Source organism: Nonomuraea gerenzanensis (assembly GCF_020215645.1).
In the GTDB taxonomy this organism is placed as follows: Bacteria; Actinomycetota; Actinomycetes; order Streptosporangiales; family Streptosporangiaceae; genus Nonomuraea; species Nonomuraea gerenzanensis.
The window spans coordinates 834,928-1,738,382 of sequence record NZ_CP084058.1; the positions used below are offsets into that span (position 1 = coordinate 834,928).

The 903,455-nt window shown below is 71.0% G+C and carries 836 protein-coding genes, 2 tRNA genes, 1 other RNA gene, 6 pseudogenes and 1 riboswitch (2 of these 846 only partly in view); of the genes and pseudogenes, 472 read left to right on the top strand and 373 right to left on the bottom strand.

The genetic code is table 11. From position 1 onward, the window contains the following. From LCN96_RS04295 to LCN96_RS04305, 3 genes and pseudogenes are all read right to left on the bottom strand, one after another. Positions 1-632: the 5' portion of a peroxidase family protein gene (locus LCN96_RS04295; protein ID WP_225275919.1), read on the bottom strand. The gene continues 712 nt to the left of window position 1, outside the view; the window shows 632 of its 1,344 coding nt (coding positions 1-632); its start codon is at positions 630-632; its stop codon lies beyond the left edge, outside the window. A 126-nt stretch (positions 633-758) separates the two neighbouring features. Continuing rightward, a pseudogene (locus tag LCN96_RS57335) lies at positions 759-851 on the bottom strand (twin-arginine translocation signal domain-containing protein); the annotation flags it as partial. 229 nt (positions 852-1,080) lie between these two features. Next, positions 1,081-2,187: a citrate synthase 2 gene (locus LCN96_RS04305; RefSeq protein ID WP_225271283.1), complete on the bottom strand. Its 1,107-nt coding sequence runs from the start codon at positions 2,185-2,187 to the stop codon at positions 1,081-1,083. Between the two features lie 182 nt (positions 2,188-2,369). Here LCN96_RS04305 and pdxH point away from each other — a divergent pair, with 182 nt between their 5' ends. Both pdxH and LCN96_RS04315 read left to right on the top strand, forming a co-directional pair. Further along, a complete protein-coding gene (gene pdxH / locus LCN96_RS04310; protein ID WP_225271284.1) occupies positions 2,370-3,023 on the top strand; it encodes a pyridoxamine 5'-phosphate oxidase in 654 nt (217 codons plus the stop codon). 10 nt (positions 3,024-3,033) lie between these two features. After that, a complete protein-coding gene (locus LCN96_RS04315; protein WP_225271285.1) occupies positions 3,034-4,308 on the top strand; it encodes an MFS transporter in 1,275 nt (424 codons plus the stop codon). Between the two features lie 75 nt (positions 4,309-4,383). On the opposite strand, the gene LCN96_RS04320 is transcribed toward LCN96_RS04315, so the two are convergent. Continuing rightward, complete coding sequence (locus LCN96_RS04320; protein WP_225271286.1) at positions 4,384-5,001, bottom strand: UdgX family uracil-DNA binding protein; 618 nt, start codon at positions 4,999-5,001, stop codon at positions 4,384-4,386. Positions 5,002-5,098: 97 nt separating this feature from the next. Here LCN96_RS04320 and LCN96_RS04325 point away from each other — a divergent pair, with 97 nt between their 5' ends. The 3 genes from LCN96_RS04325 (at position 5,099) to LCN96_RS04335 (ending at position 8,925) form a co-directional block, all read left to right on the top strand. After that, positions 5,099-5,803, top strand: coding sequence for a metal-dependent transcriptional regulator (locus LCN96_RS04325; RefSeq protein ID WP_225271287.1), 705 nt, complete (start codon positions 5,099-5,101; stop codon positions 5,801-5,803). A gap of 123 nt (positions 5,804-5,926) precedes the next feature. Beyond that, positions 5,927-8,149 (top strand): ATP-binding SpoIIE family protein phosphatase, encoded by a 2,223-nt coding sequence (locus LCN96_RS04330; RefSeq protein ID WP_225271288.1) that lies wholly within the window; start codon positions 5,927-5,929, stop codon positions 8,147-8,149. Beyond that, positions 8,146-8,925, top strand: a complete 780-nt coding sequence (locus tag LCN96_RS04335; protein WP_225271289.1) for an alpha/beta fold hydrolase — start codon at positions 8,146-8,148, stop codon at positions 8,923-8,925. The genes LCN96_RS04330 and LCN96_RS04335 overlap by 4 nt, the downstream gene beginning before the upstream one ends. 9 nt (positions 8,926-8,934) lie before the next feature. Here LCN96_RS04335 and LCN96_RS04340 read toward each other — a convergent pair whose 3' ends face one another. Beyond that, complete coding sequence (locus LCN96_RS04340; protein WP_225271290.1) at positions 8,935-9,819, bottom strand: NAD(P)-dependent oxidoreductase; 885 nt, start codon at positions 9,817-9,819, stop codon at positions 8,935-8,937. 49 nt (positions 9,820-9,868) lie between these two features. Between LCN96_RS04340 and LCN96_RS04345 the strand changes: the two genes are divergently transcribed. Further along, positions 9,869-10,285, top strand: a complete 417-nt coding sequence (locus LCN96_RS04345) for a MerR family transcriptional regulator (RefSeq protein ID WP_225271291.1) — start codon at positions 9,869-9,871, stop codon at positions 10,283-10,285. Here LCN96_RS04345 and LCN96_RS04350 read toward each other — a convergent pair. Next, a complete protein-coding gene (locus tag LCN96_RS04350) occupies positions 10,282-10,824 on the bottom strand; it encodes a GNAT family N-acetyltransferase (protein WP_225271292.1) in 543 nt (180 codons plus the stop codon). The genes LCN96_RS04345 and LCN96_RS04350 overlap by 4 nt on opposite strands. A gap of 53 nt (positions 10,825-10,877) precedes the next feature. Here LCN96_RS04350 and LCN96_RS04355 point away from each other — a divergent pair, with 53 nt between their 5' ends. Next, positions 10,878-11,507: an HAD family hydrolase gene (locus LCN96_RS04355; RefSeq protein WP_225271293.1), complete on the top strand. Its 630-nt coding sequence runs from the start codon at positions 10,878-10,880 to the stop codon at positions 11,505-11,507. A 70-nt stretch (positions 11,508-11,577) separates the two neighbouring features. After that, positions 11,578-12,759, top strand: coding sequence for a helix-turn-helix domain-containing protein (locus tag LCN96_RS04360; protein ID WP_225271294.1), 1,182 nt, complete (start codon positions 11,578-11,580; stop codon positions 12,757-12,759). A 628-nt stretch (positions 12,760-13,387) separates the two neighbouring features. On the opposite strand, the gene LCN96_RS04365 is transcribed toward LCN96_RS04360, so the two are convergent. Further along, entirely contained in the window at positions 13,388-13,678 is a 291-nt protein-coding gene (locus LCN96_RS04365; protein WP_225271295.1) for a hypothetical protein, read from the bottom strand. Between the two features lie 264 nt (positions 13,679-13,942). Between LCN96_RS04365 and LCN96_RS04370 the strand changes: the two genes are divergently transcribed. Continuing rightward, on the top strand, positions 13,943-14,491 hold the full coding sequence (locus LCN96_RS04370; protein ID WP_225271296.1) for an NUDIX hydrolase: 549 nt from the start codon (positions 13,943-13,945) through the stop codon (positions 14,489-14,491). A gap of 249 nt (positions 14,492-14,740) precedes the next feature. On the opposite strand, the gene LCN96_RS04375 is transcribed toward LCN96_RS04370, so the two are convergent. After that, complete coding sequence (locus LCN96_RS04375; protein ID WP_187415020.1) at positions 14,741-14,902, bottom strand: hypothetical protein; 162 nt, start codon at positions 14,900-14,902, stop codon at positions 14,741-14,743. 42 nt (positions 14,903-14,944) lie between these two features. Next, complete coding sequence (locus LCN96_RS04380) at positions 14,945-16,090, bottom strand: acyl-CoA dehydrogenase family protein (protein WP_225271297.1); 1,146 nt, start codon at positions 16,088-16,090, stop codon at positions 14,945-14,947. A 384-nt stretch (positions 16,091-16,474) separates the two neighbouring features. Between LCN96_RS04380 and LCN96_RS04385 the strand changes: the two genes are divergently transcribed. The 6 genes from LCN96_RS04385 (at position 16,475) to LCN96_RS04410 (ending at position 22,642) form a co-directional block, all read left to right on the top strand. Further along, the gene (locus LCN96_RS04385; RefSeq protein ID WP_225271298.1) at positions 16,475-17,641 is read left to right on the top strand and encodes a hypothetical protein; all 1,167 of its coding nucleotides are present in this window, start codon (positions 16,475-16,477) and stop codon (positions 17,639-17,641) included. Continuing rightward, positions 17,641-18,444 (top strand): class F sortase, encoded by an 804-nt coding sequence (locus LCN96_RS04390; protein ID WP_225271299.1) that lies wholly within the window; start codon positions 17,641-17,643, stop codon positions 18,442-18,444. The genes LCN96_RS04385 and LCN96_RS04390 overlap by 1 nt, the downstream gene beginning before the upstream one ends. Before the next feature lie 539 nt (positions 18,445-18,983). Further along, positions 18,984-19,916 carry a hypothetical protein gene (locus LCN96_RS04395; protein WP_225271300.1) on the top strand — a complete coding sequence of 311 codons (933 nt, stop codon included), beginning with the start codon at positions 18,984-18,986 and terminating at the stop codon, positions 19,914-19,916. A 6-nt stretch (positions 19,917-19,922) separates the two neighbouring features. Continuing rightward, complete coding sequence (locus tag LCN96_RS04400; protein ID WP_225271301.1) at positions 19,923-20,684, top strand: class F sortase; 762 nt, start codon at positions 19,923-19,925, stop codon at positions 20,682-20,684. A gap of 23 nt (positions 20,685-20,707) precedes the next feature. Beyond that, positions 20,708-21,439 carry a hypothetical protein gene (locus LCN96_RS04405; RefSeq protein WP_225271302.1) on the top strand — a complete coding sequence of 244 codons (732 nt, stop codon included), beginning with the start codon at positions 20,708-20,710 and terminating at the stop codon, positions 21,437-21,439. A gap of 57 nt (positions 21,440-21,496) precedes the next feature. Further along, positions 21,497-22,642 (top strand): acetyl-CoA C-acetyltransferase, encoded by a 1,146-nt coding sequence (locus LCN96_RS04410; protein WP_225271303.1) that lies wholly within the window; start codon positions 21,497-21,499, stop codon positions 22,640-22,642. Positions 22,643-22,950: 308 nt separating this feature from the next. Here LCN96_RS04410 and LCN96_RS04415 read toward each other — a convergent pair whose 3' ends face one another. Beyond that, a complete protein-coding gene (locus tag LCN96_RS04415; RefSeq protein WP_225271304.1) occupies positions 22,951-23,733 on the bottom strand; it encodes a S1 RNA-binding domain-containing protein in 783 nt (260 codons plus the stop codon). Next, positions 23,730-24,011, bottom strand: coding sequence for a hypothetical protein (locus LCN96_RS04420; RefSeq protein WP_225271305.1), 282 nt, complete (start codon positions 24,009-24,011; stop codon positions 23,730-23,732). The genes LCN96_RS04415 and LCN96_RS04420 overlap by 4 nt, the downstream gene beginning before the upstream one ends. Positions 24,012-24,161: 150 nt before the next feature. On the opposite strand from LCN96_RS04420, the gene LCN96_RS04425 reads away from it, so the two are divergent. Beyond that, positions 24,162-24,740, top strand: coding sequence for an RICIN domain-containing protein (locus LCN96_RS04425; protein ID WP_225271306.1), 579 nt, complete (start codon positions 24,162-24,164; stop codon positions 24,738-24,740). 97 nt (positions 24,741-24,837) lie between these two features. Here the strand turns inward: LCN96_RS04425 and LCN96_RS04430 are convergent, their stop codons facing one another. The 3 genes from LCN96_RS04430 to LCN96_RS04440 all read right to left on the bottom strand — a co-directional run bounded on the left by LCN96_RS04430 (position 24,838) and on the right by LCN96_RS04440 (position 25,849). Next, positions 24,838-25,122, bottom strand: a complete 285-nt coding sequence (locus LCN96_RS04430) for a hypothetical protein (protein WP_225271307.1) — start codon at positions 25,120-25,122, stop codon at positions 24,838-24,840. Between the two features lie 21 nt (positions 25,123-25,143). Further along, the gene (locus tag LCN96_RS04435) at positions 25,144-25,548 is read right to left on the bottom strand and encodes a hypothetical protein (protein ID WP_225271308.1); all 405 of its coding nucleotides are present in this window, start codon (positions 25,546-25,548) and stop codon (positions 25,144-25,146) included. An 85-nt stretch (positions 25,549-25,633) separates the two neighbouring features. Then, positions 25,634-25,849 carry a DUF397 domain-containing protein gene (locus tag LCN96_RS04440; RefSeq protein WP_225271309.1) on the bottom strand — a complete coding sequence of 72 codons (216 nt, stop codon included), beginning with the start codon at positions 25,847-25,849 and terminating at the stop codon, positions 25,634-25,636. A gap of 170 nt (positions 25,850-26,019) precedes the next feature. On the opposite strand from LCN96_RS04440, the gene LCN96_RS04445 reads away from it, so the two are divergent. Then, a complete protein-coding gene (locus tag LCN96_RS04445; protein WP_225275920.1) occupies positions 26,020-26,292 on the top strand; it encodes a winged helix-turn-helix domain-containing protein in 273 nt (90 codons plus the stop codon). Positions 26,293-26,311: 19 nt separating this feature from the next. Here the strand turns inward: LCN96_RS04445 and LCN96_RS04450 are convergent, their stop codons facing one another. Further along, entirely contained in the window at positions 26,312-26,596 is a 285-nt protein-coding gene (locus LCN96_RS04450) for a hypothetical protein (protein ID WP_225271310.1), read from the bottom strand. Between the two features lie 194 nt (positions 26,597-26,790). Between LCN96_RS04450 and LCN96_RS04455 the strand changes: the two genes are divergently transcribed. The 3 genes from LCN96_RS04455 to LCN96_RS04465 all read left to right on the top strand — a co-directional run bounded on the left by LCN96_RS04455 (position 26,791) and on the right by LCN96_RS04465 (position 28,062). Beyond that, positions 26,791-27,063, top strand: a complete 273-nt coding sequence (locus tag LCN96_RS04455) for a GntR family transcriptional regulator (protein ID WP_225271311.1) — start codon at positions 26,791-26,793, stop codon at positions 27,061-27,063. A gap of 240 nt (positions 27,064-27,303) precedes the next feature. Continuing rightward, a complete protein-coding gene (locus tag LCN96_RS57070) occupies positions 27,304-27,408 on the top strand; it encodes a hypothetical protein (protein WP_318528346.1) in 105 nt (34 codons plus the stop codon). A gap of 108 nt (positions 27,409-27,516) precedes the next feature. Beyond that, a complete protein-coding gene (locus tag LCN96_RS04465; protein WP_225271312.1) occupies positions 27,517-28,062 on the top strand; it encodes a GntR family transcriptional regulator in 546 nt (181 codons plus the stop codon). An 8-nt stretch (positions 28,063-28,070) separates the two neighbouring features. Here LCN96_RS04465 and LCN96_RS04470 read toward each other — a convergent pair whose 3' ends face one another. Next, positions 28,071-28,424, bottom strand: a complete 354-nt coding sequence (locus tag LCN96_RS04470) for a MerR family transcriptional regulator (protein WP_225271313.1) — start codon at positions 28,422-28,424, stop codon at positions 28,071-28,073. Positions 28,425-28,485: 61 nt separating this feature from the next. Here LCN96_RS04470 and LCN96_RS04475 point away from each other — a divergent pair, with 61 nt between their 5' ends. Beyond that, positions 28,486-29,676: an MFS transporter gene (locus LCN96_RS04475; RefSeq protein WP_225271314.1), complete on the top strand. Its 1,191-nt coding sequence runs from the start codon at positions 28,486-28,488 to the stop codon at positions 29,674-29,676. A 58-nt stretch (positions 29,677-29,734) separates the two neighbouring features. Here the strand turns inward: LCN96_RS04475 and LCN96_RS04480 are convergent, their stop codons facing one another. The 6 genes from LCN96_RS04480 to LCN96_RS04505 all read right to left on the bottom strand — a co-directional run bounded on the left by LCN96_RS04480 (position 29,735) and on the right by LCN96_RS04505 (position 33,846). Further along, on the bottom strand, positions 29,735-30,295 hold the full coding sequence (locus tag LCN96_RS04480) for a S1 domain-containing protein (RefSeq protein ID WP_225271315.1): 561 nt from the start codon (positions 30,293-30,295) through the stop codon (positions 29,735-29,737). Then, positions 30,292-30,843 carry an RNA polymerase sigma factor gene (locus LCN96_RS04485; protein WP_225271316.1) on the bottom strand — a complete coding sequence of 184 codons (552 nt, stop codon included), beginning with the start codon at positions 30,841-30,843 and terminating at the stop codon, positions 30,292-30,294. Before LCN96_RS04485 ends, LCN96_RS04480 begins: the two co-directional genes overlap by 4 nt. A gap of 68 nt (positions 30,844-30,911) precedes the next feature. Next, positions 30,912-31,490, bottom strand: a complete 579-nt coding sequence (locus LCN96_RS04490) for a TetR/AcrR family transcriptional regulator (RefSeq protein ID WP_225271317.1) — start codon at positions 31,488-31,490, stop codon at positions 30,912-30,914. Further along, positions 31,487-31,906, bottom strand: coding sequence for a hypothetical protein (locus LCN96_RS04495; RefSeq protein WP_225271318.1), 420 nt, complete (start codon positions 31,904-31,906; stop codon positions 31,487-31,489). Before LCN96_RS04495 ends, LCN96_RS04490 begins: the two co-directional genes overlap by 4 nt. Next, on the bottom strand, positions 31,848-33,314 hold the full coding sequence (locus LCN96_RS04500) for a serine hydrolase domain-containing protein (protein WP_225271319.1): 1,467 nt from the start codon (positions 33,312-33,314) through the stop codon (positions 31,848-31,850). The genes LCN96_RS04495 and LCN96_RS04500 overlap by 59 nt, the downstream gene beginning before the upstream one ends. A gap of 70 nt (positions 33,315-33,384) precedes the next feature. Beyond that, positions 33,385-33,846 carry an Lrp/AsnC family transcriptional regulator gene (locus LCN96_RS04505; RefSeq protein WP_225271320.1) on the bottom strand — a complete coding sequence of 154 codons (462 nt, stop codon included), beginning with the start codon at positions 33,844-33,846 and terminating at the stop codon, positions 33,385-33,387. A gap of 93 nt (positions 33,847-33,939) precedes the next feature. Here LCN96_RS04505 and LCN96_RS04510 point away from each other — a divergent pair, with 93 nt between their 5' ends. From LCN96_RS04510 to LCN96_RS04530, 5 genes are all read left to right on the top strand, one after another. Beyond that, positions 33,940-35,151: an APC family permease gene (locus LCN96_RS04510; protein ID WP_225271321.1), complete on the top strand. Its 1,212-nt coding sequence runs from the start codon at positions 33,940-33,942 to the stop codon at positions 35,149-35,151. A 67-nt stretch (positions 35,152-35,218) separates the two neighbouring features. Further along, a complete protein-coding gene (locus LCN96_RS04515) occupies positions 35,219-37,090 on the top strand; it encodes an acyl-CoA dehydrogenase family protein (protein WP_225271322.1) in 1,872 nt (623 codons plus the stop codon). 205 nt (positions 37,091-37,295) lie between these two features. Beyond that, on the top strand, positions 37,296-38,567 hold the full coding sequence (locus LCN96_RS04520) for an extracellular solute-binding protein (protein WP_225271323.1): 1,272 nt from the start codon (positions 37,296-37,298) through the stop codon (positions 38,565-38,567). Positions 38,568-38,631: 64 nt separating this feature from the next. Then, positions 38,632-39,552, top strand: a complete 921-nt coding sequence (locus tag LCN96_RS04525) for a carbohydrate ABC transporter permease (protein ID WP_225271324.1) — start codon at positions 38,632-38,634, stop codon at positions 39,550-39,552. Next, positions 39,552-40,445 (top strand): carbohydrate ABC transporter permease, encoded by an 894-nt coding sequence (locus LCN96_RS04530; RefSeq protein WP_225271325.1) that lies wholly within the window; start codon positions 39,552-39,554, stop codon positions 40,443-40,445. The genes LCN96_RS04525 and LCN96_RS04530 overlap by 1 nt, the downstream gene beginning before the upstream one ends. 45 nt (positions 40,446-40,490) lie before the next feature. Here the strand turns inward: LCN96_RS04530 and LCN96_RS04535 are convergent, their stop codons facing one another. After that, complete coding sequence (locus LCN96_RS04535; protein WP_225271326.1) at positions 40,491-41,231, bottom strand: class I SAM-dependent methyltransferase; 741 nt, start codon at positions 41,229-41,231, stop codon at positions 40,491-40,493. 124 nt (positions 41,232-41,355) lie between these two features. Here LCN96_RS04535 and LCN96_RS04540 point away from each other — a divergent pair, with 124 nt between their 5' ends. After that, positions 41,356-41,895: an RNA polymerase sigma factor gene (locus LCN96_RS04540; RefSeq protein ID WP_225271327.1), complete on the top strand. Its 540-nt coding sequence runs from the start codon at positions 41,356-41,358 to the stop codon at positions 41,893-41,895. Between the two features lie 40 nt (positions 41,896-41,935). Next, a complete protein-coding gene (locus LCN96_RS04545; RefSeq protein WP_225271328.1) occupies positions 41,936-42,979 on the top strand; it encodes a hypothetical protein in 1,044 nt (347 codons plus the stop codon). Here the strand turns inward: LCN96_RS04545 and LCN96_RS04550 are convergent. Further along, positions 42,965-43,990: an adenosine deaminase gene (locus LCN96_RS04550; protein ID WP_225271329.1), complete on the bottom strand. Its 1,026-nt coding sequence runs from the start codon at positions 43,988-43,990 to the stop codon at positions 42,965-42,967. The genes LCN96_RS04545 and LCN96_RS04550 overlap by 15 nt on opposite strands. Before the next feature lie 83 nt (positions 43,991-44,073). Here LCN96_RS04550 and LCN96_RS04555 point away from each other — a divergent pair, with 83 nt between their 5' ends. Both LCN96_RS04555 and LCN96_RS04560 read left to right on the top strand, forming a co-directional pair. Beyond that, a complete protein-coding gene (locus tag LCN96_RS04555) occupies positions 44,074-44,745 on the top strand; it encodes a hypothetical protein (protein WP_225271330.1) in 672 nt (223 codons plus the stop codon). Between the two features lie 39 nt (positions 44,746-44,784). Next, positions 44,785-45,294 carry a hypothetical protein gene (locus LCN96_RS04560; protein WP_225271331.1) on the top strand — a complete coding sequence of 170 codons (510 nt, stop codon included), beginning with the start codon at positions 44,785-44,787 and terminating at the stop codon, positions 45,292-45,294. Here LCN96_RS04560 and LCN96_RS04565 read toward each other — a convergent pair. Further along, positions 45,291-46,499: a pyridoxal phosphate-dependent aminotransferase gene (locus LCN96_RS04565; protein ID WP_225271332.1), complete on the bottom strand. Its 1,209-nt coding sequence runs from the start codon at positions 46,497-46,499 to the stop codon at positions 45,291-45,293. The two genes, LCN96_RS04560 and LCN96_RS04565, sit on opposite strands and share 4 nt — an antisense overlap. A gap of 168 nt (positions 46,500-46,667) precedes the next feature. Between LCN96_RS04565 and LCN96_RS04570 the strand changes: the two genes are divergently transcribed. The 11 genes from LCN96_RS04570 (at position 46,668) to LCN96_RS04620 (ending at position 54,402) form a co-directional block, all read left to right on the top strand. Continuing rightward, positions 46,668-46,740: transfer RNA gene (locus LCN96_RS04570), tRNA-Trp, on the top strand. Between the two features lie 77 nt (positions 46,741-46,817). Beyond that, positions 46,818-47,063, top strand: coding sequence for a preprotein translocase subunit SecE (gene secE / locus LCN96_RS04575; RefSeq protein WP_187415017.1), 246 nt, complete (start codon positions 46,818-46,820; stop codon positions 47,061-47,063). A 68-nt stretch (positions 47,064-47,131) separates the two neighbouring features. Next, positions 47,132-47,896 carry a transcription termination/antitermination protein NusG gene (gene nusG, locus LCN96_RS04580; RefSeq protein ID WP_225271333.1) on the top strand — a complete coding sequence of 255 codons (765 nt, stop codon included), beginning with the start codon at positions 47,132-47,134 and terminating at the stop codon, positions 47,894-47,896. 120 nt (positions 47,897-48,016) lie between these two features. Next, positions 48,017-48,448 (top strand): 50S ribosomal protein L11, encoded by a 432-nt coding sequence (gene rplK / locus LCN96_RS04585; protein WP_148442008.1) that lies wholly within the window; start codon positions 48,017-48,019, stop codon positions 48,446-48,448. Positions 48,449-48,514: 66 nt separating this feature from the next. Continuing rightward, positions 48,515-49,234, top strand: coding sequence for a 50S ribosomal protein L1 (rplA, locus tag LCN96_RS04590; protein ID WP_225271334.1), 720 nt, complete (start codon positions 48,515-48,517; stop codon positions 49,232-49,234). Positions 49,235-49,446: 212 nt separating this feature from the next. Beyond that, positions 49,447-49,650: a hypothetical protein gene (locus LCN96_RS04595; protein ID WP_225271335.1), complete on the top strand. Its 204-nt coding sequence runs from the start codon at positions 49,447-49,449 to the stop codon at positions 49,648-49,650. Positions 49,651-49,805: 155 nt separating this feature from the next. Further along, entirely contained in the window at positions 49,806-50,606 is an 801-nt protein-coding gene (locus LCN96_RS04600; protein WP_225271336.1) for a LolA-like protein, read from the top strand. Positions 50,607-50,841: 235 nt separating this feature from the next. Further along, on the top strand, positions 50,842-51,366 hold the full coding sequence (gene rplJ, locus LCN96_RS04605; protein ID WP_225271337.1) for a 50S ribosomal protein L10: 525 nt from the start codon (positions 50,842-50,844) through the stop codon (positions 51,364-51,366). Positions 51,367-51,436: 70 nt separating this feature from the next. Further along, positions 51,437-51,832 carry a 50S ribosomal protein L7/L12 gene (gene rplL, locus LCN96_RS04610; RefSeq protein WP_225271338.1) on the top strand — a complete coding sequence of 132 codons (396 nt, stop codon included), beginning with the start codon at positions 51,437-51,439 and terminating at the stop codon, positions 51,830-51,832. 150 nt (positions 51,833-51,982) lie between these two features. Further along, positions 51,983-53,953, top strand: a complete 1,971-nt coding sequence (locus LCN96_RS56425; protein WP_263657437.1) for a glycosyltransferase family 39 protein — start codon at positions 51,983-51,985, stop codon at positions 53,951-53,953. A 20-nt stretch (positions 53,954-53,973) separates the two neighbouring features. Continuing rightward, positions 53,974-54,402 carry an RDD family protein gene (locus tag LCN96_RS04620; protein ID WP_225271339.1) on the top strand — a complete coding sequence of 143 codons (429 nt, stop codon included), beginning with the start codon at positions 53,974-53,976 and terminating at the stop codon, positions 54,400-54,402. Here LCN96_RS04620 and LCN96_RS04625 read toward each other — a convergent pair whose 3' ends face one another. Then, positions 54,403-54,792 (bottom strand): nuclear transport factor 2 family protein, encoded by a 390-nt coding sequence (locus LCN96_RS04625; RefSeq protein ID WP_225271340.1) that lies wholly within the window; start codon positions 54,790-54,792, stop codon positions 54,403-54,405. It lies immediately after the preceding gene. An 84-nt stretch (positions 54,793-54,876) separates the two neighbouring features. On the opposite strand from LCN96_RS04625, the gene LCN96_RS04630 reads away from it, so the two are divergent. From LCN96_RS04630 to LCN96_RS04655, 6 genes are all read left to right on the top strand, one after another. Further along, positions 54,877-55,434, top strand: a complete 558-nt coding sequence (locus LCN96_RS04630) for a TetR/AcrR family transcriptional regulator (protein WP_225271341.1) — start codon at positions 54,877-54,879, stop codon at positions 55,432-55,434. 98 nt (positions 55,435-55,532) lie between these two features. Further along, positions 55,533-56,534, top strand: coding sequence for an ABC transporter ATP-binding protein (locus tag LCN96_RS04635; RefSeq protein ID WP_225275921.1), 1,002 nt, complete (start codon positions 55,533-55,535; stop codon positions 56,532-56,534). Positions 56,535-56,785: 251 nt separating this feature from the next. After that, positions 56,786-57,283, top strand: coding sequence for a hypothetical protein (locus LCN96_RS04640; RefSeq protein WP_225271342.1), 498 nt, complete (start codon positions 56,786-56,788; stop codon positions 57,281-57,283). Then, positions 57,283-57,780: a hypothetical protein gene (locus tag LCN96_RS04645; RefSeq protein ID WP_225271343.1), complete on the top strand. Its 498-nt coding sequence runs from the start codon at positions 57,283-57,285 to the stop codon at positions 57,778-57,780. Before LCN96_RS04640 ends, LCN96_RS04645 begins: the two co-directional genes overlap by 1 nt. Positions 57,781-58,226: 446 nt before the next feature. Beyond that, positions 58,227-61,697 carry a DNA-directed RNA polymerase subunit beta gene (rpoB, locus tag LCN96_RS04650; protein WP_225271344.1) on the top strand — a complete coding sequence of 1,157 codons (3,471 nt, stop codon included), beginning with the start codon at positions 58,227-58,229 and terminating at the stop codon, positions 61,695-61,697. A gap of 17 nt (positions 61,698-61,714) precedes the next feature. Further along, on the top strand, positions 61,715-65,590 hold the full coding sequence (locus tag LCN96_RS04655) for a DNA-directed RNA polymerase subunit beta' (RefSeq protein ID WP_225271345.1): 3,876 nt from the start codon (positions 61,715-61,717) through the stop codon (positions 65,588-65,590). Between the two features lie 189 nt (positions 65,591-65,779). Here the strand turns inward: LCN96_RS04655 and LCN96_RS04660 are convergent, their stop codons facing one another. Beyond that, the gene (locus LCN96_RS04660) at positions 65,780-66,139 is read right to left on the bottom strand and encodes a hypothetical protein (RefSeq protein ID WP_225271346.1); all 360 of its coding nucleotides are present in this window, start codon (positions 66,137-66,139) and stop codon (positions 65,780-65,782) included. Beyond that, positions 66,136-68,031, bottom strand: coding sequence for an FHA domain-containing protein (locus LCN96_RS04665; RefSeq protein ID WP_225271347.1), 1,896 nt, complete (start codon positions 68,029-68,031; stop codon positions 66,136-66,138). Before LCN96_RS04665 ends, LCN96_RS04660 begins: the two co-directional genes overlap by 4 nt. Positions 68,032-68,552: 521 nt before the next feature. Here LCN96_RS04665 and rpsL point away from each other — a divergent pair. The 38 genes from rpsL (at position 68,553) to truA (ending at position 92,022) form a co-directional block, all read left to right on the top strand. Beyond that, entirely contained in the window at positions 68,553-68,927 is a 375-nt protein-coding gene (rpsL, locus tag LCN96_RS04670) for a 30S ribosomal protein S12 (RefSeq protein ID WP_043623420.1), read from the top strand. A gap of 2 nt (positions 68,928-68,929) precedes the next feature. Continuing rightward, complete coding sequence (rpsG, locus tag LCN96_RS04675) at positions 68,930-69,400, top strand: 30S ribosomal protein S7 (protein WP_043623423.1); 471 nt, start codon at positions 68,930-68,932, stop codon at positions 69,398-69,400. An 84-nt stretch (positions 69,401-69,484) separates the two neighbouring features. After that, the gene (gene fusA / locus LCN96_RS04680; protein ID WP_311132212.1) at positions 69,485-71,533 is read left to right on the top strand and encodes an elongation factor G; all 2,049 of its coding nucleotides are present in this window, start codon (positions 69,485-69,487) and stop codon (positions 71,531-71,533) included. Positions 71,534-71,683: 150 nt separating this feature from the next. Next, the gene (gene tuf, locus LCN96_RS04685) at positions 71,684-72,877 is read left to right on the top strand and encodes an elongation factor Tu (RefSeq protein ID WP_043623429.1); all 1,194 of its coding nucleotides are present in this window, start codon (positions 71,684-71,686) and stop codon (positions 72,875-72,877) included. A 266-nt stretch (positions 72,878-73,143) separates the two neighbouring features. Next, positions 73,144-73,452, top strand: coding sequence for a 30S ribosomal protein S10 (gene rpsJ / locus LCN96_RS04690; RefSeq protein ID WP_012887830.1), 309 nt, complete (start codon positions 73,144-73,146; stop codon positions 73,450-73,452). A 14-nt stretch (positions 73,453-73,466) separates the two neighbouring features. After that, positions 73,467-74,120, top strand: coding sequence for a 50S ribosomal protein L3 (gene rplC / locus LCN96_RS04695; protein WP_225271349.1), 654 nt, complete (start codon positions 73,467-73,469; stop codon positions 74,118-74,120). Continuing rightward, entirely contained in the window at positions 74,117-74,764 is a 648-nt protein-coding gene (gene rplD / locus LCN96_RS04700) for a 50S ribosomal protein L4 (RefSeq protein WP_185110308.1), read from the top strand. Before rplC ends, rplD begins: the two co-directional genes overlap by 4 nt. Further along, on the top strand, positions 74,764-75,066 hold the full coding sequence (rplW, locus tag LCN96_RS04705; RefSeq protein WP_080043238.1) for a 50S ribosomal protein L23: 303 nt from the start codon (positions 74,764-74,766) through the stop codon (positions 75,064-75,066). Before rplD ends, rplW begins: the two co-directional genes overlap by 1 nt. A 104-nt stretch (positions 75,067-75,170) precedes the next feature. Further along, positions 75,171-76,007, top strand: a complete 837-nt coding sequence (gene rplB, locus LCN96_RS04710; RefSeq protein WP_043623439.1) for a 50S ribosomal protein L2 — start codon at positions 75,171-75,173, stop codon at positions 76,005-76,007. A gap of 11 nt (positions 76,008-76,018) precedes the next feature. Continuing rightward, complete coding sequence (gene rpsS / locus LCN96_RS04715) at positions 76,019-76,297, top strand: 30S ribosomal protein S19 (RefSeq protein ID WP_030451498.1); 279 nt, start codon at positions 76,019-76,021, stop codon at positions 76,295-76,297. A 24-nt stretch (positions 76,298-76,321) separates the two neighbouring features. After that, on the top strand, positions 76,322-76,675 hold the full coding sequence (gene rplV / locus LCN96_RS04720) for a 50S ribosomal protein L22 (RefSeq protein WP_148439696.1): 354 nt from the start codon (positions 76,322-76,324) through the stop codon (positions 76,673-76,675). Then, on the top strand, positions 76,675-77,520 hold the full coding sequence (rpsC, locus tag LCN96_RS04725; protein WP_225271350.1) for a 30S ribosomal protein S3: 846 nt from the start codon (positions 76,675-76,677) through the stop codon (positions 77,518-77,520). The genes rplV and rpsC overlap by 1 nt, the downstream gene beginning before the upstream one ends. A 2-nt stretch (positions 77,521-77,522) precedes the next feature. Further along, positions 77,523-77,942, top strand: coding sequence for a 50S ribosomal protein L16 (gene rplP / locus LCN96_RS04730; protein WP_080043233.1), 420 nt, complete (start codon positions 77,523-77,525; stop codon positions 77,940-77,942). Beyond that, positions 77,942-78,178: a 50S ribosomal protein L29 gene (rpmC, locus tag LCN96_RS04735; protein ID WP_080047279.1), complete on the top strand. Its 237-nt coding sequence runs from the start codon at positions 77,942-77,944 to the stop codon at positions 78,176-78,178. The genes rplP and rpmC overlap by 1 nt, the downstream gene beginning before the upstream one ends. After that, positions 78,171-78,467: a 30S ribosomal protein S17 gene (gene rpsQ, locus LCN96_RS04740; RefSeq protein WP_148439694.1), complete on the top strand. Its 297-nt coding sequence runs from the start codon at positions 78,171-78,173 to the stop codon at positions 78,465-78,467. The genes rpmC and rpsQ overlap by 8 nt, the downstream gene beginning before the upstream one ends. Before the next feature lie 191 nt (positions 78,468-78,658). Next, positions 78,659-79,030 (top strand): 50S ribosomal protein L14, encoded by a 372-nt coding sequence (rplN, locus tag LCN96_RS04745; RefSeq protein WP_043623452.1) that lies wholly within the window; start codon positions 78,659-78,661, stop codon positions 79,028-79,030. After that, a complete protein-coding gene (gene rplX, locus LCN96_RS04750) occupies positions 79,031-79,336 on the top strand; it encodes a 50S ribosomal protein L24 (RefSeq protein WP_311132214.1) in 306 nt (101 codons plus the stop codon). Further along, on the top strand, positions 79,336-79,923 hold the full coding sequence (gene rplE / locus LCN96_RS04755; protein ID WP_225271351.1) for a 50S ribosomal protein L5: 588 nt from the start codon (positions 79,336-79,338) through the stop codon (positions 79,921-79,923). The genes rplX and rplE overlap by 1 nt, the downstream gene beginning before the upstream one ends. A 4-nt stretch (positions 79,924-79,927) precedes the next feature. Beyond that, the gene (locus LCN96_RS04760; RefSeq protein WP_020542298.1) at positions 79,928-80,113 is read left to right on the top strand and encodes a type Z 30S ribosomal protein S14; all 186 of its coding nucleotides are present in this window, start codon (positions 79,928-79,930) and stop codon (positions 80,111-80,113) included. Between the two features lie 145 nt (positions 80,114-80,258). Then, positions 80,259-80,657 carry a 30S ribosomal protein S8 gene (gene rpsH, locus LCN96_RS04765; protein ID WP_020542297.1) on the top strand — a complete coding sequence of 133 codons (399 nt, stop codon included), beginning with the start codon at positions 80,259-80,261 and terminating at the stop codon, positions 80,655-80,657. 16 nt (positions 80,658-80,673) lie between these two features. Beyond that, positions 80,674-81,216 (top strand): 50S ribosomal protein L6, encoded by a 543-nt coding sequence (gene rplF, locus LCN96_RS04770; RefSeq protein ID WP_225271352.1) that lies wholly within the window; start codon positions 80,674-80,676, stop codon positions 81,214-81,216. A gap of 2 nt (positions 81,217-81,218) precedes the next feature. Beyond that, positions 81,219-81,602: a 50S ribosomal protein L18 gene (gene rplR / locus LCN96_RS04775; protein ID WP_225271353.1), complete on the top strand. Its 384-nt coding sequence runs from the start codon at positions 81,219-81,221 to the stop codon at positions 81,600-81,602. Between the two features lie 28 nt (positions 81,603-81,630). After that, positions 81,631-82,260: a 30S ribosomal protein S5 gene (rpsE, locus tag LCN96_RS04780; protein ID WP_043623468.1), complete on the top strand. Its 630-nt coding sequence runs from the start codon at positions 81,631-81,633 to the stop codon at positions 82,258-82,260. A 2-nt stretch (positions 82,261-82,262) separates the two neighbouring features. Next, a complete protein-coding gene (rpmD, locus tag LCN96_RS04785) occupies positions 82,263-82,445 on the top strand; it encodes a 50S ribosomal protein L30 (RefSeq protein ID WP_080043226.1) in 183 nt (60 codons plus the stop codon). 2 nt (positions 82,446-82,447) lie between these two features. Then, the gene (rplO, locus tag LCN96_RS04790; RefSeq protein WP_225271354.1) at positions 82,448-82,903 is read left to right on the top strand and encodes a 50S ribosomal protein L15; all 456 of its coding nucleotides are present in this window, start codon (positions 82,448-82,450) and stop codon (positions 82,901-82,903) included. A gap of 171 nt (positions 82,904-83,074) precedes the next feature. Beyond that, positions 83,075-84,379 carry a preprotein translocase subunit SecY gene (gene secY / locus LCN96_RS04795; protein ID WP_225271355.1) on the top strand — a complete coding sequence of 435 codons (1,305 nt, stop codon included), beginning with the start codon at positions 83,075-83,077 and terminating at the stop codon, positions 84,377-84,379. Further along, positions 84,379-85,029 (top strand): adenylate kinase, encoded by a 651-nt coding sequence (locus LCN96_RS04800; RefSeq protein ID WP_080043223.1) that lies wholly within the window; start codon positions 84,379-84,381, stop codon positions 85,027-85,029. The genes secY and LCN96_RS04800 overlap by 1 nt, the downstream gene beginning before the upstream one ends. A 110-nt stretch (positions 85,030-85,139) precedes the next feature. Then, positions 85,140-85,949 carry a type I methionyl aminopeptidase gene (gene map / locus LCN96_RS04805; protein WP_225271356.1) on the top strand — a complete coding sequence of 270 codons (810 nt, stop codon included), beginning with the start codon at positions 85,140-85,142 and terminating at the stop codon, positions 85,947-85,949. Positions 85,950-85,964: 15 nt separating this feature from the next. Next, positions 85,965-86,399 carry a DUF1707 SHOCT-like domain-containing protein gene (locus tag LCN96_RS04810; protein WP_225271357.1) on the top strand — a complete coding sequence of 145 codons (435 nt, stop codon included), beginning with the start codon at positions 85,965-85,967 and terminating at the stop codon, positions 86,397-86,399. A gap of 101 nt (positions 86,400-86,500) precedes the next feature. Beyond that, positions 86,501-86,920, top strand: coding sequence for a hypothetical protein (locus LCN96_RS04815; RefSeq protein WP_225271358.1), 420 nt, complete (start codon positions 86,501-86,503; stop codon positions 86,918-86,920). 278 nt (positions 86,921-87,198) lie between these two features. Continuing rightward, a complete protein-coding gene (infA, locus tag LCN96_RS04820) occupies positions 87,199-87,420 on the top strand; it encodes a translation initiation factor IF-1 (RefSeq protein ID WP_012887858.1) in 222 nt (73 codons plus the stop codon). Between the two features lie 24 nt (positions 87,421-87,444). Continuing rightward, a complete protein-coding gene (gene rpmJ, locus LCN96_RS04825; RefSeq protein ID WP_003956441.1) occupies positions 87,445-87,558 on the top strand; it encodes a 50S ribosomal protein L36 in 114 nt (37 codons plus the stop codon). A 213-nt stretch (positions 87,559-87,771) separates the two neighbouring features. Continuing rightward, entirely contained in the window at positions 87,772-88,152 is a 381-nt protein-coding gene (gene rpsM / locus LCN96_RS04830) for a 30S ribosomal protein S13 (RefSeq protein ID WP_043623489.1), read from the top strand. 43 nt (positions 88,153-88,195) lie between these two features. Then, entirely contained in the window at positions 88,196-88,600 is a 405-nt protein-coding gene (gene rpsK, locus LCN96_RS04835; protein WP_020542285.1) for a 30S ribosomal protein S11, read from the top strand. A gap of 23 nt (positions 88,601-88,623) precedes the next feature. Further along, positions 88,624-89,250: a 30S ribosomal protein S4 gene (gene rpsD, locus LCN96_RS04840; protein ID WP_148439685.1), complete on the top strand. Its 627-nt coding sequence runs from the start codon at positions 88,624-88,626 to the stop codon at positions 89,248-89,250. Positions 89,251-89,356: 106 nt separating this feature from the next. After that, positions 89,357-90,373, top strand: a complete 1,017-nt coding sequence (locus LCN96_RS04845; RefSeq protein ID WP_043623495.1) for a DNA-directed RNA polymerase subunit alpha — start codon at positions 89,357-89,359, stop codon at positions 90,371-90,373. Positions 90,374-90,469: 96 nt separating this feature from the next. After that, positions 90,470-91,048 carry a 50S ribosomal protein L17 gene (gene rplQ / locus LCN96_RS04850; RefSeq protein WP_225271359.1) on the top strand — a complete coding sequence of 193 codons (579 nt, stop codon included), beginning with the start codon at positions 90,470-90,472 and terminating at the stop codon, positions 91,046-91,048. A gap of 92 nt (positions 91,049-91,140) precedes the next feature. Further along, positions 91,141-92,022, top strand: coding sequence for a tRNA pseudouridine(38-40) synthase TruA (gene truA, locus LCN96_RS04855; protein ID WP_225271360.1), 882 nt, complete (start codon positions 91,141-91,143; stop codon positions 92,020-92,022). On the opposite strand, the gene LCN96_RS04860 is transcribed toward truA, so the two are convergent. The 3 genes from LCN96_RS04860 to LCN96_RS04870 form a co-directional block, all read right to left on the bottom strand. Next, positions 91,987-94,431: a hypothetical protein gene (locus tag LCN96_RS04860; RefSeq protein WP_225271361.1), complete on the bottom strand. Its 2,445-nt coding sequence runs from the start codon at positions 94,429-94,431 to the stop codon at positions 91,987-91,989. The two genes, truA and LCN96_RS04860, sit on opposite strands and share 36 nt — an antisense overlap. A gap of 100 nt (positions 94,432-94,531) precedes the next feature. Beyond that, positions 94,532-96,526 (bottom strand): hypothetical protein, encoded by a 1,995-nt coding sequence (locus LCN96_RS04865; protein WP_225276302.1) that lies wholly within the window; start codon positions 96,524-96,526, stop codon positions 94,532-94,534. Positions 96,527-96,550: 24 nt separating this feature from the next. Next, on the bottom strand, positions 96,551-97,228 hold the full coding sequence (locus tag LCN96_RS04870; RefSeq protein ID WP_225271362.1) for a CAP domain-containing protein: 678 nt from the start codon (positions 97,226-97,228) through the stop codon (positions 96,551-96,553). A 391-nt stretch (positions 97,229-97,619) separates the two neighbouring features. Here LCN96_RS04870 and rplM point away from each other — a divergent pair, with 391 nt between their 5' ends. Genes rplM through glmM form a run of 3 tightly spaced genes read left to right on the top strand, consistent with a single transcriptional unit; the run spans position 97,620 to position 99,962 of the window. After that, on the top strand, positions 97,620-98,063 hold the full coding sequence (gene rplM, locus LCN96_RS04875) for a 50S ribosomal protein L13 (RefSeq protein ID WP_106236123.1): 444 nt from the start codon (positions 97,620-97,622) through the stop codon (positions 98,061-98,063). 26 nt (positions 98,064-98,089) lie between these two features. Further along, positions 98,090-98,614, top strand: coding sequence for a 30S ribosomal protein S9 (rpsI, locus tag LCN96_RS04880; RefSeq protein WP_080043211.1), 525 nt, complete (start codon positions 98,090-98,092; stop codon positions 98,612-98,614). Between the two features lies 1 nt (position 98,615). Continuing rightward, the gene (gene glmM / locus LCN96_RS04885) at positions 98,616-99,962 is read left to right on the top strand and encodes a phosphoglucosamine mutase (protein WP_225271363.1); all 1,347 of its coding nucleotides are present in this window, start codon (positions 98,616-98,618) and stop codon (positions 99,960-99,962) included. Between the two features lie 49 nt (positions 99,963-100,011). Here glmM and LCN96_RS04890 read toward each other — a convergent pair whose 3' ends face one another. Then, positions 100,012-101,100 (bottom strand): DUF1648 domain-containing protein, encoded by a 1,089-nt coding sequence (locus tag LCN96_RS04890; RefSeq protein WP_225271364.1) that lies wholly within the window; start codon positions 101,098-101,100, stop codon positions 100,012-100,014. After that, the gene (locus tag LCN96_RS04895) at positions 101,097-101,621 is read right to left on the bottom strand and encodes a GntR family transcriptional regulator (RefSeq protein WP_225271365.1); all 525 of its coding nucleotides are present in this window, start codon (positions 101,619-101,621) and stop codon (positions 101,097-101,099) included. Before LCN96_RS04895 ends, LCN96_RS04890 begins: the two co-directional genes overlap by 4 nt. Positions 101,622-101,699: 78 nt before the next feature. On the opposite strand from LCN96_RS04895, the gene LCN96_RS04900 reads away from it, so the two are divergent. Then, the gene (locus tag LCN96_RS04900; RefSeq protein ID WP_225271366.1) at positions 101,700-102,578 is read left to right on the top strand and encodes an ABC transporter ATP-binding protein; all 879 of its coding nucleotides are present in this window, start codon (positions 101,700-101,702) and stop codon (positions 102,576-102,578) included. After that, a complete protein-coding gene (locus LCN96_RS04905) occupies positions 102,575-103,429 on the top strand; it encodes an ABC transporter permease (protein ID WP_225271367.1) in 855 nt (284 codons plus the stop codon). The genes LCN96_RS04900 and LCN96_RS04905 overlap by 4 nt, the downstream gene beginning before the upstream one ends. A gap of 16 nt (positions 103,430-103,445) precedes the next feature. Here the strand turns inward: LCN96_RS04905 and LCN96_RS04910 are convergent, their stop codons facing one another. The 6 genes from LCN96_RS04910 to coaA form a co-directional block, all read right to left on the bottom strand. After that, entirely contained in the window at positions 103,446-104,162 is a 717-nt protein-coding gene (locus tag LCN96_RS04910; RefSeq protein ID WP_225271368.1) for an ABC transporter permease, read from the bottom strand. Next, the gene (locus LCN96_RS04915) at positions 104,163-105,077 is read right to left on the bottom strand and encodes an ABC transporter ATP-binding protein (protein WP_225271369.1); all 915 of its coding nucleotides are present in this window, start codon (positions 105,075-105,077) and stop codon (positions 104,163-104,165) included. It abuts the gene before it with no gap. Further along, positions 105,074-105,934 carry an ABC transporter permease gene (locus LCN96_RS04920; RefSeq protein WP_225271370.1) on the bottom strand — a complete coding sequence of 287 codons (861 nt, stop codon included), beginning with the start codon at positions 105,932-105,934 and terminating at the stop codon, positions 105,074-105,076. The genes LCN96_RS04915 and LCN96_RS04920 overlap by 4 nt, the downstream gene beginning before the upstream one ends. Continuing rightward, positions 105,927-106,835: an ABC transporter ATP-binding protein gene (locus LCN96_RS04925; RefSeq protein ID WP_225271371.1), complete on the bottom strand. Its 909-nt coding sequence runs from the start codon at positions 106,833-106,835 to the stop codon at positions 105,927-105,929. The genes LCN96_RS04920 and LCN96_RS04925 overlap by 8 nt, the downstream gene beginning before the upstream one ends. 40 nt (positions 106,836-106,875) lie before the next feature. Further along, positions 106,876-107,802 (bottom strand): DUF389 domain-containing protein, encoded by a 927-nt coding sequence (locus tag LCN96_RS04930; protein ID WP_225271372.1) that lies wholly within the window; start codon positions 107,800-107,802, stop codon positions 106,876-106,878. 169 nt (positions 107,803-107,971) lie between these two features. Further along, the gene (coaA, locus tag LCN96_RS04935; protein ID WP_225275923.1) at positions 107,972-108,874 is read right to left on the bottom strand and encodes a type I pantothenate kinase; all 903 of its coding nucleotides are present in this window, start codon (positions 108,872-108,874) and stop codon (positions 107,972-107,974) included. Positions 108,875-109,068: 194 nt separating this feature from the next. Here coaA and LCN96_RS04940 point away from each other — a divergent pair, with 194 nt between their 5' ends. The 12 genes from LCN96_RS04940 (at position 109,069) to tsaD (ending at position 119,568) form a co-directional block, all read left to right on the top strand. Beyond that, entirely contained in the window at positions 109,069-110,475 is a 1,407-nt protein-coding gene (locus LCN96_RS04940) for an alkaline phosphatase PhoX (RefSeq protein ID WP_225271373.1), read from the top strand. Between the two features lie 12 nt (positions 110,476-110,487). After that, the gene (locus LCN96_RS04945) at positions 110,488-110,838 is read left to right on the top strand and encodes a holo-ACP synthase (protein ID WP_225271374.1); all 351 of its coding nucleotides are present in this window, start codon (positions 110,488-110,490) and stop codon (positions 110,836-110,838) included. Between the two features lie 9 nt (positions 110,839-110,847). Next, positions 110,848-112,299 (top strand): NAD(P)H-hydrate dehydratase, encoded by a 1,452-nt coding sequence (locus LCN96_RS04950; protein WP_225271375.1) that lies wholly within the window; start codon positions 110,848-110,850, stop codon positions 112,297-112,299. A 56-nt stretch (positions 112,300-112,355) separates the two neighbouring features. After that, complete coding sequence (gene alr / locus LCN96_RS04955; protein WP_225271376.1) at positions 112,356-113,516, top strand: alanine racemase; 1,161 nt, start codon at positions 112,356-112,358, stop codon at positions 113,514-113,516. A gap of 19 nt (positions 113,517-113,535) precedes the next feature. Next, positions 113,536-114,588: an alpha/beta fold hydrolase gene (locus LCN96_RS04960; RefSeq protein WP_225271377.1), complete on the top strand. Its 1,053-nt coding sequence runs from the start codon at positions 113,536-113,538 to the stop codon at positions 114,586-114,588. After that, positions 114,588-115,046 carry a tRNA (adenosine(37)-N6)-threonylcarbamoyltransferase complex ATPase subunit type 1 TsaE gene (tsaE, locus tag LCN96_RS04965; protein WP_397351853.1) on the top strand — a complete coding sequence of 153 codons (459 nt, stop codon included), beginning with the start codon at positions 114,588-114,590 and terminating at the stop codon, positions 115,044-115,046. Before LCN96_RS04960 ends, tsaE begins: the two co-directional genes overlap by 1 nt. Positions 115,047-115,214: 168 nt before the next feature. Beyond that, the gene (locus LCN96_RS04970; RefSeq protein WP_225271378.1) at positions 115,215-115,928 is read left to right on the top strand and encodes a hypothetical protein; all 714 of its coding nucleotides are present in this window, start codon (positions 115,215-115,217) and stop codon (positions 115,926-115,928) included. A 4-nt stretch (positions 115,929-115,932) separates the two neighbouring features. Next, positions 115,933-116,475: a class F sortase gene (locus tag LCN96_RS04975; RefSeq protein ID WP_225271379.1), complete on the top strand. Its 543-nt coding sequence runs from the start codon at positions 115,933-115,935 to the stop codon at positions 116,473-116,475. Between the two features lie 6 nt (positions 116,476-116,481). After that, on the top strand, positions 116,482-117,411 hold the full coding sequence (locus tag LCN96_RS04980) for an aminoglycoside phosphotransferase family protein (RefSeq protein ID WP_225271380.1): 930 nt from the start codon (positions 116,482-116,484) through the stop codon (positions 117,409-117,411). A gap of 42 nt (positions 117,412-117,453) precedes the next feature. Next, positions 117,454-118,101 (top strand): tRNA (adenosine(37)-N6)-threonylcarbamoyltransferase complex dimerization subunit type 1 TsaB, encoded by a 648-nt coding sequence (gene tsaB / locus LCN96_RS04985; protein WP_225271381.1) that lies wholly within the window; start codon positions 117,454-117,456, stop codon positions 118,099-118,101. 11 nt (positions 118,102-118,112) lie between these two features. Then, positions 118,113-118,544 (top strand): ribosomal protein S18-alanine N-acetyltransferase, encoded by a 432-nt coding sequence (gene rimI / locus LCN96_RS04990; RefSeq protein ID WP_225275925.1) that lies wholly within the window; start codon positions 118,113-118,115, stop codon positions 118,542-118,544. After that, positions 118,537-119,568, top strand: a complete 1,032-nt coding sequence (gene tsaD / locus LCN96_RS04995) for a tRNA (adenosine(37)-N6)-threonylcarbamoyltransferase complex transferase subunit TsaD (protein WP_225271382.1) — start codon at positions 118,537-118,539, stop codon at positions 119,566-119,568. Before rimI ends, tsaD begins: the two co-directional genes overlap by 8 nt. A gap of 39 nt (positions 119,569-119,607) precedes the next feature. On the opposite strand, the gene LCN96_RS05000 is transcribed toward tsaD, so the two are convergent. Continuing rightward, entirely contained in the window at positions 119,608-121,491 is a 1,884-nt protein-coding gene (locus tag LCN96_RS05000) for an apolipoprotein A1/A4/E domain-containing protein (protein ID WP_225271383.1), read from the bottom strand. Between the two features lie 195 nt (positions 121,492-121,686). Further along, positions 121,687-122,862, bottom strand: coding sequence for a class I SAM-dependent methyltransferase (locus tag LCN96_RS05005; RefSeq protein WP_225271384.1), 1,176 nt, complete (start codon positions 122,860-122,862; stop codon positions 121,687-121,689). Positions 122,863-123,142: 280 nt separating this feature from the next. Here LCN96_RS05005 and groES point away from each other — a divergent pair, with 280 nt between their 5' ends. The 5 genes from groES (at position 123,143) to LCN96_RS05030 (ending at position 126,892) form a co-directional block, all read left to right on the top strand. Next, positions 123,143-123,454 (top strand): co-chaperone GroES, encoded by a 312-nt coding sequence (gene groES / locus LCN96_RS05010; RefSeq protein WP_043623565.1) that lies wholly within the window; start codon positions 123,143-123,145, stop codon positions 123,452-123,454. A 72-nt stretch (positions 123,455-123,526) separates the two neighbouring features. After that, positions 123,527-125,146 (top strand): chaperonin GroEL, encoded by a 1,620-nt coding sequence (gene groL / locus LCN96_RS05015; protein ID WP_225271385.1) that lies wholly within the window; start codon positions 123,527-123,529, stop codon positions 125,144-125,146. Between the two features lie 93 nt (positions 125,147-125,239). Further along, positions 125,240-125,836 carry a DUF7711 family protein gene (locus LCN96_RS05020; RefSeq protein WP_225271386.1) on the top strand — a complete coding sequence of 199 codons (597 nt, stop codon included), beginning with the start codon at positions 125,240-125,242 and terminating at the stop codon, positions 125,834-125,836. A 271-nt stretch (positions 125,837-126,107) separates the two neighbouring features. Then, complete coding sequence (locus LCN96_RS05025; protein WP_090930520.1) at positions 126,108-126,743, top strand: sigma-70 family RNA polymerase sigma factor; 636 nt, start codon at positions 126,108-126,110, stop codon at positions 126,741-126,743. Further along, positions 126,740-126,892 (top strand): hypothetical protein, encoded by a 153-nt coding sequence (locus tag LCN96_RS05030; protein ID WP_225271387.1) that lies wholly within the window; start codon positions 126,740-126,742, stop codon positions 126,890-126,892. The genes LCN96_RS05025 and LCN96_RS05030 overlap by 4 nt, the downstream gene beginning before the upstream one ends. Here the strand turns inward: LCN96_RS05030 and LCN96_RS05035 are convergent. Next, on the bottom strand, positions 126,853-127,230 hold the full coding sequence (locus tag LCN96_RS05035; RefSeq protein ID WP_080043188.1) for a DUF5319 domain-containing protein: 378 nt from the start codon (positions 127,228-127,230) through the stop codon (positions 126,853-126,855). The two genes, LCN96_RS05030 and LCN96_RS05035, sit on opposite strands and share 40 nt — an antisense overlap. Before the next feature lie 39 nt (positions 127,231-127,269). After that, positions 127,270-128,265 carry a helix-turn-helix transcriptional regulator gene (locus LCN96_RS05040; RefSeq protein WP_225271388.1) on the bottom strand — a complete coding sequence of 332 codons (996 nt, stop codon included), beginning with the start codon at positions 128,263-128,265 and terminating at the stop codon, positions 127,270-127,272. Between the two features lie 445 nt (positions 128,266-128,710). Here LCN96_RS05040 and guaB point away from each other — a divergent pair, with 445 nt between their 5' ends. From guaB to LCN96_RS05070, 6 genes are read left to right on the top strand one after another with little or no spacing between them, the layout of a single operon-like run. Next, the gene (guaB, locus tag LCN96_RS05045; RefSeq protein ID WP_225271389.1) at positions 128,711-130,192 is read left to right on the top strand and encodes an IMP dehydrogenase; all 1,482 of its coding nucleotides are present in this window, start codon (positions 128,711-128,713) and stop codon (positions 130,190-130,192) included. 4 nt (positions 130,193-130,196) lie between these two features. Further along, positions 130,197-131,318, top strand: coding sequence for a GuaB3 family IMP dehydrogenase-related protein (locus tag LCN96_RS05050; protein ID WP_225271390.1), 1,122 nt, complete (start codon positions 130,197-130,199; stop codon positions 131,316-131,318). A 54-nt stretch (positions 131,319-131,372) separates the two neighbouring features. Further along, positions 131,373-131,618 (top strand): hypothetical protein, encoded by a 246-nt coding sequence (locus LCN96_RS05055; RefSeq protein ID WP_225271391.1) that lies wholly within the window; start codon positions 131,373-131,375, stop codon positions 131,616-131,618. Continuing rightward, a complete protein-coding gene (locus LCN96_RS05060) occupies positions 131,618-132,391 on the top strand; it encodes an SDR family NAD(P)-dependent oxidoreductase (protein ID WP_225271392.1) in 774 nt (257 codons plus the stop codon). Before LCN96_RS05055 ends, LCN96_RS05060 begins: the two co-directional genes overlap by 1 nt. A gap of 27 nt (positions 132,392-132,418) precedes the next feature. Then, positions 132,419-133,195, top strand: coding sequence for a phosphotransferase family protein (locus LCN96_RS05065; RefSeq protein WP_225271393.1), 777 nt, complete (start codon positions 132,419-132,421; stop codon positions 133,193-133,195). After that, positions 133,192-133,626: a GNAT family N-acetyltransferase gene (locus LCN96_RS05070; protein WP_225271394.1), complete on the top strand. Its 435-nt coding sequence runs from the start codon at positions 133,192-133,194 to the stop codon at positions 133,624-133,626. Before LCN96_RS05065 ends, LCN96_RS05070 begins: the two co-directional genes overlap by 4 nt. On the opposite strand, the gene LCN96_RS05075 is transcribed toward LCN96_RS05070, so the two are convergent. From LCN96_RS05075 to LCN96_RS05090, 4 genes are read right to left on the bottom strand one after another with little or no spacing between them, the layout of a single operon-like run. Then, a complete protein-coding gene (locus tag LCN96_RS05075) occupies positions 133,616-134,440 on the bottom strand; it encodes a class II fructose-bisphosphate aldolase (protein ID WP_225271395.1) in 825 nt (274 codons plus the stop codon). The two genes, LCN96_RS05070 and LCN96_RS05075, sit on opposite strands and share 11 nt — an antisense overlap. Before the next feature lie 11 nt (positions 134,441-134,451). Continuing rightward, a complete protein-coding gene (locus LCN96_RS05080; protein WP_225271396.1) occupies positions 134,452-135,510 on the bottom strand; it encodes a 1-phosphofructokinase family hexose kinase in 1,059 nt (352 codons plus the stop codon). Continuing rightward, positions 135,510-136,643: an N-acetylglucosamine-6-phosphate deacetylase gene (gene nagA, locus LCN96_RS05085; protein ID WP_225271397.1), complete on the bottom strand. Its 1,134-nt coding sequence runs from the start codon at positions 136,641-136,643 to the stop codon at positions 135,510-135,512. The genes LCN96_RS05080 and nagA overlap by 1 nt, the downstream gene beginning before the upstream one ends. After that, positions 136,640-137,515, bottom strand: coding sequence for an SIS domain-containing protein (locus LCN96_RS05090; protein WP_225271398.1), 876 nt, complete (start codon positions 137,513-137,515; stop codon positions 136,640-136,642). Before LCN96_RS05090 ends, nagA begins: the two co-directional genes overlap by 4 nt. A 127-nt stretch (positions 137,516-137,642) precedes the next feature. Here LCN96_RS05090 and LCN96_RS05095 point away from each other — a divergent pair, with 127 nt between their 5' ends. Both LCN96_RS05095 and LCN96_RS05100 read left to right on the top strand, forming a co-directional pair. Beyond that, complete coding sequence (locus tag LCN96_RS05095) at positions 137,643-138,413, top strand: DeoR/GlpR family DNA-binding transcription regulator (RefSeq protein ID WP_225271399.1); 771 nt, start codon at positions 137,643-137,645, stop codon at positions 138,411-138,413. Between the two features lie 69 nt (positions 138,414-138,482). Next, on the top strand, positions 138,483-140,219 hold the full coding sequence (locus LCN96_RS05100) for a glycerol-3-phosphate dehydrogenase/oxidase (RefSeq protein WP_225271400.1): 1,737 nt from the start codon (positions 138,483-138,485) through the stop codon (positions 140,217-140,219). 67 nt (positions 140,220-140,286) lie between these two features. On the opposite strand, the gene LCN96_RS05105 is transcribed toward LCN96_RS05100, so the two are convergent. The 3 genes from LCN96_RS05105 to LCN96_RS05120 all read right to left on the bottom strand — a co-directional run bounded on the left by LCN96_RS05105 (position 140,287) and on the right by LCN96_RS05120 (position 145,998). Continuing rightward, complete coding sequence (locus LCN96_RS05105; RefSeq protein WP_311132217.1) at positions 140,287-141,543, bottom strand: S8 family serine peptidase; 1,257 nt, start codon at positions 141,541-141,543, stop codon at positions 140,287-140,289. A 155-nt stretch (positions 141,544-141,698) separates the two neighbouring features. Beyond that, on the bottom strand, positions 141,699-143,705 hold the full coding sequence (locus LCN96_RS05115; RefSeq protein WP_225271401.1) for a beta-propeller domain-containing protein: 2,007 nt from the start codon (positions 143,703-143,705) through the stop codon (positions 141,699-141,701). A gap of 31 nt (positions 143,706-143,736) precedes the next feature. After that, the gene (locus tag LCN96_RS05120; RefSeq protein ID WP_225271402.1) at positions 143,737-145,998 is read right to left on the bottom strand and encodes a serine/threonine-protein kinase; all 2,262 of its coding nucleotides are present in this window, start codon (positions 145,996-145,998) and stop codon (positions 143,737-143,739) included. A gap of 73 nt (positions 145,999-146,071) precedes the next feature. On the opposite strand from LCN96_RS05120, the gene LCN96_RS05125 reads away from it, so the two are divergent. After that, the gene (locus LCN96_RS05125; RefSeq protein WP_225271403.1) at positions 146,072-147,577 is read left to right on the top strand and encodes a succinic semialdehyde dehydrogenase; all 1,506 of its coding nucleotides are present in this window, start codon (positions 146,072-146,074) and stop codon (positions 147,575-147,577) included. A gap of 19 nt (positions 147,578-147,596) precedes the next feature. On the opposite strand, the gene LCN96_RS05130 is transcribed toward LCN96_RS05125, so the two are convergent. Further along, positions 147,597-148,340, bottom strand: a complete 744-nt coding sequence (locus LCN96_RS05130) for an N-acetyltransferase (protein ID WP_225271404.1) — start codon at positions 148,338-148,340, stop codon at positions 147,597-147,599. A gap of 88 nt (positions 148,341-148,428) precedes the next feature. Here LCN96_RS05130 and LCN96_RS05135 point away from each other — a divergent pair, with 88 nt between their 5' ends. Beyond that, entirely contained in the window at positions 148,429-149,922 is a 1,494-nt protein-coding gene (locus LCN96_RS05135; RefSeq protein ID WP_225271405.1) for a DUF885 family protein, read from the top strand. A gap of 75 nt (positions 149,923-149,997) precedes the next feature. Further along, entirely contained in the window at positions 149,998-150,819 is an 822-nt protein-coding gene (locus tag LCN96_RS05140; RefSeq protein ID WP_225271406.1) for an SDR family NAD(P)-dependent oxidoreductase, read from the top strand. On the opposite strand, the gene LCN96_RS05145 is transcribed toward LCN96_RS05140, so the two are convergent. Then, a complete protein-coding gene (locus tag LCN96_RS05145; RefSeq protein ID WP_225271407.1) occupies positions 150,810-151,715 on the bottom strand; it encodes a DUF2207 domain-containing protein in 906 nt (301 codons plus the stop codon). The genes LCN96_RS05140 and LCN96_RS05145 overlap by 10 nt on opposite strands. A gap of 96 nt (positions 151,716-151,811) precedes the next feature. Here LCN96_RS05145 and guaA point away from each other — a divergent pair, with 96 nt between their 5' ends. After that, complete coding sequence (guaA, locus tag LCN96_RS05150; RefSeq protein WP_225271408.1) at positions 151,812-153,359, top strand: glutamine-hydrolyzing GMP synthase; 1,548 nt, start codon at positions 151,812-151,814, stop codon at positions 153,357-153,359. Positions 153,360-153,590: 231 nt separating this feature from the next. Here the strand turns inward: guaA and LCN96_RS05155 are convergent, their stop codons facing one another. Further along, positions 153,591-154,001 (bottom strand): nuclear transport factor 2 family protein, encoded by a 411-nt coding sequence (locus LCN96_RS05155; protein ID WP_225271409.1) that lies wholly within the window; start codon positions 153,999-154,001, stop codon positions 153,591-153,593. Positions 154,002-154,076: 75 nt separating this feature from the next. Here LCN96_RS05155 and LCN96_RS05160 point away from each other — a divergent pair, with 75 nt between their 5' ends. The 5 genes from LCN96_RS05160 to LCN96_RS05180 all read left to right on the top strand — a co-directional run bounded on the left by LCN96_RS05160 (position 154,077) and on the right by LCN96_RS05180 (position 160,664). Further along, positions 154,077-154,670, top strand: a complete 594-nt coding sequence (locus LCN96_RS05160) for a TetR/AcrR family transcriptional regulator (RefSeq protein WP_225271410.1) — start codon at positions 154,077-154,079, stop codon at positions 154,668-154,670. 74 nt (positions 154,671-154,744) lie between these two features. Beyond that, entirely contained in the window at positions 154,745-156,637 is a 1,893-nt protein-coding gene (locus LCN96_RS05165; protein WP_225271411.1) for a hypothetical protein, read from the top strand. A 768-nt stretch (positions 156,638-157,405) separates the two neighbouring features. Then, positions 157,406-158,584, top strand: coding sequence for a PP2C family protein-serine/threonine phosphatase (locus LCN96_RS05170; protein WP_225271412.1), 1,179 nt, complete (start codon positions 157,406-157,408; stop codon positions 158,582-158,584). Then, positions 158,581-160,200, top strand: coding sequence for a sensor histidine kinase (locus tag LCN96_RS05175; protein WP_225271413.1), 1,620 nt, complete (start codon positions 158,581-158,583; stop codon positions 160,198-160,200). The genes LCN96_RS05170 and LCN96_RS05175 overlap by 4 nt, the downstream gene beginning before the upstream one ends. Beyond that, positions 160,197-160,664: a response regulator gene (locus tag LCN96_RS05180; RefSeq protein ID WP_225271414.1), complete on the top strand. Its 468-nt coding sequence runs from the start codon at positions 160,197-160,199 to the stop codon at positions 160,662-160,664. The genes LCN96_RS05175 and LCN96_RS05180 overlap by 4 nt, the downstream gene beginning before the upstream one ends. Here the strand turns inward: LCN96_RS05180 and LCN96_RS05185 are convergent. From LCN96_RS05185 to LCN96_RS05230, 10 genes are all read right to left on the bottom strand, one after another. Beyond that, positions 160,661-162,205 (bottom strand): hypothetical protein, encoded by a 1,545-nt coding sequence (locus LCN96_RS05185; RefSeq protein ID WP_225271415.1) that lies wholly within the window; start codon positions 162,203-162,205, stop codon positions 160,661-160,663. The genes LCN96_RS05180 and LCN96_RS05185 overlap by 4 nt on opposite strands. Before the next feature lie 31 nt (positions 162,206-162,236). Next, a complete protein-coding gene (locus LCN96_RS05190; protein ID WP_225271416.1) occupies positions 162,237-162,908 on the bottom strand; it encodes a polysaccharide deacetylase family protein in 672 nt (223 codons plus the stop codon). 64 nt (positions 162,909-162,972) lie between these two features. Next, positions 162,973-163,674 (bottom strand): class I SAM-dependent methyltransferase, encoded by a 702-nt coding sequence (locus LCN96_RS05195; protein ID WP_225271417.1) that lies wholly within the window; start codon positions 163,672-163,674, stop codon positions 162,973-162,975. Between the two features lie 3 nt (positions 163,675-163,677). Next, positions 163,678-164,823 carry a glycosyltransferase gene (locus tag LCN96_RS05200; RefSeq protein WP_225271418.1) on the bottom strand — a complete coding sequence of 382 codons (1,146 nt, stop codon included), beginning with the start codon at positions 164,821-164,823 and terminating at the stop codon, positions 163,678-163,680. Positions 164,824-164,931: 108 nt separating this feature from the next. Beyond that, complete coding sequence (locus LCN96_RS05205; RefSeq protein ID WP_225271419.1) at positions 164,932-167,214, bottom strand: hypothetical protein; 2,283 nt, start codon at positions 167,212-167,214, stop codon at positions 164,932-164,934. 347 nt (positions 167,215-167,561) lie between these two features. Further along, a complete protein-coding gene (locus LCN96_RS05210; protein ID WP_225271420.1) occupies positions 167,562-168,785 on the bottom strand; it encodes an acyl-CoA reductase in 1,224 nt (407 codons plus the stop codon). Between the two features lie 158 nt (positions 168,786-168,943). Next, a complete protein-coding gene (locus LCN96_RS05215) occupies positions 168,944-169,981 on the bottom strand; it encodes a LuxE/PaaK family acyltransferase (RefSeq protein ID WP_225271421.1) in 1,038 nt (345 codons plus the stop codon). Continuing rightward, complete coding sequence (locus LCN96_RS05220) at positions 169,978-171,285, bottom strand: AMP-binding protein (protein ID WP_225271423.1); 1,308 nt, start codon at positions 171,283-171,285, stop codon at positions 169,978-169,980. The genes LCN96_RS05215 and LCN96_RS05220 overlap by 4 nt, the downstream gene beginning before the upstream one ends. Then, positions 171,285-172,091: an SDR family NAD(P)-dependent oxidoreductase gene (locus LCN96_RS05225; RefSeq protein WP_225271424.1), complete on the bottom strand. Its 807-nt coding sequence runs from the start codon at positions 172,089-172,091 to the stop codon at positions 171,285-171,287. Before LCN96_RS05225 ends, LCN96_RS05220 begins: the two co-directional genes overlap by 1 nt. Continuing rightward, the gene (locus LCN96_RS05230) at positions 172,066-172,314 is read right to left on the bottom strand and encodes an acyl carrier protein (protein ID WP_225271425.1); all 249 of its coding nucleotides are present in this window, start codon (positions 172,312-172,314) and stop codon (positions 172,066-172,068) included. Before LCN96_RS05230 ends, LCN96_RS05225 begins: the two co-directional genes overlap by 26 nt. A gap of 161 nt (positions 172,315-172,475) precedes the next feature. Between LCN96_RS05230 and LCN96_RS05235 the strand changes: the two genes are divergently transcribed. The 3 genes from LCN96_RS05235 to LCN96_RS05245 are packed head-to-tail and all read left to right on the top strand — an operon-like array spanning position 172,476 to position 176,859. Next, positions 172,476-173,312, top strand: a complete 837-nt coding sequence (locus LCN96_RS05235) for a hypothetical protein (protein WP_225271426.1) — start codon at positions 172,476-172,478, stop codon at positions 173,310-173,312. Further along, positions 173,309-174,934 carry a methyltransferase domain-containing protein gene (locus tag LCN96_RS05240; RefSeq protein WP_225271427.1) on the top strand — a complete coding sequence of 542 codons (1,626 nt, stop codon included), beginning with the start codon at positions 173,309-173,311 and terminating at the stop codon, positions 174,932-174,934. Before LCN96_RS05235 ends, LCN96_RS05240 begins: the two co-directional genes overlap by 4 nt. 38 nt (positions 174,935-174,972) lie before the next feature. After that, complete coding sequence (locus LCN96_RS05245) at positions 174,973-176,859, top strand: glycosyltransferase family 2 protein (protein ID WP_225271428.1); 1,887 nt, start codon at positions 174,973-174,975, stop codon at positions 176,857-176,859. Positions 176,860-176,875: 16 nt separating this feature from the next. On the opposite strand, the gene LCN96_RS05250 is transcribed toward LCN96_RS05245, so the two are convergent. Beyond that, positions 176,876-178,000, bottom strand: coding sequence for a DegT/DnrJ/EryC1/StrS family aminotransferase (locus tag LCN96_RS05250; RefSeq protein ID WP_225271429.1), 1,125 nt, complete (start codon positions 177,998-178,000; stop codon positions 176,876-176,878). Continuing rightward, positions 178,000-178,977, bottom strand: a complete 978-nt coding sequence (pseB, locus tag LCN96_RS05255) for a UDP-N-acetylglucosamine 4,6-dehydratase (inverting) (RefSeq protein ID WP_225271430.1) — start codon at positions 178,975-178,977, stop codon at positions 178,000-178,002. The genes LCN96_RS05250 and pseB overlap by 1 nt, the downstream gene beginning before the upstream one ends. A 104-nt stretch (positions 178,978-179,081) precedes the next feature. Here pseB and LCN96_RS05260 point away from each other — a divergent pair, with 104 nt between their 5' ends. Both LCN96_RS05260 and LCN96_RS05265 read left to right on the top strand, forming a co-directional pair. Further along, positions 179,082-179,810: a cytidylyltransferase domain-containing protein gene (locus tag LCN96_RS05260; protein WP_225271431.1), complete on the top strand. Its 729-nt coding sequence runs from the start codon at positions 179,082-179,084 to the stop codon at positions 179,808-179,810. A gap of 47 nt (positions 179,811-179,857) precedes the next feature. Further along, positions 179,858-180,784, top strand: coding sequence for a PseG/SpsG family protein (locus tag LCN96_RS05265; protein ID WP_225271432.1), 927 nt, complete (start codon positions 179,858-179,860; stop codon positions 180,782-180,784). A 116-nt stretch (positions 180,785-180,900) separates the two neighbouring features. Here LCN96_RS05265 and pseI read toward each other — a convergent pair whose 3' ends face one another. After that, on the bottom strand, positions 180,901-181,944 hold the full coding sequence (gene pseI, locus LCN96_RS05270) for a pseudaminic acid synthase (RefSeq protein ID WP_225271433.1): 1,044 nt from the start codon (positions 181,942-181,944) through the stop codon (positions 180,901-180,903). Continuing rightward, complete coding sequence (locus LCN96_RS05275) at positions 181,941-182,432, bottom strand: GNAT family N-acetyltransferase (RefSeq protein ID WP_225271434.1); 492 nt, start codon at positions 182,430-182,432, stop codon at positions 181,941-181,943. Before LCN96_RS05275 ends, pseI begins: the two co-directional genes overlap by 4 nt. A 147-nt stretch (positions 182,433-182,579) precedes the next feature. Between LCN96_RS05275 and LCN96_RS05280 the strand changes: the two genes are divergently transcribed. The 3 genes from LCN96_RS05280 to LCN96_RS05290 are packed head-to-tail and all read left to right on the top strand — an operon-like array spanning position 182,580 to position 186,057. Then, entirely contained in the window at positions 182,580-184,022 is a 1,443-nt protein-coding gene (locus tag LCN96_RS05280) for a glycosyltransferase family 2 protein (protein WP_225271435.1), read from the top strand. A gap of 48 nt (positions 184,023-184,070) precedes the next feature. Continuing rightward, the gene (locus tag LCN96_RS05285; RefSeq protein ID WP_225271436.1) at positions 184,071-184,997 is read left to right on the top strand and encodes a CDP-alcohol phosphatidyltransferase family protein; all 927 of its coding nucleotides are present in this window, start codon (positions 184,071-184,073) and stop codon (positions 184,995-184,997) included. A gap of 22 nt (positions 184,998-185,019) precedes the next feature. After that, positions 185,020-186,057 carry a sulfotransferase family protein gene (locus LCN96_RS05290; protein ID WP_225271437.1) on the top strand — a complete coding sequence of 346 codons (1,038 nt, stop codon included), beginning with the start codon at positions 185,020-185,022 and terminating at the stop codon, positions 186,055-186,057. A gap of 20 nt (positions 186,058-186,077) precedes the next feature. Here LCN96_RS05290 and LCN96_RS05295 read toward each other — a convergent pair whose 3' ends face one another. The 8 genes from LCN96_RS05295 to LCN96_RS05330 all read right to left on the bottom strand — a co-directional run bounded on the left by LCN96_RS05295 (position 186,078) and on the right by LCN96_RS05330 (position 196,269). Then, complete coding sequence (locus tag LCN96_RS05295; protein ID WP_225271438.1) at positions 186,078-187,136, bottom strand: glycosyltransferase; 1,059 nt, start codon at positions 187,134-187,136, stop codon at positions 186,078-186,080. Then, positions 187,133-189,766, bottom strand: coding sequence for a bifunctional glycosyltransferase/CDP-glycerol:glycerophosphate glycerophosphotransferase (locus tag LCN96_RS05300; protein WP_225271439.1), 2,634 nt, complete (start codon positions 189,764-189,766; stop codon positions 187,133-187,135). The genes LCN96_RS05295 and LCN96_RS05300 overlap by 4 nt, the downstream gene beginning before the upstream one ends. 90 nt (positions 189,767-189,856) lie before the next feature. Continuing rightward, positions 189,857-190,546, bottom strand: coding sequence for an SRPBCC family protein (locus LCN96_RS05305; RefSeq protein WP_225271440.1), 690 nt, complete (start codon positions 190,544-190,546; stop codon positions 189,857-189,859). Positions 190,547-190,622: 76 nt separating this feature from the next. Beyond that, positions 190,623-191,477 (bottom strand): FAD binding domain-containing protein, encoded by an 855-nt coding sequence (locus LCN96_RS05310; protein WP_225271441.1) that lies wholly within the window; start codon positions 191,475-191,477, stop codon positions 190,623-190,625. Next, positions 191,474-193,807 (bottom strand): xanthine dehydrogenase family protein molybdopterin-binding subunit, encoded by a 2,334-nt coding sequence (locus LCN96_RS05315; protein ID WP_225271442.1) that lies wholly within the window; start codon positions 193,805-193,807, stop codon positions 191,474-191,476. The genes LCN96_RS05310 and LCN96_RS05315 overlap by 4 nt, the downstream gene beginning before the upstream one ends. Further along, complete coding sequence (locus tag LCN96_RS05320) at positions 193,804-194,286, bottom strand: (2Fe-2S)-binding protein (RefSeq protein WP_225271443.1); 483 nt, start codon at positions 194,284-194,286, stop codon at positions 193,804-193,806. Before LCN96_RS05320 ends, LCN96_RS05315 begins: the two co-directional genes overlap by 4 nt. A gap of 71 nt (positions 194,287-194,357) precedes the next feature. Beyond that, on the bottom strand, positions 194,358-194,561 hold the full coding sequence (locus LCN96_RS05325) for a hypothetical protein (protein WP_225271444.1): 204 nt from the start codon (positions 194,559-194,561) through the stop codon (positions 194,358-194,360). After that, the gene (locus LCN96_RS05330; protein ID WP_311132218.1) at positions 194,551-196,269 is read right to left on the bottom strand and encodes a PspC domain-containing protein; all 1,719 of its coding nucleotides are present in this window, start codon (positions 196,267-196,269) and stop codon (positions 194,551-194,553) included. The genes LCN96_RS05325 and LCN96_RS05330 overlap by 11 nt, the downstream gene beginning before the upstream one ends. A 3-nt stretch (positions 196,270-196,272) precedes the next feature. Between LCN96_RS05330 and LCN96_RS05335 the strand changes: the two genes are divergently transcribed. Together LCN96_RS05335 and LCN96_RS05340 are read left to right on the top strand one after the other, a co-directional pair. Then, a complete protein-coding gene (locus LCN96_RS05335; protein WP_225271446.1) occupies positions 196,273-197,481 on the top strand; it encodes an ATP-binding protein in 1,209 nt (402 codons plus the stop codon). Further along, positions 197,478-198,110 carry a response regulator gene (locus LCN96_RS05340; protein ID WP_148443373.1) on the top strand — a complete coding sequence of 211 codons (633 nt, stop codon included), beginning with the start codon at positions 197,478-197,480 and terminating at the stop codon, positions 198,108-198,110. The genes LCN96_RS05335 and LCN96_RS05340 overlap by 4 nt, the downstream gene beginning before the upstream one ends. Positions 198,111-198,356: 246 nt before the next feature. Here the strand turns inward: LCN96_RS05340 and LCN96_RS57340 are convergent. Beyond that, positions 198,357-198,824: pseudogene (locus tag LCN96_RS57340) on the bottom strand (TIGR04222 domain-containing membrane protein); the annotation flags it as partial. 156 nt (positions 198,825-198,980) lie between these two features. On the opposite strand from LCN96_RS57340, the gene LCN96_RS05350 reads away from it, so the two are divergent. Beyond that, the gene (locus LCN96_RS05350) at positions 198,981-199,988 is read left to right on the top strand and encodes a L,D-transpeptidase (protein WP_225271447.1); all 1,008 of its coding nucleotides are present in this window, start codon (positions 198,981-198,983) and stop codon (positions 199,986-199,988) included. A gap of 108 nt (positions 199,989-200,096) precedes the next feature. Here the strand turns inward: LCN96_RS05350 and pcrA are convergent, their stop codons facing one another. After that, positions 200,097-202,328 carry a DNA helicase PcrA gene (gene pcrA, locus LCN96_RS05355; protein WP_225275927.1) on the bottom strand — a complete coding sequence of 744 codons (2,232 nt, stop codon included), beginning with the start codon at positions 202,326-202,328 and terminating at the stop codon, positions 200,097-200,099. A 124-nt stretch (positions 202,329-202,452) separates the two neighbouring features. Here pcrA and LCN96_RS05360 point away from each other — a divergent pair, with 124 nt between their 5' ends. Then, positions 202,453-203,172 (top strand): PIG-L deacetylase family protein, encoded by a 720-nt coding sequence (locus tag LCN96_RS05360; RefSeq protein WP_225271448.1) that lies wholly within the window; start codon positions 202,453-202,455, stop codon positions 203,170-203,172. A gap of 206 nt (positions 203,173-203,378) precedes the next feature. On the opposite strand, the gene LCN96_RS05365 is transcribed toward LCN96_RS05360, so the two are convergent. The 6 genes from LCN96_RS05365 to LCN96_RS05390 all read right to left on the bottom strand — a co-directional run bounded on the left by LCN96_RS05365 (position 203,379) and on the right by LCN96_RS05390 (position 208,308). Continuing rightward, positions 203,379-203,807, bottom strand: coding sequence for a PIN domain-containing protein (locus LCN96_RS05365; protein ID WP_225271449.1), 429 nt, complete (start codon positions 203,805-203,807; stop codon positions 203,379-203,381). Continuing rightward, positions 203,789-204,013 carry a type II toxin-antitoxin system VapB family antitoxin gene (locus LCN96_RS05370; RefSeq protein ID WP_225271450.1) on the bottom strand — a complete coding sequence of 75 codons (225 nt, stop codon included), beginning with the start codon at positions 204,011-204,013 and terminating at the stop codon, positions 203,789-203,791. Before LCN96_RS05370 ends, LCN96_RS05365 begins: the two co-directional genes overlap by 19 nt. 494 nt (positions 204,014-204,507) lie before the next feature. Beyond that, the gene (locus LCN96_RS05375; RefSeq protein ID WP_225271451.1) at positions 204,508-205,356 is read right to left on the bottom strand and encodes a CPBP family intramembrane glutamic endopeptidase; all 849 of its coding nucleotides are present in this window, start codon (positions 205,354-205,356) and stop codon (positions 204,508-204,510) included. A 430-nt stretch (positions 205,357-205,786) separates the two neighbouring features. Next, on the bottom strand, positions 205,787-206,044 hold the full coding sequence (locus tag LCN96_RS05380; RefSeq protein ID WP_225271452.1) for a WhiB family transcriptional regulator: 258 nt from the start codon (positions 206,042-206,044) through the stop codon (positions 205,787-205,789). A gap of 129 nt (positions 206,045-206,173) precedes the next feature. Then, positions 206,174-206,842, bottom strand: coding sequence for a neutral zinc metallopeptidase (locus tag LCN96_RS05385; protein WP_225271453.1), 669 nt, complete (start codon positions 206,840-206,842; stop codon positions 206,174-206,176). Next, entirely contained in the window at positions 206,839-208,308 is a 1,470-nt protein-coding gene (locus LCN96_RS05390; protein ID WP_225271454.1) for a glutamate--cysteine ligase, read from the bottom strand. Before LCN96_RS05390 ends, LCN96_RS05385 begins: the two co-directional genes overlap by 4 nt. A gap of 296 nt (positions 208,309-208,604) precedes the next feature. Between LCN96_RS05390 and galE (LCN96_RS05395) the strand changes: the two genes are divergently transcribed. Beyond that, a complete protein-coding gene (galE, locus tag LCN96_RS05395; protein ID WP_225271455.1) occupies positions 208,605-209,600 on the top strand; it encodes a UDP-glucose 4-epimerase GalE in 996 nt (331 codons plus the stop codon). 108 nt (positions 209,601-209,708) lie between these two features. Here the strand turns inward: galE (LCN96_RS05395) and LCN96_RS05400 are convergent, their stop codons facing one another. From LCN96_RS05400 to LCN96_RS05410, 3 genes are all read right to left on the bottom strand, one after another. Then, entirely contained in the window at positions 209,709-210,482 is a 774-nt protein-coding gene (locus LCN96_RS05400) for a hypothetical protein (RefSeq protein ID WP_225271456.1), read from the bottom strand. Positions 210,483-210,583: 101 nt separating this feature from the next. Then, positions 210,584-211,465: a hypothetical protein gene (locus LCN96_RS05405; RefSeq protein WP_225271457.1), complete on the bottom strand. Its 882-nt coding sequence runs from the start codon at positions 211,463-211,465 to the stop codon at positions 210,584-210,586. 70 nt (positions 211,466-211,535) lie between these two features. Then, on the bottom strand, positions 211,536-212,333 hold the full coding sequence (locus LCN96_RS05410; protein WP_225271458.1) for a hypothetical protein: 798 nt from the start codon (positions 212,331-212,333) through the stop codon (positions 211,536-211,538). A gap of 281 nt (positions 212,334-212,614) precedes the next feature. Between LCN96_RS05410 and sucC the strand changes: the two genes are divergently transcribed. The 3 genes from sucC (at position 212,615) to LCN96_RS05425 (ending at position 216,613) form a co-directional block, all read left to right on the top strand. After that, positions 212,615-213,796 carry an ADP-forming succinate--CoA ligase subunit beta gene (gene sucC, locus LCN96_RS05415; RefSeq protein WP_225271459.1) on the top strand — a complete coding sequence of 394 codons (1,182 nt, stop codon included), beginning with the start codon at positions 212,615-212,617 and terminating at the stop codon, positions 213,794-213,796. 3 nt (positions 213,797-213,799) lie between these two features. Further along, positions 213,800-214,675 carry a succinate--CoA ligase subunit alpha gene (gene sucD, locus LCN96_RS05420; RefSeq protein ID WP_225271460.1) on the top strand — a complete coding sequence of 292 codons (876 nt, stop codon included), beginning with the start codon at positions 213,800-213,802 and terminating at the stop codon, positions 214,673-214,675. 312 nt (positions 214,676-214,987) lie between these two features. Beyond that, the gene (locus LCN96_RS05425; RefSeq protein WP_225271461.1) at positions 214,988-216,613 is read left to right on the top strand and encodes a cell division protein PerM; all 1,626 of its coding nucleotides are present in this window, start codon (positions 214,988-214,990) and stop codon (positions 216,611-216,613) included. A gap of 165 nt (positions 216,614-216,778) precedes the next feature. Here LCN96_RS05425 and LCN96_RS05430 read toward each other — a convergent pair whose 3' ends face one another. Continuing rightward, entirely contained in the window at positions 216,779-217,198 is a 420-nt protein-coding gene (locus LCN96_RS05430; RefSeq protein WP_225271462.1) for a hypothetical protein, read from the bottom strand. A gap of 74 nt (positions 217,199-217,272) precedes the next feature. Here LCN96_RS05430 and purN point away from each other — a divergent pair, with 74 nt between their 5' ends. The 3 genes from purN to LCN96_RS05445 all read left to right on the top strand — a co-directional run bounded on the left by purN (position 217,273) and on the right by LCN96_RS05445 (position 219,753). After that, positions 217,273-217,902: a phosphoribosylglycinamide formyltransferase gene (gene purN, locus LCN96_RS05435; RefSeq protein ID WP_225271463.1), complete on the top strand. Its 630-nt coding sequence runs from the start codon at positions 217,273-217,275 to the stop codon at positions 217,900-217,902. Further along, positions 217,899-219,452 (top strand): bifunctional phosphoribosylaminoimidazolecarboxamide formyltransferase/IMP cyclohydrolase, encoded by a 1,554-nt coding sequence (purH, locus tag LCN96_RS05440; protein ID WP_225271464.1) that lies wholly within the window; start codon positions 217,899-217,901, stop codon positions 219,450-219,452. Before purN ends, purH begins: the two co-directional genes overlap by 4 nt. A gap of 118 nt (positions 219,453-219,570) precedes the next feature. After that, on the top strand, positions 219,571-219,753 hold the full coding sequence (locus LCN96_RS05445; protein WP_225271465.1) for a hypothetical protein: 183 nt from the start codon (positions 219,571-219,573) through the stop codon (positions 219,751-219,753). A 518-nt stretch (positions 219,754-220,271) separates the two neighbouring features. On the opposite strand, the gene LCN96_RS05450 is transcribed toward LCN96_RS05445, so the two are convergent. Continuing rightward, positions 220,272-221,255, bottom strand: coding sequence for an ROK family protein (locus LCN96_RS05450; RefSeq protein ID WP_225271466.1), 984 nt, complete (start codon positions 221,253-221,255; stop codon positions 220,272-220,274). Further along, the gene (locus tag LCN96_RS05455) at positions 221,255-222,139 is read right to left on the bottom strand and encodes a peptidylprolyl isomerase (RefSeq protein WP_225271467.1); all 885 of its coding nucleotides are present in this window, start codon (positions 222,137-222,139) and stop codon (positions 221,255-221,257) included. The genes LCN96_RS05450 and LCN96_RS05455 overlap by 1 nt, the downstream gene beginning before the upstream one ends. Positions 222,140-222,351: 212 nt before the next feature. On the opposite strand from LCN96_RS05455, the gene LCN96_RS05460 reads away from it, so the two are divergent. After that, positions 222,352-223,203 carry a bifunctional methylenetetrahydrofolate dehydrogenase/methenyltetrahydrofolate cyclohydrolase gene (locus LCN96_RS05460; RefSeq protein WP_225271468.1) on the top strand — a complete coding sequence of 284 codons (852 nt, stop codon included), beginning with the start codon at positions 222,352-222,354 and terminating at the stop codon, positions 223,201-223,203. Positions 223,204-223,302: 99 nt separating this feature from the next. On the opposite strand, the gene LCN96_RS05465 is transcribed toward LCN96_RS05460, so the two are convergent. Then, the gene (locus LCN96_RS05465; RefSeq protein WP_225271469.1) at positions 223,303-224,874 is read right to left on the bottom strand and encodes a thiamine pyrophosphate-dependent enzyme; all 1,572 of its coding nucleotides are present in this window, start codon (positions 224,872-224,874) and stop codon (positions 223,303-223,305) included. Beyond that, entirely contained in the window at positions 224,861-225,019 is a 159-nt protein-coding gene (locus tag LCN96_RS05470) for a hypothetical protein (RefSeq protein WP_225271470.1), read from the bottom strand. Before LCN96_RS05470 ends, LCN96_RS05465 begins: the two co-directional genes overlap by 14 nt. Positions 225,020-225,198: 179 nt before the next feature. On the opposite strand from LCN96_RS05470, the gene LCN96_RS05475 reads away from it, so the two are divergent. Then, positions 225,199-225,966: an IclR family transcriptional regulator domain-containing protein gene (locus tag LCN96_RS05475; protein ID WP_225271471.1), complete on the top strand. Its 768-nt coding sequence runs from the start codon at positions 225,199-225,201 to the stop codon at positions 225,964-225,966. A 55-nt stretch (positions 225,967-226,021) separates the two neighbouring features. Here LCN96_RS05475 and LCN96_RS05480 read toward each other — a convergent pair whose 3' ends face one another. After that, a complete protein-coding gene (locus LCN96_RS05480; RefSeq protein WP_225271472.1) occupies positions 226,022-226,885 on the bottom strand; it encodes a MurR/RpiR family transcriptional regulator in 864 nt (287 codons plus the stop codon). Continuing rightward, positions 226,882-228,312: a glycoside hydrolase family 3 protein gene (locus LCN96_RS05485; protein ID WP_225271473.1), complete on the bottom strand. Its 1,431-nt coding sequence runs from the start codon at positions 228,310-228,312 to the stop codon at positions 226,882-226,884. The genes LCN96_RS05480 and LCN96_RS05485 overlap by 4 nt, the downstream gene beginning before the upstream one ends. Before the next feature lie 87 nt (positions 228,313-228,399). Here LCN96_RS05485 and LCN96_RS05490 point away from each other — a divergent pair, with 87 nt between their 5' ends. Further along, positions 228,400-229,929, top strand: a complete 1,530-nt coding sequence (locus LCN96_RS05490; protein WP_225271474.1) for a glycoside hydrolase family 10 protein — start codon at positions 228,400-228,402, stop codon at positions 229,927-229,929. Positions 229,930-230,146: 217 nt separating this feature from the next. On the opposite strand, the gene LCN96_RS05495 is transcribed toward LCN96_RS05490, so the two are convergent. Next, positions 230,147-230,794, bottom strand: coding sequence for an FHA domain-containing protein (locus LCN96_RS05495; RefSeq protein ID WP_148438653.1), 648 nt, complete (start codon positions 230,792-230,794; stop codon positions 230,147-230,149). Between the two features lie 181 nt (positions 230,795-230,975). Here LCN96_RS05495 and LCN96_RS05500 point away from each other — a divergent pair, with 181 nt between their 5' ends. From LCN96_RS05500 to LCN96_RS05520, 5 genes are all read left to right on the top strand, one after another. After that, positions 230,976-232,097 carry a citrate/2-methylcitrate synthase gene (locus LCN96_RS05500; RefSeq protein WP_225271475.1) on the top strand — a complete coding sequence of 374 codons (1,122 nt, stop codon included), beginning with the start codon at positions 230,976-230,978 and terminating at the stop codon, positions 232,095-232,097. Next, positions 232,094-232,399, top strand: a complete 306-nt coding sequence (locus LCN96_RS05505) for a DUF3017 domain-containing protein (protein WP_225271476.1) — start codon at positions 232,094-232,096, stop codon at positions 232,397-232,399. The genes LCN96_RS05500 and LCN96_RS05505 overlap by 4 nt, the downstream gene beginning before the upstream one ends. A 53-nt stretch (positions 232,400-232,452) precedes the next feature. Next, complete coding sequence (locus tag LCN96_RS05510; RefSeq protein WP_225271477.1) at positions 232,453-233,670, top strand: NADP-dependent isocitrate dehydrogenase; 1,218 nt, start codon at positions 232,453-232,455, stop codon at positions 233,668-233,670. Positions 233,671-233,915: 245 nt separating this feature from the next. After that, positions 233,916-239,375, top strand: a complete 5,460-nt coding sequence (locus LCN96_RS05515; RefSeq protein WP_225271478.1) for an ATP-binding protein — start codon at positions 233,916-233,918, stop codon at positions 239,373-239,375. A 130-nt stretch (positions 239,376-239,505) separates the two neighbouring features. Continuing rightward, entirely contained in the window at positions 239,506-240,534 is a 1,029-nt protein-coding gene (locus LCN96_RS05520) for a polysaccharide deacetylase family protein (protein ID WP_225271479.1), read from the top strand. Here the strand turns inward: LCN96_RS05520 and LCN96_RS05525 are convergent. Continuing rightward, positions 240,528-241,658: a saccharopine dehydrogenase family protein gene (locus tag LCN96_RS05525; RefSeq protein WP_225271480.1), complete on the bottom strand. Its 1,131-nt coding sequence runs from the start codon at positions 241,656-241,658 to the stop codon at positions 240,528-240,530. The two genes, LCN96_RS05520 and LCN96_RS05525, sit on opposite strands and share 7 nt — an antisense overlap. Before the next feature lie 152 nt (positions 241,659-241,810). Here LCN96_RS05525 and LCN96_RS05530 point away from each other — a divergent pair, with 152 nt between their 5' ends. Both LCN96_RS05530 and LCN96_RS05535 read left to right on the top strand, forming a co-directional pair. Next, positions 241,811-243,919, top strand: coding sequence for a serine/threonine-protein kinase (locus LCN96_RS05530; protein WP_225271481.1), 2,109 nt, complete (start codon positions 241,811-241,813; stop codon positions 243,917-243,919). A gap of 58 nt (positions 243,920-243,977) precedes the next feature. Then, positions 243,978-244,964 (top strand): malate dehydrogenase, encoded by a 987-nt coding sequence (locus tag LCN96_RS05535; RefSeq protein WP_225271482.1) that lies wholly within the window; start codon positions 243,978-243,980, stop codon positions 244,962-244,964. Between the two features lie 268 nt (positions 244,965-245,232). On the opposite strand, the gene galE (LCN96_RS05540) is transcribed toward LCN96_RS05535, so the two are convergent. Continuing rightward, positions 245,233-246,180 (bottom strand): UDP-glucose 4-epimerase GalE, encoded by a 948-nt coding sequence (gene galE, locus LCN96_RS05540; RefSeq protein ID WP_225271483.1) that lies wholly within the window; start codon positions 246,178-246,180, stop codon positions 245,233-245,235. Between the two features lie 86 nt (positions 246,181-246,266). On the opposite strand from galE (LCN96_RS05540), the gene LCN96_RS05545 reads away from it, so the two are divergent. The 5 genes from LCN96_RS05545 (at position 246,267) to LCN96_RS05565 (ending at position 252,590) form a co-directional block, all read left to right on the top strand. Beyond that, positions 246,267-247,580, top strand: a complete 1,314-nt coding sequence (locus tag LCN96_RS05545) for a hemolysin family protein (protein ID WP_225271484.1) — start codon at positions 246,267-246,269, stop codon at positions 247,578-247,580. A 14-nt stretch (positions 247,581-247,594) separates the two neighbouring features. Next, a complete protein-coding gene (trpS, locus tag LCN96_RS05550) occupies positions 247,595-248,599 on the top strand; it encodes a tryptophan--tRNA ligase (protein WP_225271485.1) in 1,005 nt (334 codons plus the stop codon). A 140-nt stretch (positions 248,600-248,739) separates the two neighbouring features. Beyond that, positions 248,740-250,203: an MFS transporter gene (locus LCN96_RS05555; protein ID WP_225271486.1), complete on the top strand. Its 1,464-nt coding sequence runs from the start codon at positions 248,740-248,742 to the stop codon at positions 250,201-250,203. Between the two features lie 12 nt (positions 250,204-250,215). Beyond that, positions 250,216-251,658, top strand: coding sequence for a serine hydrolase domain-containing protein (locus tag LCN96_RS05560; protein ID WP_225271487.1), 1,443 nt, complete (start codon positions 250,216-250,218; stop codon positions 251,656-251,658). Between the two features lie 113 nt (positions 251,659-251,771). Then, positions 251,772-252,590, top strand: a complete 819-nt coding sequence (locus LCN96_RS05565) for an alpha/beta fold hydrolase (RefSeq protein WP_225271488.1) — start codon at positions 251,772-251,774, stop codon at positions 252,588-252,590. Between the two features lie 37 nt (positions 252,591-252,627). Here the strand turns inward: LCN96_RS05565 and LCN96_RS05570 are convergent, their stop codons facing one another. Beyond that, positions 252,628-252,792: a hypothetical protein gene (locus LCN96_RS05570; protein ID WP_225271489.1), complete on the bottom strand. Its 165-nt coding sequence runs from the start codon at positions 252,790-252,792 to the stop codon at positions 252,628-252,630. Positions 252,793-252,908: 116 nt separating this feature from the next. Further along, positions 252,909-254,099, bottom strand: coding sequence for a helix-turn-helix domain-containing protein (locus tag LCN96_RS05575; RefSeq protein ID WP_225271490.1), 1,191 nt, complete (start codon positions 254,097-254,099; stop codon positions 252,909-252,911). A gap of 217 nt (positions 254,100-254,316) precedes the next feature. Here LCN96_RS05575 and LCN96_RS05580 point away from each other — a divergent pair, with 217 nt between their 5' ends. Further along, on the top strand, positions 254,317-255,174 hold the full coding sequence (locus LCN96_RS05580) for a haloalkane dehalogenase (protein ID WP_225271491.1): 858 nt from the start codon (positions 254,317-254,319) through the stop codon (positions 255,172-255,174). Positions 255,175-255,316: 142 nt separating this feature from the next. After that, positions 255,317-256,300 (top strand): YihY/virulence factor BrkB family protein, encoded by a 984-nt coding sequence (locus LCN96_RS05585; RefSeq protein WP_225271492.1) that lies wholly within the window; start codon positions 255,317-255,319, stop codon positions 256,298-256,300. On the opposite strand, the gene LCN96_RS05590 is transcribed toward LCN96_RS05585, so the two are convergent. Then, positions 256,289-257,431 (bottom strand): D-alanyl-D-alanine carboxypeptidase family protein, encoded by a 1,143-nt coding sequence (locus LCN96_RS05590; RefSeq protein ID WP_225271493.1) that lies wholly within the window; start codon positions 257,429-257,431, stop codon positions 256,289-256,291. The genes LCN96_RS05585 and LCN96_RS05590 overlap by 12 nt on opposite strands. Positions 257,432-257,514: 83 nt before the next feature. Between LCN96_RS05590 and LCN96_RS05595 the strand changes: the two genes are divergently transcribed. Beyond that, complete coding sequence (locus tag LCN96_RS05595) at positions 257,515-257,718, top strand: SCO4848 family membrane protein (protein WP_225271494.1); 204 nt, start codon at positions 257,515-257,517, stop codon at positions 257,716-257,718. A 66-nt stretch (positions 257,719-257,784) separates the two neighbouring features. Here the strand turns inward: LCN96_RS05595 and LCN96_RS05600 are convergent, their stop codons facing one another. Beyond that, positions 257,785-259,137, bottom strand: a complete 1,353-nt coding sequence (locus tag LCN96_RS05600; RefSeq protein WP_225271495.1) for a peptide ligase PGM1-related protein — start codon at positions 259,135-259,137, stop codon at positions 257,785-257,787. A 534-nt stretch (positions 259,138-259,671) separates the two neighbouring features. Here LCN96_RS05600 and LCN96_RS05605 point away from each other — a divergent pair. After that, on the top strand, positions 259,672-260,895 hold the full coding sequence (locus LCN96_RS05605; RefSeq protein ID WP_225271496.1) for a M20 family metallopeptidase: 1,224 nt from the start codon (positions 259,672-259,674) through the stop codon (positions 260,893-260,895). A 73-nt stretch (positions 260,896-260,968) separates the two neighbouring features. Here LCN96_RS05605 and LCN96_RS05610 read toward each other — a convergent pair whose 3' ends face one another. Beyond that, a complete protein-coding gene (locus LCN96_RS05610; protein WP_225271497.1) occupies positions 260,969-262,852 on the bottom strand; it encodes a Xaa-Pro dipeptidyl-peptidase in 1,884 nt (627 codons plus the stop codon). Positions 262,853-263,141: 289 nt separating this feature from the next. Here LCN96_RS05610 and LCN96_RS05615 point away from each other — a divergent pair, with 289 nt between their 5' ends. The 6 genes from LCN96_RS05615 to LCN96_RS05640 all read left to right on the top strand — a co-directional run bounded on the left by LCN96_RS05615 (position 263,142) and on the right by LCN96_RS05640 (position 269,908). Further along, entirely contained in the window at positions 263,142-264,209 is a 1,068-nt protein-coding gene (locus LCN96_RS05615; protein WP_225271498.1) for a BMP family lipoprotein, read from the top strand. Between the two features lie 81 nt (positions 264,210-264,290). After that, the gene (locus tag LCN96_RS05620) at positions 264,291-265,835 is read left to right on the top strand and encodes an ABC transporter ATP-binding protein (RefSeq protein ID WP_225271499.1); all 1,545 of its coding nucleotides are present in this window, start codon (positions 264,291-264,293) and stop codon (positions 265,833-265,835) included. Further along, positions 265,835-266,974 (top strand): ABC transporter permease, encoded by a 1,140-nt coding sequence (locus LCN96_RS05625; protein WP_225271500.1) that lies wholly within the window; start codon positions 265,835-265,837, stop codon positions 266,972-266,974. Before LCN96_RS05620 ends, LCN96_RS05625 begins: the two co-directional genes overlap by 1 nt. Further along, the gene (locus LCN96_RS05630; RefSeq protein WP_225271501.1) at positions 266,971-268,236 is read left to right on the top strand and encodes an ABC transporter permease; all 1,266 of its coding nucleotides are present in this window, start codon (positions 266,971-266,973) and stop codon (positions 268,234-268,236) included. Before LCN96_RS05625 ends, LCN96_RS05630 begins: the two co-directional genes overlap by 4 nt. After that, positions 268,233-268,628, top strand: coding sequence for a cytidine deaminase (locus LCN96_RS05635; RefSeq protein WP_225271502.1), 396 nt, complete (start codon positions 268,233-268,235; stop codon positions 268,626-268,628). Before LCN96_RS05630 ends, LCN96_RS05635 begins: the two co-directional genes overlap by 4 nt. Continuing rightward, entirely contained in the window at positions 268,628-269,908 is a 1,281-nt protein-coding gene (locus LCN96_RS05640) for a thymidine phosphorylase (RefSeq protein ID WP_225271503.1), read from the top strand. The genes LCN96_RS05635 and LCN96_RS05640 overlap by 1 nt, the downstream gene beginning before the upstream one ends. 57 nt (positions 269,909-269,965) lie before the next feature. On the opposite strand, the gene LCN96_RS05645 is transcribed toward LCN96_RS05640, so the two are convergent. Further along, entirely contained in the window at positions 269,966-270,355 is a 390-nt protein-coding gene (locus LCN96_RS05645; RefSeq protein WP_225271504.1) for a MarR family winged helix-turn-helix transcriptional regulator, read from the bottom strand. 87 nt (positions 270,356-270,442) lie between these two features. Here LCN96_RS05645 and LCN96_RS05650 point away from each other — a divergent pair, with 87 nt between their 5' ends. Further along, positions 270,443-271,855: an MFS transporter gene (locus LCN96_RS05650; protein ID WP_225271505.1), complete on the top strand. Its 1,413-nt coding sequence runs from the start codon at positions 270,443-270,445 to the stop codon at positions 271,853-271,855. A 45-nt stretch (positions 271,856-271,900) separates the two neighbouring features. Here the strand turns inward: LCN96_RS05650 and LCN96_RS05655 are convergent, their stop codons facing one another. Continuing rightward, positions 271,901-273,571 carry a SigE family RNA polymerase sigma factor gene (locus LCN96_RS05655; protein WP_225271506.1) on the bottom strand — a complete coding sequence of 557 codons (1,671 nt, stop codon included), beginning with the start codon at positions 273,569-273,571 and terminating at the stop codon, positions 271,901-271,903. A 124-nt stretch (positions 273,572-273,695) separates the two neighbouring features. Here LCN96_RS05655 and LCN96_RS57635 point away from each other — a divergent pair, with 124 nt between their 5' ends. The 4 genes from LCN96_RS57635 (at position 273,696) to LCN96_RS05675 (ending at position 276,466) form a co-directional block, all read left to right on the top strand. Then, positions 273,696-274,316, top strand: coding sequence for an AMIN-like domain-containing (lipo)protein (locus tag LCN96_RS57635; RefSeq protein ID WP_449867084.1), 621 nt, complete (start codon positions 273,696-273,698; stop codon positions 274,314-274,316). Between the two features lie 5 nt (positions 274,317-274,321). After that, entirely contained in the window at positions 274,322-274,675 is a 354-nt protein-coding gene (locus LCN96_RS05665) for a cupin domain-containing protein (RefSeq protein ID WP_225271508.1), read from the top strand. Between the two features lie 109 nt (positions 274,676-274,784). After that, entirely contained in the window at positions 274,785-275,858 is a 1,074-nt protein-coding gene (locus LCN96_RS05670) for an adenosine deaminase (RefSeq protein WP_225271509.1), read from the top strand. Further along, complete coding sequence (locus LCN96_RS05675) at positions 275,855-276,466, top strand: PH domain-containing protein (RefSeq protein ID WP_225271510.1); 612 nt, start codon at positions 275,855-275,857, stop codon at positions 276,464-276,466. The genes LCN96_RS05670 and LCN96_RS05675 overlap by 4 nt, the downstream gene beginning before the upstream one ends. A 24-nt stretch (positions 276,467-276,490) precedes the next feature. On the opposite strand, the gene LCN96_RS05680 is transcribed toward LCN96_RS05675, so the two are convergent. The 3 genes from LCN96_RS05680 to LCN96_RS05690 are packed head-to-tail and all read right to left on the bottom strand — an operon-like array spanning position 276,491 to position 279,430. Then, positions 276,491-277,231, bottom strand: coding sequence for an enoyl-CoA hydratase/isomerase family protein (locus LCN96_RS05680; protein ID WP_225271511.1), 741 nt, complete (start codon positions 277,229-277,231; stop codon positions 276,491-276,493). Further along, positions 277,228-278,769, bottom strand: a complete 1,542-nt coding sequence (locus tag LCN96_RS05685; protein ID WP_225271512.1) for an AMP-binding protein — start codon at positions 278,767-278,769, stop codon at positions 277,228-277,230. Before LCN96_RS05685 ends, LCN96_RS05680 begins: the two co-directional genes overlap by 4 nt. Continuing rightward, complete coding sequence (locus LCN96_RS05690; RefSeq protein WP_225271513.1) at positions 278,729-279,430, bottom strand: TetR/AcrR family transcriptional regulator; 702 nt, start codon at positions 279,428-279,430, stop codon at positions 278,729-278,731. The genes LCN96_RS05685 and LCN96_RS05690 overlap by 41 nt, the downstream gene beginning before the upstream one ends. A 110-nt stretch (positions 279,431-279,540) precedes the next feature. Between LCN96_RS05690 and LCN96_RS05695 the strand changes: the two genes are divergently transcribed. Genes LCN96_RS05695 through LCN96_RS05705 form a run of 3 tightly spaced genes read left to right on the top strand, consistent with a single transcriptional unit; the run spans position 279,541 to position 281,775 of the window. Further along, positions 279,541-280,356, top strand: coding sequence for a MerR family transcriptional regulator (locus LCN96_RS05695; RefSeq protein ID WP_225271514.1), 816 nt, complete (start codon positions 279,541-279,543; stop codon positions 280,354-280,356). Further along, the gene (locus tag LCN96_RS05700) at positions 280,350-281,279 is read left to right on the top strand and encodes a sigma-70 family RNA polymerase sigma factor (RefSeq protein WP_263657438.1); all 930 of its coding nucleotides are present in this window, start codon (positions 280,350-280,352) and stop codon (positions 281,277-281,279) included. The genes LCN96_RS05695 and LCN96_RS05700 overlap by 7 nt, the downstream gene beginning before the upstream one ends. A 10-nt stretch (positions 281,280-281,289) precedes the next feature. Continuing rightward, the gene (locus LCN96_RS05705) at positions 281,290-281,775 is read left to right on the top strand and encodes a GyrI-like domain-containing protein (protein ID WP_225271516.1); all 486 of its coding nucleotides are present in this window, start codon (positions 281,290-281,292) and stop codon (positions 281,773-281,775) included. A gap of 299 nt (positions 281,776-282,074) precedes the next feature. Here the strand turns inward: LCN96_RS05705 and LCN96_RS05710 are convergent, their stop codons facing one another. Genes LCN96_RS05710 through LCN96_RS05725 form a run of 4 tightly spaced genes read right to left on the bottom strand, consistent with a single transcriptional unit; the run spans position 282,075 to position 286,880 of the window. Beyond that, entirely contained in the window at positions 282,075-283,733 is a 1,659-nt protein-coding gene (locus tag LCN96_RS05710) for a phospho-sugar mutase (protein ID WP_225271517.1), read from the bottom strand. Beyond that, on the bottom strand, positions 283,730-284,533 hold the full coding sequence (locus tag LCN96_RS05715) for a purine-nucleoside phosphorylase (RefSeq protein ID WP_225271518.1): 804 nt from the start codon (positions 284,531-284,533) through the stop codon (positions 283,730-283,732). The genes LCN96_RS05710 and LCN96_RS05715 overlap by 4 nt, the downstream gene beginning before the upstream one ends. 2 nt (positions 284,534-284,535) lie before the next feature. Then, the gene (locus LCN96_RS05720) at positions 284,536-285,888 is read right to left on the bottom strand and encodes a M20/M25/M40 family metallo-hydrolase (RefSeq protein WP_225271519.1); all 1,353 of its coding nucleotides are present in this window, start codon (positions 285,886-285,888) and stop codon (positions 284,536-284,538) included. Then, a complete protein-coding gene (locus LCN96_RS05725) occupies positions 285,885-286,880 on the bottom strand; it encodes an Lrp/AsnC family transcriptional regulator (RefSeq protein WP_225271520.1) in 996 nt (331 codons plus the stop codon). Before LCN96_RS05725 ends, LCN96_RS05720 begins: the two co-directional genes overlap by 4 nt. A gap of 95 nt (positions 286,881-286,975) precedes the next feature. Here LCN96_RS05725 and LCN96_RS05730 point away from each other — a divergent pair, with 95 nt between their 5' ends. After that, positions 286,976-288,280 carry an MFS transporter gene (locus LCN96_RS05730; RefSeq protein ID WP_225271521.1) on the top strand — a complete coding sequence of 435 codons (1,305 nt, stop codon included), beginning with the start codon at positions 286,976-286,978 and terminating at the stop codon, positions 288,278-288,280. Between the two features lie 6 nt (positions 288,281-288,286). On the opposite strand, the gene LCN96_RS05735 is transcribed toward LCN96_RS05730, so the two are convergent. Further along, positions 288,287-288,811 carry a gamma-glutamylcyclotransferase gene (locus tag LCN96_RS05735; protein ID WP_263657439.1) on the bottom strand — a complete coding sequence of 175 codons (525 nt, stop codon included), beginning with the start codon at positions 288,809-288,811 and terminating at the stop codon, positions 288,287-288,289. Between the two features lie 381 nt (positions 288,812-289,192). Here LCN96_RS05735 and LCN96_RS05740 point away from each other — a divergent pair, with 381 nt between their 5' ends. Next, on the top strand, positions 289,193-290,581 hold the full coding sequence (locus LCN96_RS05740) for an NAD(P)H-quinone dehydrogenase (RefSeq protein ID WP_225271522.1): 1,389 nt from the start codon (positions 289,193-289,195) through the stop codon (positions 290,579-290,581). On the opposite strand, the gene LCN96_RS05745 is transcribed toward LCN96_RS05740, so the two are convergent. Further along, positions 290,578-291,171 carry a TIGR03086 family metal-binding protein gene (locus LCN96_RS05745; RefSeq protein ID WP_225271523.1) on the bottom strand — a complete coding sequence of 198 codons (594 nt, stop codon included), beginning with the start codon at positions 291,169-291,171 and terminating at the stop codon, positions 290,578-290,580. The genes LCN96_RS05740 and LCN96_RS05745 overlap by 4 nt on opposite strands. A 114-nt stretch (positions 291,172-291,285) precedes the next feature. On the opposite strand from LCN96_RS05745, the gene LCN96_RS05750 reads away from it, so the two are divergent. From LCN96_RS05750 to LCN96_RS05780, 7 genes are all read left to right on the top strand, one after another. Then, the gene (locus LCN96_RS05750) at positions 291,286-293,583 is read left to right on the top strand and encodes a TIM-barrel domain-containing protein (protein WP_225271524.1); all 2,298 of its coding nucleotides are present in this window, start codon (positions 291,286-291,288) and stop codon (positions 293,581-293,583) included. A gap of 17 nt (positions 293,584-293,600) precedes the next feature. Beyond that, positions 293,601-294,908: an ABC transporter substrate-binding protein gene (locus LCN96_RS05755; RefSeq protein WP_225271525.1), complete on the top strand. Its 1,308-nt coding sequence runs from the start codon at positions 293,601-293,603 to the stop codon at positions 294,906-294,908. Beyond that, on the top strand, positions 294,909-295,781 hold the full coding sequence (locus LCN96_RS05760; protein WP_225271526.1) for a carbohydrate ABC transporter permease: 873 nt from the start codon (positions 294,909-294,911) through the stop codon (positions 295,779-295,781). It begins immediately after the preceding gene. Next, the gene (locus tag LCN96_RS05765; RefSeq protein ID WP_225271527.1) at positions 295,778-296,599 is read left to right on the top strand and encodes a carbohydrate ABC transporter permease; all 822 of its coding nucleotides are present in this window, start codon (positions 295,778-295,780) and stop codon (positions 296,597-296,599) included. Before LCN96_RS05760 ends, LCN96_RS05765 begins: the two co-directional genes overlap by 4 nt. A gap of 10 nt (positions 296,600-296,609) precedes the next feature. Further along, positions 296,610-299,492, top strand: a complete 2,883-nt coding sequence (locus LCN96_RS05770; protein WP_225271528.1) for a glycoside hydrolase family 3 C-terminal domain-containing protein — start codon at positions 296,610-296,612, stop codon at positions 299,490-299,492. 49 nt (positions 299,493-299,541) lie between these two features. Further along, a complete protein-coding gene (locus LCN96_RS05775) occupies positions 299,542-300,297 on the top strand; it encodes a hypothetical protein (protein WP_225271529.1) in 756 nt (251 codons plus the stop codon). A gap of 63 nt (positions 300,298-300,360) precedes the next feature. Further along, a complete protein-coding gene (locus tag LCN96_RS05780; protein ID WP_225271530.1) occupies positions 300,361-300,882 on the top strand; it encodes a DoxX family protein in 522 nt (173 codons plus the stop codon). On the opposite strand, the gene LCN96_RS05785 is transcribed toward LCN96_RS05780, so the two are convergent. Then, positions 300,817-301,587 (bottom strand): SDR family NAD(P)-dependent oxidoreductase, encoded by a 771-nt coding sequence (locus LCN96_RS05785; RefSeq protein ID WP_225271531.1) that lies wholly within the window; start codon positions 301,585-301,587, stop codon positions 300,817-300,819. The two genes, LCN96_RS05780 and LCN96_RS05785, sit on opposite strands and share 66 nt — an antisense overlap. A gap of 186 nt (positions 301,588-301,773) precedes the next feature. Here LCN96_RS05785 and LCN96_RS05790 point away from each other — a divergent pair, with 186 nt between their 5' ends. Further along, positions 301,774-304,446, top strand: a complete 2,673-nt coding sequence (locus LCN96_RS05790; protein ID WP_225271532.1) for a cellulose binding domain-containing protein — start codon at positions 301,774-301,776, stop codon at positions 304,444-304,446. Positions 304,447-304,516: 70 nt separating this feature from the next. On the opposite strand, the gene LCN96_RS05795 is transcribed toward LCN96_RS05790, so the two are convergent. Next, on the bottom strand, positions 304,517-304,927 hold the full coding sequence (locus tag LCN96_RS05795; RefSeq protein ID WP_225271533.1) for a hypothetical protein: 411 nt from the start codon (positions 304,925-304,927) through the stop codon (positions 304,517-304,519). Positions 304,928-305,076: 149 nt separating this feature from the next. Between LCN96_RS05795 and LCN96_RS05800 the strand changes: the two genes are divergently transcribed. Continuing rightward, a complete protein-coding gene (locus LCN96_RS05800; RefSeq protein ID WP_225271534.1) occupies positions 305,077-305,547 on the top strand; it encodes a hypothetical protein in 471 nt (156 codons plus the stop codon). Between the two features lie 58 nt (positions 305,548-305,605). Next, positions 305,606-306,715, top strand: a complete 1,110-nt coding sequence (locus LCN96_RS05805; protein ID WP_225271535.1) for an acetamidase/formamidase family protein — start codon at positions 305,606-305,608, stop codon at positions 306,713-306,715. Positions 306,716-306,723: 8 nt separating this feature from the next. Here LCN96_RS05805 and LCN96_RS05810 read toward each other — a convergent pair whose 3' ends face one another. Then, positions 306,724-307,305, bottom strand: coding sequence for a TetR/AcrR family transcriptional regulator (locus LCN96_RS05810; RefSeq protein ID WP_225271536.1), 582 nt, complete (start codon positions 307,303-307,305; stop codon positions 306,724-306,726). A gap of 99 nt (positions 307,306-307,404) precedes the next feature. On the opposite strand from LCN96_RS05810, the gene LCN96_RS05815 reads away from it, so the two are divergent. Continuing rightward, entirely contained in the window at positions 307,405-308,265 is an 861-nt protein-coding gene (locus tag LCN96_RS05815; RefSeq protein WP_225271537.1) for an NAD(P)-dependent oxidoreductase, read from the top strand. A gap of 93 nt (positions 308,266-308,358) precedes the next feature. Here LCN96_RS05815 and LCN96_RS05820 read toward each other — a convergent pair whose 3' ends face one another. Continuing rightward, the gene (locus LCN96_RS05820; RefSeq protein WP_225271538.1) at positions 308,359-309,459 is read right to left on the bottom strand and encodes an alcohol dehydrogenase catalytic domain-containing protein; all 1,101 of its coding nucleotides are present in this window, start codon (positions 309,457-309,459) and stop codon (positions 308,359-308,361) included. Positions 309,460-309,551: 92 nt separating this feature from the next. Here LCN96_RS05820 and LCN96_RS05825 point away from each other — a divergent pair, with 92 nt between their 5' ends. Then, positions 309,552-310,034, top strand: a complete 483-nt coding sequence (locus tag LCN96_RS05825) for an Lrp/AsnC family transcriptional regulator (RefSeq protein WP_225271539.1) — start codon at positions 309,552-309,554, stop codon at positions 310,032-310,034. A gap of 116 nt (positions 310,035-310,150) precedes the next feature. Here the strand turns inward: LCN96_RS05825 and LCN96_RS05830 are convergent, their stop codons facing one another. Both LCN96_RS05830 and LCN96_RS05835 read right to left on the bottom strand, forming a co-directional pair. Further along, positions 310,151-311,095, bottom strand: coding sequence for an inositol monophosphatase family protein (locus LCN96_RS05830; protein ID WP_225271540.1), 945 nt, complete (start codon positions 311,093-311,095; stop codon positions 310,151-310,153). 17 nt (positions 311,096-311,112) lie between these two features. Next, positions 311,113-312,243: a hypothetical protein gene (locus tag LCN96_RS05835; RefSeq protein WP_225271541.1), complete on the bottom strand. Its 1,131-nt coding sequence runs from the start codon at positions 312,241-312,243 to the stop codon at positions 311,113-311,115. Positions 312,244-312,467: 224 nt separating this feature from the next. On the opposite strand from LCN96_RS05835, the gene tgmA reads away from it, so the two are divergent. Genes tgmA through tgmC form a run of 3 tightly spaced genes read left to right on the top strand, consistent with a single transcriptional unit; the run spans position 312,468 to position 314,911 of the window. After that, the gene (gene tgmA / locus LCN96_RS05840; RefSeq protein WP_225271542.1) at positions 312,468-312,797 is read left to right on the top strand and encodes a putative ATP-grasp-modified RiPP; all 330 of its coding nucleotides are present in this window, start codon (positions 312,468-312,470) and stop codon (positions 312,795-312,797) included. Between the two features lie 6 nt (positions 312,798-312,803). Then, a complete protein-coding gene (gene tgmB / locus LCN96_RS05845) occupies positions 312,804-313,766 on the top strand; it encodes an ATP-grasp ribosomal peptide maturase (RefSeq protein ID WP_225271543.1) in 963 nt (320 codons plus the stop codon). Continuing rightward, positions 313,763-314,911: an ATP-grasp peptide maturase system methyltransferase gene (gene tgmC, locus LCN96_RS05850; RefSeq protein ID WP_225271544.1), complete on the top strand. Its 1,149-nt coding sequence runs from the start codon at positions 313,763-313,765 to the stop codon at positions 314,909-314,911. The genes tgmB and tgmC overlap by 4 nt, the downstream gene beginning before the upstream one ends. A gap of 219 nt (positions 314,912-315,130) precedes the next feature. Here the strand turns inward: tgmC and LCN96_RS05855 are convergent, their stop codons facing one another. The 3 genes from LCN96_RS05855 to LCN96_RS05865 are packed head-to-tail and all read right to left on the bottom strand — an operon-like array spanning position 315,131 to position 318,729. Next, on the bottom strand, positions 315,131-316,051 hold the full coding sequence (locus LCN96_RS05855; protein ID WP_225271545.1) for a carbohydrate ABC transporter permease: 921 nt from the start codon (positions 316,049-316,051) through the stop codon (positions 315,131-315,133). Then, positions 316,048-317,037: an ABC transporter permease gene (locus tag LCN96_RS05860; protein WP_225271546.1), complete on the bottom strand. Its 990-nt coding sequence runs from the start codon at positions 317,035-317,037 to the stop codon at positions 316,048-316,050. Before LCN96_RS05860 ends, LCN96_RS05855 begins: the two co-directional genes overlap by 4 nt. Positions 317,038-317,094: 57 nt before the next feature. Further along, positions 317,095-318,729 (bottom strand): extracellular solute-binding protein, encoded by a 1,635-nt coding sequence (locus tag LCN96_RS05865; RefSeq protein WP_225271547.1) that lies wholly within the window; start codon positions 318,727-318,729, stop codon positions 317,095-317,097. A 180-nt stretch (positions 318,730-318,909) separates the two neighbouring features. Here LCN96_RS05865 and LCN96_RS05870 point away from each other — a divergent pair, with 180 nt between their 5' ends. From LCN96_RS05870 to LCN96_RS05920, 11 genes are all read left to right on the top strand, one after another. Beyond that, complete coding sequence (locus LCN96_RS05870; protein WP_225271548.1) at positions 318,910-320,121, top strand: ROK family transcriptional regulator; 1,212 nt, start codon at positions 318,910-318,912, stop codon at positions 320,119-320,121. A 98-nt stretch (positions 320,122-320,219) separates the two neighbouring features. Further along, positions 320,220-322,991, top strand: a complete 2,772-nt coding sequence (locus tag LCN96_RS05875) for a glycoside hydrolase family 3 protein (RefSeq protein ID WP_225271549.1) — start codon at positions 320,220-320,222, stop codon at positions 322,989-322,991. Beyond that, positions 322,988-323,992 carry a LacI family DNA-binding transcriptional regulator gene (locus LCN96_RS05880; protein ID WP_225271550.1) on the top strand — a complete coding sequence of 335 codons (1,005 nt, stop codon included), beginning with the start codon at positions 322,988-322,990 and terminating at the stop codon, positions 323,990-323,992. The genes LCN96_RS05875 and LCN96_RS05880 overlap by 4 nt, the downstream gene beginning before the upstream one ends. Positions 323,993-324,134: 142 nt before the next feature. Beyond that, positions 324,135-324,605, top strand: coding sequence for a gas vesicle protein GvpJ (gvpJ, locus tag LCN96_RS05885; protein ID WP_225271551.1), 471 nt, complete (start codon positions 324,135-324,137; stop codon positions 324,603-324,605). A 5-nt stretch (positions 324,606-324,610) separates the two neighbouring features. After that, positions 324,611-325,414, top strand: a complete 804-nt coding sequence (locus LCN96_RS05890; RefSeq protein WP_225271552.1) for a GvpL/GvpF family gas vesicle protein — start codon at positions 324,611-324,613, stop codon at positions 325,412-325,414. A gap of 14 nt (positions 325,415-325,428) precedes the next feature. Then, positions 325,429-325,653 (top strand): gas vesicle protein GvpG, encoded by a 225-nt coding sequence (locus tag LCN96_RS05895; RefSeq protein WP_397351855.1) that lies wholly within the window; start codon positions 325,429-325,431, stop codon positions 325,651-325,653. Positions 325,654-325,655: 2 nt separating this feature from the next. Further along, complete coding sequence (gene gvpO, locus LCN96_RS05900) at positions 325,656-325,952, top strand: gas vesicle protein GvpO (protein ID WP_225271554.1); 297 nt, start codon at positions 325,656-325,658, stop codon at positions 325,950-325,952. 1 nt (position 325,953) lies between these two features. Then, a complete protein-coding gene (locus LCN96_RS05905) occupies positions 325,954-326,298 on the top strand; it encodes a gas vesicle protein (protein ID WP_225271555.1) in 345 nt (114 codons plus the stop codon). Next, positions 326,291-327,082: a GvpL/GvpF family gas vesicle protein gene (locus LCN96_RS05910; protein WP_225271556.1), complete on the top strand. Its 792-nt coding sequence runs from the start codon at positions 326,291-326,293 to the stop codon at positions 327,080-327,082. Before LCN96_RS05905 ends, LCN96_RS05910 begins: the two co-directional genes overlap by 8 nt. Beyond that, entirely contained in the window at positions 327,079-327,273 is a 195-nt protein-coding gene (locus tag LCN96_RS05915; RefSeq protein ID WP_225271557.1) for a gas vesicle protein, read from the top strand. The genes LCN96_RS05910 and LCN96_RS05915 overlap by 4 nt, the downstream gene beginning before the upstream one ends. Further along, positions 327,274-327,603, top strand: a complete 330-nt coding sequence (locus LCN96_RS05920) for a gas vesicle protein K (RefSeq protein ID WP_225271558.1) — start codon at positions 327,274-327,276, stop codon at positions 327,601-327,603. Here the strand turns inward: LCN96_RS05920 and LCN96_RS05925 are convergent. The 3 genes from LCN96_RS05925 to LCN96_RS05940 all read right to left on the bottom strand — a co-directional run bounded on the left by LCN96_RS05925 (position 327,557) and on the right by LCN96_RS05940 (position 329,566). Beyond that, positions 327,557-328,156, bottom strand: coding sequence for a DUF6506 family protein (locus LCN96_RS05925; RefSeq protein ID WP_225271559.1), 600 nt, complete (start codon positions 328,154-328,156; stop codon positions 327,557-327,559). The two genes, LCN96_RS05920 and LCN96_RS05925, sit on opposite strands and share 47 nt — an antisense overlap. Before the next feature lie 394 nt (positions 328,157-328,550). Beyond that, positions 328,551-329,060 (bottom strand): NUDIX hydrolase, encoded by a 510-nt coding sequence (locus tag LCN96_RS05935; protein ID WP_225271560.1) that lies wholly within the window; start codon positions 329,058-329,060, stop codon positions 328,551-328,553. Continuing rightward, entirely contained in the window at positions 329,057-329,566 is a 510-nt protein-coding gene (locus tag LCN96_RS05940) for a GNAT family N-acetyltransferase (RefSeq protein ID WP_263657440.1), read from the bottom strand. The genes LCN96_RS05935 and LCN96_RS05940 overlap by 4 nt, the downstream gene beginning before the upstream one ends. Positions 329,567-329,675: 109 nt before the next feature. Here LCN96_RS05940 and LCN96_RS05945 point away from each other — a divergent pair, with 109 nt between their 5' ends. Next, positions 329,676-330,269 carry an AAA family ATPase gene (locus tag LCN96_RS05945; protein ID WP_225271562.1) on the top strand — a complete coding sequence of 198 codons (594 nt, stop codon included), beginning with the start codon at positions 329,676-329,678 and terminating at the stop codon, positions 330,267-330,269. Positions 330,270-330,327: 58 nt separating this feature from the next. On the opposite strand, the gene LCN96_RS05950 is transcribed toward LCN96_RS05945, so the two are convergent. Continuing rightward, the gene (locus tag LCN96_RS05950) at positions 330,328-330,642 is read right to left on the bottom strand and encodes a hypothetical protein (protein WP_225271563.1); all 315 of its coding nucleotides are present in this window, start codon (positions 330,640-330,642) and stop codon (positions 330,328-330,330) included. A 168-nt stretch (positions 330,643-330,810) separates the two neighbouring features. On the opposite strand from LCN96_RS05950, the gene LCN96_RS05955 reads away from it, so the two are divergent. Continuing rightward, the gene (locus LCN96_RS05955) at positions 330,811-331,170 is read left to right on the top strand and encodes a hypothetical protein (protein WP_225271564.1); all 360 of its coding nucleotides are present in this window, start codon (positions 330,811-330,813) and stop codon (positions 331,168-331,170) included. Between the two features lie 58 nt (positions 331,171-331,228). On the opposite strand, the gene LCN96_RS05960 is transcribed toward LCN96_RS05955, so the two are convergent. Together LCN96_RS05960 and LCN96_RS05965 are read right to left on the bottom strand one after the other, a co-directional pair. Next, positions 331,229-331,663, bottom strand: a complete 435-nt coding sequence (locus LCN96_RS05960) for a RidA family protein (RefSeq protein WP_225271565.1) — start codon at positions 331,661-331,663, stop codon at positions 331,229-331,231. Continuing rightward, positions 331,663-332,274: a TIGR03086 family metal-binding protein gene (locus LCN96_RS05965; protein WP_225271566.1), complete on the bottom strand. Its 612-nt coding sequence runs from the start codon at positions 332,272-332,274 to the stop codon at positions 331,663-331,665. Before LCN96_RS05965 ends, LCN96_RS05960 begins: the two co-directional genes overlap by 1 nt. Positions 332,275-332,354: 80 nt before the next feature. Between LCN96_RS05965 and LCN96_RS05970 the strand changes: the two genes are divergently transcribed. Then, on the top strand, positions 332,355-332,798 hold the full coding sequence (locus LCN96_RS05970) for a MarR family winged helix-turn-helix transcriptional regulator (protein ID WP_225271567.1): 444 nt from the start codon (positions 332,355-332,357) through the stop codon (positions 332,796-332,798). Between the two features lie 87 nt (positions 332,799-332,885). Here the strand turns inward: LCN96_RS05970 and LCN96_RS05975 are convergent, their stop codons facing one another. The 4 genes and pseudogenes from LCN96_RS05975 to LCN96_RS57345 all read right to left on the bottom strand — a co-directional run. Next, entirely contained in the window at positions 332,886-333,041 is a 156-nt protein-coding gene (locus LCN96_RS05975; RefSeq protein WP_225271568.1) for a hypothetical protein, read from the bottom strand. Between the two features lie 247 nt (positions 333,042-333,288). Beyond that, positions 333,289-333,825, bottom strand: coding sequence for a hypothetical protein (locus LCN96_RS05980; RefSeq protein WP_225271569.1), 537 nt, complete (start codon positions 333,823-333,825; stop codon positions 333,289-333,291). Positions 333,826-333,954: 129 nt separating this feature from the next. Continuing rightward, on the bottom strand, positions 333,955-335,163 hold the full coding sequence (locus LCN96_RS05985) for an MFS transporter (RefSeq protein ID WP_263657441.1): 1,209 nt from the start codon (positions 335,161-335,163) through the stop codon (positions 333,955-333,957). A 55-nt stretch (positions 335,164-335,218) separates the two neighbouring features. After that, positions 335,219-335,386 (bottom strand): annotated as a pseudogene (locus tag LCN96_RS57345) (MFS transporter); the annotation flags it as partial. An 88-nt stretch (positions 335,387-335,474) separates the two neighbouring features. Here LCN96_RS57345 and LCN96_RS05990 point away from each other — a divergent pair. Further along, complete coding sequence (locus tag LCN96_RS05990; protein ID WP_225271570.1) at positions 335,475-336,044, top strand: TetR/AcrR family transcriptional regulator; 570 nt, start codon at positions 335,475-335,477, stop codon at positions 336,042-336,044. A 157-nt stretch (positions 336,045-336,201) separates the two neighbouring features. On the opposite strand, the gene LCN96_RS05995 is transcribed toward LCN96_RS05990, so the two are convergent. The 4 genes from LCN96_RS05995 to LCN96_RS06010 all read right to left on the bottom strand — a co-directional run bounded on the left by LCN96_RS05995 (position 336,202) and on the right by LCN96_RS06010 (position 341,278). Continuing rightward, the gene (locus LCN96_RS05995; protein ID WP_225271571.1) at positions 336,202-336,993 is read right to left on the bottom strand and encodes an ArsR/SmtB family transcription factor; all 792 of its coding nucleotides are present in this window, start codon (positions 336,991-336,993) and stop codon (positions 336,202-336,204) included. A gap of 252 nt (positions 336,994-337,245) precedes the next feature. Continuing rightward, positions 337,246-338,622, bottom strand: coding sequence for a hypothetical protein (locus LCN96_RS06000; protein WP_225271572.1), 1,377 nt, complete (start codon positions 338,620-338,622; stop codon positions 337,246-337,248). Between the two features lie 169 nt (positions 338,623-338,791). Then, entirely contained in the window at positions 338,792-340,537 is a 1,746-nt protein-coding gene (locus LCN96_RS06005) for an acetyl/propionyl/methylcrotonyl-CoA carboxylase subunit alpha (protein ID WP_225271573.1), read from the bottom strand. Positions 340,538-340,558: 21 nt separating this feature from the next. Beyond that, positions 340,559-341,278, bottom strand: a complete 720-nt coding sequence (locus LCN96_RS06010; protein WP_225271574.1) for an SDR family NAD(P)-dependent oxidoreductase — start codon at positions 341,276-341,278, stop codon at positions 340,559-340,561. Positions 341,279-341,398: 120 nt separating this feature from the next. Here LCN96_RS06010 and LCN96_RS06015 point away from each other — a divergent pair, with 120 nt between their 5' ends. The 3 genes from LCN96_RS06015 (at position 341,399) to LCN96_RS06025 (ending at position 345,446) form a co-directional block, all read left to right on the top strand. Next, complete coding sequence (locus tag LCN96_RS06015) at positions 341,399-341,671, top strand: WXG100 family type VII secretion target (RefSeq protein ID WP_225271575.1); 273 nt, start codon at positions 341,399-341,401, stop codon at positions 341,669-341,671. 119 nt (positions 341,672-341,790) lie between these two features. Beyond that, positions 341,791-342,933 (top strand): S8 family serine peptidase, encoded by a 1,143-nt coding sequence (locus LCN96_RS06020; RefSeq protein ID WP_225271576.1) that lies wholly within the window; start codon positions 341,791-341,793, stop codon positions 342,931-342,933. 119 nt (positions 342,934-343,052) lie between these two features. Then, positions 343,053-345,446 carry a serine/threonine protein kinase gene (locus tag LCN96_RS06025; RefSeq protein WP_225271577.1) on the top strand — a complete coding sequence of 798 codons (2,394 nt, stop codon included), beginning with the start codon at positions 343,053-343,055 and terminating at the stop codon, positions 345,444-345,446. 54 nt (positions 345,447-345,500) lie between these two features. Here the strand turns inward: LCN96_RS06025 and LCN96_RS06030 are convergent, their stop codons facing one another. Genes LCN96_RS06030 through eccCa form a run of 3 tightly spaced genes read right to left on the bottom strand, consistent with a single transcriptional unit; the run spans position 345,501 to position 350,855 of the window. After that, on the bottom strand, positions 345,501-346,583 hold the full coding sequence (locus LCN96_RS06030) for a WXG100 family type VII secretion target (RefSeq protein ID WP_225271578.1): 1,083 nt from the start codon (positions 346,581-346,583) through the stop codon (positions 345,501-345,503). Beyond that, complete coding sequence (locus LCN96_RS06035) at positions 346,580-346,864, bottom strand: hypothetical protein (RefSeq protein WP_225271579.1); 285 nt, start codon at positions 346,862-346,864, stop codon at positions 346,580-346,582. Before LCN96_RS06035 ends, LCN96_RS06030 begins: the two co-directional genes overlap by 4 nt. Before the next feature lie 7 nt (positions 346,865-346,871). Further along, positions 346,872-350,855, bottom strand: a complete 3,984-nt coding sequence (gene eccCa, locus LCN96_RS06040; RefSeq protein WP_225271580.1) for a type VII secretion protein EccCa — start codon at positions 350,853-350,855, stop codon at positions 346,872-346,874. A gap of 102 nt (positions 350,856-350,957) precedes the next feature. Here eccCa and eccD point away from each other — a divergent pair, with 102 nt between their 5' ends. Beyond that, on the top strand, positions 350,958-352,391 hold the full coding sequence (gene eccD, locus LCN96_RS06045; protein WP_225271581.1) for a type VII secretion integral membrane protein EccD: 1,434 nt from the start codon (positions 350,958-350,960) through the stop codon (positions 352,389-352,391). A 9-nt stretch (positions 352,392-352,400) separates the two neighbouring features. Here the strand turns inward: eccD and LCN96_RS06050 are convergent, their stop codons facing one another. Continuing rightward, complete coding sequence (locus tag LCN96_RS06050; protein WP_225271582.1) at positions 352,401-352,832, bottom strand: YbaB/EbfC family nucleoid-associated protein; 432 nt, start codon at positions 352,830-352,832, stop codon at positions 352,401-352,403. 124 nt (positions 352,833-352,956) lie between these two features. Between LCN96_RS06050 and LCN96_RS06055 the strand changes: the two genes are divergently transcribed. The 9 genes from LCN96_RS06055 (at position 352,957) to LCN96_RS06095 (ending at position 359,073) form a co-directional block, all read left to right on the top strand. Further along, positions 352,957-353,271: a hypothetical protein gene (locus tag LCN96_RS06055; protein ID WP_225271583.1), complete on the top strand. Its 315-nt coding sequence runs from the start codon at positions 352,957-352,959 to the stop codon at positions 353,269-353,271. Then, positions 353,268-354,116, top strand: coding sequence for a WXG100 family type VII secretion target (locus tag LCN96_RS06060; RefSeq protein ID WP_225271584.1), 849 nt, complete (start codon positions 353,268-353,270; stop codon positions 354,114-354,116). Before LCN96_RS06055 ends, LCN96_RS06060 begins: the two co-directional genes overlap by 4 nt. 28 nt (positions 354,117-354,144) lie before the next feature. Continuing rightward, the gene (locus LCN96_RS06065) at positions 354,145-354,588 is read left to right on the top strand and encodes a YbaB/EbfC family nucleoid-associated protein (protein WP_225271585.1); all 444 of its coding nucleotides are present in this window, start codon (positions 354,145-354,147) and stop codon (positions 354,586-354,588) included. Between the two features lie 127 nt (positions 354,589-354,715). Then, positions 354,716-355,039: a WXG100 family type VII secretion target gene (locus LCN96_RS06070; RefSeq protein ID WP_225271586.1), complete on the top strand. Its 324-nt coding sequence runs from the start codon at positions 354,716-354,718 to the stop codon at positions 355,037-355,039. A gap of 12 nt (positions 355,040-355,051) precedes the next feature. Beyond that, on the top strand, positions 355,052-355,366 hold the full coding sequence (locus LCN96_RS06075; RefSeq protein WP_225271587.1) for a WXG100 family type VII secretion target: 315 nt from the start codon (positions 355,052-355,054) through the stop codon (positions 355,364-355,366). 68 nt (positions 355,367-355,434) lie between these two features. Further along, positions 355,435-355,845: a hypothetical protein gene (locus tag LCN96_RS06080; RefSeq protein WP_225271588.1), complete on the top strand. Its 411-nt coding sequence runs from the start codon at positions 355,435-355,437 to the stop codon at positions 355,843-355,845. A 12-nt stretch (positions 355,846-355,857) separates the two neighbouring features. Continuing rightward, positions 355,858-357,279, top strand: coding sequence for a hypothetical protein (locus LCN96_RS06085; protein ID WP_225271589.1), 1,422 nt, complete (start codon positions 355,858-355,860; stop codon positions 357,277-357,279). Between the two features lie 10 nt (positions 357,280-357,289). Continuing rightward, complete coding sequence (locus tag LCN96_RS06090) at positions 357,290-357,754, top strand: hypothetical protein (protein WP_225271590.1); 465 nt, start codon at positions 357,290-357,292, stop codon at positions 357,752-357,754. 17 nt (positions 357,755-357,771) lie between these two features. Then, positions 357,772-359,073 carry a hypothetical protein gene (locus tag LCN96_RS06095; protein ID WP_225271591.1) on the top strand — a complete coding sequence of 434 codons (1,302 nt, stop codon included), beginning with the start codon at positions 357,772-357,774 and terminating at the stop codon, positions 359,071-359,073. 2 nt (positions 359,074-359,075) lie between these two features. Here LCN96_RS06095 and LCN96_RS06100 read toward each other — a convergent pair whose 3' ends face one another. After that, the gene (locus LCN96_RS06100) at positions 359,076-359,993 is read right to left on the bottom strand and encodes a M23 family metallopeptidase (RefSeq protein ID WP_225271592.1); all 918 of its coding nucleotides are present in this window, start codon (positions 359,991-359,993) and stop codon (positions 359,076-359,078) included. 131 nt (positions 359,994-360,124) lie between these two features. Here LCN96_RS06100 and LCN96_RS06105 point away from each other — a divergent pair, with 131 nt between their 5' ends. Next, positions 360,125-361,189: a hypothetical protein gene (locus tag LCN96_RS06105; protein WP_225271593.1), complete on the top strand. Its 1,065-nt coding sequence runs from the start codon at positions 360,125-360,127 to the stop codon at positions 361,187-361,189. 10 nt (positions 361,190-361,199) lie between these two features. Continuing rightward, the gene (locus LCN96_RS06110; RefSeq protein WP_225271594.1) at positions 361,200-361,979 is read left to right on the top strand and encodes a WXG100 family type VII secretion target; all 780 of its coding nucleotides are present in this window, start codon (positions 361,200-361,202) and stop codon (positions 361,977-361,979) included. 43 nt (positions 361,980-362,022) lie between these two features. Here LCN96_RS06110 and eccB read toward each other — a convergent pair whose 3' ends face one another. Continuing rightward, positions 362,023-363,432, bottom strand: coding sequence for a type VII secretion protein EccB (gene eccB, locus LCN96_RS06115; RefSeq protein WP_225271595.1), 1,410 nt, complete (start codon positions 363,430-363,432; stop codon positions 362,023-362,025). A gap of 73 nt (positions 363,433-363,505) precedes the next feature. Continuing rightward, positions 363,506-368,272, bottom strand: coding sequence for an FtsK/SpoIIIE domain-containing protein (locus LCN96_RS56435; protein WP_263657443.1), 4,767 nt, complete (start codon positions 368,270-368,272; stop codon positions 363,506-363,508). A 303-nt stretch (positions 368,273-368,575) separates the two neighbouring features. Here LCN96_RS56435 and LCN96_RS06125 point away from each other — a divergent pair, with 303 nt between their 5' ends. The 12 genes from LCN96_RS06125 (at position 368,576) to LCN96_RS06180 (ending at position 379,368) form a co-directional block, all read left to right on the top strand. Then, complete coding sequence (locus LCN96_RS06125) at positions 368,576-369,247, top strand: hypothetical protein (protein WP_225271596.1); 672 nt, start codon at positions 368,576-368,578, stop codon at positions 369,245-369,247. Between the two features lies 1 nt (position 369,248). Beyond that, positions 369,249-369,965: a hypothetical protein gene (locus LCN96_RS06130; RefSeq protein WP_225271597.1), complete on the top strand. Its 717-nt coding sequence runs from the start codon at positions 369,249-369,251 to the stop codon at positions 369,963-369,965. Further along, positions 369,962-371,257, top strand: a complete 1,296-nt coding sequence (locus tag LCN96_RS06135) for a CpaF family protein (RefSeq protein ID WP_225271598.1) — start codon at positions 369,962-369,964, stop codon at positions 371,255-371,257. The genes LCN96_RS06130 and LCN96_RS06135 overlap by 4 nt, the downstream gene beginning before the upstream one ends. A gap of 3 nt (positions 371,258-371,260) precedes the next feature. Further along, positions 371,261-372,109: a type II secretion system F family protein gene (locus LCN96_RS06140; RefSeq protein ID WP_225271599.1), complete on the top strand. Its 849-nt coding sequence runs from the start codon at positions 371,261-371,263 to the stop codon at positions 372,107-372,109. Beyond that, positions 372,102-373,025 carry a type II secretion system F family protein gene (locus tag LCN96_RS06145; RefSeq protein ID WP_225271600.1) on the top strand — a complete coding sequence of 308 codons (924 nt, stop codon included), beginning with the start codon at positions 372,102-372,104 and terminating at the stop codon, positions 373,023-373,025. Before LCN96_RS06140 ends, LCN96_RS06145 begins: the two co-directional genes overlap by 8 nt. Then, positions 373,022-373,258, top strand: a complete 237-nt coding sequence (locus LCN96_RS06150; protein ID WP_225271601.1) for a hypothetical protein — start codon at positions 373,022-373,024, stop codon at positions 373,256-373,258. Before LCN96_RS06145 ends, LCN96_RS06150 begins: the two co-directional genes overlap by 4 nt. Beyond that, entirely contained in the window at positions 373,255-373,686 is a 432-nt protein-coding gene (locus tag LCN96_RS06155; RefSeq protein ID WP_225271602.1) for a TadE/TadG family type IV pilus assembly protein, read from the top strand. The genes LCN96_RS06150 and LCN96_RS06155 overlap by 4 nt, the downstream gene beginning before the upstream one ends. After that, positions 373,683-374,069, top strand: a complete 387-nt coding sequence (locus tag LCN96_RS06160; protein ID WP_225271603.1) for a TadE/TadG family type IV pilus assembly protein — start codon at positions 373,683-373,685, stop codon at positions 374,067-374,069. Before LCN96_RS06155 ends, LCN96_RS06160 begins: the two co-directional genes overlap by 4 nt. Then, positions 374,066-374,482 (top strand): TadE/TadG family type IV pilus assembly protein, encoded by a 417-nt coding sequence (locus LCN96_RS06165; RefSeq protein WP_225271604.1) that lies wholly within the window; start codon positions 374,066-374,068, stop codon positions 374,480-374,482. Before LCN96_RS06160 ends, LCN96_RS06165 begins: the two co-directional genes overlap by 4 nt. Before the next feature lie 112 nt (positions 374,483-374,594). After that, positions 374,595-377,822 carry a BTAD domain-containing putative transcriptional regulator gene (locus LCN96_RS06170; RefSeq protein WP_225271605.1) on the top strand — a complete coding sequence of 1,076 codons (3,228 nt, stop codon included), beginning with the start codon at positions 374,595-374,597 and terminating at the stop codon, positions 377,820-377,822. Further along, positions 377,819-378,421, top strand: a complete 603-nt coding sequence (locus tag LCN96_RS06175; RefSeq protein ID WP_225271606.1) for a hypothetical protein — start codon at positions 377,819-377,821, stop codon at positions 378,419-378,421. Before LCN96_RS06170 ends, LCN96_RS06175 begins: the two co-directional genes overlap by 4 nt. Next, positions 378,418-379,368 carry a hypothetical protein gene (locus LCN96_RS06180; protein ID WP_225271607.1) on the top strand — a complete coding sequence of 317 codons (951 nt, stop codon included), beginning with the start codon at positions 378,418-378,420 and terminating at the stop codon, positions 379,366-379,368. Before LCN96_RS06175 ends, LCN96_RS06180 begins: the two co-directional genes overlap by 4 nt. Here LCN96_RS06180 and LCN96_RS06185 read toward each other — a convergent pair. Further along, positions 379,348-379,779 carry a MarR family winged helix-turn-helix transcriptional regulator gene (locus LCN96_RS06185; protein ID WP_225271608.1) on the bottom strand — a complete coding sequence of 144 codons (432 nt, stop codon included), beginning with the start codon at positions 379,777-379,779 and terminating at the stop codon, positions 379,348-379,350. The genes LCN96_RS06180 and LCN96_RS06185 overlap by 21 nt on opposite strands. 92 nt (positions 379,780-379,871) lie before the next feature. Between LCN96_RS06185 and LCN96_RS06190 the strand changes: the two genes are divergently transcribed. After that, positions 379,872-381,026, top strand: a complete 1,155-nt coding sequence (locus tag LCN96_RS06190) for an MFS transporter (protein ID WP_225271609.1) — start codon at positions 379,872-379,874, stop codon at positions 381,024-381,026. 52 nt (positions 381,027-381,078) lie between these two features. Here the strand turns inward: LCN96_RS06190 and LCN96_RS06195 are convergent, their stop codons facing one another. Genes LCN96_RS06195 through LCN96_RS06210 form a run of 4 tightly spaced genes read right to left on the bottom strand, consistent with a single transcriptional unit; the run spans position 381,079 to position 385,177 of the window. After that, positions 381,079-381,930 (bottom strand): hypothetical protein, encoded by an 852-nt coding sequence (locus tag LCN96_RS06195; protein ID WP_225271610.1) that lies wholly within the window; start codon positions 381,928-381,930, stop codon positions 381,079-381,081. A 58-nt stretch (positions 381,931-381,988) separates the two neighbouring features. Next, positions 381,989-382,501 (bottom strand): methylated-DNA--[protein]-cysteine S-methyltransferase, encoded by a 513-nt coding sequence (locus LCN96_RS06200; protein WP_225271611.1) that lies wholly within the window; start codon positions 382,499-382,501, stop codon positions 381,989-381,991. Next, positions 382,498-383,895, bottom strand: a complete 1,398-nt coding sequence (locus tag LCN96_RS06205) for a DNA-3-methyladenine glycosylase 2 family protein (protein ID WP_225271612.1) — start codon at positions 383,893-383,895, stop codon at positions 382,498-382,500. The genes LCN96_RS06200 and LCN96_RS06205 overlap by 4 nt, the downstream gene beginning before the upstream one ends. A 58-nt stretch (positions 383,896-383,953) precedes the next feature. Then, complete coding sequence (locus LCN96_RS06210; RefSeq protein ID WP_225271613.1) at positions 383,954-385,177, bottom strand: MFS transporter; 1,224 nt, start codon at positions 385,175-385,177, stop codon at positions 383,954-383,956. A gap of 60 nt (positions 385,178-385,237) precedes the next feature. On the opposite strand from LCN96_RS06210, the gene LCN96_RS06215 reads away from it, so the two are divergent. After that, the gene (locus LCN96_RS06215) at positions 385,238-386,224 is read left to right on the top strand and encodes a DUF5937 family protein (RefSeq protein WP_225271614.1); all 987 of its coding nucleotides are present in this window, start codon (positions 385,238-385,240) and stop codon (positions 386,222-386,224) included. A gap of 19 nt (positions 386,225-386,243) precedes the next feature. On the opposite strand, the gene LCN96_RS06220 is transcribed toward LCN96_RS06215, so the two are convergent. From LCN96_RS06220 to LCN96_RS06230, 3 genes are all read right to left on the bottom strand, one after another. Beyond that, entirely contained in the window at positions 386,244-387,185 is a 942-nt protein-coding gene (locus tag LCN96_RS06220; RefSeq protein ID WP_125632505.1) for an NYN domain-containing protein, read from the bottom strand. 107 nt (positions 387,186-387,292) lie between these two features. Next, positions 387,293-387,499 carry an acyl-CoA carboxylase subunit epsilon gene (locus LCN96_RS06225; RefSeq protein ID WP_225271615.1) on the bottom strand — a complete coding sequence of 69 codons (207 nt, stop codon included), beginning with the start codon at positions 387,497-387,499 and terminating at the stop codon, positions 387,293-387,295. After that, positions 387,496-389,082 carry an acyl-CoA carboxylase subunit beta gene (locus LCN96_RS06230; protein WP_225271616.1) on the bottom strand — a complete coding sequence of 529 codons (1,587 nt, stop codon included), beginning with the start codon at positions 389,080-389,082 and terminating at the stop codon, positions 387,496-387,498. Before LCN96_RS06230 ends, LCN96_RS06225 begins: the two co-directional genes overlap by 4 nt. A 35-nt stretch (positions 389,083-389,117) precedes the next feature. Between LCN96_RS06230 and LCN96_RS06235 the strand changes: the two genes are divergently transcribed. From LCN96_RS06235 to LCN96_RS06245, 3 genes are all read left to right on the top strand, one after another. Then, complete coding sequence (locus LCN96_RS06235; RefSeq protein WP_225271617.1) at positions 389,118-389,924, top strand: ABC transporter ATP-binding protein; 807 nt, start codon at positions 389,118-389,120, stop codon at positions 389,922-389,924. Beyond that, a complete protein-coding gene (locus LCN96_RS06240) occupies positions 389,921-391,480 on the top strand; it encodes a hypothetical protein (RefSeq protein ID WP_225271618.1) in 1,560 nt (519 codons plus the stop codon). The genes LCN96_RS06235 and LCN96_RS06240 overlap by 4 nt, the downstream gene beginning before the upstream one ends. Positions 391,481-391,548: 68 nt before the next feature. Continuing rightward, positions 391,549-394,170 carry a phosphoenolpyruvate carboxylase gene (locus LCN96_RS06245; protein WP_225271619.1) on the top strand — a complete coding sequence of 874 codons (2,622 nt, stop codon included), beginning with the start codon at positions 391,549-391,551 and terminating at the stop codon, positions 394,168-394,170. Between the two features lie 46 nt (positions 394,171-394,216). On the opposite strand, the gene LCN96_RS06250 is transcribed toward LCN96_RS06245, so the two are convergent. Together LCN96_RS06250 and fdhD are read right to left on the bottom strand one after the other, a co-directional pair. Next, a complete protein-coding gene (locus tag LCN96_RS06250) occupies positions 394,217-395,299 on the bottom strand; it encodes an epoxide hydrolase family protein (protein WP_225271620.1) in 1,083 nt (360 codons plus the stop codon). Positions 395,300-395,373: 74 nt separating this feature from the next. Continuing rightward, entirely contained in the window at positions 395,374-396,213 is an 840-nt protein-coding gene (gene fdhD / locus LCN96_RS06255) for a formate dehydrogenase accessory sulfurtransferase FdhD (protein ID WP_225271621.1), read from the bottom strand. A 55-nt stretch (positions 396,214-396,268) separates the two neighbouring features. Between fdhD and LCN96_RS06260 the strand changes: the two genes are divergently transcribed. The 9 genes from LCN96_RS06260 to LCN96_RS06300 all read left to right on the top strand — a co-directional run bounded on the left by LCN96_RS06260 (position 396,269) and on the right by LCN96_RS06300 (position 403,396). Next, positions 396,269-397,090: a biotin--[acetyl-CoA-carboxylase] ligase gene (locus LCN96_RS06260; protein ID WP_225271622.1), complete on the top strand. Its 822-nt coding sequence runs from the start codon at positions 396,269-396,271 to the stop codon at positions 397,088-397,090. A 58-nt stretch (positions 397,091-397,148) separates the two neighbouring features. Beyond that, entirely contained in the window at positions 397,149-397,658 is a 510-nt protein-coding gene (locus tag LCN96_RS06265) for a PH domain-containing protein (RefSeq protein ID WP_225271623.1), read from the top strand. Positions 397,659-397,672: 14 nt separating this feature from the next. Then, positions 397,673-398,644, top strand: coding sequence for an adenylate/guanylate cyclase domain-containing protein (locus LCN96_RS06270; RefSeq protein WP_225271624.1), 972 nt, complete (start codon positions 397,673-397,675; stop codon positions 398,642-398,644). Between the two features lie 15 nt (positions 398,645-398,659). After that, positions 398,660-399,745, top strand: a complete 1,086-nt coding sequence (locus LCN96_RS06275; RefSeq protein WP_225271625.1) for an S-(hydroxymethyl)mycothiol dehydrogenase — start codon at positions 398,660-398,662, stop codon at positions 399,743-399,745. Continuing rightward, positions 399,745-400,365, top strand: coding sequence for an MBL fold metallo-hydrolase (locus tag LCN96_RS06280; protein ID WP_225271626.1), 621 nt, complete (start codon positions 399,745-399,747; stop codon positions 400,363-400,365). Before LCN96_RS06275 ends, LCN96_RS06280 begins: the two co-directional genes overlap by 1 nt. A gap of 116 nt (positions 400,366-400,481) precedes the next feature. Next, positions 400,482-400,658, top strand: coding sequence for a (2Fe-2S)-binding protein (locus LCN96_RS06285; protein WP_185110035.1), 177 nt, complete (start codon positions 400,482-400,484; stop codon positions 400,656-400,658). 25 nt (positions 400,659-400,683) lie between these two features. Further along, on the top strand, positions 400,684-401,169 hold the full coding sequence (gene bfr / locus LCN96_RS06290; RefSeq protein ID WP_225271627.1) for a bacterioferritin: 486 nt from the start codon (positions 400,684-400,686) through the stop codon (positions 401,167-401,169). 277 nt (positions 401,170-401,446) lie between these two features. Further along, on the top strand, positions 401,447-402,115 hold the full coding sequence (locus tag LCN96_RS06295; protein WP_043620820.1) for a response regulator transcription factor: 669 nt from the start codon (positions 401,447-401,449) through the stop codon (positions 402,113-402,115). Positions 402,116-402,118: 3 nt separating this feature from the next. Next, the gene (locus LCN96_RS06300) at positions 402,119-403,396 is read left to right on the top strand and encodes an ATP-binding protein (protein ID WP_225271628.1); all 1,278 of its coding nucleotides are present in this window, start codon (positions 402,119-402,121) and stop codon (positions 403,394-403,396) included. Here LCN96_RS06300 and LCN96_RS06305 read toward each other — a convergent pair. Then, entirely contained in the window at positions 403,380-403,856 is a 477-nt protein-coding gene (locus tag LCN96_RS06305; RefSeq protein ID WP_225271629.1) for a GtrA family protein, read from the bottom strand. The two genes, LCN96_RS06300 and LCN96_RS06305, sit on opposite strands and share 17 nt — an antisense overlap. 313 nt (positions 403,857-404,169) lie before the next feature. On the opposite strand from LCN96_RS06305, the gene LCN96_RS06310 reads away from it, so the two are divergent. The 3 genes from LCN96_RS06310 (at position 404,170) to LCN96_RS06320 (ending at position 406,811) form a co-directional block, all read left to right on the top strand. Beyond that, positions 404,170-405,318 carry a 5-(carboxyamino)imidazole ribonucleotide synthase gene (locus tag LCN96_RS06310; RefSeq protein ID WP_225271630.1) on the top strand — a complete coding sequence of 383 codons (1,149 nt, stop codon included), beginning with the start codon at positions 404,170-404,172 and terminating at the stop codon, positions 405,316-405,318. Between the two features lie 76 nt (positions 405,319-405,394). Continuing rightward, positions 405,395-405,871, top strand: coding sequence for a 5-(carboxyamino)imidazole ribonucleotide mutase (gene purE, locus LCN96_RS06315; RefSeq protein WP_225275930.1), 477 nt, complete (start codon positions 405,395-405,397; stop codon positions 405,869-405,871). A gap of 46 nt (positions 405,872-405,917) precedes the next feature. Next, the gene (locus tag LCN96_RS06320) at positions 405,918-406,811 is read left to right on the top strand and encodes a GNAT family N-acetyltransferase (RefSeq protein WP_225271631.1); all 894 of its coding nucleotides are present in this window, start codon (positions 405,918-405,920) and stop codon (positions 406,809-406,811) included. A gap of 94 nt (positions 406,812-406,905) precedes the next feature. On the opposite strand, the gene LCN96_RS06325 is transcribed toward LCN96_RS06320, so the two are convergent. Continuing rightward, positions 406,906-408,219, bottom strand: a complete 1,314-nt coding sequence (locus LCN96_RS06325) for a UDP-glucose dehydrogenase family protein (protein ID WP_225271632.1) — start codon at positions 408,217-408,219, stop codon at positions 406,906-406,908. A 125-nt stretch (positions 408,220-408,344) separates the two neighbouring features. On the opposite strand from LCN96_RS06325, the gene LCN96_RS06330 reads away from it, so the two are divergent. After that, positions 408,345-409,508 carry an acyl-CoA dehydrogenase family protein gene (locus LCN96_RS06330; RefSeq protein ID WP_225271633.1) on the top strand — a complete coding sequence of 388 codons (1,164 nt, stop codon included), beginning with the start codon at positions 408,345-408,347 and terminating at the stop codon, positions 409,506-409,508. A gap of 271 nt (positions 409,509-409,779) precedes the next feature. On the opposite strand, the gene LCN96_RS06335 is transcribed toward LCN96_RS06330, so the two are convergent. Continuing rightward, positions 409,780-410,163: a hypothetical protein gene (locus LCN96_RS06335; protein ID WP_225271634.1), complete on the bottom strand. Its 384-nt coding sequence runs from the start codon at positions 410,161-410,163 to the stop codon at positions 409,780-409,782. Positions 410,164-410,926: 763 nt separating this feature from the next. Here LCN96_RS06335 and LCN96_RS06340 point away from each other — a divergent pair. Both LCN96_RS06340 and LCN96_RS06345 read left to right on the top strand, forming a co-directional pair. Further along, positions 410,927-413,686: an HD domain-containing protein gene (locus tag LCN96_RS06340; protein ID WP_225271635.1), complete on the top strand. Its 2,760-nt coding sequence runs from the start codon at positions 410,927-410,929 to the stop codon at positions 413,684-413,686. Then, a complete protein-coding gene (locus LCN96_RS06345) occupies positions 413,683-414,180 on the top strand; it encodes a hypothetical protein (RefSeq protein WP_225271636.1) in 498 nt (165 codons plus the stop codon). The genes LCN96_RS06340 and LCN96_RS06345 overlap by 4 nt, the downstream gene beginning before the upstream one ends. A 372-nt stretch (positions 414,181-414,552) precedes the next feature. Here LCN96_RS06345 and LCN96_RS06350 read toward each other — a convergent pair whose 3' ends face one another. Further along, the gene (locus LCN96_RS06350; protein WP_225271637.1) at positions 414,553-415,344 is read right to left on the bottom strand and encodes an HNH endonuclease; all 792 of its coding nucleotides are present in this window, start codon (positions 415,342-415,344) and stop codon (positions 414,553-414,555) included. A 541-nt stretch (positions 415,345-415,885) separates the two neighbouring features. On the opposite strand from LCN96_RS06350, the gene LCN96_RS06355 reads away from it, so the two are divergent. Both LCN96_RS06355 and LCN96_RS06360 read left to right on the top strand, forming a co-directional pair. Further along, positions 415,886-416,164 (top strand): DUF7662 domain-containing protein, encoded by a 279-nt coding sequence (locus LCN96_RS06355; RefSeq protein WP_225271638.1) that lies wholly within the window; start codon positions 415,886-415,888, stop codon positions 416,162-416,164. A 121-nt stretch (positions 416,165-416,285) separates the two neighbouring features. After that, positions 416,286-416,885: a cadmium resistance transporter gene (locus LCN96_RS06360; protein ID WP_225271639.1), complete on the top strand. Its 600-nt coding sequence runs from the start codon at positions 416,286-416,288 to the stop codon at positions 416,883-416,885. A gap of 146 nt (positions 416,886-417,031) precedes the next feature. Here the strand turns inward: LCN96_RS06360 and LCN96_RS06365 are convergent, their stop codons facing one another. Next, positions 417,032-417,490 carry a hypothetical protein gene (locus LCN96_RS06365; protein ID WP_225271640.1) on the bottom strand — a complete coding sequence of 153 codons (459 nt, stop codon included), beginning with the start codon at positions 417,488-417,490 and terminating at the stop codon, positions 417,032-417,034. A 340-nt stretch (positions 417,491-417,830) separates the two neighbouring features. Between LCN96_RS06365 and LCN96_RS06370 the strand changes: the two genes are divergently transcribed. Together LCN96_RS06370 and LCN96_RS06375 are read left to right on the top strand one after the other, a co-directional pair. Then, positions 417,831-418,622, top strand: a complete 792-nt coding sequence (locus tag LCN96_RS06370; protein ID WP_225271641.1) for a hypothetical protein — start codon at positions 417,831-417,833, stop codon at positions 418,620-418,622. 220 nt (positions 418,623-418,842) lie between these two features. Continuing rightward, on the top strand, positions 418,843-419,625 hold the full coding sequence (locus LCN96_RS06375) for a trypsin-like peptidase domain-containing protein (protein WP_225271642.1): 783 nt from the start codon (positions 418,843-418,845) through the stop codon (positions 419,623-419,625). A 97-nt stretch (positions 419,626-419,722) separates the two neighbouring features. Here LCN96_RS06375 and LCN96_RS06380 read toward each other — a convergent pair whose 3' ends face one another. The 3 genes from LCN96_RS06380 to LCN96_RS06390 are packed head-to-tail and all read right to left on the bottom strand — an operon-like array spanning position 419,723 to position 421,724. Next, entirely contained in the window at positions 419,723-420,736 is a 1,014-nt protein-coding gene (locus LCN96_RS06380; protein ID WP_225271643.1) for a HEAT repeat domain-containing protein, read from the bottom strand. 44 nt (positions 420,737-420,780) lie between these two features. Then, positions 420,781-421,533 (bottom strand): cysteine hydrolase family protein, encoded by a 753-nt coding sequence (locus LCN96_RS06385; protein ID WP_225271644.1) that lies wholly within the window; start codon positions 421,531-421,533, stop codon positions 420,781-420,783. A gap of 26 nt (positions 421,534-421,559) precedes the next feature. Beyond that, the gene (locus tag LCN96_RS06390; RefSeq protein ID WP_225271645.1) at positions 421,560-421,724 is read right to left on the bottom strand and encodes a hypothetical protein; all 165 of its coding nucleotides are present in this window, start codon (positions 421,722-421,724) and stop codon (positions 421,560-421,562) included. A gap of 99 nt (positions 421,725-421,823) precedes the next feature. Here LCN96_RS06390 and LCN96_RS06395 point away from each other — a divergent pair, with 99 nt between their 5' ends. Then, entirely contained in the window at positions 421,824-422,924 is a 1,101-nt protein-coding gene (locus tag LCN96_RS06395) for a questin oxidase family protein (RefSeq protein WP_225271646.1), read from the top strand. 19 nt (positions 422,925-422,943) lie between these two features. Here the strand turns inward: LCN96_RS06395 and LCN96_RS06400 are convergent, their stop codons facing one another. After that, a complete protein-coding gene (locus LCN96_RS06400; protein WP_225271647.1) occupies positions 422,944-423,342 on the bottom strand; it encodes a hypothetical protein in 399 nt (132 codons plus the stop codon). Positions 423,343-423,401: 59 nt separating this feature from the next. Beyond that, positions 423,402-424,580 carry a DUF418 domain-containing protein gene (locus LCN96_RS06405; protein ID WP_225271648.1) on the bottom strand — a complete coding sequence of 393 codons (1,179 nt, stop codon included), beginning with the start codon at positions 424,578-424,580 and terminating at the stop codon, positions 423,402-423,404. 160 nt (positions 424,581-424,740) lie between these two features. On the opposite strand from LCN96_RS06405, the gene LCN96_RS06410 reads away from it, so the two are divergent. Genes LCN96_RS06410 through LCN96_RS06420 form a run of 3 tightly spaced genes read left to right on the top strand, consistent with a single transcriptional unit; the run spans position 424,741 to position 426,743 of the window. Next, positions 424,741-425,469 carry a GbsR/MarR family transcriptional regulator gene (locus tag LCN96_RS06410; protein ID WP_225271649.1) on the top strand — a complete coding sequence of 243 codons (729 nt, stop codon included), beginning with the start codon at positions 424,741-424,743 and terminating at the stop codon, positions 425,467-425,469. A gap of 7 nt (positions 425,470-425,476) precedes the next feature. Further along, positions 425,477-426,322, top strand: coding sequence for a DUF4240 domain-containing protein (locus tag LCN96_RS06415; protein WP_225271650.1), 846 nt, complete (start codon positions 425,477-425,479; stop codon positions 426,320-426,322). Positions 426,323-426,332: 10 nt separating this feature from the next. Further along, on the top strand, positions 426,333-426,743 hold the full coding sequence (locus tag LCN96_RS06420; protein ID WP_225271651.1) for a VOC family protein: 411 nt from the start codon (positions 426,333-426,335) through the stop codon (positions 426,741-426,743). Between the two features lie 10 nt (positions 426,744-426,753). On the opposite strand, the gene LCN96_RS06425 is transcribed toward LCN96_RS06420, so the two are convergent. Both LCN96_RS06425 and LCN96_RS06430 read right to left on the bottom strand, forming a co-directional pair. Next, positions 426,754-427,416: an ankyrin repeat domain-containing protein gene (locus LCN96_RS06425; RefSeq protein ID WP_225271652.1), complete on the bottom strand. Its 663-nt coding sequence runs from the start codon at positions 427,414-427,416 to the stop codon at positions 426,754-426,756. A gap of 169 nt (positions 427,417-427,585) precedes the next feature. Next, a complete protein-coding gene (locus LCN96_RS06430) occupies positions 427,586-427,987 on the bottom strand; it encodes a GlcG/HbpS family heme-binding protein (protein WP_225271653.1) in 402 nt (133 codons plus the stop codon). A 380-nt stretch (positions 427,988-428,367) separates the two neighbouring features. On the opposite strand from LCN96_RS06430, the gene LCN96_RS06435 reads away from it, so the two are divergent. Then, positions 428,368-429,528, top strand: a complete 1,161-nt coding sequence (locus tag LCN96_RS06435) for a sensor histidine kinase (protein ID WP_225271654.1) — start codon at positions 428,368-428,370, stop codon at positions 429,526-429,528. Continuing rightward, positions 429,525-430,148: a response regulator gene (locus LCN96_RS06440; RefSeq protein WP_225271655.1), complete on the top strand. Its 624-nt coding sequence runs from the start codon at positions 429,525-429,527 to the stop codon at positions 430,146-430,148. The genes LCN96_RS06435 and LCN96_RS06440 overlap by 4 nt, the downstream gene beginning before the upstream one ends. Positions 430,149-430,152: 4 nt before the next feature. Here the strand turns inward: LCN96_RS06440 and LCN96_RS06445 are convergent, their stop codons facing one another. Both LCN96_RS06445 and LCN96_RS06450 read right to left on the bottom strand, forming a co-directional pair. Continuing rightward, entirely contained in the window at positions 430,153-430,377 is a 225-nt protein-coding gene (locus LCN96_RS06445) for a zinc-binding dehydrogenase (RefSeq protein WP_225271656.1), read from the bottom strand. Between the two features lie 2 nt (positions 430,378-430,379). Then, positions 430,380-430,532, bottom strand: coding sequence for a hypothetical protein (locus LCN96_RS06450; RefSeq protein ID WP_225271657.1), 153 nt, complete (start codon positions 430,530-430,532; stop codon positions 430,380-430,382). A gap of 203 nt (positions 430,533-430,735) precedes the next feature. On the opposite strand from LCN96_RS06450, the gene LCN96_RS06455 reads away from it, so the two are divergent. The 4 genes from LCN96_RS06455 to LCN96_RS06470 all read left to right on the top strand — a co-directional run bounded on the left by LCN96_RS06455 (position 430,736) and on the right by LCN96_RS06470 (position 437,834). Next, on the top strand, positions 430,736-432,259 hold the full coding sequence (locus tag LCN96_RS06455; protein WP_225271658.1) for a hypothetical protein: 1,524 nt from the start codon (positions 430,736-430,738) through the stop codon (positions 432,257-432,259). Between the two features lie 4 nt (positions 432,260-432,263). Then, entirely contained in the window at positions 432,264-435,665 is a 3,402-nt protein-coding gene (locus LCN96_RS06460; protein ID WP_225271659.1) for a hypothetical protein, read from the top strand. 114 nt (positions 435,666-435,779) lie between these two features. After that, the gene (locus LCN96_RS06465; protein WP_225271660.1) at positions 435,780-436,916 is read left to right on the top strand and encodes a hypothetical protein; all 1,137 of its coding nucleotides are present in this window, start codon (positions 435,780-435,782) and stop codon (positions 436,914-436,916) included. Between the two features lie 102 nt (positions 436,917-437,018). After that, a complete protein-coding gene (locus tag LCN96_RS06470) occupies positions 437,019-437,834 on the top strand; it encodes a hypothetical protein (protein ID WP_225271661.1) in 816 nt (271 codons plus the stop codon). Positions 437,835-438,028: 194 nt separating this feature from the next. Here LCN96_RS06470 and LCN96_RS06475 read toward each other — a convergent pair whose 3' ends face one another. From LCN96_RS06475 to LCN96_RS06495, 5 genes are all read right to left on the bottom strand, one after another. Beyond that, the gene (locus tag LCN96_RS06475) at positions 438,029-438,754 is read right to left on the bottom strand and encodes a DUF4097 family beta strand repeat-containing protein (protein WP_225271662.1); all 726 of its coding nucleotides are present in this window, start codon (positions 438,752-438,754) and stop codon (positions 438,029-438,031) included. Between the two features lie 101 nt (positions 438,755-438,855). Further along, the gene (locus LCN96_RS06480) at positions 438,856-439,695 is read right to left on the bottom strand and encodes an LLM class flavin-dependent oxidoreductase (RefSeq protein ID WP_225271663.1); all 840 of its coding nucleotides are present in this window, start codon (positions 439,693-439,695) and stop codon (positions 438,856-438,858) included. Beyond that, positions 439,692-440,522 carry a GNAT family N-acetyltransferase gene (locus LCN96_RS06485; RefSeq protein WP_225271664.1) on the bottom strand — a complete coding sequence of 277 codons (831 nt, stop codon included), beginning with the start codon at positions 440,520-440,522 and terminating at the stop codon, positions 439,692-439,694. The genes LCN96_RS06480 and LCN96_RS06485 overlap by 4 nt, the downstream gene beginning before the upstream one ends. 119 nt (positions 440,523-440,641) lie before the next feature. After that, a complete protein-coding gene (locus LCN96_RS06490) occupies positions 440,642-440,989 on the bottom strand; it encodes an STAS domain-containing protein (protein ID WP_225271665.1) in 348 nt (115 codons plus the stop codon). A 34-nt stretch (positions 440,990-441,023) separates the two neighbouring features. After that, positions 441,024-442,475 carry an LCP family protein gene (locus tag LCN96_RS06495; protein WP_225271666.1) on the bottom strand — a complete coding sequence of 484 codons (1,452 nt, stop codon included), beginning with the start codon at positions 442,473-442,475 and terminating at the stop codon, positions 441,024-441,026. Positions 442,476-442,555: 80 nt separating this feature from the next. On the opposite strand from LCN96_RS06495, the gene LCN96_RS06500 reads away from it, so the two are divergent. Further along, positions 442,556-443,572: a glycosyltransferase family 2 protein gene (locus LCN96_RS06500; protein WP_225271667.1), complete on the top strand. Its 1,017-nt coding sequence runs from the start codon at positions 442,556-442,558 to the stop codon at positions 443,570-443,572. A gap of 51 nt (positions 443,573-443,623) precedes the next feature. On the opposite strand, the gene LCN96_RS06505 is transcribed toward LCN96_RS06500, so the two are convergent. Both LCN96_RS06505 and LCN96_RS06510 read right to left on the bottom strand, forming a co-directional pair. Further along, entirely contained in the window at positions 443,624-445,360 is a 1,737-nt protein-coding gene (locus LCN96_RS06505; protein ID WP_225271668.1) for a CDP-glycerol glycerophosphotransferase family protein, read from the bottom strand. A 26-nt stretch (positions 445,361-445,386) separates the two neighbouring features. Further along, a complete protein-coding gene (locus LCN96_RS06510; protein WP_225271669.1) occupies positions 445,387-446,736 on the bottom strand; it encodes a bifunctional cytidylyltransferase/SDR family oxidoreductase in 1,350 nt (449 codons plus the stop codon). A gap of 112 nt (positions 446,737-446,848) precedes the next feature. Between LCN96_RS06510 and LCN96_RS56440 the strand changes: the two genes are divergently transcribed. From LCN96_RS56440 to LCN96_RS06535, 6 genes are all read left to right on the top strand, one after another. Continuing rightward, the gene (locus LCN96_RS56440) at positions 446,849-448,267 is read left to right on the top strand and encodes a CDP-alcohol phosphatidyltransferase family protein (protein ID WP_263657444.1); all 1,419 of its coding nucleotides are present in this window, start codon (positions 446,849-446,851) and stop codon (positions 448,265-448,267) included. Positions 448,268-448,278: 11 nt separating this feature from the next. Beyond that, entirely contained in the window at positions 448,279-448,887 is a 609-nt protein-coding gene (locus LCN96_RS56445) for a DUF5941 domain-containing protein (protein ID WP_263657445.1), read from the top strand. A gap of 77 nt (positions 448,888-448,964) precedes the next feature. After that, entirely contained in the window at positions 448,965-449,699 is a 735-nt protein-coding gene (locus LCN96_RS06520; protein ID WP_225271670.1) for a phosphocholine cytidylyltransferase family protein, read from the top strand. Positions 449,700-449,727: 28 nt separating this feature from the next. Continuing rightward, positions 449,728-450,768, top strand: coding sequence for an iron-containing alcohol dehydrogenase family protein (locus tag LCN96_RS06525; RefSeq protein WP_225275931.1), 1,041 nt, complete (start codon positions 449,728-449,730; stop codon positions 450,766-450,768). After that, a complete protein-coding gene (locus tag LCN96_RS06530) occupies positions 450,746-451,513 on the top strand; it encodes a CDP-alcohol phosphatidyltransferase family protein (protein ID WP_225271671.1) in 768 nt (255 codons plus the stop codon). Before LCN96_RS06525 ends, LCN96_RS06530 begins: the two co-directional genes overlap by 23 nt. Positions 451,514-451,699: 186 nt before the next feature. Then, positions 451,700-452,584, top strand: coding sequence for a glycosyltransferase family 2 protein (locus LCN96_RS06535; protein ID WP_225271672.1), 885 nt, complete (start codon positions 451,700-451,702; stop codon positions 452,582-452,584). Positions 452,585-452,612: 28 nt separating this feature from the next. On the opposite strand, the gene LCN96_RS06540 is transcribed toward LCN96_RS06535, so the two are convergent. After that, complete coding sequence (locus LCN96_RS06540) at positions 452,613-453,326, bottom strand: acetoacetate decarboxylase family protein (protein WP_225271673.1); 714 nt, start codon at positions 453,324-453,326, stop codon at positions 452,613-452,615. Positions 453,327-453,432: 106 nt separating this feature from the next. On the opposite strand from LCN96_RS06540, the gene LCN96_RS06545 reads away from it, so the two are divergent. Both LCN96_RS06545 and LCN96_RS06550 read left to right on the top strand, forming a co-directional pair. Further along, positions 453,433-453,879 (top strand): RNA polymerase sigma factor, encoded by a 447-nt coding sequence (locus LCN96_RS06545; RefSeq protein WP_225271674.1) that lies wholly within the window; start codon positions 453,433-453,435, stop codon positions 453,877-453,879. Then, on the top strand, positions 453,872-454,774 hold the full coding sequence (locus LCN96_RS06550; RefSeq protein WP_225271675.1) for a hypothetical protein: 903 nt from the start codon (positions 453,872-453,874) through the stop codon (positions 454,772-454,774). The genes LCN96_RS06545 and LCN96_RS06550 overlap by 8 nt, the downstream gene beginning before the upstream one ends. Here LCN96_RS06550 and LCN96_RS06555 read toward each other — a convergent pair. From LCN96_RS06555 to LCN96_RS06570, 4 genes are all read right to left on the bottom strand, one after another. Beyond that, positions 454,771-455,733, bottom strand: a complete 963-nt coding sequence (locus LCN96_RS06555; protein ID WP_225271676.1) for a glycosyltransferase — start codon at positions 455,731-455,733, stop codon at positions 454,771-454,773. The genes LCN96_RS06550 and LCN96_RS06555 overlap by 4 nt on opposite strands. Before the next feature lie 56 nt (positions 455,734-455,789). After that, complete coding sequence (locus LCN96_RS06560; RefSeq protein WP_225271677.1) at positions 455,790-457,022, bottom strand: acyltransferase family protein; 1,233 nt, start codon at positions 457,020-457,022, stop codon at positions 455,790-455,792. A gap of 175 nt (positions 457,023-457,197) precedes the next feature. Continuing rightward, positions 457,198-458,856: an LCP family protein gene (locus LCN96_RS06565; RefSeq protein WP_225271678.1), complete on the bottom strand. Its 1,659-nt coding sequence runs from the start codon at positions 458,854-458,856 to the stop codon at positions 457,198-457,200. Positions 458,857-458,994: 138 nt separating this feature from the next. After that, positions 458,995-460,527 (bottom strand): hypothetical protein, encoded by a 1,533-nt coding sequence (locus LCN96_RS06570; RefSeq protein ID WP_225271679.1) that lies wholly within the window; start codon positions 460,525-460,527, stop codon positions 458,995-458,997. 106 nt (positions 460,528-460,633) lie between these two features. Here LCN96_RS06570 and LCN96_RS06575 point away from each other — a divergent pair, with 106 nt between their 5' ends. The 3 genes from LCN96_RS06575 (at position 460,634) to LCN96_RS06585 (ending at position 464,823) form a co-directional block, all read left to right on the top strand. Beyond that, positions 460,634-462,706: a glycosyltransferase family 39 protein gene (locus LCN96_RS06575; protein WP_225271680.1), complete on the top strand. Its 2,073-nt coding sequence runs from the start codon at positions 460,634-460,636 to the stop codon at positions 462,704-462,706. Positions 462,707-462,826: 120 nt separating this feature from the next. Next, positions 462,827-463,756 carry a glycosyltransferase family 2 protein gene (locus LCN96_RS06580; RefSeq protein WP_225271681.1) on the top strand — a complete coding sequence of 310 codons (930 nt, stop codon included), beginning with the start codon at positions 462,827-462,829 and terminating at the stop codon, positions 463,754-463,756. Between the two features lie 2 nt (positions 463,757-463,758). Continuing rightward, on the top strand, positions 463,759-464,823 hold the full coding sequence (locus tag LCN96_RS06585) for a glycosyltransferase family 4 protein (RefSeq protein ID WP_225271682.1): 1,065 nt from the start codon (positions 463,759-463,761) through the stop codon (positions 464,821-464,823). Here LCN96_RS06585 and LCN96_RS06590 read toward each other — a convergent pair. Continuing rightward, entirely contained in the window at positions 464,724-465,683 is a 960-nt protein-coding gene (locus LCN96_RS06590; RefSeq protein ID WP_225271683.1) for a lysylphosphatidylglycerol synthase transmembrane domain-containing protein, read from the bottom strand. The two genes, LCN96_RS06585 and LCN96_RS06590, sit on opposite strands and share 100 nt — an antisense overlap. A gap of 95 nt (positions 465,684-465,778) precedes the next feature. Here LCN96_RS06590 and LCN96_RS06595 point away from each other — a divergent pair, with 95 nt between their 5' ends. From LCN96_RS06595 to LCN96_RS06625, 7 genes are all read left to right on the top strand, one after another. Further along, positions 465,779-466,606: a class I SAM-dependent methyltransferase gene (locus LCN96_RS06595; RefSeq protein ID WP_225271684.1), complete on the top strand. Its 828-nt coding sequence runs from the start codon at positions 465,779-465,781 to the stop codon at positions 466,604-466,606. Between the two features lie 17 nt (positions 466,607-466,623). Then, positions 466,624-467,499 (top strand): lysylphosphatidylglycerol synthase domain-containing protein, encoded by an 876-nt coding sequence (locus LCN96_RS06600; RefSeq protein WP_225271685.1) that lies wholly within the window; start codon positions 466,624-466,626, stop codon positions 467,497-467,499. A 94-nt stretch (positions 467,500-467,593) separates the two neighbouring features. Continuing rightward, positions 467,594-468,709, top strand: a complete 1,116-nt coding sequence (locus tag LCN96_RS06605; protein WP_225271686.1) for a glycosyltransferase family 4 protein — start codon at positions 467,594-467,596, stop codon at positions 468,707-468,709. Between the two features lie 32 nt (positions 468,710-468,741). Continuing rightward, the gene (locus LCN96_RS06610; RefSeq protein ID WP_225271687.1) at positions 468,742-469,821 is read left to right on the top strand and encodes a mannose-1-phosphate guanylyltransferase; all 1,080 of its coding nucleotides are present in this window, start codon (positions 468,742-468,744) and stop codon (positions 469,819-469,821) included. A 34-nt stretch (positions 469,822-469,855) separates the two neighbouring features. After that, positions 469,856-470,749, top strand: coding sequence for a DNA-3-methyladenine glycosylase family protein (locus tag LCN96_RS06615; RefSeq protein WP_225275932.1), 894 nt, complete (start codon positions 469,856-469,858; stop codon positions 470,747-470,749). Between the two features lie 49 nt (positions 470,750-470,798). Beyond that, entirely contained in the window at positions 470,799-473,345 is a 2,547-nt protein-coding gene (locus tag LCN96_RS06620; RefSeq protein WP_225271688.1) for a bifunctional FO biosynthesis protein CofGH, read from the top strand. Between the two features lie 82 nt (positions 473,346-473,427). Next, positions 473,428-475,176 (top strand): substrate-binding domain-containing protein, encoded by a 1,749-nt coding sequence (locus tag LCN96_RS06625; protein ID WP_225271689.1) that lies wholly within the window; start codon positions 473,428-473,430, stop codon positions 475,174-475,176. Between the two features lie 54 nt (positions 475,177-475,230). On the opposite strand, the gene LCN96_RS06630 is transcribed toward LCN96_RS06625, so the two are convergent. The 4 genes from LCN96_RS06630 to cofD form a co-directional block, all read right to left on the bottom strand. After that, entirely contained in the window at positions 475,231-475,704 is a 474-nt protein-coding gene (locus tag LCN96_RS06630) for a TspO/MBR family protein (protein WP_225271690.1), read from the bottom strand. 40 nt (positions 475,705-475,744) lie between these two features. Then, on the bottom strand, positions 475,745-476,482 hold the full coding sequence (locus LCN96_RS06635; protein ID WP_225271691.1) for a lytic polysaccharide monooxygenase: 738 nt from the start codon (positions 476,480-476,482) through the stop codon (positions 475,745-475,747). A gap of 78 nt (positions 476,483-476,560) precedes the next feature. Further along, positions 476,561-477,835 carry a coenzyme F420-0:L-glutamate ligase gene (locus tag LCN96_RS06640; protein ID WP_397351857.1) on the bottom strand — a complete coding sequence of 425 codons (1,275 nt, stop codon included), beginning with the start codon at positions 477,833-477,835 and terminating at the stop codon, positions 476,561-476,563. Further along, positions 477,832-478,770 carry a 2-phospho-L-lactate transferase gene (gene cofD / locus LCN96_RS06645; protein WP_225271692.1) on the bottom strand — a complete coding sequence of 313 codons (939 nt, stop codon included), beginning with the start codon at positions 478,768-478,770 and terminating at the stop codon, positions 477,832-477,834. Before cofD ends, LCN96_RS06640 begins: the two co-directional genes overlap by 4 nt. Before the next feature lie 181 nt (positions 478,771-478,951). Between cofD and LCN96_RS56450 the strand changes: the two genes are divergently transcribed. From LCN96_RS56450 to LCN96_RS06670, 5 genes are all read left to right on the top strand, one after another. Beyond that, entirely contained in the window at positions 478,952-481,090 is a 2,139-nt protein-coding gene (locus LCN96_RS56450) for a hypothetical protein (RefSeq protein ID WP_263657446.1), read from the top strand. A gap of 316 nt (positions 481,091-481,406) precedes the next feature. Beyond that, positions 481,407-481,667 (top strand): WhiB family transcriptional regulator, encoded by a 261-nt coding sequence (locus LCN96_RS06655; RefSeq protein ID WP_020546325.1) that lies wholly within the window; start codon positions 481,407-481,409, stop codon positions 481,665-481,667. Between the two features lie 115 nt (positions 481,668-481,782). Next, positions 481,783-484,938: a glycosyltransferase family 2 protein gene (locus LCN96_RS06660; protein ID WP_225271693.1), complete on the top strand. Its 3,156-nt coding sequence runs from the start codon at positions 481,783-481,785 to the stop codon at positions 484,936-484,938. Beyond that, positions 484,938-486,245 carry a DUF5719 family protein gene (locus LCN96_RS06665; RefSeq protein WP_225271694.1) on the top strand — a complete coding sequence of 436 codons (1,308 nt, stop codon included), beginning with the start codon at positions 484,938-484,940 and terminating at the stop codon, positions 486,243-486,245. Before LCN96_RS06660 ends, LCN96_RS06665 begins: the two co-directional genes overlap by 1 nt. 259 nt (positions 486,246-486,504) lie before the next feature. Then, positions 486,505-486,972, top strand: coding sequence for a hypothetical protein (locus LCN96_RS06670; RefSeq protein ID WP_225271695.1), 468 nt, complete (start codon positions 486,505-486,507; stop codon positions 486,970-486,972). Between the two features lie 408 nt (positions 486,973-487,380). Here LCN96_RS06670 and LCN96_RS06675 read toward each other — a convergent pair whose 3' ends face one another. Further along, the gene (locus LCN96_RS06675) at positions 487,381-487,998 is read right to left on the bottom strand and encodes a TetR/AcrR family transcriptional regulator (RefSeq protein WP_225271696.1); all 618 of its coding nucleotides are present in this window, start codon (positions 487,996-487,998) and stop codon (positions 487,381-487,383) included. Positions 487,999-488,024: 26 nt separating this feature from the next. Beyond that, entirely contained in the window at positions 488,025-488,855 is an 831-nt protein-coding gene (locus LCN96_RS06680) for a class I SAM-dependent methyltransferase (RefSeq protein ID WP_225271697.1), read from the bottom strand. 227 nt (positions 488,856-489,082) lie between these two features. On the opposite strand from LCN96_RS06680, the gene LCN96_RS06685 reads away from it, so the two are divergent. Then, the gene (locus LCN96_RS06685; RefSeq protein ID WP_225271698.1) at positions 489,083-489,325 is read left to right on the top strand and encodes a hypothetical protein; all 243 of its coding nucleotides are present in this window, start codon (positions 489,083-489,085) and stop codon (positions 489,323-489,325) included. Positions 489,326-489,346: 21 nt separating this feature from the next. Here LCN96_RS06685 and LCN96_RS06690 read toward each other — a convergent pair whose 3' ends face one another. The 3 genes from LCN96_RS06690 to LCN96_RS06700 all read right to left on the bottom strand — a co-directional run bounded on the left by LCN96_RS06690 (position 489,347) and on the right by LCN96_RS06700 (position 490,465). Continuing rightward, positions 489,347-489,529, bottom strand: a complete 183-nt coding sequence (locus LCN96_RS06690; protein ID WP_225271699.1) for a hypothetical protein — start codon at positions 489,527-489,529, stop codon at positions 489,347-489,349. A 98-nt stretch (positions 489,530-489,627) separates the two neighbouring features. Further along, positions 489,628-490,014 carry a VOC family protein gene (locus LCN96_RS06695; protein ID WP_225271700.1) on the bottom strand — a complete coding sequence of 129 codons (387 nt, stop codon included), beginning with the start codon at positions 490,012-490,014 and terminating at the stop codon, positions 489,628-489,630. A gap of 91 nt (positions 490,015-490,105) precedes the next feature. After that, complete coding sequence (locus tag LCN96_RS06700) at positions 490,106-490,465, bottom strand: metallopeptidase family protein (RefSeq protein WP_311132227.1); 360 nt, start codon at positions 490,463-490,465, stop codon at positions 490,106-490,108. Positions 490,466-490,788: 323 nt separating this feature from the next. Here LCN96_RS06700 and LCN96_RS06705 point away from each other — a divergent pair, with 323 nt between their 5' ends. The 5 genes from LCN96_RS06705 to LCN96_RS06725 all read left to right on the top strand — a co-directional run bounded on the left by LCN96_RS06705 (position 490,789) and on the right by LCN96_RS06725 (position 494,800). Continuing rightward, positions 490,789-491,157 (top strand): DUF3499 domain-containing protein, encoded by a 369-nt coding sequence (locus LCN96_RS06705; protein ID WP_225271702.1) that lies wholly within the window; start codon positions 490,789-490,791, stop codon positions 491,155-491,157. A gap of 44 nt (positions 491,158-491,201) precedes the next feature. Next, positions 491,202-492,551 (top strand): phosphomannomutase/phosphoglucomutase, encoded by a 1,350-nt coding sequence (locus LCN96_RS06710; protein WP_225271703.1) that lies wholly within the window; start codon positions 491,202-491,204, stop codon positions 492,549-492,551. Further along, a complete protein-coding gene (locus LCN96_RS06715; RefSeq protein ID WP_080042874.1) occupies positions 492,548-492,715 on the top strand; it encodes a Trm112 family protein in 168 nt (55 codons plus the stop codon). Before LCN96_RS06710 ends, LCN96_RS06715 begins: the two co-directional genes overlap by 4 nt. Beyond that, positions 492,712-493,818: an SIS domain-containing protein gene (locus tag LCN96_RS06720; RefSeq protein WP_225271704.1), complete on the top strand. Its 1,107-nt coding sequence runs from the start codon at positions 492,712-492,714 to the stop codon at positions 493,816-493,818. The genes LCN96_RS06715 and LCN96_RS06720 overlap by 4 nt, the downstream gene beginning before the upstream one ends. Positions 493,819-493,906: 88 nt before the next feature. Beyond that, complete coding sequence (locus tag LCN96_RS06725) at positions 493,907-494,800, top strand: cation diffusion facilitator family transporter (protein ID WP_225271705.1); 894 nt, start codon at positions 493,907-493,909, stop codon at positions 494,798-494,800. 95 nt (positions 494,801-494,895) lie between these two features. Here LCN96_RS06725 and LCN96_RS06730 read toward each other — a convergent pair whose 3' ends face one another. Continuing rightward, positions 494,896-495,240: a MerR family transcriptional regulator gene (locus LCN96_RS06730; protein WP_225271706.1), complete on the bottom strand. Its 345-nt coding sequence runs from the start codon at positions 495,238-495,240 to the stop codon at positions 494,896-494,898. 103 nt (positions 495,241-495,343) lie between these two features. On the opposite strand from LCN96_RS06730, the gene ahcY reads away from it, so the two are divergent. Together ahcY and LCN96_RS06740 are read left to right on the top strand one after the other, a co-directional pair. After that, complete coding sequence (ahcY, locus tag LCN96_RS06735; RefSeq protein WP_225271707.1) at positions 495,344-496,771, top strand: adenosylhomocysteinase; 1,428 nt, start codon at positions 495,344-495,346, stop codon at positions 496,769-496,771. A gap of 186 nt (positions 496,772-496,957) precedes the next feature. Next, complete coding sequence (locus tag LCN96_RS06740) at positions 496,958-498,193, top strand: adenosylhomocysteinase (protein WP_225271708.1); 1,236 nt, start codon at positions 496,958-496,960, stop codon at positions 498,191-498,193. A gap of 3 nt (positions 498,194-498,196) precedes the next feature. Here LCN96_RS06740 and LCN96_RS06745 read toward each other — a convergent pair whose 3' ends face one another. Continuing rightward, positions 498,197-499,165: a helix-turn-helix transcriptional regulator gene (locus LCN96_RS06745; RefSeq protein ID WP_225271709.1), complete on the bottom strand. Its 969-nt coding sequence runs from the start codon at positions 499,163-499,165 to the stop codon at positions 498,197-498,199. A gap of 52 nt (positions 499,166-499,217) precedes the next feature. On the opposite strand from LCN96_RS06745, the gene LCN96_RS06750 reads away from it, so the two are divergent. After that, on the top strand, positions 499,218-500,363 hold the full coding sequence (locus LCN96_RS06750) for an epoxide hydrolase family protein (protein ID WP_225271710.1): 1,146 nt from the start codon (positions 499,218-499,220) through the stop codon (positions 500,361-500,363). Positions 500,364-500,481: 118 nt separating this feature from the next. On the opposite strand, the gene LCN96_RS06755 is transcribed toward LCN96_RS06750, so the two are convergent. Continuing rightward, positions 500,482-501,117 carry a DUF305 domain-containing protein gene (locus tag LCN96_RS06755; RefSeq protein ID WP_225271711.1) on the bottom strand — a complete coding sequence of 212 codons (636 nt, stop codon included), beginning with the start codon at positions 501,115-501,117 and terminating at the stop codon, positions 500,482-500,484. A gap of 163 nt (positions 501,118-501,280) precedes the next feature. Here LCN96_RS06755 and LCN96_RS06760 point away from each other — a divergent pair, with 163 nt between their 5' ends. Together LCN96_RS06760 and LCN96_RS06765 are read left to right on the top strand one after the other, a co-directional pair. After that, positions 501,281-502,678 carry an LVIVD repeat-containing protein gene (locus LCN96_RS06760; RefSeq protein ID WP_225271712.1) on the top strand — a complete coding sequence of 466 codons (1,398 nt, stop codon included), beginning with the start codon at positions 501,281-501,283 and terminating at the stop codon, positions 502,676-502,678. A 119-nt stretch (positions 502,679-502,797) separates the two neighbouring features. Further along, positions 502,798-504,153: an LVIVD repeat-containing protein gene (locus tag LCN96_RS06765; protein ID WP_311132418.1), complete on the top strand. Its 1,356-nt coding sequence runs from the start codon at positions 502,798-502,800 to the stop codon at positions 504,151-504,153. Between the two features lie 15 nt (positions 504,154-504,168). On the opposite strand, the gene LCN96_RS06770 is transcribed toward LCN96_RS06765, so the two are convergent. Then, positions 504,169-505,173 (bottom strand): RDD family protein, encoded by a 1,005-nt coding sequence (locus LCN96_RS06770; RefSeq protein WP_225271714.1) that lies wholly within the window; start codon positions 505,171-505,173, stop codon positions 504,169-504,171. Positions 505,174-505,224: 51 nt separating this feature from the next. Between LCN96_RS06770 and LCN96_RS06775 the strand changes: the two genes are divergently transcribed. Next, complete coding sequence (locus LCN96_RS06775) at positions 505,225-506,217, top strand: stage II sporulation protein M (RefSeq protein WP_225271715.1); 993 nt, start codon at positions 505,225-505,227, stop codon at positions 506,215-506,217. 17 nt (positions 506,218-506,234) lie between these two features. Here LCN96_RS06775 and LCN96_RS06780 read toward each other — a convergent pair whose 3' ends face one another. The 5 genes from LCN96_RS06780 to LCN96_RS06800 are packed head-to-tail and all read right to left on the bottom strand — an operon-like array spanning position 506,235 to position 511,448. After that, entirely contained in the window at positions 506,235-507,608 is a 1,374-nt protein-coding gene (locus LCN96_RS06780; protein WP_225271716.1) for a DUF58 domain-containing protein, read from the bottom strand. Positions 507,609-507,636: 28 nt separating this feature from the next. Next, on the bottom strand, positions 507,637-508,620 hold the full coding sequence (locus LCN96_RS06785) for an AAA family ATPase (RefSeq protein WP_225271717.1): 984 nt from the start codon (positions 508,618-508,620) through the stop codon (positions 507,637-507,639). Further along, positions 508,610-509,788 (bottom strand): DUF4350 domain-containing protein, encoded by a 1,179-nt coding sequence (locus LCN96_RS06790; RefSeq protein ID WP_225271718.1) that lies wholly within the window; start codon positions 509,786-509,788, stop codon positions 508,610-508,612. Before LCN96_RS06790 ends, LCN96_RS06785 begins: the two co-directional genes overlap by 11 nt. Beyond that, positions 509,785-510,417 carry a DUF4129 domain-containing protein gene (locus LCN96_RS06795; protein WP_225271719.1) on the bottom strand — a complete coding sequence of 211 codons (633 nt, stop codon included), beginning with the start codon at positions 510,415-510,417 and terminating at the stop codon, positions 509,785-509,787. The genes LCN96_RS06790 and LCN96_RS06795 overlap by 4 nt, the downstream gene beginning before the upstream one ends. Beyond that, positions 510,414-511,448, bottom strand: a complete 1,035-nt coding sequence (locus LCN96_RS06800; protein WP_225271720.1) for a glycerophosphoryl diester phosphodiesterase membrane domain-containing protein — start codon at positions 511,446-511,448, stop codon at positions 510,414-510,416. The genes LCN96_RS06795 and LCN96_RS06800 overlap by 4 nt, the downstream gene beginning before the upstream one ends. 527 nt (positions 511,449-511,975) lie before the next feature. Here LCN96_RS06800 and mtrA point away from each other — a divergent pair. The 6 genes from mtrA (at position 511,976) to LCN96_RS06830 (ending at position 519,090) form a co-directional block, all read left to right on the top strand. Then, positions 511,976-512,653 carry an MtrAB system response regulator MtrA gene (gene mtrA / locus LCN96_RS06805; protein WP_043620615.1) on the top strand — a complete coding sequence of 226 codons (678 nt, stop codon included), beginning with the start codon at positions 511,976-511,978 and terminating at the stop codon, positions 512,651-512,653. Positions 512,654-512,671: 18 nt separating this feature from the next. Beyond that, on the top strand, positions 512,672-514,420 hold the full coding sequence (mtrB, locus tag LCN96_RS06810) for an MtrAB system histidine kinase MtrB (RefSeq protein ID WP_225271721.1): 1,749 nt from the start codon (positions 512,672-512,674) through the stop codon (positions 514,418-514,420). Next, a complete protein-coding gene (locus tag LCN96_RS06815) occupies positions 514,407-516,137 on the top strand; it encodes an LpqB family beta-propeller domain-containing protein (protein WP_225271722.1) in 1,731 nt (576 codons plus the stop codon). The genes mtrB and LCN96_RS06815 overlap by 14 nt, the downstream gene beginning before the upstream one ends. A 60-nt stretch (positions 516,138-516,197) precedes the next feature. Next, on the top strand, positions 516,198-516,878 hold the full coding sequence (locus LCN96_RS06820; RefSeq protein ID WP_225271723.1) for a ComF family protein: 681 nt from the start codon (positions 516,198-516,200) through the stop codon (positions 516,876-516,878). Between the two features lie 627 nt (positions 516,879-517,505). Beyond that, positions 517,506-518,174, top strand: a complete 669-nt coding sequence (gene hpf, locus LCN96_RS06825; protein WP_225271724.1) for a ribosome hibernation-promoting factor, HPF/YfiA family — start codon at positions 517,506-517,508, stop codon at positions 518,172-518,174. A gap of 217 nt (positions 518,175-518,391) precedes the next feature. Beyond that, positions 518,392-519,090 (top strand): response regulator, encoded by a 699-nt coding sequence (locus LCN96_RS06830; RefSeq protein ID WP_225271725.1) that lies wholly within the window; start codon positions 518,392-518,394, stop codon positions 519,088-519,090. 217 nt (positions 519,091-519,307) lie between these two features. Here LCN96_RS06830 and LCN96_RS06835 read toward each other — a convergent pair whose 3' ends face one another. After that, on the bottom strand, positions 519,308-520,534 hold the full coding sequence (locus LCN96_RS06835) for a winged helix-turn-helix domain-containing protein (RefSeq protein WP_225271726.1): 1,227 nt from the start codon (positions 520,532-520,534) through the stop codon (positions 519,308-519,310). Between the two features lie 203 nt (positions 520,535-520,737). Continuing rightward, positions 520,738-520,998 (bottom strand): HGxxPAAW family protein, encoded by a 261-nt coding sequence (locus LCN96_RS06840; RefSeq protein WP_225271727.1) that lies wholly within the window; start codon positions 520,996-520,998, stop codon positions 520,738-520,740. Positions 520,999-521,222: 224 nt separating this feature from the next. Between LCN96_RS06840 and secA the strand changes: the two genes are divergently transcribed. Next, positions 521,223-524,012 carry a preprotein translocase subunit SecA gene (secA, locus tag LCN96_RS06845; RefSeq protein WP_225271728.1) on the top strand — a complete coding sequence of 930 codons (2,790 nt, stop codon included), beginning with the start codon at positions 521,223-521,225 and terminating at the stop codon, positions 524,010-524,012. Positions 524,013-524,131: 119 nt separating this feature from the next. Here the strand turns inward: secA and LCN96_RS06850 are convergent, their stop codons facing one another. From LCN96_RS06850 to LCN96_RS06865, 4 genes are all read right to left on the bottom strand, one after another. After that, entirely contained in the window at positions 524,132-524,500 is a 369-nt protein-coding gene (locus tag LCN96_RS06850) for an Rv3235 family protein (protein ID WP_225271729.1), read from the bottom strand. Between the two features lie 166 nt (positions 524,501-524,666). Next, entirely contained in the window at positions 524,667-525,950 is a 1,284-nt protein-coding gene (locus LCN96_RS06855; protein WP_225271730.1) for a PTS transporter subunit EIIC, read from the bottom strand. An 80-nt stretch (positions 525,951-526,030) separates the two neighbouring features. Then, entirely contained in the window at positions 526,031-527,350 is a 1,320-nt protein-coding gene (locus LCN96_RS06860) for a PTS transporter subunit EIIC (protein WP_397351947.1), read from the bottom strand. A gap of 152 nt (positions 527,351-527,502) precedes the next feature. Beyond that, a complete protein-coding gene (locus tag LCN96_RS06865) occupies positions 527,503-528,243 on the bottom strand; it encodes a GntR family transcriptional regulator (protein WP_225271731.1) in 741 nt (246 codons plus the stop codon). A 124-nt stretch (positions 528,244-528,367) separates the two neighbouring features. Here LCN96_RS06865 and LCN96_RS06870 point away from each other — a divergent pair, with 124 nt between their 5' ends. From LCN96_RS06870 to nagZ, 6 genes are all read left to right on the top strand, one after another. Then, the gene (locus LCN96_RS06870) at positions 528,368-529,402 is read left to right on the top strand and encodes an SIS domain-containing protein (protein WP_225271732.1); all 1,035 of its coding nucleotides are present in this window, start codon (positions 528,368-528,370) and stop codon (positions 529,400-529,402) included. Between the two features lie 38 nt (positions 529,403-529,440). Then, complete coding sequence (locus LCN96_RS06875; protein WP_225271733.1) at positions 529,441-529,677, top strand: glucose PTS transporter subunit EIIB; 237 nt, start codon at positions 529,441-529,443, stop codon at positions 529,675-529,677. A 10-nt stretch (positions 529,678-529,687) separates the two neighbouring features. Next, on the top strand, positions 529,688-530,134 hold the full coding sequence (locus LCN96_RS06880; protein WP_225271734.1) for a PTS sugar transporter subunit IIA: 447 nt from the start codon (positions 529,688-529,690) through the stop codon (positions 530,132-530,134). Positions 530,135-530,251: 117 nt separating this feature from the next. Beyond that, positions 530,252-530,512, top strand: a complete 261-nt coding sequence (locus tag LCN96_RS06885; RefSeq protein ID WP_225271735.1) for an HPr family phosphocarrier protein — start codon at positions 530,252-530,254, stop codon at positions 530,510-530,512. Next, entirely contained in the window at positions 530,509-532,170 is a 1,662-nt protein-coding gene (gene ptsP, locus LCN96_RS06890) for a phosphoenolpyruvate--protein phosphotransferase (RefSeq protein WP_225271736.1), read from the top strand. The genes LCN96_RS06885 and ptsP overlap by 4 nt, the downstream gene beginning before the upstream one ends. A gap of 51 nt (positions 532,171-532,221) precedes the next feature. Beyond that, the gene (gene nagZ, locus LCN96_RS06895; RefSeq protein ID WP_225271737.1) at positions 532,222-533,502 is read left to right on the top strand and encodes a beta-N-acetylhexosaminidase; all 1,281 of its coding nucleotides are present in this window, start codon (positions 532,222-532,224) and stop codon (positions 533,500-533,502) included. A 7-nt stretch (positions 533,503-533,509) separates the two neighbouring features. Here nagZ and atpB read toward each other — a convergent pair whose 3' ends face one another. Continuing rightward, positions 533,510-534,304 (bottom strand): F0F1 ATP synthase subunit A, encoded by a 795-nt coding sequence (gene atpB, locus LCN96_RS06900; RefSeq protein WP_225271738.1) that lies wholly within the window; start codon positions 534,302-534,304, stop codon positions 533,510-533,512. Between the two features lie 142 nt (positions 534,305-534,446). Between atpB and LCN96_RS06905 the strand changes: the two genes are divergently transcribed. The 5 genes from LCN96_RS06905 to LCN96_RS06925 all read left to right on the top strand — a co-directional run bounded on the left by LCN96_RS06905 (position 534,447) and on the right by LCN96_RS06925 (position 537,741). After that, positions 534,447-535,091 (top strand): HAD family hydrolase, encoded by a 645-nt coding sequence (locus LCN96_RS06905; protein WP_225271739.1) that lies wholly within the window; start codon positions 534,447-534,449, stop codon positions 535,089-535,091. 93 nt (positions 535,092-535,184) lie between these two features. Further along, positions 535,185-535,694: a DUF6912 family protein gene (locus LCN96_RS06910; protein WP_225271740.1), complete on the top strand. Its 510-nt coding sequence runs from the start codon at positions 535,185-535,187 to the stop codon at positions 535,692-535,694. Between the two features lie 104 nt (positions 535,695-535,798). Next, positions 535,799-536,242, top strand: a complete 444-nt coding sequence (locus tag LCN96_RS06915; protein WP_225271741.1) for a DUF2690 domain-containing protein — start codon at positions 535,799-535,801, stop codon at positions 536,240-536,242. Between the two features lie 82 nt (positions 536,243-536,324). Beyond that, a complete protein-coding gene (locus tag LCN96_RS06920) occupies positions 536,325-536,951 on the top strand; it encodes an HAD family hydrolase (protein ID WP_225271742.1) in 627 nt (208 codons plus the stop codon). An 82-nt stretch (positions 536,952-537,033) separates the two neighbouring features. Then, the gene (locus LCN96_RS06925; protein ID WP_225271743.1) at positions 537,034-537,741 is read left to right on the top strand and encodes an HAD family hydrolase; all 708 of its coding nucleotides are present in this window, start codon (positions 537,034-537,036) and stop codon (positions 537,739-537,741) included. 36 nt (positions 537,742-537,777) lie between these two features. Here the strand turns inward: LCN96_RS06925 and LCN96_RS06930 are convergent, their stop codons facing one another. Continuing rightward, a complete protein-coding gene (locus LCN96_RS06930; protein ID WP_225271744.1) occupies positions 537,778-539,286 on the bottom strand; it encodes a penicillin-binding transpeptidase domain-containing protein in 1,509 nt (502 codons plus the stop codon). Positions 539,287-539,433: 147 nt separating this feature from the next. Here LCN96_RS06930 and LCN96_RS06935 point away from each other — a divergent pair, with 147 nt between their 5' ends. From LCN96_RS06935 to LCN96_RS06945, 3 genes are read left to right on the top strand one after another with little or no spacing between them, the layout of a single operon-like run. Next, positions 539,434-540,354: a LysR family transcriptional regulator gene (locus LCN96_RS06935; protein ID WP_225271745.1), complete on the top strand. Its 921-nt coding sequence runs from the start codon at positions 539,434-539,436 to the stop codon at positions 540,352-540,354. Beyond that, on the top strand, positions 540,351-541,208 hold the full coding sequence (locus LCN96_RS06940) for a serine hydrolase (RefSeq protein ID WP_225271746.1): 858 nt from the start codon (positions 540,351-540,353) through the stop codon (positions 541,206-541,208). Before LCN96_RS06935 ends, LCN96_RS06940 begins: the two co-directional genes overlap by 4 nt. 58 nt (positions 541,209-541,266) lie before the next feature. Then, positions 541,267-543,225, top strand: coding sequence for an acetoacetate--CoA ligase (locus LCN96_RS06945; protein WP_225271747.1), 1,959 nt, complete (start codon positions 541,267-541,269; stop codon positions 543,223-543,225). Here LCN96_RS06945 and LCN96_RS06950 read toward each other — a convergent pair. Beyond that, complete coding sequence (locus LCN96_RS06950) at positions 543,215-545,041, bottom strand: alcohol dehydrogenase catalytic domain-containing protein (protein ID WP_225271748.1); 1,827 nt, start codon at positions 545,039-545,041, stop codon at positions 543,215-543,217. The genes LCN96_RS06945 and LCN96_RS06950 overlap by 11 nt on opposite strands. 109 nt (positions 545,042-545,150) lie before the next feature. On the opposite strand from LCN96_RS06950, the gene LCN96_RS06955 reads away from it, so the two are divergent. Further along, entirely contained in the window at positions 545,151-546,113 is a 963-nt protein-coding gene (locus tag LCN96_RS06955) for an AraC family transcriptional regulator (protein WP_225271749.1), read from the top strand. A gap of 103 nt (positions 546,114-546,216) precedes the next feature. Further along, positions 546,217-546,936 carry a L,D-transpeptidase family protein gene (locus LCN96_RS06960; RefSeq protein ID WP_225271750.1) on the top strand — a complete coding sequence of 240 codons (720 nt, stop codon included), beginning with the start codon at positions 546,217-546,219 and terminating at the stop codon, positions 546,934-546,936. 1 nt (position 546,937) lies between these two features. Here LCN96_RS06960 and LCN96_RS06965 read toward each other — a convergent pair whose 3' ends face one another. From LCN96_RS06965 to LCN96_RS06985, 5 genes are all read right to left on the bottom strand, one after another. Then, a complete protein-coding gene (locus tag LCN96_RS06965; RefSeq protein ID WP_225271751.1) occupies positions 546,938-547,711 on the bottom strand; it encodes an FAD-dependent oxidoreductase in 774 nt (257 codons plus the stop codon). A 78-nt stretch (positions 547,712-547,789) separates the two neighbouring features. After that, on the bottom strand, positions 547,790-549,364 hold the full coding sequence (locus tag LCN96_RS06970) for an NADH-quinone oxidoreductase subunit NuoF family protein (RefSeq protein WP_225275935.1): 1,575 nt from the start codon (positions 549,362-549,364) through the stop codon (positions 547,790-547,792). A 79-nt stretch (positions 549,365-549,443) separates the two neighbouring features. Next, the gene (locus LCN96_RS06975) at positions 549,444-550,319 is read right to left on the bottom strand and encodes a hypothetical protein (RefSeq protein WP_225271752.1); all 876 of its coding nucleotides are present in this window, start codon (positions 550,317-550,319) and stop codon (positions 549,444-549,446) included. Positions 550,320-550,390: 71 nt separating this feature from the next. Then, complete coding sequence (locus LCN96_RS06980; RefSeq protein WP_225271753.1) at positions 550,391-551,917, bottom strand: DUF1996 domain-containing protein; 1,527 nt, start codon at positions 551,915-551,917, stop codon at positions 550,391-550,393. After that, positions 551,914-552,561: a DUF4142 domain-containing protein gene (locus LCN96_RS06985; RefSeq protein ID WP_225271754.1), complete on the bottom strand. Its 648-nt coding sequence runs from the start codon at positions 552,559-552,561 to the stop codon at positions 551,914-551,916. Before LCN96_RS06985 ends, LCN96_RS06980 begins: the two co-directional genes overlap by 4 nt. A gap of 108 nt (positions 552,562-552,669) precedes the next feature. Between LCN96_RS06985 and LCN96_RS06990 the strand changes: the two genes are divergently transcribed. The 4 genes from LCN96_RS06990 to LCN96_RS07005 all read left to right on the top strand — a co-directional run bounded on the left by LCN96_RS06990 (position 552,670) and on the right by LCN96_RS07005 (position 559,225). Beyond that, positions 552,670-553,224 carry a sigma-70 family RNA polymerase sigma factor gene (locus tag LCN96_RS06990; protein ID WP_206067967.1) on the top strand — a complete coding sequence of 185 codons (555 nt, stop codon included), beginning with the start codon at positions 552,670-552,672 and terminating at the stop codon, positions 553,222-553,224. After that, positions 553,224-553,424 carry a zf-HC2 domain-containing protein gene (locus LCN96_RS06995; protein ID WP_225271755.1) on the top strand — a complete coding sequence of 67 codons (201 nt, stop codon included), beginning with the start codon at positions 553,224-553,226 and terminating at the stop codon, positions 553,422-553,424. The genes LCN96_RS06990 and LCN96_RS06995 overlap by 1 nt, the downstream gene beginning before the upstream one ends. Before the next feature lie 85 nt (positions 553,425-553,509). Then, on the top strand, positions 553,510-554,313 hold the full coding sequence (locus LCN96_RS07000) for a tryptophan 2,3-dioxygenase (RefSeq protein ID WP_225271756.1): 804 nt from the start codon (positions 553,510-553,512) through the stop codon (positions 554,311-554,313). Positions 554,314-554,350: 37 nt separating this feature from the next. Beyond that, positions 554,351-559,225 (top strand): NAD-glutamate dehydrogenase, encoded by a 4,875-nt coding sequence (locus LCN96_RS07005; protein WP_225271757.1) that lies wholly within the window; start codon positions 554,351-554,353, stop codon positions 559,223-559,225. Positions 559,226-559,285: 60 nt separating this feature from the next. On the opposite strand, the gene LCN96_RS07010 is transcribed toward LCN96_RS07005, so the two are convergent. From LCN96_RS07010 to LCN96_RS07020, 3 genes are read right to left on the bottom strand one after another with little or no spacing between them, the layout of a single operon-like run. Beyond that, the gene (locus tag LCN96_RS07010) at positions 559,286-559,768 is read right to left on the bottom strand and encodes a Clp protease N-terminal domain-containing protein (protein WP_225271758.1); all 483 of its coding nucleotides are present in this window, start codon (positions 559,766-559,768) and stop codon (positions 559,286-559,288) included. Further along, positions 559,765-559,992, bottom strand: coding sequence for a hypothetical protein (locus LCN96_RS07015; protein WP_225271759.1), 228 nt, complete (start codon positions 559,990-559,992; stop codon positions 559,765-559,767). The genes LCN96_RS07010 and LCN96_RS07015 overlap by 4 nt, the downstream gene beginning before the upstream one ends. 44 nt (positions 559,993-560,036) lie before the next feature. Further along, positions 560,037-561,059 carry a hypothetical protein gene (locus tag LCN96_RS07020; RefSeq protein ID WP_225271760.1) on the bottom strand — a complete coding sequence of 341 codons (1,023 nt, stop codon included), beginning with the start codon at positions 561,057-561,059 and terminating at the stop codon, positions 560,037-560,039. Between the two features lie 47 nt (positions 561,060-561,106). Between LCN96_RS07020 and prfB the strand changes: the two genes are divergently transcribed. Next, on the top strand, positions 561,107-562,222 hold the full coding sequence (gene prfB / locus LCN96_RS07025; RefSeq protein ID WP_225271761.1) for a peptide chain release factor 2: 1,116 nt from the start codon (positions 561,107-561,109) through the stop codon (positions 562,220-562,222). A gap of 25 nt (positions 562,223-562,247) precedes the next feature. Here prfB and LCN96_RS07030 read toward each other — a convergent pair whose 3' ends face one another. Next, positions 562,248-562,397 (bottom strand): hypothetical protein, encoded by a 150-nt coding sequence (locus LCN96_RS07030; protein WP_225271762.1) that lies wholly within the window; start codon positions 562,395-562,397, stop codon positions 562,248-562,250. A gap of 244 nt (positions 562,398-562,641) precedes the next feature. On the opposite strand from LCN96_RS07030, the gene ftsE reads away from it, so the two are divergent. The 11 genes from ftsE (at position 562,642) to LCN96_RS07085 (ending at position 571,886) form a co-directional block, all read left to right on the top strand. Further along, a complete protein-coding gene (ftsE, locus tag LCN96_RS07035; protein WP_043620538.1) occupies positions 562,642-563,331 on the top strand; it encodes a cell division ATP-binding protein FtsE in 690 nt (229 codons plus the stop codon). A 20-nt stretch (positions 563,332-563,351) separates the two neighbouring features. Then, positions 563,352-564,251, top strand: coding sequence for a permease-like cell division protein FtsX (ftsX, locus tag LCN96_RS07040; RefSeq protein WP_225271763.1), 900 nt, complete (start codon positions 563,352-563,354; stop codon positions 564,249-564,251). Positions 564,252-564,298: 47 nt separating this feature from the next. Then, positions 564,299-564,766 (top strand): SsrA-binding protein SmpB, encoded by a 468-nt coding sequence (gene smpB / locus LCN96_RS07045; RefSeq protein ID WP_225271764.1) that lies wholly within the window; start codon positions 564,299-564,301, stop codon positions 564,764-564,766. Between the two features lie 19 nt (positions 564,767-564,785). Further along, on the top strand, positions 564,786-566,642 hold the full coding sequence (locus LCN96_RS07050) for a penicillin-binding transpeptidase domain-containing protein (RefSeq protein WP_225271765.1): 1,857 nt from the start codon (positions 564,786-564,788) through the stop codon (positions 566,640-566,642). Between the two features lie 313 nt (positions 566,643-566,955). Next, positions 566,956-567,339, top strand: a transfer-messenger RNA (tmRNA) gene (ssrA, locus tag LCN96_RS07055). A gap of 172 nt (positions 567,340-567,511) precedes the next feature. Next, entirely contained in the window at positions 567,512-567,916 is a 405-nt protein-coding gene (locus tag LCN96_RS07060; protein ID WP_225271766.1) for a YbaB/EbfC family nucleoid-associated protein, read from the top strand. Continuing rightward, a complete protein-coding gene (locus LCN96_RS07065) occupies positions 567,913-568,257 on the top strand; it encodes a hypothetical protein (protein WP_225271767.1) in 345 nt (114 codons plus the stop codon). The genes LCN96_RS07060 and LCN96_RS07065 overlap by 4 nt, the downstream gene beginning before the upstream one ends. Next, positions 568,254-569,357 carry a hypothetical protein gene (locus LCN96_RS07070; RefSeq protein ID WP_225271768.1) on the top strand — a complete coding sequence of 368 codons (1,104 nt, stop codon included), beginning with the start codon at positions 568,254-568,256 and terminating at the stop codon, positions 569,355-569,357. The genes LCN96_RS07065 and LCN96_RS07070 overlap by 4 nt, the downstream gene beginning before the upstream one ends. A 111-nt stretch (positions 569,358-569,468) precedes the next feature. Further along, positions 569,469-570,386 (top strand): hypothetical protein, encoded by a 918-nt coding sequence (locus tag LCN96_RS07075; RefSeq protein WP_225271769.1) that lies wholly within the window; start codon positions 569,469-569,471, stop codon positions 570,384-570,386. After that, on the top strand, positions 570,383-570,973 hold the full coding sequence (locus LCN96_RS07080) for a hypothetical protein (protein ID WP_225271770.1): 591 nt from the start codon (positions 570,383-570,385) through the stop codon (positions 570,971-570,973). Before LCN96_RS07075 ends, LCN96_RS07080 begins: the two co-directional genes overlap by 4 nt. Before the next feature lie 79 nt (positions 570,974-571,052). Further along, positions 571,053-571,886, top strand: a complete 834-nt coding sequence (locus tag LCN96_RS07085) for a phosphatidylinositol-specific phospholipase C/glycerophosphodiester phosphodiesterase family protein (RefSeq protein WP_225271771.1) — start codon at positions 571,053-571,055, stop codon at positions 571,884-571,886. Between the two features lie 222 nt (positions 571,887-572,108). On the opposite strand, the gene LCN96_RS07090 is transcribed toward LCN96_RS07085, so the two are convergent. After that, a complete protein-coding gene (locus tag LCN96_RS07090) occupies positions 572,109-572,519 on the bottom strand; it encodes a hypothetical protein (RefSeq protein WP_225271772.1) in 411 nt (136 codons plus the stop codon). Positions 572,520-572,618: 99 nt separating this feature from the next. On the opposite strand from LCN96_RS07090, the gene LCN96_RS07095 reads away from it, so the two are divergent. From LCN96_RS07095 to LCN96_RS07115, 5 genes are read left to right on the top strand one after another with little or no spacing between them, the layout of a single operon-like run. Continuing rightward, a complete protein-coding gene (locus tag LCN96_RS07095) occupies positions 572,619-573,581 on the top strand; it encodes a GlxA family transcriptional regulator (protein ID WP_225271773.1) in 963 nt (320 codons plus the stop codon). A 26-nt stretch (positions 573,582-573,607) separates the two neighbouring features. Continuing rightward, positions 573,608-575,113 carry a serine/threonine-protein kinase gene (locus tag LCN96_RS07100; protein WP_225271774.1) on the top strand — a complete coding sequence of 502 codons (1,506 nt, stop codon included), beginning with the start codon at positions 573,608-573,610 and terminating at the stop codon, positions 575,111-575,113. 13 nt (positions 575,114-575,126) lie between these two features. Further along, positions 575,127-578,246 carry an AfsR/SARP family transcriptional regulator gene (locus tag LCN96_RS07105; RefSeq protein ID WP_225271775.1) on the top strand — a complete coding sequence of 1,040 codons (3,120 nt, stop codon included), beginning with the start codon at positions 575,127-575,129 and terminating at the stop codon, positions 578,244-578,246. Between the two features lie 35 nt (positions 578,247-578,281). Further along, the gene (locus LCN96_RS07110; protein ID WP_225271776.1) at positions 578,282-578,914 is read left to right on the top strand and encodes a hypothetical protein; all 633 of its coding nucleotides are present in this window, start codon (positions 578,282-578,284) and stop codon (positions 578,912-578,914) included. After that, positions 578,898-579,440 (top strand): OmpA family protein, encoded by a 543-nt coding sequence (locus tag LCN96_RS07115; protein WP_225271777.1) that lies wholly within the window; start codon positions 578,898-578,900, stop codon positions 579,438-579,440. The genes LCN96_RS07110 and LCN96_RS07115 overlap by 17 nt, the downstream gene beginning before the upstream one ends. A 13-nt stretch (positions 579,441-579,453) precedes the next feature. On the opposite strand, the gene LCN96_RS07120 is transcribed toward LCN96_RS07115, so the two are convergent. Continuing rightward, on the bottom strand, positions 579,454-580,545 hold the full coding sequence (locus LCN96_RS07120; protein WP_225271778.1) for a S1C family serine protease: 1,092 nt from the start codon (positions 580,543-580,545) through the stop codon (positions 579,454-579,456). A gap of 18 nt (positions 580,546-580,563) precedes the next feature. Next, positions 580,564-581,994: an AMP-binding protein gene (locus LCN96_RS07125; RefSeq protein ID WP_225271779.1), complete on the bottom strand. Its 1,431-nt coding sequence runs from the start codon at positions 581,992-581,994 to the stop codon at positions 580,564-580,566. A gap of 80 nt (positions 581,995-582,074) precedes the next feature. On the opposite strand from LCN96_RS07125, the gene LCN96_RS07130 reads away from it, so the two are divergent. Continuing rightward, entirely contained in the window at positions 582,075-583,664 is a 1,590-nt protein-coding gene (locus tag LCN96_RS07130) for a hypothetical protein (RefSeq protein WP_225271780.1), read from the top strand. 111 nt (positions 583,665-583,775) lie between these two features. Next, on the top strand, positions 583,776-585,953 hold the full coding sequence (locus LCN96_RS07135; RefSeq protein ID WP_225271781.1) for an acyl-CoA dehydrogenase: 2,178 nt from the start codon (positions 583,776-583,778) through the stop codon (positions 585,951-585,953). Between the two features lie 20 nt (positions 585,954-585,973). Here the strand turns inward: LCN96_RS07135 and LCN96_RS07140 are convergent, their stop codons facing one another. Beyond that, the gene (locus LCN96_RS07140) at positions 585,974-587,788 is read right to left on the bottom strand and encodes a hypothetical protein (protein ID WP_225271782.1); all 1,815 of its coding nucleotides are present in this window, start codon (positions 587,786-587,788) and stop codon (positions 585,974-585,976) included. Positions 587,789-587,889: 101 nt separating this feature from the next. On the opposite strand from LCN96_RS07140, the gene LCN96_RS07145 reads away from it, so the two are divergent. The 5 genes from LCN96_RS07145 to LCN96_RS07160 all read left to right on the top strand — a co-directional run bounded on the left by LCN96_RS07145 (position 587,890) and on the right by LCN96_RS07160 (position 595,684). Further along, positions 587,890-589,431 (top strand): hypothetical protein, encoded by a 1,542-nt coding sequence (locus LCN96_RS07145; protein WP_225271783.1) that lies wholly within the window; start codon positions 587,890-587,892, stop codon positions 589,429-589,431. Between the two features lie 110 nt (positions 589,432-589,541). After that, positions 589,542-589,676 carry a hypothetical protein gene (locus tag LCN96_RS56455; protein WP_262380496.1) on the top strand — a complete coding sequence of 45 codons (135 nt, stop codon included), beginning with the start codon at positions 589,542-589,544 and terminating at the stop codon, positions 589,674-589,676. 13 nt (positions 589,677-589,689) lie between these two features. Next, entirely contained in the window at positions 589,690-590,496 is an 807-nt protein-coding gene (locus LCN96_RS07150; protein ID WP_225271784.1) for a glycosyltransferase, read from the top strand. Next, entirely contained in the window at positions 590,493-591,587 is a 1,095-nt protein-coding gene (locus tag LCN96_RS07155; RefSeq protein WP_225271785.1) for a glycosyltransferase family 4 protein, read from the top strand. The genes LCN96_RS07150 and LCN96_RS07155 overlap by 4 nt, the downstream gene beginning before the upstream one ends. Then, the gene (locus LCN96_RS07160; RefSeq protein ID WP_225271786.1) at positions 591,584-595,684 is read left to right on the top strand and encodes an alpha-(1->3)-arabinofuranosyltransferase domain-containing protein; all 4,101 of its coding nucleotides are present in this window, start codon (positions 591,584-591,586) and stop codon (positions 595,682-595,684) included. Before LCN96_RS07155 ends, LCN96_RS07160 begins: the two co-directional genes overlap by 4 nt. Here LCN96_RS07160 and LCN96_RS07165 read toward each other — a convergent pair. Continuing rightward, the gene (locus LCN96_RS07165) at positions 595,611-596,756 is read right to left on the bottom strand and encodes an acyltransferase family protein (RefSeq protein ID WP_225271787.1); all 1,146 of its coding nucleotides are present in this window, start codon (positions 596,754-596,756) and stop codon (positions 595,611-595,613) included. The genes LCN96_RS07160 and LCN96_RS07165 overlap by 74 nt on opposite strands. A 193-nt stretch (positions 596,757-596,949) precedes the next feature. Here LCN96_RS07165 and LCN96_RS07170 point away from each other — a divergent pair, with 193 nt between their 5' ends. Next, complete coding sequence (locus LCN96_RS07170; protein ID WP_225271788.1) at positions 596,950-597,873, top strand: DUF3068 domain-containing protein; 924 nt, start codon at positions 596,950-596,952, stop codon at positions 597,871-597,873. Between the two features lie 162 nt (positions 597,874-598,035). Continuing rightward, positions 598,036-599,142 carry an NAD(P)H-dependent flavin oxidoreductase gene (locus tag LCN96_RS07175; RefSeq protein WP_225271789.1) on the top strand — a complete coding sequence of 369 codons (1,107 nt, stop codon included), beginning with the start codon at positions 598,036-598,038 and terminating at the stop codon, positions 599,140-599,142. A gap of 78 nt (positions 599,143-599,220) precedes the next feature. On the opposite strand, the gene LCN96_RS07180 is transcribed toward LCN96_RS07175, so the two are convergent. After that, positions 599,221-600,030 carry a crotonase/enoyl-CoA hydratase family protein gene (locus LCN96_RS07180; RefSeq protein WP_225271790.1) on the bottom strand — a complete coding sequence of 270 codons (810 nt, stop codon included), beginning with the start codon at positions 600,028-600,030 and terminating at the stop codon, positions 599,221-599,223. A gap of 113 nt (positions 600,031-600,143) precedes the next feature. Between LCN96_RS07180 and LCN96_RS07185 the strand changes: the two genes are divergently transcribed. The 6 genes from LCN96_RS07185 to LCN96_RS07210 are packed head-to-tail and all read left to right on the top strand — an operon-like array spanning position 600,144 to position 607,232. Next, complete coding sequence (locus LCN96_RS07185) at positions 600,144-601,691, top strand: acyl-CoA synthetase (RefSeq protein ID WP_225271791.1); 1,548 nt, start codon at positions 600,144-600,146, stop codon at positions 601,689-601,691. Continuing rightward, a complete protein-coding gene (locus LCN96_RS07190; protein WP_225271792.1) occupies positions 601,681-602,580 on the top strand; it encodes a Zn-ribbon domain-containing OB-fold protein in 900 nt (299 codons plus the stop codon). The genes LCN96_RS07185 and LCN96_RS07190 overlap by 11 nt, the downstream gene beginning before the upstream one ends. Next, complete coding sequence (locus LCN96_RS07195) at positions 602,577-603,596, top strand: thiolase domain-containing protein (protein ID WP_225271793.1); 1,020 nt, start codon at positions 602,577-602,579, stop codon at positions 603,594-603,596. The genes LCN96_RS07190 and LCN96_RS07195 overlap by 4 nt, the downstream gene beginning before the upstream one ends. A gap of 2 nt (positions 603,597-603,598) precedes the next feature. Then, a complete protein-coding gene (locus LCN96_RS07200) occupies positions 603,599-604,747 on the top strand; it encodes a thiolase domain-containing protein (RefSeq protein ID WP_225271794.1) in 1,149 nt (382 codons plus the stop codon). Continuing rightward, on the top strand, positions 604,747-606,333 hold the full coding sequence (locus tag LCN96_RS07205) for an acyl-CoA synthetase (RefSeq protein WP_225271795.1): 1,587 nt from the start codon (positions 604,747-604,749) through the stop codon (positions 606,331-606,333). Before LCN96_RS07200 ends, LCN96_RS07205 begins: the two co-directional genes overlap by 1 nt. Positions 606,334-606,371: 38 nt before the next feature. Further along, positions 606,372-607,232: an alpha/beta fold hydrolase gene (locus tag LCN96_RS07210; RefSeq protein WP_225271796.1), complete on the top strand. Its 861-nt coding sequence runs from the start codon at positions 606,372-606,374 to the stop codon at positions 607,230-607,232. Between the two features lie 12 nt (positions 607,233-607,244). On the opposite strand, the gene LCN96_RS07215 is transcribed toward LCN96_RS07210, so the two are convergent. From LCN96_RS07215 to LCN96_RS07225, 3 genes are all read right to left on the bottom strand, one after another. After that, entirely contained in the window at positions 607,245-613,706 is a 6,462-nt protein-coding gene (locus tag LCN96_RS07215; RefSeq protein WP_225271797.1) for a hypothetical protein, read from the bottom strand. Positions 613,707-613,805: 99 nt separating this feature from the next. Next, complete coding sequence (locus LCN96_RS07220; protein ID WP_225271798.1) at positions 613,806-614,432, bottom strand: LysE family translocator; 627 nt, start codon at positions 614,430-614,432, stop codon at positions 613,806-613,808. Positions 614,433-614,565: 133 nt separating this feature from the next. Next, the gene (locus tag LCN96_RS07225; protein WP_225271799.1) at positions 614,566-615,426 is read right to left on the bottom strand and encodes a LysR family transcriptional regulator; all 861 of its coding nucleotides are present in this window, start codon (positions 615,424-615,426) and stop codon (positions 614,566-614,568) included. Between the two features lie 110 nt (positions 615,427-615,536). Here LCN96_RS07225 and LCN96_RS07230 point away from each other — a divergent pair, with 110 nt between their 5' ends. From LCN96_RS07230 to LCN96_RS07255, 6 genes are all read left to right on the top strand, one after another. Then, on the top strand, positions 615,537-616,070 hold the full coding sequence (locus tag LCN96_RS07230) for a cysteine dioxygenase family protein (protein ID WP_225271800.1): 534 nt from the start codon (positions 615,537-615,539) through the stop codon (positions 616,068-616,070). A gap of 54 nt (positions 616,071-616,124) precedes the next feature. Further along, entirely contained in the window at positions 616,125-616,631 is a 507-nt protein-coding gene (locus LCN96_RS07235) for a pyridoxamine 5'-phosphate oxidase family protein (RefSeq protein ID WP_225271801.1), read from the top strand. Between the two features lie 37 nt (positions 616,632-616,668). Further along, complete coding sequence (locus tag LCN96_RS07240; RefSeq protein ID WP_225271802.1) at positions 616,669-617,259, top strand: winged helix-turn-helix domain-containing protein; 591 nt, start codon at positions 616,669-616,671, stop codon at positions 617,257-617,259. Between the two features lie 24 nt (positions 617,260-617,283). Then, positions 617,284-617,475, top strand: a complete 192-nt coding sequence (locus LCN96_RS07245; RefSeq protein ID WP_225271803.1) for a hypothetical protein — start codon at positions 617,284-617,286, stop codon at positions 617,473-617,475. Positions 617,476-617,622: 147 nt separating this feature from the next. After that, positions 617,623-618,405: a polyprenol monophosphomannose synthase gene (locus LCN96_RS07250; protein ID WP_225271804.1), complete on the top strand. Its 783-nt coding sequence runs from the start codon at positions 617,623-617,625 to the stop codon at positions 618,403-618,405. A 43-nt stretch (positions 618,406-618,448) separates the two neighbouring features. Further along, positions 618,449-619,321, top strand: coding sequence for a class I SAM-dependent methyltransferase (locus LCN96_RS07255; RefSeq protein ID WP_263657447.1), 873 nt, complete (start codon positions 618,449-618,451; stop codon positions 619,319-619,321). Here LCN96_RS07255 and LCN96_RS07260 read toward each other — a convergent pair whose 3' ends face one another. From LCN96_RS07260 to LCN96_RS07275, 3 genes are all read right to left on the bottom strand, one after another. Continuing rightward, positions 619,322-620,353, bottom strand: a complete 1,032-nt coding sequence (locus tag LCN96_RS07260; RefSeq protein WP_225271805.1) for an MFS transporter — start codon at positions 620,351-620,353, stop codon at positions 619,322-619,324. A 309-nt stretch (positions 620,354-620,662) separates the two neighbouring features. Beyond that, positions 620,663-621,763 (bottom strand): MerR family transcriptional regulator, encoded by a 1,101-nt coding sequence (locus LCN96_RS07265; protein WP_225271806.1) that lies wholly within the window; start codon positions 621,761-621,763, stop codon positions 620,663-620,665. 228 nt (positions 621,764-621,991) lie between these two features. Further along, positions 621,992-622,873, bottom strand: a complete 882-nt coding sequence (locus tag LCN96_RS07275; RefSeq protein WP_263657533.1) for an RNA polymerase sigma-70 factor — start codon at positions 622,871-622,873, stop codon at positions 621,992-621,994. Between the two features lie 307 nt (positions 622,874-623,180). Between LCN96_RS07275 and LCN96_RS07280 the strand changes: the two genes are divergently transcribed. The 3 genes from LCN96_RS07280 (at position 623,181) to LCN96_RS07290 (ending at position 625,621) form a co-directional block, all read left to right on the top strand. Beyond that, the gene (locus LCN96_RS07280) at positions 623,181-623,666 is read left to right on the top strand and encodes a carboxymuconolactone decarboxylase family protein (protein WP_225271808.1); all 486 of its coding nucleotides are present in this window, start codon (positions 623,181-623,183) and stop codon (positions 623,664-623,666) included. Positions 623,667-623,905: 239 nt separating this feature from the next. Continuing rightward, positions 623,906-625,153: an AAA family ATPase gene (locus LCN96_RS07285; RefSeq protein ID WP_225271809.1), complete on the top strand. Its 1,248-nt coding sequence runs from the start codon at positions 623,906-623,908 to the stop codon at positions 625,151-625,153. A gap of 33 nt (positions 625,154-625,186) precedes the next feature. Next, positions 625,187-625,621 (top strand): RloB family protein, encoded by a 435-nt coding sequence (locus tag LCN96_RS07290; protein WP_225275936.1) that lies wholly within the window; start codon positions 625,187-625,189, stop codon positions 625,619-625,621. Positions 625,622-625,834: 213 nt separating this feature from the next. On the opposite strand, the gene LCN96_RS07295 is transcribed toward LCN96_RS07290, so the two are convergent. Next, entirely contained in the window at positions 625,835-627,190 is a 1,356-nt protein-coding gene (locus LCN96_RS07295; protein WP_225271810.1) for a dipeptidase, read from the bottom strand. A 252-nt stretch (positions 627,191-627,442) separates the two neighbouring features. On the opposite strand from LCN96_RS07295, the gene LCN96_RS07300 reads away from it, so the two are divergent. Genes LCN96_RS07300 through LCN96_RS07310 form a run of 3 tightly spaced genes read left to right on the top strand, consistent with a single transcriptional unit; the run spans position 627,443 to position 630,409 of the window. Beyond that, positions 627,443-628,825 (top strand): aspartate aminotransferase family protein, encoded by a 1,383-nt coding sequence (locus LCN96_RS07300; RefSeq protein WP_225271811.1) that lies wholly within the window; start codon positions 627,443-627,445, stop codon positions 628,823-628,825. Between the two features lie 52 nt (positions 628,826-628,877). Then, on the top strand, positions 628,878-629,987 hold the full coding sequence (gene ald / locus LCN96_RS07305) for an alanine dehydrogenase (RefSeq protein WP_225271812.1): 1,110 nt from the start codon (positions 628,878-628,880) through the stop codon (positions 629,985-629,987). Positions 629,988-630,040: 53 nt separating this feature from the next. Beyond that, positions 630,041-630,409 (top strand): VOC family protein, encoded by a 369-nt coding sequence (locus LCN96_RS07310; RefSeq protein WP_225271813.1) that lies wholly within the window; start codon positions 630,041-630,043, stop codon positions 630,407-630,409. A gap of 4 nt (positions 630,410-630,413) precedes the next feature. Here LCN96_RS07310 and LCN96_RS07315 read toward each other — a convergent pair whose 3' ends face one another. The 8 genes from LCN96_RS07315 to LCN96_RS07350 form a co-directional block, all read right to left on the bottom strand. Next, complete coding sequence (locus tag LCN96_RS07315; protein ID WP_225271814.1) at positions 630,414-631,799, bottom strand: tetratricopeptide repeat protein; 1,386 nt, start codon at positions 631,797-631,799, stop codon at positions 630,414-630,416. Between the two features lie 53 nt (positions 631,800-631,852). Then, positions 631,853-632,734 (bottom strand): urease accessory protein UreH domain-containing protein, encoded by an 882-nt coding sequence (locus LCN96_RS07320; RefSeq protein WP_225271815.1) that lies wholly within the window; start codon positions 632,732-632,734, stop codon positions 631,853-631,855. A 3-nt stretch (positions 632,735-632,737) separates the two neighbouring features. Continuing rightward, a complete protein-coding gene (locus LCN96_RS07325) occupies positions 632,738-632,938 on the bottom strand; it encodes a hypothetical protein (RefSeq protein ID WP_225271816.1) in 201 nt (66 codons plus the stop codon). A gap of 93 nt (positions 632,939-633,031) precedes the next feature. Further along, positions 633,032-633,316, bottom strand: a complete 285-nt coding sequence (locus LCN96_RS07330; protein ID WP_225271817.1) for an SHOCT domain-containing protein — start codon at positions 633,314-633,316, stop codon at positions 633,032-633,034. 189 nt (positions 633,317-633,505) lie between these two features. Continuing rightward, complete coding sequence (locus tag LCN96_RS07335; protein WP_225271818.1) at positions 633,506-633,883, bottom strand: VOC family protein; 378 nt, start codon at positions 633,881-633,883, stop codon at positions 633,506-633,508. Continuing rightward, on the bottom strand, positions 633,867-634,631 hold the full coding sequence (locus LCN96_RS07340; protein WP_225271819.1) for a class I SAM-dependent methyltransferase: 765 nt from the start codon (positions 634,629-634,631) through the stop codon (positions 633,867-633,869). The genes LCN96_RS07335 and LCN96_RS07340 overlap by 17 nt, the downstream gene beginning before the upstream one ends. A 45-nt stretch (positions 634,632-634,676) precedes the next feature. Further along, on the bottom strand, positions 634,677-635,132 hold the full coding sequence (locus LCN96_RS07345) for a Clp protease N-terminal domain-containing protein (protein ID WP_225271820.1): 456 nt from the start codon (positions 635,130-635,132) through the stop codon (positions 634,677-634,679). A gap of 11 nt (positions 635,133-635,143) precedes the next feature. After that, positions 635,144-635,347, bottom strand: a complete 204-nt coding sequence (locus tag LCN96_RS07350; protein ID WP_080042755.1) for a helix-turn-helix domain-containing protein — start codon at positions 635,345-635,347, stop codon at positions 635,144-635,146. A gap of 51 nt (positions 635,348-635,398) precedes the next feature. On the opposite strand from LCN96_RS07350, the gene LCN96_RS07355 reads away from it, so the two are divergent. Then, complete coding sequence (locus tag LCN96_RS07355; protein ID WP_225271821.1) at positions 635,399-636,064, top strand: aromatic-ring hydroxylase C-terminal domain-containing protein; 666 nt, start codon at positions 635,399-635,401, stop codon at positions 636,062-636,064. Here LCN96_RS07355 and LCN96_RS07360 read toward each other — a convergent pair. After that, positions 636,045-636,692, bottom strand: coding sequence for a response regulator transcription factor (locus LCN96_RS07360; protein ID WP_225271822.1), 648 nt, complete (start codon positions 636,690-636,692; stop codon positions 636,045-636,047). The genes LCN96_RS07355 and LCN96_RS07360 overlap by 20 nt on opposite strands. Beyond that, a complete protein-coding gene (locus tag LCN96_RS07365) occupies positions 636,689-637,795 on the bottom strand; it encodes a sensor histidine kinase (protein WP_225271823.1) in 1,107 nt (368 codons plus the stop codon). The genes LCN96_RS07360 and LCN96_RS07365 overlap by 4 nt, the downstream gene beginning before the upstream one ends. Before the next feature lie 95 nt (positions 637,796-637,890). Here LCN96_RS07365 and LCN96_RS07370 point away from each other — a divergent pair, with 95 nt between their 5' ends. Further along, positions 637,891-639,618, top strand: coding sequence for a gamma-glutamyltransferase family protein (locus LCN96_RS07370; RefSeq protein WP_225271824.1), 1,728 nt, complete (start codon positions 637,891-637,893; stop codon positions 639,616-639,618). On the opposite strand, the gene LCN96_RS07375 is transcribed toward LCN96_RS07370, so the two are convergent. Continuing rightward, positions 639,608-641,059 (bottom strand): flavin-containing monooxygenase, encoded by a 1,452-nt coding sequence (locus tag LCN96_RS07375; RefSeq protein WP_225271825.1) that lies wholly within the window; start codon positions 641,057-641,059, stop codon positions 639,608-639,610. The two genes, LCN96_RS07370 and LCN96_RS07375, sit on opposite strands and share 11 nt — an antisense overlap. A gap of 102 nt (positions 641,060-641,161) precedes the next feature. Then, positions 641,162-641,335, bottom strand: a complete 174-nt coding sequence (locus LCN96_RS07380) for a hypothetical protein (protein ID WP_225271826.1) — start codon at positions 641,333-641,335, stop codon at positions 641,162-641,164. A 105-nt stretch (positions 641,336-641,440) separates the two neighbouring features. Here LCN96_RS07380 and LCN96_RS07385 point away from each other — a divergent pair, with 105 nt between their 5' ends. Together LCN96_RS07385 and LCN96_RS07390 are read left to right on the top strand one after the other, a co-directional pair. Continuing rightward, positions 641,441-642,226, top strand: a complete 786-nt coding sequence (locus LCN96_RS07385; RefSeq protein ID WP_225271827.1) for an SURF1 family protein — start codon at positions 641,441-641,443, stop codon at positions 642,224-642,226. A gap of 2 nt (positions 642,227-642,228) precedes the next feature. Next, entirely contained in the window at positions 642,229-642,540 is a 312-nt protein-coding gene (locus tag LCN96_RS07390; protein WP_225271828.1) for a DUF3817 domain-containing protein, read from the top strand. Between the two features lie 22 nt (positions 642,541-642,562). On the opposite strand, the gene LCN96_RS07395 is transcribed toward LCN96_RS07390, so the two are convergent. The 3 genes from LCN96_RS07395 to LCN96_RS07405 form a co-directional block, all read right to left on the bottom strand. Further along, a complete protein-coding gene (locus tag LCN96_RS07395) occupies positions 642,563-642,754 on the bottom strand; it encodes a hypothetical protein (RefSeq protein WP_225271829.1) in 192 nt (63 codons plus the stop codon). A 104-nt stretch (positions 642,755-642,858) separates the two neighbouring features. Further along, positions 642,859-643,935 (bottom strand): protein kinase domain-containing protein, encoded by a 1,077-nt coding sequence (locus LCN96_RS07400; protein ID WP_225271830.1) that lies wholly within the window; start codon positions 643,933-643,935, stop codon positions 642,859-642,861. A gap of 18 nt (positions 643,936-643,953) precedes the next feature. Continuing rightward, positions 643,954-644,808, bottom strand: coding sequence for an arylamine N-acetyltransferase family protein (locus LCN96_RS07405; RefSeq protein WP_225271831.1), 855 nt, complete (start codon positions 644,806-644,808; stop codon positions 643,954-643,956). 72 nt (positions 644,809-644,880) lie between these two features. On the opposite strand from LCN96_RS07405, the gene LCN96_RS07410 reads away from it, so the two are divergent. Genes LCN96_RS07410 through LCN96_RS07435 form a run of 6 tightly spaced genes read left to right on the top strand, consistent with a single transcriptional unit; the run spans position 644,881 to position 653,201 of the window. After that, positions 644,881-645,564 carry a response regulator transcription factor gene (locus LCN96_RS07410; RefSeq protein ID WP_168008205.1) on the top strand — a complete coding sequence of 228 codons (684 nt, stop codon included), beginning with the start codon at positions 644,881-644,883 and terminating at the stop codon, positions 645,562-645,564. Continuing rightward, a complete protein-coding gene (locus LCN96_RS07415; RefSeq protein WP_225271832.1) occupies positions 645,561-648,962 on the top strand; it encodes a DUF4153 domain-containing protein in 3,402 nt (1,133 codons plus the stop codon). The genes LCN96_RS07410 and LCN96_RS07415 overlap by 4 nt, the downstream gene beginning before the upstream one ends. An 8-nt stretch (positions 648,963-648,970) precedes the next feature. Beyond that, the gene (locus LCN96_RS07420) at positions 648,971-650,500 is read left to right on the top strand and encodes an N-acyl-D-amino-acid deacylase family protein (RefSeq protein WP_225271833.1); all 1,530 of its coding nucleotides are present in this window, start codon (positions 648,971-648,973) and stop codon (positions 650,498-650,500) included. Positions 650,501-650,535: 35 nt separating this feature from the next. Next, a complete protein-coding gene (locus tag LCN96_RS07425) occupies positions 650,536-651,612 on the top strand; it encodes an alanine racemase (RefSeq protein ID WP_225271834.1) in 1,077 nt (358 codons plus the stop codon). An 8-nt stretch (positions 651,613-651,620) separates the two neighbouring features. Then, a complete protein-coding gene (locus LCN96_RS07430) occupies positions 651,621-652,001 on the top strand; it encodes a RidA family protein (protein WP_225271835.1) in 381 nt (126 codons plus the stop codon). Between the two features lie 9 nt (positions 652,002-652,010). Further along, on the top strand, positions 652,011-653,201 hold the full coding sequence (locus LCN96_RS07435) for a hypothetical protein (RefSeq protein WP_225271836.1): 1,191 nt from the start codon (positions 652,011-652,013) through the stop codon (positions 653,199-653,201). A 64-nt stretch (positions 653,202-653,265) separates the two neighbouring features. On the opposite strand, the gene LCN96_RS07440 is transcribed toward LCN96_RS07435, so the two are convergent. From LCN96_RS07440 to LCN96_RS07450, 3 genes are read right to left on the bottom strand one after another with little or no spacing between them, the layout of a single operon-like run. Beyond that, positions 653,266-653,460 carry a hypothetical protein gene (locus LCN96_RS07440; protein ID WP_225271837.1) on the bottom strand — a complete coding sequence of 65 codons (195 nt, stop codon included), beginning with the start codon at positions 653,458-653,460 and terminating at the stop codon, positions 653,266-653,268. 15 nt (positions 653,461-653,475) lie between these two features. Beyond that, positions 653,476-654,015 carry a TetR/AcrR family transcriptional regulator gene (locus LCN96_RS07445; RefSeq protein WP_225271838.1) on the bottom strand — a complete coding sequence of 180 codons (540 nt, stop codon included), beginning with the start codon at positions 654,013-654,015 and terminating at the stop codon, positions 653,476-653,478. 5 nt (positions 654,016-654,020) lie between these two features. Further along, the gene (locus LCN96_RS07450; RefSeq protein ID WP_225271839.1) at positions 654,021-654,635 is read right to left on the bottom strand and encodes a LysE family translocator; all 615 of its coding nucleotides are present in this window, start codon (positions 654,633-654,635) and stop codon (positions 654,021-654,023) included. Between the two features lie 103 nt (positions 654,636-654,738). On the opposite strand from LCN96_RS07450, the gene LCN96_RS57075 reads away from it, so the two are divergent. After that, entirely contained in the window at positions 654,739-657,492 is a 2,754-nt protein-coding gene (locus tag LCN96_RS57075; RefSeq protein ID WP_311132230.1) for a helix-turn-helix transcriptional regulator, read from the top strand. Between the two features lie 6 nt (positions 657,493-657,498). Here the strand turns inward: LCN96_RS57075 and LCN96_RS07465 are convergent, their stop codons facing one another. The 5 genes from LCN96_RS07465 to LCN96_RS07485 form a co-directional block, all read right to left on the bottom strand. After that, complete coding sequence (locus LCN96_RS07465) at positions 657,499-658,470, bottom strand: ABC transporter substrate-binding protein (protein WP_225271840.1); 972 nt, start codon at positions 658,468-658,470, stop codon at positions 657,499-657,501. A gap of 74 nt (positions 658,471-658,544) precedes the next feature. Continuing rightward, positions 658,545-659,327 carry an ABC transporter permease gene (locus tag LCN96_RS07470; protein ID WP_225271841.1) on the bottom strand — a complete coding sequence of 261 codons (783 nt, stop codon included), beginning with the start codon at positions 659,325-659,327 and terminating at the stop codon, positions 658,545-658,547. Further along, positions 659,324-660,055, bottom strand: a complete 732-nt coding sequence (locus LCN96_RS07475; RefSeq protein ID WP_225271842.1) for an ABC transporter permease — start codon at positions 660,053-660,055, stop codon at positions 659,324-659,326. The genes LCN96_RS07470 and LCN96_RS07475 overlap by 4 nt, the downstream gene beginning before the upstream one ends. Positions 660,056-660,248: 193 nt before the next feature. After that, entirely contained in the window at positions 660,249-661,481 is a 1,233-nt protein-coding gene (otnK, locus tag LCN96_RS07480) for a 3-oxo-tetronate kinase (RefSeq protein WP_225271843.1), read from the bottom strand. A 105-nt stretch (positions 661,482-661,586) separates the two neighbouring features. Continuing rightward, a complete protein-coding gene (locus LCN96_RS07485; protein ID WP_225271844.1) occupies positions 661,587-662,255 on the bottom strand; it encodes a hypothetical protein in 669 nt (222 codons plus the stop codon). A 495-nt stretch (positions 662,256-662,750) separates the two neighbouring features. On the opposite strand from LCN96_RS07485, the gene LCN96_RS07490 reads away from it, so the two are divergent. After that, positions 662,751-663,899, top strand: a complete 1,149-nt coding sequence (locus tag LCN96_RS07490) for a DUF418 domain-containing protein (RefSeq protein ID WP_225271845.1) — start codon at positions 662,751-662,753, stop codon at positions 663,897-663,899. Positions 663,900-663,934: 35 nt separating this feature from the next. On the opposite strand, the gene LCN96_RS07495 is transcribed toward LCN96_RS07490, so the two are convergent. Beyond that, complete coding sequence (locus LCN96_RS07495; RefSeq protein ID WP_225271846.1) at positions 663,935-664,858, bottom strand: AraC family transcriptional regulator; 924 nt, start codon at positions 664,856-664,858, stop codon at positions 663,935-663,937. A gap of 119 nt (positions 664,859-664,977) precedes the next feature. On the opposite strand from LCN96_RS07495, the gene LCN96_RS07500 reads away from it, so the two are divergent. The 3 genes from LCN96_RS07500 to LCN96_RS07510 all read left to right on the top strand — a co-directional run bounded on the left by LCN96_RS07500 (position 664,978) and on the right by LCN96_RS07510 (position 668,118). Continuing rightward, on the top strand, positions 664,978-665,529 hold the full coding sequence (locus tag LCN96_RS07500; protein WP_225271847.1) for an NADPH-dependent FMN reductase: 552 nt from the start codon (positions 664,978-664,980) through the stop codon (positions 665,527-665,529). Between the two features lie 72 nt (positions 665,530-665,601). Further along, entirely contained in the window at positions 665,602-667,785 is a 2,184-nt protein-coding gene (locus tag LCN96_RS07505; RefSeq protein WP_225271848.1) for a hypothetical protein, read from the top strand. Positions 667,786-667,797: 12 nt separating this feature from the next. Next, positions 667,798-668,118 (top strand): hypothetical protein, encoded by a 321-nt coding sequence (locus LCN96_RS07510; protein WP_225271849.1) that lies wholly within the window; start codon positions 667,798-667,800, stop codon positions 668,116-668,118. Positions 668,119-668,196: 78 nt separating this feature from the next. Here LCN96_RS07510 and LCN96_RS07515 read toward each other — a convergent pair whose 3' ends face one another. The 4 genes and pseudogenes from LCN96_RS07515 to LCN96_RS57350 all read right to left on the bottom strand — a co-directional run bounded on the left by LCN96_RS07515 (position 668,197) and on the right by LCN96_RS57350 (position 670,996). Continuing rightward, positions 668,197-669,285, bottom strand: coding sequence for a serine hydrolase domain-containing protein (locus LCN96_RS07515; RefSeq protein WP_225271850.1), 1,089 nt, complete (start codon positions 669,283-669,285; stop codon positions 668,197-668,199). An 8-nt stretch (positions 669,286-669,293) separates the two neighbouring features. Next, positions 669,294-670,241: pseudogene (locus LCN96_RS07520) on the bottom strand (alpha/beta fold hydrolase); the annotation flags it as partial. A gap of 18 nt (positions 670,242-670,259) precedes the next feature. Continuing rightward, on the bottom strand, positions 670,260-670,385 hold the full coding sequence (locus tag LCN96_RS56460; protein WP_263657448.1) for a hypothetical protein: 126 nt from the start codon (positions 670,383-670,385) through the stop codon (positions 670,260-670,262). Positions 670,386-670,399: 14 nt separating this feature from the next. Beyond that, complete coding sequence (locus LCN96_RS57350; protein WP_397351858.1) at positions 670,400-670,996, bottom strand: SAM-dependent methyltransferase; 597 nt, start codon at positions 670,994-670,996, stop codon at positions 670,400-670,402. On the opposite strand from LCN96_RS57350, the gene LCN96_RS07530 reads away from it, so the two are divergent. Continuing rightward, entirely contained in the window at positions 670,927-671,877 is a 951-nt protein-coding gene (locus LCN96_RS07530) for an alpha/beta fold hydrolase (RefSeq protein ID WP_225271853.1), read from the top strand. The genes LCN96_RS57350 and LCN96_RS07530 overlap by 70 nt on opposite strands. Positions 671,878-671,961: 84 nt before the next feature. On the opposite strand, the gene LCN96_RS07535 is transcribed toward LCN96_RS07530, so the two are convergent. Then, positions 671,962-672,468, bottom strand: a complete 507-nt coding sequence (locus tag LCN96_RS07535) for a MarR family winged helix-turn-helix transcriptional regulator (protein WP_225271854.1) — start codon at positions 672,466-672,468, stop codon at positions 671,962-671,964. A 106-nt stretch (positions 672,469-672,574) separates the two neighbouring features. Between LCN96_RS07535 and LCN96_RS07540 the strand changes: the two genes are divergently transcribed. Together LCN96_RS07540 and LCN96_RS07545 are read left to right on the top strand one after the other, a co-directional pair. Continuing rightward, complete coding sequence (locus LCN96_RS07540) at positions 672,575-673,015, top strand: MarR family winged helix-turn-helix transcriptional regulator (protein ID WP_225271855.1); 441 nt, start codon at positions 672,575-672,577, stop codon at positions 673,013-673,015. A gap of 27 nt (positions 673,016-673,042) precedes the next feature. Further along, a complete protein-coding gene (locus tag LCN96_RS07545) occupies positions 673,043-673,456 on the top strand; it encodes a nuclear transport factor 2 family protein (RefSeq protein WP_225271856.1) in 414 nt (137 codons plus the stop codon). A gap of 27 nt (positions 673,457-673,483) precedes the next feature. On the opposite strand, the gene LCN96_RS07550 is transcribed toward LCN96_RS07545, so the two are convergent. From LCN96_RS07550 to LCN96_RS56465, 4 genes are all read right to left on the bottom strand, one after another. Further along, a complete protein-coding gene (locus LCN96_RS07550) occupies positions 673,484-674,563 on the bottom strand; it encodes an ABC transporter permease subunit (protein ID WP_225271857.1) in 1,080 nt (359 codons plus the stop codon). After that, a complete protein-coding gene (locus tag LCN96_RS07555; protein ID WP_225271858.1) occupies positions 674,560-675,450 on the bottom strand; it encodes an ABC transporter ATP-binding protein in 891 nt (296 codons plus the stop codon). Before LCN96_RS07555 ends, LCN96_RS07550 begins: the two co-directional genes overlap by 4 nt. Next, positions 675,447-675,839: a GntR family transcriptional regulator gene (locus LCN96_RS07560; RefSeq protein WP_225271859.1), complete on the bottom strand. Its 393-nt coding sequence runs from the start codon at positions 675,837-675,839 to the stop codon at positions 675,447-675,449. The genes LCN96_RS07555 and LCN96_RS07560 overlap by 4 nt, the downstream gene beginning before the upstream one ends. Before the next feature lie 71 nt (positions 675,840-675,910). Continuing rightward, positions 675,911-678,286: a LuxR C-terminal-related transcriptional regulator gene (locus LCN96_RS56465; protein WP_263657450.1), complete on the bottom strand. Its 2,376-nt coding sequence runs from the start codon at positions 678,284-678,286 to the stop codon at positions 675,911-675,913. Positions 678,287-678,364: 78 nt separating this feature from the next. On the opposite strand from LCN96_RS56465, the gene LCN96_RS07570 reads away from it, so the two are divergent. Beyond that, on the top strand, positions 678,365-679,342 hold the full coding sequence (locus LCN96_RS07570) for an NAD(P)-dependent alcohol dehydrogenase (protein ID WP_225271860.1): 978 nt from the start codon (positions 678,365-678,367) through the stop codon (positions 679,340-679,342). A 4-nt stretch (positions 679,343-679,346) separates the two neighbouring features. Here LCN96_RS07570 and LCN96_RS07575 read toward each other — a convergent pair. Then, positions 679,347-679,475 (bottom strand): annotated as a pseudogene (locus LCN96_RS07575) (SDR family oxidoreductase); the annotation flags it as partial. Between the two features lie 23 nt (positions 679,476-679,498). Here LCN96_RS07575 and LCN96_RS07580 point away from each other — a divergent pair. Then, the gene (locus LCN96_RS07580) at positions 679,499-679,759 is read left to right on the top strand and encodes an LmrA/YxaF family transcription factor (protein WP_225271861.1); all 261 of its coding nucleotides are present in this window, start codon (positions 679,499-679,501) and stop codon (positions 679,757-679,759) included. Here the strand turns inward: LCN96_RS07580 and LCN96_RS07585 are convergent. Continuing rightward, complete coding sequence (locus LCN96_RS07585) at positions 679,719-680,174, bottom strand: MarR family winged helix-turn-helix transcriptional regulator (RefSeq protein ID WP_225271862.1); 456 nt, start codon at positions 680,172-680,174, stop codon at positions 679,719-679,721. The two genes, LCN96_RS07580 and LCN96_RS07585, sit on opposite strands and share 41 nt — an antisense overlap. A 95-nt stretch (positions 680,175-680,269) precedes the next feature. On the opposite strand from LCN96_RS07585, the gene LCN96_RS07590 reads away from it, so the two are divergent. After that, complete coding sequence (locus tag LCN96_RS07590; RefSeq protein WP_225271863.1) at positions 680,270-680,815, top strand: YceI family protein; 546 nt, start codon at positions 680,270-680,272, stop codon at positions 680,813-680,815. Positions 680,816-680,849: 34 nt separating this feature from the next. Here the strand turns inward: LCN96_RS07590 and LCN96_RS07595 are convergent, their stop codons facing one another. Beyond that, positions 680,850-682,172, bottom strand: coding sequence for a DUF6351 family protein (locus LCN96_RS07595; RefSeq protein ID WP_225271864.1), 1,323 nt, complete (start codon positions 682,170-682,172; stop codon positions 680,850-680,852). A 263-nt stretch (positions 682,173-682,435) separates the two neighbouring features. Between LCN96_RS07595 and LCN96_RS07600 the strand changes: the two genes are divergently transcribed. Continuing rightward, positions 682,436-682,861: a hypothetical protein gene (locus tag LCN96_RS07600; protein WP_225271865.1), complete on the top strand. Its 426-nt coding sequence runs from the start codon at positions 682,436-682,438 to the stop codon at positions 682,859-682,861. A 293-nt stretch (positions 682,862-683,154) separates the two neighbouring features. Continuing rightward, complete coding sequence (locus LCN96_RS07605; RefSeq protein ID WP_225271866.1) at positions 683,155-684,633, top strand: PQQ-dependent sugar dehydrogenase; 1,479 nt, start codon at positions 683,155-683,157, stop codon at positions 684,631-684,633. An 85-nt stretch (positions 684,634-684,718) separates the two neighbouring features. Here LCN96_RS07605 and LCN96_RS07610 read toward each other — a convergent pair whose 3' ends face one another. Next, positions 684,719-685,282: an ArsR/SmtB family transcription factor gene (locus LCN96_RS07610; RefSeq protein WP_225271867.1), complete on the bottom strand. Its 564-nt coding sequence runs from the start codon at positions 685,280-685,282 to the stop codon at positions 684,719-684,721. 94 nt (positions 685,283-685,376) lie between these two features. Between LCN96_RS07610 and LCN96_RS07615 the strand changes: the two genes are divergently transcribed. Continuing rightward, positions 685,377-686,771 carry an alpha/beta hydrolase family protein gene (locus tag LCN96_RS07615; RefSeq protein ID WP_225271868.1) on the top strand — a complete coding sequence of 465 codons (1,395 nt, stop codon included), beginning with the start codon at positions 685,377-685,379 and terminating at the stop codon, positions 686,769-686,771. Here LCN96_RS07615 and LCN96_RS07620 read toward each other — a convergent pair. Then, the gene (locus LCN96_RS07620) at positions 686,768-687,727 is read right to left on the bottom strand and encodes a helix-turn-helix domain-containing protein (RefSeq protein ID WP_225271869.1); all 960 of its coding nucleotides are present in this window, start codon (positions 687,725-687,727) and stop codon (positions 686,768-686,770) included. The two genes, LCN96_RS07615 and LCN96_RS07620, sit on opposite strands and share 4 nt — an antisense overlap. Positions 687,728-687,826: 99 nt before the next feature. Here LCN96_RS07620 and LCN96_RS07625 point away from each other — a divergent pair, with 99 nt between their 5' ends. Then, positions 687,827-688,855 (top strand): saccharopine dehydrogenase family protein, encoded by a 1,029-nt coding sequence (locus LCN96_RS07625; protein WP_225271870.1) that lies wholly within the window; start codon positions 687,827-687,829, stop codon positions 688,853-688,855. Here the strand turns inward: LCN96_RS07625 and LCN96_RS07630 are convergent. The 6 genes from LCN96_RS07630 to LCN96_RS07655 all read right to left on the bottom strand — a co-directional run bounded on the left by LCN96_RS07630 (position 688,852) and on the right by LCN96_RS07655 (position 693,726). Then, positions 688,852-689,436 carry an NUDIX hydrolase gene (locus LCN96_RS07630; protein ID WP_225271871.1) on the bottom strand — a complete coding sequence of 195 codons (585 nt, stop codon included), beginning with the start codon at positions 689,434-689,436 and terminating at the stop codon, positions 688,852-688,854. The two genes, LCN96_RS07625 and LCN96_RS07630, sit on opposite strands and share 4 nt — an antisense overlap. After that, entirely contained in the window at positions 689,426-690,136 is a 711-nt protein-coding gene (locus LCN96_RS07635) for a class I SAM-dependent methyltransferase (protein ID WP_225271872.1), read from the bottom strand. The genes LCN96_RS07630 and LCN96_RS07635 overlap by 11 nt, the downstream gene beginning before the upstream one ends. A gap of 37 nt (positions 690,137-690,173) precedes the next feature. Next, positions 690,174-691,391, bottom strand: coding sequence for a hypothetical protein (locus LCN96_RS07640; protein ID WP_225271873.1), 1,218 nt, complete (start codon positions 691,389-691,391; stop codon positions 690,174-690,176). A gap of 38 nt (positions 691,392-691,429) precedes the next feature. After that, the gene (locus LCN96_RS07645) at positions 691,430-692,440 is read right to left on the bottom strand and encodes a hypothetical protein (protein ID WP_225271874.1); all 1,011 of its coding nucleotides are present in this window, start codon (positions 692,438-692,440) and stop codon (positions 691,430-691,432) included. A 120-nt stretch (positions 692,441-692,560) separates the two neighbouring features. Further along, entirely contained in the window at positions 692,561-693,502 is a 942-nt protein-coding gene (locus tag LCN96_RS07650; protein WP_225271875.1) for a GlxA family transcriptional regulator, read from the bottom strand. Beyond that, on the bottom strand, positions 693,466-693,726 hold the full coding sequence (locus LCN96_RS07655; RefSeq protein ID WP_311132420.1) for a LuxR C-terminal-related transcriptional regulator: 261 nt from the start codon (positions 693,724-693,726) through the stop codon (positions 693,466-693,468). The genes LCN96_RS07650 and LCN96_RS07655 overlap by 37 nt, the downstream gene beginning before the upstream one ends. Before the next feature lie 94 nt (positions 693,727-693,820). Here LCN96_RS07655 and LCN96_RS07660 point away from each other — a divergent pair, with 94 nt between their 5' ends. Then, a complete protein-coding gene (locus LCN96_RS07660) occupies positions 693,821-694,228 on the top strand; it encodes a hypothetical protein (protein ID WP_225271876.1) in 408 nt (135 codons plus the stop codon). Between the two features lie 28 nt (positions 694,229-694,256). On the opposite strand, the gene LCN96_RS07665 is transcribed toward LCN96_RS07660, so the two are convergent. From LCN96_RS07665 to LCN96_RS07690, 6 genes are all read right to left on the bottom strand, one after another. After that, entirely contained in the window at positions 694,257-695,114 is an 858-nt protein-coding gene (locus LCN96_RS07665) for an oxidoreductase (RefSeq protein WP_225271877.1), read from the bottom strand. A gap of 15 nt (positions 695,115-695,129) precedes the next feature. Then, a complete protein-coding gene (locus LCN96_RS07670) occupies positions 695,130-695,972 on the bottom strand; it encodes an oxidoreductase (protein WP_225271878.1) in 843 nt (280 codons plus the stop codon). A gap of 89 nt (positions 695,973-696,061) precedes the next feature. Continuing rightward, positions 696,062-697,489 carry a dihydrolipoyl dehydrogenase family protein gene (locus LCN96_RS07675; RefSeq protein ID WP_225271879.1) on the bottom strand — a complete coding sequence of 476 codons (1,428 nt, stop codon included), beginning with the start codon at positions 697,487-697,489 and terminating at the stop codon, positions 696,062-696,064. Positions 697,490-697,520: 31 nt separating this feature from the next. Then, the gene (locus LCN96_RS07680) at positions 697,521-697,961 is read right to left on the bottom strand and encodes a VOC family protein (RefSeq protein ID WP_225271880.1); all 441 of its coding nucleotides are present in this window, start codon (positions 697,959-697,961) and stop codon (positions 697,521-697,523) included. A gap of 27 nt (positions 697,962-697,988) precedes the next feature. Continuing rightward, entirely contained in the window at positions 697,989-698,807 is an 819-nt protein-coding gene (locus tag LCN96_RS07685) for an alpha/beta fold hydrolase (RefSeq protein ID WP_225271881.1), read from the bottom strand. Between the two features lie 297 nt (positions 698,808-699,104). Next, positions 699,105-700,157, bottom strand: a complete 1,053-nt coding sequence (locus tag LCN96_RS07690) for an alpha/beta fold hydrolase (RefSeq protein ID WP_225271882.1) — start codon at positions 700,155-700,157, stop codon at positions 699,105-699,107. Between the two features lie 243 nt (positions 700,158-700,400). On the opposite strand from LCN96_RS07690, the gene LCN96_RS07695 reads away from it, so the two are divergent. The 3 genes from LCN96_RS07695 to LCN96_RS07705 all read left to right on the top strand — a co-directional run bounded on the left by LCN96_RS07695 (position 700,401) and on the right by LCN96_RS07705 (position 701,660). Then, positions 700,401-700,952, top strand: coding sequence for a TetR/AcrR family transcriptional regulator (locus LCN96_RS07695; RefSeq protein ID WP_225271883.1), 552 nt, complete (start codon positions 700,401-700,403; stop codon positions 700,950-700,952). 113 nt (positions 700,953-701,065) lie between these two features. Beyond that, complete coding sequence (locus LCN96_RS07700) at positions 701,066-701,491, top strand: organic hydroperoxide resistance protein (protein WP_225271884.1); 426 nt, start codon at positions 701,066-701,068, stop codon at positions 701,489-701,491. 1 nt (position 701,492) lies between these two features. Further along, positions 701,493-701,660, top strand: coding sequence for a hypothetical protein (locus LCN96_RS07705; protein ID WP_225271885.1), 168 nt, complete (start codon positions 701,493-701,495; stop codon positions 701,658-701,660). A gap of 94 nt (positions 701,661-701,754) precedes the next feature. Here LCN96_RS07705 and LCN96_RS07710 read toward each other — a convergent pair whose 3' ends face one another. Both LCN96_RS07710 and LCN96_RS07715 read right to left on the bottom strand, forming a co-directional pair. After that, positions 701,755-702,735, bottom strand: a complete 981-nt coding sequence (locus LCN96_RS07710; RefSeq protein WP_225271886.1) for a serine hydrolase domain-containing protein — start codon at positions 702,733-702,735, stop codon at positions 701,755-701,757. Between the two features lie 48 nt (positions 702,736-702,783). Further along, positions 702,784-705,882, bottom strand: a complete 3,099-nt coding sequence (locus LCN96_RS07715) for an ATP-binding protein (RefSeq protein WP_225271887.1) — start codon at positions 705,880-705,882, stop codon at positions 702,784-702,786. Positions 705,883-705,955: 73 nt separating this feature from the next. On the opposite strand from LCN96_RS07715, the gene LCN96_RS07720 reads away from it, so the two are divergent. Next, positions 705,956-706,384, top strand: coding sequence for an HIT family protein (locus LCN96_RS07720; protein WP_225271888.1), 429 nt, complete (start codon positions 705,956-705,958; stop codon positions 706,382-706,384). Positions 706,385-706,394: 10 nt separating this feature from the next. Here LCN96_RS07720 and LCN96_RS07725 read toward each other — a convergent pair whose 3' ends face one another. After that, positions 706,395-707,165 carry an enoyl-CoA hydratase-related protein gene (locus LCN96_RS07725; protein ID WP_225271889.1) on the bottom strand — a complete coding sequence of 257 codons (771 nt, stop codon included), beginning with the start codon at positions 707,163-707,165 and terminating at the stop codon, positions 706,395-706,397. Between the two features lie 158 nt (positions 707,166-707,323). Here LCN96_RS07725 and LCN96_RS07730 point away from each other — a divergent pair, with 158 nt between their 5' ends. Next, entirely contained in the window at positions 707,324-707,668 is a 345-nt protein-coding gene (locus LCN96_RS07730) for a winged helix-turn-helix transcriptional regulator (RefSeq protein WP_225271890.1), read from the top strand. 61 nt (positions 707,669-707,729) lie between these two features. Beyond that, positions 707,730-708,545, top strand: coding sequence for a MerR family transcriptional regulator (locus tag LCN96_RS07735; protein WP_225275939.1), 816 nt, complete (start codon positions 707,730-707,732; stop codon positions 708,543-708,545). On the opposite strand, the gene LCN96_RS07740 is transcribed toward LCN96_RS07735, so the two are convergent. The 3 genes from LCN96_RS07740 to LCN96_RS07750 form a co-directional block, all read right to left on the bottom strand. Next, a complete protein-coding gene (locus LCN96_RS07740) occupies positions 708,542-712,027 on the bottom strand; it encodes a WD40 repeat domain-containing serine/threonine protein kinase (protein WP_225271891.1) in 3,486 nt (1,161 codons plus the stop codon). The two genes, LCN96_RS07735 and LCN96_RS07740, sit on opposite strands and share 4 nt — an antisense overlap. Before the next feature lie 205 nt (positions 712,028-712,232). Beyond that, on the bottom strand, positions 712,233-713,093 hold the full coding sequence (locus tag LCN96_RS07745; RefSeq protein ID WP_225271892.1) for an alpha/beta fold hydrolase: 861 nt from the start codon (positions 713,091-713,093) through the stop codon (positions 712,233-712,235). 114 nt (positions 713,094-713,207) lie between these two features. Beyond that, positions 713,208-713,585: a TetR/AcrR family transcriptional regulator gene (locus LCN96_RS07750; RefSeq protein WP_225275940.1), complete on the bottom strand. Its 378-nt coding sequence runs from the start codon at positions 713,583-713,585 to the stop codon at positions 713,208-713,210. On the opposite strand from LCN96_RS07750, the gene LCN96_RS07755 reads away from it, so the two are divergent. Further along, the gene (locus LCN96_RS07755) at positions 713,532-713,669 is read left to right on the top strand and encodes a hypothetical protein (protein ID WP_225271893.1); all 138 of its coding nucleotides are present in this window, start codon (positions 713,532-713,534) and stop codon (positions 713,667-713,669) included. The two genes, LCN96_RS07750 and LCN96_RS07755, sit on opposite strands and share 54 nt — an antisense overlap. Positions 713,670-713,682: 13 nt before the next feature. Here the strand turns inward: LCN96_RS07755 and LCN96_RS07760 are convergent, their stop codons facing one another. From LCN96_RS07760 to LCN96_RS07775, 4 genes are all read right to left on the bottom strand, one after another. Next, positions 713,683-714,513: a helix-turn-helix transcriptional regulator gene (locus tag LCN96_RS07760; RefSeq protein ID WP_225271894.1), complete on the bottom strand. Its 831-nt coding sequence runs from the start codon at positions 714,511-714,513 to the stop codon at positions 713,683-713,685. Between the two features lie 43 nt (positions 714,514-714,556). Continuing rightward, on the bottom strand, positions 714,557-714,967 hold the full coding sequence (locus LCN96_RS07765; protein ID WP_225271895.1) for an ATP-binding protein: 411 nt from the start codon (positions 714,965-714,967) through the stop codon (positions 714,557-714,559). Between the two features lie 143 nt (positions 714,968-715,110). Beyond that, positions 715,111-716,067, bottom strand: a complete 957-nt coding sequence (gene mltG, locus LCN96_RS07770) for an endolytic transglycosylase MltG (RefSeq protein WP_225271896.1) — start codon at positions 716,065-716,067, stop codon at positions 715,111-715,113. Then, positions 716,064-716,576, bottom strand: a complete 513-nt coding sequence (locus tag LCN96_RS07775) for a SigE family RNA polymerase sigma factor (protein WP_225271897.1) — start codon at positions 716,574-716,576, stop codon at positions 716,064-716,066. The genes mltG and LCN96_RS07775 overlap by 4 nt, the downstream gene beginning before the upstream one ends. 153 nt (positions 716,577-716,729) lie before the next feature. Here LCN96_RS07775 and pafA point away from each other — a divergent pair, with 153 nt between their 5' ends. After that, the gene (pafA, locus tag LCN96_RS07780) at positions 716,730-718,088 is read left to right on the top strand and encodes a Pup--protein ligase (protein WP_225271898.1); all 1,359 of its coding nucleotides are present in this window, start codon (positions 716,730-716,732) and stop codon (positions 718,086-718,088) included. Positions 718,089-718,127: 39 nt separating this feature from the next. On the opposite strand, the gene LCN96_RS07785 is transcribed toward pafA, so the two are convergent. The 4 genes from LCN96_RS07785 to LCN96_RS07800 all read right to left on the bottom strand — a co-directional run bounded on the left by LCN96_RS07785 (position 718,128) and on the right by LCN96_RS07800 (position 724,151). Continuing rightward, the gene (locus LCN96_RS07785) at positions 718,128-719,354 is read right to left on the bottom strand and encodes an alpha-hydroxy acid oxidase (protein WP_225271899.1); all 1,227 of its coding nucleotides are present in this window, start codon (positions 719,352-719,354) and stop codon (positions 718,128-718,130) included. Then, positions 719,347-720,417, bottom strand: coding sequence for a 4-hydroxyphenylpyruvate dioxygenase (gene hppD / locus LCN96_RS07790; RefSeq protein WP_225271900.1), 1,071 nt, complete (start codon positions 720,415-720,417; stop codon positions 719,347-719,349). Before hppD ends, LCN96_RS07785 begins: the two co-directional genes overlap by 8 nt. Before the next feature lie 228 nt (positions 720,418-720,645). Beyond that, positions 720,646-723,249 (bottom strand): helix-turn-helix transcriptional regulator, encoded by a 2,604-nt coding sequence (locus LCN96_RS07795; protein ID WP_225271901.1) that lies wholly within the window; start codon positions 723,247-723,249, stop codon positions 720,646-720,648. A 104-nt stretch (positions 723,250-723,353) separates the two neighbouring features. Next, a complete protein-coding gene (locus LCN96_RS07800; protein WP_449867087.1) occupies positions 723,354-724,151 on the bottom strand; it encodes a streptomycin biosynthesis protein in 798 nt (265 codons plus the stop codon). Positions 724,152-725,270: 1,119 nt separating this feature from the next. Between LCN96_RS07800 and LCN96_RS07805 the strand changes: the two genes are divergently transcribed. The 3 genes from LCN96_RS07805 to vanY-N all read left to right on the top strand — a co-directional run bounded on the left by LCN96_RS07805 (position 725,271) and on the right by vanY-N (position 727,747). Continuing rightward, positions 725,271-726,380 (top strand): prephenate dehydrogenase, encoded by a 1,110-nt coding sequence (locus LCN96_RS07805; RefSeq protein WP_225271903.1) that lies wholly within the window; start codon positions 725,271-725,273, stop codon positions 726,378-726,380. Between the two features lie 27 nt (positions 726,381-726,407). Then, on the top strand, positions 726,408-727,061 hold the full coding sequence (locus LCN96_RS07810) for a response regulator transcription factor (RefSeq protein ID WP_225271904.1): 654 nt from the start codon (positions 726,408-726,410) through the stop codon (positions 727,059-727,061). Positions 727,062-727,156: 95 nt separating this feature from the next. Beyond that, entirely contained in the window at positions 727,157-727,747 is a 591-nt protein-coding gene (gene vanY-N / locus LCN96_RS07815) for a D,D-peptidase/D,D-carboxypeptidase VanY-N (protein WP_063856825.1), read from the top strand. A gap of 48 nt (positions 727,748-727,795) precedes the next feature. Here vanY-N and LCN96_RS07820 read toward each other — a convergent pair whose 3' ends face one another. From LCN96_RS07820 to LCN96_RS07895, 16 genes are all read right to left on the bottom strand, one after another. Beyond that, a complete protein-coding gene (locus LCN96_RS07820; protein ID WP_225271905.1) occupies positions 727,796-728,755 on the bottom strand; it encodes an acyltransferase domain-containing protein in 960 nt (319 codons plus the stop codon). 2 nt (positions 728,756-728,757) lie between these two features. Then, a complete protein-coding gene (locus tag LCN96_RS07825) occupies positions 728,758-729,984 on the bottom strand; it encodes a glycosyltransferase (RefSeq protein WP_225271906.1) in 1,227 nt (408 codons plus the stop codon). A 53-nt stretch (positions 729,985-730,037) separates the two neighbouring features. Then, entirely contained in the window at positions 730,038-731,507 is a 1,470-nt protein-coding gene (locus tag LCN96_RS07830) for a tryptophan 7-halogenase (RefSeq protein ID WP_225271907.1), read from the bottom strand. Between the two features lie 59 nt (positions 731,508-731,566). Further along, complete coding sequence (locus LCN96_RS07835) at positions 731,567-732,829, bottom strand: cytochrome P450 (RefSeq protein WP_225271908.1); 1,263 nt, start codon at positions 732,827-732,829, stop codon at positions 731,567-731,569. 81 nt (positions 732,830-732,910) lie between these two features. After that, the gene (locus tag LCN96_RS07840) at positions 732,911-734,107 is read right to left on the bottom strand and encodes a cytochrome P450 (RefSeq protein ID WP_225271909.1); all 1,197 of its coding nucleotides are present in this window, start codon (positions 734,105-734,107) and stop codon (positions 732,911-732,913) included. Continuing rightward, on the bottom strand, positions 734,097-735,251 hold the full coding sequence (locus LCN96_RS07845; RefSeq protein WP_225271910.1) for a cytochrome P450: 1,155 nt from the start codon (positions 735,249-735,251) through the stop codon (positions 734,097-734,099). The genes LCN96_RS07840 and LCN96_RS07845 overlap by 11 nt, the downstream gene beginning before the upstream one ends. Before the next feature lie 21 nt (positions 735,252-735,272). After that, positions 735,273-736,454, bottom strand: a complete 1,182-nt coding sequence (locus LCN96_RS07850) for a cytochrome P450 (protein WP_225271911.1) — start codon at positions 736,452-736,454, stop codon at positions 735,273-735,275. Positions 736,455-736,549: 95 nt separating this feature from the next. Then, complete coding sequence (locus LCN96_RS07855; protein WP_225271912.1) at positions 736,550-736,759, bottom strand: MbtH family protein; 210 nt, start codon at positions 736,757-736,759, stop codon at positions 736,550-736,552. Further along, entirely contained in the window at positions 736,756-742,347 is a 5,592-nt protein-coding gene (locus LCN96_RS07860; protein ID WP_225271913.1) for a non-ribosomal peptide synthetase, read from the bottom strand. Before LCN96_RS07860 ends, LCN96_RS07855 begins: the two co-directional genes overlap by 4 nt. A gap of 18 nt (positions 742,348-742,365) precedes the next feature. Then, on the bottom strand, positions 742,366-754,617 hold the full coding sequence (locus LCN96_RS07865) for a non-ribosomal peptide synthetase (protein WP_225271914.1): 12,252 nt from the start codon (positions 754,615-754,617) through the stop codon (positions 742,366-742,368). A gap of 230 nt (positions 754,618-754,847) precedes the next feature. Beyond that, a complete protein-coding gene (locus tag LCN96_RS07870) occupies positions 754,848-757,241 on the bottom strand; it encodes an ABC transporter permease (protein WP_225271915.1) in 2,394 nt (797 codons plus the stop codon). After that, entirely contained in the window at positions 757,241-757,939 is a 699-nt protein-coding gene (locus LCN96_RS07875) for an ABC transporter ATP-binding protein (RefSeq protein ID WP_225271916.1), read from the bottom strand. The genes LCN96_RS07870 and LCN96_RS07875 overlap by 1 nt, the downstream gene beginning before the upstream one ends. A 273-nt stretch (positions 757,940-758,212) precedes the next feature. Continuing rightward, positions 758,213-759,820: an ArnT family glycosyltransferase gene (locus tag LCN96_RS07880; RefSeq protein ID WP_225271917.1), complete on the bottom strand. Its 1,608-nt coding sequence runs from the start codon at positions 759,818-759,820 to the stop codon at positions 758,213-758,215. A 39-nt stretch (positions 759,821-759,859) separates the two neighbouring features. Further along, positions 759,860-760,672 carry a PIG-L deacetylase family protein gene (locus tag LCN96_RS07885; protein WP_225271918.1) on the bottom strand — a complete coding sequence of 271 codons (813 nt, stop codon included), beginning with the start codon at positions 760,670-760,672 and terminating at the stop codon, positions 759,860-759,862. Between the two features lie 283 nt (positions 760,673-760,955). Continuing rightward, positions 760,956-762,218: a sensor histidine kinase gene (locus LCN96_RS07890; protein WP_225271919.1), complete on the bottom strand. Its 1,263-nt coding sequence runs from the start codon at positions 762,216-762,218 to the stop codon at positions 760,956-760,958. 95 nt (positions 762,219-762,313) lie between these two features. Beyond that, positions 762,314-764,470: an acyltransferase family protein gene (locus tag LCN96_RS07895; RefSeq protein ID WP_311132235.1), complete on the bottom strand. Its 2,157-nt coding sequence runs from the start codon at positions 764,468-764,470 to the stop codon at positions 762,314-762,316. Positions 764,471-764,812: 342 nt separating this feature from the next. Between LCN96_RS07895 and LCN96_RS07900 the strand changes: the two genes are divergently transcribed. The 6 genes from LCN96_RS07900 to LCN96_RS56470 all read left to right on the top strand — a co-directional run bounded on the left by LCN96_RS07900 (position 764,813) and on the right by LCN96_RS56470 (position 778,933). Further along, on the top strand, positions 764,813-766,666 hold the full coding sequence (locus LCN96_RS07900) for an ABC transporter ATP-binding protein (RefSeq protein ID WP_225271921.1): 1,854 nt from the start codon (positions 764,813-764,815) through the stop codon (positions 766,664-766,666). Further along, positions 766,663-772,956, top strand: a complete 6,294-nt coding sequence (locus tag LCN96_RS07905; RefSeq protein WP_225271922.1) for a non-ribosomal peptide synthetase — start codon at positions 766,663-766,665, stop codon at positions 772,954-772,956. Before LCN96_RS07900 ends, LCN96_RS07905 begins: the two co-directional genes overlap by 4 nt. Next, positions 772,953-776,144 (top strand): non-ribosomal peptide synthetase, encoded by a 3,192-nt coding sequence (locus LCN96_RS07910; RefSeq protein WP_225271923.1) that lies wholly within the window; start codon positions 772,953-772,955, stop codon positions 776,142-776,144. The genes LCN96_RS07905 and LCN96_RS07910 overlap by 4 nt, the downstream gene beginning before the upstream one ends. A 95-nt stretch (positions 776,145-776,239) precedes the next feature. Beyond that, the gene (mpaM, locus tag LCN96_RS07915) at positions 776,240-777,073 is read left to right on the top strand and encodes a daptide-type RiPP biosynthesis methyltransferase (protein ID WP_225271924.1); all 834 of its coding nucleotides are present in this window, start codon (positions 776,240-776,242) and stop codon (positions 777,071-777,073) included. Positions 777,074-777,133: 60 nt separating this feature from the next. Then, positions 777,134-778,729 carry an MBL fold metallo-hydrolase gene (locus tag LCN96_RS07920; RefSeq protein ID WP_225271925.1) on the top strand — a complete coding sequence of 532 codons (1,596 nt, stop codon included), beginning with the start codon at positions 777,134-777,136 and terminating at the stop codon, positions 778,727-778,729. Positions 778,730-778,798: 69 nt separating this feature from the next. Then, positions 778,799-778,933, top strand: a complete 135-nt coding sequence (locus tag LCN96_RS56470; RefSeq protein WP_263657453.1) for a hypothetical protein — start codon at positions 778,799-778,801, stop codon at positions 778,931-778,933. A 28-nt stretch (positions 778,934-778,961) separates the two neighbouring features. On the opposite strand, the gene LCN96_RS07925 is transcribed toward LCN96_RS56470, so the two are convergent. After that, positions 778,962-780,572, bottom strand: a complete 1,611-nt coding sequence (locus tag LCN96_RS07925; protein ID WP_225271926.1) for an FAD-binding oxidoreductase — start codon at positions 780,570-780,572, stop codon at positions 778,962-778,964. A gap of 441 nt (positions 780,573-781,013) precedes the next feature. Here LCN96_RS07925 and LCN96_RS07935 point away from each other — a divergent pair, with 441 nt between their 5' ends. The 6 genes from LCN96_RS07935 to LCN96_RS07960 all read left to right on the top strand — a co-directional run bounded on the left by LCN96_RS07935 (position 781,014) and on the right by LCN96_RS07960 (position 786,706). After that, positions 781,014-781,400, top strand: a complete 387-nt coding sequence (locus LCN96_RS07935; RefSeq protein WP_263657455.1) for an acyl-CoA thioesterase — start codon at positions 781,014-781,016, stop codon at positions 781,398-781,400. 174 nt (positions 781,401-781,574) lie between these two features. Beyond that, a complete protein-coding gene (gene dpgA / locus LCN96_RS07940) occupies positions 781,575-782,675 on the top strand; it encodes a 3,5-dihydroxyphenylacetyl-CoA synthase DpgA (RefSeq protein ID WP_225271928.1) in 1,101 nt (366 codons plus the stop codon). 11 nt (positions 782,676-782,686) lie between these two features. Next, positions 782,687-783,328, top strand: a complete 642-nt coding sequence (gene dpgB, locus LCN96_RS07945) for an enoyl-CoA-hydratase DpgB (protein WP_225271929.1) — start codon at positions 782,687-782,689, stop codon at positions 783,326-783,328. Continuing rightward, complete coding sequence (gene dpgC, locus LCN96_RS07950; RefSeq protein ID WP_225271930.1) at positions 783,325-784,629, top strand: (3,5-dihydroxyphenyl)acetyl-CoA 1,2-dioxygenase DpgC; 1,305 nt, start codon at positions 783,325-783,327, stop codon at positions 784,627-784,629. The genes dpgB and dpgC overlap by 4 nt, the downstream gene beginning before the upstream one ends. Continuing rightward, on the top strand, positions 784,626-785,423 hold the full coding sequence (gene dpgD / locus LCN96_RS07955; RefSeq protein ID WP_225271931.1) for an enoyl-CoA-hydratase DpgD: 798 nt from the start codon (positions 784,626-784,628) through the stop codon (positions 785,421-785,423). Before dpgC ends, dpgD begins: the two co-directional genes overlap by 4 nt. Beyond that, positions 785,420-786,706, top strand: a complete 1,287-nt coding sequence (locus LCN96_RS07960) for a cation:proton antiporter (protein ID WP_225271932.1) — start codon at positions 785,420-785,422, stop codon at positions 786,704-786,706. The genes dpgD and LCN96_RS07960 overlap by 4 nt, the downstream gene beginning before the upstream one ends. Positions 786,707-786,772: 66 nt before the next feature. Here the strand turns inward: LCN96_RS07960 and LCN96_RS07965 are convergent, their stop codons facing one another. Further along, complete coding sequence (locus LCN96_RS07965; protein ID WP_225271933.1) at positions 786,773-787,528, bottom strand: thioesterase II family protein; 756 nt, start codon at positions 787,526-787,528, stop codon at positions 786,773-786,775. 167 nt (positions 787,529-787,695) lie between these two features. Here LCN96_RS07965 and LCN96_RS07970 point away from each other — a divergent pair, with 167 nt between their 5' ends. Continuing rightward, entirely contained in the window at positions 787,696-788,982 is a 1,287-nt protein-coding gene (locus LCN96_RS07970; protein WP_225271934.1) for an aminotransferase-like domain-containing protein, read from the top strand. A gap of 173 nt (positions 788,983-789,155) precedes the next feature. On the opposite strand, the gene LCN96_RS07975 is transcribed toward LCN96_RS07970, so the two are convergent. Next, positions 789,156-789,227: transfer RNA gene (locus LCN96_RS07975), tRNA-Arg, on the bottom strand. Between the two features lie 114 nt (positions 789,228-789,341). Here LCN96_RS07975 and LCN96_RS07980 point away from each other — a divergent pair. The 3 genes from LCN96_RS07980 (at position 789,342) to LCN96_RS07990 (ending at position 791,041) form a co-directional block, all read left to right on the top strand. Next, a complete protein-coding gene (locus LCN96_RS07980) occupies positions 789,342-789,728 on the top strand; it encodes a response regulator transcription factor (RefSeq protein WP_225271935.1) in 387 nt (128 codons plus the stop codon). Between the two features lie 147 nt (positions 789,729-789,875). Beyond that, complete coding sequence (locus tag LCN96_RS07985) at positions 789,876-790,544, top strand: AIM24 family protein (protein WP_225271936.1); 669 nt, start codon at positions 789,876-789,878, stop codon at positions 790,542-790,544. Next, the gene (locus LCN96_RS07990) at positions 790,541-791,041 is read left to right on the top strand and encodes a YbaK/prolyl-tRNA synthetase associated domain-containing protein (protein WP_225271937.1); all 501 of its coding nucleotides are present in this window, start codon (positions 790,541-790,543) and stop codon (positions 791,039-791,041) included. Before LCN96_RS07985 ends, LCN96_RS07990 begins: the two co-directional genes overlap by 4 nt. Here the strand turns inward: LCN96_RS07990 and LCN96_RS07995 are convergent. From LCN96_RS07995 to LCN96_RS08005, 3 genes are all read right to left on the bottom strand, one after another. Then, a complete protein-coding gene (locus LCN96_RS07995; protein WP_225271938.1) occupies positions 791,028-792,074 on the bottom strand; it encodes a cellulose binding domain-containing protein in 1,047 nt (348 codons plus the stop codon). The genes LCN96_RS07990 and LCN96_RS07995 overlap by 14 nt on opposite strands. Before the next feature lie 144 nt (positions 792,075-792,218). Beyond that, on the bottom strand, positions 792,219-793,064 hold the full coding sequence (locus LCN96_RS08000; RefSeq protein WP_225271939.1) for a universal stress protein: 846 nt from the start codon (positions 793,062-793,064) through the stop codon (positions 792,219-792,221). Beyond that, on the bottom strand, positions 793,046-793,396 hold the full coding sequence (locus tag LCN96_RS08005) for a hypothetical protein (protein WP_225271940.1): 351 nt from the start codon (positions 793,394-793,396) through the stop codon (positions 793,046-793,048). Before LCN96_RS08005 ends, LCN96_RS08000 begins: the two co-directional genes overlap by 19 nt. Before the next feature lie 90 nt (positions 793,397-793,486). After that, positions 793,487-793,599, top strand: a riboswitch (TPP riboswitch). On the opposite strand from LCN96_RS08005, the gene thiC reads away from it, so the two are divergent. Next, entirely contained in the window at positions 793,592-795,136 is a 1,545-nt protein-coding gene (gene thiC, locus LCN96_RS08010) for a phosphomethylpyrimidine synthase ThiC (protein WP_225271941.1), read from the top strand. Its footprint overlaps the riboswitch before it by 8 nt. Before the next feature lie 137 nt (positions 795,137-795,273). After that, on the top strand, positions 795,274-795,585 hold the full coding sequence (locus LCN96_RS08015; protein WP_225271942.1) for a hypothetical protein: 312 nt from the start codon (positions 795,274-795,276) through the stop codon (positions 795,583-795,585). Here the strand turns inward: LCN96_RS08015 and LCN96_RS08020 are convergent. Genes LCN96_RS08020 through LCN96_RS08040 form a run of 5 tightly spaced genes read right to left on the bottom strand, consistent with a single transcriptional unit; the run spans position 795,582 to position 800,015 of the window. Next, entirely contained in the window at positions 795,582-796,433 is an 852-nt protein-coding gene (locus LCN96_RS08020; protein WP_225271943.1) for an SDR family oxidoreductase, read from the bottom strand. The two genes, LCN96_RS08015 and LCN96_RS08020, sit on opposite strands and share 4 nt — an antisense overlap. A 40-nt stretch (positions 796,434-796,473) precedes the next feature. Continuing rightward, entirely contained in the window at positions 796,474-797,424 is a 951-nt protein-coding gene (locus LCN96_RS08025) for a glycine betaine ABC transporter substrate-binding protein (RefSeq protein WP_225271944.1), read from the bottom strand. Continuing rightward, the gene (locus LCN96_RS08030) at positions 797,421-798,197 is read right to left on the bottom strand and encodes an ABC transporter permease (RefSeq protein ID WP_225271945.1); all 777 of its coding nucleotides are present in this window, start codon (positions 798,195-798,197) and stop codon (positions 797,421-797,423) included. Before LCN96_RS08030 ends, LCN96_RS08025 begins: the two co-directional genes overlap by 4 nt. Continuing rightward, positions 798,194-799,369 carry an ABC transporter ATP-binding protein gene (locus tag LCN96_RS08035; protein ID WP_225271946.1) on the bottom strand — a complete coding sequence of 392 codons (1,176 nt, stop codon included), beginning with the start codon at positions 799,367-799,369 and terminating at the stop codon, positions 798,194-798,196. Before LCN96_RS08035 ends, LCN96_RS08030 begins: the two co-directional genes overlap by 4 nt. Next, positions 799,362-800,015, bottom strand: coding sequence for an ABC transporter permease (locus LCN96_RS08040; protein ID WP_225271947.1), 654 nt, complete (start codon positions 800,013-800,015; stop codon positions 799,362-799,364). Before LCN96_RS08040 ends, LCN96_RS08035 begins: the two co-directional genes overlap by 8 nt. A 337-nt stretch (positions 800,016-800,352) precedes the next feature. Between LCN96_RS08040 and LCN96_RS08045 the strand changes: the two genes are divergently transcribed. Further along, positions 800,353-801,717, top strand: a complete 1,365-nt coding sequence (locus LCN96_RS08045) for a pentapeptide repeat-containing protein (RefSeq protein ID WP_225271948.1) — start codon at positions 800,353-800,355, stop codon at positions 801,715-801,717. 33 nt (positions 801,718-801,750) lie between these two features. Here the strand turns inward: LCN96_RS08045 and LCN96_RS08050 are convergent, their stop codons facing one another. Next, complete coding sequence (locus tag LCN96_RS08050) at positions 801,751-803,412, bottom strand: nSTAND1 domain-containing NTPase (RefSeq protein ID WP_397351949.1); 1,662 nt, start codon at positions 803,410-803,412, stop codon at positions 801,751-801,753. A 117-nt stretch (positions 803,413-803,529) separates the two neighbouring features. After that, a complete protein-coding gene (locus tag LCN96_RS08055; protein ID WP_225271950.1) occupies positions 803,530-803,727 on the bottom strand; it encodes a hypothetical protein in 198 nt (65 codons plus the stop codon). 133 nt (positions 803,728-803,860) lie between these two features. On the opposite strand from LCN96_RS08055, the gene fxsT reads away from it, so the two are divergent. Next, positions 803,861-806,365, top strand: coding sequence for an FxSxx-COOH system tetratricopeptide repeat protein (fxsT, locus tag LCN96_RS08060; RefSeq protein WP_225271951.1), 2,505 nt, complete (start codon positions 803,861-803,863; stop codon positions 806,363-806,365). On the opposite strand, the gene LCN96_RS08065 is transcribed toward fxsT, so the two are convergent. Together LCN96_RS08065 and LCN96_RS08070 are read right to left on the bottom strand one after the other, a co-directional pair. Next, positions 806,362-807,654: an HEXXH motif domain-containing protein gene (locus tag LCN96_RS08065; RefSeq protein WP_225271952.1), complete on the bottom strand. Its 1,293-nt coding sequence runs from the start codon at positions 807,652-807,654 to the stop codon at positions 806,362-806,364. The genes fxsT and LCN96_RS08065 overlap by 4 nt on opposite strands. A 614-nt stretch (positions 807,655-808,268) precedes the next feature. Further along, positions 808,269-809,051 carry an SDR family oxidoreductase gene (locus LCN96_RS08070; RefSeq protein WP_225271953.1) on the bottom strand — a complete coding sequence of 261 codons (783 nt, stop codon included), beginning with the start codon at positions 809,049-809,051 and terminating at the stop codon, positions 808,269-808,271. Between the two features lie 146 nt (positions 809,052-809,197). Between LCN96_RS08070 and LCN96_RS08075 the strand changes: the two genes are divergently transcribed. The 6 genes from LCN96_RS08075 to LCN96_RS08100 all read left to right on the top strand — a co-directional run bounded on the left by LCN96_RS08075 (position 809,198) and on the right by LCN96_RS08100 (position 816,533). Then, a complete protein-coding gene (locus LCN96_RS08075; protein ID WP_225271954.1) occupies positions 809,198-809,593 on the top strand; it encodes a hypothetical protein in 396 nt (131 codons plus the stop codon). A gap of 12 nt (positions 809,594-809,605) precedes the next feature. Then, complete coding sequence (locus tag LCN96_RS08080) at positions 809,606-811,015, top strand: sensor histidine kinase (protein ID WP_225271955.1); 1,410 nt, start codon at positions 809,606-809,608, stop codon at positions 811,013-811,015. Beyond that, complete coding sequence (locus LCN96_RS08085; RefSeq protein WP_225271956.1) at positions 811,012-811,674, top strand: response regulator transcription factor; 663 nt, start codon at positions 811,012-811,014, stop codon at positions 811,672-811,674. The genes LCN96_RS08080 and LCN96_RS08085 overlap by 4 nt, the downstream gene beginning before the upstream one ends. A gap of 88 nt (positions 811,675-811,762) precedes the next feature. Then, on the top strand, positions 811,763-812,302 hold the full coding sequence (locus LCN96_RS08090; RefSeq protein ID WP_225275941.1) for a DUF4956 domain-containing protein: 540 nt from the start codon (positions 811,763-811,765) through the stop codon (positions 812,300-812,302). A 114-nt stretch (positions 812,303-812,416) separates the two neighbouring features. Then, entirely contained in the window at positions 812,417-813,253 is an 837-nt protein-coding gene (locus LCN96_RS08095) for a polyphosphate polymerase domain-containing protein (RefSeq protein ID WP_225271957.1), read from the top strand. Positions 813,254-814,394: 1,141 nt separating this feature from the next. Beyond that, positions 814,395-816,533 carry a transglycosylase domain-containing protein gene (locus LCN96_RS08100; RefSeq protein ID WP_225271958.1) on the top strand — a complete coding sequence of 713 codons (2,139 nt, stop codon included), beginning with the start codon at positions 814,395-814,397 and terminating at the stop codon, positions 816,531-816,533. Positions 816,534-816,669: 136 nt separating this feature from the next. On the opposite strand, the pseudogene LCN96_RS08105 reads toward LCN96_RS08100, so the two are convergent. Then, a pseudogene (locus tag LCN96_RS08105) lies at positions 816,670-817,194 on the bottom strand (MFS transporter); the annotation flags it as partial. Positions 817,195-817,289: 95 nt separating this feature from the next. Further along, complete coding sequence (locus tag LCN96_RS08110; RefSeq protein WP_404823960.1) at positions 817,290-817,583, bottom strand: FAD-dependent oxidoreductase; 294 nt, start codon at positions 817,581-817,583, stop codon at positions 817,290-817,292. Between the two features lie 110 nt (positions 817,584-817,693). Here LCN96_RS08110 and LCN96_RS08115 point away from each other — a divergent pair, with 110 nt between their 5' ends. Further along, positions 817,694-818,293, top strand: a complete 600-nt coding sequence (locus tag LCN96_RS08115) for a helix-turn-helix domain-containing protein (protein WP_225271959.1) — start codon at positions 817,694-817,696, stop codon at positions 818,291-818,293. 109 nt (positions 818,294-818,402) lie between these two features. Continuing rightward, positions 818,403-818,969: a DUF6879 family protein gene (locus LCN96_RS08120; RefSeq protein ID WP_225271960.1), complete on the top strand. Its 567-nt coding sequence runs from the start codon at positions 818,403-818,405 to the stop codon at positions 818,967-818,969. A 101-nt stretch (positions 818,970-819,070) separates the two neighbouring features. On the opposite strand, the gene LCN96_RS57080 is transcribed toward LCN96_RS08120, so the two are convergent. The 6 genes from LCN96_RS57080 to LCN96_RS08145 are packed head-to-tail and all read right to left on the bottom strand — an operon-like array spanning position 819,071 to position 825,902. Further along, positions 819,071-819,220 carry an NAD-dependent epimerase/dehydratase family protein gene (locus tag LCN96_RS57080; protein WP_311132241.1) on the bottom strand — a complete coding sequence of 50 codons (150 nt, stop codon included), beginning with the start codon at positions 819,218-819,220 and terminating at the stop codon, positions 819,071-819,073. A 24-nt stretch (positions 819,221-819,244) separates the two neighbouring features. Next, complete coding sequence (locus LCN96_RS08125) at positions 819,245-820,468, bottom strand: acyl-CoA dehydrogenase family protein (protein WP_225271961.1); 1,224 nt, start codon at positions 820,466-820,468, stop codon at positions 819,245-819,247. A 9-nt stretch (positions 820,469-820,477) separates the two neighbouring features. Further along, positions 820,478-821,455, bottom strand: coding sequence for an ABC transporter ATP-binding protein (locus tag LCN96_RS08130; RefSeq protein ID WP_225271962.1), 978 nt, complete (start codon positions 821,453-821,455; stop codon positions 820,478-820,480). Next, complete coding sequence (locus tag LCN96_RS08135) at positions 821,445-823,349, bottom strand: dipeptide/oligopeptide/nickel ABC transporter permease/ATP-binding protein (RefSeq protein WP_225271963.1); 1,905 nt, start codon at positions 823,347-823,349, stop codon at positions 821,445-821,447. The genes LCN96_RS08130 and LCN96_RS08135 overlap by 11 nt, the downstream gene beginning before the upstream one ends. After that, on the bottom strand, positions 823,342-824,280 hold the full coding sequence (locus tag LCN96_RS08140) for an ABC transporter permease (RefSeq protein WP_225271964.1): 939 nt from the start codon (positions 824,278-824,280) through the stop codon (positions 823,342-823,344). Before LCN96_RS08140 ends, LCN96_RS08135 begins: the two co-directional genes overlap by 8 nt. Beyond that, a complete protein-coding gene (locus tag LCN96_RS08145) occupies positions 824,277-825,902 on the bottom strand; it encodes an ABC transporter substrate-binding protein (protein WP_225271965.1) in 1,626 nt (541 codons plus the stop codon). The genes LCN96_RS08140 and LCN96_RS08145 overlap by 4 nt, the downstream gene beginning before the upstream one ends. A gap of 108 nt (positions 825,903-826,010) precedes the next feature. Here LCN96_RS08145 and LCN96_RS08150 point away from each other — a divergent pair, with 108 nt between their 5' ends. After that, positions 826,011-826,673, top strand: coding sequence for a TetR family transcriptional regulator (locus tag LCN96_RS08150; RefSeq protein ID WP_225271966.1), 663 nt, complete (start codon positions 826,011-826,013; stop codon positions 826,671-826,673). Between the two features lie 7 nt (positions 826,674-826,680). On the opposite strand, the gene LCN96_RS08155 is transcribed toward LCN96_RS08150, so the two are convergent. The 4 genes from LCN96_RS08155 to LCN96_RS08170 are packed head-to-tail and all read right to left on the bottom strand — an operon-like array spanning position 826,681 to position 831,438. After that, positions 826,681-828,627, bottom strand: a complete 1,947-nt coding sequence (locus LCN96_RS08155) for a DUF6807 family protein (RefSeq protein ID WP_225271967.1) — start codon at positions 828,625-828,627, stop codon at positions 826,681-826,683. After that, complete coding sequence (locus LCN96_RS08160; RefSeq protein ID WP_225271968.1) at positions 828,627-829,679, bottom strand: mandelate racemase/muconate lactonizing enzyme family protein; 1,053 nt, start codon at positions 829,677-829,679, stop codon at positions 828,627-828,629. The genes LCN96_RS08155 and LCN96_RS08160 overlap by 1 nt, the downstream gene beginning before the upstream one ends. Further along, on the bottom strand, positions 829,676-830,548 hold the full coding sequence (locus LCN96_RS08165; protein WP_225271969.1) for a 5-dehydro-4-deoxyglucarate dehydratase: 873 nt from the start codon (positions 830,546-830,548) through the stop codon (positions 829,676-829,678). Before LCN96_RS08165 ends, LCN96_RS08160 begins: the two co-directional genes overlap by 4 nt. Then, entirely contained in the window at positions 830,545-831,438 is an 894-nt protein-coding gene (locus LCN96_RS08170; protein WP_225271970.1) for an NAD-dependent epimerase/dehydratase family protein, read from the bottom strand. The genes LCN96_RS08165 and LCN96_RS08170 overlap by 4 nt, the downstream gene beginning before the upstream one ends. Positions 831,439-831,630: 192 nt before the next feature. Here LCN96_RS08170 and LCN96_RS08175 point away from each other — a divergent pair, with 192 nt between their 5' ends. The 6 genes from LCN96_RS08175 (at position 831,631) to LCN96_RS08200 (ending at position 838,304) form a co-directional block, all read left to right on the top strand. Beyond that, a complete protein-coding gene (locus tag LCN96_RS08175; RefSeq protein WP_225271971.1) occupies positions 831,631-832,584 on the top strand; it encodes a LacI family DNA-binding transcriptional regulator in 954 nt (317 codons plus the stop codon). 205 nt (positions 832,585-832,789) lie between these two features. Further along, positions 832,790-833,752 carry a carbohydrate ABC transporter permease gene (locus LCN96_RS08180; RefSeq protein WP_225271972.1) on the top strand — a complete coding sequence of 321 codons (963 nt, stop codon included), beginning with the start codon at positions 832,790-832,792 and terminating at the stop codon, positions 833,750-833,752. Beyond that, on the top strand, positions 833,736-834,602 hold the full coding sequence (locus tag LCN96_RS08185) for a carbohydrate ABC transporter permease (protein WP_225271973.1): 867 nt from the start codon (positions 833,736-833,738) through the stop codon (positions 834,600-834,602). Before LCN96_RS08180 ends, LCN96_RS08185 begins: the two co-directional genes overlap by 17 nt. A gap of 43 nt (positions 834,603-834,645) precedes the next feature. After that, positions 834,646-835,932 (top strand): extracellular solute-binding protein, encoded by a 1,287-nt coding sequence (locus LCN96_RS08190; RefSeq protein WP_225271974.1) that lies wholly within the window; start codon positions 834,646-834,648, stop codon positions 835,930-835,932. Positions 835,933-835,954: 22 nt separating this feature from the next. Then, positions 835,955-837,235, top strand: coding sequence for a Gfo/Idh/MocA family protein (locus tag LCN96_RS08195; RefSeq protein WP_225271975.1), 1,281 nt, complete (start codon positions 835,955-835,957; stop codon positions 837,233-837,235). Further along, entirely contained in the window at positions 837,225-838,304 is a 1,080-nt protein-coding gene (locus LCN96_RS08200; RefSeq protein ID WP_225271976.1) for an alpha/beta hydrolase family protein, read from the top strand. The genes LCN96_RS08195 and LCN96_RS08200 overlap by 11 nt, the downstream gene beginning before the upstream one ends. Here LCN96_RS08200 and LCN96_RS08205 read toward each other — a convergent pair. The 7 genes from LCN96_RS08205 to LCN96_RS08235 all read right to left on the bottom strand — a co-directional run bounded on the left by LCN96_RS08205 (position 838,301) and on the right by LCN96_RS08235 (position 845,262). Continuing rightward, positions 838,301-840,085, bottom strand: coding sequence for an ABC transporter substrate-binding protein (locus LCN96_RS08205; protein ID WP_225271977.1), 1,785 nt, complete (start codon positions 840,083-840,085; stop codon positions 838,301-838,303). The two genes, LCN96_RS08200 and LCN96_RS08205, sit on opposite strands and share 4 nt — an antisense overlap. 19 nt (positions 840,086-840,104) lie before the next feature. Continuing rightward, complete coding sequence (locus LCN96_RS08210; RefSeq protein ID WP_225271978.1) at positions 840,105-840,380, bottom strand: DUF2160 domain-containing protein; 276 nt, start codon at positions 840,378-840,380, stop codon at positions 840,105-840,107. A gap of 2 nt (positions 840,381-840,382) precedes the next feature. Beyond that, positions 840,383-841,147: a carbohydrate ABC transporter permease gene (locus tag LCN96_RS08215; RefSeq protein WP_225271979.1), complete on the bottom strand. Its 765-nt coding sequence runs from the start codon at positions 841,145-841,147 to the stop codon at positions 840,383-840,385. A gap of 50 nt (positions 841,148-841,197) precedes the next feature. After that, complete coding sequence (locus LCN96_RS08220; RefSeq protein WP_225271980.1) at positions 841,198-842,139, bottom strand: carbohydrate ABC transporter permease; 942 nt, start codon at positions 842,137-842,139, stop codon at positions 841,198-841,200. Beyond that, on the bottom strand, positions 842,136-843,230 hold the full coding sequence (locus LCN96_RS08225; RefSeq protein WP_225271981.1) for an ABC transporter ATP-binding protein: 1,095 nt from the start codon (positions 843,228-843,230) through the stop codon (positions 842,136-842,138). The genes LCN96_RS08220 and LCN96_RS08225 overlap by 4 nt, the downstream gene beginning before the upstream one ends. After that, positions 843,223-844,314 (bottom strand): ABC transporter ATP-binding protein, encoded by a 1,092-nt coding sequence (locus tag LCN96_RS08230; protein ID WP_225271982.1) that lies wholly within the window; start codon positions 844,312-844,314, stop codon positions 843,223-843,225. Before LCN96_RS08230 ends, LCN96_RS08225 begins: the two co-directional genes overlap by 8 nt. 123 nt (positions 844,315-844,437) lie before the next feature. After that, positions 844,438-845,262 (bottom strand): SDR family NAD(P)-dependent oxidoreductase, encoded by an 825-nt coding sequence (locus LCN96_RS08235; RefSeq protein WP_225271983.1) that lies wholly within the window; start codon positions 845,260-845,262, stop codon positions 844,438-844,440. A gap of 69 nt (positions 845,263-845,331) precedes the next feature. Between LCN96_RS08235 and LCN96_RS08240 the strand changes: the two genes are divergently transcribed. From LCN96_RS08240 to LCN96_RS08250, 3 genes are all read left to right on the top strand, one after another. Further along, positions 845,332-846,903, top strand: coding sequence for a hypothetical protein (locus LCN96_RS08240; protein WP_225271984.1), 1,572 nt, complete (start codon positions 845,332-845,334; stop codon positions 846,901-846,903). An 87-nt stretch (positions 846,904-846,990) separates the two neighbouring features. After that, a complete protein-coding gene (locus LCN96_RS08245; RefSeq protein ID WP_225271985.1) occupies positions 846,991-847,287 on the top strand; it encodes a hypothetical protein in 297 nt (98 codons plus the stop codon). After that, a complete protein-coding gene (locus tag LCN96_RS08250; RefSeq protein WP_225271986.1) occupies positions 847,287-848,423 on the top strand; it encodes a DUF6745 domain-containing protein in 1,137 nt (378 codons plus the stop codon). Before LCN96_RS08245 ends, LCN96_RS08250 begins: the two co-directional genes overlap by 1 nt. 10 nt (positions 848,424-848,433) lie before the next feature. On the opposite strand, the gene LCN96_RS08255 is transcribed toward LCN96_RS08250, so the two are convergent. From LCN96_RS08255 to LCN96_RS08300, 10 genes are all read right to left on the bottom strand, one after another. Beyond that, positions 848,434-849,261 (bottom strand): STM4011 family radical SAM protein, encoded by an 828-nt coding sequence (locus LCN96_RS08255; protein ID WP_225271987.1) that lies wholly within the window; start codon positions 849,259-849,261, stop codon positions 848,434-848,436. After that, a complete protein-coding gene (locus LCN96_RS08260; protein ID WP_225271988.1) occupies positions 849,255-850,523 on the bottom strand; it encodes an STM4012 family radical SAM protein in 1,269 nt (422 codons plus the stop codon). The genes LCN96_RS08255 and LCN96_RS08260 overlap by 7 nt, the downstream gene beginning before the upstream one ends. Beyond that, complete coding sequence (locus LCN96_RS08265; protein WP_225275942.1) at positions 850,510-851,334, bottom strand: STM4013/SEN3800 family hydrolase; 825 nt, start codon at positions 851,332-851,334, stop codon at positions 850,510-850,512. The genes LCN96_RS08260 and LCN96_RS08265 overlap by 14 nt, the downstream gene beginning before the upstream one ends. A gap of 29 nt (positions 851,335-851,363) precedes the next feature. Next, the gene (locus LCN96_RS08270; protein WP_311132242.1) at positions 851,364-852,449 is read right to left on the bottom strand and encodes an STM4014 family protein; all 1,086 of its coding nucleotides are present in this window, start codon (positions 852,447-852,449) and stop codon (positions 851,364-851,366) included. Continuing rightward, the gene (locus tag LCN96_RS08275; protein ID WP_225271989.1) at positions 852,446-853,531 is read right to left on the bottom strand and encodes an STM4015 family protein; all 1,086 of its coding nucleotides are present in this window, start codon (positions 853,529-853,531) and stop codon (positions 852,446-852,448) included. The genes LCN96_RS08270 and LCN96_RS08275 overlap by 4 nt, the downstream gene beginning before the upstream one ends. A 1-nt stretch (position 853,532) precedes the next feature. Then, positions 853,533-854,483: an STM4015 family protein gene (locus tag LCN96_RS08280; RefSeq protein ID WP_225271990.1), complete on the bottom strand. Its 951-nt coding sequence runs from the start codon at positions 854,481-854,483 to the stop codon at positions 853,533-853,535. 147 nt (positions 854,484-854,630) lie between these two features. Further along, positions 854,631-855,998: a glycoside hydrolase family 5 protein gene (locus LCN96_RS08285; protein WP_225271991.1), complete on the bottom strand. Its 1,368-nt coding sequence runs from the start codon at positions 855,996-855,998 to the stop codon at positions 854,631-854,633. A 4-nt stretch (positions 855,999-856,002) separates the two neighbouring features. Further along, positions 856,003-856,845: a carbohydrate ABC transporter permease gene (locus LCN96_RS08290; RefSeq protein WP_225271992.1), complete on the bottom strand. Its 843-nt coding sequence runs from the start codon at positions 856,843-856,845 to the stop codon at positions 856,003-856,005. Further along, positions 856,842-857,723, bottom strand: a complete 882-nt coding sequence (locus tag LCN96_RS08295) for a carbohydrate ABC transporter permease (RefSeq protein WP_225271993.1) — start codon at positions 857,721-857,723, stop codon at positions 856,842-856,844. Before LCN96_RS08295 ends, LCN96_RS08290 begins: the two co-directional genes overlap by 4 nt. Positions 857,724-857,797: 74 nt before the next feature. Beyond that, positions 857,798-859,087 (bottom strand): extracellular solute-binding protein, encoded by a 1,290-nt coding sequence (locus LCN96_RS08300; protein WP_225271994.1) that lies wholly within the window; start codon positions 859,085-859,087, stop codon positions 857,798-857,800. A gap of 145 nt (positions 859,088-859,232) precedes the next feature. On the opposite strand from LCN96_RS08300, the gene LCN96_RS08305 reads away from it, so the two are divergent. Beyond that, positions 859,233-860,240, top strand: a complete 1,008-nt coding sequence (locus LCN96_RS08305) for a LacI family DNA-binding transcriptional regulator (protein ID WP_225271995.1) — start codon at positions 859,233-859,235, stop codon at positions 860,238-860,240. 45 nt (positions 860,241-860,285) lie between these two features. On the opposite strand, the gene LCN96_RS08310 is transcribed toward LCN96_RS08305, so the two are convergent. Beyond that, the gene (locus LCN96_RS08310; RefSeq protein WP_225271996.1) at positions 860,286-861,158 is read right to left on the bottom strand and encodes an aldo/keto reductase family oxidoreductase; all 873 of its coding nucleotides are present in this window, start codon (positions 861,156-861,158) and stop codon (positions 860,286-860,288) included. Positions 861,159-861,278: 120 nt separating this feature from the next. Between LCN96_RS08310 and LCN96_RS08315 the strand changes: the two genes are divergently transcribed. After that, positions 861,279-861,725 carry a winged helix-turn-helix transcriptional regulator gene (locus LCN96_RS08315; protein ID WP_225271997.1) on the top strand — a complete coding sequence of 149 codons (447 nt, stop codon included), beginning with the start codon at positions 861,279-861,281 and terminating at the stop codon, positions 861,723-861,725. 261 nt (positions 861,726-861,986) lie between these two features. On the opposite strand, the gene LCN96_RS08320 is transcribed toward LCN96_RS08315, so the two are convergent. The 3 genes from LCN96_RS08320 to LCN96_RS08330 are packed head-to-tail and all read right to left on the bottom strand — an operon-like array spanning position 861,987 to position 864,882. Beyond that, positions 861,987-863,501: a serine/threonine-protein kinase gene (locus LCN96_RS08320; RefSeq protein WP_225271998.1), complete on the bottom strand. Its 1,515-nt coding sequence runs from the start codon at positions 863,499-863,501 to the stop codon at positions 861,987-861,989. Between the two features lie 24 nt (positions 863,502-863,525). Beyond that, entirely contained in the window at positions 863,526-864,395 is an 870-nt protein-coding gene (locus LCN96_RS08325; RefSeq protein ID WP_225271999.1) for an alpha/beta fold hydrolase, read from the bottom strand. A 46-nt stretch (positions 864,396-864,441) separates the two neighbouring features. Then, on the bottom strand, positions 864,442-864,882 hold the full coding sequence (locus LCN96_RS08330; protein WP_225272000.1) for a MarR family winged helix-turn-helix transcriptional regulator: 441 nt from the start codon (positions 864,880-864,882) through the stop codon (positions 864,442-864,444). A gap of 41 nt (positions 864,883-864,923) precedes the next feature. Between LCN96_RS08330 and LCN96_RS08335 the strand changes: the two genes are divergently transcribed. Together LCN96_RS08335 and LCN96_RS08340 are read left to right on the top strand one after the other, a co-directional pair. After that, the gene (locus LCN96_RS08335) at positions 864,924-865,274 is read left to right on the top strand and encodes a nucleotide pyrophosphohydrolase (RefSeq protein WP_225272001.1); all 351 of its coding nucleotides are present in this window, start codon (positions 864,924-864,926) and stop codon (positions 865,272-865,274) included. Between the two features lie 98 nt (positions 865,275-865,372). Then, positions 865,373-868,567 (top strand): BTAD domain-containing putative transcriptional regulator, encoded by a 3,195-nt coding sequence (locus LCN96_RS08340; RefSeq protein WP_225272002.1) that lies wholly within the window; start codon positions 865,373-865,375, stop codon positions 868,565-868,567. Between the two features lie 47 nt (positions 868,568-868,614). Here LCN96_RS08340 and LCN96_RS08345 read toward each other — a convergent pair whose 3' ends face one another. Then, a complete protein-coding gene (locus LCN96_RS08345) occupies positions 868,615-869,058 on the bottom strand; it encodes an SRPBCC family protein (protein ID WP_225272003.1) in 444 nt (147 codons plus the stop codon). 94 nt (positions 869,059-869,152) lie between these two features. On the opposite strand from LCN96_RS08345, the gene LCN96_RS08350 reads away from it, so the two are divergent. Next, positions 869,153-870,367, top strand: coding sequence for an amidohydrolase family protein (locus LCN96_RS08350; RefSeq protein WP_225272004.1), 1,215 nt, complete (start codon positions 869,153-869,155; stop codon positions 870,365-870,367). A gap of 21 nt (positions 870,368-870,388) precedes the next feature. Continuing rightward, on the top strand, positions 870,389-871,414 hold the full coding sequence (locus tag LCN96_RS08355; RefSeq protein WP_225272005.1) for an alpha/beta hydrolase: 1,026 nt from the start codon (positions 870,389-870,391) through the stop codon (positions 871,412-871,414). On the opposite strand, the gene LCN96_RS08360 is transcribed toward LCN96_RS08355, so the two are convergent. Next, on the bottom strand, positions 871,407-871,808 hold the full coding sequence (locus LCN96_RS08360; protein ID WP_225272006.1) for an HIT family protein: 402 nt from the start codon (positions 871,806-871,808) through the stop codon (positions 871,407-871,409). The two genes, LCN96_RS08355 and LCN96_RS08360, sit on opposite strands and share 8 nt — an antisense overlap. A gap of 43 nt (positions 871,809-871,851) precedes the next feature. Beyond that, positions 871,852-872,580 carry an AAA family ATPase gene (locus LCN96_RS08365; protein ID WP_225272007.1) on the bottom strand — a complete coding sequence of 243 codons (729 nt, stop codon included), beginning with the start codon at positions 872,578-872,580 and terminating at the stop codon, positions 871,852-871,854. Positions 872,581-872,739: 159 nt separating this feature from the next. On the opposite strand from LCN96_RS08365, the gene LCN96_RS08370 reads away from it, so the two are divergent. After that, positions 872,740-873,438, top strand: coding sequence for a helix-turn-helix domain-containing protein (locus LCN96_RS08370; protein ID WP_225272008.1), 699 nt, complete (start codon positions 872,740-872,742; stop codon positions 873,436-873,438). Here LCN96_RS08370 and LCN96_RS08375 read toward each other — a convergent pair. The 4 genes from LCN96_RS08375 to LCN96_RS08390 all read right to left on the bottom strand — a co-directional run bounded on the left by LCN96_RS08375 (position 873,422) and on the right by LCN96_RS08390 (position 875,984). Further along, positions 873,422-874,045: an alpha-ketoglutarate-dependent dioxygenase AlkB family protein gene (locus tag LCN96_RS08375; RefSeq protein ID WP_225272009.1), complete on the bottom strand. Its 624-nt coding sequence runs from the start codon at positions 874,043-874,045 to the stop codon at positions 873,422-873,424. The two genes, LCN96_RS08370 and LCN96_RS08375, sit on opposite strands and share 17 nt — an antisense overlap. Positions 874,046-874,056: 11 nt before the next feature. Next, the gene (locus LCN96_RS08380; RefSeq protein WP_225272010.1) at positions 874,057-874,512 is read right to left on the bottom strand and encodes a type 1 periplasmic-binding domain-containing protein; all 456 of its coding nucleotides are present in this window, start codon (positions 874,510-874,512) and stop codon (positions 874,057-874,059) included. 123 nt (positions 874,513-874,635) lie between these two features. Further along, the gene (locus tag LCN96_RS08385; protein WP_225272011.1) at positions 874,636-875,490 is read right to left on the bottom strand and encodes a 2OG-Fe(II) oxygenase; all 855 of its coding nucleotides are present in this window, start codon (positions 875,488-875,490) and stop codon (positions 874,636-874,638) included. Beyond that, on the bottom strand, positions 875,487-875,984 hold the full coding sequence (locus tag LCN96_RS08390; protein ID WP_225272012.1) for a methylated-DNA--[protein]-cysteine S-methyltransferase: 498 nt from the start codon (positions 875,982-875,984) through the stop codon (positions 875,487-875,489). Before LCN96_RS08390 ends, LCN96_RS08385 begins: the two co-directional genes overlap by 4 nt. A gap of 106 nt (positions 875,985-876,090) precedes the next feature. Here LCN96_RS08390 and LCN96_RS08395 point away from each other — a divergent pair, with 106 nt between their 5' ends. Then, positions 876,091-876,903 (top strand): alpha/beta hydrolase, encoded by an 813-nt coding sequence (locus tag LCN96_RS08395; RefSeq protein ID WP_225272013.1) that lies wholly within the window; start codon positions 876,091-876,093, stop codon positions 876,901-876,903. A 135-nt stretch (positions 876,904-877,038) separates the two neighbouring features. Here the strand turns inward: LCN96_RS08395 and LCN96_RS08400 are convergent, their stop codons facing one another. After that, complete coding sequence (locus LCN96_RS08400) at positions 877,039-877,665, bottom strand: hypothetical protein (RefSeq protein ID WP_225272014.1); 627 nt, start codon at positions 877,663-877,665, stop codon at positions 877,039-877,041. Positions 877,666-877,760: 95 nt separating this feature from the next. After that, complete coding sequence (locus LCN96_RS08405; RefSeq protein ID WP_225272015.1) at positions 877,761-879,389, bottom strand: CocE/NonD family hydrolase; 1,629 nt, start codon at positions 879,387-879,389, stop codon at positions 877,761-877,763. 103 nt (positions 879,390-879,492) lie between these two features. Here LCN96_RS08405 and LCN96_RS08410 point away from each other — a divergent pair, with 103 nt between their 5' ends. Continuing rightward, complete coding sequence (locus tag LCN96_RS08410; RefSeq protein ID WP_225272016.1) at positions 879,493-880,356, top strand: DinB family protein; 864 nt, start codon at positions 879,493-879,495, stop codon at positions 880,354-880,356. A gap of 348 nt (positions 880,357-880,704) precedes the next feature. On the opposite strand, the gene recQ is transcribed toward LCN96_RS08410, so the two are convergent. Next, positions 880,705-882,552 carry a DNA helicase RecQ gene (gene recQ, locus LCN96_RS08415; protein WP_225272017.1) on the bottom strand — a complete coding sequence of 616 codons (1,848 nt, stop codon included), beginning with the start codon at positions 882,550-882,552 and terminating at the stop codon, positions 880,705-880,707. Between the two features lie 156 nt (positions 882,553-882,708). After that, positions 882,709-883,866, bottom strand: a complete 1,158-nt coding sequence (locus LCN96_RS08420; RefSeq protein ID WP_225272018.1) for an MFS transporter — start codon at positions 883,864-883,866, stop codon at positions 882,709-882,711. A gap of 139 nt (positions 883,867-884,005) precedes the next feature. Between LCN96_RS08420 and LCN96_RS08425 the strand changes: the two genes are divergently transcribed. The 3 genes from LCN96_RS08425 to LCN96_RS08435 are packed head-to-tail and all read left to right on the top strand — an operon-like array spanning position 884,006 to position 885,495. Then, positions 884,006-884,746: an SDR family NAD(P)-dependent oxidoreductase gene (locus LCN96_RS08425; RefSeq protein ID WP_225272019.1), complete on the top strand. Its 741-nt coding sequence runs from the start codon at positions 884,006-884,008 to the stop codon at positions 884,744-884,746. Positions 884,747-884,774: 28 nt separating this feature from the next. Beyond that, positions 884,775-885,023, top strand: a complete 249-nt coding sequence (locus tag LCN96_RS08430) for a type B 50S ribosomal protein L31 (protein WP_225275944.1) — start codon at positions 884,775-884,777, stop codon at positions 885,021-885,023. 31 nt (positions 885,024-885,054) lie between these two features. Continuing rightward, a complete protein-coding gene (locus LCN96_RS08435) occupies positions 885,055-885,495 on the top strand; it encodes a DUF1152 domain-containing protein (RefSeq protein WP_225272020.1) in 441 nt (146 codons plus the stop codon). Here the strand turns inward: LCN96_RS08435 and LCN96_RS08440 are convergent. Continuing rightward, positions 885,448-885,978: a TetR/AcrR family transcriptional regulator gene (locus tag LCN96_RS08440; RefSeq protein WP_225272021.1), complete on the bottom strand. Its 531-nt coding sequence runs from the start codon at positions 885,976-885,978 to the stop codon at positions 885,448-885,450. The genes LCN96_RS08435 and LCN96_RS08440 overlap by 48 nt on opposite strands. Before the next feature lie 128 nt (positions 885,979-886,106). Between LCN96_RS08440 and LCN96_RS08445 the strand changes: the two genes are divergently transcribed. Next, positions 886,107-886,349, top strand: a complete 243-nt coding sequence (locus LCN96_RS08445; RefSeq protein WP_225272022.1) for a DUF3040 domain-containing protein — start codon at positions 886,107-886,109, stop codon at positions 886,347-886,349. On the opposite strand, the gene LCN96_RS08450 is transcribed toward LCN96_RS08445, so the two are convergent. The 4 genes from LCN96_RS08450 to LCN96_RS08465 form a co-directional block, all read right to left on the bottom strand. Then, positions 886,320-886,577, bottom strand: coding sequence for a DUF6343 family protein (locus LCN96_RS08450; RefSeq protein ID WP_225272023.1), 258 nt, complete (start codon positions 886,575-886,577; stop codon positions 886,320-886,322). The two genes, LCN96_RS08445 and LCN96_RS08450, sit on opposite strands and share 30 nt — an antisense overlap. Before the next feature lie 10 nt (positions 886,578-886,587). Further along, complete coding sequence (locus LCN96_RS08455; protein ID WP_225272024.1) at positions 886,588-887,292, bottom strand: maleylpyruvate isomerase family mycothiol-dependent enzyme; 705 nt, start codon at positions 887,290-887,292, stop codon at positions 886,588-886,590. Positions 887,293-887,308: 16 nt separating this feature from the next. Then, the gene (locus LCN96_RS08460) at positions 887,309-888,004 is read right to left on the bottom strand and encodes a DUF4344 domain-containing metallopeptidase (protein WP_225272025.1); all 696 of its coding nucleotides are present in this window, start codon (positions 888,002-888,004) and stop codon (positions 887,309-887,311) included. Positions 888,005-888,150: 146 nt separating this feature from the next. Further along, a complete protein-coding gene (locus tag LCN96_RS08465) occupies positions 888,151-888,837 on the bottom strand; it encodes a hypothetical protein (RefSeq protein ID WP_225272026.1) in 687 nt (228 codons plus the stop codon). 240 nt (positions 888,838-889,077) lie between these two features. Between LCN96_RS08465 and LCN96_RS08470 the strand changes: the two genes are divergently transcribed. Further along, a complete protein-coding gene (locus LCN96_RS08470; RefSeq protein ID WP_225272027.1) occupies positions 889,078-889,953 on the top strand; it encodes a PfkB family carbohydrate kinase in 876 nt (291 codons plus the stop codon). Here the strand turns inward: LCN96_RS08470 and LCN96_RS08475 are convergent. Beyond that, positions 889,950-893,234 (bottom strand): discoidin domain-containing protein, encoded by a 3,285-nt coding sequence (locus LCN96_RS08475; RefSeq protein ID WP_225272028.1) that lies wholly within the window; start codon positions 893,232-893,234, stop codon positions 889,950-889,952. The genes LCN96_RS08470 and LCN96_RS08475 overlap by 4 nt on opposite strands. Before the next feature lie 238 nt (positions 893,235-893,472). On the opposite strand from LCN96_RS08475, the gene LCN96_RS08480 reads away from it, so the two are divergent. The 7 genes from LCN96_RS08480 to LCN96_RS08510 all read left to right on the top strand — a co-directional run. Beyond that, on the top strand, positions 893,473-894,462 hold the full coding sequence (locus tag LCN96_RS08480; protein ID WP_311132243.1) for a LacI family DNA-binding transcriptional regulator: 990 nt from the start codon (positions 893,473-893,475) through the stop codon (positions 894,460-894,462). Positions 894,463-894,809: 347 nt separating this feature from the next. Further along, on the top strand, positions 894,810-896,162 hold the full coding sequence (locus tag LCN96_RS08485; protein WP_225272030.1) for an ABC transporter substrate-binding protein: 1,353 nt from the start codon (positions 894,810-894,812) through the stop codon (positions 896,160-896,162). Between the two features lie 4 nt (positions 896,163-896,166). After that, positions 896,167-897,033 carry a carbohydrate ABC transporter permease gene (locus tag LCN96_RS08490; protein WP_225272031.1) on the top strand — a complete coding sequence of 289 codons (867 nt, stop codon included), beginning with the start codon at positions 896,167-896,169 and terminating at the stop codon, positions 897,031-897,033. Next, complete coding sequence (locus tag LCN96_RS08495; protein ID WP_225272032.1) at positions 897,030-897,962, top strand: carbohydrate ABC transporter permease; 933 nt, start codon at positions 897,030-897,032, stop codon at positions 897,960-897,962. The genes LCN96_RS08490 and LCN96_RS08495 overlap by 4 nt, the downstream gene beginning before the upstream one ends. A 4-nt stretch (positions 897,963-897,966) precedes the next feature. Further along, positions 897,967-899,484, top strand: coding sequence for a glycoside hydrolase family 13 protein (locus LCN96_RS08500; protein WP_225272033.1), 1,518 nt, complete (start codon positions 897,967-897,969; stop codon positions 899,482-899,484). A gap of 33 nt (positions 899,485-899,517) precedes the next feature. Further along, positions 899,518-902,805: a tetratricopeptide repeat protein gene (locus LCN96_RS08505; protein ID WP_225272034.1), complete on the top strand. Its 3,288-nt coding sequence runs from the start codon at positions 899,518-899,520 to the stop codon at positions 902,803-902,805. Between the two features lie 2 nt (positions 902,806-902,807). Then, a protein-coding gene (locus LCN96_RS08510; protein WP_225272035.1) for a carboxymuconolactone decarboxylase family protein crosses the window boundary here: on the top strand, positions 902,808-903,455 show its 5' portion. 258 nt of this gene lie beyond the right edge of the window; only the first 648 of its 906 coding nucleotides appear in the window; its start codon is at positions 902,808-902,810; its stop codon lies beyond the right edge, outside the window.

A 903,455-nucleotide genomic window follows, 5' to 3' on the forward strand; every position in this document is an offset into this window, starting at 1 on the left:
TGCTGCCCGGCCACCGGCCGGTAGAAGCGCCGCCCGTTCGTGAGGATGTCGCTGACGACGTTCTGGCCGATGATCTGCGGCAGGAACTCCCGCAGCACCAGCCACTGATAGTGCCACCTGACCTGCTGCCTGGCGGCCTCGAACACGTTGCCCTGCTGGCCCGCGGCCCGCAGGTGGTCCACGACCCGGTTGTGGAAGCGCAGGAACGCGGCGTGCAGGCCGCTGATGATGAGGTTCTCGTCGTTGCGTGGATCGGGGATGATCGCCGTACGGTTCGGCCTGCGCGGCACGTCCTCGAACCGGCCGCCGCTCTCCACGCGGAGCTTGGCGCCGTCCGCCGGGTCGTAGAACTGCGGGTCGGAGGCGGGGCCGCGGGCGTAGACGGTGTCGAGGTCGAAGCCGGGCGTCCTGAGGTTGGGCGACTGCTCGGGCGCGGTCGGCACGCCCAGGGGGGAGTCCTGGTCGAAGGTCATGTCGTGGTCGATGAACTGACCGAAGAACGTCGTGCCGGCCGTGTGGGTGGTGTTGTCGAGGTTGTTCGGGCTGAGCTCGGGGTTGGTGATCAGCCGGATGGGTCCTTCCTGCAGCGGGTCCCTGGCGTCGACCAGGCCGCCGGCGCGGCCCATCTCCATCAGCGCCGTCCTCAGGCTGGGGACGTTGAGGTCGGCGAACGGGGCCAGGTTGAAGACCCGCCCGAACCGGTCGGGGGAGGTGGCCAGGCCGCCCGCGCGGGCGGTGACGACCTTCGCGAGGGCCTCTGCGGGGGTGAGCGTCAGGGCGGCGGCTCCGGCTCCTACGCCGGTGAGGAAGCCGCGCCTGGTTAAACCTGATGTGGGCTCGTCCGTGGCCATGACGTGCCTCCTTACTGACCTCGCACCGGAGGAGGGCAGGCGTGCGCAGCCGTCATACACCTGCTCGTGGGAGGCCTGGGGGGGTATCTGCCGTAAGGCTGAGCCCTTGACTGGAACGGGTCAAGGAACCACTTTCCCCTAGGGTCTTTCGTCCCCGGGAACGCGAAACGGCTACCGCCACGGCCCTTCCGGATCGGAGTCGGCGCCGCGCGGTAGCCGCAACACGGGATCAGTACTTGCCGACGACCTCGTCGGCGCCGTCCAGCTCGCTGAGTGGGCGCGAGGTGGGGCCGGTGTAGATGGCGCTCGGGCGGACCAGCCTGCCCGTGCGCTTCTGCTCCAGGATGTGCGCGGCCCAGCCGGCCGTGCGGGCGCAGGTGAACATCGAGGTGAACATGTGGGAGGGCACCTCGGCGAAGTCCAGCACCACGGCGGCCCAGTACTCCACGTTCGTGGCCAGCACGCGGTCCGGCTTGCGGGCGTGCAGCTCCTCCAGCGCGGCCTTCTCCAGCGCCGCCGCGACCTCGTAACGGGGCGCGTCGAGCTCCTTGGCCGTGCGGCGCAGCACGCGGGCGCGCGGGTCCTCGGCGCGGTAGACGCGGTGGCCGAAGCCCATGAGCCGGTTGCCCTTGTCGAGCTCGCTCTGGACGTACTTCTTGGCGTCGCCGAGCTGCTCGACGCCCTCGATCATGTGCAGGACGCGCGCGGGCGCGCCGCCGTGCAGCGGGCCGGACATGGCGCCGACGGCACCGGAGAGCGCGGCGGCCACGTCGGCGCCGGTGGAGGCGATGACGCGGGCGGTGAACGTCGAGGCGTTCATGCCGTGCTCGGCGGCGGAGGTCCAGTAGGCGTCGATGGCCTTGACGTGCTTGGGATCAGGCTCACCGCGCCAGCGGATCATGAAGCGTTCGACGATGGTCTTGGCCTCGTCGACCTTGCTCTGCGGCACCATCGGCAGGCCGAGGCCGCGCGCGGACTGCGCCACGAACGACAGGGCCATGACGGAGGCGCGGGCGAGCTGGTCGCGGGCCTCCTCGTCGCTGATGTCGAGCAGGGGCTTGAAGCCGTAGGCAGGGGCCAGCATCGCCAGCGCGCTCTGCACGTCTACACGGATGTCACCGGAGTGGACAGGAATGGGGTACGGCTCCGCCGGGGGCAGGCCCGGCTGGAACTGATTGTCGACCAGCAGGCCCCAAACGTGCCCGAAAGGGACACGGCCGACCAGCTCTTCGATGTCGACGCCCCGGTATCGAAGGGCGCCCCCTTCTTTGTCCGGTTCCGCGATCTCGGTCTCGAAAGCTACGACGCCTTCGAGCCCGGGTTTGAAGTCGGACATGCTCGGCCGCCTCCCTTTCTTGCCATGTTTCGGCAACGCGATGCCTTGATGTCGAGATACCGGCGGGTCAATTTAACCCCCTTCCAGCTCATGCTCGGTCTTGGGACCCGCCGTAAGGCCAAACCCGCTGGTGGAGAGGGGTGCATGGGATCCGCCACGCAAGCGCGCAAGAATATCGTCTCGTGGATGCCACCCCGCGCCCGCCCACGCTGGCGGGGCTTCGCCGTACGTACGAGGGCGAGCCGTTGCTCGAATCAGACCTCGCGTCCGACCCCATCGCGCAGTTCACCACCTGGTTCCAGGACGCGCTCGACGCCGGCCTCCCGGAACCCAACGCCATGGTCCTGGCCACCGCGTCGGCCGGCGGCCGGCCCAGCGCCAGAACGGTCCTGCTCAAGGGCTACGACGAACGCGGATTCGTCTTCTACACCAACTACGAGTCGCGCAAGGGCCGCGACCTGGGCGAGAACCCGCGTGCCTCGCTGCTGTTCCCCTGGCACCCGATGCGCCGTCAGGTGCGCGTCGAGGGCACTGTGACGAGGATCTCCCACGCGGAGACGGCCGAGTACTTCGACTCGCGCCCGTACGGCTCGCGCGTCGGCGCCTGGGCGTCGCGTCAGTCGGCGGTCGTGCGTTCCAGGGAGGAGCTGGACGCCAGATATGAGGAGATAGCAGCCCGATGGCCGGAAGATCCGCCTGTGCCGGAGTTCTGGGGCGGGTTCCGGGTCCATCCGGTCGAGGTGGAGTTCTGGCAGGGCCAGCTCGATCGGATGCACGACCGGCTGCGTTACAGGCGGACGCGACCCGGGTGGGTTCTGGAGAGACTTGCCCCTTAATGTTCGTTAAGTGGCATTCGGGGTTCTGGTCAAGCGTCATCTCGTAGACACCCGGCCGCTGGGCGTTCCCGCGTACCGGCGGATCTGGCTGGGCCAGGCCGTGTCGCACATCGGCGTCGGCGTGACCGTCGTGGCGGTCGGGCAGCAGGTCTTCGAGATCACGCAGTCGTCCTTCTACGTGGGCCTGATCGGCATCGCCAACCTGATCCCGCTGATCGTCTTCGGCCTGTGGGGCGGCGCCGTCGCCGACGCCGTGGACCGGCGCAAGCTGCTCATCGTCGGCTGCCTGATCGCCTGGGCCGCCACGCTGTTCATCCTGATCCAGGCGCTGCTCGGGCTGAACAACGTCTACCTGATCTTCCTCGCGGTCGCGCTGAACTCCACCGGCTTCGCCATCACCGGGCCGACCAGGGGCGCGATCATCCCCCGGATCCTCGACGCGGAGCTGGTGCCGGCGGCGAACGCGCTCAACTCGCTCGTCTACAGCATGGGCGCGGTCCTCGGGCCGATGATCGGCGGGGTGGCGATGTCGACCGGCGGCTACGCGTGGGCGTACGCGGTGGACGCCGTCCTGTTCACCGCGAACCTCTACGCGGCGCTCAGGCTGCCCTCACTGCCTCCGCTGGGCGAGGTGCAACGTCCGGGGGCCAGGGCCGTCCTGGACGGGCTCAGCTTCATCGTGAGGACCCCGGTGCTGCTGATGTCGTTCGTCGTGGACATCATCGCGATGGTGTTCGCCATGCCGCGGGCGCTCTTCCCCGAGCTGACCGCCGAGCGCTTCGGCGGTGACCTGATCGCGCTGGGCTGGATGAACTCGGCCATGGCCATCGGCTCCGTGACCGGCGCGCTGTTCTCCGGCTGGGTGGGGCGGGTCAAGCGGCAGGGGGTGGCGCTGTCGATCGTCATCGCCGTGTGGGGGCTGGCCGTGGCCGCCGCCGGGCTCGTCCACGACCTGCGGCTGCTGGTGCTGTTCATGGCCGTCGGCGGGGTGGCCGACGTGATCTCCTCGGTGTGGCGGCAGTCGATCCTGCAGCTCTACGCGCCCGACGAGATGCGGGGGCGGCTGCAGGGGGCGTTCATGGTGGTCGTGGCGGGCGGGCCGCGCCTGGGCGACCTGCGGGCCGGCGCCACCGCCACGGCCTTCGGGCTGACCGGGGCGTGGGTGGGCGGCGGTCTGGCGTGCGCCGTCACCGTGCTGGTCGTCGGGCTGTCGGTGGCGGGCTTCCGTAACTACCGGGCCGGCGCGACCGCCGAGCTGCCGTCCAAGGGCAAGCCGCCCGGCTGACGCTCAGACGACCCGCGCCGCCGCCTGGAGACCTGACGCTCAGGCGACCCGCGCCGCCGCCTGGAGACCTGACGCTCAGGCGACCCGCGCAGCCGCCTGGAGGTCGGCCAGGAAGCCCGCGTACGCCGCGTCCCTGTCGGGCGCCCGCAGCACCGCGGAGGGATGGATGGTCGCCACCGCCAGCGCCTCGCCGAGCGGCACCGCCTCACCGCGGTGCTGCGTCACCTTGAACGCGCGCCCCAGCAGCGACCGCGCCGCCGTCGCGCCGAGCACCACGACCACCTCGGGCCGCACCACGGCCAGCTCCGCGTTCAGCCACGGCTGGCAGGCGCCGATCTCCGCGGCCGTGGGTTTCTGATGAATCCGTCTTTTACCCCGTGGCGTGAAAGAGAAGTGCTTGACGGCGTTGGTGAGGTAGACGTCCTCACGCTCGATCCCCGCCTCTTGCAACCCTCTGTCCAGAATGCGCCCCGCAGGGCCGACGAACGGATGCCCCTGCCGATCCTCCTGATCGCCCGGCTGCTCGCCGACGAGCATGAACCTGGCCTGCCGCGGCCCCTCGCCGAACACCGTCTGCGTGGCGTTCCTGTACAGGTCACAGCCCTCGCAGCCGGCCGCGGCACGCCGCAGCGCGTCAAGATCGAGACGGTCGGGAAGGAACTCGGCCGCCCCATTGTTGCCGTCCTTAACCATGGTCGGTCGTTCTCCCAATAGGGTTCCCTGTGACTCAAGTGCCCGCAGCGGACGGGCTCAGTCCCACGACCGGCGTACCATTCACTTGGGAGGAGCCTTGACCGCACACGGCTTGATCGACACCACGGAGATGTATCTCCGTACCATCTATGAGCTTGAAGAAGAGGGCATCGTCCCGCTGCGCGCCCGCATCGCCGAGCGCCTTCAGCAGAGCGGCCCCACTGTCAGCCAGACCGTGGCCCGCATGGAGCGCGACGGGCTGGTCCGGGTCGAGGGTGACCGCCACCTGTCGATGACGGAGCTGGGCCGCACGCTCGCCACGCGGGTGATGCGCAAGCACCGCCTCGCCGAATGCCTGCTCACGCAGGTCATCGGGCTTCCGTGGGAAGAGGTGCACATCGAGGCGTGCCGCTGGGAGCACGTGATGTCGGAGTCCGTGGAGTCACGGCTGGTGACGTTGCTGGACAACCCGACGGTGTGCCCGCACGGCAATCCCATCCCTGGGCTGGCCGAGCTGGGCGCCAGAGAGCCGGTCGAGAGCGACGACGACGTGCTGACGACGATGTGCGACCTGGCCGGCACACGCGACACACCCGTAGTCGTGCGTCGAATTAGCGAACAAGTGCAAAGCGATCCCGCTGTGATGCTTAAACTCAAGCAAGTTGGGATACAACCCGGACGCGAGGTGACGCTCGCGGCGAGCGACGACGGTGTACGGGTGACAGGTGACGGTGACGCGAAGGATACTCCCGCGGAGCTTCCGCGCGATGTCGCCGCGCACGTTTTTGTCTCCAAGCGCTGACGCGCGCGCAGCTACTTGGTTGAATCCCTCCTGGGAGGCCCTCCACTCTCCCCTGGCCAAGACTGTTGCAGGAGCGCTCGTGGTCCGCTTTGCATACACGCCACCCCGAGGAGTGGTCTCCGGATGAAGCGATGGGGGGATCTGTCACAAGAAGCGGCTGATCACCTTGCTGCCGGGTCCGTGCTCGACCACGCCGAAATGGCCGTGGTCGTCACCGACCGTTTCAGCAATCTCCTCTATTGGAATCCATTCGCCGAGAAACTGTTCGGCCGGCAGGGTAAGTCGCCTTCGCGTGACACGTCCGTCCTGTCCCTCGGGATCATGGAGAAGGACCACCCGATGGCGATCGAGCTCGCCAAGCACGTGCTCAAGGGCGGCGTGTGGGAAGGCACGTTCGACGTCAGGCGCGGCGACGGCACGATCGTCTACGTCCGCGCGCAGGCCGTGCCGTTGCGCCCCGCGTCGGGCGCGGTGACGGGGATCGTCATCATGGCGCGCGAGGCGCTGCGCAGCAACGAGCGCGAGAAGGACCGCTTCGGGCTGCTGGAGCGCATCGGCGAGCGGCTGGCGGGCTCCCTGTACGTCGAGGAGACGCTCAAGCGCGTCGCGGAGATGCTCGTCCCCCAGTTCGCCGACCACTGCTTCATCGAGCTGATGGAGGGCGACAGGCTCGTCCGCAGGGTCTCTCAGCACGTACAGGGGTGGACGCCCCCGTCGGGAACATGGAAGCCGGTGGGCGCGGAGATCCGCTACCCCGCCGGCCACTACGCCGACACCGCGCTGCGCCGCCAGGAGACCATCCTGGTCGAGGACTTCGCCACCAACCGCAGCCCCGCCCCCCACGAGAACAGCGCGCGCCTGTGCGGTGAGATCGGCATGACCTCCGCCATCGTGGCGCCGCTGCTGGTGCGGGGGGAGACGCTCGGCCTGATGTACCTCGGGCTGTCCAACCTCACCGACCGCCGCAGCCCGCACTATGACGCCTTCGACCGCGACTTCGTCGGCGCCATCGCCACCCGGGTCGCGCTGGCGATCGACAACGCGCTGCTGTTCGAGGAGGAGCGCCACACGGCGGAGTCGTTCCAGAAGTACCTGCTGCCCCGGGCGCTGCCGCAGCTCGACGGCCTGCAGATCGCCGTGCGCTACTACCCGGCCGCCCCGCTCGCCTCCCACGGGCAGGGCATCCAGACCCAGGTCGGCGGCGACTGGTACGACGTCATCCCGCTGTCCGCCGGCCGTGTCGGCATCGTGATCGGCGACGTCGAGGGCAGGGGCGCCAAGGCCGCCGCCATCATGGGCCAGCTCAGGGCGGCGCTGCGGGCCTTCGCCCAGGACGACAAGTCCCCGGCCGACATCCTGGCCAGGCTCGACGAGTGGACCCGCATCATCGCCACCCCCGAGCAGGACGACAACGGCACCGACGTCAGCGTCCCGCCCATCGTGACCTGCCAGTACCTCGTCTACGACGCCTGGTCGCGGCAGCTCTCCTTCGCCAACGCCGGCCACGCCGCGCCGCTGCTGCTGGTCGACGGGCAGTGCGTCGAGCTCGACATCGAGGAGGTCGGCCAGCCGCTCGGGGTGCGCGCCAAGGGCCTGCACGCCGACCTGGTCTACAAGGAGGAGACCCGCACGCTGCCGCCGGGCGCGGCGCTGCTCCTCTACACCGACGGCCTGGTCGACCGGCGTCCCGGCCGCGACGGCCGGATGCCGAGCGAGGCCGAGACGCTGGGCGTGCTCTGCGAGAAGCTCGCCAAGATGTCCGACGCCGAGGTCGAGCGCATCGCCGACGCCGCCACCGTCGCGGTGCCCGGCGAGATCGACGACGACATGGCCATCCTCGTGGTCCGCTCCAGCGACGTGGACCTCGACGTGGAGTCCCGCACGTTCCCCGCCCAGCCCATCATGGTCGGCGAGGCGCGCCGGATGGCCGCCGAGGCGTTCGCGAGCTGGAACGTGCCCGAGGAGCGCGCCGAGCTGGCCTGCCTGCTGGTCTCCGAGGTCGTGACCAACGTGGTGCTGCACGCCGCCACCGCCGGGGTGCCGCGCAGGGAGCTGGTCGTGGAGGGCCCGCCGCTGCCGTTCGAGGAGTCCTGGGACATGCCGGGCTTCGAGGACGAAGTGGTCGGCGACAAGGAGTTCACGCTGCGGCTGCGCAGGGGCGAGGAGGCGGTCTGGGTCGAGGTCTTCGACCAGGACCTGCGCCTGCCCCGCATCCGCAGCGCCGGCGAGAACGACGAGGGCGGGCGCGGCCTCTACCTGGTCGACCAGCTCGCCAGGCGCTGGGGCTCGCGGCCCACCAGGGAAGGCAAAGCCGTCTGGTTCGAGATTCCCACCCGTGGCAGGTGAGTGATTCACTGGCGGCCATGGAGCTGGCCTTCGAGCGCCGGGGCACCGGCACGCCGCTGATCCTCGTCCACGGCATCGGCCACCACTGGCAGGGCTGGCTGCCGGTCCTCGACCGGCTCGCCGCCCGGCACACGGTGATCGCGGTGGATCTGCCCGGCTTCGGGGTCTCGCCCGAGCTGCCGCCGGGCATCCCGTACACCGCCGAGTCGCTGGCCGACGCGGTCGAGTCGTTCTGCGCCCGGCTCGGCATCCGCGAGCCCGCCGTGGCGGGCAACTCCCTGGGTGGTTACATCGCGCTGGAGCTGGCCTCGCGCGGCGTCGTCCGCTCGGCGGTCGCGCTCTCTCCTGTCGCCTTCTGGTCCCGCGCCGAGCTGCTCTACTGCCAGGCGATGCTGCGCGTCATGCGCGCCACCGCCCGCTCCATGCCCTTGGAACGGCTGGAGAACCGCTACCTGCGTACGGCGGCGGCCGGGCTCCTCGTCGCCCACCCCGCCAGGCTCGACCCGACCGCCCTGATGGCCGCCACCCAGGCGCTGGGCAGCGCGCCCGGCTTCGAGGAGACACTGGAGTCGTTCGGCGGGCTGATGCCGCCCGCGCCGGCCAAGGTGCCCTTCACGATCGCGTGGGGCGAGCACGACCGGCTGCTGCCGCGCCGCCAGGCCGTGCGCGCGGCGCGGTGGTCGGGGCAGCGGGTCAAGCTGATGAAGGGCTGCGGGCACGTACCGATGAGCGATGACCCCGAGCTGGTGGCCCGGGTCATCCTGGAATCGGCGTGAGGTCGCGGGTCAGCCGTTGCGCGGGGTGCGGAACTCCTCGATCAGGACCGGGTACTGCTCCCCACCGTGCCCCGCCGCGATCGCCCGGTCGGCCATCGCCTTGATCAGCTTCGGCCACTCGGCGTTCACCCCGGCCGCCTCGCTCTCCTCGACCAGGTGCGCCATCGCCCGCACGTCCGTCTCCAGAGCGGACACCTCGGCGGGGAAGGAGCCGCTGTCCACCTGCTCGGCGTACCCGGGCAGCCACCCCGCCACCCCGGTGGCGATCTCCTGCGCGAACGGCGCGAACGTCGCCGCGTCGACCCCGGCCGCCCCGAGCATCGCGGTGCCCTGGAGCCAGGCGTTCAGGATGCTCCACATCATGGTCAGCCCTGCCGCGTCGTACAGGGACGCCAGCCCCACGTCCGCGCCGAGGTGGTTGACGGTGCCCAGCACGCCCAGCGCCCGCTCGTGCGCCTCGAAGTCCGCGCGCGGCCCGCTGTGCAGGATCACCGCCTCGGCGGTCCCGATGGTCTGCGGGATGGCCATGATCGCCCCGTCCAGGTAACGGGCCCCGCGCCGGCCGGCCCACTCAGCGGCCTCCCTGGCCTGCGCCGAGGTGCCCGAGGTCAGGTTGACCAGCGTGATGCCCGCCAGCGTGCCGTCGCTCCCGTTCAGCAGCTCGCGCACGGCCTCGTAGTCGGTGACACAGATGATCGTCAAAGGGCTCGCCCGCAGCGCCTCGCCGGCCGTCGCCGCCAGCCGCGCGCCCCCGGCCACCAACGGGTCGGCCTTGGCCGCCGTACGGTTCCAGACGGTCGTGGGGTGCCCGGCCTTGAGGAAGGCGCCGGCGAGTGCCTGGCCCATCAGCCCGAGCCCGATGACCGTCACAGGTGTGGTGCTTCTGTCGTTCATGGCAGCATCGTCAACGTTGAGATCGGTCTGAAGGTCAAGTGGAGTTGCGATGCGAATCGGGGAGCTGAGCCGTCGGACGGGTGTCCACGCTCACCAGTTGCGTTACTACGAGGCCCAGGGGCTGCTGCAGGCGGAGCGCGGCGCGAACGGCTACCGCGACTACGACGAGAGCGCGGTGCTGCGGGTCAAGCAGATCCGGCACCTGCTCGGGGCCGGGCTGTCGTCGGAGGACATCGCGTACCTGCTGCCCTGCGCCGTCGGCGAGGCCCCTGAGCTGCTCGGCTGCCCCGAGCTGCTGACGGCGATGCGGTCACGGCTGCAGCGGCTCGACGACCAGCTGGCCCGGCTCGCCCGCTCCCGGGGCGCGCTGGCCGACTACATCGAGGCGGCCGAACGTACGGGCCGCGAGACCTACCCGCCCTTCGACCACCCCGGCCTGGACCCCGCCTGCGGCAGCGCGGCCTAGCTCGTGGAATTCGGCTCGTAGTCCTGGACGAGGAGCCCGAGCAGCACCTCGTCCAGGAACTCGCCCATCACCCACGCCGAGGAACGCAGCACCCCCTCGCGCACGAACCCGTTCCGCTCGGCGGAGCGCAACATCGCGACGTTGTCCGCCAACGTCTCGATCTGCAACCGGTGCAGGCCGCGCACGACGAACCCGTAGTGGCACAGCACCGCCACCACGTCGGTGCCGTAACCCTTCCCACGAGCGGACGGCCGCAGCCCAAGCCCGATGTGCGCCATCCGGTTGTGCGGGTCGATGCCCCACAACGTCGCCGTACCGGCCAGCGCGCCGCCGTCCAGCTCCACCACGGAGAACGCGGCGTACCCCTGCGCCTTGTCGTCCACCGTGACCAGCGACTCCTGGGAGCCGGGGGTGATCGGACGCCAGGGGCCGGCCTGGGCCCGCGAGTGGGTGACCACGTCGTCGTAGAGCTCGGCCTGCAGGATCGGGATGTCGTCCTCGTGCCGGGCCCTGAGCCCGACCTTACTGCCCTTCAGCATGCGAGATTCCTAGCCGACGGGGCCGACCGGCGGCAAACCCATACCCTCGATGGGTGATCTATGTCTTCGACGTCGGAGAGACGATCCTGCGCGATGACCGCTACTGGGCGTCGTGGGCCGACTGGCTCGGCCTGCCCCGCCACACCCTCTCGGCCCTCGTCGGCGCCGTCGTCGCCCAGGGGCGGGACAACGCCGACGCGGTCCGGCTGCTGCGTCCTGGCATCGACTTGGACGCTGAGTACGCCGCTCGCGAGGCGGCCGGGCGTGGTGAGCGGGTCGAGGAGGAAGATCTCTACCCCGACGTCCGACAGGCGTTCACCGCGCTGAGAGCGGCCGGTCACCAGGTGTTGATCGCCGGAAACCAGACGGCTCGCGTCGCAGAGCTGCTGGACGCGCTCGATCTGCCGGTGGATGGGATCGCCACCTCGGGTCAGTGGGGTGTGGCCAAGCCGGATCCGGCGTTCTTCGCCCGCTTGGTGGAGTTCGCCGGCGCTCCGCCGGGTCAGATCGTGTACGTGGGCGATCATCCGTTCAACGACGTCACCCCGGCCAAGGCTGCAGGTCTGCGGGCCGCGCACGTACGCAGGGGACCGTGGGGTCATCTGTGGGCCGATGGGCCGGAAGCCGCGGCGGCTGACTGGCGTATCAGTAGTTTGATCGAGCTAGCCGGTATCGCCGGTTGAGCCGACCCTGGAAAGGCTGTAATCAAGCGACTACAGTACGTGTGGGAACGTCTCGTACAGGAGTCGCCACATGCCCTCGTCTCCCCACGACAGGCTTGGCAGGCGTGTCGCCTACCACCGGAGCGTCGCCCGACTGACACAGCAGCAACTGGCCGACGCAGCCGACATCCATGTCGGCACGTTGCGGAAGATCGAGCAGGGCAGACGACGCGCCGGTGACGCGATCGTGGAGTCGATTGCGGTTGCCCTCCAAGTGGACCCCGCGCTACTGACGACTGACCGCGAACGAGCGGGTTCTCGAATCAAGGCGGCGATCCCGGCTCTGTCGGCGGCGATCGCCAGCTACGACGTCCCGAATGATGGGCCTGTACGCCCCCTGCCCCTGCTGCGTGGTGCTGTCGCCGAAGCGGTGACCTGGCGGCTCGCCGCCCAGTACGTCCGGATCACCCAGCAGCTGCCCGAGCTACTGGGCGAGCTGTTCCGCGCGCTCCAGACGGCGCAGGGGCAGCACCGGCCGGATGTGGCGAGACTCGTGGCGTCCGCGTGCCGGTCGGCGGACGCGGTCGCCTACAAGTTCGGCGCCTACGACCTGAGCGCCCGGTTCATCGAGGTGATGCGTTGGGCCGCGCCGCAAGCCGAGGACGACATCCTCGACGCGACCATCGCCTATGTCCGTGCTGAGACGTTCTTCGCCGCCCGTGCTCACGAGAGCGGGCTGCGCGCGCTGGAAACGGCGATCGACGCGTCGGCTGTCCCCGACGGCCCGCCGGCCATCGCGGCACGGGGAGCCCTCCACATGCGGGCCGCAGTCATCGCAGGCAGGGCCCAGGACGCGGATGCGGCCAACACTCATCTGGCAGCGGCTCGCCAACTGGCTGACCAGGTGCCCGAGGCCAGCTACTCGGGAACGGCGTTCGGGCCGTCCTCCGTCCGCGTTCATGAGGTGTCCGTCGCGGTCAGTTCAGGAAAGGTGCAGGTGCAACGCGCGCTAGAGGTCGCCCGCGGGTGGACGCCGCCGCCGGAACTGCCTGCCGAGCGGCGCAGCGGCTTCTACATTGAACTCGCCCGGGCACAACTCTGGTCCGGCCTGCCCGACGACGCGTTCGAGTCGCTCCAGGTGGCGCGGCGGATCGCGCCGCAGCATACGCGCGATCATGCATGGGTCCGCGAGGACGCTGCGACGCTGCGCAGGCTCAAGCGCGGTGACGCCGGGAGCCTCACCAGCTTCGCCGAGTGGTGTCACGCCACCTGAAGCTCAGTGACCCTCGCTGGGTCACTCATGACCCCGCATGCGCGCGACCATCCTCCTGACGGCTCGACGACAGAGAGGACCCGCGCATGACGAGGCCAACGGTGGTGCCGCACTCCGGGAACTCGGTGGATGGCCGCGGCCGAGTGCCGTACATGGTGACGTCGCTCGATGCCGCAGAGCAGTTGCAGCGGGAGCTGGAGCACCTCGGCATTGCCAGCGATGTCCATGACGGGTACGGGCTCGCGCTGGTGTCCGTGTGCGTCGGCCTCGTCGTGTGGTGCGACTGCGAGAGGTTCTGGTGGCGTACGGGCTGGGACGTCATTCGGAAACGGGCCCTCTACGCCTGGCATCCCGCTCTGGAGCCCGCAAGAGCCGCGAGTCGGCTGGCCCACTGTTACGCGGACGTGCACGCACCCCGCCCGGTTCCGACTCTGATCGCGGGGCCACGAGCGTGACCGTGACGCAGGTGATCAAGGCGTTTCCCGGGTGGCAGATCTACGACCTGGCAGGTGGCTGGGCGGCCGTCCGTACGCACTTGGTGCCCAGGACCAGCGAACTGTCCAACGTACGCTGTGGCGAAACCTTGGAAGAGCTCGTCAGGAACCTCGAAGCCGAGACCCGGGCATAGCTAGCCGCGCCGGGCACCCTCGGGCCAGATCACCCGTACGGATACCGCCCGCCGTCGTGCCTCGGCCACCACGTCAGCGGTCCCGCCGTACCCCCGGGCGGGCTGCCCGTCCCAGACCGTGCACAACACCTCGGCGCGGTCGAGCATGCGCACGTTGGCCGCCATGGGCGACTCGGCGGTGGATGCGACGAACTCCAGCCGATACGTCCGTGCGGCACGCCCCAGCAGCTCGTCGTACGCGACCCGGCACTCGCCTGGCAGGCCGGCGCGGTACTCCTCGGCGGGGATCACGGCCTCCAGCGTTCCGTCAGGAGGGCGGTCTCCTCCGGCAGACCCGGGTGACCGGAGATCGCGATGCACACCATGATCCCCCTGAGCAGAACGTTCGTCGAAGGATCGCAATCAGGCGCTCCTACCCCTGACGAGCGCCACCGTGACCCTGCCATCGTCCCCCGGCATGAGCCACTTCACCACCACCCCCGGACATGTGGGAAGTTCCCCCCGAAGTCCGGCAGTCGATTGCGGCGACCCGGCCCACCCACTTCCATGGGTCGCATGACCGTCACTCGCGAGGAGATCACCGCTGTTCTCGGCCGCTATCTCGCCGCTCACCCTGACCGCGCCGCCGACGTCGAACTGCTGGAACAGGCCCTGGCAAGGGGCGGGCAGGACCTCGCCTCCCGCAAGACCCTGCCCCTGCACGTCACCGCGAGTGCCGCGGCCATCGACGACACCGACCACGTCCTGATGATCCATCACCGCGCGCTCAACCGCTGGCTGCTGCCGGGCGGGCACGTCGAGCCCGAGGACCACAGCCTGTACGGCGCGGCGCTGCGCGAACTGGAGGAGGAGACCGGGCTGCCGTGGCGACACGCCGTCTCCCCGCCGGCGCCCGACTTGATCCCCGTGGACATCGACGTGCACTACATCCCCGCCAACCCGTCCAAGGGGGAGTCCGCCCACCTGCACGCCGATTTCCGGTTCGGGTTCCGGGTGCAGCCGTCCGCCATCACGATCCAGGCCGAGGAGGTGACGGCGTTCGCATGGAGGCCGCCGACGGATCTGCCGACGCCGCGCCTGGCCGCGAGCGTCGCCGCAGTCTGATGACGTCGTCAAGCACGGCCGCCGGCACAAGAGTTCTTCGGTCAAGCGCCGCTACCGGCGGCGGCGGGTTGCCAGCCGTACGACGAGGAACACCAGTGCGCCGATCACGAGCAGCTGGATGAGCTCCGGGACGCCTAGATTCATGCTTCTCCTTGTGCCAGAGGCGACACACAGGAAACGTACGAGGCACAAGCGAGGTTCCTGCCGCCCACGATGAGGCTGGCAGGTGCGAGCACCAACCCCACGGTGCTAGATCTTGGTCTGGCCCCACAGCAACAGCATGACCAGCACGAACACGATCACCACACCGGCATAACCTATCGGCCCCAGCCGGATCGCCCGGCGCACGCGGTTGAGCAGCCAGGCGAACAGCAACGCCAGAAAAATCAGGAGGATCAGGCCGCTGTCCATATCGTCCAGTATGCGGCCCGATCCGGCCCGGCGGGTGGGTAGTCAGAAACCGAACGATCTGCCGATGATCTCCTTCATGATCTCGGTGGTGCCGCCGTAGATCGTCTGGACGCGGCTGTCGAGCCACGCCTTGGCCACGGGGTACTCGGTCATGTAGCCGTACCCGCCGTGCAGTTGCAGGCAACGGTCGATCACCTTGGTCTGCAGCTCGGTCGTCCACCACTTGGCCTTGGCCGCGTCCACGGCCGTGAGCTGCCCGGCGTTGAGCGCGAGGATGCACTTGTCCACGTAGTGGCGGGCGATCTCCGTCTCGGTGGCCAGCTCCGCGAGCACGAACCGGGTGTTCTGGAACGAGCCGATGGTGCGGCCGAACGCCTGGCGGGTCTTGCAGTACTCGATCGTCTGCTCCAGCACCGCCTCCGCCGCCGCCACGGCGCCCACGGCGATCGACAGGCGTTCCTGCGGGAGGTTGTGCATGAGCTGGTAGAAGCCCTCGCCGTCCTTGGGGCCGAGGCGGTTGGCGGCGGGGACGCGTACGTTGTCGAAGAACAGCTCGGCGGTGTCCTGCGCCTTCAGCCCCACCTTGTCCAGGTTCCGCCCGCGTACGAAGCCGTCCATGCCGCGCTCCACCACGATCAGCGTGGTGCCCCGCGCGCCCGCCTCCGGGTCGGTCTTGGCCACGACGACCACCAGGTCGGCGTTGATGCCGTTCGTGATGAACGTCTTCTGGCCGTTGACGACGTAGTGGTCGCCCTCGCGGATCGCGGTGGTCCTGATCCCCTGCAGGTCGCTCCCGGCGCCGGGCTCGCTCATGGCGATCGCCGTGATCAGCTCGCCGGACACGAAGCCGGGCAGCCAGCGCTGCTTCTGCTCGTCGTCGGTGAGATCCACGACGTACGGGGCCATGACGTCGTTGTGCAGCGAGAAGCCCAGCCCGGTGGCACCGATCCGGGTGATCTCCTCGACGATCACGGCGTTGTAGCGGAAGTCCTTGACGCCCGCGCCGCCGTACTCCTCCGGCACCGCGAAACCGAACATGCCCAGCTCGCCGGCCTGCTTCCAGACCTCGCGCGGGACGATGCCGTCCTTCTCCCACTGGGGGTGGTGCGGGGCGACCTCGCGGGCCAGGAAGTCGCGCACGGTCTCCTGGAAGAGGAGGTGCTCGTCGTCGAAGAGGTCACGCTGCATCGGTCGCCTCCGCCTTGCAGAATAGGATTCTGTTACCGGAAGGTATACCCGGCGCGGGGGGCTGGGGACACGGGTTCATCACAAGTGCTGGAAGTCGCGATTTTCGGCATGTGTTGCGGGTGTTTCGACTCTAAGATCTACCCTCGGTCTGGTATGTGGGGGATCGGAGTCTCCGTGAGTCGGTGGCACAAGGCGTTATTCGCCGCATCCTTGGGCATGGCGGCATCTGCTGGGTTGGTCGTGACCTCCTCGATTCCCAGCCAGGCAGAGACGTCGCTCGTGATCAAATACCGATGCACGGGGGGCATCGCAGGCTCCGGCGTGGATCTGGAAGCGCGCATGACGCCGCAGGTCACGGCCGGACGAATGGATGTCCGCTGGGACATGTCGTACAAGAGTGTGCAGCGGTTCGGCTCGCCGGGCTTCTTCCCTGCGGGCTCCATCCTGAGCCTCGAGGGCGTGGTGAAGGCCAGCGGTGCCTGGAACGGTCAGCTCGAGCCTCGCGGGGACAAGTCCCAGGGGCAGCTCGTTCCGGGAAGCTACCTGGACCTGCCCGAGGGGCTGACAGACGGCGCGGCGCTCGACCGTTCGGGCACCATCCGCTTCGAGCCCGCCGGGTTGCACCTCAAGTTCACGCCCGCCGAGGGCGACGTGAAGGTCAACAGCGACGACTCCACGGACATCCAGTACACCGGGTCGTGGCAGTGGGAGTACACCGCGGCGACCTACGACGACTACCAGAAGGACATCCGCTGGACGGAAGGGCTGGACGCCACCGCCAAGCTGGACTTCCTCGGCACCAAGGTGTCCTACATCGGCCGGCGTGAACAGGACCTCAGCAAGATCAGGGTGAAGATCGACGGCCAGGAAGTCACCTCGGGCCTGGTCGAGCCAGGCAAGGACGGCAGCGGCGCGCCCATGACGGGCACCAAGAGCCAGGAAGTGCTCTGGACCTCGCCGCAGCTCGAGTACGGGCCGCACACCATCGAGATCACCAACACCGAGAGCAAGCGCGCCTACCTGGACGCCTTCCAGGTGTTCATCGGTGACGTGCCCGGGCCGCCGGAGTACGACAAGGCGGCCTGCGCCATGCTGAACGACCCGGGCGCCATCGACGTGACCATCCCGGGCAGCACGCCCACGGACACCAGCTCGCCGAGTCCCACGGACAGCAACACCGACGACCCGGATGACCCCGACGATCCGGACGACCCCGACGACCCGAACGACCCGGACCCCGACCCGGACGACAACGGATCCGACCACGACGGCACCATCGGCGGCGACCAGGTCAGAGTCGTCACCCCGACGACCACCAGCACCACCACGGCAACGGTCACCCCGACGAACACCGGCCCCACGGCGACCAAGTACTACCGCGCTCAGGTGGCCAACACCCCCAGCGGCGGCGTGGAGACCGGTGTGGCACCGGACGAGGAGCAACCCCCGTACGGGCTCATGGCCGGCGGCATGGCGCTGGTGATGGGAACCGCCGGCGGCGGGCTGCTGCTGCGACGGCGTAAGGCCGAGCACGCGGGAGGAGCGCACTGATGGAGGAGCAGCAGCAGGAGAGGACGCCGATGCAGCGGGCGCTGCCCGGGCTGCTCATCGCCGGCTCGCTCGGCGGCATCGGCCTGGTCATGGTGAGCCTGCTCTCGCTGGCGCCGCCCCCGGTGGACGACGGCTCAGGCGCGGGCGAGCCGCTCGCCGCACCCCAGGGTGCGCCGTCCACGCTGGAGATGTCGAACGCGGGCGCGTTCATCCTCCCGCCGACGGTCGGCCCGGGGGGCAAGGACGTCCCCCTGACCCCGGCCCGCCTGGACGCGCCGCCCCCGCTGGCGGCAGCACCGGTGGTGCCGGCGATCCCGAAGGCCACGACCAAGGCGGGCAAGGCGGCGCCCAAGCCGATCCGGATCAAGATCCCCAAGATCAAGGTGAACGCGCCGATCGGCTCGGTCACGGTGAACAAGAAGGGCGTGCTGGGCACGCCCCCGCTGAGCAAGCCCAACCGGACCGGCTGGTACAAGGGCTCGCCGGTGCCGGGGGAGACCGGGCCGGCGATCATCAACGGTCACGTGAGCACGCGGTCGGGTCCCGCTGTCTTCGATCGGCTGCGGGAGCTGGCTAAGGGTGACCAGATCTACGTGTATCGGTCGGACGGTAAGGTCACCCGGTTCACGGTGAGCGGGATCGAGCAGGCCAGCAAGAACTCGTTCCCGACGAAGCGAGTGTACGGCAACACCAGCAACTCTCAGCTCAGGCTCATCACTTGCGGTGGGGTCTATAACAAGACGACTCACCACTACACAGACAACATTGTTGTGTACGCAACGTTGTCTAAGAAGAAGGGGTGATGGGGAAAGTTGGGGTGGATTTGGCGGTTTACGGGAAGTTGACAGGGACAGTTCGTAGGATCTCAACCTAACCGTGACCAACGGCTGGAATTCTGGCACGACTGTTGAGCTGGCTTTGAAACGGAGAAGGACCCGTGCTTATGTCCCCGGTGGGGCGCCGCCTAGCCCATACGACCGCGTTGGGGCTTGCTAGTACGCTGGTCCTCTTTGTTTGCTCGGTCCTGACTCTGTCATCCCCAGCTAATGCTGCAGCGGACAAGACGATGGAGGTCACCTATACCTGTGCTGCGGGTGGTGCCTTCGCGGCAGGCGACGTCAAGGTCACAATCACAGCACCTGACACTGTGGCGCCCAGTGGGACGGCGTCCATCAAGTGGACTTTGCCGACATTCCAAGCAACGCAGGCGTTCACGGCGAGCACGCAGGTCCTGATCGAGGGGAACCTCGTGGTCGGTGGCGGTGGCACACCCGCTGCCCTGCAGAAGACACACACTGGCACAGTCTCAAGCGGTAACTCCTACACTCCGTCGCCTACCACCATGGAGGCCACGGTGACCGCGCCGAGCACTGCCGGCACGATGACGATCACTGCGGGCACGGCGACCAGTACTCCCAAAGGCCTGAAGCTGACTGCAACGCCAACGGGTGGCACGGCAAGCGTCACTGAGTGCACGTTCAAGTCTGTTACGCCTACAACGGGCATCTCGATCACCGTCCAAACGGGCGGCGGCGGTGGTGGCACCAACGACGACGTCGTCGCCTACGTCTGCGACGTCCCCACCGGCACCACCGACACGAACTACCCCACCGAGGCAGACGTCGACATCAAGGTCGTCATGACGCCGCCCACCACCGCCTCAGCCAACGCCGACGCCTCCATCACCTGGACCGGCACCATCCAATCCACAGGCGACGCACTGGTAGCCCCCGCAGCCTGGCCCGCGACAGGCGCCAAGCTCTTCGCCACCATCAAGGCGAGCGGCGCCGGAGCCCCTGCCACCGCAACCGGCGAAGGCTCCTTCACGACCACCATCACGCCGGGCTCGGACATCACCACCCTGCCCAGCGTCACCATCAAGGTGAAGCCCACCTCCACAGGCACTGTGTCCCTGACCGCAGGCGACCTCGCCTTCGGCACCAGCGCCACCAGCCCCGTGCTCAAGTGCACCGCCCCGACCACCGGTCTCAAGGCGTACACCTTCACGGTCGGCAACGGATCGACCAGCCCGAGCCCGAGCCCCACCCCCACGACCACCACCCCCCGCCCCACCACCACCCGCACCTCCACGGTGACGATCACCCCCACCACCAGCACCACCAAGAAGTCCCAGACCCCCAAAGCAGGCGCGGACACCGGTGCAGGCGGCACGATGGGCCCAGACGGTCGGCTGTTCATCCTCACAGGCACAGCCCTGGTAGGCGCAGCCGCGGTGGGCGGGCTGATGATGCGACGCCGTTCGATCAAGGGCTGACGGATCGTGTCGGGCTACTATCCGTACGGCGGCCAAACCAACACACCCCCGCCCTCCCAGGACAAGGGCAGCACCGCACTCAGAGCGGTCCTGATCACGGCCGCGATAGCGGGCGTGGTGACGGTCGTGGCGGGCCTGCTGATCGTCCTCAAGTCCCCCGAGGAGTACGGCCTGCAGAGCAGCAGGGACACCCTGAACCTGCAGGCCCAGCCGAAGCAGTTCGCCCAGCCGGAGCAGGCGTGGTTCCAGGCGCCGGCGAACGTGCCGCCGCCGCTGCCGCAGATCACCCCGGCGCCGCCGATGCTGCCGTCCACCCCGATCAGGCTCGTGATCAAGCGTCTGGGCATCAACGCCCCCGTCCAGTCCGTCGGGCTGAAGAGGGACGGCACCATCCAGGTCCCCCCGTCGGAGAACCACAACCTGGTCGGCTGGTACCGGAACATGTCCACCCCCGGCGAGGTGGGCCCCGCGGTGCTGCTCGGGCACAAGGACACCCGGACGCGCCCCGCCGTCTTCGCCCGCTTGCCGGAGCTCAAGAACGGCGACACCATCGAGGTCAAGCGCCAGGACAAGACGACCGCGGTGTTCACCGTCGGCGGGGTGGAGCAGGCGGACAAGAAGACCTTCCCGACCCAGCGCGTGTACGGGGAGCAGCAGAACGCCCAACTGCATCTCATCACCTGCGGTGGCGCCTACGATCGGACCACCGGGCACTACACGGACAACGTCATCGTGTACGCCACGATGACGAGCTCTTACAGAAGCTGAGCGCGGAGGCGGGCATGGGCTGGATGGCGAAGCGGAGACTGCGTACTGGCCCCACGGCGGCACTGCCCGCCAAACCGGACACCGGCGAGCTGTTGCGCCTCGTCCAGCTCGCGGACCCGAACGCCAGGCTCGACGGCGACGACATCGTGGCGGTGGACGTGCGCGTGCACGCCCCGGTCGAGGCAGACAAGGACCTGACCGGCGGCGAGCTGGAGCAGGCGTGGGCCGTCCGGGTGGCCGCCGAGGGGCCGCTGCCACTGGACTTCTTCGACCGCTACCTGGCCGAGGGGCTGGCCTTCCGGCTGGGCGGGCTGGCGGTGTGCCGGGGCGAGGTGAGCGATCCGGCCGACGACAGTGTGCAGAGCGGTCCTGCGGTGATTCTGCCGGTACGTCCCACCGCCGAGGAGCTGGCCCCCCTGTTGCAGCAGGACGAGGACGACGAGTTCACCTTCACGGCCGGCGACATCCGGGCGGGGCTGGTGCCGCAGAAGGGGCAGCCGCCGGCCGTACAGGAGCTGCTGCCCTTCGCGACCGAGCTGACGGCGATCGAGCTGCGCGGCGACGACCAGGTGAAGCTGGGCGCGCTCGCCCTGGAGCTGTCGGAGGCGCTGAACGGCATCCCCGTGGACCGCTGGCGCTTCCGGATCGACGCGCCGGAGGACCTCGTGGCACCGGTCTCAGAAGACGCGGCGGAAGACGCGCGGGAGGACGCACCGGAGGACGTCGTAGCCCCGACGGAACCTGCGCCCGAATGACGTTCTGTTGTACGCTGCCCCTAGTAACCGAATAATGCTCGGTTTCCAGGAGGCACTGTGGCAGAGGCGTACATCGTCGGGGCGGTCCGCACCCCGGTCGGAAAGAAGAAGGGCGGTCTTTCCACCGTCCACCCCACTGACCTGGCCGCTCACACGCTGAAGGCGCTGATCGACCGCACCGGCGTCGACCCGGAGGCGGTCGAGGACGTCATCATGGGGTGCGTCATGCAGTTCGGCCCCCAGAGCATGGACATCGCGAGAAATGCCTGGCTGTCGGCCGGTCTGCCCGAGACCACCGCCGGTGTCACCATCGACCGGCAGTGCGGCTCCTCGCAGCAGTCGATCCACTTCGCCGCGCAGGGCGTCATGTCCGGTACCCAGGACCTGGTGGTGGCCGGCGGCGTCGAGTCGATGAGCATCGTGCCCATGGGCTCGTCGATCACGGCCGCCCTGGAGAAGGGCATGCCGTTCCCGTTCGGCGAGAAGTGGGTGGAGCGGTACGGCAAGCAGGAGATCTCGCAGTTCCGCGGCGCGGAGCTGATGTGCGAGAAGTGGGGCTACACGCGGGAGGTGCTGGAGCAGTTCGCGTTCGAGTCCCACCAGCGCGCCGCCAAGGCCATCGCCAACGGCTACTTCAAGGACCAGATCGAGCCGATCAACGGCGTCGAGGACGACGAGGGCCCCCGGGCCGACACGACGCTGGAGAAGATGGCCGGCCTGAAGACCCTCAAGGAGGGCGGCCAGATCACCGCCGCCACCTCCTCGCAGATCTCGGACGGCTCGGGCGCCGTGCTCATCGCCTCCGAGCAGGCCGTACGCGACCACGGGCTGACCCCGCGCGCCCGCGTCCACCAGCTCGCGCTCATGGGCGACGACCCCGTCTACATGCTGACCGCGCCGATCCCCGCCACCCAGCGGGCGCTGAAGAAGGCCGGCATGTCGATCGACGAGATCGACGTGGTGGAGATCAACGAGGCGTTCGCGCCGGTGCCGCTGGCCTGGATGCACGAGCTGGGCGCCGACCCGGCCAAGGTCAACCCGAACGGCGGCGCCATCGCCCTGGGCCACCCGCTGGGCGGCACGGGCGCGATCCTGATGACCAAGCTGCTGCACGAGCTCGAGCGCACCGGCGGCCGGTACGGCCTGCAGACGATGTGCGAGGGCGGCGGCCAGGCCAACGTCACCATCATCGAGAGACTCTGAGGCAAAGCGCGAGCGCCGCCCCGGGCGTAACAGGGGGGCGGCGCTCGCCTAACTACCATCCCGGTAGTTGCTCTATCTGCCCTTCGGCGGGATGCGGCGCGGCGGCGCGATGGGCCGCTGCGGCATCTTGGGCATCGATCGCACCACGGGTAGCGTGGGGCGGCCTTTTTGCTTGTTCGAGCGTGCACGCATACGAAGCTCCTCTACCTGGTCCGGAAGTCGGCGGATGACGATTGCTTGCTTGCGAATCACTGGTAAAGGCGCATGTCCATGAGGCTACGAGGACGCCTGAGGCACCCGCAACCGAATTATCGGACGCGCGTCAGGAGCAGTCGGCGCCGGTCACGGTCCAGGTCGACGATGGAGACCTGGACGGAGTCGCCCGGCTGGACGTCCTCGGTGGGGACGAGCCCCTCGACGCCGTCTGCGATCCTGACGAACACCCCGAACGGGACAACCTTGGTGACGACGCCCGGGAACTGCTGTCCTACTTTGGCCTCGTCGGCGAACACCTGGAACGGGTCCGGTCGCAGCGCGCGCAGGGAGAGCCTGGCCTCGCCGTTGTAGGTGTCGAAGGCGAGCACCTCCCCGCGGACGCGCTGCCCGACGCCGACGACCTCGCTCACCTGCTCGAAGTGTTTCCAGGACAGCTCGGGGATCGTCACGAACCCGACGCCGGGATAGGTGGGGTGCGGTGGGCCTTCGTCCAGGGCGATGAACACCCCGAAGTTCTGGATGTCGGCGACGCGGCCGGTGAGCACGTCCCCCGCGCGCAGGCCCTTCAGGAACGTCCAGAGGTGTGGATGCTCGGTCGCCGCCAGGGACAGCCAGATCCGGCCCTCGTCGACGGAGACGACTTCGGCGGTGACGCGCTGCCCGACCTCCGCCGCGTCGGCGCGGGTGCCGTGCCAGGGATAGTCCCTGATGTGCGCGGGTGTCGAGGCGAGGTCTCCGTCGAGCCGGATCCGTGGCCCGAACGGCCGCTCGTCCGCCACGACCGTCCCCGACACGAGGTCGCCCACGGCGTCGTGGTCAGGTCGGCCGGGCAGGTCCGCGTCGCACACCGCGCAGTGGAAGTGATCGTCCTTCACGATGTTGAGCTGACCGCACTGCGGGCAGCGGCGGAAGACGATCGGTGCGGTGAAGGTTCCGGGGTGATCGAGGCCGGCGCCGAAGTGTCCGGGTCTTCGCTGAGGTGCTCCAAGGACGCGGATTCGCGGCGGAGCTGGTCGAGGTCGGCCAGGAAGTCCATCGGGTCCTCGAACCAGGCGTTCGCGCCATCGAAGGGTGGCCAGGCTTTCGCGGCCAGGAGGTCGAGCAGCAGCTCGGGCAGGGGCAGGCCCCGGACATGAACCTGCGAAGGGCGCATGTCGCACAGACTCCCACGATCGGGCTTCTGCCGGGAGTCGGCCGGTGTCCCGGGATGGGACGGGCGCGTCCCAGATCAGGAACAGGGATGGAACGCCTTACGGACGGACACGCGCTCCGCGTGTCACAAGGACTGCTCGAAGGAGCGAATGTGCGCCGACTACTCCTGTCCGTCTTCGCGGGGCTGGCGTCCCTGCTGTCCCTGGTGGCGGCACCGGCGGCGGCCTCCCAGGCCGTGGACTTCCCGTTCACCACGATCGCCAGCAACGCGGTCGGCACTCCCAGGTGCTTCGGCCCGCTCAACCTGGGCAACGCCGACGGCACCCCGATCGTGTTGATGGACTGCAACCAGTTCTGGCGCGGCTTCGCGCACGTCAGCACGCCGGACAACTCGATCCGTCACTTCGGCGGCAAGTGCCTCAGCATGGCCACCACCAGTGCTCCCGTGCCGCTGAACACGCCGTTGGTACTGCGGGACTGCAGCCGGGTGGCACTGGGTGACCAGCAGTGGATCTTCTGGGCGGTGCAGCCGGGCGGACTGGACGGTCGCTGGGTCCTGCGCAACCCGGGGTCTTTCAGATGTGCGGGGCTGCTGAACAACGGCACGGGCATCGGCACGCGGCTGGTTGTGCAGCAGTGCGACTTCAGGTTGGGGCAGCAGTGGCTGTTGCCGCCGGGGGAGCGGCCGTCGAAGTACGGCTTCGGCTTCGATGACGGGACCACGGTCTGAGCCGCTTCGATGGAACGTCTTGCGCCGCGATGCCGCCCGAAGGCGTCGCGGCGCTAGGCGTGCCGAGGGCCCTGGCGAGCGGCCGTCGGTGGGGCAGCTACCGTGCGTTGCCTTCGAGCAGGTCGGCCCACAGTCTCTTCGCCCTTGTGTCGCGCAGCCACGGGCTTTCGCTGATTGAATCACCGGTGGCCTTTCGCTCGGTCCGGCGGATGTAGCCCAGGCCGCCCGCGGCGCACAGCTCGTACGTGGTTCGCCGGCAGTCGCAGGTGTGGGCCCGGACGCGGGTGGAGGCGGACCGGCCCACCGACTCCAACCAGTCGATCCGGGCGTGCCCCTCCTTAAGGGGCTTGGGGTGCGGGCCGTGATAGTCCTCGATGCTCATACCGATCTCCCAACGCGGTCGTCAGGTGGCGGGGCGGCGGATCGGGCAGGGATGGGAGACGTGCCGGTTGGGGCAGCAGATCACGCCGATCGTGACGAACCGGCCACCCTGCAGCCATTCGCCCCACTGCACGTCCACTCCTCTGGACAGCAGATCGACGGCGGTCTCCAGCCGTTCCTCCAGCGGCACCCGCTCGGGCAGCAGCAGCAGGTCGCGCGCCTTGGCGTACTCGGCGGCCATCCACCCGGCCGCGCGGCGGGGCTCGTCGAAGGTACGGGTGATGCGCGCCGCCGGCTTGGCCAGCCAGTCACCGGTCCGCATCGGCGGCACCAGCGAGGAGGGGAAGTCCGGCGAGGCCGGACGGCGCTCGGCCTCGTTGCCCCGGTCGACTCCGGGGCCGGTCCACTGGTAGGCGTGCCAATGCATGGTCGGGCGCTCCCGTAGAGTGCGAGGGGATGGCGGGCCCTGCTTGCTTGGATCAGGCAGGGCCCGCCGTCCTTCGGGGTGACGCTCAGATGGTGGCGAGTCCGGCGGCGCGAAGCTCGTCACCGGTGAAGCGGAGGGTCCCGGCGTCCGGGTTCTTCGAGTCACGCAGGGCGTAGGCGTCCTTCATGCCGGGGATCGGGGCGATCAGGACACAGCTTTCCCCGTCCTCGTTCTGTTGATTGCCGCCGCACAGCCTGGTGAACGGCACCTCGTCGAGGGTGCTGCCGTACAGATCCGTCATCTTGCCTCTTCCTTCGAGTTCGCTTCGGCGGTGTACACCGAGAGCAAGCTGGCGATTACACAAGGCAGCGTAGAGCAACCTAGGCCGACCTGTACATACCTAGGTTGGTCTCGTCATGTACCGTTCGGTCTATGTATGGAGGTTGGTGACGGTTTAACGTGCGCCCCGTGATGTTGCCTGACAAGCCCTGGTCGGCCGACGACTGGAATCCAGAGTTCTACCGGTATGAGCAGATCGCCGACTGGATCGGAGCACGCATCGAAGCCGGCGAATATCGACCCCGTACGGTGCTGGCTGAGATACAGCTTCAGACGTACTTCGGGGTCGGCCGGGCGACCATCCGTAAAGCGTTCGCGATCCTTCGTGAACGTGGGCTGATCATCACCAAGCCGGGGAGAGGATCCGTCGTTCTTCAACGTGAGGACGACGGTAAGTCCACATGACCCGAAGTCGTGCCGGTGGCTACCTGGCGCGTCCATCCAAAAGGCCGTTCCACAGCCGCTGCGCCTTCGACGTGTGCATCCATGGGCTCTCCCGGACCCGGTCGCCGGCAGAGGTCCGCTGCGTCCGGCGAATGTGGCTCAGACCGCCCGTCGCGCACAGTTCGTACGTGGTGAGCTCCTGATTGCAGGTGTGCGCCTGCACGCGGATGGAAACGGCTCTGTCCGTGGGCTTGCACCAGTCGATCCGGATGTAGCCCTCCTTTGGCGGGTTCGGGTGCAGGCCATGGAAATCCTCCAGGCTCATACGGGCCTCCAGGCAGTACCTCGACGGGTGGGGCCCGGATCAACGGACGGGCACCACCTCGGGACGGCGGAAACAGCGTGACGTCACGTCGCTTAGTGTGGCATGCATGGGTGTCTTAAACCATCCCTACGTACGTTAGGGTGCATCAGGGTGTCCCTATGCCTCCTGTAATGCACCATAAGATGCTTGGCCGCATGCATCCGAGTCGGTCGAAGTGGCGGCAGGCGTACGCCGCCATCGTGGAGAGAATCCGCACAGGCAAGCTTCAGCCCGGCGATCGGGTGCCGACGGTGCACGAGTTGATGGTCGAGTGGGGGATGTCCAACACGGTCGCGCAGAAGGTCCACCGGGCGTTGCGTGAAGCGGGCCTGGTGGAGACGGAACCAGGCACCGGCTCATATGTGCTTGAGGGCGCTGCCGAGAAGCTCCAGGCCAAGGAATCCGACGAGGCGCCGCCATCCAGCTAGATCGAAGGCTCTCGCTGCTGCTGCCGATGCCTTCTCGAAGGGGAGAGGAGGTAGCTGTGGACTTCGGCCCTGATGGCCAGACTGATCACGAAGGTCCCGTCACGCCGTACCGACAGCTTGCCTCGATCCTCAAAGTGCGGATCGAACGCGGCGACTGGCAGCCGAACCGGCCGATCCCGTCCGAGGCGAGGCTCGCAGGCGTACGGACTGGCGCGCACCACCGTCCGCCGGGCCATCGCGATGCTCGTTGAGGAAGGGGTGTTCTTCGTGGTGCCTCGGCGCGGTACTTTCGTCGTCCCATCGCCTGAGCACGGGGAGACGTGGGCCGCGACATCCATGCAGTGAGCGGTACATCAGCGAGGTCCGTCGTCACCCTCCTTGAGTTTCGTGAGCCTGCTCGTGTCCGTGCTGCCATATTGGATGTGCAGGCAGGCCAAGGCGGAGGGAGGGGACATGCGGCCCTCAGGTTGGAGCAACACCTCGGCCCCCTACATCCGCCCTCGCCCCGACGGGGAGCCTGACGCGTGGACCGAGGAAGCCGCTCAGCGAGGCCATGTCGGTACGAACGAGCTGCGCGAAGTCGGTGAGATCCCAGCCCCTGCGGACATCGCCCGCGACCTGAACATCGAGGGACAGCCGCAGCAGGTCGTGGTCCGGCGTCGCATCGTGCTCCTCGACGGGGTGCCGATCGAGCTCGCCGACTCCTACTACCCGGCCTCGATCGCCCGTGGCACACCACTCGCGCAGCCCGGCAAGATCCGTGGCGGTGCTGTGCGGTTGCTCGCCGAGCTGGGGCACCGGGCGCGCAAGGTGGAGGAGACGGTGAGCGCCCGGCCGGCCACGGCGATCGAGCGGGACCTGTTGGGGCTCGATGCGGCCGAGTGGGTGCTGGTGCTTCGCCGCGTCACCCGTGACGACGCCGGAACTCCGTACGAGAGCACCGTGATGACCATGGTCGCCGGCGGTCGTGAGCTGCGTTACGAGCACGAAGAAGGCTGATCCCCGGTTCACACCTGGGCGGCCGAGATGACCAGGTCCAGCGCCTGACGGGACTCGCTCAGATCCCGCATCGCCTGATCGATCCGCTCACGTTCCTGCCGAAGCCGCCCCACCACGTCCGGGCAAGTCGGCGCCAACCGCTCCCCCCGAGCCTCCACACACGGCAGCACAGCGGCGATGGTCGAGGTGCTGAGCCCGGCGGAGAGCAGGCAGCGGATGCGGCGCACCGTCTCCACGTGCGCCTCCGTGTACTCGCGGTACCCGCTGGGCAGCCGCGACGGACTCAGCAACCCCTGCTCCTCGTAGTAGCGCAGCAGCCGCTCACTCACCCCGGTACGCCGGACGAGCTCACCGATCCGCATCCCCACCTCCACCCCCACACGACTTGACTCTGACATACATGTGAGACTTTAGCGTTCCCGCATGAAGAAGAGTCTGCTCGTGCCGATCGTGCTCATGGTGAGCGTGTTCGTGGTCGGCACGTCCGAGTATCTGATCGCCGGGTTGCTGCCTCAGGTGGCAGCCGACCTGGACGTCTCCGTGTCCACGGCCGGGCAGGCCGTGACGGCGTACGCGCTGGGGGTGGTCGTCGGCGGGCCGCTGGTGACGATCTTGACGGTGCGGTTGCCGCGCAAAGGGCTGGCGCTGGGGCTGCTGCTGCTGTTCGCCGCCGGGAACGCGGTGTGTGCGGCGGCCGGGTCGTACGAGGTGCTGATCGTCGGCAGGGTGGTCGCGTCGTTGAGTCATGCGGCCTTTCTGACGCTGGCGCTGATGGTGACGACGCGGGTCGTGGAGCCGCAGCGGGTCGGGACGGCGATCGCGGCCGTGGGGTCTGGGTTCTCCGTGGCGACCCTGCTCGGGGTGCCGCTCGGGGTGCTGATGGGGGAGAGCGCCGGGTGGCGGACGCCGTTCGCCGTGCTGGCGGGGCTGGCGCTGGCCGTGACCGCGTTGCTGGCCGTCGTGCTGCCGAGGCAGGAGGCGGCCGTCACCAGCGTGCGGGAGGAGGTCGCCACCGTGCTGGGGCGGCGGGTCCTGGTGGTGATCGCCACGACGGCGGTCGGGCTGGCGGCGACCTCGACCGTGTTCACCTACCTGGCGCCGACGCTCACCGAGATCACCGGGTTCGGGGCGGCGGCGGTGTCCACGTTGCTGCTCGTGTACGGGGTCGGGAGCCTGATCGGGGGGTTGGTGGCGGGACGGCTGGCCGATCGGTCGCTGGCCGCCACCGTGCGGGGCACGTTCGTCGGGCTGGCCGTGGTGCTGGCCGTCTTTCCGTTCGCGGTGCCGTGGGCCGGGTCCGCTGTGGTGGCCGTGCTGGTGTTCGGGTTGCTGACCTCGGCCACCACGCCGGTGTTGCAGAGCCTGGTGCTGCGGCATGCCGGGCGGGCGCCGACGCTGGCGGTGTCGGTGAACGTGTGCGCGTTCAACATCGGCATCGCGGGCGGGTCGGCGCTCGGTGGTGGGCTGGTGGCGGTGGATGGGCTGCGGTGGCTCGGGCTGGCCGCCGCCGTGCTGAGTCTGGCCGCTCTGGCGATCAGCTACGCCGCCGTCCCACGCAGGGAAAGCCGGGAGAGCCCGGAGAGCCCGGAGAGCCTGACGGGTTCCCCGGCCTGAAGCGCGAAGGCCGGGGAATCCGGGTCAGCCGACCTGCGCAGGGGCTGAGGAGTCCGGGTCAGCCCAGCTGCGTCGGGTCCTGCTCAGGGACGCACGGCGCGACAGCGCCCTGGATCACCTCGGCCTTGAGCTGCGACTTGACCGGCCCCTTCGGGTTCTCGGTGAACTCCAGCACCACCGTCTGCCCCTCCGCGACCTGCCGGGGATCGATGTCGAACCCCTTAGCCCCCGGCCTGGCCACCTTGTAGTGCACGGACTTGCGCCACTCCTCCGGAGTGTCGTACCCGCCGCCGACGAGCGCGCCCCGATCGTTCCGGCACTTGGTGTAGGGCTTGAGGTAGGTGACGTCGGCCGTCACGCCGAACTCCTTGAGGTCCTGCTCCAACTGCTCGGCGTCCCTGAACTCCTTGATCTCCACCGTGACGGTGCCGTTGGCGTTCTCGCTCACCGCGTACGCCGGCTCGGGCCCGGTCAGCAGCGGCACCGCCACCGCCGCCACGGCCGCCAGCCCGGCCACCGCCGCCCCCGCGAACAGGCGGCGGCCGACGCGGCGGCTGCGTTCGTTACGGGCGGCCAGCTCGGTCTTGAGGTCCATCAGCAACTGCTCCTCGAATCTCATCGTGGGTTTCCTTCCATGACGAAGGGCAGGTCGCGAAGGGCCTTGCGGGCGCGGTGCAGCCGCACCATGGCGGTCCCCGGCCGGATTCCCAGTGCCATCGCCGCCTCCGACGGCGTGAGCTGCTCCAGGACCACCAGCTCCAGGACGGCGCGTTCCCCGTCCGGTAATCCGGCCATGGCCTCGAAGGCCGCCCTGGCGGGCTGTTCCGCGTCTATCTGCTCCTCCAGCCGGGACACGTCGTCGCCGTCGAGCGGACGCCGCCCGCTCACGCGGTACGTGAGCTGGGACTCCCGCAGCGCCCGCCGCCGCTCGGACGACAGCGTGTTGCGCGCGACGCCGTACAGCCACGCGATCTCGCTGCCCTTGCCCGGGCGGTAGGTGTGCGCCGAGTCGAGCACCGCGAGGAACACATCGGCCACCAGGTCGGCGACCGTGTGCGGGTCGTCGACCCGGCGCGACAGGAACCGCGTGACAGCGTCGATGTGCCGCCGGTAGAAGGCTTCGAACGCCACGGGGTCGGTGGCGAGCTTCCCCCGCTTGAGACGCACCGGCCTTGCTCCCTTCGTCGATCTACACCCGTACTTGGTGAGAACCGACGCGAGGCTTACAAGCCACGTCACACCAGTTGCTTCTCGAACCCCGTCACCATGGCGATCAGCCCGGAGTCGAACCACTGGTCGTAGAAGGCGCGGGCCGCCGGATCCACCGCCTCCCCGGTGCCGACCTGGGCCAGAGCGTGACCCAGCACGTACACGCCGACGGACTGGACCGCCGTGATCGCGTCCTGCGCCCCGATGCCGGCCGCCTCGAAGCGGGACAGCAGCCCCGTGAGCAGTTCGAGCCCCAGCTCCACATCGACCGGGTGGGTGGCGAGCAGCGGGACGGCACGTGGGTGGGCCAGCAACATCCGCCGGTAGGCCACCCCGAACCCGGTCAGCGCCTCGGGCCAGGCAGGCTCCGGCGCGTGGTCGGCCACCGCCTCGGCGAACAGCCGGTGGACCACCCCCGACAGCAGCGCGTCCCGGTTCGGGAAGTGGCGGTAGAGGGACATCGCCGCGACGCCCAGCTCGGTGCCGAGGCGGCGCATGGTCAGCGCCTCCAGCCCCTCGTCGTCCAGCACCTCGACGGCCGCCGCGACGATGCGTTCTGTGGTGAGCACGGCAGGCCGCCCCGCCCGCCTGCGGTCCGGAGTCATGCGTTCAGCGTAGTGACGAGCATGATCAGGGACAGCGCCCCCACCACCATGTGCTGGACGTCCGGGACCACGCCGTGCCCCTCGGCGGGCAGGATCTTCAGCGTGCGGGCGTACTCCCGCTGGTAGAGCTCACGCTGCGCGGCCGAGGCCCGCCAGAGGTAGGGCAGCCACCAGTGGTAGAGGTGCCCGGCGAGGATCAGCACGCAGATCCCGGTGGCGGCGGCCAGCGACCAGGGCCGCCCGTGGGCGACCCCGGCCGCGACGAGTAACGGGAACGGATAGTTGATCGCCCCCGCGAGGGCCCGGCCGCGCACGTTGGCCCCGGTCAGGTCGTTGAGCGGGAACATCGGCACCCAGTCAGTGACGACCAGCCAGGCGAGCCAGACGAGCGGGACGACGATCGCGACGGTGTGCATGACTGCCTCCGGACTTATTTGTGTACCTTGTAAGCTTACACAGTACACAAATCCGGGCGACTGTCATGGCCAAGCCGGCCAGGGCCGCGACCAGCACGGCGACCGACAGGGGCGCGGGAAAGTAGGTGAGCTGGGCCCACGTGACCGTCCGCCCGTTCACCAGCACGGACACCAGATCCGGATACCCCGCCAGCACCGCGACCGGGACGAGCGCGGGCAGCAGCCGCAGCCCGATCCGCCACCACGGCCGCCCCGACCGCCGCGCGGCCCAGCGCCGCGCCCGCGCCACCCCCAGGATGCCCAGCCCGGCCGCGACCAGCGCGAACGCCCCCAGCACCGCCTCGAAGAGCTGCCGCTCGCTGCCCGGCCCCTCCGGCGTCCTGCCCTCGCTCATCGCCGTGAGCCCGAGCATGATGTCGTACGTCGGGTCGTACAGCGTCGCGTTGTTGGTCATCACCGCGAACCCGTAGCCCGTCTTGGGCGAGACGGCCTCGACCGCGTTGTAGGTGAACAGGTTCCCGGAGTGCACGAGCTGCCCGCCGTCCTCGATGCCCCACCCCATCCCGTACGGGCGCAGCTTCGACGGCTGGTGCATGGCCGCCAGGCTCTCCCGCTTGACCAGCGGGCTGCCGTCACCCGCCTGCGTGACCAGCCACTTGCCCATGTCGGCGGCGGTGGTGATGACCCCGCCCGCCCCGCTGTCGTCATGGAACCCGGCCAGCTCGGGCCGGGGCAGCCAGGCGCCGAAGAGCGAGTTGTAGCCGTCCGCGACCGGGACGACCTTGTCGGAGATCGCGCTGGACTTCATGCCCAGCGGGCCGAACACCCGGTCGCGCAGATAGTCGCCGAACCGCCGCCCGCTCGCCACCTCCACCAGCCGCCCGGCCAGGTCGTAGTTGACGTTGCAGTACTCGTAGCGGGTGCCGGGCTCGGCGGCGAGCCGGGAGCCGGCCAGGCGGGCGGTGTAGTCGGCGAGCGAGGTGGCCTCCTCCGTGGAGGCGATGTCCACCGTGCGGTCCGACAGGCCGGAGGTCTGGTTCAGCAGGTGCCGTACGGTGATCCGCGCCGCCCGCGGGTCGGCCATCTCGAACTCGGGCAGTTGCGCGGCGACCGGCTCGTCGAGCTTGATCTTGCCTTGGTCCACGAGCGTCATGACCGCCATGGCGGTGAACGACTTGCTCACCGAGGCCACCCGCATCGGGGTGTCGGCGGTCATCGGCCGCCCTTGCGAGTCGTGCCCGTAGCCGGCCGCGTGCACGACCTTGCCGCCGTGCGTGACGACCACGGACAGGCCCGGCACCCCGGTGGACTCCATCGCCTGCTCCAGGTAGGCGTCGATGGCGGCGGGGGTCAGCTCGGGAGCGGGGGCCGGGCTCAGGGTGAGGGCGAGGGCGAGAAGGAGTTTCACGAGGAAGAACCTAGAAAGGCGAGGCCCCCGCCCGGATCCGCCGACCGTCCATGACCGACCCTGACGAAAGTCAGGTGTCTTCGAGCCGCGTCGGCACCGCCTTCTGCACCTGCTGGAACACCACCGACGTCCGGAACCCCACGATCTCCTTGCGCTTGCTCAGCCGGTCCAGCAGGAACCCGTGCAGGTGATCGAGATCCCGCACCCCCACGTGCAGCAGGAAGTCGTCGCCACCGGCCAGCACGAACACGCTCAGCACCTCCGGCATCGCCGCCGCCGACTCCTTGAACGTGTTGATCACCGCCCGGCTCAGCGGCCGGACCTGCACCGAGACCATCGCCTGCACGCCCCGGTTGAGCGCCGCCGGGTCGATGTCGGCGTGGTAGCCGCGGATCACGCCGCGTCTGGTCAGCGCCCTGACCCGTTCCAGGCAGGTCGAGGGCGCGATGCCGAGCTGCCGGGCCAGCTCGCGGTTGGACTGCCGAGCATCCGTTTGGAGCAGCCGTATGATCGCCGAATCAAGTTCATCCATAGGGCCAGGTTCGCACGCCATTCCGGCCATGCGTTCGGCAGGCACCTCATCGCACCGAACGGACGGGCTACGTTCGGCGTCATGAGTGGACATATGGGGGCATGGCATGGCACGGCGCTGCTCGTCGGAGCCGTGCTGGGGCCGGGCATGCTGGTGCTGCCGCACCTGGCCGCCGCCGCGGCGGGGCCCGCGTCGGTGCTGGCCTGGGCGGGGATGCTGGCGCTGAGCGTGCCGGTCGCGCTGACGTTCGCCGCGCTCGGCGCGCGCTACCCCGGCGGCGGGGGCGTGGCCGCCGTCGTCGGGCTCGCCTTCGGCCGCCGCGCCGCCGCCGTGGCCGGCTGGTGGTTCTACGGCGCCGTGCCCATCGGCACGGTGGCGGGCGCGCTGGTCGGCGGCCAGTACGTCGAGGCGTGCCTGGGCGTGGACGCGACCCTGGCCGCGTGCCTCATCCTGGCCGCCGCGTTCGCCGCCAACGCCGCCGGCCTGCGCACGTCGGGGCGGCTGCAGATCGGCTTCGTCGCGCTCCTCGTCGCGCTGCTGGCCACGGCCGTGCTCGTCGCGGCGCCGCACGCCGATCCGGCGAACTTCACCCCCTTCGCCCCGTACGGCCTGGCGGGCGTGGCCGGTGCGGCCGGGGTGCTCATGTTCGCCTTCGTGGGCTGGGAGGCGGCCAGCCACCTGTCGGGCGAGTTCGCCACCAGGAACGGCCTGGTGCGGGCCACCGCGGTCACGCTCGTGGTGATCGGGCTGCTGTACGCGGGAGTCTCCGTCACCTCCGTCGGCGTGCTGGGCGCGGACATGTCCGCCGTGCCGCTCACCGGGATGCTGGAGCTGGGCCTCGGCCCCGTGGCCCGCCCTGTCACCGGGGTGGTGGCGGTGCTGCTGACGTTCGGCGCGGTCAACACCTACATCGCCGGGGCGGCCAGGCTCGGGGCGTCGCTGGCGGCGGACGGGGCGCTGCCGCGCTGGTTCGCCAGGGGCGGGGGGCCGGGGCGGACGCCGTACCGCAGTCTCGGGCTGGTGCTGGCGCTCAGCGTGCCGGTGCTGGTCTGGGCGACCGACCTGGATCTGCTGATGCGCGCGACGTCGGCCTGCCTGGCGGCGGTCACCTCGGCGGGGGTGGCGGCGGCGGTGCGGATGTTGCCGCGTGGCCGGCACCGGACCACGGCCGTCGTGGGGACCGGGATGTCGCTGGTGGGCCTGGCGTTCTGCGGGGCGTACCTGCTGGTGCCCGCCGTGCTGGGCCTGGTGGCACTCGCCGCGATCAGCATCAACCCTCGCCGTTCCTACAAAATCGGGCTATAAACGGCGACAGGGCGCCGTCAGGCGGGCAGTACTCATGAGCACAGACGGCGCAACGTCGGGAGGTGCCATGACCCAGCACGCCAAGTACGCGGAGTCCAGGCAGGTCGGCGAGCAGGCCCGGGAGAAGGAGTGGACGCACCCGAGCTTCGCCAAGCAGCTCTTCCTCGGGGACTTCCGGCTGGACCTGGTGTATCCGGCACCCGGGCTGCCCGACGCGGCGGCCAAGAAGGGGGAGGAGTTCGTCAGGGCGGTGCGCCGCTTCCTGGACGCGCACGTCGATCCGGCGCTCATCGAGCGGACCGCGCAGGTGCCCGACGACGTGGTGAAGGGGCTGGCGCAGCTCGGCGCGTTCGGCATCACGATCAAGGAGGAGTACGGCGGGCTCGGCCTGCCGTACCTGTACTACTGCCGCGCGCTCACCCTGGTCGGCTCGTACTGCCCGGCGCTGGCCACGCTGCTGTCGGCGCACCAGTCGATCGGCGTGCCGCAGCCGCTCAAGCTGTTCGGCACCGAGGAGCAGAAGCGGGAGTTCCTGCCCAGGTGCGCGGCGGGGGAGATCTCCGCGTTCCTGCTGACCGAGCCGGACGTCGGCTCCGACCCCGCGCGGCTGGCCACCACCGCCGTGCGCGACGGCGACGACTACGTGCTCGACGGCGTCAAGCTCTGGACCACCAACGGCGTCATCGCCGACCTGCTGGTGGTCATGGCCAGGACCGGCAAGAAGATCAGCGCGTTCGTGGTCGAGGCCGACTCGCCGGGCATCACGGTCAAGCGGCGCAACACGTTCATGGGGCTGCGCGGCATCGAGAACGGCGTCACCGAGTTCTCCCAGGTCAGGGTGCCCGCCAAGAATCTCATCGGCAAGGAGGGCGAGGGGCTGCGCATCGCGCTCACCACGCTCAACACCGGGCGCCTGTCGCTACCCGCCACCTGCGCCGGGAACGCCAAGTGGGCCGTCAAGATCGCCCGCGAGTGGGGAAACGAGCGCGTGCAGTGGGGCCGCAAGGTCGGCCTGCACGAGGCCGTGGCCACCAAGGTCGCCTTCATCGTGGCCACCGCGTACGCCGTCGAGGCCGTGTGCGAGCTGACCGCCCGCCTGGCCGACGACCGGCGCAACGACATCAGGATCGAGGCGGCGCTGGCCAAGCTGTTCGCCTCCGAGCTGTCGTACCGGGTGCTCGACGAGCTGGTCCAGGTCCGCGGCGGGCGCGGCTACGAGACCGCCGAGTCGCTGGTCGCCAGGGGTGAGCGCGGGGTGCCCGCCGAGCAGATGCTGCGCGACTCCCGGATCAACCGCATCTTCGAGGGCTCCTCCGAGATCATGCGCCTGGCGATCACCCGGGAGGCGGTGGACGCGCACCTGTCGGCCGCCGGCGAGCTGATCAACCCCGAGGCCAGCCGCCAGGAGCGTGCCCAGGCCCTGCGCCGGGCCGGCCGCTTCTACGCCAAGTGGCTGCCCACGCTGGTGGCCGGCACCGGCAACCTGCCCACCGCGTACGCCGACTTCGGCCCGCTGGCCGGCCACCTGCGCTTCGCGGAGCGGACCAGCAGGAAGCTGGCCAGGTCCACCTTCTACGGCATGTCCCGCTGGCAGGGCAGGCTGGAGCACAAGCAGTCGTTCCTGGCCAGGATCGTGGACATCGGCGCCGAGCTGTACGCGATGACCGCCGTCTGCCTCAAGGCCGAGGAGGACTCCAAGGACCTGGGGCGCCGGCCGTACGAGCTGGCCGACACCTTCTGCCGCCAGTCCAGGCACCGCGTGGACGCGCTGTTCGACCGGCTGTGGGACAACAGCGACAACCACGACGTCCGGGTGGCCGGTTACGTGCTGGACGGCCGCTACACCTTCGTCGAGGAAGGCATCCTCGACCCGTCCGTCGAGGGCCCCTGGATCGGGGCGCCCGAGGGCGGGGAGAACGTCCGCCGTAAGATTCTCTGACATCCGGTCTAGACCGGTTGTGCGCCCTTCGCCGCCCGAGTGTTGCCAAACCGAGACAGGCCGGTATAGACCGGCTGCTGAACTCCGGCTTACGCTTGCGCAAACGCGGCCACGCGCGCTGGCCCGCGTGCTCATCCCCCTGGGCAGGGCTCGGCTGGCTGGTACGGACCAGCGGGGCCCGTCCGACGAGAAGGCGGTATCTCCAGTGAACATCAAGCTTGTGGGCGGCGCCGCTCTCGGCCTTGCCACGATGCTGGTCCTGTCCAGTTGCGGTTCCGGTGGCTCCGGTGGCGGAGGCGACACCCAGGCGGCCGGTGACGGCCAGGTCACGCTGAAGATGGTCGCCGCCGACTACGGCGACGGCCCCGGCAAGCCGAACTCCGGCGAGACGTTCTGGAAGGGCGTCACCGACGAGTTCACCAAGGCGAACCCGAACATCAAGGTCGAGGTCCAGGTCATCAACTGGAACGACATCGACAAGCAAGTCGCCACCATGGTGCAGAACGGCCAGGTCCCGGACATCCTGCAGACCGGCGACTACTCCGGCTTCGTCGAGGACGGCCTGCTCCACAAGGTGGACGAGGTCCTGTCCCCGAACGTCTCCGGCGACATGCTGCAGAAGTTCGCCGAGTTCGGCAAGGTGAACGGCACCGCGTACGGCATCCCGTTCGTCTCCTCCGCCCGCGCCCTGTTCTACAACAAGGACCTGTTCGAGCAGGCCGGCATCGCCGAGCCGCCGAAGACCTGGGACGAGCTCAAGGCCGCCGCCGAGAAGCTGAAGGCCAAGGGCGTCACCCAGCCGTTCGGCCTGCCGCTCGGCCAGGAGGAGGCCCAGGCCGAGTCGTTCCTGTGGATGCTCGGCAACGGCGGTGGCTACAAGGACGCCTCCGGCAAGTGGGCGATCGACTCGCCGCAGAACGTCGAGACCTTCACCTACATGAAGGGCCTGGTCGACGCCGGCCTGACCACCCCCAACCCGGGCACCAAGGACCGCAAGACGGTCTGGGAGGACTTCGGCGCCGGCAAGGTCGGCATGGTCAACGGCGGCCCCATGTCCATCCCGATCTTCGACGCGGCCGGGCTGAAGAACTACGGCGTCGCGCCCATCCCGGGCAAGAGCGGCCCGCTCGACACCACGCTCGGCGTCATGGACTGGATCATGGCGTTCAACAAGAACGGCCACGCCGCCGAGATCAAGAAGTTCTTCGACTTCTTCTACACCGGCAGCGCCGCGGAGAAGATCTCCGACACCTACAAGCTGCTGCCCGTCACCAACGGCGGCATCCAGAAGCTGTCGGGCGACGAGAAGCTCAAGCCGTTCCTCGACGCCCTGCCCAACGCCAGCTTCTACCCCTTCCAGGACCCCAAGTGGGCGACCCTGAACCCGGCGATCAAGCAGACGATCGGCGGGGCCGTCAAGGACGACCCGGCCAAGGTCCTCGGTGAGCTGCAGAAGACCGCGGAAGCGGCCGGCTGATCCAGCGGGACCACGGTACGGCCGGCGCCACGCCGGCCGTACCGTCCTTGCGAAAGGTGCTTGAGTGACAACGCTGGACGTGAAGAAGCCGCGCCCGAGATCGCGGGGCCTGCGCGCCCTCGAACCCCTCGCCTGGGTCGGGCCCGCCATCGTGCTGATCGCCCTGGTCGTGCTCTGGCCGGTGGTCGAGATGATCAGGTCCTCGTTCCTGGAGATCAGCCGGCTGGGCGTGGTGCGCGGCTCGGCCGGGTTCGCGAACTACGAGAAGCTCTTCGCCGAGAAGGACTTCGCCGACGTCATGCTCCGCAGCGTGATCTGGGTGGTCGCGGTCGTCGCGCTCACCGTGCTGGTCTCGCTGGCCCTGGCCCAGCTCTTCAACCAGCGCTTCCCGCTGCGCAAGCTGGCCCGCTGGGCGCTCATCGCGCCGTGGGCCGCCTCGGTGCTGATGACGGCCATCATCTTCAAGTGGATGCTCGACCCCGAGGTCGGCGTGATCAACCAGATCCGGGTCAAGCTCGGGCTCATCGACGCGATGGGCGGAGCCGCCGCCGACCAGCTCGGCGACGCCTCCACGGCCATGCCGTGGCTGGTGTTCGTGGCCGTCTTCGTCTCGGTGCCGTTCACCACGTACGCGCTGCTGGCCGGGCTCGCCACGATCCCCGCCGACGTCTACGAGGCCGCCAGGATGGACGGCGCGGGACGCCTGCGGACGTACTGGTCGATCACGCTGCCGCTGCTGCGCCCCGCGCTCACCGTGGCGGCGCTGATCAACGTCATGAACGTCTTCAACAGCTTCCCGATCATCTGGGCCATGACCCACGGGCAGCCCGGCTACTCGACCGCCACCTCGACCATCCTCATGTACATCCTCAAGGGCTCCGACATCGGCGAATCGGCCGCCATGTCCGTCGTCAACTTCGGCATGGTGATCGTCCTGACGGTGATCTTCCTGAAGGTGTCGCGGTGGAACAAGGAGGTGGCCTGATGGCCGTCAAGACCATGCCGGCGCAGGCCAAGCCGCACCACCACCACGCGCGCACGGGCCGCGGCGCGGCCCGCCGGGCGATGCCGAAGCTCAAGACCGTGCTCATCGCCGCCACCGCCTACGTCGTGGCGTTGCTGTTCCTGTTCCCGTACGTGGTCATGCTGCTGACCTCGTTGCGCTCGCAGGAGTCGCTGCGCGACGTGACCTTCTGGCCCGACGAGTGGGTGTGGTCGAACCTCACCGACTTCTGGGGCAGCGGCCTGGCAGGCAACCTGTGGGTGACGATCAAGGTGGCGGCCGGCTCGACGCTGCTCGTACTGCTGGTCGCGCTGCCCGCCGCGTACTACTCGGCCCGGCACAACTTCCGGGGCCGCACCGCGTTCCTGATCCTCGTGCTGATCACCCAGATGTTCCAGCCCACCGCCATGGTGGTCGGCATCTACCGCGAGTTCTTCCAGTTCGGGCTGGTGGACTCGATCTGGGCGCTGATCCTCGTCAACGGCGGCTTCAACCTGGCCTTCGCCGTGTGGATCCTGAACGCGTACTTCTCCTCCATCCCGCGCGAGCTGGAGGAGGCCGCCTTCATCGACGGGAACGGGCGCTTCGGCGCGCTGTTCAGGATCACGCTGCCGCTGGCCATGCCCGGCGTCATCACCGCGCTGATCTTCACGTTCATCGCCGCGTGGAACGAGTTCGTGGTCGCGCTCACCCTCACCACCACGACCGAGAACCAGCCGCTCCCCGTGGCGCTCAACTCGTTCATCGGGCAGTACCAGGTGGACTGGCAGAACCTGTTCGCCGGCTCGGTGATCGCCACCATCCCGGTGATCATCCTGTTCGCCCTGATCGAGCGGAAGGTGGTCGGCGGTCTGACCGCCGGCTCCATCAAGTAGCCCGTCCGGCCGCGCCCGCGAGATCCCCGGGTGCGGCCGGGCGTGTTACCGCGGCTGCGGCACGCGGGCCACGCAGAACACGGTCTGGCCGAACGGCGGCGTGACGAACCGCTCGATGAGCCTGGTCATCGGCACCACCGTGCGGTCGTAGATCTTGACCAGGCGCGGGTCGGGGTAGCCCACGCCGCCCCGGCGCACGGCCGCCCACCAGGCGATGCCGCCCAGGAAGTTGATCGGCTTGAGCACCTCGATGTCGAGCCCAGCCCTGGCGACCGTCCTGCTCAGCGTCTTGGGCGTGTAGCGCTGGACGTGGCCCACCTTGCGGTCGAAGTCGCCGTACAGCTGCATGTAGCCCGGCACCCAGATGATGATCCGCCCGCCGGGCAGCGTCACGCGCGCCAGCGAGCGCAGCGCCTCCGCGTCGTCCTCGATGTGCTCCAGCACGTTCATCATGACGACCGTGTCGACCTTGTCCTCCAGCGGGATGTCCGTCGGCAGGCCGAACTGCAGGACGCTGATGTCGTCGCGGTCGGCGAAGCGCTTGTCCAGCTGCTCCACGCAGTAGGGGTCGAAGTCGCTCACCACGAGCCGGTCGAGGCGCGGCAGGAACTGCTCGGCGAAGTGGCCCAGCCCCGAGCCGATCTCCAGCATCGAGCGGCCGACATGCGGTGCGACCATGTCGAACTCGTACTGCCGATAGTTCTTGGCCTCGTCCCCACCCAGGTGGTTCTCCAGGGCCTCGTCACCGGCCGCCGGTTGTACTACACGGTCATACCCAGAAGACATAATCCCGTTCCTTCGAGGGGCTCATGGATTGCCCGAGTCTAGTGCCCTGGACAGTCACCAGGATGACACGATCTGCGGATCGCCCTTCCGCGCGCGACCCGTTTGCGGTGGAATCTGACTCGCCATGGACGACGACGAGGCGATCGCCCGCTCGCTCGACGGTGATCTGGCGGCCTACGAGGTGCTGGTCGCCCGCTACAGCGCGCTCGCTCACCGTACCGCCTTCATGCTCGGCGCCGGTGACGAGGCGGAGGACGTCGTGCAGGAGGCGTTCGTCAAGGCGTTCCGCCACCTGCAGAGCTTCCGCAAGGACGCGCCCTTCCGGCCGTGGCTGCTGCGCATCGTCGCCAACGAGACCCACAACCTGACCCGCTCGCGTGGGCGCCGCACCTCCCTCGAACTCCGGCTCGGCGGCACCGCCGACACCCGCGTCCCCGACGACCCCGAGGGCGCCGCCGTCGCCACCGACCGGCGGTCGCGGCTGCTGGCCGCCGTGCGGGGGTTGCCTGCGCGGGAACGTCAGGCCGTGGTGTGCCGGTATTTCTTACAGCTGAGCGAGGCGGAGACGGCGGAGGTGCTCGACTGGCCTGTGGGGACTGTGAAGTCCAGTACGCATCGGGGGTTGGCGCGGTTGCGGGAGGAGGTGGGGGATGAGTTCGCATGAGCCGTTTGATGAGCCTTCGGATGAATTCGAGGCCGAGCTGATGGCGCTTGGCTCCTTCCTCGACGTTCCCGCCCCGCCGCCGGCGTCCGACGTGGCTGCGGGGGTCCGCGCCCGCCTCGAATCCGCCACCCGGGACGCCGGCGCCACCGGCACCGGCGGCACGCCCGCCACGGGCACGCGCGACGCCTCCGCGCCTGGCGGCCGTGAGCCCGACGCCGCTGCGCCGCCCGACGCCATGCCGCCCGTCGCGCCCGACGCCGTGCGGCCAGCCGTGCCCGAGGCCGCCGCGCCCGATGCCCAGGCGCCTGCCGCGCCCGATGCCCAGGCGCCTGCCGCGCCCGATGCCCAGGCGCCTGCCGCGTCCGGTGCGCCCGACGCCGGAGCGCCGGTGCCGGATCCGGCGCACGGGCCGGTCGTCGGCCGTGTGCGGCCGCACACCCGCAGGGACTCCCGGGCGCCGGGTCGGCGGGACGGTGGTCGGTGGGGGCCGGCGCGGCGTGGCCGGCGGACGAGGTGGGCGATCGTGGCGGCAGTGGTGATCGCCGTGATCACGGTGACGGCCGCCACCCCGCAGGGCCGAGCCGCAGTGACCCAGATCCTGCGCTTCGCCGGCATCGAGATAGAGCTGAGCGAGACGACACCCCCACCCGTCACCACCACGGCCGACCTCCCAGGCGAGCACCAGGTCTCACCATCCACCCTCCCCGGCGAGGCGAGATTCCCGACGAGAACCCCATCGGCACTGGGCGAGCCGCAGCGAGTCACGGTGGCCGACGACGGCAGGGTGGTGTCGATGTTCTGGCCGGGTGGCATCAGGCTGGACCAGTTCGACGGCACCGTGTCCCCGTTCTTCTTCAAGAAGCTAGGCCCGCCCGCCCCCCAGTACACCCAGGTGAACGGCCGGGAAGCCTGGTGGATCCCCGGCGAGCACCCCCTCGGCTACATCCCGCGCCAGGACGGCACCCAGGTCCCCCTCCGCCAGGCCGCCGCCACGCTCATCTGGCAGCAGGACGGCCTCAACTACCGCCTGGAGGGAGCGGGCACCATGGCGGAGGCCGTCCGCATCGCGTCATCCATCCAGTGACCGCGTGAGCCAGTCGTCCACACCCTTCAGCAGCTCCTTGCGCACCGACTCCGGCGCCGCCGACGACCGTACGGACTGCCGCGCCAGCTCCGCCACCTCCGCGTCGCTGAACCCGTACACCTCCCTGGCCAGCTCGTACTGCCGCAACAGCCGCGTCCCGAACAGCAGCGGGTCATCGGCCCCCAGCGCGATCGGCACCCCCGCGTCGAACAGCCGCCGCACCGGCACGTCCGCCGCCCGCTCGGCCACCCCCAGCCCCACGTTCGAGGTCGGGCAGACCTCGCAGCAGATCTGCCGGTCGGCCAGCCGCTGCATCAGCCGCTCGTCCTCGGCCGCCCGCACCCCGTGCCCGACCCGGTCGGCGCCGAGGTCGTCCACGCACTGGGCCACGCTGCGCGGGCCGAGCAGCTCGCCGCCGTGCGGCACCGCGAGCAGGCCGCCGCGCTTGGCGATCCGGAAGGCCCGCTCGAAGTCCCTGGCCGCGGCGCGCCGCTCGTCGTTGGACAGGCCGAAGCCGATCACGCCCTTGCCGGCGTACTGGGTGGCCAGGCGGGCCAGGGTGTTGGCGTCGAGGGGGTGGCGGGTGCGGTTGGCGGCGACGATCACCGCGATGCCGACGCCCGCGTACCGGGAGGCCTGCTCCACCGCGTCCAGCATCAGCTCCAGCGTGGCCGTCAGCCCGCCGAAGCGCTGTGCGAACCCGGACGGGTCCACCTGGATCTCCAGCCACCGCGATCCGGCCGCCACCTCGTCCTCCGCGGTCTCCCGCATCAGCCGGTAGACGTATTCCGGGCGGGTCAGCACGGACCTGGCGATGTCGTACAGCCGCTGGAACCTGAACCAGCCCCGCTCGTCCGTCGCCCGCAGCTTGGGCGGCCAGTCCTGCTCCAGCGCGTCGGGGAGGGTGAGCCCCTGCTCCCTGGCCAGCTCGATCAGGGTCGAGTGCCGCATCGAGCCGGTGAAGTGCAGATGAAGATGAGCCTTGGGGAGCGTATGCAGGGGCCGGAGCATCTGCATATCTTGCCACTCAACCTCAGAGCGGGTTCGCGCGTTGGGGACGGTACGGACCGGACCCGGTGGGGGATCAACGAGGCATGATCCCCGACGGGCACCGCATCGGCCAGGGATGGCGCGCGGTGCTGGCGGCGCTGGCGTTCGGAGTCACGTCCCTGATCATCTACGGCCTGTTCTCCTCGGGCTTCGGACGCCTGCCGCACACCGCCCTGCCCACCCCAGCCCCCGTGCCACCCGGGCCCGTGCCACCCGAGCCCGGCCAGCCCGCCCCCGTGCCACCAGGATCCGGCCAGGCCGCGCCGGCGCCCAGCCGGAGCGCCGACCGCCCGGCCGCCGCCTCGGCCGGGCAGCCGAGCCTGGTCCGTGCCGCCTCGAAACCGGCGCTCTGGGTAGTCTCCGACGGCTTCTGGTTCACGTACCTGCCCCGAGGGCTCGAACGCCGCGGCGGCCGGGTCACGGGCCCGAGCGCCGCGGCCACGTTCCGCTCGCCGGGCGGATTCGTCGAGGTGCAGGTGGAGCGCGGTACGGTAGCCGCCGACTGGGACGGCTACCGCGAGCGGGTCACCGTGCTGGACGCCCGCGCGACCACCGTCCGCGGCAGGCCCGCCATGGCGGGCAGGCATCCGGACGGCGGACGCGTGATCGCCTGGCTCGAACGCCCGGGAACGGGTGCGTGGATCCGCGTCAGCGACTCCCTCGGCGGGGAACTCGTCGCTATTGCCGCCTCGGTCAAGGCTCCTGTAGGAGACTAGGAGCCTTTTCCCTGGTTCCACTCATGTCATGGGGGGTCGATGCGGCGGTTGGCGGCGGTTCTCCTCATGCTCACGCTGACGGCGTGCGGTGCCGGCGGGGGCGGTGAGGGGCAGGAGCCCAGGACCACCCCGCCGCGGCCCGAGCCTGTCACCACCTCAGGCAGCAGCGGCAGCACGATCGCGCTGTCCTGCGACGGCACCGACGTGCGGGTGCCGGCCGCGCCCTCGGGGCTCACCCCGGCCGGCACGTTCGCCCGCCTCGACTCGCTCGCCCGGCCGCACAAGGTCGAGGGCCGCATCTGGAGCGACAACGACGAGCGCATGTACGTCGGCGTGGTGTGCGGGGTGCGCACGGCCGAGCAGTTCGCCACGCTGGTCGCCAGGTCCACGCTCACGGCGTACGGGGGCAAGCCCGCCCTGCGCTGGACCACCCGGACAGGCGTGCGCAACTTCATGTGGCTGGAGCGGCCGGGCACCGCCGTCTACATCGGGGCGACGCCCGGCCTCGCCGACGACATCAGACCGATCGCCGCCGACATCAGCGCCTAGTGCGCCTCGGCGAGCAGCTTGCCCATCCGGCTGACGCCCTCGGCCAGATCGTCGTCACCGAGCGCGTAGGACAGCCTGAAGTAACCCGGGGTCCCGAAAGCCTCGCCCGGCACGACGGCGACCTCGGCCTCCTCCAGGATCAGCTCCGCCAGCTCGGCGGACGAGCGCGGCGTCCTGCCGCGCAGCTCCTTGCCGATCAGCGCCTTGACCGACGGGTACGCGTAGAACGCCCCCTTCGGCTCAGGGCAGAAGACGCCGGGGATCTCGTTCAGCATCCGCACCATCGCCTGCCTGCGCCGGTCGAAGGCGGCCCGCATCTCCGCGACCGCCGACAGGTCGCCCGACACCGCCGCCAGCGCCGCCATCTGGGCGACGTTGGAGACGTTGGAGGTGGCGTGCGACTGCAGGTTGGTGGCGGCCTTGACCACGTCGGACGGGCCGATCAGCCAGCCCACGCGCCAGCCCGTCATCGCGTACGTCTTGGCCACGCCGTTGAGGATCACGACCCGGTCGCCCAGCTCGGGGACGGCCGTGGCGATGCTGGTGAACTCGGCGCCGCCGTACACGAGGTGCTCGTAGATCTCGTCCGTGACGACCCAGAGGCCGTGCTCGGCCGCCCACCGGCCGATCGCCACCGTCTCCTCGCGCGAATGGACGGCGCCCGTCGGGTTGGACGGCGAGACGAACAGCAGCACCTTCGTCCGCTCGGTGCGCGCCGCCTCCAGCTGGTCCACGCTCACGAGGTAGCCGGTGGACTCGTCGGTCACGACGTCCACCTGCACGCCGCCCGCCAGCTTGATCGCCTCGGGGTAGGTCGTCCAGTAGGGGGCGACGACCAGCACCTCGTCGCCGGGGTCGAGGAGCGTCGCGAACGCCTCGTACACCGCCTGCTTGCCGCCGTTGGTGACCAGCACCTGCGAGGCCTCGGCTGCGTAGCCGGAGTCACGCAGCGTCTTGGCGGCGATCGCCTGCTTCAGCTCGGGCAGGCCGCCGGCGGGGGTGTACTTGTGGAAGCGCGGCTCGCGGGCCGCCTCGATCGCCGCCTCGACGATGTACGCGGGCGTCGGGAAGTCCGGCTCACCCGCGCCGAAGCCGATGACGGGGCGCCCTGCCGCCTTCATCGCCTTCGCCTTGGCGTCGACGGCGAGCGTGGCGGACTCGGAAATCGCGGAAATTCTCGCGGAGATGCGGGATCGGGTGGACATGCCTCCATGCTCCCACGCGGCCCTGAGATGCGCGTGACCTGGGCGATCAGGTTTTGGTTCGACGTGACGGGCAATCACCCGTATGCTTTCGCCTGGTCCTTCCGCCGCATGTCGGCGAGCGGTTCGGTCCAGGCAGTGAGTCGATCAGGGTAGTCTGGTTGACGACATAGGGCACTGGCGCAATTGGTAGCGCACCGGTCTCCAAAACCGGCGGTTGGGGGTTCGAGTCCCTCGTGCCCTGCGAGTGCGGTCCGCGCAACAATAGGCGTGTAAGCGCGCCGCAAGACTGCGTTGGATACGACGGATCAGGTGAGGACTGTGGCGATCGACACGCGCGGCGAGACCGCAGACAAGCCTAGTGGCGAGAAGAAGACGCGCACTTCTCCTGCCCTCTTCTACCGGCAGGTCGTCAACGAGCTTCGTAAGGTCATTTGGCCGACACGCAAGGATCTCATCACCTACACCACGGTCGTTCTGATATTCGTTCTGATCATGGTTGCGATCGTGTACGGGCTCGACAGCGCCCTGGGATGGGCGGTCCTCCGCGTCTTCGGCGGATCCTGACCGAGACGCCGCCGGGTGGGTCGCCTGACGGAGTCGCCATTCGAAACCACGAAAGAGGAAGAGTCACCGTGTCCGAGTCTTCATTTCCGGCGGACGAGTCCCGCGACGAGTGGGGCGACGAGCTGGAAGAGGCCACTGAGGAGTCCGCCGAGGCGGCTCTGGAGGAGGCCGAGGTCGAGGAGAGCGACGAGGCCGCCGACGACGAGGTGGCCACCGTCGAGGACGATGCGGTGCTTCCTGACGTCGACCCCGTCGAGGAGTTCAAGAGCTCGCTGCGGGGTCTGCCGGGTGAGTGGTACGTCATCCACTCCTACGCCGGCTACGAGAACCGGGTGAAGTCCAACATCGAGAGCCGCAACGTCTCGCTCAACATGGAGGACTACATCTACCAGGTCGAGGTGCCGACGCACACCGTCCAGGAGTTCAAGAGCGGCAAGAAGGTCCCGGTCAAGGAGCGCGTGCTGCCCGGCTACGTGCTGGTGCGCATGGAGCTGACCGACGAGTCCTGGGCCGCCGTGCGCAACACGCCCGGCGTGACCGGCTTCGTGGGCCTGTCCAACAAGCCGAGCCCGCTCAGCCTCGACGAGGTCGCCAAGCTGCTGGCGCCGGAGCCGACCGAGGAAGCCAAGAAGACCACGACCAAGGCCGCCAGCGGCCCCACGGTCGAGTTCGAGATCGGCGAGTCGGTCACGGTCATGGACGGCCCGTTCGCCACCCTGCCCGCCTCGGTGAGCGAGATCAGCCCCGAGTCGCAGAAGCTCAAGGTGCTCGTGTCGATCTTCGGTCGCGAGACCCCGGTGGAGCTCTCGTTCAACCAGGTCTCGAAGATCTAAGACGATCACATACACTTAGACGTTCGGCTGGCCGCCTCATCGCGAGGGCGGCCTCCGACATGTCCGGGCCCGCAATCCTACGGGCCGGGCGCAACGCAATCAGGACCCGGAGAAGGACAAATGCCTCCGAAGAAGAAAATCGCCGCACTCGTCAAGGTGCAGCTCCCGGCCGGCCAGGCCACGCCGGCTCCGCCGGTGGGTACCGCCCTCGGTCCCCACGGCGTCAACATCATGGACTTCGTCAAGCAGTACAACGCTGCGACGGAGGCCCAGCGGGGCAACATCATCCCCGTTGAGATCACCATTTTCGAGGACCGCAGCTTCACCTTCGTCACGAAGACGCCCCCGGCGCCTGAGCTGATCAAGAAGGCGCTGGGCCTCGACAAGGGCAGCGCGGTCCCGCACCGCGACAAGGTGGGCAAGCTCAGCCGCGAGCAGCTGCGCAGCATCGCCGAGACGAAGATGCCCGACCTCAACGCCAACGACATCGAGGCGGCCGAGAAGATCATCGCCGGCACCGCCCGGTCCATGGGCATCACCGTCGCCGAGTAAGACCTTTCCCAGCAGTTCGTGGGAGGGCCGCCGCGCGGTGGCCCGGACACCACTAGGAGTCAAGAAATGCAGCGCAGCAAGGCGCACAAAGACGCGGCCGCCAAGGTCGACCGCGACAAGCTCTACTCGCCCGTAGAGGCCGCGAAGCTGGCCAAGGAGACGTCGACCACCAAGTTCGACGCCACCGTGGAGGTCGCGCTCCGGCTGGGCGTCGACCCTCGCAAGGCCGACCAGATCGTGCGCGGCACGGTCAACCTCCCGCACGGCACCGGCAAGACCGCCCGGGTCCTGGTCTTCGCGACCGGTGACCGTGCCGAGGCTGCCCGCGAGGCGGGCGCCGACATCGTCGGCGCCGACGAGCTGATCGACGAGATCGCCAAGGGCAACCGGCTCAACGAGTTCGACGCCGTCGTGGCCACGCCCGACCTGATGGGCAAGGTCGGCCGCCTGGGCCGCGTGCTCGGTCCGCGTGGTCTCATGCCCAACCCGAAGACCGGCACCGTGACGCCCGACGTCGCCAAGGCCGTGACGGAGATCAAGGGCGGCAAGATCGAGTTCCGTACGGACCGGCAGGCCAACCTGCACTTCATCATCGGCAAGACGTCGTTCGGCGAGCGCCAGCTCATCGAGAACTACGCCGCCGCCCTCGACGAGGTGCTGCGTCTCAAGCCGTCGGCGGCCAAGGGCCGTTACCTGAAGAAGGTCACCTTCTCCACGACGATGGGGCCGGGCGTTCCGGTCGACCCCAACATCACGCGTGGGCTGACGGCTGAGCTGGAGGCCTGAGCCTGCCCGGCTGAGCAAGTCTTCGCGCCCCCATCCGGATTCGTCCGGGTGGGGGCGTTTTCGTTTGCGCACGGGGCCCGAAGCTGACCCGAGCCGATCCGAAGCGGTGCGCGCTGGCGTGGTCCTCCGACATCGGGATCCGCGCGGGTGAAAACGGCGGATACCGGTGGGCTGAGGGGGCGCGCGGCGCGGGCGCTGAGGGGGCGTTGCTGTTGGCCGAGCTGGGCTTCGTCGCCGAGCGGCGCAGGGACGTCGGTACGGCGGCCGAGTTGCACGAGCGCGGCCTGGACGTGGCGCGAGCGGACGGAGAGGTGCGTGAGCGGGCGGGCGCGCCGCTGCCCCCGGCGGAACGCTTCCACGTGGACCGGAGCAGTGCGGCGATCGCCGGCGAGATCCGGCGGTGGGGTCGGCGGTGAGTTCGCTGGTGGAGCCGGGCCCGGCGGGTAGATGTGCAGGGATGGTGCAGAGGACGTGAGGGAGAACCCTTAGTTTTCCCCGATTTGTGCGGGGAAGGCGCCATGACCCGGAAACTTAAACGTAAGGTCAAGGCATGCTGAAGCGCACGATAAGTATGACCGCGGCCGGAGCCGCGCTGGTGGTGGCGGCGGTCGCCGGTTGTGGATCGAACGCCCAGCCCATCCAGGTCAACCTCGCAGCCTCCGAAGTGCTCGCGCAGGCCGCGCAGAAGACCGCCGAGGTCACCAGTTACACGGTCGACGCCGTGGTGAACGTCGCCCACCCGCAGGAGGGCAACGGCAAGGTGCAGGGCCGCATGCTCTACCAGAGCAAGCCGCAGCTCGCCGCGGACCTGACGCTGGACACCGTCGACATGGGCGGCCAGAGCGTCCCCGGAGGGGTGCGGGCGGTGCTGCAGGGCGACACCGTCTACGTGAAGGTCCAGGCGCTCAACGATCTCCTGGGCAGCACCAAGCCGTGGATCAAGGTCTCGTTGAACGAGACGGGCCACGCCGGTGAGGTGAACCAGTACCTCGGCCAGATCCAGCAGTTCGACCTGGGCAACATGACGAAGCTCGTCACGGCGTCGCAGGACGTGAAGTCGGTCGGGACCGAGAGCGTCAACGGCGAGGACACCACGCACTACAGCGGCACCTTCCCGGTGGAGGTGGCCGTCCAGCAGCTGCCCGCCGAGCAGCGGGACCAGGCCAGGCAGAACCTGGCCGAGCTGAAGGACGTGAAGTTCGACATGTGGGTGGCGGCCGACGGGCTGCCCCGCAAGATCGCGCTGAACGGCTCCAAGGAGGGCGCCACGCTCGACGCGACCCTGTTCTTCAAGGGGTTCAACGAGGCCGTCAACATCCAGACCCCGCCCGCCGACCAGGTGGGTGAGCTGCCCAAGGGCACGACCAACTGAGAGCGATTTGGAAACTCGGCGGCCAGCACGTACTCTGGTCGTTGCCGAAGACCGCCGGTCGTCGTCGGGTGCTCTGAGCCTGACGACCGAAGGATCCACGTCATGTGGGCGACCTGCGCAGGTGTGATGCGAGTTTCCCACATGGTTGCCCCATGTGCGTGAGCCCCGTGCGCCCTGCGCCGGGGCTGTTCTCATTTCTCGGGCCTTCTCCGGCGGCACATCTGGAAGGAGGCCCATGGCGAGGGCGGATAAGGCGACAGCGGTTGCCGAGCTCAAGAGTGAGTTCGAAGGCAGCCAGGCCGCCGTTCTGACCGAGTACCGCGGTCTCACCGTCGCGCAGCTCAAGGAGCTGCGTGTCTCTCTCGGTGGGAATGCGAAGTTCGCCGTGGCGAAGAACACCCTGACCAAGATCGCGGCCAGCGAGGCCGGTCTGACGGGCCTCGAAGGCCTGCTCAGCGGTCCGACCGCGATCGCCTTCGTCAACGGTGACGTTGTCGAGGCGGCCAAGGGTCTGCGTGACTTCGCCAAGGCCAATCCCCTTCTGGTGATCAAGGGCGGCGTCCTCGACGGTAAGACGCTCGACGCTTCCGAGATCACCAAGCTCGCCGACCTCGAGTCTCGCGAGGTTCTCCTCGCCAAGCTTGCCGGTGCCATGAAGGCCAAGCAGAGCGCCGCCGCCGCGACGCTCGCCGCTCTGCCCACGCAGATGGTTCGGCTGGCCGAGGCCCTGCGCGCCAAGCGCGACGAGGCTGGCGAGTAGCACGGGGGTTGCCGCACGTACCGCGGTCCCGTTCCTAGTTTTCAGCAAGACCTAACGTAAGGAAACGATCATGGCGAAGCTCAGCACCGACGAGCTGCTCGACGCGTTCAAGGAGATGACCCTCCTCGAGCTGTCCGAGTTCGTGAAGCTGTTCGAGGAGACCTTCGACGTCAAGGCCGCCGCCCCGGCCGCCGTCGTCGCCGCTCCGGCCGGTGGCGCCGGTGGTGGCGAGGCCGCCGCTGTCGAGGAGCAGGACGAGTTCGACGTCATCCTCGAGGCTGCCGGCGACAAGAAGATCCAGGTCATCAAGGAGATCCGCGCCCTGACGTCCCTGGGCCTCAAGGAGGCCAAGGACCTGGTCGACGGCGCTCCGAAGCCGGTCTTCGACGGCAAGGTCAACAAGGAGCAGGCGGAGAAGGCCAAGGCTGCCCTCGAGGGCGCCGGCGCCACCGTGACCGTGAAGTAACTTCCCCTTCACTTCACGCAAGAGCTCTTCGGAAAGAGGCGGATACACCCTGGTGCCGGGTGTGCCCGCCTCTTTTCGCGTTTCCGGGGCTCAGCAGATTCTCATGTACGTCTCATCGCCCGGCCAACCGGCCTGCCTAGCGTTCCCGGTGTGGTTACCGAAGCGAAGTCTCGTTGGGCGGCGGCCGTGTTGCTCGCCGGCACCGCCGTGCTCTACCTCTGGGGTCTGGGGGCCTCCGGGTGGGCCAACTCCTTCTACTCGGCGGCGGTCCAGGCCGGCAGCCAGAGCTGGAAGGCGTTCTTCTTCGGGGCCTCCGACGCCGCCGGCGCGATCACCGTGGACAAGACGCCGGCCTCCTTGTGGCCGATGGTGCTCAGCGTGCGCCTGTTCGGGCTGAACGCGTGGGCGATCCTCGTGCCGCAGGCGCTGATGGGCGTGGCCACCGTGGCGATGGTGTGCGCCTCGGTGCGCCGGCTCTTGTCCACCTGGGCGGGGCTGCTGGCCGGGGCCGCGATGGCGCTCACGCCGGTGGCCGTGCTGATGTTCCGGTTCAACAACCCCGACGCGTTGCTGGTCCTGCTGCTGACCGTGGCGGCGTACTGCGTGATCAGGGCGCAGGAGCGCGGCGCCACGCGGTGGCTGGTGCTGGCGGGGGCGGCGATCGGGTTCGCGTTCCTGGCGAAGATGTTGCAGGCGTTCCTGGTGCTGCCGGGGTTCGCGCTGGTGTATCTGCTGACGGCGCCGGTGGGCTTCTGGCGGCGGGTGCGGCAGCTGCTGCTGGCCGGCGCGGCCATGGTGGGCTGCGCCGGGTGGTGGCTGGTGGCCGTGGCGCTCGTTCCGGCCTCGCAGCGGCCCTACATCGGTGGCTCCCAGAACGACAGCGTGCTGGAGCTGGCACTCGGCTACAACGGCATCGGCCGGCTCAACGGCGCCGACTACGGCGGGCTGGGCAACCTCAACCAGCAGGCCGGCTGGTTGCGCCTGTTCGACACCGAGGCGGGCGGCCAGATCTCCTGGCTGCTGCCGGCCGCGCTGGCGCTGCTGGTCGCGGCCACGTGGCTGACGCGGCGGGCGCCGCGGACCGATCCGGTACGGGCGGCGCTGTGGGTCTGGGGCGGCTGGCTGGTGGTGACCGCGCTGATCTTCAGCCTGATGCAGGGCATCTTCCACGCCTACTACACCGTGGCCCTGGCGCCCGCTGTCGCCGCGCTGGCCGGTATGGGGGCGGCGGTGCTCTGGGAACATGGCGCGCACCGGGTCCTGGCGCTGGTCGCTGCGGGGACGGCCGGGTGGGCGTACGTGCTGCTGTCGCGCAGCTCCGAGTGGAATCCGTGGCTGGGCGTGGTCGTGCTGGTGGCGGGGCTCGGGGCGGCGCTGGCGATGTTGTTCGGCCGCCGGGCGCGGGTCGTGGTCGTGGTGGCGCTGGTCGCGTGCCTGGCGGGGCCGGCGGCGTACGCGGTGGACACGGCCGCTTCGCCGCATACCGGGGCCATCCCGACTGCCGGGCCGTCCACCGGCGGGGGGTTCGGGAGGCAGTCGGGTGGCGGCTTCCAGCGCCCGGGTGGCGGGCAACGTCAGTGGCAGGGCGGGCAGCCGCCCGGCCAGGGGTTCGCCCAGCCGCCGCGGCAGGGCGGTGGCGATGGCGGCGCGCAGGGCGGTCGTGACGGCGGCGCGCAGGGCGGTGGCGATGGCGGCGCGCAGAGCGACGGGCGTGGCGGTTCGGGCCGCACCGGTGGCATGGGGGGCGGCATGGGCGGGTTGCTCAACGCCGGCACCCCGAGCGCCGAGCTGACCGCGCTGCTGGAGTCCGGCGCCTCCGGCTACATCTGGGTGGCGGCGACGGTCGGGTCCAACAACGCGGCCGGCTACCAGCTCGCCACGGAGCTGCCGGTGATGGCGGTGGGCGGGTTCAACGGCACGGACCCGGCGCCGACGCTGGAGCAGTTCCGGCGCTACGTCGCCGAGAAGAAGATCCACTACTTCGTGGGCACCGGGATGGCCGGCGCCGGGCGCAGCTCGGGCGGCAGCGACGACGCGGCGCGGATCGCGGCCTGGGTGCAGGAGACGTTCACCCCGGCCACGGTCGGCGGCACGACGGTGTTCGACCTCACACAACCCTGAGATATCGGCAAAATGGTGGAGTGACCGACACCGCCCCCCATGTCGATCACCGGGTGATCGCGCCCCGGTTCACCCGGTTCGGCGCCTGGCTCCTCGACATCCTGGTGTGCGCGATGCTCGTATCAGGCGCCCAGTGGGTGTCCCCCTTCTTCTGGGACGAACCGGCGAATATGGTCCTCGCTTTCGTCTACCTCTGGGCGGCGCACGCCTGCTTCAGGCGGACACTGGGCAAGTGGGTGGTCGGCATCAAGGTGGTCGGGCGGGGAACGGGCCGGCCGCCGTCGCCGTGGGCCGCGGCCGTCCGTTCCCTCTGGGTGTTCCTGCCGCTGATCCCGGTGGTCGGCCAGTTCCTCGCCGTGGCGGACTGGCTGTGGGCGTTCTTCGACGGTGAGAAGCGGTGCCTGCACGATCGCCTCGCGGGCACGGTCGTCGTCAACGCCAAGGACTGATCAGCCGGCCGCCCGTACCCGGGCGACGGCACTGGTGTCCATGTAGTCCCTGGCATGCACGATGCGGCCGTCCCTGACCCGGAGCACGACCAGGCTGGGCACGGTGATCCGGTGGCCGTTCACCGTGCCCTGCACGGTCTGCTCCACGACCACGACCTCCGGGTCCTGCGTGCGGTGCAGCGCGAGCCGGCGTACCTTCTCGACCTGGAACGGCGTGGAGCCCCACGTGGTGCGGTAGTTCTCGCGCACCGCCTCCCTGCCCTCGTACGGCGCCAGCCCGCCGAACGGGAACTCGTGCAGCCCGTCCTCGGCGTACAGGTCGGCCAGCTCGTCGGCGGACTTGTGCAGCATGGCCGCGTGGAAGCCGGTGACGATCTCTTCGATGGACATGACGCTCCCCTTCGCTCAACACGTGTTGACTCAACGAGCGTAGAGCGAAAGTGAACGGTCGGTCAACGCATGTAGAGTCAGGGAATGGTCGTTCCGAGAGCCGAGAGGCGGCGCAGGACCGAGGGCAGGATCCTCGACGCGGCCAGGTCGCTGTTCGCCGAGCTGGGCTACGAGCGCGCCACGATCAGGGGCGTCGCCAAGCGTGCCGAGGTCGACCCGGCCCTGGTGATGCAGTACTTCGGCAGCAAGCAGGAGCTGTTCCAGCAGTCCGTGCGCATGGCGCCGCCCGCGGGCGGCGAGCTGGGCCCGGAAGGGGCCGTCGAGCACGTGCTCGGCTCGCTGACCATGAAGCTGGGCGAGCTGCCGCAGAGTTCGCTGGCCATGATGCGCTCGATGCTCACCCACCCCGAGGCCGCCGCGTCGGCGCGGCAGGTGCTCGGCAAGCAGATCGACCGCCTGGCCGAGGCGCTGCCGGGCGAGGACGCGCGGCTGCGGGCGGCGCTGATGACGCTCGTCATGCTGGGCATCACGGTGGGGCACCAGCTCCTGGAGATCGATGAGCTGCGCGGAGTGCCGCAGGAGGAGCTGGCCCGCCTGTTGCGGCCGAGCCTGCGTGCGCTTACTGGACAAGAAGTCTCATAACTGCCCGGTAACAAGGCGGGAGATCGGGTTCCCATCCGCCCGGACGCCGTTACGGTGTTGACATCCGCGAGTGCACAAGCGTGATCGGGCAGGTGACCGTGGGCGTGGAAGTCGTGGTCGACGGGTTGACCAAGTCGTTCGGCAGGCAGGTCATCTGGGAGGACGTCTCGCTCACGCTGCCCGCAGGCGAGATCTCGGTGCTGCTGGGCCCCTCGGGCACCGGCAAGTCGGTCTTCCTCAAGACCCTGGTGGGCCTGCTGCGGCCCGACCGGGGGCACATCTGGATCGACGGCTCCGACCTGGCCGACTGCCCCGAGAGCAAGCTGTACGAGCTGCGCCGCCTGTTCGGCGTGCTGTTCCAGGACGGGGCCCTGTTCGGCTCGCTCAACCTCTACGACAACATCGCCTTCCCGCTGCGCGAGCACACCAGGAAGAGCGAGGCCGAGGTCCGCCGGATCGTCATGGAGAAGGTGGAGCTGGTCGGCCTGGTGGGCGCCGAGACCAAGCTGCCCGGTGAGATCTCCGGCGGCATGCGCAAGCGCGCGGGGCTGGCCAGGGCGCTGGTGCTGGACCCGGAGATCATCCTGTTCGACGAGCCCGACTCGGGGCTCGACCCGGTCCGCACCGCGATACTCAACCAGCTCATCGTGGACATCAACGCCGAGATCGAGGCGACGTTCCTGATCGTGACGCACGACATCAACACCGCCCGCACGGTGCCCGACAACATCGGGCTGATGTTCCGGCGGGAGCTGGTGATGTTCGGCTCGCGGGAGATGCTGCTGTCCAGCGACGAGCCGGTGGTGCGGCAGTTCCTGAACGCCAGGAAGCACGGCCCCATCGGCATGTCCGAGGAGAAGGACCTGTCGGAGCTGGAGGCCGAGGCGCAACTCGGGCACGACCCGGGGCCGCTGCCGCCGATCCCGCCGCAGCTCATGCCGTCGGGCAGGAAGCTGCGCCGCACCCAGCGCCCGCCCGGCACGTGGCTGGCCGCCAACGGGGTGATCCCGCCGCAGGGCTCGTTCGTGGACGAACGCGGGCGCAACTGGCTGGAGGAGTATCCCCGGTTGGTCAACGCGCACCTCCACGGCATCGCCTAGGCCGGATGGGCGCCTTTCCCCGTTCAGGGCAAGGAGAACGCCGTGCTGGGCGCTCAGCGGCCGTCTGAGGGCCATCCAGGGGCATTTGGGGCGGATGTTTCGGCTCTGTCTGATTCCCCGGCGTCGGCGGGTCTGTCTGATGCCCCCGCGTCGGCGGGTCTGTCTGATTCCCTCTGCGTCGGATGGCAGGCTCCGGCGGCGGATGTCGCGTTATGATCCGGCAGCGACGAGCCGGGAAGGGGTGAGCAGACGTGGCGGGACTCGGCGTTCGCCCCGCCCGCATCCTCATCGCGGCGCTCAGCGGGGTGCTGGCGGTGCTCGTCGGCACCGGCGTGTGGATCGCGGCCCAGGCGCGCGACGAGCAGGGCAGGGCAGGCGACAAGCAGGCAGCGCTCCTGGCCGCGGGCACCCACGCCAAGAACCTCATGTCCCTCGACCACAGGAGCGCCGACGCCGACGTGCGCCGCATCATCGACAGCTCGACCGGCTCGGCCAGGGCTCAGTACGAGGCCAATGCCGGCAAGCTGAGGACCACCACGATCGAGAACAAGGTCGTCCAGCACGGCGTGCTGCGCGCCACCGGCCTGGTCTCGATGACCGCCACCACGGCCAGGGTGCTGGTCGTGGGCGACGTGGAGATCCGCTGGGAGGGCTCCGACAGCCCGCGGCAGGAGCGCTTCTACCGGTGGCAGATGGACCTGTCCAAGGTCGGCGGCGTCTGGCTGGCGTCGAAGGTGGTGCAGGTCTAGTGCGGGTCTTCATGATCGTGCTGCTCGGCGTCCTCGTGGCCGTGGGCGGGGTGCTGGTGCCGACCATGTGGTTCGACCTGCGGGACCTGCGTGACAGCGACGCGGCGGGCGCGGCGGCCGTGGCGGCGGCCAGGAAGGTCGCGCCGGACCTGCTGTCCTACGACTACCGGACGGTGGAGGAGGATCTCGCCCGCGCCGGCACGTTCACCACGGGCGAGCTGACCGGTCACTACAAGGAGCTGACCAAGACCCTGGTCGCCAAGGCCAAGGAGGAGAAGATCGTGCAGACGGTGGCCGTGGCGGGCGCCGGGGTGGAGCGGGCCGAACCCGACCGGGTAGAGGTTCTGCTCTTCGTGAACACTGGTACGGTCAAGGAGATCCCTGGTAAAGAGGGGGTCCAGCAAGAGTTCACCCAGAACCGCGCCAGGTTCGTCATGGTGCGGCAAGACTCTCGCTGGCTGGTGGCCGGCCTGTCGACCCTCCTGGGGACGGCCTGAGGCTCCAGGTGATCGCGGGCGCGTCGCTTCCTTCAATTGTTACCAAAAATCAGGTTTAGTGCAGCCTTTGATAGGGGTACCCCAGTCACTGCAACACCGGTTGTCGGCATGGGTTCGCCCCCCGGTGTGACGGAGCGTTAACCGCCCCCGTTCGCGGGTATCGTCTTGGGCCTGGCGGTAGGCGATCAGTCACACAGGGGAGAAAACCCAGCGTCGGGGCCCTGAGTCGGCTAAAAGTCGGGCTCATGGGCTTGACGTTTCCGCCTGAACGGGCGATGCTGCGACCAACGTGGAGCATGCAGCGAGGGTGAAGTGGACAGGCGTGTGCCGTTCGGCTACACTGCCCCTTTGCGCTGCCCTTTGACGACCCGTGATGCTTGCTCACGTTGCGAGGTTGTCTGGCGTGCGTGTAGTCAGTCCGCCGCGAGCCCTCGGAAGGACATCTGTTGGCAGCCTCGCGCAACGCCTCCGCCGTACCCGCTGGTCCCCGTCGCGTCTCTTTCGCGCGTATCCAGGAGCCTCTCGAAGTTCCTGACCTTCTTGCTCTGCAGACCGAGTCTTTCGACTGGCTGCTCGGAAACGAGAAGTGGAAGGCCCGGGTAGAGGCGGCTCGTCAGGCCGGGCGCAGGGACGTCCCGACCCAGTCGGGCCTCGAAGAGATCTTCGAAGAGATCAGTCCGATCGAGGACTTCTCGGGGACCATGTCCCTGTCGTTCCGCGACCACCGGTTCGAGCCGCCGAAGTACTCCGTAGATGAGTGCAAAGAGAAGGACATGACCTTCTCCGCCCCGATGTTCGTGACGGCGGAGTTCATCAATAACACCACCGGCGAGATCAAGAGCCAGACGGTGTTCATGGGCGACTTCCCGCTCATGACGCCGAAGGGCACCTTCATCATCAACGGCACCGAGCGTGTCGTGGTCTCCCAGCTGGTCCGTTCGCCCGGCGTCTACTTCGAACGCAATGTCGACAAGACGTCCGACAAGGATCTGTACGGCTGCAAGGTCATCCCGTCGAGGGGTGCCTGGCTGGAGTTCGAGATCGACAAGCGCGACAGCGTCGGTGTGCGCATCGACCGCAAGCGCAAGCAGGCCGTCACCGTGCTTCTCAAGGCACTGGGGTGGACCAGCGACCAGATCCTCGAGCGCTTCGGCCAGTACGAGTCGATGCGGGCCACCCTGGAGAAGGACCACACCGCCGGCCAGGACGACGCCCTGCTCGACATCTACCGCAAGCTGCGGCCGGGCGAGCCGCCGACCAAGGAGTCGGCGCAGACCCTGCTGGAGAACCTCTACTTCAACCCCAAGCGGTACGACCTCGCCAAGGTGGGTCGCTACAAGATCAACAAGAAGCTGGGCGTCGACTCCGAGATCACCCAGGGCACGCTGACCGAAGAGGACATCGTCGCCACCATCGAGTACATCGTCCGCCTGCACGCGGGCGAGGAGTCGATGCCGGGCGCCAACGACCGTGAGGTCATCGTCGAGGTCGACGACATCGACCACTTCGGCAACCGCCGCCTGCGCAGCGTCGGCGAGCTCATCCAGAACCAGGTCCGCCTGGGCCTGGCCCGTATGGAGCGCGTCGTGCGTGAGCGCATGACCACGCAGGACGTCGAGGCCATCACGCCGCAGACCCTGATCAACATCCGCCCGGTCGTGGCGTCGATCAAGGAGTTCTTCGGCACCTCGCAGCTGTCGCAGTTCATGGACCAGACCAACCCGCTGGCCGGCCTGACGCACAAGCGGCGTCTGTCCGCGCTGGGCCCCGGTGGTCTGTCCCGTGAGCGGGCGGGCTTCGAGGTTCGAGACGTGCACCCGTCCCACTATGGCCGGATGTGCCCGATCGAGACGCCTGAAGGCCCCAACATCGGTCTGATCGGCTCGCTGGCCTCCTACGGCCGGATCAACGCCTTCGGCTTCGTCGAGACGCCGTACCGCAAGGTCGTCGACGGCAAGGTGACCGACCAGATCGACTACCTGACCGCCGACGAGGAAGACCGCTACGTCAAGGCACAGGCCAACACGGTGCTCAACGCCGACGGCTCCTTCGCCGAGGCTCGCGTCCTGGTCCGCACCAAGGGCGGCGAGACCGAGCTCATGCGGGCCGAGGAGGTCGACTACATCGACGTGTCGCCGCGCCAGATGGTGTCGGTGGCCACCGCGATGATCCCGTTCCTCGAGCACGACGACGCCAACCGCGCGCTCATGGGCTCCAACATGCAGAGGCAGTCGGTGCCGCTGCTGAAGAGCGAGGCGCCGCTGGTCGGCACCGGCATGGAGTACCGTGCCGCGACCGACGCCGGCGACGTCATCAGCGCCGAGAAGGCCGGCGTGGTGGAGGAGGTCTCCGCCGACTACGTCACGGTCATGAACGACGACGGCACCCGCACCACCTACCGGGTGGCCAAGTTCAAGCGCTCCAACCAGGGCACCAGCTTCAACCAGAAGCCGATCGTGGCCGAGGGTGACCGGGTGGAGGTCAACCAGGTCATCGCCGACGGTCCCTGCACGGACCAGGGCGAGATGGCGCTGGGCAAGAACCTGCTCGTGGCGTTCATGCCGTGGGAGGGTCACAACTACGAAGACGCGATCATCCTGTCCCAGCGGCTGGTCCAGGACGACGTCCTGTCCTCGATCCACATCGAGGAGCACGAGGTCGACGCCCGTGACACCAAGCTGGGCCCCGAGGAGATCACCCGGGACATCCCGAACGTCTCCGAGGAGGTCCTGGCCGACCTCGACGAGCGCGGCATCATCCGGATCGGCGCCGAGGTCGTGCCCGGCGACATCCTGGTCGGCAAGGTCACGCCCAAGGGTGAGACCGAGCTGACCCCGGAGGAGCGGCTGCTGCGCGCCATCTTCGGGGAGAAGGCCCGTGAGGTCCGTGACACCTCGCTGAAGGTGCCGCACGGTGAGCAGGGCAAGGTCATCGCCGTCCGCGTGTTCAGCCGCGAGGAGGGCGACGAGCTTCCCCCCGGCGTGAACGAGCTGGTCCGCGTGTACGTGGCCCAGAAGCGTAAGATCACCGACGGTGACAAGCTGGCCGGCCGGCACGGCAACAAGGGCGTCATCTCCAAGATCCTGCCGGTCGAGGACATGCCGTTCCTGGAGGACGGCACCCCGGTCGACATCATCCTCAACCCCCTCGGTGTGCCCGGCCGGATGAACGTCGGCCAGGTGCTGGAGACCCATCTCGGATGGATCGCCGCGCGTGGGTGGGACATCTCGGGCATCCAGGAGGCGTGGGCCGAGCGGCTGCGTGACAAGGGCTTCGAGCAGGTCGCCCCGCGCACCAACATGGCCACCCCGGTCTTCGACGGTGCCCACGAGGAGGAGATCGTCGGTCTGCTCGGCAACACCATCGCCAACCGTGACGGTGACCGGATGGTGCAGCCGACCGGTAAGGCCCGGCTGTTCGACGGCCGCTCCGGCGAGCCGTTCCCGTACCCGATCGCGGTCGGCTACATCTACATCCTCAAGCTGCTGCACCTGGTCGACGACAAGATCCACGCCCGGTCGACCGGCCCGTACTCCATGATCACCCAGCAGCCGCTCGGCGGTAAGGCCCAGTTCGGTGGCCAGCGCTTCGGTGAGATGGAGGTGTGGGCGCTGGAGGCGTACGGCGCCGCCTACGCCCTGCAGGAGCTGCTGACCATCAAGTCCGACGACGTTCTCGGCCGGGTGAAGGTCTACGAGGCCATCGTCAAGGGCGAGAACATTCCCGAGCCGGGCATCCCCGAGTCCTTCAAGGTGCTCATCAAGGAGATGCAGTCGCTGTGCCTCAACGTCGAGGTGCTCTCCAGCGACGGCATGTCCATCGAGATGCGCGACACCGACGAGGACGTCTTCCGCGCCGCGGAGGAGCTCGGTATCGACCTGTCCCGGCGTGAGCCGAGCAGCGTGGAAGAAGTCTGAGGGGGAGATCGCACAAAATGCTAGACGTCAACTTCTTCGACGAGCTCAGGATCGGTCTTGCGACGGCTGACGACATCCGTCAGTGGTCGCACGGCGAGGTCAAGAAGCCCGAGACGATCAACTACCGAACCCTCAAGCCGGAAAAGGACGGGCTCTTCTGCGAGAAGATCTTCGGTCCGACCCGCGACTGGGAGTGCTACTGCGGTAAGTACAAGCGCGTCCGGTTCAAGGGCATCATCTGTGAGCGCTGTGGCGTCGAGGTGACGCGCGCCAAGGTGCGTCGTGAGCGGATGGGCCACATCGAGCTGGCCGCGCCGGTCACGCACATCTGGTACTTCAAGGGCGTTCCCTCGCGCCTGGGCTACCTGCTCGACCTGGCCCCGAAGGACCTGGAGAAGGTCATCTACTTCGCGGCGTACATGATCACGCATGTCGACACCGAGATGCGTGAGCGTGACCTGCCCTCGCTGGAGGCGAAGATCTCCGTCGAGCGGCAGCACATCGAGCAGCGCCGCGACGCCGACGTCGAGGCCCGGCAGAAGAAGCTCGAGGCCGACCTGGCCGAGCTGGAGGCCGCCGGCGCCAAGGGCGACCAGCGCCGCAAGGTCCGCGAGGGCGCCGAGCGCGAGATGCGTCAGCTGCGCGACCGCGCCCAGCGTGAGCTGGACCGGCTCGACGAGGTCTGGAGCCGCTTCAAGAACCTCAAGGTCCAGGACCTCGAGGGCGACGAGCTGCTCTACCGCGAGATGCGCGACCGCTTCGGCCGCTACTTCAAGGGCGGCATGGGCGCGCAGGCGATCCAGGACCGCCTGATCAGCTTCGACCTCGACGCCGAGGCCGAGAACCTGCGCGAGACGATCCGCAGCGGCAAGGGCCAGAAGAAGGCCCGCGCTCTCAAGCGGCTCAAGGTCGTCTCGGCGTTCCTGAACACCACCAACTCGCCGCGCGGCATGGTGCTCGACTGCATCCCGGTCATCCCGCCGGACCTGCGGCCGATGGTGCAGCTCGACGGTGGCCGGTTCGCCACGTCCGACCTCAACGACCTGTACCGCCGGGTCATCAACCGCAACAACCGCCTCAAGCGGCTGCTCGACCTCGGCGCGCCCGAGATCATCGTGAACAACGAGAAGCGGATGCTGCAGGAGGCCGTGGACGCGCTGTTCGACAACGGCCGCCGCGGTCGCCCGGTCACCGGTCCCGGCAACCGGCCGCTGAAGTCCCTCAGCGACATGCTGAAGGGTAAGCAGGGCCGGTTCCGCCAGAACCTGCTGGGCAAGCGAGTCGACTACTCCGGCCGTTCGGTCATCGTCGTCGGCCCGCAGCTCAAGCTGCACCAGTGCGGTCTGCCCAAGCAGATGGCGCTGGAGCTGTTCAAGCCGTTCGTGATGAAGCGGCTCGTGGACCTCAACCACGCGCAGAACATCAAGTCGGCCAAGCGGATGGTCGAGCGCGCCCGCCCCGTGGTGTGGGACGTGCTCGAAGAGGTCATCACCGAGCACCCGGTGCTGCTCAACCGCGCTCCGACGCTTCACCGTCTGGGCATCCAGGCGTTCGAGCCGCAGCTGGTCGAGGGCAAGGCCATCCAGATCCACCCGCTCGTCTGCACCGCGTTCAACGCGGACTTCGACGGCGACCAGATGGCCGTGCACCTGCCGCTGTCGGCTGAGGCCCAGGCCGAGGCGCGCATCCTGATGCTCTCGACCAACAACATCCTCAAGCCGGCCGACGGCAAGCCCGTCACCATGCCCACCCAGGACATGGTGATCGGCCTCTACTGGCTGACCACCCAGAAGGACGGCGCGCTGGGCGAGGGCCGCGTGTTCGGCTCGATCGCCGAGGCGCAGATGGCCTTCGACCGCCGTGAGCTGGAGATCCAGGCGAAGATCCAGATCCGGCTCAAGGACGTCCTGCCGCCGCGCGAGTGGGTGGCCCCCGAGGGCTGGGAGCAGGGCGACCCGATCCGCCTGGAGACCACGTTCGGGCGGTGCCTGTTCAACCAGACGCTGCCGGACAGCTACCCCTTCGTCGACTTCCAGGTCGGCAAGAAGCAGCTGTCGACGATCGTGAACGAGCTGGCCGAGACCTACCCCAAGATCGAGGTCGCCAACTCGCTCGACGCGCTCAAGGACGCCGGCTTCCGCTGGGCGACCCGCTCCGGTGTCACGATCTCGATCGAGGACGTCGTCGCGCCGCCCAACAAGCAGGACATCATGGAGAACTACGAGCGCCGGGCCGACAAGGTCCAGCGCGAGTACGAGCGCGGCCTGATCACCGACGAGGAGCGCCGTCAGGAGCTCATCGAGATCTGGACGCACGCGACGGCCGACGTCGAGACCGACATGGTCAACGCCTTCCCGGCGACCAACCCGGTCTGGATGATGGTCAACTCCGGTGCCCGTGGTAACAAGATGCAGGTCAGGCAGATCGCCGGCATCCGTGGCCTGGTGTCCAACACCAAGGGTGAGACGATCCCGCGGCCGATCAAGGCCTCGTTCCGCGAGGGCCTGTCGGTGCTGGAGTACTTCATCTCCACCCACGGTCAGCGGAAGGGTCTGGCCGACACCGCTCTGCGTACCGCCGACTCGGGTTACCTGACCCGTCGTCTGGTGGACGTGGCGCAGGACGTCATCGTCCGCGAGATCGACTGCGGCACCGACCGCGCGGTCCCGCTGCACGTGGCCGACCGCGACGCGTCGGGCAACCTGGTCAAGGCGGAGAACGCCGAGTCCAACGTGCACGGCCGCATCCTGGCCGAGGACGTCGAGGTCGACGGCAAGATCATCGTCCCGGCGGGGGTCGACATCAACGACCTCCACGTGACGAAGCTGGTCGAGGCCGGCGTCGAGACCGTCCGCACCCGCAGCGCGCTCGTCTGCGAGGCCAAGATCGGGGTCTGCGCGACCTGCTACGGTCGCTCGCTGGCCACCGGCAAGCTCGTGGACGTCGGCGAGGCGGTCGGCATCATCGCCGCCCAGTCGATCGGTGAGCCCGGCACGCAGCTGACGATGCGTACCTTCCACACCGGTGGTGTGGCCGGTGCCGACATCACCCACGGTCTGCCCCGTGTCACGGAGCTCTTCGAGGCGCGCATCCCCAAGGGTGTCGCCCCGATCTCCGAGGCCGAGGGCCGGGTCCGCATCGACGAGACCGACAAGACCAGGAAGATCGTCATCACCCCGGACGACGGCTCCGAGGAGATCGCCTACCCGGTCTCGATGCGCTCGCGCCTGCTCGTGCAGGAGGGGCAGCGCGTCTCGGTCGGTCAGCAGCTCGTCGCCGGTGCCGTCAACCCGAACGAGGTGCTGCGCATCCTCGGCCCGCGGGCCGTGCAGCTGCACCTGGTGGCGGAGGTCCAGCAGGTCTACCGCTCGCAGGGTGTGTCGATCCACGACAAGCACATCGAGATCATCGTGCGGCAGATGCTCAAGCGCGTGAACGTGCTGGAGTCCGGTGACACCGACCTGCTGCCCGGCGAGCTGGTGGAGCGTCCGCGCTTCGAGCAGATGAACCGCGAGACCGTGGCCGAGGGTGGCTCGCCCGCCGCCGGCCGTCCGGTGCTCATGGGCATCACGAAGGCGTCGCTGGCCACCGAGTCGTGGCTGTCGGCGGCCTCCTTCCAGGAGACGACCAGGGTGCTGACGGACGCGGCGATCCACGCCAAGTCCGACTCGCTGCTGGGCCTGAAGGAGAACGTCATCATCGGTAAGCTCATCCCGGCCGGTACCGGCATGCCGCAGTACCGCAACATCCGGGTCGAGCCGACCGAGGAGGCCAAGGCCGCCATGTACACCGTCGGCGGGTACGACGGCTCGGCCGCCGACTACACCTTCGGCACGGGCAGCGGCGAGGCCGTCCCGCTGGAGGAGTACGACTTCGGCCAGTACAACCGTTAATCGCTCCAGGTGCCGCGCCCGGGTCTCTCGTCAGAGAGGCCCGGGCGCGTCGCGTTGCGGACCTCGTGGTCTTACGGCAGGCCATCCCCACCCCACCCGCCGCACGTGGCTGAGGGCCCTCCAGGGAGACGCCTCTGAGCCCTTCAGCGGCTGGCCGCCGTCACGGCGCACCGCGGGCAGGTGGCGTGGTCAGAGCATGCCCGTGAGCAGTTCCCTGACCTTGGTGGCCGCTTCGCTGATCGCCGTCACCCCGCCGGCGGAGGCCGTCAGCATGGCGAGGAAGCCCATGAGGCGGTTCGGGCGCTGTTCGCCCGCCGTCTCCTCCCGCAGCAGCTCGACCGCGGTGCCCGCGCCCTGGGGGTCGGCCAGCTCGTTCTGGTGGCGGGCGACGACGGACAGCAGCTGGTCGATGAGCCGGCGCAGCTCCTCCTGCTGGGCGCCGGTGCCGACGACGCCGTGGAAGTGGGAGCCGGGGGCGTGGCCGAAGTTGGAGCCTGGGGCGTTGCCGTAGTTGGTGCCGCCGTAGTTGACGCCTTCGTGCTGGGTCATGGTTTCTCGCCTTTCTGGGCGGGGCCGGTGCTGCCTCGGAAGCTGGAGCCGGGCGCGTTGCCGAAGTTGGAGCCTGGGGCGTTGCCGAAGTTCGAGCCGCGGGCGTCGATCTTGTTGTGGGTGATCTGGGTGATGCGCTCGGTCACCTCGCCGGTGTCGATGCCGTGGTCGGACAGGAACCGGCTGACGGCCTTGAACACCGCCTCGTGCACGACCTGGTCGAACATCTCCACGTCCCGTTCGATGAAGAAGCGGCGCAGGTCGTCGCCCATCGCCAGCTCCCGCACGCTGATGAGCGCGCCGTAGTCGTACAGGCCCCGGTTCTGGATGACCGTGCGGTCGTCGCGTTCCTGGCGGCGCAGGGCCGCGCCCCTGGCCCAGCGCCCGGCGAGGCGGAAGGGGGCGGTGAGCAGCAGGGGGATCGTCCTTGCCGCGCCCTCGCCGATTGCGACGGCCAGGCCCGTCAGCGGGTCGGAGGAGACGCGGTCCACCTCGGAGTACTCGCGCGCCAGCGGGAAGAGCATGTAGGTGCTGCCCTCCATGAACAGGGAGCCGCGCAGCCTGATCGCCCTGATGAAGATGGTGACGATCAGCTGGCCGCCCCAGCCGAGCACCTCCACGCAGAGGTAGACACGGGCCGAGGACTCGGGGGTGCGCGAGACGGCGCGCAGCAGCTCGGCGTCCGTCGTGACCAGCGGCGGGGCCAGGGGGTCCGGTAACAGGTCGGGGGCGTGGTTGATGTCGACGCCGTTGATGAACAGGCGCTCGGTGAGCCGGAGGTTCGGCAGGCCGGTGGCGGCCACCTCCCGCGCGAGGTGGGCGTGCACGTCGTCGGAGTGGAAGGGGCGGGGCGGCCGGTCCTTGTGCGCGGGCTTGGTGATGTCGATGGCGAACGACCAGCCGTGGTACTCCACGCCGCTGCCGACGAAGGGCCGGTAGCCGGAGAAGACCATGACGTTGCCGTGCTGGGCCTGGACCAGGCGGCGGACCTGGCGCCTGGCGCGCGGGCCGTACGCGCCGGGGGCGGCGCCTGCGGTGAACCGGCCGCTGGACAGGCGCCTGCCCAGGACGACGACCCTGGTGTGGAAGAGGTGCGCGGCCACCACCAGCCAGGCCAGGCTCAAGGGCAGCAGGGCCAGGACGCCGAGGCCGGGCAGGTCCTCCGGGCCGCTCAGGTCGTCCAGGTCGTCCAGGGCTTCGAGGGCGTCCAGCTCCGGCAGCACGCCGGTCAGGGCGGCCACCACGGTGCCCACAGCGGCTGCGGCGATGAGCAGGAGGAGCACGTCGCGGAGCGTGCGGTGGCGCTCGGCGGCCAGCGCGTGCCGGGCCACCGCCGGCAGCTCCACCCCGTAGGAGGGGGCGATGGCGCGGTAGGGGTGGCCGAGGGTGTGGCTGATCACCTCGCGGGCGAAGGACTCGTCGAGGTAGCAGGCCGCGCACAGGTAGCGGGTGGTGTTCGTGGGGCGCTGCAGGGGAGCGGAGGTGGTGTGGTGCTCGTCCGGCACGCCGCCGCCGTGGATCTGCAGCACGGCCTCCACGCCGCCCATGCGCACGCGCTGGCCCACCGCCAGGCGTACGGGCTGGTGGATGCGGGCGCCGTCGATCCAGGTGCCGTTGGTGGAGTCGCAGTCGGCGATCCAGGCCGACCCGCCCGCCAGCCAGACCCTGGCGTGCCGGCGGCTGATCTCCACCGAGTCGATGCGCAGGGGTGAGGTGCGGCCGATCTCGGTGGGTGACTCCGAGACGGGCAGTCGCAGGCCCCGCAGCTCGCGAGGCTTGACCAGGACGAGTTCGAAGGGGGAGGTGTGGGAGCCGGGCCAGGGCCCGCCGGCCGCCTCAGCCAACGCGGCCTCCGTCCGGGTGCCGAGCGAGCCCCTGATGCGGCTGGTCAAGGAGCTGTGACATGTCCGTCGTCCCCTCTCGCTGATTCGCCACGCGACGTTATCCGTACGGTGAGGAGCACGCTTCAGGGAGTGACCTAGGGATTACCCTAGGGACGGTCTTGCGGACTTCACCTTTCCGATGCCCGGGCTTCGGCGAAGCGCTCGCAAGATGGTCGCGAAGCCCGATATCATGGACGGCGGAGCTGTAGATGGGCTGGATGAAAGGGCCCCCGGCGATCCGGAGTGGCAAGGCTTACGGGCTTGTCGCGCCGTTTTGACGTGTCGCCAGGGCCTGGGTAGTCTTGAGCATCGTGCCCGTCTTCTAGCGGGCTCTCGACCGTGCGCTCATTACGGGCGCGGGACGGCTTCCTGGCTCGTAATCCTCGCGGACGTGTCTGTGTGAACAGCGCGACACGCCCGAGCGCGGGGGCGCCGAGACAAGAACAATCAGCAGGTCATGACACCGGCAGTACCTGCGAAATGCAAGACCTCATGACGTAACACCGGCCAAGGCACGAAACGGAGTGGCAGTGCCCACTATTCAGCAGTTGGTCCGCAAGGGCCGGCAGGACAAGGTCGCCAAGACCAAGACTCCTGCCCTCAAGGGGAGTCCGCAGCGGCGCGGCGTGTGCCAGCGCGTTTACACCACGACCCCGAAGAAGCCCAACTCGGCACTGCGCAAGGTGGCCCGCGTTCGGCTCACGAACGGCATCGAGGTCACGGCCTACATCCCCGGTGTGGGTCACAACCTGCAGGAGCACTCCATCGTGCTCGTGCGTGGCGGTCGTGTGAAGGACCTGCCTGGTGTTCGCTACAAGATCATCCGCGGTTCGCTCGACACCCAGGGTGTCCGCAACCGCAAGCAGGCCCGTAGCCGCTACGGCGCGAAGAAGGAGAAGAGCTAACAATGCCTCGTAAGGGTTCTCCTGGCCGTCGTCAGCTCATGTCTGACCCGGTTTACAGCTCGCCGCTGGTGACCGCCCTGATCAACAAGGTGCTTCTGGACGGCAAGCGCTCCATCGCGCAGTCGATCGTCTACGGCGCCCTCGAGGGCTGCAGGGAGAAGACGGGTAACGACCCGGTCGTCACCCTCAAGCGCGCGCTTGACAACGTCAAGCCGACCCTCGAGGTCCGCAGCCGCCGCGTCGGTGGCGCGACCTACCAGGTGCCGGTCGAGGTGCGCGCCGCGCGCAGCACCACCCTGGCCCTGCGCTGGCTGGTGCAGTACTCCCGCGCCCGCCGCGAGAAGACCATGACCGAGCGCCTCATGAACGAGCTCCTCGACGCCAGCAACGGCCTCGGGGCGAGCGTGAAGAAGCGCGAGGACACCCACAAGATGGCCGAGTCCAACAAGGCCTTCGCTCACTACCGCTGGTAGTGGGTTCGACGAGACGACGAGGACGCGAGAGAAGTGGCCACCCAGACCGCTCTTGACCTGGCCAAGGTCCGAAACATCGGGATCATGGCCCATATCGACGCGGGCAAGACCACCACGACCGAGCGCATCCTGTTCTACACCGGGATCAACTACAAGATCGGTGAAGTCCACGAGGGCGCTGCCACGATGGACTGGATGGAGCAGGAGCAGGAGCGCGGCATCACGATCACGTCGGCCGCGACCACCTGTGAGTGGGCCGGTCACACGATCAACATCATCGACACGCCGGGTCACGTCGACTTCACCATCGAGGTTGAGCGCTCGCTGCGCGTCCTCGACGGTGCCGTCGCCGTGTTCGACGGTGTGGCCGGTGTCGAGCCGCAGTCGGAGACGGTGTGGCGTCAGGCTGACCGCTACGACGTCCCCCGGATCTGCTTCGTCAACAAGATGGACCGTGTCGGCGCGGAGTTCCACCGCTGCGTCGACATGATGATCGGCCGCCTGGGCGCGACCCCGGCCGTCATCCAGCTTCCGTGGGGTGTTGAGGCCGACTTCAAGGGCGTCATCGACCTCATCAAGATGAAGGGGCTCATCTGGAGCGCCGAGGCTGCCAAGGGCGAGATGTACGACACCGTCGACATCCCGGCCGACCACGCCGAGGCCGCCCGTGAGTGGCGTGACAAGCTGGTCGAGACCGTCGCCGAGAACGACGACGAGCTGATGGAGCTCTTCCTGGAGGGCACCGAGCCCACCGAGGAGCAGCTGGTCGCGGCCATCCGCCGCGCGACGCTGTCCAGCGCCATCAACCCGGTCCTGTGCGGTACCGCGTTCAAGAACAAGGGCGTGCAGCCCCTGCTCGACGCGATCGTCGCCTACCTCCCCGCGCCGACCGACATCCCGGCCTTCAAGGGCCACGCGGTCGGTAACGAGGAGAAGGTCATCGAGCGTCACGCGGACCCGACCGAGCCGTTCTCCGCGCTGGCCTTCAAGATCGCCAGCGACCCGCACCTGGGCAAGATCACCTACATCCGCATCTACTCGGGCACGCTCGAGGCCGGTTCACAGGTCATCAACTCTGTGAAGGGCAAGAAGGAGCGGATCGGCAAGATCTACCAGATGCACGCCAACAAGCGCGAGGAGCGCCCGTCGGCGATCGCCGGTCAGATCGTGGCCGTCATGGGTCTGAAGGACACCACGACCGGTGACACCCTCTCCGACCCGTCGAACCAGGTCGTGCTCGAGTCGATGACGTTCCCGGCTCCGGTCATCAACGTCGCCATCGAGCCCAAGACCAAGGGCGACCAGGAGAAGCTGTCCACCGCCATCCAGCGGCTGGCCGAGGAGGACCCGTCCTTCCAGGTCCGCCGTGACGAGGAGACCGGTCAGACGGTCATCTGGGGCATGGGCGAGCTTCACCTCGAGATCCTCGTCGACCGCATGCGGCGCGAGTTCAAGGTCGAGGCGAACGTGGGCCGCCCGCAGGTGGCCTACCGCGAGACCATCCGCCGCAAGGTGGAGAAGATCGACTACACCCACAAGAAGCAGACCGGTGGTTCCGGTCAGTTCGCGCGGGTGATCATCAACCTCGAGCCGCTGGGCGAAGGCAACGACGGCTACGAGTTCGAGAACAAGGTCACCGGTGGCCGCGTCCCGAGGGAGTACATCCCGTCGGTCGACGCCGGCGCCCAGGAGGCCGCCGAGTTCGGCGTGCTGGCCGGTTACCCGATGGTGGGCGTGAAGGTTACGCTGACCGACGGTGCGGCCCACGACGTGGACTCCTCGGAAATGGCGTTCAAGATCGCCGGTTCGATGGCCTTCAAGGAGGCCGCGCGCAAGGCGGACGCCGTGCTCCTCGAGCCGATGATGGCCGTCGAGGTGACCACGCCCGAGGACTACATGGGTGACGTCATCGGTGACCTCAACGGTCGCCGCGGGCAGATCCAGGCGATGGACGACCGGGCCGGTGCCAAGGTCGTCCAGGCGCTCGTGCCGCTGTCTGAGATGTTCGGCTACGTGGGTGACCTGCGTAGCAAGACGCAGGGGCGCGCGAGCTACAGCATGCAGTTCGACTCCTACGCGGAGGTGCCTCCGGGCATCGCCAAGGAGATCGTCGCGAAGGCCCGGGGCGAGTAGTTTCCAGTCCGATCCCGCGAGGGATCGGACCGGGACTTCTGTCCTGGTCCCTGGTGGGGTGGTGAGAGCCACCCCGCCGCCAAGGGGTTCGGGAGTTCCCGGGCCCGAGTGTGTAGACGAAAGTCAGTCAGATTCTCAAGGAGAGAACCAGTGGCTAAGGCCAAGTTCGAGCGGACCAAGCCGCACATGAACATCGGCACCATTGGGCACATCGACCACGGCAAGACCACGCTGACCGCGGCGATCACCAAGGTGCTCCACGACCGTTACCCCGAGCTGAACAAGGCGACCCCGTTCGACAAGATCGACAAGGCGCCCGAGGAGAAGGCTCGTGGTATCACGATCTCCATCGCGCACGTCGAGTACCAGACGGAGAAGCGTCACTACGCGCACGTTGACTGCCCGGGTCACGCCGACTACGTCAAGAACATGATCACCGGTGCCGCCCAGATGGACGGCGCCATCCTCGTGGTCGCCGCCACCGACGGCCCGATGCCGCAGACGAAGGAGCACGTCCTCCTGGCCCGCCAGGTCGGCGTTCCCTACATCGTCGTGGCTCTGAACAAGTCCGACATGGTGGACGACGAGGAGATCCTGGAGCTCGTCGAGCTCGAGGTCCGCGAGCTCCTGTCCGCTCAGGAGTTCCCCGGCGACGACCTGCCGGTCGTCCGCGTCTCCGCGCTCAAGGCTCTCGAGGGCGACGAGAAGTGGGCCGACAGCATCATCGAGCTGATGAACGCCGTCGACGAGAACGTCCCCGAGCCCCCGCGTGAGACGGAGAAGCCGTTCCTCATGCCGGTCGAGGACGTCTTCTCGATCACCGGTCGCGGCACCGTCGTCACCGGCCGTATCGAGCGCGGCATCGTCAAGGTCAACGAGCAGGTCGACATCATCGGCATCAAGCCGGAGAAGACCACGACCACCGTCACCAGCATCGAGATGTTCAACAAGATGCTCGACGAGGGTCACGCGGGCGACAACGCCGCCCTGCTGCTCCGCGGCATCAAGCGCGACGACGTCGAGCGCGGCCAGTGCATCATCAAGCCGGGCACGACGACCCCGCACACCGAGTTCACCGGCCAGGTCTACATCCTGTCCAAGGACGAGGGCGGCCGCCACACGCCGTTCTTCAACAACTACCGTCCTCAGTTCTACTTCCGTACGACTGACGTGACCGGCGTTGTGAACCTCCCCGAGGGCACCGAGATGGTCATGCCGGGCGACAACACCGAGATGCGCGTTGAGCTGATCCAGCCCATCGCCATGGAGGAAGGCCTCAAGTTCGCGATCCGTGAGGGTGGCCGCACCGTCGGCGCCGGTCGGGTCACGAAGATCATCAAGTAGCTGGACCGTCGGGGCGGCGGTCGGCCCCGAACCTTCGGGCCGGCCGCCGCACCGCGTAGGGCCCCATGCAAGGCGCCGTGATCCAGCAGTCGCTTCGGCCAACGAGCGAAGGCGAGTGACCGAAGTCACTGCCGGATCACGGAAGAAAAGGCAGATCGACTACGTCTGCCTCGTGGGGTTAATGCGGGGTTGCACCTGCATGAACACACAGCGGCACAGGCCGCACGATACTTTTTCAGACGACAGCGAAGGACACCGAGGCCACTATGGCGGGACAGAAGATCCGCATTCGGCTCAAGGCCTATGACCACGAGGTCATCGACAGCTCGGCCAAGAAGATCGTCGAGACGGTGACGCGGACTGGCGCGAAGGTCGCGGGCCCGGTGCCGCTGCCGACCGAGAAGAACGTGTACTGCGTCATCCGCTCGCCGCACAAGTACAAGGACAGCCGCGAGCACTTCGAGATGCGCACGCACAAGCGGCTGATTGACATCATCGACCCGACCCCCAAGACGGTTGACTCGCTCATGCGGCTCGACCTCCCCGCGGGTGTCGACATTTCGATCAAGCTCTGAGGGAACGCACTGACATGGCTAAGACGATCAAGGGCGTCCTGGGCAAGAAGCTCGGCATGACCCAGGTCTTCGACGCGGACAACCGGCTCGTTCCGGTCACCGTGGTCGAGGCCGGTCCGTGCGTGGTGACCCGCGTCCGCACTGCTGACAAGGACGGCTACTCCGCCATCCAGCTCGGCTTCGGGCAGGTCGACCCCCGGAAGGTCAACAAGCCGCTCGGCGACTACCTGCGTAAGCACGACATCACCCCGCGCCGTTACTTCGCGGAGATCCGCACCGACGACGCGAGCGACTACACCCTGGGCCAGGAGCTGCTGGCCGACACCTTCGAGGCCGGCCAGTTCGTCGACGTGACGGGCAAGAGCAAGGGCAAGGGCTTCGCCGGTGTCATGAAGCGGCACGGCTTCGGTGGTCTGGGCGCGTCGCACGGTACGCAGCGCAAGCACCGTTCGCCGGGTTCCATCGGTGGCTGCGCCACCCCGGGCCGCGTTTTCAAGGGTCTGCGCATGGCTGGCCGGATGGGTAACGTCCGCACCACTGTGCAGAGCCTCAAGGTTCACGCCGTGGACGCCGAGAAGGGCCTCATCCTGATCAAGGGTGCGATCCCCGGCGCCAACGGCAGCCTGGTCCTCGTCCGTACCGCTGCCAAGAAGGGGGCTGCCAAGTGAGCACCACTATTGACGTCCTCGACGCCAGCGGCGCGAAGGCCGGCACGGTTGACCTGCCCGAAGACATCTTCGGCGCCAAGGTCAACGTTCCGCTGATCCACCAGGTGGTCGTGGCCCAGCTCGCCGCTCGCCGGCAGGGCACCCACAAGGCCAAGACCCGTGGTGAGGTCTCCGGCGGTGGCAAGAAGCCGTACCGCCAGAAGGGCACCGGCCGCGCCCGCCAGGGTTCGACCCGTGCGCCGCAGTTCACCGGCGGTGGCACCGTCCACGGCCCCGTGCCGCGCGACTACTCGCAGCGCACGCCCAAGAAGATGAAGGCCGCCGCCCTGCGTGGCGCCCTGTCGGACCGGGCGAGCGGCAACCGCGTGCACGTGGTGAGCTCGCTGGTCTCGGGCGAGACGCCCAAGACCAAGGCCGCGCTCGAGGCCCTGCGCAAGGTCACCCAGTCCGCCCGCGTCCTGGTCGTGGTCGACAGCGACGACGAGCTGACCTGGCTGAGCCTGCGCAACGCTCCCGAGGTCCACCTGCTGGACGCCGGGCAGCTCAACACCTACGACGTGCTCGTGCACGACGACGTGGTCTTCACCCAGGAGGCGTACGACCAGGTCGTGGCGCGGCTGAGTGGCGGGAAGGAAGACGCCTGATGGAGAAGATCGCCGACCCGCGCGACATCATCATCAAGCCGGTCGTCTCTGAGAAGAGCTACGGCCTGATCGACGAGAACAACAAGTACACGTTCCTGGTGAAGAAGACCGCGAACAAGACCCAGGTCAAGATCGCCGTTGAGCAGATCTTCGGGGTCAAGGTCACCAGCGTGAACACGATCAACCGGCAGGGCAAGCGCAAGCGCACCCGTACCGGTTACGGCAAGCGTCCCGACACCAAGCGCGCGATCGTGAGCCTGGTCGAGGGCGATCGGATCGACATCTTCGGTCAGATCGGCTAGCAGCCATAGAAGTGAGTGGGCTCCCCGAGGGCCCGCGGGGTGAGACCGTCGCATTTCGGTGCGGCGGGCTCACCCATGTAACCGACGAAGGATGAACGAAAAAGATGGGCATCCGTAAATACAAGCCGACGACTCCGGGTCGCCGCGGATCGAGTGTCTCGGACTTCTCCGAGATCACCCGCAGCACCCCCGAGAAGTCGCTGCTTGCGCCCCTTCACAGCAAGGGCGGCCGCAACGTACACGGCCGGGTCACCGCTCGCCACCAGGGCGGCGGTCACAAGCGCGCCTACCGGATCATCGACTTCCGCAGGCACGACAAGGACGGCATCCCGGCCAAGGTCGCTCACATCGAGTACGACCCCAACCGCACCGCCAACATCGCCCTGCTCCACTACGCCGACGGCGAGAAGCGCTACATCATCGCGCCGACCGGCCTCAAGCAGGGCGACAGGATCGAGAACGGTCCCGCCGCCGACATCAAGCCGGGCAACTGCCTGCCGCTGCGCAACATCCCGACCGGTACCTTCATCCACGCGGTGGAGCTCCGTCCGGGCGGGGGCGCCAAGCTCGGCCGCTCCGCGGGCGCTCAGATCCAGCTGCTCGCCAAGGAGGGCACCTACGCCACGCTGCGTATGCCGTCCGGTGAGATGCGCATGGTGGACGTGCGGTGCCGCGCCACGGTGGGTCAGGTCGGCAACGCCGAGCAGGCCAACATCAACTGGGGCAAGGCCGGCCGTATGCGGTGGAAGGGCAAGCGCCCGACCGTCCGCGGTGTCGCGATGAACCCCGTCGACCACCCGCACGGTGGTGGTGAGGGTAAGACCTCCGGTGGTCGTCACCCGGTGAACCCCAAGGGCAAGCCCGAGGGCCGTACCCGTCAGGCGAACAAGGCCAGCGACAGGCTGATCATCCGCCGTCGGTCCAAGAGGAAGAAGCGGTAGGAGCAGCCGAAATGCCACGTAGCCTTAAGAAGGGCCCCTTCGTGGACGACCACCTGCAGAAGAAGGTGGACGCCCAGAACGAGAAGGGCACCAAGAACGTCATCAAGACGTGGTCGCGTCGCTCCATGATCGTTCCCGACATGCTCGGGCACACGATCGCTGTGCACGACGGCCGCAAGCACGTCCCGGTGTTCGTCACCGAGTCGATGATCGGTCACAAGCTCGGAGAGTTCGCCCCGACGCGTACGTTCCGCAGCCACGTCAAGGAAGACCGCCGCAGCCGGCGGTAAGCGTCCCGGAAGTAGGAGAAAGCGATGGAAGCCAGGGCTCAGGCGCGGTTCGTCCGTGTCACGCCCCTCAAGGCCCGCCGCGTGGTGGACCTTATTCGCGGGCTGCCCGCTTCGGAGGCGCAGGCCGTGCTGCAGTTCGCTCCCCAGTCGGCGAGCGAGCCGATCTACAAGGTGCTCAGCTCCGCCATGGCGAACGCCGAGCACAACTTCGATCTCGACCCCAACACGCTCTTCGTGAGCCGTGCGTGGGTCGACGAGGGCCCGACGCTGAAGCGGTTCCGCCCGCGTGCACAGGGTCGCGCCTATCGGATCAACAAGCGGACGAGCCACATCACCGTGATCGTGGAGTCCCGCGAGCCGAAGGGAAGGACCCGATAGTGGGCCAGAAGGTTAACCCGCACGGGTTCCGCCTCGGCATCACGACCGACTTCAAGAGCCGGTGGTACGCCGACAAGCTGTACAAGTCGTACGTCGCCGAGGACGTGGCGATCCGCCGCATGCTGCAGAAGGGCATGGAGCGGGCCGGCATCTCCAAGGTCGAGATCGAGCGCACGACGGACCGCGTGCAGGTGGACATCCACACCGCGCGTCCCGGCATCGTGATCGGCCGTCGCGGCGCCGAGGCCGACCGCATCCGCGGCGACCTGGAGAAGCTGACCAAGAAGCAGGTCCAGCTCAACATCCTCGAGGTCAAGAACCCCGAGATCGACGCTCAGCTCGTCGCGCAGGGCGTGGCCGAGCAGCTGTCGAGCCGCGTCTCGTTCCGCCGCGCCATGCGCAAGGCGATGCAGTCGGCCATGAAGTCCGGCGCCAAGGGCATCCGTGTCCAGTGCTCCGGTCGTCTGGGCGGCGCCGAGATGTCGCGGTCGGAGTTCTACCGCGAGGGCCGGGTGCCGCTGCACACGCTGCGCGCGGACATCGACTACGGCTTCTACGAGGCCCGCACGACCTTCGGCCGCATCGGCGTGAAGGTCTGGATCTACAAGGGCGAGGCTCCGACGAGCCGCGCCGAGCGTGAGGCGGCTGCCGCCGGCGCTCGTGCCGGCCAGCGTCGCGAGCGCGACGACCGTCGTGGTGGCGGCGGCGACCGTCCGCGTCGTGGTGGCGGCGACCGCCCCCGTCGTGGCGGCGGCCGTGGCGACCGCGCCCCCCGCAACGAGGCGGCCGCGCAGGCCGCCCCCGAGACCGGCCCGGCTGCGCAGCCGGGTGCTGAAGGGAGCTGACCATGCTGATCCCGCGCAGGGTCAAGCACCGCAAGCAGCACCGGCCTGACCGCAGCGGAGCCGCCAAGGGCGGCACCAGGGTCGTGTTCGGCGAGTTCGGCATTCAGGCTGTTGAGCACTCCTACGTGACCAACCGCCAGATCGAGTCCGCTCGTATCGCCATGACCCGTCACATCCGCCGTGGCGGCAAGGTGTGGATCAACATCTACCCCGACCGTCCGCTCACGAAGAAGCCGGCCGAGACCCGCATGGGTTCCGGTAAGGGCTCGCCGGAGTGGTGGATCGCCAACGTCAAGCCCGGACGCGTGATGTTCGAGCTGTCCGGCGTGGCGGAGCCGATCGCTCGCGAGGCGCTTCAGCGTGCGATCCACAAGCTCCCGATGAAGTGCAAGATCGTTAAGCGTGAAGTGGGTGAGGCGTGATGGCTAAGGGCCTGACCGCCGGCGAGCTGCGAGTGGAGGACCAGGACACCCTGGTGCAGAAGCTCAAGGAGGCCAAGGAGGAGCTGTTCAACCTCCGCTTCCAGGCGGCGACCGGTCAGTTGGAGAGCCACGGGCGGCTGCGCGCCGTCCGCCGCGAGATCGCCCGTATCTACACCGTGATGCGCGAGCGCGAGCTGGGCATCGTCACGGTCGAGAAGGAGACGAGCGATGGCTGAGACCACCGAGACCACCGAGACCGCCGAGAACGGCGAGTCCCGGAACTTCCGCAAGGTCCGCGAGGGCCTCGTCGTCAGCGACAAGATGGACAAGACCGTCGTCGTCGCCGTCGAGGACCGCGTGAAGCACCGGCTGTACGGCAAGGTCATCCGCCGTACGACCAAGTACAAGGCGCACGACGAGGCCAACGCCTGCGGCGTCGGCGACCGCGTGCTGCTGATGGAGACCCGTCCGCTCTCCGCCACCAAGCGGTGGAGGGTCGTGGAGATCCTCGAGAAGGCCAAGTAAGGCCCTCTCCGATATACCGCGCCTCGTGGGGGCTCCCAGAGCCCCCATGACGGCGTCCAAGGACGCGGGGCCCACAGCCCCGCGTCGCCTGCGGTGCGGCGCCCTCCGGGGCGCTGTGGCCGTGGGAACAAGACAATGCCAGGTTCCGCCAGGCTCAGAGATGAGAACCGGCGCGACTATCAGGAGTAGACGTGATCCAGCAGGAGTCGCGGCTCAAGGTCGCCGACAACACGGGCGCGAAGGAGATCCTTTGCATCCGTGTTCTCGGTGGCTCGGGCCGACGCTACGCCGGTATCGGCGACGTCATCGTCGCCACTGTCAAGGACGCGCTGCCGGGCAGCACGGGCGTCAAGAAGGGTGACGTGGTCAAGGCCGTCGTCGTCCGTACGGTCAAGGAGCGCCGCCGGCCCGACGGCTCCTACATCCGCTTCGACGAGAACGCCGCCGTCATCATCAAGGACAGCGGTGACCCTCGTGGCACTCGTATCTTCGGCCCGGTCGGCCGCGAGCTGCGCGACAAGAAGTTCATGCGCATCATCTCGCTCGCCCCGGAGGTGTTGTAAATGCCGAAGTCGCTGCACGTGAAGAAGGGTGACCTGGTCCAGGTCATCGCCGGCAAGGACAAGGGTGCCAAGGGCCGTGTGATCGCCACGCTGCCGCGCGAGGACCGCGTGGTGGTCGAGGGCATCAACATGATCAAGAAGCACGCCAAGGAGACCCACCAGGGCCCGCGCGGTGCCAAGACCGGCGGCGTGCAGACCATGGAGGGCCCGATTCACGTCTCGAACGTGAAGAAGCTCAAGGACGACAAGCCCGCCGAGAAGAAGGCCGACGAGAAGAAGGCCGACGAGACGGGTGAGGACAGCTGATGACTGCCACGACCACTGAGAACGAGACCGCGACCGAGCGCCCGACGCCGCGACTCAAGACGAAGTACCGCGAGGAGATCGCGGCCCAGCTTCGCGAGCAGTTCGGCATCGAGAACGTCATGCAGATCCCGGCCCTGACCAAGATCAAGGTCAACATGGGTGTCGGCGAGGCGGCTCGCGACTCGAAGCTCATCGAGGGCGCTGTCCGCGACCTCACCGCGATCACCGGTCAGAAGCCGGCCGTCGTCCGGGCGCGCAAGTCCATCGCGCAGTTCAAGCTGCGCGAGGGCATGCCGATCGGCGCGCACGTCACGCTGCGCGGCGACCGCATGTGGGAGTTCCTCGACCGGCTGCTGGCGCTGGCCCTGCCCCGAATCAGGGACTTCCGCGGTCTGTCGCCCAAGCAGTTCGACGGCAACGGGAACTACACCTTCGGTCTGACCGAGCAGGTCATGTTCCACGAGGTCGACCAGGACAAGGTCGACCGGGCGCGGGGCATGGACATCACGATCGTGACCACCGCGAAGAACGACGACCAGGGCCGGGCGCTGCTGAAGCTCCTCGGCTTCCCGTTCAAGGAGGCCTGATCCAATGGCGAAGAAGTCGCTGATCGCCAAGGCGGGGCGCAAGCAGAAGTTCGAGGTCCGGGCCTACACGCGTTGCTCGCGTTGCGGTCGCCCGCGCGCGGTCTACAGGAAGTTCGGCCTGTGCCGCGTGTGCTTCCGCGAGATGGCGCACCGGGGCGAGCTGCCCGGCATCACCAAGTCGAGCTGGTAGATACCCTGAAGGGCGGCTCTCTCGCAGGGCCGCCCCTCATGTTCGTAGAAGACAGGGCGCACAACGCGCCCACGACCACGCCAAAGGTCCACCGGCAGAGCGCTGCTTCGCCGACTGGAAACCGTGGTGAGGAAGGCCACTGGCCATGACGATGACCGACCCGATCGCAGACATGCTCACACGTCTGCGCAACGCGAATTCGGCGTACCACGACAGCGTGTCGATGCCGTACTCGAAGATCAAGGCGCACATCGCCGAGATCCTCCAGCAGGAGGGTTACATCCAGGCTTGGACCGTCGAGGACGCCAAGGTCGGGAAGAACCTCGTGGTGGAGCTCAAGTTCGGGCCCACCCGTGAGCGGTCGCTCGCGGGCCTGCGCCGGGTTTCCAAGCCCGGTCTGCGGGTTTATGCGAAGAAGGACAACCTGCCTCGAGTCCTGGGCGGACTGGGCGTCGCGATCATCTCGACGTCCCACGGCCTCATGACCGACAAGCAGGCCGGCAAGCGTGGCGTGGGCGGCGAAGTCCTCGCCTACGTCTGGTAGAGGGGAGGAACACAGCATGTCGCGAATCGGACGGCTGCCCATCCCTGTGCCGAGTGGCGTCGACATCACGATCGACGGCCAGGATGTCCAGGTCAAGGGCCCGAAGGGCACGCTCACTCACACGGTCGCCGAGCCCATCAAGGTCGCTCGGGACGACGACGGCGCCATCGCCGTCACCCGGCCCAACGACGAGAACAAGGTCCGTGCGCTGCACGGCCTGTCCAGGACGCTGATCGCCAACATGGTGCAGGGCGTCACTCAGGGCTACTCCAAGAGCCTTGAGATCGTCGGCGTCGGTTACCGCGTCCAGGCCAAGGGCCCGACGCAGCTGGAGTTCTCTCTGGGCTTCAGTCACCCGGTCATCGTCGACGCCCCCGATGGCGTCAGCTTCCGCGTCGAGAAGCCGACCCTGTTCCACGTGGACGGCATCGACAAGCAGAAGGTCGGCGAGGTCGCGGCCAACATCCGCAAGTTGCGCAAGCCTGACCCGTACAAGGGCAAGGGCGTGCGTTACCAGGGCGAACAGATCCGCCGCAAGGTCGGAAAGGCTGGTAAGTAGGCATGGCTCCGAAGACTGCGTTCAGCAAGCACACGGCTGCCCGCACCGTCTCGCGGGCCCGCCGTCACCGCCGCGTCCGCAAGAACGTCGTCGGTACGGCCGCGCGTCCGCGTCTGGTCGTCAACCGCTCGACCCGTCACATGTTCGTCCAGATCGTGGACGACTCCGTCGGCCACACGCTGGTGAGCGCGTCCACCATGGACCCCTCGCTGCGGTCGCTGGAGGCGGACAAGACCGAGAAGGCGAAGAAGGTCGGCGAGCTCCTCGCTCAGCGGGCCAAGGAAGCCGGGATCACGGCGGTCGTCTTCGACCGCGGTGGCAACCGCTACGCCGGGCGCATCGCCGCTCTGGCGGACAGCGCCCGCGAAGGCGGGCTCGAATTCTGATGACCGCAATGGAGAAGAGGAACCACTGATGGCTGCAGCTCCGCGTCGCGGTGGCGGCACCGGTGGCGAGCGGCGGGACCGTCGTGACGATCGCCGCGGCGGCGCCGCCGACAAGGGCGTCTCGTACATCGAGCGCGTAGTGAAGATCAACCGAGTGGCCAAGGTCGTGAAGGGTGGTCGTCGCTTCAGCTTCACCGCCCTCGTCGTCGTCGGTGACGGCAACGGCCTGGTCGGCGTCGGCTATGGCAAGGCCAAGGAAGTCCCCGCGGCCATCGCCAAGGGTGTCGAAGAGGCGAAGAAGCACTTCTTCAAGGTCCCCCGGATCCAGGGCACGATCCCGCACACCGTGCAGGGCGAGGAGGCGGCCGGCGTCGTCTTCCTGCGTCCGGCCTCGGCCGGTACCGGCGTCATCGCCGGTGGCCCGGTGCGCGCGGTCCTGGAGTGCGCGGGCATCCACGACGTGCTGTCCAAGTCGCTCGGCTCGGACAACCCGATCAACATCGTGCACGCCACCGTGGCGGCGCTGAAGGGCCTTTCGCGCCCCGAGGAGATCGCCGCCCGCCGTGGCCTGCCGATCGAGGACGTGGCCCCGCCTGCCATGCTCAAGGCCCAGCGTGAGGGTCTGGCGGAGGCGGCGGCCGCGAAGGCGGTGAGCTAGTCATGGCACGCCTGAAGATCACTCAGGTTCGCTCGAAGATCGGTGGCAAGCAGAACCAGCGTGACTCGCTGCGTTCGCTTGGCCTGAAGCGAATCGGCGACGTCGTCGTCAAGGAGGACCGGCCCGAGATTCGCGGCATGGTCTCCGTGGTGACGCACCTCGTCGAGGTGGAAGAGGTCGACTAGTCATGACTGACAAGGCTCCGCTGAAGATTCACGACCTGCGTCCGGCCCCCGGCGCCAACAAGCCGAAGGTCCGCAAGGGCCGCGGCGAGGCGTCCAAGGGCAAGACCGCCGGTCGCGGCACCAAGGGCTCGCACGCCCGTACCACGGTGCCCCTCGGTTTCGAGGGTGGCCAGGTGCCGCTGCAGAGGCGTCTGCCGAAGCTCAAGGGCTTCTCCAACGCCCTGTTCAAGACGACCTACCAGGTCGTCAACCTCGACAGGATCGGCGAGCTGTTCCCCGAGGGTGGCGAGGTCACCGTCGAGGCTCTGGTCGCCAAGGGTGCTGTTCGCAAGAACCAGCTCGTGAAGGTGCTCGGCACCGGCGAGATCTCGGTCGCGGTGAACGTGACGGCTCACGCCTTCTCGTCCTCCGCGAAGGAGAAGATCGCCGCCGCCGGTGGTTCCGTTACCGAGCTGTAGTAACGCTATGACGAGGCGTGGGGGCTCTGACAATGGGCCCCCACGCCCGTAGTGCGTTAGAGTTCGCGAGACGGCAGGCTTCTGTCCGGCTCGTTTGACAATGAGACTTCAGATGGCAGATCCCCGCACCATCGCTTACTCACACCGCCGTAAAGGCGCGCAGGAGGGACCGTGCTGACCGCGTTTACCCGGGCGTTCCGGACACCGGACCTGCGCAAGAAGTTGCTCTTCACCCTGGGCATCATCGCGCTTTTCCGTCTCGGCTCGGTTCTTCCGACCCCGGGAGTCCACGTCCAGAACCTCGCCGCCTGTTTCGACCAGGCTCGGAGTGGCGACACCGGCAACATCTACGGGATGGTCCAGCTCTTCAGCGGCGGTGCGCTGCTGAAGCTTTCCGTGTTCGCGCTGGGCATCATGCCGTACATCACCGCGAGCATCATTCTCCAGCTGCTCGTCGTGGTCATTCCGCGACTCGAAGCGCTGAAGAAGGAAGGCCAATCCGGCCAGACCAAGATCACGCAGTATACGCGTTATCTGACCATCGGGCTCGCGGTCCTGCAGTCCACCGCCTTCATCGCGCTGGCCCGTACCGGTCAGCTCTTCCCGAACTGCCAGCAGGACGTCCTGCTCGACCCCGACAACATCTTCATGATCGTCACCATGGTGATCATCATGACGGCCGGTACGTCGGTGATCATGTGGCTCGGTGAGCTCATCACCGACCGCGGTGTCGGCAACGGCATGTCCATCCTGATCTTCACGCAGGTCGTCGCGGTCTTCCCCTCCGAGCTGGCGAACATCTTCCAGGCGAACAAGTTCACCTTCGCGGTCGTCATGGTGGTCGGCATCTTCATGATCGCCGCGGTGGTCTTCGTCGAGCAGGCCCAGCGCCGCATCCCGGTGCAGTACGCCAAGCGCATGGTGGGCCGCCGGATGTACGGCGGCACGTCCACCTACATCCCGCTGAAGGTCAACCAGGCCGGCATCATCCCGGTCATCTTCGCCTCCTCGCTGCTCTACCTGCCGCAGCTCATCACGTCGCTCTTCCAGACGAGCGACAACGTGGTGATCACCTGGATCTCGCAGAACCTGGCCACGGGCGACACCCCGATCTACATGGCCACGTTCTTCCTGCTGATCATCTTCTTCACCTACTTCTACGTGTCGATTACGTTCAACCCCACTGAAGTCGCCGACAACATGAAGAAGTACGGTGGATTCATTCCGGGCATCCGCCCCGGCCGTCCGACGGCTGAATACCTGAACTTCGTGCTCACCCGTCTGACCGCGCCCGGCGCGCTCTATCTGGGTCTGATCTCCATGGTCCCGATCGTCGCGCTGGCGGTGGCCGGTGCGAGCCAGAACTTCCCGTTCGGAGGGACGAGCATTCTGATCATGGTAGGCGTCGGCCTGGACACGGTGAAGCAGATCGAGAGCCAGCTGCAGCAGCGTAACTACGAAGGTTTCCTGCGGTAGTGCGTCTCGTTCTGGTTGGGCCCCCTGGAGCGGGTAAGGGGACACAGGCCCAGTACATCGCATCGAACCTGTCCATCCCGAAAATTTCGACAGGTGACATCTTCCGTGCCAACGTCTCCGGCGGCACGGATCTTGGCAAGCTGGCCAAGACGTACATGGACCGTGGTGACCTGGTGCCCGACGAGGTCACCATCGCCATGGTCCGTGACCGTCTGTCCGAGGACGACGCGCAGGACGGGTTCCTGCTCGACGGCTTCCCGAGGAACGTCGCGCAGGCGGAGATCCTGCGGGACATGCTCAAGGACTGGGGCCAGGCGCTCGACCTCGTACTCGAGCTTGTGGTGGACGACGACGAGGTGGTCAGGCGGCTCGCCGGCCGGCGCACCTGCAGCCAGTGCGGGCGCATCTGGCACGTCGAGTTCGACGACAAGAAGGACGACAAGTGTGACGCGTGCGGGGGCGCGCTCTTCCAGCGTGACGACGACAAGGAAGAGACCGTCAGGCATCGCCTGGAGGTCTACCAGGAGCAGACGGCTCCGCTGGTCTCCTACTACGCCGACGAGGGCATCCTCGTGGGCGTCGACGCGACTGGGCCGGTCGAGGAGGTCACTCAGCGGGCCATGGACGCGATCCGGCCGTTCCTGGGTTAGCCCGGTAACGACCGATTTGCGGAGGTGGCACGGGTTTCCGTGCCACCTCGCGGCTATTGTGGGGGAATTGGGCCCCCACTGAGGCCCGTTGAGACCCAGGGGGGCAGAAGATGTTCAAACGCAACAGGCACGGCATCCAGATCAAGTCGCCGGAGCAGCTCGAGAAGATGCGGGCCGCCGGCCTCGTGGTCGGGCGCACGCTCGACCTGCTCAAGCGCTCGGTGGAGCCCGGCATGACGCCGCTCGACCTCGACGTCATCGCCGAGAAGGCGATCAGGGGCGAGGGCGCGATCCCCTCGTTCAAGGGCTACCAGGGCTTCCCCGCCACGATCTGCGCCTCGGTGAACGACGAGGTGGTGCACGGCATCCCGACCAACGCCCGCAAGCTGCGCGAGGGTGACATCATCTCGATCGACTGCGGCGCGATCCTGGAGGGCTGGCACGGCGACTCCGCCGTCACGGTCCCGGTCGGCGAGGTCGACCCGAAGCTGACCGAGCTGATGCGGGTCACGGAGGAGGCCATGTGGCGCGGTATCGCCGCGCTGCGGCCCGGCCGGCACCTGTCCGACATCGGGTACGAAGTCGAGCGTTACGTGAAGTCTCAGGGCCGCTACGGCATCCCTCCGGAGTACGGCGGCCACGGCATCGGCACCGAGATGCACATGGACCCGTGGATCGCCAACCACGGCAAGCCGGGCCGCGGCCCGGCGCTCGAGGAGGGCATGTGCCTGGCCATCGAGCCCATGGTCAACCTCGGCACCGAGCGCACCCGCGTGCTGGCCGACGACTGGACCGTGGTCACGATCGACGGTAAGCACTCCGCACACTTCGAACACAGCGTCGCCGTGACACATAATGGTCCTTGGGTGCTGACCGCCCTAGACGGGGGCGAATCGCGCCTGGCTCAACTTCAGCCCTAGCCGGGAGTGGGTGGGATGGCGAACAGCCCCGAGATGCGTGCCTCCGACGCCGACCGAGACCGGGTCGCCGCCATCCTCCGCGAGCACACCGCGCAGGGTCGCATCACGATGGACGAGTTCAACGAGCGGCTCGAGAACCTCTACCAGAGCAAGACCTACGGCGAGCTGGCCAAGCTGACGTCCGACCTGCCGGACGTGGACCTGCGTCACCTGCCGGTCAAGGCCACCGCGGCGCCCACGCCGCAGCACCAGAACATGCACCCCGGCATGAAGGCCGCGTGGAGCGCCTGGGCGGTGGCCAGCGGCATCAACTGGGTGATCTGGCTGATCGTGAGCATCACGGCCGGCGACCTGATCTATCCGTGGCCGCTGTGGGTGATGGGGCCGTGGGGCGTGATCCTGCTGGTGAGCACGATCTTCGGGAACAACAACGAGCCGAAGAGCACGTAGGGACTTTGTGCAGTAGTGCACTGTGTGAATTCATGCGCAGTGCGGATACGCCCGGCTTCCTAACGTGAGCTGTGTCGACCACGACTCACGGAGGAAAGCACATGCGCAAGGTCCTTGCAGCCACCGCTCTCGCCGGCTCGATGGCGTTCGCCGGTCTGACCCTCGCCCCCGCCGCCCAGGCCGCCACCACCGCGGCGCCCGTCAGCGCCACGCAGGCGACCGGCTCGCTGGGGAGCTGGGGCAAGTTCTACTCCAGCAACAAGAAGGCCTACACCTACGGCAAGACCTACAAGTCCGGTCAGAAGGTCTACACCCACTGGTACGGCAAGGAGTACACCCCCAAGTACGGCTACGTCTGGTTCAAGTACTACTCCGGCGGCAAGTGGTACACCTTCTACAAGAAGTGGAACGGCTCGCACCACGGCGTGTGGTCCGGCAAGGGGATCAAGAAGGTCTACACCTGGACCTGCTGGGGCGGGAAGCACACGTACTGCGGCTCGCGGCACCGCATCTACGGATAGCGGTCATGGCCTTGGGCCCCCCGGGGAGTCTCCGGCGGGCCCTTCGCTGTGTGTGTCAGGCACCCTAGGCGTGGGGTAGACTCTGCCATGGTTGTGTCAGGACACCTGGCACGCGTTTCGCGTTTTAGGCTCAGGTGTCGTACACTCCTTAGTCGGCTCACTATGACTTTCCACGCGTCGGCGATCCTTGCCGATCGTCGCTCTCTTCGAAGCGTGAAGGTCGCGGCTGCGTAGTGAACCGGAGCCTCAGACGACCGATCAGTGAAACGCGAGGAATTTTGGCCAAGAAAGACGGCGCCATCGAGATCGAGGGCACTGTGGTCGAATCGCTCCCGAACGCCATGTTCCGGGTGCAGCTCGACAACGGCCACAAAGTCCTGGCCCACATCAGCGGACGAATGCGGATGCACTACATCCGAATTCTTCCTGACGACCGGGTTGTCGTTGAGCTGAGCCCCTACGACCTGAGTCGTGGGCGGATCGTCTACCGATACAAGTAAAGACGTCTGAGGACACGAAGGACAATGAAGGTAAAGCCGAGCGTCAAGAAGATCTGCGACAAGTGCAAGGTGATCCGCCGGCACGGTCGCGTCATGGTGATCTGCGACAACCTGCGCCACAAGCAGCGCCAGGGTTAGTCGCCGCAAGGCTTCTCCGAGTCCGCCCCGCCAGGGTGCGGGCTCGATGCATGAGGAGCCTGCAACAAGTAGTCGCGTCCCACACCTGAGCAGGCGGTGTCTCACTGAACCGCTCAGGAGACCCCCGGTCGGAGGCCGGGGCCCTCACCCCGGGCATTGGGGAGGGGTAGTGCGGCGCAAGACCTCCGCCACAAAGAAGGAGAATGCCCGACCATGGCTCGCCTGGTTGGCGTCGACCTCCCCCGCGACAAGCGGCTGGAGATCGCTCTCACCTACATCTACGGAATCGGCCGCACCCGCGCCCAGGAGATCCTCCAGGCCACCGGCGTGAGCGGCGACCTGCGCGTGCACCAGCTCTCCGACACCGAGCTCGTCCCGATGCGTGACTACATCGAGGCGAACTTCAAGATCGAGGGTGACCTGCGCCGCGAGGTCCAGGCCGACATCCGCCGCAAGATCGAGATCGGTTGCTACCAGGGCATTCGGCACCGCAAGGGCCTGCCCGTGCACGGTCAGCGCACGCAGACCAACGCGCGCACCCGTAAGGGCAAGAAGAAGACCGTCGCCGGCAAGAAGAAGCCCGGTAAGAAGTAGTCCCGCAGCCGCGGACCGAAGACCTCAGGAGTGAAGGCAAAGAATGCCTCCTAAGAGCCGCCAGGGCGCGCCGAAGAAGGTGCGCCGCAAGGAGAAGAAGAACGTCGCTCACGGGCACGCCCACATCAAGAGCACGTTCAACAACACGATCGTCTCGATCACCGACCCCAACGGGAACGTGATCTCCTGGGCCAGCGCCGGCCACGTGGGTTTCAAGGGCTCCCGCAAGTCCACCCCGTTCGCCGCCCAGATGGCCGCCGAGAACGCCGCCCGCCGCGCCATGGAGCACGGCATGCGCAAGGTCGACGTCTTCGTCAAGGGTCCCGGCTCCGGCCGTGAGACCGCGATCCGCTCGCTGCAGGCCACCGGCCTGGAGGTGGGTTCGATCCAGGACGTCACCCCGGTTCCGCACAACGGTTGCCGGCCGCCGAAGCGCCGCCGCGTCTGAATTAGCCCAGGAGATACAGAGAAATGGCTCGTTACACGGGCGCGGACTGCAAGCTCTGCCGTCGCGAGAAGACCAAGCTCTTCCTCAAGGGCAGCAAGTGCGAGTCCGCCAAGTGCCCCATCGAGATCCGTCCTTACCCCCCGGGTGAGCACGGCCGCGGACGCCCCAAGGAGTCCGAGTACCAGCTTCAGCTTCGCGAGAAGCAGAAGACCCGCCGCATCTACGGCGTCCTCGAGAAGCAGTTCCACAACTACTACGAGGAGGCCGCGGGCAAGACCGGCAAGTCGGGTGAGGTGCTGCTCCAGATCCTGGAGAGCCGGCTCGACAACGTCGTCTACCGCGCCGGGTTCGCGCAGTCGCGTGACGCCGCCCGCCAGCAGGTCCGTCACGGGCACTTCCTGGTGAACGGCAAGAAGGTCGACATCCCGTCGTACCGCGTTCGCGAGCACGACATCATCGAGGTCCGCGAGACCAAGCGCAACCTGATGCCGTACGAGGTGGCCCGCGCCACCGCCGGCGAGCGCACGGTTCCCGCGTGGCTCGGCGTCGTGCCCGAGAAGCTCCGCGTCCTGGTTCACCAGCTGCCGGTCCGCCAGCAGATCGACACCCAGGTCCAGGAGCAGCTCATCGTCGAGTACTACTCGAAGTAAGTAGTATCTCGTCCGGTCGGGGCGCGGCATGCCGTGTCCCGACTAGGCTGTTTATCGGAGTGGCGTCATATAGCGGTCGCCACACGAAAAAAGGGGAGACCCGCACATGCTGATCGCTCAGCGTCCGACTCTGCTCGAAGAGTCGATCGACGAGACCCGGTCCCGGTTCGTCATCGAGCCGCTGGAGCCGGGCTTCGGTTACACCATCGGCAACTCTCTGCGCCGTACGCTGCTGTCGTCCATCCCGGGCGCGGCCGTGACGAGCATCCGCATCGAGGGCGTGCTGCACGAGTTCTCGACCGTTCCTGGGGTCAAGGAAGACGTCACCGACATCATCCTCAACCTCAAGGAGCTGGTCGTCTCCTCCGAGCACGACGAGCCGGTCGTGATGTACCTGCGCAAGCAGGGCCCGGGTGAGGTCACCGCCGCCGACATCGCGCCGCCGGCCGGTGTCGAGGTGCACAACCCCGAGCTGCGCATCGCCACGCTCAACGGCAAGGCGAAGCTGGAGATGGAGCTGACCGTCGAGCGCGGTCGCGGCTACGTCTCCGCGGCGCAGAACAAGCAGCCGGGCCAGGAGATCGGCCGGATCCCGATCGACTCCATCTACTCCCCGGTGCTCAAGGTCACCTACAAGGTCGAGGCCACCCGAGTCGAGCAGCGTACCGACTTCGACCGCCTCATCCTGGACGTCGAGACCAAGCCGGCCATGAAGCCCCGCGACGCGGTGGCCTCCGCCGGTAAGACCCTCGTCGAGCTCTTCGGCCTGGCCCGCGAGCTCAACGTCGAGGCCGAGGGCATCGACATCGGCCCGTCGCCGACCGACGCCGCTCTCGCGGCCGACCTGGCGCTGCCGATCGAGGAGCTCAACCTCACCGTCCGCTCCTACAACTGCCTCAAGCGCGAGGGCATCCACACCGTGGGTGAGCTCGTCGCCCGCAGTGAGCAGGACCTGCTCGACATCCGCAACTTCGGCGCCAAGTCGATCGAAGAGGTCAAGCAGAAGCTGCACGAGATGTCGCTGGCGCTCAAGGACTCCCCGCCCGGGTTCGACCCGAGCGCGGTGGCCGGCGGCGGCTACGACGACGACGACAGCGCGTACGTCGAGACCGAGCAGTACTGATTCTCAAGATAGCGCGGGCCCCCGCCGTGGGGGCCTGGCGGCTCGACCCCGGTACCTGGTACGGCCGGGGCGGGTGACACTCCAAGGAGATATGACATGCCCAAGCCCACCAAGGGTGCACGTCTTGGCGGCAGCCCGGCGCACGAGCGGCTGATCCTGGCCAACCTGGCCACGGACCTGTTCCGCCACGGCAAGATCCGCACGACGGTCGCCAAGGCCAAGCGCCTGCGCCCGCTGGCGGAGCGCCTGATCACCAAGGCGAAGAAGGGCGACATCCACAACCGGCGTCAGGTCCTGACCGTCGTTCGGGACAAGGGCGTCGTGCACCACCTCTTCACCGAGCTGGCGACGACGTTCGCCGAGCGTCCCGGTGGCTACACCCGGATCACCAAGATCGGTGCGCGTAAGGGCGACAACGCCCCGATGGCGGTCATCGAGCTGGTGACCGAGCCGCTGAACGGCGTCACCACCCGCCGCACCGAGGCTCCGGCTGCCGCCGCTGCCCCGGCTGCCGCTCCGGCTGAGGAGGAGACCAAGGCCGAGGCTGACGAGGCTCCGGCCGCCGAGACGGCCGAGGACTCCGCCGACAAGGCTGCCGACAAGGCTGAGGCCCCCGCCGAGGAGGCTGCCGCCGAGGAGGCGCCCGCCGCCGAGGCGAAGAAGGACGAGGCCTGATCTTTCAGGCTGGTTGAGACGGGCCCGGATCCCCTCGCGGGGGTCCGGGCCCGTTTCTGTTTCTGCACCTGCACCTGAGGGAGAACCACATCGTGCTACGGCTTCGCCTCGATCTCGCCTACGACGGGACGGACTTCTCCGGGTGGGCCAGGCAGCCGGGGCTGCGGACGGTCCAGGGGGAGATCGAGCAGGCGCTGGGCCGGATCCTGCGGCTCGACGGGCCCGTCATGCTGACCGTGGCCGGGCGTACCGACGCGGGGGTGCACGCGCGGGGGCAGGTGGCCCACGTGGACGTGCCTGAGGCGGCGCTGGGGGAGCTCGACGGGAACCGGGGGCCCCTGGACGTCCATGAGCGGCTCGCTGCGCTCGTGCGACGGCTGGGCGGGGTCCTGGAGCCCGATGTACGGATTTATCGGGTCTCCGTGGCTCCTGAGGGCTTTGACGCGCGATTCTCCGCGATGTTCCGGCGGTACGCGTACCGGGTGAGTGACGCTCCCGGGGGTGTGGACCCGCTGCGGCGGCGCGAGATCGTCTGGCACAACCGGCCGGTGGACCTCGGCGCCATGAACGCGGCCGCCTCGCGGCTGATCGGCGAGCACGACTTCGCGGCGTTCTGCAAGAAGCGCGAGGGGGCCACCACGATCAGGGAGCTGCAGCGGCTGGAGTGGGCCCGGCGGCCGGACGGCGTGCTGGAGGCGACGGTGGTGGCCGACGCGTTCTGCCACTCGATGGTGCGGGCGCTGGTCGGCTCGCTGCTGGCGGCCGGTGACGGGCGGCGGCCGGTGGAGTGGCCGGGTCAGGTGCTGGCGCGGGCCGTACGGGACTCGGGGGTGCATGTCGCGCCCGCGCACGGGCTGTGCCTGGAAGAGGTCGGGTACCCGCCGGAGGCCGAACTCGCCGCGCGGGCGCGCGCCACGCGGCGAGTACGGACGGCGGGCTCAGCCCTTGGTGATGCGGCGCTCCAGCACGAGTGAGGTCTGGTCCCGGAACTCCCCGCTGACCTTGGGCAACGTCTTGTCCTTGGCCTCCGGCGTGTGGCCGTCGGCATGGGTGGCGTAGCTGAAGACGATGTAGCGGCCCCAGACCAGGCCCGCCGCGTAACCGCCCGCGATGTGCACCCGCTCGCCCCCCGAGGACCTCGGGCCGGGCAGCGGGCGGAACCAGATGTTGCGACCCAGGTCCTTGGTCTGGTCGGCGGTCGTGGCGGCGTTCTTGTCAGGCAGGACGGCGATGCCGGTGGTGACGGCGTAGCGGCGCTTGCTGTCGACGTAGGTGGCCCTCAGCACGCGGCTGCACTTGTGCTCCTTCAGCGCGTCGGCGAACGCGCCCGTGGCCGCCTTGTCGCAGGTCGTCTCCATGTCGGCCTTGACCCTGGTGAACGTGGTGCCGGCCGCGTCGACCTTCTTCTTCGGGAACGCCTCCGACAGCGACAGCTTCTGCGGGTCGGTCTGCTCCGAGTTCAGGATCGAGGTGCCCGCGGCCTCCGGCGGGGCGGACTGCGCGACCGTGGGCGGTGGCACGCTGGCGCGGGTCGCGGCCGTCGTGGGCGGGGCGTTGCTGACGGCCTGGAAGGCGAAGAAGCCGCCCGTCGCCACGCCTGCGAGCGCGAGCGCGCCCAGCGTCACCAGCAGGGCTCGCTTGCTCCTGGCCGGTGGCGGGGGTGGTGGCGGGGTCTGGAACGGGGGCTGCTTGAACGCGCCCGGCGGGAAGACCGGGGCGCCTGCCTGGGGTCTGGGCAGGTCCAGGGACGTGGACGGGCGCTGGCCCCAGGTGTCTCTGGAGAAGGGGAGCTCGGGCAGTTTGTCACCGGTGGGGGGTGTGGGCGGCCAGACGGGGACGTCGCCTGGCTCGGCTGGGCGGTTGGACGGGTTCGAGGTGGCTTCTGGGTGGTCTTCCGTCGCCACGGGGGCTGACAGGGGCAGGGGGAGGCCCAGGCGGGTGTCCTCGGGCTGGAGGTCTTCGTCCTGGTGCGGGGTGACGGTGGTGGAGTCGTCGGGTCTGTCGTGGTGCGGGGGGAAGCCGTGGGGCGGTGTGGTGGCGTCCTCCGGTGGCGGGGCCGGGAGGTGGGTGGGGCGGGGGCCGGCGGGGTTGGTGGCGTCCTGCTCCGAGGGGGCGGGAGTGCCCTGAACGGCGTCCCGTTTGGCGGCTTCTGGGTCGAAGTAGTGGGCTGGGCGGGGGATGCCGTCGGGGTTGGTGGCGTTCGGGTCGAAGGCCGTGGGGTGGGGGATGTTCGGGTCGAAGGTGGCGTTCGGGTCGAACGGCGGGGGGAGGTTCGGCTCGTCGGGCTCGGCCTCCAGCTCCCCTGTGGCGGCCGGCCACGGGGGGATCGCGTGCGGGTCCGAGACCGGGGCGGGCCAGGTGGGCATGCCCGCGGCGGCGGCGGTGAACGCTGGGGGCGGCTCCCACGGCGGTGCGCCCGGCACCACCGGGTCCACCGGCCATCGGCCCGTTTCGTGCTGCGGCTGGTCCCAGGGGCGGATGTCCTGCATGCGGCCTGGGCGAGTCCGGTCGTCATCCGGCTGCCACTGCTGGTCGGGGGTGCCGAACGGGGTGAAACCGGCTGGGGGCGCGCCGAAGGGCTGCTGGTAGGCGGGCGGGATGAAGCCCTGGTCGGCGGGCGCCTGGTGGCCGGGTTGCGGGTCGAACGGTGGGTTGCCTGTGGCTGCTTCTTGGCCCGGCTGGGAGGCGAACGGCGGATGACCGGCGGTCGGCTCGTGGCCGCCGGGCTGGGCGCTGAACGGCGGGTGGGCTGTGGCCGGTTCCTGGCCGGGCTGGGCGCTGAACGGTGGATGACCGGCGGTCGGCTCGTGGCCGGGCTGGGCGGCGAACGGCGGGTGGGCCGCCGATGGCTCCTGGTCGGGCTGCTGCGGCGCGAACGCGTGCTGGTCGCGCGCGTGGTCGGTGGGGGGCTCCCAGCTGGGGTGGTGCGCCGCGAAGGCGTGCTCGCCCCGCATGGGCCGGCCGCCTGAGGGCTGGTCGCCCTGCCCCGGGCCGCCCTGCGCCTCGGGCTGGCCGCCGAAGGGCGGGTGGCCCGCTGACGGGTCGTAGTCGGGCTGGGGTGGTGCGAAGGGGTGCTGGCCCGGCTCTGGTGTGAGGCCGTGGTCGGGGTGGGTGGGGTCGGAGAACCAGTCGTATGGGGCGGCGTCGTCGCCCGGCACCTCCCATGGCTGGGCGCCGGGCGACGGCTCGTCATCGGACGGCGGCCCCTGCAGGACGGGTGGGACGGGACGCGCGTCGGCGTCCGCCGCCTCGTCGGATGGAGTGAACGCCGCTGGAACGTCTCGCCCGTCGGTCTGGCCGAAGCTCGGCGGTGGCGTCGCGGGGGCGGCCGAGCGGTCGGCCTCCCTGCGATCGTGCTCAGACCCGGGTTCCTGGCCACGCATAGCTGGAGCCTAGCGAGAGTAGCGAGATCGTTATGTCGGTATGGGCGTTCCCACAGGCATCACGAGTTCCCTACATGCGCATATGCCCCACAAAGACCCGTCAGCTCAGTGCGCTGCCGGAGAGCGCCCGATGCTCCAGGGCCTGGAACACGGTGGCCTGGGTGATGTCGTTGATGGCCTCGGAGATCCGCTTCTGTCCCTTCGAGTCGGGCTTCGTGCCGTCCTTGTTCTGGAACCAGACCAAGAGCGCGTAGTGCCCGAACGTGGACACCTTCGCGCCGCCGGCACCCGAGCCGAGGAGCTTCGTGACGCTGTCCTTGCCCGCCAGCGGCTTGACGTAGTTCTGGTCGTTGCCGCTCTTGGCGACCTTGGTCGCGTTCTTGCTCGTGCTGAGGTTCGCCACGCCGACGGTGCCGATCACCTTGCCCGCCTTGTCGCGGAAGCTGGCCCGCAGGAACTGGGTGCACTTGGCGGCCTTGAGCGCCTTCTTCAGGTCATCGCCCAGGGCGCCGTCGTCGCACTTCTTGTCCTTGCTGGTGACCGTCATCTCGTAGCCGCGGCCCGAGACCGTGAACTTCTTCTTCGAGCCGAAGACCTCCTTGACCGAGATCGCGTCCGGGTCGGTCTTGCGGTCGGCCGCGAACCCGTACTTGCCGGGCGGGGCCGACGGCAGGGGTGCCGAGGTCTGCCTGGGGGAGGCGGTCTGGGCCGAGGTGGAGGTGTCGGCGTTCCACATCAGGTAGAGGCCGCCGCCGAGCAGGCCGAGCACGACCACGCCGCCGATCGTGGCCAGCAGCGGGCCGCGCGAGCGGCCGCCCTCGTCGTACGGGCTCCAGCCGACCTTGCTCTGCGGGGTGCGGGTGGTGTCGTCGGGCTTGTCCGTCTGGTCGGCCTCGTCGGACGCCTTGCGGTCCTTACGGGAACGGCGGCCCTTGCCGATCGCCGGTCCGTCGTCGTCCAGGGGGTCGGCGAAGGGGTCTCTGCCGCGGCTGCCCTTCTCGTTGCCGTCGGGGTCGGCGGCGCGCTTGCCACGGCGACCCGGGCCACGACCTTCCGCACCGCCGTCAGGGCCGGGACCGCCCGGGCCGGAGCCCGGTCCGCCCGGGCCGGAGCCCGGCCCACCGGGGCCTTGCCCACCGGGGCCGGCTTGCCCACCGAGGCCGCCTGGGCCTCCGGGACCGCCTGGGCCTCCCGGACCGCCTGGGCCTCCCGGACCTTGTCCGCCGGGGCCCTGCGGGCCGGGGCCGCTCAGCCCACTGCCGAAGGGGCCGCCGGAGAAGGGGTCGCCACCGAACGGATCGGCGCCGAAGGGGTTGCCGGGCTGCGGGCCGCTCTGGGGGCCGCTCTGGGGGCCGCCGGAGGGTCGGCCTGGGCCACCGCCCGGACCGCCACCAGGACCCGCGCCGGGGCCGCCGAAAACGCCGCCTGGGCCACCGCCCGGGCCCTCACCCGGGCCGCCGCCTGGGCCGTTGCGAGGGCCGTTGCCGGGGCCCTCACCGGGGCCGCCGCTGGTGAAGAAGCTGCCGGAGTCGCCGGCTGCGTGGCCGCCCAGGCGTCCGCCACCGCCGGGCCCGCCGCCTTGCCTGCTGTCAGGCCCGCCGCCCGCAGGCCCGCCGCCGGGACCGCCGCCGGGGCCGCCCGGGCCGTTGCTGGTGAAGAAGCTGCCGGAGGGGCCGCCGAAGCCGCCCGGCCCGCTGTCGAAGGGGTCGCGGGGGCCGTTCTCGAACGGGTCGCGGGACGCGCTGTCGAACGGGTCGCGGGGCCGGTTGCCGAAGGGGTCGGTGGCGCCGTTGCCCGAGGGCCGGTCGGCGCCGTTGCCCGAGGGGCCGCCGGAGAAGAAGCCGCCTGAGGATCCGTTGCCGGAGGGGTCGCCGTTCGCCGGGTTGCGGCTGGTGAAGAAGCCGCCGGAAGGTCCGTTGCCGGAGGGGCCGCCGTTCATGAAGGAACCGCCGTCACCGGGGCCGCCACCGAAGAGGGCATCGTCGTCGGGGGCGCCGCCCCTGGGGGCGCCACCCTGGCCCTTCTGGCCGCCCCCCATCCCGTAGGGGGCGCTGCCCGTGCCGTTCTCACGTTCCCCACTGCCGTTGGAAACCATGCGGCGACATTACCGTGATGTTCGTCATTGGGTTCCGAAGTCCTGAGTCCACCATGGTCCTCCGGGCCCGGACGCGACGCCGACGCCGATGGCCTTCAGGCCGCAGTCCAGGATGTTCTTGCGGTGGTCGGGGCTGCCCATCCAGCCGTTCACCGCCTCCCGGGCGGTGCCGTACCCGGCGCCGATGTTCTCGGCGGCGCCCCAGCGGTAGCCGGCGCGCTCCATCCGGTCCCAGGGCGAGGCCCCGTCGGGGGAGTTGTGCGACAGCCGCCCCGTACGGGCCATCTCCAGGGAGTGCGCGCGGGCGGAGCGGGTGAGCGCGGCGTCCACCCGCAGCGGCTCGCAGCCGCGCCGCGCCCGGGCGGAGTTGGTCAGGGTGACGACCTCGGACGCCCACCCCGCGATCACCCGCACCCCGTCGTCCTGGGGGTCGGCGACCACCGCGGGGTCGTCCTGGGTGTTGAAGCCGTCGATCTGGTCCTTGGGAGACCTGGTCGGCGTGGGGGTGACCGTGTCGCGGGGCGACTTCTTGGTGGTGATGCCGCGGGGGATGCGCTCGGCCTGCGGCTGCGCTTTCCTGGCCGCCGTGGGCGCGGGGTTGGCGGTGGCGGCGGCCGGCGGGGCGGTCTCGTTCAGGTAGACGTGCGGGGTGGGCTCGGGGCCGTTGGTCAGGCGGCCGATGAGCACGCCCGTGAAGAGCACGGCCAAGAGGCAGGTCAGCAGACCCAGTCGGCTCCGGCGCCGAAGGCCGCGCTGGGTTTGCCGGGTGTGAGAGATCCGCCACATACCGCCGCTAACGATAGAGATGTCTGGTCCTGGGAAAGAAGGGGTCCAAGGGAAACGAAATCGAACCGTTCTGCGGTCGGGTAGACTCGCCTCGGGTTACCGGTCACTTTGACCTGCACGCCTTTGGGCGGGTAGCTTAGGTTCGTTGTGTGCATAGGTCCAGCGTGACCAATGCGCGGCGCGTCCGGCGTCATCTCCCGTGTTGAGGAGACGGAAGGTCCGGGCCGTCGTGTGCCCGCACCGACCGACCAATGTAGCTGTCGCATCCGACAGCGCCGAAGACGCGAGCATAAAGAAGGCTACGACCGTGCGCACGTACTCACCGAAGCCCGCCGACGTCCAGCGTCAGTGGTACGTCATCGACGCGACCGATGTCGTGCTGGGCCGGCTGGCCAGCCACGTCGCGACCCTGCTCCGCGGCAAGCACAAGCCGATCTTCGCGAACCACGTCGACACCGGTGACTTCGTCATCGTCATCAACGCCGACAAGATCGCGCTGAGCGGTAACAAGCGTGAGCAGAAGAAGGCGTACCGCCACTCGGGCTACCCGGGCGGTCTGCGTTCCGTCAGCTATGGCGAGCTCATGGACAAGCGCCCCGACAAGGCCGTCGAGAAGGCCGTGAAGGGCATGCTGCCGAAGAACTCCCTCGGTCGGAAGATGGCCAAGAAGCTGAAGGTCTACGCGGGTTCCGAGCACCCGCACCAGGCCCAGCAGCCGGTGCCGTTCGAGATCACCCAGATCGCCCAGTAGTAGTTCGAAAGAGTTAGAGGAGAACCGTGGCTGAGCCCACCGGTGTCGAGACGGCCGTAGAGACGGCCGAGCTGGAGGACTACTCCGGCGAGGACTTCCCGTCCGAGTACACCACCGAGTCCGCCGCCAGCGCTGACGCTCCCGTGCGCAAGCCCGTCACCACGGGCAACTCGTACGGCACCGGCCGCCGCAAGGAGGCGATCGCCCGCGTGCGCATCGTCCCCGGCACCGGCAAGTGGACGATCAACGGTCGTTCGCTGGACGTCTACTTCCCCAACAAGGTCCACCAGCAGATCGTCAACGAGCCCTTCGTGGTGCTCGGCGCCGAGGAGGCGTTCGACGTCATCGCGCGCATCGATGGCGGCGGCGTCACCGGCCAGGCCGGCGCGCTGCGCATGGGTCTGTCCCGCGCCCTGGCGATCCTGGACGTCGAGGTCAACCGCCCGCCGCTGAAGAAGGCCGGCTTCCTCACCCGTGACGCCCGCGCCACGGAGCGGAAGAAGTACGGCCTCAAGAAGGCCCGTAAGGCTCCGCAGTACAGCAAGCGCTAAGTTGGCGCGCCTTTTCGGCACCGACGGGGTACGTGGGGTCGCTGGTCGCGACCTCACGGCGGAGCTCGCCATGGACTTGTCCGTGGCGGCGGCGCACGTCCTCGGCGATGCAGGCGCGTTCGCCGCTACCGGACGTCGTCCGGTGGCGGTCGTGGGCCGGGACCCGCGTGCCTCGGGAGAGTTTCTCGAGGCCGCCGTGGTCGCCGGCCTCGCGGCGTCTGGAGTGGACGTGCTGCGCCTCGGCGTGCTGCCCACCCCGGCCGTCGCCCACCTCACCGCCGCGCTCGGCGCCGACCTCGGCGTCATGTTGTCGGCCTCGCACAACCCGGCGCCCGACAACGGCATCAAGTTCCTGGCGCGCGGCGGCTTCAAGCTGTCCGACGCGGTCGAGGACGAGATCGAGCGGCGCCTCGGTGAGGAGTGGAGCTTCCCCGTCGGCTCCGGCGTGGGCCGCGTGCGCGACGCGTACGGGGAGGCCGACCGCTACATCTCGCACGTGCTGACCACGATGGGCGCGCCGCTCGACGGGCTGAGCGTGGTGGTCGACTGCGCCCACGGGGCCGCCCACATGGTGGCGCCCGAGGCGCTGGTGCGTGCGGGGGCCAGGGTCGAGGCCATCGGCGCCAGGCCCGACGGCCTGAACATCAACGCCGGCCACGGCTCGACCCACCTCGACAAGCTCCAGCAGATCGTCATCTCGCGCGGAGCCGACCTGGGCGTGGCCTACGACGGCGACGCCGACCGCTGCCTGGCGGTCGACCACACGGGCGCGGTCATCGACGGCGACCACATCATGGCCATCCTGGCCGCCGCCATGCACCGCGAGGGTCTGCTGGCCAAGGACACCGTGGTCGCGACCGTGATGTCCAACCTGGGCTTCAAGCTGGCGATGCGCGACGCGGGCATCACCGTGGTGGAGACCGCGGTGGGCGACCGCTACGTGCTGGAGCGGATGAAGTCCGACGGCTTCAACCTCGGCGGCGAGCAGTCGGGGCACGTCATCATGCTCGACCACGCCACCACCGGCGACGGACTGCTCACCTCGCTGCACCTGCTGGGCGTGGTGGCCAAGTCGGGCGTGCCGCTGAAGGAGCTGGCCGCGGTGATGACGCCGCTGCCCCAGATCCTGATCAACGTCAAGGACGTCGACAAGGGCAAGGCCTCGGTGCCCGAGCTCGTCGCCGCCGTCGCCGAGGCGGAGGCGGAGCTGGGGGAGACCGGCCGGGTGCTGATCCGGCCGAGCGGGACCGAGCCCATGATCCGGGTCATGGTGGAGGCCGCCTCCGAGGAGCACGCCACCCAGGTGGCGGGACGGCTGGCCGACGTCGTGCGTACGGCCTGCGTCTGACGATCGATCGTTCACCGGGTGCGAAGCCGTGCCCGGTGAACGTTTCTCATCACAGCCCCTGCCGTTCGGGCAGGTCGATGACCCCGGTGAGGGCCAGCAGCACCAGCGCGGCCAGTGCGGCGACGACCGCCCACGTCACGGGATGCCCGAGGTTCAGCGTCCAGCTCTGGCCGAAGCGGGCGTGCAGGACGACGGCCGGGTCCTGGCGGTTGGCGTAGACGGTGCCGGCGAGGAACCAGTGCCGGTCGTCGTCACGCTGGACGAGCCCGGAGTCCTCCTTCTCCTCGCCCGGCAGGGCGGGCAGGCGGTGCCCTCCCTGCCCGGCGCGCCACTCCCAGGCGAGCGGGCCCAGCACGAGAGCGGCGAGCGGGAGCGCGGCGGCCGCGGTGCCGACGGCGGCGACCTCCCAGAGCCGCAGCGCCGCGATGAACAGCGAGAAGTTCACGCAGGCGGCGCCGAGCAGGGAGAGCCGCGCCATGCCGCGCAGGTAGACGCGGTACCTGCGGGCCGATCCCGCCGGGCGGGCGGCGTCGAGGTCGGGTCGGGCGCGCAGCAGGACCACGGTCAGCGCCGGTAGAGCCAGGGTGACCGCCACCTGGAACAGCACCGGCTCGAAGGCGGCGAGCGCGGTGGTGGGCGCGCGCCGGGCGGGGTCGACGCCGACCCCGTGGAAGTGCGCCAGCGTGGCCGGCAGGGCGTCGTAGCGCCACCAGCCGAGCGCGGCGGTGGCCAGGGTGATCGCGACCGCGGGCAGGATCCAGCGCCAGGGCATTCGGACGGGGTCCGAGCGGAACGAGGTGTCGACGGTGACGCCCTGGCGCCTGCCGACGAGCCAGCGGCCTGCCTGCTTGGCGGCGCGTATCCGGCGGTGGGCCCGGTGGTACAGCGCCAGGCACGTCATGCCGAACGCGGCGAGCCAGAGCCGGCCGAAGGCGGCGGCGAGCGGGGCGGACAGGACCATGGCCAGGAGCACCAGCCGCACGTAGGCGCGCCGCTGGGCGATCACGGCCGGGTCGGCCGCGCGGTCGCCGGGAACGCGCACGCCGAACGGCAGCGTGGGTTGGGCGAGCGCGGGCGTGATCAGCGCGACGCAGCCGATCAGCACGACGGTGGCCAGGGTCGCGACGACCGGCGTCACGTGACCGCCCTCTCCGGCACGAGCGGCGCGGGGCCCTGGCCCGCGCCCGCCCTGCCCTGCGCATGCTCTTGGCGCGGCCCGGCTTTCCCCTGCGCATGCTCTTGGCCCGGCCCGGCCTTCCCCTGCGTGGGGACGCCCGCCTGCCCGAACCCCGCCAGCAGCTCCGCGCACTGACGCAGGACCTCCTCGTGCGTGAGGCCGTGCACGCTGGCCTCCGCGAGCAGCACGCGCATGCGCTCGCGCCACTGCTCGCCGAAGCCGGGATCCGGCGCTCCCGAGCGCGGGTCGCGCCTGATGACCGCGCCGCTCTTGCGGTTGACGCGGATGACGCCCTCCTGCTTGAGCAGGTCGTACGCCTTGTTCACGGTGTGGAAGTTGATCCCGAAGTCGGTGGCGAGCCGGCGGGTGGAGGGCAGCGGATCGCCCTCCCTGGCCTCACCACGCGCGACGGCCTCCACGACCCGGTCCCTGATCTGCTGGTAGATCGGGACGTCGCTGTCGAGATCGAGGGTCAGGTTCACGCGCCCATTCTATCTGCTATAGATGTAATAGAACAGATGGAGATGGGAGGTCGGCATGACTGAAGTGGAGATCCGGACATGATCGAGGTGCGCGGCCTGAGCAAGTCGTTCGGCCCGGTGCGGGCGGTCAGCGAGTTGAGCTTCGAGGTCGCGCCGGGCACCGTGACGGCGTTCCTCGGCCCGAACGGCGCGGGCAAGACCACCACGATGCGCATGCTGCTGGGCCTGGTCAGGCCCAGCGCGGGCAGCGCCACCATCGGCGGGCGCCGCTACGCCGACCTGCCCAGCCCGTCGTCGCAGGTCGGCGCGGTGCTCGACACCTCGGGCTGCCACCCCGCGCACTCCGTCCACGACCACCTGCGGGTCTATGCCCGCATGGGCGGGCACCCCCGCTCGCGGGTGGCCGAGGTCATGGAGCTGACCGGGGCGGTGGCCTTCGCCGGGCGCAGGACGCGCACGCTGTCCACCGGGATGCGGCGCCGGGTGCAACTGGCCACCGCGCTGCTCGGCGATCCGGCGGTGCTGGTGCTGGACGAGCCGGCCAACGGCCTGGACCCCGAGGGCATCGCCTGGCTGCGCGGCTTCCTGCGCGACCTCGCCGGGCAGGGGCGCGCGATCCTGGTCTCCAGCCACGTCCTGAGCGAGGTGGAGCAGGTGGCCGGGCAGGTCGTGATGATCCGGCAGGGCCGGCTGGTCACGGCGGGCCCGGTGCGCGACCTGTACGGGGCGGCGGCCGTACACGTGCGCTCGCCGCAGGCGGAACGGCTGCGGGCCGCCCTGCGCGGTGGGGGCGTCACCGTGGAGGCGCGGCAGCCCGGCGTCCTGCGCGTGCGGGGACTGACCGCTCCCGAGATCGCCGCCGCCGCGGCGCGGCACGGCATCGCGCTGCACGAGCTCACCCAGGAAAGGCCCACGCTCGAACAGGCTTTCCTCGACCTCACGGGAGGCACCTCATGACCTGGCACCTCATGACCCCCCACCTCATGACCCCCCACCTCATGACCTGGCACCGCGCGTCCGCGCTCCTCGCAGCGGAGCGGTACCGCCTGACGGCCTCCCGGCTGCCCCTGTGGGGGGCGGTCGGGGCGCTCTGCAGCGGCGGCTTCATCGGGCTGCTCGCCCTCGTCGGGCCGGAGAACTTCCAGCCGCCGCTGCCCGGCCTGGCCACGGAGCAGGGCACCCGCATGCTGCTGGGGATGCTGGGCATCCTGGCGTTCGTGCCCGCGCTGATCGGCACCACCGCGGTCGCCGCGGAGCACCGCCACCAGACGATCACGACCACCGCCCTCTTCGTCCCCAGGCGGTGGCAGACGCTGCTCGCCAAGCTGGCCGTCCACGCGGTCGCGGGGCTGGCCTACGGGCTGCTCAGCGCGGCCGTGGCCGGTGCCGCGCTCTTCGCGGTGGCCGGGGCCAAGGGGATCACGCCGGGTCTGCCCGCCGCCGCCGTGCTGGCGCTGCTGGTCAGGATCGCGCTGGCGATGGCCGCGTACCTGCTGGTCGGGGTGGCGGTCGGGGCGCTGCTGCCCAACCAGGTCGCCGCGCTGGCCGTGCTCGGCGGCTACTTCTACCTCGTCGAGACCGCGCTGCTGGTGGTCCCCGGCGCCAACCTGCTCTACCCGTACCTGCCGGGCGGGGCAGCGGCGGCGCTGACCGGGTTCACGTACCTGGCCGACGCCGTCGCGGCGCAGACCGGCGGGGCCGCCGTCGGTCTGCTGCCCGCCTGGCTGGGGGCCGCGGTGCTGCTCGCGTACGCGCTGCTGGCCGCGCTCGTCGCGATCGCGGCCCCGCTGCGCAGGGACATCACGTGAGCGGGCCGGCCCGCGGCTACTCGTCGCCTGTGAGGGAGAAGACCCGCAGGCGCTGCCCGGCCCAGAAGACCGCGCCGAGAGTGACCACGATCAGCGCCGGGACGGCGAAGCCGAGTGTGACGTCGGCCTTGAGGAAGGGCGAGTCGCTGAGCTGGTCGGCGATCGACTGGCCCCAATACTGGATGGAGAACCTGCGGGCGCCCGGGATGAGGTTGCCCACCAGGCTCTCCCAGACCAGGGCGTAGATGATGCCGATCGTGACCGCGTGCCGGGTGATGACGCCGAGCAGCAGGAAGACGGCGGCGTAGGCGATGCCGGCGACGAGGGTGCCGACGGCGAAGCCGGTGGCGATGCCGTCCTCGGCGCCGATCAGCAGCCAGGCCGCGACATAGGTGGGCACGGCTCCGAAGACCGCCAGCAGCGAGGCGGCGACCAGGAACTTCGTCCGGATGATGACCGGGCGCGAGATCGGCTTGGACATCAGGTGGATGATGGTGCCGTCGTCGATCTCCGGGGCGATGACGCCGGTGCCGGCGATCAGGCCGAGCAGCGGCAGCATGGTGCTGATGGCGAAGCTCTGCATCAGCAGCACGGCCGAGCGCTGGTCGCCGCTGCCCACGAGGCGGAACAGCACGGCCAGGGCGATCAGGGCGAGCGGGAGCAGCAGGAGCAGGATGATGCGTCGGCGGCCCAGCAGGGCGCGGTAGGTGATGCCCGCAACCACGGTGTTCATTCAGGAGCTCCTGTTGATCAGGTAGGAGAAGACGCTCTCCAGGTCCTCGTCCGCCGGGGAGACCTCGTGCAGGCGTACGCCCTCGTCGCGGGCGACCCGGGGCAGCAGGCGGGCGAAGCGGCGGAACTCGGTGGCCTGGACCTCCAGGCCGTCGGGGCGCAGCGTGATGCCGCCGGTCGAGGCGTCGCGGACGAGGGCGGCGGCGAGCTTCCTGTCGTCGCTGGAGCGGATCATGAACAGGTGCGGCCGGTCCGTCATCAGCCGCCTGATCTCGCGGAAGTTGCCCGACGCCGCGTGCCGGCCGGCGACCAGCACCTCGATGTGCTGGGCGACCCGCTCGACCTCCTCCAGGATGTGGGAGCTGAACAGGATCGTCTTGCCCGCCGTGCCCATCGAGCGGATCAGGTCCATGAGGTGCAGGCGCTGGCGCGGGTCCATGCCGTTGAACGGCTCGTCCAGGAGCAGGACGGGCGGGTCGTGGACGAGGGCGGCGGCGACCTTGACGCGCTGGCGCATGCCCTTCGAGTACGTCTCGACCCGCCGGTCCTTGGGCTCCTCCATCTCCACGGTGGCCAGCGCCTTGCGGGCGGCCTCCACGGGGTCGGGCAGGCTGTGCAGGCGGGCGGCGGAGAGCACGAACTGCCAGCCGGTCAGGAAGCCGTAAACGCCCTCCTTTTCCGGCACTAGGCCGATATTTCGGTAAATGTGGTGGTTCTTCCATACGGAAGTGCCGTCCAGGGTGACCGTGCCGCCCGAGGGGGACAGGAAACCGGCCATCATGTGCAGGAGCGTCGACTTGCCCGCGCCGTTCGGTCCGAGCAGGCCCGTGACACCGGGCCCGATCGTCATCGTGACGTCGTTGACCGCCACCACGTTGCCGTACCAGCGCGACACCTGCGAGAGCTCGATCTTCATCGCGCGGCCGCCTTCCTGTAACGCAGTGCGAGAGCGGCCAGGCCGGCGGCGATCAGCAGCACCAGGACCACGGCCGAGGCGAGGCCGCTGGGGTAGGCGGCGTCCTCGATGGAGTGCCGCGGGGTGCCGAACAGCCAGTGCTGCACGGAGTCGACCAGCCAGAACGGGTTGGCCAGCCACGCCCACGCGGCCGCGGACTCGTTGCCCGTCGAGTACAACGAGCCGTAGACGATCGGGACCGAGGCCGACGACAGCAGGTAGACCGTGATGACGGAGGCCACGCCGAGCCCGCGCCGCGGCGTGAACGAGGCCAGCGCCAGCCCGAAGGCCGACAGCAGCACCGCCAGCAGCAGGGTCATGAGCATGGCGCCGAGGTACTCGCCCGTGGCGGGCGGCCCCGGCATGTCCACCACCAGCTCGCCCAGGTAGATCAGCGTGAGCGGCACCGCGATCAGCGCGAACACCGCCACGGTCATCGCCGCCACCTTGGCGCCGACGTACTCGGTGATCGTGACCGGCCGCGAGAGGTAGAGCGGCAGCACGCGGTAGCGCAGGTCGGGCGCGACCACCGTGGGCGCCTGCGCGGCCAGGAAGATGGCCACCACGGCCTGCATGATGACGGCGAACCCGCTGTAGGCGATGCCGCGCTGCTTCAGCAGGGCCATCAGGGCGATGCTGACGACGGCGGGCATGAGCATGATGGCGGCCAGCGCGAACGGCACGATCTTGCTGCGCGCCGGGCGGCCGAGACCGAAGACGCCGCGCAGGCTGTGCACGGCCAGCGCCCTGGTGGAGTAGCCGCGGCCGAGCCGGGGGCCGTCGTAGTGGCGGTAGCCGATGTCGTAGATCTCAGACATGGGCGACCTCCTCCCTGAAGACGTCCTCGATGCGGTGGCGTCCCTGTTCGAGGCGGATGAGTGCCAGGTCCAGCTCGGCCGTGGCGTCGCGGATGCTGTCGAACGTCTCGGGGCCGAGCACCTTGACCACCAGCAGGCGCCCCTGCCGCGAGACGGTCTGCCCGCCGGCTGAGAGGCGGGCGGCCAGCTCGTCGAGCCCCTCGTCCACCTCGACCGTCACGGTCTGCGTGGCCTGCGTGAACTCGCCGATCGCCGACGAGCGCAGCAGCCGCCCCGCGTCGATGACGACGACGTGGTCGCAGATGCGCTCCAGCTCGCCGAGCAGGTGGGAGGTGACCAGCACGCTGATGCCGAACTCGGTGCCGATGCGCCGGATCAGCGTCAGCATCTCGTCGCGGCCGCGCGGGTCGAGGCCGTTGGTGGGCTCGTCCAGGAAGACCAGCTTGGGGTCGTGGACGAGCGCCTGGGCCAGCTTGACCCGCTGCTTCATGCCGGTCGAGTAACCCCCGACCGGCCGGTAGCGCTCTTCGGCCAGGCCGACGTGGCGCAGCACGTCGGCGGCGCGCTCGCGGGCGGCGGTGCGCGGCAGGCCGGACATCCGGGCGAGGTGGACGACCAGCTCGGTGGCGGAGACGTCGGGGGGCAGGCATTCGTGCTCGGGCATGTAGCCGACGAGGCGGCGGATCTCGGCGCCCTGCGCGGTGACGTCCAGGTCCAGCACGCGCGCGCTGCCGCCGGACGGCGGCAGCAGGCCGAGCAGGATCTTGATCAGCGTCGACTTGCCCGCGCCGTTCGCGCCGACCAGCCCGGTCACGCCGGGCCCCACGGTGACCGTGAGCTGGTCGACCGCGGTGACGGTGGGGAAACGTTTGGTCAGCCCCTCGGTGGCGAGGATGTGCATGTGCCGGACCCTACTAGCCGGGTCGGCGGTGTGGCCTCGGTCATACGGATGAACGACGTCCTACTTGAGGCCAGAATTTCCGCTGGACCGTGAGGGTGACGGTGCCCGAGATGACCATCCCCAGGATGTTGATGCCGAGCTGGGAGACCGAGGGCGGCACCTCCTTCCAGTCCGAGACCGCCATCGCCACGGCCACGTAGCCGGCGGCGGGCACCGTGGTGACCGAGATGAAGACGCCGACCAGGGCCGACGACTTGCCCGCCGTGATCGACAGCACCCCCGCCGCGCCCGCGAGCAGCGCCACGATGAACGACCAGCGGTCGGGCTTGACGATGAACTGCACCTCCTTGTTCGAGGTGAGGTTGCCGATGTCGATCCAGCCCAGCCAGTACGAGACGAGCGCGCACGCGTACGTGATCGCGATCGCCAGCAGGAACCCGATCACCAGCGTCCGCAGCGCGGTCACCACCAGGTGCCACCTGCGCTGGAGAAGGCCGAAACAGATGGCCGTGACCGCGCCGAACTCGGGCCCGAGCACCATCGCCCCGACGATCAGGATGGGGGAGTTCTGCAGCACGCCGATGCCCGCGAGCTGGGTGGCGATGGCGAGGAAGGCGAGGTAGGCCCAGGTCACGCGGGATTCGGACTGCACCTTCTGGCCCAGGTCCTCCCAGACCACCGCGTCGTCGGGATCGCCCGGGGCCTCCTCGATCGCCGCCTCGGCCACCTTCGACAGTGACAGATCGACCTGCTCGACGGCGATCGAGCCCTCCTCCTCCAGCCACTTGAGCTTGCCCAGCACCTCGTTGGCCGACTCTCTGGCCGCGTCGCAGAGGATCACGTCGCCCACCGGCTCGCGGGCCGCGCCGGACAGCACCACGAGGTTGGTGACGCCGGGGCAGCCCTCGAGCACCTCGACCGCCTCCGCGGTGCGGGCGGACGGAACGATCAGTCGCAGATGAAGCACGGGGACATTGTCGTCCAACGAACCTTGACGATGTGTTGACAGCCGTACGCGAGGCTCCCTCACATGATCTGGTACTGGTGTCACGACCACGGTGAGGAGTGCTGGTTCGCCGGCCTCGACGACCAGGAGTGCGCGGGCAGGTTCGCGCGTTACCTGTTCGAGGAGGTGTTCAGGTCTGGCGGAGCCGGACCCGCCGTACGGAGTGGTCGGCGCCCTTCTTGAGGACGAGGTCGGCGCGGCCCCTGGTGGGGGCGATGTTCTCGATGAGGTTGCGCTCGTTGATGTCGCGCCACACGTTGCGCGCGAAGTCCGTGGCCTCGTCGTAGGACAGCTCCGCGATGTGCCGGAAGTACGACTTCGGGTCCTCGAAGGCGGTACGGCGCAGCTTGTGGAACCGTTCGACGTACCAGGTGCGGATGTCCTCCACCTTGGCGTCCACGTAGATGGAGAAGTCGAAGTAGTCGTTGACGGCGAGGGACGTGGGCGGGGCCGGCTGGAGGACGTTCAGCCCCTCGATGATCAGAATGTCGGGGCTTTTCACGGTCTGGGCGGCGCCGGGGACGATGTCGTACTCGAGGTGGCTGTAGATGGGCGCCTTGACCTCAGCGGCGCCCGCCTTCACCTCCGCCACGAACCTGACCAGCGCCCGCCGGTCGTAACTCTCGGGGAAACCCTTGCGATGCATGATCTTCTTGGCCTCCAGCACCGCGTTGGGGTAGAGGAAGCTGTCGGTGGTGATCAGCTCCACGTGCGGGTGCTCGGGCCAGCGGGCCAGGAGGGTGTGCAGCAGACGCGCCGTGGTCGACTTGCCGACCGCGACGCTGCCCGCGATGCCCAGGATGTACGGCACGCGCCGCTCTGATGTGCCGAGGAACGCGCTCAGCACGCTGCTGCGCTGCTTGGACCCGGTGAAGTGCAGGTTGAGCAACCGGGTCAGGGGGAGGTAGATGTCGGTGACCTCCGCGAGGTCGATCGGGTCATCGACGCCGCGTAGCTCTTCCAGCTCGTCTGCGGTGAGAGTCAAGGGCGTGTTCTTGCGGAGCTCGCTCCACTGCTCCCTGCTCAGTTCCACGTAGCCGTTATTCACCTAGGCAGCGTAGCGATGTGCCACAAACCGGAACCCGGGCGGGGCCGTCCCCGTGGATCCACACCCTGTGGATAAAAACGTGGGATTACCGAGAGCCTGTTCGGGGAAGGAAAATGGGTCTTGGTGAATCGCGCGTGCAACGGCTGACCGGCGGCTACTGTCCCGACGGGAGGTATTCCGTGGACCGTCGTCGCTTCATCTCCAACGTCGTCGCCGGGATCGCCGGGCCCTTCGCCGGGGTCGCGTGCGCCGGCGCGAAGGGCCGGGCCGATCCCGTGCGCGGGTACGGCGCGCTGCGCCCCGTACGCGACCTGCGCGACGGGAAGGTGCGGCTGCACCTGCCCGACGGGTTCCGCTACCGCTCGTTCAGCGTGGCGGGCGAGAAGTACAGCGACGGCTCCACCGTGCCCGGCAAGCACGATGGCATGGCCGCCTTCTCCGGGCCCAGGGGCAGCGCCGTCCTCATCCGCAACCACGAGGTCAACGGGCCGGTGGGCGCGTTCGGCGACAAGGACAGGGCCTACGACCCGATGGCCGGCGGCGGCACCTCGACGATCCAGGTCACCCGCTACGGCGAGGTGATCAGGAGCGCGCCCTCGCTGAACGGCACCATGATGAACTGCTCCGGCGGCCCCATGGCCTGGCGGGCCTGGGTGAGCTGCGAGGAGACGGTCAACGGCCCCGACGTGGGCGACGACCGCTCCGGCGAGGACAACTCCAAGCTGACCCGCAAGCACGGCTACCTGTTCGAGGTGCCGGTCGCCCGCCCCGCCACGGCCAGGCCGATCCGCTCGGCCGGGCGCTTCCCGCACGAGTCGGCGGCCTTCGACCCCTCCTCCGGCGCCCTCTACCTGACGGAGGACAACTACTCCCATCCGTCCGGCTTCTACCGTTACCTCCCGCCCAAGCACCCGATCCTGGCCGGGCGGCTGCTCGACGGCGGCCGGTTGCAGATGCTCGCCGTGGACGGCACCGCCCGCGCCGACCTGTCCAAGGGACAGGAGCCCGGCACCACGTACGGGACCACCTGGGTGGACATCGACGACCCCGACCCCGACTTCACCGGCAGGCCCGCCTACGACGAGGCCGTGCAGGCCGTGGGCAGGCAGGGCAGGAAGAAGGGCGCGGCGCTCTTCGCCCGGCTGGAGGGCGCGGTGCACCACCACGGCACCGTGTACTTCGTCTCCACCCAGGGCGGGGCCACCGCGCCGGGCGAGCGGGCGCCCGACGGGTTCGGCGACGGGCGGGGGCAGGTGTGGGCGTACGAGACGTGGAGCGGCCGGCTCAAGCTCGTCTACGAGTCGCCGCGCTCGTCGGTGCTCGACCTGCCCGACAACGTGACCGTCAGCCGGCGCGGCACGCTCGTGCTGTGCGAGGACGGCGAGCAGGACAACTGGCTGCGCGGGCTGACGAGGAGCGGGCAGATCTTCGACTTCTGCCGGCTGCAGCCGATCGCGGGTGACGACGGGGCGGAGTTCGCCGGCTCCACGTTCGGGCCCGGCGGCCACACGCTCTACGTCAACCTGCAGGCCAAGCAGGGCATGTCGATCGCGATCTGGGGGCCGTGGGAGCGCGGGCCCTTCTAATACGCTGGGACGATGATCCTGGGTATCGGCGTGGACGTGGTGGACATCGCTCGCTTCGAGGCCGCGCTGGAGCGTACGCCGCTGCTGCGGGAGAGGCTCTTCACCGAGGTCGAGCGGCCGTTGCCGGTGCACTCACTGGCCGCCAGGTTCGCCGCCAAGGAGGCCGTGGCCAAGGCGCTCGGCGCGCCCAAGGGCCTGGGGCACCTGGAGGCCGAGGTGCACTGCGACGAGCTGGGCAAGCCCGAGCTGCGGGTCTCGGGCAAGGTGGCCGAGGTCGCGTACGGGCTCGGGGTCAAGCGCTGGCACCTCTCGCTCAGCCACGACGCGGGCGTGGCCGTGGCCTATGTGATCGCGGAGGGATAGCTTCGGATCATGCGTACCGCCTACACCGCCGACCAGATCAGGGGCGCCGAGCACGCGCTCATGGCGTGCCTGCCCGAGGGCACCCTCATGCAGCGGGCCGCCGCGGGGCTCGCCGCCGTCTGCGCCGACCTGCTGGGCCGCGTCTACGGCCGGCGGGTGGTCCTGCTCGTCGGCTCCGGCGACAACGGCGGCGACGCCCTGTACGCGGGCGAGCGGCTGGCCAGGCGCGGAGCCAGGGTGGAGGCCGTGCTCGCCGGCTCCAGGACGCACGAGGCCGGGCTGCGCGCGCTGCTCGACGCCGGTGGGCGGGTCGCGCAGGCCGCCGCGATCGCGGAGGCCGACCTGATCATCGACGGGCTGGTGGGCATCGGGGCGTCGGGGGCGCTCAGGGAGCCGTACGCGCGGCTCGCCCAGGAGGCCGGCGTCGCGCGGGGCACGGTCGTGGCCGTGGACGTGCCCAGCGGGGTGGACGCGAGCACCGGGCGGGTCGAGGGGGCCGCCGTCCGGGCCGGGGTGACCGTGACCATGGGGGCGTACAAGACGGGGCTGCTGGTCGATCCGGGCGCCGCGCTCGCCGGCGACGTCCGTCTCGTCGACATCGGGCTGGAGGCGTACCTGCCCGATCCCGACGTGGCCGCGCTCGCCGGCGGCGACGTGGCCGGGCTGCTCCCGCGCCCCGGCGAGGAGTCCGACAAGTACCGCAGGGGAGTGCTGGGCGTCGCGGCGGGCAGCGACCTGTTCACCGGCGCGGCTGTGCTGGCCGTGGGCGGCGCGCTGCGGGGCGGCGCGGGCATGGTCAGGTACGCCGGCCGCGAGGCGCCGGTCGCCCAGGTGCGCGCGCACTGGCCGGAGGCCGTGGTCACGCTGCTCGACGAGCCCTCGATCGAGCACGTGGGCCGGGTGCAGGCATGGGTGCTCGGGCCGGGGCTCGGCACCGACGCCTGGGCGCACGAGCTGGCGGCCAGGGTGCTCGCCACCGACGTGCCCGTGCTGATCGACGCCGACGGCCTGACCCTCGTGGCCAGGGACAGAGGGCTGCTGCGGCGCGCCGCGCCCGTCCTGATCACGCCGCACGCGGGCGAGCTGGCCAGGCTGACCGGGGCCGACCGCGCCGACATCGAGGCGGCCAGGCTGGCGCACGCCCGCCGGGCGGCGGCTGAGCTGGGCGTGACCGTGTTGCTCAAGGGCTCGACCACGGTGGTGGCCGAGGAGGGCAGACCAGTACGGGCGAACGTCACCGGCACGCCCTGGCTGGCCACCGGCGGCACCGGCGACGTGCTGTCGGGGCTGGCGGGCGCGCTGCTGGCTCAGGGGCTGAGCTGTTACGACGCCGCCTCCTGCGGCGCCTACCTGCACGGGGTGGCGGGACACCTGGCGGCCGACGGCGCCCCGCTGGCCGCCGCCGACGTGGCGAGCGCCGTCCCCGCGGCCATCCGCGCCGTGACCAGCGCGGGCTCGTGACGCGTCACGGATGAAAACTGGACCCGGCCACGATCCGGAGCTGCCACACTAGAAGGATGTACTCCCCAGTGGCCACGCCCGCCGAGGCACGGGTCGATCTGGCCGCCATCAGGCACAATGTCGCCCTGCTGAAGGAGCGGGCGGGCGGCGTGGAGGTCATGGGCGCGGTCAAGGCCGACGCCTACGGGCACGGGCTGGTGCCCACGTCCGAGGCGGTGCTGGAGGGCGGGGCGAGCCGGCTCGGCACGGCGTTCGTCAGGGAGGCGCTGGAGCTGCGCGCGGGGGGCGTCTCCGCGCCGATCCTGTCCTGGCTGATCACCCCGGGTGAGCCGCTCGACGAGGCGCTGGCCGCCGGCATCGAGCTGTCCGCCGCCGACGCGCGGCTGCTCGACGAGATCGCCGCCGCCGCCAGGCGCACGGGCCGCACCGCGCGGCTGCACCTGGAGGCCGACACCGGGATGAGCAGGGGCGGCTCGCCGCTCGCCGCCTGGCCCGGCCTGCTGGAGCGGGCACTGGCGCTGCGCGCCGAGGGCGTGCTCGAGATCGTCGGGCTGTGGTCCCACTTCGCCTGCGCCGACCTCCCCGGGCATCCGTCGATCGAGCGGCAGCTGGAGGCGTACGAAACGGCGCTGAAGCTGGCCGAGCAGGTCGGCGCGGCGGGCTCCGGCGTGATCAGGCACCTGGCCAACTCCGCCGCCGCGGTGACCCTGCCCGCCGCGCGCTTCGACCTGGTCAGGCCCGGCATCGCGATGTACGGCCTGAGCCCCATCCCCGAGCTGGGCGACTTCGGCCTCAGGCCGGCCATGACGCTGACGGCCCGGGTGGGTCTGGTCAAGCGCGTCACCGAGGGCTCAGGGGTCTCCTACGGGCACCTCTACACCACAGAGCGCGAGACCACGCTTGGTCTGGTTCCTCTCGGGTACGCGGACGGCGTACTGCGGCACGCGACGGGGCGGGCCGAGGTTCTGGCGGGCGGCCGTCGCCGGCTGATCGCCGGCCGGGTGTGCATGGACCAGTTCATGATCGACATGGGTGACGACCCGCTGTCGGCAGGCGACGAGGTCGTGCTGTTCGGGCCGGGTGACGGGGGCGAGCCGACCGCTCAGGAATGGGCGGATACCCTCGGCACGATCACGCATGAGATCGTGACGAGGATCGGTGCGCGCGTGCCGCGAGTCCACGTAAACGTGACCAAGGGCACTTCGCGGCGGGCATGAGCGGAGAAGGATCGGGGACATGACGACGACGACAACACGGCGCAGGGTCGGGATCGCCGGCGCGCTCGTCGGTGCGGCTTCCGCCGGTGTCGCGGCGGCGGCACTGGCCAAGCGCTACGCGGTCGGCCGGATCAGGCTGCGCCCCGACACCGAGGCGAGCGAGCCGTTCGGCGAGCTGCGGGGCAGGGAGCGCACGCTCGTCACCTCCGACGGCTACGCGCTGCACGTCGAGATCGACGGCCCCGAGGACGCGCCGCTGACCGTCGTGCTCTGCCACGGCTACTGCCTCAACCTGGAGTCGTGGCACTACCAGCGCAAGGACCTGCGGGAGAACTACCGGCTCGTGCTGTGGGATCAGCGCTCCCACGGCCGCTCCCAGCGGGCCGAGGCCGACGACTGCACGATCGACCGGCTGGGCGCCGACCTGGCCCAGGTGATCGAGGAGTTCGTGCCGGGCCCGTGCGTGCTGGTCGGCCACTCCATGGGCGGCATGACCATGATGGCGCTGGCCGACCGCCACCCCGAGCTGTTCGGCGACAAGATCCGCGCGGTGGCGCTCATCTCCACCTCGGCGGGCAAGCTGGCCGAGCTGACACTGGGCCTGCCGGCGATGTTCTCCAAGGTCGTGCACAAGGTGGCGCCCGGCACGGTGTCGATGCTGGGCAAGCGCGGCACCTGGGTCGACCGCACCCGCCACGCGGGCAGCGACATCGCCTTCCTGATCACCCGCCTCATCGGCTTCGGCGACTCCCGGAACGTCAGCCCCACCGTGGTCGACTTCGCCGAGTCGATGATCAGAGCGACCCCGACCGAGGTGGTCGCCAACTTCTACCCGGCTCTGATGAACCACGACAAGCTCTCCGCCCTCCACGTGCTCGACCCGGTGCCCACCGCGATCCTCGTCGGCGACCGCGACTGGCTGACGCCGCCCGACCACAGCAAGGCCATCGCCGCCGCGCTGCCGCAGGCGCAGCTGACCGAGGTGCCGGAGACCTCGCACCTGATCCAGCTGGAGCGGCCGGGGATCGTCAACGACACGCTGCGCGACCTGCTGAAGAGGGTGGAGATCTAGTGCGGCTCGCCACTCCCGACGACATGCGGGCCTACGGCGCCCGCCTGGCCGCCCACCTGCGCCCCGGCGACCTGCTGGTGCTGTCGGGCCCGCTCGGGGCCGGCAAGACCACGCTGGTGCAGGGCATCGCCGAAGGGCTCAAGGTACGCGGCCCGATCACCTCGCCGACGTTCGTGATCGCCAGGGTGCACCCCTCGCTGCGCCAGGGGCCGCCGCTCGTGCACGTGGACGCGTACCGGCTCGGCGGCGACCTGGAGGTCGACGACCTCGATCTCGACGCCTCGCTGGAGGAGTCGGTCACCGTCGTCGAGTGGGGCGAGGGGCTGGTCGAGGGGCTGGCCGACGACCGGCTGGAGATCCACATCGACCGCGAGGCAGGCGACGAGGCCAGGCTCGTGACGCTGCGCGGGGTGGGCTCCAGGTGGGCCGACACGCCGTCTGATCCGCTACAAGACTGAAACCTCCGTCAAAGGCCGGTAAAGCTGGCACCCTTGACGTACCAGGCCACCGACATAAAACATGATCGTTGGTGAGGGTTCGCCCAGATTTTCTGGGTATCAGGAGGGGCGACATCCACAGTTTTGGTGGATGCTTGGGTGTAAGACGGCGGAGTGGGGTGCGGGCCGGTGCTCAGGGTCAGTCGTGTCGCGTACGCGGGAGCCATCGTCATGGTCGGTCTGACCGGCTGCTCGGCCTCGGCCGAGACCCCACCGACAACACCCACCCCCACACTCACCGGCACCGGCTCCCCGACGAGCACCGTCACCACGACCGCGACGACGACCGCGACCACCACCACGACCAGCAGCCCGCGGCCCACCACGACCACGACGAGACAGACGATCTCGGTCCAGCTCAACCCCGACCGCGTCACCGCCGGTGAGACCTCCAGGGTCTGGATCCTGGCCAACTGCCCCGTCCCGACCGGCGGCCCGGCGCACACCGGCACCGCCACGTCCAGGGCGTTCATCAACGGCGTCACGCTCAACCCGGTGCCCGCGGCCTCGATCAGCCCGTCCCCGACCACCGGCTCGCCGTGGGTGCGCGGCGAGGCGCAGGTCTCGGGAACGATCCGGCGCGGCAGCTACCGCGTGGACGTCAAGTGCGACGGCACCAACGACCTGGGCAGGGCCACGCTGCGCGTGGTCGCCGCCCCGACCGAGGAGCCCAGCCCCACCACCACCGTGCCCACCAGCGCGCCCAGGGCGGGCGGCGGCGGCACCTACGCGCAGGAAGCCGCCGAGGAGTCCTCGATCCCGTACGGCCCCGCCGGCGTGCTGATCGCGCTGGCCCTGGCCGGCGGCGTCGGCCTCGCGGTCAAGCGGCGCAACCGGGCATAGCGCCGTGGCCCGCCCAGGACGGGTGGTGCTCGCCGGGGCCATCACCGGGCTGGTGCTGGTCGCGTTCGGCAGAGGCATGCAGACCGGCACCACCACGACGCCCGCCGCCGACGTCGTGCCCAAGAGCATCGACATCCCCTCGATCGACGTCGAGGCACCGCTGATGAAGCTCGACCTGCAGAAGAACGGCGAGGTCGAGCTGCCGCCGTACGAGAAGCCCAAGGTGGCCGGCTGGTACACCGGCAGTGCCGTGCCCGGCGAGAAGGGCGCCTCGGTGATCATCGGCCACGTCGACACCAAGACCGCGCCCGCCGTGTTCTACAAGCTCAGGCAGTTACGCAAGGGCGAGACCGTCAAGGTGGAGCGCAGCGACGGCAAGGTCGTGGAGTTCAAGGTCGACTCGATCGAGCAGGTGCACAAGGACAGCTTCCCCGCCCAGCGCGTCTACGTGGAGGACGGGCTCAAGCTGGTGACGTGCGGCGGCAAGTTCGACTACGCCAAGGGCGAGTACCTTGACAACGTCATCGTGTACGCCTCCCAGGTCTGAGAGCAGATGAGCGACACCGCGAGCCCACCGGCCGCCGGCAGCCGGGTGCCCTGGCACGAGGTCCATCCGAAGGTGCGCGCCGCGGTCGAGGAGTTCCTCGGCGACCCCGTGGCCGAGGCCGTCACCCAGGACGGCGGCTTCTCTCCGGCCGCCGCCGTGCGCCTGCGCACGCGCAGCGGCAGGCGCGCCTTCGTCAAGGCGGTCGGCCCCGAGCCGAACCGCGAGAGCGTGCGCATCTACCGGTCCGAGCTGAGGATCGCCGCCGCGCTGCCCGAGTCCGTGCCCGCCCCCAGGCTGCTGACCGGCTTCGAGCTGGACGGCTGGGTGGCGCTGGTCTTCGAGGACGTCGAGGGCCGGCATCCGGCGATGCCCTGGCGGCGCGACGAGCTCGACCGGGTGCTCGCGGCGGTGGCGGAGCTGTCGGCGGCGCTCACCCCCGCCCCCGTCGACGCGCCGGCCATCGAGGAGGTGTTCGGCGACTCGTTCCAGGGCTGGCGCAGGCTGATCGAGGAGGACACCGGCGGGCTCGACCCGTGGATCCTGCGCCACCTCGCGGAGCTGGCAGAGCTGGAGTCGGGCTGGGCAGCGGCGGCGGCGGGCGACAGCCTGGTCCACGCCGACCTGCGGGCCGACAACATCCTGCTGACCGACGAGCGCGTCTACGTCGTCGACTGGCCATGGGCGTGCAAGGGGGCGGTCTGGTTCGACCGGGTCGGCCTGCTGCCGTCCGTCGGGATGCAGGGCGGGCCCGCGCCGCACGAGCTGTTCACCGACGACGATCCCGGCGTGACGGCGGTGGTCGCGGCCATGACCGGCTACTTCGTCCGGCAGTCCCGCCGGCCGGCGCCGCCGGGGCTGCCCACGCTCAGGGCGTTCCAGGGGGCGCAGGGCGTGGTGGCGCTCGACTGGCTGAAGCGGCGTACCGGCTGGGCCTGAAGCGGCCGGGTGAGACCCGCGCGGCGGGTAGGCTAAACAGTCGTGCTGGTCCTGGCCTTTGATACCGCGACGCCCGCCGTCACCGCCGCGCTCCACGACGGGGAGCGCGTGCTCGCCGAGTCGACCACGATCGACGCCCGGCGCCACGGTGAGCTGCTCGTGCCCACCGTCGAGGTCGTGCTGCGCGAGGCCGGCGTGCCGCTGCGCGCGGTGACGGCCATCGTGGCGGGCAGCGGCCCCGGCCCCTACACGGGGTTGCGCGTCGGGCTGATGACCGCGCAGGGGCTGTCCACGACGCTGGGCGTGCCGGCGTACGGCATCTGCACGCTCGACGCCGTCGCCTACGCCGCCGGGCTGTCCGAGCCCTTCGTCGCGGCCACCGACGCGCGCCGCAAGGAGGTCTTCTGGGCGCGGTACACCGATCACCGCACCCGCGCCGACGGGCCCTTCGTGGACCGCCCCGCCGACGTGCCCGTGGCGGGGCTGCCGGTCGTGGGCGCGGGCGCGCAGCTCTACTCCGACCTTCTGGGCGGCGGCCGCGACCTGCCGCTCTACCCGTACGCGGGCGCGCTGGCCGCGCTGGCGGCCGAGCGGCTCGCCGCAGGCGTCCAGCTCGACCCGCCCCGCCCGATCTACCTGCGCAGGCCCGACGCGGTGGTGCCGGGCGCGCCCAAGAGGGTGACGGCGTGAAGCTGCGCCCGATGACCGAGGCCGATCTGCCCGCGGTCATGGCGATCGAGCGGGCCACGTTCCCGCTCGACGCGTGGAGCGAGGGCATGATGCGCGGCGAGCTGGCCGAGATGCCGCGCACCCGCCACTACGTGGTCGTCCTGGTCGACGACGAGATCGTGGCCTACGCCGGGCTGGCCGCCGCGGGCGACCAGGCCGACGTGCAGACCATCGCGGTGCTCGACAAGCACCAGGGCACCGGGCTCGGCGGCGCGATGCTGACCGAGCTGCTGGCCGAGGCGGCCCGCAGGGGCGCGCGGGAGATCTTCCTGGAGGTGCGCGCCGACAACCCGCGCGCGCAGGCGGTCTACCGGCATTTCGGGTTCGAGGAGATCGGCACCCGCCGCCGCTACTACGACGACGGCACCGACGCGATCATGATGAGAAGGAAGCTAGGTGACTGACGCACCCCTGGTCCTGGGCATCGAGACGTCCTGTGACGAGACCGGCATCGGCATCGTCAGGGGCCACACGCTGCTGGCCAACACGATCGCCTCGAGCATGGACGAGCACGCCAGGTTCGGCGGCGTGGTGCCCGAGGTCGCCTCGCGCGCCCACCTGGAGGCCATGACGCCGACCGTGGAGGCCGCGCTGGCCGCGGCCGGGCTGAGGTTCTCCGACATCGACGCCATCGCCGTGACGGCGGGCCCCGGGCTGGCGGGGGCGCTGCTGGTGGGGGTGGCGGCGGCCAAGTCGTACGCGCTCGGCCTGGGCGTCCCCCTCTACGGGGTCAACCACCTGGCGGCGCACGTCGCCGTCGACCAGCTGGAACACGGGCCGCTGCCCAAGCCGTGCATCGCCCTGCTGGTCTCCGGCGGCCACTCCTCGCTGCTGCTCGTGCCCGACGTGGCCGAGGACGTGATCTCGCTGGGCTCCACCGTCGACGACGCGGCGGGGGAGGCCTTCGACAAGGTGGCCCGGGTGCTGGGCCTGCCGTTCCCCGGCGGCCCCTACATCGACAGGGCCGCCCGCGAGGGATCGGGATCGGCGATCGCCTTCCCGCGCGGCAAGCTCGACGACGGCACGCTCGACTTCTCCTTCTCCGGGCTCAAGACAGCCGTCGCGCGCTGGGTCGAGGCCCGCGAGACGGCCGGTGAGTCCGTCCACGTGCCCGACGTGGCCGCCTCCTTCCAGGAGGCCGTGGTGGACGTGCTGACGCGCAAGGCGCTGCAGGCCTGCCGCAAGTACGACGTGCACGACCTGCTGATCGGCGGTGGCGTGGCGGCCAACTCCCGGCTGCGGGCGCTGGCCCAGGAGCGGTGCGAGGCGGCCGGGGTGCGGCTGCGGGTGCCGAGGCCGGGGTTGTGCACCGACAACGGGGCCATGGTGGCCGCGCTCGGCTCCGATCTGGTGGCCGCCGGGGTGACGCCCTCGACGCTGGAGATCCCCGCCGACTCGTCGATGCCGATCACGACCGTGCACGTGTGAGGACGCGCTCGCGGGTGCGGCACCCGCGAGCGCGCCGGCTCAGTCCTTGCCCCTGGTGGGCCGCAGGAGGGCCTCGGCCAGGGCCAGCATGGTCTCCTCCAGCGCGTCCAGCCGCTTGGTCAGGTCGGCGGCGGCCGGCTGCACGATGCCGGACACCGTGCCGGCCAGCTCGTCGCCGTCGGGCCGGGCCCTGACCAGCTCGGTGAGCGCGTCGGTGGCGGCGGTCAGGCGCTCGGCCTGCTCGCCCACGTGCGACTGGAGCAGCTCGCCGACCCGCTCGGGGATGGCCAGCTCGTCGGGCAGCCGGCTGACGAAGGCGTTGACGGCCTCGATGCGCTCGTCCACCGACTCCAGGTGCTCGCCCGCCTGCTCGGCGCGGGCGGTCAGCCCGTTGAGGTGGGTGTCGAGGCCGTGGAAGCGGTTGTCGAGGCCGCCGAAGTGGCCGTCGATGGTGTCGAAGCGGGTGCTCATGTGCTCCTCGGCCTCGACCAGGCGCTCGTCGATGGCGTCGATCTGGTTGTCGAGCTTGTTGAAGCGGCCCTCGTTGCGGGTGGCGATCTCGGCCGTGTGCTGGTCGGCGGCGGACACGCGCTCGTCGAGCGAGGAGAAGCGGGCGTCGATGCGCACGTCGAGGGCGTCGAAGCGGTCGTCGTGGCGGCCCAGGTGGCCGTCGAGGGTGCTCAGCCGCTTGTCCACCCCGCCGAGCTGGCCGTCCATGGAGACGAGCCGCTTGTCCACGCCGCTCATGCGGCCGTCGAGGCCGTCGATCCTGGTGTCGATGTCGGCCAGGCACTCGTCGGCCGACTCCAGCCGGCTGTCGAACCCGGTGAGCCGGGAGTCGAGGGCGGTGAGCTTGCCCTCGGCCCTGTCGAGGCGGGCGTCCACGCCGCTGAGCCGGGCGGTCAGGCGCTGCTCGCTCTCGCCGAGCTGCACGGCCAGGTGCTGGTCGGCCTCGTCGAGACGGGTGGTGAGGCGCTGCTCGACGCCGGCCAGGCGGGTGGAGAGCGCGTCGTCGGCCTCCTTGAGCCGGCTGACGAGGCGCTCGTCGGCCTCCAGGAGTGCCGTGGCGAGCCGCTGGTCGGTCTCGTCGAGCCGGGTGCCGAGGCGCCTGTCGGTGTCGTCCAGGCGGGCGCTCAGCCGCTCGTCGGTGTCGTCGAGGCGGGTCGTGAGGCGCTGGTCGGTCTCGTCGAGGCGGGCGGTGAGGCGCTGGTCGGTCTCGTCGAGCCGGGCGGTGGTGCGCTGCTCGGCGGCCTCCACCTTGGCGGTGAGCTGCTCGGCCGTGCCCGCCAGGCGCTCGGTGACGCTCTCGGCCAGGTCGTTGACGACGTCCTCGACGCGGTCGGTGCGGGTGGCCAGCTCGGCCATCGACTTGTCGAGCCGGGTGAAGCGGCTGGCCGCGGCCTCCATGCTGGTGTTGAGCCCGGCCAGCTGGGTCGCGAAGTCGGACATGCCCTTGGTGATGCCGTGGGTGGTGTCGAGCACCGTCTGCAGGCGCTTGAGCGCCTCGTCCACGCTCTCGCCCACCGTGCCGAGGTCCGCCCACAGGCTCGGCAGCTCCGCCACGGGAGTCACCCGGGCGTCCACCTGGCCCACCTTCTCGCCCACGGCGTCCACGTGGTCGCGCACGGCCTCCACGTGCTGCGCCAGGCCCTCCGCCCACATCGGAGGCTTGGCGGAGATCTCGTCGAGCCGCCCGCTGACCGTCTCCAGCGTGCCGCTGAGACCTCCAAGCTCGCGTTCGCGCACCTCGCGCAGCAGCCACTCCATGCCTTCGAGCCGCTGGCGGATCTCGTCGAGCACGGCCCCCTGGGTGCGTTGCTCGTAGACATGGTCCTGAGCGGCACGGGCGAGCAGGTCTCGCATCCTCTTGGGGACGGCGTCGTAGCCGTTAGGAAGAAGGGCGGCGTGGTTGGAATGGTCCACCGAAAGCTCCTTCGCTCGCCGACGGTCTGCCGCGCAGCGGTGGGATAGGTCCGGTTTATCGTTGAAGGGTGAGAGCGCGGTCAACCGCAATAGGGCGGAGAACTCCTCGCCCGCCCACCTTAGCCTTTCGATCAAGGTCCGTCAGGGCTGAATTGAAAGATCGCGGTTAACGTACGGATGCCCGGGTTCGGTGATTCAGGCAGGTGAGGGGGCCTTGCAGAGGATTACCGAGGGTTTGTCGGCAATTCTGGTCAGCATGATGACCATGGATTTGTCGCCTTTGAGGCGCAAGTCGGCGCGCAGCCGTTCGATGTCCACGGCTGAGCCGCGCTTTTTGATGGTGACGTTTCCGATCTGTCGCTCGCGAAGGGCGGCGCGCAGTTTCTTCAGCGAAAAGGGAAGGACGTCGTCCACCTCGTACACCGACGCCCAAGGGGTGTCCACCCGCTCGTCGGCGGTGATGTAGGCGATCATCGGGTCGAGCAGCCTGCCGCCGACCAGCTCGGCCACCTCGCCGACCAGGTGCGCGCGCACGGCCGCGCCGTCCGGCTCGTAGACGAACCGGCCCGGCGGGCCGGTCGGGGCCCGCACGCCGGTGGCGGTCAGCGTGTGGCCGCCGGGCAGCAGGGTGGCCCGCCTGCCGCCCCCTGGGCCGGTCCACAGCGTGGCCTCCTTGACCTCGCCCTTGTACGACACCCACTCGGCCTCCGCGCCCTCGGGGATGAACTCGTACGGGATGCCCGGGGCGACCTTGAGGCAGGCCAGGCGCGCCCGGGAGAGCAGGCCGAGCACCACGGGCCAGGGCGGCGAGTAGGCCATGGGGTCGAACGTCCGGCCCCGGCCCGTCCGCCTGGCCGGGTCGGCGAACAGCACGTCGTAGTCCTCAGGCCTGACCTGCGCCGCGTCGGCCACGGTCACCGTCACCCGGTCGGCCAGCCCGAACGCCTGCGCGTTGGCCCTGGCCACGGCGACGGTCAGCGGGTCGGTGTCCACGGCCGTCACCGTGCAGCCGGCGCGGGCCAGCGCGAGCAGGTCACCCCCGACGCCGCAGCAGGCGTCGGCGACCCGGGGCGCGCCCGCGCCGTGCAGGGCGAGCAGGCGGCGGGCGCGGTGCTCGGCCACCTCCGCCCGCGTGGACTGCTCCAGCCCGTGCGGGGTGAAGAACATCCGCCCGGCGTCGGCGCCGAACTTGGCCCTGGCCCGCTCCCTGAGCCCGGCCTGGGTGAGCGCCGCCGAGGTGAGCGCCGCGTCGTACGTCCTGCGCAGGGTGGTGGCGGCGGCGACAGGGTCGGCGCCCGCCAGCTCCTCGGCCTCGGCCAGCGCGCGCCTGCCGCGCGGGGTCAGCAACTCGGTGAAGGCGTCGAGGTCCACGTCATCCGACGTTAGCGGCACCCGGAAGCGGCGGTGTCCGCCGGGCGGCGCGGCGGCGGCCGGGAGGTTCACGCACGTGGAAGACTGGACCATGCCAGGGGTCTGATCGCTCTCAGCAGACGCGTTCATGTTGACTGTCAAGCCCCTCTTGCATATGTTTCCTGTTGGCACTCTCCCCTTGAGAGTGCCAACGTGCGACGAGGCAGGTCTGACACCCGCGACGGCAGGCCCCGCTGGTCGCCTCTTCTAGATCATTCAAATCTGAAGGGGAGGTCCGATCGTGACGACCGCCACCAAGGTTCCCGTTAAGCCGCTCGGCGACCGCATTGTGGTCCAGCCGCTTGAGGCCGAGCAGACCACCGCTTCCGGCCTGGTCATCCCTGACACCGCCAAGGAGAAGCCGCAGGAGGGCAAGGTCCTCGCGGTGGGCCCGGGCAACTGGGACGAGGACGGCGACAAGCGGATTCCGCTCGACGTCTCGGAGGGCGACATCGTCCTCTACAGCAAGTACGGCGGCACCGAGGTCAAGTACGGCGGCGAGGAGTACCTCGTGCTCTCCGCCCGCGACGTTCTCGCGATCATCGAGAAGTAAGCCGGTTGTGTCGAGCCCCGGGCGCTCTTGAGGGCACCCGGGGCTTTCGACGCCAGGAGAGGACTTTCAGCAATGGCGAAGATCCTGGAGTTCGACGAGAACGCCCGCCGCGCTCTCGAGCGTGGCGTGAACGCCCTCGCGGACGCCGTGAAGGTAACCCTCGGCCCGCGTGGCCGCAACGTCGTCATCGACAAGAAGTTCGGTGCTCCGACGATCACGAACGACGGTGTGACCATCGCTCGTGAGATCGAGCTGGAGGAGCGCTACGAGAACCTCGGCGCCCAGCTCGCCAAGGAAGTTGCCACCAAGACCAACGACATCGCGGGTGACGGCACCACCACCGCGACCGTCCTGGCCCAGGCCATGGTCCGCGAGGGCCTGCGCAACGTGGCCGCCGGCGCCTCGCCGCTGTCGCTCAAGCGCGGCATCGACAAGGCCGCCAAGGCCGTCAGCGACAAGCTGCTGGCCAGCGCCCGCGAGGTCGGCGACAAGAAGGAGATCGCCAACGTCGCCACGATCTCCGCGCAGGACGCCCAGATCGGCGGCCTGATCGCCGAGGCGTTCGACAAGGTGGGCAAGGACGGTGTCCTCACCGTCGAAGAGTCCAACGCCATGGGCATGGAGCTCGAGTTCACCGAGGGCATGCAGTTCGACAAGGGCTACCTGTCGGCCTACATGGTGACCGACCCCGAGCGGATGGAGTCCGTCCTCGAGGACGCCTACATCCTGCTCACCCAGGGCAAGATCTCCTCCATCGCGGACTTCCTGCCGCTGCTGGAGAAGATCGCCCAGACGAAGAAGCCGCTCCTCGTGGTCGCCGAGGACGTCGAGGGCGAGGCCCTGGCCGTCCTGGTCACCAACAAGATCCGCGGCACCTTCACCTCCGTGGCCGTCAAGGCCCCGGGCTTCGGCGACCGCCGCAAGGCGATGCTGCAGGACATGGCCATCCTCACCGGCGGCCAGGTCGTCAGCGAGGAGGTCGGCCTCAAGCTGGAGCACGTCGGTCTCGAGGTGCTCGGCACGGCCCGCCGCGTCGTCGTCACCAAGGACGCCACGACCATCGTCGACGGCGCCGGTGACGCGCAGGCCATCGAGGACCGCGTCAAGGAGATCAAGATTGCCATCGAGCAGTCCGACTCCGACTGGGACCGCGAGAAGCTGCAGGAGCGCCTGGCCAAGCTCGCCGGCGGTGTGTGCGTGCTGCGCGTCGGCGCCGCCACCGAGGTGGAGCTGAAGGAGAAGAAGCACCGCCTCGAGGACGCGATCTCCGCGACGCGCGCCGCCATCGAGGAGGGCATCGTCTCCGGCGGTGGCTCCGCGCTGATCCACATCGGCAAGGACCTCGACGACCTCGGCCTCACGGGCGACGAGGCCACCGGTGTCGGCATCGTGCGCCGCGCGCTGGTCGAGCCGGCCCGCTGGATCGCCGAGAACGCCGGTCTCGAGGGCTACGTGGTGACGCACAAGGTGGCCGAGCTGGAGGCCGGTCACGGTCTCAACGCCGCCACCGGCGAGTACGTGAACCTGCTCGACCAGGGCGTCATCGACCCGGTCAAGGTCACGCGCTCGGCCGTGCAGAACGCCGCTTCGATCGCGGGCATGCTGCTCACCACCGAGGCGCTCGTGGTGGACAAGCCCGAGGAGGAGGCCCCGGCCGCCGGCCAGGGTCACGGTCACGGCCACGGCCACTGACCGCGCCTTCCGTTCCGTTACGGCCCGCACCCGGAGGGGTGCGGGCCGTACGGCGTTTCATGGCCCTGAGCGGCCGGGTCCTACGCTGGGGACATGAGGTACGCGCGGGCGGTGGAGCGGCTGGGGATGCTGGCCGAGGCGTGCGAGCAGACCAGGCGGCTGCCGGCGCTGGAGCCGTTCCTGCGCGAGGCGCACGTGTTCGGCGCGCTGACGCAGGGCGCCGAATCGCTCGACGAGCTGGAGGTCGCCTTCGTGCTCAACCTGCCGCCCGAGGAGGTCGCCTGGGGCACGCACCCGCCGAGCACGGCCTGGCTGGTGGACTTCCTGCGGCTGGACGAGGGTGGCATCGCCTACTGGTGGCGCTCGCACCGCGAGCCGGTGGCCAACCACCACATCACGGAGCCGGTGCGGTTCTGGTCGCTGGACGGGGTGGAGCGGGACGTGCTGGAGGCGCTGAGGGAGCGGCGACTCGGGGCGCTGCACGGCGCTGTGCGCCCCGGGAGCGGCGATCGGGTGGCCCCGGTCGCGGAGGAGCTGGCGGCGGCCCTGGAGCACCTCAGGGCGGTGCACGGGGCGTACTGGGACCGGCAGTGGCGGCGGGAGCACCGGAGCCTGCGGCGCTATCCGGAGCACCACCTGTGGGAGGCCGTGCGGGGATATCTGGAGCTGCTCGACTTGCGGGACGAGTGAAGCGTCGGGTGATCTGAGGGCTGCCGATGGCATGTCCGGTGTGGGCGGGATGGGGGGAAGTGGGGGAAAAGGTGGCTTATTGGAGTAAACCGAGAGTGTGCGTTAAGCGTCTGCGGTCTGACAAATGTCGCGCATTCCGGCTTATCGCCTGAAACATTATGTCAGTATAAAGGCTTAGTGTGGTCGTTTGATTACTAACGGTTATCGTCGCTTCAATGTGACCAATCCGTAGCCGTTCGCTATGACGACAGGCCGGATCAGTGCGGGCATCATGCCTATCGTGAGCGAGGGAAGCGTCGCCGACGCCAAAATTGGGGTAAGGCTCGCGTCGAGACTTCCGGCACGGACGGATGACTCCGACCTTAGGGAACTGACGAGCCTCGCCGTGCAGGGAGATCGCAGTGCGATCGAATCCCTGCTCGGTGAGTTGCGTCCGATGGTGGTGCGGTATTGCCGCGCCAGGCTGGGCAGGGTTTCAGGGCAATATCACATTGCCGATGACGTAGCCCAGGAGGTGTGCATCGCGGTGTTGTCCGCGCTGCCGCGATACCGCGACATGGGGCGGCCTTTCGCGTCCTTCGTGTTCGGGATCGCCTCGCACAAGGTGGCCGACGCGCTGCGGAGCTCGGTGCGCTCCGCCGTGCCGACCCAGGATCTGCCCGACGGGCCCGACGACGGCCCTGGGCCCGAGGAGACGGTGGTCCGCTACATCGAGGTGGAGCACGCCAGGCGGCTGCTGGCCAGGCTGCCCGACAACCAGCGGGAGTTGCTGCTGTTGCGGGTGGTGTCGGGGCTGTCCGCCGAGGAGACCGGTAATGTACTCGGTATGTCACCGGGTGCGGTCCGTGTCGCCCAGCATCGGGCGCTGGCGAGATTGAGGCAGATGGCCGAGCTGGAGTCGGCTTGACGCCTGAGGAGGAGACCGATGCGCTGCTCGACGCGCTCGGTCGTGGAGAGATGCCCGATTCAGGCGATCCAGCGGCGCGGTTGCTCGCCGCGCTGCTCGATGACGTCGATCAGCGGCGCTCCTCGGTGTCGATGACGCCGTCGACGTAGCCGCGGGCGTAGTCCCAGCTGACGTAGTCGGCGGGGTCGGGGTGGAAGGCCGGCTCGTGCACCTGCGGCTGGCCTTTCTCGATCATCTGTTTGAGGTTGCCGCGCAGCAGCTCCCAGTCGAAGAAGTGCTGCTCGCCGCATTCCGGGCAGTCGAGCACGAGCCCCAGCACCCCCTGCGGTTCGAGCAGGGAGCGGAAGACCTCGACGTCGGCGAGGTCGGTGATGGCCTCGTCGCGCTCGGCCGCGGTGAGTGGCTCGGCGTCGTCGAGCGCACCCATCGCCGAGGACGGGTCGTTCGGGTCGTCCGCGAACGGATCGCGGGGGACGTCTTCCAGCACCTTCCCACCATATGACCGAAGCGGCCCGCGCGGTGGGCTTTACCTCAGCCATCCGCGTCTGGCGGCCTCCACGCCCGCGTGAAAGCGGGATTGAGCTCCCAACTCGGTCATGGCGTCGGCGAATCTCGCGCGTACCGTGCGGACCGACACGCCGAGCTGGCGGGCGATCGAGTCGTCGCACATGCCCTGCGCCGCCAGGCGCAGCACCGGGATCATGCCGTCGCTCCTGCGCCCCCAGGGCAGGGGCACGGCGCGGGCCCACAGCTCCTGGAAGAGCGAGGTGAGCACGCCCACCACCACGGAGGTGCGCACCAGATAGAAGTTGTAGGCGTGGTCGGGCAGGCTGCCGCCCCAGTGGGCGGGCAGGCCGGCCATCTCGTGGCCGGCGGTCATGAACCAGCTCGGCACCCGGTCCATGGTGCGCACCTCGCCGCCGGCGTCGAGGAGGTGGGTGAGCTGGTCGCGGACGCCGGGCAGCACCAGCGTGGAAACCGGAATGATCGCTTGAACGGTAAGCAATTTCCGTTTTTGCGCATCAACCCAAGGATCCGCAAATTTCCGGGCAAAGTCAGTCATGGTCCGCTCGTCCGGAACTGCGGTGAGTAAAGGCATTGGTGGGGTTTGACATTGTACGGCGATGCCCAGCACGCTCTCGTACAGGATGTCCGCCCCGCTCGCCATCTCCACCGTGAAAGGGCCGCTGCGATAGTCGCGGCCGGCGTCGTAGTCGCGGATCAGCCCCCGGATCGAGCCGAGCGCCGAGTCGATCCTGCGGCTCTCCTCCGCCAGCCGGTCGAGCCGGTCCGCGATCAGCCGCCCGAGCGCCGCGGCGGGGTGTCTGGCCAGGTACTGGCCCGATTGTTCGTCGATCACCCCAAGCTTGACGAGATCGTCGAGCTGGCGGCCCACCTTCTCGATCGGACCGTCCATGGCCTGTGCCAGGTCCGAACGGGTCGCTTTGTGCAGGCGCAACACCGTCGAGTAGAGCGCGGTCTGGGCCGGATCAAGGCCCAGTGTCTCGAGCGGATCGGACATGATTCGCGACTCGTTACGCATTATGGGCGGCTCCGTCGGGGGGACACGGGCGTGCCGCGAGGATAACCCCCCATTCCCTGCCTGTCCGCGTGTTGCGCCGACTGCTTCTTCGCGGCGTGCAACTTCGTGCAATTGCACGTTTTCACATTGCCATGTTCCGGTGAGTAACGCAGGCTTTACCTAGCGTCGGCATCCAGACAAGGGCGCGGTCGCGCCGGCCATCAGGACGCGGAGGGGGGTTCGGTGGCGTGAGGCGCGGCCGTCGCCCGGATGCCGGTGGCCGGGGGATGGGACGGATCACCGACCGTCCCATCCCCCGGCACTTTTTCTGCTGAGGCCGGGAAGGCGAGGACCGTGGGGGTCTTCGTACTCCCGGCCTCAGTGCGTTTTGGACACAGGGCCTAGACTTGGTGCACATCAAAGCTAGGCAGGAGGGGGCCGCGGCATGTCCAAGTTCACCGAGATGGGTCTGACCTTCGATGACGTGCTGCTGGTGCCCGGATATTCGGACCTGCAGCCAGGGGAGGCCGACACCCGATCTCGCCTGTCCAAGGGCATCACGCTGTCCATCCCGCTGATCTCCGCGGCCATGGACACCGTCACCGAGGCCCGCATGGCGGTCGCCATGGCCAGGCAGGGCGGCATCGGCATCCTGCACCGCAACCTGTCGGTCGAGGAGCAGGCCCAGCAGGTCGACCTGGTCAAGCGGTCCGAGGCCGGCATGGTCACCAACCCGGTGACGTGCAGCCCCGACGACACGCTGGCCGACGTCGAGCGCCTGTGCGCCACGTACCGGATCTCCGGGGTGCCCGTGACCGACGTGTCGGGCACGCTGGTCGGCATCGTGACCAACCGCGACATGCGCTTCGAGACCGACCAGAGCAGGCCGGTCCGCGAGGTCATGACCAAGATGCCGCTCGTCACCGCGCCGGTGGGGGTCTCGCGTGACGACGCGTTCGCCCTGCTCCGGCAGAACAAGATCGAGAAGCTGCCGCTCGTCGACTCCGACGGCAGGCTGCGCGGCCTGATCACGGTCAAGGACTTCACCAAGAGCGAGCAGTATCCGCTGTCCACCAAGGACGCCGACGGTCGGCTCATCGTCGGGGCGGCCGTGGGGGTCGGCGGCGACGCCGAGCTGCGCGCCAAGGCCCTCATCGAGGCCGGGGTGGACGTCGTGGTCGTGGACGTGGCGCACGGCCACTCCAAGGGGCTGGCCGACATGATCGCCAAGGTCAAGGCCAACAGCAAGGTCGAGGTCATCGGCGGCAACATCGCGACCAGGGCCGGCGCGCAGATGCTGGTCGACGCGGGCGCCGACGCCGTCAAGGTCGGCGTGGGCCCGGGCTCCATCTGCACCACCCGCGTGGTCGCCGGGGTCGGCGCGCCGCAGGTGACGGCCATCTACGAGGCGTCGAAGGCGTGCGCGCCCGCCGGGGTGCCGGTGATCGGCGACGGCGGCCTGCAGTACTCCGGCGACATCGTCAAGGCGATCGCCGCCGGAGCCGACACGGTCATGCTGGGCTCGCTGCTCGCCGGGTGCGAGGAGTCGCCGGGTGAGCTGATCTTCATCAACGGCAAGCAGTTCAAGTCGTACCGGGGCATGGGCTCGCTGGGCGCCGTACGCAACCGCGAGCGCGGCGGCACCTCCTTCAGCAAGGACCGCTACGCCCAGGCCGACGTCGGCGGCGAGGACAAGTACATCCCCGAGGGCATCGAGGGCCAGGTCCCCTACCGCGGCCCGGTCGCGGCCGTCGCCCACCAGCTCGTCGGCGGGCTGCGTCAGGGTATGTGGTACGCGGGCTGCCGCACGATCGAGCAGATGCACAGCGACTGCGAGCTCATGCCGATCACGGCGGCCGGCCTCAAGGAGAGCCATCCCCACGACATCCAGATGACCGTGGAAGCTCCGAACTATCACAGAAGGTAAGTTCATGACTCAGCAGGTGGAGATCGGCCGGGGTAAGACCGGGCGGCGGGCGTACGCGCTTGACGAGATCGGCCTGGTGCCCTCGCGGCGCACCCGTGACCCGGAGGAGGTCTCGATCTCCTGGCAGATCGACGCCTACCGGTTCGAGTTGCCCTTGGTCGTCGCTCCCATGGACAGCGTGGTCTCGCCGGCCACCGCCATCGAGATCGGGCGGCTCGGCGGCCTGGCACCGCTCGACCTCGAAGGGCTGTGGACGCGCTACGAGGACCCGCTGCCGCTGCTGGAGGAGTGCGCCGCCCTCGACCAGGAGGCGGCCACCAGGCGGCTGCAGGAGATCTACGCGGCGCCGATCAAGGAAGAGCTGATCGGCCGCAGGATCGAGGAGATCCGCGCCTCCGGGGTGACCACCGCCGTGCGGCTCTCGCCGCAGCGCACGGTCCAGTACCACAAGACCGTGATCGACGCGGGCGTGGACATCTTCGTCATCCGCGGCACGACGGTCTCGGCCGAGCACGTCTCGGGGCGGGCGGAGCCGCTCAACCTCAAGCAGTTCATCTACGAGCTGGACGTGCCGGTCATCGTCGGCGGCTGCGCCACCTACACCGCCGCGCTGCACCTGATGCGCACCGGCGCGGCCGGCGTGCTGGTGGGCTTCGGCGGCGGCGCCTCGCACACCACCCGCAACGTGCTGGGCGTGGCCGTGCCGATGGCCACCGCCATCTCCGACGTGGCGGCGGCGCGGCGCGACTACCTCGACGAGTCCGGCGGCCGCTACGTGCACGTGATCGCCGACGGTGGCATGGGCACCTCCGGCGACATCGCCAAGGCCATCGCCTGCGGCGCCGACGCCGTGATGGTCGGCTCGCCGCTGGCGCGCGCGGTGGAGGCGCCCGGGCACGGGTTCCACTGGGGCTCCGAGGCGCACCACCCCGACCTGCCGCGCGGGCGGCGGGTCGCGTTCGGCACGGTCGGGACACTGGAGCAGATCCTGCACGGGCCGTCCAGCGTGGCCGACGGTTCGATGAACCTGATGGGCGCGCTGAAGCGGACCATGGCCTCGACCGGCTACTCCGACATCAAGGAGTTCCAGCGGGTCGAGGTCGTCGTGGCGCCGATCCAGCGCTGAGCCCTCGATGCCAGGCCGCCGCCCGCGCGGTGGCGGCCGACTAGGGTCGAGGCCATGGAAGAATCCGTTGAGGACAGGGTCGCCCGGCTGGAGCAGCAGGTGGCGGCCCTGCAGCGTCATCTCGGCGTCGATCTCTCACGGGCGGAGGGGCGCCGGTTCCCGCCGGAGTTCTACGAGGCGCTGCGGCACGGCAAGACGATCAAGGCCATCGCGATCTACCGCAAGGAGACCGGGGCCTCGCTGAGAGACGCCAAGAAGGCCGTTGAGGACATGCGGCGCGGGGCGGGCTCCGGGTTCTGATGAGCGGTCGGATCTGCGTGGTCACGGGGGCCAACAGGGGGATCGGGCGTGAGGTGGCCAGGCAGCTCGCACTGGCCGGCGATCTGGTGGTGCTGACCGCCAGGGACCTGCGCAAGGCGGAGCGGGCGGCCGGCGAGCTGCGCGAGGCGCTCAAGGCGTCCGGTGGCGCGGTGCGGGCTTCTGGCGGTGCGGTGCGGGCTTCCGGCGGTGCGGTGTCGGCTTCCGGCGGGGCGGTGGAGGCGTGGCGGCTCGACGTTTCCGAGCCCGGCTCCGTCGAGCGGTTCGCCCGTGAGGTCGGCGACGCCCACGGGCGGGTGGACGTGCTCGTCAACAACGCGGCCATCCACTACGACACCTGGCAGCGCGCCGCCGACGCGGACCTCACGGTGGTGCGGGAGGCGCTGGAGACGAACCTGCTGGGCGCCTGGCAGGTCACCCAGGCGCTGCTCCCGCTGCTGCGGGCCTCCGCGCACGGCCGGGTGGCGAACGTCTCCAGCGAGGCGGGCTCCCTGGCCTCGATGGGCTCGGGGACCCCGGCGTACGCGGTGTCCAAGGCCGGCCTGAACGCGCTGACCAGGATGCTGGCGGCCGATCTGCGGCGGGACGGCATCCTGGTCAACGCGGTCTGCCCGGGATGGGTGGCGACGGACATGGGCGGCCCCGGCGGGCGTCCCGTGGCGGAGGGGGCCGCGAGCGTGCTGTGGGCGGTGGACCTGCCCGACGGCGGGCCCACCGGAGGGTTCTACCGTGACGGGCGGCCGGTGCCCTGGTGAGCAGGGCCGTTGCCCTAACATGCGGAGATGGCTGATCTTCAGCACACGCACGAGCTGACGTACGAGGGCGACCGCGTCGTCAAGCGCTACCAGGAGAGCAAGCCGGGCGCGGCCGAGCGCGAATGGCGGGCGCTGAGCCTGCTGGCCGAGCACGCGCCGGGGCTCGCGCCCGAGCCGATCGCGTTCGAGGGCGGCGCCGTGACGATGTCGAGGATCCCCGGGGTGCCGCTGCGCGGGCTGTTCGCGCGGGCCAAGCACGTGGCGGCCCTGGCGGAGGCGCTCGCGGAGCTGCACGCCGCCGTGCCCGCAGGCGTGCTGCGCGCCGTCCCGGTGCGTCCCTGGCAGCAGGAGGCGATCGCCGACTGGCTCAGGAAGCGGTGCGCGGCCTGGGAGCCCAGGGAGCCGCTGGCGGACCGGGCCGTCAAAGAGGGGCTGCGCTGGCTGGAGAGCTGGTCGCCCGGCGGGGCGGGGCTGCGGGAGGCGTTCGGGGCGGGCGACGGGAACCTGGCCAACTTCCTGTGGGACGGCTCCCGCGTACGCATCGTGGACTTCGAGGACTCCGGGCGCAGCGACGTGGCGTTCGAGGTGGCGGAGCTGGCCGAGCACGTGTCGATGTGGGTGGACGGCGAGGTGGAGATCGCCCGCCGGTTCGACCTGAGCCCGCAGGAGGAGCGGCGCACGCGGGAGTGCCGCAAGGCGCACGCGCTCGTCTGGCTCTTCCTGCTCTCGCACGAGCACCCGCGCAATCCGCCGGGGACCTTCCAGCGACAGGTCGAGCGGGTGCTGACTACCTTGGGCGCATGAGGATCGCGAACGAGGACGACAGGGAGGCCGTCGAGCGGCTCGTCCAGGACGCCTACACGCCGTGGATCGAGATCGTCGGCATGCGGCCGCTACCGCTGGAGTCCGACTACGGGGCGCTCATCGCCGCCGGCCGGGTGCACGTCACCGACGGGCTCGAAGGGCTCATCGTGCTGGTGCCCGAGGACGGCGTGCTGCTGGTGGACAACGTGGCCGTCCGTCCCGAGCTGCACGGCAAGGGCATCGGGCGGGCGCTGATGGCGTACGCCGAGCAGGAGGCGCGCAGGCTGGGGCTGCCCGCGCTGCGCCTCTACACCAACGTCAGGATGACCGCCAACATCGCCCTGTACGAGTCGCTCGGCTACCGCGAGACCGGCCGCCAGGGCATCGAGGGCCGCTCGGCCGTCCTCATGCGCAAGCAGCTCAGCCCGTGAGGACGCCGAGCAGGTGGGAGACCTCCCTGGCCACCGCGTCGCGGCCGGCCTTGAGGTACTTGCGCGAGTCCACCACCCGCTCGTCGTGGACCAGGTAGTCGCGTACGGCGCCGGTGAACGCCTTGTTCAGGTGGGTCGCGATGTTGATCTTCTTCATGCCCTGCCGTACGGCCTCGCGCAGCACGTCGTCCGGCACGCCCGAGGAGCCGTGCAGCACCAGCGGCACCGGCACGGCCGCGCGCAGCTCGGCGATGAGGTCCAGGTCCAGCACCGCGTCCTTGGTCGTCATGGCGTGCGAGGTGCCCACGGCCACCGCCAGCGCGTCCACGCCGGTCCGCGCCACGTAGTCGACCGCCTCGTGCGGCTTGGTACGGGCGCCGGGCGCGTGCACGCCGTCCTTGCCGCCGACCTCGCCCAGCTCGGCCTCCACCCACACGCCGCGCTCGTGGCACCAGGCGGCCACCTCGGCCGTGCTGACGACGTTCGCCTCGTCGGGCAGGGCCGAGGCGTCGTACATGACCGAGCCCAGGCCCAGCCTCACCGCCTCCTCGACGAGTGCCCGGTCGGTGGCGTGGTCGAGGTGCACGGCGACCGGCACGTCCGCCTTCCTGGCGACCGCGAGCGAGGCCAGCGCGATCGGCTCCAGGGCGCCGTGGTAGCGCACGCAGTTCTCGCTGATCTGCAGCACGACCGGCAGGCCGAGCGCCTCGGCGCCCGCCACGATGGCGGTGGCGTGCTCCAGCTGGATCACGTTGAACGCGCCCACCCCTGCGGGTGACCGACTGACGATGTCGCCGATGGGGGCGAGGGGCATGGGCGGGCTCCTTACGTGATGATGATCTGAGGGTGGATGTCGGCGTACACGTCGGGGTCGATCTCCCCGGCCACCGGCGTGGCCACGGCCGCCGCGCCGAGCGCGGCGGCGCGCTTGAGCATGTCGGGCCACGCGCCGGGCTCCACCAGGCCCAGCGCCAGCCCCGCGACCAGCGAGTCGCCGGCGCCGGTCGGGTTGCCCCGCACGGTGTACGGCATCCGCGCCGCGAACGTGCCCTCCCCGGTGACGGCCAGCAGCCCGTCGGCGCCCAGGGACACCACCACGGCGCCGGCGCCCTGGCCGCGCAGCGCCTGCGCGCCCTCGGCCGGGGTGCCGCCGCCCGGCACGGCTCTGGCCAGCTCGTCGGCGTTGGGCTTGAGGATCGAGGGGCGGCCCTGGGGGGCGTGGCGCAGGGGGGCGCCGTCGGCGTCCACGATGGACGGCACACCGTGGTCGGCCGCGATGGCCGCCAGGGTGGCGTAGGTGTCGGCGGGGACGCCGCGCGGCAGGCTGCCGGACAACACGACGGCGCCGACGCCGCCGGTGGTCAGGAGGGTCGTGTAGTGCCGGACGAAGCCGGCCAGCTCGGCGGCCGTGACCTCGGGGCCCGGCTCGTTGAACAACGCCGTCCGCCGCGCCCCGGCCGCCGCCTGCGCGGGCGCGCCGGGCGGGGGCACGTCGGGCGGGGGCACGTCGCGTGGGGGTGCCGCCTGCGCGGGCGTGCCGGGCGGGGCTGCTGCGGGCGCGGATGCCGTGTGAGCGGGTGTGCCTCGGGTGGGTGGGAGGTCGGAGACGGCGAGGGTGGTGCGGGAGTCGCCGGCGATGGCGTAGAGGGCGCTGGGCAGGCCGGCCGCGCGCAGGTCGGCCTCGATCGCCTGCCCGGTCGGCCCGCCGGCCAGGCCCGTGACGAGCACGTCCCGGCCGAGCGCGGCCAGCACCCTGGCCACGTTGACGCCCTTCCCGCCCGCGCGCCGATGCACCGCGCTGACCCGGTTGACCCCGTCCCAGTCCACGGCGGGCACCTGGTAGGTCACGTCGAGAGCGAGGTTGAGCGTCACCGTGATGATCATTAAGGCTCCGTGATCCAGACGCCGTCCTTCAGCACGCCGTCCACCTCCAGCGAATCGGAGAGCACCACCAGGTCGGCCGCCTTGCCGACGGCGATCGAGCCGATCCGGTCGGCCAGGCCCAGCAGCCGCGCGGGCGTCAGCGAGGCCACCTGGACGGCGTCGGGCAGCGACATGCCCAGCTCCTGGACGCCGCGCCGGAACGCCACGTCCATCGTCAGCGTGGAGCCCGCGATCGAGCCGCCCTCGACCAGCCGCGCCACGCCGTCCGACACCCGCACCGCCATCGAGCCGAGCACGTAGTCGCCGTCGCCCAGGCCGGTGGCGGACATGGCGTCGGTGATCAGCGCCGTGCGGCCGGGCCCGGCCACCTCGTACGCCAGCCGCAGCATGGCCGGATGCACGTGCACCCCGTCGTTGACCAGCTCGACCGTCACCCGCTCGTCGTCCAGCAGCGCGGCCACGGGCCCCGGCGCGCGGTGGCCGAGCGGCGGCATCGCGTTGTAGAGGTGCGTGGCCACGGTCGCGCCCGCCTCGATGCCCTCGATGGCCTGCTCGTAGCCGGCGTCGCTGTGCCCGATGGCGGCCAGCACGCCCTCGGCGACGGCCATCCTGATCGTGTCGAGCGCGCCTGGCAGCTCGGGCGCGATGGTGAGCATGCGCACGTGCCCGCGCCCCGCCTTCACCAGCCCCGCGAACTCCTGCGGCGAGGGCTCGCGCAGCCGGGTCGGGTCGTGCGCGCCGCAGCGGGACCTGGCGATGTACGGGCCCTCGAAGTGGATGCCGGCCAGCAGCCCCTCCTCGCACAGCTCGGCCAGCGCCGACGCCGCCCTGGTCAGGCCCTCGACCGTGTCGGTGACCAGGCTGGCCATCGTGGTCGTGGTGCCGTGGCGGCGGTGCAGCGCCACGGCGTCACGGGCCCGGTCGAGGTCGCCGGTGGGGAAGGAGCCGCCGGCGCCGCCGTGGTTGTGCACGTCCACGAAACCCGGCACGACGTGCCGCCCGCCCACACTGAGGCCGGGACCAGGGGCGGATCCGTGGCCGACGTGCGTGATGCGGCCGTCTTCGATGGTCAGCCACCCCTCGTGCACGCCCTCGGGCGTCACGATCCTGGCGTCGGCAAGAGTAAGGCTCATGAAGAAAGGATCACAGATCGCGTGAGGTGCATGGGCTCGTCGGGGCTCAGCCCCTGGGCGAAGGCCCGCGCCACCGCGACCCGCTGCGCGCGGATCAGCTCGGCCATGGGGTCGAGCCCGGTCTCGAAGAACGTGCCGCCGGTCTGCTCGACCTGCGCGCGCAGCCCCTCCGGGGCGCTGCCCAGCATCCACGTGACCCGGCCCGGGGCGGCGATGCTGATCGGGCCGTGCCGGTACTCCATCGCCGGGTAGGCCTCAGTCCAGGAGCGGGACGCCTCGCGCATCTTCAGCGCGGCCTCCTGCGCCAGGCCGACCGCCCAGCCGGTGCCGAGGAAGCTGAACTGCTCGGCCTGGACCAGCGTGTCGGGCAGCGGCGCGGCCACGGCCTCCTCGGCGTCGGCGATCGCCTGGGTGAGGTCCTCGCCGAGGGAGGCGCGCAGCATGGCGAGCTGCGTGGTGGCGAACCTGGTCTGCACGACCGACTTCTCGTCGGCGTAGTCGAGCACGACGACCTCGTCGGCGGCCGTCATGATCGGTGTGCCGGGGTCGGCGGTGATGGCGACGCTCGGGTCGGTCGTCCTCGCCAGCAGGTCGAGGACCTCGGTCGTGGTGCCCGAGCGCGTCAGCGCCAGCACGCGGTCGTAGCGGCGCCCGTGCGGGAACTCGGAGGCGGCGAACGCGTCGGTCTCGCCGTGCCCGGCCCGCTCGCGCAGCACCGCGTACGCCATCGCGATGAACCACGACGTACCGCAGCCGACGACGGCGACCCGCTCGCCCCGGCGCGGCAGCGCGTCGGCGGGAACGGCCGCCACGGCGCGGCGCCAGCAGGACGGCTGGGACGCGATCTCGGCCTCGGTGTGGGTGGTCACCATTGCCTCCCCATGATTGATTGTTTCTGCTGCGTTTATATCAAAAAAGTGCATGAATGAACACCGGTAGCCCTGGCGTTCCAGGTTGTGCCACGCTTGCTCCTGATCCCCATCCCCTAGGGAGGCCTCCGTGTCCCGCTACGACCGCTGGAACGCCATCCTGGAGCTGCTGGCGCAGGAAGGCAGGCTGTCGGTGGAGGAGGCGGCCGGGGCGCTCGACGTCTCCACCGCGACGATCAGACGGGACTTCGACCAGCTCGCTCAGCAGCAGATGCTGATGCGCACGCGCGGTGGCGCGGTGGCGCAGAGCGTCAGCTACGACCTGCCGCTGCGCTACAAGACGGCCAGGCACGCCGACGAGAAGCACCGCATCGCGCAGGCCGCGGCCGAGCTGGTGACGCCGGGGGCCGTGATCGGGATGAACGGCGGGACGACCACCTCCGAGCTGGCCCGCACCCTCGCCACGCAGGCGACGCTGGAGAGCGGCTTCACGATCGTCACCAACGCGCTCAACATCGCGGCCGAGCTGACCGTCCGGCAGCACGTCAAGATCGTGGTGACCGGCGGGGTGGCCAGGCAGCAGTCGTACGAGCTGATCGGGCCGCTGGCCGGCGGGGTGCTGGAGCAGGTGACGCTGGACGTGGCCTTCCTCGGCGTCGACGGGCTGGACGTCGAGCTGGGCGCCTCGGCGCACCACGAGGGCGAGGCCAGCGTGAACCACCTGCTGATCAGCAGGGCCGCGCAGGTCGTGGTGGTGGCCGACTCCTCCAAGATCGGCAAGCGGGCGTTCTCCCGGATCTGCCCGATCGGCCAGATCGACACGCTCGTCACCGACGCGCAGCTCCCCGACACGCTGGCCGGCCAGCTCACGGACGCGGGCGTGAAGGTCGTCCGCGCCTGAGGGCGTTACAGGGCGAGGTATGGGCGGGTAGGTACTGGAACGCAGACCACAGGCGTTCCAGGGGGAAATATGACGTCGGGAAGGAACGCGGCCCGGCTCGGGCCCGCGGAGCGCGCAGAGGCGCTGGAGAGCATGGCCTCGCAGGAGCTCGACGTGGTCGTGGTCGGCGGCGGGGTCGTGGGGGCGGGCATCGCGCTCGACGCCGCGACCCGCGGCCTCGACGTGGCCCTCGTCGAGGCGCGCGACTTCGCCTCGGGCACGTCCTCGCGCTCGTCCAAGCTGATCCACGGTGGCCTGCGCTACCTGGAGCAGCTCAACTTCGAGCTGGTGCGCGAGGCGCTGCAGGAGCGGGCGCTGCTGTTGCAGCGCATCGCGCCGCACCTGGTGCGGCCCGTGCCGTTCCTGTTCCCGATGACCCACTACGGGTGGGAGCGCCCGTACGTGGGCGCGGGCGTCGCGCTCTACGACACGCTCGGCTTCGCCACCGGCCTGACCAGGGGCGTGCCAGGCCACCGGCACCTGTCCAGGTCGCGGGCGCTGCGGCTGGCGCCCGCGCTGAAGAGGACCGCCTTCACCGGCGCCGTCCAGTATTGGGACGCGCAAGTCGACGACGCCCGCTACGTGATGATGATGTTGCGCACCGCCGCCACGTACGGCGCGCACGTCGCGCCCAGGGCGCAGGTGGTGGGGTTCCTGCGGGAGGGCGAGCGGGTCACCGGCGTACGGGTGCGCGACCTGGAGCTCGGCGAGGACTTCGAGGTGCGCGCCCGGCAGGTGGTCAACGCCACCGGCGTCTGGACCGACGACATCCAGGAATTGGTGGGCGGGCGCGGCCAGATCCACGTGCGCGCCTCCAAGGGCATCCACCTCGTCGTCCCGCGCGACCGCATCCACTCGGTGACCGGCATCATCCTGCGTACGGAGAAGTCCGTGCTGTTCGTGATCCCGTGGGGCCGCCACTGGATCATCGGCACCACCGACACGGAGTGGACGCTCGACAAGGGCCACCCCGCCGCCTCCAGGGCCGACATCGACTACCTGCTCGACCACGTCAACGCGGTCCTGTCGGTGCCGCTGACGCGCGACGACGTCGAGGGCGTCTACGCGGGGCTGCGGCCGCTGCTGTCGGGCGAGTCCGACGAGACGTCCAAGCTGTCCAGGGAGCACGTGGTGGCGCATCCCGTGCCGGGGCTGGTGATGATCGCCGGCGGGAAGTACACGACGTACCGGGTCATGGCCAAGGACGCGGTGGACGCCGTGGCGCACGGGCTGGACCAGCGGGTGCCGCGCTCGTGCACCGACCGCATCCCGCTCGCGGGCGCGGAGGGCTACCAGGCGCTGTGGAACTCCCGGCACCGGCTCGCCCACGAGTCCGGGCTGCACGTGGCCAGGATCGAGCACCTGCTGCAACGCTACGGCACGCTGATCGACGAGGTGCTGGAGCTGATCGAGCACGACCCGTCGCTGGCGCGCCCGCTGTCGGGGGCCGACGACTACCTGCGGGCCGAGATCGTCTACGCCGCCACGCACGAGGGCGCCCGCCACCTGAACGACGTGCTGACCCGGCGCACCCGCATCTCCATCGAGACCTTCCACCGGGGGGTGGCGGTGGCGCAGGAGGCCGCCGAGCTGCTGGCCGGGCCGCTCGACTGGGACGGCGAGCAGGTGAAGCGGGAGGTGGAGTACTACACCAAGCGGGTGGAGGCCGAGCGCCGCTCGCAGGAGCAGGACTCCGACCACGAGGCCGACGCTATCAGGCTCGGCGCGCCGGAGATCGTCCCGGTCGTGGTGCCGGAGCACACCTGAGGCCGGCCGGGGAGGGGCGGCCCGCGGCGCTGCGGGGTCCGCGGACCGCCCGTTCCAGGATGGTTCTCTACGCCGGCGGCGGATAGCGCGTGGCGTCGTGCACGTCGAGCAGCGGCTCCTTGACGCCGTCGCCCGAGTCGTCGGTCCAGTTGAGGTTGCCGGTCGAGACCAGCGTGCTACGGACGGCCAGCGAGCCCGCCCGGTTCGTCGGCTTGCGGGTGCCGGAGGTGAGCACCGCGGCCGCGCCCGCCACGTGCGGGCTGGCCATCGAGGTACCGCTGATCGTGGCGTAACCACCGGCGCGGTACGTCGAGTAGATGCAGGTGCCCGGCGCCGTGATCTCCACCGTGGAGCCGAAGTTGGAGTAGAACGCCGAGGTGTCGTCCTGGTCGGTCTCGCTGCGGCACGACAGCGTGCTGCCCCCGGCGCCGCCGGCCAAACCGTCGTTGTCGGTCAGCGCGGAGACGGTGACCACGTCGGGGTGGTTGGCGGGGAAGAAGGAGGAGGTGTTCGCGCGGCTGTTGCCCGCGGCCACCACGACCACGATGCCGGCGTTGACCGCGTTCGAGATCGCCGTGCTGATCGCGCTGCTGGAGCAGCCGTTGCAGCCGAGGCTCAGGTTGATCACCTCGATGGTGGAGGCGCGCGCCACCACCCAGTTGATGCCGGCGGCGATGCCGGCCAGGGAGCCGGAGCCGGCCGCGTTGAGCACCTTGACGCCGTGGATGCGGGCGCCGGGCGCGACGCCCACCGGGCCGATGGTGTTGTCGAGGGCGCCGACGGTGCCCGCGACGTGCGAGCCGTGGCCGTTGTCGTCGGTGCCCGAGTTGTTGAGGCAGACGCCGGTCAGGCAGTTGGCCCGGGCGACCACGTTCAGGTCGGGGTGGGTGTTGTCCACACCGCTGTCGATCACGGCCACGTCCGCGTCGATGCGCACGTCGTCGGTGCCGTCGATGTCGAGGTTCGGGTTGCTCGGGCCGAAGATGCGCCTGACACCCGTGGGCACGGTCTGGACGAAGGCGTGCACCTCGGCGTCAGGCTCCACGCTGATGACGTTCGGGTTGCGCTTGAGCTGCTCGGCGGCGGTCGCGCTCAGGCGGGCGGTGTAGCCCTTGAAGGCGTGCTCGTACACGCCGACCAGCTGGCCGTCCAGCTCGGCCACCTGGTCCTGGGCGGCGCCGCGCGGCGCGCGCATGGCGGGGTTGAGCTGGACGATGTAGGTGCCCTCAGGGGCGGCTGCGGCTGTCGCGGACACGGGCAGGGGCGCGGCGCATAACGCCAGCATGCCGGCGAGCGCTGCGAGCAGGGGGGTGCGTGGTCGCATGGCAGCGTGGGCCCTTTCTGGATCCGGGACCGGTCGCCCGATGTGACACGAACCCACCGGTCCGACTCTAGGCTGTAAGCAAAGTTTTCACCATTTGTCGGGATAAGTCCATAAAAAAGGCGCCGGTTCGTCACGAACCGGCGCCCTCTGGTTGCTTAACGGAGTGGGATCCAGGCTTGTGAGGCCAGCGTGGTGAGGTCGTTGACCTGGACGCCCTCGTAGGAGATCGTCCACAACGACTCGCCGATCACCATCGAGCGCTCGATGCCCGGCTGGTAGCTGTAGCCGCCCTCCTGCTGCTGCGTCGGATGCTTGATCATGCCCAGCTCCTTGACCTCCGTGTCGGTGATCCGCAGCACGAGCGCGCCCGACTCGTTCACCTTGTTCAGCGGGATCACCGACAGGCCGCTCTTCGGCCAGTACAGGAACGCGTGCGGGTTCCACTCCGCCCCGGAGCCCGAGTCCTTCTGGAACAGCTGCGAGAGCCGGCGCGGCGCGGCCGGGTCGCTGACGTCGAACAGCGAGACCTGCGTGCCCAGCGTCCTGCCCTGCTCGCTGGCCTCCTGGCCGATGCCGATCAACCGGCCCTCGCTGCCGGGATGCAGGTACGCCGAGTAGCCCGTGATCTTCAGCTCGCCCGTCACCCTGGGCGCCGCCGGATCGCGCAGGTCCAGCGTGTAGAGCGGGTCCACCTGCCGGAACGTGACGCAGTAGCCGATCGGCCCGATGAACCTGACCGAGTAGATGCGCTCGCCCTTGCCGAGGCCGCCGACCTCGCCGACCTGGGCCAGGGTGTCGGCCCTGAGCACGTGGACGGCGCTGGAGCTGGTCTTCTCGTCGCCGGAGTTCAGGGTGGTGGCGACGCGGAGGTGGCCCTCGTGCTCCGACAGGGAGTACTGGTTCAGCAGCCGGCCCGGCACCTTGCCCGACGCGACGTACGAAGGCGCGCCCGGCTTGCCGATGTCGAACCGGTGCACCTGCGTCTCCTCCGGCGGCGCCGTGGGCGTCGGCTGCGGGGTCGGCTCATCGGGAGCGGAGGCGGTGGGGGACACCGCGGGGTCGTCGGGGGTGGGCTCCACCGCCGGGGCCACCGCGTCCGCCGGGGCCGCGTCCGCCGGGGCCTCGTCCACCGGCAGCGGGCGCACCACGGGGGACCACCAGTGCGGGTTGCTGGCGATGTACAGGCTCTGACCGGTGCCGTACACGATGTCGCCGTCGGCCGCCAGGCTGATCGGGTCGGTGCCCGCCGCGCTGACGCCCTGCGCCAGGTCGATGGTGTGCACGGTCAGCATCGAGGTGCCGGTGTAGTCGGCGGGGTGGCTGACCCGCTCGCACGCGACCGTGTCCTTCTTGACACCGCCCGCCGCGTCCGTGATCTCGATCTTGGGCAGCCAGGCGTCCACGGGCGCGCGTCGCACGGCGTCCTGGTTCGCCTTGAGCAGGTCGGCCTCGGTGGCGTTCTGCCCCGGCTCGGGGAAGGCGACGTCGGGCTGGCTGCGGGTGACCAAACGGACGGTGGAGCCGATCATCCTGGCGTCCACGTACGAGCCCTGCGGCCGGATCGTGCTCAGCACCTTCGGCTGGCCCGCCAGGTCCACCACGACGTAACGGGTGTCGCCCGGCGGCATGAACGAGCGCGCCTTGTACATGATGTCGCCGCCGCGCATGAGCACCAGCGCACGATCGCCCGAGACCAGCAGGTCGGCGGGGATGCCGGGGCCGCCCTCGCCCTCGGTCAGCTTGAGCGACGCGGTGACCTTCCTGGTCGCCGTGTCGATGATCCGCAGGGTGCCGTCCGCGACCGTGATGACCCGGTTGCCGTCGGTCTTGACCAGGTCGGGCTCGTCCACGCCGGCCTCGTGCACGTTCGTGGTGGAGTGCTCGGGCGTCGCCGCCACCCTGGCCTTGGACTGGGCCGCGGAGTCCTCCGCGATGGCGAACGGCGTGACGCCGCCGAAGCCGTACGCGGTGACGTTCGCGACGGCCCGCTCCCGCAGGCCGGCCAGGGCGTCGTCGCAACTGGTGTAGGCGACCAGACGGACGGCGCCGAGCGTCGTCGCCTTCGGGGGCGGGTCCGGCGTGCCTCCCGTCGAAGAGGTGCAGGCGGCCGTGACCGTCGCGAGCGCGGCGGCGGTCACGGCCGTGCGGATCAACGTCTTCATGTCCTCATCACGGCTGCGCGAGCCGGATGGTTCAGGAGCCCTTGGCCGGGTTGATGGTGAAGACCGGGCTGAAGTTCAGCTCGTCGGGCACTTCGAGCAGCTTGCGCAGCAGCTTGCCGGTGAAGTCGAGCACCTGGATCTCGTCGTTGTCGCCGTTGTCCTGCTCCCAGCAGTAGAGGTGGTTCTCGTCGTAGAAGCCGAGCACCTTGTCGCAGTCGGAGGAGAACTTCTTGATCTGCTCGCCGGTCGCGGTGTCCCAGACGCAGTGGTCGCCGTCGCCGCCGTTCGGGCAGTTCGTCACGAAGGTCTTGCCCGACGGCGAGAAGATGTCCTGCGTGCCGGCGGAGAGCGTGCCGATGCCCGTCAGCGAGCGGGTGGCCTCGCCCTCGGTGTCGAAGAAGCGCAGGTTGCGGTTGGTCTCGCTGCCGTAGACGTTGACGACGCCGTCCTCCTCGCCGTCGAAGCCGAAGGCGGTCTCGCGGATCGTGGCGTCGTCCACGTTGACCACGTCGGCCGTCTTGGCGGTCACGTCCACGACGACGAAGCCGAGGTAGAGCCACTTGCTGCCGCTCTTCTTCTCGATGTTCAGCAGGATCTTCCTGCCGTCCCGCGACCAGGACCTGATGCTGCTGATCAGCGGCTCCTTGACGGTCTTGATCGTCGTACGCTCGCCGGAGGTGCGGTCGGTGATCTCGATGAAGTCGAAGTCGTCGGAGCTGTAGCTCCGGCCCCTGGTGGCCAGGAGCTTTCCGTCGGCGGAGACCATCGACTCCCAGTTCTGCTGGAACTTCGTGAACGTGCCGCGCAGTGAGCCCCTGGCGTAGTCGATCCAGTCGTCCTTCGGCTTGTCGTAGACCTCGTAGGAGGTCAGCACGATGGCGTCGGCCGGGTTCTCGTACAGGGAGATCTTGCCGCCGGGGAGCGTGCGCTTGGTGCCGGTCGCCGGCACGGCCGGCGGTGACGGGCTGGCGCTCTTGGACGTGCGCGACCGACCGGGCTCCGGCGTGCTGGTGTTGATCGCCACCGTCGTCGACGCCTTGTCGAGCTGGATGATCACGATCACGCCGGCGAGCAGCAGCAGCGCGACCGCCACCGTGACGCCGGCGATCAGCGGGCCCCTGCCGCTCTTGCGCGGCGGCGCGTGGGTGTACATGCCCTGCTGCCCGTACGGGGGGACCGTCGGCTGCTGCCACCCCGGCTGCTGGGGGTGCGGATACTGGGCGCCGGTCGCGTACGGGACGTTGCCGGACATCGGCCCCGAGTGGGCGCCGGAGGGGGAGGCGAACGGCTGGCCGAAGGGCGGGCCGGAAGGCGGCCCGGCCGGGGAGCCGAAGGGCGGGCCGGAGGGCGGCCCGAAGGGTGGACCGGAGGGCGGGCCTGTCGGGGAGGCGAACTGCTGGTTGGAGTGCGGCCCGGAGGGCGAGTGGGGCGGCGCGGGGGCGGCCTCGGCGGCGCCCTGGGCCAGCATGCCGGGGTTCGGCGCCGGCTGCTGCAGCAGCCGCATGATCACCTGCTCGGCCGTCGGCCGCTGTGCCGGGTCCTTGGCCAGGCACGCCACCACCACGTCGCGCAGCGGCCCCTCGCCGAGCGCGCCCAGGTCGGGCTGCTGGTTGAGCACGCGGTTGATCACCGCGGGCATCGTGTCGCTGCCGAACGGCGCCCGCCCGGAGGCGGCGAACACCATGGCGCTGGCCCACGAGAACATGTCGGCGGCCGGCCCGACGGTGTGCCCCATGATCTGCTCGGGCGGCATGTACGACGGCGTGCCCACGACCATGCTGCTGATCGTGGAGGTCGCGTTGAGCGCGCGGGCGATGCCGAAGTCGATCACCCGCGGCCCGTCGGCGCCGATGATGACGTTGGCCGGCTTGAAGTCGCGGTGCACGATGCCGGCCTGGTGGATGGCGGCCAGCGCCGTGGCGGTGCCGATGGCCAGCCGGTGCAGGACGGAGCCCGTGCGCGGCCCCTCCTCCTGCACGACCCGCTGTAACGAGGGGCCCTCGATGAACTCGCTGACGATGTACGGCCTGTCCTGCTCGACCCCGGTGCCCAGGACGGCGGCGGTGCAGAAGGGCGCGACCTGCTGGGCCACCTGGACCTCGCGCAGGAACCGCTCCACGCTCACCTGGTCGCCCGACAGGTCGGGCCGCAGCCATTTGACGGCCACGCTCTGACCCGCGTGGTCCTTGGCCAGGTAAACGACGCCTTGACCGCCCTCGCCGAGCCGGCCGTGGAGCTCGAAGCCCCCCAGCCGCTGTGGGTCTCCGGGTCGGAGCGGAGCGAAGGATGCCATGAGGGGATTCTGGCCCTATGCCGCGCATCCGCAAAAACTACCCGCCGGTAAGGAGGCGGAATATGCTTCTGAGATGCAGGTCACGTCCAGTGGTAGGACACAGTGCGTCATCGCTCCGTTCACCGGAGAAACCCTCGCTGAGCTGCCCATCTCCGACGCCGGCGACATTCGCGCGGCGTACGCGGGAGCCAGGGCGGCCCACGCCGAATGGGCGGGCAGAACGCCCGCGGAAAGAGCCAGGCCCTTCCTGCTCCTGCACGACGCCATCCTCGACCGCAGGGACGAGATCCTCGACATCGTCCAGAACGAGACGGGCAAGGCCCGCAAGCACGCCTTCGAGGAGGTGCTGGACGTCGCGGGCTGCAGCCTCTACTACGCCCGCCGCGCGCCGCGCCTGCTAGCCCCGCGCGCCCGCAAGGGCATCTTCCCCGTCGCGACCCGCGTGGCGGAGCTGCGCCGGCCCAAGGGCGTGGTCGCGCTGATCAGCCCGTGGAACTATCCCCTCGCGCTGGGCGTCACCGACGCGGTGCCCGCGCTGCTGGCAGGCAACGCGATCGTGCACAAGCCCGACACCCAGACCGCCCTGTCCACGCTGTGGACCATCGACCTGCTGGTTGAGCTCGGCATGCCGCGCGAGCTCTGGCAGGTCGTGCTCGGCGAGCCTGCCGATATCGGCGACGCGCTGCTCGACCACGCCGACTACGTCGTGTTCACCGGCTCCACCCGGGGCGGCAGGAAGGTGGCCGAGGAGGCGGCCAAGCGGCTCATCGGCTGCTCGCTGGAGCTGGGCGGCAAGAACCCGATGATCGTGCTCGACGACGCCGACCTCGACGTGGCCGTGCAGGGCGCCATCCGGGCCTGCTTCACCAACGCCGGCCAGCTCTGCCTGTCGATCGAGCGCCTGTACGTGCACGCGTCCGTCTTCGACGCCTTCACCGAGCGCTTCGTCCGCGAGGCGGCGGCGCTCAAGCTCGGCGCCGGGCACGACTGGTCGGTGCAGATGGGCTCGCTCACCTCCCGCCGCCAGCTCGACGCCGTCAGCGCGCACGTGGACGACGCCGTCGCCAAGGGCGCCAAGGTGCTGACCGGCGGCAGGGCCAGGCCCGACCTCGGCCCGCTGTTCTACGAGCCGACCGTGCTCACCGGGGTCCGCGAGGGCATGCGGCTGTGCCGCGAGGAGACGTTCGGGCCCGTGGTGGCGCTCTACCCGTTCGCCACCGAGGACGAGGCGGTCGAGCTGGCCAACGACACCGTCTACGGCCTCAACGCCTCCATCTGGACGGCCAGCCCGCACCGCGCCCGCCGCCTGGCCGCCAGGGTCCGCGCGGGGACGGTCAACATCAACGAGGGGTACGCCTCGGCGTACGCGTCCTACGACGCGCCCATGGGCGGGGTGAAGGCGTCCGGGCTGGGCCGCCGGCACGGGGTCGAGGGGCTGCTGCGCTACACCGAGGCCAAGACGGTGGCCGCGCAGGCCGGGTGGCTGGGGTTCGAGCCGCCGGCCGGGATGCCGTACGAGCGGTGGGCGGGGCTGCTGGTCACGACGCTCAAGGCGATGCGGCGGGCGCGGCTCAAGTAGCCGCCGGTGGCGGGCGCGCTCAACCCAGGGGGTGGCTGACCCAGACGTTCGGCTCCACGTAGACGGCGTGGTCGTGGCGCACGTCGCAGTGCACCGGGCTGAGCGCGCCCGGCACCTCCACCGGCCCCGAGCGGTCGAAGGGCAGCCCCGTCCACGTGCGCCACTCCGCCAGCGTGCCCGCCACCACCATCGATCGCGGCGCCACCTTGACGATCTTCCCGCCCGCCCGCACGTGCACCCGGAGCCAGGCGTCGTGGGGCAGGCCGTCGGCCCGCGTCCGGTACGCGTACTCGCTCATCGGGGTGTGCGGTTCGAGGTGCTTGAGGTTCGGGCGAACAGGGGCGACCAGCTCGTGGTGGCCGAGCCGGGCGGCCTGGTCGCGCAGCGCGGCCAGCATCACCGCCGACAGCCCCGTGCCCAGCAGGTCGCGGCGCACGGTGATCTCCAGGGCGGAGACGGCGTCGGTCGGCCGGCCGGCCGTCCTGGCCAGCCAGCCGGACTGGATCACCCCGTCCCAGCCGTTGTCGGGCAGCTCGGCCCCGTTCGAGACGAACGGCGTCATGTACCCCCGCGCCACCAGCCGCCCCGGCTCCGCGTCGTCGTCGGCCACCAGCACGTGGTCCGGGTAGGCGGTCTTGACCAGCGCGTAGTACTGGTCGGCGACCGGGTCCTGGAGCATGAAGGTCTGCCAGGTGTGGTCCATGTCCCAGAGCGTCGCGGCGAATTGCGGGCGTTCGGCGAGCGTGGAGATGCGGATGACCATGGCGGACATCCTGCCCGGGGATGCGCCCGCTCCGCGCCTTGATTATTGGTACTTAAGATCCCAAAGGCGGTGCGCTAGCGTCGGCGGCATGACAGAACTTGACGCCAGGCTACGAGCCATCACGGACCTGATGGTGGCCGAGGCGCGCGAGGGCGGCGGCAGGCACGAGTACGACGGCCGGATCCAGGACCTGTCGCTGGAAGGCGTACGGGCCGGGCTGGCACGACTCGGCCAGGGGCCCGCGCCCGAGGACGCGCACGACGCCAGGCACCTACAGGTGTTCGAGGAGAGTCTGCGCAACCAGCTCGGCGAGCTGGAGCTGCACCGCAAGAACCCGCTGCTCCACCTCTCCAACCTCGACCTGGCCTGCTACGACCGCGACTACGGCCCGGAGGAGGAGCGCGCCGCGGCCAAGGCGGCCCACCTCGCGCTCTGGCCCGAGGCCGTGGACCAGGCCGTCACCGCGCTCGACCAGGTGCCGGCGCCGGTGGCCAAGTCGCTGCTCGGGGCCGCCAAGGGGCTGGCGGCGGGCCTCACGGACGAGGCCGCGCTGCGGGCGCACGGCAGGCTCGTCGCGCACCTCGAACGCATCGCGGCCGAGGGCGACCCCGACGCGTCGCTCGGCGGCGAGGCGCTGGCGAAGCTGATGGGCACCGCCGAGGGGCTGCCCGTCGATCTGGGCAAGCTGGCCGAGCGGGCCGACGCCGAGCGCGACCGGCTGATGGCGCTGCTCGCCGAGTCCTGCGCCAAGCTGGGGGAGAAGGACCGGGCGCCGCTCGACGTCGTACGCGAGCTGGTCAAGGACCACCCCGACCCCGAGGGCGTGATCGAGGCCGCGCGGGTCGGCACGGAGAAGGCCATCGCGTTCACCCGCGAGAAGGACCTCGTGCCCTACCACGACGGCGAGTGCCTGGTGGGCCTGGCGCCCGAGTCGCGGCGCTGGGCGATGGCCATGATGGCGTGGAACTCGCCGGGCGAGCCCGAGGGCCCGTCGTGGTACCACATCACGCCGCCCGACACCTCCTGGCCTGCCCAGGACCAGGAGGAGTGGCTGGAGGTCTTCAGCGGCACGACCCTGCCCGCGATCAACGTGCACGAGGTCGCGCCCGGGCACTTCTCGCACGCCAGGGCCCTGCGGCGGGCGCCGTCCGAGGTGCGCAGGGTGCTGCAGTCGGTGGCGTTCATCGAGGGCTGGGCGCACTACGCCGAGGAGCTGTGCGTCGAGGAGGGCTTCGAGGCCGGCGACCCGCGCTTCGAGATCGGCGTGTGGGTGGAGGCGCTGATCCGCGTCACCCGGCTGGCCTGCGCGATCGGCGTGCACACCGGCCAGCTGACGGTCGAGGAGGGCGCCAGGCGGTTCGAGTCCGACACGCACCTGGCGGGCCCCGCGGCGCTGTCGGAGGCGCAGCGGGCCTCCTTCGACCCCACCTACGGCCGCTACACCTGGGGCAAGCTGCTCATCATGGACCTGCGCGAGCGGGCCAGGGCCCAGTGGGGCGCCGGCTTCACCGTGCAGCGCTTCCACAAGGAGCTGCTCCACCTGGGCGCGCCGCCGCTGGGTCTGATCGACGCCGTCCTCTGACACTCGATTCGGAGGGCGTCCGCGGGGATGATCGGGGGGACGTCTGTAGCGTCGGATCGCTAGGGAGGTTTGTCCGTGCGCGAGCTCTCCGGCAAGGTCGCGGTGGTGACAGGTGCGGCAAGCGGCATCGGGCGGGCGCTGGCCCTCCGGTTCGCGGCCGAGGGGATGACGCTGATGCTCGCCGACGTCGACTACGGCGGGCTCGCGCAGACGGCCGCGCTGGCCGGGGATGCCAAGGTGCTCACGCAGATCACCGACGTGTCCGACGCCTGGGCCGTGCGTCACCTGGCCAACCGCTGCTTCGGCGAGCTCGGCGCCGTCCACGTGCTGTGCAACAACGCGGGCGTCTACCAGGGCGGCCACATGTGGACCCGCGACGAGGAGGACTTCTCCTGGCTGCTCGGCGTGAACCTGTGGGGCGTGCTGCACGGCGTCCACGAGTTCGTGCCGCGCATGATCGAGCAGGACACCGAGGGCCACATCGTCAACACCGTCTCCGTCGCGGGCCTGTTCGCCGCGCCGGGGTCGGGCGGGTACTCGGTGACCAAGTACGCCGCGCTGGCCGCCTCGCTGGCGCTCGCCCAGGACCTGGCCGCCACGGGGTCCAAACTGCGGGTGAGCGCGCTGTGCCCGGGGGCGGTCAGGACCCGCATCGGCGACTCCGACCGCACCCGGCCGCCCGGCCTGGCCACCACCCCCACCCCGGACGAGGTGGAGTCGCGGGAGACGGTCACCAGGGCGGCCGAGCACGGCCTGGAGCCGTCGCAGGTGGCCGACCTGGTCGTGACGGGCATCCACGAGGAGCGGTTCCTGCTGCTGACCGACCCCGCGTACGCCGCCAGGCTGCGCAAGCAGACCGAGGCCCTGCTCACCGGGGGCCTGCCGCTCTACCAGTGACGGTCGTGCGCCAGCACCCGGACGACGGTGCCGCTGCGCGGCCTGACCAGCACCCGCACGCAGTCGCCAGGAAGCACGTCCTGGTAGAGCCCCTGCTCCACCTCGAACGCGGTGGCCTTGCGCGAGCTGCCGTCGTGCAGGGCGATGTAGTAGTGCTCGGTGTCCGTCCACCGCTTGACGACGTGCCCGGTGATCTCCTGACGCTGCGGGAGCGGCCTGGCGGGCTCGATCTCGCCGCTGAGCCACCCGCTGCCCGTGAAGATCCACTCCTGCGCGGGCCCGGCGGGGCCGGCCGCGGCCACCTCACGGCCGCGCTCCGTCAGCAGGAAGCCCCGGCCGCCCATGAGCAGCCCGATCCCGGCGACGAACGACACCGCCGTGGCGATGATCCCCGGCCAGGACACCCCGGCCGCCACGACCGTGGCGTACCAGGGGACGACGAGCCCGGCCGCCAGCAGCACCGGCACCAGCACGCTCGGCCAGCGCCGCCGCGCCAGGCCCAGCTCGATGGCGTGCGCGCGGACGAGGGGGACGAACGCGCGGTCGAGCTCGGACGCCGGCGGCATCAGGTCGGTCACCGCGGCCTCGGGGGCGTCGCCCATGCGGTGGCGCACCCGCTCCACCACCCACCGCTCGTACGCCGGCAGCGGCTCCTCGCGCGGGGCGCCGAGCGACAGGTGGTCGCCCTCGACGCTCACCCACCCGCGCCCGGCCAGCTCGAACAGCGCGGTATGGAAGACCTCCTGGGCCCGCATGCCGCGTAAGAGGTCGGCCACGGGGGCGGGCGCGGGCCGCTCGGGGCCCCGCCCGGGGTGGTGCCGGCTGGACACCTTGAAGGCGGCTGCGAGCAGGGCGACCCACAGGGCCCACGCCGCCGCCGGCCAGACAAGATCCATTGTTCTGTGTTAGCACGTCGGCCCGTGCCAGGCCAGGTGTAAGAGCCAAGGCCGATACACTGGGGTCACCGCATTCGCCTTTGGGGGGTTCTCACGGTGTCTGAATTCGACACAGTGCTGGTGGTCGACTTCGGCGCACAGTACGCGCAGCTCATCGCCAGGCGGGTGCGCGAGTGCCACGTCTACTCCGAGATCGTGCCCTCGACCATGCCGGTCGAGGAGATGATGGCGAAGAACCCGAAGGCGATCATCCTGTCCGGTGGCCCGTCCTCGGTCTACGCCGAGGGTGCTCCGCCGGTCCCGCACGGCCTGTTCTCCACGGGCGTGCCCACGTTCGGCATCTGCTACGGCTTCCAGGCCATGGCGCAGGCGCTGGGCGGCGAGGTGGCCCGCACCGGCGTCGCCGAGTACGGCGGCACGGCGCTGGAGGTGCTCGACGAGGGCGTCATCTTCGCCGGCCTGCCCGCCAGCCAGACCGTGTGGATGTCCCACGGCGACAGCGTGGCGGCGGCCCCCGAGGGCTTCAGGGTGACCGCCTCGACCCACGAGACGCCGGTCGCCGCGTTCGAGAGCGTCGAGCGCGGCCTGTACGGCGTGCAGTTCCACCCTGAGGTGCTGCACAGCGAGCACGGCCAGGCGGTGCTCAAGCACTTCCTGGAGGCGGCCGGCTGCCGCCCCTCCTGGACCATGCTCAACATCGTCGAAGACTCCGTGGAGGCCGTGCGCCGCCAGGTCGGCGACGGCCGCGCCATCTGCGCGCTGTCCGGCGGGGTCGACTCCGCGGTGGCCGCCGCGATCGTCCAGCGCGCCATCGGCGACCGGCTGACCTGCGTCTTCGTCGATCACGGCCTGCTGCGCAAGGGCGAGGCCGAGCAGGTCGAGCGCGACTTCGTGGCCGTCACGGGCGTCAAGCTGCGCGTGGTCGACGCCGCCGACCGGTTCCTGAAGGCGCTGGAGGGCGTCACGGACCCGGAGGAGAAGCGCAAGATCATCGGCCGCGAGTTCATCCGCGTCTTCGAGGACGAGCAGCGCGCCATCATGGCCGACGGCCCGGTGGAGTTCCTGGTCCAGGGCACGCTCTACCCCGACGTGGTCGAGTCGGGCGGCGGCACCGGCACCGCCAACATCAAGTCCCACCACAATGTCGGCGGCCTGCCGGAAGACCTGCAGTTCAAGCTGGTGGAGCCGCTGCGGGCGCTGTTCAAGGACGAGGTGCGCAGGGCCGGCGAGGAGCTCGGCCTGCCGCCCGCCATGGTCTGGCGCCAGCCGTTCCCCGGCCCCGGCCTCGGCATCCGCATCGTCGGCGAGGTCACCCGCGACCGGCTGGCCATCCTGCGCGAGGCCGACGCCATCGCCCGCGAGGAGCTGTCGAGGGCCGGGCTCGACCGGCAGATCTGGCAGTGCCCGGTGGTGCTGCTGGCCGACGTGCGCTCGGTGGGCGTGCAGGGCGACGGCCGTACGTACGGGCACCCGGTGGTGCTGCGGCCGGTGACCTCCGAGGATGCGATGACGGCCGACTGGGCGCGGGTGCCCTACGACGTGCTGTCGCGCATCTCGACGCGCATCACCAACGAGGTGCGTGAGATCAACCGGGTGGTGGTCGACGTGACGAGCAAGCCCCCGGGCACCATCGAGTGGGAGTGAACTACCAACCACTTGCGCGAGCATGCCACATGAGCCGCTGTGCGACTTCGGTCGATCTTCGGCGAGCCCTGGAGGCTGGGCAGGCGTCAGGCCGACGAGACCGGCACTGATCTCAGTCGGCGCGTGCCACGAAGGATCTCGACCTGGCGCTCCGCGATGGCTCATGCGATGGGGAAGGTCTGCGTGAAGAACTGATCGAGACTCCGGCGCTCCCGAACTCGTGAGCTCGGCCTACGAGCGTCCGGGCGTCTCCTGCTGAGCGGGAAGGGTGCGGGTGAGCAAGTGTGCCCGGCGCATGCGCCCGTCCGGGGCGAACTGCCCGAAGAAGTGCACGTTGATGGAGAGGTCCTTGCCGCGCTGCCGTACGTGCAGGGTGTAGCGCGCGGCCAGCCGGTCCCCGTTCACCAGGGCCTCGTGCACCTCCATGCGGCTCTCCGGCCGGTTCTTGCGCACGGGCCGGGTGTGTGCGATGAGCTTGTCCCGGTCGATCGCGTGCCCGTCGGCGATCTGCACGATGTCCGGGGTGTGGTACCGGTCGACGATCGTGGCCGCATCCTCGTCGCTGCTCAGCAGGTCCTCCGTGAAGGAGGTCAGGAAGCCGGCGATGAACTGCTTCGGGTCGGTGTCGTGCAGGGTTCTCACGGTGCTCCCATCGCGCCATAACTCTTACGGGCTGTAAGATATACATCTCTCCCTCATATGGACAAGGTGTAAGAGATGAGTTCGTCTCCGGCCCGTAACCGCCGCGCCGACGCCCGCCGTAGCAGGGCCGCCATCCTTGACGCCGCCGTGCGGCTGCTCGGCGCCCAGCCCAACGCCGGCATGGACGCCATCGCCACCGCCGCCGGCGTGACCCGGCAGACCGTCTACGCCCACTTCCCCTCGCGCGACCGGCTGCTGACCGCCGTCCTCGACCACCTCACCGACGAGACGGTGGCCGCGATGCAGGCAGCCGGCCCCGATGACGGCCCGGCCGCTGAGGCGCTGCTGCGGCTGCTCGACGCCGCCGACCGCGCGGCCGGGCGCCACCCCGCCCTGCTGCGGACGCTGGGCTCGCTGCCCGTGACCCCGCAGGCCGACCACGACCGCCACACGACGATCGCCGGGCTGCTGGAGCGGGTGATCAGGCGCGGTCAGGAGGCCGGCGAGTTCGACGCCGGGGCGAGCGCGCAGTGGCTCGTCACGGTCACGATCAGGCTCGCGCACGCGGCCGGCGAGGAGACCACTTCCGGCCGGATGCCCGCCCCGGAGTCGAGGAAGGCGCTGCACAGCACGCTGCTGCGCGCCCTCGGGCACATTTCTCCGCCGTGATCTGTATCAGAAGCGGATGCGCCGTCTCCTGAGTCTCGGGGGCCGTTCGGTCTAGCCGGAGGGGATCGCACAACGTGGGCGCGACACGAGAGATGCACCGGATTCCGCGCAGCAACATCACCTTCGCCATCCTGGCGGGCGAACGCGCCCTGTCCGTGGACGGCGACCTGCGGGCTGCCCGCTACTGGTTCGACGCCGCCTACCAGGACGCCGAGCTGAACGGCGAGCCGGAACAGCTGGCCCGCGCCGCCCTGGGGCTGAGCGGCGTGTGGGTGCACGAGCACCGGACCTGCGCCGACTGGGAGCGGGTACGCACCCGCCAGTGCCACGCCCTGCGGCTGCTGGACCCCCGCTCCACGCTGTCCCTGCGGCTGCGGGCCCGCCAGGCGGCCGAGGAGGACTACCGGGCCGGTACGCACGACGCCATCCTCCGGCTCCTGGCCAGGGCGCGCGACGCCGGTGACCCCGTGGCGCTGGCGGAGACGCTGAGCCTGGCGCACAACTGCCTGCTGGGGCCCGAGCACGGGGAGCGCCGCATCGGGCTGTCGCAGGAGCTGATCGGGCAGGCCGTGCTCACAGGCCGCCGGGGCGACGCGCTGATGGGGCTGCTGCTGCGTACCGTCGATCTGTTCCTGGAGGCCTCGCCGAAGGCGGAGCGCAGCCTGGAGGAGCTGCAGGGCATGCTGGCCGCCAAGGAGCACCGGGCCATCGGGTTCGTGGTCAGCGCGATCAAGGTGATGCTGAGCATCCGCGCCGGCCGGTTCGAGGAGGCGGAGACGCTGGCGGCGGTCTGCGCGGAGCTGGGCGACGCGACCGGCGACGTCGACGCCACCGGCTGGTACGGCTGGCAGCTCGTCGCCATCCGCTGGCTCCAGGGCCGCGGCGCCGAGCTGGTGCCCGCGCTGTCGGAGATGGTGCACTCGCCCACCCTCAGCGCCCTGGACAACTCCTACCTGGCGAGCCTGGCCGCGGCGGCGGCCGACGCGGGCGACCGCCGCGCGGCCGAGGGGCTGCTGGCCCGGCTGCGCGGAGTCGACCTGCCGAGGTCGAGCACCTGGCTGACGTCCATGTACTTCATGAGCGAGGCCGCGCACCTGCTGCGGGACGCCGAGACAGCCGCCCACGTCCACGCGGAGCTGACCCCGTTCGCCGAGCTGCCGGTGATCGCCGGTCACGGCGTGACCTGCCTCGGCTCCGCGCACCACCCCCTCGGCGTGGCCGCGCTCACGCTCGGCGACGTGGACGGGGCCGTGGAGCACCTGCGCGCCGCCGTCCGTCACAACCTGGCGCTGCACCACTGGCCGGCCACCGTGTTGTCCCGGCACCGGCTGGGGCAGGCGCTGGCGCTCAAGGGCGGCTCGGGCGACGACGGGCCGAGCGTGGCGCGGGAGGCGGCGGAGCTGGGCATGGTGCTGCCGAAGGCGGCCACCCGGCAGGACGAGAGCAGGGGGGTGTGCCGCTGCCGGCGGCGCGGCCTGCACTGGCTGCTGGAGCTGGACGGGCGCAGCGCGCTGGTCGGCCACAGCGTGGGCATGGGCTACCTGGCCATGCTGATGGCCAACCCCGGCAAGGAGATCCCCGCCATCGACCTGGCCGCCGGGGCGGAGAGCGTCAAAAGCGTGGCGAGCTCGGACCAGCCGGTGCTCGACGAGGTGGCCAGGCGCACGTACAAGGAACGGCTGGCGCGGCTGGACGACGAGATCGACGAGCTGGAGTCGATGAACGACCTCGAACGCGCCGCCACGCTGCGCCTGGAGCGGGAGTGGCTGCTGGCCGAGCTGGCCGCCGCCACCGGCATCGGCGGGCGGGTGCGGCCGTTCGCGGGCAGCGAGGAGCGGGCCAGGATCGCCGTCGGCAAGGCCATCTGGCGGGCCGTGGACCGGGTCGCGGCGGTCGATCCGTCGATCGGCGAGGAGCTGCGCGCCACCGTGCGTACGGGGGCGCGCTGCTGTTACCAGCCCCGCTGAGTGCTGGTGGTGGATCCGAGTGGGCCGAGGCTGCTGCTGTGCCGGGGCCGGGCACAGCAGGGCACGCTGGTCTTGCCGGGCGTTCCACCGCACCTAGCGCGGTGGCGGCGACGCCGGCGGCGATGCCCAGCAGGCCGGTGAACTTCGTGAACATGATTAATTCGGTTCCTTCTCCCAGAGCGATGACTCGGTGACGGGCGATGTTGCCCGCTGGCCGAAGCCTTGGAGCTGGCCACCGGGCGGCGGAAGGGGTTGCCCGTTCCCCGCGCGCCCAGAAACGCGGAAACGGCTCATGAGCTGCGAAGGGACCACTGGTACGTGCCGCCTCCCAGCACGGCCGGCTCGCCTCAGCGCCTGGCCGCCCTCGTCCGCACCGGTGACCGCGCTCACCTACGATGCCGCCCTCCTCTTCGGCCCCGGCGGCGACCGCCTCGCCATCATGGGGGAACTGGCAACCGCCCGCTGGTGGACCCTGTCTCAGCCGTGGGCGTTGAACCACGCCCGCCGAGCCCACTCGACACCCGAAATCCAGGAGTGGAACCGCCTGCTCCCGGACGTGGAACGGACCGAGATCGTGCGACTCGTCCTGGAGGCGTTCCAGCCCGCGACCACCACTGGAACGGCCTGTGCCTCCGCCGTGCCACTGCCCCAGGTATGCGTGCATACACTCGATGATTGTGGGAAGGGAGGCTTCTCCTGGGCCAACGCGGACCGCGGTTGGCGAGGGGATGCCCGTGACCCGCGGTTCGGAAGGAGTGGCAAGCCTGCATGTCCCATGCGAGCGAATTCGGCAGGCAGCCGCTGGTGTTGCTCGTCGAGGACGATCCGCAGGACGCGCTGATCGTCGAGGAGCTGCTGGAGGACAGCGGTCTGTCCGTACGCCTGGAGTGGGCGCGATCCGTGGACGAGGCCCGGCGGGCCCTGGTCCGGTTGCGGCCCCAGTGTGTGCTGGTCGACCTCGGCCTGCCCGACGCGCACGAGTTCTCGGCCCTGTCCGCGGTGATCGAGGAGGCGGGCGACGCGGCCGTCGTGGTGCTCACCGGCCTGGCCGAGGAGCAGGCGGGCCTGGCGGCGGTGACAGCGGGCGCCCAGGACTACCTGGTCAAGGGCCGGGTGGAGGCCGAGTGGCTGGGCCGTACCCTGCGGTATGCGATGCAGCGCAAGCAGGCCGAGCAGGCCGCCGTGGCGCTGCACGCCGAGCGCATGCGCGCCAAGGAGAACGAGCGCCTCGAACGCGGCCTGCTGCCCACCCCGCTGCTGCAGAGCATGCCCATCGAGGTGGCCTCGCGCTACCGCCCCAGCAGGGGCTCGGCCACGCTCGGCGGTGACTTCTTCGACGTCGTCGAGTCCGACGACAAGGGCGTGCACGCCGTCATCGGCGACGTCTGCGGGCACGGCCCCGACGAGGCCGCCCTCGGTGTCTGCCTGCGCATCGCCTGGCGGGCGCTGGTGCTCAGCGGCGTGACCGGCACGACCCTGCTGCGCAGGCTCGAACGCATCCTGGAGGCCGAACGGCCCGGGGCCGACATCTTCGTCACCATGTCCACCCTCGTCCTGGAGTCCGACCAGCACACGGTGCGGATCTGGCGGGCCGGTCACCCCGGCATGCTGCTGCACGACGGCGACACGGTGAGCCTGGCCGAGCCGCAGCCCAGCCTCGCGCTGGGCCTGCCGGTGGAGGCCGACTGGCAGGAGGACGTGCTGGAGCTGCCCGCCGGTGGCGGCCTCACGCTCTACACCGACGGGCTGTTCGAGCGCCGCCTGCCCGGCGCGCCACCGCGCTGGCTCGGCGAGGAGGGGCTGCTGGAGCTGGCCCAGCGGCACGCCCATCGCGACGGTGAGGGCTTCCTCGACGCGCTGATCGCCGACGTCGAGGAGATCACCGCGCCCGACGCGCCCGCCGACGACCTCGCCGTGGTGCACCTGCGGTGGAGAGAGCGCACATGACGGCTCCTGTCCGGAAGGGGCGCCTGCTGACCGACGCGTCCCGGCTGCGGCGGCTGACCGTGCACGGCTGGTTCCTGGTGATGATCGCGGCTCTCACCGTCCTGACCGCGGTGTGCGCGGTGACGGGCGCCGTGATGATCGACCGTACGAGCAGCCTGTCCGACCAGCTCACCACGCGCATCTCGCCCGCCGCGATCGAGGCGTCCCAGATGCAGAAGGCCCTGATCGACCAGGAGACCGGGGTCAGGGGCTTCCTGCTGACCGGCAGGGAGGAGTTCCTGCAGCCGTACGCCGAGGGCCTGGCCGCCGAGCGGCGCAGCCGCGCGCAGGTGGCCGCCGACATCGCCGACCGGCCCGGCCTGCTCCGCGAGCTGAACACCATCAGCGCCAAGGCCGCCGCCTGGCGCAGCGAGTACGCCGAGCCCATGACGGCGGAGCGGCGCGACGGCGGCACCGTCCCCGCCGCGGCGGTGGAGGCGGGCAAACGGGCGTTCGACGAGATCAGGGTGCTGCTCGAACGGCAGAACAGCCGCCTGGCGCAGCTCCGCGTCACCTCGCGGGACGAGCTGTCGCAGGCCGAGCGGGTGCGCAACTGGGCCTTCCTGGCCATGCTCGTGCTCTTCCCGCTGGCCATGGTGGGCATGGCCGTGCTGCTGCGCCGCGCGATCGGCCGGCCGCTCGACCAGCTCCGCATCGCCTCCCGCGAGATCGCGGCCGGCGACTTCGAGCGCGTCATCCCTGCCAGGGGCCCCGCGGACATCCGCGAGGTGGCCGAGGACGTGGACCTGATGCGCGTACGGATCGTGCAGGCGCTCGGCGACTCCCACCGGCAGCAGGTGCAACTGCGCGAGCAGGCCGCCGACCTCGACGCGCAGGCCGTGGAGCTGCGGCGCTCCAACGCCGAGCTGGAGCAGTTCGCGTACGTGGCCTCGCACGACCTCCAGGAGCCGCTGCGCAAGGTCGCCACCTTCTGCCAGCTCCTGGAGAAGCGATACGGGGAGGTGCTGGACGAGCGCGGCAAGCAGTACATCCGCTTCGCGGTCGACGGGGCCACCCGGATGCAGGTCCTCATCAACGACCTGCTGAGGTTCTCCAGAGTGGGCAGGGTGTACGACGACCGCGAGCCCGTCGACCTGGGGGAGAGCCTGGAGAAGGTGATCGACGACCTGTCGGCTCCGATCGAGGAGTCCGGCGCGAGCTTCGAGCGCCCCGACAAGCTGCCCACCATCGTCGGCGACCCCACGATGCTGCGCCTGCTCTGGCAGAACCTCATCAGCAACGCCATCAAGTTCCACGATCCGGCCCGCGCGCCGCTGATCCGCATCGGGTGCGAGCCCGACGAGGACGGCTGGAAGTTCTCCGTGTCGGACAACGGGATCGGTGTGGAGCCCGAGTTCGCCGATAAGATCTTCGTCATCTTCCAGCGCCTGCACAGCCGCGAGCAGTACAGCGGCACCGGCATCGGCCTGGCGATGTGCAAGAAGATCGTCGAGAACCACGGCGGCAGGATCTGGCTGGACACCGGCTACACCGGCGGCGCCCGGCTGTGCTTCACCCTGCCTGCCTCCACCGTGCCCGCCCGCTCCGGCACCGAACACGAAGGAAGCAGCTCATGACGACCGGGCAACCCATCGAAGTCCTCCTCGTCGAGGACGACCCCGGTGACGAGCTCATCACGCGCGAGGCGTTCGAGGACAACAAGATCCGCAACAACCTCCACGTCGTCAGGGACGGCCTGGAGGCGCTCGACTTCGTCTACCGGCGCGGCGAGTACGGCACCGCGCCCCGCCCCGACCTGATCCTGCTCGATCTCAACCTGCCCAAGTACGACGGCCGGCAGGTGCTGGAACGTATCAAGGGCGACCCCGAGCTGCGCTCCATCCCCGTCGTGGTGCTCACCACCTCCTCGGCCGAGGAGGACATCCTGCGCAGCTACGAGCTGTTCGCCAACGCCTACGTGAGCAAGCCCGTCGATCTCGACCGGTTCATGGCGGTCATCCGGCAGATCGACGAGTTCTTCGTCACGGTGGTGCGGCTGCCGGGGCGGGCGCGGGCGTACGGCGGGGACGAGAGCGTCTAGTTCCGTTCGTCCCCGTCCTGTCCCGGCTCAGGGGCCGGTTCGGCTCGTGACGCCACGATCGGCTCCGGCTCCTGGTCCACAGGCGCGGGCTCGGGGTCGCGATCGGGCCGGCGGCGGCGCAGCCGTCGGCCGAGCCGCTGCCCGGCCTCCGCCGACAGCCGCACCAGGCTCCCCAGCAGCAGCGGCACCAGCAGCGCCCCCACGAGGATCGGCGTGGCCAGATATCGGAAGTCCTGCGCCGAGATGTTGGCCAGCACGGCGAGCTGCTGCCCGGCCACCACCGCCGCCACCCCCAGCACGTACCGGTTGCGCAGCGCCCACGCCGCCAGCCCTGCCGCCACGTACGACAGGTACGCCCACGCGGCCCCCCGCCACAGCACCCAGTCCCACTCGGGCATCAGCGCCCCGGTCAGCCACGGGTCGGCGACCTGGTTGAGCTCCATCGACAACGGCCGCAGCGAGAACACCCACCGCCCGGGGAAATCCGCCACCTTGTACGGCCCCACGTACGTGTCGGCGTTGGGCCGCCGCGAGAACCGGTAGGTCATCCCCCCGGTCGCCTGGTCGTCCTGCACCGGCCGCCACGCGATCGAGCCCCTGCACAGCCGCGCGTCCACCACCAGCCGCGGCTCGGTGACCAGCAGCCGCTGCCACAGCGCGAGCAGCTCGGTGGCGTGCAGGTCGGCCTGCTGCCAGCTGAAGTCCTTGCGCCAGATCAGCGGGTTGATCGTGTAGCAGGTGCCGCCCTCCCACCACCGCTTGATCGGCGCCACCGCCCCCATGAGGCTGATGTCCTGCGGGGTGAACAGCTCGGGCCGCTGCCGGTAGGCGACCGCGATGTCCCCGTACGCGGTGTGGTAGACGTACGTCTTCGACGGGGCCACGATGCCGAACTGCGGGAAGACCACGTTCGAGAGCACGAGCGGCAGGGCGGCGGCGAGCGTGCCGGTGAGCAGCAGCCGCAACCGCACAGCCGGGACGATCGCCACCAGCGCCAGCACGGCCACGCCCGCGATGAGGAAGCCGTTCGCGCGGAACAGCCCGAGCGCCACGAACAGCAGCGCCAGCCCGAGCAGCGCGGGCAGCCCGACGGCGCGCCGGGCGGCGATCCGCGCGCACAGGCCGGCGATGGCCACGGCGCAGATCGTGAACGGCACGTCCTTCCACAGCGTCACCGCGAACGCGCCCACGGGCGGCGCCAGCGGCATCAGCACGGCCACCACGGTCGTCAGCAGCCGCGGCGCGCCCAGCGCCCTGAGCGACTGCGCCAGGTAGGTCAGCGCCCCGGCCATGGCCGTGGTCTGCGCGAACGTGACGGCGCCCAGGTCACCGGTCTTGGTGAAGCTCAGCCACAGCAGCGCGTCGTAGATCACCGAGTGATCGCTCACCCAGGGCCCGACCACGGTGTGGCTGAGGTAGAGCACGGAGTCGCGGCTGAACAGGCCGGGGTAGAAGGCCGCCCACCAGCAGCCGAGCACGGCCTGGATGATCAGGAAGGTCGTCAGCGCGACCCAGGGCCTGCGCCTGGTGTCTCTCCCCATGGTTCCATTCCCGAACTGAGGGGGGCACTCGTCAGAAGTAGCTCTCCCCTGGTGTCGGTCCCTTGCCGCGCAGCAGGGTGGGCACCGTGACGAGGTGGTAGCCGCGCTTCTTGAGCTCCTTGAGGATCTCCGGCATGACCTGCACCGTCTCCGGGACCACGTCGTGCATGAGGATCACGCCGTCGCGCCTGGCCTGCTTGAGCACGGTCGCCTTGATCTTCTTGGTGTCGCGCAGGCTCCAGTCGAGGGTGGTGTGCGTCCACAGGATCTGCGCCAGCTCGGTCTGGCCTGCCAGCGCGAGCACGCGCTCGTCCGTGTGCCCGTACGGCGGGCGGAACATCGTCGGGCGCCGCCCCGTGACGTCTGCGATCACGTCCTGCGTGACCTTGAGCTCGTCGAGGATCTCGTGGTCGAGGTGGGCGGGCAGCGAGGCGTGCGAGTAGGTGTGGTTGCCGATCGCGTGCCCGCGCGCGACGAGCTGCCTGGCCACCTCGGGCCGCTCCTCCACCCGCTTGCCCACGAGGAAGAACGTGGCCTTGGCGCCCGCCTTGGACAGCGACTTGAGCAGCGCGGGGGTGTACTTGCCCGGCCCGTCGTCGAAGGTCAGCGCCAGGCATTTGACCCGGGCGCAGTCGACGGCGGCGGCCTGGGCGGGCAGGGCAGTGAAGGCTAGCGAGGCCGCGAGAAGGGCATGAATCACCACACAGCAAAGCCTAGAGGCAACCCCGCCCGCCCATGCGGGTGGTGATGTCTCGGTCTGGGCACCTTCACCTGTTGAGCCTGGCCCGCAGGAACAGCGTCACACCCTTGAGCGACTTGACCGGCAGGTACCGCTCGGCGCAGACCACCGCCGACAGCCCCGCGTTCATCAGGAACGGGGTCTTGCGCAGGTCGCTGCCACCGCCGGAGCGGCGCCGGTGGCGGGCCACGAGGGGGCGCAGGAGCACGTTCCAGCTCCAGATGCGGTCGATGGTCAGCCCGGCCTTCTCGACGACGACCGTGAGCGAGTCGCGGCCGTAGCGGCGGACGTGGCCGACGGCGTCGTCGTGCGGCGACCACAGCGACATGTCGCACGGCACCGCGATCAGCGCGTGCCCGCCGGGCGCCAGCACCCGGGCGATCTCCTCGGTGACCAGGTGGTCCTCGCGGATGTGCTCCAGGACGTCGAACGCGGTCACCAGGTTCACGCTGGACGTCTCGAACGGCAGCGCCCGCGCGTCCGCCCTGACCGCCTTGAGCCCGCGCCGCCTGGCCGTCTCCACCGCGGCCTCGCACTGGTCGGCCGCGGTCGCGTCCCAGCCCGCCTCGATCAGCACCTTGGTGTTGCCGCCGCCCGCCGCGCCGACGTCCAGCGCCCGCCCGGGACGGCCCAGCGCGCGCAGCTCCCTGCGCAGGATGGCGCGGCGCTCGCGGTACCACCAGTGGGTCTCCTCGAGCGCGATCAGGCGGCGGATCTCAGTGGTTTCCATTGATCAGTTCCTTGTCCGGGTGAAGACCCAGCGGAGCAGGGCGAGCAGGCAGTACGTGGCCGCGACGGCGCCCGACTCGGGCGCGGCGCCCGCGGGCACGCTGAGCACGGCCGCGGTGGTGAGGGCGTAGAGGACCGCGAAACGGAGCGCGGTGCGGACGGCCGACCGGCGACGAGCCGTGACATTGACGAGCCCGGCCAGGAGCAGCGCGCCGAGATTCGTCATCACCGGTGACCACATATCCCGTAACGGCAGATATGCCAGCGCATGCAGAAGTCCGGGAATGATCCCGATAAACACGGAAATATCGAATATTGGACGGGTAAGTACCGCGTCCGGATGCAGCGGCGCCGGCTCCGCCCTGCGCACCTGGACCCGTGCCCGGCCCGCCGCCATCGCCCGGGCGACCCGCGCCAGCCCTTTGAGGTCGTCGAGGGCCGTCCTGACCACGCGCACCCGCGAGTCGCCGTCCTCGATCCAGTCGACCGGCACCTCGTGCACGCGCAGCCCGTTGTGCTCGGCCAGCAGCAGCAACTCGGTGTCGAAGAACCAGGAGTCGTCCCTGATCTTGCGTACCAGCGGCCTGACGGCGTCCGTCCTGGCTGCCTTGAAGCCGCACTGCGCGTCGCTGAACCTGACCCCGAAACCATGCCTGAGCAGCGCGTTGTAGCCCCGCGACACCACCTCGCGGCGCAGCGAGCGGCGCGTGCGCGCGCCGGCCGCCAGCCGCGTGCCGACGGCGATCTCACTGTGCCCGCCGGCCACCGCCGCCACCAGCGGGAACAGGGCGTTCAGGTCGGTGGACAGATCGACGTCCATGTACGCCACGACGTCGGCCGGGCTGTCCAGCCAGGCCGCCCGCAGCGCGGCGCCGCGCCCCCTGATGTCGAGCCGGCGGGCGTGCACCTGCTCCAGCTCGGCGGCCAGCGCGGTGGCGACCGGCCAGGTGGCGTCGGTGCTGCCGTTGTCGACGATCGTGATGCGCCACGGCAGCGGGAAGCCCGCGTCGAGGAAGCGGGTCAGCGTGCGAACGCATCCGGGCAGCGCGCGCTCCTCGTTGAGCACGGGGATGACGATGTCCACGCTCGCCGGCCGGACCGCGGGATCGAGGACGCGGGGGCTCGGCTCCATGGCGGCACGCGTGTCCATTGGCTCCCCTGATCTGCTCGTGGCCGTGGGTCCACGGAAATGGTGCTGGGGGAGTCCAGCGGGGCGCGTGCGGCTTTTTCTGAGCCATTCCGAGAAGCGGTGAGATCTTTACCTTACGGGAGCCCGGTAAACGGCAATGCCTCCCTTCTGAAACCGCAACTCAGCATATTTCCCCAGCTCCGGATTTATCCTAGTAAAGAGCCATTCAACCCCATATTCCCGCGCAAGCGCCCGCACGCTGTCCGCCGTCGGCGCCCGGAACACCCCGTCGTTCGCCGCCAGCCGGGCCCGGTCCGCGAACGGCACCGCCAGATACGACCGCTCGAAGAGCCTGGCCCGTGACAGCGTGCTCTCCGCGTACGCCCAGCCCTCCACCAGCACCCGGCGCTCGCTGAACCCCGACACCCAGAAGTGCCGGCTGTCGCACACCTGCCACCAGTCGTAACGGCAGTGCAGATCGGTGGCCACCACGTCGTCGGGCGACGAGTGATCTCGCAACCACCGCCCCGCCTCCAGCGCCCCCTTCGGGATCAGCCGCTCCCGCCGCTCCTCCTGCGGCAGCACGTGCGCCACCACGTCACGCACCGACCCGGGCACCGCGTACCCGGCCAGCACCGCCACCACCGCCACCACACCCCCGCGCCGCCCCACGAACAACGCCGCCACCCCGAGCACCAGATACGGCACCACCACCCGCACCAACGCCCCGCCTCCACCTCCCGCCACTCCGGCCACTCCCGTCACCGCCGACGCCCCCCCAGCTCCCGTCACAGCCGACGCCTCCCCAGCTCCCGCCACAGCCAACGCTCCTCCAGCCCCCGCCACAGCCACCACACCCAGTCGCCCCCACAACCGCCACCCACCTCCCCGCATGGCCCACCAGCCAAGCCGCGACCGCAACTCCCGCCGGCCTCCCCGCTCGGCCCGCCCACGCAGTCGCGCCCACCACCGTCCGCCACCTCCCGTCCCTCCGCCACCGGCGGTCACCTCCCTCACCAGGCGCACGCGCGCCGCCGTAAGCACCCCGCACACGGCAGCCACCGACAGGTACGGCCGAGCAGCCTCCAGGAAGTACAACTGCGACTCGGCCGGATGCCCGAACACCACGGTCGCCCCGACCCCCGCCGCCCCGATCCCGAGCAACAGCGACACACCCGGCTCCAGCACCCGCCCACCCAGCCCCACCACCCCACCCCACACACAAGCCAGGCAGAACAGATGCACCCCCGTCAGCACCACCAACGGCACCGCGGACACCGACGCCAGCTCCGGCATCCCCACCCCCGCCACCGCCCCCCACACCACCCGCATGGTCGCGAACGGCGAGAGAGTCATCCCCTGCGCCCCCTGCCCGAACAGCACGACCTGCGCGAACCCCAAGCACCCCACCACCAGCCCCGCCACCCCGACCCACGCCCCCGGCACCCGCCACTCCACCACCCATCGCACCACGATCACCACCACCACGCCGGCCAGCAACAGCGGCAGGTAAGTAGCCTTCGCCCCACTGATCACCACCGACAACACACCCAGCACCACCCACCCCGCCCACCTCCCTTCGCCCACCGCCGCCCGCCGGGACCAGCCGTCGCCCACCGCCGCCCGCCGGAACCAGCCACGGCTCAGCGCACCCCGCCACGACCAGCCACCCCCCAAGGCCGCCCGTCCCGACCGCCCCTCACCGACCAGCAACAACACCACAGGCACGAACAACAGCGCCCCGAACGTCTGCGTCGGACTGGTCGACACCGTGAACATCGACCGCGAACTGAACACCACCCCCTCCACCAACGCAGGGCTGAACAGGAAGTACGTCACCCCGACCGCCCCCACCCCAGCCCCCCAGCCGCCACCCACCCGCCGCCCCAGCACCGCCACCAACACCACCATCGCCGCCGCCATGGGCAGCATGGACAGCCGATAGACCAGCGTCACCGGCTCGATCCCAGTCACCCAGCTCGTCGCGGCCATCTCGGCGTACACGAACCAGTGGTAGGACAACGGCTCACCCAGCACCGACGGCAGCGTGGGCGGAAAGTGATGCTTCACCTCGCCCACCAACGCCAGGTGATACGGCAGGTCCACATATCCGGCCTCGACCGGCACCCGGTACTGGTGAACCGTGCTCCACACCACCAGGAACGCCACAACCCCACCGAGCACCCAGGCACACCACCCCGGCACCCGTTCCCCACCCCTGCCCGCAGGCCCCCGCCAATGCCGCCTCAGCCCCGGCACACAGGCGAACACCCCCACGATCACCACAGGAGGCACCAGCACCAGCAACGGCACCCCCACGGCCCGCGCCGGAAGATAGGCGAGCACCTCGACCGCGTACCCGAGCGCCAGCCCAGCCCCGAGCTCCCCACCCAGCGACAGCTCACCACCCAAGCGCCGCTCGCTCGGGCCACGCCCGCTTTGCCCACCTCCCGCGATCCCACCACGGGCCAACGTGCTTCCCGCCATCGCTCGCCACAACAACGTCCCCGGCAGCGCCACCGCGCCCCCCACGTACACGGCGAACACACCCAGATCCCGAACGGAGACCCCACACCCCAAGAAGGCGACCACGGCCCCCACGCACACGAGCCCAGCCGGCACCCAAGCCCCCGGCCTCCAAACCGCCCGCCGCCGAGCACCCCGCCCCGAAACACCGTGCTCCCGGCCACCCCAAGACCGGCCACCCCATGACCGACCACTCCATGACCGGCTACCCACCCCGCGCACCACCGCCGGCATCACCGAACAACAGTCACCAGGCGCGTGAACTCGGCCGGCAGATCCACCCCGTCCCACACCCGATGAAAGCTCAACGCACTCCCGACCGGCACCATCCGATCCACCCCCCGCCCAGCCAACCCCCTGGCCAACTCCTCCAGCTCCCCCCGCCCGAACCCGAAGTGCGTCATCGTCTGATCCCGCCGCTCCACCAGCGCCACCAGCTCACCCAGCGCACCCAGCCGGGCATGCGCGAACGTCCCCGCCCCCAGCCACCGCCGCGGCGCCGCGGCGGCGGCCGACAACTGCACGACGGCCAGCGCGTTGCCGTGGAACTCGATGCTCTCCGCCAGCCCGTCGGCGGCCAGCCCGTACGTCGAGACCCGCTTCTCCACGGCCATCGCCGCGTCCACCCCCCACCCCCGCACGGTCACCACCCGCGCGACGTGCTCGGTGAAGTCGGCCCGCGCGGCGTCGCAATCACCTTCGGACCCCACCCAGAACACGGTCCGGGGCGAGGAGCAGGCCGCCTGGTCGAACCAGTAGGTGTCGTTGACGAACCCCTCCGCCACCGTGACGCGGGCGGCCCGCGGCGCGCACAACCACGCCGCGGCCCGTACGACCGCGAACGAGGATCGATCGGGAAAGGTCAGGTCGCGGGCGTGCGGGGCGAGCGCCTGCCGCCGGATCTCCCGTACGGCGCCGTCGCCGCCCCACACCACCCGCAGGTCGCAGGCGGCCGACAGCGCGGCCGTGACGACCTCCGACCGGTCGTAGGAGATGACGCGCTGGGTGGCGGCGATGGCGGGATCGGCGTCGGCCAGCGCCTCGTGCAGCGTCTCCAGGATGGTCTCGGCGACCGTGCCGGAGCGGTGCGACAGGCGGACGATGTTGCGGTTGCCCATCAGGGCCGAAAGGGCCCAGGAGTAGACGAAGACGGTGTCCACGTTCGCGGGCGGGACGTGGAAGACCAGGCCGCGCGGGACGCGTACGTGCTCGCCGGCGAGCCCCTGCACCGTGCGGGCCAGCTCGCTGGGGCGCAGGAAGAAGCCGAGCGAGCCCAGCTCGGGATGCCTGCGGGCCAGCGCGGGCCGCAGCAGCCGCCGCCCGAATGCCGCCAGGAACTCCCTGACCCGCTCGTCACCCACCTGGAGCTCACCCTGGAGCGCGCCGCCCACCTGGTCGAGCAGCGCCTCGACCCCCACGGTGCCCCCGGCGGGGAACCGGATGTCAACGGCGGACACGCCGCCTGCCTCGCCGCGCGTATCGCGTGCCGCACCGGGCGCGCGGCCCGACGCCGTGGGCGTGGCGTCCGCTGCTGCGGATGCGCCGGCCAAGACGGCGGGCGTGCCGTCCGGGACAGCGGCCGTGTCAGGCGTGACGGTCGTGCGGTCGTCCGGCATCAGCCCTGCCCCATGGTGTCACTGCACCCACGCGCCTCGGCCCGCGGCAACCTGCCCAGCACCTCGAACCGCTTGCCCGGCCAGCTCCCGTCGTCCACCCCCCGCACCACCCCCAGATCCTCGGTGAGCAGCACATGCCCCGGATACGACGTCGGCAGCGTGCTCACCACCTCGATCAGCCCGGGCGCGCCGGTGGGCGCCTCCTGCCAGGTGTCGGGGTCGCGGATCACGACGTCGGCGAAGTCGGGGCAGTAGAAGCCGTCACCGTCGGGCCCCTCCAGGAACACGGTGCCGATCTGCTCGACCATGCCGTAGAAGTTGTGCACCCGGGTCAGCCCGCACTCGGCGGCCAGCCGCCGCCGGAACTCGGCGTTGTCGACGGCCTGCTCGGCCAGCCGCTTCCAGCCGCCGGAGTGGATCAGCACCGCCTGTGACAGGTCGGCGCCGAGGCCGCGCAGGTGCAGCCAGACCATGAACGTGAAGCCGAAGACCAGGAAGCGCTCGCCGCCGTGCCGCGACAGGAAGCCCTTGACCGCCTCCGCGTCGACGCGCCCCTGCTCGTCGAGGACGAAGGTGTGGTCTCTGCCGAAGTTCATCATGCCGAGCACCCCGGCGCCGCGGGCGCTCAGCGTCGGGTCGCGGACGACCGAGCGGGTGTCGGCCACGAGCATCGGCAGCCGCCGCTCGCCGAGCACGGCCCTGAGCGTGGCGGCCAGCATGCGGGTCTGCGTCGCCGCGGCCTCGCGGTCGAGGTGGATGCGGCTCGGCCGCTGCCCGGTGGTGCCGCTGGAGGTCAGCACCCGGAACACCTGATCCTCCGGGACGCTGCGCAGCTCGTGCGTCTTGAACAGCCGCACGGGCAGCCACGGCAGGTCGGCGAGCCGCTCGTAGGGCGGTGCCGCGCCGATGGCGTCGAGGATCCTGCGGTACGGCGGGCAGGCCTCGCGGTGCCGGGCCGTCAGCGCCGCCAGCTCGGGCACCAGCGCGGCCTCCCGCTCCGGCTCGCTCAGCGTGAACACCCCGGCCCCGGCACTCACGTGAGTGACTCCAGCGTGCGATAGTCGATCTTGCCGGTCGGCAGCAGCGGCAGGTGGTCGATGTGCCGCATGTCGAACCCGCTCCAGTGCAGCCGCAGCTCGGCCCCCAGCCGCCGGGCCATGCGGACCTGGGCGGCCGGGTCGAGCGTCTCGGTCCACACCGTCACCCGGTCGTCGCCGCTGGTGACCGCCACGGGGCCGAGGTCGCGCAGCATGCGCTCCACGTCGTCGAGGTTGACCCGGGTGCCGAAGACCTTGGCGATGCGCTTGAGCCGCCCGGTGACCTGGAGGAAGCCTTCGGGGTCGAGCGTGCCGAGGTCGCCCGTGCGCAGCACGCCGCCCAGGTCGTCGCCCCTGGCGAGATCCGCGGCGTTCTCCGCGTAGCCCATCATGACGTTGGGCCCGCGGTAGACGATCTCGCCGCCGTCGATCTCCAGCGACCCGCCGGGCAGGGCGACGCCGACCGTGCCGAGCTTGTCGGCCAGCCGGTCGGGTGGCAGCACGGCCATGCGGGCCGTGGCCTCCGTCTGGCCGTACATCACGTAGAAGCGGTCCACCTGGGCGGCGAACTCCTCGGCCAGCTCCGGCGCGAGCCGCCCGCCCGCCTGCGTGAGCGTGGTGAGCTTCGGGTACTTGGAGCGGTCGAAGTGGATGCGGCGCATCATCGAGTACTGGTACGGCACGGCGGCCAGCGACGTGCAGTCGTAGGCCAGCAGATCCGCCCAGAACGAGCGCTCCAGCAGCCCCGCCTCGGTCAGCACCACCGCGCCGCCCGCGATGAGATGGCTGTTGAGCACCGACAGGCCGTAGCTGTAGTGCAGCGGCAGGCTGGTGATCGCGATCTCGCCCGGCCCGATCGACAGGGCGGTGGCGATGGCCTGGGCGTTGGACAGCACGGCCTGGCGCGACAGGCGCACGAGCTTGGGGCTGCCCGTCGAGCCGGAGGTGGCCAGCAGCAGGCCGAGGTCGGGATGGGGGTCGGGCACGTCGGTGCGGGGCGGCGGCGGGTCGTCGAGCGGGTTGGTGAACCCGAGCAGCGCGGCCGGCCTGAACCGCTCCGCCAGGTCGGCCAGCGTGCCGGCCGGCAGGTCGGGGTCGAGCAGCGCGATCGGCCGCCCGGCGTGCCAGGCGCCGAGGTAGCAGAACACGGAGGCCAGCGTGTTGCGCATGGCGCAGAACAGCGGGCCGGGCCGCAGCCCGTCGAGATTCTCCGCGGCGCGCTTGACGTAGTGGGCCAGCTTGTCGCCGCCGATGCCCTCCTCGGCGCCCGAGGGGATCAGCTGGGCCTGCGGGTGCGGGAACATCACGGCACCAGCCCGCCGTCCACGCCGAGCACCTGCCCGGTCACGAACCCGGCCTGCGGCGACAGCAGGAACGCCACGGCCGCCGCCACGTCGCCAGGCTCGCCGAGCCGGCGCAGCGGGGTCGCCGCGACCACGCCCGCGCGGGCGTCGTCGCCGAGCGTGCCGAGCAGGTCGGTGCGGATGTAGCCGGGGGCCACGGCGTTGACCCTGACCCCGGACGGCCCGAGCTCCTTGGCCGCGGCCATGGTGAGCCCGATGATCGCGGCCTTGGTCGCCGAGTAGACCGCCTGCCCCGGGCCGCCCGCGCGGCCCATGACCGAGGCCACCAGCACCACGGCCGGGGCCGAGCCCCTGCGCAGCAGCCGCAGCGCGGCCTGCAGGGTGTGGGTGGCGCCGACGGCGTTGACCTGGAAGAGGCGCTCGATGGTGGCCTGGCCCGTCATGCCGAGCAGGCCCGCCTCGTGCACGCCCGCGTTGACGACGAGCCCGTCGAGCCGCCCGTGCCGCTCGTAGATCCGCCGCATCATGGCCGACACCTGCGCCAGCTCGCCCACCTCGCCGGCGACGGAGTCGACCGCGCCGCCGGTCTCGGCCGCGACCTCGGCCGCCGCCTTCGCCGCCCGCTCCTCCTCGCGCCCGTGCACCACGACCGTGTGCCCGCGGACCGCCAGCGTGGTGGCCACGGCCCGGCCGATGCCCCTGGTCGAGCCCGTCACCAGCGCGACGCGGGCCAGGCGCGCGGCGTCGTCGGCCCGTGGCCCCGCGCCCCCGGCGGGCGCGTCAGAGGGCGGCCGCGCCGATGCCATGCTTCTCCAGCAGCCCGGCCGCCTCGGCGAACGAGCTCATGTCGATCATCTCGTCGGTGTCGATCATGATGGAGAACTCGTCCTCCATCGCCGCGATCAGTGCCATGTGCGCGAGGGAGTCCCACTGCGGGATGGCGCGGTAGGCGAGGCCGTCGACGTCGGCGTCGGGCGGAAGGTTGAGCGCCATGCGGAAGACGGCCCGCAGGCGATCGAGATGACTCATGATCACTCACTCTCTGTCCTCAAGCCACGACGAAGTGTAGCGGTAATCGCCCGCCAGGAAAAACCAAGCCCCCGACCTGAGTAATGGAACCGTATAACGAGGCGTGACCCCGTAGGAGGGCTGGGAATGTCGGATGGGACCACGGCAACCGTACGGGGGGAATGATGGACGAATCCAATCACTGGTACGGGCACTCCCGCATACTCGGCAACTACTGTGGCCTTCCTGACGAGGCGCCGAAGCGCATCCAAGGGTTCCTTCAGCACGGATGGAACTATCTCCACGGATTTCCGCCGAACGACCACTGGTGCAGCCCCGGATATCCCCGTTTCGTCTGGTCGGACGTGCTGCGGCGCAGGGGCTGGTCGATGGGCCGCCGGGGCCACTACCTGATCGGCGCCCCCTGGATCTACTTGCTTCACCTAGAGCCCGAGCTGGGTGTCCGGCCCGATCGCAAGGGTACGATCTGGTATCCCTTTCATGGCTGGGAAAAGCATTCCGTCAGCGGCGACCATGCCCGCCTTGCCGACGAAATCCGAAATGTCGAGACTGGTCCGGTAACGGTGTGCCTTTATTGGCTTGAATACGCAAATCCGGACATTCGGCGTTCGTATGAATCGAGGGGTTTCCGGGTCATCTGCCATGGCGAGCGCGGATCCCGCTGGGAGGGGAAGGGCCGCGACTTCCTGCGCAAGCAGCTCATCGAGCTGCGGCGCCACCGCAGGGTGGCCTCCAACCGGCTCGGCAGCGCGCTGTTCTACGGCGCCTCGGTCGGCTGCGACGTCGCCGTGTACGGCGATCCGATGCAGTTCGACGACGAACGTCCCGAGTACGGCGGCACGGCCCGCCGCAAGCGGCTCTGGCCCGAACTGCACGGCACGCAGGTCGATCCCGGGCTGGCGGCGGAGGTGGCGCGGCGCGAGCTGGGATTCGAGTATCAGGCGACACCGGAGGAGCTACGGCGAATGTTCGGATGGAAGCGGGGGCGCGCCGCATGAAGGGCCCCACGAACGACGAGGCGCCCGCGAACGTCCGGTTGATCGGCGGGGAGATGCTGCTGTGGTCCGACATGTCGGCCATCGGCGGCGTCACCGAGTGGCGCGGCGCGGCGCTGGAGCTGATCAGGCGGGCGATCCCGGAGGACGGGCGGGTGCTGCTCGTCGGGCCGCACCCGCGGACGCTGGTGGACGACGTGGTGGCGCGGGCGGCGTCGGCCGCGGTGCTGCTGCGCTCCTACCCTGACGCGTGCGCGCTGGGGGCCCGGCATCCGGGGCTGGCGGTGTTCTGCGGCCGGCTGGAGGTGCTGGACGCCGACGAGCCGTACGACGTGGTGCTGGCGATGGACGGGCTGCTGCGCACCCACTCGGCCGAGGCGCCGGCGGCGGCCTGGAGCGAGTCGCTGGGCGCGCTGGCCGAGCTGGTCGCGCCCGGCGGCACGCTGGTCCTCGGCGTACGCAACGACCTGGGCGTGGACCGCTTCATCGAGGCCAGACCGGCCGACAGGGAGTGCGCCGACGACCAGTGGGCGCCGCACGGCTTCGACCCGAGTTACCCCAGCGGCCCCGAGGCGCTCGACCTGGGGCTGGAGTCGGCGGGGCTGAGCATGCAGCGCTGCTACGCGGCCTACCCGGACCGGCGGGCGCCGCGGTCGCTGCTGTCGAGGGAGGCGCTGGCGTTCGAGCTGCCGGAGGCGCTCACGTTCCCGCTGAGCGCCAGGGACGGCGACCGGATGCTGGTGGCCGACCCGCTGCGGCTGACCCGGCTGGTGTTCAGGCACGGCCTGGGGGAGGAGCTGGCCCCGCTGTGGCTGGCCGTGGCGAGCAGGACGCCGCGCCCCGGCGACCGGCCGCGGGCGGTGGAGCTGCCGCTGGGCCTCATCGAGGAGGGCCCGGCCCTGTACGAGCTGACCCCGGGCGGCACCAGGCGCCTGCCGGGCGGCCAGGAGCGGCCGATCCCGGCGGGCCGGGTGGTCGAGGAGATCCTCGTCGAGGCGTGCGCCCGCGAGGACGTCGCGACGGTGCGCATGCTGCTCGCCGACCTGGCCGGCTGGCTGGAGGCGGGCGGCGACGTGTCGGCGGCGACCGACAGCCTGGTCTTCGACGGCGAGCGGTTCGCCGCGGTCAACCCGCCGGTGGGCCTGGCCGTCCCGCCGGGGCCGAAGGTCGTGCTGTGCCGGATCCTGTGGCGGTTCGCGGTCAGGCTGCTGGCGGCGGGGCACCACCATCCGTGGCCGTGGCCGCTGGAGGCCGACCAGCTCACGCTCACCCTGTGCGGGATGGCCGGGCGGCCGTGCGACGCCGGCGACCTCGACCGGGCCCGCAAGCTCGACGCCGAGCTGGGCCAGCCCGCCGAGCTGACCGAGCACGCCCCGACGTACCGTGACCTGCTGGCCGCCCGCGACCGCCTGGCCGACCAGCTCACCGCGGCCCTGGCCAGGATCTCCCGCCTGGAGACCAAGCTCTCCTACCGCGAGCGCGAGCTGGTGCGGGCCAAGGCCAAGCTGCGCAGGACCCAGCGCAAGGCCACCGCCTACCGCAGAACGCTCGGCTACCGGCTCTCCCGCCGTCTGGCCCGCCCCCGCAAGGTCGCCCGCCGCGTCATCCGCCTGCTGTCCGGGTGAGGCGACGAGCTGAGTAGACGAAACGATGAGGAGTGCGTGTGCCGGTTCTGTCGGTGATCGTCCCGTTCCACAACGTCGAGAAGTACATCGGACCCTGCCTTGACTCCATCGTGGCCCAGACTCTGGAGGAGCTGGAGGTGATCTGCGTGGACGACGGCAGCGCCGACCAGGGCCCGGCCGTCGTCACGTCCAAGATCGAGGACGACCCGCGGATCAGCCTCATCAGGCAGGACAACCACGGGGTGGGCCACGCCCGCAACGTCGGGGTGCGGCACGCGAGCGGCGCCTACCTCGCCTTCGTGGACGGCGACGACACCGTCCCGCGCGAGGCGTTCAAGCGCCTGGTCTCCTCCCTGGAGGACACCGGATCCGACCTGGCCTGCGGCAACGTCATGCGGCTCTACCGCAACCTGCTGGTCCCGTCGTGGGCGCACCGCGAGGCGTTCGCCAGGCCCGCCAAGCGCACCCACATCACCCGCCACCCGCTGCTGATCCGCGACCGCATGTTGTGGAACAAGGTCTACCGCCGCTCCTTCTGGGACGCCCTGGGCCTGCGGTTCCCCGAGCGCATGTACGAGGACCAGCCTGTGGCCATGGCCGCGCACATCGGCGCCCGCTCCGTGGACGTGCTGGCCAAGGTCGTCTATCACTGGCGGCACCGTGACGAGCCCGACGCCTCGATCACCCAGCGCCGCCTGGAGCCGGGAAACCTGCGCGACCGCCTCCTGTCCGTGCTGCAGACCGCCGACCTGCTGGCCGGCGGCGCGCCCAAGCTCAAGCCGGACTTCGACCGCGACACCCTGGACATCGACATGGCCGTGGCCGTGGAGGCGCTGGCCGCGATGGGCGGCTCGGCCGAGCCCGGCCTGGTGGACCTGGCCGTCCGCTACCTCGACGGCGTGTCGCGGGAGGCCTGGCAGAGCCTGCCGTTCGAGCAGCGGCTCCTGGTCCATCTGCTGCACGAGCGCCGCCTGGACGAGCTGGCCGGCGTGTACGCCCAGGCGGGCGACGGGCGGCTGCGGCCCAGGATCGGCTCGACCGGGCTGCTGCGCAAGCGCTGGTACGGCCGCCACCCGTCGATGCCCGGCCACCTGTCGGAGGTCTCCGGCGAGCTGGCGCTGCAGACCAGGCTGGTGAGCGTCGACTGGAGCGACGGCGTGCTGCACGGCTCGGGGCGGGTGGCCGTGGGCCGGTTCGACGTGGGGGAGCTGCGCCGGGTGCGGGTGCGGACCTGGATGCAGGAGCGGGCGACCGGCGACGTCCTGCCGCTGTCGGACGAGGAGAGCGTGCCCGTCTGGGAGAGCGTCGAGCAGGAGGACGGCGGGCGGCTGCCGGAGCACGCGTTCCCGTTCCGGTTCGCGTTCGACCCGGGTGCCCTGTCGAAGGCGCAGCTCGCCCGGCACGGGCACTGGGACCTGAAGGTGCAGCTCAGGGGGCACGGCCTGCGGCTCGACGGCCGGGTGGCGGGGCCGCGCTGGCTGCCGCCGCTGATGCCGGTGCCGCGGCGCAGGTCGGGGGTGTGGCTGGTGCCCGCGCGCAACGCCAAGGGCGCCTGGGGCGTACGGGTGCGTACGGCCGACGCGGTCATCGGCGAGTACCGCGTGGACGGCGGCGAGCTGCTGTTCTCCGGGGAGATGAGCGACATCGGCGACGGCGAGCCCGTGCTGCGGCTGCAGCGCAGGAGCGACGGCGAGGAGATGTACTTCCCCGTGGCGCTGGCCGGGCAGGACTTCCACGCGCGGGTGCCGCTGGCCGACATCGACGAGCGGGTGGGCCACGAGTCGTGGTGGGAGGTGGTGATCGACCAGGGCACCGCCATCCGGCCCCTGGTGCGGACCAGGCAGCGGGCGGTCGCGACGGTGGCCGAGCGGCGCTTCCTGATCGACCGCGGCGAGGACGGCTGCCTGCTCCTGGCCGAACGGTGAAGGAGCCGGGGGACTGCTAGCGCAGGATGCCCGCCAGCGTCTCCACGACGTGCTCCTGCTGGGCGTCGGTCAGGCCGGGGAACAGCGGGAGCGACAGCTCCTGCGCGTAGTACGCCTCGGCCACCGGGCAGAGCCCGCGCCGGTAGCCGAGGTCCTCGAACGCCGGGTGCCAGTAGGCGGGCACGTAGTTGACCTGCACCCCGATCCCGGCGGCCCGCATGCGCTCGTACACCTCGCGCCGCCGCCCGTCACCGATCCTGACGGGGTAGAGGTGCCAGCTCGGCCGCACGTACGCCCGCTGGGCGGGCAGCGTCAGCCCGGGAACGTCGCGCAACATCGCGTCGTACCGCTCGACCAGCGCGGCCCGCCGCTCCCTGAACTGTGCCAGCCGCCGCAGCTGGCTGACGCCGAGCGCGCAGAGCACGTCGGGCAACCGGTAGTTGAGCCCGAACTCGTGCACCTCCTGGTGCCAGCCGCCCTCGCCGGGCGCGCGCTGCTCGGCCGGCTCCCTGACCAGGCCGTGGTTCCTGAACCGGGCGGCCCGCCGCAGCCGCGCGGGGTCGGCCGCCGCCACGGCGCCGCCCTCCGCCGTGGTCACGGTCTTGGTGGGGAAGAACGAGAACGTGGTCAGGTCGGCCAGCGAGCCCACCGGCCGGTCCTTGTAGACCGACCCGATGGAGTGCGCGGCGTCGGCCACCAGCACCGCCCCGGCGCGGGCGGCGACCTCGCGCAGCTCGTCGTAGTCGGCCGGATGGCCGGCGTAGTCGACCGCCGTGACCACCCGTGTCTTGGCGGTGACCAGCGCGGCGGCGGCGTCGGGGTCGAGGTTGCCGGTGTCGGGCTGCACGTCGGCGAAGCGCACCCGGGCGCCCAGCAGGGCGGCCGTGGCGGCCGTGGCCACGAACGTCAGCGGCGAGGTGACCACCTCGTCGCCCGCTCCGACCCCGGCCGCCACGTAGGCGACGTGCAGCGCCGCGGTGCCCGACGTGACCGACACGCATGGCACGCCGCCCGTCCAGCGGGCCAGCTCCGCCTCGAAGCGGCCGACCGCGGGCCCGGTCGTCAGCCAGTCGCCGCGCAGCACCTCGGCGACGGCCTCGACGTCGGACTCCGCGATCGACTGCCGGCCGTAAGGCAGCATCAGCCGGCCACCATGGCGCGCAGGTCGTCGACCGACAACCACTGCTCGTTGCTGTCGGAGCGGTAGGAGAAGCCCTCGGGCAGCAGCTCCCCGGTGCGCGGCGGCACGTAACCCCAGGTCGCGATCGTGGGCTGGACGACGTAGCGGTCTTCCAGCCGCAGGGTCCTGCGGCCGTCGTCGGGGCCGATCATCTCCTCGTGCAGCTTCTCGCCGGGCCGCACGCCGATCTCGTAGATCGAGCTGCTGGGCGCCAGCGCCTCGGCCAGGTCGGTGATGCGCATGCTGGGGATGCGCGGCACGTACAGCTCGCCGCCCTGCATGAGGTCGAAGGAGTCGACCACGAACCTGACCGCCTGCTCCAGCGTGATCCAGAACCTGGTCATGCGCTTGTCGGTGATCGGCAGGCTGCTGCCCTGCTGCGCCAGCCGCTGGAACAGCGGGATGACCGAGCCCCTGCTGCCCACCACGTTGCCGTAGCGGACGACCGAGAACCGGGTCTCGTGCGCGGCGGCGTAGTGGTTGGCGGAGACGAAGAGCTTGTCGGCGACCAGCTTCGTGGCCCCGTAGAGGTTGATCGGGCTGGACGCCTTGTCGGTGGAGAGCGCGACGACCTTGCGTACGCCGCAGTCGATGGCGGCCTCCACCACGTTCTGCGAGCCGGCCACGTTGGTGCGGACGTACTCGAACGGGTTGTACTCGGCGGTGTCGACCTGCTTGAGCGCGGCGGCGTGGACGACGTAGTCGATGCCGTGCATGGCCCGGGTGAGCCGGTCGCGGTCACGGATGTCGCCGATGAACCAGCGCAGCCGCTCGTCGTCGCCGAAGAGCTGCCTGGTCTCGTACTGCTTGAGCTCGTCGCGGGAGAAGACGACCAGGCGCCGGACGGCGAGCGAGTCGAGCGCGTGGCGGATGAACGCCTTGCCGAAGGACCCCGTTCCTCCGGTGATCAGAATCGACGATCCACTGAGAATGCTCACGTGGCCCCCTGGAATCGCGCTTTGGGCGCGGTAGTCGTCGTGGCAGGGGGTAGCATAGCGCGATCGGATAATCACGCGCTGTCACACGGGGGAATGGGGCTTCGGTGCGTATTGTCGGAATTGTTCAGGCCCGTATGGGCTCAACACGACTACCCGGAAAGGTGCTGCGAGAGCTGGGTGACCGCTCTGTACTGGGCTGGGTGGTCCGCGCCGCGCGTGAGGCGGGAGCACTGGACGACCTCGTCGTGGCCACCACCACCGAGCCGGCCGACGACGCGGTCGTCGCCGAATGCCACCGGCTGGGCGTCGCCTGCCACCGAGGGCCGGTCGACGACGTGCTGACCAGGTTCGCGCAGGTGCTGGCGGGGCGGCGGTGGGACGCCGTCATGCGGTTCACCGCCGACTGCCCGCTGCTGGACCCTGAGGTGGTCAGGGAGGCGGCGCTGGTCTTCCGCGCCGTGCCCGGGCTCGACTACCTGAGCACGAGCCTGGCGCGTACGCTGCCGCGCGGCCTCGACGTGGAGCTGGCGGGGCGGGCCGCGTTCGAGCGCGCGCACGCCGAGGCCGCGGGCTACCACCGCACCCACGTCACCTCCTACCTCTACGAGGAGCCGGGGCAGACGCGGCTGCTCGGCCTGGCCTACCGGCCCGCCGCCGACGACCTCCGGGTCACGCTCGACACCGAGGACGACTGGCGGCTGATCTCGGCGGTGGTGGCCGAGCTGGGCGATCGCTGCGTGCCGGTCCGGACACTGGTGAGCTGGCTGCGCGAGCGGCCGGAGGTGTGCGGGCTCAACGCGCACGTGCGGCAGAAGGCCCTGCAGGACGCGTGATCGGCATGGCGCACCCCGCACGGGTGGGCTTGCGCTGCGATGCGGGGATGAAGATCGGGGTCGGGCATCTGGTGCGGTGCGTGGCGCTGGCGGAGGAGCTGAGCGCGCGGGGCGTCGGGGTGGTCTTCCTCGGCAAGGTGTGCGGCTCGGCGTGGGCCAGGGCGCAGCTGCGCGAGCGCGGCTTCCCGCTGGTGCCCGCGCCGGCCGAGCCCGCCAGGCTGGCCGCGCTGGCCTGCGAGCTGCGCCTGGACGCCATGGTGCTCGACTCCTACGAGCTGCCCGCGGAGACCGGCGCGGTGCTGCGCGACGCCCGTTTCGCGGTGCTGGCCCTGATGGACGGCGACCCGCTGGGCCAGGAGGCCGACCTCTACCTCGACCAGAACCTCGGCGCCGAGCGGCGGCCCTTCCCGCTGCAGGCCCGGCGGCTGGCCGGAGCCCGCTACGCGCTGCTGCGTGACAGCGTGCGCCGGCACGCGCGGGCGCCCGCCGGCGACGCGGTGCCCGAGGTGCTCTGCTTCTTCGGCGGCACCGACAGCGGCGGCGTCGCGCCGGCGTGGGCGCGGGCGCTCAACGCGACCGGGCACCCCTTTCGCGGCACGGTCGTGAGCCCGGCCCCGTTCTCGGCGGGCGGGCCCATCACCGTGATCCCGCCGACGGACCGGCTGCCCGCGCTGATGGCCGGCGCCGACCTGGTGGTGACGGCGGCCGGGTCGGCGATCTGGGAGCTGCTCTACCTCGGGGTGCCCACGGCGCTGACCTGGGTGGCCGACAACCAGCGCATCGGCTACGAGGAGCTGGTGGGCCTGGGCGCGGCGGCCGGGCTGGGGCGGGCGGCGGACGCGGAGGCGACCGGCGTGCTGGCGCGGCTGCTCGCCGACCCCGTCGCCCGCGAGGAGCACGGGCGGCGGGGCGCCGGGCTGGTGGACGGCAGGGGCCGCGAGCGCGTCGCCGACGCGCTGCTGGCCATCTGCTGACGCACCCGCCTGGACGTGGCCCGGCTGGGCGGATCAGTCCCGGGTGAGCCGGGCCGTCAGGTCAGGTCCCAGGTGGGCGGGGCCGGTCAGATCAGGTCCCAGGTGAGCCGGGCCGGTCAGATCAGGTCCCAGGTGAGCGGGGTGCCGAAGGGCGCGTCCCGGGTGAAGCGCCGCCCCATGACCGCCGTGGCCGCGTCGGGTGGCAGGCCGCCCGCCGGCCGGATGGAGCGCACGTTCTCCGGGGTCACGGGCTCACCCGCGCTCACGTCCCGCACCACGTACAACGAGCGGCGGAAGCGCAGCCCCTCCCGCTCCGAGGGCCGGGGCCCGAGCACCGGCTCGCCCAGCGACTGCCACGCCCGCTCGCTCTCCGCCACCAGCGCCGCCAGCTCGGCCGGCTCCAGCGAGAAGGCCGAGTCGACGCCGCCGTCCGCCCGCGACAGCGTGACGTGCTTCTCGATCAGGCACGCCCCCAGCGCCACCGCCGCCAGCGCGGCGCCGATGCCGGGCGTGTGGTCGGACAGCCCCACGACCTCGCCCGTGATCGCCGCCAGCAGCGGCAGCGCGCGCAGGTTGCTCTCCGAGGGCGCGGCGGGATAGCTCGCCGTGCACGACAGCACGGCGAGCTGCGTGCACCCGGCCGCGCGGGCCGCCGACACCGCGGCCTCGATCTCGGCGACGGAGGCCATCCCCGTGGAGATGATCAGCGGCTTGCCGGTGCCGGCGGCCAGCCGGATCAGCGGCAGGTCCACGATCTCCGATGAAGCGATCTTGTACGCCGGCGCGTCCAGCTTCTCCAGCAGCTCCACCGCCGTGGGATCGAACGGCGCCGAGAACGGCACCAGCCCCCGCTCCCGCGCCCGCTCGAAGATCGGCTCGTGCCACGCCCACGGCGTGTGCGCCCGCTCGAAGAGCTGGTAGAGGCTCTCCCCGCCCCACAGCTCGTGCCCGTCGCCCACCCGGAACGAAGGCGCGTCGCAGTCGATGGTGAGCGTGTCGGGCGTGTACGTCTGCAGCTTCAGCGCGTGCGCCCCCGCCTCGGCCACCGCGTCCACGATCGCCAGCGCCCGCTCCAGGCTGCCGTTGTGGTTGCCGGACAGCTCGGCCACGACGAACGGCGGCTGACCGGGCCCGATCACCCGTCCTCCGATGGAGATCATCGGCCTTCCTTCCTGATCTCGAAGGTCACGGCGTCGCGCGGCACCCCGTCCACGAGCTGCCGGCGCCTGCTCACCTCGGCGAACCCGAACCGCCTGTGCAGCCGCATCACCGGCTCGTTGCCGTCGAGCACCTCGCCGCGCAGCGTGCTCAGCCCGAGCGGGCCGAAGGCGTGCCCGACGGCCGCCCGCTCCAGCCCGATCCAGGCGGGCAGCAGGTCGCCCCGCCGCTCCAGCGTGTCGAGGTCGAGGTAGAAACCCCAGGTGGCGCTCTCCGCCGTCAGGTCGGAGTAGGTCACCACTCCGGCGGCGAGGCCGTGGTGGTCGTACATCAGCACGCGCCTGCCCGGATCGGCGCTGACCGCCGCCCACCAGCGCAGATGCTCGGCCTCCGAGATCTCGTGCGTGGTGAAGCTGGCGGCGCGCACCCGCGGATGGTTGCGCCAGCGGCGCATGTCCGCCAGCTCGTCGTCCTGGACATCCCTCAGCACCGTCTCCCCCTTACGCTCGGTGCTCGTCCTTCAGCACAACGTAGCGGAACCCGCCTCAGGTAAAGAGCTCATCAGGGACAGTCATTCCGGTCGGCGCTCAAGGCATGGTGGCCTCGACCAGGTACCGAGCCAAGGAGTGAATCCGGCATGATCCCCCTGCTCAGCGTCATCGTCCCGATCTACAACGTGGAGCCGTACCTCGCCGAGTGCCTCAAGTCGCTGGCCGCGCAGACGCTGGAGGACCTGGAGGTGGTCCTGGTGGACGACGGCTCCGTGGACGGCAGCCGGCGCGTCGCCGAGGACTTCGCGGCCAGTGACGACCGCTTCGTGCTGATCGGCCAGCGCAACCTGGGGCCGGGCCCGGCCCGCAACCAGGGGATCCGGCAGGCGCGGGGCGCGTACCTGGCCTTCGCCGACGGTGACGACGTGGTGCCGCCGGAGGCGTACGAGCGGCTCGTCGGCAAGCTCACCGAGACCGGCTCCGACCTGGCGTGCGGGGCGGTGCGGCGGCTGGTGGACGGCGAGCTGCAGGAGTCGGTCCTGCACGAGAAGGTGTTCAGGCGCCCGCAGCTGTGCACGCACATCACCGACAAACAGGTGCTGGTCAGGGACCGCACCGTGTGGAACAAGGTCTACCGGCGCGGCTTCTGGGAACGCGCGGGCCTGGAGTTCCCCTCGGGCATCTACGAGGACGTGCCGGTCGCCATGCAGGCCCACGTGCTGGCGACCAGCGTGGACATGGTGGGCCAGGTCGTCTACCACTGGCGCAAGCGCGAGGAGGGGGAGACCTCGATCACGCAGCGCCGCTCCGAGCTGCCCAACCTGGCCGAGCGGCTGGCGGCCATCCGCGCGGTGCGCGCCTTCCTCGACGATCGCGCGCCCGAGCTGCTCGACGGCTTCGACGCGCTGGTGCTGGAGAAGGACACGATCTTCCTGTTCCAGGCGCTGGAGCACTGCGAGGAGGATCCGGGGCCGCTGCTGGAGCTGGGGCACTCCTGGATGGCCGCGCTGGGCCCGCACGTGCTGGACTCGGCGCCGTCGCTGCGCCGCCTGGAGCTGCACCTGCTCAGGCGCGGCCTGGTGGCGGAGCTGCGTACGGTGCGGGAGTTCCGGCGCGGGCGCGAGGACGTCACCCGCGTGGTGCCGCGCGGGCTGCGCAGCACGAACTGGTACGGCGACTACCCCTTCTTCCGCGACCGCCGGCTGCGCATCCCCGACGAGGTGTTCGACGCCCGCGAGGAGCTGAAGCTGATCGCCAGGGTCGAGTCGTGCGAGTGGACGGGCGCCGAGTACCGCCTGCGCGCCCACGTCGGCATCCACCGCGTCGATCGCAAGGTCCCCAAGGTGAACCTGTGGCTCAGCGACGGCGACCGCCGGGTGCCCCTGGAGACCAGGCGGCGTGGCCGCTACGGCGTCGTGGCCGCCTTCGACCCGCACCGGCTCGAAGGCGGCGGCCCCTGGCGGCTCCAGGTGCGGGCCGAAATGCGCGGTCTGGTGCTGAAGAACTGGGCCAGGGACGGTGAATCCGGTCCGGTGTGGCGGTTCTCCGTGCCGGGTTGGTCAAGAAGCGGCATGGACATCCCCCAGTAGTTCCAGACAGTAATCGTTCCGGCGCGTCGCGTGGTCATGCTGGGAGGCATGAGGACCTATTCGCTGGATGACGTCTACGAGACACGCAAGCGGAGAGACTCCTGGTGGACCGTGTATTTCGTGGACCCGGTCGCCTGCCGGGTCGCACTACCGGTCGCCAATCGCACCCGGATGACACCCAACGGACTCACGGTGCTCTCGCTGGTCCTCGGCATGGTGTCGGCCGCCTGTTTCGCATCGAACCAGCTCATAGCGGGCGCAGGCTTCTTCTATCTGAGCTTCATGATCGACTGCGTGGACGGCAAAATCGCCCGCCTCAAGGGCACGGGGACACCGTTCGGTCTCTGGCTCGACTACGTGGGCGACCGGATCCGGGTCGTCCTGTGCGCCGGCGGCCTGGCCTACGGGCAGTACGCGCTGACGGGCGACGTCCGCTACGTGGTGCTCGGCGCCGCGGTGGCGGTCCTGGACCTGTTCAGGTACGTCAACGCGCCGCAGATGAAGCGGGTACGCGAGGCCGTCAGGGAGGAGCGGCAGGAGCCGGACCCCCTGGGCGGGCCTGACCCCCTCGACGGAGCCGACCCGCTGGACGGGCCTGACCCGCTGGACGGGCCTGACCCGCTGGACGGGCCTGACCCGCTGGATGGGCCGGACCCCCTCGACGGGCCGGAGCCCGGGCAGGTGGCGCTGGGGCGGGGGCCCCGGCCCCGCGGTTTCTTCCGGTTCTTCAGGCGGCTCAACAGGTTCCTGGCCCGCCATCGCGTGCGATCGCACTTGGTGAGCGGCATCGAGTTCCACGCGGCGGTGTTCGTGATCGCGCCCCTTGCGGGGGCATGGGCGCTGATCCCGCTCGCCGCGCTGTCGGGGCTCCTGCTGCTCGCCAACGAGGTCTTCCTTGTCTATCGGATGTGGCTCTTCACGCGCAGGCACGGCGCGGGCTCGCCTCAGGAGAGCCGAGAGCACGTTCTCGTCTAAGTTTTTCGGGGGTTACAACGACATGTCCGACCGACCAGTCTTCGTCATCGGATGTCCGCGGTCCGGCACCACGATGCTCCAGCTCATGCTCCACTCGCACCCGCGCATGGCGGTGCCGCCGGAGACGCGCTTCCTCGTTCCCGCCTACTACCGCCGCCGCACGTGGGGCGACCTGCGCGTGGCCCAGCGCCGCCGCGCGCTGGCGGAGTGGATCGCCACCGACCGCAGCACGAAGTTCCGCGAGCTGAAGATCGACAAGAACGAGTTCGTCCGGCAGTCCGTCGAGGGCCCCGGCTCGCTCGGCTCCGTGATCGGCACGGCCTTCCGCATGTACGCCGACCGCTTCGACAAGGCCCGCTGGGGCGACAAGCGGCCCAGCTACGTCAAGCAGGTGGACCTGCTGCTGCGGCTCTTCCCCGACGCCCAGTTCATCCACCTCATCAGGGACGGCCGCGACTGCGTGGCCTCGCTGAAGGAGATGCCCTGGTACACCCTGGACTCCTTCCACGCGGTCTCCACCTGGGCCGAGGCCATCGACGCGGGCGGCAGGCTGAAGCGCACGCTGGCCTCCGACACCTACTACGAGCTGCGCTACGAGGACCTCACCGACGACCCGATGACCGAGCTGAAGAAGCTCTGCCACTTCCTGGACGAGGACTTCTCGCCGTCCATGATCTCGCCGCGCGAGGCGGCCAGCGTGGCGGTGCCGCAGCACAAGGTCTGGCACAGCAACACCCACCGCGAGGTCACCCGCAGCCGCGTCGGGAGCTGGGCGAACCGGCTCGACGACTGGGAGATCGCGCTGTGCGAGCACATGCTGGGCGACCGGCTGGAGTCCATGGGCTACGAGCTGAGCGGCGCGCCCAAGCCGGCCAAGGAGCACGTGGTCGCCTGCCAGAAGACGATGCAGAAGCGTAAGGCGTCCCGCATGCGCAAGGGCATGCGCGACCGCTTCAACCGGCTGCGCGAGCCCAGCCCGGTCGCGGCGCTGCTCACCACCCGCCAGCGGTCGTTGGCCGGGGTCCCGCAGCAGCGCAAGGAGCTCACCGAACCGGTCTGACCGGGGGCCGGCGCTGGGAGTCAGCGTTCGAGGTGGGCGAACAGCGACTCCCAGCGGTCCAGCACGTGCTCCAGGCGGTAGGCCTCGGCCCTGGCGCGGGCGTCGGCGCCCAGCCGGCGCCGCTCCTCCTCGTCGTCCACCAGCCGCCCCAGCTCCACCGCGAACGCGTCCACGTCCCCCGGCGGCACCAGCACGGACCCGACCGACCGCACGCCCCCCGACACGCCGAAGGCCACGGCGGGCACCCCGTGCGCCGCCGACTCCAGCAGCACCACGGGCAGGCCCTCGTACTCGCTGGTCAGCCCCAGCACGGAGGCACGGAGGTACTCGGCGGGCATGGCGGCGGCCGGCACCACCCCGCGGAACACCACCCGGTCCGCCACCCCCTCCCGCCGCGCGTGCTCACGCAGCCCGTCGAGCTCCCCGCCGTCGCCGACGAGGTGCAGCTCCCACGGCTCGGGCGCGCCCGAGCGGGCGAAGGCGCTGATGAGCCGGTCGAAGCGCTTGACCCCCTCCAGCCGCCCCACCCCCAGCACCCGCGGCGACTCCAGCACCGACATCTCCTCGGGCCAGTCGGCCAGCGGGTTCGGCAGCACGCCCGCGTTGGGCAGCAGCGCGTGCTCGGAGAACAGCCGGGCGTCCTCCTCGCTGAGGAAGACCGCCTGGTCCAGCTCCGGGTAGTGGCGCCTGATCGAGGCCAGGTGCCAGCAGTCGCGGGCGTGGTCGTAGGAGCCGTGGTACTGCCCGATCGGCCGCAGCGAGCCGGGCAGCAGCGGGGCCGCCCTGGCCACCACGGACGGCGAGGTCATCACCGCGTAGCCGGGCCCGATCTCGCCGAGCAGCGACCTGAGCCGCCGGTCGGCCCGCCTGCGCGCCAGGCCCCCGGTCGCCGGGCGGCCGCTGATCACATGGTGGTGGTAGAGCGGCCGGTCCACGTACCGGAACGGCGCGGCGGCCCGCTGCAGCCCGATCACGTGCACCTCGTGGCCGCGCCGCGCCAGGCCTTGGGCGAGGGTGTGGGTGACCTGCTGGACGCCGCCGAGCGTGTCGGCGTCCAGGCAGGTGAACACGACGGTCATCGCCCGGCCTCCGCGAAGAAGTCGGCCACGATCCTGGCCGCCGCGTCGCCGTGCTCGTCGGCGCACCACAGGTCGCGGAAGGCCGCGTACCGCTGCGCGTACGCCTCGTGCACGGCGGGCAGCGCGCGCAGCACCGCCACCAGGTCCTCGGTCGTGGTCAGGCACGGGCCCGGCGCGATGGCCGGCAGGTCGTGGTAGACGCCGCGTTCGGAGAGCCGGTAGTCGTCCCAGTCGTCGATGAAGAACACCATCGGCTTGCCCGTCAGCGCGTAGTCGCACATGACGGAGGAGTAGTCGGTCAGCAGCGCGTCCGAGGCGAGCATCAGGTCGTTGATCTCCGGGTAGGCCCCGGCGTCGCGGACGAAGTGCCGCAGGTGCTCGGGCGGCCGGTAACGCTCGACCGGATGCGTACGCAGCACGACCACCCACTCGTCGGCCAGCTCCTCGGCCAGCAGCTCCAGGTCGACCCGGACGGACCGGCCGCTGTGCTTGGCCCGGTCCCGATAGGTGGGCGCGTAGAGCAGGACCTGCCGCCCCGGCGGCACCTCCAGCCGCCGCCGCACGTCGTCGGACTGCCGGGCCCGCACGAGCGCGTCGCACCGGGGCGTCCCGCACCGGTACACCTTGCCCGAGTAGCCGTTCGACGGCAGGAACACCCGCGAGAACTCCGCGCTCGGCGACACCAGCGCGTCCCACCGCGCCACGGCCGCCCGCCACCGGGCGCGCGGCCCGTCGAAGTCGCCGCGCAGGTCGGGCGCGTCGAAACCGATCGACTTGATGCCCTGCCCGTGCCAGGTCTGCAGATAGCGGGTGCCGCGCGGCTTGGGGTAGTCGAGCGGGAAGCCGTGGCTGTCGACCCAGATCCCGGCCCTGGCCATGGTCCAGACGTAGCGCCAGCTGCCCCGGCGCACCAGCCGCGCGTCGGCGGGGAAGTTGCGCCGGCCCCTGGCCACCGACCAGACGGCCTCGATGGGCAGGCCACGCCGCCGGATCTCCTCGTAGATGGCCCGGGGGCTGCCGTTGTACCCCTTGCCGACGTCCGACTCGAACAGCGCCAGGTTCCGGCGCGGCGGCAGCACCCTGATCAGCACCTTGTACGCGCGCAGCTTGTTCGCCGGCGTGCTGAGCCGCCGGAGCAGCCGCCGCCTGACCCGCCGCCACACCGACCGGGGCGCCGGATCGGGCCGCACGGTCAGGTAACCGGCGTACCCCTCGACCTTCAGCGTGCAGCCGGGCAGCTCGATCGGCTCGGTGTGCGGGTCGGCGAGGATCCGGTCGGTCGTGGTGTGCCCGTCGGAGGTCCTGGTGAAGCCGATGCGCGGGTCGCACCTGCCCCTGGGCGTGAAGGTGACCTGGCTGACGTAGCCGCCCTCGCCCGACGGCTCCGGCGAGATCGGCACGCGTTCCCCGCCGAGCTGCAGGAACGCCGTCCAGTCCACCGGCAGCGCGCCGAACGGGTCGTACGTGCGCACGGTCATCCGCACCCGCTCGCCGTCGCAGGACAGCGCGGCGACCTCGTGCCGCAGCCTGGAGGCGCTGAAGGGCAGCTCGGCCAGCCGCAGCGCGGTGATGTCCAGGCCGGGGGAGACCGACGTGCCCCAGTACGTGCGCCCGTCGAGCTGCACGGCCGCCCTCGGCGCGGCGCGCGGCCCGGTCAGGGAGCCCGCCGCCGTCCGCAGGTCCTCGGTCCTGTCGTCCAGGATGAGCTGGGCGCAGACCCGGTCGAGCGGATCGACGCGCTCGTACACCTCCTCGGGGATCTCCTCCAGGTACGGCCGTACGATCGCGGCGAACTCCTTGACCCACACCGCGTCGCGCAGCGGCAGCGGGTTCAGGTAGACCCGCAGGTCCTGGCGCAGGAACCGGTACTGCCTGTGCGGCACCAGGTCGGCGGCGCCGTGCTCGCGCAGGAGGTCGTCGCTCAGGCGGGCCGCGATCACCCGCTGCCGCACGTTGGCCAGGTCGTCGATGCTCAGCGAGATCGAGTCGTTGGTGGGGGCCCGGTGCCAGTGGTAGACCGTCCACGGCACGACCGCGAACCTGCGTGCCACCGCGTACAGCTCGGCGGCGAAGACGTGGTCCTCGTAGTGGATGTCCTCGGGGAAGCGCAGCGCGCGGTCGCGCAGGAAGGCCACGCTGTAGAGCTTGTTGGTGCTGAAGGAGTCGAGGAACAGCTCGGGCTCCTGCCTGATGCCCTCGACCACCCGCCGCCGCGCGAACAGCGACGGATAGTACGGCCGCAGCCGCCCGCTCGGCTCGAACAGCCGCGAGATCTGCCCCGACACGAAGTCGGCCCCGGTGTGCTCGATCTCGGTGAGCAGGCTCTTGCACGCGTGCCTGGGCAGCTCGTCGTCGCTGTCGAGGAACATCACGTACGGCGCCGCCGCCGCGTCGATCCCGTCGTTGCGCGGCGCCCCGCAGCCGCCGCTGTTGACCGGCCTGCGCAGGTAGCGCACGCGCGCGTCGGCCCGCGCGAGCCGCCGCGCCACCTCCGGCGTGCCGTCCGTGCTGGCGTCGTCGGAGATGATCACCTCCAGGTCGCGCAGCGACTGCCGGAGCACGGAGCGCACCGCTCTGGGCAGGCGTTCGGCGTCGTTGTAGGTGATGACGACCACGGTGACGTCCGGCATCCCCAAGTCCTCCCCCTAGTTCCCCAGCGGGAGAGACACTTCCCCCAGCACGAGGGAAGCGTCCGGACTTTAGGGAGTATTTGCCGAAAATCAGCGCATAAGGCGACGTATAACCCAAATAACGACAATTAGTGCCGCGATGCCGCCCACGATGGGCGCCAGCCGCTTCAGCAGCGGCTGCCCGGCGATCTCCAGTAGGTCGAGCGCCTCCTCGTCGGGCGAACGCGAGGTCCGCAGCGTGCCCGCCGGGTGGAAGTCCTGCTCCGGCACCGCGCTGAGGTGCCGCTCCTCCTCCTGCCGCTCCTGAGTGGGGGCCACCTGCTCCACCGCGGGCTCCGAGAGCAGCTCCGCCAGGTTCGCGGCGAACTTCTCGATCAGCCTGCCGCCGACCTCGGCCATCACGCCCCGGCCGAACTGGGCGGGCCGCCCCGTGACGTTGAACGAGGTCTCCACGGTCACCAGCGTGGCCTCCTCGCGCGGCTCCATGCGCGCCCTGACCGTGGCGGAGGCCGTGCCTGAGCCCCTGGCCTCCTTGCCCGACGCCTGGATGGTGAGCGAGTAGGAGTCCTTGTCCACGTCCTCGAATCTGGCCGTGCCGCGATAGGTGACCGTGATCGGGCCGACCTTGACCTTCATCCTGCCGGTGAACTCGTCACCCTCGAAGATGTCCAGTGTCGCCCCGGGCAGGCACGGCGCGACCCGCTCGACGTCGAGCAACACGGCCCAGGCCTGCTCGACCGGTACAGGAACAGTGAACTCGTGCTCGAACCGCATCGCCATCGATCCGCTCCTTCTCCGATGCCAGTGACCCTACGACGGGGCGGGGGCGCCCCGGAAGAGGCACCCCCGCCACAGATCAGGGCGCGCCGGCCGCCGCTCGTACCGCGCGGTCGGTCAGCACCTTGGCCAGATGCCGGCGATAGTCCGGCTGGGCGTGCAGATCCGCCGGCGGCGCGGTGTCGGCCGCCGCCTCCGCACACGCCTGGCGCACCTGGTCGCCCAGCTCCACGCCCTGCAACGCGGTCTCGACGGCGTGCGCGCGCAGCGGCGTCGGGCCCATGTTCGTCAGCCCGATCCTGGCCTCGGCGATCGAGCCGTTCGAGCGCCTGACCGCCGCCGCCACGCCGACGATCGCCCACGCCTGCGCCGTCCGGTGGAACTTCTCGTAGTGGAAGCCCCAGCCCTCGCCCAGCTTCGGCACGCGCACCCCGGCCAGGATCTCGCCCTGCCGCAGCGACGACTCCAGGTAGTCGACGAAGAACTCGGCCGCCGGGATCTCCCGCTCCCCGCCCGCCGAGGCCGCCACGAACACCGCGTCCAGCGCCAGCGCCACGGCCGGCAGGTCACCCGCCGGGTCCGCGTGCGCCAGCGAGCCGCCGAACGTGCCCCGGTGCCGGATCGCCGGGTCGGCCACCTGCGCCGCCGCCAGCGCCAGCAGCGGGCAGCCCGCCGTCACGACGGGAGAGCGCATGACCTCGTCGTGCGTGGCCATCGCGCCGATGTAGACGTGGTCGCCGCGGTCGTGCACCCCCTTCAGGTCGGCCAGCCGGCCGAGGTCCACCAGCTTCGACGGGTACGCCAGCCGCAGCCGCAGGAACGGCAGCAGCGACTGCCCGCCCGCCAGCACCTTGGCGTCCTCGTCCGAGCCGAGCTCCTGGCACGCCTCGGCGATCGAGCCCGGCCGGACGTAGTCGAACTGCGCGGGAATCATCGCCGTGCTCCTTCCAGGGCTCTCCAGACACGTTCCGGCGTGCAGGGCATCTGGACGTCGACGACGCCGCGCGGCCGCAGGGCGTCCACGATCGCGTTCACCACGGCCGGGGTCGAGGCGATCGTGCCCGCCTCGCCGACGCCCTTGACGCCCAGCGGGTTGCTGGTCGCCGGGGACTCGGTCCTGTCCAGGGCGAAGTCCGGCAGGTCGGCGGCCGACGGGAGCAGGTAGTCGGCCATCGTGGCGGTCAGCAGGTTGCCGTCGGCGTCGTACACGGCCTCCTCGAACAGGGCCTGCGCGATGCCCTGGGCGATACCGCCGTGCAGCTGGCCGTCCACGATCAGCGGGTTGACGACCTTGCCGACGTCGTCCACCGCCACGTACGAGCGGATCTTGACCATGCCCGTGTCGGTGTCGACCTCCACGGCGCACAGGTGGGTGCCGTGCGGGAAGGAGAAGTTCTCCGGGTCGAACGTGACGTCGGAGTCGAGCCGCGCCTCCACCCCCTCCGGCAGGTCGTGCGCCGCGAACGCGGCCAGCGCCAGCTCCTGGATGCTCTTCTGCGAGCCGGTGCCCCGCACCGTGAACGCGCCCGCCTCGAACTCCAGGTCGTCCGGCGAGCATTCGAGCACGTGCGCGGCCAGCTTGCGGGCCTTGTCCCTGACCTTGTCGCACGCCTTGAGCACCGCGATGCCGCCGATGGTCAGGGAGCGCGAGCCGTAGGTGTCCAGCCCCTTGGGCGAGATCGCCGTGTCGCCGTGCAGCACCGTGACGTCCTCGAACGGCACGCCCAGCGCGTCGGCGACGATCTGGCTCCACGCCGTCACGTGCCCCTGGCCGTGCGGCGAGCTGCCCGTCACGACCTCCACCTTGCCCGTGGGCAGCACCCGCACCGAGCCGTGCTCCCAGCCGCCCGCGCCGGCGTTGTTGTCGCCGAACCACCGCGACGGGCCCAGCCCGCACATCTCCGTGTACGTGCTCACGCCGATCCCGAGCTGCACGGGGTCGCCCCTGTCACGCCGGTCGTTCTGCTCGGCCCGCAGCTTGTCGTAGCCGAACAGGGCCATCGCCCGCTCCGTCGCCGCCTCGTAGTTGCCCGAGTCGTAGGTCAGGCCGGAGATCGTGGTGAAGGGGAACTCCTCGTGCCTGATCCAGTTGCGCCGCCGCACCTCCAGCGGGTCCATCCGCAGCTCGGCCGCCAGCTCGTCCATCATCCGCTCGATGCCGAACGTGGCCTCGGGCCGCCCCGCGCCCCGGTAGGCGTCCGTCGGCATCTTCGTGGTGAACACGCCCGTGCAGGCGAACTCGTAGGCGTCCATCTTGTAGATGGCGTTGAACATCTGCGCCCCGAGCAGCGGGACCGCCGGCGTCAGCAGCACCAGGTAGGCGCCCATGTCGGCCAGCAGCTCCACCTGCAGCCCGCGGATGCGGCCGTCGGCGTCGGCAGCCAGCCGCAGGTGCTGGATCTGGTCACGGCCGTGGTGCACCGTCAGGTTGCCCTCCGAGCGCGACTCCGCCCACTTCACCGGCTTGCCCAGCTTGCGCGCCAGCAGCAGGCACAGCACCTCCTCCGCCGTGACCTGCAGCTTCGAGCCGAAGCCGCCGCCCACGTCGGGGGCCACCACGCGGAGCTTGTGCTCGGCGACGCCGGTGACCAGCGCCAGCATGGTGCGCAGGATGTGCGGGATCTGGGTGGACGTCCACATCGTGAACGAGTCGCCGTCGGTGTCGCACAGCACCGCCCGCGGCTCCATCGCGCTCGGGATCAGCCGCTGCTGCACGAACGTGCGGTCGATCACCACGGGCGCGTCCCTGAACGCCGCGTCCAGGTCGCCCGAGGTCGTCCGGTACGTGAAGGCCCGGTTGCCCGACTCGTGCACCCGGGCGCTGGAGTCGCCGAGTGCCTCGTTCATGTCCAGCACCGCGGGCAACTGCTCGTAGTCGACCTCGATCGCCTCCAGGGCGTCCGCCGCGCGGTACCGGTCGGTGGCCACCACGCACGCCACCGCCTCGCCGACGTAACGCACCTCGGAGACCGCCATCGGCGGGTGGTCGGGCACGACCGTGTCGCCGCTGCGCGGCCACGCGCACGGCAGGCTGCCCTGCTCGGCCTCGAAGTCCTGGCCGCTGAAGGCCGCCACCACCCCCGGCAGGCCGCGCGCCCCCGACACGTCCACCCTGGTGATCCTCGCGTGCGCCATCGGGCTGCGCAGGAACATCACGTGCAGCGTGCCCGGCCGCGAGAGGTTGTCGGTCCACTGCGTGCGCCCCGTCAGCAGCCTGGCGTCCTCTTTCCGCCTGCGGGGCCTGCCTACTTCCTGCGTGGTCATGGCGTTCTCACCGCCTGGCCCATCTCCTGCGCGCCCCTGCGTACCGCGCGCACGATGTTGCAGTATCCGGTGCAGCGGCAGAGGTTGCCCTCCAGGCCCTGCCTGATCGTCTCCTCCGATGGGTCCGGATCGTCCCTGAGCAGGTCGATCGCGGCCATGACCATGCCCGGCGTGCAGTAGCCGCACTGCAGCGCGTGCTCTTCGTGGAAGGCCTGCTGCATCGGATGCAGGGAGCCGTTGGCGCCCAGGCCCTCGATCGTGACGACGTCGCAGCCGTCGGCCTGGACGGCGAGCACCGAGCAGCTCTTGGCGCTCTTGCCGTCGATCATGACCGTGCAGGCACCGCAGTTGCTGGTGTCGCAACCGATGGGGGTGCCGGTCTTGCCCAGGCGTTCTCGTAGTAGATGGACGAGCAGGAGCCGCGGCTCGACGTCCTCCTCGTACTGGATACCGTCGACAGTGACGGTGATGCGGGGCATACGTCCTCCCTCAGGAGCAGGGGGAAAGGCGGACACTCCGAACCTACGCCGGTGTTTTTCCCGGTCAAGGGTTACTTACCGCGGACCACCCGCGCGACGATCGCCACCAACCCCGCGCAGGCCAGTCCCAGCACCAGCACCCCGATCAGGACCAGCGGATCCGTGATCGCGCGAGTCACCACCAAGATGCCCAGCACGACGAAGAGCAGGCCGCTCAGCAGGGCCATCCAGTCCGTCCGGTGCAGGCGACGCGGCCGCTCGACCTCACGCGGCACGCCGCACCTCCATGTCGCCGAAGCCGCCCTTCAGGTCGAGCTTGATGGTGGCGGGCCTGCCCTGCGGCTTCACCTCGGGCTCCAGCACCTTGCTCGTGCGAACGTCCACGCCGCCCCTGAGCGACTGGTCGATCACGATGTCACCGATCTTGTTGCTGGCCGTCACCTCGACCCGGGCCGTCGGTGGCACGATCACCACCAGCTCGCCGGCCGAGATCGTGGCCTTGACCGTCACGTTCGACCCCGGTGGCAGCTGCAGCTCCGACAGGTCCAGCTGGCCGTCGCCCACCCCCACGTCGAAGAGCGTGCTCGCCTCAGCGATCGTGGTCGGCGTCCATTCCGCCGGGCCGATGTTGCGCGGCACGCCGCCGAGCATCAGCCCCATGCCCACCATCAGCGTCACCGCCGTGCCCGCCGCCACCAGGCCCGCGCCGCGGCCCCACCAGGCGGCCACCAGCAGCCCGGCGCCGATCGTGATGAGCATGGCGCCGCCGACGATGGTCGGGCTCACTCCCGCCGCTGACCTGGATTGCACGGCCACGACGATCCCTCCGATGATCACTGCCAGCAGGATGGTGATGAGGCCGATGTACGACTTCGGGCGCCGTCGTTTCGGCACGGGGCGGGCGTACAGGCTGGGGTCGTACGGTGAATAGCCGGGTCGCCTGGCGGGATCCAGGGGCTGGTAGGGGCCGTTCGGGGCGAACGGCTCGCCGAGGCTGCCGTAGGGGATGGAGTGCTGGGCGGTGATCGCGTACGGGGACACGGGCTCGTCGTCGGGCCGGGCTCGCCGCTCCGACTCGGGCGCTCGTGCGGTCGGCTGCGGGGCGGCCTCGCTCGCGTGCGCCGCTTCCAGTGCGTCTGCGCGTGCCTGTGCCGCCTCCGGCGTGTCCGTGTGTGCCTGAGCCGCTTCGGGGGTGTCCTTGTGTGTATGGGCCGGTTCGGGCGTGGCTGCGTGTGCTTGGGCCACTCCCGGCACGTCCCGGTGTGCTCGGGTGGCGGTTGTCTCCGGCGCCGCCGCCTCTTCGGGCACGCCCGCCACCGTCTCCTGCCGGGCCGGCGAGCCCTGGGGAGCGGCGGGAGCGCGGACGGGGGCGGGCGGCGCGGCGCTCTCGTACGAGGCGGCGGGCCGCTCCGCACCCGGCCGGCGGCTCAGCCGCTCCGGCATCGACCGGGCCAGAGCCCGCAGATCGACCCCGCTGGCGTGCGCGGCCAGCAGCGACACGGCCAGGAACACCCCCACCACCAGCGTCCCCGTGTCGAGCCACACCGTCGCCAGGTTGATCGCCAGCCCGAAGCCCAGCACCGCCGTCAGCAGCGCCATCACGGCCTCGGCGTCGAAGTCGCGCCGCGTCCACTGCTCGATGATCCCCGGCCGCCCGTTCGGCTCCTTCATGAGCAGGAACGCCGCCAGGTAGAGGAACAGCCCGATGCCGGAACCGAGCAGGAGCACCGCGAAGCCCACGCGGAACACCACGGGGTCGATGCCGGTGTGCCGCCCCAGGCCCGCGCACACTCCCATGAGAATGCGTCCCTCGCTGCTGCGTCGCAGCTCCCGGGGGGGAGAGGCCGGCTGCCTGGGCGGAGCTTCTGTCATGCCTACCATCGTGGACCTACGCGTGCGCTGCTCGCATCCGGGACACCCCTGACCCGACCCGGGGGTTGTTCCCTGATGCCCGTATGGCCCTCGACGTGTGACCATGGCCATGTTATGGCAGACCAGAAGACACTCGCCGAGCAGAGCGGCGACAGGCCCTACCGCCGGATGATGCGCCCCATGGACGGGCGCCTGCTCGGCGGTGTCGCCCAGGGGCTGGCAGCGCAGCTCAAGCTTGATCCGGTGGTGATCAGGCTGATGTTCGTGCTGCTCACCGTCGTCCAGGGGGCGGGCGCGGTGGCGTACGCCGTGATGTGGATGGTCACGCCGCGCGAGCCGCACGAGGGGCAGGCGCCGCAGCGCGACTGGAGCCAGCTCGCCGCGTTCAGCGCGATCGGGGCGGCGCTGTTCTCCTTCGGCTGGCTGACCGGGGCCAACCAGGGCGGCATCGGCCTGCTGCCGTTCGCGGTGGGCGGGATCGGCGCGCTGATCCTCTGGCAGCAGGCCGATCCGGAACGCCGCAGCAGCTGGGTGAGCGGCGCCTCGCGCAGCATGAGCAAGAACCGGGTGCGCACGCTCGTCGGCATCACCCTGGTCGTGGTCGGCGCGACCGGCTTCCTGGCCGCGGAGGGCGAGCTGCCCCAGGTCAGAGACAGCCTGCTGTTCACCGTCGTGGTCGTCGGCGGCCTGCTCGTCATCGCCGCGCCCTGGCTGGCCGGGCTGTGGAAAGAGCTGCAGCTGGAGCGGCGCGAGCGCATCAGGCAGGAGGAGCGGGCCGAGGTGGCCGCCATGGTGCACGACTCGGTGCTGCACACGCTCACCCTCATCCAGCGCGTCGCCCACGACCCCCGTGAGGTCTCCCGCCTGGCCCGCTCCCAGGAGCGCGAGCTGCGCAACTGGCTCTACCAGCCGAAACAGGACGCCGACGCCACGGTGGCGGCGGCCGTGCGCAGGATCGCCGCCGAGGAGGAGGACGCGCACGGCGTGCCCATCGAGGTCGTCTGCGTCGGCGACATCGCCCTCGACCCGACCGGCAAGCTGGCCGCGATGCTGAAGGCGTCCCGGCAGGCGATGGTCAACGCGGCCAAATACTCTGAGAGCCCGTCCATCTCCGTCTACGCGGAAGTAGAGGGTGAAGAGGTCACGATTTTCGTGAAGGATCGGGGCAAGGGGTTCGACCTCGAGGCGGTGCCGCTCGACAGGATGGGGATCAGGGAGTCCATCATCGGGAGAATGGAACGTCACGGAGGCACGGCCAGGGTGCGTACCGAGCCCGGTGAGGGCACGGAAGTGATGTTGACGATGAAGGTGGAGAAGGCATGACGCGCGTACTGATCGTCGATGACCACCGGTTGTTCCGATCGGGCGTGCGCGCCGAGCTGGGCGACTCGATCGAGGTCGTCGGCGAGGCCGAGGACGTCGAGACGGCGGTCCAGGCGATCGCCGCGCACCAGCCTGACGTGGTCCTGCTCGACGTGCACATGCCCGGCGGCGGTGGCCAGGAGGTGCTGCGCCGGGTGCTGGGCTCCGGCTCCCAGGTGCGGTTCCTGGCGCTTTCCGTCTCGGACGCGGCCGAGGACGTCATCGGCGTGATCAGGGGCGGCGCCCGCGGCTACGTCACCAAGAACATCAGCGGCAAGGAGCTGACCGACGCCATCAACCGGGTGGCCGACGGCGACGCGGTGTTCTCGCCGCGGCTGGCGGGCTTCGTGCTCGACGCGTTCGCCTCGTCGGAGGCGCCGTCCATCGATCCCGAGCTCGACTCGCTGACGCAGCGGGAGCGGGAGGTGCTGCGGCTGATCGCGCGGGGGTACGCGTACAAGGAGATCGCCAAGGAGCTGTTCATCTCGGTCAAGACCGTGGAGACGCACGTGTCGTCCGTGCTGCGCAAGCTGCAGCTCTCCAACCGTCACGAGCTCTCCCGCTGGGCCACCGCCCGGCGGCTCGTCTGATCTCTCCGGCGTCAGCCTGGAGCGCCACGGCGATCGGCTCCGCCGCGCGGTGCCCGGTTCGTGCCTGTTCGAGGGCTTCCCTGGCCGAGGCTGGCGGGTGACGCGGAACCTGAGCCAGTGACGTTCTTCCCGCACCTTCGCGCCCCCGTAGGTGGCGATCGAGATGATCAACGCGGGCGCCGGCCACAGGGTCAGCTCGTTCAGCATCATGACGGCGCACGCCGCCACGCCACCGGCGACCGCGGCCCACTGTGACCACTCCAGGCGCAGCGTCAGGGCGTCCGCCCGGGTGAAGGTGCGCGGCCCGGGCACCAGCCCCAGGCCGGCGAGGCGGTCCCGCAGCGCGTCCATCGCGGGGGTGAAGCGCAGCTCCGCGCCGAGGCGGCGCAGGCGCAGGCCGGGGTTGGCGTGGGCGATGCCGAGCGCGGTGTCCTCCAGAGGATCGTCGCGGTCGTCGGCCGGGCGCGTCCGGTGGAGGCTGCCGCCACGGGAGACCCGCAGGTCACCGGATGCCGCCAGCACGGTGACCACTGTCTGCGCGACGCGCTCCGGGCCGTCCGCCAGATAGGCCGGCTCGTACGGGGTCAGGCCGCGCGGCGGCGGGACACTGCCGGCGGCGCGGACGGCGGCGTGCTCCCTGTCGAGTGACCAGGCGGTGTGCAGCGCGAGCGCGGCCAGGACGACCACGAAGGACAGCAGGGCGCCGACGGTCATCCGCACCTCCGAGCGGCCCAGCCGGGTGCCTGGTTTTAACCAAGATAACCCGAATTTGGACCGTTACAGGATAGTTATCGTGCTTTCGCGCACGAATCAGTGCTCTCAGTTGTCACACAAGGAGGTAGTCGAAGCACGAAGTCCAGGAGTAACCCCTTGAAGCGCGTCACCCGGATGCTTCCGGCACTGGTCGCACTGGTCGCCGCGACGGCGTGCGCGGCGGAGAGCGCCCCCGTCCCCCAGGCCACGGCCCAGGCCCAGGTCACGAGTCAGGCCACCACCGTCCCCGCTGCTGCTGCGGCGGCGGCCCCGACCCCGGCCCCCACGCCGACCCCTTCCGTCCCCGCGGGGAAGAAGATCAAGGTCGGCATCGCGGACATCACTCCCATGGGGGAGAAGACCGAGAAGGTGGGCGTCGGCTTTCCGATCATCGTCACGTTCGACCGTGACGTGAAGGACAAGGCGGCCGTCGAGGCGGTGCTGGACGTCGAGTCGGAAGAGGCGCACGAGGGCGCGTGGCGCTGGGTGTCCGCCCGCAAGGTCATCTATCGGACGAAGACGTACTGGAAGCCGTACCAGAAGGTGCTCTTCACCGCGCGACTGTCGGAGCTGCCCGGCAACACCGGCGCCAAGAACGTCTCCCGCCGGTTCGCCGTCGGCGCGAAGAACATCTCCGTGGTCGACACCCGCAAGCACACGATGAAGGTGTACCGCAACGGCAAGCTGGCCAAGAAGATCCCGATCAGCGCCGGCAAGGGCGGGCTGATCAGGAACGGCGTGGACGTCTACCTGACCACCAGCGGCGTGCACCTGACCATGGGCAAGAAGGCCGTGGAGACCATGACCTCCTCCTGGATGGGCGTGACGGATCCGAAGGACCCGCGCTACTACAAGGAGGAGATCCCGTGGGCGGTGCGCATCTCCGACAGCGGTGAGTACGTCCACCAGAGCGCCGGCTACTACCAGTACCTCGGCAACTCCAACCAGAGCCACGGCTGCGTCCGCGCCACCCCGGCCGGTGCCAAGTGGTTCTACACGATCGCGCAGCGCGGCGACGTCGTGAAGATCACCGGCACCAAGCGCAAGCTCCAGTGGAACAACGGCTGGAGCTACTGGCAGCTCAACTGGACCCAGTGGAAGAAGGGCAGCGCGCTGAAGAGCTGAGCCGCCCCCTCCCGAGGGCCGGGAGCCGACGGCCGACCTCCTGGACGGAGGCCGGCCCCCGAAGACCGAGGGCCGCTTCCCCGCAGGGAAGCGGCCCTCTGCCAGCTCTCAGAGCTTCTCCAGCGGCGCGTACGCCAGCAGCAACGTCTTCTCCCCGCCACTCCCGAAGTCGATCTTCACCTTGGTCTTCTCCGCGACTCCGTCCACGGACACCACCGTGCCCAGCCCGAACGCGTCGTGCGAGACCCGGTCACCGGGCGCCAGCGAGGGCACCTTGCGCCCGCCGCCGGACGCGCTCTTGGCCGGGGCGGCCTGGCGGGCCGGCTCGCGCCGCGTGGCCGCGCTCCACGCCGACTTCTCGGGGTCGGTGCGCCACTCCATGAGCTGGTCGGGCACCTCGTTGACGAAGCGGGAGGCGGGATTGAACGACGGCGCGCCCCACGAGCTGCGTACGGCCGCCCGCGTGATGTAGAGCCGCTGCTGCGCCCGCGTGATGCCGACGTAGGCCAGCCGCCGCTCCTCCTCCAGCTCCTTGGGCTCACCCAGCGAGCGGACGTGCGGGAACACGCCGTCCTCCATGGCCGTCAGGAACACGACGGGGAACTCCAGGCCCTTGGCGGTGTGCAGGGTCATCAGCGTGACCACGCCCTGCCCGCCGTCGGTGTCGGGGATCTGGTCGGCGTCGGCCACCAGCGACACCTGCTCCAGGAACTCCACCAGCGTGCCCTCGGGGTTGGCCTCCTCGAACTCGGAGGCCACGGAGATGAGCTCGTTGAGGTTCTCCAGGCGGGACTCGTCCTGTGGGTCCTCGGAGGCCTCCAGCTCGGCGCGGTAGCCGGTGGCCACCAGCACCTCCTCGGCCAGCGCCGACGGCGGCATGCCCGCGCCCTTGGCGATCAGCTCCTCGATCAGCGCGACGAACTCCTTGACCGCGTTGAGCGAGCGCGTGGCCATGCCGTACGCCTCGTCGGCCCGGCGCAGCGCGTCCCAGAACGTGATGTTCTCGCGGGACGACAGCACCTCGATCGCGGCCTCGGCCCGGTCGCCGATGCCGCGCTTGGGCACGTTCAGGATGCGCCGCAGCGACACCACGTCGGCCGGGTTGGCCAGCACGCGCAGGTAGGCCAGCAGGTCCTTGACCTCCTTGCGCTCGTAGAAGCGCACGCCCCCGACCACCTTGTACGGCAGGCCGGTGCGGATGAAGATCTCCTCGAACACGCGGGAGGCGGCGTTGGTGCGGTAGAAGACCGCGACCTCGCCCGGCTTGACGCCCTCCTCGTCGCTGAGCCGGTCGACCTCCTGGGCCACGAACATGGCCTCGTCGTGCTCGTTGTCGGCCACGTACCCGACGATCTTGGGACCGTCGCCCTGGTCGGACCAGAGGTTCTTCGGCTTGCGCGACTCGTTGCGCGCGATCACGGCGTTGGCGGCGGCCAGGATGTTCTGGGTGGAGCGGTAGTTCTGCTCCAGCAGGATCGTGCGGGCGTCGGGGTAGTCGCGCTCGAACTCCAGGATGTTGCGGATCGTCGCGCCACGGAAGGCGTAGATGGACTGGTCGGCGTCACCCACCACGCACAGCTGCGACATGTCGGCGCCCGAGCGCACCAGCTCGCCGTCGTCGGTGCGCAACTCGGGATGCCCCACCAGCTCCCTGATCAGGATGTACTGGGCGTGGTTGGTGTCCTGGTACTCGTCGACCAGCACGTGCCTGAACCGCATCCGGTAGTGCTCGGCCACGTCGGGGAAGAGCTGGAACAACGTCACCGTGTTCATGATGATGTCGTCGAAGTCCATCGCGCCGGCCTCGGTCAGCTTGAGCTGGTAGGCCTTGTACGCCTGCGCGAGCGTCTTCTCCAGGTGCGAGCCCGCCTTGTCGAGCGCGGTCTCATAGTCGATCAGCTCGTTCTTGAAGTTGCTGACCTGCGCCGAGAACGAGCGCGGCGGGTAACGCTTCGGGTCGAGCTCCATCTCCCTGCACACCATGGCCATGAGCCGCTGCGAGTCGGCCTGGTCGTAGATCGAGAAACTGGACGGGAACCCCAGCCGCTTGGCCTCGCGCCGCAGGATGCGCATGCAGGCGCTGTGGAACGTCATCACCCACATCGCCTTGGAGCGCGGCCCGACGAGCTTGTCGATGCGCTCCTTCATCTCCCTGGCGGCCTTGTTGGTGAAGGTGATCGCCAGGATCTCGCCCGGATGCACCTCCCGCTCGGCCAGCAGGTACGCGATGCGGTGCGTGAGCACCCGCGTCTTGCCCGACCCCGCTCCGGCCACGATGAGCAGTGGACTGCCATGATGGATCACGGCCTCGCGCTGCTGCGGGTTGAGGCCATCGAGCAAGGGGTGGTCAACAGAGACTTGGGTCGGCACCCACCTAGGTTAAGACGCTCCACCGACAATCGGCGCCCGGAATGCCGCCGACGGGGTTCCGGTTGTCCTCCACGAAAGGTCCGAAAGGGGAGTCATGCTGCCGGAGAGCGAGATCAACCGCGTACTCGTCGTGACCGCCCACCCCGACGACGCCGACTTCGGTGCCGCCGGAAGCGTGGCGTTGTTCGTGGACAGGGGCGTGGAGGTCACGTACCTGCTGGTCACCGACGGTGACGCGGGCGGGAACGAGCGTAACTTGGACAACTCCGGCATGGCGGAGCTACGCAGGACCGAGCAGCTGGCCGCCGCCAAGGCCGTCGGCGTGACGGACGTGCGCTTCCTCGGCTACCCGGACGGCCAGGTGGTGCCCTCGCTGGAGCTCAGGCGGGCCATCGCCAGGGTGATCCGGCAGGTCAGGCCCGACCTCGTCATCACCCACCACCCCGACCGAAACTACCAGTTCATCGCCCCCAGCCACCCTGACCACCGCGCCGTGGGCGGCGCGACCCTGGACGCGGTCTACCCGGACGCGCGCAATCCGTACGCGTTCCCGGAGCTGATCAAGGAGGAGGGACTGGAGGCGTGGACCGTACGTGAGGTGTGGCTGAACGGCGGCTCCACGCCGAACCATTGGGTGGACATCACCGAGTCCATGGACCGCAAGCTCGCGGCCTTGCAGTCACATGTGAGTCAGGTTTCACACGTGGAAGGCTTCATCGACTTCGTCAGGAGCCGCTTCGCCGCCTGGGCCGAGCAGGCCGGGCTCGGCGAGGGCCGCTACGCGGAGGGCTTCCAGGTGGTCCCGACGGCCTGAGCCGTTGTGACGACCCGGGCCTTCGCGACGGCCCTTCGTGACGGCCCTTCGTGATGACCGCCTTCGTGGCGGCCTTCGTGACAGCCTGGGCCGTTGTGACAGCCTTTGTTAGGACCTGAGCCTTCGTGAGACGACCTGAACCTTCGTGAGACAACCTGAACCTTCGTGAGACGACCTGAGCCTTCGTGAGGCTCCCGGCCGCCCCGCTATGGCACCGAGCCGGGCGGCACCACCCACAACGACGGTTGCCCGGTCACCTCCGAGATGATGTCGAAGGAGTGCCCGTAGTGCAGGATCGTCGCCCCGTGCACCTCGGCACAGGCGGCGATCAGCAACTCGGTCGGCCCGATCCCGCGATGCTGGGAGATCTCGACGAGCTGCCGCTGCACCGCCATCGCCCGCGCCTGCACCTCCTGGTCCACCGGCAGCAGGATGCACTGCCGCTGGGCATGCAGGATGCGCTGGTAGTGGGCGTAGTCGCGGGCGCTGTAGAGCACCTCCAGGTCGACGACGCTGCACGTCGCCACGGTCCGCGCCGCGAACAGCGGCTGCAGCGCCTTGGCGATCACGTCGCTGACCCGGATGCGCGACAGGGCGCTCTTGTCGAGGAGATACATCAGTCCTGTCGTTGCCACGCAGGCTTCATGATCTCCGGATCCAGCAGATCCGGGCTCCCCTCCGTGCGCCAGAACTCGAACGCTCTGATCGCACATACTCTTTCCGCGTCCCTGTCGACGACCGCCCGCAGCGCGGCGTGGACCGTTTCTCTCATGGTCGGCGTGCCCAGCGTCTGCTGGGCCGCCTCCATGAGCTCCTTGTCGATGTCGATTACCGTACGCATGCAGCAGCACCTCCGTACCTCCGGCTTTTTCGTGATGTTGGGGAGGCGCGCAGTCCCAGGGGGCGCGACCTTGAAAACAGGCGCCTCGGAGACGTTAAGGCCTACGGCGGCCCAGGCCACAGGCTCGTTCGGAGGCGGGGGAGAAAATGATGCCGCAGGGCGAAAACCTTCATCCCGCGCTAGTTGAATGATTCACCCGGAGGGTGGGCTGTGCTCACGTTGTGTGGTGGCAAATGGGGGGTGGGTGGGGCGGATCGTTTTATTCTGGGTGGGGTGTGTGAAGGCAGGGCTCGAACCTGAGCTCGTGCTGGGGGTTGTGCCCACACCGCCGCCGCGCCCGCGCCCGCGCCCGCGCCCGCGCTCGCGTCGTGCCCACGCCGACCCGTGCCCCGCCGCGCCGCGCCGTCGTGGCCGTGCTGCGCCCGAGTCCGAGCTTCAGACTGTGCTGGCGCCTGCGCGAAAGCCCGCGCTTGAGCCCGCTCCTTAGCCGAGCTTCAGCCGGAGCCCGAGCCCGAACCGGAGCCCGAGCCGGAGCCCGAGCCGGAGCCCGGGCCGGAGCCGGAGCCCGAACCGGAGCCCGAGCCGGAGCCCGGGCCGGAGCCGGAGCCCGAACCGGAACCGGAACGGAGGGCGGGACCGGCGTTGGGGTTTGGGTCGGTGCCGGGCAGTTTGGCTGCGATCCGGGCGAAGGCATAACCAAGAGAGTTGGTGGCCAGATGCAGCATGACGGGGGTCAGAAGGCCGCGATGGCGCCGCAGCTCGCAGAACAGCACCCCAGCCGCCGCCGTGGACACCACACTCCCCGCCACGACCCGCGCGGTGTCCAGATGCGCAGGGGATTCACCCGCAGTCAGGGCACCCAGAGCGGGATTGGCGCGGGCCATGTCGATGGCCGGCAGGATGTGCCAAAGCCCGAACAGAGCCGACGAAACCGCCGTGGCCGTGGCCGTGCCGTGCCGACGCCGCAACATGCCGTACAACGCGCCCCGGAACCCCACCTCCTCCAGCAGCACCGTGCCCAACGGGACCTGCAGCAACGCCTCCTCCAGAACGCGGGCGCGCGAGAGCGACAGGGCGCGGTCGTCATGGAAGAGCGGCCTGGTACGGGGCATGGCGACGCCCGCCGTGTAGACCCCGGCCACCGCCAGCACCAAGGCACCACCGGCGACGGCCCCACGCCGGCCGTGCTCGAAACCGAGATCCTCCCATGACACCCCGGACCTGCGGGCCATCGCGACCAGCGCGGCCGTGGCGACGGTGGAGGTGAGCGGGCCCAGGCGTGGGGCGATCTTGTTGTTGAGGATGTTGGCAGCGGTGAGGACGGCGATCGAGCGCAACAGCACCCTTGCAGGCTACGTCCCATCCCGATCGCCCGCCCCACACCCAGCACCCGGCCCCTCGTCCCGCACCCGAGGACCCGGCAGCCGAAAGCCGACATCCGACCACCGGCTTGGTACGCGACCGCCCCGCACCCGACCGCCCAGGTAGGCGACCGTCCGGTCTGCCGCCTGAGCGTCCGTGCCTGAGCGTCCGTGCCTGAGCGTCCGCCCCCAAGCACCTGCGCCTGAGCGTCCGCGCCCGGGCGCCCGCCCCCAAGGACCCGGGCCCGAGCGCCCGCTCTCGCCGCGAGCGTCCGCTCTCGGCACCTGAGCGATGGGCCTCGGAACGCAAGCAACCCCTGCCCGCGCAGTCAGGCCTGGCATCGCTGAGCCCCAGCATCGCTCAGCCCCGGACCTACCACCCAGCAGCCGGCCTTGGCAAGGTTGCCGGGTGTCAGGAGGCGGCCGGGCGGCGCCAGCCTTCCGGGAAGCGGGTGCGGCGACGTTCCTCCGGGGTCAGGCCGCCCCAGATGCCCTCAGCCTCGCCGGCGCGTAAGGCGTAGGAGCGGCACTCCTCCACCACCTGGCAGGTCGCGCACACCGCCTTGGCGCGGGCCTCCTGCAGTGGGGTGGGGGCGAGGGGGAAGAAGAGGTCGGGGTCGCTGGATCTGCATGCGCCCCTGCGCAGCCAGCTGATCTCCTCCGGTGCCATGGGTTAAAGGTAGGGCGTGGCCATGATCGATGACATCATCCTGGGGGTTGACCTGTAGATACGACCCCAGGGTTGATCGGGCTCGTAGTCGTACGTCCTCAGCGGGTTCCGCCGGGTGTTCGCGGGCCCTCAGCAGGCACCCACCCCGTCCCGGTAGCCGCGCACGAACGAGATCTGCCGCTGCTCCGCCGTCCCGTGAGCCGCCGGGTTGAGCCAGTCGTCCGTCGGGTCGCCCGCCGCCGCGAGGCTCGCGAACAGTTCGTTCTCGTCGCCTTCGTCCGTCGTCAGCACGCCCGAGCTGACCAGCGCGGACAGGGCGCCTCCCGCGTAACAGTCCGCCTGGAGCTCCATCTGGACGTTCAGGGTGAAGTCGGTACGGAGCTGCGCCTGGATGGCGTGGCCGAGCTCGTGCGGGATGATGACATAGACGGCCCCGTCGCCCATGTCGTTCCAGAGCCCCTGCATCCAGTCCTGGTCGAAGGCGATGAAGTGGCCGAGCGGGCAGTAGAAGGCGTTGTTCGGGACGGCGGGCTCGCCGCCGCAGCTCGGGCCGGCGCTGCCCGAGTACGGGATGAAGTCGCTGATGGGCCGATAGGTGCGGCCGAGTTGCTGGAACTGGCCGTTCCAGAACTCCTCCGTCAGCGTGCGCGCGGTGACGATGTCGTCCTCGAACGAGTCGGCACCCCTCGTGTCCATGGACGGCGGCCGGGCGAGGCCGCAGGCGGCTGCCAGGGTGATGACGGCCAGACCGGCGAACAGCCTGGTGAGCTTGGGCAGGGCACGGGTCACGGGCTTCACACGTCCCAAGTGTGTACGGGTTCGTTGGTGTGCATGCGCTCGATGTACTCCAGTGTCATGCCCCGCAACGCCTCGTGCCGATCACCGGAGCCGGCCTGCGCGCGTACCCGATCCACCTGCCAGTTCGCGCCCGTGCGGCCGGCCAGGCAGCGGCCCTCGATGATGGACAGCAGCCGGTCGGCGACCGGCCCGTGCACGCCCCACCTGGCCAGCCCGTCGTGGGCCATGGGCAGCAGCCGGCGCAGGATCAGCTCGGAGGCCGGCACCTCGCCCAGCCCCGGCCAGTACAGCCGCGCGTCCAGCCCGTGCCGCGCCGCCGCCGCGAGATTGTCCTCGGCCGCCCTGAACGACATCTGGCTCCAGACCGGCCGCTCGTCGTACGGCAGCACGCGCATCAACCCGTAGTAGAACGCCGCGTTGGCCGCGATGTCGGCCACGGAGGGCCCGGCGGGCAGCACCCGGTTCTCCACGCGCAGGTGCGGCACGCCGTTCACCACCGCGTATACCGGGCGGTTCCAGCGGTAGACGGTGCCGTTGTGCAGGGTCAGCTCGTGGAGGTGGGGGACGCGGCCGCGTTCGAGCTCGGCGCGCGGGTCCTCCTCGTCGCAGAGGGGCAGCAGAGCCGGGTAGTAGCTGACGTTCTCCTCGAACAGGTCGAAAACGCTCGTGATCCACCGCTCCCCGAACCACACCCTGGGCCGCACCCCCTGCGCCTTCAGCTCCGCCGGGCGGGTGTCCGTGGCCTGCTCGAACAGCGTGATCCTGGTCTCCCTGTGCAACTCCTTGCCGAACAGGTACGGCGAGTTCGCGGCCACCGCCACCTGGGCACCCGCGATGGCCTGGGCGGCGTTCCAGTGCGCGGCGAACGTCTCGGGGCTCACCTGCAGGTGGAGCTGGACGCTCGTGCACGCGGCCTCGGGGGCGACGCTGTCGGCGTGGGTGTCGAGGCGTTCGACGCCCTCGATGGCCAGGTGGAGGTCCTCGCCCCTGGCTGCGAAGATCTGCTCGTTGAGCAGGCGGTAGCGGGGGTTCGCGGAGAGCGTGCCCTCGCCGATGTCCTGCTCGCGCAGTGTGGGCAGGATGCCGATCAGGGCCAGGTGGCCGCCTTCGGAGCGGGCGCGTTCCTCGGCGTGGTTGAGCCGGGCCCTGACGTCGTTCTCCAGGCGCAGCGCCCCGTCGCCTGTCAGGGTCTGGGGCTCGATGTTGATCTCGATGTTGAACTGGCCCAGCTCCGTCGCCCAGTCCGGTTGCGCGATCGCGGCGAGCACCTCGGCGTTGCGCATGGCGGCCTCGCCGTGCTGGTCGACGATGTTGAGCTCGATCTCCAGGCCTGCGAGGGGGTGTTCGAACTCGAAGCGTGATTCGCGCAGCATCTGGGCGAAGACGTCGAGGCATCGGTGGACCTTTTCCCGATATTTGCGGCGGTCTTCTCGGCTGAACACGACCACTGGCACGTCCCTGCCCATAGGTGGAAATGTCGCACGTGGAGGGCGGCTAGGCCAGAGTGTGAATGGCATTGGGTGGTTTGGGGTGGGCGGGGAGGGATGCAGGGGCAGGTCCGGTCCGGCGCGGGGTTGGCTGGGCTGTGCCGCGGCGGATGCCTTGGCGCCGTTGTGCGGGTGGTGCGCTGGGTGGCGGGTGGGCGGTCATGGGGCGGTGTGCGAGCCCGGCTGGGTGTGTGGGAGCCCCGCGCTGATCGGACCCTTGCGGAGTTATCCACAGGCTGCACTCACCTACGGTCCCGGATGGCTAGGGTTCAGGAATGCGCGTTTTGATTACCGGCGGGGCGGGTTATATCGGCAGCACGATCGCGTCGGCGTGTCTGGATGCGGGGATCGATCCCGTCATTCTGGACAGCCTCGTGACAGGACGGCGGGAGTTCGCCGAAGGCCGGCTGTTCTATGAGGGCGATATCAGCGACGGCACGCTGATTGACAAGGTATTCGCGGAGAATCCCGATATCGAGGCAGTCATCCACTGCGCGGCTCTCATCGTGGTCCCCGACTCCGTGGCCGACCCCATCGGCTACTACCGCGCGAACGTCACCAAGAGCCTGGAGTTCGTCGACCACCTGCTCCGTAACGGCTGCACTCGGATGATCTTCAGCTCCTCGGCGTCGATCTACCGCGCCGGTGCCGACCACACGGTGACCGAGGAGTCCCCGCTCGACCCCCAGAGCCCGTACGCGCGTACGAAGGCGGTCTGTGAAGGCATGTTCGCCGACATCGCCGCCAGCCGTCCCCTTCGGATCCTGTCCCTGCGCTACTTCAACCCGATCGGTGCCGATCCGCAGCTGCGCACGGGGTTGCAGCTGCGCCGGCCCAGTCACGCCCTGGGCAAGATGATCGAGGCGTACGAGGACCGCGTGCCGTTCCAGATCACCGGCACCGAGTGGCCCACGAGCGACGGCACCGGCATCCGCGACTACATCCACGTGTGGGATCTGGCCACCGCGCACGTGGCGGCGCTGCGGCGCTTCGACGAGCTGGAGGTCGGGGTGATCAACCTGGGCACCGGTGCGGGCACCACCGTGCGTGAGCTGGTCGACACCTTCAACCGCGTGGTCGACCGGCCCATCGAGGTGGTCGAGGCGCCGGCTCGTCCGGGTGATGTGGCCGGCGCCTACACCCGTAGTGATCGGGCCGGGCGGCTGCTGGGGTGGCAGGCCCACTACTCGATCGAGGAGGGGATCAGGCACTCGTTGCAGTGGGCGGGCGTCCGGGATTCCAGGCTGGGGTCGGACGCCGGGGCTGCGTGAGGAGGTATCGAGGGCGGGGCGCCCCTGAGCAGGGGTGCCCCGACAGGGCGGCGAGGGCATCGTCGTACGGCGACGCCCTCGCGCGCAGCGGTGTTCCTGGGCAGCGACCTACCGACGAAGGGCGGCCACCGCATCATCGGTGACCTCCAGCCGCTCCTGGAGGGTCTCCGCGTACAGGGATTCCAAGACCTTGTCGAAGTCCTCCACCTCATCCTCCGGCGGATGCGTGATCGTGACCGCCTGCCCCCACCCGCTGTACCTGCTCTCGGTGTACACCGAAGAGCCACGCGCCCCGGGCTTGTCCTCGGTGCGGAAGCGGACGGGCAGCCCGGTGGAGTCGGTGCTCAACCGGAAGCCGTAGTCGGCAAGGGTCCGGCCGCGCACGAGCTTGTTCGCCTGCTCGCGCGTCACCGCGCCGCGATGGACCCCGTCGCGTACGGACGTGACGTGCGACAGCAGCCCCTTGAGCTGCGGCAGCCGCAGGACATCGACAGGCTGGAGCTCGGTGCGGATCTCCTCCGCGCTGCCCGACATGCGCACCCACGACTTGCCCTGGGGCAGAGTCTCGCTCCGCACATACAGGTCCTGCCCCACGGTGCGGTAGTGCAGGGTCGTCGGCTTCTTCTCGGACAGGTTCTCCCAGTAGGTCACCTCGGAGGCGACGACGCCCGACCGGCCGAACGCGTACGTGCCGGTGACCCGGATGTACGTCGTCTTCTTCTTGTCCTTGTCCTCCAGGACGAGCGCCTCGGAGAACTTCACCCCGTGCCCCGGCACGAACTGCTGCCTCACGGCCCGTACCGGATCGGGGGCCGCCGCATGGGCGGGCGCCGCGCCGGCCACGATCGCGGCGGCCACCGCCGCCGCCAGCGCCTTCTTCATGCACGTCCTTACGAATGCCGCACGCTGTCAAGAAGCCGCACGTCGTCAAGAAAAGAGCGAGTCCTCTCCCGCGGGCAGCGGAAGAGGACTCGATCGTCGAATCAGCCGGCGATGCTGCCCAGCGGCAGTTCGAGGGTCTCGGAGATGTCGTCCTCGCCGTCCTTGAACTTGGTGGCGACCTCGTCCGCAGGCGGAGCCTTGATCGACACCGCGGAGCCCCAGCCGGTGTAGCTGGTGTCCACGCTGACGGTCCCCTTGCCGCCGGCGCCGAGCACCGACATCGGGAACGTGGCGACCACCCGGGTGGGCAGGCCGGCCTTGTTCACGGTGATCCGCCAGCTGATCGCGCTCTTCTGCGCCTTGGCGGAGGGCTTGTCGACCCAGGAGGCGCGCAGCCAGGGCGACGCCTTCCACAGGTCGCGGACCAGCGTCTTGCCCGCGTAACCGCTGCCCGTGGTCTTGGCGCCCTTGAGCAGGGTCTTGACCGTGGCGGGCTCGGCGAGGTTCAGCGGCTGGCCGAAGGAGCCGAGCAGGCCGCCGGTGGGGCCGTTCGGCGCCTTGAACCAGGTCTTGCCCTCGGGCATCATCGTCGCCCAGATGTTGCCCGAGATGTAGGCCGTGGTGCCGATCCTGATCGTGCGCTCCGGCTGGGCCATCGCCTTGAGCATGGCGGCGAGCTCGGCGTTCTCAGGGTCCTCGTCGAGGCCCTCGAGGTCGCTTGCCTTGATGTTCAGCTTGGCGGTGATGTCGGAGGCCGCGATGCCCGACTTCTTGAACTGGAACGTGCCCGAACGGCGCACGAACACCTCGCGCACGTCGCCGTCGCTCACGATCGTGCGCTCGGTGAACTTCACGCCCTTGCCGGCGACGAGCTGCTTCTTGACGGCCACCACCGGGTCCTTGGGCGCTGCGGCCAGCGCGGGTGTGGCGGTCACCAACGCGGCGGTCGTGGCTAACGCCACGCCCGTCAGGATTCGCTTCATGCGGATTGTCCTTAGTGATGTCGAGGGGGAACGGGGGCCGGCGGGCCGGCCCCGTCGTACGGCCCGGCGGCTAGTCGATCCGGCCGAGCTGGTTCAGCGAACCGTTCGGGATCTCCTGAGGCACTTCCGCCTCGTTCCCGAGCTCGCTGATGTCGACCACCTCGTCGGATGGCGGGGCCTTGACCGTGATCTTGGCGCCCCAGCCCGTGAACCGGGTGTTCACGGTGGCGGTCGTGCTCCCGAGGATGCCGAAGTCCATCGTGTACTCGCTGCGGAGCCCGGTGACCAGGCCCTTGGAGTTCAGCGTGAGGGCGTAGCCGATCTTGACCTTGCCCAGCCTCTTGTCGATCTTCTCGCCGTAGAACCTGCTGACGTCGGCGAACGTGAGCGAGCCCCGGTACGTGCCGCCCTTGGCGCTCTTGGCCTTGGAGACGAGCGCCTTGAGCACCTTGGTGTCGAAGACGTCGAGCGGCTGGCTGGTGTACGCGACGGAGACGTCCGCGTAACGAACCCACTTCTTGCCCTCGGGCAAACCCTGGCTGTATATCCCGCCCTGGACGAAAGTGTGCTTGCCCACGGTGATGCTCCGGGTCGGCGAGAGCCCGGCGAGATCACCCTTCTCGCGGAAACGCAGATCCGCGGCGAGGACTCCCGTCTTACCGAATCCCACGGCGCCCGTCGTCGTGCGCACCGTCCCCGTCTTGCCGTTCATGGCCGACCGATACGTCTCCGAGACCCGCACCCCGTGCCCGGCCTTGAACTGCTTCTGCAGGGCCTTCACCGGGTTCACGGGCGCGGCCTGAGCCGGCGCGGCGGCCATCAGCGCGGCCGACGAGGCCAGCGTCAGACCCGCGAGAATTCGCTTCATTGGGGTTTCCTTCAGCATTACCAAGAGGGAGCGGGGGGCAAGCCTGCCATTGGAAGATCACGACCATATATCGAGCGTGGGGTCATGCGGCGACTAATTCATGCAATTTCCGTGCAGAGGCCATCCTGAGGAAGTGAGATCACCGTCACATAGCGGAAGAACCACGACCCGGTGACCTGGGCAGGTCAAGCTTCGGGCTAGGCTTCACTGGCGGAAACGCCCGGCACGCACGGGTTGCCCGGGGCGTCGAACATCAGTCGGATAAGCAAGGACGGACCCTCGTGGACCTGTTCGAACATCAGGCGAAGGAGCTCTTCGCTGACTACGGCATCCCTGTGCCGCGCGGCATCGTCGCCCACACTGTGGAGGAGGTCCGGTCGGCCGCTGAGGAGCTGACCGGCCGCGTTGTCGTCAAGGCCCAGGTCAAGACCGGTGGCCGCGGTAAGGCCGGCGGCGTGAAGGTGGCCGACGACGCCGCCGACGCCGTGACCAAGGCCGAGGCCATCCTCGGCATGGACATCAAGGGCCACACGGTCCACAAGGTCCTCGTCGAGGAGGCCAGCGCGATCGCGGAGGAGTACTACTTCTCCTTCCTGCTCGACCGCGCCAACCGCACGTTCCTCGCGATCTGCTCCGCCTCCGGCGGCATGGACATCGAAGAGGTCGCCCACACCTCGCCGGAGAAGGTCGCCAAGGTGCCGGTCTCGGCCCTGACCGGCATCGACCGCGCCAAGGCCCGCGAGATCGCGGTGGCCGGCGGCCTGCCGGAGAAGGCGCTCGACGGCGCCGCCGAGCTGATCGAGAAGCTCTGGTGCTGCTTCGTCGACGAGGACGCCACGCTGGTCGAGGTCAACCCGATGATCCTGTCGGCCGACGGCCAGGTGAAGGCCCTCGACGGCAAGGTCACCCTCGACGAGAACGCCGGCTTCCGCCAGGCCGACCACGAGGCGCTGGCCGACAAGGCCGCCGAGGACCCGCTCGAGGCCAAGGCCAAGGAGAAGGACCTCAACTACGTCAAGCTCGACGGCAACGTCGGCATCATCGGCAACGGCGCCGGCCTGGTCATGTCCACCCTCGACGTGGTCGCCTACGCCGGCGAGGCGTTCCCCGGCAAGCCGTCCCCCGCCAACTTCCTCGACATCGGCGGCGGCGCCTCGGCCGAGGTGATGGCCGCGGGCCTGGAGATCATCCTCTCCGACCCGAGCGTCAAGTCGATCTTCGTGAACGTCTTCGGCGGCATCACCGCCTGCGACGCCGTCGCCAACGGCATCGTCTCGGCGTTCAAGCTGCTGGAGAGCCGCGGCGAGGCCGTGACCCACCCGCTGGTGGTCCGCCTCGACGGCAACAACGCCCTGCTCGGGCGGCAGATCCTGGCCGACGCCGCGCTCCCGCGCGTCGAGCTGGTAGACACGATGGACGAAGCGGCCAAGCGTGCCGCCGAGCTCGCTGCGGTAGGTGCGTGACCCATGGCCATCTGGTTGACTGAGAACAGCAAGATCATCGTCCAGGGCATGACCGGCGGTGAGGGCACCAAGCACACCCGCCGCATGCTCGCCTCCGGCGCCAGGGTCGTCGGCGGCGTGAACGCCCGCAAGGCCGGCACCACGCACGAGGGCCTGCCCGTGTTCGGCACGGTCGCGGAGGCCATGGAGGCCACCGGCGCCGACGTGTCGGTCGTGTTCGTGCCGCCGAAGTTCACCAAGGACGCGGTCAAGGAGGCCATCGACGCCGAGATCCCGCTCTGCGTCGTGATCACCGAGGGCGTGCCCGTGCACGACTCCACCGAGTTCTGGGCGTACGCGGTCGAGAAGGGCAACAAGACCCGCATCATCGGCCCGAACTGCCCCGGCATCGCCTCGCCCGGCGCCTCCAACGCCGGCATCATCCCCGCCGACATCACCACCGCCGGCCGCATCGGCCTGGTCTCCAAGTCCGGCACGCTCACCTACCAGCTCATGTACGAGCTGCGTGACTTCGGCTTCTCCACGGCCGTCGGCATCGGCGGCGACCCCGTGATCGGCACCACGCACATCGACGCGCTGCAGGCGTTCCAGGAGGACCCCGGCACCGACGCGATCGTCATGATCGGCGAGATCGGCGGCGACGCCGAGGAGCGGGCCGCGGCCTACATCGAGCAGCACGTCACCAAGCCGGTCGTGGCCTACGTGGCCGGCTTCACCGCGCCCGAGGGCAAGACGATGGGGCACGCGGGCGCCATCGTGTCCGGCTCGGCCGGCACCGCGCAGGCCAAGAAGGAGGCCCTGGAGAAGGTCGGCGTCCGCGTCGGCAAGACCCCCTCCGAGACGGCCCGCCTGATGCGCGAGATCATGCAGGCGCGCTGACGTTCTCTGGTGCTCTGGTGAAGACCCCGCCCGGTTCCGGCCGCGCGGGGTCTTCGCGTTCTCGCGGGGTCAGGGGCTTCTGTGTGATGCGGGCGTTTTTGCCTGTTACGGCTTCGCAGGCTTACCCCACCCGCCGTCGCTGGCCGGCCTCTGTCCAGGGAGACGCTTGCTGATCCGGTCAGTGGCGCGCCGCCGTTACGACGCACAGTGGGCCGGGTTCCGTGGCACGCCACGCCGTCCGCAGGATCAGAAGTGGCCGGATCCCGGCGCGTCAACCAAGCTTTGGTTGGGAAAGATTGAGAAAATCGCCGTGTGACGGCGATCCTCGACCAGCTCCGTGCAGGCCCCCGGTCGATGCTTGGCAAGCTCGCGGGCGACGACGACGAGACCAGGCGGCCGTTGCCGGTCTCGGGGATGCTGGCCGCCGTGTTCACGCTGGGCGTCGGCCTGGCCGCGCTCACCACGCTCACCCTGGTCGGGTGGATCGCCGCGCCGCGCGGCACGCTGGGCGCCGGGCTGCCGGGGGTGTTCCGTACGGCGGCGCAGTTGTGGCTGGCCGCGCACCACGCCGGGTTCGCCATCCCGGGCGGGCGGGTCGGGCTGTTGCCGCTCGGGCTGATGATCCTGCCCGCCGTGCTGCTCTACCGCGCGGGCCGGTGGATGGCCCGCGACGCCGACCTGCGGCTGCGCCTGCCCGCGCGGCTGCCGAAGAACAGCCCCAAGGAGCAGGCGGGTGCCCGGCGCCGGGCCCAGCTCGTGCTCGTGGTGCAGGCCGGGGTGTCGCTGGCGGCCCCGTACGCGCTGCTGGCCGGCCTGATCGCGCTCGTGGCGAGCAACGAGATCACGCAGCCCTTCATCGGGGAGGCGCTGCTCAGCCACTTCGTGCTGGCGTTCCTGGCGGGGGCGCTGGCCACGGCGCGGATGATCGGGCCGTGGCGGGTGATGCTGCGGCTGCTGCCCGAGCGCGTGCGCGCCCTGACGGTCGGCACGGCGGTCGCCACGGCGCTGCTGCTCGTGGCCGGGCTCGCGCTGGTCCTGATCGCCTTCGTGGTCAACTTCGACCAGGTCGAGGAGCTGTCGGGGGTGTTGTCGCCCGGGTTCGTGGGCGGCGTGCTGCTGGCGTTGCTGCAACTGCTCTACCTGCTGAACGCCGTCGTCTGGGCCTTCTCCTACATCGCCGGGCCCGGGTTCGCCATCGGCGCCGACACCCTGGTCGCGCCCACGGGCGTGCAACTCGGCACCGTGCCCAGCCTGCCGTTGCTGGGGGCGCTGCCGGAGAGCGGGCCCGTGCCGGCGTGGATGATGGCGGTGGTCGCGGTGCCGTTCGCGGCGGGGGCCGTGGCGGGGGTGATGGTGGCCAGGATCTCGCCGTCGCCGTCGTACGAGGCGGCGCCGCTGTGGGGGTTCCTCACCGGGGTGACGACGGGGCTCGTGGCGGGGGTGCTGGCGGCGCTGTCCGGCGGGCCCATCGGTGGCGGGCGACTGGCCGCGGTCGGGCCGTCGCCGTGGGAGGTGGCGCTGTCGGTGGCGCTGGAGGTCGGGGTGGCCGCGGGCATCTCGGCAGGGGTGACGAACCTGCTGCTGCTCAACAAGCGTGCCAGGGCGCCGCTCGACAAGGCGGCGGCTCCCGTGCGCAAGGCGGGCGCGGCGCTGGCGAAGGCGGCCAGCCGGGTGGGGCTGGCCGAGTCGGACCCACGACCGCTGCCCGGTCACTGGATGGACGCGACCGAGGCCGACACCCAGGAGATCCCGGTCATCAGGGACGACTGGCAGGACGAGCACGCCTCGGCCGAGGCGGAGACCCAGGCCCAGGCCCGGCCCCGCCCGCCCGAGCCGGCTCCGGCCGCCCGGTCGCCGCGCAAGGACATCGTGGACGAGTCGGACGACCGGGGCGGGCACGTCATCTACGTCGATCCGTACGCCTGGGACCGCGACTGAGCCCGTCCCGCACGTCGGGAGTCCGCGCGACTGAGCCCGTCCCGCACGTCGGGAGTCCGCACGCCCGAGCCCGTCCCGCACGTCGGGAGTCCGCGCGCCCGAGCAGCACATGCGGCGGGCCGACTTCAGCACCGGCGGGCGCCGACTCCAGTACGTGCGCCGTCGTTACGGCTGCATGGCTCCGAGGACTTCGAGCACGTCCGGCGGCAGCTTGCGCTGTGCGGCGTCCCTGAACTGCGAGAAGCACTCGCCCTGCGACGCGACCGTCCCGGCGCCCTTCATGCACTCCTGGTAGGCGGAGTACTCGTCCATCAGGTACAGCTGCATCGCCGTGGCCCCGGCCGACAGGGCCAGCGCCAGCGAGGAGACGGTGATGCCGCCCACCGCCATGCTCGTGGGCTTGCCCGCACCCTTCAGCAGGGGCAGTGCCCGGATCCCGGCCATCAGCGCGAACAACGCCATGACCAGACCTGCGAGCGGCAACATGAACGTCATGGCCAGCGCTGCGATGGACAACCAGATCGCTCGGCGGCCCGCTGACTCCGCGGGCTGCTGGCCTGCCGGTGCCTTCACCGGTGTCGACACCTGACCTCCTCTGCGTCGCCGGGCGATGAACAGATACCCTGTGACCCCCACCCTGTTTCCTCATTGGAGTGTGTGTGTCTAAGGCTGGGCGGCTCGTCGTCCTCGTCTCCGGCTCTGGAACCAACCTACAGGCCCTGCTGGACGCTTCCGCCGACCCGTCGTACGGGGCTCGCGTGGTCGCGGTCGGGGCCGACAGGGAGGGAATCGAGGGGCTGGACAGGGCTACCAGGGCAAATGTCCCGACTTTTGTCGAGAAACTGGGCGATTATGCGACTCGGGCGGAATGGGATGCGGCCATCGCCGCCAAGATCGCAGCTTACGAGCCCGACCTGGTCGTGTCCGCGGGCTTCATGAAAATTTTGGGTACGCCGACGCTCGACGCGTTCCCCGTGCTGAACACGCATCCGGCGCTGCTGCCGTCGTTCCCCGGCGCGCACGGCGTGCGTGACGCGCTGGCCCACGGGGTCAAGGTGACCGGCTGCACCGTCATGCTGGCCGACGAGGGGGTCGACACGGGCCCGATCGTGGCGCAGGCGGCGGTGCCGGTGCTGGCAGACGACGACGAGGCGGTCCTGCACGAGCGCATCAAGGTGGTCGAACGCCGCCTGCTCGTCGAGACCGTCGGCCGGATGGCTCGCGAGGGCTGGACGGTCAGCGGACGTACCGTCCGAATCGGCAACCACACAGGAGGGGAATCCACGTGACTCGCATCGCCATCCGGCGCGCGCTCATCGCTGTTTACGACAAGTCCGGGCTCGAAGAGCTGGCCAGAGCCCTCGACGGCGCCGGAGTGGAGATCGTCTCGACCGGTGGCACGGCCGCCGCGATCTCCTCCTACGGCATCCCGGTGACGAAGGTGGAGCAGCTCACCGGGTTCCCCGAGTGCCTCGACGGGCGGGTCAAGACGCTGCACCCGCGCGTGCACGCCGGGCTGCTGGCCGACGTCACCAAGCCGCACCACGTGGCGCAGCTCGACGAGCTGGAGATCGACCCGTTCCAGCTCGTCGTGGTGAACCTGTATCCGTTCCAGGAGACGGTGGCCTCGGGGGCGTCCGACGCCGAGTGCGTCGAGCAGATCGACATCGGCGGCCCCGCCATGATCCGCGGCGCCGCCAAGAACCACAACACCTGCGCGGTCGTGGTGAACCCGAGCTTCTACGGCGACGTGCGGGACGCCCTGTCCGAGGGCGGCTTCACGCTGACCGAGCGCAAGCGGCTGGCGGGCATCGCGTACGCGCACACCGCCGCTTACGACGTGGCCGTGGCGAACTGGTTCGCGGGCACGTACGTGGGCGAGGGCGAGGAGTTCCCCGAGTTCACGGGGGCGGCGTACGAGCGCAAGGCCACGCTCCGCTACGGCGAGAACCCGCACCAGCGCGCGGCGCTCTACGCGGGCGGCACGGCCGGCACCGGCGGCCTGGCGGGTGCCGAGCAGCTGCACGGCAAGGAGATGTCCTACAACAACTACCTCGACGCCGACGCCGCCTGGCGCGCCGCCTGGGACTTCACCGAGCCCGCCGTGGCCATCATCAAGCACCAGAACCCGTGCGGCATCGCCATCGGCACCGACGTCGCCGACGCGCACCGCAAGGCGCACGCCTGCGACCCCGTCTCGGCGTACGGTGGCGTGATCGCCGTGAACCGGCCCGTCACGGCCGAGCTGGCCCGGCAGATCGCCGAGGTGTTCACCGAGGTCGTCATCGCCCCCGGCTACGACGAGGAGGCGCTGGAGGTGCTGCGGGCCAAGAAGAGCCTGCGCATGCTGGCCTGCCCGGAGGGCCCCTCGTCGCCGACCGAGTTCCGCAGGATCGACGGCGGCCTGCTCGTGCAGAGCGTGGACCGCGTGGACGCCCCCGGCGACTCGGCGGCGCAGTGGGAGCTCAAGACCGGCGAGCCGGTCTCGCCCGAGGTGCTGGCGGACCTGGAGTTCGCCTGGCGCGCCTGCCGTTCGGTCAAGTCGAACGCCATCCTCCTGGCCAGCGGCGGCGCCACCGTGGGCGTCGGCATGGGCCAGGTGAACCGGGTCGACTCCTGCCGCCTGGCCGTCACCCGGGCGGGGGAGCGCGTGGCCGGCTCGGTGGCGGCCTCCGACGCGTTCTTCCCGTTCCCCGACGGGCTGGAGGTGCTGCTGGAGGCCGGCGTGCGCGCGATCGTGGAGCCGGGCGGCTCCATCAGGGACGAGCTGGTCATCGAGGCGGCGAAGAAGGCCGGCGCGAGCCTGTACTTCACCGGCACCCGCCACTTCTTCCACTAGAGGCAATTAAGGGGTGACATGATCAATATGTCACCCCTTATCCGTTTTTGCGGCGAGCACTCCTGACTCCGGGCTACCCTGAACTCCTCCTCGCCCCTCTTTTACCCGGAGATGACCTATGGCGCTCGACGCGATCCTGCAGGCGTTCGTCACCCTGAACGGCGTGGCCACCAGCCCCTTCGTGCTCCTGGTCCTTGCCTTCATCGGTGCTTACCTGGGCATCCGCGCCGTAGAGGTCATTCCGTACACCCGCCGGATCATCGAGCGCCGCGAGGCTCAGGCGGCTGCGGAGCGCGAGTAACCACGGGCGCCTCCTCCGGCAGGAAGTGCCCAGCCTGAACGGGCTCGCCACGCACGTCGTCGGCCCACGTCCGCCAGACGTCGAGCGGCCGGTACCACTGCCCGACCGCGCCCGAGGCGCTCCACGACACCGACGCCGGACACTCGATCCGCCGGCGACCACGATCGGCCCGATCGCCCGCGATCGCCCGCATCCGGCACGGGGCATGGCCAGGCGCGCTGGGCGGCCTACCACTCGCGCCGTAGCCCCGCAGTGGCCACCACGCTGAACCGCTCGGCCAGCCCCCGGCGTGACGCGATGCCCCATCAGGTGCGTCCCGGGGATGCCGCGCAGCAGCGGCACCGGCGGCCCTGACCCGCCACGGACGCCGTGGATCGTCGTCTGCGAGGCACTCGTGCTTGCGCGGGAGGCGCTCGTGCCCGTCACCGGCTGCGCAGGCGTTCGTGCCCGCACAGCCGATCACCGTAGCCACCCGCACGCCGGGCCCCGCGAAGGACCGGCAGCCGTACCGGCCTGGCTCAGGGCGCCGTGATGGACGGATGCGGCCGCCAGGCCAGTTGCGCCGCTCCCGCCAAGCTGGCCCGCACGCCCAGCGAGCTCTGCCTGACCTCCACCGCCCGTACGAACGGCAGCCCGGTCACATCGTCCAGCGCATGGCGCAGCGGCTCGAAGAGCACCTCCCCGGCGGCCGACACCCCGCCACCGATGACCACCGCCGTGAGCTCGACGGCCGCAGCGGTGGAGGCGATCATGCCGGCGAGGGCCCGGGCACCGCGCTGGAAGGCCGCCACCGCGATGGGGTCTCCCGCGCGGGCGTCCTGGGCCAGCATCCGCGCGTCAGCCGGCGCCTTGCCCTCCTCACCTCGCACGTCACCGTCCTGGCCCTGGACGGCGGAGCCGACGGCGCCCGAGGAGGCGCCCGGTGACCAGCCGTTCTCCAGCGCCCACCGGGCCATGTTCGGGCCGCTGGAGTACCGTTCGACGCAACCGCGGCCGCCGCATTCGCAACGCTCGCCGTAGGGATCGATGCTCATGTGCCCGACGTGCCCAGCATTGCCGGTCGGCCCGAGGAGCGGGACACCGTCGAGCACCAGGCCACCGCCGATGCCGGTCGACACGACGATGCCCAGCAACGACGTGCAGCCGCGCCCGGCTCCCAGCCAGTGCTCGCCGAGGGCGAAGCACTGTGCGTCGCCGGCCAGCACGGTGGGCAGCGTGGTGAGCTTCCGCACCTCCTCGCGCAGCGGGAAGCCGCGCCAGCTCGGCATGTTCACCGGGCTCACGGTGCCGGCGGCGAGGTCCACGGGGCCCGCGCAGCCGATGCCGACGGCCTGGGGTGGCGGGCCGCCGTCCATGACCTCCGTGACGAGGGCCTTAAGGGCGGACATGACCTCCTCACGGGGCGTCGGACGGGTGGCGGAACGCAGGATGGAACCGGCCTCGTCCACCAGCGCGGCGGCGAGCTTGGTTCCTCCGATGTCAATGGCGAGTACGCAGGTCATCAGTGTTCGTGGTGGTTGTCGGGCTGGCGGGGGCCGCCAGGGTGTTCCAGTCCGGGCATGAGTCTTACTCTCTTGGCGCGCAGGTCGTCGAGCCACCGGGCGAAGGCTTCTTGCCGGGCGGCCCGCAGGAGTCCGGGTTCTTGACCGTCCGGCTCTCGGTCCGGCCGGGGTGCGGGGACGGCGATCGCGACGTGCCAGCCGAGGGAATCCTCGACCGGGCCGACGAGCGTGCCGTACGGGTGGCGCTGGAGGGCCTCGGCGATCGCGCTCGGCAGGGAGCCGAGCGTGATCGCGCCGAGGGGCTCCAGGACGGCTGGGGTCGCTTCCCCCGCCTGGGCGGGGTCGGGGAGAGGCGATGCCGTAGGAGGTGGCGCGGCTCGGGCTCGGGCAGCGGCCGGGCACGCCAGGGCGAGGGGATCGTGACCGTGGCCGTGACGTGCTCGAACACCGTACGCACCCAAGGGCTCGCGGGGTGGGCGGCGGCGTTGATCGAGCCCAGGCGGCTGATCCGCCGGAACCTCCATCTGGAACGCCACATCGACCGCCTCCTCCGCAGCCACGACGAAGCCCCGGATGACCTCGGGCAACATCGTCCACGACCCCCGCGGCGAGGCGACCTGCGCCGCACCGCGGATCTCGTCCGAGGTGCTGTTGCGGACGAGGGTGAGCAGGCACGGCACGGTGCTGCCCGGGGCCGCCGCGACGATCAGCGGGACCTCCAGGGTCGCCGCGGCGGCGGGCACGGTGATCTCGCCCGCCAGGCGCACGCCCGCGCCGCGCCGCTCCAGCGCCGACGCGTGCGCGCCCTGGGCGGCGGTGACGGGCAGCACCTGGTGCGGCTCGTCGGGCGTGCCCACGAACAGGTCGGTCGACTCTGCGGACAACAGACGGGAAGGCAAGGGGGACCTCCGTGCACGTGATGCTGGCGCCCGTAACACTAAGCCCTTCCAAGATCAATGACAACGATGTCAGTGCGCGGCTGTGGATAACTCAGCCCGGCTGCCTGGCGCCTGTGGATAACCGCGTACGGATGGGTGCGGCCGGGCACGCGTGGTCCGGTGCGGAGGAACAAGGCGGGCATGGAAGGATTGCGGGCATGAGCGCAGTGAAACTCGATGGCAAGGCGACCGCCGCCAAGATCAAGGCAGACCTCACGACCCGGGTGGCAGCGCTCAAGGAACGCGGCGTCACCCCCGGCCTGGGCACCGTGCTCGTGGGCGACGACCCGGGCAGCCAGATCTACGTCGCGGGCAAGCACCGCGACTGCGCGGAGGTCGGCATCGCCTCCATCCGCGTGGACCTGCCGGCCACGGCCACCCAGGCCGACGTCGAGGCGGCCATCGACGAGCTCAACTCCTCCCCGGCGTGCACCGGCTACATCGTCCAGCTCCCGCTGCCCAGGCACCTCGACACGATGGCGCTGCTGGAGCGCATCGACCCGGCCAAGGACGCCGACGGCCTGCACCCGGTCAACCTCGGGCGGCTCGTGCACATGGTCGACGCCCCGCTCCCGTGCACCCCGCACGGCATCGTGCTGCTGCTGCAGGAGTACGGCGTGCCGATCAAGGGGGCCGAGGTCGCCGTGGTGGGGCGCGGCATCACGGTCGGGCGCTCGCTCGGCCTGCTGCTGACCCGCCGCAGCGAGAACGCCACCGTGACCCTCTGCCACACCGGCACCCAGGATCTGGCCGCGCACGTGCGGCGGGCCGACATCGTGGTGGCGGCGGCCGGGGTGCCTGAGCTGATCAAGAAGGACATGGTCAAGCCGGGCGCCGCCGTGCTCGACGTCGGCGTCTCCCGGGTGAACGGCAAGATCGCGGGCGACGTGGCGCCGGACGTGGAGGAGGTCGCCGGCTTCCTGACGCCCAACCCGGGCGGGGTCGGGCCGATGACCCGGGCCCTGCTCCTGTCCAACGTGGTGGAGGCCGCCGAGCGCCGCCTCGGGTGACCGGAAAGCACTCTACGGAGGACGCCGAGCGCCGCCTCGGGTGACCGAAAGGACCCTACGGAAGGTCGCCGAAACGCCCGGCGGGTGAGCGAGGTGACGCTACGGGGTCACGACCACGTCCAGCAACAGGGGAGTCTCGCGGGTGGCGAGCGTGGGCAGCACCTCGTCCAGCGCCCCGGTCAGGTCGTCGTAGGTCTCGATCCGCTGCGCGGGGCAGCCGAGTGACCTGGCCAGGGCGCCCATGTCCACCTCGGTGAAGGCCGGCCACGGCCCCTTCCCGCCGCCGTGCCGGTCGGCCAACCCGTCCATGACCGCGTAGCGGCCGTTGGCGAGCACCACGAACAAAGCGCCCACCCGGTAGTGGGCGGCGCTCCACAGGGCCTGCACGCCGTACAGCGCGGAGCCGTCACCCACCACGGCGACGACGGGCCGTTCGGGCAGCGCCATCCGCAGGCCCACCGCGGCGGGCAGGCCGAACCCGAGCCCGCCGTTGGCCGCGGAGAGGAAGCCGAGCGAGGTCCTGGCGGGCACGAGCGCGTGCAGGTCCGGACGCGCGGAAGGCGCCTCCTCGATGAAGGCGACGTCGTGCGGCAGCCGTGCGGCCAGCTCCCGCAGCACGTCCGTGTGCCGCAGCGGCCCACCCGCGTACGGCTCGTGGCCGGACACGCGTGACCAGGCCCCACCACGCGCGGCAGCCGGCAGGAGCTCGGCGAGGCGGGCGCAGACGGCCTCGGGGGAGGCCAGGTAGGCCAGGTCGGCGGGGCTGCGATGGGCCACCTCGGGGTCGTCCGTCACCAGCGCGATCGTCGTGCCGGGCGCGGCCAGCGCGCCGGGCTCGTAGAGGTACTGCCGGAACACCGGCGCCCCCACCGCCAGCACCACGTCGTGGGGCCGCAGCCGTTCGCGCAGCGCCGACCGGACGCCGGGCAGCACCCCCGCGTACTGCGGATGGTCCTGCGGGAACCCGGCCCGCCCGCCGAACGACTCCTGGTACACCGCGCAGCCCAGCCGCTCGGCCAGCGCCACGAGCGCGAACCAGCCCGCCCCCACGCCCGCGCCCGCCACGATCGCCGGCCTGCGCGCCCCGGCCAGCAGCTCCACCAGCGGCCCCAGATCGGCGTCCGCCACGGCGGCCGGGCGCAGCAGCCGCACGGGCGCCGCCACGGTCTCGCCGTCGAAGGGCGCCTGCCAGTCGTCCATCGGCACCACGACCAGCGCGGGCCCCCTGGACGTGGCCGCCTCGTGGAAGGCCCGCACCACGGCGCCCGGCACGTCCTGCGGGCGCACCGGCTGGTCGGCGCGCACCGGGTAGTCGCCGGCCAGCCCCGACAGCCGTCCGGCCAGGAACGGCTCCAGCGCCAGGTGCCGCCGGTCCTGCTGGCCGACGAGGATCACCAGCGGCACCCGGTTCTCCCTGGCGGTGGCGATGGCGCTGACGGCGGTGCCCAGCCCGGCCACGCTGTGCAGGAGGGCCAGCGCGGGAGCGTCGCGGCCGATCGCCCACCCGGTCGCCATGCCGACCACCGACCCCTCGTGCAGGGCCAGCACGAACCGCAGGTCGTCCGGCAGCCCGGCGAGCAGCGGCACCTCGGTCGAGCCGGGGTTGGCGAAGACGGTGGTCAGCCCGTAGCGCCGCAGGATGTCGAAGACGGCGTCCCTAACGGTGGTCATGGTGCCCCCTGGCTCGCTGGATCTGCCGGTAGACGTGCCCGCGCTGCTCCAGGAAGCGGGGCAGCGAGCGCGTGGTGAGCTGGTCGCGCCCGGCGGGCAGGTCGATCTTCAGGTCCTCCGCGCGGGCGATCGCCGTCGCGTTCACCGCGATTCCCCACCAGCCCGGCCGGCACGATCAGCGGTCACGAGTGAGACGGCGAGGATCACGAGAGCGCGACGCACGGCTTGCTCCTAGTTGTTCGCGATGCGCACCGGTATTCTCTGATCGAACAACCCCGTATCGCGGAAGCTACGCCATTGCCGGCTCCTGTCAAGGGGATCACCATGGCCGATCACGTCCAGTCGCTGGCTCGCGGGCTCGCGGTGATCCGGGCGTTCAGCGCCGCCGAGCCGGAGCTGACGCTCAGCCAGGTGGCCCGCGCCACCGGGCTCAGCAGGGCGGCGGCCAGGCGGTTCCTGATCACGCTGCACGACCTCGGGTACGTGCGCAACGACGGCCGGCTGTTCTCGCTGGCGCCGCGGGTGCTGGAGCTGGGCTACGCCTACCTGTCCAGCCTGTCGCTGCCGGAGGTGGCCGACCCGCATCTCGAACGGCTGGCGGCCGAGGTGCGCGAGTCGGCGTCGGTGGCGGTGCTCGACGGGGAGGACGTGGTGTACGTGGCGCGGGTGGCCACGGCGCGGATCATGCGGGTGAGCATCAGCATCGGCACCCGGTTCCCCGCGTACTGCACGTCGATGGGGCGGGTGCTGCTGGCCGGGCTGTCCCCGGAGGCGCTGGAGTCGTACCTGTCGCGGGCCGGCCTGCGGCCGCTCACCGACCGCACGATCGTGCTGCCGGCCGACCTGCGGGCGGAGCTGGACGAGGTGCGGGCGCGCGGGTGGGCGATGGTGGACCAGGAGCTGGAGGAGGGGCTGCGCTCGATCGCCGCCCCGATCCGGGACCGGACGGGGCGGACGGTGGCGGCGGTCAACGTCTCCACGCACGCCACCCGGACGAGCCTTCGGCAGGCCGAGCGCGACCTCCTGCCGCCGCTGCTGGCCACGGCGGGCAGGATCGAGGCCGACCTCGCCTCCCTGTCACCCGCCCGCTAGCCGCGGTTGCGGTGGTGGTCGGTGATCAGGCGGGTGGCGCGGACGACCACGTCCGCTAGCCGCGGTTGCGGTAGCGGTCCGTGGCCAGGCGGGTGGCGCGGATGGCCGCGTCCGCCGTGTCGTAGCGCCGCTGCGCCAGCCCGACGAAGATGCAGTCCACGATCAGTAGCTGGCTGATCCGGCTGGCCAGCGCGCCCGGCCGGAACGCGGTCTCGCGCCCCGCCGACACCAGCGTGTGATCCGCCAGTTCGGCCAGCGACGAGCGCGGGTTGTTCGTGATCCCCACGACCAGCGCCCCCGCCTCGGCCGCCGTCCGCGCGGGCACCAGCACGTCGGGCGTCTCGCCCGTGCAGCTGATCGCCACCGCCACGTCCCCGGTCTTCAGCAGTGCCGCGCTGGTCAGCGCGAGATGGGCGTCGCTGAACGGGTGGCTCGACAGGCCGATCCGCAGCAGCTTCTGCGACATGTCGGCCGCCACCAGCCCCGAGGCCGCCACGCCGTACACGTCCACCCGCCGCGCCTCCGAGATCGCGGTCACGACCTCACCGAGCTGGTCGGGGTCGAGCTGGGCGGCGGTGTCTGCCAGCGCGTCCGCCTCGGCCCGCGCCACCTTGGCGATCACGTCGGTGAGCGGGTCGTCGGGGCCGAGGTCGCCGGGCACCAGCCGCTCGGGCTCCTTGGCCACGGCCGCCGCCAGCGCGAAGCGGAGCTGGGAGTACCCGGAGAAGCCGAGCGCCCGCGCCGTCCGCACGACCGTCGCCTCGCTCGTCCCCGACACCGCGCTGAACTCGGTGATCGTGCTGCGCACGACCAGCCCGGGGTCGTCCAGGATGAGGCGTGCGATCGACTGCGCCGCCGGGGTCAGCGAGGGCAGCACGGCGCGTACGGTCGCCACGGGGTTGGCCGGCTCGGCGCTCACGTGAGCAGCCATTCGGCGGCGGCCAGCGCGGAGACCCGGGAGATGCCGTGGGTGGCGACGTGGGTGGCGCCCGGCGGCGGGGCGGGGATGCCGGTGTCCACGATGATCGCGTCGGGCCGGACGGCCAGCGCCTTGGCCACGGTGTCGCGGACCCAGGGGTGGCGGGCGGCGTCGTGCACCACCAGCACGACCGGCCGCTCGTCGAAGGCCGGCAGCTCGCCGTCGGGGCCCAGCCGCACGCTGTCGGTGTTCGGCAGCAGGGCGGCCAGCGCGGCGGTGACGCCGGTCTGCGTGGCGGGGTCCACGGCCTGGTTGAGCCGGGTGTTGATCTCGACGACCAGCGGCCCGCGGTCGAGCGCGGCGGTCCCGGTCGTGGTCAGCGCGGCGCGGGCGGCCCGCAGGCCCACGCCCTCGTCCACGTCGTCGTGCGCCTGGGCCCGCGCCTGGGCCTGCTCGGCGTACCAGCCGGACAGCGCGCGCACCCGGGCGGCGGCCTCCGCCAGCCGCTCCTCCGGCAGCCGGCCGTCGCGGACGGCGCCGACGATCGCGTCGCGCAGCTCGCGCAGCCCGTCCTCGGTGGTCAGGCCGACGCAGATGGCGTCCACCCCGGCGGCGAGCGCGTGCACCGCGATCTCGCCGGGGGTGAACCTGGCGGCCACCGCCCGCATCTCGATCGCGTCGGTGACGAGCATCCCGTCGAACCCGAGCTCGCCCCTGAGGAGCTCGGTCAGGACGGTACGGCTGAGCGTCGCCGGCATCGACGGATCGAGTGCGGGCACGAGCAGGTGGCCGGACATGATCGAGCGCACCCCGGCGCCGATCGCGGCCCTGAACGGCGGCAGGTCGCGCTCGACGAGCAGCTCGCGCGAGGCGTTCACGGTGGGCAGCGCCAGGTGGGAGTCGGTGACGGTGTCGCCGTGGCCGGGGAAGTGCTTGGCGCAGGCCGCCACGCCCGCGCCCTGCACGCCGCGCACGTAGGCGACGGTGTGGCGGGCCACCAGCTCCGGGTCCGGACCGAACGAGCGCACGCCGATGACCGGGTTGGCGGGGTTGGCGTTCACGTCGGCGGAGGGCGCGTAGTCGAGGGTGATGTCGAGGTCGGCGAGCATCCTGCCGATCTGGCGGCCCACCTGCTCGGTGAGCGCCACGTCGTCCACCACGCCCAGCGCCCGGTTACCGGGGAAGGAGCTGCCGGCCCTGACCTCCAGCCGGGTGACCGTGCCGCCCTCCTCGTCGATGGCGACCACGGTGCCGGGATGCTCCGCGCGCAGTTGCCGGACGAGCCGCGCGTTGACGGCGTTGCGGGCGAACAGCACCACGCCGCCGAGACCCTCGCCCAGCGCGCGGCGCAGCCAGTCGGGGGCGGAGGTCCCCTCGAACCCCGGATGCAGCACCGTCATCGCCAGTCTGTACAGGTCACCGCTCATCGGCATTTTCCTTCACAGTTGTTGATCTGAAGGTAATTTTCTGTCATCGTCGGCCTCGACACAACCACTTCCGAGAGGCCACCCCCCATGCCCAGCAGAAGGACTCTCCTGAAGGGTCTCGCCCTCGCCGCCGCCGCTTCCGCCGTCCCGCTGCCCGCCTTCGCAGAAGCCGGCTACGTGCCGCCGTTACGGCAGATGCGGGGCATGTGGATCGCTTCCGTGGTCAACATCAACTGGCCGTCCAAGCCGGGCCTGAGCGCCGACGAGCAGAAGGCCGAGTACCTCGCCTGGCTGGACGTGGCCGTCCAGAGGAAGCTCAACTCGGTGTTCGTGCAGATCAGGCCGACGGCCGACGCGTTCTGGCCGTCGCCGTACGAGCCGTGGTCGCAGTACCTGACCGGCACGCAGGGGCAGGACCCCGGCTACGACCCCCTCGGGTTCGCCGTGGCGGAGACGCACAAGCGCGGCCTGGCCTTCCACGCCTGGTTCAACCCCTACCGCGTTTCGATGCAGGCCGACCCGGCCAAGCTGCACCCCGATCACCCCGGTCGGCAGCACCCCGACTGGATCGTGCCGTTCGGTGGCAAGCTCTACTACAACCCGGGCATGCCGGAGGTCCGCAAGTTCTGCCAGGACGCGATGATGGACGCGGTCACCCGCTACGACATCGACGGCCTGCACTTCGACGACTACTTCTACCCGACCAACACCACGGCCTTCGACGACGCCGAGGAGTTCGCCAAGTACGGCGCCGGCTTCCCCGACCTGGCCGCCTGGCGGCGCAACAACGTCGACCTCATGGTGCAGGAGATGCAGCAGCGGGTGCTGGCCGAGAAGCCGGAGATCGCCTGGGGCATCAGCCCGTCCGGCATCTGGCGCAACAAGGCCAGCGACCCGCTCGGCTCCGAGACCAACGGCGGCCAGTCCTACGACAACCTGCACGCCGACACCCGCGGCTGGGTCAAGAAGGGCTGGCTGGACTACATCGCGCCGCAGCTCTACTGGTACATCGGGCAGCCGCCGGCCGACTACTCCAAGCTCGTGCCCTGGTGGTCGGACGTGGCGAGCGGCACGAACACGCTGCTGTGGATCGGGCAGGCCGCGTACAAGGCGGGCGACCCCGCGCAGGCGCCCGAGTGGCAGGTGCCGGGCGAGCTGTCGAGGCATCTGACGCTCAACCGCGAGCACCCCGAGATCGGCGGCGACATCTGGTACAACGCCAACGACGTCAGGGTGGACCGGATCGGCTCCATCTCCACCGCCGTCAACGACCACTACCAGCGGCCCGCGCTCGCGCCCGTGCTGCCGAGGCTGGCGGACGGGCAGCCGCCCAGGCGGCCGGTGCTGGCCTACGCCAAGCGCCGCGCCGGCGGGGTCGAGGTGCGGGCGGTGGCCACCGGCAGGGACGAGCCGTTCCTGTTCGCCATCTTCCGCTTCGACCGGCACGCCGGCTCCGGCGCGTTCGCCGACGCGCGCAACCTCGTCGCGGTGGTGCCCGGTGACCGGCAGGTCACCTGGACCGACCCCGACGGCGGGCGCGGCGACCACTACTACGTGGTGGCGGTGGACCGGGCCAACAGGACGAGCAGGCCGAGCAACGGGTTCCGGGCGATCTGAGGGATGCTGCCCGGGGTGATCTCTTTGGTCTGAGGGCGTGCTGCGCCTGCGCGCGTCGCCGGCCGTTTTCCTGACCGGCGACGAGCCCCGGCGCACGCCCTTTCCTGGACGGTCACCGCTGCTCGATTCCGTGCCGTGCCCGGCATGGTGGGGGCTCAGGGTCCGCAGCTGCCGGAACCCCTCGCCGTAGCCCCGGTCGCGAACTCAGAATCCCTGTCTAGGACGCCCTGCGCCCGGCCGCCGATGGCTGCTCGGCCGAGTTGCCCGACGCGCGCTGTGGCGGGACCACAGGGGTCGGGCGCACCAGACCGAGCGCCACGACCTCGTTGGCCAGCCGGGTGCGCCGGTTGGTGCCCTCGGGGATCCTGAACTTCTGGTAGAGCCGCAGCAGGTGCTGCTTGACCGCGGCCTCCGTCACGACCAGGTCGTCGGCGATCTCGCGAGCGGTCGCCGGAGCGACGAACGCCTCGTCCGACAGCGCCGGCCTGCAGAGCGAGGTCAGCACATCGACCTCGCGCCTGGTCAGCTCGGGCGCGGCCGCTCTGCGCAGCTCGACCTCGGGGGTGAAGTCCTCTCGGGGGACTCCACCGATGCGACCCCGTGCCGCGCCGAACGAGACGACGTCGCCGTCGTCAAGGACCCTCCGGGCGATCGGCCTGCCGTTCACCCGGGTGCCGTTCCTGGACAAGCCCAGGTCCACGACATACAGGTAGGGTCCTCGTCTGACGAACTCGGCATGGAGTCGAGACACGCTGGGGTCGGTGAGCCGGATGTCAACACCCCGGCCCCTTCCGACCGTCGTGATCTCGGGGCGCAACGGGACCACCTCGCCAGTGTCCTCGATGCGTATGAACGGCCCCTCCACGGCAGTTCCTCCCCAGGTAGCCCGCCGTAACTATTACTACAGCTCCGGCTTACCCAACCGAGGGGATGCGGAATCTCCTTTGCCGAAAGGAGAATCCGACGTGAAATTGGTCTGGACCTTTGCGGTCGGTTTTGCCTGCTCACGGGTAGACTTCGGACGAAGATAAGCGGAGGAAACACTCATGGCGGACAAGCCCACGAAAGGTCTGGCCGATGTCGTCGCGGCGTCCACAGCGCTGAGTGACATCGACGGAAAGGCCGGTCGCCTGTTCTACCGTGGATACGACATCCACGACCTGGCCGGCCGCGCAACGTTCGAGGAGACCGCACACCTGCTCCAGCGTGGCAAGCTGCCCACCCGCTCCGAGCTCGACGAGTACGGCGCCGAGCTGGCGCGAGGCCGGGAGCTGGGCGCCCTGGTGTCCGCGAACATCGCCGAGATCGCCGAGAAGCAGAAACCCATGGAGGCGCTGCGCTCGCTGGTCTCCCTGTCGGGCGCCGACGACCCCGACAAGGACTCCATCGCGCCCGACGCCAACCTGCGCAAGGCGGCCAGGCTGGTCGCCCAGCAGCCGCTGCTCGTCGCCCGCTACCACGCCGCCCGCACCGGCTCCGAGGTCCCCGAGCCGGACCCCTCGCTGAGCATCGCCGCGAACTTCCTGCTCCAGGTCACCGGCCGCACGCCCGGCCCGCGCGAGGTCGAGATCTTCGACGAGTGCCTGGTGCTGCACGCCGACCACACGATGAACGCCTCCACCTTCGCCGCCCGCGTGTGCGCCGCGACCCTGTCGGACATGCACTCCGCCATCGTCGCCGCCATCGGCACCCTCAAGGGCCCGCTGCACGGCGGGGCGAACGAGCAGGTCATGAAGACCCTGGAGTCGCTGTCGCCGGGTGGAGTGGCCCAGGCCGTGCGCGACAAGCTCGCCGCCGGCGAGAAGATCATGGGCTTCGGGCACCGCGTCTACAAGACGGAGGACCCGCGGGCCACGCATTTGCGTAGGATGTCGGCCGAGCTGGGTGAGTCCAGCGGCGACGACACGTACTACCGGATGTCCAAGGAGATGGAGGAAGTCGTCTTCGAGACCAAGGGTCTCTACCCCAACGTCGACTTCTACGCCGCCTCGGTCTACCACTACCTGGGCATCCCGACCGACCTGTTCACGCCGGTCTTCTCCATCAGCCGCATGTCCGGCTGGACGGCTCACGTGATCGAGCAGCACGCCGACAACCGGCTGATCCGCCCCGACAGTGAGTACATCGGTGAGACCGACCAGAAGTGGAAGCCACTAGAAGAGCGTTGAGCCACAACGGGACTGAACAGCGCGAGAGCTGGGGGCCGTACCCGCTGATCCTGGCGGGTGCGGCCGTCGGCATGCTCGTGGCCTTCATCGCCGACCCGCGCTGGGGCGGGTTCGTGCTGGGCGCCGTCATCATGGTCGCCGCCGCGCTGCGCTTCGCCGGGTACGGCGGGCAGCTCGCGCTGAGGAGCAAGAAGATCGACGTCATCACGCTGTCCGTCTTCGGATTCGTGCTGGTCCTGACCTCGCTCCTGCTCGACAACAACGAGCTGAAGGCGCTCATCCTGTCCCTTTTCGCACCGTGACCTGGCGGTCCGATAGCCTCAACGCATCCATTCATTGAAGGGGAACCATTCGCATGCCCAAGATCAAGGTGGAGGGCCCCGTCGTCGAGCTTGACGGCGACGAGATGACCCGGATCATCTGGCAGTTCATCAAGGACCAGCTGATCCTTCCCTACCTCGACGTCGACCTGAAGTACTACGACCTCGGCATCGAGCACCGAGACGCCACGGACGACCAGGTCACCATCGACGCCGCGAACGCCATCAAGAAGTACGGCGTCGGTGTGAAGTGCGCCACCATCACCCCGGACGAGGCGCGCGTCGAGGAGTTCGGACTCAAGAAGATGTGGAAGTCCCCCAACGGGACCATCCGCAACATCCTCGGCGGCGTCATCTTCCGCGAGCCGATCATCATGTCGAACGTCCCGCGGCTCGTCCCCGGCTGGACCAAGCCGATCGTCGTCGGCCGTCACGCCTTCGGCGACCAGTACCGCGCGACCGACCTGAAGATCCCCGGTGAGGGCACGCTGACCCTGACGTACACCCCCAAGGACGGCTCCGAGCCGATCGAGCTCGACGTGTACGACTTCCCCGGCAGCGGCATCGCGATGGCGATGTACAACCTGGACGAGTCGATCCGCGACTTCGCCCGCGCCTCGATGCGTTACGGCCTCAACCGCGGCTACCCGGTCTACCTCTCCACGAAGAACACCATCCTCAAGGCGTACGACGGCCGCTTCAAGGACATCTTCGCCGAGGTCTTCGAGACCGAGTTCAAGGAGGAGTTCGACAAGGCCGGTCTGACCTACGAGCACCGCCTCATCGACGACATGGTCGCCGCGGCGCTGAAGTGGGAGGGCGGCTACGTCTGGGCCGCCAAGAACTACGACGGCGACGTCCAGTCCGACACGGTCGCCCAGGGCTTCGGCTCGCTCGGCCTGATGACCTCGGTCCTGATGACCCCCGACGGCCAGACCGTCGAGGCCGAGGCCGCGCACGGCACCGTCACCCGCCACTACCGCCAGCACCAGCAGGGCAACCCCACCTCCACCAACCCGATCGCCTCGATCTTCGCGTGGACGCGTGGCCTGGCCCACCGCGGCAAGCTCGACAACACCCCCGCGGTGACGGACTTCGCCAACACGCTGGAGCAGGTCTGCGTCGAGACCGTCGAGGGCGGTCAGATGACCAAGGACCTCGCGCTCCTCGTCGGCGGCGACGCCAAGTGGCTCACCACTCAGGACTTCCTGGCGGCTCTCGACGAGAACCTCAAGAAGAAGATGTCGGCCTAAGAGCCGCAGAAAACGGCCTCTACCTGCGGTTCCACCGCGTGGTAGAGGTCGTTTCGGTGTCTGCCGCCTGCTCGTACGCGGTCGGCTTTTTGGGGGTTTCCCACAAAACGAGCCCCGCAGCGTGCGCTGTGTACGACATGGGCGTCAGCGGCCGGCAGACGCAAGAGTTGATACTGCACGGGGCTGTCGTGCCGCAGGGCGCGCATCTTGGTCTACAGGGTTGGTCTACAGGAGGGCTCGGTCGGGTGTTCACACGTGTCGCCATCGTCAATCGCGGTGAGGCCGCCATGCGCCTCATCCACGCCGTACGGGACCTCGCCGCCGAGACCGGGACGCGGATGGAGACCGTCGCCCTGTACACCGACGTCGACCGCACGGCCACCTTCGTCCGCGAGGCGGACCTGACCTACGACCTCGGCCCCGCCTCGGCGCGCCCCTACCTCGACCTGAAGGTGCTCGAACGCGCCCTGGTGGAGTCGGGGGCCGACGCCGCGTGGGTCGGGTGGGGCTTCGTCGCCGAGGACCCGGCGTTCGCGGAGCTGTGCGAGCGGATCGGGGTCACCTTCATCGGGCCGGACCCGGAGGCCATGCGCAAGCTCGGCGACAAGATCGGCGCGAAGCTGATCGCCGAGGAGGTCGGCGTGCCGGTCGCGCCGTGGAGCCGCGGCGCGGTCGAGAGCCTCGACGCCGCGCGGGCGGCGGCGGCGCGGATCGGTTACCCGCTGATGCTCAAGGCCACCGCGGGCGGCGGCGGGCGCGGCATCCGCGTGATCAGCGACGAGGCCGAGCTGGACGACGCCTACGAGCGCACCAGCCAGGAGGCCGAGAGGGCGTTCGGCAGCGGTGTGGTGTTCCTGGAGCGGCTGGTCACCGGCGCCAGGCACGTCGAGGTGCAGGTGATCGCCGACGGCCAGGGCACCGCGTGGGCGCTCGGCGTCCGCGACTGCTCGGTGCAGCGGCGCAACCAGAAGGTCATCGAGGAGTCGTCCTCGCCGGTGCTCGCCCCCGAGCAGGCGGCGGAGCTGAAGGCGTCGGCCGAGCGGCTGGCCGTCGCGGTCGGCTACCGCGGCGCCGCCACCGTCGAGTTCCTCTACCACCCGGGCGAGCGCATGTTCGCCTTCCTGGAGGTCAACACCCGCCTGCAGGTCGAGCATCCGATCACCGAGGCCACCACCGGGTTCGACCTGGTCAAGGCGCAGCTGCACGTGGCCTCCGGCGGCCGGTTGGAAGGCCGGCCGCCGGCGGAGCGCGGGCACGCCATCGAAGCCCGGCTGAACGCCGAGGACCCCGACCGCGACTTCGCGCCGTCCCCCGGCCGCATCGCCCGGCTGGACCTGCCCGCCGGGCCGGGCATCCGGGTCGACACCGGCGTCAGCGAGGGCGACACCATCCCGGCCGACTTCGACTCCATGATCGCGAAGATCATCGCGTACGGCCGCGACCGCGAGGAGGCGCTCGGCAGGCTGCGCCGGGCGATGGCCCGCACCTCGGTGATCATCGAGGGCGGCGCCACCAACAAGAGCTTCGTGCTCGACCTGCTCGACCAGCCCGAGGTGATCGACGCCAGCGCCGACACCGGCTGGATCGACCGCGTCCGCGGCGAGGGCAGGCTCGTCTCCCACCGCCACTCCGGCGTCGCGCTGGCCGCCGCCGCGATCGAGGCGTACGAGGAGGAGGAGCGCGCCGAGCGGCAGCGGCTGCTGGCCACGGCGTTCGGCGGGCGCCCGCAGGTGCAGCACAAGAGCAGCCGGCCGCTGGACCTCAAGCTGCGCGGCGCCGGCTACCGCGTGCGCGTGGCGCGGGTCGGCGCGCACCGGTTCCGCGTCGCCGTCGAGGCGGGCGGCGACCTGCGCACCGCCGACGTCGAGCTCGACCGCTTCGACCGCTACACCGGCCAGATCGTCGTGAACGGCAGCCGCCACCGCCTGCTGATCGGCACGCACGGGGCCACCCACCTGATCGAGGTGGACGGCGTGGCGCATCGCGTCAGCCGCGACGAGGGCGGCGTCGTCCGCTCGCCCGCGCCCGCGCTGGTCGTCGCCACGCCGCTGCAGGTCGGCGCCGAGGTCGAGGCCGGCGCTCCGGTCCTGGTGCTGGAGTCCATGAAGATGGAGACGGTGCTGCGGGCGCCGTTCAAGGCCCGGCTGAAGGAGATCGCCGTCTCCGTGGGCAGCCAGGTGGAGACCGGGGCGCCGCTGCTGCGGCTGGAGCCGCTGGCCGACGACGCCGCCTCGGTCGAGGAGGCGGTCGGCTCCGTCGAGCTGGACCTGCCCCCGGCGCCCGGCGAGGTCCCGGCGCGAGAGCGCACCAGGCGGGGCCAGGAGGGCCTGCGCAGCCTGCTGCTGGGCTACGACCTCGACCCGCACGACGAGCGCCGGGTGCTCGACGACTACCTCGCCGCGCGCCGTACGGTCATCGAGGCGGGGCACCGGCCGCTGGCCGAGGAGCTGGAGCTGTTCGAGGTCTTCGCCGACCTGGCGGAGCTGAGCCGCAACCGGCCCGCCGGCGAGGACGGCGGCGACGAGCACGTGCACAGCCCGCGCGAGTTCTTCCACGCCTACCTGCAGAGTCTCGACGTCGAGCGGGCCGGGCTGCCGCAGTCGTTCCAGGCCAAGCTGGCCAAGGCGCTGCGGCACTACGGCGTCACCGAGCTGGAGCGCACCGGCGAGCTGGAAGGCGCCGTGTTCCGGATCTTCCTGGCCCAGCAGCGCGCCTCCGCCGACGCCGCCGTCCTGGCGACGCTGCTGCGCTCCTGGCTGCGGGAGCCGCCGCCGGACGAGGCGCTGCGCGAGCCCGCCGGGCTCGTGCTGGAGCGGCTGCTGGCCGCGACGCAGGTCCGCTTCCCGGTGATCTCCGACCTCGCACGGGGCGTGGTGTTCGCCTGGTTCGGCCAGCCGCTGCTGCGCCGCAACCGCGCCCGCGTCTACGCGGAGGTCCGCAAGCACCTGCGCCACCTCGACGCGCACCCCGGCTCGCCGGACCGCGCCGAGCGCATCGCCGAGATGGTCCGCAGCACCGAGCCGCTCGTGCGCCTGCTCGGCCAGCGCCTGGCCCGCGCCAACCTGGACAACGCGGTCATGCTGGAGGTGCTGACCCGGCGGTACTACGGCAACAAGCCGCTCGTCGCCGTCCGCACCAGCGAGGTCGCGGGCTGCACGTTCGTGGTCGCCGAGCGCGCGGGCTCGTGCGTGGTCTCCGCCGCGGTGAGCTTCGAGGCGCTGGGCGGCGCGCTGCGCGGCCTGGCCCAGCTCGCCGGCGCCCGCCAGGACGTCGTGGACGCCGACATCTACCTCGCCTGGGAAGGCCAGCCCGAGGACTCCGACGCCGCGGCGGCCGCGCTGCACGAGGTGATCGCCGCGCACCCGCTGCCCGACCAGGTACGCAGGATCACCGCCACCGTCGCCGGGCGCGGCGGGGCGGTCATGCACCACCACTTCACCTTCCGGCCGTCGGCCACCGGCATGGCGGAGGAGCGGCTGATCCGCGGCCTGCACCCGTACATCGCCGAGCGCATGCAGCTGCAGCGGCTCAGCAAGTTCGACCTCACCCGGCTCCCGTCCTCGGACGAGGAGGTCTACCTCTTCCAGTGCGTGGCGCGGGAGAACCCGTCCGACGACAGGCTCATCGCCTTCGCGCAGGTCCGCGACCTGACCGAGCTGCGCGAGCACGACGGCAGGCTCGTCGCGCTGCCCACGGCCGAGGACGTCATCGCCGCCTGCGTCGACGCGATCCGCCGCGCCCAGGCCCGCCGGCCGTCGAAGAAGCGGCTCAACACCAACCGGATCGTGATCTACGTCTGGCCGCCCAGCAACCTGACCCGCGCCGAGATCGAGATGCTCGCCCGGCGCGTGCTGCCGACCACGGCGGGGGCCGGGCTGGAGGAGACGCTGTTCATCGCGCGGCAGCGCGACCCGGAGACCGGCGCGCTGACCAAGGTCGCGGTGCGCATCTCCCTCGACGCCACCGGCACGCCCAAGCTGACCATCACCCAGCCGTCCGACGAGCCGATCGAGCCGCTGGACGACTACCGGCAGAAGGTGCTGCGGGCGAGCAGCCGCAACACGGTCTACCCGTACGAGCTGACCGGGGTGCTCGGCGACTTCGTCGAGCACGACCTCGACGACGACCACGTGCTCGTGCCCGTCGACCGGCCCAAGGGCCGCAACTCCGCGGCGCTCGTGGCGGGCGTGGTCAGCACGCGGACCAGGCGCCACCCCGAGGGCATCACCAGGGTCGTGCTGCTCGGCGACCCGACCAAGTCGCTCGGCGCGCTGTCGGAGCCTGAGTGCCGCCGCGTGATCGCCGCGCTGGACCTGGCCGAGCGGATGCGGGTGCCGCTGGAGTGGTACGCGCTGTCGGCCGGCGCCCGGATCTCCATGGAGTCGGGCACCGAGAACATGGACTGGGTGGCCGCGGCGCTCAAGCGCATCGTGGAGTTCACCCAGGACGGCGGCGAGATCAACATCGTCGTCGCGGGCATCAACGTCGGCGCGCAGCCGTACTGGAACGCCGAGGCGACGATGCTCATGCACACCAAGGGCATCCTGGTGATGACGCCCGACTCGGCGATGGTGCTCACCGGCAAGCAGTCGCTGGACTTCTCCGGCGGCGTGTCGGCCGAGGACAACTTCGGCATCGGCGGCTACGACCGCGTGATGGGCCCGAACGGGCAGGCCCAGTACTGGGCGCCGAACCTGGCCGCCGCCCGCGACGTGCTGATGTCGCACTACGACCACACCTACGTCGCCCCCGGCGAGCAGGGGCCGAGACGGGCCAGGACCACCGACCCGGTCGATCGCGACATCTCCGATTTCCCGCACGTCGTGGAGGGCAGCGAGTTCACCACGGTCGGCGAGATCTTCTCCAGCACGGCCAACCCCGACCGCAAGAAGCCGTTCGACATCCGCACGGTGATGCGGGCGCTGTCCGACCAGGACCACCCGGTGCTGGAGCGCTGGGCGGGCATGGCCGACGCGGAGACCGCGGTCGTGCAGGACGTGCATCTCGGCGGCATGCCGGTGTGCCTGCTCGGCATCGAGTCCCGCTCGGTGCCGCGGCGCGGCTTCCCGCCCACCGACGGCCCCGACACCTACACGGCCGGCACGCTGTTCCCCCGGTCGTCGAAGAAGGCCGCGCGGGCGATCAACGCGGCCAGCGGCAACCGGCCGCTGGTGGTGCTGGCGAACCTGTCCGGCTTCGACGGCTCGCCCGAGTCGATGCGCAAGCTGCAGCTGGAGTACGGCGCCGAGATCGGCCGGGCGATCGTGAACTTCCGCGGGCCCATCGTGTTCTGCGTGATCTCGCGGTACCACGGTGGCGCGTTCGTGGTGTTCTCCAAGGCGCTGAACCCGAACATGACCGTGCTGGCGCTGGAGGGCTCGTTCGCCTCGGTGCTCGGTGGCGCCCCGGCCGCCGCGGTCGTGTTCTCCGGCGAGGTCAACGCCAGGACCGCGGCCGATCCGCGCGTACAGGAGCTGGAGGCGCGCGTCGCGGCCGCCGCCGGCGCCGACCGCGCCGCGCTGACCGCCGAGCTGGACGAGCTGCGCGCCTCGGTACGGGCGGAGAAGCTCGGCGAGGTGGCGGCGGAGTTCGACCGGGTGCACAACATCCGGCGCGCGGTCGAGGTCGGCTCCGTGGACGCCGTCATCCGCGCGGCGGAGCTGCGTCCCCGCGTCATCGAGGCCATCGAGGCCCGCCTGAAGTAACACCCCCGCAGGACGAGGGCCGCCTCCGCGCGGCCCTTTTCCATGTCTTGACGCGTACGGCGGCGTGGCGCTGTTGATCACGTGGGTATGAGGCAGCTCAAGACAGTCGTACGCGTTTCGGGGGGTTCGGATGCGACTGAGAATTCTGAGTGGGCTGGGGGCGCTCACCGCCGCCGCGATCCTGTCCGGCTGCGACTCTCAGCCGGACACCGCCAAGCTGGCCGACACCAAGGTGGACGCCGCCGCGAAGCTCAAAGCGAGCAAGGCCGCCAAGGTCAAGAACGCCGCCAAGGTGAAGGCGAACGAGCTGGGGCAGATCCCGGTCCTGATGTTCCACCGGATCGTGCCGAAGCCGCAGACGACGGACGACAGGTCGCCCCAGCAGTTCAGGGCCGACCTGGAACGGCTCGTCCGGGAGGACTACGTGCCGATCACGGCCGCCGAGATGGTGGCCGGCAAGATCGACATCCCGGCGGGCAAGCACCCCGTGGTGCTGACCTTCGACGACTCCTCGCCCTCTCAGCTCACGCTGAACCAGATGGGCGAGCCGCAGAAGGACACCGCGGTCGCGATCATGAAGGAGGTCGCCGCGGCGCACCCGGGCTGGAAGCCCAAGGCCACCTTCTACGTGACGCGCGACATGTTCGGCAAGACCGCGCGCGAGGAGCAGGCGCAGATGCTGCTCTGGCTCAAGGACAACGGCTTCGAGATCGGCAACCACACCAGCGACCACCTCAACCTGCGTGGCCGCTCGCATAAGGAGGTCGAGGAGCAGATCGGCAAGATCGCCGCCCAGATCAACTCCTTGTCCTACACCAAGCCCACCACGATCGCCCTGCCGTACGGCAACCAGCCGAACAAGAAGGACTGGGCGATGCGCGGCAAGCTCTACAACCACCAGGGCGCCTTCCTGGCCGGGTACACGCCGGCGCCGGCGCCCTTCAGCAAGTCCTACGACCCGGCGGGGATCCCGCGGATCAAGGCCATGGAGAAGAAGGGCGACTGCGCGCAGTTCTGCTCGCACGCCTGGCTGGACTGGCTGAAGAAGAACCCGGACATGCGCTACACCTCGGACGGGGACGTGAGCACGGTGGCCTATCCCAAGTACAAGGCCCCGTACCTGCGCAAGTCCTTCAACAGCTGGAGCCTGCCCTATTGATCGAGAACCCTGAAGGAGATCCCCGCGCGGTGCAGGCGGTCGATGAGGGGCTGTCCCATCGCTGAGGCGGTGGTGAGCTGGCCCGCGCGGTCGGGGACGTCGTCGAAGGCCAGGCACAGGGCCGACTCGGCGAGCATCTTGGCGGTCTCGTCGTAGCCCGGGTCGCCGCCCGAGACCTCCGTGACCACGCGCTCGCCGCCGCCCTCGCCCAGGAAGGTGACCTTGAACCAGCTCCTGGCCCGCCGCGCGGGTGACGGGCCTTCGCCGGGCCGGACCCGCCTGCGCATCCAGCGGCGCGCCGGCGGGAGCTGGGCCAGGGCCGCGAAGGCGCCGGCGCCCGCCACCGTGGCCAGGGCCCGGGGCAGGGTGCGGACGGCGTAGTGCTGGCGGTAGGTGAAGTCGGGGCCGTAGCGGTCGAGCAGGCGGGCGGAGTAGCCGACGATGTGCGGGTCGATGCTGGGCATCGGCAGGGCCCAGCCGCCCACGTAACGCAGCCCGCCCGGCAGCGAGCTGACCCTGCGGCCCTTGGGGCTGGGCTCGGCGGAGCGGCGCTGGGTGCCCTGGGCGACGGCCTGGCGGGCGCGGCCCATGATGGTCAGCACGCTGGCCGCCGTGCCGCCTGACGGGCGGCCGTTGACCCGCAGGAAGGCGCTGATCTTGAGCGGCTCGCCCTCGGGGAGCTGGTCGACCGTGTAGAGGACGCCGAGATCGTACGGGATGGAGTCGAAGCCGCAGGCGTGCACCAGCTTGGCGCCGCTCCTGGCGGCGCGCTCGTGGTAGTGCACGTAGACGCGGTCCACGAACTCCTGCTCGCCCGTGAGGTCGAGGTAGTGGGTGCCGGCGTCGGCGCAGGCGGCGACGAGGGGCTCGCCGTGCAGGACGTACGGGCCGACCGTGGTGGCCAGCACGCGCGTCTGGCGGGCGAGCGCCGCGACGGAGGCCGCGTCGGTGGCGTCGGCGGTCAGGACCGGTACGTCGAGCCCGAGGCGCTGCAGCTTGGCCCGGTCGCGGCCGGCCAGGGCCCAGCGGGTGCCGGGGCCGGCGGCCATGGCGAGGTAGGCGGCCGTCAGCGCGCCGGTGAACCCGCTCGCGCCGAACAGCACGATGTCATAGGGGCGATCCATGATCCTGAGGCTTCCCCGAACCGCGTGCGGACGCAAGACGCGGCACGAAAGACACGAAGCCGTGATGTAGCCAAACCGGAACCGATCCCTGCGAAGTTGCTGAGCGTCGTAAAGTTTGCGTCGATGGGGTTCTGTACACGTGGGGATGACGAATGCCGCAAATCTCGCCGCTGGTCGCCGGCGATCCCACCGAGCTGGGGTCCTTCCGGCTGTCCGGGCGGATCGGCGAAGGCGGCCAGGGCATCGTCTACCTGGGCGTCAACGACGAGGGTGAGCGTGCCGCGATCAAGCTGCTGCACGTCAAGTTCAGCGGCGACACCATCGCCAGATCGCGCTTCGCCAGGGAGCTGAAGGCGGCGCAGCGGGTGGCGTCGTTCTGCACCGCCCGGGTGATCGAGGCCGACCTCGACGGCAACACGCCGTACATCGCCAGCGAGTACATCGACGGCCGGCCGCTGCGGGAGGTCGTGGAGAGCGACGGGCCGCTGACCGGCACGGTGCTCGACCGGCTGGCCATCGGCACCGCCACCGCGCTCACCGCGATCCACCACGCCTCGATCGTGCACCGCGACTTCAAGCCCGACAACGTGCTGATCGCCGCCGACGGGCCGCGCGTGGTCGACTTCGGCATCGCCCGCATCATCGACTCCACCGGTACGATCACCAGCCGCGCCATCGGCACCCCCGCCTACATGGCGCCGGAGCAGATCGCCGGCGACGACATCGGGCCCTTCACGGACGTCTTCTCGTGGGGCGCGACCATCGCCTTCGCGGCGACGGGGCAGGTGGCCTTCGAGGGCAAGTCCATCGCGACGGTGCTCAACCGCATCCTCAACCACGAGGTCGACGTCGCCATGCTGCACGAGCCGCTGCGCGGCGTGGTGCGCGAGGCGCTGGCCAAGTCACCGGCCGAGCGGCCGTCGGCCGACCAGATCCTGCTGCGGCTGCTGGGGCAGTCGTCCACGGCGGGGGCCTCGACGGCGGTGCTCGCCAAGGGCGTCGAGGTGGCCAGCGACGACACCATGCCGTTCATCAGGGTGTCGGCGGGGTCGATCACCGACCAGCCGGGCCACAAGGGCTCCGTGGTGCCCCCGTCGAGGACGGGCACGGGTGCCTCCCCGGTGCAGACTCCCAAGACGCCGCTGCAGGCTCCGCACACCGGTGCCTCCCCGGTGCCGTCCGCGCCGACCGGCGCCTCCCCGGTGCGGTCGGCGCCGACCTCCGCCTCCGGGATGGGGCCGCAGGACCCTCAGCACCCCCAGGGGCACTCGGGTGCCATGACAGCGCAGTCGGGGGGTCATGGGCCGACGGTGCCGCCGGAGGGTGGCCACGGGGCCCCGTACCCGATGCCCGAGCAGCACGTCACACCGGTGCGGAGCAGGCGGGCCAAGCTGTGGGTGGCGCTGGCGACCGCGGTCGTGCTGGTCGCCGCCGCGGCGATCGCGCTGGGGCTGAACGGCGGCCTGATGAACCTGACGTTCCTGCCGGGCGCGGACCCGGGAGAGGAGAGGTCGGGCCAGAACCCGTCCACCGCCTTCGCCACGGTGGCCGACAAGGTCGCGCAGACCGGGAAGATCGTGATCGGCGTCAAGGGCGACCTGCCGGGCGTCGCGCTGCAGAACGGCGACACGTTCCAGGGCTTCGACATCGAGATCGCCCAGCGGATCGCGACGGAGCTGGGGGCCGAGCAGACCACGTTCGTCCGGGTCGGCAGGGACGACCGCGCCAGCGCCCTGGCGGAGGGCCGGGTGGACCTGGTGGTGGCCACCTACTCGATCGACAGGAGCGAGACGCAGTTCGCCGGGCCGTACTACCTGGCGCACCAGGACATCCTGGTCCGCGCGGGCGACGACATCGACGAGCTGGGCGACCTGAAGGGCAAGCGGATCTGCGCGCCCAACAGCCCGTCGGTCGGCGCGGTGCAGGACCGGGTGAAGGTCGAGCCGGTCACGACCAGCGACTACGCCGCCTGCATGGACCTGCTCAGGAGCGGCAAGGTCGACGGGGTGCCCGGCGACGACCTGATCCTGGCGGGGTTCGCGGCCAGGGAGAACATGCGCTACAAGATCCTCGGCGCCAAGCTGACCAACGAGCGTTACGGCGTCGGCATCAGGAACGGCGACGTGCGCACCTGCCAGGCGGTGCAGGCCGTGATCGCCGACTTCTACGCCAAGGGTTACGTCGCCCAGCTCCTGACCAGGTACTTCGGCAAGGTGGACTTCGAAGCGGAGCTGAAGGTGCCCGCGATGGAAACCTGCTGATGACGAGCGGGTAACATCCCAGGCGTCAACGAATCTCACTGCGAGTTAGGGGAAGGCCATGGCGTCGTCAGCCACTGTGCCCGTCAAGGTGACCGTCACCGGAGCCGCCGGCCAGATCGGCTACGCATTGCTGTTCCGCATCGCGTCGGGGCAGCTGCTCGGCGCCGACGTGCCGGTCAAGCTCAGCCTGCTGGAGATCCCGCAGGCCGTGAAGGCGGCCGAGGGCACCGCGATGGAGCTGGACGACTGCGCGTTCCCGCTGCTGTCGGGCATCGAGATCACCGACAACCCCGACGTCGCCTTCAACGGCGCCAACGTCGCGCTGCTGGTCGGCGCCATGCCGCGGAAGGCGGGCATGGAGCGCGGCGACCTGCTCGGCGCCAACGGCGGCATCTTCGGCCCGCAGGGCAAGGCCATCAACGACCACGCCGCCGACGACATCAGGGTCCTGGTCGTGGGCAACCCGGCCAACACCAACGCGCTCATCGCCCAGCAGAACGCGCCCGACGTGCCGGCCGACCGCTTCACCGCGATGACCAGGCTCGACCACAACCGCGCGCTGTCCCAGCTGGCCGCCAAGCTCCAGGTCCCGGTCACCGAGATCAGGAACATGACGATCTGGGGCAATCACTCCGCCACGCAGTACCCGGACCTGTTCCACGCCGAGGTGGGCGGCAAGGTCGCGGCCGAGCAGGTCGAGTCCGAGTGGCTGAAGGACACCTTCATCCCGACGGTGGCCAAGCGCGGCGCAGCCATCATCGAGGCCCGCGGCGCCTCCTCGGCCGCCTCCGCCGCCAACGCGGCGATCGACCACGTCTACGACTGGGTCAACGGCACCGACTGGACCTCGGCGGCCGTGGTCTCCGACGGCTCCTACGGCGTGCCCGAGGGCCTCATCTCCTCGTTCCCGGTACGTGCGGCGGGCGGCACGTTCGAGATCATCCAGGGCCTCGAGATCGACGCCTTCTCCCGCGAGCGCATCGACGCCAGCGTGGCGGAGCTGGAGGAGGAGCGCCAGGCCGTCAAGGAGCTGGGCCTCATCTGAGCCGAGCAGACGACGCGCGCCTCCTGGTGGGGGCGCGCGTCTGGCTTTTGCTGACGCGCGTCCGGCTTTTCCTGACGCCTACGGGGGCACCACCTCGGGGCAGGAGGTCGGCTGGGTGGCCGGGGCGGGCTGCGGGGTGGCGAAGATCACGCCCGCCGCCGCCAGAGCGCTGCACACCGCGATGAGGGCACCGAAGATCAGCTTCGTGACCCTTGGTGAAAAGCTCCTCACATTTCGGTATCACAGCACACATTCCCGCTCCGTAGGGTCATTTCCCAGAAAGCGCTCCCCAGGCGTCGGAGACGATGTCGCGCAGCGCCGCCCGCTCGGGCTTCCAGCCCAGCTCGCGCTGGATCCTGGCGGACGAGGCGACCAGCACCGCCGGGTCGCCGGGCCGCCGCTCGCCCACCACGGCGGGGATCTCGTGCCCGGTCACCTCGCGGCAGACCGAGATCACCTCCTGCACGGAGAAGCCGGTGCCGCTGCCCAGGTTGTAGACGCGGTGCTCGCCGGGCGTGATCGCGTCCAGCGCCAGCAGATGGGCCCTGGCCAGGTCGGCGACGTGGATGTAGTCGCGCACGCAGGTGCCGTCGGCCGTGGGGTAGTCGGTGCCGAACACGCTGACCGACTCGCGCTCGCCGGTCGCCACCTTCAGCACGTTCGGGATGAGGTGGGTCTCGACCGCGTGCCGCTCGCGGAAGCGGCCGTAGGCGCCCGCCACGTTGAAGTACCGCAGGCTCACCGCGCCCAGCCCGCGCTGGCTCGCGTACGCGCTCAGCGCGGTGTCCACGGCCAGCTTCGAGGCGCCGTACGGGTTCGTCGGCCGGGTCGGGTCGCCCTCCTCGATCGGCGAGCGCTCCGGCTCCCCGTAGGTGGCCGCCGTCGAGGAGAACACGATCCGGCCCACACCCTTGTCACGCATGGCGTCGAGCAGCCCCAGCGTGCCACCCAGGTTGTTGGCCCAGTACAGGCCCGGCTGCTGCACCGACTCGCCCACCAGTGACTTGGCCGCGAAGTGCAGCACCGCGTCGACGCCGTCGAGGGCCTGCCCGGCCTCGGTGATGTCGGCCCGGACGAAACGCGCGCCGTCCGGCACCGCGTCCTCATGCCCGGTCGACAGGTCGTCGAGTACGGTCACCTCGTGCCCCGCCTCGATGAGCTGCGCAGCCACGACACTGCCGACGTACCCGGCGCCTCCGGTGACCAGTAGCCGCATGTGTACTCCTGTTCGTATATGTTTGATTTTGTCAGGCTTGCCGTTCAGCATACGCGGGAAAGCCGACGAGTACGCTGCCAACCACCATGTTTGACACCGTCGCGGCCAACATCGCCCTGGTCCTGCTGTTCATCTTGATCGGGGGCTTCTTCGCCGCCGCAGAAATCGCCATGGTCTCCCTGCGCGACAGCCAGGTCCGCAAACTCTCCCAGCGGGGCCGGCGCGGTGAGCGCGTGGCCAAGCTGGCCCGAGACCCGAACAGATTCCTGTCCGCCGTCCAGATCGGCGTGACCGTGGCCACCATGCTGTCGGCCGCGTTCGGCGCCGACCGGCTCGCGGCGCAGCTCGTGCCCGTGCTGGAGGGCTGGGGGGTGCCCGCCGCCGTGTCGCCCGTGCTGGCCCTGGTGCTGGTCACGCTGGCCATCTCGTACGTGTCGCTGGTGCTCGGGGAGCTGGCACCCAAGCGGCTGGCGCTGCAGCGGGCCGAGGGGCTGTCGCTGTACGTGGCGCCGTTCCTGGACCGCATCGCCGCCCTGTCGCGCCCGATCATCTGGATGTTGTCCAAGTCCACCGACGGCGTGGTGCGGCTGCTCGGCGGCAACCCCCAGGCCGACAGGGAGGAGGTCACCACCGAGGAGCTGCGCGACATGGTCGTGGGGCACACCGATCTGACGGCCGACGAGCGCAAGCTCATCGCCGAGGTGTTCGCCGCGGGCAAGCGGCAGCTCAGGGAGGTGATGCTGCCGCGCACCGAGGTCGAGTTCATGGAGGCCGACACGCCGCTGACCGAGGCCGCCCGGCTGGCCGCCACGCTCCCGCACTCGCGTTTCCCCGTCTACCGCGACACCTACGACGAGGTCATCGGCTTCGTGCACGTGCGCGACCTGCTGGACCCTGAGCTGATTGGCCGCACCGAGCCGATCAGCGCCGTCGTGCCGATCAGGGCCGCCAAGTTCGTGCCCGCCTCCAAGCGCCTGCTCACGACGCTGAACGAGATGCGCGACGAGGGCCAGCACCTGGCCATCGTGGTGGACGAGTACGGCGGCACGGCCGGCATCGTCACCATGGAGGACCTGGTCGAGGAGCTGATCGGGGACATCAGGGACGAGTACGACGTCGAGGAGGACGTCGTGATCCTGCCCGCCGGCGAGATCGAGATCGACGGCCTGACGAACCTCAACGACTTCGCCACCGAGACCGGCATCCGCCTGCCGGACGGCCCGTACGAGACGCTGGCCGGCTTCGTCATGGCGATGCTGGGGCACGTGCCGGACGCGGGGGAGCGGGTGGAGTTCTCCGGTTTCGAGCTGACGGTCACCGAGCTGGACGGCCGGCGGATCGCCCGGGTGAGAGTGAAACGCCGAGCGGTCGTCGAGTCGCCCCCCGAGCAGGATTCCTGACACAATGGCCTGCTATGGCCAGACCTCGTGTACTCTCCGGCATCCAGCCCACCGCGGACTCCTTCCACCTGGGCAATTACCTGGGTGCGGTCCGCCAGTGGGTCACCATGCAGGAGACCCACGACGCGTTCTACTGCGTGGTCGATCTGCACGCGATCACCGTGCCGACCGAGGCCGACGCGCTGCGCCGGCGCAGCCGCGTGGCCGCGGCCCAGCTCTTCGCCGCCGGGCTCGACCCGGAGCGTTCCACCGTCTTCGTGCAGTCGCACGTGCGCGAGCACACCGAGCTGGCCTGGGTGCTGATCTGCCTCACCGGCATGGGCGAGGCGGGGCGGATGACCCAGTTCAAGGACAAGTCGGCCAAGTTCGGGGAGAGCGCGGCCAGCGTGGGCCTGTTCACCTACCCGATCCTGCAGGCCGCCGACATCCTGCTCTACCAGGCCAACCTGGTGCCGGTCGGGGCCGACCAGAAGCAGCACCTGGAGCTGACCCGCGACCTGGGCCAGCGCTTCAACCACCGCTTCGGTGACACCTTCACGCTGCCCGACCCGTACATCCTCAAGGAGGTCGAGAAGATCACCGACCTCCAGGACCCGACGGCGAAGATGTCGAAGTCGTCCTCCAGTCCCGCGGGCATCCTCGACGTGCTGGAGCAGCCGGGGCCGCTGCGCAAGAAGGTCATGCGGGCGGTCACCGACACCGGCTCCGAGGTGCTGTTCGACGAGGCCAACAAGCCGGGCATCTCCAACCTGCTGCGCATCCAGTCGGCGCTGACCGGCACGCCCATCCCCGAGCTGGTCGCCCGCTACGAGGGGCAGGGCTACGGCACGTTCAAGAAGGACGTGGCGGAGGCGGTGGCCGAGACGTTCGCGCCGATCAGGGAGCGCACGGAGAAGCTGCTGGCCGACGAGAAGGAGCTCGACCGCATGCTGGCGATCGGCGCCGAGCGGGCCTCGGCGGTGGCCAGGGAGACGATGGCGCAGGTCCGCGACAGGGTGGGCTTCCTGCCCAAGCTGTAGATCCGCCAAGGGGGCCGGGCTGTACAGCCCGGCCTTTTTCGTGCCCTTCGAGGAACGTCGTTCGCAATGTTGCGTACGCCTGACAATCATGCGTACAGTGGTCGCATACGGAAACGACGTGCGCGAGAGGGTTGGAGATCATGTCTCATCCGCGACGGTGGTGGATCCTGGTGGTGCTGTGCCTGAGCACGGCCGTGCTGGTCATCGACAACATGGTGCTCAACGTGGCGATCCCGCCGCTGGCCGGGGAGATGAAGGCGAGCGCCCAGGACATCCAGTGGATCATGGAGTCCTACATGCTGGTGTTCGCCGGCCTGCTGCTCACCGCCGGCAGCCTGTCGGACCGGTTCGGGCGGCGCCGGGTCCTGATCATCGGGCTGGCGCTGTTCGGGCTCGCCTCGCTGGTGGCCACCTTCGCGGAGGGCCCCGGGCAGCTGATCGCGGCCCGCGCGGTGATGGGCGTCGGCGGCGCGCTGATCATGCCGAGCACCCTGTCGATCCTGATCACGGTGTTCGACGGGCAGGAGCGGCGCAAGGCCATGGCCGCCTGGAGCGCGGTCGCGATGACCGGGCTGATCGGCGGGCCGGTGCTGGGCGGCGTGCTCATCGCCTGGTTCTGGTGGGGCGCGGTCTTCCTGATCAACGTGCCGATCGCGATCGGCGCCATCGTCGCGGCGCTGCTGCTGATGCCCGAGTCCAAGGGCCCCGCCGTCAGGTTCGACCCGGTGGGCATGATCCTGTCGATGACCGGCATGACCGCGCTGGTCTGGACGATCATCGAGCTGCCCGCGCACGGCCCGCTGCAGGTGAGCGCGCTCGTGGCGGTGGCCGCGCTGGTGGCCTTCGTGGTCTGGGAGCTGCGCACGCCGTTCCCGATGGTCCCGCTGGGCCTGTTCGGGAACCCCGACTTCAGCGGCGGCAGCCTCTCGCTCACCCTGGTCCAGATCGGCAACGGCGGCCTGCTCATCGTGCTGACCCAGTACCTGCAGCTCGTGCTCGGCTACTCGCCCACCCAGGCGGGGCTGGCCTTCCTGCCCATGGCGGTGGCCTCGCTGGCCTGCAACGCGCTCGGCGCCACGCTCGGCGCGCAGGTGGGCAACCGCGTGCTGGCCTCGGGCGGGATGGTGGTGGTCGCCGGGGCGTTCGCGCTGCTGGCCACCGTGTCGGCGGGTGACGGCTTCTGGGTGACCGGCACGGCGCTGTTCCTGCTCGGCGCCGGCGGCGGCCTGGCCTCGCCGGCCGCCGTCACCGCGCTGATGGGCGCCGTCCCGCAGGAGCAGGCCGGGGTCGGCTCGGCGCTGAACGACACGATCCAGCAGCTCGGCGCCGCGCTCGGGGTGGCCGTCCTGGGCAGCGTCGTGGCCGCCGGCTTCACCGGCGCGATGCCCGCCTCCGCCCCCGAGCAGGCCCGCCGGTCCCTGCCCGACGCCCTCGCCGTCGCCGACCCCGGCCTGGCCCAGGTCGCCCGCGACGCCTTCACCGGCGCCATGTCCACCGGGTTCCTCATCAGCGCCGCTGGGGTGCTGGTGGCCGCCGTGCTCGCGTACGTGGTCATGCGGCCCCGTACCGAGCAGCGGCTCGTCCCCGTCCTCACCACGAACTGAAGGAAGATCATCATGACGAACGTGAACTACGACGAGCAGGGCGCCTGGCAGGCCGAGGGCGACTGGGGCGCGGCCGACTCCCGGGGGCGCAGGCTGGACCTCGCCCGCTGGCAGGCCCGCCTGGACGAGCTGCGTGACGAGTACCACGTGCCCGGCGCCCAGCTCGCCATCCTGGCCGGCGGCACCGTGCACGAGCTGGCGAGCGGGGTGCTGCACCGGGGCACGGGCCACGAGGTGACGACCGACTCGGTGTTCCTGAGTGGCTCGATCGCCAAGGTCTACACCGCCGCCCTGGTGATGAGCCTGGTCGACGAGGGCCTGCTGGCGCTGGACACGAGGGTTGCGGACGTGCTGCCCGAGTTCGGCACCCCCGACCCCGAGGCCACCGCGACGATCACCGTCAGGCAGCTCCTGTCCCACACCGGCGGCGTGACCAACGACTTCAACCACGACACGGGCCGCGGCGACGACTGCCTGGCCAGGTACGTCGAGGCCGCCAGGACCGTGGCCCTCGACTGCCCGCCCGGCACCGCGGTCTCCTATGGCGGCCTCGGCTACGTCGTCCTGGGCCGGCTCGTCGAGGTGCTGACCGGCCAGACGTGGGACCAGGCGCTGAAGGAGCGCATCTTCGCCCCGCTCGGCCTCGGCCACTCGATGACGCTGCCGGAGGAGGCGCTGCGCTTCCGCGTGGCCATGAGCCACCTGGGCGAGCCGGGCGCCTACCCCGACCCCGCGCCGGTCTGGGACCTGATGCCGCGCTCCGCCGGACCGGCCGGCCGCATCATCAGCTCCGCGGGCGACATGGCGCGCTTCGCCCGGATGCACCTGGCGGGCGGCACCGCGCCCGACGGCACCAGGGTGCTGTCCGCCGCGTCCGTCGCGGCCATGCAGCACAGGGAGACCGACGTGCCGGACAAGTGGACGGTCAGCGCCGACGGCTGGGGCCTCGGCTGGACCCTGTACGACTGGGACGGCGTCGCCGGCTACGGCCACGACGGCGCCGCCATCGGCCAGTACGGCTACCTGCGCGTCGTCCCCGAGGCCGGCGTGGCCCTGGTCCTGCTCACCAACGGCGGCGCCGCCCGCCGCCTGTACGCCGGCCTGTTCGCGGAGCTGCTCGCCGAGCTGGCGGGGGTCAGGATGCCGGAGCCCTTCGCCCCGGCCGCCGAGCCGCCCGCCGTGGACTGGGCGACGCTGAGCGGCGGCTACCGGCGCGAGGGCGTGGCGATCACCGTGACCGAGGGCCGCATGCGCTACGAGTTCGTGGACGGCATGAAGGACCTGTCGCCGCCCCTGGACATGGAGCTGGAGCCGGTCACGGCGACGGTGTTCGCCGCCTCCGGCGCGGGCCCGTCCTTCAGCGAGGATTACATGCCGGTCGTCTTCTCCACGCTCTCCGACGGCACCCGGTGCGTCTACGTCGGCATGCGGGCCGCGCCCAAGGTCACCGCCTGACGATCGGGCGTCACCTGGCCGGCCTCGTAGGCGGCGATCTCGGTGCTCGTCCGCCCGCGCGGCTCGCCCTTAGCGGCGCTAAATTGGACTTAGCGATGCTAAGGAGAAGGCTCATGATCATCACGGCGAAGTGCGCCGACGGCACCGAGGCGCGGGCCGTCGCGGAAGGGAACGGCCCCGTCGTCCTGGTCCTGCCTCCCGGCCTGGACGACGGGGCCTCCTGGGCGGCGGTGGCCGCACGGCTGGCCCCGCACCACCGGGTCGTCCGCCTCCACCGCCGCCGCTACCGGCTGGACCTCGACCAGCGGCAGCCGTGCACGGTCGCGCAGGAGGTGGCGCACGTCCTGGCGATGGTGGAGGCGGTCGGCGGCGGGCCGGTGCTGCTCGCGGGGCACTCGTCAGGCGCCGTGGTCGCGCTGGAGGCCATGGTGGCGGCCCCGGCCGCGTTCGCGGGCGCGGTGCTCTACGAGCCTCCGATCGTCATCGGCCCGCCCCTGGGAGGGCCGGACGGCGAGGTGCACCGCCGCGCCCGCGCGGCCATCGCGGCGGGGCGGCCGGGCCGCGCCATGCGGATCTTCGTACGGGACACCGTGGGGCTGCCCGGCTGGGCGGCGCTGCTGGTCGGCTGCTTCGTGGCCGTGGTGCCGAGGATGCGCGCCCTGGCCCCGCGCCAGGTCGAGGACAACGTGGCCATGGACGCGCTCGGAATCCGCCTGGAGGCGTACGCGGGCATCTCGGCGCCGGTGGTGCTGCTGGGCGGCGACCGCAGCCCGGCGCACCTGGGGGAGCGCCTGGACGCGCTGGAGCGCACGCTGCCGGACGCGCGGCGGGTCCTGCTCGCCGGGCAGGGCCATTCGGCGCACGCCAAGGCCCCTGACCGGGTCGCCGCCGTCGTCGCCGCTCTCGCCGCCGAGGTGTCCGAGCCGGGCTGAGCCACCGGGGCCCGGCCCGGCTCGATCGCTGTCACCGTCATCCCCTGCGTGCCGCCCGGTGCACGCGCAGAAGGGCGCGCAGGGCGGCCAGGCTGGACCTGGTGAGGCGGGTCTCGTCATGGACGGCGGTCCACCCGGAGTGATCTCTCTCGAACGACCATCCGGGGAACTCCCGCGTAGCCTCCTGGAGCAGTCGTTCCATGACGAAATCGGCACTCGGCGCACTGGTCATGGACGCAGAGTCGCAGCAGGACACCGGTGCGTGACGAACTCAGGCGAAGGATCTCCCCGTTCGCCTTCACCGAACTCGGAGTTCGCTCAGATGGGGATGTCGTGCCGCTCGGCCAGGTACCGCACCTCCGGCGCCCACGACGGCCTGGCCCGCCGCGCCAGCGAGCGGACCATCTCGCGCAGCAGCAGCTTGTGGTCCAGCTCCTCCGGGCACTCGCGCTCGATCCGCAGCAGGTGCAGCAGGCTCGCGGCGTCGTCGCCGAGGTCCTCGCAGGCGCGGGCGACATGGCCGAGATGGGTGGTGCGGCGCTCGATGGACGGCGTGCGGCGCAGGTCGATGTCGTCGGCCAGGTGCAGCACCGCCTCGGGGCGGCCGGTGTCGTTCTCGATGCTGGCCATGTGGATGGCGACGTTCGTGGGGCCGAAGAAGGCCAGGTCGTAGGCGCTGGAGGAGTCGTCGACCCGATCGGCCAGCCGCGCCGCCTCGCCGCGTACCCGCTCCCTGGCCGCGTCGTCGGCCCCCATGCGGGCCTCCCCGATGGCGGCGAGCAGGTGCAGCGCGCCGAGCGCCTTGATGTGCCGCTCGTCGCCGTCGCCGACGTGCGGCTCCAGCTGCTCGATGCCGCGCCGCGCCACGTCGTAGGCGATCTGGTGCATGTCGTCGGACAACATCGACTGCCCGAGGTTCCAGTACGCCCACGCGATCATCAGCGGATCGCCCGACTCCTCGGCGAACCGCATGGCCCGGTCGGCGGCCAGATGTGCGAGATCCACCCGCCGCAGGTGCTTGAGCACCCCTCTGGCCAGCAGGTACGCGTCCGTCGCCACGCTGTACGACCGCTGCGTGCGCTCCAGCGCGAGGCTCTCGGCGTCGGTGACCAGGGACGGCAGCGCGGCCATGAGGATCGAGTAGCGGCGCGTCGAGGTGAACCAGGCGTTACGTGCCGCCGCCACACGCTCGGAGAGCTGCGCGGCGTCGGGCGGCTCGATGTCGGGCCCCAGCGACCTGCTGGTGAACAGGGCCCGCTCGATGTCGCTGATCTGCGGCCTGCTGGGCTCGTGGGAGTCGCGCGGGGTCTCGCCCAGGAGCACGGCGGTGCGTACGCCGAGCACCTTCGCGATCTCCCGCAGCAGGGGGAGCGAAGGCGTGCGCTTGCCGTGCTCGATCAGCTCGATGTGCCTGGTGGTGCAGCCGGACTGGGTGGCCAGCGCGGTGGTGCTCATGCCTCTGCGCTCGCGCTGGAGCCGGACCATCTGCCCGGTGCTGATTTCGGCCATGGGCGTGACCCCTCCTGGATCGGTCCCAACTGCACTCAGGCTAGGGCTCCCGGTGGTCGGCTGCCATGGTTTCCGCCCTGCTCAGCGCCGCGAATGCGGGGCCGGCAGCCGGGCGAGCGAAGCGAGAACCGCTCACGTCCCGCTCTCGTCCTGTTGCGTTAGTGGCACTAACGATGTAGCTTCGTTAGAGTCACTAACGTTTTTGAGAGGAACGATCATGCCTGAGCTCGACGTGCTCGACTCCGTCCTGTACCACGAGGAGTCCGGCGAGGGGGTCCCCTTCGTCTTCCTGCACGGCAACCCCGCCTCCTCGCACATCTGGCGCAAGGTGCTGCCGGGCGTCGGCGCGCCCGGCCGCCGCCTGCTCGCTCCCGACCTGATCGGCATGGGCCGCTCGGGCAAGCCCGACTCGGAGTACCGCTTCGCCGACCACGCCCGCTACCTGGACGCCTGGTTCGACGCGCTGGGGCTCGACGAGGTGGTGCTGGTGGGGCACGACTGGGGCGGCGCGCTCGCCTTCGACTGGGCGGCCCGCCACCCCGGCCGCACGCGGGGCGTGGCCTTCATGGAGACCTTCGTGCGGCCCCTCAGCTCGGCCGAGCTGGGTGAGGGGCCGCGCGCCAGGCGCGAGCTCATCAGGAGCGCCGAGGGTGAGACGCTGGCGCTGGACCGGAACTACCTGCTGGAGAGCGCGTTCACCGGGGGCGTGCTGCACCCGCTGAGCGAGGAGGAGCGGCGGCCGTACCTGGAGCCGTACCCGACGCGGGAGAGCCGGTGGCCGCTGCTGCAGTGGGCGCGCTCGCAGCCGATCGACGGGGAGCCCGCCGACGTGGTGGAGCGGGTCGAGGCCTACGGCGAGTGGCTGGCGGGCAGCGGCGAGGTGCCCAAGCTGCTGCTCACCTTCGACTCCTCGCCGACGCTGCTGATCACGGAGCGGACGGCCGCCTGGTGCGCCGAGCACCTGCCCGCCCTGGAGACCGAGCACTGCGGCCCGGCGGGCCACCACGCGCCGGAGGACGCCCCCGACGCCATCGCCGAGGCCGTCGCGGCCTGGGCGGCGCGGCACGGCCTGTGAGGCCCGGGGCGGTCCCGCCGGCCGGGTGAACCCGGTCCTGGTCGCGGGGCGTGCGCGCAGGGGTGGTGGGCAGATGCTCATCAGGACCTGGCGGCGGTCCTGGCGGCCCAGGCGGAGGCCGCCGGCGCGGAAGAGGGGTGTGATGGCGAGTCTTACCGAGCGGGTCGCGTCGGTGAAGGCCTGGGGGCGTGGCAAGCTCGACTACTGGCGGGTGCGCAGGCTGTCGATCGACCATCTCGTCAGGGCGGCGCAGCGCTACCAGTTGCAGGCCGGCGACCGGCTGGCGGGCGCGGTCACCTACTTCACCTTCCTGTCCTTCTTCCCGCTGCTGGTGCTGGGCTACTCGGTGCTCGGCTTCGTGGTGGCCACCAGCCAGACCACCCGGGAGGCGATGCAGCAGGCGATCGCCGAGCGGCTGCCGGGCATCATGGACAAGCTCGACTTCAACGTCGAGCAGATCGCCGAGGCCAAGACGGCGGCGGGGATCATCGGCCTGCTGGGCCTGCTCTACGCCGGGCTCGGGGCGCTCGACGCGCTGCGCGGGGCGCTGCGCGAGATGTCGATGACCACCACGCCGCCGCTCGACTTCTTCCTCGGCAAGCTGCGCGACCTGGCCTCGCTGATCCTGCTGGGCGTCACGGCGATCTCCTCCGTGCTCGTCGCCGGGTTCGCCACGACCGCCACCGACCACGTGATGAAGTTCGTCTTCGGCGGGGACACGCTGGCCGGCTGGCTCACGCTGCGGGTCGCCGGGGTGACGGCCAGCGTGGGGGCCGACTGGCTGCTGTTCGTGATCCTGCTCGGCTGGGTGGCCAGGCCCACCCAGCCGTTCCGGGTGATCGCCAAGGGGGCGCTGCTGGGCGCGATCTCGTTCGGGGTGCTCAAGCAGATCGCGACGCTGCTGCTGGCGACCACCATGGGCAACGTGGTGTACGGCGCGTTCGCCGCCATCGCCGGGCTGCTGGTCTGGATGAACTTCTCAGCCAGGCTCATCCTCTTCGTGGCGGCGTGGACGGCCACCGCCGGGCTCTGCCCGCCGCCCTCCCCGTCGCCGATCCCGGCCACGGAGGTGGGCAGCCCGCCCGGCGACGGCCCCGCGCCGATGCCGGACCCGTCAGGAGCCTGACCGGCTTCGCTTACGGCGGATGCCGTAGCCCAGCCAGATCAGCCCGAACAGCAGGCCGCCGCCGATCACCAGCGAGCCGACCATCCTGGTGTCGTCGGTCTGCTTCGAGGCGGCCGTGTCGAGCAGCGGCGGCTGCGCGGCCGGCGTGACCGACATCCCGGGCGCGGCCGACGCGCTCGGGGCGGCCGACGGCTGCCCCTGCTGGGGCGCGGCGAGCGCCGAAGCCGGAAGCGGGTCCACCAGCCGGCCCACCGGGGCGACCTTGCCCCGCACCGCGAAGCCCCAGTCGAGGAGCTGGGCGACCTCGTCCCAGAAGCCGCCCTCGTGCCGCATGATGCTCACCACGATCGTGTGACCGCCGCGGGTGGCCGCGCCGACGAAGCTGGCCTGCGCCTTCGACGTCCAGCCGTTCTTCACGCCGACCATGCCGTCGTAGCGCCAGAGCAGCTTGTTGTGGTTGCTGATCTCGTAGTAACCCTTGGGCGCCGGGAACTTGGCGACCTTCGTGCTGATGTAACGACGGAAGTCCGGGTTGGCCAGCCCGGCGCGGGCGATCAGCGCCAGGTCGTACGCCGAGCTGCTCTGCCCGGGCTTGTCCAGGCCGCTGGGCGTCTTGGCCACGGTGTCGTACGCCTGCAGCCGCCTGGCCTCGGCGTTCATGTCGGTCATGGTCTTGGCCAGGCTGCCGTTCGCCTCGGCCAGCGCCATGGCGGCGTCGTTGCCGGACGACATCATCAGCGCCCTGAACAGGTCCTCGATCTTGTAGGTGACCTTGGGCGTCAGGCCGACCGCGCTGCCCTCCTGGTTGCAGGCGTTCTGGCTGGGCCGGACCTTGCGGTTCTTGTCGAGCTTCTGGATCAGGGTGAGCGCGGTCAGCGTCTTGAGGGTGCTGGCCGGCAGGTAGCGTCCGTGGGCGTCCTTGGCGGCCAGCACCTCACCCGTGTCGGCGTCCGCGACGACGTACGAAGTAGCCTTGCTCTTGGGCGGCTTCTTGACGCCTGCGGGGGCGACCAGGCCGCGGCTGCCCAGCGCGTCGCCACCGACCGGCGCCGACGGCTCGGCGCGCGCGGTCCCGCCGGTGAGCGTGACCGAGGCGATGAGTGCCGCGACCGGCACGAGTTTCGTCCACATGGCGGTCTCAGCGTAGCTCCGTGTTGGTGCACATGTGGCGACACATCCCCCGAAGATCCACGTTCGATGCTAGAGAGGTACATGTGTCACGAAAGATCGCCGGTTTCCTCATCGTCCTGGGCGCGTTCATGATCTTCGAGTGGGTGAACCTGGGGTTTAACTTGGCCGACGGTCACCCGACCAGCTTCTACGTGGTGCACGGCGTGCTGATCGTGGTGAACGTCGTCCTGGGTGCGGTGCTGGCTGTGATCGGCTGGCGCGGGTGGCGCCGCTCAGGGGTCGGGTGAGGGCGTGCGGCTCCGCGGTCATCGGCCGCAGAGCAGCCGCCGAAGCGGGAGCGTGCGGCTGCGGGGTCAGGGGCCGCAGAGCAGCCGCCGGGTGAGTGCGTGCAGCTCGTCGGCCTCCTCGCGGGAGTCGCCGATCGAGGTGAAGCCCAGCTTGCCGTGCTCGGGGATGGCGCCGAGCAGGTGGAAGACGTTGCCGGTGCGGCGCCGCGCGTCGAAGCCGATCCCGAGCCGGTCGGCCGTCCGCATCACCTCACCGGGCGTGCGCCCCCTGAGGCAGCCGGAAGCGCAGTTGTCGGTCGCCGTGTAGAACTTGGGCTGGTCGCCGGACATGAGGTGGCCGGTGGCCGGATCGTAGGTGGCCCCGGTCGTCAGCACGGCGGCGCCGAACGGATGTGTGGTGCCGCCGATCCGCAGGTTGATCTCGCACAGCAGCGCCGCGTAGCCGGCGTCGGCCTTCAGCGCGAAGAAGTCCATCCCGAACAGCCCGACCACGCCGCGCTCCGCCAGGATCCGCGCGATCCGCCCGGCCGACTCGCCGACCTCGGCGCGGTACTCGGGCGCCGCGGGGAACGTGCAGCCCTGGTAGACGTGCCCGTTGGGGCCGCCGAGCACCTGGTCGTGGGTGGCGAGCACCTGAGCTTGTCCGCCTGGCGTGATTTGAGCCAGCGCGCTGGGGTAGTAGAGCGGCCTATGTTCGATGAACTCCTCCACCACCGCCCCTCGCTCCCGCACCTTGCGCAGGTAGTGCTCCCAGGTCTCGCCCGCCGCGGAGAAGCTGGTCAGCGACCTGTCGGCCTTGGTGACGATGGCGTTGCCGAGCCCGGAGTAGGCGTCGTTCAGCTTGACGATCACCCGCTCGCCGGGCAGGGCCTCCAGGGCCTCCTCGATCTGGAGTTCGGAGCGCACGTCGCCGAACCCGCGGGCCATCGGCACGCCCGCCTCATGTCCCACCTCCCGGGCCCCGCTCTTGGAGCCGTAATAGGAAAGGGACGTCGCGGGTCCGTAGAGGGGAACGTTGAGTAGCGACGCGAGCTCCTCCTCGAGCTCGCTGAGCACGAACGGGACGAGCCAAGCGTCGCCGTCGATCGCCGCGCGAAGCTGCTCCACCGCGTCGGGCCGGTCGAGCAGGGTCCTGGTCAACGGCTGAGACCAGGGGTCGTCGAGGCTGATCAGCGTCAGACGCTTGGCCGCGTCATCCGGATCCGGCAGGAAGGCGAAGTAGTAGTCGATGATGTCGGGATCGACGGGTGCGGAGGAGAGGTAGACCACCTTGACCCCGGGCTCGCGGAGCGTGAGCAGGAGGAACAACAGCCGTTCCTCGTACGACCTGGCCCCCGTGATGCGGCGGAGCTCATCCTGCGGAAGGGAGAGCGAGGGCACGACCACCAGGGTCCCCTCACTCGGCTCGAAGATGCTCAACCCAGCACTCTTCTCCCCGAACGGGATATTAGTGATCATATAGCGAGTGAAACACGCATTCTTCTCAAATGCAGCCAGCGCTGAAGTGTGATGACCATGACAGAAGGTGACAGGATTCGGAATCGCTGACCACGTTTGAACTGACAGCATCGGGTCACGATCTACTGATCCCTTGTGACTATTTCCGGATCAGCCGTATGGGTACGGAACGTGACTTACCTGCGGTTACGGGCCTGCAGTCAGGCAACTTTTGGGGTATCTGCCGCCGCGAAGCGGCACGGGGGCGATAAAGTCGAAGCATCGCCATCGGGCTCACGGCCGACCGCTGTGCTCCCCGGCTGCAGCGGCACTCGCGCCAGTTACTGCGAAGCCCGTGCTGACGATCTCGCGCACCGAAACCAGTGGGTGTGTCTTTTGATTCGCCGAGCGGCCGCTCAACCGGGTGGCCACCGCGGGATGGAGAGTTTTTCTTGGAGCACGAGCCGCGATGGCCAGCACCTGTGGGGCGCGCGGCATGGGACGGGACGGTGACATATGCGGGGACGTGAGCTGCGGGGGGAACTCGACGCGTTCCTGGCGGAGACCGAGCAGGAGCTGGTGGCCTTTCGCCGCGACCTGCACATGCACCCCGAGCTGGCCTTCGCCGAATATCGCACGACACAGCGGATCGCCGAGCGGCTCACCGCCGCGGGGCTGCGGCCCCAGGTGCTGCCCCGGGGCACGGGGCTCATCTGCGACGTGGGCAGCGGCGACGGGCCGACCGTCGCGCTGCGTGCCGACATCGACGCGCTGCCGCTGCAGGACGAGAAGGACGTGCCGTACCGCTCGACCGTGGCGGGCGCCTGCCACGCGTGCGGGCACGACGTGCACACCACGGTGCTGCTCGGCACCTCGATCTTCCTCGCCCAGCAGGCCGCCGCGGGGCTGCTGCCCGGCCGGGTGCGCCTGATCTTCCAGCCCGCCGAGGAGCTTCCCGGCGGCGCGCTGGAGGTCATGGCCCAGGGCGGCATCAGCGGCGTCGACCGCATCTTCGGCCTCCACTGCGACCCGCGCGTGGACGTGGGCCAGGTCGGCCTCAGGAGCGGCCCGATCACCTCGGCCTGCGACAAGATCGTCGTGCGGGTCTCCGGGCCCGGCGGCCACACCGCGCGCCCCCACCTCACCGCCGACCTGGTCTTCGCGCTCGCCAAGATCCTCACCGAGCTGCCCGCCGCGCTGTCGCGCCGCGTCGACCCGCGCTCGTCGCTCAGCCTCGTCTGGGGCCGCGTCGAGGCCGGCTCCGCCGCCAACGCGATCCCGGACGACGGTGTGGCCGCGGGCACGGTCCGCTGCCTCGACGAGGAGGCGTGGCACGCCGCGCCCGACCTGATCAAGTCGCTGCTGGAGTCGGTGGCCGGCGCCTACGGCATCGAGGCCACGATGGAGTATACCCGCGGGGTGCCGCCGGTGGTCAACGACGAGGTCAGCGTCGAGATGCTGGCCGAGGCGACCGAGCGGGCCCTCGGCGCCGGAGCCGTCGTCCCCACCCAGCAGTCGCTGGGCGGCGAGGACTTCGCGTGGTACCTGGAGTCGATCCCCGGGGCGTTCGCCCGGCTCGGCACCCGCTCGCCCGACGGGCTCACCTACGACATCCACCAGGGCACGTTCGACGTGGACGAGCAGGCGATCGCGATGGGCGTGCGGGTGATGGCCGCCACGGCGCTGACGGCGCTGTGGGAGGTCGGCCCGCTCGACTCGATCACCTCCGCGATGGCCTGAGCCACCGCCTCCCCCGGACGGCGGGCCGGCCAGCGGCCCGCCGCCCAGGGCTACGGCTCGAGGTGCTGAGATGCTACGGCAGCCTGCCGAGCACCACAGGCAGCCGCAGCGCCGACTTGCCCGGCGACACGGTGATCTCGGTGCCCGGCGGGTAGCGCAGGGTGTAGTCGTAGTCGGTCGAGAGGATCACCAGCCCCAGCCGGTGCCCCTTCTTGAACAGGTAGTCCGTGGGCTGGAAGTCCCAGGAGAAGGTGTACTCCTTGCCCGCCCGCACCGGCTCCGACCGGTCCACCCGGTGGCGGTTGCGGACGTCCAGCCAGCCCCGGGTCACGATCTTGTACGGCGTGGTGGCGGTGCCGAGCGTCCTGAGCGTGGTGCAGCCCGTGTCACCGGGCACCCCCTGCCCGTAGCAGTAGCTCTGCCCTGTGGAGACCAGCGTCCCGTTCGGGCGCACGTCGGTGCCGTAGTCCACCAGCAGCGCCGTCAGGTAGGGCGAGGAGCCGTTCTTGAACGACGCCCGCACCGAGACGGTGGGCGTCCCCGAGATCCGCACGTCCGCGGGCAGCGCCCCCGTCGTGTACGCCAGCCGGTTGGGATCGGCCCCCGTCGCCTCCACGAGCTGCTCGGCCGTCCTGACCTTCTGGTCCACGAACGTCTCCGGCGCCGACCGGGGCCGCGGCAGGAGGCCGAGCGAGGAGCCGGCACCCGGGTAGAGCGGGACGGTCGCCGCGCCGGGCAGCGGCCAGGAGGCGTGCTGGGCCCACTGGCCCGGCCCGATCTCCACGTCCGCCTGCGGCTCACGCATGATCCCCGAGTCGATCCCGTACAGCCAGTGGTCGAACCAGCCGTGCAGCTGGCGCAGCCACTCGGCGGTGCGCAGGTTGAAGGGGCTCATGTGGGTGCCCTGGTGCAGCCAGATCTTGCGCGGCACGTGCCGCTTGGACAGGGCGTACCACCACTGCGCGAACTGCTTGGTCTTGACGTTCCAGTCGTTGAGCCCGTGCACCAGGAAGACGCTGGCCTTCACCTTGCGCACGTCGTTGAGGTAGTTGCGCTCGTCCCAGAGCCGGCTGTAGTCGCCGGTGATCCGGTCCTGGGCGGTGGTCAGCCCGTCGACCACGCCGCCGCACGCCTCCTGGCCGTTCTGCCTGGTCAGGACGTACTTGGCGAGCACGTCCAGGTCCTCGCCCTGGAAGCCGCCCGGCGCGACGACGCCGCCGTTGGCGCGGTAGTAGTCGTACCAGCTGGAGATCGAGGCGATCGGCACGATCGTCTCCAGGCCCTTGACCCCGGTCGCGGCCACGGCGTTGGGCAGCGTGCCGTTGTAGGAGACGCCGATCATGCCGACCTTGCCGGTGGACCAGGTGGCCTCGACCGGGTTGCCGGCGGCGTCGAAGCCCTTGGCGCGGCCGTTCAGCCAGTCGATCGCGGCCCTCGGGCCCGCGGTCTCGTTGGGGCCGCCCGAGGTGGGGCAGCCGGTGGCGCGGGCGCTGCCCAGGTTCTCGACCAGCGCGACGGCGTAGCCGCGGGGCACGAAGTAGTTGTCGTAGTAGCTGTCGAAGGGGCCCGCCGCGTCGAGCTTGGCGGCCAGGGCGGTCATGGCGGGCAGCGGGACGCCGTTCTCGTCCACGTCCACCGGGTGGTTGGCGACGTCGTTGCCGGGGGCGTAGTAGGGGCTGGCCTCCATGATCACGGGGACCTTGAGCCCCTGGTCGGTCTCCTTGGGGCGCAGGATGTCCACGGCGACCCGGTCGTTGACGCCGTCGTTGTCGCTGTCGGTTCCCTCGACCTCGACGAAGACGGTCTGCAGGATGGCGTCCGCCCTGGAGAAGGTCGGCTGGGTGGCGTTGTTCTCGATCTTCACGGCCGGGGTGTCGGCCGTGGCGGGTAAGGTGCCGGTCAGGGTCGCCACGAGTAAGGCGGCCAGGGGCACGGAGAGGGCTCTCCACGGGTGCATGCGGGGCTCCGATACGAAGTTTTCCACCGTCGGTGGGAATCTCCGTCACGATCGGCCCTCAGGGCAAGGGGTGATCGACCACCAAAGTTGGGCAAATCTTTCCAAAGGCGTCCGATGTGCCTGAATCACGATTCAGGTCACGGACGCGAGTGATGTCGATAACGGAGCGGTTGCGACCCTGTGTCCCAGTTTGGTTGTCCCTGGTCAAGCAACTATCTTCCGTGCAGGTGCCGTACGTTCTGTCGCGCCTGCGACCAAATCGGCGGCGGGGAAATGGAAGGGAGTCGCCTTGCTCGGCAAGCGATTCAACAAGGTGGCGCTCGGCTCGGTCGCCGGCGTCCTGCTCATGGCGGCGGCCGCCTGTGGTGGCGGCGGTGGGGGGACCACGGCCAGCCAGGAGCCGACCGGCGCGGCGAGCAGCGAGGCGTCGAAGGGCTCACTCAAGGTTGGTCTCGCGTTCGACGTCGGCGGGCGCGGTGACAAGTCCTTCAACGACTCGGCCTACGCCGGCCTGGAGAAGGCCAAGACGGAGCTCGGCGCGGAGATCAAGGAGCTGAGCCCCTCCTCGGACGGCTCGAACCGCGGCGACCTGCTGCGTCAGCTCGCCGACGCCGGCTACAACCCGATCATCGGCGTCGGTTTCGCCTACGCCGAGGACGTCAAGAAGGCGGCGGAGGAGTACCCGGAGATCCAGTTCGCGGTGGTGGACTCGGCCTCCAACGCGCCGAACGTGACCGGCCTGCTGTTCGCCGAGGAGCAGGGCTCCTATCTGGCGGGCGTCGCCGCTGCGACCAAGTCGAAGAGCGGCCACGTGGGCTTCGTGGGCGGTGTCGAGAACGACCTGATCAAGAAGTTCGAGGCGGGCTTCGCGGCAGGCGTGAAGTCGGTCAAGGCCGACGCCAAGATCGACGTCAAGTACCTCACCCCCGACGGTGACTTCTCCGGCTTCAAGGCTCCCGACAAGGGCAAGCTCGCGGCCGAGAGCATGTACCAGAGCGGCGCGGACATCATCTACCACGCCTCCGGCGACTCCGGCCTCGGCGTCTTCCAGGCCGCGGCCGCGGCCAAGAAGAAGGCCATCGGTGTCGACTCCGACCAGCGGCAGACGGTCAAGGAGACCGACCTGCAGTCGGTCATCATGACCTCGATGCTCAAGCGCGTCGACGTCGGCGTGTTCGAGTTCATCAAGGCCTTCCAGGGCGGCGCCAAGGGCGGCACGAACACCACGTACGACCTGAAGGTCGACGGCGTGGGCCTGTCGACGACCGGTGGCGAGATCGACGACATCAAGGACAAGCTCGACGCTGCCAAGCAGGACATCGTCGACGGCAAAATCACGGTTCCTGCCAAGCCGTAACCGGGGTAGGAGAGACAGCTGAGGGCCCGGAGTCCCGACTTCGGGCCTTCTGTCTATGCCGCCCCCTGTAGGAGAGGCGAAATGAGTGCTGACACCCTGGCCACGGTGAAACCCGCCGTAGAGCTGGAGGGCATCACCAAGCGTTTCCCCGGTGTCGTCGCGAACCACGACATCCGCATCACCGTCCAGCCCGGCACGGTGCACGCCATCGTCGGGGAGAACGGCGCGGGCAAATCCACCCTGATGAAGATCCTCTACGGCATGCAGAAACCGGACGAGGGGACGATCAAGGTCAACGGCGCGGAGGTCAGCTTCCGCACGCCGAGCGACGCCATCGCGGTCGGGATCGGCATGGTGCACCAGCACTTCATGCTCGCCGACAACTTCACCGTCCTGGAGAACATCGTCCTCGGGGCCGAGCCGAGGCGGCTGGGCACCCTCGACACCGCCGCGGCCCGCCGGCGCATCGTCGAGCTGGCCGAGACCCATGGCCTGCGCGTCGATCCCGACAAGCTGGTCGAGGACCTCGGCGTCGGCGACCGCCAGCGCGTGGAGATCCTCAAGGTCCTCTACCGCGGGGCCCGCATCCTCATCCTCGACGAGCCGACGGCCGTGCTGGTGCCGCAGGAGGTCGAGGAGCTCTTCCAGAACCTGCGCGAGCTCAAGGCCGAGGGCCTGACGGTCATCTTCATCTCGCACAAGCTCGACGAGGTGCTCGACATCGCCGACGCGATCACCGTGATCCGGCGCGGCACCACGGTCGCCAGCGTGGACCCGTCCGACGTCACCGCGCGGCAGCTCGCCGAGCTGATGGTCGGCAGTGAGCTGCCCACGCCCGAGACCCGCGAGTCCACCGTGACCGACACCGTCATGCTGAAGGTGTCCGGCCTGACCATGCCCGGCGAGGGCAGCCGCCTGCTGCTCGACGACGTGTCGTTCGAGATCCACAAGGGTGAGATCCTCGGCATCGCCGGCGTCGAGGGCAACGGCCAGTCCGAGCTGATCGAAGCCATCATGGGCATCCGCCCGGCGCAGGGCCGCATCGAGCTCGACTCCCAGGACATCACCACCTGGTCCACGCTCAAGCGCCGCGAGTCCGGCATCGGCTACATCCCCGAGGACCGCCACCGCCAGGGCCTGCTCCTGGAGGCGTCGCTGTGGGAGAACCGGGTGCTCGGCCACCAGACCAGGAAGCCCGCACGCAGCGGCATCTGGATCAACCGCCGGGCCGCCAGGGCCGACACCGAGCGCATCGTCAAGGACTACGACGTGCGCACGCCGGGCGTCGACACCCTGGCCCTGGCCCTGTCGGGCGGCAACCAGCAGAAGCTGATCGTGGGCCGCGAGATGAGCGGCGACCCCGTCTTCCTCATCGCCGCCCACCCCACGCGCGGCGTGGACGTCGGCGCCCAGGCCGCCATCTGGGACCATCTGCGCGACGCCCGCGCCTCCGGGCTGGCCGTGCTGCTCATCTCCGCCGACCTCGACGAGCTGATCGGGCTGTCCGACACGCTCCAGGTCATCTACCGGGGGCGGCTCGTGGCCGCGCTCGATCCTTCCGACGTCACGCCCGAGCGGCTGGGCGGTTACATGACCGGCGCCATCGCCGGCACTGAGGAGACGTGATGCCCGCCGGGCTCAACCGGGCGCTGCTCACCGTCGCCGGCGCCATCGTCGCCGTCATCCTGGCGTTCGTGATCTGCAGCGTGGCGATCGTCGCGGCGGGTGGTGCCCCGCTCGACGCGTTCGCCGCCTTCTTCGACTTCGGCCCGACGGAGCGGGCGCAGATGAACGGCGTCGCGGCGCTCATCGACCGGGCGATCCCGCTGTTCATCGCCGGGCTGGCCGTGGCGGTCGGCTTCCGGATGAATCTGTTCAACATCGGAGTCGAGGGCCAGTACCGCCTGGCCGCCATCTGCGCGGCCTACGTGGGCTCGACGTTCGTGGCGCCTCCGGTGATCCAGATCGCGGTGATCATCATCGTCGCGGCGCTGGTGGGCGGCCTCTACGCGCTGATCCCCGCCGTCATGAAGGTGACCAGGGGCGTGAACGAGGTCATCGCCACGATCATGCTGAACTACATCGCGATCAACCTGACCTCCTACCTCGTCAGGGGCCCGTTCAGCGGTCAGAAGGAGGGGCAGCTCACGACCACGACCCCCGAGCTGCCCGAGTCTGCCATGTTCCCCGACCTGAACTTCATCTTCGGCTGGTTCGGGTTGCCCGCCCCGACCCGCGCGGGCGGCCTGTGGGGCTTCCTGCTGGTCGCCATCGTGCTGGGGGTGGTGGTCTGGCTCGTCCTGGAGCGCACCCGCTTCGGTTTCAACATCAAGGCCAGCGGGCTCAACGGCCCGGCGGCGCTCGCCTCCGGGGTCGGCCCCAAGAGGATGGTCATCGCGGCGATGGTGATGTCCGGTGCGATCGCCGGGCTGATCGGGCTGCCGGAGATCCTCGGCGACAAGGGCGCCTTCAACTCCAACTTCACCGCCGGGCTCGGGTTCCTCGGCATCGCGGTGGCGCTGCTCGGCAGGAACAAGCCCGTCGGCATCGCGATCGCCGCCCTGCTGTTCGCCTTCCTCGACCGGGCACAGGGAGCGCTTCAGGAGGCGAACGTGCCGGCCTCCGTGGTCACGATCATCCAGGGCACGATCGTCCTGCTCGTCGTGATCGCCAATGAGATCACCAAGCGCCTGGCGCTCAGGCTGGAGGAGCGCAGGGCCGCCGAGCAGCTCGGCACGAACGCACCGGCAGAGGTGGCAGCATGACCAGGGTCGGCAAGTACCACGTGGCGCTCGTCGGCGTCGCCGCGCTCATTCTGCTGATGTCGCTGGTCCGGATCGCCTCCGGCCAGGACAACATCACCTCCTCCGGCACGATCGCCGCGGCGCTGACGCTCGCGGTGCCGATCGCGCTGGCCGGTCTCGGCGGCCTGTGGGCCGAGCGGGCAGGCGTGGTCAACATCGGCCTCGAAGGCATGATGGTGCTGGGGACCTGGTTCGCCGGCTGGGCCGGATACCAGTGGGGCCCCCTGGCAGCGCTGGCCGCCGGCCTGCTCGGTGGCGCGCTCGGCGGGCTGCTGCACGCCATCGCCACCGTGACGTTCGGCGTGGACCACATCATCAGCGGCGTGGCCATCAACCTGCTCGGCCCCGGCATCACCCGGTTCCTGTCGGAGGTCCTCTACAAGGAGGGCACCCCGGCGAACGAGGCCGGCGCGGGCATCACCACCTCGCCCAGCATCGGCAAGCCGACCGAGGTCAGCCTGCCCCTGCTGTCCGACGGCCCCGACCTGCTGGGCAAGCTGGAGAGCACCCACTGGTTCCTGCTCTCGGACCTGGCGGGCATCCTGCGCGGGCTCACGCACAACGTCAGCGTGCTGGTGGTCCTGGCCGTCCTGCTGCTGCCGCTGACCTACTTCGTGCTCTGGCGCACGGCCTTCGGCCTGCGGCTGCGCTCGGCGGGCGAGAACCCGTGGGCGGCCGAGTCGCTGGGCGTGAACGTCTACCGGATCAAGTACCTCGCCGTCGTCATCTCCGGCGCCTTCGCCGGGCTCGGCGGTGTGTTCCTGGTCTTCTTCTCCACCAAGTACGTCGAGGGCCAGACGAACGGGCGCGGCTTCATCGGCCTGGCGGCCATGATCTTCGGCAACTGGCGGCCCGGCGGTCTCATGGCCGGCGCCTCCCTGTTCGGCTACGCCGACGGCCTGCAACTGCGCAGCTCCGGCGCGATCACCTCGTTCTTCCTGTTCGGCGCGCTGCTGCTGCTGATCTACCTCGGCATGCAGATCCGCCGCCTGACCTCGGCCGAGGTGGGCGACAGGAGCGTCACGCAGTACACCGTGACGGCCGCGGCGGCGCTGGGTATGGTCGTCACGTTCTGGCTCTGGCTGGCCGTCGACCGGCTGCCGGAGGAACTCGTCTACATGACACCACACGTGCTCACGCTGCTCGTGCTCCTGGTCGCCTCCCAGCGCCTGCGGATGCCCAAGGCCGACGGCGTCGTCTACCGCCGGGGGGAACAACATTGAACATCGACTGGAACGGCCTGCGGGACGAGGCGGCCGAGGCCATGCGGCACGCCTACGCGCCGTACTCCAAGTTCCCCGTCGGTGCGGCGGCGCTGGTCGACGACGGCCGCATCGTCACCGGCTGCAACGTCGAGAACGCCTCCTACGGCCTGGGCCTGTGCGCCGAGTGCGGGCTCGTCTCGGCGTTGCAGCGCTCGGGCGGCGGCAGGCTGGTGGCCTTCACCTGCGTGGACGGCCACGGTGAGCTGCTGATGCCGTGCGGGCGCTGCCGTCAGCTCCTGTACGAGTTCGGCGGCGAGGACCTGCTGGTCGAGACCGAGGACGGGCCGAAGCGCATGGCCGAGATCCTGCCGTACGCGTTCGGCCCGCAGGATCTCAGCAGGAGCGCGTGATGGACGCCATCGAGGTCATCCGGGCCAAGCGGGACCGGGCCGAGCTGAGCACGGCGCAGATCGACTGGGTGATCGACGCGTACACGCGCGGCGAGGTGGCCGACGAGCAGATGTCGGCGCTGGCCATGGCGATCCTGCTGAACGGCATGGACCGGCGCGAGATCGCCGACTGGACCCAGGCCATGATCCGCTCGGGTGAGCGCATGGACTGGTCCGCCCTCGACCGGCCCACGGCCGACAAGCACTCGACGGGCGGTGTCGGCGACAAGATCACTCTGCCGCTGGCGCCGCTCGTGGCGGCGTGTGGCGCGTACGTGCCGCAGCTGTCCGGGCGCGGGCTCGGGCACACGGGCGGCACCCTGGACAAGCTGGAGTCCATCCCCGGCTGGCGGGCCTCGCTGTCGAACGCCGAGATGCTCGGCGTGCTGCGCTCCGCCGGGGCCGTCGTGTGCGCGGCCGGGTCCGGGCTGGCGCCCGCCGACAAGAAGTTGTACGCGCTGCGGGACGTCACCGGCACCGTCGAGTCGATCCCGCTGATCGCCTCGTCGATCATGTCCAAGAAGATCGCCGAGGGGACCGGGTCGCTGATCCTGGACGTGAAGGTGGGCTCAGGGGCGTTCATGAAGACCGTCCCCACGGCCCGCGAGCTGGCCGAGACCATGGTCGCGCTCGGCACCGACGCCGGGGTGCGTACCGTGGCGCTGATGACCGCCATGGACCGGCCGCTGGGCCGGGCCGTGGGCAACGCGCTGGAGGTCGCCGAGTCGGTCGAGGTGCTGGCCGGCGGCGGGCCTGCCGACGTGGTGGAGCTGACCGTGCGGCTGGCGCGGGAGATGCTGGAGGCGGCCGGGGTCGCCTCGGGCAAGGACCCGGAGAAGGCGCTGGAGGACGGCTCCGCCATGGACGCGTGGCGGCGCATGATCTCCGCCCAGGGCGGCGACCCTGACGCGCTGCTGCCCAGGGCCGCCGAGACGATGACCGTGGAGGTGCCCGCCTCCGGGGTGCTGACCCGGCTGGACGCGTACGCCGTGGGGCTGGCCGCCTGGCGGCTCGGCGCCGGGCGGGCCCGCAAGGAGGACCCGGTCTCCTTCGGAGCCGGGATCGAGCTGCACGCCAAGCCAGGGGACCTGGTGCGGGCCGGGCAGCCGCTGATGACGCTGCACGCCGACGAGACGGCCCGCTTCGAGCGGGCGCTGGAGGCGCTGGACGGCGGCTACGCCGTAGGGGACACGACCGCCGAGCAGCTCCCGCTGGTCATCGACCGCATCACGGCCGCCTAGCGCGGCTCACCCGTGGCGCGGGCTCATGCGTGGCGCGGGCTCATGCGTGGCGCGGGCTCAGGGGACCAAGGCGGCCGGGGCGTCGGCGAAGACCTCGGCCAGCACCGCCCGCTGCGTCGGCAGGGCCTCGGCGTGGCGGACGCGCCCCTCGTCCGTGATGCACACGAACACCCCCCGCCTGTCGCTGTCGCACACGCCGCGCGTCACGAGCGCGGCCTTCTCCAGGCGCGCCACCACCCGTGACAGCGCGCTCTGGCTCAGATGGACTTCCTCGCACAGCTCCTGGATGCGCAGCTTCCTGTCGTGGTGCACGATGCGATCCAGCACCTCGAACTCACTGGGCCCCAGGCCGTGCCGGTCGCCCAGCTCGCGCTCCAGCTGGCACATCGCCTTGGCATGTGTGGCCAGGACGTAGTGCCAGGTGTCCACCACGAACCGCTCGTCCATGTCGCGGAGGTTACCACTTCGAGAAAACTCATGCAACGACATTAAATGCGCTTGCATTAGATGTGTGTGCATGTATTGTTCTGACCCATGTCCTCTTCCTCATCCCGCTGGGGCGCGCTCGCCGTGCTCTGCGCAGTGATCTTTCTTGACGCCCTGGACGTCTCGATGGTCGGGGTCGCCCTGCCCGCCATCCAGCACGACCTGGGCCTGACGACGTCCTCTTTGCAATGGGTGGTCAGCGGTTACGTGCTCGGCTACGGCGGTCTTCTTCTGCTCGGGGGCAGGACCGCCGACCTGCTGGGGCGGCGCAGGGTGTTCCTGGCCGCGCTCGGCGTCTTCGCCGTGGCGTCGTTGCTCGGTGGTGTCGTGGACGACGGGGGGCTGCTGATCGCGGCCAGGTTCGTCAAGGGAGTGGCGGCGGCCTTCACCGCGCCCGCCGCGTTGTCGATCATCACGACGACCTTTCCCGAGGGCCCGGAGCGCAACAAGGCGTTGAGCATCTTCACCGCCTGCGGCGCCAGCGGCTACTCGCTCGGCCTCGTGCTGTCCGGCTTGCTGACCGAGATCGGCTGGCGGTGGACGCTGCTCATGCCGGTGCCCGTCGCCGTGATCGCGTTGATCGCCGCGTTGAAGGTGCTGCCGAAGGGCCGGGAGGAGCGGGCCGAGGGCGGGCACGACCTGATCGGCGCTGTGACGATCACCGCGTCGATGCTGCTGCTGGTGTTCACCGTCGTGCAGGCGCCCGAGGCCGGCTGGGCCTCCTTGCAGACGATCGGCTCGCTGGTGGGCGTGGTCGTGCTGCTCGGCCTGTTCGTTCTGGCCGAGCTGCGGATGCGCCACCCGCTGGTGCGGCTGGGCATCCTGCGCTCCGGGCACATCGTGCGGGCCAACCTGGGGCTGCTCATCCTCATGGGCTCGTACGTGGCCTTCCAGTTCGTGGCCATGCAGTACTTCCAGAACCTGCTCGGCTGGTCGGCGCTCGGCACCGCCATGGCGTTCCTGCCCGCCGGCCTGCTCGTCGCCGTCACCTCGACGAAGATGGGCGACTTCGCCGACCGGTTCGGCACCGGCAAGCTGATCGTGATCGGGGCCGCCGCGCTGGCCGGGGGGTACGCGATCTTCCTCGGCATCGACCGCACGCCCAGCCTGGGCGGCATGGTGATCCCCGGCATGATCCTGCTGGGCATCGCGTTCGCGCTGTCGTTCCCCTCGCTCAACATCCAGGCCACCAACGGCGTGGACGACGACGAGCAGGGCCTGGCCTCCGGCCTGCTGAACACCTCCGGCCAGGTCGGCGGCGCCATCGTGCTGGCCGTGGTGACCGCCGTGCTCACCTCGGGCGGCGGCGAGACGATCTCCATCGGCTCGCTGCGCGCGGCGATCGTGGTGTCGCTGGTGCTGGCCCTGGTCGGCCTGGCGATCTCGGCGACCGGGCTGCGGGCCCGCAAGCGCGTGCCCGCCGTGGCCGCCGAGGACGTGAAGGCGTACGAGACTGTCTGATCCTTCGTGATTCGCAGGGCCCCGCCGGCACCGGCGGGGCCCTTCCTACGGTCTGACGGCGCCGAGCGGGGAGTCGTAGTCGAGCGACTCGACCCACTCGCCGGTGACCTCCGTGGCGGCGCCGGACTTCACGTTCACCTTGGTGAGGATGACGTAGTCGTCGTCCCAGGAGCGGACCAGCACCTCCTCCGGGCCGACCCAGCGCTCGACGCCGATCAGGTCGTAGCCGACCAGGTCGCTGGCGGCCAGGTCCGTACGCGGCCCGCCGATGCGGCCGGTGCGGCCGTCCATGGTGACCAGCTCGGAGTCCCCCGTGATCAGGGCCAGCGTGCGGCCGTCAGGGGACAGGGCGCCGCCGAGGCCGAGCAGGGCGGGATCGACGCGGTAGTCGCCGTCGAGCGTGGTCTTGCCGTGCAGGAAGATCTTGGTGAGTGAGGCGTGCCCGGGGACGTCGCGGACGTCCTCCTTCTCGGCGACCACCCGCGTCCCGTCGTCCGCCACCGCGAGGACGCGCACCTCTTCGCCGTACTCGTAGTGGGTGACGCCGGTGTCGAAGTCCAGGGTGGCCCCGTCGGCCAGGCCGAAGTCGACGGAGAAGTAGCGGCCGTTGGGCGAGGAGGTGAGGTGCGGGGCCGCCTGCCCGTCCGCCACGTCGATGACCTTGACCACGCCGGTGGGCACGTCGCGGACCGCGAACTCGCCGCTGAGCTGGCGGTAGGCGAGGCGGCGGCCGTCCTGGCTGATGGCCAGCGGCATGACGACGCCGCTCTCGCGGTCGTAGCCGGCCCGCGCGCCGCCCAGCCGCCACTCGTTGCCGGACGTGGTGATCAGCCGCCACTGGGCGCACGGCCGGGGATCGCTCGGGTCGCTCGCCCCGGTCGCCTCGCTGCGGCAGTAGCCCGGGTAGGCGTACCGGATCGGGTCGTCCAGCTTGGCCGGCAGCAGGTCGGGCACGTCCTCCTCGTCCTCCGCGCCCGGCGTGGAGGAGGTGGACGTCGGGACGGCGAGCGCCTGCTCGAAGTTGGCGACCATCGTGTTCACACCCGCCACGACCAGGGCCACGAACGCGCCCAGCGTGCCCACCGACACCGTCGTCCAGGTAACCGCGCGGACCCTGCGGCGCCTGCCGACGCGGGCCAGCACCACCCCGGTCACGTCGGTGTGCGTGGCGGGCAGCTCGGCGGCCAGGGCGACCAGCGCGCCGCGCGGGCCCGCGCCGTCGGCGGAGCGCGGCGCCCCCTCCTCCGCCCACGCCTCGGACGGGGCCGCCCAGTCCGGGTCGCCTTCCCCGGCCGGGGCCTGCGGGGTGGCGGGGAACAGGTCGGGGTGGGTGGCCTGGAGGTGGGTGTGGGCCTGGTGCAGTTCCCTGTCCAGGGCGCCGAGCCAGACGCCTGTGAGGGCCGCCACCTGCTGCGGGTGCAGGGCGTCGTGGTGGCGGGCGACGACGGCGGCGCGGGGCCTGGGCGGGAGCACCGCCAGCGGGTACGTCGCGGGCGGTGGCACGTCGGTGGCCAGGAAGCTCCTGTACAGCTCGGTCAGCACGAGGAGAGCCGGGCCGCTGGTGCGGATGGCGGGCCAGCGGCGGCACACCCGGACCAGGGCGTCGATCGCCAGGGCTCTGGCGCGGTCCTGGTCGCCGGTCAGGAGGTAGGCGGTGCGGGCGAACGACGGCCCGTAGGTATCCAGAAAAGTCGATAAATCAGTGGACTTGTTCACGTATATGACTCCTTGTGGGTTGATCAGGGTAGAGGTCGCCCGGGTTTTCAGGAAGGCCTCCACAGTCACTCGGTGAACTGGGGAAACATCGCTTGCAGGGCCGTGCGCTGGGCATCTACCGGGCATGTGCTCGTCATCCCCGCCCCGTGGCCGCCCGTCCGGCGCCCAACCGCCCGTCCCGCTCCCGCGCCCGCTCCTGCGCGCTGCCGCCCCGCTCACCTGCCTCGTCGTCCTGCTCGCCGGATGCGGCTCCGCCCAGCAGAGCGCCACGACCCTGCCGGAGTCCGGCGCCACCGCGTCGCGCACCCCCGGCACGCCCACCGGCACCGCCGAGGTGGAGGTCGACCGGTCCGGGGTGGAGCCCGCCGTCGTGACGGCCGTGCGGTACGCCGCCCACGCAACGTACGACCGGCTGGTCGTGGATCTCAAGGGCAATATCCCCGGATATAGCGTGAAATGGGTGGATGAGCTGGTCCAGGACGGCTCAGGCAAGCCCATCGACGTGCACGGCGGCGCCTACCTTCAGCTCACGCTCTTCCCCGCGAACGCCCACGACGACGAGGGCAGGTCCACCTGGAGCGGCGGCCCCGTCTACCCGGCCCGCCTGGGCAACCTCGCCGACGTCGTCAGGACCGGCGACTTCGAGGGGCGCGTCGGCATCGGGCTGGTGCTGGGCAAGCGGGCGCCGTTCCAGGTCACGGAGCAGGGCTCGCCGAGCCGGCTGGTGCTCGACGTGGCACACTGACGTCCGTGGTGAGAAAGATCGAGCGAGCGGCTCGCATCCCCGTACCAGGCGGCAAGCTCATCGACGAGCACATCGGCCGCGTCAACAGCGGCGACGAGGCGGTCTCCATCGCCCACATGACCGCGCCGCCCGGGTGGGAGGAGCCGGCGCAGACGCCGACGTTCACCGAGTACACCGTGGTCCTGCGGGGGGTGGTGCTCGTGGAGCACGCCGGGGGGACGACCCGGGTCGAGGCCGGGGAGTCGGTGGTGACGTCGCCGGGGGAGAAGGTGCGTTACAGCGTGGGGCCCGAGGGGGCGGAGTACATCGCGGTGTGCCTGCCCGCGTTCGCGCCCGACGCCGCGGGCCGCGACGACTGACGGCGCCGACGGCCTTCGGGCCGCTGATGGCTTCCGGCTCGCTGACGGCTTCCGGGCCGCTCCGTCCGGGCCTGGGCGCGCGACCGGGCCGTGCTCATATCATGGCCAGATGAGCCCCACGCTAGACGAGATCAGGCGGGCTCCCAAGGTCCTGCTGCACGATCACCTCGACGGCGGTCTCCGCGCCGAGACGATCGTCGAGCTGGCCAGGGAGAGCGACTACGCCCGGCTGCCCACCACCGATCCCGACAACCTGCGCCAGTGGTTCGAGGAGGCCGCCGACTCGGGGTCGCTCGAACGTTACCTGGAGACGTTCGACCACACGGTCGCCGTCATGCAGACCCGCGAGTCGCTGGTCCGCGTCGCCGCCGAGTGCGCCCGCGACCTGGCCGACGACGGCGTGGTCTACGCCGAGGTGCGGTTCGCGCCCGAGCAGCACACCACCAGGGGGCTGAGCCTGGACCAGGTGGTGGAGGCGGTCCTGGAGGGGTTCGAGCAGGGCTCCAGGGGGCGGCACATCAGGGTGGGCACGCTGCTGACCGCCATGCGGCACCAGGCGCGCTCCAGGGAGATCGCCGAGCTGGCCGTGCGGTATCGCGACGGCGGCGTGGTGGGCTTCGACATCGCCGGGGCCGAGGCCGGCTACCCGCCCACCCGGCACCTCGACGCCTTCGAGTACCTCCAGCGGGAGAACGCCCACTTCACGATCCACGCCGGTGAGGCGTTCGGGCTGCCGTCGATCTGGCAGGCCATCCAGTGGTGCGGCGCCGACCGGCTGGGCCACGGCGTGCGCATCATCGACGACATCTCCGTGGCCGGTGACGGCACCGCCAAGCTGGGGCGGCTGGCCGCCTACGTCCGCGACAAGCGCATCCCGCTGGAGATGTGCCCCACGTCCAACCTGCAGACCGGGGCCGCCGCCTCGATCGCCGACCACCCGATCGGGCTGCTGCGGCGGCTGCACTTCCGGGTCACCGTCAACACCGACAACCGGCTGATGAGCTCGACCAGCGTGTCGCTGGAGTTCCACAAGCTGGTGCAGGCGTTCGGCTACGACTGGGATGACCTGCAGTGGTTCGCGGTGAACGCGATGAAGTCGGCGTTCATCCCGTTCGACGAGCGGCTGGCGCTGATCAACGGCGTGATCAAGCCGGGGTTCCAGCAGATCAAGTGGCAGCCGTGAAGCAGACCTACCGGTCCAAGACCGCGTTCGTGATGGCGTGGGTGTGGCTGGTGTTCGTCGCGTTCAACGTCTGGGACCTGATCGCGCGCTACAACGGCAAGCCGGCGCTCGTCGCGCTGGCCGTGCTCGGGGTGCTGACGGCGCTCGTCTACGCCGTCGCGCTCCGGCCCGCCACCGTCTTCACGGAGGAGGGGCTGGTGGGGCGCAACCCGTTCCGCACGACGGTGCTGCCGTGGGCGTCCATCGAGGACGTCACGGTCTCGCACGCGATCGCCGTGCGGCACGGCGACGACCGGGTGCTACGGCTGTGGACGCCGATGAGCAGCGCCCGCGAGCGGGCCAAGGCGCAGCGCCGCGGCACGGGCACGCAGTCGCGCGGCCGGTTGCGGACCGAGCCGACGCTGCCCAAGGCCGAGCAGGCGGCGGTGGAGGCGTTCGCGGGCAAGACGCACGCCGACTGGGTGGGCGACCAGATCCGCGAGCGCGCCGAGTCGGCCAGGCGCCGCGGGCAGGAGGCGGCGCCCGCCCGCGTGAGCTGGTCCTACGACGCGATCGGGGTGCTGGTGGTCGCGGTCGCGCTGGTGATCGCCGCCGTGGTGGTCCCCTGACGCCGGTTTCCGGCGCGCCGGTCGCTAGCGCCGGCCCGGGCTCCTGCTCCTGTTGACGAACGCGGTCACGCCGGCCTGGGCGAGGCCCGACGCCTCCACCTGCTCGGCCGCCTCCGTCTCCGCCAGGAAGGCCCGCTCCACCTCCGCCAGCGAGGGCCGCAGCAGGGCCAGGTGCACGGCGGTGGCGGCGCCGGCGGCGCTCCAGCGGCGCACGCGGGCGATCGCCGCCTCCACCAGCTCCGGCCCGGGCACGATCTCGTCGAGCAGGCCCACGGCCAGGGCGTCGGCCGCGCTCATCCGCGTCGAGTCGAGCACCAGCCGCAGCGCCCTGCCGCCGACGAGCCGGGGCAGCAGGTAGCTCGCGGCGTTGGAGATCGACAGGCCGAGGTGGTTCTCGGGGAAGAAGTACTCGGCCGCCGGGGTGCCGAGGCGGGCGTCGAAGCAGAGCGTCCATTCGGCGGCCCCGCCCACGGCCAGCCCGTTGACCGCCGCCACCACCGGCACGCGCGTCTCCAGGACGGCCCTGGTCATGTCGTGGAACAGCGCCACCTCCTCGACCAGCGACCGGCCGACGGCCTGGTCGAGGTCCTCGCCGGCGGAGAACGCCCGGCCGGTGCCGGTGACCACGATGCCCCGGGTGTCCTTGCCGTGCTCGCGGACGGCCGCCGCCAGTTCCGCGCGCATGGCCGCGGTGAGGGCGTTGAGCTTCGCTGGGCGGGCGAGCGTGATCAGGGCCACCTCGTCGCGTACGGTCACGTCGATCATCGCTGCTCCTTGGCGGGCTCGGGGATCGGGATGGCGGGGGCGGCGCGCTGGTCGCGCCCTGGGCTGAGCAGGTGGCGCTTCTCGATGCGGGCCGAGGGGGTCAGCGCGAACTCCTCGACGAACTCCACGTACGCCGGGATCTTGAAGCGGGCCAGGCGCTGCCTGGCGTGCGCGATCACGCTCAAGGCGGTGTCCCTGCCGGCCGCGTGACCGGGACGGAGCTGGAGGAACGCCTTCGGCACCTCGCCCCACAGGTCGTCGGGGATGGGGACCAGAGCCGCGGACAGCACCGCCGGGTGCTGGGCCAGCACGTGCTCCACCTCCGCGCAGGAGATGTTCTCGCCGCCCCTGCGCACCATGTCCTTGATCCGCCCGGCGTGCCGCAGGCGGCCGTGCTCGTCGCGGACGCCCAGGTCGCCGGTGTGGTACCAGCCGCCTCTGAAGGCGTGGGCGGTGGCCTCCGGGTGGTTCCAGTAGCCCTGCATCATGGGGACGCCTCTGACCAGGATCTCGCCGGTCTCGCCGTCGAGCGTGACCTCCTTGCCCGGCGGGGCGACGCCCAGCGCGCCGGTGCCGACCGTGCCGGTGTCGTCGAGGGGCGAGATCAGGTCGGGGCCGCTCTCCGTGGAGCCGTACAGCTCGCGCCACGGCGCCCCCCAGCGCTCCTCGAACGCGGCGTGCAGGGCGGGCTGGATGCCCGAGCAGAGCACCACGCGCATGCGGTTGTCGCGGTCGCACGGGTGCGGCGGCTGCTTGTGCAGCAGGAGGGGCATGGTGCCCAGCACGTACGTGAGCGTCACGCCGTGCTCCCTGGCCGAGGCCCAGAACCCGGAGGCGGAGAAGCGGGGGAGCACCACCAGGGGGATGCCGCCCATCAGGCAGAGCAGGGTGACCCACTGGGGGTCCATGTACGAGTACGGCTGGGCGATCATCATGACGTCGTCGTCGCGCAGGCCGACCTGCCCGGCGGCGATGCGGGCGGTCCTCAGCCAGTAGTCGTGGCTGAGCATGCAGGCCTTGGGAAACCCCGTAGTGCCCGACGTGTACTGAAAATTCGCCACATCGTCGGGGGCCGCCGGCGGGGTGGGCCGGGGCGGGCCGTCCTGTAACGCGTCGAGGAGGTGCACGGTGCCGGGGACGTGCGGGGCGTGCTCACCGGTGGTGATCGTGGCCACGGCGCCCGAGTCGCGCAGGACGTGCTCCAGGTCGGCGGCCCGGTAGCGGACGTTCACCGGCACCGTGACCGCGCCCGCCTTGAGCACGGCCAGCCAGCTCAGCGGCCAGCCGGGCACGTTGTCCAGCATGATCGCCACCCGGTCGCCGGGGCGCACGCCCTTGTCGATCAGGGCGCCGGCCAGCCGGTCCGAGCGCTGGTCGGCCTCGGCGAAGGTGAGGGAGATGCCAGGGGAGGCGCCGGGGGAGGCGTCAGGGGAGGCGGCGGCGGAGGTGTCAGGGAAGGTGTCGGGGAAGCGGAGGAACTCGCGTGCGCCGTACGTGCTAGCGGCGTGCCTCATCAGGTCGGGGATCGTCTCGGTCATCCAGCGGCTCCCACGGGTATTCGGGCAGCAGGGAGAGGTCGGCGGTCGCGACGGGCGTCCCGGACGGGGCGCGGACGGCGGCCAGGCCGATGGCGACGAACTCGGCGCACACCTGCTCCAGCGTGGAGCGCCCGTCGGGGCGGTACCACTCGCTGGTGCCGGTGCACATGGACATCAGGGCGAGCCGGGTCAGCCTCTCGTCGGCGACGTGGAAGCTGCCCTCGGCCACGCCGTCGGCCAGCGCGTCCTTCCAGTGGGCCTCGTACGCGTCGCGCAGGGCGATGATCTCGTCGAGGGCGGCGGAGCCCGGGGTGAGCGAGCGCAGCTCGCCGTCCATGACGCGGGTGGTCATGGGGTTGCGGGCGTGCACGGCGGTCAGTGAGCTGATGAGCAGGGACAGGCGGTCGGCGGGGCGGCGGTGCGGGGCGAGCAGGCGCTCGGTGGAGGCGATGAGGCCGCGCTGGGCGACCCGCATGAGATCGGCCAGCAGGGCTTCCTTGCTGGTGACGTGGTGGTAGATGCCGGCGTTGGTCAGGTTGACCGCCTTGCCGAGGTCTCTGATGCCGGTGGCCGCGTACCCCTGGCGGGCGAACAGCAGCACGGCCGCCGTCCTGATCCGCAGGCCGGCGTCGGTGTCGCGGTCGGTGAGGTCCTGGATCATGCTCCTACCGAACGTTCGGTTGCCCGTTATGTCCAAGACGGTACCCCGAAGCGCGAAAAATCGCCATAGTGGACTCTGACACCGTGTCAGCCTCTACACCGGGGAAGGACATGTTCAGCATCGGAGAGTTCGCCAGGCTGGGGCTGGTGTCCGTACGCATGCTCCGCCACTACGACGCCATCGGCCTGCTGCGGCCCGCGCACGTGGACCCGGTCTCCGGCTACCGGTCCTACCAGGCCGACCAGCTCGCCAGGCTCAACCGCATCGTCGCGATCAAGGACCTGGGCTTCACGCTGGAGCAGGTCAGGGCCATCCTCGACGAGCAGGTCAGCACGGCGGAGCTGCACGGCATGGTGCGCCTGCGCCGGGCCGAGCTGGAGGCCAGGATCAGCGCCGACCTGGCCAGGCTGCGCAACGTCGAGGCGCGGCTGCGTACGATCGAGACCGAGGGGCAGATGCCCGCGGCGGAGGCGCTGCTCAAGAGCGTGCCCCGCACGCGCGTCGCGCAGCTCGCCGCCAGGGCGGCCGGCTACGAGCCCGAGCACATCGGGCCGGTCATCACGCCGCTGTTCGACGAGCTGTGCCGGCGGCTGGCGAGCGCCTGCGTCCGGGCCGCCGGTCCCGGCATCGCCCACTACCTCCAGGAGGACGACGGCTCGGTCATGGTGCACGCCTGCCTGCCGGTGAGCGTGGCGCCCGGCCCGTACGGCTTCGACGTGGTGGACCTGCCGGCCATCGAGACGGCCGCCACGATCATCCACCACGGGGCGATGGAGTCGGCGTGGTCCACCTTCCAGGTGCTGGCGCACTGGATCGAGGACAACGGCTACCGCTCCCGCGACCTGGCCAGGGAGATCAGCCTGCACGTACCCTGCGTCAGGGACGAATGGGTCACAGAGCTGCAGATCGAGGTGATTCCGTGCTGAGCACGGACCTGGGGGCGGACCTGGAGCGGCACCGCGCCGAGCTGACGGGCTACTGCTACCGCATGCTCGGCTCCGGTTTCGAGGCCGAGGACGCCGTGCAGGAGGCGTTCGTCCGCGCCTGGCGGACCTACGACCCGGCGCGCGGGCCGCTGCGCCCCTGGCTGTTCCACCTGGCCACGAACGCCTGCCTGGACCTGCTCCGGGGCCCCCAGCGCCGGGCCCGCGCCATGGACCTGGGCCCCGCCGCCACGCCAGGGGCCGCCCTGGGCGAGCCGCTGCCGGAGAGCCGCTGGATCCAGCCCGTCCCCGACGCCAGGGTCCTCGACCCGGCCGACCTGGCGGTGACGCGCGAGACGGTGCGGCTGGCGTTCGTGGCGGCCCTGCAGCACCTGCCGCCCCGGCAGCGGGCCGTCCTGATCTTGCGCGACGTGCTGAAGTGGAGCGCCGCCGAGACGGCCGCCCTGCTGGCCACCACGGTCACCTCCGTCAACAGCGCGCTCCAGCGGGCGCGCACCAGGCTCCCCGCGGTGGCGCCGCTCGACGCCGAGGTGGACGAGGCCCTGCTCGACCGGTACGTGACGGCGTTCGAGCGCTACGACGTGGACGCGCTCGTCTCGCTGCTGCACGAGGACGCCACCACGTCCATGCCGCCGTTCACCTGGTGGCTGCGGGGCCGGGAGGCCGTCCGCGCGATCCTGCTCGCCTCCGGCGCGCCGTGCGCGGGCTCCCGCCTGATCCCGACGCGGGCCAACGGCTGCCCGGCCTTCGGCCAGTACGACAGCGACGGGCAGCCGTTCGCCCTGGTCGTGCTGGAGGTCTCCGGTGGGTTGATCGCGGGCGAGACCACGTATCTCGATCCCGGCTTGTTCCCGTTCTTCGGGCTGCCGATGAGTTTCGGGGCCGCGCTCCGTACTGAGGGGTGAAGGAGGAAACATGCCACAGATCATCGAACTTCCCGAGCGCCCGTACGTCGGGGTGCGCCGCACCATCACCATGACCACCTTCGGGCTGGTCGCGGACCGCATCGGGGAGATCATCGGCTGGCTGGCCGAACGCGGCACGTACCCGGCGGGGGCGCCGTTCCTGCGCTACGAGAGCATCGACCTGGCAGCCGACCGGCTGGTGGTGCAGGCGGGGATCCCGGTGCCGGCGCCGGTGGAGGGCGAGGGCGACCGCTTCGCCGCCGTCCTGCCCGCCGGCCGCTACGCCACCGTCACCCACCACGGCCACCCCGACCAGCTCTTCGGCGCCATCGAGGCGCTGCTGCAGTGGGGCAAGGAGCAGGGGCTGACGTGGGACATGGCGGAGCGGGACGGGGCCGAGCACTGGGGGTGCCGCCTGGAGCTGTTCCAGACGGACCCGCGGGTGGAGCCTGACCTGCACAAGTGGGACACCGAGCTGCAGTTCCGCCTGGCCTGACGGAGGGCTCTGGCGCTGGGCGGCGGCTCAGCGCCAGAGGTCCAGGAGGTGGTCGGGGGTGATGGGGGTGACACCGGTGACGTGCCGGCCGCTGGCGGGCGACGGAGCCGACGAAGGTGATCTTCTTGGCGCCGGGCGGTCGGCGCCGACCAGGTCGATCTCGGGGTGGTTGGTGCGGGTCCAGCAGCCGCCGATCGCGCCGGTGTCGTCGGGCAGGCGGCGGGCCGGGAGGGCCTGGTCTCACGAATGAGACCACCGGCTGTGGTGGCACCACGTCCGGGCGTCTCGCGACGCGCACATCACAGACCCAGGCGGGCGCCCACATCGGACTTCAAGGCGGCCAGCCGCTCCTCAGCCACCGCCCTGGCCGCCGCGGGCGTGCCCGTGACCGGGACGACCACCTCCAGGTAACACTTCAGCTTGGGCTCGGTGCCCGACGGGCGCACCACCACGCGGGCGTCGTCCGCCAGCCGGTACCGCAGGCCGTCGGTGGGCGGCAGGCCGCCGTCGCCGCGCGCCAGGTCGTCCACCCGCTCCACCGCCAGGCCGCCCAAGGCCGGGGTGCGGTCGGCGCGCAGGCGGGTCATGGCGGCGGTGATCAGCGCGAGGTCGGCCACGCGGAACGACAGCTGGGCCGTCGCGTGCAGGCCGTAGCGGCGGGCCTGGTCGTCGAGGAGGTCCAGGAGCGTGCGGCCGTCGCGCTTGGCCGTCGCCGCGATGGCCGCCACCGTCAGGGCCGCGCCGATGCCGTCCTTGTCCCTGACCGGGAGGCCGCCGTCGGCGCCGATGCTGTAGCCGAGGGCCTCCTCGTAGCCGAAGACCAGGCCGGGGCCGGCCTTGATGATCCACTTGAAGCCGGTGAGCGTCTCGCCGTACCGGACGCCGTGCCGGTGGGCGATCTTGCCGAGGAGGGAGGAGGAGACGATGGTGGTGGCCACCATGCGGTCGCCGCTGGTGTGCGTGATGACGTGCTCGGCCAGCAGGCCGCCGACCTCGTCGCCGGTCAGCATGCGGACGCCGCCCCCCGGCAGCGGGACGCCCACCGCGCATCTGTCGGCGTCGGGGTCGTTGGCCAGCACCAGGTCGGCGTCCAGCTTGGCGGCCAGGGCGACCGCCAGGTCCATGGCGCCCGGCTCCTCCGGGTTGGGGAAGGCCACCGTGGGGAAGTCGGGGTCGGGGTTGCGCTGCTCCTCGACCGCCATCGGGCACTCGAAGCCGGCGCGCAGGAAGGCGTCGGTGAGGGTGGCCGCGCCGACCCCGTGCAGCGGGGTGTAGGCCACGCGCAGGTCGCGGGCGTCGCCGAGGGGCAGGGCGGTCACGGCGGCGAGGTAGTCGTCGACGATGCCCTCGCCCAGCTCGGTCAGCGTGCCGGGGCCGTGCAGCGGCAGCTCGTCCACCCGGCCCACGGCGTCGATGGCGGCCGAGATCTCGCCGTCGATCGGCGGCGTGATCTGGGAGCCGTCGCCCCAGTAGACCTTGTAGCCGTTGTCGCGCGGCGGGTTGTGGCTGGCGGTGACCGTCACGCCGGCGTCGGCGTCGAGGTGGCGGACGGCGAAGGCCAGCACCGGCGTGGGCAGCGGCTGCGGCAGCAGCGAGGCGTGCAGGCCCGCGCCCGTCAGCACGGCGGCCGTGTCGCGGGCGAACACGTCGGACTTGTGCCGGGCGTCGTAGCCGATGACCACGTGCTTGCCCGGGCCGAGCACGGCGGCCAGGCCGGCGGCGGCGCGCATGACGGTGACGCGGTTCATCCGGTTGGGGCCGGCGCCCAGCTCGCCGCGCAGGCCCGCCGTGCCGAACTCCAGCTTCGCGCCGAAGCGGTCCTCCAGTGCGGCCAGGTCCGCGGCGTCGATCAGCGCCGACAGCTCGGCGCGGGTGTCGGGGTCGGGGTCCTGCGCCAGCCACGCGCGCGCGGCCTCCAGGAGGACCTCCGCGGCCGGTTCGTCGCCGACGCCGCTCACAGCCGGTCCACCACCTTGGCCAGCAGCACGCCCATGCGGGCGGCCGTGGCGCGGCCCACCTCCAGGACCTCCTCGTGGTTGAGCGGCTCGCCCGACAGGCCCGCCCCCGGGTTGGTCACCAGTGAGATGCCGAGCACCTCCAGCCCCGCCTCGCGGGCCGCGATGGACTCCAGCACGGTGGACATGCCGACCAGGTCGCCGCCCAGCGTGCGCAGCATGCGGATCTCGGCCGGCGTCTCGTAGGTGGGGCCGCGGAAGGCCACGTAGACGCCCTCGGCCAGGGCCGGGTCGATCTCGCGGACCAGCGTGCGCAGGCGCCGCGAGTAGACCTCGGTGAGGTCGATGAACGTGGTGCCGGTGATCGGGTTGGCCCCGGTCAGGTTGATGTGGTCGCTGATCAGGACCGGGTCGCCGACGCTCTGCGTCTCGGGCCGCAGGCCGCCGGCCGCGTTGGTGAGCACGAGCGTGCGCACACCGGCCGCCGCCGCGGTGCGTACGCCGTGCACGACCGCGTCCACCCCGAGCCCTTCGTACAGATGGGTGCGCCCGAGGAGGATCAGCGCGTGCCGCCCGGCGGAGGTGCGGACGACGCGGATCTTGCCGCCGTGGCCCGCGACGGCGGGCGCGCGGAAACCGGGCAGGTCGGTGAACGGGATCTCCCGCACCGTCTCACCGATCGCGTCGGCGGCGGGCACCCACCCCGACCCCATGACGAGGGCCACATCGAAGGTGTCGAGGCCCGCGGCGCTGCGCAGCGCCGCGGCGGCCTCACTGGCCAGGGTGTACGCGTCTTTGCTCACCTTCAGTAGTTTAGGAGCAGCCTGTCCAGAACCCGCACCCCGAACTGCAGCGCGTCCACCGGCACCCGCTCGTCCACGCCGTGGAACATCGCGGCGAAGTCCATGTCGGCCGGCAGCCGCAGCGGCACGAACCCGAACCCGCGCACCCCCAGGTCGGCGAAGAACGTCTTGTTGTCGGTGCCACCGGACATGCAGTAGGGGATCGCCCGCGCCGCCGGGTCCTCCTCCTTCAGCGCCGCGATCATCGACTCCACCAGCGCCCCGTCGAACGAGGTCTCCAGCGCGATGTCATGGTGGATGAACTCGCGCCGCACCTTCGGCCCGAGCAGCCCGTCGACGGTCTTGAAGAACTCCTCCTCGAACCCCGGCAGGAACCGCCCGTCCACCACGGCCGTGGCCTGGCCGGGGATGACGTTCGACTTGTAGCCGGCGCCGAGCTGCGTCGGGTTGGTGGTGTTGCGCAGGGTCGCGCCGACGAAGCGCACCAGCGGCCCGATCTGGTCGAGGATCGGCTGCGGGTCGTTCTCGTCGAACGGGATGCCGAACGCGTCGGCGACCTCGGTGAGGAAGCGGCGCACCGTCGGGGTGTAGGTGAGCGGCCAGTCGTGGCCGCCGATCCTGGCGACGGCCTTGGCGACCTCGGTGACGGCGTTGTCGTCGTTCAGCATCGAGCCGTGGCCGGCCGTGCCGTCGGCGATCAGCTTCATCCAGGCCAGGCCCTTCTGGGCCGTCTCGATGAGGTAGAGCCGCAGCGACGGGTCCACCTCCAGCGAGTAGCCGCCGACCTCGCTGATCGCCTCGGTCACGCCCTCGAACAGCTCGGGGTGGTGCGCCGTGAGGTACTTGGCGCCGTACACGCCGCCGGCCTCCTCGTCGGCCACCCAGGCGAAGACGAGGTCACGGCGCGGCCTGCGGCCCTCGCGCTTGATCTGGCGCAGCACGGCCAGCATCATCGCGTCCATGTCCTTCATGTCCACGGCGCCGCGGCCCCAGATGTAGCCGTCGCGGATCTCGCCCCCGAACGGGTCCACCGACCAGTCGTCGGCGTTGGCCGGCACCACGTCCAGGTGGCCGTGCACGAGCAGGGCGGGCAGCGACGGGTCGGTGCCCTCGATGCGGGTGATCACGTTGCCGCGGCCCGGCTCGCTCTCGACGTACGTGGCCTCGATCCCGACCTCGGACAGCCGCGACATGACGACCTCGGCCGCGGCCCGCTCGCCGGGGCCGCTGCCGTCGCCGTAGTTGCTGCTGTCGACGCGGATCAGCTCCACGCACAGGTCGGCCACTTCCTTCTCGGCAGCGCTCGAAGCAGCGCTCGAAGCAGCGCTCGAAGCTGGGGTCGGAGCAGGGGTCATGGTGTTCTCTCCAGTGTGAGCAGTCCGGACTTGTGGAGGTGGCCGCGCTTGTAGGCGCGGGTGATGAGCGTGAGGTCGACGTCGGTGATCTCGTCGTACCGGCCGACGACGCCGGTCATGAAACGGTAGAGCGCCGCCTCGTGCGCCGCCACGACCTGCACGATGAGGGAGTGCGTGCCCGTTGTGGCGGCGCAGTAACGGACGCTGGGGTGTGCGGCCAGTTCCTGGCCGACCAGGTCGAGGCCGTGCGGGCGGACCTTCAGCCAGAGCATGGCCTCCACCTCCAGGCCGAGCAGCGCCGGCTCCACCTCGGCCCTGGGCAGCAGCAGCCGCCGCTCGATGAGCGAGGTGACGCGCCTGCGCGCGGTCGGCACCGAGATGTCGAGCCGCTCGGCGACGGCGGTGAACGCGATCCGGCCGTCGGCGGTGAGCAGGTCGGCGATCTCCTGCTCCAGGGGTGAGAGCCCCTCCTCGTCGGGCAGGCCGCCGACCGGCGGGTCCGGCCGCAGCTCGGCCACCTCCCCCTCGGTCAGGTACGGGGCGTGCCACTCGGCCACGGTCCTGAACGTGTGCAGCACGACCTGGGTCTGCGTCTGCAGCACGCCGTCGATGTCGGAGATCTGCGAGGACAGGATGCGGTGCAGGTCCTCCCTGGAGGGCGAGACCAGCTCGCAGCCGAGGTCGGCCGCCCCGGTGAGCGAGTAGACCGAGCGCGTGTCGGGCCGGTCGGCCAGCGCCTTGGCCACCTGCGCCGCCGTGCCGGGCCGCACCTGGACGTGCAGGTGGACCGGCCGCCCGTGCCCGGTACGCAGGTCGTCGTAGATGGCGGTGACGCGGACGACCCCGTCGGCGATCAGCCGCTGCAGCCGCCGGGCGACGGTGCGCTCGTGCTCGCCGACGGCCCGGCCGATCTCACCCCACGACGCGCGGGGGCTGACTTGCAGCGCGGCCACGAGCCGCTGGTCGAGAACGTCCACCTGCACCCGTCTCATTGTCGGGAAGTTAAATATTTCCAAGAATATTTGACTGTTTCGGTCGCCCGAATGCACAGTAGGCCATCACCGCACTTGTCAGCAAAGGAGCCCACGTGGCGACCTCCCCCCTGGCTCAATCACCACTCGGCATCCCGAAGAGCCGCGTCCGTCAGCTCATGGCGGCCAGCATCGGCAACGTCGTGGAGTGGTACGACTGGTACGCCTACACCTTCCTCGCTGTCTACTTCTCCGAGCAGGTCTTCCCGAAGGGCTCTGCCAACAGCCTGGTACCGCTGCTGAGCTCGTTCGCCGTCTTCGCGGTCGGCTTCTTCATGCGCCCGCTCGGCGGCCTGCTCGTCGGCGCCTTCGCCGACCGGTACGGCCGCAAGAACGCGATGACGTTCACGATCGTGCTGATGGGCGCCGGCTCCCTGCTCGTCGGCCTGACCCCGACCTACGCGGCCGTCGGCCTGCTGGCGCCGATCATCCTCACCCTGGCCAGGCTCATCCAGGGCCTGTCGGTGGGCGGTGAGTTCGCCGCCGCGACCACGTTCCTGGTGGAGTCGGCCCCGCCCGGCCGCCGCGGCCTGTTCTCCAGTTTCCAGTACGTCAGCACCACCATCGGCCAGCTCATCGCCTCCGGCCTGGCCGCACTGCTGGCCACCAGCCTCGTCGAGGCCGACATGAGCTCCTGGGGCTGGCGCGTCCCGTTCTTCGTGGGCGCCGTGCTCAGCCTCGTCGGCCTGTGGATCCGCAAGGGCGCCGACGAGACCTCGGCCGTGGCGGAGGAGATCAGGCGCGGCGAGGCCGAGCGGCCCAAGCTGTTCGACTTCCTCAAGCACTACCCGAGGTCGGCGGCCACGATCGTGGGCATCACGATCGCCGGCACCGTCGCGTACTACACGTGGACCAGCTTCCTGCCCACCTACGCGCAGATCACCGTGGGCTTCGACAAGGCCGACTCGCTGCAGATCGGCACGATCTCGCTGGTCTTCTTCATGATCCTGCAGCCGCTGCTCGGCATGTTGTCGGACCGGGTGGGGCGCAAGCCGATGCTGATCACGTTCGGCCTCGGGTTCCTCATCCTGCCCGTGCCGCTGCTCGGCCTGCTCACCGACTCCTACGCCAGCCTGCTGATCGTGCAGCTCGTCGGCATGGTCTTCCTCGGCTGCTTCACCTCGATCTCGGCCGCGGTGAACTCCGAGCTGTTCCCCACCCGGGTGCGGGCGGCGGGGGCCGGGTTCCCGTACTCGCTGACCGTGGCCCTCTTCGGCGGCACCGCGCCGCTGATCGGCACCGCGCTGCAGGAGGCGGAGAACCCCGGGCTCTTCCCGTGGTACATGTCGGCGCTGGCGCTGGTCTCGACGCTGGTCTACCTGTTCGTCCTGAAGGAGACCAAGGACCAGCCGCTGCGCTAGCTCCGCTCAGCCGCCGAACGAGTTGCAGGGGCGCTCCCGCAGCTCCTTGACGTAGTCGTCGGGGGCGCCCGCGCGCTCGGCCGCCTCGGCCAGGCTGCCCAGGTAGCGGGCCGAGGGCAGGCCGCCCTCGTAGCCGTCGAGCACGTAGAACCAGGCCACGACCTCGCCCTCCAGGGTCTGCACCCGCAGCCGCACCTTGTGGTAGGCGCCGCGCACCGCGCCCTCCCACTGGTCGAGCGAGGTCTCCTCCCAGTCGGGCACGTCGTAGAGCACCACGAACACGTGCTCGTCGGGATCCTCGACGATCGTGGCGACCGCGCCCTCCCAGGCGAGGTCCATGCCGCCGAACGTCAGGCGCCAGCCCGGCAGCCATCCCACGCCCCAGATCGGTGAGTGGGGGGCGCGCATCGCCATCTGCTCGGGGTCCATGTTGGTGCCGTACGCGCCGTACAGTCTGAGATCACTCGGCTTGCCCGAACGGTCCGAAGCCCACGCCACGATCCACCCCTCCCGCCGGGTGCCACTCGTCATCCAGCTACCCGCGCCATCCTGCCACGCCTGGGGGCCCCGCCGTTCCATCGCATCGGGCGGCGGGGCGTCGTGTCAGCTCCAGGAGCACCCGCGCGGGATCGAAGGCGGGGCGCCGGCCGTGTGCGCCGGTGGCACGCCTGGTACGGATCGACTGGAACGCCTGTCTGATCATGCGGCGCCGCTGGGTCCGGCGCGCGGGGTCGTGGCCGTCCGCCGCGATGTTCCCGTCTGTCAGCACGGCGGTTTCGGTGATCTCGATCAGGTTGTCCCGGGAGGTGCGCGCCTCGATCCCGGCCCGTACCCTGGCGACCTCAGCGACCAGCGCGCCGAGCAGTACGGCCCCGTTGTCGCTTCGTCTGGCAGGTGCGGGAGAATGGACACGTGACGAGGATCGTGATCATCGGTGGCGGACCAGGCGGCTACGAGGCGGCGCTGGTGGCCGCTCAGCTAGGCGCGCAAGTCACGATGGTCGAGCAGGACGGCCCAGGGGGCGCGTGCGTGCTCACCGACTGCGTGCCGTCCAAGACGCTGATCGCGACCTCCGTGCGCAAGCAGGCGCTGCTCGACGCCGCGTCCCTGGGCGTGTCGTTCTCCGGCGGGTCCGACGGCGACGCCGGCGTGGTGGGGGTCGACCTGCCGCTGGTCAACAAGCGCGTCAAGGAGCTGGCGCAGGCGCAGTCGGCCGACATCGCGACGCGGGTCGAGGCCGAGGGCGTGGAGATCATCAAGGCGCGCGGGCGGCTGGTGGACCCGCAGGTGGTCAAGGCCGGCGACCGGACGATCAGGGCCGACGTGGTGCTGGTGGCGACGGGTGCGACGCCGCGGGTGCTGCCGGGGGCCGAGCCCGACGGCGAGCGCATCCTCACCTGGCGCCAGCTCTACGACCTGGAGGAGCTGCCCGAGCACCTGATCGTGGTGGGGTCCGGGGTGACGGGGGCCGAGTTCGCGGGCGCCTACCGGTCGCTCGGGGCAGAGGTCACGCTGGTGTCCAGCCGTGACCGGATGATGCCCAACGAGGACGCCGACGGTGCCGAGGTGCTGGAGGAGGTCTATCGGCGGCGCGGGATGAACGTCATGGGCCGCTCGCGGGCCTCGTCCGTCAAGCGCACCGCCGACGGGGTGGTCGTGACGCTGGAGGACGGGCGCACGGCCGAGGGCTCGCACGCGCTGATGACGGTCGGCATGATCCCCAACACCTCGGGCATCGGCCTGGAGGAGGCCGGGGTGCAGCTCGACCGGAGCGGCTTCGTCAAGGTCGACAAGGTGTCGCGCACGTCGGCGCCCGGCGTGTACGCGGCCGGCGACTGCACGGGCGTGCTGATGCTCGCCTCCGTCGCCGCCATGCAGGGCCGGATCGCGGTGTGGCACGCGCTGGGCGAGGCCGTGCAGCCGCTGCGGCTGGCCACCGTCGCCTCCAACATCTTCACCGACCCCGAGATCGCGGCGGTCGGTGTCGCCCAGCGGGCCATCGAGGCCGGTGAGATCGAGGCGAACGTGGTCAAGCTGCCGCTGGCCACCAACGCGCGGGCCAAGATGCAGGGCTTCAACGACGGGTTCGTGAAGCTGTTCTGCCGCCCGCACACCGGCATCGTGCTGGGCGGCGTGGTGGTGGCGCCCCGGGCCTCGGAGCTCATCCTGGCCGTGTCGGTGGCGGTGCAGCAGCGCCTGACAGTGGACCAGCTCGCGCACACGTTCGCGGTCTACCCGTCGTTGTCGGGGTCGATCACCGAGGCGGCGCGGCGGCTCATGCAGCCCGGGGTGTCGATCTAGGGCTGCCATCCGGGGTCTCGCCCGATGAAGGCGAGCAGCCGGTCCTGAGGTGAGGCGTCCTCGCCGACCTTCACCTCGGGCCCGAACACCTCCACGCCGGGCCCGAACGCGCCCGGTGTCCTGAACGTGGCCAGCAGGTCGGGCGGCAGCGCGCCCATGGCCGCCCAGCCGCGCTCGACGTCCTCGGGGTGGATCGTGTCGTCCTGCCCGGTGGCGCGGGCCAGGTCCCAGCCGTGCAGCGGCAGGTCGTCGCTGACCACCTGGTCGATGTTCCGCTCCGCCGTGACGCGCCCGGCGGGGGTGTCGCACTCCCGCGCCGCGCGGGCGGGGTCGTCCAGGATCGCCTGTACGTCCGCGCGCGCGGCGCGGAAGGCCGCCAGCGGGTCGTCGTCCACCGACGGCGCCGGGCTGAGCGCCAGGCCCAGCGGGCGCAGCATCACGCCGTGCATGTCGACGAGGTGCCTGACGACGTCACGGGCGGTCCATCGTGCGCACGGCGACGGGTTCGCCCACTGCTCGGGCCGCACGGCGGCGATCTTGTCCTCTACCGCGGCGGCTCGCCTGCGGTAGCGGTCGGCGATCTCGTTCATCCCGGGCCGTCCTCCCTCATACCGGTCGTCAGAGCATGGTAACCCCGTTGACGTTTGTTGGTATGGACAGCAAACTAATTCACGAGTTGGCGCAGCCGTTCTGAAGGAGCATCCATGCCCTATCGCCCGCCGCTGGTCGCGCACGAGTACTTCGTCGCCGACCCGCCCGAGTTGCCGGTCCGTGAGCGGGGCGAGGGCGGCCTGTCGGCGCTCATCTCCGCCGAACTGGTCGCGGCCGACGGCGCCGAGGTACTGCTCAAGGCCGTCACCTCGGCGGAGGAGACGCTGGTCGTGCAGGTCGGCGCGGCGGGCGAGGGGATCATCAGGGTCAGGCTGTCGGAGGACGCGACCGCCAGGCCGCGCTCCGAGCGCGCCATCGGGCTGGTGTCGCCCGGCACGTACTCAGGGGCACGGGCCGAGGCGGCACCGGGCGCGCCGATCGTGGTCGACGCCGGCTCGCTGCGCGCCGAGATCAGCCTGCACCCGTGGCAGCTGCGCTTCACCGACGCGGCGGGGCGGACGCTGGTCGAGCAGGACAGGGGGCACATCGACATCAGCGGCCGGCTGCGGACGCTGCCCTTCGGGCGCTCCAGCTCGGCCGGTACGCCCGTGGCCTATCACGAGAGCTTCGTCGCCGCCCCCGACGAGGCGTTCTCCGGGTTCGGCGAGTCGTTCACCCGGCTGGACAAGCGCGGCCAGCGCCCGGTCATGTGGAACTTCGACGCCTTCGGGGCCGAGTCGCAGCGGGCGTACAAGAACGTGCCCCTCTACCTGTCCAGCAGAGGCTACGGCGTGCTCGTGGACAGCGGCGCGCCCATCGAGTTCGACGTGTGCCAGTCCACGCACAGCGCGGTGCAGATCGTGGTACCGGACGACGTGCTCGACTACTACGTGCTCGCCGGGCCGACGCCGCCCGAGATCCTGGACCGTTACGACCGGCTGACCTGCCGGCCGTCGCTGCCGCCGAAGTGGGCGTTCGGGACGTGGATCTCCTCCGGGTTCTGCGTGGACAGCCAGGAGCGGGTGCTGGCCAGGGCGCGCACGATCAGGGAGCGCGGCATCCCGTGCGACGTGCTGCACCTGGACACCTACTGGCAGGCCGACGGGCACTGGTCGGAGCTGAAGTGGGACGCCGTGAACTTCCCCGACCCGGACGGCATGCTGGCCGAGCTGGACGGGATGGGGTTCAAGGTCTGCCTGTGGATGAACCCCTACATCTCCCACCTGAGCCCCACGTTCCGGGAGGCCGCCGACGCCGGCTACTTCCTGAGGAATCAGGCGGGGCAGGTGTACGTCGCCGACTGCTGGCACGGCTCGTTCCCCGCCTGCGGGATCGTCGACTTCACCAACCCGGCCGCCGTCGAGTGGTTCCAGGGCCTGCTGCGCCCGCTGCTGCGGCAGGGCGTGGCCGTCTTCAAGACCGACTTCGCCGAGGGCGTGCCGAGCGACGCCGTGGCGCACAACGGGATGACCGGCGCCGACCTGCACAACGTCTACACGCTGCTGTTCAACGACGTGGTCGCCGGGGTCACCCGCGAGGTCAACGGGCACGACCTGGTCTGGGCGCGCTCGTCGTACCTGGGCGGGCAGCGCCACAGCGCCCAGTGGGGCGGCGACACCTACACCAGCTACGCCGCCATGGGCAGCACGATCAGGGGCGGGCTCGCGCACGGCCTGTCCGGCGTGCCGTTCTGGAGCCACGACGCCGGTGGCTTCACCGGGCGCCCCACCGACGACCTGTACGTGCGCTGGAGCCAGTTCGGCGCGCTGTCCCCGCTGCTGCGCCTGCACGGCACCACGACCCGGGAGCCGTGGGAGTTCCCCGAGGTCGAGGCGGCGGCCGTGGCCGCGCTCAAGCTGCGCTACCGGCTGATGCCCTACCTGTACTCGGCGGCCGTCGAGGCCGCGCGGACCGGCGCGCCGATGATGCGGGCGCTGTGCGTGGACCACCCGGACGACCCGGTGGCCTGGCAGGCGGACCTTGAGTACCTGCTCGGCCGCGACCTCCTCGTCGCCCCCATGACCGCACCGGAGGGCACCCGCCAGGTGTACCTGCCGCGCGGCCTGTGGGTGGACTACTGGACGTACGAGGTGCTGGAGGGCGCCCGTTACGTCACGGTCAGCAAGCCGCTCGACCAGATCCCCCTGTTCGTCCGGCACGGCGCGCTCATCCCCGTCCAGGAGCAGCGGGACACGGTGGACGTGCCGGCCGAGATCGCCCTCGTCGCCTTCGGGGGCGGCGACGGGCCTGTCGAGGTCACCGTCGAAATCCACGACGCGGACGGCGTGACGGTCGCCGCCGCCACCAGGGACGGCGAGGAGCTGCGTGTCGCCGTCACCGGCCCGAAGCGCGTCACCGGGGTGGAGCTCGCCCCGGTGGCCGGAGCTCCCGCGCGGGCCGTCATCTCGTAACACCCCCTGGAGGGATCATGGTCAGAATGAGAGGCGTGGCGGTGCTGGCCGCCGCCGCGCTCGCCCTGTCGGCGTGCGGCTCGGGAGGAGACTCGGGCACCCCCAGCCCGGCCGGCACCGAGCCGCGCGTGCTGAAGCTGTGGCACTACGAGACGGCCGACAGCGCCATGGGCAAGGCGTGGGCCGAGGCGATCAAGAAGTTCGAGGCGTCGCACCCGAACGTGACCGTCAAGTTCGAGGAGAAGGGCTTCGAGCAGATCCAGAAGACGGCCAGCATGGTGCTGAACTCCGACGAGGCGCCCGACATCATGGAGTACAACAAGGGCAACGCCACGGCCGGGCTGCTGTCCAAGCAGGGCCTGCTCACCGACCTGAGCGAGGAGGCCGCCAAGCGCGGCTGGGACAAGCTGCTGCCCGGCGGCCTGCAGACCACCGCCAAGTACGACGACCGGGGCGTGATGGGCTCCGGCAAGTGGTTCGGCGTGCCGAACTACGGCGAGTTCGTGATGGTCTATTACAACAAGGAGCTCTTCGACAAGCACAAGGTCGCGGTGCCGGCCACGTTCGAGGAGTTCACGGCCGCGCTCGACACCTTCGTCAAGGCCGGCGTGACGCCCATCTCCAACGCCGGCGCCGAGTACCCGGCGCAGCAGATCTTCTACCAGCTCGCGCTCACCAAGGCGCAGAAGCCGTGGCTGGAGGCGTTCCAGTCCTACAAGGGCAAGGTCGACTTCCACGGCCCCGAGTTCACCTACGGCGCCGACACCTTCGCCGACTGGGTGAAGAAGGGCTACCTCGCCAAGAACTCCTCCGGTCTGAAGGCCGAGGACATGGGCGTGGCGTTCATGAACGGCAAGTTCCCCGTCATGATCTCCGGAAGCTGGTGGTACGGCCGCTTCGCCTCCGAGATCAAGGACTTCGAGTGGGGGCACTTCCTGTTCCCCGGTGCCACGATGTCGCCCGGTTCGAGCGGCAACATCTGGGTCGTGCCCGAGAAGTCGGAGAACAAGGACCTGGCCTACGACTTCATCGACATCACGATGAGCAAGGAGATCCAGAACCTGCTCGGCAACTCCGGCGGTGTGCCCGTGGCCGCGGACCCGGCCGCGATCACCGACGCCAAGAGCAAGGAGCTCATCGAGACCTTCAACAAGCTGACCACCGCCGACGGGCTGGCCTTCTACCCCGACTGGCCCGCGCCCGGCTACTACGACGTGCTGGTGGCGGGGGTCCAGGAGCTCATCAACGGCAGCAAGACCTCGGCCCAGGTGCTGGACGACCTCGCCAAGCCGTACGAGGACAACCTCGCCGACCTTGGTAACTAGATGAGCGTTCGCACGAGCGGCAGACGGGGCTACTGGCTCTATCTGATCCCCAGCCTGCTGCTGTTCCTGGCCGTCATCGTCGTGCCGTTCCTGATGAACGTGGGCGCCAGCTTCACCCGCTGGTCGGGGGTGGGCACGCCCCGGTGGATCGGGCTCGACAACTACACCAGGCTGCTGGCCGACGAGCGGTTCTGGGAGTCGTTCCAGCACAATGTGGGGCTGATCGTGGCCATGGCCGTCGTGCCGACCATGATCGGCCTCGTGCTGGCGGCGGCGCTGTTCGACTACATCGGCAAGCGGTTCGGCGCGCGCACCGCCTCGGCGCTGCGCGCGATGTACTACCTGCCGCAGGTGCTGCCGGTGGCGGTGGCCGGCGTGGTGTGGGGCTGGATGCTGCACCCGTCGTACGGCGCGGTCAACCAGATCTTCGGGTTGGACCTCGACTGGCTCGGCGACCCCGACCTGGCGCTGGCCACGGTCATGGGGGTGATGGTCTGGTTCCAGCTCGGCTACCCGGTCGTCATCTTCATGGCCGGGCTGCAGCGCGTGGACCCGTCCTACTACGAGGCCGCCGAGATCGACGGGGCCTCGTGGTGGGCCAAGTTCTGGCACATCACGATCCCGCAGATCCGGCCGGAGATCTTCGTCGTGCTGCTGACGTGCACGATCGCCGCGCTGAAGGTGTTCGGGCCGATCTTCGTGCTGACCCGCGGAGGGCCGGGCAACGCGACCATGGTGCCGTCGTACTTCTCGTACCTGAACTTCTTCCAGAAGAGCAACGTCGGGTACGGCTCCGCGATCGCCACGGTGCTGGCGCTGATCATCGTCGTGGTGACGTTCCTGTTCCTGCGGGTCCAGGAGCGTGAGTCATGAGGGGCCCGGGCCGCTGGGCGGTGCTGCTCGCGCTGGTCGTGCTGGCCGTCGTGATGATCTTTCCGTTCCTGATCGTGGGCATGAACGCGGTCAAGTCGCCGGCCGAGTACAGCTCACAGGGGCCGCTGAGCCTGCCCGACGGGCTCTACCTCCAGGGGATCGTCGACTTCTGGAACAGGGTGGAGTTCGGCACGAAGCTCTGGAACAGCTTGCTCATCAGCGCGTCCGTGTCGGTGCTGGCGGTCGTGCTGTCGGTGCTCAACGCGTACGCGCTGGGCATCGGCAGGGTGCAGGGCCGGGTGTGGATCCTCGCGCTGTTCCTGGTGGCCAACACGCTGCCGCAGGAGGCCCTGGCCTATCCGCTGTACTACCTGGCCAAGGGCGTCGGCCTGTACGACACCCAGCTCTCGGTGATCATCGTGATGACCGCGATCCAGGCGGCGTTCGGCACGTACCTGCTGAGCGCGGTGCTGGGCCAGTTCCCGAAGGAGATCCTGGAGGCGGCGGCGATCGACGGCGCGGGGCGGCTGCGCTCGCTGTGGCGGATCGTGGTGCCGATCAGCCGGCCCACGATCAACGTGCTGCTGATCTTCTTCTTCATCTGGACCTGGAACGAGTTCTTCCTTCCGCTGATCTTCCTTATCTCGAACGACACCCAGACGGTGCCCGTCGCGCTCGGCGTGCTGCAGGGCGAGAAGTACATGGACGCCACCATGTCCAGCGCCTCGGCCCTGCTCGGCGTCGTGCCGGCGATCGCCTTCTTCCTGATCTTCCAGCGCACGCTGACCCGAGGTGTGACGGTCGGCGCCATCAAGTGATGGAGTCTCAATGCGAAAAACCCCATTATTAGCGGCTTTAACCCTCGCTGCGTCCCTGCTCTCCGCGCCCGCACAGGCCGCCGAGACCTACCCCTTCCAGAACCCGGCCCTGCCGCTGGAGCAGCGGGTCGAGGACCTGCTCGGCCGGCTCACCCTGGACGAGAAGCTGAGTCTGCTGCACCAGTCGCAGCCCGCGATCCCGCGCCTGGGCATCGCCTACCACAAGAACGGCACCGAGGCCCTGCACGGCGTCGCCTGGTCCAACCACCTCAATGACAACTGGAACCAGAAGTTCGCCAGCGGGACCGTCTTCCCGCAGGCGCTCGGCCTGGCCAGCACCTGGGACCCGGCGCTGATCAAGAAGGTCGGCTCGGCCGTCGGCGACGAGACCCGCGGCTACAACGCCGTGGACCCGGTGCTGTGGGGCCTGCAGGTGTGGGCGCCCGTGGTGGACCTGCTGCGCGACCCGCGGGCGGGCCGCAACGAGGAGGGCTACTCCGAGGACCCGCTGCTGACCGGCGCCATCTCGACGGCGTACGGCAAGGGGCTGCAGGGTGACGACCCCTTCTACCTGAAGACCGCGCCCGTGCTGAAGCACTACCTGGCCTACAACAACGAGACCAACCGCAGCCTGACCTCCTCCAACCTGACGCCCAAGCTGAAGCACGAGTACTACGAGCCGGCGTTCAAGGCGGCGATCTCGGCCGACGCGGCGACCGGCGTCATGGCGTCGTACAACCTGGTCAACGGGCGGCCCAACCACGTCAACCCGGACCTGAACGACGTCGTGCGGTCGTGGACCGACAAGACGCTCTACAACCCCAGCGACGCCTGGGGGCCGCACGCGCTCACCGACCTGGAGCACTACTACGACAACAAGCCCGAGGCGTTCGCCGCGGTGCTCAAGGCCGGGCTGGACAGCTTCACCATCGACAACAGCGACATCAGCGTGATGGTGACCAATCTCAAGGCCGCGCTCGACCAGGGCCTGCTCACCGAGGCGGACGTGGACAAGTCGGTACGCAGCGTGCTGAGCATCCGTACGAGGCTGGGGCACTTCGACCCGGACGGCGGCCCGTACAAGAAGATCGGCGCCGACGTGATCAACAGCGAGGCCAACAAGCGGCTCAACCGCGAGACGGCGGGCAAGGCCGCGGTGCTGCTGAAGAACTCCGGGGTGCTGCCGCTGGCCAAGCCGAAGTCCGCGGCCGTGGTCGGCCCGCTGTCGGCCAAGCTCTACCGTGACTGGTACTCGGGGCAGCTCCCGTACCAGGTGACGCCGCTGGACGGGATCAAGGAGCGGGTCCCCGGCGTGACCACCGGCGAGGGGCTGGAGCGCATCGCGCTCAAGCACCTCGACTCCGGCAAGTACGTCACCGCCACCGGCACCGGCCCGAACGACAACGCGACGCTCGCCGACACCGCACCCACCGCGGCCTCGCAGTGGGACCTCACCGACTGGACCGGCGGCGTGTCCACGCTGCGCAACGCGGGCAACGGCATGCTGCTCGGCGGCGACTGGCGCTCGCTCGACACCGACGACGCCGAGCCCGACGGCTGGTACGTCTCCCAGCAGTTCGCGCTGGAGAAGCAGGCCGACGGCAGCCACCTGATCAGGTACGCCGGGTACGAGACCGTCGAGGGCTGGTTCGCGCTGCCCGACGCCTACGTCGGGATCACCGCCGAGGGCGCGCTCGGCCTGGTGCCCAAGGCGCAGGCCGCGAAGTTCGCCAAGGAGGTCGTCTCCGACGGCGTCGCCGCGGCAGCCGCGCAGGCCGCCAAGGCCGAGGTCGCGGTCGTGGTGGTGGGCAGCCACCCGTTCGTGGCCGGGCGCGAGTTCCACGACCGCGACAACCTGCGGCTCGGCGAGGGCCAGCGGCGGCTGATCGAGGCCGTGCGCAAGGCCAACCCGCGCACGGTGGTGGTCCTGGAGACCAGCTACCCGGTGATCGTGGACGCGCCGACGCTGCTGTGGACCACCCACGCGGGCGCCGAGACCGGCCACGCCATCGCCGACGTGCTCTTCGGCGACGTCAACCCGGGCGGCCGGCTCACCCAGACCTGGCCGGCCACCGACGAGCTGCCGAGCCTGCTCGACTACGACCTGACCAAGACCGGCATGACCTACCTGTACGGCGACGACAAGCCGCTCTACGCCTTCGGGCACGGCCTGAGCTACACCTCCTTCGCCTACCAGGGCCTGCGCGCGCAGGGCGAGCGGGTGAGCGTGAAGGTCACCAACACCGGCAGGGTCAGGGGCGACGAGGTCGTCCAGCTCTACACCCACCAGCGCGAGTCCCGCTTCCAGCAGCCCGTCAAGCAGCTGCGCGGCTTCCAGCGGGTCACGCTGAACCCGGGCCAGTCGCGGACGGTCACCTTCACCCTGAAGAAGTCCGACCTGGCCGTCTGGGACCACACCCGCGACAAGTGGACGGTCGAGAACGCCACCCACGACCTCCTCGTCGGCTCCGCCTCCGACCGGATCCGCCAGTCCACGACGCTGCGCGTGTCCGGCGAGACCGTCCCCGTGCGCGACCTGACCAAGGTGACGCGCGCGATGGACTTCGACGACTACTCGGGCGTCGCCTTCGCCGACGAGAGCAAGGTGCGCGGCGAGGTCGTCGAGGGCTCGGCGGGCGACTGGGTGTCCTACACCGGCGCGTCCTGGGGCTCGCGGCTGACCGCCTCGGTCGCCTCGGTGGGCGGCGGCTCGTTCGAGGTGCGGCGCGGCTCGCCGACCGGCGCGCTGCTCGCGACCGTGCAGGTGCCCGCGACCGGCGGGATCTACCAGTACGGGACGGTGAACGCCGCGGTGAAGGCGGGCACCGGGAGCGTGTACCTGGTGTTCAAGGGCGACCTGCGGATCAAGGACTTCGCGTTCACCAGGTCGTGATCACGGGGCGGCAGAATCTGCGATCCACTCCGCGCACGAAGGGGAAACGATGAAGCGGACGATCGCAGTTGCCGTCATGGCGGCCATGACCACGGTCATGGCCGCCACCCCCGCCCAGGCGGACCCGGTCAGGGCCTTGCGGGCCGAGCTACGGGCGGGCAAGGGGGTGAAGTTCCGCGACGTCACGGCGTTGCTGCAGAACAAGGCGAAGATCGCGTTCCTGTGGCGCGCGGGGACGTGGCAGTTCGGCAAGCAGGGCGTCGTCGCCTCCGACATCACCGCCACGTACAAGCAGTACGACGGGGCGATGTTCGACTACATGCGAGGGCTCAAGGGTGGGCGCACGATCTGGGTCAACGGCAGCAGCTGGACCACGCACCCGGTCGGCGAGGCGCCCGAGGGCGGCACGTTCGAGAAGGACCCCTTCGGCATGACCGGTGGTCAGGTCGGCACCTACTCCCAGCTCGTGAACCCGGCCGAGCCCGCCACGCTCAAGATCCTGCTCCAGGGCAGGAAACAGGGCCGCACGTACGCGGGCCGGCTCAGCTACGCCGTGCTGGCGAAGGTGTCGCCGTGGTTCCGGGCGTCGTTCCCGTTCCACCAGGGCGACCGGACGGTGCTGCGGTACGAGCTCACGCTCGGGCCTGACAACCTCCCCCGCAGGCTCGTCACCTCGCATCCCGCCGCCAGCCACGTGTCCGCCGGCATCGAGGTCGGGGACGGCCGGTTCCGGGTCGAGACGACCTACACCGGCTGGGGCTCGAAAGTGAGCATCACGGCACCCCCGAAGAGCCGAATCGCTTGACTCCCTTGGATAGCAGTGTTATCTAGTAGAGCTAGGTAGTTCTGCTATCCAACGGAGGTTCCCGTGACTGTCATCGTCCTGCTGGTCGCCACCGTGGCGTTCCGGCTGCTCGGGCTGGCCGGCGTGCGCCGGTTCGGCACCTGGCGCGTGAGTGCCGCCCACGGCCTCGCGGTCATGCTCGTCATGACCGCGAGCGCCCACTTCGTCCCCGGCGACGTGACCTTCATGCCGAACTACGACGACATGGTGGCCATGGTGCCGTCGTTCGTGCCGTTCCCCGGCCTCATGGTGTACCTGAGCGGGGTGCTGGAGCTGGCCGGGGCCGTGGGGCTGGTGCTGGAGCGCACCCGCAAGCCCGCCGGGATCTGCCTGGCGCTGCTGTTCGTGGCGTTGCTGCCGGCCAACGTCAACGCGGCCCAGCTCGGCCTGGAGGACGTCGGGTCGCCGCTGTGGCAGCGGATCCCCGAGCAGGTCCTCTACATCGCGGTCGCGCTCTGGGGCGCGGGGCTCTTCACCCGCTCAGCGGACCGTCCAGCCGCCGTCGATCACCAGCGTGTGCCCAGTCACCAGGGAAGCGGCCGGTGAGGCGAGGAAGAGGACAGCGCCCGCGACGTCCATCGGCTCGCCGATGCGGTGCAGCGCCGCGATCCGCTCGATCACGTCGGCCTCGAACGCCGGGTCCGACAGGGCGGGCGCGGTGCCGGGCGTGCGGATGAAGGTGGGGGCGACGTTGTTCACGGTGATGCCGTGCGGCCCCCACTCGACGGCCAGGCAGCGGGTGAGGTGGGCGATGGCCGCCTTGGTCATGCAGTAGACGGACTCACCGGGCAGCGCCACCTCCCCCGCCTGCGAGCCGACGTTCACCATCCGGCCGTAGCCCTGCTCGATCATCGCCCGGCCCACCGCCTGGCTGGTCAGGAAGGTGCCCTTCAGATTCACCTGGAGGGTCCGGTCGAAGTCCTCCTCCGTCACCTCCTCGGCCGGGTTGCCGGGCGCGACGCCCGCGTTGTTGACCAGGATGTCGATCCTGCCGAACCGCTCCAGCGCGCTCCGCACGGCCGCCGCGATCTGGCCGGGGGCGGTCACGTCCATCTGCAGCGGCAGTGCGGCTCGCCCCATCCGCTCGATCTCGGCGCACAGCCCGCCGTCCGCCGCCGCGTCCCGCAGGCCCAGCGCGACGTCGGCGCCGGCGTTCGCCAGCGCCAGCGAGATCGCCCGGCCGAGACCCCGCGCCGCGCCCGTGACCAGCGCGATCCTGCCGTCCACCCGGTACTCGGGGAAACCCGTCATGATGCCCCTTAATTGGTTGTATGTCCAAACTATTGACCTGTCTTGCGCGCGTGTGTGAGCCTTCTGTGTGAAAGCTCATGCGCGAAGGCGCGGCGACGGTCAGGGTCGGTGCACTCTGCTCGTGCATGGCGGTCATCTGACGCCTTTGGGGCGCCTTCCGGCGTGCCTGGAAAGGAAGAGCCGCGCATGCGAAAGAGATTATTCGTCATGCTCGCGACCGCCGCCGTCCTGCTCGTGGCGGCCGTGGTGCGGATGTCTCCGGTCTCGGCGGTCGCCGCGGACCCGTACACGTACAAGAACGTGCGGATCGACGGCGGGGGCTTCGTGCCCGGGATCATCTTCAACCCGACGGAGCGCAACCTCATCTACGCCCGCACCGACATCGGCGGCGCGTACCGGTGGAACCAGTCCACCAAATCCTGGACCCCGCTCCTCGACTGGGTCGGCTGGGACAAGTGGGGCTACAACGGGGTGATCAGCATGGCCACCGACCCCGTGCAGACCAACCGCGTGTATGCCGCCGTCGGCATGTACACCAACTCCTGGGACCCGAACAACGGCGCCATCCTGCGCTCCACCGACAAGGGCGACACCTGGCAGGTCACCGCGCTGCCGTTCAAGCTGGGCGGCAACATGCCGGGCCGCGGCATGGGCGAGGCCCTGTCGGTGGACCCCAACGACAACCGCGTCCTCTACTTCGGCGCGCCCAACGGCAACGGCCTGTGGCGCAGCACCGACTACGGCGCCACCTGGTCGAAGGTGACGAGCTTCCCCAACGCCGGCAACTACGCCCAGGACCCCAGCGACCCCAACGGCTACCTCAGCCACCGGCCCGGCGTCGTCTGGGTGACCTACGACAAGCGCTCGTCCACCGCCGGCACCGCCACCAGGACCATCTACGTGGGCGTCGCCGACAAGGACAACACGGTCTACCGCACCACCGACGGCGGCGCCACCTGGTCCCGGCTGGCCGGGCAGCCCACCGGCTACATCGCGCACAAGGGCGTGCTGGACACCGTCAACGGCTACCTCTACCTGGCCACCAGCGACACCGGCGGACCGTACGACGGGGCCAAGGGCGACGTGTGGCGCTACGCCACCGCCACCGGCACCTGGACCCAGATCAGCCCCATCCCGTCGTCCAGCGCCGACGACTACTTCGGCTACAGCGGCCTGACCATCGACCGCCAGGACCCGGCCACCATCATGGTGGCCACGCAGATCTCCTGGTGGCCGGACGTCATCTTCTTCCGCTCCACCGACTCGGGCGCCACGTGGACGCGCGTCTGGGACTGGACCTCCTACCCCGACCGCTCCTTCCGCTACAAGATGGACGTCTCCGCGAACCCGTGGCTGACCTTCGGCACCAACCCGCAACCGCCCGAGGTCACGCCCAAGCTCGGCTGGATGACCGAGTCGCTGGAGATCGACCCGTTCGACTCCAACCGGATGATGTACGGCACCGGCGCCACCATCTACGGCACCGAGGACCTCGGGCTGTGGGACTCCGGCGGCCAGTTCACGATCAGGCCCATGGCCAAGGGCCTGGAGGAGACGGCCGTCCTCGACCTGATCAGCCCGCCGAGCGGCGCGCCCCTGGTCAGCGGCCTGGGTGACATCGCCGGCTTCCGCCACACGAGCCTGGACGCCGTACCGTCCATGATGTTCACCCAGCCGAACTTCACCTCCACCACCAGCCTCGACTACGCCGAGAAGGCGCCCTCGATCATGGTCAGGGCCGGCAACTTCACCGACGCCGACCGCCCGAACGACAGCCACGTGGCCTTCTCCACCGACGGCGGCGCCAACTGGTTCCAGGGCAGCGAGCCCGGCGGGATCAACGAGGGCGGCACGGTCGCCGCGGCGGCCGACGGCTCCCGCTTCGTCTGGGCGCCCAAGGGCGTGACCCCCGTCTACTCCGTCGGCTACGGCAACTCCTGGCAGCCCGCCTCCGGCCTGCCCACCGGCGCCACCGTGGAGTCGGACCGGGTCAACCCGATGAAGTTCTACGGACTCAGCGGCGGCCGCCTGTACGTCAGCACCAACGGCGGCGCCACCTTCACCGCCACCGCCGCGACCGGCCTGCCCGCGACCGCCACCAAGTTCAAGGCCGTGCCCGGGATCGAGGGCGACCTGTGGCTGGCCGGCGAGGGCGGCCTGTGGCACTCGACGAACAGCGGCGCCTCCTTCACCAAGGTGTCCGGGGTGACGAGCTCCGTCAACGTCGGCTTCGGCAAGGCCGCGCCCGGCGCCACCTACCTGGCGATCTACGCCGTCGCCACCGTGGACGGCACCACCGGCCTGTACCGCTCCGACGACGGCGGCTCGACCTGGGTGCGCATCAACGACGACAAGCACCAGTGGGGGAACATGGGCGAGGCGCTGACGGGCGACCCGCGCGTGTACGGCCGCGTCTACCTGGGCACGAACGGCCGCGGCATCATCTACGGCGACCGCACCGGCCCACCGGTCACCGTCACCCCGACCGTCACCCCTACGGTCACGCCCACTGTGACCCCGACCGTCACCCCGACCGTCACCCCGACCACCGGGACGGGCTGCACGGCCACCTACAAGCCGGGCAACTCCTGGCCGGGCGGCTTCCAGGCCGAGGTCGCGGTCCAGAACACCGGCACCTCCGCCATCACCGGCTGGCGGGTGACGTGGACCTGGCCCGGTGACCAGAAGATCACCCAGATCTGGAGCGCCACGCAGACGCAGAGCGGGGCGAACCTCACCGCCGTGAACGCCGGCTACAACGGCAACCTCGCGGCCGGCGCCTCGACGTCGTTCGGCTTCAACGGCAGCTACACCGGCACCAACACCCCACCCGCCACCCTCACCTGCACCCCGGCATAGGAGGCCGGGCGCCGCTCGCAGCCTGGCGAGCGGCGCCCTACCTGCTGCCTACGCCCGCCCTGCCTGCCCCTCAAGCGGCATCGAGGGCTTCGGTGATCTTGGCGGCCATGTCGGCCATGACGGGGCTGGTCGGGCCCTGCTGGGACCGGCTGGCGGCCTCGACGGCGACGAGGACGGTCCGGCGGAAGTTGCCGGCCTCCTCCGGAGCCTGCCGCCTGAGCAGGCTCATGGACGCGGTCAGGGCCGGCAGTACCTGGTCGGCCAGCGTGGCGACCGTCCTGCCGTACTTCACGCCCTTCGGCGCCTTGGCCAGCACGTGCCCGACGAGGCCGGTCGCGGAGGTCAGGGCGATGGACCCGTCGGTGCCCGCCTTGTGCGCCGAACCGGCGGCGCCGGCGGCGGACATCAGGGAGACGGCGCCCCAGCCGGCGAGCCGCAGGGTGTGCTGGTCCTGGTCGGTGAGGGTGAGGGTGGTGGTCATGGCGGTGTGCTCCTTCACTTCGCTCGGCCGAACCGTTCGGCTGATGACACTGACTTTCGCCGACCGCCCTGATGCGGGGCCGTCACCGCCCTGACGCAGCCGCTGACACGAGCCCGGTTGCCCTGCGGCCCCCCGGGTAGCAGCCCTCCATGCACACAGTCGTCAGAAGCCTGATCGCGGGCGCGGCCGGCACCAGCGCGCTCAACCTCGCCACCTACCTCGACATGGCGATCCGGGCCCGCGGCGCCAGCACCACCCCGCAGCAGGCCGTGGCGAAGCTGACCGACCTCACGGACGTCAGCCTCGGCGACGGCGAGCAGGCCGAGAACCGCAAGGAGGCCCTCGGCTCCCTCCTCGGCTACGCCACGGGCGCGGGCGCGGCCCTCTGCTACGCCCTGCTCGCCGCGCGCCGCCGCCCGTCCCGGCCGCTGGGGATCGCGGCCCTGACGGCCCTCGCCATGGCCGGCTCGAACGTCCCGCTCACCGCCCTCGGGACGACGGACCCGCGCGAGTGGCCGGCCTCGGCGTGGATCTCGGACGCCGTCCCGCACCTGGCGTACGGGATCACCGCGTACGCGGCTTACGAGCTGCTGAGGCCCTCCCGGCGGCCATCGTCTTGACAGGCGGGAGCGGCGGGCGAAGCGTGACGCTCACACGCGCAACCCGAGGGGCCCCGCCATGGCCGTACACGAGATCCGCATCGACCCCGCCCGCCCTCTCCGCGACGAACCCGCCACCGGCCACAACCGCTGGCACCCGGACATCCCGCCCGTCGTCCGCTGCGCCCCCGGCGACGAGGTCGTCATGGAGACCAGGGACGCCTTCGACGGACAGATGGGCCCGGACGCCACGCTGAAGACCGTCGAGGCCCCCGACCTCGATCTCGTCCACCCGCTCACCGGCCCCGTCCACGTGGACGGCGCGCGACCGGGCGACCTCCTGGAGATCGAGATCCTGGAGATCGTCCCCGACACCTACGGTTACACGGTGCAGGTGCCCGGCTTCGGGTTCCTGCGCGAGGTGTTCCCCGAGCCGTTCATCGTGCGCTGGCACCTCGCTGACGGCTGGGCGACCTCGGACGACCTGCCGGGCGTGCGCATCCCGGCGGCCCCGTTCATGGGCACGATCGGCCTCTCACCCGGTCACGCCGCCCTCGCCCGGATCACCGCCCGCGAGCAGGCGGCCCTGGAACGCGGCGGCTTCGTCCTCCCGCCCTCCCCGGACGGCGCCGTCCCCGCCACCGTCGGACGGACCGGCCTGCGTACGATCCCGCCCCGCGAGCAGGCGGGCAACGTGGACATCAAGCAGCTCGGCGCCGGCACCCGCCTGTACATCCCGGTGGACACGCCGGGCGCGCTGTTCTCGGCCGGTGACGCCCACTTCGCGCAGGGCGACTCGGAGGCGTGCGGCACGGCGATCGAGATGCGGGCGACGCTGCGGGTGCGGTTCGCCCTGCATCCGGGTGAGGCGGCGGCCAAGGGCGTCAAAGGCCCGCGCTTCGCCCGGTCGGACTACTGGGTGGCACCCTCGTACGCCGCTCCGCGCCGCTTCTACGCGACCACCGGGATGTCGGTGAGCCGGGACGGGGAGGTGGCGGCCGAGGACGCGACGCTGGCGGCCCGGAACGCGTTGCTGGAGATGATCTCGCATCTGGGGGATCGGGGGTGGAGTCCGCAGCAGGCGTACGCGATCTGCAGCGTCGCGGTGGACCTCAAGGTGAGCCAGCTCGTGGACGTGCCCAGCTTCCTGGTCTCGGCCTTCCTGCCGGAGGACATCTTCACGGGCTGACCCGCACCTCACCGGTAGGAGTCGATGAGCCGCGCGAGGTGCCGGCCCGCGATCTCCAGCGGCGCCTCGCTCTGCGACACCTGCGCCGACAGCTCGGCCCCCTCCAGCAGGTTGATCACGGTGTGGGCGAGCTCGTGCGCCACGTCGTCGGCGAAACCGGAGCGGGTGAGCTTGTCGCGCACCAGCGCGCGCCAGTGCTCGTAGGCGTCCTCCGCCGCCTGCTGGATCTCGGGCTCCCGGCCGACGCTCTCCAGCGCCGTGGTGGTGACGGGACAACCATCCAGCCAGCCGGACTCGCGCAGCCCTTCGGCCAGGTCGCGGGTGCAGGCGGCGAGGGCCGCGGCCGGATCGTCCTCCCGCTCGAAGGCCGCGCGCAGGAACTGCGCGAACTCCCTGTCACCGTGGCGCACGGCCTCCACCGCCAGCTCCCGCTTGCCGCCGGGGAAGAAGTGGTAGACCGAGCCGAGCGTGGCCCGCGCCTCCTGGGAGATCTGCTTGAGGCCCGTCGCCTCATACCCCTGCTGCTGCATCAGGCGAGAGGTCGTCCGGACGATCCGCTCCCGGGTGCCGAGCTCGTGCTGGGTCCGCATGGCTCCCATCGTACTGGATAGAGCGTTCGTTCTAGTCATGTGCTACGGTTCCTCTAAATAGAGCGTTCGTTCTAGCGAGCCGCATGAAGGAGAGCGTGCATGAACAGCGTGACCGTGATCGGGCTGGGCCCCATGGGCCAGGCCATGGCCGCCGCCTACCTCGGCAGGGGCTACGAGGTGACCGTGTGGAACCGTACCGCCGCCAGGGCGGACGAGCTGGTGGCGCGGGGCGCGAAGCGGGCGGAGTCCGTCGAGGCGGCGCTCACCGCCAGCGAGCTGGTGGTGCTGAGCCTGATCGACTACGACGCGATGGACGCCGTCCTCGCCCAGGCCCCGCCTGCCGTCCTGGCCGGGCGCACCCTCGCCAACCTCACCTCCGACACCCCCGACAGGGCCCGCCGGGCGGCCGCGTGGCTGGCCGAGCGCGGGGCCGTGCAGATCACCGGCGGCGTCCAGGTGCCGCCTCCGGCCATCGGCACGCCGGACGCCATGACGTACTACAGCGGCCCCAAGGACACGATCGAGGCGCACCGGGCGGCGCTCGAGGTGCTGACCGGGATCGACTACCTCGGTGAGGACCCTGGGCTGGCGGCGCTGTACTACCAGATCGGGATCGACATGTTCTGGACGGCGCTGGCCGGTTACCTGCACGGCCAGGCGGTGGCGGAGGCCAACGGCATCTCGGCCGAGGAGTTCCTGCCGCAGGCGGTGAAGACCATGGACATGCGGTACTTCCTGGAGTTCTACGCGCCCCGCATCGCGGCGGGCAACCATGAAGGGGAGGTCGATCGCGTGTCCATGGGAGTGGCGAGCCTGGAGCACGTGCTGCGCACCACGCAGAGCGCGGGCGTCGACGACACGCTGCCCGCCGCCGTCCTGGAGCTCTTCCGCCGGGGCGTCACCGCCGGCCACGGGCAGGACAGCCTGACCAGCCTGATCGGGGTGATGAAGAGCGGCTGACGCGCCACGCGTTCCAGCGCCGGGCCGCGGCCGAGGGTGGAGATGAGCAAGTTGTGTGGGAAGACCGTGAAGGTGGTTCCGGTCTGAGGCGTCTCACGGCCGCACCAGTGCCTTGATGGCCCGGCGCGCGTCCATCTCCTGATACCCGGCGGCGACCTCCGCCAGCGGCACCTCCACCGTGAACACCGCGGATGGGTCGAGCGTCCCGTTCAGGACGTCCGCCATCAGCGGCTCCAGGTAGCGGCGCACCGGCGCGACGCCTGCCCGCAGGGTGATGTTGCTCCGGAAGAAGCGGTACAGGTCCACCGCGTGCACGCCGTTCGGCACCCCGACCGAGCCGATCGTGCCGCCGGGGCGGGTGAGGGACAGGGCTAGGTCGAGCGCCGGCTGCGTTCCGACGCATTCGGCGACCGCCCCGAAGCCACCGCCGGTCCGGCCGACCAAGTCAGCGACGGCGTCCATGGCGCTCAGTGCGGCGGTGCCCGTGGCGTTCCGCGTGGCGATGTCTGGGGCGTTCAGTGTGACGACGTCCGTGGCGTTCAGCGTGACGACGTCCGTGGCGCCGAAGTCGCGGGCGAGCGCCAGCCGGTCCGGGTGACGGCCGATGGCCGTGATGCGGGCGGCGCCCGCCCGGCGGGCGGCCAGCACCGCGCACAGCCCCACCGCCCCGTCCCCGATCACCGCCACGGCCGATCCGGGCCGCACGCCCGCCAGGACGCAGGCGTGCTGGCCGGTGGACAGCACGTCGGTGAGCGGCAGCAGCCGGCGCAGCAGTTCGTCGTCCGCCGACGCCCGCACGGGCACCAGCGTGGCGTCGGCGAACGGCACCCGGACGGCCTCCGCCTGCCCGCCCCCGTTCGCACCGCCCCAGAAGCCGCCGTTGACGCACGACGTGAAGACACCCTCGCCGCAGGGCGGGCACGTCCCGTCCGAGAACGCGAACGGCGCCAGCACCACGTCGCCACGGCGCAGCCCGGTGACCTCACGCCCCACGTCCTCGACGACGCCGAGCCATTCGTGCCCCATCCGATCGCCGGGCCTGAACGCCTCCTGCCCCCGGTAGGGCCACAGGTCGGAGCCGCAGACGGCGGCCAGGGCGACGCGTACGACGGCGTCGGTGGGCTCGATGAGGCAGGCGTCGGGAACGTCGACGACGCGCACGTCGCCCACCCCGTGCAGGACAGCGGCTTTCATGGCGCCCAACCGTATGTCGGCCGGCCCCGCCCAGCCCATAGCATGTCGAAGGTCAACAGTACTCCACGCCTGCGATCAGGAGGTATCCGAGGATGTCATCCGTCGGATCGTCGATGGACGCCGTCGACCTGCGGATCGTTCGCGAGCTGACCAGGGACGCGCGGCTCACCCACGCCGAGCTCGGCCGCCGGGTCAGCCTCAGCAGGCCCGCCGTCGCCGAGCGGGTGCGGCGGCTGGAGGAGCTCGGAGTGATCACGGGGTACGGCGCGCACGTGGACCTCGGCCGCCTCGGGCTGCCGCTCCAGGCCCGCGTCTCGCTGCGCCCGCGCCAGCGCCCGGCCAAGGGCGCGGAACGGCTCAGGGAACGGCTGCTCGCGATGGGCCAGGTGCTGTCGTGCGTGCACGTCACGGGGGAGAACTGCTACGAGCTGGCGATCGCCGTCCGCGACGCCGCGCACCTTGAGCAGGTGATCGAGCAGTTGAGCGAGCTCGGCGACACGACCACGGCGGTGGTGCTCTCCGAGACCGTCACCCCACGGGACGTGGACGTCACCGCCTGGACGCGCGCCGGCTGATCGCCCGGTCCTGGATCGACGCTGAGGGCTCCCGGCACGCGGAATCCCCAGGCGTTCCGGGTTTCGTCGGCGGCGGAGGCGGGTGTTCTCCGAACTCCGAGGAAGGGAGAGCCTGATCAGGAGTCGATCGGCGCGACGCTCAGGGCGGCGAGAATGTCCTGGGCGAGAGGCAGGCCGGAGGCCGCGACGAACTTGTACCGACGATCCATGGCCTTCGTGATCTCGGCGATGGACCCGAAGGGATAGGCCAGCGGGACGGGCCGGCCACGGAGATCGAGGACGGTTCCTCCAGCGGCCTGGAGGATGTAGTGCCCCGGAGCGAGATCCCAGGTCGCGAACCCCTTCGCGAACTCGACCATGCCGTCGCTGAATCCAGCGGCTACGTGGCACAGGCCGATCGAGCCGAAGTCCACGCCGATCCGGCCCCGGCCGGGTCCTTCCGCTGAAGGGCGGCTCAACTCCGCCAGCAGCCCGCTCTGCCGCGCGAGCGGGACGAACCGTTCGGTGGGCTTCATGAGGAAGTTCGTGATCAGGGACTCGGCGAGCGGTGCCGAGCGGCCCAGCCGGAGCGGGTACGCGGTGCCGTCCTGAGCGAGGACGAAGGCGGCGTCATGCCCGTCGTCGGCCTGGGCCGCGACATAGATCTGCAGGTGGTGGAACAGGTCTCCCACGACGGCCGCGATCGGCCGGGCGAGGCCGCGCGAGTAGACGAGCACGTGCGTGTAGCCGTACAGCGCACGAACGGCCAGCTCGCTGGTGTCGAGCGGGTCGACCAGCACGCACAGGTCGGGGTCCGGATCGTCCCCGATGACCTGCGGGTCGGCCTCCTCCGAGGCGTAGACGTAGGACGGGAGGATCTCGGTCAGCAACTCCCGGTAACGCTCGTGCGCCCACAGGTCGTACGTGGACAGGAAGTTGCCGGCATGCCGGACGTTGCGGCTCTCCGAGCGGTCACCCGACAGCGCCGCGTCGATGAGCCGCGGGCGCAGCTCACGGATCACCGTGGCCACGAGCTCGGTGAGCTGCCCGGCGAGGGGGGAGAGGGTGTGCTCGGCTGTCACGACGTACCTCCGTGCCGTCAGCGTAGCTCCAGGGGCGGCTCGATCCCGGGCGGGCTCATCGTGGCCGCGATGAACACGGCCTTGAAGGCCGCGGCTCGCATGATCCCCGCGCCGGTGAGGTCGTCGAAACCGGCCACCGCGAGATCCTGCTCCTTCGTCATGGCGCCGAAGACCGCGAAGTAGAGCTCCGCGCCGGGATAGCGATGGCGGATCTCCCGGCTGACGAAGCCGACCACGTCCGCGTGCTTGACCTCGAAGTCGCACAGGACGATCGACGGGGCCTCAGGCAGGTCCGGATACAGCGAGGCCGGATCGAGGGTGATGGAGTCCCGCATCTTGGTGCACTTGAGGTATCCGATGGGGCAGCGGCCGAACTGAGCGGAGGCCAGGAAGACCGCCATGACGAGGCCGGCCTCGTTGATCCCGAAGCAGGCGTCGACGTCCACCCGGCGGCCGACGTTCTTGATCTGCCTGATGAGGGTCTCGATTCCGTAGCCGAAGGCCGACCAGCTCTGGTTGAGCAGCAGGCCCGGCCTCGGATTCGGCAGTGTGTAGAGGAGTCTGTCCGGATTGCCGTAGGCCATGGTGGGGACGTTGAGGGCGAAGTGCGGGCCGGCGAGATCGTTCACGGTGCGGTCCGCTTGATCGCCTGCGCGCTCCGCGTACCGGTCAGGGGTCGGCACATCGTGAGGTGGGCCGGGGCTCGCGTGTCTCTCCAGGCAGAACTGGTCTTCAGGGGCCAGGCGCTCGTACGTCTCGGCGACGAGATCCATGGGATGGACGCGTTCACCCGAGACGCCGAGCGGCCCGCCGCCGTATGCCGTCGCGAGGATCACCAGGCTGGCGAAGCTGGGAGGTGAGCCGGCGCCGCCCCGCTCGCGCGCCCACGTCTCCCAAGCGTTGATCGTGGTGCCTCCGAGGCTCGTCTGGTGACCTGTCGTCTCGTTGTACCGCTTGGCGGCCTGCGTCTGAGAGAGCCCGCACACGTAGCGGTAGGCCTGAATCAGCGGTATTTCCGGATACTGGGTTAACAGCTCGATCGCGGCGCTCTTGACGGATCTGACTCTCTTCCAGATTTCGCACCCTCTGTGTGCGAGTTTGCGCCCCACGATTTGAGGGCTTTCCTGCGCCGTGTGCCGAGTACGCATGCGTACCCTCCTTCCAGATGCGAGGCCAAATTACCCATGCGGGTGGGAGACCGCTGGAGATCCACGAAAACCCGCAGGCAGGGGTCACCTTGAGATCCGATCGTGGGCGCACCTTCCCATGGGTGCCAATCGGGCCGCTCCAGCCCTACGGTTCGAGCACGTCGCCGAAAATGAGCACCCGGCGACGAAGGCCCAGCACTCGCTCGAAAGATGGGAATGCAGATATGTCGCACAGCCCGAAATTCGCGAATGTGGAGTCCACTCCTACGGAAAAGGCCGCTGCCGGCGTGACCCGCCCGTGGGGTGTGTCGCGCATGGCCCCGTTCCCGAGGCAGGACGGAGGTGTCCCCCATGCCGCGTACCTCGTTCGGCTGGACCCGGTGACGCAGACGGGCGTCTACACCGACCCGGTCACCCACCGGCCGATCGAAGCCGGCAGGCACGGCACGAACAGGCAGAAGCCCAGCCCGACCGCGCCGCCGACCGGTGACGGGCAGGACGAGAACGCACCCCGTGGCAAGCCGGACAGCACCACCGACTGGGTGCAGGACTGATCCCGGATGAGCACGACCGTCCTGGTGATCGCCTGTTCGGACGACCCGACCGCCGATCTGGTGCTGGACGAACTGCACGAGAGGGACGCCCGGGTCGTACGGTTCGACCCGGGTGCCGACTTCCCCGCCGAGATCGCCTTGTCGGCCACGTTCGACAGCTCGGGCCTGGCAGGCTCGATCGAGACCCCCACCCGTCACCTGGACCTGTCCGGCGTGGGCGCCGTCTACTGGCGCCAGCCCACGCCCTACCGGCCCGCGCCCGGGCCTGACCAGAGCAGCGCGGCATGGGCGGCGGACCAGGCCAGATTCGGGCTGGGAGGCGTGCTGGCCGCCCTCCCGGACGCGTTCTACCTCAACCATCCGTTCCGCAACCGGGACGCCGAGTACAAGCCGCTCCAGCTCACAGCCGCCGCCGCCTCCGGCTTGAGCGTCCCGCGCACCCTGATCACGAACCGGCCCGACAGGGCCCGTGGCTTCGCCGCGCAACCGGGCGGCACGGTGTTCAAGCCGCTGTGGTCCACGCCCTACAGGACCGAGGACGGGAAGTGGCGGACGATCTGGGCGCATCCCATCGGCGCCGAGGAGCTGGACCAGTCGGTCTCCGGAGCGGCGCACCTGTTCCAGCGGCAGGTGGACAAGGTGGCCGACATCCGGGTGACGATGGTGGGCAGCCAGGTCTTCCCGGTCCGGGTGAACGGGGCTCCGGCGCTGGACTGGCGGCTGCACTACGACTCACTCACCTACGAGGTCGTCGAAGCGCCCGCGGCCGTCGTCGCAGGCATGCGTGCCTACCTCGACCGGCTCGGCCTGGTCTTCGGCGCGTTCGACTTCTGTCTGACCGGGGACGGCACCTGGGTATTCCTGGAATGCAACCCCAACGGGCAATGGGCGTGGTTCGATGACCCCGTCCCCAGCGAGATCGCCGGCGCCATCGCCGACGCGCTGACGTGCGGAAAGGGGTCGTCATGAGCGACGCAGCCGGGCGGCTCCGGCAGGAGCTGGCGGCGCTGCTGGTCGAGGGGGGCGCCCTGACCGATCCCGGCTGGCGCAGGGCGGTGGAGGTCGTGCCGCGCGAGCGGTTCCTGGGCGAGGCCGTCTTCCACCAGGACGAGGGGATGGCCGGGGACGAGTGGCGCCCCCTGCTGCGCAGCAGCCTGTCCGAAGAGGAGTGGCTGGAACTGGCCTACTCGGACCAGACGTGGGTCACGCAGGTGGACGGCATCCCTGCAGAAGCGGCCGGCCACACCGTCGCGGGGAGCCCCACATCGTCCTCCACCATGCCCAGTCTGGTCGTCAGGATGCTGGAACGAGCGGGCATCGGCGACGCCGAGAAGGTCCTGGAGATCGGGACGGGCACGGGCTACTCCACCGCGCTGCTGTGCGAGCGCCTGGGCGACGGGCTGGTGACCAGCGTCGAGTACGACCGGCACGCCGCCGCCCGCGCCCGCCAGGCGCTGGAGGACACCGGACACGCGCCCACCCTCGTCACGGGCGACGGCCTGGCCGGCCACGACGGGAACGTCGAGTACGACCGGCTCATCGCGACCTGCTCGGTGCGGTACATCCCCATGGCCTGGATGGAGCAGGTGCGCGACGGCGGCACCATCACCGCACCCTTGTCCGGATGGCTGCCGGGTCATGCGCTGGCCCATCTCACCCTGGCTGAGGACGGCACCGCCAGCGGCCGGTTCCTGCCCGACGGCGTGTCGTTCATGCCCGCTCGACCGCATGCCCGGCCACCGCGATCGTCGTTCGTGATCGGCCTCGGCGACGAGCGCGAGAGCGTGATCGACCCGAACGTGCTGGACGACGCGACCGGCAGGTTCGTCGCCCAGCTCGGCGCGCCGTCGGCGGAGAAGCTGGGGCTGGGCGACGAGGTGATCCTGCTCGATGTCGCGACAGGCTCGCAGGCCAGTACGCGTCGTCGGGGGGAGGGGTGGGTGGTGCGGCAGCATGGGCCGCTGCGGCTGTGGGATGGGGTGGAGGATGCGGTTGTGACCTGGTTGGGGGCGGGTGGGCCGCCTCGGTCGGGTTTCGGGCTCACTGTGACGCGTACTGGTCAGCGGGTGTGGCTCGGTGATCCTGAGGGGCCGGGGTGGAGCTTGCCTGTGTGAGGGGGGCGCTCGGTGGTGGTGCTTCTCGCGCCATCGGTATGCCCCCTGGTCTGGGCATGACCGGGAGAGTGCGAGAGGGCTGGAAAGCCCTCTCGCACCGGGTCTCGTGGCGCAGCCACGAGACCCGGATGAACACAGCCCGAGCCGAAGGCGAGGCCCGGTTACCGGGGGCGGGCTGGGGTTGGGAGAACGCCCGAGCGGCCAGCGAGGACCGTGCTTTCAGCCCTTGACGGCGCCCACGATGACGCCCTTGGTGAAGTGCCGCTGGACCAGCGGATACATGATGAGAGCAGGGATGACGGCGATCACCACGATGGCCATTTTGATCGCCAGGGTCGGAGGCGCGTCTCCCGTCACCCCGGCTGTGGCCGCCGGCAGGGGGTTGGAGTCCACGACGTACTGGCGCAGGATCAGGGCCAGTGGCCACTTCCTGGTGTCGTCCATGTACAGCATCGCGTTGAACCACGCGTTCCAATACCCCACCGCGTAGAACATCGCCACCACAGCCGTGACCGCCTTCGACATCGGCAGCACGATCCGCACCAGGATGCGAAACTCCCCGGCCCCGTCGATGCGGGCACTGTCCAGGATCTCCTGCGGGATGTTCATGAAGAACGACCGCAGCACCACCACGTTGAACGCCGAGACGGCCGTCGGCAGGATCAACGACCAGTAGCTGTCCTTCAGCCCCAGCCCGCTCACCATCAGGTACACGGGAATGATCCCGGGAAAGAACACGAACATCAGCAACACGCTGAACAGCAGCGGCCGGTGCAGGAACGAGCCGGGGCGCGACAGCGAGTACGCCCCCAGGACGCTCACCCCGGCGCTGATCAGCGTCCCCACGACGGTGACACCCGTGCTGACGAGCACGGCCCGGCTGACGACCGTGTCGGAGAAGATCTGCCGGTACGCCTCGAACGTGATCCCGTCGGGCACCAGCACGAGCCCGCCCGCGCGGGTGACGGTGGCGGAGGAGCTCAGGCTGGTCAGGACGATCGTGTAGAGGGGGCCGAGCACGGCGACGAGGATGAGCGTGATCAGGGTGCCCTTGCCGAGCTGGCCGATGGGCGAGGGGCGTTCCTCCCACGGTGCCAGCCGCGAGGGTTTCCGCGAGGTCAGCGTGGTCAGCGTGGTCATGATCTCGAATACACCCCTCGTTCGCCGAGCGCGTGCGCGACCCGGTTCGCCGCGACGATGAGCAACAGGCCGACCAGGCCCTTGAACAGCCCGGCCGCCGCCCCGTACCCCAGGTCTCCGGTACGGATGCCCGACCAGTACACGAACGTGTCGAAGACCTCGGAGGCCTCGCTGCCGACGGCGCTGCGTTGCAGCATGAACTGTTCGAAGCCGACGTTCAGCGCGTCGCCCAGGCGCAGGATCAGCAGCAGGACGATCACCGGGCGCAGGCCGGGCAGTGTGATGTGCCACATGCGCCGCCACCTGCGGGCGCCGTCCACGGCGGCGGCCTCGTACAGGTTCGGGTCGATGGTGCTGAGGGCGGCCAGGAAGATGATCGCGCCCCAGCCGGCGTCCTTCCAGATGGTCTGCGAGGTGAGCAGCAGGATGAACGTGTCGGAGTTCGTCATCAGGTCGACGCCCTCGTAGCCGTTCGCCCGCAGGGTCTGCGCGAGCAGGCCCGCACCGCCGAACATCTGCTGGAAGACGGCGATGACCAGCACCCAGGAGAAGAAGAACGGCATGTAGACCACGCCCTGCACGAACGCCCTCAGCCTGGCCGAGACGATGCTGTTGAGCAGCAGCGCCAGCATGATCGGCACGGGGAAGTAGAAGACGAGCTGGAAGGCGGTGATGGACAGGGTGTTGGTGATGGCGCGGATGAACTGCGGGTCCTGGAAGAGCAGCGCGAAGTTGGTGAAGCCGATGATCGGGCTGCCGAGGATGCCGTCGGTGTACGGGTTGTAGTCCTGGAAGGCGATGATGTTGCCGAGCGCCGGGATCCACCAGAAGGCCACGACGATCAGCAGCATCGGCAGGTTCATCGCCAGCAGCGGCCAGTCCCCGCGGAGTCTGGCCCGCCAGGTCGGGCCGTTCTGCTTGGTGGGGGTGGTCGATGGGGATGGGGTCCGTCCGGGGGAGCGCCGCCGCGTGGTCACGGCGCCCACGGCAATCCCTCCACCCCGGTCCGCTGCATGCCCCTGATCGTGTTCATGGACAGCTCCTCAAAGCCGGCCGTTCTCACGCGCGACCTTGCTGTAGAACTCGCGCGCCTCGTTCCCGCCCTGCTCCTGCCACTCCTTGACGATCTTGGGCCACTCGGAGATCGGCCGCTTGCCGCGGAAGATCTCCTGCATCTTGTCCTCGGTGGGCACGGTCAGCCCCGCCATCTTGGCGGGCTTCTCCACGCGGATGCCCACGAACGGGTCGTTGTCCAGGATCTTGGACGCCTTGGTCTGCCAGTCGTAGGAGGCCTGGACGAGGCCGTCGTACTGGCTCATCGAGTTCGCGTTGGGCCGGCCCGACAGGAACAGGTAGGTGGGCGCGACTTCCTTGCGGCCGAGCGCGGTCTGCTTGACCTTGCCGTCCTCGACCGTGTAGTGCTTGCCCTCGACGCCGTTGTAGCACAGCTCGTACTCCTGGGTGCCGAACGGCCCGGAGGCCCAGTTCGACAGCGCGAGCAGCTCGCGGGTGCGGGCGTCGCCGAGGCCCTTCTTGATGAAGACGAACATGCTGGCGGGCTCGTTGCGCCACATGATGGGCGTGCCGCCGGCGTGTGCCGGGTACGGGTCGACGATCTGCATGTCGAAGTCGGGGTTGTCGGCCTGGAAGCGGCCCAGGGCCTCGTGCCAGGCGCCGAGGCCGTCGCGGTAGACGATCATCTCGCCGCTGCCGAAGATGGCCTTGTTGTCGGCGTCCTTGTTGGCCACGATGTCCGGGTGCACGTAGCCGGCCTCGAAGAGCTTGGTGACGAACTCGATGGAGGCGGCCCACTCCTCGGTCTCGTACTTGTAGATGAGCGTGCCGTCGCTCTTCTTGCGCCACTCGCGGGGCGCGCCGAAGGCTCGCTGGAGCTCCTGCTCCATGCCGCCGCCGAACGCCCAGCGCTTCTTCTTGGCGTCGGTGATGGCCTTGCCGAGCGCGAGGAGGTCGTCGCCGCTCTTGGGGTGCTCCAGGCCGAGCTGCTTGAGGATGTCCTGTCGGACGAACGTGGCGAACGGGTACGGGTCGTTCTGCCAGGGGATGCCCTGGAGGACGTTGCCGAAGACGCCGTACTGCCAGGCGGCCGTGTCGTAGTTGGCCAGCAGGGGGAACTCCTTGGCCTTGTCCCCGGCCAGGTAGGGGGACAGGTCGGCGAAGAGCTTGTTGGCCGCCTCGGTGAAGTGGCCGATCTTGACCAGCTCCCACTCGGGGACCATCACCATCTCGGGCACGTCGCCGCTGGCCAGGACGGTGCTGAGCTTCTGCCCGTAGGTGTTGCCGTCGGAGATGTTGAAGCGGACCGTGCCGCCGAGGCGCTTGTTGACCTCCTCGTAGTAGGAGTTGTCGCCGAGGCCGGGCGGCACCGTGCCCCACAGCGGCGTCATCGCGGTCACCTCCTTGCCGCTGGTGAGCGGCGGGGTGGTGACGGCCTGCACCATCTGGGCCGGGCGGGTCAGGAAGCCGGGCTGGACGAACTCGCTGCCGGGCAGGTCGGGCTTGAGCCCGGGGATGTCGAACGGGATCCTGGTGGGGACCAGGCTCTTGAGCTTGTCGGCCGCCACGGCGGTGCCCTGGGAAGCCTGTCTCTTCTCGGCGCAGCCCGCCACCAGAACGCTCGCGCCGACCAGGCCGAGGAACCCGCGGCGAGTCGTGGACATGGGCATGGCTCGCTCCCTTCTCCGAGTGGGGATGGCCTACTAACAATTAGTTGGTATTCCGGCCAAACAAATTAGTAGACTGTGACCGTACCCACAAGTGAGCGCGGTGGTCACAGGTTGGTGAAGGGAGCCAGCGATGCGGCATGCTGGGGTCATCTCTTGGCGGGAACGGGGCTGATATTGATCACTTCTACGACCGGTCCTCAGCCGGCCGACTTCGCCGACGTACGAGCCACCAATCTCGCCGTCGTGCTGAGGTTCGTCCGCGAGCACGCGCCGTGCTCGCGCGCCGACATCGCGGCCTCCACCGGGCTGAACAAGGCCACGGTCTCCAGCCTGGTCGCCGACCTCATCGACCGCCGGCTGGTGCGTGAGACCGGGCTCACGGAGAACCGGGTCGGCAGGCCGGCCACGATGCTCGTCCTCGACGGCTCTCCGTACGCCGCCATCGGCGTCGAGATCAACATCGACACCGTGTCGGCCGTGGCCACCGACCTGGCGGGGGAGCGGCTGCTGACGTGGCGGCGCTCGTTCTCGGGCGGCGACTCGGTCAACCAGGGCGTGGCGGGCGTCGGCGCCATCATCAGGCGCGTGGTCAGCCGCATGGCCAAGGAGGAGCGCCAGGTGCTCGGCCTGGCCGTGGCCGTGCCGGGGCTGATCGACGTGCAGGGCACCGTACGCATCGCGCCCAACCTCGGCTGGCATGACGCCGACCTCGGCGGCGATCTGGCCAAGGCGCTGCGCGACCCCGGCTTCCCCATCCAGGTCGACAACGACGCCAACCTCGCGGCCCTGGCCGAGCAGCGGTTCGGCGCGCACGCGGGCGCCTCCGACCTGGTCTACCTGACGGGCGAGCTGGGCGTGGGCGCCGGCATCATCCTCGACGGGCGGCTGCGGCGCGGCGGGCGCGGCTACAGCGGCGAGATCGGTCACGTGCAGCTCGACCCCGACGGCCCCGTCTGCCGCTGCGGCCGGCGGGGCTGCCTGGAGGCCATGGCGGGAGTCGGCGCCGTGCTGCGCAGGGACCCGTCACCGGCGGAGATCCAGGTCGAGATCGAGGAGGTCGTCCGCCTGGCGCGGGCCGGCGACGCGGCCACCCTCGGCACGCTCGCCGAGGTGGGCCGCAGCCTGGGCAGGGGGGTGTCGATGCTGGCGAACCTGCTCAACCCCGAGGTGGTGATCCTCGGCGGCTACTACGTCCCGCTGGCGCCGTGGCTGCTGCCCGCCGTCCACGAGGAGGTGGGCTCGCGCGTGATCGCCTCGGAGGCCGGTGGCTGCCAGGTGGTGGCCTCGACGCTGGGGTACGACGCGGCCGCGCTGGGGGGTGCGGCGAGGGTGCTCGACTCCGTCGATTCGGGAAGATTGCCCGGAGGATTGTCGCGAATCCCTTGACCTTGGTCACGGGGACGTGCACCCTTCAGTCAACCCACCGAAATGTCCGCGTAACTTCCCCAGGCCGGTCGTCGAAGCGCTTCGACACTCTCAGAGGGATGATCATGCAACAACCCCCCTTCCGCGACCCAGCGGCCCCGCTCAGAGACCGGATCGACGACCTCATGAGCAGGCTCACCCTTGAGGAGAAGGTGGGCCTGCTGCACCAGTACCAGGCCCCCGTCGAGCGGCTGGGGCTCGGCGCGTTCCGCACGGGCACCGAGGCGCTGCACGGCCTGGCCTGGCTCGGCCCGGCCACCGTCTTCCCGCAGGCCATCGGGCTGGCCTCGACCTGGGACCGCGACCTCGTGCGCCGCGTCGGCGAGGCGACGGGTGACGAGGTCCTGGCCTTCCATCACAAGGATCCCGCCGGGGCGGGGCTCAACGTGTGGGCGCCCGTGGTCAACCCGCTGCGCGACCCGCGGTGGGGGCGCAACGAGGAGGGGTACTCCGAGGACCCGTGGCTGACCTCGGTCATGGCCACGGCCTACGCGCGCGGTCTTGGTGGGAGCGCTCCCGAAACTCTGAAGACCGCCCCGACGCTCAAGCACTTCCTGGCCTACAACAACGAGACCGACCGCTGCACGACCTCCAGCAACCTGCCGCCCCGGGTGCTGCACGAGTACGAGCTGCCCGCCTTCCGCGGGCCGATCGAGTCGGGCGCGGCAGTGGCCGTGATGCCGTCGTACAACCTGGTCAACGGCCGGCCCGCGCACCTCAGCCCGCTGATCGGGCGGGTGCTGCGGGAGTGGGCGCCGGACGACCTGCTGGTGGTCAGCGACGCGTACGCGCCGGGCAACCTCACCGGGCTGCAGGGCTACCACGACACGCTGCCCGAGGCGTACGCGCACGCCGTCAAGGCCGGGATCGACAGCTTCACCCAGGACGACGACCGGTCCGAGGCCACGCTCGGCCACCTGCGTGACGCGCTCGCGCGGGGGCTGCTGGCCGAGGCCGACGTGGACGCCGCCGTGCGGCACGCGCTGTCGATCAGGTTCCGGCTGGGCGAGCTCGACCCGGCGACGCCGTACGACGACATCACCGACAGCGTGGTCAACTGCCCCGAGCACCAGGCGCTGGCCAGGGAGGCGGCGCGGCGCTCGTTCGTGCTGCTGGAGAACGACGGCCTGCTGCCGCTGCGGGACGTCACGCGGCTCGCGGTGATCGGGCAGCTCGGCGACACGCTCATGGAGGACTGGTACAGCGGCACCCTGCCGTACGCGGTCACCGCCCGCGCCGGGCTGGCCGAGCGCTGCGAGACCACGTTCTGCGAGGCCGTGGACCGGGTGACGCTGACCGCCGACGCGGGGCCCGTCACGGCCGACCCCGCGGGCGGGTCGCTGAGCGCGGGGGCTGCCGAGCCGGGGCTGTTCGACCTGTTCGACTGGGGTGGCGGCGCGTACGCGCTGCGGGCCGTGGCCACCGGCCGGTTCGTGTCGGCGGACGGCACGACGCTGGTCAACGACCAGCCGGGGCCGAACGGGTGGGAGGTGCGCCAGACGTTCCGCATGGAGGAGCGCCCGCGCGGCACGCTCGCCCTGCGCCACATCTCGACCGGCTGCTACGTCGGCGTGGCGGAGGACGGCGTGCTGCGCCTGGTGGACGACGCCGACCAGGCCGCGTGGCTGGCCATGGACGTGGTCAGGAGCGGCACCGACGAGGCCGCCCGCCTGGCCGCCGAGGCCGACGTCGCGGTCGTGGTGGTCGGCGACCACCCCCTGGTCAACGGCCGCGAGACCGAGGACCGCATGACGCTGGCCCTGGCCTCCGCCCAGGACGCCGTGGTCCGCGCCGTGCGCAAGGCGAACCCGCGTACGGTCATGGTCGTCTCCAGCGGCTACCCGCTCACCTGGACCGAGGGCGAGCTGCCCGCGGTGCTCTGGTCGGCGCACGGCGGCCAGGAGTACGGCCACGCCCTGGCCGAGGTGCTGTTCGGCGACGCCGACCCCGAGGGCCGGCTCACCCAGACCTGGTACCGCTCCGAGCAGGAGCTGCCCGACCTGCTCGACTACGACATCATCGCCTCCGACGCCACCTACCAGTACTTCCGCGGCGTCCCCCTGCACCCCTTCGGCCACGGCCTGAGCTACACCACCTTCGGCTACGCGGACCTGCGCGTGCGAGTGACCGGCGAGAGGCTGGAGGCCGAGGTCACGGTCACCAACACGGGCACCCGCCCCGGCGTCGAGGTCGTGCAGTTCTACACCCGCCAGCAGCGCTCGCGGGTCAAGCAGCCGCTGCGCCGGCTGCGCGGGTTCGAGAAGGTGCGCCTGGAGCCGGGCGAGAGCCGCACCGTCGAGCTCCGCCTGCCGGTCGCGGACCTGGCGTTCTGGGACGTCACCAGGGGCAGGTTCGTGGTGGAGCGCGCGCCGCACCAGCTCATGGTCGGCCGCAGCGCCACCGACCTGCGGCTGAGCGCCCGCTTCGAGGTCGAGGGCGAGGTCGTCCCGCCGCAGCGGGGGCTGCTGCGCGCGGCGGACCACGACGAGTACGACGCGATCACGTTCGTGGACGAGACCAGGCAGGACGGCGACGCGGTGCGCTCCGACGCCGAGGGCGCCTGGATCCTGTTCCGCCAGGTGGACCTGACCGGCGCGACGACCTGCGTGGCGACGGCGGGCAGCACCGAGGGCGGCATGCTCACCATCCGCCTCGGCGACCCACTCTACGGCCGGCCGGTGGCCGCGTTCCCGGTGCCGCGGACCGAGCGGTACGACTATCACACCATCACGGCCTCGCTCACAGGCGTGGACGGGGTGCACGATCTCTATGTGGTCTTCGAGAACGAGGGCGTGACCCTGACGGCAGCCCGCTTCGGAGCAGGGGCTTGAGCGGGCGCACGGTCACGATCGCGCAGGTCGCCAAGCACGCGGGCGTGGCCGTGAGCACGGTCTCCTACGTGCTCAGCGGCAAGCGGACGATCTCGGCCGACACCAGGCGGCGCGTGCTCGACAGCATCAGCGCGCTCGGCTACCACCCCAACGCCGGCGCCCGCGCCCTGGCCAGCAAGCGCTCGAACGTGATCGCGCTGGTGCTGCCGCTGCGCGCGGGCATGCACGTGCCGGTGCTGATGCGCTTCGCCAGCGCGGTCGTCACGGCCGCCCGCCGCTTCGACCACGACGTGCTGCTGCTGACCGCCGACGAGGGCACCGCGGGCATCCGCCGGGTGGCCGCGAGCGCGCTGGTGGACGCGCTGGTGCTGATGGACGTGGAGCTGGACGACCGCCGGGTGCCGCTGCTGCGCGAGCTGCCCGAGCCCAGTGTGCTCATCGGCTTTCCCGCCGAGCCCGCCGGGCTGACCTGCGTGGACCTCGACTTCGCCGCCGCGGGCGCGCGCTGCGTGACGCATCTGGCCGAACGCGGTCACGAGGAGATCGCGCTGCTCGGGGCTCCCTCGGTGGTGTACGACCGGGGGACCGGGTTCGCCACCCGCACCAGGGAGGGGTTCGTGGAGGCGCTGGACGATCACGGGCTCAAGGGTGCCGCGCTGCCGTGCGAGGAGACGTTCGACGAGGTCTACGAGACGGTCCGCGATCTGCTCCTCGACCGTCCCGGGCTGTCCGGCCTGGTCGTGCACAACGAGGCCGCGGTGAGCCACGTGCTGGCCGCGCTGCGCCAGCTCGGCCGCCGGGTGCCGCAGGACATGGCCGTGGTGGCGATCTGCCCCGACGACGTGGCCGAGCGGGCCGGCCCGCCGCTCACGTCCGTGCTGATCCCGGCCGAGGAGGTGGGCAGGGAGGCGGTCCGCCTGGTGATGGAGAAGCTGGAGGGCCGTACGGTGCCCGAGTCCACCCTCCTGGCGCCGCAGCTGGCCGTCCGCGCCAGCACCTGAGGCAAACCCTCGCGGGCGCCAAGTTTGCGGAGAGCAATCGAGCGCAAGCGCATAGTGTGCCAAATCTGCCGGTTTTTACGTCTTATGTGGTTCCTCGTCCCTTTTTCGCGGGCAGGCTCGCGGGAAGCAAGGGGGAAACCACATGACTACGTCTGTGCAACCGGCGTCAGCCGGACAAATGGGCGGTCACGGCCCCACGGGCTTGGCCGACGTCATCGACACCATCCTCGACCGGGGGCTGGTGATCGACGCCTACGTCCGGGTGTCACTGGTCGGGATCGAGATTCTGACCATCGACACGCGCGTCGTCATCGCCAGCGTCGACACCTACCTGCGCTTCGCCGAGGCGGCCAACCGGCTGGACATGGCCCAGAGCGAGAAGGGCCTGCCCGAGGTCATCAGTGAGGCCAAGGGCGTGCCGAGCCAGGACAAGACCAAGGAAGTCATCCAGGGCGTGGTGGAGGCGGCGGGCGACACGCTGCACGAGCTCACCGGCAAGCAGAGCGATCCCGCCGCCGAGGCCGCCATGGACGACGAGCCCGAGGTCTCCGTGGAGCAGCAGCGGCCCGCCCCGCCGCGCAGGAAGATCCGGCCGAAGCGAGAGGAAGAGTAAGCACCATGGGACGCTCTACGAAGGTATCCGGCGCCTCCGTGCCCAAGCAGGCCACTCGTCAGAGCCAGAACCTCGGCTCCTACGTCTACGGCATCGTGCCCGCCGGCACCAAGGTGCCCGCGGACGTGCAGGGGCTGGGCGACCCGGCGGGCAAGGTCAGAGTCATCGAACACGAAGGAATCGCGGCCCTCGTCAGCGACGTCAACGTGGACCAGCCCCTGGGCAGGCCGGGGGACTTCCTGGCGCACGAGGGGCTGCTCGACGCCGTGGCCGCCGAGGGAGCGGTGCTGCCGTTCCGCTTCGGCGGCGTGCTGGCCAGCGCCGACGCCGTCGTGGAGGAGCTGCTCGCCCCGCACCACGACGACTTCGCCTCGGCGCTGGAGCAGATCAAGGGGCACACCGAGTTCGTCGTCAAGGGCCGCTACGACGAGCGGACCGTGCTGGCGGAGATCCTCGCCGAGAGCCCGGAGGCCCAGGGCCTGCGGCAGGCCATCAAGGGCAAGCCGGAGGACGCCACGCGCAACGAGCGGATCCGGCTCGGTGAGATCATCACCGCCTCCGTCGAGGCCAAGCGCGCCATGGACACCCAGATGCTGCTCGACGGGCTGTCCGGGCACTACATCCAGGCGTCCCTGCGCGACCCCACCCATGAGTGGGACGCCGTGCACGTGGCCCTGCTCGCCAAGCGGGACGGCCAGAAGACCCTGGAGAAGGCGATGAACGAGTTCGGCGAACGCTGGGCGGGCCGCGTGGACATGCGGCTGCTCGGCCCGATGGCGCCCTACGACTTCGTCATCGCCCAAGGCTAGGGAGGTGAACGCTCGTGGGCCTGGTAAGCGGCATTTTCACCTGGCCGATGTTGCCCGTGAAAGGGCTCGTCCGGCTCGCCGAGATGATCCAGGACCAGGCCGACCGGGAGCTGCGCAATCCCGCCGCGGTACGCAGGCGGCTGGAGGAGATCGAGGCGGCGAGAGCGGCCGGCCAGATCACCGAGGAAGAGGAGAGCCAGGCAGTCGAGCGCGTTCTGCGACTGGCGACGGGGAGGTGAGGATGACCAGCAAGGAGAGTGCCGTCGCGGAGCCGTTGGACGCCGTGACGGCCGGTGGGGTCGGCCTGCGGCACATCGTCGATCTGACCACCAAGCAGGCCGAGGGCATCACCTCGGTGGAGCCGGCCGACGACGGCTGGCTCGTCAACGTCGAAGTCATCGAGGACCGCCGGATCCCCTCCTCCGGCGACATCCTCGCCGTTTACCAGGCTCAGCTCGACCAGGGGGGCAGATTGTTGTCATATCGAAGAACACGGCGCTACCGGCGCTCGAACGCCGACTCGAGCGAGGCGTTCTGAGATGGACAGAATCTCGCCGTCCGGTCCCGCGATCCGCCCGACGTACGGCGCGGGACCCGCCAACCGGGAGCCGGCCAACCTCGGCGACATCCTGGAACGCGTGCTCGACCGGGGCATCGTGATCGCCGGGGACATCCGGGTGAACCTGCTGGACATCGAGCTGCTCACGATCAAGCTGCGGCTGCTGATCGCCTCCGTCGACACGGCCAGGGAGCTGGGCATCGACTGGTGGGAGCACGACCCGTACCTGTCGGGCCGGGACCGCGACAGGGAGCTGATGGCGGAGAACCGCCGCCTGCGCCGCCGCCTGGCCGCCGTCGAGGGGGGTGAGGAGGCCGATGCCTGACCTGACCTACCTGTACGCGGTCGCCCGCGAGTCGCTGTCCTGCCCGTCGGGCGTGGCCGGCAACCCCGTGCGGACCATCGCCCGCGCCGGGCTGGTGGCCTACGTCAGCTCGGTGCCCGCCGAATTGTTCGGAGCCGAGCCGCTGCGGCGCTCGCTGGAGGACCTGGACTGGCTCGGGGAGACGGCCCGCGCGCACCATCGCGTGGTGGACGCCGTGGCGGCGGTCACGACGACCGCGCCGGTCCGGCTCGTCACGGTGTACGAGGACGACGCCCAGGTGGCGGAGCTGCTCGAACGGCGCTCGGTCGCCTTCGGCGACGTGCTCGCGCACGTCACGGGGCGCAGGGAGTGGGGCGTCAAGGCGTACACCAGCCCGGCCGCCGCCGCGGCCCAGGCCGCCGACCCGGACCACGCCGACCAGCGCGGTGGTGCCCGGACGTGCGGGGGCGACGGGCAGGCGGGGCGGCCGGGGACCGCGTACCTGCAGCGCCGCAGGGCCGGCCTGCGCGGTCGTGAGCAGGTCCGCAGGCAGGTGCTGCAGCGCGCCGACCACATCCACCGCGCGCTGTCGGCGCTGGCCGCCGCCGGACGCCGGCACCGCCCCCAGGACCCGCGCCTGTCGGGCCGCCACGACTGGATGTTGCTGAACGGTGCCTACCTGGTGGACGAGGCCAGGGCCGGGGAGTTCGCGGCGCTGGCCGGGGAGCTCGGCGGTGACGGGGTGGAGATCAGGGTGACCGGCCCCTGGGCGCCGTACTCGTTCACGGTCATGGAGCCGGCGTGAGACGCGACGTGTCGGTCTACGAGGAGCTCCCGCCCGAGCGGGTGGCCCTCGTGGACCTCCTGGACCGGCTGCTGGCGGGTGGTGTCGTGGTGACCGGCGACCTGGTGCTGTCGATCGCCGACGTCGACCTCGTGCACATCTCGCTGCGCACCGTGCTCGCGTCGGTGGACGAGTACGGAGGGATCCTGTAAGTGGACGTTCGCGCGGAGAGCCCGCAGGTCGGCGAGGGGCAGAAGGTGGACGCTCCGCGCTGGCGCGTCGCCGCCGACCCCGAGACGGTCGAGCGTGACCTGTCGCGGCTCGTGCTCACCCTCGTCGAGCTGATCAGGCAGCTCGTCGAGCGCCAGTGCGTGCGCCGGATGGAGCAGGGCGACCTGACGGACGAGCAGATCGAGACGCTCGGCGTCACCCTGATGCGGCTGGAGGGCGCGATGGCCGACCTGCGCGAGCGCTTCGGCTTCGCCCCCGAGGACCTCAACCTCGATCTCGGCCCCCTGGGGACGCTGCTGCCCACGCAGTGACCCCCACGGGCACGCTCCCGTCCACGGCCGCGATGACGGGCGCCGCCGCGTCAGGCCCGGGCCCGCCGTACAGCTCGATGAGCTGCAGCTCACCGGCCATCCTCCCGGCCACCTCGGCCGCCGCCGCCTCGTCGGGCACCGCCACGAAGGTCGTCCTGCCGCCTTCGTCCCTCTTCCGCACGACCCGGTCCGCCTCAGGGTCGGCCCCCTCGTGGACGATGAGGAACGCCTCCGACAGCGCCTGCCCCGCCTCGAACCGCTCCTTGTACGACGCGACGCCGGCCAGCGACTCGAACCCGTAGTAGATCGCGCCGACCTTCGCCTGCCCGCCCGCGGCCCGCCGGGCCCTCGCGTGCCACACGGCACCGAACCCGCCGCACAGCTCGATGCGATCGACCCCCTCGCCGATCAGCTCGGTCACCAGGGTCTCAAGCTGGGCGGGCTCGGCGACGGCGCGCACCCGGGTGCGCCCGTGGTCGTCGCCGACCGTCAGGACGTCGGCCCGGGGGTCGGCCCCGGCCTCCTCGTAGATGATCACTCTGTTCTTCGTCATGACTCCAGGCTGCTACCTCGACCAAGGTTGAGGTCAAGCTTCCCGCGTGGCCGGGCCCGGATAGTCGAGTCCGGCCGAGCCGCACGGTGCCCAGACCGAGAACCCGAACTCCGCCTCCGGGTGAAAGAGGGGTGGCAAGACGGAAGAAACGGAGCCCGACCTCGGTGCCGGAGAAAGAGGTTGACGACGTGGTGGCGGAGACGTTCCTGGCGGCGTTCCGGCGGCTCGGCAGCTACGCCCCCGCGCACCGCGACGCCAGGCCCTGGCTGTACGGCATCACCGCCGACCTCATCGGCGAGCACCGCCGCGCGGAGATCCGGGCGTACCGGGCGCTGGCCAGGACCGGCGTGGACGAGGTCGCGGAGAGTTACGCCGGCCGGGGGCCCTCCCGCGATCAGGCCGCCGGGCCGTCCAGCAGGTGCCAGGGCAGGACGATCGGCGCGGCCGGCACCTCACCGGCCGTGAGCCGCGCCACCAGCGGGCCCAGCTCCCGCGGCACGACCGGCTCCGCGCAGGTCGCCAGCCCGGACGGCGTCCACCACTGGAACCGGTCGGTCACCTCCCGCTCCTCCTCGTCCATCCCGGAGGTGTCCACCTCCAGCCCCGCCGGCACCCGCAGCATGAAGTAGGAGTCGCGCGCGTGGAAGCGCCGCCCGTCCAGGGTCCAGCCGCCCTCGCTCGTCGCCACCACCGGCCCGAGCGCCTCGGGAGTGACGGCGTACCCGAGCTCCTCCCGCAACTCCCGGGCGGCGGCCTGGCCCGCGCTCTCGCCCGGGTCGACGCCACCCCCGGGCGTGAACCACGCGTACGGCGCGTCCTCCACCTGCAGCAGCCGCCCCCGGTAGAGCAGGATCCGGCCGGCGGGATCGACGAGCAGCACCCGGGCCGTCTCCCGCGTGATCACGCGGTGGTCATCTCGACGGTGAGTGCCCAGCGCTCGTGGTCCCGCCAGGCGCCGTCGATGAACTGGAAGTTCGGCGAGTACCCCTCGCGCTGGAAGCCGACCCGCTTGATCAGCCGCAGGGAGGCGGCGTTGTCGGGCTGGATGTTGGCCTCCAGCCGGTGCAGCCCCATCTCGCCGAACGCGTGCCCGACCAGCAGCCCGAGGCCCTCCGTCATGTACCCGCGGCCGAGGGTGGAGGCGTAGGCGGAATAGCCGATCATCGCGCTCTGGTGGGTGCCGCGGATGATGTTGTTGACGTTCGCCCGGCCCACGATCGCGCCGGTGTCCCGCCGGCAGATCAGGAACCCTTCGTGCACCGGCCCGTCGAACCTGGTCATGTACCGCTCGAAGTCCTCGTACGCGACGAGGGGGCCGCCGGGCATCCACCGGGCGAGCAGCTGCGCGCTCTCCTGGTGCAGGCCGGAGAGCTCCTCGAAGTCGCGCATGCTGATGTAACGGAGGGCCACGCGCGGCCCTTCGGCAAGATAGATCACATCAGCCATTCTGATCGCGCGGCTCGGCGTCCGAGCAGGGCCGCGGCGCGCCATCCTCCCGGTCACCGGCAGGATGGGACTCATGCTCATCGTCATCGGCGGCCTTCCGGGCACGGGCAAGACGACGCTGTCCCGCCTCCTGGCCGAGCGCCTGGGCGCGGTCCACGTCCGCATCGACACCATCGAACAGGCGATCGTCCGCTCGGGCCTGGCCCGGCAAGCCCTCGGCCCGGCCGGCTACGCCGTCGGTTACGCCCTCACCGAGGATCACCTCCGCCAGGGCCTCACGGTGATCGCCGAGTCGGTGAACCCGCTGACGATCACCCGCGACGCCTGGCGGGCGGTGGGGGAGCGGGCCGGGGTGCCGATCGCCGAGGTGGAGGTGACCTGCTCCGACCCCCAGGAGCACCGGCACCGCGTCGCCTCGCGCACCACCGACATCCCGGACCTGCGGCTGCCGGAGTGGGAGGAGGTGGTGGAGCGCGAGTACGAGCCGTGGGAGCGCGACCACCTCACCCTCGACACGGCCGGCCAGACCCCGCAGGCCTCGCTCGCCACCCTCCTGGCTCACCTGAGGCCGATCAGGGCCGGCGTCGCGGCGGCGAGCCGGAGCAGGGCGGACTGGAGCGAGAAGTCGCACACCCGCGGATGGGTGTACAGGGCGCAGCCGAAGTAGAGGATCAGCCCGGCGGAGTGTGTGACACCCGTGCGCACCCGTCTGTCGCGGGAGGGCCTCAGCCCGCGCGCTCGTAGGACACGCGGGCCGCGTAGGGCATGTGGGTGGGGCAGTACTTCGTCGATCTCTGCCCCTTGCTCTTCCACGGGCCCCGGTACACGCTGCCGTACTTCGAGGTGGCGCTCGGCTTGCAGGTGACGACGACCCGGAAGTCCTCGCCGGAGCGGCAGGTGGCCTGGCCGTGGTCGAGGGACCCGGTGCGGTGGACCTTCGTGGTGCAGACCGGCAGCGCACTCGCGGCGCCGGGGTTGGCCAAGAGGAACGTTCCTGCCGCTGCCAGGCTGATCGCGGTGGTGATCGCGAGCCGTCGCATGGGTTCTCCGTCCTGAAGGTGATGGGTACGGGCGACATTGCAGCAGCCGGCGGTATGCGCAGGTATGTCACGACCCCAGCACCACCGCCCTGTACACCACTCCCACCAGCGCGGATCCCGGTCACCGCGCTAGCGAGACGCTAACGCCCCGCTACCCGGCGGCCAGTTTTGGCCGCCGTGGTCGGCGCCGCCCTGGTCGCATCGGCCGTCGTGACGGCGCAGCCCGCGATGGCGAGCGACCTCTCGTGGACCTTCAGCGACGGCGCAATCTCCTACAGGGACAGCACGAACAAGTTCTGCGTGCGGGCCTACGACTCCGAGGGCGCGCGCAAGGTCACGGTGACGGCCACCGGCGGCGGCAGGTCGTGGAGCCTCACGGACCAGAACGACCACTACGACCACCCGGGCGGCACGTGCATCTCCTTGAACGGCCATGCGGAGAACACCAGCGTCACCCTGACCGCCAAGTCCTACTGGGGCGAGCGCGGCACCTGGGTGGGCCGCGGGAGCAGGACCATCACCACCTGACCTGAGCAGGGCCCGCCGGAGACCGCTTCCCTGCGCAGGGAGGCGGTCTCCGCGTCCGTCACCGCTCCTCGCCTCCACCGACCCCTTGAGGCAGGACGGCCACCGCCTCGACCTCCACCAACTGGTCGTTGTACCCGAGCACGGTGACGCCGAGCAGCGTGCTGGGCACATCATGGGCCCCCATGTACGCGCGGTACACCTCCCAGACGGCCACAAGATCGGCCTGCCGCGACGAGGCGACGTACACGGTGGTCTTGACGATGTCGGTCACTGCGGCCCCCGCCCCGCGCAGCGCGGTAGCGAGATTACGCATCACCTGGTGAGCCTGACCGGCGTAGTCTCCCGCCGCCACCGTGTTTCCCTCGGCGTCGAGCGGACAGGCCCCCGCCACCCAGACACACCGCATCGGCGTGTCCGCGACCGCCGCGTAGGCGTACTCCACCGTCTGGGCGAGCTCGGCGCTGCGCACCAGCCTGACACCCGAACCGCCCATCAACCTGTCCAATCCGGCGAACGGCCGAGCACGGCCACGATCCGATCAAGAGCCGACCCACCCGGCCACGGAACCTCCGGCGCGAAGGCCGCACCGGGCACCAGGCGAGCCTCCCCCTGCGGCACGGCCCGCGCCACCGTCGCGGCGGCGTCCAGCACCTCCGCCGGGAACTCCACGGTGACGCCCAGCGTCCTGGCGACGTCCCAGGAGTGCACGACGTAGTCGACCAGATGGAAGCTGATCGCCTGCCGCGCGGTGAACGGCCTGGCACCCACCTCCGGCAACGGAAACATCCGGTCCAGCACCCCTTCGCCCGCGAAGGCCTCCATGACCTGGTGGGCAGCGTCCCGATATACGTGGACGGGATCGTCACCGATGGGCCGCGGCGTCCAGCTCTCCGGATCGCCGTCCCCTCTCGACGCCGCAGCGAACCCACGATGCTGAGCGGTCATGTGGGCCAGCAGACCACCCAGCTCCCAGCCCGCGCACGGCGTAGGCCGGGCCAGATCGGCAGCGGTGGCCCGCCCCACCAACTCGACACTGGTGCGCACCGCCTGCGCATCGAGCGCCACCAGCTCAAGACCGGACGGCAACGCGTCAAGATCAGGCACGGCACACTCCCCCGTGATTGATATGCATACGCTTATGATTAGCGTGTGTATATTATTTGTCAAAGGGTATCTTCGGAGGCATGGCGGACCGCCCTGACCTCGCCGCGACGCTGAACACCCTGCTCCGGTCCCTCGTCGCCGCCGAGCTGCCGGTGCTGGAGAAGCACGGGATCACGATGTGGGGCTACATCGCGCTAGGCGCGCTCTGCGACAAGCCGGTACGCACCCAGGCCGCGCTCGCCGAGGCCATCGGCGCCGACAAGACCCGCATCATCAGCACCCTCGACCGGCTCCAGGAGGCCGGCCTCATCACCCGCGAGCCCGACCCCGCCGACCGCCGCGCCCGCCTGCTCTCCGCCACCGCCGCGGGCCACGCCCGCTACCAGGCTGTCCAAGGGGAGATCCAGGCGAACGAGGACCGGCTGCTCGCCACGTTGCCCGAGGCGGATCGGCGTGGGTTCCTGCGGGGGGTGCAGGCGCTGGCGGCGCTGTCCCGCGAAGAGATCGTCGGGGATCCGGGCTGATGGTTCGAAACTCGTGGCGCTGCTCCAGCGTCCGGGCGCGAAGGGGCGGACATCGGGCTGCCCGTCCAAGCGGCGATCTCGCCGCCTTCAGGCCTGGCGCCGGCGTCGATGGTAGGCGTGGGCCAGGGCGAGCACCGTCGGGCCCCACAGCGCCATCGGGGTGACGCGCACCATGGCGCCCCACTCGACCTGCACGGTGAGGGCTGGACGCGCCACCGACTCCGGCACAGCGCCCTCATCCACCTGGCGGCCGTGCCCCCGAGCCGGGGGCCACATCGCGTCACCAGCACCTGTCCGGCCTCGGCCGCCACATCCGGCCCGGCGAGGAGATCTCTGCCCGCGCCACCCCCGAGCACGACCCGGCCGCCCGTCGCCGGGCCATACGCCCTGAGCGGGACTGACGGCTCCCGCACGTACTTCGTGGCAGACTCGTCAACGTCAGACCCAGTACGACGCCCGGGGCGACCAGCCGGGACCTGCGGGGCAGGCGCTATCCGCCTCTGGTCACGTCGGCGCGGGGCAGCGACTCCCTCAGCGCTTCCTCCGTGCCGACGACGGCGTTGAGCCCCCCGTTGACGACCTGTGCGACCGCGTCACCGGAGACGAAGGGCTCAGCCGTCTCTCCCTCGACTCTGACCAGCATCCTGGTGGAGGTGCAGAAGAGGCTGACCTTGTCCTCGTGGGAACTCCCGACGGCCGGCTCCAGCGGTCCGGAGAAGCCCTCCTCCCGTTCCAGGCGCCCCTCCGAGTCGACCATGTCGACGTGCGTGCTCCAGTCAGAGCCGGCCAGCCCGCACAGGCCTGAGGAGCTGATCCACGCGATCATGTCGTAGGAGCCGACCTTGATCTGCGCCAGTGCCCGATCCGCCTCGTCGGGTAGCTTCCCGTGGCTGGTCAGCCCGCGCACCGCGGCCAGCGGCCACTGGGCCGGGTCCTTCAGCGGCGCGTCGGCGGGAGAGGCGGAGCACGCTCCGGCAACCGGTAACACGAGGAACGCGACCACGGCGTGCGCGAGACGGCTGATCACCGTGATCCATCCGGACAACCTACTCCGCGGCAGCGCGCATCCGCCGGTGTTGGCGCTCAGACCGGCGGCTCGCTCCCCGCAGCGGGTGTTCTACGGCGCCGAAGGACTGCGGACGACCCGCCAAGCGGCTCAAGACGTGGGCCTGGTAGGAGTTGTCAGCGGCCGCTCACTGTCTGCGTGGCCTCCTGACCGTTCGGCCCGGGCGCCACCCGGCGTTCGGGTCGCGGTCAGCCACAGGCCGGTGAACACGGCGCAGGCCAGCGTCACGGCACCCGCCGCGAAGAACGCGCTGGTGAGCCCGGACTCGAAGGAGGCGCCGCCGGACTCCCGCGTGTGGACGATCGCCCCGAGCACCGCCACGCCGAGCACCGCACCGATCTGCCGGGTGGTGCTGCTGACACCTGAGGCGAGGCCGCCCTCCTGCGGGCTGACCGCCTGGATGGCGGCCCCGGTCAGGGGCGACATGGTGAGCGCGAACCCGACGCCGGCGACCGCCAGCCGCCACCACACGTTCCCGTAGCCGGTGTCGGCGTGGACGAGGCCCAGGGCCAGCAGTCCCAGCCCGGCCAGCGCCAGGCCGGTGCTGACGACGACGCGGAAGCCGTACCTGGCCGCGAGCCGGCCCGCGTACGGGCTGACGATCACCATGGCCAGCGAGACGGGCAGCGTCCGCAGCCCGGCGGCCAGGATCGAGGTGCCCTGGACGTGGACGAAGAACTGGGAGAAGAAGAACGAGGACCCCATCAGCGCGAACCCGACCACGACCATCGCCGTGTTGGACACCGTGAACAGCCGCTGACGGAACAGCCGCAGCGGCAGCATCGGCGTCGGCACGCGACCCTCGACCACCACGAACGCGGCCAGGAGCACCAGCCCGGCGGCGAAGCTGCCCAGGATCACCGGCGAGGTCCAGCCCCGGGAGCCGCCTTCGATCAGGCCGTAGGTCACCGCGCCCACGCCCGCGGCGGACAGGACCGTGCCGGGGACGTCGATCGGCGGCGCGCCCGGGTTGCGGGACTCTCCCAGCACGCGCAGCCCGGCCAGCAGCAGGACCGTCCCGATGGGCACGTTGACCAGGAAGATGGCGGGCCAGCCGAAGGACTCCACCAGGATCCCGCCCGCCAGCGGTCCGGCGGCCAGGCCGAGGCCGCTGAACCCGGCCCACAACCCGATCGCCCTGACGCGTTCCCTTGAAGCGGGATACGCGGCGGTGAGCAGCGCCAGTGAGGCGGGGCTCAGCGCAGCGGCCCCGACGCCCTGCAGCACCCGTCCGGCGATCAGCCAGCCGATCGAGGGCGCGAGGGCACACACCACCGACGCGGCGGTGAACACCACCACCCCCGGCCAGGAACACCCGCCTGCGGCCGAACCGGTCGGCGAAGACGCCGCCCGACAGCAGCAGCATGGCCACCAGCAGCACGTAGGCGTCGACGATCCACTGCAGGCCGGTCAGCCCGATATGGAGCCGCTGCTGCATGTCGGGCAGGGCGGCACCGACGATCGTGTTGTCGAGCAGCACCATGAACTGGCCCGCGCAGGTCAGGGCAAGCAACCCCTTCATGCATGTCCTTCCTAAAGCAGTTCGTGACTGCGTTAACGTAGACCCTCGAAGGCTCTAACGCAAGTCCCGGCTGCGTTAAGGTAGGGGCATGGATGAGCAGGAGCGGGCCAGGCGGCCCGGAGGGCGCAGCGCCCGGGTCCGCGCGGCGGTGCACCAGGCCGTCACCGAGCTGGTCAGGGAGCGCGGCTACGGGCACTTCACGGTCGGCGACATCGCGGCCCGCGCGGGCGTGGCCGACACCAGCCTCTACCGCCGGTGGGGCAACCTTCAGGCCCTGCTCGGCGAGGTGCTGCTGACCCGGCTCAACGCGCAGTCGCCGATGCCCGACACCGGCAGCCTGGCCGGTGACCTGCGGGCCCACGCCGCCAACGTGGCCCGCGAGGTGACCGGGCCCGACGGTCTGGCACTGGTGCGGCTGACCCTAGCGCTGTCAGGCGAGGGCCAGCAGGGCCTACAGGCGCGCGATGAACTCCTGGCCGACCGCACCAGGCAGTTGCAGGCCATGCTCGACCGCGCCCGTGACCGTGGCGAGGATCCGCCGGACGTACTGGAGGTGCTGGACCATCTCCTGGCGCCGATCTACATGCGTGTCCTGTTCGGCGCGGGCCCGCTCACCCCTGACTACCTCGACGGGCTGGTCGACCGGTTGCTCGCCTGATCCAGTCCGTCGCGCTGCGGAACGGCCGTTGCCTGTTGACCCCCCATCACTACTCGTAGCCGGGCGGCCGTCGCCCGACGTGGACGCTTCGTTTCCGCGCCTCGCCGGGACACTCCCGTCGGCACCTCGCGACGGCATCAAGCCCCGACCAGGCGGGTCACGCGTCGTCAGGCAGCGGCTCACCGGTCTCCAGCAGCGACTTCAGGCTCGATACCACGTTCGGCCAGCCATGGCTGACCATCTCGGCCAGGCTCGACCCAGGCTCGAAGCCGTCATGCACCACGGTGAGCTTCACCACCTGCGCGCCCTCCTCGATCGTGAACGTGACCTTCGAGCGGGCCTCGCCGGACAGCCGGGTGAGCATCTCCTCGTCCCAGCCGAAGCGCTTGGCCAGCTCCGGGGTGATGGCGTGCCAGGTGTAGGAGAGCCGGCTGTAGGGCTCGGCCTCCAGGACGACCTGCTCGGGGTCGCTGATCAGCACGCCGTGGTTGTCCCAGGTCATCGATGAGCCGGCGGACCAGTCGGTGATGAACTCCGTGGCCCAGTAGCGGCGGGTGAAGGCGGGCTCGGTCAGCGCCTGCCAGAGCTTCTGCGGGGTGGTGCGGATGTAGGTGGTGTAGACGAAGGTGGGCGCGTCCATCGGGGTCTCCTCCAGGGCGAGTTTCAGGTCCGCCAGGGCTTGGACCCTGGCGCGGTCGTAGCGGCTGATCCACCGGTGGGCGATCTCGTGCACGGGCGCGGCGTTGAGGTAGTGCAGCTTCTCCCGGCCCCGCCGCACGGTGGTGACGAGCCCGGCCTCCTCCAGCACCGCGAGGTGCTTGCTGACGGACTGCCTGGCCATGTCGAGGCCGGCGCACAGCTCGCGCAGGGTCTGCCCGTTGCGGGCGTTGAGCGAGTCGAGCAGTGCGCGTCGGCTGGGGTCGGCCAGTGCCTTGAAGACCTCGTCCATGTCCGCCTTTGTATCCGGTTTCGCTCGGAAATATGCAGCCGTTTGGCTGCCTTTAATTTAGGCAGCCGTTTGGCTGCATGTCAAGACGGGAGGCGGCGATGGGAGTGCGGCGCGTCTGCTGGACGGGGGCTGTGAACAGCGAAGAGCCTCAGATCCTGAATCGGATCTGAGGCTCTGAATCGCCGCTAGGGGAGCCGGTCAAGACTCGCGGGTCCGGGGGCCGGGAGGCCACCGGCTAGGGGCTGTGCGCCCTTACCAGTCGCCGCCGCCGAAGTCTCCACCGCCGAAGTCGCCGCCGCCGCCGAAGTCGCCCCAGCCGCCGCCGTCTCCGCCGCCGAAGTCGCCGCCCATGTCGCCGCCGCCGTCAGCGTAGCCCTCGGCGTAGCCGGCGCCGTAGCCGCCGTAGCCGAAGCCGCCGCTGAGCATGCTGCCCATCATGGTGCCGATGAACATGCCGGTCATGATGTCGCCGAAGCCGCCGTAGTAGCCGTACGCGTACGGCTGGTAGGCCGGGCCGGCGTCGTAGTAGGGCCTGCGCTGGCCGTCGACCATGACCTCGCGCATCTGCGGGTCGAAGCCGCGCTCCACGGCCTCCGCGTCCATCCGGCAGGCGGGCACGTCGCGGACGGCGCCGCCGGGCGGGGCCCAGCGCACGTCGCGGATGGACGGGCCGTGCTGCGGGTTGAAGAAGCAGGGGGCGCGGCGCTCGGGCACCGGCTCGTTGTTGACCTTGGACTTCACGACGGCCAGCGCGTAGCGGCCGTCCTCCAGGGTCTGGGTGACCTCGCGCACCTGGTCGGGCCGCTGGACCGCGTTGAGCTGGGTCTTGGCCTTCTCGTAGGAGTCGAGCGCCGTCTGCCACTCGTCGATGTGCTTGCCGCCCTGGCCGGCCAGGGAGACGTCGGTGTCGAGGGTGGTGATCTCCTCGCCGAGCTTGGTGACGTCCTCCTCGACGGTCTGCTTGACCGCGGCGAGGTCCTTGGCCTCCTGGATGGCGCGCTTCTTCTTCTTGTTGCTGGAGTAGAGGAAGTAGCCGCCACCGCCGACGAGGACCAGCGCGCCGAGGGCGATCAGGGCGGCGGTGCCGCCGGCGCCCGGGTTGGCCTGGCTGCCGGTGTCGAGGGCCGAGCGGTCACCCTTGACGGCCATGTCCACGCGGTTGGTGAAGTCCTTCATGCCGGCCACGATGTCGCCCGAGTTGGCGTTCACCGCGAGGCTGGCCAGCTCGCCGGCCACGCCCGACTGGCGGATGGCGCTGGAGCCGGCGAAGAGCGTGGTGCCGTCGATGACGGCGATCGTCGCCCGCGTGCGGCCCGCGGCGCTCAGCGCGGAGTTGAGCTGGCTCATGTAGGGCGCAATGCTGGAGTTATCCACCGTGCCGTCAGGCAGCGCAACGGCGTAGATCTTGCTGTCGGCACCCTTGAGCGCGTCATTGATCTCGCTCTGCTGGTCCGACGACAAAGAGGATCCGGACACCGCGTACAGCGGGGCATTCTTCCAGTTGGACACCACGGTGTTGGCGTCCGGCGGTGCCGCCGCGTGGGCGGCAGGGGACAGCGCAAGAACGACGATGAGACCGGCGATCAGAGCCGCGATCGCGGCCCCTGCTCGGCGCAGCGAGTGGGTCATGGCAGCAAGCCTCCTTCGCCCTTGAGGACGAATGGGCGGTCGGCAAAGTTCCTCACTGGGCACGCTACCCGTCTGGGGACATGCAGGCGCACATCGTGGCCGAAGTGCCGGGCACCGGTTGTGCGCGGGTCAGGGAGATTCCAGGTCAAGGAGCCGCCGGGGGCGCGGGTCAGGTGTTCTTGATCTCACAGATCGTGGCGCCCGCCGTGACCGTCTGGCCGATCGCCGCCGCCAGGCCCGTGACGGTGCCGGACTTGTGCGCCGCCAGCGGCTGCTCCATCTTCATGGCCTCCAGGACGACGACGGTGTCGCCCTCGTTCACCACGTCACCGTCGCCGGCCACGACCTTGACGATCGTCCCCTGCATGGGGCTGACCAGCGCGTCGCCGCCCGCCGACGACGCCTTCCCGGCCTTGCTCCCCGTACGCCGGGGCGCCTTGGAAGCGGCGGCGGGTGCGGAGGAGCCCAGCCCGGCCGGCAGGACGACCTCCAGGCGCTTGCCCCCGACCTCGACGGTCACCGTCTCCCGCCCGGGTGCGCCGGCCTCGGCCACCTCGCCCGCGTACGGCGCGACGGGGTTGTCCCACTCCGTCTCGATCCACCGCGTGTGGACGGAGAACGGCGCGGAGGTGAAGGCCGGATCGGTCACCACGGCCCGGTGGAAGGGCAGCACGGTCGGCATGCCGGTGATCTCGAACTCCGCCAGCGCCCGGCGCGCCCGCTCCAGCGCCTCCTGACGCGTACGACCGGTCACGATGAGCTTGGCCACCAGCGAGTCGAACGTCCCCGGCACCGTCATCCCCGCCTCGTAACCGGCGTCGAGGCGCACCCCCGGCCCGGAGGGCGCGCGCATGGTGGTCAGCGTGCCGGGCGCGGGCAGGAAGTCGCGGCCGGCGTCCTCGGCGTTGACGCGGAACTCGATGGAGTGGCCGCGCAGGGCGGGGTCGTCGTAGCCGAGCGGCTCGCCGTCGGCGATGCGGAACATCTCGCGCACCAGGTCGATGCCCGACACCTCCTCGGTGACGGGGTGCTCGACCTGCAGCCGGGTGTTGACCTCCAGGAAGGAGACGGTGCCGTCCTGGCCGACGAGGAACTCGCAGGTGCCCGCGCCGACGTAGCCGGCCTCGCGCAGGATGGCCTTGGACGACTCGCGCAGCACCGCCTCCTGCTCGGCGGTCAGGAACGGGGCGGGTGCCTCCTCGACCAGCTTCTGGTGGCGGCGCTGGAGCGAGCAGTCGCGGGTGGACACCACGACGACGCCGCCGTGGGCGTCGGCCAGGCACTGCGTCTCGACGTGCCGGGGCCGGTCGAGGTAGCGCTCGACGAAGCACTCGCCCCGGCCGAAGGCGGCCACCGCCTCGCGGACGGCCGACTCGTACAGCTCGGCGACCTCCTCGATGCGGCGGGCGACCTTGATGCCGCGCCCGCCGCCGCCGTACGCGGCCTTGATCGCGATCGGCAGCCCGTGCTCCTCGGCGAACGCCACCACCTCGGACGCGTCCGCCACCGGGTCCTTGGTGCCGGCGACCAGCGGCGCGCCGACCTTCTGGGCGATGTGGCGGGCCTGCACCTTGTCGCCGAGCGCGGCGATCGCGGACGGGGGCGGGCCGATCCAGGTCAGGCCCGCGTCGATGACGGCCTCGGCGAAGCCGGCGTTCTCGGCCAGGAAGCCGTAGCCGGGGTGCACGGCGTCGGCCCCGGAGCGGCGCGCCACGTCGAGCAGCTTGCCGAGGTCGAGGTAGGTCTCGGCGGGGGACTGGCCGCCCAGCGCGTACGCCTCGTCGGCGACCTTGACATGCAGGGCGTCGAGGTCCTGGTCGGCGTAGACCGCGACGCTGCCGATCCCGGAGTCCGCACAAGCCCGGGCCACACGTACGGCGATCTCGCCGCGGTTGGCGATCAGAACCTTCCGCACCTGCGTTGTCCTTCCTGTCGGTCAGCGGCCCAGGTACGCGCCGCCGTTCACGTGAAGCACCTGCCCCGTGAGGTGCCCGGCACCCGGGGAGGCCAAGAAGAGCACGGTATCGGCCACGTCGGCGGGGCTGCCAGGGCGGCCGTTGCGGGTGTTCTCCACTCGCGCCCTGATGCCCTCCTCGGTCAGCCGGCCCTTGAAGAACTCGGTGTCGAGGACGAGGCCGGGGGAGACGACGTTCGCGGTGATGCCGCGGGGGCCCAGCTCGGCGGCCAGGTCGGCGGTCCACGACTCCAGGGCGGCCTTGGCGGCGCCGTACGAGCCGGAGCCGGTGCCCCTGGCGGCGATCGAGCCGATCGAGACGATCCGGCCGCCCTCGCCCATGCGGGGCGCGAGCGCGGTGGTGACGAGCACGGCGGACATGAGGTTGGCGTTGAGGTTGGCCCACCACGCCTGGGCCACCTCGGCCGGCTCGCGCGGCTGCCCGCGGTCGAGGTTGGTGTTGCCGCCGGCGTTGTTGACCAGCACGTCCACGCGCTCGGGCAGGTCGTCGAGCGCGTCGCGCACCTCGGCGGGGTCGGCGGCGTCGAAGGCCAGGTGTCGTGCCCCGATGCCGGCGGCCGCCTTGGCCAGCACGTGCTCGCGGCGGCCGGTGATGGTCACCTGGTCGCCGAGCGAGGCGAACGCCGCGGCGACCGCGTAGCCGATGCCCGTGCCGCCACCGGTGACCACGACCTCGCGCATGAGCCCCCCACGCGATCCGAACATTCCTCGGGTAGACCATAGCCGCTCGGCATAACGGCGGCGATGTCCCAGCGTGCTTCCTTAAGGTGATGGCGCTTTCACAGGTTCCAGGAGGTATGCATGAGCCAGAGCATGTTCGGCGGCGACCTTGCGGAGATGCAGCAGATGTCGGTGCAGTTCACGCAGCAGTCGGAGGCGGTCCGCTCGACGATGACCGCTCTCGACCGCGAGGCCGCGAAGGTCGGCACGGCGTGGACGGGGCCGGGGGCGCAGCGTTTCCAGCAGTCGTGGCAGAACTACCGTACGGCGTTCCAGCGCATGGTCGAGGAGCTGGCAGAGGCGTCGCGGGTCATCGGGACCTACCGGCAGAACATCGAGTCCGCCACGAAATGAGCAACGGAGGAGGCCCTGGCGAACAGCCTGCTGGGGCTTCTTCCCGTTGAGGGCGCTGCCGGCGCCGCGTCGAGGGGTTCTGCCCGCGATCCCAGGTGGGCGGGATACCCTCTTTCGTCATGATTGGTCGCGTTCTTCTGGCCGGCGCGTTCGCCCTGCAGTTCGCCACCGTACCCGCGCACGCCGCACCCGAGCGGTGCGAGCCCGAGAAGGCCAGCCCGTCCGTGGCGGAGAGCTGGGCCCAGCGGCGGCTGGACGTCAAGCGCGTCTGGCCCCTGACGATGGGCCAGGGCGTGACGGTCGCCGTCATCGACAGCGGCGTGGACGAGACGCATCCCCAGATCCGCCTGGCGGGCAAGGCCGACCTGACCAACACCAGCTTCCGCGACTGCGTCGGCCACGGCACCGCGGTGGCCGGCATCATCGCCGGCCAGCCCCGCTCCGACCTCCCCTTCTACGGCGTCGCCCCGGCCGTCAGGCTGCTGTCGATCAAGCAGACGACCGACTCGCTGGGCGACGTCTCGCTGCTGGCCAAGGCCATCAGGACGGCCGCGGACGAGAACGCCGACGTGATCAACGTCTCCATCCAGGCGCACGACCAGCCGGAGCTGAAGTCCGCCGTCGAGTACGCCCTGGGCAGGGACATCGTGATCGTGGCCGCGGCCGGCAACGTGGAGAAGGACGACGGCTCCACCGGCCCGGCCTACCCGGCGGCCTACGACGGCGTGCTGTCGGTGGGCTCGGCGACGCCGAACGGCGGGCGCTCGACGTTCTCCAACCCGAACGCCGTCGCGGTGCTCGGCCCCGGCGAGGGCCTCAGCTCCACGTGGACGGGCAAGGGCTACCGCGGCAACCTGGAGGGCACCAGCTACGCGGCGCCGTACGTGGCGGGGGTGGCAGCGCTCGTCCGCTCCCGCCACCCCCAGCTCGACCAGCTCCGCGTACGCCGGCGCATCACGCTCACCGCGGACGGCGCCTCCGGCAAGGGCACGGGCGCCGGCATGGTGAACCCGCTGCTGGCGGTCACCACGGTGCTGCCGTCGGAGCAGGTCGCGGTGGCCCCGCCGGTGCCGGATCCGCTGCCCGCCTCGGTGGTGGACAAGGTCGTGCCGCCCGACCAGCGCTCCATCGAAGTGGCCACCGCTGTCGCGGCGGGCGGGCTGTCGCTGGCCGGGGTGGCGATCGTGACGTGGATCTTCGTGCCGATGGGACGGCGGCGCGGCTGGCGGGCGGGATCTTCGGGGGGCTCCGGCGCCGATTGACGGTGAACAGTCAGAGCGCCTAACCGAAACCCCTGATGCGTATGGGGCGTATTTGGTTAAATGTCCTCCGATCATGACGTAATGCCGGAAGGACGCTCATGGCGGAGAAGGACTCCCCGATGCCTGAACGAATCGGCGGTCACGAGATCGTCGGGAGCCTCGGCAAGGGCCCGCGCGGTGTCGTCCACCTGGGCCGGGAATCCGACGACGCGCCGCAGGTGGTCGTCAAGACGCTGAGCGTCGACCCGGCGGCCGACCCGGGCTTCGCCGAGCGGCTGCGCGACGTCACCCGGGTGTCCAGCTCCTACGTGGCCCGCACGATCGCGGCCGGCGTCGAGGACGGCCGGCCGTACGTGATCAGGGAGCACGTCGAGGGACGCTCCCTGGCCGAGGCCGTCGCGGCGGACGGGCCGCTGAGCGGCGTCGCGCTGGACCGGGTGGCCGTGGGCATGCTGACGGCGCTGACCGCCGTGCACGTGGCCGGGTTCGCGCACCGGGGGCTCACGCCGTCCAATGTGATCCTCACCGCCGACGGCCCGCGCATCACGGACGTGGAGCTGGGCGAGCCCGCCGGCGAGCTGGGCTATCGGGCGCCCGAGCAGCTCAGCGGGCTGCAGTACGGGCCCTACGCCGACGTCTTCTCCTGGGCGGCGACCGTGGTGTTCGCCGCCACCGGCGCCGCGCCGTTCGAGCACGACAAGGACAGCGTGCTCAGCGGGGAGCCGCGCATCGGGGAGCTGCCCGAGCCGCTGCGCCAGGTGGTGGTGGCCGCGCTGGCCAAGGAGGTGACGGGGCGGCCCACGGCGTACGTGGCGCTGCTGCGGCTCCTCGGCGACGCGAACGCGCCCATGCCTGGGGCGGCCGTGCGGGGTGTTCCCGTGCCGCCGCCGGGGGCCGGTGATCCGGCGCCGACGCTGCTCGACGGCGTTCCCCTGCCGCCGCCGCCCGCGCAGCCGGGCCCCGGCGGGCAGGCGCCGCTGATCCTGCCGATCCAGCTCGCCATCGAGGGCGCGCAGGTGCCGCAGCTACCGGACGCCCCGATCCCGCCGCCGCCGCAGGGCCCGATGGCCGGCTTCGGCCCGATGCCGCAGAACCCGATGCCGCAGAACCCGATGCCGCAGAACCCGATGCCGCAGAACCCGATGCCGCAGAACCCGATGCCGCAGAACCCGATGCCGCAGAACCCGATGCCGCAGAACCCGATGGCGCCGGGTCCGATGGGACAGGGCCCGATGGCGCCGGGTCCGATGGGTGACGGGCCGGTGCCTCCCGGGCCCGTGTGGGGCCCGCCGCCGATGGGCGAGGGCCCGGCACCGCACGGCATGCCGCCGGCCCCCATGGGCCCCGGCCCGATGGGCCCGGACGGCATGGAGCCCGCCCCGATGGGCCAGGACGGCGTGCCGCCGCAGGCCGGCGTCGTGGTGCCGCCCCAGCAGGGCGCCATCGTGCCGCCCCAGCAGGGCCCCGGCCACCACGAGCCCCCGATGTGGGGCCCGCCGCCCGTCGTGAACCATCAACACCAGCAGCACCCGCCGCACCTCCTCCACCGCCAGGGCGACGGCCAGCCCCGCAAGCCGTTCCCCATCGGCCTCGTGGCCGGGGTGACGGCCGTGGTGCTGCTGTCGGGCCTCGGTCTGTGGGGCGCGAGCCAGTACTCGGACAAGGTCACGTTCGCCCCGGCCGCCGCCGCCTCCAGCAGCCCGAGCCCGGACAACGCCGCCGCCCACGCCCAGGGGACGGCCCCCGCCACGCAGCCGCAGACCGAGGTGACCGCGCCCTGGGCGACGACCACGCCGAGCCCGGACGACAGCGGCGTCGGCCCCATGGTGCTGCCCACCGAGGGCCCCACCGGCGGGGCGGAGGTCCCGGTGCTCACGACGGTGCCGACCCCGCCGGCGGTCACGCAGCAGCCGGTGCCGGTCCCGGTCCCCACCGTCACCGTGCAGGCCACCAAGTCCAGGACGCCCAAGTCGACGCCCACGGCCAAGCCGTCGAAGACCGCCAAGGCCAAGCCGACGGCCACGGTCACCAAGACGGTCGAGCCCACCAAGAAGGCCACGCCGACCCCCACCAAGACGACCAAGGAGCCGGAGCCGGAGCCGACCCCGACCAGGACGACGCAGAAGCCGACCCCCACCAAGACCACCCAGAAGCCGCAGCCCACCAAGACCACCTCGCCGCCGAAGCCGAACCCGTACACGGCGACGCAGGTGTGCGGCAGCGGGTTCAGCGTGCAGCGGTCGAGCTCGTTCAGCGGTGGCACCACGTACCAGCTCTGGAACAACAGCACGGGCCAGAACTGCGTGGTCACCCTCAAGTCGGGCGCGAACGTCGGCAAGTCCACGCCGGTCAGCGCCACGCTGGAGGTGCAGGGCGGCGGTAGCCAGACGGACTCGGGCAGCTACGAGTACTACGCGGGCCCGGTCAAGCTGCCCGCCAAGGGCAAGTGCGTGCGTTACTCCGGCAGCGCCGGATCGGGCAGCACGAGCGCCCCGTGGGGCAACTGCGGCTGACCCGGCGTCCCGCGCCGTGACACCACGGCGCGGGACGGCCTGATGAAACGGGACTCAGTAGCCGCTGTAGCCCGCGCCCGTCTTCATGCCCACGACCCCGGGCACGGCGGACACGCTGCCGTAGCGTTCGATGGCGTACCGCACGCCCGCGACGATGTTGGACACCGGATCGTAGATGCTGCCGCCGAGCGAGTAGGCGTTGAACGTGGGGTCGATGGTCTGCATCAGCCCCTTGGACGGATGCCCGGCGGCGGCGTTGGAGTCCCAGAGGTTGATCGCGTTCGGGTTGCCGCCGGACTCGTGCTGGATGATCATGTAGATGTCGCTGGGGTTCATCTTCTCGACCGGGTAGCCGTGCTCCTGAAGGATGCCGATGGCCTTGTCGATCCACTCCTTGACCCGCCCCTCCGGCACGGGGCCGCCGCCGGCCGGCGGCAGGCCGCTGGCGCCGTAGCCGCCGGGGCCGCCGCCGACGATGGGGCTGCCGCCGGAGCCGCCCGACGCGGCGGTCTGCGCGGTGTAGCTCTGCGAGCGCTGCCAGTCGAAGCGGTGCCCGGGCCCCGGCGTGAACTTCTGCTCCCCGGCCGCCTTGATCTGCGCGAACTTGGTCTTGCGCTCGCTCATCAGGGTGCCGAGGGAGTTCGCCGCGTCGTTGACCGCGTCGATGGCGTCCTGCACCGCCGGGCGCGCGTTGGCGATCTCGTCGTTGACCATGCGGCCGATCTCGCGGTCCAGGTCCTCCTGCTCGGCGTCCGGGTTGTTCTGCTTGTACGTGCTCACCCGCGTCAGCAGCCGGTCGCAGATGCCGTCCACCAGCCCCTGGGACGTCTCCAGGGCGTCGGCCGCCTTGTCCAGTGCCTTGGCGCAGGCGGTCAGCGCGTCGTGCAGATCCTGCCCCGCCTTGCCGTAGCCGGACATGTAGGTCACGAAGGCGTCGGCGGACTCGCCCTCCCACGCCAGGTCCACGGTCGAGACGGCGCTGCCCAGCGTGCCCGTGCTGGTGCTCACGCTGCTCGCGGCGCCACGCCAGCGGGCGGCGATGCCGCGGATGGCGGCCGGGCTGCCGGTGACGCTGTCGGCCAGGTCGGCCAGCGCGTTGCCGTTGGGCAGGGCGCGGATGCCTTCAGGGGCGCTCATGCGGGGTCGTTCGCCCTCCGTACGTTGTCCTGAACCAGGTCGAGTGCCCGCTCGACGCTCCCCAGCAGGCTCTTGGCCTTGCCGAACTCGCTGTCGCAGGTGGTCTCCACCGCGCGTACGGCGTCGGCCAGCCCGGAGGAGCCGCCCAGCCGTCCGAAGATCGTCGAGTCGGGGCGCTCGGCCGGGTAGCCGTCGGCGAGGTCGCCGAACTGGCCCATCAGCGTCCTGGCCGAGGTGCGGCAGTCGTCGAGCGCGTCGAAGTGGATGTCCAGACCGGCCATGATCTCGTCAGTCCTCCGTCGGTGGCCAGAGCGCCGTCTGCGTCAGCCGGGAGCCGAACTTCCTGTCCACGAGGAAACCGCGTCCCGGCGGCAGCGGCTGGGCGCGGACGTTGCCGAACAGGAAACCCTCGTCCTTGGTCCCGGACAGGATGACGGCCGGGGTGGCCATGTCCTTGAGCCGCTGGATCAGCGGCTCGAACATGGCCCGGCCCGAGCCGCCCATCGCCCGCGACAGGATCAGGTGCAGGCCGATGTCGCGGGCCTGGGGCAGCAGGTCGGCCAGCGGCATCAGCGGGTTGTTCGAGCCGGAGACCAGGTCGTAGTCGTCGACCACGATGTAGAGGTCGGAGCCCTTCCACCAGTCGCGGGCGCGCAGCTGCTCGGGGGTGAGGTCGGCCGGTGGGAGCCGCTTGAGCAGCGCGTTGCGGGCGTCCGACACGAGGTCGAGCGCGGCCTTGGCGGAGGCGGCGTAGCCGATGCGGTTGTCGCCCACGGCGGTGTCGAGCAGGGAGCGCCGGTAGTCGATGAAGATCATCATCGCCTCGCGGGGCTCGTACCTGGCCGCGACGTTCTCCGTGATCACCTTGAGCAGGTTGGACTTGCCGCTCTCGTTGTCGCCCAGCACGACGAAGTGCGGGTCGGTGTCGAAGTCGAGGAAGACCGGCGACAGCGTGGCCTCGTCCACGCCGATCGCGATCCTGCTCCTGGCGCCGCTCTCCTCGGCCCCGGGCAGCGACGCGGCCGGCAGCACCGAGGGCAGCAGCCGCACGCTCTTGGCGGGCGGGCCCTGCCAGGAGTCCCGCACGGCCGTGACGAGCCCCTGCACGCCGGTCGTCAGGTCCTCGGCGTCCTGCACGCCGTCGATGCGCGGCAGCGCGCTGAGGAAGTGCAGCCCGTCCCTGGTCAACCCGCGCCCCGGCACGCCCTCCGGCACGGCCAGCGACTTCTTCCTGTTGATCTCCGACTCGTACGCGTCGCCCAGCTTGAGCTCGATCCTGGTGCCGAACAGGTCCCTGATGCCGGGCCGGAACTCCGACCACTTGTTCGTGGCCGCCACCACGTGGATGCCGTAGCCCAGGCCGCGCGCGGCCAGGTCGGTGATGACCGGCTCCAGCGCGTCGAACTCCTGCCTGATCGTGAGCCAGCCGTCCACCACGAGGAAGATGTCGCCCCAGCCGTCGCCCTTGAGCGAGCCGTCGGCGATCCGCCTGCGGAAGGTCACCATGGAGTCCACGCCCTGCTCGGTGAACATCCGCTCGCGCTGGTGCAGCACGCCGGCGATCTCGGCGACCGTCCGGCGCACCCGGTCGGCGTCCAGCCTGCTGGCCACGCCGCCGACGTGCGGCAGCCCCTCCAGCCCCGACAGCGCGCCGCCGCCGAAGTCCAGGCAGTAGAACTGCACCTCGGCCGGTGTGTGGGTGAGCGCCATGCTGGCGATCAGCGTACGCAGCACCGTGCTCTTGCCGCTCTGCGGCCCGCCGGCCACGCCGACGTGCCCCGACGCGCCCGACAGATCCAGCCAGTACGGGTCCCGCCGCTGCTCGAACGGCCGGTCGATGATGCCCACGACGGCCTGCAACCGCCCGCGCCCCGGCCAGCCCGGCGTCGTCAGCCCCAGCTCGGGCGTGATCGACAGCGGCGGCAGCAGGTGCGCCAGCGTCGGCGGCTCGGCCAGCGGCGGCAGCCAGATGCGGTGCGCGGGCGGGCCCTTGTCGACCAGCCGGGAGACCACGACGTCGAGCAGGCTCTGCTGCGACTTGTTCTCCTCCTGGGGAGTGGCGTCCACCGGCTCCTCGACGAGCGGCACGGGCACGAAGTCGGGGCCGTACGGGACGACCTCCCTGATCGGCGCCGTCCCGTCGGCGGTGGCCACGTGCCCGGCGGCGGGCGTGAACGGGCCCGACACGTACGCGGCCTTGAACCGGGTCATCCCGGTCGTGTCGAACTTCAGGTAGCCGTTGCCCGGCGCGGACGGCAGCTCGTAGGCGTCGGCCACGCCCAGCACGACCCGGCTCTCCATGGCCGAGAACGTCCGCAGGCCGATCCGGTACGACAGGTGCGTGTCGAGCCCGCGCAGCCGTCCCTCCTCCAGCCGCTGCGAGGCCAGCAGCAGGTGCACGCCCAGCGACCGGCCGAGCCGCCCGATCATCACGAACAGGTCGATGAACTCGGGCTTGGCCGACAGCAGCTCGCTGAACTCGTCGAGCACCACGAACAGCGTGGGCATCGGCTGCAGGGCGGCCCCCTGCTCGCGGGCGCGCTCGTAGTCGCGCAGCGAGGCGTAGTTCCCGGCCGCGCGCAGCAGCTCCTGCCGGCGCACCATCTCGCCGTGCAGCGCGTCGTGCATGCGGTCGACCAGCGGCAGCTCGTCCTCCAGGTTGGTGATGACCGCGGAGACGTGCGAGAGGCCGTCCAGGCCGAGGAACGTGGCGCCGCCCTTGAAGTCGACGAGCACGAAGTTGAGTATCTCGGAGGAGTGCGTGACGGCCAGGCCGAGCACGAGCGTGCGCAGCAGCTCCGACTTGCCGGAGCCGGTGGCCCCGATGACCAGGCCGTGCGGGCCCATGCCGCCCTGCGCGGACTCCTTGATGTCCAGCTCGACCAGCCGCCCGTCGCTGCCGAGCCCGATCGGGACGCGCAGCCGGTTGCGGCCGGCGCGGGGCCGCCAGGTCTGGGCGACGTCCAGCCTGGTGGGGTCGCCGACGCCGAGCAGGTCGGTCAGCGTGGTGTTGGTGGACAGCACGTCCTGCGACTCGCCGCCCTTGGCCGTGGACGCGCGCAGCGGCGCGAGCTGGCGGGCCAGCCCCTCGGCCCTGATGTAGTCGAGCGCGTCGGGGTCGCCGAGCCGGTTCGTGCTCTCCTTGCCCGCGTGGTCGATCTTGACCATGTGGAAGCCGGTCTGGTTGATGCGCAGGCGCAGCGTGCTGCGCTCCTCGACCGTGCCGGAGGAGTTGGACAGGTCGATGACGGTGACGCCGTCGATGGCGTCCGCGCCGAGCTGCGAGTCCTGCGGCACGTGCCCGTGGTCCAGGATGAGCACGTGGTACGGCAGCGCGTCCGGCGAGGCGCCCGGCTTGAACCGGGCCCGCTCCTTGAGCTCGCCGCCCACCAGCCGGTCGAGCTGGGCCAGGTTCTCGGCCATCAGCCTGACCTGGCCGGCGCCGTCGTTCTCCTCCGGGTGCAGGGCGTGCGGCAGCCACTTGACCCACTCCCAGTGGCCCATCCACTCCCGGCCGGCGCAGACCATGATCCGCATGTCGTCCGGCGAGTGGAACGTCACCATCTGCGCCACCATCGCGCGCACCAGGTCGCGGACCATGGCCGGGTCGCCGTCCAGCTTGATCCGGGCGAAGGAGTGCAGCGCCACGGCCACCGGGAGCTGGGAGACCGTGGAGTGGGTGCGGATGAACCTGCGCAGCGCGCCCGCCGTCAGGGCGTCGAGGTCCTCGACGGGCTTGGAGTCCGGCGGGATGAGCTGGACGGCCAGCTTCTGGGTGCCGGTGCCCAGGCGTACGGTGCTGAAGTCCTCGTCGCGGGGGCGGCGCTCCCACAGGCGCGGGCCCATCGCGGTCCACCACAGCGTGTCGGGGGCCGGGCCGCTCCACTCCAGCGCCTCGCGCTGCTGGATGGCGGCCTTGCGGACGCGCTTGCGGATCTGGGCCAGGTAGCGGAAGTAGTCGCGGCGGGCGCCGTTGAGCCGCTGCTTGCGCTCGCCCGCCTGGCGGCCGATCTGGCCCAGCGTCATGCCCACCATGGAGAAGGCGAACAGGCCGCTGGCCACGTACATGATGGGGTTGGCGTTGGTGCCGTTGGCGGTGAACATCAGGCCCATGGCCGCGGCGCCGGCCACCATCGGCAGCCAGGTGAGGGCCGCCATCATGCCCTGTGACTGGATCTCGGGGATCTCCGGGGGCGACTCCAGAAGGATCTCGCCACGCGGCGGCTTCGGGCTGGGACGGCGCTCGGGACGCCGTACGACGACGATGCTCACCCTTGGACAGGCCCCTTCTGATGCTCGGAAGAACCTTCTTACCAGATGTGCCTTACGTCCGAGTTGAGGTATGAGTTAACTCATCCTCGCTATGTTGGCCCTGTGACTTCGCTGGCCGAGATCCCGCCTTCCGCGCACGGACTGCACCAGATGCCCGCGCCGCTTCCGCCGCTCTGCCATGTCACGGTGGTGGGCCCGCGCAGGAAGGCCGACCTGGCGCTGCCCGCCGACATCCCGCTGCCGCACGTGCTGCCCGGCCTGTTGCGGGCCATGGGCGAGCTGGGCGGCGAGACGGCCGCGGCGCCCGGCTGGACGTTGCAGCGCATCGGCGGGCCGCCGTTCGACCTCGGGCAGAGCCTGGCCCAGCTCGGCGTGCTCGACGGCGAGATCCTCTACCTGCGGCCGCGCCAGGTGGTGCTGCCGCCCGCCCGCTTCGACGACGTGGCCGACGTGGTCGCCACCGGCGTGCGCGAGGGCAGGGGGAGCTGGGAGGCCAGGCACACGCGCGCGATGGGCGGCGGGGCCGCCTGCGGGCTGCTGCTCGCCGGGGTCGTGGCGCTGGCGTTCGGCGGGCTGACGCCGCTGGTCACCGCGATCGTGGCGGGGGCGCTGGCGCTGGTGCTCGTCGGGGTCGGCGTGGCGCTGTCCAGGGCGGTCGGCCACTCGGGGGCGGGCGCGGTGATCGGGCACGCCGCGCTGCCGTACGCGTTCCTGGCCGGGCTGCTGGCACCGGCGGCGGGCGGCGGGCTGGCGGCGATGGGGTCGCCGCAGCTCCTCGGCGCGCTGGCGTGCACCGCGCTGGTGGCCACCATCGGCGGCACCGCGATCGCCGACGGCGTGCCCGGCTTCCTCGGCACGGCCATCGCCGCCATGGTGGGCGCGGTGTGCGCGGCCGTGGTGATGGTGGCGGAGGCGTCCCCGGGCGGGGTGGCGGCCGTGGCGGCGGCCGTCGTGATGGCGTTCGGGCCGCTGGTGCCCGTGTTGTCCTTCCGCCTGGCCAGGGTGCCGTTGCCGACCATGCCGACCAACGCCGAGGAGCTGCGCGGCGACAACCAGAACCTCGACAGCGCCTCCGTGCTCCAGCGCACCGGCGCGGCGCAGCGCTACGCGACCGGCATGATCGTGGCGATCTGCCTGGTCGGGCTCGGGGCGCACGCCCTGCTCCTGGCCGAGGGCACGTGGATCGCCGCCATCATGTCCGTGGTGCTGGCGCTGGCGCAGCTCATGCGGGCGCGCGTGTTCCAGGGCGTCGGCCAGCGGATGTGGCTGATGCTCGTCGGCTTCGGCGGGCTGGCCGCGGTGGCGGTGGAGATCGGCGTCGTGGTGGGCGGCCTGGCCGCCATCGCCGTGCTGCTGGGCCTGCTGTGGACCGCGATGATCGTGGTCGGCATGGGGGTCTGGCTGCCCGACGGGCGGCTGTCGCCGTTCTGGGGCCGGGCCGCCGACATCGTGGAGTGGCTGCTGATCGTGGCGCTGGTGCCGCTGGCGCTGGGCGTGCTGGACGTGTACGCCTGGGTGCGCGGGCTCGGCGGCTGAGCCCCGGCCTCAGTCGTCCGAGAGCGAGCGGCGGCGGATGGCCTCCAGGTCGGCCATCCGCTCGTGCATGTCCCGGGTGAAGGAGTCCTGGATCTCGTCGAACCGGCGCTGGATCTCCTCCACGGAGACGCCGGTGAGCTGGGGTGAGACCGGGATGAGCGCCATGGTCTTGCGGGTCTGGTCGTCCTGGGCGGCGCGCACGGCCTGGACGATCTCCTCGGTGAGCTCGTCCAGCTCCATGCGGCTCGCCCTGGCGGCCAGCTTGAGCTGGTCGAGCCGGCCGTTGGCGTCCACGGTGGCGGTGACCGCGCCGCTGCGGCTCTCTCCCGCGCCGGAGATGCTCTGCAGCTCGCCGATCATGCTCGTCAGCTCGCGCAGCGAGCGCTCGCTGTCACGCAGGAGGCTGTCGAGGTCGTCGGGGTTGAAGTCGCGGGAGCTCATGCGAGCACGCCACCCGGTCCGGGTTAACAGTTGGAGATGGCCGGATGACCGGCCGCTGAAGTGATCAGAAAAATCCCGCTATGAGTGATGAAACAGGTGCAAACCACCGCAAGAATTCAGATCCGTGGGAACCACACGCGAGATCCACATCACCTCGAGCACCATCCGCAAGACGCGCGGGCGCATCGACCGGGAGCTGAAGGACGACATGGTCGGCTTCGTCCGCGGCATGATCCCGGCCGCGGACGTCCAGGGCAACGGCTTCGGGACGTTCGGCGACCAGATCATCGGCGGCACCTACAAGGACGTCCAGGCCCGGTGTGACGAGATCATGGGCCAGGCCATGGACACCCTGGAGAGCTGGGTGACGGCCATGACCCACTGCGAGCGCAACTGGACCGCCGCGGAGAACGCGAACATGGTCGGATACCGCGCATGAGCGACCCGTATCTGAACTCGCTCTCCCCGGTTTCGCGGGGCTCCTCGCCGCTGATCCCGCTCAACCCGGAGAGCGGGAAACTCGGCTCCCTGTCGGCCGCCGGCGCCGAGAGCTCCGCCTCCAGGGGGCTGTCCGCGCTGCGGGCCGCCGGCCGGATGTCCGCCTGGGTCGTCCCCGCCGTCATGGTCGCCGCCACCGTCAACGCGGACGAGGGCGAGATCGCGCGGGCGGGCACGATCTGGAGCGTCGGCATGAGCGCCCGGCTCGACGACGGGATCAAGAACCTCATGCCGCAGATACTCAAGACCTCCGAGACCGGGTGGATCGCGGCCGACCAGCAGGAGTACGCGCGGGTGCACGCGCGCTTCCACGGAGAGATCGGCGCCCTGCGCAAGATGTTCGACGACATCGGCAAGGTGCTCGACGAGATCGCCGCCGCCTTCCGCGCGTACTGGGTGGCCATCTCGGTGCTGGGCGCGGCTGCCGTCGCGGCGCTCGTCAGGGCGCTGTGGCTGAAGATGTTCCCGGCGCCGCAGACGCGGGCCCTGGGGATGCTGCTGGAGCAGCTCACCGGCGCCAAGGTGCTCACGGCGGTGACGATCGGCACCGGCGTGATGGGGGCGCTGCTGTCCAAGGGCGGCGACACGCTGACGACCATGGCCAAGAAGGAGCGCCAGTTCGGCTACGTGGCGCCGACGGGCGTCGCCGCCATCGACTTCCAGCGGGCCAGGCTCGACGTGAGCGACTACCCCTCCTTCAAGGAGCCGCCCGCCCCTGGACGGCTTCCGGCTGGTTCGCAGAACTTTGACTGGATCGCACCGGATGTGAGCACAACCACGCCGTGAACGTGGCTCTTGGTGCAAGATGTGACTCGTGACGGATTTCGGGGACTTCGCCAACATAGACGTGGAACGTCTGTTGCGCGGCGTCGACGAGCAGCTCGCCAAGTCCGATGAGCTGCAGAGGCGCATGCCGCTGCTGGTCGGCAGGGGCGAGGACGCCGACGGCATGGTCGTCGTCGAGTACGCCGGGGAGGGCATCCGCACCCTGGACATCCACCCGAAGGCCATGCGCCTGGCGGCCGTGGAGCTGTCCGAGAAGATCAAGGAAGCCGTGAGCGCCGCGACGGCGGACCTGCAGCGGGCGACCGAGGAGCTCATGGCCGAGCTGTTCGGGACGGCCGTCAACCCGTCGCGCCTCATCAACGACCCGCAGGCCCTGCTCGCCCCGATCAAGCAGGCGGAGGCCAACTACGACCGGGCGTTCGAGAACGTCATGGGCGAGCTGGACCGCATCCGCCGCGACCTTGACCTCTGATTTACCAGCAGGTTTGCTCCCTTGTCGAGATCCTGTTACACCTTCGCCATAGGGACGCCTGTTACTCAAGAGGCAAATGGTGCTTATATGGATAAGCGACCGAAATTGCACACCATGGAGGTAGCAAGTGAGCTATTTTGGGGCGTCGAGCTCCCAGATCAACCTGGCGGCGGGGAACGTCACTGACACCGCCCAGTTCATCGAGGGTCTGCGGGTCGCCGTGGAGACCACCTCCAACGGTCTGCTCCAGGCCGACTGGCTCGGCCCGGCCGCCAACCGGTTCCGCACCATCATGGAGAGCTGGGACGCCCAGATGCGCTCCGTCCGGCAGGACCTCGAGGGCATCGCCGAGAAGATGGGCGCGAACGCCATCACGTACAGCATGAACGACGAAGACGTCATGGCCGGTGTCGGCAAGGTCGAAGCGCTCATCAACGCGGACGTCAAGTAGAGGGGGACCGGCATGCCTGAGCTGGATTTCACAAAGGTCAACTTCAAGAACATGGACTTGGCCGCCAAGGACTACGAGGACATCGTCAAGGCCTTCGACCAGGCCCTCGACGACCTGGTGGCCAAGCTGCTGCAGCAGCTCCAGGAGAACTGGGACGGCGACGTCGAGGGCGCCAAGGCCGAGTTCCTGCGCTACAAGGACAAGTGGGACAAGGCCGCCGCCACCATGAGCACGAACCTCGTCGAGCTGCGCGGCGTCGTCCAGATCGCGAACCAGAACTACCAGGCCGCGGAGGCCCGCAACAAGGCGATGTGGTACGACGGCTGAGCCGTCACTCCGCCGTCGTTCTTTCTTCGGCCACCGCCCGCGGTGGCCGAACGCGTGAGGAGAGGAACATGGGGGAGCTCGACCCCGCGCCGTGGCGGGGGCTGGACGACACCGACGCCGACCTGTACTACAACGTCGCCAAGATGCGCGCCGTCGCCGACGACCTGGAGATCGCCCTGGTGCCCACGCAGGGCCCGGGCGGCACCAAGGACGGCGGCACGGGCTCGGTGGAGGCCCTCACCAGGTACTTCGACCTGACCCAGCAGCACATCGGGAGCTGGCCGACCGCCGCCGCGTTCGCGCACAGCGTGGGCACCACCGGGGCCGACCCGGGCGGTCAGGTGTCCCTGGAGGGCCGCGGGCAGCGCCTGGCGAGCCTCTACCAGGAGTACGTCGAGTGCTGCCAGCGCGTCGTGCAGGCGATCAGGGACAGCGCCGCGGTCTATGAGCGCACCAACCCCGTCAGGGGCGAAAGCTGAAAGTGAGAGCCAGTGGCTGAGCGGACCGTTGACATCCGCGACCCCTCCAGGCGGCCGACCGCCGGTGCGGTCACCGCCTCCCGCGAGCAGATCCAGCAGTGGCTGGACGGCACCTCCCCGATGGAGGTGCACGACCGCGGCATGACCTACGGCCGGGTGGCCGAGGCCGTCAAGGCGGTGGCCGACGCGCTGCCCGACATCGGCGTGGCGCTCAACGACGCCTGGCGCTCGGAGGCGGCCGCGAAGACCCAGCGCGCGCTGCAGATGCTGCACGCCAGCGGCACCGAGCTGGCCGACGCGATGACCAAGATGTCGCAGGCGCTCACCCTGTACGGGCGCGACTACCTGCCGACGGCCATCGAGGACGTGCGCGCGGCGGCCTCGACCGGGCAGTCCGACGCCGAGCCCAGGCCCTCGCCCGGCCCGGCGCCGACGGCCTCGGCCAGCGCCGAGCCCACCACGGAGCCGACGATCGGCACGGAGCCCACGCCCGGCCCCACCCCGCATGCGTCCGAGCTGGACGACCAGGCCGCCAGGCGGGCGATGGAGACGCTCAACCGGCAGATCGTCGACCTGTACGACTTCCAGATCCCTGCCAGCGTGACCATCGACCTGCCGACGGTCACGCCCGCCACGGACCCCGGCGGCCGGGACCTGCCGTCGGGCGACCAGGAGCGGCCCTACACCTTCGGCGACTCCGGAGGCGGCGGCGGGTCCTCCGGCGGCTCGTCCGGCTGGGACAGCGTCGGCAACTCCGGCGGCTCGACGGGTTCCACCGGTTCGTCCGGTTCGTCGGGGTCGCCCGGCTCCAGCGGGTCGTCCGGCGGATCCGACGGGTCCTCCGGCTCGGGCTCGGGTTCGGGCTCAGGGGATCGGCCGGGAACCGAGACGCCGGGCTCCTCCGACGGCTCGGGCTCCGACACGCCTGGCTCCTCCGACGGCTCCGCCGGCTCGCCCGGCGACCAGGGCTCGTCGCCGGCCGGGAGCCAGGGTGACGGCGGCGACGGCACCACGCCGTCCGTGATCGACAGCAGCACCACCGACCCCGAGCGCACCACGCAGACCGGGGCGGAGACCCACGACCCGCGGGCCACCGAGACGGCGGGCACCCAGCCGGCGCCCACCGCCACCACCACGCCGACGACGACGTACACCCCGGCCACGACCCCGCAGACCAGCTACCTCACGCCCACGGGCAGCGCCGCCCCCGCCGTGATCGGCGGCTCCGGCTCGTACACCCAGCCGGGCGTGCCCGGCGCCGCGGCGGCGGCCAGGGCGGGCGCGGGCGGCATGGGCTACCCCTTCATGCCGATGGGCGGCGGCGCGCCCGCCGGCGAGCAGGAGCAGCACGAGCAGGGGACGAACCTGACAGGGGAACGCGACGACTGGCACTCGGCGACGGAGAGCACCATCTCGCCGGTGATCCGCAACTGAGGGAGGCGGCATGGCCATCCAGTTCGACCCGAACTGGCCGGGGGCGTCGGACAAGGACGAGAGCGAGGACCCCTACACCAACCGGTCCGAGGTGCAGCGCATCGCCGGCGACCTGCACGAGTTGCTCAAGAAGCTCACCACCTCCTCCGGCATCCCGGTGACGGAGTACGCCGTCGCGCCCGGCGACCCGGTGCCGGGCCCCCAGCTCCCGACGGGCGCCGGCTCGCTACCGGACCTCCAGACGCACTGCGCGCTCAGCCAGGAGCAGATGGGGCAGTGGCCGGCCGCCATGCAGTACGGCACGGCCGCGTTCAGCGCCTACTCGCTGCTGATCGGCGAGCCCGGCACCACCAGCGGCCTCTACACCAGCCTGAACAAGCAGGCGGAGGAGTCCTTCGACGCCGTGCTGGAGATCGCGCGGACGTCCCAGACCGCCGAGCAGGCGACCGAGGAAGCCACCTCGCGTCAGGCCTGAGACGAAAGAAGAGCGCCATGGCTGACCAGCCCGAGATCCAGACCTTCAGTCTCCGACACGGTGACCAGCCGATCGACACGTCGGTGCAGGAAGCCGGGTTCATGGAGAGCATGTTCCGCGACACGATCGGTGAGATCCGGGACATGATCGACGCGACCGACCCGGCCGCGGTCCAGCTCGCGGGGCTGTACTACCAGGCCGCCGAGCCCCTGCTGAACGAGTTCGCCGCGGACCTCAAGACGAAGGCCGCCGAGCTGGCCGAGCACTACAAGGGGCCCGCGGCGTACCAGACGCAGCTCCAGCTCCGCAGCCTGCACGCCAGCGTGGTGGAGCTGGCCGCCAAGCTCGGCAAAATGGGCAGGTCGCTCAAGCCGTACGGCGACACGCTGCAGTGGGCGCAGGCCAACGTGGTGGAGAGCAGGGGCCGCGACTCCCGCTCCGACGACGACATCGACTGGGCCGACCAGATCCCGTTCTACGGCATCAAGCGCAGCAGCGACCGGGCCAGCCAGCACCTGCGCGAGGTCAACGAGCGCATCGCGCAGCACTACGAGGAGCTGCCGGTGGACGTGCAGCAGGCGCTGCCGATCGTCGTCGACCCCGACATGCCGAACTTCGGCAACACGGGGCTGCGCGGCCCGCAGGTCGGCAGCCTCAGCGCGGGCGACGCGCCCGGTTACCAGAGCGCCTCGTTCGGCTCCGGCTCGATCCCCGGCGGCCCGTCCGCCGGCGGCTACGACGGCGACTACCCGTCGTCCGCCGGGCAGTACCCGGGCGGCTATGGAACCGGCGGGCTCAACCCCGGCGACGGCACGGGCGGCGTCGGCGGCGTGGGTGGGGTGGGCGACAGCGACGCCTACGGCGGCCCCGACCCGTCCGGCCTCACCGACAACACCCTGGGCGCCACGCCAGGCGCGCCGGGCGTCCCCTCGGCGGCCTCCGTGCCCACGGCGGCCGCACCCCGCGACTACGGCTCCACGAACCTGGCGGGCTACGACCCCTCGCAGCCGGGCGTGCCCAACGGCCCGAACGCCACCACCACCTACTCGGGCAACGGCCCGGGCATGGGCGGCACGGGCGGCCCCGGCGGCGGCGGGACGGGCAACGCGGGGACGGTCACCGGCGCCAGTACGGCGGCCGGCGCCGCCTCCGCGGCAGGCCGGGCGGGGCTCGGCGGCATGGGCATGCCGATGATGCACGCCCCCGTCTCCGCCCGCGGCAGGAACGAGGACTCGGCCGGGGAGAGCACCTCGAACCTCTACGAGGACGACGACGTATGGGGTGGGCCCGAAGGCACCACCCCATCCACGCTGGTCTGAGCTCAGTCGCAGTGCTCGAGCGGGCTGTCGTACTTGGCGGAGCCGATGGCTCCGCCCCACTTCACGCAGGTCTTGCGGGCGGTGTCCTTCACCGGGCCCGCGTAGTACTGGTAGCTGCCGGAGTCGGTCTTGCGCGCCTTGCCCTGGACCTGGAGGTAGGCCTGCACGGCCGCCTTGCCCGAGCCGCTGTTGCGCAGCGTCGTGACGCAGTTCTGGCCGGTGGCGGCCGAGTAGAGCAGCACGACCTTGCCCGCGGAGCCGAGGCTCTGCGAGTCGATCTGCTTGAAGCCGGAGCCGCAGACCTGCGTGGCCGAGTACGGGTTGCTGCTTCCGCCGCCGTTGTTGCCGTTGTTGCTGCCGGTCTGCGGCTGCGTGCCGCCGCCGCAGTTGCGGGAGGTCAGCGTCTGGTTCGGGTAGCGGTAGGTGGTGCCGTTGAACTTGGCGGGCACGATGGCGCCGGACGAGGTGCGCTGCTCGTAGTGCAGGTGGGCGATGAGGTTGTACTTGGCGGACGACTTGCCCACGGTGCCGATCTTCTGGCCCTGGCGGACGGTCGCGCCCTTGCCGACCGAGCGGGCGTTCAGGTGGGCGTACAGGGTCACGGTGCCGTCCGAGTGCCGGATCTTGATGACGTTGCCGAAGCCGTCCGTCTTCCGGTACTCCGACATGATCACCGTGCCGGCGCCCGCTGCCACGACCGTCCTGCCGAGGTCGGCGTTGCCGTCGGTCGCGCTGCCGTTGAAGTCGATCTCGTAGCCCGCGGTGTGGGCGGAGCTCTTGCTGCTGCCCACCCAGCTCTCGCCACACGGGAACGGCAGTTGCAGCGTGGAGGCGGCCGTTGCGGCATCCGCCGTGCCCACGCCGGTGAGAGGCAGTACGGCCAGGCCGCACGCGCCTGCTATCAGGGTCTTGATCCGCATGCGGAAAGGCTGCCATCCGGATCATACAGGCGTCTAGATCATTGGCCAACTGTTCACGCTAGAAGTTGATTTTTGTCGATATCGTAGCCAGGTCCGGACATAACGCGATTTATGGGCGGGGAGGGGTGTGCATGGCCAACGGCGACGCGGCCGGCTCGCTGTCGGGTGCCACGATCCAGTTCGAGGACGGCCGCATCAAGCAGGTCGGCCAGAACCTGGGCGAACAGGCGCCCAACATGAACACCATCGCCCAGAACGTCGGCGGCATCCGGGTCGAGCCGCCCGCCTTCGGCGTCATCGGCATCGGCCTCAACCACGCCCACGACCAGCTCAAGGACAACGCCCACAACACCCTCAAGACGGCCAGGGACGTCCTGTCGGACTACCGGACGGCGCTGGCCAAGCTGGAGGAGAACTACCAGAAGGCCGACAAGGACAACGACGGCATCATCAAGACCGACCCCTACGGGGGCCTCGGCGGGAACCAGGGGCCGGGCTTCGACCCGGCATCACTGGGCGGCGGCGGTCTGCCCGGCGCGGGCGACCTGCCGTCCTCCAGCCTCCCGGACACGAAGCTGCCGGACTCCAAGCTCCCGGACTCCAAGCTCCCGGACACGAAGCTGCCCGACTCCGAGCTGCCCGACTCGCAGCTCCCGGACTCCCAGTTGCCCGACACCGACCTGCCTGACACGGACGTCCCCGACCCGAACCTCCCGGACGCCCAGGTCCCGGACGCGAACCTGCCCGACGCGAACCTGCCGGACGCCAACGCCGCGCTGCCCACCACCCCGTCCATCGAGGACCAGCTCAACCACAAAGTCCCCGACGTCAACACCTCCCTGCCGACCGACCCCACCAAGACCGGGCTGGCCGGGTTCGACCCCACGAAGCTCGGCACGACGCCCACCCCGACCATCCCCGGCACGAGCACCTCGCTCGGCCCCGGGATGTCCACCGGCTCGCCCACGGGCGTCTCGTCCGGTGGCATGCAGCCCGCCGCCGCCACGGCCGGCCCCGCCTCGGCGCGCGGCATGAGCGGCATGGGCGGAATGGCGGGCATGCCGTTCATGCCGCCGATGGGCGGCGCCGGCGGCGACCAGAACAACGAGCGGGACAAGCCCGACTACGTGCGCGGCGACGAGGCGGACTGGCTGGACGACATCGACATCGCCCCGCCCGTGATCGGCGAGGTCTGAGAGGAACCACATGGTCGGCACAGGAAGCGATCGCGGGCAGTTCATCTACGCGGCCACCACGGCGACCGCCGCGGCCGCGATGTTGTACGAGTACCCGATGGCCAGGAACATCGCGCTGATGATCGGCACGATGGTGTCCAACCCGCACAGCATGCAGCTCGCCGCCGAGCGGTGGAGCCAGCCTGAAGGCGGCGGGGACATGGACTTCGCGGGCATCAAGCAGGCGGTGCGCACCCTTCGCGACGAGTGCAACGAGAAGGAGTGGTGGAAGGGGCCCGCCTGCGAGGCGTTCAACCAGTCCGTGGACACCTTCCTCGAGCAGATGGACAAGGCCGAGCAGTACCACCAGGGTGTGGGCCAGGGCATGGGCAGCATCGCCAACGCCTACCACTGGGCCGCGGAGGTGGTGACGGTCGTGGCCACCGTCATGCTGCTGCTCGCCGGCTGGAACAAGCTCAAGCCCCTCTTCGCCCCCTGGCCCGGGGCCGCGGCGGCCATCGCGCTGGCCATCTTCGTGACGCTGACGCGCATGGGCATGGTGGTCAGGGGGATGCTGGGCAAGCAGATGAAGTCCGTGGCGATGCTCACCGCCGTCGTGGCCGGCATCAACTTCATGTGCATGTCGCTGGGCCAGTTCATCGAGCAGAGCCGCCCCCGGCCGGACTTCGCGCCGGCCGCCGTGGAGTACGTCGGCGACGACTCCACCGGCGTGGGCACCCTGCAGCCCAAGAACGGCGGCATGCCCACCATGCCCACCACCGGCGCGGGCGGCATGAGCGCCTTCGTCTGAGCCCGGTCGCGCGTGCGGGGGCCGCTCGGCCCCCGGCGTGCGGTCACTGCACGGTGATCTGCAGCGGCGAACGTGCGACCTGCGGATCCAGCGTCGGCCCCTCCGGCAGCAGATGGACGAGGTTGCCCGGGATCGGCGCCACGTCCTCGGCCCCGTACCCCAGCTTGTTGATCTGATCGCCGGACTGCAGCTGGAACCGCCTGCCCTGGTCGCTGATCAGGAAGTAGGTCTGGACGAACGGCTTCTGGCCGTCGCCCGGCAGCAGCCCGCCCAGCGCCGCCGAGCCCGCCGGCATCAGCACCTGGTCGAAGTGCTCCTGGTCGCCCCGGACGCTGGGTGCGGGGATGGCCATGGTGCCGCCGACCGTCAGCCTCGCCTTGGCCGAGCCGTTCTGCGTGTCGGCGTACACCGAGCACAGCGGCGAAGCCGAGGACGCGATCGCCTTGGGCAGGCTGGTGGGCATGCCGCCCACGGTGAGGGTGCGGCCGCTGCTCGCTGCGTTGGCCGTGGCGGCGTCCAGCTCCAGCGGCATGGCCGCCTTGCCGCCGTACGCCCGCTTCAGCCCGGGCTCCTCCAGCAGCAGCGTGGCCTGCGTGACGTTGACGGTGGCCAGGCCGTCGGCGAGCAGCACGTACCAGCGGTCGGGGGCGCCGCCGACGCCCTTCACGGTGTAGACGCGCCCGATGGCGGCGCTGCGGCCGTCGGGGCCGCGCCTCTTCTTCCCGATGCCGGGGATCCCCGGCGCCTTGAAGTCGGGGCCGGGCGGGATGGCGTTGACCCAGGGGGAGGGCACCCGCTTGGGGCGCGCGTTGAGCACCCGCACGCCGGCCTCGCCGGTCTTCATCCGCTGGTCGTTCCAGATCACCCAGGTGTCCTGGCCGTCCGTGACGACCAGCGCGCCGGTGCCGATCGGCGTGCCGCCGACGTCGCTGCCGCCCACGAGCGTCACGTACGGGACCGCCGTGCCCGTCGCGTCCGGCGCCTCGGTCACGCAGACCGACCACGGGCCCTTGACCAGCTTCTCCCTGGGCGGCAGCGAGTCAGGGGCGCCGGCGATGCCCACGAGCGGGCCGCGCGGGTACTTGGCGAGCGAGGCCGCGGAGACGTTCCTGACCTCGAAGTCGGGTGCGTCCAGCAGCAGCAGTGCGGAGACGTAGTTGGCGACCGGCAGCATGCGCTTCTGGTCCTGGCTGTAGACGTACTTGGCGCCGGTCTCCTCCTCCACCAGGAGCTGGCCTGCCGCCTCCAGGTTCGTCGCCCCGCCCGGCTTGAGCAGCCCCCAGATCCCGAACGCCGCCGTGACCAGCAGCGCGACGATGATGCCGCAGAACATGGCCACGTTGTGCCGTCGCATCGGGGATTCGGGCACGTCCGGCTCCGCCTGCAGCAGTGCCATCCCCAGACGCTGCTGCATCAGCTTGTGCGCCTGGTAGAGGTCCTTCCGGGTCTGCATCTCTCTCCCCACGTGTCGCAGGGATCAGCATATTGCGCACGCCTAGCCGGAGTTCCGGACATCCGCGTGAATATCAGCCGTTGTCCGGCAACGCCGCCTGAACCTGAGTGAGGGTGCCGGTCGTCACGAGCAGCCCGCGGCCGGACGGCCCGCCGCCCGCGCCGCGCGGCAGCCGGATCGAGAACAGGTCGCCGTCGGTCTGCCCCTGCACGGCCAGCAACAGCCCGGTACGGGACTTGCGCGCCTCCGCCACGAAACCCCGGTAGGCCACGGTCAGGTCACCCGTCGCGCCCGCGATCAGCAGGCCGTGGTCGCCGTCGCGGCCCGTCCTGATGACCTCCTCCAGCGCCGTCCCGAGCGGGCCGTCCGGGTTCACCAGCTCGGCGTCGTCCACCAGCACCACGTAGTGGTCGTGCCCGGCCAGCAGCTCCTGGAGGTTCGTGGCGTCGCCGTCCAGGACGGCCAGCGCGCCTTCCAGCTCGCGCAGCGGGCTGCGCCTGGGCGCGACGGCCACGATCGGTGTGCCCTGATCGATCAGCGACAGGGCGGCCGTCATCAGCGCCGACGAACGGCCGGAGCGCGACGGCCCGGCGATCACCGCGCCGGGGCCCTGCGCCTGAAGGTCGATGCCGAGCGGCGCGAGCGCGTCCCCGCCCGCGCCGACCAGCGCCCACAGCGGCGACGGCGGCGCGAACCCGGGGTCGAGGGCCAGCGCCTGGGCGGCGGTGATCCGCATCGGCAGCGCGTCCACCCGCAACGGCGGCGACCCGCCCCAGCGCCAGGGCGGCCTGCCGACTCCCAGGGCATGCGAGCGACCGGGCCGCCTGCTTGCGACACCCCCGGCGCCTTGGACGGCTGCGCTGTCCGCTCCGGTCGCGCGGTCGGCTGCGCTGTCCGCTCCGGTCGCGCGGTCAGCGGCGTCCTCCGTCGCCGGGTCAGGGTCGGAGGCGGCGGCGCGGGCCAGGGACTGCAGGGCCGCCACCTGCGCCGGGCCGGCCGGATCGGCGGCGAGCAGGGCGATGTGGTGCTCCACGATCCCGTGCTCGCCCATCGACAGCGCCCGACCGGCCGGCATGACGGCCGGCAGCCCCTTGAGCGGGAAGCCCGCCAGCCCGTAGTCCGTGCCGTCGGACAGCCGCAGCAGCAGCCGATCGTCGAAGACGGTCGACACCTGCCCGAGCAGCCCCGACCGGTCGCTGCTCACGACGGCCCGCAGCCCCACCGCGGGCCCCTCCCGCAGCAGTTGCAGCACCGCCTCGATCAGCCGCCCGTAGTCGTAGTTCTCGAAGGCCGCGACGAAGCCCTCCCACCGGTCGAGCATGAACACCAGCCACGGCAGCCGATGCCCGCTCTGCCGGTACTCGGCCAGCGACGCGTGCCCGGCCTCCGCCAGGAGCTGCTGCCTGCGCCCGACCTCCGCGCGCAGCCGGGTCAGCAGCCGCTCCACCCGGTCGAGCTGGTCGCGGGTCACCACGGCGCCGCAGTGCGGCATGGCCACCAGCGGCAGCAGCGCGCCCGAGCCGCAGTCCACCGCGTGCAGGTGCACGTCCTCGGGGCAGGCGTGGGCGGCGATCGAGCCCGCGATCGTGCGCAGCGCCGTCGATCTCCCGCTGCGGGCCGCCCCAGCGATCAGCAGGTGACCGCCGTGCGCCACGTCGAGCGCCAGCGGGCTCCTGTCCTGCGCCCACGGCCGGTCGGTGATCCCGAACGGCAGCGGCTCCACCTCACCCGCCGCCGGGGGCGTGGCCGGGAGGTCGAGGACGAGGTGGGTGGGCAGGGGGTCCAGCCACGGGCTCGGCTGGGCGGGCACACCGGCCAGCCGGGCGGCCTCGATGAGGGCGTCGGCGACGAGCGTGAGATCCGTGATCGCGGAGTCCTCCTCCTCCGGCCGCGGAGGCGGCGGCAACGCCTTCCCCAGCGCACCCCATCCCACGTCGAGCACCCGCACCCCACCACCCGGCGACCCACCACCCGGCGACCTATCACCCGCCGCCCCGTCACCGGCCGCAGGGGGCGTGACCGGGCTGCGGCCGCCGACCCTGGCCGTCTGCACGGCGACCGCCGCCCCCACCCCCGACCGCACGTAACACCGTCCGGGCGTGGACTTGGAGATGTGCGCCGCGTCCGGCAGGTCGATGACGTCGGCGGACTCGGCCGGCTCGGTCACCCGAAGCGCGATCCGCAGCGACGTGTTCGCCTGGATGTCGGCCGTCACCACCCCGGCGGGCCGCTGCGTGGCCAGGATCAGGTGGATCCCCAGCGACCGCCCCCGCCGCGCGATGTCCACGAGCCCGGCCACGAAGTCGGGCAGCTCGGCCACCAGCGCGGCGAACTCGTCGATGATCAGCACCAGCCGCGGCATCCCCGCCCCGGTGTAGTCCTCGATGTCCTTGGCCCCGGCCGCCGCCAGCAGCCGCTCCCGCCGCCGGATCTCGGCGGCCAGCGAGTCGAGGGCCCGCTGGGTGAGATGGCCGTCGAGGTCGCTGACCATGCCCACGGTGTGCGGCAGCCGTACGCACTCCTTGAAGGCCGCCCCGCCCTTGTAGTCGATCAGCACGAACGTGAGCTGGTCGGGCCGGTTCGCCACCGCCAGGGAGCAGATCAGCGTCTGCAGCAGCTCGGACTTGCCCGCGCCCGTGGTGCCGGCGATGAGCCCGTGCGGGCCGTCGAGCCGCAGGTCCACCGAGAACGGCCCGTCGGGGCCGACGCCGATCAGCGCCTCGGTGCTGCCCCGCGCGCCCCACCGGGCGGCCAGCTCGGCGCCGGTGGGCACGGTGAGGCCCATCAGGTCGAGCAGGCGGGCCGCGTCGGGCAGGTCGCCGCCGGTGTCGTCCCTGCTCACGTCGCGGATCGGGGCCAGCGCCCTGGCCAGCCGGTCGCACCAGGCGGGGGAGACGAGGTCGCCCAGCAGGGGGCCGATGACGTCGAGGCCGCCGCCCCGCAGGCGGACGAGGCCGTCGGCGCCGCACTCGGCCACGGTCTGGCACTCCTCGGGCAGCAGCCGCTGGTCCTCGTCGATGGCCAGGGTGAACACGCCGCAGCGCGGGCCCTGGCGCAGCACCTGCGGCATGCCGGGCAGGCCGCGCAGCACCTGGGCGCCGTCGAGGACCACCAGCACGTCGTAGGGGCGCACGTCGTAGGAGGAGAACGTGGGCTGCTCGGGCCCGCCGAGGTCGTCCCAGCCGGTGGGGACCTTGCCCAGCTCGGGGATGGCGGTGTTCTGGCGCTCGTCGATGAGGGCGGCCAGCTCCGCGACCCGGCGGGCGGCCGAGTCGGGGTCGGCGCCCACCAGCGCCACGCACTCCTCACCGGCCCGTGGCGCGCAGTGCGGCAGCCAGCGCAGCCAGCCCCACTGCCGCTCGGCGTCCTGGTGCGCGGACACGATCACGATGGCCAGGTCGCGCGGGCTGTGCAGGGTGGCCGCCTGCGCGATCAGCCAGCTCGCCAGCCCGGCCGCCGCCGTACGGTGACCCGTCACACCGGCCACGCCGAGCCGCCGCATGGGCAGCGCCACCGGCACGGAGCGGCAGATCGGCGGCTCGATGCGCCCGCCCTGCTCCTCCGACAGCTCCAGGTCGGCGGGCAGGTCGGCGAGCCCGACGCGCAGCCTGAGCGCGTCGGAGTCGTGGATCCGGCGCTCCCACAGCCGCCTGCGCGGCCCGGTGGCGGTGAGCAGCACCCGGGCTGGGTCGGGCGCGTCGTCCCTGCGGGCCGCCTCGTCGGCGACGCGGGCCCGCTCCACCTCCTCGTCGTAGGCACGCAGCCGCTCCTGGTGCTCCTTGAGCGCCTTCTTGTGCTGCTTCCTGCCGTGGCGGCGGTCGCTCCACCACTGGCCGATCATGATGACCGGCGTCATGAGGGCGACGAGCAGGTAGTACGGCTGTTTGAGCGCGATCGCCAGCGTGATGCCGAGCACGGCGGGCAGCAGGGCGGCCAGGAGCTGCAGGCGCATCCCCTCGTTCCTGACCGGCTCCTTGGGCCGGACGAACGTGCGCCGGGGCTCGGGCCGCCGCAGCCTGGGCGGGCGGTTGTAGGCGACGCCGCCCTCCCTGTGCGGCGCCAGGTGGGCGTCCCTCGGCTCGATCGAGGTCAGCACGAACACCGAGGACCCGCAGGTCAGCACCGCCTGGTCGGGCCACTCGACCGGCTCGGTGAGCGGCTGCCCGTCGAGCTCGGGCACCTCGCCGTAGCCGGCCGCCAGCGCCGCCGCCTCCCGCTCCGCCGTACGGGCGGTCAGCTCGGCGACCTCTTCGGCCCAGCGGCCCTTCAGCTTGAGTCTGGGCGCGTCGGCCGGCGGGTGCCAGGCCCGCTCCACGGTGATGGCCTCCGGCGTCACGCGTACGGTCACCGCCTCGGGAGCCAGCGCGGGATCGCCCACCGCCACCGCGCACATCGGGTCGGCCCCGATGACGTGCACGCCCAGCCCCAGCCGGTGCACCGCCCCGGCGGCCGGACCGCCCACCACCCGCACCTCGGCCACCCCGCCGGGCTCCTCGACGACGGTCGCGCGGGCCAGGCGGGCCTCCAGCGTGACCTTGTCGCCGTCGCGCAGCACGGCGGCGACCGGGGCGAGCGGGTCGAGCGGGCGGCCGTCGCGCCACAGCGTGGGCGGCCCCATGTCGGCGCGCTCGGGCCGGCGCGGGCGCGGCACCCGGGGGCCGCCGTCGCCGCTCGCCGCCAGGCCGTAGGGGGCCCTGGCCCTGGGCAGCCGGACGACCTGCGCCAGCGGGCCCTGGTCGCCGAGCGCCTCGCTCAGCCTGCCCACCGTGGCGCCGCCGTCACCGTCGATCACGACGTCACGGTCGCCCTGCCCGCCGATCACGGTGAGCATGATCCGCATGGTGCCGTCTCTCCTCGGTCGACTTCGGGCGCCAAAGGTAGCGTCAAGAACGTGGCGGGGCGCGCCGGTTGACGCCAATGGCATGGCCGGGTGATTGATGTGACAGAAGTTGATGAAGAGGCGAGTAGCCCAATAAATCGGTATTCGTCAACTCGGTAGAAACAATAGGCATTGATTATTTCCGCTTGACATCATGTCACCTGCGAAACAAGCATGGGTCTTCGAATTCCGCCTCCGCCGCTCGGATGATCCCCACATAATGGCGTGAATTCCGCAATTCACCTTTTCGGGAGCCCCCCACCCATGAGGACCAGTGAAAAGCAGCCTGCCGCCAACGCGGCGGCAGGGTTGTCGGGGCCGGCCTCGCGCAAGCTCCCCGTCCCGCCCCGGGAACGCAAGCCGGCGCTGGCCGCGCTGGCCGTCCTGCTCATCCTGGGCGGCGCGCTGGCCACGACCCTGCTCGTGCTGAACAGCGGCAACCGGGTCTCCGCGATCCGCGTCGTCCAGCAGGTCGGCGCGGGGCAGAAGTTCACCCCGCAGGCCATCGAGGAAGTGAAGATCGCCGACGACGGCGTCGACTTCGTCTCCTGGGCGCAGCGACAGCAGGTGCTCGACAGCTTCGCGGCCGTCACGATCCTGCCCGGCACGCTGCTCACCGACCAGATGGGCGTGCGGGCCAGCAGCGAGCTGGGGCAGGGAAAGGCCACTGTCGGGCTGGCGCTCAAACCCGGTCAAATGCCGGCGGGCGTGCAGCAGGGCGACCGCGTACAGGTGATATTCGTCCCCAGCAGAGCGAGTGAGGGGGAAAGCCGGGTGCTCGCCGCGAGCGCGCTCGTCTTCTCCGTCGGCGACAAGTCCCGGACGGGAAATTCCGGCCAGATCACCGTGGTCGTCGAAGCTCCGGCGGCGCCGGAGATCGTGGCCGCCGCCTCCAGCGGACAGGTCGCGGTGGCCGAGCTCCCGGGGGCACGCTGACGTGGCACTGATCGTACTGGCCGCCGACAAGGGCGCGCCGGGCGTGACCACCGCCGCCACGGCGCTCGCGGCGGTCTGGCCCCGTCCCGTCCTGCTGGCCGAATGCGACCCGGCGGGCGGTGACCTCGCCTACCGGCTGCCCGCCGCCGGCGGCGGCGTGCTCAACCCCGGCAGAGGGCTGCTCACGCTCGGCGCCACCGCGCGGCGCGGCCTTGAGGCCGCGCAGATCCACCAGCACACGCAGAAGGTCGTCGGCGGCCTGGACGTGCTGGTCGGGCTCACCCACGGCGAGCAGGCCGCCGGGCTCACCTGGCTGTGGGGCCCGCTCGGCAGGTCGCTGGCCGCCATCCCGAACGCCGACGTGATCGCCGACTGCGGCCGCCTGGGCGCCCACCCGCAGCTCGCCGACCTGATCGCCGAGTCCGAGCAGGTCGTGCTGCTCACCAGGGCCACCCTCGACCACGTGGCGCACCTGCGCGAGCGCCTCCAGATCACCAAGGCCCACGGCGTCGTCGTGATCGCCGACCCGCGCAACTACCGCGGCTCCATCGAGGACGTGCGCAGGATCGTCGGCCCGAGCGTGCAGTACGTGCACGGCCTGGCCTACGACCCCAAGGGGGCCGAGCTGCTGCGCGGCCAGTGGGGCGGCCGGCTGGACCGCTCGCTGCTCATCCGTACGGCCCGTGACCTGGCGGCGAGGCTGGTGAGCACCCGATGATCGACCACTCGCTCGTCAAGCGCTTCCGCCAGGAGGTCGGCGACCGCCTGGCCCACCAGCGACGGCTCGACCAGGCCAACGGCCTGCCCCCGATGACCGGCGAGGACGAGCGCCAGTTCGCCAGGGCGCTGATCTCCCAGGTGCTGGAGGAGCACGCGCGCGGCGAGATCGGCCTGGGCCGCACGCCGCCCACCGTGGAGGAGGAAGAGGCGCTCGCGGCGGGCATCCACGCGGCGCTGTTCGGCGTGGGCCGGCTGCAGCCGCTGCTCGACGACGCCGAGGTCGAGAACATCGACATCAACGGCTGCGACCGGGTGTTCGTCAGCTACGCCGACGGCCAGGAGCTGATGCACGACCCGGTCGCCGAGTCCGACGACGAGCTGATCGAGCTGATCCAGATCCTGGCGGCGTACTCCGGGCTGTCGAGCAGGCCCTTCGACACCGCCAACCCGCAGCTCGACCTGCGCCTGCCCGACGGCTCCCGGTTGAGCGCGGTCATGGACGTCACGGTCAGGCCGGCCGTGTCGATCCGCCGGGCCCGCCTGGGCAAGGTCTTCATGTCCGATCTCGTGGGCAACGGCACGATAAGTCAGGACATCGGGCGCTTTCTGCGGGCGGCGGTCGCCGCCCGCAAGAACATCATGATCGCCGGGTCCACCAACGCGGGCAAGACGACGCTGCTGCGTGCCCTGGCCAACGAGATCCCGCCCACCGAGCGGCTCATCACCGTCGAACGCGCCCTGGAGCTGGGCCTCGACCAGTTCCCCGAGCTGCACCCCAACGTCGTCGCCTTCGAGCAGCGCCTGCCCAACTCCGAGGGCCAGGGCGAGATCACGATGGCCGAGCTCGTCCGCCGCTCGCTGCGGATGAACCCCAGCCGCGTCATCGTCGGCGAGGTGCTCGGCGACGAGATCGTCACCATGCTCAACGCGATGACCCAGGGCAACGACGGCTCCCTGTCGACCATCCACGCCAATTCCAGCATGGAGGTCTTCAACCGCATCTCCACCTACGCCCTGCAGGCCAGCGAGCGGCTGCCGATCGACGCCACCCACATGCTCATCGCCGGCGCCATCGACTTCGTGGTCTTCATCGAGAAGCGCAACGACTACCACGTGGGCGGCCGGCTGCGCCGCTACGTCTCCAGCATCCGCGAGGTCAACGGCTGCGACGGCCGCGTGCTGTCCAGCGAGGTGTTCGTGCCGGGCCCCGACGGCGGCGCCGTCCCGCACGCGCCGATCTCCTGCCTGGAGGAGCTCGCCGCCCACGGCTACTCCCCGGGAGGGTGGTGAGGCATGCCGTTCACGATCGACCCGCTGGCGTTGCTGGCCGGCGCGGCAGCAGGCGGCGGCCTGTTCCTGTTCGTCCTGGCCCTGTACGGCCTGCGCCCCCGCCCCACCCGGCCCAGGAGCGACCTGATCAAGGCGCTGACCACCCGCGGCGCCGTCGCGGCGGTGGCCGCCACGCTCGTTCTGATCATCACCCACTGGCCGGTCATGGCGGTGGGCACGGTGCTGCTCGTGTTCGCCTGGCGCGGCCTGGCGGGCGGCGCCGCCGAGGAGCGGGCCGCCATGCGCCGCCTGGAGGGCCTGGCCGCCTGGACGGAGTCGCTGCGCGACACGATCGCCGGAGCCGCCGGCCTCGAACAGGCCATCCCCTCCTCCATCAGGGCCGCCGCGCCCACGCTCAGGCCGCACCTGCGGGCCCTGATCGACCGGCTGCACACCAGGATGGCGCTGCCCGACGCGCTGGCCCGCTTCGCCGACGAGCTCGACGACCCCTCGGCCGACCTGGTGGTCGCCGCGCTCATCCTCAACTCCAAGCTGCGCGGCCCCGGGCTGCGCGACGTGCTCGGCGCGCTGGCCGTCTCGGCCCGCGAGGAGCTCGACATGCGCCGCCGCGTCGAGGCCGAGCGCCGCGCGACCAGGCGCAGCGTGCAGATCGTCGTCATCACGGCGCTGGCCTTCGCCGGGATCCTCGTGCTGTTCAACCCCGAGTACGTCAAGGAGTACGAGGGCTACCTCGGCCAGGCCGTCCTGGTGGTCGTGGCGGGGCTGTTCGGGGCGGGGTTCGCCTGGATGCGGCGGCTGGCCCGCTTCGACAAGCCCACACGGCTGCTCATGGGAGGTGGCGGCGATGGTTGAGAGCGCGCTGGCCGGCGCGGCGCTCGGGCTCGGGCTGTTCGTGCTGCTGCGAGCGCTGTTCCCGGCCCGTCCCGGGCTGGTGGCGCGGCTGCTCGCGCTCGACGCCGTCCGCGAGGACGCGGGCGCGCCCCGCATCCAGCTCGTGCTGCCCGACGAGGAGGTCGGCGCGTTCCGGCGCGGCCTCGGCGCCCGCCTGGCCCGCCTGTACGGCGCGCGCGGCTGGGAGGCCAGGCCGGTCAGGTCGGACCTGGCCCTGCTCGGCCGCTCGTTCGAGGCGTTCCTGGCCACCAAGGTGCTGCTGGCGGCCAGCGGCCTGCTGGCCTTCCCGCTGCTGCTGGCCTGGCTGGTGCTCATGGAGTGGGGCGTGTCCCTGGCCATCCCGTTCTGGAGCGCCGTGCTCGTCGCCGTCGTCTTCTTCTTCCTGCCTGACCTCCAGGTCAAGCGGGACGCGGCGGCCAAGCGGCGCGACTTCCGCCACGTCGTCGGCGCCTTCCTCGACCTCGTCTCCATGAACCTGGCGGGCGGCCGCGGCGTCCCCGAGGCCCTGATGATGGCCGTCTCGGTCAGCGGCGAGCAGCCCAACTGGGCCATGGGCCGCATCCGCGACGCCCTGAGCGGCGCCAGGATCGTCGGCATCACGCCGTGGCAGGCCCTCGGCCAGCTCGGCGAGGAGATCAACGTCGACGAGCTGCGCGACCTGTCCGCCGCGCTCGGCCTGGTGGCCGACGACGGCGCCAAAGTACGTGCCTCGCTCACGGCCAGGGCCGCCACGCTGCGCCGCCGTGAGCTGGCCGAGATCGAGGGCCGGGCGGGCGAGCGCTCCCAGTCGATGCTGGTGGCCCAGCTCCTGCTCTGCGCCGGTTTCGTGATCTTTCTCAGCTACCCCGCCGCGATGAAGATGTTGGGAGTCTCATGAACCACCCGTGGATCGTCTACCTCAACGCCTACCTGGGCGAGCGGGTCCGCCGCGCCCGCACCGCGCCCACCAGGGGCGCCTCCGCCGTCGAATGGGTGATCATCACCGCGATCATCGCCGGCGTCGCGCTCGGCCTGGCCACCTTGATCAGGACCCTGGTGGAGCAGCAGCAGAGCAACCTCGAACAGACCTTCGGCGGCGGTGGTGACGGTGGTGGCGGCGGCCAGCCGTGACAGCCGGGCCGCCGCGCGACGAGCGCGGCGCGACCGTGATCGAGCTGGCGCTGCTGATGCCGGTCATCCTCGCGACCGTGCTGCTCATCGTGCAGGTCGCCCTCTGGTTCCACGCCCGCGAGGTGGCCGAGGCCGCCGCCCAGGAGGGGGCGCGGGTGGCCAGGGCGGCGCCGTTCGACTCGGGGGCCTGGCAGGGCGAGGCCACCGGCAAGGCCACCGAGATCATCCAGGCCGTCGGCCCCCGGCTGCTGCGCGACGCCACCGCCACGACCTCGGAGCGGGAGCCCGACGAGCGGTTCGTCACCGTGACCGGCAGCGCCGTGCAGGTCATCCCGCTGCTGCCCGACCTGGCCTTCACGATCACCGCGACCGCGGGCGGGCCCGTCGAGTGCTTCCGCCCCGACGACGGCGGCGAGGACTGCGCATGAACGAGCGGGGTTCGATGGCCGTGGAGACCGTCATGCTGGCCCCGGTCTTCCTGCTGTTCCTCATGTTCCTGGCCGGCGCGGGGGTGCTGGTCGAGTCGCAGGGACGGGTGAACGGGGCCGCGCGTGACGCCGCCCGCGCCGCGTCCGTGCAGCGCACGCTCGACGACGCGGAGGCCGCCGCCGAGGCCATCACCACGAACGTGCTCCAGAGCCGCTGCCAGTCCGCCGCCGTCTCCCTGGACGGCTCGGAGTGGGAGCAGGGCGGCCAGGTCCAGGCCGAGGTGTCGTGCGAGCTGGACCTCGGCTTCCTCGGCTTCGGCGGCACCAAGCGGCTCACGGGAACGGCGGTGGTGCCGCTCGAACAGTTCAGGAGGGTCGAATGAGAGCCGGCGAGCGGGGCTCCATGTCGGTGTTCACCGTGCTGTTCTCCGTGGTCGTGTTCCTGCTGGCCGGACTCCTGGTGGACGGCGGCTCGGCGATCAACGCCCGGCTGCGCGCCGCGGACGTGGCCGAGCAGGCCGCCCGGGCCGGCGCCGACGAGCTGGACGTCGACCACCTGCGCGCGACGGGGCAGGCGCGGCTGCTCGGCGAGGCGCTGGTGTGCGCCAGGGCAGACGAGATCGTCACGGCCGTGGGCGGCGACGAGGTGTCGTCGGGGGAGTGCGTGGTCGGCCAGGGGCAGGCGCAGGTCACGGTCACCGTGTCGGTGCGGTGGGAGGCGTTCTTCCTCAGCGCGATCGGCTTCCCCGGCTCCGAGATGACAGGCGAGGCCACCGCGGCCCCCGAGGCCAGGTAACCCGAACCGAGATGGCCGAACCGCGATAGCCGAACCGAGATAGACCGAATCCCGCCACTCGATGGATGCGGGACACCAGAGGCACGACGCTGGACCGGGGAAAGGAGAGGCGATGCCGACGCGAGAGCCCGCGCGTCCACCCGGACGTCACGTTCCCGTACGTGTCCCGGCCAGGCGCAGCTTCGGCGACGTGCTCGCCGGGATCGGGGCGCTGATCGTGCTGGTGGCGCTGGTGGGCGGCGTGCCGTACGCGCTGCTCAGCTACGTCGGCCCGCCGCTCAGGGCCGAGCTGCTCGACCCCCAGGTGTGGACCGGCAAGGTGGGCCACAGCACGATCATGGCCGTGCTGGTGCTGATGGTGTGGGGCGCCTGGTTCCAGCTCTTCGTGTGCGTGCTGGTCGAGGTGTACGCCGGGGTGCGCCGGGTCGGCATGCCCGCCCGCGTGCCGCTCTCCGGCGGGATGCAGTTCCTCGCGAACAAGCTCGTCTCGGCCGTGCTGCTGCTGTTCACGGCGGGGGCGATGGTGGTGCCGCTGGTGAAGTCGGCGCCCACGCCCGCCGCCCCGCCGGTGACGGCGGTCGCGTACTCGGCGCCGATCGTCGAGCAGACGCTGGAGACGCCCAAGACCAAGAAGGTGTACGTGGTGCAGCCGCCGCACGGCCGGCACCACGAGAGCCTGTGGGAGATCGCGGAGAAGTGCCTGGGAGACGGCCGCCGATATCCCGAAATCTACCGACTCAACCAAGCCAAGGAGCAGCCGGACGGCACCCGCCTGCGGATGGCCGACCTGATCAGGCCCGGCTGGGTGCTCGACATGCCGGACGACGCCAGGAACGTCCACATCGTCCCCGCCGGCCAGCCCCGCGAGCAGACCCTGCGCGAGCACCCCGGCAGGGCGCACGTGGACCGGCCGGAGCCCCGCGACCAGGGCGAGGCCAAGCACCGCCAGCCCGGCCAGCAGGACGGCAGGAGCACCGACCGGCAGGACGGCAGGAGCACGGACCAGCCGGGGGGCAAGCACGCCGATCGGCGCGCCGAGCTGGAGGAGCGCAAGCGCGCCGAACAGGAGGAGCGCGAGCGCGCCGAGCAGGGCGAGAGCAGGCGCGCCGACCAGGAGGACGAGACGCCGACGGATCGGCAGCCCGTCGTCATCGCCGAGCCGCAGGGCGGCGACCTGACGCAGTACCTCGCCGCCGCCTCGCTGGCCGCCGCCGGGCTGCTGCTCGTGCTGGCCAGGCGGCGCAGGGAGCAGCTCTGGCGGCGGCTGTTCGGCCGCCGGATCGTCCGGCCGCGCGACGACGCCGCCCAGGCCGAGATCGCGCTGCGACTCGGGAGCGACGCGCCGGGCGCCCGCATCCTGGACGTCGGGCTGCGGACGCTCGGCGCCGAGCTGGCCGCCCAGCACCGCACCCCGCCCGTGGTGTACGGGGCGCACCTGTCGGCCCGTTCGCTCGACCTGTGGATCCATCCGGCGGACGACGACCCGCCCGCCCCGTGGACGGCGGCGGACGGCGGCCAGATCTGGCGCCTGCCCGCCCACGAGGGCCGCCTCCTGCCGGACCCGAGAACGAACCCCAGCCCGGCCCCCGCTCCCAGGCCGCAGCCCGGTGAGCCACCGCACCCGGGCGGGGCGCCGCAGTCAGGCAGCCAACTGCCGCTGGGCAGGGCGCCGTACCTCGACAGCCGGTCACCGTCGGGCAGGACACCGTACCTCGACAGCCGGCCGCCCTCGATCAAGGCGCCGTACCCCGGCAGTCGGCCGCAAGCAGGCAGAGCGCCCTATCCCGGCAGCCGGGCACAGCCCAGCGAGGCGCCGCAGGCGGACAGCGGCGCGCGGCAGGGCAGCCCGCCAGCGAGCGGCGCACCGCAGCCCGACGCCCTGGCGCGGCCGAGCGGCGCATCGCAGCCCGACGCCAGTGCGCGGCCGGGCGGCGTGCCGCAGCTCGACGCCGGTCCGCGGCCGGGCGGGGCGCCGTATCCGGGGCTGGTCTCGATCGGCACGGACGCCGCCGGCCGCGTCCTGATCGACCTGGAGGCCGCGCAGGGCCTGATCAACGTCCGCGGCCCGCAGACCACCGCCGCCCTGGCCGCCCTGGCGGTCGAGCTGGCCACGAACCTGTGGTCCGACCGCATGCGCATCACGCTCGTCGGCTTCGGCGGCGAGCTGACCGCCATCGCGCCGGGCCGCGTCAGGGCGGTGGGCAGCCTGGCCGAGGTGCTGCCCGAGCTGGAGGCCGGCGCCGCGCCGCGCAGCGAGGTGCTGACCGGCCGCATCACCGGCAGCCCGCGCAGCGCCCACTACCTGCTGTCCGCGGTGGCGCCCACGCACGACGAGGCCCGCCGCCTGGCGCTGCTGGCCCGCAGGGACACCGCCGGCTACGTGGTGGCGGGCGAGGTCCCGCACGCCACCTGGACCCTGGAGATCACCGACGACGGCAGGGCCAGGATCGCCGAGCTGGGCTTCGAGGTGACGGCACAGCTCCTGCCGCGCCGCCACTACCAGGCGCTGATCGACCTGTTCCGCACCGCCGGCCGGCTGGAGGGCGAGGCGATCCCGGAGGCCGAGCCGCTGGCGGGGCTGCATCCGCCCGTCGTCGAGATCGGGATACTCGGCCCCGTCGAGATCTCCGGCCTGCCCCCGCTGGAGGAGGGCCGGATGGAGCTGGCCACGGAGCTGCTGGTGTACCTGGCCACGCACGTGGGCGGGGTGCATCCCGTGGTGCTCGGCGGTGTGTTGTGGCCGCGCGGCGTCCAGGACCTGGTCAGGGACGCCACGATCGCCAGGGTCGCCGAGTGGCTCGGGCCGGAGCACCTGCTCGTCGACGACGCGGGCAGGCTGCGGCTGGGGCCGGACGTCCGTACGGACTGGGCGTTGTTCAGGGAGCTCGTGCGCCGCTCGCAGCACGACCCCACGGCCAGGGCCGTCCTGCTGGAGAAGGCGCTCGGCCTGGTCAGGGGCCCGCTGCTGGCCGCGCGCGGCCCCGGCAGGTACGCCTGGCTGGCGGCCGACGACCTGGAGTACGACGTGACCGCGGCCGTGGCCGACGCCGCGCACCAGCTCTGCGAGCTGCGGCTGGCGCACGGCCAGCCGGACGCCGCGGTGGCCGCCGTGCGCGCGGCGCTGCTGCTGGCGCCCGACGACGAGGGCCTCTGGCGCGACCTGCTGCGTGCCACGCACGCGACGGAGGACACGGTACGCCTGCGCGCCGTCGTCGAGGGCCTGACCCGGCGGGCCGCGTCGCACGCGTACGGCGGCGCGATGGCCCCCGAGACCGAGGCGTTGATCGAGGAGCTGCTGCCCACGTGGCGCATGCATGTGGTGAGGGAGTCGTCGGCATGAGACGTGCGGCGATGGTGCTGTGCCTGCTGCTCGCGGCGGGCTGCGGAGCGCAGGAACGGCCGTACCGGCCCCAGGAGGCGCCCCCGCCCCCGGCGGCGGCCGGCACCGCGAGCGCCACACCCAGGACGCGGCTGCCGTCGCAGCCCCGGACGATCCAGGTCGCGGCGGGTCTGAAGGCCCGCATCGAATGGCCGGCGAACCCCGATCCGCTGCTGAAGGTGATGGTCGACCAGTACGTCGGCACCCGTAAGGCGGTGGCCGAGCGGCAACGTACGTACAAGGAAGGCCTTGAGCTCGACGCCGCCGTGCAGGCGAGCGAGTGGGTGGAGTCGTTCGCCCGCGAGCAGTGGTCGATGCGCGGCGTCGGGCGGCTGTACAACCTGCGCGTCAGCGCGCGGGTGGGCAAGGGCGCCCAGATCGACGCCTGTGTGGACGAATCGGGGGTGCGGATGGTCTCCACCCGTACGGGAAAGGCCGTCAGCCCCCAGCCCGAGTGGTTGCGCACCCCCTACGGCCAGAGCGTGGCCGCCCGCCGCGGCGCCGACGGGGTGTGGCGCATCAGGACCTACGTTCCCTCCAGAGAGAGATGCACCCGATGAAAGCCTGGCTAGCGGCTCTGCTCATGGCACCGCTGCTCCTCGACCCCGTCCCGGGCCCCGGCGAGAACACGACCCAGGAGAAGGAGCAGACCGGCAACACGGTGGGGTGGCGGGGCAAACACACGAGCATCAGGGTCAGCGGCGACGTCGGCGGCAGCGGCGACGGCTACCGCATCCCGCAACCGTGCTGGTACGAGCCGGGGCCGACCCCGGAGGAGATGCTCCGCCAGCGCGGCGAGGGCCGTGACGCGGCCAACAGGGCGCGCATCGACGAGGAGAGCCACCAGGCGTTCATCCAGCAGTTCAAGGACAAGCTCGGCGAGGACGGCCGGTGGTGGCTGCCCGCGCTGAACGAGGCCGACCCCAACGGCGTGGCCTGCTGGACGAACCTGGAGCAGTTCGTCTTCGTGCCCACCGGCACCACGCCGCCCGCCGGCCTGACGATCGAGCAGCTCGCGCAGATCGCCCGCGCCGCGCTCACCGTGCCCGAGCCCGCCGTGAAGCTGAACCCCGATGCCAAGAGCTACGTCAACCTGCCCACCTTCGTCTGGCTCGAAGGCGTGGGCGAGCAGCGCCGCACCGTCACGGCCGAGCTGCCCGGCGTGATGAGCGTGACCCTGGTCGCGACCCTCGACGACATCCAGATCGACCCGGGGACGACGCCGGAGCGGGCGGAGGTGACCGAGAGCGGGTGCGGGGCCGCCGGGAAGCCGTACGCGAAGGGCGCGGCGTTCACCTGCGGCGTGCGTTACCTGCGCTCGTCGATCGACCAGCCGCGCGAGCAGTACACGCTCACCGTCACCACCGTGTGGCCGGTGGACATCCAGGCCCAGGGTGGTGTGGTGCCGTTCCAGTTCGACCCCGTGGAGCTGGAGACCACGCGTGACGTGCCGGTCGGCGAGATCCAGAGCAACGTCACCCCGCCGTCAGGACAGAACGGCGGCTAGCGGGGCCAGCTCGGGCTCCTGCGCCGCCTCGGCCAGCACCTCCTTCAGCACGGTGTCGTGCGTGGGCTGCGCCCGCTCCAGCAGCTCGCGCCCGGCGGGCGTGACCTCGGAGTAGATGCCCCGGCGGTCGTCCTCGCACAGGTAGCGGCGCAGCAGGTCGCGGCTCTCCAGCCGGGCCACCAGCCGCGTGGTCGCGCTCTGGCTGAGCACCACCGCCCTGGCGAGCTGCTGCATGCGCATGTGCCAGCCGTCCTGCCTGGCCAGCACGTCGAGCACGGTGTACTCGCTCACGCTCAGCCCGTGCTCCTTCTGCAGGCACTTCTCCAGCCGGTCCTCGATCTTGGCGTGCAACGCCGCGAGGGTGCGCCAGCCCTGGGCGCGCGCCTCGGCGGCGTCATCGGCTATGGGCATGTGGACAGCCTCCTCCGGCATGGTTGTATGGTCAGTTAGTCGGCGTGTGCAAATAATGTCTACGCTTACTAACGTCGTCTGAGGAGAATTCTATGCCTCTCGCCCTGTTCGCCCTCGCGATCAGCGCCTTCGGCATCGGAACCACGGAGTTCATCATCAACGGGCTGCTGCCCGAGCTGGCGCAGGACTTCGCCGTCACGATCCCGGCCGCCGGCCTGCTCGTCTCCGGGTACGCCCTGGGCGTGGCCGTCGGCGGCCCGCCGCTGACCATGCTCGGCGGCCGGCTGTCGCGCAAGACCATGCTGCTGGCGCTGATGGTGCTGTTCATCGTGGGCAACCTGCTGTCGGCGCTGGCCCCCTCGTACGGCGTGCTCATGGCCGGCCGCGTCCTGGCGGCCTTCGCCCACGGCGCCTACTTCGGCGTCGGCTCGGTGGTGGCCGCCGACCTGGTGGCACCGCAGAAGCGGGCCAGCGCGATCGCCCTGATGTTCACCGGCCTGACGCTGGCCAACGTGCTCGGCGTGCCGCTCGGCACGTGGATCGGGCAGGCGTTCGGCTGGCGCGCCACGTTCTGGGTCGTGGTCGCCATCGGCGTGGCCGGCCTCGCCGGCGTCCTGGCCCTCGTGCCCCGCCAGCCCCGGCCCGAGGGCGGCGGCCTGCTGCGCGAGCTGGCCGCCTTCCGCACGACCGGCGTCTGGCTGGCCCTGGCCATGACCGTCTTCGGCTTCGCGCCCGTCTTCGCCGTCATCACGTTCATCGCACCGATCATGACCGGCGTGGGCGGCTTCTCGCCGGGGACGGTGCCGGTGGTGATGGCCGTCTTCGGCGTCGGCCTCGTGGCCGGCAACCTGATCGGCGGCCGGCTCGCGGACCGGGCCGTCATGCCGAGCATCTACGGCTCGGTCGGCCTGCTCACCCTGCTGGCCGTCGTGGTGGCGCTCGTCTCGGCCCACCAGCTCGCCTTCGTCGTCGCCATCACCCTGTTCGGCGTGGCCGCCTTCGCCACTGTCCCGCCCCTGCAGACGCGCGTCCTGGACGCGGCGGCGGGCGCCCCGACGCTGGCCTCGGCCGCCAACATCGGCGCCTTCAATCTGGGCAACGCCATCGGGTCGTTCGCTGCGGGCCTCACCATCGACGCGGGCCTCGGGTATACGGCGCCGGCGTGGACTGCTGCTCTGCTCGGGTTGGTGGGGCTGGGGGTGGCCGGGGTCGCGGGGGTGCAGGCTCGGCGGCTGGTGACTGCTTGAGTGTGGTCAGGGCTGGTGCGGCCGGGTGCCGTGCCAGCCCTGTGGGCTTGGATCAGTCGAACAGTTCGTCGACGCTGGTGACTTTGATCGCCCTGTCGATCCAGGTTTCCAGTGTTGCCTGGTCGGTGCAGGTGAGGACGCGTTCTTCGGCTTGGTGTGAGAGGGGGATGCCTCGCGTGCGCAGGATGATGAGGACGGCCTTGGCCTCTCCCTTGGCCTCTCCCTTGGCCTCGCCGTACTCGACGGCCTCGCGGATGATCGGATTTATCATGGCGTCAGGGATGCCTACGGCCACTTCGAGCTCCTTGAACATCTGGACGGCGTCGGAACCGGACAGCAGGGTGTATACAAGCGCAGCATAACTGGGCTGCCCTTCGAGCGGTTGCTTGTCCGCGTCGACCCACGCCCGAAGCACATCCAGCGCCTCGTCACCTCCGAGGCTGCCGTACGCGATGGCCGAGAGTGCCGCGAGCTCGGGATTGGCTCGGGCCTCCGCCACGTCGGTGATCCTGGGTACGTCGCGCAACGCGGCGACGGACGGGCGCAGCACCCACTCGGGATGCCCCATGTGGATGGGGGCGGCGCAGGCCAGGGCGGCTTCCTCCGTCTCGCAGAAGACCAGAAGCGTCACCGGGCACTTCTCGCGAGCTCGCAGTGTGGCCATGTAGACCGGCCAGGACCATTGCTTGTGGGGGTCGTACTTCCGCTGGACCTCCACGATGACCGACGCCACAGACTCCTTGTTCCGCCTGAATACGACGACCGAGTCGGACCGGAACTCCTTCGGCAAGTCGGTGAAGTCGCAGTTACCCAGCAACGCTTCGTCGAAGGCGGGCATGTCGACGTCCACCCTGGCCAGTAGCGCCGTGACCAGGGACGGACGGTTGCGGACGAGCTCGATCAAGTACTCATGTTCTAATGTCGGCGACATGGCCGATACATTACCTAGAGCAGCCGATACATTACAGGGAGTTGACGATACCTCCGCTTTCGTAGGCGATCAGCCACTCCTTCACCGGTACGCCGTAGTAATACCCCCCATAACCCCCAGAGCTCGGCAACACCCGATGGCAAGGCACAAACGGCGCAATCAGATTCTGCGCACAGGCAGACCCAGCCACCCGAGCCGCCGTCCTCGGCATCCCCGCCCGCTCGGCCAGCTCAGCGTAGGAAACGGTCGTCCCCGCCTTCACCTCCCGCAACGCGGCATGCAACCGCTTACGCGTAGCCGACCCAGGCTGCGACACCGGCACGGCATCCAACGCATCCAACTCCCCGCCGAAGTAAGCCCGGGTAGCCTCGGCGGCCAGTCCGAGATCCTCCACCACCTCCAGCCCTTCGGCCTGCAGCGCGGGCGTGAGCCGGACGAACATCTCCGTGGGATCGGCGGTGAAGCCGGCCGCGACGAGCACGCCCTCGCGGGCGAGCAGGGCCAGCGGGCCCACCGGCGTCGGGACGAGCTGGGCAGCGATCATGAGGAGCTCCAGAGGTGCAGGGCGGCGTACGCCCGCCACGGGCGCCACCGCTCGATGTGGTCGGAAGGGATGCCCAGGGCGGCCATGCGCTTGTTCGGGACGAGGTCGCCCGTGGGCCAGGCGTCCGGGTCGCGCAGTGCGCGCAGGGCGATGTAGCTGGCGGTCCACGGGCCGATGCCGCGCACGTCGAGCAGCGCGGCCACCGCCTCGGCCGGGTCCTGGCCGCCGTCCAGGTCGAGCTGGCCTTCCGCCAGGCGGGCGGCGAGGTCCTTGAGGGTGTCGATCCGGCGGTTGGTGAGGCCGAGGCCGGTCAGGTCCGTGTCCAGGAGGTGGTCGGGGGTGGGGAAGAGGCCGCCTGGGGCGGCGGCCCTGGCGACGATGCGGCCCAGCAGCGTACGGGCGCCCGCCACCGAGATCTGCTGGCCCACGACAGCGCGCACGGCCAGCTCGAACCCGTCGAACGCCCCCGGCACCCGCAGCCCCGGCCGGGCCGCTACCAGCGGGCCGAGTGAGGTGCGGCCGAGGACGTCGGAGATGGCCTCGGGGTCGGCGTCCAGGTCGAGGAGGCGGCGGCAGCGGGCCACGACGCGGGCGAGCTGGCGGGTGTCGTCCACGGTCACGTCCAGCGCGATGTGCCCGCGCTGCGGGGTGAGCGTGATCGTCCCGCCCGGCACGGCCCTGGCGTAGGAGGTGTGGTCCGCCACCTCCAGCCCCGGGATCGCCCGGGAGGCGAGGAAGGCGAAGACCCCCTCCACGTCGTACGGCTCCCGCCGGTGCAGCCGCAGCCGCAGGGAGGCCGCCCCGGCCACCTCGGCCGCCCGGGGCCCGGCCGTGGCGCGCAGCTCGCTCGGCGTGAACCCGTACGTCTCCCGCATCGTCGCGTTGAACTGCCGCACGCTGCCGAACCCCGCCGCGAACGCCACCTCGGTCACCGGCAGCCCCGTCTCCGTCAGGAGCTGCTTGGCCAGCAGCAGCCGCTTCGTCCGCGCCACCGCGAGCGGCCCGACGCCCAGCTCGCCCACGAACAGCCGGTGCAGGTGCCGCTCGGTGATGTGCAGCCGCTGGGCGAGCCCGGCGACGCCGCGCTCGTCGGCGGCCCCGTCGTCGATGAGCCGCAGCGCCCGCCCGACGAGGTCGCCGCGCAGGTCCCAGCCGGGGTCGCCGGGCGACAGCTCGGGCCGGCAGCGCTTGCACGGGCGGAACCCGGCGGCCTCGGCCGACGCCGCGTGCCGGTAGAAGCGCACGTTGCGGGCCGAAGGGGTGCGGGCGGGGCAGATGGGACGGCAGTAGATGCGCGTCGTCGTCACCGCCGTGTAGAACCGCCCGTCGAACCGCGCGTCCCTGGCGGAGACGGCCCGGTAGCAGGAGTCGAAGTCGAGCTCTAGTGGTGACATGCCTCCGACAGTATGCGCTCCCCAAGGGGACTGACTGGCGGAAATCAGACACCACCGTTCATGGCTGGTGGCGCAGCGGGGAGCGTACGTACGGCAGCCAGCTCAGCGCCATGACGCAGGCGCCCAGCGCCAGCGCGGGGCCGGTGCCCCACAGCTCGCCGACGGCGGCGGCGAGCAGCCCGCCCGCCCCGAGCGCGCCCGTCAGCAGCAGCCGCATCGTGGCCGTCATCCTGCCCAGCATGGGGTCGGGCGTGACCCGCTGCCGCAGGCTGACCAGCAGCACGTTGTTCAGCCCGGTGCGGAAGGTGAGCACGAACCAGGCCACCGCGCCGGCCCACACCCACGCCCCGCCTAGAGGCAGGCACGGCACGAAGAACGCGGCGGGCGTGGTGAGCAGGCTCGTGAGCCACGCGGCCCGCCCGGTGCCGAGCCGGCGGCCGATGGCGTGCGCCGACGCCGAGCCCGCCAGCGCGCCGAGCCCGCCCGCCGCCAGAAACGCGCCCAGCACCCACTCGGGCCGGCCGAGCTGCTGGACGAGCACGATCGGCAGGAGGACGGAGCAGAGCGGGAACGCCAGGTTCGCCATGGTGCCCTGGAGCAGGGCCGTGACGAGGATCGGCTCGCCGAAGAGGAACCGCACGCCCTCGGCGATCTGCCGGCCCAGCGGCTCGGGCTCGCGCGGCGTCGTCCGGGGCTCGGGGACGCCGCGCAGCCAGGCCGCCGACCACAGGTAGCTCAGCGCGTCCAGCAGGATCGCCACCGGCGCCCCCGCCACCTGCACCAGCACCCCGGCCACGCTCCGCCCGGCCACGTCCATCCCGGCCCCGGTGCCCACCAGCAGCGTGTTCGCCGCCGTCAGCCGCTCCCGCCCGACCAAGCCCGGCACGATGCTGTACGCGGCCACGTCGAACAGCAGCGTTCCGGCCCCGGTGAGCACCGCGACGACGTACAGCTGCGCCATCGACAGCCACCCGCCCCACCACGCCAGCGGCACCGACAGCAGCACCCCGGCCCGAAGCAGGTCGGTGGCGATCATCACGGGGCGGCGCCTGACCCGGTCCACCCAGGCCCCGGCGGGCAGCCCGAGCACCAGCACGGTGAGCGTGCCGAGCGCGGCGAGCAGCCCGAGCTGGCCCGCGCCCGCCCCGAGGGCGGTCACCGCGAGCAGGGGCAGCGCGACGTAGCTGATCTGGGAGCCGAGCTGGCTGACCGCGCCGGCCAGGAAGAGGTTGCGGAAGCCGCGCAGCCGCAGCAGCGGCTCGTTCGTCACCGTGGTCGTCATGACCGCCACGATGGTGAAGAGCCGGTGATGTCACCATCGATTAAGTGAGACGCTAATCCAATGACGCTCGATCTCGTCTTCACCGCCCACGACATCGCCAACACCCGGTTCGCGATCTCCCCGCTCGGTGAGGTCGTGGCGAGCGTGCGGGTGCTGAAGGACCCGTCCGCGCATCCGCTCCTGCGCCCCTGGGCCGAGCAGGTGCGCCGCCGCCTGGCGGACGTGGAGTGGCGGCTGCTGTCCGACCTCGTGCCGGTGCCGACGATCACGATCGCGGGCTTCACCTGCACCCCGCCGGCCACGTCCATGCCGGACCTGGAGCTCGAACTCGCCACCATGCGGGGTGCGGCCGCCCGGGTGCGGCCGGATCTGGACGAGGTGCCCGGTCCGCGTACGAAACGGGTGCAAGCCCTCTACGACGACCCGGAGCAGGGGCTGGAGCGCCTGGCGGCCGAGGTCACCGGCTACTGGCGGGCCGCGCTGGCCCCGTACTGGCCGCGTGTCCGGGCCCTGCTGGAGGGTGAGATCCTGCACCGGGCCAGGCTGCTGGCCGAGGGTGGCGCGCAGCGCATGCTGGCCGATCTGGACGAGGCCGTCACCTGGCACGACGGGACGCTGAGCATCCGGCACCGCTACGTCTCGGGTGCGCGCCCGCTGCGCGGCCTCGGGCTGCTGCTGGTGCCGAGCGTGTTCGTCTGGCCGAAGGTGTTCTCGGTGACGGTGCCGCCGTACCAGCCGACCGTGCGGTACGCGCCACGCGGCGTCGCGACGCTCTTCGAGCGGCGCGAGCTGGAGCCGCCGCAGGCGCTGGCCGCCGTGCTGGGCAGGACCCGCGCGCGGCTGCTGGCCGAGCTGGACCAGCCGGCCTCCACCCGCGAGCTGGCCCGGCGCACGGGGCTGTCGGAGCCGGGCGCGAACCAGCACCTCACCGCGCTGCGCAGGGCCGGCCTGTGCTCAGCTCACCGTACGGGGCGATACGTCCTGTACGCCCGCACGGCGACCGCCGAGGCCCTCCTGACGGACAGCACGCTGCCGAGGCCCTCCTGACAGGAACAGCGCAGGCCCCCTACTTGGACGAGACGCCCACCCCCAGGTCGAACTCCCGATAGACCCGCGCCCAGAACCCGTCACGCAGCCACACCCGCGCCTCCGGGTAAGGCCGCAGCGAGTGCCCGAGCTCCTTCTCCGCCTCGATCAGCAGCTCGGTGTCGATCACGGTGGGCAGGATGGGCCCGGGCAGCAGGTCGCGGATGTTGTCGCGGCCACGGGTGAGGATCCACTTCTGGGCCACGTGCTCGCCCACGTCCTCCACCCGCGGTCTGCTCGGCCCGAGCTTGGCGACCTGGCCGGGCTTGGCGTGCGGCTTGACGGGGGCGCGCCCGGCGAAGACCTGCGCGGGCGAGGGCGCGGCGGCGGGCGGGGTGACGGGGACGGGCTGGGGAGCGCGGCTGAAAAACGGTCTTAGGAAATCGGCGCTGATCACTTCGACGGTGTCGGACTCCCACACCAGCCGTTCGGCCTGGTTGGTGCCGTAAGGCGGTTCCACGCCCCACAGATGGATGCGCACGCCGTACGCCTGCGCCGCCTCCACCGCCGGGACCATGTCCTCATCACCCGCCAGCAGGATCGTGTCAGTGACCGCATGATGCCTGGCCAGAGCCTCCAGATCGCTCCGGATCTGCGCGTCCACACCCTTCTGCTGGCCTCGGGCGTTCAGGTTGCCCAGTCGCACCTTGACCCACGGAAGCTGGGCGATGACCCGCTGGTCGACGGTGGGCACGCGGTCACGGGCTGCGTCATACCAATAGATCCGCAGAAGTTCGCCCGAAATACGTTCCTCTGCATGTTTCTGTAGACTCTGGATGAGCTCATCGGCGGCCACCCGATATTCCTTGCGCTCCTTCGCGCCGAGCAGCACTTCACCTGCCGCGGCGTACAGATAACCGACATCCACTAGGACGGCGTACTTGGCTGCCACAGGATGCGGCATGAGGTCTGGGATGGCCATGTCGTCCTCCAGGCCGCGGTGTTAGTTGATCGGCCGACTATATACGCCTACTTTCTCTAGATAGTCCCAACTCCCGGGGAACTTGACACCCGATTCGCAGGATCTATCTAGGGTAGTGCGCTCATCCGCCATGCCGACTTCCCTGGTGCGACAGGCTTACGCATAGCTCTAGCCGGGTTTCGCCATGTTTGTCTTCCCGGGTTGGCAGGTCTCTCCGGCTCGTCGCGCACGTTCCTGGACGCCAGGACAGCAGTCAGAGCCGCGATCTCCTCCGGCGTGGCGTCGCCGCGGACAATCCGCAGATCGGGCGTCACAGCGGGATGTTCCCATGCTTCTTGGGCGGCAGGGTCATCCGCTTGTTCCTGAGGGCCCGCAGCGCCCTGACGACCTGGGGCCGGGTTTCGGCCGGCCGGATCACCGCGTCGACGTAGCCGCGCTCGGCCGCGATGTACGGGTTGGCCAACGTGTCCTCGTACTCGGTGACGAGGGCGGCCCGCTCGGCCTCGGGGTCGGCGGCGGCGGCGAGCCTGCGCCGGTGCAGGATGTTGACCGCGCCCTGAGCGCCCATGACCGCGATCTGCGCGGTGGGCCAGGCCAGGTTCACATCCGCGCCGAGGTGCTTGGAGCCCATGACGTCGTACGCGCCGCCGTACGCCTTGCGGGTGATGACCGTGATCAGCGGGACGGTGGCCTCGGCGTAGGCGTACAGGAGCTTGGCCCCGCGGCGGATGATTCCGTTCCATTCCTGATCGGTGCCGGGAAGGAAACCCGGTACATCAACAAAAGTCAGGATCGGAATATTAAACGCATCACATGTTCGAATAAATCGGGCGGCCTTCTCAGATGCGTTGATATCCAGACATCCCGCGAAATGCATGGGCTGGTTGGCGACCACGCCCACCGGCTGGCCGTCCACCCGGCCGTACCCGACCACCACGTTCGGCGCGAACAGCGCGTGGACCTCCAGGAACTCCCCGTCGTCCAGCACGTGCCCGATCACCTCGTGCATGTCGTACGGCTGGTTCGGCGAGTCGGGGATGATCTCGTCCAGCTCGGGGACCGGGCCGAGGTCCGTGGCGGGCTCGTAGGCCGGGGCCTCGTCCAGGTTGTTCGACGGCAGGTAGGACAGCAGCGCCTTGACGTAGTCGAGCGCGTCCTGCTCGTCGGCGGCCTGGTAGTGCGCCACGCCCGACCTGGTGTTGTGCGTGCGGGCCCCGCCGAGCTCCTCGAACGTGACCTCCTCGCCGGTCACCGTCTTGATCACGTCGGGCCCGGTGATGAACATCTGCGACGTCTGGTCCACCATCACCACGAAGTCGGTCAGGGCGGGGGAGTAGACGTGACCGCCGGCCGCGGCGCCCATGATGAGCGAGATCTGCGGGATGACGCCGGAGGCGTGCACGTTGCGCTTGAAGATCTCCGCGTACAGGCCGAGCGCGACCACGCCCTCCTGGATGCGCGCGCCACCGCCCTCGTTGATGCCGATGATCGGGCAGCCGGTCTTGAGCGCCAGATCGAGCACCTTGACGATCTTCTCGCCGTACACCTCGCCGAGCGAGCCGCCGAACACCGTCACGTCCTGCGAGAACACGCACACCTGACGGCCGTCGACCGTGCCGTGCCCGGTGATCACCCCGTCGCCGTACGGTCGCCGCTCCTCCAGCCCGAACATAGTGGACCTGTGCCTGGCGAACTCGTCGAACTCCACGAACGAGCCCTCGTCCAGCAGGGCCAGCACCCGCTCCCTGGCCGTCATCTTGCCCTTGGCGTGCTGCTTGTCCACCGCCGCTGACGAGCCCGCATGCACGGCCTCGTCGAGCCGCCGCGCCAGATCGGCGATCTTGCCGGCGGTGGTGTGAATATCCGGTTCCGCCGGCATCTCCTCCGCAGTGCTCATGCGCGCAAGGCTAGTCCTCCTCCTAGAGTGAAGCCATGTCGGACGCGGTTCGCACGCACGCCCTCTTCAAGCGGTACGGGCAGCAGATCGCTGTCGCGGGGGTGGACCTGGTGGTGCCCGCCGGGAGCTTCGCGGGCCTGGTCGGGCCCAACGGGGCGGGGAAGACGACCACCCTCAGCATGATCACCGGGCTGATCCGTCCCGACGGCGGCTCCGCCGAGGTGGACGGCTTCCACGTCTGGCGCGACCCCGTGGAGGTGAAGGCGCGCATCGGGGTGCTGCCCGAGGGGCTGCGCCTGTTCGAGCGGCTGTCGGGGCGCGAGCTGCTGGTCTACAACGGCAGGCTGCGCGGCCTGCCCAAGGCCGACGTCGAGCAGCGCGCGGCCGAGCTGCTCGCCGTGATGGACCTGACCGAGGCCGCCGACAAGCTCGTCGTCGACTACTCCACCGGCATGCGCAAGAAGATCGGCCTGGCGGCGGCGCTGCTGCACAACCCGTCCGTGCTCTTCCTCGACGAGCCGTTCGAGGGCGTCGATCCCGTCAGCGCCAACACGCTGACCGAGGTGTTGCGGCGCTACACCGCCTCCGGCTCCACCGTCATCTTCTCCAGCCACGTGATGGACCTGGTCGAGCGGCTGTGCGACTGGGTGTCGGTGATGAGCGCGGGCCACATCGTGGCGCAGGGGGCGCTGGCGGACGTACGCGGTGACCGTCCCTCGCTCAACCAGGCGTTCCTCGAACTGGTCGGGAGCGGGCACCAGGGCGGCGAGCCGGGCCTGGGCTGGCTCGGCGCCCAGCGGCCGACGGCGCCGCAGGCCGGCTCGCAGCAGGCCCCCCAATGACCACCGTCACGCTCTTCGCGCAGCTCAAGCTGCGCCTGATGGCCGGCAACCTGCGCGGCGACCTTCAGCGCAAGCTCGGCTTCGTCTTCACCCTGCTGGCCGCCGCCGGCCTGGCCGTGCTCGGCTTCTTCCTGATGAGCCTGCTGCGGCTGGCTCCGCCGGACATCGCCGCCTCCCTCGTCATCGTGGCGTTCAGCACGTTCCTGATCGGCTGGATGGTCGTGCCGCTGATGGCGTTCGGCCTGGACGACACGCTCGACCCGGCCAAGCTGGCGCTCTTCCCGCTGGGCACGCGGCGGCTGGCGATCGGGCTGTTCACCGCCTCCGTCACCGGTGTCTGGCCGGCGGCGATGCTGTTCGTGACGTTCGGCGCGCTGGTCGGGCTGGCCTCCAGCGCGGGCGGCTGGCTGCTCGGGGTGCCGGCCGTGCTGGTGCAGTTCGCGCTCTGCGTGGTGACGTCCCGGCTGATCACCACCGCGCTGTCCGGCGCGCTGCGCACCCGCCGCGGGCGCGACGTGCTGGCCGTGGCCGCGCTGCTCGTCGTGCTGCTCGCGCAGCTGCCCAACCTGCTGATGAACGGCGGCTTCGGCGATCCGGCGACCATGCTGCACGCGATGGCCGCCGTGCTGCGGTGGTCACCGCCCGGCATGCTGGCCCACGCCATCGTCGACGGCGGCCTGATCGGGCTGGCCGAGGTGGTCCTCGTGGCGCTGTTCACCGTGTTCCTGGCGTGGTTGTGGATCAAGGCGCTCGGCCGCGCCCTGGTCACGCCCGACGCCTCCACCCAGGCCGCCTCCGTACGCAGGGAGAGCGGCCTGATCGACCGGTTCCTGCCCGACGGGCCGCTGGCCGCGGTGGTGACCAAGGAGCTGAAGTACATCAGGCGCGACCCCCGCTACCGCGTCGGCTGGTTCAGCGCGGTCCTGGTGACGATCGTGCTGTCGTTCTCCCTGACCAGGACGGCCGGGGCGGGCGCCGGCCTGCCGATCACCCTGTCGTGCCTGGGCGCCCTGATGATCGCGCTGCAGTCGATCAACGCGTTCGGCATCGACGGCCGCTCGCTCTGGATGAACGCCGTCGCCTTCGGCTCCGAGCGCGGCCTGACCACCGACCTGGCCGGGCGGCACCTGGCCAACGCGCTGATCGCCGTGCCCGTGATCGCGGTGATCGCCGTCGCGACCGGCCTGCTCACCGGCCAGCCGGACGCGATCCTGCCCGGCATGCTGACCGGGTGGGGCGCGCTCGGGGTCGGGCTCGGCGTCGGCTCGGTGACCAGCGTGGTGCTGCCGTACACCGCGCCGGAGCGGATGAACGCCTTCAGCGGCGCCGCTCCCGGCCAGGGCGGGCTGGCGTTCGCCTCCGCGATGGGCGCCATGGTGGGGATCGGGCTGCTCGTGCTGCCGTTCGTGGTGCCGCTGCTGTTCGGGCTTCTGTGGGTGTCCGTGCTGGCGCCGTTCTACGGTGTGCTGGCGGAGGTGCTCGGCCGGCGGCTGGCCGCCAGGATCGGCTTCGCCCGTACGCCGGAGCTGCTCGCGGCGGTGTCGAAGCCCACGTGAGCAGTGGTCTAGTCCAATAACTGAGACCGGTCTACGGCGGCCCGAACCGACTCGATACCCTTCGAAACATGATTGACCAGGGGCTCGAGCGTCGCAGTGCCGCCGTAACCGAGATGCCGGACGAGCTACGCCACGATGTGCGTCTGCTGGGCAAACTGCTCGGCCAGGTGCTCGCCGAACAGGGTGGCGAGGACCTGCTGGCCGACGTCGAACGCTTGCGCAAGGCCGTCATCGCGGCGCGCAAGGGCGAGATCTCGGCCGACGTGATCACCGAGATGGTCGCCGGATGGGAGATCGAGCGGGCCGTGGCCGTGGCCCGCGCGTTCACCTGCTACTTCCACCTGGCCAACCTGGCCGAGGAGCATTACCGCATCCGTACGCTGCGGGAGCGGGACGCCGAGGGCAGGGTGCAGCGCGAGTCGCTGGCACAGGCCGTGCACGAGCTCGGGCACGAGCGCGTCACCGAGCTGCTGGAGGGCCTGGAGCTGCATCCGGTGCTCACCGCGCACCCGACGGAGGCGCGCAGGCGCGCCGTCGTCACCGCGATCCAGCGCATCAGCGGCCAGCTCAGCGAGTACAACGCGCCCGGCCGCGGCGCCTCCGAGCGCGCCGAGAGCAAGCGGCGCATGCTGGAGGAGATCGACATCCTGTGGCGGACGGCCCAGCTCCGCTCCACCAAGCTGGACCCGCTCGACGAGGTGCGCACGGCCATGGCCGCCTTCGACGAGACGCTGTTCCGCATGGTGCCGCAGGTCTACCGCTCGCTCGACGCCGCGCTCGACGAGCGCAGCGGCACCCGCCCGCCGCTGGCCACGCCCTTCATCCGGTACGGCAGCTGGATCGGCGGCGACCGCGACGGCAACCCGAACGTGACCTCCAAGGTCACCCGCGAGACCATCCAGATCCAGTCCGAGCACGTGCTGACGGCCCTCGAGACCGCCTGCGCGCGCATCGCCCGCACGCTGACCGCCTCCACCCAGTTCGCCCCCTGCTCCCCGCAGCTGCGGACGGCGCTGGCGGCGGTCGTGGACGCCCACCCCGACGTGGTGTCGGAGCTGGCCACCCGCTCGCCGCGCGAGCCGCACCGGCAGTGGCTGCTGTTCGTGGCCGCGCGCATCTCCGCCACCCACCGCCGCAACGCCGACCTGGCCTACCGCTCACCCGACGAGCTGCTGGCCGACCTCCGGCTGGCCCAGGAGTCACTGGCCGCCTCGGCGCCGCGGCAGGCGTACGGGGAGCTGCAGCACCTCATCTGGCAGGTGGAGACGTTCGGCTTCCACCTGGCGGAGCTGGAGGTGCGCCAGCACTCCCAGGTGCACGCGGCGGCCCTGGCGGAGCTGCGGGCCGGCGGCGAGCTGTCGGAGCGCACCGAGGAGGTCCTGGCCACGATCCGGGTGATCGGCTGGATCCAGGAGCGCTTCGGCGTCACCGCCTGCTCCCGTTACGTCGTCTCCTTCACCCGCTCCGCCGAGGACATCGCCGCGGTCTACGAGCTGGCCAGGCATGCGCTCGGCGACCGCGCGCCGGTGCTCGACGTGGTGCCGCTGTTCGAGTCCGGCCAGGACCTGGCCAACTCGCCGCAGGTGCTGTCCGGCATGCTCGACATCCCCGAGGTGCAGCGGCGGCTGGCCGACACCGGGCGGCGCATGGAGATCATGCTCGGCTACTCCGACTCGGCCAAGGAGCTCGGCCCCGCCGCCGCCACGCTCCGCCTCTACGAGGCGCAGGAGGAGCTGACGGCCTGGGCCGCCGAGCACGACGTGCAGCTGCGCATGTTCCACGGCCGCGGCGGCGCTCTGGGCCGCGGCGGCGGTCCGGCCAACCGCGCGGTGCTGGCCCAGGCCCCCGGCTCGGTCGCGGGCCGCTTCAAGGTCACCGAGCAGGGCGAGGTCATCTTCGCCCGCTACGGCCACATCGCCATCGCCCGCCGTCATCTGGAGCAGGTGGCCAACGCCGTCCTGCTGGCCTCCTCGCCCACGGTCGGCGCCCGCACCGCGACCGCCGCCGAACGTTTCCGCGGCCTGGCCGAGCGGGTGGCCACGGCCTCCGAGCAGGCCTACCGCGCGCTCACCGAGGCCCCGGGCTTCCCCGAGTGGTTCGGCCTGGTCAGCCCGCTGGAGGAGATCGGCACCCTGCGCCTCGGCTCCCGCCCGGCCCGCCGCGGCCTGGGCGCCCCCCGCTCTCTCGACGACCTGCGCGCGATCCCCTGGGTCTTCGCCTGGGCCCAGACCCGCGTCAACCTCCCCGGCTGGTACGGCCTCGGCACCGGCCTGGCGGCCGTCGACTCCCTGGACGAGCTGCGGGCGGCGTACGCGGAGTGGCCGCTGTTCAACGTGATGCTGGACAACGCGGAGATGTCCCTGGCCAAGACCGACCGCTCCATCGCCAAGCGCTACCTGGCGCTGGGCGGCCGGGAGGACTTCGCCCAGCAGGTGCTGGAGGAGTACGACCGGACCAGGGAGCTGGTGCTGCGGGTCACGGGGCACACGCGGCTGCTGGAGAACCGCAAGGTGCTCTCGCGTGCCGTCCAGCTGCGTGACCCGTACGTGGACGCGCTGTCGCACCTGCAGCTGCGCGCGCTGCGCGCACTGCGCACGGAGACTCTGTCGGACCAGGAGCGCGACCGCCTGTCCACGCTGCTGCTGCTGTCGGTGAACGGGGTGGCGGCGGGGTTGCAGAACACCGGCTGACCTTCCCGGGCGGGAGGTGGCCCCCCGGAGGGGGCGCCTCCCGCGCTCAGCCGAGGCTCTGGAAGAAGCGGATGACGTCCGAGGTGAGGGCGTCCGTGGCGGTGTGGGCCGTGTAGTGGCCGTGGGCCGGAGCCGGCAACGTCTTCCAGGAGACGATGCCCGCGTGGTCGCGGTCGGCGAAGCGGCGGATCGACTTGAAGTCGCCCTCGCTCATGGCCAGCGCCGTCGGGGTGGTCGTCGGCTCCTTGGGCTGCTCGGCGCGGGCGTTCTCCCAGTACAGGCGCAGCGCCGAGGCGGCCGTGCCGGTGAACCAGTAGATGGCCGCGTTGGTCAGCACGAAGTCGTCGTCCAGGTCCTCGTCGAGGAGCTGGGCCAGCCAGCCCACCAGGCCGGCGGGGGAGTCCATGACCGCGTGCGCGAGCGTCTGCGGCTGCTGCGACTGCAGCACGTTGAACGCGCCCAGCTCCTTCCAGAACCGGTCGAGCACGGCCAGCCCGGCCTGCTCCTCCTCGCTCAGGTCAGCGAACTCCGCCGGGTCGCCCGAGGGGAACGAGAACAGCTGGGTGACGTGCACGCCCACCACGTGCTCCGGGTCGATCCTGCCGATCTCGGGGGAGATCATCGAGCCGGCGTCGTTGCCGACCGCGCCGTAGCGCTCGTAGCCGAGGCGGGCCATCAGCTCGGCCCACGCCCTGGCGATGCGCTGGTTGTTCCAGCCCAGCTCGCGGGTCGGGCCGGAGAAGCCGTAGCCGGGCAGGGACGGGATGACCAGGTGGAAGTGGCGCGACAGGGGCTCGATGGCGCGCAGGTACTCGGCGATCGAGCCGGGCCAGCCGTGGGTGAGGATGAGGGCGAGCGCGTCGGGGTCGGCCGAGCGGACGTGCAGGAAGTGGATGTTCTGGCCGTCGATCTCGGTGGTGAACTGCGGGTGGGAGTTGAGCGTGGCCTCCACCGCCCGCCAGTCGAAGCCCTGGCGCCAGTGGGCGACCAGGCGCTTGACCCGCTCGACGCTGACGCCCTGCTGGGCGCCGGGGATCTCGTCCGCGAAGCGGGTGAGGGCGAGGCGGGCCTGGAGGTCGTCGAGGTCGCTCTGGGGGATCTCGACGCGGAAGGGGGTGATGCTGCTCATGATCTGACCTCCGAGAGGAACGGAATGTTTCGTTCTGTTTTAAGAGTATCAGAACGGAATGCTTCATTCCACACCTAGGCGAGGATTCTTTCCGCTCCGGCGTAGACGTTGCAGCGCTCCCCGCGCAGGAAGCCCACCAGCGTCAGCCCGAACTTTCTGGCCAGCTCCACCGCCAGCGACGACGGCGCCGACACCGCGCACACCACCGGGACGCCCGCCGCCAGTGCCTTCTGCATGATCTCGTAGCTGGTCCGCCCGCTCACCATGAGCACGTGCCCGGCCAGCGGCAGCCGCCCGGTCAGCGCCGCCCAGCCGACGAGCTTGTCCACCGCGTTGTGCCGGCCGACGTCCTCGCGCACCGTCACCAGGGCGCCGTCGTCGCAGAACAGCCCGGCCGCGTGCAGCCCGCCCGTCTTGCCGAACCCGCCCTGGGCCTTGCGCAGCGCGCCCGGCAGCCCGTACAGCACCTCGGGGGTGAGCTTGAGCGGCCCGGCGAGCACGGGCGCGCACCGCTCGCGCAGCGCGTCGAGGCTCGCCGAGCCGCAGACGCCGCAGGCGCTGGAGGTGAGGAAGTGCCGGTCGAGCGCGGGCAGGTCGGGCACGGGGCCGCGCAGGCGCACGGTGACGGTGTTGTAGCGGGCGTGCGGCGGGAGGTCCTCGTCGGTGCAGTACGCGATCGAGGCGATGTCGCCGTGCCGGGCCAGGCCCTCGCCGTGCAGGAACCCGGCGGCCAGCTCGAAGTCGTGCCCCGGGGTGCGCATGGTGATCGCCACGGTCCTGCGCGTGCCGTCGGGCGCGGTGAGGCGCAGCTCCAGCGGCTCCTCCGTGGCCAGGTCGTCGCGCCGCTCCCGGGCGGACGAGCCGGACAGCTCCGTGATCCTGATCCGGGTGGTGGGCCCGGGGCGCTCGCTCACCCCACCATCTTGCCTCCTCCGCCCTACGGCGCCCGTCATCAGGGAAGATGGGGGGATGGCCGACTCACGCTACTCCGACCTCGACCGCCCTCCGCTGTCCGAGGCGTCGCTCCGGCGGGCCCTGGTCCGCCCCGGCTCGTTGTGGACGGCTGTCACCGTCGTCGACAGCACCGGCTCCACCAACGCCGACCTGGCCGCCGCCGCCAGGGACGGCGCGCCCGAGGGCGCGGTGCTGATCGCGGAGGCGCAGCAGGAGGGCCGCGGGCGCCTCGGCCGCACCTGGTCGGCGCCGGCCCGGTCGGGGCTGACGTTCTCGATCCTGCTCAGGCCCGCGGTGCCGCCGCTCGCGCAGGGCTGGCTGCCACTGCTGTACGGCGTGGCCGCCGCCTCGGCCGTACGCCGCCTGGCGGAGGTGGAGGTGCGCCTCAAGTGGCCCAACGACCTGCTGATCGGCGAGCGCAAGCTGGCGGGCGTGCTGGCCGAGCGGGTGGACGACGCCGTCGTCGTCGGCATGGGCCTGAACGTGACGCTGCGGCCCGACGAGCTGCCCACCGAGACGGCCACCTCGCTGAGCATCGCCGAGGGCGCCTGCCTCGACCGCGACCCGCTGCTGCGCGCCGTGCTCAGGGAGGTCGAGGTGCACTACCGCGAGTGGGCCGAGGCCAAGGGCGACGCCGACGCCTCGGGGCTGCGCGCCGCCTACCTCGCCGCCAGCGCCACGGTGGGCCGCCAGGTCAGGGTGGAGCTGCCCGACGGTCACGCGCTGACCGGCCTGGCGACCGGCATCGACGCCTCGGGTCACCTGCGGCTCGACGCCGGCGGCGAGCGGTACACCCTGAGCGCGGGCGACGTCGTGCACGTGCGGGCGCAGGGCTGAGCCAGCCGATGTGGCATGGGCATGGCCCCGGCCCTCCGATGGTGGCACGATGCTGCCCATGACCCTTCCCGACCACCATCTGACGCAGGGTGAGCGGCGTGTGCGATCCTTCCACCCTCACTGGAAGCGGCTCGTCGTCCCCCTCATCGCGTTGGTCCTCATCGCCGTGGCCACGGGCGCGGCGCTGTATGTCATCCCGGACTTCGAGTACGTGACCTACGCCAGGATCGCGGTCGTCGTCATCGGGCTCATCCTGCTCACGATCTGGTCGTTCGTGCCGTACCTGCAGTGGAAGAACACCGGCTACGTGCTCACCACGCACCGCTTCACGATCAGCACGGGCGTGCTGAACAAGTCGACCGACGAGATCCCGATCACCAAGGTCAACACGGTGAGCTCGGACCAGACCTTCCCCGAGCGGCTGCTCGGCTGCGGCACGCTGACGGTCGAGTCGGCCGGTGACCGCGGGGAGATCGTGCTGAAGGACATCCCGAAGATCCAGGACGTGCGCACCGACCTGTTCAGGCTCGTCGAGGACGCCTCCGACGGCGAGGTCGACGGGCGGTGAAGTAGCCTCCTCGGGTGAGCCAAGCCCGTCCCGGCCGCCCGAGCGCCGAGGAGATCGAGCGACTGCTGGTCGGCCGGCCGCCCCTGTACACGCGGGCGCAGGTCGCGGCCAGGAGCGGGGTGCCGCCGGAGCTGGCCGAGCGCATCTGGCGCGCGCTCGGCTTCGCGCAGCGGGCCGACGACGCCGTGGCGTTCACCGAGGCCGACGTCGACGCGCTGCGCCGGGTGCGCAGCATGCTCGACGGCGGCCTGCTCGACGAGCCGACCGTGATCCGCATGGCCCGCGCGCTCGGCCAGACCACGGCCAGGCTGGCGCAGTGGCAGGCCGAGATCATGATCGGCACGATGTTGCCGGCCGAGCCGTCGGAGGCCGACCTGGCGGCGGTGCTCGGCACGGCGCAGGGGCTGATCCCCGACTTCGAGCACGTGCTGATCCACGTCTGGCGGGCCCAGCTCGCCGCCGCGGGCACCCGGCTGCTGGCCATCGCCGACGACAACGACGAGCTGGTGCCGACGAGGGTGACGATGGCGGTGGGGTTCGCCGACCTGGTGTCGTTCACCAGGCGCAGCCGCGAGCTCGACGAGAAGGAGTTCGCCGGGCTGGTGGAGGGGTTCGAGTCGCGGGCCTCCGACGTGGTCGCCACGCACGGCGCCCGGCTGGTCAAGACGCTGGGCGACGAGGTGCTGTTCACCGCGCAGGGCCCCGAGCAGGCCGCGGCCGTCGCCCTGGACCTGGTCGGCACCGAGGAGCTGCGCATCGGGATGGCCTATGGGCCGGTGCTGCCGATGATGGGCGACGTCTTCGGCACGACCGTCAACCTCGCCGCCCGGCTCACCGCCATCGCCAGGCCCGGCACGATCCTGGTGGACGAGGCGCTGGCCGGCGGGCTCGGTGGTGCGGCGTACGAGGTGCACAGGATCAGGCGCCGCCCGGCGAGAGGTCTCGGCGTGGTGCAGCCGTATGTCTTGCGGAGATCATCCTCCTGACACAAGATGACTGGCATGCCGTACGAAGTGCAGGGCGTGGTAGCCCAGGGCAAGGGTCAGGAAGTTTCCCTCGAGACGGTGCTCGTGCCGGACCCGGGACCGGGCGAGGCGGTGGTGAACGTGCAGGCCTGCGGCGTGTGCCACACCGACCTGCACTACCGGGAGGGCGGGATCAGCGACGACTACCCGTTCCTGCTGGGCCACGAGGCGGCGGGCACCGTGGAGGCGGTCGGGGAAGGGGTCACCGGGCTCGAACCGGGCGACTTCGTGATCCTCAACTGGCGCGCGGTGTGCGGCCAGTGCCGCGCCTGCCTGCGCGGCCGTCCCTGGTACTGCTTCAACACCCACAACGCCCGGCAGAAGATGACGCTCAAGGACGGCACCGAGCTGTCCCCCGCGCTCGGCATCGGCGCGTTCCTGGACAAGACGCTGGTCGCGGCCGGGCAGTGCACCAAGGTCTCGGCCGAGGCCCCGGCGCAGGTCGCGGGCCTGCTCGGGTGCGGCGTGATGGCCGGCATCGGTGCCGCGGTCAACACCGGCGGCGTCACCCGCGGCGACAGCGTCGCGGTGATCGGCTGCGGCGGCGTCGGCGACGCGGCGATCCTGGGCGCCTCGCTGGCGGGCGCCGCGAAGGTCATCGCCGTGGACGTGGACGACCGCAAGCTGGAGTGGGCGCGCGGCTTCGGCGCCACCCACACGGTCAACTCGCGGGCCGGCGACCCGGTGGAGGCGATCCGCGACCTGACCGGCGGCAACGGCGCGGACGTGGTCATCGAGGCGGTCGGCCGGCCGGAGACCTACGAGCAGGCCTTCTACGCCCGCGACCTGGCCGGCACGGTCGTGCTGGTCGGCGTGCCGACCCCCGACATGCGCATCGACCTGCCGCTGCTGGACGTGTTCGGCCGCGGCGGCGCGCTGAAGTCCTCCTGGTACGGCGACTGCCTGCCCTCGCGCGACTTCCCCATGCTGATCGACCTGTTCCTGCAGAACCGCCTGCCGCTCGACAAGTTCGTGTCCGAGACGATCGGGCTGGACCAGGTCGAGGAGGCGTTCGGGAAGATGCACCGGGGCGAGGTGCTGCGGTCCGTGGTGGTGCTCTGATGATCGACCGGGTCATCACGTCGGGGACGTTCTCGCTGGACGGCGGGACCTGGGACGTCGACAACAACGTCTGGCTGGTCGGCGACGCGCGCGAGGTCGTGGTCATCGACGCGGCCCACGACGCGGCGCCGATCGCCGAGCGGGTCGGCGGGCGCGCGGTCAAGGCCATCGTGTGCACGCACGCGCACAACGACCACATCAACGCCGCCCGCGACCTGGCCGCGCTGACCGGGGCGCCGATCCGGCTGCACCCCGCCGACCAGGTGCTGTGGGAGCAGGTGTACGGGGCCGAGGTGGCCTACGAGCCGCTCTCCGACGGGGAGAAGCTGGTGGTGGGCGGGGTGAGCCTGCAGATCCTGCACACGCCGGGGCACTCGCCCGGCGCCGTCTGCGTGTACGCGCCGGAGCCGGGAGCCGTGTTCAGCGGCGACACCCTCTTCAAGGGCGGGCCGGGAGCGACCGGGCGGTCCTACAGCTCGTTCGAGACGATCATCGAGTCGATCAGAGAGCGGCTGCTGGTCCTGCCCCCGGAGACCGTCGTGCACACCGGGCACGGCGACTCCACCGCGATCGGAGCCGAGGCTCCGCACCTGGAGGAGTGGATCTCCCGGGGCCACTGACAGCGGAGGATAGGGATCTGTGACCCACCCAACGTAGGCAAGCCTAACCAAAGTGGGCTACCTTAGGTGTGCCTAACCTTATGGTGCCCATTCTTTCGCGGAAGGCTTGTCCCTGGATGTACGTGTGCATTTGTCGTGCTGTGACCGAGAACGAGGTCCACGACTGCATCGCCGCCGGGGCGAAGAGCGCGAAGCAGATCCGCGACACCACCGGTGCTGGTGGGGACTGTGCCCGTTGTGTGCGGAAGATCTGTGCGATCCTGAAACGGTCTGACGAACTGACGACCGCATAGCCGGATAGCGATGAGGGGCCCCGTCATGCAGGGCGACAAACAGATCATCGAATTGCTCAACGAACAGCTGACCGCGGAGCTCACTGCGATCAACCAGTACTTCCTGCACGCCAAGATGCAGGAGAACTGGGGGTACACCAAGCTCGCGGAGCACACGCGCTACGAGTCGATCGAGGAGATGCGCCACGCCGAGCGCCTCACTGATCGCATTCTCTTTCTGGAGGGCCTGCCCAACTATCAGCGGCTGGGCACGCTGCACATCGGGCAGACCGTCGAGGAGCAGTTGCGGGCGGACCTCGAAGTGGAGATGTCGGTGGTGGAGCGGCTGCGGCCGGCCATCCAGCTCATGCGCGAGAAGGGTGACATCACCTCCGCGAACATCTTCGAGGACATCCTGAAGGACGAGGAAGAGCACATCGACTACCTGGAGACGGAGCTGGGGCTCATCCGCAGTCTCGGGGAGCAGCTCTACCTGGCGCGCTACGCCGAGCCGCCGTCCCACGACGACTGATTTCGGCGGAGAGCACAGGGGGTGAGGTGGGCCAAGGGCTCACCTTTCTCCGTTTCCGGGCACTTCGGACATCGACCCCCTCGGCGCGCGGCGCGAGGGTGGGGACGCGCGCGGCCGTACATGATCGTCCGATGAATTCCGGGCCGAAAGCAGCGGTGCTTTAATCACGACCTACCGTATTTTAGCTGTGTTTGCCCAGGTCAATGGATAGGTCAACGACGAGTCAAACCGCGCGCTGCGCCCGGGAAACGATCGCCTAAGGTCCTACGATTGCTTCATGACCTGCGTACTTCTCGCCGAGGATGACACCTCGATCTCCGAGCCACTCGCGCGTGCGTTGCGCCGCGAGGGCTATCAGGTCGAAGTGAGCCCGGACGGCCCGCAGGCCCTGGAGAGGGCCCTGTCGGGCGGCATCGATCTGATCGTTCTTGACCTTGGCCTGCCGGAGATGGACGGCCTAGAGGTCGCCCGTCGCATCCGGGCCGAGGGCCACGGCACCCCGGTGCTGATACTCACCGCCCGTGTCGACGAGGTGGACACCGTCGTCGGCCTCGACGCCGGCGCCGACGACTACGTGACCAAACCGTTCCGGCTGGCAGAGCTGCTGGCCCGGGTGCGGGCGCTGTTGCGCCGCGGCACCTCCGAGACCCCGGTCGTCCAGGGCGTGCGCATCGACGCCGACTCGCGGCGCGCCTGGATGGGGGAGAAGGAGCTGCATCTGACCACCAAGGAGTTCGACCTGCTGCGCGTCCTGGTCCGCGACGCGGGCAAGGTCGTCACCCGCGAGCAGATCATGCGCGAGGTGTGGGACACCAACTGGTGGGGCTCCACCAAGACGCTCGACATGCACATCTCCTGGCTGCGCCGCAAGCTCGGCGACGACGCCGCCAAGCCGCGCTACATCACGACCGTCCGGGGAGTCGGCTTCCGGTTCGAGCGCGAGTAGGAGATGCGCCGCCGACTGCTCTCCTCCACCCTGGTCGTCGCGGTAATCGCGGTCCTGCTGCTGGGGGTCCCCCTGGGCGTCGTCGTCAGCCGTCTGATCGTCGATGAGGCGGCTCAGGAGCTCGGGGCGGAAGCCAAGCGTCTCGTGGGAGAGGTGGAGTATGCCCGCGTCCAGGAGACGCCGCTCGACCCCCAGCAACTGGAACAGAAGTACCCGGGCAGGTTCATCCAGATCTGGGAGCGCGGAACCCCCCTGAGGGTGACCGTCGTCGGCGACCCCCCGCCGTCCGGTCACCTGATGACCGAGGACGCCCAGACCAACACCGGGGTCTACGTGCGGATCAGCCGCGACCGCGACCAGGTCGAGCAGGACGTACGGGCCCGCCTGCTGCTCATCGTGGCCCTGGCCGGCGCCGCCCTGGCGGTGGCCGTGAGCCTGGCCGTCGTGCAGTCACGCCGGCTGACGCTGCCCCTGCAGGACCTGGCGAAGATCGCCGATCGGCTCGGTTCGGGCGACGCGCGCCCGAGCAAACACCGCTACGGCATCCCCGAGCTCGACCGCGTGGCCCAGGTGCTCGACCGCAGCGCCACCCGCATCTCCGACCTGCTCACCCGCGAACGCGAGTTCGCCACCGACGCCTCCCACCAGCTCCGTACCCCCTTGACCGGCCTGACCATGCGCCTGGAGGAGATCGTGGCCGCCGCGGGCGAGCCCGAGGTCGTCCGCGAGGAGGGCGAGGCGGCGATCGTGCAGGCCGAGCGGCTCACCGCGGTGATCGACGAGCTGCTGGCCGCGGCCCGCCGCCAGCGGCACGCCCAGGCCGAGCCGGTCGCGATCGACGAGGTGCTCGCCCAGCAGATCACCGAGTGGGAGCCGGTCTTCCGCGACGCGGGCCGCACCCTGCGGCTCGACGGCACGCGCGGGCTCAAGGCGATGGCCACCACGGGCGGCTTCGGCCAGGTCGTCGCCTCGCTGCTGGAGAACTCACTGCGGCACGGCGGTGGCGCCGTCACCGTCACCACCTCGTTCGGCGGCAACTACGTGGTGACCGAGGTCGCCGACGAGGGCCCCGGCATCGCCGACGAGATCGCCCCCAAGATCTTCGACAGGAACGTCAGCGGCGGCGGAGGCACCGGGCTCGGGCTGACGCTGGCCCGCGCGCTGGCCGCGGCCGACGGCGGCCGGCTGGAGCTCGTCAGGCGCCGCCCCGCGACGTTCGCCATCTTCCTGCCGCCCGCGGAGGACGAGGGCCGCAACCGCGTGGTCAGCGGTCCTGCCTGACACCGCCCTCGGGCAGCTCGACCGGGATCGGGTCGGTGGCCTCCAGGAACACCCACTTCTTGTACGACCAGTAGCGGAACAGCGTGCCGAGCCCCACACCGACGATGTTGGCGATGTTGAAGCTCAGCGGGTCTTCCAGGCCGAGCGTGTAGGTGGTGAAGCCGATCGTCAGCATGCCGAACAGCAGCGCGATGCCGTTGAGCAGGAAGAACAGGAAGTACTCGCGGCGCAGCCCGCTCTGCTCCCGGTGCCGGAACGTCCAGTAGCGGTTGCCCGCGTACGCGAACGTGGTGGAGATCATCGTGGCGAAGACCTTGGAGGTCAGCGGCCCGAGAAAGAGGTTGAACAGGTTGAGCAGGCTCGTGTCGAGGACGAACGCCAGGGCCCCGATGCTGCCGAACTTCGCCAGCTCGTGCACGAGGGAGGAGAACCGGTGGTAGAGGCGCCTGGCGAAATTCACGTCTCTGCTCGGTCCCTTCCCTAGTCGAGCTTGCGCCCCCAGCGTACCGGCCACGATGCGGCGCGGGTGTCGAGGGGATGAACAAAGGTCAGAAAATGGTCATGCTTCAGAACTTGCTCCGATATCGGGCATACCCGATTCACAGGGTTTACGCTGCTGTGCAGTTCGAGGGCACGCGAACGCTGGACGGTCGTGCGCGGCGGGCGGTCACGCTCGCCGGGCGACCCGGAACGGCCGTCCAGCCCACCTGCCACGACGGACGGCGCAGGGCCGCAGTCAGGGAAGTCGTTCCGTCCCGGTAAGCTCACCTGGCGTGAGTTCCTACAGCCCCATCGGACCGGTCGTCGGCATCGTAGGCGCGGGTCAGCTGGCCAGAATGTCGCAGCCGCCTGCCATCGCGCTCGGCATCGAGCTGCGGGTGCTGGCCAACACCGCCGAGGAGAGCGCCGCCCGGGTCATCGTCGACACGCACATCGGCGACTACCGGGATCTCGGTGACCTGCGCGAGTTCGCCAAGGGCTGCGACGTGATCACCTTCGACCACGAGCACGTGCCCACCGCGCACATCCGGGCCCTGGCCGCCAACGGCTACGTCGTGCACCCGGGCGCCGACGCGCTCGTGCACGCCCAGGACAAGGCCGTCATGCGCGAGCGCCTGACCGCTATCGGCGCACCCTGCCCGGCCTGGGCGCGGGTCTCGTCGGCCGGCGACGTCGCCGCCTTCGCCGCCGAGCACGGCTGGCCGGTGGTGCTGAAGGCGGTGCGCGGTGGCTACGACGGGCGCGGCGTGTGGGTCTGCCGCACCCCCGAGGAGGTCGCCGAGGCGTTCGCCACCGGGGTGGAGCTCATGGCGGAGGCGTTCGTGCCGTTCGAGCGGGAGCTCGCGGTGCTCGTCGCCCGCTCGCCGCACGGACAGGGCGTGAGCTACCCGGTCGTGGAGACCGTCCAGCAGGACGGCATCTGCGTCGAGGTCATCGCGCCGGCACCCGGCCTCGACCAGGAACAGGCCGCACAGGCCCAGCGCATCGGCCTGACGATCGCCAACGCCCTGGGGGTGACCGGGCTGCTGGCGGTGGAGCTGTTCCAGACCGAGACCGGGCTGATCGTCAACGAGCTGGCCATGCGCCCGCACAACAGCGGCCATTGGACCATCGAGGGCGCCACCACCTCCCAGTTCGAGCAGCACCTGAGGGCCGTGCTCGACCTGCCGCTCGGCTCGCCCAGGATGACCGCCCAGCACGTCGTGATGGCCAACTTGCTCGGCGGCGACGACCCCGACCTGTTCAAGCGGTACGAGCACGTGATGGCCCACGACCCGGGCATCAAGCTGCACTTCTACGGCAAGGAGGTGCGGCCGGGGCGCAAGATCGGCCACGTGACCGCCCTCGGCTCCAACCTCGACGAGGTCCGCGCCCGCGCCCGCCACGCCGCCGTCTACCTGATGACCGGGGAGTACACGTGAGAGAGCGCAGCGAACGAACCGTCATCGGGATTCTCACGGTGACGCGGAAGGAGGCGCCGTGACCATCGGAATCGTCATGGGCAGCGACTCCGACTGGCCGGTCATGAAGGCCGCCGCGGAGGCGGTCGCCGAGTTCGGGGTGCCGTTCGAGGCCGACGTGGTCTCGGCGCACCGCATGCCCACCGAGATGATCGACTACGGCCGCGAGGCCGCCGGCCGGGGCATCCAGGTGATCATCGCCGGCGCGGGCGGCGCCGCCCACCTGCCCGGCATGCTGGCCTCGGTCACGCCGCTGCCGGTGATCGGGGTGCCGGTGCCGCTGAGGTACCTCGACGGCATGGACTCCCTGCTGTCCATCGTGCAGATGCCGGCCGGGGTGCCGGTCGCCACGGTGGCCGTCGGCGGGGCCCGCAACGCGGGGCTGCTGGCCGTACGGATCCTCGCCGCCTCCGACGCCGGGCTGCGGGAGAAAATGGTGGAGTTCCAGGCGCGGTTGAAGGAGCAGGCGTACGCCAAGGGCGAGCGCCTGCGCGCGGAGGCCGCCGAGCTGTAGCCCCCGGAGCTTTTTTCCCGGGGATCGCGGCGGCTAGGGTGCCGCCATGGACGACCCGACCAAAGGGCACGCGGCCCGCGTGTACGCCGCCGACCCGCTCCTCGCCGGCCAGGACGAGCTGACCGCCAAGCGCGGCGAGGAATGGCTGGAGACAGCCGACGCCGTCGGCCTGGCCGCCGTGGACCGGCTGCACCCCGACACCCTGCCTGCCTGCTGGTCCCCGCTGGTCGTCCACCGTCTGCGCGCCCGCGCCGCCGGCCCCGACCCCGAGGCTTCGCTCGGGGCGCTGCTCGATCGGTGGCTGGCCCTGCCCAGGGGTGGCGAGGCGGGGCAGGCGCTGAGCGTGCTGTGGCCGAGCCGCGACACCGCTCCCGTCCGGGCGCTGGCCGTGCGCGGCTTCGCCCCTGTCACCTCGCTGGCCGTCCGCCACCTGCGGCCCGTTCGTGCCGCCGATGACGGGGGTCGCGTCGCGATCCGTGCGGCCCGGCCGGAGGATCTGGACGCGGTGACGGAGATGTACGAGCGGCTGGTGGCCTACGACGCTCAGTGGGGGTGGGTGACGGTGCGGGCGTCCACCAGGGAGCGGCTCAAGGAGTCGGTGGAGGCCGAGGTGCTGCCGTTCAACTGGTGCTGGCTGGCGGAGGTGGACGGGCGGCCCGCCGGGTGCGTCATCGTGGAGCCGCCTGCGCGGTCGGGGTGGATCTCGCACGCGGTGAACCGGGGGCCGGTGGCGTACCTGGGGGTCATGTACGTGGAGCCGGAGGCGCGGGGGCGTGGGGTGGGGGTGGCGCTCACGGACGTGGCGCAGCGGGAGGCGGCGGAGCGCGGGGTGACGACCATGCTGCTGCACCACGCGCTGCCGAATCCGCTGTCCACGCCGTTCTGGGCGCGGCGGGGGTACCGTCCGCTGATGACGCAGTGGGTCCGCCACCTGCAGTAACGCGGCTACGGGCGCAGTAACGCGGCTACAGGCGCAGTAACGCGGCTACAGGCGCAGTAACGCGGCTACGGGTGGCCTTACGTCGCGTGCGGGACTATGGGCGGCCGAGGGCGCGGTAGTGCCATCCGGCGGAGCGCCACATCTCGGCGTTGAGGGCGTTCCGCCCGTCCACGATGCGCCGGGTCGCCACCACGGCGCCCAGCTCCACCGGATCGAGCTGCAGGAACTCCTGCCATTCCGTGAGCAGCAACACCACATGCGCCCCGCGCACCGCCTCCACGGCCGAGGTGCCGTAGTTCAGCTCGGGATGAGCCTTGCGGGCGTTGTCGAGCGCGATCGGGTCGTACACGGTGACCTGACCGCCCTGGTGCCCGATCGTGACGGCCACGTCGAGGGCGGGGGAGTCGCGGATGTCGTCGGAGTTCGGCTTGAAGGCCGCTCCCAGCACGCCCACGGTGCACCCGTGGAAGGAGCCGCCGGCCAGCGCCCTGGCCAGGTCGACCATGCGGGCGCGGCGGCGCATGTTGATCGCGTCCACCTCGCGCAGGAACGTCAGCGCCTGGTCGGCGCCCAGCTCGCCGGCCCGCGCCATGAACGCCCTGATGTCCTTGGGCAGGCAGCCGCCGCCGAACCCGAGCCCGGCGTTGAGGTACCGGCCGCCGATGCGGTCGTCGTACGACAGGGCCTCCGACAGCAGCTCGACGTCGGCGTGGGCGGCCTCGCAGACCTCGGCCATGGCGTTGATGAAGGAGATCTTGGTGGCCAGGAACGCGTTCGCGGCCGTCTTGACCAGCTCGGCCGTGGCGAAGTCGGTCACCACGACCGGCACCTCGCCGAGCGGCTCGTACACCTCGCGCAGCATCTTCTCCGCCCGCTCGCTGCGCACGCCGAGAACGATGCGGTCGGGGTGCAGGGTGTCCTGGACGGCGAAGCCCTCGCGCAGGAACTCGGGGTTCCAGGCCAGCTCGGCGTCGGCACCCGCGGGGGCGAGGCGGGTCAGCTTGTCGGCCAGCCGCTCGGCCGTGCCGACGGGGACCGTGGACTTGCCGACGACCAGGCACTCGCGATCGAGGAGCGGGGCGAGGGACTCGATGGCCGCGTCCACGTACGTCACGTCGGCGGCGTACTCGCCGCGCTTCTGCGGGGTGCCGACGCAGATGAAGTGCACGTCGCCGAAGGCGGCGACCTCCTCGTAGGAGGTGGTGAAGCGGAGCCGGCCGGAGGCGAGGCCGCGGCGGAGCACGGGCTCCATGCCGGGTTCGTGGATGGGGAGCTCGCCCGCGTTGAGCCGGTTGATCTTGTCGGCGTCGACGTCGAGGCCCAGGACCTCGAACCCGAGATCAGCCATGCAGGCCGCATGGGTGACGCCCAGGTATCCGGTCCCGATCACCGTGAGGCGATATGGCACGAGGGAGCTCCTTTCGATCGCGCAGGCATGCTACCGGCCCCCGCTACCTCCTACGTGCCACCTGCATCTCCTCGCAAACCGTACCGGCTGGTAACAAGATGGTCGGACGTCCTAGTATCTACTGCATGAGCTTCCCTTTGTACGCGCCCGCCGAAGAGCACGACATGCTCAGGGAGACGGTCCGCGCCCTGGCCGACGAGAAGATCGCCCCGCACGCCGCCGAGATCGACGAGACCGAGGAGTTCTCCTGGGACGTCTACAAGGCGCTCGTTGCCGCCGACCTGCACGCCGTGCACGTGCCGGAACAGTACGGCGGGGCCGGGGCCGACGCGCTGGCCACGGTCATCGTCATCGAGGAGGTGGCCCGCGCCTGCGCGTCCTCCTCCCTCATCCCCGCCGTCAACAAGCTCGGCACCGTCCCGCTGCTGCTCTCGGCCTCGGAGGAGCTCAAGTCCCGCTACCTGGCGCCGGTGGCGCGGGGCGAGGCGATGTTCTCGTACGCGCTGTCGGAGCCGGAGGCGGGCTCGGACGCCGCCGCCATGAAGACCCGCGCGGTCGCGGACGGCGACTCGTACGTGCTCAACGGCGTCAAGATGTGGATCACCAACGCCGGCGTCTCCGAGTACTACACCCTGATGGCCGTCACCGACCCGTCGGCCGGCGCGCGCGGCATCTCCGCCTTCGTCGTGGAGAAGTCGGACGAAGGCGTCTCCTTCGGCCCCAAGGAGAAGAAGCTCGGCATCAAGGGCTCCCCGACCCGCCAGGTCATCCTCGACAACGTCCGCATCCCCGCCGACCGCATGATCGGCGCCCCCGGCACCGGCTTCAAGACGGCCCTGGCCACCCTCGACCACACCCGCATCACCATCGCCGCCCAGGCCCTCGGCATCGCCCAGGGCGCCCTCGACTTCGCCATCGGCTACGTCAAGGAACGCAAGCAGTTCGGCCGCCCGGTGGCCGACTTCCAGGGCCTGCAGTTCATGATCGCCGACATGTCGATGAAGCTGGAGGCGGCGCGGCAGCTCACGTACCACGCGGCGGCCAAGTCGGAACGTGCGATGCACGGCGAGCCCCAGAAGGACCTGACGTTCCTGTCGAGCGCGGCCAAGTGCGCCGCCTCGGACGCGGCCATGGAGATCACGACGGATGCGGTGCAGCTGCTGGGTGGGTACGGCTACACGAAGGACTTCCCGGTGGAACGCATGATGCGCGACGCCAAGATCACCCAGATCTACGAGGGCACCAACCAGATCCAGAGAATGGTCATGGCCCGGCAGCTTCTGAAGTAGGTCTACGACCTGCAGAAACCCGGGGCTGAGCGCGTACAGTCCCGGGTTTTCGCGTACCAGTCAAGCCGTTCGGAAGAGGGGTTGTTCCGTGGCTGTTCCGTGAGAGTTCGACGGGTGCGCACTTTTGGTGATCGACTCTCCGGGCGCCGAGGAGATGGCCTTGCCACCCGCTGGCCTCGGCAAGTTGCTCATCAAGAAGCGCGCGAGCCGCCGGACAATGAGGAATCCGGTGCTCGCGCGCTTTGCCTGTCCCGTTCAGGAGTTCGTTGTCTCAGGAACTCCCGTCCGCCAGGCGGCGAACGATGCCTTCGACAAGGTCGAGATCCTTCGCGGAGAGCTGGCTGAGAGGGGCTTCAAGTCGTTGTGCTGCGGGGGATGTCTGCTGCTCGGGGTAGGCGCCGTACCAATCGGCGGCGATCATGGCCTGGACTTCCTCCTCAGTCACCCTGAAGAGATGGGCGATGCCTTCGAAGGTCTCTGGAGGAGGTGGCCCGACGCGTGCGCTGGGGCCGCCACCCCATGCGCCGTGTAGGGCTATGGCGTTCCACCAACTGTCGGAGCGGATGCCGAGTGACTCTCGGCTCATGTCGACGTAGCTGAGGCCGTTCTCGCGTAGCGCGAGGACCTTGTCCCGGAAGGGGGTTTGTGTGCTCATGGAATGAGCATCCAGAATTCTTGGCATAGCCGCAATAGTTCTTACCTTGATTCTTTGGCGACACGGACTAGAAGTTTTGGCGATGCTGACGCTGTCATCGTGAGTTGGCCTGTGGTTGCCAAGGCAGGCGGTCCGGCCGCTACGCGACGTCCCCGGCATCGAAATCCGGCTACACCGCACAGTGCTCTACAACTCCCTCTACCGCGCAGACGATCAGCTACTGATCAACACCCACGCCTACGGCACCCCAGCAGCCAACGCCCCCGTCATGCACCTCAACCGGACCGACGACCAAGGGCCGGCGAGCACATACTTGACCGGCTTCAACCGCATCTGGACCGCGGCCCAGTGCCGCGACAAGTAGCTGAAGCCCCATCAGACACGGCTACGGTCAGACAAGAAAGCAACTTTTCTCCACGTCATCAAGGCGCGTGCCGCCTGCGGCGCCTCGCGCTGGGCGGTCGCTGGCCGCGCTGCGGCTCTCCGGCCGGTCGCGGCCAGCGCCGCCGCGAGGTCATGACAAATAGCAAGCCTCGCCAGCCACTGACGGCTGATCAGCCGCTCCTGTAGTGGGCAGAAGTGCAAGCAAGGCTGAGTCGTGGACAATCGGTGGTATGACACGGATTGGGCCTTCTGTACTGTATGTCCGCAGCACAGGCGTTAGCGGGACCAAAGATTATGCACCATGACGGGTTTCTGCCAGCTCTGACCGACTTGGCACGGTATAGTCCACTTCAGTTCAGGTGGCTGACACGGAGTCCTCATGCGCTATTCGTTTGAGCGTTCCTCTCTCTGGCGAAGGTCGCTCGCGCCTCAGGAAAATGATCCGCACGAGGAGGAGCGAGCACGACTCCGAGCCGCGTATCTTCAGCTTAGAAACACGGTTGAGCCGTTAGCGGCATCGATCGCCCACTCACTGCCGATGTTCACAGAACATGGAATCGACCACGCAGATGCATTATGGGAAATGGCTTCACTCATTTGTGGTGAAGAGATCTCTATTAATCCTGCTGAAGCTTTCGTCCTAGGCGGAGGCTTTCTCTTTCATGATCTAGGAATGGGATTGGCTTCGTATTCGGCAGCTGGGTTTACTCTGAAAGAGGATCCAAAATACGAGGACCTCTTGGTGGGCGCCAAAAATCGGCTCCGTAGCATAGAGGTGGCGGCGAACGAGGAGTTGCTGGAGCAAATAGCGTATGAGGATGTGGTCGTGGAACTTCTCCGGCTACGTCACGCCAAACAGGCAGAGCGACTCATGAGTCAGGTCTTCTACACATCCTCAGGACAGCCGTTCTATCTGCTTCAGGATGTCGAGCTTCGACAATTTTTCGGACCTCAAATTGGTCGGATTGCGCACAGCCATTGGTGGACAGTGGAAAGATTACAGAAGCTGGCCCGACGGCAAGGATCATGTCCCCTGCTTCCGCCGACATGGGATGTGGACCCGCTGAAGCTGGCCTGTATGCTTCGGTTGGCAGACGCGGCGCATATCGATTACCGAAGAGCTCCAATGTTATTGCACGCGTTCAGGCAGCCGACGGGAACCTCACGCGATCATTGGTTTTTCCAGGAGCGCCTGCTGAGGCCGATAGTTGTGGACGATCGGCTGGAATACACCGCTGCAACGCCGTTCAGCCGGGACGAAGCAGGGGCATGGTGGCTCGCGTTTGAAACCATCCAGCTCATCAATGATGAGCTCAGGCACGTTGACGCTCTCTTAGCCGATAGCGGCAGGACGCGTTTCAGGGTTAGGTCAGTGGTAGGAGCTGACTCCCCAGAACGCTTGGCGAAGTCGATTCCGACAGACGGCTGGAAGCCAATTGACGCACGGCTCCGGGTTACTGACACGGTGCAGGTGATCTCGAATATTGGTGGCCGCGACATGTATGGCAATCGCCCAGACATCGCTATCAGAGAGTTGATCGCGAACGCCGCCGACGCTACCAAGGCGCGCGCTGCTTACGAGGGCGCAAGCAAAGAGCTACCCGTGACAATCACTCTTGAGCAATGCGACGGCGAGTGGTGGTTGGAGGTAGCTGATCAGGGTATTGGGATGCGTCCCGAGACAATGGTGGCAGCACTGACTGACTTTGGGCACTCGCACTGGCGCTCTACTGCGACCATAGAACAGTTCCCCGGGCTTCAGGCTAAAGGTTTCACACCCACCGGTAAGTTCGGTATTGGATTCTTTGCAGTCTTCATGGTCGCTGATGAGGTACAGGTTCGCAGCCTAGCTTTGGGAGAGGCTGCGCGCTCAACCCATGTTCTCGAATTCCCAAGAGGCCTGTCGGATGGCCGCCCGTTGTTACGTGAGGCAGAGTTCGAGGAATGCTTGAGGGCACCGGGTACTGTGGTTAGAGCTCGGTTGCGACACGATCCACGCACTATTAAAGGTATCTTCCGGACGACCAGCGAACGCGTATCCCGTACCGAATTATTGCATCACCTAATAACACGAATGTGTGCGATTGCCGAGGTTGATATTGCCATAAAAGGCCCGGACGATGCAGAACTGCAGAAAATCATTACAGCCAATGATTGGGTCGATATCCCAGCCGTCGACCTGTTTAGGCGACTCTATTGGCGCGGAGACAGAGGCTATGTCTTTCGGGTGATATATGGGCAGCTAGAAAAGCTCTTTATAGACCACGAGACCAGAGTGCTCGACGATAATGGTGTAACCATCGGTCGAGCCATGCTGCTGTCCGGCAGGGAAGCGCTAGACTCAAGGGATTTTTGGTGGTTCGGTGGCTACAGTGGGAAAGTTTATGTAGGCGGGCTAGAATCGTCTGACTTCCCTTATACCATGGGAGCCTTTCGAGGGTTCCCCATGACGGCTAACCGGCTCAGGTCCTTCCCTGTCGGCCGCCCGGAGAATCTTCAAGACTGGGCCCACACGCAAATCGACGTTGCTTGTTCGAGTCCGTGGTCCACTCTCGGGCATCAATGGATTATGGCGGACTTTGTTGGCGGCCTCGGAGTGTCCCCTGATGCTCTTCCGTGCGCGCATTCGGCAGATCGGGCACTGGACGCGAGCGCTCTTAGGCAGTGGCTGCTGGATAAATCTGAAGTATTGCTGATTTCCGACAGCGATCTTATGCAATTCGATACGTTATCCGATGTGAACGGGTATCGTCGATCTTACTACACCCATGATGGCCATGGGGTTCACGTTCCGCAGAATGCTCTGATTATGATCTTCTTTCCGATGTGGGTGTTCCCTGAGGAAATTGTGCCGAGCCCGCGTGATGAACGATTTTCAAGTAACTCAGAGGATGGCGAAGAGTCTGACGCCGGCTCGTGGTGGTGCGAGTATGGCAACTTTGGGGCTCCGGGCGTAGTTATTAGAACCATTGCGGAGGTCTGGCAAGTCGACGTTTCTGAAATAATCGAGCGCATGGAATCGCTGGACGTTGACGAATATAATGATAAGCGCCTCGAACTTGCTACGTTAACTAGGGGTACTTCCACTCGTGTCACAGCCTTTCGCGTTCGCCGTCCCTTAGGAGGCGATATCAGATGAGGCTTAGATCCTGGCGGCGGACACAAGAGAATGCTGACCTACCAGAGGATGCGCGGGAGTTTGCAGTCGAGCGTTATAAGTACATTCTCCAACAGGTTCATGCTACAAACGAGAACGTCTATCGATTCTTGGCAATATATCAGACGCTCGCCATCGGGATAGCCACTGCGGGGCTGGCGTTGTTCGTTGGTTATCGGGGCTGGCGGATTGATCCTGTCGTCGCCAGATCCGGATTGATTGCTCTGATGTGGCTTGAGACCGTAGTCGCAGCGTTTACTGTAATGCTTATCCTTATTGGAGTCGTCTCTTGGCTCGACTACCGTAAAGAGGAGTGCGAGTTGACAGACGAGTATGTGCGCCCTGGCTTCCGCAGGCCACCGCGGAAGACTGCGTTCATTCGCTGGTATGAGACGTACATTGTGCTCTTTATAGTCGCTACGACAGTGTTTATGTGGATCGCTACGCTCACCATTTTGCTCCCGGGGATCGTATGACGATGTGAGGCAGGACACGAGTTGTCTGTAACTTGGGGAATCAGCTGCGCTCTTGCTGGAGAGCGAACAGATCGCAGATGGGAATGACAGACTGCCGCGCCGCTTCCGGTGCTCGGGCCTGCGGCCCTGCGCTCCGGGTCGGCTTGCCACCGGATACGCGGGTTGCTGGGGGTCTGCTGTACAGCAGGAAAATACAGCAACGCTCCACACGTACCCTGATCGTCCCGTACGGCGACACACAGCTGAGCAGCCGCGCCAGCCCTCGGCCACGGCCCTCCGCTTCACTCGTAATAAAGGGATCTCGGGTTCGAGTCCCAGCAGGCGACTCCCGGGCGAATAGTGGCGGCCCGCGTGGGAGTTGTCCAAGAACGCTCAGCTCGCTTGAGGGCTACTTGGTGGATCGGGAATGGTGACGAGCTTTCCCTCGCTATCTACGACCTCAGCGTCCGCGGCAGGGATCACTTCGACCCGAAGGATTTCCCACGGCGAGGGCTCGGCTTGAGTCGGTCCGCCTGTCAGCAACATGTGGCGTACCCATGCACCGACTATGTAGCCGCTTTCGGCGAGGCGGCTAATGTAGCCTCCGAGGAGCTTCGCCGCATCTCGCTGCTCCCGGATGCTGTCGAGTTCGCTCGCGATGTCTAGGTAGTCCTTGATCATGTCGAGGAACTCGATTGTCAAGTCTTCTGCGGCTTCGGGCTGGTGGTCGGCGTGGGCGTACTCGAAGGCTGTTGCCCTGCGGAGCATCTCCCAGAGAGCGTTCCCCGTGGTGATCGGCGTCAGGAGACGCGGTCGCGGAAAGCTGGGATCCGGGACAAGGCGAACGGGACCGCCATCAGGATTGCCCAGGCGCGCGATCCACTCGCGATGCGACTTCTTGATCTCGTGTAGGCGTTCAACGGCGAACGTCGCGACCTGGTCGTCGATCTGCTTGTGGTGCTCGCTGCACAACAGCAGAAGGTTTGAGTGGTGGTCTACGAGTTCCTCGCGCAATCCGCCGGCTCTCGGTCCTGAAGCCCCACGAGCGACGATGTGACACTCTTCGCCGAAGATCGATGGATCGTCTGTCTCGCTACCTGGAGTCAGGACCTGGCGTCGACAGATCGCGCAACGCCCGCCTGACTCCACCCAGATGATCTTCCGGGTCCGCTCCGAGATCGCCATGGGATGAGCCTAAATTTGGCCCCCGCACAGCGCGATGCGATAGCAAGATTGCCTGAGGCCAGACTCCAGCTGTTCCCCTGACAGGACGTGGGCTGACGACGGACGGTTCAGCAACATACGATGCCATCGACGCTGAGTAGCTGCGGACCCAACTTCGGATCGCCATGAGCAACTCCCTGCGCTGTTCCGTCCCTGTTCCGTGGGGTGGCCGAGAACAGCGAGAAGTGACGAGAGTCAGTCGCAACAGTAGCCCCAGGTCATGCTCATGATCGCCAGATTTCCGCTGGTGGCTGTGTAGCGCACCGGAGATCACCCAGATCTACGAGGGCACCAACCAGATCCAGCGCATGGTCATGGCCCGCCAGCTCCTCAAATAGGGGGCCCGGGGAAACGCATGGTCTTCGCCAGGGGGGGCGCTTCGCGCAAGGAAGCTAAGGCTGTGACATTGGGGGGGGCGCGGCCCCCCAAACCCCCAGCTCAAACCCCGCTTGCGCCGCTTCGTCGGCCGAGTAGCCGGGTTGGCACGGCTGACAGCGGATCCGTGACGGTCAATGATGAGCACGTGGTGCGACGTGAGCAGTATGAAAGGCTTGAGCGGCATCTACGGGCTGATGGCCGCGAACGCATCGAGATGACGTTCGCCGAAGTCGCGGCGGTGATCGGGGCACCCCTGCCGCACAGCGCCTTCCGCCATCCGGCATGGTGGGGCACCGACCCGGAGCACACACAGGCCGTGTGGTTGGACGTCGGCTACCAAGCTCGTCCCGACCTGCGCACCCAGCGCGTCGCCTTCATCAAGACAACGTCTTACTCCGAGTGAGGCGCTGCGCTGATCGTCACATCGACATGGCCACCGAGGCGCACATCACCTTTCCGGATGCCTCCGCTGCGGCCAGTAGGGTCACCGGGGGACAACGTGAGGTCAAGGAGAACGTCTCGGCGTGAGCGCGGGCATCATCGGGCAAGCGGTTGGGTTGTTCGCCGTCACGAACATCGATGACATTCTGATCTTGGCGTTGTTCTTCGCCCAGGGTGCCGGACATCGCGGCGCCGCCGCGCGGGTGGTGGCCGGTCAGTATCTCGGCTTCCTGGGCATCTTGGCGGTGGCGGTGGCCGCGGCCTTCGGCGCCATGTTCCTTCCCGAGCCGGTCCTGCCCTATCTGGGCCTGCTTCCGCTGGCCTTGGGTATCAAGGCTGGCTGGCAGGCGTGGAAAGATCACCGGGACGGGGATGGGCAGACGGCCGAGGAGCATGCCGGTGGGCCGAAGGTGCTGGAGGTGGCCGCGGTCACCTTCGCCAACGGCGGCGACAACATCGGCGTGTACGTTCCCGTCTTCGCCACCGCCGGCGTCGGCTCGATGGCTGTCTACGGCACCGTCTTCCTGGTGTTGGTGGCCGTGTGGTGCGCTGCCGGCCGGTTCTTCGCCACTCGGCCGATCATTGCGAAGGCGCTGAGCCGGTGGGGGCACGTTCTGCTGCCGGTCGTGCTGGTCGGTATCGGGCTGCTCATCCTGATCGAGGGCGGCGCCTTCGGGTTGTAGAGCTTCGTCACGAAGCAGGGTGCTTCGGGCCAGGTGACGGTCATGCGCCTGCATCCCGCCTGGTTCGGCCAGTGGCAAGGACGGCATGCCGAGGCTGGCGAGCGTGGACAGTCTTAGCAGGCCCAGGGTCACCGTGACGCCGAGAACTATCCAGAAAAGAACACGAGGAAGACGCAGAGCAGAAGGAAGAGCGCCGGGACCAGGGTGCGCCGCGGCCACGACAAGCGCGGCGCACTCATCAGGGCGGCCAGAGGGTAGGCGAACAACCCGGCGACCGCGCTGTCCGTCACGTCGGTGAGCTGCCAGATCGGCACCAGGAAGAAGGGCGCGAGCGCGGCGACGAGCCACGCCGGGCGCACCCCGAGGAGGTGCAGCAGGGGCCAGGCGAGCACGACCGCTGCCCAGCTCCCGACCGTCCACGCGTCGGCCAGCAGGCCGAGGCAGCCGAAGTGGCCGCACTGCGAGTCGTCGGGCAGGGCGGCTACGAGCAGGAGCCAGCCGAGTTGGAGGAAGGGCAGGATGATGCCGGCGAGCCCGGCGGCGACCAGCCGCTGGGCAAGCCGGCCTCCGGCGGCGGGTGAGGAACGTGCGTTGTACTCATCCATTGCCGCAAGTGTCTGATGCGACCGTCTCGCGACGCGCACGCATCGATCACGATTCAGGTGGGTCGCATCGGTGGCAACGCATCATCGAACGACGCCGGGCCGGGCCGCTACCGAACCGGCCGCCAGACCGCCGCCCGCGCGTCTCAACGCCCGGAGTCTCCCGGCTGATGCCATGCGATGAGCCCGCCAGTAGTCGCGTGAGGAGGCTGACCGCTCCGGGCTGAGGTTGTGCGGGACCCGGCAGCTCCCGGGCCGACGCTGTGCGATGATCTTGCCCCACAACCCACCTGAATCGACGGAGTTGCGTGAATTGCGTGATGACCGGTCTGCGGGATCCGCGGTGTACCGCTCCTACCACCGCCTCCTCAAGAATCACTGGCTGGGCAACGGCGCCTGCTGGACCGTGATCGTCCCCGACGACGGAAACCCGCTCACACTGACCGAGATCGGCGACCGGCTGAGCGGCGGCGAGAGTCACGTGGCCCAGAAGACGGCGCGCCCCGTGAACGCCTTCCCGGGCGACGAAGCCTGGGCGGTGCTGGTCGGCCGGTCCGGCTCGGTGACCGAGCTGTTCGAGTACGGGTTCCACGCCGCCTTCCCTCCTGTGCTGCCGCGTCTCAGCGAAGGCGGCCGTGCCTACAGCGTCCATTGGAACGTGAACGGCAACAATCGCATCGCCTTCGCAGCCGACGGGGAGCTGCTGCTCGCGGTCGATGCGATGTACCCGGGAAGCTGGACGCACGAGGCGAACCTCGCGCACTGGCCGGAGCTGACGGCCATGGCGCCGCACTTCAGGTGGCGGAACGGGAAGAGCTGGCGGGCGGCGTCGCTGGCGACGATCGAGCTGACCACGGGCTGCCGGTTGAGCCAGGAGTGGCTTGAGCAGGAGCGTCCTCATCTCACCGGTCAGCGATGGGGGAGCGCGGCCAGGTCGCCCTCGGTGACGGTGAGGGTGAAGCCGGTACGGCTGCCCGAGTCTCATCCTCGTTCGACGGCCCGCCGGATGCAGGCGCTGACGAGGGCTGCTCGGCCCGCTCGACGGCGAACGTCGCGGGGCTCCAGCCGTTGCCCTGGCAGTAGGTGGGCTGGTGGCGGACCCGCCAGCGGAAGGCGGTGCCGCCGGCGTCGATGAGCCGTGAGCCCTTCTTCGGGATCGCCACAGCCGCCTCCCAGGGGTGCGGGGACAGTGAGCCGGCCGCAAGCGTAACCGCTGCCGGCAGGCGACGGGCTGAGGCCGCGCAAGATCGGACAGGGCGTGACAGGTGGTCGTTCGGCGACGATGATTGATCAATCGTGCACCGTGGCGCCAAGAAGTCCGGTCGGCGTAGACGATCTGAGGGAGGTGTAGGGGCGTGCCGCGTTGGGTCTGGGTACCCGTCGTCCTTGCCCTTGCCGGCTGCTCGACCTCGGCCCTTCCGGTGCCGGTGCACAACAGTGCGGCGGCGGCCGGGAGTGAGGCGGCCGTCTCGTCGTCGGAGGACGCCGAGCCCGGCGTGGGTGCGGAGCAGAGTGTGGTGCGGCTTTCGGTGATCGCGCCGTCGTGCAACAAGAAGTTCGAGGGGACGGGTTTCGTCTACGCCCCTCAGCGGGTGGTGACCGCCGCGCATGTGGTCGCCGGTGCCGTCCCGGTCTCCCCGGTCGTCACCACTGCCGATGGCAATCAGTACGAGGGCCGGGTCGTGGCCTTCGATCCCGAGGTGGACGTCGCGGTCCTGTACGTGCCGAAGCTGCCCGCACCTCCGCTGCGCATCACCGCGGCACCGAAGCCGCTGCTGCGGATCCCCGGGTTCTCGATCGCCCAGGCTCGCATGCTGGGTTATCCGAAGGGCGCGAAGCGTCTCGAAACGCAGGCGGTCGACATCGAGCAGCGGCTGGAGGCCAAGAGCCTGGACCTGTACAAGGAGCGCGAGGTCACCAGAGTGGTGCTCGGGTTCTCCGCCGAGGCGAACGCCGGTCTGAGCGGCGCCCCGCTGATCCTTGAGGAAGGCACGGTCGCCGGGATGGTCTTCGCGGCGGCCAAGGAGGACCCGGAGGAGGGCTACGCCCTGGCCGGTGAGGAGATCCTCGCCGTCACCCAGCGCGCCGCCAAGGCCACGAAGCACGTCTCGACCCAGCGGTGCGAGGAGGACGGCTGATCGGGTGCGCTGTCTTCGAGCAGCGTCTGTGCAGACTCGGGCGGGTGCGGCTCACTTCGGCAAGAGTCTGGAGTAGCCGTAGAGATAGTCCCAATGATCAGGCCGATGCCGCAGACGCCGTGCCACCGGGGAGCGCGCCGATGATCATTTCCGCCGCCCTCGCTGGATCCCCGCCCGCCCGGTCGTACAGCGGCTCAAGAGACCAATCAAGACCGCCCCCGGCCACAGCCAGCACCAGCCCAGGCTCACACACCTCCCCGAACACCCCGAACCCGAGATCAGGCGCACGATCATGCAGCGCTTCGGCCAGGTCGGCGGCGAAGGCGTCACGGGCACCCCGCGCCTCGGGATCGCAGGCGCGCAGCGCCGCGACGATCCCTTCATCCTCCTCGTACTCCCTGAGATACGGCAGCAGCGCCGGTTCCGCGAGACAGGAGAAAGCCGTGAGCTGGTAAGGGTAGAAGGCGCCCGTCTCCAGCAGGCGCGCGACGTACGGCACGACCCGCGCGTCCCTGCGCCGCGCCAGCCCCGCGATGGCCTCCTCCCGCACCTCCCCGAACGCGTCATCGACGCGCGCCCAAAGGGCCGCCCTGATCGCCGTCCCATCGGCCTGGCACTGCTGGCCCAGAGCGAAGGTCGCCCAGTTGCGTACGTCGTCGTCGGCATCGGCGCTCAGCCGGATCAGGGCCTCGATCACCGGCTCACTCGCATCCACCCCCAGAGGCAGTGAGGCGGCGACGTCCTGTCTGACGTCCGCGTCGGGGTGGGCGGCCAGGCGGAGCAGCTCGGGCAGGGCGCGCTCGTCGCCGGTGCGGCCCAGCGTGCGCGCGATCGAGGCGTGCACCGCGTGGTCGGTCTCGGACGCCGCCAGTTCGAGGGCCGCGAGCAGCACCGGCTCCCGCAGCGACTCGTCGCGCTCCACCAGGCTGCCGAGCAGGTCACAGCCGACCTTGCGGTCCACGGCGTCGGCCGACCGCACCATCGTGAACGCCAGCGCGGACGCGCTCTCCAGGTCCTGCGTGGCCTTGGTGACCAGCTCCCAGGCCTGGTCGTGATCGCCTGGGCAGGTCGCGTTCCTGAGGATGGCCACCGCTTCGGCGATCGCTTCCATGGGACGAATGGTCGCGCACCGCGCTGGTGCCCGGCCATCCGTTTTCAAGGCTGCGGCGAAGGGCCGGTCGCCGTCGAGTCGTGCCCGGCGAGGCGCCGCCGCCACCCGTCCAGCAGCAGCTGCGCCGACTCCGGTGACGGATGCGTGAACCGCAGATAGTCGCGGACCGCCGGGTTGGAGGTCGTCTCGCAGGCGTCGATCCCCGACACCAGATCCTGCGGGACCACGTAGTGGTAGCCCCGCTCCTCAGCCCCCAGCACCGCGTACAGGACGCAGCACTGCAGCTCCACCCCGCCGATCACCAGCCCGTCGATGTCCCACTCCGCCAGCGTGTCCAGGAACTCGCGGCTCTGCCAGACGTCGAAGCGGTACTTGCGCACCACCCGGGAGCCCGGCACCGGCTCCACGAACAGCTCCGCGCCCGCCGAACCGGCCACGCACAACCGGCTCGTCTCCTCCCACCGCCGCTGCCGCGCCGTCAGCCGGTCCAGCTCCAGCACCTGCTGCGAGTAGATCACCCGCGTGCCGAACCGGGTGGCGGCCTGCTCGGCGAACGCGTTGGCCCGCCTCGCCGCACTCGCGTTGCCGGAAGTGCCGGACGTGCCGGACGTGCCGGACGTGCCGGACGTGCCGGACGTGCCGGACGTGCCGGACGTGCCGGACGTGCCGGGCGACTGGGCGGCATCGCCGGGCGTGCCGCAGAAGTCGCGCTGGAAGTCGATCAGGACGACGGCGACCCGGGCCGGGTCGAGATCCAGCAGTCCTTCGACCCGGCCGGTCTGAACAGCTCGATCCACCGCCCCATTCTGGCACCGGCCGCGCCTCAGCGGATCTTCGCGAGGTCGATGACGTAGAGGTCGTCACTCACCTGGTACGACAGCAGGCGGTCGTCACGCGCCACGGCCGGCACCTGGACGCCACCTCGCTCGGCCCGCTCACCGAGATCGGCCGACGTCCCCGTCCCTCCATCACTCCAGAGCGGAGGCATCGCCGGAAACTGTTGCACGGGGGCTTAGGCCCAAAGGCGGAGGGGCGTTCGACCGCGGGACCGACGTGCGGGCCGTAGGCGGCGGCTAGCGTCCGTGTCATGGACGACACCGGGACGCTGGAAGAAGCGTACGAACGGCTGCACAGGACGGGCCCCGAGTTCGAGGGGTGGCTGTCCAACCACGGGCCGATGGCGGTCGAGGCGATGGTCAGGCACGGGTACGACCGGGACGTGCACCGCTGGCTCGACGGCTACGTCACCCGGCTGGACGAGCTGCCGCGCGGCACCGCACCGGTCGGCGAGGAGGAGTGGCGGGAGGCGCTCGGCGACGCGCGGCGGCTGGGCGACTGGCTGGCGTTCTTCGACAGGGAGGTGCGGGAACGGCCGTGGCGGGACGTGCTGGAGACGTGGTGGCCGCGCCTGCTGCCGGGGATCGCGGCCGGGGCCACGCACGGGGTGATCCGTACGGGGCACGCGGTGCACGCGTTGCTGCTCCATCATGAGAACGAGCCGCGGCTCGCCGAGCTGGGGCAGGCGCTCGGGTACTGGGCGGCGCGCTGGCAGCCCATCGCCGCCTTCGGTGCGCCGTCCGGCACGGCCGATGCGGCGCGGGCGTTCGCCGGGGTCCCGCGCGTGCCGGACCAGAGCCAGGGCATCAATCACCGGCTCGACCAGCTCGCGGGGGTCGCCGGGTGGGGCCCGGCCGTGGCCGCGCTGGCCCCGGCCGCCGACGCCGAGCAGGCCCGCGCCCGCCTCGCCGAGCTGGCGGACGCGGCGACCCTGCGCTACCTCACCCACGCCCACGGCAACCCCGTCATGCTGGTCCACGCCGCCACCGCGCCGACCGCCGTGCTGCGGACCCTGCCCGCGCTGCCGTCCCGGCTGTGGGGTGTCAGCCTGGACGCCGCCTGGGCGGCGGGCGCCGCGGTGACCGCCGCCTACGCCCCGGCCGAGCCGGTGGCCGCCACCTATGCCCCGGCCGAGCCGGTGGCCGCCACCTATGCCCCGGCTGAGCCGGTGGCCGGGGCGGAGCCGGCCGCCGGCCCGGAGGAGGTGTTCGAGCTGGCGGTACGGCACGGGGACGAGCATGTGATCAAGTTCGCCGACACGGCGCTGGACGTGCACCACCGCACCGGCGATCCCGACGCGCTGGCGGCGGCGGTCCGCGCGGCCACGCTGATCGACCCGTTCGACTCCTGAGGCGGGGCTGGGACCGGCGTCAGCCGGTGCAGGCGCGCAGACTGCGGACCTCGTTGCGGGACGTGGTCTCACCCACGACGGAGTCGAACACGTCGAAGTAGTCGGGCCCGCGCACGGTCACCCCGTACGGCTGCCAGTCGCCGTTGGCGAAGTAGTAGGGCTCGGCGCAGTAGCCGGGGCCGATGTAGAAGCCCCCGGCTCGCTGCCAGTCGAGATAGGAGTCCGTGCGCTGGCCCGCCGGGAGGATGTGCGTCCAGGGCCGCTGCCCGCGAGCCTGATAGACGCCGATCCCGATCTGGTTGGCGGGCTTGTTGTAGATGTAACTCAGCGGCACCGGCCGCGCCTCGGCGGGAGTGCCCAGGGACATCACGGTGACCAGTGGCAAGGCCAGCGCCGTCAGCATGCGCAGAGACTTCATCGGTGCCCTTCCCATCGCCGGAACCGTCGATCACGCCCTCACGACAGCACCCTGCTGCTTCATCGCGGCTTCACCTCGGCATCACCCCTGTTCGCGGTGCTGGACCGGTAGGTGAGCCGGCGCAGCAGGATCTCGGCGAGCCCCCGGTGCCCCACCGCACGCATCCCGTCGGCCAGCACGATCGACACCACCCACACCGCGACCGCGATCCCGAGCGCCGCCGCGTACCCGAGGTCGTCGTGCCACCCCAGCGTGAACGGATAGAACAACACCACCCACACCAGCGCCTGGAACAGGTAGAACGTCAGCGACCGCCGGCCCAGCGCGGCCAGGGCGGTGGTGAGGCGGCCACCCCGGAGCCCGGCCGCGACGAGGCCGACGGCGGCGGCCAGGCCGATGCCGCCCGCGTAGCCGGTCAGGTCGTGCGCGACGGCGACCGTCCAGGAGACGGCGGCCGAGTCGGCGGACCACAGGCCCGCGGCCATCGCCGCGGCCGGCAGGCGGCCGAGGAGGGCGACGGTGAGGCCCGCGGCGGCGAGGCGGCGCAGCAGCGGCAGGTGCCGCTCGGGCTCGTCGAGGAGGCGGCGGCGGGCGGCCAGGATCCCCATCGCCATGGCGGGCACCACCATGACGGTGGAGACGACGGTGTTGGCGGGCCAGACCGGCAGGCCGGCCAGGAGGTGCGCCGCGAACGTCGGCTCCATGATCTCGGCGATGGTCGACGGGTCGGCCTGCGCGACCACGCTCTGCCAGGCCAGGAGCAGGGTGGCGGGCACGAGCGTCAGCCCGCCCGTCCACCACAGGACCGATGCCCGCGCCCGGACGATCGGGGCGAGCACCAGCAGGGTGAGCCCGTAGACGGCGACGATGTCGATCGGCACGAACACCACGGCGTTGCAGAACCCGATGACGATCAGCCACCACGCCCGGCGGCGCAGCAGGCTCTTGACGGCCGGCCAGCCGGTGCCCCGCGCCTGCTGCCCGGCGAGCAGCTGCACCAGGCCGTAGCCGAACAGGAACACGAACATGTTCCTGGCCTGGTTGTCGGCCACCAGCGACTTGACGAACTTCGCGGTGGCGTCGAGCCAGGCGGGGCCCGTGTTCCAGTCGCCGACGAAGGCGGGGGCGTGGGAGAGCGCGATCAGCAGCAGCATGACGCCGCGGGCGAGGTCGGGCGCGAGCGACCTGTCGGACGACGGGGCGGCGGCGGGAGAACGAGATAGTACGTCTTTCGGCATGCACGAAAGCTACGTTGCTTTCAGTTCTGAGTCAACGGATATGTCGGTATTTCCGCAGGTTATTGCAATGGTTGTGACGGCGAACGCAAAAGTCGTTTGCAATGAGGTGTCGGTGAAGGCAATACTGGCCCCCGGACACTAGATCAGGGGGCGACCACGCATGCCGGGCGGCAGGCTCACTCACGAGGAACGCAGGCTCATCGCGCAAGGGCTGGCCGACGGGCACACGTACAGCGAGATCGCGCGGCGCCTGGAGCGCCCGGTCTCCACCATCACCCGGGAGGTGATGCGCAACGGCGGAGCCCACGGTTACCGGGCCGACCTGGCCCACGACGCGACCGCGACCAGGGCCCGCCGAGGCAGGTCCAGCCGGCCGCGCCCGTCGCCCGCCCCTGCCCCCTCCCCCGCCGCCGACGAGCGCGGGCGCGACCCGGAGACCATGAGGACGCTGGAGGAGCGCTTCACCGCCATGCTGGTGGGCACCGGCCTGACCCACACGCCCGCCCGCGTCCTGGCCTGCCTCTACCTCACCGACAGCGGCAGCCTCACGGCGGCCGAGCTCGTCCAGCGCCTCCAGGTCAGCCCGGCCTCCATCTCCAAGGCCGTCGGCCAGCTCGAACAGCAGCGCCTGATCAGACGCGAGCGCGACCCCCGGCGCCGCCGCGACCGGTACGTCATCGACGGCGACATCTGGTACCAGTCCTGGCTGGCCAGCGCCCAGCACAACGCCCGGCTCGCCGGCATCGCGTACGGCGGCGCCGAGGCCCTGGGCCCCGCCACGCCGGCCGGGGCCCGGCTGAAGAGCATGGGGCGGCTGCTGCGGCATCTCAGCGACGACATGATCCGCGCGGCCGAGAAGTGGCGCGAGACCTCCCCCGAGGAGGAGTAGGCATGTCATGATCGCCGTCATGGACATCGACGGGTTCTGGGAGCTGGTCGGGCGCTCCGCCGCGGAGACCGGCACCCGGCGGGAGCGGCTGGAATGGCTGGAGAACCACCTCGCCGCCCTGCCCGTCGAGGACATCGTGGACTACCACGCCTGGTTCACTCTCAGCCGGAACCGAGCCTGTTCCTGGGACATGTACGCGGCGTGCTGGATCAGCATCGGCTATGGCTCGTCCGACGGGTTCGAATATTTCACGGACTGGCTCATCAGTCTCGGCAGGGAGGACTTCGAGAAGGTCGTCGACTGTCCCGATCGGCTGATGGAACTGCCCGCCATGCAACGGCTCGACGAGCTGTCGCGAAATTTCCGTCATGAGCGGACGAGTCCTTCCAGGGGCGGCCGGATCGAACTCAGCCGGGTGACCCTCACCCGGCGCTCGTTCTGGCCCGAGGAGGCCTCTCCGCAGTTCGAGACGTTCTCCTACGTGTCCACGGACGCCTACGAACGGGCGACAGGTCGGGACTCGATGGCCTTGTACGACGCCATGCGGGCGCGCGGAGTCGTGAGCGTCTTCCCCTTCCTGACCCCCGGCGCCGAGCCCGACGGGGAGGGATGGGACTTCGACGACAAGGCGGAATGCCTGCGCCGGCTCCCTCGGCTCGCCCGCCACCGCGGCATCACCACCGACCCGGACGACCCGGACACTGATCAGGTCAGAGCCTGGTGGCCTCCCCATCTGTCCCGGTACGACGGGGACGGGACCCGCGTCTGGTCGTTCTCGCGCGGGGCGGACGGCACGAGGCGCTCCCAGGTGAGGCGTCATCTGTGCGAAGCCGTGCGTTACGGCGGGATCTAAGGTCCTTGCCATGACCGAACCGCCCGCCACCGGCTCGCTGCACCACGTCGAGCTCTGGGTCCCCGACCTGCGCCGGGCCACGACGAGCTGGCAGTGGCTGCTGGAGCAGCTCGGCTACACCCTCTACCAGGACTGGCCGGACGGGCGGAGCTGGCGGCTGGGCGCGACGTACCTCGTCATCGAGCAGTCCCCGGCCCGCACCGCCGACCGGCACGACCGCCGCCGCCCCGGCCTGAACCATCTGGCCTTCCACGCGGGCAGCCGCGAGCGCGTCGATGAGCTGACGGAGCGGGCGCCCGCGTACGGCTGGACGCTGATGTTCCCGGACCGGCACCCGTACGCGGGAGGGGAGCGGCACTATGCCTCCTACCTGGAGGACGCGGACGGGTTCGAGGTGGAGCTGGTGGCCGGGCCCGGCTGAGGTGCCGGGGTCAGCGGGCTCCGGCGGCGCGCAGGAGGGCGGCGACCTCGGTCTGGCCCTTGGTGCGGGCGTGGGCCAGCGGGGTCACCCCCTCGCGGTCGGCGAGGTTCACGTCGGCGCCGGCGGCGATGAGCAGGCGGACGATCTCCTGGTACGGGCGGCTGCCGTCGCCGAGGATGACGGCTTCCAGCAGGCCGGTCCAGCCGAGGTCGTTGACGTGATCCACGTTGATCCCGGTCTTCAGGACCTCGCGGACGTAGTCCACGTGGCCCCGCTCGCAGGCCGGGATGAGGGAGACGCCGCCGTAGCGGTTGCGTACGGTCAGGTCGGGGCCGGCCGGGAGGAGCGTGCGGAGCATGGCGACGCTGCCGGTGACGCCCGTGACGAGCCAGGGCGTGTCGCGGCGGGCGTCCTGGGCGTCGGGGTCGGCGCCTGCCCGAACCAGCACCTCGGCCGCCTCGACGTGGTCGGCCAGGGCGGCCAGCAGCAGGGCGGTGCGGCGCCGGTCGTCGCGGGTCTCGATGTCCGCGCCCGCGTCCAGGGCGTCGCGGACGGCGGCGGCGTCTCCTCGTGCCGCGGCTGCCAGCAGTTCCTCGTCGGCCACGTTCTCTCCTTCGGGCTTGCGGGTGCGGATGGTGCATGCGGTGAGCAGGGAGCCGAGCAGGGACGTCAAGACGGTCCTGCGGCCCGGCGTGCCGAGGCGGCCCGGCCTGCCGAGGTGGCCTGACGTGCCGAGTTGGCCTGACGTGCCGCGGTGGCTAAGCGTGCCGAGGCGGCCCGGCTCCGCTGCTCGCCGGCCTTTCACGGCCGCCGCGGGCCGGGCCTCGCCACGCTCGGCCCTTTCACCGCAGCCGGTCCGAGACCGCCTTGAGGCCGGCGCGGGCGATGGCCTCGTCGAGGTCGCCGCTCGGTGCCCCGCCGACGCCGATGCCCGCCACGGGCGCGCCGCCTGAGGCGACGGGGACTCCGCCGCCGAGGAAGAGCGTACCGGGGATGTCGGCGATGGACGGGCCGCCACCGTTCAGGCCCTTGGCCAGCTCGCTGGTGGCCCGCCCGAAGGAGACCGCCGTGAACGCCTTGCGCCTGGCCGACTCCTCGGTCTGCGGGCCGGCGCCGTCGCCCTTGACGACCAGCCGGGTCGCGCCGGAGCGGTCGACGATCACGACGGAGACGCGCTGCTTCTGCTTGGCGGCCTCCCGCATCGCCGCCCCGGCGATCTCCAGGGCGGCGTCGGCTGACAACACCTCGGTCTGGACGGTCGGCTGGGCGGCCCGCGAATCCCGAACCGACGCAGAGGACGCCCCCACAGCCGTGGGTCCAAGAGCGATGGGGCCAAGAGCGATGGGGCCGAGGGCAGTGGTAGCGAGGGCGAGGCCCGCGAGCGGACCGGCGGCCATCAGTCGGATACGGCGGGAACCGTTCATCATCTCTTCCGTTCGTCAAGCTCAGCGGATGTGTTCGACAACCCTCGCAGCGGCAGCCCCACGAGCCATCGGAAGCACGGGCGATCCTGCGCCGTCAAGAGGTTGAGCCGCAGGTCAACCGATCGGTTGATCCAGGATGTCCCGGTCCCGGCCGGTCCCCGGCACTGCATAGGGTCGGGGCAGAACGGACAGGGAGGGCGATGAGGGAGCGCGTCTGGCTGAACTGGGCCATGCATGCGGGCTTCTACCTGCTGCTGGCCGCCTCGGCGTGGAGACTGGTGTCCCGGCACGGCATGGTCGCGCAGACCGTGACGTCGCTGGCCGTCTGCGCGGCGCTCGCTCTGACGTACCTGGCCGGCATGGTGTTCTGGGGCAGGCTCGGGCGCGGGCGGCTGGTGTGGCTGGGCTGCGTGGCGGCGGTCTGGCTGGGGCTGGTGGTGCTGGCGCCGTCGTTCAGCTGGTGCGCGGTGCCGCTGCTCTTCCTGTGCCTGCGGCTGCTGGACGCGCGGGCGTTCGCGGTGGCCGCGGCGATGCTCACGCTGGTGGTCATCGCGGCGCAGACCAAGATCGCGCAGGAGCTGGACCCGAGCCTGATCCTCGCGCCCATCGGGATCGCGGCGATGACGGCGGTGACGTTCTGGGAGCTGCAGCGCGAGAGCGCCGCCCGTCAGCTGCTCATCGACGACCTGATCGCCACCCGGGAGACGCTGGCCGGGTCGCGGCACCGTACCGGCGTGCTGGAGGAGCGGGAGCGGCTGGCCCGCGAGATCCACGACACGCTCGCGCAGGGGCTGACCAGCATGGGCATCCTGCTGCAGGCCGCCGACCGCGGGTGGGACGCCGACCCCGAGCGGGCCCGCGCGCATGTGCGGCGGGCCGCCGCCGTGGCCGCGGAGAACCTCGACGAGGCCCGCCGGTTCGTCCGCGACCTGCGGCCGTCTGGGCTGGAGCACGGCACGCTGCCCGAGGCGCTCGCCCGGCTCTGCGAGAGCTTCGACGGCGGGCCGCGCGTGTGCCTGCGGCTGGAGGGCGAGCAGTGCCCGCTGCCGCCGGACGTGCAGACGGCGCTCCTGCGCGTGGCCCAGGGCGCTCTGGCGAACGTCCGCGACCACGCGGGCGCCACGAGTGCCACCGTGACCCTGTCCTACCTGGACGGCGAGGTCACGCTGGACGTCTTCGACGACGGGGCCGGGTTCGCCGAGCCGTCCCCCGCGCCGGGACGCGGATACGGCCTGCGCGCGATGCGCGACCGGCTGGAGGAGGTGCGCGGGGTGCTGATCGTCGAGAGCGCCCCCGGGGAGGGCACGGCTGTCGCGGCCAGGGTGCCAGTGAGTCCGTCGGAGGAGGTGGGCGTGCGGTGAGGCTGTTCCTGGTGGACGATCACCCCGTCGTCCGGGCGGGCCTGGTGGCGCTGCTCGGCGGCGAGGACGACATCGAGGTCGTCGGCGAGGCGTCCGGCGCGGAGGAGGCGCTGAGCGGGATCGCCGCGTCCTGGCCCGACGTCGTGCTCATGGACCTGCAGCTCGGTGACGGCATCGACGGGGTCGAGGCCACCCGGCGGATCCGGGCGCTGCCCTCGCCGCCGCAGGTGCTGGTGCTGACGACGTACGAGACCGAGGCGGACGTCATGCGCGCCGTGGACGCGGGGGCCACCGGCTACCTGCTCAAGGTGTGCCCGCCGGAGGAGCTGTTCCAGGGCGTCCGGGCCGCGGCCAGGGGCGAGAGCGTGCTGTCGGCCAAGGTGGCGGCGCGGATGATGCGGCGGCTGCGCGATCCGGGCCCGGCGCTGAGCGTGCGGGAGGTGGAGATCCTGGAGCTGCTGGCGAGCGGGGCCGGCAACCGGGAGATCGCCAGGCGGCTGTTCATCACCGAGGCGACGGTCAAGACGCACCTGGTGCACATCTACGGCAAGCTCGGCGTGGACACGCGGACCGCCGCCGTCACCGCCGCCGTGGAGCGGCGCCTGATCAGGCTGCCCTGACCCGTCAGGGCAGGAGCAGGAGCTTGCCGGTGGTCGTGCGCGCTTCGAGGTCGCGGTGGGCCAGTGCGGCGTCCCCGAGCGGGTAGCGCCCGCCGATCTCGATGCTGAGCCGGCCCCTGCGGACCAGGTCGAACAGCTCGGCGCTGCGGGCGAGGAGCTGCTCGCGGGTCGGGATGTGGTCGAAGAACACCGGGTAGCTCACCCTGATGCTGCGCGGCGGCTCGCGCATGCTCACCACGGGCGGGTCGCCGATGACGGCCCCGTAGTGGAGCAGGTGCCGTGGCGGCGCAGGACCTGCATCGAGGCCAGCAAGGTGGTCTCCCCTCCGCCGTCGAACACGGTGTGCACGCCCCGGCCGCCGGTGAGCTCCAGGACGGGCCGCACGAAGGCCTCGCCGTGAAGTGGTGGGCGGTGATGCCCTGCACATCAGGGCCGCCGCGACCTCGTCGGGGATGTCGCTGACCCGGACGCGAAAAATGGACCCGCAAGTCCAAATCTGTCCGGAAACCGACTGGCGCGAACCGGGCGCGCTAGGGCATCATGGCGTCCATGATCTTCTACAGGAAGGGCGGCCACCGCCCCAGCCGGTGACCCCCGGCACGAGGAAGCTGAGCGCCGAGCCGCTCACCTTCCTGGCACACGCGATCTCCCTGTCCGCGCTGCACGGCCCCGGCCCCTGGCCGCCGGAGGCCATGGACCTCCCCGACGAGCCACCGCGCGCGGACGACGGCAAGCTGCACCTGCCCTCCGTCGTCATGGACGGCGTCCGCACCCACCACTTCGGCTTCACCCCCGACTCCGGCACCGTCCAGGAGATCGCCGGCCTCCTGGAGGAGGGGGCCCCGCACGCCATGCTGCACGATCGCCTCGCGCGCGCCCGCGCGCTGGAGATCTGCGACGACCTGCCGCGCGAGCTGGCCCGCAGGGGGCTGAGCAGGCAGCAGGTGTACGAGGCGGGCCGCCGGCTGGCCGAGCACGGGACACGGCGCGAGGCGGTCAAGACCGGCATCGTGCTCGTCGGCGTGACCGGCGACGAGCGGGACCGCGAGCTGCTGCTCCTGCTCGGCACGCTGGAGGAGCTGACCCTGTACGCGGTCGTCGCCCTGCTGCGCACCCAGCCGGCGCAGGAGCGGGAGCGGGCGGTGTTCGAGCTGGCCAGGCGCGTCACCGGATGGGGCCGCATCCACGCCGTCGAACGGCTGGAAGGCAGCGACGACCCCGCGATCAGGGCCTGGCTGCTGCGCGAGGGCTTCCGCAACCACGTCATGGACGAGTACCTGGCGCCGCTCGCCGCCACCACCGGTGACCTGTACTCCGCGCTGCTCGACCCGGAGCCGGACGAGGCGCTGGTGGACGGCGCGGGCGGCATCCTGTCCGCGCTGGCCCGCGGTGAGGGCGGCCCCACCACGGGCCTCGACGCCTACGAGGACGCGGTGCCCGCCCTGGCCCGCTACGCCGACCTGGCCGCCGCGGGACAGTTCACCCTCGAGCGCCTCGACCACCTCCTGACCATCCGCGGCCACCTGCGCGAACCCGCCGCGCACTGGCTCCCCGCCGACGTGGCGGCCCTGCGGCGCCGCTACGCCGACGTGCTCGCCCAGCCGCGCTGGACCGAGCTGGCGCTGGCGGGCGTGGCGGACCCAGGCGGCGACGGCTTCGGGCAGGCCCAGCACTGCGCGCTGCGGCTGGGCCTGCCGATCCTGCCGCAGCTCGTGGCCCGGCTCCGGGTGGCGCCGGACGACGGCTTCACCTGGCAGAACGTGCTCCGCCTGACCGACACCGGCGCGCTCGTGGCACTGGCCGAGGAGCTGCTGCCGCTGGACGACCTGGCGAACGGCCCCGGCGTGGTGCTCGGCGGCGACGGCCACGAGCACGCGCTGGAGCTGATCGTCACGGAGCTGGAGCGGCATCCGGGCCTCGGCCTGCCGCTCATCGGGGCGGCACTGCGCAACCGCGGTCCGCGGGTCCGCCGGTGCGCGCTCCGGGCGTTGCGGGCCTGGCCGGAGCCGCCGGCGGAAGGCGTCGCGTGGGTGCGGGCGGCGCACGCGGTGGAGCCGGACGAGGAGCTCCGCGACGCCATGAACGCCTTTCTGACGACCTGTGAGGGGTGACGAGATGCGATCCCAGGAGCTGCTCGACGAGGTGGAGCCGCTGCCCCACGGGGAGCGCTGCCGCCACCTCGCGCTGCGCGCCCGCGAGCTGTCCGGCCATCCGAACCTGGCCACCCTGCTGGACGAGCTGGCCGGAGGCGGCGCGTACGAGCGCCTGCTGGCCGTGCGGATGGCCACGATGGTGAAGGACCTGCGCCACCTCACCCGCGCCCTGACCGACCCGGATCCCGACATCTCAGGGTTCGCGATCGAGCAGGCCGTCAAGCTCGGCGCCCCGGCCGCCACCATCCGCGCCCTGACCCGCACCGCCCCCCTGCACCACCGCATGACCGCCTACCGCGCCCTCAGGCGCCACCGCCGCGCCGACCTGGCCGAGCTGCTGATCGACGAGGTGCGCGAGCGGTGGGGCGACCGCGAGGCCGCGACACTGCTCGCGGCCTGCGGGGCCGAGGCGGTCGCGACCAGGCTGGCCGACCTCGCCCACGCGGTGCCCAACTGGGCGGCGCTGGCCCGCCGGCACCCGCTCCTCGTGCTCGACCACGCCGAGCGGACGCTGGACGGCCTGACCCAGGACCTGCGCGACACCTGGTGGCTGGCCCTGACCCCGGGCGTGGAGGCCGCTGCGGCGCACGCCCCCGAGCGGGTGATCGCGCTGCTGGAGCGCCACTGGACGCCCAGGTCGTGGCGCTGCGCGGGGCGGCTCCTGGACGCCGACCCGGACCGTACGCTGGCCGTCTACCTGGCCCCTGGCCGGCAGGCCCAGCTCGCCGGGCTCCTCCGGTGGCCCGCCGTGCGCAGGCGGCTGGCCGCGCTCACCGACGAGCGGCTGGGCGAGCTGGGCAGGGCGGTGCGCGAGCAGGGCGGGGTCACCGACCTGCTGCGGGCGCTGCCGCCCGCCCGCAGGGACGCGGTGTTCACTGCGGCGATGCACGGCTTCGACCTGTCCCAGCACGTTCTCCCCGAGGAGCTGCTGAGCCTCCTCCCGCTGCGCCGCCGCGTCGCCGAGGCCCGCCGCATGCTCGGGCTGCGCGCCATCGGCGAGGACGAGCGGCGCACGCTGGAGATCACCGCCTTCCTCCCGTACGACGAGGCGGAGCCGGTGCTGCGGGCCGCCACCCGCCGCTCCGACCCCGGGGACCGGATCGACGGCTACGTCAACCTGATCCTCTGCGCGGGCCGCAGCCGCGACCCCGAGGTGCTCACCCGGCTGGCGGACGCCCTGACCCGGCTGCGCAACGAGCAGGACCCGGTGCGCGCCGCGACCGTCTCGACCCTGGCCGTGATCCCCTGCCGGCTCCTGCGGCCCGCGCACGTGCCGTTCCTGGACCGGCTCGTCGAGGACGCGCTGGCGGCCCGCGACTGCTCGGCCCGCACCCGGCACGCCGTCAGCGGCCTGGCGGCGCTGGCGTTCGAGCAGGGGGCGACGCGGGAGGACGCGGCTCTGCTGGAGTTCGGCATGCGGACGTTCGAGCGGGTGATCGAGAACGTGGGCCTGGCCACGCTCAGCCACCTGCCGGAGGTGTTGCGGCGCGGCCAGGAGGTCGAGCTGGTCCGCAGGCTGGAGCCGTACCTGGAGGCGGCGGCGAGGCACGACCGCCACCGGCTCGCCTTCCTGCTCGCCGCGGCGTTCGGCCGGCGCGGGCACGAGCTGCCCGAGCTGCGGCGGGCGCTGGAACGCGCGCTGGACGCCGTCGAGGGACCGGAGGCGATCGAGGCCGTCGAGCACTGGCTGGAGCCGTCGCGGACCAGGGGCGAGCGGGTGGCGAGGCTGCTGGCGGCCGATCCGTCCGTGGTGAACCTGGACAAGGTGTTCGAGGTGCTGGCGTGGCGGCGTACCGACCTGCTGGAGGCCGCGCTCGGGCCGCGGGATCCCGAGGGGCGGTTCGGCAGGACCGGCGCGCGCCGGTTGCACCGCGTGCCGCGCCGGGCGGTGCTGCGCTGGACGGCCCGGCAGCGCGAGGCGTATCTCGGGCTGCTGGAGCGGGCCGCGCGGGACACGACGCTGCCCGTGTGGGAGCGCGCACGGGCCGTGCGGAAGCTGGGCGAGGTGCCCGGCGTCGCGGCGGAGCGGTTGCGGGCGTACGTGCTGCCGGGCGAGGCCGTGGTGCGGCGGGCCGCGTTGACCGCGTTGCCGTGGACGGCGGCGCCGCAGGACGTGCTGGGTGACCTGCTCGCGCACGCGGGCGGGGACGACGCGCACGTGGCGGTGTACGGGGCGGCGCGGGCGGCCAGGTTCGTGCGGCCGGGGGAGCTGGCGGCGGCGCTGGAGCCGGTGCTGGCGGGCGGCAAGGTCACCGCGCGCAAGGAGGCCGTCCGGCTGCTGGCCAGGCACCGGGCTCCCGGCGCGATGGGCGTGCTGCGGGAGCTGTGGGACGCGCCGGGCCAGCACAAGGACGTCCGGGCGGCGATCGTGTCGGCGCTGCCGGAGCTGCTTCCCGAGCCGGCGGCCTGGGAGCTGCTCAAGGAGGCGGTCGCGGCGGAGGACGTGGCCGCCGCGGCGCTCAAGCCGGATCCGTTGAGCCTGCCGGAGCGGTGGCGGCCGGCGTACGGGGACCTGGTCGCCGCCGCGACCCGCTCGGGTGACCTGAGGACCCGGCTGGCGGCCGTCCAGGCGCTGCCTCGCTGGGGCTCCTACGTGCGAGGGGCCGCGGAGCGGCTGGCCGGGATCGTCCGCGAGCTCGACGAGACGGCCGGGTGGCGGGACGCGGCCTACGGGCTGGTGAGGGTGGCGTGCGCGGGGAGCGGGGTGGCGGAGCTGCGGCGGACCGTCCGCGCGCTCACCGCCGCGCCCGACGGCCCGGACGCCGGGGCCGAGCGCGACCGCCCGGCCGCCCAGCGGCTCGCGGCCCTCGTCCTGGGCCTGCGCCTGAACCTCCAGCCGGAGCGGCGGCGGCGCCTGGACCCGGGCATGAGCCACGCCGCGTACCATCCGGGCACGCACCACGCCGCGTACCATCGGGGCGCGCACCACGCCGCGTACCACCCAGGCACGCGCCACGCCGCGGACCCGGAGTCGGTGCGCGCGGTCGCGCGGGCCGTCGTCGCCGACCTGCCCGCCGACCTGGCGGCCGAGCTGCTGGCCACCACCGTGGACTGGGCCCACGACCCGCGGGACGACCTGGCCCGGCTGCTCGGGACGATCACCGGGGTGCTGGCCGCCGTCGAGGCGGGCAGGCTGCTCGCGGTCTCGGCGCGGAACGTGCCGGCGGAGCGGCTGCTGCCGCACGCGCGGTGGCTGGCGGGCCAGGGCGAGGCGGGCGCGTTGCTGGCCGTCGAGCTGGCCGAGTCGTGCGCGTTCAGGGCGGGGTGGGGCGAGCCGTGGCGCGAGCTGCTGCGCGAGGTGCGGGCGAGCGGCCTGCGCGAGGCGGAGTACCGGGCGCGCCGGGTCAGGACGGCCATGGAGTGAACGGGGAGGGTTCGGCGCCACTTCACTGACAGTTCAGGAAATAGTCAGACATGCGCATAGGCGCGGTATAACGTCGATTTTTGATCAGTTAACGACGAAGACGGGTATCGCACCATGCGCAAGGTCCTGACACTCACCCTCGCCGCCACCTCCGCCCTCTCCTTGCTCGCCGCCACCCCGGCAGGCGCCGCCGACCGTCCCCGCGAGCTGCCCGCGGAGATCTACGGCGGCGCCTGGACGGCCGGCCACGTCCAGGGCATGGCCATCGACCAGCGCAAGGGGTACATGTACTTCTCCTTCACCAACCTCCTCGTCAAGACCGACCTCCAGGGCAAGCTCGTCGGCTCCGTGACCGGCTTCACCGGCCACCTCGGCGACCTCGACTTCAACTCCCAGGACGGCCGCGTCTACGGGTCGCTGGAGTACAAGGAGCAGGAGTCGTTCTACATCGCGATCTTCGACGTGGACCGCATCACCGCCCCCGACATGGACGCTCAGACCACCGACGTGGTCAAGACCGTCTACCTCAAGGAGGTCGTCGCCGACTACGTGGCCGACATGAACGGGGACGGCACGTTCGACGGCAACGTCGGCAACACGCCCGACCACCGCTACGGCTGCAGCGGCATCGACGGCGTCTCGTTCGGCCCCGAGTTCGGCAAGAAGCACGGCAAGCAGAAGCTGACCGTCGCCTACGGCATCTACGCCAACACCACCAGACAGGACAACGACTACCAGGTCCTGCTCCAGTACGACATCCAGCAGTGGAGGAAGTACGAGCGCCCGCTCACCGAAAGCGCCCCGCACCGGAGCGGCCCCGAGCAGGTGGACGGCAAGTACTTCGCCTACACCGGCAACACCACCTACGGCGTGCAGAACCTCCAGTACGACCAGCACACCGGCAACTGGATGATGGCCGTCTACAAGGGCACCAAGCCGCAGTTCCCCAACTACACCTTCTTCATGGTGGACGGCGGCGCCCGCCCCAGGACGGGCGACCTGGTCGGCCAGCCGCAGCCCGAGCGCGGCAAGCTGCTCACGCCGGCGCCCGGCGGGCTCCAGGACCCGGCGACGGGGATCAGGGGCTGGCAGTTCACCGGCGAGTACGGCCTGGTCTCGCTCGGCGGCGGCCGCTACTACGTGGCCAAGGCCGGCAAGGTCACCGAGGACGGCGTCTCCAAGCACACCGGCCACGCCCAGCTCTACCGCTGGACCGGCCAGTCGCCGACGCCCTTCGAGCGCCTCGGCTGACGCCCTCGCGGCATCCGGGGCTGTGCCTGCGGTCGGCCGGTAAGGGCTGTTAGGGTCGTGACTCATTCCTCGAACGAGTAAAGATTTCTGCACGGGAGAGTCATGCGGACCACAGGCAAGATCGCGATCGTCACGTCCGTGCTGGCCGGGGCCGCCGTTCCGCTGGCGACCCCGGCCGGGGCACAGGCGGCGCAGGCGTGGGTCGCCTACCACGACCTGAGCGCGAGCCAGAGCGTCGCCCGGGTGACCCGCCTCAAGGACCAGGGTTACCGGCCGATCACGGTGAACGTCTCCGACGGGGAGCGGTACGCCGCCGTCTGGGTCAAGGGCGGCTCGGCCCACGAGTGGGGCATCTGGCAGGGCATGTCGGCGTCCGGGTTCCAGAAGCGGTTCGACGCCGGGGTGAAGGAGGGGGCGCAGCCGACCTCGGTCTCCGCCACCGGGCCGGCCGACTCGCCCGTGTTCACCGCCGTCTTCGAGAAGAAGAAGGGCGCGTTCGTGGCCAGGGCCGGGCTCACCCCGGCGGGCTTCGCCGCCGCCAACAAGGAGGCCACCGCCAAGGGGCTGGCGCTGACCTCGGTGGACGCGTACGGCACGGCGGACGACGTCCGGTACGTCGGCGTGTGGAGCGCCAACGGCGGCGGCGCCTGGTACTACACCTACGGCAAGTCGCTCAAGCAGCACGAGGCCGAGTTCTACGCCAAGAAGGAGAAGGGCTTCCGGCCGGTCAGGATCGCCGTGGCGCCCGACGGGACGTACGCGGCGGTGTGGCGCAAGGACGGCGACAAGTCCTGGGCCCACTACGTGGACATGAGCGCCTCCGGCTACCAGAAGCGCTTCGACGACCTCAAGGCCAAGGGGCTCGCACCGGTGCAGGTCAACGCCGAGAACGGCAAGTACGCCGCCATCTGGCAGTAGCCGCCACCGGCACGGGCGCACGGGCCCGGTGGACGGCACCGCCGGGCCGCCGTGCTGGGGCACCGCACTCCGCCGGGCCGCCGTGTTGCGCCACCGCACCCACCGCACCCCACCGCACCCCGCCCGGCCGCCGGGCCGCCCGGCCGCCGGGCCGCTGGGCCGCCGGGCCGCCGGGGGGCGACGGCGGCGCCCTGTCACTTCGTCAGGATCCGGACGTCGCCCGTCTTGCTGCCGGCCGTGATCCTCCGCTCGCTCTTCCTGTCGTGCTCGACCTCCGAGCGCGTGCTCCCGTCCGTGCTGGCGACCGTCACCGCGTACCGTCCCGAGGGCACCCTCGCGGTCACCCTGCCGTCGCCCGACCGCAGGTCGAGGGTGGCGGGCGCGGCGGCGAACGCCACGTCGATGGCCCCGTCGGAGGTGCGGCAGCGCACGTACCCGGACTTGAGACCCTCGCCGGTGATCGAGCCGTCGCTGCGCAGCCGCAGCCGCCCGGAGGCGCCGGTGACCTGGATGCGGTCGCGGCTGCTCGCGGCCACGTCCTGCGTGAGGCCGTTGAGGATGAGCCCGTCCGTCACGTCGATCGAGAGCCGGACGCCGGGCGGGACCTTGACGTGGTAGCGGGCGCCGCAGTCGCCGAACACCAGGTTGCAGCTCGCGCTGAGCCGCAGGGTGCCGTCGCGCAGCGACCAGGCGGGGGAGTCGGCCGCCTTGCCGCGCACCCACCGCTCCACCTGCACGGCGCCGCCGGTGCCCTGGAGGACGCGGACGCCGCCCAGGGGCACGTCGATCTTCAGGTCGGCCCCGGTGAAGGGGAACGACTGGGCGGCGTGGACCTCGTCCGCTGCCAGGTCCACGCCGCAACCGGCGGTCGCCGTCGCCAGGAGCGCCGCGCATGCCGCTGCTGCCGCAATCTGCCTCATGGCACCCGATCGTGGCCGAACGGTCCCGACCGGCCATCGACCGTCCGGCCGAGCCGAGCCCCGCCCGCCTCCACCATTCGGCCATTCGATGACGCCGGCGGCTACAGCGCCGAAAGCAGCGCGTTCACCTGCCCCAGCGGGTCGGCCCCGATCGGGCGCACCACCACCGACGTGGCCCCGGCCGTCCACAGGCTGTTGACGTGCGCGGCGGCCTCCTCGGCGGTCCCGGAAGCGATCGCCACGTCCTCCGGCGCGACCCCCAGGAACCCGGCCTGCCCGGCCACCATCTCCCCGCTCTCCCCGTCGTCACCGGAGCCGACGCGCAGGAACGTGAACACGACCAGCTCGTGATCCTCCCCGGCGCCGATCGTCTCGAGGATCCCGGGCACCTGCTCGGGCCCCACCCCCTCGGGCACGATCGTGCCCTGCGCCACGCGCCCCGACAGCGCCAGGGAGCGCGGCCGCTTCACCCCGGTCAGCACGGGCGGCGGCTCGGCCGGCGGGTGCACCAGCGACACGCCGTCCAGGTGGACGGCCTTGCCGTGCAGGGTGACCGTCTCGCCGCGCAGCAGCGCGCGCACCGCGGTGACCGTCTCCTCCAGCAGGGTCAGCGGCGAGGCCGGGGCGGCGCCCACCTGTCGCATCCAGTCCTGGACGCCGTGCCCGATACCGGCCGCGAACCGGCCGGGGTGCACGCGGGCCAGGTTGCCCAGCTCCATCGCCAGCAGCATCGGGTTGCGCAGGGGCGCGGGGGCGATGCCGAGGCCGACGCGCAGCCGGGAGGTGACGGCCAGCGCGGTGGCGGCGGAGGTGAGACCGCCCGTCCAGCCCAGGTCCTCCACCACCCACAGGTCGGCCACGGACGTCTCGTCGAGCGCTCTGGCGAAGGGGATGAGCTGCTCGGGCGGCAGCCCCCGGTCGAACATGACGCCGAGTCTCACGATGCCCTCCAGTAATAGCGGTACAGCCGGCCGACCTCCGAGTATCCAGCACGCAGGAAGGCGTCGGCAGTGGGCACGTTGGCGACGTCGGTGGCGGCCACGACGCGTTGCAGGCCGGCCTCGGCGAGCGTGCGGGTGCCCCAGGCGAGCAGGTCGTCGACGTAGCCGTGGCCGCGGTGCTCGGGCACCACGCCGATGTAGGCGATCGAGTGGTCGTCGGGGGCGACCAGCCCGACGGGGGAGTCGCCGAGGTAGGCGATGCTGAACCAGTCGGGCTTGGCCTTGCGGCTCATCAGGTCGTCGTACATCCAGCGGGCCTCCTTCTCCGCGCCGGACGTGGCCACCTCCACCTGGGTGTCGTGGTCGAGCGACCCTTCGGAGACGCGGATGAGGATGTCGATCACCTCGGCGGGGTCCATGCGGCGCGCGGGGTGGAAGGTCAGCCGGCCAGGATTTTCGGGCACGTCGCTCACGGCCACCCACTCCAGCAGCAGCCGCTCCACCTCCATGGTGAACCCGGCCTCGATGAGCGCCTCGTGCTCGACCGCCCGGTCGACGACGGGATCGAGCCCGGGCTGCAGCGAGATGTCGTGGATCACCTTGGTCAGGCCCATCGCCTCAAGGCTGCCGCGCAGCAGGCCGGCGGCGGCGACGGGGTCGGAGCCCGGGTCGAACTGCCAGACGATCTCCGGCTCCGAGCCGGGGAAGGGCGCCCAGTAGGCCAGGCGGGCCTGCCCCTGCGTGAAGCACCACTCAGGCCGCGTCCTGCCCTCGTCGAAGGCGGCGCGAAGCTGGGAGCGCGCAGGCTCGGGGAACTGGTCGAACAACGTGAAAGCCTCCGCTGACGAGGGGGCTCTCCCGCGACTTCACAAGGGTCGTGGAGAGGCGTGCCGACATGACCTGACCATGTTCTCGCACGCCTCTTACCAGTTTTACCCGTTACCGCTCAGGCGGCGCTCTCCAGCGCGGTCCGCGCCTCCGTGAGGGAATGACTCGTCTCGAAATGCCGATCGAGGTTCGTGATCGTCAGCAGGTGCCGGATCATGCCCGGCGCGAGGACCAGGATCATGCGCCCGTTCAGGTCCTGGACGTGGTTGAGCGTGGCGACCAGCACGCCGAGCCCGACGGAGTCGCAGAACGGCACCTCGGTGAGGTCCACGACCACGTTGAGGGGATCGGCGGAGGCCAGCGCCTGTTCGAGCTCCGCCCGCAGCCTGGGCGCTCCTGCCACGTCGAGATCGCCTACGACGTGCAGAACCGTACAGGGCTCCTCCCGCCAGTACCTGACCACCATGGGCCTCACCTGCCCGACACCGAGATAATTATGCCTATTTCTTACATATGTTCTGCATTGCCGTTTTGGTGGTTGGTGTAACACTCGGCTTCGCAGTTGGGGTGCCGGTTGACTTCTGTTGCTGGACTTTCAACTGGTCGCTGCCCAGAATCAGCTCGATGCCGTCGAGATCCACCTTTCGCAGCTGCGCGCCGGGAATGGCGGCGGCCACGGCTTTCGCCTGCGCCTCGAAACCCTCGCCGTACCGGATGAAGGTCTGCTTGTAGTCCTTCTTCGAGGTGTTTCCGGGCTTGTCCGGCACCTTGAATCCGTAGGCGACCAGCGCCTCCTTCGTCCGCGCCCCCAGGCCGGTGATCAGCGTGCCGTTCTTGACGTCCAGCGTCACCTGGCCGGGCGTGATCGCCGACGGCTTGGGGGAGGCGGAGGTGGAGGTCGAGGCGGACGGTGTGGGCCTGGCGGGGTCCTGGTCGGAGTCGATCCTGGTGAACAGCTCGCGGGCGGCCTGCTTGTCCCACAGCACCGCCGACTCGCCCGTCGGGGTCTTGAAGTCCACGTCGGCCAGCGGCACCTCGGCGAACTTCACGTCCTCCAGCGAGACGTCGCGCAGCTGCGTGGCCAGGCCGAGCAGGCCGTCGTCCGGATCGACCTTCACCGTGCTCAGCGTCGAGTTGACGAACGAGGCCAGCTTGGCCGGGTTCGCCAGCGTGTCGGCGCTCAGCACCCGGTTGAGCAGCGCCGAGATGACCTGCTGCTGCCGGTCGATGCGGTCGAGGTCGGAGCGGGCGGTGGCGCGGGTGCGGGAGTAGCCGAGCGCCTGCACGCCGTCGAGCTGGTGGGTGCCGGCCGGCAGGTTGAGCGCGATCTTGGTGTCGTTGATGGGGACGGGCGTGCAGACGGTGACCCCGCCGAGGGAGTCGACGACGTCGATGAAGCCCAGGATGTTGACCTCGATGTAGCGGTTGATCTCCAGCCCGGTGGCCGCCTCCACGGTCTGCTTGGCCAGCTTCGGCCCGCCGAACTGGTACGCGGAGTTGATCTTGTGGTCGCCCTTGCCGGGGATCGTCGTCCAGGTGTCGCGCGGCAGGCTCACCACGGTGACCTTGCTGTGGTCCTCCGACAGGTGCACCACCATCATCGTGTCGGTGCGCTGGCCGCTCTCCCGGCCCAGCTTGAGCCGGTTCTGCTGCTGGCGGGTGAGGTCGTCGCGCTTGTCGACGCCGACCAGCAGGATGTTCTCGGCGCCCCGGGAGGCGGGCGCGGTCACGCCCGCGTCGACGGTGCCGATCTGGCGCGGCGTCGCCCACACCACCCCCGTGGTGATCAGCACGCCCGTGGACAGGAGACCGGCGAGCAGCACGTTGCGGCGGCGGGCCCTGGCACTTCTGCGCGGCGGGCGCCGAGTGCGGACAGGTGTGGTCAGCTTGACGCCGCCGTAGGCGTCTCCGCCCACCAGCACACCGCCGTCCTCCTCGTCCGGGTCGCGCATCTGGTCCCCCTTTTGTCACCCGGGAGGTCGGCCTTTCGATTGCCCTCCTCCCACGGTCGTACAGTAGCGTGAGCCCCGCCATGAAGCAGTTCCCCGACTCGCCGCACGCGCCCGCGCAGACGCGCGGCTGGCCCCCCATCTCCGTCGTCATGCCGGTCCTCAACGAGGAGCGGCACCTCCGCGAGGCCGTCGAGATGGTCCTCGCCCAGAGCTACCCCGGTGAGATCGAGGTCGTTCTCGCCGTGGGTCCGTCCCAGGACCGCACCCAGGAGGTCGCCGACGCCATCGCGGCGGCCGACCGGCGGGTGACGGTGGTGCCCAACCCGACGGGCCGCACCCCCAACGCGCTCAACGCGGCCATCGCCGCCTCCCGCAACGGCATCATCGCCAGGGTCGACGGGCACGCCATGCTGCCCTCCGACTACCTGCGCGTGGCCGTCGAGACGCTGGCCGAGACCGGCGCCGACAACGTGGGCGGCATCATGGCGGCCGAGGGCGTCACCCCCTTCGAGCAGGCCGTCGCCTGCGCCATGACCTCCAAGATCGGCGTGGGCGCCGCGGCGTTCCACGTCGGAGGCACGGCCGGGCCCGCCGACACCGTCTACCTCGGCGTCTTCCGGCGCTCGGCGCTCGACCGCGTGGGCGGTTACGACGAGCACTTCCAGCGTGCCCAGGACTGGGAGATGAACCACCGCATCCGCCAGACAGGCGGGCTCGTGTGGTTCCAGCCGCGCATGCGGGTCTCCTACCGGCCCAGGCCCAACGCCAAGGCGCTGGCCAAGCAGTACTTCCACTACGGCAGGTGGCGGCGGGTGGTCGCGCGCACCCACGAGGGCACGATCAATCTGCGTTACCTCGCGCCTCCGGCCGCCGTGCTCGCCATGCTGCTCGGGCTGGTCGTCTCGCCGTTCTTCCCCCTCGCGCTGATCGTGCCGGGCGGATACGCCCTGGCGATCGTCGCCGGCTCGGCGGTCACCGGCAGCGGGCTGCCGACGAGCGCCAAGCTGCGGCTGCCGCTGGTGTACGCGGCCATGCACTGCTCGTGGGGCTGGGGCTTCCTGACCAGCCCGAAGAAGCTGGCCCGGCCGCCGCGCTGACCTTCCCGTCGTCCGCCGCACCCCGCCGTCCCGCGGCGGGGTCCTTCCCGGTCACCCGCCGGAGAGCACCCGTTCCACGGCCGCGTTGAAGCGGGTCATCGCGTCCGGGTACTCCGGCCCCAGCAGGTGGCTCCTGAGCTTGATCCGGGCCCTGGCCAGCGTGTCCTCCCCGTCCAGGAACTCCGCCAGCCCCGACAGGTCCTCGCCCAGCAGCACCCCCGCCTCCGTGCTCGGGTACCGCTCGTGGAAGGCGCGCTCGGGCAGCCCCGTCACGTTCGTCACCGCGTACGGCTTCTCGCTGGCCAGGAAGTCGGCCACCACGCTGGAGATGTCGCTGATCAGCAGGTCGCACTCGTTGAAGCACTCGTACAGGTGCGGCATGGGCCCCGAGACGACCAGATGCCGGATGTGCGGCACCGACCCGGCGGCCCCGGAGGGATGGCGGGCCTTCGACTTGGCCAGCTCCGCCGCCTCGATCATGGCGACGATCTTCCGGTGGGCGCGGGTGGCGCTCTTGTCGCGGTGGCCGGTGAGCGGGTGCGGCTTGTAGATGACGCGCAGCGGCGGCCGGTGGTCGAGCAGGGCGCGCACCAGGCGCGGGCCCATGGTGATCAGCGAGGTGTGGAACAGGTCGTCGCTCCAGCCCTCCCAGGTGGGCGCGTACAGGACGGTCCGGTACGGGAGCCCGGGCCCCTGCGTCGAGATGCCCTGGAGCTGGGGCCGCCCGACCTCGTGGATGTTCTCGTCCCTGACGCCCACCCTGGCCCGGCGGTACCGGTCGCGGCCGGCGGGGCCCGCCACCCACACCTCGTCGTACACGCGTGAGAACGGGTTGAACGAGGCCTCCTTGTCGCTGTCGCCGTGGTTGAGGAAGACGCTGCGCAGGGTCGGGATGCGCAGCATGTGCACGTTCCTGCCGACGTTGGCGACGTACAGGCACAGCTTGGCCCCGGTCAGCGCGCGGAAGCTCATCAGGTCGGCCGACGACGGGATGCACACCATCGGCAGTGAGGTGGACTCCAGGTGCCTGGCCATGCCGCGCTCGCGCAGCACCACGATGGCGCGGCGGTCGAGGCGTTCGAGGGTGGGCAGCCACATCCTGGCCTGGTAGGCGGCGGCCGTGGCGCCGGAGAAGTACAGGATGACCTCGGGGCCGTACTTCTCGACCTGCTCGCCGACGACCTCCAGCACCCTGGCCCGGTCGGTCAGCGGCGTGGCGCGGCGCACGTACGGGATGAGCGCGAGCGCCCCCGCCAGCCCCGCCGCCAGCGCCACGCCGGCGCCGGCCGTGGCCGGGACGGCGCCCAGGACGGCCCCGAGCACCGGCAGCGCGTCCAGGTAGAGGAACGGCACGCTGCCGGCGTCACGCAGCGGCCCCGGCGGCATCCTGGGGATGCGCAGCGCGGAGACGTCCAGGTTGCGGGTGGTCACCGGCATCCTGCTGAGCATCTGGCGCAGCCGCAGCGCCAGCCCCGTGTGCAGGGCCCGCACCACGTGGATCGCCAGCAGGCCGGCCGCCAGCGCCGCGAACCACGGCAGCTCGGCGCCCGCCGTCCGGGCGACCAGGAGCAGCGCCATGGTCTCGCGGGCCGCGAAGCGCAGCGTGATCCCGAGGTGCACCTTGCCGAGCAGCTCGGGCAGCGGGCGGGCGGCGCGCGGGGCGGCGTACTCGATCAGGTACGAGGCCGCCGCCACCGCCCCGAACAGGACCGGGGCCGGCCACAGCGCCGCCACCAGCAGCGCCGGGTAGCAGCCGAGCAACGCCGCGATCACGATGAGTCTCCTCATGTGATCGCACGGTAACAAGCCTCAGGTCAAACGGCGTCCACGCGGGCGTCTATGACTTGCCCTGAAAGGTCGGAGATGAGGATGTCCAGCGAGGTCTGCGCGACCACGAGCGGAGAGGCGCCGGTATTGACGCAGTTGACCCGGATGCCGCCGGCGGCCCATTCGCCGGCCAGCGCCCTGGTCAGCCCGGCCACGGCCGCCGCGCCCGACTCGTGCAGCGCGCCGGAGCCGGGCGGGACCTGCAGCAGCAGGCTGGGCCGGGGGCCGGGAGCGGCCCCCGTGGCCGGCCCGGCTCCGCGCAGGTGCGGGCGGGCGGCGCGGGCGACGTTGAGCGCGCCCAGGTGGCCGGTGCCGACCGCGTCGGCGACGGTCTCGCCGCTCGCGTGCGCCAGGTCGCCGGCGTGCCCCCGGCCCGCCACCAGCACCACGTGGTCGGCGGCGCCCACGTCGTCGAGCGCCTTGGCCACGGAGTCGAAGTCCTCGACGCGAACGCCGTCGGCCCTGGTCAGGACATGCACGATCGCGCCGTGACGGGCCGCCTCCCGCGCGATCGCCGACGCGCCGTGCTCCGGCTGAGGGCCGTCGGGGGCGAGAGGGTGCGCGGCGGGCAGGACGACGATCACCTGCCCCGCCAGCGCGCCCCTGTCGCCCGCAGGCACGGGCGCGGGCAGCCGGAAGAGCAGGTCCGCGATGTGCAGGTCGGCCGGGTGGGTCACCTTGATGTTGCGCTCGCTGCCCTGCACCAGGTGGATCGGCACCTCCGGCAGGTAGCGCAGCACCACCCCGCAGTCGTCGGTGGCGGGCAGCCCGGCGAAGCCCGGGTCGGCCATGGCCCGCTCGTACGCCTCCCGGATCACCGAGAGCCGGAAACACTGGGGGGTCTGGCTGCGCCGCAGCCGCGACCGGTCGAGCACCTCGCCGATGGCGCCCTCGGGGGTCGCCACCAGCACCGTGTCGGAGCTCGGGATCGCCACGTTGACGGCCTGGTGGGCCTCCAGCGCCCTGACACACTCCGTGATGATCCGGGGCTCCAGGAGGGGGCGTACAGCGTCGTGCAACAGCACGTTGCACTCCTGTGCCCCGAGCGCCGCCAGCGCCCGCCAGGTGCTCTCCGTACGGCTGGAGCCGCCGTCCACGACCTTGCTGACCTTGTGGTACCCGCCCCTGGCCACGATCTCGCGGACCCGGCCGGCGTACCCGGGCGTCATCAGCACCACGATCTCGTCGATCTCCGGCGCGGCCTCGAACACCGCCAGCGAATGCTCGATGATCGTCCTGCCCGCCACCTCGATGAGCTGCTTGGGCGTGCCGAGCCCGACCCGTTGTCCCACCCCGCCCGCGAGGAGCACTCCTACCGACCGCAGCCGTGAATCCATACCGGCAGCGTAACGGTGCTGTTCCGTGATATCGCGTTGACCTGTCGCTACGCTGTGTCTACGCACCCCCGAGACCACGTGCTCCACCCCGACCCGGGAGGAGACCTGAGCTTTGCCCGACTCATTGACCTTCGAAAGCACGACCACATCGGTCCTGCTGCTCGCCACGACACCCGCGTGCAGGCTCCACAGCGGCGACGGCACGTTGCTCGACCGCCTCGGCGACCAGCTCGCCACGCTGCCCGTGCGCGAGGTGCAGGTGGTGCCCGCCGCCGAAGGGCTGGCGGCCGACCTGCGCGGCGTGGCGAAGATCGTCCGCACCGCCGCGGGCCCCGTCGCCGTGCTGCCCGCCGACCTGGTGCTGCACACCGAGGCGCTGGCCGTGCTGCTGGAGCATCCCGCGCACGGCACCGCCGCGCTGATCTCGCACGACGCCACCGCCGGGCCGCTGCGCCCGCCTGTACGGGTGGAGGGCGGCAGGGTCGTCGCGGCGGGCAGCTCCTTCCACCTGGTGCCCGAGGCGAACGCCACCTTCAGGGGCGTGCTCCAGGCGGGGGAGGCCGACCTGGCCTCGCTGGCCGACATCGCCGAGGAGCTGGCGGAGCTGGCCGAGGCGGGCAAGCTCGGCCCCGTCACCCCGGTCGAGGCGGTGGACCTGCTGCTGGTCGGGCTGGTCAGGTCCGGCGTGACCGTGCGCGCCGCGGGCATCGGGCAGCTGCACGCCGACCGGGTGACCGGCCAGATCTCCGCCGACGCCGCCCTGGCCAGGCTCGCCGAGGTGGACGAGGCCCAGGTCAGGCTCGACGCCTCGGTCAAGGAGGACGACGGCTTCTTCGCCACCTTCTTCGTCTCCTCCTGGACCCGCTACCTGATCAGGCCCTGCGTCCGGCTCAAGCTCACCCCCAACACGGTCACCGGCGTCTCGGCCGGGCTGGCCCTGCTGGCGGCCGTCTGGTTCTCGGCGGGCACCCAGGGCGGGCGGCTGGCCGGGGCGGGGCTGCTGTACCTGTCGTTCGCGCTCGACTGCCTCGACGGGCAGCTCGCCCGCTACACGCGTACGTTCTCCCCGCTGGGGGCCTGGGCCGACGGCATGTCCGACCGGCTCAAGGAGTACGCGGTGTACGTGGGCCTGGCCTTCGGCTCCGCCGCCGCCGACAGCTGGTACCTGGCCGTGGCGGCGATGGTGCTGCAGGTCGTCAGGCACGCCATCGACTACACCTACGCGGGCGCCGTCGCCGACGCCGCCCGGGTCGGCGCCATGTGGGGCAGACCGGCGCGCTCCCTGCTGGAGACGCAGGACGTCCGCCACGCCCCCGGCGGCATGCTCAAGCTCGCCCAGCGCCTCGAACGCGACACGATCGCCCGCTACCTGAAGAAGATGATCGTGCTGCCCATCGGGGAGCGGATGGCGCTGATCGCCGTCACCGCCGCGTTCTGGGACGCCAGGGTCACCTTCCTGGCACTGCTCGGCTGGGGCGGCGTGGCGGCGCTCTACCAGCTCGTCGGACGGATCGCGAGGTCGGCACGGTGATATCGGTCCACATGACCCCCGTCCCCAGCAGCACGGTCGTGGCCTACCGCGACGACGGGCCGCTCTCGCGCGCCATGGGGCTGCTCGTGGCGGGGCAGCTCCCGCCGCTGCCGCCGGTGATCGCCGGCACGTTCGTCACCGGCGTGCTGCTGCTGCTCGGCGTGGCGGGGACGGACGGCCTGGCGGTGTTCGCGCCGGCCGTGACGCTGCTGCTGGCCGGGCCGGGCAGCACGCATCCGCACGACGGCAGGTTCGACTGGCTCGTGCCGCCGATCCTGCGGCTCATCGAGTACACCTTCATCGCGGCCGTCGGGTTCGCCCACGCGGTGCACCCCGTGGTGATCTTCATGCTGCTCGCCGCGCTGGCGTTCCACCACTACGATCTGGTCTACCGGTTGCGCCAGCGCGTCTACGCGCCCCCGTGGCTGTCCACTCTGGGGCTCGGCTGGGACGGGCGGATGATGGTGGTCTCGCTGGTCGCGCTGTCGGGCTGGCTGACCGGGGGCTACGCGCTGCTCGCGGTCTACCTGTGGGGGCTGTTCGGCTGGGAGAGCCTCACGTGCTGGCTCGCCGCGCCCCGATCCGGGGTGGATGCGACCGATATGGGAACGCAAGACTAACGCCGGATTACCCGCACGGGGCCCAAAGACGAATACTCTTTGGGCCATCGGAGTCATGCTCGACTGAGGAGTGCACGTTGCTGGGAATGGTTCTGGCCGCTGGGGCCGGACGACGCCTGCGGCCGTACACCGACACGCTGCCCAAGGCGCTCGTGCCGGTCGACGGCGAGACCACGATCATGGACATCTCGTTGCGCAATCTCGCCGAGGTGGGCCTGCGGGACGTCGTGGTCGTCGTCGGTTACGCGGCGCAGGCCGTACACGAGCGCAAGGAGGCCCTGGAGGAACGCCACGGCGTCAAGCTCACCCTCGTGCACAACGACAAGGCGGAGGAGTGGAACAACGCCTACTCCCTGTGGTGCGCGCGTGACTACTTCGCCCAGGGCGCGCTGCTGGTCAACGGCGACACCGTGCACCCGGTCTCGATCGAGAAGACGCTGCTGGCCGCGCCCGAGACCAGCGACATCCTGCTCGCCGTCGACAACGTCAAGACGCTGGCCGACGAGGAGATGAAGGTCACGCTGTCGCCGGAGGGCGCGCTGCGCCGCATCACCAAGCTGATGGACCCGGCGCAGGCGTACGGCGAGTACATCGGCGCCACCCTCATCAGGCCCGCCGCCGCCGACCGGCTGGCCGACGCGCTGAAGACGACGTTCGAGCGTGACCCGCAGCTCTACTACGAGGACGGTTACCAGGAGATGGTCGAGCGCGGCGAGCTGATCCACGCCGCGCCCATCGGGGAGGTCGACTGGGTCGAGGTGGACAACCACGACGACCTGGCCAAGGCCCGCGCCATAGCCGTTCACTACTGAGGGGGCGCGGATGCCGCTTCTAGCGAGGATGTTGCCGGCGCCGCTGACCATGGACGTCAGGCGCGGCGCGGTCGCCCAGCTCGGCGCCCTGCTGGCCGACAGCCGCGTGGCGACCTCCGGCAGGGTCGCGGTGGCCGTCGGCATGGGCCAGGGCGACCACATCGAGAGCCTCATCGCGCCCACGCTGGGCGAGGCCGAGGTGTTCAGGGTGGCCGACGGGTCGGTCGACGCGGCCGTCTCGCTCGGCGCCGACCTGCGCAAGGCGGCCTTCGAGGTGGTCGTCGGCGTGGGCGGCGGCAAGACGATCGACGTGACGAAGTACGCCGCCTCGCTGGCCGGCATCCCCATGGTCGCGGTGGCCACCAACCTCTCCCACGACGGCATCTGCTCGCCCACCGCCTCCCTCGTCTACGAGGGCGGCAAGGGCTCGTTCGGCGTGCCGATGCCGCTGGCCATCCTGGTCGACCTCGACTTCGTGCACAACGCGCCGGAGTCGCTGGTCAGGGCGGGCGTGGGCGACGTGGTGAGCAACCTGTCGGCCATCGAGGACTGGCAGCTCGGCAACGTCGAGCGCGGCGAGCCGATCGACGGGCTGGCCTGCTCGATGTCCCGCACCGCCGCCGAGGCGCTGGTCGGGCGCACCGACTCCATCGAGTCCGACGCGTTCCTGACCGTGCTGGCCGAGTCGCTGATCCTGTCGGGCATGTCGATGGTGGTCGCGGGCTCGTCCCGGCCCGCGAGCGGTGGAGATCATGAGATCCTTCATGCCGTGGATCAGCTCTTCCCCGGCACCTCCAACCACGGCGAGCTCGCCGGCATCGGCGCCGCCTTCTGCTTCTTCCTCCGGCAGGACGAAGCCCGCACCAAACAGGTCGTCGACTGCCTGCGCCGGCACGAGCTGCCGGTCGTCCCCGGCGACATCGGGCTGAGCCCCGAGCAGTTCGCCGAGGTCGTCGCGCTGGCCCCGGCCACCCGCCCCGGCCGTTACACGATCCTGGAGCACCTGCGCATGCAGGACTCGGAGATCCGCGATCGGGTGGGGGACTATGTCCGGGCCTTCGGTAGCTGAGCTGCGCCAGGTGGCCCAGCCACCCGGCCACCTGGAGCGCAGGAACGGCGAGCACTGGGCGGGCGTGCTCTACATGCGCCGCCTGTCCATCTACGTCACCTGGCTGTTCACCAAGACCTCCGTCACGCCCAACCAGCTCACCTGGGTGATGACCGTGGCGGGGGTCGCGGCGGGCTTCGTGCTGGCCCTGCCGGGGCTCTGGGCGGCGGTGCTGGCGGCCTTGCTGATCCAGGTCTACCTGCTGCTCGACTGCTCCGACGGCGAGCTGGCCCGCTGGACGGGCAAGACCTCGCTGGCCGGCGTCTACCTCGACCGGGTCGGCGCGTACTTCGCCGAGGCCGCGGTGCTGGCCGGGCTGGGCTGGCGGGCCTCGGCCGTGCTGCCCGACTGGTACACCGTGTGCGGCTTCGCCGCCGCGCTCGGCGCCATCCTCATCAAGGCCGAGAGCGACCTGGTGGAGGTAGCCAGGGCCAAGGGCGGGCTGGGCGCCGCGAGCGAGGCGGCGGCCGTGCAGTTCCGCTCCGGGCTGCTGGGGCTGGGGCGGCGGGTGCTGGCGGCGACCAGGTTCCACCGGATCGTGCAGCCGATCGAGCTGTCCATGCTGGCGGTGGTGACCGCGGTGATCGACCTGGTCATCGGCGAGCCGACGGCCACGCGGGTGCTCGTGGTGGCCTGCCTGATCGCCGCGGCGCTGCAGACGGTGCTGCACCTGATCAGCATCATGGCGTCGAGGCGACTGGCTTGATGACGCGCCTGGAACCGAGGGGGGCTTTCGTCCGTCGTATTGATCGGACGTCCGCCGTTCGGTGGGGGTTCATCGTCGGTTCCGATACGCTTAGCTTCACCATTCCCAGACCATGCAGACCAGCAGACTCGGTGATCATGAAAGAATGCTCCGCCCGTGCTCTCAACGCGTCAGGACAGTGATTCGTTGAAGATCTCGTGCGTCATCCTCACCATGGGCAACCGGGTCGCGGAGCTGAACCGGGCGGTCGAGTCCGCGCTGAACCAGGTCGACGGCGACGTCGAGGTGGTGATCGTAGGCAACGGTGCCGACGTGCCCGAGGTGTCGGCGACGCCACCCGAGGGATCGGCCGCGGTCGTCAAGGCCATCCGGCTCGATCGGAACACGGGCATCCCCGCCGGCCGCAACCGGGGCGTGGAGGAGTGCTCGGGAGACGTCGTGCTGTTCCTCGACGACGACGGCTGGTACGCCAACCCGAAGGTCGTCTCCCACGTACGCGACCGCTTCGCCACCGAGCCCGACCTGGCCGTGATCTCCTTCCGGATCATGGACCCTGACGGGAGCGGCAGCCAGCGCCGTCACGTCCCGCGCCTGCGCGCGGGTGACCCGCAGCGCTCCAGCGCCGTCACCACGTTCCTCGGCGGCGCCTCGGCGATCAGGCGCTCGGCCTTCCTCCAGGTGGGCGGCCTGCCCGAGCGCTTCTTCTACGCGCACGAGGAGACCGACCTGGCCTGGCGGCTGCTCGGCGAGGGCTACCGCATCGAGTACGACGCCGAGACGGTGATGTACCACCCCCAGGTCCCGCCGACCAGGCACGCCGAGTTCCACCGGCTCAACGCCCGCAACCGGGTCTGGCTGGCCCGGCGCAACCTGCCGTGGCCGCTGGCGTTCCTGTACCTGACCAACTGGGTGGTGCTCACCGTGATCCGCGAGCGCGGGGCCTCGGGGGCGCTGAAGGCGTGGTTCTCCGGGTTCTTCGAGGGGCTGCGCAGCCCGGCGGGCGAGCGCCGGCCGATGGCCTGGCGCACGGCGTGGCGGATGGTCAAGCTCGGCCGCCCGCCGATCGTCTAGCGCCGCGTCGCCGCGTCGCCGAACGCCGCTAGACCTGCTGCGCCTCGCCGAAGCTCATCTCGGCGTGCGAGATCGTGGTGCTGAACAGCGCCCGCTTGGGCAGCCCCAGCTCGCTCAGCTCCTTGGCGATGGGATGGTTGCCCAGGCGGATCAGCGCGCCGCTGGGCCGCATCCTGGCGCCCTTGGCCCGTACGGACCACGGCACGCGCCGCGTCACCCCGTCGCGGTGCGTGTAGGCGTCGAGCGGCGCCATCGCGCCCGCCGCCGGCACCGGCAGGCCGGGTTTGATCAGCATGTCGAGCACGAGCCGCCCGTCCTTGCGCAGGATGCACCTCTTGTACGGCGACGACAGCCGCAGCTCGATGTCGGCCAGCTCCTTGGGGAACCCCCACAGGGTGCGCCCGGCCTCCAGCGTGAACGCCTGGTCCACCGGCAGCCAGTGCACGAACACCCCGGCGTGCCGCAGCTCGCCCGGCCCCACGGATCCGGCCGCGCCGGGCGGCCGGACGAGGAAGGCCATGCCGAACTCGTGGTAGGTGTCGAGGTCGCCGTCGCGGTAGTCGACGAAGACCAGCATGCACACGGCCTTGCCGGGCAGCACCTCGGCCACGTCCAGCCCTGAGTACGCGATCACCGCCCTGGCGGCGTCGGCACGCACCGGGTAGAGGGCACTGCACACCTCGGCGTCCCTCACCCGTACGGGCATGCCCACCGCCCGGCCCTGAATCTGATGCGATGCCATGAGTCCCAGTACATCAACCAGGAAGGCGTGTGACCATTCCCGCCCCGGTCCCGTCTACGTGTGATGTGACAATGGACAGACCACGGGGGGCACCATCATCGAGGACTTGTACCGCGAGCACTGGCCGCTCGTGTGCGGGTTCCTCCTGCGCAGGACCCGTGACCCCCACCTCGCGGAGGACCTGGCACAGGAGACGTTCGTCAAGGCGACCAGGGCGCTGCTGGGCTGGCGCGGGGAGAGCCCGGCCGCCTGGCTGCTCACGATCGCGCGCAACGTGCTCATCGACCACGTCCGCCGCACCCGCCGCGAGTTACCCCTGCCGGAGGCCGACGAGCTGGGCGCGCCCGGGTTCCACGTGGACTCCCTGGAGGTGCGCGACGCCTTGGGCCGGCTGCCGGAGCAGCATCGCCGGCTGCTCACGCTGGTCTACTTCGAGGGCTTCTCGCTGGTGGAGGTGGCCGCGATGACCGGCAGGAGACACGCCTCGATCAAGACGGCCCTCTGGCGGGCCAGGAACGCGTTCGCCGACGTCTATGGAGTCCCCCATGAGTGATGATTTTCCGGAAATGCCGGACTTCGACCCGAAGCTGACCCGGAAGGCCGTGCGGCGGGGGCTGGTCAGGACGACCACCAACGTCCTGGCGGTCCTGCTGGCGCTCGCCCTGGTGGCCACGGTCGGCCCGATGCTCCTGCAGACGCGGGACGGTCGTGAGCAGCGGATGACGGACGTGCTCGGCACCGCCTTCAAGGTCTACAACCCGGCCTACCGGGTGGTGACCAACGACTGCTGCGAGATCACGCCGCTGTCGATGTCGTTCACGGTGACGGCGGAGCCGCTGCGGCCGGTCGGCGCGGTGTCGCCCGTCAGCACGTACACGATCAGTCAGAGCCTCTTCGGGCGTGTCGGCCACCTGCCCCTGGGCAGGAACGCCAACACCAGGCTCTCCCAGAGCCTCTACGACGTGGGCACCGACCTGGCCCGCAAGCAGGACGTCCGCAAGGTGCTGAACCGGCTGGACGGCGACCTGCGGGCGCTGGCGGTGGTCGAGTTCACCGCCCCGCTCAGGCCGGAGGAGCTCAAGAGCTGGCTCGGCCTCAGCGGCCGGTGCGCGCAGAGCGTCGTCTACGAGCGCAGGCCGGGCGCGCTGCCGATCACCTGGGGCGCGATCACGTGGGACCGCGGCACGTTCGTGGAGGACAGGGAGGGATGCGGCGTCGGCCTGTCGAACTTCCGCTCCTGGGTGGCCCGGCTCGACAAGGACGACGACCCGGATCTGCGCCGCTTCGACCTGACCTTCGACCGGCTGCGCAAGGCGTCGCGCGACGGCCTCGCCTACGCGTACGTGGACGAGACGTCCAGCATCGAGAGACTGCGCGAGCTGATCGACGACCCGCGCGTGCGCACGATCCGGCTGGCGGACGCCGCCCTCGACCTGGACCGGCCCTAGACGGCCAGCGCGTGCCTGGTCACCCCGGCCCACCGCTCGGCGCGGCGCACGAACGCCTCGGCGTGGTCGGGCCAGTGGTGACGCAGCCGCGCCTGCGCGTGCCCCTGGGCGCCGAGCCTGACCCGCCGCTCCGGGTTCTCCTTCAGGTCCAGTACGGCGTTCAGCACCGCGTCCACGTCGAGCGGCACCACCAGCCCGCACCCGGCACCCTCGACCAGCGAGGCGCCGTGCGGCGTGGTGATCACCGGCAGGCCCCTGCCCATGTAGTCCATGATCTTGGTGGGCACGGTGCCGACCGTGTCGTCGGCCAGCGCCAGGCCGGCCAGCGCGCCCTCCGCCATCCGCAGGGCGTGCCGGTTCGGCACGTAGCCGAACCAGTCGAGCAGGCCCACCCGCTGGGCGTCCCGCAGCAGCGGCCGCACGTCGCGGGCCGCCGCGCCGATCAGGTCCAGCCGGATGCCGTGCGGGACCAGGCGCTCGGCCAGCCCGATCAGCTCGCTCACGCCGCACTCGGACGCCAGGCGGCCGATGTGCACGACCCTGGTGTCGCCAGGAGGGGGAGGACTGGGCGACACCAGGGTCGCTTCGGGGACCACGGAGGGAGTGATCACCCGGTGGCGCCTCGCGGCGCGGGAGAGTTGCTTGGAGGTGGCCTGCTCGCGCACGTCCCAGACGACCGGAGGGCGCCGGTACGGCAGCGCCCGCAGCAGCCGGTGGTCGTGCACGATCAGCAGGTCCGCGTCGCGCACGCCGCGCCTGAGCGCGGCGCGCGCCCGGCTGTAGGAGGCGTGGCGGGCCACGTCGATCGCGGTCAGCCCCATGGCGGGGGTCACGTTGAAGTAGGTGAACGGCGCGACGTAGGTCACCTCGTGGCCCGCGTCGAGCAGCGCCCGGATCTGCCGGTGCATGATCCGGGCGTCCTCGGGATGGTGGACGGTCGTGGCGACACATGCGCGCATGTGTCGATGCTGAGCGCTAACCAGGTCAATGGCGTTAATGCGGGTGGAACGGCTGCTTAACTTCGGGAGGGGCGACGATAGAGCCAGGTCAGGCGGGGCTCCAGCACCCACTTGAAGACCGTCCGGGTCTCCGGCAGGCACAGGATGATGGCCAGCGCGAAGCAGCTCGCGCTGATCGCCAGCACGCCCAGCGGCCCGTACAGCCACGGGACCGACAGCCAGCCCATCTCCTTGGCGATCAGCACCGGGATGCCGTGCAGCAGGTAGCAGTAGAGCGTGCGGGTGCCGAGGTCGGTGTACCAGGTCTCCTTCCTGGGCACCAGCGCCAGCACGGCGAAGCACATGGCCAGCGCGCAGACCAGCAGCCCGATGCGCAGGCCGAGGCCCATGTACCAGGACAGGTTGAGATCCTGGTAGCTGTTCTTGTAGTAGACCGGGCCCAGCTTGGCCATGGGCGCGATGAAGATCGCCACCGCCGCCGCGCCGAGCAGGATGAACCCCGAGACGATCTTGATCCAGCGCCGGTTGAGCAGCTCGAAGTGCTCGGGCTGCAGCACCAGGCCGATCACGAAGAACGGCAGCAGGCCGAAGAACCGGTCCATGCTGAAGTCGCCGGAGATCTGCGAGAAACCGGCGAACAGATAGATCGCGATCGCCACCGGCACGGGATACTTCATCCGCTTCCACACCGGGGTGGACAACCGCCAGAACAGCAGCGCCAGCAGGTACCAGTTGAGCCATGCCGGGTCGATGATCGTCAGGCTCCACTTCGACCCGAGGGCGGTGCGGAGCGCGGCGTAGCCCACCTCGACGATCACGTACGGCACGAGGAAGGTGTCGACCAGCTTGTTGGTCTTCGCGTTGGAGTTCCAGAAGTTTCTGGACAGGTAGCCGCTGATCACCACGAACAGCGGCATGTGGAAGACATAGATGAAGATGTAGGCCGCCCGCGCCGAGTCGGCGGCCAGCGTCGGCACCAGCGCGTGCCCGATCGGCACCAGCGCGATCAGGACGAACTTGACGTTGTCGAGGAACGGGTCGCGCTTGCGCTGCTTGGCCGGCTCGGCGGCCGGCTGCGGCTGCTCCTGGTGCCCCTCGCCGGACGACGGGCTCTCGGTGATCGCCGCCTGCGGCGCGGTGCGCTCACCCGGGCCGGCTCCGTGCGGGTCGGTGGACTCGCTCCAGAACGCCTCCTCCGGCAACGGCCAGCGGGCCCCCGTGTTGGCGGGCCCTTGCTCCTCGGGGCTGCGCTGGGGCGTGGCCGATGGGGAGAACCTGGTGTCAGACACAGAAGAAGTCGCTCAGCTTCGCTCGGGGCCGGGGAACCACGACGGCAGCAGGACCGGGAAACCCATGCGGCTTGCGTCGCGCTGCGTCGCCAACCCACGACAGACTATCCCGCCCTCGCGGGTCCTGTCTCTCGCAGAGGACCAGAATGCCCGGTTACACAGGAGATTTGGAGCCTCAGGTGCACACGTTCTTCTGCTCAGAAGCGGTGATCGTGCTGTTGTTGACGCTGTCGGGCAGCTTGGTCACCTTGACCGACTCGAAGTCCTCGCCGACCAGAAGCTGGATGATCGGCGTGCCCTTCGCGGGGGCTCCCGCCGTGGCGCCGGTCGCCGAGGTGTACGGCTGCACGTTGACCCCCGCCACCTTGCCCGACGCGGCCTGCGGCTTGGGCAGGACGGAGCCGCCCAGCGTGATGGCGTGGTCGGCGGCCGACTCGACCGTCTTGGCGTAGTGGATCTCGCTCTTGGCCAGGCTCGCGCCGTCCGGGGTCTCGTAGTTGCCCACCCCGGCGATGTTGAAGCCCTGCTTGGCCAGCTCGTCGGCCACCTCGCGGGCCTTGCCCACGGTCTTGGTGCCGTTGAGCACCTGCACCCGCACCTGCTCCGGCTTGATCGCCACCTTGGGCTTGGTGCTCGCGCTGGCGCTCGGCTCGGGCGCCGTGACCTCGGTGTCGGTCTTGATCGAGGTGAACAGCTCGGTGGCGTCCGGCTCCTTCCAGACCACCCGGTTCGGGTCGTCGGGGGCGGGCCCCCACGGCACCGTGGTGAACTTGACGCCGTTGGCCGTCATCTCCTTGGCGCTCAGCGCGATCTGGATGAGCTGCTCGGTGTCGTTGGCCAGCTCGGGGTCCATGGTGACCGAGCCGGCCGCGGCGGCCACGAAGTCACGCAGCCGGCCCACGTCGGTGAGCAGCTCGCTGCTGGTGGCCTTGGCCACGACCTTGCTCAGGAAGATCTGCTGGCGCTTGATGCGCTGGATGTCGCTGCCGTCGCCGTACTTGCGCAGGCGTACGTAGCCCAGCGCCTTCTCGCCGTTGAGCAGGCTCTTGCCGGCCGGCAGCACCAGCTTGGAGGCCTTGTCGTTGACGCCCGTCTTCAGGCAGATCTCGATGCCGCCCAGCGCGTCGACGATGTTCTTGAACCCGCTGAAGTCCACCTCGACGAAGTGGTTGACGCGGATGCCGGTGAGGGTCTCGATCGTGGAGATCGTGCAGGCGATGCCGCCCGAGTTGTACGCGGAGTTGATCATGTCGCGGCGCGGGGCCATCTCCTGCTTGGTGGCCTCGTTCTTGCACCGGGGGATCTGCACCATCGAGTCGCGCGGGAAGCTGATCAGGCGGGCCTTGTCGCGGTTGGGCGAGATGTGCATGAGGATGATCGTGTCGGTGCGCTTGCCGCCCGCGTCGGCCGTGCGGGCGAGCTGCTGGCCGTACTTGGCGTTGCCCGCCCCGGCGCGCGTGTCGGAGCCGACGAGCAGCACGTTGAGCGCCCCCGTCTCCGGCGGGCGCGGGTTGATGATGTCCTCTTTGACGCTCTTCTGGTTGATGTTGCCGAAGGCGTCGCGGTAGGTGGTGTACGCGGTCAGCGCGCCCGCGACCATGACCGTGGTGACGCCGATGCTGACCCAGGCCAGCACGCGCATCCTGGTCTGGCCGTTCTGGCCGCCACCGGAGCGGTGGCTGCGCGGTGGCCGGTCGTCGGGCGGCGGGGGCGGCGCGGCGGCCGCCTGGCGGCGGGCCATCCTGCTGCCCGGCTGGGTGCTGCCCGGTTGTGTGACGGCGGTACGGCGGTCCTGCAAAGAATCGACTACCGGCACGCTCCTGTAGTCACTCATACGCCCCCTAGCCTCACTCCTTGCGCCGCCGGATTGGTCGCTCCGCGCCACGAGACTAGGTCACGTACGGCGTGCCCCGAGCCATGATCGCGGGGAACGGCCGTGACCCGGACGTGATGTTTCCGCGGCAAAGCATACTCAGAGTTGGACATTGGGTGGAATATCATCGCCAAACTGTTTCACCCTCGGATCGCCACCGGACGGTCGGAGCTGGTCAGGCCTGATGCTCTGGGCCGCCGCCAAACAGGCCAGGGGTACGGCCGGCAGCACGTACCGGTAGTCGAACTCGGCGGCCGCAGCCGGTGTGATCAGCAGCACAACGGCCACCGACCAGGGCACCAGCCAGGCCGGCCCCGCCGCGAGACGCGTTCCAGCGCGCCTGCGGGCGATCGCCGCCACCGGTGGCACGAGCAGGATCCCCAGGAGCACCGGGCCGGGCAGCCGCACCATGCTCTGATAGGCCCGCAACCATCCGGCGAAGGGCTCCACGATCTCCGTGCCGATCGCACCCTGCTCGTAGAGCTTGGCATACTCCGCGCCGACCTGCGCGGGATAGCGCCCAGGAGGTTCGGGCCGGGTCACCGGAAACTGGTAATACCCGTAGATCTCGGCGTCGGGGTAGATCGGCCGGTCCCAGGTGAACGAGCGGCTCAGCTCCTCCAGCACGGAGACGGCGTAGTCGAGCGGCTGCGTGGTGATCGCCAGCATCGCGAACCTGGCCGCCAGGTCGTCGTTCTCCTTCGAGAACGTGATGCCCGGCAGCAGCACCAGCGGGGCGTCCTTGGCCCAGATGTACTCCTGCGAGGGCGGGCGCCGCTCCGGCGGGCGCGGGTCGCACAGGACCTTCAGGTCGGGCGGCGGGTCCATCCTGGCGCAGTCGGCGAAGGACATCGTGCGGGCGTACAGGAAGACGCCGTTGGCCCCCACGAGGCCGACGCGCTGGTAGGTGGCGTAGAACCAGGCGCCGTAGGCGATGATCGGCACCAGCGCGGCGGCCAGCAGCACACCGGCCGGCTTGAGCAGGCGCACGGGGCCCGGTCCCGGCCGCCTGCGCGGCGAGCCCGGCGGCCGCAACCACCCGCGCAGCACGAACCAGGCCGCCAGCACCACGATCAGCGGCTGCCCGACCGTCCTGGTCAGCGTGGCGGCGGCCAGCAGCAGGCCGATCGCGGCGATCGTCGCCGTCCGGCGCGTGGTGCACAGCACCACGGCGCTCACCACCAGGAACATGAACAGCGTGTCCGAGACGAGCAGGTGCTCCAGCTCGATCTGGTACGCGTCCAGCAGCACCGGCACCGTGGCCAGCGTCGCCACCCACCTCGGCGCCCCCGGGGCGACCCGGAGCGCGGCACGGTAGACCAGCACGCCGGTGGCCAGGCCGAGCAGGTGCTGGGCCGCCGTCACCGCGCCGAACGCGTGCAGCGGCTCCAGCAGCTTGAGGAACATCGAGTAGCCGGCCGGGCGCACCAGGTCGGGGCGGGGTTTGAAGACCGTGACGATGTAGGTGTAGGAGTCGGGGAACCACAGCGCGGGCCGGTAACCGAGCATCGCCAGCGCCCGCAGCGCGGCGCCCAGCGCCAGGACGGCCAGGAACCAGCGGTGCCCGCGCGGCAGGCGCCACCGGCCGCGGCCGGACTTCCCGGGCTCCCCGTCGTGAGCCTCCGGCCTCACCGCATGCCCTCCCGCTTCTCCAGCACGTGCGTACGCTACCGGCGATCGCACGCGAGCCGTGCCTGCGGCCGGAGTGCGGGCCGAGGTTGGATACGCTCGCTCACCGATGGAACTCGATCGCGCCGGCCGGGTGCCCGCCACGCCGTCCGTCCTCGCCAGGCTGGCCACGCAGCCGGTGCTTCCCACGCTGGCCAGGCTGTCCGTGCTGCCCGCGCTGGCCGTGGCGGGCTGGTTGCTGGCGGGCCTGCCACTGCTGCTGCTCGGCTGGTTCGCCCCGCTGCCCGCCACGCTGCTCGGGGTCCCGCCGGCGGCGCTGCTGTGCTGGGCGGGCGCACGGAGGCTGGGCGCCATCGCGGGCGATCCCCCAGGGGACGGCGGCGCGCCGTGGCAGGTCGCGGGCGTCGTCGGGGTGGCCGCGGCGTCGGGCGTGGTCAACGCGATCATGCACAGCGAGCAGGTCGCCGTCAGGCGCGACCCCGCCACCTACACCCAGTACGCCGCCTGGATCGCCGCCCACGGAGAGTTGCCCGTCCCCACCCAGGTGGAGGCGTTCGGCGGCCCCGACCCCGCGCTGGTGTTCAAGAGCGTCGGGTTCTTCGCTGCGGACGGCGCGGTGGTGCCCCAGTTCATGCCGGGCCCGCCGATGTTGTTCGCGATCGGTCACTGGCTGGGCGTGCCGTTCCTGGTGCCGGCCGTGCTGGGGGCGCTGGCCGTGCTCACGGTGGCCGGGGTGGTGGCGCGGCTGGCGGGAGCCCGGTGGGCGCTGGTGGGGGCGACGGCGTTCGCGGTGAGCCTGCCGATCCTCTACACCTCGCGCACCACGTTCAGCGAGATCCCGTCGCTGATCCTGCTGTTCGGCGGCGTGGCCCTGGCGCACGACGCGCTCGCCCGGCGGGAGCGGGGCAGGGCGCTGCTGGCGGGGCTGGTGTTCGGGCTGGCGGTGCTGGTCAGGGTGGACGGGCTGCGCGACGTGCTGCCGGTGCTGGCGTTCGCGGGGCTGCTGATCGGCATGCGGCGGTTGCGCAGGCCGGTGGGCGTGGTGGGGCCGCCGCTGCTGGCCGGGCTGGTGGCCGGGGCCGGGCTGGGGATGCTGGCGGCGTACCTGCTGGCCCGTCCTTATCTTTCCTATCTGTCCGGTTCGGTGCGGCCGCTGCTGCTCATCTGCGCCGGCGTCCTCGTGCTGACCGCCGCCGGGACGGCCGCCGCCCCCGCCCTGGCCCGCGTCCGCCTGCCCCCGTGGCTGCCGAGGACGGGCGCGGTGCTGGTCGTGCTGCTGATGGCGGCCCTGTACGCGCGCCCGTGGGTGCAGACCGTGACCCGCGTGCCCGACAACCCCGACGACCGCCGCACGTTCGAGATGATCGAGCAGATCCAGCGCGCCAACGGCCTGCCCGCCGACGGCACCAGGCTCTACTTCGAGAACTCGCTGCACTGGGTCACCTGGTACGTCGGCGCCCCCGCCGTCCTGCTGGCCACGATCGCCGCCGCCCTGCTCGTGCGCAGGCTGCTGCGCGGCGGCTCGTCGTTCGAGTGGCTGCTGCCGCTCGCGATCGTGGGCTGGACGACCGTCACCACGCTGCTGCGGCCCGAGATCACCCCCGACCACCCGTGGGCCGCCCGCCGCCTGGTCCCCGTCGTGATCCCCGGCCTGATCCTGCTCGCCGCGTACGGCCTGGCCCGGCTGCGCCGCCTCACGGACCGGCACGGGCCGGTGGTGCTGCGGTGGGGCATGGCGCTGGCCGTGCTGCTCGTGCTGGCGCCCCCGGCCGTGACCTCGATCGGGACCGCGTTCACGCCGGTCGAGCGGGGCGAGGCGGCGGCGGTCGAGGCCATGTGCGCCCGGATCCCTGCCGATGCCTCGGTGCTGACCGTGGAGCGGGTCACGGGTGACCGCTTCGTCCAGGTCGTCCGGGGCATGTGCGGCCGACCGGCCGCTCAGGTGGCCCGCAGGGGGGCCTCGGACCTGGCGCCGGAGAGCGAGGTGCGGCGGCTGGCCGAGCGGGTGCGCGCGGCGGGCCGGGTGCCGGTGGTGCTGGGCGCCGAGGACTGGCACGTCGCGCCGTACGGGACGCCGTCACAGGTCATGAGGCTGGTCACGCGGCAGGACGAGCGCTCGCTCACCGAGGCGCCGAACGGCACGTGGTCCCTGCGGATGAACGTGTGGATGGCGCTCGCCTGACCGTCCGCCGCCGAGCACGGCGTGACATGGGCGACACTGGTGAAAGAGGCCCAGAATCGGGAGCTCCCGCTGGCCCGATGTGGACTCGACTTTCGGCTGGGCAGAGTAACCTCGACCCCCGTGAGCACGCTTGAGACCCCCAAGAGTGGAACTGCCGTGGAAGAAGCGCCGTACGTCACGATCGTCCTGCCCTGCTACAACGAGCAGGACCATGTCCTCGACGAGGTGGAGCGCATCACCAAGGTGATGGACTCGAGCGGCTACACCTACGAGCTGGTGGCCGTCGACGACTGCTCGACGGACGCCACGCTGGCCAAGCTCAAGCAGGCCGCGCCCGACTACCCGCACCTGCGCATCCGGGCCTTCCACCGCAACGGCGGCGCCGGCACCGTGCGGCGCATCGGCTCCCAGGAGGCCAGGGGCGAGATCGTCGTCTGGACCGACGCCGACATGTCCTACGCCAACGAGCGCATCCCCGAGCTGGTGCAGATCCTGGAGAAGGACGCGACCATCGACATGGTGGTCGGGGCGCGCACCAGCGAGGAGGGCTCGCACAAGCTGCTGCGCGTGCCGGCCAAGTGGGTGATCCGCAAGGTGGCCGAGATGCTGGCCGGGCAGAAGATCCCCGACCTCAACTCGGGGCTGCGGGCCTTCCGCAAGTCGGTGGCCAAGCCCTACCTGCGGCTGCTGCCCCCCGGCTTCTCCTGCGTCACGACGATCACGCTGTCGTTCCTGTCGAACCAGCACGACGTCTACTACCTGCCCACCGAGTACGCCAAGCGGGCCGGCAAGTCGAAGTTCAGCTTCGTCTCCGACGCCTACCGCTACATCCTCCAGGTGTTGCGGATGATCATGTACTTCAACCCGCTCAAGGTGCTCATGCCGCCCGCGCTGTGGCTGGTCGCCATCGGGTTCGTCAAGGGCGTCTGGGACATGATCCAGCACCCGTTCTACTTCCCCGCCAACACCGTCATGATCTTCCTGTCGGGGCTGCTGATCGGTTCCGTGGCGTTGCTGGCCGACCTGATCGTGCGCTCGCGGGGAGAGTGACGTTGCGGATCGCGATCGTCGGCCCGACCTATCCGTACAAGGGCGGCGGGGCGCAGCACACCACCGAGCTGGCGCACCGGCTGGCGGCGCTCGGCCACGACGTGGTGATCGAGTCGTGGCGCGCGCAGTACCCGTCGTTCCTCTACCCCGGGCAGCAGACGATCGACGCGCCCGAGGGCACGCCGTACCCGCGGACCGTGCGGCGGCTCGACTGGCGGCGGCCGGACGGCTGGGTCGCGGCCGGCAGGCGGCTGCGGTCGGCGGACCTGGTGGTGCTGGCGGTGCTGAGCCCGGTGCAGGTCCCCGCCTACCTGGGCATCCTCTACGGGATCGGGCGGAAGGCCAGGACCGTCGCCCTGTGCCACAACGTGCTGCCGCACGAGCGCAAGCCGTACGACGAGCCGCTGATGAAGGCCCTGCTCAAACGGGTGGACGGGGTCCTGGCCCACTCCGAGCCGCAGGCGGCGCTGGCCAGGGGGCTCACGTCCAGGCCGGTCGGCGTGGCGGGGCTGCCGCCGCACCTGCCCTCGACCTCCGGTGACACGCCGGCCGGGGTGGTGCACCGCAGGCTGCTGTTCTTCGGCATCGTGCGCCCGTACAAGGGGCTGGACCTGCTGCTGCGGGCGCTGCCCGAGGGGGTCGCGCTGACCGTCGCGGGCGAGTTCTGGGGCGGGCTCGACGAGACCGAGGCGCTGATCGGCGAGCTGGGTCTCGGCGACCGGGTGGAGCTGCGGCCGGGCTACGTCGCGGCCGAGGACGTGCCGGAGCTGTTCGCCGCGGCCGACGCGCTGGTGCTGCCCTACCGCCACGCCACGGCCAGCCAGAACGTGTGGCTGGCGCACGAGCACGGCGTGCCCGTGATCGCCACCCGCGTCGGCGCGCTGGCCGACCACGTCACCGACGGCGTGGACGGGCTGCTGGTCGAGCCGGGCGACGCCGGGGCGCTGCGCGCGGCCATCGAGCGGTTCTACGCCTCCGGGGAGCCGGAGAGGTTGCGGTCGGGGGTCAAGGCGGTGGACCCCGAGCCGTTCTGGTCGGCGTACGCGACGGCGCTGCTGGGCCTCTGACGGCCGAGCACGAAGGAGATGCCCGCGGCCACCGCGTCGGCCAGCGTGAAGGCCAGCCGCGACACGATCGCCACGGCCAGCGCGGTGGGCGTGCCGACGACCGGCCCGAGCACGAGCACCAGCGCGCCCTCCCTGACACCGACCCCGGCGGGCACGACCACGGTGAGGATCCCGGTCGCCCAGGCGAACGCGTAGGCCCCTGTCGCCAGCACGTACAGCTCGGGACGGCCGGCGACCAGCCAGATGTGCAGGCCGTACACGAGCCAGCCCAGCACCGTCCAGGCCACCGCGACGACCACCGTGCGGCCGGGCAGCACGCTCTCCAGCGGCTCCCTGCGCGCGATGCGCAGCGCCAGGTTCAGGCCCCAGGTGAGCACCCGGGGGTGCAGGCAGACGATGATCACCGGCACGAGCAGCACGAAGTACCAGGCCTGCCGCACCGCCTCCAGCGTGCCCAGCGTCGCGGCGGCGATCGAGATCGCCACCCCGAGGTTGATCACCAGCCCGAGCGAGATGGTGGCGAACGTGCGCCGCGGCGGGCTCCCGTGGTCGCGCCCGAGGTCCATCATCGCCGCGTACGCCCACACCGCGCCCGGGATGTACTTCCCGAGCTGCCCCACGAACATGATCCGCCCGGCGATCCGCACCGGCACCCGCGTGCCGAGCCCCGACAGGATCTCCCGCCAGGCCAGCAGCATGCAGAACTGGCCGATCAGCACCGCCACGAACGAGCCGAACACCGCCCATGGCGACATCGCGGCCAGGGCGGTCGTGGTCTCGTCCCAGTTGGTGGCCAGCCCGTAGCCCAGGAAGGCGATCGCTACCAGGGCCAGGACGACGCGCAGCAGGCGGCGGAGCATTGGCTCAGGTTACGCGCGGTTCTCCGGCCAAATCCAGCAGCCGGGAGCCGGCGATTGGCGCCCGCGTCCGTACGGGGTCGGTACGGTGGGGAACCGTGGTGAAGCAACGGGTCGCGCAGCTCGAATACTCCGAGTTCCAGTCCGCCATGCTCGACGAGGCGAAGCGCAGGCGGAAGGCAGCGAAGATCATCGCGGTGCTGGAGCACTTCAACGGGCCGCTCGGCGGGCTGACCGTCGGCGACGTGGGCTGCTCGGCCGGGTTCATCGCCGACGAGCTGGCGCAGGCCGGGGCCCGGCACACGCTGGGCATCGACATCGACGTGCCGGGGCTGCGCAAGGCGGCCGACCGGTTCGGCGAGCGGGTGGCCTTCGTCTGCGGCGACGGCACGGCGTTGCCGTTCCCCGACGGCTCGATCGACGTGCTGGTGTTCAACCACATCTACGAGCACGTGGTCGACCCCGACGCGGTGGTGGCCGAGATGCACCGCGTGCTGTCCGACAGCGGGGTGCTCTACCTGGGGCTGGGCAACCGGCTCGGGGTGATGGAGCCGCACTACAAGCTGCCGTTCCTGTCGTACCTGCCGCCGGCGCTGGCCGACCGTTACGTGCGCGCGTTCGGGCGGGCCGACCACTACTACGAGCGGTTCAGGACCCGGCGCGGCCTGCGCCGGATGTTGCGGGCCTTCCACGTGTGGGACTACACCTTCCCCGTGCTGGCCACGCCGACGCGGTTCGCGGGGGGCGAGCTGTTCCCCGGCGTGCTGGGCAAGGTGGTCGCGGCCGTGCTGTCGCGCATGCCGCGCGAGGTGCTCAGGCTGCTGCTGCCGGTCGTGCCGACGTACCTGTGGGTGGCGACCAAGACGCCGCGCCGCCCGGTGGGCGCGCGGCTGCCGCAGCCGCCCGAACGGGTGCGCCCGTGGTGAAGGCCCCCGTGGAACCGGTGCCGCGGCGCCCTCTGGCTCGCCGGCTGGTCAGATACGGCTTCCTGGCGGTCGCGCTCGGCTTCGGCACCTGGGCGGTGGCCAGGGAGTGGGACGCGGTGGTGGCCGGGTTCGCCAGGCTGTCGTGGGGGGCGCTGGCCGGGGCCCTGGTCGCGGTGGTCGCCGCCCTGCTCGGCGCCATGCTGACCTGGCGCACTCTGCTGGCCGACCTGGGCTCGCCGCTGCCCGCACGCCCGGCGGCCAAGGTGTTCTTCGTCGGCCAGCTCGGCAAGTACATCCCCGGCGCCGTCTGGCCGGTGCTCGCCCAGATGGAGATGGGCCGTGACCTCGGCGTGCCCCGCGCGCGCAGCGCGGCGGCGTTCTTCCTGATGATGCCCGTCCAGCTCGCCACCGGCCTGCTGGTCACCCTCGTCACGCTGGGCTGGGACCGGTACGGCTGGCTGCTGCTGTTCATCCCGCTGCTGCTCGTCCTGCTCGACCCCAAGGTCGTCAACGCGGTCATCGGATACGCGCTGCGCCGGCTCAAGCGCGAGCCGCTCGAACGCCCCCTCACCAGGCGCGGCATGCTGACCGCGCTCGGCTGGGCGCTGGCCGGCTGGCTCGCCTACGGCGTGCACCTGTACTTCATCGCCCCCCAGGTCGGCCTGCTCTTCGCCGTCGGGGCGTTCGCGCTGTCGTGGTGCCTGGGCATCCTGACGTTCGTGATCCCGGCGGGCGCCGGGGTCAGGGAAGCGGCCATGGTTGCGGTGCTTGCGCCCCATCTGGAGTCAGGTGCCGCAATTGCGGTCGCCCTTTCGTCCCGCATTGTCATCATCGTAGGGGATCTCATCTGCGCGGGCCTGGCGGGAATTGCGGCGCGTCGCGACTCGGTGTGATTTGGCCCACGATTTAGGGGAGGCTGGTCATAAGCTGAACTTCAGAGGGGGACGACCAGTCCCACGTTGATCTTGAGGGGAGAAGATCTTCGTAATGCCTCGAGTGCTCGTCGATGCGGCGGCGGTCCCCGCGGACCGCGGCGCGTTGATCAGGTATGTGGACGGGCTCGTGGCCGCGCTCGATCGGGCCGGTGCGGATCTGTCAGTGGTCTGCCAGCGTGCCGAAGCCGAGCGATACCGGCGCCTCGCGCCCTCGGCCCAGATCCTTCCCGGGCCCGTGGCCATCACCAACAGAGCCGCCAGACTGGCGTGGGAGCAGACGGGCCTGCCGTTACTCGCCCGCCAGGCCGGCGCAGACGTGATCCACGCTCCCTACTACTCCATCCCGCTCAGGTCGGGCGTGCCTACCGTCGTGACGGTGCACGACGCCACCTGGTTCACCGAGCCCGACCAGCACAGCCCGCGTGCCGCGTTCTTCCGCTCGGCCACGCGCACCGCCGTACGCCACGCCCAGCGGGTCATCGTCCCGTCCAAGGCGACGCGCGACGAGCTGGCCCGCGTGCTGGCCGCCGATCCCACCCGCATCGACGTCGCCTACCACGGCGTCGACCTGGCGCAGTTCCACCCGCCGACCGAGGAGGAGATCCGCAGGGCGGCCGTGCGGTGCGGGCTGCACGGCCAGCCGTACGTCGCCTTCCTCGGCGCCCTCGACCCCCGCAAGAACGTGCCCAACCTCATCCGTGGCTTCGCCGCCGCCGTGAAGCGGCTGGACGAGCCGCCGGCGCTGGTGCTCGGCGGCGGCGTGCACGAGGACGACGTGGACGCCGCCTGCCGCGAGGTCGAGGCCACCGTGCGCGTCATCAGGCCCGGCTACCTGCGCGCGCCCGACCTGCCCGGCTTCCTGGGCGGGGCGCTGGTGGTGGCCTTCCCCTCGCGTGGCGAGGGGTTCGGGCTGCCGGTGCTGGAGGCCATGGCCTGCGGCGCCCCCGTCCTGACCACGCACCGCACCTCGCTGCCCGAGGTGGGCGGCGACGCGGTCGCCTACACCGAGCCCGACGCCGGCAGCATCGCCGAGGCGCTGGGCCACCTGCTGGCCTCTCCCGAGCGCAGGAAGCAGCTGCGGGAGGCGGGGCCGGCCCGAGCCCGCGAGTTCACCTGGGACGCCTCGGCCGAGGCGCATCTCAGCTCCTATCAACGCGCCATCGAATAGTTCGGTAACCTCACGGAGTGATGGAGAGCTCTTTGCCAGACCTCGAGGCGATCCTCCTGGTCGGGGGGCAGGGCACGCGCCTGCGTCCGCTGACACTGGGCACGCCCAAGCCGCTGCTGCCGACCGCCGGGGTGCCGTTCCTGGCCCACCAACTGGCGCGCGCCCGATCCTTCGGCGTGCGCCGGATCGTGTTCGCCACCTCCTACAAGGCGTCCATGTTCGAGCCCGCCTTCGGCGACGGGGCGGCGTTCGGGCTCTCGCTCGAATACATGACGGAGGAGACGCCGCTGGGCACCGGCGGCGCGATCCGTAACGCGGCCGAGGCGCTCACGGCCGGCCCCGACGACCCGGTGCTGATCCTCAACGGCGACATCCTCTCCGGTCACGACATCGGCGAGCAGGTGCGCGCGCACCGTGAGCACCAGGCCGCTGTAACGCTCCATTTGACAGAGGTCGACGATCCCTCCCGGTTCGGCTGCGTGCCGACCGACGAGGCGGGGCGGGTCACGGCGTTCCTGGAGAAGACCCCCAACCCCGTGACGAACCGGATCAACGCCGGCTGCTACGTCTTCACCCGGTCGGTGATCGACTCGATCCCGCGCGACGAGGTCGTCTCGGTCGAGCGCGAGACGTTCCCCGGGCTGATCGAGTCCGGTGAGCTGGTGCTGGGGTACGCCGACCGCACCTACTGGCTCGACGTCGGCACGCCGAGCGCCTACGTGCGGGGCTCCCGCGACCTGGTGCTCGGCCGGCTGGCCTCGCCCGCGCTGCCGGGGCCCACGGGCGAGTACCTCCAGCTCGACGGGGCCCGCATCTCGTCCGAGGCGAAGGTCCAGGGCGGCACGGCCGTCGGCGCGCGCGCCGTCGTCGAGGCCGGCGCCACCGTGGCGGGCTCGGTGCTCAGCGACGACTCCGTGGTCGAGGCCGGCGCCTCGGTCACGGACTCCGTGCTGGGCCGGGGCGCGCGGGTCTGCGCCGGCACGGTGGTGCGCGACGCGGTGATCGGCGACGGCGCCATCGTGGGGCCGGGCAACGAGCTGCAGCACGGCGTGCGCGTCTGGCCGGGCGTTGAGCTGCCCGGGCGCGCGCTGCGCTACTCCAGCGACGTCTGACCCACCCCGGGGGGCGCGGCAGACTGGACGGGTGATGGAGCGCAGGTGGGTGCCCGACGGGCCGCTCGACGCGGGGCTGGCCCTGCAGCCGCACCAGCGCGGCGGCGGCGACCCCACCTGGCGCCGAGCCTCTGACGGCGCCGTGTGGCGCACGTCCAGGACCCCCGACGGCCCCTGCACGCTCAGGGTGAGCGTCAAGGCGGACGGCGTGCACGGGCAGGCGTGGGGGCCCGGCGCGGGATGGGCGCTGGAGACCCTGCCGGCCCTGCTGGGGGCCGAGGACGACGTGTCCGGGTTCAGCGTCAGGCACGAGGTGCTGGCCGAGGTCGTCAGGAGGCATCCCGGCCTGCGCATCGGGCGCACGGGCCGGGTGATGGAGGCCCTGGTGCCCGCCGTGCTGGAGCAGAAGGTGGTCGGGCAGGAGGCGTGGCGGGCCTGGCGGTGGCTGCTCGGCCGGTACGGCGAGCCCGCGCCGGGGCCCGCCCCCGAGGGCATGCGGGTGGTGCCCGAGCCCGTGGTGTGGCGGCAGATCCCGTCCTGGCACTGGCACCGGGCGGGTGCCGAGGCCGTGCGCGCCCGCACGATCGCCACCGCCGCCTGGCACGCCGACAAGCTGGAGGCCGCCGCCACCACGCAGGAGCTCGACCGGCTGCTGCGCGCGCTGCCCGGGATCGGCGTGTGGACCTCGGCCGAGGTGCGCCAGCGGGCCTTCGGCGATCCCGACGCGGTCAGCGTGGGCGACTTCCACCTGGCCAAGCTGGTCGGTTACGCGCTGACGGGGGAGAAGACCGACGACCCCGGCATGATGCGGCTGCTGGAGCCGTACACCGGGCATCGGCACCGGGCCACGGTGCTCGTCTGGCTCAGCGGCCTGCGCCCGCCGGCCAGGGGGCCGAGGATGGCCGCGCGCGACTACCGGGCCTTCTGAGCGCGCCCTGGGTGCGTACGCTGAACTCAGCCCGTCGTACTGTGCCTCTATGAGTTCTGACTCCGCGCTCCGCCGCGCCCTCGCCCGCGCCAGGGACGGCAAGACGCTCGACGTGACCGAGGCGACCGTGCTCCTGCACGCCAGGGACGGGCATCTCGACACGCTTCTCGAACACGCCTCCCGCGTGCGCGACGCCGGTCTGCGGGCCGCCGGGCGCGAGGGGATCATCACCTACAGCAGGAAGGTGTTCATCCCGTTGACCCGGCTGTGCCGGGACCGCTGTGGTTATTGCACGTTCGCGACGGCGCCGCACAAGCTGCCCGCGCCGTTCCTGAGCCCCGACGAGGTGCTGGAGATCGCCCGGCAGGGGGCGGCGATGGGGTGCAAGGAGGCGCTGTTCACGCTGGGGGACCGGCCGGAGGACCGCTGGCACCAGGCCAGGGGGTGGCTGGACGCGCACGGCTATGACGACACGTTGTCCTACGTGCGGGCGATGGCGATCAGGGTGCTGGAGGAGACCGGGCTGCTGCCGCACCTGAACCCGGGCGTGCTGAGCTGGCGGGACCTCCAGCGGCTCAAGCCCGTCGCGCCGTCCATGGGGATGATGCTGGAGACGACGTCGCGGCGGTTGTTCGAGGAGAAGGGGCAGCCGCACTACGGCTCGCCCGACAAGGACCCGGCCGTGCGGCTGCGCGTGCTGGAGGACGCCGGCCGGACGAATGTGCCGTTCACCACGGGCATCCTGATCGGCATCGGCGAGACCGTCGAGGACCGGGCCGAGTCGATCTTCGCGATCCGCAGGGTGGCCAGGGAGTACGGCGGCATCCAGGAGGTGATCGTGCAGAACTTCCGCGCCAAGCCCGACACCGCCATGCGCGGCCTGCCCGACGCCGACCTCCAGGAGCTGGCCGCCACCATCGCGGTGGCCCGCCTGGTGCTCGGCCCGCGCGTCCGCCTCCAGGCGCCGCCCAACCTGGTCGACTCCGAGTACGAGCTGATGATCAGGGCCGGGATCGACGACTGGGGCGGCGTGTCGCCGCTCACCCCCGACCACGTCAACCCGGAGCGGCCGTGGCCGCAGATCGACGACCTGGCCGCCCGTACGGGCGAGTCCGGGTTCCAGCTCCGCGAACGTCTCACCATCTATCCGGAGTACGTGCTGGCCGGGGAGCCGTGGCTCGACCCCCGCCTCATCGCCCACGTCTCCGCCCTGGCCGACCCTGCCACCGGCCTGGCCCGCGAGGACGCCGTGCTGGAGGGCCGCCCCTGGCAGGAACCGGACGGCGGGTTCGCCTCGTCCGGCCGGGTCGACCTGCACGTCGAGGTGGACACCACGGGCCGCACGAACGACCGCCGCGACGACTTCGACCACGTCTACGGCGACTGGGACGCGCTGCGCGAGCGCCTGGGCACCACGGCCGCCGCCACCCCCAGCGACGTGCGCCAGGCGCTGAGGCGGGCCGAGGCCGACCCGGCGGGCCTGACGGACGCCGAGGCCGTGGCGCTGCTCGGCGCCGAGGGCGAGGCGCTGGACGAGCTGGCCGCCCTCGCCGACGCGCTGCGCCAGGAGGCGGCGGGCGACGAGGTCACCTACGTCGTCAACCGGAACATCAACTTCACCAACGTCTGCTACACCGGCTGCCGCTTCTGCGCCTTCGCCCAGCGCAGGACCGACGCCGACGCCTACACGCTCAGCATGGAGCAGGTCGCCGACCGGGCCGAGGAGGCGTGGGCGGCCGGCGCGACCGAGGTGTGCATGCAGGGCGGCATCCACCCCGACCTGCCCGGCACCGCCTACTTCGACATCGCCAGGGCCGTGAAGGCCAGGACGCCGGGCATGCACGTGCACGCGTTCTCCCCGATGGAGGTCATCAACGGCGCGTCGCGGCTGAACCTGTCGATCCGCGACTGGCTGGAGGCCGCCAAGGAGGCGGGCGTGGACTCGCTGCCCGGCACGGCGGCCGAGATCCTCGACGACGACGTGCGCTGGGTGCTGACCAAGGGCAAGCTGCCGGCCAAGGAGTGGATCGAGGTCATCACCACGGCGCACCGGGTCGGCATCCCCACCACCTCGACCATGATGTACGGGCACGTGGACAACCACCTGCACTGGGTCAGGCACATCAAGCTGATCAGGAAGCTGCAGGAGGAGACGGGCGGCTTCTCGGAGTTCGTGCTGCTGCCCTTCGTGCACACCAGCGCCCCGATCTACCTGGCGGGCGTGGCCAGGCCGGGCCCGACCGCGCAGGAGAACCGCGCCGTGCACGCCCTGGCCAGGATCCTCCTGCACGGCGCGATCAGGAACATCCAGTGCTCCTGGGTCAAGCTCCAGGACGACCTGTGCCGCCAGGTGCTGCAGGGCGGGGTGAACGACCTCGGCGGCACCCTGATGGAGGAGACGATCAGCCGGATGGCCGGGTCGGAGAACGGCTCGTACAAGACGATCAGCGAGCTGCGCGCGATGGTCGAGGTCACCGGCCGGCCGGTCAGGCAGCGCACCACCGAGTACGGCGTGCCCAGCCAGGAGCGGCTGGCGGCTTCCGAGGCCAGCGACGGCGTCTGCCAGAGCGTCAGGAGGGTCCTGCCGCTGGCCTAGTTGTAACATGTTCTAACAAGCACTTGCGCCTGCCCTGTGAGGCGCTGGGAGAATCGTTCCTCCCCGTGGAGAGAGGTTCACCGTGCGGTTGGGTCGGCACCGCGCCGCGTTAGCCCCCGAGCAGCGACGCAGGAAGGCGTTCCAGCGCGGCATGCTGGCAGGGCTGACGGCCGTGGCCATCGTCGCGGCCGGCCTCGTCGTGATCTTCGGCGGCGGTGGCGTGCTGTGCAGCACACGAGAGCCTGTTCTGGTCAACGTGGCCGCCGCGGTGGACGTGGCCCCGGCGGTCATGGAGGCGGCGGGCCGGTTCAACGAGACGCGGACGGCCGTAAGCGGCCGGTGCGTGCTGGTCCAGGTGACCGAGCAGCCGCCGGCCACGGTGCTGCGCACGCTGATCGGCGACCGGGCGGGCGTGCTGGCCGAGCGGCCCGACGGCTGGATCGCCGACTCCTCCGCCTGGATCAGGCTGGCCCGCCAGCAGGGGGCCAGCTCGCTGCCGGCGGGGGAGAGTGTGGTGGCGACCTCGCCGCTGGTGTTCGCCACCCGGTCGTCGCTGGCCCAGCGCTTCTCGGTGGGCAGGACCGAGATGAACTGGCGGATGGTCTTCCCCTCGACCGTGCGCGGGCGGCTGACGCCCAACGCCGACGAGCCGGACGTCGTGCGCGTGCCCGACCCCTCGCTGGCCGGGGCGGGCATCGCCACCGTGGCCGCCGCCAGGGACGTCGTGGGCACCGGGCCCGACGCCGACAAGGCGCTGACCGCGTTCGTACGCTGGGCGCAGGCCGGCTCCGCGCCCGACTACCGCAGCATGCTGGCGGCCGTGGACGACCACACGTTCTGGCGGCGCCCGGTCGTCATCGTGCCCGAGCAGTCGGTGTGGAACCACAACCTGCGGCCCTCCTCCGACCCGGTCGTGGCCCTGCACCCGCGCGAGGGCACGATCAACCTCGACTACCCGTACGTCGTCACCGCCGCCGACCCCGACGTCGCCGAGGCCTCCACCGTCTTCGCCGGCTGGCTGAAGGGCGCGCAGGCGCAGGAGATCGTGCGGCGGGCCGGCTTCCGGTCCGGCGACGGCACGCAGGGGCCGATCTCGCCGGGCCCGCAGATCCCCTCCGCCGCCCCCAGGACCAGGTCCTCGGTGTCGCCGCAGGACATCGACGAGGCGCTGCGCGCCTGGAGCAGGCTCGCCCCGCCGACCAACATCCTCGTGCTGGCCGACACCTCCAAGCACATGGCCGAGCCGCTGAACGGCCGAACCCGGGTGAGCGTGGCGCTCGACGCGGCCAAGATCGGGCTGCAGCTCTTCCCCGACTCCACCCACATGGGGCTGTGGGAGTTCGCCGACAAGGTCGGCGGCATCAAGAGCTACCGGCAGCACGTCGGCCTCGGCCCCATCACCGAGCCCGAGACGGGGCAGGTCATCCGCCGCAGCCGGCTGGACCAGCTGACCAGCACCATCGCCGCGCATCCCAAGCGGGACAGCTCGCTGTACGACGCGATACTCGGCGGATTCCGCACGATGAGCAGCGGCTACCGCGAGGAGATGAACAACGCCCTGCTCGTGATCACGGCGGGGCGGGACGACGGCACGGGCACGGACCTGGGGGCGCTGCTCGACCGGCTGAAGCGGGAGTGGAACCCGGACCGGCCGGTGCAGATCATCGTGATCGCGTTCGGCGAGGGGGTCGATCGGGCCGCGCTGTCGCAGATCACGGCCGTCACGAACGGGTCCCTGCACGAGGCGGAGCAGCCGGGGGAGATCATCGACGTCTTCCTGGCGGCCCTGGCCCGGCGCCTGTGCCATCCGACCTGCAAGCCGACGGCCTAGGGCGGCCCAAGGGGCGGCCCTACGGGGCGGCTCAGGGCGGCTCAGGGGGGCGGCTCAGGGGTTGCGGCGGGCGATGGCGGCGTTGAGCGCGGTGGCGAACACCGTCCACGCCGCGTAGGGCAGCAGCAGCGCGCCGGCCGTGCGGTCGGCGCGCAGGGCCCGGCGGATCAGCACCGCGTTGGAGGCGTTGAGCAGCAGCAGCTCGGCCAGGGCCAGGCGCGGCGCTCTGGCGCGGAAGAACAGGGCCGGCCACGCGGCGTTCAACACCAGGTTCCCGGCCAGGGCGCGGGCCAGGGCGTCCCGCTCCGCGCCTGGCTCCTGATTCAGCGCGCGGGCGCCGCCGTACGCGATCAGGCCGTAAAGGGGGGTCCACACCAGGGGGAAGGCGCGAGGGGAGGGCTGCCAGGAGGGCTTGCGCAGGCGCTGGTACCAGGCCGTGCCGGGGGCGGTGGCCAGCGAGCCCGCGAGGGCGGCGGCGCCGGTGGCGAGCGCGGTGGCGAGCGCGGTGGCGAGCAGGGTCTTGTTCATGACGCGTGCCCCTGCCCGCCCCGCGGCGGTTCAAAAGGTGTTACACGCGTGCCCAGAGTGCCGGCACGTTCGGCGGCTCCCAGCCCGCGAGGGCGGTGTGCGCCTGGAGGCACCGGTAGGTGGCGCCGTTGTAGGTGACGGTGTTGCCGGCGGCGTAGGCGGTGCCGGCCCGCCAGGTGCCGGACGGCGTGGTGGTCGTCGGGGTCGGCGTCGGGGTGGGGGTGGGGGTGACGGTCGGGGTGGGCGTCGGGGTCGGGTTGCCGCCACCGCCGCCGATGTTCAGGTCGATGCAGGAGTAGAAGGCGTTGGCGGTGTCGGAGATGTTCCAGATGGCCAGGACCTTCTGGCGGCCGGAGTAGCCGGAGAAGTTGACCGTGTGGGAGATCGTCGCCGGCGGTTGCTGGCCGTTGCCGTTGAACACGGCCACGCGGTTGCTGCCGATGTAGTACTCGTAGTTGAGCGTGGCGTGCCGGGCGGTGAACGTCCAGGTGAAGGTCACCGAGCTGCCGACGGAGGCGACGGGCCAGGCCTTGCTCTCGTCGCTGAGCTGCGCGAACTGGCCGAGGTTGGCGTGGCAGCTACGCAGGCCCTTCGGGCCTTCCACGCTCTGGGGCTCGTAGATGATGTTGCCGCAGCCGGAGACCTTGCCCTGGGCGCAGTTGGCCTGGCGGGAGGGCGGCGTGAGCACGTAGCCGTGGGCGAACGCCGGGGTGGTGTTGAACACCGTGGTGGCGACCGCGATCACCACCACGGCGACTAACGTGAGGGTCCTTCTCATGAAGTGCTCCTTCACATGGGGGGTTGGCCCCAATGTAAAGGAAAGTTTCCTAACGGTAAACGCCTGGCTTACCGCCTGTCAGCGTGTGACGATGAAGTCGGCGGGATCGCGCGGCGCCCGGTCGCGCGGCGGCGCGGCGGCATGGCCCACGGCCACGCAGCCCATCGGATCCCACGACTCGGGCAGGTCGAGCACCTCGCGGACGACCGGGCGGCAGAACATCGTGGACGACACCCACGCCGAGCCGAGCCCCTCGACGGCGAGCTGGATCAGGAAGTTCTCCACCCCGGCGCCCGTCGCCACGATGAACATCTCCCGCTCCGAGGCGTTGCGCCGATCGTCGCCGTAGGTGTGCGAGCCCTCCATCACCAGGCACGGCACCACCAGGTAGGGGGCGTTGCGCAGCACGTCGCCCCGCTTGACCCGCTTGGCGATCGACTGCTCGGAGAAGCCGTCGCCGCGCAGGTCGGCGATCCACGCCTCACGCATGGCGTCGAGCAGCTTCGTCCTGGTCTGCGGCGACTCCAGCAGCACGAACCGCCACGGCGTCGTGTGGTGCGGCGCGGGCGCCGCGATGCCCGCCGCGACCGCCCTGCGCACCGCCTCGGGATCGACCGGCTGCTGCGAGAACTCCCTGATCGTCCGGCGGGCGAACACCACGTCACGCGACCCGTAACGGAACAGGTCCTCGTCGGCGCCCCGCACCAGCGGCCGGACCCCCGGCCCGTCGTCGTCGGTCACCAGGTGGGCCAGCCCGCGCACGATCGCCACCGGCACCCCGGCGAGCTTGCCCTTGACCAGCTCGGCGGCGCTCGCGATCTCGTCGGCCAGGGCCGTGACCGTGGCGCTGAGCTGGTTGCCGTAGGAGTCGGCCGCGCCGCGGTAGTCGTCGAGCGGCCGCACGCCGGCCGCGCCGATGGCCACGTCGGTGAGCCCGTGCCGCCACGGCCTGCCGAACGTGTCGGACACGATCACCCCGACCCGCCCGCCCAGCCCCGCCCTGATCCGCCGGGCCGAGGCGTCGGAGTCTTCCGGCAGGAGCAGGACGGTGCCCTGCTCGGTGTTGGAGGCGTCGACCCCGGCGGCGGCCATCACGAAGCCGTGCCTGGTCTGGGAGATCACAGTGTCGCCGCGCCTGGCGACCACGCGCTCGGTCTCCTCCTCGATGGCCGCCGTGCGGTCGGGCGCCCGGCGCACCCTGCCCTCGGCCTTGCTCACGATCTTGGAGGTGATCACCACGATGTCGCCGTCGCGCAGGGCGGCGCCGGACAGCAGCGCCGCCAGGTCGTCGCCCTGCCGCACCTCGCCGATGCCGGTCACCGGGATCACCTCGACCCGCGTCACCTCACTCACTGGGCAAGCTCCCGGGCCAGGTCGAGGGCCGAGCGGGCGATGTCGGCCGCGGCCTCGGCGTCGTGCATGAGGATCGGGCGGGCGAGCACGCGCACGCCGTCGAGCGAGACCCCGGAGTCCTCCTCGGCGACCAGCCAGCCGTCGATCAGCTCCGAGCCGTACAGCTCCAGCACGGCCTGCGCGGAGGTCTCCACCCCGATGGCGGTCAGGCACGCGTCGGCCATGCCCCGCACCGGCGCGCCTCCGATGATCGGTGAGACGCCCACCACGGTCTTGCCCAGCAGGGCGTCGCGGATGCCCGGCACCTGGAGGATCGTGCCGATGCTGACGACCGGGTTGGACGGCGGCAGGATCACCACGTCGGCCTGCTCGACGGCCTCCAGCACGCCGGGGGCCGGCTTGGCGGAGTCGACCCCGACCAGGGCGAACGACTGGGCGGGCACCGAGGCGCGCAGGCGTACCCACCACTCCTGGAAGTGGATCGCGCGCTTGCCGCGCTCGTCCTCGATCACGACGTGGGTCTCGCAGCGGTCGTCGCTCATCGGCAGCAGCCGCACGCCCGGCTGCCAGCGCGCGCAGAGCGCCTGCGTGATCTGCGACAGCGGATAGCCGGCCTCCAGCATCTGCGAGCGCACGATGTGGGTGGCGAAGTCGCGGTCGCCGAGCCCGAACCACTGCGGCTCGACGCCGTACGCGGCCAGCTCCTCCTTGACGACGTGGCTCTCCCCGGCCCGGCCCCAGCCCTGCTCCTCGTCGATGCCGTTGCCCAGGGTGTACATCACGGTGTCGAGGTCGGGGCAGACCCGCAGGCCGTACAGAGTGATGTCGTCACCCGTGTTGCCGATGACGGTGATCGAGGCGTCGGGTGCGGTGGCGCGCAGGCCCCGGAGGAAACGGGCGCCGCCGATGCCGCCGGCTAGTGACACGATGTGCATGCGGCCCAGTCTTCCATCGGGCTCCGACAAGCCCGTCTCGGGACCGGTTTTCCGGTTTTTGTCAGCTGTGTACTGCCAGGTATTGGACGATTTGATAGGGAAGAGCTTCCTGGGACTCCCGGCAGGTGAGTCAGTGATGTGGCAAACTCCCTTCGGGCTAAAGGGTCCGATGGGGGTACTTGTGAGCAAATTTGACGTTGCCCGGCTCAAGGAGCCGGCCGCCTGGGTCATGCTCGTCGCCGGGTTGCTGAACGTGGTGCTGGCGATCGGGCACATCCTGATCGGCTCGGCCGGCTCGTCCTTCACGGAGCGTGCGGTCGCGAACTTCTCCAGCGTGACGAGCCCGGTCGTGACCGCGTTGCTGCTCGGTGCCGTGTTGCTGGTGACCAAGGTGGGCGAGCCTTCGCCCAAGGCGAAGCCGATCACGTACGGCTCCGCGGCCGGGCTGCTGCTGGCGTCGGTGTTCGGCATGCTGGCACTGCTGTCCGGGTTGTTCGCCGGTGTCGGTGCGCGGGCGACGATCGAGTTCGTGCTGCTCGGGGTGCCCACCCTCGCCTTGACCGCCCTGGCGCTGGTCTACCTGCTTCCGCAGGTGCTGCCCGAGCGGCCGGCGGCGCAGGTGTACCACGGGCAGTTCGGCCCGCAGCCCGGGTTCTTCGACCAGCAGCAGTACAACGCGCAGGGACAGCCGCAGGCGGGCCCCGGCTTCCCCCAGCCCCAGCCCGGGTTCGGCCAGCAGGGCCCGCAGGGGCAGCCCGGCTTCGGCGGTCCTCAGGAGCCGCAGCAGGGCTTCGGCGGCCCCCAGGAGCAGCAGCCCGCCGCCGCCTTCGGCCAGCAGCCCCCGTCTGGTCAGCAGCCGCAGCCCGGTCAGCAGTCGCAGCCCGGCTACGGCCAGCAGCCTCCGTCCGGTCAGCAGCCTGAGCCTGGTTATGGTCAGCAGCCCATGTCCGGTCAGCAGCCCCAGCCCGGCTACGGTCAGCAGCCTCCGTCCGGTCAGCAGCCTGAGCCTGGTTATGGTCAGCAGCCCATGTCCGGTCAGCAGCCCCAGCCCGGCTACGGTCAGCAGCCTGCCGAGCCCGGCTACGGTCAGCAGCCTGCTGAGCCCGGCTACGGCCAGCAGCCTCCCTCCGCCCAGCAGCAGCCTGAGCCTGGTTACGGTCAGCAGCCGCCGTCCGGCCAGCACTTCCAGCCGGGTTACGGCCCCCAGCCCCTGTCGGGTCAGCAGCCGATGCCGGGCCAGCCCCAGCCCGGTTACGGCCAGCAGCCGCCCTCCACCCCCGGCTACGGCCAGCCCGGCTTCGGCGGCCGGCCCGAGCAGCCCGAGCCCCAGGCCGCGGCCTACACTCCGCAGCCGGCGCCGCACATCAGGGGCGCGCTGCCCGCAGCCCCCGCCGACCAGCAGCAGCCCGAGCCCTACGCCCCCGAGGGCTTCGGCCAGTACGTCCCGGCCGACACGGCCCCCTCGACCCCGCCGGTGCAGGAGTACGCCACCCCGCCCGCCGGCGAGTACACCCCGGCCCCGTACGTCCCGGCTGACAGCCAGCCGAACCTGTACGGCCAGCCCAGCCCGAACCCGTACGCGCCCCCCGCGAACGACCCCTTCCCCACCCCCGCGGACCAGCAGCCCGCCCCTTACGCCGCCGCCGACCAGCAGCCCAGCCCGTACGCCCCGGCGGACCAGCAGCCCAACCCCTACGCGCCCCCCGCCGAGCAGGGCTACCCGTCGGGCGACACCACGCCGAACGTGCCCTACCCGCAGACCGAGCAGCCCCAGCAGTTCGGCCAGCAGCAGTCGTACCTCGGGCAGAGCGCGTTCGACCAGCAGCAACAGGGCGGCCAGCCGTTCACGGGCTACTCGGGCCACGAGTTCGCCGCCCCGTCGGCGTACCAGGAGCCCGACCCGCCGGTGGACCCGCGCTCGCAGCAGCTCATGGACGCCTACCAGCAGGCGGAGACGTACCAGTCGAACGTCGGCACCCAGCCCGAGCTGCGCGTCCCCGACTACGGCGCGCAGCAGGCCCGGCCGTACGACGACCCGTTCGGCCACCCGCAGGCGCCCGCCCCTCAGCACACGCCCCAGCACGCCCAGCCCCAGCCGGGCGGGTACGAGCCGCAGCAGGGCCAGTACCAGCCCACCCACCAGGCCCCCCACCAGCAGCAACAGCAGCAGGGCGGCTGGGCGGACGCGCAGGGCGGCGAGTCGACGATGCGGATCGACCCCGCGTCGTTCGGCGGCAGCTACGGCGGCGACCAGCGCCGCCCCGGGGACGACCCGATCGACCCGACCGCCATATACACCCCCAACGAGCCACGCAGGTAACGGACCGGCAATGGACGGCTAGAGAGAAGGTGGGCCACGGGCGGGTGTCTATCCCGCCCTGGTACGGTTCCGACCGCTGAGAGCTTGACCGAGTCAGGTCGACGCCCTGCCCGAGGGCGCCGGCCCGGCTCGAACATCACATGCCGAGCACACCGGGGCGAGATCTGGTCTTTCCCCGGATAGCTGCATGCCGCTTGACGCCACGTGCGGCACACGCGTGTAATTACAACCATGTTGTTACGCCTTCCGGTGGGTGGGTAATAAGGAAGGCGTCCATGGGGGGCTCCATTGCGGGCGGGCGGCAGGGAGGTGTGCAGTGACCGATCCGGTCATCGCACAGGATCAGCTTGACGCTGAAGAACTCGGCTGGCAGGAGCGTGCGTTGTGCGCTCAGACGGATCCGGAGGCGTTCTTCCCGGAGAAGGGCGGCTCCACCCGAGAGGCCAAGAAGGTCTGCCGATCGTGCGAGGTCCGTGCAGAGTGCCTGGAATACGCACTCGAGCACGATGAGCGGTTCGGCATCTGGGGTGGGTTGTCCGAGCGGGAGCGGAGACGGATCAAGCGCCAGGCGGTGTAGGGATAGAGGGGGGAAGGGGTCACGCGGGAAGCCGTGTGGCCCTTTTCGCATCTCCTGAATGGCTCGCACCTGTAGGGTGGGGCCGCCTGATCTTCCCCCCAGGAGTCACCTGCACATGTCCCGTCCCTACGTCACCGCGATCGTCGTCGCCCATGACGGCGCGCGCTGGCTCGGGGAGACCCTGCGTGCGCTGATCAACCAGAGCCGCAGGCCGGACCGCGTGGCGGGCGTCGACAACGGCAGCAGGGACGGCTCGGCCGACCTGCTGGGACAGACGCTCGGCCCCGGCAACCTGGTCTCCCTGCCCCGGTCCACCGGTTTCGGCGAGGCGGTCGCCAAGGTGCTCGACCGGCTGCCCGCTGGTGGGCGCGACGAGTGGCTCTGGCTGCTCCACGACGACTGCGCCCCCGACAGGCGCGCGCTGGAGATGCTGCTGAGCGCGGCCGAGCAGGACCCCAAGGCCGCCGTGCTCGGCCCCAAGCTGCTCGACTGGATCGACCGCAGGCGGCTGCTGGAGATCGGCGTCACCGTCGGCCGCACGGGGCGCAGGGACACGGGGCTGGAGCCGCGCGAGTTCGACCAGGGGCAGCACGACGGGACACGGGACGTGCTGTCGGTGTCCACGGCCGGGATGCTGATCCGGCGGGACGTGTGGGAGCAGGTGGGCGGGCTCGATCCGTTCCTGCCGCTGTTCCGCGACGACCTGGACCTGTGCTGGCGGGTGCGCAACGCCGGTCACAAGGTCCTGAACGTGACCTCCGCCGTGGCCTGGCACGCCGAGGCGGCGACGCGCAGGCGGCGGCGCATCACGGTCAGCGGCGACCATCCGCGCCGCCTCGACCGGCGCAACGCGATCTTCGTGGTGCTGGCGAACCTGCCGTTCGCCGCGATGGTGCGAGGGCTGTTCAGGAACGTGCTCGGCTCGTTCTTCCGCACGCTGCTGTTCATCGTCAGCAAACAGCCGGCGAACGCGCTGGACGAGGTCGTGGCCATGGGCTCGGTCCTGGTGCACCCGTTCAGGCTGCTGCGGGCGAGACGGGCCCGCCGCCACGGCCGCAAAAGGGGATTTATCCGCATAAAGCGGCTTATGACCCCTCGCGGGGCCGCCTACCGGCGCCTCACCGACATGGTGCAGAGCTTCCTCGCCGGCGAGGCCCCGGTCGACGCGGCCGGCCAGCACCACCACGTCGCCCACAGCGAGGACCAGGACGCCGTCCCGCCCTCCGACACCGGCGCCTTCCAGCGCTTCATCGGCCGGCCGGGGGTCATCCTCATGTTCGCACTGACCGTCGTCTCACTCGTGGCCGAGCGGTCGCTGCTGGGCGGCGAACGGCTCGGCGGGGGCGCACTCGTCCCCGTGACGGGCGGCGCGGCCGATCTGTGGGCGTTCTACCTGGAGGGCTTCCACGACGTGGGGCTCGGCTCGACCGCGCCCGCCCCGCCGTACGTGGCCGTCCTGGCCGCGCTCTCCACGCTCGCCTTCGGCAAGACGTGGCTGGCCGTGTCGGTGCTGCTGCTCGGGTCCGTGCCGCTGGCCGGGGCGACCGCCTACCTGGCGACCCGGCATCTCATCCCGTCCGTGCCCGCCCGGGCCTGGGCGGCGGGGACGTACGCGCTGCTGCCGGTCGCCACGGGGGCCGTCTCCGGTGGGCGGCTGGGGACGGCTGTGGTGTTCGTGCTGCTGCCCGTGTACGCGTGGCTGCTCGGGATCATTCTGCTCGCCCCTGATCGGCGGCGGGGGCGGCGGGCGGCGTGGGCGTTGGGGTTGTGGCTGGGTGTGGGGATGGCGTTCGTGCCGCTGGTGTATCCGCTGTTCGCGGTGGTGGGGGTGCTGGGGGCGGTTGGGCTCGGACGGTTGGTCGCCGGCGGGCGGGGGCTGGGCCCGGCTGGCACCGACGCCTCGGCCACCGCCACCGCCACCGGCACCGGCACCGGCAGGGGCACCGGCACCGCTGCGGGCGCCGCCCCGGGATCGGGCGCTTTCACGGGCGCTGGCCCGGCAGGCGCATTCGCGGGCGCCGGTCCGGCAGGCGCCTTCGGTGGTGCCGGCCCGGCGTCGGGCGGCTCCGCTACCGGCACCGGCATCGGGGGCGGCCCTGGCAGCGGTGACGCCGGTGGCCGTCGGGAGCGGGCCGGTGGACGGCGTGGCCGAGCCCGTGGCGGTGCCCCGAGCAAGGGAGCCAGGGGCGGCAGGGGAGCGGGCGGCCGGGTGAGCCGTGAGGCGCTGGTGTCCATGGCGATCGCGCTCGCCGTACCACCGATCCTCCTGCTCCCCTGGACGGCAAGCCTCGTGACGGACCCCGGCAGAATCCTCCTGGAAGCGGGCCTGCACGACCCGGCCCTGGTGAACCCGTCCCTCCCACCGGAAGCCCTGCTGGCGCTCAGCCCGGGCGGCCCCGGACTGCCGCCGTTCTGGGTGACGGCCGGCCTGGTGGCGGCGGCGCTGGCCGCGCTGCTGATGCGCCGCCAGCGCCTGATCGTCGCGATCGGCTGGGCCGTGGCGCTGTACGGGATGTTGGCCGCCGTCCTGGTCAGCCGCATCACGATCGACGGAGCCAAGGTGTGGCCAGGGGTGCCGCTGGCGTTCGCGGGGACGGGGCTGGTGGTCCTGGTGGGCCTGACCGCCCACCGGCTCGCCGAGCTGCGCGCCGGCGGCGGGATGCGGCGGCTGGGCGCGACGGTCATGGTGGCGGTGGCGTTCAGCACGCCGCTGCTGGCGGCCGGCTACTGGGTGGTCAACGGGGTGCGCGGGCCGCTCGTGGGCGACGCGCGGGACGTCATGCCGGCGCTCGCCGCCGCCCGTACGACCCAGGGGGAGCGCACCCTGGTGATCAGGGGATCGGGGTTCACCGTGCTGCACGGCCGGACCCCGCTGATCGGCGAGGCCGAGCTGCCCGTCGCCGACCAGGTCCGCGACCGCGTGGGCGCGGCCGTGCAGGGGCTGGTCGGCGGCCGGGGCGGCGACGCGGCCACGCTGGCGGCGCAGGGCATCGCGATGGTGGCCGTGGCGCCCCCGGTCACGCCGGAGCTGGCCAGGACCCTCGACTCGCAGCCGTCCCTCGAACGCATGAGCCTGTCGGACACCGGCGGCGGCCTGTGGCGCCTGGCCGAGCCGGTCACCCGGGTGCCCGCCCAGCCGGTGAGCGTCCTGCACGCGGTGTGGCTGTGGACGCAGGGCGCGCTGCTGCTGGTCGTGGCCCTCCTGGCCTCGCCCGGCCGCCGCCAGCCCGAGCCCGCCGAGGCACCCGCCGTCGCGCTGGCGGGTGCGTGATGAGGCGCTTCCTGGAGAACAGGTTCGGCCTGCTGGCGCTGGTCGTGGTGTCCCTGGCGGCCATGTACGGCATCGCGTACGTCACCAGGCCCGCCGTCACCCCGCCCACCCCGGAGGGCCCCCGCAAGGTGGCCGTGGAGTCGGTCACCGCGGTGTGCCCGGGGACGAAGGGGGAGCAGGTCAACGTGTACCTGCCGGGCGAGCTGAACGGCGAGACCATGGAGAACGGGAAGCCGTACGTGACCAAGGGCCCAGGCGGCCTGGAGGCCGGCTACCTCACCCGCGCCACCGCCGGCGCCGGGCGCGGCCTGGCGGGGGTCCGCTGCACCGAGCCCGCCCCGGAGACGTGGCTGGTGGGCCCGGGCCCGGCGAACGCCGACGTCCGCCTGCACCTGACGAACGCCGACAAGGCGCCCGCGCTGGTGGACGTGCAGGTGTACGCGGCGGAGGGCAGGGTCTCCGGCGACGCCGGCCTCGGCCTGGACCTCGCGCCCGGCGAGCACAGGGAGATCGACCTCAGGACCCTGGCGCCGTCCGCCGACGTGATGGCCGTGAGCGTCACCACCACCTACGGCCGCGTCGCCGTCGCGGCCAGGGCCACGCTGGAGACGGGCGGCGTGGACTGGCTCCCCCCTGCCGCCCTCCCGGCCACCCGCGTCGTCGTCCCCGGCATCCCGGGAGGCGGCGGCCTGCGCAGGCTCCTCGTGGCCACCCCGGGCGAGACGGACGCGACGGTGGAGATCAAGGCGGTCAGCCAGGACGCCGAGTACGCGATGAAGGGCAGGGAGACCCTCGACGTACCGGCGGGCAGCATCACCGCCCTGGACGTCACCACGGGCGTGGCCGGCTCCCCGGCCGCCCTCGTCCTCACCTCCCGCACTCCGATCGTCGCCGGCCTCATCGCCACCGGCACCGGCGCACGCCCGGACGTCGCCTTCACCGCCGGCACCCCGTCCCTCGCCCTGGGCAGCGCCGTCGCCCGCAACGCCACCGGCTCCCAGCTCCTGCTCACCACCCTCGGCACCCAGCCCGGCAAGGTCCGCGTCCAGGTGGTGCCGGGGAAGGGGACCCCCGAAGCCGCGTTCGACGTGGACGTACCCGCGGGGCGGACGCGGGCGGTGAAGCTGAAGGCCCGGGGGGACTTCGCGGTGGTGGTCACGCCGGTGGCGGGGGAGGTCTACGGTGGCAGGCTGGTGGAGGAACGCCAGCGGACCGGCGTCCTGCTCACGACGCAACCGCTGGCGCCGGCCCGGATGTTCACGATGTTGCCGCCGTTGACGGGCACGTACGGGGTGGTTCTGCCCTGAGGTCCTCGGGGGGGACTGCTCGGTACTCCCACTGAGGCGCGCTTCGTGCTACGGAGGTCGGGCAGCGCCCTGTGGGACAGGCCCCCACACCCCCGGCGAGAGGCCTGCCGGCCCCTCGCGCTCCCCGGACGCGATCCCGCCTACCACATCTCGCGTTCAGTGAGCTGGTCATATCACTTAATGTGCATACATCACTACGTTGAGCATTCGAACACATTAGCCTGTGGCGGGTCGAAACACTTCCGCAGGAAAGGTCCCCATGTGGATCACGTTAGCTGCCGCCTCGGCGATGGCTGTCACCCTGGCCGCCGCCCCCGTCGCATGCGCGCCCGCCGGCAACAGCACCACCCATCCGGCGGGCGAGCACGGCTGCCAGAACGCCTGGGGCCCGCTCGTGGCCGTCCAGTTCGCGCCGGCCAAGCCGAAGGTCCGTGCCAGCCTCCGCGTCAAGTGCGACAAGGAGCTCATCACGACGTTCATGGCCAGGATCGCCATCGAGCACAAGGACGGCCTCTTTGCCGACTGGTACGAGATCAAGCACGACTACTACGAACAGCTCCCGGGCCTCGCCAGCTCATACACGCTGCTGTCGGATCCCTGCCGCGAGGGCAGCTACCGCGCCAAGGCCTCGATCACCGGAACCTTCATGAACGGTGAGCCTTTCAAGGTGACAGAGGAGACACCCAGCACGACTGTGGACTGCGAGCACCCGGAGCCGATCACCTGAAGGGAGCGGCCGGATCTCCGCCATGGGAGCACGAGATGTGGATCCTGGGATGCGGCGGCACGACGCCGAGCGCCCAGCAACTGGCCGCGTCTGAGTTGGCCCGCGTGATGTTCACCGTGGCATAAGTGGGCGGAGTCGTGGTCGGATCCGCGTCCCCCGGCCACACTCCCCACCCGTCCTGCCACCAGGCCACCCGCCAGAGCTGCTCCTCACCCTCCGGCTCCGCGAACCCCTCATCCTCCTCGACAGGCCGCTCCCACCACCACCACCTCCGGCGGCTCGGCCGGTAGTAGAACCGCTGCTCCCCGCTGTGCCGACGCCGAAGCCCATGACGGAACATGCCCTCAGCATCGCAGACCCGCCCCCGCCCCGTCCCGGGAGAGCCCGATCTCCCCATGGACGGGCGGATCAAGGGCCGATGCCGTCCAGGACGGTGCCGACCAGGTCGTCGACGAACTCGGCCGTCGGTTCGGGTGGCGCGGCGACGTCGTACAGGAGCCGCGCCAGGACCGCCTCGTGGCAGACCCCCGCGATCATCGCCGCGGCAGCGTCGACCTTGGCGCCGGGCGCGAGCCGCCCCAGCTCGACCTCCGCCCGCAGATACCCGTGGAGCCGGTCGCGCCAGTCCTCGCCCGGCACGCTGATCGCGGCGAACGCGCTGAGGACCTTCGGCTGGCCGACCAGGCCGGCGAACGCGGGCAGCACCGCCTTGTGGAAGGCGATGCCGTACACGACGTAGGCCCGCAGGTGCTCCCGGACGGAGCCGGGCGCGCCGGGCCCGGGCAACTCGCCGAGCCCGCGTCCGACCGTGCGGACGTGGGCGCGCAACGCGAGCGCCAGGAGCTCCTCCTTGTCCGCGAAGTGGTTGTAGAGCACCCCGTCGGCGACGCCCGCCTCCCGGGCGATCGTGCGGACGGTCAGGCCGGTGGTGCCGTGCTCGGCGATCAGGCGTTCGGCCGTGGCTACCAGGTGATCGCGCAGGCTGAGGTCGCTTCCGCGCAGGGCCGGGGCTTTTCTCGGTGACACCAGGACACCGTACCGAGAGCGAGGTCTCAGCGGTCGGCGCGGACCAGCCAGGCGGTGCCGCGCAGGCGGACCGCGCCGCCGTCCTCGAAGCTGCGGAACGCCGCCTCCAGGGCCTCGCGCACCGGCGCGGGGTCGGCGCCGGCGAGGTGGTGGCGCACCGGGCCCCAGCCGCTGAAGAAATCGGCCGCCGCGGCGGCGTTCTCGCCCCAGTTCGCCAGCGCCTCCACGCGCGTCACCGTGACGTTCGCGAAGCCCGCCCGGGTGAGCACCTCGCGGACGCGGCCCGGGTCGGCGAGGGAGAGCGGGCCCGAGCGGTCCGGTACGGGCGCCGGCCACGAGCTGCCGGGCAGGTGGGCGGCGAGCGTCGCCATGATCGTGCCCAGGTCCGTGCCGTCCAGGTCGTCCATCGTGACGAACGCGAGGCGGCCACCGGGCCGCAGCGCCCGCGCCACGTTGCCGAACGCGGCGACCGGGTCGCCGAAGAACATCACGGCGAACCTGCTGATCGCCACGTCGAACGACCCCTCCGGGAAGGGGTGGACCTGGACGTCGCCCTGCTCGAAGGTGACGTTCGCGACGCTCTCGGCGGCGGCGACGGAGCGGGCCCGCGCCAGCATGGGCTCCGACAGGTCCACTCCCACGGCGTGGCGGGCCTGGCGGGCGGCGAGCCTGGTGACCTGGCCGTTGCCGCAGCCGAGGTCGAGGACCCGGTCACCGGCGCCGATCGCGGCGGCGTCCAGCAGCGTCGCGTTGAAGCCGCTGTTCACGGCGTCGTAGCGGTCGAAGTGCGCGGCCCAGTGCTCGCCCTCGTACCCGTTCCATGCGGCTGCCTGCTCGGTGTTGACGATCGATCCCATCGGCACTCCAGTCGTGATGAACAAACGTTCATGAACGTACGTTCATCATGTGGCGCGGAGGGGCGGCTCGTCAACCGGGTTAGCAGGGGCGGGCCGTGACAGGAGTCGCCGGGGCCGTCAGAGACCCACGGCGGAGGGGCTAACCCAACGTAACCATCAGTCACCTTGTGTCATGGCGGGGTGGTGTCGGAGGGTGATAGTCCGTATACCGATCAAGGAGGTTTCCCATGCAGACGTCCCCCCGCAGGCTCGTCGCCGCCGGAGTGCTCGCCGCTGTGGCCGGGCTGCCGATCCTGCCTGTCCCGGCCGCCCACGCCGTGGTCGATCCGTCGAAGCTCGCGGTGCTGGACTCGGCCCAGAGAATCGATCCGGTGTTGATGGCCAACTGCGCCACCGGCACGGCCGCCGATCCCGCCGCTGCCGTGGTGATACCGCCGGAGGTTCCGCTGGTGGGCTGTGCCACGCTCTGAGCCGGGTGATCGCCGGAGGTCTCAGTCGCTCGCCTCGGGGTCGGGCTTCTTGCCCAGGACGTTCGAGAGCGCGAGCCCGAGGCTGATCGACAGCGCGATGCCCACCGCGAGGTCGGACAGGGCGACGCCGACCGCGATGCCGATGCAGAGGCCGGCGCCGAGACCGCCGGGCCAGTTCGCGTTGCCGGTGCAGTTCTTCTTCATGCGTCGATGATCGCGGGTGGCGGGTTCCTGGCAGTAGACACCGGTCTCACCTGTCAGAGATGACGTTTGTCAGCAGCCCGCCACCCGGTCACGCTCCCCTACTCCTCGACGACCTCCAGCCCGTTGCCGTCCGGGTCCCGCAGGCTGAACATCGGCGGCACCCCCGGCCACTGCAGCAGCTCGTCCACCTGCACCCCGCGCTCCGCCAGCTCCTTGTGCAGCCTCGCCGCGTCCGCGACGGTCAGGCGGATGCCCGTCCGCACCCCGGCCTCCGCGTCCGAGCCGGCCGGGACGAGGGCGATCGTGGTCGCGGCCCCCGCCGGCGCCACCTCGATCCACCGCCCGCCGAGCTGCTCGACCGGGGCGTCCAGGCGCTTGTCCAGGCCCAGCACGTCCACATAGAAGGCGACGGCGCGGTCCTGGTCGGTGACCGGGACGCCGACCGTCCTGATGCCGGTGATCGCGGTGTTGGCTTGCTCGCCCATTTCGGGCCTCCTGTCGTCGAGTCTCGGCGGTTGGACCCGCGGGGGCCGGGAAACTCATCGGTGGGCAGGAGCCCCGTGGAAAGGGGATCGGTCAGCGGCGGTCGTCGTAGCCCGGGTCGACGGTCTCGGGGGCCAGGCCCAGGAGCGTGGCCACCTGCTCCACCACCGTGTCGTGGACCATCGCTCCCAGCGTGTCCCTGTCTCTGGCCCTGGCCTCCAGTGGCCGGCGGTACACCACGACGGAGGCGGGCGTCTGGCCGGTGGCCGCGTCGGCGCGGCCGAAGGGGATCGGGTCGGAGTTGAGCCGGGGGCCGTCTCCCAGCTCGCTCAGCGGCGGGACGTCCTCCACCGCGAACTCCACCGCCGACAACTGCCGCTCCCAGCGGGGCCTGAGGCGATCGACCGCGTCGAGCACCAGGTCGTCGAAGCGCTCGCTGCGGGACTTGGCCATGGGGACGTGGGAGGGGGCGAGCGGGCCGCGGAGGCCGCGACCGTGGCGATCGCGCCGTCGGGGACCGCGCTTGTGAGTCACGGGTGCAAGTGTACGGGGCCACTTCCGCGAACCTCGGGAGCACCGCGGGAAGATCGAGCCGGGGCGGAGGATTGGGCTGGTCACGTGATGGGGAGGCCCGGAAGGACGACGCCGGGGCAACGTGAGGAGGGTTCAGGGCATGTGGGTGGAAACGCTGCGACAGGTGTCCGAATTGTGGCGACACGCTCGTTAAGAGCGCTCAGGTAGTGGCGCCTCGCACTCTTACCAGATACGGTCCCTCCGTGAGCCCCGTCCGACGCTGTTCCCGCACAGCCTGCAGCCAGCCTGCCGTCTTCACGCTCACGTACGTATACGCCGACTCGACCGCTGTTCTCGGCCCTCTGGCGACGTACGCGGAGCCACACTGCTATGACCTGTGCGCCGAACACGCCGAGCGGCTGACCGCCCCCCGCGGCTGGGAGGTGGTGCGGCTGCCGACGGACGGCGCCTCGCCCAGCTCCGACGATCTCGAAGCGCTGGCCAATGCGGTCAGGGAGGCCGCCCGGCCCACGTCGCCCGGTGGAGGTGAGCCGGTCGGCCAGGGCGTCGAGGTGAGCCGTCGCGGGCACCTGCGTGTTCTGAGATCGGCCCAGCAGCACCGCGACCGGTAGGCTCGTCCTGTACGGCGGAAACGACCTAGGGGCGGAGCTGGAGAGTGGGCGACCTCGCCAAGATCTTCAAAGCGTACGACGTTCGCGGGGTGGTGCCCGACGAGCTGGACGAGCCTACCGCCGAGGCCGTGGGGGCGGCGTTCGTCGAGGTGACAGGGGCTGAGTCGGTGGTGGTCGCGCACGACATGCGCGAGTCGTCCCCGCTGCTGGCCGAGGCGTTCATCAGGGGCGCCCGCTCGCGCCGTGCCGACGTGGTGCACGCCGGGCTGGGCTCGACCGACCTGCTCTACTACGCCAGCGGCAGCCTGGGGCTGCCCGGGGTGATGTTCACCGCCAGCCACAATCCGGCCCGCTACAACGGCATGAAGATGTGCCGGTCGGGCGCGGTGCCGATCGGCGGCGACACGGGGCTCACGGAAATCCGCGACAGGGCGGCGGAGCTGGTCGGGGTGACGGCCACGCCCAGCGGATCGCTGATCGAGAAGGACCTGCTCCAGGGCTATGCCGACCATCTGCGCGGGCTGGTGGACCTGAGCGGCATCAGGCCGCTGAAGGTGGTCGTCGACGCGGGCAACGGCATGGGCGGCCACACCGTGCCCGCCGTGTTCGAGGGCCTGCCGATCGAGCTGACGCCCCTGTACTTCGAGCTCGACGGCTCCTTCCCCAACCACGAGGCCAACCCGCTGGAGCCCGGCAACCTGGTGGACCTGCAGCGGGCGGTCCTCGACAGCGGCGCCGACCTCGGGCTCGCCTTCGACGGCGACGCCGACCGGTGCTGGGTGATCGACGAGCGGGGCGAGTCGGTGTCCCCGTCGGCGATCACGGCCCTGGTCGCGGTGCGCGAGCTGGCCAAGTATCCCGGTGCGACGATCATCCACAACCTGATCACGTCCCTCGGCGTGCCGGAGATCGTGCGCGAGCACGGCGGCGTGCCGGTGCGCACGCGGGTGGGGCACTCCTTCATCAAGGCCGAGATGGCCAGGTCGGGCGCGGTGTTCGGCGGCGAGCACTCGGCCCACTACTACTTCAGGGACTTCTGGTTCGCCGACTCCGGGATGCTGGCCGCCATGCACGTGCTGGCCGCGCTGGGTGAGCAGGAGCGGCCGCTGTCGCAGGTCGTCGGGGCCTACGCGCGCTACCACGCCTCCGGCGAGGTCAACAGCGAGGTGTCCGACCAGGCGGAGGCGCTGCGGCGGGTGCGGGAGGCGTTCGCCGGGCGCGGGGAGTTCGACGAGCTCGACGGGCTGACCGTGAGCGGGCCCGACTGGTGGTTCAATCTGCGGCCGTCCAACACCGAGCCGCTGCTCAGGCTGAACGCCGAGGCGGCCGACGAGAGCAAGATGACGGCGATCAGGGACGAAGTCCTCGCCATTGTGGGAAAGGTGTCAGAGTGAAGATCGACGACTGGCTGCTGGAGATCCTCGCCTGCCCGGCGTGCAAGGCCCCGCTGCGGGCCGAGAACGAGGCGGAGGAGCTCGTCTGCACCGGCTGCGGCCTGATCTACCCGGTCCGGGATGACATTCCCGTCCTGCTCGTCGATGAGGCCAGGAAGCCGTGACCTGGGAGCCGGAGCGGCTTGACGACCAGCGTCACCTCGGTGAGGGCGATCCTGGCGGCATGCTCCCGGCCGTCGCGGCCTCCGCGGCGCACGTACGCACCGGTTACCGCAGCGCCGTCGAGGCCCGCGTCGACCGCCTGGCCGACGGCGGGCGCCCGCGCGCCATCGTGGTCGCGGGCATGGGCGCCTCCGGTGTCGCCGGTGACATCCTGGCGGCGGTCGTCGGCAACGGCGCGCCGCTGCCGATCGTGACCCTGCGCTCCTACCAGCTCCCCGGCTGGGTGGGCGCCACGGACCTGGTCGTCGCCGTCTCAGGCTCGGGCGAGACCGAGGAGACGCTGGCCGTCGCCACGCAGGCGGTGCGGCGCGGCTGCACGCTGCTCGGCGTCGGCGCCCCCGGCTCGCCGCTGGAGGCCATCGCCACACAGGCTTCGGCCGTCTACGTGCCGGTGCCGGTCACCGGCCAGTCCAGGGCCAACCTGTGGTTGCTGGCCATGCCGCCGATCGTGGCGGCGGCGGCGCTGCGGCTGGTGTCGGTGGACGCCGACCTGGTCGAGCGGGTGGCCAGGCTGCTGGAGGACCTGGCGCACCGGTGCCGGCCGTCGAGCGAGTCGTTCATCAATCCGGGCAAATCGCTCGCGATGGACCTGGCCGAGAGTGTGCCGGTGATCTGGGGGTCGTCGCAGGTGGCGGCCGTGGCGGCGTACCGGCTGGGGTGCCAGCTCGGTGCGAACGCGAAGTATCCCGCGATCCACGGCGAGCTGCCCGAGGCCGGCCACCATCAGGTGGCGGCCCTCGACGGGCCGATGGCCGAGCGCGACATCTTCGCCGACACGGCGAGCCGCACGCTGCGGCTCGTGATCCTGCGCGACGCCGAGGAGCACCCGCAGGTGACGCGGCGGCGCGAGGCGTCGCTGCGGCTGGCGCGCGAGCGCGACGTGCCAGTCACCGAGCTGGCGGCCGAGGGTGTGCATCCGCTGGAGCGGCTGGCGAGTCTCATCGGGATCGGCGACTTCGCGAGCACGTATCTGGCGTTGGGTTATGACATCGATCCGACCCCTGTGTCAGCGATCACTGAGGTAAAGGCAAGAATTTCCCCATAGGATCCCCTATCAGGCCTTTGTAAGTGATCTTCATGACTGGAGAAGACCGGTGAGCGCGAGCGGCGGAACCAAAGCGATCATTGCGGCATTGACCGCGAACTTGGCAATTGCCGTGGCGAAATTCGTGGCCGCGGCTTTCACCGGGTCCTCCTCGATGCTGGCGGAAGGCATTCACTCGGTCGCCGACTCGGGCAACCAGGTGCTGCTGCTGGTGGGCGGCAAGCGGGCGGCCCGCGCCAGCACCAAGGAGCACCCGTTCGGATACGGCCGCGAGCGTTATTTCTACGCCTTCGTGGTGGCCGTGGTGCTGTTCACGATCGGCGCCGTGTTCTCGATCTACGAGGGCGTGCACAAGATCCAGGAAGGGCATCCGGTCGAGCAGCCCATCTGGGCGTTCGGGGTGCTGATCTTCGCGATCATCGCCGAGACGTTCTCGTTCCGTACGGCGATCAAGGAGTCGAACGCGGTCCGGGGCAACCAGTCGTGGTGGGCGTTCATCCGGCGCTCGAAGTCGCCCGAGCTGCCCGTCATCCTGCTGGAGGACCTGGGCGCGCTGCTCGGCCTGATCTTCGCGCTGTTCGGCGTGACCATGGCGGTCATCACCGGCGACGGCGTCTGGGACGGCATCGGCACCCTGATGATCGGTGTGCTGCTGGCGGTGATCGCGGTCGTGCTGGCCATCGAGACCAAGTCGCTGCTCGTCGGCGAGGGTGCCGCGCCCGAGGCGGAGGCGCGGATCCGGGCCGCGCTCGAAAGTGCCCCTGAGGTGTCGCGCGTCATCCACATGCGCACGCTGCACCTGGGGCCGGAGGAACTGCTGGTGGCCGCGAAGATCGCGGTGGAGCACAACGACACGGCGGCCGAGGTGGCGCACGGCATCGACGAGGCCGAGCGGCGGATCAGGGAGGCCGAGCCGATCGCCCGGGTGATCTACCTGGAGCCGGACCTCGACCGCCTCAGGAGCACCTCGGCCTCCAGCTGACGAACCCTGAGGTGGGCGGCGGCTCAACCGCCGCCCCCTCCGCGGGCGCCGTCAAGGGCCGCCCCCTCCGCGGGCGCCGTCAGCGGCAGCCCATCTCAGCGGGCGCCGTTGGACGGGCGCAGGAGGCGCAGGGCCTTCTCCTTCTCGAAGTCCAGGGCGCGGCGCGGCACCTGGATGCGCCCGATGCGAATCCCCAGGTCCCGCACGGCGGAGGCCACCGCGGGCTCGCTGAGCACCCGCAACGCGAACGCCAGCTCCGCCGGCGACACGTCGAACCGTTTCTCCAGCTCCACCCCCTGAGCCACGGCGGCCAGCTCCTCGGGCCCGAACCGCCGGTGCGCCCCCTGCTCGCGCACCGGTGGCAGCAGGCCGAGAGCCTCCCGGTAACGAAGCATCCGTGGGGACATGCCGAGCCGCTTGGCCGCTTCCGTGATGCGCATTCTTACATTCTTACGTCAGGTTCGCGCTCCACGAGATGCGCCCCCCTACGAGCGCCGCCTAGACTCATCGGCGACAACCATCAGTGACGCGAGGGGAAACCCGATGGACTTCAAGGTCGCAGACCTTTCACTTGCCGACTTCGGCCGTAAGGAGATCCGGCTCGCCGAGCACGAGATGCCCGGCCTCATGGCGGTTCGCAAGGAATACGCGGCCTCCCAGCCCCTTCGCGGCGCGAAGATCATGGGCTCCCTGCACATGACGATCCAGACGGCCGTCCTCATCGAGACGCTCGTCGCCCTCGGCGCCGAGGTGCGCTGGGTGAGCTGCAACATCTTCTCCACGCAGGACCACGCCGCCGCCGCGGTGGTCGTCGGCCCCAACGGCACGGTGGACGACCCGCAGGGCGTGCCGGTGTTCGCCTGGAAGGGCGAGACCCTGGAGGAGTACTGGTGGTGCACCGAGCAGGCGCTCACCTGGCCTGACGGCGACGCCCCCAACATGATCCTGGACGACGGCGGCGACGCCACCCTCCTGGTGCACAAGGGCGCCGAGTACGAGAAGGCCGGCGCCGTCCCCGCGGCCACCGCCGACGACCCGGAGGAGTGGCACGTCATCATCGACCTGCTCACCCGCACGGTCGGCGCAGACAAGCGGTGGACGAAGATCGCCGAGAGCATCAAGGGCGTCACCGAGGAGACCACCACCGGCGTGCACCGTCTCTACGAGATGCACAAGAACGGCCAGCTCCTCTTCCCGGCGATCAACGTCAACGACTCGGTCACCAAGTCGAAGTTCGACAACAAGTACGGCTGCCGCCACTCCGTCATCGACGGCCTCAACCGCGCCACCGACGTGCTGATCGGCGGCAAGGTGGCCGTGGTCTGCGGCTACGGCGACGTCGGCAAGGGCTGCGCCGACGCGCTGCGCGGCCAGGGCGCCCGCGTCATCGTCACCGAGATCGACCCGATCTGCGCGCTCCAGGCGGCCATGGACGGCTTCCAGGTCACGACGCTGGACGAGGTCGTCGGCATCGCCGACATCTTCGTCACCTGCACGGGCAACTTCAACATCATCACCGCCGAGCACATGGCGAAGATGAAGCACCAGGCGATCGTGTCCAACATCGGCCACTTCGACAACGAGATCGACATGGCGGGCCTGGCCAAGCTGCCCGGCATCGTCAAGAACAACATCAAGCCGCAGGTCGACGAGTGGGTCTTCGCCGACGGACACTCGATCATCGTCCTCGCCGAGGGCCGGCTGATGAACCTGGGCTGCGCGACCGGGCACCCCAGCTTCGTCATGTCCAACTCGTTCACCAACCAGGTGATCGCGCAGATCGAGCTGTTCACCAAGACCTCCGAGTACCCGATCGGGGTCTACACGCTGCCCAAGCACCTGGACGAGAAGGTCGCCCGCCTGCACCTCGACGCCCTGGGCGTGAAGCTCACGGAGCTGACCAAGGAGCAGGCCGCCTACATCGGCGTGCACGTGGAGGGCCCCTACAAGTCCGACCACTACCGGTACTGATTTCTGGAAGCAGCTCCGGGAGGCTGATCGCCTCTCGGAGCTCTCCGTTTCCGATCTTCTACGGCGGGCCGGGTCACCCGCACGCGCCGACGCCACCTCCGTCCGTCATGGCCGGTCGTGAAGGCTCACGGGCCGGGCGCCGTGACGAGCGTGACCTTGGCCGGCTCCTTCGGTTTAAGGTTGGCCATGGACCTCAGTGAAAGCGGTGAGCGGCAGATCTCCTGGGCCGCCCGCTCGATGCCGGTGCTCACGGCGATCGGGGAGCGGTTCGCCGCGGAGCGACCGCTCGACGGGCTGAGGATCGCGGCCTGCCTGCACGTCACCGCCGAGACCGCCGTGCTGCTGGGGGCGCTGAAGGCGGGCGGAGCGCAGATCGCGCTGGCCGCCTCCAACCCGCTGTCCACGCAGGACGACGTCGCCGAGGCGCTCAGAGGCTACGGGATCGCCGTGCACGCCCGCGCCGGGGTCGATCGGGCGACCTACTACCGGCACATCCACCAGGCGCTCGACCTGGCCCCCGAGCTGGTGCTCGACGACGGCTGTGACCTGGTGAACATCCTGCACACCGAGCGTACGGACCTGCTCGACGGGGTCACCGGCGGGTGCGAGGAGACCACGACCGGGATCATCCGGCTGCGGCAGATGGCGGCCGAGGAGGCGTTGCGGTTCCCCGTCGTGGCCGTGAACGACACTCGCACCAAGCGCATGTTCGACAACCGGTACGGCACCGGCCAGTCCACGCTGGACGGCATCATGCGGGCCACCAACACCATGCTCGCGGGGCGCACCGTGGTGGTGGCCGGGTTCGGGTTCTGCGGGCGGGGCGTGGCCGAGCGGGCCAAGGGGTTCGGCGCCCGCGTCATCGTCACCGAGATCGACGCCGTGAAGGCGCTGGACGCGACCCTGCAGGGCTACGAGGTGCGGCCGATGGCGCAGGCCGCGCTGCTCGGCGACCTGTTCGTCACCGTGACGGGCAACCGCGACGTGATCAGGGCCGAGCACCTGTCCGTGATGCGTGACGGGGCGATCCTGGCCAACGCGGGGCACTTCGACGTGGAGATCGACGTGCGGGCCCTGGACGAGCTGGCCCACGAGGTGCACAGGGGCGTACGGCCCAACACCGACGAGTACGTCATGCCCGACGGGCGGCGGCTCCTGCTGCTGGCCGAGGGGCGGCTGGTGAACCTCACGGCGGCCGAGGGGCATCCGGCGGCCGTCATGGACATGTCGTTCTCCGCACAGGCGCTCGCCGTGGCGTGGCTCGCCGGCGAGCGGGCGAACCTGGCGCCCGGCGTCTACGACGTGCCCGAGGAGATCGACCACGAGGTGGCCAGGCTCAAGCTGGCCGCCGCAGGCATCGGCATCGACCTGCTGACGGCCGAGCAGGAGGACTACCTGCACTCCTGGCGCGTGGGCTCCTGACCGTCAGGCCGGCGGATGGTCCCTGACCGCGTCGGTGAGGCGGGCGCCGAGGTCGCGCAGGTGCCCGACCAGCTCGGGCGGCTCGTGCACCTCGAACGGCACGCCGAGCTGCGCGACCCACATGGCCAGCTCGTCCAGGGAGTTCGACCCGGTGCTGAGCACGCAGGCGCCGTCGCCGGCGGGCTCGACCAGCGCCATCGTCGGCGGCATCCGGGCGGCCACCACGTCGGCGGGCGCCCGCACCGTGAACCGGCCGCGGTAGCGGTAGGGGGTGACGGAGATCCGTTCGGAGACGTAGCGGACGAGGTCGTCGTCGGGTGGCCGGCGGGGCGTGAAGCGGGGCCCGTTGGGCGTGTGCAGGCGCAGCCGGTCGACGCGGAACGTGCGCCAGCCGGCCCGGCCGGTGTCCCAGGCCACCAGATACCAGCGGCGGCCCGCGTTGACCAGCCGGTACGGCTCGGCGGTGCGGGTGTCCTCGGTGCCGTCGTGGGCCCGGTAGCCGAAGCGCAGGCTCTCCCGGCCGCGCACGGCTGCGGCGATCGCGGTGAGCACGCCGGGCTCCACGGCCGCCGCCGTGGACCCGGCCAGCGGGACCGTGACCGAGCGCAGGTTGCCGACGCGGTGCCGGAGCCGGGACGGCAGCACCCGTTCGAGCTTGGTGAGGGCGCGCAGCGAGGTCTCCTCGATGCCCGTCACGCCGGAGACGGCGGCGGTGCCGAGCCCGATGGCGACCGCGACGGCCTCGTCGTCGTCGAGCAGCAGCGGCGGCAGCCCGGCACCCGCGCCGAGGCGGTAGCCGGGCGCGCCCGCGGTGGCGTGCACGGTGTAGCCCAGCTCGCGCAGCCGGTCGATGTCGCGGCGGACCGTGCGGGGCGAGACGCCGAGCCGTTCGGCCAGCTCGGCGCCCGGCCAGTCGCGGGGGGTCTGCAACAGCGACAGCAGCCGCAGCAGGCGCGCCGAGGTCTCCAACATGACCTCCATGCTAGGACCGAACCTGTCCTAGGCCGTCCCTAGCCTGACTGACATGACCGAAGACGCAGCCATTCGTCCCTTCCGCATCGAGATCCCGCAGGCGCAGCTCGACGAGCTGCACGCCCGGCTGGCGGCGACCCGCTGGCCGGACGAGCTGCCCGGGGTGGGCTGGTCCTACGGGGTCCCCACGAGCTATGCCAAGCAACTGGCCGAATACTGGCGCACCGGCTTCGACTGGCGGGCCGCCGAGGCCAGGCTGAACGCCTTTCCGCAGTTCACGACGTCCATCGACGGCCAGCGCGTGCACTTCGTGCATGCCCGCTCGCCCGAGCCGGACGCGCTGCCGCTGATCATCACGCACGGCTGGCCGGGCTCCGTCGCGGAGTTCCTGAACGTCATCGGCCCGCTCACCGATCCGGCGGCACACGGCGGCGACCGATCCGACGCCTTCCACGTCGTCGCCCCGTCGATCCCCGGCTTCGGCTTCTCGGGGCCCACCACCGAGACCGGCTGGGACCTGGAGCGGGTCGCGCGGGCGTGGGCGCGGCTGATGGAGCGGCTCGGCTACCCCCGCTACGGCGCCCAGGGCGGCGACAGCGGCTCGGTGATCTCGCCGATGCTCGGCCGCGCCGCCCCGCAGCACGTGGTCGGCGTGCACGTCAACGGCGCCCTCGGCTTCCCCACCGGCGACCCGGCCGAGCTGGCCGCGCTCACCCCCGCCGAGCTGGCCCGCCTCGACCAGTACCAGGACCAGGACGGCGCCGGCTACGCGATCATCCAGGCCACCCGGCCGCAGACCCTCGCGTTCGGGCTGCACGACTCGCCCGCGGGGCAGCTCGCGTGGATCGCGGAGAAGTTCAAGGAGTGGACGGATCCGGCCCGTGACCTGCCCGAGGACGCGGTGGACCGGGACGAGCTGCTCACCGACGTGAGCATCTACTGGTTCACCGAGACCGCGGCCTCGGCCGCCCGCCTCTACAAGGAGGGGCAGAAGGGCTGGGGCGCGGTGGCCGAGTACTCGGCGCTGCCGCACGGCGTCGCCGTCTTCCCCGGGGACGGCGGGGTCCGGCGGATCGCGGAGCGGGAGCACAACGTCGTGCACTGGTCGGAGTTCGACCGGGGCGGCCACTTCGCCGCGATGGAGGCGCCCGATCTGCTCGTGGACGACATCAGGGCCTTCTTCCGCCCCCTGCGCTGAGCCCTGCCCGGGACTGCGCTGAGCCCTGCTCGGGACTGCGCTGAGCCCTGCTCGGGACGCCTCGCCGGGGCTGGCCGGCGTCCGGCCGGAGGGCTCAGGCGGCGTCCGGCCGGCGGGCTCAGGCGGCGGCCTGCATCTCCTGCATGCGCCGGATCTCGGCCGCCTGCTCCACGCTGACGTCGGTGGCCAGCTCCTCGATCCTGATGTGCGACCCGCCGGTCAGCACCTGCTTCGACATCTCGATCGCCCCCAGATGGTGATCGATCATGAGCTGCAGGAACATCCGGTCGAACTCCGCCCCCTCGGCCGCCCGCAACGCCTCCAGCTGCTCGGGCGTCGCCATGCCCGGCATGCCCTCGTGACGGGCGTGGTGGTCGGGCACCGTCTGCTCCTGCTCCCGCAGCCAGGTGGACATGTACTGGATCTCGGGCCCCTGCACGTCCTGGATCCGGTCGGCCAGGCTCTTGAGCTTGGCGGACTGCGCGCGGTTCGGGGCGAGCAGCGCCATGTCCACGGCCTGCCGGTGATGGACGATCATGTCCTGGACGTACTTCACGTCCGCGGCGTTGGCCGTGGGGGAGGGCACGGCGGTGGCGGCCTCCTGCGGGGAGAGGGTCTTGGCCTGCTCACCAGGGCGTCCCGGTGCGATCACCGGGGCCGAGGAGCCGGCCCTGGGAGCCTGCGGGGCCGGGTCGGAGCTGCAACCGGCGAGGGCGACGGCCAAGGCCACGACGACGACGAGCGCAGCGCGCACTCAGCCTCCTGACTGAACTCGGTACGGCATGCGCACTCTAGGTGAAAACCGTACTAATTCCTAGAGGGCGATTCGGAACAAAATTTGACATGTTGGACGCTGGCCGGAACGGCCGGTAGGGGTGAGGATTGCGTAGATTTATGCCCCCTTTATAGGAGGTTCGGTGTTAACCCCCCGCAAAACCCTCATCCTGGTAGCGGCGTTCGTCGCGTGCGTGGGTGTCACGGCCCCCGTCCAGGCTGCGGACATCCCGGCTCCCGGCGAGATCGTCATGAGCCCCAACATCCAGCACGTCACGAACGTGCCCAAGCCCGAGGCCCTGACCGACATCAACACGGACCTGGCCTTCCAGGGCGACTACGCCTACGTCGGCAACTACTCCGGGTTCTCGATCTACGACATCAAGAACCCGAAGAGGGCCTCGCTGGTCAGCTCCGTCGTCTGCCCCGGTGGCCAGATGGACGTCAGCGTGTACGGTGACCTGCTGTTCGGCTCCGTCGACTCCTCCCGCAACAACGACTCGTGCAGCAGCACCGGGCAGAGCGCCACGGTCAAGGAGTCGTGGGAGGGCATCCGGATCTTCGACGTCTCGAACAAGGCCACGCCGACGTACATCAAGTCCGTCGAGACGAACTGCGGCTCGCACACCCACACGCTGGTGCCCGACCGCAGGCGGCAGAACGTCTACATCTACATCTCCTCCTACGGCCCGAGCGACACGTTCCCGGACTGCAAGACGCCGCACGACCTGATCTCCATCATCAAGGTCCCGCTGCGGAACCCGGCTGCGGCCTCGGTCATCGCCACACCGAACCTGTTCCCCGACGGCGGGTACCCCGGCGTCCAGCTGCCCTACCCCAACGGCAAGTCGGCCACGAGCGGCTGCCACGACATCACCGCCTACCCGGAGAAGGGCATCGCCGCGGGCGCCTGCATGGGTGAGGGCATCCTGCTCGACATCCGCGACCCCGAGCGGCCCAAGGTCACGGCGACCGTGCGCGACGAGGTCAACTTCGCGTTCTGGCACTCCGCCACGTTCAACAACGAGGGCACCAAGGTGATCTTCACCGACGAGCTGGGCGGCGGCACCAGGGCGACCTGCAACGAGGCCATCGGGCCGAACCGGGGCGCCAACGCCTACTACGACATCGTCGGCGGGCAGCTCCAGTTCAGGAGCTACTTCAAGATCGCGCGGCACCAGGCCGACACGGAGAACTGCGTGGCGCACAACGGCTCGCTGATCCCGGTCAAGGGCCGCGACATCATGGTGCAGGCCTGGTACCAGGGCGGCATCTCGGTGGTGGACTTCACCGACTCCGCCAACCCGCAGGAGATCGCCTACTTCGAGCGCGGCCCCGACGAGACCGCCGGGCCGCTGTTCGGCGGTGTCTGGTCGGCCTACTACTACAACGGCTACATCTACGGCTCCGACTTCCATCAGGGCCTGGACGTGCTGAAGATCAACGACTGGCGGACGAACAAGGCCAACGGCGTCAAGATGCGCTCGCTGAACGCGCAGACGCAGGCGTCGTACCCCGAGCGCGGGCACGGCCACTGGTAGATCGTGCGGCGGGGCTCCCACAGGGGCCCCGCCGTTTTCCGCATCCGACGTGCACGTTCCCACCCGACGAACGTGAGCAAGGAGGCTCCCGAGTGTCCCTGAAACGCCGTTCCCTCGTCATGGCCGCGGCGGCGGCCGTCTTAGCGCTGGCCGGCCTGCCCGCGCTGGCCGCCGACATCCCGCCTCCCGACACCGTGGTCACCAGCCCCAACGTGACCCACGTCCTGAACGTCCCCAAGCCCGCCGCGATCGCCGCCACCATCAACACCGACATCGCCTTCCAGGGCGACTACGCCTACGTCGGCAACTACGGCGGCTTCTCGATCTACGACATCAGGAACCCCCGGAAGACCACGCCGGTCAGCTCCGTGGTCTGCCCCGGCGCCCAGATGGACGTGTCCGTCTACGGCGACCTGCTGTTCGCGGCCGTGGACTCCTCGCGCAACAACGACTCGTGCAGCAGCACCGGGCAGAGCGCCTCGGTCAAGGAGTCGTGGGAGGGCGTCCGCATCTTCGACATCTCCGACAAGGCCAACCCGCGCTACATCAAGGCGGTCGAGACCGACTGCGGCTCCCACACCCTGACCCTGGTGCCGGGCAAGGGCCGCGACCGGCACAGGAACGTCTACGTCTACGTGTCGTCGTACCTGCCGGCCACGAACTTCCCCGACTGCCGGCCGCCGCACGACAAGATCTCGATCATCAAGGTGCCGCTCAGGGACCCGGCCGCCGCCGCGGTCGCCGCGACCCCGGTCGTCTTCCCCGACGGCGGCAACGAGACCCAGCCGGGCCTGCTCCTGCCGACCACCGGCTGCCACGACATCACCACCTTCGCCGAGAAGGACCTCGCCGCGGGCGCGTGCATGGGTGACGGCGTGCTGTTCGACATCTCCGACCGGCTGAACCCCAGGGTCACGGCCAGGATGACCGACCCGAACTTCGCGTTCTGGCACTCCGCGACCTTCAGCAACGACGCCAGGAAGGTCGTCTTCACCGACGAGCTGGGCGGTGGCGGCGGCGCGACCTGCAACGAGGCCACCGGGCCGAACCGCGGGGCGGACGCGATCTACGAGATCGTCAAGGGGCAGCTCGTCTTCAAGAGCTACTTCAAGATCTCGCGCCACCAGGACGACAGCGAGAACTGCGTGGCGCACAACGGCTCGCTGATCCCGGTCAAGGGCCGCGACATCATGGTGCAGGCCTGGTACATGGGCGGGGTGTCGATCTGGGACTTCACCGACGCCGCCAACCCGAGGGAGATCGGCTACTTCGACCGCGGTCCCCGCTCGGCGGGCGGCGGTGGTGGCATCTGGTCCGCCTACTACTACAACGGCTACATCTACGGGGCCGACTTCCACGAGGGCCTCGACGTCATCAAGATCAACGACCCGCTCACCGACAGCGCCAGGCACGTGCGTACCGAGCGGCTGAACACGCAGACGCAGGAGTCGTACCACGGCCGCAGGCACGGCTGAGGTGACGGCTCCGGCTCACTGAGGCGGCGCGAACCCGCCCGGAGTCGCCTTCGGCGGCTCCGGCGCGGGCGGCGGCCCGAGTGGCGGCCCAGACAGAGGCCCAGACGGAGGCCCAGATGGAGGCCCAGGCGGAGGCGCGAACGGCGCCGGTGGCGGGGGCTGCTGGCGGTAGGGACCGGGTTGCGCGGGCGGTGCCGGTCGCGGATGGGGCAGCTGCTGCTGTGCGTACGGCGGCTGCGGCGCGTACGGGCCCTGCTGCGGTTGCCCGTTGCCCAGGCGCTGCGCGAACCGCACCTGCTCCCGCCGCCGCCGCTCCGCCAGGACGGCGCTCAGGTACGCGTGCGGCGGCACCCCGCCCGGAGCGGCCGGCGAGACGAAGGCCGACACCTGGGTCGCGATGCGCATCCCCATCTCGTGCTGCACCTGCGGCGTGAGGTCGTGCCAGCGCGTCAGGTACTGCCGGGCGGCCTGCGCCACCTCGTCGGGCAGCTGGGACAGCTCCAGCGCGGTGGCCCAGCCCGCGAGCTGCGGCGGCATCACGATGACCTGCCCCGACTCGCGCGGCGCGCGCTCGGAGATCACGATCGTGCCGGCGAAGACGTCACCGAGCCGCTTGCCCCGCTGCGAGACGAGCGACGCGATCAGCGCCGGCGCCCCCGAGAACATCCAGAACTCCAGGACCCCGGCCAGCCCCCGGAACAGCGCCTGCCTGAAGCGCTCGGGGCTGCCGTCGTCGCCGACCACCCGGAGCCCGAGCGCCAGCTTGCCGAGGCTGCGGCCCCTGCTCAGGGTCTCGAAGATGACCGGGTAGCCGACCAGCACCAGCACGACCAGCACGATCATGACGGCACCGAACATGGCGGAGTCCGTGATGGCCGCGAACGCTCCTAACAGGGCGTAGGCGGCGACCAGGACGGTGAACTGCACGGCCATGTCGATGATGATCGCCAGGGCTCGCGAGGGCATCTGGGCCACCCGCACTTCGACGACGACCGCGTCGCCGGTCACAACCTCCGACATATGTGGAGCCTAACGGCTATGTACGGGTGATCGAGCGGCCAGAATGTTCGGGTGGACATCGATGCGTTCGTCACAGCACACCGCCCCGTGTGGGACCGGCTCGACCACCTGGTCAAGCACCGCTCCTCGCTGACCGGCACCGAGGTGGACGAGCTGGTGGAGCTGTATCAGCGGGTGGCCACGCACCTGTCCATGGTCCGCTCGTCGGCCAAGGACCCGGCGCTGGTCGGCCGCCTGTCGGCGCTGGTGGCCAGGGCCAGGTCCGCCGTGACGGGCGCGCACACTCCTGCCTGGCGGGAGGCGACGCGCTTCTTCACGGTGTCGTTCCCCGTGGTGGCCTACCGGGCGCGGTGGTGGTGGCTGGCGGTCTCGGTCGCGTTCCTGGTGGTGGCGTGGGTGATGGGCGCCTGGGTGGCGGCCAACCCGGACGTGCAGGCCTCGATCGCCAGCCCCGACGAGATCACCAAGCTCGTCAACGAGGACTTCGCCGACTACTACTCCGAGCATCCGGCCGCCTCCTTCGCCAGCCGGGTGTGGACGAACAACGCGTGGGTGGCGGCCCAGATGATCATGTACGCGGTGGTGCTGGGCCTGCCGATCCCGTACGCGCTCTACGCCAACGCCGAGAACGTGGCCGTCTCCGGCGGCCTGATGGCCTCCAGGGACAAGCTGGACATCTTCTTCGGCCTGATCCTGCCGCACGGCCTGCTGGAGCTGACCGCGATCTTCCTGGCGGCGGCCGTGGGCCTGCGCCTGGGCTGGACGGTCGTCGACCCGGGGCCGCGCAGGCGCATCGAGGCGCTGGCCGAGCAGGGGCGGGCGGTGATGAGCGTGGCCATGGGGCTGGTCGTGGTGCTGTTCGCGTCGGGGCTGATCGAGGCGTTCGTGACGCCGTCCGGGCTGCCCACGTGGGTGCGGGTGGGCATCGGGGTGCTCGCCGAGGTGATCTTCCTGGCGTACGTGATCATCTTCGGCCGCCGGGCGCTGCGCGACAACGAGACGGGCGACATCGAGCGGGCCCCGGACGTGGCGCCCACGGCCTGACCCGCCGCCAGGCGGGTCTAGAGCCGGCCCGCCGCCTTCAGCGCCAGGTACGCGTCCGCCAGCGCGGGCGCGAAGTCCTCCGGCGGCGCGTCCACGACCTCGACCCCGTGCCGCCGCAGCCGGGCGGTGATGCGCCGGCGCCCCAGCTGGGCCTGCTCGGCCGCCGCCGCGTCGTACACCTCGTCGGCCGACCCGCGGCGGCCCGCCATGGCCGCCACCGACGGGTCGGACACCCCGGCCACCAGCACCAGGTGCCGGGAGGAGAGCTGCGGCAGGACCGGCATCAGGCCCTCGTCCATGGCCGCCCCGTTCAGGTCCGTGAGCAGCACGACCAGGCAGCGCCGCTTGGCCCGCGACAGGATGGCGGCCACCATGCCCTGGGAGTCGGCCTCGATCAGCTCCGCCTCGATCGGCGCCATCACGTTGACCAGCGACGACAGCAGCTCGGTGCGGGAGGCCCCGCTCACCCAGGCGCGTACGGCGCGGTCGTAGGCCAGGAAGTCCACCTGGTCACCGGCCCTGGCGGCCAGCGCGGCCAGCAGCAGGGCGGCGTCCATCGACCAGTCGAGGCGCGGCCAGCCGGGCGCGGGCCGGGGGTCGGGCCGTAGGAACAGCCCGCCGCCGCCCGCCTCGGCCCCGGCCATGGGGATCGGCGCGGCGCCCACCCGCCCGGCCGAGGTGCGGCCGGTGTCGAGCACGATCAGCACGCGGCGGTCGCGTTCCGGCCGCCAGGTGCGCACCACGACGTCGTGGCGGCGCGCGGTGGCCCGCCAGTCGATGGAGCGCACGTCGTCGCCCACCACGTACTCGCGCAGCGAGTCGAACTCGGTGCCCTGCCCGCGCACCAGCGCCGGGTGCTGCCCGTCGAGCTCGCGCAGCCGGGCCAGCCGGGAGGGCAGGTGCTTGCGCGACAGGAACGGCGGCAGCACCCGCACGGTCCACGGCGCCTGGTGGTTGCCCTGGCGGGCGGCCAGGCCCAGCGGGCCGACCGAGCGCACCGTGATCGCCACGGAGGAGCGGTCGCCGCGCCTGGTCGGGGCGAGCATGACGACGAGCTTGCGGCGTTCGCCGGCCGGGACGTCCAGCTCGGCCACCCGGGGCCGCACCCCGGCGGAGGGCGGCCAGGCGTCCCGCAGCAGGCCGCGCACGCGCCTGCCGCCGGGGTTCTCGACCACCAGCTCCACCGTGGCCTCCTGGCCGAGCCTGACCAGCGTGTCGCCGGAGCGGTGGAGGCGCAGCGGCCGCACGCTGCCCGCGAACACCAGGTCCACCACGATCCCTGCGGCCAGCAGCAGGCAGACCCCGGCCAGCGCGGCGCCGGGCTGCGGTGCGAACAACACCACGAGGATCCCGATCGCCGCGACCAGCCCGGCACGTCCCGTCAGAGCCATTCCCGCACCACGCTTCCCGTAGCGGCCGTCAACGCGGGACCGGGACCGAGGCCAGGATGCCGTCGAGCAGGCCGTCGGCGGTCGCGCCCTCCAGCTCCGCCTCGGGCCGCAACTGCACGCGGTGCCGCAGCGCGGGCCTGGCCAGCGCCTTGACGTCGTCGGGGGTGACGTAGGGCCGCCCGGACAGCCACGCCCACGCCCGCGCCGCCGCCAGCAGCGCCGTGGCGCCGCGCGGGGAGACGCCGAGCTGCAGCGACGGGGAGCTCCTGGTGGCGCGGGCCACGTCCACGATGTAGCCGAGCACCTCGGGCGCCACGTGCACCCTGGCGGCGGCCTCGCGCCCGGCGGCCAGGTCCGCGGCCGAGGCGACGGCCTTGATCTCCGACAGGTCGCGCGGGTCGAAGCCGCGGGCGTGCCGGTCGAGCACGGAGATCTCCTGCTCGCGCGGCGGCAGCGGCACCGTCAGCTTGAGCAGGAACCGGTCGAGCTGGGCCTCGGGGAGCTGGTAGGTGCCCTCGTACTCGACGGGGTTCTGCGTCGCGCACACCACGAACGGGTCGGGCAGCTCGCGGGCCGAGCCCTCCACGCTGACCTGCCGCTCCTCCATCGCCTCCAGCAGCGCCGCCTGCGTCTTGGGCGGCGTGCGGTTGATCTCGTCGGCGAGCAGCAGGTTCGTGAACACGGGCCCCTCGCGGAACTCGAACTCCGCGGTCTTCGCGTCGTAGATCAACGACCCGGTCACGTCACCCGGCATCAGGTCCGGCGTGAACTGCACCCGCTTGAAGTCCAGCGTCAGCGCCGAGGAGAGTGTCCGCACCATCAGCGTCTTGGCCACGCCCGGCACGCCTTCGAGCAGCACGTGCCCCCTGCACAACAACGCGATGACCAGCCCCGTCACCACCGCGTCCTGGCCGACCACGGCCTTGGCCACCTCGGCCCGCAGCGCGCCGAGCGCCTCCCTGGCCGAGTCGCCGTTGTCGGCCGGCACGCGGTATGTCTCATCAGAGTTCACTGATCTGCCTCTCCATGAAGTCCAGATATCCGGCGAGCGCGACGAGCCCCGCGTCGTCCGCCGGCGGCGGGCCGTAGAGCGCGGCGCCCACCTGCTGCGCATCCTGTCCCGTACGGGCGGCGAGCGCCGAGACGATCTCCTGCCGGCCCGCTCCGGACGCCAGCCCCAGCCTCGGGGTGAGCCGGTCGATCGTGCCCGCGCGCAGCGCGTCGGCCGCGCGTTCCCTGGCGCGCCTGGCCCGGTAGAGCCGGCCGCGGCCCTCGACGGTCTCGGCGGCCCTGACGATGACGGGCAGCTTCTCCGTCACCACCGGCCCCAGCCGCCGGCCGCGCCAGAACCCGGCCACGGCCACGGCGACGATCGCCATGTAGACGGTCCAGCGGATGTTGTCCGGCATCAGGTCGTACATCGACTGGCCGCGCTCGCCCGGCAGGTCGAGCGGGGGCGGCGTCTGCGGGCGCACCAGCCAGGTGACGGGCTTGCCCGTGCCGATCAGGTTGAGCGCCAGCGCCGCGTTGCCGTCCTCGGCCAGGCGCTGGTTGGTCATGAAGTCGCCGTCGCCGACGACGGTGATGACGCCGTTCGCGTACGGGAACCTGACCAGGGCGTGCCCGTCACCCGTGGGGTAGCAGGCGGCCGAGCCCGCGGGGCCGCGCAGCGCCATGCCGCCCAGGAACGCGCTGCCCGCGGCGGTGGCGGCGGGCAGCCCGCACTCGGGCTCGCGCGAGCGCACCCGCCCGCCGATCGGCTCCACGCGCACGCCGGGGGCCAGGGCCTCCAGGCCGAAGACGTCGCCGACGACCAGGCGGTCGCCGGCGATCCTGGCCAGGCTCAGCTCGTCGAAGAACGTGGTGTCGGTGATCAGCAGCACCCGGTCGCCCGTGGCGGCCTTGGCGGCGGCGGCCTCGACGGAGTCCACCCGGTCGACGGTGACGCCCCTGTCGCGCAGTAACTCGGCCAGCGCCCGGGAGCCGGCCAGCGAGGTGTCGTCGGGGTCGAGGTGCCGCTCGGGCACCCGCTCGGGGCCGAGCAGCACGCCCAGCACGGCGACGAGCACGACGATGCCGCCCAGGAGCAGGACCATGCGGCTGGAACGCCAGGTGGAGCGGGCGGTGGGGGAGGTCGGGCGGGACTGCCCCGGAGGTGACTGGGGAGTGGCGACGCTCATGCCCCGCCCTCACCCGCGGCGGGAACGAGCGGCACCGGCCTGGCCTCGCGCAGGCGCTCGTCGAGGCTGGTCATCGTCTCGTACGCCTCCCGTGTCCCCGGCACCCCGCCGTACGTCACGTCGTCGAACGAGCGGGCCGCCGCCGCGAGTTCCTGCGCGAACGCGGGCAGCGACAGCGCCGCCTCGGCGGCCAGCTCGTCGGCCGTGCGCCCGGGCATGCCGTCGACCAGCGCGCGTTCCTCCAGGTCACGAGCGATGGCCCGGAGCCGCTCCTGGACGGCCTCGCTCCAGCGGCCCTCCATGGCCAGCCGCTCGGCCGCCTGCCGGTGCTCCGCCGCGGTCAGCGTCCGCGCGCCGAACAGCGCGCCGGGCGCGAGCGCGTGCCGGCGGGCCGACTTGCGCAGCCGCCACGCGATCAGCGCGACCAGCCCGAGGAGGATCAGCGTGATCACGATCGCCGCGATGACGCCGCCCGCCGAGCCGCCGTCGCCCGTCGCGTCGAGGAGGTCGCCGAGGAACTGCGAGACGTACCGGTAGATCCGGTCGAACAGCGCTTCCTTGGCGTACTCCGGCTTGAGGAGCTCCTCCGCGGCCTTGCTCGCGGCCTCCCCCCTGTCGATCGGGGTCACGACCCGGCGGAGTTGGACGGGTGCCACAGCTCGTCGGCCGAGGCGTGCACCCAGCCCTGCCGCTGCTGCTCGATGGCCGCCGTCTGCAGCACGAGGTCGAACGCCTCGCTGCGCATCCGCCGGTCGGCGTAGAGCAGGCCGGCGACGCCGGCCTCGAACGGGTAGGTGAACATCGAGCCGAGCGTGCCGCCGATCGCGATCAGCACGGCCGTCACGATCGTCGTGGCCAGCGAGCTGGCGCCGAACATCCCGAACAGCGTGCCCGCCAGCGTGAACGGCATCGTCAGCAGGCTCGCCACCAGCCCGACGAGGACCGAGGTGAGCAGCATGATGCCGAACACCCGCCAGAAGTCGCCGCTCACCAGGTGCCACGAGCGGCGCATCGCCTCGACGGGACCGCGGCCCTCCAGCACCACGGCCGGGGCGGCGAAGGCGAAGCGGGTCCGGAAGAACAGGTAGTAGGCGAGGTAGACGACGATGAACAGGATCGTCAGCCCGGCGATCCAGCCGAGGGAGGCGGCGCCGGAGGCGTTCATCGCGATCGCCACCATGAGCAGCGCGAAGACGATCAGCGGCACCACCATGATCGCGGCCATCATGCCCACCACGCCGAACAGCGCGGGCACCCGGCCCTTGACGAGCTGCCAGGCCTCGCCCGCGGTGATGTTGCCGCCGAAGACGGCCCGGCCGAGGATGCGGGTCAGCACGCCGGTCAGCAGCGTGACGACGACGAACGAGATCGCGTAGGAGATCAGCGTGCCGGCGTACTGGCCGACGATGCCGGAGACGCTGTAGAGGTCGCCCTCGGCGGAGGCGAAGCTCTCGGGGTCGTCGAGCGGGCTGGGCATGGCGTCGAGCAGGAACGCCTGGCCGATGGCCAGCGGCACGGAGGCCAGCAGGGCGGCCACGGCCGACAGGCCGAGCACGGCCTTCGGATTCGACCGGATCAGCTTGATCGTGCCGTCCAGAATGTCGCCGAGACCCAGCGGGCGCAGCGGGATGATGCCCGGCCGGAGCGCCGGTGGCGGCATATAGCCGTATCCCGGCTGTTGTTGCGGATAAGGCGGATATGGTGTTTGTGGTGCGGGTGCGTAAGGGGCCTGCTGCGGTGGCTGTGAAGGCTGCTGCGCGGGGAGCCCGTACGGCTGGCCGCTCTGCTCTCCACCGGGCGCCTGCTGTCGCCCGCCGGGCGCGGTCCACGGGGAGGCCGGCGGGGCGCTGTAGGGCGGGGGCTGTTCGGCCGACCAGCCTGATGGCGTCTCGGGCGTGGGACCGTGACCGTCTGACATATCCCAATCCTGGCACGCTGGGCGAGGCATTGGTGTCACGGAGAGGATTCGCCCCCTCATCTTGCCCGCATTCACGGAGGAATCGGGGCAAGGTTCGCGTCGAGGGATGGCCGAAAGTCGCTCTGTTACCGCAGACTGAGATTGCGGTCGCGGGGGCGGGCCTAAAATTCGCCTTTTGCAGGGCTCAGGTCACACTCACGGGTCAACCAAGGGTAACCTTCAGCGATCGTGCGGGTATGTCCCACAATGCGTAGAACGAATGAGGGGCCATGAAAGGTCGCGTGCTGGTCGTCGACGACGACGCCGCTCTCGCCGAGATGCTGGGGATCGTGCTGCGAGGGGAAGGCTTCGAGCCGTCCTTTGTCTCCGATGGCGACAAGGCCCTCGACGCGTTCCGGGATACACGCCCGGACCTGGTGCTGCTCGACCTGATGCTGCCGGGGGCCGACGGCATCGACGTCGCGCGCAGGATCAGGGCTGAGTCGGGGGTTCCGATCGTCATGCTCACCGCCAAGAGCGACACGATCGACGTCGTGCTCGGCCTGGAGTCGGGCGCCGACGACTACATCGTCAAGCCGTTCAAGCCGAAGGAGCTGGTGGCCAGGGTGCGGGCGCGGCTGCGCCGTACCGACGAGCCCACCCCCGAGATCCTCCAGATCGGCGACATCACGATCGACGTGGCCGGCCACTCGGTCAAGCGCGGCGAGGAGACGATCAACCTCACGCCGCTGGAGTTCGACCTGCTGGTGGCCCTGGCCCGCAAGCCGCGCCAGGTGTTCACCCGCGAGGTCCTGCTGGAGCAGGTCTGGGGCTACCGGCACGCCGCCGACACGCGGCTGGTCAACGTGCACGTGCAGCGGCTCAGGGCCAAGATCGAGAAGGACCCCGAGCACCCCGAGATCGTCGTGACGGTCCGCGGCGTGGGCTACAAAGCCGGTCCCGCCTAACCCTCGCCCCGCCCCGCCGTGCCCCCGACGAAGAAGAAGCGAACCCGCAGACGGACGTTCCGCCAGATACTCGGCGGCGTCCGCCGGCGGGTTCGGCGTGCGGCGGGCAGGACCCGCAGCGTCTGGCGGCGCTCGCTCCAGCTCCAGGTGGTCACCAGCACGCTGGTGATCTCCGTGATCGTGGTGGTGGTGCTCGGCACGTTCCTGTTCGGGCAGATCAACAAGTCGGTCGTCGACAGCAGCCAGCGCTCCGCCGCCAGCGAGGCGTTCGCCGACCGGCTGCAGATCGCCGACGCGCTGACACCGGAGACCGACGACCCCGCCAAGCAGGCCGCCGGTGGTGAGCCGCTCTCGGGCAACCTGCTCGACGAGGTCATGGACACCATCACCGGCTCGGGCGAGAACGGCTCGGAGAAGCGCTACGAGGTGCTGATACTCAACGAGACGACCCCCGGCCAGTCGCGGGCCTCCGGCAGCGTGCTGCCCGCCAACGTGCCGCTCACGCTCCGGATGACGCTGCAACGCAACATCCGCGAGTACAAGTGGGAGAAGGTCACCGGGTTCACCCAGGTGATCAAGTTTCACGACCAGAGCCAGCCCAGGCTGACGTACGTGGTCGGCGGCATCGTGCACCTGACCACCAACGGCCGCACCTACGAGGTCTACCACTTCTTCCCCTTCGACGAGGAAGAGGCGCTGCTGTCCAACGTGCGGCTGGCCATCGTCGTGGTGGGGCTCGGGCTCGTGCTGCTGCTGGCAGCCATCGCCTACCTCGTCGCCCGGCAGGTCGTCACGCCGGTCCGCCTGGCTCGCCAGGCCGCCGAGCGGCTGGCCTCGGGCAGGCTGGACGAGCGGCTCAAGGTACGCGGCGAGGACGACCTGGCCCGGCTGGCGAACAGCTTCAACGAGATGGCCGCCAACCTGGCGCTCAAGATCCATCAGCTGGAGGAGCTCTCCCAGGTGCAGCGGCAGTTCGTCTCCGACGTCTCGCACGAGCTGCGCACGCCGCTGACGACCGTCCGCATGGCCGCCGACCTGCTCTACGACGCCCGCGAGGACTTCGAGCCGATGGCCGCCCGCTCGGCCGAGCTCATGCAGGCCCAGCTGGAGCGGTTCGAGTCGATGCTGGCCGACCTGCTGGAGATCAGCCGCTACGACGCCGGCGCCGCCACGCTCGACCTGGAGCCGGTGGACATCCGCGACGTGGTGCTGCGCGCGATCGGCGACTCCGAGGCGCTGGCCGAGCGGCACGGCACCCGCTTCGAGCTGAGACTGCCCAACGAGCCGTGCGTGGCCGAGATCGACAACAGGCGGGTCGAGCGGATCCTGCGCAACCTGCTGTTCAACGCCATCGAGCACGGCGAGGGCCGGGACATCGTGGTCACCGTGGGCGCCGACCGCGACGCCGTGGCCATCGCCGTGCGCGACCACGGCATCGGGCTCAAGGCGGGCGAGGACACCATGGTCTTCGACCGCTTCTGGCGGGCCGACCCGTCGCGGGCCAGGACCATCGGCGGCACCGGGCTCGGCCTGGCCATCTCGCGCGAGGACGCCACCCTGCACGGCGGCTGGCTGCAGGCGTGGGGGCAACCCGGGGAGGGCTCCCAGTTCAGGCTCACACTGCCGCGGAACGCGGGCGTGGACCTGAAGGGCTCGCCGCTGTCGCTGGTGCCGCCCGAGATCGAGATGCGCCGCACCTGGCGGACGGCGATGACGCCCGTCCTGCTGCCCGCTTCGGGGGACGGGGCCGAGCATGACGAGGAGTAGGCGGCTGGCCACGGCGTTCGCGATCGTGGCCGCGATGGTCGCGGGCGGCTCGGGGTGCACCGTGATCCCCGTGACGGGGCCGTACACCGTCAACAACGACGAGGGCGGCGGCGACCCGCTGAACAAGCCGTTCCAGCGCATGATCGCCATCCCGCCGCAGCCCCAGTGGGGCGCCGAGGACACGATCAGGGGCCTGCAGGCCGCCATGGCGGCCTACCAGGACGACCCGTCGATCCTGGCCAGGTACCTGACGGCCGAGGCGCGGGCCAAGTGGTCGGCCGCGGGGCCCGTGCGGGTGATCCAGGACGCGTACGAGGTGACGGTGCCCCCGCCCCGGGAGTCCGAGACCTCGATGAAGGTCACCTTCAAGGCGCACATGGCGGCCCTCATCAACGAGGACGACTCCTACAAGCCGACCGCCGGGCTGTGGGAGCGGCCCTTCGAGCTGGTCAAGATGCCCGACGGGTACCGCGTCAGCAGCCTGCCCCCGGGGCTCCTGCTCACCGAGTCCGACGTGGCGCGCGCCTACCGGCCGACGAACCTGTACTACGTCAACCGCAGCACCCAGGACCGGCTGGTCGTCGACCAGGTGCGCCTGCGGCTCAACACGACGGAGACCTTCGCGCAGACCGTGCTCGAACGCCTGCTCCAGCCCCCGACCGAGTCGCTGCGCGGCGCGGTCACCTCCAGCTTCCCGTCCGACACCAAGATCGAGTCGATCAGGTCGGGCGAGGACCGCGTGATCATCAACCTCTCCGGGTCGCTCGACACCCTCGACCTGAGCGCCGAGGAGACCCTGAGAGGCCAGATCAGGAACAGCCTCAACAAGAACGAGGTGGCCAAGGGCCGCATCATCGAGATCCTCGTGGACGGGGAGGCGTACACCGTCGACCGGCCGGACTCCGACGACCAGTGGCTGGACGACGACGTCGGCGACAGCGCGTACTACGTCGACAAGGGCGCGGTGCACTACCTGACCAAGGACGGCCGGGGCGGCGCCGTGGCGGGCGCGGCGGGCGAGCAGCGCGAGGGCTACAGCCACTTCGCCGTCTCCGCCGGACCCAACCCGCTCATCGCGGCCAAGACCTCGACCGGCATCTCGGTGGCCGGGCTGGTGGCCGAAGGGGTCTGGCAGGAGGTCATCCAGGGCGCCGACCTGACGCCGCCCACGTGGAACAGGGACGGGTCCCTGTGGACCTACGACGGAAAGAACGGCGTGCTGCTGAAGTACGACCCGGCCAGGACGCGGGTGGAGCCCGTCGAGGTGCCCGAGGAGCTCGACAAGCTGGACGTCAAGCAGTTCAGGATCGCCAGGGACGGCGTGCGGGTGGCCGTGACCACCGGGGAGAACACCGTCCAGATCGGCGCGCTGACCGGTGAGGGCGCCGGGACGAAGCTGGGCAACCTGCAGTTCCTGACCACGACCGAGAGCGAGAACGAGATCCGCGACATCGCCTGGCGGGACGACGAGAACCTGCTCGTGCTGGTGCAGGCGTCGGCCGGGCAGACGCTCAACGAGATCAACGTGGGGGACGGGGAGACCGTGGGGGTGCCGCTGAAGGACCGGCTGCAGTCGGTGGCGGCGTTCCAGGACCAGGTGCTGGCCGATGTCGTGACCCAGGGCGGGACCAAGCTGATGGCGCTCAACCTGGACCAGCAGGCGTGGGACGTCAAGATCGAATCCAACGCGGGCACGCCGCTGTTCCCGCTGGGCTGAGCCGCCCCGCCGCCGGGTCCTGAGCGGGAACTGTCGGTGGCTCCCGGCATCCTGGGGCGCGTGCTGAACGCCGTCCTGGACCTGGTCCTTCCTCCTGCCTGTGCGGGCTGTGGCGCCAAGGGGGCGTGCTGCTGCCCGCGGTGCTTCGACGCCCTGACCGCCTCGCCCGCCCGGCGCGTCCCGGTGCCGCGTCCGCGCGGGCTGCCGGACTGCTGGTCGGCGGCGCCGTACGAGGGGGCGGTGCGCAGGATGATCGTGGCGTACAAGGAGCGGGGAGCCGTCGCGCTGGCCGGGGTGCTGGCCGAGGCGGTGACCCGGACGGTGCTGACCGCCATGGGGGAGGCGGGCGGGTGGGGCGGTGGCCGGTTCGCCGTCGTGCCGGTGCCGAGTGCGCGCCGGAGTGTGCGGGGCCGGGGTCACGACCCGGTGGGCAGGCTGGCGGTGCTGGTCGCCGCCCGGCTGCGGGCGCTCGGGCTGGACGCCGAGCCGTGGGCGGGGCTGGGGCAGTGCAGGCGGGTGGCCGATCAGGCGGGTCTGAGTCGCTCTCTGAGAGCCGTCAACCTCGCAGGGTCACTCCAGGTCGTCCCGGCGGCGAAAGGCCCTCCAGCGGCCGGTGCGCTGCTTCTGGACGACATCGTGACGACCGGCGCCACCCTCGCCGAGGCGGCCAGGGCCCTGCACGCTGCGGGGATCGCCGTACCGCTGGCCGCGACCGTCGGCGCGACACGCCGAAGATCTTGAATTCTTCATGGTCACGTTCGGTAAAGAAAGATCCAAATCAGGATCCTAACCCGGAGGTCACATGTCACTTTCCCTAGACCGGCAGCCCCGCTGCTCGGGTGGCGGGAGCCCCGTACGCATAAGGGTTGCCGATCGGTTAAACGGGGCATCGGAAGGCGCTTTCCCACCGGCTCGGCATCACGGACGGTGATCCTCCTGCCGAGCCTCAGGCTGACATTCGTGCTGGATGCGGATAGCGTTCCTACATGGCACCCGTTCGGGTCCGTGGTTGCGCAGGGTCGGGGTCCCCGGCTCTGCTAGCCGATGCCAGCCGCAGGCAAAACGGTCCACGTAAGGCGACTCTTTGTCGACCGATCACGGTGCGGCTTAGGGGTAAGTCCTGCCTTCCCGGGGGTCCAGATGTCCCCCGCCAGAAGAGAAGGGCAGTAGTGGCGACAGAGCTGCGAAATCCTCAGCAGGCGGATGTGGGGTCGAAGACCAGGTCGGCCGGGCGGGTGCCTTCAGAGTTCCCGGTGACGCAGCGTCGGAAGTGGGTAACCGTGACAGAAAGGCAGCCAGCACACCCCGTCCGACGTGCACCTCGTCGGGCGCTCTTGCTCAGTCGTTAGACCGAAGGGGGGCTGTTGCATGGACATCATCGTCAAGGGCCGGCACACAGGAGTGAGTGATCGGTTCCGCGACCACGTGACGACCAAGCTGGCCAGGATCGAACGTCTGGACAACAAACTCATCCGAGTTGATGTGGAGGTGTCGAAGGAGCGTAATCCTCGCCTCGCCGGACAGCGCGAGCGCGTCGAGCTCACCATTCACTCCCGAGGGCCGGCCATCCGCGCCGAGGCCTCGGCCGACGACCGATTCGCAGCCCTCGATCTAGCCCTCGACAAGCTGGAAGGCCGCCTGAGAAGGCTGTCCGACCGGCGCAAGGTCCACCACGGCAACCACTGCCCGCCTTCGGTGGCGGAGATCACCGCGACGCTCCCTGACGCCGCCGACCTGGCGCCCCGCAAGCAGCCCGACGTCCCCAAGCAGGCCGAGCCAGACGAGGACGAGCTGCAGCAGAAGAGCGACCAGCTCTACGACGACATCGTCCCCATCGAGATGGACGGCGACGGCCCGCTCATCGTCCGCGAGAAGTTCCACCGCGCCGAGCCCATGACCATCGACCAGGCCCTCCTGGAGATGGAGCTGGTCGGCCACGATTTCTACCTGTTCCGTGACAAGGAGAGCGGCCAGCCGTGCGTCGTCTACAACAGACGCGGCTACAACTACGGCGTGTTGCGGCTCGTAGAGCCCTGATCGCGCGCTGAAAGATCTTCTCGACCACCCGAGAACCGCGGGTACGTGCCATCATGGCGGTTCGAACGGCTCTGGCCCCCCGACGAGGAGGAGACGTGAGCGAGCTCAGTCAGGTAGGGATGAGCGAGCGAAGCGAGGCAATGGCAGGCGCGAGGCAGGCCGTCATCAGGCCCGCCGTCACGAGGCTGGTCGTCACGAGCCTCTCCGGGGAGGCTTCGTGACCGAGTCCGGCGAGACCCGCGCGCAGGCGAGCGAGCCGATCCGCGTGCTGATCGTCGACGATCACGAGCTGATCCGGCGGAGCCTGGCGCTGGCGCTGGCTGCCGAGCCTGACATCGAGGTGGTCGGTGAGGCGAGCGACGGGCAGGAGGCGGTCGAACTGGCCGATCGCCTCATGCCTGACGTCGCGCTCATGGACGTACGCATGCCCAGGCAGGACGGGATCGAGGCGACGAAGGGCATCAAGGCCTCGGTCCCGAGCACCCGCATCATCATGCTGACGGTGAGCGACGAGGAAGAGGATCTCTTCGAGGCCATCAAGGCGGGAGCCACCGGCTACCTGCTGAAGGACGTCCAGATCAACGACGTCCCCGCCGCGGTGCGCGGTGTGCACGAGGGCCAGTCGCTGATCAATCCGGCGATGGCGGCGAAGCTCATCAGCGAGTTCGCCAACATGAGCCGTGAGAAGGGCGAGCGTCCGCCTCAGCTTCCTGTGCCCCGGTTGACCGACCGGGAGATGGAGGTGCTGCGGCTGGTGGCCAAGGGCATGAACAACCGGGAGATCGCCAAGCAGTTGTTCATCTCCGAGAACACTGTGAAGAATCACGTGCGCAACATTCTCGACAAGCTGCAGTTGCATTCGCGGATGGAGGCTGTGGTGTACGCGGTTCGGGAGCGGATGCTCGAGATCACCTGATCTCTTCCGTCTCGCTGCGGTCCGCGCGTCGCTGCGTGCTCCTCCGCCGGCCGCGCTTGCCCGCCTCAGCGCCGCCCTGCCCGGACCGGCCCGATCGCCCGGGAGCGCCCGCCCGAGCCGACCGTGTGCCGGGCTCGGGCGCGGGCTCCGTTCGGACGCGAGCTTGGACGCGGGCTCGGGCGCGGGCTTGGGGCGTGGTCGGGGGGCGGGAGGTGGGTCAGCTCCCGTCCGCCGGCGTCCGGGATACGGGGGTGGCGGTCAGGGCGGACAGGAGCTCAGGGGAGTCGGCGCGTTCGACGCGTACGGCGTCGCACCCCACCCACTCCGCCGCCGACCACAGCGCCTCGCTCATGGCGTCGGCCCACTTGGCGGGCGAGAGGCCGGGCTCCAGGCTGAGCTGCCTGGCCACCAGGGTGGAGCCCTCGCGCGCCGGGTCGACGCGGCCGATCAGGCGCCCGCCGGCCAGCACCGGCATCGTGAAGTAGCCATGTACGCGCTTGTGCTTGGGGACGTAGAGCTCCAGCGTGTAGGTGAAGCCGAACACCCGCCTGGTGCGCTCACGGTGCCAGATGAGCGAGTCGAACGGCGACACCAGCGTGGTGCGGTGGCGGCCACGCGGCTCGGACGCCAGGCCCTCGGGGGCCGCCCAGGCGTTGGCCAGGCCCTGCTTGCCCGGCCAGCCGGCGACGGTCACGGGCACCAGGCCCGCCGCGCCGCTGAGCAGCACCTCGTCGAGGATCGCCGCGTAGCGGCCCTTGAGGCGGAGGAAGTCGAGGAGGTCGGTGCGGTTGGCCACGCCCAGGGCGCGCCCGGCCACGCCCGCCAGCCGTACGATGCACTCCTCGTCGGACAGGTCGTCGGCCAGGAGGCCGGCGGGGACCACGCGCTCGGCCAGGTCGTAGACGCGGCGCCAGCCGACGCGGCGGGTGCACACCAGCTCGCCGATGTCGAGCAGCCACTCAAGGCCGATCTTGGAGTCGGACCAGTCCCACCACGGGCCGCCGTTCTTGGCGCCGCCCACGTCGGAGGTCGTCAGCGGGCCCGACTCGCGGACCTGGTCGAGCAGCTTGTCCACATTGTCGGGCACCTCGTGCCACCGGTAGCGCCGCTCGCGGTAGGCGCGGCGGCGGAAGGAGTAGAGGGGCCAGTGCTCGATGGGCAGGATGCAGGCGGCGTGGCACCAGTACTCGAAGCTCTGCGCGGGGTCGTGCCAGTAGGCGCGCTCGACCTTGCGGCGGCCCACCGCGCCGAGGCGGGCGTAGGCGACCAGCTCGTGGGAGCGGGCCAGGACCGAGATCGTGTCGAGCTGGACGGCGCCGAGCCTGCGCAGCATGGCGTGCACGCCGCCCTTGCGGGCGTCGGCGCCGACGAGGCCCTGCGCGCGCAGGACGATCCGGCGGGCTTCGTCGGGGGTCAGGTCGGTCACGCCAGTCACGCCGGTCATGCCCGCGCCTTCGGATGGCGATGCATGCGAGCAATCTAGCGAGGGGGACCGACAGAATCGTCCCGGCGCCGGAGAGGGGGCCCTGACCGGGAACGGGCGCTCGCGGGCCGCGACACGCCCTCGCCACCGCTCGAACCCCGGCACGCGAACGGCGGGCCGCCCCATGCGGGGCGCCCGCCGTAGAAGCGTGGGTCAGCTGTGACTCAGCGGTGATCCTCGGCGCGCATGCCCACCCGCGGAGCGTCGATCACGACGTCGGTGAAGATGTCGAAGACGAGGGCCAGGATGCCGCCGACGACGAACAGCCCGGCACCGATCCAGATGAGCGTCCAGTTCGCGGCCGTCATCCCGAAGCCGGCCACGACGGTGCCCACGAGCATCACCGTCACCGCGAGCCACGAGGACGCCCGCCCGCCGTGGCTGCCGAGATTCTCCGTATGCTCCGACTTCTTCCCCTCAACCATGACAAATCCTTCCTTTGCCGGATTTCCCGCTATTGGTGCGAGCCGGCTCTCCACCGGCATACCCTCTGCCTTGCCCCCATTCTCCCAGACGGGTTCTGCGCCCTCGTCGTCACGGTGGCTGTGTCTGGTTGCGGAACCGCCTACGATGGCTAACGGGGAAGTTTGTCTCGGCCTCTCCTCCTGGCGGCGCCGCCGGGGTAGACCTGCGAGGAGCTTTACATAAAGTGGCAGCCATTCTCGACAAGATCCTACGTGCCGGCGAAGGCAAGATCCTGCGCAAGCTCAAGCGGATCGCAGACCAGGTCAACTCCATCGAGGACGACTTCACGAGCCTGTCCGACGCGGAGTTGCGTGCGCTGACGGACGAGTTCAAGCAGCGCTATGCCGACGGCGAAAGCCTGGACGATCTGCTTCCCGAGGCGTTCGCGACCGTGCGCGAGGCGGCCCGCCGCGTGCTCGGCCAGCGGCCCTACGACGTGCAGATCATGGGCGGTGCCAACCTCCATCTCGGCAACATCTCCGAGATGAAGACCGGTGAGGGCAAGACGCTGACCTGTACGTTGCCGTCCTATCTCAACGCCATCGCCGGCAAGGGCGTGCACGTCATCACGGTCAACGACTACCTGGCCAAGCGTGACGCCGAGACCATGGGCCGCGTGCACCGCTTCCTCGGCCTGGAGGTCGGCTGCATCATCGCCGGCCAGCAGCCCGACGAGCGCCGCAGGCAGTACGAGGCCGACATCACGTACGGCACGAACAACGAGTTCGGCTTCGACTACCTGCGCGACAACATGGCCTGGTCGCTCGACGAGTGCGTGCAGCGCGGCCACTTCTTCGCGATCGTCGACGAGGTCGACTCGATCCTGATCGACGAGGCCCGCACGCCGCTGATCATCTCCGGCCCCGGCGAGCAGTCGGGCAAGTGGTACCAGGAGTTCGCCAAGATCGTGCCCCGCCTGCGCAGGGGCGTCGAGGCGAAGAACCCGGGCGAGGAGAGCACCGGCGACTACATCGTCGACGAGAAGAAGCGCACGGTCGGCATCCTGGAGGCCGGCGTCGAGAAGGTCGAGGACTGGCTCGGCATCGACAACCTCTACAAGCCGGAGCACACCCACCTCGTCGGCTTCCTGAACAACGCGCTCAAGGCCAAGGAGCTGTTCAAGAAGGACAAGGACTACATCGTCGCCGACGGCGAGGTCCTGATCGTCGACGAGTTCACCGGCCGCATCCTGCACGGCCGTCGCTACAACGAGGGCATGCACCAGGCCATCGAGGCCAAAGAGGGCGTGAAGATCAAGGACGAGAACCAGACTCTCGCCACGGTCACCCTGCAGAACTACTTCCGTCTCTACGGCAAGCTGGCCGGCATGACCGGTACGGCCGCCACCGAGGCCAACGAGTTCCACCAGACCTACAAGCTGGGCGTCGTCCCGATCCCGACCAACCGCCCGATGATCCGCAAGGACCAGCCGGACGTGGTCTACAAGACCGAGGACGCCAAGTTCGACGCGGTGGTGCAGGACATCAAGGAGCGCTACGAGGCCGGTCAGCCGGTGCTCGTCGGCACCACCTCGGTGGAGAAGTCCGAGCGGCTGTCCAAGGCGCTCAAGCGGCGCGGCGTGCCGCACGAGGTGCTCAACGCGAAGAACCACGCGCGCGAGGCGTCGATCATCGCCGAGGCGGGCCGCAAGGGCGCCGTCACCGTCGCCACCAACATGGCCGGCCGAGGCACCGACATCATGCTCGGCGGCAACTCCGAGTTCCGCGCCGACCTGGAGCTGCGCCAGCGCGGGCTCGACCCGGTCGAGACGCCGGAGGAGTACGAGAAGGCCTACCCCGAGGCGCTGGAGAAGGCCAGGGCGGCGGTCAAGGCCGAGCACGACGAGGTGACGGAGCTGGGCGGCCTGTACGTCCTGGGCACCGAGCGCCACGAGTCGCGCCGCATCGACAACCAGCTGCGCGGCCGTTCCGGCCGTCAGGGCGACCCCGGCGAGTCGCGCTTCTATCTCTCGCTCGGCGACGACCTGATGCGCCTGTTCAACTCGGCCAGGGTCGAGATGATCATGACCAGGCTGCAGATCCCCGACGACCAGCCGATCGAGTCCGGCATCGTCTCCAAGGCGATCGCCTCCGCGCAGCACCAGGTCGAGCAGCAGAACTTCGAGATCCGCAAGGAAGTTCTGAAGTACGACGAGGTCATGGACCGCCAGCGCAAGGTCATCTACGCCGAGCGCCACCGCGTGCTGGAGGGCGCCGACCTGCACGAGCAGGTGCGCGGCTTCATCGGCGAGGTCATCGAGGGTTACGTCCAGGGCGCCACGGCCGAGGGCTTCGCCGAGGAGTGGGACCTCGAGAAGCTGTGGAAGGCGTTCGGGGAGCTCTACCCCGTCACGGTCCGGATCGACGACCTCGTCGAGGAGGCCGGCGGCCGCGAGGACCTGTCCGCCGAGCTCATCAGCGAGAAGATCAAGGCTGACGCGCTGGCCGCCTACGACCGGCGCGAGGCGGAGTTCGGCCCGGAGACCATGCGCGACCTGGAGCGCCGGGTGATCCTCTCGGTGCTCGACCGCAAGTGGCGCGAGCACCTCTACGAGATGGACTACCTGCGCGAGGGCATCGGCATGCGGGCCTACGCGCAGAAGGACCCGAAGATCGAGTACGCCCGCGAGGGCTTCGAGATGTTCAACGCGATGCTGGAGGGCATCAAGGAGGACTCGGTCGGCTTCCTGTTCAACCTCGAAGTGGAGGTGCAGGAGAACCCGATCGTCGAGGAGGAGGACGCGGCCATCGCGGAGACCCGCTCGATCATCGCGCGCGGGCTGCGCGGCCCCGAGCGGCCGGCCGAGCTGGAGTACTCCGCCCCCGGCGAGCAGGGCGAGGTCGAGCACGTCCGCGTCCGCACGACTCAGGCCGAGCGGGCGGCGTACGGCAACGTGGAGCGCAACGCGCCCTGCCCGTGCGGGTCGGGCAAGAAGTACAAGCGCTGCCACGGCGACCCGAAGAACGCCGCCTGACCTGACCTTCCCAGGCCCCCGCTTCCGATTCTCCCGGAGGCGGGGGTCTGGCGGTTTCGCCAAGCTCACGCCGTCTCGAAGCCGGGTCAGGCTCACGCCGCCTCGAAGCCGGGTCAGGCTCAGGCCGTCTCGAAATCGGTGACCAACCATTGATGGCCGTGCCGTTCCAGGCGCAGCGCGAGCACGTGGTTGCGGTCGCCGCAGTGGACCAGGGCGCACATCTCGATGGCGCCGTCCTGTGGCTGCTTCAGGTGCACGCTGCCGGTGAACGGCGGGCGGCTGGCATGGATCATCTGGCCGGCCCGTACCAGGGCCTGGTAGGCGCGGCCGGTGAGCCGGTCGGCCAGGATCTGCGGCGGGCGGCGGCCGGCCAGCACCTCTGCCAGGGCCTGGGTCAGGTGGCGCAGCTTGCGCTCGTCGGGTTGAGCACCCGGGGCTCCCCAGGTCATCGGGGTCAGGGCCAGCGCGCCATCGGTCTCCGCGGACATGGCATCTCCGATTCTCGACATAAAAGAAAGAGTCGATAAAAGGAGTTTTCGGTCCGGCCCAAGAATACGAAGCACGCCAACTTGCGGGCCCGTGGCTGTAGCTGGTCCGGGTTTGTAGGGAAAAGCTGGTGCGGGCGCGGGCCTTTGGGATGGATGAATCGCGGGGTTACGGCTCGCGGCCCGGAGTGGGCAGGTCGAGCCAGCGGATCAGCAGCGTGAACAGGGTGTAGTAGACCACCAGGTACGCCACGCCGAACCCGATGATCAGGCCCAGGCCGTGCGTGTTGGACTTGCTGGCGTTCAGCAGCAGGTCGATGGCGCCGCCCGAGAACGTGAAGCCCAGGCGGGCGCCCAGCTCGGCCAGCACGGCCATGGACACGCCGGTCAGCAGCGCGTGGGTGGCGAAGAGGGCGGGGGCGACGAAGATGAAGGCGAACTCCAGGGGCTCGGTGATGCCCGTGACGAAGGCCGTCAGTGCGGCCGACAGCAGGATGCCGCCGACCGCCTTCCTGCGCTCCGGCGGGGCGGCGCGCCACATCGCCAGCGCGGCTCCCAGCAGGCCGAACATCATGACGGGGAAGAAGCCGGTCATGAAGACGCCCGCGCCCTGCTCCCCGGCGAAGTAGCAGTTCAGGTCGCCCGCCGCGTCCCGGGTGGCGCCGTCCACGCCCGCGTGGCACGCGGGGACCGTGAACCAGACGATCGTGTTGAGGAAGTGGTGCAGACCGATGGGGATGAGCAGGCGGTTGGCCACGCCGTAGATGCCGGTGCCGGCCGTGCCGTGGGCGGAGAGCCAGTCGCCCGCCTGCTCCAGCCAGTCGCCCACCGGGCGCCACAGGAGGCCGAACAGCACGCCCAGGAGCAGGGCCGCCACGGCGGTGATGATCGGGACCGAGCGCCGGCCGCCGAAGAAGGCCAGCCAGGACGGCAGCTTGACGCGGTGGAAGCGTTGCCAGAGGAGCGCGGCGGTGAGGCCGATGAGGATGCCGCCCAGGACGCCGGTGGGGTTCGGGGCGGCCAGGTCGAGCGCGGGGGTGCCGTTCCGGAGGGTCGTCGAGACCTTGGCATAGACGGCGCCGCTGCCCGCCTCGAAGAAGAGCGTCTTGGTCACGTGGTCGAAGACGAGGTAGCCGACCAGGGCCGCCAGCGCGGTGGAGCCGTCGGACTTGCGCGCGAAGCCGATCGCCACCCCCACGGCGAACAGCAGCGGCAGGTTGTCGAACAGGGCGCCGCCCGCCGCCGCCATCACCCTGGCCACCGGCAGGAGCCAGGGGAGCGCGCCGCCGAGTCCGTCCGCGCCGAGCAGGTCGTCCTGGCCGAAGCGGTAGAGGAGCCCGGCGGCGGGGAGCACGGCGATGGGCATCATCAGGGAGCGGCCGATGCGTTGCAGGACGGCGAAGAGCGCCGCCCACGACGGTAGCCCGGACCGGGGCGGGGCCGGGTGCTGCATGGCCGTGGTCACCCCCACGTGAGTGCCGGCGTGGGGGTCCGGTGGGGTTACTACCCCGCGGGGGATCTCGCCGAACCGCGCTAGGTCTCGCCCGAGTCGAGGTCGGGCTCGGGTTCGCGGCCCGGCGTCATGATGTTCAGCTTGCGGATGAGGAACGTGAACACGACGTAGTAGACCAGGCCGTAGATCACGCCCAGGATCAGGATGCCGGTCAGGTTCTCGGTGTTCGACTTGCTGGCGTTCAGCAGCAGGTCGAGCAGCCCGGCGGAGAAGCCGAAGCCGAGCTGCCCGCCGATCAGCGTGGTCAGCGCCATCGCCAGGCCCGTCAGGATCGCGTGCACGACCAGCAGCAGCGGCGCCACGAAGATGAAGGCGAACTCGATCGGCTCGGTGATCCCGGTGACGAACGAGGCCAGCGCCGCCGACAGCATGATGCCGCCCACGGTGGCCCGCCGGTGTGCGGGGGCCGCGCGCCACATGGCCAGCGCGGCGGCCGGCAGCGCGAACATCATGACGGGGAAGAAGCCCGCCATGAACTGGCCGGAGTGGGGAGCGCCGCCGAAGTAGCAGTTCCAGTCGCCGCCGAGCACCTGGCCGCCGACGTCGCACTGCGGCACCACGTACCAGACCACGGAGTTGACGAAGTGGTGCAGGCCGAGCGGGATGAGCAGGCGGTTGATCAGGCCGTAGATGCCGGTGCCGATCGGGCCGATGGCGGCCAGGGCCTCGCCCGCGTGGCGGATCCACTCGCCGATCACCGGCCAGAGCCAGCCGAAGAGCACGCCCAGCAGCAGGGCCACGATGGAGGTGATGATGGGCACGAAGCGCCGGCCGCCGAAGAAGGCCAGCCAGGACGGCAGCTTGATGCGGTGGAAACGCTGCCACAGGAGCGCGGTGACCAGGCCGATGACGATGCCGCCGAGCACCTTGGTGGGGTTCTGGATGCCGTTGTCGACGATCTCCTTGATGCCCTGGGCCTCGACCACCTTGACGGCGACGGTGTCCCTGATGTCCGAGCCGAAGAACATGACCTTGGTCACCCGGTCGAAGACGAGGTAGCCGACCACGGCGGCCAGCGCGGTGGAGCCGTCGGACTTGCGCGCGAAGCCGATCGCCACCCCCACGGCGAACAGCAGCGGCAGGTTGTCGAACAGGGCGGCCCCGGCGGCGGCCAGCACGGCGGCGACCTCGTTCATCCACGCCATTCCCGCGACGTCGGCCAGGCCGCCCGGCTCCGCGCCGTTGGAGCCGAGCATGTCGGGCTGGCCGAAGCGTTGCAGCAGGGCGGCCGCGGGGAGCGCGGCGATGGGCAGCATGAGGGAGCGGCCCAGCCGCTGAAGCACGGTCATCACGCGAGCGAACGGCGAGGGCCGGGCGGTGGCGGAGGGGGTTTCGTTCACATGCTCGTTCACATGCTCGTTCACCGGGCGTTCCTCCAAGGCGTGGAAGTGCCAGGAGTCATGAGGCGCCGGACGCGGCGGCTCGTCGGCCGAGTCTGGCGGCGATCGGGGCGCGACTCAAGAGCCGCGCCCGGTGGGCGTCGGGGTGGGGGTCAGCCACGCCGGCTGGGCATTTCCAGGCTGGTACGCAGCTGGTAGCGGTCGGCCCGGTAGGTGGACACGCCCAGCTCGGCGCAGACCCCACCGGAGAACGACCGGCGTTGCAGCAGCAGCACGGCCCCGCCACGCGGCAGCTTCAGCAGGTCGGCGTCGCTGGGGTCGGCGATGCCGCCGTCGATGGTCAGCTCCCCGGCGTCCATGACGAGCCCGTAGCGCCGCTCCAGCAGCTCATATAGCGATTTTTCCGACAAGTCGTGATCGGCAAGGTCGGGGGCGAGCTTGACCGGGATGTGGGCCCGTTCGATGGACAGCGGCTCGCCGTCGGCCGTACGCAGGCGCTCGATGAAGTGCACCTCCTCGCCCGGCTGGATCCCCAGCTCCTTGGCCAGGTGCGCGCTGGCCCGCACGATGCGGCGGTCGAGGTCGCGCGAGCCGGGGATCATGCCCCGCGCCCGCATGTCGTCGGTGAACGACGTGAGCTGCAGCGCCAGCTCGATCTTCGGCCGGGCGACGAACGTGCCCTTGCCGGGCACGCGATGCAGGCGGCCCTCGGACACGAGGTGGTCCACGGCCTGCCGTACGGTCATCCTGGACAGGCCGAAGCGCTGGCAGAGCTCCCGCTCGGACGGGATGGCCGCCCCGATGCTGAGCTCGTCGCTGTCGATGAGGTCCAGCAGGATCTCGCGAAGCTGGAAGTACTTGGGCACCGGGCTGTCCGGATCGATGTGCGCCACGGATCCTCCCCTCGTCTCTACCTGGGCAATGGGCTATGGTTCGTACTGGTCTAGTCCGGACTAGACCACATGTCGCGAAAGACGGTCAAGTCTGAACCGCAATGACCCGAGGGATGGGCCGAAGATGACCACCAAGATGCGCAGCGAGATCGCCGAGCAGCCGACCGCGCTGCGGGCCACGCTGGACGCACTGCTCCCCAAGATCGACGAGATCAAGGCCATCGGCGAGCAGACTCGCCAGCTGCTGTTCATCGCGCGCGGCACCTCCGACAACGCAGCAGTGTACGGGCGCTACCTGGTCGAATCACACGCCGGACGCCTGTCGGCGCTGGCCGCCCCCTCGATCGCGACGACGTACAAGCGCAAGCTGGACCTCGACGGGGTGCTGGCCGTGGCCATCTCGCAGTCCGGCAGGACCGAGGAGATCGTCGAGACCCTGACCTGGGCCAAGGACTGCGGCGCGCGGACCGTCGGCGTCACCAACGGCGGCCCGGACAGCCCGCTGGCGCAGGCGGCCGACGTGGCCCTGTGCACGGTGGCGGGCGAGGAGAAGGCCGTCCCCGCGACGAAGACGTACACCACGCAGCTCGCGGCGCTGGCCGTGCTCGCCATCGGGCTGGGCGCGGACGTGGACGTGGCCGAGCTGCGGCGGGTGCCCGAGGCCGTGGAGAAGCTGATCACCGAGCCGGGCGACATCGAGGCCGTGGTCGAGGGGCTGGCCGACAAGCCCGGGGTGGTGGTGTCGGGGCGCGGGCTGGCGTTCTCGACGGCGCTGGAGACCGCGCTGAAGCTCAAGGAGGCCTGCTACCTGCACGCCATGGGCCTGTCCTACGCCGACCTGCTGCACGGCCCCATCGCCGTGGTGGACGCCGACACGCCGGCGCTGCTGGTGGCCGCCGAGCACAGCCCGACCCTGCAGGGCACCGTGGCGCTGGCCGAGCGGGTGGTGGCCGCGGGCGCGGCGGCGTACACGATCGGCGGGGGCGGCGCGCTCGCGCAGGCGGGCACGGCCGCGCTGAACGGCCCCGACCTGCCCGAGTGGCTGGCCCCGATGGGCCTGATCATCCCCGGCCAGCTGCTCACCGAGGCGCTGGCCCGCCGGCTCGGTATCGACCCCGACGCGCCGCGGGGCCTGAACAAGGTCACCCAGACCGACTGATCTAGCCTGGTCAGAGTGCTAACCCTAGGGAGGGCCGGATGGCGGCGGACGTGAACGCGATCATCGCCGCGCTGGGCGGCGCCGACAACATCATCGAGATAGAGCCCTGCATCACCCGCCTGCGTACGGAGGTGCGCGACGCCTCGAAGGTGGACCAGTCGGCGCTCAAGGCGGCGGGCGCCCACGGCGTGATGGCCGCGGGCAACGTGGTGCAGGTCGTCGTCGGGCCGGAGGCGGACACGATCGCCAGCGACATCGAGGATGTCATCGGCTGAGGGCGAGACCATGACGACTGTTCTCGCTCCGATGGAGGGGACGGCTGTGGGATTGGCGGCCGTGCCCGATCCGGTGTTCTCCGCGGGCATGGTCGGGCCGGGAACGGCGATCGATCCGCTGCGGGGGCCAGGCAAGGCCGTGGCCCCCATAGCGGGAAAAATCATGAAACTGCACCCGCACGCGTACGTCATCGTGGGGGACGACGGCAAGGGCGTGCTGGTGCACCTGGGGATCGACACGGTCCAGCTCAAGGGGGCGGGGTTCCAGCTCCTGGCGGCCGAGGGTGACAGGGTGAGCGCGGGGCAGCCCGTGGTGGCCTGGGACCCGTCGGCCATCGAGGCGGGCGGTCGCTCGCCGGTCTGTCCCGTCGTCGCGCTGGACGCGCTTTCCGAGGAGCTCACGGGGGTAGCGGAGGGGGCGGTGCACGTTGGGGACGAGCTCTTCGTGTGGGGATAGCGGCCGTTCGCCCGAGATCGGGTCCACCCGGCACAATGAACGGGTTGTCCGTGTTTACCGCGATAGCGGACGAAGGTCCGGCCGGTCTGGACCGGCATGAGAAGGAGGAGCAGCAACATGGGTGAGCGCAAGGTCACCGTGGCGGCGGAGGTAGGGCTGCACGCCCGTCCCGCGGCGACGTTCGTCCAGCGGGCCAAGCTGGCCCCGATGGACATCACGGTGACGAAGTCCCACGGCGGTGGGCCGGTCAACGGCAAGAGCATTCTCGCGATCATGGCGCTCGACGTCCGTCAGGGCGAGTCCGTCGTGATCAGTGCGGAGGGCGAGGGCGCCGACGAGGTGCTCGACGAGCTGGCGAAGATAGCCAGTACGCCATGAACCTCCGGGGGGTGGGGGTCAGCCCGGGCATCGGGCACGGCCCCTCGTACGTGCTGACCGTCTCTGTGCCCGAACCCCCCGAGGGCGCCACCTACACCGGTGAGGCGGAGCAGGAGAAGGAGCGCGCGATGGCCGCGCTCACGCAGGTCGCGGGCGAGCTGGAGGCCCGCGGCAACCAGGCGGGCGGCGAGGCCGAGGAGATTCTCAAGGCCCAGGCGCTGATGGCCGAGGACCCCGGGCTGGTCGTGAAGGTGAGATCACTGATCGACCGCGGTCTGGCCGCCCCCAGGGCGGTCTTCGAGGCCTTCACGAAGTACCGGAACGTGCTCAGGGGATCCGGCGGATACCTGGGCGAGCGGGCCGCCGACGTGATCGACATCAGGGACCGGGTGATCGCGCTGCTCAACGGGCAGGCCATGCCGGGGCTGCCGGTGGCGCCGGAGGAGCCGTACGTGCTGGTCGCCAAGGATCTGGCCCCCGCCGACACCGCGCTGCTGTCCAGGGACGACGTGGTCGCGTTCGTGACCGAGGAGGGCGGCCCCACCAGCCACACCGCGATCATGGCCAGGTCGATGGGCGTGCCCGCCGTAGTAGCCTGCCCCGGTGCCACGACCATCGCGCCGGGTGTGCAGGTGATGGTGGACGGCACCTCAGGTGACGTACGCGTGGAGCCCGCCGACTCCGACGTGGCCGACGCGGTCGGCGCCGCCACGGCCAGGCGGGCCGCGCTCGCGACGTGGACCGGGCCCGGCGTGACGGCCGACGGGCACCCGGTGCCGCTGCTGGCCAACGTGGGCGGCCCGGCCGAGCTCGACGCCGCCGTGGCCGCCGGGGCCGAGGGCATCGGCCTGTACCGGACGGAGTTCCTCTTCCTCGACCGGCCCGAGCCGCCCTCCGCCGAGGAGCAGGAGCGGGCCTACCGGGCGGCGGTGGCGGCGTTCCCCGGCGGCAAGGTGGTGGTGCGCACGCTCGACAGCGGCGCCGACAAGCCGCTGGCGTTCCTGCCCGCGGCCGCCGAGCCGAACCCGGCGCTGGGGGAGCGCGGCCTGCGCAGGTTCGCGCGCTTCCCCGAGGTGATGGACGCGCAGCTCGAAGCGCTGGCGGCGGCCGGTGGGCCCGCGGTGATGGCGCCGATGGTGGCCACCGCCGAGGAGGCCGCCTGGTTCGCCGGGGAGTGCCGTGACAAAGGGCTGACCGACGTCGGCGTGATGATCGAGATCCCGTCCGCCGCGCTGCGGGCCGCCGACCTGCTGGCCGCCGTCGACTTCGTCTCGATCGGCACCAACGACCTGAGCCAGTACACCTTCGCCGCCGACCGCCAGCTCGGCGCCGTGAGCGGGATGCACGACCCGTGGCAGCCCGCCCTGCTCGACCTGGTGGCCGGCACCGCCCTCGCGGCGGCCCGGGCAGGCAAGCCGTGCGGAGTCTGCGGTGAGGCCGCCGCCGATCCCGCCCTGGCCTGCGTGCTGGCCGGGCTCCGGGTCTCGTCGTTGTCGATGGCGCCTTCGGCGCTGGCCGCCGTACGCGCGGGACTGGCCGCGCACACGCTGGAGCAGTGCGAGGCGGCGGCCGACGCGGCACGGACCCGATCTTCGGCGGCCGGCGCGCGGGAGGAGGCCCGCGCTCACCTGCCAGGACTCGACCGGCTGGGGTTGTAGCCCGGCGGGCGGGCGCCCCGGCGGGGTCCCCGGCTGGATACCTTTGGAGTCATGCTTCGACGGATCGGTACGACAGGGCTCCTGGTGATCGCGCTCACCGCGTGCGGCGGTGGCGGCGGCGCGGCGGAGGTGGGGCCGACCGGAGGCAAGGCGGCCCCGCCGGCCCAGAGCACCACTCCCGCCGCGAGCCCCACCCCGGCGCAGAGCCCCGTGCAGCGGGTGCTGGCGAGGATGAGCGTCGAGGAGAAGGTCGGCCAGCTCTTCATGCCCGTCCTGTACGGCACCGCCGCCGACACGGTCTCCGGCGAGAACCAGGCCAGGTACGCCGCCCAGACCCCGGCCAAGGTGATCGCGAAGTACCACCTGGGCGGCGTGATCCTGTTCCCGCAGAACGTCAGGAGCGCCGGCCAGGTCGTCGGCCTGACCAACGGCATGCAGCGGGCCTCGAAGCGGGTCCCGCTGCTCATCGGCACCGACCAGGAGAACGGCCTGGTCTCCAGGATGTCCGCGCTGATGACCGACTTCCCCGGAGCGGCGGAGATCGGGGCGACCCGGGACACCGGCCTGTCGCGGGAGGTGGCCGAGGCGACGGGCACGGAGCTGCGCTCGCTGGGCGTGAACCTCGACTTCGCGCCGGTCGCCGACGTGAACGTCAACCCGCGCAATCCCGTCATCGGCCGCCGCGCCTTCGGCGACGACCCGCAGAAGGTGGCCAGGATGGTGGCCGCGGCGGTCAAGGGGTTCGGTGACGCGAAGATCGCCGCCACCGCCAAGCACTTCCCCGGACACGGTGACACGTCCGTCGACAGCCACACCGGGCTGCCGGTGATCAAGCACACGAAAGCGCAGTGGGAGCGCCTCGACGCGCCGCCGTTCAAGGCCGCGATCGAGGCCGGGGTGGACGCCGTGATGAGCGCCCACATCGTCTTCCCCAAGCTCGACCCGTCGGGCGACCCGGCCACGCTGTCCAAGCCGATCCTGACCGGCCTGCTCAGGGAGAAGCTCGGGTTCAAGGGGGTCGTCTCGACCGACGCGCTGAACATGGCGGGCGTGCGCATGAAGTACAACGACGGGGAGATCGCGGTGCGGGCCGTGCTGGCCGGGGCCGACCTGCTGCTCATGCCGAACGACCTGCCCAGGGCGTACGGCGCGGTGCTGGCGGCGGTGAAGTCGGGCCGGATCTCCAAGGAGCGCCTCGACCAGTCGGTGACCAGGCTGCTGACGCTCAAGCAGAACAGAGGGCTGCTCACCGAGGCGCCCGTGGCCTCGGCGGAGCGGGCGGCCGAGGTGCTGCGCTCGCCGGAGCACCGCAAGCTGGCCGCCCGCGCCTAGCAGGGGGTCAGTGCGAGCCGTGCAGGCCGCTGGCGAGGTACATCGCGGCGAGCATGGCGAACAGGAACGCCTGAAGGAACATGATGAACATCTCGAAGGCGGTGATCAGGATGGTCATCGCCACGCCCAGCACGCCCAGGGTCGCGCCCAGCGGCGTGAGGTGCTCCAGCAGGAACCAGAAGCCCACCGAGCTGAAGAAGGCCACGAGGATGTGGCCGGCGAACATGTTCGCGAACAGCCGGATGAAGTGGGTGAACAGCGAGGTCAGGAAGACCTCGGCGAGGATGAGCGGGGCGTAGATGCCGTACGCCCAGCCGGGCAGGCCCTCCAGGTACACCACGCCGCGCAGGTAGCCGCGCACGCCGTGGTGCCGGACGCCGAGGTAGACCTTGATCGCGTACACGGTGACCGCCAGCACCACAGGGAAGGCGATGTGCGAGGCGACGGGGAACTGGATGAACGGGACGACGCCCATCAGGTTCCAGACGAGCACCGTCAGGAAGATCGTCAGGAGCAGGCCCATCCACCGGTCGGAGTCCTTGCCGAGGTTGGGCCTGGCGATCTGGTCGCGCACGAAGTCGTAGACGTACTCGCCGAGGTTCTGCCAGCCCCGGGGCACGATCTTGGGCTTGGCGAACGCGGCCCAGCACAAGGCGATGACCACGGCCGAGCTGAGGAGGGCGAGGAGGACCGGTTTGGTGAACCATTCGGGTCCACCGGGGATGATGGGGGCGAACTCGAAGAGTTCGGAGCCCGGGGCGGTCCATTCTTCAGGGGAGATGATCAGGATCGTCGTCCGCACGGCGGTCCCTTCTGGGTAGCGACTCTACGCTGGAAGGACACCTTAACTGGACATTTCGCCCATCCCTTTTACAGGTTTATATCCGTATAAAAGTGGGCGGATCCCGGTAAAAGTAATATCCGTGACGCTCTACCCTGGAACGATGGTGACGGGTGTGCTCATCGACTGGGGCGGCGTGCTGACGACCAGCCTCTCCGACTCCATCGCCCGGTGGATCGCGGCCGACAGGATCGACGCCGACCGCTACTACACGGTGATGCGCGAGATGATCGACCACGCCTACCGGGGCGGCGACGGGGAGAGCCTCGTGCACGCGCTCGAACGGGGCGAGATCGACGGCGCGGCCTTCGAGCGCGACCTCGCCGCCCGGCTGCTGACCGTGGACGGCGTGCCGCCGGTGCCCGACGGGCTGCTGGACCGCATGTTCGCCGGCTTCGAGCGCGTCGAGGCCATGTACGACATGCTGCGGGACGTGCGCGGCAACGGCGTCAGGACCTGCCTGCTGTCCAACTCCTGGTCCAACACCTACCCCCGCGACGACTGGGACGAGGTCTTCGACGCGGTCGTGATCTCCGGCGAGGTCGGCATGCGCAAGCCCGAGCCGCGCATCTTCGAGCACGCGCTCGGCCGGATCGGGCTCACCGGCGAGCAGTGCGTGTTCATCGACGACATCGAGGCCAACATCGTCGCGGCCCGCGCCCTCGGCATCGCCGGGATCCACCACCGCGACGCCGCGACCACCATCGCGGAGCTGGAGACCGTGCTGCGGCTCACGTTGCGCAAGTAGCCTGTCGATGCGGTCGTGACCAGGCACCATGAGTAGGGTGGCGGAGCCTGGTGAGACAGGTCTCCCACAGCAGAGGTCTTGGAAAGGTTCGTCATGCGCGTCTATCTGCCGTGCACTCTTCCGGCCCTGGCCGCGGCGGTCGAGGCCGGTGAGCTGGGCCCCGCCCCGCTGACCGGTTACGCGGTGACGCCCGCGCTGATCGAGTGGTACGCCTCGGGCGACACCGAGGAGCTGGAGTACGTCGCGCTCACCGAGGCGGCCCGCGCCTCGCTGCGCATGCTGGCCGCCGACCGCGCCGACGGCGTCGAGGCCGCGCCCCGCCGCGTCGTGGTGGCCGCCGAGGTGCCGGAGCGCTCCGCCACGGTCGGCGTCGACCTGGAGGAACGCGCCAGGGTACGCCTCGCGGAGCCGATCCCGCTGGCCAAGGTGGCCGCGGTGCACATCGACGACGAGTACGCCGTCTCCGACGTCGAGGCCGCCGTCGCCGCGCTGCCCGCCGCCGACGAGGGCGACGACGACGCGCGGTTCACCGTGGACGGCGCCGAGGCGCACGAGCTCATGTGGTACGCGACCCAGGAGATCCCGGATCTGCTGCGCCCATAACGGTGGAGTTACGGACAGGCGTGGTTCTCGCTCATGCACGGCCGAATCTCGCTAGGGTCGCCACCCAGCACGATTCGTCTGACTGAAGGAGTCGGTTCCACGTGATGCGTCGAGTCGCAGCGATCGCTGTAGGTGCGGTGACCCTCCTGGCGGGTACGCCGGCGCAGGCCCAGGCCGCGCTCAAGCCGTACGACCACCAGGACCCCTACCGGTCGGGCTGCGGCAACTCGGCCAGGGTCGTGAAGAGCGCGAAGATCAACAGCCGGGCCAACGGCCAGGTCGGCACGATCAGGCTCATGTGGTCCGGCAAGTGCCAGACCAACTGGATCGAGGTCAGGACCGCCAGCTCCGCGAGCGGCACCATCAAGGTCTACACCGCGGACGGCCGGTCCGGGTCGTTCAGGTTCAAGGCCGGCAACGGCGGCCGCCACTGGGGTGACATGCTCTGGGCCAAGGACATGTGCGCCTGGGGCAGCGTGTTCGTCCAGTGGAACGGCGGCAGGGGCGGCCAGAACGGCTCGGGCACCACGGGCAAGGCCTGCCGGTAACGCCGGGTGAGGGGCTGCGGCCGCACTGTCGCAGCCCCCGGTTCATGCGAATGTCACACCGGCCAATTAGGCTTGGTATGACATGACAAAGCACATCATCTGGGATTGGAACGGCACGCTGTTCCACGACTCCGACGCCGTGGTCGCAGCAACGAACGAGATCTTCAGGCCGTACGAGCTGCCCGAGCTGACCCTGGACGGTTTCCGCGCCGTCTTCACCCGCCCCATCTGGGTGGCCTACGAGCGCCTGCTCGGCCGCCCGCTGGCCGAGGGCGAGTGGCAGCAGCTCGACGACGGGTTCCACGAGCACTACTTCCGGCTGTGCGACGTGTGCCGGCTGGCCGCGGGCGCCGAGGTCATCCTCTCGACCTGGCCGGGCACGCAGTCGCTGTGCTCGATGGCCCCGCACGAGCACCTGGTGCCCAAGGTCGAGTCGTTCGGCATCACGGGGCACTTCACCAGGATCGACGGCCTCACCGGCGCCACCGGCGGCGAGAAGGCCGCCCACATGACCGCGCACATCGCGGCCCTCGACGTCGATCCCGGCGAGATCCTGGTGATCGGTGACAGCGTGGACGACGGCCTGGCCGCCAAGCACGTGGGGGCCAGGGCGGTGCTCTACACCGGCGGCATGACCACCAGGGCCGAGCTGGAGGAGACGGGGCTGCCGGTGGTCGACCGGCTCTCCGACGCGCTCGACTACGCCTGAGCATGCCGCAATCGCTCAGGCTGGAGCCCCGACGGCCGTACCCTTGCAGGGAACCCCTCAGGAGGCTGCCATCAACCGCCTTGTGCTGTGGAACGTCGATCTGACGCTCGTCGACGTCACCATCGTGACCAGGGACGCCTACGCCGAGGCGTTCCGCTTCGTGACCGGGCGACCGCTGGTCAAGCTCGTGCCCCCAGCGGGCCGTCCGGACTCCGAGATCGTCTTCGAGACGCTCGCCGTCAACGGCATCGTGGCCGAGGACGACCACCTGCCCCGCTTCCTGTCGGCCCTCGCCACGGCCTTCGCCGACCGGCGCGGGCGGCTGGCGGCCGACGGGCGGATGATGCCCGGGGCCAAGGCGGCGCTCAAGGCCGTCTCGCGGCTCGACGGCGTGGTGCAGACGGTGCTCACCGGGACGATCAGGGCGAACGCCGTGCACAAGCTGAAGGCTTTCGGGCTGGAGAAGTACGTCGACTTCGAGCTCGGGGGGTATGGCGAGGAGGTGTATCCCAAGGCGACGCTGCTGCAGGTGGCGCAGTCGCGGGCCAAGCAGCGGCTGGGGGTGGCGTTCACGGCCGCCAACACCGTGGTCATCGGCGACTCCACCCGGGATGTGCAGGCTGCCAAGATCGGTGGGGCTGGGATGATCGGGGTGGCTTCCGGGCGGTCGATGGCGTCCGAGCTGCGGGAGGCGGGGGCTGACATCGTGCTGCCTGATCTGTCCAACGCCTCCGAGGTGGTGGCGGCTGTCGCGGCCCTGACCGCGCCGCTGGACCGCGCGGCCGGTTGACGGCGGCGGCCGGCGTACGGCCGGCCGCCGCCCGCCTCAGGGGAGGGCGCGCAGGAAGCGGGCCGCGATCGGGGCCGCGACGGCGGAGCCCGCGCCGCCGCCCTCGACGATCACCGCGAACGCCAGGTCCCCCCGATACCCGATGAACCACGAGTGCGCGGGCGGCTCCTTGCCCGAGCCGTACTCCGCCGTCCCCGTCTTGCCCGCCGTTCCGGCGGGAAAGCTGACCCCGTGGGCGGTGCCGTCGGTGACGACGGCGGGCATGAGCCGGCGCAGGGCCTTGACCACGCCGCCTTCCAGGGGCCGTGTCGAGGCAGTCCGACCGTCCGGGATGGGCTCGCCGGTGACCAGCCGGGGCGGGACGTAGGAGCCCGAGGCGATGGCGGCGGCGACCGAGGCCATGTTGAGCGGGCTGGCCAGCACCCGGCCCTGCCCGATCGAGGCGGAGGCGAGGTCCGTGTCGTCCTTGGGGTCGGGGAACTCGGCGCGCACGGCCGGCACCCCCGGCGTGATGGCGGTGCCGAAGCCGAAGCTCCTGGCGACCTGGCCCAGCCGGCCGCCGTTCAGCTCGGCCACGCTCATCTCGCCGAACGTGGTGTTGCAGGAGTGCGCGAACGCTTCCCGGAAGGAGAGCGTGCCGAAGTCCTTGAAGCCCGCGTTGTGGAACGGGAAGCCGCCGATGTTCTTCTCGGCCGGGCAGGTGACCTGCTGACCGGGCTCGACCCCGTCGGCGACCAGCGCGGAGGCCGTCACGACCTTGAACGTGGAGCCCGGCGGATACTTGCCGAGCAGCGCCCGGTTGAACCCGCCCGGCGCGTTGACCACGGCCAGGATCTCCCCCGTGGAGGCCCGCAGCGCGACCAGGGAGGCCGGCTTGTCCTCGCCCTCCAGTGCCTCGGCCCCCGCCCGGTGCACCTTCAGGTCGATGGTGGTCTGGATCGGCTCCTGCCCGGCCTGCTGCGCGGCGACGGTCTTGACGCGTTCGTCGCCCTGGTAGAGGTCGATCCTCGTGCGGGACAGCGCCGCGAACCGGTCGGGGAAGGTCTGCTTCATGCCCTCGACGAGCTGCTGCACCGAGCCGGGCGCGCTCGCGTTGTTGAGGTCGGTGCCGTCGGCGGCCAGGACGCGCACGGGGTCGCCCCGCTGGGCGACCAGCTTGAGTGACATGCCCTTCTTCAGCAGAGGGTGGAGGGTGGCGGGGGTCCAGGCCACCTTCCAGGTACGGTCGTGCTCGACGAGCCGGAGCCTGCCGTCATAGGCCCAGGCACGCGCGCCGGACAGGCCCGCCTTGAACGCCACGGTGTCGTCGTCCGACACCTCGCCCGGGCGGAAGGTGGCGCGGGTGGCCTTGAGGTCGGTGAGGAAGCGCCGGTGCTGGCGCTCGAAGTCGGCGGGCGGGTCGGCGACCAGCGCCCGCATCGCCGCGTAGTCCTGCGCGGACCAGGCGGCCAGGTACCGCCCGGCCGTCTCCTCCGGCGAGCCCTCGACCCGCAGCGCCCAGACGACGCCGCCCGCCACGAGGGCCGGGACCAGGAGCGCCGCCACGAGCCACGGCCACCGCCTTCGGCGCCGTTTGCCATAGATTCTCCCCGTTTGTGGTGCCATGACGGAGAGAACACCAGAGCCGCCACACTGGTGTCCAATATTGATATGACCGGATTCCAGATATAAATCTGGATATAGTGGCTGGTCATGGACCTGGTCCGGCATCTCCGCTACTTCATCGTGGTGGCGGAGGAACTGCACTTCGGCAACGCGGCGATCCGGCTCGGCATGGCCCAGCCGCCACTCAGCCAGCGCATCAAGCGGCTGGAGGAGGAGCTGGGCGTGCGGCTGTTCGACCGCTCGGCCCGCCAGGTCAGGCTGACCGAGCCGGGCCGGCTGCTGCTGGGCGAGGCCCGCGAGATCGTCGGCCGCGTGGAGCGGCTGCACGAGCTGGCCAGGCAGGGCGGCCGGGGCACGGTGCTGAAGGTGGGGGTGCCGCCCGACCTGGCCGCGACGGTGCTGGCCGCCCTGGTCGCGGCCTTCCGCGAGAGCAGCCCCGAGGTACGCCTGGCGCCCGCCGAGATCTGGACGGCCGACCAGGTGGCGGCGCTGGCCGAGGGCACGATCGACGTCGGCCTGGTCCGCCATCCCGTGACCGCGCCCGGCCTGACGTTCGGCCAGGTGCTGGTGCAGGCGCAGGGCGTGCTGGTGGCCGAGGGGGACCCGCTGGCGAACGTCGGCGAGGTGCACCTGGCCGACCTGGCGGGCCGCGAGCTGCTGATGCCGCCCAAGGAGGGCGAGCCGGGCTGGCGCGCCGAGGTGCTGGCGGAGTGCCGCCGCCAGGGCTTCGTGCCCGCGCAGGTGCACGACGGCGCCGGGCTCGGGCTGGTGCTGGCGGGCGCGGCGGTGGCGTTCGGGCCGAGGGTGGAGCTGCCGGGGCTGTGCTGGCGGCCGCTGCTAGGCTCGCCGATCACGAGCCGGGTCTCCACCGCCTGGCGCGCGCTGACGCCTGCGTCCGCCGGCTTTTCCGCCGCGGCCGTACGTACGTTGAAGGAGAGCGCCGGGATGACCGACGAAGGCGCCGCACCCGTGCGGCGGGTCAGCCGCAGGCCGGGGATGCTGGCATGAGCACGCCGGCCTTCGAGCAGCTGTTCCGGGCCGCCGGGGTCACCGGCTGGCTGTACGCGGCCGACATCGACACCGGGCACGACCTCGGGCACGGCGCCGACGAGCCGATGCCCACCGCCTCGATGTTCAAGGTGCCCTTGCTGGTGGCGCTGTGCCGGCAGGCCGACGCCGGGCTGCTCGACCTGACCGAGCGGGTCACCGTGACGGCGGCCGACCGGGTGTCCGGGCCGACCGGGATCTCCTCCATGCTCGACGACGTGACGATCTCCCTGCGCGACCTGGCGTACCTGATGATCGCGCTGAGCGACAACACCGCGGCCGACAAGCTGCTGGGCAGGGTCGGGCTGGACGTGATCGGCGCCATGCTGGAGGGGTTCGGGCTGGCGCGGACCAGGGTGGTGCAGGGCTCGGGGGAGATGCTCGGCAGTATGGACGTGGACACCGGCCACGCGTGGCCTTTCGTGGATCCCGACGACATCGCCCGGCTCAGCGTGCTGGACCCGGCGCGCACCAACCGCAGCACCGCGCGGGAGATGGCGCGGCTGTTCGGGATGATCTGGCGCGACGAGGCGGCCTCCCCCGCGTCGTGCGCGTGGATGCGCGGCGTGCTCAACATGCAGGTGTGGCCGCACCGCATGGCCTCCGGCTTCCCGTACGACGACGTGGCCGTCAGCGGCAAGACGGGCACGATGCCGACGCTGCGCTGCGAGACGGGCGTCGTCGAGTACCCCGACGGCGGCCGGTACGCGGTGTCGGTCTTCACCCGTTCCTTCAGCACCGCGCTCAACCAGCCGCGCGCCGACGCGGTGATCGGCACGGCCGCCCGTATGGCGGTGGACCACCTACGGAGGTAGCAAGTTATGGGGGAGACCGGGTATGACATTCCCCCGGACGGGCGACAGGATGAGGCATATGGTTGCTGAGGGCGAGCTTCTCTGGGAGCCGAGCGAAGAGATCGTCGAGTCCGCCAGGCTGACCCACTACCTGCGATGGCTGGGCCGGCCCGTCGACTACGAGGACGCGTGGCGCTGGTCGGTCGATCGGCCCGCCGAGTTCTGGACGTCGATCTGGGACTACTTCGAGGTGATCGGCGATCGCAGTGACGGGGACGTGCTGTCGGGGGAGATGCCCGGCGCCGTGTGGTTCGCCGGCAGCTCGCTCAACTACGCCGAGAACGCGCTGCGGCGGACCGAGGGCACCGCGCTCGTCTTCGTCTCCGAGGAGGGCGGCCGGCAGGAGCTGACCTGGGCCGAGCTGCGCGCGGAGGTCGCCAGAGTGCGCGCCGGGCTGGTGCGGCTGGGCGTGGGGCGCGGTGACCGGGTGGCCGGTTACCTGCCCAACATCCCGCAGGCCCTGATCGCCTTCCTGGCCACCGCCTCGCTGGGCGCCGTCTGGTCGGCCGGCTCGCCCGACTTCGGGGTGCCGAGCATCGTCGACCGGTTCAAGCAGATCGAGCCCAAGGTGCTCATCGCCGTCGACGGCTACCACTACAACGGCAGGAGCTACGACCGCTCGGCAGCGGTGAACGAGATCGCCGCCGCGCTGCCCTCCCTGCGGGCGACCGTGTGGATCCCGTACCTGGCGGCGGCAGCGGAGGGCCGCGCGCCGCAGCAGGCCGAGCCCGCGCCAGGGCACGGCGGCCAGGTGCCGCACGGCGAGGTGATCGGCTGGGAGGGGCTGCGGGCCGAGGAGGGGCCGCTGGAGTTCGAGCGGGTGCCGTTCGGCCACCCGCTGTGGATCCTCTACTCCAGCGGTACGACCGGGCTGCCCAAGCCGATCGTGCACGGCCACGGCGGCGTGGTCCTCGAACACCTCAAGTCGCTCGCCTTCCACCAGGACCTGGGCGAGGGCGAGGTGTTCTTCTGGTACACCACGACGGGCTGGATGATGTGGAACTACCTCATCGGCGCCCTGCTGGTGGGGGCCACGCCCGTGCTGTACGACGGCTCGGCCACCCATCCCTCGCCGGCCGCGCTGTGGCGGATCGCCGCCTCGGAGGGCGTGACGTACTTCGGGGTCGGGGCGCCCTACATCATGGCCTCGCTGAAGGCCGGCATCCACCCCGAGGGCCTGGAGCGGCTGCGCGGCGTCGGCTCCACCGGCTCGCCGCTGCCGCCGGAGGGCTTCGCCTGGGTGGCCGCCGAGCTGCCCGGGGTCCCGATCGGGTCGTTCTCCGGGGGGACCGACGTGTGCACCGGGTTCGTGGGGGCCACCATGCTGCACCCGATCAGGGCGGGGATCATCCCGTGCCGGTCGCTGGGGGCCAAGGTGGAGTCGTACGATCCCGCGGGCAAGCCGGTCGTGGGCGAGGTGGGGGAGCTGGTGCTGACCAGGCCGATGCCGTCCATGCCGGTCATGTTCTGGAACGACCCCGGCGGCGAGCGGTACACCGAGAGCTACTTCGACGTCTACCCCGGGGTGTGGCGGCACGGCGACTGGATCAAGATCAACGAGGACGGGAGCTGCGTCATCTACGGCCGCTCCGACTCCACGCTCAACCGCGGCGGCGTGCGGATGGGCACCAGCGAGTTCTACCGGGTCGTCGAGCGGTTCGAGGAGATCGCCGACAGCCTCGTGATCGACACGGGGCAGCTCGGGCAGGAGGGGCGGCTGCTGCTGTACGTGACGCTCGCCGAGGGCGCCACGCTGGGCGCCGCCCTGGAACGGGAGCTCTGCGACGCGCTGCGCGCGGAGCTGTCGCCGCGGCACGTGCCGAACGAGATCCGCGTCGTGCCGGGCATCCCCCGGACGCTGTCCGGGAAGAAGCTCGAGGTTCCGGTACGCAAGATCCTGCTCGGCACGCCCGTGGAGGACGCGGCCAATCCCGACGCCATGGCCAACCCGGAGGTGTTGCGGCACTTCACGCCATGAGGACGGTGACCTTGCCACGCAGGTCGCCTGCTTCCGCTCTGCGGTGGAGCTCGGCCAGGTCGGGCAGGGGGTGGGACTCCGCGATCTCGACCTTGAGCGCGCCGTCGTCGATGAGGGTGGCGAGCGTGGTCAGGTGGGCCGGGTCGTAGCGCATCACGAAGTGGCCGGCGCCGCCGGCGATCGAGACGGTCGTGCGGGCCGGCTGGGGTGCGTCGGGGATCAGGTTCAGGAGCACGTCCACGTCGGTGGGCAGGGGGGCCGTGGTGTAGTCGATCACCTCGTCCGCGCCGAGCCGCGCGACCGCGGCGGCGCTGCGCGGGCTCGCGGTCGCGAGCACGCGGGCGCCCGCCAGCTTGGCGAGTTGCACGGCGAACAGGCCGACGCCGCCGCCCGCGCCGTTGACCAGCACCCGCTGGCCGGGGGTGAGGCGGGCGTGCTCGTGGATCGCCTGCCAGGCGGTGAGCCCAGCCACGGGGACGGCGGCCGCGTCGGCCAGGGGGATGGTCTTCGGAGCCTTGGCGAGGGCGTCGGCGGGGGCGATGACGTACTCGGCCGCCGCGCCGCTCACCATGCCGAACACGCGGTCGCCCGGGGTGAAGGTGGTGACGTGTGCGCCGGTTTCGAGGATCGTGCCGGAGACGTCCCAGCCGAGGGTGTGCGGCAGGGGTGCCTGGAACACCTCTGGTAGCAGGCCGGCGCGCAGGCCGATCTCGGAGGGGTTGAACGAGGTGGCGGCCACTTCGATGAGGACCTCTCCCGGGCCGGGGCGGGGGATGGGGAGGTCGTCGAGGCGGATCACCGAGGCGTCGCCGAAGCTGTGGATGCGCGCGGCTCGCATCAGGGGTGCCGCTCCGGGGGCAGGGCGAGCGCCGTTCGCCGGGTGCGTGTCGCTTCCCACGTGCGCCCGGCGTGCGTCGCCGCTGGGCCGGGCCGGTCGTGGGGCGGTGCGGAACGCGTCGGCGTGCTCCTCCGCCCACTCCCGGAACGCGTCGGCGTGCTCCTCCGCCCACTCCCGGAACGAGCGCGGCGCGGCCTCCGTGACCTCCTCGACCGCCGGTGAGACCGGCACCGGCGCGGGCACCAGTGCCGCCTGCGCCCGCAGCACCTCGTCCGCCACGACGGGCGGCCAGCCCTGGGCGACCATCGCGCGGTGGGCCTGCTCGGGCGCGAGCTCCTCCCACCGCGCCGGGATCCCGGTGACCTCGGAGATGATCCGCACCTGGTCCGCCTGGGAGAGGGTCTCCGGGCCCGTCAGGGTGTAGGTCTTGCCGTGGTGTCCCGCCTCCAGCAGCGCCCGGACGGCGACGGCCGCCACGTCCCGCTCGTGCACCACCGGCATGCCCGCCGCCCCGTACGCGCCGCGCACCACGCCCGCCCGCACCTGCCGCGCCCACCGCAGCGCGTTGGCCGCGAACGCGTGCGGGCGGAGGAACGTCCACTCCCCGGTCGCGTCGCCTGCCGCGTCCAGGGCCGCCTCCCGGGCCGGGTCCCGGGCCGCCTTCCCCGCCGCCTCCCCGGCCACCTCTTCGATCAGCCGCTCGACCTCGCGCTCGCCCGCACGCCGCGCGGCGGACGACAGGTAGACCACCCGCCGCCCCGCCAGCGCCCGCAACACCTCCGGCGCACCTTCGGCGGTGGCGAACGGCCACACCAGCAGCACCGACGTCACCCCGCCCAGCGGCGGGAACGTCGCCGGGTCGCGCAGGTCGCCGTCGCGCCCGCTCAACGTCAGCACCTCGGCACCGGCCTCCCGCAGCAGCGCCACCGCGTGCCGCCCCACCGTGCCGGTCGCCCCGGTCACCAGAACCTGTTCCACGTCCGCTCTCCTCTCGTCGCAGGAACACCGTAGGGAGCGGCGGAGAGATGGCCAATGCGTTCAGGTCTTCCCTTCATACGTCAGCGTCTTCGTGGCTAGAGTCTGCGATATGGACGTGCTCAGCGACGTGATCGCCGTCATGCGGACGGGCCGGCCCCGTTCGGCCCGGGTCGAGTGGCGGGCGCCCTGGGGGCAGCGATTCCCGTCGGCGCCCGGGTCGGCAGGGTTCCAGATGATCCTGCGGGGGTCGGCCTGGTTGCTGCCGTCCGACGGGCCGCCGGTCGCGTTGTCCGCGGGGGACGTGGTGTTCTTCCCGCACGGGCACGGCTACGCCATGGCCGACAGCCCGTCCACGCCGGTGGCCGAGCCCGGCTGCGACCCCTACACCGACGAGGACGGCCTGTTCGCCTCGGCCTCGATCGGGAGCGGGGACGCCACCACGGTGCTGTTGTGCGGCGGGTACCGGCTCGATCCGAGCCGCGCGCATCCGCTCCTGCGCGACCTGCCCGAGCTGATCCACCTGCCGGCCGGGCCGGGGTCGCACTCCGGGGTGCGTGCCGCCGTCGAGCTGCTGGGCGCCGAGATCCACCGGCCGGGGCTGGGGGCGGACACCGTGGTGTCGTCCCTGCTCGACATGCTGTTGTTGTACATCCTGCGGGCCTGGTTCACGGCTGAGCACGGGCAGTGCGAGGTCACCGGCTGGGCGGCGGCGCTGGCCGATCCGGCCGTCAGCGCGGCGCTCGACGCCATGCACCGCGACCAGGCCCGCCCGTGGACCGTGGCCGAGCTGGGGGCGCGGGCCGGGCTGTCGCGGGCGGCGTTCGCGCGCCGGTTCGCCGCGCTGGTGGGGCAGCCGCCGCTGGCGTACCTGACCTGGTGGCGGCTGTCCAGTGCCGGGCGGTTGCTGCGCGAGACGGACGCGCCGCTGAGCGAGATCGCCGCCAGGGTGGGTTACGCCTCGGAGTTCGCCTTCGCCAACGCCTTCAAGCGGGAGTACGGCCTGGCCCCGGGCAAGTACCGCCGCACCGCCTGCCCCGCCTCGCCGGAGGCCCGCCTCCCGGCGCGGACGTGACGCCTAAATACGAAATACCCGATATTGGCGGGATCCGGTTATTAGCCGGGGCTTTGCTTGACAAAAGCCATGAATTCTCAGGCGTGCGGGTAGGCGTTGATTTATGAGGATAAAGCTTCAAAGAATAGCCGTCCTTGGTATCGCGGCCGCCACTTTCTGCGCGTTCCCGGCCCCCGCCGCGGCCGACCACACGGACCAGGCCGGGCAGGCGGAAGGGCTCGTGCTGAAGCCCGGCGACCGGGGTGAGGCCGTCAAGGCGCTGCAGGAGCGGCTGCACCGGGGCCGCTACTACTTCGGCAAGATCAACGGCGTCTATGACGACCAGACCAAGATGGCGGTGTGGGCGCTGCAGAAGCACCGCAGGTTGATGCCGCAGGGCGAGGTCGGGTCGCGGGTGTGGACGGCGCTGGAGCGGCCGTCGCGCCGCCGCCCGCTCGTGCCGAACGGCGGCGCGAACCGGGTGGAGATCAACCTGCGCGACCAGCTCCTGATCGTCTACCGCGACCGCAAACCGGCGCTGATCTCGCACATCTCGTCCGGGGCCGAGGTGCGTTACTGCGAGGACGGCCGGTGCGGCAACGCCGTCACGCCGGTCGGCGACTTCCGGGTCGCGCGGCGGGCGCCGGGCTGGACGACGGGGCGGCTCGGCTCCATGTTCAACTCGCTGTACTTCGTGGGCGGCATCGCCATGCACGGCTCGACGAAGGTGCCGCTGCGCCCGGCCTCCCACGGCTGCGTACGCGTGCCGCTGACGACGTCCAAGCGGCTGTTCGAGATGGTGAAGCTCGGCGAGCCCGTCTACGTGCGCGGCTCGATCATGTGACTCACACGCCCTGCGGCAGCCGGAAGAGGTGGTCGGGGTCGTAGGTGGCCTTCACCTCCGCGAGCCGCGCGGCGTTCGTCCCGTAGTACGCACTCCGCCAATTCGCCAGATCGGCGTCAATATAATTCACATAGGCATGGTCCCCGAAATATCCGGACATGTCGCCGTGCAATTTCCGCACCCACCTCCGATCCGATCCTTCCGCGTAATACTGCACGCTGAATAGCGCCGCCCGGTGCGGGAACGCGGTGGCCGACGGGCTGACCCGGCCGATGGCGCCGCCCATGGCGTCCAGCAGCACCGAGTGCCGCCCGCTCCGCGCCACGCCGCTCACCAGCGCCCGCACCCCGTCCGCCGGCAACCGCCGGTAGGCGAGGTGCGACACGCCGATCGTGGCCCGGCCGCCCGCGTGGGCGACCGAGCTCATCCTGGACACGTCGATCACCAGCCCGGTGCCGGTGGACCAGCCCGCGTAGGAGTGGCCGCCGGAGCGGCTGGTGAGCGGCACCGCGTGCGCCCGCGCGAACGCCAGGCACGCCGAGACGTCCGCCGCGCTCGCGCAGTAGGCGACCGCCTGCGGCCTGATCCCGTCGTGGACCGGGTTGCGCAGGCGGCGGGCGGCGGCGTACCCGGCGTCGCCGGGCAGCACGAGCGTGCCCGCCAGCCGCCGCCGCAAGCCCGTCCACTCGGGTGGCGGCGCCGCGTCCCCGGCGGGAAACGCGGACAGGCCCAGCGGCGCGAGCGTGGTGGCGTGCAGAAAGGCCCGGCGGTCCATGGCGTCTCCCTGGAGCTCGTGGTGACCTCTCGTGAGACGCGCGGGTGATCCGCCGGGTTCGTCACTTCCCCCTGACGATCATGCGCGCGCGATGCCGACACGGCCGAGCCGCGGCACGCTCTCACCTGCCTTCTTCATCACTCCGTCCTTGACCAGCCGCAGCGGCTTGCCGGCGGGCTTGGGCGCGCCGCCGTGGTCCCCGCCGTTCGTCTGGGCCAGCCGCAGCGCCAGCGCGGGGCACATGTCGACCGCCCGCCGCGCCTCCTTGGCCATGAACCCGGGGATCTGGCGGAACGACGGGAACCCGTAGTCGTCCAGGTCCACGAACTCCGGCAGCAGGTGCGCGCACAGCCCGTGCCCCTGGCAGCGGGACCAGTCGACCTCCAGCCGGTACTGGGCCTCGGCCTCGCGCTCCGGCATCGGCAGCACCCCGCGCACGGGACGGCCGCACGAGCCCTGCTCCAGGTGCGTGGCGATCTCGACCTCGAACGCGTCCAGCGCCGACAGCACGAACTTGGCCGTGCCGTCCGGGTGGAAGCACGCCCCGCGCCGCTCGACCCCGCGCACGCACCGCCGTACCGCGTCGACCGAGCCGGTGCCCTCGACGAGCGCGTACATGGCCTTGGCGATGTCGGGCAGGCCGAGCCGGCACGGGCCGCACTGTCCCGCGGACTCGGCCGCGAGGTAGGCGGCGACCCTGGCGGCCTCGCCCAGGGCGCAGGTGGACTCGCCGAGCGGGACGATGATCCCGGCTCCGAGCGTGGCGCCGGCCTGCTTCATGCCCTCGCGCGAGAGCACGGCCGTCTCGACGACGTCCGCCGACAGCCACGCGCCGTGGTAGCCGCCGATGAGCACGCCGTCGCCGATCTCCGCCTCGCACAGTCCGAGCACGTCCGACAGGTACGTCCCGGTCGGCGCCTCGATGACCGCGCCGTGGGCCGCGCCGCCGCTGACGGTGAGCAGGATCGTGCCCGGCTCCTTGGCGGTGCCCACCTCGGCGTACTTCTCCGGGCCGTACTCGCCGAGCAGGGCGAACTGGGCGAACGTCTCGGTGTTGGACAGGAGCGTCGGCAGCCCGTCCACGCCGCTCGTCGCGGCCCGCTTCTTCCTGCCCGGTGGGATGCCCTCCTCCCCGTTCACGGCCTTGACGAGCGCGCCGCCCTCGCCGGAGATGAACCGCTCCTTGATCCCGACCACCCTGATCGGGACCCGGCTCTCGGCTCCGCCGGACACGTTGGCGGCGCGGCGCTCGTTCACGGCGGCGGCCACGGACGCCTCGGCGACCTCGCCGCCTGCCGTGGCGACGACCACCTCGCGGGCGCCCAGCGCCTCCGCCGCCAGCACCGCGCCGTCCAGCACGAGGTGCGGGTTGCGGGTGAGCAGCATGGCGTCCTTGGAGCTGGCCGGCTCGCCCTCGGCGCCGTTGACCAGCACGACGCACTCGCCGCCCGAGCGGGCCGCGTCGGCCACGGCCCTGAGCTTGCGGGCGAACGGGAAGGCCGCGCCGCCCCGGCCGCGCATGTCCACCTCGTTGGCACTGGCGATGAGGTCGCCCAGCTCCCTGGGCTCCATGACGCCGTGCAGCGTGCGGTGGGCGGGCAGGTCCAGGCGACGGCAGTGGTCCAGCCCGGCGGTCAGCCGGGCCGGACCCATGCGTAACACCCGTGGCACTCTGGCCGGGATCACAGTCGCTCCTCGCGGGACGTGGGAACCGGTCGGATCACCAGCGGGCTCATCCTGCCTCCCGGTATCGGCGACGGGCCTCGGCGAGGCTCACGGGTCTCGGCACGGCCGACGCGCCGGCGGCGGCGCCGGCCGCGACCTTCCGCGGGGCCTGCTGAGGGGCCTGCTGGGGCGCCTGCTGCGGCGCCTTCTGGGGCCGCTCCGCCGGTACGCCCATGGCGGCCGGTGCGGTGGCGGCGGGTGTGGCGACCTTCTCGGGTACGACCGGCGGCCTGCGTACCGTCGCCAGCACGCGGACGATCAGCGCGCCGCCGACCGCCGCCATGCTGGCCACGTACGACCAGGCCACCCAGCCGGCCGGCGGGCGGCCGGCCGTCAGTCCGTGCATGATCCCGACGGGCCAGGCCAGGTACGCGGCGGAGTGCAGAATCCGCCACATCCACGGCCTGGTCCGCGTCGCGAACCGCCCCCTGAGCATTCCCGTCACCACGGCCACGACCATCAGGTCGAAGGCCAGGGTGCCGAGCCCCACGTAGATTCCGGCGACCGGCACGACCGCCGCCCCCGGCGGCACGTGCCCGAGGCTGATCATGAGTGAGATGTGGGTGACCAGGTACGCCAGCCCGATGAGCGCGGTGGCCCGGTGGGCGAGCTGGGCCCTGACCCGGTTGGCCGGTGACAGGAAGACGCGTTCGGTGGTGAGCAGGCCGAGCGCGACAGTCGCGGTCAGCAGCACCAGGGCGAACACGCCCGCGTAGAACTCGAGGAAGCCGACCCCTCGGCCGAGCAGCGCGATCCCGCGTTCCGTCCTGGTCAGCGCGAACACTGTCAGTACGAGGGCCGCGATGGAGGCGCTCGCCCCCAGCCGGACGTTCCTGGTGTCCAGCAAGGTGGGGGCGTGCCTGGGGTGTCGTCTGTGGAGCATCTATTTCCCTCCAAGGTCGGGTGAGGGTGCGACTCGGAGAGCTGCGTTGCCCGTGAGGGGCGACTTTCAGATCAGCAACGGCGGCCACGGTTGATGCATGAGACGACGAACTGCATCAGCCGGTCGGGCATCACGTTGGCGAAGTCCGCGTGGTCGGTGACCGGGTTGTGCTTCTGTTCCGGGAAGGCGTCCAAGGCGAAGGACGGACCCTGCGGCACGGAGTACGTGAGGGTCATGCGGAGCTGCGGAATCGCCCTGGTGCCCTGCGGACAGGCGCCGCCCTGGCCGGGGAAGACCACGTGCGTGCGGTGATTGGCGCTGTCGGTGTTCTGACCGTCCCAGCAGCTGGGGAAGTCCAGGATACGAACGACCTGGCTGCCGCGCGGGCAAAGCGGATATTTATCGGTAGTTATGCGATTTTGGAATCCCGTGCAGGTCCAGGCCGCCTTGGCGTTGGCCCCGCCGTTCGTCGCGGCCTTGGCGTCGCCGGTGATCAGCCTGAGGAACCTCGGCATGGCCACGACCCTCGAGCTGGGGTTGCCGCGGAACTCCAGGGACACGGCGCGGGCCCGCAGCACCTGGCCGACGTTGCCGTCCGGGTCACTGGCGTTCGCGTCCGACCTGCGGTCCCTGAGGACCGGCCAGAAGTAGGTGGACAGGTCGCCCCGCTGGCAGGTCGTCCCCGCGGCGGCGAGGCTCTCGTCGGTGGAGAAGGCGTCCGTCGACAGGTTGCCCACGTAGTCGTGCAGGTGGTGCGCACCGTTGCTCACACCCGGCGCGACGATGAAGTTGTCCGGGTTGTTGTGGCCGTTCTGGTTGGTCCCGCAGCGGGAGACGAACGTGCCGCGCGAGCCGTTCCTGTTGAAGCGCACGTTGTTGTTCACCCGCCCGACCTGCCGGATGTCGACGAAGTCCTCGGGGAACGGGCCCAGGTCGGCGCACTGCTCCTCCTCGCCGCCCGTCGCGGTGGGCGAGGGCGAGGCCGAGCCGGTGGGCGAGGCGGTGGGCGAGGCGGTGGGGCTCTGGGTCTGGCTGGGGCTCGGGGTGGGGGTGCGGGTGGACTGGTTGCCGCCGCGGCGGCGCCCGAAGGTGTTCGCCGTCTCCTCCGGCGCGGCCTCGGGGTTGTCGGCCTCGGTGTTGCCGGCGTCAGGGTCGGCGGCGTCGCCGGTGCCGTTGTCGCCGGTGCCGTTGTCGCCGGTGCCGTCGGGGGACTGGGCCGGGTCGAGCAGCGCGATGCCGCCGCCCTGGGGAGCCTGCTGGTCGTCGCCCTGCTGGTCGCCGTTCTGGCCGGTGCCCTGCTGGTCGTTCTGCTGGTCGTTCTGCTGCTGGTCGTTCTGCTGGTTGTTCTGGTCGGTCTGCTGGTCCTGTTGCTGTCCCTGCTGGTCCTGATCCTGTTGCTGGCCCTGGTCCTGGTTCTGGTCCTGGTTGCGGTTCTGGTTCGGCTGCTGGGTCTGGCTCGCCTGAGGTGACTGGGTGGCCTCCGCCGGATCGCAGTGGTCGGCCAGAACCGGGCCGACGCCGATGACGGCCGCGGACACCAGGCCGCTCGCCACCACCGCCAGGGTGGTCACGGCCGCGGCCATGCGTCTGGATCTCATGATGTGTGTCTCCTCTTTTCAACCGCCAGTGCGACGGGTGGAGCGGGTGAGGGCGTCGGGGGTTCGGGCAACTGGCTGTGATCGACCAGACCGGTGGATTCGAGGTAACCCATGTGGCGCATCACGTAGTTGATGCCTTCCTGGGCGAACTTCCTGATCTCGGCGTTGCGCGTCCCGGACCGTACGCCCGCCACGACGGTGAAGACCTTGCCGTGCGCGGCACGCAACAGGTTCGCGAAGTCCTTGTCGAAGGCCGGCCCGCTCTCCGCCGCGAGCTGGGCCATCCAGCTCTGCTGGTCGGCGTTGGGCTCGTCGGGCAGTGCCACGCCGAGCTTCTTCGCGGTCTGGCGGGTGATCAGGTCGAGCTCCATGTGCTCTTCCATGATCAGCTTGCCGACTTCCTTCACACGCTGGGACTCGGCGCGGGTCTGGGCGTACTCGCCGACGGGCATCTCCCAGAGGCCCGCCTGACGTACCTTGATCAGCAGATCGCGATCAGCGGCCGTGAGCGGCCCTGATGAGGTCTGCGTCCACTGGGCGGCCGCGGGATCGATCGCCGGCGGCATGACCAGCGCGATCGTCACGGCGGCGGCAACCACGAAGCCGCCGAGCATGAACAACTCGCCGCGCAAAAGCCTGTGCATGGTCGGAGGTACGCGGCCGTCTCGGTCCAGGTTCACGCATGGCCGGGAATAGTTAGAAATGACTGGAGTTATCGGAGTGGCTACCGCTTGGATAACGAAGGTGTAAAGATGTGCCCCGTGCTAGGTCACCTCGACGGCAGGTTCGAGAGTGCGGATGCCGAGGCGGAGCATCGCATCGCGGTGCTTTACCAGGAGTTCGGCGGCCCTCTGCTGCGCCACGTACGCAAATCAACAGGTAACGACCTTCAGTGGGCTGAAGACGTCGTGCAGGAGACGATCGTCAGAGCTTGGCGTAACTCGGCAAGACTGCAATGGGAACCGAGCCTCATCTGGGCGTGGCTGCTGACAGTGGCCCGTCGCATAGTCATTGATGGTCGTCGGCGGAAGAGTGTCCGGCCGCAGGAGGTCGAGCCACCTGAAGTCGACATGATGTCGGTGCCCGATGGATCGGAGCGCGCCTTATCGGCGATGGTCGTCGCGGACGCGCTGCGGTCCCTGTCTGAAGAACACCGCGAAGTCATTGAGCAGACCTACCTTCGAGACCGTACGATAAGTGAAGCGGCGGAGATTCTGGGGATCCCGCCGGGCACGGTGAAGTCCCGGCTCTACTACGGCATCCGGGCTCTCCGTGAGCTGCTGCGGGACAAGGGGGTAGCCGGCTGATGCATGACGGGGTGGCCGCCTACGTCCTCGGCGTCCTCGATGATGAGGAGCATGAGGCCTTCGAACGCCACCTCGACTCGTGTGAGCAGTGCCAGGCGGAGCTGATTGAGCTGGCCGAGCTGCCGGAACAGCTCGACGAGCTCAAGCACGACCCCTCCTCGACTTCCGGCGACGATCCCCCGATGTCGATGTCACGTTGACGTCTGTCCCCTTTTCGGGTGGTATCGATTAGGTAAGGCGTTGCGCCCGGCTCCGCGTGGCCGGGCGGTCAGGGGGAGGTGTTCGGTGGGCATCGACGGTGATGCTTCCGGTCCCCCGCGCCGGCAGTTCGGCGAGGAAGGCGGTCGGCTGTCGTACGGCGGCTACCTCTGCCTGCCCGAGCTGCTCGCCCAGCAGCAGCCGCAGTCGCAGGCACCCGACGAGCTGCTCTTCATCACCATCCACCAGGTCTACGAGCTGTGGTTCAAGCTGCTGCTCCACGAGCTGGAGAGCGCGCGCGAGGCGATGTTCGAGGGCGAGCTGTGGAAGGCCAGGCACCTGTTCAAACGGGTGCACGCGGTCGAGCGGGTGCTGATCGAGCAGGTCGAGGTCCTGGAGACGATGACGCCTCAGGACTTCATGGAGTTCCGCGCCAAGCTGGCGCCCGCCAGCGGGTTCCAGTCGGTGCAGTTCCGGGAGCTGGAGTTCCTGTCAGGGCTGCGCGACGAGCGGTATCTCGGCTCGTTCCGGCACGTCTCGGAGGAGGAACTGGCCCGGCTGCGCCGCAGGCTGGCCGAGCCCACGCTGTGGGATGCTTATCTGACAGCCCTCTCCCGGCGTGGCCTGCCGGTCTCCGACGACGAGATCATGGCCTCGCTGCTGGCCGTGGCGAGAAACCGCGGGTCCTACGACGACCTGTGGCAACTGGCCGAAGACCTGCTGACGCACGACGAGACCGCCGCGTTGTGGCGGATGCGTCATGTCCAGATGGTCGAACGCCAGATCGGCACCAAGTCGGGCACAGGCGGCTCGACCGGCGCCCCCTACCTGCGCGGTAGAACCCGCCTGCACTACTTCCCGCTGCTGTGGGAACTTAGGGCCTGGCTATGAACACGTTGGCAAACCCTCACAAAGGAGTGAGAGCGATATGCCGCTCGACGAGGCCAAGGATGAGCTGCTCCAGCGAGCCGCCGAGAGCTGCGCGGTGGGCAGTGACCATGTGAGCCCCGAGGAGGCCCTGTCCTTCCTGCGCTTCTACTACCGGCATGTCGCACCGGAGGACCTGCTCGACCGCAACCCCGTTGACGTCTACGGACCCGCGATGTCCCAGCGGCAGCTCGCCGAGGTGCGCCCCCAGGGCAGGGCCGTGGTGCGGGCCTACACCCCGACGCTGGACGAGAACGGCTGGGACCCGGGCCACTCGGTGGTCGAGGTGGTCACCGACGACATGCCGTTCCTGGTCGACTCGGTCACGATGGAGCTCGACCGGCACGACCTCGGCGTGCACCTGGTGGTCCACCCCCAGATGAGGGTGCGCCGCGACATGACGGGCCGGATGCTCGGCCGCGGCCAGGAGGACGTCACCGGCCAGATGCTGGTGGAGTCGTGGATCCACATCGAGATCGACCGCCAGTCCGACCCCGGGGCGCTCAAGGCGATCGAGGCCGACCTGCAGCGGGTGCTCACCGACGTGCGCCACTCGGTCGAGGACTTCAGGAAGATGCGGGCGCTGGCCGTCCAGACCGCCGAAGACCTGAGCATGAACCCGCCGCCGCTGGAGCCCGCGGAGGTCGAGGACAGCATCGACCTGCTGCGCTGGCTCGCCGACGGGCACTTCACCTTCCTCGGCTACCGCGAGTACCGCCTGGAGGACACCGACGAGGGCGAGACGTTGCGCGCGCTGCCCGGGGCCGCGCTGGGCATCCTGCGCGACGACAAGGTGGGCTCGGGGAGCTTCGCCGCACTGCCCGCCGAGGTGCGGGCCAAGGCGCGCGAGAAGCAGCTCATGATCATCACCAAGGCCAACTCCAGGGCCACCGTGCACCGGGCCACCTATCTCGACTACATCGGGGTCAAGCTGTTCTCGCCGGAGGGCGAGGTGATCGGGGAGCGGCGCTTCCTCGGCCTGTTCACCCACGTGGCCTACAACGAGTCGATCTCCCGCATCCCCGTGCTGCGGCGCAAGCTGGCCGGCGTGCTGAACGAGGCCGGGCTGGCCCCCGACAGCCACGACGGCAAGGACCTGATCGAGATCCTCGAGACCTTCCCCCGCGACGAGCTGTTCCAGACCTCGGTCGACCAGCTCCTGCCGATCGCGATGGGCGTGCTGCGGCTGCGCGAGCGCAAGCAGGTCAAGCTGTTCCTGCGGCGCGACGACTACGGCCGCTACATCTCCTGCCTGATCTACCTGCCGCGCGACCGCTACACCACCAAGGTGCGGCTGAAGATGCAGGAGGTGCTGCTCAAGGCCCTCGGCGGCAAGTCGCTCGACTACAGCGCGATGATCGGCGAGTCGGTGCTGGCCCGGCTGCACGTGGTCGTCAGGGGCGAGCGGGGCACCCCGCTGCCGCCGCCGAGCGTGGACGTGGAGGAGCTGGAGGCGCGCCTGGCCGCCCTCACCCGCTCCTGGGAGGACGACCTGGCCACCGCGCTGACCGAGATGACCTCCGAGGAGGAGGCCCCCACGCTCATCAGGCGCTACGCCTCCGCCTTCCCCGAGGGCTACAAGGCCGACTTCCCGCCCAAGGTGGCCGTGGTCGACCTGCGGCGGCTGGAGCAGCTCGTCGAGGCGGGCGACGGCGAGCAGGTCGGGATCAACCTCTACGAGCCGTACGACGCGGCGGAGGGCGAGCGGCGGCTGAAGATCTACAAGGTCGGCTCGCCCATCTCGCTGTCCCAGGCGCTGCCGCTGATCCAGCGGCTGGGCGTGGAGGTCGTGGACGAGCGCCCGTACGAGGTGGACCGCGACAACGACCCCGGCACCAAGAACGCCTGGATCTACGACTTCGGCCTGCGTTACACGCCCTCCGAGGAGGTCGACAGGAACGACTTCAAGCGGCTCTTCCAGGACGGCCTGGCCGCCCTGTGGCAGGGGCGGGTGCAGGACGACGACTTCAACGCGCTGATCCTGCGGGCCGGGCTCACCTGGGAGCAGGTGGAGATCCTGCGGGTCTACGCCAAGTACCTGCGCCAGGCGGGCAGCACGTTCTCCCAGCCCTACATGGAGCGGGTGCTGCGCGACAACGTGCGGGTGGCGCGGCTGCTCGTGCGGCTCTTCGAGGCCAAGCTCGACCCGCGGCGCGGCGAGGACGTGCGGGTGGACCTCGTGGAGGCGCTCAACGAGGAGATCCTGCGGTCGCTGGACGAGGTGGCCTCGCTGGACGAGGACCGCATCCTGCGGGCGTACCTGGAGATGATTCAGGCGACATTGCGCACCAACTACTTCCAAACGGTGGATGGAGCGCGTAAACCGTACATATCTCTCAAATTCGACCCGCAGGCCATCAGCGTGCTGCCGTTGCCGCGGCCGAAGTTCGAGATATTCGTGTACTCGCCCCGGGTCGAGGGTGTGCATCTGCGCTTCGGGAAAGTGGCGCGCGGCGGGTTGCGGTGGTCGGATCGGATGGAGGACTTCCGTACGGAGATTCTCGGCCTGGTCAAAGCACAGATGGTGAAAAATACCGTTATTGTGCCGACTGGGTCCAAGGGCGGATTTGTTGTAAAGCGTCCGCCCACGTCCGGTTCACGGGAGGATCTGCTCGCCGAGGGCGTGGCCTGCTACCGGATGTTCATCTCCGGGCTGCTCGACATCACCGACAACCTCGTGGACGGCAAGGTCGTGCCGCCGCCCGACGTGGTCAGGCACGACGGCGACGACACCTACCTCGTGGTCGCAGCCGACAAGGGCACCGCCACCTTCTCCGACATCGCCAACAGCGTGGCCAAGGAGTACGGCTTCTGGCTGGGCGACGCCTTCGCCTCCGGCGGCTCCGTCGGCTACGACCACAAGGCCATGGGCATCACCGCCCGCGGCGCCTGGGAGTCGGTCAAGTACCACTTCCGTACCATGGGCGTGGACGTCCAGAGCACCGACTTCACCGTGGCCGGCATCGGCGACATGTCGGGCGACGTGTTCGGCAACGGCATGCTGCTGTCCAGGCACATCCGGCTCGTCGCCGCGTTCGACCACCGGCACATCTTCGTGGACCCCACGCCCGACGCGGAAAGCTCGTTCGCGGAGCGGCAGCGGCTGTTCGAGCTGCCGCGCAGCTCGTGGGAGGACTACGACGCCAAGCTGATCTCCGCGGGCGGCGGCGTCTTCCCGCGCACGGCCAAGTCCGTCCAGATCACGCCCCAGATGCGCGAGGCGCTCGGCATCCCGTCCGGCGTCGCGTCCCTGGCGCCGAACGACCTGATCAGCGCCATCCTGCGGGCCCCGGTGGACCTGCTCTGGAACGGCGGCATCGGCACCTACGTCAAGGCGGGCAGCGAGTCCCACTCCGACGTGGGCGACAAGGCCAACGACGCGCTCCGGGTGAACGCCGCCGAGCTGCGCTGCAAGGTCATCGGCGAGGGCGGCAACCTGGGCTTCACGCAGCTCGCCCGGATCGAGTTCGCGCTGAACGGCGGGCTGGTCAACACCGACTTCATCGACAACTCGGCCGGGGTGGACACCTCCGACCACGAGGTGAACATCAAGATCCTGCTCGACCAGGTCGTCCGCGACGGCGAGCTGACCGACAAGCAGCGCAACCAGGTCTTCACCTCGATGACCGACGAGGTGGCCGACCTCGTGCTGCGCGACAACCACGCGCAGAACGTGGTCCTCGACGCCGCCCGCACGCAGGCCGTCGAGATGCTCCACATCCACGCCCGCTACCTGCGCAAGCTGGAGCGCGACGGGCTGGTCAACCGGGAGCTGGAGTTCCTGCCCTCGGACAAGACGCTGGCCGAGCGGCGCCAGGCCAGGCTGGGGCTGACCGCGCCGGAGTTCTCCGTGCTGCTGGCCTACACCAAGCTGGTGGCCGACGCCGAGCTGCTCGCCTCCGACCTGCCCGACGACCCGTACCTGGCCTCGTGGCTGGTGTCCTACTTCCCGTCGGCGCTGCCCGAGCGGTTCCGCACGTACATGGACGAGCACCCGCTGCGGCGCGAGATCATCACCACCTGCGTGGTGAACGAGCTGGTCAACTCGGCGGGCACCACCTTCATGTTCCGCTTCGGCGAGGAGACCGGCGCCTCGACGCCCGACATCGTGCGGGCGTACCTGGTGGCGCGGGAGGTCTTCGACCTGCCCGACTTCTACCGGGCCGTGGAGGAGCTGGACAACAAGATCGACACGGGCACGCAGATCGCCATGCTGCTGGAGGCCCGCAAGCTGGTCGAGCGCGGCGCCCGGTGGCTGCTGGTCAACCGCCGGCCGCCGCTGGACCTGGCCGGGTCCGTGAGCTTCTTCGTCAAGGGCGTCAACGGGCTGCTCATGCACATCCCCAAGCTGCTGACCGGGCCCGACCTGGCGGCCTACGAGGAGCGGCGCGACGCGTTCGTGGCGCGGGGGGTGCCGCTGGAGCTGGCCGAGCGGGTGGCCGGGATGGTGCCGGCGTACTCGACGCTGGACCTGGTGGAGATCTCGTCGCTGACGGAACGGCCGGTCAGCGAGGTCGCCGAGGTCTACTTCGACCTGGCCGACCGGCTGCAGCTCGCCCGGCTGCGGGAGCGGGTCATCTCGCTGCCCCGCGACAACCGGTGGAACTCGATCGCCCGGTCCGCGCTGCGGGACGACCTCTACGCGGCGCACGCCTCGCTCACCCGGAACGTGCTGGCCCACAGCAAGCCGGGGCTGCCTCCCGAGGAGCGGCTGGCCCGGTGGTCGGAGGCCAACTCGGCGGCGGTGTCGCGGGCGCGCCAGACGTTGTCGGAGATCTGGGAGAGCGACAACTTCGACCTCGCCACGCTGTCGGTCGCGTTGCGTGCGATCCGTACGCTGGTGTCGGCCAGCAACCTCCCGCACACGGAGGCCTGACCCGGTACGCCCCGCCCAGGCGGGCGGGGCGTTCACCAGCCCTCGTTCACCAGCCCGCGTTCACCAGTCCTCCTGTGCCGCCGCCTCCCGCGCCCGGCCCGCCAGCTCCTCCCGGTCCACCCCCGCCAGGGCGAGCGCCCGGGGGACGGTGCCGACCTCGGCCTCCAGCAGGCCGAGCAGGAGGTGCGCGGGCCGCAGGTCACGCTTGCGCGCGGCGTGCGCGAAGCCGCGTTCGAGGGCGAGCCGGGCCGAGGCCCCCACGCCCGGCCGGCGCTCGGGGTCGGGGCTCGGCCGGGGCAGGCCGAACGCGGCGGGGGAGACGCCGACGGCGCTCAGGCTGTGCTCGAACTCCCGGTCGAGCGCCGCCCTGATCGCCGCGCGGTCGAGCCCCGCCTCGGCCAGGACCGCGTGGCCCGCCGCGCCCTGCTCGGCGGCGATGCCCAGCAGGAGGTGGTGAGCGTCGATCGTGGCCGACCCGTCCGCGCGCGCCTCGGCCGTGCCCCGCTCCAGGACCGCGTTGATGTAGTGGTCGATCGTGCTCACGTGCGCCTCCTCAGCGTGACCCCGGCCGCGATGAGCCGCTTGGCGTGCTTCTTGTGGACCGCCTGGCGGGTGATGCCCAGCGCCTCGGCGACCTGCGGCCAGCTCCATCCCGCCCGCATCGCCTGCTCGACCGCGGAGTCCTCCAGCTGGTCGGCCAGGCGGCGAAGCGCCACCACGGCCGCGAGCGCGTCGGCGGGATCCTGGGGAGCGGGGACGTCCGGCATGTAGGCAACCGTAGTTGACTAATGCGGGACGGTCAACGAGGCGGTCACTGGCCGGAGGCGCCCGTGAGTGCCCCGTCGTGGGCGATCACGGTGGCCGCGGCGGGGGCCGTGAGCGGGGGGACCGTGGTCGCGTACTGGTGGACCTCGGTGAGCTTGAGGCTGAGCGGCACGGTCGGGTCGCTGATCAACCAGCTCGCCTGCGCGGGCACGGGGATCATCCGGTAGGTCTTGTCCAGCACGTTGCGGGTGGTGCTGGTCCGCGAGAGCGAATACTGCATCAGCGCGCCGCCGTCCTGCGTCCGCAGCGCGTAGACCGGGTAGTTGTCGGCGCTGAAGATCGAGTCGTAGCTCAGCTCCCTGCGCTTGGCGTCGGTGCGCGACTTGGCGATCTGCTCGGCCACCACGGTGGTGTACGGCCCGGGCGCCAGCAGCCCCGCCGTGACCCCGGACTTGCCGGTCTCGGCCACGCTGGCGTGCACGGGGCCGATGAACTGCGGGCTGATCGTGACGGTCTTGTCGTCAGGCGCCACCGCCGTGGCGTAACCGTCGGTGTCCAGCTTGATCTCCGGGAGCGTCTGGCCAGGCAGCAGCTCGGCTGCGGAGCTGAGCCGCCAGCCGTCGGCGCCGGACTTGGCGAAGGTCAGCAGCGTGGGCCGGCCGTCGCGCGTCGCCAGGGCGCTGAACCAGAGCGCGGTCACCCCGCTGACGAACCTGGGCACGTACAGCGTGGGCGGGCCCCACTGGTGGCGCGGCGGCGCGAAGTCGCTGGACAGGAACGCGGCCCGGGTGAGCGGCCACTGCCCGCCCGTCGTGATGTCCTGCACCTGCAGCAGCCGGCCCTGGAGCGGGCTGTCGCGCCGCAGCCGGTCGTCGGTCTGGGTGAAGGCGGTGAACTCGCCGCCCGCCTCCACGAGGGTCACGGCGGGCTGCTCGGCCGAGGGCGAGGGACTCGCCGGGGCGGCGGCGGGGCTGGAAGACGACGGCGGGGCATCGCTCGTGCAGGCGGTCACCGCGGCGAGCAGGCCGGCGGCGAGCGCCAGCATCACTCGCCGACCGTATGCACGCACCTCGCCATGTTATTCGGGCCCGCGAGGGTCGCGTACCCTTGGGAGACGTGGCAGGCATCGATCCGGCAGAAGAGATCAACGAGCTCCGGGGCACGCTCCGCAGCATCCAGGACGTGCTCGACCTCGACGCGATGCGCAAGCAGATCGCGGAGCTGGAGCAGCAGGTTGCCGCGCCCGACCTCTGGGACGACCCTGAGCAGGCCCAGAAGGTCACCAGCAAGCTCTCCCACCTCCAGGGTGAGCTCAACCGCGTGGACGGCGTCGCGCGCCGCCTGGAGGACCTCACGGTCCTGTACGAGCTGGCGGCCGAGGAGGGCGACGACGACACGCGCGCAGAGGCCGACAAGGAGCTCGAGGGGCTGAAGGGCGACATCGGCGCGCTGGAGGTGCGCACGCTGCTCTCGGGCGAGTACGACGCCCGCGAGGCGCTCGTCACCATCAACTCCCAGGCGGGCGGCGTAGACGCGGCCGACTGGGCCGAGATGCTGCTGCGCATGTATCTGCGCTACGCCGAGCGCAAGGGCTACGCCACCGAGGTCTACGACACCTCCTACGCGGAGGAGGCCGGCATCAAGTCGGCCACGTTCACGATCAAGGCGCCCTACGCGTACGGCACGCTGCGCGGCGAGCACGGCACCCACCGGCTGGTCCGCATCAGCCCGTTCGACAACCAGGGGCGGCGGCAGACCTCGTTCGCGGGCGTCGACATCGTGCCGGTCGTCGAGCAGACCGACCACATCGACATCAACGAGGACGAGATCCGCGTCGACGTCTACCGCTCCAGCGGCCCCGGCGGCCAGGGCGTCAACACCACCGACTCGGCCGTGCGCATCACGCACCTGCCGAGCGGCATCGTGGTCTCCTGCCAGAACGAGCGCTCACAGCTGCAGAACCGCGCGACGGCCATGAACGTCCTTCAGGCCAAGCTGCTGGAGCGCAAGCGGCAGGAGGAGGCCGAGAAGATGTCGGAGCTGCGCGGCGCCTCCACCACCTCCTGGGGCACGCAGATCCGCAACTACGTGCTGCACCCGTACCAGATCGTCAAGGACCTGCGCACGGGCACGGAGGCGGGCAACCCGTCGGCGGTGCTCGACGGCGACCTCGACGAGTTCATCGAGTCGGAGATCCGCTGGATGCGGCGCCAGGAGTCGGGCGCCGAGTAGGGGGCCGGGCCGAAGAGGGGTCGGGTCAGGCGCCGAGCAGGTGCTGGGCCGCGAGGGTCAGCAGCAGCAGGGCGACGAGGAGCAGGGCGATGAGGGCGGGTGACAACCCGGCGAAGCCGTGGTTGTGCATCCGCTCCCTGTTGGCGCGGCAGACGGGGCAGCGCCCCTCGACCACGGGGTGAGCGCACTGCGCGCATACGAGGTGTTCACAACTCATGACAGCCCCAAGTCTAGCCGCACAATCGTTTTGTTTCCGTTATGGACGTTCCATGCCAGTCTTCCCCCTAGACTGTCGTCTGGCCAATCGGAACGTCGATCATCAGTAAAGTCAACGCCCCCGATCGGCCGGTGGCGGGAAGTGGGCATGTGCCACCCTCGCTTCCGTCCTGACCCCTAGACTGGCATGCCGTGATGCTCTCGTGATCCATTTCGATAATGTCACCAAGGTCTACGCGAACCAGAACCGGCCCGCCCTCGACCACGTATCCGTTGACGTGGACAAGGGCGAGTTCGTGTTCCTCGTCGGTCCCTCGGGATCAGGCAAGTCGACGTTCCTGCGTCTGATCCTGAAGGAGGAGCGGCCCAACTCCGGCGCGATCCACGTCGCCGGCAAGGACCTGGCCCGCCTCTCCAACTTCAAGGTGCCGCACCTGCGCCGCCGCATCGGCTGCGTCTTCCAGGACTTCAGGCTGCTCCCGAACAAGAACGTCTACGAGAACGTGGCGTTCGCCCTCGAGGTCATCGGCAAGCCACGGCGGTTCATCCGCAAGGTGGTGCCCGAGGTCGTCGAGCTGGTCGGCCTGGAGGGCAAGGCCCACCGCATGCCCGACGAGCTGTCCGGCGGCGAGCAGCAGCGCGTCGCCATGGCCCGCGCGTTCGTCAACAGGCCGATGATCCTGCTGGCCGACGAGCCCACGGGCAACATCGACCCCGCGACGAGCATCGGCATCATGAAGGTGCTCGACCGCATCAACAGGACTGGCACCACGGTCGTCATGGCCACGCACGACGCGGCCATCGTCGACTCCATGCGCAAGCGTGTCGTGGAGCTGGAGGACGGCAAGATCGTCCGTGACCAGTCGCGTGGCGTGTACGGCCAGGCGTACTGACAGGGAGCTGCAGACAAGACATGCGGGCGAATTTCATCTTCTCCGAGGTCTGGATCGGCCTCCGTCGCAACCTGACCATGACGATCGCCGTTGTCATCACCGTGGCGGTCAGCATGGCGCTCCTGGGCGTCGGCCTGATGATCAACAGCCAGGTCGGGCTGATGAACGGCTACTGGGCCGACAAGGTCGAAATCTCGGTCTTCCTCTGTAAGAAGGGGACGGCCATGCCGGCCTGCAACGGCAAGGCGATCACGCCCGCGCAGACCAAGGCCCTCCAGGAGCACATCCAGCAGACCCCCGGCGTCAAGGGCGTGCTCTTCGAGGACGAGGCCGCCGCGTACGAGAACTTCAAGCAGTCGTTCTCGTCCAACAAGGCCCTCGTCGACGCCACCAAGGTCGAGGATCTGCCCCAGTCGTTCAGGATCAGCCTGGAGGACCCCGACAACTACCAGCCCGTCATCGACGCCATGAAGGGCCAGCCCGGCGTGGCGCAGGTGATGGACCAGAAGCAGCTCATCTCCCCGTTCTTCAGCCTGCTCAACACGCTGGCCTTCGCCGCGCTCGCGGTGGCCGTCGTGCTGGTGCTGGCGGCCGCCCTGCTGATCGGCAACACGGTGCGGCTGTCGGCGTTCAACCGGCGCAGGGAGACGGGCATCATGCGGCTGGTGGGCGCCTCCAACCTCTACATCCAGCTCCCCTTCGTCATGGAGGGCGTCATCGCCGGCCTGGTCGGCGGGGTGTTCGCCGCGGTCATCCTGATCCTGGCGAAGGTGTTCCTGTTCGACGAGGTCGTCAAGTTCTTCGGCACGGGGCTCGGCTGGAACGACCTGGCTCAGACGATCACGCTCACCATGGTCATCGGCGTCGTGATCTGTATCCTGGCCTCGTTCGTGACGCTGCGCCGCTACCTCAGGGTGTAGGGGTGCGCTTGGGTCGTGACCGCCCCGGTCGCCGGTAAAGTCGAAGCATGCCACGTGAGACCGGGCGGAAGGTCATCGCCCAGAACAAACGTGCTCGGCACGACTACCACGTCGAGGACACTTTCGAGGCGGGTCTCGTGCTGCAGGGCACCGAGGTCAAGTCGCTACGCGAGGGCCGCGCCTCGCTCGCCGACGGCTACGCCAGCATCGACGGCAACGAAGCGTGGCTGCTCAACGTCCACATTCCCGAATACTCACAGGGCACGTGGACCAACCACGCGGCGCGCCGCAAGCGCAAGCTGCTGCTGCACCGCAAGGAGATCGACAAGCTCGCCGCCGCGACGAAGGAGGGCGGGCTGACGATCGTGCCGCTGACGCTCTACTTCAAGGACGGCAGGGCCAAGGTCGAGATCGCCGTGGCCCGGGGCAAGAAAGACTGGGACAAGCGGCAGGCGCTGGCGGAGCAGCAGGCCAAGCGGGAGATGGCCCGGGCAATGCGGCACCGCAACCGATGAGAGTGTGACACCGCAACCGATGAGACGCGCCCGCCGCACCTTGGCCGCGACCGTCACCCTGGCGGTCGCGAGCACCACGCTGACCGGCTGCTTCGAGGAGCCGTCACCGCACGACGCGGTGCGCGACTTCCTCGTGGGCTGGCAGACGGAGGACTACGACCTGGCCGCAGGCCGCACCGACGGCGACGTGGCGACGGTGCGCCAGGCGCTGGCCGACGCCAAGCTGCAGCTCGACGCGGCCTCGTTCCGCTTCAAGATCACCAGCATCGGCGTGACCGGCGAGGAGTCCAAGGCCGACTTCCACGCCGAGGTCGATCTGGGCGAGAACAACCCCCTGTGGCAGTACGAAGGCGTGTTGCCGCTGCACCTGGTCGACGGCAGCTGGAAGGTGCGCTGGTCGCCCTCGGTGCTGCACCCGCAGCTCAAGGAGGGGCAGCGGTTCGCGGTCGCGACCGAGCCCAGGCCGCGCCAGCCGGTGGTCGACAGGGACGACGACCCGCTGCAGAGCGACACCGTGCTCTACGTCGCGGGCGTGCACCCCAACGAGCTCGGCAGCAGGGCCGAGGAGGTCGTCGCCAAGCTGTCGGAGGTCACCGGCTACGCCCAGGACCGGTTGCTGAGCCGGGTCAGGTCCTCGCCGCCCGACGACTTCGTGCAGCTCGTCACGTTCGGGCGCTCGCGTTACCTGTCGATGCAGTCGAAGCTGGCGGCCATCGACGGGCTGGAGGTGCGGCCGCAGAAGCAGCCCGTCGAGCCCGACGCGCCGCGCCAGCTCGTCGGCAACGTCAGCGCGCTCACGCCCGAGACCGAGCAGAAGCTCGGCGGCCCCCAGCGGGCCGGCGACTCGGTGGGCCGCAACGGCCTGCAGCAGGCCTACCAGAACTACCTGACGGGCTCCACCGAGACCAAGGTGATCACCCTCGACCTCAAGACCGGCCAGCAGGTCGCACAGCTCAAGGAGTGGCCGGGCCGGCAGAACGTCTCGGTCAAGACGACGATCGACCGGGTCACCCAGTCCGCGGCGGAGCGGGCGGTGGCCGACACCGGCACCAGCGCGCTGGTGGCGGTGCAGCGCGACACCGGCGAGATCCTCGCGGTCAGCACCAAGGGCCTGCACCAGGAGCGCGACGCGCTGGCCGGCAAGTTCCCCGCCGGCACGGCGTTCTCCATCGTGGCCGCCGACGCGCTGCTGAAGAAGGGCGTCAGCACCAAGCAGAAGCTGGCCTGCCCGCAGGAGCGCACGGTGGGCGGCGCCAAGTTCGTCTACGCCGGGCAGTCCACGGGCGTCACGACGTCGGCCACCCTCCAGGAGAACTTCGCCAGGGGCTGCGTGACCGCGCTGGCCTCGCTGGCCCGCCGGGTCACGGCCGACGAGCTGGAGCGCAGTGCCAAGGCGCTCGGCGTGGAGCAGCCGTGGCGGCTGCCGCTGAAGTCGTTCAGCGGGTCGCTGCCCGCGCTGCCCGGCGACGCCGACAAGGCCAAGGCCATCGCGGGCCAGAACGTCCAGATGAGCCCGCTCAGCATGGCGCTGGTGGCGGCGGCGGTGGGCTCGGGCACGTGGCGCCCGCCGGTGCTGGTCACCTCGCCGAAGTCACCCGACCCGGCCGCCGAGACCACCCCGGCCGTCCAGCCGGCCCCCGTGCCGATGGACCCGAAGGTGCGCGCGGCGCTGGTGGGCATGATGCGGGCCGGCGCGGCCGGCACGCCCGCCCAGGCGGGCAAGGGCCGCGTCTACGGGGTCAGGGCCTCCGCGGACGGCCAGCAGGGCTGGTTCGTCGGCTGGCAGGGCGACGTGGCCGTCGCGGTGCTGACGAAGAACTACGACCCCGCGGCCGTGGCCGGCACCTTCTTCGCGGGGCTGCGCGACCCGGCGTGAAATTGTCGTGACGCGGAGCAACCATCCGGGGGTCCGGTTGCGTCTTTCTTAGTGACTGGGCCCGCTCGGGGGGTTGCGGTCCCAGTCGCCGTGATGAGATCAGGACTTCATCTCGGGGGAAGTCCTGCCGTCCGGACCGGCTCGACCCTGCCGGTCGGCCCCCGGGAGTGCGTGCCTTTGCGCCGCGCTCCCGGGGGTTTCGCCGTCCCCCCAGCTACATGGGGAATTAAGTTGGCGTTGAGGGTGTTGTCCCATGTACATTCATCAATGCGCGAGCCTCGTCCCCGGACGAGGGCGTGTTGATAACTGCACAGGGGGTGACTGGCTTCGACTTTGACCTTGCAAGCCAGGTGAAGCGGGCCGAGGACTGCGGACATAACCTCGTTAATCCTGTGACCGCGAACTATAAGTGCCAATTCCAAGAGCACTGTGGCTGCCAGGGACTCCCTGGCGCTCGCTGCCTAAGTAGCGAAACCACTGTCAGCCCGGGAGTGCCTTCGGCCCGGTGTCTGGCATCGCTAGAAGGCTCAACCGATCAACCCGGCCACGGGGGCGATCGGGAAATCAAACAGTGGCTGAGCCCGTCGGCGACTCGCCTGCGTGATCGCCGGGGCTGAGAAAAACACAGCAGGCTGCGCCCGGAGAAGCCCTGACTTGGGGTTGAAGGACGCGGGTTCGATTCCCGCCACCTCCACCATTCAAGACCGCCTCTTACCTGCGGAAACGCCGCAGGTAGGGGCGGTTTTCGGCGTTTGCGGCCCCGTTTCCGGTGGAACCGCCGGTGAACCGTGGGCGAACTTTCAAGATCAGCTCCGGGGAGCGCCGCCCCCTTCTGGTTGGATCTCCATGGCCGGAATTTGCCATCGAGCATGACCGAAAGTGAGGAGCCCATGGCGTCCCCGGACGAGGCCGACTTCCTGGACCGGTTCGCCGAGCTGCGGGAGGTCGCGACGGCGGCCGGCGGCCTGGTCAAGGTCGAGGTCGACGGCACCAGCGACCTGGTGGGGCTGGTGATCGACCCCAGGGCGATGCGGCTGGCGTCCGAGGAGCTGGCCGCCGCTGTCAGGGAGGCGTTCGGGCGGGCCCGTGCCGCCGCCCAGGAGCGGGCCATGCAGGCCGTCCCCGACGTGCTGCGCCAGGAGACGCCGGAGCTGACCGCCATGCTGCGCGACATCGAGGCCGACGCCCGCGGCAACATGAACGAGATCCTCCTGGCCGCGAACGAGCTGACCGCCCGGCTGGACCGGCTGATGCGGCAGGGGAATCAGCGATGAATGCGGACGGCAGCGGGATCAGGGTCGTCCACGGCAGCCGGGCCGTGTCCGCGGGCCGGCTCAGGGACCAGGCGGACGAGCTGGAGCGGGCGCTGAGCGGCGCGCTGGGCCGGGCCGGGTACGCGGGCGGCGCCGGAGCGGCCCCCGAGCGGCCGGGGGCGCAGTTCGACGTCGAGTTCGCCGGGCTGACCGAGCTGGTGCGGGGCGCGTTCGACGCCACGGCGCGGACGCTGCGCGACCATGCCGCCAAGAACGAGCTGTCGGAGCAGAACTACGCGCGGGCCGAGCAGGCCGGGCTGGAGTCGGCCGAGCGCGTACGAACCGGGCTGGAGGAGCTTTGAGCTGGGAGCTGCCGCCGGGCCTGCGGACGGTGCACGGGCTGGTCGCCTCGGACGCCCCGTGGCCGCGCGCCGACGAGACCCGGCGCATGGACGGAGCCGGCTCCTGGTTGGACCTCGCCGCCGCCACACAGGGCGGCCAGGCGGAGTCGGCCTCGGCCGTCTCCCAGGTGCGGGCGTCGGGCAACCACAGCGGCGACGTCTCCGTCTTCGAGAGCTCATGGAGCGGCACCGAGGAGCGGATGAGCGACGGGGCGCTGGCCAACGCCCTGGTCGGCACCGGGACGACCGCGGTCGTGGTGTTCCGCACGGTGTGGAAGTACGTCGTCGTGCTGGCGCTCATCGCGCTGCTGCTGTCGATCATCCGGGGGTTCGCGCTCGGCCCGGCGCTGGGCGCGTTCTTCAGCAGGATGCGGATCATGGGGACGCGCAAGGCACTCCAGGCCACCCTGGCCCAGATCGAGCGGAACATCGGCTCGAACGCGGTCGCCGCCCTGCAGCTCGCCAAGCGCATGCTCGCCCGCGGCCTGATCGTGCCGGGCATGCAGACGGTCCTGGTGGCGGCCGAGACGCTCTCGCTCAACCCGTTCGACGACAACTCCCGCGCCCGCGAGGAGGCCGAGCTGGTGCTGAAGCAGACGCCGGAGGGACGGGCGGCGCTCGCCTACGCCGAGGAGCACGGCATCACGACCCTGTACCAGAACGGGCAGAACCAGTACGGCTCCGGCTACAACCGCAACCTCAACGTCATCCAGATCGGCGGCGCCGACTGGTCCACGCCCGAGGCCATGGCGGGGGAGTTCGTCCGGCAGGTCGAGATCGCCAAGAGCCGCTGGGCCCCGAGCCCCCTCGGGATGGACACGGGCGAGTACGCCGAGGCGCGCGGCCGGGAGGAGGAGGCGGCCAACCGGGCGGCCTACCGCTTCGGCGCCCAGCTCGGCTACGAGGAGGACGCCCGCGCCACCTACGGTGCGAACGACTTCACCGGCTACGGCGCCGACGGCGGTGACATCGTCTACGAGCACCGGCAGGGGCTGGAGCGGGCGATCCTCAACGGCCCGTTCAAGCTGTTCAACGACGGACCCCTCGACTACACCCGATAAGCGATCAATCCGCCGCATTGAGTCACGAATCTGCCACTCTGTCACCAATCATTGCTCTACGTGTGCTTAGGTGTTGCTTTGACATTCCTGTGTTCCGGATGGGGTTGAAGCGTGTCAAGGTACGACTGGCGTCACTCGGCGTTCGCGCCGCTGCTGGGGTTGCTGGTGTCCGGGGTGCTGCTGGTGGGCGGGGCGGTGGCCGCCCTGCTGAGGTTCGTGGGCGCGACGACGGCTCCGGCGGCGGCGGAGCTGGTGGTCACGCTCGTCATCGCGGTGTTCCTGACCACGGTGCTGAGGATCGCCAGGGCGGTGCCCGACATCCGGCGGGAGAGCGCCGCGACGGCGCGGGCCGTGGCGAACATCGGGTCGGTGCGGCCGGCCGAGGACACGCTGGTGGCACGGCGGCTCAAGCTGTTCAAGGAGGCGGCGGAGGCCGGGGGCGACTGCGAGGCCGTGCTGAGCGCCCGCTCCGCGCTGGACGACGGCGAGCTGACCAACAAGCACCACCTCGACCACGCGCTCATCTGGGCGCTGCCGGTCTTCGGCTTCATCGGCACCGCGCTGACCATGGCCGCGATGGTGGGCTCGTTCGGCAACGCGCTGGACGGCAAGGGCGACCCGAGCGTGCTGATCGCCGCGCTCAAGCAGTACGTGCTGCCCGAGCTGGCCTCCGCCTTCGGCGTCACGATGATCGCGCTGTTCCTGAGCGTGCTCGCGTTCGGCGCGATGGCCCTGGTCGAGCGGGCCGAGCGGGCCAACGTCGGAGCGGCCGACGAGGTGTTCCTGATCTACCTCGCGCGGCTGCCCGGCAAGGAGGCGGCGCCCGCACAGGCGGGGCTCACCCGCGAGCTGGCCCAGGGGCTGACCAAGGAGCTGTCCCAGGTACAGGGGCTGACCCAGGAGCTGGCCCACTCGCGCGGCAGGACCGAGGAGCTGGTGAAGGGGCTCGACGCGCTGCGCACCGCCGTGGAGCGGCTGACCGCCGCCGAGAGCCGGCCGCAGCGCTACACGCTGGTGAGGGAGCAGTGAGGAAGCGGGCCGCGAGGTCGTTCGCGCCCCCGCTCGACCTGCGTTTCATCGACCTGTTCATGGCCATCGTGCTGGCGCTGTCGTTCGTCGCGATCATGCTGACCGTGGTGACGCGGATGCTGCCGACGGAGCAGGCCGCCTCGCCCCCTCGGCAGCAGCGCAGCGTGGCCCAGCTCGAACGGCAGCTCGCCGCCGCCGAGCAGGCCAGGCGGGAGGCCGAGGCGGAGCTGCGGACCACCCGCGAGCAGATCTCCGAGCAGACCGCCTTCGCCCTGCCCTGGTGGCTGATCGGCTTCTGCGCGCTGCTCGGGGTGCTGGCCGTGTTCATGAACTGGCGGGTGCGGCTGTGGAGGAAGGGCAACCTGCCGCCGTTGTGGAGCTGGGGGCTGGTCACGCTCGTGGTGGCGGTGGTCACGGTGGTGATCAGGTCGCTGAGCGACGGGCAGGGGTACCTGCTGCTGGCGGAGATCCCGTGGTGGGCCGCCGACGTGCTCTGCCTCGGGCTGCTGCTGGTCGCGCACGTGCTGATCTCGGACATCAGGGACCGGCAGGCCACGTTGGGGAAGATCAAGGCACGGGGCCGATAATTCAGACGAACGTCACTCCTGTCACATCTTCCCCGCATACCGTGACACGCGTCTCGATCGTCCCCCTTGAGGAGATGCGATGTTGCGTCGAACCCTGGGCGTGCTGGCCGCAGCCGGCGCGCTGCTGCTGATGGCCGTCCCCGCCTCGGCGACGGCCGTCGAGCCCCTGCCCCGCGCGCACGCGCACAACGACTACGAGCACGAGCGCCCGCTCCTGGACGCCCTCGACCACGGCTTCACCAGCGTCGAGGCCGACATCTACCTGGTGGACGGCGAGCTGCGCGTCGGGCACGACCCCGAGGACCTGCGGCCGGGCCGTACGCTGCAGTCGCTCTACCTCGACCCGCTGGCGCGGCTCGTCCGCCACGGCGGCGTCTACCCGCGCAGCCGCCAGCAGCTCCAGCTCCTGGTGGACATCAAGAACAACGGCGCGGCCACCTACACCGAGCTGGACAAGGTGCTCCAGGGCTACCGCAAGCTGCTCACCTCCTACCACAAGGGCAGGGTCAAGCCCGGCGCGGTCACCGTGGTGATCAGCGGCGACCGGCCGCGCGAGCTGATGGCCGCGCAGGAGCGGCGCTACGCCTTCTACGACGGCCGCATGGCGGACCTGGGCCAGGGCAACCCGTCGCTGATCCCGCTGATCAGCGACAACTGGACGAACCACTTCACCTGGACCGGCGCGGGCGAGATGCCCGCCGCCGAGCGCGACAAGCTGCGCCAGATCGTGGCCACCGCCCACCGCGACGGGCAGCGGGTGCGCTTCTGGGCCACGCCCGACGTGGCGGGGCCGGCCAGGGACGCGCTGTGGCGGGAGCTGGTCGCCGCGGACGTCGACCACATCAACACCGACGACCTGGCGGGGCTGGCGGCCTTCCTGTGCGCCGCCGACGGCGAGCGCGAAGCGGCCTGAACCCCCATCGCGTCCACGACGAGCCCCGGCGCAGCGGCCTGAATCCCATCGCGTCCACGACGAGCTCCGGCGCAGCGGCCTGAATCCCATCGCGCCCGCCGGGGACGTGCGCCGGCTGCGGTTCCCGCCCTCGTTCGCGTGCAGGAGCGAGAGCCGCGTCGGCGAGACGATCACCGACGCGGGCGGGCGGCTGGCGTGTTCTCGCCGGTAACCGGGAGACGCTCAATGAGCGCACCCGGCGTACTCGTCGAGGCGGCGCAGCATCGCCACCAGCATGAGCGGGAACATCACCACGTGCGAGACCAGCATGAGCCCGTCGGCGTCCATGACGCCCGTCCACAGCAGGGGGAAGAGCGGGACGGCGGGCGCGAACATGATCGCGCACATCTCCAGCGTCGGCGCCCAGCCGTGGCCGCGGAACCGCATCCACGCGGCCATGCCGATCGACATGTTCAGCGCCATGGACAGGTACCACAGCTCGGGCTGTTCGGCGTGGGAGACGCCGAGGCCGACGGCTGACTGCAGCATGCCGAGCGCGAACATCCCGACGAACATCGCGATGATCATTTCGACGTAGTGGAGGGCGAACTTGCCCCAGCGGCGCCCGGTCTTGGGGGAGGTCGTCGTCGTCATGCCCCGACTGTGTCCCGTACGGGCGGCGGCGGCCAAGGAAAGCGGCCGGGGAGGTCCGGAAACTTGGGTTCTGCGTCCTTCGCACCTACAGTCGGGGCCATGGATCGACGACGGGTCGTGATCGTGGCCTACGAGGCTTCGGAGCTGCTCGAGATCGCCGGCATCACCTCGACGCTGGAGAGCGCGAACTGGCACGGCGCGGCGCCGTACTACGAATACCGCGTCGCCACCCCCGGCGGCCACCCCATCACCACCGCCACCGCGCTGACCCTGCACGCGCAGCTCGTCCTGGAGCGGGTCACCGGGCCGCTCGACACGCTCGTGGTGGCGGGCGGGATCGGCCACGAGGACGCCGCCGCGAACCCGCTGATCGTCAGCCACGTCCGCCGGCTCGCCAAGGAGAGCCGCCGCGTCTCCTCGGTGTGCACCGGCGCGTACGTGCTGGCCGCCGCCGGCCTGCTCGACGGCCGGCGCGCCACCACGCACTGGCACCAGGCGCAGCGGATGGCCGAGCTCTACCCCGACGTCCTCGTGGACCCCGACCCCATCTTCATCAGGGACGGCAACGTCGCCACCTCCGCCGGCATCACCGCCGCCCTGGACCTCATGCTGGCCTTCGTGGAGGAGGACAACGGCACCGAGCTGGCCAGGACCGTCGCCAGGAACCTCGTCACCTACCTGCAACGCCCCGGCGACCAGGCGCAGATGAGCATGTTCGTCAGCGCCCCCTCGCCCGCCAACAGCCTGGTCAAGCGGACCCTCGAACACATCTCGGCGCACCTGCGCGACGACCTGAGCACGGCCGCGCTGGCGGTCGAGGCGGGCGTCAGCGAGCGGCACCTGACCCGGCTCTTCCTCAAGCACCTCGGCCAGACGCCCGGCCGCTACGTCAGGCAGGCCCGCACCGAGGCCGCCGCCCACCTGCTCGCCTCCACCTCGCTGCCGATGGCGGCGGTGGCGGTGCGCTGCGGGTTCGGCACGGCGGAGACGCTGCGCCAGGCCTTCATCGACCGGTACGGCATCCCGCCCTCCCGCTACCGGCTGGCGCAAGCGGTTGGTTGATCCGGACTCTGGCTAATGTGTCTGCGATGAACGGTGACCGGGTCATTGGCGGCTACACGCTGCGGCGCCTGCTCGGGCGCGGCGGCATGGGCGAGGTGCACCTCGCCGCCACGCCCACGGGCGGCCTGGCCGCGGTCAAGCTCATCCACCCCGGCCTGGCCAGTGACCCGGCGTTCCTGCGGCGCTTCGAGCGCGAGGTGGCGGCGGCGCGGCGGGTGGCCAGGTTCTGCACCGCGCCCGTGCTGGACGCCGGGATCGACGGGGGCGTGGCCTACCTCGTCACCGAGTACGTCAAGGGGCCCGACCTGGCGCGGGCCGTGCGCGAGCAGGGGCCGCTGTCGGGCGGGAACCTGGAGGCGCTGGCCGTGGGCGTCGCCACCGCGCTGAGCGCCATCCACGGGGCCGGGGTGATCCACCGGGACCTCAAGCCGGCCAACGTGCTGCTCTCGCCGCTGGGGCCACGGGTGATCGACTTCGGGATCGCGCGACTCGTCGGGAACGACGCCCTGTCCAGCCAGGCGATCCTCGGCACGCCCGCGTTCATGGCGCCCGAGCAGGTGCGCGGCGAGGCGCTGACGCCCGCCGCCGACGTGTTCGCCTGGGGCGGGGTGATCGCCTTCGCGGGGACGGGACGGTTGCCGTTCGGCGGGGAGTCGCCCGAGGCCGCGTTGTGGCGGATCACGCATGCGCAGCCGCGGCTGGAGGGGCTGGACGAGGGCATCAGGGCGATCGTGGAGCGGGCGCTGGCCAAGGACCCGGCGCAGCGGCCCACGGCTCAGCAACTGCTGGCCGAGCTGGTCGGCGGCACGCGCCTGGCCACGGCCACCGAAGTGGTCGAACGCACGTGGACGGGGACCGGCGAGCGGCCGGTGAGCCGGCGGAGGAGGCGGAGGAGGCGGTGGCCGTGGGTGGTGGCCGGGAGCGGGGCGCTGGTCCTGGCTCTGGCCGCCGCCGCTCTGCCCGGTCTGACCGCGCGGACCTGGCCGTACGAGGCCGGGTTCGCGGACGGGTGGGCCGTGGGCGCGTCCGGCGGCGGCGAGGCCCGCCTGGACGGCACCGGCTACGAGCTGACCGTCGAGCCGGGGTGGCGGTTGTGGAAGTCGGCCCCCGTCCGGGAGCCGGAGTCCGGCGTGATCGTCAGCGCGCAGGCCAGCCTGGAGGAGGGTGAAGGGGAGTACGGCGTGTGGTGCCACGGCTCGGCGAGCTCCGGTGACCGGTACGAGTTCGGGGTGAGCAGCGCGGGGCGGGTCTCGATCGTCAAGCGCCGCATGGGCACCGCGGGCAGGGTCCTGTACGGCCCGGCGGACGTGCCGGGGCAGGCCGCCGCCGGGCGCGTGGTCGTGGAGTGCGGGCAGCGCGGGAGCGAGGTGAGGCTGCGGATGTGGCTGAACGAGAGCCTGGTCGCCGAGGTGTCCGACGCTGAGGCCCCGTACGGTGCCGGTGAGGCCGGGGTGCATGCGGCTTCCGGTGCCACCCGGCAGGCCCGCGTCCGTTTCGAGTCCTTCGCCGCCCGGCCGGTGACCGGCACGTGAGGTCGGGGAGCCGGTGAGCGTGCGCTTCGGCGTGCTCGGCCCGCTGCGCGTCGAGGGCGGTCAGGCGCCCGGGCCGGCCAAGCACCGCACGTTGCTGGCCGCGCTGCTGCTGTCGGCGCGCGAGCAGGTGCCGGTCGAGCGGCTGCTGTCCGCCGTCTGGGACGACCGGCCGCCCGCGTCCGCCGAGTCGGTGCTGCGCGTGTACGTCAGCGGGCTGCGCAAGGTCGTCGGCGGCATCCGTACCGTGCCAGGGGGTTACCTGATCGACGTGGCGCGGGACGACGTGGACTGCCACCGCTTCGAACGGCTGGTCGCCGCGGCCAGGCAGGCCAGGCAGGCGGGGCGGGTGGCGGAGGCGGCCGACGGGTTCAGGGCGGCGCTGGGGTTGTGGCGGGGGCAGAGCGCGCTGGCCGACGTCGAGTCGTCGGTGCTGCGGCGGGCGTACGGGGTGCCGCTGGAGGAGCTGCGGCTGACCGCGGTGGAGGAGCGGGTGCAGCTCGACCTGCTGCTGGGGCGGGGGGCCGAGGTGGTGAGCGAGCTGCGGGCGCTGGTCGCGGGGCATCCGATGCGCGAGCGGGCCTGGGTGCTGCTCATCGAGGCGCTGCACCGGGCGGGGCGGCGATCGGAGGCGCTGGACGCGTATCAGGATGTGCGGCGGACGTTGGTGGCGGAGCTGGGGCTGGAGCCGGGGGCCGAGCTGGTGGCCGCGCACCGGCGCGTACTGGACGACGCCGGCACGGGCACCGACCCCGGCGCAGGCCCCGCGGCCGGTGCGGGTCCCACCGCTCTGGTGCGGTCGGTCAACGAGTTGCCGCCCGACATCTCCGACTTCGCGGGGCGGCGGCCGGTGCTCGACTGGATCGCGCGGATGGCCGCCGGACGCGCCGGCGCGCCCGTGCACCTGGTCCTGCACGGCCCGCCAGGCTGCGGCAAGTCGGCCGTCGCCGTGCACGCCGCCACCGCGCTCGATCTGCCCGGCGGTCTGCCCGACGACCGGCTCTACGCCGTGCTCGGCGCACGTCCGCCCGGCGCCGTGCTGGAGGACCTGCTGCGTTCCCTCGGCTGCCCGGACGGCGCGGTGCCGCCCGCGCTGGACGACCGGGTGCGGCTGTACCGGGGTATGACGGCGCGCAGGCGGTTGCTCGTCCTGCTGGACGATGCCGCCGACGAGGCCCAGGTGCGCCCGTTGCTGCCTACCGGGCCCGGCAGCCTGACCTTGGTGACGAGCCGGTCGCCGCTGGCGGGGCTGGAGGCGGCGCGGGCGTACGAGCTGGGCCTGCTCGACGAGGACGAGGCCGTGGCGCTGCTCGGCGGCGTGGCCGGGCACGAACGCGTCCGCGCCGAGCCCGAGGCCGCCCTGCGGATCGTCCGGCTCTGCGGTCTCCTGCCGCTGGCTCTGCGCATCGCCGGGTCCCGGTTGGCCAGGAAACCGGGCTGGACGCTCGCCCACCTGGCGGGGCGGCTGGGCGACGAGCGACGCCGGCTCGACGAGCTCAGCGCGGGCGATCTCGCCGTCCGGGGCAGCCTCGCCCTCGGTTACCGCGGGCTGCCGGACCCGGAGCGGCGGCTGTTCCGCCGGCTGGGTGCGCTGTCCGCGCCCGACTTCGCGCCCTGGGCGCTGGGCGCCGACCTGGAGCCGCTGGTGGAGGCCGGGCTGCTGCAGTCGCGCGGGCTGGACGAGGTGGGTCAGGAACGGTACGGCTGGCACGACCTGACCCGGCTGTACGCCGCCGAACGGCTGGCCGAGGAGGACGGTGGCCCGGCCGGCGTGCTGGCGGCGGTGGCGGGCGAGATCCTGGAGCGCACCCGCCACGCCCGCGAAGCCCTCCTCCCAGCCGAACCCGGCACCGGCCGCACCCAGGTGCACCTGCCCGCACCGCCCGGCACCGCCCGCGCCGAGGCGCACCTGCCCGTACTCTCCGGTGATGGGCTGGAGACCGGGTGGTTGCGGCAGGAGGCGCGCTGGCTGGGGGCCGAGCGCCGGTTCCTGGTGGCGATGGTCGGGGACTTCTACCGGGCCGGCCTGTACGAGCCCGCGTGGCGGCTGGCCTTCTACCTGACCCCGCTGTTCGAGCTGGGCGCCCACCACGACGACTGGCACACGACGACGGCGACCGGGCTGGACGCGGCCAGGGCGGCGGGCCAGCGCCACGGCGAGGCGCTCCTGCTGCGCGGCCTGGCCGACCTCCACCGGGCGGAGGGCCGCACGGACGCGGCGGCCGCGGCACTGCGCGCGGCCCAGCCGCTGGTGGACGGGCTGGAGCTGGCCAGGATCACCCTCAGACTCGGCCTGGTCCAAGCGGCCGAGGGCAGCCGCACGTCGAAGGCCGCGGCATCGCAGGCCGGGGCGTCGGAGGGCGGGGCGTCGGAGGGCGGGGCGTCGAAGGGTGGGGTGTCGGAGGGCGGGGTGTCGGAGGGCGGGGCGTCGAAGGGTGGGGTGTCGGAGGGCGGGGCGTCGAAGGGTGGGGTGTCGGAGGGCGGGGCGTGGCAGGCCGGGGCGTCGGAGGCGCGGGTGGATGGCGGTGCGGGCCGCAGGTCGTCCAGGGTGCTGGAGGCGGAGCGGGCGTTCGTACGGGCGTTGCGGGTGTTCGAGGAGGCGGGGGACCGGCGGGGGCGGGCCGACGCGTTGCGGGCGCTCGGCTCCCTGCGCGCGGACGAGGCCGCCCTGCGCGAGAGCCTGGCCGCGTACCAGGACCTGGGTGACCTGCGCGGAGAGGCGGAGGCGCTGCTCGACCTGGCGCGGCTGCACCTCGCCGCCGGCCGCCACCGCGCGGCCCGCGACTGCGCGATCCAGCGGCTGGGCATCAACCGCCGCCTCGGCGACCGGCTCCCGGAGGCGGTGGCGCTGCTCGTCCTGGCCGAGATAGAGGACGCGGCGGGTGCCGTGAGGGAAGCTGCGGGCGCGGCGCGGGCGGCGCTGGAGACGTTCACCGCGTACGGCGACCGCAGGAGCGCCGCCCGGGCCCGGCTGGCGTCGGCGGGGGCCGCGTTGCGGCTGGGCGACACGGAAGAGGCGGTTGAGACCCTTGTGCGTGGTATGGAAGAGTTTGACCGCCTTGGTGATGACCAGGTCAAGGCGGAGGCCGACAGGCTCATGCGGGAGGCGGGCAGGCGGCGTGGTCGGCGCATATAGCGCACTATGCGGATCCTGAAGGTCGCCTCCCTAGGGTGAGGGCCACGTTCCCCGAGTACGAAGGTGACCAGGTGATACGGAAGACGTTCGCGCTGTCGGTGGCGGCGGTCGCGCTGGCAGGGTGCGGCATGCTGCCGGGCGCGCAGGGCGGCGGCGGCGAGGAGCGGCAGTCGCAGGCCGCGGTGGAGGGGCAGGCCACGCCCACGTCGGCGGCCCCCGAGACACAGCAGGCGCGCAGCGCGCCGCCGCAGGACGCCGAGGTGATCGCCAGCCGCGAGGTCAAGGTGGGCGCGGGCGACATGTACGGCAAGGCGCGTGTGGACGTCACCGCGCTCAGGCGCCAGGGCCGCACGCTCAGCCTCAACTGGACGGTCACCGCCACCGAAGGCAAGGTCAACCTGCACAACGGCCTGGGCGGCGGCCCGCTGGACTTCACGGTCTCGTCCGTCTCCCTGATCGACCCGGTCAACGCCAAGCGGTACCGGGTGGCCCGCAACGGCACCGGCCAGGACGCGGAGTGCGTCTGCTCCGGCACGCAGGGGCAGTTCCTGGAGCCGGAGGAGGCCTCCACGCTGTACGCGGTGTTCGCGGCCCCGCCGGCGGACGTCACGAAGATCAACATCGAGATGCCGATGTTCGGCGTGTTCACCGATGTTCCGATCTCTTAGCGTCGCGCTGGCCCTCGCCCTGTCGCCGACCCCGGCTCCCAGCCCGCCCGCGGACGCCACCGGCGCGGTCGAGGACCTCGTCCTGCCCGTCGAGGACATCGTCGGCGAGGTCGAGTCCATGGACGGCACCCAGAGCGAGAGCAAGGTGGGCCGGCAGGTGACGGTGGCGGTGACCAGCGACGTGCTGTTCGCGTTGGACAAGTGGCAGCTCACCGCCAAGGCCCGGCAGCGGCTGGCCGAGGTGGCGGGCAAGGTCGAGGCCGAGGCGGCCGGCGGCGTCGTCAAGATCGAGGGACACACCGACGACCAGGGCACGGACGCGTACAACAGCACGCTGTCGCAGCGGCGGGCGCAGGCCGTCGAGAGCGAGATGCGGCGGCTGCTGTCAGCGGCCGGGGTGACGCTGCAGGCGCGCGGCTACGGTGAGAGCCGCCCCAAGGTGCCCAACGTGATCGACGGCAAGCCCGTGGAGCAGAACCGGGCCAGGAACCGGCGCGTCGAGATCGTCTTCACCGCCAAGCAGTGACCCCGGCGCGCCGCTAGTCGCCCGCGAGCTGCCCCAGCGTCACGGTGACCGTCTCGGTGCGGCCGCTCGAACGGATCACGCCCACCTTGACGCGGTCGCCCGGCTTGAACGTGGTGATGGTCTCGGCCAGGGCGGCCATCGTCGGCGTGTCCTCGCCGTTGAGGGAGACGATCACGTCGCCCGCGCGGATGCCGGCCTTCTCGGCGCCGCCCCCTCGCTCGACGCTGGCCACCCCGACCCCGCTCGGCTGCCCGTCGGAGCCGATCACGGTGCTGCCGCGGATGCCCAGGCCGGCCCGGTGGCTGTTGGTGACCCGGCCGTCCTTGACGATCTGGCGGGCGATGTCCGTGGCGGTGTTGCTCGGGATGGCGAAACCGATGCCCGGCGCGGCCCCGCCGCCCAGGGCGGGATCGGTGGCGGCGAGCGTCGGGATGCCGATCACGTGACCCGAGAGGTCCACGAGGGCGCCGCCGCTGTTGCCCGGGTTGATGGCGGCGGAGGTCTGGATGGCGCCGGCGATGGTGGCGCCCGGCGAGTCGGGGTTCTGCGGCTCGGTGACCGTACGGCCGAGCGCGGAGACGATGCCGTTCGTGACGCTGCCGGACAGCCCCAGCGGGTTGCCCATGGCCAGCACGATCTGCCCCACCCGCAGCTTCGAGGAGTCGCCGAACCGCGCCGGCCTGAGCCCGTCGGGCCGGTCCACCTTGATCACGGCCAGGTCCCCGGCGGGGAACGACTTGACCAGCTTGGCCGGTCGCGGCGCCCCGCCGGTGGCGATGGTCACGTTCATCTGCGTGGCCTGCCCGACCACGTGCGCGTTGGTGACGATGTGGCCCTGGGTGTCGAACACGATGCCGGACCCCAGCCCGACCTTCGTGTTGATCTGCACGATGGACGGCAGGACGTCCGAGATGACCTTCTCGTAGGCCGCTTCGAGCGCCTGCGGCGACGCGGTGGGCGAGGCCGCGGGCGAGCTGGGAGCCGACGGCGAGGCCGTGTCGGTGGCCGGTGCGGTGGGGCTGGCGGTGCCTGTGGATGTGGGCGGCGGCCCGCAGCCGGCGACCAGTACGGCTGCGGCGGCCAGCCCCGCGACGATCTCCCTCATGCGGAGATCCTGCCCAGCTCAGCTCGAAAGATACGCTTCCCGGACGTTTCGCCTGCTCAGCTTGCCCGTCGGCGTCCGGGGCAGCGACTCCCTGTACTCGATCAGCCGCGGGTGCTTGAGCCTGGCCAGCCGGGGCGCGCAGTGCCGCAGCAGGTCGGCCGTGAGGTCCTCCCCACCGGAGACCCCGGCCACCGGCTGGACGAGCGCCACCACCTTCTGCCCCCACTCGGGATCGGGCACGCCGATCACCGCGACGTCGGACACGGAGGGGTGCTCGAGCAGCGCCGCCTCGATCTCGGCCGGGTAGATGTTGACGCCGCCCGAGATGATCAGGTCGGTCCGCCGGTCCAGCAGGAACAGGTAGCCGTCCTCGTCGAGGTAGCCGATGTCGCCCGGGGTGTACTCGCGCCCGCGCATGGCGGCGGCCGTCTTGTCCGGGTCGCCGTGGTACTCGAAGCGGTTGATCCCGCCGATGTAGACCAGGCCGGGCGAGCCGGGCGGCACCTCGTTGCCGTCCTCGTCCACGATCGTGAACGACATGCCGTCCAGCGCCTTGCCGACCGTGCCCGGCTTGGCCAGCCACTCCTGCGAGGAGACCATGGTGGCCACCGCCGCCTCGGTCGAGCCGTAGTACTCCCAGAGCACCGGCCCGAGCCAGTCGATCATCGCCTGCTTGGTGGCCGGCGGGCACGGCGCGGCGCCGTGGTAGAGGTGGGTGAGGGACGACAGGTCGTACGACTCGCGGTCCGGCACCGCCAGCAGCCGGTGGAACATCGTGGGCACCATGAACGCGTTCGTCACCCGGTGCCGCTCGATCAGCTCCAGCGCGGCGGCGGCCTCGAACCGCTCGGGCGCCACGATCGAGTGCCCGAACTGCAGCGCCATCATCGCCTGCCCGTACGGCGCCGAGTGGTAGAGCTGCGAGCACACCAGGTGCACCCCGCCCATGGGCAGCCCGAAGTGCCGCCAGCTCTTGCGCATCAGGATCGGGTACAGCTCCTCCGGCGTCAGGTCCAGCAGCCGCCGCCGCACTCCCTTCGGGCGTCCGGTGGTGCCCGAGGTGTAGAGCATCATCGACCCGGCCCGCCGGTGCTCGGGCGCGCTGCCGGGCTGGCCCGCGGCCAGCTCGTCCACCGTCAGGGCGTCCGGCGCGACCACCACCTTGGCGCCGCAGTCGCCGATGATGTAGTCGATCTCCTCGGCGGTGAAGTGCCAGTTGACAGGGACGAGGTAGGCCCCTGTCTGGTACGTGGCCAGCATCATGGTCAGGGCGTCGGCCCCGTTCTTCAGCACGGTCACCACGCAGTCGCCCGGTGCGACTCCGCGCGAGGTCAGGCCGTGGGAGGCACGGTTGACCCGGTCGAGCAAGCGTCCGTAGGTGGTGCCCTCGTCGCCGAGGAGGGCGGGGCGTTCAGGGTCGTTGGCGGCGATCTCGTAGAAACCCCTCATGTTCGCAGACCTTACAGAATTAGATTCTGCTGGGGGAATAGAGGAATTATCCCGCCTCGTCGTGACGTAACCTCAAGGCCATGGCGGACGACGGCGAGCGCAGGCGCACCTACGATTCACCCACCACCCCGTTCCGCAAGGTCGTCCTGCCCGCAGCAGAGGAGACGGTCAGGATCTCGCGGTCGGCCGTGCCTGGGGCTTCTTCCGGGCCGGTGAAGGCGCCGGAGGAGGGTGAGGAGCAGTCCGCCGGTTCGTCCGAGGGTAAGGGTGCTGCTGCGAAGACGCCTGCCAAGACGCCCGCCAAGACGCCTGCGAAGTCGTCCGGGAAGGCTCCTGCGAAGACGCCTGGGAAGTCGGCCGCCCCGTCGCCCGGCAAGGTCGTCGCGCCGGCGGCGAACCCGACCCCGAAGCGGCAGCCGCCGAGCGGGCCTTCCGCTCCGCCCGCCGCTCCTGGGCAGGGGAAGGGCACCGGCCAGGGTGCCGGCCAGGCCCCGAGCGCGGGTGCGCAGGGCGCCGAGCAGGGCACCGGTCAGGAGCAGCAAGGCGCTGGGCAGCCGTCCGGCACGCGCCGGCCGCAGGGCGCAGGGGCGAAGCAGGCGCAGGGCGCGGGCCCGGCCGCGAGCGCGGGCGCGCAGAGCGCGAAGCTGGCGCAAGGCGCAGCCCCGACCCAGGGTGCGGGCCCGGCGCATGGTGCGGGCCCGGCGCAGGGCGTGGGGCAGGGCATGGGGCCGGGGCCGGGGCCCGGAGCGGGGCAGGGGCCGGCGCCCGTCCCAGGGCCGATGCCGGGCCCGGTGCAGGGGTCAGTGCAGGGGTCAGTGCAGGGGCCCGGGTTGAGGCTGGGGCAGCCGCCGCAGCAGCAGTACATGCAACCCCTGCCCACAGTCCCCCCACTCCCACCCGCCCCCCGGGGCCGCCGTTTCGGTGACATCCCGATCAGGGCGGTCTACCTGGTAGGCGCGATCCTCGGCACAGTCCTGGCCGTCCTGCTGGTCTTCGTCGTGTTCCGCGGCGACGTGCCCACCAACCAGCAGTCGAACGAGCAGATCGTCCGCGTCGCCCCCGTGCCGTCCGTCTCGGCCACCCCCACGGTGTCGGCCAGCCCCACCCCCACCGAGACCCCGATCGTGCTCCCGCCCGTACCGGACGCCAAGAAGTACGCCACGCTGTCCGGCACGGCGTCCACCGTCTCCGGCACGATCACCGACAAGAACAGCGGCATCTCCTACCCGAGGCTGGCCTCGCCGTGGAAGGCGAAGTCGTTCCCGCCGTTCTCGATCGCGCAGCGCATCGGCAAGGTCGCGGTGCCGCACACGGTGATCGCCTCCGCGATGTACCCGGGCGAGTCGCCGGAGAAGAAGCCCAGCTCGAACGCCGACTACCGGGAGATCGCCACCCAGGCGGCCCGCTGGACGATCCGCACCCAGTACCCGGAGGGCGCGAAGCTGGACGAGTGGACCGCCTCGCAGAAGATCCCGGTCGGCAAGGGCTGGACGCTCGGCTACAAGGTCACCTACACCGTCGGCGGCAAGGAGCAGGAGGCGCAGGCCATGGTGACGGTGATCGAGGTGGGCAAGACCAAGCCCGCCATGCTCATGGCCTCGATCCCCGAGACGAACAAGGAGCGCTGGCGCGACCTGAACACGCTGGTGCAGCAGGTCCGCCCGCTGTAGCGGAGCGCGTCAGGAAGGAAGAGCGAAACCCGTCACGCCAGAGCAATATGCCAGAAGTATCCTCTAGAATATGATTCTGGGCATGACTCGGACCTGGCTGGAGGATGGACAATGGCGATCGGGTTGAGCGAGGAGCACGAGGCGCTCCGCGAGTCGGTGAGCGGCTGGGCGGAGCGGAACATCCCCTCGGAGCTGCTGCGCGCCGGGGCGGAAGGCCGTCCCGCGTTCTGGTCGGGCCTGGCCGAGCAGGGGCTGCTCGGCCTGCACGTGCCCGAGGAGTACGGCGGCTCCGGATACGGGCTCCTGGAAGCGGCGGTGGCCGTCGAGGCGCTGGCCGAGCGCATGGCGCCGGGGCCGTTCGTGCCGACCGTGCTGGCCAGTGCCGTGATCAACGCCTCCAAGCGCCCTGAGCACCTGGAGTCGTTCGCGGACGGCACGCTGACCGCCGCCGTCGCGCTGACCGGCTCGCTGACCGCCACCCGCCGCGACGACGGCTCCCTGGTCGTCTCCGGTACGGCCGAGCCCGTGCTCGGCGGCTCGCTGGCCGACTCGCTGGTGCTGCCGGTCAGCACGCCCGAGGGCGAGGAGTGGGTGCTCGTCGAGGCCGCCTCCGCCACGGTCACCGAGATCAAGTCGCTCGACCTGACCAGGCCGGCCGCCAAGGTGGAGCTGTCGGAGGTGGTCGTCCCCGCCGAGGGCGTCCTGGAGGGCGTCGAGAGCTCCGACGTGCGCGACCTGGCCGCGATCCTGCTCGGCGCCGAGGCGGCGGGCCTGGCCTCGTGGTGCGTGACGGCCGCCGCCGAGTACGCCAAGGTCCGCGTCCAGTTCGGCCGCCCGATCGGCCAGTTCCAGGGCATCAAGCACAAGCTGTCGCGGATGCTCGTCGCGCTGGAGCAGGCCCGCGCCACCGTGTGGGACGCCACCCGCGCCGAGGGCCAGGAGCTGCGCTTCGCCGCCGCCGTGGCCGGGGTCATGGCGCCCGACGCCGCCGTGCAGTGCGCCAAGGACGCCATCCAGACCTTCGGCGGCATCGGCTACACCTTCGAGCACGACGTGCACCTCTACTACCGCCGCGCGCTCACCCTGCGTGCCCTGCTGGGCTCGTCGGCCGAGTGGGCCGCGACCGTGGCCGAGCTGTCGCTGCAGGGCGTCTCCAGGGAGATGGAGATCGAGCTGCCCGAGGGCGCCGAGGCGCTGCGCGAGTCGATCCGCGCAGAGATCGCGCAGATCGCGCAGTTGGAGGGCAAGGAGCAGAAGCGGGCCCTGGCCGACCAGGGGTTCGTCATGTCGCACCTGCCCAAGCCGTGGGGCCGCGACGCCAAGCCGCTGGAGCAGGTGCTGATCGCGCAGGAGCTCAAGGCCGCCAGGGTGCGGTTGCCCGCCATGATCATCGGTGCTTGGGTGGTGCCGTCGATCGCCGCGTACGGCACGCCCGAGCAGCAGCAGCGCTTCCTGCCCAGGACGCTCAGCGGCGAGATGATCTGGTGCCAGCTCTTCTCCGAGCCCGGCGCCGGCTCCGACCTGGCCTCGCTGCAGATGAAGGCGGAGAAGGTCGAGGGCGGCTGGAAGCTCAACGGCCAGAAGATCTGGACGTCCGTCGCGCACGTGGCCGAGTGGGGCATCTGCATCGCCCGCAACTCCAGCGAGGGCTCCAAGCACGAGGGCATCACCTACTTCCTGGTCGACATGAAGGCCCCCGGCGTCACCGTCAGGCCGCTGACCGAGATGACCGGCGAGAACCTGTTCAACGAGGTCTTCCTCGACGACGTCTTCGTGCCGGACGACCTGGTCGTGGGCGAGGTCGGCGAGGGCTGGAAGGTGGCCCGCAACACGCTGTCCAACGAGCGCGTCTCGCTGTCGTCCGGCTCGGGTGGCACCGGCGCGTCCGTGCCCGACCTGCTCGGGCTGGTCGGGCGGCTGGGGCGGGAGCTGACGCCGGTCGAGGCGCAGCGGGTGGCCGAGGTGGTCTGCGAGGGCCACTCGATCAACGCGCTGTCGCTGCGGGTGACGCTCAAGCAGCTCGCCGGGGCCGAGCCTGGGGCGGACGCGTCCGTACGGAAGCTGCTGTCCACCTCGCACGCCCAGCACGTGTCCGAGACGGCCGTGGAGCTGCTCGGGACGGCCGCCGTGACCGCCGCGGACATGAAGCTCGGCGACGCCGGCTACTGGAACCGGGCGGTGCTGGCCACGCGGGCGATGACCATCTACGGCGGCACCACCGAGGTGCAGCTCAACATCATCGGCGAGCGCATGCTGGGGCTGCCCAGGGATCCGGAGCCGGGCAAGTAGGGCTCGTTCCCCGGCCCGCGCTAGCTTTCGAGCGGGCTGGGCGGGATGGCCGCGCCGTCCTCGTCGGGGACGGGGCGGCCGATCCTGATCTCGCCGACGCAGGCGTCGGGGCCGCCGCCGGCGGTGCGGAGGGCCAGCTCGGCGCCCTCGCCGGGGACACGGGCGAACGTCCTGCCGAGGCCCTCGCCCGCGCGCACCTGCGCGACGCCGAGCCCGAGCCGCACCGACAGGGTGGTCTCGGCGCTGTTCAGGTAGGCGATCTGCACGGTGTACTCGCCGCCCGGCAGCCGCGCGGGCAGCCGGAAGCGGGTCTCGGCCGGCCCGACCGGCACGCAGTTCCCGCGCTGCGGCACCCGCAGGCCCTGGATGGCGACCGGCCGCAGCCGGCCCCGCGCGTCGAACACCAGCGGGTCCCGCACGGGGCCGGACAGCTCGCGCACCCACGTGACCGGCCACGGGTCCGGCATCCCGAGCACCTTGGAGTGCAGGGCGTAGTCGTGGAAGAAGGCGGCGGCGGCGAGGCCGGGCGGCACGTGCGTGTCGAGCACGGCCGTGCCCGCCGGCACGCGGGAGAGCGCGAGCCTGGCCGTCCGGACGTAGTCGCGGGCGGTGCCGCCCAGCGGGCGGTCGGCGTACGCGGCCACCGACCAGACCGAGCCGGCCGTGACGGCGGCGGCCAGCGGCACCCAGGCCCAGCGCAGCCGCGTGCGCGGGCGCAGCCACGGCTGTTCCTCGCCCACCAGGGGGATGCAGGCCAGCCCGAGCACGATCGCCACCACGGTGGCGGTGGCGGCCAGGTAGCGCAGCTCGTACCCGAGGATGCCGGGCCCGAGCAGCTCGATCCGGCCCAGCAGGACCGGCACCACGTCGGCGAGCAGGAAGTAGCCGAGCAGCGTCAGCCACGCCAGCCAGGCGCGCCGCCGCCACCGCACGGTCACGGCCACCACGGCGGCCACGCCCACCAGCCCCGCCCAGACCAGCGGCTCCGGCGGGGCGGCCATGGCGTAGTCGTCGCCGATCGGCCGCCACTGCCACGGCCCGCCCAGCGCCGACGGGACCAGCCCGCGCGAGCCCAGCATCCAGAAGAACTCGCCCGCCACCCCCGCGTCCGGCAGGCCGGGCGTCTGCGTCGCGTCGTTGATCTGGACCGAGCTGTAGAGCCCGGTGAAGAAGACCCACGAGTACGCCGCGAGCAGCGCCGCGTACGGCACCCAGGCCCGCCACAGCCGCACCCAGCGCGGGGTCAGCCAGCCGGCGGTGATCACCAGCATCAGCACCGGGATGAAGGCGGCCTTGACGAAGAACACCAGCCCGAACAGCGTCCACGCGCACGCCGCCACCACGTGCCTGATCCGGCCGGTGCGGACGTACAGCACGTGCGAGGACAGCGCCATCGGCAGCGCCAGCTGCAGCGGCAGCGTCTCCAGCACCGCCGCCCACCACGACAACGACGGGATCGTCATCGGCGTGACCAGGTAGAACCCGAGCGGCACCAGGATCGCCGGCCGCGCCCCGAACAGCAGCCACAGCAGCCGCAGCAGCGCCAGGCTCGCCCCCGCCTGCAGCGCGATCGTCATGCCGTGGGCCAGCAGCTCGTTGTAGCCGCCGAGCCGGGCCATCGCCCACGAGATGCCGAAGCCGCCCGGCAGCAGGTGGCCCACGTCCACCCACATCAGGTAGTCCCAGGTGAACCCGCTCTCCTGGCCCCTGATGAGGTAGTGGAAGTCGTCCTGGCGGAAGTAGGTCCTCCTGACCAGCTCGAACTTCCACACGAGCTGAACCGCCACCATCACCAGCGCGGTGGCGAGCACGGTGTCACCGCCCCGTGATCGCATCCCCTGTACGGTCATGGCCCCCAGCCTCCCGTCCCGGCGAGAGTAACCACGAGAACGTGATCAAGGGAATGGCCGTGGCTCTGTTGTGATGTCATTGCGGGATGCCCCACACCGCCCGAGCCGGGCTCGCCGCCGCCCTCCTCGGGCTGGCCCTCGGCTGCCTGGCGCTCGGACCGGCGCTGGGGTGGGGGTTCACGCTGCTCCAGGACATGGTGTTCGTGCCGGACCCGGCGTTCTCGCGGTTCACGTTCGGGCTGGCGGGCGGCGCGGCGCGGGTGGTGCCGAGCGACGCCGTCGTCACCGCGCTGGCCCAGGTGCTGCCCGTCGAGCTGGTGCAGAAGGCCATCCTGCTGGGCGTCTTCGTGCTGGGCTGCTCGGGGGCGGCGCTGCTGCTGCCGTCGCAGTCGCTGGGGCCGAGGCTGGTGGCGGGGGCGTTCTACGTGTGGAACCCGTACGTGGCCGAGCGGCTGCTGATCGGGCAGTGGGCGCTGCTGCTCGGGTACGCCGGGCTGCCCTGGGTGGTGCGGGCCGTCTGGTCGGGGCGCAGGGTGGCCCTGTCGGTGCTGCCGGCGGCGGTGGGCGGGTTCGCGGCGATGACGGTCACCGCGCTCACGGCGCTCCCGCTGGCGCGGCGGCACGTGCTGGTGCGGGTGGTGGCGGTGCTGGCGCTGTTCAGCCTGCCGTGGCTCATCCCGACGGCGTTGCGGCCGCAGGGCATCGAGGGTGATCCCGCCGGCGTGGACGCCTTCGCGGCCAGGGCCGACACGCCGTTCGGGACGGTGGGCAGCCTGCTGTCGCTGAGCGGGATCTGGAACCTGTACGCGGTGCCGCCCGGCTACGAGAGCGCGGTCGGGGCGGCGGCCAGGCTGGCGCTCACCCTCGTCGGCGTCGTCGTCTTCGTGCGCTCGGACCTGCCCTTCAAAGGGAGGCTGGCCGTGGCGGCCGGGATCGGGCTGGCCGTGGCGTGCGTGGGCGTGAGCCAGCCGGGGCGGGCGGCGTTCCGGTGGGTCGTGGTGGAGGTGTGGGGCGGGTTCGCGGTGTTCAGGGACGCCCAGCAGTACGTGGCGCCGCTGGCGCTGGTGGCCGCGCTGGGGCTGGGGCTGCTGGCCGAGCGGGTCGCTCGCGAACGGGCGTGGGTGGTGGCGCTGGTGCTGGTGCCGGTGGCGGTGCTGCCGACCATGGCGTGGGGCTCGCTGGGGCGGCTCGGGGCGGTGCCGTACCCGGAGAGCTGGACGGCGGCGCGGGAGGTCATCCGGCGCGACCCGGAGGCGGGCGACGTACTGGTGCTGCCGTTCGAGTCCTACCGGCAGTTCCCGTGGAACGGCGGGCGGGCGGTGCTGGACCCGGCGCAGCGCTTCTTCGCGACGCCGGGGCGGCGGGTGGTCTCCAACGACGTCGTACGGGTGGGGAATCTGGTCGTAGGGAGCGAGGACCCGCGGGTCCAGGCGCTAGAACACGTACTAGAAGGGGCCTCGCCCAACCTGCCGGCCGCGGGATTTCGCTACGTGATAGTCGACGCGGGGACAGGTGAAGAGCGGCAGCGGTTCGGTATGTGGCTACGCAGCGCGAGGGTCCTGGTCGATACCGGTGACCTGCGGTTGTATCGCTTCGACGGTCCGGTGGCGCGGGTTCCGTCCGGATAGCTACGCTGATCAGCGACTTTGTTAAGATTTCGTCTAGCTACTTCCGAGTAGCAAGAATTGGTTCTAGGTTTAGGGACGCCCGCACCACTGTCCGCTCGAGGAGGAACCCCGTGATCAAGATCCTCTTAGCAGCGATGATCGGCGTCGCCGTTGCGGCACTCGTGATGACGGTCACCACCGTCACCTTCACCGGCGCCACCGCCACGCCGGTCAACCAGCCGCTCTACAACTACGGCGACCGGTAAGACCGAGCCGAACATGCCACCCTCTCCACAAGGGGACGAGAGGGCGAGCCGGCCACCACTGCTTGAGATCGTCATTCCCGCCTACAACGAGGAACGACGACTTCCCGGGGGGCTCCTGCAGCTGTGCGCGAAGCTTGCCCGAATGCCGTTCCCCACCTCTGTCATCGTCGTGGACAACAACAGCACCGACCGCACGGCCGAGATCGTCAGGAGCTGGCCGCGCGGCCCCGTGCCCGTCCGCCTCGTCCAGTGCGCGACTCCCGGCAAGGGAGCCGCCGTGCGCGCCGGGCTGCTCGGCACCAGCGCGCCCTTCGTCGGCTTCTGCGACGCCGACATGGCCACCGACCTCGACGCCATCGACGTGGCGCTGGGGCTGCTGCTGTCCGGTGAGCGCGTCGTGATCGGCTCCAGGGCGCACAGCGGCTCGCACGTCGAGAACCGGCACAGCAAGGTGCGCGAGCTGGGCGCGTTCGGCTTCCGGGCGCTGGCGGGCGTGCTGGTGCACGGCGTCAGCGACACCCAGTGCGGCTTCAAGTTCTTCGACGGCGTGCTGGCCCGCGACAGCGCCGCGCGGCTGCGCACCCCCGGCTTCGCCTTCGACGTCGAGCTGCTCGCGCGCTGCGTCGAGCGCGGCTCGACGGTGCGGGAGATCCCCGTGCGCTGGCGTGACATGCCGGGCTCGCGGTTCTCCCCGGCCAGGCACACGCTCGGCATCGTGCTGGAGCTGGGCCGGATCTGGGTGCGGCTGCACGCCCGGCCACGGCCCGCCCCGGTGCACCCGGCCTGGGAGCCGCCGCTCGACCCCGTCGGATATCCGTGAAGATCGCTGTCGTCAACTGGCGTGACCCCTGGCACCCCCAGGCCGGCGGCGCCGAGACGTTCGCCTGGGAGGTGGCCCGCCGCTTCGCGCGGGCGGGTCACCAGGTGTGCTACGTCACGGCGCGCGCGCCCGGGCAGGCCCGGCGCGACAGCGCCGAAGGCGTGCGCTTCGTGCGGATGGGCGGGGTCTTCACCGTCTATCCGCTGGTCCTGGGCTGGCTGCTGCTGTACGGGGGCCGCTTCGACGCGGTGCTCGACTGCCAGAACGGCATCCCGTTCTTCACCCCCTGGGTGCTGCGGCGGCGCACCCGCGTGCTGTGCGTGGTGCACCATGTGCACGACCGGCAGTTCGGAGTGCACCTGCCGGGCTGGCTGGCCGCGTTCGGCCGGTTCCTGGAGGGGCCCGTGTCGCGGTGGAGCTACCGGCGGCACGCGAGCGTGGCGGTCTCGCCGTCCACGGTGCGGGCCATGCGGGAGCGGCTCGGCTGGCGCGGCCCGGTGCACATCGTGCCGAACGGGGTGACGATCGCGCAGCCCGGGGACATCGGGAAGAGCCCGGTTCCCCGGCTCGTCTGCCTCGGGCGGCTCGTCGCGCACAAGCGGGTGCACCTGCTCCTCGACGCCGTGGCCGAGCTGCGCGAGCACCGGCCCGGTCTGGTCGTGGACATCATCGGCCGGGGGCCGGAGGAGGCGGCGCTGCGTGCCCGGCTGCCCGAGGGCGTGACCCTGCACGGGTACCTGCCGGAGCAGGACAAGGCGCGGCTCGTCGCCCGGGCGTGGCTGCACGTGAGCGCCTCGCAGGGCGAGGGGTGGGGGCTGAGCGTGCTGGAGGCCGCCGCCCTCGGTGTGCCGACGGTGGCCTTCGACGTGGACGGGCTGCGCGACGCCGTGCGGCACGGCGAGACGGGCTGGCTGGTGCCGGAGGGCACGGGGCTGGCGAAGGGCCTTGCCTCGGCACTCGACGAGCTGGACCACACTTATACGGTGAGATGTCGGGAATGGGCCGGACGGTTCTCCTGGGACCGCAGTGCCGAACGCCTCCTCGCGCTGATGCGGGGCGAGGACCCCGGGCCCGGCTGGGAGGAGCGGTGACCCTCCTGCCCACCGACAAGCTGGTGGCCGGGCGGCGCACGGGCGCGGGCCGGCCGGTGGGGGAGCCCGCCAGGCGCCGCCTGTGGCTGCTGCTGTGCTGCCTCGGCTTCGGCCTGCTGGCGTTCACCACCAAGCCGGGCCACCTCATCTCCGACACCAAGATGGACCTGGCGCTCAACCCGGTCGGCTGGCTGGAACGCGCCGCCCACCTGTGGGACCTGCAGCACTTCGGCCAGCTCCAGAACCAGGTGGCCGGCTACATCTTCCCGATGGGCCCCTTCTTCGCGCTCGGCGACCTGGCGGGCGTCGCGCCATGGGTGACGCAGCGGCTCTGGCTGACGTTGCTGATGAGCGTGGCCTTCCTCGGCGTGGAGCGGCTGGCCAGGCAGCTCGGCATCGGCACGCCGGGCACCAGGATCGCCGGGGCGCTGGCGTACGCGCTGGCCCCGCGCACGCTGTCGATCCTCGGCGAGATCTCCATCGAGTGGCTGCCCGCAGCGATGCTGCCGTGGATCCTCATCCCGCTGCTCACCGCCTCGGAGACCGGCCAGCGGGCCCGCGGCGCCATCCGCTCGGCCCTGGCCGTGGCGCTGTGCGGCGGCGTCAACGCGGTCGCGGTGCTGGCCGTGCTGGTCGCGCCCGTCCTGTACATCGTGACCAGGCCGTACCCGGTGCCGCGCTGGCGGCTGCTCGGCTGGTGGTCGGCCGCCGTCGCGGTGGCCACCCTGTTCTGGTCGCTGCCGCTGCTGCTGGTGGGCCGCTACGCCTTCAACTTCCTGCCGTACACCGAGACCGCGAGCACCACCACCGCTGTCACCTCGCTCACGAACGTGCTGCGCGGCGCCTCCGACTGGGTGCGTTACCTGCCGCTCAACGGCGTCTTCGAGCAGCCGCCCGGCTTCGCGATCGCCACCTCGGCCACCATGGTCGTGGTCACCGGCCTGATCGCCGCGCTCGGCCTGGCCGGGCTGTCGCGCAGGGACCTGCCCGCCAAGGGGTTCGTGGTGGCGATGTTCCTGGTCGGCGTGGTCGCGCTGATCGCCGGGCACGCCGGCGCGCTGGAGCCGGTCGTGGCCGAGCCGGTGCGCTGGCTGCTCGACGGGCCGCTCGCGCCGCTGCGCAACCTGCGCAAGTTCGACCCCCTGGTGCGGCTCGCGCTCGCCTTCGGCCTGGCCCACCTGCTGGTCAGGGCCAGGATCCCGGTGCGGACGACCGCCGTGGCGGCCTTCGCCGCCCTCGTGCTGCCCGTCTTCAACCAGGGCCTGGCCGCGCCGGGCGACTTCCAGCAGATCCCGTCCCACTGGCGGGAGGCGGCCGGCTGGCTCGACCGCAACGCCGGCGACGACGGCGTGCTGGTCGTGCCGGGCGCCAAGTTCGGCGAGTACGTCTGGGGCCGCCCCATGGACGAGCCCCTGCAGGCCCTGACCACCGCCCGCTGGACCGCCAGGCAGATCACGCCGCCCGGCTCCGTGGGCCTGACCAGGCTGCTCGACGTCATCGATCAGCGGCTCACGGCCGGTCAGGGCTCGGCGGGGGTGACGGCGGTGCTGCGCCGCCTGGGCGTGCGTTACCTGCTGGTCAGGAACGACCTGAACAGGGCGAACCTCCAGGGCGCCTGGCCGTCCAGGATGTACGAGGCGTTGCGCGAGTCGCCCGGCATCAGGAAGGTGCGCTCGTTCGGCGACCTGGTCGGCGACAGGGAGACCGACGACGCGGTGAACCAGGTGGACGCGCCGTTCCCCGCGCTCGACCTGTACGAGGTCTCCGGCAGCGCCGACCTGGTCTCCGTGCAGCCCGCGGCCGACGCGCTGGCCGTGCGCGGCGGCCCCGACTCGCTGCTCGCGATGGGCGACCTCGGCCTGCTGGGCGAGGGCCCCGTCCTGGTCAACGGCGACGCGGGCAAGCGCGAGGCGCCCACCGTGGTCAGCGACGCGCTGCGGCTGCGCGAGCGCTCGTTCGGCGAGATCCGGTCGAACTGGTCGCCCACGCTGACGGCCGACAAGAAGGCGGACTTCGGCGGGGTCAGGGAGCTGGACCTGCTGGAGGACGGCTGGCTGGACGAGACGGCGGTGGCCGAGTACCACGGCATCGCCGGCGTCAGCGCCTCCTCCTCGGTCGCCGACCCGTACGCGATCGCCGGGATCAGCAGCTCGGGCAGCGGTCCGTGGGCGGCGATGGACGGCAACGTCGGGACCGGCTGGCAGAACGACGGCTCCACGGCCCCGCAGGGCGAGTGGCTGCGCGTGGACCTGACCGGGCAGCTGCGGCCGGCGTACGTGGACGTCATGTTCGCGCCCGACCTGCTGCTCGGCCAGTCGGTCAGGCGGATCGCGGTGGAGACCGAGGCCGGCAGCCTCGTGCAGGACGTCACCGGCAGCACGGAGCCGCAGCGGCTGCGCGTGCCCGCCGGGCCCACGTCCTGGGTGCGGCTCAAGGTCGTCGCGACCTCCTCCGCCACGTGGAGCTACGGCCAGCGGATCGGCGTCATCGAGCTGTCCATCCCCGGTGTCACGGCCGGCCGCACGATCAGGCTGCCCGGCCAGGGCGACGTGTACGTCATGGACCGGGGCCTGGACGAGCGGCCCGCGTGCATGCGCAACCCGTCCCGATGGGTCTGCAACGAGGTGACGCTGGCCAGGAAGGGGGAGGAGACCGGGTTCGACCGGACCTTCAGCGCCGCGTCCGAAGCCTCCGTGAACGTGCGGGGAACCGCCGTGCTGAAGGATCCCGAGCTGGTCGACCGCTTCACCCGGGTCCGTGCGGACCTGACCACCGTGACCGGCTCCTCCCAGCTCAGCGACGACGCCGTGGTCTCGCCCCGATCGGCCTTCGACGGCGACGCGACCACCACCTGGATCCCGCACGCCGACGACACCGAGCCCACGCTGACCATCGCCTGGAAGGGCAAGCGGAAGCTCTCCCGCGTCCAGATCGGTCGCCCCAGCGGCGACCAGCAGCCGCTGGACGTGATCGTCAGCGGCGACGCCGGCCAGGTGCGCGGCGGGCGGGTGGACGAGCGCGGGAACCTGACCTTCAAGGCCATGTCCACCTCCCGGATCAAGCTGCGCTTCGCGCCCTTCTCCAAGCGGCTGCAGGTGACCGAGCTGGTGGTGCCCGGCGTCGATCCGGTGGGCCGGCCCGCCGACATCCCGCTGCGGCTGGCCTGCGGGCTCGGGCCCAGGATCGAGGTGAACGGCGAATCCATCCCCACCAAGGTCGCCGGCACCCATGCCGACCTGCTCGAGCAGCGGCCCGTGCAGATCCTCGGCTGCTCCAGGGCGGAGCTGGCCGAGGGTGACAACCGGGTGCGGGTGGCCGGGTGGGATCCGTACACGATGGACTCCCTCGTGCTCGGCACGCTGCCGCGCAAGCCGGACGGTGTGGAGGGCTCGGCGGTGCGCGGCACGTGGAGCACCTCCACGCGCGAGGTCACGGTGAGCGCGCCGAAGGACTCCTTCCTCGTCGTCAACGAGAACTACAACCCCGGCTGGCGGGCCCAGATCAGCGGCAAGACGCTCAAACCCGTCCGGATCGATGGCTGGAAGCAGGGCTGGGAGCTGCCCGCGGGCACTCAGGGCACGGCCAGGCTCGAATACCTGCCCGACCGGCCCTACCGGCTCGCGCTGCTGCTCGGGCTGGCGGGGATCGCGTTGCTGGCGCTGCTCGCACTGGCGCTGCGCGGGCCGCGGCCCGAGCACGTGCGCGAGACGGCCGCCGCCCCTGCCAGCAGGCTGTCACGGCCGCGGGTACCGGTCGTCGTGGTGCTCGCGCTGGCGTTCGGCGGCTGGGCGGCGAACTGGCAGGGCATGATCGCGGTGCTCGCCGCCGTCCTCGTGACGCTGCTGCTGCGGGCCCGGGGGCTGCCCGCGCACTGGGCGGCGGCCGGGGCCTTGGGCGTGGCCGCGGCGTCGCAGGCGGCCGCCATGGTGCTGCGGGACTACGGCCTGGCCGCGGGGCCGTTCATGGAGCAGGTGCCGCAGCTCGCTGCGGTGGCGGCCGTGGGCGTGTTGTTCGGCCAGCTCGTCACGGAGCCGGCGCGGCCGGCAGCGCCGGCTGAGCCTTCGGCGGCAGAGCAGGTGCTGACCGGTGTTCGCTGAGCTTGAGCGCGCTGACCTCGATCAGGTGGTAGCTGCCGACGCTCAGCAGGAGCGTGACGACGAACGAGACCACCGCCACGCTGGCGAAGTCGGCCTGGAACGGCTGCGCGCCCGTGAGCTTGAGCTGCAGCGTGATCACCGGCGCGTGCCAGAGGAAGAAGCTGTAGGAGATGCGGCCCAGGTAGGCGCTGACGGGGTTGCCCAGCACCCGGTTGCGCAGCGAGCCGGGGCGGGAGGCCAGCGCGAACGGCGTCACCAGGAGCACCGCCACCGCCGTCTCCAGGCTGACCCGCCACAACGACTGCGACAGGGTGGGCAGCGTGAGCGTGCGGGGGCCGGCCAGCTCGGTGCTGAGCAGCGCGTACAGCAGCCCGGCCAGCACCAGGAGCTGCGGCGCCAGCGAGTCGATCACGCGGCTGTGCCCGATCCACACCGACAGCACCGCCATGGCCATGCCGCAGGCGAAGTAGACCAGGTGGTACGGCAGCAGCAGCGCGAGCTGCGGCTGCTCGAACAGCCGGGTGACGACCACGGTGACCACGCAGATCACCGGCAGCACCGAGATGCCCATCAGCAGCCGGACCGGCCGGTTGCCGCCGCGCGCGAAGCGGTGCAGCAGCCAGGCCATGACGGGCAGCAGCACGTAGAACGACATCTCGATGGGCAGCGTCCACATCTGGTAGAGCCCGTCGGGCACGGGGTCGGCCTGGAAGAAGTTCTGCGCCAGCAACATCCACTTCAGCCAGCCGGTCCAGTCGAAGGAGCTCCACGCCCACAGCGCCAGCCCGGTCACGAGCCAGTAGACCGGCATCACGCGCAGCACCCGGCGCCACAGGTAACGCATCGGCCGGGGCCGTGGCGTATCCTCGATCACCGCGCGCGCCCACGGGCGGTACAGGAGCAGGCCCGACAGGAGGAAGAAGATGGGTACGGCGATGCCCAGGCGGCTCATCATCCAGGGGAGCATGCCCTCGCGGTACATGACGCCCGTGTTGCTCCCGACGTGCAGCAGCCAGACGCCGAGTGCGGCGATCGCGCGGATGCCGTCGAGCGCGGCGTCCCTGCTTCTCATCGCTGCTCCCACTTTCCCGCTTTCCTGACCGTCCCACGACCCGTCGGCCGGGGCCGAAACCACGATAGAACTTGTTTCTATCGATTTGGTTGCGGTGCCAGGGCCGCCGGTGACGGACATCACGCACTGTCATACTTTGTTGCTCGACGATCGCAGACAACGACAACATGTTCTACAAAATGCGGAGGCCTCGATGGGTCGTATCTCCACGCTCGTCCTCATCGGGTTCGGGGCATTCTTCATCGCGCTGGCACCGCTGCTGAAATTCTGGGCGGCCGGCCAGATCATCTCCGCGCCGGCGAACCAGTTCGGCATCTCGCGGCTGGAGGCCAAGGGCGCCCAGTACTTCTCCATGCAGGACCTCAAGGTGCTGACCGGTGACCTCGACATCATCGTCACCACGCGCGGGGACGTGAAGGAGGCCAAGGACGACCACGTGGTCTGGGACGAGGCCACGGTCGTCAACGACGTCACCAACAGCCGCCCGCAGATCGACATCTCCGAGCGCCGCAGCGCCTTCAACAAGTACACGGGGCTGGCGGTGAACTGCTGCGCCGTCAACATCGAGAAGGCGCCGGTGACGCTGGAGGGGCAGATCTACAAGTTCCCCTTCGACGTGGAGAAGAAGACCTACAAGGTGTTCAACGCCACGGCGCAGAAGGCGTTCGACGCGACCTTCGTCCGCGAGGACACCGTCAACGGGCTGCCCGTCTACGTCTTCGAGCAGGACGTCCCGCCGACCAAGACCGAGACCCGCACCGCCCCCGCCAACGTGCTCGGCATCACGGGCGAGACCGGGGACGTGCAGGTGGACCGCTGGTACGACGGCAAGACGACGTACTGGATCGAGCCGGTCACGGGCTCGCCGGTGCGCCAGGAGGTGCAGCGGCACGAGGTGCTCAAGACGCAGGACGGCGTCGAGCGCACGGCCGCCTTCATCGCCACCGCCAAGATGACCGACGCGACCGTGAACGAGCTGGTCAAGAACGCGCAGGACGGCAAGAGCACCATCAACCTGCTGCGCAACATCATCCCGCTGGTGCTGCTCATCGTGGGCCTCGTGCTCGTCGCCGCCGGCGTGGTGCTCGGCCTGCGCCGCCGGGAGCCGGCCGAGTAAACAGCGGCGCAATTTCAGGGCCCGTGAAAACGGGCCCTTTTTCATTGACAGGCAACCTTAACTAGAACCAGTTATAGTCCAAGGTTACTCACCGGTACCAGACCAAAGGTTCTAGTCTAGAACGCGTTGCAGTTTGCGTGATGCCGGACGTATTGTCGGGCCATGCGGACACGTGTCACGGACATGTTCGGAATCGAGCTCCCGATCTTCGCGTTCAGCCACTGCAGGGACGTGGTCGCCGCCGTCAGCAGGGCGGGTGGCATGGGGGTGCTCGGAGCGCTCTACTTCACGCCGGAGGAGCTCGAGACCGAGCTCAAGTGGATCGACGACCACGTGGACGGCAAGCCGTACGGGGTGGACGTCGTCATGCCGGCCTCGTACGAGGGCGCCGACTTCGCCGCCGAGGAGCTGGTCGGCCGCCTCCAGACCATGATCCCCGAAGGCCACCGGGCCTTCGTCGAGAACCTCCTGGCCAAGCACGGCGTCCCCCCGCTGTCGGGCGACGCGGAGGCCGGCCGCGTCCTGCTCGGCTGGACGGACGCCACCGCCCGCCCCCAGGTCGAGGTGGCCCTGCGCCACCCCATCGCGCTCCTGGCCAACGCCCTCGGGCCGCCGCCCGCCGACGTGGTGGAGCTCGCCCACTCCCACGGCGTCAAGGTCGCCGCGCTCGCCTCGACCCCGCGCCACGCGCTCAAGCAGGTGGAGGTGGGCGTGGACGTCGTCGTCGCCCAGGGCACCGAGGCGGGCGGCCACACGGGCGAGATCTCCACCATGGTGCTCATCCCGCAGGTGGTGGACGCCGTGGACGTGCCCGTCCTGGCGGCGGGCGGCATCGGCAACGGCCGCCAGATGGCCGCCGGGATGGCGCTGGGCGCCGAAGGGGTCTGGACGGGCTCGCTGTGGCTCACGGTCGAGGAGGCCGACACCCCGGAGATGGCCAAGCGCCGCATCCTGGAGGCCACCTCCCGCGACACCGTCCGCTCCCGCAGCTGGACGGGCAAGCCCGCCCGCCTGCTCCGCAACGAGTGGACCGAGGCGTGGGAGTCGGAGGAGTCGCCGGGGACGCTGCCGATGCCGCTGCAGTTCATGCTGGTGTCGGACGCGCTGCGGCGGATCGGGCGCTCGGACGCCTCGGAGCTGGCCACCTTCCCCGCCGGGCAGATCATCGGGGTGATGAATCAGGTGCGGTCGGCCAAGGACGTGGTGTTCGGGCTGGTGGCGGAGTACGGGGAGGCGCTGGAGCGGCTGGAGCGCCTCACCGGGGAGTGACGGCTCGGAGGGGCACCACCGTGACGGCGGTCGCGACTCCGCGGCCTCGGCACCAGTGCCCCTCTGTGCATCAAGACGTCAGTGCCCCTCGTACGCGGCCGGCCGCTTCTCCCGGAACGCCCGCGTGCCCTCCTTGGCGTCCTCCGACCCGATCACCGGCCACCCCAGCTCGTCCGACACCTTCAACGCCTCCGCCTCCGCCATCCCCAGCGTGTCCCGATACGTCCGCAGGATGGCCTGCACCGCCAGCGGCCCCGACGCCGCGACGTCCTCGGCCAGCTCGCGGGCCGATGCCAGCGCCTGCCCGTCCGGCACCACCCGGTTGACCAGCCCCATCGACAGGGCCTCCGCCGCCGTGACGGCGCGGCCGGTGAGCAGGAGGTCCATGGCGTGGCAGTACGGGATCTGCCGGGGCAGCCGCACGGCGCTGCCGCCCATCGGGAACAGCGCGCGCTTGGCCTCGAACAGCCCCAGCGTGGCCGACTCCGCCACGATCCGCAGGTCGGTGCCCACCAGCAGCTCCGTGCCGCCGGCCACCGCGTAGCCCTCCACCGCGCAGATGATCGGCTTGGTCGGCAGGTCCTCGCGCAGCAGGCCCTTCCAGTGGAAGTTGGGGATCCGGGCCGCCCTGGCCTGAACGTCGGGGTCGGTGGACGGCTGGCCCATGGCCTTGAGGTCGGCGCCGGCGCAGAACGTGCCCTGCGCGCCCGTCAGGATGGCGACCCGCACGCCCGGCTCGCTCGACGCGTACGCCCATGCGGAGGCCAGGCCGATCAGCATGTCGGAGGAGAGCGCGTTGCGGGCCTCGGGCCGGTTCATGGTGACGGTCAGGACGTGGCCGTCACGTTCGATCCGGCAGTGGGGGGTGCTGATCGGCAGGAGCTCCACGGACGCCTCCGGAGTGACTAGATCAAGCGCTTGCTACGAAGTTTGGCCCAGGATACGCTCCGACAAACGAGAACAGGTTCCTGTTTTGCTCACTCCCGCGCTGAGGAGATCAGATGGGCACGCTCGGCTTCTGGAGGCTCGCGCAGGCGGATCCCGAGTGGATCGCGGCCGTGGACCCCGATGGCACCCGGCACCGCGCGGGCGACCTGCTGGCCCGCTCGAACCGGCTCGTGCACGGGCTGCGCGCACTGGGCCTCCAGCCCGGTGACGGCATCTGCGGCCTGGTGCCGAACGGCGCCGACGGGCTCGTCCTCTACCTGGCCGCCATGCAGGCCGGCTGGTACTACACGCCGGTCAACTGGCATCTGACCGGCCCCGAGATCGCCTACATCGTCTCCGACAGCGAGGCCAAGGCGTTCTTCGTGCACCCGCGCTTCGCCGAGGAGGGCACGAGGGGCGCGGAGGCCATCGCGCCCGAGCGCCGTTTCATGCTGGGCGACGCGGGCGGGGGGTTCAGGGCGGCGAGCGAGCTGGCCGACGGTCAGCCGGACACCGCGCCCGACGGCCGCACCGCCGGCGCCACGATGCACTACACCTCGGGCACCACCGGCAAGCCCAAAGGCGTCAGACGACCGCTCAACGGCCTCGATCCGGACGACTCAGCCGAGCTCATGACGTTCCTGCTCGGCCTGTTCGGCATCACCCCGGGCCGCCCGAACGCCCACCTCGTCACCTCGCCCAGCTACCACACGGCCGTCACGCAGTTCGGCGGCACGGCCCTGCACATGGGGCACACGCTCGTCTACATGGACAAGTGGGACGCCGAGGGCATGCTCGCGCTCTGCGAGCGCCACCGCGTCACCAACTCGCACATGGTCCCGACCCACTTCAAGCGCCTGCTCGCGCTCCCGGAACAGGTCAGGAAGAAGTACGACCTGTCGTCGCTGCGGTGGATGATCCACGCGGCGGCCCCCTGTCCCGTCCCGGTGAAATGGGCGATGCTCGACTGGTGGGGCGACTGCGTGTACGAGTACTACGCGGCCACCGAGGGCGGCGGCACCCTGGCCACGCCCGAGGACTGGAAGGCCCATCCCGGCACCGTCGGCAGGGCCTGGCCGATCAGCGAGCTGCTCATCACCGACGAGCAGGGCGAGCCCGTGCCGGCCGGCACCCCGGGCACGATCTACATGAAGATGATGGGCGTCCGGTTCGAGTACAAGGGCGACCCCGCCAAGACCGCCGCGAACCGCCTCAAGGACTACTTCACCGTCGGCGACATCGGCTACCTGGACGACGAGGGCTTCCTGTTCCTCTGCGACCGCAAGGCCGACATGATCATTTCGGGCGGCACGAACATCTATCCCGCCGAGATCGAGAACGAGCTCATGGTCCACCCGAAGGTGACCGACGTGGCCGTGTTCGGCATCCCGGACGAGGAGTGGGGCGAGCAGGTCAAGGCCGTCGTCGAGCCCGCCCCCGGCGCCGAGCCGGGCCCCGGGCTGGCCGCCGAGCTGCTGGCCTCCCTGGAAGGCCGGCTGGCCAGGATGAAGTGGCCCAAGAGCATCGACTTCATCGCCGAGATGCCCCGCGAGCCGAACGGCAAGCTGCTCAAACGCAAGCTCCGCGCCCCGTACTGGGAGGGACACGACCGTGCCATCTGATCCGCTGGTCGCTCAGCACGTCCTGGAGTTCCCCGGCGGCTACACGCGTACGACCGGACCGGTCATCGGCCGGTTCCTCACCGAGCTGCGCGCCCGCCGCATCGTCGGGGTGCGGACGGTGGAGGGGCGCGTGCTCGTCCCGCCCCTGGAGTACGACCCCGCGACCGGCGAGCCGGTGACCGGCGAGTACGTCGAGGTCGGCCCCGCGGGCACGATCACCACCTTCGCCTGGGTGGCCGAGCCGCTCGACGCCCACCCCCTGGACACCCCCTTCGCCTGGGCGCTGATCCGCCTCGACGGCGCGGACACCGACCTCCTGCACGCCGTGGCCGCCGACAACCCCAAGGCGCTCGCGGCGGGCACCCGGGTCTGGCCGGTCTGGCGCGACCGGCCCACCGGCCACATCACCGACCTGTCCCACTTCGCCCCAGAGGTCACGAAGATCGTGTCCAGCGTGCGCGCCGAGTACCGCCTCCAGGCCGGCGGCGCGCTGCGCGTCTTCCTGGAAGGCGTCGAGCGCGGCGTCCTGCTCGGCAGCCGCTGCGAGCAGTGCGAGAAGGTGTACGTCCCGCTCCGGCTGGCCTGCCCCGAGTGCGGCAACACCCTGCCGGACACGCTCGAACTCCCCGACACCGGCACGATCACCACCTTCGCCATCAACAACCTGCCCGACCCCCGGGCTCCGCAGGTGCCGTTCGTGTCGGCGTACATCCTGCTCGACGGGGCCGACATCCCCATGATCGCGCTCATCGGGGACGTGCCCGCGCACGAGGTGCGGCAGGGCATGCGGGTCAAGGCGGTCTGGGTCCCCGAGAGCGAGCGCACGGCGTCCATGGCGAACATCCGCTGGTTCGCCCCCACCGGCGAGCCTGATGTGGAGCTGGCATGAGAGACGTGGCGATCGTCGCGTTCGCGCAGACGCGGCACACCGGCACCGACACGGGGCTGAGCGAGCACGAGCTGATCCACCCCGTGATCAGCGAGGTCAAGGAGCGCACCGGGCTCAGGCGCTTCGGCTTCACCTGCTCGGGGAGCTGCGACTACCTGGCGGGGGCACCGTTCTCGTTCGTCTCGGCGCTCGACGCGCTGGCCGCCTGGCCGCCGATCTCCGAGAGCCACGTCGAGATGGACGGCGCCTGGGCCCTGTACGAGGCGTGGGTGCGGCTGCAGCACGGCGACCTCGACTCCGCCCTGGTCTACGGCTTCGGCAAGTCGTCGCTGGGCGACCTGCGGACGATCATGACGCTCCAGCTCGACCCGTACTACCTGGCCCCGCTCGGTCTCGACCAGCTCTCCTACGCCGCGCTCCAGGCCGCCGCCGTGGGCGCCGAACGCCAGGAGCTCGACGAGATCGTCCGGCGCAGCCGGGCCGACGGGCGCGGCAACCCGTACGCGTTCGACCTGCCCGACCCTTCGGACGAGGAGTTCGCCGTACAGCCGCTCAGGAGGACGGACGTGCCGCCCATCACGGACGGCGCGGCCGCGATCGTGCTCGCGGCCGGGGACCTGGCCGGGCGGCTGCACGCGAATCCCGCCTGGATCAGGGGCATCGCGCACCGCACGGAGCCGCACTACCTGGGCATGCGTGACCTGGCGAGGTCGGCCTCCGCCGCCGACGCCGGGCGTGCCGCCGGGGTCGGAAAGGGGCCCGTCGAGGTGGCCGAGCTGCACGCGCAGTTCCCGCACGAGGAGATCATCCTGCGCCAGGCGCTCGACCTGGGCGGCGAGACCGTGATCAACCCGTCGGGCGGCCCGCTGGCCGCCAACCCCGTCATGGCCGCCGGGCTCATCCGCATCGGCGAGGCCGCGCGCCGCATCCACGACGGGACGGCGGGCCGCACGGTCGCGCACGCCGCGAGCGGCCCCTGCCTGCAGCAGAACCTCGTGACCGTCCTGGAGGCATGACCATGGGTAACCGGTGTGCGGTCATCGGCGTCGGCCAGACGTACTACACGACCAAGCGCAGGGACGTCTCGATCGCCGGTCTGGTCCGGGAGGCGGCGCTGCGCGCGCTGGAGGACGCCGGGCTGACGTTCAAGGACATCGACGCCGTGGTGATCGGCAAGGCGCCCGACCTGTTCGAGGGCGTGATGATGCCGGAGGCGTACCTGGCGGACGCGCTCGGCGCGGCGGGCAAGCCGATGATGCGCGTGCACACGGCGGGCAGCGTCGGCGGCTCCACGGCGCTGGTCGGCGCCTCGCTGATCCAGGGCGGCGTGCACGAGCGGGTGCTCGTGGTCGCCTTCGAGAAGCAGTCGGAGTCCAACGCCACCTGGGCGCTGTCCACCCACCTGCCGTTCAGCGCGTCGCTGGTGGTGGGCGCGGGCGGCTACTTCGCGCCGCACATCCGCGAGTACATGCGCAGGTCCGGCGCGCCCGGCCACATCGGCACGCTGGTGGCGGTCAAGGACCGGCTGAACGCGCTGAAGAACCCGTACGCGCACCTCAAGATCCCCGGCATCGACCAGAAGATGGTCGAGTCCACGCCCATGCTCTGGGAGCCCATCCGCTACCTGGAGACCTGCCCGTCCAGCGACGGCGCCTGCGCAATGGTGCTGTCGTCGGAGTCGGCCGTCACCGGCACCCCCGCCTGGGTGCACGGCACCGCCATGCGCTCCGAGCCGATCTTCCGTGCCGGGCGCGACACGGTCAGCCCGCAGGCGGGCAAGGACTGCGCCGCCGACGTCTACGGGCAGGCCGGCATCGCCGACCCCCGGCGGCAGATCGACGTGGCCGAGGTGTACGTGCCGTTCTCCTGGTACGAGCCGATGTGGCTGGAGAACCTCGGGTTCGCGGCGGAGGGTGAGGGCTGGAAGCTCACCGAGTCGGGCGCCACCGCGCTCGACGGCGACATCCCGTGGAACGCCTCGGGCGGGGTGTTGTCCAGCAACCCGATCGGGGCGTCGGGACTGATCAGGTTCGCCGAGGCCGCGCTGCAGGTGCGCGGCATGGCGGGCGAGCACCAGGTGGACGGCGCCCGTACGGCGCTCGGCCACGCCTACGGCGGGGGAGCCCAGTTCTTCGCGATGTGGATCGTCGGACGGGAGAGACCCTGATGGAGTTCAACCACGCTGACCTGTTCGAAGGGCTCGCGGACACGATCGGGGAGCGGACGGCCGTCGTCTGCGGCCAGGAACGCCGCACCTACGCCGAGCTGGAGGCCGAGTCGAACCGGCTCGCCCACTACCTCCTGGACCTCGGCATCCAGCCCGGCCAGCACGTCGGCCTGCACCTCTACAACGGCATCGAGTACGTCGCCGGCATGCTCGCCGCGCTGAAGATCCGGGCCGTCCCGATCAACGTGAACTACCGCTACGTCGAGGCCGAGCTGCTCTACCTCTACCGGGACTCCGACATCAGGGCGCTGATCTACGACGTCGAGTTCGAGCCCAGGGTGAGCGCCGTGCTGGACCAGGCGCCGCTGCTGGAGCACCTCGTCGTCGCGGGCGGCCCGTCGGCGATCGCCTCGGCGGTGCCGTACGGGGCGGCGATCGAGCGCGGCAAGCCGGAACGCGGCTTCGCGCCCCGCTCGGGCCAGGACGTCTACATCATCTACACCGGCGGCACCACCGGCATGCCCAAGGGCGCGATGTGGCACGTCGAGGACCTGTTCATGGGCTTCGGCGGCGGCAACCCGTACGGCGAGCCGCGCACCAGCCCGCAGGAGGTCGTCGACGAGGCCGTCAAGGCCAACCCCATGGTGATGCTGGCCGCCTCGCCGCTCATGCACGGGGCCGCGCAGATGGCCATGTTCCTCACCTGGTGGATGGGCTCGACCATCGTGTTCGTGCGCAAGTTCGACGCCGGCGCGGTGTGGCAGGCGGTCGGCCGGGAGCGCGTGAACACCATCAGCATCACCGGCGACGCCATGGCCAGGCCGCTGGCCGAAGCCCTGGCGGACGGCGAGTACGACGTCTCCTCGCTGTTCGCGATCAGCTCCACCGGGGCGATCCTGACCGGCGCCGTCCGCGACCGCCTCCAGGAGCTGCTGCCGAACGTCATGATCATCGACAGCTTCGGCTCCACCGAGTCCGGCTACACCGCCTCCGGCGTGGCCGGCTCCTCACCCGAGAAGGGCCTGCGCTACCAGCCGAACTCCGTGGTCAAGCTGGCCGTGCTCGACGAGAAGGGCCGGCCGGTCGAGCCGGGCTCCGGCCAGCTCGGCACCGTGGCGAGGTCGGGACGGGTGGCGTTCGGCTACTACAACGATCCCGACAAGACCAGCCGCACGTTCGTCACCGACGAGGACGGCACCCGGTGGCTGCTCACCGGCGACCTCGCCACCGTCGACACCGACGGCACGGTGAACGTCTTCGGGCGCGGCTCCCAGTGCATCAACACCGGCGGGGAGAAGGTGTTCCCCGAGGAGGTCGAGGCGGTGCTGAAGGGGCATCCGGCCGTGTTCGACGCGGTGGTGACCGGGGTGCCGGACGAGCGGTGGGGGAGCAGGGTGGCGGCGGTGATCGAGCCGCGGCCCGGGGTGGAGCTCACCTCCGCCGAGCTGGACGCGCACTGCAGGCGGCTGCTGTCCGGGTACAAGGTGCCGCGCACGTACGCGTTCGTGACCGAGATGGTGCGCTCGCCGGCCGGCAAGGCCGACTACCGATGGGCCCGGCAGACGGCGGAGCAGGCGGCCGGATAGGGGGTGGATCGGCATCCGCCGCGGGTAGGGGCGGGCGGATGTTCGACGACTTCCAGGCCGGCCTGATCGACGTGGGCGAGACGGAGCTGTTCGTCCGGTACGGCGGCTCCGGCAGCCCGCTGCTGCTCCTGCACGGACACCCCCGCACGCACGCGACCTGGCACCGGGTGGCCCCGCTCCTCGCCCCGCACCACACCGTGATCTGCCCTGACCTGCGCGGCTACGGGCGCTCCGGCAAGCCGCGCACGACCCCCGACCACGCGCCCTACTCCAAGCGCGCCATGGCCCGCGACCTGGTGGCGCTCATGCGGGCGCTCGGGCACGACCGCTTCGCCGTAGCGGGCCACGACCGCGGCTCGTACGTCGCCCACCGCCTCGCCGCCGACCATCCCGGCGCGGTCACCCGCCTGGTCGTGATGGACGGCATCCCCATCGGCGAGGCGCTGGCCCGCGCGGACGCCAGGTTCGCGGCGGCGTGGTGGCACTGGTTCTTCCTCGGCCAGACCGCCAAGCCCGCCGAGCGGGTGATCAACGCCGATCCCGACGCCTGGTACCGGGGGACGGCCGAGCACATGGGCGAGGAGGCCTTCGAGGACTACCGGCGGGCCATCCATGATCCGGCCACCGTGCACGCCATGTGCGAGGACTACCGCGCCGGACTGACCGTGGACCGGGCCGCCGACGACGCCGACCGCGCCGCGGGGCGCCGTCTCGCCTGCCCGACCCTGTTCCTCTGGTCGGCCGAGGACGACATGGAGGAGCTCTACGGTGATCCGCTGGAGATCTGGCGTGCGTGGGCCGAGGAGGTGAGCGGTCAGGTGATCGGCAGCGGGCATCACATGGCCGAGGAGGCGCCGGACGAGGTGGCGGCGGCCCTGCTGGCCTTCCTCCGCTCGTGACCCCTGGTCGTCCTAGTTGAGGCCGCGTATCTCCGCCTCCACCTCCTTCGCGTCGTGCGTCCGGCCGGTCTTCTCCAGCAGCCTCAGCCGGCCGAGCAGCACGTCCCGCAGCAGGTCCGGCTCCGCGACCGCGACCGGCAGCTCGCGCAGCAGGTCGGCGGAGACGCGCAGGGCGGCGTCGGCGGCGTCGTCCCTGCCCAGCTCCTGCTGGCAGAAGCCGAGCCGGGCGTGCGCCACCGCCCTGGTCAGCTCGTCGCGCGTCACCTGCGTGCTGCGGTGGAAGACGAGCCCGGCCTCCAGCGCCCGGCCCGCCTCCATCAGCGCGTCGCCCAGCATGAGCATCGCCCGCGACAGCAGCCCCGCCTGCATCGGGTTCCCCGGCGAGAACCGCTCCAGCGCCGCCACCGCCTCCCGCAACGGCAGGATCGCCTCGGCCGCCAGCTCCCGCATCCGCAGCGCCGAGGCCAGCGTGAGGCAGGCGCCCGCGCGGCTGGTGTGCAGGGCCTGCGCGTTCATGCCCGTGGTCAGCAGCTCGTCGTAGATCGTGATGGCCTCGCGCGCCCGTGCCTCCGCCTCATCTCCGCCGTCCAGCCGCAGCAACTGCATCAGCTCCGAGCTCTGAGCCAGGGAGTCGGCCAGGATCGCGCGGTGCGTCAGGTCGTCGGGGGAGCGTCTGGCCAGCGGGATGAGGCTCTCGACGAGCTCGTTCGCCGCCGCCAGCTCGCCGAGCATCATGTGGCACCTGGCCATCCGCTGGGTGGCCAGGGCGTGCTTCACGGTGCCCGGTTCGTGGCCGGTCGTGGCGGTTCGTGCGTACTCGGCGGCCTCCTGGGGTCGTCCGGCGGTCAGGAGGTCGTCGGCGATCAGCGCCGCCGTCTCGGCCGCGGGCAGCGGCTCCCGCAGGTCGGTGAACAGGCGCAGGCCCTCCACGAGGTGCGCCATCGCCTCCTGCTCGCGCCCGAACGTCCGCAGCACCCGGCCGCGCACCTGGATCGCCTGCGCCCGCACCCGCCGCGGATCGATCTCCACCGGGATCTCCTGCCACGCCTCCCCTGCAGGTCCCCCTCCGGTTCGGGCAACTTCGGTGGGGGACGCCTCCTCGGCGCGGTCCAGCTCGGCCAGTGACCAGGCGATCGCGTCCAGGGCGGCCTGCGGGCGGTCCAGCGCGGCCAGGGTGGAGCCGAGCTGCGCGTAGGTGACGGCGGCGACGGCCGGGTCCTCCAGCTCGTCGCAGAGATCGGCGGCCCGCTCGCCATGGGCCAGCGCCTCGACGGTCCGGCCCCGGTCGAGCAGCTCGGCGGCGTAGCGGTGCAGGGTGGCCGCGAGCATCCGGGCCGGCCACTCCTCGCCCGCCTGCGTCGCCTGGTACTGGGTGAGCAGGTCGATGGCCTGCTCGTGCACGGCCAGCCCCACCAGGCCCGCACCGGTCCGGGGGGCGGACGGAACACCGACTTGGGCGCCGTGCTGGGCGCCGTGCTGGGCGCTGTGCTGGGCGCCCGTCCGAATGCCGGTGCGGGCGCCGGGCAGGGCGGCGAGCGTGGCGAGGGCCGAGGCGAGGGGCAAGCGGTAGGCGGGCGAGACCGTGGCCGGCTCCCGGTGGACGCGCACGCCCAGCTCACCGACCGCGACGGCACTGGCGACGTCCCCCGCCCGCACCGCCCCGGCGCAGAGCCGCGCCAGGCACCGCCCGTACCGGTCGTACAGCCTCACCGCACCGCTCAGCGGCACCTCCCGCTCCAGCGCCTCCGTGAACGCGGTGAGCGGCCCCACCAGCCCGTCCACCACCACCCCCGGCTGCCCGGCGAACCGGCCCAGCTCCGCCACCACGTCATCCAGCACCGCCACCCCGGGCAACGGCCGCAGCCCGAGGACCTGGGCGTACAGGGCGATTCCCGCTCCCGCCCCCTCCTCCTCGACCCGCATCCTGGCCAGCCGCACCAGCGCCAGCAGATGCACCCCGACGAGATCGTGCGGAACGCTCCCGAGCCGGGCCGCCGCCGCCGTCCCCTCGGCCAGCCGGTCGTGGGCGGCGTCGCTCTCGTGCAGCTCCGCCAGGCAGAGCCCGGCCAGCTCCAGGCAGGTGGCGGCGAGCAGCCGCTCCTCGTCCGTGGCTGGGGACGGGACGAGGTCGAGCGCGCGGGTGACCGACCGCAGCGCGCCGTCGGGGTTCCGCGCGGTGAACCGGATCCCGGCCTGCAGCCGCAGAACCCCGGCCAGGGCCGGAGGCGGCGCGGCGCGCTCGGCCACGAGCCGCTCGTACAGCTCGACCGCCCGGTCCGCGGCGGCCTCCGCGTCGGACGGGCAGGCGGCGCGCGCCAGGGCGACCGTCTCCAGCACCATCAACCGGCCCAGCTCCGTACGGAACCCGGCGCTCGCCCCGGCGTGCGGGTCGTACGACTCGATGGCCGTGAGCAGGTGCGGGATGGCCTCCTTGCACCGTCCGAGCCCCACGAGCGAGCGCCCGAGCGCCGCGGCCACCATGCCGACGGCGAGCGCGTGCGGACGGTCGTCCCCGGCCTGCCGCTGGAGCAGCCCGGCCGCCTGCATCGCCAGCACGAACCCGTCCCCGGCCCGCCCCGCATCCGCCCAGGCCCGGGCTAGCGTCGCCTGAGCGGACAGGTACGCATGAACCTGCTCGTTCCCCGGCGTACCGGCACTCTCGACGGCCTCCCTGCACTCGGCGAGTCGCCGCTCCGCCCGTTCCACCGCCTCCTCCTGCTGGGACCCCGGCGGCAACCAGGGCTCCTCGGCGCGGTGATCGGTGCGCTCCTCGGGCCGCGGGGCGGATCCGAGCCGGCCGCGTGCCTCGTCGCGGTGGGCGAGGTAGGCGTCGTCCTCCAGGGCCAGCACGTCGTACAGCTCGGCGGCCAGCTCCAGCTGCGCCAGGCCGTCGGCGGTCCTGCCCAGCTCGTCCAGGCAGAGGCCGAGCAGCCACCTGCCCCTGGCCAGGGTGTCCGTGCCCCGTTCCGCCGTCACGGTCATGGCCTCCTGCAGCGGGGCGAGCGCCTCCTCCGGGCGGTCGTCCATCAGCAGCAGCTCGCCGAGGTCGAGGAGCCGGTCGGCGAGGGCGGGGCGGTGCTCGCCGGGTTCGAGGGTGACGAGGGCGCGCAGGTTCCGTACGGCTTCGGCGGCGGAGCGCGCGGCGGCGTCCAGGTCGTCCAGGCTGACATGCAACCTGGACAGCACGGCCGCCGCCGACGCCAGCATGGCCCGCAGCCCCGGCTCCTCGGCGGCCAGGCCACGCAGCCGCGCGACGGCCTCGGCGGCCGGGGCGCGGGCGTCGGCCTGCCTGTCGTGCCGCTCCAGCCAGCCGGCCGTCAGGTGGAGGTCGTGGGCGACGTTCCTGCTGGTGGGGGCGGTGTTCTTGACGGCGGACGTGGCAGCGGCGGCCAGGCAGGCGGCCAGATCGGGCAACGCGGTGGCGACTCCGATCCCCTCGAACGGGGTCAGCGGGCCTGGAGAGCGCGCAGTGCCTGCGCCTGCACCTGCGCCTGTACCTGCGCCTGTGCCTGCGACCGTGCCTGCGACCGTGCCTGCGACCGTGCCTGCGACCGTGCCTGCGATCGACGCGGGCAGCACGGCCAGGATCCCTCGCAGCTGGGACGCGAGCGCCGCGTCCCCGCCCGCCGCCTCGAACGCCTCCACCGCCTCACCCAGCCGCCCTAGCTCCAGCGACGCGCAGGCGACGTTGTAGTGCGCCCTGGCCGCCTGCTCCGCGTAGCGGGGATCCTCCTCGGCCAGGATCCGGTAGCGGGCCGCCGCCTCCTGCGCGGGCTTGAACGCCTTGTCCGCCTCACCACCGAGGAGCAGACACGCCCCCAGGCAGCACAACGCCTCCGCCCGCCCGGCCGCCTCCTCGTACGGGGGAGCCCCCGCGTACGTCTCCACGGCCTCGGCCGCCGCGACGACCGCCTCCCCGCCCCTGCCCACGGCGGTCAGCGCCCCGCACAGCCAGGTCAGCGCCCGGGCCAGCGCCAGCCGCCCTCCGCTACCGCGCCGATGCCGTACGACCAGCTCGGCCAGCGTCACATCGAGCGCCCGACACCCCAGCCCGCCCTCCCGCGTCTGCCCGCCGGCCTCGCGCGTCTGCGGCCCGCTCGCCTTCGCCGGCGGTTCGGCCGAGATCGCAGATGCGGTCTCGGCGAGCTGCCGGTCGCCGGCGAACAGCACGAGCGCGGCATTCAGCGCGTCACCGAGCCCGGTGGCGGGATGCGCCACGGCCTCCTCGACCAGCTTGCCCAGGCGGCTGGCGACCAGCGACCACAGTGCCGCCCTGACCGGCCTCCTGCCCGCCGACAGGCGCAGGACGTCGAGCATGCGGACGAGGTGATGAACGGTGCACCCCTCGTGGTCGTGCACGGCGAGCACCAGCGCGTCCAGGTCCTCGGTCTCGGCCAGGAGCTGCTCGGCTACCAGATCGGGCCCGAGCGGAGCCGTCCTCCCGCCGCGCAGGTGCTCAGGAGAGGCCGGGAACAGCCGCGTCAGCCAGCGGGCGACGGCGAGCGTGCCGTCGCGGGCAGCGGTGCCGGCAGCGAGTGCGCCGTCGCGGGCTGCGGTGCCGGCAGCGAGTGCGCCGTCGCGGGCTGCGGTGCCGGGAACGAGCGTGCCGTCCCAGGTCTCGGTTCCGGGGGCGGGCGCGGCGTCACTCGACCGGCCGGAGGTCCGGGCGCGCAGGCCAGGAACGGTCGTCAGGAGGCCGGGCAGCTCGGCCGGGGTCGGCGTGGTCAGCGTGAGGACCGCCACCGCCTGCCACGCGGTCGCGTCGCCGAGACGCTCCTCGTCCTCCGGCCAGACCCGCGCCCACTGACCGCGTTCACGCGCCAGGAACCGCCCGATCAGCCCACTGCCACCCTCCCCACCTGCGGCGGCCCCGCCCAGCAGACGCCCTTCGCCCGCACCTGCGGCGGCCCCGCCCAGAAGGCTCCCTTCGGCAACAGCCGTAAGGCGCCCTCCGGCCTCGCCCGAGCCACCGCCCGAAGCCCCGCCTGCCGCCCGATCCGGCTCCCCACCACCTTCGGCACCCTCATCACACAGCCGCAGCAACGCCGCCAGATGGACGTGCAGCGGAAGACCGTACTCCGGGTCATCGAGAGGAGGCGGCGAGGGAAGAGCGGCCCGGCTGGGCGCGAACGCCTTCATGGCGGCCAGCGCATGCTCGGTCCGCTCCGCGAGCGTGAGCGGACGGCTGTTGAGCTGCACGGTCGTGGTGTTGAGCCGCCTGAGCCAGCCCCCCGCCGCCGTGTCCAGCCGCCGCCACCACTCCGCCTCCCCAGGCTCACGAGCCACCAGCAGCACCCGTACGCGAGCGTTGTGCCCGTGCTTGGCCAGCCGCCGCACCAGCTCACCCACCACCGGCGAGGACCGCTCGGGCCGATCCACCACGACCAGCGTGGGCCGCACCGCGTCGAGCACCACGACGTCATCGGCCAACAGCCCGCTCACCGCGTCCAGGCTCAGGAACCCCGCGTCCCACCCGGCCCCCGCCAGCTCCCCGCACAGCTCGCCCGCCAGCCGCGTCTTCCCCGTCCCGCCCCGCCCGCTCAGCACCGCGATCGACAGTGGCACCGGCTCGGCGGCCCAGGACCGCAGCTCGTCCAGCTCCTCGCCCCGCCCCAGGAACGGCACCACCGCGTGCCGCGCCATCAGCAACACCCAGTCGGGGCAGTCCTGCGGCAACCGTTCACGGGCCGGCAGGAGCAGCGCGGGCAGGGCCACCGAACGGTCCTGCTCGGACACGGTCTCCAACGGCCCTGGCGGCACCCCCACCAGCTCGCGGAAGCGCGCATCCCGTAGCAACGCGGTCACGGGCACGGCGTCCAGGCGGCGCTGCGCCGGCCCGCCGGGGCCGGGTGCGGCGGCCAGGTGGCGGCGCCCGTGCGCGTCCGGATCGAGGACGTGGCGCTGCGTGTCGTCGCCGGAGCCGGGGAGGGCCACGCCCACGAGCTGCCCGGCGGGCTCAGCGAGCAGAACGGCTCCGGACATGCCGTGCCACAGCGAGGCCGGTGCCGCATCAGGCTCGGGGGAGAGCACACTCACCCCCAGCACCTTCGACACCGCACCGATCGGCGGGCTCACCAGCCCGGACAACGTCTCCGGATCCCGCGCCCCACCCCGCCGCTCCCCGACCCGCGAAAACCCCCGGGCCAGGCAACGCAGCCGGTAGGCGCCGCCCGCCACCCTGGCCCAGCGATTGTGCTCGATCCCCGGCAGCTCCCCCCAGGCCGCCTCCACCACGCGCAGCAGCACGGCGTCCGCGCCACCGCGCCCGCGCCACACCGGCTCGGCCGCGAGCCACCGCCCGGACCACGAGGGCCGTACGTGACAGGGCGCGCCGGGCTCCACCACCTGCCCGGAGGTCAGCACCAGGTCGGCACCGACCGCGTACCCGGAGCCGGTCACGCCGACGAGGTCGTCATGGCCGGAGAAGACCTCGACGGCCCGGTCGAGCCCGAGGCGGAGTGGTGGCGTGTCCATGGGTCCGCTACCTGTCAGCTACGTACGGAAGATAAGCCCCCGATCAGCGCCTGATCTCCTTCTCACTATCGCATCAAGGCAGCGAAATTTCCCGGCTTGTCATGCCTTCTCAGTCGTGAGCCAGGCGGCCAGCCCCAGGTACACGAGGCCGCTGCCGACGTCCAGCCGCCGCCGTGCGCGCGCCGAGCGGCGGATGCGACCGGCCAGCGCGGAGGCGAGCATCGCGTACGTGCCGTCCGAGGCCATCCCGAGCAGCAGCCACACGAGGCCGAACACGAGGATCTGCGGCCCCACCGGCCCCGCCGCGGGGTCGGTGAACTGCGGCAGGAACGCCAGGAAGAAGATCGCGGTCTTGGGGTTGAGCACGTTCACCACGAACCCCTCCCAGAACAACCGCCGCCTCGACTGCACCTGCAGCTCCAGAACCTTCTCCTCGCCGCCCCTCTGCATCAGCTTCCGTACGCCGAGCCAGAGCAGGTACGCCACACCCACGTACTTGACGATCGTGAACGCCGTGGCCGAGGCGGCCAGCAACGCGCTGATGCCCAGCGCGGCGGCGGCGATGTGCACGATGGAGCCGGTGTGGATGCCGAGCACGGAGATCAGGCCGGCGGTGCGGCCCTGGGAGACGCTCCTGGTGACGATGTAGAGGACGGCGGGGCCGGGCACGAGCAGCAGCCCGAGCGTGGCCGCGCAGAAGACGGCGAGTGTTGAGATATCCGGCATGGGGCCATCGTAGGACCGGCGTCAAAGGGCTTTCCGGTGCCGGTGGCCGAAGGAAGGCCCGCGCGGTGCCGCTGCTCAGGGGCCTTCGCGGTGCCGCTGCTCAGGCGCGTTCGCGGTGCCGGTGGATGCGCTGTCAGAGGCTTTCGCGAAGGGCCGTGAGCAGGGCCTCGGTGGCCGGTGGGTGGGGCGGCTCGCCGTAGACCGCCGCGTACACGTGCCGCGTCGATCCCGGCACCTCCGCCACCTGCACGTCCGGATGCCGGTGCGCGGCCAGCGCCAGCCCGGGCAGCATGGTCAGCCCCAGCCCGGCCGCGACCAGCGCCTGCACCGCCACGATGTCGTCGCTGGTGAACGCGATGCGCGGCTCAAACCCGGCCTTCTCGCAGATGTCCAGCAGATGGCTGCGGCACCGGTCGCACCCGGCGATCCAGGCGGACTCGGCATGGTCGGCCGGCTCCCCGGGCGGCGTGCCGGAGACGAGGTAGCTGGGGTCGTCGAGGAGGTGGACCAGGTGGAGGCCGCTGTCCTCGGGCGCGGTGTCGTCGTACCGGAACATCACCGCCACGTCCACCCGCCCGGCCCGCAGCAGCCGCAGCGCCTCCGGCGGCTCGGTCTCGGTGAGCTGCAGGCGCAGCCCGGGATGCGCGCCGGCCAGCAGGCCGGCCGCCTTCGGGATGAACGTGCCCAGCGCGGACGGGAAGGCGGCCAGGCGCACCCGCCCCGAACGCAGCCCCACGTGCGCGGCCAGCTCCTCGGCGGTGGCGTCGAGCCGGCCGATGATGTCGGAGGCCCGCTCGGCCAGCAGCCGCCCCGCCTCGGTGAGCCGGATGCCGCGCCCGGCGCGCTGGATGAGCTTGGCCCCCGTCTCGGCCTCCAGCCGGGCCAGATGGTGGCTGATGGAGGGCTGCGAGTAGTGCAGCTCCTTGGCCGCCGCGGTCAGCGAGCCCTTGCGGGCCACCGCCACGAGCACCCGCAGGCGTGCGACATCCAGCATTCATCAATCCTATCTATTGATCGACCAGAAGACTTCTGTTGGACCTATCGGTGGAAATGCAGGACCGTGGGAGGGGAAGGCAGATTACTGATTTTCCCTAGGGGAATCCCATGAATATGGCCGCCGCCACCACAGTCACCAGGCCGGGGCTCGCGCCGATCGTCTCGGGCGTGTCGCGCATCGTCGCCCACCGGCTCGACGGCCACCGGACCGCGCACGCCGTCGCCGCCCTGCTCCGCGAGCGCCTCCCGGGGCTCGACCTCCTCACGCCGCAGGAGCGCGCGGGCTCGCCCGAGCGGTACGTCTCCCACATCCTGCACGCCGAGGAACGCTTCTCGGTCGTCGGCGTCGTCTGGCGCCCCGGGCAGGACACGGTGATCCACGACCACGTGTCGTGGTGCACGTTCGGCATCCTCAGCGGCATCGAGGACGAGACGCTCTACCGCGACATGGGCGACCATCTGGTGGAGATCGGGCGGGCGGAGAACCGGCCGGGGGAGGTCAGCGGGTTCGCGCCGCCCGGCGACATCCACAAGGTGCGCAACACCAGCTCGGAGACGGGGGTGTCGCTGCACGTGTACGGGGCCGACGTGCGCAGGCTCGGCAGCAGCGTGCGCCGGACGTACGACCTGCCGGTCCGATGACTTTCCCGCGCTCCACGGGTCTGCCCCTGTGACAGCCGATCCGAGGGAGCGACCATGGAACCCACGACGGAGCTGGACGCCCGCTTCAGCGCCGACAACGCCACCGCCACCCCCTGGGCCGAGGCCCGCGAGCAGCTCGAACACGCCGAGACGTTCTGGCTGAGCACCGTACGCGCCGACGGCCGCCCGCACGTCACCACGCTGATGGCCGTCTGGCAGGACGACGCCCTGCACTTCTGCACAGGGGCTGAGGAGCAGAAGGGCAGGAACCTGGAGGGCAACCGCAACTGCGTGCTCACCACGGGCGCCAGCGCCCTGCGCACGGGCCTGGACCTGGTGGTGGAGGGGGTGGCCGAGCGCGTCACCGACCCCGCGAGGCTCAAGCGGCTGGCCGACGCCTGGGAGGCCAAGTACACCGCCGAATGGCACTTCGACGTGGGCGACGGGGTGTTCGTGAACAGCCACGGGGGAGAGGCGCTGGTCTTCGCGGTGGCGCCGGCCAAGGTGCTGGGCTTCCGCAAGGGCGACTACGCGCAGATGCGGTGGCAGTTCCAAAAATAAACTTGCGCAATTTTTCTTTCGCTTCTACGGTGGAGGCATGTCCTCCACGGAGCACACCCACCGCGTCAAGGACCTCGACACCCTCAAGGCCCTCGGCCATCCGCTGCGCATCAAGCTCTACCGCGCCCTCTACGTCGCGGGCACGGCGACGGCCTCGCAGCTGGCCGACCAGGTGGACGAGGCCGTGTCGCTGGTCAGCTACCACCTGCGCAAGCTGGCCAAGCACGGCGTCATCGAGGAGGTCGAAGGAGGCAGCGGTGACGCCAGGGAGCGATGGTGGCGTCCCGTCATGACCAGCATCTCCACCACGGACGAGGACTTCCGCGACGCCCCCGACCGCGCTGCGGTGCACACCGCCGTCTCCCGCGTGTACGCCCGGCAGCGCGGCGAGCTGTACGAGAGCTACCTCGACATGAAGGCCGTGTGGAGCGACGACTGGCGCAACGCGGCCTTCTCCTCCGAGTCCCTGATGCCGCTCAAGGCGGCGGAACTGCGCGCCCTGCGCGAGGAGATCACCGAGGTGGTGCGCGGTTACCGGCTGCGCGCCGAGGCCGCGCGTGACGCGGGTGACACGGAGGGGCGCGAGAACGTCGCCGTGCAGACGTACGGGTTCCCGTTCCGTACCTAGTCTTCGAGGAAGCGAGGAGCAGCGATGCTGCATCCGGACGAATACCTTCAGGTCGAACGGTTCAGAGCTCGCGAACTCCAGGCCGAGGCCGCCCGCCACCGCCCCGTCGCAGGGCGCCGGTCGCCGGCTCCACCGGCCCGCTCCGAGGCGCGTGCGTGGGAGCGGCGCCTCGGCTGGCTCCTGATCGAAACCGGCCTGCGCCTGCTCGCGCGCTGACGCGAACCCCTCGGCCGGGGGCGTCGCCCGCCTCGTCCACGATCCGGCCCGAGCACCCCCGGAGGCGGGCTGAGCCGGACCGGGCGGCGCCCGATCTTTCGGGCCCGTAGGGTGTTGGGGCCACCGTGCCCGGACAAGGAGAGCGTCTTGAACGAAGGAGCCTGGTCGCTGCCGTCCCCGTGGCGGGAGGCGCCCGTCGCGGTCGTGGTGCCGACGTACAACGAGGCAGGCAACCTGGGCGAGCTGACGGAGCGGATCCTCGCGCTGGACCTGCCGAACCTCCGCCTGATCATCGCCGACGACGACTCGCCCGACGGCACCGGCACGCTCGCCGACGACCTCGCCAAGCACGCGAACGAGGGGCGCCCCGACCGCATGGTGGTGCTGCACCGCAAGGTCAAGGAGGGCATCGGGCGCGCGCACCTCGCCGGGATGCAGGAGGCGCTGGGGCGCGGCGACGAGTTCGTGGTGCAGATGGACGGTGACCTGAGCCATCGCCCCGAGTACATCCCGCATCTGCTCGGCACGATCCTCGCCACGCAGGCCGGGGTTGTGATCGGCAGCCGGTACGTCGTGGGCGGCTCCCTGTCCACCCAGTGGGGCTGGCACCGGCGGCTGCTGAGCCGCTTCGCCGGCCTCTACGTCAACACGATCCTCCACCTGTCCGTACGCGACCCGACGGGCGGCTTCAAGATCTGGCACCGCGACGTGCTCGAAGGCATCGACCTGAACGCCATCCGCAGCGACGGCTACAGCTTCCAGGTCGAGATGAACTACCGGTGCAAGCGGCTGGGCCGGGCGATCGTCGAGATGCCGATCCACTTCGAGGAGCGCAACGCCGGCTCCAGCAAGATCAGCTTCGCGGTGCAGGTGGAGTCGATGCTCACGCCGTTCGCGCTGCGGTTCGGCGGGCAACGGCGTTCGCGGTGAAATCGGGTCGCGAGGGCGATGATCCGATCCGTACGGTGTCGGCATGCCCTCCTACTCCCACCCCCTGGCCTGGCTCCTGGGCCTGGAAGGCGCCGCGCTGCTGCGCGCGCAGGCCGGCGACCTCGGCGACGCCGCCTACGTCGAGCGGCGCATCGCCGAGATCCGCGCCCTGGTCACGGACCCCGGCCCGGCGCTGAACGCGGGCACGACACTCGGCCACGCCACCACCGAGGAGGGCTACGCCCAGTGGGCCGCCCACTACGACTCCGACGGCAACCCTCTGATCGCGGCGGAGGAGCCCCTGGTGCAGGGCATTCTCGCCGCGCTCCCGCCGGGCAGGGCCCTGGACGCCGCCTGCGGGACGGGCCGCCACGCCGCGTTCCTGGCGGGCCTCGGGCACGAGGTCGTGGGCGTGGACACCTCGGCGCAGATGCTCGCCAAGGCCAGGCCCAAGGTGCCGGGCGGCGAGTTCCACCAGGCCGACCTGCACGACCTCCCCGCCGCGCCCGGCAGCTTCGACGTGGTGGTCTGCGCCCTGGCCCTCACTCACCAGCCCACCCTCGGCCCGGCGCTGGCGGAGCTCGCCCGGGTCGTCCGGCCCGGCGGGCACGTGGTGCTGTCGGACGTCCATCCTCTCTCGCTCTACCTGGGTGGCGTGCCCACGGTGGCCGGGCGGGACGGCGTCCGTACCATGACGGCCGGACGCTTCCTGGCCAGCGACTACATCACCGCGATCCACGAGGCGGGGCTGCGGATCCTGAGCTGCCACGAGCCCCGCTGGGGCAGGACACCCGGCGGGCACGGCGGCCCTCTGGCCCAGGAGCGATGCCCGGAGGCGGCCGCGGCGGCCTACGAGGACACCCCCGCCCTGATCATCTGGCATCTCCAGCGGCCTACGTGGACACTCCGGCCTTGATCACCCGGTGTCTCCGGCCGCCACCGCTCCGAGCCGCCGCAGCTCAGGGAACGCCCACGTGACAGCCGCCACGGTGACCGTGGTGAGCAGCCCGCCGGCCCAGATCACCGCGCGGTGGTCGAGGACGGTGGTGGCGGCCCCGTGCAGCAGGTTCGCGAGGTGGGGGCCGCCGAAGAGAACCACGGTGAGCGATCCCTGGATCCGGCCGCGCAGGGCATCGGGGGTGTGCGCCTGCGTGATGGCGTTACGGAACGTACTCAGCACGAAGTTGACCGCGCCCCCGGCAACGAGCGCCACCAGCGCGAGCCAGAGCCACCCCGCCAGCCCCAGCACCACCACGGTCAGGCCCCACGCCGCCGCGGCCCCCGCCATGACGGCACCGTGGCGCCGGGCGCGGGTGAACGTCCCCGACAGCAGCCCGGCCGCGACCACCCCCGCCGGGTAGGCGGCGTAGAGCAGCCCCAGTTCGAGGCCGCCTCCCACGGGCCCGCCGAAGGTGTGCCAGGCCAGCTCGGGAAACAGCGCGACCGGCATGCCGAAGACCATCGCCGCCAGGTCCACCAGCAGCACGGCCACCAGCAGCCGGCTGCCGGCGAGATGTCGCAGCCCGGCCGTGCCGGCGCGGGGACCGGGCCGCGGCGGCAGCGGTGGCAGCCGGACGACCGCCCAGACGACCGCCAGGAGCGCGACGGCGTCGAGGAGGTACAGCGTGCCGAGCCCCACCACCGGGATCAGGACGCCGGCCAGCACCGGGCCGATGATCGAGCCGGCGTAACGGGTGAGGGAGCCGAGACTGTTCGCCGCGGGCAGGAGCTCCGCGGGAACCAGCCGGGGCACCGCGGCGCCCATCGTCGTCATGATCGCGCCCAGGGCCAGGCTCTGGCAGGCGACCAGCACCATCAGCAGCGGGACGGACCCCACGCCCAGCGCCGCCTGCACCCACAGAGCCGCGTACGTCGCCCCGAGGCCGCAGTGAGCCGCCAGCAGCACCGTCCGCCGGTCCCGCGCGTCGGCCAGCCCGCCCGCCCACAACGCCCGCCACGACCAGCGCCCCGAACGACACCGCCCCCGCCGCGCCCACCGCCGCCGAGGAGCCGCTTACCGCGTAGAGCTGCGCCGGCACGGCCACCACACCGAACGAACCACCCACCGCGCCGATCGCCGAGGCGATCCAGAGCCTTCTGAAGGCGGGGACGGTGAGGGGGCGGCGGTCGATGGCCCAGGTGCCCAGCGAGATGCCCGGCTTGCGGCGTGCTGGGGTGCGCGGGTTCGATCGGCCTTCGCCAGAGGCAGCGGTTCGCGGGCCCGATCGGCCGTCGTCAGGGGCGGAGATCCGTGGGCTCATTGACCGGCGCCCGTGGCCGGCGTCTCCAGGCTGACCACGTCCGCGACGACGCAGGCGATGTTGTCGGGCGCCCCGGCGGTATACGCCCGCGCGACCAGCTCATCGAGCACCTCCTGCGGCGCACCGGGCCCGACCAGCACCTCCCGCAGCGACCCCGCCGGCACCACGGCGGACAATCCATCGGAACACAGCAGATACCGATCACCGGCCGCCGCGTCGTGCAGCGCCAGCTGCGGCCGGATACCACCCGTACCGGTCAACGCCCGCACGAGCAGCGCGCGCCGCGGATGCGAGGCCGCCTCCGCCGCCGTCAGCCGCCCCTCGTCCACCAGCGCCTGCACGTACGTGTGATCGTGCGTGATCTGGAACAGCTCCCCACCTCGTACGAGATACGCCCGCGTGTCACCGATGTGCACCAGCGCCAGCCGCGACCCCGACCACAACAGCGCCGTCAACGTGGTCACAGCCTCACCGGACGGCGCCGAAGCGGCGATCTCCCCGATGGCCCGGTCCGCGTTCCCGACCGCGTCGGCCAGCGCGCCGAGCAGGTCCTCGGCCGGGACGGTCATCGTCTCCAACGGCTTGAGCGCCTCGACCGCCGCCGCGCTGGCCAGGTCGCCGCTCGACCCCCGCACCCCGTCGGCCACCGCCAGCAGGCGCGGGCCGGCGTACGCGGTGTCCTCGTTGCTCGTCCGCCCCAGCCCCGACTCCGACCGGGCGGCGTACCGGATCCCCAGCAGGGTCGCCGTCTCCTCCACGGTGCTGCCCCTTCCCGACAGATAGTCGACGAGGAAGGTCGCCAGCTCGCCACGGGCGGCGGTCTCCGCCAGCACCTGCTCCCAGTACGCGGCGATCTCCCCGGCCGCGGCCCCCGCCGGCAGGTCGCACACCCGCCTGATCCGCGCCAGCGGCATGCCCAGCCTCCGCAACCACGCGATCAGCCGGGCGCGCTCCAGTTGCGCCGGGTCGTAGAAGCGGTATCCCGACTCCCCGTCCACCGCGGCGGGCCGCAGCAGGCCGAGCTCGTCATAGAGCCGCAACGCCTTCGGCGACAGGCGCGCCGCCCGGGCGAACGCCCCGATCGTCAGCAGCCGCACCACTCCTCCTCGTCCCGGCCACCACGACCGGTACGGACGATGGTGCGGCTTCACCCAGGGGGAAGGTCAACACCGACCCGCGCCCTGCCCCCGCTCCGACGCCGTGCCCCGGCCCCATGCCCCGGCCCCATGCCCCGGCCCCATGCCCCGACCCCATGCCCCGCCCGCGACCCCGCGGCCTCGTCCCTGGGCGAGCCCGGCCCGGCCCCGGCCCCGCGTTCGGCACGCTCAGCGACTGACCGCAGTCTCTTCCCGCTGCACCCGCGACAACTTCTCCGGATTGCGCACGAAGTACAGCCCGGTCACCAGACCATCGTCCACCCGCACGGCCACCACGTTGTCGATCTCCCCATCGATCCGAACGACCAGCGCCGGGCAACCATTGACCTGCGCCGGCGTGATCGCGACCCGCCTCCAGAGCCTGGGCAGCCCGCCTTCCATCAGCCGAGCCACCTTCCCGGCCCCCACGACAGGATGCGGGATGGCCTGCACGACCCCGCCACCGTCCGTCAGCAGCACGACGTCCGGCGCGAGAATGTCGAGCAACCCCTGCAGATCCCCTGTCTCGACGGCCCGCTGGAACGCCGCGAGCGCGTCCCGGGACTCGGCGGGAGAAGCGACACTACGCGGCCGTCGCGCCGCCACATGCGCCCGCGCCCGATGCGCGATCTGCCGCACCGTGACCGTGCTCTTGTCCACCGCCTCGGCGATCTCCTCATAGTCCAGCCCGAACACCTCCCGCAGCACGAACACCGCCCGCTCGGTCGGCTTGAGCGTCTCCAGCACCAGCAACATCGCCATCGACACACTCTCGGCCAGCTCCACGTCCTCGGCCACATCGGGCGAGGTCAGCAACGGCTCAGGCAGCCACGGGCCGACGTAGGACTCCTTACGCCGGCCGAGCGACCGCAGCCGCCCCAGGGCCTGCCGGGTGGTGATCCGCACCAGGTACGCCCGCTGATCCCGTACGTCGTCCAGATCGACGCCCGCCCACCGCAGCCAGGTCTCCTGCAGCACGTCCTCAGCGTCGGCGGCCGAGCCCAGCATCTCGTAGGCGACGGTGAACAGCAGGTTGCGGTGGGCGACGAACGCCTCGGTGGCGGAGTCCAACCGACCGTCGCCGGCGAGCGGCTCAGCGGCGCCCGACTCAGACCTGCGACTGCCGGAAGCGCCCGGCTCGCCTGAAGCGACAACCTGCTCCCGCTCGGTGGGCTCACTCACGGCTGACTCCTACCTGCTCCGCCCAGCTCTTCCCACACGAGATGCCGCTCCCCAGCGATCCGTGACACCCCTCTCCGGTGGCATACGTCACAAACTTCCGCTGTCACAAGGACGGGCCGCCCGGCATCTCCATGTCGTCAGGCCACCGGGGAGAGCGATCCGGACGGCACACCAGACCATGAGCGAGGACGACCCCATGGACCTCCGTTTCAACATGTTCGCCAACGACCTCGGCGCCAAGATCAGCAAGCGGATCTACGGCGTCAGCACAGTGATCGAGCAGTCGTCGCTGCCCAAGGCAACGCAGCACCTGGTGATGATCCGCGTCAGCCAGATCAACGGCTGCGGCTTCTGCGTCGACTTCCACACCAAGGACGCCACGGCCGACGGCGAGAGCGCGGTCCGGCTCAACCTGGTCGCCGTCTGGCGCGAGACCACCGTGTACACGGACGCCGAGCGGGCCGCCCTGGCGCTCGCCGAGGAAGGCACCAGGCTCGCCGACGCCCACCTGGGCGTGTCGGACGAGACCTGGGCGCAGGCCCGCAAGCACTACGACGACGACCAGCTCGCCGCGCTGGTGGCCCTGATCGCGATGATCAACGCCGCCAACCGGCTCAACGTGATCATCGGCAACCAGGGCGGCTCCTACGAGCCCGGCATGTTCAGCAGCATGTCGAACTGAGCAGGATTGCCGATCCCGGCCCGGAGTCCGCATCCGGGCCGAATCGCGGCTCAGGGTCCGCAACAGCGCGGCGTCCCCCCGCAGCTCACGGTCGAGATCGGCGCGGCGCCTGAGAACCAGGCGGTGTTGGACCACCTTTCCCCTTATGTCCGCGGCGATGATGCAAAGAGAAGCAGGTTTTCGCTCATCTTCGACGGAATCCCGCCTATGCTGGCCGCCTGGATGCTGAGAGGTGACCCTTGCTGATCCGCTTCGAGGTGGCGAACTTCCGCTCGATGCTCGATCCCGTCGAGCTGTCGATGGTGGCTGTCGACCGAGACCGACCGGAGGCGCATCCGGTGCCCAATCTCGGCGAGAGCTTGCTACCAGTTGCGGCGATCTTCGGTCCGAACGCCTCTGGCAAGTCCAACGTCATCGCCGCCATCACGTGGTTGCGCATGGCCGTGCGTGAGTCCCTGCGCGAGTGGGACGACGAGATCCCCATTGAGCCGTTCGCTTTCGCCGCAGGCTGGAAACGCCCGTCAGAGTTCACGATCGAGTCCGTCATCGCCGGCGTGAGATACGAATACGTGGTCGAGCTTGATCGTCAGACGGTGCGATATGAGGCGCTGTTCCACTATCCGGAGAAGAAACGGCGGCGGATCTTCGAACGCGAGGGAAGTCAGTTCAAGCTCCAGCGCGGCCTGGGCAGCCTGTCCGGCACGCGCGGGCTGTTGAGCCCCCGCGCGCTCGCGTTGTCGATCGCGAGACGATTCGACGAGCCGGTTGTGTCCGATTTCGCGGACTGGTTGCTTGCGGCACAGACGCTCGGCCTGCCTGCGAGTCGTTCGCATGGCTCGTATTACCAAGCGGCGCGCTCGACCGCCCGCTGGTTCGAAGAACCACGTGGCGACCAGTTGCCACTGCCTTTCCGAGCAGATCGCGCTCAGGCGTTGGCCCTGCTCCGGTTGGCGGATCTGGGCATCGACGACGTGCTGATCGATCATTACGCGGTTGATCACCCGGATGGGCCGCGGATGCGACGGCGGATACGCCTCGTGCATCGAACGGCCCACGAGAGGGCACCGCTCAACTTCGAGGCGGAGTCGGAGGGGACACGTACCTGGTTCCATCTCATCGGTCCCGTGCTGGCGGCGCTCATGACCGGTTCGCTGCTGCTGTTCGACGAATTGGACGCGAGCTTGCATCCGACACTTTCCAAGCAGTTGCTGCGGTTGTTCCAGGACCCCGCCACCAACCCGAAGGGCGCGCAGTTGGTCTTCACCTCACACGACACCAGTCTGCTGAACCACCTCAACAGGGACGAGGTCTGGCTGACCGAGAAGGCCGAGGACGCGGTGACCAGACTCGGCGCGCTGGCGGACTTCGCCGGTGAGCGGGTGCGGAAGTCGCAGAACCTCGAGAAGGCGTACCTGCACGGACGTTTCGGTGCGATACCCGAAGTGGATCGCACCGACCTCCTCCGGGCTCTCGGCCTGATCGGCTGACCCGGATGGCACCACGGAGAACCAAGGCGAAAGATCTCCGGCGGAGGACGGCAAGTCGCGCGGAGCCGCGACGACGAGGTTGACCAATGTTGGTGCGTGTTCGACATCGAGTGGCCGAAGAACCACCCGAACCTGAAGCAGGCGATCCGGTTAGCACAGGAACACGGGATCCGGCTCGCCATCTCCAATCCGTGCTTCGAGCTGTGGCTGATTCTGCATTTCGAAGACCAGACGGCCTTCATCGGCACCAAAGAGGCCGAGAGCAGGAGTCGCAAGCTCGACGGGCGCAGCGGCAAGCGCATCGACCCCAACCAGTACATGCCGCGGCGGCATGAGGCGGTCCGGCGAGCGTTACTGCTGGCGCAACGGCATGCTCGGCACCAGAGCAGCTGTCCCGACGACAATCCGTCGTCCGCCATGGGGGAGTTGCTGGCAGCGATTCAGGGGCTTGACCGAACAGTTCGGTAGGGCGTGCCGGCGTGGTGCATCCCTCCACGGCGATGGGCGGGCGGGGGCGCCGGAGGCGCATGGATGCGCCGTAAGGCGCCTGATCAGGAACGCCTGAGCCCCTTGGCGCGAAGCGCCCCCGGCGAAGCCCTTTCGCGCGAAGCGCCCCCGGCGAAGCCCGATCGGGGTGGGAGTCAGCTGGCCAACCACCCCATCGAGCAACGGGTGGGGAGCCTAGACCCCGAGGGCGGAAGGCAGGCTGAGCTCCTGGAGGAAGAGGGCCTCCGTGGTGGCGACCCGGCGCAGCTCCTCCAAATCCACCCGCTCGTTCGGCGCGTGGATCGCCGCCTCCTCGTCCTCCGCCCCGAACAGCAGGATCTCGGCCGCGGGGAACTGCCGGAGCAGCGTGTTGACGAGCGGGATCGAGCCTCCGGCGCCGACGTCGCGCGGCGGGCGGCCGAAGGCGCGTTCCATGGCGCGGTTGAGGGCGGCGCGGGCCTTGCCGCCCGAGTCCGCCTGGTAGCCGGAGCCGACCGTGAAGTCGCCGAACGAGACCTGCACGCCCCACGGGGCGACCTGGCGCAGGAACTCCACGACCGCGTTCACGGTGGTCTTGGGGTCGCCCGCCGGTGGGACGCGGACCGTGACGCGGGCGCGGGCCGTGGGCTGGACGGCGTTGACGGCGCCCGAGACCGTGGGGACGTCGAGGCCGGTGACGGTGATGGCGTAGGAGGACCAGAGCCGGTCCGCGAGCGAGCCGGAGCCCACCAGCGACACCCCATCGAGCACCCCTGAGGTCCGCCTGAACTCCTCCTCCGACGGCCCCTGCCCGAGGAACGAGCCGCGGGGCAGGCCGGGGACGCGGATGTCGCCGTTGTCGTCGTGCAGCGAGGTGAGCATGCGCATGAGCGCGGCCAGCGCGTCGGGGGCGGCGCCGCCGAAGGAGCCGCTGTGCACGGCCTCCTTCAGGGTGCGGACCTCGATGGTGAAGGCGGCCATGCCGCGCAGCGACGTGGTGACGGACGGGTCGCCGACGCGCGGGTTGCCCGTGTCGGCCACCACGATGGCGTCGGCGCGCAGCAGGTCGGGGTTGCGCTCGACGAACGCCTCCAGCCGGTCGCCCGCGTACTCCTCCTGGCCCTCGATGATGACCTTGATGCCCACGGGGAATCGCCCCTGGAAGGTGCGCAGGGCGGTGATGTGGGAGATGATGCCCGACTTGTCGTCGGCGGTGCCGCGCCCGTACAGGCGGCCGTCGATGAGCGTCGGCTCGAACGGCGGGGTACGCCATGCGGCCGGGTCCCCCGCCGGCTGCACGTCGTAGTGCGCGTACAGGAGCACCGTGGGCATGCCGGGAGGCGCGGGCGCCTCGCCGAAGACGGCCGGGAAGCTGCCTTCGACGGGCACCTGCTGCACGCGCGGCAGCCCGGTGGAGCGCAGCAGCTCCTCGGTCATGGCGGCGGCGGCGAACACGGGCTCTTCCGGGTGCCCGGGGAAGGCCACGGAGGGGATGGCGGAGAGCCGCTTGAGCTCCTCGACGGCCTGTGGCATCGCGGCGCGGACGGCGCTCTCGATCTGATCTGGAGTCACGGAGGGTCCCCCGGGGTCGTTCTTCACCTATACACAGCGATTCGTCTCATTGGATCACAACCGGCCCTGTGCTGCGGAAACGAGGCGAGGACCGGTCTGACCCGCGGGCCAATCTACCTGCGGATTTCGTCGTTGTTACATACCGGTTCTGCGGATACCGATTTTCTTGCAGAGTGCTGCGACCGATTCGCTTGGCAAAACCGCAGGTGAACCGTCACACTGTGGCTAGTTCAGACACGAGGGAAGATAACCATGACGCAGCCGGAACACGACGTCCTGAAGGCCGCGCAGGACAACCTGTGGTTGCACTTCACCAGGCACAGCGCGTACCAGCAGTCCGAGATCCCGACCATCGTGCGCGGTGAGGGATCCTACGTCTACGACATCCACGGCAAGCGCTACCTCGACGGTCTGGCCGGCCTGTTCGTGGTCCAGGTGGGCCACGGGCGGCAGGAGCTGGCCGAGGCCGCCGCCAAGCAGGCCCAGGAGCTGGCGTTCTTCCCGCTGTGGTCCTACGCCCACCCCAAGGCGGCCGAGCTGGCCCAGCGCCTGGCCGCCCACACCCCCGGCGAGCTGAACCGCGTCTTCTTCACCACGGGCGGCGGCGAGGCGGTCGAGACCGCCTGGAAGCTGGCCAAGCAGTACTACAAGCTCATCGGCAAGCCGCTCAAGCACAAGGTCATCAGCCGCCAGATCGCCTACCACGGCACCCCGCAGGGCGCCCTGTCGATCACCGGCATCCCGGCGTTCAAGCAGATGTTCGAGCCGCTGGTGCCGGGGTCGATCCGGGTGCCCAACACCAACCACTACCGCGCCGACGAGATCACCGGCGTCCCGGGCATGACGCCCGAGCAGTACGGCATCTGGGCCGCCGAGCGCGTGGCCCGCGCCATCGAGATGGAGGGCCCCGACACGGTGGCCGCCGTCTTCGCCGAGCCCGTCCAGAACGCGGGCGGCTGCTTCCCGCCGCCCCCCGGCTACTTCCAGCGCCTGCGCGAGATCTGCGACGAGTACGACGTCCTGCTCGTCTCGGACGAGGTCATCTGCGCCTTCGGCCGGCTGGGCACCATGTTCGGCGGCCAGAAGTTCGACTACGTGCCCGACATCATCACCTGTGCCAAGGGCATGACCAGCGGTTACTCCCCGATCGGGGCGATGATCGCGCACGAGCGGCTGTTCGAGCCGTTCAAGCAGGGCGACACCATGTTCGCCCACGGCTACACCTTCGGCGGTCACCCGGTCTCCGCCGCCGTGGCGCTGGCCAACCTCGACATCTTCGAGCGCGAGGACCTCCTCGGCCACGTGACGGCGAACGAGCCGCGCTTCAAGCAGACCCTCGACGACCTGCGCGACCTGCCGATCGTCGGCGACGTGCGGGGCTCCGGCTACTTCTGGGGCATCGAGCTGGTCAAGGACAAGACCACCAAGGAGACGTTCACCGCCGACGAGTCGGAGCGGCTGCTGCGCGGGTACCTGTCGAAGGCGCTGTTCGACGCGGGCCTCTACTGCCGCGCCGACGACCGCGGCGACCCCGTCATCCAGCTCGCCCCACCGCTGATCGCCGGGCAGAAGGAGTTCGACGAGATCGGAGCGATCCTCCGCGGCGTGCTCGCCGAAGCCTGGGCTCAGCTCTGACACCCCTCAATCCGGTACGACGGAGTGCCGGTTCCCGAAAGGATCCACCGCCATGAAGATCGGCGTTCCAGCCGAGGTCAAGAACCACGAGTATCGCGTCGCCGTCACCCCGGCAGGCGTGCACGAGCTGGTGCGCAACGGGCACGACGTCACCGTACAGCGGGGCGCGGGCCTGGGCTCGCAGATCACGGACGAGGAGTACCTCGCGGCCGGCGCGAAGATCATCGACAGTGCCGACGCCGTCTGGGCCGAGGCCGACCTGGTGCTCAAGGTGAAGGAACCGATCGCCGAGGAGTACCACCGGCTGCGCGAGGGGCTGGTGCTGTTCACCTACCTGCACCTGGCCGCCTCCCGGCCCTGCACCGACGCGCTGCTCAGCGCCAGGACCACCGGCATCGCCTACGAGACCGTGCAGGTGGGCAACGCGCTGCCGCTGCTCGCCCCCATGTCCGAGGTGGCCGGTCGGCTCGCGCCGCAGGTGGGCGCCTACAACCTGATGCGCTTCAACGGCGGGCGGGGCGTCCTGCCCGGCGGCGTGCCCGGTGTGGCCCCCGCCAAGGTGGTCGTGATCGGCGGCGGCGTCTCCGGCCTGAACGCCGCGCAGATCGCCGTCGGCATGGGCGCCGACGTCACCGTGCTCGACACCAACATCGACCGGCTGCGCTCCATCGACGCCGTCTACCAGGGCCGGCTCAAGACGCTGGTGTCCACCGCGTACGCCATCGAGCGGGAGGTCCTGCAGGCCGACCTGGTCATCGGCGCGGTGCTGATCCCCGGCGCCAAGGCCCCCACCCTGGTCTCCAACGACCTGGTCGCGCGCATGAAGCCGGGCTCCGTGCTCGTCGACATCGCCATCGACCAGGGCGGCTGCTTCGAGGACTCGCGCCCCACCACGCACGCCGACCCGACGTACAAGGTGCACGAGTCCGTCTTCTACTGCGTGGCGAACATGCCCGGCTCCGTGGCCAACACCTCCACCTACGCCCTGACCAACGCGACGCTCCCGTACGCGGTCAAGCTGGCGAACCTGGGCTGGCGGGACGCGGTCAAGTCGGACGCCGGCCTGGCGGGCGGCCTCAACACGCACGACGGCAAGCTGACGAACCAGCCGGTCGCCGAGGCGCTCGGCCTGGCGTACACGCCTGTCTCCGAAGTGGTGTGATGGGGTGAGGGGGGCACGGCCCGGCCGCGCCCCCGCACACCTGAGGAGGAGCGATGACGCTCGGCATCAGCCAGGTCACCGTCTACGTCGAGGACCAGCAGCGCGCGCTGGACTTCTGGAGCCGCAAGATGGGTTTCGAGGTCGTGCGCGACATGCCGTACGGCGAGCACCGCTGGATCGAGGTGCAGCCGCCCGCCGGCGGCACCCGCCTGGTCGTGCACAAGGCCGACCCCGACTGGCCTGCGCTCGTCAAGGACCTGCCGAACTACGTGCTGTTCCACGCCGACGACATCGTCAAGACGCACCAGGAGCTGGTGGCGCGCGGCGTCGAGTTCACCCAGCCGCCCAACCAGCAGCCGTGGGGCTGGTCAGCCGTCTTCAAGGACGACGACGGCCACCTGTTCCACCTCGGGCAGCGCTAGCCGGCTACCGGATGCCGAGCCGCCACCGCAGGTCGCGCGCCGTCACCAGCACGTGCTGCAGCTCACCGGGGCTGGGCCAGGGCGCGCTGCCCGGCCGCACCAGCGCCCCGCGCACCGACGCCAGGTGCTCGACCGCGCTGGCGTGCGCCCCGCTCCGCTCCACCAGCCACGCCAGCACCTCGGAATGATCGTGCAACGGCCTGGTCATCAGATCCCACGTGGACAGCACCTCGGCCAGGTCCGCGACCTCCAGCTCGGCCCCGTCCCTGCGCCTGGTGGCCGAGGCGGCCAGCTCCGCGCGGGCGGTCAGCTCGGGCTCGGCGGGGCGGGCCCAGGAGGGCGGCGGCGGGTCGGACAGCCACACCTGCGCCTCCCTGTGCTCCCCGACCACCGACAGCAGCCCGCCCAGCTCGACAGCGGCCCGATGATGCCCGGCCCGCGCCGCCTGCCTGAACCAGTGCTGCCCGCCCGCCAGATCCCCGAACTCGGCGATGAGCAGCAGCCCGTAGTTGAAGGCCGCCTCGGCGTCCCCGCCGGCCGCCGCCCGCCCGAACCAGTGGCTGGCCGCCGCCGTGTCGTCCAGCTCCACGCACACGAACCCGGCCATCCGCTGGTCATGGGCCCGCCCGGCGTTCGCCGCCTGCTCGAACCAGGCCCGCGCGGCCCGCAGATCACCCCTGGACAGCGCCACCCCGCCGAGCCGCGAGGCGGCACCCGGATGCTCGCTCCTGGCCGCCAGCCGGTAGTACGCCTCCGCCCCCTCGGGGTCGCGGCTGGCGTGCAGGTAGAGGCCCAGGCAGTAGGCGGAGTCCGCGTGCCCGCCCCTGGCGGCGCACTCCCACCAGTGCACGGCCTCCGCGTCCTCACCCGCGCAGTACGCCAGGAACCCCAGGTCGTGCGCGGACGCCGCGTCGCCGCCCTCGGCCGCCCTGCGGTGCCACTCGCGGGCCGTGCCCAGCTCACCCGCGTCCTCGCACATCAGCGCCAGCCTGCGAGCTGCCGTCCTGGACCCGCCCGTGGCCGCGCTCTCGAACCACACCCGGGCCGCGCCCACGTCGCCCCGCTGTTCCAGCAGGAGCAGCGCGAGGTTCGTGGCCGCCTCGGCGTCACCGGTGCTGGCCGCGGCCTCGTACCAGGTGACGGCGTCCTCCAGGCTGCCGTGCTTCTCGTGCCAGATGCCCAGGTTGTAGGCGCTGTCGACGTTGCCGCCCGCGGCGGCCCGCTCCCACCAGTGCCGGGCGGCCGCGCGGTCGCCGTGCTGGGCGAAGAGCTTGCCGAGCCGGTGCGCGGCCTCGGCGTCGCCCGCCAGCGCGGCGGCCATCAGCTCGGGCTCGTCTCCCACGCGCGGCGCCGGTACGGACGGCAGCCCCACCTCTCCTTGCCAGGACATGGCGACAGACTGGCACGTGATCGCCCGATCGCGAACGGTAATCGCCGAAGCCTCTAAGAGAAGTGAATGAAGCCCGCGTACATGCCCATGCCACAGACGTACCGCAGCGACCCGGCCGGTTGCGGTGGCAGCCGGACGGTGGCGGGGAGTGCGACGTCGCGCCCGCCGATCGTGACGGTGCCGGTGCAGCCCCGGTCCACCACCTCGAAGACCACCTCGACGGGCACGCCGGCCCGTGCCGTCACCACGGAGGGCCGGTAGCCGTCTCGCGTGGCCCACACGGTGACGGTCTCCGCTCCCGGTCCTGACGCGACGGGTGCGGCGGGGACGGTGAGCCAGCCGCCCAGGCTGAGGCCGGTCCCGGCGGTCCAGAGGCCGGCGCCCACGGCGACGAGCCCGGCCCCGCGGGCCAGCCGGGTCCGGGAGACGCGCCGCAGCACGTATCCGAGCAGGGCGAACGCCGGTGCGGTGCCGATGACGAAGCCCGCCATGGCCGCCGCGCCCGCCAGGGGAGAGCCGCTGGAGACGGCGAGCATCTCGACGCCGAGCGTCACGCCGCAGGGCACCAGGATGGTGGCCGCGCCCAGCATCGGCGCCTGGTAGCGGGAGGCGGGCGGGGGCTCGGGCGCGGAGCAGCGCGTACGCCGCATGAGCCGGATCGCGAAGCCCACGACGGTGGCCCCGGCCACGACCAGGAGCACGGCCCTGGCCTGCGGTGGCAGGCTGACGGCCGAGCCGAGCAGCCCGAGCAGGGCGCCGGCGGCGGTGTAGGAGGCCAGCCGCCCCGCCAGGAACCAGCACACCAGCGCCGGATCGGCGCCACGGCGGCCGTCCGCCAGGCCCATGAGCAGCCCGCCCTGCGCCGCCGTGCACGTGGCGGTCCCCGCGAGCAGTCCGGCGGCCACCCCGCCGGCCAGCAGGGTGAGGGTCTGCACGGGTCAGCGGGTGAGCGCCAGGTCGTCCAGCGACCCGCTCTTGGCGGCCTCGACGATGGAGCCGAGCTGGTCGAGGCTCATCTCGACCCGCTGCCCGAAGTCGTCCACGATGACGACCCGGCGGTCGGCGGGGGCCGTCTCGTCGACGAACAGCTCGGGGCACCCGCAACTGCACTGGCCGCAGAACTTGGCGATGGACCGCATCCTCGTCCTCACTCTCTCTCGGGCCGGTTCACTCGCAAGGTAACGCGACCTCTCGGATGCGGCCAGTGACAGTTGTCGCACTCATGGTGACGTTTAGGCGGAACCGCCCCGGAGCACAGACATCCTTTCGAAGTACTCCTCGTCGGTCATCTCGCCGCGAGCGTAGCGTTCGGCGAGGATCTGCTCGGCGGAGGCCGTCGGAGAGGCGGGGTGCGTGGTGGCGGTGGCTGCCCGGCGCGGCCCCCACCAGCCTCTGCGCCAGCTCACCACGGCCAGCGTGATGAAGCCGGCCCAGAGCAGGGCCCAGACGATGGGGAAGATGGGTGCGATGCCTCCGGCGGCGCCCCAGTGCGGGCCTGCCATGGTCAAAGTGTTCATGTCTCCTCCTTGACGTGTACCTCAAGGGTCCGCCGGAGGGGCGCGCGGCGAATCGCACGGCGGGCTCTGATCGTGCTGCGCCCGCTGGAGTGCTTCGGGCGGGCCGGCCGTACGACAGCGGGGGTAGGGCGCCGGTGCGTTCCATCGTCCTCAGGACGGGGGCGGCCTCCGCCGTCCGGACGGTGCCGGCTACCGCTGGAACAGGCAGAACTCGTTGCCCTCCGGGTCGAGGAGCGTGACCCAGTCGTCGTGCGTCCGCCACACCCGGGCCCCCAGCCCGACGAGCCGGGCGATCTCCGCGTCGGGGTCGTCGGCTTCGAGGTCGAGGTGCAGCCGGTTCTTGACGACCTTGCGTTCGGGCACCCGCTGGAACCACAGCCGCACCGGGCCGCCCTCCACCAGCACGGTGGGATCGTCCTCCGGGTCCTCGACGCCCTGCTCGCGCAGCCGGGTCAACTCGGCCTCGTCGTACGGCGCCACGGCGTACCCGTCGAGCGCCGCCGCCCAGAACCGGGCCAGCGAGGCCGGATGCCGGCAGTCGACCACCACGTCACGCAGCCGGGCCATCGGGTTTCCTCGCCTCGATGAGGAAGCGGGCGGAGTGCGCCACGAACGGCCCGTCCGCCTCGATCCGCTCGTGCAGCGCGCGCAGCCTGCCCGCGAAGCGCTCGACCGAGAACCCGGGGACGATCCAGATCACCTTGCGCAGGAAGTAGATCACCGCCCCGATGTCGCGGAACTCCATCCGCAGCCGCTCCGAGCGCAGGTCCACGACCTCCAGCCCGGCGGCCTCGGCCTCGGCCCTGGCCAGCGAGGGCTCGCGGTGGCCGCCCTCGTACGGGCCGAGGAAGTATTCGGTCAGCTCGGCCACGCTCCAGGGGCCGACCTGCTGGGAGAAGTACGACCCGCCGGGCGCCAGCACGCGGGCGATCTCCGCCCACCACGTCGCCACCGGGTGGCGGCTGGTCACCAGGTCGAAGGCCGCGTCGGCGAACGGCAGGCGCGGCTGCTCGTCGTCGGCCACCACCCAGGCGCCGCGCGGGCGCAGCCGGGAGGCGGCCAGCCGCAGGTTGGGCGGCCACGACTCGGTGGCCACGGTCACCGGGGGCAGGGACGGCAGCCCGGCGAGGATCTCGCCGCCCCCGGTCTGGATGTCGAGTGCGGCCCGCGCCTTGGCCATGCGCTCGCCGAGGAGCCGGGAGTATCCCCAGGAGGGCCGCTCCTCGGTGGCCCGGCCGTCGAGCCAGGAGAAGTCCCAGCCGTCCACGGAGACGGAGCCGGCCTCGCGTACCAGGTCGTCATACGTACGCCGCATCCTCGAACCCTGTCAGCGGCCGGCCCGCCGATCAAGCGCATTTCCTCACGCGATGCGCTCCCGCACGGCGGCGCGGTCGATGCCGAGCTGGTCGATGAGCTGCGCGACCGGGTCGGGCCGCTTCTGCGCCAGCAGGTTGAGCGCCAGGTGCCGGGGGGCCTCCGTGTCCCTGGTCTTCACCTTCGTGGCCTTGATGGCGTCGTTCAAGACGGCTCTGGCGCTGGAGGTCAGCGCGGTGCCGGGGACGGCCGGATGCCTCCGCGGCGTGTCGGGCAGGTCGCCCACCTCCAGGCCGAGCATGCGCAGCGCGGCCCGGTCGAGCTCCTGCAGCGCCGCGCGGGCGGCGGCCAGGTCGACGCCGAGCGCCCGCGCCGACTCGTCGTGGTGCAGGAGGCCGAGCAGCATGTGCTCGGTGCCCAGCCGCCGGTCGCCGCGCAGCCTGGCCTCCTCGAACGCGGCCTTGATGATCACCGACACCGGGCTCTTCTGCTTGCCGAACATGGTCAGCCCCCTCACTTCCCGTACTTGGCGTGCACCGACTGCCGCGACATGCCGAGCGCGTCGCCGATCTGCTCCCAGGTCCAGCCCTGCTCCCTGGCCAGCGCCACGGACACCGCCTCGACCTGCTCGGCCAGCCGGTGCAGCGCTCCGACCGCACGCAGCCCCATCGCGGGGTCATTGGCGCGGATCCGCTCGGTCAGCTCTGTAACGTCCACGTTGTCAGGCTAGATTGACAGCGCCGATTTTGTCAATCTAGCCTGACAGACATGGAAGATGTGCTGATCGTGGGGGCGGGCCCCGTCGGGCTGATGCTCGCGTGCGAGCTGAGCCTGGCCGGCGTGCGCCCCGTCGTGCTGGAGAAGAGGGCGGAGCCGAGCGAGCTGCCCAGGGCCAACGGTCTCGGCGGGCAGATCGTCGACGTGCTCGACCATCGCGGGCTGCTGGAGCGGTTCAGCGAGGGCGAGCTGCTCGGCGAGGTGTTCGCCTTCGAGGAGCCGGCGCGGCACGTGGCCGGGCTGCTGCAGGATTCAGGGGTCGTGTACGGGGCGGCTGAGCCGTCGGTGGTCGGCGCGGGCGGGGCGCCGCAGCCGTCGGAGGCCGGCGCGGGCGGACTGCCGAAGCCGTCGCCGGCCGGCGCGGGTGGGGTGCCGGGGCATCCGCTGGTCGGGCGGTTCGTGCCCGATCTGGCTCTGGCCGGCGGCGGCCGGGTGGCCGAGCTGATGCGCGCCGCCCGCCCCGTGCTGCTCGACCTGGGCGGCGGCGTCCACCTCGACGACGACTGGATCGACGTGGTCCGCGCCCGCTGCGACGCCCCGCCCGCCGACGCGCTGCTGATCCGCCCGGACGGCTACGTGGCCTGGGCCGGCACCGAAGGGCTGGCCGAGGCGGCCGAGCGGTGGTTCGGACCGAGCCTCACAGCCAGCCCGGCTTGACCAGCCCCGACTCGTAGGCGATGACGACGAGCTGAGCCCGATCGCGGGCGTGCAGCTTCATCATGGCCCGGCTGACGTGCGTCTTCGCCGTCGCCGGCGACATGAACAGCTTGGCCGCGATCTCGTCGTTCGTCATCCCCGTGCCCACCAGCGCCAGCACCTCCCGCTCCCGCTCGGTGAGCTGGTCGAGCCCGTCGGCGGCGACGGGCTCCTTGGCGCGGGAGGCGTACTCGGCGATCAGCCGGCGGGTCACGCTGGGCGACAGCAGCGCCTCGCCGGCCGCCACCACCCGCACCGCCTGGATCAGCTCGGCCGGCTCGGTGTCCTTGACCAGGAAGCCGCTGGCGCCGCCGCGCAGCGCCTCGAAGACGTACTCGTCCAGCTCGAACGTCGTCAGGATGATGATGTGCGGCCCCGGCGGCATCCGGCGGGTGGCGGTCAGGCCGTCGGTGCCCGGCATGCGGATGTCCATGAGCACGACGTCCGGCTGGTGCTCGCCCGCCAGCCGGACGGCCTCGGCGCCGTCGGCCGCCTCGGCCACCACGGTCATGTCAGGCTGGGCGTCGAGCAGCGCCTTGAAGCCCGCGCGGACCAGCGCCTGGTCGTCCGCCAGCAGAACCTTGATCATGACGTCTCCTCCGGTAGGGGCAGCCGGGCCTCGACCTGGAAGCCGGTGCCGGAGGGCCCGGCGACCAGCGTGCCGCCAAGCGCGGAAGCCCGCTCGCGCATGCCGGGGATGCCGTTGCCGCTGCCCGACTCGGACAGCGCGCCGGGGGTGCCTGAGCCGGTGTCGGTGACGCTCACGGCCAGCTCCCGCTCGCCGTACTCCAGCCGCACGCTGACCGCCGCGCCCGGCGCGTGCCTGGCGGCGTTCGTGAGCGACTCCTGGACGATCCGGTACGCGGCCCGCTCCACCTGCGACGGCAGCGGGCGGGAGCCGACGCGCTTGAGCGTCACGTCCAGGCCGCAGCGCTCGATCAGCTCGTCGATCCGGTCCAGCCCGGCCGTGGGGGAGCGGGGGGCGCCCTCGCGCAGCACGCTCAGCACGGAGCGCATCTCGCCGAGCACCTCCTTGGAGGCCGTCTTGATCGTGGCCAGGGCGGTCCTGGCCTGCTCGGGGTTGGCGTCGATGAGGTGCAGCGCGGTCGAGGCCTGCACGTGGATGAGCGAGATGTTGTGCGCCAGCACGTCGTGCAGCTCCTGCGCCATCGTCAGCCGCTCCTCGCTGGCCTGCCGCCTGGCCTCCTCCTGCTCGACCCGCTCCCGCTCGGCCCTGCGCTCCCTGACGTTCCTGACCAGCTCGGCGATGACCATCAGCAGCATGATGGAGGTCAGGATCCACACGCTGTGGAAGATGTCGCGGTTGCCGACCATCCAGGCGTAGGTGAGGAACGACAGCAGCGTGGCCCCGGCCATCGCCCAGGCCATCAGCCGCCTGCCGCGCAGCACTGACAGGATCAGCAGCACGGCGGGGCTGATGAAGCTGGGGCCGTAGGCGTACCCGCCGATGAGGAACAGGTCGGAGGCGGCCAGCCCGGCGGCGGTCGTGAGCAGCGGGAAGCGGCGGTGCAGCAGCACCGCCACGGGGCCGACGAGCAGCAGCGCGATCGCGTAGGGGTCGAGCGGCTCCCGCAGGCCCTGCTGCCCCCACGAGGCGCCCCTGCCGATCACCAGCTGGGCGACCGCCACGATGAGGGCGAGATAGGGGTCGAACCCGTACTTCCTGCGCACGCCACCCACGCTAGAGCACCCCTGCTGACCAGCGCATCATCCCCATGTGTGAGCAGGCCCTACCACGACGGGCGTACCTGGGCCATGGTGGGACCATGCGCCGTGCGATCATTCCCGCAGCAGCAGTCCTCGTCTCGCTCGTGCCCGCGCCCGCCGCGCTGGCGCAGCAACCACAGAAGGTGCCCGTCGCCGAAGGGTACGGCGGCGCGGTGGCCACCGTCGACCTCGACGCCAGCAGGGCCGCCATCTCCGTGCTCAGAAGGGGCGGCAACGCCATGGACGCCGCCGTCGCGGCGGGTGCGGTGCTGGGCGTCACCGAGCCGTACTCGGCCGGCCTGGCCGGCGGCGGCTTCATGGTCTACTACGACGCCAGGCAGCGCAAGGTGTTCACGATCGACGGCCGCGAGACCGCCCCGCAGGCCATGACCGCCACCTCGCTGGAGGGCATCCCGTTCGAGGAGGGCGTCACCAGCGGCCTGTCGGCGGGCGTGCCCGGCACGGTCGCCAACTGGGACCTGGCCCTGCGCAGGTTCGGCACGATCTCGCTCAAGCAGGCGCTCCAGCCCGCGATCGAGGTGGCCTCCAAGGGTTTCGTGGTGGACCAGACGTTCTACGACCAGACCGCCGCCAACGCCCCCCGTTTCAAGGACATCGCCTCCACGGCCGAGCTCTACCTGCCGAACGGCGCCCCGCCGCCCGTCGGCTCCGTCTTCAGGAACCCCGAGCTCGCCGACACCTACCGCGAGCTGGGCAGGCGCGGCCCCGGCTGGCTGTACGGCGGCCAGCTCGGCAAGGAGGTCGTGGCCACCGTCAAGAACCCGCCGGTCACCCCCGGCAGCACCCGCAACGTGCGGCCCGGCCTGATGGAGCTGTCGGACCTGCGGGCCTACCGCGCGCTCCTGCGCGAGCCCACCAAGATCTCCTACAAGGGCCTGGACGTGTACGGCATGGCCCCGCCCTCCTCCGGCGGCTCCACGGTCGGCGAGGCGCTGAACATCCTGGAGGCGCTGCCGCGCGTCGGCCTGCACGAGTACCTGGAGGCGTCCAGGCTGGCCTTCGCCGACCGCGGCAAGTACGTCGGCGACATCCCGGGAGTGCCGCTGCGCGAGCTGCTGTCCGACGGCTTCGCCAAGGAGCGGGCCTGCCTGGTCGGCGGCACGGCCATGCCGCACCCGGCCGCGCCGGGCGAGCCCGACGGCTCGTACGGGGCCTGCGCGCCGCCCACGGGCACCGCCACCCCGGTCGCCCAGGAGGGCCCGGAGACCACGCACCTGGTCGTGGCCGACCGGTGGGGCAACGTCATCGCCTACAACCTGACCATCGAGTCGACCGGCGGCAACGGCATCGTGGTGCCGGGCCGCGGCGTGCTGCTCAACAACGAGCTGACCGACTTCACCTTCGGCCCCGCCCCCGGCGACCCGAACCTGCCCGGCCCCGGCAAGCGGCCGCGCTCGTCGATGGCGCCGACGCTGGTGTTCGACGACGGCAGGCCGGTGCTGGCGGCCGGCTCGCCCGGCGGCTCCACGATCATCACGACCGTGCTGCAGATCCTGGTCAACCGCTACGAGCTCGGCATGAGCCTGCCCGACGCGCTGGCCGCGCCGCGCGCCACCCAGCGCAACACCGCGCAGACGCAGGCCGAGCAGGCGTTCCTGGACCGGTACCGGGCGGAGCTGGAGGCCAAGGGGCACAGCTTCGCGCTGAACCCGGAGATCGGGGCCGCCACGGCGCTGGAGTTCCTCGGCAGGAGCCGGATCCAGGCCGTGGCGGAGCCGTCCCGCCGGGGCGGGGGCAGCGCGATGGTGGTCTCGCCTAGTAGATGAGCTCGTAGGCGCCGGGCTTCACCCTCCGGGTACGCGCCCAGTACTCGAAGGTGAAGCCCGGCCAGATCGTCCGGTTCACGCCGTGCGCGTCCAGGTACCAGGAGCGGCAGCCGCCCGCGTTCCAGACGAGGGGGTCGAGCCGGGCGCGCAGCCGGTCGTTGAAGGCGCGCTGCGCCCGCGGTTTCACGTCCACGGCCCTGGCCTGGGTGCGGGAGAGCAGGCGCAGGCACTCGACGACGTAGCGGGCCTGCGACTCGATCATGAAGACCACCGAGTTGTGGCCGAGCCCGGTGTTGGGGCCGAGCAGGAAGAACAGGTTGGGGAAGCCGGAGGCGGTGATGCCGAGGTAGGCCTCGATGCCGTCGCGCCAGGCGTCCTGGAGCTTCAGGCCGTCCCTGCCGGTGATCCGCTGGCCGGCGAGCGCGTCGGTCACCTTGAAGCCGGTGCCGTAGACGATCGCGTCGGTCTCGCGCTCGGCCGCGCCCGCCACGATCGAGCGCTCGCGGATCTCGGTGATCCCGTCCGTGACCAATGAGACGTTATCCCTGGTCAGGGCCGGATAGTAGTCGCTGGAGACGATGATGCGCTTGCAGCCGATGAGGTAGTCGGGGGTGAGCGCGCGGCGCAGCTCCTGGTCGGGGACCTGGGCGTGCAGGTGCCGCAGCGCGAGCCGCTCGTGCACCTTCATCAGGCGGGGGTCCACGGCGAAGCCCAGGGCCCTGGTCTCCAGGGCCCAGTAGATGCCGGCGCGCAGGGCCCTGGCGGCGCCGGGCAGGCGCAGCAGCCGCCGCGCGGCGGGGGAGAAGGCGAAGTCCGGCTTGGGGTGCAGCCAGGGGGCCGTGCGCTGGTAGACGGTGACGTGGCCGGCGGTGCGGGCGAGCTGCGGGACGAACTGGACGGTGGAGGCGCCGGTGCCGATGACGGCCACGCGCTTGCCGGCCAGGTCCGCCGAGTGGTCCCACTCGGCGGAGTGGAAGGCGGGGCCGGTGAACGACTCGCGCCCGGCTATTTCCGGAAATTTCGGGATGTGGAGGGCGCCGATGGCGGAGACGACGGCGTTCGGGCGCAGGGTGTCGCCGTCCTCCGTGGTGACCGTCCAGGATCGGGTGGCGTCGTCGTACTCCAGGGAGGCGACGTGCTTGCCGTACCGGATGTGGGGGGTGACGCCGTACTCGGCGGCGCAGGACCGCAGGTACGCCTGGATCTCCGCCTGCGGTGAGAACATCCGCGACCAGTCCGGGTTCAGCTCGAACGAGTAGGAGTACATGTGCGACGGCACGTCGCACGCGCAGCCGGGGTAGGTGTTGTCACGCCAGGTGCCGCCCAGCTCCGCGGCCTTCTCCAGGACGACGAAGTCGTGGTAACCGGCCTGTTTGAGCTTGATGGCCATGCAGATCCCGGCGAATCCGGACCCGACGATCACGATCCCTGGCTCAGCCACGGGCTCCTCCCGGACTTATTGGACGATTAGTCCAATGTAGCCGTTGCCGGGAACGACGAAAACCCGCCACGGCCTCCGCGGCGGGTGCAGCTACCGGCCGGCTTACTGGAGCAGCAGGAAGGCGGCGACGCCGATGATCACGATGACGGCCACCACGGCGATGATGGGGATGAGGGGCGACTTCTTCGGCTTGGCCACGGCCTCCTGCTCGCGCGCGTTGGCGAACGCGCGGAAGGCCTGGGTGTTGCCCGCCGGGTCGATGTGCTGGTCAGACATGGGCAGCAGCCTAGCGTGCGCGCCTGCGCCGTTTGCGTCTTTTGGTGGGATCCATCGGGATGGGCTGATTAGGGGACCACCCCACCGGCCGGATAGCTTTGAAGCATGCTCAGGACCCTGTTCTCCGCGCGCCTCATGGGGCTGCACCTGCTCACGATCGGGGTCCTGGTCGCGTTCATCCTGCTCGGCCGCTGGCAGCTCGGCGTCTTCCAAGATTCGGGCAAGCCGCGTGTCTCCACCGACCCCGAGCCCGTCGCCGTCGCCACGCTCGCCAGGCCCGGCGCCCAGCTCGACGGGGAGCACGTGGGCCGCAGGGTCACGGCCGAGGGCGTCTACGAGGCCGATCGCCAGCTCCTGGTCGCCGACCGGCGGCCCGACGTCGACGCGCCGGGCGGCAACGTCTCACGCGACGACGGCTACTGGGTGCTCACACCGATCAGGCTCGACGACGGCACGCTCGTGCCGGTCGTGCGCGGCTGGGTGGCCAGGGCCGACGACCCCGGCGTGGCCGCCGTGCCGCAGGGCCGGGTCACGGTGTCCGGGCGGCTGCGCCCGCAGCAGGGCACCGACAGCGTGCAGCGGCGCGCGGAGGGCCTGCCCGCCGGGCAGGTGCAGACGGTGTCCACGGGCGAGCTGGTCAACCTGTGGACCGGCCAGCAGGTCCGCACCGGCTACCTCGTCGCGCAGCCGCCCTCGGGCTCGTTGACGCAGGTCAAGGTGGCTCCGCCGGTGGTCGGCGGCACGCTGACGTGGCGTAACCTGGCTTATGCCGCCAACTGGTGGATCTTCGCTGGATTCGCCGTCTTCATGTGGTTCCACTTCGTACGCGACGCCGTGCGGAGTGACCGGGACCGCGGCAAGTCGTCCCCTGAGATGGTTCTGGAAGGTTAACGGTGGAATCGGCTCTCAAGCCCTTCCGGGCGCTCGCGTACGTGGTCGGGGTCATGCTGCTCGTGCTCTGCGTGGGCATGGTCCTCAGGTACGGCTTCGGTGAGCCGTCCCTGTCGCAGACGATCGCCCCCATCCACGGCGGGCTCTACATGATCTATCTCATCGCGGTCATGAACCTGGGCATGAAGGCACGCTGGTCGTGGCCGTACATGGCGGGCATCATGCTCGGCGGCACGGTGCCGTTCCTGTCCTTCTACGTGGAGCGAAGGGTGACCCAGCGCGTGCAGGCCGCGCTGGCCGCGGCGGAGGCGTGAGACCCCCGCCGCGAGGCGGGGCTCAGCGGCCGAGGCCGCGCCTGCGGGCCCTCTTGAGGCGCTCGCGCTGCGAAGGGTCGAGCATCAGGTAGCCGACCACCGGGGCGGCGACCACGCCGAGGACGACCAGCAGGGTGACCCAGCCGGGCAAGATGAGCCACGAGAGCAGGACCGCGACGCCTGCGCCGATCGCGTACTTCTGAATGGGCGACATCCTCAACATCCTCCGAACGCGGAGCGCGCGCCCCGCCTCTTCCACATTCTGCGTCGCCTGTCCAACGTGTGAACCCCTCATGAGGTTCCGTGTCGCGATGTATCTCAATTGCCGTTCGGGTCGCCTGCCATGACCGCGAGCAGCTCCCCGCGCAGCTCGTCCATCGTGGGGCGGTGCGCCGGATCGCCCGACAGCAGCCTGAGCAGCACGGGAGCCAGCGCTCCCGCCCGCGTCAGCGGCGCTCCCGGTGCGGGCGGCGCGCCCTCGACGGCGGTGAAGAGCGTCGCGCCGAGCGACCACAGATCGGCGGCCTGCGTCGCGGCGCCCTCCGGGGCCGTGTAGGCCGGGAGCGTTCCCGCCCGCAGCAGCGGCATCAGCCGGGCCTGCCCGGCCCCGTCGATGAGCACGTTGCCCGGCTGCACCCCGCCGTGGAAGGCGCCGCCCGCCACCAGCCGGTCGAGCACGGCCAGCCCGATCGCCGCCACCCGCGCGGGCGGCAGCGGGCCCGACGCCCCGACCACGGCGTCCAGCGGCCGGTCCACGGCCAGCCGGTCGAGCGTCTCGCGCACCACCTCCACCGGCGGCGGCCCCGCCGGATGCAGCATCGCCCTGATCAGCGACCTGAGCGGATCCGCGCCCGCGGCCGGCACCTGGCCGGGCGGCCGGCCCTCCACCGCGAAGTGCAGCGTGGCGGCCAGCGACCACAGGTCGGCCGAGGGCAGCATGCTCAGGCTGGGGAACCCGAACCCGGCCAGCACCGCCCGCCCCGTCGCGGTGAGCAGCACGTTGCCCGGATCCACCCGGCCGTGCACGACCCCCGCCCCGTGCGCGGCGGTCAGCGCCGCCAGCACGCAGACCCCCGCCCTGGCGGCCTGCTGGACGGGCAGCGGGCCGCGCGAGCGCACCGCCTGCTCCAGCGACACCCCCGAGACGAACTCCATCACCAGCCACGGCACGCCGTCCTCGATCAGCACGTCGAGCACCCGCACCACGGACGGGTGGCGCAGCCCGGTCGCCCGGCGCGCCTCGAACAGCGCGGCCTCGCGCAGCTCCGGCGGCACCCGCAGCTCCCTGACCGCCACGTCACGGTGCCGGGCCTCGTCGAAGGCCAGCCGCACCGCCCCGGCGCCCAACGGGTTCAGCAGGCGGTAGCGGTCGTTCAGCTTCCTGGTCTCACCCATGGGACACGCACGCCGACGTCATGCCGTGCCGCCCGCCAGCCAGCTCTCGTGGGCCTCGTACACCTTGCGCCAGAGCTTGTCCTTCTCCCCGGCGCTCACGTCGTCGAGCGGCAGCAGGAAGACGTCCGCCAGCGCCGCGTAGTAGTCGCGCGCCGTGTCCAGCGTCACCGAGTGCGCGCCCCTGCCCAGCCGCGTCAGCGCCAGCCCGCGCAGCGAGTCCACGCCGTACGCGTCGCGCCGCTGCACCGTCGCCACCCGCACGAACCCCGACGCAGGGGACGTGGTCAGCTCGTGGTGCTTGTCGGCGAACGCCGCCATCCCCACCGCCGCCGGCGCGAAGTCCATGCCGTCGAACGAGCCGCTCGGGTCGTGGTCCAGCCGCCATCCGCCGGGCGCCACCTCCGACGGCCGCAGCACGTACTGGAACGGGCCCTGCCGGTAGGTGCCCGCGACCAGCGGCAGCGGCTCGTGCAGCGCGTCCCCGAGCCCCAGGTCCGCCAGCCACTCGCCGCCCGGGTTGTCGTCCGAGGGCAGGCCGCGCACCGTGAGCACCAGATGGTTGCCGGAGACGCCCGGCTCCTTGCCGCGCGGCTGCACGCCGCCGCGGTGCCGCGTCACGTCGTAGCCGAGCGCCGTCGCGAGCTGCGAGAACGCGCCGTTGAGGTGGTAGCAGTAGCCGCCGCGGCCCCTGATGATGCGTTCGGCGGACTCGACGGGATCGACGGTCGTGGGGCGGCCGAGCCAGATCTCCAGCGCCTCGTAGGCGACCTTCTCGACGTGCGCGACGTGCAGCGCGCGCAGCGACTCCGCGCTGATGGGGGCGGTGAGCATTCCGGACAGGCCGAGCCGGCGGAGGTATGCGGCGGTGTTCACCAGCCAAGTCTGCACGGTTTGTGCACGAATTTGGGAGTGTCGTCTGCACAGCGCCCTTCTAGTCTTTCGTACGTGGCAGAGCAGCGACGCATCCTCGTGGTCGAGGACGACGTGACGATCGCGCTGGCCGTGCGCAACCGCCTGGCGGCCGAAGGCTTCGACGTCAGGGTGGCGGGCGACGGGCAGGACGCGCTCGTCCAGTACGGCAACGCGGAACCGGACCTGGTGATCCTCGACCGGCTGTTGCCCGGGCTCGACGGCCTGGAGGTGTGCCGCAGGATGCAGGCCGCCAGGCCGGTGCCCGTGCTCATGCTGACCGCGCTCGGCGACGAGACGGACGTGCTGGTCGGGCTCGGGGTCGGGGCCGACGACTACCTGGCCAAGCCGTTCAGCATGCGCGAGCTGGTGGCCAGGATCCACGCGCTGCTGCGGCGGGTCGAGCGGGCGGCCCAGCTCGCCGCCGAGGACACCGTGATCAGGGTGGGCGAGGTCGAGATCGACACCGCCGCCCGCCGCGTGTTCGTGCGCGGGGCCGAGGCACAGCTCACCCGGACCGAGTTCGACCTGCTGCGCCGCCTGGCCGAGCGCCCGGGGCAGGTCTTCGAGCGCGACCGGCTGTTGTCCGACGTCTGGGGCTTCTCCGAGGCGGCGGCCACCAGGACCGTCGACAGCCACGTCCGCGCGCTGCGCCGCAAGCTGGGCTCCGACGTCGTACGCACCGTGCACGGCGTCGGCTACGCCCTGGTGCGCCGATGAACCCCCTCGACTTCCTGGGCCGGATCAAGGTCAAGCTCGGCATCGTCATCGTGCTGGCGGTGGGCACCGCGTTCGTGGTCAACGAGGTCGGCATCAACTCCGGCTTCTCCCGCGAGGTGCGCATCGCGGTCGCCGTCGTCCTGGCGCTGATCATGGTGCAGGTGCTGGCCATGGGCATGACCAAACCGCTGCGTCAGATGGCCCGCGCCGCCCAGACCATCGCCAAGGGCAGCTACACCCTGCGCGTCAGCGCCACCTCCCGCGACGAGGTGGGCGAGCTGGCCAGGGCGTTCAACGCGATGGCGGCCGACCTCGGCGAGGTGGACCGGCAGCGGCGCGAGCTCGTCGCGAACGTCAGCCACGAGCTGCGCACCCCCATCACGGGGCTGCGCGCCGTCCTGGAGAACGTCGTGGACGGCGTCTCCGCGGCCGACCCCGTCACCATGCGCACCGCGCTCGCCCAGACCGAGCGGCTCGGCCGCCTCGTCGCCCAGCTCCTCGACCTGTCCCGGCTCGACTCCGGCGCGCGCCATCTGGAGGCTGAGGCCGTGGAGCTGGCGCCGTTGATCGAGCAGGCGGTGCTGGAGGCGTCTTTGGCGCGCGAGGACGTGGTGATCCGGCCGTCGGTCCCCGCCGACCTCGTGGTCCTCGCCGACCCCGACCTGCTGGCCCAGGTCCTGGCCAACCTGCTCGACAACGCTGTCCGGCACAGTCCTTCCGACGGGGTGGTGAGTGTTCTGGGTGCGGCTTCGGGGGCGGGGGTGCGGATCGTCGTGGCCGATCAGGGGGCGGGGATCCCGGCGTCGGCTCGGGGGCGGGTCTTCGAGCGGTTCTCGCGGCTGGATGCGGGGCGGGCGGCGGATGCCGGTGGGGCCGGGTTGGGGCTGGCCATCGTGAAGGAGATCGTCGAGCTGCATGGTGGGGTCATTGGGATCGATGACTGTGCGGGGTGCCGGATGGTCGTCGAGCTACCGGGAAGGACGACGATGGCTGATGGGGGTGGCGCTGCCGTGCCTGGCGCGGTGGTGAGCGGTGCTGCGGTGAGTGGCGTCGAGGCGGCAAGCGGCGCGCCCGGGGCGGTCGGGGCGCCCGGTGAGCGCGTTGGGGCGCAGCCGGTGTCCGGCGAGGGCGCCGTTGCGGCGCCCGTTACTACGGTGAGCGCCGGTGTGGCGCCCGCTACCACGGTGAGCGCCGGTGTGGCGCCCGCTACCACGGTGAGCGGCACTACGGAGCCCGCTACCACGACGAGCGGCACTGCGGCGCCCGTCGCCATGGCGAGCGGCGCGCCCGGTGAGCGCGTTGGGGCGCAGCCGGTGTCCGGCGAGGCTGCCGTGGCTGCGGCGGCGCCTGGCGGGAGCGGTGTGGCGGGGTGGCCGGTCGGCGCCGGCGTCCCGGCCGATGCGGTGGCCGCCACCACGAGCGGCCTCGCAACGGCCGGTGCCACAGCAGGCGGCGCCACAGCAGGCGGCGCCATGGCGAGCGGCCCCACGGCGAGCGGCCCCGCAGCGAGCGGCATGGCACTGGGCACTCCCACAGCGACGGGCGTCCCAGGCACGGCCGGCGCCCCAGCGGGACCAGGCGGCCCCGGGATGGGCGCGCCGGGCGCGGGTGGTTACGGGCAGCCGCCCCAACCCCCCACCCCCGGCACCAGCCTGGCCAGGATGTTCGGCGGCGGGATCATCGGCCTCCTGGCAGGCCTCCTGGTGGGGATGTTCGCCGCCGTGATGGCCAGCGTCGTCATGGGCGACGGGATGGGTCTGGTGGCCCTGGCAGGCTGCACCGTGCTCCTGACAGTCGTGGGAGCCACGCTGGGCGCAGGTTCGGGCCGCAGAGCAGCAGCGGCGCAATACCAGGCGCAATACCAGGCGGCGCAGTACCAGGCGGCGGCCCCGCATCGCGGCCAGGCTGGAACACCGGTACCGCCCTACGTGCCACCCCCGCTGTTCCCCCGCCCCGATCTCCCCGACCCGCCGAGGTGGCTGCTGCCCGCAGCCGCGGGAGCCGGGGTGTTCGCGGCGGTGGCGTTGCCCGAGGCGCAGGTGGGGCTCGGGATCGTGCTGGTCGCGATGGTGCTGGGCGCGGCGGCGCTGCCGGCCGTGTTGCGGCGGATGACGCCGTGGACGGTGGCGTTCGGCGCGATGGCGTACTGGCTGATCGCGATGGCGGCGGTGCGCGACGCGGACTGGCTGGTCGCGATCCTGCTCGTGGCGGGGGCAGGGCTGGGCGCGCTGGCCGTCTCGGGTGCGGGCACCGGCTGGCTGGGCGTGATCAGGGGCGGCATCTCGGTGTTGCTGGCGCTCGGGCCGGTGCCGTGGTTCCTGGCGCAGCCGCTCAGGCGGCTGACGGCCAGGCGGCGGGTGATGCCGATGGTGGCCGCGCTGGGCATCACGGCGGTGCTGCTGCTGGTGTTCGGGTTGCTGTTCTCGTCGGCGGACGCGGTGTTCGCCTCGTACGTGGAGCGTCTGACGACCGCCCCCGACTGGGCCGAGTCGGCACCGGTGCGGATCTTCCTGTTCGGGCTGTTCGCGGTGCTGCTGGCCGCCGTGGTGCTGGTCGCGCTGCGGCCCGTGGTGGACCCGGTGGGGCCGGAGACGAAGTTCAGGGTGAGCACGAGTGTCTGGCTGCTGCCGCTGACGGCGGTGAACCTGCTGTTCGCCTCGTTCGTGGCGGTGCAGATCACGGCGCTGTTCGGCGGGAACACCTGGGTGCTGAAGACGGCAGGGCTCACCTACGCCGAGTACGCCAGGCAGGGCTTCTTCCAGCTCGTGGTGGTCAGCGTGTTCGTGCTGGGCATCGTGGCGGTGGCCGCCGGGCTGCTGAAGGTGGAGCGGCGCGAGCGCTGGCTGCTGGCGGTGCTGCTGGGCGTGCTGTGCGGGCTGACCATGGTGGTGCTGGCCTCGGCCCTGCACCGGATGAACCTCTACACCGACGCCTACGGCCTGTCCCGGCTGCGGCTGTCGGTGCAGGCCACGGTGTGGTGGCTGGGCGCGCTGTTCGCGCTGGTGCTGCTGGGGGGCGCGGCGCGGCTGATGGGCCGCGGCTCCGCCTGGCTGCCCCGGACGATCGTGCTGGTCACCGGGCTCAGCCTGGGCGTGTTCGCGCTGGTCAACCCCGATCTGCGGGTCGCGCAGACGCAGGTGGAGGTGCGCGGGCCGGCCAAGATGGACTCCGACTACCTCGGCGACCTGGGCGCGGAGGCGGTGCCCGCCCTCGACCGGCTGCCCGAGCCGCAGCGCAGTTGCGTGCTCTCGGCCGTGGTGGCGGCCAACGGGCTGGACCGCCCCGACCCGTGGAACGGCTGGAACCTGGCCCGCTCCATGGCCCGCGACGTGCTGGCCGAGCGGCCCGTGCGCGCGCAGTCCGACTGTCCGAGGGTGGCGAGCAGGGTGACTGATTAAATCACGGAGTGACCTTCGACATAGTGATCAGCGGTGGGCGGGTGCTCGACGGCACGGGCGCGCCGCCGTACCGGGCGGACCTGGGGATCGCGGGCGACAGGATCGCGGCCGTCGGCAGGCTCGACGGCGCGCGGGCGGGCACGGTGATCGACGCGGCGGGCAGGTTCGTCGCGCCGGGTTTCGTGGACTGTCACGCGCACGGCGACGCGGCGGTGTTCGACGCGGGCGTGCAGCGCGCGGCGCTGCGGCAGGGGGTCACGACATTCGTGCTGGGGCAGGACGGGCTGTCGTTCGCGCCGGGCTCCGCCGCGACCGTGGCCTACGCCTCGCGGTACTTCGCGGCGGTCAACGGCGCCCTGGTGGACGGGCCGCTGACCGTCGCCGACCTGCTGGCCGGCTACGACAGGGCGGTGGCGCTGAACACGGCGTACCTGCTGCCGCACGGCACGATCCGGTACGACGTCATGGGCCCCTCGCCGGAGCGGGCGGGCCCCGGCGAGGTGGCGGGCATGCTGCGGCACGTCGAGCGCGGCCTGTCCGAGGGCGCGGTCGGGTTGTCGAGCGGGCTGGAGTACCTGCCCGGCCGCTATGCCGACGCCGAGGAGCTGGCCGCCCTGTGCGCGCCGCTCGGCGGCCTGCCGTACGTCACCCACATGCGGGCCTACGGCGAGCGGGCCGGCGTCGGGATGGCCGAGGTGGTGGAGATCGCGGAGCGCTCGGGCGCGGCCGTGCACGTCTCGCACCTGCACGGGCCGGCGGGCGTGCTGCTGCCGCTGGTCGAGGACGCCCTGGGCAAGGGCGTGGACCTGACCTTCGACACCTACCCCTACCTGCGCGGCAACACGATCCTGGCGATGGTCGCGCTGCCGCCGTCCGTGCCGGGCGCCGACACCGGCGCCGCGCTGGAGATGATCGCCTCCGACGCGCTGGACGACTGGTGGCCTGCCCAGGGCGCGCTGTGGCCCCGGCTGACCATCTCGCACGCGCCCGGCCTGGAGTGGGCCGAGGGGCTGACCGTGGTGGCCGCGGCCGAGCGGGCGGGGGCCGAGCCGGCCGCCTTCTGCCGCCGGTTGCTGACGGAGACGCGGATGGAGGCGGGGGTCGTCATCGCCCGTCCCGACGAGGGGCCGCAGGGCGAGGAGTCCGTACGCCGGATGCTCCGCCACCCCTCCCAGACCGGCGGCTCCGACGGCATCTACGTGGGCGGCCACCCGCACCCGCGTGGGTTCGGCGCGTTCGCCAGGTTCCTCGGCAGGCATGTCAGGGAGCTGGGCGACTGGACCTGGGAGCAGGCGGCCGTGCACCTGGCCGCGCATCCCGCCAGGCGCTTCGGGCTGGCCGACCGGGGGCTGCTGCGGCGCGGTTTCGCCGCCGACGTGGTGGTGTTCGACCCGGCCACGGTGGGCGACCTGGCCACCTATCCCGCGCCGCGCACGCTCGCGGAGGGGGTGGACGACGTGCTCGTGTCCGGCGTGCCCGTGCTGGCAGGGGGCGAGCTGACGGGTGCCACTCCGGGGCGCGCGGTACGGCCCTCGTGAGCGATAAGGTCGGAGCCGGAATCAGAGGGGGTGTTGTGCCGGCGATCCTCGGCCAGTCGGTCTTCGACGGCGGGCTCGAATTTCCCGCCATGGTGGTGCACCGCGACGCGCTGGAGCACAACATCTCGACGATGGCGGGCTTCGTCCGCGACCACGGCATGGAGCTGGCGCCACACGCCAAGACGCACATGTCCGCCGAGATCGCCGCGATGCAGCTCGCGGCCGGCGCGTGGGGGCTGACGGTCGCCACGCCCCGCCAGGCGGCCACGGTCAGGGCGTTCGGGACGGATCGGGTCCTGGTGGCGAACCAGGTGGTCGATCCCGCCGGGCTCACCTGGGCCGCCCACGAGCTGGAGCGCGATCCGGGCTTCGAGTTCCTCAGCTTCGCCGACTCCACGGCGGGCATCGACATCCTGGCCGCGCACGCCGGCTCCCGCCCGTTCAGGGTGCTGGCGGAGCTGGGGCATGAGGGCGGGCGGGCCGGCTGCCGCACACTCGGCGAGCTGCTCGACGTGGCCGCCCACGCGCAGGCCACGCCCGGTGTCGAGCTGGCCGGGGTGGCGGGCTACGAGGGCGGGCTGCGCACGGCCGCCGAGGTGCGCAAGTATCTCGACGCGCTGCAGGAGGCCGTCGAGTACGTCCGCGTCAAGAGCCCCATCCTGTCGGTGGGCGGCAGCCAGTGGTTCGACGTGATCGGCCGCGAGCTGGTCGCCACCCAGGCCCGCATCCTGCTGCGCAGCGGCGCCTACGTCACCCACGACGACGGCTACTACCGCGAGCGCACGCCGTTCAACCGCATCGACGGCGAGCTGCGCCCGGCCCTGGAGGTGTGGGCGCACGTGCTGTCCGTGCCCGAGCCGGGGCTGGCCGTCGTCGGCATGGGCAAGCGTGACGCGCCCTACGACGAGGGCCTGCCGATCCCGCGCCGCGGCGGCGTCACGATCGTGAAGATGCAGGACCAGCACACCGTGGTCCGCGCCACCGGGCTCCAGCCCGGTGACCTGCTGGCCTTCGGCATCTCCCATCCCTGCACGGCCTTCGACAAGTGGCGCGTGCTGCCGCTGGTGGACCGCGACTACCGTGTCGTTGGCACGATAAGCACGAATTTCTAGGAGATGCAGTGAAAAAGGAGCTCCGGACCACGGACGGCGCCGCCCCCATCGGCGCCTACTCGCAGGGCCTCGTCGTGGGCGACTTCGTCTACACCTCCGGCGCGGGCCCGCTCGACCCGCAGACCGGCGAGGTCGTCGGCGACGACGTGGCCGCCCAGACCCACCGCACCATGCAGAACCTCGGCGCCATCCTGGCCGCGCACGGCCTCGGCTTCGACGACGTGGTCAAGGCCACGGTGCACCTGCAGCACCTCAAGCGTGACTTCGCCGCGTTCAACGAGGTCTACAAGTCCTACTTCAACCAGCCCTACCCCGTGCGCACCACGGTGGGGTCCGACCTGATGGACATCCTGGTGGAGATCGACTTCGTCGCGCACAAGAGCGCCTGAGGCCCGGCTGTGGACAGTTCGGTGTACGTCTTCGTCGAGGACCTGCGCGGCGAGGGCGTCGAGCGGGTGCTCGACAGGATCAGCGGGTACGGCGTGTCCGGCGTCACCGTCGGCGCCGTGCACCATGCCTCCCGCGACGTCACCCCGCACGGACTGTCCCGGCTGACGCTGCGCCACGACGGGGCGCACTTCACCCCGCCGCCGGAGCTGTTCGACGGGCTCCGCCTGGCTCCGGTGCCCGGCTACGTGGACGCCCTCGACGGGCTGCGCGAGGCCTGCGCGAAACGTTCGCTGAAGCTGCACGGCTGGACGGTCTTCCTGCGCAACGCCACGATCGGCACCGAGCATCCGGACGTGACCGTACGCGACTGCTTCGGCGACCGAGGCTCGCTCGCCGACCTGTGCCCCGCCCACCCCGACGTGCGTGACTACGCCGTCGCGCTGGCCAGGGCGGTGGCCAGGCTCGGGGTCGACAGCGTGGTGGCCGAGTCGCTGCACTTCAGGCCGCTCAAGCCGCAGCGCTCGTTCGTGCCGCTCGGGCCGATGGACGCCTACCTGTTCGCGCTGTGCTTCTGCGACTACTGCATGCGCCGGGCCACCGACCTGGGCGTCAACGCCGAGGTGGCGCGCGAGGAGTGCGCGCGGATCGTGGGCGGCGTCTTCGACGGCGACCCGCCGGCGCAGGGCGAGGTCACCAGGGCGGCGCTGACGGCGTACGCGGGGCCCGACGTCGTGGCCTACGCCCGCGCCCGCTCCGAGACGGTGACCACGCTGGTGTCCGAGGTGGCCTCCGCGGTGGCCGACGAGGGCTCGAAGCTGGTGTTCATCGACTCGACGGGGGCGGTCAAGGGCTACACCGACGGGCTGCCCACCCCCGGCCTGGCCGCGCACGACGCGTGGCAGCTCGGGGTGGACCTGGTGGCGCTGGGCGACCTGGTGCCCGCGTTCGGGGTGCTGGCCTACGCCCGTGACGCGGCGCGGGTGGCCGACGACGTGGGCGCCTACCTGCGGTCCGTGGGCAAGGACCGTGAGGTGCGGGCGGTGCTGCGGCCCGGCTACCCCGACAGCGACTCCACCGACCGGCTGGTGGCCAAGGCCAGGGGAGCCAGGGCGGCCGGGGCGCTGGCCGTGGACTTCTACGCGTACGGGCTGGTGCCGCACCCGGTCCTCGACCGCATCCCGGCGGCCCTGTCGCTCTGATCGGCGCTCTATTCGGCGCTCTATTCGGCGCTGCAGCCGGCGCTCCTGCCTGCGCTTCTGCCGGTCACGACAGGTTCTTCTGCCTGACCTGCCACGGCCCCGAGCAGAGCCCGCAGTTCGGGCCGACGAACGCGGCCCTGGCCGTGGCGTCGCCCTTGAGCTGCCGCTTCAGCCAGAGCGCCCCGACTCGCCCGAGCTCGCCGCCGTTGGGCTGGGAGTAGGTGCCGAAGTGCCCCACGTCCAGGTTGCCGCCCGTCATAAAAACGGTCGGATATCAGATGCCGTCGAGGAGGGCCGAGACCGCGTCGGTGGCGAAGTCGTCACCCGGTCGCAGCCCGCGGAAGACCGCCCGCATCCACACGGCCCCGGCCAGCAGGTCGACGACCAGCATCGGGTCCACCGACGCCGCCAGCTCGCCCCTGCCGGCCGCGCGTTCGAAGATCTCCCGCTCCCTGGCGAACCGGTCGGCGAAGAACCGCCGCGCGTCCAGCTCGGGATGGCGGACGGCGGCGCCGAGCGCGGCCACCGCGATGTCGCTGCCGGGCGGCTCGGTGAGCAGCCGCACCACGCCCTCGACCAGCGCCACCAGGTCGCCGCGCAGGCTCCCGGTGTCGGGGGCGTCGAAGCCGAGCACGTCGGACTCGACCAGGGCCGCCCCCAGCAGCGCCGCCTTCGACGGCCACCACCGGTAGATCGTCGTCTTGTTGACGCCCGAGCGCTCGGCGACCCCCTCGACGGTCAGCCCGTCGTAGCCCTTCTCGGCGACCAGCCGCAACGTCGCATCGAAGATCTCCTGCTGCTTCCTCGGCGCCATGCGGCTCATTGTCTCCCGGTGAACGCCGTGAGCACGCCGAGCCCGAGGTAGACGAAGCCGCTCGTGTACCGCAGGCTCCTGGCCGCGCGGGTGAGGCGCCGGCCCAGGGCGCCGGCCGCGAACGCGTACGCGAGGTCGGAGATCAGCCCCAGGAGCATCAGCGTGAGGCCGTACACCACCACCTGCAGCGCGGGCGAGCCCGACTCGGGCCGCACGAACTGCGGCAGCAACGCCAGGAAGAACAGCAGGGTCTTGGGGTTGAACACGTTGACCAGCACCCCTTCGGCGAACACCTTGCGCAGCGGCTGCGGCTCTGGCCGCCCCGCCTCCGCCTGCTTGCTGGTGAACGCGCGGACCGCCAGGTAGCCGAGGTAGGCGACGCCGGCCCACTTGATGATCGTGTAGAGCGTGGCGGACTGCGCGATCACGTATGACAGGCCCGCGGCGGCGGCCGCGACGTGCACCAGCGTGCCGAGCTCCACGCCCAGCGCGCTGACGAGGCCCGCCGCCCGGCCCTGGGACAGGCCCCTGGCGGTGATGTAGAGGTGGTTCGGCCCCGGGATGAGGACCAGGACGATCGAGGTTGTGAGGAAGAGAGCGAAGGTGGCGGGGGATATCACAAGGGAGCAGCGTAGGGTGGTTTTGGTATGTCGAAAGAGGGCCAATCTCGCACCGGAATCCCGGACCAATCGGTTGTCGGAGCGTCATGGCATAGTTTCTGACGTGAACGGTCTTCTCGTCGGGCGATCCGCGGAGCTGACAGGCCTGGTGCGGGTGCTGTCCGCGGCCGGCGAGGGTGTGGCCGGAGTGGCGCTCGTCGGCGGTGACGCGGGGATCGGCAAGACCCGGCTGATCACCGAGCTGGCAGCCGAGGCCCGCGAGCGCGGGTTCAACGTGCTCGTCGGGCAGTGCGCCGAGCTCGGCGACGCGCTGCCGTACCTCCCGCTGGCCGACGCGCTGCGCGGCGCGGAGCCCGCCGTGCGCGAGGCCGCCGCCGCCCATCCCATGCTGGGCCAGCTCCTGCCGGGCACCGAGAGCGCGCCCTCGGCGGGGCTCACCCAGCAGCGGCTGTTCGGCTCGCTGCTCGGCCTGCTCGCCGACGTGCAGCCCGTGCTGTTCGTGATCGAGGACCTGCACTGGGCCGACCGTTCCACCCGTGACCTGCTGGTCTTCCTCAGCCGCATGGTGCAGAGCGAGCGCGTCTGCGTCGTGGGCACCTACCGCACCGACGACCTGCACCGCCGCCACCCGCTGCGCTCCGTGCTGGCCGAGCTGAAGCGCCTGCCGACCGTGATGAGCGTGGAGCTGGGGCCGCTGGGCTCCGGCGAGATGTCCGACTACGTCGCCACCCTCGGCGAGGTGGACGCCCACGAGCTCGGCCTCATCGTCACCCGCGCCGACGGCAACCCGTTCTACGCCGAGGAGCTGTTCGCGGCCATGGCCGAGGGCGACAGCCTGCCCGACGGCCTGGCCAGCCTGCTGATGTCGCGGGTCGAGGTGCTCTCGGAGGCCGGTCAGCGGGTGCTGCGGGCCGCCGCCGTGGCCGGGCGCCGGGTGGAGGACGACCTGCTGCGCGAGGTGTCGGGGCTGCCGCTCGACGAGTTCGAGGAGGCGGTCAGGGAGATCGTCTCGCGCGGGCTGCTCAAGGTGCGGGGCCACGGTTACACCTTCCGCCACGCGCTGCTGCAGGAGGCCGTCTACACCGACCTGCTGCCGGGCGAGCGCACCCGGCTGCACGCGGCCTTCGCCCGCCTGCTCACCTCCCCGGCCGAGCTGGCCCACCACCACCTCGCCGGCCACGACCTGGCCGGCGCGCTGGCCGCGTCCGTCGAGGCGGGCAGGCAGGCCGAGCGGGTCGGCGCGCCCGCCGAGGCCCACAGCCACTACGACCGGGCGCTCGGCCTGTGGGACCGGGTGGACGACGCGGCGCGGCTGGCCGGGGAGAGCCGCGTGGAGCTGGCCTTCCGCAGCGCCGTCATGGCCGCCGACAGCGGCGACAAGCACCGGGCCGTGGTGCAGCTCAAGGCGCTGCCGCAGACGTCCGAGGTGAGCGAGCGGCTCGCCTACTACCTGTACGAGTCGGACGACGCCGAAGGCGCGATCGTGGCGGCCGAGCACGCGGTGGCCAGCGCGGACGACGAGGCGACGCTCGCCCGCGCGATGGCCACCCAGGCCCGCACGCTGGTGTGGAGCCCGCGGCATCAGGAGGTCGAGGCTCTGACGAGCAGGGCGCTGGAGACGGCCCGCGCGGCCGGCGCCAGGGACGCCGAGGTGGGCGCGCTGCTCACCCTGGCCATCGTCGTGGAGTACCGCGGCGACCTGCACCGGGCGCACGAGCTGGTCGACCTGGCCATGTCCAGGCCCAGCGGCGATCTGGCCATGGACCTGCGGGCCCGCTTCCACCACGCCCGCATCCACTACGAGCAGGGGCTGCTCGCGCACGCCGCCGAGGTGGCCGACGACGGCATCAAGCTGGCCTCCGAGAACGGCCTCAAGTGGAGCACCTACGGCACCGACCTGCGGTTCCTGCGCTTCCTCATCCACTACGTGGCCGGTGAGTGGGACCAGGCCGAGGCGGTCGCGGCCGGCTTCGGCGCCAGGGTCGGCACCGCGCCGGAGGCCACCCTGTCGTCGTTCGCGCTGTTCATCGAGGTGGCGCGGGGCCTGCCCGCGGTCGAGGCCCGGCTGAGCTGGCTGCGGCCCTTCTGGGGCGACGAGCTGGTCTCGTACATGTCGAGAGGGCTGGCGGCCGAGCACGCGCTGTGGCGCGGCGACCCGGCGACGGCGCTCGACCACGTGCGGGCGGTCATCGCGGCGCAGATCGACGGCGACTCGGGCAACATCCGGATGGCCGCCATCGGGCTGTGGGCGCTGGCCGAGCTGGGCAGCACCGAGGGCGCCGACGACCTGCGCGCGCACGCCCGCCTGGCCGTCGAGGCCGGCCCCACGGGCGAGGGCGTGCACCTGGGGCCCGAGGGTCAGGCGTGGGCGCTGCGCGTGGAGGCCGAGTGGCACCGCGTGCACGGGCGGCTCGACGTGGATTTGTGGCGGCAGGTGGTGGCGGCGTTCGACTTCGGCTTCGTCTACGAGACCGCGCGCTCACGGTGGCGGCTGGCCGAGGCGCTGCTGGCCGCCGGCGACCGTGACGCGGCCCAGGCGGAGTGGGAGCGGGCCAGGGAGGTGGCGGGCAAGCTGCGTGCCGTGCCGCTGGAGAACGCGCTGCTCGACTTCGGCCGCCGCGCCCGCTTCACCGTGCCGGGGGGCGGCCCCGGGCACGGCGAGGGCGGGCTGACGGCGCGGGAGGCCGAGGTGCTGCGGCTGGTGGCCGAGGGGCTGACCAACCGCGAGATCGCGGAGCGGCTGTTCATCGCGCAGAAGACGGTGAGCGTGCACGTGTCCAACATCCTGGGCAAGCTGGAGGTCTCCACCCGCACCCAGGCGGTCGCCGCGGCCCGGCGGCTGGGGCTGCTGGAGTAGCGGTGGCTAGCCCGACGCTCCGCCGGCGAGGATCGAGGACACCTCGAAGCGCTGCTTGAGGTAGCCGAACTCGAGCATCAGGTCGGCCACGCGCTGCACCCGGGCCGGGTCAACGGCCGTGGAGAAGCCGCCGAGCTTCATGGTGGCGGCGGTCTCCTGGTCGATCTTGGTGTACTTCTGCAGGGCGGCGGTGACCTCGGCCGTGTTCGAGCGGGCCAGCTCGGTCGCCTTGCGCAGGGCGCGCTGGAAGGCGGCGACGGACTTCGGGCTCTGCTGGGCGAAGGTCTCCGTGACCAGGTAGCCGGCGATCGGGAAGTCGGCCAGCGGCCCGGTGAACAGGTCGCTCAGCGTGACCGCGCCGAGCGTCCTGGCCGCCGCCTGGTGGAACGGCTCGGGCAGCAGCGCCACGTCCACCTGGCCGCTGTCCAGCGCCCCGGCCATCTCGGGGAAGGGCCGCTCGACGAACTTGACGTCGTCGGGTCGCAGCCCGGCGGGCTTGAGCAGGGCGCTGACGGACAGGGTGGAGATGTTGTTCAGGGTGTTCACGCCGATCGTGCGGCCCTTGAGGTCGGCCACCCGGGTGATCGGGGAGCCCTTCTTCGTCATGAGCAGGAAGTTGCCGGGCTGGGCGGCGTACGCGTCGCCGACGACCTTGATCTTGACGGTGCCGCTGGCCGAGGCGAGCAGGGCGGAGACGTAGTTGCTGTGCAGGACGTCGAGCTTGCCGGAGACCAGGTCGGGCATCGCCGCCGCGCCGCCCGAGATCAGCTCCGTCCGCACCTTGAGCCCCTCGGCGGCGAAATAGCCCTTGTCGATGGCGAGCTGAATGGGCGCCACCTCCGGGAGCGGCAACATTCCGATCCTGATTTCGGTCTTTTCCGGGCCGGTGGATTGCGAGGCCGGATTACCGCCGCCCCCACAGGCGGTGAGCAGTAATGCCGCGACGCAGAGGACGGACAGGCGCCGGATATCTGACATGAGCGCTCCTCGTGGAGTAAACACATGAGACAAAGGCAGAACTGCGAGCTTAACCGTGACCTGTGTCAGATTCGCTACATCTTTGCGTCATGCCAGGTGAGCGCCCTTTTCTCAAGAAACAGAAAGCCCTGGTTGAGCAGATAACCCAGGACTCCGAGCAGCACGATCGCCCCCCACACGCCCGGCAGGTCGAACGCCCGCTGCGCGGCCCTGAGCTGGAACCCGATGCCCTCGGTGCTGAAGAACTCCGCGATGACCATGAGGATCAGCGCCAGCGAGAGGCTGAGCCGCAGCCCCGCGAAGATCTTGGGCGCCGCCGACGGCAGGATGATCCGCAGCAGCCGCTGCCCGCGCGTCAGCCCGAACACCCGCGCCGTGTCCAGATGCAGCGGCTCGACGCCGCGCGCCCCGTCGGCCGCGTTGAACAGCACCGGCCACACGATGCCGAACGTGATCGTGGCGATCTGCATGCGCGTGCCCGTCGAGAACAGCGCCAGGAACATCGGCAGCAACGCCGGCGCCGGCAGCGCCCGCCCGAACTGGATGATCGGGTCGAGGAACCGGTGGAGCAGCGGCGAGCGCCCGAGCGCCACGCCGATCGTCACCCCGCCCACCCCGGCCAGCACCCAGCCCGCCAGCAGCCTGCCCAGGCTCTGCGGGAAGTTGCCCAGGGCGGTGTCGTTCAGCCAGAGCCGGGCGGGGGAGCCGGTGAACCACAGCTCGCGCATGTGCCCGACGATGACCGACGGCGGCGGGAAGAACGGGTGCGCCATGGCCCGCGTGGCCAGCTCCCACAGCACGAGCACGACCGGCACCACCCACAACCTGGCGCACCACCGCAGCACGCGCGCGATCACGCGGCCACCCCCGGATGCCAGTGGAACAGCCGCCGCTCGGCCAGGACGAACGCGCCGTTCGTGGCGATGCCCAGCACCCCCGCCCAGACGGTGGCGGCGACGGTCAGCGTGAGCCCGTCGGGGCTGCTGCCGGCCAGGATGATGAACGCGCCGATGCCGTCGGAGCCGCCCGCGAGCAGCTCCGTGCTGATGGCCAGGATGAGCGCGATCGTGGCGGCCACCCGGATGCCCGTCGCGATGAACGGGGCCGTGCTCGGCAGCGAGACCCGCAGCAGCACCGCCAGCCGGCCGAAGCCGAAGGTGCGCAGGGTCTCCTTGGCCAGGGGGTCGACCTCCCTGAGGCCGTACATGGTGTTGATCAGGATCGGCCACGTGGCGGCGTACATGATCATGGCGATCTTCATGTCCAGCCGCTCGGTGAACACGAACGCCGCGAGCGGGATGAGCGCCACGGACGGGATCGGCCGCAGGAACTCGATCACCGGCCGCAACGCCCGCTCCACCGCCGGCACGCTGCCCAGCAGCAGCCCGGCCGGGACGGCGAACGCCACCGTCAGCGCCAGCCCGAGCGCCCACGCCGCGAAGGTGGCGCCGACGTCGAGCAGGAATTCCGGATCGGCCGCCAATTCGGCCGTGGTGATCAGCACGGTGGAGGCGAGCGGGAATTGCACGGTGGAAACGAGGCCGAGCCGGCCGGCCGCCTCCGCGAGCAGGATCAGCCCGGTCACGCCGAGAAAACCGCAGAATAACGCGCTGTCAAAGGGGTTGCGGGGAAGCAGCCGGGGGATCAAGAGATCGCCCCGGTGAGGAGAAACACCATGTAGCTCTCCATATTCCTCCGATACGGCGAATATGGAGCCAGCGTAATCGATCAGTTGTGCGGATCGGCGGGTGTCCGGGGGTGAATGCCGGGGCGCGATTTCAGCGGGAGGCCTCAAGCAGCAGATCGGGGTCGCCGAAGTTGCCGGACTTCAGCAGCAGCGCCGGCCCCGACGGGGCGAAGATCCACGGGACGCCGCGCGCCGCCTCGGCCCCGATCACGCCGCCGGGCACGCCGAGCGCGCTCACGACCGCGCCGGACGTCTCACCGCCCGCCGTGACCAGCCGGGTGACACCCCGCTCGACCAGCCCCCGGGCGATGCGGCCGAGGGCCGTCTCCAGGATCGTGGCCGACCGCTCGGCCCCCAGGGTGTCCTGGACGCGGCGCAGCTTCGCCGGCTCCAGCGACGAGTAGACCAGCGGGGCGCCGGTGCCGGGGTCGAGGGCGTCGTACCAGGCCAGGGCCCGCCTGGTGAGCGAGTCGGGGTCCTGGTCGGCCAGTACGTCGAGCCGGTGTGCCGGTCTGCCCGCCTCGATCATGACCTGGACCTGCTGGAGCGTACGGGCCGAGCAGCTACCGGCCAGCACGGCGGCAGGACCGGACGGCTCGGGCGCCGGCTCGTCGTCGTACCCGGCGCCGGCCCGCGCCGCGGCCAGGCCGCCCGCCAGCCCCGCCGCGCCCGCCACCAGCGGCGCCCGGGCCAGCGCGCGGCCGGCCGTCATCAGGTCCTCCTCCTCCAGCGCGTCCACGAACGCGTACCGCACCCCCTGCTCGCGCAGCTCGGCCAGCCGCCGCTCGACCGCCCGCCCGCGCACGTGCGGCAGCGTCACCACCCCCGACCGGTAGGCGCTCTGCGCCTCCAGCAGGCGCGGCAGGTACGAGTCGGTCATCGGGGTGAGCGGGTGGTGGCGCATGTGGGACTCGCCGAGCAGCACGTCACCGACGAAGAGGTAGCCGTTGTACTGCGTGCGGCCGTGCTCGGGCGAGCTCGGCGTCATCGGGACGATCGGCGCCTCCATGGCGTCGGCCAGCGCGTCCAGCACCGGGCCGATGTTGCCGTCGGGGGTGGAGTCGAAGGTCGAGCAGTATTTGAAGTAGACCTGCTCAGCGGCGCCGTGCGCACGCAGCCAGCGCAGCGCGCGCAGGGAGCGGGCCACCGCGTCGGCCTTGTGGATCGTGCGGGTCTTGAGCGCGATCACGACGGCGTCGTGCTCGGGAGGCTGCGCGCCCTGCGGCGGAAGCCCGAAGTACAGGAGGGTGCGGATGCCCCGGCGGCGCAGCGCCACGGCCACGTCGGTCGCGCCGGTGAAGTCGTCCGCGATGGCGCCGATCATCGGTGCCCCGCCGGCCTGGTGTCGATGCTGTCGTGGTGCGAGTCGAACATGATGCCGACGTTATCGGCGTCCGGTCACCAAGCCACCCGCACCCCTCAGAACGGGTCAGCTCGTGATGGTCTGGTCACGCAGCTCGAAGTAGCTCGTGTGGTCGGTCTGCAGGTAGGCGTGGAAGTTCGGCGCCATGGTGCCGGCGGACTTGTCGGCGGTGACGATCGTGACGACCACGTAGTTCTTGGACGCTCCCGAGAGGATCTTGCCGTAGACGTAACGGGTGAGCGCCTTGTCCTGGCGCCACTTGACGGCGTTCGACGACAGCTTGGCGAGCCTGTTCGCGGTGGTCTTGGCGGCCTGGTCCGTGGGGAAGGACATCATGATCTGGACGGCCTTGAGGTGGCCGCTGTAGGCGGAGTAGGCGAGCTGCACGGCCCGCTGGCACTTGTTCCTGGCCAGCACGCCCTGGCCGTCGACCGGGGCACACGAGCTGTAGGTCCAGCCGGCGACCTTGTCGGCCTTGAACTTGATGCCGCCCAGGGCGAAGTTCCAGTCGTTGAACTCCTGGTGGGTGAGGGGTGAGCCGGGCTGGGCCTGCTTCGTGGTCGCGGGGGTCTCCGCTGGGGTGTCCGAGGGGGTGGGAGTGGGTGACGGTGTGGGGGTGGAGGTGGTGGGGGTGCTGCTTGGCAGGGCGAGCTTCGGGGTCGGTGCTGGGGAGCTGAGGAACGCGTAGGCGGCCCAGCCGCCGCCGCCGAGGAGGAGCACCGCGAGGCCGGTCACCAGGCCGATGATCAGCGCGTTGTTGTTCTTGACCGGTGGGCGAGGGGGGTGGCCGGGCGCTCCGTAAGGTGGCTGGCCGGGGTGCGGCGGCTGGTTTCCGTAGGGATGGCCCGTCTGCGGTGGCTGGTGCCCATACGGCGGCTGGCCCATGTGCGGTGGCTGGCCGGTGTGTGGTGGCTGGCCCGGGTGTGGCGGCTGGTTGCCGTAAGGGCCGGGGCCGGAGCCGTAGGGGTGCGGGCCATGGCCCTGGGGCGGGCCGTAGCCTCCTGGCGGGACCCCCTGCGCCTGTCCGCCGCCCCACGGTCCAGGCTGGTGGGGCTGCGGTTGCGGAGGCTGTGGAGGGTATGCCATGCCCCCATTGTGGTGCAGCCCCCCACCTTTCGCCCCAATTACCCCACCAATGACGATGCGTCGCAGCCGCGCGATGCTTCGGTCGCTCCCCGCCGTACCAAGGTCGGATGCCCGCGCGGGCCTGCCGTCCGTAGCTTCAGGCGCATGACAGAAGTGCGCACGCCGCCCGCCACCCGGGTGCACGAGATCGACGTGGTGCGCGGGTTCGCGCTCGCCGGCATCCTGGTGGCCAACATCGGCTACTTCGCCGACCCGGGCTACGCCGCGAACGGCACCATGCCCATGCCCGACGGCCCGGTGGCCTCGGTCATCACCGCGCTCGTGCTGACCAAGTTCTACATCATCTTCTCGTTCCTGTTCGGCTACTCGTTCACGCTGCAGCTGCGCTCGGCGGAGCGGGCGGGCGCGAGCGCGCGGGCCAGGACGCTGCGCCGGTGCCTGGGGCTGTTCGTGATCGGGGTCGCGCACGGGCTGCTGCTGTGGATCGGCGACATCCTCACCCTGTACGCCGTGCTCGGCCTGATCCTGCTGGCCATGCGCGGCATCAGGCCGCGGACCGCCGTGGTGACCGGGTCGGTCATCCTGGGCTGCCTGACCCTGCTGTGGGCGGGGCTGTCGGCGCTGTCCGCCCTCGACCCGGCGGCAGGGCAGCTCCCGCCGGCCGACGCCGCGGCGGCGGCACGCACGATGGCGCTGGCCACCGGCAGCCCGCTGGACGTGCTGACCCTGCAACTGGAGCTGTACCCGCCGCTCGCGGCGATGGTGTGGCTCTTCCAGGGGCCGACGGCGCTGGCCATGTTCCTGTTCGGGCTGGCGGCGGGCAAGAGGAAGGTGCTGGAGGAGACAGGGCGGTGGTGGCACCTCGCGCCCAGGATCCAGTGGATCGGATTCGGCCTCGGCCTGCCAGGCGGGGTCCTGCTCGCGGTGACGGCCGGCCGGGCCGGCGCCTGGGAGCTGGCCGGCCTGGCGGTGAGCACGGTCACCTCGGTGCTGCTGGCCGCCGCGTACATGGTGACCCTGCTGCGCGTGACGCGCCGCTTCCCCGCCGCCGGGCGCGCGCTGGCTCCGGCGGGGCGGGTGGCGGCGTCGAACTACGTCGGGCAGTCGGTGCTGTGCTGCCTGGTCTTCACCGGGTACGGGCTGGCGCTGGCGGGCACGCTGTCGCCGCTCGCCGTGATGGGCGTGGCTCTGGTGATCTACACGGTCCTGCTGGGGCTGAGCGCCTGGTGGCTGCGTACGCATCGGTACGGGCCGGTCGAGTACGTCCTGCGCCGCATCACGATCGGACGCTGAGCAGCGGTCCGCAGGCGGCGGAGTCGGCCGGGACGTCAGGCCGCCGTGCCGCAGCGGCGGAACCGGCCGGGCGCCACGCCGTACTCCCGCTTGAAGGCGTTGCCGAAGGCGAACTCCGAGCTGTAGCCCACCCGCTCGGCCACCTCCGCCACCGACGCGTCCGACTCGCGCAGCATGCGGGCCGCGCTCGCCAGCCGCCACCAGGTCAGGTACGCCAGCGGCGCCTGCCCGACCAGCGCCGTGAAGCGGCGTGCGAAGCCGGCCCGCGACAGGCCCGCGTGGGCGCCCAGCGACTCGACCGTCCAGCGGCGGCCCGGCTCGCAGTGGATGGCGTTGAGCGCCCGGCCGATGGCGGGGTCGGCCAGCGCGGCAGCCCAGCCGGACATCGTGCACGGCTCGCCGTCGCTGTCGAACCAGGCCCGCAGGATGTACAGCTGCACCATGTCGAGCAGGGACGACACGATCGTGTCCGCGCCGGGGCGCGGGTCGCCGATCTCGCCGGCCAGCAGGTCGACGGCGGCCCGCAGCTCGGGGTGGCGGCCGAGCGTCGAGGGCAGGTGGATCACGGCGGGCAGCGAGCTCAGGATGGGATGCCTGCGGTCGGCGTAGGTGCGGTACCCGCACGACAGCAGCACCGTCTCGGCCCCGCTGCCCTCGAAGCCGGCCGAGCCGAACAGCTCGGCATGCGGCCCGCACTCCGACCGCACCAGCGGCCGCGCGGGATCGTCGGCCAGCCCGAACGCGTCGCCGTGCGGCACGAACACCACGTCGCCCACGCTCAGCCTGACCGGCTCGCCCTCCGGGGGCAGCAGCCAGCAGGAGCCGCACAGCACGACGTGGAAACCCGCGGACGCGGGCTCCGCGGGGAACGACACCCCCCACGGCGCACGCCAGGAGATGCGGGCGGAGGTCGGCCGCCCCGCCCGCATGAACGCCACCACGTCGCTCAGCACATCCATGTGACGAGTCTAACGGCTGAGACGATGGCGTATAAATCTGGGACAGCAGCGCATTCAGTATCTCAGCCTGTCCTTCTACGGTGAATCCGGTAACCGAATCCCTGAAGAGGAGCACCGTCATGCTGAAGGTGGGCATCATCCTGGGCAGCACCCGTCCCGGCCGGATCGGCGAGGTGGTGGCGCACTGGGTCCGCGACCTGGCGGTCAAGCGGGGCGACGCCGAGTACGAGATCGTCGACCTGAAGGACTACGACCTGGGCGTCCTGGACGAGCCCGAGCACCCCGCCACGGGCAACTACCAGCACGAGCACACCAAGCGCTGGTCGGCCAAGATCGCGTCCCTGGACGCGTTCGTGATCGTGACGCCCGAGTACAACAACTCCTACCCCGGCGGGCTCAAGAACGCCCTGGACTTCCTGTACGCAGAGTGGACCAACAAGGCGGCCGGGTTCGTCGGCTACGGGGTGGACGGCGCGCCCCGGGCGATCTCGCACCTGCGGCACGTCCTCGGCCTGCTCAGCGTGGCCACCGTGTCCAACCAGGTCGGCCTGTCGATCCACACCGACTTCGTCGACGGCTTCAACCCCGCCGACTTCCACGAGGACCGGCTCAACGCCGTCCTCGACCAGGTGAACGCGTGGGGCTCGGCGCTGCGCCCGCTGAGGGGGTGAAGCCAGTACGTATTTCTCCCTGTACGTCCCCCCTCTAGGAGAGCACCATCCTGGACGAGGGGGTGAGCAGCGGTGGCGGTCGCCTGGGGCAGCGTGCGCGGACGGGTCGTCTTCGACAGCTCCCTGCACGAGGTGCTCCTGGAACGCCAGTCGTCCGGGTTCTCCTGGACGGGCACGCGTTCGCTGCTGCTGACCGACCACCCCGCCGTGTACGTGCACGACACCGGCGGGCTCGGCAACCCCGCCGTCTTCGCGCTGGACCCGGCCGCCGACCCCGACGCCACGATCGAGCTGGTCGACGGCAGCACCCGACTGGTCGCCGACCTGCGGCTGCCGAACGGCAAGACCATCGAGCTCACGTCCGGCGAGCTGCCGCCACCCGCGCTGGCCACGCTGACCGGCCTGCGCGGCAGGCTCATGCCGGACGCCGAGGCCACGGACTTCGTCAGCCCGTGCGCGATCTCGATCGTCCCCTACTACGAGGACGGCACCGGGGACGACGCCCCGGCCGAGCTGGCCGCGTACGTGGTCGTCACGGGCGGTCGCCTGCAACTGCGCAGCCGCGGCCGGATCCCGCTGGAGTGGCCCGTGAACCGGGTCACCGCGAGCCCCGCCGGGCCGAGCGCGGTCGAGCTGCGGGGCGGCGCCCTGCTCGGCGGGCACTTCCTCACCGGCGCGACCCTGCATCTGGTGACCCCGCAGGTGAGGGCGGCCTTCCTCAGCGTCGTCGGATCCGCTGGGCCGGGGCCGCGCACGGTGGGCACCTCCGCGCCGGTGTCGCTGCGCGGCCTGGGCGGGGCGGGTGGCAGGGGCGGCCTGGGCGGCCTGGGCGGCACGGGTGGCACGGGCGGCACGGGGGCGGTGCGGGCCGACTGCGTGCTGAGCGAGCACGCGCTGGAGTTCCAGGCGCCCGACACGCAGCGGGTGCTCGCCCGGTTCGACCTCGGCGACGCACAGCTGCGCATCGCGGGGACGGCCGGGCGGTTCGTCGTGTTCAGCCCGGCGCACGGGCCGGTCACCGTGGAGTGCGCCTCCGAGGTGTTCGGGCGCCGCCTGCACCGCAACGCCGAGCTGCGCGCCGCCGCCGAGCGCACGCTGGGCTCGGGGGTGCTGCCCGCGGAGCTGGCCGACGGGCGGCCGGTCGCGTGCGCGTTCGCGCCCGACGGCATGCGGGTCAAGGGTGACGGGGTGAACGTGCGGATCCCGTACGAGCGGATCAGGACCGTCGAGGGCGACCCGGGGCCGCCCAGGGCGGAGCTGCGGCTCACCACCGACCGCACCGAGCTGCGCGTCGTCGCCCAGCCCGAGCTGGTCCAGGCCCTGCACACCGAGGTGCGGGCGTGGGGCAACGCGTGCGCCGGCGCGGCGCAGGTGCCCGGCATGCTGCGCGCCGCCGTCGGGCTGGAGGAGGACTACCTGCTCTACACCGTGTTCGGCCCGTTCTACGAGCTGCACGCGGCGCTGCTCGGCGACGTCGGCGCCGACGGCCTGGGGCGCCCCGTCGAGCTGCCGGAGCCCGGTGACGAACGCGCCAGGGTCGCCGCCGTGCTCCAGGTCGGGCTGCGGGAGCTGCAGACCCACCTCGACCAGGTCACCACCGTGCTGCCCGCCTTCCTGCGGCACCGCGACGCGCTGCTCCTGTCCCCGCTCACGGGCGGTGCCGAGCCGGGCTGGCTGAAGGCGCAGGAGCCGAAGCTGCGGGCCGCGCTCGCCCCCGCGCAGCGCGCGGCCGCCGAGACCGCGGCGCTGAGCGCGCAGCTCGCCCGCGTCATGGACCTCGACCCCGACGCGCTGCCGAAGGTCAGCTACGCGGGGGCGGCGTTGTCGCTGGGGGCGGCGGCGCTGCTGAACCCGGTGTTCGCGGTGTCGGGCATCTCGCAGGCGTACTCGTCGCACGCCCAGGGCGAGCAGCGCAAGGCGCACGTGACGGCCCAGGCGGAGCGGGGGTGGGCGGTGGTGCTGGATCGGTGGAACGCGCTGGTCGGGGCGTCGTTGCCGGTGCTCGCGTACGTGCTGACCGAGAACGTGTTCCCGTCGCGCTGGGAGAGCGCGCGGCGCATCGGCCAGGAGCTGGCCGCCGCGCCGCCACCCGCCCGGCCGCTCGCGCTGCGTGCGGTGGCGCGGCGGCTGGCCGTGCTGGACGTGATGCGGCGCTATCCGGGCGGGGCCGGGGTGCGGTTGCGGCGGGGGGAGATCGCCGATCACCTGCGGGCGGCGCGGGAGTCCGTACGGACGCCGCGGTTCCTGGACTTCTGAGGGAGGGGCGGCATGGGGTTGTTCACCAGCCAGTTCGAGGGGGTGCGGGGGGAGTCGCGGGCCTACGCGGGGGAGGTGGGGGAGAGCCGGTTCTGGCTTCCCGCCGCTGCCGCCGCCGGGGTGGTGGCCGGGGGTGCTGTCGTGATGGGCGGGGAGCCGGAGGAGTGGGGGGATGGGTGGGAGCAGGGGTGGGAGGTGGGGGTGCCTGCGGGGGAGCCGGTCGTGAGTGAGGAGGCGTGGTCGGATCGGGGGGAGTACACGGATGCTTCGGTGGGTGGGGACGGTGACTTCTTCTACTTCATCGACGGTGACAGCAGCGTGACCGTCGGCTGAGGTGGAGCGGTGCTGCTCGGGCGGTCGGTGCGCTGACTCATCGCGGTGGCGCGCCAGCGGGGCAGGCCAGGTGCGGTTTCAGGTGGTTTCCGCCACGATGGCGGCGATCGTCTGGGCGGTGGTGAAGTCGGCGGCGAGCCGGTTCTTGGCGACCGCGAACGCCACGCCCGTCGCGGTGTCGGCGCAGGCGTAGCTGCCGCCGCTGCCCGCCCAGCCGAACACGGTCGGGGTGTCGCCGGGATCGGTGCCCAGGCGGCCGACGGCGTACCCGTTCGACAGCACCGCGCGGTTGCCGAACACCCGGTCCACGTCGTCCACGATCGGGGTGCTCACCTCGCGTAACCGCTCCGCCGAGATCAGCCGCACCCCGTCCACGGGCCCGAGCAGTGCGGCGTACATGCGAGCCGCCGCCCGCGCCGTGAACTGGCCCGCCGCCGGGATCGCCGCGGACAGCACGTCCGCCCGGTTCGCGAACGCGGCAGTCGGCCGCACACCGCGCGGCGCCACCGCGAGAGTCGCGGACCCCTCCTCGGGCTGGTCCTCGAAACCGTCCTCCAGCCGGGCCAGCCGCCCCAGCTCGGCCTCCGGCACGCCGAGGAACAGCTCGCCCGCCGCCTTCAGCGGCCCGGCCACCTCCTCCGCGAACGCCCTGGCGACGGGCACGCCGGTGACCCGCCGCACGACCTCCCCGACGAGGTAGCCGAAGGTGTAGGAGTGGTAGCCCGTGCCGGTGCCCGGCTCCCACCACGGCCGGGCGCCGGCGATCAGCGCGCACATCCGCTGCCAGTCGCACAGGTCCGCGGGGGTGAGGTCCGGTGGCAGCCCCGGCACGCCCGCCGCGTGCGTCATGGCGTGCCGCAACGTGGCCTCGCCCTTGCCGTGCGCGCCGAACTCCGGCCAGACGTCGGCGATCCGCAGGTCGTAGTCGAGGGCGCCGCGTTCGGCGAGCACGTGCACGAGGGTCGCCGTCAGGCCCTTGCCCGCCGAGAAGGCGTGGAACGGCGTGCCGGACGTCACCGGCCGCCCCGTGCCGGGGTCGGCGAGGCCGGCCACCACGTCGGCGACCTGCTCGCCGTGCCGGTAGACGGCGATCTGCAACCCGCGCTCGGCCCCTGAGCGGACGAGCTCGTCCGCCGCCTCCTGGAGCCGCTGCCGCACCTCGTCCATGACCCGCCTCAGCCTCCGGTATCGGTGCGGTCGGCCTCAGCGTGGCCGGTCCCGGTGCGGTCGGCTTCGGCGTGGCCACCTCCAACGCGGTCACCCCAGGTGCGGTCACCCAAGGTGCGGTTACCCAAGGTGCGGTTGCCGCTGGTGTGGTCGGCCGGAGAGCGGTCGGCCCGAGAGCGGTCGCCCTCAGTGCGGCCGGAGCCGGTGCGGTCGGTCTCGGTGCGGTGGACAAGGCTCGCGATGCGGGCGGCCAGGTCGGACCACAGCTGCCTGGGCAGGTTGTGCCCCATGCCGTCGATGACCACCAGCTCGGCCCCGGCGATCGCCTCCGCCGTGGCCCTGCCCCCGCTGACATCGCACATGCGATCGTCGGCCCCGTGGATCACCAGGGCCGGCACCCGTACGGAATGCAGCCGCTCCGTCCGGTCACCGGAGGCGACGACCGCGACGGTCTGCCGCATCATCCCGAGCGGGTCGTAGGCCCGGTCGTAGGCGAGGGCGGCGCGCTCGCGCAGCTCGCTCTCGTCGGTCGGGAACCCGGGCGAGCCGAGAAGCCGGAACGCCTTGACCGAGTGCTCGATCACGTCCGCGCGCCCGGTCGGCGGCGGCCCCGCCAGCTGGGACAGCACCTCGTGGTCGGGCCCGCCGACGCCGGGGGCGCCCGTCGTGCTCATGATGGACGTCAGCGAACGGATCCGGGCCGGATGCTCGATGGCCACCGTCTGGGCGATCATCCCGCCCAGCGAGGCGCCGACCAGGTGCGCGCTGTCCAGGCCCAGCGCGTCGAGCAGCCCGACGGTGTCGGCCGCCAGGTCGGACAGGGTGTAGGCGGCCGAGGACAGGTCACCGGCCAGCGCCGCCGACAGGTCGGGCACCGGCGCGTCGTGGAAGTGGGTCGACAGGCCGGCGTCGCGGTTGTCGAACCGGATCGGCGCGCAGCCACGGGCCACGAGCTCGGCGCAGAAGTCGTCGGGCTAGTGGATGAGCTGCCCGCCGGCGCCCATCACCAGCAGCACGGGTGGTGCCTGCGGGTCGCCGAGCCGCTCGTACGTCATCTCGATCTTCGAAGGACCGACATCGAGCGCTTTTTCTTCGCTCATTTCGGCGCCACCTCCTAGTCCCGGTCATCGTATTTCGGCCGGGACGGCCGAGTGAAATGCATTGATTCGGTCCAAAAGGAAAAGCGCGACAAATTGCTCAGGGCTTGCGGGCGACGCCGGGCCGGCACGTTGTGCCGGGTCACATCCAGGCGGATCGCCTCGCCCGGCTCGCTGCGCCAATCGGTCAGCGGCACCAGGCCAGGCGCGACGAGCTCCAGGTCGCCGAAGTAGGACACGATCCCGCGCGTGCGCCACCGCCCCGGGCACAGGGTCCGGTTGAAGCTGCGCAGCGCCTCGGCTGCGATCGCGGACGCCTCCGGGTGCTCGCCGCCGGGGTTGTGGAAGTGCACGATGGCCAGCCGGCTGGCGGGCGCGACGACCGCGCGGAACCGGTCCATCACGCCGGCGGGTCCTCGTCGTCGTTGACGTGGTGCAGCACGGAGACGGGCAGCAGCCCGAGCGGGCGGCCACGGGGGATGCTGGGTTTGGTGGGTCCACTCCGGGGGCGTCCATTCCTCCATGGGACGGGATCGAGCGTCGGATGTCGGAGGTGTTGAAAGAGTTGCTTTATGAGAGGTTTGTCGGAGTTTCTGGGGAGCCGGTGGTGACATTGTTCGCCGCGCTCACGGCTGAGACGCCTGTCCGGAATCCGTTGCTGGTGATTCATGGTGGGCCTGACTGGGATCACTCCTATCTCCGTGACCCGCTCGTGCGGCTCGCCGACCGCCGTGACCTGATATTTCCGGACTTGCGGGGGTGTGGGCGCTCCACTCGTGGGTTGCCCGACGACCAGTACACGCCGGCCGCCGCGACCGGTGATCTCGTCGCGCTGCTGGACGTGCTGGGGGTGGGGAGGGTGGACGTGCTCGGGTTCTCCTATGGAGGGCTGATCGCGCAGCGGCTGGTGCTGGCGGTGCCTGATCGGGTGCGGCGGCTGGTGATCGCCTCCAGCAGCGTGCTGCCCGTGCCCGCCGACGCGTTCGCGGGCTGGGCGGAGCGCGACCGGCGCATCGCCGCCGAGGCGGCTGTGTGGGCGAACGCGGCGCCGACCCCGAAGGAGTTGGCCGGGGCGGAGTTGGCCGGGGCGGAGGTGGGCGGATCGGAGGTGGGCGGGCCGGAGGTGGGCGGGCCGGAGGTGACGCGGGCGGCGGCGTTCGCCGGGGCCGAGGCCGCCGTGTGGCGGGCGGAGTCCCTCGCCGGCTACCGCGAACGCCTCTCCCGCGTCCGCTTCTCGGCCGAGTGGCTGCGCCCGTGGCGTGCCGGGAGACTGCCCTCGGCCCGCCCCGACGACGCCGCCGCCCGCCTGGCCGCGCTCGGCGTGCCGACCCTGCTGCTGCACGGCAGGCAGGACATGACGTTCCCCGCCGCCCTCGCCGAGCAGGCGGCGGAGCTGATCCCGGGCGCCCGCGCCGTGCTCCTGGACGACGCCGGCCACATGGCCCACGTGGACCGGCCCGGCGCCTGGCTCCAGGCCGTGTCCGACTTCCTGTGACTGACGCCCGCGAGGCGGCACTCAGAAGGACCGGCAGGATGGGTTTCGGTGTCTCGCACGACCGAAGACGTGTGGTTCCGCCTCCTACCGTGAGGCCGGGGCGTGCGGCGCCCGCTGGGTGTGGTGCTCCAGCAAGCGGGTGAGCAGGTGCACGAACTGGTCGCGTTCGTCCGGGGTCAGCGGGGCGAGCAGCTCGTCGTGAAGGTCGTCCAGGACCTTGTCCAGGCGGCGCAGCCGCCGGCGGCCCTGAGCGGTGATCGTGATGACGTTGCGGCGGCGGTCGTCGGGATCCGGCTCGCGCCCGACGAGGCCGCGCTCGGCCAGCTCGTTGAGGACGCCGACCATGTCGCTGCGGTAGATGCCGGTGCGCCGGCTCAGCGCCGCCTGGCTGCCGGGACCGTGCTCGTACAACGAGGCCAGCACGGCATAGTGCCACTTGCGGGCGTCGACCTGGGCCAGCCCCTCGTTCACCAGCCGGTCCGACTGTGCGGCCAGGCCTGACAGCAGGCGGCTGGCCCGCCGGCGCAGTCTCTCCGGTGTGTTCGTCTCGCCGTCATGCGGCATGTCCGCCGCTTCGGCTCTGCTGCTCATGACGCCGATCCTATCGGGTTGCGTTAGTCGGACGAACGATGTAGCTTCGTTTGCGACGAAAACGTTAGTGCGACGAACGTTAGACCCTGAAACGGATTGGAAGGTCATGACGACTACAGGCCAGATCTTCGGCACCGCGCTCGTCGGCCAGACCGAGAAGGCGCTCAACGCGATCCTGGACCGGCAGCTCGCCGGCACCGGCATCACCGAGCCCCAATGGGTGACCCTCACCCTGACCGTGGTCGGCGGCGGGAGCATCGACCGGGCCGAGCTCATCCACCGGGTCAGCGGCGCCACCCAGTTCAGCCAGGCGTCGGTGGCCGAACGCATCGCCGAACTGAGCGCCGCGGGTTTCCTGCGCGACGGCGGGGACGGCAGCGTCCAGGTCACCGACGAAGGGCGCGAGCGCTGGACGCGGGTCCGCGCCGCGATCGGCCCGATCACCCAGGAGCTGTGGGGCGACCTGCCGGCCGAGGACCTGGCCACCGCGGGCCGTGTCCTGAGCACCGTCCTGGCCAGGGCCAACGCGGTGCTGGCCACCTCCTGAACCCCTCGAACACGAAAAGAGGAAGTCATGTCCACGGACACTTCGATCACCGACCGCATCGAGATCGCCGACCTGTTCGCCCGCTTCGCGCGCCTGCTCGACGAGAAGCGATGGGAGGATGCGGGCACCGTCTTCGCCGACGACGTGGTGGTGCACTCGCCGCGCGGGGGCGAGCTGCGCGGCCTCGACAAGGTCGTCGGCTTCATGCGACAGGGCGCGGTCGAGGGGCAGCAAGCCCAGCACCTGACCACTGACCTGCTGGTGGACCTCGACGGCGACCAGGCGGAAGCCTCGGCGTACTCGCTCGTGTTCTACTACCGCGACGGCCAGGCACCCCACTTCACCGGCGGCCTGCGTATGGCGGGCACCCTGACGCGGACGCCCGCGGGCTGGAGGTTCCGTGAGCAGCGGATCATGCCTGCCTGGACCCGCGAGCACTGATCCCCGTGAGGCCGGCGACACACTCCTTCAGAACTGCCGCCGCCGGATCAGCCACAGGCACCACCCCATGAGCCCCAGGGTGAGAACGACGTAGATGCCGGTCTCGAACCACTGCAGCGCCCAGAACCGGCTGGAGGGATGGAAGGTGACGTCCTGCCGGTAGCCGAGCCGGTTGATCTCGTCGAGACACGTGTCACGGCGCTGCTCGGGCCGCTCGTCGGGCTGGGCCTGAAGGTGGCACGGGCTCGCCGCCGCGCCCATCGGGGCGACCGCGTGGTCCGAAGGCGCCAGGCCGGACAGGACGCCGGTGCTCGCCGAGGCCGACGGGCCGATGAGGCGGCTGGACAACGTCCAGGCAGCCGGGTCGCCGGGCACCCGGTCGTTCAGGACGACCGTGAGCGTGCCGTCGTGCTTCCTGAGGAGCTGGTCCACGTTCTCGGAGGTCAGCTCGTACGTGGCGCGGGCCGGGGGAAGCAGGTGCGGGCGGACCAGGAGCGGCACGGCGACCTGGACGGCGGTGAAGAGCACCAGGGTGACGGCCATGGCGGGCTGGGGACGGCGGACGAACATCCCCACGGCCACCCCGAGGGCGAACGCGAAGGCCGCGTACGCGAGGGGAGCGACCCCCCGCCCCGTGAAGACCAGCGGCCCCATCAGCGGGAGGTCCGTGGCGGCCCGGTCCAGCTCGGTGGCCCACCACGTCACCATGAGGCTCATCAGCCCGCCGGCCACCGCGGCGGCCCCGCCGATGAGCGCGAGCTTGACGGCCAGCCAGCGCGCCCGGCTGGTGCTCTGGCTCCACACCAGCAGGTGCGTGCCCGCCTCCAGCTCCCGCGTGACCAGCGGCGCGCCCCAGAAGAGCCCGACGAGGGCGGGCAGGACCAGGGCGGCGGCGGTGACGCCGAGGAACGGGACCCGGTGCTCGTCGAAGAACCGCTCCAGGAAGTGCGCGCACGTCCCGCTCCGCCCACCGCACGCGGCGAGGGCCTCCCCGTACTGGACGCTCAGGGGGACGTGGCTCACGGCCAGGACGGCGGCGAGCACGCCGAGCGTGAGCGCCGTCATCACGGCGGCGGCGCGGAACTGCCGCCAGGCCAGCCAGATCACCGCACCACCGCCAGCGCGGGCCGGCGGCGGGGAGCGGCGACGGCCTGTTCCAGGTAGGCCAGGATGAGGTCCTCCATGGTCAGTCGGCTGACCGTCCAGACGGGGTCGAGGATCGGCCCATCGGTCCTGACGATGAGCGTGCTCTGCCGGTCGGTGTGCCGGGCGGAGACGACGTGCTGGTCGGCGGGCAGGCGGCCGGGGTCGCGGCGCGGGCCGGTGAGCCGGTGGTGGGTGGCCAGCAGCTCGTCCACCTCGCCCGCCACGCGGATGCGCGAGTCGACGAGCACGATCAGGTAGTCGCAGGTGCGTTCGAGGTCGGAGATGAGGTGCGAGGAGAGCACCACGCTCAGCTCGTGCTCGGCGGTGGCCTCCATCAGGCCCCGCAGGAACTCGCGGCGGGCCAGCGGGTCGAGCGCGGCGACCGGCTCGTCCAGGATCAGCAGCTCGGGGCGCTTGGCCAGGCCCAGCGTGAGGGCGAGCTGGGCGCGCTCGCCGCCCGACAGCCTGCCCGCCCGGCGGCCGGGGTCCAGGCCGTGCCGCTCGATCCGCTCCCGCGCCAGCGCGGCGTCCCAGCCGGGGTTGAGCCGGGCGCCCAGCCGCAGGTGCTCGGCCACGGTCAGGCCGGCGTAGGTGGGGGTGTCCTGGGCGACGAAGCCGACCCTGGCGAGCTGCTCCTGCCCGCCGGCCGGGCCGCCGAGCACGGAGATGCGGCCCGAGGTCGGGGCGAGGTGGCCGGACGCCAGCTTCAGCAGCGTGGTCTTCCCCGCCCCGTTGGGCCCGACCAGGCCGACGACGTGCCCGGCGGGGATGTCGACCGTGCAGTCACGCAACGCCCAGCGCCGGCCGTACCTCTTGCCCAGCTCCTGGGCGTGCAGGACAGCGGTCACGCGATGTCCTCCTGCGCGGTGGTGCGGAAGGTGGTCATGAACAGGGCCTCGATGCTCTCCTCGTCGAGCCCGGCCCCGCGCGCCTTGGCCAGCCAGCGCCGCAGCTCCAGGCGCAGCGGGCCGTGCGCGGCGAGCGTGGCGTCCGTCAGCGTCGCCGTCACGAACGTGCCCACGCCGGGGCGGGCGGCGACGAGCTTCTCGTGCTCCAGCTCCCGGTACGCCTTCAGCACGGTGTTGGGGTTGATCGCGAGCTGGGCCACCACTTCCTTGACCGTCGGCAACCGGTCGCCCTCGCGCAGCAGGCCCAGCCGCATCGCGTGCCGCACCTGCCGGACGAGCTGCAGGTACGGTGACACGCCCGAGCCGCTGTCCAGGTGGAACTCGATCACCGGTTACTCCATTGAGCTAGTCTTCTAGTCTTTGTAGATAACGCAGCATACGGCGGAGGTAAAGAGGGCCGTCACGGGTGCGTGGTGGCCATCCAGGCGGCGATCTGGGCGCGCGAGTCGACGCCCAGCTTGTTCATGATCACGCGGACGTGGCTGTCCACCGTGTGCTCGGAGATGAACAGCCGCTCGCCGATCTGCTTGTTGCTCAGCCCCTCGGCGACCAGCCGCGCGACCTCCGCCTGCCGCCTGCCCAGCGCAACCTCCCCCACGTGCCGCCTGTCCGGCGGGCTCTCCTCAGGATGCGCCGCCGTGGGCTCGCCGAGTGCCAGGGTGATCGCGTCGTCCCTGCTCAGCCGCCTTCCGGCCGCGTACGCCCGCTCGAACGCCGCCGCCCCCAGCTCCGCCCTGGCCCTCCCCTCGGCCCTGGCCAGCAGCGGCGCGAGGAAGGGCAGCACGCTCGCCCCTGCCTCCACCCGCACGGTCTCGGCCGCCCCCATCAACGACGCCGCCCGCCGCATCCGCTCGTCGCCCGCGCCGTCGGAGGCGGTCCGTTCCCGGCCCGCCGCGACGCAGCCCAGCGCGTCCAGCAGGACGTACTGGCCCACCCGGTCGTCGATCCGGTACGCCACGCGTAGCGCCTCCGCCAGCAGCGGCCCCGCCTCCTCGAACGCCCCCGCGATCAGCCGGGCGCAGCCCAGGTTCAGCAACATCATGTCGAGGCTGTAGAGGTCGCCCGTCTCCCTGCCGAGCCGCACCCCCTCCGCCGCCGCCTCCCCGGCCGTGCCGGCATCGCCCTCGAAGAGCCCGTTCAGCGCACGCGACTGCAGGTACATGAGGACGGCCGTGTCGTCGTCCGTCTCCTCCAGGGCGACCCTGGCCCGCTCGCCCAGCGCGCGGGCCGTCGCGTGATCCGCCGACATGCTCGCCGCCATCGACGCCAGCGCCAGCGACTGCGCCGCCACGGACCGCAGCCCGGCCTCCCGGGACCTGTCCACCGCCTCGTCCAGCGCGGGGCCCGCACTCGCCGCGTCCGACTGCAGCACGGCGAGGAAGCCGCGCATGAAGGCGGCCCTGGCCCGCTCGGCCGGGCCGCCGCCGGGGCGGGCCAGCAGCTCGTCGGCCCAGCGGACGCCCTCGTTGAGCGCGCGGGTCATCCAGTAGTAGCCGACGGCGTAGATCAGGTTCATGCCGCGGGCGGTGTCGCCGGCGGCCAGGCAGGCGCGCAGGACGGCGCGCACGTTGTCGATCTCCAGGTCCATCCAGTCGAGCCACTCGGCCAGGTGGTGCCGCATCCGCGGGGCGGCCTGGAGGCAGCGCTCGGTGTAGTGGTCGGTGAACCGCCGTTCGAGCGCCTCCTCCTCGCCGGCGGCGCGCAGCTTGAGCGCGGCGTACTCGCGCATCGTCTCGTGCAGCCGGTAACACGCCAGGTCACCGGCGTCCTCCTTGATCACCAGCGACTTGTCCACCAGCGACGCGAGCCGGGCCAGCACGTGCGCCCCGTCCGGCGGGACAAGCGCGCGCCACGGGGGCTCGCGCGACGCGCAGACCCCCTCGACGTCCTCCAGCGTGAACCGCCCCGCGAACACGCACAGCCGCCGCAGCAGCGCCTGCTCCACCGGATCCAGCAGATCGTGGCTCCAGTCGATCGTGGTACGCAGCGTCTGATGCCGGGGCGGGACGACCGTCCCCCCGGTGAGCAGCCCGAACCGATCGTCGAGCCGGTCGAGGATCTGCTCGGCCGACAACACGCGCGTCCGCACGGCCGCCAGCTCGATCGCCAGCGGCAGGCCGTCGAGCCGCCGGCACAGCCCGGCCACCGCCTCCTGGTTCGCCGCTGTCAGCTCGAACGTGCCGGACGACGCCGCCGCCCGTTCCGTGAACAACCGCACGGCCTCGTTCCGCCGCAGCTCCATCAGCGGCGCCCGGGCGTCCGCGGCGGTCACCCGGCCAGGTGGTGCGGGCAGGTCGAGCGGCGGTACGGGGATCACGTGCTCGCCCGGCACCGACAGCGGCTCCCGGCTGGTCGCGATCACCCGCAGCCCCGGCGCCGCCCGCATCACCTCCGCCACCAGCCGCGCGACCGCCGCCAGCAGGTGCTCGCAGTTGTCCACCACCAGCAGCAGCCTCTTGTCCCGCAGGTACGGCCCGAGCGCCTCCACCGCCGCCTGTGGCCGCAGGTCGAGGGCGGCCATGACGGCGTCGCCCACCAGGCCGGCATCCCGTACGTCGGCCAGCTCCACCACCCAGGCGCCTCCGGAGAAGGCGCGCCCCAGCTCACCGGCCGCCCGCAGCGCCAGCCGCGTCTTGCCGACCCCGCCGGGCCCCACGAGGCTGACCAGGCGGGCCTCGGCGAGCCTGCTCCTGACGGCGGCGAGCTCGCGACGGCGGCCGACGAAGCTGGTCGCCTCGGCGGGCAGGTTGCCCGGGCGTCGCGGAGGTCTGGCCATCGTGGCTCGGACACTACCTCTCGAATCACGAATTCACGTGATTTCCCGGGCCCGCCGCCCGATCGCACCCTGGAACGCGTGAAAGCCATCCGCTACCACGCCTACGGCCCGCCCGAGGTGCTCCGGCTCGAAGCCGCGGACCTGCCCGCCGTCGGCCCCGGCGACGTGCTGATCCGCGTCCGCGCCGCCTCCGTCAACCCCCTGGACTGGCACAACCTGCGCGGCAAGCCGTATTTCGCCCGCCTGACGAGCGGCCTGACCCGTCCCAGGCTCACCGCGCTCGGCGCCGACCTGGCGGGCGTCGTCGAGTCGGTGGGCCCCGGTGTCACCGCCTTCGCCCCGGGCGACGAGGTGTACGGCGGCTGCGGCCTGGATTTGGTGCCCGGCACGACCGGCCTGGCCGAGTACGCCTGCCTGAAGCAGGACGGGCTGGTGCTGAAGATGCCGGCCGGGCTGACGTTCGAGCAGGCCGCGGCCGTTCCGGTGGCGGCGCTCACCGCGTTGCAGGGACTGCGGGACAAGGGACGGCTGCGGCGCGGGCAGCGGGTGCTGGTCAACGGGGCGGCGGGCGGGGTGGGGACGTTCGCGGTGCAGCTCGCCAAGGCGCTGGGGGCCGCCGAGGTGACCGGGGTGTGCGGCACCGGCAACGTGGAGCTGGTCCGCTCGATCGGCGCCGACCACGTCATCGACTACACCGAGGAGGACTACACGCGGGCCGGCCGCCGCTACGACGTCGTGCTCGACCTGGTCGCCAACCACGGCGTGCTCGCGAACCGGCGCGTGCTGACCCGCACCGGGGTCTTCGTGGAGGCCGCGCCGTACAAGGGGCAGTGGATCGGGCCGCTGCTCGGCGTCTTCAAGATCATGGCGATGCCCCGCATGACGTTCTTCCTGAGCCGCAACAGCCGGGAGGACCTCGCCGTCATCGGGAAGCTCATCGAGTCGGGCGAGGTCACCCCCGTCATCGACCGGACCTACTCGCTGGACGACGCCGCCGAGGCCATCCGCTACCTCGAACGGGGACATGCGAGGGGCAAGGTCGTGGTCACGCCTTAGGAGGTCAGACCCGTACGGACAGGCCGCCGTCCACGGGGAGGTTCACGCCCGTGATGTAGCCGGCGGCGGGGGAGGCCAGGAAGGCGACGGCGTGGGCGACGTCCTCGTCGGCGCCGACCCGGCCGCGCGGCCGGCTCGACGGCCAGGGCGCGGACCATGGAGATCAGGGCGGAACGCCACCTCGCCGACGGCCTGGCGAGCATGCGGGCGCGCGGCCTGCTGGTCCGGGAGGCGGATCCGGAGCAGTCGGCCATGGTGGTGTTCGCGGCGGTCCAGGGCGGGCTGCTGCTGGCCAGGACCCGGCAGGACGTCGAGCCGCTGCGCGTGGCGCTCGACGCCGCCTACCGGCAGCTGCGCTCGTTCGGCGGCCAGCGGCTCACTCGGCCCTGGTCAGGTGGTCGAGGAGCGCCTGGCTGAGCTCGCCGAGCTGCCTGAACTGCTCGGGGGTCAGCGCGTCGATCAGGTGCGCGCGCACGCTCTCCACGTGGCAGGGGGCCGCCGCCTCCAGCGCGGCCAGGCCCTCGTCGGTGAGCACGGCCAGCCAGCCGCGGCGGTCGCCCTCGTAGTGCTCCCTGCGCACCCAGCCGCTCTGTTCGAGCTTGTTGACCGCGTGGGAGATGCGGCTGGGCTTGGAACGCGTCCAGTGCGCCAGCTCGCTCATGCGCATGGTGCGCCGGGGCGCCTCGGAGAGCAGGACCAGGAGCTCGTAGTAGGTCGGCGGCATGCCGGCCGAGCGCATCAGGTCGCGGTCGAGCCGGTCGTTCACCAGGCGGGTGGCCTGCGCGAAGGCCCGCCAGGCGCGTTGCTCGTCGTCGTTCAGCCACCTCGTCATGCCAGGCATCCTACTCAATAGTTGCGCGCTGAAATAAATCGGCCTACTGTCGTGCTGAACATTCCAGTGCTGAACTAAATGTGCGAGGAGCAGACATGTATCCCAGTGAGCTCGGCGGCGCCTACACCATCGACCCGGCGCACAGCCGCTTCGGCTTCGTGGCCAGGCACGCCATGGTGACGAAGGTCCGTGGCAGCTTTCCCGTCGTGGAGGCCACCGCGACGCTGGACGCCGCCGACCCGGCCGCCTCCACCGTCCGCGTGGTCCTGGACGCCGCCGGCGTCGACACCGGCAACGACCAGCGTGACGAGCACCTGCGCAGCGGCGACTTCCTCGACGTCGCCGCGCACCCGCACCTCACGTTCACCAGCACCGCGATCAAGCACACCGGCGGCGACGGCTTCGAGGTGACCGGCGACCTGACGATCAGGGGCGTGACCCGGGAGATCACCATCCCGCTGGAGTACACCGGGTCCGCCACGGACGTCATGGGGCTCAAGCGGGTGGGTTTCGAGGGCGGCACCGTGATCAACCGCAAGGACTTCGGGGTCAGCTTCAACGCCGTCCTGGAGACCGGCGGGGTGATGGTGTCGGAGAAGATCACGCTGGAGTTCGACCTGTCCGCCGTCAAGGCCGAGTGAGGCGGGGAGGTGCGCGGGCCACCTCCCCGTCGGTTCAGGGGCAGGGCGCGTACAGCGGCCGGGTGCCGGTCGCGTAGGCCGACGGGTCGGTGAAGCGGCACCCGTAGGATGGCGCGGCCACCACGGCCCGGTTGCTCACGTCGTCGCCCTGGGGCCGCTTGCCGGTGCGTTCCCAGCGGACGAGGTCGTCCCAGGCCGCACCCGCCTCGGCGGCGCTGAACTCGCAGTGCCCCACCGCGCGGATCGCCCGCTGCACCAGCAGCCAGGACTTGCCGTGGCGGGCCAGGTCGGCCCGGTAGTGCTGCTCCATCGAGAACGGCACGAAGTTGTCGCCCAGGTTGTGCAGGGACAGCACGGGCACGCCGATCCTGCCGGAGACGGCGGGCACCTCGGTCAGCCGCGCCGTGCGGCGCGCCACCGGATCGGCGGGATCGACCCGCTGCACGCTCGCGTTGACGTTCACCGGCGTCGCGGGCCGGTAGAGGGTGTCGCGGTTGGTCGCCACCCTGCCGGGCTCCTGCGCCAGCGTGCCGCCCCCGTCCGCGCCCGCCAGCCCGAACAGCGCGTCCTGCCAGTACGCGAACGCCTCCGCCGCCCCCGGCCGCTCACCGCCGCTGAGCTCGGTGACGACGTCGCGGAACTGCCTGCCCAGCTCGTTGCCCGGCTCGGCCCCGCCCGTCAGCCCGAGCCGCTCCTTGATCTTCGGGACGACCGAGGTCGCGTAGTCCGCCGGGATCGGGTACGCGGGCAGGTCCGCCAGGTCCTGCGCGACGAGCTGGAAGTCGAGGAAGAAGTCGAACAGCTCGTGGTCGCCGAGCACTCCGCACATGGGCAGCGCGGCGTCGTACACGCCGGGGTACTGCTCGATCGAGCGGACCGTGACGTGACCGCCCATGGAGACGCCGGCCAGGAACGTCCGGTGCGGCCGGCCGGCCTCCCGCGTGAAGCGGGTGACGAGGGCGCGGGTGCTGAGCACGCCCGCCCGCACGTCGTAGCCGTTGGCGTAGTAGGAGGAGGCGGCCCAGGCGTAGCCCTGCTCCAGCAGCCGCTGCCGCAGGCCGTAGGCGGGCGGGTCCACGGTGAGCACGGTCGTGTCGCCGCGGTAGCCGTGCGCCCACATCACCAGCTCGCCGTTCCAGCGCGGCGGCACCTCGATGGCGAACGCCGCGTGCTCGTGGACGCCCTGCAGCACCCGGCTCGGCCTGCCGTGCACGGTGGCGGGGGCGAGGGGCGGGTTGTCGATGGTGTAGCCCGGTAAGGGCTGGTCGTCGGGGACGTCGGGGGTCGCTCCCGCGGCGGGCGGGGCCGCTGCCGCGCACAGCACGGCGGCGAGAACGACCGAGAGGAGGGTACGCATCGGCCGTCACCTTTCTGGTCGGGGGGATCATCGCCCATCCCATGAGACCTCAACAGCGCACGCGGCTCCAGGGCCCCATCGCTTGAGCACCCTGCGTGGTGTGAACCCGGTTATCGCATGAGATCTGTGGGCTTTGACGGGTTGTTTGGGTTTAAGGAGGTAACTGAGAGTATTCGCATGGGTACGTCTGCTTCCGTCTAGGCGATTCGCCCGGCAGGGCGACGCCGGACTCTGGCCGATCGATCCATGAACGGAAAAAGCACGTGAACACACAAATTCGGCAATCACCGGCCCCGCGCCAAGGGCGGCTCGCGGCACTCGTTCTGACCGGCGCGGTCGCCGGTGTCATGTTCCTCCCGCTGGGCATGGGGGTGGCCAGCGCGAGCGCCGGCTTCCCCGCGGTCCAGGCGGGCGGCCCGCCCTCCGAGCCCGTGCGGCACGTCACCAAGTACGTCCCGAGGGAGAAGCCGGTCCTGCACAACCCGCGGTACCACATGCCGCGGATCGACATCATCGTCCACAACAACAACCGCTCCCGCAACGAGCGGCACCACGAGCACCGCCGCCACGAGCCGGTCAAGCACGAGCCGGTCAAGGAAGAGCCGGTGAAGGAAGAGCCGATCAAGGAAGAGCCGATCAAGGACGACCACAACAACAACGACAAGTGGTGGTGGCCGAACCTGGACTGATCCCGGTCCAGGCTCGTTCACCCGTCCTTGGTGTGTGACGCAGGGGCCGCCTCCTGTCGGGGAAGGAGGAGGCGGCCCCTCACCATGCGCGTGGCCGGGCCGGGGCGATGTACGTTTCATCGGCCCCGCCGGGCCGCCCCCGCGTCGTCCCCGGTCAGAGGGCGGGAACGGCCCGGCGATGGCCGCCGGGAGGGTGGCGTGGTTCCGGTGATCACGGGGAGCGGATACCGTCCGATCTCGACGAAGCCTCGCCGCTGGAGCCGTGAATGCCAGGAAAACGCTGGGCAGTTCCCGTGCTGCTCGCCTTGTCCCTGCCGCTGCTAGCCCCGTTGAGCGCCCCACCGGCCGTCGCGGCCGCCGTGCCGCCGCTGGAGGAGATCAACGCCACCGCCACCCAGGTCGCCTTCGGCTTACGCCGCCCCACCGCCATCGCCGCCCCGGACGACGGCACGAAGCGGCTGTTCATCACCGAGAAGCGCGGCACCGTACGCGTCTACCACCCCGACACCGGCCTCGCGCAGGCCCCGATCGTCGACATCACCGCCTCGGTGGACGAGTCCGGCAACGAGCGCGGGCTGCTCGGCATCGCCCTGGCCCCCGACTTCGCCCAGAGCCAGGACCTCTACCTGGCCTACACAGCGCTGCCCGACGGCGCCGTGACCCTGGGCCGCTACCGGCTGGACGAGGCCCGCCTGGAGCCCCTGCTCGCCCAGGAGCACGCCGAGCACAGCAACCACAACGGCGGCCAGATCACCTTCGGCACCGACGGCAACCTCTACATGAGCATCGGCGACGGCGGCGCCGCCGGGGACCCCTTCGACACCGGGCAGCGCCTGGACACCCTGCTGGGCAAGATCCTGCGCGTCGACGTGCGCAGGAGCTGCGGCGAGCTGGCCTACTGCATCCCCGCCGACAACCCGTTCGTCGGCGTGGCGGGGGCGCGGGGCGAGATCTGGATGTACGGCGGGCGCAACCCGTGGCGCTTCTCCGTCGATCACGCCACCGGCTCGATGTGGGTCGCCGACGTCGGTCAGGGCCGCTGGGAGGAGATCAACCACGTCAAGGCCGGGCAGCAGGCAGGGGCGAACCTCGGCTGGTCCTGCTACGAAGGGCTGGAGGTCTTCGACCAGGCCCAGTGCCGCGCCGACGCCACGTACACCAAGCCCGTCTTCACCTACTCCCCGCACACCGGCGGCTGCGCGGTCATCGGCGGGCAGGTCTACCGCGGCAAGCAGTTCGCCGACCTGGTCGGCGGCACCTACATCGCCGCCGACTACTGCTACATGACCGTGTGGGCGCTGCGCGAGAACGCCGCCGGCGGCTACGCCGCGGCCGAGATCGGCGAGATGCCCACGCAGGTCACCGCCTTCGGCGCGACGCCGGAGGGCGAGCTGTACGTCGTCAACGACCTGCCCGGCGGCCTGCACCGCCTCTCCTTCGCGCACGCGCGGCCGACCTGCCGGATCGCGTACACGACGCGGACCTGGGGCGTCGGCATGACGGTCGACCTCACCATCACCAACACCGGCACCGCGCCGATCAACGGCTGGACGCTGCGCTTCCCGCTCGGCAGGGGGCAGAGCGTCGTCTCCGACTGGAACACCGACCTGACCCAGAGCGGCGACATGGTGACCGCGGTCAACGCCGGTCACAACGGCTCCATCGCGCCCGGGCAGAGCGTCACCATGGGCTACCTCGCCAGTCACACGGGCGACGCGTCCGCGCCGACCAGGTTCACGCTCAACAGGGACACCTGCGCGGTGACGCGCTGAGCGGGATGTGATGATCGCCCGGGCGCTCTGAGCGGGAGGTGATGATCGCCCGGGCGCGGGACACCGCCGCCGCGCCCGGGCGGTCTCAGCTCTCGTCCGCGGGCAGGGTGAAGAGGCGGACGTAGACGGGGCGGGCGTCCGGCGGCGCCTCGTCGGCCGGCCGGCTGTAGCGCAGCAGCAGGGCGATGTACTCCTCGTAGAACGCGTCCAGATCCTGCCTGGTCATGCGGGCCAGCCCGCGCGAGCCCTTCGCCCAGGCCGGGTCGGCCCGGTAGGCGGCGGGGAAGCGCTCGAACAGGACGCGGTCCTCCTCGTAGCCGATCCGGTGGAACTCCTCCAGCACCGCCCGGTCCTCGGGCGCGACCTGGTCGGGGGTGGGCAGGCGGATGTCCCGGGGGGTCTTGGCGCGGCGCCACCAGCGCTCGCGGCCGGTCGAACGCTCGGGGATCTCCTCGATGAAGCCGTACTTCTCCAGCTGGCGCAGGTGATAGCTGGTGGTGCCGGTCTTGGCGCCGAGCAGCTCGCCGAGGGTGGTGGAGGTGGCGGGGCCGTGCACGTTGAGATGGGTCAGCATGCGGCGGCGCATCGGGTGGGCCAGGGCCTTGAGCCGTTCGGTGTCGTCGAGCGTGTACGGCTCGTCATCCTTCATGAGGAGCAGGCTAGTCCTCCAGAACGATATCTGCAGACACACCTTTGCCGAGATCTCTCTGCAGACTAACCTCTGCGATATGTGGAGAATTCTGATGGCGGTTCTCGCCGTGTTACTCGCCTCGGCGGTTCCCGCTCAGGCGGCCGTCCTGGCGCCGCCGGGGTTGCCGGGTGACCTGACGTCCACCGAGGTGAGCTTCCTCGGAGACGGGGACCTGCGGCTGAACGGCAGCGTGATCACCGCGACCGGCGCCCCGGCGGGGCGGCCGGGCATCGTGCTGGTGCACGGCGCGGGCACCGGCACGCCCCGGGAGAAGCTGCTGGCCGAGGCCGAGGCGTTCGCCCGGCAGGGCATGTCCGTGCTCGTCTACGACAAGCGCTCGGTGGGGTACTCGCTGTTCGAGCGGTCGTACGCGCAGCTCGCCCGAGACGCGCTGGGCGCCGTCGAGACGTTGCGGCGGCAGCCCGGCGTCGATCCGGCCAAGGTCGGCATCTGGGGGCTCAGCGAGGGCGGGTGGGTGGCGCCGATCGCCGCCACGCGGTCCACCGGGATCGCCTTCGTCGTGCTCGTCGGCGCCAACGCGCTGCAACCGCTGCGGCAGCAGGCCTGGGCGGTGGCGGCGGGGCTGCGCAAGGCGGGCGTGGGCGGGTCGCTGGTGGACCGGGCGGAGCCCAACCTGTACCGGGTGATCGCCGACGGCGGCCTGTTCCCCGAGCCTTACCACGACCCCGAGCCGGTCATCGAGCGGCTGCGGCAGCCCGTCCTCGGCATCTGGGGGGTGCACGACCTGCTCACCCCACCCAGGGAGACGCCGCCGATCCTCGCCGGGGCGCTGGAGAAGGGCGGGAACCGCAGCTACACGTTCCGGTTCTTCGCGGACGCCGACCACGCCGCCCACCTGACGCCCGACGGCGGCGTCACCCGGCAGCCGGAGCTGGCGCCCGGCTACGCGGAGCTGGTCGGCACGTGGGTGCGCGAGGTCACCGCCGGGCGCGCGCCCGTGGCGCAGGTGTCCGGGCCGGCGCCGCAGCAGGCGAGCGACAGCTTCGGGGTGCCGCCCACCGCCTGGTGGGAGTCCGCCGCCGTGCAGGTCCTGGCGCTGGTGCTGCTCCTGGTGGCGTTCGGCGGCTATCCCGTGGTGGCCCTGGTCCGGCGGCTCAGGCGGCGGCCGGTCGCGCCGGTGACCAGGGCGGCCAGGCTGGCCTGCGCAGGCGGGCTGCTGGCGCCGGTGGGCGGGTTCGCGTACCTGTTCTACGTAGTCATGACGGGCGGGAAGCTGGCCGCGCCCGGGCCCATGGCGGGGGACAGGCCGCTGCTGTGGCTCGTGCTCCAGGCGGTCGCGGTCGTGACCGTCGTCGCCACCGCCGTCACGGGGGCGCGGTGGCGGCGGGCGGCGTCGCGGGGCGAGCGGGTGCGGCTCGGGCTGCTGGTCGCGGGCGGCGTCGTGTTCGTGCCCTGGGCGCTGTACTGGGGGTTGCTGGTTCCCTAGTGCGCCCGTGGCGGGCGGGTGCGCGAGCGGAAGGTGCGGCGGTAGGTGTCCGGGGGCACGCCGACCGTGCGGTTGAAGTTGCGGCGCAGCGTCGTGGCGGTGCCCATGCCGGTGGCCGCCGCGATCGTGTCCACGCTGTCGTCGGTGGTCTCCAGCAACTGCTGGGCGTGGCGGATCCGCTGGACCAGCAGCCACTGCAGCGGGGTGGTGCCGGTCACCGACCTGAAGTGGCGGCCCAGGTTGCGGGCGCTCATCCGCGCCTGACGGGCCAGATCCTCCACGGTCAGCGGATGGTCCAGCCGCTCCATCACCCAGGGGAACAGCTCGGCCAGCGGATGGTTGTCGGGGGCGGGCACCGGGGTGGTGACGAACTGGGACTGGCCGCCGTCCCGGTGCGGCGGCACGACGAGGCGGCGGGCGACCGCGTTGGTGACCGAGGAGCCGTGGTCGAGGCGGACCAGGTGCAGGCACAGGTCCATGGCGGCGGCCTTGCCGGCCGAGGTCAGCACGCGGCCGTTGTCCACGTACAGGACGTCCGGGTCCACCTCCACCCGAGGGTGGCGGGCGGACAGCTCGCGCGTGTGCGCCCAGTGCGTGGTGGCGCGCCTGCCGTCCAGCAGCCCCGCGGCGGCCAGCACGAACGCGCCCGTGCACAGGGACGCCACCCGCGCGCCCGCCTCGTACGCCGCGCGCACCGCGTCCACCAGCTCGGCCGGCGGGTCCACATCCACGTCGGCCCAGCCGGGCACGATCACGGTGTCGGCGCGCGCGAGGTGGTCGAGGCCGTGGTCGGGCTCCAGCCTGAACCGCCCGGCCGTCACGGCGCCCGGCCCGCAGACCACGAAGTCGTACCAGGGGTCGGCCAGGTGGGTCAGGTCGGAGCCGAAGACCTCATAGGCCAGGGACAGCTCGAAGTGCAACATCCCGTCGGTGACGGCCAGGGCCACTGTGTGCATGTCCGGAATTGTATGGGTAATGGCGTTCCGGACGCTCGTGCGAGCCGGGTGACCCTTGCCAGGATGTTCACATCAGATCGACCGAATGAGGAGAAACCCATGGCAGCGGGTCAGATGGTGACGGTTTTCGGCGCGTACGGGCACACCGGCCGGTTCGTGGTGGCGGAGCTGCGGGCGCGCGGGTTCGTCCCGGTCCTGTCCGGGCGGGACGCCGACAAGCTGAAGGCGCAGGCGTACGAGACCGGGCTGGAGGCCCGCCCGGCGTCGGTCGACGACCCGGCCGCGCTCGACCGCGCGCTTTCCGGCACCGCGGCTGTGATCAACTGCGCGGGGCCCTTCGCCGCGACCGGCGCCCCCGTGATCGAGGCGGCCCTGCGCGCCGGCATCCCGTACGTGGACGTGGCGGCCGAGATCGAGGCCAACGCCGACACGTTCGCGCACTTCGCCGACAAGGCCCGCGCCGCCGGAGCGGTGGTCGTGCCCGCGATGGCCTTCTACGGCGGGCTGGGCGACCTGCTGGTCACCACCGCGATGGGCGACTGGACGTCGGCCGACGAGGCGCACATCGCCTACGGCCTGAGCAGCTGGCACCCCACCGCCGGGACGCGCGCCTCGGGCGTGATCTCCCGGGAGCGGCGCGACGGCCGGCGCGTGCGCTTCTCGGGCGGGCGGCTGGAGTACCGCGACGACCAGGCCCCGACCCTGGACTGGGCCTTCCCGGAGCCGATGGGGACGCGGCCCGTCATCGGCGAGTTCACCATGGCGGACGTCATCACCGTGCCCAGCCACCTGCCCATCCCCGAGGTGCGCACGTACATGACGGTCGAGGCGGCCAAGGACGTCGTGGCCCCGGACAGCCCGACGCCCGCTCCGGCCGACGAGTCCGGGCGGTCGGCGCAGACCTTCCTCGTGGACGTCGTCGTGCGCTCCGGCGAGGCCGAGCGGCGCGTCGTGGCGACGGGGCAGGACATCTACGCCGTCACCGCGCCGCTCGTGGTGGAGGCGGTCGAGCGCATCCTCACGGGTCGGACCAAGGCCGTCGGGGTGGTCTCTGCCGGTGAGATCTTCGACGCGCCCGACTTCCTGCGCGCGCTGTCCGCGCACCTGTCCGTGGACGTGCGTGCCTAGGCCACCTGTCCGCCCGCCTTCCCCAGCTTCGCCATGAAACGCGACATCTCCGGGTCGAACCGGTCCGCGGCCCAGCCGCCCCCGTCCTCCAAGCCGAACCAGCGCACCTCGGCGAACTCGCCCAGGTCCGGCGTGACCGGCACCCGCTGATCACCCTCCAGCACGAACCAGAGCGTCACATCGGTGTGCGGATCAGCCCCCCGGGTCGGCGTGACGGTGAGGAAGAACGGATCCCGGCCGAGCCCCGGATGGAACGGCGCGGCGATGCCCAGCTCCTCCTCCACCTCCCGCACCACCGTTCGGCGCGGATCCTCGTCCGGATCGACGTGCCCGCCTGGCGGCAGCCACGCCCGCGCCTTCAGGTGGTCCACGAGCAGCACCGACGCCCGCCGCTCGTCCACCAGGACGGCGTACACGACGAGGTGCCGCGGCGGCGTCGCCGGCTTGGCGACCCGGAACAGCGGCGCCCCGGAGTCCACCCAGTCGAGCGTCCACCGGCGGTCCGCCGCCTCCCGCTCGTCGTGCGGGCGGATCCCTGCGACCAGGGCGCGGATCAGCGGGCGGGCCGGATCAGGACTCATCGGACCGGTGCCCCAGAAGCTCGTCGGACCGGTGCCCCAGAAGCTCGTCGGACCGGTGCCCCAGGAAGAAGGCCTGCTGTCCCGACCGGGGCCGCTCGCTCGCGTCGGGCTCGCGGATCAGCCGGGCGTCCACGACGATCCCGGCCCCGGCCAGCAGGTCGGCGATGAGCTCGGGCGGGTTCCAGTAGACGTCGAGCGACAGCTCGTGGCCGTACCCTCTGCTGAGGTGACGGCGCTCGGCGCCGGCCTTGAACGCGATCAGGAACTGCCCGCCGGGCGCCAGCACCCGGTGGACCTCGGCGAACACCTTCGGCAGCAGCTCCGGTGGCGTGTGCACGGTCGAGTACCACAGGACGGCGCCGCCGACGGCTCCGTCCGCGAGGTCCAGGGCGGTCATCGAGCCCACCTCGAACCGCAACCCCGGATGGCTCTTCCTGGCGACGGCGATCATCTCCGGCGACAGGTCGACGCCGAAGGCGTCCACCCCGAGGGCGTGCAGGTGGGCCGTGACGCGGCCGGGCCCGCAGCCGAGGTCGGCGACCTGCCCGGCTGCCGGGCCCCGCACCAGCTCGGCGAAGGCCGCCAGCATGGCGCGGTCGAGCGGCTTGCCGTCCAGCTCGTCGCGGAGCAGCTCGGCGTAGTCGGCGGCGACGGTGTCGTAGGCCACCCGGGTCTCATGGAGGTAGGTCGGTTCGGTCACGGCCAAGGACAATAGCCGCCTCGGCCGACAGAGCCGGCTAACTCGTGACGACCTGCTCGTCCTCGCGGCGGTTCAGGAAGAAGGAGATGCCGCGGTCGGTCTGCATGGCGGTGTGGAACTTCTTGGCCTTCGGCTTGGCCGACTCGTTGGTGGTGACGACCGTGACGACCACGTAGTTCAGGTAGGCGCCCGTGTAGATGGCGCCGTAGGCGTACCTGCTGTGGGCGCTGGCCCGGCGCCAGGCCACCTTTCTGTCGGCGCTGTTCTTGAGCTGGTTCGCGGTCTTCTTGGCGTCGCCGGCCGCGTCGAACTGGAAGATGATCTGCACGGCTTTGAGGTTGCCGCCGTAGGCGGTGTAGGCGAGCTGGACGGCGCTCGCGCAGTTGTTGTCGGCCATCACGCCCTCGGCGTCCAGTGGGGCGCACGAGTCGTAGGTCCAGCCGGCGACCTTGCGGGCGGCGTACTTCTCGCCCTTCAAGGAGTAGTTCCAGTTGCCGAACTCCGTGTGCTCCAGTGGGGTGTCGGAGCTGGTGCTGGGCGTGCTGGACGGGGTGGGGGAGTCGGTCGGGGTGGGGTCGGGCGGCGGGGGGTCGGTCGTGGGGGGTGCGGTCGTGGGAGGTGTGGACGTGGTGGGCTGGGCGATGCGGGTGGGCTGGGGGGTGGAGGAGTTCAGGTAGGCGTACGCGCCGAAGGCGCCGCCTCCGAGCAGGAGGAGGGCCGACAGGGTGACGATCACACCGATGAGCACCGGGTTGTTGCGGTTGCCGGGCGGCGGGCCGTAGGGCGGCGGCGGGCCGCCCGGGCTTCCGTGGCCGCTCTGGTTGCCGTACGCGCCCTGGGGTCCGTAGCCGTGCTGGTCGTGCTGTGCGGGCAGGACCTGCTGTGCGGGCTGGCCGTACTGGCCGTGCTGCCCATGCTGTGCGGGCTGTGCGGGCTGTGCGGGCTGTGCGGGGTGGCCGGGCTGGCCCGCGCCGGGCGGTTGCCCGTAACCCTGCTGCGTGCCGACCTGGCCGGGGTACGGGCCGCCATGGCCGGGATATGGGCCGCCTTGCCCGGAGTGCGGGACGTTTTGCCCGGAATGCGGGCCGCTCTGGCCGGGTGGCGGGCCGTATCCGGGGTGGCCGGGGTGGTCGGATGCAGGGGCCTGCGGGGGGCCGTAGCCGGGAGTGCCCTGGCCGGACGGCGGCCCGTACCCGTGGTTCCCCTGAGGCCCCCAGGGCCCTTGGTCGGGACGAGGCTGCTGAGGGTGTGCCATTACCCCATTGTCGGACACATCCACCCCGTGCGCCCCAACTACCCCATAACAGTCCCCGCGCACCGCCAGACGGCGGCAGCGGGCAGAGAGCTGCCCGGGTTACGCGTCGTGCCGCCGATGGAGTCGTCGTCCCCCACCGCGGTGACGGTCGCGGCACCGTCGAGCTGCCCCAGCAGCGTCCCGTACCGCCACACTTGGAACGGCGCGCCGCTCACCGAGCTGACGACGAGTCCGTCCCCGTTGAGCTGCGCGACCTGCGCGCCCTGGGGCAGCACGTGCGGCTGACCGTTCCTGTCCCAGTACGCGGGCCGGTTGGGCGCGGTGCCCAGCCGCAGCGACCCGCCGACCAGCCCGTCGGCGATGACCTGGGCGTACCCGTGCTGGGTGTCCGGCGGCGCGGGCAGGCGGGTGAGCACGCCGTCGCGCCACAGGTGCGGCCACGGATAGGTGCTCCCGGCGCCCACGAGCAGGGTGCCGTCGTGGTCCACGCCGACCACGCCCATGTCGTCGGGCAGCCCCGTCACCTGCTCGACGACGCCGGGCCGGTCGTGCGGCCAGCGGATCGGGAAGGTCTCCCAGCCGCCGTCCTGCCACACCGTGGCGTGGCCGTAGACGTCGTCGTTCCCGGCGATGCCGACGGCCCGGCTGTTGGTCTCCGCGCCGGGGAAGCCGGGCAACAGCTCCCACTGGCCGCTGCGGATGCGGAAGGAGACCGCCTGGGCCCCCTGCAGGCCCTTCAGGGCCATCCCGGCGATGGTCCCGGCGCGGTTCTGGGCCACGACGCGGTCGGTGCCGCGGCCGGAGGAGCCGTAGTCGATGACCCGGCCGTTCTTCCAGTACACGACCCGCCAGCCGGTGGCGGAGAAGTAGGCCCTGCCGGCGAACCCGCCGCTGTGGTCGGTGGCGTCCACCTGGTGCTGGGTCGTCCCGGCGGGGGCCGGGAGGAGCTGCTTCTGCCAGGTGCAGGCCGACTGCGCCGCCGCCGGCGAGGGCGCGAGGCCGAGCACGGCGGCGACCAGCATCGCCGCCAACACGATTCTGCCTGTCATGGCACCCAGTCGATCGTGATCGGCCGCGACGGGCATCTCCCTGTGTGCTCAGGATCGGCCGCGGTGTGGCATCTCCTGTGTGCGGTCAGGATCGGTCGCGCAGGGGCATCCCCCGTGTGCTCAGGAGCCGAACGCGCGCCGGTAGCCGGTGGGGCTCACGCCGGTCGTCCGTTTGAAGCGGTCGCGGAAGGCGGTGGGGGAGCCGAAGCCGACCTCGGCGCCGATGCGCTCGACAGGATGGCGGGTGGTCTCGAGGAGGTGCTGGGCCCGCCGGACGCGAGCGCGGTGCAGCCACTGCAACGGCGTGCTGCCGGTCTGCTCCCGGAAGCGGCGGATCAGCGTACGCGTGCTCATCCCGGCGTGCGCGGAGATGTCGTCCAGCGTGAGGTTGCCGGCGAGGTTGTCCTCCAGCCAGGCGAGCAGCGGCTCCAGCTCCGAGCCGCGCGGGACGGCCGGATGGTCGCGCACGATGAACTGGGCCTGCCCGCCCTCCCGCTCCAGCGGCATGACGGACAGGCGGGCGGCACCGGCGGCGACGGCGGAGCCGTGGTCGCGGCGGATCAGGTGCAGGCACAGGTCCAGCCCGGCGGCGGCGCCGGCCGAGGTGAGGAACTGGCCGGTGTCCACGTACAGGACGTCGGGGGCGACCTCCAGCAGCGGGTACGTGGCCGCCAGCCGCTCGGCCAGGATCCAGTGCGTGGTCACCCGCAGGCCGTCCAGCAGCCCGGTGGCGGCCAGCGGGAAGGTGCCCGAGCAGATGGAGGCGATGCGGGCGCCGTTCGCCGCCGCCGCACGCAGGGCATCGCGGACACCGCCGGGCAGCGGCGCGAACGGGTCCGAGGTGCCCGGCACGATGATCGTGTCCGCGTCGCCGAGCCCGTCGAGCCCCCACGGCACGCGTACCGTGAACGCGCCGGCGTCGAGCTCATCCCGCTCGCCGCACACCCGGACCCGGTAGCCCGGGCTCCCGTCGGACAGCCGCGTGCGGGTGAAGACCTCCAGCGGCACGGAGAGGTCGAACGGGATCACCCGGTCGAGCGCGAGGACGGCGACGGTGTGCATGGCCGCAACCTACCGGCGCGCACCCGGTTGCGGGCGCCCGGCTTGGTCATCGCCGAGGCCAGGCAGTCGCGGACCGTGCCGCAGGTCAGGAACAACCGCTCGGCGATCTCGGCGGGCTGCGCCTCCGCGGCCGACAGCCGCGGCACCTCGCCCTCGCGCAGGCTGAGCGGGCTCCGGTCGGTCCCGCGCTCACAGTCAGCTGTCAGCGGCCGCGTCAGCGCGATGTGGGCCCCGTGTCAGAGCGGTCGGCGATCGTTACGGACATGAGCGGTGCGGCACCCGCGGCACCGCAGTCACTTTCCGACAGGAGCATCCGACATGTCCCTCACCCTGACCGACCAGGACAAGGCCACCATCCGGAACGCCGCCTACGGTGCCGTCTCCCTCATGGCCGCCGCGGGCGCCGCGGGCTCGCCGCACCGCATCGCCACCGAGGGCACCATCGCCCTGTCGTCGGCCACCGGCCCGATCGGGCACGTGCTGGCGGCCAAGTCCAAGGACATCAAGCTGGACGGCAAGTCCGTCGCCGAGCTGGCCGACCACGTGCTGCCGGCCCTGACCGAGGCCATAAGCCTGCTCAAGCAGCAGGCCCCGGAGGAGGCCGGCAACTTCCGCGGCACCGTCCTGGTCGCCGTCGAGGCGGCCGCCGGCGCCCAGAAGGGCGGCCCCGGCCCCGCCCTGGCCGAGATGACCCGCAAGATCACCGAGGCCCTCGACGCCGCCTGATCCCGGGACCAAGCGCGTGGCCCCGGCGTCACAGGACCGCGTGCTCGGCACTCCCCGGAAAGTCGGTGCCGACCGCGACCCGCTCGCCCGCGTCGAACTCCGCCCGCAGCAGGCGGAGCTTGGCGTCGATCCGGCGGTGCGCGTCGCTGCCGAGCACGAGCCAGTGGCGGGGCCGCCCGGCGGTGACCGCGTCGTACATCGCCGCCGCCGCCCGCACGGGATCGCCGGGGAACATCTCGGGGGTGAGCGTGCCCATCATGGCCCTGAACGCGCCCGCCGTCGCCGAGTAGTCGTCGATGGGCGCGCCGGAGGCCTTGGTACGGTGCTCGATGCCGGTGCGGAAGGACCCCGGCTGCACGATCATCGCGTGCAGCCCGAGCGGCTCGATCTCCTGCCACAGCGCCTCGGTGAAGCCTTCGAGCGCGAACTTGCTGGCGGAGTAGTAGCCGTTGGCGGGCAGGCTCGCCAGGCCGTCCATCGAGGAGACGTTGACGACGATGCCCCGGCGCCGGGCGCGCATGCCGGGCAGCACGAGCCGGGTCAGGGCCACGGCACCGAAGAAGTTGACCTCGAACAGCCGGCGGTAGTCGCTCTCCTCCTGCTCCTCCAGGGCCCCGATGAAGTCGATGCCGGCGTTGTTGACCAGGACGTCGATGCCGCCGAAGCGCTCCTCGGCCTGCTTGACGCCGGCTGCGCGCTGCTGGGGGTCGGTCACGTCGAGGGGCAGGGCCAGGGCGGTGCTCGGGTGGCGGGCGGCCAGCTCGGTGGTGGCCCTGGTGCTGGAGGCGGTGACCACGGCCTGGTCGCCGCGGTCGAGGACGTACTCGGCGAGGGCCCGCCCGAGGCCGCTCGACGCGCCGGTGATGAGCCAGGTTCTGGGGTTCATGGGGGTTTGCTCCTGTCAGCGTTCGTCTGCGGGGTAGTCGGCGGAGCGGCTCACGGCGGCCCACCGCTCGGTCTCGGCCGCGCGCACCTCCCCGGCCTTCTGCGCGGCGGCCACGGCGTCGCTGCCGAGCAGCAGCCGCCGGGGCGGGTCCTCGTGGCCGACGACGTCGATGATGATCCTGGCCGCGCGCGCGGGGTCGCCGGGCTGGGCGCCGTCGCTCTCGCGCCGGTAGCGGTGCAGGGCGCCCACGGTCTGCTCGTAGTCGGGGCCGACGGCGTGCAGCTCCATGGACGAGCCCTGCCAGTCCGTACGGAACGCGCCCGGCTCCACGATGACGACCTTGACCCCGAAGGGCGCGACCTCACTGGCCAGGACCTCGGAGAAGCCTTCGACGGCGAACTTCGCCGTCTGGTAGGCGCCCATGCCCGGGGTGCCGCCGACGCGTCCGCCCACGGAGGAGAACTGCACGAAGACGCCCGACCGCTGGGTGCGCAGGACGGGCAGGGCGGCCCTGGTGACGTTCACGACGCCGAAGAGGTTCGTCTCGATCTGGGCGCGGAAGTCCTCCTCCGCCATCTCCTCGATCGGCGCGCTGTTGCCGTAGCCGGCGTTGTTGACGACCACGTCGAGCCGGCCGAAGGCGTCGGTGGCCTCCTTGACCGCCCGGGCGGCAGCGGCGGTGTCGGTCACGTCGAGCGCGACCGCCCGCGCCCGGTCACCGTGTCGGGCGACCAGGTCTTCGAGCTGCTTGGGGCTGCGCGCGGTGGCGACGACTCGATCGCCCGCTTCGAGGACGGCTTCGGTGAGGTGGCGGCCGAAGCCGCGTGACGCTCCGGTGATGAGCCAGGTCTTGGCCATGGGGATCTCCCTGATCGACAGTTCCTAACTGCCTCATTAATGTAGCACTTATAGAGATAAGAAGCTCATAAGCGTGACACAAGTCTCGGTCAACGGTCTCGGTAAGCCTCCAGCAGCCGCAGCCACACCTCGCTGATCGTGGGGAAGGCCGGTACGGCGTGCCAGAGCCGCTCGATGGGGATCTCGCCGACGATCGCCACCGTGGCGGAGTGCAGCAGCTCGGCCACGCCGGGCCCGGCGAAGGTGACGCCGACGACCGTGCGGCGCTCCGGGTCGATGAGGGCGCGCGCTCTGCCCTGGTAGCCGGGGTCGTGCTGGAGGGCGCCGGCGACGTGGCCGAGGTCGTAGTCCACGACGTCCACGCGGCGGCCGGTGTGTGCGGCCTCCATCGTTGTGAGGCCGACGCTCGCCACCTCGGGGTCGCTGAAGACGACCGCCGGTACGGCCGCGGTGTCGGCGGTGCCGGCGTGGGCGCTCCAGGGCCCGGTGTCCACGGGAGCCCCGGCGGCGCGGGCGGCGATGACGGCGCCCGCGATGCGGGCCTGGTACTTGCCCTGGTGGGTGAACAGGGCCCGCTGGTTGACGTCGCCCGCCGCGTACAACCAGCCGCCGGGAGCGGCGGTGACGGTGTAGGTGTCGTCGGTGGTGAGCCAGTCCCCGGGAGGCAGGCCGACGCTTTCGAGGCCGAGGTCGCCGGTGCGCGGCGCGCGGCCGGTGGCGAAGAGGATCTCGTCCGCGCCGAGCCGGTCGCCGTCGGACAGGATCAGGTGCACCTCGCCCCCCGTACGGGCGGCGGTGGCCACGGTCACGCCGAACCGCAGATCCACGCCCGCCTCTCGCAGGCGCTGCGCGACCAGCTCGCCCGCGAAGGGCTCCATCCTGGGCAGCAGGCCGCCGCCCCGCACGAGCAGGGTGACCGAGGAGCCGAGTGCCTGCCAGGCGGTGGCCATCTCGGTGGCCACGACGCCCGCGCCGACGATGACGAGCCGTCCGGGCGGCCGCCGCGCGCTGGTGGCCTCGCGGCTGGTCCAGGGGCGCAGGCCGGCGATCCACGGCAGGTCCGGCAGGGCCGCGCCGCTGCCGGTGCACACGGCCACGGCGTGCCGGGCCAGCAGGCGGACGGTGTCGCCGCCGGGGGTGGTCACGGCCACGCACCGGGGCCCGTCGAGGCGGCCGTGGCCGCGCTGGAGCTCGATCCCGGCCGACTTGAGCCATTCGACCTGGCCCTCGTCGTTCCAGTCGGCGGACATGCGGTCGCGGTGCGCCAGCACGGCGGCGGTGTCCAGCGCTCCGGCGGCCAGGCCGGGCACCCGGCCGGCCTCGGCACGCAGGAGCGCGGGCCGCAGCAGCGCCTTGCTCGGCTCGCACGCCCAGTACGAGCACTCGCCGCCGACGAGCTCGCTCTCCACGATGACGGTGCTCAGACCGGCGGCGGCCGTCCGGTCGGCGACGTTCTCGCCGACCGGACCGGCCCCGATCACGACCACGTCATAGGTACGGGTGTCTTCGATCGTCACTGGTTCTCCATGGTGTGGTCGTGTCCCGGGGTCAGCGGCCGGGCAGCCGCTCGGTGATCTCCTGAAGGAACCAGCGGTTGCCGTCCGGGTCGGCGAACGAGGCGAAGGAGCCGTAGCTGGCGCGCTGCGGGTGCGGGCCCGGCACGCGCCCGGCGTCGCCGGCCTGGTGGAAGGCGCCCGTGGCGTCGTGGAACGGGCCGGTGACCTCGACACCGCGGCCGGCCAGCTCCCGCTGGGCCTGCTCGATGTCGGACACGATCAGGTGCAGCCCCTGCACAGAACCCGGCTCGGCGTCGGTGAGCCCTTCGCCGAAGATGATCGAGCAGCCGGAGCCCGGGGGAGTGACCTGGATGATCCGGTAACCGTCCTTGACGGGGAAGTCCGCGTCGAGGCGGAAGCCGAGCTGACCGGCGTAGAAGTCCCTGGCGCGGTCGGCGTCGGAGACGGGCAGCACGACGACTTCGAGCTTCATGTCCATGGTGATGATTCCTCTCTGCTGCTATCGGGTGGCCCGGGCGGCCTTCTCGATGACGCCGGCCACGGTCTTGGGGTGGGAGACGGCGACGGAGTGGGAGGCGCGGACCTCGGTGACGTGCGCGTCGGCGCGCTTGGCCATGAAGCGCTGCACCTCGGCGGGGATGTTGAGGTCCTGGGTGGTGACGATGTCCCAGCTCGGCTTGTCCCGCCAGGCGGCGGCCTCGGTCTTCTCCTCCAGGGCGGCCTGGGCGATGGGCCGCTGGGTGGCGGCCATCAGGGCGGCCTCGCGGGCCGGCACGTCGGCGGCGAACTGGTGGCGGAACTTGTCGGCCTTGATGTAGAGGTCGGTGCCGGTGCCGCCGCCGGGGAGCTTGACCGGCACGGGGTCCAGGGCGTCGGGCAGCGTGGAGCCGGGGAACTTGTTCGTCAGCTCCAGCGCGGTCTCGCCGGGGGCGGGCAGGAAGGCGGCCACGTAGACGAGGGCCTTGACGTCCGGGTCGTTCGCGCCGGCGACGCTGATGACCGAGCCGCCGTAGGAGTGGCCGACCAGGATCTTCGGCCCCTTGACATGCTCGAGGACGCTGCGCAGCGCGGCGGCGTCCTGGGCGGGGCCGCGCAGCGGGTTGGCCGCGGCGACGACCGGGTAGCCGTCCTTGCGCAGCTCCTCGATCACCCCGTTCCAGCTGGAGGCGTCGGCGAAGGCGCCGTGCTCCAGCACGACGGTCGGCTTGGCGGGCCCGGCCGCCGCGTGGGCGGGCCCGGGGATCGCGAGGGCGCCGATCGTGACGCCCGCCGACAGCACACCCAGCATGAGCCCGCGTACACCCTTGTTGCTGACCACGACTATTTCCCCTTTCACGGAGGTTTCAGCGATCTGGTGTCATCACTGTCGTCCGGGAGGGGGCGTGGTCACATCCGTCGCATGACGGTCAGTCATGGGGCAGTCGTCCGGCGGGCGCCCGGCCAGGCATCAGTGCTGGCCGGCGGGCCGTACGGCCCTGCGTGGCGGTCCCGCGCAGGAGGTCCGCGCCTGGGCGGCCTAAGCCATTCAACGGTTCAGTCGGTGTCGCCGCGGAACGCCGACAGCCTGCCGGACCGGATCCGGCAGGCTGTCTCGGCGTAGGGCCGTGGCGGGTCGTCAGAGGTGGTCGACGTCCACGACGGCCTGGGCGAAGGCCGTGGGGGCCTCCTGGGGCAGGTCGTGGCCGATGCCCGCCAGCCTGCGGTACTCGTAGGCGCCGGTGAACATGCTGCGGTAACCGCTGTCGTCCGGCCCCGTGAAGGGGTCGAGCTCGGCGTCGAGCACGATGGTCGGCACCTTGACGACCGGCCGCGCCTGCAGCCGCCGCTCGACGGCGTCGTAACGGCGCTCGCCCTCGGCCAGGCTCAGCCGCCAGCGGTAGTTGTGGAGCACGATGGCGGCGTAGTCGGGGTTGTCGAAGGCGGCGGCCGTACGGTCGAAGGTGGCGTCGTCGAACTTCCACGTCGGGGAGACGGTGTCCCAGACCAGGCGGGACAGCTCACGGCGCTTGGTCCGGTCGTCCATCGCCTTCCTGCCCCGCTCGGTGGCGAAGTAGTACTGGTACCACCAGGCGTACTCGGCCTTGGGCGGCAGCGGTTCGAGGTTGGCCGCCAGGTTCGTGATGAGGTAGCCGCTCACCGACACCAGCGCCTTGCACCGCTGCGGCCACAGGGCGGCGATGACGTCGGCGGTGCGCGAGCCCCAGTCGAAGCCGGCGAGCACCGCCTTGTCGATCTTGAGGGCGTCCATCAGGGCCACGATGTCGAGCGCGATGGCCGACTGCTGCGCGTTGCGGAAGGTCTTGGCGGACACGAACCGCGTCGTGCCGTGCCCGCGCAGGTAGGGCACGATCACCCGGTAGCCCCGCGCCGCCAGCAGCGGGGCGACGTCCACGAAGCTGTGGATGTCGTACGGCCAGCCGTGCAGGCAGATGACCACGGGCCCGTGGGCCGGCCCCGCCTCGGCGTAACCGATGTCCAGCACCCCGGCCCTGACCTGCTTCAGCTTTCCGAAAGAGGTGTGTGTCCCCGGCGTGACCGGCGGCACCGTCGGTGCGGTGCGGGGCGTGGTGGCGGAGGCGGCCGGGAGCGCCTGGAAGCCCGCCAGCGAGGCGGCTGTCGCGCCGGCGGCCAGCCCGAGGGTCTTGCCGAAAGTGCGCCTGTTCATCATGAGTGGTCCTCCCTGTCATGTCGCCGGGAAAATGCGACATCGTCCACTGTTTCCGGCGGGAGAATCCGGCACATCAGTCACATGACGGTAAGACACGTAGAGCGGTGACCCTCACGCGGGGGGCCGTTCTCGTCGGGGTCCATCCCATAAGAGCCTCGTTAATGTAACACTTATATATATAACATCCTCCTCAATGTGACACATGTATGCGGGATGTGCTACGGCGGGGGGTATCTTGGTGGCGTGAGAGCAGACGCGGCACGCAACCTTGAACGTGTCCTGAGCACCGGCGCCCGAATGCTGGCCGATGACCCCTCGGTGACGATCGCCGCCATCGCCGCGGCGGCGGGAGTGGACCGGCGCACGGTCTACCGCCGCTTCGCCTCCCGCGAGGAGCTGATGGCCGCCGTCTACGGAGCGCGCTACGACGCGGTGGAGGAGGCCGTCGCCGCCGCCCGGTTGCGCGAGGCCCCGGTCGCCGTCGCGTTGCACCGCTATGTCGAGGGGATCGTCGCCGTCAACCGCAAGTGGCCGGTCGAGACCAGCCGCATGTTGCGCGAGGAGACGCTCCGCGAGCGCCGCAACCGGCTGATCGAGGAGGTGGACGCCTTTCTGCGGCGTGCCACCGAGGAGGGGCTGCTCCGCTCCGACCTGCCGCCGGGCTGGGTGGCGACGATCCTGCCGCCGCTGATGGAGCAGGCCGCCGACGACCTGCCCGAACTGAGTGCCGCGCAGGCCGCCGACGTGGTGGTGGACACGCTGCTGCGCGGCGCCGGTGCCCCGCAGTCCCGCTGACCCGTCGCGTCACCACCTTGACAGGTGACGCGAGCGATGCCAACATCGTCACCAGTTAAGTCGGTGACGCAAGAGGTGCTTCCCGGCGTACCCGCTCAGAAAGGGAGATAGCCATGGCTGTCAGCTACACCGGGGTCGTCACCGTCACGGGCGAGGGTCGCAACGGCGGCCGGATCCAGGCCGACGACGGCATGCTGGACACCACGCTCGCCATCCCGAAGGAGCTGGGCGGTGCGGGCGGCGCCACCAATCCCGAGCAGCTCTTCGCCGCCGGCTGGGGCGCCTGCTTCCTCGGCGCGGTCAGGAGGGCGGCGGCGCAGCGCAAGATCAAGCTGACGAGCACCGCCATCACGGTCGAGGCGACGCTGAACCACGGCGAGGACGGCGAGTTCGGCCTCAGCGCGGTGCTCAACCTGGAGCTCGGCGGCGTGGACCAGCCGACGGCCGAGGAGCTCGGCGCGGCGGCCCACCAGCTGTGCCCCTACTCCAAGGCGACCCGCGGCAACATCCCGGTCACCATCAACGCCAAGGCCGCCTGACATGGAGCCGGCACGCGACGCCGCCGCGCTCGCGCGGCGGGCCCGCTTCGGCCGGCTGCCGGAGCGGGTCCGGTTGGAGGACCTGACGGAGGAGCACGCGGCCACCCCGCCGGACCCCGCACGCGGGGCCTACGACGAGGACGAATGGCTCGTGCGGTACTGCCTGTGAAAGGGGGGAGGCATCATGGTGCGCTCGCTGATGGTGGTCACGATCGCGGTGGCCGTCGCCCTGGCCTGCCTGGCTCAGGTGGTGTGAGGGCCGCTCACCGGTCCAGGGCCCGAGCGAGGGGCCAGGCGCCCGGGGAGGTGTTGGACAGCACGGTGCGGGTGGTGCCGGTGCGCGGATCGTGGGTGGACTTGAACGACGCGCCCGCGTCGTAGCCGGCCAGGATCACCTCGTCGGTGCTCTCGTGCAGCCAGAAGCCGAGCCCGTAGCGCAGCGACTCCTCGGGCACGTCGCAACGCGGCCGGACCACCTGCGCCACGTCGGCCACGATGTCGCCGGCGAAGAACGCCCGCCAGAACGCGGAGACGTCGGCGGCGGTGGTGTGGATGCCGCCATCGCCGGTGGCCAGCACCGGCAGGTGGAAGACGTTGGAGCGGTCGACCCCGTCGAGGGGCAGGTAGCCCACGGCCGCGTCGGCGGGCAGCTCGTCGGAGCGCAGGAATCCGGTCCTGGTCAGGCCCGCCGGGCGCAGCACCCGTTCGCGGACCAGGTCGTGGTAGCCCACCCCGGAGGCCCGCTCCGCCAGCAGGGCGAGGACCACGAACCCGCCGTTGCAGTAGCTGAACCGCTCACCGGCGCGGAACTTGGCGGGATGCCCGTCCAGCAGCGGCAGGAAGGACTCCGTGGTGGTCAGCTCGTGCGCCGCGCCGATGAGGTAGGCGGTGATGTCGGTGTGGACCTCTTCGTCCAGGTAGTCGCCGATGCCCGAGGTGTGGGTGAGCAGGTGCTCGACGGTCACGTCGGCCGCGATCAGCGGCAGGTCCGCACCCAGCAGGGAACGGGCGGTGGTGCCCAGTTCCAGCACGCCGTCACGGACCAGTGACAGCACGGCCAGCGCGGTGAACCCCTTGCCGCCGCTGGCGACGGCGAACCTGGTGTCCACGGTGTTGGGGACGCGGTAGGCGCGGTTGGCCAGCCCGTAGGCCTTCGCGAACTCCACCTCACCGGCCCGGTCGATCCAGACCACGCCGGAGAAGCCGGTCTCCTCGGCGATCCGGTCAATGTCCGCCTGCGGCATTGGCGCAGAATACTCCAGCGCGGCGCCCGTTCAGCACTGGTTTTTCCGCTACCTCGGTGCCGCGTGGGACGCGAGGCGGTCCATCGCCTCCTGCCGCGGCAGCTCCGCGCCCCGCCGGTACGCCTTCAGGTAACCGTCCTGCCCGAGCGCCCCGGTGAGGACGGGCACCAGCCGGCACACGTCGGGGTCGCCCTCGTCGAAGACGCCCCTGACCACGTGGCTCATCCCGAGCGCGGTCGCGGCCCCCTCGGGGTCGCCCTCCAGCCCGCGCAGCCTGGCCAGCAGCTCCGCGCCCCTGGCCAGGGCGTTGGCGTTGGCGTTGGAGAAGACGCCGCGCAACGCGCGGGGCAGCAGCTCGCGCGCCTGCTCCGCCGCCCCCTCGGCGATGTGCACGCCCAGCCGGGAGGAGGCGATCAGGTCGCCGTTCAGCCCGGGCGGGCCGGGCAGCCGGTGGACGACCGTCTCCAGCTCGTCCAGGACCTGATGGGCCCGCTCCAGGTCACCGGCGTGGCGGTGCACCTCGGCGAGCGGGAACAGCATGGTGGCCTCCAGCCGCCGGTGCCCGTGCTCGTGGCCCTGGCGGCGCGCGGCGCGCACGTCCTGCAGCGCGCCCTCCAGGTCCCCGCCGCGCATCCGGTTCTGCGCGAGATGCGACTTGGTGATGAACAGGTGCTCCTCGGTGCCCAGCTCGGCGGCGATGGCGACGGCGCGCTCGCAGTACGCGATCGCCTGCTCGTGCTCGGCGCGCAGGCCGTGCACGCGGCTCTGCCGTACCAGGCCCATCATCAGCCCCCACCGGTCGCCGACCTGCTCGAACAGGCGCAGCGCCTCGTCCCGGTGGCGGGCGCCGGTCTCCTGGTCGCCCTGCTCGGTGAGGAGGAAGTCGTAGGCCCAGTTGGCGCCGGCGCGCACCCAGGGGTCGGGCGAGTTCAGCGCCTCGAGGTCGGGGGCGTCCCCGCTGGCGAGCTTGGACATGCGCAGCAGCGGCAGCGCGGTGTGGAACTGCGTCACCCCGGGACGCCGGAGGTTCTCCAGCACCTCCGGCTCGTTCCCCCTGCCGGACGTCGCGCGCACCACCTCGAAGGCGGCGCGCGCGTCGGCCGGCAGCTCCTCGCCGAAGGCCAGCACCTCGTTCAGGAAGGCGTTGAACTGGGTGGACATGCCGCGCATGCTCCAGTACCAGAACATGGACCTGACGAACCGGGCCGACGCTTCCGCGTCGCCCGCCTCGATGGCGGCCCGCAGCGCGGCCACCAGGTTGTCGTGCTCGGCGTCGAAGACCTCGACGGCGCGCAGCTGCTGCCTGGTACGCAGCAGCGGCTCGTTCTGCTCGGCCAGCGCCAGGAAGTACGCGCGGAACCGGCCGGTGACCGGCGTGGCCGACCCGGCCGCCGCGTAGGCGCGGATGGTCTCCAGCATCCGGTACCGGTCGCCGACCTGCTGGATCATGGACTTCTCGACCAGCGTGCTCGCGACGTACACCAGGTCGCCCACGGGGAGCGACGCGTCGGAGCAGATCGACTCCAGCGCGGCCAGGTCGGCCCCGCCGGGGAAGGCGGCCAGCCGGCCGGCCAGCACGCGCTCGGGCTCCTCCAGCAGGTCCCAGCTCCACTCCACCATGGCGCGCAACGTGCGCTGGCGCGGCAGCGCGGTCCTGCTGCCCGAGGTGAGCATGCGGAACCGGTCATCCAGCCGCTGGGAGATCTGCGCCACGCTCATCGCCCGCAGCTTGGCCGCCGCCAGTTCGAGCGCCAGCGGCATGCCGTCCAGCCGGCGGCAGATCTCCACCGTGGGCTCCACCGTCTCCGCGTCGAGCGCGAACGCGGCGCGCACACTGGCGGCCCGCTCGACGAACAGCCGCACGGCGGCCGACTCCGCGGCCTCGGCCAGGTCCGCGTTCTCCACGGGCAGGTCGAGCGGGCCGAGGTGGCACAGCGCCTCACCGATGATCGCCAGCGGCTCCCTGCTCGTGGCCAGGACGCGCAGCTGCGGCAGCCGCACCAGCAGCTGCTCGGTGAGCTGGGCGGCGGCCTCCACCAGGTGCTCGCAGTTGTCCAGCACCAGGACGGCGGGGCCGACGTCGAGCAGCCCGCACAGCCGCGCCAGCGCGGGAGCCTGCGGCTTGAGCCCGCCCTCGAACAGGCCGCCGCAGGCGCTGAGCACCGCGTCCGCGACCTGGTCCGGCTGGACGACGCCCGCCAGCGGCACGAACCAGACCCGCTCCTCCATGCGGTCCGCGGCCTCCAGCGCCAGCCTCGTCTTGCCCGCCCCGCCCGGCCCGATGATCGTCACCAGCCGTGCCCCGGACATGAGCTGATCCAGCGCGCCCAGCTCGCGCTCCCGGCCCACGAAGCTGGTCAGCCTGGCCGGGATCCGGTTGGGCGCGGCCTGCGGCTGCGCGGCCGGCCTGTCCAGCTCCCCGCGCAGCAGGGCGAGGTGGACGGCGCGCAGCTCGGGCGAGGGATCCATGCCCAGCTCGCCGGCCAGCCTGCCGCGGATCTCCTCGTACACGGCCAGGGCCTCCGACTGGCGCCCGGCGGCCGACAGGGCACGGATGCGCAGCTCGGCCAGGCGCTCGGCGAGCGGGCGGGCGGCGGCCGCGGCTCCCAGGTCGACCAGCACCTCGGTGGCCCGGCCGAGCCGTACCTGCGCGTCGAAGTAGTCCTCGCTCGCGCTCGCGCGCAGCTCCTCCAGCCGGGCCGCGACGTCCCGCGCGAACGGGGCCTCCAGCACGTCCGCCAGCGCGGCGCCCCGCCACAGGTCCAGGGCGGCGCGCAGCAGCGCGGCGGCCTCACGCGGCCGGTCGGCCGCCAGCTCCCGCCTGGCCTGCTCGGCCAGCTGCTCGAAGCGGTGCGCGTCCACGTCCTCGCGGCGCACCGGCAGCCGGTAGCCGCCGGCCACCAGCTCCACGGTCTCCCGCCCGCCCAGCGTCCTGCGCAACCGGGAGACCAGGCCGTGCAGCGCGCCGGCCGCCTCGGCGGGGGGATCCTCGCCCCAGATGCCGTTGACCAGGGAGCCGGCCGACACCGGGCGGCCGGCCTCCAGCGCGAGCGCCGCCAGCAACATCCGCAGGCGCGCGCCCGGGATGTCGATCGGGGCGGCGTCATCGGAGACGGCTTCGATCGGGCCGAGGAGAGAGATCTGCACAGAGCAAAGCTTGCCATCCGTCACCATGTGTCCGGGTATGCCGGTAGTGCCACCCTGCGGCAAGATCGGGAACATGCCGATCTCCATGCCCGCCGCGGACGGGTGCCCCTTCTGCGACTACCTCGCCGGGCTGAGCCCGGTCACCGTCCTGGAGCGGGGGGAGCAGGTCGCCATCCTGGTCACCCGCTGGCAGCGCGGGCCGGGGCACGTGCTGGTGATCCCGGTCGCGCACCGCCCGACCATCTTGGACGTGGCCCCGGCCGAGGAGCAGGCGCTGATGAACGCCGTACGGCGGGCTGCCCGGGCCATCGCGGCCGCCTACGACCCCGGCGGCGTCTCCGTCTGGCAGAACAACGGGGCGCCCGCCCACCAGCACGTCCCCCACGTGCACTTCCACGTCACCGGCACGCTGCCCGGCGGTGGCACGCGCTCGGGCGAGGTGCCTCGGCTCGGCCTCACCGAGACCGACGAGATCGCCGAGCGCCTCGCCCCGCATCTCTGAGGGGGATGTGTCAGTCGCTCCACTTCGGCTGCCGCTTGCTCAGGAACGCGGACATGCCCTCACGGGCCGCGGCCGACTGCGAGGACTCGGCCATCACCCTGGTGGCCAGCTCGTACGCCTCCGCCTCGGGCAGCGACAACTGCTCGTACAGCGTGCGCTTGCCCAGCGCCTTGGAGGCCCGGCTGCCCCGAGTGGCCCGCCCGAGCAGGTCCAGAACGGCGGCGTCGAGCTCATCGGCGGGCACCACCTGGTTGACCAGCCCCCATTCGAGCGCCTGCGCGGCGGTGATGGTGTCACCGGTGTAGGCCAGCTCGGCGGCGCGCTTGCGCCCGATGTTGCGGGCGATGGCCACCATGGGCGTGTGACAGAACCAGCCGCCCTTCCCGCCGGGCGCGGCGAAGCCGGCGGAATCGGCGGCCACGGCGAGATCGCAGGTGGCGACCAGCTGGCAGCCCGCCGCGGTGGCCAGGCCGTGCACCCGGGCGATCACCGGCTGCGGCACCGACTCGATCAGCTGCATGAGGTGCAGACAGGTGTCCAGCATGGCGCGCACCGCGTCCACGTCGGCCTCGGCCACGTCGGCGAAGTCGTGACCGGCGCTGAACACCGGGCCCGCGCCGGCCAGGATGATGCCCGAGGCGTCGCTGCCGCCGGCGGTGTCGAAGGCGGTGATCAGCTCACGCAGATGGGCCAGCGACAGGGCGTTGCGTCGCCGCGGCCGGTTCATCGTGATCGTGACGAAGTCGGCGTCGCGGCTGACCAGTACGTGTTCGAGGTTCATGGGCGGGCTCCCGATGATGTCCGCTGTCCTCGTGGCCGCGGTCGGCCACGAGGACAGTGTTCCCAAGCCGCCACGCATGAACGCGTCACGCGGATCTCCCGGCCCGGCCCAGGCGCTAGGAAAAGCAAAGCAGCGACGCTGCTACTAGCATGGAAGGCATGGCAAAGGCAGACCCGAGGCACGCCGTGGCGGACTGCCAGCGCGGTGACGCCGCGCTGACACGCGCCTTCACCCTGCTCGGCAAGCGCTGGAGCGGCCTCGTGCTGGGCAGCCTCCGGGCCGGGCCCGCCGGGTTCCGCGAGCTGTCGCGGGCGATCGAGGGCGTCAGCGACTCGGTGTTGTCCGACCGGCTGTCGGAGCTGACCAAGGCCGGTCTGATCGCGCGCACGGTGGACGAGGGGCCGCCGGTCGCGGTCACGTACGAGCTGACCGAGAGCGGCAGGGCGCTGATGCCGGCGCTGCACGAGCTGTCCCAGTGGGCGGAGGACCACCTGCCCGCCTAGCAAGCGTTTCACCGTTCCCGACGCAGGAACCGTGTACGCACGTGCCAGACTTGATGACGTGATGGAGGTGGAGGAGCCCGGCGGGCTGACCGTCGGGGCCGCGGCCGGGCACGTCGGTGTCACCATCCGCACCCTCCACCACTGGGACTCGGTCGGCCTGGTCCGCCCGTCCGGCCGCACCACCGGTGGCTACCGCCTCTACTCCGCGGCCGACGTCTCACGCCTGCACCGGGTGCTCATCTACCGCGAGCTGGGCCTGCCCCTCGACGACATCGGCGAGCTGCTCGACGCCCCGACGGCCGACATGGCCGTGCCGCTGCGGCAGCAGCGCGCCCAGCTCCTCGACCGCATCTCCCGCCTGCGGGCGATGGTCGAGGCGGTCGATCGCATGATCGAGGCCGCGAGCGCCGGCATCCTGCTCTCCCCGGAGGAGCAGGTCGCCATCTTCGGGCAGCGCTGGGACCCGTCCTCGGTCGTGGCGGCTCGCGACCGCTGGGGCGGCACGGCCCAGTGGACGCAGTACGCCGAGCGCGCCGCGAGCATGACCCCGGACGACTGGCAGCGCGTCGCCGGCGACATCGCCACGCTGGAGCACGACCTGGCGGCGGCCAAGCGCGCCGGCGTCGGGCCCGGCAGCGCCGAGGCCGGCGCCCTGGCGGAGCGGCACCGGGCCTCCATCGGCGTGTACTTCGACTGCACCCACGCGATGCAGGTCTGCCTGGGCAGGCGGCAGGCGGCCGATCCCGGCTTCACGGAGTACTACGACGCGATGGAGCCGGGCCTGGCCGCCTGGCTGCGCGACCTCATCGACGCCAACGCCCGCCGTCACGGCATCGACCCGGATACGGCGACCTGGCCCGGAGAGGAAACAATCTAGGCGCACACCTCGCGCCGATAAGGCACGTACGGGATGTAGCGCCGCCACTCGGCCTCCGTCAGTGACCGTCCCGCTCTCGCGCAGACGGCCCGCGCGGCCCTGGCGGGATCGGTCGGATAGTCCAGCAGATCGTGCCCGCCGCTGGTCGCGTGCAGCGTGCCGGCCGCGTCGAAGGCCAGCGACCCGGTGAAGGCGGGGCCGGGGAACGGCGGGCCGACCTGCTGGCCGGTCGTGGTGTCCCACAGCCGGATCTCGCCGAACGCGGCCGAGGCCAGCAGGTCTCCACGGGGAGAGAACGCGAGCGCGGCGGCGCCACCGCCGTCCATGCTGGCGGGAGCCCCGGCGCGGACGTCGCGTACGCGGGCGCGGAGCGCTCCCGTGGCGGTGTCCCAGATGCCGACCCGCCCCTCCTCCTCGACGGCGACGAGCCGGCGGTCGGCGCTGAGCGCCACGACGTTCCCGGAGAACGGGCCGGTCCCCGCCAGGGGCGTCCGCTTGCCGGAAGGCAGCTCGACGAGCTCGGCGCCCGAGGTGAGGACCCGGTCGTCCGCCACGAACGCGAGCACCCGCCTGTCCTGGATCGGGAAGGTCCCCGTCATGCCGCGTCCGGCGAAGTCCCACGCGCGGGACTGCTCCGTGCCGTCCTGGCCGACGGCGACCGCCAGCGTCCTGCCGTCCGGGCTGAACGCCTGGACGTGCTCGATGACGCGGCCCGGGTCGTGCAGATCCGGCAGGCGGCGGCGGGCGGTCACGTCCCACAGGCTCGTCCGCATGGGCTCGGGGCCGACGGTGATCGCCAGGGTGCGGCCGTCCGGGCTGAACAGCATCCAGGCGCCCGTGACGGTGGCGGGCTCGCCCAGGCCGTCGAGCCGGCCCAGCAGGCGGCGTCCGCGCACGTCCCACAGCTGGACGGTCGCGGTGTCCCGGTCGAACAGGGCGGCGAGGCGGCCGTCCGGGCTGAGGGCGTGCCCCGCGATCGTCGTCCGCGCCGGCAGGGTGTCGTCGCCGCCCAGGGACGGGGGCCGGGTGTGGGTGGAGACGTCGAGGGAGACGACCGCCATGATGTCGTCCATGCGCAGGTAACGCAGGGTCCGGCCGTCCCGGTCGAAGCTCAGGGTGTGCACGTCCTGGCGGCCCAGGGGGATGGTCGTCAGGGCGAGCCGGTCGTCGGTGCTCCACAGCGTGATCCCGTCCGGATCGAGGACGGCCAGGCGGCGGCCGTCCGGGCTGTAGGCCACCAGGCCGGGCCCGTAGGAGCTCCGGCTCAGGGCGCCCGGCCTCTTCAGCGGCGGGCCGGCGGGCTCGCCCGACGCCACGTCCCAGAGCAGCACCTCGGCCGGCCGCACGATCGCCAGGGTGCGGCCGTCAGGCGAGAAGCGCACGGCGATGACGTCCTGGCCCTTCCCCGCCTCGGGCGCGCGCAGCCGCTCGCCGTGCGACAGGTCCCAGATCTCGCCGGGCCCCTCCTGCTGGAACAGGGCCACGAAACGGTCGTCCGGGCTGATCGCCACCGACTCGAACGCGCCGCGCTCCAGGACGGGCTCGCGCCCGCCCACCCGCCAGAGCTGGGTACGCTCGCCCACGGTGGTCGCCGCGTAGACCCGGTTCCCGTCGCCGAACTCGGCGCCCGTGAGGCGGGTGTCGAGGCCCCCGGCGGGCCGTCCGGACTGCAGGTCCCACAGCAGGACCCCCTCGCCCTCGACGCTGCCGGCGAGCGCCGCCAGCCGGCCGTCCCTGCTCAGGGACACCTCGCCGTCCTCGCCGGGCAGCTCGACGGCGACCGTGCCGGTCCTCCTGCGGGTGGTCAGGTCCCACACGTGCACCTGCCGGTCGTCCCACGTGTGGAAGGTACGCCCGTCGGCGCCGAACCGGCCGTATCCGAGCGCCAGCACGTCCAGGGCGGGCTGGGCCAGCGAGCCGAACAGGGCCGTGCGCGCCTCGGGCGCGGGGGAGATGTGCCAGGCGGCGGCGCTCAGCAACATCGCCGTCGCCGGGTCCTCGGCCCGCAGCGTCTCCGCGCGGGCGGCGACGGCCCGGGCGGCGGCCTCGTCCCGCTGCTCGGTCAGGTCCAGGCTCTGCCGGACGGCGATCGTCCCGGCGACGAGCGCCAGCACGAGCAGGACGGCCAGGCTGGAGGTCACCAGGCGGCGCACGCGCCCGCGGCGGCGGGCGGCCGCCGTGCCGGCCTCTAAGAACGAACGTTCCTGCGGGTTCAGGGTCAGGTGCCGGCGGCCCGTGGCGGCCCAGCGCAGCGCCGACTCCAAGGTCCTGCCCTGGAGGGGGTCGCCCTGCCCCTCCTGCCAGCGCCGGGCCGCGACCGCCAGCTCGCGGTGCACGGCCAGGCCGGGACGCTCGGCGTCCACCCAGTCGCGCAGGCGCGGCCAGGCCCGCAGCAGCGCCGGCCGGGAGATCACGAAGTCCCCGCCGCCGGCCGCCAGCAGCCCCGCCTCCTCGAACGCCGCCAGCACGTCGCCGGCGCCGGGCGGCAGGTCGGCACGCGACACCCGCCGCACGGTGTCCTCGGTGTCGGGGCCGGCGGCGACCATGCGCAGGAAGACCTCGGGCACCAGTTCCTGGGCGGCAGGCGTCAGGCCCGCGTACACCTCCTCGGCGCGCGTCCCGAGCGCGGGATCGTCCGAACCCGCGCGTACCTCCGACGCCTGCTCGATCCCCGCCGCCAGCGGATCGGGCACGGCACCCAGCAGCTTGAGCAGCAGCTCCCGGGCGGCCGGCCGGTCGGCGGGCTCCTTCCTGAGCGCGGCTGCCACCAGGGAACGCAGCGGGTCGGCGAGGTCGCCCAGGTCCGGTTCCGCGGTGAGCACGCCGTACATCACCGCGCCGAGGTTCTCCGCGTGGAAGGGGTCGCGGCCGGTGGCCGCGAACAGGACGATCGCCCCCCACGCGAACACGTCGGCCGCCGTGCCCGCCCGCTGCCCGTTGAGGATCTCGGGCGCCATGTACGTGGGCGTGCCGGCCACCACCCCCGTGGAGGTGAGCGACATCTCGGCGGTCCTGGCGATGCCGAAGTCGATCACCCGTGGCCCGTCCGGGCCGAGCAGCACGTTGTCCGGCTTCAGGTCGCGGTGGATGACCCCCGCCTCGTGGATCGCGGTGAGCGCGGTGGCGCCGCCGGCGGCGAGCCGGTGCAGGTCGGCGCCGTCCAGCGGGCCACGCTCCGCGACGAACGCACGCAGGCTCGGCCCTTCGACGTACTCGCTGACGAGGTACGGCCTGGGCGCCTGAAGATCGTGCCCGAGCACCTGCGCGATGCAGAACGGGGCGACCCGCTCGGCGGCGGCCAGCTCCCTGGCGAGCCCGTGCCGCAGCTCGACCCCGTAAAGGATCTTGATCGCGACGCGCCGCCCGCCCTCGTCGTACGCCTCGTAGACCACTCCCTGCCCGCCCGACCCCAGCCGCCCCGCCAGCCAGTAGTCGCCCAGGCGCGCCGGATCGCCCGGGAGCAGCTCGGCCGAACCACCCATGTCCCGACCCCCGTCTCTTCCTACGGTCCCCATGCCGTTAGTCGAGAAAGGGGCCGGGTTGGTTCGGCGTGGCCGCTATCCGAAGTGCCCCGCCACCACGCGGGTGTGCAGCGGGAACGCCAGCTCCGTCGGCCCGTCGATCACCAGGTCCCGCTCGCGCCGACAGGCTGAGGCGCCGACAGGCCGAGGCGCCGGCCGGATGGGGTCAGGGGAGCCTGCGGCGGAGGAAGTCGCGGATCAGCCCGGCGATCTCGCGGCCGTGCGTCTCCAGCGCGAAGTGCCCGGCGTCGAGGAGATGGATCTCGGCGTCGGGCAGGTCGCGGGCGTACGCCTCGGCGCCCGCGGCCCCGAAGATCTCGTCGTTGGCACCCCAGGCGACCAGCACGGGCGGGCGGTGCGTGCGGAAGTACTCCTGGAAGGCCGGGTAGCCGTCGAGGTTGAACTGGTAGTCCCAGAAGAGCTGGAGCTGGACCTCCTTGTTGCCGGGCCGGTCCAGGTAGGCCTGGTCGAGCACCCACGAGTCCGGGCTGACGCGCTCCAGCAGGTCTGCGGGCACACCGTGGGTGTACTGCCACCGGGTGGCGTCGGCGGTCAGCAGCTCGCGTACCGCCGGCTCGTGGGTGGCGCGGTCCTTGGCGTGGGCGAACAGCACCTCCCAGAACGGTGTGAAGCCGTCCAGATAGGCGTTGCCGCTCTGGGTGATGATCGCGCTCACCCGCTCGGGGTGGCGACTGGCGATGCGCAGCCCGATGGGGGCGCCGTAGTCGTGGATGTAGAGGGCGAACCGGTCGATGTTCAGCGTGTCGAGCAGTTCGAGGGTGATCTCGGTGAGCTTGTCGAAGCTGTAGGGGAACTCCTCCACCGACGGCGCGGCCGACTGGCCGAAGCCGACGTGGTCGGGGGCGATCAGATGGTAGGAGTCGGCCAGGTCGGCGATCAGGTTCCGGAACATGGCGGAGCTGCTGGGGAAGCCGTGCAGCAGCACCAGCGTGGGGTTGGCCGGGTCTCCCGCCTCCCGGTAGAAGACGGGCAGGCCCTGGATCTGAACCGTGGTGTGGCGAGTCATGTCGGGGTGCTCCTAGCGCGGTGAGTCCGTCGGTTTCTAACGGTTATATCGACTCGCAACCGTTAGAAGTTATCCGGTCATTCCCGGTCGCGCGAAAAAACTTCTGTGCGGCGGTCACGCGGGAGGATGGGCGGCGGCCATGACGCCGTGCACGGCCTGGCTGATCCGCTCCGCGGCCTGGTCGGGATCGGGCTGGCCGGCGTTCAGCCAGGCGATGACGGCCTCCAGGGTGAAGCCGGGGATCAGGTTGGCGGCCCAGCCGAGCCACGGCCCCTCCGGGATGACGCGCGCCAGGTTGCGGCGGCCGACCTCGCGGGAGGCGGCGCGGAGCAGGGCGGGAATGGCGTCCTCGCCGAAGTCGTCGGCGCCGGTGGCCTCGGCCAGCCGGACGCAGGCGCGGTCGAGCACGGCCCGGTACAGGTCGGCCTTGGAGTCGAAGTGCCGGTACAGCATGGCCCGGGTCAGCTCGGCCTCGGCGGCGATGTCGTCCAGGCCGGTGGCGGCGAGCAGGCCCGAGGCGGTGAACCGCAGCCGGTTCTCGGCCAGCGGATCGGCGAGCTGCCCGTCGAAGCCTGAGCGCCGTGGCCGTTCAGCTCACCTGCCCGCCCGCCAGCGCCGCGAGCCTCTCCTCGGACGGGGAGCCGGTCGGCGCGGTGTAGACGACGAGATACAGGTCTGGATCGGCGGTGGGCGCGAACGACTCCCAGTTGAGCGTCATGACCCCCACCTCCGGATGGCGCAGCCGCTTCGTCCCGTACGTGCAGTAGGTCACTCGGTGATCGGCCCAGTGACGGGCGAAGTCGGCGGAACGCGCGCTCAGCTCGTCGACCAGCTGCTGGGGGCGCGGGTCGTCGCCGGACCGGCCCAGCGCGCCCCGCAGCCAGGCGGCGGCCTCCACGGCGACCTCCTCCCAGTCGGGGAAGACGTCGCGGGCCCGCGGGTCGAGGAAGATCCAGCGGATCTCGTTGCGCTCGGGACGCGGCATGGCCTCGAAGTCGGTCAGGAGGGCCGCCCCCATGCGGTTGAGCGCCAGGATGTCCAGGACCCCGGTCATCAGCAGCGCGGGGGCCGGGCCGAGCATGTCGAGCATCATGCGCAGCGCGGCGCGCGGGCGTGCCGGTGGGCGCGGGCGCGCGTGATGCCGGTCGCCGATCAGCTCGCGCAGGTGGCGCTGCTCCTCGGCGGTGAGCCGCAGGACGCCCGCGACCGCCTCCAGCACCTGGTCGGACACGTTGCCGGCCCGGCCCTGCTCCATCCGGGTGTAGTAGTCGGCGCTGACCCCGGCCGCCAGGGCCAGCTCCTCGCGGCGCAGCCCGCGCACCCGGCGGCCGCCGGCCCGCGCGGGCAGGCCCACGTCGCGTGGGGCCACCCGGGACCGCCGCGACCGCAGGAACTCGCGCAGCTCGTCCTGCCGGCTCATACCGTCAGTATCGCATCTGCGCAGGTGAGGCCGCTGAGGGCCGTCACAGGGCGCGGCTGCCGGTGGTGATCTCGAACCACACCGTCTTGCGGCCCCGGCCGGGGGCGAGATCGACACCCCACCGGTCGGTCAGCTCCTCGACCAGCCGCAGGCCGCGGCCACCGGTGGCCGCGTGACCGGCTCTGCCCGGCGCCAGCGACGTGGGACGGCCGTGATCGATGACCTCACCACGCACGCCCTCCGGCGTCGGGACCAGGCGGAACGCGACGGGCGGTGCGGCGTGGGCCAGGGCGTTGGTGACGAGCTCGCTGACGACGAGCAGGGCGTCGTCGATGCTGGACGGCTGCGCGCCCGACGCGGTCAGCGTGGCCCGGGTGAGCCTGCGTGCCCGGGCCACGGAGCGGGACTCGGGCGGCAGGATCCAGCAGGTGCCGGGCTCCAGGTGTGCTTGCACGGTGGCCTCCGAGGAGGGTCGGATCGGTGCTCCCGGTATTTCCGGGGCGCTCACCTGGTGCAACACCGGCGCGCGGGGCTGCGGCGGACGTTGTCTGGCCTGTCCCGTGCCTAGGTCTGGCCGGTCCCCCCCTTGGGCGCCCGTCACTGGTTCCTGTCGCGCTCCTCGACCAGTGCGGCGTACTCCGTCTGGGTGGTGGCGAACTTCATGGCGCCCGTCCTCGGGTCGGTCGCCACGTAGTAGAGCCAGCGACCGGCGGCCGGCTCCAGCGCCGCGCGGACGGCGTCGGCCCCCGGGCTGCCGATGGGGCCGGGCGGCAGCCCGGGACGCCGGTAGGTGTTGTAGGGCGACGGGCTCCTGACGTCCTCGGGGGTCGCGGCGGAGCCGTACTTGCCCAGGCCGTACAGGACCGTGCTGTCCACCTGCAGCCGCATCTTCCGATCCAGCCGGTTGTGCAGGACCCTGGCGATCTTCGGCATGTCCTCCGGCCGGAAGGACTCGGCCTGGACGATGCTGGCGATGGTGAGGATCTCCAGCGGCGTCCTGCCCGCCCGGCCGGCGCCCGCCACCAGGCCGGTCTCCTCGGCGAGGCGCCCGAAACCGGTCACCATCGCCCCGAGGATCTCGCCGGGGCTCATGGCGGGGGAGATCTCGTAGCTGCCGGGGGCGGCGAACCCTTCGAGCCTCCCCTTCGCGTACGGCGGCAGGCCGAGTGCCGCGCCGTCCCTGGCGGCTCGCTCGAACTCCGCCACCGGCCTGCCGGTCACGGACGACAACCTCTTGAGGAGCTGCGCGAGCCGCATCCCCGGTGGCACGATCACGGTGATGGCCGGCCGCTGCTCGGGCACCACGCTCGCGACGGCGTCCGGCTGCCCGGCGGCCTCACCGGAGGTGCCCGGCGACAACCCTCGCACCACGAACGTGGCTCCGACGGCCAGCGCGACCACCCCGGCCGCCGCCATCAGGGCGAGGCCGCGACGCCTGGGCCGGTGCTCGCGTGCCTGGAGGGACCGGCCCTGGAGGAACCGGCTCGGCGCCGGTGGCCGCTCCTCGTCGGCCATCTCGGAGAGGGTCTCGCGCAGCAGGTCCTCGATGTTCATCCGAACTCCCTCATGATGGTCAGTTCAGGCGCCGTCTGCTTCAGGCGTTCCAGCGAGCGGTGGATCTGGCTGCGTACCGATCCCACCCTGATGCCGAGCACCCGCGCGATCTCGGTCTCCGACAGGTCCTCGAAGTAGCGCAGCACCAGAATGGTCCGCTGCCTGGGCGTGAGCCGGCCGAGGGCCGCGCGCATCATCACCCGCAGGTCCGCGCCGTCGGCGTGCCCGTCACGGGCCTGGTCGGGCAGCCACCCGGTGGACACCTCCGCGACCCGTGACCGCCGCCGCCACCAGCTCACCTGCTCGTGGTACATGACCCGGCGCACGTACCCCTCGATGGCGGCGGGATCGCGCAGACCGCGCCACTTCGCGGCCGTCTTGGCCAGGGCCGACTGCACCAGGTCCTCGGCGGCGTGCCGCTCACCGGTCAGCAGGTACGCCGTGCGGAACAACGCCCCCGACCGGCCGACGACGAAGTCCCGGAAGGCCGCCTCGAATCCTGGATCCACCCGTCCTCCTCGCGATGTTCACAGGGGCAAGGACGCGGGGGATGCGCCGATCTATGCCTCTACGGCCGACGTTTTACGAGGCCGTCCCCCGGCGGGAAGTGGCCGCGATCCCTCTCAGCACGTATAACGGACAGGAAGGGGAATGAGGTGGCGATGGACCGTCGCATCTTTGGCCTGGAGAACGAGTACGGGATCACCTGCACGTTCAAAGGGCAGCGCAGGCTCTCTCCCGACGAAGTGGCACGCTACCTCTTCCGGAAGGTGGTGTCCTGGGGCAGATCCAGCAACGTCTTCCTCGGCAACGGCGCGCGCCTGTACCTGGACGTGGGCAGTCACCCGGAGTACGCCACTCCCGAGTGCGACAACGTCGTGGAGCTGGTGACGCACGACAAGGCCGGCGAACGCATCGTGGAAGGGCTGGCCGTGGACGCCGAGAGGCGGCTGCGCGAGGAGGGCATCGCCGGGGACATCTACCTGTTCAAGAACAACACCGACTCGGCAGGCAACTCCTACGGCTGCCACGAGAACTACTGTGTGGGCCGGCACGGCGAGTTCGGCCGGCTGGCCGACGTGCTGATCCCGTTCCTGGTGACCAGGCAGGTCGTGTGCGGGGCAGGGAAGGTCCTGCAGACGCCGCGTGGCGCCGTCTACTGCCTGTCCCAGCGGGCCGAGCACATCTGGGAGGGCGTCTCCAGCGCCACCACGCGCAGCCGTCCCATCATCAACACCCGCGACGAGCCGCACGGCGACGCGGAGCGCTTCCGCCGGCTGCACGTGATCGTCGGCGACTCCAACATGAGCGAGACCACCACGCTGCTCAAGATCGGCGCCACTGACCTGGTGCTGCGCATGATCGAGGCCGGCGTCGTGATGCGCGACCTGTCGCTGGAGAACCCGATCAGGGCCATCCGCGAGGTCTCCCACGACATGACGGGCCGCCGCAAGGTCCGGCTGGCCAACGGGCGGGAGGCGTCCGCGCTGGAGATCCAGCAGGAGTACCTGTCCAAGGCCGCGGACTTCGTCGATCGCCGCGGCGGCGACGCCACGGCGCTCCGGGTGCTGGAGCTGTGGGAACGCACGCTGCGCGCGGTCGAGACGGGAGATCTCGACCTGGTGTCCCGGGAGATCGACTGGGTGACGAAGTACCAGATGATCGAGCGTTATCGCAGCAAGTACGACCTGCCGTTGTCCTCGTCGCGGGTGGCCCAGCTCGACCTGGCCTACCACGACGTGCATCGCCGGCGGGGGCTGTTCTACCTGTTGCAGCGCAAGGGCCTGGTGGAGCGGGTCGCGTCCGATGTGAAGATCTTCGAGGCCAAGTCGGTGCCGCCGCAGACCACGCGGGCGCGGCTGCGCGGCGAGTTCATCCGCAAGGCCCAGGAGAAGCGGCGCGACTTCACGGTCGACTGGGTGCATCTCAAGCTCAACGACCAGGCTCAGCGCACGGTGTTGTGCAAGGATCCGTTCCGCTCGGTCGATGAGAGGGTCGACAGACTGATCGCCGGCATGTGAGGGGGCTGGGCCTGCTGCGGCTCGCGAGCGGGCTGACGGTCAGGAGACGAACCCCGCGCCGGGGCGGGTCGTCCTGAGTGCCTGGGCTGCGGCGACGTCGCCGCAGCCTGCCAGGCCGAGCCCGTCCTCGATCTCGGCACCCAGGAGGCCGAGCACCGTACGGACCCCCCGTTCGCCGTCCGCGGCCAGACCCCAGATCACGGGGCGTCCGACGAGCACACCCGACGCCCCGAGCGCCAGCGCCTTGAGGACGTCGGCTCCCGACCGGACGCCACCATCGAGCATGATCTCGCAGCGGCCCCCGACGCTCTCCGCCACCCCCGGCAGCGCGTCGAGACTGGCCACGGCGCCGTCGAGCTGACGTCCGCCGTGGTTGGAGACCACGATGCCGTCGATGCCGAGGTCCGCGGCGCGGCGGGCGTCCTCGGGGTGCAGAATGCCCTTGACCACCAGCGGGAGCCCGCTGGCGGCCCGGAGGGTCTCGAGGTACGACCAGTCCACCGCGGCGGAGAGCTCCATGGCCGTGTGCGCCGCCAGCGCGGAGCCGCCGGAGGCACCCCGATGAGCCTCGGTCCCGGAGTTCGCCGTCAGGTGCACGGGCCGCACGTGCGGGGGCAGGCGGAACCGGTTGCGGATGTCACGTGGCCTGCGGCCCATCCACGGCACATCGAGCGTGAGCATCAACGCCCGGCACCCCGCGTCCTCGGCCCGGCGGATCAGGCCGAGGGTGGCGGCGTGCTCGCGAAGGCAGTAGAGCTGGAACCAGACGTGTCCCCCCAGGGCGGTGACGTCCTCCACCGGGACGCTGCTCAAGGTGCTGACGGTGAACGGGACCCCGGCGTCCCGCGCCGCCCGGGCCGTCGCCAGCTCACCGTCGGGATGCACGAGCCGGTGGTAGGCGACGGGGGCCACCGCCACCGGCATCGTCGCGGGGTGGCCCAGCAGCGTCGCACGGGTGGAGCACGCCGACACGTCCTGGAGCACCCGCGGCACCAGGAACACCCGGTCGAAGGCGGCCCGATTCGCACGGAGGGTCTGCTCGCGGCCGCTCCCGCCGTCGATGAAGTCCCGGACGTCGGCGGGGAGGACCTTGGCGGCGATCTCCTCGTACTCGGCGAGGCAGACGGGACTTTCGTGCACGCTGTCAGGACGCTCGGGCCCGCTGCCGGGACGCTCGGGCCCGCTGCCGGGACGCTCGGGCCCGCTGCCGGGACGCTCGGGCCCGCTGCCGGGACGCTCCCGCACGCTGCTGGGACGCTCATGCACGCTGCTGGGACCTCGCCACCTCGACGGCCTCGTAGAGGGCCTTGATGTTGGCGCCTCCGAAGGTGCGGGCTCCCTGCCGCTCGATGACCTCGAAGAAGAGGGTCTCGCGCGGATGGGTGGACGCCGTGAAGATCTGGAAGAGCTGTCCGCCGTGATCCTCGTCAGCGAGCAGTCCCGTCGCGCGCAACTGGTCCACCGTGTGACCCCGGATCTGGATCCGTGATTCGAGCAGGTCGTAGTAGCTGCCCGGCGTGCTGAGGAAGCGGACGCCCCGCTCGGACAGGGTGTTCACGGCGTGCACGGCGTCCGAGGAGGAGAAGGCGACGTGCTGCACCCCGGCACCGGCGTGCCGTTCGAGGAACATGTCGATCTGGCCGGCCTCGGCCATCGGGTCGGGTTCGATGAGTGTCAGCGTGACGGCGCCGGAGGCGCTCTGCACCACCTTGGACTCCATGGCCTGGGTGCCGACCTCGATGCGTTCCTTGAAGGTCTCGCTGAAGCCGAGGGTGGCGACGTAGAAGTCGGTGATGATGTCGAGGTCACCCGTGGGCAGGCACACGGCGAAGTGGTCGATGTCGAGCAGCTCCGCCGCGTCCGCACCGGACTCGGCGGCGGACGGAGCCTCGGAGAAGCCGACCGGCAGGCCGGGGTCGTCGCCGGGGTCCCGCTGGACGAGGGTGTGGACCACGTCGCCGAAGCCGCCGATCGCGGCGGAGCAGGCCGGCCCGGGGCCGGGGTGCCGGGACGGGGACCGTACGGGCCGGGCGCCGGCGGCCACGGCATGGGTGAAGACGACGTCGACGTCGGGGGTCCGCAGGGCGATGTCGGCGACCCCGTCGCCGTGCGTCCGCACATAGGCCGAAGCCGGATGGCCGTCGGACGTGGCCTGGGTGAGGACGAGGGTGATGCGGCCCTGCCGGAGCGCGACGCTGCGATGGTCGCTGGCGTTCGCCGTGCCCACGACGGCGAAGCGGTATTCGTCGGTCCAAGGGAGAGTGGCGACCTTCAGATCCGCTACGTACATTTCGACGTAATCAACGGCGAGAGGCGGAAGCGATTCCATATTCCGACGCTACGGCCGGGCGGGGAGGTTCGCACCGTGTCCATTGGACGCGCTCGCAGGCCGCGCTCACAGCAGATTCCGGTACATTCCCGAGGCCTTTTCAGGCCGGCGTGGACGGTCGGCGGATCAGGCTTCATAAAAAGCCTGCCCTGGCGTATTCTCGGGTTAATCAACCCCGATGGATATCCTGCCCGAGGCCGGCGAATTCGGCTTGTCGAACTCTTCGCTCTACAGCCGCACTGCCTCACGCGGCTCGCGGCCGGCTGTGGCCGTCGCCTTATCGGCGATGTCCGCGGCGAAGAGGTTGCCCAGGTCACCCCGAGTCTGTACGTGGAGTTTCCGATAGATCCTGGTGAGATGCTGCTCGACCGTGCTGCGCGTGATGTAGAGCGCCTCGGCGATCTCACGATTGGTGTGCCCACGGGCGGCGAGCACGGCGACCCGCCGTTCGGCGCCGCTCAACGGTGCGGTCTCACCATGATCGTGCTGTGCGGCGAGCCTCCTCATCAAGGGCTTCGCGTTGCACTCGCGGGCCAGCTCCTGCGCCCGCACCCAGTAGGCCCGGGCCTCGTCCTTGCCGCCCTTGAGCTGTGGGGTCCCGGCGAGGTCGCAGAGGGAAAGGGCCAGCTGGTAGCGATCCTGGGCGGCCTCCAGCGCGTCCACGGACTGCATCAGCAACCGCTGGCGCTGTGCGGGCTTGCTCAGCTGCGCGTGCAGGCGGAGGGCGACCCCGTACGTCCGCAGGTCACCGGAGGAGGTGTGGGCGATCTGGGCCGTGACCAGATCGGCCGCCCTGCGACGCCAGCCCAGTTGCAGGCACGCTCGCGCCGCGCCGAGGCGCCAGGGGACCACGTCGGACAGGCTGCTGCCCCAGCGCTGGACCGCCTGCCCGCATGCCAGGAAGCCGGCGAAGGCGGCGCGAGGCTGCTCCGTGACCAGGTGGTAGTGCGCCCTCGCGAGCTCGTAGCCGATCCCGAAGGCGGTCTCCGCCGTCTCGCGGGGCATCGGCACCGCCACGGTCGCCTTCGCCTCGTCGAGGTGGCCCATCGCGGTCTGGGCATGGAGCAGGGTGCTGAGTGGCGCGCCGATCGCGACGCCCCAGCCGCTGGGCTGCAGTATGGTCAGCGCCTCCTGCGCATGGGCCTCGGCCCCCGCCAGGTCGCCCTTGCGCCACGCCGTCTCCGCCCGGATGGCGGAGATGATCGCCTTCCAGGTGGGCGCCTTCGTCACCCCGGGCTCCTTGAGGAGCGTCTCGCAGGAGGCCGCCACCTCCGACACTCCGCCCAGCAGCAGTGCCATCAGAGCCGAGATGATGCTGTCCATCGCCTCATCCGTCGGCTCCGCCTGACGCAGGATCCGGCGCGCGTCCTCGACTGTCTGGCCCATCGAGCCGCGGGCGGACCGGGGCAATCTGTCGAGAAGCACCGGGTGGACGTGGCACATCGCGATCAAGGACGCGTCGGCGTCCCTGTCGGCGACGCTCGGCCTCAGCCGATCGATCAGCTCCGCCGCGTCGGCGAACCGGCCGTACCACAGCAGCTGGCGGAACAGCTCCATCCCGTGAGATCCACGCAACGCACCCGAGCGCGTGGCGTCGAGCAGATCGGGCACGTGACGTGCCGCCACTGCCGGGTCGACGCGCCACTCCGCCGCGGCGAGCATCACCTTCACGTCCAGCCGGCGAGGCGTGCCCCAGCCGGACGCCAGGGCGAGCCGTAAGCACTTCATGACAGCGACGAAATCACCCTCGTCGAACGCCTGCCTTCCCGCTTCGACGAGGACGTCGAAAGCCCACTCCTCACCCGACCAGCCCGCCTCCAGCAAGCGCGTGGCCACAGCCGACGGTGGGCCTCCCCGCCGATGGAGGATCTCCGCGGCCCGCCGGAGGATCTCCATCCTGCCGTAGGAGGTCATGCGCCCGAGTACGGCCAGGCGGCCCGCCTCATGACGAAAGCGCCCCCCGGCCAGGAGCCCGGCGCGCTCCAGCATCCCCATCGAGCGTGTCGCGGCAGGAGGGGCGATGCCCACGAGCTCGCCCACCGCGTCCGGCGTGGCGTGCTCGCCGAGGACGGCCACCGCCTCCGCGACGCGGACGGCCTCCGGCTCGCAGCCATGAACGCACGCTGCCACCGCGCTCATGAAGGAGTCGCCGACCACGAGCCCGGGCGCGCCGGCCTCCTGATCCTCGATCAGCGCCCGGACCAGCAGCGGGCTGCCGCCGCTGAAGCGGTAGAGGTCGTCGGCGAGCTGGTCGGCCGTCTCGGCCCCGAGGTGCTCGGTGGCGAACTGCCTGACCGCCGGACGGGGCAGGAGCGGCAGCTCGACCAGCTCGATGCCGGGCAGGCGCAGCAAGGACTCGGCGACATGGGGGAGAGGGGCCGGCGGCCGGTCCTGGCAGATCGTGACGGCGATCATCATCCTGGTGTCCGTCAGCAGGGGCGTCATGGACAGGATGGCCAGCAGGGACGGATCGTCGGCGAGATCCACGTCGTCGATCGTCAGGAGGATCGGGTTCGCCTCGGCCATCTGGAACAGGGAGACGCAGACGTCCTCGACCGCGTCACCGCCCCTGCGCGCGGTCAGCCGCTCCGCTGCCCCGCGGCCCAGGATCTGGTCGGCGACCCCCCAGTCCAGCGACTGCTCCGCCGGCGTGCAGCGGGCCGTGACCAGCCGGATGCCGGCCGCGATGGATCGCATGCCGAGCTCGTGGAGGATGGCGGTCTTGCCGCCGACCACAGGCCCCGTGATGACGGCCACTCCACCGCGGCCGGCCGCGGTGGAATCGAGCAACCTCGTCAGACTCTTCAGTTCACGATCTCGCCCGAACAGCACTCTTGCTCGTCCCCCAAGCGGTTCGTCGACTTGGTTTGCCGTGTGCCTGATCTGGTCCTGGTCCCGTCGCTCTACATACGGCCGCCCGGCTCATCCACTCGTGCTCATCCAGCGGCCAGATCGGTCGCCCGCCCCTCCAGGCGATCCGCGAACGCTGCCCAGATCTGGGCATGATCCCTGGCGCATCTCGCGACAACGGTGCCCCAATGCGGCGGCACTCCGCGCAAGATCCTTTCCCATTCCTGCCCGTCGATGGAGTGCAATGATAGCATTCGCAACAAAATTCGGCCGGTTTCGGTCAGACGTAATGCGGGATCGGCCTTGAGCCTTTCCAGCACGGCTTGGCGGTCTCGGCCGTCGACGTGGCCGAAATCCTGTTCTGCCCGACGCAGTAATTCCGGCTTGGTCCTTAATCTCCGGCTCCCGTCCGGAATCGGGCTCTCACCGTGCTCCAACCGGCCTCTCACATCCCGGACCGTCTCCGGGGAGATGCCGACCTGTTTGGCGACCTGGCGGAGCGAAAGGTCCGGATGGCTGCGGATGAGCTCGGCGGCGAGTCTCCTCCCCTCTGAGCTGTCCACCGGACGGATGCGCCCGTCCCGCCCGATTCTGGCCTCGTCACCGCCTTGTCCTCTGCGCCTGCGCAGGTCGGCCACCGTGCCGGCGGAGATGCCGGTCGCCGAGGCCACCCGTCGATCAGACCACTGCGGATGTGTCCCGATGATCCGGACGGCCGCACGCTTGCGGTCGGCCAGTGAGAGCGGCAGCCCGTGCCGCACGTTCGCCTCGACGGCCAGGACGAAGGCGTCCGATTCGGTGCCGTCGATCAGCCTCACCGAGATTGTTGTTTCACCCCTGACCCGCGCCACCTTCAACCGGTGCAGGCCGTCGATCACCCGCATCGTTGGACGGTGGACGAGAATGGGCGGAAGCTCCCCTTGTGCCGACAACAGGGTCTCGACGTGCTCTGGATCCTCGCCCGAAGTCCGGGGTGAGTACACAGAGGACAGCCGGGACAGCTCGATTTCGACGACAGGGAGAGTGGCTATGTCAACTCCCGTCGGGTCCACCTAGCCTCCGATTCGATTAGCGTCATATCGGAGCCGGGGGCGTTCAAAAAACAACCCAGCCGCGTGCGCCGCGCGCACCTTCGACGATTCCCCGTCGCGCCTGCAGCATCTGGTCCCGGGCAAGCCTGGACTTCCCGGCGCGAGCTGCATAAATCGATCGGCCAAGTGCTCTGTCGAGAGAATGCGTCGCATCCTCTTTTCTTCGGCAACTCCACGCGGCAAAGAATTGGACGCTGTCGCCGCGAATCCGTAGCCGTCTACCTCATCGAATTGCAGAACGCTTCCCGTTAGCATTCCGATCACTCCGACTTTCGGTTAGGCCTTCCTCCGGAAGGTTAAAGGAGGCTGTGCAGGTCGAACCACCCCCTATCCCGGACATCCACCCCCCTAGTTTCGGATAAGACCGATGCGCGGGGTTGCGCCTCTGTCGCGAAGCGGAGTATCCGGTGCTGGACCGCCCGAATCGAGCGGTCACCATGCGTGTCAATCCGTGTGTATTGGCATGCGCCGTCGGCGCGAGCCCGGCGGGGCCGCGGCGGTCCCACGGTTTCGCTCATGACACCGTCTCCAGGTGAGGGTGATCGCGGTAGCCGGCCACGGGCGCGCTGCCGCAGCGGCGGCCATGCTGATCTGCCCATGGACCAGCAGGCCGACGGTGAGGTCCCGCCGGACGGCCGGCTCCCGGTACAACGTACGTCAGTTCTTCTCGGCGATCTAGGGGAGTGGGCGGGGTGCCTTCGCCGGGCATGCGGGCGGCCTGTCCTTTGGCAATTGACAGGCGTGAATGCAGAAAGGAGCGCGGCCACCTCTGACCTGCCGAGTAAGGGAATGGATTACTCATCAATGGCGCCGGTGGCCACGGAACTCGCCCGGCGATCCGGCGTGTCCAAATGGCGCGGTGCCCAGGCCCGCCGATGGACACCGCCCGGTGCGCGGGCTTAAGAAGTAGCCGTGACCCTGGAGAGGACGCTCATCGTCGGCACCGGTCTGATCGGCACCTCCGCCGCGCTCGCCCTTCGCGAGAAGGGGGTGGCGGTCTACCTGTCCGACGTCGACGCACATGCCGTACGGCTGGCGCGAGCGCTCGGCGCGGGCCAGGAGTGGACCGGTCAGCGCGTGGACCTGGCATTGATCGCCGTGCCCCCGCCCAGCGTGGGGCAGCGGCTGGCCGATCTGCAGCAGCGGCGGGCCGCGCGGGCGTACACCGATGTGACCAGCGTCAAGGTCGATCCGATCGCCGACGCGGAGCGGCTCGGCTGCGACCTGACCTCCTATGTCCCCGGACACCCGCTCGCCGGCCGGGAGCGGTCCGGCCCGGCCGCCGCCCGTGCCGATCTGTTCCTGGGACGTCCCTGGGCGCTCTGCCCCCGCCCTGAGACGGGTGCGGATGCCGTGCGGCTGGCCAGGGAGCTGGTCTCGATGTGCGGGGCGGAGCCCTACACCGTGAGTGCGGGCGAGCACGACACGGCGGTGGCGCTGGTGTCGCACGCCCCGCACGTGGCCGCGTCCGCGGTGGCGGCGCGGCTGAGGGACGGCGACGACGTCGCGCTGGCCCTGGCGGGGCAGGGGCTGCGCGACGTGACGCGGATCGCCGCAGGGGACCCCCTGCTGTGGCGGATGATTCTCGCCGCGAACGCCCTGCCGGTGGCCGGGGTGCTGGAGCGGATCGCGGCCGATCTCGCCGCGGCGGCCTCGGCGCTGCGGTCCGGCGATCTCGACGATGTGACGGATCTGCTGCGGCGCGGCGTGGACGGCCACGGCCGGATCCCCGACAAGCACGGCGGCCCGGCGCGTGACTACACGGTGATCCAGGTGGTGCTGCAGGATCGGCCGGGAGAGCTGGCGAGGCTCTTCAACGCGGCGGGGCTCGCGGACGTCAACATCGAGGACATCCGCCTGGAGCACTCGGCCGGCCTGCCGGTCGGGGTGGTCGAGGTCTCCGTGCGCCCGGAGGACACCGGCCGGCTCACCGAGGCACTGCGCTTCCACGGCTGGCACGTCCCGCCCGTCCCCGACGGCAACTCGAGGATCGACCGGACGCGAGCTATGGTGTCAGACTGACAGCCCCCGATCGAGACGGCGACACGAATGCGCGTTCTGGTGGTGGAGGACCAAGTCGACCTGGCCGACTCGGTGGCGCGGGTGCTGCGTCGCGAGGGCATGGCCGTCGATGTCAGTCATGACGGCGATGACGCACAGGAGCGCCTCTCCGTGATCGACTACGACGTCGTGGTGCTTGATCGGGATATTCCCGGCGTCCATGGCGACGAGCTGTGCGCTGAGATCGCCGTGGACGATCGCAGGACCCGGGTGCTGATGCTCACCGCGTCCGGGACGACCGCTGACCGGGTGGCGGGCCTGAGCCTGGGCGCCGACGACTATCTGCCGAAGCCGTTCGCCTTCGCCGAGCTGGTGGCGCGCATCCGCGCCCTGGGCAGGCGCGCGCATCCTCCCGCGCCGCCGATCCTGGTCCACGGCGACCTGCGGCTCGATCCGGCGCAACGGGTGGCGATCAGGGGCGGCATGCGGCTGCCGCTGACCACCAAGGAGCTGGCGGTCCTGGAGCATCTGCTGACCGCGCGCGGCCGGGTGGTGTCGGCCGAGGAGCTGCTCGAACGGGTCTGGGACGAGCAAGCCGACCCGTTCACCACCACCGTGAAGGCGACGATCAACCGGCTGCGCTCGAAGCTCGGCCAGCCGCCGGTGATCGAAACCGTCCCGCGCGAGGGATATCGCATCTGATCCGCGCGGTCACAGAGCGGTCACACGTTCTCTGACCCTCGTGTCACCTTCTGCTCCGTAGAACTGGTGTCAGATCACCAGACTGGAGGAGAGGGATGAGGAGAAGCGAGGGTGACGACGAACCACGCACTCTCCCGCCTCGGGCCCGGGACCGGGTGTACACCGCGGTCACGCGGGTGCTCGCCGTGCTCCTGCTGCCCGTGGCGTTCGTCCGTCAGCCCGGCCGCGCCCGCGAGCTGGCCTGCGGCTGGGCGTTGAGGATGCGATTCCCGGCAGAGGACCTCACCGGGCTCACCGACGGCGCCAGGGCGGCGTTCACCGCGGCGCGGGCCGAGGCGCTGTGGCGTCACGGCCAGCTCGTCGGTCTCACTTCCGGATACCGCGATCCCCGGGTCCAGCAGCGGATGTTCGAGGAGGAGGTGCGCCGCTCAGGGTCCGTGGCCGCCGCACGGATGTTCGTGGCGCCGCCGGCCGAGTCCAACCACGTCAAGGGCATGGCGCTGGACGTACGCCCGCACGAGGGCGCGCGCTGGCTGGAGGCGCACGGCGCCCGCTACGACCTCTACCGCATCTACGACAACGAGTGGTGGCACTTCGAACACCGCCCGGAGTGCGGTGGCACGCCACCACGGCGGCTACCCCACCCAGGCGCGGCCTGGGCGAGCCGGAACGGGGGCCGGGTCTAGCTAGGGCACGGGGTCGCCGCGGGGATCGGTCCCCGGCCGGCTTCGGCGCTAGGGCAGCTCGATGCGGCCGCTCCGCTGATACCAGTGACGGCCCGCCAGCAAATGGGTGACGACCGCCTTCTCCAGCGTCGAGCGCTGCGGAAGCTCCTCCAGCGGCTGGCCGTTGTAGCGGAAGACGAACTCCAGGATCGCGTCGTCCCCGTCCTGCGGTTCGGAGTCGAGGAGCGTCCAGCCGCGTCTGAGCTGCAGGATGTGGGAGTCCTCGGCGAGATACTCGGCCAGCTGCGGATCGAGCAGCCACGAGGTGCCTGTCGCCGCCCGGGCGCCGTGCTCGGGAAAATGCCGTTCGAAGAACGGGCGGGCACGACGGAGCGAGTCGTAATAGATGTCGGGGATCAGCGGCCCGCCCACTTCGGGGATGTGCAGGCCGAGGACGGGCGTGCCGTCCTTGGCGACGGCCAGGTTGTACTGGAGCCGGCCGAGCCGGTAGACCAGGCCGCGCACGAGCAGGGTGAGCCACCACGGCATGTTCGTGCCGCCCTCGCCGTACTTGCGGCGATGGATGGCCACCGATTCCCCCAGCTGCGTCAGGGTCTCCCAGGTGGTCGCCTCGGGGATGTCCCGTGTCGCGTGGAAGCGCCGCAACGCCGGAAGCGTCGCGAGGAAGACGTACACGTGGAAGTAGCGGGCGGCGGCCCCGGTCTCGTACGGCAGGGTCGGCCCACCCCGTACCTTCACCTTGTAGTCGCCCATGTGCCGGACGAGCTCGTGGTGGGCGCGTTCGAGCAGCCACCACAGGGCCGGGTCGCGATCCGGGCCGGGGGTGGCCGCCACGATCTCCTCGACGTCGGGAGCCGGCACCTCCAGCCGGTGTAAGAGATCACGAGCCTCATCGCCCTGAGGCAGGCGCACCGGCTCGGGGGGCGGTCCGAGCTCCTCGAGCCGGGAGAGCCACGCCGTGGCGTTCTCTCCCAGCCGCAGCTGCCTGCGCACGCTCTCAGCATCCATCGTCACTCCGTTCTGTTCCGCCCGGCCCCGGCGGCCGTGTCGAGCAGGAGTTTCGCGGCCACGGCCGCCCCGTCGGCGCGGATCTTCCCGGCCACGTCGATCGCCCGCGCGCGGGTCTCGGGAGCCAGCGCCGTGGTGAGCGCGGCCGACAGGCTCTCCACGGTCGGCACCCGCCCGTCGTGTGCCACGCCGATGCCCAGCTCGGCCACCCGGCCGGCGTGGTACGGCTGGTCGGTCATCTGGGGCACCACGACCTGGGGAGCGCCCGCCCGGGTGACCGCGGTCGTGATGCCCGCGCTGCCGGCGTGGACGACGGCGGCCACCCGGCCGAACAACACCTGGTGGTTCACCTCGCCGACGGTCAGGCAGTCGCTCCGGTCGTCGGGCGGGGCTAGGCCGGCCCAGCCACGGGAGACGATCACCCGGTGGCCATGGGCCCGGATCGCCTCGATGGCCACCCTCGCGGCGTCGGTGGGGGCGGGCCCGCTGCCGAACTCCACGTGCACCGGTGGCGGGCCGGCCTCCAGGAACGCCTCCACCTCGGCGGGCAGGGGCCGTTCGTCGGGCATGATCCACGCACCGGTCTGCACGACGTCGAGGTCCGTCCGCTGCAGCGGGGCCAGGACCGGGTCCGCGGCCAGGAAGGGGCGATCGGTGTAGCCGTAGCTGAAGATGTCGTCCACCGGCGGCAGGCCGATCGAGGCCCGCCGGCTGTTGAGCGCGGCACCGAACCGCTGGTAGGCGCCCTGGTTGTTGCGGTCCCACAGCACCCGGTTGTCGGTCACGTCCCGCGCGGGCTGCTCACCGAGGGGTGGCGGCGGCGGGTAGTACGGCGACGGCACATAGATGGGGCAGTAGAAGACGTAGACGTAGGGGATGCCGAGCTTCTCGGCCACCGACCGGACGGCGACCGCCGCCGACAGCACGCCGCTCACCACCATCACCTCGCACCCCTCGGCGGCCGGCAGGACCTGGTCGAGCTGCGTGGCGATGGCCTCGGCGTCGAGCCGGGGCACGTCCTCGAGCGAGGGCGGCCTCTTCCCGTGCAGCTTCGCGCGCATCGAGGTGCCGACCGGCACCAGCGGCACCCCGGCCTCGGCCAGTCTCTCCGCGCAGTCCGGCGGGGCGCACATCCGTGTCTCCGCGCCTAGCTCACGCAGCTGGACCGCCAGGCCCAGCAGCGGTTCGACGTCCCCGCGTGATCCGGACGTCGACAACAACACGCGCATGTCGTATCCCTGTTCCGTGGATTCTGGTGCGGATCGATCGGAAGGCCGGAGCCTCAGGGGTGATGTGTCAGCCATCTCATCCCGTCGGGTGAGGTCACCAGCCCGCCGGGGAACAGTGGCTGCTCGGGCTCGGCGTCCGCACCGAGCACCGCCCTCATCTGCTCCTGCCCGCCCTCCTGCATCACCTGTTTGACCACCTGTGACTTGAACAGCGGCACCATGCTGGAGTCGTCGCCGTCGGCCATCTGATCGACGGCCGCGGCGAACTCGGCGCTGCGCTCGGCGATCCGCCCTGAGGTCGCCAGCGCCGTCTCGCCGGAGGACAGACCGCCCACCAGGTCCACGAACGACTCCAGCTCGGTGTACTCCTTGTTGTTGGTGACCTTCTTGGCGTGCCAGAAATACGACTCCTCGTTCACGTTCATCTCGTAGAACGCCAGCAGGAACTCGTAGTACACGCTGTACTCGCGGCGATATCGCGCCTCGAACTCATGCAGCGCGATCTTCTCCTCGACGTCACCGGCCAGGACGCTGTTGATCGACCGGGCCGCCAGGAGGCCGCTGTAGGTGGCCAGGTGCACCCCGGAGGAGAACACCGGGTCCACGAAGCACGCGGCATCGCCCACCAGGATCATCCCGGGCCGCCAGAACTTCGTCTGGTGGTAGGAGTAGTCCTTGCGGACCCGCAGCTGCCCGTACTTGCCGGTCGTCACCCGGCGCGCCGGCGCGAGGTACTCCGAGATCAGCGGGCACTCGGCGATCAGCGCGGCCAGCGCCTTCTCCCGATCGCCCTGGATCTTCTCCGCCATCTCCCGGCGCACCACCGCGCCCACGCTGGTCAGCGTGTCGCTCAGCGGGATGTACCAGAACCAGCCGCTGTCGAAGGCCACGCTCAGGATGTTGCCCGAGTACGGCTCCGCCAGCCGCTTGCCGCCCTCGAAGTAACCGAACAGCGCCAGGCTGCGGAAGAACTCCGAATAGTTCCGCGTGCCACCGACGCTGGAATACAACCGGCTCTTGTTGCCCGACGCGTCGATCACGAAACGCGCGGACACCGCGTGCTCGCCGCCGTCAGGATCGACGTAACGCAGGCCGGTGACCCGATCGCCGTCCTCGATCACCTCGGTGACCGAGCATCCCTCACGCACCACCACGCCCTTGCGTCTGGCGTTGCCGAGCAGGATCTCGTCGAAGCGTGCCCGCTCCACCTGGTAGGCGAAAGTCGTCGGACCCGTGATCCGCGGAGAGACGGAGAAGGAGAACGTCCACGGCTCCGGCCGCGCCCCCCACCGGAAGGTGCCCCCGCGCTTCACGGGAAACCCCGCCGCCGCGAGCTCGTCCGTCACCCCGAGCATCCGGCACACCCCGTGCACGGTCGAGGGCAGCAACGACTCGCCGATCTGATACCGCGGAAAGACTTCCTTCTCCACCAGCAGCACCCGATGACCCTGCATGGCCACCAGTGTCGCCACGGTCGAACCGCCAGGGCCGCCGCCGGCGACCACCACATCGAACTCTTCCACGGACTTCTCCTTTTTCGTTGTGGTCATGCGAAGTCGCCCGGCATTTCGGCCGCAGGCCGCTACCAGGTGACCGGCAACTCGTCCGGGCAATCGATGAACGCGTTACGGAACTTCACTTCCTCGGCGGACACCGCCAGGCGCAGCCCGGGAAACCGGCGCCACAAACTCTGATACGCCATGCGCAGCAGCGTCCTGGCTATCGCCGCGCCTATGCAGTAATGGATGCCGTGCCCGAACCCGACGTGCGAGCCGCAGTCACGGCGCACGTCGAGGACGTTGGCATTCGGCGTCAGCGCCTCGTCGCGATTCGCCATCAGAATCGAGCACAGGACGTAATCCCCGGCCTTGATCAGCTGGCCGTCGACGACCACGTCCCGGACGGCGAGCCGTGGATTCGGCTGCTGCACGGGCGACAGGAACCGCAGCAGCTCACCGACCACCCGGTCGGCCTCCTCGCGTCCGGCGAAGAGAGACTGTCGCTGGTCGGGATGATCCAGCAGCGCGAGAACCCCGAAGCCGATCGACCCCGCGACGGTTTCGACACCACCCAGGATCAGCGCCGTGAGTACGCCCTTCAGCTCCTCGTCCGTGACATCGTCTCCGTGCTCCCGCACCAGCATCCCGATGAACCCCTCGTCAGGGTCCTTCCGCTGCCGGATGATGAGGCCGTTCAGATACCGGTTGAACGCCGCGCTGTCGGCCGCCCGGGCCTTGAACCCGCGGCTGAGATCGACGTTCTGCCTGACACGCCGGATGAACTCGATCCGATCATCACGCGGGATGCCGAGCAGCTCACACAGCACTCCTCCGCCGACCGGATCGGCGAACAGCGCCTGGACGTCCGCGGGCGGCCCCGCGGCCTCCAGCTCGTCGATGCGGTCATCGATGAGGTCCTGCATGGCGGGCTCCAGCCGGCGGATCCGGCGGGCCGTGAACTCCGGGGTCAGCATCCCGCGCAGCCGCGTGTGCTCGGGCGGATCATAGACCGACAGCTGACCGACCAGATTCGGCGGTATGGGCTCTCCGGCGATCGATGGCGCCGAACTCCACCGGGGGCGCGTCGTGAAGTTCTCGTGATCGCCGAGTATTCTGCGCACGACGTCGTATCCCAAAGCCTGCCAGACATAGTCGACACGCAGCTGAGTGGCCGCGTCACCGCCTATCCGGACCAGTGGGCCATGCGCCCTGAGCGCGAACATGTCCTCATGCGGATCACAGTGCGTCCGCATCATGTAGTTCGCCGTCGGCTGCAGGACCGGCGCGCCCGCATCGATATCGTCATCCATACCCGGGTCGAAACTCCATTCGCTGTCGATCCGCACGCTCGGCTGATCCGATCCTGGTCGCGGGCGGAAGATATTTCCAGCGTCGTCAAATGGACGATGGGAACGGGAATTCCGCGATCACCAGGCGACCATCAGACTGGTCAATCCATACGCGGGAGTGGTCAACCGGAACGATGGCTCCCGATCGGGATCCGCGAGCCTCAGCGTGGGAAAACGCCGCCACAGGGCGGTGTAGACCGTGCGCAGTTCGAGGCGGGCCAGAGCGGCTCCCAGGCAATGATGGACGCCGTGCCCGAACGCGACATGGGGGACGGGCTCGCGCCGGACATCGAGGCGGCCGGCATCCGGCAGCAGGGCAGGGTCACGGTTGGCCATGGGCAGAGAGCAGGAGACGGTCTCTCCCTCCTTGATCACCTGGCCCCCGATGGTGACGTCCTCCATGGCGACCCGGGGCGTCGGCGCATAGGGGACGGTCAGGTAGCGGATCAGCTCGTCGACCGCCCGATCCGCCGACTGGTCGTCGCCCTGCAACGCGGCGATCTGCTCGGGGTGTCTGAGCAGGGCCAGCACGCCGAGCCCGATCATGCCGGAGATGTTGTCGTCGCCGGCCAGCATCACCTGAACGCAGAAGCCCCGCAGCTCCTCGTCCGTGGCCGTGTCACCGTACTCGGCGAGGACGGCTCCGAGCAGCCCCTCGCCGGGATCCTTCCGCTCCCTGGCGATCATGGCCAGCAGGTAGCGGGAGAACGCCGCGCCGGCGGCCGCCCGCCTCTTCTGGCTGCGCGAGGCGTCGAGATGGCCGTGACACAGCTGCATGAACATGGCGCGGTCGTCCCGTGGCACCCCGATCAGCTCGCACAGCACGGCCCCTGGCACCTCGTCGGCGACGAGTTCGACCAGATCCGCAGGGGGGCCCGCCCGTTCCAGGGCGTCGAGCCGTTCGGTCACGATCTGTTCGATGTACGGCTTCAGCCGCCGGATCCGGCGCAGGGTGAATCCCGGGGTCAGCTTCTGGCGGAGCCGCGTGTGCTCAGGCGGGTCGTAGTCCATCAGGTTCCCGACCAGCTCACGCGGCCGGAAGTTGCCTCTTCCGCCGATCTCGTCCCGTTCGTTCCAGCGGCGCCGGGTGCTGAACCGCCGGTGATCGCCGAGCACCTGCCGCACGACGGTGTACCCCGTGGCCAGCCAGGTGGTCTCCGCGTCCGCTCCTGATCCGATGGTGATCCTCGTCAGCGTTCCGGCGGCGCGCAGTTCGTCCGCCGGATCCAGGTCCTGCCGCCGAGTATGGAGGGGCCGCGCGCCGTCACCACTCAACGGGAAGCTCCTCCACGGCGAAGGGGGCCGGCTTCCCCGGTTTGAACCGCAGGTCCTCTGCCGGGACCGCCAGCCGCAGCGACGGGAACCGGCGGACCAACGCCGGCAACGCCACTTGCGCCTGGAGCCTGGCCAGCGGTGCCCCGAGGCAGAAGTGGACGCCGTGCCCGAACGCGAGGTGTTCGGGGTTGCCCCGGGTGAGGTCGAAGCGGTCCTCGCGCGCACGATTGCCCGCCAGGATCGAGCAGGTCAGGACATCACCGGCGTGGATGTCCCGTCCGGCCAGGCGCGTGTCGACCAGTGCGGTCCGGGGAGAGGGGGTCTCGACGATCGACGCGTAGCGGAACACCTCCTCGGCCGCGCTGTCCGCGAGCTCCGGACGCTCGCGCAGCAGCGCCATCTGGTCGGGGTGGGTCACGAGGAGGAGCACCGCGATCGCCAGCTGCGAGGCCATCTGCTCGACCGCCCCGATCATGATCCCCTCGACGAGCCCCGCCAGCTCCTCGTCGGTGACCTCGCCTCCGTGCTCGCGCACGATGCCGCCGATCATCCCGGTGCCGGGATCGAGGCGTTCGCGAGCCGCCAGTTTCCTGGCGTAGTCGACGATGCCCAGGCCCGACACGTTCCGCTGCCTGGGGACTCGGCTCTCCCGGCTGTCCCGGAACATCCTCGACAGCTCGGCCTGGTCGTCACGGGGGACGCCGAGGAAGTCGCAGGCGATCAGCGCCGGGATGGGCCAGGCGGCGTTCCTGACGAAGTCGACCGGCGACCCCATGCTCTCCAGATCGGCCAAGCAGTCCTCGACGGTCTCTTCGACGACAGGCCGCAGGCTCTCGATCCGCCGGGCGGTGTTCGCCCTGGTCACGGTCCTGCGCAACCGGGTGTGATCGGGCGCGTCGTACGACTGCAGGATTCCCGGCAGCCAGGCGCGCTCCGCCTCGTCCTCGACCGGGCGCATCGAGCTGAACCGGTTGGCGTCGGCGAGAATCTCTCTGATCTCGCCATATCCGGTGACGAGCCACTGCTTGTGGCCGTCCAGCCCCGGCTCGGTGTCGTACTCGTGCAGCGGCCCGTCCTCTTGCAGGTCGAAGAGCGCCGGCACGGGATCGAGCCTCAGCCGCTGATGCGGCAGCGGAACCACCATGATTCTCCTCAGCTTCCGGCGTTACCAGTCGAGCAGCAGTGCTTTCACGTCGAACGGCGGCGGCCCCAATCTGATCTCTTGTTCGGGCTCGGCCAGCCGGAGTGCGGGGAAGCGGCGTGCCAGAGCCGGGATCGCCGACCGGAAGATGAGCTCGGCCAGGGGTCTGCCAAGACAGTGATGGATGCCGTGCCCGAACGCGACATTCGGCGCTCTGTCGCGGGTGAGGTCGAACTGATCGTCCGGGCCGGGGAAGTGCCGCCGGTTCGCTCCCAGCAACGAGCACGTGACGGTGTCGCCGGCCTTGACGATGCGGTCACCGATGCGCACGTCCTCCAGCGCGATCCGCGGAGTGAGCTTCTCGTCGATGGTGAGATAGCGCACCATCTCCTCCAGCCAGTCAGGCACGACGTCCGGCTTGTCCCGAAGCAGCGCGAACTGCTCGGGGACCTCGGCCATCAGCCACGCGCCCGCCGCGAGGAAACGAGCCACCTGGTCACCGCCCGCGCCCATGACGAACGCGGCCAGCCCCGTCAGCTCCGCGTCGGTGATCTCGTCACCGTGTTCGCGCACCACGACGCTGAGCATGTCGTCGCCGGGATCACGGCGCGTGCGAGCCACGACCTGGCCCATGTAGGTCATGAACTTGTTCCCGGCGGCTCCGCGTCTGCTGGCCGCCCGCTGGGACCGGCTGGCGTGCAGGCTGCGTGACAGCTCCGCCTGATCATCACGTGGAATGCCGAGGAAGTCGCAGGTCGCCGTCGTCGCGATGGACCACCCGAAATGCGGGACGAAGTCCAGCGGGCCACCGATGGACTCGATGGCGTCCAGGCAGTCCTCGACGACCTGATCGACCTGCGGGCGGAACCGCTCCATCCGCCGGACGGTGAACGCGGGCGAGACCACCCGGCGCAGTCGCGTGTGCTCCGGCGGGTCGTACTGGGTGATGAAGCCGGGAAAGACGATTCCGGCCGCGGTCCCGCCGTAGAGCAACCTGGAGCTGAACTTGTCCGAGCCCAGCACCTGCCGGACCTCGTCGAACCCGGTGGCGAGCCACGCGGTCCGCCCTCCAGGGCCTTCCTCGGCGCCCAGCTCGGTCATCGGGCCCTCGGCCATGAAGGACCGCAGCTGTGGCACCGGATCGAACCGGTCCCTCCAGTGCAGCTCCCCGGGCAGGACGACGTTGAGCTCCTCGAACACTTCCACGTCACAGGTCCTTCCGCCTCAACGGTGGTCTCAGGCCGGTCGGACGGGCGCTGGGCCCGTCCAACCGTCCACATCAAGCGGCTGGACACCCTCGCTCAGGCGCCGGCTTCCGCGATGAGACTCTTCGGCCGGATGTCCGTCCAGTTCTCCTCGACGTAGGCGAGGCATTCCTGGCGGGTGGCCACGCCGTGGACGCGGGTCCAGCCAGGCGGCACCTCCGCGAACGAGGGCCAGAGCGAGTGCTGTCCTTCGTCGTTGACGAGCACGAGGAAGGAGCCGTCTTCGTTCTCGAACGGGTTGGTCATCGCTGTGTCCTTTCACCGTCCGGCCGGGGCCGGAGTTTCTCGGCGACGACGGCCCCGATCCGGGCCAGCGCCGCGGGCTGCAGCATCTGCATGTGGTCGATCTCGATCTCGTGAGGCTCGACGGTTCCGGTGGTGAGGGGTCGCCAGCTGGCGATGGCGTCCGCGACGGGCAGATGGGAGGGGCGGTTCACTGTGGCGACGAAGAGCAGGATGTCGCAGCCGAAGCTGCGGGAGGTGTGCAGCGGCCCGACCCGGGCGAGGTGCTCCATGACCTCGTCCAGGCGCTTCCTGGCGCCGGCCTCCGTGGCCACCGCGGCGGCGAGCTGCGCCTGCTGCTCCTGCTGCCTGTCGAAGTCCGCGGCCTCCTGATCGGCCGCGTCGCCGCGCGGGCGCCGGAGCCTGCCCACGTCGGTGGGATAGGCGTCGAGCAGGGCGAGCAGGCCGACCTGCTCCCCTTGCTCCTCCAGCACCCTGGCCATCTCCTGCGCGATCCGCCCGCCCAGTGACCACCCGAGGAGGTGGTACGGCCCGGTCGGCTGCACGGCGCGGATCTGCTCGACGTAATCGGCCGCCATCTCCTCGACGCCGGCCGCCAGCGGCTCCGTACGAGCCAGGCCGCGCGCCTGCACGCCGTAGACCGGCTGGTTGGGGGGCAGGCTCCGCAGCAGGGGCGCGTAGTTCCAGCTCAGCCCTCCGCTCGCATGGACGCAGTACAGCGGCGGACGGTTACCGCCGGCTCGCAGCGGCAGCAGCACCTCGAAGTCGCCCGTGCCGGTCTTCACCGAGCCGCTCGATCCCCGCCGCTCGCCGACGACGACCAGGGTGCCCCCGGCTGTCCAGCGGGCGAGCAGGCCCGTGGGCAGCATGCGCCGCCCCGTGGCCCCGAAGGGGCAGGCCAGGGTCCGGTCGCCCGGCTCCGCGTCCACCGCCGCGCCGGTGAGGTAGAGCTCGCCGACGGCGACGGCGGGGCGCAGCCGGTCGTCGAGCACGAGCGCGCCGAGCGGACCGCCCTCGGCCAGGTCGGCGGCCACCGGGGGCACGGCCTCGGACCACTTCGCCGGCGCCTCGGCCGGACGTTCGCGTTCGGCGTCGTCCAGCAGGACGTCCAGGTCGCTGACGCGCCGCTGGGGATCCTCCGCCACCTGCTCCAGGAAGCTGACCAGCCGCCGTGCCAGCGACTCGGCCGTGGCCTGATCGAAGAGGTCGGCGGCATAGTGGAGGGTGCCCTCGATGCCGTCCTCGTCGCGGCGCTCGGTGAGCCTGAACGCCAGATCCAGCTCGATGGCCTCCGGCCCGACAGGTTCGACGCTGGTGCGCAGGGCGGGCAGCTCCGTCGCGTCCCACGCGCCGAGGTCCTCCTCGTGCACCTCCAACCCCACCTGGAACACGGGATGGCGGGAGAGCGAGACCGGCAGGTCGAGCAGCTCGACGATCCTGGCGAAGGGCACGTCCAGGTGCTGGCGCGCGGACCGGATCGCCTCCTGCGCCCGGGTGACGACCTCCAGGAAGGTGGGGTCGCCCGAGAGGTCCGTGCGCAGGGCGAGCGGCCGGGCGAAGGGCCCGATCATCGGCTCCAGGTCGATGAGGTCGTCGTCCCGTGGCAGCTTCGTGCCGATCACCAGGTCGTGGCCCGCCCCGAGCCTGGTCAGCAGCATGGCGAGCGCGGCATGCACGATCTGGAACGGGTGCGCGCCGATCGGGTCCACCGCCTCCACCAGCCTGGCGTGCGGGCCGGCGTCCAGTCGCAACGACACCGTGCCGGCCCGCCGCGACGCGACGGCCGACCGGGGGCGGTCGAACGGGAGCACCGTCTCCCCGTGGATGCCCGCCAGATTGTCGCGCCAGAACACCAGCTGCTCGTTGATCAGGCCGTCCGCATCGCGCTCGCCTTCGAGCAGGCGCCGCTCCCAGATCGCGTAGTCGGCGAACTGCAGTGTCAGGGGCGCCCGCTCCGGTGCCCGGCCGGCACGCCGCGCGCCGTACGCCGCCGACAGGTCCCGGAGGAACACATCCAGCGACTCGTCATCGGCGAGGATCCGGTGCACCATCAGGTGCAGGACGTGTTCCCCGTCGGAGAGCCGGAACAGGTCACCGCGCCACGGCACCTCCCGGGTGAGGTCGAAGACCGACTCCCGCAGCTCGGTGAGCAGCCCGGGCAGGCTCTCCTCGGTGGCGGGAACCGGCGTCAGGTCAACCGGCGAGGCGTCGTGTACGTGCTGGTGAACGCTCTGCGCGTGGCCGGGGAAGGTCGTCCGGAGAATCTCGTGCCGCGCCGCGACGTCGCCGAGCGCCGCCTCCAGCGCGGGCACGTCCAGCCGGCCGCGCAAGCGCAGCGCGACCGAGACGTGCAGGCCGGCGGCCTCCCCGGGACTCGCCAGCAGCCAGGCGCTGAGCTGCTGGGCGGTGAGCGGTACCCGGCCCGGCCGTTCGGCGGGCTCCAGCGCGGGGCGTGACTTCGCGGCCAGCGCCCGGGCGACACCCGCGGGGGTGGCCGCGGAGAACAGCTGCCGGATGGGCAGGTCCGCACCGAGCTCCTCACGGATCCGCGCGATGAGCCGCATGGCCAGTGCCGAACTGCCGCCGAGATCATGGAAGGCGTCGTCGACGCCCACCCGGTCGACGCCGAGGATCTCGGCGAAGAGCGCGCACAGCACCTTCTCGGTCTCGCTCTCCTGTGCCCTGTCCGGCGCACGTCCCACGAGATCGGGGGCGGGCAGAGCCAGGCGATCCACCTTGCCGTTGGGCGTGACAGGCAGCGCGGGCAGGGCGACGACCGCCAGGGGAACCATGTACGCGGGCAGGACCAGGGCCATCTCCCGCCGGATCTCCGCCGGCCCCGCATCGGTTCCGTCGGAGATGAAGTAGCCGACCAGGCGCTTCTCGCCCGGCTGGTCCTCCCGCGCCACGACGACCGCCTCGACCACGCCGCGCTGGGCCGCCAGCACGGCCTCCACCTCGCCGAGCTCCACCCGGTAGCCGCGGATCTTCACCTGGTCGTCGGTGCGGCCGAGGAACACCACCTCGCCGTCGCGGTTCCAGCGCGCCAGGTCGCCGGTGCGGTACATGCGCTCACCAGGAGAAGGGTCCACGGAGGCCGGAACGGCCACGAACCGCTCTGCCGTCAGGCCCGGCCCGCCGAGATACCCGCGGGCCAGCCCGGTGCCCGCGATGTACAGCTCGCCCGCCACCCCCGGCGCGACCGGGCGCAGGAAGGCGTCCAGGATGTAGATCCTGCGGTTGGTCATGGGACGGCCGATCGGCAGCTCCCGCCCGACCTCCTCGCCGGGCTCGATCGGCTTCCACGTCGCGCACAGGGTGGTCTCGGTCGGTCCGTACGTGTTGCGCACCCGCAGGCCGGGCACGGCCCGCCGCAGGTGCTCCACGGACTGCGCCGGAACCACGTCACCACCGGTCCCGACCTCGACCAGGCCCGCGAAACACTCCGGGGACGACTCCGCGAGGGCCCGGAAGGTACCGGCGGTGAGATGGACGAAGGTCACGCCCCGTTCGACGGCCTGTCTCATCCCGAGCGCGTCCAGCACTCCCGGCTCGGTGAGCACGACCCGGCCACCCATGGCGAGCGGCACCCACATCGCGTAGAGCGAAGGGTCGAAGACGTGCGTCGCGTGCATCAGCACGGCGTCGCCCGGGCCGATCCGCCAGCCCTCGTCGCCCGCCAGGCCGGCCACGGCCCCATGGGGGACGCCCACCCCCTTCGGCAGGCCGGTGGAGCCGGAGGTGTACATCACGTACGCCAGGTCGTCGGCGCTCAGCCGGATCTGCGGCGCCGTGGCGGCACCCGCGTCGATGGCCGCGCGGGTCTCCGGGGCGTCGATGACGATCGCGTCCGCCGGCGCCACTTCCCTGGTGGCCCGGGTGCACAGGACGGCCGAGACACCGGAGTCGGCGAGCACGAACTCGATCCGCTCGGCCGGGTGCTCGACGTCCACCGGGACGTACGCGGCGCCCGCCTTCCAGCTCGCCAGGAACGCGATCAGCAGGTCAGGCGACCTGTCCATGACCACGCCGACGCGGTCGCCACGGCCGATGCCACGAGCGGCGAGGTGGCGGGCCAGCCGGTTCGCCGCCTGGTCGACCTCGGCGTAGGTCAGGTCCGCGCCGCCGGCATCGGTGATCGCCACCGCGTCCGGCGCCGTGGCCACCCGCCGTCCGAAGAGATCGAGCACGGACTGCCCCGGCGTGGGGCCCGCCGTCGCGTTCCAGTCCTCCACCACCAGGGCGCGCTCGGCTTCGCTCAGCAGCGTCAGCCGGCCGACGAGGACGTCGGGCTCGGCGACCAGCCGCTCAAGCACGCGAGCCAGCGCGCCCACGACCGATTCGGCGGCCGCCTCGTCGAAGAGGCCGCGGTCGTAGTCGAGGATGAGCGGCATCTGCGCGCCGGGCCCGGTGATCAGGGTGAACGGGTAGTGCGAGGAGTTGCGTCCGCGCCGCACCGGTCTCAGGTCCAGGCCGCCGTCCTCTTCGGCCCGGCCGAGTCCCTGGCGCGGGAAGTTCTCGTAGATGACGAGCGTGTCGAAGACCGCCCCGGGCCCGACGGCGGCCTGCATCTCCTGCAGGCCGAGATGCTGGTGCGCCATGAGTGCCGACTGGCTGCGCTGCAGCTCGGCGAGCAGCTCGACGACCCGCCGGCCGCCTTCGAGCCGGACCCGTACCGGCAGGGTGCCGAGCAGCTGCCCGACCATCGACTCCACACCGGCCAGCTCGGCGGGCCGCCCCGAGGCGGTCGCGCCGAACACCACGTCGGTGCGGCCGGCGAGCTGCGCCAGGACCATGGCCCACGCACCCTGGACGACGGTGTTCAAGGTGAGGCCGTGGCCGCGCGCCAGCCGCGCCAGCCCGTCCGTCAGCTCCGCGGAGAGCTCGATCACCGCGGTGCCCATGTCCGGCACGCGGGCCGGATCGGCCGGGGCGACCAGCGTGGGCGTGTCCAGTCCGGCGAGCTCCTGCCGCCAGGCCGCCCGGGCCGCCTCCTTGTCCTGCCGGCCCAGCCAGGCGAGGTAGTCCCGGTAGGACACGGCGGCAGGCAGCCCGGACGCGTCGCCGCCCGCCGCGTAGATCGCGGCCAGCTCGCGGTGCAGGATCGGCATCGACCAGCCGTCCAGCAGGACATGGTGCAGGGTGTGCACGAGCCGGTGGCTGGCCGGGCCGAGCCGGATGAGGTGCAGCTTCATCAGCGGTGCCGCATCGAGGGGGAGCCGCTCGGCCAGCTCGTCCGCCGCCAGCCGGTCCACCTCGCTGTCGAGGAGGTCGTCCGGCAGCCCGTGGAGATCCGTTTCACGCCAGGGGATCTCCGCCTCCCGCGCGATGACCTGCACCATCTGCGCGCCGCTGACATAGCGGAAATAGGCCCGCAGCGCGGCATGCCGGTCCACGAGCGCCTGCCACGACGCCCTCAGCCGCCCGGCGTCCAGCGGGCCGTCGATGCCGTACACGGTCTGCACCGTGTAGGTGTCGGGCCCGTCGTCGTCGAGGGCGGTGTGATAGAGCATGCCCTCCTGCAGCGGCGAGAGGGGCCAGACGTCTTCCACGCTGGAGCGCGGCTTCGCACGAGTGTCGTCAATGGTCACGATCTGCTCCTTATGGAGTCATCCGCCGGCCGGTCCGGCCTCGAGTTGGTCCAGCTGATCAGGCGAAAGATCCACGAGTGTGCCGGCCGGGGGCTCCGGTTCCCCGGTGCCCTCGCCGTCGGCCGGGAGCTCCTTGACGACCGCCGCCAGCCGTTCCGCCGTCTTCTCGTCGAACACCTGCCACGGGGTGAGGTCCAGCCCCTTCCGGCGGGCCAGGGCCGACAGCTGCATCGAGGTGATCGAGTCGCCGCCGAGCTCGAAGAAGCTGTCGCCGGCGCCCACCTCCTCCAGGCCGAGCACCTCCGCGAACAGCTCGCACAACTTCGCCTCCATGGCCGAGCGCGGGTCGCGTCCTGACGACGACCTCGCGAAATCGGGGGCCCGCAGCGCCCGATGATCGACCTTGCCGTTCGGGGTCAGGGGCATCGTGTCCAGCGGGACGAACGCCGCCGGCCTCATGTGCTCCGGCAGGCGTCCGGCCGCGCTCTCGCGGAGGGCGGAGATCAACGCGCCGTCCTGCCCGGCCTCGGAGGGAGCGCCGGCCACCTGCTCGGCCGCGGGGACGACATACGCCACCAGGTACTTCTGGCCCGGACCGTCCTCGCGGGCGACGACCGCCACCTGGGCGACCCCCGGATGGTCCGCCAGCACGGCCTCGATCTCACCCGGCTCGATCCGATAGCCGCGCACCTTGACCTGCGCGTCGGCCCGGCCGGTGAAGACCAGCTCACCGTCCCGGGTCCAGCGGGCCCGGTCGCCGGTGCGGTACATGCGCTCACCAGGACGGGCAGGGCTCACCGAGGCCGGCACCGCGACGAACCGCTCCGCTGTCAGGCCCGGACGGCCGAGGTAGCCGCGGGCGAGCCCGGCCCCCGCCACATAGAGCTCGCCGGTCACACCTGGCGGCACGGGCTGCAGGAAGGCGTCGAGCACATAGGCTCGCAGGCCGGTGATCGGCCGGCCGATGGGCACCACGTCGCGTCCCGGAGACAGCGGGGAGCTCATCGTCGCGCAGACGGTCGTCTCGGTGGGCCCGTAGGCGTTGATCATCCGGCGGCCCGGCGACCAGCGGTCCACCAGCGCGGGCGGGCAGGCCTCGCCGGCCACGACCAGGGTCTCCAGGCTGTCCGGCAGGTCGTCCTCGACGGCCGGCACGCTCGGCGGCACGGTCACGTGGGTGATGCCCCACCGGCGTACCGCGTCGCCCAGCGACACCCGGGGCGGCATGCTCTCCGCGTCGGCCAGCACCACGGTCCCGCCCGACAACAGGGCCATGCACAGCTCGGAGACGGCGGCGTCGAAGCCGAGAGCGGCGAACTGCAGGATCCGCGAGGCGGACGTGACGCCGAAGCGCTCGATCTGCGCGCTCGCCAGATTGCCGAGCCCGGCATGGGGGACGAGGACTCCCTTGGGCACGCCCGTCGACCCCGAGGTGTAGATCACATACGCCCCGTCACCCGCCTCCACCCGGGGCAGCGCAGTGCGCGGATCGGCGGCGAGCGGCGCGTCCAGCGCCACCACCGCGCCCGCGAACTCCTCCGGGACGGCCTGCCTGGTCTCGCTCGTGCACAGCAGCACCTCCGGCGCGGAATCCGCCAGGATGAAGCTGATGCGCTCGCGCGGATAATCGGGATCCATCGGGACGAACACCCCGCCCGCCGAGGACACCCCGAGCAGTGCCACCACCAGCTCGGCCGAGCGTCCCACGAGCACGCCCACCCGCGTCTCACGGCGCACGCCCAGCCCCACCAGCAGCCGCGCCAGCTCCTCCGCCTCGTCCAGCAGTCCGCTGTACGACAGGCTCCGGGCCGCGTCCACCACCGCCACCGCATCCGGCGAGCGCTCCACCTGCCGGCGGAACAGCATCGGCACCGGCTCCGCGGCGGGCGGCACGCCGGTCCTGTTCCACTCCTCCACCACCAGGCGGCGCTGCTCAGGACCGATCAGGCCCACGCGCCCGACCGGCACGCGCGGCTCGGCCACCACCTGCTCCAGTGCCCGGAGGATCGACGCGAGCATCTCCTCGGCCTCGGCCCGATCGACCACGTCCGGCCGGTAGATGAACTCACCGTGGACGCGGCCCGCCACGGACGCGCGCATGGACAGCGGATAGTGCCCTGTGTCGTTCGGGATGCCCGCGGGCCGCATGACGAGCGCGTCGGGGCCTTCGGGCCGAGGCGGCGGGGGCGGGTAGTTCTCGAACACCACGATCGTGTCGAACGCCGCGCCCGGACCGGCGAGCTGGTTGATCTCGCTCAGCCCCACGTGCTGGTGCGGCATGCACGCGACCTGCCGTTCCTGAAGGTCTGTCAGCATGTCGAGGAACGGCTCCGCACCGGCCAGGCGAGCCCGGACCGGCAACATGTTCATGAACAGGCCGACGGCGGACTCCACACCGGGGATCTCGGGCGGGCGCCCGGCCACCGCGGCGCCGAAGACCACGTCGTCGCGTCCGGTCAGCCGGGCCAGGTGCAGTGCCCAGATCCCCTGGAAGAGCGTGTTCGCCGTCACGCCGTGACGACCGGTGAACTCCACCACGCGCCGGCTCAGCGCCTCGTCGAGTTCGAACCCGACACGTTCGGGCTCCAGGGGAGTGGTGATCGTCTCCGGCGGCACGACGTGGGTCGCCTCGTCGAGCCCCGCCAGCTCGGCCCGCCACGCCTCTCGGGCGGCCGCCTTGTCCTGGCGGGCGATCCAGGCGAGATAGTCGCGGTACGACGTCGCGGCCGGAAGGGCCCGGCCGTCACCGCCGGACTCGTACACGGTCAGCACGTCCTCGGTGATCAGCGGCAGGGACCAGCCGTCGGCCACGATGTGATGCGAGGTCAGGACCAGCCGGTGCCGGCGTTCGCCGAGGCGCACCAGGTGCAGCCGCAGCTGCGGCGCCCGGGTCAGGTCGAACCGCTCGGTGTGCAGCTGCTCCGCGAGGCGGTCGAACTCCGCCAGCGCCTCGTCCTCGGGCAGCCGGGACAGATCGGTCTCCTGCCAGTCCAGCGGCACCTCGCGAGCGATCGCCTGCACGGCCGCGCCGGACCCGAGCTGGTGGAAGCTCGCCCGCAGGGCGGGGTGCCGGTCGAGCAGAGCCTGCCAGGAGGCGCGGAACCGGGCGACGTCCAACGGACCGTCGAGGGCGAGCTTGCGCATCCCCGCGTAGACGTCCGGGCCGCGCTCGTCGGCGGCGTGGAACAGCAGGCCCTCCTGGAGCGGAGACAGCGGCCAGATGTCGAGCAGGGTCGGTACGGCGGCCTCGACCTCCGCCACGTCCTGCTGCGTCAGCGAGATGAGCGGGAAGTCCGACGGCGTGTGCCCGCCGGCGCCGCCGCCACCGACGTGTGCCGCAAGGCCGGTCAGCATGGCCAGCCAGGCCTGCGCGAGCGACTCCGCCTCGGCCTCGCCGAGCAGCCGCCCCGCCCAGGTCACGGTCAGGCTCAGCTCAGGTCCTGCCGCACCGTCCAGCACGGCCGCGTCGATCTCCACGGCGTGCCGCAACGCCGTGTCCTGCTCCGCCGTGCCGCCGATGGTGCCCAGCAGCTGCCAGGGCTCCGGGGCGCCCGCGGACCGGGACGGGAAGCGGCCGAGGTAGTTGAACCCGATCTCCGGCTTCGGCGCCGCCGCGAGAGCCTGCCCCGTCCCGGCGTTGAGATAGCGCAGGATCCCGTAGCCGAGCCCGCCGTCGGGCACGGCCCGCACGTTCTCCTTGACCTGCTTCAGCAGGTGACCGGCCGCACCGCCACCCGCGATCACTTCGGCCGGATCGATCCCTGTCACATCCAGCCGGAGCGGATGCACGTCGGTGAACCAGCCGACCGTCCGCGACAGGTCCAGCTCGTCGATGGGCCGGCGGCCGTGACCTTCGACGTCCACCACGACCGCGGTGCCGCCGCGCCAGTGGGCCACCGCGCCTGCCAGCGTCGCCAGCAACACCTCGTGGACACCGCAGTGGAAGGCGGAGGTGGCCTGCTCCACGAGCACGCCCGCCCGGTCATGCGGCAGCGTCCACGATGTGCGTCCCGCGGTCGAGACGGTGTCGCGCGCCGGGTCGAGCTCGCCCAGCCGCGATCGCGCCCCGTCGAGGATCTCCGTCCACGTCTCCAGCTCCGTGGCCCGTGTCACCGCCTGATCGGCCAGCGTTCGCGCCCAGCGCCGGAACGAGACGTCGACGGGGTCGAGCACCGGCCGCCGGCCGGCGGCCACGGCTTCGCAGGCCACCTGCAGGTCCGGCAGCAGGATTCGCCACGACACGACGTCCACCACGAGATGGTGCGCCGCCACGACGAGCCGTCCCACCCGCCCTGGCCCCGCGTCCACCCAGACCGCCCGGATCATCACGCCGGCGTGGGGATCCAGCCGTGCGGCCGCGTCGCGGGCGCAGCGATCCGCGATCTCATCCACGTCACCGGTGCCGGCCTCGACCCGTTCGACCAGCGTCGCCGCGTCCACCGCTCCGCGGCCGGCCACGACCAGCCGGGGCTGCGCAGCCCCGGTGCGGACGATCCGGCTGCGCAGCATGTCATGCGCGTCGATGACCGCGCCCAATCCGGCCGCCAGCACGTCCACCGACAGGTCGTCGGGCGCACCGGCGGTCACCCACTGGGACAGGGCGCCCCGGGTCATCGCGTCGGGATCGCGTTCGAGCAGTGCCCGGATCACCGGCGTCGACATCACCTCACCGACGCCGTCGTCGAGGCTCGCCCGCGTCGCACCGCCGCGTTCGGCGACCATCGCGATCCCGGCGGGCGTCTTGCGCTCGAAGACGTCCTTCGCGCCGAAGACGAGCTCCTCACGTCGCGCGCGGGCGGCCAACCGCATGGAGAGGATCGAGTCGCCGCCCAGCTCGAAGAAGCTGTCCTCGGCTCCGGCTCGCGCCACGCCCAGGACCTCGGCGAACAGTTCGCACAACACCCGCTCGGCCTCGGTACGCGGCTCCCGGCCGGCCGCCTTCCCGGTGAACTCGGGGACGGGCAGCGCGGCACGGTCGATCTTCCCGTTGGGCGTCAGCGGGACGCCGTCCAGCAGCACCACCGCCGCCGGCACCATGAACTCCGGCAGCCGTCCCGCGAGGTGCTCGCGTACCGCGTCGGGATCCAGGCCCGAGCCCTCCTCCGCGGTCACGTAGGCGATGAGTCTCTTCTCGCCGGGACGGTCCTCCCGCGCCACGACGACCGCCTGCGCGACGTGCGGAACCTCGGCCAGCGCCGCCTCGATCTCCCCTGGCTCGACGCGGTAGCCCCGGATCTTCACCTGGGAGTCGGCCCGCCCGGCGAACAGCAGCTCGCCTCGGTCCGTCCAGCGCGCCAGGTCGCCGGTGCGGTACATCCGCTCACCGGAGGCCGCGGGGTTCACCGAAGCGGGCACCGCGATGAACCGCTCCGAGGTCGCCGCGGGGGCGCCCAGGTAACCGTGTGCCAGGCCCGCGCCGGCGAGGTAGAGCTCACCGGTGACGTTCGGCGCCACCGGCTGGAGGAAGGCATCCAGGACGTACACCTGCCGGCCGGCCAGCGGACGGCCGATGGGCAAGGTGTCGCCCGTTTCCGTGTGCGGCTCGATGAGGTGCCAGGTGGCGCAGAGCGTGACCTCGGTGGGGCCGTACAACTCCCGGACCCGGACCTCCGGGCATGCCCGGCGCACCCGTGCGACGGACTCGAGCGGCACCACGTCCCCGCCGGTGAGGACCTCGCGCAGCCCGCTGAAGGAGTCCGGCGACTCCTCCGCCAGCACCCGGAAGGTCCCCGCCGTCAGATGGACGGTGGTCGCGCCCCGTGCGATCACGTCCCGCAGCCGCTGCGCGTCGATCGCGCCCGGTTCCGCGACCATCACGCAGGCTCCGCTGACCAGCGGCACCCAGATCTCGAGCAGCGACGCGTCGAACGCGTGCGACGCGTGCATCAACACGCGGTCGCCGGCGCCCTGCGACCAGCCCGGGTCGCCGGCCAGAGCCGCGGCGCTCCCATGCGGCACCGCGACGCCCTTCGGCACCCCGGTCGATCCGGACGTGTACATCACGTAGGCCACGTCATGCGCTCCGACCGCGAGCGGTGGCGCCTCGTGCCGCTCCGCCTCGGTCGCGGGTGCGTCCATGACCACCGGCTCGATCCCGTCCGGGACCGCGTGCCGGGTCGCTCCCGCGCACACCGCCACCGACGCGCCGGCGTCGGCCAGCATCCGCTCGATGCGCTCCGCCGGGTAGTCCACGTTCACCGGGACTTGCGCGGCCCCCGCCTTCCAGACCGCGAGCAGGGCGACGATCAGGTCCGCGCCGCGTTCCATCAGCACGCCGACGCGGTCGCCGCGCCGCACGCCCCTCCTGGCCAGGTGCCCCGCCAGCCGGTCCGATTCCCGGTCGAGGCCGGCGTAGGACAGGGTGCGTCCGTCGCCGATGACCGCCGTCGCGTCCGGCGCCGCGTCGGCCTGGCGCCGGAACAGCTCCGGCACCGATGAACCGCCGGCCGCCGCACCGGTCGAGTTCCAGCGCTCCGTCACGGAGCCGCGGGTGGATCGGCTGGTCACGGCCAGGCGGCCGACGGGAAGCGAGGGCTCCGCCACCATCCGGGCCAGGACCCGCACGACCTGCCCGGTGATCTCGGCGGCCAGGTCCCCGCCGATCCAGTCGGGCCGGTAGTCCAGCTGGATCTGCAGGCGCGCGCCCGGGATGACGCTCACGGACAGCGGATAGGTGGTGCCGGTCCGCGTGCGGATCGAGCTGATCGCCACGCCACCGTCGTCGAGACCGTCGGCGTCCAGCGGGTAGTTGACGATCATCAGGATCGTGTCGAAGATCGAGCCCGGCCCCGCCGCCTTCTGGATCTCCGGCAGCCCCAGGTGCTGATGCTCCGTCAAGGACGACTGGCGCCGCTGCAGGTCCTGGAGCAGGTCCAGCACCGGAACAGCCCCGTCGAGGCGCACCCGGACCGGAACGGTGTTGATGAACATCCCCACCATCCGCTCGACATCCGGCAACGCGTCCGCCGGACGCCCGGACACGACCGTGCCGAACACCACATCCGTCCGTCTCGCCAGCCGCGCCAGCACCAGGGCCCAGGCGCCCTGCACGACCGTGCTCAACGTCAGCCCATGACCACGGGCGAAGCCGGTGAGGGCGCGGGTCGCCTCCTCGGACAGCCATTCGGCATGCCCGTCCGGCATCACCGGCGCCTTGCCCGCGTCGAGGCCCACCACGGTCGGTTCGTCCAGCCCGGCGAGCTCGGCCCGCCACGCCGATCGTGCCGCGTCCTCGTCCTGACGGCTCAGCCACGCCACGTAGTCCCGGTAGGAGGGCGGCGCCGGCGAGACCCGTCCGTCGGCGTAGGCGGTCAGCATCTCGCCCAGCAGGATCGGCGTGGACCAGCCGTCCACGAGCACATGGTGCGACGTCACCACGAGCCGGTGCCGCGCCGCACCGAGACGGATCAGCAGCAACCGCAGCAGCGGCGCCCTGCTGACGTCGAACCGCTCCGCCTGATCCGCCGCGAGCAGGCGTTCCACCTCCGCGTCCGGCTCATCGAGCCGCGACAGGTCCGCCTCACGCCACAGGACCTCGGCCTCGCCCACGACGACCTGCACCGTCTCGCCGGATCCCAGCTGGTGGAAGCCCGTCCGGAGCGTCTCGTGCCGGTCGATCACCGACTGCCACGCCGCGTGCAGCCGTTGCGCGTCGAGCGGCCCGTCGAGGTCCAGGATCCGCTGGGTCTGGTAGACGTCGACGCCGTCCTCGTCGAAGGCTCTCTCGAAGAGGATGCCCTCCTGGAGCGGCGACAGTGGCCAGACGTCCGTCAGGCCGGGCGCCACGGCCTCCAGTTCGTCCACGTCCCGCTGCCGCACCTCGACCAGCTCGAAGTCGGACGGTGTGTGTCCGCCCGCGCCGGGAGTGTCGGCGAGAGCGGCGAGGCCGGCCAGCGTGTCCAGCCACGCCTCGCCGAGCCGCTCCACCGCGGCAGGGTCGAGGTCCCTGCCGTCGATGGCGAGTCTCAGCCGGGGGCCGGCCGGCGTGTCCTGAACGTCCGCGCCGACCTCCAGGGCGTGGGACTGGACGAGGTCCGGCCCGGCCGCCTGTCCGCCGAGAGCCCCTTCGCACACCTGCCACGCGGTGTCCTCGGAGGCGACGCCGGACCGTCCGAGATAGTTGAATCCGATCTGGGCCGACGGCAGCTCCGCCAGCCGGGCGCCGGTTTCGGGGTTGAGGTAGCGCAACAGCCCGTAGCCGAGCCCGTCGCCCGGCACCGCTCGCGCCTGTTCCTTCACGGCCTTCAGCAACTCCCCGGCCGCCGCAGCTCCTGGACCGACACCGGAGACATCGAGGCGGACCGGATGAACGCTGGTGAACCAGCCCACGGTACGCAGCAGATCCTCTCCGTCGGCGGCATGGCGGCCGTGGCCTTCCACGTCCACCAGGATCCCGGCGTCAGCACCGCGCCACCGCGCCACCGCACCCGCCAGGCCCGCCAGCAGGACGTCCTGAACCCCGCAGTGGAAGGCTGCCGGCACGCGCGCCACCAGGTTGCGCGCTTGGGCATCGGACAGTGTCCGCGACCACGACGCCGACTGCCCGGGGTGCCGCTCCAGCGGCAGGTCGCCGCCTTCGAGCACGCCGGCCCAATGGCCGGCCTCGGCCACGGTGCTCTCGCTGAGCGCCTGCCCGGCCAGCCGCCGCGCCCATTGCCGGTACGACGTCACCGCGGGTTCGAGGACGGGGGTTCCGCCGGAGACCGCCTCGTCGTAGGCCGCCCGCAGATCCGACAGCAGGATCGCCCACGAGACCGCGTCGACGACCAGGTGATGCACCACCAAGGCCAACCGGCCCGGCTCGGCGTCGCCCGCGTCGACCCACACGGCCCGGACCATGATCCCTTCGGACGGGTCCAGCGTGCCCGCCGCCGTCCTGGCCTCGCGCTCGGCGCGCTCAGCGAGGTTCCCGTTCCCGGCCGCCACCCGCGTCACCAGGCCGGCCGCGTCCACGGCACCCGGCTCGGCCACCATCAGCCGTCCGTCGGGCTCCACCCGCGTCCGTAGCAGATCGTGCACATCCAGGACGGCCTGCAGGGCGGTCACCAGCGCGTCCGGGGCGAAGCCGGCCGGGGTGACGACGACCCGCGCCTGCGCGAAACCGGGGCGCACCGCGTCATCGCCGAGGGCACGCATCACCGGCGTCCTCGGGATCTCGCCCACGCCCGGCTCCACTGAGGAGGCTCGCCTCCCCGGGGCCTGTTGAGCCAGCGCCGCCAGCCGCTCGGGCGTGCGGTGCTCGAACACCTGTCGGGGGGTCAGCGGGATACCCTGGCGCCGCGCGCGGGCGGCGACCTGCATCGACGAGATCGAGTCCCCGCCCAGCTCGAAGAAGCTGTCTGCGACCCCGACCCGCCCCGCCCCCAGGACCTCGGCGAACACTCCGCACAGGATCCGCTCGGCGTCGGTGGCCGGCTCCCGGTCCACCGCCCCGGCAGCGAAGTCCGGCTCGGGCAGGGCCCGGCGGTCCACCTTTCCGTTGCCGGTCAGCGGCAACGCGTCCAGCACCAGCACCGCGGCCGGAACCATGAACTCGGGCAGCGTCGCGGCGAGCTGCTCGCGTATCCGCACCGGGTCGAGGTCCCCCCCTGTTTCGGCGACCACGTAACCGATCAGGCGCTCTTCCCGCGCGGACACCACGGCCTGACCGACACCTGGAAGGCCGGCGAGGACCGCCTCGATCTCGCCGGGCTCCACCCGGTACCCGCGGATCTTCACCTGGTCGTCGGCACGCCCGGCGAACGCCAGCTCACCCTGATCCGTCCAGCGCGCCAGGTCTCCGGTCCGGTACATCCGCCCACCGGGCACGAACGGCTCGGCGACGAACCGCTCGGCCGTCAACGCCGGGCGGCCCAGATAGCCCTGCGCCACCCCGGCCCCGGCGACGTACAGCTCGCCCGTCACCCCCGGGGGCACGGGCCGCAGGAACGCGTCGAGGACATAGACCCGCCGCCCCGCGAGCGGACGCCCGATCGGCAGCACCGGCCCCGTCGGCTCGCCCGGCTGCAGCAGCCACCATGTCGCACACAGCGTGGCCTCCGTCGGGCCGTAGAGATGCCGCACGCGGACGTCCGGGCACGCCCGCCGCACCCGTTCCACCGCCGCGAGCGGCACCGCGTCCCCACCGGTCAGCACCTCGCGCAGCCCGGCGACCGACTCCGGTGACTCCTCGGCCAGCACCCGGAAGGTCCCCGCCGTCAGGTGAGCGCAGGTGACACCGCCGGCCACGTACCCGGCCAGGGCCTCGCCGTCCACCGCGCCCGGCTCGGCGAGCACGACCCGGGCGCCCGACAGCAGCGGCACCCACAGCTCGAACAGCGAGATGTCGAACGCGTGCGAGGCGTGCATCAGCACGGCGTCCTCGGGCCCCAGCCCCCATCCCGGCTCGCCGGCCAGCGCCGCGACGTTGCCGTGCGAGACCGCGACGCCCTTCGGCCTGCCCGTCGATCCCGACGTGTACATCACGTACGCGAGGTCGTCCGCGTGCGCACCCGCGGAGAGACGGGCGTGCTCCGCCACCGCCCGCAGCGTGTCCGGGTCGTCCAGGACGATCGGATCGAGCCCGCCGGCCGGCACGGCGGCCTGGCACGCTCGCTCGGTCACCACTGCCGCCGGCTCCGCGTCCGCGAGCATGAACTGCACGCGCTCCGCCGGGTAGGCGGGATCCACCGGCACGAACGCCGCTCCCGCCTTCCACACCGCCAGCAGCGTCGCGATCAGGCCGGGTGACCGGCCCATCACCACGGCCACCCGATCCCCGCGCCGGACGCCCCGGCCGCTCAGGTAGCCGGCGAGCCTCTCCGCGTGCTCGGCCAGCTCACCGAACGAGACCGCCCGCTTCCCCTCGACGACCGCCACCCGGTCACGGCCGCGCTCCACCTGGCGGTCGAAGAGATCCGGAGCCAGCTCGCCCGGCGCCACGCGGGGTGCCGCACTCCATGCGTTCACCACCAGCGCACGCTCGGCCGCACTCGTCACGTCGACCTCGGCCACCGTGAGGTCGCCCGCGCCCGCCAGCTGCCGCAGAATCCCGGTGAATCGCTCCAGGATGGCGAGCGCGGCTTCCCGGTCGAAGAGGTCCGTCACATGGTCGAGATTGAGCAGCATCGACTCGCCGGGGACGGCGACCAGCGTCAGCGGATAATGGGCGGCTTCCCGGCCCTGGTCTATTCGAATATCGAAGGCTGCCGCGGCATCCGATGGGCGAAGCTCACGGGGAAAGTTCTGGAAAACGAGCAAGGTGTCGAAGACGGCGCCGGCGCCGGCCGTCCTCTGAATATCCGCCAATCCCATGTACTGGTGGGGGATGAGCGCCGACTGCCGCTTCTGCAAATCCGCCAGGAATTCGATGACCGGCGTCGAACCGCTCAGCCGCACGCGTACGGGGACGGTGTTGAGGAACAACCCCACCATCCCCTCGACGCCGGGCAGATCCGGCGGGCGTGCCGAGACCGCCGCACCGAACACCACGTCCGTCCGGCCCGCGAGCTGGGCGAGCAGCAACGCCCACGCGCCCTGCACCACTGTGTTCAGCGTCAGCCCATGGGTGCGAGCCAGCTCGCTCAGGGCTCGCGTGAGGTCCTCGGGCAGCTCGACCGTGATGTTCTCCGGCATGGCGGGCGCCCGGTTCGCATCGGCGGGCGCCACCAGCGTCGGCTCCTCGACACCCCGCAGCTCCGCCGCCCATGCCGACAGCGTGCGCTCCTTGTCCTGCCGGTCCAGCCACACCAGGTAATCCCGGTACGACGGCACCGCGGGCAGGTCCAGCGGGCTCCCGTCGGCCGCGTACAGCATCGACAGCTCGTCGAGCATGATGGGCATCGACCAGCCATCCATGATCGCGTGGTGGCAGGTCATCACCAGGCGGTGGTCGTCGCCGGCGAGACGGATCAGGGTCAGCCGCAGCAACGGCGCCTTCGCGAGGTCGAACCTCCGCGTCCTGTCCTCCTCGGCCACCGCGCGCACGGCCTCCTCGGGCTCGCTGAGGTGGGAGAGGTCCACCACCCGCCACGGCAGCTCCACCTGCCTGGCGATGAGCTGCACCGTCTCACCTGATTTGCGCTGCCGAAAACAAGCCCGGAGAGCGGCGTGCCGCGCCAGGAGCGCCTCCCATGCGGCACGCAGTCTGTCCGCTTCCACCGGACCGTTCAGGTTCAGGATCCAATGGCCCACATAAAGGCCGGGCCAGTCGTCGTCATAGGTCGTGTGGAAGAGCAACCCTTGCTGGAGTGGTGACAGCGGCCAGAAATCTTCGATCCGCGACTGAGCCATGGATGAATATCTCCCTCAATCAGCAAAGCGGCCCGAGAGGGAATCATCCATTGATGGGTCTGACCCGGACAATCTGTCCATCCGTGACTGCCGTCACCGATCCGGGTGGGGTCGAAGGAGGCCGCCGACGCGGAACGTGGCGGCTTGCGGGCGAGCAACATGGCTACGGCGCGCCATCCACAGCTGGATGGCGCGCCGTAGCCAGGTTCACCGCTCGATCGAGCGCGGCCTCACTCGAAGGAAAGCCCCGCGGCCGGCGTCACCCGGACGGCCCGGCGTGCCGGGAGAACACTGGCCAGGAGCCCCGCCAGGGCGGCGACGAGGACGACGACGGCGAGCAGTGGCCAGGGGACCTGCATGGTGGCGTTGTCGAGAGCCTGCTTCACGAAGGTCTCGTAACCGACCCAGGCGAACCCGATGCCGATCACGGTGCCGAGCACGGCGGCCACCAGGGAGAGCAGCACGGCCTCGGCGGCCAGCATCCGCCGCAACTGCCTGCGAGTGAGCCCGAGCGCGCGCAGCAGCGCGTGTTCGCGAACACGCTCGAGAACGGACAGGCCCAGGGTGTTGGCGATCCCGACGAGGGCGATCGCCACGGAGAAGCCGAGCAGCGCGACGATGGCCCAGGTGAGGATCATCAGCGGCGCGTTCTCCGTCTCACGGGCCTCCAGCTGGTCGTTCACGTTCGCCCCGGCCGCGGCCGCCAGGTCGCCCAGCTCACCGACGAGCCGCGTCGAGTCGGCGTCGGCGGATGCGCGGATCCAGACGGCACGCGGCGCGGCGGAGTCGGTGAGCCGGGCCAGCGTCTCCGGCGCGACGACGGCCTGCAGCCCCCAGCCGGTGGCGAGCGAGACCTGCAGCACGGCCCGCCGGTCGCCGACCGTGACCCTGACCTTGTCACCGGCCCGCAGGCGCAGCTGGCGGAATGCGGACTCATCGAGCCTGAGCACGCCTGGCTCCACCCGGGCGAACGACCCGCCGTCGTGGGCCACCCGCTGGGCATCCGGCGCGGTGACCACCGGGATCGGCTTGTCGAGGCCGGAGACCGTGGCGACGGCGCCGTCCACCGCGATGGCCTGATCCACCCCGGAAGTGCCACGGACCTTGTCGAGGAAGTCGGCGGAGAACGGCTTGCCGGTCGAGACCAGCGCGGCGTCGATGGGGTGCTGGCCGTCGAGTCTCTCGTTCAGCGCCTCGGAGGTGATGGCGACGCCGGTCAGGACGGCGGTGATCAGGGTGATACCGACCAGCAGTGAGGCGGCGGTGGTGGCGGTCCGGCGCGGGTTGCGCACGGCGTTCTTCGTCGCGAGCCGCCCGATGGTGCCGAGCCGCGTACCGGTGATCTCCAGCAGACGGGGGATGAGCACCGGCCCGAACAGGAGCACGCCGGTGAACAACGAACCGCCGCCGGCCAGCATGAGCACCGTGCTGTGCCAAGCCATCGCCGACGCGAGCAGGACGAGCCCGGCGATCAACATGAAGACGCCGAGCACCAGCCGTGCCCGCCCCGTGGCTGTACGCGGGTCGGTCGCGGTGTCGGGACGCAGTGCCGCCAGCGGGCTCACCCGCACCACGCGCCGGATCGGCAGCCAGGCCGCGACCAGGGTGGCCGTCAGCCCGATGGCGAGCCCGCCCAGCAGCCACGGCGCGGGCGGTGCCGGGGCGGCGATCGGGGTGATCGGTGAGAGGGTCTTGATCAGGGCGATGAGCCCGTAGCCGAGTCCGGCGCCGACCAGCACGCCGGCCAGCGACGACAGGAGGCCGACGACGGCCGCCTCCCGGCGTACCGAACTCACCACCTGGCGGCGGGTCGCACCGACGCAGCGCAACAGGGCGAAGTCGCGCATGCGCTGGGCCAGCAGGATGGAGAAGGTGTTCGCGATGACCAGGATCGAGACGAACACGGCGATGCCGGCGAAGAGCAGCAGCAGCAGTGACCAGGTGTCCACGCCGTTCTGGAGCTGCGCCGTCCGGGCCGCGATCTCCTGCTCCGGGGTCTGCACCTTCGCGGTCTCGGGCACCGGACCGACCGCGCCGCGCACCGTCACCGTGTAGATGCCGAGGGAGGGATCGTCGGCCCAGCGCATGAGCTGCGGCCAGGTGACGTACACCGACGCCTGCGCCACAGGAGAAGGCGCCCGCACGATGCCGACCACGGTGAAGTCGGCTGCCGTGGCACGCTCACCTATCCGGATGCGGTCGCCGACGGCGACGTCCCAGTTCTGGGCGTCCCACAGGTCCACCACGGCCTCGCCCTTGCGCTCGGGGAAACGGCCCGAGGTGAGCTGCTGCCAGCGCAGGTCCTTGGACTCGGCGACCGGCCCCACGCCCATCTCGGGGTAGGACCGGTCACCCGCGCGCACCGTCAGCATGGCCCTGCCGAGCGGTGACGCGTTCGCGCCATGACGCTCGACGAGCTCGAACGCATCCTCGTTCGTCAGCTTGGACACCACGTGGTCGGAGTTGCGGAACGGCGCCCCGAAGCCGGCCATGATGCCGCTCTGCGCCCCGGAGGTGAGCACGCCGACCCCGACGACGAAGGCCACGGCGACGGTGACCGCGATCGCCGCCGCGACGTACCTGCGGACATGGGTGCGCAGCGACGCGAGAAAGACGGTGCGCATCAGGCGATCCGTCCGTCTTCCAGGGTGACCACGCCGTCGGCGTAGGCCGCGGCCTCACGCTCGTGGGTGACCATCACGACGGTCTGGCCCAGCTCGCGGGTGGATTTGTGCAGGTACCCCAGGACCTCCGCCGAGGTGGTGCTGTCGAGGTTTCCGGTGGGCTCGTCGGCGAACAGCAGATCCGGCCCGGTGATCAGAGCCCGGGCGATGGCCACCCGCTGCTGCTGGCCGCCGGACATCTCGGAGGGCCGGTGGCCGAGCCGGTCGGCCATGCCGAGGGTTTCGGCGAGCACGTGCACGCGCTCGGTCGCCGCGTCGTCGATGCGCCGGCCGCCGAGCTCGAGCGGGAGCGTGATGTTCTGGAACGCCGTGAGCATCGGCAGCAGGTTGAAAGACTGGAACACGAAGCCGATGTGCTCACGGCGGAAGACCGTGAGCTCGTTGTCGTCGAGTGATCCGAGATCGGTGCCGGCCACGGTGACAGTGCCATCGCTCGCCTGATCGAGCCCGGCCAGGCAGTGCATCAACGTGGACTTGCCCGATCCGCTCGACCCCATGATCGCGGTGAACTTGCCGCGCGGGAGGTCGAGGTCGACGCCGCGCAGGGCATGCACGCGGGTTTCACCCTGGCCGTACACCTTGGTCAGGTTTCGCGCGCTGGCCGCCACGGTTTCCAGAGCGGCTCGCTGTCCGGTCATATAGAAGCACCCTTCGATTGTGCTTGCGTACAGTCGGCATGCATGAGCAGAAAGCCATCATTGACGGCTTCATGGCGCTATTCTTCGCGCCAAGGCTGGTAGTCGTGCTGGTACTCCGCAAAGCGCCATCCATCGTAGACGAGCAGTCGGCCGGGCACCAACGGTTCCAAATTGAAGCAGGGCGCCGTGCGGAGTAATAGTCAAGACTGTGGATGCCGAGTTCCTTGGCGACTGTGGGAAGGGTGCTTGCACCGGACGGGCGGCATTCCCTGGTCAGCCCCCGGGTGTCCGGGCCGCTGGTCCGGCGTTGGCGTCGAAGGAACTGCCGCCGTACCTGGGGTCGAGCACGGATGCGGACCACGTGGCGGGCGCGGCCAGCATGGCCGCGACGCCGATGGTGAGCCCGGCGCTGACCAGCGAACTACGACGGGGCCTGACCAGCCGCGCCAGCGCGAGCGCGACGACGGCGACCACGCCGAGCGCGACCGCGCCCCACATCGCCCACGGCAGAAAAGTGGGGTAGAAGGACCACAACCAGACGGCCCAGGCGAGTTCGGCCACGATCGCGAGCGGAAATATCCACGCCATCCTGCCTCCGCTCCGATACGCCCGCCAGAACATTACAATGCCGATTCCGGACAAAGCGGCTACCGGCGGCGCGAGTACGGCCACATATGCGCTGTGCGGGATGACAAAGACCGCGCTGTAGGGCAGGGCGAAGGTGAGAAGCCACACGCCCCACATCACCATTCCGCCGCGTGCCGGGTCGGTACGCTCGGCCCGGCGCCACCACCACAGCCCGCACAGCAGAGCCATCAGCGCGAGCGGATACAGCCAACCGGACGCGACGCCGAGGCGGCCGCCGAACAGCTTGCCCCAGCCGCCCCCATGCTCGATGCCTATCTCGGGGATGACCATGCCAGGGCGTGGCCGGGGCAGCTGCGTCGATCTCTTCGGAGGCGCCGGGCCGATCACCGAGCCCATGTAGTTGGGCGGCAGGGCGCCGGGCAGATTGATGCCCAGGCGTCCGAGACCGTTGTACCCGAACACCATCGCGGCGGCGCTGCTGTTCGTGGTGCCGCTGATGTAGGGCCGGTCGGCGGCCGGAGTGACGTGGTAGAGCGTGATCCACGACAGCGACACCACGAGCGTCACCACTCCGGCGATCCCCAGGTGCTGCAGCCGACGGCGCAGTCCGATCGGCGCGCTCAGGAGATAACCGATCGCCAGGGCGGGCAGGATCATCCACGCCTGCAACATCTTCGCCTGGAAACCCAGCCCGACCCAGACGCCGGCCCAGACCAGCGACCGCAGCCGTCCTTCCAGCACGGCCCGCTGATAGGAGTCGACGGCGAGCACCAGGCACATGACCAGCGCCCCATCGGCCATGCTGTGCCCGAACATGGACGCGGCCACGGGGGTGATGGTGAAGACGGCGGCGGCGAGCAGACCTGGCACCACGCCCGCCCATCGCCGCACGATCCGGTACATCACCAGCACCGAGATCACGCCCTCGATCACCTGCGGCAAGGCAAGGGCCCAGGCGTGGAAGCCGAAGATCTTGACCGAGATGGCCTGCGGCACGAAGGCCCCGGCGAGCTTGTCGAGCGTGTAGGTCGCCTGCACGTCGACGGTGCCGTACAGGAACGCCTTCCAGTTCTCGGACATGCTCTTGACGGCGTCCGAGTATCTCGGTGCGTAGTCGACCAGCGGCAGGTTCCAGGCGTAGAGCACCGCTGCCGTGGCCGCGATGCAGAGCAGCGCCGGCCGGGCCCACCACGGCTGGCCGGGCGGCGAGCGCCACACCGCCCAGCGGGGGAATCTGCCGGCGGGTGCGGGGTCCCGGCACGCGGACGGCGGAGTCATGGTGATGTGCGACATGAGGAACTCCCAGGCGTTTCCTTCGGCAGTTCCCTGCCTTTACTCGGCTGCGTAGCGAATGACCGGCCAGGTGGTCTCGTTATATCCGCCGTCCGGTGCGGCGTTCCTGGCATGCTCATCGAGTTTGGCGAACAGGTTCTTGTTCGGCCCGTCGAGCACCGACAACTGCGTCGCGTAGTGCTTCATCGCCTGGAATTTCCGCGTCCGCGCCTCCTCATCGACGAAACTCAGCTCCGGAGAGCCGAGCCGGAGGCCGTCAGGCAATTCAGCCAGGTCCTGGGAATACGCCGCGTACGGGAGATCCTGCCAGAGTCGCAGCGGAATACCTCGCTCGCGTGCGGCGAGCAGCGTGGCATCCCGCGTGGCCTTGTGGTCGGGGTGTTTCCCGATGGCCACACAGGTGAGAACGAGCGTCGGATCGCACTCCGCGATCATGGACTCGATGTCCTCCCTGATCGCGGCGACCAGGTCGTGGTTGTTCGCCGGCGACTGCTGGCGGACCATCGAGCCTTCGTTGTGGTGCAGCAGCCACTGGCCATCCGGTGACCTTCGATAGATGGCATCGAGAAAACGGCCATGCCGATGGCCCGCACCGAGCTGATCGAGGGCGGCGATGTCCTCATTTCGTCGGCGCAGCGGCGCGTCCTCGGTCGGCGACAGACCCCAGCGTGCGTGGAATCGCTCCGCCGCCGGGGAATAAGGGGGCGCCGCGCTGCCGGCGAACACCGTGAAGACGGTTACTTTTCCACCGTCCTGCTCCGCTTGGGCGAGGCTGGCTCCGACGGAGAGGACGGCATCATCCAAATGAGGGGAGATTGCTAATATCCGGGTTCGGTCGGCGTCCTGCAACATGGTTGTCAGTCTGGTGTCGGCCCTGCCCCGTTGCAATAAAGCGGAACTGGACGGGACCTCGCACGCGTGGAGAATTTCCGGGCGGGCCGGGCACCACGATGAGTCACCCGGTCACGTCGCAGTCACACGTTCTCTGACCAGCCTGTCACCGTCTGCTGCGTACAACTGGTGTCAACGCCGACACCGGGCAGGAGAAGATGAGTGGGAAGAGCGCAGCCGCACGACCTCGCCTCGGTCGCATCGAACGACGCCTTCGCCGGGCTCACGTCGGCGACCGCGGCCTCTAGGATGGCGCCAGCCGGCGCAGCGCGCGCCGCATGAGGGGGAAGTGGATCTCTACCGAGAGGCCACCCTGCGGGCGCGCGTGCGCGGTCAACGTGGCGTCGTGGGCGACGGCGATGGCGCGGACGATGGACAGCCCGAGGCCGTGGTGGTCGTCGGCGCGGGTGCGGTCGAGCCGCTGGAAGGGCTCGAAGAGGCGGTGGACCTGCTCGGGGGGCACCACCGGGCCGGTGTTGGCGATGGAGACGACGGCCTTCCCGGCCTCGGCCCGGGTGGAGAGCTCCACCTGGCCGCCAGGCACGTTGTAGCGCATGGCGTTGTCCAGAAGGTTGGTGATGAGTCGTTCGACCAGTGCCGGGTCGCCCGTGGTGGGGGCATGAGCGATCCCGGTCACCAATCGGGGGTGTGGGCAACCGGCCCGGAGGGACTTCCCGTCGGCCCAGGAATCGGTTGCCGCGCCGGCCGTGGGGCTGTTCCCGTCAGCCCTCCGATCGGCACTCACGCCGGCCCTGGGGTTGTTCCCGTCAGCCCCGGGGCCGGTCCCCTCCATCGTGCGGATCGTGTGCTCGGCGATCTCCGCCAGATCCAGGGGCTCGCGGTGATCGAGGCCGCCCTCGCTCTTGGCCAGCGTCAGCAGCGATTCCAGCAGGCGCCCCTGCTGCCGGCTGAGGTCGAGCAGCCGCTCCATGATCGATCGCATGGACGGGGTGTCGGCGTCCCGATGCAGGAGGCTCTCCTCCAGCAACGCGTGCTCCAGGGTGAGCGGGGTGCGCAGCTCGTGGGCCGCGTTGGCGACGAAGCGCTTCTGCGCGTCGAGGGCGCTGTGGAGACGTTCCAGCAGCTCGTCCACCGTGTCGGCGAGGTTGCGCAGCTCGTCGCGCGGGCCGGGCAGGGCGAGCCGCTCGTGGACGTTGCGGGCGGAGATCCGCTTGAGCGTGGTGTTCATCGTCCGTAGCGGGCGCAGCATCCTGCCTGCCACCAGCCAGCCGAGCAAGAACGAGATGACCGTCATCAGGGCCAGCGCGATCAGCGATTGGAACAGCAGGTTCTCCAGAATGGCCGCCTGCTGCTGCCGCGCGAAGGCGCGGAACCTGCCGCCAGGGTCACCGTCCACCAGCACGAAGGGTCTGGAGCCGCGGAAGAGCAGGTAGGTGATGGCGAGCAGGACCACCCCTGAGGCGGCGAACAACGCGCCGTAGACGAGCGTGAGGCGCAGCCGTACGCTGCGGAAGGCTGTTGTCAGGCGTCGGAGACGATGGGCCACTGTTCCGATGGTATGAGACCAGGACCGGCCGGAGGAGCCCACGGCGCCGACGATCGCGGCCCCGGGCCGAGGCCGAGATGCCGCGAGTCGGGCGCCTACCGAGTCAGCGCACCGCGCACCGCTGCCGTGACCTCGGGCGCCAGGGTGCGGGCGAAGGTGGTGGTGAGGTGGCTGCGGTCGGAGTAGGCGATCAGGCCGCCGATGACGGGGCCGCACCGCTCGCCGCACACCAGGTGATCGACACTCGCCACGGAGACGAGGCCGGTGTCGTCGGCGCGGGCGGCGGCGGCGAGCGGATCCGGCCGGAGCACGACGCCGGCCGGGCCGCCGCAGGAGTCCAGATCGTCCGGGTGCTTGGCGATGCAGTGGGGCACGCTGTCCGGCATGGCCGGGGTGTCACGCAGGACGAGCACCGGAAGGCCGGCGCCGGTGAAGGCCCGGAGCGTGTCGCGGTAGGCCCGCTCGGCCGCGGCCTGCTGGCCGGCTGGCGAGACGCCGGCGAGCGGCACATGCGTACGGTTGGACATGATCACCAGGTCGTAGCCGCCGTTCACGATGGACCCGACCGCCCACTTGTTGATCTTCTGGCAGTTCTCCGAGACCCCCGCGCCTTCGAGGACGAGCGGCTGATCGACGGTGTAGCACGCCAGCTGTACGTAGGTGGTGAGCTGCCAGCGCTCGCTCCACAGCGCCTTCTCCAGGGCCGGGACCCAGTGTCCCGCGTGGGAGTTCCCGACCAGGGCGATGCGCCTGCCGGCGGCGTCAGGTCCGTACGTGCACGTGTTCCGGGCGATGAACGGTTCCTTGTTCACGCACCCGTCCGCGTACACGGCGGGCTTGTCCTTCAACGCGACCTGAGGAGGCATCAGCAGGCCCAGATCCTGGCACGCCGGGTCGCGCACGACGCCGGCACCCAGGCATGACCCTGCCCGCGAGGCCGCGGCCTCGAACGCGGCACTCTCCGTACGCTCGGCGGCGTCGGCGTAGGCGACGACGCCCGCTCCCGCTCCTGCGACGACCACCACGCACGACGCGAGCATCGCGAACGTGAGCCTGCGGCTGCGGACCAGGACCGGGTGCCAGCGCAGCCGGTCCTCGACGAGGTACTGCGAGAGCGCGGCGAGGACCAGGGTCAGCGCGATCACGCCCACGGACTCGATCACGGTCAGCGAGCGGCCCAGCGCGTACGGGAGGATCATGATCGGCGGCCAATGCCACAGGTACACCGCGTAGGAGGCGTTGCCGAGCCACTGGACCGGCCGCCACGCCAGCGCCCGCCCGGGTCCGCCGCGCAGACCGTCCGCGGCCGCTGCGATCACCAGGCAGGCCCCCACTGTCGGCACCAGGGCGGCGGCTCCGGGGAAGGCCGTCTCGGCGTCGAACCGGACCACGGCCCACCCGATCATGCCCAGGCCGGCCCACGCGAGCCCGGCCCGGACCGCCCGCGCGCGCGGCATCGCGCGTACGGTGAGAACCGCGGCGAGCAGACCGCCGAGCGCGAGCTCCCAGAAGCGGGTCGTCGACACGAAGTACGCGGCGGCCGGATCGGTCGCCGTCTTCTGCACCGACCAGGCGAGGGACGCGGCCACGACCGCACCCGTGACCACCACCGCGCTCCACCTCGTGAAGTTCTCCGGAGGGCGACGCCCCCGTGCCACCCGGGCGGCCAGCCAGGCCGCCGACCCCAGCAGCAGCGGCCAGCCGAGGTAGAACTGTTCCTCGATGGACAGCGACCAGTAGTGCTGCGCGGGCCAGTCCGGCTGGTCGACGTCGAGGTAGTTCGCCTGCGTGAGCGCGAGTCTCAGGTTCTCCACGTACACCGTGGCGGCGATCACCTCACGCGCCGCCGTCCCCAGCACCGTGAGCGGCAGCCAGACCACCGACGCGGCGAGCGTGACCAGGAGCGCGAGGCTCGCGGCCGGGATGAGGCGGCGGACGCGGCGTGCCCAGAAGTCCAGCAGTCTCCCGCCGCCGTGTCCCGGCTGACGCAGCAGGTGGCTCGTGATGAGGTACCCGGAGATGACGAAGAAGACGTCTACCCCCACGTACCCGCCGGTCGGCCCGCCGGGCCACAGGTGGAACGCGACCACCGCCGCCACCGCGATCGCCCGGAGGCCCTGAATGTCCGTGCGGGACTCGGAGCTCCGGCCGCCGGCGTGCTCGCTTCGCGGCGCACACGACGGGGCGTGCGGCGTCAGCCCGCATGCGCAGGTCGGAAGGGACATCTGTTCGGTGGGTGCCGGGCGCTCCATGGCAACTCCCGCGTCATCGAGGTGCTGCGCAGCCCTCGAAGGTCGCACCCGCGGACGAGAGCCTGCTTGATCGCAAGCGTGCTCAACGGACTCGATGTCTACAAGCCGGTCCAGGTGAACGCTTGGTCACCACCACCGGTGAACGCGTCCAAGCGCGCGAACTGTTCAGTTGGACCCACTCGTGGACATCGGCTCCGCTCAGCACGATTGAGGTCGCTGACTTGCGTGCGCGTGTGAGAGGAGTCCCGCATGGCCATAGTGTCGCCGTTCGGAGGTTTGCTGAAGGGCGACGGAGAGGATGATCCCGCGCCGTCCAGGATCCGCCCGGGGACGTTGCGACGAGTGCTCGGATACTTCCGCCCGCACGTCGGCAAGGTGGCGCTCTTCGTTCTCGTCACCGCATTGGATTCGATCTTCGTCGTCGCGTCTCCGTTGATGTTGAAGGACCTGGTGGACAAGGGGGTTCTGGGGAACGATCTGGAGCTCGTCATCCTGCTGGCGTGCCTGGCCGCCGGCTTCGCCGTGATGAGCACGCTGTTGCAGCTCGTGTCGGCCTACATCTCCGGCCGGATCGGGCAGGGGGTCAGTTACGACCTGCGGGTTCAGGCCCTTGACCACGTCCAGCGGCTGCCGATCGCGTTCTTCACCCGGACCCAGACGGGCGTGCTGGTCGGCCGGCTGCACACGGAGCTGGTCATGACGCAGATGGCGTTCACCCAGATGCTGACGGCCGCCGCCAGCGCGGTCACGGTCCTGCTGGTGCTGGCCGAGCTGTTCTACCTGTCGTGGATCGTCGCCCTCCTCACGCTGGTGCTGATCCCGGTGTTCCTGGTGCCCTGGTCTTACGTGGGACGGCGGATGCAGCGCTACACCAGAGGGCTGATGGAGGAGAACGCCGGCCTGGCCGGGCTGCTGCAGGAGCGGTTCAACGTCCAGGGGGCGATGCTCTCCAAGCTCTTCGGCCGTCCGGCCGAGGAGATGGCCGAGTACGAGAGCAGGGCCGGCCGGATCCGCGGGCTCGCCGTGAGCGTCACCCTCTACGGCCGGATGGCCCCCGCCATCTTCGCGCTGATGGCCGCGCTCGCCACGGCGCTCGTCTACGGGGTCGGCGGCGGGCTCGTGCTCTCGCAGGCGTTCCAGCTCGGCACGCTGGTCGCCCTGGCCACCCTGCTCGGGCGGCTGTTCGGGCCGATCACCCAGCTGGCCAGCATTCAGGAGAACGCGCTCACGGTCCTGGTGAGCTTCGAGCGGATCTTCGAGCTGCTCGATCTGAAGCCGCTGATCGAGGAACGCCCCGACGCGGTCGCGCTCAAGGCCGGCAAGGCCTCGGACGTCCAGTTCGAGAACGTGTCGTTCCGCTACCCCAGCGCGGACGAGGTCTCGCTGCCGTCGCTGGAACAGAACGTGCGCACCGGGCAGGAGCGTGGTGAAGCGACGCCGGAGGTGCTGCGCGACGTGAGCCTGCACGTGCCGGCCGGCACCCTCACCGCGCTCGTGGGCCCGTCCGGCGCCGGGAAGAGCACCCTCACGCACCTGGTGTCCCGGCTGTACGACCCGACCTCCGGAACCGTTCGCGTCGGCGGACACGACCTGCGGGACCTCACCTTCGACTCGCTGCGCGAAACGGTGGGGGTGGTCAGCCAGGACACCTACCTCTTCCATGACACGATTCGGGCGAACCTTCTCTACGCCCGCCCCGACGCCACCGAGGACGAGCTGGTCGAGGCGTGCCGAGGGGCGCAGATCTGGGACCTGATCGCATCCCTGCCACGCGGGCTCGACACCGTCGTGGGTGATCGCGGTTATCGCCTGTCAGGCGGGGAGAAGCAACGGCTGGCGATCGCCCGGCTGCTGCTGAAGGCACCCTCGGTCGTCGTTCTCGACGAGGCCACCGCCCACCTGGACTCGGAGTCGGAGGCCGCCGTCCAGCGGGCACTGACGACAGCCCTGCGCAGCCGTACCTCCCTGGTGATCGCCCACCGGTTGTCCACGATCCGCGAGGCCGACCACATTCTCGTGATCGACGACGGGAGGGTCAGGGAGCGCGGGACGCACGAGGAGTTGCTGGCGGAAGGCGGTCTCTACGCCGACCTGTACCACACGCAGTTCGCCAAGTCAGGCGTCAACGGGACCCGGCCGGGACAGGGCGACGGGGCGGAGCCCGTGCAAGAGGTGGTCGGTGGAGGGGAACGATGAGCGCCGGAACGCGGGCCACACCGACGACGGTGCTGGACCTCTTCGCCCGCCAGGTGGGCCGGGCACCCGATGCGGTGGCTCTGGTCGACGGGGACCGGGTCCTGACCTACCGGCGGCTGGACGAGCTCGCCGGAGCGCTGTCCGGGCGCCTGATCGGCCGGGGTGTCGGCCGGGGTGATCGCGTCGCGGTGATGATGGACCGCTCGGCGGACCTGGTGGTGACGCTGCTCGCCGTGTGGCAGGCGGGGGCGGCCTACGTGCCGGTGGACGCCGCCCTTCCCGCCCGGCGGGTGGCGTTCATGGTGGCGGACTCCGGAGCCTGCCTGATGGTGTGCTCGGAGGCGACGCGCGATGCGGTACCGCAAGGGGTCGAGTCGATCGCGTTGACCGGCGAGGGCGGATGCGGCACGTCGGCGGTCACGGTGGACCCGGGGGATCTGGCGTACGTGATGTACACGTCCGGCTCGACGGGCACCCCGAAGGGGGTGGCCGTCCCGCATCGGAGCGTCGCGGAGCTGACGGGAAACCCCGGCTGGGGGGTGGAGCCCGGCGAGGCGGTGCTCATGCACGCGCCCTACACCTTCGACGCCTCCCTGTTCGAGATCTGGGTGCCGCTCGTGTCGGGCGCCCGGGTGGTGATCGCCGCACCGGGTGCGGTGGACGCCCGGCGCCTGCGCGAGGCGGTCGCCGCCGGGGTGACGAGGGTGCACCTGACCGCGGGCAGCTTCCGCGCGGTGGCGGAGGAGTCGCCGGAGTCGTTCGCGCACTTCCGTGAGGTGCTGACCGGTGGTGACGTGGTGCCCGCGTACGCAGTGCAGAAGGTGCGGGCGGCCTGCCCTCACGTGCGGATCCGGCATCTGTACGGCCCGACGGAGACGACCCTGTGCGCGACGTGGCAGCTGCTGGAGCCGGGTGACGTCGTGGGGCCCGTCCTGCCGATCGGCCGCCCGCTGCCGGGCCGCCGGGCCTGGGTGCTCGACGCGTCATTGCGGCCGGTGGAGCCCGGGGTGGTCGGTGACCTGTACCTTTCCGGCGCCGGTCTGGCGGACGGCTACCTGGACCGGGCGGGGCTGACGGCGGAACGGTTCGTGGCGGATCCGTCCGCGGCGGGGAGGCGGATGTATCGGACGGGGGATCTGGCTCAGTGGACCGCGGACGGTGAGCTGCTGTTCGCGGGCCGGGCCGACGACCAGGTGAAGGTCCGCGGATTCCGGATCGAGCCGGGCGAGGTCGAGGCCGCGCTGACCGCTCAGCCGCACGTCCGCGAGGCCGTGGTGGTGGCGATCGACGGGCGCCTGATCGGTTACGTGGTGGCGGACGGGGACGTGGATCCCGTACTGATGCGCCGGCGGCTGGCGGCGTCGCTGCCGGAGTACATGATCCCGGCCGCTCTGGTCACGCTGGACGCGTTGCCGCTGACCGGCAGCGGCAAGGTGGACAGGAGGGCGCTGCCCGAGCCCGATTTCGCGTCGGCCGCGCCGCGCCGCGAACCCGGCACCGAGCCGGAGCGCGTCCTGTGCGACCTGTTCGCGGAGCTTCTGCAACCGGAGGGAAGGGGGGTAGGGGTCGATGACGGTTTCGTCGAGCTGGGCGGGGACTCGATCGTCGCGATCCGGCTGGCAGCACGTGCGTCCAGGGTGGGGCTGCTGGTGACGCCCGCCCAGATCTTCAAGGAGAAGACTCCGGCACGGCTGGCAGCCGTCGCGGGTGCCGTACCGGCCGGCAGACCCGCCGACGGCCCGCTGATCACCCTCACGGCGGAGGAGGAGGCGGAGCTGGCGACCGCCGTCCCGGGGGCCGAGGAGGTCTGGCCACTCGCACCGCTCCAGGAAGGGCTCTACTTCCAGGCCACCCTCGACGACGAGGGTCACGACATCTACCAGGCGCAATGGATCCTGGAGCTGGCGGGGCCGCTGGACGCCGCCCGGCTGCGGGCCTCGTGGGAAGCGGTCTTCGCCCGGCACCCCGAGCTTCGCGTGAGCTTCCACCGGCGCGCGTCAGGCACGATGCTGCAGGTCGTCGCCGGGCACGTCGTCCTGCCGTGGCGAGAGGTGGATCTGGCGGATGCGGGCGATATCGACGCGGCCGTGGCGGCCCTGATCAGTGAGGAACAGGAGCAGCGGTTCGACCTCGCCAAGGCACCGCTGTTCCGGCTGGTGCTGGTCCGTCACGGCGAGGACCGGCACCGCCTGCTGGTCGTCCATCACCACATCCTGACCGATGGCTGGTCGGTGGCGGTCATCCTCAACGAGGTGGCTGAGGCGTACACGAACGGCGGCCGTCTCCCGGACCGCACGGGCGCGGCCTCCTACCGGGACTACCTGGCCTGGCTGGACCGGCAGGACAAGGACGCCGCACGTGCCGCCTGGCAGGCGGAGCTGTCCGGCCTCGAAGGGCCCGCGCCGATCGCGAAGGCCGCCACCACGACCGGCGCCGGGACGGGCTACGAATATCGCATCGCCTTCCTGACCCCTGACCTCCACACGCGGCTGACGGAGCTGGCCCGCGACCACGGGCTGACGCTGAACACCCTGGCACAGGGCGCATGGGCGATGGTGCTGGCGCGGCTCGCGCGGCGCACTGACGTGGTCTTCGGCACCACGGTCGCCTGCCGTCCCGCCGAGCTCCCCGAGGTGGAGTCGGTGCCGGGTCTCATGATGAACACGGTTCCGGTCCGGGTGCCGCTGCAGGGCGCGCAATCGGTCGTGGACCTGCTCACCGGCCTGCAGGAACGGCAGGCGGCCTTGCTGCCGCACCAGCATCTGGGGCTGACGGAGATCCAGCGGGCGGCAGGACCTGGCGCGACGTTCGACACGCTGCTGGTCTTCGAGAACTACCCGCGGGACTTCGCCGGCCAGTTCACCTACCTGGGCACGATCGAGGGGACCCACTACCCGCTGACCCTCGGCATCATCCCGGGGGATCACTTCAGGATCCAGCTCGTCTACCGGCGCGGGCAGGTCGGGGAGAGCGTCGCCGAGTCGATCCTGGGATGGTTCACCGGCGCTCTCATGACGATGGCCGCTGATCCGCACGGGCCGGTGGGCCGGATCGGTGTGGGTGAGGCCCGGGCCGGCGGCTCGGACCGGGCGATGGCGGCGGGGGAGCCGCTGCCGGTGCTGCTACGGCGGGTGGTGAAGGACCGGCCGGACGAGGTGGCGGTGGTGGACGGCGACGGTGAGCTGTCGTTCGGGGAATTGTGGGAACGGGCGACGGCGCTGGCGGCCGAGCTGAGGGCTCACGGGATCGGGCCGGAGAGCCGGGTGGCCGTGATGGTGGGCAGGTCGGCGTGGTGGGCGGTCGGGGTGCTGGGCGTCTGCTTGGCGGGCGGCGCGTTCATGCCGGTGGATCCGGCGTATCCGGCTGAGCGCGTCAGGTGGATCCTGGCCGACTCCGACCCACGGCTGGTGCTGTGCGCGGGGACGACGCGGGAGGCGGTGCCGGAGGAGTTCGCAGACCGGCTGGTGGTGGTCGACGAGCTGGACCTCGCGGGGAGCGACGATGCGGGCTTGCCACGGGTGAGCCCGGATGACGCGGCTTATGTGATCTATACGTCGGGATCGACGGGGACTCCCAAGGGGGTCGTCGTCTCGCACGCGGGCCTCGGGAATCTGGCGATGGCGCAGATCGACCGGTTCGCCGTGTCGCCGTCGTCGCGAGTCCTGCAGTTCGCGGCGCTGGGCTTCGACGCGATGGTGTCGGAGATGTTGATGGCGCTGTTGTCGGGGGCGAGGCTGGTGATGGCGCCGGAGCCGGCCCTGCCACCGCGGGTGTCGCTGGCCGAGGCGTTGCGGCGGTGGGAGGTCACGCACGTCACGGTTCCGCCGTCGGTGCTGGCCACCGCCGATGCGCTGCCGGCCGGGCTGGAGACGGTGGTGGTGGCGGGGGAGGCCTGCCCGCCGGGCCTGGCCGAACGCTGGTCGGCGGGACGGCGGCTGGTCAACGCGTACGGGCCGACCGAGGCCACGGTCTGCGCGGCGATGAGCAGGCCGTTGACGGGCAGCCGGGAGGTGGTCCCGATCGGGACACCCATCGCCGGCGGCCGTTGCTACGTGCTGGACGCGTTCCTGCGGCCGTTGCCGCCGGGGATCACCGGTGAGCTGTACGTGGCCGGGATCGGGTTGGCGCGCGGCTATCTGGGTCGTGCGTCGTTGACGGCTGAGCGGTTCGTGGCGGATCCGTTCGTGGCTGGTGAGCGGATGTATCGGACGGGGGATCTGGCGTATTGGACGGGTGAGGGCGAGCTGGTGTTCGCCGGGCGGGATGACGACCAGGTGAAGATCCGTGGGTATCGGGTGGAGCCGGGTGAGGTGGAGGCGGTGCTGGCGGGGCAGCCGGGGGTGGATCAGGCGGTGGTGGTGGCGCGTGAGGGGCGGTTGCTGGGTTATGTCGTCTCCGGTGGTGGGGTGGATCCGGTGCGGTTGCGTGAGGGGGTCGCGCGGGTGTTGCCGGAGTACATGGTGCCGGCGGCGGTGGTGGTGCTGGGTGCGGTGCCGGTGACGGCGAACGGGAAGGTGGATCGGGAGGCGTTGCCGGATCCGGGCTTCGGCGGGCGGGTTTCGGGCCGGGAGCCGCGTACGGAGGTCGAGCGGGCGTTGTGCGGGCTCTTCGCCGAGGTGCTCGGGCTGCCGGGGGTGACGGCGGTGGGGCCGGACGACAGCTTCTTCGAGCTGGGCGGGGACTCGATCACTTCGATGCAGCTGGCGTCGCGGGCTCGCCGCGAGGGGATGCTCTTCGGCGCGCGGGAGGTGTTCGAGCGCAAGACGCCTGCGGGGCTCGCGGCGATCGTCGATGTGGGCGGCGAGCTTGCGGCAGGTCCGGCCGACGGCGTGGGGGAGATCGCGTGGACGCCGATCATGCGGGCGCTCGGGGACGGGATCGTGGGGTCGCGGTTCGCCCAGTGGGTGGTGCTGGGTGCGCCGCCGGACCTACGGGCGGACGTGGTGGCCGCGGGATTGGCGGCGGTGGTGGACACGCACGACGTGTTGCGGCTGCGGGTCGTCGATGACCGGGCGGGCCGCCGGCTGGCAGTGGGCGAGCGCGGGTCGGTGGACACGGCCGGGCTGGTCACGCGGCTCGAGTGCGGCGGCCGTCCGCCGGACGAGGTCGTGGAGCGCGCGGTGCGGGAGGCCGTGGGGCGGTTGGACCCGGTGGCGGGTGTGATGGCGCAGGCGGTCTGGGTGGATGCGGGGCCGGCGCGGACGGGGCGGTTGGTCGTCGTGGTGCATCATCTGGCGGTCGACGGGATGTCGTGGCGGATCCTGGTGCCCGACCTGCGGCTGGCGTGTGAGGCGGTGGCCGAGGGGCGGGATCCGGTGCTGGAGCCGGTGTGGGGGTCGTTCCGGCGCTGGGCGGCTCTGCTGGAGGAGTCGGCGCTCTCGCGGGAGCGGGTCGGGGAGCTGCACACGTGGCGGACGATCGTCGATCAGGAGGATCGGCCGGTCGGCCGGCGGCGGCTGAGCGCAGGGGATGCGGCCGGGGGCGTGCGTTCACGGTCGTGGGTGATGTCGGGGGATGAGGCGTCGCTCCTGGTGGGGAAGGTTCCGGTGGCGTTCCACTGCGGGGTCCACGAGGTCCTGCTGGCGGGCCTGGCGGGAGCGGTGGCGCGCTGGCACGGTGACGACGGGGTCCTGGTGGATGTGGAAGGCCACGGGCGTCATCCGGCCGAGGGGATGGATCTGTCCAGGACGGTGGGCTGGTTCACCAGCATGCATCCGGTGCGCCTGGATGTGGCGGGGATCGAGCTGGCGGCGGTGCCGGCCGGTGGCCGTGCGGCCGGGCAGTTGCTGAAGGCGGTCAAGGAGCAGTCGCGGGCGGCGCCCGGCGACGGGCTCGGTTACGGGTTGCTGCGCCATCTCAATCCCGAGACGGGCCCCGTTCTGGCGGCCCTGCCGTCACCGCAGATCGGGTTCAACTACATGGGCCGGTTCGTCACCGTCGACCAGGGCGGTGCGCGGCCGTGGCAGCCGGTCGGGGGGATCGGCGGTTCGCTGGACCCCGGCATGGGCCTGCCGCATGCGCTGGAGGTCAATGCGATCGTCCACGACAGGCTGGCGGGCCCGGAGCTGGTGCTCACGGTGGACTGGCGGGACGACCTGCTGGAGGAGACCGACATCGAACGACTGTGCCAGGTGTGGCTGGACATGTTGTCCGGATTGTCCCGCCAAGCGGAGGATCCTTCCGCAGGCGGACACACCGCGTCCGACTTCGCCCTACTCGACCTCGACCAGGACGAGATCGAGGGCTTCGAAGCCATAGCAGCGGAACTCTCTGGAGGCCAGACATCGTGAACACGCCGAGCACACCCGCCGGATCGGCGCTTGAGGAAGTCTGGCCGCTGTCACCGATGCAGGAGGGGATCCTCTATCACGCCGCACTCGATGAGGCCCCTGACCTCTACCTCATCCAGCAGTCGCAGATCATCGAAGGACCCTTGGACACCGAGCGGTTCCGCCTGGCTTGGGAGAGCCTCCTCAACCGGCATGCGGCGCTTCGCGCGTGCTTCCACCGGCGGAAGTCCGGTGAGTCGGTCCAGCTCATCCCCCGTAAGGTGCCGCTCCCGTGGTCCGAGCGCGACCTGTCCGGCCTGTCCGAGGAGGACGCGCTGGCCGAGGCGAGCGTGATCGCGGAGAAGGAGCGCGCCACGAGATTCGACCCGGCCAAGCCTCCGCTGCTGCGGCAGGTGCTGATCCGGTTCGGTCCGGACAAGCACTGTCTGGTGACGACGAGCCATCACCTGGTCATGGACGGGTGGTCGCGGGCGATCCTCGAGTCGGAGCTCCTCGAGCTCTACGCCGCGGGTGGCGCCGAGCCGGGGCTGCGGCCCGCCGGCTCCTACCGGGACTATCTGGCCTGGCTGGAGCGGCAGGACAAGGAGGCCGCCCGCGCGGCATGGCGTGCGGAGCTGGCGGGCGCCGACCGTTCGACACTCGGCATCCCCGAAGCGTCCAGGAAGACCCAGGGGCAGCGGGTGCGGGAGGTGCTCGGCTACGCGCCGGACTTCACCTCCGCTCTGGTGGACTTCGCCCGCCGCCATGGGCTGACGCTGAACACGCTGGTGCAGGGGGCGTGGGCGTTGGTGCTGGCCCGGCTCACGCGCCGTCGTGACGTGGTGTTCGGCGCGGTGGTCTCGGGACGTCCGGCGGAGGTGCCCGGCGTGGAGCAGGCCGTCGGGCTGTTCATCAACACCGTGCCGGTGCGCGTCCGGTTGGACGGCGGGCAGCCGGTCATCCAGCTGCTGACGGAGCTGCAGGAGCGGCAGTCCACGCTCATCTCGCATCAGCATCTCGGGCTGCAGGAGATCCAGAAGCTCTCCGGGGTGAGCTTCGACACCGTCGTGTCGTTCGAGAACTACGTCGATCCGGGGGCGGGTCCGGGCTCCGATCGCGAGCTGCGCCTGAGACTGAAGGAGTTTCACCAGTCGGCGCCGTACGCGCTCCTCCTCGGCATCATGCCAGGTGAGAGCCTCCAGACCGACGTGGAGTACCGGCCCGAGCTGCTCGACGCCCGCGTCGCCAAGGAGGCCCTCCACGGGCTCGCCCGCGTCCTCGAGCGGATGATCGCCGAGCCGGAGACCGCAGTGGGCCGCCTGGACGTGGTCGGTGACGCGGGGCGCGAGCTGGTGGTCGAGCGGTGGAACGAGACGGGCGACGCGATCGGTGCGCCGTCCGCGGTGGACCTGTTCCGGCGCCAGGTTGCACGGGCACCCGCCGCGACGGCGGTGACGGCCGGGGACCTGGCCTGGTCGTACGCGGAGCTCGACGAGCGGTCCGGCCGGCTGGCGCGGGCACTGACGGAACGCGGCGTGCGACGCGGCGACCGGGTGGGCGTGGTGCTGGGGCGGTCGGCAGAGGTGCTGGCAGCCTGGCTCGGAGTGTGGAAGGCAGGCGCGGCGTTCGTGCCGGTCGACCCGGACTACCCGGCGGACCGGGTGGCGTTCATGCTGGCCGACTCCGCCGTCGCGATGGTGGTGTGCCAGGAGGCGACCTCGGGTGTGGTGCCCCCGGGCTACCAGCAGCTCCTGGTGAACGACGCCGACGACGGCGAGGCCGCCCTGGTCCCGATCGGGGCGGACGATCTCGCCTACGTGATGTACACCTCCGGATCGACCGGGACCCCGAAGGGCGTGGCGATCCCGCACGGCGGCGTGGCGGCGCTGGCGGGAGATCCGGGATGGGGCGTCGGACCCGGCGACGCGGTGCTGATGCACGCCCCGCACACCTTCGACGCGTCGTTGTACGACGTGTGGGTGCCGCTCGTCTCCGGCGCGCGGGTCATGATCACCGAGCCGGGGGTCGTCGACGCGGAGCGGCTCGCCGGGCATGTGGCCGACGGCCTCACCGCGGTCAACTTCACCGCGGGGCACTTCCGCGCGCTGGCGCAGGAGTCGCCGGAGTCGTTCTCCGGGCTGCGCGAGGTGGCGGCGGGTGGCGACGTGGTGCCGCTCGATGTGGTGGAGCGGGTACGGCGGGCGTGCCCGCGGCTCCGGGTCTGGCACACCTACGGCCCGACCGAGACCACGCTGTGCGCGACGTGGAAGGCGATCGAGCCCGGTGACGAGGTGGGGCCGGTGCTGCCCATCGGCCGGGCACTGCCGGGCCGGCGGCTGTACGTGCTGGACGCGTTCCTGCGGCCGTTGCCGCCGGGCATCGCGGGTGATCTCTACCTCGCAGGCGCCGGAGTGGCCCACGGCTATCTGGGTCGTGCGTCGTTGACGGCTGAGCGGTTCGTGGCGGATCCGTTCGTGGCTGGTGAGCGGATGTATCGGACGGGGGATCTGGCGTATTGGACGGGTGAGGGCGAGCTGGTGTTCGCCGGGCGGGATGACGACCAGGTGAAGATCCGTGGGTATCGGGTGGAGCCGGGTGAGGTGGAGGCGGTGCTGGCGGGGCAGCCGGGGGTGGATCAGGCGGTGGTGGTGGCGCGTGAGGGGCGGTTGCTGGGTTATGTCGTCTCCGGTGGTGGGGTGGATCCGGTGCGGTTGCGTGAGGGGGTCGCGCGGGTGTTGCCGGAGTACATGGTGCCGGCGGCGGTGGTGGTGCTGGGTGCGGTGCCGGTGACGGCGAACGGGAAGGTGGATCGGGAGGCGTTGCCGGATCCGGGCTTCGGCGGGCGGGTTTCGGGCCGGGAGCCGCGTACGGAGGTCGAGCGGGCGTTGTGCGGGCTCTTCGCCGAGGTGCTCGGGCTGCCGGGGGTGACGGCGGTGGGGCCGGACGACAGCTTCTTCGAGCTGGGCGGGGACTCCATCCATTCGGTGAAGCTGGCAGCGCGGGCCACGCGTGCCGGCATGCCCTTCACCGTGGTCGAGGTGTTCGAGCACAAGACGCCTGCGGGGCTCGCGACGATCGTCGACGTGGGCGGCGAGCCCGCGGCAGGTCCGGCTGATCCCCCATCGGACTCCGACCTGCTCGGCCTGGCGCAGGACGAGATAGCGGAGTTCGAGGCCGAATTCGACGACGAACGTCATTCTCTGCGCTGATCGAAAGCGGGCGCCGCGCACGGTGTGCCGGCAGCCTGCGAGTTGTCCAACATCCTGTCGTGCCAATGACGTATGCCCATGAGTAGGTTGGCTCAATGATAAGCAAAGCAATGCATGGACCGATTCGGCCCGCCCGCGCGGATACCCTGCTGGCCTCGGTAGGCGAGCGAGGCATTCTGTGTGACTTTTACGACGAGAACGCCTCGGAAATCTTCCGTGATTTGGAGGCGGACGCGGGCGGCACGGAAGAAGCCCACGGGTTCGCGGCGCTCGTCCGCCCGGAGTCGGGGGCGATCCTGGAGCTCGGGGCCGGAACAGGCAGGCTGACGATTCCGCTCCTGGAGCTCGGCTGGGAGGTGACCGCCCTCGAACTGTCGACCGCGATGCTCACCACCCTGCGGACGCGGCTGGCGGACGCGCCGGCGGACCTCCGGGATCGGTGCACCCTCGTTCACGCGGACATGACCGCCTTCAAACTGGGAGAACGCTTCGGAACGGCGATTCTCAGCCCGTCCACGATCGACCTCCTGGACGATGCCGACAGACCAGGGCTGTACTCGTCGGTCCGTGAGCATCTGCGGCCCGGCGGGAGATTCCTGCTCGGCATGGCCAACCCCGACGCGTCCGGCAGGCAGGAGCCGCTGGAGCGCACCCAGGAGTTCACGGGCAGGAGCGGCCGCCGATACGTGCTGCACGCCAAGGTCTACCCGTCGGAGGAGATCCGCGACGTGACCATTCATCCTGCGGATGAATCGGCGGACCCCTTCGTCATCTGCGTCAATCGCTTCAGAGTCATCACCCCGGATCAGATAGCACGAGAGCTGGAGCAAGCCGGATTCGACGTGGTCGCGCGGACCCCACTGCCCGGGGTGCGTAATCACGAACTGGTGCTGGAAGCGCAATGGGGCAGCGTGGAAGACGCGCATTAGAGCCCTCCGGGGAAAGCGCTTGTGTACTTTTCTGCAGTCATTCGACAGTGAGGAACAGAAATGAGTGAGGAGCTCCTCTTCCTCCGGCCCGACACCATTATCGAACCGCTGGCCAACCGGTTCTACGCCTCGATGTACGCGACGGCTCCCGTCACGGCCGCCATGAATCTCGCCTTCCGTAACCTGCCGATGCTGGAGTCCTACCTCGCATCCCCGGAATGGCATTTCGCAGCCGCTCGCGATCCGAAGTTCCGCGGCGGATTCTTCGTCAACATCGAGGAGCAGCGGAAGAACGAGGTCGAGGCGCTGCTCGCTGCGATCCGGCGCGACAGCGCGGACGTGCTCCGGTTCGCCGAGGCGATCGCGGAGGCCGAGAAGATCATCCGCGAGGAAGCGACCGGATACGATCTCAGGCCGCTCTACCCGAAGCTGCCTCCCGAGCTGTCGGGTCTGGTGGAGATCGCCTATGACACCGGCAACGCGGCCTCGCTGCACTTCCTGGAGCCGCTCATCTACAAGAGCAAGGCCTACGCCGAGGACTGCCAGTCCGTTCAGCTCTCCGTGGAGACCGGGATCGAGCGGCCGTTCGTGATGAGCACCCCGCGACTGCCCTCACCCGACGTGCTCGAGCTGAACATCCCGTTCCGGCATCCGGGTCTGGAGGAGCTCTTCCTGTCCAGGATCCGGCCCACCACCCTGGCCGCCCTCCGCGAGGCGCTGGAGCTCGGCGACGCGGAAGCGGCGCGGCTCGCCGACCTGCTGGTCCCGGAGCCCTCGCTCGCCTCCGACCGCCATGTCGCGGCCGGAGCCCGGATCCGCTACTGGGGGCACGCCTGCCTGCTCATGCAGACGCCCGACGTGGCCATCATGACGGACCCGTTCATCAGCGCGGATACCGACGCGACCGGCCGCTACACCTACAACGACCTGCCTGACCGCCTCGACTACGTCCTCATCACGCACGGGCATTCCGACCATCTGGTGCCCGAGACGCTGCTTCAACTGCGCGGCCGGGTGGGCACGTTCGTCGTGCCGCGAACCTCGCGCGGCAACCTGTGCGATCCTTCGCTGGCGCTCTATCTCAGAAGCTTCGGGCTGCCCGCGATCGAGGTGGACGATTTCGATGAGATCGAGTTCCCCGGCGGGAAGATCGTCTCCACCCCGTTCTTCGGCGAGCACGCCGATCTCGACATCCGGGCCAAGTCGACGTATTGGATCAACCTCGGTGGCAAGTCGATCTGGGTGGGCGCGGACTCCTCAGGCCTCGATCCGGTTCTCTACCGCCATATCCGCCGGCATCTCGGCGCGGTCAACATCGCCTTCCTCGGGATGGAATGCGATGGCGCGCCGCTGAACTGGCAGTACCAGCCGTTCATCACCAAGGCGTTGCCGAAGAAGATGAGCGACAGCCGCAAGATGTCCGGCTCCAACGCGGAGCAGGCAGGTGCGATCGTCACCGAGCTGGGCGCCGAGGAGGCGTACATCTACGCCATGGGGGAGGAGAGCTGGCTGGGGCATGTCATGGCCACCAGCTACAACGAGGACTCCTACCAGCTCCAGCAGATCGCCGAGTTCGAGGCATGGTGTTCCCGCAAGGGTGTGAAGGCCGCTCATCTGCTCGACCAGCATGAGTGGCACTGGTCGTCATCCAGGTGATCGCGGTGGCCCGCCGGTCGGCCTTCGCTCAGGCGGGCAGGGCCGCGGTCGCAAGCAGCTGCCGAGGCCGTGCTCGCCGAGGCCGTGCTCGCCGAGGCCGTGCCCGTGCTCGCCCAGGCCGTGCCCGTGCTCGCCGACGCCGTGCTCGTCGAGGCCGGTGCCAGAGGGCGCGTCACCGGCCTCTCAGCGCAACCGGCCGCGTGAACCGCCCGGCGGTTCGGATCGTTCGATATCAGGGCCGGATCGACAACGCGTGGTGGAAGTGGTTACGCGGGTCGTAGGCGGCCTTCACCTTGCGCAGCCGCGGGTGGTTCCCCTTGTAGTAGAGGTCGTGCCACGGCACGCCCGAGGTGTTCAAGCCCGGATCCGCGAGGTCGCTGTCGGGGTAATTGATGTACGCCCCATCGCTGACGTCGTTCGGCACCGGCACCCCGCCGGTCTCGGCGTACACATCGGCATAGAGCTTGCGGACCCACGTCAGATGCTTGGCCTCGTTGCCGGGATTCGCCCAACCGGTGATGTAGTTCACCTTGAGTATCGCGTCGCGCTGCGGCAGGGCGGTGGCCGCCGGGTCGACGGTGTTCACCTTCCCGCCGTAGCCGATCAGCCAGACGGCGCCGTAGTCGATCCCGTCCATGTGGGTCATGTTCTCGTACACGGCCTGAATCTGCCGGTCGGTCAGCCGCTTGCGCAGGTAGCCGGCTTTCGTCTTCGACGCCGGGCCCCTGCCTCCTCGCCCCGGCGTCGAGGCCAGCCACCTCTGTTCGATCGGCTCGGGCACCTCGGCCGGCGGGACGCCGTCGATCACCGCCTCGATGTGCGCGTCGAGCAGTCTCCGGGCGTCCGGCCGGGTGGCGTCCACCTGGATGGGCATCATGAAGCCGCTCTCACCCATGCCCGGGACCTCGTTCCCGATCATGAGCTGACTCCACAGCCCGGTGTACGGCGAGTCGGGCCCGCTGTTCCGCTCGTACCACTCCCCGTGGTTGCGCAGCAGCCGGGAGAACGCCGCCTCCGTCATCCCCGCCCAGTCGAAGGTCACCGTGCTCGTGAGCAACGTCGCGGGCGGCTTCGGCAGCAGCCGCTCCGGATTCCGGCCGACGTCCTCCGGCACCCTCATCCAGTACTTCGTGACCACCCCGAAGTTCCCGCCGCCACCGCCGGTGTGCGCCCACCACAGGTCGTGATGGGGGTCGTCGCGCTCACGGGTCGCCACGATCACGCGTGCCTTCCCCTGTTTGTTGACGACGACGACCTCGACCGCGTACAAGTAGTCGACCACGGAGCCGAACTGCCGTGACAGCGGGCCGTACCCGCCTCCGCAGATGTGTCCGCCGACGCCGACCCCGCCGCAGACCCCACCCGGTATGGTCACGTTCCAGCCCAGGTAGAGCTTTTCGTACACCTCTGAGAGCGTGTTGCCCGGCTCGATCAGGAACGCGTTCATCGACGGGTCGTACGCGATCTCCGTCAGCAGCGACATGTCGATGATGACCTTGACGTCGGGGTTGTCGACGAAGTCCTCGAAACAGTGCCCACCGCTGCGGACGGCGACCCGCTTGCCGGTGCGCACCGTCTCCTCGACGGCATCGGCCACCTGCTGGGTGGAGCCGACCAGGTGGATGTAGTCGGGCTCGCCGTTGAAGCGGCTGTTGGCGCCACGCAGCTTCAGGTTGAGGTAGCGCGGGTCGTCCGGAGTCACCTTGACCGGGCCGGCCGGCGGTAAGCAGCGCTCGCCCCGCAGCTCCGGTCGCGTGGACGAGGCGCCGGCCGACGCGGCGTCCGCTCCGGTGCCGCCGGTCACCACCGCCGCCGCGCCCCCGGCAAGGGAGGCACTCAGCAATCTACGTCGGTTCAGTTTTGTCATGGCGGCGACGTTACTATCGGTTCGATTCGATCAACTCGCTGTCTGACTGGACGTAAGCGATCTCTTCACGCCGTGGCCGTACGTGGCTGTCCATCGCCTACAGATTTCCGATCTCTGAAGGTACGGTCACCTGTTGAAGAACGCGTCCGTCAGCGCATTCCAGGTGACGCCGCCGCGAACGCGCGCTCACGGGAAAACTCGCCGTCGAGGCGGGTGACGACGGAATCGTGGTGTCCAACCACGGAGGCCGTCAGTTGGACGGTGCCGTCCTGAGCCAGTTTCTGCCAAACGACTGGGAACACCATGGGACATCCACACGATCAAGAGCCCGACGGCCAAATCCGTCCTGCGGCTCAGAGCCCCCGCCGGTTGGTCGAGATGACGAGCACCTCCGGGCGGCACCTGTATCACCGCCAGGTGCGATTCTCCGATATCGACGCCCACGGCCACGTCAACAATGTGCGTTTCCTGGAATACCTGGAGGACGCCTGGATCGCCCTCTATCTCGACAATGCGGGCCCGCCGCAGGAGGACCGCGACGGATTGCCCGCCGTGGGGTTCGCCGTCGTGCGCCACGAGATCTTCTATCGGCGCCCGCTCAGGTTCCGGCACGGGTCGGTGCGGGTCGAGTCGTGGGTGACCAAGGTGAACAGGGTGACCTGCGAGATGGCCGCGCAGATCTGCTCGGACGGGGAGGTGTTCGTCGAAGCCCGCTCGATGATCATGGGGTTCGACACGCACACCGCCAAGCCGCGGCGCCTCACCCTGCACGAGCGCACCTTTCTCAAGCGTTACCTGCGCTGATGTGACTTCTCCATTGCCGGCCGCGGCTCCGGGCGTTGGACGATTTTGACCGCCGAGATCGGCCGAGCCTACCTTCACGGTGTTCGCTGCGACCGGAAAGGTGAATTCAATGGCCGCGTCCGAGGTCAAGCAAGTGCTCCGGAGCAAGCTCAGGACATGGGGGTGGATGTATCGATGACGACCAGCATCGCGTCGGCAGAAGACCTTTCCGTCCTCACCGGACTGAGCGAGATCACCACGTTCGCCGGCGTGGGGACAGCCGTTTCCGCCACGTCCTATTCGCAAGCCGAGCTGCTCGAAATCCTCGACATACGCGATCCCAGGATCCGATCGCTGTTCCTGAACAGCGCGATCGAGCGGCGTTTTCTCGCGCTTCCGCCCCAGGGCCGGGACGGGGAGCGCGTGGCGGAACCGCAGGGTGATCTCCTGGACAAGCACAAAAAGCTCGCCGTCGATATGGGATGCCGGGCCCTCGAGTCCTGCCTGAAGTCGGCGGGCGCGACGCTCTCGGATGTCCGCCACCTGTGCTGCGTCACCTCGACCGGTTTTCTCACCCCCGGCCTGAGCGCACTCATCATCCGCGAGCTCGGGCTCGACCCGCATTGCAGCCGCGCCGACATCGTCGGCATGGGATGCAACGCGGGGCTGAACGCGCTCAACCTGGTCGCGGGCTGGTCCGCGGCGCACCCGGGCGAGCTCGCCGTCGTTCTGTGCAGCGAGGCGTGTTCCGCTGCTTACGCACTGGACGGCACCATGCGCACCGCGGTGGTCAACAGCCTGTTCGGCGACGGATCCGCCGCCCTCGCCGTCGTCTCCGGTGACGGGCGCGCTGCCGGCCCGCGCGTCCTGAAGTTCGCGAGCTACGTCATCACCGACGCGATCGAGGCGATGCGCTACGACTGGGACCGCGACCAGGACCGGTTCAGCTTCTTCCTCGATCCGCAGATCCCCTACGTGGTCGGCGCGCACGCCGAGATCGTCGTCGACAAGCTGCTGTCCGGTACGGGGCTGCGCCGCAGCGACATCGGCCATTGGCTGGTGCACTCCGGCGGCAAGAAGGTGATCGACGCCATCGTCGTCAACCTCGGCCTGAGCCGGCATGACGTCCGCCACACGACCGCTGTGCTCCGCGACTACGGGAACCTCTCCAGCGGCTCCTTCCTCTTCTCCTACGAACGGCTCGCCGGCGAGGGCGTGACCAGGCCCGGAGACTACGGGGTGCTCATGACCATGGGGCCCGGCTCCACGATCGAAACGGCGCTGATCCAATGGTGAGTGGCAGTGACATGAACGGCGAACTGGAGCTGAGCCTCGACGGCACCCAGGCGCTGACCGCGTCGGTCGAGGAGCTGAACGGCCTCTGCGACCGCGCCGAGGACCATCGAGCACCCGGCCCGGTCATCGTCCACGTCACCGGCGTGCCGCGCCTTGGCTGGTCGAAGGGGCTGACGGTGGGCCTGGTCTCCAAGTGGGAGCGGGTGGTGCGCCGGTTCGAACGGCTCGGCCGGCTCACCGTCGCCGTGGCGTCAGGCGACTGCGCGGGACCCTCTCTCGACCTCCTCCTCGCTGCCGACGTGCGGATCGCCGCTCCGGCGACCCGGCTGCTGCCCTCCTGGGCCGGCGGCGCCGCGTGGCCGGGGATGGCCGTCTACCGGCTCACCCAGCAGGCCGGTACGGGCGGCATCCGGCGGGCCGTGCTGCTCGGGGCACCCATCGACGCCGACCGCGCGCTCGCCCTCAACCTGATCGACGAGGTGTCCGCGGACCCGGCGGCGTCCCTGGCCGGCCTGGCGGGTGCCGGGGACGGCGCGGAGCTGGCGATTCGCAGGCAGCTGATGTTCGAGGCGAGCTCAACCACTTTCGAGGACGCGCTCGGTGCTCACCTGGCCGCGGTGGACCGGGCCCTACGACGGGAGACCCTCTCGTGACGACGGATTGGCCGGCGCTGCCGCCCAGGGCGCCGCTCGCCCTCTGGACCCTGACGGCGGAGGCCCAGCGAGTCGACGACCTGCTCGCCGGGCTGCCGGAGCCTCCTGCCAGAACCTCCGCCCAGCGCGATGCCGCGGCCTCGGCACTCGACAAGGTGAGGCGGATGCGCGCGGACTACATGGAGGCGCACGCCGAGGAGATCTACGGCGAGCTCACCTCCGGCCGCACCCGGCACCTGCGCATCGACGAGCTCGTACGGGCCGCCGCCCGCGCCTACCCCGGCCTGGTGCCCACCGATGAGCAGATGGCGGCCGAGCGCGCGCGGCCACAGGCGGAGAAGGAAGGGCGCGAGATCGATCAGGGCATCTTCCTGCGCGGGGTCCTGCGTGCCCCGAAGGCGGGCCCGCACCTGCTCGACGCCATGCTCCGGCCCACCCCCAGGGCCCTTGAGCTGCTCCCTGAATTCATCGAGTCCGGCGAGGTGCGGATGGAGGCGGTCCTGCTGCGGCGCCGTGACGGTGTCGCGTACCTGACCCTGTGCCGGGACGACTGCCTCAACGCCGAGGACGCGCAGCAGGTGGACGACATGGAGACCGCAGTCGACCTGGCGCTGCTCGACCCCCAGGTCCGGGTGGGGCTCCTGCGGGGCGGCGAGATGAGCCATCCCCGGTACCGGGGGCGCCGGGTGTTCTGCGCGGGCGTCAACCTCAAGAAGCTGAGCTCGGGCGACATCTCCCTCGTCGACTTCCTCCTACGGCGCGAGCTGGGCTACATCCACAAGATCGTTCGCGGCGTGTACACGGACGGTTCGTGGCACTCGAAGCTGACCGACAAGCCCTGGATGGCGGTCGTCGACTCCTTCGCCATCGGCGGTGGGGCTCAGCTCCTCCTGGTCTTCGACCAGGTGCTGGCGGCGTCCGACTCCTACATCAGCCTGCCTGCGGCGACGGAGGGGATCATTCCGGGGGTCGCGAACTACCGGCTCACCCGGTTCACCGGGCCACGCGCGGCCCGGCAGATGATCCTCGGCGGGCGGCGGATCCGGGCGGACGAGCCGGACGCACGGTTGATGATCGACGAGGTCGTCCCGCCGGAGGAGATGGACGCGGCGATCGATCGCGCACTGGCCCGCCTCGACGGAGATGCGGTGCCGGCCAACCGGCGCATGCTGAACCTGGCCGAGGAGCCGCCCGAGGCGTTCGGCCGGTACCTGGCCGAGTTCGCCCTGCAGCAGGCACTGCGCATCTACGGCAGGGACGTCATCGGCAAGGTCGGCAGGTTCGCAGCGGGATCGGCATGAGCGAGCCTCGCGTGCGCTACGAGAAGAAGGAACACGTCGCCCATGTGACGATGAACCGGCCCCACGTGCTGAACGCGATGGATCGCCGGATGCACGAGGAGCTCGCCGAGATCTGGGACGACGTCGAGGCCGACGACGACGTCAGGACGGTCGTCCTGACCGGTGCGGGAACGCGGGCCTTCTCCGTCGGCCAGGACCTCAAGGAACGCGCGCTGCTGGACGAGGCGGGCACGCAGGCCTCGACGTTCGGCAGCCGGGGGCAGGCAGGTCATCCCCGGCTGACCGACCGCTTCACCTTGTCCAAGCCGGTGGTCGCCCGGGTGCACGGCTACGCGCTGGGTGGCGGCTTCGAGCTGGTGCTCGCCTGCGACCTCGTCATCGCCTCCGAGGAGGCGGTGTTCGGCCTGCCGGAGGTCCGGCTCGGCCTGATCCCCGGGGCGGGAGGCGTGTTCCGGCTGCCGCGGCAGCTGCCGCAGAAGGTGGCGATGGGCCATCTGCTGACCGGGCGCCGGATGGATGCGGCCACGGCGTTCCGGTACGGATTGGTGAACGAGGTCGTACCGCTTGATGAGCTGGATCGGTGCGTGGCCGGATGGACCGACGACCTCGTACGCGCCGCTCCGCTGTCTGTTCGCGCGATCAAGGAGGCCGCCATGCGGTCGCTCGACATTCCCCTGGAGGAGGCGTTCACCACGTCCTACCCATGGGAAGAGCGTCGTCGGCGTAGCGGCGATGCGATCGAGGGCGTCCGGGCGTTCGTCGAGAAGAGGGACCCGGTCTGGACGTCGAGATGATCCCCCCGCACACGTTGCTGGTCTTCTTCGTTCAGGCTGCGGCCCTCCTGCTGCTCGCGTTGCTCCTGGGCCGCCTGGCCGTACGGCTGGGCCTGGCGGCGGTCGTCGGCGAACTGTGTGCCGGCGTCATCCTCGGCCCCTCCGTGCTGGGGCAGGTCGCGCCCGGGGCGGAGCAGTGGCTGTTTCCCTCGCCGTCGTCACACATGCTGGACGCCGTCGGGCAGCTCGGCGTGTTGTTGCTGATCGGCTTGACGGGCGCGCATCTGGATCTGCGGCTGATCCGGCGGCAGGGCGCCACGGCGGTGCGGGTGAGCGCCTTCGGGTTGGTCGTGCCGATGGCCCTCGGCATCGGCGCCGGCCTGTTGCTGCCGGCCGAGTTCCGCGGGACCGGCGGCTCGGCCGTCTTCGCCCTGTTCCTGGGGGTGACGATGTGTGTCAGCTCGATCCCCGTGATCGCCAAGACGCTGATGGACATGAACCTGCTCCATCGCAACGTCGGCCAGCTCACGCTGACCGCCGGCATGATCGACGACGCCTTCGGGTGGGTGCTGCTTTCGGTGGTGACGGCGATGGCCACCGCCGGAGCCGGTGCGGGGACCGTGGTGCTGTCGATCGCGTCGCTGCTCGGGGTGATCGTCTTCAGCGTCGTCATCGGCAGGCCGGCGGTCCGGGTGGCGTTGCGGACGACGGAGGATCAGGGGGTGATCGCCGGCCAGGTCGTGGTGCTGGTGCTCGCGGCCGCGGCCGGGACGCATGCGCTGGGCCTCGAACCGATCTTCGGGGCCTTCGTCGCCGGGCTGCTGGTGAGCACGGCCATGCCGAATCCGGTCAGACTGGCACCGCTGCGCACGGTGACGCTCGGGGTGCTGGCTCCCCTCTATTTCGCCACCATGGGCCTGCGCGTCGATCTCACGGCCCTGGCGCGGCCGGAGGTGCTCGCCGTGGGGCTGCTGGTCCTGGCCCTGGCGATCATCGGCAAGTTCCTGGGCGCCTTCCTGGGCGCCTGGACCAGCCGGCTCAGCCGATGGGAGGCCTTGGCGCTGGGGGCGGGGATGAACGCCCGTGGCGTCATCCAGATGATCGTGGCGACGGTCGGCCTGCGGCTGGGGGTGATCACTGACGAGATCTTCACGATCATCATCGTGGTGGCGGTGATCACCTCTCTGCTCGCCCCGCCACTCCTGCGCCTGGCCATGACCAGGATCGAGGCCACCGCCGAGGAGGAGGCCCGCCTCCTCGCCTACGGGCTGCGCCCCGGCGAGGCCCGGGAAGACGTACGGTGACGACGGCTCGGGATCGTCGTGCCCGACGACAAGGCCGGCAGCCGGACGGTGGTGGCCGGTGCCGGCTCAGCCACAGTGGGCCGGGGTCGCGATGCCCAGCCGCGCGTGCAGGTGCGCCCACAGAGCAGCCTGCTCGTGCCCCAGGAAGAAGTGGCCTCCGGGCAGGACGTGGCAGGAGAACTCCCGAGCCGTCAACTCGGCCCATCGCGCGACCGCGTCGAGCCGTACGACGGGATCGTCCGCACCGGTGAACGCCGTGATCGGCACCGTCAGGGGCGGCCCAGGCGTGTGGCGGTAGGACTGGACGAGCTGGAAGTCGTTGCGCACGTAGGGGAGGGCGAACGCCCGGAACTCCGCGCTCGCGAGCGCCTCGGCATCGGTGCCGCCCAACAGGCGCAGCCTGTCGATGAGCGCCTCCTCGGAGGCCGGCGCCACCCGATGCGCGAGACGGCCACGGTCGTGCGCGGCCACACCTCCGGAGACGAAGAGATGAGCCGGCGGGATACCGGACCCGGTGAGAAGCCGCGCCGTCTCGTAAGCGATCAAACTGCCCATACTGTGCCCGAACAGCGCCACCGGCCGGTCGAGGAGCGGCCTCAGCTCACGCCCCACCGACTCCGCGAGCCGGTGGGCATCACCGACGAGGGGTTCGTGCAACCGGTCGGCGCGGCCCGGATACTGAACCGCGTGCACTTCTATCTCCGGCGCGGCCAGCCGGTGCCAATTCCGGTAGAAGACCGCCGAACCGCCCGCGTGCGGAAAACAGATCAGCCGCATCGTGGCGAGCGGCCGCCTGTCGAAACACCGAAACCAGGTGGACATGTAGCCTCGCTTCGGCCTCATATCATGGTCTTGGGTCAATCCTGGTGACCTGACTATATGCCTGCACCGCCATAAAGTATGTCCGTCCACTCATCGGCGGGCATGCGGCACGAGTCTGCCCAGGTCGCACTTGACGCCTGGTCGGCAAAGGGAAAACCCTTGCTTCCATGGACTCCCACGTTCTCGCCCATCAATTGAGCAAGGAAACGCTGCACGGATCGCTGATGGACCCGGCCATCGAGTCGATGAATCTACTGAACGAGATTGCCGGCAACTACCCCGACGCCATTTCCATGGCCGCGGGCCGGCCGTACGAGGAGTTCTTCGACGTCGGCCTCATCCACGACTATCTGGAGGCCTACCGCGACCATCTCCGCAACGACCGGCGGATGGATGACGCCGGGATCAGCCGCATGCTTTTCCAATACGGGACCACGAAGGGGATCATCTCCGACCTTGTCGCCCGGCACCTCGCCGAGGACGAGAACATCGAGGCCGACCCGGCCTCCGTGGTCATCACTGTGGGCTTCCAGGAGGCCATGTTCCTGGTGCTTCGCGCGCTGCGAGCGAACGAGCGGGACGTCCTGCTCGCCCCCACGCCCACCTACGTCGGCCTGACCGGAGCGGCGCTGCTCACCGACACCCCTGTCTGGCCGGTCCAGTCCACCGACAACGGCATCGACCTCGACCACCTTGAGCACCAACTGAAACGCGCCCAGGACCAGGGCGCCCGGGTCCGGGCCTGCTACGTGACCCCGAACTTCGCCAACCCCACCGGCACCAGCATGGACCTGCCCGCCCGCCATCGCCTCCTGGAGGTCGCCGCGGCCCACGGCATCCTGATCCTGGAGGACAACGCGTACGGACTCCTCGGCCAGGACCGCCTCCCCACGCTGAAGTCCCTCGACCATGCGGCGACCGTCGTCTACCTCGGCTCCTTCGCCAAGACCGGCATGCCCGGCGCCCGGGTCGGCTACGTCGTGGCGGACCAGCACGTAGCGGGGGGCGGCTCGCTCGCCGACGAGCTCGCGAAGCTCAAGGGCATGCTCACCGTGAACACCTCGCCCATCGCCCAGGCGGTGATCGCCGGCAAGCTGCTGCGCCACGACTTCAGCCTGGCCCGGGCCAACGCCCGCGAGACCGCCATCTACCAGCGCAACCTCCACCTCACGCTGGACGAACTCACCCGCCGGCTCGGCGCCGTCCCGGGAGTCACCTGGAACGCGCCGACGGGCGGGTTCTTCATCACCGTCACCGTGCCCTTCGTCGTGGATGACGAGCTGTTGGAACACGCTGCCCGCGATCATGGCGTTTTGTTCACGCCGATGCATCACTTCTATGGTGGGAAGGATGGGTTCAACCAGCTTCGGCTGTCGATCAGCCTGCTCAACCCGCAACTGATCGAGGAGGGTGTCTCCCGGCTTGCCGGGCTCGTCACCGCATGTCTCCCCTGAACCATGCCTGGGGCCTTGAGTCGGACGGCCGGGTTGCGTGCGGCCGGGATGAAGGTCAACCACAAGCGGGTGGTGCGCGAGCACGGCCTCGCCGGGCGGTGGCCAGCGACCAAGGCCTCGACAAACGCCATCGCCGACCCTCCCGAGGGAGGATCGGCGGTTGAAGATCTGTGTGCCCCCTGCAGGATTCGAACCTGCGCACCCGGCTCCGGAGGCCGGTGCTCTATCCCCTGAGCTAAGGGGGCTCAACGAGTGAAAGGCTATCAGCTTCTGAGCACCACTCGTCACCAGATAAAGGCTCGCGAACACTTCCAGCGAAACCCGGCGTGACCAGGCCGCTACGCGTTAACTTTGCGCCCGTGGGCGACGCTCTTGGGAAAGTACTGGTAGTAGACGACGACGAGGTCATCCGGCAGCTCATCGCGGTGAACCTGAACCTGGAGGGGTTCGAGGTCGTGACCGCCACGGATGGGCAGGACTGTCTGGATCGGGTGCGGGACGTCATGCCCGATGTCATCACGCTTGATGTGATGATGCCGTTCCTGGACGGGTGGACGACGGCGCAGCGGTTGCGGGCGGAGGAGGACACCAGTCACATCAAGGTGGTGCTGATCACGGCCAGGGCGCAGGACGACGACAAGATCCGGGGGTGGGGGATCGGGGTGGACGCGTATCTGACCAAGCCCTTCGATCCGGCTGAGTTGATCGAGGTGGTGCGGGAGCTGGCGGCTGGGGCGCGGGGGTGAGGGTTCCTGGCGGGGGTGGTGGACAACCTGGTTGGATTGGCTCATATCGCTCTTGAAGCGGCGGGCGGGCGAGCGGTTGCCGGCGCCGTCACGGCGGCGGGTGGGAGCCGGTGGAGAGCCCGGGAAACAGCCAGGGAAGGTTGAGAAGTGCGTAGTTCGGTCTTTCGGAATCTCGATCCGCAGCAGTTGCCTCCGGGGTTCGCGCTTGAGAACGGCAAGATGCTGCGGGTCCAGCTCCCGCACGAGGTGCTGGCCAAGCAGGGGTCCATGGTCGCCTTCCAGGGGCGGATGGACTTCGACTACGAGGGCTCCGGCGGCATCGGGAAGATGTTCAAGAAGGCCATGACGGGTGAGGGCGCCTCGCTGATGCGGGTGCGTGGTGAAGGGCTGCTCTACCTGGCCGACAACGCCGACGACATCCACCTGTTCTACCTGGAGAACGAGGGGATCACGGTCAACGGGCGCAACCTGCTGGCCTTCCAGCCGCAGCTCACCTGGGACATCCAGCGGGTTCAGGGGGCCGGGATGGCGGCCGGTGGGCTGTTCAACACCACGGTGACGGGGACCGGGTGGGTGGCGGTGACCACGCATGGCACGCCGGTGCTGCTGGATGCGGCGCGCATGCCGACCTTCGCGGACGGGCAGTCGGCTGTGTGCTGGAGCGCGGGGTTGCAGGTCGGGGTCAATCGGACGTTGAAGGCGGGGGCGCTGATCGGGCGGGGGAGCGGGGAGGCCATGCAGCTGGCGTTCACGGGGCAGGGGTTCGTGCTGGTGCAGGCCAGTGAGGGGGCTCCTGTGGTGCAGGCGGCCCGTTGAGCGCGAAGGCGTCGCCGTACGCCGCCTACGAGCGTCTGATCGCCGACCTGGACGCCGCAGGAGCGCGGTACAGGCTGATCGACCACGCGCCCGAGGGCCGTACCGAGCAGGTCAGCGCGTTGCGCGGGCACGACGTGGCGCAGGCGGCCAAGTGCCTGATCGTGATGGTCAAGATCGGCAAGAAGCGGACCAGGCACGTGCTGGCCGTCGTCCCCGGCGACGCGCGCCTCGATCTGCAGGCGGTCAAGGCGCTGCTCGACGGCACGTACGTGGCCTTCGCCGGCACGGAGAAGGCCGAGGAGCTGGCGGGCAGCGTGAGCGGGACCGTGCTCCCGTTCAGCTACGACCCCCGGCTCGAGCTGGTCGCGGATCCGTCCCTGCTGGACCAGCCCGAGCTGTACTTCAACGCTGCCAGGCTCGACCGCTCCGTGGCGCTCGCCACCGCCGACTACGTACGGCTGGCGGCACCCCGCGTGGCACCCATCACGAGCAACTAGGGGCCGGAGCGGTGTTGGCGCCGTTCCAGGAGCCCAGGAAGCCGAACGTGGTCGAGGCCCCCGGCGCCAGCGTGCCGTTCCACGCGGCGTTGCGCACGGTCACCGACGACCCGGTGGCGCTCAGCGTGCCGCCCCACAGCTGGGTGATCTGCTGACCGTTGGCGAACGTCCACGCCACGGTCCAGGCGGACCTCGGCGTGGTGCCGGTGTTCTTGACGGTGACCTCGCCCTGGAAGCCGCCCTGCCACTGCCCCGTCGCCTGGTACGTGGCCGTGCATTTGCCGGGAGGCGGCGTGACGGTGCTGGTGACGGTGGGGGTGGCGGTGCCACCGCCGGCCAGGGCGGTCACCAGGGCCGGGTACCACTTGTCGGACATCTTCTGGTCGCCGGCCGCGTTCGGGTGCACCCCGTCGTAGGTGTCGGTGGCGGTGCTGAAGCCCGTCCACTGGTCCACGACCGTGATCGGCGACTGCGGGGTGGTGGTCGCGGCGGCCCAGGCGGGGATGGCGTCGTTGAAGTTCACGGTGCGCTGGGCGCATTCGGCGCAGGAGGACGGGTTCATCGGGATGATCTTGGCGACGAGGATCTTCGTGTTCGGGTTACCGGCCCGCATCTGGTTCACCAGCGTCGTGAACGCGCTGAGGATCGTCGCCGGGGCGATGTTGCTCCACACGTCGTTGGTGCCCAGGTGCATCACCACGATGTCGGGCCGGGTGGCGGAGAGCCAGCCGGGCAACAGGTTCTGGTTGGCGATGTTGGTGGCGAGATAGCCGCCGTGACCCTCGTTGTCGCCGTCGTGGGCCACTCCGCAGCCCTGCGGGGGCAGGGTGCCGACGAAGTCGATGTCGGTGTGGCCGGCGCTCTGAAGGCGGTTCCAGAGCAGGGCCCGCCAGCAGCCGGGGGATCCGGTGATCGAGTCGCCCAGCGGCATGATCCTGATGGGGGCGGCGCTGGCCGTGGCCGTGGTGGCGAATAACACCGCTGCGGCCAGCGCCACCAGCGCGGCCGTTACGGAGGCGATCCTGCTGCGCATCCATGCTCTCCCGTCGTACGACAGCGCGGAACGGAGGAGCCGCAGCGGCTCCATGAACCTGCGCAGATCGTAGGAGCGGCGGTTCGGCGCCGGGAAGCACGGCGATCATGACGCGGTGCTGACCTGGGAGGACGGATGTAAGTTTCAGCCGCGCACCACCGCCATCGGGCACGGGGCATGGTGCAGCAGGCCCTGGCTGATGGAGCCGATGAGCATGCCCGCGAGCTGCCCGTGCCCGCGCGAGCCCACCACCAGCAGGTCGGCGCGCCTGGCGGCTTCCTTGAGCACCTCCACCGGATGCCCGTGCACCACCTCGGCCACCACGTGCACGCCGGGGTGCCGCTCCCGGTGCACGCTCAGCGACTCCTTCAGGGAACGCAGCGTGTCCTGCTCGCTCTCACGGGAGGCCGGCTCGAAGCCGCCGGGATGGGGCCAGGCCCACGCCTGCACGGCACGCAGCCGCGCGCCGCGCAGCTCGGCCTCGGCGAAGGCGAACTCCATCGCCCGCGCGGCGCAGGGCGACCCGTCGGTGCCCGCGACGACCTCCGCGCGCGGGGCAGCGGGCGGGTCGTGGATCAGGATGACGTTCGTAGGCGCGTGCGCCGCCACCCCGTACGCGACCGACCCGACGAGCAGGCCCCGCACCCCGCCGATCCCGCGGCTGCCCACGACCAGCAGCGTGGCCCCCTCCGAGGCCTTGACCAGCGCCGAGCGGGGGTCGCCCGGCAGCAACACGCCTTCCATGGACACCTGCGGCCACACCCGTCGCGCGCGGTCGCAGGCGGCGTTGAGCACGGTCTCGGCGCCGTCGCGCATCCACTGGGCCACCTCGGCGTAGCGGACGGCGCCCTCGCACACCCACTTCGGCACGGCGTGCGCCACGGTCAGCGGCTCCTGACGCAGCTGGGCCTCGGCGGCGGCCCAGCCGGCGGCCTCCAGCCCGGTACGGGAGCCGTCCACACCGACGATGATCATGACAGTGCGTAACATTCCACCTCGGCGCGGCGGAACGGCAGCCCCTGCGCCTCGGAGTCGCGGGCGCATCGGCGCTCGGCCTTGCTGAGCCGGAGCGTGCCGCAGACGGTCACGCCGGAGTACGTCCGGCAGTCGAGCGTCGGGTCGGTCCGGCCGACGCGGTACATGCGCTTGACCGCCGCACGGCACTTCGCCTTCCCCGTGTCGGCGTAGCGGCACTGGGCGATCAGAGTGTCGTACTGTTCCTGGCTGACTTCGTGCTGATCCATGCCGTCCCCGGCGGCGGCGGTGGCGCCGGACGCGGCCATCACGACGAGTAGTCCTGCGACAGCGGCGAATCTCTTCATGTTTCCCCTGATGGGGACCGTACCGCTCACGGCGATCGCCAAACCTCGCGGCGCGGGTTTCAGGTGGGCGGGGGCGTGGGTACGATCATCGCCGACCAACGCGGGAGCCCGGTGCGGACCGGGCTGAGAGGACGGCTGACAGCCGCCGACCGCCAGAACCTGCTCCGGATAATGCCGGCGAAGGGAGTTTGCGCGATGACGGACGCGCGCTTTTTCAAGATCTACACCGGTGAGCTGCGGGTGCCGATGCGTCAGGTGCACCTGTCCAACGGCTCGTCGGTGACGCTGTACGACACCTCGGGCCCGTACACCGACCCCGCCTACGAGCCCGACCTCCGCCGTGGCCTGCCGCGCCTGCGCGAGCAGTGGGTCCGCGAGCGCCAGGCGGTGGGTCACCCGGTCACGCAGGTCGGGTGCGCCCGGCGCGGGCTGGTGACCAGGGAGATGGAGTTCGTGGCGGTACGCGAGGGCGTCACGCCCGAGTTCGTCCGCCAGGAGGTCGCCGCGGGCCGGGCCATCATCCCCGCGAACGTCAACCACCCCGAGACCGAGCCCATGATCATCGGCCGCGAGTTCCTCGTGAAGATCAACGCCAACATCGGCAACTCCGCCGTCTCCTCCTCGATCGAGGAGGAGGTGGAGAAGATGACCTGGGCCACGCGCTGGGGCGCCGACACGATCATGGACCTGTCGACCGGCGCCGACATCCGCGAGACCCGCGAGTGGATCCTGCGCAACTCGCCGGTCCCGGTCGGCACCGTGCCCATCTACCAGGCGCTGGAGAAGGTCAAGGGCCGCCCGGAGCTGCTGTCGTGGGAGGTCTACCGCGACACGCTGATCGAGCAGTGCGAGCAGGGCGTCGACTACGTGACCGTGCACGCGGGCGTGCGGCTGGCGCACGTGCCGCTCACCGCCGGCCGCAAGACCGGCATCGTCTCGCGCGGCGGCTCGATCATGGCCGCCTGGTGCCTGGCGCACCATCGCGAGAGCTTCCTGTACGAGAACTTCGCCGAGATGTGCGAGATCCTGGCCCGCTACGACGTGTCGTACTCGCTCGGCGACGGCCTGCGCCCCGGCTCCATCGCCGACGCCAACGATGAGGCCCAGTTCGCCGAGCTGCGCACGCTGGGCGAGCTGACGGGGATCGCCAGGGAGCACGACGTCCAGGTGATGATCGAGGGGCCGGGCCACGTCCCCATGCACAAGATCAAGGAGAACGTGGACCTGCAGCGCGAGCTGTGCGACGACGCCCCGTTCTACACGCTCGGCCCGCTCGTGACGGACATCGCGCCCGGCTACGACCACATCACCTCGGGCATCGGGGCCGCCATGATCGGCTGGTACGGCACGGCCATGCTCTGCTACGTCACCCCCAAGGAGCACCTCGGCCTGCCCGACAAGGACGACGTGAAGACCGGCGTGATCACGTACAAGATCGCCGCTCATGCGGCGGACCTGGCCAAGGGTCATCCACAAGCGCAGGCGTGGGACGACGCGCTGTCGGACGCGCGGTTCGAGTTCCGCTGGGAGGACCAGTTCGACCTGTCGCTGGACCCCGAGACGGCCCGCTCGTTCCACGACGAGACGCTGCCGGCGGCGCCCGCCAAGACCGCGCACTTCTGCTCGATGTGCGGCCCGAAGTTCTGCTCGATGCGGATCAGCCACGAGATCAGGGACGCGGGGTACGCGGAGAAGGCGGCCGAGTTCCGGCGGCTCGGAGGCACGCTCTACGTGGAGTGAGCCTTTGTCCAATGTCCGAAGCCGCAGGTCTGGACATTGATGGCGGGGACTGCCGCTCTTTCGGTGGCAACGTGACAGTGAGCCCGGCGCGGCAGGGGCGCCGGGGCTCCCACGACCACCGGAAGGCAGGATCTCTCATGTCGATCAGAACTCGTGCGGCGGCCGTCGCCGCGGCGTCCGTCGTCGCCGCAGGGCTCGCCGCCACCCCGGCCGCCGCGGACGTGCACCGGGGCGTGGCCGGGTGCTTCGCCTGGTCCTGGGGTGACGGCAACACCTCGGTGACCGTGTACTGGCACAACCGCTGCAGGACCAAGCACAAGATCACCATCAAGTACAGCCTGAGCTGGACCTACAAGACCTACACGGCCACCGTCGGCGGCAATGGCAAGGGGCACAAGAAGTTCCAGACCGCCTCGATCGTGTCCATCAAGGACAGCGGCCGGGCCTAACCCGGCAGCGTCTCGCCGCCGATGGGGGCCAGCACCTCGCCCGTGTAGTACGACGACAGCCGGTTCGAGGCGAAGAACACATACGACGGGGCGATCTCGTCCGGATCGGCCGCCCGCCCCATCGGCACCTGCTTGCCGAACTTCTCCACCTTCTCCTCCGGCATCGTCGCCGGGATCAGCGGCGTCCACACCGGGCCCGGCGCGACGGCGTTCACGCGGATGCCGCGCTCGACCAGGTTCTGCGCCATGGAGTAGGTGAAGGCGTTGATGGCGCCCTTGGTGGCGGCGTAGTCGATGAGCGACTTGTTGCCGCGCAGGCCGTTGATCGACGAGGTGTTCACGATGGCCGCGCCCTCGCGCAGATGCGCGAGCGCGGCCTTCGTGACGCGGTAGTAGCTGTGGATGTTGACCGCGAACGTGTGCTCCCACTGCTCGTCGTCCAGCTCCTCCAGGCCGCTCACCGGCGCCTGGTAGGCCACGTTGTTCACCAGCACGTCCAGGCCGCCCAGCTCGGAGACCGCCTGCTCGACGACCGAGGAGCAGTGGGCGCGGTCGGCCAGGTCGCCGGGCAGCAGCACACAGCGCCGCCCCGCCTGCTCGACCAGCTTGCGCGTGTGCGCAGCGTCCTCGTGCTCGGTCAGGTACGCGATCGCGACGTCCGCGCCCTCCTTGGCGAACGCCACCGCGACCGCCCGCCCGATGCCCGAGTCACCGCCGGTGATCAGTGCCTTCTTGCCGTCGAGCAGGGCGCGGCCCACGTAGTCGCGCATCTCGTCGCGCGGCTCTGGCGCCATCTCGCCGGTGTGGCCGGGGTAGGGCTGGTTCTGCGGTGGTGGTGTTTGCGACATGTCCAGCGGCCTGCCCCTGGCCGGGTATGCCTAACGCCAGTTATCTCACGAATCCCTGTGACCTGAGCCAGTCGCGGGCCACCAGCACGGGCACGTCGCCGTCCACGTCCACCTGGGCGTTGAGCGCGCGCATCACGTCGTCGGTCAGCTTCGCGCTGATCGGGGCGAAGATGCGGGCGATCTCCGGATGCGCGTCGGCGACCGGGCGGCGCAGGGTCACCGACGCGTTGTACAGCGGGAAGAAGTGCCGGTCGTCCTCCAGCAGGACCAGGTCGAGTGCCTTGATCCGGCCGTCGGTGGTGGTGACCATGCCGAGCGCGCACTGGCCGCCGGCGACCGAGTCGTACAGGACGCCGACCGACACCCTGCGCACGTTCGCCCTGGGGACGTCCTCGCCGTAGGTCAGCCCGTAGCCCCTGAGCATGCCGAGGAAGCCGTCGTCGCGGCCGAAGGTCTCGTGGTCGACGCAGAACGTACGCTGAGCCACGGGGATCTTCGTCAGGTCCGAGATCTTCGTCAGCCCGTACCTCTCGGCCGTGGCTCGCGTGACGCCGATCGTGTAGCTGTTGTTCAGCGGAGCGGGGGGCAGCCAGACGATGCCGTTCTCGCGCAGGTCCAGGTCGCGTACGGCCTCGTACTGCCGGGTGTGGTCCGGGATCGGGCGGGCCTGGCCGAGGTAGGTGATCCAGCCGGTGCCGGTGTACTCCCACATGAGGTCGGCGTCGCCCCTGGTCAGCGAGGCGCGGGCGTTGACGCTGCCCTGCACGTTCGTCTGGTCGGCCACATCCGCGCCGGCGGCGGTGAGGGCGAGCACCGCGATCTTGCCGAGCACGAGCTGCTCCGTGAACTCCTTGGACGTCACCCGGATTGGCGCGCCGTCGAGGCCGGGCACCGGCCGGATGCTGCCCGGCTCGACCGGCGGCACGAACGACGAGGCGGGCCGCAGGCCGCACGCCGCGACCAGCACCAGCAGGGCGAGCAGCGCTCTCACGCCAGCCCCTTCGGCGACAGGTAGCGCTGCGCGAGCCCGCCCAGCCAGTCGATGATCAGCGCGAGCACCGCGATCAGCACGCATCCGGTGATCAGGACCAGGTTGCGCTGCGTGCTCACTCCCGCGGTGATCAGATCGCCGAGCCCGCCGGAGCCGATGAACGCCGCGATGCCGGCCGTGCCCACGTTCAGCACCAGCGTGGTCCGCACGCCCGACAGGATGACCGGCACCGCCATCGGCAGCTCCACCTTGAACAGCACCCCCGCCGCCGACATGCCGATGCCCCGGCCCGCGTCCACCAGCCGTGGGTCCACCTGCTCGATGCCCACCATGGTGTTGCGCAGCGTGGGCAGCAGGCTGTAGGCGAACAGTGCGGCCACCGCCGTCCAGAACCCGATGCTGAACAGCACCGCCAGCAGCACCACCAGGCCCACCGCCGGGGTGGCCTGGCCCAGGTTCACCAGGGCCAGCACGACCGGGGTGGCCCGGCGCAGCGCCCGCCTGGTCAGCAGCACGCCCAGCGGCAGCGCCACCACCAGCACCAGCACGGTGGAGAAGAACACCAGCTGGATGTGCTCCCACGTGCGCCTGAGCAGGAACGGCAGGTTCAGCGAGCCGCGTTCGATGCTGTCGAGCGGCACGATCTGCGTGTAGGCGACCATCGCCACCGCGACGGCCAGGTAGCACAGCGGGGGCAGGACGACGTGCCACGACCGCCCGATCCGGGGCTCCGGGGTGGTCGCCTCCTTGGCCGCCGCGCTCTCGACCGTCACCGCGCCTCGCCCCTGCGCAGGCGGCGCTCCCGCTCGCGGGCCTTGATGGCCTGGATCGCGTTCTGCACCGTGGCCAGCGACAGCGCCCCCGCGTACGCCCGGCGCCTGCTCAGCACCGGCAGGAAGTCGGTGTCGGCGTTGAGCAGCGTCTCCAGGGCGTCCTGAAGGGTCATGCGGTGGCCGATGGAGCCCGTGATCGGGTCGCCGGCCGGGCCGACCGGGCCGTGCACGCCTTCGAGCGCCGCCTGGGTGACCCACCTGAGCGGGCGGCGCATGCCGTCGAGGATCAGCGCGTAGCCGCGGCCGTCCAGCTCCACCTCGCGCAGCAGGTCGCGGGCGTCCATGTCCTCCGACGCGTACGGCACCGCGTCCAGCTCGATGTCGCCCACCTGAGTCAGGCGCAGCAGCCGCATCGAGGAGCCGCCGCCGAGGAACTGCTCGACGTAGTCGCTGGCCGGGTTCGTGAGGATCTCGGCGGGTCTGGCGTACTGCACGACGTGCCCGGGCCGCTGCATGATGGCGATGTGGTCGCCGAGCTTGAGCGCCTCGTCCACGTCGTGGGTGACGAAGACGATCGTCTTGGCCAGCTCTTCCTGCAGCCGCAGCAACTCGTCCTGGATGCGCTCGCGGCTGATGGGGTCGAGGGCGCCGAACGGCTCGTCCATGAGCAGCACGGGCGGGTCGGCGGCCAGCGCCCTGGCCACGCCGACCCGCTGCTGCTGGCCGCCGGACAGCCGGCGCGGGTAGCTCTCCCGGAACGTTCCAGGGTCCAGGCCCACGAGCGTGAGCAGCTCGTCCACGCGCTCGGCGACGCGCCCGCGCTCCCAGCCGAGCATCTTCGGGACCTGGGCGATGTTGGCCGCGACCGTCATGTGCGGGAACAGGCCGGCCTGCTGGATCACGTAGCCGATGTGCCTGCGCAGGCGGTCGGGGTCGATGTCGCGGGAGTTCTGGCCGCCGATGAGGATGTCGCCGGAGGACGGCTCGATCAGGCGGTTGATCATGCGCATGGTGGTCGTCTTGCCGCAGCCCGAGGGGCCGAGCAGGACCACGATCTCGCCTGCCGGGATGTTCAGGTCCAGCTCCTGGACGGCCGGCTCGCCGCCGCCGGGGAACGCCTTGGTCACCTTGCGCAGCTCGATCGGCACGCCGCCGGTGGCCTGCTCAGCCACGGACGGCTCCCGTGCCCGGCGTGGTGAGCTTCCCGAGCAGGACGAAGCAGCCGTCGAAGAGCAGCGCCAGGATCGCCACCCCGATGGTGCCGGTCAGGGTGGAGTTGACCGCGTTCGCGCCGCCCAGCCTGGCCAGGCCCGAGAAGATCTGCTCGCCCAGGCCGGGGCCCGAGACGTAGGCGGCCACGGCGGCGATGCCCATCGCGAGCTGCGTGGCGACCCTGATGCCCGTCAGGATCACCGGCCAGGCCAGCGAGAGCTCCACCCTGGTGAGCGACCTGTGGCGGCTCATGCCGATCCCACGCGCGGCGTCGACCAGCGCCGGGTCCACGCCGCGCAGGCCCACCACGGTGTTGCGGATGATCGGCAGCAGCGCGTACAGCACGATCGCGGTCACGCTCGGCGCCACCCCGAGGCCGAGTGGCGGGATCAGCAGGCCGAGCATGGCCAGCGACGGGATCGTGAACAGCACCCCCGCCACCGCCGTGGCGAAGGCCGACGGCCTGGGGCGGCGGTAGGTGGCCACGCCGACCAGCACGCCGAGGACGGTCGCGACCAGCACGCACTGGGCGACCATGCTGGCGTGCTGCACGGTCTCGAAGACGATGAGGTCCCATCGGTCCTCGATGTACTCCCACAGGTTCATCCCCGTGAACTTAACCGTGATGGTCAACCCCAAAACGCCACACCAGTCACCCTGATCCCCATGTTTTGATTCGGTGAACACAGTGCCGTTCCTGTGCAGGTAAGCACCGGTCCGCGGTGCTGGTGCTGATCACCGGTGGTTCTCGTGCGGCAGCAGGAGATGCCCTTCGTGCGGCTTGCGGGGTGACTTCGCGTCGGTCCGCTGCTGCATGCGCCGGCTAAGCAGCCGGCGAGCCCCGGAAGTGCGCCCGCCCCATCGCGTAGCGGAGATTTGCGAACCAAGACTGATGTGAGCATTTTTTCGCCCATGGTGACACACAGCCTTTATGGTGCCTCTCGTGGAGAACTCAGAAAAAGGCGCCGCCCGTTCCGGCGTGGTCAAAAAGGTAAGGCTGGGGGTGATGGCGCTGGCCTGCTGCTTAGTGGTGGCCGCTACGTCGGTTCTCCTGTTCGGGCCTCTCACTGACATGATCGCCCTGCACGACGTGGCCAATGTGGCGAGTGCCGATCGGCCGAAGGAGTTACGCATCGCGCGGGATGCCGCGCGCGGGCGCATCATTCAGGTCATCCTTGGAATACTGGGCGTCGGTGGTTTCGTCTACACCGCTCGCAACTTCACGCTGGCCAGGCAGCAGAGCGAACTGAACCGACGAACCCTGGAACTGGCCACGCTGCAGGCACACGAGCAGATGGAAACCACTCGGCGGTCACTCACCCAAAATGAGAGCGCGCAGATGACCGATCGGTTCATGCGAGCGATCGACCAGTTGGGCAGTGAGGCGGCCGACATCCGGCTCGGCGGCATTCATTCGCTGGAGCGAATAGCGCAGGACTCTCCTCGAGATCATCCGGCGGTCATGGAGGCTCTGACGGCCTTCGTACGACGAGTATCGAAAACACGCTCGGAGGAGGTGCCACAGGATCTGCAAGCAGCCGTGACGACGCTGGTACGCAGACTGCCGGACTCTGATCGGGGACGGTTGAATCTACGCGGTGCGCGGATGGACGGTCTGGACCTCATCGATGCGCATTTAGCCCGAGCCGATCTCACCGGAGCCCGGCTTGCCGGAGCAGACCTTAGCCGGGCCGATCTGACGGGAGCCACGCTGGCCGGGGTTGACCTGAGCAAGGCGCGGTTGTGCAAGGTACGTATGGGCGGAGCGCAGCTCACACAGGCTGTTCTTCGGGGGGCTGACCTGTCCGCCGCCGGGCTGGTGAAGGCGGAGATCGCCGACGCGGATCTGAGCGATGCATGCCTGAGGCAGGCCGACCTCGGCGGCGCGAAGGGGGAGCAGGCGAGGTTCTGCGGAGCGGATCTGACTGGAGCCGATCTGGCCTGCGCTGAACTGACTTCAGCCGACTTCACAGGAGCGACCCTGATGGACAGCAGATGGGCCGGAGCCACGCTGAACAAGGCGGTGCTGTCCGGCGCCCGAGCTGACCGGGCGGTGTTCGCCGCAGCCATTCTGACGGACGCCGTGATCAGCACCGCGTTCTTGGGCGGGACGGATTTGAGTGATTGCCGGTTGGACAACGCCAATCTCTCCGGTGCCCGGCTCGCGGGAGCCCTGATGAACGGCGTGGATCTCACCAGAGTGAAACTGATGGGGCTGGATCTCAGCGGAGCCGTGGCGACGGACACTACTCGCCTGCCGTCCGGTTGGCAGCGGGAACCGGACGGATCAGTCCGCCGTGGGGGCTGAGCTGTGCACGGCCTCACTGACTCGCGCGCCGTTTCACGTAGCTGGGTCGCCGATCTCGTCCTGGATGTGGTCGTGCAGGATGCGGGCCTCATCGTCCTCGGCCACTGTCATGACAGTGCGCAGGATGCTGAGCGCCGCCATCTGCTGCCCCGCCTGCGCCAGCGCCCTCGCGAGTTCGATTCTGATGGACGGGTCCACAGGCAGGCGGGCCGCTGCGGCACGCAGCTGGCCCTGGGCGGCGGCGACATCTCCTCGGGCGAGCGAGATCCGGCCGATTGCCGCGAGCATGACTCCGACTGCGGCCTTGTCCTGCTGCGTCTCCAGCAGGACAAGCACCCGCTGGTAGGCGTCCAGGGCCTCGCTCAGATCTCCGCGAGCGTAGAAGATGTTGCCGAGGATGGTGTGCGCGCCGATCTGCGTTCGCATGTCTTGAGACGCGGCGGCGGCCTGCCGTACATGCCTTTCGGCCCTGTCCTGATCACCGTCCACAAGAGCGTCGACGGCGGCGCACAACCGATCGGCCGGCAAGATGATCGTGGGTACGATGGCGCCTGCTCGTTGGCCGAGTTGCCCGAGAGGTTCCAGCAACCGATCGCTGCCCACCGTGTAGACGCGTGCTTCATCAGTGACCCGCACTTGCAGGATCGACCGGTTCACCAGCGCTCTCATCAGAGAGTTGGGCATTCCCGCCGTTTCCGCCAAGCCCTCGGTCAGCTGCTGTGCCGCCCCGAAAGAGGAGATGAAGGTGGTGGCCAGCCATGAGCACAAGCGGATGGGATCGTAGCCGAAGCCGGTGGCCACTTCCTGGATGGCCAGCCACAACGCCTCCCGCAGGGCGTCGTTCGCCGCAACGTGCTGCGTCTCGGTGAGAGACCTCTCGTCCTCCGGCCATACTCGCCACATATGGGTACAGACTGCTTGCAGATGCCATGGGTGCACAGTCGACAAGCGCCGCTCCGAGCGTATTCTGCCCGCCTGGTCCACGATCCTGACCGTGGTCAGGTCTTCCACCAGCGCTTCCGCCACGTTGGGCGAGACGACGCGGCTGGTGGTGTCGCGCACGGGATCCCGGATGGCTTCGACGGCGGAGTGCGGGGACAGACCGGTGAGCTCGAACAGGGCGATGTCCGGAATGAACTGCTCGATCTCGCGCCGGAGAGCGTCGAGTCGATCGTCACGAACGCACAGCAGCAGATGGACGTGCTGAGCGCTGGTCAAGGCGTGGAGGAGCTCGCGCCGTTCGTCGCTCCGGTCGCCCAGGTACATGTCTTCGATATGGTCAATACAGGCGAATACGGGCTTCGACCTGTGTTGGATCTGTCGCAGGAACTGGCCGATGCTCAGGGGTGGCAGCGGTCTCTCTGGCGCCCAACTCCTGAGCAAGGTGCGAGTCAACGGGTTCGGCGACAGAGCCGAGGCTTCTGGGAATGGTGGCCCACCCGCCACTCTGCCGACTGGAAGGACACGCGCGCCGAGTCGCTGCATGCGTGGCACGACACCGCTGTGCAGCAGAGAGGACTTCCCCGTTCCCGGCGCACCGTGTAGCACCGTCAACGTCCTCGTACGCCAAAGGTCCGAAGCGCGAGCGGTTTCCTGGTCCCGCCCTTCGAACAACAGTTCTTCGGACTGTCGATAAGGGCGCATGCCGGGAAACGGACAATGAACGCTACTGGCCGTCATATTATTCACGGCCATAGCCGACACCTTGGCGAGGAGGGACACTGTAGCAACAATAGAGGAAGTTCACTCTCCGACGCCCGCTCTGCCTGGTCGGTGAAGCGGCCCGCGACGCCCGTAGCGCATGTGCATCCTTCATGGTGACTCATCCGATTGGGTGGGCTCACCAGGAGGGTCGCCGCCGAAGAGCGGCTCCGCTGGATCTGTGTCGGCCGCCAGGATCCGGGTGACAATCTGATCCAGACAAAGTGGTCCGATCGCCTCGATTTCGGACAAGAGTGAATTGCTCAGATCGATGATTTCGGTCTCGACGTCGCGCTCAGAGTGCGCCATCGTGGCCTCTGCCCCCTTCCGTGTGCCCCGACAATCATCATCGACGGGCGCCGCCGTGGCTACTGTCTCCCTTGCTCAAAAACGTTGGCTTCCATGTTTAGGATGACTGTGTGCTGAGTTTTTTGGAGCAGACATGACCGAGATGCGGCGCAAACCTCACGTTTGGGGACGAATCCCTCCGCGTAACAAGGACTTCACTGGACGGGAGCACCTTCTCGAACGGCTTCTGCGCGGTGTAAGCGGCGGCGTCACCGCAGTGCTGCCGACCGCGCTCCATGGACTCGGCGGGGTAGGAAAGACGCAAATCGCCGCTGAATTTGCACATCGACACAAAGCGGACTATGACGTCGTTTGGTGGGTCCCATCCGATCAGCCGATGCTCATCCCCTCTTCGATCGCCCGGCTCGCTCCTCACCTCAACCTGCCCAAGGCCAACGAGATCGGGGTGGCCGAAGCCGCGGAAGGGGTGATCGAGGCGCTGCGCAAGGGTGAGCCATACGACCAGTGGCTTCTCATCTTCGACAACGCGCACGACCCAGAGTCGATCATGCAGTACGTCCCCGACGGACCGGGCGGTGTCCTGATCACGTCGCGCAACTTCGCATGGGACGGCGTCGTGGACACGCTGACCGTGGACGTGTTCTCCCGTGAGGAGAGCCGCCGGTTCCTCGACCGGCGCGTCCCGGGCATCGGAGGAAGTGAGGCCGACGCGCTGGCCGAGGCGCTCGGCGACCTGCCGTTGGCCCTCGACCAGGCCGGTGCCCTGCAATCGGAGACGGGCATGCCGGTAGGGGAGTACCTCACGCTTCTTCGCGATCAGACCGGCAAACTCCTGGCCGAAGGCCGGCCGATGGAGTACGACGTGCCGCTGACGGCGACATGGGCTCTGTCAGTGTCGACCTTGCATGAGGAGCAACCCGACGCGGTCGAGTTGCTGCATCTGTTGGCCTTCTTCGGCGCCGACCCCATTCCCCGCGACGTACTCAGCACAGGCCGAGGTACGGTCGATCCCCCCTTGTCCGACATCCTCGACGATCCGCTCCAGTTCAGCAGGGCAGTCCAGGCGCTCGGCCGCTACGCGCTCGTCCAGATCGACAGGGAAAACCAGACCATCCTCGTCCATCGCTTGGTCCAGGCCCTGCTGCGGGAGGACGTCAGCGAGAACGAACGCGAGCGATTCCGCCGCAACGTGCAACGGCTCCTGGCCGCCGCCGTGCCGCTCCAGCCGGACGACACCACCACCTGGCCGACGTTCGCACGACTGATGCCGCATCTGGAGCCGGCGCAGATGGCGCAGTCGCCCGACTCGACGGTCCGGCCGCTGATGCACAATGTGGTCCGGTATTTGTACCAGTCCGGAAACGCGCCAGGTGCCCTTGCCCTCGCAGCAGAATGCGTGGCCGCTTGGCAGGCTCATCCGGGAGCCACCTCGCGCGAGTTGTGCACCATGCAGCGGCATCTCAGCATCTCTCTGCGGTTCGTGGGCCGATACAAAGAGGCTTTCGAAGTAGGCTCCCAGGCCCTCACGGAGGCCGAGCACTCGCTTGGCGCCGAGGACGAGGAGACGCTGCGGCTGACCAACAATCACTGCACCGACCTGCGGGCCATGGGGTTGTTCGCCGAATCGTTCGCACTGAGCTCGTCTGCGGTGGAGAGGCATCGTGCCGCGTTCGGTGACGAGGACGAACGCACGCTACGGATGCGGACCAGCCTGGCCCTCGACCTCACGCTCACCAGCCGGTACGAAGAGGCCGAGCGGCTGCTCAAGCGCGTCTACAGCGCACTACGCGACCTTTACGGCTCTCCGAACCATCCCACCGCTCAGATCGTCATGAACAATCTGGTCCGGGTCATCAGGCTGCGTGGCGACTACTCCGAGGCGCGCGAGCTCGGAGAGGATGTCTACGCGGTCGGCGTGGCGACGCTCGGTGCCGACCATCCGACCACGCTCAGGGCAGCCAGCGACCTGGCCATCGCCATGCGCAAGGCCGAAGGAGGCAGCAGCGATGTCCTCCACTACGCAGAGGATCTCGTGCAGCGCTATCGGCGTCTCATGGGCGATCAGCACCCCGACAAACTGGCTGCCGATATGGCCTTGGTCAACGCCTACCGTGAGGCAAGGCGCATCCCTGACGCCGTAGCCGCCGCCGAGCTCATCACCTTGGCCTATGCCCAGGTTTACGGCTCGGATCATCCCTACACGCATGGCTGCCGGCACAATCTGGCGCTGTTGATCAGGCTGGCGGGAGACCACGGGAAATCTCGTGAGATGCATGAATTCGTCGTCTCCCGGCTGACGGAGCTGCTCGGTCCCGCTCACCACTACACGTTGACCGCTGTGCTCGGCTACATCAGTGATCTGGCGTCGCTCGGCCACTGGGACAAAGCCGTGGCCCTGGGCGAGGACGCCCTGGCTGACCTGCGGCAGCTGCTCGGAGCCGCTCACCCGATGACGCTGGGATGCATGGCCAACCTCGCACTCGACATGTCCAAGCTGGGCAGGACGGACGAGGCCATCGCCCTGCAGGCCGATGCGCTGACCAGTCTCCAGCGACGGCTGGGTGAGGGGCATCCGACGGTTGCTGCGGTGGGCAACGGTGAACGCCTGGACTTCGACTTCGACGCGTTGCCGATCTAAGCGCGCTCACCCTCGCGCGGCCGTCGTGTGCTCGCGGCATCGAAGTCGCGTTGATGCCGGGCGGCGGCGGCACGCGCGAGTTCGACGGCGGAAAGAGGTACTTCCTCTTCGGCGAATGTGTGCAGCCTCCGCAACATGCCGTCCACGAATCGGCGTCCGATCGGCGTCAGGGCCGTGCTCTCGTAGATCACCCGCGCGGTCTTCGCCGCGGCCTCCCGCCATCGGGCGAACTCGGCGTGCGCCATGGGGCTGTCGTCTATCTGGCGCTGTCGCCGCCAGAAATCAGCGACACCGAGATGGGCGTAGGTCCCGTGCAGCAGACCGGACAGGGGGCGAGGGTCACGCCGCCACGGCGCGTAGTAACGCGCCTCAGGATCCGGCTTGATCAGATCGACCAGATAGAGGAGCACTGTGAGCTTGGCGTGCTGGACCTCGTGAGCCAGTGCCGAGGCCAGCGTCCGGGCACACGTGGGGCGGGCCAGCGCGACGCAGCCGAAAACGGTGCGCGAAGTGCCGCTGGCCGCCCACCCGCCGCGCGACAGAGGAGTGACGGCTGAGAGCATCGACATGATCTCGTCGGCCGTCGATGCATGGCTGTCGCACAGTATCGTCCACGCTTCCTGGAACAACCTCTGCCACTCCAGGACCTCGGCGCCGGTGAGGCGCGTGGCGAGTTGAGGGCCGGCGGGGAAGCGATATGGATCGAGATCGTCCAGGGCGAGGCGCAAGACACCATGCGGATGCTCGGCCACTATGCGCCGAAGCCCCAACCATCCATCAGCGTCGCGAGCATAGTCGACGGGAAGGCCGACGCGTGATCGGGGGGAGCTGACCGTGCTGTTGGACGATGTGACGCGGATCAGACAGTCTTCCGAGCCGATCACTGCGGCGCCGAGTGAGGGGAACATGACGGATTCACACTGATGGGACAATCGGGCTTCGAAGGGGAGCCCTGCCCGTATCCCCGCCGTGGCAGCCAGGACGGCCAGCTGTGAGGCTTCCCGAGCGCCTCCTCCCTGGCGTAAGGCCCCCACGGTCGCCAGTGCCCACCCGCCAACGGCGGGATACCGGAGAAGGGCATCGACATCTTCGGGTGCCGTCACGTGCATGCGCGCCAGCTCGTCGAAGGATCTGCTGACCTCCGCGGATGCGGCTGTGTCGGCCACTACCTTGATGAGTATCAGATGGCGATCGCGGGCCGCGGCCGACAGGAAGCGGCCGGCCTGCGACCCACCTTGCCCACCTGCCAGGGCGTCGAACAGCTGATACGGAATCACGAGCCGATTCACGACGAGAACCCCGCTTCATGCAAAGGCTGTTGAGGATGGTTCCCATGTCATCCCGCCAACAACTATGCCACGCTCGGCGAGCTCCTCATATGAGGGTCGAGACGCCCATTGGTCATATCGCGATTTCAGCGGCTGTCAATTACCAGGCAGGAAAATAGGTCAGCCGATTGGGTGGGGCTTTCAAGTTGTGCAAGGCCGCTGATGGCCGGCCCTTCGCGCGTCTCTCGAAGAAAGAACAGGCGGCGGCGAACAGCGCGACGACAGTGCCAGGACCCACCTGCCGGGCCAGGCCAGGCCTGCTTGCCGCATTCGTCAGGGCTCGTTATGCACCCTGTCCTTTCGCCGGCCGCCGCCTTCGACTTTCGCCGCGAGTTTCTTGACCTGCTCCCGGCCGGACGCGCCACGTCGTCATCCGCGCGGCTCAGCGGATCGGTCTGCGCCCGCGTCCGGTCGCGGAGCGAAGCCAGAACATCTCGTCGGCGAGCGCAGGGCGTGCTCGACGCATTGTCCATCGTCACGGGCATCGGCCAGCCAATGTGCCTGCTTGGTCTGACCATTTTCCGGGGTCGGTCGTCGGGACCTGGCATGACACCGTGTCGGTGAGGTGGCGGGGGTCAAGGCTGGAGTGAGGTGACGAACTGTGACATGCCGGTCAGCCAGCGGTCCGGGTCCTCGGCCTTGCGGCGGGCGTACTCGGCGACCTCCGGGTGCGGGAGGATGTGGAAGCGCTCGGCGGCCAGGCCGTCGATGACCGCCGTCGCCACCTCGGCAGGGTCGAGCACTGCGCCCGACGCGCGCACCGCCCTGGCCGTCAGGTGGTCGGTGTCGATGCCGTGCTCCAGCATCGCAGTCCGCACCCCCTGCGGGCACAGGACGCTGACCTTGACGCCCTTGGCGGCGTAGTGGATGGCGAGCCACTCGGCGAACGCGACCGCCGCCGCCTTCGACACCGCGTACGGGGCGTCGCCGGGGCAGCTGATCAGGCCCGCGGCGGAGCACGTGTTGAGCAGGTAGCCGCCGCCCCTGGCCACCATGGAGGGCACGACGGCGCGGGCGGCGTACACGTGCGCCATGACGTTCACCGCGAGCAGGCTGCTCCACTCCTCGGCGGGGGCGTCCAGGCCGTGGCCGCCGATGATGCCGGCGTTGGAGCAGAACAGGTCCACGGGGCCGAACCGGGTGTCGGCGAGGGCGGCCACCTCGGGCTCGGAGGAGACGTCCACGCGGACGGGGACGGCGCGCGAGCCGATCTCGCCGGCCACCGCGGCGGCGCCCGCCTCGTCCAGGTCGGCCACCACCACCCCGGCCGCGCCCTCGGCGGCGAACCTGAGCGCGAGCGCGCGGCCGATCCCGCTGGCGGCTCCCGTGACGACGACGACCTTGTCCCGTACCAGCATGAGCGCTCTCCTCGAACGGATGCGGCGGGATCACGCCCACCACTTTTAGAACAAGATTCTACTGTGTGGTCCTGTCGCCCGACAGATGAGAGGTTTCTCATCTGTACCTCAGCGTGGTCTCCTCAAAAGCCGCCAAGGTCGAACCCATGAAGCATCGAGGAGCGGTGATCCTCCTGGCCCTGGCGGTGGCGGCGGCCGGGGTCATGTCGGTGGAGCTGGTGCGGGCGGCCGACGAGGAGCTCGACCTGGGCGGCCCCGTCGTGGTCTCGCCGTCGTCCTCGCCCGGCAGCGCCAGCGCGTCCAGATCCGTGCGTGAGGGTGACGCGGGCGCGCCGGAGGACGGGGCCACGTCCGAGCCCCCGCCCCAGGCGGAGGCGTCACCGAGCGCCACTCCGACGGTGAGCGGGGAGCCGGTCAGGAGCGAGCGGCCGACGCCGCGCAAGACCAAGGCCGAGCCGGTCAAGCCGCCTTCTCCCCGGCCTGGGGGTGGCGGTGACGACGATGACGACGATGATGGTGGCGACGATGACGGCGACGACTGATGGGGAGATCGCATGCGGCTCAGCGCCCGTGCCCGGATCGTGGGCTGGATGCTCGTCGTCGTCGGCATCGCTCTGACCGTCGCCGTCTCCGTGACCTGGTCCACCCTGCTCACCCGCCTCGACCACCGGATGGACCTCGAGTTGGGCAACGAGGTCGAGAAGCTGCGGCGCTACGCCGCCACCGCGCACGACCTGCAGTCGGGGCAGCCCTTCACCGACGTCGAGGACCTGCTGATCGGCTACCTCCAGCTCAACGCGCCCGACCGGTGGGAGACCTTCTTCAGCATCCTCGACGGCAAGGCCCACAAGATCACCGCGATCCCGCCGCCCGTGCAGCTCGACACCGACGAGAAGCTCGTCGCGCGGATGGCCATGGCGACCAGGGTCGAGCGGCACGAGATGGAGACCAGCAAGGGAACGGTCCACTACGCGGTGATCCCGGTGAGCGTGTCCGGCGACCCCCGGCGCGGGCACTTCGTCGTGGCGCACTTCTACGACCTCAACCGTGACGACATCGTCGACGCGGTGGGCGTGCTCGGGCTGTCCGCGCTGGCGGCGATGGGGCTGGCCGGGGCGGCCGGGTGGTTCGTGGCGGGGCAGGTGCTGGCGCCGGTGCGGCTCGTCCGCCAGACGGCCGAGCAGATCAGCGACTCCAGCGACCTGACCCGCCGCCTCGACGTGCCCGGCGACGACGACGTGGCGGCGCTGGCGTCGACGTTCAACCACATGCTCGACCGGCTCGAGCAGGCCTTCGTCGTGCAACGCCACTTCATGGACGACGCCGGCCACGAGCTGCGCACCCCGATCACGGTCGTCCGCGGCCACCTGGAGCTGATGAGCGACGACCCCGACGACCGGGCCGAGACCCTCGCCCTGGTCACCGACGAGCTCGACCGGATGAACCGCATCGTCGACGACCTGCTCACCCTCGCCAAGTCGGAGCAGCCGGGCTTCCTGGCGCTCGACAACGTGGAGCTGGCCGACCTCACGGTCAGCGTGGTCGCCAAGGCGCGGGCGCTGGGCGATCGCCAGTGGCGGGTCGACGAGGTGGCCGAGGCGCGGCTGCCCGCCGACCGCCACCGCCTCACGCAGGCGCTCATGCAGCTCGTGGCCAACGCGGTGCGCCACACCGCCGACGGCGACCTGATCGCCGTCGGCTCCGCCGTGCGTGACGGGCGGGTCGAGCTGTGGGTACGCGACAGCGGCCCCGGGGTGGCCCCGGCCGAGCGCGAGCGGATCTTCGGGCGGTTCGTGCGGGGCGCCGGGCGCACCGGGGCCCACGACGGGGCCGGGCTCGGCCTGGCCATCGTCAGATCTATCGCCCAAGCCCATGGAGGCACTGTGACGGTGACGGAGGCCCCGGGAGGAGGGGCCTGCTTTGTCATGTCTCTTCCGCTGTGGGAGCTGTGGAGGCTGAAGTGAACCGGATTCTGATCGCCGAGGACGAAGCCAGGATCGCCTCCTTCGTGGAGAAGGGGCTGCGGGCCAACGGCTTCGTGACGGCCGTGGTGGGAGACGGGGTGGCGGCGTACGACCTGGCCAGCGCGGGCGGCTTCGACCTGCTCATCCTGGACATCGGGCTGCCGTTGAGCGACGGGTTCACGGTGCTGCGGCGGCTGCGTGAGGCCATGGTGACCCTTCCTGTGATCATTCTTACGGCCCGTGACAGCGTGAGCGACACGGTGGCGGGGCTGGAGGGCGGCGCCGACGACTACATCGCCAAGCCCTTCGCCTTCGAGGAGCTGCTGGCCAGGGTGCGGCTGCGGCTGCGGGCCGACCGCACGCCCGAGGTGACCGTGCTGCGGGTGGCGGACCTGTCGCTCGACCTGCGCACCCGGCGGGTGTACGTCGGGGACCGGGCGGTGGACCTGTCGACCAGGGAGTTCGCCCTGGCGGAGATCTTCTGCCGCCACCCCGACCAGGTGCTGACGCGTGAGCAGCTGCTCAGCCACGTGTGGGGGTTCGACTTCGACCCCGGCTCCAACGTGGTGGACGTCTACGTCCGCTACCTGCGCCGCAAGATCGGGGCCGACCGGATCGAGACCGTCCGGGGCACCGGCTACCGCATGAGAGTCGCCTAATCGTCAGCTCACCGCCCCTTCACCCCCCACCACCAAGCTGTTCATCAGGAACACTGCGGAAGGAGCGGTTGTGATCACCGGACTGGCGATGGACCTCGGGGCGATCGTCCTGCTTGCCTACGGCCTCTACTACCGGCGCCACCATCGGCGCGACCTGCTGTTCGCCTACATCGCGCTCAACGTGGGCATCTTCGCGGTCGTGTCGCTGCTGCTGGTCCAGCGGGTCGACATCGCCGTCGGGTTCGGATTGTTCGGTGTGTTGTCCATCATCCGGCTCAGATCCAGCGAGATCACCCAGCAGGAGATCGCCTACTACTTCGTGGCGATCGTGCTCGGCCTGGTCAACGGCATCGCCGCCGCCTGGCCGATGACGGCGCTCCTGCTCAACGGGGTGCTGCTGGCGGTCATGTACCTCGCCGACCACCCCGGCCTGCTCGGGCGGACCAGGCACCAGGTGGTGACGCTGGACGTGGTGCACGCCGACCCGGAGGCGCTGCGGGTGGACCTGGAGAGCCGGTTGCGGGCGCGGGTGCTGCAGTGCGAGGTCACGCAGGTGGACTACGTACGGGATGTGACGGTGGTGGACGTGCGCTACGTGGCGCCGACCGCGCGGGTCGGTGTGCGGTGAAGCGGCGGTCGCCGCAGGTGCGGATGCCCGCGCCGCGGTGGTGGGCGGGCACGCGGGGATGGGCGGGCACGCGGGGATGGGCAGGCGCGCGGGGATGGGCAGGCAGGGGGCCGCGTGGCTGAGCCGTACGCGAACGCGTTGCTCGCGGGGGTCGCCGCCGCGGTGCCGGCGGTCGGCCTGGAGGACGTGCCGGAGCTGCTGAGCCGGGTCGACTGCAAGTACCTCGTCACCGCCTCCACCATGGCCCGGCTCGCGGCGGAGCTGGGCGACCGCTTCCTCGCCCTGCGGATCGAAGGCCGGCGGCAGTTCCGCTACACCTCCACCTACTTCGACACCCCCGGCCTGCTCACCTACCACCAGCACCGGCAGGACCGGCGGCGCAGGTTCAAGCTCCGCACGCGCACCTACCTCGACGGGGGCGGCCAGTGGCTGGAGCTCAAGCTCAGCGGCGCGCGGGGCGGCACCGACAAGCACCGCATGCCCTACGACGGCGTGCCCGGTGACACGCTCACCAGCCAGGCGCTGGACTTCGTCCGCGACACGCTGCTCAGCGAGCTGCGCCTCATCGCCCCCGAGACGCTGCAGCCGGTGCTGGCCACCGACTACAAACGCGTGACGCTCGTCGACCGCTCCGGCACGGCCCGGGTGACCTGCGACACCGGGCTGGTGTTCCGCGACGGGGCGCGGAGCACTCCGGCTCGCGGGGATCTGGTGCTGCTGGAGTCGAAGTCGGTGGATGGGAAGGCGGTGGTCGACAAGGTGTTGCGGGGGTTGGGGGTGCGGCCGGTGAGTGTGAGCAAGTACTGCCTGGCGGTCGCTGCTCTCCGGGAGTTGCCGGCTAATCGGTGGCATCCGGTTTTGCAGCGGTATCTCACGCATGGGGTGAGGGCGCGGGGGGCTCGGTCCGTTGCTTCGGATCACGCCGCGGGAGGGGAAATTCGCCTGTCATGAGGGGGGAAGATCGCATCGGATTGTGGGATTCGGGGGACTTGGAGGTGGTCTCCTGGTCATAGTGGATGTTGTGTTTCAGGTGTGGAGGTCGGGCCGCATGGGGGTGCGGGTGTGATGCGTCGTGAGTGTGTCGAGGTCGTCGGCCTGGTTGGGAGGCTGTCGGTGACAGCGCTGTCGGTCTGTGCTGGTGCGGTTGCTGGACGTGGTTCGGTTGGTTGTTGAGGGCTGCGGTCGTGGCTGTATGCGACTATCCGCGGGTGATGGGTCGAGTTGGTCGCTTAGGTGGTTGTCGCCCTTAGCGCAGAGCGGGGGCTGCCGGTTGGCGTGATGGGGCCCGGCGCGTCGGTGTGGCGGTTGGCGTGACGGGGCTGGGCGCGTCGGTGTGGCGGTTGGCGTGACGGGGTTGAGTGCACTGCTGGTCGGCTGGTGCTGGCGGGAGGGGGCGTTCGTGGCTTGCGTGGTCATTGGTGGCGGCCGGAGCTGGGAAGTGCGGCGATTGACACAGTTATAGCTAACCGCTATCTATTGGCTAGCTGTTAGGGGGAGGGTGTGGCGCGCAGTGCTGGCGATGCTCGTCGAAGGGCCGTCGAGAGGGCGGCAGGTTCGTCATGGTGAGTGAGCCAGGGTGCTCCCTTCGTGACGATGACGTCGTGGGCCGTGTCGCCGGATGAATGGGCAAGGATCCGTGAGTAACAGCAGTGGCTATGGGCCGGAGCCGACCGGTCGCGGACAGGACGGTGAGGGGCGCTCCGGGGCATCGGATCGTCCGAGCAGGCGGCGGCGTTCGGCTCGGGAGGGTGGGGCTGGCTACGGCTCCCCGAACGAAGGGTCGGGCGGCCTCGCTGGTGCGGCTGGTGGTGCCGGTGGGCCTCGGGCTGGGGGTTCCTCCGGTGGGCTTCGTGCCGAGGGTGCTTCCGGTGGGTTTGGTGCCGAGGGTGCTTCCGGTGGCCGTCGTGTCGAGGGTGATTCCGGTGGGCGGCGGGCCGGTGGGCGGTCGGGTGGATCTCGTGGGCTTCGCGCCAGTGGCAGCGCTGATGGGGTTGGCCGGTCGAGCGCTGATGACGGTTCCCCAGGAGCTGGCGGGCGTGGTGGCGGTGGGCGTTTTCGGTGGGATGGGGGGCATGCTGGGTGGAAGCGCTTCGTGCCCAGCTGGAAGATGGTGCTCGTCGGGCTGACGGTCCTGGTGGCGGGGCTGTTCGGCATGTTCATGGTGGCGTACGCCTACACGCCGTTGCCGATGGGCGTGCAGCAGCATGCCACCGAGCAGGGCAGCATCATCTACTACCGCGACGGCAAGACCGAGATCGCCAGGCTGGGCACCAAGCGCGAGATCGTCCCCATCTCCAAGGTCCCGCGGCACGTTCAGGACGCGTTCATCGCCGTCGAGAACCGTACGTTCCGTACGGACCCCGGTATCTCGGTGTCGGGGATCATGCGGGCGGTGTGGAGCACGGTGACGGGCGAGCAGGTTCAGGGTGGTTCGACGATCACGCAGGAGATGGCGCGCGGGTACTACGACGGGCTGAGCCAGGAGCGGACGGTCACGCGGAAGGTCAAGGAGATCTTCGTGTCCATCCGCGCAGGCAAGGAGCTGTCGAAGGACCAGATCATGGCGACCTACCTCAACACGATCTACTTCGGCCGCGGCGCGAACGGTATCCAGGCCGCCGCCCAGGCCTACTTCGACAAGGACGTGGACAAGCTGACGCCGGCCGAGGGCGCGTACCTGGCGGGCCGGATCCAGAGCCCCGACGCGTTCGACAAGGCTGAGGCGGCGAAGAACTGGGCGCCGACGCGGGAGCGGTTCGACTACGCCGTGCGTGGCATGGCGATCGTCGATCCGGGGAGGTACGGGCAGTTCGCCCAGACGGCGAAGTTCCCGAAGCTGGCCAGGCTGGACAAGAAGGAGACGCTCAAGGGCATCAACGGCTACATGGTCGACATCGTCCAGCGGGAGCTGGAGAAACGCGGGATCAGCCGGGAGCGGCTGCGCAAGGAGGGGTTCCGCGTCACGACGACGTTCGACAAGAAGCTGATGCAGGCCGCGAAGAAGACGGTCGAGAGCAACCTCGCCGCCGTCGGCGACAAGAACATCCACGCCAACCTGGCCACCGTGGACGCGCGCAACGGCCAGGTGCTCGCCTTCTACAGCGGCCACGACTACCTCAAGAGCTTCACCAACAACGCCTTCGACGCCAACAAGCAGGCCGCGTCGGCCTTCAAGCCGTACGTGCTGGCCGCCTGGCTGGAGAAGGGGTACAGCCTCAGGAGCTACGTGTCCGGCGACGGGCCGGTCACGCTGCCGGGCACCAAGCCGATCGGCAACTCGCACGACGTGGGCGCGGCCGTGCAGATCGACCGGGCCACCGCCGAGTCGGTGAACACGGCGTTCGCCACGATGGCGCAGGAGGTCGGGCTGGAGGAGGTCGCGAAGATCGCCGAGGGGGCCGGGATCGACAAGGACGACCTGGAGCAGGCGATCAGCGACCACGCCTACGGCATGTCCATCGGCGCCGGCCTGGTCACGCCCGTCGAGCAGGCCACCGGGTACGGCATCTTCGCCAACGGCGGCGTCCACCACGACGCGCACGTGGTGCTGGCGGTCAAGGCGTACACCGGCAAGACCGTCATGAAGGAGGCCGATCTCTCCAGGACGGTCATCAGCCCCGACACCGCCGCCGACGCCACCTACGCGATGCAGCAGGTGGTCAAGTACGGCACCGCCAGGGGCACCGTGCTGCCCGGCGGGCGCCCGATCGCCGGCAAGACCGGCACGAACAACGAGAACAAGGAGGCCTGGTTCGTCGGCTACACCCCGCAGCTGTCCACGGCCGTCGGGATGTACAAGGAGGTCGCGCAGCTCGACCCGAAGACGAAGAAGGTGCTCAAGGACGAGAACGGCTACGCGCTGAAGAGGGAGGTCTCCCTGGGCGACATCCAGGGAGCCGACACGCCCACCAAGATCTGGCGCGACTTCATGGCGATCGCGATGGACGGCAAGCCGGTCGAGGAGTTCCCGGCGCCTGCGTTCGCCGGTGAGCGGCACGATCTGGTGCGGCAGCCGGCGCCCAAGCCGACGCAGGACCCGTCCGAGGACGCCGGTGACGACGCCGGTGACGACGCCGGCGCGGATCCGGCCTGCGCCACCGACCCGGCGAGCTGCGGCGGCCCGGACAATGGCGACACCGGTGATGATCCGCTGGGGGACGACTCGGTGAACGAGGATTCCGATGGCGCCACCACCATCGACGACGGTGGCCAGCCTTACGCGGGCGGGTAGCCCCCGGGGTCGTGCAGGGTTGGGTGGTCGGTGACTGGAGTGGCTTTCGGTGGCTGGTGTGATGGAAGGCCGAGACGGTGGTGGCGCCGGCGAGGGTCGGCGCCTGGGTCGCGACGGCGAACACCCGCCCGTAGATCGCCGGGTTCAGCACGAACCCGGCGATCCCCAGCAGCAGCACGAGGGGCACGACGGCGATCGTGTACCGGGCGAAGGCGCCGAGGAGGGCGGAGCAGGCCAGGATCCCGAGGGCGCCCGCCAGCAGGGCGTGGGTGGGCAGCCGGTCCGCGATCCGGCCGCCGACGGACAGCCCGATGAACGCGCCGGCGCCGAACAACGTCAGGACGGCGGGGATCCACACGCCCGGCATGCGGGTGACGTCCGTCAGGAGTGCCGAGAGGTAGTTGAAGGTGATCATGTATGCGGCCGTGCTGAGGAGGGTGGCGGCGTACACGACCCAGAGGTGGGGGCGGCGCAGGGTGCGCAGCTCGTCCCGCACGCTGGTCCCGCCGCGCGCGCGGGTGGCGGGCAGCGCCACGAGCGTCAGGAACGCGCCGGCGACCGTGAGGACGGCCACCGCCCAGAAGCCGCCGCGCCAGCCGGTGAAGTAGCTGATCAGCGTGCCGGCCGGGCCGCCGGCCACCACGCAGGCGGCGAAGGCCATCTGCGTGGTCACCAGGGTCGTGCGCCGGGGCCAGCGGAGGGTCGCGATGGCCAGGGGCGGGCCGCCGACGACCACGGCGGCGGCGAACGCCGAGATCAGGGCTCCGGCCGAGGACAGGTGCGGTGCTGCGAGTCTGCCGGGCGTGTGCGGCGCTGCGAGCCTGTCGAGCGCCGCACGCCGTACCGCGCGATCTCGGCCCGTCCCAGCTCCAGCAGCTCGGACGGCGGCAGGCCGTCGCGGGACAGGTAGCCGTGCAGGTGCTGGGCGGAAGCGTTGCGCGGCTCCCCCGCGTCGATCACGGCGACCCTGCGCCGCGCGCGCCCCAGGAGCAGGGCGGCGTTCAGCCCGGTCGCGCCGGCGCCGACGATCGCCACGTCATGCCTGTTCATCGCCTCATTCACAGCGATCACCTCCGGCGCCGATGGTGTGGCCCGGGGAGCTAGGATGACAACTTCCGTTGCTGTTTCCGCAACAGCACAAGCCCGCACGGAGGAACGGCATGGCGGACAGGAAGCGACCCTCGACGGCCGAGACGCTGGCGCAGGTGGGCCCCCGGCTCAGGCGCATCCGTACGCAGCGGGAGGTGAGCCTGTCGGCGCTGTCGGAGGCCACCGGCATCTCCAAGAGCACGCTCTCGCGGCTGGAGTCGGGCCAGCGCCGCCCCAGCCTGGAGCTCCTCCTGCCGATCGCGGAGGCGCACCAGGTGCCGCTCGACGAGCTGGTCGGCGCGCCGGACGTGGGCGATCCGCGCGTCCGCTGCAAGCCGGTGGTCCGCAACGGCCGGACGGTGATCCCCCTGACCGCCCAGCCGGGGCCGCTGCAGGCGTGGAAGTCGATCATCCCCGCCGAGCAGAACCAGCCCCGGCCGATCACGCACGAGGGCTATGAGTGGATGTACGTGCTCTCCGGGCGCGTGCGGCTCGTCGTGGCGGATCACGATCTGGTCCTGGGGCCGGGCGAGGCGGCCGAGTTCGACACCCGGCTGCCGCACTGGTTCGGGGCCGCCGGCGACTCTCCGGTGGAGGTGCTGAACCTGTTCGGCCGTCAGGGCGAGCGGATGCACGTACGGGCCAGGCCGCGCGAGCGTGCGGGGAATTGATCGGTTTGGTACAGACTCGCCCATGCTGAGCTGCGGAAACTCGCCTCCGCGCGTGCCTGGGTGATAGGCAGGAAAGGTGCTTGAGCGCATTCATGAGATACCAGGCGTCATGCTGAGTGCGGATGAGTATCTCGACGACTTCTGGCCGAACTTCCACCAGCTCGACGACGTGTTCTGGAAGCTCGAACGCATCCAGAGCTTCCGGAGCCGGCCGAGCTGGGTGGCGATGGTGGAGGGCGACTGGGATCGCTCGCTCAAGCTGGTCGACGACGGGTGCCGGCCGGCCCGCAGACGCGAACGCCCGGCCAAGCGCGTCCGCCGGCGGCGGATCAGGATCGTCGAGCAGCCGATCACGCCCTACCTGCAGTGGGAGATGCACCTCCTGGCGTTGCGGGCGGCGACCGTGGAGAAGGTGCGGGTGCTCGACGCGGGCGAGGTGGCCGAGATCGAGGTGGGGCGGCGGTTGCCGGAGCTGGTCGTGCTGGGCACTGTGGCGATGTACGAGGTGACGTACGACGAGTCGGGCAGGCACAGCGGGGCGCGGCGGATCGACGACCGGGAGGTCATCGCGGCCTGCCAGGGGGAGCTGGACAAGCTGTTCGAGCGGGGGGAGGAGTTCCGGCCGTACTACGAGAGGGAGATCCTGCCGTTGCCCGCTCCCCGGGTCAGCGTCTGACCGCTATCACCCGCAGGGCCACCGGCTCCGGGTAGCGGCCTGTGGGGTCGATCGCCGGCAGCGCGTCGGTGAGGTCGCGCTCGAAGGCGGGGCGCCGGACGTCACCGCCAGTGTGCGCCGCCGGTTCCCGGGGTCGGCCTCGGCCCCACGGCGGTCACCCGGTGACCGGCCGCCACGAGAGCGCCGGCCAGCGCTGTTCCGATGCCTCCGGTGGCTCCGGTCACCAGGATGTGCCCCATGACGCCTCTCATGGCGAATTCGCGTGCGGGCGAGGGTCAGAGGGGCAGGCCGCCGGTGGCGGAGCTGGTGGAGCCGGTCGCCTGGTAGGCGGCGATCGTGCGCTCGGCGATGCGCATCTGGTGGATCTCGTCGGCGCCGTCGGCGAAGCGGGCCCAGCGGGCGTGCTGGAACATGTTCGCCAGCGGAGTGTCCGTCGAGTAACCGAGGGCGCCGTGCACCTGGATCGCGCGGTCCACGATCCGGTTGAGGCTGTTGGCCACGAAGTGCTTGGCCATCGACACCTCCGTACGGAAGTCCTCCCCCCGGTCGATCTTGGAAGCGGCGTGCAGCACCATCAGCTTGCACTGGTACAGCTCCATGGCCGAGTCGGCGATCAGCCACTGGATGCCCTGCTTCTCGGCCAGCAGGGAGCCGTGGCTGTAGCGGTTGAGCGCGCGGTCGACCATCATGTCCAGCGCCGTCTCCGCCTGCGAGATCCACCGCATGCAGTGGGCCAGCCGGGCCGGGCCGAGGCGGTACTGGCCCAGGCGGTGGCCGTTGCCCCGGCCGCCGAGGACGGCGCTGTCGGGGACCCGCAGGTCCTTGATGACGATCTCGCTGTGGCCGGTGGAGCCGTGCATGGTCTCCACCTCGCGCACGTCGTTCCAGCCGGGGTTGGGCAGGTCGACCAGGAAGGCGGTGTTCGCGCCGCGCGAGCCCTCCGGGACGTCCTGCTCCGTCCTGGCGATGAGGATGGCGAAGTTGGCGCGGCGGGCGTTGGAGATGAACCACTTGTGGCCGTTGATGACCCACTCGTCGCCGTCCTGGACGGCGTGCGTGCGGATCAGCGTGGGGTCCGAGCCGGCCACCTCGGGCTCGGTCATGGCGAAGCAGGACATCTGCACACCGTCGAGGAGCGGCCGCAGGTACTTCTCCTTCTGTTCGTCGGTCGCCCAGTGCAGGAGGGTGTGCATGTTGCCCTCGTCGGGGGCCTGGCAGTTGAGCACCCACGGCCCGATGCGGGTCTTGGCGGCCTCCGACTGCACCATCGCCAGCTCCACGTGGCCCAGGCCCATGCCACCCCATTCCTTCGGCATGTGGGGCAGCCACAGCCCCTCCGCCTTGGCCTGGGAGCGCAGGCGGAAGATCGTGCGCAGGTACTGGTCGCGCTCGCCCTCCTGCACCTCCTCCATGGCGGGCACGACGGTGCCCTGGATGAAGGAACGGATCCGCTTGCGGATCTCCTCGTGCTCAGGGGCGAGAGTGAAATCGATGGCCATATCGGTCTTCTACTCCTTAACGGGAAAATGGCAGGCGAGCCAGTGGTCGTCGCCGATCTGCCGGATCTGCGGCTCCTCCTCCGCGCATCTCGCCGCCGCGCGCGGGCACCGCGTACGGAAGCGGCACCCGGAGGGCGGATCGACGGGTGAGGGAGGCTCGCCGCTGATCAGGGTGTCGGCGGGAGGCAGGTCCAGACCGCCGCCGGGGATGGAGGCGATCAGGGCCCGGGTATACGGGTGCGCGGGCCGGCCGATCAGGTCGTCGCTCGGCGCCAGCTCGCACACCTTGCCCAGGTACATGACCATGATGCGGTCGCTGACGTTCTTCACCACGGCCAGGTCGTGGGCGATGAAGACGAGGGTGAGCCGGTAGCGGGCCTTCAGGTCCTCCAGCAGGCCGAGGATCTGTGCCTGCACCGAGACGTCCAGCGCCGAGACCGGCTCGTCGCAGATCACCACCTCGGGGTCCAGGATCAGGGCCCTGGCGATGGAGATGCGCTGGCACTGCCCGCCGGAGAACTCGTGCGGCCTGCGCTCGGCCGCCGTCACCGGGTCGAGGCCGACCGCCTCCAGGACCTCGTCCACGCGGTCGCCCGGCAGGTGCCAGACGCGGGGGCCCTCGCCGACGATGTCGCGGACGCGGCGGCGCGGGTTGAGCGAGGAGATGGGGTCCTGGAAGATCATCTGGAGGCGCTGGCGGGTCATCCGCAGGGCCTCGCCGCGCAACGCGGTCAGCTCCAGGCCGTCCAGCCTGACCGAGCCCGAGCGTGGCGGCGGGAGCTGGACCAGGGCGCGGGCGGCGCTGGACTTGCCGCAGCCGGACTCGCCGACGATGCCCAGCGTCTCGCCGCGCATCAGGTCGAAGCTCACTCCGGAGACCGCGCTCACGGTGCGGCCCCGGCCGGCGGGGAACTCCACGACCAGATCCTCCACCCGCAGCAGCACCTCGTCACGGGGACGCAGGTGCGCGCTTCCGCTACCGGCCACGGCTCTCAACTCCTGACTCGACGTCCGCCGGCTCGCTGTCGCGCGTCTGCCTGGGATACCAGCAGGCGTACTGGTGGTGGTGCGGGCCGTCCTCGAACAGGGGCGGCGCCTCCAGCTCGCACCGCTCCTGCGCGTACGGGCACCGCGCCCGGAACGCGCACCCCGGCGGCAGGTGCGCCAGGTCCGGCGGCCGGCCGGGGATGACGCGCAGCCGGTGGTGCACCGGGTCGGTGAGCCGGGGCGCGGCCTGGAGCAGCGACTCGGTGTACGGCATCCGGGGACGCTCGAACACCTGCGCGGCGGGGCCCCGCTCCACCACCTTGCCCGCGTACATGACGATCACCTCGTCCGCCCACTCGGCGACCACCGACAGGTCGTGGCTGACCAGCACCACGGCCATGTCGCGCTCCTCGCGCAGCCGGTGCAGCAGCCGCAGCACCTGGTCCTGGATGGTCACGTCCAGCGCGGTGGTGGGCTCGTCGGCGAACAGCACGTCGGGCCGGCACGACAGCGCCATCGCGATCGTCACCCGCTGCCGCATCCCGCCGGAGAGCTGGTGCGGGTAGCGGCGCAGCATGCGGGCGGGGTCGGGGATGCCGACCGAGGCGAGCAGCTGCACGGCCTCGGCGCGGGCCTGCCTGCGCGACATGCGCAGGTGCACCCGCAGCGGCTCCATCACCTGGGTGCCGATCGTGCGGACGGGGTTCAGCGCCGTCATCGGGTCCTGGAAGACGGTCCCGAGCCGCCGGCCGAGCACGGAGCGCATCTCCGCGGGGCTGTAGGTGGTCAGGTCGTCGCCCGACAGGTACACGTGGCCGCCCCTGACCGAGGTGCCGGGCAGCAGGCCCAGGATGGAGCGGATCAGCATGGACTTGCCCGACCCCGACTCGCCGACGATGGCCAGGGTGCGGCCGCGGTCGAGGGTGAAGGAGACGCCGTCCACGGCCTTGACGACGCCGCGCGGCGTGACGAAGTGCGTGCGCAGCTCCTCGGCCTGCAGCAGGGTGTCGTGGATGGCGTGGGTGGCGGTCGGCATCGGGGTGGCGGCGGCCTGGCGTACCGGCTCCAGGCCGATCTCGCGTACGTCGGTCATCGCCCGCAGCCGGTCGCCCACCAGGTTGAACGACAGCACGGTCAGGAACATCACGATCGACGGGGCCAGCACCACGTGCGGCGCGGTCTCCATGATCGTGCGGCCCTCGTTGATCAGCCCGCCCCAGGTCGGCGTGGGCGCCTGGACGGACAGGCCGAGGAAGGCCAGGCTGCCCTCGGCGACCACGACCACGGCCATCCCGATGAAGGCGTACGAGGCCGCGGGCACGGCCACGTTCGGCACGATCTCGCGCCACAGGATGCGCCGGTCGCGGGTGCCGAGCACGCGCGCGGCCAGCACGAACTCGCGCTCGGCGAAGGTGAGGGTGGCGCCCCTGATAAGCCGCACCCAGGAGGGCACGCCGAGCACGCCGAGGACGATGAGCACGTTGCGCAGGTTCGCGCCCGCGAAGGCCACCACGGCCAGCGCGAACACCAGCGCGGGGAACGCCTGCGCCACGTCGTTGACCGCCATGATGACCGCGTCCGCGGCCCGCCGCCGGTAGCCGGCCAGGATGCCGAGCGGCGCGCCGATGCCCAGGCCGAGCAGCACGGCGCCGATGCCGACGCCGAGCGAGACGCGGGCCCCGTACACGACCCGGCTGAGCACGTCGCGGCCGAGCCCGTCGGTGCCGAAGGGGTGCGCGGCGCTGGGCCCCGACTGCGGCGGCCCGGCGAGCGTCTCGTCGTAGCGGGCGAACGGCAGGAGGTCGGCCAGCAGCGCGGCGAGCAGCACCAGCCCGATCCAGCCGGCCGCCAGCCAGACCCCGAGGCCCAGAGATCGACGCAGCCGCCTACGCACGACGGATCCTGGGGTCCACGGCGGCGTACACCAGGTCCACCGCGAAGTTCACGACCACGTAGCCGACCGAGATCAGCACGACGCCTCCCTGAACCGTCAGGTAGTCGCGGGAAAAGATGGAGTCGACGATGAGCCGCCCGACGCCGGGCAGGCCGAAGAGGGTCTCGATGATCACGGTGCCGCCGATGAGCGCGCCCAGGTTGAGGCCGATGGCGGTGATCAGGGTGATCGCGGAGGGGCGCAGCGCGTGCCGCCACAGGATGCGCCGCGGTGACAGGCCGCGGGCGCGTGCCAGCGTGATGTAGTCCTCCTGGAGGGTGGCGATCAGATCGGTACGCAGCAGCCGCGCGTACACCGCGAACTGCCCGCACCCCAGCGTGATCGCCGGCAGGATCACGGAGGTGAGGTTCCACCCCAGATCGACCGAGATGGAGGTCCAGCCGGTCGCGGGCAGCACCTGCCAGTTGACGGCGAAGACGAGGATCAGCAGCACCCCGAGCACGAACACGGGCGTGGACAGCAACGCGAAGCTGAGCGCCGTGAGCACCTGGTCGAGGGCGCGCCCGGCGCGGCGGGCGGCGGCCACGCCCACCGGGATCGCCAGGCCGAGCGCCACGATCTGCGCCGCGACCAGCAGCTCCAGCGTGACGGGCAGTCGTTCGGCCAGCTCCACGCCGACGGGCATCCGGGTGATGTAGGAGTTGCCGAAGTCGCCGACGCCCAGGCCGGCGAGCCAGTCGAGGTAGCGCACCAGCAGCGGCTCGTCGAGCCCGAGCTCCTGGCGGAGCTGCGCGCGGGACTCCTCGGTCGCCGACAGGCCCAGGATCTGCGTGACCGGGTCACCGGGCAGCAGGTTGAGCAGGGCGAACGACAGGAACGTCACCACGAGCAGCACCACCAGGAGCCGGACCAGCCGGTGGAGGACGATCACTGGCCGCTGACCCAGAGCTGGCCGAACGGGTGGTACGGGATGGGTGAGCCGGTCAGCGGCAGCCCCTTCTCGCCGTCGGGCAGCACGTGCTCGCCGATGCCGCGCACCTTGGTCTTGGCGATGATGGCGCCGGTGTCGAGGTGGTCGACGAAGACGTACGGCACCTGGTCGCGCAGCCGCTGCTGCACGGTGGCGTACGCCTGCTTGCGGGTGGCCTCGTCCGGGCTCATCCGGCCGGCGTCCAGGGCGGCGCTCAGCTTGTCGTCCTTGAGCCTGGTCATGTTGAGCGAGATGGCGCCGACGGGCTTGGCGTAGGCCTGGTGCATCCAGACGTACTCGCCGTCGGGGTCCTGCGCGGAGAACTGGGTCCACACGGTGGCCGCGAAGTTGCCGGTGATGGCCCGGTTGATCAGGTCGGCCTGGTCGGCCTGCTTGATCGAGACCTCGATGCCGGCCTTGCGCCACATGTCCTGGGCCAGCTCCACGCCCTGCATGGTGTTCGGGTCGGGGGTGGAGATCAGCTCGAAGCGGAGGGGGCCCTTCTCCGCCTCGACCTCCTTGACCAGGGCGGTGGCCTTGGCCAGGTCGTAGGCGGGGTAGCCGCCGGGGGCGTACCACGGGGAGTCCTTGGACCAGGGGCCGTCGGCCGGCTCGGTCATGCCGCCGCGCAGGGTCTTGATGACGGTCTCACGGTCCATGGCGTGGGCCATGGCCCGGCGCACCCGTACGTCGTCGAGGGGGGCCACGGCGGTGTTGAGCAGGAACATGTACTCGGCCACCGCCATGCCCTGCGCCCGGTTCACCGTGTACTGGTCCTTCATGGCGCCGAACTTGGTCAGGTCCTCGTCGCGGGAGGTGCCGATGGCGTCCACGCCGCCCGCTTCGAGGGTCTGGGCGCGGGTCTGGGTGTCGGGCAGGATGCGGAACTCGATCTCGTCCAGGTACGGCAGGCCGTCCCGCCAGTAGTGCGGGTTGCGGGTGACGACCATGCGGTTGTCCGGCACGTACTCCTTGAAGACGAACGGCCCGGTGCCGACCGGCTTGAGGCTGGCCGTCTTGGGGTCGGTGAGCGAGGCCGGCGGGACGATCATGCCGGTCTGCACGGCGAGCAGGTAGGGGAAGGCCACCCACGGCTGGTTCAGGATGACCTTGACGGTCATCGGGTCGGTCAGCTCGAACGACTTGATCGGCATCATCGCGGCGGCGGTCAGGGGGGACCGCTTCTGCGCCTCGAGGTTGGCCTTGACGATGTCACCGGTCAGCGAGATGCCGTCGGAGAAGGAGATCCCCGACCTGACCTTGATCGTCCATTCGTCGTACTTCTTGTTGGGGGTGAGCGACTCGGCCAGGTACGGCTTCCAGTTGCCGTCCGCTGCGACGCTCACCAGGGTCTCGATGATCGTGCCCGTCATGCTGTAGCTCTGCGCCGCGAACTGGTCGGTGACCGGGTTGAACCCGTTGGCGTCCGCGCTCAGCGCGTAGACCAGCCGCCCGCCCTGCGCCGGGCCTGTCGCGGCCGGCGCGCTGGACTGGGCCTGCGGTTCGGCCGGTCGCTGGCCGCTGCATGCCAGCATCACCGTCGCGGCCAGCAACAACGTGGCCGGCGTCCTCCAGCGTTTCATCCACGCCTCCTCCCGGCAGATCCCCCGAGAGCAATTTCACCGATAGTACTATCGGTGAAATTCCGCACAAGTGGCGCGAGAGAATCGTTACGGGAGGGGAGGGGACTCATGACGAGCACGCCGCTCACGAGGAGCGAGGCGAAGGATCTGACCAGGCGCAAGCTCATCCGAGCCGCGCTGGCGATCCTCGACGAGGAGGGCGAGGCCGGGCTGAGCACGGTCAAGGTGGCCAAGGCCGCCGGCATCGCGCAGTCCAGCTTCTACGTGCACTTCAAGGACATGGGGGAGCTGCTGCGGGAGCTCGCCGAGGAGGGCGGCCAGCGGCTGCGCGCCTCCATGCGCGAGGCGCGGCGCCGGGCCCGCGAGCACCCCGGCGACCTCGACCTGCACCGCGAGACGTTCCGCATCCCCCTGGAGTCCATCTGCCGGCACCCCGAGCTGCTGCGCATCCAGCTCAGGGCCCGGCACGACCCCTCCTCCTCGCTGCGCGACTTCGCCGCGGAGACGGCGGCGGCCTACCGCGAGCACCACGCCGCCGACCTGGCCGCGCTGGGCTACACGGCCGACAACGAGCGCGACAGGCGGCGGCTGGAGATGATCGCCGACGGCATCAACGCGGCCACGAACGCGCTGGCCATGGGGCATCTGGAGGGGCGTTACCCCGATCTGGACGAGGCCGCCGACATCCTGACGGCCCTGTCACGGGGGGCGCTGCGGCTGCTGCGAGCGACCTCGCACCAGCCGATCAGCGAGCCCCCCGGACCGTCCTGAATCTCCGTCAGAGCAGGGTGCCGGCGACGGCCGCCGCACCGGCCTGATTCAGGCGGCCGTCCAGCACCGCCGTGACCACCCGCCGCGTCAGCGTGCTCTCGAACGTGAGCGGCCGATCCCACGCCAGCGCCTGCCCCACGCCCGGATACTCCTCGACCCGGACGAACCAGGGATCGCCGTCCGCCTGGGCGAAGACGAGCGTCCAGTCCCGTCCCCCGGCAGTGGTGCCCGACATCGCCACCCACGGGCTCGTGCTGCCGTGCACCGCGGCCTCGTCCCCCGGCAGGGTGATCCGCCCGGTGGAGGTGCCGGGCGCGCGCCAGAAGAAGCCGCCGTAGCCCGCGCCCGCGCGGCCCTTGGTGGCCGAGCTGTTGACCTCCAGCGGCGCCCCGGTCAGGTTCGTCAGGGTGAACGCGAAGTCCAGGGCCCAGAACTCGCCGAACGGCCGCGCGGTCACCGTCCGCTCCTCGCGCACCACCGGGCGGCCGCCGGGCCCGAGCCACTCCAGGTGCTCGGTGAAGCCGCCGTCGTCCAGGCGGGCGAACGCCACGTGCCGCTGCGTGCCGTGGTCGTCCAGCCAGGTCGGCCCCTGGTCCTTGACGTACGTGCGCCCGCCCCAGAAGTTCACCCCGCCCAGGTCGGAGATGGCCACCCCGACACCGAGGTGGTGCACGTGATCCTCGGGCCGGACCTGGGTGACCTCCACGCCGCCGAGGGTGCGCACCGCGTGCAGGTAGGGCCGGGGCGAGTCGGTGGCGGGCAGGTCGGGGCGCGGCTCGTAGGCGGCCACCGGCTCGCCCGACACCAGCAGCTCCACCCGCGTCCACGGCACGCCGAGCTCGGAGTAGAGCGCCAGCTCGGCCGCGCTGCGCCGGGTCAGCTCGGCCACGCCGGGCAGCTCCCTGGCCACGACCTCGCCGCCGGCGTCCCGCCGCACGAACTGGTGGCGCTCGGGGATGGGCGTCGGCTCGGGAGCCAGCCGGATCGCGTCCAGCACCTGCGTGAACCGCTCCGTGCCGGCGAGCGGCACCAGCAGCTCGGCGCCCGTGCGGACGTGGTCGATGAGGTTCTCCAGCAGCCCGGCCCTGTCGTGCACGGTCGTCGTGACGGAGCCGTCGGGCAGCTCCACCTTGAGCCGGTCGTGCGTGTACGTCAGCGTGGCCCGGCCCGCGTCGCCGGTGACGACCAGGTGCGCCCGGCCGCGCCCGCCGCTGCCGGGCGGCGGCTCCACGTAGGGCGCGCACAACGTCGCCGCCATCGTGATCACGAACCCGTCCGCCAGCCGCACGCGCACGCAGGAGGTGTCGTCCGACTCGATCGGATGGGCACGGAACAGCTCGGTCTCGATCTCCGCGATCGGGCTGTCGTGCAGGGCCAGCGCGGTGGCGAGGGCGTGCGCGAACGGGTTGGTCAGCGCGCCGTCCATCACGTCCACGCCGTTGAGCCGGCGCCGGCCCGCCCAGGGGGCGCGGGTGAAGTAGGCCGACGGGCGGTGCCAGGCGCCCCAGCCGCCGATGCCGCGCACAAGGCCGAGCCGGCCGCTCGCGATCAGCCCGCGCAGCGCCGGGACGGCCGCCGAGCCGAGCGACTGGAAGCCGACCTGGCAGGCCAGCCCCGTCTCCGCCACGACCTCGGCGATCCTGCGGTGCTCCGCCGGGCTGGGCGCGGGCGGCTTCTCCAGCAGTACGTGCGAGCCGGCCCGCAGCGCGGCGATCGCGAGGTCGGCGTGGGTGTTGATCGGCGTGCAGACGATCGTGACCTCCGCGCCGGTCTTGGCGACCAGCTCGCCCAGGTCGGACGACTGCGGCGGCGCGCAGAAGTCCACCTCGACGGGACGCAGGTCGCAGATCCCGGCCAGCTCGACCACGCCGCGGCCGGCCAGCTCGCGCAGGATGTCCAGGTGGTGCCTGCCGTGGCCCGTGGCACCTGCCAGGACCACCTTCACCGGTGCCATCACGACCACCTCAGCCCGAGCCCCGCGTGCCCGCCCGCGCGCAGCACGCCACCTGACACCTCCACCGGGTACGGCTCCGCCAGCAGCCCCAGCTGGCCGAAGGAGGCGTCCTCCACGTCCTCGGCCATGACCGGCAGCGGCAGGGCCAGCGCGAGCTGCCCCGACACCTCGCTCAGCAGGTGCGGGTAGACGGGCACGTCGTAGGCCCTGGCCAGCTCCACGATCCGCAGGAACGGCGTGATGCCGCCCACCCGCACCACGTTCGGCTGCACCACGTCGCACGCCCCGGCCGCCAGCAGGTCGCGGAAGCCGTAGGTGGTGTAGACGTTCTCGCCGACCGCGACCGGCACGTCGATGGCGCGGCGCAGCTCCACGTGCGCGGCCACGTCGTCGGCGGGCAGCGGCTCCTCGATCCAGTGCAGGTCGAACTCGCGCAGTGCGGCCAGCGCCCGGCGGGCCCTGTGCAGGTCCCAGCGCTGGTTCGCGTCGATCATCAGCAGCCGGTCGGGGCCGATCACCTCGCGCACCGCGGCCACCCGCGCCACGTCCTCCGCCAGGTCGGGACGGCCCACCTTGATCTTGACGCCCCGGTAGCCGGCCGCCACCCAGCGCTCGGCCTGGGCGACCAGCTCCTCCAGGGGGTAGTGCAGGTTGACGCCGCTGCCGTAGACGGGCACCTCGTCGCGCCGCCTGCCCAGCACGTCGGGCAGCGCCCGCTCGCCGCAGCGCAGGTCCCACAGCGCCAGGTCGATCCCGGCCAGCGCGACCGTGGTGATCCCGCCGGGGCCGGCCTCGCGCAGGTGCCGCCACAGCCGGTCCCACACGACCTCCGGCTGCGCGGGCAGCCCGATCAGCGCCTCGCGCAGGTCGTGGTCGAGCAGCGCCCGGACGGCGTGCGCGCCGATCTGCGGTGTCCAGGAGAACCCGGTGCCGGTGCGTCCGTCCTTCAGCGTGACGTGGGTGACGATGACATGGTTGTACGGCACGTCCTCGCCCCACGGGCGCGGCAGCGGGGCCGAACGCAGCTCCGTACGCAGGTCGGCGATCGTCATGGCGTGGCCAGTTCCAGCCCGGTCTTGATCAGCGCCTCCAGCTCGGCGAGGTGCTCGTCGCTCACCTCGACCAGCGGCGGGCGCACGGCGCCGACGTCCAGGCCGCGCAGCCGCACGCCGGCCTTGACCAGGGCGACGGGGTAGCCGGGCACCTTGCCGCGCAGGCGCACGAGCGGAGCGTAGAACTCGGTGAGCAGCCGCTCGTCGCCGTTCAGGTAGGCCAGCGCGATCTCGGGCGCGAACGCGAACACCGCGCTGGAGTACAGCTCCACGCCGATGCCCCGGTAGGCCGGCATGGTCAGCTCGGCCGTCGGCAGCCCGTTGAAGAACAGGAAGTCCGGGTACTGCTCGCGCACCGCCAGCACGGTGCGCTGCATGCGGTCGATGTCGCCCAGCCCGTCCTTGAGGCCGATCACGCCGGGCAGGCCGGCCAGCTCGACCACGGCGTCCGGCTCCAGCACGACCGAGCCGCGCTGGTAGACGATCACGGGCAGCACCTCGGCGACCGCCCGCACGTACGCCGTGAACCCGTGCGCCGGCCCCTGGGCCAGGTACGGCGGCATGAGCAGCAGCCCGTCGGCGCCCGCCTCGCGCGCGGCCCGCGCCTGGTTCAGCGCCGCGCCGAGCGGCCCGCCCGCGCCCGCGAACACCGGCACCCGGCCGTCCACGACCTGCGCCGCGATCCGCGTGGCCCGCGCGTGCTCGGCCTCGGACAGGGCCGAGAACTCGCCGGTGCCGCACGCCACGAAGACGCCGCCGGGCCCGTGCTCCATGCCTTGCCGGACGTGCTCGGCCAGCACCTGCTCGGCCAGCGAGCCGTCGGCGTCGAACGGGGTCACGGGAAAGAACAGCACACCGCTGAGGTTCATTCGGCTTCTTCCTTGAGTTCGGTACGCCAGCTGCGCTTGGGCTGCCAGCCGAGCAGGCGTTCTGCCTTGGCGGTCGAGAAGGCGGGGGTGGAGCCGGTCAGCCCGGCCGCGAGCGCCTCGGTGCCCGGCACGACCTGGGGGAGCAGGTCGGCCAGCGGCTTCCTGGCCAGCGCGTCGGCCGCGCCGGCGAAGAAGACCTCGCCGTTGGGCAGGTCGGGCAGCGCCTCGGCGAGCACGGCGATCATCTCGGCCGCGTCGCGGGAGTCGATGTAGTTGAACAGCGACACCCCGCCCAGCTCCGGCCGGTCGAGCCGCTCGCGCACCGTGTGGCCGGACTGCGTGGGCGCGCCCGCCCACTCCTCCGGCGGGATCACGAAACACGGCCGGACGGCGGCCAGCTTGGTGCCGCCCGCCCTGGCGTACGCCTTCATCGTCTCCTCGGCCGTCACCTTGGACAGGTTGTAGGCGTTCCACGGGCGCACCGGGTGCTCCTCGTCGATCGGCAGGTAGTGCGGCACCCAGCCGCCGGGGGCGCCGTACCCCATGACGGTGGGGCTGCTGGCCACCACCACGCCCGGCACGCCCAGGGCCACCGACGCCGAGCACACGTTGTACGCGAGCTGGGTGTTGACCTTGAAGATCACCGACTCCGGCACGCTGAACGGGGTGGCGATCGCGGCAAGGTGGATCACCGACTCGGGCCTGAACCTGGCCAGGACCTCGAACGTCTCACCGGTGTCGGTGAGGTCGGCCGGCAGCGTGACGGCCGCCTCCGGTGGGGTGCCGGGGGCGCGGTCGACGCCGATGACCTCGTGCCCGGCCGCCGCGAGCGTGCTGACCACGCTGCGGCCGAGGCGTCCTGCGCTTCCGGTGACGAGGACTCTGCTCACCGTGTGGGGCTCCTTCAAGACTGCAAACAGTTGCACTAAACCTTCAGGTCCGGAAGGGTGAGGCGTCAAGAGGCGATTTCTTGGCCGTCCGTCTAGCTGGGGGTTCCTAGGGACTTCTGAGTCACGGGCGTACGGCAAGCGCTTTCATCGTACTCATGGGTTCTGCAAGCGGTTGCGTTAGGGTGTGCGACTGTGACAGTGACGATTCGTGATGTGGCCAGGGCCTCGGGCGTGCATGTCTCGACGGTGTCCCGGACGTTCTCCGCGCCGCACATGGTGAACGCCGCCACCCGCACCAGGGTGCTCACCGTGGCCGAGGAGCTCGGTTACCGGCCCAACCGGGCGGCCAGGGCGCTCACGACGGGGCGTACCCACAATCTGGGCCTGATCGTGGCCGACATCGCCAACCCGTTCTTCCCGCCCCTGATCAAGGCGGCGCACTCGGCGGCCCGCCAGCGCGACTACCACCTGTTCGTGGCCGACACCGACGAGGAGCCGGCCGCCGAGGAGGAGCTGATCCAGGCCTTCTCCAAGCAGGTGGACGGGGTGGTGCTGTGCAGCCCGCGCTCTTCCAACAAGGCGCTGGAACGGCTGGCGGAGCGGGTGCCGTTCGTGGTGATCAACCGGCGGCTGCGCGGCGCGGCGACCGTCCTGATGGACGTCGGGCACGGGGCCAGGCTGGCCGTCGAGCACCTGGCCGGGCTGGGGCACAGGAAGGTGGCGCTGGTGTCGGGCCCCGCCGGGTCGTGGACCAGCGCCGAGATCCGTACGGCCGCCGAGCAGGTGCCGGGCGTCGAGCTGGTCGTCCTCGGGCCGAACGCGCCGACCGAGCGGGGCGGGTTCGCCGCCGCCGGCCGGGTGCGCGAGTCCGGGGTGACCGGCGTGCTGGCCTACAACGACCTGGTGGCCATCGGGCTCATCGAGGGGCTGCACGAGCTGGGGCTGAGCGTGCCCGAGGACCTGAGCGTGGTCGGGATAGACGACATCGTGCCCGGCCGGCTCAACCGCCCGAAGCTCACCACGGTGGCCATGCCGACGGCCGCGGCCGGGCGGCTCGCGGTCGATCTGCTCATCCAGGAGGTGAGTGCCACCACCTCGCTGGAGACCCGCCTGGTCATCAGGGACTCCACCGCAGCTCCGCGGTAGTTCTGTGATAGCTCTGCGTCTGCAAACGGTTGTACTAAACCGGATCGTAATTCATCAGACTTATTGGGTGGACATGCTTGCTAGCTGGGCGAACGTGCTGGCGATATATCGGTAACGGCTATGTAACGCCTGCAAAGGGTTGACGAAACTTTCCTGCCAGCTATAGGAAAGCGCTATCCATTCACTTCTCGCCGGAAGGTCCGTGATGACTGAAGTTTCGGTGGCGGTGAAACCGGAGCGTGCGGTCAAGCAACCCGCCCGCGGCGGTCATCGCTCCACGAAACGGTCCCGCCGGGAGGCACGGGCCGCCTACCTCTTCCTGGCCCCCTGGTTCGTCGGCCTGCTCGTCATCACGATCGGACCGATCTTCGCCTCCCTCTACCTGTCGTTCACCGACTACAGCCTCCTGGAGGAGGCCCAGTGGGTCGGCTTCGACAACTACGTCAAGATGTTCACCGAGGACGAGCGGTTCATGAACTCGCTGTGGGTGACCACGGTGTACGTGATCGTCTCGGTCCCCCTGCAGCTCGCCTTCGCCCTGGCCCTGGCCCTGGTGCTCGACCGCGGCCTGCGCGGCCTGTCCTTCTACCGCTCGGTCTTCTACCTGCCCTCGCTGCTCGGCGGCAGCGTCGCCATCGCGATCCTGTGGCGGAAGGTCTTCGGCGCGGACGGCCTGGTCAACGCGGTGCTCGCGATGTTCGGCATCGAGGGGCCCGGCTGGGTGGGGCACCCCGACTACGCGCTGGGCACGCTGATCCTCCTGCACGTGTGGACGTTCGGCGCCCCGATGATCATCTTCCTGGCCGGCCTCCGGCAGATCCCGAGCAGCTACTACGAGGCCGCCTCCGTGGACGGCGCCGGCAAGTGGCGGCAGTTCAAGTCGATCACGATCCCGCTGCTGACCCCGATCATCTTCTTCAACCTGGTGCTGGAGCTGATCAAGTCGTTCCAGTCGTTCACGCAGGCCTTCATCGTCAGCGGCGGCAAGGGCGGCCCGGCCGACTCCACCCTGTTCTACACGCTCTACCTCTACCTTGAGGGGTTCAAGAACTACGACATGGGCTACGCCGCCGCGATGGCGTGGGTCCTGCTGATCATCATCGCCGGGCTCACCGGGGTGAACTTCCTCGCTTCCAAGTATTGGGTCTTCTATGGCGACACCAAGTAGGCCGGTCCCGGTCCTGTTCCGCCCGTTCAGGGGCGGGCGGGTGGCCAAGCACATCCTGCTGATCGGCTTCGGCCTGGTCATGCTCTATCCGCTGCTGTGGATGATCTCCAGCTCGCTCAAGCCGGAGGAGCTCATCTTCCGCGAGCCGGGCCTGTGGCCGAGCGAGGTCACACTGGAGAACTACACCGAAGGCTGGTACGCGCTCAAGCACCCCTTCGGTTACTACCTGTGGAACTCCGCGGTCGTCACCGCCATCTCGGTGGTGGCGAACCTGGTGGCGTGCTCGCTGGCGGCCTACGCCTTCGCCCGGCTGAACTTCCCGCTGAAGAAGTTCTGGTTCGCGATCATGCTCGGCACCATCATGCTGCCGCACCACGTGACGATCGTGCCGCAGTACATCATGTTCTCCGAGCTCGACCTGATCAACACGATCTGGCCGCTGGTGATGCCGAAGATCCTGGCCACCGACGCGTTCTTCATCTTCCTCATGGTGCAGTTCATCCGGACCCTGCCCCGCGAGCTGGACGAGGCGGCGGAGATCGACGGCGCCGGCTACTGGCGGATCTACATCAGGGTCGTCATGCCGCTGTGCATGCCGGCGCTGGCCACCACCGCGATCTTCACGTTCATCTGGACCTGGAACGACTTCCTCAGCCAGCTCCTGTACCTCAACAATCCCGACAACTTCACCGTACCGGTAGCGTTGCGCACGTTCCTGGACGCCAGCAGCGACTCGTCGTGGGGCCCGATGTTCGCCATGTCGATCATCGCGCTCGGCCCCATCTTCGGGTTCTTCCTGGCCGGCCAGAAATACCTGATCCGTGGTGTCGCCACCACGGGCCTGAAGTAGATCCTCCACCCCCCAACAGTGAACACCCATAGGAGGTAGAGCCGTGAGCTCTGGCAAGAAGATGTGGTCGGCGGCCCTGCTCGCCACCGCTGTGCTGGCGGTCACCGCGGCCTGCGGCAGTGGCAGCGGCGGCGGAGAGACCGCCGACGGCAAGATCAAGCTGCGCTTCTCCTACTGGGGCAGTGACGCGCGGCAGAAGATGACCGAAGAGGCGATCAAGAAGTTCGAGGCCAAGAACCCGACCATCGACGTCGAGGGCGAGTTCTCCGACTGGGCCAGCTACTACGAGACGCTGTCCACCAAGGTCGCGGGCAGCGACGCCCCTGACGTCATCAGCCTGGAGATCCGCGGCCTGCGCGAGTACGCCGACCGTGGCACGCTGGCCGACGTGACCGGCAAGGTCAACACCGGCGACATCGACGCCAAGGTGCTGGCCACCGGCGCCATCGACGGCAAGCAGTACGCCATCCCCACCGGCGTCAACGCCTTCTCCCTGATCGTCAACAAGGCGCTGGTCGAGCAGTCCAAGGCCGAGCTCCCCGACGACAAGACCTGGACCTGGGAGGACTACGTCACCCTGGCCAACAAGGTCACCGCCGGCAGCGGCGGCAAGGTCATCGGCACGCAGCTCAGCTGGAACCCCGCCTACCTGCAGATCTACGCCACGCAGAAGGGCGAGCAGTTCTACAACGGCAACAAGCTCGGCGTGACGCCTGAGACCATCAAGGAATGGTGGGCGATCATGCAGAGCCTGATCAAGGGCAAGGGTGCCCCCGACGCCGCCAAGAGCGCCGAGATCGGCGCGACCAGCATCGACCAGTCGCTGCTGGGCACCAACACCGGGTCCATGGGCATGTGGTGGAGCAACCAGCTCGGCGCGGCCACCAAGGCGTCGGGCCAGCCGCTCGACCTGCTGCGGATGCCGAAGATCAAGGGCGCCACGGTGGGCGGCATGTTCACGCAGCCGGCCATGTTCTACAGCGCCTCCTCCAAGACCGAGCACTCCGCCGAGGCCGCGAAGTTCATCGACTTCATGATCAACGACCCCGAGGCGGGCGCGATCATCCTCAGCGACCGTGGCCTGCCGGCCAGCTCCAAGGTGCTGGCCGCGGTCCGCGACAAGCTCCCCGAGGCCGACCAGAAGACGCTGACGTTCCTGGAGGAGAACAAGAGCGAGCTGTCCGACCCGCCGGCCGCCCCGCCGAAGGGCTCCAGCGCCACGGAGGACATCATCACCCGCTACTCCGAGGAGGTCATGTTCGGCCGCATGACCCCCGACGAGGCCGCGCAGAAGCTGATCACCGAGGTCAACGCCTCCATCGCGGGCTGAGCGCGGTCGTCGAAGGAGAGACATGAGGTACGCGTTCGTCGGGCTCGGGCACCGCGCGCAGATGTACGTCGACGCGCTGCTCGGCGAGTGGCGCGACGCCGGCACCATCGTCGCCCTGTGCGACCCGAACCGCACCCGCATGGACTACTACGTCCAGCGGATCGGCCGGCAGGTGCCGTGCTACGCACCCGATGAGTTCGGCAAGGTGCTCGAGCTCGCCGACGCGGTCATCGTCACCACCGTCGACGCCGCCCACGCGCGGTACGTGTGCGCGGCGCTCGACGCCGGCCGCGACGTCATCGTGGAGAAGCCGCTCACGACCGACGCCGACGGCTGCGCGGCCATCGCCGCCGCCGCGGAGCGCAGCACCGGCAAGCTGATCGTCACGTTCAACTACCGGTACTCGCCCCGCAACTCCGCCGTGCGCCGCCTCCTCCAGGAGGGCGCGATCGGCGAGGTCACCTCGGTGCACTTCGAGTGGCTGCTCGACACCATCCACGGCGCCGACTACTTCCGCCGCTGGCACCGCGAGCGGGCCAGCTCGGGCGGGCTGCTCGTGCACAAGTCCACCCACCACTTCGACCTGGTCAACTGGTGGCTGGGCGCGGCGCCCGAGCTGGTCTTCGCCCAGACCGGCCTGCGCTTCTACGGCGCCGAGAACGCCAGGAACCGGGGGCTGACCGGCCGTCCCGAGCGGGCCCACGGCGCGCCCGGCCTCGGCACGGACCCGTTCCTGCTGGACATCTCCAGGGACGAGCGGCTCAAGCGGCTCTACCTGGACGCCGAGCACGAGGACGGCTACATCCGCGACCAGGACGTCTTCGGCGAGGGCATCGACATCGACGACAACATGTCGGTCATGGTGCGCTACGCCGACCGGGCCGTCCTGACGTACTCGCTGCACGCCCACGCGCCCTGGGAGGGGTACCGGGTGGCCTTCAACGGCACGGCGGGGCGGCTGGAGCTGGACGTCGTGGAGCGGGAGTGGACGCCGCCGCACGCCGCCGTCGATCCCAGCGCGGCCTCCAAGGAGCACGCGAGCGGCGCCTCGGAGCGGCTGCTGCTGCGCCGGCACTGGCGCGAGCCGGAGGAGGTGCCCATCGAGTCAAGGGCCGGTGGGCACGGCGGTGGTGACCGCCTCCTGCTGAACGACGTCTTCCGGGGCCCGGGCGACGACCCGCTGGCCCGGCAGGCCGGCTATCGCGACGGCATCCGCAGCGTGCTGACCGGCTACGCGGCCGACGTCTCCGCGCGTACCGGGGCGCCCGTGCACCTGACCGACGACGGCACGCGTGTTCGCTGAGCTGGCCGGGATCGCCGCCGCCCAGCGCGGGCTCTACCCCGTCCTGCCCGGGGCTGAGCTGCGGGCGGCGGCCAGGGACGCCGTCGGGGTGCTCGACCTGGCCGCCGCCGACGTGCGCGTCGAACGCACCTGGACCGACGGCGACCTGCACGGCGAGGAGCTGTCGTGGTCGGTGGGGTTCGGGCCGCGCACGCACGCGTACCTGCTCAAACCGCGCGACGCGGACGGGCCGCTGCCCGGGGTGGTGGCGCTGCACTGCCACGCCGGGATGAAGTACGCCGGCAAGGAGAAGATCGCCGACGGGCCCGAGCCGCCGTCACCCGAGGTGCGGCGGCTGCGTGCGCAGATCTACGGCGGCCGGGCCTTCGCCGGCGCGCTGGCCCGGCGCGGGTTCGTGGTGCTCGCGCACGACGTGTTCGGCTGGGGCAGCCGCCGCTTCCCCCTGGAGACTGCTGAGGGGCCGTCCGGCGCGGCGCGTGGGGACGCCCCGGACGCGCCCCTCAGCGAGGCCGACCGGTACGACCTGGCGGCGCGGGAGCACGAGCACGTCGTGGCCAAACACTGCGCGGTGCTCGGCACCTCGTTCACCGGCGTCGTCGCAGGCGAGGACCTGGCGGCGGCGGCCTACCTGCGCTCCCGCCCCGACGTCGGCGCGGTCGGCTGCGCGGGCCTGTCGGGCGGCGGCCTGCGGGCGGCGCTGCTCGGCGCGTTCGACCCCGACATGCGCGCGGTCGTGGTGGCCGCGATGGCCTCCTCCTACCGCGACATGCTCGGCGGGCACGTCGAGCGGCACACCTGGCTGCTCTGGCCGCCCGGCCTGCCAAGACTGGGCGACTACCCGGACCTGATGGCCGCCCGCGCGCCCGAGCCGCTCATGGTGCAGTACGCGATGCGCGACGAGCTGTTCCCCGAGACCGGCATGCGGCGCGCGCACGCCATCATCGGCGAGCGGTATCGCGACGCCCCCGGCGCCTACGAGGCCGTCTTCGCCGACGTGCCGCACAGCTTCGACGTGCCGATGCAGGAACGGGCCTTCGACTGGCTCGCCGCGCAGTTGCCGCGTCCCTAGTCGCCCTGCTTCCAGGTGGCGACCAGCTTGTCGTAGTCGAGCGTCTCCGGCTTGCCGCGCTCGTCGGCCAGCTTCGGCGCCGGGGCGCCCGGCTGGTCGAGCCAGTACTGGGCGGGACGCTCCTGGTTCAGCTTGGGCGCGCACTGGCCGCCGTACCCCTGCCGCTCGCGGGAGAGCCGCTCCAGGCGGGACAGGATCTCGTCCTGCTGCCTGGCCAGGTTGTCCATCGACTGCTGCGGCGTGGTCTCGCCGGTCACGGCGGTGGCCACGTTCTGCCACCAGAGCTGGGCCAGCTTCGGGTAGTCGGGCACGTTCGTGCCGGTCGGCGTCCACTGCTTGCGGGCCGGGGAGTTGTAGAACTCGATCAGGCCGCCGTACTTCTCGGCGTTCTGCGAGAAGTACTCGCTCTTGATGTCGGAATCGCGGATGAACGTCAGCCCGACGATCGACTTCTTCAGCGACACCGTCTTCGAGGTCACGAACTGCGCGTACAGCCAGGCCGCCGCCCTGCGGTCCTGCGGCGTGCTCTTCAGCAGCGTCCACGAGCCGGCGTCCTGGTAACCCAGCTTGTTGCCGGTCTTCCAGTACGAGCCGTGCGGGCTCGGCGCGATGCGCCACTTGGGCGTGCCGTCGCTGTTGACGACCGGCAGGCCCGGCTTGGTCATGTCGGCCGTGAACGAGGTGTACCAGAAGATCTGCTGGGCGATGTTGCCCTGCGCGGGGACGGGGCCGGCCTCGCTGAAGTTCATGCCCGCCGCCTCGCGGGGCGCGTACTTCTTCAGCCAGTCGACGTACTTCGTCAGCGCGTAGACCGCGGCGGGGCCGTTGGTGTCGCCGCCCCGGGAGACCGACGAGCCGACCGGGCGGCAGTCCTCCACCCTGATGCCCCAGTCGTCCACCGGCAGGCCGTTGGGGATGCCCGGGTCGCCGTTGCCGGCCATCGACAGCCAGGCGTCGGTGAAGCGCCAGCCCAGCGACGGGTCCTTGCGGCCGTAGTCCATGTGGCCGTAGACCTTCTTGCCGTCGATGGTGCCGTTGCCGTTCACCTTGCTGGTGAAGAACTCGGCGATGTCCTCGTAGGCCGCCCAGTTGACCGGGACGCCGAGGTCGTAGCCGTACGCGTCCCTGAACTGCTTCTTGATCTCCGGGTCGGTGAACCAGTCGTAGCGGAACCAGTAGAGGTTGGCGAACTGCTGGTCGGGGAGCTGGTACAGCTTCTTGTCCGGGCCGGTGGTGAAGCTGATGCCGATGAAGTCGTTCAGGTCCAGCGTGGGCGAGGTGACGTTCCTGCCCTCGCCGGCCATGTAGTCCGACAGCGGCACCACGTAGTCGCCGCGCGAGTGGGTGCCGATCAGGTCGGAGTCGTTGACGTAGGCGTCGTAGATGTTCTGGTTGGACTGGATCTGCGTCTGGAGCTTCTCGACGACGTCGCCCTCCTGGATCAGGTCGTGCTTGATCCTGATGCCGGTGATCTCGGTGAACGCCTTGGCGAGCTGCCTGGACTCGTACTCGTGGGTGGTGATCGTCTCGGAGACCACGTTGACCTGCATGCCGCGGTACGGCGCGGCGGCCTTGATGAACCAGTCCAGCTCGGCGAGCTGCTGATCCTTGCTCAGCGTGCTCGGCGTGAACTCCTGCGACACCCACCGCTGGGCCGCGGCCTTGCCGTCGGCCTCCTTGAAGTCGCTCGCCGGCCTCTCCGCGCTCTGCGTGCAGCCGGCCGCCAACAGGGCGATCACGGCCGCGCCGACGGCGGCGGACCTGCCTGCCCGATGCCTCATGCGCTTGGCTCCTCTTCTGTTAGCCCCATATGCCGATCACGGCCACCACCAGCAGCGCGCAGCCGAGCGCGAGCCACATGGACAGGTCGGTGATCGCTATCCAGCCGGCCAGCACGACCGCGGCGCTGATCAGGCCGATGTAGAGCCGGTCGCCCCGGTCGGTCTCGATGCGCAGGAAGCCTCGCCTGGCCACGGGCGGGGACAGGCGGGCCCAGACCGCCATGACGACGAGCAGGAGGGCCAGCCCCGCGAACACCAGCGCCGTGGGGACGGTCCAGACCATCCAGTCGAGCATCGCTAGACCCTCCCCAGCGCGAAGCCCTTGGCGATGTAGTTGCGGACGAACCAGATGACGATGGCGCCGGGGACGATGGTGAGCACGCCCGCCGTGGCCAGCAGCCCCCAGTCGACGCCCGCCGCGCTCACCGTCCTGGTCATGGTGGCGGCGATCGGCTTGGCGTTCACCGAGGTGATCGTCCTGGCGATGAGCAGCTCGACCCAGCTGAACATGAAGCAGAAGAACGCGGTCACGCCGATCGCGGACCGGATCATCGGCAGGAAGATCCTGATGAAGAAGCGCGGCATGGAATAGCCGTCGATCGCCGCGGTCTCGTCGATTTCCCGGGGAATCGCGGACATGAATCCTTCGAGGATCCACACCGCGAGCGGGACGTTGAACAGCATGTGCGCGATGGCCACGCCGAGATGTGTGTCGAACAGCCCGACGCTCTGGTAAATCTGGAAGAACGGCAGCAGGAATACCGCCGCCGGCGCCATGCGATTGGTCAGCAGCCAGAAGAACAGATGCTTGTCGCCCGCGAATCGGAACCGCGAGAACGCGTACGCGGCGGGCAACGCCACGGTGAGCGACATCACCGCGTTCAGCGAGGTGTAGATGATGGAGTTCAGATAGCTCGAATACCACGCGGAGTCGGTGAAGAAAGTGACGTAGTTGTCGAACGTCACGCGCTGCGGAATGAGCGAGAAAGCGCCGAGGATGTCCTCGTTCGGCCGGATCGACATGCCGAACATCCACAGCAGCGGCAGCATGAGCGTGGCCACGTACAGCCAGAAGACCGTGCGCGCCCAGGGCAGGCTCCTGTTCACCCCGCTCACCTGCCCGACCTGGTGAGCACGGTGAAGAAGACGTAGCAGATGACCTGCACGATGAGGAAGTACAGCAGCGAGAACGCCGCCGCGGGCCCCACGTCGAACTGGCCGACCGCGATCTTCGACAGCAGGATGCTGAGGAACGAGGTCGCGTTGCCCGGCCCGCCGCCGGTCACCACGAACGGCTCGGTGTAGATCATCAGGCTGTCCATGAACCTGAGCAGGATCGCGATCGTCAGCACGCCCCGCAGCCGGGGGAGCTGGATGTGCCGGAAGGTGGCCCACGCCGAGGCGCCGTCGATCTGCGCGGCCTGGAAGTACGGCTCGGGGATCGAGCGCAGCCCCGCGTACGCCAGCAGCGCCACCAGCGGCGTCCAGTGCCACACGTCCATGAGCAGGACCGTGATCCAGGCGTCCGTGGAGTCCAGCGTGTAGTTGAAGTTGATGCCCAGCACGTTGTTGATCGTCCAGCCGCCCAGCCCGATGTCGCCGCGGGCGAAGATCTGCCAGATCGTGCCCACCACGTTCCACGGGATCAGCAGCGGCAGCGCGACCAGCACCAGCGCCAGCGACACCCCCATGCCCCTGCGCGGCATGACCACCGCCAGCGCCACGCCGAGCGGGATCTCCAGCAGCAGCACCTGCAGCGAGAACAGCAGCGTGCGCACCAGCGCCGCGTGCACCTCGGGGTCGCGGGCGATCGCGCGGAACCACTCCAGCCCGACGAAGACCCGGTCGACGGGGCTGAAGACGTCCTGCACCGAGTAGTTCACCACGGTCATCAGCGGGATCACCGCCGTGAACGCCACCGACACCACGACCGGCACGACCAGCCACCAGGCCCGGTTGGTGCGGCGCTTGGGCGGCGCGTACGACTGCTCCTCCTCCACGGGCGGCTCCGGGGCGACGACCTCGCCGCTCACCTGGTCGCCTACGACGGTCACACCTGGCCCCTTCCGTTCAGCGGCGCGAGGGAGCCGCACCTGACCTCGTCGCGGAACAGGAACGTGCGGTCGGCGGGGAAGTGCAGGAACGCGACCGCTTCCGGCCGGTGGGCGCAGCCCGCCTCGGCCTTGGCGACCACCGGGTGCTCGCCGACCAGGGTGTGGACCAGGTCGTACGCGCCCATCCGGTCGATCCCCGTCACCCGGGCGGGCACGCCGGGAGAGACGCTCACCGGGGTGATCCGGACGAACTCGGGCCGCACCCCGATGCGCACGGGGCCCGGCGGCAAGGGCTCCACGACGGTGCCCACGGCCTCCTGCCCCACACGAACCACGTCCCCGGCGACCTCGGCGGGCAGCACGTTCATCCCGGGCGAGCCGATGAAGTGGCCGACGAACTCGTGCGCCGGCGACAGGAACAGCTCCGACGGCTCGCCGGCCTGCACGATCGCCCCGTCGTTGAGCACCACCACCTCGTCGGCGAACGTCAGCGCCTCCGTCTGGTCGTGGGTGACGTAGATCAGCGTGTGCCCGGTGTCGCGGTGGATCTCCTTGAGCTTGCTGCGCAGCGTCCACTTCAGCGCCGGGTCCACCACGGTCAGCGGCTCGTCGAGCAGCACGGCGGCCACCTGGGAGCGGACCAGGCCGCGGCCCAGGCTGACGATCTGCTGGCGCCCCGCGTCCAGCCTGCGGGACCTGCGGTTGAGCACGTGGTCGAGACCGAGCAGCCGGGAGACCTGGCGGACCCGCCGGTCCACCTCCGGCTTGGGCACCTTCCTGTTCCTGAGAGGGAAGGCGAGGTTGTCGTAGACCGACATCTCCTCGTACAGGACGGGGAACTGGAAGACCTGCGCGATGTCGCGGCCCTTGGTGGGCACGCCGGTGACGTCGCGGTCGTCGATGTAGATCCGGCCCTCGGTCGGGGTGATCAGGCCGGAGATGATGTTCAGCAGCGTCGTCTTGCCGCAGCCGCTGGGGCCCAGCAGCGCGTACGCCCGCGAGCTGCGCCAGGTCCACGTCATCGGCTTGACCGCCCACGTCCGGCCACCGTCGTAGCTGTGGCCCACGCCCTCCAGCCGGATGTCAGCCATGCAGGTCCACCTCCGCGGCACTGGTGGCCAGCAGCCGGCCGCCCGCCTCGTCGAAGACGAAGATGTGCGCGGGGTCCACGTAGGCGACCGCGGGCTCGCCGGGGGTGAAGAGCTGGGTGCCCGGCAGGTGGGCGACCAGGTGGCGGCCGCCCTGGAGGAGGAGGTGCAGGAACGTCGCGCTGCCCGTCACCTCCGCGAGCCTGATCTCGGCCGGTAGCTCCAGCAGGCCGGGGCCGTCAGGCTCGATCGTCACCTGGTGGGGGCGGATGCCGAGCATGACCGTGTGGCCGGAGGCGTGCGCGCGGGGCGCCGGGAACGACGTGCCGAGCAGCTCGATCCGGCCGTCGCGGACCACGCCCGGCAGCAGGTTGAGCGGCGGGTCGCTGAGCGTGGCGGCCACGGCGAGGGTGGGCGGGTGCGCGTACATGTCGGCGACGTCCCCGACGTGCCGCACCCGGCCCTCGCCCAGCACCACGGTGGGCGCGGCGAACGTGAACGCCTCGTTCGGGTCGGCGGTGGAGTAGAGCACCACGCCGGAGGAGCCGGCGAACATGGCCTTCAGGTCGGCCCGTAACTGCTCGCGCAGCTTGAAGTCGAGGTTGGCGAGCGGCTCGTCGAGCAGCAGCACGTCCACCGGCCGGGCCAGCGCGCGGGCGATGGCGGTGCGTTGCTGCTGCCCGCCCGACAGCTCCGACGGGCGGCGCTCCAGCAGGGCGTCGATGCCCATCAGCTCGGCCACCTCGCGGACCCGCCGGTCCAGGTCGCCGCCGCGGAAGCGGGGGTCGAGGCGGAGCGGGGAGGCGATGTTCTCGTAGACCGTCAGCGAGGGATAATTGATGAATTGCTGATAGACGAAAGCGACCGAGCGTTTTCGCACCGAGATTTTCGTGACATCTTCCCCGCCGACCAGCACCCGGCCGGAATCGGGGGTCAGCAAACCGGCGACGACGCGCATCAACGTCGTCTTTCCCGCCGTCATCGGACCGATGAGGGTGGTCATTCCGTCGGATAATTCGAGGTTGATGTCGTCGAGCCAGGTCTCTCCGCGCTGCCGTACGGAGATGCCGTCGAGAATCACCGTCACTGTGCCCGGTCCTCTCTGCTTCCCTCCCTTCTAACATGATCTGTATGGACCTGAAAAGAGTGCTTGTGAGGCATTTGTGAACGGTTGTTGCCGGTGTGATGGACGCCTGTCCGTAGCGCCTGGTCAGGGCAGAATCGCGTCCACGTAGCCGCCGTCCACCCGCACCGCCGCGCCCGTCGTCGCGGAGGCGAACGGAGAGCTCAGGTAGACCACCAGGTTCGCGATCTCCTCCGGCTCGATCAGCCGCTGCAGCAGCGACTGCGGCCGGTGCAGCCGCATGAACTCCCGCTGCGCCTGTTCCCAGGGCAGCTCCCTGTCCACGAGCTGGTAGACGAACTCCTCCACGCCTCCGGTGTGCGTCGGCCCCGCGATCACCGAGTTGACCGTGACCCCGCTGCCCGCGGCCTCCTTGGCGAACCCCCGGGAGACCGCCAGCAGCGCGGTCTTCGTCATGCCGTAGTGGATCATCTCCTGCGGGATGACGACGGCGGAGTCGCTGGCGATGTACTGGATCCGGCCCCAGCCGCGCTCCCGCATCCCCGGCAGGTACGCCCGCGTGAGCCGGACCGCCGCCAGCACGTTGACCTCGAAGTAGCGCCGCCACTCGTCGTCGGCGATCTCCAGCGCCGGCTTGGCGCCGAAGATGCCCAGGTTGTTGACCAGGATGTCCACGTGCGGGAGCAACTCCACGACCCGCTCGCAGCCCTCGGCCGTCGCGACGTCGCCGGGCGCCGCCACCAGGTCGTAGCGGAACTGCTCGCCGCTGACCCGCTCGGCCTCGATGCGCTCGTCGTCCATCCGTTCGATGGCCGCCGCCACCGAGCCCTCGCTCCGGCCGTTGACGCCCACGCGGGCCCCCGCCCGCGCCAGCCCCGTGGCGATGGCCGCTCCGATGCCCTGGGTCGAGCCTGTGACCAGCGCGGTCCTGCCGCTGAGATCGATACGCATGATGTCATTCTCCGCGACCAGATCGTGACGGTGCGCGGCGGGGGTCGCCGCGTAGGCTGGAGGCCGGGCGTGGAAGGGGCGTGGGTGCACCGGATCCTGTGGCTGATCGTGGCGGTCGCCTTCGTGGTGGGCATGGTCGTTCCCGCCGACGACCCCGAGCCCGCCGGGGAGTGCCCCCCGCGTGACACCCGGGTCGTGGCGCCCTACGCGGTCACCGGCTACTGGGTGATCCCGCGCGCCGACCGATGCGTCACCCAGCGCATGGTCGAGGCGATCCACGCGATCGGCGGCGACACGCTGATCACGTTCGGGCCCCGGTTCAACGCCGGGCAGGACCCCGACTTCCCCGACTGCCTGGCCGACGGGCGGCCCTGCGCCGAGGTGCCGGGGCAGCGCGTCCGCCAGGTCTACACGTACCTGACGGGCGAGGAGTTCGGGCCAGGCCTGCTCCGCTGCCCCGGCATCGACCGGCGGATCGACAGCGGCGGGCGCACCTTCTACCGGCTGACGCTGGCCGAGTCCTGCACCGCCGCCGAGCACGACCTGGTGCTCGTGGCCACCGACGGCGACGGGCTGGGCCACCTCATGCGCGAGGCGAGCGCGTACGGCATGACCGTCTTCCCCGGGCTGCCCGCCGCCTCGCAGCGGGCCGACAAGCCGTGGGAGCCCGACCCCGCCCACCTCGCGGCGCTCAACACCTTCACCGCCCGGGTGCTGGCCGACTACCGGGCACGGTTCGCCGGGCTGCCGGCGTTCGGCGGGGTGTACCAGTCGTTCGAGCTGGCCATGCGGGCGCGGGCGGAGCGCGACCCGATCATCTCCCTCTACACCGCCCAGCACGCCGTGGTCGCCGCCGCCCTGCCCGGCAAGAAGATCGTGGTCAGCCCGTACATCGACGCCCGCAGGGGCCGCGGCTTCCCGCCGTCACAGGTGGCCGAGGGCCTGGCCGACCTCGCGGGCACCCGGGCCGGCCTGCCCATGGCGGTCGCCGTGCAGGACGGGCGCGGCACGGGCAAGGTGCCGGTGCACGGGCCGGGGGAGGGCGCGGCCAAGGTGGTGCCCCGGCTGGTGCCGGTCGTGGGCGAGGTGTCCAACGCGCAGGCGTACTACGGGCCCACCAGCGCGTACGTGGCGGCCGCCGCCCGGCGGATGCCCGACGGGGTCGAGCTGTGGGTGAACGTCGAGGGCTTCGAGCCCACCCCGGCCGAGGGCGAGTGCGGCAGGGCCGACCCGCTGCCGCCCCGCGGGCGCACCACCAAGGCCCGGCTCGACCAGCAGGTGATGGCGTCCGGGCCGCACCCCGTCAAGATCATCTCGTACGGCTGGGACCCCTTCTTCACCTGCCAGGCCCGCCACGACACCCCGTCGCTCGCCGACGACATCGCGGCCGGGTGGCAGCAGCCGATCATCGTCCACGCCTCCCAGCAGACCCGCGACGGGCGGCCGGGCGTGCTCGTCGAGGGGTACCACCTCCAGGGCGGCTCCCTGCGCTTCGAGCCCGGCGGCGCGGTGGTGCCGCAGGAGTGGCACTCGCGGGGGCGGCTCGACTCCGCCTGGGTCCCGTACGCGTGGCCGTGGACCTCCGTCACCGCCACGAACGCGGCCGGTCACACCAGCACCAGCGGCTACGCGAGCCGCTGACGCCGCCTCAGGATCCCCGGCAGCCGGTTTCTGTCGGTGCCCGCCGCTAGTTTCCGATCATCCCCCCGATCGATGGAGGTTTGGTCGATGTACCGACAGGGCGACATCCTGATCGTGCCCGTCCCCGAGGAGTCCGTTCCCGGCGGGTTGCGGCCCGCGCCGCGTGACGCCCGCGGGCGGCTCGTGCTGGCGCACGGCGAGGCCACCGGGCACTGCCACGCGATCCCCGGCCCCGGCACGTTGTCGCGCGGCTTCCTGCACCTGCCCGAGGGCGGCAGGCTGGTGCACGAGGAGCACGCCGCGATCTCGCTGCCGAAGGGCTGGTACCGCGTGGTGCGGCAGCGGGAGTACGTGCCGGGCTCCTACCGCGTGGTGGCCGACTGATGACGACCTTGACGTGGGAGCGGGTCGCCGTCGCCACCGGGCCGGGCGAGGGCGCCGAGGAGGCCGTGCGGCAGGCGTACCGGGAGGCGGGGCTGGCCGAGCCCGAGCGGGTGCTCGTGCTGCCGTCGCCGCTGGCCGGCGCGGTCGCGGCGGCGTGGCTGACGGGTGACGAGCAGGTGCGCGCGTCGCTGGAGCAGGCCATCGTGAAGCAGAACGGCACGGCGGTGCCGGCGCACGGGGGTGGTGATCCGGGGCGGTCGGTGCGTGAGGCCGTGCGCACCGGGCCGTGGGAGCGGGCCAGGGCCGCCGCGTACGCCGAGCTGGGGCCGGGCGGGTGGGCGGAGCGGTGGGCCGAGACGGGCGGGCGGTTGTGGCCGCAGGTCGAGCGGCTCGTCGGTGACCTGCGGCGGGCCATCGCCGACTGGGGCGCGGGGCGCGCCGTGGGCTCGGGCAGAGACAGCGCGGTCGCGGCCGGCCGGGGCCGCATCACCGACCTCGGGGCCGACCAGGACGGCGAGCGGCTGCGCCGGGTGACGCTCGACGCCGTGCTCGGGCAGCACGACGCGCCCTGGCTGTCGGCGTTCGACGACGCCGACGGGCTTGGCGGGCTCATGCGGGTGGCCGAGCGGGCGGGCTGGTGGTGGCCGTACGAGCGGCTGGCCATCGTCACCGAGCGTCCCGTGGAGCTGCACCTCGACGACCTGGGCCGCCCGCACCGCGCCGACGGCCCGGCCGTGTCCTACGCCGACGGCTTCGCCCTGCACGCCTGGCACGGCATGCCCGTCCCGCCCGGCTTCGGCGCCACGATGACGGGCCTCACCCCGGAGCGCATCCGCGCCGAGCCGAACGCCGAGCTGCGCCGCGCCATGCTGGAGCACTTCGGCATCGAGCGCTACCTGGCCGAGTCGGGCGCCGAGCCGGTGCAGTCCGACGAGACCGGCGTGCTGTGGCGGATCGAGCTGCCGGACGACGAGGCGCTGGTCATGGTGGAGGTGGTCAACTCCACCCCCGAGCCCGACGGCACCAGCCGCACCTACTTCCTGCGGGTGCCGCCGTGGGTGCGGCGGGCCAGGGAGGGGGTGGCGTGGACGTTCGGGCTCGCCGAGGCGGACTACCGGCCGGAGCGCGAGACCTGACCGACGGGGCCTACGAGAGGCGTGGGATGCGCTCCAGGACGCCGCCCGCGAAGACGTCGTACAGGCCCAGCGGCTCCAGGTGCACGTAGCCGATGTGGCAGTCGCAGGCGGTGGCCGGGCACGGGCGGGGCCGCAGGGCGGGCAGGTAGGAGCCGTCGTAGAGGTTGCCCAGCACCTTCGGGACGAAGTGGCAGCGGCGCACCGTGCCGTCGCCGTTCACCGAGATCACGCTGTCGCCGGTGCGGCACGGCAGGCCCGCGCTGGCGTGCGGGAAGCGGCTGTAGGCGAAGAGGGGGTCGATGGCCGCCCACTGGGCCGCCTCGGCGTCGGTGTAGAGACGGCCCTCCTCGGCGTTGACCCACACGTACGTCTCCGGCGGCAGGTCGGCCCGCAGCCGTCGCGCGTGCGGCAGGTGCGCCGGGTCGCCGACGATGCCGACGCTGTGCCGGACGGGCAGGGAGCGGACCTTGGCCAGGAACCGTTCGTACGGGACCTGCGTCGGGTGGTAGGTGACCCACAGCGCGGCCCGTTCCGACGCCTGCGCGAGCCAGTCCGTACGGCAGCTCAGGTTCGTCTGGATGGCGACCCTGGCCACGTGCGGCAGCGCGGACAGCTCCACGAGGGCGCGCCGGTACCACGATCTGACCAGGCCCTCGCCCCACGGCGTGAACAGGATCGACACCTCGAAGTCCCGCCCGGCCACCCAGGCCGTGAACCGTTCCAGCGCCGCCCGGTCGGCGCGGAGCTGCTCCGGGGTGTCGCGGCGCTTGGCGAACGGGCAGTAGGCGCAGTCGTAGTCGCAGCTCGCCAGGGGGCCGCGGTAGAGGATGGTCAGCATGCCTGGTATCCGTCCATGAGCTGCCTGACCCGCGGCGAGAACAGGGCGGGGCCGATCGCGTCCGAGTACGCCAGCCCGTCGGGGGTGAGCGTGACGGCGGTGTCCGTGACCGTGAGCCACTCGCCGAAGGAGTCCAGGAGCGGGAAGTCGGCCAGCGCGTCGGTGCCGAACTGGTCGGCGTACAGGCGTCGTGACAGGCCCTCGGCCTGCAGCAGCGACTGGATGAGGTGGCGGCGCCTGCGCTCGGTCGGGGAGAGCGCGAAGCCGACGTTCGCGGTGGTGAAGTCGGTCCGGGTGACGTAGTCGTCGATGATCGAGCGCACGTGGCGGGCGCCGACGGCGTAGTCGAAGGAGTAGTGCAGGGCACTGGTGTACGAGCGGGCGCCGCAGCCCAGGCCCACCATGCCGTCGGTCTGGCAGCAGTAGCCGGTGGAGCCGGGCGAACCGGGCAGGCGGAACATGCGCATCGACACCTGCTCGTAGCCGGCGGCCAGCAGGTGGTCGCGGCCCGTTCTGTACAGCTCCAGGCGCTGGTCGTCCCAGGCGCGGCCCTGCTTGCCGAGCCCGGTCAGCGGCCGGACGTACAGCGGGTAGAGGTAGAGCTCCTCGGGCCGCCAGCCGAGCGCGGTGTCCAGCGAGTACAGCCACGAGCGGGGCGTCTGGCCGTCGATGCCGTAGATCAGGTCGATGTTCAGCACCGGCACGCCGGACGCCCTGATCGTGTCCAGCGCCGCGTCCACCTCGGCGCGCTTCTGGGGGCGCACGGCCGAGCGGGCCTCCTCGGGCACGAAGCTCTGCACGCCGATGGAGATCCGCGACGTGCCCCGCTCGGCCAGCACGGACAGGCGGTCGGGGGTGGCGGTGGCGGGGGAGGTCTCCACCGACAGCGGGAGGCGCGCCAGGTCCACGCCCATCGTGCGCTCGGTCAGGTCGAACAGGCGGGTCAGCTCGCGGGCGCTGAGGTAGGTCGGCGTGCCGCCGCCGAACGCCGCCGTGGCGAAGCCGGTCTCCTGCAACGCCTCGCGGGCTTGTTCGGCCTGCCGTTCGAGGGCGTCGAGGTAGGCGGTGACGAGCTCCTCGGGGGCGCCGGTGCGGGTGAACAGGTTGCAGAAACCGCAGCGCATCTCGCAGAACGGGATGTGCACGTACAGGGCGCCCGGCCGCTCGCCCGCCCAGACCTCCTTCAGCCGCGGCCGGGGGTCGAGCGGCCGGTAGGCGGTCTTGTGCGGGTAGGCGTAGACGTAACTCTCATACGGCCGCATGGCTCTCCAGGACGAAATGGGTGTAAGGGACCGTCCACACCACCTCGTGGCCGATGCGGTGGCCGGCGTGCCCGTCCTCGCCGTACGCGGTGCCGTGGTCGGAGCAGACGATGGCCAGGCAGGGCCGGCGGCGGCGCATGAGCGCGTAGAGCCGCCCGATGTGGCGGTCCACGTAACGCAGCGCGGCGGCGTGGCTGTCCAGGGAGTCGCCGGTGGCCCCTGGCAGGTAGAAGTGGTTCGGCTGGTGCAGGGCCGAGACGTTGAGGAAGAGCATGACGGGGCCGGGCACGCGGGTCAGCACCTCGGCGGCGCGGTCGATCTGGTGCTCCAGCGAGGCGGGGTTCGTCACGCCGAACTCCGGCTCCCAGTGGCTCTCGGCGAACAGGCCGGGCAGCGCCGACCCGAGCGGGGTCAGCTTGTTGAAGAAGCCGACGCCGCCGATGCACACCGTGTGGTAGCCCGCCCGCGCGAGCCCGGCGGGCAGGTCGGGCGCGTCGAACACCCACGTGCCCGCCGCCGTCGTCTCGCTGCCGGGGAACGTGGCGGCGAACAGCCGGGGGTGCGGGCCAGGGGTGACGGGCGTGGGCAGGAAGCCGGCGAAGAGCGCGGCGTGGGCGGCGTAGGTGAAGCTGCCCGGGCTGTGCCGCCGCTCCCAGCGCACGCCCGGTGGCAGGAGGCCGGGCAGCAGCCCGGCCTCGGCCTGGGCGGCGGCCACGTCGTAGCGCAGCGTGTCGAGCGTGACGAGCAGGATGTCGTGGCTACCCACGATCGTGTTCATGTCCAGCGCGCGGGTCGGCCCCGTCTCGTTCATGCCCAGCGCGCGGGTCGGCCCCGTCTCGTTCATGTCCATGCGCCGGTCAGCACCGCCTCGACCTGTTCGGCGTATGTGTCTCGCCCATGTCCCGAAAAATCCCCCAAGCCCGGCAGCAGGTCCCCGAACGCGTTGACCTCCGCCACCGCCACCGACCGCCAGTCCGATCCGACCATCACGTCCACGCCCGTGCTCAGGCTGCGCGGGAAGCACCCGGCCGCCCGCGCCGCCGCCTCCAGCACCCGCTCCCACAGCCCGGCCCGCCCCCGCACCACCTCCAGGTCGCCCCGCGAGCCGCCGAGGTGCAGGTTCGTCATCGGGCTGCGGCTGGTCCGCACGACGGCGTGCGTGGGCCTGCCCGCCACCGTCACCACCCGCAGGTCGAACGCCCGCCCGCCTGCGGACGCCTTGGGGAACCACCGCTCGACGTGCAGCCCGTCGGGCGCCAGGAAGTCCACCAGGCGCCGCACCTCCGCCTCGTCGGTCACGGCCCTGACCCGCAGCGTGTTGCACAGGACCCCGCCGACCCAGGTGGCCGACGTGGCCGCGTGCACCCGGCCTGCGTGGGCCTGGAAGGCGATCACGCCGGACGCCGACGAGCCGTGGGCCGGCTTGACGAACACGCGGGCCCATCGGCGGGCCGCCATGGCGTCCCGCAGTTCCTCGTACGAACCGGCGGAGAAGCCCTCCGGCACCGGCACCCCGGCCGCCGACAGCCGCGCGTGGCAGCGCCGTTTGTCGAACATCACGCCGATCTCGCCCGCGTCGCCCAGCAGCCGTACGCCGGGGATGGCCGTGATCCGCGCCAGCCCGGCGGTGAACGCCCGGTACCAGGCGGCGCCCCCGCCGACCCGCGACGGCTCGCCGGGGCCGCGCAGCAACGCGTCGGCCTGCGGATCTTCGCCGGGCGAGTCGATGCGCAGCAGCACGTCCGAAGGCGCTGCGAGTTCCCGCCCGGCCGACGCGCCCGTGGGTGCGCTGAGCTCCCGCCCGGCCAGCACGTCGCGCCAGGCGATGACGTGCGGCTCCGCGAGGCCGCGGGCGAGCACGGCGTCGCGGAACAGCGTGACCCGGCGGTCCTGCGGCGTCCCGACGACGGCGAAGGACACCGTCACTCGCTCACCGCCACGTACATCCAGCCGTCGTCCTCGGGGCGCCACTGCTCGGCCAGATCGACGGTCACCCCGGGCAGCGCGTTCCGGACGCGGCGCACCATGTCGTCGCCGAGGAAGTGGTGGCGCAGGTCGAGCACCCGCAGGTGGGACAGCGGCTGCCCGCTGAGCAGCGCCTCCGCGCCCCGGTCCGTGAGCGTCCCCATGCCGAGGCTGAGCTCCTCCAGCCGGGCGACCACGGGAGCGGTGGCCACGGCCGCGGCCACCTCGTCCATCCGCTCGCCGTCACGCAGCCCGAGCCGCTTGAGCGCGGGCAGCCCGGTGCCCGACAGGATGCCGTCCAGGTCGGCGGCCGTCGAGTCGCCGCCGTACTGCTCGACGCCGAGCCACAGCTCCAGGTGCTCCAGCGCGGGGAACGTACCGGCGCCGACCGCCCGGACGACGGAGCCCGGCAGCCCGCCGGACTCGAAACGCAGCACCCTGAGGTGCTCGTGGGTGACCGGCCGCAGCCGCAGCCCCTGCGAGCCGCGCACCTCCAGCCGCTCCAGCTTCGGGTACGCCTCCAGCAGCGGCGTGATGTCGCCGTGCCGGATCCAGGAGATCTCCCAGTGCTCGGGCTCGATGAACCCGAGGAACACCGAGCGCAGCCGGGTCAGCCGCTTGGCGTGCCGCGCCAGCAGCAGGGGCGCGTTGACGGCGCCGTGGCCGGTGACGGCGAGGGCCGTCACCTGGGCGGGGTTCACCTGGCGGAACAGGAGGTCCAGCTCCGTGGCCAGCTCCGTGGCGTCCTTGTCGTCGGCGAAGCCGAAGCCGGTCTCGTCGGTCACCAGCCAGGCGACCTGGTCGGGGCGGCCGGGGACCTTCTCCTCGATGCTCCTGACCGGCAGGCCGGCGAAGCGTTCCCGGTGGTCGCCGCCCAGATCGGAGCGGTAGACGGCCTCCTGGGGCAGGAAGGTGTCGCCGGGGTCGCGGGGATCGGCCGGCCTGTCCTCGAAGTCCTCGTCGAAGTCCTCGTCGAAGTCCTCGTAGGAGCCGCAGGAGCCGTCGGGGGAGTCGTCGCGGGAGTCGTCGCGGGAGTCGTCCACGTCACTCGCTCACCGCGACGTAGCGCCAGTCCTCCTCGCGGCTGCGCCGGTCGTCGAGCCGCAGCTCGACCCCGGGCAGCGCCGCGAGCAGGCGCTCCGCCATCGCGTTGCTCAGGTAGTTGTGATGCAGGTCGAGCCGGCGCAGGTGGGTCAGCGGCTGCCCGCTGAGCAGTGCCTCGGCGCCCTCGTCGCCGATCGAGCCCATCGACAGGCTCAGCGCCTCCAGCCGCGCCACGACGGGTGCGGCGGCCACGGCGGCGGCCAGTTCGTCGGCGTACGGGCAGTTCTGCAGGCCCAGGTAGCGCAGGCTCGGCAGCCGCTGCCCGCTCAGCAGGCCGGCGCAGTCGTCCACCGTCGAGTCGCCGCCGTACTGATCGACGCCGAACCACAGCTCCAGGTGCTCCAGCGCGGGCAGGTCACTGCCGCCGACCCCGCGCACGACCTCGGCGGGCAGGCCGCCGGTCTCGAACCTGAGCACGCGCAGCGACTCGTGCCGCACCGGCGGGAACGCCAGCCCCGACCCGCCGCGCACCTCCAGCCGCTCCAGCTTCGGGAACGCCTCCAGCAGCGGCGTGACGTCGCACTGCTGGATCCAGGAGATCTCCGACTGCTCCCAGGTCATCGCGGCGAGGAAGACGGAGCGCAGCTCGGGCAGCCGGTCGGCGTGCTCGGCCAGGCGGGCGACGATGTCGGCGCTGTCGGTGTCGTAGCAGTCCTCCCACTCGCCGATCACGATGGCCTTGACCTTCTCCGTGTCGACATTGTCGAAGAACCAGTCGAAACTTTCGGAGATCTCCTCGAACTCGTCCCCCTCGCAGGCGCTCAGGCGCCACGCGACCGCGCCGGGGTCGGGCTGGGGCTCCTCCTCGTCGAGGGGCGTGTCCGCCACCGGCAGCCCGGCGTAGGTCTCGCGGTAGTCCTCGCTGTTCGTGGGCTGTATGTCGAAGATCACGGGTGGTCCTAGGGTCCGGGGGGTCTCAGAGGCTCCTGTCCTACCAGATCCACCCGACATTTCAGGATCTATCCCTTGAAAAGTCGGCGCCCCCAGTGGCCGCCCGCGTCCCTGACGGTCGGCGGGCAGGCCCCGGGGGCGACGGCGTCACGCCTTGAGGTTGTCGGCCAGCAGGTCGAGCAGCGGCTCCCGGCGTACGCACCGCTCCAGCAGGAACGAGTCGGCCAGGTCGAGCAGCTCGTCGTCGAACAGGCCGCGGAACAGCTCGGCGTACTCGGGCAGCATCGCCTGCGCCAGCAGGATGTGCCTGATCAGGTCGTCGGCCTGGTAACGCGCGCCCCACGGGTACGGGTCCCAGCCGGGGAACTCAGTCTCGACCAGCGCGTGCAGCGGGGCCAGCTCGTCCGCCGACTCCTCCATGGTCGAGCCCCACCGGTCCACGCCGAGCCGCCGCTTCTTGGCGATGAAGTCGCCGAACCGGTCCAGGTACGGACCCGCGGCGTGCACCAGGCCCTGCAGCCCCACGTCCTTGTACGTCCACAGCGACCAGCCCGCGTCCTGCTCGTCGTAGATGGCGAGCTGGTCGCGCAGGATCTGCAGCCGCTGCCGGTCCACGGCCGGATCCCCGGTGTAGACGGGCCCGAACTCGCCCACCCACAGCGGCGTGCCCGTCTCGCGCTGGAAGCGGGAGCGCTTGGCGAACGTGCGCTCCAGCTCGGCCCGGTCGCACCACTCGCCGCGGGTGTACCCCGGGTAGGGGCCGCCGTGGGCGAAACCGGCCAGCGCGTAGTCATGCATGACGAAGACGGTGTTCTCATACACCTCACGAAATATCGAGAAATCGGTGGAGTAGGTGTTGCCGTCCAGGAACAGGACGTGCCCGGGGTCGGCGGCCCTGATCGCCTTCACCAGCCGGTCGTAGAACGGGCCGATCACCTTGCCCGTCATGTCGCCCGGCTCGTTGACCGGGTTGTAGCCCGCCACCCAGGGATGGTCGCGGTAGTGGTCGGCGATGACCTCCCACAGGTGGATCGCCCGGTCCTGGAAGTGCCGGTGCTGCCAGAACGCGGCCACGTGGGTGGGGTTGTCGGAGTGCCAGTGCTGATTCTGCGCGCCGGGCAGCGCGTGCAGGTCGATCACGCTGTAGAGGCCGTGCTCGCCCAGCAGGTCGATCACCCGGTCCAGGTGGCGGAAGCCGCGCTCGTCGATCTCCAGAGGCCGGTCGTCGGACTCCCAGTGGTGGTAGTTGACCGGGATGCGCACGCAGTTCATGCCCAGCCCGGCCAGCAGGGCGGCGTCCCGCTCGGTGAAGAACGAGGTCAGCAGCCGGTCGAAGAACAGCTCGGCCCGGTCGTCGCCGAGCACGCAGCGCAGGGCGTACCGCATGGAGCTCTCGTTGGCCGGATAGCCGGTGATGAAGTTCTCCATGTTCATCCAGCCCCCGAGACCCACCCCCCGAAGCCGTACCGGCGCGTCGTCGTCCGTCACGAGCTGGGTTCCGGACACATGCAGCATGGAGTCACCCCTTCGTCGCACCCGCGGTGAGCCCACCGACCAGGTGACGTTCCGCTATGGCGTAGAACCCGAGCGCGGGCACCATGGCCAGGATGAGATAGGCCAGGATGCGGGCGGTGTCGGAGGCGTACTGGCCCTGGAACTGCTGGATGCCGAGCGGCAGCGTCCAGCTCGTCTCCTCGCTGAAGACCACCAGCGGGAGCATGAAGTTGTTCCAGCTCCCCACGATGGCCAGCACCGAGACGGTGGCGATGGCGGGCCTGGCCATCGGCAGCAGGATCCGCCAGAAGAACCCGAACGGCGAGCACCCGTCGATCGTGGCCGCCTCCTCGATCTCGCCAGGGATGCTGCGGAAGAAGCCGCGCAGGATGATGATCGTCAGCGGCAGGCCGAAGGCGGCCTGCGTGAGGATCACGCCGAGCGGGTTGTCCAGCAGCCCCAGCGTGCGCAGCATCACGAAGATGGGCAGGATCGCCACCGCGAACGGGAACATCAGCCCCGCGGTGAACAGCGTGAAGTACAGCTCCCTGCCGCGGAAGGCGAACCGGGCGAAGACGAACGCGGCCAGCGCCGACAGCGCGACCGTCACCACGGTTGTGACGACCGCGATGAACGTGCTGTTCCACAACTGCTGCCAGAACGAGCCGGAGCCCAGCACGTCGGTGTAGTTGGCGGTGATCCACTCGGTCGGCAGGCCGAACGGGTTGGCGGACAGCTCGCTGTTGTCCTTGAACCCGCCGAGCAGCGCGTAGACGACGGGGATGACCATGAACACGCCCACGATGACCGCGATCACGTGCAGGGGCAGCGTGTTGCGCCGGCGCTTGAGCGGCTTCTGGTGGTTCATGGCCGGGCTCCCTGGGAGGTCATCGCGCCCTCCAGGTCGCGGCGCAGCACGAACCGCTGGTAGACGAGGGCGAAGACGAGGCTGAGCGCGAACATCACGACACTGATCGCGCTGGCGTAGCCGACCTGGGAGCGCTTGAAGCCCCAGTCCATCATGGTGACGGCCATCGTCTCCGAGGAGTGCGAGGGCCCGCCGCCGGTCAGGATCCAGACCAGGTCGAACAGCTGGATGGTGTAGATGACGGACAGGAAGATGCTGATCCGGATCGTCGGGCCGAGCAGCGGCAGCGTGATGTACCTGAACGTCTTCCAGCCCGTCGCGCCGTCGATCTGGGCGGCCTCGACCAGCTCGTTCGGGATGTTCTGCCGTCCCGCGAGGTAGATCATCATGTGGAAGCCGAAGTACTTCCAGGTCATGACCAGGAAGAGCGACATCATCACGGTGTCGGGGTCGGCCAGCCACTCCGACTCCCAGCCGAACACCGACAGGACCTGGTTCGCCATGCCCGACTCGGGAGACAGGATCAGCGAGAACAGCACGCCCGTGATGACCTCGGACAGCACGTACGGCGCGAAGAACAGCACGCGGTAGAGCGCCCGGCCGCGGATGCGCTGGTTCAGCAGCATGGCGATGGCCAGCGAGAACGGCAACTGCACGCCGATCGACAACACCACCAGCACCAGCAGGTGCTGCATGTCCTGGGCGAAGATCTCGCTGCTGAACAGCCTGGTGAAGTTGTCCACCCCGATGAAGTTGGTGGGCAGGCCGCCGAACCCGTTCCACCTGAACACGCTCGCGTACAGGGCCACCAGCATCGGGGCCACGACCAGCATGACGAAGAGCACCAGCGCCGGCAGCAGGAACAGGGCGATGGTCACCCAGCGGCCACGGCGTCTGGCGGCAGGCGCGGGGGCCGGAAGCCTGAGAGCCTCCGGCCCTTTCGTGAGCGTCGTCATCCGGCTTCGCTCTTGGCCACTTCGGTGATGTCCGCGCCGACCTCTTCAGGCGTCTTCGTCCCGGCGATCAGCTCGGCCACGCTGTCGTTGACCTGCTGGCCGACGGCCGGCGGGTAGGCCTGGTCCAGGTAGAGCTGGTAGCCGCTCGCGCTGGCCAGCAGCGTCGCCACCTGCTTGAGGTTCGGGTCCTTGACCGCGCTCTCCTCGCCCTTGAGCACCGGCAGCACGCCGCCGGACTCCACGGCCTTGGAGTGGTTGCCCATCTCGGTCATGAACTTGACGAAGTCGATGGCCTCCTTCGGCGCGTCCGAGCCGACGGTCAGCCCGCCGCCACCGCCGAACGCGTCGTCGATCGAGCCCTTGCCGCCCTCGACCGCGGGGAACCGGAAGAAGCCCAGGTCGTCACCGAGCCCCTTGCCCGAGTCCGCCTGCACGCTCGGCGCCCACTGGCCCATCAGCTCCATGGCCGCCTTGCCGTTGCTGACCGTGGCGGACTGGCCGTCCGGGGTGGAGTACGCCGCGCCCAGGAAGCCCTTCTGGAACGGCTGCAGGTCCGCCAGCGCCTTGACCTGCTGACCGGCGGCCACGAAGTCGGGCTTGGTGAAGTCGTGGTCGACGGCCGCCTGCTTGAGCGCGTCCAGCCCGGCGATGCGCATGGCGAGGTAGGCCCAGTAGTAGTGGCCGGGCCACTTCTCCTTGCCGGCCAGCGCGATCGGCGTGACGCCCGCCGCCTTGAGCTTCTTGACGTCCTCCAGGAACGCCGACCAGGTCGCGGGCGGTTCGGTGATGCCGGCCTTCTCGAAAAGTTTCTTGTTGTACCAGAAACCCACCAGCCCGATGTCGGTCGGCAGCCCGTAGGTCTTGCCGTCCAGCTGGTACGCGCTCAGCGCCGCGGGCGTGAAGCTCGGCAGCACGTCGGCGACGTCGGCCGAGATGTCCTTGACCAGGCCGGCGTCGATCTGCTGCTTCAGCACGCCGCCGCCCCAGGAGGCGAAGACGTCGGGGGCGTTGCCCGACTGGGTGATCGTGGTCAGCTTGGCCTTGTAGGCCTCGTTCTCCAGAACCGTGGCCTTGATCGTGACGTGCGGGTTCTTGGCCTCGAACTCCTTGGCGCGCTGTGCCCAGAGCGACTTCAGCGGCTCGGCGGTCGAGAGGTGCCACCACTCCAGCGTGACCTTGGCGGGCGCACCGCCCGCGCTCTGCTGAGGAGTGGTCTCCCCACCTCCGCCGCCACCGCAGCCGGCCAGGAGCACCGCGGCCGCGACCAACACGAGACTGCGTTTCATCGGGGTCCCTTCCTCAGTTGGGTCGAAAGTTTCGTGAACCCCCCGATAATTTCTTTGGCGTGATCGTAGGTAAATGCCAGGTAAAGCGTCAACACCTCGACCGGGAGCGATCCCAAACCGAAACTTTCGGATACACTCCCGATTTGTGTCAGCGAAGAGGCGGGTGACGATCGCACTGATCGCGGAGGAGGCCGGAGTCTCCATTCCGACGGTCTCGAAGGTCATCAACGGGCGTCCGGAGGTCGCTCCGGCGACCCGCCACAGGGTCGAACGGCTGCTGCAGGAGCATGGCTACCAGCGGCGCATCAGCCAGGACGACACCCCGGCCGGCCTGGTGGACCTGGTCTTCGCGGAGATCGAGTCGCCCTGGGCCATGGAGATCGTCCGAGGGGCGGAGAGCGCGGCCCACGAGGCCGGCGCGAGCGTCGTCATCTCGGTCCTGCACACGCACGCGGGCCCGGGCCGTGACTGGCTCGAACGCCTGGCGGCCCGGCGCACGGACGGCGTGGTGATAGTCGCCTCGCGGCTCTCGACCGGCATCCAGGCCCAGCTCAGCGCGCGCTCCCTGCCGTTCGCGGTGGTGGACCCGGAGGGCGAGCCCGCCCCCGGCGTCATCTCGGTGGGCGCCACCAACTGGAACGGCGGCCTGGCGGCCACCCGCCACCTGCTGGAGCTCGGCCACCGGCGGATCGGCATGATCAGCGGCCCCGCCGACATGCTGTGCAGCCAGGCCCGGATAGACGGCTACCGCGCGGCCCTGGAAACGGCCGGCCTCCCGGTCGTCCCCGAGCTGATCAGACGCGGCACCTTCCTCGTCGAGTCCGGCCACGACCAGGGCCACGCCCTGCTCTCCCTCCCGGAGCCGCCCACGGCCATCTTCGCGGGCAGCGACCTGATGGCGTTCGGCGTCTTCGAGGCGGCCAGGCAACGCGGCCTGCGCGTCCCCGAGGACCTCAGCGTGGTCGGCTTCGACGACCTCCCCCTCGCCAAGTCGGCCTGGCCCCCGCTCACCACCGTCCGTCAGCCGTTGCAGGAGATGGCGGCGCTGGCGACCCGGACGGTGCTGGCGATGGGGCATGGGGAGGTGCCGGAGACGAAGCGGGTGGAACTGGCCACGGAGCTCATCGTCCGGGACAGCACGGCCCACCCGTGACTCGACGGGGCGGTCGGCCGTCGGGAGCCCGCCCCCGTCGCCCAGCTACCGGCCTATCTTGTCCAACTCGACGAGGTCCTCATCGGAGAGCGACAGCCCCGCCCCGGCGACGTTCTCACGCAGATGCGCCACCGACGACGTCCCGGGAATCAGCAGAACGTTCGGCGCCCGATGCAGCAGCCACGCCAGAGCGACGGACATCGGCGTCGCCCCCAACCGCCCGGCAACCGCGGACAGCGCCGACGACTGCAGCGGACTGAAGCCACCGAGCGGGAAGAAGGGCACGTAAGCCACCCCCTGCTCGGCAAGCTCGTCGATCAACGCATCGTCCTGCCGATAGGCGAGGTTGTACATGTTCTGCACGCACACGATCGGCGCGATGGCCTGCGCCTCCGCGACCTGTTCCGCCGTCGCGTTGCTCACGCCGAGGTGCCGGATGAGGCCCTGCCGCTGCAGCTCGACGAGCGCCTCGAAGGGCTCGGCGAGCGAGCCGGGCTGCGGTCCCTGAGCGTCACCGAGCCGGAGGTTGACCACGTCGAGGACGTCCAGGCCCAGGGCTTCGAGGTTCTCGTGCACGGCCCGGCGGAGGTCCTCGGGCTTGCGCGCCGGTGGCCAGCCGCCCTGCTCGTCGCGGGTCGCGCCGACCTTGGTCACGAGGCGCAGCGACTCGGGGTACGGGTGCAGCGCTTCGCGGATGAGCTGGTTCGTGATGCGCGGGCCGTAGGCGTCGCTGGTGTCGATGTGGGTGATCCCGAGGTCGACGGCCTCGCGGAGGACGGCGAGTGCGCTGTCGCGGTCGGCCGGCGGGCCCATCACCCCGGGGCCGGCGAGCTGCATGGCGCCGTAGCCGAACCGGGTCACGGTCAGGTCGCCCAGGTTCCAGGTGCCGCCGGGAAGCGCAGTGGTGAACGTGCTCATGCCTCTGTCTCTTCAGGTAGTTCCCAACAGTTTGTTGCTCCAGTATCTGGAGGTAACTTTCTAGCGGGAAGTAGGCACTTCGAAGTGCGTAACAAACCGGCGGGTCAGAGGAGCGGGTTGATGGCGACGACGACGGCGGCTCAGCAGAGGGCACAGGACAAGGCGGAGTACGACGCCTTCTTCGCGGCATGTCCGAGCCGCAAGCTGCTCGACCGGATCTCCAGCAAGTGGGTCATGCTCATCATGGCCGCGCTCGGCGGTGGCGGCTCCGACGGGCGGGGTGGCGTGGCCTGTGTGGGTGAGCCCCGGCCGATGCGTTACTCGGAGCTGTCCCGGTTGCTGGCCGGTGTCAGCCAGAAGATGCTCACGCAGACGTTGCGCTCCCTCGAACGCGACGGGCTCATCACCCGCACCGTGACGCCGACCGTGCCCGTGACGGTCACCTATGAGCTGACCGAGCTGGGTCTCTCCCTGCACGGCATGATGCGCGGCCTCAAGGAGTGGGCGCAGACGAACATGGACGAGGTGCTCGCCAACCGCGAGACCTACGATGCCCGCCTCGCCTGATCGATCCGTCGGACGTCGCCACATCGCCCAGCCGCCGTTGGCGAGAGCCTCGAAGCGCTTGGAGCAAGCGGCTGAGGAGGAGCGTCGTCGAGCAGGACAGTGCCGGTGATCTCCGGTGGCGCGCTGTTCTGGGCTTGCCTCCAGCGGCCGGATCGTGCGAGGCGGATAGGTGCGGGTGCGCATCGCCGGGACGGGCGGTGCATGGCCGGCTGGTCGGACTCGTCGGGGTGGCTCCCATCGCGCCCCGCCGGCCATGCACGGTCAGTGGAAGTAGGACTTGCGTGAGTCCACCCCGGTCCGGCTGGCGATGCAGCGGTAGAACCGCACCCCGTCCTCGAACTGGGACTGCGACGGCGGCATCACGTCCGCCTCCCACCCCGCGGCGAGGCTCCGCGCCGTGCCGGTCCTGGTGGCCAGGAGGACCGTGCGGCTGCAGACCTTCTTCACGGTCGGATGCCTGGCGAGGTCCTGCTGCACGTACGTCTCGGCGTCCTTCGGGATCGGGGCGACCGCGAACGTCTCCCAGGAGTGGGACTCCTCGCAACCCAGCCGTCTGGCCTTGGTGTCGCCCACGATGATGACCAGGCCGCCCCAGCACTCCGCCTCCCGCACGCACGCCGCCCCGCCGCCCTTGATCCTCGCGGCCGGGCAGTTCTCGGTGTAGGTGTCCAGGCCGGTGAAGACGCTGGGCTCCTTCTTCTTCGGGGTCGTGGTGGCGGTGCCCGGGGCGGCGGCGGTCTCCTGCTCGCGCGCGGGAGGCTGCTGGATGATCTGGGTGTAGACGAACACGCCCGCGCCGGCCACGATCACCAGCGACAGGGCGGCGATGATCGCTACCAGGACCTTGTTGACGCCGTGGGGTGCCGCCGGGGGGCTGGTGGGCTGCTCGTTCGGGGGGTTGGTGGGCTGGGGCGGGCGTCCTGGGGTGAAGGAGGCCGGGTGGTGCATCGGGGGCGCGACGGGCCGAGCGGGTAGTGGGGGGAGCGGGACGGCGGCCAGCTCGTCGCGGAGGGTTGCCGCGCTGGGGGTGCGGTGCCGGGGGTCGCTGGTCAGTGCGCGGCGGAGGACGGCTGTCAGCTCCGGGGGGACGCCCGGGATGTCGGGGACGGGCAGGCGGTGCAGGGCGAGGATCATGGCCAGGTTGGGGACGCCGCTCTCGGGGAACCGGGGCGGGCGGCCGGACAGCAGCGCGTAGACGGTGGCCGCGAGCGCGTACACGTCTCCCGCCGGCGACGGCTCGGCCAGCTCGAACGCCTCGGGCGGGGCATAGGACGGGGTGAGCGACTCGCGGGTGACCGAGGCGTCGGGGCCGGAGGCGGGCATGGTGGCCAGGCCGAAGTCCGAGAGCGCCACCTGGCCGTACCGGTTGAGCAGGATGTTGGCGGGTTTGACGTCGCGGTGCAGGACGCCCTGCGCGTGTGCGGCGGCGAGCGCGTCGGCGATGCGGACGCCGACGTCCCTGGCGTCGGCGGGGGAGAGCACCCGCCCCGCCAGCGAGCCGCCCGGGCACAGCTCCAGCACCATGTACGGGCGCCCGTCCGGCAGCACGCCCGCGTCGTAGACGGGGACCACGTGCGGATGGCCCGACAGTGCGCCGGCGGCCGTGACCTCACGGAGGAAGCGGCGCTGGTCGCGTTCGGACAGCAGCACCCGGTTGTCGACCTTGAGCGCCACCTCACGGCCGACGGCCGACTGCAGGGCGAGGTAGACCACGCCGAAGCCGCCCTGGCCCAGCACGCCCTTGATCTCGTAACCCGGGACCGATAATTCCGACACGCGCGGAAGCGTACACGGGTGGGGTCAGGGGACAGGCAGGAGTTCGGGGAGAAGATCGCGCAGGCGGGCGGCGTACGCGCGGGGGTGGGTGAGGTTGCCGTTGTGGCCGCCGGGCAGCATCGCGACCTCGGTGCGCAGGAGCGCGGCCAGCTCGTCCGCGCAGCGGCGGTCGAAGACGGCGGGCGGGGTGGTGAGGCCGGCGGCGGGCAGGATGCGGGTGCGGCAGCCGGTCAGGTCGAGGTCGTCCTCGATGACGGCGCGGAAGTCGTGGCGGATGAAGTAGTCGAAGTTCGCCTGGCGTCGGGGGGTCATGGGGTGCGGGGTCAGGCCGGGCTCGGGATCGGCGCCGGTGCCGCCCTGTGCGGTGCCTCCGGTGATGCCCAGGACCCGGGCCACCTCCTTGATCGCGGCCGGGAGGCCCGCTCGGAGGTAGAGGTCGCGGAGCTCGGCCAGCTCCGCCCGGTGCCTCTCGCGTTCGGCGGGCGGCAGGAGCCAGGGGGAGACGGGCTCGTGGGCGATGAGCAGGCTGAGCTGCTCCGGGTGGCGCATGGCCAGGTGGAGGCCGATGGAGGCGCCCAGGCTCAGGCCCAGCATGATGACGGGGCGGTCGGTGAGGTGGGCCAGCAGCCGGTGCACGTCGTCGGCGTGCTGCTGGATGCTCGCCGGTAGGTCGTCGGCGTGCTCGCGGGCGCTCGCCGCCGTCCCGGTGCTGGTGCTGCTGCGGCTGAGGCCGCGCCGGTCGTAGGTGATCACGGTGTACGCGTCGGCGAGGTGGTCCACCAGGTCGACGCTCCGGCCGGCGTCGCCCTCGCCGCTCTGCGAGATCAGCAGGTACGGCCCGGTGCCGCGGGTCTCGTAGTAAAGGTCGGCCTCGTGCACGCTCAACATCGTCATGCCATGAACCCTAATTCATCATTCTTGATGTATCAAGTTTGATGGATTATTGGCGGAGCTGGGGGATGAGCCGATCGGCCAGCTCCTCCAGGGCTGCCACGGTCTCGCGTACCCGCTGGGGATCGTCCGTGCCCAGCGCGGCGGCCAGCGCGGCGTCGATCGGGGTGTCCCGCACCCGCGTCACCCGCTCCGACACCTCGGGCGCCTCCGTGATGATCGTCCGGCGGCGGTCCCTCGGGTCGGTCTCGGCGATCACGGCCCCCGCCGTGCGCAGCCGCCCGATGGCCGCGGACACCGCGCTCTGCGGCAGCCCCGTGCGGGCGGCGATCTCGCCCACCGTCGTCCGCGGGTGGGCGCGCAGGTCGCTCACGACGATCAGGACGGTGCGGGCGCTCGTGGGCTGCTCGCCGATCCCCTCGGACGGCATCGCCTCCTCGCCGATCTTCATCAATGCCCGGCCCAGCAGGAACAGTTCGACCCCATTCACGCTACGCAACATACCTGCGCGGCTCGGTAGGGTCGGGTGGCGTGACGACGGAGTTGGAGTGTCTGGCCGAGCGGCTGCGGGAGTTCGCGCGGGTCAGGGAGTGGGAGCAGTTCCACACTCCGAAGAATCTGGCGATGGCGCTGGCGGGTGAGGTCGGGGAGCTGGTGGCGGAGTTCCAGTGGCTCACGGCGGAGGAGTCGCGCGACCCCGGGCCGGAGACGCTCGCCAGGATGCGGACCGAGCTGGGCGACGTCACCCTCTACCTGGTCCGGCTGGCGGATGTGCTCGGTGTGGACCTGCTGGAGGCGGCGCGGGCCAAGCTGGACGACAACGACCGCCGCTACGACGCCGACCTCTACCGGGGCTCCGCCAGGAAGGCCCCACCGTCCTGACGCGCTTGTCGTGATCCGCGCGCCTGACGCGCGGGCTGCTCGGTCACCAGGCGGGCGGCCCCTGACGTTTGTCGGACGCTTCTCGTAAGGTGACGGGCATGCGATTTGGGGTGCTTGGCCCGCTGGCCGTCTGGACGGACGCCGGGGAGACCGTCACGGTCCCCGGCCTGAAGGTCCGGGCGCTCCTCGTGGACCTGCTCGTCCACGAGGGCCATCCGGTTTCGGTGGACCGGCTGGTCGACGACCTGTGGGGCGAGGACCCGCCGGCCAACCCGGCGGGCGCGCTGCAGGTGCGCGTCTCGCAGCTGCGCAAGGCGTTCGAGGACGCCGAGCCCGGCGGCAAGAACCTCGTGGTCTCCCGCGCCCCCGGTTACCTGCTGCGCGCCGACGAGGGCGCCGTGGACGCCGTGCGCTTCGCCGCCCTCCTGGCCAAGGCCGAGGCCACCGACAGCCCGCGGGCCAAGGCCGGGCTGCTGGCCGACGCGCTGGCGCTGTGGCGGGGCCCCGCGTACGCGGACTTCGCCGACGAGGAGTACACGAGGTCGGCCATCCACCGCCTGGAGGAGCAGCGGCTGTCGGCGCTGGAGCAGCACGCCGAGGCGCGGCTGGAGCTGGGCGAGCACGGGCTGCTCGTGGGGGAGCTGGGCGACCTGGTCGACCGTCACCCGCTGAGGGAGCGGCTGCGGGCCGTGCACATGCGGGCCCTGTACCGCGCTGGGCGGCAGAGCGAGGCGCTGGCGAGCTTCGGCGAGCTGCGCGAGCGGCTGGCCGACGAGCTGGGGCTCGATCCTGGGCCCGAGCTGGTCGCGCTGCACCAGGCGATCCTCGGTCAGGACCCGGCGCTGAGCGTGCCCGCCGACCGGCCCGTCACGAACCTGCCTGCCTCGGTCAGCAAGCTGATCGGGCGTGACGAGGCGTTGGGTGAGGTGTGCGGGCTGATCGAGGAGGAGCGCCTGGTCACGCTCACGGGCAGCGGCGGGGTGGGCAAGACGCGGCTGGCGCTGGAGGCGGCGAACCGGCTGCTCGACACGTTCGCGGACGGTGCCTGGCTGGTCGCGCTCGACCAGGGCCCTCGTTCACCGGCGGAGGCCGTCATGGCGGCGCTGGACATCAGGGAAGAGGCAGGCGCTCCGACGGCTCCGGGCGACCCCGCCTCCGCGACTGTCACGCCCGTTGGGGGCGGGGCCGATGCCGCGCTGGCGGCGCGGCTGGCCGCCGTGCTCAGGCCCCGGCGGATGCTGCTTGTGCTCGACAACTGCGAGCACGTCGTCGAGCAGGTGGCCGAGCTGGCCGAGGTGCTCCTGCGCGGCTGCCCCGACCTGCGCATCCTGGCGACGAGCCGGGAGCCGCTGGCCGTGGCGGGCGAGGTGTTGTGGAGCGTGCCGCCGCTCGACGTGCCCACCGGCGCCGACCTGGCCGTCATGGCCCGCTCCGACGCCGTGCGGCTCTTCGTGACCAGGGCGGCGGCCTCGGCGCGCGGCTTCCGGCTGGAGGCGGGCAACGCGCAGGCCGTCGCGCAGCTCTGCCGGCGGCTCGACGGCATCCCGCTGGCGCTGGAGCTGGCCGCGACCAGGGTGCGCGCGCTGGGCGTGCAGGGCGTGGTGGCCCGGCTGGACGACAGGTTCCGGCTGCTGGCCTCCGGGCAGCGTGGCGCGCCGGCCCGCCAGCAGACGCTCACCGCGGTGATCGACTGGAGCTGGGACCTGCTGCCTGACGAGGAACGCGTCGTCCTGCGCCGCCTGGCCGTGCACGTGGACGGCTGCACGCTGGAGGCCGCCGAGGCCGTCTGCGACAGCGACCGGACCCTGGACGTGCTGGACCTGCTGGCCCGGCTGGTCGACCGTTCGCTCGTGGTGGTCGTGGACACCCCCACCGGCGTCAGGTACCGCCTGCTGGAGTCGGTGTCGGAGTACTGCCGCGCCAGGATGTCCGACGTGGGCGAGCTCGACGCCGTACGTCACGCGCACCTGCGCCACTACCTCGACCTCGCCGTACGAGCGGAGCCCGGCCTGTACGGGCCCGAGCAGCGCGACTGGCTGCTGCGCCTGGACGCGGAGGCAGCCAACATGCGGGCGGCCCTCGACACGGCGGCGGCCCGCGGCGACGCGCACGACGCGGCCCGGCTGGTGAACGCGCTGGCCTGGTACTGGTTCCTGCGGGGCAGGCTCGCCGAGGGCAGGCGGGCCATGGCCCAGGCGCTGGCCGTGCCGCGGCCCGACGCCGACCCGGCGCGGGCCAGGGCGGCGGCCTGGGAGGCGGGGTTCGCGCTGTGCCTGGGCGAGCAGCCCGACTGGCGGCCCGTCCTCGACGCGGTCGAGGACCCGGGTGAGCGCGCCAGGGCCAGGCTCTTCGTGGGGCTGCACGCGGACGACATGCCGGCCGGGCAGGAGCAGACGGAGCTGGCGCTGGCCACGTTCAGGGAGGCCGGCGACCGGTGGGGCATCGCCACCGCGCTCACCCGGCAGGCCATGGACGCCTTCACGGTGCGCGACCAGGAGGCGATCGAGCGGATCGCGAGCGAGAGCGCCCGCCTGTTCACCGAGCTGGGCGACCGGTGGGGGCTGCTGCGCGCCACCGAGTGGCTGGCCTCGCTGGCCGAGATGCGGCGCGACGCCCAGCAGGCGAACCGGCTGTTCGGCGAGGGGCTGCGGCTGGCCGAGGACCTGGGGCTGTGGCCCGAGGTCGCCACGCACACCGCGTGGCTCGGCTGGGTCGCGTTGCAGAGCGCCCAGTTCGACCGCGCGATCGAGCTGTGCGGCAGCGCGCTGAAGCAGGCGGACGCGCAGGGGTACAGCAAGGGCGCGACCATGGCCGAGATGGGCCTGGCCTACGCCGCGCGCAGGTCGGGCCGGCTCGACCTGGCGGAGCGGCACCTGCTGCACCTGCTCGAAGGGCTGTCCCGCGACCCCGACGGCGATCCCGCGCTGCACCTGCCCGACACCCTCATCGAGCTGGGCTGGCTCACCGAGCTGCGCGGTGACCTGGCCGGAGCGATGGCGCTGCACGCGGAGGCCATGGCGTTCGCCTGGCGCATCGGCGACCCCAGGACGACGGTCGGCGCCGTGGAGGGCGCTGCCGCCGCCGCGGGGCCCACCGAGAAGTCGGCCCTGCTGCTGGGGCTGGCGGCGGCGGTCAGGGAGAGCTACCAGTTGCCGCTGGGCGCGGCCGAGCTGGAGGACATCGAGCGCGCCACCGCACGGACGCGCGAGGCGCTCGGGGAGGAGGCGTTCGCGGTGGCGTTCGCGAAGGGCGGCACCTACAAGCTGGACGACGCCCAGAGCCTGCTGCAGTGACGGTCCAGAGCCTGCTGAAGTGACGCGGAGCAGGCGGCCTGCTGTAGTCATGCGAAGCAGGCGGCCAGGCGGTCGAAGAACTCGGTCCAGCCCGCCTTGGCCCCCTCGGCGTGCTCCGGGTCGGTGTTGACCCCGTACTGGTGGAAGCGCATCTCGGTCTTCCCGCCCGCGTCGGCGAAGCCGACCGTCACGACGGACGCCGGCCCGTCACCCGGATCGTCGGGGTCGCCGGTCGTGAACACCAGCCGCTCCGGCGCCACCACCTCCCGGTACGTCCCGTCCAGCGTCACCTCGAAGCCCTCCTCGCCCACCAGCGTGGCCCGCCAGACGCCGCCCGGCCAGGCGTCCAGCGTGATCCGGCCGACCGGCGTGGCCAGCGTCGCCGGCCCGAACCAGCGGGCGAACCGCTCCGGTTCGGTCCACGCCGCCCACACCCGCTCGCGGGGCGCGTCGAAGAGGCGGATCAGTTCGTACTCGGCGGTCTGGGTCATCGTGCTGCCCTCCTTGCTGTCGATGACTCCACGATGACCGGCAGGGCTTACGATCCCCTTCTCGCGGCCTTTAGGCGATGGCACGCTGGGACCCATGCGGATCATTCGCGCCGCCAAGGTGCTGACCGGGCGTCCAGGAGAAGTGATCGCGGACGGGGAGGTCCTCATCGACGGGGCCACGATCGTCTCCGTGGGGCCGCGCGGCAGCGCGGGAGAGGCACCGGAGGTGATCGAGCTGCCCGGCCACACGGTGCTGCCCGGGATGGTGGACGCGCACGTGCACCTCGGGTTCGACGCCAAGGTGGACCCGGTGACCAGGCGCAGCACCGAGAGCGACCACCACCTGCTGCTGCGCATGGCCGAGAACGCCCGCAAGCTCGTCTCCGCCGGCGTCACCACCGCCCGCGACCTGGGCGGGCGCGGCTTCCTCGACGTGGTGCTGCGCGACGCCATCGAGGAGGGCCTGGCCGTCGGCCCGCACCTCGTCGCGGCCACCAGGCCGATCACCGTCACCGGCGGCCACTGCTGGTACATGGGCGGCGAGGCCGACGACGAGCCCGCCATCCGCCGCGTCGCCCGCGAGAACCTGCGCGCCGGCGCCGACTGCCTCAAGGTCATGGCCTCGGGCGGCCTGATGACGCCGGGCGCGCCGCCGAGCTGGGTGCCGCAGTACACCACGGAGCAGCTGCGCGTGGTCGTCGAGGAGGCCGCCACGCGCGGCAAGCACGTCGCGGCGCACGCCCACGCGCACGCCTCGATCAGGAGCTGCGTCGAGGCCGGCGTCACCACCATCGAGCACTGCACGTTCTTCACGCCGTCGGGCCACGAGTACGACGCGCGGCTCGCCGACTTCGTCGCGGCCAGCGGCACGTACGTGTGCCCCACCGTGCACGGCGTGCACGAGCGGATCGCCCAGGTGCACGGGGAGGCGATGCGTGACGCCTGGCTGGCCGGCGTCGCCGCGATGCGGGAGGCGGGCATGCGGCTGATCGCGGGCACGGACTCCGGTTTCGCCGTGGGTGACATCCCGAACGCCACCGATGGGTACGTCGGCGGTTTGGAGACGTTCGCGATGGTGGGCTACGGCAACGCGGAGATCATCGAGCTGGCCACCGTGCTGGCCGCCGACGCCTGCGGGGTGGGCGCGGTCGCCGGCAGCCTCGACCCGGGCAAGCGCGCCGACCTCATCGCGGTCGCGGGCGACCCCCTCGAACGCATCTCCGACCTGCGCAACCTCGCGCTCGTGCTGGTTTCCGGCCGTTCGGTCGGGCAGTCGGGCGTGGACACCGTGACCTCGTCCGTGGGCTGAACGTTCCTGAGAGGAGACCTGATGCTGCCCTGGTCCGCCGAACTGGCCGGCCGCCTCGACCACCACGTCGTCGAGAGCGACCTCCTGCGTGGCAACCCGCTGGGGGATCCGCACGAACGGCCGCTGGTGGTGTACGTCCCGCCCGGCTACGAGGACTCGCCCGGCCGCCGCTACCCGGTCATGTACGTGCTGCTCGGCTACACCGGGCACGTCGGCATGTGGTTCAACCGGGCGCCGTTCAGACAGCCGTACCCGGAGCTGGCCGACGCCATGTTCGCCGCCGGGGACGCGCCGCCCGCCATCGTCGTGTACGTGGACGCGTGGACCTCGCTCGGCGGCAGCCAGTACCTCGACTCGCCCGCCACCGGCCGCTACCACTCGTACCTGCGTGACGAGATCGTCCCCTTCGTGGACGCCCGCTACCGCACCCTCGCCGACCGCGACCACCGGGCCGTCACCGGCAAGTCGAGCGGCGGCTACGGGGCCATGGTCACGGCCATGCTGGCGCCGGACGTGTTCGGCGCGCTGGCCACGCACGCGGGCGACGCGCTGTTCGAGGTCTGCAACCGGCCGCGCTTCCCGGCGCTGGCGCGCAGGCTGCGCGACATGTACGACGGCTCCTACGACAAGTTCCTCGCCGACTTCCGCGGCCGCCTGGCCGGCACCAGGGACGGGGACCTCGAACTGCTGGAGATGTACGCCTACGCGGCCGCGTACTCGGACAACGGCATCGTCCGCCTGCCGTTCGACGACACCGGCGCGGTCGTCCCCGAGGTGTGGGAGCGGTGGCTCACCCTCGACCCGGTCGTGATGGCGCGGGAGCCGCGCCACGCCGAGGCGCTGCGCTCGATGCGGGCGATCTGGGTGGACGCGGGCAGCAAGGACGAGTACTACCTGGACTTCGCCGCCGTCGCCTTCAACCGGGCGCTGGAGGAGGCGGGGGTGCCGGGGGAGCGGGTGCACTTCGAGCTGTTCGAGGCGGGCCACGGGGGGATCGAGTACCGGTATCCGCTCGCCCTGGCCTGGCTCGCCCATCGCCTCACGTAGCGGGCGGGGGGCGATCGCCGGTGATCCGCCGCAGAACGTGCGCCAGCTCACCCGCCGGCCCCGCCTCACCGGTGCGCCAGCGAGGAATCACGTGCACGTGGAAATGGAAGACGTCCTGCCCGGCGACGTCGCCGGTGTTGTGCCGCACGTTCACCCCGTCGGGTGCGAGAGCCGTCCTCAGCAGGCCGGCGACGCGATGCACCATGTCGGCGACCTGGCCATGAGAGGCTTGGGAGATCTCCCACACGTCCCGCGCATGCACGCGCGGGACCACCAGCGTGTGCCCGGGGGAGGCGGGCCTGATGTCCAGGAACGCCAGCGTGTGCTCGTCCTCCAGGACGCGGTGGGACGGCGATCGACCGGCCACGATCTCGCAGAAGGTGCACTCGCTCATCCCGCGATGATCGCAGACGCCGACCCGCCCGCCGGTCACGGTGTCAGTCGTCCTCCAGGACGTACCGCAGATAGAAGTCCGGCTTGGCCAGGAAGCGCCGCCAGTCGTCGACCACCTGCAGCTGCTCCCACGCGACGCTGCCCACGCCGTCCTCGCCCAGCTCCACGATCCGGGCCCCCGGCAGGGCGGCCAGGATCGGCGAGTGGGTGGCGCAGATGATCTGCCCGCCTTCCCGCGAGACCCGGTGCATGAGGCCGGCCAGGCGCAGGCACGACCGGAACGACAGGGCCGCCTCCGGCTCGTCCAGCAGGTAGAGCCCCGGCCCGGCCAGCATCCGGTCGAGCACGGTGAAGAACCCCTCGCCGTGTGACTGCTCCGCGAGGCTGCCCTCCCAGTAGCCGGGCAGGCCGGACACCCGCTGCCCCAGGTTGAACAGGGTCTCGGCGCGGAAGAAGAAGCCCCGCCGCCTGCGGCGCGGGCCGCGCAGGAGGCCGAGCCCCGTGACGGTGAGCTCGGCGTCGAGGGACTGCCCGAGCGGTGAGGGCTCTCCTGCTGAGGCGTACCGGGTGCCTGCCTTGCCGCCTTCCGAGTTGATGCCGCACACGTCCGCGATGGCCTCCACCAGGGTGGACTTGCCCGATCCGTTCTCACCCACGAGGAAGGTGACCTGGCGGTCGAAGGTCAGGCCGTGTGCGTGCAGATGGCGGACGGCGGGCAGCTCGGCGGACCAGTCGGCGGGCAGGCGGGGAACGCGGAGCCGCGTCAGCAGCACGTCTATCGCCCTTCGTCGCAGCGAGATGTCCCGGTTGAGCCTAATCGGGCCTGAGCTGCGTGCGCCGCGCCGCGCCGCGCCGCGCCGTTCGGAGGCGGCGGTCCGGCCGCTGCGGTGACGCTGCCACGCCGCGCCCGTCCATGACGCTAGGCTGCCGCAATGGATCTGAAAGAGCAGGTACGCGAGCTGCGCCTGCAGGGCAAGTCGCCCAAGGAGATCGCCCGCGCGCTCAAGGTGTCGCCGTCGGTCGTGGCGCCGCTCGTCCGCGCCATCGCCACGGAGACCGCCGAGACGGCCGAGGCGAAGGGCCCGGGCGAGGCCGAGGTCGTCGGGTGCTGGATCAACGTGGGCTGGAGCGAAGGGCTCGGCGTCGACCCGGCGCGCGGCTGGGTGGACGAGGCGCCCGGCTCCGGCGTGGGCGGCATGGTGTGCGTGCTCGTCGCCCGGCGCCACACCTGGGACCGGCTGTCCGTCTGCGGTTACCTGGCCGACGTCTACTGCATGGGCGTCAAGAGCGTCATCGGCCCTGACGTGCTCGACGACCGCGACCTGGTGCGCTTCCGCGAGTACTTCTTCGGCGAGTACCCGGGCTGGCAGGAGGCCCCGATCGAGCTGGCCAGGCACCTGGTGTTCGGCTCGGTGGACCACGCGCGCACGCTCGGGTTCGAGCCGAACGACCTGTTCGCCCTCGGCTCCGACCTGCTCGGCAAGTGGGAGGAGGAGTCGGCCGTCACCTTCGGCCGCGACGGCAAGCCGTTCTACCTGGAGGGGCCGCAGGACGACGCCGCCAAGGTGCTGCGCACGCTGCGGCGCACGCTCTCCGACGACCAGTTCGGGTACGTCACCGCAGGCCGGTGACCCGCAGCGTGAGATTCAGGCGGCCGGAGGCCAGCCCGGTGGCGGGATCGCCGGTGCCCGGGTAGACCTTCGGCACGCCGTGGTAGGCGAAGCGGGACGGCCCGCCGAACACGAACAGGTCACCCGAGGTGAGCCGCACGTCGGTGTACGGCCGCCCGCGCGTCTCGGTGTTGCCGAAGCGGAACAGGCAGGCGTCGCCGATGCTCAACGACACCACCGGGGCGTCGGAGCGCTCGTCCTTGTCCTGGTGCATGCCCATCTTGGCCCGGCCGTCGTAGAAGTTGATCAGCGCGGTGTCGGGGTCGTAGGCTACCTCGTGCCCGTAGGCGTCGGCCAGCGCGCGGCGGCCCAGGCCGGCCAGCCACCCGGGCAGCTCCGCCACCTGGCGGCCGTTCACGTCGTGGGCGACGCGCGTGTACCTGTACGGCTGCCAGTGCCAGCCCAGGCACACCGTCTGAACCGACATGACGCCGCCGCTCGGCAGCACAGTGTGCCGGATCGGCACCGGGCCCCGCGCCCACCCCCGGCACGCCTCGACCAGCCGGCGCTGCTCCTCCAGCGTCAGCCAGCCCGGCACGTGCACCGCGCCGGGTGCGATTTCCCTCATCGGCAGCGGGATCACGACTGCTCCAGAACAATCACGTTGCGACCGATGCGCCACACGTTCCCATCGGGGTCGGCGCCGCGCATCCCCTCCAGTGTCCCAGGCGGCGCCATCGCGACCGCCCGGGCGGTCGCCGCGAACCCGACCGTCCGCGACGGCTCCCAAGCGGTGTCGCGCCGCAACCGCCGGCTCATCCCCGCCCAGCCGCGCGGCCCGCCCGCCACGACCCAGGCATCGGGCTCGTGCGCGGTGAACCTCCTGGCCTGCCTCAGCCAGGACGCGGCCTCCTCCGGCCACTCGACCACCGCCAGCACCTCGCCCTCCGGCCAGGCTGCGGTGAACGCCTCGGCCACGGGCGCCGCGTCCCGGCCTTGCCCGATCACGATGGTGCGGGCTCGCCGGGCGCGGATGAGGTCCACTACGGTCGCCAGTTCCGCGGCGGTGGGTGGGACAGGCTCAGGCTGGGACATGACGGCGGCTCGCGGTGAGGGGGCGCTCGCTCGGGCGGCCCCCCGCTGCCCGCCCGGCGCCCCGGGCACCGGACCGAGATACGGTCGCCCATCGGCACCGATCAGCCTGGACATCATGGCCACTCACTTCGCGTCGTGCAGGACGAGCCCGAGCGTGTGCCGCAGCCCGGACCGTACGGTGCTCACCCCGTGCCGCACCGGCGAGGCCGACCAGCCACGCGACGACCGCACGGGACGATCGCGAGTGGTGAAGATCAGCCCGTGCCCCTGCGGCAACAGCGTCACCGTCCCCCGCGACTGGGCCCGGGGCCGCTGCTCCACCAGCAGGAACTCACCACCCGTGTAGTCCACGCCCGGCCGGTCCAGCCCGATCACCACCTGCAGCGGGAACACCAGCTCCCCGTACAGGTCGCGGTGCAGCGCGTTCCAGTCGTTCTCCCGGTAGCGCAGCAGGATGGGCGTCGGGCGGGTCTGTCCGGCCCGGTGACACAGGTCGAGCCAGTCGCCGAAGTCGTCCGGCCAGGGCGCGGGCTGCCCCAGCCGGGCCGCCCAGTCCCTGGCGATCGGCAGCAGGCGGGGGTAGAACGCCGCCCGCAGCCGCTCCACCAGGGGTGGGAGGGGGTGGTCGAAGTAGCGGTACTGTCCGGCGCCGAAGCGGTAGCGCTCCATGTCGACGGTGGCGCGGAAGAAGCCTGCCTCGTCGTACAGGGCGGAGATCTGCGCGCACTCCTCGGGGGTGAGGAGCTGAGGGGTCGGCGCGCACCCGTACGCGTCCAGCTCGGCCGCCAGCCGCCCCCAATCCGCATCCACCAGCCCCCGCCCGTCCCCGGCCGCCGGCTCCCGTCCATCCGCGTCTCGCCCGTCCCCGGCCACCGGCTCCCGTCCATTCGCGTCTCGCCCGTCCCCGGCCGCCGGCTCCTCCTGAACGAAGGTCGTCATCCGGTCAGCGGCCTGCGGTTGCTTCTCGTCGGTGTTCACAGCGTGCTCCAGAGCTGGGGCTGCAGCACGCCTTCGATCGTGAGCAGCGCGCGCTTGCGTTCGAGGCCGCCCGCGTACCCGGTCAGGGCGCCGTCGGCGGCGACGACGCGGTGGCAGGGCAGCAGGACGAGCAGCGGGTTCGCGCCGACGGCGGCCCCGACGGCGCGGATCCGGTCGGCGGGCGCGCCGACGCGGGCGGCGAGCGCGCCGTAGCTGATCGTGGTCCCGTACGGGAGCCGCGCCAGCTCCGCCCACACCCGCTCCTGGAACGCGGTGCCCCGCGGGCTGACGGCCAGGTCGAACTGGGTGCGCTCACCCGCGAAGTACTCCCCGAGCTGCCGCCCGGCCTCGGCGAAGGCGTCCGGCTCCCGCCGCCACCCCGCCCGCCCGGCTACCTCCGGAGTGACGCCGAACGACACGCGGGTCAGCGCCGTGCCGTCCCCCGCGAGCAGGATCTCGCCCAGCGGGCTGTCGATCGTCGTGTAGATGTCCATACTCTCCACAACACCGCCGCACCCACGAAAGGTCGGCGGTTTTCGGACGTCGCGGCAGCCGCCCTCCCTGACGTACGCTCACCTTGATTTCGAGCTAGGAGTGAGCATGGCCGAGTCCCGCGAGCACACCTTCACCGGCACGAGAGGCGGCAACACGGTCCGCGCATGGCCCCACGAACGCCCGCGATACCTGGCGATCCTCGTCCACGGGTACGGCGAGCACATCGGCCGCTACGAGTACGTCGCCGACCGCCTCGTCCGCCACGGCGCCGCCGTCTACGGCCTCGACCACATGGGGCACGGCAAGTCCGAGGGCGACAGGGTGCTCATCGAGGACTTCGAGGACGTGGTCACCGACGTGCACTCCGTCGAGGAGCGGGCCAGGGCCGAGCATCCCGGCGTGCCCGTCGTGCTGATCGGCCACTCGATGGGCGGCATGATCGCGGCCCGCTACGCCCAGCGGTACGGCTCGGGGTTGGCCGCGCTCGTCCTGTCGGGGCCGGTGATCGGGGCCTGGGAGGCGGTGTCCACGCTGCTGGCGTTCGAGGAGCCGCCGGACGTGCCCATCGACCCCGGCACGCTCTCCCGCGACCCGTCGGTGGGCGCGGCCTACGCCGCCGACCCGCTGGTGTGGCACGGGCCGTTCAAGCGCGCGACGCTGGAGGCGTTCGCGACGACGCTGGACACGATCGCCAAGGGCGGCACGTTCGGCGCGCTGCCCACGCTGTGGGTGCACGGCGACGACGACCAGCTCGTGCCGCTGCCGGGCAGCCGCGCCGGCATCGCGGACGTCAGGGGCAGCGAGCTGACGGAGCGCATCTATCCGGGGGCCAGGCACGAGGTCTTCAACGAGGTCAACAAGGACGAGGTGCTCGACGACGTGACGTCCTTCATCGACGGCGCGCTGGCGGGAGGCTGACCCCGACGCCATCCGGAGGCCGCGTGCCGTGGATCTCGGGGAACGCCCGCACGATCACGGCCACGGTCTCCCCGGGTGTCATCCCCGTGCCGTCCACCGCGAGGTGGCGGTGGCCGTCCTGGCTCGCGGCGAGCATCACCCGCCTTTCCCGGCGTCGGCGACGGGCAGCCGGACGTGCCCTGACCCCCGGCTGCGCGCCAGCTCGATCTTCCAGCACCCCGGCTTCTGGAACACGAACCCGGTGCCCCACTCCTGCCCGGGACGCCGCCAGGTCGATCCGCCGTGCTCCTCCGGGCCCCAGAGCAGCTTGGCGACGGTCCCGTCGGGGTGGACGGCCCGGACGCGCAGCGGCCCCTCGCCGGTCATCCGCCATACGACCTTCACCTCGTCTCCCGCGCTGAGCGGCGTGGCCCGTACGAACAGCAGCCCCCACAGCTCCGCGTCCTGCGCCGTTCCTTGCACCTCGGGGAAGCCGTCCCCCTCGAACACCGGCGTGCCGCCGCAGCCCGCACCGGTGGCCGTAGGCCGAGGGCTCGCGTCCGCCTGCGTGCTCGTGCCGGTGCTCGCCTCCGTGCCGGTGCCCGCCTGCGTGCTCGCCTCCGCGCCCGTGCCGGTGCTCGCTGCCGAGCCCGGCCGCGTCCCCTCACCGCCCGCAGTGGACGCCCCTCCCGCACCGGCCGCACACCCACCGACGGCCACCATCACGGCCACCATCACGGCGACCGTCACCCCAACCCCGGCACTCACTCTCAACGACCGCATCGAACCTCCTCGCCCCCATTACCGACCCCCCGGGCGAAAGGTTCCACCGCACCGAACGAGCATCGGCCGCGCCCACGCAACCGGCCTGGAAACACCTACAGGCCGCCGAAGACGGGCAACGTGAGCGACGAAGGACGGGTGGCGTCCTGGAAGACCTCGAAGCGCGTCGGCCGGGTCCGCACCGCCTCTCCCACCGCCTCGCCGGTCCCGTGATTACGCGCGAACCGCGGGAACGCCCCGCCCGCCACCTGCACCCGCAGCCGATGCCCGCGCAGGAACCGGTACCCCGTCGGCTGCAGCTCCACCTCGGCCTCCACCACGCCGTCGTTCCCAGGAGGCAGCCGCAGGATGCCGTCCGTGACGTTGCGTGACACCCCGGAGGCGTCCACGTCGCACAACCGGACGAACAGGTCCGCGTGTCCCGTGTCCGTCCGCACGTACACGGTCGCCGAGACAGGGCCGATCAGGTCCAGGTCGCGCTGGAGCGGCGCGCCGGTGTGGACGAGCACGTCGGGGCGGGCCTCGACGGCGCGGTTGTCGCGCTGCTTCGCCTCCCGGCCGTCCAGGAGCGGCCCGCCCACGGAGCGGGTGGGGCGCGCGGGATCGTAGGTGAACCCGCCGGGCGCGGCCTCGCCGGGCGCGCTCCAGCCGAGCCTGCCGTACGGCAGCAGGTACAGCGCCGTCGGCGCGGACTGCGGGGGCGGCCACGTGTCGAAGTCCAGCCAGCGGCCGGCCCGTTGCAGGTAGAGCCGTACGGGGGCGCGCTGGAGCTGGGCGGTGTCGCCGAGCAGGTGCGCCGACAACCATGACACCTCCTCGGCCAGCAGCGCCCGCAGCACGCCGAGGTCGTGCCCCCAGGGGCCGATCAGGATCCTGCTGCGGCGCCCGGCCCCGCGCAGCGCGGCGTAATCACGCAGCTGCGCCGGCAGCAGCAGGTCCCACCAGCCGGTGACCATGCTGGTCGGCGTCGTCATCTTGACCGCGGCGGCACTGTGGTCGGTGTCGGTCCAGAACGGGTCGCCCGCTCCGGTGTGCGCGGCGGCCTCCCGCAGGAACGGCACCCGCTTCCCGATCGCGGCCACGTCCGACCTGCCGATCGGCACGTGCGCCATGGCCCGCCGCACCCGCCGGTCCCTGCGCGGAGCCGGCAGCAGCCCGCCCAGCGGCGCCTCCTCCTGCGTGCCGATGATCGAGGCCCAGGTCAGCAGGTTGTGCAGGGCGAACACACCACCCGGATAGAACGTCGTTCTGAACTCGCTGGCCGTCACCCCCAAACACATGGCCTCCAGCGGCGGATCGAGGTAGGGCCCGACCGCCCATTGCGTGAACCCGAGATAGCTCGCCCCCGCCATCGCCAGCCGCCCGTCGCACCACGGCTGCGCCCGCAACCAGGCGGCCGTGGCCAGCCCGTCATCCCTTTCCTGGTGAAAGGCCGAGAACCGCCCGCCCGACCCGAACGTGCCCCGCACGTCCTGCACGACGACCTGCATGCCGCGCCGCGCCAGCACCCGGGCCGTCGCCCTGGCGTCGAGCTTGTGCTTCCCGTACGGCGTGCGCACCAGCACCGCCGGCAGCGGCTCCGACCCGCGCGGCCGGTAACGGTCGGCACGCAGCACGACCCCGTCGGGCATGGGCACGGGGAGGTCGCGGGCGAGCTCGATGTCGGGCGTGGTGGCCTCGGGCAGGCCGAGGAGCCGATCGAACAGTCTGCTGAGCATCCTCATGGCAGATCCCTCCGCTCCGCCCCAGAGTACGGCTCGACCGTCCGGTTCCTGAGAGGCGATGACTTTTCACCTCCCCTTCGGTCTCCATCCACGAGGAGGCGACATGAGCGATCAGAGACGGGTACTGACGGCAGGCGTGGCGCTGCTGGAGCGGGCGATCGACTACGCGCTCGGCAGCCTGCGCATCGTGTCCCCGGCGGCCCTCTGCCGCCCGACGCCCTGCGCGGCTTGGAACCTCCAGCAACTGCTTCACCATCTGGGCGATTCTCTCGACACCTTGAACGAGGCCGCCCTCGGCCAGGTCACGGCGGCTCCGCTCGACGTAGGCGTTCGCGGCGCCGTCCCGCGTGCCGTCGATCCGCGCGGTGCTGTGTCGGGTGCCGTCGATCCGCGCGGTGCTGTGTCGGGTGCCGTCGATCCGCGCGGCGCCATGCCGCGTGCCGCCGATCCTGGCGATGCCGGCGTGGCCGAGGTGCGGGGGGATGCGGGGATGGCCCAGGTGCGTGGTGACACAACCGCAGGTGGTTGCGCGGGCGGCCGGTCCGCCGGCTCGCGGACGATGGCCGTTCCCGCCCGCACCCAAGAGCACCCACCGCACCTCCCTCTCCGCAACCCCGCCCTGACCCTCAGGGACACCGCCACGGAAGTCCTCGGCCGATGGGCAGCCGTGCTCACCGGCGACCTCATCACCATCCACGACCGCCACCTCACCAGCCCGATGGTGGCCGCGGTAGGCGCCATCGAGGTCGCCGCGCACGCCTGGGACGTGGCCAGGGCGTGCGGCGAGCACCACCCGATCCCGCCGCTCCTGGCTGAGGAGCTGCTGGATCTGGCCCATCTGTTCGTCACCGGCGCCGATCGCCCCGCGAGGTTCGGCCCGGCGGTGCGGCTGCCCATGGGGGCGCCCGCCCAGGATCACCTCCTCGCCCACCTCGGTCGTCACCCCGCCTGGCCCGCGGTCAACTGAGCACCCGCCCGCCCGCACATCCGCCACCGCCACGCCGTACGATCAGCATGTACGGCAGAGTCAGACCACAGATCGCGGCACCACTCTTGGCGGAACCCGCGACGTCATGCCCGATACGGTGAGAAGATCGGTAATGGCCGACCCGTCACGGGACGACCACGCAGACCACACCGTGCCAGGGGCGACGGGACCCGTCCGGCCCGATCCGCGCGAGGCGGCGCAGGCGATCGCCGCGGACAGGCCGACCAACGTGGTGGCGACGACCGTTCTTCGTGCGGCCGTCGCCACCACCACGCCGCTCATGCCAGGTGGCACGCAGGCCAAGGACGTGACCTGGCACGTGAGGTCTCACAGGAGGGTCTGCTCGCCCTCCTCCGGTGGCAGGTCGTCGCCGTGCAACGTCCGCAGCACCTGCTCGCCGTACTTGGCCAGCTTGTTCTCCCCGACGCCGTTCACCTTGCTCAGCTCCGCCAGCGACGCGGGCGCCTGGGTGGCGATCTCGCGCAGGGTCGCGTCGTGGAAGATGACGTAGGCGGGGACGCCCTGCTCCTTGGCCGTGGCGCCCCGCCACGAGCGCAGCCGCTCGAAGACGGCGGCGGCCTCGGCGGGCAGCTCGACGGCGGGCTGGGCGGACTTGGTGCCGGAGGCGGTCTTGGCGCGGGCCGGGCGGTGGGTGTCGCGGCGCAGGCGCACCTCGCGCTGGCCGCGCAGCACCGCCGCGCTGTCGTCCGTCAGCACCAGCGCGCCGTAGTCGGACTCCACCGCGAGCAGGCCCTGAGCGAGGAGCTGCCGGACCACTCCGTGCCACTCGGCGTTGCCCAGGTCGGTGCCGATGCCGAAGACCTTCAGGGTCTCGTGGCCGTGCTGCAGCACCTTGGGGGTCTGCTTGCCGAGCAGGATGTCGACGACCTGGCCGACGCCGAACTTCTGCCGCCGCTCCCTGAGCAGCCGCAGCACCGTGGACAGCACCTTCTGTGCCGGGATCGTGCCGTCCCACGACTCGGGCGGGCTCTGGCAGGTGTCGCAGTTGCCGCACGGCTGCGAGCCCTTCTGCCCGAAGTAGTCGAGCAGCATCATGCGGCGGCAGCCCACGGTCTCGCACAGCGCGAGCATCGCGTCGAGGTGGTGCACCTGGCGGCGGCGGTGGGCGTCGTCGCCCTCCATCGCCATGCGGCGGTGCTGCACGACGTCCTGCAGCCCGTACGCCATCCACGCGGTCGCGGGCAGCCCGTCACGCCCGGCCCGCCCGGTCTCCTGGTAGTAGCCCTCCACGGACTTCGGCAGGTCGAGGTGGGCCACGAAGCGCACGTCGGGCTTGTCGATGCCCATGCCGAAGGCGATCGTGGCGACCACGATGAGCCCGTCCTCGCGCAGGAAGCGGGCCTGGTGGTGGGCGCGGGTGCGGGCGTCGAGCCCCGCGTGGTACGGCACCGCCGCGATGCCGTTGTCGACCAGGAACTCGGCGATCTTCTCCACGGAGGAGCGCGACAGGCAGTAGACGATGCCGGACTCGCCCGGGTGCTCGGTGCGCAGGAACTCCAGGAGCTGCCGCTTGGGCTCGCTCTTGGGCGTGATGCGGTAGTGGATGTTGGGCCGGTCGAAGCCGGCCACGAAGTGGCGGGCCTGGTCGAGGCCGAGCCTGGAGGAGATCTCGGCGTGCGTGGCCGGCGTGGCGGTGGCCGTCAGCGCGATGCGCGGCACCTCGGGCCACAGCTCGCGCAACCTGGACAGCTCCAGGTAGTCGGGCCGGAAGTCGTGACCCCACTGGGCCACGCAGTGCGCCTCGTCGATCGCGAACACGGAGATGTCGCCCTTGGCCAGCAGCCGCAGCGTGGCGTCCACGCGTAGCCGCTCGGGGGCGAGGTAGAGCAGGTCGAGCTCGCCCGCCAGGAACTCCGACTCCACGAGCTGCCGCTCGTCGAAGCCCTGCGTGGAGTTGAGGAACCCCGCCCGCACGCCGAGCGCCCGCAGCGCGTCCACCTGGTCCTGCATCAGCGCGATCAGGGGGGAGATGACCACCCCGACGCCTTTGCGCACCAGGGCGGGGATCTGGTAGCAGAGCGACTTGCCGCCGCCGGTGGGCATCAGGACGAGGGCGTCGCCGCCGGCCACGACCTGGTCGATGATCTCCTGCTGACCCGCCCGGAACGAGTCGTAGCCGAACACGCGGTGCAGAACCTCGGTGGGGGTATCCATGCGGCTACCTTACGTGTTCGGGGGTGAGCGGATCGTCAGTTCCGCCGTTGGCGGAGAGGGGCAGCGGCGGCGCTCGTCCGCGTGCCTCTGGCGATCGTAGCCGCCGCGACCGACAGCCTCGCCTGCTTCCCGACTTCATGGTCAAGGGCCGCGCGGCTACCCGGGCGTGGCAGCCGGGTGCGTCCTGGCGTACAGGATCAGTGACAGCGCCCCGAGCACGCACGCCACCGCCACCACCCCCATCACCGCCGGATACCCGGCCACCTGCGCCACCCCGGCCGCCACCAGCGGAGCCACGGCCTTGGCCACCGTGATCGGCAACGCCAGCGCCCCGCTCAGCGACGCGTACGCCGCCGTACCGTACCGATCGGCGAGCAGCGCGGGCCGCGCGATCGTGCCCACCCCGAACCCCAGCCCGAACAGCACCACCGCCACCACCGCCCCGGCACTGCCGCGCCCGACCAGCGGCAGCAGCACGGCCGCCAGCCCCTGCAGCCCGAACATGGCGGCCGTGATCAGCGCCACCGGCCAGCGCGCCTGCAGCCCGGTGGTCACCAGCCGCCCGGTCACCGACAGCACCCCGAGCAGCCCGGCGACCGCGGCGGCGAAGACCGGCTCGTGCCCGAGCGTGATCAGGTAGGTGACCAGCAGCACGCCCATGACCGCCACGGCGCCCGTCTGCGTCAGGAAGGCCGCCGCCAGCAGCCAGAACGGCCGCTCGCGCAGCGCCGCCCCGACGATCTCCCCCCGGTCCACGTGGGCGGGCGCGGCCCGGTTCCGTACGGCCAGCGCGTGCAGGGGCACGGCGGTCAGCGCGTACCCGACGGCCAGGATGACCAGCGCCCGGCGCCACCCGTACAGCTCGACCAGGAGCCCCGTCAGCGGCAGGAAGATGCTGGAGGCGAACCCGGCGACCACCGTCACCGCCAGCAGCGCCCGCGCCCGCCTGCTCGCGTCGAACCAGGCCACGATCACCGCGAACGCCGCCTCGTACAACACCATGGCCGACGCGACGCCGAGCACCCCGCACACGAGGTAGAGCTGCACCACCGAGCGCACCTGCGACCAGGCCAGCACCGCCAGCGCGCCGAGCACGGACCCGAGCGTCATGAGCCCCCGGCCGCCGCGCCGGTCGAGCAGCCGTCCGACGAACGGCGCGACGAGCCCCGACACCAGCACCGACAGCGTGATCGCCCCGGTGAGCTGCGCGACCCCGGCGTGCAGCTCGCGCGACATGGGCGGGATGAACACGGAGAAGGCGTAATAGAGAATGCCGTATCCGGCGGTCTGGGTGATCGCGAGTGCGCCGATCATTCGCGCCGGCGCTTTAGGTCCTGCGGTGGCGATCACGCCCGGAGTTGTTCCCGTTCATCTGCTGTAAATACGGTGATAAATGTCACTTCGCCGCCGAAGAGTTTCGCGAATTCGCGTTTTCCCGTCATAGCGTCGGATCATGACGCATTCGTACGTGGTCACCGGCGGCGGGCGCGGCATCGGCCGGGCCGTGGTCGAGCGCCTGCTCGGTGACGGGAACGTCGTGGTGGCCGTCGAACGGGACAAGGAGGCCCTCGGCTGGGCCGGCCGGCGAGTCGTCCCGGTGATCGGCGACGCGGCCGACGAGGAGGTCGCCGCCTGGGCCGCGGACCTGGCCCAGGAGTCGGGCCCGCTGGCCGGCTGGGTGAACAACGCCGCCGTGTTCCGCGACGCCTCCGTGCACTCGTCCCCGATCTCCGAGGTCAGAGCGCTGATCGCGGCCAACCTCGACCTGGCGGTGGTGGGCTGCGCCACCGCCGTGCGCCACTTCCTGGAGGCCGGCACCCCGGGCGCCATCGTGAACGTCACCTCGCACCAGGCCACCAGGGCCGTGCCCGGCAGCCTGCCCTACTCCACGGCCAAGGCCGCCACGGAGGGCCTGACCAGGGCGCTCGCGGTCGAGTACGGCCGGCACGGCATCCGGGTCAACGCCGTGGCGCCCGGCTCGGTGGCCACGGAGCGGTACGAGCGCACGCGCACGCCGGAGATGGAGGCGGAGCTGAACTGGCTGCACCCCCTGGGCCGCGTCGCCACCCCGGCCGAGGTGGCCTCGGTGGTGGCGCACCTGCTCTCGCCGGACGCCGCCTTCGTCAACGGCGCCACCATCCCGGTGGACGGCGGCCGTACGGTGCTCGGGCTGGACCCGGAAGCCAGGGAATGAAAACCGTTGTCACATGGTTGCAGGGTCCATGAAGAAGAACCTGCACCCCGACTACCGCCCCGTCGTCTTCCGCGACCCCAGCGTCGGCTTCGCCTTCCTCACCCGCTCGACCCTGACCAGCGACAGGACGATCGAGTGGGAGGACGGCAGGACGTACCCGGTGATCGACGTGGACGTCTCGTCCGCCAGCCACCCGTTCTACACGGGCCGTGGCCGCATCCTCGACACCGCCGGCCGCGTCGAGCGCTTCAACCAGCGCTACGGAAAGGCCCAGTAAGACAGCCGGTAGGGCAGGATGTGAGGCGCGCGTGACTCGCCCCTGTCCGCCCGGCTCGAGCGCTCCAGCCGGATCCTCGTCGCCGGCGCGGGCGGGGGCTCCGACGTGTACGCCGCCGGAGACCGAGGCCCGCGACTGGTACTTCCCCGAGGGCTGCCTGTCCCGCTGGCTGGCCGCGCAGGGGCAGCCGGCCACCGTGTACGCCTTCCCCAAGGTGGGCGTCAGGCCGCTGCGCGCCGCGTACGCCGAGCTCGCCGAGCACCTCGGCCTGGACGCGGTGGTCCTGGTGGACGGCGGCACCGACATCCTGATGCGCGGCGACGAGGCCGGCCTGGGCACCCCGGCCGACGACATGACGAGCCTGGCCGCCGCCCACGCGCTCGACGTGCCGGTGAAGGTCGTGGCCGCCGCGGGCGTTCCCGCACTAGAGGCGCGTGAGGTCGGCCAGCGAGTCGATCTCGGCCGCGAGTAACGCGCCGCCGAGCCCGGAGAACGGGCCGCGCAGCTCCACGCTCAGCACCCCCAGCAACCTGCTCCAGAGCAGGACGGTCGCGGGCACCGGCGCCGGCTGCCCCTGCGCGAACACCGGCAGGAACGGCCTGAGCACCTCCTCGACCCCCGCCGGGTGCGGGTCCGAGGCCACGAGCTGGAACAGGCCGGGGTTCGCCACGGCCCAGTCATAGAAGGCACGGGCCAGGACGTGCAACTGCTCGCGCGGCCCTCCCGACGCGGGCACGTGTACGGCCGCCGCCAGCTCGCCCAGCCCGTCGTCGATCAGCTCGGCGAGCAGCCTGTCGCGGCCGGCGAAGTACTTGTAGAGCGCGGGGCCGGTCATCCCCAGGCGCCTGGCCACCGCGGTCAGGCTGACGGTCTCGCCCTCGCTGATCTGGGCGAGCGCGGCTTGCTTGATCTCCCTCCTGACCTGCTCCCGGTAACGCTGTCGCGGTGTCGGCATGCCCTCATTATCCTGCGTTCCGAGTCCGGCACACGGAGTGATCACCACCCGCCCGGGTCAACGGCCGGGCATGCGGGGCCTACCGGTGGGTAAAACACGGTCATCGGCGTGAGAGCAGTGGTGGTGCGATGAGTCTCTCCGGAAGGGAACGCCGTATTCTCGCCGAGATCGAGCGAGCCCTAGAGCGGGACGACCCCGAGCTGGCCAGGCGCGTCGCGGCCATCAACAGGGTCGAGGCAGGCGGCGAGCCGCTGCCCTCGCAGCCGTACGGCGACCGGCTGCGCATGTGGGCGCTGGCCCATGTCTGGGCGCTGTTCTGGGCCGCCGCGCTGGTGATCGTGCTACTGCTGCTGGCCGTGCTGACCACCTGAGCGGTGGTGCCGCAGCACCACCAGGCTGGCGGCGGCGCACAGGGCGACCAGGGCGGCGATGGCGGCCTCCCAGCGCCACACCTCCTCGCCCGTCCGCATGGCCTGCACGGTGCAGAACACCGCCGCCACGACCCCGAACACCAGGGCGACGATCGACAGGACGCGCCGGGCACGCAGCGGGCTGCGGGCCGTCACCGGCTCGGTGCCCTCGCGGTTACGCAGCCACATGACCTCCTCCTCAGGCCAGGCACCTCAGCGACGAGGCGATGCGCGGATCGAGGTCGTGCGAGGCAGGCAGCCGGCCCACCGTGGCCTCGACGAACTCCGGGTACGACAGCGTGGCGGTGACCCCGTCCACGGCCGCGAAGATCTGCTCCGCCGTCTGGTCCACCTGCACCTTGGCGTCCTGCTCCGCCAGCACGAACCGGCCGACCGCCACCCGCCACAACGTCCGCTCGTCGGCCTCGTCCTCGGCGACGGGCGCGCCCACGTCGTCGGCGTGGGTGGCGTACTCGGAGTCGTAGTGGAAGGCCTGGAGCCCGACGGGGTAGGGGCCGGCCATCGTGTCGAGCATGGCGTGCTCGCCCAGGGCCCGCATGCGCTCGCGCGTCTCGCCGTTCTGTGTGCGCCACTCCGCGAGGACCTCTTCGACGGGCAGGTCCGCGCGCCGGCGTACGGACCACTCGTTGAAGTCGTTGTAGTCGCCGATGCCCTGGTCGGCGAGCCCGCCCATCAGGTCCTGCACGGTCCCGTCGAGGCAGGCGTGGTTGTACAGCTCCTCGCCCGCCAGGTGCGCCAGCACGTCCCTGACCGACCAGCCCGCGCAACGGGAGGGCCGCCGCCAGCCGGCGTCGTCGAGGCTCGTGAAGAACCGGTCCAGCCTGGCGGCCTCGGCGTCGAAGAGGTCGAACGGGTTGAAGTCTTTGAGCAGGTCGTGGGCCATACCCGGACGCTACCCCTCAGGTCCTGACTTTATCTCCCAGCTCGGACCTGGCCCGGCTGTACTCGTCGGCGCAGGCCGGCGCGCGCCCGGCCGGCACCCAGCCACCCTTGGCGATCTTGTCGTACCTGCCGGGGTCGGCGCCGAGCAGCAGGCAGGCGAACGTGGCCGACTCGGCCATGCCCGACAGGTGGTCGATGCCCGCGTGTCCGGCCAGCAGGTGACGGGCCTCGGCGGCGGCCACCACGCGCTTCGGCGTGTCGGCGGTGAGCGTCAGCGCGGCGAACCTGTCGGCCTGCTCCTCGCTGTCGGGCATGCCGTTCAGCGTGGTCAGGGCGTGGCCGAGCTGGTGGTGGAAGAGCACGGACAGGGCGCCGCGCACCCGGGCCTTGGCGGCCTTCCCGCCGGTCTCCTCGGTCTCGGAGATGCCCTTGATCGTGCGGTGCACCTGGTCCACCAGCGAGTAGCAGATGGTGATCTCGCGCTTGCCGTGATCCCAGGTGGCCTTCGGCGCGTCGCAGTCGCGGGCCACGACCTTGACCCGCTCGGGCAGGCGGACGCCGGTCTTCAGCGCGTCGCTCTCCTTGAGCAGCCGCTCGGCCTGCTCGGCGCGGGGTGAGCCGGGGCGCTCGTACCGCACGGACGGCTCTGCCGCGGGGGCCGCTCCCAGCGTGCTCGTCATGCTGAGGACGAGGGCGATGACGGGATGCGGCATGCGGAGGCTCCTTCGGGGGTTCGATCAACGCAATGGGACTTCCCATGCTGCGAATGAGTGATCGCTAAACCTGCCGAAGGCGAAAAAGCCGGAGGCCCAGCCCCGAAGGACTGGGCCCCAGCGTGGTGTGTCAGGAGCTGCTGGAACTACCGGCGCCAGGAGTACACGCGCACGTAGTCCGAGCGGCTCTTGGCGCCGTCGAGCTCGTCGTCACCGTTGAAGACGGCGCGGAAGGTGCCGCTCTTGTAGGCCTTGGTCTTGGCGTAGAACTTGCCGCCGCGACCGGTCCAGTCGGAGGCCACCCACTTCCAGCCACTGCGGTAGTTGGCCTTGTAGTAGATGTTCACCTTCTCGCCGCGGACGCCCTCCCAGCCGTCGTCGTCCACCAGGAGACGGCCGGAGAAGTAGATCGACTTGCCCTTGCGGACCTTGGACGGGTCGGCGCTGAAGCGCGAGATCGTGGTCTCGAGCTTGCCCTTCTCGATCTCCACCGAGAAGAACGCGTCGTCCTTGGCGATCTCCTTGCCGTCCTTGTCGAAGGCCACGGCGGTGGCCTTCCACTTGCCGGCGTAGTCGTTCTCGTTGAACCCGATGGCCCAACGCCAGCCCTCGAGGTCCTTGACGTCCTTGGTGCGCAGGGTGCGGAAGTTGTTCTCCGCGGGCGCGACGCTGAGCTCGACCTTCTGGACGTCGGAGCTGGCGCCGACGTCGAAGTACGCCGTCGTCTCGGAGCCCTTCTTGACCACGACGGGGTTCGGGCTGATGTCGCGGATCACGAGCTGAGTGTCGGCCTTGGTGGCAGCGGAGGCGATCCCCGCTCCGGACACCAGCATGGCACCGCCGATAGTGGCGGAAAGGATACCTACTGCGATCTTTCTCATGAGGGTGCTGATTCCTCTCCCCGTATTGACTTCGGAGCCGGCTTCGGGGCGGCCGGCTCCCTCTACTACTTTGAGGCACGATCAAGGGGAAAAGTTGGCTAAAGTTACGAAAAATATTTGATCACGGTCTTAACCAGGGCATATGCGGAAAAATCTCTTTTGGTGGACCTTGACCGACTACAGTCTGAGCCCATGATGGACGTCTACACGCTGGGCGAGCCGCTGGGCGTGGTCTCCAGCGGCCGCGTCCGCCACGAGAGCGAGGCCAGGCTGGACGTCTGCGGGCCCGAGTTCACGCTGGCCATCGCCCTGGCCCGGCTCGGCCACCGCTGTGCCTACCTGGGCAAGGTGGCCGACGACGAGCTGGGCGCCAGGGCGCTGACCGTGCTGCGGGGCGAGGACGTGGACGTCTCGGACATGCGGGTGGCCGAGGGCGCGCGTACGGGACTGCTCCTGCGCGAGTCGCGCGTCGGCCGCGAGCTGACCGTGACGACCCACTACCGCACCGGCTCGGCCGGCGCGCTGCTCGCGCCGGGCAACGTGCCCATCGACCGCATCGCCGCCGCGCGCATGCTGCACGTCACCGGCCTCACGGCGGCCCTGGGCAGGGACGCGCTGGACGCCGTGCGCGCCGCCGTCTCCGCCGCCAGGAACGCCGAGGTGCCGATCTCCTTCTCCGTCGAGTACGTCCCGGAGCTGTGGCCCTCCGTGCGCGAGGCCGAGGAGGTGCTCAGCGAGCTGGCCTGCGAGGCCCACCTGCTCTTCCTCCGCCAGGACGAGCTCGACCTGGTCAAACCCGCGCTCATCCCCGAGCGGGAGGTCGTGGTGGACCGGGGGGCCAAGGGCGCCAGCGTGCGGGCCGACCGCATGCGCTACGACGTGCAGGGCTGGCAGGTCCCCGTGGTGGACACCGCGGGGGCGGGGGAGGCGTTCGCGGCCGGCTACATCAGCGCCGCCCTCGACGGCCTCATCCCCCAGGAACGCCTGCACCGCGGGGCGCTGCTGAGCGCCGCCGCGGTGACCAGCGTGAGCGACTGGCAGGGGTTGCCCACCAGGGCCGAGCTCTAGTTGACGTTCAGGGTGAACGTCGAGGTCGTGTTCCTGATGTCGGTGTGGTTGTTGCTGAACCGCAGGTTGTTGAACGTGGCCGAGCCGATGGCCGGGCCCTGACCGGGCTCGGGCAACTCGTTCACCCAGATGCCGAACCCGGACTTGGCGTCGAAGGCGTCACCGCTCTTCTGCGCCCCGCTGATCGACACGTTCGTGAAGACCGTGTCCTTGATCGGGTTCAGCGGCGTCGAAGGGTTGGAGTAGCCGGTCTGGAACATGATCCCGCTGTACGTCGGGTCCACGATGTCCAGGTTGCTGACCCGGATGCCCTGGAACACCTTCGAGGAGGAGAACAGCCACATCGCCGGGAACGTCTGCTGCCCCCAGAAGTGCCCGCCCGCCCGGACCAGCGAGATGTTGTCGAACGTCGTGGGCGGGCTGGCGCCGAAGCCGTGCATCGGGATCCCGAAATCCAGCGAGCTGATCGTGACGCCCGAGTACACCAGCGTGTCGGCCACGTAGATGTTCCTGAAGGTGTTGTTGTAGCCGCCGTACACGGCCAGGCCCGCGGCCCGCCAGGTCAGCAGCGACGTCAGGTTCTCGTAGACGTTGCCGAACTGCTCGCCCGAGTTGTTGTCGATGGCCGAGAACAACGCGAAGCTGTCGTCGCCCGTGGACCTGGTCTCGATGTTGGTGACGTGGTTGCCGGTGCTGCCGTTGGTCATGTTCAGGCCGTCGGCGAACACGTTGCGGATCCGCGCGTTCCTGATCGTCAGGTTGTCCACGTTCGAGCCCCACAACATGCAGATCTGGTGCTCGATCCAGACGTCGTCGATCGTCATGTTCGCCACGTTGTTGAAGTCGAACACCTTGCCGGGGCCGTCGATGCGCTCGACGTAGTTGCCGAAGTAGGCGAAGCCCGTGAACGTCGAGCCGTTGGCCGTGGCGTCGGCGCGGAAGCCGATGTCGGTGTTCGACTGGCCGGACGGCGCGTGGAACCTGGTGAACCAGGGGCCCGCTCCGACGATCCTGATCGACTTGCCGTACACCTGGAACTTGGAGCTCGTCTGGTAGTCGCCCGCAGGGAGGTAGACGCCGGTCAGGCTGGCGTCCATGCGGGCCCTGTCGAGGGCGTTCTGCACGTCCTGGTGGGTGAATCCGGCCGGTACGGCGTACTTCCCCGGGTCCGGGTTCGCGGTCTGCGTGGCCAGCTCGAAGTCCACGAAGTCGATCGCGTAGTTCAGCGGGTTGGCCGCGTCCTTCTGCAGCCTGATCCTGCTGCCCTTCGGGACGGTGGTGCCGAGCAGCAGGCTCGCCTCGTCGTAGATGTGCCGGGGCGGGCCGGAGCCCGGGTTGTTGTTCGGGCTCGCCTCCGGGCCGTACAGCCAGGCGTAGCGCGAGGTCAGGTTGACGGCCTTGAGGAAGGTCCCGTTGACGTAGACGTTCAGCGTCGAGCTCTGGCCGCCGCCGCCCGGCGCGTCCGGCATCGAGAAGCGGGTGACCAGGGTGTTGGTGTCCGCCCTGGTGGTGAACTCGACGTAGGCGCCGGTCTGGTTGAGCGTGACCGCGCGCCGGCCCGACGCCTCGCCGGCGATCGTGCCGATCTCCCTGCTCGGGCCGACCTTGGCCGCGCCGCCGCCGATGGCGGCGTCCTCGGCCTCGTAGGTGTCGTACGGCATGTTCGCGCCGCGGCCCACGAACAACGGCAGCGTGCTGGTGTTGTTGGCCCGCTTGACCGGCAGCTCGTTGGCGTCGTCGGCGAGCACGGTCCTGACCGTGTACTTGCCGTTGGCCGCCGTCCACGTGCCCAGGCTCACCGGGCTCGTGGTGGCCCCGGCGGCGATCGCGCCGCTGGTGGAGCCGGTCAGCGTCCTGACGACGGTGCCCGCGTCGTCCGTGACGGTCAGCGTGATGCCGTGCGTGCCGCCGCTGGAGGCCACGGTGCCCTGGTTCCTGATCGCGACGGAGAACGTCACCGTGGTGCCCGCGGCCGGGTTGCCCGGCGTCCAGGCGACGGGGGAGGCGATCAGGTCGGCCGTGTCGACGGGCCGCACGGTGAGGGTGCCGGTCGTGGCGTTGTTGGCCTCGTTCTGCTCGACGACCCTGCCGTCCTCGTCCACCTTGGCCGAGAGCTGGTACGTCCCCGCGTCCCTGGCCCCGATGTTCGCCGACACGGTGGCGGACGCCCCCGCGGCCAGCGCGCCCACGCCGGCGCTGCCCACCTTGGTGTCACCGGCGTAGAAGTTCACCGAGGTCGCCGCCGAGGCGGCGGTGCCGGCGTTCCTGACCGTCGCCGACAGCGTCACCGCGTCGGTCTCGACGGGGGACGCCGGGGAGGAGGCCAGCCCCGACACGGTCAGGTCGGGGTTGGGGGCCGGGGTGCCGAAGATCTGGAACTCGGCGACCTGGCCGCTGGGCGCGCCGGAGTTGGCGGTGAACTGCAGGCGCACGTCGGCGGCCCGGCCGGTGACCGGGATGGTGACGGTGTTGCCGGTGGCCGGGTCGAAGGTGTGGGTGGCCTGGGCGGCCAGGGCGGTGAAGGCGGTGGCGCCCTGTTCGCGGCCGAGGACCTGCAACGTCTGGGTGCGGCGGCCCCAGACGGGGTCGGGGTTCAGCTTGACGGTGACAGCGCTGAGGTCGGCGTCGGCGCCGAGCTGGGCGGTGAGGGTGGCGGGGTAGGCGGTGCCTTCCCAGTAGGTCTGCAGGTTGTCGTCGTTGGCGTTGGGGGCGGCGTAGGTGTGGGTGTGGCCGGATGCGGTCATGGTCTTGCCGAGGGCCAGGTTGGGGCCGCCGGGGCCGGGTCCGGGGCCTGGGTCGGTCTGGGTGGTGCCCCACACTTCCAGTTCCGAGAGCTGGCCGGCGGGCCAGCCGGAGTTGGCGGTGATGTGGATGCGCAGGTGGCGGGCGGTGGTGTCGGCGGGCAGGGGAATGGTGGCGGCCGGGCTGATGGTGTGGGTGGCGGCGGCGGCCACGGTCGTGAAGGTGGTGCCGTTCGTGCTGGCTTGGACGCTCAGGGTTTCGGTGCGGCTGGGCCAGCCGGTGGGCAGTTTGAGGACGACCTTGCTCAGGCCGGCGGGGGCGCCGAGGTCGACCTGGATCCATTGGGGCAGGGCGTTGTTGGCCGATTCCCAGTAGGTGGCCTGGTTGCCGTCGGTGGCGTTGGCGGGGCGGTAGACGTCGGTGTGGCTGCTGGCGGTGGCGGGTCTACCGGCGGCGAGGTTGGTGTCGGCCGCCGCGTGTGCGGCGGGTGCGACGAGGAATCCGATGAATAACGTAAGGGCGGCTAGCAGTGCTCTCATGGGGGTGGCCCTTCGGGTAAGGCGGATGGCCGAACCATAAGATGTCGAGCAGATAGCCGCAATATTTCGACTTCATTTCGCAAACAATCGACTGACTCCGGGAGTATGCTGGCATCTCCTGCCGCTGGTCAGGGGTCGGTCAGCGGCAGGAAGCCCGGTGTGGACGCAGTGCAAGCCGCGACGTTCGATCCACGTAAGCCGTTGCAAGCGCTTGCGTGAAAGGTCGTATAGTTTGCGCATGACGCGACGACTCGCAGAGGTGGCCAAGAAGGTCGGAGTGAGCGAGGCGACCGTGAGCCGCGTGCTCAACGGCAAGCCGGGGGTGTCCGACGCGACCCGCGAGGCCGTGCTCACGGCGCTCGACGTGCTCGGTTACGAACGCCCCACCCAGCTCCGCGGCGACCGCGCCCGGCTGGTCGGCCTCGTGCTCCCCGAGCTGCAGAACCCGATCTTCCCCGCCTTCGCGGAAGTGGTCGGCGGCGCGCTGGCCCAGCAGGGCTTCACCTCCGTGCTGTGCACCCGCACCGTCGGCGGCGTCTCCGAGGCCGACTACGTCGACCTCCTGCTCCAGCAGCAGGTCAGCGGCGTGGTCTTCGCCGGCGGCCTGTACGCCCAGGCCGACGCCTCCCACGGCCACTACGAGCTGCTGCACGAGCGCAAGCTCCCCACCGTCCTGGTCAACGCCGCCGTGCAACACCTCGACTTCCCGCAGGTGTCGTGCGACGACGTGGTGGCCGCCGAGATGGCCATCGCCCACCTGCGCGCCCTCGGCCACGAGCGCATCGGCATGGTGCTCGGGCCCAAGGACCACATGCCGTCGCGGCGCAAGCTCGACACCTTCCAGGCGTCGGGCGGTGACACCGAGCTGGTCGAGCACACCATGTTCTCCCTGGAAGGCGGGCACGCGGCCGCCGCCCGCCTGGTCAGGCGCGGCGTCACGGGCGTCATCTGCGCTTCCGACCTGCTCGCCCTGGGCACCGTACGCGCCGCCCGGCGCGCGGGGCTGGCCGTGCCCGCCGACATCTCGGTGATCGGCTTCGACGACTCCGCCCTGATGAACTGCACCGAGCCGCCGCTGACCACCGTCCGGCAGCCCATCGACGCCATGGGGCGGGCGGCGGTGGATCTGCTGGTGGCGCAGATCGACAAGGCTGTGGTGCCGGCGGACGAGCTCCTCTTCGAGCCCGAACTCGTCGTCCGCGCCTCCACCACCCGCGCCCGCTCCTGACCTTCACCGCGCGCCTGGAGTGACGCGGGCGCGGAACGGCCGGGTGCGGGTGCCGGGCGCGCACGATGCGGCGCCGTGCGGCGGTCGCGCTGTGCCTGCGCCGGGTCGGCGGGACGGTGTGCGGTGGAGCTCGGCGCAAGGCGTGCGGCGAGGCGGCGGGAGGGCGTCCGGTGCGGGCTCGGCCCGGGGGACGGCTGCTGGAGGCAGGGAAACGGCGTTCGGGGAGGGCGCGGTGCCGCGCGGGCGAGGCGTAACGCAGTCGTTATCTTGCAATATGAAGTCGAAATATTGCGAACATCCGTCACGGATCCTATGGTGTGGGCACCTCGCATCAGAAGGGTCAGACCATGCAGAGATCCACCGGACTCCTGCTCGCATCCGCACTAGCCCTCTCCACCGCAGCCTGCGGTTCGGGCAGCGAGCCCGCCACCCCCTCCGCCGGCGGCGCCAAGGCCGTGTCGATCACGGTGGCCTGCCAGCCGGCCAAGTCGGCCCCCAAGGAACGGCAGGCCTGGGACGACGACGTGGCCGCGTTCATGGCGGCGCACCCCGGCGTGACGGTCAAGAGCACGGACCAGCAGCCGTGCTTCGACCCCAAGACGTTCGGTCCCAAGCTCGCGGGCGGCCAGATGGAGACGGCGTTCGTGGTGCCCGTGACGAACTACAACGACGTGATCGCCAAGGGTCAGGCCCTCGACATCACCCCGTACACGAATGTGATCAAGAACTGGAACGACCTGCGCCCCGACCACAAGGAGCTGGTCACCAAGGACGGCAAGGTCTACGGCGTCCCGAACGTGCACTACAGCGTCGGCCTGGTCTACAACCGCGCCCTGTTCACCAAGGCCGGGCTGAACCCGGACGCCCCGCCCAAGACGTGGGCCGAGGTCCGCGAGGCGGCCAAGAAGATCGCCGGGCTGGGTGCCGGTTACGTCGGCTACGGCGAGTACTCCGGCGGCAACACCGGCGGCTGGCACTTCACGCAGGCCATCTACGGCCGCGGCGGCGACATCCTGACGCCCGACAACAAGAAGGCCGCGTTCAACTCGCCCGAGGGCAAGGCCGTGCTGCAGACGCTGCACGACATGCGCTGGGTGGACAACAGCATGGGCACCAAGCTGCTGGTCGGCTGGGAGTCGCTGATGGTCGCCATGGGCAGCGGCAAGGTCGGCATGATGCTCGGCGCGCCCGACGTGGTCACCGACGTGGTCAACAAGTTCAAGGGCAACGTCGCCGACTACGGCATCACCGGCTTCCCCGAGGCCAAGGCGTCGCTGAGCGGCGGCGAGGCGTTCATGATCAACCCGAAGGCCACGCCGGAGGAGGCCAAGGCCGCGCTGGAGTGGATCGACTTCCGCTTCAACACCGTCGGCAAGGGCCGCTTCGACTTCGCCCGCGGCAAGACCCTCGGCAACCCCGTCGGCGTCCCCGACAACGCCGTCTACGGCGACTCGCCCACCGGCCAGGCCATCCAGGCCGACCGGGTGAAGAACGCCTCGCTGCCCGTCGCGAACTACGAGACCTACGTCCAGGCCGCCGGCACGATCCCGCCGAAGGCCGAGCCGCTGTACGCCCAGGAGCTGTACGCGATCCTCGACGTGCCCATGTCGGGCGTGCTGAGCCGCAAGGACGCCAGCATCGACCAGCTCCTCGCGGACGCCGAGACGAAGGCCAACTCGGTGCTGGCGGCCAAGGGCTGACCCTATGCAGATCTTGAGGCGCAATCTGACGGCCTACGGGTTCTTGTGCGCGGCGCTGGCGTGTTTCACGGTGTTCGCCTGGTATCCGATGGTCAGGGAGTTCATTCTGAGCTTCCAGAAGACCGACCTGATCAACGAGCCGATCTGGGTGGGCCTGGACAACTTCGTCACGGCCTTCCGGGACCCGGCCTTCGGTGAGGCGTGGCTGAACACGCTGGAGTTCACGTTCCTCGCACTGGTCTGCGGCTACGCCGTGCCGTTCGTCGTCGCGCTCGTGCTGAACGAGCTGCGCCACGCCCGGGCCTACCTGCGGTTCGTGGTCTACCTGCCGGTCATGCTGCCGCCGATCGTGGCGGTGCTGCTGTTCAGGTGGTTCTACGATCCGGGGCCCGGGCTGTTCAACCAGGTGCTCGACGTCTTCGGCCTGCCGCCGCTGGCCTGGCTGGACAGCTCCTCGACCGCGCTGATCTCCCTGGTCATCGTCTCGACGTGGATGAACATGGGCAGCGCGACGCTCATCTACCTCGCCGCGCTGCAGAACATCCCGCCGGAGCTGTACGAGGCCGCGGAGCTCGACGGCGCCGGCATCTGGAAGCGCATCAGGCACGTCACGATCCCGCAGACCCGGCTGATCCTGCTGCTCATGCTGATGTTGCAGATCGTGGCCACCATGCAGGTGTTCATCGAGCCGTACATGCTGACCGGCGGCGGCCCGGAGAACGCCACCGTCACGGTCGCGTACCTGATGTTCCAGAACGCGTTCACACTCCAGGACTACGGCTCGGCGGGTGCGCTCGGCATGATGCTGATGATCGTGCTGCTCGTGTTCGCCGCCTTCCAGCTCCGCCTGACGAGGGAGGACAAGGCGTGATCTCCGTCGGGGCCCAGGTGACGACCCGGGGCAAGCGGGGCAGGAAGCGGTCACCGAGGCCGATCGAGGTGCAGTTCCGTACGATCGTCTCGCCGCACCAGCTCAACAGCAGATGGGGCCGGCGCATCTACTGGATCGTGCTGGCGGCGGTGCTCCTGCTGTTCACGCTGGCGTTCGTCTTCCCGCTGTACTGGATGGTCACGGGCGCGCTGAAGACGCCGGAGGAGCTGGCGCAGATGCCGCCCACGCTCTTCCCCGCCGATCCGACGCCGGACGCCTTCTTCGAGGCGTGGGACCTGTTCGACATCGGCACGCTGCTGCTGAACACCGGCTACTACTCGCTGGGCGGCTGGATCGTCTGCATGGCCGTGGACGTGTCGGCGGCGTACGCGCTGTCGAAGCTGCGGCCCATGTTCGGCAACGTCATCCTCGGCATGATGCTGGCCACGCTGATGATCCCGGCGATGGTCGTGCTCATCCCGCTGTACGTGACGGTCGTGGACCTGGGCCTGCTCAACAGTCCGTGGGCGCTGTGGCTGCCCGCGGCGGCCAACGGCTTCAACATCTTCCTGCTCAAGCGCTTCTTCGACTCGATTCCCCGTGAGCTGATCGAGGCCGCGCAGATCGACGGCGCGGGCGCGGTACGGACCCTGCGCTCGGTGGTCCTGCCCATCTCCCGCCCCATCCTGGGCGTGGTGTCGATCTTCACCATCGTCACCTCGTTCAAGGACTTCGTCTGGCCGCTGCTCGTCATGACCGACAGCGACAAGATGACGATCAGCGTGGGCCTGTCACAGACGGCCGGGGCCGTCACCCAGAACCAGGTCATGGGCGGGCTGCTGATCACCAGCATCCCCATGATCATCGTTTTCTTCATCTTCCAACGGCACATCATGGCGGGTCTCACCGCCGGAAGCATCAAGGGATAAGCGCATGTCGCAAACGTGGTGGCGGGGGGCCGCGATCTACCAGGTCTACCTGCGTAGTTTCGCCGACGGCAACGGCGACGGCGCCGGCGATCTGGCCGGGCTGCGCTCCCGCCTGCCGTATCTGAAGGACCTGGGGATCGACGCCATCTGGCTGAACCCGTGGTACCCGTCTCCGATGGCCGACGGCGGCTACGACGTGGCCGACTACCGCGACATCGAGCCGGTCTTCGGGACTCTGGGCGAGGCCGAGCGCTTCATCGAGGAGGCGCACGCGCTCGACATCAAGGTCATCATCGACGTCGTCCCGAACCACAGCTCCACCGAGAGCGCCTGGTTCAAGGAGGCCCTGGCGAACCCGGCGGCCCGCGACCGGTTCTGGTTCGCCGACGAGCCGCTCAACGACTGGCAGTCCATCTTCGGCGGCTCGGCCTGGACGCAGGTGCCCGACGGGCAGTGGTACCTGCACCTGTTCGACCCGGGACAGCCGGACTTCAACTGGAACAACCCGGAGGTCCACCAGGAGTTCGAGGACGTGCTGCGCTTCTGGTTCGACCGGGGCGTGGACGGCGTGCGCATCGACTCCGCCGCGCTGCTGATCAAGTCCGACACCGCCTACGAAGACCTCGACGAGGTCCACGACGTCTACCGTCGGTGGCGCGAGGTGGCCGACGAGTACGACGAGCGCATCCTGATCGGGGAGGTCTGGCTCCCCGACCAGGAGCGTTTCGCCCGCTACCTGCGTCCCGACGAGCTGCACACGGCCTTCAACTTCGACTTCCTGTCCTGCGCCTGGGAGCCCGCCGACCTGCGCAGGTCGATCGAGCTGACGCTGGCCACGCACACCCCCATCGGCGCCCCGCCGACGTGGGTGCTGTCCAACCACGACGTGACCAGACCCGTCACCCGGTACGGCCGCGCCGACACCTCCTTCGCCCACGGCGGCGCCCTGCACGGCACCCCGACGGACCTGGAGCTGGGCTACCGCCGGGCCCGCGCGGCGGCGCTGCTGGCGATGGCGCTGCCCGGCTCCGTCTACGTCTACCAGGGCGAGGAGCTGGGCCTGCCCGAGGTGGAGCACCTGCCCGACGAGGTGCGCCAGGACCCGATGTACGCCCGCTCCGGCGGCAGGAACCCGGGCCGCGACGGCTGCCGCATCCCGCTGCCGTGGTCGGGCGAGGAGCCGCCGTTCGGCTTCGGCACGGGCACGCCGTGGCTGCCGCAGCCGGAGAGCTGGCGCAAGCTCACCGCCGAGGCCCAGCGGACGGACCTCGGCTCGATGCTGAACCTCTACCGTACGGGCCTGCGCATCCGGCGCGAGCTGCTCGGTGACGGCACGCTGACCTGGCTACCGCTGGGCGAGCAGGTGCTGGCCTTCACCCGCGACTCGGGCCTGACCTGCGTCACGAACCTGGGCGCCGACCCGGTCCCGCTGCCGGCGGGCAGGCTGCTGCTGGCCAGCGGCCCGGTCGTGGACGGGCTGCTGCCGTCCGACACGACGGCCTGGCTCTCCCCGGAGAGTTAGCCTGGGGGCAACCAGCCTGGGCGGGGTGTGCCGATGGTCGATCGGTTGCTGCTCGACATCGCCGACGACGGCATGCTGTCGGTGTCCATGTGGCCGGCCGGCGAGCTGCCGCAGCCCGTCGGCGAGCCCGCCCCGCTGGTGCTGCCCCTCGACCGTGACTCGCTGGAAGACCTCCGCTGGTATCTGGAGGACTACCTCAGACACCCCTACGCCGGGTACGCCGACCGCGGCTCCGGCATCGCGGCCCGGCTGCCGGCGTGGGGGGAGGGCCTGTTCCACGCGGTCTTCGGCACGCCCGAGACGCGGGCGGCGTACGCGGCGGTGCGGGCCAGGGGCGACCACGCCGAGGTGGTGATCAGGTCCGCGTCGACGCAGTCGCTCGGGCTGCCGTGGGAGCTGATGCGCGATCCCAGCCGGAGGAGGCCGATCGTGCTCGACGGCGTGTCGGTGACCCGGAGCCTGCCCGTACAGGATCTGAGTGGATCATTCCCCGCGGCAGAGGGACGGCTGCGGGTGCTGATGGTCATCTCCCGCCCCGAAGGGCGCGACGACGTGGGCTACGGGCTGATCGCCCGCCCCCTGCTGGGCATGCTCGACGCGGTACGCGGCAACGTCGAGCTGGTCGTGCTGCGCCCGCCGACCCTTGAGCACCTGCGCCGGGTGCTGATCGAGGAGCCGTTCCAGGTGGTGCACTTCGACGGGCACGGCGCCGCGTACGGCGGGGTCGTGTTCGAGCAGGAGGGCGGGGGAGCGGATCCCGTCCCCGCGGAGAAGGTGGCGCGGGTGCTGGCGGAGGGCCGCGTCCCCGTGGTGGTGCTGAACGCCTGCCGCTCCGCGCAGGTCGCGGCCCACCTGGTGCGGGGCGGGGCGGCGTCCGTGGTGGCGATGGCCTACAGCGTGTACGCGGTCGCGGCGGCCGAGTTCATGGCCGCCTTCTACGAGCGCCTGTTCGCCGGTGACCGGGTGGCCGACGCCGTCACCGCCGGCCGGGCCCGCCTGGCACTGCGCGACGGCCGGCCCAGCCCCAAGGGCAGGCTGCCGCTGGAGGACTGGGTGGTGCCGGTGCACTACCTGCGGCGCGACCTCGGCTTCCCCGGCCTGCGCACCGAGCGCCGGGGCGCCTCGCTGGACGACCTGCTGGACCGGCCGCCCGACGAGCCCCCATCGGACGACGACCTGGCGCCGGTCGGCGTGTTCGTCGGCCGTGACGACCTCTTCCACACCCTCGAATCGGCCGCCCGGCTGCAGAGGGTCGTGATCCTGCACGGCTCGGGCGGTGCCGGCAAGACCGAGCTGGCCAAGGCGTTCGGACGCTGGTGGCGCGACACGGGCGGCGTCGAGCGGCCCGACTGGGTGATCTGGCACTCCTTCGAGCCGGGCGTCGCCTCGTTCGGGCTGAGCGGCGTGATCGACGGGATCGGCCTGCGGGTCTTCGGGACGGACTTCGCGCGCAGGGACCCCGCGCAGCGGCTCGCGGTGGTGCGCCGGTTGCTGCGGGAGCGCCGCCTGCTGCTCATCTGGGACGACTTCGAGTCCGTGCACACCATGCCCGACCCCGTCACCCCGCCGCTGTCCGCCACCGAGCTGGACGAGCTCAAGCGCTTCCTGGGCGAGGCCGGCACGGTCCTGATCGTCAGCCGCAACCCGGAGGAGTGGCTCGGCGACCTGCGCCGCGTCGAGGTGGACGGGCTGAGCGCCGACGAGGCCGTCCTGTACGCCGACCAGCTCCTCGAACCGTTCCCCGAGGCCGGGCGCAGGCGCGCGAGCCCGGCGTTCGCCGAGCTGATGGAGTGGCTCGACGGCCACCCGCTCAGCATGCGCCTGATCCTGCCCCACCTGGCGACCACCGGCCCGGCCGCCCTGCTCGCCGCCCTACGCGGCGCCGCCCCGCTGCCGGGGCGGGACGACGGGGATCGCCGCAGCTCGCTCACGGCGAGCATCGGCTACTCCTTCGACCGCCTGCCCGAGGCCGACCGGCGCGCCCTGACCATGGTCGCGCTGTTCCACGGCGTGGTGGACGCGAACCTGCTGGCGTGGCTGTCGGGCATCTCCGACGTGCTGCAACGCGTGCGCGGGCTGACGGCCGACGACTGGACCCGCGTCCTGGACGGCGCCGCCGCCGTCGGCCTGCTCACCCGGTTCGCCGACGGCATGTACCGCATCCATCCTGCTCTGCCCGCCTTCCTGGCCCAGCGCTGGCGAGCCGAGGACTCCTTCGCGGCGGAGCACGCCGCCGCCGCGGGCGCGATGCTGCAGACCTGCTCCGCGCTGGCCGACTTCCTGCTGCCGCAGCTGTCGGGCCGGAGCGCCAAGGCCGGTGTCCTGCTGACGCGGCTGCATGCGCGCAATCTCACCGGCATGCTCGCCCACGCCATCGAGGAGAAGATCTGGGACCGCGCCCAGTGCATCGTGCAGACGCTGGTCGAATACTGGGACATCCGTGGATTGAGCGAGGAGACGCGAGGCTGGACCGACCGCATGCGGCTCGCGCTCGAAGGCGCTGACGGAAGCCCGCCAGGTCTGGACAGCGACGCCGGCCGGTGCTGGGCCTTCGTGGCGAGCGCCGAAGCGACCAGATCGGTGCTCGACGAGCGGATCGGCCAGGCCCAGGAGAGGTACACGGCGATCCTGGAGCACCTCGAGCGGCAGCCGCCGGGCCCCTACCGGCAACGGCTGTTATCGGGCGTCTACCACCAGCTCGGCGTGGTGGCGGGAGAGCGGGAGCGGTGGGAGGAGGCGGAGCGGTGGCACCGCACGTCCCTGGCCATGCACGAGGAGTGCGGCGATCGGGCGGGTCTGGCCGGGTGTTACCACCAGCTCGGCCGATGCGCGCAGGAGCAGCGGCGCTGGAAGGAGGCGGGGCGCTGGTTCCGCAAGGCGCTGGCCGTCGAGGAGGAGCTGGGCGACCAGGCTCGCATGGCCGACGGCTTCCATCAGCTCGGCATGATCGCGCAGGAGCGCCGGCGGTGGCACGAGGCGGAGCGGTGGTACCACCGATCCCTGGCACTCAACGAGGACGTCGGCAACCGCCCGCATGCCGCCATCACCTACCACCAGCTCGGCCTGCTGGCCCAGGAGCGGCAGCACTGGGCCGAGGCGGAGCGGTGGTACCTCGCGGCGCTGGAGGTCAACGAGGAGCTCAACCGCGGCGGCCATCTGGTCGCCAACTACCACCAGCTCGGGGTCATGGCGGTGCAGCTCGGCCGGCCGCGGGAGGCGGAGCAGTGGTTCACCCGGGCACTCGCGCTCGCCCAGTCGCTGGACCTGCGTACGGACATCGACCGTGAGCGCGGATCGCTGGACACCTTGAGGAGGAGCTGACCGTGCCCGACCCCGTAGCCGACGGTGCCAGAGCCGCCGCTCGCCGCCTCGGCCTCACCGCCGACGTGGAGAGCGCCCTCCAGGCCCGCCGCCCCGACCAGTACCTGGACCCCGTCTCCCTGGCCTCCCTGATCGTCAGCGCCGCCGCCCTGGCCTGGACGGTCTATCAGGACCTCAGGAAGAAGACGGACACGCCGTCGCCGGACGTGGTCAGCCGCACGGTTCGTACCGAGCTGCGCCGCTCCCGCACCCTCACGACTCGCGACGAGGAGGTCATCACCCTCACCGTCCAGGAGACGCTCACGGCGATGAGCGGCACCCAGGACAGCCCCGGCCGGACCTCCTCCCCGGCGCGGAGCAGCGGTGGTTACGATCACGGGATGGCACGGCTGCGCAGGACACCACCGCACGAGCTGGACCCGGAGGCCCGGGCGCTCTACGACAAGATCACCTCGGGGCCGCGCGGCCGGTTCATGGTCGATGCGGAGGGCGGGCTCACGGGGCCGTTCAACGCGATGCTGCTCAGCCCGGCCCTCGGCGACCCGCTCCAGGAGCTGGGCGCCGCCGTCCGCTACCGCTCCACGCTCAGCGACCGGGCGCGGGAGCTGGCGATCCTGGTCGTGGCCGGGCACCAGGACAGCGCCTTCGAG

What these genes read in the sequence shown, in the direction of transcription:
- LCN96_RS04305 (WP_225271283.1), bottom strand. Translation starts at nt 2,187, where the DNA reads ATGTCCGACTTCAAACCCGGGCTCGAAGGCGTCGTAGCTTTCGAGACC.
- LCN96_RS04320 (WP_225271286.1), bottom strand. Translation starts at nt 5,001, where the DNA reads ATGGTTAAGGACGGCAACAATGGGGCGGCCGAGTTCCTTCCCGACCGT.
- LCN96_RS04330 (WP_225271288.1), top strand. Translation starts at nt 5,927, where the DNA reads ATGAAGCGATGGGGGGATCTGTCACAAGAAGCGGCTGATCACCTTGCT.
- LCN96_RS04340 (WP_225271290.1), bottom strand. Translation starts at nt 9,819, where the DNA reads ATGAACGACAGAAGCACCACACCTGTGACGGTCATCGGGCTCGGGCTG.
- LCN96_RS04345 (WP_225271291.1), top strand. Translation starts at nt 9,869, where the DNA reads ATGCGAATCGGGGAGCTGAGCCGTCGGACGGGTGTCCACGCTCACCAG.
- LCN96_RS04350 (WP_225271292.1), bottom strand. Translation starts at nt 10,824, where the DNA reads ATGCTGAAGGGCAGTAAGGTCGGGCTCAGGGCCCGGCACGAGGACGAC.
- LCN96_RS04360 (WP_225271294.1), top strand. Translation starts at nt 11,578, where the DNA reads ATGCCCTCGTCTCCCCACGACAGGCTTGGCAGGCGTGTCGCCTACCAC.
- LCN96_RS04370 (WP_225271296.1), top strand. Translation starts at nt 13,943, where the DNA reads ATGACCGTCACTCGCGAGGAGATCACCGCTGTTCTCGGCCGCTATCTC.
- LCN96_RS04375 (WP_187415020.1), bottom strand. Translation starts at nt 14,902, where the DNA reads ATGGACAGCGGCCTGATCCTCCTGATTTTTCTGGCGTTGCTGTTCGCC.
- LCN96_RS04380 (WP_225271297.1), bottom strand. Translation starts at nt 16,090, where the DNA reads ATGCAGCGTGACCTCTTCGACGACGAGCACCTCCTCTTCCAGGAGACC.
- LCN96_RS04385 (WP_225271298.1), top strand. Translation starts at nt 16,475, where the DNA reads ATGTCGTACAAGAGTGTGCAGCGGTTCGGCTCGCCGGGCTTCTTCCCT.
- LCN96_RS04390 (WP_225271299.1), top strand. Translation starts at nt 17,641, where the DNA reads ATGGAGGAGCAGCAGCAGGAGAGGACGCCGATGCAGCGGGCGCTGCCC.
- LCN96_RS04395 (WP_225271300.1), top strand. Translation starts at nt 18,984, where the DNA reads ATGGAGGCCACGGTGACCGCGCCGAGCACTGCCGGCACGATGACGATC.
- LCN96_RS04405 (WP_225271302.1), top strand. Translation starts at nt 20,708, where the DNA reads ATGGCGAAGCGGAGACTGCGTACTGGCCCCACGGCGGCACTGCCCGCC.
- LCN96_RS04420 (WP_225271305.1), bottom strand. Translation starts at nt 24,011, where the DNA reads ATGCGCCCTTCGCAGGTTCATGTCCGGGGCCTGCCCCTGCCCGAGCTG.
- LCN96_RS04430 (WP_225271307.1), bottom strand. Translation starts at nt 25,122, where the DNA reads ATGAGCATCGAGGACTATCACGGCCCGCACCCCAAGCCCCTTAAGGAG.
- LCN96_RS04435 (WP_225271308.1), bottom strand. Translation starts at nt 25,548, where the DNA reads ATGCATTGGCACGCCTACCAGTGGACCGGCCCCGGAGTCGACCGGGGC.
- LCN96_RS04440 (WP_225271309.1), bottom strand. Translation starts at nt 25,849, where the DNA reads ATGACGGATCTGTACGGCAGCACCCTCGACGAGGTGCCGTTCACCAGG.
- LCN96_RS04445 (WP_225275920.1), top strand. Translation starts at nt 26,020, where the DNA reads ATGTTGCCTGACAAGCCCTGGTCGGCCGACGACTGGAATCCAGAGTTC.
- LCN96_RS04450 (WP_225271310.1), bottom strand. Translation starts at nt 26,596, where the DNA reads ATGAGCCTGGAGGATTTCCATGGCCTGCACCCGAACCCGCCAAAGGAG.
- LCN96_RS04455 (WP_225271311.1), top strand. Translation starts at nt 26,791, where the DNA reads ATGCATCCGAGTCGGTCGAAGTGGCGGCAGGCGTACGCCGCCATCGTG.
- LCN96_RS57070 (WP_318528346.1), top strand. Translation starts at nt 27,304, where the DNA reads ATGCTCGTTGAGGAAGGGGTGTTCTTCGTGGTGCCTCGGCGCGGTACT.
- LCN96_RS04465 (WP_225271312.1), top strand. Translation starts at nt 27,517, where the DNA reads ATGCGGCCCTCAGGTTGGAGCAACACCTCGGCCCCCTACATCCGCCCT.
- LCN96_RS04470 (WP_225271313.1), bottom strand. Translation starts at nt 28,424, where the DNA reads ATGCGGATCGGTGAGCTCGTCCGGCGTACCGGGGTGAGTGAGCGGCTG.
- LCN96_RS04475 (WP_225271314.1), top strand. Translation starts at nt 28,486, where the DNA reads ATGAAGAAGAGTCTGCTCGTGCCGATCGTGCTCATGGTGAGCGTGTTC.
- LCN96_RS04480 (WP_225271315.1), bottom strand. Translation starts at nt 30,295, where the DNA reads ATGAGATTCGAGGAGCAGTTGCTGATGGACCTCAAGACCGAGCTGGCC.
- LCN96_RS04490 (WP_225271317.1), bottom strand. Translation starts at nt 31,490, where the DNA reads ATGACTCCGGACCGCAGGCGGGCGGGGCGGCCTGCCGTGCTCACCACA.
- LCN96_RS04495 (WP_225271318.1), bottom strand. Translation starts at nt 31,906, where the DNA reads ATGCACACCGTCGCGATCGTCGTCCCGCTCGTCTGGCTCGCCTGGCTG.
- LCN96_RS04505 (WP_225271320.1), bottom strand. Translation starts at nt 33,846, where the DNA reads ATGGATGAACTTGATTCGGCGATCATACGGCTGCTCCAAACGGATGCT.
- LCN96_RS04510 (WP_225271321.1), top strand. Translation starts at nt 33,940, where the DNA reads ATGGGGGCATGGCATGGCACGGCGCTGCTCGTCGGAGCCGTGCTGGGG.
- LCN96_RS04515 (WP_225271322.1), top strand. Translation starts at nt 35,219, where the DNA reads ATGACCCAGCACGCCAAGTACGCGGAGTCCAGGCAGGTCGGCGAGCAG.
- LCN96_RS04530 (WP_225271325.1), top strand. Translation starts at nt 39,552, where the DNA reads ATGGCCGTCAAGACCATGCCGGCGCAGGCCAAGCCGCACCACCACCAC.
- LCN96_RS04535 (WP_225271326.1), bottom strand. Translation starts at nt 41,231, where the DNA reads ATGTCTTCTGGGTATGACCGTGTAGTACAACCGGCGGCCGGTGACGAG.
- LCN96_RS04540 (WP_225271327.1), top strand. Translation starts at nt 41,356, where the DNA reads ATGGACGACGACGAGGCGATCGCCCGCTCGCTCGACGGTGATCTGGCG.
- LCN96_RS04545 (WP_225271328.1), top strand. Translation starts at nt 41,936, where the DNA reads ATGGCGCTTGGCTCCTTCCTCGACGTTCCCGCCCCGCCGCCGGCGTCC.
- LCN96_RS04550 (WP_225271329.1), bottom strand. Translation starts at nt 43,990, where the DNA reads ATGCTCCGGCCCCTGCATACGCTCCCCAAGGCTCATCTTCATCTGCAC.
- LCN96_RS04555 (WP_225271330.1), top strand. Translation starts at nt 44,074, where the DNA reads ATGATCCCCGACGGGCACCGCATCGGCCAGGGATGGCGCGCGGTGCTG.
- LCN96_RS04560 (WP_225271331.1), top strand. Translation starts at nt 44,785, where the DNA reads ATGCGGCGGTTGGCGGCGGTTCTCCTCATGCTCACGCTGACGGCGTGC.
- LCN96_RS04565 (WP_225271332.1), bottom strand. Translation starts at nt 46,499, where the DNA reads ATGTCCACCCGATCCCGCATCTCCGCGAGAATTTCCGCGATTTCCGAG.
- rplK (WP_148442008.1), top strand. Translation starts at nt 48,017, where the DNA reads ATGCCTCCGAAGAAGAAAATCGCCGCACTCGTCAAGGTGCAGCTCCCG.
- rplA (WP_225271334.1), top strand. Translation starts at nt 48,515, where the DNA reads ATGCAGCGCAGCAAGGCGCACAAAGACGCGGCCGCCAAGGTCGACCGC.
- LCN96_RS04600 (WP_225271336.1), top strand. Translation starts at nt 49,806, where the DNA reads ATGACCGCGGCCGGAGCCGCGCTGGTGGTGGCGGCGGTCGCCGGTTGT.
- rplJ (WP_225271337.1), top strand. Translation starts at nt 50,842, where the DNA reads ATGGCGAGGGCGGATAAGGCGACAGCGGTTGCCGAGCTCAAGAGTGAG.
- rplL (WP_225271338.1), top strand. Translation starts at nt 51,437, where the DNA reads ATGGCGAAGCTCAGCACCGACGAGCTGCTCGACGCGTTCAAGGAGATG.
- LCN96_RS04625 (WP_225271340.1), bottom strand. Translation starts at nt 54,792, where the DNA reads ATGTCCATCGAAGAGATCGTCACCGGCTTCCACGCGGCCATGCTGCAC.
- LCN96_RS04630 (WP_225271341.1), top strand. Translation starts at nt 54,877, where the DNA reads ATGGTCGTTCCGAGAGCCGAGAGGCGGCGCAGGACCGAGGGCAGGATC.
- LCN96_RS04655 (WP_225271345.1), top strand. Translation starts at nt 61,715, where the DNA reads ATGCTAGACGTCAACTTCTTCGACGAGCTCAGGATCGGTCTTGCGACG.
- LCN96_RS04660 (WP_225271346.1), bottom strand. Translation starts at nt 66,139, where the DNA reads ATGACCCAGCACGAAGGCGTCAACTACGGCGGCACCAACTACGGCAAC.
- rpsG (WP_043623423.1), top strand. Translation starts at nt 68,930, where the DNA reads ATGCCTCGTAAGGGTTCTCCTGGCCGTCGTCAGCTCATGTCTGACCCG.
- fusA (WP_311132212.1), top strand. Translation starts at nt 69,485, where the DNA reads ATGGCCCATATCGACGCGGGCAAGACCACCACGACCGAGCGCATCCTG.
- rpsJ (WP_012887830.1), top strand. Translation starts at nt 73,144, where the DNA reads ATGGCGGGACAGAAGATCCGCATTCGGCTCAAGGCCTATGACCACGAG.
- rplC (WP_225271349.1), top strand. Translation starts at nt 73,467, where the DNA reads ATGGCTAAGACGATCAAGGGCGTCCTGGGCAAGAAGCTCGGCATGACC.
- rplW (WP_080043238.1), top strand. Translation starts at nt 74,764, where the DNA reads ATGGAGAAGATCGCCGACCCGCGCGACATCATCATCAAGCCGGTCGTC.
- rplB (WP_043623439.1), top strand. Translation starts at nt 75,171, where the DNA reads ATGGGCATCCGTAAATACAAGCCGACGACTCCGGGTCGCCGCGGATCG.
- rpsS (WP_030451498.1), top strand. Translation starts at nt 76,019, where the DNA reads ATGCCACGTAGCCTTAAGAAGGGCCCCTTCGTGGACGACCACCTGCAG.
- rplV (WP_148439696.1), top strand. Translation starts at nt 76,322, where the DNA reads ATGGAAGCCAGGGCTCAGGCGCGGTTCGTCCGTGTCACGCCCCTCAAG.
- rplP (WP_080043233.1), top strand. Translation starts at nt 77,523, where the DNA reads ATGCTGATCCCGCGCAGGGTCAAGCACCGCAAGCAGCACCGGCCTGAC.
- rpmC (WP_080047279.1), top strand. Translation starts at nt 77,942, where the DNA reads ATGGCTAAGGGCCTGACCGCCGGCGAGCTGCGAGTGGAGGACCAGGAC.
- rpsQ (WP_148439694.1), top strand. Translation starts at nt 78,171, where the DNA reads ATGGCTGAGACCACCGAGACCACCGAGACCGCCGAGAACGGCGAGTCC.
- rplX (WP_311132214.1), top strand. Translation starts at nt 79,031, where the DNA reads ATGCCGAAGTCGCTGCACGTGAAGAAGGGTGACCTGGTCCAGGTCATC.
- rplE (WP_225271351.1), top strand. Translation starts at nt 79,336, where the DNA reads ATGACTGCCACGACCACTGAGAACGAGACCGCGACCGAGCGCCCGACG.
- LCN96_RS04760 (WP_020542298.1), top strand. Translation starts at nt 79,928, where the DNA reads ATGGCGAAGAAGTCGCTGATCGCCAAGGCGGGGCGCAAGCAGAAGTTC.
- rpsH (WP_020542297.1), top strand. Translation starts at nt 80,259, where the DNA reads ATGACGATGACCGACCCGATCGCAGACATGCTCACACGTCTGCGCAAC.
- rplF (WP_225271352.1), top strand. Translation starts at nt 80,674, where the DNA reads ATGTCGCGAATCGGACGGCTGCCCATCCCTGTGCCGAGTGGCGTCGAC.
- rplR (WP_225271353.1), top strand. Translation starts at nt 81,219, where the DNA reads ATGGCTCCGAAGACTGCGTTCAGCAAGCACACGGCTGCCCGCACCGTC.
- rpsE (WP_043623468.1), top strand. Translation starts at nt 81,631, where the DNA reads ATGGCTGCAGCTCCGCGTCGCGGTGGCGGCACCGGTGGCGAGCGGCGG.
- rpmD (WP_080043226.1), top strand. Translation starts at nt 82,263, where the DNA reads ATGGCACGCCTGAAGATCACTCAGGTTCGCTCGAAGATCGGTGGCAAG.
- rplO (WP_225271354.1), top strand. Translation starts at nt 82,448, where the DNA reads ATGACTGACAAGGCTCCGCTGAAGATTCACGACCTGCGTCCGGCCCCC.
- map (WP_225271356.1), top strand. Translation starts at nt 85,140, where the DNA reads ATGTTCAAACGCAACAGGCACGGCATCCAGATCAAGTCGCCGGAGCAG.
- LCN96_RS04810 (WP_225271357.1), top strand. Translation starts at nt 85,965, where the DNA reads ATGGCGAACAGCCCCGAGATGCGTGCCTCCGACGCCGACCGAGACCGG.
- LCN96_RS04815 (WP_225271358.1), top strand. Translation starts at nt 86,501, where the DNA reads ATGCGCAAGGTCCTTGCAGCCACCGCTCTCGCCGGCTCGATGGCGTTC.
- rpmJ (WP_003956441.1), top strand. Translation starts at nt 87,445, where the DNA reads ATGAAGGTAAAGCCGAGCGTCAAGAAGATCTGCGACAAGTGCAAGGTG.
- rpsM (WP_043623489.1), top strand. Translation starts at nt 87,772, where the DNA reads ATGGCTCGCCTGGTTGGCGTCGACCTCCCCCGCGACAAGCGGCTGGAG.
- rpsK (WP_020542285.1), top strand. Translation starts at nt 88,196, where the DNA reads ATGCCTCCTAAGAGCCGCCAGGGCGCGCCGAAGAAGGTGCGCCGCAAG.
- rpsD (WP_148439685.1), top strand. Translation starts at nt 88,624, where the DNA reads ATGGCTCGTTACACGGGCGCGGACTGCAAGCTCTGCCGTCGCGAGAAG.
- LCN96_RS04845 (WP_043623495.1), top strand. Translation starts at nt 89,357, where the DNA reads ATGCTGATCGCTCAGCGTCCGACTCTGCTCGAAGAGTCGATCGACGAG.
- rplQ (WP_225271359.1), top strand. Translation starts at nt 90,470, where the DNA reads ATGCCCAAGCCCACCAAGGGTGCACGTCTTGGCGGCAGCCCGGCGCAC.
- LCN96_RS04860 (WP_225271361.1), bottom strand. Translation starts at nt 94,431, where the DNA reads ATGCGTGGCCAGGAACCCGGGTCTGAGCACGATCGCAGGGAGGCCGAC.
- LCN96_RS04865 (WP_225276302.1), bottom strand. Translation starts at nt 96,526, where the DNA reads ATGGTTTCCAACGGCAGTGGGGAACGTGAGAACGGCACGGGCAGCGCC.
- LCN96_RS04900 (WP_225271366.1), top strand. Translation starts at nt 101,700, where the DNA reads ATGATCGAGGTGCGCGGCCTGAGCAAGTCGTTCGGCCCGGTGCGGGCG.
- LCN96_RS04905 (WP_225271367.1), top strand. Translation starts at nt 102,575, where the DNA reads ATGACCTGGCACCTCATGACCCCCCACCTCATGACCCCCCACCTCATG.
- LCN96_RS04910 (WP_225271368.1), bottom strand. Translation starts at nt 104,162, where the DNA reads ATGAACACCGTGGTTGCGGGCATCACCTACCGCGCCCTGCTGGGCCGC.
- LCN96_RS04915 (WP_225271369.1), bottom strand. Translation starts at nt 105,077, where the DNA reads ATGAAGATCGAGCTCTCGCAGGTGTCGCGCTGGTACGGCAACGTGGTG.
- LCN96_RS04920 (WP_225271370.1), bottom strand. Translation starts at nt 105,934, where the DNA reads ATGTCTGAGATCTACGACATCGGCTACCGCCACTACGACGGCCCCCGG.
- LCN96_RS04925 (WP_225271371.1), bottom strand. Translation starts at nt 106,835, where the DNA reads ATGCACATCCTCGCCACCGAGGGGCTGACCAAACGTTTCCCCACCGTC.
- LCN96_RS04945 (WP_225271374.1), top strand. Translation starts at nt 110,488, where the DNA reads ATGATCCTGGGTATCGGCGTGGACGTGGTGGACATCGCTCGCTTCGAG.
- LCN96_RS04950 (WP_225271375.1), top strand. Translation starts at nt 110,848, where the DNA reads ATGCGTACCGCCTACACCGCCGACCAGATCAGGGGCGCCGAGCACGCG.
- alr (WP_225271376.1), top strand. Translation starts at nt 112,356, where the DNA reads ATGTACTCCCCAGTGGCCACGCCCGCCGAGGCACGGGTCGATCTGGCC.
- LCN96_RS04960 (WP_225271377.1), top strand. Translation starts at nt 113,536, where the DNA reads ATGACGACGACGACAACACGGCGCAGGGTCGGGATCGCCGGCGCGCTC.
- LCN96_RS04980 (WP_225271380.1), top strand. Translation starts at nt 116,482, where the DNA reads ATGAGCGACACCGCGAGCCCACCGGCCGCCGGCAGCCGGGTGCCCTGG.
- rimI (WP_225275925.1), top strand. Translation starts at nt 118,113, where the DNA reads ATGACCGAGGCCGATCTGCCCGCGGTCATGGCGATCGAGCGGGCCACG.
- groL (WP_225271385.1), top strand. Translation starts at nt 123,527, where the DNA reads ATGGCGAAGATCCTGGAGTTCGACGAGAACGCCCGCCGCGCTCTCGAG.
- LCN96_RS05020 (WP_225271386.1), top strand. Translation starts at nt 125,240, where the DNA reads ATGAGGTACGCGCGGGCGGTGGAGCGGCTGGGGATGCTGGCCGAGGCG.
- LCN96_RS05025 (WP_090930520.1), top strand. Translation starts at nt 126,108, where the DNA reads ATGCCTATCGTGAGCGAGGGAAGCGTCGCCGACGCCAAAATTGGGGTA.
- LCN96_RS05040 (WP_225271388.1), bottom strand. Translation starts at nt 128,265, where the DNA reads ATGTCCGATCCGCTCGAGACACTGGGCCTTGATCCGGCCCAGACCGCG.
- guaB (WP_225271389.1), top strand. Translation starts at nt 128,711, where the DNA reads ATGTCCAAGTTCACCGAGATGGGTCTGACCTTCGATGACGTGCTGCTG.
- LCN96_RS05050 (WP_225271390.1), top strand. Translation starts at nt 130,197, where the DNA reads ATGACTCAGCAGGTGGAGATCGGCCGGGGTAAGACCGGGCGGCGGGCG.
- LCN96_RS05055 (WP_225271391.1), top strand. Translation starts at nt 131,373, where the DNA reads ATGGAAGAATCCGTTGAGGACAGGGTCGCCCGGCTGGAGCAGCAGGTG.
- LCN96_RS05060 (WP_225271392.1), top strand. Translation starts at nt 131,618, where the DNA reads ATGAGCGGTCGGATCTGCGTGGTCACGGGGGCCAACAGGGGGATCGGG.
- LCN96_RS05065 (WP_225271393.1), top strand. Translation starts at nt 132,419, where the DNA reads ATGGCTGATCTTCAGCACACGCACGAGCTGACGTACGAGGGCGACCGC.
- LCN96_RS05070 (WP_225271394.1), top strand. Translation starts at nt 133,192, where the DNA reads ATGAGGATCGCGAACGAGGACGACAGGGAGGCCGTCGAGCGGCTCGTC.
- LCN96_RS05075 (WP_225271395.1), bottom strand. Translation starts at nt 134,440, where the DNA reads ATGCCCCTCGCCCCCATCGGCGACATCGTCAGTCGGTCACCCGCAGGG.
- LCN96_RS05080 (WP_225271396.1), bottom strand. Translation starts at nt 135,510, where the DNA reads ATGATCATCACGGTGACGCTCAACCTCGCTCTCGACGTGACCTACCAG.
- nagA (WP_225271397.1), bottom strand. Translation starts at nt 136,643, where the DNA reads ATGAGCCTTACTCTTGCCGACGCCAGGATCGTGACGCCCGAGGGCGTG.
- LCN96_RS05090 (WP_225271398.1), bottom strand. Translation starts at nt 137,515, where the DNA reads ATGGTGACCACCCACACCGAGGCCGAGATCGCGTCCCAGCCGTCCTGC.
- LCN96_RS05100 (WP_225271400.1), top strand. Translation starts at nt 138,483, where the DNA reads ATGACGTCGGGAAGGAACGCGGCCCGGCTCGGGCCCGCGGAGCGCGCA.
- LCN96_RS05105 (WP_311132217.1), bottom strand. Translation starts at nt 141,543, where the DNA reads ATGCGACCACGCACCCCCCTGCTCGCAGCGCTCGCCGGCATGCTGGCG.
- LCN96_RS05115 (WP_225271401.1), bottom strand. Translation starts at nt 143,705, where the DNA reads ATGAAGACGTTGATCCGCACGGCCGTGACCGCCGCCGCGCTCGCGACG.
- LCN96_RS05120 (WP_225271402.1), bottom strand. Translation starts at nt 145,998, where the DNA reads ATGGCATCCTTCGCTCCGCTCCGACCCGGAGACCCACAGCGGCTGGGG.
- LCN96_RS05125 (WP_225271403.1), top strand. Translation starts at nt 146,072, where the DNA reads ATGCAGGTCACGTCCAGTGGTAGGACACAGTGCGTCATCGCTCCGTTC.
- LCN96_RS05130 (WP_225271404.1), bottom strand. Translation starts at nt 148,340, where the DNA reads ATGGTCATCCGCATCTCCACGCTCGCCGAACGCCCGCAATTCGCCGCG.
- LCN96_RS05135 (WP_225271405.1), top strand. Translation starts at nt 148,429, where the DNA reads ATGACAGAACTTGACGCCAGGCTACGAGCCATCACGGACCTGATGGTG.
- LCN96_RS05145 (WP_225271407.1), bottom strand. Translation starts at nt 151,715, where the DNA reads ATGGATCTTGTCTGGCCGGCGGCGGCGTGGGCCCTGTGGGTCGCCCTG.
- LCN96_RS05160 (WP_225271410.1), top strand. Translation starts at nt 154,077, where the DNA reads ATGAGTTCGTCTCCGGCCCGTAACCGCCGCGCCGACGCCCGCCGTAGC.
- LCN96_RS05170 (WP_225271412.1), top strand. Translation starts at nt 157,406, where the DNA reads ATGTCCCATGCGAGCGAATTCGGCAGGCAGCCGCTGGTGTTGCTCGTC.
- LCN96_RS05175 (WP_225271413.1), top strand. Translation starts at nt 158,581, where the DNA reads ATGACGGCTCCTGTCCGGAAGGGGCGCCTGCTGACCGACGCGTCCCGG.
- LCN96_RS05180 (WP_225271414.1), top strand. Translation starts at nt 160,197, where the DNA reads ATGACGACCGGGCAACCCATCGAAGTCCTCCTCGTCGAGGACGACCCC.
- LCN96_RS05185 (WP_225271415.1), bottom strand. Translation starts at nt 162,205, where the DNA reads ATGGGGAGAGACACCAGGCGCAGGCCCTGGGTCGCGCTGACGACCTTC.
- LCN96_RS05195 (WP_225271417.1), bottom strand. Translation starts at nt 163,674, where the DNA reads ATGGAAACCACTGAGATCCGCCGCCTGATCGCGCTCGAGGAGACCCAC.
- LCN96_RS05200 (WP_225271418.1), bottom strand. Translation starts at nt 164,823, where the DNA reads ATGGACACGCGTGCCGCCATGGAGCCGAGCCCCCGCGTCCTCGATCCC.
- LCN96_RS05220 (WP_225271423.1), bottom strand. Translation starts at nt 171,285, where the DNA reads ATGTTCCCGCACCCGCAGGCCCAGCTGATCCCCTCGGGCGCCGAGGAG.
- LCN96_RS05225 (WP_225271424.1), bottom strand. Translation starts at nt 172,091, where the DNA reads ATGGCATCGGCGCGGCCGCCCTCTGACGCGCCCGCCGGGGGCGCGGGG.
- LCN96_RS05230 (WP_225271425.1), bottom strand. Translation starts at nt 172,314, where the DNA reads ATGAGTCATCTCGATCGCCTGCGGGCCGTCTTCCGCATGGCGCTCAAC.
- LCN96_RS05235 (WP_225271426.1), top strand. Translation starts at nt 172,476, where the DNA reads ATGATGGACGAATCCAATCACTGGTACGGGCACTCCCGCATACTCGGC.
- LCN96_RS05240 (WP_225271427.1), top strand. Translation starts at nt 173,309, where the DNA reads ATGAAGGGCCCCACGAACGACGAGGCGCCCGCGAACGTCCGGTTGATC.
- LCN96_RS05250 (WP_225271429.1), bottom strand. Translation starts at nt 178,000, where the DNA reads ATGCTGCCTTACGGCCGGCAGTCGATCGCGGAGTCCGACGTCGAGGCC.
- LCN96_RS05265 (WP_225271432.1), top strand. Translation starts at nt 179,858, where the DNA reads ATGAAGATCGGGGTCGGGCATCTGGTGCGGTGCGTGGCGCTGGCGGAG.
- pseI (WP_225271433.1), bottom strand. Translation starts at nt 181,944, where the DNA reads ATGATCTCCATCGGAGGACGGGTGATCGGGCCCGGTCAGCCGCCGTTC.
- LCN96_RS05280 (WP_225271435.1), top strand. Translation starts at nt 182,580, where the DNA reads ATGATCCCCCTGCTCAGCGTCATCGTCCCGATCTACAACGTGGAGCCG.
- LCN96_RS05285 (WP_225271436.1), top strand. Translation starts at nt 184,071, where the DNA reads ATGAGGACCTATTCGCTGGATGACGTCTACGAGACACGCAAGCGGAGA.
- LCN96_RS05290 (WP_225271437.1), top strand. Translation starts at nt 185,020, where the DNA reads ATGTCCGACCGACCAGTCTTCGTCATCGGATGTCCGCGGTCCGGCACC.
- LCN96_RS05295 (WP_225271438.1), bottom strand. Translation starts at nt 187,136, where the DNA reads ATGACCGTCGTGTTCACCTGCCTGGACGCCGACACGCTCGGCGGCGTC.
- LCN96_RS05300 (WP_225271439.1), bottom strand. Translation starts at nt 189,766, where the DNA reads ATGCCGGACGTCACCGTGGTCGTCATCACCTACAACGACGCCGAACGC.
- LCN96_RS05305 (WP_225271440.1), bottom strand. Translation starts at nt 190,546, where the DNA reads ATGGCGATGCGGTTCGAGCACGAGTTCACTGTTCCTGTACCGGTCGAG.
- LCN96_RS05310 (WP_225271441.1), bottom strand. Translation starts at nt 191,477, where the DNA reads ATGATTCCCGCGCAGTTCGACTACGTCCGGCCGGGCTCGATCGCCGAG.
- LCN96_RS05315 (WP_225271442.1), bottom strand. Translation starts at nt 193,807, where the DNA reads ATGACCACGCAGGAAGTAGGCAGGCCCCGCAGGCGGAAAGAGGACGCC.
- LCN96_RS05320 (WP_225271443.1), bottom strand. Translation starts at nt 194,286, where the DNA reads ATGCCCCGCATCACCGTCACTGTCGACGGTATCCAGTACGAGGAGGAC.
- LCN96_RS05330 (WP_311132218.1), bottom strand. Translation starts at nt 196,269, where the DNA reads ATGGCCATGGTCACACGTCGAGGGCCATACGGGCATCAGGGAACAACC.
- LCN96_RS05335 (WP_225271446.1), top strand. Translation starts at nt 196,273, where the DNA reads ATGGCAGACCAGAAGACACTCGCCGAGCAGAGCGGCGACAGGCCCTAC.
- LCN96_RS05340 (WP_148443373.1), top strand. Translation starts at nt 197,478, where the DNA reads ATGACGCGCGTACTGATCGTCGATGACCACCGGTTGTTCCGATCGGGC.
- LCN96_RS05360 (WP_225271448.1), top strand. Translation starts at nt 202,453, where the DNA reads ATGCTGCCGGAGAGCGAGATCAACCGCGTACTCGTCGTGACCGCCCAC.
- LCN96_RS05370 (WP_225271450.1), bottom strand. Translation starts at nt 204,013, where the DNA reads ATGCGTACGGTAATCGACATCGACAAGGAGCTCATGGAGGCGGCCCAG.
- LCN96_RS05380 (WP_225271452.1), bottom strand. Translation starts at nt 206,044, where the DNA reads ATGGCACCGGAGGAGATCAGCTGGCTGCGCAGGGGCGCATGCAGATCC.
- LCN96_RS05390 (WP_225271454.1), bottom strand. Translation starts at nt 208,308, where the DNA reads ATGGGCAGGGACGTGCCAGTGGTCGTGTTCAGCCGAGAAGACCGCCGC.
- galE (WP_225271455.1), top strand. Translation starts at nt 208,605, where the DNA reads ATGCGCGTTTTGATTACCGGCGGGGCGGGTTATATCGGCAGCACGATC.
- LCN96_RS05400 (WP_225271456.1), bottom strand. Translation starts at nt 210,482, where the DNA reads ATGAAGAAGGCGCTGGCGGCGGCGGTGGCCGCCGCGATCGTGGCCGGC.
- LCN96_RS05405 (WP_225271457.1), bottom strand. Translation starts at nt 211,465, where the DNA reads ATGAAGCGAATCCTGACGGGCGTGGCGTTAGCCACGACCGCCGCGTTG.
- LCN96_RS05410 (WP_225271458.1), bottom strand. Translation starts at nt 212,333, where the DNA reads ATGAAGCGAATTCTCGCGGGTCTGACGCTGGCCTCGTCGGCCGCGCTG.
- sucD (WP_225271460.1), top strand. Translation starts at nt 213,800, where the DNA reads ATGGCCATCTGGTTGACTGAGAACAGCAAGATCATCGTCCAGGGCATG.
- LCN96_RS05445 (WP_225271465.1), top strand. Translation starts at nt 219,571, where the DNA reads ATGGCGCTCGACGCGATCCTGCAGGCGTTCGTCACCCTGAACGGCGTG.
- LCN96_RS05450 (WP_225271466.1), bottom strand. Translation starts at nt 221,255, where the DNA reads ATGACCTGCGTACTCGCCATTGACATCGGAGGAACCAAGCTCGCCGCC.
- LCN96_RS05460 (WP_225271468.1), top strand. Translation starts at nt 222,352, where the DNA reads ATGAGCGCAGTGAAACTCGATGGCAAGGCGACCGCCGCCAAGATCAAG.
- LCN96_RS05465 (WP_225271469.1), bottom strand. Translation starts at nt 224,874, where the DNA reads ATGACCACCGTTAGGGACGCCGTCTTCGACATCCTGCGGCGCTACGGG.
- LCN96_RS05475 (WP_225271471.1), top strand. Translation starts at nt 225,199, where the DNA reads ATGGCCGATCACGTCCAGTCGCTGGCTCGCGGGCTCGCGGTGATCCGG.
- LCN96_RS05485 (WP_225271473.1), bottom strand. Translation starts at nt 228,312, where the DNA reads ATGAGCGGTGACCTGTACAGACTGGCGATGACGGTGCTGCATCCGGGG.
- LCN96_RS05490 (WP_225271474.1), top strand. Translation starts at nt 228,400, where the DNA reads ATGCCCAGCAGAAGGACTCTCCTGAAGGGTCTCGCCCTCGCCGCCGCC.
- LCN96_RS05500 (WP_225271475.1), top strand. Translation starts at nt 230,976, where the DNA reads ATGGCGGACAAGCCCACGAAAGGTCTGGCCGATGTCGTCGCGGCGTCC.
- LCN96_RS05510 (WP_225271477.1), top strand. Translation starts at nt 232,453, where the DNA reads ATGCCCAAGATCAAGGTGGAGGGCCCCGTCGTCGAGCTTGACGGCGAC.
- LCN96_RS05520 (WP_225271479.1), top strand. Translation starts at nt 239,506, where the DNA reads ATGCGACTGAGAATTCTGAGTGGGCTGGGGGCGCTCACCGCCGCCGCG.
- LCN96_RS05525 (WP_225271480.1), bottom strand. Translation starts at nt 241,658, where the DNA reads ATGGATCGCCCCTATGACATCGTGCTGTTCGGCGCGAGCGGGTTCACC.
- LCN96_RS05530 (WP_225271481.1), top strand. Translation starts at nt 241,811, where the DNA reads ATGCCGCAAATCTCGCCGCTGGTCGCCGGCGATCCCACCGAGCTGGGG.
- LCN96_RS05535 (WP_225271482.1), top strand. Translation starts at nt 243,978, where the DNA reads ATGGCGTCGTCAGCCACTGTGCCCGTCAAGGTGACCGTCACCGGAGCC.
- galE (WP_225271483.1), bottom strand. Translation starts at nt 246,180, where the DNA reads ATGCGGCTACTGGTCACCGGAGGCGCCGGGTACGTCGGCAGTGTCGTG.
- LCN96_RS05545 (WP_225271484.1), top strand. Translation starts at nt 246,267, where the DNA reads ATGTTTGACACCGTCGCGGCCAACATCGCCCTGGTCCTGCTGTTCATC.
- trpS (WP_225271485.1), top strand. Translation starts at nt 247,595, where the DNA reads ATGGCCAGACCTCGTGTACTCTCCGGCATCCAGCCCACCGCGGACTCC.
- LCN96_RS05555 (WP_225271486.1), top strand. Translation starts at nt 248,740, where the DNA reads ATGTCTCATCCGCGACGGTGGTGGATCCTGGTGGTGCTGTGCCTGAGC.
- LCN96_RS05560 (WP_225271487.1), top strand. Translation starts at nt 250,216, where the DNA reads ATGACGAACGTGAACTACGACGAGCAGGGCGCCTGGCAGGCCGAGGGC.
- LCN96_RS05565 (WP_225271488.1), top strand. Translation starts at nt 251,772, where the DNA reads ATGATCATCACGGCGAAGTGCGCCGACGGCACCGAGGCGCGGGCCGTC.
- LCN96_RS05570 (WP_225271489.1), bottom strand. Translation starts at nt 252,792, where the DNA reads ATGGAACGACTGCTCCAGGAGGCTACGCGGGAGTTCCCCGGATGGTCG.
- LCN96_RS05575 (WP_225271490.1), bottom strand. Translation starts at nt 254,099, where the DNA reads ATGGCCGAAATCAGCACCGGGCAGATGGTCCGGCTCCAGCGCGAGCGC.
- LCN96_RS05580 (WP_225271491.1), top strand. Translation starts at nt 254,317, where the DNA reads ATGCCTGAGCTCGACGTGCTCGACTCCGTCCTGTACCACGAGGAGTCC.
- LCN96_RS05585 (WP_225271492.1), top strand. Translation starts at nt 255,317, where the DNA reads ATGGCGAGTCTTACCGAGCGGGTCGCGTCGGTGAAGGCCTGGGGGCGT.
- LCN96_RS05590 (WP_225271493.1), bottom strand. Translation starts at nt 257,431, where the DNA reads ATGTGGACGAAACTCGTGCCGGTCGCGGCACTCATCGCCTCGGTCACG.
- LCN96_RS05605 (WP_225271496.1), top strand. Translation starts at nt 259,672, where the DNA reads ATGCGGGGACGTGAGCTGCGGGGGGAACTCGACGCGTTCCTGGCGGAG.
- LCN96_RS05610 (WP_225271497.1), bottom strand. Translation starts at nt 262,852, where the DNA reads ATGCACCCGTGGAGAGCCCTCTCCGTGCCCCTGGCCGCCTTACTCGTG.
- LCN96_RS05620 (WP_225271499.1), top strand. Translation starts at nt 264,291, where the DNA reads ATGAGTGCTGACACCCTGGCCACGGTGAAACCCGCCGTAGAGCTGGAG.
- LCN96_RS05625 (WP_225271500.1), top strand. Translation starts at nt 265,835, where the DNA reads ATGCCCGCCGGGCTCAACCGGGCGCTGCTCACCGTCGCCGGCGCCATC.
- LCN96_RS05630 (WP_225271501.1), top strand. Translation starts at nt 266,971, where the DNA reads ATGACCAGGGTCGGCAAGTACCACGTGGCGCTCGTCGGCGTCGCCGCG.
- LCN96_RS05640 (WP_225271503.1), top strand. Translation starts at nt 268,628, where the DNA reads ATGGACGCCATCGAGGTCATCCGGGCCAAGCGGGACCGGGCCGAGCTG.
- LCN96_RS05645 (WP_225271504.1), bottom strand. Translation starts at nt 270,355, where the DNA reads ATGGACGAGCGGTTCGTGGTGGACACCTGGCACTACGTCCTGGCCACA.
- LCN96_RS05650 (WP_225271505.1), top strand. Translation starts at nt 270,443, where the DNA reads ATGTCCTCTTCCTCATCCCGCTGGGGCGCGCTCGCCGTGCTCTGCGCA.
- LCN96_RS57635 (WP_449867084.1), top strand. Translation starts at nt 273,696, where the DNA reads ATGTGCTCGTCATCCCCGCCCCGTGGCCGCCCGTCCGGCGCCCAACCG.
- LCN96_RS05670 (WP_225271509.1), top strand. Translation starts at nt 274,785, where the DNA reads ATGAGCCCCACGCTAGACGAGATCAGGCGGGCTCCCAAGGTCCTGCTG.
- LCN96_RS05680 (WP_225271511.1), bottom strand. Translation starts at nt 277,231, where the DNA reads ATGATCGACGTGACCGTACGCGACGAGGTGGCCCTGATCACGCTCGCC.
- LCN96_RS05685 (WP_225271512.1), bottom strand. Translation starts at nt 278,769, where the DNA reads ATGACCGAGACGATCCCCGACCTGATGAGGCACGCCGCTAGCACGTAC.
- LCN96_RS05690 (WP_225271513.1), bottom strand. Translation starts at nt 279,430, where the DNA reads ATGATCCAGGACCTCACCGACCGCGACACCGACGCCGGCCTGCGGATC.
- LCN96_RS05695 (WP_225271514.1), top strand. Translation starts at nt 279,541, where the DNA reads ATGTTCAGCATCGGAGAGTTCGCCAGGCTGGGGCTGGTGTCCGTACGC.
- LCN96_RS05705 (WP_225271516.1), top strand. Translation starts at nt 281,290, where the DNA reads ATGCCACAGATCATCGAACTTCCCGAGCGCCCGTACGTCGGGGTGCGC.
- LCN96_RS05720 (WP_225271519.1), bottom strand. Translation starts at nt 285,888, where the DNA reads ATGACCCCTGCTCCGACCCCAGCTTCGAGCGCTGCTTCGAGCGCTGCT.
- LCN96_RS05725 (WP_225271520.1), bottom strand. Translation starts at nt 286,880, where the DNA reads ATGAGACGGGTGCAGGTGGACGTTCTCGACCAGCGGCTCGTGGCCGCG.
- LCN96_RS05735 (WP_263657439.1), bottom strand. Translation starts at nt 288,811, where the DNA reads ATGACGAGTGGCACCCGGCGGGAGGGGTGGATCGTGGCGTGGGCTTCG.
- LCN96_RS05745 (WP_225271523.1), bottom strand. Translation starts at nt 291,171, where the DNA reads ATGAACGAGATCGCCGACCGCTACCGCAGGCGAGCCGCCGCGGTAGAG.
- LCN96_RS05750 (WP_225271524.1), top strand. Translation starts at nt 291,286, where the DNA reads ATGCCCTATCGCCCGCCGCTGGTCGCGCACGAGTACTTCGTCGCCGAC.
- LCN96_RS05755 (WP_225271525.1), top strand. Translation starts at nt 293,601, where the DNA reads ATGGTCAGAATGAGAGGCGTGGCGGTGCTGGCCGCCGCCGCGCTCGCC.
- LCN96_RS05760 (WP_225271526.1), top strand. Translation starts at nt 294,909, where the DNA reads ATGAGCGTTCGCACGAGCGGCAGACGGGGCTACTGGCTCTATCTGATC.
- LCN96_RS05765 (WP_225271527.1), top strand. Translation starts at nt 295,778, where the DNA reads ATGAGGGGCCCGGGCCGCTGGGCGGTGCTGCTCGCGCTGGTCGTGCTG.
- LCN96_RS05770 (WP_225271528.1), top strand. Translation starts at nt 296,610, where the DNA reads ATGCGAAAAACCCCATTATTAGCGGCTTTAACCCTCGCTGCGTCCCTG.
- LCN96_RS05775 (WP_225271529.1), top strand. Translation starts at nt 299,542, where the DNA reads ATGAAGCGGACGATCGCAGTTGCCGTCATGGCGGCCATGACCACGGTC.
- LCN96_RS05785 (WP_225271531.1), bottom strand. Translation starts at nt 301,587, where the DNA reads ATGACGGGTTTCCCCGAGTACCGGGTGGACGGCAGGATCGCGCTGGTC.
- LCN96_RS05790 (WP_225271532.1), top strand. Translation starts at nt 301,774, where the DNA reads ATGCGAAAGAGATTATTCGTCATGCTCGCGACCGCCGCCGTCCTGCTC.
- LCN96_RS05795 (WP_225271533.1), bottom strand. Translation starts at nt 304,927, where the DNA reads ATGACCACCACCCTCACCCTCACCGACCAGGACCAGCACACCCTGCGG.
- LCN96_RS05800 (WP_225271534.1), top strand. Translation starts at nt 305,077, where the DNA reads ATGCACACAGTCGTCAGAAGCCTGATCGCGGGCGCGGCCGGCACCAGC.
- LCN96_RS05805 (WP_225271535.1), top strand. Translation starts at nt 305,606, where the DNA reads ATGGCCGTACACGAGATCCGCATCGACCCCGCCCGCCCTCTCCGCGAC.
- LCN96_RS05810 (WP_225271536.1), bottom strand. Translation starts at nt 307,305, where the DNA reads ATGCGGACCCAGCACGAGCTCGGCACCCGGGAGCGGATCGTCCGGACG.
- LCN96_RS05815 (WP_225271537.1), top strand. Translation starts at nt 307,405, where the DNA reads ATGAACAGCGTGACCGTGATCGGGCTGGGCCCCATGGGCCAGGCCATG.
- LCN96_RS05820 (WP_225271538.1), bottom strand. Translation starts at nt 309,459, where the DNA reads ATGAAAGCCGCTGTCCTGCACGGGGTGGGCGACGTGCGCGTCGTCGAC.
- LCN96_RS05825 (WP_225271539.1), top strand. Translation starts at nt 309,552, where the DNA reads ATGTCATCCGTCGGATCGTCGATGGACGCCGTCGACCTGCGGATCGTT.
- LCN96_RS05835 (WP_225271541.1), bottom strand. Translation starts at nt 312,243, where the DNA reads ATGCGTACTCGGCACACGGCGCAGGAAAGCCCTCAAATCGTGGGGCGC.
- tgmA (WP_225271542.1), top strand. Translation starts at nt 312,468, where the DNA reads ATGTCGCACAGCCCGAAATTCGCGAATGTGGAGTCCACTCCTACGGAA.
- tgmB (WP_225271543.1), top strand. Translation starts at nt 312,804, where the DNA reads ATGAGCACGACCGTCCTGGTGATCGCCTGTTCGGACGACCCGACCGCC.
- tgmC (WP_225271544.1), top strand. Translation starts at nt 313,763, where the DNA reads ATGAGCGACGCAGCCGGGCGGCTCCGGCAGGAGCTGGCGGCGCTGCTG.
- LCN96_RS05855 (WP_225271545.1), bottom strand. Translation starts at nt 316,051, where the DNA reads ATGACCACGCTGACCACGCTGACCTCGCGGAAACCCTCGCGGCTGGCA.
- LCN96_RS05865 (WP_225271547.1), bottom strand. Translation starts at nt 318,729, where the DNA reads ATGTCCACGACTCGCCGCGGGTTCCTCGGCCTGGTCGGCGCGAGCGTT.
- LCN96_RS05875 (WP_225271549.1), top strand. Translation starts at nt 320,220, where the DNA reads ATGATCATGCAACAACCCCCCTTCCGCGACCCAGCGGCCCCGCTCAGA.
- gvpJ (WP_225271551.1), top strand. Translation starts at nt 324,135, where the DNA reads ATGACTACGTCTGTGCAACCGGCGTCAGCCGGACAAATGGGCGGTCAC.
- LCN96_RS05890 (WP_225271552.1), top strand. Translation starts at nt 324,611, where the DNA reads ATGGGACGCTCTACGAAGGTATCCGGCGCCTCCGTGCCCAAGCAGGCC.
- gvpO (WP_225271554.1), top strand. Translation starts at nt 325,656, where the DNA reads ATGACCAGCAAGGAGAGTGCCGTCGCGGAGCCGTTGGACGCCGTGACG.
- LCN96_RS05905 (WP_225271555.1), top strand. Translation starts at nt 325,954, where the DNA reads ATGGACAGAATCTCGCCGTCCGGTCCCGCGATCCGCCCGACGTACGGC.
- LCN96_RS05910 (WP_225271556.1), top strand. Translation starts at nt 326,291, where the DNA reads ATGCCTGACCTGACCTACCTGTACGCGGTCGCCCGCGAGTCGCTGTCC.
- LCN96_RS05925 (WP_225271559.1), bottom strand. Translation starts at nt 328,156, where the DNA reads ATGACGAAGAACAGAGTGATCATCTACGAGGAGGCCGGGGCCGACCCC.
- LCN96_RS05945 (WP_225271562.1), top strand. Translation starts at nt 329,676, where the DNA reads ATGCTCATCGTCATCGGCGGCCTTCCGGGCACGGGCAAGACGACGCTG.
- LCN96_RS05950 (WP_225271563.1), bottom strand. Translation starts at nt 330,642, where the DNA reads ATGCGACGGCTCGCGATCACCACCGCGATCAGCCTGGCAGCGGCAGGA.
- LCN96_RS05960 (WP_225271565.1), bottom strand. Translation starts at nt 331,663, where the DNA reads ATGGGCGGTTCGGGTGTCAGGCTGGTGCGCAGCGCCGAGCTCGCCCAG.
- LCN96_RS05970 (WP_225271567.1), top strand. Translation starts at nt 332,355, where the DNA reads ATGGCGGACCGCCCTGACCTCGCCGCGACGCTGAACACCCTGCTCCGG.
- LCN96_RS05990 (WP_225271570.1), top strand. Translation starts at nt 335,475, where the DNA reads ATGGATGAGCAGGAGCGGGCCAGGCGGCCCGGAGGGCGCAGCGCCCGG.
- LCN96_RS05995 (WP_225271571.1), bottom strand. Translation starts at nt 336,993, where the DNA reads ATGGACGAGGTCTTCAAGGCACTGGCCGACCCCAGCCGACGCGCACTG.
- LCN96_RS06000 (WP_225271572.1), bottom strand. Translation starts at nt 338,622, where the DNA reads ATGACCCACTCGCTGCGCCGAGCAGGGGCCGCGATCGCGGCTCTGATC.
- LCN96_RS06010 (WP_225271574.1), bottom strand. Translation starts at nt 341,278, where the DNA reads ATGCGCGAGGTCGTGGTCACCGGTGGCGGCACGGGCATCGGCTACGCG.
- LCN96_RS06015 (WP_225271575.1), top strand. Translation starts at nt 341,399, where the DNA reads ATGAGCCAGAGCATGTTCGGCGGCGACCTTGCGGAGATGCAGCAGATG.
- LCN96_RS06020 (WP_225271576.1), top strand. Translation starts at nt 341,791, where the DNA reads ATGATTGGTCGCGTTCTTCTGGCCGGCGCGTTCGCCCTGCAGTTCGCC.
- LCN96_RS06025 (WP_225271577.1), top strand. Translation starts at nt 343,053, where the DNA reads ATGCCTGAACGAATCGGCGGTCACGAGATCGTCGGGAGCCTCGGCAAG.
- LCN96_RS06030 (WP_225271578.1), bottom strand. Translation starts at nt 346,583, where the DNA reads ATGAGCGCCCCTGAAGGCATCCGCGCCCTGCCCAACGGCAACGCGCTG.
- LCN96_RS06035 (WP_225271579.1), bottom strand. Translation starts at nt 346,864, where the DNA reads ATGGCCGGTCTGGACATCCACTTCGACGCGCTCGACGACTGCCGCACC.
- LCN96_RS06050 (WP_225271582.1), bottom strand. Translation starts at nt 352,832, where the DNA reads ATGAGCTCCCGCGACTTCAACCCCGACGACCTCGACAGCCTCCTGCGT.
- LCN96_RS06060 (WP_225271584.1), top strand. Translation starts at nt 353,268, where the DNA reads ATGAGCGACCCGTATCTGAACTCGCTCTCCCCGGTTTCGCGGGGCTCC.
- LCN96_RS06075 (WP_225271587.1), top strand. Translation starts at nt 355,052, where the DNA reads ATGCCTGAGCTGGATTTCACAAAGGTCAACTTCAAGAACATGGACTTG.
- LCN96_RS06080 (WP_225271588.1), top strand. Translation starts at nt 355,435, where the DNA reads ATGGGGGAGCTCGACCCCGCGCCGTGGCGGGGGCTGGACGACACCGAC.
- LCN96_RS06090 (WP_225271590.1), top strand. Translation starts at nt 357,290, where the DNA reads ATGGCCATCCAGTTCGACCCGAACTGGCCGGGGGCGTCGGACAAGGAC.
- LCN96_RS06095 (WP_225271591.1), top strand. Translation starts at nt 357,772, where the DNA reads ATGGCTGACCAGCCCGAGATCCAGACCTTCAGTCTCCGACACGGTGAC.
- LCN96_RS06100 (WP_225271592.1), bottom strand. Translation starts at nt 359,993, where the DNA reads ATGCGGATCAAGACCCTGATAGCAGGCGCGTGCGGCCTGGCCGTACTG.
- LCN96_RS06105 (WP_225271593.1), top strand. Translation starts at nt 360,125, where the DNA reads ATGGCCAACGGCGACGCGGCCGGCTCGCTGTCGGGTGCCACGATCCAG.
- LCN96_RS06110 (WP_225271594.1), top strand. Translation starts at nt 361,200, where the DNA reads ATGGTCGGCACAGGAAGCGATCGCGGGCAGTTCATCTACGCGGCCACC.
- eccB (WP_225271595.1), bottom strand. Translation starts at nt 363,432, where the DNA reads ATGCAGACCCGGAAGGACCTCTACCAGGCGCACAAGCTGATGCAGCAG.
- LCN96_RS56435 (WP_263657443.1), bottom strand. Translation starts at nt 368,272, where the DNA reads ATGCGGATCATGCTCACCGTGATCGGCGGGCAGGGCGACCGTGACGTC.
- LCN96_RS06125 (WP_225271596.1), top strand. Translation starts at nt 368,576, where the DNA reads ATGAGGACCAGTGAAAAGCAGCCTGCCGCCAACGCGGCGGCAGGGTTG.
- LCN96_RS06135 (WP_225271598.1), top strand. Translation starts at nt 369,962, where the DNA reads ATGATCGACCACTCGCTCGTCAAGCGCTTCCGCCAGGAGGTCGGCGAC.
- LCN96_RS06140 (WP_225271599.1), top strand. Translation starts at nt 371,261, where the DNA reads ATGCCGTTCACGATCGACCCGCTGGCGTTGCTGGCCGGCGCGGCAGCA.
- LCN96_RS06145 (WP_225271600.1), top strand. Translation starts at nt 372,102, where the DNA reads ATGGTTGAGAGCGCGCTGGCCGGCGCGGCGCTCGGGCTCGGGCTGTTC.
- LCN96_RS06150 (WP_225271601.1), top strand. Translation starts at nt 373,022, where the DNA reads ATGAACCACCCGTGGATCGTCTACCTCAACGCCTACCTGGGCGAGCGG.
- LCN96_RS06160 (WP_225271603.1), top strand. Translation starts at nt 373,683, where the DNA reads ATGAACGAGCGGGGTTCGATGGCCGTGGAGACCGTCATGCTGGCCCCG.
- LCN96_RS06165 (WP_225271604.1), top strand. Translation starts at nt 374,066, where the DNA reads ATGAGAGCCGGCGAGCGGGGCTCCATGTCGGTGTTCACCGTGCTGTTC.
- LCN96_RS06170 (WP_225271605.1), top strand. Translation starts at nt 374,595, where the DNA reads ATGCCGACGCGAGAGCCCGCGCGTCCACCCGGACGTCACGTTCCCGTA.
- LCN96_RS06175 (WP_225271606.1), top strand. Translation starts at nt 377,819, where the DNA reads ATGAGACGTGCGGCGATGGTGCTGTGCCTGCTGCTCGCGGCGGGCTGC.
- LCN96_RS06180 (WP_225271607.1), top strand. Translation starts at nt 378,418, where the DNA reads ATGAAAGCCTGGCTAGCGGCTCTGCTCATGGCACCGCTGCTCCTCGAC.
- LCN96_RS06185 (WP_225271608.1), bottom strand. Translation starts at nt 379,779, where the DNA reads ATGCCCATAGCCGATGACGCCGCCGAGGCGCGCGCCCAGGGCTGGCGC.
- LCN96_RS06190 (WP_225271609.1), top strand. Translation starts at nt 379,872, where the DNA reads ATGCCTCTCGCCCTGTTCGCCCTCGCGATCAGCGCCTTCGGCATCGGA.
- LCN96_RS06200 (WP_225271611.1), bottom strand. Translation starts at nt 382,501, where the DNA reads ATGATCGCTGCCCAGCTCGTCCCGACGCCGGTGGGCCCGCTGGCCCTG.
- LCN96_RS06205 (WP_225271612.1), bottom strand. Translation starts at nt 383,895, where the DNA reads ATGTCACCACTAGAGCTCGACTTCGACTCCTGCTACCGGGCCGTCTCC.
- LCN96_RS06210 (WP_225271613.1), bottom strand. Translation starts at nt 385,177, where the DNA reads ATGACGACCACGGTGACGAACGAGCCGCTGCTGCGGCTGCGCGGCTTC.
- LCN96_RS06215 (WP_225271614.1), top strand. Translation starts at nt 385,238, where the DNA reads ATGACGCTCGATCTCGTCTTCACCGCCCACGACATCGCCAACACCCGG.
- LCN96_RS06220 (WP_125632505.1), bottom strand. Translation starts at nt 387,185, where the DNA reads ATGGCCATCCCAGACCTCATGCCGCATCCTGTGGCAGCCAAGTACGCC.
- LCN96_RS06230 (WP_225271616.1), bottom strand. Translation starts at nt 389,082, where the DNA reads ATGAGCACTGCGGAGGAGATGCCGGCGGAACCGGATATTCACACCACC.
- LCN96_RS06235 (WP_225271617.1), top strand. Translation starts at nt 389,118, where the DNA reads ATGTCGGACGCGGTTCGCACGCACGCCCTCTTCAAGCGGTACGGGCAG.
- LCN96_RS06240 (WP_225271618.1), top strand. Translation starts at nt 389,921, where the DNA reads ATGACCACCGTCACGCTCTTCGCGCAGCTCAAGCTGCGCCTGATGGCC.
- LCN96_RS06245 (WP_225271619.1), top strand. Translation starts at nt 391,549, where the DNA reads ATGATTGACCAGGGGCTCGAGCGTCGCAGTGCCGCCGTAACCGAGATG.
- LCN96_RS06250 (WP_225271620.1), bottom strand. Translation starts at nt 395,299, where the DNA reads ATGAGCAGCATCACCCCCTTCCGCGTCGAGATCCCCCAGAGCGACCTC.
- LCN96_RS06260 (WP_225271622.1), top strand. Translation starts at nt 396,269, where the DNA reads ATGGCCGACTCACGCTACTCCGACCTCGACCGCCCTCCGCTGTCCGAG.
- LCN96_RS06265 (WP_225271623.1), top strand. Translation starts at nt 397,149, where the DNA reads ATGACCCTTCCCGACCACCATCTGACGCAGGGTGAGCGGCGTGTGCGA.
- LCN96_RS06275 (WP_225271625.1), top strand. Translation starts at nt 398,660, where the DNA reads ATGCCGTACGAAGTGCAGGGCGTGGTAGCCCAGGGCAAGGGTCAGGAA.
- LCN96_RS06280 (WP_225271626.1), top strand. Translation starts at nt 399,745, where the DNA reads ATGATCGACCGGGTCATCACGTCGGGGACGTTCTCGCTGGACGGCGGG.
- LCN96_RS06285 (WP_185110035.1), top strand. Translation starts at nt 400,482, where the DNA reads ATGTACGTGTGCATTTGTCGTGCTGTGACCGAGAACGAGGTCCACGAC.
- bfr (WP_225271627.1), top strand. Translation starts at nt 400,684, where the DNA reads ATGCAGGGCGACAAACAGATCATCGAATTGCTCAACGAACAGCTGACC.
- LCN96_RS06295 (WP_043620820.1), top strand. Translation starts at nt 401,447, where the DNA reads ATGACCTGCGTACTTCTCGCCGAGGATGACACCTCGATCTCCGAGCCA.
- LCN96_RS06300 (WP_225271628.1), top strand. Translation starts at nt 402,119, where the DNA reads ATGCGCCGCCGACTGCTCTCCTCCACCCTGGTCGTCGCGGTAATCGCG.
- purE (WP_225275930.1), top strand. Translation starts at nt 405,395, where the DNA reads ATGGGCAGCGACTCCGACTGGCCGGTCATGAAGGCCGCCGCGGAGGCG.
- LCN96_RS06320 (WP_225271631.1), top strand. Translation starts at nt 405,918, where the DNA reads ATGGACGACCCGACCAAAGGGCACGCGGCCCGCGTGTACGCCGCCGAC.
- LCN96_RS06330 (WP_225271633.1), top strand. Translation starts at nt 408,345, where the DNA reads ATGAGCTTCCCTTTGTACGCGCCCGCCGAAGAGCACGACATGCTCAGG.
- LCN96_RS06335 (WP_225271634.1), bottom strand. Translation starts at nt 410,163, where the DNA reads ATGAGCACACAAACCCCCTTCCGGGACAAGGTCCTCGCGCTACGCGAG.
- LCN96_RS06340 (WP_225271635.1), top strand. Translation starts at nt 410,927, where the DNA reads ATGCGCTATTCGTTTGAGCGTTCCTCTCTCTGGCGAAGGTCGCTCGCG.
- LCN96_RS06345 (WP_225271636.1), top strand. Translation starts at nt 413,683, where the DNA reads ATGAGGCTTAGATCCTGGCGGCGGACACAAGAGAATGCTGACCTACCA.
- LCN96_RS06350 (WP_225271637.1), bottom strand. Translation starts at nt 415,344, where the DNA reads ATGGCGATCTCGGAGCGGACCCGGAAGATCATCTGGGTGGAGTCAGGC.
- LCN96_RS06365 (WP_225271640.1), bottom strand. Translation starts at nt 417,490, where the DNA reads ATGGATGAGTACAACGCACGTTCCTCACCCGCCGCCGGAGGCCGGCTT.
- LCN96_RS06380 (WP_225271643.1), bottom strand. Translation starts at nt 420,736, where the DNA reads ATGGAAGCGATCGCCGAAGCGGTGGCCATCCTCAGGAACGCGACCTGC.
- LCN96_RS06390 (WP_225271645.1), bottom strand. Translation starts at nt 421,724, where the DNA reads ATGCCTCCGCTCTGGAGTGATGGAGGGACGGGGACGTCGGCCGATCTC.
- LCN96_RS06395 (WP_225271646.1), top strand. Translation starts at nt 421,824, where the DNA reads ATGGACGACACCGGGACGCTGGAAGAAGCGTACGAACGGCTGCACAGG.
- LCN96_RS06400 (WP_225271647.1), bottom strand. Translation starts at nt 423,342, where the DNA reads ATGAAGTCTCTGCGCATGCTGACGGCGCTGGCCTTGCCACTGGTCACC.
- LCN96_RS06405 (WP_225271648.1), bottom strand. Translation starts at nt 424,580, where the DNA reads ATGCCGAAAGACGTACTATCTCGTTCTCCCGCCGCCGCCCCGTCGTCC.
- LCN96_RS06410 (WP_225271649.1), top strand. Translation starts at nt 424,741, where the DNA reads ATGCCGGGCGGCAGGCTCACTCACGAGGAACGCAGGCTCATCGCGCAA.
- LCN96_RS06415 (WP_225271650.1), top strand. Translation starts at nt 425,477, where the DNA reads ATGATCGCCGTCATGGACATCGACGGGTTCTGGGAGCTGGTCGGGCGC.
- LCN96_RS06420 (WP_225271651.1), top strand. Translation starts at nt 426,333, where the DNA reads ATGACCGAACCGCCCGCCACCGGCTCGCTGCACCACGTCGAGCTCTGG.
- LCN96_RS06435 (WP_225271654.1), top strand. Translation starts at nt 428,368, where the DNA reads ATGAGGGAGCGCGTCTGGCTGAACTGGGCCATGCATGCGGGCTTCTAC.
- LCN96_RS06445 (WP_225271656.1), bottom strand. Translation starts at nt 430,377, where the DNA reads ATGCGCGAGCCGCCGCGCAGCATCAGGGTGAGCTACCCGGTGTTCTTC.
- LCN96_RS06460 (WP_225271659.1), top strand. Translation starts at nt 432,264, where the DNA reads ATGCGATCCCAGGAGCTGCTCGACGAGGTGGAGCCGCTGCCCCACGGG.
- LCN96_RS06465 (WP_225271660.1), top strand. Translation starts at nt 435,780, where the DNA reads ATGCGCAAGGTCCTGACACTCACCCTCGCCGCCACCTCCGCCCTCTCC.
- LCN96_RS06470 (WP_225271661.1), top strand. Translation starts at nt 437,019, where the DNA reads ATGCGGACCACAGGCAAGATCGCGATCGTCACGTCCGTGCTGGCCGGG.
- LCN96_RS06475 (WP_225271662.1), bottom strand. Translation starts at nt 438,754, where the DNA reads ATGAGGCAGATTGCGGCAGCAGCGGCATGCGCGGCGCTCCTGGCGACG.
- LCN96_RS06490 (WP_225271665.1), bottom strand. Translation starts at nt 440,989, where the DNA reads ATGGTGGTCAGGTACTGGCGGGAGGAGCCCTGTACGGTTCTGCACGTC.
- LCN96_RS06495 (WP_225271666.1), bottom strand. Translation starts at nt 442,475, where the DNA reads ATGCGCGACCCGGACGAGGAGGACGGCGGTGTGCTGGTGGGCGGAGAC.
- LCN96_RS06500 (WP_225271667.1), top strand. Translation starts at nt 442,556, where the DNA reads ATGAAGCAGTTCCCCGACTCGCCGCACGCGCCCGCGCAGACGCGCGGC.
- LCN96_RS06505 (WP_225271668.1), bottom strand. Translation starts at nt 445,360, where the DNA reads ATGAGGAGACTCATCGTGATCGCGGCGTTGCTCGGCTGCTACCCGGCG.
- LCN96_RS06510 (WP_225271669.1), bottom strand. Translation starts at nt 446,736, where the DNA reads ATGGATTCACGGCTGCGGTCGGTAGGAGTGCTCCTCGCGGGCGGGGTG.
- LCN96_RS56445 (WP_263657445.1), top strand. Translation starts at nt 448,279, where the DNA reads ATGACCCCCGTCCCCAGCAGCACGGTCGTGGCCTACCGCGACGACGGG.
- LCN96_RS06525 (WP_225275931.1), top strand. Translation starts at nt 449,728, where the DNA reads ATGTTGCCGGCGCCGCTGACCATGGACGTCAGGCGCGGCGCGGTCGCC.
- LCN96_RS06530 (WP_225271671.1), top strand. Translation starts at nt 450,746, where the DNA reads ATGTCCGGGCCTTCGGTAGCTGAGCTGCGCCAGGTGGCCCAGCCACCC.
- LCN96_RS06540 (WP_225271673.1), bottom strand. Translation starts at nt 453,326, where the DNA reads ATGGCATCGCATCAGATTCAGGGCCGGGCGGTGGGCATGCCCGTACGG.
- LCN96_RS06550 (WP_225271675.1), top strand. Translation starts at nt 453,872, where the DNA reads ATGAGTGATGATTTTCCGGAAATGCCGGACTTCGACCCGAAGCTGACC.
- LCN96_RS06555 (WP_225271676.1), bottom strand. Translation starts at nt 455,733, where the DNA reads ATGCGCGCATGTGTCGCCACGACCGTCCACCATCCCGAGGACGCCCGG.
- LCN96_RS06565 (WP_225271678.1), bottom strand. Translation starts at nt 458,856, where the DNA reads ATGAGTGACTACAGGAGCGTGCCGGTAGTCGATTCTTTGCAGGACCGC.
- LCN96_RS06575 (WP_225271680.1), top strand. Translation starts at nt 460,634, where the DNA reads ATGGAACTCGATCGCGCCGGCCGGGTGCCCGCCACGCCGTCCGTCCTC.
- LCN96_RS06590 (WP_225271683.1), bottom strand. Translation starts at nt 465,683, where the DNA reads ATGCTCCGCCGCCTGCTGCGCGTCGTCCTGGCCCTGGTAGCGATCGCC.
- LCN96_RS06605 (WP_225271686.1), top strand. Translation starts at nt 467,594, where the DNA reads ATGCCTCGAGTGCTCGTCGATGCGGCGGCGGTCCCCGCGGACCGCGGC.
- LCN96_RS06615 (WP_225275932.1), top strand. Translation starts at nt 469,856, where the DNA reads ATGGAGCGCAGGTGGGTGCCCGACGGGCCGCTCGACGCGGGGCTGGCC.
- LCN96_RS06620 (WP_225271688.1), top strand. Translation starts at nt 470,799, where the DNA reads ATGAGTTCTGACTCCGCGCTCCGCCGCGCCCTCGCCCGCGCCAGGGAC.
- LCN96_RS06630 (WP_225271690.1), bottom strand. Translation starts at nt 475,704, where the DNA reads ATGAACAAGACCCTGCTCGCCACCGCGCTCGCCACCGCGCTCGCCACC.
- LCN96_RS06635 (WP_225271691.1), bottom strand. Translation starts at nt 476,482, where the DNA reads ATGAGAAGGACCCTCACGTTAGTCGCCGTGGTGGTGATCGCGGTCGCC.
- cofD (WP_225271692.1), bottom strand. Translation starts at nt 478,770, where the DNA reads ATGCACATCGTGTCACTAGCCGGCGGCATCGGCGGCGCCCGTTTCCTC.
- LCN96_RS06660 (WP_225271693.1), top strand. Translation starts at nt 481,783, where the DNA reads ATGTCCCGTCCCTACGTCACCGCGATCGTCGTCGCCCATGACGGCGCG.
- LCN96_RS06665 (WP_225271694.1), top strand. Translation starts at nt 484,938, where the DNA reads ATGAGGCGCTTCCTGGAGAACAGGTTCGGCCTGCTGGCGCTGGTCGTG.
- LCN96_RS06670 (WP_225271695.1), top strand. Translation starts at nt 486,505, where the DNA reads ATGTGGATCACGTTAGCTGCCGCCTCGGCGATGGCTGTCACCCTGGCC.
- LCN96_RS06680 (WP_225271697.1), bottom strand. Translation starts at nt 488,855, where the DNA reads ATGGGATCGATCGTCAACACCGAGCAGGCAGCCGCATGGAACGGGTAC.
- LCN96_RS06685 (WP_225271698.1), top strand. Translation starts at nt 489,083, where the DNA reads ATGCAGACGTCCCCCCGCAGGCTCGTCGCCGCCGGAGTGCTCGCCGCT.
- LCN96_RS06690 (WP_225271699.1), bottom strand. Translation starts at nt 489,529, where the DNA reads ATGAAGAAGAACTGCACCGGCAACGCGAACTGGCCCGGCGGTCTCGGC.
- LCN96_RS06695 (WP_225271700.1), bottom strand. Translation starts at nt 490,014, where the DNA reads ATGGGCGAGCAAGCCAACACCGCGATCACCGGCATCAGGACGGTCGGC.
- LCN96_RS06700 (WP_311132227.1), bottom strand. Translation starts at nt 490,465, where the DNA reads ATGGCCAAGTCCCGCAGCGAGCGCTTCGACGACCTGGTGCTCGACGCG.
- LCN96_RS06730 (WP_225271706.1), bottom strand. Translation starts at nt 495,240, where the DNA reads ATGCGCATCACGGAAGCGGCCAAGCGGCTCGGCATGTCCCCACGGATG.
- ahcY (WP_225271707.1), top strand. Translation starts at nt 495,344, where the DNA reads ATGGACTTCAAGGTCGCAGACCTTTCACTTGCCGACTTCGGCCGTAAG.
- LCN96_RS06740 (WP_225271708.1), top strand. Translation starts at nt 496,958, where the DNA reads ATGGACCTCAGTGAAAGCGGTGAGCGGCAGATCTCCTGGGCCGCCCGC.
- LCN96_RS06745 (WP_225271709.1), bottom strand. Translation starts at nt 499,165, where the DNA reads ATGTTGGAGACCTCGGCGCGCCTGCTGCGGCTGCTGTCGCTGTTGCAG.
- LCN96_RS06750 (WP_225271710.1), top strand. Translation starts at nt 499,218, where the DNA reads ATGACCGAAGACGCAGCCATTCGTCCCTTCCGCATCGAGATCCCGCAG.
- LCN96_RS06765 (WP_311132418.1), top strand. Translation starts at nt 502,798, where the DNA reads ATGGCCGCGGCGGCGGCCGTCTTAGCGCTGGCCGGCCTGCCCGCGCTG.
- LCN96_RS06770 (WP_225271714.1), bottom strand. Translation starts at nt 505,173, where the DNA reads ATGTCGGAGGTTGTGACCGGCGACGCGGTCGTCGTCGAAGTGCGGGTG.
- LCN96_RS06780 (WP_225271716.1), bottom strand. Translation starts at nt 507,608, where the DNA reads ATGGCTCTGACGGGACGTGCCGGGCTGGTCGCGGCGATCGGGATCCTC.
- LCN96_RS06790 (WP_225271718.1), bottom strand. Translation starts at nt 509,788, where the DNA reads ATGAGCGTCGCCACTCCCCAGTCACCTCCGGGGCAGTCCCGCCCGACC.
- LCN96_RS06800 (WP_225271720.1), bottom strand. Translation starts at nt 511,448, where the DNA reads ATGCCGCCACCGGCGCTCCGGCCGGGCATCATCCCGCTGCGCCCGCTG.
- mtrA (WP_043620615.1), top strand. Translation starts at nt 511,976, where the DNA reads ATGAAAGGTCGCGTGCTGGTCGTCGACGACGACGCCGCTCTCGCCGAG.
- LCN96_RS06815 (WP_225271722.1), top strand. Translation starts at nt 514,407, where the DNA reads ATGACGAGGAGTAGGCGGCTGGCCACGGCGTTCGCGATCGTGGCCGCG.
- hpf (WP_225271724.1), top strand. Translation starts at nt 517,506, where the DNA reads ATGGACATCATCGTCAAGGGCCGGCACACAGGAGTGAGTGATCGGTTC.
- LCN96_RS06835 (WP_225271726.1), bottom strand. Translation starts at nt 520,534, where the DNA reads ATGACCGGCGTGACTGGCGTGACCGACCTGACCCCCGACGAAGCCCGC.
- LCN96_RS06840 (WP_225271727.1), bottom strand. Translation starts at nt 520,998, where the DNA reads ATGGTTGAGGGGAAGAAGTCGGAGCATACGGAGAATCTCGGCAGCCAC.
- LCN96_RS06850 (WP_225271729.1), bottom strand. Translation starts at nt 524,500, where the DNA reads ATGTCCGCGGAGACCGATGGCGCGCTGGCCCTGACCCCGATGACCTGG.
- LCN96_RS06855 (WP_225271730.1), bottom strand. Translation starts at nt 525,950, where the DNA reads ATGCAGCACCCGGCCCCGCCCCGGTCCGGGCTACCGTCGTGGGCGGCG.
- LCN96_RS06870 (WP_225271732.1), top strand. Translation starts at nt 528,368, where the DNA reads ATGACCACCAAGATGCGCAGCGAGATCGCCGAGCAGCCGACCGCGCTG.
- LCN96_RS06875 (WP_225271733.1), top strand. Translation starts at nt 529,441, where the DNA reads ATGGCGGCGGACGTGAACGCGATCATCGCCGCGCTGGGCGGCGCCGAC.
- LCN96_RS06880 (WP_225271734.1), top strand. Translation starts at nt 529,688, where the DNA reads ATGACGACTGTTCTCGCTCCGATGGAGGGGACGGCTGTGGGATTGGCG.
- LCN96_RS06885 (WP_225271735.1), top strand. Translation starts at nt 530,252, where the DNA reads ATGGGTGAGCGCAAGGTCACCGTGGCGGCGGAGGTAGGGCTGCACGCC.
- ptsP (WP_225271736.1), top strand. Translation starts at nt 530,509, where the DNA reads ATGAACCTCCGGGGGGTGGGGGTCAGCCCGGGCATCGGGCACGGCCCC.
- nagZ (WP_225271737.1), top strand. Translation starts at nt 532,222, where the DNA reads ATGCTTCGACGGATCGGTACGACAGGGCTCCTGGTGATCGCGCTCACC.
- LCN96_RS06905 (WP_225271739.1), top strand. Translation starts at nt 534,447, where the DNA reads ATGGTGACGGGTGTGCTCATCGACTGGGGCGGCGTGCTGACGACCAGC.
- LCN96_RS06910 (WP_225271740.1), top strand. Translation starts at nt 535,185, where the DNA reads ATGCGCGTCTATCTGCCGTGCACTCTTCCGGCCCTGGCCGCGGCGGTC.
- LCN96_RS06915 (WP_225271741.1), top strand. Translation starts at nt 535,799, where the DNA reads ATGCGTCGAGTCGCAGCGATCGCTGTAGGTGCGGTGACCCTCCTGGCG.
- LCN96_RS06920 (WP_225271742.1), top strand. Translation starts at nt 536,325, where the DNA reads ATGACAAAGCACATCATCTGGGATTGGAACGGCACGCTGTTCCACGAC.
- LCN96_RS06935 (WP_225271745.1), top strand. Translation starts at nt 539,434, where the DNA reads ATGGACCTGGTCCGGCATCTCCGCTACTTCATCGTGGTGGCGGAGGAA.
- LCN96_RS06940 (WP_225271746.1), top strand. Translation starts at nt 540,351, where the DNA reads ATGAGCACGCCGGCCTTCGAGCAGCTGTTCCGGGCCGCCGGGGTCACC.
- LCN96_RS06945 (WP_225271747.1), top strand. Translation starts at nt 541,267, where the DNA reads ATGGTTGCTGAGGGCGAGCTTCTCTGGGAGCCGAGCGAAGAGATCGTC.
- LCN96_RS06955 (WP_225271749.1), top strand. Translation starts at nt 545,151, where the DNA reads ATGGACGTGCTCAGCGACGTGATCGCCGTCATGCGGACGGGCCGGCCC.
- LCN96_RS06960 (WP_225271750.1), top strand. Translation starts at nt 546,217, where the DNA reads ATGAGGATAAAGCTTCAAAGAATAGCCGTCCTTGGTATCGCGGCCGCC.
- LCN96_RS06965 (WP_225271751.1), bottom strand. Translation starts at nt 547,711, where the DNA reads ATGGACCGCCGGGCCTTTCTGCACGCCACCACGCTCGCGCCGCTGGGC.
- LCN96_RS06970 (WP_225275935.1), bottom strand. Translation starts at nt 549,364, where the DNA reads ATGGGTCCGGCCCGGCTGACCGCCGGGCTGGACCACTGCCGTCGCCTG.
- LCN96_RS06975 (WP_225271752.1), bottom strand. Translation starts at nt 550,319, where the DNA reads ATGCTCCACAGACGACACCCCAGGCACGCCCCCACCTTGCTGGACACC.
- LCN96_RS06980 (WP_225271753.1), bottom strand. Translation starts at nt 551,917, where the DNA reads ATGAGATCCAGACGCATGGCCGCGGCCGTGACCACCCTGGCGGTGGTG.
- LCN96_RS06985 (WP_225271754.1), bottom strand. Translation starts at nt 552,561, where the DNA reads ATGCACAGGCTTTTGCGCGGCGAGTTGTTCATGCTCGGCGGCTTCGTG.
- LCN96_RS06990 (WP_206067967.1), top strand. Translation starts at nt 552,670, where the DNA reads ATGTGCCCCGTGCTAGGTCACCTCGACGGCAGGTTCGAGAGTGCGGAT.
- LCN96_RS06995 (WP_225271755.1), top strand. Translation starts at nt 553,224, where the DNA reads ATGCATGACGGGGTGGCCGCCTACGTCCTCGGCGTCCTCGATGATGAG.
- LCN96_RS07005 (WP_225271757.1), top strand. Translation starts at nt 554,351, where the DNA reads ATGCCGCTCGACGAGGCCAAGGATGAGCTGCTCCAGCGAGCCGCCGAG.
- LCN96_RS07015 (WP_225271759.1), bottom strand. Translation starts at nt 559,992, where the DNA reads ATGCCGGACGTCCCCGCTCCCCAGGATCCCGCCGACGCGCTCGCGGCC.
- ftsX (WP_225271763.1), top strand. Translation starts at nt 563,352, where the DNA reads ATGCGGGCGAATTTCATCTTCTCCGAGGTCTGGATCGGCCTCCGTCGC.
- smpB (WP_225271764.1), top strand. Translation starts at nt 564,299, where the DNA reads ATGCCACGTGAGACCGGGCGGAAGGTCATCGCCCAGAACAAACGTGCT.
- LCN96_RS07050 (WP_225271765.1), top strand. Translation starts at nt 564,786, where the DNA reads ATGAGACGCGCCCGCCGCACCTTGGCCGCGACCGTCACCCTGGCGGTC.
- LCN96_RS07060 (WP_225271766.1), top strand. Translation starts at nt 567,512, where the DNA reads ATGACCGAAAGTGAGGAGCCCATGGCGTCCCCGGACGAGGCCGACTTC.
- LCN96_RS07065 (WP_225271767.1), top strand. Translation starts at nt 567,913, where the DNA reads ATGAATGCGGACGGCAGCGGGATCAGGGTCGTCCACGGCAGCCGGGCC.
- LCN96_RS07085 (WP_225271771.1), top strand. Translation starts at nt 571,053, where the DNA reads ATGTTGCGTCGAACCCTGGGCGTGCTGGCCGCAGCCGGCGCGCTGCTG.
- LCN96_RS07090 (WP_225271772.1), bottom strand. Translation starts at nt 572,519, where the DNA reads ATGACGACGACGACCTCCCCCAAGACCGGGCGCCGCTGGGGCAAGTTC.
- LCN96_RS07095 (WP_225271773.1), top strand. Translation starts at nt 572,619, where the DNA reads ATGGATCGACGACGGGTCGTGATCGTGGCCTACGAGGCTTCGGAGCTG.
- LCN96_RS07100 (WP_225271774.1), top strand. Translation starts at nt 573,608, where the DNA reads ATGAACGGTGACCGGGTCATTGGCGGCTACACGCTGCGGCGCCTGCTC.
- LCN96_RS07115 (WP_225271777.1), top strand. Translation starts at nt 578,898, where the DNA reads ATGTTCCGATCTCTTAGCGTCGCGCTGGCCCTCGCCCTGTCGCCGACC.
- LCN96_RS07120 (WP_225271778.1), bottom strand. Translation starts at nt 580,545, where the DNA reads ATGAGGGAGATCGTCGCGGGGCTGGCCGCCGCAGCCGTACTGGTCGCC.
- LCN96_RS07125 (WP_225271779.1), bottom strand. Translation starts at nt 581,994, where the DNA reads ATGAGGGGTTTCTACGAGATCGCCGCCAACGACCCTGAACGCCCCGCC.
- LCN96_RS07130 (WP_225271780.1), top strand. Translation starts at nt 582,075, where the DNA reads ATGGCGGACGACGGCGAGCGCAGGCGCACCTACGATTCACCCACCACC.
- LCN96_RS07135 (WP_225271781.1), top strand. Translation starts at nt 583,776, where the DNA reads ATGGCGATCGGGTTGAGCGAGGAGCACGAGGCGCTCCGCGAGTCGGTG.
- LCN96_RS07140 (WP_225271782.1), bottom strand. Translation starts at nt 587,788, where the DNA reads ATGCGATCACGGGGCGGTGACACCGTGCTCGCCACCGCGCTGGTGATG.
- LCN96_RS07145 (WP_225271783.1), top strand. Translation starts at nt 587,890, where the DNA reads ATGCCCCACACCGCCCGAGCCGGGCTCGCCGCCGCCCTCCTCGGGCTG.
- LCN96_RS07150 (WP_225271784.1), top strand. Translation starts at nt 589,690, where the DNA reads ATGCCACCCTCTCCACAAGGGGACGAGAGGGCGAGCCGGCCACCACTG.
- LCN96_RS07165 (WP_225271787.1), bottom strand. Translation starts at nt 596,756, where the DNA reads ATGAGAAGCAGGGACGCCGCGCTCGACGGCATCCGCGCGATCGCCGCA.
- LCN96_RS07170 (WP_225271788.1), top strand. Translation starts at nt 596,950, where the DNA reads ATGGGTCGTATCTCCACGCTCGTCCTCATCGGGTTCGGGGCATTCTTC.
- LCN96_RS07175 (WP_225271789.1), top strand. Translation starts at nt 598,036, where the DNA reads ATGCGGACACGTGTCACGGACATGTTCGGAATCGAGCTCCCGATCTTC.
- LCN96_RS07185 (WP_225271791.1), top strand. Translation starts at nt 600,144, where the DNA reads ATGGGCACGCTCGGCTTCTGGAGGCTCGCGCAGGCGGATCCCGAGTGG.
- LCN96_RS07195 (WP_225271793.1), top strand. Translation starts at nt 602,577, where the DNA reads ATGAGAGACGTGGCGATCGTCGCGTTCGCGCAGACGCGGCACACCGGC.
- LCN96_RS07200 (WP_225271794.1), top strand. Translation starts at nt 603,599, where the DNA reads ATGGGTAACCGGTGTGCGGTCATCGGCGTCGGCCAGACGTACTACACG.
- LCN96_RS07205 (WP_225271795.1), top strand. Translation starts at nt 604,747, where the DNA reads ATGGAGTTCAACCACGCTGACCTGTTCGAAGGGCTCGCGGACACGATC.
- LCN96_RS07210 (WP_225271796.1), top strand. Translation starts at nt 606,372, where the DNA reads ATGTTCGACGACTTCCAGGCCGGCCTGATCGACGTGGGCGAGACGGAG.
- LCN96_RS07215 (WP_225271797.1), bottom strand. Translation starts at nt 613,706, where the DNA reads ATGGACACGCCACCACTCCGCCTCGGGCTCGACCGGGCCGTCGAGGTC.
- LCN96_RS07220 (WP_225271798.1), bottom strand. Translation starts at nt 614,432, where the DNA reads ATGCCGGATATCTCAACACTCGCCGTCTTCTGCGCGGCCACGCTCGGG.
- LCN96_RS07225 (WP_225271799.1), bottom strand. Translation starts at nt 615,426, where the DNA reads ATGCTGGATGTCGCACGCCTGCGGGTGCTCGTGGCGGTGGCCCGCAAG.
- LCN96_RS07230 (WP_225271800.1), top strand. Translation starts at nt 615,537, where the DNA reads ATGAATATGGCCGCCGCCACCACAGTCACCAGGCCGGGGCTCGCGCCG.
- LCN96_RS07235 (WP_225271801.1), top strand. Translation starts at nt 616,125, where the DNA reads ATGGAACCCACGACGGAGCTGGACGCCCGCTTCAGCGCCGACAACGCC.
- LCN96_RS07240 (WP_225271802.1), top strand. Translation starts at nt 616,669, where the DNA reads ATGTCCTCCACGGAGCACACCCACCGCGTCAAGGACCTCGACACCCTC.
- LCN96_RS07245 (WP_225271803.1), top strand. Translation starts at nt 617,284, where the DNA reads ATGCTGCATCCGGACGAATACCTTCAGGTCGAACGGTTCAGAGCTCGC.
- LCN96_RS07255 (WP_263657447.1), top strand. Translation starts at nt 618,449, where the DNA reads ATGCCCTCCTACTCCCACCCCCTGGCCTGGCTCCTGGGCCTGGAAGGC.
- LCN96_RS07280 (WP_225271808.1), top strand. Translation starts at nt 623,181, where the DNA reads ATGGACCTCCGTTTCAACATGTTCGCCAACGACCTCGGCGCCAAGATC.
- LCN96_RS07300 (WP_225271811.1), top strand. Translation starts at nt 627,443, where the DNA reads ATGACGCAGCCGGAACACGACGTCCTGAAGGCCGCGCAGGACAACCTG.
- ald (WP_225271812.1), top strand. Translation starts at nt 628,878, where the DNA reads ATGAAGATCGGCGTTCCAGCCGAGGTCAAGAACCACGAGTATCGCGTC.
- LCN96_RS07310 (WP_225271813.1), top strand. Translation starts at nt 630,041, where the DNA reads ATGACGCTCGGCATCAGCCAGGTCACCGTCTACGTCGAGGACCAGCAG.
- LCN96_RS07315 (WP_225271814.1), bottom strand. Translation starts at nt 631,799, where the DNA reads ATGTCCTGGCAAGGAGAGGTGGGGCTGCCGTCCGTACCGGCGCCGCGC.
- LCN96_RS07325 (WP_225271816.1), bottom strand. Translation starts at nt 632,938, where the DNA reads ATGCGGTCCATCGCCAAGTTCTGCGGCCAGTGCAGTTGCGGGTGCCCC.
- LCN96_RS07330 (WP_225271817.1), bottom strand. Translation starts at nt 633,316, where the DNA reads ATGAACACTTTGACCATGGCAGGCCCGCACTGGGGCGCCGCCGGAGGC.
- LCN96_RS07335 (WP_225271818.1), bottom strand. Translation starts at nt 633,883, where the DNA reads ATGGCCCGGCTGCGTGACGTGGTGGTCGACTGCCGGCATCCGGCCTCG.
- LCN96_RS07340 (WP_225271819.1), bottom strand. Translation starts at nt 634,631, where the DNA reads ATGCGGCGTACGTATGACGACCTGGTACGCGAGGCCGGCTCCGTCTCC.
- LCN96_RS07345 (WP_225271820.1), bottom strand. Translation starts at nt 635,132, where the DNA reads ATGTTCGGCAAGCAGAAGAGCCCGGTGTCGGTGATCATCAAGGCCGCG.
- LCN96_RS07355 (WP_225271821.1), top strand. Translation starts at nt 635,399, where the DNA reads ATGGAAGATGTGCTGATCGTGGGGGCGGGCCCCGTCGGGCTGATGCTC.
- LCN96_RS07360 (WP_225271822.1), bottom strand. Translation starts at nt 636,692, where the DNA reads ATGATCAAGGTTCTGCTGGCGGACGACCAGGCGCTGGTCCGCGCGGGC.
- LCN96_RS07370 (WP_225271824.1), top strand. Translation starts at nt 637,891, where the DNA reads ATGCGCCGTGCGATCATTCCCGCAGCAGCAGTCCTCGTCTCGCTCGTG.
- LCN96_RS07380 (WP_225271826.1), bottom strand. Translation starts at nt 641,335, where the DNA reads ATGTCTGACCAGCACATCGACCCGGCGGGCAACACCCAGGCCTTCCGC.
- LCN96_RS07385 (WP_225271827.1), top strand. Translation starts at nt 641,441, where the DNA reads ATGCTCAGGACCCTGTTCTCCGCGCGCCTCATGGGGCTGCACCTGCTC.
- LCN96_RS07395 (WP_225271829.1), bottom strand. Translation starts at nt 642,754, where the DNA reads ATGTCGCCCATTCAGAAGTACGCGATCGGCGCAGGCGTCGCGGTCCTG.
- LCN96_RS07400 (WP_225271830.1), bottom strand. Translation starts at nt 643,935, where the DNA reads ATGGGTGAGACCAGGAAGCTGAACGACCGCTACCGCCTGCTGAACCCG.
- LCN96_RS07415 (WP_225271832.1), top strand. Translation starts at nt 645,561, where the DNA reads ATGAACCCCCTCGACTTCCTGGGCCGGATCAAGGTCAAGCTCGGCATC.
- LCN96_RS07440 (WP_225271837.1), bottom strand. Translation starts at nt 653,460, where the DNA reads ATGACGGGCGGCAACCTGGACGTGGGGCACTTCGGCACCTACTCCCAG.
- LCN96_RS07445 (WP_225271838.1), bottom strand. Translation starts at nt 654,015, where the DNA reads ATGGCGCCGAGGAAGCAGCAGGAGATCTTCGATGCGACGTTGCGGCTG.
- LCN96_RS07465 (WP_225271840.1), bottom strand. Translation starts at nt 658,470, where the DNA reads ATGTCAGATATCCGGCGCCTGTCCGTCCTCTGCGTCGCGGCATTACTG.
- otnK (WP_225271843.1), bottom strand. Translation starts at nt 661,481, where the DNA reads ATGATCGGCGCCATCGCGGACGACTTCACCGGCGCGACCGACGTGGCC.
- LCN96_RS07490 (WP_225271845.1), top strand. Translation starts at nt 662,751, where the DNA reads ATGACAGAAGTGCGCACGCCGCCCGCCACCCGGGTGCACGAGATCGAC.
- LCN96_RS07495 (WP_225271846.1), bottom strand. Translation starts at nt 664,858, where the DNA reads ATGGATGTGCTGAGCGACGTGGTGGCGTTCATGCGGGCGGGGCGGCCG.
- LCN96_RS07500 (WP_225271847.1), top strand. Translation starts at nt 664,978, where the DNA reads ATGCTGAAGGTGGGCATCATCCTGGGCAGCACCCGTCCCGGCCGGATC.
- LCN96_RS07510 (WP_225271849.1), top strand. Translation starts at nt 667,798, where the DNA reads ATGGGGTTGTTCACCAGCCAGTTCGAGGGGGTGCGGGGGGAGTCGCGG.
- LCN96_RS07515 (WP_225271850.1), bottom strand. Translation starts at nt 669,285, where the DNA reads ATGGACGAGGTGCGGCAGCGGCTCCAGGAGGCGGCGGACGAGCTCGTC.
- LCN96_RS56460 (WP_263657448.1), bottom strand. Translation starts at nt 670,385, where the DNA reads ATGAGCGAAGAAAAAGCGCTCGATGTCGGTCCTTCGAAGATCGAGATG.
- LCN96_RS07530 (WP_225271853.1), top strand. Translation starts at nt 670,927, where the DNA reads ATGTCGGAGGTGTTGAAAGAGTTGCTTTATGAGAGGTTTGTCGGAGTT.
- LCN96_RS57350 (WP_397351858.1), bottom strand. Translation starts at nt 670,996, where the DNA reads ATGTCACCACCGGCTCCCCAGAAACTCCGACAAACCTCTCATAAAGCA.
- LCN96_RS07535 (WP_225271854.1), bottom strand. Translation starts at nt 672,468, where the DNA reads ATGAGCAGCAGAGCCGAAGCGGCGGACATGCCGCATGACGGCGAGACG.
- LCN96_RS07540 (WP_225271855.1), top strand. Translation starts at nt 672,575, where the DNA reads ATGACGACTACAGGCCAGATCTTCGGCACCGCGCTCGTCGGCCAGACC.
- LCN96_RS07545 (WP_225271856.1), top strand. Translation starts at nt 673,043, where the DNA reads ATGTCCACGGACACTTCGATCACCGACCGCATCGAGATCGCCGACCTG.
- LCN96_RS56465 (WP_263657450.1), bottom strand. Translation starts at nt 678,286, where the DNA reads ATGGCCAGACCTCCGCGACGCCCGGGCAACCTGCCCGCCGAGGCGACC.
- LCN96_RS07580 (WP_225271861.1), top strand. Translation starts at nt 679,499, where the DNA reads ATGGAGATCAGGGCGGAACGCCACCTCGCCGACGGCCTGGCGAGCATG.
- LCN96_RS07585 (WP_225271862.1), bottom strand. Translation starts at nt 680,174, where the DNA reads ATGACGAGGTGGCTGAACGACGACGAGCAACGCGCCTGGCGGGCCTTC.
- LCN96_RS07590 (WP_225271863.1), top strand. Translation starts at nt 680,270, where the DNA reads ATGTATCCCAGTGAGCTCGGCGGCGCCTACACCATCGACCCGGCGCAC.
- LCN96_RS07595 (WP_225271864.1), bottom strand. Translation starts at nt 682,172, where the DNA reads ATGCGTACCCTCCTCTCGGTCGTTCTCGCCGCCGTGCTGTGCGCGGCA.
- LCN96_RS07610 (WP_225271867.1), bottom strand. Translation starts at nt 685,282, where the DNA reads ATGAAGGATGACGAGCCGTACACGCTCGACGACACCGAACGGCTCAAG.
- LCN96_RS07615 (WP_225271868.1), top strand. Translation starts at nt 685,377, where the DNA reads ATGGCGGTTCTCGCCGTGTTACTCGCCTCGGCGGTTCCCGCTCAGGCG.
- LCN96_RS07620 (WP_225271869.1), bottom strand. Translation starts at nt 687,727, where the DNA reads ATGCACACAGTGGCCCTGGCCGTCACCGACGGGATGTTGCACTTCGAG.
- LCN96_RS07625 (WP_225271870.1), top strand. Translation starts at nt 687,827, where the DNA reads ATGGCAGCGGGTCAGATGGTGACGGTTTTCGGCGCGTACGGGCACACC.
- LCN96_RS07630 (WP_225271871.1), bottom strand. Translation starts at nt 689,436, where the DNA reads ATGAGTCCTGATCCGGCCCGCCCGCTGATCCGCGCCCTGGTCGCAGGG.
- LCN96_RS07640 (WP_225271873.1), bottom strand. Translation starts at nt 691,391, where the DNA reads ATGGCACACCCTCAGCAGCCTCGTCCCGACCAAGGGCCCTGGGGGCCT.
- LCN96_RS07645 (WP_225271874.1), bottom strand. Translation starts at nt 692,440, where the DNA reads ATGACAGGCAGAATCGTGTTGGCGGCGATGCTGGTCGCCGCCGTGCTC.
- LCN96_RS07650 (WP_225271875.1), bottom strand. Translation starts at nt 693,502, where the DNA reads ATGCACACCGTCGCCGTCCTCGCGCTCGACCGGGTGATCCCGTTCGAC.
- LCN96_RS07660 (WP_225271876.1), top strand. Translation starts at nt 693,821, where the DNA reads ATGTCCCTCACCCTGACCGACCAGGACAAGGCCACCATCCGGAACGCC.
- LCN96_RS07665 (WP_225271877.1), bottom strand. Translation starts at nt 695,114, where the DNA reads ATGAACCCCAGAACCTGGCTCATCACCGGCGCGTCGAGCGGCCTCGGG.
- LCN96_RS07670 (WP_225271878.1), bottom strand. Translation starts at nt 695,972, where the DNA reads ATGGCCAAGACCTGGCTCATCACCGGAGCGTCACGCGGCTTCGGCCGC.
- LCN96_RS07680 (WP_225271880.1), bottom strand. Translation starts at nt 697,961, where the DNA reads ATGAAGCTCGAAGTCGTCGTGCTGCCCGTCTCCGACGCCGACCGCGCC.
- LCN96_RS07690 (WP_225271882.1), bottom strand. Translation starts at nt 700,157, where the DNA reads ATGATGAACAGGCGCACTTTCGGCAAGACCCTCGGGCTGGCCGCCGGC.
- LCN96_RS07700 (WP_225271884.1), top strand. Translation starts at nt 701,066, where the DNA reads ATGGCTGTCAGCTACACCGGGGTCGTCACCGTCACGGGCGAGGGTCGC.
- LCN96_RS07705 (WP_225271885.1), top strand. Translation starts at nt 701,493, where the DNA reads ATGGAGCCGGCACGCGACGCCGCCGCGCTCGCGCGGCGGGCCCGCTTC.
- LCN96_RS07710 (WP_225271886.1), bottom strand. Translation starts at nt 702,735, where the DNA reads ATGCCGCAGGCGGACATTGACCGGATCGCCGAGGAGACCGGCTTCTCC.
- LCN96_RS07720 (WP_225271888.1), top strand. Translation starts at nt 705,956, where the DNA reads ATGCCGATCTCCATGCCCGCCGCGGACGGGTGCCCCTTCTGCGACTAC.
- LCN96_RS07725 (WP_225271889.1), bottom strand. Translation starts at nt 707,165, where the DNA reads ATGAACCTCGAACACGTACTGGTCAGCCGCGACGCCGACTTCGTCACG.
- LCN96_RS07730 (WP_225271890.1), top strand. Translation starts at nt 707,324, where the DNA reads ATGGCAAAGGCAGACCCGAGGCACGCCGTGGCGGACTGCCAGCGCGGT.
- LCN96_RS07735 (WP_225275939.1), top strand. Translation starts at nt 707,730, where the DNA reads ATGGAGGTGGAGGAGCCCGGCGGGCTGACCGTCGGGGCCGCGGCCGGG.
- LCN96_RS07740 (WP_225271891.1), bottom strand. Translation starts at nt 712,027, where the DNA reads ATGGGTGGTTCGGCCGAGCTGCTCCCGGGCGATCCGGCGCGCCTGGGC.
- LCN96_RS07745 (WP_225271892.1), bottom strand. Translation starts at nt 713,093, where the DNA reads ATGACTCGCCACACCACGGTTCAGATCCAGGGCCTGCCCGTCTTCTAC.
- LCN96_RS07760 (WP_225271894.1), bottom strand. Translation starts at nt 714,513, where the DNA reads ATGAGCCGGCAGGACGAGCTGCGCGAGTTCCTGCGGTCGCGGCGGTCC.
- mltG (WP_225271896.1), bottom strand. Translation starts at nt 716,067, where the DNA reads ATGAACATCGAGGACCTGCTGCGCGAGACCCTCTCCGAGATGGCCGAC.
- pafA (WP_225271898.1), top strand. Translation starts at nt 716,730, where the DNA reads ATGGACCGTCGCATCTTTGGCCTGGAGAACGAGTACGGGATCACCTGC.
- hppD (WP_225271900.1), bottom strand. Translation starts at nt 720,417, where the DNA reads ATGGAATCGCTTCCGCCTCTCGCCGTTGATTACGTCGAAATGTACGTA.
- LCN96_RS07800 (WP_449867087.1), bottom strand. Translation starts at nt 724,151, where the DNA reads ATGCGGGTGATCGACGGCCTGCACCGGTTGAAGGTGGCGCGGGTCAGG.
- LCN96_RS07810 (WP_225271904.1), top strand. Translation starts at nt 726,408, where the DNA reads ATGCGCGTTCTGGTGGTGGAGGACCAAGTCGACCTGGCCGACTCGGTG.
- vanY-N (WP_063856825.1), top strand. Translation starts at nt 727,157, where the DNA reads ATGAGGAGAAGCGAGGGTGACGACGAACCACGCACTCTCCCGCCTCGG.
- LCN96_RS07820 (WP_225271905.1), bottom strand. Translation starts at nt 728,755, where the DNA reads ATGGATGCTGAGAGCGTGCGCAGGCAGCTGCGGCTGGGAGAGAACGCC.
- LCN96_RS07825 (WP_225271906.1), bottom strand. Translation starts at nt 729,984, where the DNA reads ATGCGCGTGTTGTTGTCGACGTCCGGATCACGCGGGGACGTCGAACCG.
- LCN96_RS07845 (WP_225271910.1), bottom strand. Translation starts at nt 735,251, where the DNA reads ATGGTGGTTCCGCTGCCGCATCAGCGGCTGAGGCTCGATCCCGTGCCG.
- LCN96_RS07855 (WP_225271912.1), bottom strand. Translation starts at nt 736,759, where the DNA reads ATGACCAACCCGTTCGAGAACGAAGACGGCTCCTTCCTCGTGCTCGTC.
- LCN96_RS07865 (WP_225271914.1), bottom strand. Translation starts at nt 754,617, where the DNA reads ATGGCTCAGTCGCGGATCGAAGATTTCTGGCCGCTGTCACCACTCCAG.
- LCN96_RS07870 (WP_225271915.1), bottom strand. Translation starts at nt 757,241, where the DNA reads ATGCGCACCGTCTTTCTCGCGTCGCTGCGCACCCATGTCCGCAGGTAC.
- LCN96_RS07875 (WP_225271916.1), bottom strand. Translation starts at nt 757,939, where the DNA reads ATGACCGGACAGCGAGCCGCTCTGGAAACCGTGGCGGCCAGCGCGCGA.
- LCN96_RS07880 (WP_225271917.1), bottom strand. Translation starts at nt 759,820, where the DNA reads ATGTCGCACATCACCATGACTCCGCCGTCCGCGTGCCGGGACCCCGCA.
- LCN96_RS07885 (WP_225271918.1), bottom strand. Translation starts at nt 760,672, where the DNA reads ATGTTGCAGGACGCCGACCGAACCCGGATATTAGCAATCTCCCCTCAT.
- LCN96_RS07895 (WP_311132235.1), bottom strand. Translation starts at nt 764,470, where the DNA reads ATGGAGCGCCCGGCACCCACCGAACAGATGTCCCTTCCGACCTGCGCA.
- LCN96_RS07905 (WP_225271922.1), top strand. Translation starts at nt 766,663, where the DNA reads ATGAGCGCCGGAACGCGGGCCACACCGACGACGGTGCTGGACCTCTTC.
- mpaM (WP_225271924.1), top strand. Translation starts at nt 776,240, where the DNA reads ATGATAAGCAAAGCAATGCATGGACCGATTCGGCCCGCCCGCGCGGAT.
- LCN96_RS07920 (WP_225271925.1), top strand. Translation starts at nt 777,134, where the DNA reads ATGAGTGAGGAGCTCCTCTTCCTCCGGCCCGACACCATTATCGAACCG.
- dpgA (WP_225271928.1), top strand. Translation starts at nt 781,575, where the DNA reads ATGACGACCAGCATCGCGTCGGCAGAAGACCTTTCCGTCCTCACCGGA.
- dpgB (WP_225271929.1), top strand. Translation starts at nt 782,687, where the DNA reads ATGAACGGCGAACTGGAGCTGAGCCTCGACGGCACCCAGGCGCTGACC.
- dpgD (WP_225271931.1), top strand. Translation starts at nt 784,626, where the DNA reads ATGAGCGAGCCTCGCGTGCGCTACGAGAAGAAGGAACACGTCGCCCAT.
- LCN96_RS07960 (WP_225271932.1), top strand. Translation starts at nt 785,420, where the DNA reads ATGATCCCCCCGCACACGTTGCTGGTCTTCTTCGTTCAGGCTGCGGCC.
- LCN96_RS07965 (WP_225271933.1), bottom strand. Translation starts at nt 787,528, where the DNA reads ATGTCCACCTGGTTTCGGTGTTTCGACAGGCGGCCGCTCGCCACGATG.
- LCN96_RS07970 (WP_225271934.1), top strand. Translation starts at nt 787,696, where the DNA reads ATGGACTCCCACGTTCTCGCCCATCAATTGAGCAAGGAAACGCTGCAC.
- LCN96_RS07995 (WP_225271938.1), bottom strand. Translation starts at nt 792,074, where the DNA reads ATGCGCAGCAGGATCGCCTCCGTAACGGCCGCGCTGGTGGCGCTGGCC.
- LCN96_RS08000 (WP_225271939.1), bottom strand. Translation starts at nt 793,064, where the DNA reads ATGTTACGCACTGTCATGATCATCGTCGGTGTGGACGGCTCCCGTACC.
- LCN96_RS08005 (WP_225271940.1), bottom strand. Translation starts at nt 793,396, where the DNA reads ATGAAGAGATTCGCCGCTGTCGCAGGACTACTCGTCGTGATGGCCGCG.
- thiC (WP_225271941.1), top strand. Translation starts at nt 793,592, where the DNA reads ATGACGGACGCGCGCTTTTTCAAGATCTACACCGGTGAGCTGCGGGTG.
- LCN96_RS08015 (WP_225271942.1), top strand. Translation starts at nt 795,274, where the DNA reads ATGTCGATCAGAACTCGTGCGGCGGCCGTCGCCGCGGCGTCCGTCGTC.
- LCN96_RS08020 (WP_225271943.1), bottom strand. Translation starts at nt 796,433, where the DNA reads ATGTCGCAAACACCACCACCGCAGAACCAGCCCTACCCCGGCCACACC.
- LCN96_RS08040 (WP_225271947.1), bottom strand. Translation starts at nt 800,015, where the DNA reads ATGAACCTGTGGGAGTACATCGAGGACCGATGGGACCTCATCGTCTTC.
- LCN96_RS08050 (WP_397351949.1), bottom strand. Translation starts at nt 803,412, where the DNA reads ATGGCCGTGAATAATATGACGGCCAGTAGCGTTCATTGTCCGTTTCCC.
- LCN96_RS08055 (WP_225271950.1), bottom strand. Translation starts at nt 803,727, where the DNA reads ATGGCGCACTCTGAGCGCGACGTCGAGACCGAAATCATCGATCTGAGC.
- fxsT (WP_225271951.1), top strand. Translation starts at nt 803,861, where the DNA reads ATGACCGAGATGCGGCGCAAACCTCACGTTTGGGGACGAATCCCTCCG.
- LCN96_RS08070 (WP_225271953.1), bottom strand. Translation starts at nt 809,051, where the DNA reads ATGCTGGTACGGGACAAGGTCGTCGTCGTCACGGGAGCCGCCAGCGGG.
- LCN96_RS08075 (WP_225271954.1), top strand. Translation starts at nt 809,198, where the DNA reads ATGAAGCATCGAGGAGCGGTGATCCTCCTGGCCCTGGCGGTGGCGGCG.
- LCN96_RS08080 (WP_225271955.1), top strand. Translation starts at nt 809,606, where the DNA reads ATGCGGCTCAGCGCCCGTGCCCGGATCGTGGGCTGGATGCTCGTCGTC.
- LCN96_RS08090 (WP_225275941.1), top strand. Translation starts at nt 811,763, where the DNA reads ATGGACCTCGGGGCGATCGTCCTGCTTGCCTACGGCCTCTACTACCGG.
- LCN96_RS08110 (WP_404823960.1), bottom strand. Translation starts at nt 817,583, where the DNA reads ATGAACAGGCATGACGTGGCGATCGTCGGCGCCGGCGCGACCGGGCTG.
- LCN96_RS08115 (WP_225271959.1), top strand. Translation starts at nt 817,694, where the DNA reads ATGGCGGACAGGAAGCGACCCTCGACGGCCGAGACGCTGGCGCAGGTG.
- LCN96_RS08120 (WP_225271960.1), top strand. Translation starts at nt 818,403, where the DNA reads ATGCTGAGTGCGGATGAGTATCTCGACGACTTCTGGCCGAACTTCCAC.
- LCN96_RS57080 (WP_311132241.1), bottom strand. Translation starts at nt 819,220, where the DNA reads ATGAGAGGCGTCATGGGGCACATCCTGGTGACCGGAGCCACCGGAGGC.
- LCN96_RS08125 (WP_225271961.1), bottom strand. Translation starts at nt 820,468, where the DNA reads ATGGCCATCGATTTCACTCTCGCCCCTGAGCACGAGGAGATCCGCAAG.
- LCN96_RS08145 (WP_225271965.1), bottom strand. Translation starts at nt 825,902, where the DNA reads ATGAAACGCTGGAGGACGCCGGCCACGTTGTTGCTGGCCGCGACGGTG.
- LCN96_RS08150 (WP_225271966.1), top strand. Translation starts at nt 826,011, where the DNA reads ATGACGAGCACGCCGCTCACGAGGAGCGAGGCGAAGGATCTGACCAGG.
- LCN96_RS08155 (WP_225271967.1), bottom strand. Translation starts at nt 828,627, where the DNA reads ATGGCACCGGTGAAGGTGGTCCTGGCAGGTGCCACGGGCCACGGCAGG.
- LCN96_RS08160 (WP_225271968.1), bottom strand. Translation starts at nt 829,679, where the DNA reads ATGACGATCGCCGACCTGCGTACGGAGCTGCGTTCGGCCCCGCTGCCG.
- LCN96_RS08165 (WP_225271969.1), bottom strand. Translation starts at nt 830,548, where the DNA reads ATGAACCTCAGCGGTGTGCTGTTCTTTCCCGTGACCCCGTTCGACGCC.
- LCN96_RS08180 (WP_225271972.1), top strand. Translation starts at nt 832,790, where the DNA reads ATGACTGAAGTTTCGGTGGCGGTGAAACCGGAGCGTGCGGTCAAGCAA.
- LCN96_RS08185 (WP_225271973.1), top strand. Translation starts at nt 833,736, where the DNA reads ATGGCGACACCAAGTAGGCCGGTCCCGGTCCTGTTCCGCCCGTTCAGG.
- LCN96_RS08195 (WP_225271975.1), top strand. Translation starts at nt 835,955, where the DNA reads ATGAGGTACGCGTTCGTCGGGCTCGGGCACCGCGCGCAGATGTACGTC.
- LCN96_RS08205 (WP_225271977.1), bottom strand. Translation starts at nt 840,085, where the DNA reads ATGAGGCATCGGGCAGGCAGGTCCGCCGCCGTCGGCGCGGCCGTGATC.
- LCN96_RS08210 (WP_225271978.1), bottom strand. Translation starts at nt 840,380, where the DNA reads ATGCTCGACTGGATGGTCTGGACCGTCCCCACGGCGCTGGTGTTCGCG.
- LCN96_RS08225 (WP_225271981.1), bottom strand. Translation starts at nt 843,230, where the DNA reads ATGGCTGACATCCGGCTGGAGGGCGTGGGCCACAGCTACGACGGTGGC.
- LCN96_RS08235 (WP_225271983.1), bottom strand. Translation starts at nt 845,262, where the DNA reads ATGCGTATCGATCTCAGCGGCAGGACCGCGCTGGTCACAGGCTCGACC.
- LCN96_RS08245 (WP_225271985.1), top strand. Translation starts at nt 846,991, where the DNA reads ATGTACCGACAGGGCGACATCCTGATCGTGCCCGTCCCCGAGGAGTCC.
- LCN96_RS08250 (WP_225271986.1), top strand. Translation starts at nt 847,287, where the DNA reads ATGACGACCTTGACGTGGGAGCGGGTCGCCGTCGCCACCGGGCCGGGC.
- LCN96_RS08255 (WP_225271987.1), bottom strand. Translation starts at nt 849,261, where the DNA reads ATGCTGACCATCCTCTACCGCGGCCCCCTGGCGAGCTGCGACTACGAC.
- LCN96_RS08260 (WP_225271988.1), bottom strand. Translation starts at nt 850,523, where the DNA reads ATGCGGCCGTATGAGAGTTACGTCTACGCCTACCCGCACAAGACCGCC.
- LCN96_RS08265 (WP_225275942.1), bottom strand. Translation starts at nt 851,334, where the DNA reads ATGAACGAGACGGGGCCGACCCGCGCGCTGGACATGAACACGATCGTG.
- LCN96_RS08285 (WP_225271991.1), bottom strand. Translation starts at nt 855,998, where the DNA reads ATGCTGCATGTGTCCGGAACCCAGCTCGTGACGGACGACGACGCGCCG.
- LCN96_RS08290 (WP_225271992.1), bottom strand. Translation starts at nt 856,845, where the DNA reads ATGAACCACCAGAAGCCGCTCAAGCGCCGGCGCAACACGCTGCCCCTG.
- LCN96_RS08300 (WP_225271994.1), bottom strand. Translation starts at nt 859,087, where the DNA reads ATGAAACGCAGTCTCGTGTTGGTCGCGGCCGCGGTGCTCCTGGCCGGC.
- LCN96_RS08310 (WP_225271996.1), bottom strand. Translation starts at nt 861,158, where the DNA reads ATGAGCACGTTCACCACTGCGCTTCCCGGCGGCACCTGGAACCTGGGC.
- LCN96_RS08315 (WP_225271997.1), top strand. Translation starts at nt 861,279, where the DNA reads ATGGCGACGACGACGGCGGCTCAGCAGAGGGCACAGGACAAGGCGGAG.
- LCN96_RS08325 (WP_225271999.1), bottom strand. Translation starts at nt 864,395, where the DNA reads ATGACGATGTTGAGCGTGCACGAGGCCGACCTTTACTACGAGACCCGC.
- LCN96_RS08340 (WP_225272002.1), top strand. Translation starts at nt 865,373, where the DNA reads ATGCGATTTGGGGTGCTTGGCCCGCTGGCCGTCTGGACGGACGCCGGG.
- LCN96_RS08345 (WP_225272003.1), bottom strand. Translation starts at nt 869,058, where the DNA reads ATGACCCAGACCGCCGAGTACGAACTGATCCGCCTCTTCGACGCGCCC.
- LCN96_RS08350 (WP_225272004.1), top strand. Translation starts at nt 869,153, where the DNA reads ATGCGGATCATTCGCGCCGCCAAGGTGCTGACCGGGCGTCCAGGAGAA.
- LCN96_RS08355 (WP_225272005.1), top strand. Translation starts at nt 870,389, where the DNA reads ATGCTGCCCTGGTCCGCCGAACTGGCCGGCCGCCTCGACCACCACGTC.
- LCN96_RS08360 (WP_225272006.1), bottom strand. Translation starts at nt 871,808, where the DNA reads ATGAGCGAGTGCACCTTCTGCGAGATCGTGGCCGGTCGATCGCCGTCC.
- LCN96_RS08370 (WP_225272008.1), top strand. Translation starts at nt 872,740, where the DNA reads ATGGATCTGAAAGAGCAGGTACGCGAGCTGCGCCTGCAGGGCAAGTCG.
- LCN96_RS08375 (WP_225272009.1), bottom strand. Translation starts at nt 874,045, where the DNA reads ATGAGGGAAATCGCACCCGGCGCGGTGCACGTGCCGGGCTGGCTGACG.
- LCN96_RS08380 (WP_225272010.1), bottom strand. Translation starts at nt 874,512, where the DNA reads ATGTCCCAGCCTGAGCCTGTCCCACCCACCGCCGCGGAACTGGCGACC.
- LCN96_RS08390 (WP_225272012.1), bottom strand. Translation starts at nt 875,984, where the DNA reads ATGGACATCTACACGACGATCGACAGCCCGCTGGGCGAGATCCTGCTC.
- LCN96_RS08395 (WP_225272013.1), top strand. Translation starts at nt 876,091, where the DNA reads ATGGCCGAGTCCCGCGAGCACACCTTCACCGGCACGAGAGGCGGCAAC.
- LCN96_RS08400 (WP_225272014.1), bottom strand. Translation starts at nt 877,665, where the DNA reads ATGCGGTCGTTGAGAGTGAGTGCCGGGGTTGGGGTGACGGTCGCCGTG.
- LCN96_RS08405 (WP_225272015.1), bottom strand. Translation starts at nt 879,389, where the DNA reads ATGAGGATGCTCAGCAGACTGTTCGATCGGCTCCTCGGCCTGCCCGAG.
- LCN96_RS08410 (WP_225272016.1), top strand. Translation starts at nt 879,493, where the DNA reads ATGAGCGATCAGAGACGGGTACTGACGGCAGGCGTGGCGCTGCTGGAG.
- recQ (WP_225272017.1), bottom strand. Translation starts at nt 882,552, where the DNA reads ATGGATACCCCCACCGAGGTTCTGCACCGCGTGTTCGGCTACGACTCG.
- LCN96_RS08420 (WP_225272018.1), bottom strand. Translation starts at nt 883,866, where the DNA reads ATGATCGGCGCACTCGCGATCACCCAGACCGCCGGATACGGCATTCTC.
- LCN96_RS08425 (WP_225272019.1), top strand. Translation starts at nt 884,006, where the DNA reads ATGACGCATTCGTACGTGGTCACCGGCGGCGGGCGCGGCATCGGCCGG.
- LCN96_RS08430 (WP_225275944.1), top strand. Translation starts at nt 884,775, where the DNA reads ATGAAGAAGAACCTGCACCCCGACTACCGCCCCGTCGTCTTCCGCGAC.
- LCN96_RS08440 (WP_225272021.1), bottom strand. Translation starts at nt 885,978, where the DNA reads ATGCCGACACCGCGACAGCGTTACCGGGAGCAGGTCAGGAGGGAGATC.
- LCN96_RS08445 (WP_225272022.1), top strand. Translation starts at nt 886,107, where the DNA reads ATGAGTCTCTCCGGAAGGGAACGCCGTATTCTCGCCGAGATCGAGCGA.
- LCN96_RS08450 (WP_225272023.1), bottom strand. Translation starts at nt 886,577, where the DNA reads ATGTGGCTGCGTAACCGCGAGGGCACCGAGCCGGTGACGGCCCGCAGC.
- LCN96_RS08455 (WP_225272024.1), bottom strand. Translation starts at nt 887,292, where the DNA reads ATGGCCCACGACCTGCTCAAAGACTTCAACCCGTTCGACCTCTTCGAC.
- LCN96_RS08460 (WP_225272025.1), bottom strand. Translation starts at nt 888,004, where the DNA reads ATGCCGCATCCCGTCATCGCCCTCGTCCTCAGCATGACGAGCACGCTG.
- LCN96_RS08465 (WP_225272026.1), bottom strand. Translation starts at nt 888,837, where the DNA reads ATGCTGGTGTCCGGAGCGGGGATCGCCTCCGCTGCCACCAAGGCCGAC.
- LCN96_RS08470 (WP_225272027.1), top strand. Translation starts at nt 889,078, where the DNA reads ATGATGGACGTCTACACGCTGGGCGAGCCGCTGGGCGTGGTCTCCAGC.
- LCN96_RS08475 (WP_225272028.1), bottom strand. Translation starts at nt 893,234, where the DNA reads ATGAGAGCACTGCTAGCCGCCCTTACGTTATTCATCGGATTCCTCGTC.
- LCN96_RS08480 (WP_311132243.1), top strand. Translation starts at nt 893,473, where the DNA reads ATGACGCGACGACTCGCAGAGGTGGCCAAGAAGGTCGGAGTGAGCGAG.
- LCN96_RS08485 (WP_225272030.1), top strand. Translation starts at nt 894,810, where the DNA reads ATGCAGAGATCCACCGGACTCCTGCTCGCATCCGCACTAGCCCTCTCC.
- LCN96_RS08490 (WP_225272031.1), top strand. Translation starts at nt 896,167, where the DNA reads ATGCAGATCTTGAGGCGCAATCTGACGGCCTACGGGTTCTTGTGCGCG.
- LCN96_RS08500 (WP_225272033.1), top strand. Translation starts at nt 897,967, where the DNA reads ATGTCGCAAACGTGGTGGCGGGGGGCCGCGATCTACCAGGTCTACCTG.
- LCN96_RS08505 (WP_225272034.1), top strand. Translation starts at nt 899,518, where the DNA reads ATGGTCGATCGGTTGCTGCTCGACATCGCCGACGACGGCATGCTGTCG.